The organism is Psychromonas sp. MME1 (assembly GCF_041080865.1).
Classification (GTDB): Bacteria; Pseudomonadota; Gammaproteobacteria; order Enterobacterales; family Psychromonadaceae; genus Psychromonas.
Map to the genome: position 1 here is coordinate 1,326,443 of NZ_CP160906.1, position 922,746 is coordinate 2,249,188.

Here is a 922,746-nt window from a genome sequence, read left to right on the forward strand (position 1 = left end):
ACACTAATAAAAAGTAATAATAGGGGGGATTTTTTCATTATATCTTCCATTTGCAGCAAAAAAATAAGTATAAATACAATCAGAGCAACAATGTTTGATTTGATACAGGTAATAACCATTAGTTGCTCTAGGCTTAGGCTATAGATGAAAATTTAAGCCATGGAGAGGATGATTCAATGCTTTTTTTATCAAAAAATGTGCTAGGGTCTGTTTATCTTTCGAGTTTATTTTGTTTTTAGATGAATTTTCTATTAACTCTTTTTAAAACAGACCTTATATTGGTTAGCAATTGGAATTACGATGAAATTTCGCTCTCTTTTTTTGCCCTTGGTACTGCTATCTCCGCTCGCCTTAAGTGCTCCCAATCACTTACTTAAACATGTTAAGGGATTAAGTCGTGATTACTACTATATTGATTTTAGTCGTGACGCTTTGAGTTATAAACACAAGGATATGGTCGGGGGCGAACATGAAAAACACTATCTATTATTGGGCTTTGAGGGTGATCGTTTTAAGGTAGTCATTCAATCTGAAAGTAGCGATGTCGGCTATGTAATGCCTGATGATAGTTATATTGTTGAGTCCAATATATGGAATGAAAAAGAGCAGCGTATGACCATAACGGTAGTGGTTATTTCGCAGCAAACCTGGGTTGACATCTCTTTTTCTGCTTACCCTTTTGCTGAGTATCAGCTTGACGTATCAAAGCTAACTACATCCAAATTTTAATATTCAAATAATTTTTATTCAGTGGAAACTTGTTAATGAAAGATCCTTTTTTAGTGAATCAACACTTTAGTCACGATGAGTTAATACAGCAGTTGCTTAATTATCAATTTTCAGCTCCTATATACCACTCTGATGTTTTTGGTCATTTACAGGAAGAGATGCCGCTTAATAATAGCTATAGCTTTTCTGAACTGATTAAACAATTAGAAATATTGCAACTCTGGCCTGATTTTAAGCGGCTATTAACGGGGCAATCTGAATCCTGGTTAATTGATTTCTCTTCTATGTTGCAAAGGGAAAGTACAACGGGAACGCTGCAATGCTTAGTTGAGTTGACTGATCTTTTTACAACTACGACACTGAGACTCAGCCATTTATTAACTGCGCATGAATGGCATTGGCAACAAGATTCATTACCGCTTATTGATACCATCATCAAACAATTAACGGCAATAAAAAAAGATATACAGCCTAAGACGACTGTAAGTGATGAAGTCGACTTTGAGATGATTCAACAGACACTCACCTATTTGAGTCGCATACGTGAGAGTGGTAGGCCGTAGAGCAGGAATATCCAAACCATTTATTAACATAGAGTTGGATATCCCTTATCTTGCTTGTATTACTCAATCGATTGGTCGTATATATCACCTTTAATATCTTTTAGGTGTGGGACCACATCACCACTCCAGCCTTGTTGGGCATAATTATCTATGCGCTTAATAACACGCACCGGTTGTCCCTTGGCAAAGTTATATCCTGCGAAATCAAAAAATACGTCAGAAGGGGCAATCAAAGACTTAAATCGGTAGTGTAAGTTGGTTAAGTCAGAGATCGTTTGGAAATAAGTAGCCGCCCCACCGTAAGTCTCTTGAGGATCTTTAAGTGTCGCCACTAATTGCTTAACCACTTCCCTATCTTCAGCTGGAGCAGGCAAACCAGCAGGCATTATTGAGGTACTGAGTGCTGAATACATAAAGCCATAGCCTGTTGCGGCATCATTATCCCTAGGTTTAGGTAGGTGACGCAGGAAAAAGTCTGAACGTACAAAGCGATCGTTAGCAGACCAGCTTACTGGCAACTGCTCCTGAGTCGCATCCTTATACTTAGCAGCGTTTTCCAGCTCCTTTTGGTAGGATGGCGGGTTAGTCAAAATACGATATTCCTTACCATGAAACACCGTAACAACACCATTTTGAATCTCAATAATTGCCGAGTCTCCTGTTGCATCTGCGATAGCAAGGTGCTTTGGTGTCGCATAACTAAAACCAGATCCCTTTTTTCCGACTACCGATACAATATGAACCTTATTTTTGATGGCATCAACAGCTTCAACAACCGTAGCAAAGTTATCCAGTGTGAAACTGACCCAATGATCCTCATCTAACTCTTTCTTCAATGTATTTGGCGCAATAGATTCATTGGCATCAACATAAAAGAGTGTGCGAGCAGTCAGTCCCACTTCATTCATCCCATCATTTGGAAAGCGGTTATTTGCATATGAGGCAACATTTCCATATTTAACCGTCCAATTGATTGATTTGCTTTTTTTAGTGGGATCAGCCGTCCCCCACCGTTTTATGCCGCGCGGTGTAGCCACGAATGTCGGATGTGAAGCGGTGACATAATCTTCATTACGGCCTACTATCATTAAATCTGGATTGGTATTCCAGAATATGCGCGTGCAAGCTCCGACTTCAGTTAAGAAAAAAATAGAAAGAAATGAAAATGTGCCAAGTAACTTAAACGGTTTTCACATTGATATCTCCTAAATCGTGTGATGATTGTAAATAAAATCAGCCTAAGCCACCAAGTATTAGCTGTACTAGCTGAATTTAACCAATTCGTTATCCATTACGTAATAGTAACTATAAATTTATATTTAGCTGTTTTTTGTATAAATCGTTTTATAATCAATGTGTTTTGACTGATCTACAGTAAATAATTAAAAATATCTAGATAATGCAAAGGAGCATGAATTTATGGTTAACTGGCATTTTTATTACAACTTTGTCACAACGGTGCCAATCCAAAAAAGGTGGAAAATCAACGATGAAGCAACGTTATGATTGTATATTAAACTTCAACGTTACAAAATAGATAAGCAATTGTTAAATAAGCAGTAATAATCTTTACAACGCGTTATTAACTAAAAAAATCAAAGCAAAGGTGAATTTTATTTTTATAAACACTTGAAAAACTATAAATTAGCCATATTATGTCTACACGAACATTTTCTTTTTTGAGGTATCTATGAAACGCATTGGCTTATTTTTACTAACTAACTTAGCAGTTATGTTGGTATTGGGTATTGTACTAAGTTTGGTCTTTAAATTTACGGGTTTAAACTCCAATAGCATGGGTGGATTGTTAGTCCTTGCTGCTGTGTTTGGTTTTGGTGGCTCATTTATCTCATTAGCAATGTCTAAATGGTTAGCAAAACGTAGTACGGGTGCAACCGTTATTACACAACCAAGCAATGCAACGGAAGATTGGTTACTGAAAACTGTAGCGGCTCAAGCCAAAAAGGTTGGGATACAGTGCCCCGAGGTTGCCATTTATGATGCACCCGATATGAATGCATTTGCCACGGGCATGAACAAAAACAATGCCTTAGTAGCTGTGAGTACGGGGCTGCTACACTCCATGACGCAGGATGAAGCGGAAGCGGTGCTCGCCCATGAAATTAGCCACGTAGCGAGTGGAGATATGGTCACCATGTCTTTAATTCAGGGCGTTGTGAATACCTTTGTTATCTTCATTGCACGCGTGCTTGGCGGTATCATTGATAATGCCATCAATAGTAATAGTGACTCTGAATCTGAAGGACGCGGGTTCGCCTATTACATTATCGTATTCGCTTTAGAGATGGTCTTTGGGGTCTTAGCAAGCACAATCGTAATGTACTATTCACGCCAACGTGAATTTAGTGCGGACTCCGGCGCTGCTAAATTAGTGGGTAAAGAGAAAATGATTGCAGCATTACAACGTTTACAAAAAGGGTCTGAGCCGCATCTAGACGGTACACTTATGGCCTTTGGTATTTCCGGTAAACGCAGCAGTGGTCTGTTTATGTCTCACCCACCACTAGAAGCACGAATTAGCGCACTGCAAAGCGCTATTTCATAGCATTTACTTTGAATTAATATAAAACCGTTATTTAATAAATAGCGGTTTTTTCATTTATCATCCCCCTATTTCGTTACTGCATGCAATAAAATCACTCTTTTCCCACTATCTCAATTTGGGATACTTTTGTGATAACTCTAGGCTCTCCTTGGGATATTTATTACTTAGACTGATCTCACTTACTAAAAAGGAGATAGTCATGAAATTCAAACAAACACTTACATCACTAACCGTTGCCTCTACCCTACTCGCTACGACTCAAGTTTACGCTGCTTTGATTGATATTGAATTGGTCAATCTCACGAACTCAATGGCATTCACCCCCGTATTAATTGCAGCACATGATGATCAAAGCGCACTTTTCCATGTCGGAGAAGCTGCCAGTGACGCTTTACAAAAAATGGCCGAAGGGGGTGATACATCGCAGTTAAGTGCAGAGATAACCAACATGGGTGGCGTCACATTAGATTTAACCTCTGCGCCAACGTTAGCGGGTGTTACCTCAAGTGGTAATTTAGATACAGGCAGCAACATGTACCTCTCTTTAGGTGCGATGCTGTTACCGACAAATGATGGCTTTGTTGGTTTAGATAGCTGGAAGATCCCAACCCAAGCTGGCACTTATACCATTATGCTAAACGCATACGATGCGGGCACCGAAATTAACGATGAAATTATCAATGGTGGCGGCATGCTGGGTGTACAAGGTATTCCTGCAGATCCAAGTGGTCATGCAGGAACAGGAGGCAGTGGCGCAAGCAGCAGTGAAGGTAACCAAAGCGTGCATATTCATCCGGGTAATATTGGTGACAATGATCCGATGGGCGGGTTTTCCGACCTAAATAGTAGCGTCCATAGATGGCTAAACCCCGTTGCTAAATTAGTCATTACGGTTAAGTAAGGGGAGTGTCATGAAAAACATTAAAACGCACAAGCTTAACTATATTGCCTTAGTCGTTATGATCACTGCGCTATCAGCCTGTGGTGATAACAATGATAGCGACTATAACAATGACACCGCTATGCAGCCGTCCATTTATGATGTGACATTGACCAATATCACGCAGGGGCAAATATTTTCGCCACCAGCTTTAGCAACACATGCAGTCGGCATCTCCTTATGGCAAACAGGTTCACCTGCGAGCGTTGCCCTTGAGGCCTTAGCTGAAGGTGGCGATGCAAGCCAACTTATCGCCCTACCAGGGATCACACAAAGCCAAGTTAGCGATGCCCCCGTATTGCCGGGTGAGACGATGAACTGGACTGTTGAACTCAATGCCAACGAAGCACATGGTTTAACCCTTGCCACCATGTTAATCAATACCAATGATGGTTTTACTGGGTTAACTAACATGGATTTAAACTCACTGACACTAGGAGAAAGCTACCAAAAAATGTTAATGGTGTACGATGCGGGTAGCGAAATAAATGATGAGGTAGCAGTCCCAGGATCAGGAGGCGAAGGCTTTAATGCTAGCCGCGATGGCGATGTAAACAGAGTTTATGTCCATGCAGGGGTATTAACTGCACATGAACTTGCGGGTTCACTTTTACTACCAGAGCACAAATTTGATAATCCAGCGGCGAAAATAATTATCAAACGAGTGCAATAAAAAACCGCTTTAACCACTCTTATCTATATCAATGGATAAGAGTGGTTAAATAGTGATGAGAAAAAAAATATTATTGGTCGAGGATAATCGCGATATTGCAAATATTGTTTCCATTAACTTATCAATGCTCGATCTTAAAGTAATGGTTTTTCATGACGGCAGTGAAGCTTATAAACAGCTTAATCATGACTACGACCTTGCCATTTTTGACATTATGTTACCCGGTACAGATGGCCTTAAATTATGTAAAAGATTACGCCAGTTACAACCTGATATCCCCATTATTATGCTCACAGCAAAGTCCTCAGAGCTGGATATAGTGACGGGGTTAGAAAACGGTGCCGATGATTACTTAAGCAAACCCTTTTCCGTTTTAGAGCTACAAGCAAGGGTGAAAGCACATTTACGCCGTAGCGACAATAAAGCGGCAAAAGAGGAAGCGAGTAAAGCTGTATTAGATTTTCACACTCTGCATATTAACCCTAATCTATATCAAGTCACGCTTACCGATCAGGTTATCGACTGCAGCGTCAAAGAGTTTGAGCTGCTTTACTTTTTAGCACAACAGCCACATCGGGTATTCAGTCGCGAACAGTTACTTAGTGAAATATGGGGGTGTCGTCATGAAGGGTCTGCACACACAGTGAATTCGACGGTGAATCGGTTACGTTCAAAATTAGAAAAAGATCCCGCCAACCCATTCTGGCTGAAAACCGTTTGGGGAGTGGGTTATAAATTTTCCCACGAATAGCGTTGCTGATTGTAAATTTATCATATTTTAAGACTGTTTATAAACGAGGTTATTTATGTTCCGTTCCATAGCCAGCCAACTGGCACTGATTATCGGCCTGTTATTTGTGCTGTTTGCCTTCGTGCTTTTACAGCTCTATTTATACAGTAGCCAGCAACTCTCTGATGAAGTTGGGCAAGCGTTACATCGTGATTTAGCGCATCATATTGTTCAGGATGATACTAATTTACAAGCGGGAATTATTGACACAAATACCCTAATGAACGCCTTCCACACGCAGATGTTATTAGGGCCAGAATGGGAGTTTTATGCCCTAGATAACACGGGAAAAATCCTTGCCTATTCAGCACCAAAGGGAGTCGTAAAACTTAAACAGGTGAATTTACATCCCATAAAAGCATATTTACAGGGGGCAATTTTTCCTCTTTATGGTGATGATCCCCGTACCCCCAATACAGAGAAAATATTTTCAGTGAGCTCTATTAATAGCCCATCTGGGCAGATAATAGGTTATTTATACGTAATTATTGGAGGTCAAAAACATGATACGACGATGGCTCAAATCTCCGAAAGCAAAGTTTTAAAAGAGAGTGCATTCATTCTAGGTGCAGCTATTTTATTTGGCTTAACGGCGATGTTTATCGCCATTACTATCATTACTAAGCCACTGAAAAAACTGAGTCAATATAGCCTTGAATATGTCAATAATGATTTCACTGAAATGCAGCAACGCAAGGAGTCTCTATTTTCAAATAAAGAAATTGAAGATTTACAACACAGTTTTATCTCATCGGCACAGCATATAAAACAGCAGTTAAGCCAGATTAAAAACACCGAACAACTGCGCCGTGAATTGTTGTCTCATATATCACATGATTTTAGAACACCGTTAACTGCATTAAATGGCTATTTAGAAACCTGGTTAATCACGCCAGCGCCACAACGCAGTAATGAGTTAATTCACTATGCATTAAAAAATGGTCAGCAAATAAATCAATTAGTTGATCAACTATTCGAATTAGCACGCCTTGAAAGTGGCGATGTACAATTTATTCCTGAGCACGTTAATGTAGTTGAACTCGCCTATGACGTCATGCAACGATTACGCTATCAAGCAGATAAACAACAAGTCGCATTAACCGTTCAAGCAGACCATGAAAATGGCATTATCGCCTATGCCGATATTAGTAAATTGGAACGTGTTTTGGTCAATTTAATTGATAATGCGATTCGTCATACACAAGCCAGTGGAGAAGTTAGCGTACAAATTAGAGACCTCAACGATAAAGTAGAAATGCAAATCGTTGATAACGGAAAAGGAATTGCTAACGATGAGTTACAAGCGATTTTCAATCCTAAATATCAAGCCAGCAATAGCCAAGGTAACGCAACTAATTTAGGTCTTGGACTCTCCATCGTGAAACATTTATTAGCCATGCATAGAAGTGCCATATCGGTCAGCAGCCAACCGGGCATTGGCAGCCAATTTACCTTTGTGTTAGCCAAAAATGGTCATGATTGAGTAATAGCAGAGCTACTTATTAGAAATATATAAAAATCTTTGCATTTCTCATTCAGATTACAGATGAATGGGAGATACATAACTGACGTCTCAATATCCATTACAGCTAGTATTTATGTTTTTTTATTTTGAACGCCTAGTATATCACTTATGACCTCAGATACTTTTCTGCTGCTAGCAATATATTCTTCCATTTTATCCATCCTAAGCGTAAAGTTAGCGCTAAATTATATTGCAGAGCGTTTCCCATCGACCTGAGTCATCCAGTGTTGTAATGCATATTTTTTGCATAGCTCCACAGATTTTAGGGACGCATTTTTATTGCGATATATTAATTGGGACATCCTAGTGTTCCTCTTATTTATGCACAAATGCAAATTTATTACCAATTGTGCCCATTGTAATTACCTATATTCACGCTATTTAACAAAGCGTTATATTTAAGGATACCTATGTATACTGTTTTATATCGATGGAATATCCATCATCATAAGCATGATGATTTTATTGCTGGTTGGAAAGCTGTCACTGATCATTACCTCACTAATCATGGGTCTCTAGGCGCCAGATTACATAAGGTGTCAGATGATAGTTTTGCCGCTTATACTCAGTGGGAATCTAAGGAAGCAAGAGATACAGCCCTTAATCTAAATGACGCTCCGCAGGACGCGGTAGACAAAATGCATGAGAGCATCATTGTCAGTAAGGCACCAATTGAAATGACGATTATTTCAGATCAATTAAAATAATAACAATTGCTATAATCTCAACGATAGATATTGTTATTATCCATCGTTGAGATTAAACAGGGATTTGTACAACAGCAGCATTCGCTAAATAAAGGATTATCGTGATTTCAAAGTTACCCCGCTGGGTAGAATATGGCTCATTTATACTTGCATTTGTTGCTGGGCTTGTTAATTCCATTGGATTATTAAGTTTCAAACATCAATCGATTTCACATTTATCAGGTACAGCAACACAGCTTGGAGCAGATGTTATAAACGCCTCTTTTGCTGACTTTTTTCATTTGCTCATTATTATTTTCAGCTTCCTAATTGGCGCGGCAATTTCCGGATTTTTTTTACGTAGTGGGGCATTGAAGCTAGGCCGCAACTACAGTGGTCTTCTCTGTTTAGAATCAATATTTCTTTTTGCCTCAGTCTATTTCTTAACACATGACTCTCTATATGGGCATTATTTAGCTTCTGCCGCTTGTGGGTTACAAAATGCTCTGGCGACAACTTATAGTGGCGCTGTCGTTCGAACCACACATGTAACTGGCATATTTACCGATTTGGGAATCATGCTTGGCGGAAAATTGCGCGGCGAAACCTTTGACAAAAGAAAGGCCCTACTCTTTCTACTGATCATTATCGGCTTTATTTTTGGTGGCACGATTGGTGCATTTTTCTTTACGCTATTTAAACTAAAAACGCTATTTATACCGGCAACGATTTGCTTACTATTGGCGCTATCTTATTCTATTTATAATGCCAAATTCAGCAATGAAAATTGCATGCAATGAGCTAGACCAGAAAAACGAAAAACGAGGACATCCATATCTTTTAATTTATAAAAATATAATAGCCATTCTTTTTAAAAATAATCTTATTCAGCGCTTTGCTGTAATTAAATAGTTAAATTTCCACATTTGATACTCAATTCAATCTGGTTTAAGACAAGTAGCGGAATATAGAAAATAGCGGGACAGCCAATTCTTTAATTTATTTAATATTAACCAATAGATAGATGTCCTCGATATTTCCTATATCACTACGGCTATCGTTGCCAGATTTTTAACCATTTTTAAGACGAACCTATAATTAAAGTACAACCGACTTAACATTTACTAACCGATATTAGGCTAAATCAAACGCTGCCATCACGTTTAATGCATTTGTATTTTACATGCTATTGATTAAAAAAATTAAACCATTAAATTGCATACCTGCTCATTTATTGAGCAACTGGAGCAAACCTAACATGCTCTAATCAACTACAGGGATCTGTAACATTACAATGGGATGGTTAAGGAGTTCAATCATTCACAAGGTAGCTTGTTTATGCACAAAAATAACCTTTGTAGCATGAGCATTGCAATAAGTGAGCAACACTTATAACCCGATGAAACTTGACATTGACATATACAACATTTGCTAAAAATTTGCTTAGTAAAAGCCCTCTATAGTGATTGGTCTTTGTAGATAAAACAATAACTTACTAATGGAAAAGGTATACTATTAATGAAATTTAAAATAAATCCGAAAACAATTAACACTTGCTTGATTAGCACATCGTTAGCTGTTTTCTCGCACATGGCAAGCGCCGATGCAATCCTACATGCTTTCGACTGGAAATATGCAGATGTGGAGGCAAAGGCGGCTGAAATTGCAGCTATTGGCTACAAAAAAGTATTGGTCTCCCCTCCTATAAAATCGGATAGTAATAACAGCCAGTGGTGGGCACGTTACCAGCCACAAGATCTACGTGTTATTGATAATTTTTTAGGCAATAAACAAAGCTTTCAAGCAATGGTCAATGCGTTAAAGGCTCAAGGTGTTGAAACTTATGCAGATATTGTAATTAATCACACAGCCAATGAACGCGGCAACTCAACTTATTTCCCAGGTGATGCAACCACCAACGATTATATTAACAACAGCGGCTACTGGGAAGCGCAAAAACTATTTGGCGATCTAAGCAATGGCTTATATTCACCAAGTGATTTTCATGCTGAATTCTGTATCAGTAATTGGACCGATGTATGGGAGTCAACGAACGGCCGTATTTGTGGTGGTGGAGGCGATCGCGGCTTACCCGATTTAGATCCAAATAATTACATTCGCGAGATGCAGCGAAATTACCTTCAAGCACTCAAAGATATGGGCGTAACAGGATTTAGAATTGATGCAGCGAAGCATATGACTGCATGGCACATGAATGAAGTATTTACAGACTCAATTAAACAGGGCATGTACCTCTTTGGTGAAATTATCACTGGTGGCGGTTCTGGCAATGCCGATTATGATACGTTCTTAGAACCCTATCTACGTGACACATCGCACAGTGCTTATGACTTCCCGTTGTTAAAAACATTACGCGATGTATTTGATGGATATAGTGGCATAGACGCATTAGCGGATCCTAAATCATGGGGTGGTGCAATTGATGGTATGCGTGCCCTAACCTTTACCATCACGCATGATATCCCTACTAATGATGGCTTCCGCTACCAGATCATGCCAGAGACAGCCGAGCATCTTGCATACGCTTATATTATGGGCCGTCAAGAAGGCGTACCTATGGTATTGAGTGATACAACAGGTGTTGATAACGGACGCTGGGTCAATGATTATAAACAAGCCAATATAAAAGCAATGGTAAAATTCCACAACGGCGTTCAAGGTAAGGGGCAAGAGGTTTTATATGCAGATCAATGTGCATTAATTTTCCGTCGTGATCAAGCGGGCTTAGTAGGCATCAATAAATGTGGCTATGATAAAACTATAACGATTAACAGTAGTCAGCTTGATACAACAAAAAAATATGTTGATGTCTTTACAGGCTCAAATTTCCAAGTAAACAGTAGCAGCTATACGCTCAACATTCCTGGAAGTACAGCGAGAATGTGGTTACGAGATGGAGTTAAAGATCCTGATCCTGTCACTTCTGTTGATGTTACTTTTACCTGTAACAATGGCTATACCAATATGGGCGATAGCGTTTATGCTGTAGGTAACATTGCTGCATTAGGTAACTGGCAAGCAGCTAGCGCTGTTAAACTTGATCCAACGAGTTACCCAACATGGACAGGTACAATTGCACTGCCAGCAACGACCAATATTGAATGGAAATGTATTATACGCAACGAAACTAATCCGAGTAATGTTATTCAATGGCAATCTGGTGGCAATAATACGGTGAACACCGGAACGGGAGCGGCAACAACAGGCAATTTTTAAACGTAACAATCACCCTTTAACGTTTTTGTAACGATTAAAAATTTAAACCAGCCAGTTAGGCTGGTTTTTTATCCGTAGCTAACTCGCTCAAGTCTACGCTCAAATTTCAGGCAGAAGAAAAAATAGATAGAGGCAGAACGAAGCGAGAATCTCCATGTTTTATCTCGAGATATACAGACCAATCATGTTATTAGGCAAATTTGCTGCGGAATGCAAAGTACACCGCCCCAACCAAACAAAAACCGGCCCATAAATAATCTAATTTTAGAGGCTCTCTAAGATAAAAAACTGAAAATGGAACGAATACCATTAACGTAATGACTTCTTGAAGAATTTTTAGTTGGCCAACATTAAGAGCGGTATAACCTACCCTATTCGCAGGAACTTGTAGCATATACTCAAAAAGAGCTATTCCCCAACTAACTAGAGCAGCTATTACCCACGGTTTATTATTAAGTTCTTTTAAATGGGCATACCATGCAAAAGTCATAAAAACATTACTACAAACAAGCAGTGAAATACTGATTACTATTGGATTCATTAAATATCAAACTCATACAATAGCCCACCATTTTTAAAACTGATGAGCGTGCCGAAAATCGGCACATTCTACTGCTGGAGTTGTAAAGCGTAAATATCTATTTTGCCCCCAAAAAAAGATTATCGAAGGGTGTAATCGGGGATATTAATGACTTTTAGTCTATAATGCGGACATCAAAGAAATCGGGGACACCCAAACTTTTTTATTGATTCACATCAATAAAAAAGTTTGGGTGTCCCCGATTGGCTATCTTCTACGAAGAATTCATAACAGAAAGCGAATAAAAAGAGGTGTATTGGCATTCAACCAAAAAAGATAACAGATTGATATAATTGAACTATCAATTGTATATTAGCGAAACTCGCCTAAAGAAAAGTGACAAATTAAATTTAGCCTTCAGCAAAATCCACTATTTACTATAAAGAGAAGCAATTCCCAATCGGGCTTGTTCAACACCCGAATAAGGTGTCGGCTGCGCGACACCTATTCTTGTTTGTTATGCGCCAACGTTTTTAGTTGAGTGTTTCGCATACAAATCTAATTTTTTTATTTCTAAAAACTTTAATATTTGCAACTTTATATCCGACTTTAATTCCGCTGGTAATTTTTTCTGTATATTTAAATTTTCTACTTCCATAAGCAATTCACTCTCATCATCAAACTCAGGGAAATATATTCTGACTAAACAGCTACCTTGATGCTCATCATCATTAAGCTCATATCTAGAAGTCACACTACACAATTTGATATGCTTTTTTAATCTGGCTTTTTCAGGAAAATACTCGAATCTAAGCTTTTACCTTTAAACATAAGGTCATTAATTTTTTTCTCAAAAAGTGCTATTTCTGTGGGTATGTTCCCTGGTACATTTTCATCAGGAGACATGTGTACTTTTTTCATATCTTGATAATATAGGTACATTGCATTTGACTTTGCCATAGCGACAAGAAAATCTATACGACTTTCATTAGTAAAACTACCAAACAAAATCTTTTCTATTGGCTCATCATTTACATAATTATTGTCTTTTAGGTGCTTATGAATGCGCCTAGAAATTTTATTTACTACGCTTAATGCTTCTTTAGAAGTGTGTTTTGTCAAAACACTTAGATCCATATTATTATCATCATCAAGTTTCAGCTCTACTGAACATTTGTGATAGCTAACATCATCACCAAGGTTTTTTGTTTTATCACATCTTTTTATCGTTATTTCAGCGATCAAATGATTAGTATTTTTACCATCCCCTGCAACGGTAAACACAGGTGCATTATCTATAGAGATAGTTCCAAATGGATCATCTATTAAATTTGAGAAATCGAAGTCGTGAGGAATTGCATCCAGTAAACTACCATTACTTTGCCACTTCAATTTTCGACTTTGAATTTTAGGGTTTTCCTCTTTCGTTTGAATTGATTCTTTTAATGTTTCAAATTCAACAGGAGATATCCCAGTTTTCACTAAAATTGGACCCAATATTTTTTTATCATTAGAGGAAGAAAATATACCTCTTTGTTTTAAAATTTCTTTAATATCAGCAGGCTTTATCATTGTATTACCGATAAACTGCCTTAAATAATCACCAGTAGGAATAAAGAATAAATCACTCATTAGCTAAGCTCCTAAAGTTAGAATTGTAACTTGATACTTTAACATCTAACTCAATATCATGAGCATTAAGAACTTTTCTTACAACACCACCACTGTCATCGACAAAATAATCTGCCATTGCGATTTCTATATCACTAACATTATCATTTGTATTCGCTCTACAGTATGTAACCAGTTTTGCAAAATTATCTTCGGTAAAGCTATCAACAGTTGCTAATAAAAACTTACAAGTTTCATTCTCCCCTATTTTCTTTTTAAGAATGAAAGGTATAAAAGGGTTTGTTAGAAATTCAATTTGCATTTTTTTACTGTGTTGATGAATGTTAGTATCACTAATGTTCATCCCTGTGACTGGGTGATAAAAATACCATTCATAATCTGCATATTTTTGTTCTATATAATCCAGTACATTCAATATAAATGTCACTTTTTTATTATCAACAATATAGAGTTCTTTAACATCGTATTCGTTCATAAACCTGGATGTTTGCAAACAACTTATAAAGTCATGATTTTCATCATCTTCACTAGATATGAAGAATAGAACAGGAATGTCATTAATTATTTTACACCCACTATGACCAGCGGCAATTTCACGGCGTTGTGGTGTTCTTTTAAAGCATTCCATTGAGTGTACTAGATCACTAATATACCCTTTAAATTTTACAGTTGCAGATTGGGGATATTTACTGTCTTTAATATGCTTCACTGAAACTAGCAAATTATTTAAAGTTTCAGCCTCTAAGGTTGATTTATAGGATATCTGAAAATCTATGCCATGCTGATTTTTTTCTCCACTTTTAGATTCTTTAAGAGCGTGAAATGTTGGTTTATAACAAGGGTAGTAAACTCCTTTTTGAGGTAGCCCCCAACCAATTTTATTGAAGAAATTTTCTGCAATACTTTCTCCAATCTCACCAATATTTTTTGAACGTTCACCAGCCATTTGTTAACTCCTAAAAAGTAATTTAATTAACAATTGCTAATTAAATTACTCTGTAAATACCGCTTTGGCGCATAACGCCGCAAACAACAGCGCGTAGGTTGGCGCTGTTTTTGCTGGCTTTTGTTTTTAGCAAAAACGGCGACAACCGTTATGCGTCTGATTGATTTGCTTTGTTAAGTTTTTCATTTACCGAGAACCAGTCTGGTTTAATTCTATATAATTTAACTAAAAATATAACTTGAAAGATTGGTTCTAATCTTATTTTTAATAGATCATTACTTATGCTTAAAAACATTACAATCAAACAGATAGCTATTCCGACAAATCCATTTGCAATACATGCATTAAGCCCCCATGTTTTACCTCGAAGTAACCCCAAAGCGGTCACACCTAAAAACAGATTTATAAGCACGATTAAAATTAATTCGATACTTATCCCATTGCCTTGATAAACAATGCCAAATGTTTCAATATTTACTTCTGATCCAGGCAGTAGAGTGAATAGTGCCAAAGGTATAGATAGCGCTCCCATAACAACAAAGAGCCAGCCAACACACTTTACCCACCAAGGTAAAAGGGATTTCCTTTGAGCAATCAGATTGCTATTTTCATCTAAACTTTCCATGTTACCTCTATATTTACTATTGAAACTTAACGAGGCTGTAGAATTTCTCATTTTCAGCCTGATTATTTTAAATAAAAAACACAATAATTCATAATTTATTGATATTCAATTAAATATTCTGTTTTTAATAACTGACTGATTAAATTGAGTGATATATCGCTGAATTGGCTTAATTAGGCGGGGGTATTCGATGTTAAGGCATCGCCCTTGGGTTAATGCAGGCTGTTTTTTAACTTCTCAATATTATGCACTAAACAGTACATCTGCCATTGCGCATTCACTTTCTCTTGCCCGCGCAGCGTGAATTTATTCATCCCTTTATTGACCGTAATATTGCCAAATACCGGCTCTATTGCACCTAACCGTTTACTGTATTGTCGCCGTCCGGGGCTACTGTCTATTTTCACCCGCATTTTATCGCTATAAGATATAGGTTTGGTGCTTTTATTGATTTCAAACTGGACTTGTCTGCCTTGTTTAGTCGGCGCGTTGCGCATGCATTGCTTTTGTAGTACGCAGGCCCGGCAATCCTTTAAATAACCTGAGAAACGAACGTATTGCCGACCTGCCGTTTCAACATTTTTAACACTTAACCACATTTCATTACCTGCTGGGCAGCGGCAACTTGAGACCGTTTCATCAAAGTAAAAATCGTGACTAGTAAATAGTCGCGCTCTGCCTTTACTGCGTTTTAATCGCCGTTTTTCTTGTTCTGTTTGATAGGTTTGACTGGTTTGGAATAAAGGATTGCGGCTTCTAAATGCGGTATCTGCTATATAAGTATCTAACCCTGTCGTGGCCATGAACTCAAGGTTCACTTCTCTGTGGAAACCACTGTCAGCACTGAACTTGGCATCTTTAAAGGTATCGGGTGTACCTAGCTTCGTAAGTTGTTCTTGCAACTGCTTAACCGCGGGCTTCAATGTCTGCTGCTCACCTACCGAGCCCCATGCCTGCGCTTGCACTATGATTTGGTGTTTATCATCATTGATAGCAATACCGTTATAACCTTGAATCGTCCCTTTACTGGTGGTCATCTTGGCGCTATCTGGGTCGGTGATATTGCTTTTTACTGGTTTATTTCGACTACCTATTTTCTCTTTATTACTCGCAAGGAACGCACTAATTTTATTGGCACTTTCATCTAATTTTTGTTTCTGTTTTAGGTCATGTTGGCGTTCATCTTCATTAAGACCGTCTTGTGCCTGATGTCTTGCAATAATGCGTTGGCTAGCACGTTGCAACTTGCGTTGTTTGCGTTCAAGCTCTGCAAATGTACCACTCCACTCTTTACTCGTATTGCTGCTTATCTTGCAACCATCAATCGCAAACATGTGACGACCTATCAACCCTTCTTTATCGCATATCATTAAGACTTGGGTAAAAAGCGGCTCAATTTTATCTTTCATTTTGGAGATAAAGTTGGCGATTGACGTGTAATGTGGCTGTACATCACCCGATAAACTCATGAAGGTGATATTACGCTCACACGCGTCTGCGATACGGCGACTACTAACAAGGCCACGAGAGTAACCGAACAAGATGATTTTTAGCATAACAGAAGGTGGATAAGCAGCTGCACCGCCATTGTCATTATTGTACCAATCATCAAAGGTGCTTAAATCAAGGTGCTTATCAACGATATGGGAAAGTGCGTACTCAAATGTACCGGGGAGAATTTGCTGTGCAAAGTCAATCGGGATGAATTTACTTTGACAAGATAGGTCTGGTTTGTAATTAGCCATGACGTTTCACTCTGAGCGAATAATAACTATTAGATCACAGCAGATCAGCGCATGCAAGTACATTTTTTATACAATTTTCATTAAATGAAAAACAACGTAAAAACGGTCTTTTTGGAGAAATTCTACAGCCTCAACGCCGCATTAAGCGGACTAAAATAGTGGGTTAAAATGTGTAGCGAAGCGGAACCTAACCCACTGTTTTAGTTCCGTTTAAATGCCTTGTTGAACGAAGCCGCTGTGCGGCAGAAAAACAAAATATGAACCAACACGCATACTTATATTTGCATCACTTTTCGGTGATGTCTAATAGGAGTATAAGCGATGAACACCTCAGAACAAAAACACTTTAACCTTTTATATCAACAACACTTGACCAACTTAGCATTACAGGGCATGAGACCTGCCACTATTGATGCTTATTCTCGTGCTGTGCGTAGGATAACTACTTTTTTTGACCGCACACCTGACACTCTCACTAAAGCTGATTTGAAATGCTACTTTGCGCAACTCATTCAAACTCACTCTTGGAGTACCATCAAATTAGACCGTAATGGGTTGCAGTTTTTCTACAAGCATACCCTTGAACGCCAGTGGGAATGGTTAAATATTGTCAAACCACCACAAGTAAAACGCATTCCTGATGTCATCACCAACAAGCAGGTTGGCATGTTAATTAGCGCGACGCGTACTTTACGCTATCAGGTGTTTTTTCTTGTCCTGTACAGCATGGGATTACGGTTAGGTGAAGCCCTTCATTTAACCGTCAACGACATTGATAGCCAAACTATGCAAGTTCATATCCGTGAGGGAAAAGGCGGGAAAGATCGCTTAATCCCCCTTCCCAAACGAACCTTACAGGCTTTGCGCTGTTACTGGAATACACACCGTCACCCGGTCTTATTATTTCCTCGTTTTGGTCAAAACAAACATGTACCCATGGATAAAGGAAGCGTCCAAAAAGCCTTGAAGAAAGTAATGGCTGAGTTAGGGATTAAGAAAAATATAAGTCCACATTCACTGCGACATTGCTTTGCAACACACTTGTTAGAGCAAGGCATTGACCTACGCTCTCTGCAAATATTATTAGGCTGAATAACTAATCGGGGACATCCATATCTTTTACTTTATAAAATAACTATTTGCAAATACTTTGACTTGATATAGGTATGACGCTGCCACCTATCTCATTTAGGACAATACATGCACGTATGTTTTTATACAATTCGACAGGAGTGACACACAACAAAACAGGCGCTTTTCGATAATTGAGCAACCTCAAGGATTAATGCTTTAAGTTGCATGGGTAAACGCCCCAGCTTTATGCCGCGCCATTGCTTAACAAATGCGTTATTAGCTGCATCGCACCGTCTTCACAAATCTCGGTCTTGGGGTAATCTAACCCATTTAATTGCGTAATAATGTGCGTTAAGGCTTGCCCCTTTAAGGCGCTTTCATGGATCTCTAAGAATGGTACTCTGCTAGCTAAAAAGCTATTTAAGTAAGGTGTTTCAGGCCAATCTTGACGCGCTAAACTTAACACCCTAATTTTTTTATTTTGCGCAATCGCAGCGATTTCACAATAGGTACCATAACCGGGTTTGGTGATGATTAAATCGCAGCTACCTACAAGCTGTAAAAAAGAGAATTTAAGTTCATTAATCTGACTCATATCATCACGTAATACTTTTCCAGGCTGGTTTAACAACCAATGTAAGCCGGGAATAGTTGGCCAATGCTTAATATCCAAATCGAAGGGTAAACCACCTAATGCCACTAAGGCGACCCTATTTGTTCCCTTTGGCAAATAACGGATGAGATCCTCTATATGATCCGTAGGCTGGTTATTGATACTGGCTATATCTATCTCTTTAACACCAGTAAACGGGACTGAAGGCTGTGGTTTATAGGTGTATTCTACTTTTCGATAGACAGCCAACATTTTCCTATAAAGCGTCTCAGTATGTGCATATTTTTTATCTAAACAGTAACGTTCATAAATTTGCGCCCAGTTAAATGGTGCAACCGATGCCGTTCTGATATTTAATTGCTGCGCGGCATCGAGCGTGATCGGTGAGATATTGCTAATCACCCAATCCGGTTTAAACGCCTGTAACACGTTCATCTCTTCGCTCACATATTGCGCCCAGTTTTCTAAGAGTTGTTGATAAGCGTCACGACTATTGGGCACATCGACTACGTTAGCTGAGTGCATTATCATGCCAAAATCATGACCTAATTTGACATGTGTAAAAGCCCCAGATAGACGTGACGCTAGGTAACTTTTTGGCAGTAGTGTCACTATTGTGATCTTAATTTCAGGATGAAATTGCATTAGCCGGGCAATGATCGATGTCGAAATGGCACCGTGACCAAAACCATGTGCGGTAATAGAAAAACAGAGATGCATTGCTTAAAATCTCGGATAAAGGTGAAAGCGTTACAATTAAAAATCTTAGCCCATAGCGCTATTTTAACGACTTAATGAACTTCTCTGCCAATTGCGCAAGTGCATCACTGCTGATCACTTCAACATTATCAGCATCAACAATAATACCTGCTTTAATCAAGGCAGTACGTGGGTAACCTCTTCCACCTAAGCACATTGTTACGGCTTCATGTGTGGCACTCAGGTATTCATTTTTAATATCTTGCACATTAAGCTGGTAAACGGGAATCTTGTTTTCGCAGCAGTAAGCCGCAAAATCGGCGATATTTTTACTTTGATCAACACAGTCAGAACACCAACTGGCGACAATATTGATAATAAATGTATCCTTTGAATCTAACAGTGCAGTGGCTTGTTGTGCTGTAATATTTTTAAGCATAATAAGTCTCATATATTAATTGATGAAATGACAAATATTACCGACTAAAGATAGCGATTGATAGTAGATTTCGCACCCTACTGCCCAGCGCGTAAAATTGTTTTATTAAAATTCAACTCACGATGCCAATGAGCTGCTATACTCTCGCCCTTAATTTTATAATAGTGTATTTGATGGTGGTTTAAATGAGTGTTGATGCGATCGGTTTATCTTCAGAATTATTAAAAGCAGTAAAAGCATGTGGTTATAAAAACCTTACGCCTATTCAACAACAAGCAATCCCTTTAATTCGTAATGGCCATGATTTACTCGCTAGTGCGCAGACTGGCACCGGCAAAACGGCTGCGTTTACTTTGCCGCTTTTAGATCTCTTAGCTAAAAGCAAAAGCGATAAAGTAGCCAATAACACCACCATTCGAGCACTCGTTTTAACACCAACCCGTGAACTTGCTGCGCAAGTGGCCGAAAATGTACAAGAATATAGTCAGTTTTTACCACTGAGTTCAGGGGCAATCACCGGGGGTACAAATATCGCACCACAGGTCAAAATGTTGAAATCTGGTGTGGATCTACTCGTCGCCACACCGGGGCGATTACTTGAACATGTAAACGAAAGAAATGTCGATCTTTCGCATGTGAAATACCTTGTTTTAGATGAAGCGGATCGCATGCTGGATATGGGATTTTTGCAGGATATTGAAAAGCTGATGTTGGTGATTAAACAGAAACACCAAACATTAATGTTCTCTGCGACTTTTTCAAACAAAGTCAAAACACTCGCGAAAAAACTGTTAACAACGCCAAAAACATTAGAGGTTTCACCACAAAATTCAACTTCAGGTAAAGTTAAACAACAAGTTTACTGGGTTTCAGAATCTCGTAAACGGGAGCTACTATCAGAATTAATTGGCGTGAAAAACTGGCGTCAGGTATTGGTTTTTGCAGGCACCAAAGAGAGCGCCAATCTTTTAGCTAAAGAGTTACAACTCGATGGCATTAAAACCGCACTCTGTCATGGCGATAAAACACAGGGCGCACGTAATAAAGCGATCGAAAAATTTACTGAAGGGAGCGTTCGGGTGCTTGTTGCTACCGATGTTGCCGCCCGTGGATTGGACATTCCCGACCTACCCTATGTAGTTAATTTCCATCTTCCCTTTTTAGCTGAAGATTATGTGCACCGTATTGGTCGTACCGGTTAGCCGGTAAAAATGGTATGGCGGTGTCTCTGGTGAGCCCTAAAGATGAGCAGTTCTTAGATAATATTGAAACACTTATCGGGCGTCGTTTTGAACGTATTATTTATCCCGGTTATGAAATGAGTCTCTCTGCCGGCGATACTGATAATGCAACGGGTGACGTGCTCAAAAAAAGCCGCTACAAAGCAACACAAGAACGTAACCAAATGCTAGCCAGAAAAAAAGCAGAAAACACCCCGGCGGCAATCCGTCGAGCAAAAGCTAAAAAACGTAAACCACGTTAAGCGTAATAGCCACTCCTTCAAATAGAGGGGCTATTGAGGCGAAGCAAGCCATGCCCCATAGGAATTGCGATAACTATTGATTCCAAGGATTACTTGGGTCATAGGGTGGCTCGGATGAGTCATTACTCTTTTGACGTTTTGCAACGGGCTTTCTCGTTGTGTTGCCACGTTTTTCATTCTGTTTTTCTTTAAACGCCGAAGCGGCTTTCGCCTGAGAAAGTTCAATGGACTCAACCGTTAATTGCATCGGTTTACGTGGTACAATACCGTTTTTAAAACCGCGTTCTCGTGGTGCTAAATCATACTGATCAGGTGTCGGTCGAGGCATGCGCGTATAGCGATATAGATAAAAATCTTCTAACTTTTCTCTCGCCCATTGGGTATTACGAAGAAACTTTAAACTCCCTTTGATATTTGGATTTACTTTAAAGCAGTTAAAGCGCAGTGCCGTTGCTAAAATCTCCCAACCATAAAATTCGACCAATTGGGTTAATAACGTCTCTAATTTTAAACCATGCAATGGGTTGTTCTGTTGTTCTTCTATTTCGCTCATTTTATTCCTAAAGGATTATGTAAATATTTTTGCTATGTTAACTCGCATCATGCTTGCCAATTGCGTTTCATTTTGGCCACCGTGGATTGTGGCACTTGATGTATATTATCAAATTGCATTGTACAAACCAGTATAGTTAGCTCTGCTTTGTACTCAAGTGCTAATTTTCTATAATGATCCATTTCCCACTGTTTGACGAAGGTGTTGGCGACAACCACATCCTTATTATGCTGTAAATAATAACGACATTGCGCAAGGCACCAGTTATGTGCCTCTGGTAATTTACGCGCGTCAAATTGATATTGCCCCTGTGCATTTATAAAATACATGTCTGTTTCAAGGTGCACTGCGGGCAATGTTTTTGCCAGTGTGGATTTGCCACTCCCTGGTAATCCACGAATTAGGGTTAATTTAAGCGACACAATAGGCGCATCATGCCCAACTACTTGGACAAAGTGTCGCACTTAACAGTGCTAGAGCGCCATACAAATCAGTCACATTTAATGCAACGTCTGCTTTTTCTTGAACAATAGGTTTGGCATGAATCGCAATACCGACGGCGGCGGATTCCATCATCAGCAAATCATTAGCACCATCACCAATAGCAACGGTTTGTGACATTGGTATATCATATTGTTTTGCCAATTCGGCCAATGTTCTTGCTTTTACCTGTGCATTGACTATTTCACCTAACACATTCCCCGTTAACTGTTCGCCGCTAACTTCTAATGTATTCGCAACAGTATGATCAAAGCCAAGGTCTTGTTTTAATCGATCCGCAAAATAGTTAAAACCACCCGATGCGATGGCAATTTTCCAGCCCGCTTTTTTTACGCCAGCTATTAACACTTCTAATCCGGGCATTAACGGCATGCTATCTGCTACCTCTTTTAAAATCGTAATCGGCGCATCTTTTAATTTGCTGACACGCGTGCGCAGACTCTCATTGAAATCGAGTTTGCCCTGCATTGCTTGTGCGGTCACCGCGGCCACTTCATCGCCAACCCCATACAAACGCGCTATCTCATCAATACACTCAATTTGAATTGTTGTTGAGTCCATATCCATCAATATAAGACCCGGTTTTTGCCAATCAGGAAATGAATCCATCAATGCAAAATCTAAGTGATGGGGCTTTACAAATACATCAAGCGCTGCTTTTAATGTTTGTGGGATATTATTTAGCGTGAGGCGCAATAAAGTTACTTTTTCAATAAGTGCAGGCGCATGTATGGCGATACCATCCACCCCTTGCGCGGCAAGCAGCATTAATAACGCGTCTAATTGTTGGCAAGTAAACGCCTCCCCCATTACAATCAGGGAAGCCTTTGCTGCCATAGGAGAATTTAATTGTTGGCTATATTGTCCATTTTCATAATAAAGGCAATCTAAGCCAGTCACTTTTTGCTTTAGTTCGCCCTTCAATTTAAGCAAAGATTGACAATTTGATTGAACTACGAGTTTTTTTATTGGATTCACTGTAACATACCTGTTTTAAAGCGATTTAATACACAGTAGCGTACTACTAGCGATTAAAAAATTGATTATAATAATATGTCTGACACGATAACTATTGCGATTCATCATTGCAAGTATAACAACTTGTTGTAAGGAACTTTAAATGCATAAAAAATGGTTTTATTTATGGCGCTTTATACAAATAACAACTTTATTAGCAGTTTGTATGATTATCGGCTATCAGTACTATATATTACAAATGACCTCTAATGATATTAAATCTCAGCAAAGCGAAAAATTTTCATATTCATTAACGAACTTAGCAGCAGCACAAGCAACACGTTATCTTGCCAATAATAAAACAGAGGAATTGCAGTTACTTATTGAAGAGCTAAGTAATGATCCAACGGTTAGAGATATCACTATTTATGATCATTTAGGTCAAATAGTCAGCCAATCTAAACAAGCATTACCGCTATCAACTTTATTAGATTTTGATAGAAAAGGTGTCAAAGAAGCAGAGGAAAAATCTCCCTATATTGCAGAGTTATACAAAAAAAATGAAAAAATAGGTTATATACGTATCACATTAGAGCAACAAAAAATTCTCAGTGTCATTAATCATTATCAAGAAACGGGTCGTTCCATTTTAATTCAATTATTAATCTGCTCATTTATTGTCGGTGGGATTTTAATGGCGCTATTTTTTAAAAAACTTGAAGCAGGCCATAACCTATTTATTAAAGAATTTAATGAAACAAAAAACAAAATGAAATTTTCTAAATAGAGAAAGCATCTTAAATTAACGAGCGAATATAATAAAAAACCTTAACATAATGTTAAGGTTTTTTTTATTACAACACTAATGTTACTAATTATTAAGGTAAATTTTAAGCGTAATTTTGATTTACAAAATCCCAATTTACCAATGCCCAGAAACCATTTAAATAGTTAGGACGTACATTACGGTAATCAATATAGTAAGCATGCTCCCATAGATCGACCGTCAATAATGGTGTAACACCTTCGTCAGTTAATGGTGTTGCCGCATTAGAAGTATTAACAATCTCCAATGTACCATCCGCTTTTTTAACCAACCATGTCCAAGATGAAGCAAAGTTGTTTACTGCTTTATCATTCCATGCTGCTTGAAATTCAGCAAATGAGCCAAAGCTTTGTTCAATAGCCTGTGCAATTGGGCCTGTCGGCTCACCACCAGCATTCGCTGCTAGGCAGTTCCAGTAAAAAGTATGATTCCAGACTTGTGCTGCATTATTAAAAAGCGGGCCAGTACTTGTTTGAATAATTTCTTCTAAAGATTTATTTGCTAAGTCAGTACCTTCGATTAGGCCATTTAACTTTTGTACGTAAGTTGCGTGATGCTTACCGTGGTGAAAATCAAGCGTTTCTGCAGAAATGTGTGGTTCTAGTGCATCTTTCGCGTAAGGTAAAGCTGGTAATTCAAAAGCCATATTATTCGTCTCCATATTAAAATATTTGCAAAATAAGTCGTTTTATAAATGCAGACACAGGGATCGTGTTAGCGAACTTCATTTATTATTAGATTCTCTGCAAGAAAATGATCTATGTCAATGTTATTTGTGATAATATTTTATCATATTGTTAACCCTCATTTTTAATGACGTTTTATTAACACTTGAATTTGAGTAGAATAAATAAAATTTTTTTGGAGTATAAAATGGAAACGTTAGATAAAATTAAAAATCAAATTAGTGAAAATGCAATCCTATTATATATGAAAGGTTCTCCTAAATTACCTAGCTGTGGTTTTTCTTCACAGGCATCACAAGCTCTTATGCAATGTGGTCACCCTTTCGCCTATGTTGATATACTACAAAACCCAGATATTCGCGCAGAGCTACCTAAATATGCTAATTGGCCTACCTTCCCACAATTATGGGTTGACGGTGAACTCATTGGCGGTTGTGATATTATTTTAGAAATGTTCCAACAGGGTGAATTACAACCCATTATTGAACAGGCAGCTAAAAAGAATAGAGAAGCCTAGCATCATTTTTTATACCAATTTGCATAATATTATAGTCATAGCTTGTTGATGAACAATGGTAGAACAAGGCAAGGCATTCATGGCTAGATAATTATTGGATTTGGTATCAATCAGTTGTTAACTTTACATCTTGAAGTTGCATGAATATATCCCCATGTTACCTCAAGATGGTTTTTAAATCGAAAACCAGTCCTGCATTGTAATATTCGAAAGTTAATAACAATTACCTCATGTTACGTATTGTTTAGCAATCCAAGCTAACGCCTGACAAAAATTTTGAGGTAACATAGGATATTATTGAATACATAGCAATAGCGGTTCTATTATTAATAGCTTCAATATAAAACAAAAAGGTATAATTATGGGTAATGTGCTTGAACTAGTAAAAATCACACGTCGTAAAAATAAATTAAAACGTGAAATTATAGATAATGAAACAAAAGTCAGGGACAATCGTAAACGCGTCGATCTTCTAAGCAACTTATTAGAATACATCACGCCTGATATGAACCCAGAAGACGTTCTTGCTATCATTAACAACATGAAGTTTGACTATGAAAATCGTGTTGATGATCACATCATTATTGGTGCGGAACTTTCAAAAGAGCGTCGTGAGCTAAATAATAAAATTATGTCATTCAAACTTACTGGCCATGTTGCTAAATAACTTTCTTATTTAAGAAAAACATTCAACATTGAGGGATAGTCTAATACCAAAGGGTATTCCTATCCCTTTTTTATAGCGCAACGGAGCTCTGGTGGATATTAATCACCCTTCATTATTAACACTGCCTAATCACTCTATTCACCTGTGGCATATTAACCCACAACAGATCAAAGACGCTAACCAAATCAATTATCTGCAGACTCTATTAAGCAGCGATGAACAAGCTAGAGTAGCGCGTTATCGAACCCCAGAGGCGCAGCATAGTGCATTAATAACGCGTGCATTTTTACGTTTAATCCTATCACAGTATGTCGCCATACAACCACAGGATTGGCAATTTACGGTATCTGCCCATGGCAAGCCAGAAATAGCCAACTCGACGTTGCCATTACGTTTCAATTTAAGTCATAACAGTGAGTTGATTATTTGTTCAATCTGTTTAAACCACGATATTGGTTGTGATATTGAAAATGTACATCGTAAGATTAATTACACGGGGATCTCAAAGCGCTATTTCACCGAACCTGAACAACGGGATATAGCTTCACAGCCAAGTTTATTACAGGGGCGCCGATTTTTTGAATATTGGACGCTTAAAGAGGCATTTCTCAAAGCGACAGGATATGGAATAAGCCTTGGTCTAGATATCGTTAGCTTTACTATTAAGTCAAATCTAAAAACATTAATTAATGACGATATAAATATCGTTATTACTGACAATCATAAGATCAATTGCAATGATCACTGGTATCACTGCCTCACCTACCCAGACCAAAAACATTGTATTGCTATCTCCGTTAATACTGGCAAAGATAAGCGTGTTCTTGAAATACAACATTTTTCAGCTGAAAAGTTATGCCAATTGGTAAATTAGAGACATTGCTATTAGTTAAATGATAAGGTTGATTTAATCGATGGCAGGGGGAGCCGTCGCGATGAACTCTTTATCCGTATTAGCCAATGCCAGTAAATGTTGCAAAACCGGTAACTCAGACAAGTCTATCCGCCTGCGGTATAGCCCCCAATTTAGAAAACACGCCAACCTCAGCTCGCCATCACTCAAAGGTAATTCATGGGAAAAGGTGCGCTTATTTAAAGCCATTAAACCAGAAAGAACACGCGCATGTTGCCTTTGCAAGTAATGACTTTGCGCTAATTTTATACCATCAAGTTCTAGAAAAAAAATATTCACACAGGCATCAAGCACGGTATTGCTCATATTAAAAAGCTCAAAATCAGCTACATCAGCAAAAAACGGCTGCCCCGACTTTTCCCGCAAATATTTAATAATGGAACTTGAGTCAGTAAGCGTTACACCATTATCAATCAATAGGGGCACTTTTTTAGTTGGCGATAAATTTGCACTGGTTGCGGCATCTGTCTCAATAAATTGATGTTGTAAACCGGTTTGTAATAGGACAATGCGACAATGACGAACAAATGGAGAGGTATAACTACCATATACTTTCATAGTAATCCTTATTGATGGAAGCGTATAAAAAGAAAAGGGGGGTGGATCAATAATCCCCCTGTAATAGAGGGATTATCGACTTAACTAACTCGCTTCTTTCTCTTCGCCTTCGTTTGGCTGATCTGCTAACCATAATTCATGATTAGGATCTATTTTTTCCGATAGAGTCAATTCAATGCCCATTTCTAATAACTCTTTAAGTGTTAAGTTATCAGCTAGATTCATTGCTTGACCAGCTTTATTATGAAAAATCATGCTACTCTCCTTTTACGACCACCACCTTTATAACCTTAGCTTAAAATTGCTCAAAAAGTAGCCGATATACAGAAGAGTTTTAATTAAAATTGGTAAATTCGATCGCTGCGATGAAACGCCCTGCTTCCTCTTTAACCCTTAACACATTAGCTTCTACATCTAAGGGGACAAAACGTGAATTTTGTGTATCTAAAATGACTTTAATATTATCACCAGCACGTAAAACAGGCTCCATCACTTGCAAAGACATCCCCGTACTACTTAAATCATTGCAAAGACCAGAAATTTCCATTTCTCCCTTAATTATTTTAACATTCGCTTTAACTTCCATACGCTGAAATACACGTCTTTCATCATGAGTTATTAACACATTGCCTCCAAAGATTAATCGATTTAAATTTAGTAAGTTAATGTTATTTCTATATCAAGCAAGTGATGTTGTTAATTTCTGTTAAGTTTGACTATTTAAAGCTTAATTATTATCGAATAACGCATTTAATATTTGTTCGGGTATCACCTGCAACTGCTTTTGTTTATCTAAACAGACCATTTCAATATCGGCAATAACGGCAGCTTTATTCGCGCCGGGTCGCCATAGTTCCTGTCGCCAAACTGTTTTATATTTTCCATCTAATGAGAATTGGGTTCGGATATCACAAACTTCAGCAAATTCCACTCCCTCTTGGAAGATTAAATTTGCTTTATAGACTGCGAAGCCAACACCTTGTTCTCGCCATAAAAGGTCAAGTTTACGGCAGCCAATTACATGCTCACGCGCCCTTTCAAAATATTTCAAAAAATTAGGGTGATAGACGACGCCTGAATGATCTGTATCTTCGTAATAGATCTGCACCGCATGATGGTAAATTTTAGCCATTGTCGTTTCTCGTTGTTGCTCTATTTCAATCATTCTTTGCTTTATGCACAAGTTTAGCAATGATATGGTCGCTTGCGTTCTCAATTAAATCTAACACTTCTTCAAAACCTTGATCGCCACCATAATAGGGATCTGGAATTTCAGCACATTCACTGTCACCATAACTGAGAAATAGCGATAGTTTGTGCTGTAGATGATTGGGACAAAGTGCTTTTAAATCCGCTAAGTTATGGTTATCCGCTGCAAATATAAAATCAAAATACTCAAAATCTTTAGCAGATATCGGCCGCGACACAATGCCATCAAATCGGTATCCCCTTAATGCAGCAGCGCGCCGAGCTCGCTGATCGGGAAGGTCTCCTTGATGATGATTAATTGTCCCCGCAGAATCAATAATACAATCTAGGCCACGCTGCTGTACTTTTGTTCGTAACACAGCTTCCGCTGTCGGTGAACGGCAAATATTACCAAGGCAAACAATCAATATTTTTACTTTCATTATCCAGTAACGCCTATATAATTCGACAAAATTTACCACAAATTATACACTTTACTTATCATTATACTCATTAAAATAAGAAGATAGCATGTCACTTATCAGTAAAATTCGCTGTGCCTTTACGCTTGGTCAAGGTGTTTTAATCGAAAATAAAGCCCTACAATCAACACAAGATCCAATCGCCTTTTTTAAGGAATGGCTAAAAGAAGCAGAACAGACTGGCGTGGTATTGCCTGAATCAATGTCTCTCTCTACCTGCACACCTGAAGGTCGTCCCTCTTCTCGTATTGTGCTACTTAAAGAGGTTGATCAACAGGGTTTTGTCTTTTTTACCAACTACGGCAGCCATAAAGCGAGTGAATTAGAAGCAAACCCATTTGCTGCTTTACTCTTTCATTGGAATATTTTACAGCGCCAAGTGCGTATTGAAGGACGTATTGAACGAATTAGCAGTGAAGAGTCAAATAGTTACTTCCAAACTCGTGGACGAGGTAGCCGCATTGGCGCTTGGGCATCGCATCAAAGTCAACCTTTAGCGGATAGAGAAACGTTAATAGAACGGGTTAAATATTTTGAGGATAAATTTCAAGGTCAGGAAGTGCCATTACCTGAATTTTGGGGCGGCTATCGTGTTATTCCTGAACGCATCGAGTTTTGGCAAGGTAAGGCAGACAGGTTACATGACCGTTTTGTTTATCAAGTGAATGGCAATAATTGGGATAGAACACGGTTAAACCCTTAACAACAGCTTTACATTGATTGCAGTAACTAATTGTTCTAATTGCAAAATAAATACAAGAAGTGAAACGTAGTTTCACTTCAAGCTCACATTAATGGGTAGATAAATATAACATTCGTTATCACATCCAGCCATGTTTAGAAAACATGTCAGCGAGTTTATCTAATTCATTATCCATATGTTTTTTCCAATCAATGCCATTCTCTCGGCCATTAACTTTACGCATAAACCAATCATAAAATACTTTATTTTCAAAAACACCATGTAGATAGGTAGTATAGATATTATCCATTTGCCAACCCAAACCTTCCTGTAAAAAAGGCACTACATATTCATCTGCAACTGTTTTGCCATGGTGGATCTGGTAGCCCTCGATATTACCACCTAGAAAACTGATTGAGGTCTGTAGGGTTGATTTAGAGGCCTCCAGCTGCGTGACCAAATTAATTAGTGACAGCCCTTTCTTGTCACCATCTTCGATATTCAGAGGATCTAATATTTGTTTACCCAATATTTGCAAGCCACCACAAATACCTAACATCAGCTTCCCTGTACCTTTAAATTGTGCGATACGTTTATCCAATCCCGATACTTTTAAAAATTCTAAACTGACACCACTGTTCTTACTACCCGGTAGAATCAACGCATCATAATGGCATAAATCTTCATTTTGATGAACGGGCACCAAATTAATGTCGTCTTGAAACATAAGTGGATCAAATTCATCTAAGTTCGATGCATAGGGGTAATAGATAAGCGCAATATTAATTGCTCCTCGCTGCCATTTTCTACCAAAACGAAAGCTATCCTCTTCGGGTAATTGATGTCGATAATAGGGAATGTTAGCCACCGTCGGAATACCAGTTTTATCCTCTAACCATTGCATGGCATTTCCGAGTAATAAGGGATCACCGCGAAATTTATTTAATACAAAGCCTTTAATTAATCGCTGCTCCTCTGGTGCAAGCGCCGCCCAAGTTCCCAATAGATGGGCAAATGAACCTCCCTTATCAATATCAGAGAGCAGGTACACATCGGCATTACACTCAAGGGCGACGGCCATATTGACAATATCACCTGCTCGTAAATTTATCTCCGCAGGACTTCCCGCCCCTTCAATCACCACTTGTTCATACTCTTCCTGTAGTGAGTGCAAGGCACTTTGTACTTTGGGCCATAAAAAGGCTTTACGTTGCATCCATGGACAGTGGCTTATTTCATTATTAACGATGCCATTGACTATCACTTGACTGGACGTTTCTGAACTAGGTTTTAATAAAATAGGATTCATTAATACTGACGGGGTAATTTTAGCCGCTAACGCCTGTAAGTATTGTGCGCGCCCCATTTCTAATCCATTATCGGTAATGGCTGCATTATTGCTCATATTTTGCGCTTTAAATGGAGCAACTTTTACACCTCTATTTGCAAGTAAACGACAAATTGCAGTGACGATTAACGATTTCCCTGCATCACTAGTACAACCTAAAATCATAATCGGTCTATTTTTCTTACCCATAACCTTTTCCGAAATTCAGACACAAAAAAGCACTGCCTAAACAGTGCTATGTTCATGTTAACCATTGCTTTAATGATTAAATTAAGCGCGACGTTTTGCCACTGCTGTAGAGAGTTGTTCTAACAGCGCTTCGGTATCATCCCAACCGATACAAGCATCGGTAATACTTTGACCATAATTTGCAGCAACGCCATCAATTAAGTCTTGGCGGCCTTCAACAATATGACTTTCGACCATAACGCCAGAAATAGCTTGCTCGCCTGCAGCAAGTTGTGCACACACATCAGCACAAACTTTCATTTGGTTTTCAAATTTTTTCTCAGAGTTTGCATGACTAAAATCGATCATCAAGGTTTCTGTCATCCCTGATTTCTGTAGTTCAGATTTAATTTCAGCAACATCTTTTGCACTATAGTTTGGTGCTTTACCACCACGTAAAATAATATGACAATCTGGATTACCAGCCGTTTCAACAATGGCACTATGTCCAAATTTATTTACTGATAAGAAATGATGCGACGCATTTGCAGCGCCAATAGCATCAACGGCAATTTTAATTGTGCCATCGGTACCATTTTTAAATCCAACCGGACATGAAAGACCTGACGCCAATTCACGATGCACTTGCGATTCCGTTGTACGCGCTCCGATTGCTCCCCAAGTCATTAGGTCGGCAACATATTGCGGTGTGATCATATCCAAAAATTCAGTGGCTGCGGGTAATCCCATTGCATTGATATCTAAAAGTAGTTTGCGCCCAGTGCGTAAACCTTTATTAATATTGAAAGTACCATTTAATTCAGGATCATTAATTAACCCTTTCCAACCAACCGTTGTACGTGGCTTTTCAAAATAAACACGCATAACCACTTCTAATGTATCTTTATATTTCTCACGCAAAGGTGCCAGTCTAGCTGCATAATCCAACGCAGCGTCCGTATCATGGATAGAACAAGGTCCAATGATAACCAATAGACGGTCATCTTCTTGGCTTAAAATTTTATGAATGGCATTACGAGAATTAGCAACAGTTTCACAGATTTCATCGGTTGCAGGAAATTTTTCTAATAATGCGATAGGTGGTAAAAGTTCTTTGATAGCGGTGATATGTATATCATCAGTTATAGTCATTGTTGTTCCTAAAGCACTTACTTGTGCACATTAAGTTAATATATAGATGTTAGTTTTAATACCAATTGGTATAAAATGGAATTAATCAGTAATATGTTTAATCCATTAGGGTGTTATAGGGCTCAATAACCACCATTTCACCGATTTCGACATCACCTCGATGTTGCTCGAGTACGATAAAACAGTTAGATTGACTCATTGAGCTAAAAACACCCGATCCTTGGCTCCCAGTTGAACTAACAACAAGTCGTCCGTGATCATCCACAGCATATATCGCCCGTTGAAAATCGGTGCGCCCTGCTGCTTTTTTTAGTCTGTTTTGTGCTATTGCATTAAAACGAATTGCCGGCTTTGCCTGCATTCCACCAAGAGTGAGCAGTGCAGGCACGACAAGTTGATATAAAGTGACCATAGCGGAAACAGGATTACCTGGCAAGCCAAAAAAAGTACTTCTTGGTAGTTTGCCAAACGCAAAGGGTTTACCGGGTTTAATCGCCAATTTCCAAAAACCAATTTCCCCCATTTCTGCCAAAATGTCTTTAATAAAATCAGCTTCCCCGACGGAAACACCACCACTTGTAATGACTACATCGGCTTGCGCATCTGCCTGTGAAAATGCGTTGTTCAATAAATTTCTGTCGTCTTTAATGATGCCAAAATCAATGACATCAACATTCATTCGCGACAATAAAGCGATAATGCTATAACGATTACTATCGTATATTTGACCACTTAAAAGGGGTTCACCAAGACTCTTAAGTTCATCACCGGAGGAAATAACCGCCACTTTTAATCTGCGAAAAACATTCACATTGGCAATTCCCAGAGAAGCGATCAAAGGGATGTCTCGTGGTGTTAATTTATGCCCTTTATGCAAAACCAATTGATTTAATTTAAGGTCTTCCCCTGCCAAACGTACATTGTCTGATAATTTGGGTAACTGCATAAAAGTGATCAAGTCATCATTTGCCTGCACTCTTTCCTGCATGACAACACAATCGGCACCATCAGGCATAACAGCCCCAGTCATAATGCGAATACAGCATCCTGTATTTAATTGCCCGACATAGGGAGCACCAGCGAAAGATTTACCAACCTGTTTTAAGGTGACGGGACTATCAACCGAACAAGCCAATAAATCATCACGCTTTATTGCATAACCATCCATTGCTGAATTATTAAAAGGAGGCACATTCAAAGGCGAGTGAATATCCTCAGCCAACGCGTAACCTAATGCCTCTGATAATGGTAATTCAACCACGTCACAGACATTCGCTATTGACGATTGCATTTGTGCTAATGCTTGCTCAAGGGGCATTAACCCATCAACGTCACAACATCCCATATTTCTTCACCTTAAATAATTAAGTAATAATTGTGACTTTTTATTCGCTACTGTGCAATTACTGATGGTAAAAAAAGGCCAAAAACAGTTCATTAACAGCATATTTAATCACAAATGTACAAATAACAGACAAAACATCTTTAACGAAATATCTAATCGATTAAAATTAATTATTGAGAAACCGACTTAATCCCTTTTAAATGTTCAAAACAGCTAGCTATAGCCGTTTCAATAAAATCTTCAATATAGGCTAAGTGCTTTTGTTCTTCGCGCACGGCGGCATAGAGTGTATTCCATAATCCCTCTTTACCTAAGCGTTTAGCAACGACATAATCTTTTTGTAAATACTCAAAAAGCGCCCAGTTTGGTAACCCGGCCACGCCATGCCCACTCGCAACTAACTGCAACATCATCAATGTCATTTCGGCATGGCGAATTTTATCTGGTGAAACGCCCTCTGGAATTAAAAATTGGTTAAAAATATCTAACCTTTCTTTTTCAACGGGATAGGTGATCAATGTTTCGCACTCTAAATCCTTCGCCTCAATATAACTTTTATTTGCCAACTTATGATGTCGACTAACCGCTAGCATCGGCTGATAACTAAATAGTGGGATATAAGTTATACCTTCGAGTGGTTGAGGATCAGAAGTAACGACTAAATCAAGGGTGCCTCGCTTTAATGCTGGCAAAGGCAAAAAACTAAAGGCACTGGAAAAATCTAATTCTACTTCAGGCCAGCTATCTCTGAACTTATCAATGGCAGGCATTAACCATTGAAAACATGAGTGACACTCTATTGCCATATGCAGTCTCCCTGCGTCGCCAGAGACAAAACGCGAAAGGTCTCGTTCAGCACTGCGAATCAGGGGCAATACTTGTTCACCAAGTTCAAGTAAACGCATGCCTGCAATAGTAAAACGAATCGGCCTAGATTTACGAATAAACAGCGCACAATTAAGTCGCCCCTCTAACTCTTTTAATTGATGAGATAATGCCGATTGGGTTAAATGCAACTGCAGCGCAGCTTCCACTAAACTACCCGTTGCTTTTAATGTTAACAAGGTTTTTAAGTGTTTGATTTCTATCATGGCGAAACATAATTCTATGTAATATTCAATAATTTCAACGATACGTGAAATAAATTTATAATTAAAGACTATTTATGCACATATTTTTTTAATTTACTTCACTCTATGCCTAATATCAGGTAGTTTTAGCTTTCTTAATGAGTTGCCGTATTTACGTGCTATTGCCCCCTACTGTTTTTAAGAGGTTTTTATGTATTCCATCGAAAAGTCCCATAAATTAGACAATGTTTGCTATGACATTCGTGGGCCTGTGCTTAAACAAGCCCATAAGCTGGAGGACGAAGGGCAACGTATCATGAAGCTCAATATTGGTAATCCAGCGCCATTTGGCTTTGAAGCACCGGAAGAAGTGCTCATGGATGTGATCAAAAACCTCCCGTTGAGTCAAGGTTACTGTGATAGCAAAGGGCTATTTTCTGCTCGTAAATCCGTTATGCAACACTATCAAGCAAAGGGACTACTATCCCTTGATATTGAAGATATTTACATAGGCAACGGAGTCAGTGAGTTAATTGTGATGGCAATGCAGGGCTTGCTAAATAATGGCGATGAATTGCTTATCCCAGCTCCCGACTACCCACTTTGGACCGCAGCAGCCAATCTTTCTGGAGGCAAACCTGTCCATTACCTTTGTGATGAACAATCGGATTGGTTTCCAGATATTAACGATATTAAATCTAAAATCACGTCGAAGACTAAAGGGATTGTTATTATCAATCCTAATAATCCAACGGGTGCCGTATACAGTAAAGAGTTATTAGAGCAGATTATTGAATTAGCGCGCCAACATAAGTTGATCATATTTTCCGATGAAATCTACTCTAAAATTACTTATGACGATGCGGTGCATGTTCCCATGGCAACGCTCGCCGATGATGTCTTAATCGTCACCTTCGATGGTTTGTCAAAGGCGTACCGAGTTTGTGGTTTCCGTGTCGGCTGGATGATGTTAAGCGGGGCAAAAAAGCAAGCTCGTGACTATATTAGTGGGTTAGAAATCCTTGCCAGCATGAGACTTTGTGCCAATGTACCGATGCAACACGCTATTCAAACCTCACTCGGTGGCTACCAAAGTATCAATGAACTGACCGTTCCCGGCGGGCGTTTATACGATCAAACGCAAACCGCTTGGAAACTGATTAATGATATTCCCGGTGTGACCTGCAACAAACCTAAAGGGGGACTCTATATTTTCCCTAAATTAGATAAGCAAAAGTTCAATATCAAAGATGATCAACGCTTTGCGATGGACTTGTTAATGGAAGAAAAAATACTCATTGTACAGGGAACTGGTTTTAACTGGCATAAACCCGATCACTTCCGCATTGTTTGCCTACCGCGCGTTGATGAACTCACTAAGGCAATCGGTAAAATAAGTAAATTTTTACAACATTATCGTCAATAATAATAAAATGGCCGTTGCGATGTATGCAGCGGCTTACTCTGTAGGAAATAATGACACCTAAAAATCATACAAATAATGGTATCAAAGTAGCCAAAGATATCGAAGGGGTTCGTCGTAGCGCCCTTTGGCACTTGAGTCGACGCGACCATAGCGAAATGGAGCTACGACAAAAACTGGCACGAAAAAGTGATAATCAACAATGGGTTGATGACGTCATTAGTGAATGTTTTCACTATGGTTATTTAGATGATAATCGTTTTGTTAATAACTTTATTCGCGCCTGCCAACAGAAAGGTTTTGCAAAAAATCGCATCATACAAGCGCTGCAACGAAAAGGGATAGAGAGTGACTTAATAGCTTCTACTCTCCTTGACAACCAGTTCGAATACATCACCAGTGCAATCCATTCACTTAACATCAAGTTCCCTCACCATATTGCTAGCCCACATCTCAAACAAAAAGCGATGGCATTTTTACAAACTAAGGGACATAGTTTTGATGATATTCAACGGGCGATTGAACAACATAATGGCGCCTATCCGATGGATGAAGTACTGACCATCAGTGATGCCCTATTGTTACTCAACAATAAGTTTAAAAACAGCGCGATTGTTGAAGCGAAAAGTAAAAATAAAGCGCTACGTTTCCTCGTTTCACGTGGCTTCTCATTTACGGATGCACTAGCTGCAATAAAACAATATAGTCATGAACGCGATCAATAATGACCAACCCTAGGATAGAAGATGACCAAAGCGAAAACCAAAATAGCCTATCTGTGCAGTGAATGTGGCGCTGATTTTAAAAAATGGCAAGGTCAATGTAGTGAATGTAAATCTTGGAATACCATCACCGAATTTAGACAACCCACGGCAACAACGGGCGCTTTAAATTCAGCTATCAATCGTAACAAAACGGCGGGTTATGCTGGTGTATTAAGCAGTGGCGTACAACGTATCTCGACTGTACAAATAGAAAATGCGGCACGCGTTAGCACCGGATTATCAGAATTAGATCGTGTCTTGGGCGGCGGAATAACGCTTGGCTCCGTGGTCTTAATTAGTGGCGATCCCGGCTCAGGTAAAACAACATTACTTACCAAAGTTGCCGCGGTTATGTCACAGAGCATGCCAACATTATACGTCACAGCAGAAGAGAGCCTCAGTCAGTGGGCAAAACGCGGGGTTGAACGATTAAAATTGGACTTCAATAGTGACAATTTTTTATTGTCCGATACTGATTGCGTAGAAGATATTGTCGACCAATGTATTGAAAATAATATTAAATTTTTAATCGCTGATTCCATACAAGCCTTTGAATCTAATCAAGCAGAAGGTTCGGCAGGTGGCGTTACACAGGTAAAAAATTGCGCGAAAATTCTTAACCGGCTATGTAAACAACACGGTATCACCCTGATTTTAGTTGGTCAGGTAAATAAAAATTCACAAATGGCGGGGCCACAAACCCTAAAACATATTATTGATACGGCAATCCATATTGAAGTGAATGATGCCTCGGTGCGCATATTACGCGCCGATAAAAATCGCTTTGGAGATACAGAACAAGTGGGTATTTTTCAAATGACTGAAAAAGGGATGTACTCCGTTGATAACCCCAGCCGACTTTTTCTATCGGGTAGCGATGAACACTTTGAAGGGTCGGCAATTTCAGTGATTAAAGATGGCGCACGTAATTTATTAATTGAGATTCAAGCCTTAGCAACGGAAGTTGAAGGCGAAAAATCGATTCGTAACTGTATCGGCATCTCCTACAGTCGTCTCTCATTAATCACAGCTGTACTCAGAAAACATGGCGGCATACCGACCTACTACGATATTAATATCAGTCTGGTCGGAGGCTTAAAAATGTCAGATACAGAAACCTCTACGGATATGGCGGTTACCGCAGCCCTATTAAGTTCAATTAATTCTAGACCATTACCGGAGGATTCCGTTTTTATTGGCGAATTAGCATTAACGGGAGAATTAAGACAAATACCACAAATTGTCCCTCGGGTTCGTGAAGCTCTCACTCATGGTAAAAAGCAGATTTATATTCCTGCCGTAGCTTATCACAAATCCATGGAGCAATTTGTTAAAGCAGGTCAATCTATACACCCGCTTAAAAATGTCAGAGCGTTAATAGAGGCGTTGTCTTAAGCAAGCAGCCAATATTGTCTTAATCGTTCAGCCATTAAGACTCTATTTGTTTGCGGAAGAGGCGTAGCATTTCATGGCGCGTTTTTTGATGGTCGAGATAATAGATATCTTTGGGGAATAAAAGCTCAATAACCCCCGTATCAAAAATACGTTTAACCTCATACTCATCGTGCGCAACGTCCTGCTGATACATATAATTTAACCAGGTTTGATTGGTGTGAATAATAAATTCCACTCGCATCCCCCCTAAACGGGCAAAGAATTTCATCATTGAGGTTTTTTCACTGGAGCCTTCTGCCCTGCCTCGATATTGGGTATGTTCGACTAATGTGTCGGAAATATCTTCGAGCACCATTAATGAATTCGCCTTCGAAGCACTGTGCGTTAAGTGTTGCTGAAATGCTTTGACATCGGCAACTGAATCTAAAACGGCCATCAAGCCTAATTCATCATCAACGGCAACGGCAGGATTTTTCTCGTTTTTACGGAGTAATTTTAATACCTTTGCCTCTGGTGGTTTTTTCCTAATAGAGACATAAATTGGTATGTTTTTTTTACCCACCGTAAAACTACGACGCTTTATTAAGGTCAGTTTTTTGCCTTTTTCTTTCTCTTTCAAATTAGCTTGTGAAGGTTGTAATACTTCTACACCAGTACAATAATAATCGTCATCCCGATGCGTCGAATGCAGGTATACGGAGTCAAGTTGGCCAATTTTTAAATCAGAGTTCCATACATATCCATTTAAAAAAGTTAAAAAGCTAGAAAACTTCGTCTCAATTTTGGTTTCACGCTCACGTTGGTCGATACTCCCGGCTAAGGTCATTAATATCAGTTTTCGACGCGCTTCAAAACGTGCTTTTTTGTGGTAATGGTCGTTAAACATAATTAATAGCAGCTCAACGGGATTATTAGCGACTTCAATTTCATTGGTCATTTCAATATGTGATGCATAGGTAGAGAGTACCTTACCCGTTATAGCACGAATTACTGCATCGGCCGTTCGCGCATATTCATCAACACGGCTTTTAATCTCATTTAAGGTGCCATCAATACCAAACATATTACCAAGTAATTTAAGTGCTCGATCACTGCGCGCTTGGTGAAGAGCTGTATTGGCTAATAATATTTGAATTTGTGTTAAAGATGAGACCTCCAAAAACTCAAATATTTGACTGCGTAAAGCGCGATATTTAGTGACATTATTAGGATCTTGTTGCAATCGTTTTACCCATAAACGGGTTTCAGGAGAAAAACAGCCTACATTGAAGGCGCTTTTAGAAACGGCAAGTGGTCCATCTTGTAGCAGAGAAGTAAAAACACTATTTTGCGAAAGCACTGTCATAGCGGATCCTAATTATCATTGAAGCTATAAAATCAAATATACACGAATTTAACACTGCGCTGCATGATTAAGTTAAGTAAATGAAAAATTAACAAAATTTGCCAAATCTTTGCTATCTACATTATCAATGTATGGTATTTCAGCTATTTTTGGCGCTTTAATATTTTCACTTAAAAAAGCGACATTTTCTGTATAAAACGGCATGTCACTTTGTAATTGATTAGCTATCCAACCAACCACCTCTAGTCCATCATTAATAATTGCTTGATAGGTCAACAACGCGTGATTTAAACAACCCAACTTCATACCGACCACTAAAATCACAGGTAAACGCTGACTAATCACCCAATCAGAAAGCATCTGCGTATTATTGATAGGTAAACGCCACCCCCCGGCTCCTTCTACCAAAATAATCTCAGCAGCTTGTGCCTGCAGCTTGTGCAAACCACTGGTTATTAGATTAACATCAATGGGTTGCGCTAGAATATCAGCAGCGATATGTGGTGCTATCGGTGGCTCAAAAGCAATGGGGTTAATAGCTTCATAGGCTAGTTTAATACTGCTATGTGTCTGTAAAGTGATGGCATCTTGATTACGCAATCCCTGTTGCGTTAATTGACAACCTGCCGCAATCGGCTTATAAGCAAGCGTTGTAAGTTGCTGCCTATTCGCCGATTGCAACAACGCTTTACAGCAAATCGTTTTACCGACATCGGTGTCGGTACCCGTGACAAAAAAAGTGTGTTGTTTCACTATACTATTTCTCAACCTCTACATAACAAACTTCATAGGTTAATGGGTATTTTTCAAGGTGGTTAATAAAGGGCACATAGCCTTGTTCGAGCATCTCAATAAGCCGTCTACCCTTGATGGTCGTACCTTGATGCCCATGTACATGGTTTGCTCCAATTCCTTTTAATGCACGCATTACTTCCATCACATTATCGTACTCAAGCACTCGTGTTTCTGTTTTTATAGTGACATGCGTAAAGCCAATGGCGCCTACCACTTTACGAATTTCTGCAAGCGTTATGAATCGATTTGTATGTGGTAAATCATCAACCTGTTTCCAGGCTTGAGTTAATTCATGCAACGATCCATCTAACAGGGTAGAAAAATATAATTTACCGTTAACCGCTAGAATTTTTTTCAGCTGCGTCAAACAATTGCTAAGATCTTCACTCCATTGCAGAACAAGATTAGAAAAAATCAAATCATACTGAGCAACAGCAAAGGGTAAATCATCGATATCGCCCTGTTGTAGTTTAACACTGGGCAATCCCTTAGCCGCTACTTCATCTAGCATCGCTGGGGATAAATCGAAACAGGTAATTAATGCATTGGCATTATTATGATAGAGTTTTTCGCTGAAATAGCCTGTACCGCAACCTAAATCTAGGATATGCGTGAATGCCCTACTATCTATTTTCGACAATAACGAAATGCCAATATCGCGTTGTAACATGGCGAATTGATCGTAATATTTAGCCGCCTTAGAAAAAGATTCTGCAACCGCATTTTTATCTATTTTTGTGTAATGATTAATATTCATTTAATACTCGGCGAATGGCCGTAACCAACTGTTTAACATCTTCTAACTCATGGCTTGCCGTTAACGTTATACGTAAACGAGCGCTATTTACCGGCACAGTCGGAGGGCGAATAGCGGTCACCCATAAACCCATCTGTTTTAGTTTATTAGCAACCGCGACACAACGTTTACTATCACCCATGATAATAGGTTGAATAGCCGTGTGGGAATCCCCTAGTTGGATCTCATTTTCACAAGCTAAGCGTCGAAAGGTGGCAATTAATTCACTTAATTTATCGCGTCGCCACTGCTCTTTTTCTGCAATAGTGCAGGCTTGACTAATACAGTAGGCCATTGCCGGAGGCATGCCGGTACTATATATGTAAGGTTTGGAATAATTAGTTAAGTAATCAATCAGTTTTTTAGAGCCTGCAACAAATGCCCCACCAACACCTAACGCCTTACCAAAGGTCGCCATATAAATTGGTATATCACGGTTTACTAACCCTGCGGCTTGCACACTACCTTGACCATTTTTACCAACCACACCGAGTCCGTGGGCATCATCGATCATTAACCATGCATCACTGCTTTGGGCTTGTGCGTGCAGCGCGCTAATGGGGGCACAATCCCCATCCATGCTAAACACACCTTCACTGATAATGAGCTTATTAGTTTGTTCCGCCTTACTCAGTAAATGGCCTAAATGAGCAATATCATTGTGCTTAAATCGTTGCATTTTACAGGGAGCTAAGAAGCCAGCTTCCATTAGCGAAGCATGATTTAGTTTATCCTGTAGTAAGATATCTTGCTTATTGAGTAGCAATTTTATGATGGCTTGATTGGCTGAGTAACCTGAATTAAACAAGGCAACGGCTTCAACGCCTAACCATGATTGCAACTGTGCAGATAACTCAGCGTGCGCCTGATTGTAACCAGTGACAAGAAAAGAGCCACCGCTGCCAACACCATATAAATCCGCCCCTTTTTGCCATGCTTTTATTAGTGAAGGGTCAGAAGCTAGGCCAAGATAGTCATTACTAGAGAAATTAAGGTAGCTTTTTTGCTCAAACGTTAACAACCGTTCTTGTTTACCCGTTACCGTACTACAAGCGCGATAAAGGCCTTGATCGGCACGCTCCTGCAACTGTGCATCAATGAAATCAAAGGCCATCAGTTAACTCCAGTTAATCGCTATTTAAAGCACACTTGTTGCGTCATAAAAAAGTTCATCTTTTTCATTATGACGAACAATGGCCGCAGCAACGGGTTGCTCTTTTTCATAGGGAGAAAAATTAACCGCCTCTTTATTAATACCTAATTTATTAAATAACTGCTGATCTGAATTTTCATCGGGGTTGGCCGTGGTTAATAATTTACAGCCATAAAAGATAGAGTTTGCACCTGCCATAAAACATAAGGCTTGTGTCTGCTCAGACATTTTTTCACGTCCAGCCGATAAACGTACATGCGATTTAGGCATTAAGATACGGGCAATTGCAATAGTTTTAATAAAAGTAAACTCATCCAAGTCATCCACACTATCAAGCGGCGTACCCTGTACTTTCACTAATTTATTAATCGGAACACTCTCAGGTTGCTGTGGCATGTTAGCCAGTTGCACCAATAAACCGGCTCAATCTGTACCAGCTTCACCTAAACCGACAATACCGCCGCTACAGACTTTCATTCCCGCTTTGCGTACGTTATCTAAAGTATCGAGTCTATCTTGATAGCTGCGTGTCGTGATGATTTTGTCGTAATATTCTGGAGAAGTATCTAAATTATGGTTGTAGTAATCTAATCCAGCTTCAGAGAGCTGTGCTGCTTGTTGGCTATCAAGCATCCCAAGAGTCATACATGACTCAAGTCCTAGTGATTTCACCTCTTTTATCATCTCAACCAAATAGGGCATATCACGCGCTTTCGGATTTTTCCATGCTGCCCCCATGCAAAAACGAGTCGAGCCCGTCTGTTTTGCTTCTTTAGCAGCTTTGATAACCTTTTCAACTTCCATCAACTGCTGTTTTTCAAGTCCTGTATCATAACGTGCACTTTGCGGACAATATTTACAATCTTCAGGGCAAGCACCTGTTTTAATAGACAATAATGTACTTACTTGGACTTGATTAGGTAAGAAATTAGCACGATGTACAGTTTGCGCCTGAAAAAGCAGATCCATAAAAGGCATTGCATACATAGCTTCGACTTCTGCAACGGACCAGTCGTGACGAATTTGCGTTTGGTTAGCAGAGTTGCTGCTCATAATCGATCTCACTTCGCTTAAAATAGTTTGGCTAGTTTAATCTTGCAGGCTACACTGTCAACTTTTTAGCGCAAAACACTTTACATCCGATTAAAAAGCGAGCAATTATGACCATTGACCTACAATTTGATAGTAAACATATCTGGCATCCCTACACTTCAATGGTTGACCCGCTTCCCTGCTATGGCGTAGTTTCCGCAGACAAATGCCTAATTAAACTCGATACGGGGGAGCTGCTAATCGATGGAATGTCATCTTGGTGGGCATGTTTATTTGGCTATAATGTAGCGGAGCTAAACGAAGCGGCTAAGAATCAACTCGATAAAATGTCACATATCATGTTTGGAGGGTTAACTCATCAACCAGCCATTGAATTAGCAAAAAAATTAGTCGAAATAACACCTGATGGGCTTGATAAAGTTTTCTTAGCCGACTCAGGTAGTGTTAGCGTTGAAGTTGCGCTTAAAATGGCACTGCAATATTGGCACTCACGAGGCACACCTAGAAGTCAATTTTTAACGATACGTAATGGTTATCACGGTGATACCTTTGGGGCGATGTCAGTGACTGACCCAATAGGATCAATGCATGAGTTATATCATAATTTTTTACCTACTCATTTATTTGCTCCTCAACCTGCTATTGCCTTTAATGAATCGTGGCAAGCGGAGGATCTCAATGCTATCACTGAACTGGTTTTACAACATAAAGATAACATAGCTGCGATTATTGTCGAGCCGATCGTGCAAGGCGCTGGGGGAATGTACTTTTATCACCCTGAATATTTAAAAGGTCTACGCAAATTATGTGACCAACATGATTTACTGCTCATTACCGATGAGATAGCAACAGGGTTTGGCCGTACAGGAAAAATGTTTGCCTGTGAACACGCTGCCATTAGCCCGGATATTTTATGTATTGGCAAGGCGATTACTGGCGGTTATATGAGTCTAGCGGCAACCTTAACCAGTGACAAAGTGGCAACCACTATTAGTCAAGGGAAAGCGGGAGTCTTTATGCACGGGCCAACCTTTATGGGTAATCCGCTTGCCTGTGCCGTTGCCTGTGCTGCGATTGATAAACTGATTGCCTGCAATTGGTCAGAAAAAGTTTCCACCATTGAAAAATTTTTGCAAGAGAATTTAGCACCTTGTCAAACGCTAGCCAAAGTCAAAGCGGTACGCGTATTAGGGGCAATTGGTGTGGTGGAAATGCAAGAAAATGTCAATATCGCAGAAATACAAAAGCAATTTGTCGAGTTAGGGGTTTGGATCCGTCCCTTTGGTAAATTGATTTATATCATGCCACCCTATGTAATTTCTGAACAGCAACTTAAAACACTCTGTTCTGCTATATATACGGTAGCAAAATAGTATAAAAATCACGATGTAGAATATCTATACTTCAATTTTTTGCCTCGCATCTCGGCACTATATTCCTTGCTGACTTTGCATCTTGAAGTGTCATGCGTATAAGTTCACCCCACCGCATTAATAATTGCGGTGGGAGTACAATCAAGACCCACTTAACCACCAAACAGACGAGCCAATAGAGATAACTGCCCATTTAAATAATTTAAATCCGTTTTGGCATAATAAAAGGCAAAGACGACCGTTGCCGACATGATCACAATTAAGAATTTGTCTGGCGTATTATCCCCTTCACGCCGCTTTTTATTCCATGTATTAATAATGGCAAGAACAGAAACAATGCAGCACGACCAAAGTAAATACATAAATATTTTGATTTCCACAAATTGATAATATTGCTCCGATTCAACACCAACATGGTTCATAATCAAGGGCTCAAAAAATTCTCGCGCATAGTGAAAAAGTAGCATATAACCTAAAAATGCAGCCCATAAAAAAACAGTAAGCCAAAGCATCAATAAACGTCGCCACTCATGTGCATTATGCAGACGTTCTCTTATATACCTCTGTTCCATTATAAATCCTAATAAAAATCGATGATTATCAATCATAGACTTGTATCTGGCACTAGCCAAGGTAAGATATGCAGCAATTAATTTTTTTTACTAAGTAACAGTGAAAACTGTGATTATGGAGCAATAATTCAGATGTCAAAAACAGCGATTGTTGAAATTTTCAACAGCAAATTCCCAATCGGAACTACGGTGACAGTTCAAGGATGGATCCGTACACGTCGAGATTCAAAAGCAGGTATTTCTTTTTTAACGGTTTACGATGGTTCTTGCTTTGATCCAATTCAAGCAGTGGTTCCTGCTGAATTAGAAAATTACAGCTCTGAAATCCTCAATTTAACTGCAGGTTGCTCAGTTCAAGTAACGGGTGAATTAGTTGAAAGTCCTGGAAAAGGACAAAATTTCGAGATCCAAGCGACTCAAGTCAATGTACTTGGTTTTGTGGAAGATCCTGAAACTTATCCAATGTCCGCGAAGCGCCATAGTATTGAATATTTACGTGAGCATGCTCATTTGCGTCCACGCACAAACATCATCGGTGCAGTAACACGTGTTCGTAACTGTCTTTCTCATGCTATTCATAACTTTTTTTATGAAAAAGGGTTCAACTGGATCAGCACCCCAATTATCACGGGCAGTGACTGTGAAGGCGCGGGTGAAATGTTTAGAGTCAGTACTCTTGATTTAGAAAATCTTCCACGCACAGAGCAAGGCGCGATTGATTATAAAAAAGACTTTTTTGCTAAAGAGACCTTTTTAACGGTTTCTGGACAATTAAATGCTGAAACTTACGCCTGTGCATTAAGTAATGTTTATACATTCGGTCCTACATTCCGTGCAGAGAATTCAAATACAACCCGTCACCTTGCAGAATTTTGGATGGTTGAACCTGAAATCGCCTTTGCTGACCTCGCTGATGCAGCTCAACTTGCTGAAGACATGCTTAAATATGTCTTCAAAGCGGTGTTAACTGAACGTGCCGATGATATGGCATTTTTTGCAGATCGTGTTGATAAAGAAGCAATTACTCGCTTAGAAAAAATGATCAGCTCGCCATTCGTGCGCATGGACTACACCGATGCGATTGAAATTTTACAAAACTGTGGCAAAGAATTCCAATACCCCGTTGCATGGGGCGTTGATCTGCAATCTGAACATGAACGCTATTTAGCGGAAGAACATATTGGTGCGCCAATTATTCTGCAAAACTATCCTAAAGATATTAAAGCGTTTTATATGAAACTCAATGCTGATGGTAAAACCGTTGCCGCAATGGATGTATTAGCACCGGGTATTGGTGAGATTATCGGCGGCAGCCAACGTGAAGAAAACTTACAGGCACTTGATAAACGTCTCGAAGAGATGGGGTTAAATCAAGAGGACTACAGCTGGTATCGTGATTTGCGTAAATATGGCACCGTACCACATGCAGGCTTTGGGCTTGGATTTGAGCGTTTGGTTTCTTACGTTACTGGTGTACAAAATATCCGTGATGTTATTGCCTTCCCACGTGCACCAGGTTCAGCAGACTTTTAAAAAAATTAGATAATTACACTCGATATAAATCCGATGTACTACACATCGGATTTTTTATACCTGAAAGGAAAATCGCTATTTTTTCTTATACCAACTCCGGTAAGTATGTGATCTAAATTTTGCGTAGGAAAAACAGCTTAATTCAAGGCGTAATTTGACGTAAATGGTTATTCCCTTTGCAAAAATTACAACGCAGCAGTAAGTTGTTTTAACCAGTAAAATAAATCAGCTATTTATCGGAATTGGTATTAATTGATAGTCACTCTATTTCGCCCAGATTCTTTCGAGTTATACAGCGCCACATCTGCTTTAGCGATGATTGAATGTGCAGAGTCTCCTTCTTGATATAGGGATACGCCAAAGCTTGCAGTTAAACATCCAACATCGGAAAAATTATATACACTTATGTTTTTTCTTAAATTTTCAGCTAGGTTATAAACACCTTCTTTAGATGTTTCCGGACAAATCACTAAGAATTCCTCCCCTCCCCAACGACCGACAGTATCAACATGTCTAATATTAGTTGTTAATATATTAGCAAATTCGACCAACACACTATCTCCTGCTTGATGGCCATAGCGATCGTTAACACCTTTAAAATAATCTATATCGATTAAAATCACTGCGAAAATATTGCCATAACGTAGAGAGCGTTCCTGCTCTTGTTGTAATACTCGATCAAGTTTTGCTCTATTATAAAGCCCAGTGAGCTTATCGGTAATAGATAATTTTTTAAGTGTCTCATTATTTTTCTTAAGTAAATTTTGTGTACGTCTCAACCTAGTGAGGGCAATTTCAGTTTTCTTTTTTTCCCTCCTGAGCGTTCTATTCCACCAAAGTACGACCAAAATAATCACTAAGGTAATCGACAAAACAAGCCATAAAAGTGTGTAATTTGTGGTTTCAACCATTTGAAAGGAAAACCATTTCTGTTGTGTATCCGTGTGAAAATTAGCAGGCAATGCTAAATAAGCTTTGCTTAAAATAGAAGCAAGCTCTGGCCATTCTTTAGGCGCTATAAAGCTATAGTCAATACTGCCGTATCCCGATGGTGCACTAATCTTAAGATTATTAAGTTGCCCATGAACGGCCATGTAATTGGCCACGGCAACATTACCAATATAAGCATCCGCTTTTTCATTATTGACCATTTCTAATGCTTTGATACTAGAAGGAACATTAATTATTTGTATTTCGGGATAGTCGTTAGCTAACCACTTATTCGTTAAATAGCCTTTTTCAATCGCAACCAATTTTCCATTAAGATCGCTCATTTTACCGATGAATGGTGAATTTTTATGGGTGATAATCATCATCGGGTAGGAAAGGTAACTTTCACCGAAAGCGAATCTTAAAGCACGCTCTCTGTTTTTTACTGAAAAAGCAAGTGTATCAAAATCATGCCGTGTCCCTTCGACCATATCCATAGCACCAGCAAGTGACAAATTATTAACAACAAATTCAGCTTTAAAACCAGCATGACTCGCGATGGCAGAAAGATAATCGACTGCTATTCCTGCTGGTTTACCATCACGCAGTAGCTCAAATGGAGGTCGGTCCGATCTTATTCCAAAGCGTATTATTGGGTGTTCCGCTATAAAATTTTGCTCTGCCCTATTGAGAGAAAAATCAGATGAAGCAAATATCCATTTTTGTTTAAGTTTTTGAATTTTCTCTTCCGGAATAGCGCTATTTGCCTTTTCAAGCAGCGATTTAAGAATAACATTTCCCTTTACAACCCCCATCGGTAACTCAGTTTTAGTTGTAACGCCCGCATCTTTAACGTTTATAATCTTAAGATTACTACGCCAATCTAGTTGTATGTAATAGGTTAATCCCGGGAGACTACCTATAACCGCATAAGCTTCATCATTAGAAACAGCGGCAATGCCTTTGGTATCTCTATCAACTAAGAGTAAATTAATATCCGGAAAGTGTTTTGCTAGGTAACTATGTAAAAATGATTTTTCAAGTACTGCTACTATTTTACCATTTAGGTCCAACATAGAACGAATGGTTTCTCCCTTGCGAACTGCAAACCCAGTGCTATAAATCAAATGATTAAAATTTGTATATTCAACTCGCTCTCTGCGCTCCGGTGTCACCGCAATATGTGGAATAACATCAATACTCCCCGTGCTAAGTAAGTGCATTTGCTCATTCCACGGTTTGGTGGCAAAACGTACTTCTTTACCTAACTGCTGTGCAATTAATCGCATAAATTCAACAGTGTAGCCAGATGGCTTACCATCTTTAATAAAGTCAAAGGGAGCAAAATCATTCATACTCCCTACGGTAATATAAGCTTTTGTATCAAGATATTTTTTTTCTGCTTCCGTGAATACTATCGATTTATATTCGCTCTCGTTACTTATCTCCGTTTTAATAAAAAACCATCTATTTTCAATTTCCATTTTAGAAGTACGAGAAATCGCAGCGAGCCCTTTATTGATAATTGAAATCGCTTCGGGATAATCAGCCCTAAAAGAAAAAAGAAGATCTAAAGTGCTATCAGGAATCAAAGCCACTGTTTTCATAAAAGGGGATTTGGCTTTATCCACATGATAAATAATATTGGCTTCAATTGTCGCGTCAATATCGCCAACGATAAGCGCATCAACGACCTCTGAAAGCGAGTTCATCGGCACAGCAATAACGCCTTCGTATCTATCTAATAATGATTTATTAAACTGATTATCAGCTTGGTAGCCAACCCGTTTTCCAGCTAAATCTTGCACTGATTGTATATTTTTAGGATTTGTATCTGCGACAATCAACGCTTTTTGCACTGTAAAATAGGGTTTACTATATAGATAATCATGCGCATCAGCAAAATGCCTTGAAGATGTACTGACACCATCAATATCACCCGCTTTTAGTTTTGCTACCATTTCCCCCCAAGTGCCAGAGGTTAATTGAAAATTTGCGCCGGTATTCTTATTTATCAGATTTAAAATATCATTATCGAGACCGATAATCGTGCCATCGGCCTGTTTGATAATGTACGGTTCCAACTGGAGTCTGAGCCAAGTGTTATGGTGGGATGTGCTTTTATCCACGCTTTTTCGCTCTCGGTAAGAGTCACATGGGCAGCATTTACATTGCTAACAATTAATAAACATAGCGTAACGAGCAATGAAGCGATGGTCGTGCTCCATTTTCTATTAAAGTTTAATTTGCAACGTCGTTTTTTGGGCATAAAGCAGCTCTCGTTCCATCATCTATATTTTTTCAGTTCCATAATCCAAATATTTTTAGTCAGCTGGTATTAACCTATTAATTATAGGGCAATTTTAAGCCATAAATCTTGAATTGTAATTCAATTGTTAAAATAATGCGTACTAACACAGTAAATCGGTTATTTTTCAAGGCAGATTAATGGTCTTAATAAAAAGCCAACATAAATGTTGGCTTTGTATAAGGTAAGAAAAGCAGATAGAAAAGTTAGGCTTCGTTATGTAATTCCAAACTAGCAATTTCTTCTTTTTGTTCTTGGATTTTTTTTGCATCCTCACTTCTAAGGCTTGCTAAATAATCAAAATAGTTTTGATCAATATCGCCAGTCACGTAAATGCCATCGAATACGGAACATTCAAATTCCTTAATATCTGGATTTTGTTTACCAACAGCATCTTTGAGATCCTGTAAATCCTGGAAAATCAAGCCATCCGTTCCAATGCAAGCATTTATTTGTTCGACACTGCGATTGTAGGCAATTAACTCCGATGCCGTTGGCATATCAATACCATAAACATTAGGATGACATACCTGTGGTGCGGCTGAGGCTAGGTAAACTTTTGTTGCACCAGCATCCCTGACCATCTCAACAATCTGCTCTGACGTAGTACCACGTACAATGGAGTCATCGACGAGTAAAACTGATTTACCCTTGAATTCCGTAGTAATAGGATTAAGTTTACGACGCACTGAATTACGACGCTGAGTTTGCCCTGGCATAATAAAAGTACGACCGATATAGCGATTTTTTACAAATCCCTGGCGATAAGGCAGCCCCAACTCTAATGACATTTGTAATGCAATATCATTAGACGTTTCTGGAATAGGGATAATTGCATCAATATCAATATCAGCCCATTCACGTTTGATCTTAGCACCTAATTTACGCCCCATCTCCAAACGCGCTTCGTAAACTGAGATACCGCTTAACGTAGAATCGGGTCTAGCTAAATATACATATTCAAAGATACATGGGTTAAGGCTAGTTTGTTGCGCACACTGTTTGGTGAATAATTGACGGTCTTCGGTAATATAAATCGCTTCTCCGGGCTCAACATCACGTATTACTTTAAAACCAATGGTATCGAGTCCGACACTCTCAGAAGCAACGATATACTCTAAGTCCCCTTCATCGGTTTTCCGAGAACCAAGTACTAAAGGACGGATTCCGTTAGGGTCTCGAAATGCCACTAAGCCATGGCCAATGACTAATGAAACAACACCATAGGCACCTTTAATTTGCTTATGGACAGCACTAACAGCATTAAAAATATCATCGGCTGATAACTTGTCTGATTCAGCTTTATCTAATTCTGCAGCAAAAATATTAAGTAATACTTCTGAATCTGAAGTGGTATTAATATGACGGCGAGATTTAATTAAAGATTCACGTAACCACGGTGCATTAGTCAAATTACCGTTATGTGCTAGCGCAAGCCCCCAAGGTGAATTAACATAAAATGGTTGCGCCTCAGCGGCACTTGAACTACCAGCCGTTGGGTAACGAACATGGCCAATACCAATCGTTCCTTTTAGACGTTGCATGTGTTTAGATTCAAACACATCCTTGACTAATCCATTCGCTTTACGCTGTTTAAAGTTATCATCTGCGATAGTTATAATACCTGCCGCATCCTGTCCTCGATGCTGCAAAACGGTCAATGCATCATAAATACTTTGATTAACCGGTGTTGAGCCAACGATGCCAACAATTCCACACATAAATTCACGCCTTTGTTTTTATAGATAGTTTAAGATTAATTTTAAATATATGTTTCAATCCAACATTTCCCTATTGAATTGGTTGATATTACTTATATATTAGGGTTTTTAGCAATCTACTTAAATCCCATAATTTCCACTAATTATTATATTGGTGAATTTATTTCCTAGCTAAAAGCGCATACCCATTATGCGGTCAGCTTATTTAAAAAACTGGATGAGTTTTCAATATGTTCAAAAAACCATTCAATGATAATACCAAATTGGGGTATTAAAGTAGAATTTGTCCACCATTCTGCTTGATTTAACGCAGTAAATGAGTCGATGAAAAATAATATAGCGCTAACAATTAATACACCTCGAATAGCACCAAAAACGAGACCGACAACACGGTCAGTACCAGATAATCCAGTAACCGTTACCAGTCTGTTCACTATATAATTGACCAGCGCGCCGAGTAGTAAAACTGAAATGAATAGAATGGCGATGGAAACCGAATCTCGTACTAGTTTATCGGCTATTTGAGTTAAATATTGCGACAGTTCTGGGTAGAAATTACTGGCTATAAAAAATGCACAAAACCAAGTGACGAGTGAAATAGCTTCTTTTGTAAAGCCGCGGAGTAGACTAATAAACGCTGAAAATATAATAATACCGAGAATCGTGAAATCAAACCAATTCATTGTTATCCCTAATAATCTTTTAACCAGTTATAAACGACCGCATTCTAGCAGAAGTAAAAATGAAATGCTGTAAATTATCTATGGGTTTACCGCATTAAAGGGGATTAATTGACCTTTCAAATTTGTTAAACGTTTTAACTGAGGCAACTGTTTTTCAAGTTTTTCTTTAGAGACATCGGGCCCCACAAAAACACGCGTTAATTGACCATCAACGACTTCAGAAGGAACGGTATGTGCCTGAAAGCCGGCCTTATGCAGTTTTTTTAACAACTGATTAATATTTTCGGCATTTTGAAAAGCGCCCAACTGTATCGTCCAGGCTTTGTCAGGGAGCGTTTTTTTTATCGATTTTGCTGTTTCAATAGCATTTAACTCTGATTTGTTAGCTTCTTCACCTGTCTCATCATTTTTAATGGTGACGGTGGGCGCTACTTCCTGAATTTCCCAATCAGTATTATCGATCACATCAATTGGTTCATTCTTTTTATGCTCTACGGAATCAATAAGGTCATGATCACTATCTGGCGAACTATCAGCAACGGCAACTTGCGTATGTTCTTTAATAAGCGGTTTAATTGGCGTGGCCACAAATTCATCTTGATAGGTCGCTTTTTTACCATCAATGATAGAAGGTAAAAAAATAACCACCGAAGCAACCACAATCGTTACACCAACTAATCTATTTTTGAACTGAGAAGCCACGTTTTATCCTTGCGAAAAAGTTAAAAAATCCGAAACCGTAAAGAAGGATCCAAAAATAACAATAATATCAGATGAAGTCACCCGATTGGCGACGGATTTATAAGCTAACTCTATATTTTCAAAACAAGTTACCTGTTGGTGACTATCCTTACTTTGCTGGTAACTACTCAGCAAAGATTGACAGCTAGCCCCTCTAGCACAGGCTAAAGAGATTAAATTGCAATCATCAATTTGGCCATTAATCACATCAAAAGTGCCGATAACATCTTTATCTCGCAGCATACCAATAATAGCAAAAACGCGGCAGTTATCTTTTGCTTGACGTAACTGTTCTATTTGTGAAGCGAGATATTGGGCGGATTGTGGGTTATGAGCGACATCAATATAGAGATCACAAACAGCGCCAGTTACACATTTTTGCAACCGCCCCGCCAACTTCGCCTGTTGTATTGCACGACACAACACGCTTTTATCGATATCAAGCGCTAATGCTTCGATAACTGCCAGTGCCGTTGACGCATTTTGCCTCGGCATTAACGTCTGCGGGATATCTTTAATGGTGCTTTTTCCGCACCAATCCCAACTGGATACTTTATCAGTAAAGTGAAAATCTTTATTGGCATAGTAAATATCAGCACCAATATCTTTGGCATGATTAACTAGGGATTGTGGTGGCTCATATTCGCCACAAATAACCGGCTTATTTCGGCGAAATATCCCCGCCTTCTCATAACCAATTTTTTCACGGTTATCACCTAACCAATCTACATGGTCAATGGCAATGGTCGTTATAACGCTAATATCAGACTCCACCATATTAGTGGCATCCAGACGACCACCCAGACCAACCTCTAAGAGAATAAAATCACAGTTCTCTTTTTTAAGTAGCGCTAGACAACCCAAAGTAACAAACTCAAAATAACTTAACGAGATTTCTTTTCTTGTTTTCTCAATGAGTTCGAATGCTTGGCAATGATCTTCAGCACTTAACTCCTGTTTATTAATGCGTAAACGTTCGCTATAACGCAAAATATGAGGGGAACTATAAACACCGACTTTATAACCAGCCTGCATCAAAATTTCTTCTAAAAAAGCACAGGTAGTGCCTTTACCATTAGTGCCACCGACGGTGATCACCATTGCATCAAAATGAATTAAATCGAGCGCTTTGCCGACTTTAGATATACGCGTTAATCCAAGCTCTATCTCACTAGGGTGAAGCTTTTCAATATAGCTTAACCACGCTTCTAAGCTGTTGTGCAACATTATCTCGTTTTCCATATTTTCCACTATATATCTAAAAACAACGGGCCACAATTTACCTTAGGTAAGGCAAATTCAGTAGGATAGTCAACCTCAACCAGATACAACCCCCCTGGTTTTGCAGTTGCAGCCGCCAAGGAACGGTCTTTATATGCAAGTAAAGTTTGTAACCAGTCAATGGGCTGATTACCACGTCCAATTTCAATTAAACTGCCGGCTATATTGCGTACCATGTGGTGCAAAAAAGCATTGGCTTTAATATCTATGATAATAAAATCCTTGCGACGGACAATATTAAGATACTCAATGGTGCGAACCGGGCTGCTAGCTTGACAATGCAATGCACGAAAGGAGGTGAAATCTTGCTCACCGAGGAGATATTGACCTGCCTGATGCATTAACTCGGCATCAAGAGGTACATGATAATGACTTAACCCCGTACGTAGGATCCCCGGACGAAATTGACCATTATAAATAATATAACGGTAGCGGCGGGCTGTTGCACTAAAACGGGCATGAAAAGAGTCGTCAACCTGGGTCATCCAACGTACAGCAATATCATCGGGTAAATTTGCATTCACACCCAATGTCCAAGCGACATCTTTACGTGCCGCAGTGGTGTCAAAATGAATCACCTGCCCTGTACCATGAACTCCCGTATCGGTCCGTCCAGCACAACTTACCGTTACTGGATGGTTGGCAACAATTGATAATGCTTTTTCTAACTCTTCTTGAACCGATATCACTTCTTTTTGGCGTTGCCATCCATAATATGCGCTTCCATCATATTCAATACCCAGTGCGATACGCATTGATAGTTCACCCTAAATTTAAAAGGTGCAGTATAAATTTTAAAAGCGCTGCTTGCAATTATAGCTGGGGGTTATATATAAAATGTATAGAAATAAATAGACGAGGACGTTTTATTCAAGTAACGCTTTGCCATAGCGCGCTTGGCTGAGGGGGGCTACTTTTAAAACATCAACATTAGCTTCATCAACAATTTGTAGCGCGGAATGAATGGCACTATTATTATTCGCAATAATATTTATATCGTACTTATGTTCATGATAATTAAAATAAACTTTTAATATACCATGCTCTAATTTCCAATGACCGTGATAATCCTCCTTATCAAAAACACTGGTAATATAAAGACAATTATTTTCTTCAAACTTCAACAAGATGGACTGATTCTTTTGTGAGGTTACTAACCAAGAATGAGCAACCACCTCCGTTTCCGTCAATTTACGTTTTTCTAATTCCCAAAGAATATAATCCCCTTCAGTGATAATAAAAGAGCGAAAGTCATCATCTAGCAAATCCAGCGATAAGCTTTTTTTATTAATAAACCTTTTTTCATAGGTAAATAAAATTACCTTACGATCTAAATCTGATAGTAGTGGAAATAGCAGCATCTCAATCTCAACGTTACCTCATACTCATATAAGGTAAAATTAGTTGAGATTAGAGAAACTAGAGTAAGTGAAAGTGATTAAATTTGAGGGGGGTCATATAAAAAGGTAAAGAGATCAGTTTTAGTTGATTTGTATCACAACCGATTCGGGGAATATAGGCCATTTTCACGGCCTATATTGTATTCTTCCTGATAACCTGATTTATCTATTCTTTCTTTTTAGACACTGCGCGTTTCTTCGTTTGCTCTTCTACCCATTTATCATTAATAAATTTAGCAGTCCAGCCCGTCGCTTTCTTATCTACCTCAGTCATCACATACTGCTCTTTATTTTTACGACTATAACGAACAATAGCGAGATTGCCTTCAGGATCCTGTTGCGGCGCATCGGCTAAATAGTAAAATTTAGGCGAAATACGTTCCCTAAAACGCGCTAACTCAGCGACCTTAGGTGCTCTCGTTTCACGCGAGCGAGGGAACGTACTTGCCGCTAAAAATAGCCCTGAAGCACCATCCCTTAGAATAAAATGCGCGTCACTCTGTTCGCATTCTAATTCAGGTAGGTCAACGGGATCTTCTTTTGGCGGTGCGACTTCACCATTACGTAATATTTTACGCGTATTCTTACACTCTTCGTTAGTACATCCCATATACTTACCGAAACGACCATCTTTTAACTGCATATCATGACCACATTTATCGCACTCTACAATCGGGCCATCGTATCCTTTAATTTTAAACTCGCCCATCTCAACAATATGCCCATCACACAGCGGATTATTGCCGCAGACATGCAATTTACGTTTTTCATCGATCAGGTAACTATCCATTGCCATATCACATTTAGGGCAACGTTTTTTAGCCATTAAGGCTGCAGTTTCGGCGTCTTCAGTCGTTAAAAGATCAATCACCTCTTCCCCATCAACTAGATTGATCGTGGTTTTACAACGCTCTTTAGGGGGAAGCGCATAGCCCGAACATCCTAAAAAGACACCTGTTGAAGCCGTTCGGATACCCATTGCTCGCTCACAACTTGGGCAACGAACATCATCAATAATGACTGGTTCATTGAGACGCATGCCGCCCTCTTCAACGGGAAGCTCTGCTTTTTCCAATAGCGATGTTAAATCATTATAAAAGCGATCTAACTCTGCAGTCCAACTTGCTTTTCCTTCTGCAATAGCATCAAGATTAGCCTCCATTTGTGCAGTAAAATCGTAACTCATCAACTCAACAAAGTTTTCGCTTAATCGGTCGGTAACTATTTCGCCCATTTTAACGGCATAGAAACGACGTTTATCTACTTTTACATAGCCGCGATCTTGAATTGTTGAAATGATACTTGCATAGGTCGAAGGACGGCCTATTCCCTGCTTTTCAAGCTCTTTTACCAAGGCAGCTTCAGTAAAACGGGCAGGCGGCTTGGTGAAATGTTGTTGAGGATCAAGTTCAATTAAGTTCAGTGATTCACCAACCGCTAAATCTGGCAACTGCACATCATCTACTTTATTTTTTGCAACGGGTTGCGCTTTGGTCCAACCTGCAAAACGCATCGTGCGCCCCTTCGCACGTAATTGATAATTACCAGCTTCAACAATTAACGTACTTGCATCATAAAGCGCGGGTAACATTTGACATGCTAAAAACTGACGCCAAATCAGCTCATAAAGACGTTGCGCATCACGGTCTACTCCGTTTAAAAAAGAAGCAAGCTGTTTCACGTCAGAAGGACGTATCGCTTCATGCGCTTCTTGAGCGCCAGATTTACTGCTATAAGCAATCGCTTCTTTGGGTAGATAATTAGATCCAAACTCTTCGTTAATATAATCACGAGCAGAAGCAACGGCGTCCTTACTTAAATTAGTCGAATCTGTTCGCATATAAGTGATGTAACCAGCTTCATACAGACGTTGTGCCAGCATCATGGTTTTTTTCACACCAAACCCTAATCTTGTACTGGCAGCCTGTTGTAGTGTTGAGGTGATAAATGGCGCACTTGGCTTACTCGTTGTCGGTTTGTCTTCCCGAGAAAGTAATTTATACTGTTCAGGTTTTAATAAATCAACGGCATGCATCGCCTGCGCTTTATTAGTCGGTTTAAAAGCTTGTCCATTTACTTTAAAAACTTCTAAACGTAAGTCGATTTTTTTATTGGTCTGTACGTTGGCATGCAGATCCCAAAATTCATCGGGATTAAATGCTTTGATTAAACGCTCACGTTCAACAATCAAACGTACGGCCACGGATTGTACACGTCCAGCAGAGAGTCCTCGTGCAACCTTTTTCCATAATAATGGGGAGACCATGAAACCAACAACACGATCTAAAAATCGACGCGTTTGTTGAGCATTAACGCCATCAATATTTAAATGAGTTGGATGCTGAAATGCTTCTTGGATTGCACTTTCTGTTATTTCGTTAAACACCACTCGTTGATATTTATCGTGGTCACCACCGAGTGTTTCACGCAAATGCCAAGCTATCGCTTCCCCTTCTCTATCCAAATCGGTTGCGAGATAGATAGTCGGGGCATCTTTGGCCAATTTTTGTAGCTCACTGACCACTTTTTCTTTACCGGGCAATATTTCATAACGAGCTTGCCAGTGATTATTAGGATCGACGCCCATGCGAGCAACTAATGCTTCCTGTGCCCGTTTAGCTTTCTCTTTCTCTTTTTGTGCCGGCGTCATTCCAGTCAAAGATTTTTGTTTCTTAGCTTCGATTGTTTGCTTTGCACTGCCACTAGTCGGAAGATCTCTAATATGACCGACACTTGATTTAACAATAAAATCGTTTCCTAGATATTTATTGATGGTTTTTGCTTTTGCAGGAGATTCCACAATAACAAGTGATTTACTCATAATTCATCTTTACCTAATGTAGTATTAATCGAGGTAGGGAAACCTAATATTATGTTCATCCAATGAACGCTCTTTTTTTATATAATCCAAAGTTGCAAAGAATAGCAACCTATTTTTGCAATTAAGTTGATAAATAGGGGTAAAAAAGCCAACAATAACATGTTGGCTTTGTACATTGGCTGAAAATTAAACGAAAATCAGAATAAACGGTGACTATTAAGTTGTAATAACTTGAAAACACTTTTTTCCAGGGCAACAGATGCAGCTTGCGCAAATTTATCCGTTATTTTTTTACGTTTTGTATATTTTATCTGTACGATATGGCGTTCTGGTAATTGTGCTACTAGATAGTCATCACTGGTAGAAATTTGATCCACTAATTGACGTTCGATAGCCTGTAATCCATACCAATGCTCTCCCGTGGCGACTTTATCTATTTCAACTTGGCTGCGATGTTCACTTACAAATTGTTTAAACAGTTCATGCGTTTCCTGTAATTCTTGCTTAAATTTATCACGACCTTGCTGATCATTTTCACCGAACATGGTTAAAGTTCGTTTATATTCACCCGCTGTCAATTGTTCAAATTCAATATCATGTTTTTTTAATAAACGATTAAAATTGGGGATTTGGGCAATTACACCAATCGACCCTAAAATAGCAAAGGGAGCGGCAATAATTTTATCGGCTATACAAGCCATCATATAACCACCACTTGCGGCAACTTTATCAACAGCAATGGTAAGTGGGATATTACGATCCTTAATGCGTTGTAATTGAGATGCAGCTAAACCATAGCCATGTACCATTCCTCCGCCACTCTCTAAACGGACAAAGACTTCATCTTTTTCACTAGCAACACTTAAAATGGCAGTGATCTCTTCTCGCAAAGAGGCAACTTCTTTCGCATCTATACTCCCTTTAAAATCGACAACATATAATTGCGGCAAACCATCACTCTGCTTGCCATCTTTGAGAGCTTGCTTGGCTAATTTGTCTTTTTCTTTTTGTGCTTTTTTAGCTTCTTTATGGCGTAACTTTAATTGCTGCGCTGTTAATAATTGCTCTTCGATTGTATTTTTTGTTTCTTCTAACTGTTCAGATAAATCAATTAATTCTAACTCACCTTTCTTACTTTTTTGTTTAGCTGTTAGAGCAATAACGGCAAGCAAAGTTATTATTACCGTTAATACAAAAGTGACTGATTTTGCTAAAAACAGACCATAATCAGATAAAAATTCCAATGTTGTATTCCTTTTAAAAAATATATTGCCATATCATGACAAAAAGCGCGTCTCTGTACAAAAGAGTTTGAGTATTTTATGTAAAAAAAGTTAATATTCCTAGATATTGTTAACCAAGAGAAGCGTTATGATCGAATTTCAACCACAGCCAGACTGTTTGGCAGAAAAAACAATTTTAATCACGGGTGCTGGTGATGGAATAGGTAAAACATTAGCGCTGCAATGCGCTGCATTTGGTGCTACGGTTATTTTGCTCGGACGAACCGTAAAAAAACTGGAAGCTGTTTATGATCAAATTGAGCAACTAGGTAAAAAGCAAGCGGCAATAGTCCCTCTGGATTTACAGGGAGCCACAGAGCAGCACTATATTGACTTAGCAAATACAATACAAAATGACTATGGCAAGCTAGATGGTTTAGTGCACAATGCCAGCGAGCTTGGTGTATTAGGGCCCTTCGCCCATATTGAACAAGATACATGGAATGATGTGATGAAAATCAATGTGACGTCAGCATACCTGTTAACAAAATCATTTTTACCCGTTTTAACACTCTCTGAAAATGCCTCGACCATTTTCACAACCTCTTCAGTTGGCACTAAAGGCCGAGCCTATTGGGGTGTTTACAGCGTATCAAAGTTTGCAACAGAAGGTATGATGCAAGTACTTGCAGATGAGTATGAAAACAGCAACTTACGCTTTAATGCGATTAATCCCGGTGCTACCCGTACAGCGATGCGCGCAAAAGCATTCCCAGCGGAAGATAATTCCACATTGAAATTACCCGAAGATATTATGCAAAGCTATTTGTATCTTCTTAGTAATGATAGCATCAATGTCACAGGGCAAGTTTTAAACGCTCAATAATATCATCGTAACAGATAGATGAGTCCTGTTATTTTCTTGCCCTACGGGGCACTTACTTGACGTAAATTGCACCTAAGTAGATCATATAATTAGAGGAGTAGGTCTTACCCAAAAAGCATTGTGTTTATTAAATGAAGCACTCTATAGAGAAGAAACAGAACAGATAAAGGAAAGGTATTCGAGGAAATTGTGGGTGGCAGACTCCCCAGCAAACCCTCGGCACTTGAATCACCTACTATGGCTGCTGCCTTCCGGCCCTGACCAGGTTAATAAGTTATCAATGCGAGGAACCAAGAAGCCTACCATTGTCACTGTTATCAAAACATGACTAACTGCTTTGATGTCGAGGATTATACGTATGAAATTAATAAATTCAATGACAACTTGCTATATATCGTCTAAGTGCCTAATTAACAAACAAACGGCCATCAAAGAAACAGCTTAGCTGCAATAATAAGCAGTAACATAGAAAATAATTTTTTTAAGATGTTAGCCGGTAAATTGTAGGCAAGCTTAGCCCCTAATTTTGCAAAAATGGTACTGCTTAATATTATACCTAGCATGGCAGGCCAATACACATAACCAAAGCTTTCAGCAGGAAGCGCTTGGTTATGCCATCCCATCCAGATGTATCCTATGCTACCTGATAAAGAGATAGCCACACCTGTTACAGAAGAGGTGGCTATCGCTTGCGTCATTTTTACACGATACAATGTTAATATAGGAACGACTAAGGTACCACCAGCAATACCAAACACCCCCGAAACAATACCTATCGCACCACCTAACAGACTACAGCCAAGTTTTTTAGGTAACACTAATGAAGCCTTTGGTAACCAACTAAACCACATCTGTAGCGCGACTAAGATAGCATAGATTGCAAATACCCGCTGCAACATGGCACTTGATAAATATTCCGCAACATAAGCACCAATAAATCCACCAAATAACATGCCAATACTAAGTTTTATTGATAATGACCAATCAATATTAAATTTTTTATAGTGCACATAAATCGCACTCAGTGAAGTAAATAAAATGGTAGAGAGTGACGTGCCAACAGCCAAATGTGCTATGACTTCAGGTGAAAAGTGTAAATATGTGAATGCAAAAATGAGCGTGGGAACAATAATAATACCGCCCCCTATACCAAATACGCCTGCAGTAAACCCCGCAACCGCACCTAACAATATGTAGCCCAAAATAAGCACTATATTATTCCTTTTACCAGTTTATCGACCTTAGTTCGACGCATACGCAGTAATAATTTTTTGACATGAGCAGGATAAGCTTCAACATCATCTATTTGCGCAGGGGAAGTTATTTGTGTGGTATTTTGCAAAATAGTATTTAACTCTTTATCAAGTAACTCCTGCAACACTTGATTGGGATCATCAATCAGCAGACCATTTTCAAGGTCCAGACGCCACGCACGCGGGTTCAAATTATGTCCAGTCAACATAACAAATCGGTTATCCGCATACATGCCTTTAAGGTGAAAACTATTATCACCATGCTTCCAAAGATGCAATTTCAACTGACCACTTGCAAGGGATGGAATATGTTTTTGCACAAACTTTTTCAAATTACTTTCATATAGATAGGGTAAACCACCGATTGTTCTAAATGGTTTATCCTCTGGAATATAAAAATCATTGGCCGTTTTATCTCCGACGACGATAGTTAAAGAAACGTTACGTTTTAATAATGCATCAATATCGCGGTCTAATACGGCGGGTAAATTAAAGTATGGGGTAAATATCACGAGCTCTTTTTGTGTAGCGTGAATGACATTGCGGATACAGTCATTAAGCTTGTTTTTTTTAGAGCCAAGCCCGGCTATAGGAAAGATAGACAAGTTGTTGGTCGTGCGTTGACCTTCGAATTTATAGGTCGCTTTCTTTAAATGTTTACTTAATTTCTTCTGTACTATTTTAAGTTCTGTAATTTTAGGAATGGTTGCTACGTTCAATGCAACCACTGCATCACTACTTAAAATATCATTTTTCAAGTATTCAACCATTGAATCAGCAAGTTCTTTGTTATTAATTAACCAATATCTATCAAAGCGATAACGTCCATTATTATGTAGATAAATATCGTTAAAACTTGCACCGCTATAGAGAATTTGATCATCAAAAATAAAACCTTTTAGATGTTGAACACCAAATAGCTCTTTACGCTTAACCGGGATACCCACAATTTGAATCCCCGTGCCATAGGTTTGTTGCATTTCTTGATACCAAGTAGCATTAGTATCCTTTGATTTTTTATTCCCAATTAAACCTCTTTGAGCGCGATGAAAATCAATACATACAACAATATCTAAACTGGGAATGTTTTTTTTAGCGGCATAAAGTGCCTGCAAAACCTCTTTACCTGCATCGTCAGCTTCCAAATATAATGCAGCTAAATAGATACGTTTTTTTGCAGCCGCAATTTGTTTTAATAACTCAGCTTTAAATGATGCCGAAGAAAATAGGCAATCCACAGCGTTAGTCGAAAGTGGTATTTTCTTAAGATTGTCTAGATATGATAAACTTCGTTTGATTCGAATACTCATAGAACTCTTTCATGGAATTGAATGTGTTATAGGTACAAATGAATTGCTACCTATAACGACAAAAACAAAACAAGGTTGCCTAGACAACCTTGTTCAATTATCGGTCAATTAACGATTAAAAAACCTCTGCTAATGCATCACAAAGAGGTTGCATATTATTTTTTGTCATTCCAGCAACAGAAATACGACCTGAACCAACAATATATACAGCAAACTCTGCTTTTAGTCGATTAACTTGTTCAACAGATAATCCAGAGAATGAGAACATGCCGTTTTGACGATTAATGAAGCTAAAATCACCAGCAACGCCCTTCTCTTTCAAGGTTTCAACGAATAGCTCGCGCATCTCTTGAATACGTTCACGCATGGCAGCCACTTCCAGAACCCACTCACTGTATAGTTTTTCATCATTTAAGATAGTCGCAACAACAGCAGCACCATGCGCAGGAGGATTTGAATAATTTGAACGAATTCCCGCCTTAATTTGACTAAATGCTGACTCTGCTATTTCACTATTTTCAGCCACTAGCGTGATACCACCGACGCGTTAATTATATAAACCAAAGTTTTTAGAGAATGAATTAGCAATTAATAACTCTTTATTATACTGAGCAAATATACGTAATCCTTGGGCATCTTCTTCAACCCCTTTGGCGAAACCTTGGTAGGCAAAATCGAAGAATGGAATTGCGCCTAATTCAGCAACCAACTTCGCAAGTATTTCCCACTGTTCGGTTGTTGGGTCAATACCCGTTGGGTTATGGCAACAACCATGAAACAAGATAAGGTCGCCAGCTTCAACCTGCTGTAATGATGCAATCATCGCATCAAAATCGAGGTCTTTGCTCGCTGCATCATAATAGGCATAATTAGCAACTTCCAGCCCTGCTGTATTAAATACGTTAGCATGATTAGCCCAAGTAGGGTTACTTACCCATATTTTTTTGATACCTAATTTTTTTACCGCAAAATCAGCGCCAGTACGTAATGCACCCGTACCGCCAGGCACTTGCGCAGTGCATGCTCGATTGGCTGTAATTATCTCGGAATCTTTACCAAATAACAGTCTTTGAACAGCTTGATCATATTCAGCAAGGCCCTCGATACTTAAGTAGCTTTTAGTGGTTTCACTATTAAGTAGGCGCTTCTCCGCTTCTTTAACGGTTGCTAAAATTGGGGTTAAACCGCTCTCATCTTTATAAATACCAACACCAAGATTGATTTTATCAACACGCGGATCCTTTTTAAACGCATCTGTTAAACCTAAAATAGGATCAGCAGGTGCCATACTCACTTGTTCAAACATGTTTATTCCTTCACAAAGATAATTGATAGATTATTTTCTATTTGCAGTTATACCATTACTGCTTTAGTGATCAATAAAAAATTTACTATTGCGTTGATTTCGCTTCAAGTTCTGCAATTTTTACTTTCCAAACTGCCGGCCCTTGATCATGTACGTTATTTCCTTGACTATCTACCGCAACGGTAACAGGCATATCTTCAACTTCAAATTCATAAATGGCTTCCATACCTAAGTCAGCAAAAGCGACGACTCGTGATTTTTTTATTGCCTTAGAAACAAGATAAGCAGCCCCCCCAACAGCCATTAAATATACCGCTTTATGGTTGGCGATGGAATCAACCGTTTGTTGCCCACGCTCAGATTTACCTATCATGCCAAATAGTCCGGTCTGCTCAAGCATAAAATCGGTAAATTTATCCATTCTAGTCGCTGTCGTTGGCCCTGCTGGCCCGACAACTTCATCTCTAACCGCATCTACGGGGCCTACATAATAGATAAACTTACCTTTAAAATCGACACCTTCGGGTAACGCTTTCCCCGATGAAAGCAATTCATGAATACGTTTATGGGCGGCATCACGTCCCGTTAGTATTTTCCCTGAAAGTAGTAATGTATCGCCACTTTTCCACTTACTAATATCACTTTTACTAATACCATCGACATTAACTCGATGTACGTTACTTCCCTCTTGCCGAGTTATAGCAGGCCAATCTGTAAGCTTCGCGGGTATAAACTGCGCTTCACCAGAGCCATCAAGGGAAAAATGAACATGCCTTGTTGCAGCACAATTTGGGATCATCACAACGGGTTTACATGCAGCATGGGTCGGGGCACTTTTAATTTTCACATCAAGTACTGTTGTTAATCCACCTAACCCTTGAGCACCGATTCCTAATGCATTAACACGGCGCATAATTTCTAAACGTAACTTTTCATCACTACTCAATAAATGCGCTGTATTTTTTTCTTTAGATTGGAGATCATGAATATCAATGGGCTCCATCAATGACTGTTTCGCCATTAATGCCGCTTTTTCAACTGTACCTCCAATACCGATACCTAGCATACCGGGCGGACACCACCCAGCCCCCATGGTCGGCAAGGTTTTTTCAACCCAATCTTCAATCGAGTCGGAGGGGTTAAGCATCACCATTTTTGATTTATTTTCTGAGCCGCCTCCTTTTGCTGCGACCATGACATCAACTTTATTACCACTTACTAGCTCAACATGAACAACACTCGGTGTATTATCCTGTGTGTTTTTTCTAGCACCAGCAGGATCACTGACAATGGAGGCGCGCAATGGGTTACTTGGGTCACAGTAAGCCTGACGAACACCTAAATCGATAATTTCTTGTAACGATAAATCACTATCAAACTGGACTTTCATGCCCACCTTAACAAAAACGTTTACGATGCCAGTATCTTGACAAATAGGTCTCTGCCCCTCAGCAGACATACGTGAGTTAATTAAGATTTGTGCAATCGCATCCTTTGCCGCAGGATTTAGCTCTTTCTGATATGCCTTATCCATTGCTTGGATAAAATCAAGCGGATGGTAATAGGATATAAACTGCAAGGCATTGGCAATACTATTTACAAGGTCTTGTTGCTTAATAACTGTCATATAAAACTCCGTACGTTTTCATAATCGCATTTATTATAAGTGGCTTGAGTATAAAGAGAATGTTAATCTTCATCTTTACATTAACCAACCTATTTGTAATAAATTTGTTGCCTGAACTCAAAAATTATGACTAATTGCTCTACAAACGATATTTTAATAAAACCGATTACGCTGACACAAAGTGAGTTTCTCGCCTTTAAAAAGGCAGCCTCTAAACTTAATTGGGCTATATTTTTAGAATCTGCACAAACAGACCACGCTGACAGTCGTTGGTCAATTTATAGTGCACAGCCGATTGCAACGATAGAAACCGTTTCGGCAATCAGCACGGTAACACAGCACGCTTTAATATCAACAACCACTGATGATCCCTTCTCTGTTGTTGAAACATTACGTAAAGCGCTATTTCAACCTGTATGCAATAGCCATGAACTGCCTTTTACTGGTGGTGCACTGGGATATTTTTCCTATGAACTGGGTTATCAATTAGAAAAAATTAACCATGCTACTGATCCAAGCGGCTTAGATTTACCGGAAATGGCCATCGGTTTTTATGATTGGGCATTACTTAAGGATAACCACAACGATCGTTTTTATCTTGTTATCCATAAAAGCAAACAGAGCAACGAGAATACGCAGACGCTCTGGGCAAAAAGATCCGCTTGGATAAAACAACATGAACAAGCACTCCTTGTAAACAAAGCGAATCAACAAAACAATTTTAAATTAACATCGAGCTGGTCGGCAAATATGGACAAACAAGCCTACCAAACTAAATTTACGAGTGTGCAGAATTACATTCTTAGTGGAGATTGCTACCAAGTTAATCTAGCACAACGCTTTAATGCAACCTATCAAGGTGATGAATATCAAGCTTATCAAGCTGTGTTTATTGATAACCGCCCCCCTTTTGCTGCATTTTTCCGTTTACCCAAACAAGTGATTTTATCCTTATCGCCTGAGCGCTTTATAAAGTTACACAATGGCATCGTGGAGAGTAAACCCATTAAAGGGACTAGACCGCGATTTGATGATCACCAGGCCGATCAATTAAGCAGCCAAGCCTTGCTTAACTCAGAAAAAGATAGAGCGGAAAATTTAATGATTGTAGACCTATTACGCAACGATATTGGTCGAGTCTGTCAATCGGGCAGCGTTTCAGTTCCGAAATTATTCACCATTGAAAGTTTCCCTGCTGTGCATCATTTAGTCAGCACGGTGTTGGGTAAATTAGCCAATAAATATAGCAGCGAAGATTTACTCCGAGCTTGTTTCCCTGGTGGTTCTATTACCGGCGCCCCCAAAATTCGAGCAATGGAAATTATAGCAGAATTAGAGCCACATAAACGGCAACTTTATTGCGGTAGCATTGCTTATATTAATAGCGATGGTTCAATGGATAGTAACATTTGTATTAGAACATTATTATGCCATCAAAACAGCATCTATTGCTGGGCTGGTGGTGGCTTAGTCGCTGACTCAGACGTGCACCAGGAGTATCAAGAATGTTTCGATAAGGTAAGTAAAATATTACCTTGCCTAGCAGAAATCAATCAACAATTAGAGTGAAACTACGTTTCACTCTAGGCTAGTCTTTATGTAACAAGCATCAATGTGTAGATATGATAGGAATTGCTATAATTAGCGCGTAGGCAATTCAATATCTTCAAATAATTTATTCACTTCTGCACTATATTTTAATTGAATAGCCTTCTCGACCAAGGGGCGCGTTAAATGCGGGGCGAATCGATACATGAAGTCATACATATAATCACGTAAAAAAGTCCCTTTACGAAAGCCAATGCTGGTGGTGCTTGGCGCAAAAAGATGGCTAGCATCTATCACACAAAAATCATCATCGGATTTATTCATCGCCATACTGGCAACCACACCAACGCCCAACCCCAAGCGCACATAGGTTTTAATAACATCGGCATCGGTTGCAGTAAATACCACATTAGGAGAAAACCCAGCTGCATTGAAAGCTTCATCTAACTCAGAGCGGCCAGTAAACCCAAATACATATGTTACGATGGGATACTGGGCAATGTCTGCAATGGTAATATTTTGGACATTAGCTAAAGGGTGCCCCTTAGGGACTATCACAGAACGATTCCAGTGATAACAAGGTAGCATAATCAAATCGCTATAAAGATGTAATGCTTCAGTAGCAATAGCAAAATCCGTTTTCCCTTTCACCACTGATTCACTTATTTGTGCAGGCGTCCCCTGATGCATATGCAAAGAAACATGCGGATAACGTTTAATAAACCCCTGTATAACCTCCGGTAAGGCATAACGTGCTTGGGTATGAGTTGTAGCAATATTTAAAGAGCCTTGATCAGGTTTAGTATATTGTGACGCGATTGCTTTGATACTTTCAACTTTACCCAATATTTCCGAAGCAAAGCGGATCACTTCACTGCCTGCGGGTGTCACCTGCGTTAAATGTTTACCACTACGCTCAAAAATTTGGATGCCGAGTTCGTCTTCAAGCATACAGACCTGTTTACTAATACCTGGTTGTGAAGTAAATAAGTTTTCAGCTGTCGCAGAAACATTTAAATTATTATTTAACACTTCTACAATGTAGCGTAATTGCTGTAATTTCATAAAAAGACCAAGGTTTATAATTAGTTAATGGTTAATTATTCTATCAGAGTTATAATAAACAGAAAGATCTACTTTTCAAATAAGATGATTTAGTGAATGGCTATTTACCAATAATCAATATCTTATAATAAAATGATCTTACTTTTGCAAATATAATACGCATTTCCACACTTTATTATTTTTTATATTGATTATTAAACCGACAGAGGTGCTTATGCAGGATGAAAATAGTCTCGATTTTAATACCATTTTAGCCACCAGCGCGCATGACATGAAAAACTCTTTATTTATGCTTTTACAGTCTATTGAAGAGTTAGACCTTGCCGATAACTTCACGCCAAAACAGCACCAATCTTTTGCAGATCTGCATTATCAGACATCGCGCATTAACGGCAGTTTAATGCAATTATTAGCATTATACCGTGACCAAACAGGCCAACTGCCCATCAACATAGAAGAAAATTCTGTTAGCGATATGTTGCAAGAGGTATTAGATAGAAATCGACTATATATAAATAGCAGCCATATAAAAGTCATACTTGATGTAGATACCGATTTAACCGCTTACTTTGATCAAGATTTAATCACCTATATTATTACAGATGTTTTTGTCAATGCACTGCGCCACACCGACAAAAAAATTATTCTACGCGCATTTACCGATGAACAGTACGTGACCATTCAGGTTGAAGATGACGGCAATGGCTACCCTGACCATATGTTAGCAGTGAATCAAGATCAAGAACTACCATTCAACGCCGCGCGTGGACGAAGCGGCCTTGGTCTTCTATTTGCAAAAAAAATTGCCGCTGCACATAAAACAAAGCTGCTACAAGGTCACATTTTACTAGAAAATAAAGAAGAATCTGGTGGAAGTGTATTTACCTTAAGGTTACCTTAATGCAAACTAGAAACTTTAAATGTCTTAATATTTCTTTTCATCTTTTACTTTGTACCTGAGAATATATGCTATTTCCGATAATTGTTTCATTAATCGCCTTACTCCTGTTTATATTAATTGGCTATAATATGATTCAGCAATATAAGTTAAAAATCGAAACTGAAAAAAGAATTGCCATGAGTAAACAACGGGCAGTGATCAGTGAGGTTGATGAAATATTGCTCAACGCAACGCGCATGCCATTTAGTAAAAATTTATTATTAATTCTCCAACAGCGCATTCGCAACGCATTGATGTTAATGCTAAATAATGCACCAACCAATGAAACTATACGCGACCATTTAAAAAATACAGAAGTACAAATCCAACAAACACGTGAAAACTATAGCCCTCCCGATGAAAGTAGCTTCCGTGCACCAGAAAATGATAAAGAGGCATTACTTCTTTTACAGGTAACTAAAAAAATCAGAGCGGTACTTAGATCAGAGCATGCTAAAGGAAAAATCAATACTGAAATATTTGTTGCAGAAGATCATCGTCTCGAGTTAATGCAATTAAAAATAAACCTTGAAAATAGTATTAAAAGAATTACCAATGCCCATCTAAACAAGCAATTTGGCAGTGCTAATCAGATGATTAATAAACTACTTGAGATTTTACAAAGTATTCCTGACAAAGATAGCTACTTAGAAAGGCAGTATGAAAAATTACTAGCGATCAAAGATGAGATAAAATCGTACTTAGTTAAACATAGCGATAAAGAGCTAGAAGCAATTAAAGCACGTGAAGAGGAGAAGAAAAATGATCTCGATGTACTTTTCCAAGATAAGAAGAAATGGTAAGTAGCTATAACACAATAAATTTAACTGATCCAAATCAACAGAGCGATGCTTTAAGCAATTCCAATTAGTATTGTTTGATTCAAATCATGCGTCATTTAAATTGTAAACTTTAATATGAATTAACTTTTGCAACGAGAATAAACCATGCAACACATCTGTGATAAAAAAATCAATAAATTCAGAAAGATGCTACTAGATTCACTGGAAGTAATACGGAAAAATATTGCACTTAGCTTAGCTAAATCAACAGACAGTAATGATAAAATGCTTGCCTCTCAGCTTTCCATACTATCCATTGATGAGCTACTGGACCTAGCAATAAATAGCAATATAGCGACCATATCAAGCCTCAGCAGTGATATCCAACGTATTGATGCCGCATTAAATAATATACAAATTAATATGTTTGGGTTATGTGCCGACTGTGAAGAAGAAATTGACGAACAAATATTAACTAATGCCCCAACAACACAGCGTTGCAGCCATTGTCAAAGTAAGTATGAAAAACAAAAATGTAAGGGCTTTAAGCTTTAATATTATTAATTTTAAAGTAACTCTGTGACTTATATGCATTGCATCAACTACAGGCACTGCATATAATCTCTTATTTAAGAGTTGTCACCTTGTCGAAAAATAATTCAGCTAACCTACAGCCTTCTGCCTCAAGCGACCATAAAATGAGTGCCTTATCCATAAAGCAGTGCTCCCCTGATTTTACTGCTCAGCTCGCTAGTGGTGATCATCATGTTGAAAATTGGTTATCGATATACCCCATCGTTTCACAAATAATCACTCATTTTACCAAGCTACCACAACCGTTGCTGATTATAAATTCACGCTCTTGGGAAGCCGCTATCGCAGTAACCAATGAAACTTTACCTGATAATTTTCAGTCGTTAGCTCTGCAAAATTACAACCAACAAACTTTATTTGGCCGACTTAACATTGAAAATGATATTTTAGTCAATTTTGCGGCTGGTGAAATAGCCAATCATCAAAATGGCTGTCTCATTCTTCATATTAGTCCGTTACTTGTTTCTCCACATTTATGGTTTTTACTGAAAGCCTTTTTACTTAATCGGACGGTGCCCGCCAGTTCAGCAGTCAATAGTGATAAATTAAAAGGTCCTTTTCCTGATCCCTTAGATAATGAGATCAATACAAAGGTAATCATTATTGCCAATCGTTTTCAACTAGATGAGCTTGCGCAAATAGATCCAGAATATAGCCAAGTTGATCGCTTATTTACTGAATTATCAAGCGATATAGACACGACCGATAGTAATATTCAGTCTCTAAAATTTTATTGCCAGCGATTAATCAAACAGTCCCAAATACATGCACTGACTGATGATGCGATGGCATTACTGTTTCACCATTTATCGAGTTTATGTGAACATCAACGAAAAATACTGTTTTCACCTCGTATTATTGAGAACTTATTACGTTATGCACAATTACTTAATCCAGAGAAACCGACTATTTCTGCATTAGAAATCCAAAATGTACTTGATTTACAGGATCAATCTCATTCATTAGCGCAAAGTTTCAGCGACCAAGCTATCATTGAAAAACAACTACGTTTACAACTTAAAGGTGCTGAAATTGGGCAAATAAATGGTATGTCGGTTGTTGAATTGATGGGCTACCCCAATGAATTTGGAGAAATATTTCGTATTTCAGCAAGCGACATGCTTGGCGATGGAGAGATTATAGATGTTGAACGAAAAGTTGATTTCAGCCGGTAATATTCATGCGAAAAGTATGCTTATTGTACAAGGATACCTAAACCATTTTTTCACTCATATTAATAATTTTCCGCTTTCATGTAATGTCGTATTTGAACAATCCTATCAAGAAAGTGATGGCGACAGTGCTTCTCTGGCGATTTTATTAGCGGTGATATCCTGTTATGCAAAACGTCCTTTGGCACAAAATTTATTTGTCACAGGTTCATTAGATCAACAAGGTAATGTATTAGCGATTGGTGGCATTAACCAAAAAATTCATGCTATAACTCGTCTATTTAACTTACAATTATTAACGGAAGCTGTTAGCGTTATCATTCCGAAAGCCAATCAAATTAATTTAACCTTAGATTCACAGACGCTACTATTGGTTGAAAATAAAATGATAAATATATATGCCATTGACCACTGCCAAGAAGCATTTCCGCTATCGATGAACTGCTCCTTTAGTGATGTAATAGAGCAGATTAACGATCGCATAGAAACGATAAATAAAGATGAAGATAATGACATCAATGACAGTTGGCTTACAAAATTACTCGCTCTATTTAAATAACTAAACTTGATTAAAGTTGATTGTTAGCAATCAGTCAGATAGAGTATGCCCATTTTATTTTAATGGTGTTCATTGCAAACCATGAACTACCACCACATTTTTACCTATGCAAAAGATAGAGATTATGACTAAAACCATATCCCAAAAAGAGTTGGGGAAAAACTCTTATACAAAAGAAGAATTAGTGCAATGTGGCCAAGGCAATTTATTTGGTGAAGGTAATTGCCAACTTCCAGTTGATAATATGCTTATGTTAGACCGAATTATTAGCATTACATCTGACGGTGGTGAACACGGAAAAGGCGAACTCATCGCAGAATTAGATATTGACCAAGCACTATGGTTTTTTCAATGCCACTTCCCAGGTGACCCTGTTATGCCTGGATGTTTAGGACTTGATGCAATGTGGCAACTAGTGGGTTTCTTCTTGGGATGGAGCGGTGGCCCTGGTAAAGGACGTGCGCTAGGTGTGGGTAACGTAAAGTTCACAGGGCAAGTATTACCGACCTCTAAGAAAGTGACTTATAGAATTACCATGAAGCGTCTTATAATGAGAAAGTTAGTCATGGGTATTGCTGACGGTGTTGTAGAAGTTGATGGCAAAGTTATCTATACAGCAGAAGACCTTAAAGTTGGCTTATTTATCGACACAACTAGCTTCTAATTTAAGTTTGATTTGACGCATTTTTTAAAGCACTGTTTATATTAATACACAGTGCTTTATTTTTATCTGCTATCAAAGGTGTAAAAATGAAAACCTTATATACTTGGCTCAAAGCAATTGCGAAATTTATTAATTTTAGCCGATTATTTATTTTAAACAGTCTATTTTTAGTAATTCTAATAGTGATTATCGCCGCTATTAATATAGAAGAGCCGCAACTGCTCATCTCCGATAACTCGACTTTACACCTCAACTTTTCCGGATCAATCGTTGAACAAAAAAAACCCATCGATTTTTCTGCTGAATTATCTAAACAACTCGTCACATCAACAGAACAAATAAATAACGAATATCAGATAGATGAGATACTGCAGGTCATTCGCTACGCTAAATATGATCCACAAATAGATAATATTTTGCTAGAACTTGATGGGTTAACACATGCAAGTATAAACCACTTAACCGATATTGGTGACGCACTTAATAACTTCAAAAGTGCGGGGAAAAAGGTAACTGCTACTGCAGATAACTATTCGCAAAGTCAGTATTTTCTTGCCAGTTTTGCAGATCAAATCAATTTGAATCCTCAAGGTATGGTATTTTTACAAGGTTATTCTGTATATCGACTTTATTTTAAAGAGGCGTTAGATAACCTTCTCATTACGCCACATATTTTCAAAGTTGGCACCTACAAATCTTTTGTTGAACCTTTTACACAAAACACAATGTCAGAAGACAGCAAGATAGCCAACAAGCACTGGTTAGATCAACTGTGGAAAAATTATTCTAATACTGTCATTGCACAACGAAAAAATAGCAACATCAACGCAGATTCATTATCACCATCCTTAGTACAATTGAAAAGCGATTTACAAAAGGCAAATGGTGATCCAGCTCGCTATGCACTGCAAGTTGGTTTGGTAGATGAACTCAATAACCGTTTTAACGTGATTAAAACACTAAAAGAACAAGCCCAATCACAGGGGCATGAATTAAAATTGCTTAGTTATGATGACTATCAATCTACATTACCAGCGCTTTATGAGGATCAATATTCATCAAGTAAAATTGCTTTAATACATGGCAGTGGTGAAATACTAGATGGTCAACAAAATGGTGATACCATTGGTGGTGATAGCTTTGCAAAGTTACTTGAAAAAGCGCTTAACGATACACAAATTAAAGCCGTCGTTATTCGTCTTGATACACCCGGAGGTAGTGCCTTTGCTTCGGAAAAAATACGCCAACAAATATTAGCGTTAAAACAAGCTGATAAAAAGGTGGTTGTATCCATGGCTAGTGTTGCAGCCTCTGGAGGTTACTGGATAGCCTCTGCAGCAGATATGATTGTTGCTCATCCTACGACCTTAACGGGATCTATCGGTATTTTTGGCATGTTTGCAAGCATCGATAAAGCACTAAATAAATTCGGTATCTATAATGACGGTATTGGAACTAATGAGTTATCAACACTCAATCCCACACGCGCACTCAATCCAGAACTTGCTGAGATTATGCAGCTTGGCATCGAACATGGCTATCAACAATTCCTAACTGTTGTGGCGGAAGGTCGTAACATGTCGATAGCAGACGTTGACAAAATAGCACAAGGGCGAGTTTGGACTGGTCAAGATGCACTGCAGTATCATCTGGTTGATAAGCTCGGAAATTTACAAGATGCGATTAATGAAGCGGTGACACTCGCAGAATTAAATGAATACCAAATTGAGATTATTGGCCCAACGCTTTCCACAAAGCAACAATTTATTAATGAGATATTTAGCACTTCGATAAAATGGCTTCCACAGAGTATGCAGATTTCCCCCTCTTTATATGAGGCCTTACAATCTATACAAGCACAAACCTCTGTTTTATCAAAATTTAATGATCCACAGGGGCATTATCTTTACTGCCCTATGTGCAGCGTAAAATAAGTTAAAGGTGCTAGAGGTTAAATACTCTAGCGCCTAACTAGATAATCCATGAAACAAATATTTCCACTGCAATACTATACTGAATCGGGCAATTTAAAACCGCCCATCTATTTTTATATAACACTATTCTTTATAGCTAGAACTTGGGCATTACTCATTATCTCGTTAACCTCTCGAGAAACGGGTACTACATTATTGGCTATTTTTTATCCTGAAAAAACACACTTTTATTTAGGCTTATTGACGGGATTTATTGCACTGATGCTTTTCTTGTTAGCAGGACGAGATCATGACAAACATAAATATTTATCACTGTTGTGGCAAAATAGTTACCCATTACTAATGGTCAGTTTACTCTGCGATTTGGCTTTACAGATCTATTACTTATCTCTACACCATTATCAGTATTCCTTAACAGCCTCTATCCAGCTTGTAGCGATACTTTGGTTATTTTTATATTGCTTAACAAGCAAACATTTAAGAGCAAGCTTTATTCGTTATAAAACCAATTAACCTTTGCGAGTAATCGCTAGCAATGACTATTCCATGTAACGCTGTTATCTATTATTTTAACCAACAAGATAGACCAGATACTTATGTGGATTGGTATAATCTCCTTTTAAGTAATAACAGCACTTTATTGCAACTTTTTCCCATGCAAATAAAAAATGCCATTCAAATTAGGTGAATGGCATTTATAATAGATAAGTTATATTAACGAGTTAATTTGCTTATCTTAAATTGCTTCAATTAGAATTAAACCTTCACTTCCGGCATTAAAACTAACCGTGCCATTACTGACCGTTGCGATTGAACCATCATAAGCATTACGTACATTACTGCCATCAACAAAGTAATCAGCAACATTAACGGTAACAGTGCCTGTGCCATCAATTACGACAACCACGTTATTGACATTGCCAGAGATCGGATTTGTCCAACTACGCGCAAACGCTTTACCGCTTGATTGTCCAGAAAGCAGGATTTGCTGTCCAGCACCTACGGCTGGATTATCACGACGGAATTGTCCCACTTTTTGCCAATGCTGATGAATGCCATTATTTGCACGGCTCCAGTCAACACTTGAACGGCTGCCCTGATCTTTATCACTACCGCCATCTCCATTGAAACGGCCTAACTCATCACCGTAAAAAATTTGTACGCCGCCAGGTGATAACATTAATGCTGTACCTGCACGTTTTTGACGCACATCATCACCATTGTAATAAACAGATCCTGTATCATGGCTAGAGATATAACTCAGTACATTCCAATCTGTAGAGCTATTAACTTGGTTTGCATAACTGGCAAATTGATTGATCATGCTGTCAGTGCTTGCCACCATCCCGTCAATAATACCTTTAAAGCTAAAGTTAATGACTGAATCAAAGTTAGCTGTGGTATGAATATCAGACTGGCCAACACCATGCCCCCACACTTCCGCTGTAGACCAGAAATCGTCATTCCAATCAGCACCTGGCGCGCCAGTGTTATTTTGACGCCATTCATGTAGCGCAATATTGGCTTGATAATTTAGGTTTGCCCAGTTGTCATAGGTAACGTGTTTAGCCGTATCAACACGGAAACCATCAATACCATAATCTTTAACATATTGAACTAACCATTCAGTGATCCAATCTCGCACACGTTTAGTACCTTGCGCCTGATAGTTACTTAAATAACCTTGACCGAAGGTTGCTTTATTAGCTAAGAATGGCGGAATTCCAACTGCTTTAGTAGATTCTGTTTTAAAATCAGGTAGATAAGCTAAACATTTAGACAGATCATCACCGCCACAGTTATCATACCCCGGTAATCCCACGCGTATCCAATCTTTGCCCCACCAATTAAGCCATTTATATTCATCACCATCATAGTTAATAGTGCTGTGATAGCCAAACCAGTTTTCTCCGAACCCGGTGTCCAGTATGCCCCCGCCGTTGTTGAACCGTAGTTAAACTCATGCATATCTTTGAGTGTATTGTAGCCAGCATGATTCATTACCACATCCATAACTACGCGAATGCCTTGACTATGAGCGGTATCTACGAACTGTTTAAATTCAGCAGGCGTTCCCATATTAGCATCAAGATTCGAGTAATCCTGTACGTAGTAACCGTGATATGCGTAATGAGCAAAATCGCCATTACTGCCACCACCAACAAAACCATGAGCTTGTTCGTACGGTGCTGTGATCCAGATAGCGTTAACCCCTAAATCAGTAAAGTAACCGGCGTTAAGTTTTTCCGTTAACCGGCAATATCACCGCCGTGGAAGGTGCCGATATTTTTGCCCGTTGCATCAACACTTGGACGACCATAAGAGTTGTTATTAGATGAATTACCATCTTTAAAACGGTCGGTAATAACAAAGTAGACACTGGCGTTATCCCAGGTAAAGTCTGACGCGCTAGGCGGAGCGATTTTAGTTAGCGTGAAACACTCATTGGCACTGCTGTCGCTATTTTCAGCCCATAAACAAACTTGCATTGACTCATCAATGGCTAAGTCTGCCCCCACTACAATTACCGTACCATGGTTGAATGCAATGCCGTTCACAGGATCGCTTCCATCAACGGTGTAACGACCACCTATCACGTTATCACCAGTAGCATGCAGTGTGACGCTTACATCATCCGTAGAAAAAGTAGGACTGACAACATCAATACTAACATCCGCATCTTGAGTTGGGATATCACAACCATCTGTCCAACTCCCTGTAGACACATGATATGTACCATCACTAGCGCGTGTTAAATCAGGCGTTTTATTATTACCACTTTCACTGAAAAGCATATTGCTTGATTCGGTGTCTATAAAACTATAACTGAATAAGCCATCAGCAACTTCAATCATCGCATCGCCTGGCCAAATAGAATCAGGCGGTGTATCAACAGGTAGTGCATTCCAATGATGAATCGTTGGCTGTGATAATCCTTCAACACAAACAATGAACCCGGCTTGTGCCGCTTCCACTTTAGTGTAAGTGTAAGTCTGTGACACAGCTCCCTGCGCATTGGCGACATAAACTTGCAAATCAAGTGATTGGCCAATTTGTAATTCTGCACCGACAGAAATAATATCGCCATTACTAAAAACGGTTCCCTGAGTTGCATCACCGGTACCGATCAGATAGCGGCTATCTGTAATATTAACGCCACTGTAACTTAAGGTCACATTGAGACTATCTGTATCAAATTCACCATTTGCAGGGGTAATTGCTAATTCAGGTTTGACTGGTTGGACAACTTCCGCGGCTTTAATTTCATGCGAGGATGCATTAAAACTAATTGCATAATTTTTGTTATCAGCAACAACAAAATCTTGCGTTGGATAATTTTCACCCCATGAACCATCTGCGCTGCAAGCGGCAATTTTAAAGCGAGCAGGTGTCTCTTGCCCAGTGAACGCCTGCGTCAACTCATATAAACCAGGGGTAGCGCTTAATGCTAAAGGTGTTTGTTGCCAACCATTTGCCGTACCACGGAAACACCAAACGGGATCAGGTGTGCTTGAACAGCTAGCAACAGATTTCAGGGCAATATATTTACTGTCGCTATTGAAAGTAATTTCATAACTACCAGGCGATACAGTGTAATCTGCACTTGGATATGCTTCATTCCAATTACCATAGCGGTCTATTTTAAAACGAGGATTATCACTACCAAAGGTTTGGCAGGTTGTATATTCACTTCCGGAAACGTATTCTAAGGGCGTATTAGCCCAGCCATTTGGTGTACCGCGAAAATCCCATTCTGCTTGCGCAGAGAGAAACCGCAAACAAACCAAACAATAATGCTTTATTCATTTTAATTCCTTTTAACAACTAAATTAAAGCAACAACCACAATGGCTATTGCTTGATTTACAGGCAATAAAAAATCTAATTACTTATTCATATTTATTGCTAGATTGAATAGACAGCAAGCGCTGTTATAGTGCGAAGTTAATTGACTTCACGAAAAGATAACTATTTTGATATGCGGAATAATCCGTTATAACAATTCTGACTGATTGTTTAAGCGGCGATTCTAGTGCAAAAAACAAACAACAAGCAAAGAAAACAATTAAAATGAGAATTAAATCAATAAGAAAGCACTTACAAATCAAATTGAGCGGGTTTTCATCACAAAATTTATCAACGCGAACTCGATACATTATCGGTCAAATAAAAACATGATTTAGATAAATCATTTTGTTCTATCTGTTTAATATAAACTAAAACTTATAAGAACCTACTTTTTGGGTGTATTGATTCAAATCAATTTTGCTTTATTTAGTGTTTTACAATAAATAAAAAATAAGTATCCTTCCATCTTTACCGTAATGGGAATGTTTTTCCCATTCTATTGAGTTAGTGTATGGAAGACTAATCAGCGCTTAAAGGACTTTAACTATTAAAGAGTGAAGTTCTTCGATGGCAAATTGGATTAATCACCTAGCAAATATTAGTTGGTATACCTACCTCCCGCTCTTAATTATCCTCGGTCTATTTATCAGTATCAGAATGATACAAATCCGGGACTATATCTCCCCTGTTGATGATTCAAAGTGGAATTTGGTAACGATTAAAGAGGCGCTTTCTATCTCTCTAGCGTCAAAAATGGGAACTGGTGCAATAATAGGCGTTCTTGCTGCGATGTGGCTTAGTTCTGATACCGGTGTTGGTGGTGAAGGCGTCGTCCTATGGATATTCATTGGCATGTTTGTCATGCTACCGATCACCTATTCTGAAGTGTTATTTACTCAAGTAAGCAAATTAACCCCAAGATATTTTATTAAAAAACAGCTAAATAATCGATTTGCACAAATATACGCAATTGGCCTTGTGACGCTCTATGCCTTTGGATTTGTTGGTTTCCAATTTACAGGTGTGCAAACGGTTGTGCGCTTGTTTTCTGAGCAACATTTAGCCTATACCTTCACAGAAACTAGCGCATTAATTGGCATTGTTCTACCTATATTGTTAGGTGTAACTATTGTCATATTAACCAAAAGCCATGCTATCTTTATTAACACATTATCATCTATGATTTTTAGTCTCGTCATAGCCTATCTTTTATTTTTTATTATTTTCCTAATTAACACACCCGATTATTGGCTCGAATATGGGCAACGAATTGTCACCGATTTTTTACAATTTCGTAGTGCGGGTGTTGGTTTACCGCTTGGATTAATTATCGGTTTTCAGCGCATTATTCAGGTTGGAGAAACCTCACTAGGTACCTCTTCACTATCAAGTTCAGCGCGATTAAATTCTCCTCGTAGAGAGGCTGAAGTACAAACTTTCGCTACTATCATTTGTATCTTTGTTGCAGTGATAGTGTCGAGCTATGTCTTTTCTTATGGGCATTATCATATTGCTGATGTGGCGCTTTCTGAAAGTGGGTTTGACCGAATTAAAGGCTTTATTCTAACCGTCTATTCTGTTACCGGATACTTTGGTTTATCGATAGTGCTGGCCTTTTTCATCATTTCTGGATTTACAACAATATTGGGATCTTTTCATTACATCAATACCACATTAAAACTAACGCTTAATAAGCGCATTGCTATCTATCTTTTATTAATTTCAGTCTCTGGCTGCCTCAGTGTCGCTAATTTCGATGTCATCTTTGATGCCACTAACCTACTGATGTTTATAGTAGGCGGTATTAATCTAATCGCAATGGCACGCTTTGTCAGCCAAAAAATTCAACACGTTACCCTATAAGGTTATTATCATGAGTAAAAAAATTCTAATCATTGGTGGTGTCGCAGGCGGAGCCTCTGCAGCGGCACGCCTTCGTCGTCATAGCGAAGAAGATCAAATTATTATGTTTGAAAAAGGACCACACGTATCATTTTCAAATTGTTGCCTGCCTTACCACCTAAGCGGTGTCGTAGAAAAAGCTGACGACTTAGTACTAATGAGTCCTGAAAAATTTGCCTCTCAATATCGCATTGATGCTCGTACAAACCAAGAAGTCGTCACGATTAATCGTCAACAAAAAACCGTCACAATAAAGAAACTGTTAAGTGACGAAGTTTATAGCGAAAGCTACGACAAATTAATTCTTTCTCCAGGTGCAAAGCCAATCATCCCGGCTATTCCGGGTATTGATAAAGTTAACGCCTTTTCGATACGCAATGTCGTTGATATCGACCGATTAAATAGCTACATAAAAGGCAGTGATGCAAAAAACATTACTGTTATTGGTGGGGGCTTTATTGGCGTTGAGGTAGTCGAAAATCTCAAGGAAGCGGGTTACAACGTTACCCTCGTCGAAGCGATGCCACAAATAATGAGACCATTCGATTATGAAATGGTACAAATTCTACATAAAGAGTTACTTGACCAAGATGTTAATCTGATCGTTGCTGATAAAGTCGTTAAGTTTGAAGATAACATAACTATTTTAGCTTCCGGTAAAGCGATTCCATCGGATGTAGTCGTCATGGCAATTGGCGTTTCTCCAGAAACAAACCTTGCGCTTGATGCGAACTTGAAATTGGTGATAAAGGTGGCATTAAAGTTGACCAAAACTACTGTACTAATGACCCAGATATTTACGCAGTCGGTGATGCGATAGAAGTTTATGGTGCATTATTAAACAGCACCTTTTTGTTGTCACTAGCGGGACCTGCACAAAAGCAAGCACGAAGCGTTGCAGATCATATCAATGGTATGGCCGTTGACAATCGTGGTTTCATCGGCTCCTCTGTTGTTAAAGTATTTAATTACCATGCAGCTGCAACTGGACTTAACGAAGCACAAATACAAGCAAGTGGCATGGGCATTAACTATCAAACGGTAAAAATTATTCCCAACGATAAAGTCGGTTTAATGCCCGAATCATTTGGTGTTCACTTTAAATTAATTTTTGAAGTACCAACGGGCAGAATTTTAGGCGCACAAGCGATTGGTTTAGGTAATATAGACAAACGCATTGATGTTATCGCAACCGTCATCAAATTTGGTGGCACTATTTACGACCTAAAAGATCTCGAATTATGCTACGCCCCACCATTTGGTACAGCAAAAGATGTCGTTAACTTTGCAGGTTATGTTGCAACAAACTTAATGCGTAATGACTTCAAACAAGTCCATGGGCGTGATGTACGTGGATTAGTTGAAAATGGGGCATATATTGTTGATGTACGTGAAATTGATGAATACCAACTAAGTCACATCAAAGGCGCTGTTAATCTGCCACTGAGCGAAATACGTGAGCGCGTTAACGAATTGCCTAGCGATCAAACTATCTATGTACACTGCCGTAGTGGACAACGCAGCTACAATGCCGTTTTAGCATTGCAAAAAATGGGCTTTAAAGACGTTTATAACATATCAGGTGGTTTCATGGGCTTATGTTTTAATGAATATTTCAACGATAAAACCATGCATCGAGACCCTATTGTGACCAATTACAACTTTGACTAATCCAAGTGTCGGCTACGATTTGGCCGACGCTTCATTATTATTTTTGGATATACATTTATGATTAATAAAAAACAAGCATTTGCAGGTATCGGCATTTTACTCGCCGCCCTGTTTTTTGGTAAATGGGAATTAAGCAGTCAAATGCTATTTTTCCGATTACTGGTCGGCATGGGATTAGGCTATGCTTTAACTCGTGGATTCATGGGATTTGCGGGAAGTGTTAACCGTGCCTATCGAGGGGGTTCAACTAAACTGATGCAGATTTTAATGCTTCTGTTTATTGTCACAGCCATCGTTAATGCAGGCTTCCTATTCAATAGCGATATTAAGTCATACAATCTATGGATTAATCCGATTAATGCCGGTTTGATTCTAGGCGGCTTATCCTTTGGCTTCGGTATGACCTTCTCTTCTTGCTGTGCATCTGGCGTAATGACGGATTTAGTAACGGATTTACCACGTGCAGGTGTCACACTCATATTCTTTTCTTTAGGTGTATTTATCGGTTTTCCAATACAAAGTTCACAACCTTGGATAACAGAAAGTCTATTTACCAGTGCTTCATACGCTAACAATCCTGATTATAATGGTGTTTTTCTGCCTGATTTATTCACTTTTGATGGCCTAAATGGCTACCTAGGCGCAATCATTTTAACCACTATTTTTGCTGCGATTGTCATTTATCTATGTAAAAAATATGAAGATAAACGTCGTGAAAAAGGCACTTACCATGGTATTGATACTGAAATAGAGCAACAACAAACAGTTGCCGATAAAAATAAAAAGCCGGCCACTCCTTTTAAATTATTAAGCGCACAAACCTATCAACAAATTTTTGTTGAACCTTGGTCAATGAAAGCAGGTGCGATGATGATTGTCATTATGTTCACATTAATGTTAGCGGTTACGCAAACGGGATGGGGAGCATCGACCCCCTTTGGTATTTGGGTTGGTCAAATATTAACCTTCGTCGGCATGCCAATTGAACAGGTCGCACACTTTGCTGATCGACCTGTTGGTATGTTTGCAACCCCCTTCTTTGAGCACCCTATTTCAGTGCAAAATGTTGGTATAGTTATTGGTACATTATTCTGTGTATTAATGATGGGGCAGTTAAAACTATCATTCAATTATTCTGCTAAACAACTCGCCTTATTTGCAATGGGTGGTCTATTAATGGGGTTAGGTACTCGTTTTGCAAATGGCTGTAATGTAGGGGCGCTATATACTCCTATTGCCAACTTATCCTTATCTGGCTGGATCTTCTTCGTGGCACTAGTATCAGGTGGAATATTTGGTAATCGAGTTGCTAAACGAATTAGTTAAGTAATGAATAGGAAGATATAAGATTAGGCTACCCGTTTTTAAAACGGGTAGCCTCTGTTTTAGTGTAATTTTAAGCGAGGACGTAAAATACGGTTAATTTTTTCAACCAAGGTCATTAAGCCCGTACGTAAATAGCCATGTAAAGCTACTTGATGCATTCTATACAGAGAGACATAAACTAAACGCGCTAAGCGTCCTTCAATTTTCATAGACCCTTTCATCAAGTTACCCATTAAACTACCCACTGTGCTGTAATTACTTAATGAGACAAGCGAACCATAATCACGATACTGGTAGTCAGATAACGGCTTATTTTTGATCGTTGCTAAAATATTATTAGCCACTAAAGAGGCCATCTGATGAGCAGACTGTGCACGCGGAGGCACAAAACCACCACCTGGTAATGGGCAACTAGCACAATCACCTAATGCATAAATTGTCTCATCTAATGTTGTTTGTAAATTTGCTTTCACCACCAACTGATTAATACGGTTGGTTTCCAATCCCGCAATATCCTTCAAAAAGTCAGGCCCTTTAATACCAGCAGCCCAGACGATTAAATCGGCTTTAATCAGTTCGCCAGATTTAGTCATTAAGCCCGCTTCAGTCGCCTCAGTAACCATTGTCTGGGTACGTACATCCACACCCAACTTAAGTAGCTCTTGATGTGCTGATGCCGATATTCTTTCAGGTAATGCAGGTAAAATTTTATCACCAGCTTCTATTAAACTCACTTTAAGATCCGTTGATTTGATCTCTTCAAATCCGTAACTAGAAACTTGTTGTAGTGAATTGTACAGTTCTGCTGATAATTCAACACCCGTTGCACCCGCGCCCACAATAGCGACACTCACTTGTTCAGCTTCTTTCACACCAAGCTGTAAATACTTGTTCAACATGAGATGATGAAATTTCTTGGCTTGCTGTGGACTGTCTAAGAAAATACAGTGGTCAGCCACCCCTTTCGTGTTAAAGTCATTGCTAACACTCCCTAGCGCCATCACTAAAATATCGTAGCTTAATTCACTTTCAGATAATATTTGCGTGCCATCTCTGTCATTAAGGCTCGCTAGATGAATTTTTTTATTTTCTCTATCAATATTATCAAGCGCTCCCAGTCTAAATTTAAAACCATGGTTTGTTGCATGGGCGCGATAACTTAATGCATCAATACCATCATCTAAAGAGCCTGCTGCGACTTCGTGTAGTAATGGTTTCCATAAATGCGTTCTATTTTTATCAACGAGTGTGATTTGAGCTTTTCTTTTTTTCCCTAATTTTTTTCCTAATGATGTCGCTAACTCCAATCCACCAGCCCCACCACCAACAATTACAATATTAAGCATACTTACCTCGAGTTTATAACAATTTATTTATAGCATTAATTTCATCAACAAAAATAATGTTATAAATAAATTTTCTAGGGACATATTTATAGCTAGATCACAGAAGAGTGTAATTATTTTACACAAAAAAACAAGGGTATGTTAACACTAATCATTAAATGTGGATATGTGGTTATTTTATTACAGGAATGTTAAAAGAGAAATAATCGGTTACCTATGAAGATCTCTCTTTTTATAGCGATTTGATCAAGACTGCTTAAATTGTTTAATTGTTTGCAGGTGGTGAGAAATATCTTGAAATTTGTGCCCCTGATTTTCATCAAATATGATCGGATAATATTTAGAAAGAAGATAATCACTCTCTGCTGAATTAAGCATTTCATCAGTTCGAGAGAGGATACATAAACAATTTTCTCTATTTTTACGACGAAAATCATTGATACATTTAGTCGCTATATCAAGGTACTCTTCCGGCCATTCTATCTTACCGACCATATTATCTTCAGGATTAAGGTTCGGATTAAATAACACCTGTTTAATACCACAGAGATAGCCAATGCGCTCACTCCAATAACCTCCAAGTCCAACACCACATATTAGAGGATTATCATCATCACTACTCTGAACATGCTTATGTACTTCTTTGAGAATATGACTCATATCATGCTTTGGATGTATGGTGCTGTAATGAACGAAACGAACATCATCATCGATAAACTTTAATTGCATCACTTTTTCATGATTGCCTGGGCTTGTTGCATCGAAGCCGTGGAGATAAATGATCATTTAAATATTTCCGCCTTATTCTTCTATTGTAAATTACACGACTGGTTTACAAATCTTTTAAAACTTATAGTTCATCATCATATACAAACAAATCTGTATATCCATAAGTTTATGGGAATTAAAATAGAGTGCAAGGGGTGAACTTAAGTAATTAGACATCTTCTACAAACCGTCGTAATTTTTGACTATTTTCTATCCAACTAGGATCCCGATTCAGTGGCAATATGCACTTATTTTTTATATGGGCTAATTTATGTACACTATCATCTTTCAGCCCGCTTGTAACATCTAAGTTATCTAATATTGAAATAGCAGCATCGCTGTCATTGCATGCTAAAACCAAATCACAACCAGCAGCAATTGCTTGCTCTGCTCTATTAACATGGTTACCTGCAAAACTAGCGCCTTTCATTGAAATATCATCGCTAATGATGACACCTTTGAAGTTTAGTTGTTTACGCAATATAGTTTGTAACCAATATGATGAAAAGCCTGCCGGTTGTGGATCACATTGCGCATACACAACATGAGATGGCATTACAGCAGCAAGTGAAGCGCACTTTATTAATTGTTGAAAGGGTAAAATGTCGCTCGTGAATATAGCTTCTTCACTACGCTTATCTACCGGGAAATCGACGTGAGAATCAGCTTTAACACTACCATGACCAGGAAAATGTTTTCCCGTTGCACGCATGCCAACACTTTGCATACCTTGTATATAGGCTTGTGCCAATTTAATTGTTGTATTCACGTCCGATGAAAATGCCCGTTCTTTTATGACATCAGAAATGCCATTTAAGTCTAGTACAGGTGCAAAACTTAAATCGATGTCACAGGCTATCAGCTCACTAGCCATCACAGAGCCACTGCAAAAGGCAAGTTGTTGAGCTTTTTCCAAATCATGGCACTGCAGCAAACTTCCCGCGGCAGGTAACGTTGTAAAGCCATGACGGAAACGTTGCACTCGACCTCCTTCATGGTCAACACTGATTAATAAATCATTTTTAGCATGATAACGGATTTGTTGGACAAGCTCCTTGAGTTGCTTAATATCAACAAAATTCCGAGTAAATAAGATAACCCCCGCGACTAAAGGATGAGCTAATATCTCCTTCTCTTGCGCATCTAACTCTACACCTTTCAAATCAATTATTATCGGTCTCATCACTTTTTCTCATATAGGATCGTTCGGGAATTATACCAATTCGCATAATATTATAGTCATAACTTGTTGAGGGAAAATGATGGAGAGCAAGGCGTATGATTGAGTAATAGCTCGCTATTACGATTGAATGCAACGCTGTTATCTATTATTTTACCCAACAAGATAGAGCAGATACTTATGCGGATTGTATAAATTGGTTAGGATTATTACATTCCTTGCACAGTGAATATATAAAAAAACCAGCAAAGCTGGCTTTTTTATTGTTATAAATATCACGCCACTATTCAATGCGTTGTATAAGCTTTTCGATTTCAACTCGCTGAACTGGATTACTCTTATTTAAAATAGATAATAGAATCTCCTTAGCCCCTTTTTTATCATCTATTTCTAGGTACGCTCTTGCTAAGTCTAGTTGCGCACTTACTCCATTTTCATCATCATCAATGTCGATATCAGACTCAGCATTAATAACATCCGGAAACTCATCTAAACCGAAATCTAAATCAAATTCGTCATAAAGATCTTCTTTATTATTAGACTGTTCACTATCTTCCATCAATGTCTCGATATCGATAAAATCATTCTTTTTAACAATCTCATCTTGATCAGTTTGCGCTTGAGCAAGCAAATCGTCAATATCGGCTTCATCGCTTTGCGCTTGAGACAGTAAATCATCGATATCAGCTTCATCGCTTTGCGCTTGTGCGAGTAAATCATCGATATCAGCTTCATCGCTTTGCGCTTGCGCGAGCAAATCGTCAATATCGGCATCATCGGTTTGCGCTTGCGCGAGCAAATCGTCAATATCGGCATCATCGGTTTGCGCTTGCGCGAGCAAATCGTCAATATCAGATTCATCGCTTTGCGCTTGAGCAAGCAAATCATCGGCATCAGCTTCATCGCTTTGCGCTTGAGCCAGTAAATCGTCAATATCGGCTTCATCGCTTGGCGCTTGAGCCAGTAAATCATCAATATCGGCTTCATCGCTTGGCGCTTGAGCCAGTAAATCATCAATATCGGCTTCATCGCTTGGCACTTGAGCAAGCAAATCGTCAATATCGGCTTCATCGGTTTGTGCTTGTGCGAGCAAATCGTCAATATCGGTTTCGTCGGGTTGCGCTTGAGCAAGCAAATCATCAATATCGGCTTGTTCCTGTTCTTCCTGAGCTAATAAATCATCTAATTCAGTACTAACAGATTTAGCATTGCTTGACTGCGTTGACTCTAACAAATCAGAAATCATATCTGGATCGGTGATATTCTCACTAATAACTTCTGGTTGAGTTACCTCATCTGTTTTTGGTGATGTTACGGCCGAGTCTATACTCCATTCATCTTGCTCCGTAACATCATTTTGCTTTACATTGCTATCCTCTTCAGCTAATTGCGCTTCCCATTCCGCCGCCAAATCTAAATCATCATTACTAATTAGATCTTCTGCATTAACAAGTGCTGCAATACCAAAGGGATCATCCTCATCATGAGCGGGTTCATCATCATCTAAATTAATCGTCGATAATGATTCATTTTCAACTAACTCATTAATGCCGAATGGATCTACATCACTATTATCTAAATCAACATCCATTGTTTCAGGAGCAGTGTCACCACCAGGGATAATCTCCTCCAAATCAATATGTTGCAACTCTGATGAAAAGTCATTTTCTTCGTCATCATCAATATTGATGGTTTCCGGCTCAGCGGATTCTTGTGCAGAAAAATCTATTTCTTGCTCACTCTCACCTTCGGCAAAAATATCTTCAGTTAGTAGCGAATCAAATTTGCCATGCTCTTCCATCAACATACTTGTAGATTGTGCAAGTTCTTCATTTTGCTCGGCTAATGACTTTTTAACACTCATGCGTGAGATAATGACAAAAATAGCGAGTAATAATAATATAGGGAAGAAGATCACTAATAGTAAGTTGGTCAAAGAAGACGTTATCCAACGTAATACTTCATTAAACAGCCCTTCACCGCTAAATGGGCGAGCTGCAACGGCGTCTAATTGGGCTCGATAATCTGCAAGGGTGATCTGTAAAGCTTTATTATTCGCTAATTCGGCTTCCAGTGCAGCCTGTGTTGAACTGAGCTCTTCACGAAGTGGATCAATTATTTGTATTAATTTTTGATTTTTCTCAGTCTCAACTAATAGATCTTCTTGGAGACTATTAAAGCTATTTTGTTGCTTTACCGATTCAACTTGAAGCGCGATCAATTCATTTTTTACAACCAATAACTCTTCTTTTAATGCCTCATCTACGGCTTTCTGTGCAATAATCGACTTCTCATTTTTTTGTGGAGCCTGTGCGACTGATTGCGCTTCCGGTTTAGTATTTTTTTTAGCAGGTGTTACGCTGGATTTGGCTTTATTTACCGTTACGTTAGGCTTAGGCGTATACTTGTTAATTAACGCCATCGCCTCTCTATCTGTTTGTTGTAAAACGAAGTCTAACGTTGGAATGGTAATATTCGAAGATGCAATCGGTCTATTAATATTACCGTTAAAAAATGCATTAGGATTTAATTTATAGATACCAAGAAGGGTTTGTTGAATACTAACCCTATCGCTCGGTCTAAGTTTAGAGGCAATTGACCATAATGTTTCACTCGTCGTAATTGGCCCATATTGCCCATTAGAAGTTGCAGTTTCTCCATTAGGTCCCGTTAAATCAAGGGCGAAACTTTGTGGTGCAGAAAATATTAAAGAAGAGCAGCATACAAGAGTAAGCAGGAGACGCTTCATATCCATTCCTTGTTAAAAGCAAAAATAAGTCGTTAATAAACAGTTCTATTAACTTGAATAATAAACTAGCTCATTCAACTGCCGTGTAATTATCTAAAAAGTTAGGCTAGAATTGAGATTTAGCCCACTATAATATTCTATTCAAAATTATAAATAGGTATGTATTAGCTTTTCAGCAACCATAATCGCATTTGTCGCAATACCAAAGTGAATGTTATCTGCACAAACCCATAGATTGATACCACATGGATCACAAACATCTTTTCGTAATCGCCCGACTTGTACGCTCTCATTACCAATAACATCATTAATCATGTCTGGATAATCACAAACTGATTTTGCTAACACAATTCCATCGCTGTGATGTAATGACTGTGCAACCTCATCAAGCTCGACAGGGTAATGCGTTTGTAAGTGTACGGCTTGCGCACATCCATAAAACATTGGTACAACAGCCTGTGTTGATGAAACAATAATAGCGGGGTCATTTAATAGTGAACGTATTTCATTTACTAAACGTAATTCACTTAAACTAATACCTTCATCATCAAGCGCGCCAACTTGTGGAAACACATTGAACGCACACTGTTGAGGAAAGTTAGAACTCTCTATTGCCATGCCATTTAACAAGCGAGCGGTTTCACCTGCGAGCGTTGTTACGCCAACCTTACCCGTTACCGACACAGAGTGATAACTTGCAACATTGACACGTACTAAGCCCACTTCTTGATTAATCTGCTTAATTGCTAAACTTAACTGCGCACTTTCACTGCTTGGAATCGCTATTTTATTGGTTTCTAAATAACGGCCAAGGTGGTCGTCATTAACACCGATTTGGACCAATGGAACGTTAATATCTTCGCTAAAAGTGCCGCTATTATCTATAACAATACAATACTCACTCGCGACATCTGCCCATTTTTGAGTGGTTTCGATATCCGTTAAGAAAAATGCGATATCCACTTTTTGCCAATCAAATTCCTCGATATTGCTAACAGTTAGCGATTTTCCTGAAAACATAACGGTTTCAATATCTGTTTCACCATTAGCAAGCGGGTAAACCTTAGCAACTGGAAAGTCTCGTTTGACAAGCACTTCTAGTGTCGTTTCAATACACCCATGGATGTCACCTATCAGCGCGATATTATATTCAGATTTCATTGTATTCCTTGCTGTTACTCGTTAGTTGAAAAACCTAACCTAGTTAATAATGCATTTTGTGATTTATGTGCGTTAACCGTCAATGTAGATAATTCACGGCGTTCTTGGTAAGTTTTTCGCATAGTATCAAAACCATCAACTTGTTCAATCATTTGACGGAATAAATAGTCATCTCTGCGCACATCAAAAATCAGATGGACGAGTGATTTTAATAGTGTTTGGTCCACTGTCTGTGAAATATTGATAGCATTAATCGCAGCAGTCGGTAGGAAATCCTTTAACGTATACGTTGTTGGTAACGACAATAAATCGGTTAATGCTTGATATAGCATTTCCGTCCCACGTACTTTGCCATCTAAGCTATAACCGGCAATATGCGGTGTTGCAATTTCCACCAAAGGTAACAACCGTTTTTCTATATTGGGTTCATTTTCCCACACGTCAAATACGAGAGAGGGTAACTTCTGCCCGTTGGCAATTTCTAACAAGGCTTGATTATCAATCACATCACCACGTGATGCATTCAATAAAATCTGCCCACTCGTTAATGTCGATAACACTTCATGGTTAAACATATGGACCGTTGGAAACGGACCTACAGTGATTTTAGGGACATGTAGGGTAATGATATCCGCTTTGAGAACATCGCTGAATTGACAAAAATCGCGCTTATCACCTGCTAGCTGCAAGGGGGGATCATATAACTTACAGTTGACACCCAAAGCCGTTAAACGTTGAAATACCGCACTACCCGTATTACCAGCGCCAACAATCGCCACTGTTTTATCGGTGAGTTGAAACTGTTTTTTTTCAGCGAGTACCAACAAACTACTTAAAATATATTCCGCAACAGAGACCTTATTACACCCTGGCGCACTGCTGAAAGCCACGCCTCTGTTTTGTAGATACTTTTGATCGATATGGTCGGTGCCGATGGTTGCTGTGCCAACAAATTTAAGAGACTGATTAAGGTGTAATAACGTCTCATTAACTTGCGTAATAGAGCGAACTAATAACACATCGGCATGACGTAATTGTTCCGCTGTGACACTACGACCAGCAAAATAATGTAGCGAGCCTAATTCAGCGAAGAACTCCTGTGCATAAGGAATATTTTCATCTATATAAATATTCATTTAATTTCCTACAAAAAAAGGAGCGTAAGCTCCTTTTTATTTATTATCAATAACGAATTAAATGGTTAGTAACGCTTAAATACCAAGGTTGCGTTGGTACCACCAAAACCGAAACTGTTAGACATAACAAGGTTCAATTTAGCATCCTCAGCTTGGTTAGCAACAATCGGTAAACTAACTGCTTTTTCATCGATTTCTTCAATATTAATTGAAGGAGAGATAAAGTTATTTTCCATCATGATCAGGCTATAAATGGCCTCATGGACACCAGCGGCACCTAAAGCATGACCTGTTTGCGATTTTGTCGCACTAATCTTTGGTGCTTTATCGCCAAACACTTCATTAATCGCCTCGAGCTCTTTAGTGTCGCCAACGGGGGTAGAAGTACCATGTGTATTAAGGTAATCAATATCGCCCTCTACCGTCGATAAAGCCTGACGCATACAGCGAACAGCACCTTCTCCAGAAGGAGCAACCATATCGTAACCGTCTGATGTTGCACCGTAACCAACAATTTCAGCGTATATTTTAGCACCACGAGCAAGCGCATGCTCTAACTCTTCAACGACAACCATACCGCCACCACCGGAGATAACAAAACCGTCACGGTTTGCATCATAAGTACGAGACGCTTTTTCTGGTGTTTCGTTGTATTTACTTGATAAAGCACCCATGGCATCGAACTCACAAGCCATGGTCCAATGTAACTCTTCACCACCACCAGCAAAAACAATATCTTGTTTACCAAGCTGAATTTGCTCAAGTGCATGACCAATACAATGAGAGCTTGTTGCGCACGCAGAACTCATTGAATAGTTAATACCTTTAATTTTAAAAGGTGTTGCAACACATGCAGATGTGGTACTTGCCATGGTACGAGGCACCATGTAAGGGCCAACACGACGAACGCCCTTATCAAGCATAATTTGGCAAGCTTCTACTTGATTTTTAGATGAGCCACCACCCGACCCTGCAACGATGCCGGTTCGCTCATTAGAGACCATTTCAGGTGGTAAGTTTGCGTCGGCAATAGCCTGTTCCATTGATAAATAAGTATATGCAGCGGCATCACCCATGAAACGCATCACTTTACGGTCAATATGTTGCGATGGATCTATTTTTAAATCCCCCCAAACGTGGCTACGCATTTTCAATTCTGCAAATTGCTCGGAGAAGGTTATGCCTGATTTACCACTTTTAAGTGAAGCTAAAACTTCTTCTTTATTGTTACCAATACTAGAAACAATACCAATACCTGTAATTACTGCTCTTTTCATTATTAAGCCTTTATTGCTTGAGGGACTAATTATATGATGATAGAAATGTAGTTTTACTTGTTAGCTACACATCGAGCATCCAAATATAATCGCACAGAGTGGGAAATATAACTTGTATCAAGGTAAAAGCAAATTAATTCAACACGCAAAAATAGACTGGTCTGATCAGTCAGAACCTTATTCCCCTGAATTTCAAGACATCTACTTCAATACAGAAGAAGGTTTAAAGGAATCGCTTTATGTGTTTTTAGCGGGTAATGCGTTGCCTGAGCGATGGCTTAAATCAACGCAGCCCTTTTTTAGCATTGCCGAAACAGGCTTCGGTACAGGTTTAAATTTTTTAATCACCTGCTTGGAATTTCAAAAATTTAAAAGAGAAAACCCCGAGGCTCCGTTAAAGCGTTTATATTTTACTAGCTTTGAGCTATACCCGTTATCACTTGCAGATTTACAACAGGCTTTACAGAGATGGCCATTACTCGAGAATTTTATTGCACCGCTACTCGCTCAATACCCACTGCCTCTCCCCGGATGCCACCGCATAACCTTAGATGAATTCGATATTACCTTAGACCTTTGGTTTGGTGATGTAACGACCACCTTGCCAACGCTCTATTGTTATCCCTCAGGGCTGTTTGATTGTTGGTATCTCGATGGTTTCGCGCCGAGTAAAAACCCAGAAATGTGGAGCAACGCGCTTTTTACCCAGATAGCTCAGACTTGTAAGGCTAACGCAACCATCGCCACCTTCACTGCCGCAGGATTTGTCCGACGAGGATTAACTTTAGCTGGTTTTAACATGAACAAACGTAAAGGTTATGGCAAAAAACGGGAAATGTTAGTCGGGCAACTCGTATCATCCCCAATAAAATCAATATTACAGGGACAACATTACCGACCTACTGCAACCACACGTAGCCGTGATATAGCCATTATCGGGGGGGGAATAAGCAGTGCATGTCTATCCTTGGCGTTAATAAAACGCGGTTATAAAGTCACCCTATATTGTCAAAATAGTGACATCGCATCGGGCGCATCAGGTAATCAACAGGGGGCACTCTATCCATTATTAAACCAGCAGCATAATTCGCTCAGTCAATTCTTTGCCAATGCCTTTCTGTTTTCACGTAACTATGTCCAAAAGCTGCAACAAAGCAGTCCCTTTGCCCATGATTTATCGGGACTATTGCAGCTCTACTATGATCAGAGCGCAACAAACAAATTAGAGAAAATTTTACAGGCGCAGCTACCCGACCAACTTGTTAAGTACGTTTGTACAACAGAGTGTAATGATATCGCTAATTTACAAATTGATACCGCTGCGCTTTTTTATCCACTTGCAGGCTGGTTAAGCCCGGTGCAAATGGTCCGGGCTATTTTCGCCAGCGCTAAACAGTTAGGTGAATTAACCATCCATTTAAATCAGCAACTACACTCTTTTAGTCACTCGCCAACGGGTTGTAAATTGCATTTTATGGAGCAACAACGAGAACATGACCTATTAATATTGGCCTGTGGATTCGAAACACTAAATTTTACCCAATGTCGCGCCATTCCGTTATCGGCAGCTCGTGGTCAAGTGACTCATATTGCAACCAATAACTGGCTTTCAAATTTACAAGTCCCCCTATGCCATGAAGGTTATTTAACACCACAATATGGAGGGAAACATTGTATGGGTGCGACGTTTAAGCGCCATATTATGGATCCATCTTTTGCACTTGATGAGCAACGTGAAAATAAACTTAAGCTGCAAAAATGTCTCCCCAACAGCGCATGGACGGAGACCATTGATTGTGACCATCAAGAGGCACATATCGGTATTCGCAGCACCACACGTGACCACTTCCCTTATGTTGGCGCATTAGCTGACTATGAAGCAACCAAAACGCTTTATGAAGATGCAGAAAAATCATTACCGGCGGAAAATGCGCCCTTTTATGAGAATATATTCATCTTAACCGGATTAGGCTCTCGTGGATTATGTTCAGCCCCCCTTGCCGCTGAAATACTTGCTAGCCAAATCGAGGGTTCGCCACTCCCCTTATCAAAAAACATATTAAATGCCATGCAAACAAATAGGCAGTGGGTGAATTACCTGCAAAAAGGTAAAAAAATGAAGATATAAGTAACGATAACGACCATAAGCTTTATATTCTTTCCCTTTACTCTTTGTTAAAAGGTAGAATTGCGTTAATCTACGCCCTCGACTTTAGGGAATGCTCCATGCGCGGCATAAACCTGACTAAAATATAGAATTAATGAGACATTATACAGTTTAATGAAATATTCCCGCGTTTTTATCAACAGCCTAGCTTACGAATTGGCACCAGAAGCCATTTCCAGTAACGAATTAGAAGCGCGTCTTGCGCCTTTATATCAAAAATTACGGATTCCTATGGGACAACTTGCTGCCTTAACGGGTATACAAGAACGTCGTTGGTGGCCAAGTAATCATCGTTTATCCGACGGTGCCATTGCTGCCGCTAAAAAAACCATTGCAGAAACCGATATTGATATCAATGATATTGGTGCCGTTGTTTATACTGGCGTCTGCCGAGATCAACATGAGCCAGCCACGGCCTGCCGAATAGCTGCTGAGCTTGGCGTTAACAACCATACTGCCATTTATGATATCAGTAATGCCTGCTTAGGCGTGTTAACAGGCATCTTAGATGTGGCTAATCGTATAGAGCTTGGACAGATCAAAGCGGGATTAGTCGTTTCCTGTGAATCTGCTCGCCATATCGTCGATATCACTATCGACAATATGCTAGAAAATCCAACCATTCAAAATTTTTCTCAATCCCTAGCAACACTGACGGGAGGCTCTGGCGCAGTGGCGGTTTTATTAACCGATGATAGTTTACCGCTCACCAATAGCCGTAAACATAAATTGCTCGGTGCCAGTCACCTTTCCGCGCCCGAGCACCATGACCTGTGTAAATGGGGCTTACAAGAAGTGGGTTTAAAACTGCATCGCGAGTTTATGCGCACTAATGCCGTGCCATTACTCAAAGAAGGGGTAGCACTTGCCTATAATACTTGGCAGCATTTTTTAACACAGCAAAATTGGATAAGCGAAAATGTTGACAAAGTTATTTGTCACCAAGTGGGCTCAGCCAATCAAAAGCAAGTCTTAGCTGCACTAAATATTCCTGCACACAAAGAGTTTCCGACCTATCAGAAACTTGGCAATATGGGTACAGTCTCTCTCCCTGTCACCGCAGCCATTGCCCATGAGCAAGGCTTTTTAAGCAAAGGTGACAAAGTAAGTTTTCTCGGTATAGGCAGTGGTCTTAACTGCATGATGTTAGGGTTGGAATGGTAAGATGAATTTAGATACTTTATTTCCCTTTAAACGTAATTACTTAAATCGTAATGGTCAAAAATATCACTATCTTAATGAAGGTAGTGGCGATCCGGTTGTTATGGTCCATGGTAATCCAAGTTGGTCTTTTTATTACCGCAATTTAGTTTCTGCATTAAGTGCCAATTATCAATGTATTGTCCCAGACCATATTGGCTGTGGTTTATCTGACAAACCGAGTGACAGCGATTATAAATATACCCTAAAAACACGTATCGATGACTTAGAAGCGTTGCTCGATTCTCTCAATGTTAAAGAGAATATTACCCTAGTTGTACATGACTGGGGAGGAATGATTGGACTGGGCTACGCAGCGCGCCACCCTGAACGTATCAAGCAGTTGGTGATATTAAACACCGCCGCTTTTCATATCCCAAAGAGTAAACGATTTCCGATGCCATTATGGATCTGTCGTAATACCCTATTGGGCACGGTGTTAGTGCGTGGTTTTAATGCCTTTTCTTCGATCGCATCCTATGTGGGTGTGAAGCGAAAACCGATGGCAAAGGCTATCCGTCAAGCCTATGTTATGCCCTTCAACTCTTGGAACAATCGCATTTCTACACTGCGTTTTGTACAGGATATTCCACTTTTCAGACGCGATGTGAATTATCAATTAGTTTCAGAAATAGAAGCTAGTCTCGCGCATTATCAAAACATCCCCACCCTCATCTGTTGGGGGCTGAAGGATTTCGTTTTCGACAAACATTTCTTAGCGGTATGGAAAGAGAAGTTACCACAGGCAGCGTGCCATGAATTCGCCGATTGTGGCCATTATATTCTTGAAGATGCCAGTGATGAGGTGATCCCGCTTATTGAACAATTTATGGCAGCCAATCATTGATGAGTAATACAAACCTTTGCCAACATCTGGTCAATGCAGCAAGTGAATTACCCGATGCGCTTGCCGTCGCAGTACAAACAAAAAAATTGACCAAATTAAGCTATCAAGAGATCAATTTTAAGCAACTAAATGAACGCTCCGATGCGATCGCCTTTGCGCTTAATCAATATGGTCTGAAGCGTGGCACAAAGGCGGTATTAATGGTTACACCCAGTATTGATTTTTTTGCACTCACTTTTGCACTTTTCAAAGCGGGCATCGTCCCTATTTTAGTGGATCCCGGCATGGGGATTAAAAATCTCAAACAATGTTTTATTGAAGCAAAACCAGAGGTTTTTATTGGTATCCCTAAGGCACATCTAGCGAGAAAACTATTTTCTTGGGGCAAAGAGAGTATTAAACAGACCATTAATGTGGGGGGAGTAAATCTTTTTGCTGATATTAGCCTCAACACCTTATTACGCCGCCATCAAAGCAATCGCTCTTATCAAATGGTACAACTTGCTGACCATGAAATGGCGGCTATCTTATTTACCAGTGGCAGCACTGGCAGCCCGAAAGGCGTTGTATATTCACATGCGATGTTTGAAGCACAAATAAATGTGCTTAAAAATGATTATGAAATTAAACAAGGTGAACGCGACTTAGCAACTTTTCCGCTATTTTCGCTTTTTGGCCCCGCACTGGGAATGGCTTCCATTGTACCTGATATGGATGCAAGCAAACCGATAACAGCCAATCCTAACCATATTTTTGCCGCAATTGAAAAGTATCAATGCACAAATTTATTTGCTAACCCCGCATTAATCGAACTATTAGGACAAGCAGGCAACAAACAGCAAATCAAATTATCTAGCATAAAACGAGTTATCAGTGCAGGAGCGCCTGCGACCTTGCCATCCATTGAACGCTTTACCAAATTGCTGTCAGGTAATAGCGAAGTGATTAACTCCTACGGTGCAACCGAGGCGTTACCAATCAGTAAAATTGCCAGTTCACAGCTATTACGTACCCATAGCATCACCGATACCGGTGGCGGTATTTGTGTCGGTTTACCCGTTGCAGGGGTGGACGTTAAAATCATCGCTATTAGCGATAAAATTATCGACAAATGGGACGATAGCCTTAGCTTACCCAGCTATGAAATTGGTGAGATTGTAGTAAAAGGACCGCAAGTAAGCGAGCGCTATTATCATCGCGATCAGGCAACACTGGCGAGTAAAATTATAGATGGTCAACAGGTACGTCACCGTATGGGTGATAGCGGCTATTTCGATGAACAGGGACGCTTATGGATGTGTGGACGCGCATCACACAGCGTACAAGCAACCATTAATGAGCAAGAAAAGCGCTTTTTTTCCATCTCCTGTGAGCGTATTTTCAACACCCACCAAGCGATTAAACGTAGTGCCTTAGTGAGTATTGAAGAAAATGGGAATATAGTGCCACTGTTGTGCATCGAGCTTAATCGTGACACGCATAAAAGCGCAAAAATGATTTTTACTGAATTGCGGCTAATTGCCGATAGACACACTCAAACGGTCGGTATTGAAAAATTTTTAGTGCACCCAAATTTCCCGATGGATATTCGCCATAACGCGAAAATATTTAGGGAAAAATTAGCTATTTGGGCGCAGCAACAAATCAATAAATAAGCGAAATTAACCATGTCATTTAACACGACTCCTGTATTCAATGAATTACATCCACAACAACAACTTGTACTAAAACAACTTTCAGGAAAGGTGAAACGTGTTTTTGTCACTGGTGCGGGTGGTTTTTTAGGTAAAGCTCTGTGCCGATTCTTACGCAGTGCTGATATACAAGTTGTGGGTTTTGCTCGTGGTGATTATCCAGAACTTCGGGCAATGGGGATCGAGCTAATACAAGGTGATATCTGTGATGAAATGGCTCTGTTAGATGCCATGCAAGATTGTGACCTGGTTTTTCATGTTGCCTCTAAAGCAGGGGTATGGGGGAGTAAAGATTCCTATTTCTTACCCAATGTACAGGGAACTGAAAACATAATCGCGGCATGTTTAGCACATAATATAAAACAGTTAGTCTATACCAGTACGCCAAGCGTTACCTTTTCTGGTGTTGATGAAGAAGGTATTGATGAATCGGCTCCCTATGCCGCACAGTTTTTAAATTTTTATGGCCTTTCGAAGGCAATTGCAGAGCAGAAAATTTTACAGGCCAATCATGAAAATCTTAAAACAACCGCCCTACGACCACACTTAATATGGGGGCCAGGTGATCCGCATTTAACGCCTAGGGTATTACAACGGGCAGAAGCCGGTAAACTAAAATTAGTCGGAAAAACGGACAAACTCGTTGATACGATTTACATCGATAATGCCGTTTACGGCCACCTACTCGCCGCTGTCGAATTATGCGCTAATGCCTCTCGCTGTACAGGTAAGGCTTACTTTCTAAGCAATGATGAGCCTATTTTGATGGCCGACATGCTAAATAAGATACTCGCTTGCAAAGAACTACCAGCGGTCAGCAAACGGGTCTCAACACAACTTGCATACTCTGTTGGAACATTGTTGGAGTGGATTTATATTGCCCTACGCAAACAACAGGAGCCAATTATGACGCGCTTTGTTGCAAGACAGTTATCAACGAGCCACTATTTTGATATCAGTGCGGCAAAGAGTGATCTTGGCTATGAAGCATTAATCTCGATTGATGAAGGGATGGAAAAACTCAAACCATCAATAAATGCCTAAACCACCATTTAATTCATTTTCGATCAAAAAAAGGCGGGTATCTAATTCGAGTTGATGATAATTAGGCAACATATAACAGCATAAATTATAAAATGCCTTGTTGTGCTCTTTCTCTTTTAAATGCGCCAGCTCATGAACCACTATCATATCGAGCATCGCCTGCGGTGCATTTTTAAATAGCGTTGCAATACGGATTTCCTGCTTTGCTTTTAATTTCCCCCCTTGTACACGTGAAACATAGGTATGTGTCCCGAGGGCATGCTTAACAAGCTGTATTTTCGGATCAAAACAGACTTTACTCAACGGTGATGACTGTTTCACATAACGTTTTTTATAATCCTGCACATAATCAAAGAGCGCTTTTTCACTATTTATGCTGTTTTTTTCTGGATATTTATTAACTAAATAAGCCGCCAGTTTATTTTCCGATACTAGCCCTTCTACTTGCGCAATAATAGTTGCTGGGTAATGGGCAATATATTGTAATGCTTTCATGACTTAACCGGTAAATAAGAGGATGGAGAGAATATAAATTAAAATTTAAGCAAAAAAAATGGTAAATCCATACGGACCTACCATTCTCTATATTATTTAGCACTCATAAAGAGCTAAATATATCACAGCAAATTAAAGTGCTACGATGTTGTCAGCTTGTGGGCCTTTTTGACCTTGGCTAACAGTGAATTCTACTTTTTGGCCTTCAGCTAAAGTTTTGAAACCTTCGCTTGCAATTGCACTGAAGTGTGCGAATACATCTGGACCAGATGCTTGCTCGATGAAACCAAAACCTTTAGATTCGTTAAACCACTTAACTGTACCTTGAACTTTAGACATAATAATATCCTGTAATTTTATTTAATGTAAGAATGCCATATTGGCGGGATAGCGTAAAAACAGACTGGAACTTAAAAACTACAGTGCGTGGTATTATTAATAAAACAACGAATTGGAGAATGTAAACAAAAGGCTTTCTTTTTTGCTGACCGCCACTATATAGTGTTTTCATTAACGGTCAAGTACTCATTTGTAAATAATCATATATATAAAACACTTCCCATCAATATAATAAGTTAGTTCTATTTTAATGATTCTGTGAATAACTGTGGCAAGATATCTTGCGCTTTTCCAAGGTACTCTTCTTGAAACGCGCGGTTGATCGTTCCCATCGGTTGTAGATTAACCAACAGGGTTCGCGCCCCATTATAGGCTGCGATACTGACAAAATTAGAGGCCGGATAAACCGTACCAGAAGTGCCGATGGCAATAAACAGATCGCATTCCTGTAAAAAGGTTTCAATAACGCCATCACTTAATGCCGGAATATCTTCGCCAAACAGAACAATATCAGGGCGAATTGGACTCCCACATAGCGGGCATTCAGGCGTCCTATCCAGATGTCCTTGCTGATCACGATAACGTGCTAGTTTACAGTGTGAATTGCTACATTTGCTATACATAATATCGCCATGTAAATTGATGACATTTTTACTACCTGCACGTTGATGCAAACCGTCTACGTTTTGTGTCACTAGCAATAGCTTTTGATCTGCCGATAAATGCTTTTCTAATTGCACTAAAGCAAGGTGTGCGGCATTAGGCTCTGCTGCAAGCACAGGTTCTCGCAGGCTACCAAATAATCGCCAAGTGTCCGCCGGTGAACGGTTAAATGCAGTGATTGAGCCATAACGCTCAACTTCATGCTCTTCCCATATACCACCGCTACCACGGTAGGTTTGCAAGCCAGAATCTGCGGAGATACCCGCACCGGTTAGCACGAATATTTTTGAATATTGAGAGAGATTAATTGCCATCTGCATTCCTTGTTCGTCCACTTGCTTCTTAATCATTATTAGCAAATAGATATGCGCTTCTTTTACATAAATAAACCAGCATTAACATCAAGGGCACTTCAATCAACACCCCCACTACGGTCGCCAATGCAGCCCCTGAAGACAACCCAAAGAGGATAACAGCCGTCGCAATCGCAACTTCAAAGTGATTGGAGGCACCGATCAGCGACACTGGTGCAGCATCTTGATATGAGAGTTTGAACCACCTAGATAAAAGAAAATATCCTAGCGCAAAGATAAAGAGAGTTTGTAATAACAATGGAATAGCTATCCAGAGAATAGTTAATGGATTGGCAACAATAATTTCCCCTTTAAAGGAAAACAACAGAACCAAGGTGATCAATAACGCGGTAATACTAACGGGCGTTAACCAACCAAGAAATTTTTCGTTGAACCAATCTATTCCCTTATATTTAAGAATTAATTTTCTCGAAAAATAGCCAGCGAGCAAAGGTATTGCAACGTAAATTAACACGGAAAGCGTCATCGTTTCCCAAGGTACTGGCATTGAATTTACATTCAGCAAGAGAGTGCCTAATGGCCCATAAAGTAACAGCATCATCAGCGAATTAATCGCAACCATCACCAAGGTTAATCCATCATTTCCCTTTGCTAAATTACCCCACATTAATACCATCGCGGTACATGGCGCGATCCCAAGCAAAATAGTGCCCGCAATGTAACTGCGCCATAGATCCACTTCTTCGCCATTGGCCAAAATTTCCGTCCCGGGTAGAAAATCTCTGAATAAATAGCCTAAAAAAAGATAGGAGATCGCAAACATGGTAAATGGTTTAATTGCCCAATTAATAAATAACGTAAGCATAACTGGCTTTGGTGTTTTTGCAGATTTAACTACCTGCGCAAAATCTATTTTCACCATAATCGGATACATCATAAAAAAGAGACATACTGCAATAGGAATGGATACCTGATAAATTGACCATTCATTTAGGGTATTGGCAACACTCGGTGCGCTCTTTCCCAAAAAAATACCCGCGGCAATACAAAACACGACCCATATGGTCAAATAACGTTCAAAAATTGATAATTTTTTTTCTGCCATCTTAATGACCTCAATTATTTCAGTAACTACCCTATAGGATTTTACTCATCACTTAAGTATATGCGTCGATTTTATAAGTAACTATATAACCACAAAATTTTTCATAAAGATTACAATGATATCATTGACCCGTCTATAGCTATAGGGTTTAAGGTAGAAGCAGTTCAAAACAGGAGGTACTTATGTTTACTGTCACTCAACTTGCGAAACAATTTGCCATTTCTAGAACAACTATTTTGTACTACGAAAAAGAGAAACTCCTAGCGCCAGCTTATCGTTCTGAAAATGGCTATCGCTGGTATGGCGAGAAAGAAATTTTACGAATAAAAGCAATTATCTCTTATCGATCCTACGGTTTGTCTATTGCCAGTATTCGTACCTTGTTAGCACAAAATGATAAATCACAATCTCAGATATTAAAGGATCATTTCAATGAATTAGAACAAGAAATTCAAAACCTTAAAGCACAACAAAAGGCAATTGTGCTGTTATTACAAACGCCTAACTTAATAGAGGAAAAAATGGTGAATAAAGAACGCTGGGTAGAAATAATGGTTGCAGCAGGTTTTAGCGAAGATGACATGATTAGATGGCATCAAAAATTTGAACAACTAGAGCCACAGGAACACCAAAAATTCCTCGAGTCTCTAGCCATATCGCAGCAAGAAATTACTAAAATCAGAGCGCTGTAAGCTTAATATTGCCGCAAGGATGTGGCAATAATAGATTAACGTTAAGACAACCACTCTTGGTGCAATTGATCGCTATCACCTAAATAATCTAATAACCACTGCGCTGCGGGACTGATAGTTTCAGTGTTCCATGCTAAGCAGCAGGGGCTAAGGTGTGGAGGTTGTTGCAACTGTTTCTCAACTAATTCACCAGATTGTAAAAAGGGAATGGCGATATGTGATGGCAATAGACAAATCCCTAACGCATCACGCAAACATTGCAGTGCACTATACCAATTAGGCACCATAATTCGGCGCTGATTATCCATTAGCCAAGTAACGCGTTTTGGTAAAGTACGCGAGGTATCTTCTAAGCAGATCGCAGGAAACTCAATCAACTGCTGCACAGATAGCTTATCTTCTATTTGAGCTAAGGGATGATTTTTTGATACAACAAATTTCCACGTTAATGATCCCATATCTCGATGTGCAAAGGAGCCTCCCACGGGAATTGCCATCGTCGCACCAATGGCGATATCAGCACGCCCATCGGCAAGCGCATCCCATACACCATTAAAAACTTCCATGGATAGATGTAGTTCGACATCGGGAAATTGTCGATAAAAATCCCCCACCATTTTCGAGACGCGACTTTCTCGTACAACATTATCTAATGCAATTGAAACATTTGCTGTCCAACCATTGGCAACACGTTGTGTTTGTAAACGAATATCATCCATCTGCTTAAGCAACTCTCGCGCTTGTTCAACAAAGTAAATGCCCGCCTTAGTAAGTTGTACTTCTCGATGCAATCGAACAAATAAATTCACCGCTAAACGATCTTCTATCGCACGCACGGTATAACTAATTGCACTTGGTACTTTGTGCATTTCTTCCGCGGCACCAGAAAAGCTACCTCGGCGGGCAACCACATCAATTACCTTTAGATCATTATAAGAAAACATATCAAATCAAATATTTTGAAAGCAATGTTCAAATATTAGCGTTTCACAGATAATAAAACCACCATTAAACTGCACTCTTTTATTAATTGCATGAGAAAACCATGAATCAATCGCCGTCCAAAATCACCTTAACCTGGTTTGCTTGCTTAAGCATGTTAGGATTTTTAGCTACCGATATGTATTTACCGGCATTTAGCGTCATACAGCAAGATTTCGCCACCTCTGAAAAGTTAATTGGCTTATCTTTAACAATATTTCTATTGGGCATGGCATGTGGCCAATTAATTTATGGTCCACTCTCCGACAGATTAGGACGCATTAAAGTCTTAATTGCAGGGATGGTTTTATTCAGTGTAGCTTCTCTTTTCTGTGCCTACGTTAGCAACGTACAGTGGTTTTTAGTGGCACGTTTTTTTCAAGCTTTAGGTGCTTGTAGTGCCGCGGTTATCTGGCAAGCTATCGTTATCGATCGCTATCAGGGACAAACTTCAGAGCGTGTTTTTGCGACCATCATGCCCCTCGTTGCATTATCTCCAGCACTCGCGCCACTGGTCGGTGTTGTATTAGAAAACAGCTACGGCTGGCGCAGCATCTTTTTAACGCTCGTTGCACTTGGCGCTTTATTAGCGGTGATGGCTAGCAAAGAAAAAGAGAGCGTCCAAAGAGATAGTAGTAAATCCAGCAAACTACTAACTCAATTAAAAAATGATTACCAAGAGATATTCAGTTCGCGACAATTCATCGGCAATATGCTCATGTTTGGTGCATCATCAGCGATATTTTTTGCCTATTTAACGGGCTCACCATTCTTAATGAACGCAATGGGGTATTCAGCTAAAGAGATTGCACTTAGTTTTATTCCCCAAACTATCGGATTTATTATTGGTGGATATGGTTGCCGGGCTCTGCTTAACCGTTTTACTGGTAAACAGGTGTTACCCTACGCTTTATTGCTATTAATCAGTGCCGTATTAATCTTACTTACTTTTTCGTTAACGCTTAAAATAACCACGATTTGGCCAATTTTATTACCATTTTGCTTAGTGGCGGTTGCCAATGGTGCAATATACCCAATTATTATTAATCAAGCCTTGGCGGGTTTTAAATCCTGCAGTGCCACAGCAGCAGGCTTATTAAACTTTTTGCAAACGATGTTCTGCTTTATCAGCAGTGCGATTGTTGCCGCCTTCGCAGTACAGGGATTAATAGCAATAACGCTGGTGATGTCCGCGGCCGCAATTGTTTTTGTGATCGGTTATCAATTAAGCAAGCGCATAAAATTCAGTGAAGGTGAATTGGCCACTGCACTTTAATCAATAGGAGTCCTTACTATTAGATGAACAATGGTAAGGACTCACGACACATCAAAAATAGACGTGTGATTGACGCAAATAGCGATGCACGAAATTTAACATTTATTTAACTGATAAATATCATGGCGACGGTCCTGTAGATTTTTTACACTACCAAATTCATGAAGCTCTCGAAGCAGATAAATATCCACATCGGCAATTAGTATCATTTCTGTATTGGGCGTCGCTTCCGCTTTTATGCCATTAGCAGGAAAAGCAAAATCACAGGGTGTAAATACAGCGGATTGTGCATATTGAATATCCATATTATGTACTTTAGGCAAATTACCAACGCCCCCGGCAATGGCGACATAACATTCATTCTCAATGGCACGCGCATGTGCACATGTTCGAACACGAGAATAGCCATTTTGCGTGTCGGTTAAAAATGGTACAAAAAGGATATCCATCCCTTCATCGGCCAAAATTCGACTTAACTCTGGGAATTCGGAATCGTAACAGATAAGCACACCAATTTTACCACAGTCAGTATCAAAGGCTTTAAGCTGAGTGCCTCCATCCATTCCCCATACTTTCGCTTCATCGGGGGTAACATGAAGTTTTTCAAAACGCTCTTTTGTACCATCGCGTTTACAAAGGTAGCCGACATTATAAAGCCTATCGTCAACGATCTCAGGCATACTGCCAGTAATAATATTGATGTTGTAACTAATCGCTAGATCGGTAAATTTTTGTACTATGGTTTCCGTATATTTAGCTAATTCTCGAATGGCCTGAGGCTCACTAATATGGTTGTTTTCTGCCATTAATGGGGCATTGAAAAACTCAGGGAATAGTGCAAAGTCGGAACGATAGCCAGCCACCGCATCAATAAAATATTCTGCTTGCTGCATCAGTTCATCGAGATCTTTATAGGGACGCATTTGCCACTGTATTAAACCAAGACGCACCAGTTTTTTATCTGGAGCCGCTTTTTTACTTGGTTTTTCATAATAAATATTATTCCACTTTAATAGTACAGCGTAATCATTCGATCCCGTATCCCCTTCAAGGTAGCCCTTTAATATTTTAGCAGGATGAAAATCATTAGAAACTTGAAAGTTCAGTACGGGATCATGGATTTCTTTACGCTTTACCTTGTCGATATATTCCTTGGGTGAAATTTTATCGGCATATTTATGATAATTTGGAATGCGTCCACCAAAAGTTATCCCCTTTAAATTTAATCTTTCACAAAGCTCTTTGCGATAGTCGTAAAGGCGTCTCCCCAACCGTAAACCGCGAAACTCTGATTTTATAAAGACATCGATACCATACAAGGTATCACCATCGGGGGTATGTGTATTAAAAGTGTCGTTGCCAGTAATATCATTATAGGTGTGCGCATCATCAAAGTCGTCATAATCAATTTGAATGGATAATGCACAACCTGCGATTTGGTCATTAACTTTAATAACCACTTGCCCTTCTGGAAATTTACTAATTAACGACTCGATTTGATGCTCTTCCCAATAGGGATTCACCAGGCTGCTATAGGCCTCAATCATAGCGTCTTTTAATTCCTGATAATCATCAAGACTCAATAATTTTAATTCGACATTTTCTATATTTTGCATCCCAAAACCCTATTTTATAATGACAAAAGATCACTACTTTTCAATTTAACATCGCTGCATCAATAATTAAAGACAGATTATATAAGGAATTAGCGATTAATAACGACAAAAAACTGCATAAATATTTTATAACAACGGTGCTGGGATCTTTTTTCCTTGCCCTACGATATGCCAGCTCGACAGGTGGATCTATTTCACTTTACCTGTTGGTATAGCATTGCAATATGAGGGATATTATCTTCCAGATAGCAATCGGATACAGTCATAAAATGATGTGCAGTATAAAATTTTTCAAGATGTTGTTGCGCAGATATTTTAAGGGGTTGCCCTTTAAATTGTTGCAGGCATATTTTTAAACCTTCTTGTAGCAATTGATTCCCTACCCCTCGGCCTCTAAATTCAGGTGCAACCACAATTCGACCGAGTGAAATGCAGTCGGCGTAGGTTGTTCCCATGGCCAACACGCGAAGATAAGCCGCAATTTTACCATCAATATAATAAAACAGATGCTTTGTCTGGGCATCCCTATCTAAATCATCAATATCAGGATAATAACAGCGCTGTTCAACGACAAAAACATCAACTCTTAATTTTAAAATATCGTAAAGTTGATCTACCGTTAACTCATCAAAATGTTTCACATACCATGTTGCCATTATATTCTTCCAATTAAATTTTCCACCATAACTCATAATAACAATTGAGATAACTATACAGCGATAGCGGTTTTATAAAACGCAGAGGCTACTATCAATCACGCCCAGCGGAACGCTATGAGCTTATCACTTTTTATAAGTTGAACTACAATAAAATGAGTTCTGTATTTTATCGAAGCGATTAAATCGCTTAAAAAATACAAGGAAAAAGTACAATGAAAAAACTCATCTTAGCTGTTTCTATTACACTCACCACTTTATTTGGTTGTGGTGGCGGTTCATCAACAAGTGATGATTCAGGTGGTGATAATGGCGACATACCACCGATTAAAACAGATAACTACACTCTGTTAGCTTGGAACGATCTGGGTATGCACTGCGTCGACGGAAAAGATTATTCGGTATTCTCTATTCTCCCTCCTTACAATGATCTCAAAGCGCAGCTTATTCTCAAAGAGGGCAACATCGATAAACATGTTACCTCCGGTGTCACAATAACTTACCAATCAGCCCCAAGCCTTGCAGGCGACCTCAACACAGAAAGTGCCAGTAAAACCAATTTTTGGGATTACGCACTACAACTCTTTGCTGTGAAACTCAATGATAATATAGGTTTAGCTGGCAATATGACCCCAAGCACTGCACCACAACCGCTCGCCTACAATAATCAACATGCGTGGTGGGAAGCTGATGGCATTCCTATTATGAACTATGATGACAATGGCAAAAAAAACTACTATCCGATGGTGAAAGTGGTGGCTAGAGATGTTGTCGGCAACCTTTTAGCCACCGCACAGGTGGTGCTGCCTGTTAGTGATGAAATGGATTGCCAGCAGTGCCATGCGTCAAATACTCATATTAATGCAACGCCAAAAAATGGGTGGGTGAACAATGCCGATCCACTCAAAGATTTCAAACTTAACATTCTTAGACGCCATGATGATAAACATGATATCAGTCATTACTTGCAAGCACTGCAAGCAAATGGCTATCACTACAGCAGCTCTTTATATGAAACGGCGATTCAAGGCACCCCGATTCTTTGTGCCATCTGCCATCAATCTAATGCATTAGGCACCAATGGATTTAATGGTATTCCACCATTAACAACGGCTTTGCATGCTTTACACGCTAATGTCACCTTACCAAAAAGCAGTTTAACCTTGAATGATGACAATAATCGCGACAGCTGTTACGCCTGCCATCCGGGTGCAACCACCGAATGCCTACGCGGAGCAATGGGCAAAGCCAAAGCCCCCGATGGCAGCCCATTGATTGAATGTCAAAGTTGCCACGGCAATATGAGCGCTGTTGGCCAACATGGGCGCAATGGTTGGTTCGATGAACCCGACTGTCAATCTTGCCACCAAGCTGGTATGCGCCATACGACAGCCGTTATCGATGACGCAGGTACACTACGCCCAGCATTGGATAAACGCTTTGCCACCAACGACAACACGCCACTGGTTGGCAGCAATCTGTATCGCTTTAGCCGTGGCCATGGCGAGATGCAATGTTCTGCATGCCATGGTTCAACCCACGCGATTTACCCAAGCAGTCATGAAGAGGATAACCTGCAAAGTATTGCGCTTCAGGGGCACAGTGGAACCATTGCGGAGTGTACGGTATGCCACGCTACGCCACCATGGACAACTAACCAAGGTCCACATGGAATGCACAGTATTGGACAACGTTGGGTGGATGAACATAAGGAATATGCAGAGCATAATACTCAGAGCTGCGCAGAGTGCCATGGGGCAGATTTCAGAGGTTCATTCCTCTCTAAAACATTTTCTGCACGTAGTTTTATGACAGAGGAATGGGGAGATAAAAACTTTTCAGCGGGCCATCCAATCAGCTGTTATGATTGCCACAATGGCCCCTACGACGATTAAAAAATAAAGCGGATTAAATTCCGCTTTATTGGCTTATCCGTTACCATTTAATATCGATTAACCGTGCATGATTAAAATGACTTAAGCAGGTATTTAGATAGATAATGGGCCACGGCTTCATCATCGCAATCACCGATCACTTCATTATCAGGTAAAGCTGATTTAACTTTATGATGCGCACCGCCCATCACCAATCCTTTTCCTGCCATAGAGAGCATTTCAAAGTCATTCATCCCATCACCAAAAGCAATACAATCTCGTAATTGATAACCCTTCATTTTTGCAATGGCATCAAGTGCATGTCCCTTTGACACCCCCAAATCCATCACTTCTAAACAGTAAGGCGTAGAAAAGGCAATATTGGCTTGGTCAGCAAATTTAGCTTTAATTTTATCTTCCCACATTACTAACTTATCATGATCTCTATCTTCTCTCGTGATAAATATTTTAGCGATATCAGTTAATGGTGGATTTTCAATATCAAATAGTTTGTAGGGAAAATGGTCTCCCACGGCAGACTTTTTGGTTTCATCCTTGCTAATTAACCAATCATCACTGCGGTATAAATTAACGTGGATATCTTCATCGCCTTTAATCATTTCGATGACATCGGCAACAATATTCTCGGATAAATTTTGCTTAAAAACGATTTGATTATCGCAATCATGAACACAGGCACCATTTGAGGTGATCATAAATGCAGGAATACCTAATTGTTCTCTCATATGAGCAACATCGATATGATGACGACCTGTTGCAAAAATGAAGTCAACCCCCTGATTATGTAATTGCGTTAATATGTTTTTAGTAAATGGGGATATTTTATGATCGGAAGTGAGTAGCGTACCATCAAGATCTGATGCTGCAATTTTATACATATAAATTCTCGTTTTGCTTGTACTGGAGAGGAGGAAAAATTGAGCATAACATAATTTATTCAATCAATAGAACCACAATAAAGGCTCATTTTAATGATTAGTTTTTAGTGATTTTTAAAGTATTTAAAATAACGTTTTTCTACAATATGCCCAAGGCACTAGAAAATGTAAAGTCAGTAAAAAACACATTAAAGTAACATAGGATAAGCATTTATTTTGTGCAGATAATAATTATTTACCTATACTTTCATTGCTAACTCTCTTGTAACTATTTTCACTTTGCTGAAAGGAATAATCGTGGTAACGAATTTCAAAACAAGGTTTTTACATTACACCGAATTATCTGCAAAAGAGCTCATTAACGACCTTAAGGATGCAGTGCGGTGTGACGTTGCTACAGTTTGCTGTTTACCATGTAATCGTTGCCCTTATTTGCATAAACATATTGATACTAAAAAAATACAATTAAAAGGGTTGCGGGCATATAGCATCAAGATAATAACAACCAAAGAACAACATTTATTACTGTCAATAACGGCACCAGATATCGATACTTGGCTAGAGATTAACAACATACCAATATCTTCACTATAAAGATGCACAACGGGTAACTCTCAACTTTTCAAGTCGACATGTCAGATTTAGTCTGAATTGATAAGCAGATACTCGCTTGGGCCTGTTCAACAGCCGATTAAGGTGTCGGCTGTTATGTTTCTGGATTAAAACTCATCATATCGTAACTCAGGCAAACTCTATTAATGGCAGTTAACGCTTCAAACAACGGCTTGGGAAAGTTGGTGGCTTTTTTGAAACAAAAAAGGTGACAGCTTTTCCAAGTACGCGTGCTTTGATTTGTTACACGTCTATTACTCCATGCCTATGTATTTTGGCTCTGATTGAATAAGATCTATCCAACGCATAATTGCAGGATACTCATCTAAATCAAAGCCACCTTCATCAGCAACATGGGTATAGCCATAAAGTGAAATGTCGGCTGTGCTTAATTTATTTCCGGCAAGGTAAGGTGTTTTCTGCAATTGCTGTTCCATAACGCGTAAGGCTTTGTGCCCACCTTCTTGCTTAGACTCATAGTCCATTTTTCTATCATCGGGTAAGCCTAAATATTTGGCTATATATCTTGCTACAGCAATAAATGGTTCATGGCTGTATTGTTCAAAAAATTGCCATTGTTGAATTTTTGCATATTCAAATGGAACACAGGAAAGCAAATCTGTCCCAGAAGCCAAATAATTTAATATTGCATTTGATTCAGATAAGCATCTTCCATCATCTAACTCTAAAACAGGAATTTTGGCATTAGGGTTTTTCTTAAGAAATTCGACTGTATGTGTTTCATCCTTGAGAATATTTACTTCAATCCACTCATGCTCGATGCCAAGTAAAGAAGTAAGCAATTTTATTTTGTAACAATTTCCAGATTGGATATCCCCATAAATTTTCACTTATTTCTCCTTTAACATGCAACGAGGCTGTAGAATTTCTCATTTCAGCCTGATTATTTTAAATAAAAAACACAATAATTCATAATTTGTTGGTATTCAACTAAATATTCTGTTTTTATAAACTGACTGATTAATAGAACTAGAACGGGGACATATATTGACGCTCACTCGTTGTCAAGACGAATAAATCTAGAACATGTATTACCAAAATGCCTACAACGCGTCCGTAATTACGGCTTTTTAAAGGGCAATGCCAAACAACTTCGCCTTCAAATATTGCTGATACTAGGATGCGATTTAAACACAGAACGGGCGTAGAACGGTAGAAGGGTAGGGTAGAACGGGGGTGAACGGGGACATCCATACCTTTTCATTTATAAAAATATAATAGCTATTCTTTTTAAATGATATTCAATTTAGTCAAAAAGGTTTGGAAGTCTAGTAATGCTCGATCCCCATGCTACCAAACTATCTGATCTGGTCTTGATTTACCTGCATAGTGAACTTCAGGTTGAAAATATTTATCAACAATTAACTCATATTGCGATGAATCTCGAAGTTCTCTAATAGTGTCCCATATCGCTTCAGATAGTTCAGGATTATCTTGCACGAATTGATGAGAGAACATCAAGTAGTAATCGACTTGCATGAAAGGAGGGAATACTTTGATAATATATTTAAACTCCTCAGGATGTAATTTCATCTGAAAATCGGCCATCGTTTCTATATCTGCCCAAGCAGCAATCCTTCCCGCTTTAAGCATCTTTAGTCCATTAAATTGTGATCTAACTTCATGAACTTGAACTCCGAGTGCTTTTATCGTTCCAACAATGGCATATCCCCTTACCGCACCAATTTCGCCATTAAGGTTTGTTATTTCTTTACCGTCCCATTGTAAAGGAGAGTTTTTGTATTTATACAGGAAATACGACTGAGACATAATTTTCCTGCTACCATCAGGCAGACCATTTTTCATGGGGTACACACCTATTTGCAAACGTTCAGGTTTGAAGCTAGCGTGAAAAATCCCGTCAACTACGTTCGCTTGCACTTCCTTAAGCCCCCTAGCCCAAGGTCTACGTTTAAACTCAATTTTGATACTGAATTTTTTTTCTAACAACTTTAAAAGTTCTAACGTAATTCCAGGTTTTTTCCAATCAATATTACTCCCCTCTCCGAAATAAAATGGAGGATTCGCTTTTACTTCATATACAAGCGTGACTTTCTTTTTAACAATCTCAGACGCACATGTCGGTAGGCTCAAGAACAATAAAATGAAAATAAATCTCACCATTATTTGTATATCCAATTTTCAATAAGTTAAATACACACTAATAACGAAGCTATAGAATAGCTCATTTTCAGCCTGATTATTTTAAATCCAAAATAAACCATAATTCACAATTTGTTGATATTCAATTAAATATTCTGTTTTTAATAACTGACTGATTAAATTGAGTGATACATCGCTGAATTGGCTTAATAGACTCAAACGACAGACTCAAACGAGGACATCCATATCTTTTCATTTATGAAAATATAATAGCCATTCTTTTTAAAAATAATCTTAATCAGCGCTTTGCTGTAATTAAATAGTTAAATTCCCGCACTTGATACTCAATTCAATCTGTTTAAACAAGTTTTATTAAAATCAACGCACAGAGCCTCCTTAACGAAGCGCTAATAGTTAATAAAAAACAAATGATTGGGAGTTAATGCAGCATACAACTTAGTTTGTTTTGCCCGAAACAAACGAGGACATCCATATCTTTTAATTTATAAAAATATAATAGCCATTCTTTTTAAAAATAAGCTTAATCAGCGCTTTGCTGTAATTAAATAGTTAAATTCCAGCACTTGATACTGAATTCAATCTGTTTTATTAAAATCAACGCATAAAACACCCTTAACGAAGCGTTAATAGTTAATAGTTAATAGTTAATAGTTAATAGTTAATAGTTAATAGTTAATAGTTAATAGTTAATAGTTAATAGTTAATAAAAAATAAATGATGGGGGAGTTAATGCAACATACAACTTAGTTTGTTTTGCCCAGATACCCAACAGCGACCAGTGTGTTCGGCAAACAAGGCAAGCTCTTCAAGTGAGCCCACTGCACCATGGTAATCTTTACCAAAACTCACGGCTAAGGCTAACCACGTGTCACTCTCTAAACCAAGGGTACTTAATAAGCTTGGCAGTTGGCTCGAAATCACGCCGCGCTTATCCTCTCGAATCGCTCGCCCAGTCCAATCAACAAGCTCTAAATAATCGAGCAAGGCATAGGGAATACCTTCGTGGGGCGCATCACATTCTGCCGCTACAAAACCAAATAAGGGTTTACTGTTATCATGGCAATGCAACGCTTCATCGTGACTACATTTACTGTGGATACGCTCAAATATGGACGTAAATTCCGATGTTTCCACACTCTCTGACATTTTTGCCCGCACGGGGTTTAAATCAACATAAGCCATGCAAGTTAAAAGTGCTTTTTCATCAAGCAATGCTTGCGACTTAAAGCGCCCTTCCCAAAAACGCCCTTTACAGTTATCTTCGGCGTTCGCTTTGCGGGCAATAAATTCATTTAACGCGCGCATGAACCAAGAGATATCAAGCAGGCGATGACGCCATTTGCTGATTATCTCAAGCGCCACCTCTATTTGACCTGCGCAAGTCAGCTCCCCTTTGCGCCATCGCGAAACTATTTCTGAGCCGGAATAAAGTTGATACCAACGTCGGCAAACTTCTTCATCGCTACAGGCGCTAATCTCGGCTTCATTAGCATGTAAAACAAGGTGATAGTGATTAGACATAATCGAATAAGCGCAAACATCAATGGCAAAGATATCACTTAATTGCCGAATGCGATCGACCATCCATTGCCGGCGATGTGAATAGTTTTTACCGCTGTAATTATCTTCGCCACACAAAAATGCACGGCGAACACATCGAGAAATGCAATGATAATAAGGTGTGTCCACAAGAGAAATTAACGAAGCACGTGATTGTGTCATACCAAACCCCACAACTGTAAACAAAAACACTGTTTATATAGTAGGTACAATATTCAATTTAGTCAAAAAGGTATGGGTGTCCTGCACTAGTGTGAGTAAATCCTCTGTTGGGTTGTAAAAACCCTTAAAACAATCTCTCAACTTAACCTACCTGTATGGGAAAATTGGTGTTACCCAAGAAAAATATAACGCTGCAATAAACGGCGCATAGGTTGGCGCTATTTTTGCTGCTTTTTGTTTTAGCAAAAATCGCGACAGCCGTTATGCGTCCGATTTAATTGCCTTGTTAATTTTTAGCGACTTGTTTGCTCTTCGCCTACAAGACACTTGATGCTTGATTTTGTTGTAACTTGAAACAAAAAATGTTGATTTAAAACAGCTTTAAATCAACGAAGTAGCCCAACTGCAAACAACAAAACTTAAATCATAAAATTGAAAAACAAGGTGAATTAAGCAAGCCCGTTTAGCACAAACTCAACCTAAATATTGCCCCACTTCCAACTACGATTCAGAAAGCCAATTAGCAAACTCGCTCAGGATTGGATCGTGTAAAACACCAAACCAACCAATTTATAATTTCTACATTTCATAATGCGGAGCGAAATTTAACGCCTTGCTAAGCGGACTAAAATTGTGGGTTATAATGTGGAGCGAAGCGGAGCATAACCCACTGTTTTAGTTCCGTTTAAGCAACTTGTTGAACGAAGCCGCTGTGCGGCAGAAAAACAAAATATGAACCAACACGCATACTTATATTTGCATCACTTTTCGGTGATGTCTAATAGGAGTATAAGCGATGAACACCTCAGAACAAAAACACTTTAACCTTTTATATCAACAACACTTGACCAACTTAGCATTACAGGGCATGAGACCTGCCACTATTGATGCTTATTCTCGTGCTGTGCGTAGGATAACTACTTTTTTTGACCGCACACCTGACACCCTCACTAAAGCTGATTTGAAATGCTACTTTGCGCAACTCATTCAAACTCACTCTTGGAGTACCATCAAATTAGACCGTAATGGGTTGCAGTTTTTCTACAAGCATACCCTTGAACGCCAGTGGGAATGGTTAAATATTGTCAAACCACCACAAGTAAAACGCATTCCTGATGTCATCACCAACAAGCAGGTTGGCATGTTAATTAGCGCGACGCGTGCTTTACGCTATCAGGTGTTTTTTCTTGTCCTGTACAGCATGGGATTACGGTTAGGTGAAGCCCTTCATTTAACCGTCAACGACATTGATAGCCAAACTATGCAAGTTCATATCCGTGAGGGAAAAGGCGGGAAAGAATGCTTAATCCCCCTTCCCAAACGAACCTTACAGGCTTTGCGCTGTTACTGGAATACACACCGTCACCCGGTCTTATTATTTCCTCGTTTTGGTCAAAACAAACATGTACCCATGGATAAAGGAAGCGTCCAAAAAGCCTTGAAGAAAGTAATGGCTGAGTTAGGGATTAAGAAAAATATAAGTCCACATTCACTGCGACATTGCTTTGCAACACACTTGTTAGAGCAAGGTATTGACCTACGCTCTCTGCAAATATTATTAGGCCATCATAGCCTCAATACCACAGCAAAATACACACAACTCACCACGCTTAAACAAAAAGACAATGTGGCAGCCCTTAACCAACTAACCGATAAATTACCGATTCAATGGGAGGCTTTATGAGCCAATTTATTGCATTACTTGAACGCTACCATGAGCAACTAGAGCAACAATATGGTGGATTATTAAATCAAGATATTCGCCGCGCCATTACCGATATGTTGCACTGTAAAAATGATACAACCCGCACCACACAATGGCACTGCGGACACTGTCAGCATGACCAACAACATCCCGCATCCTGTGGAAACCGAAGTTGCCCACAATGTTTGCATCAAACCACATCGAATTGGCTAGCCAAACAAACTAATAAATTACTACCTGTGCACTATTTTATGGTCACGTTTACCTTACCCTATCAATTTAGAGCCCTTGCTCATAAAAAACCGAAGGCGCTATATAAATTGATGTTTCAAGTAACATCAAACATATTAAAAGACTTTGCCTCACGACAGAATAAAGGTGACTTAGGTTTTACCAGCGTATTACACACACATAATCGTAAAAGAGAATGTCATCCTCATCTACATATCATCGTGCCCAGTGGAAGCTATGATGCAACGAACAAGCAGTGGCATAAAAATGATAAGAAATATCTCTTTAATGAATTGGCACTCGCCAAGGTATGGCGAGCAAGAGTGATTGATGCAATCAATCACCACCCCGAGTTAGCTATGCCCAATGATATTGCTAAAAAATGGGTCGTTGATTGTCGCAAGGTCGGATTTGGTTTGTCATCATTCCAGTATTTATCTCGTTACCTGTACCGTGGCGTGTTACCCGATAAAGACATTATTAATGTCAGCGAAAAAACAGTGACCTTTAGATATAAAGAAGGAGGAACAGATATTATCAAAAAGCGAACATTACCCGTACTTAAATTCTTATGGTTAATCTTACAACATGTATTACCAAAAGGCCTGCAGCGCGTTCGTGATTACGGTTTCTTGAGAGGTAATGCTAAACAACTTCGCTTGCAAATCATGCTGATACTAGGGAGTCATTTAAGCACGGTGGCAATAACACCAAAACGAAAAAAAACCGTCTACATCTGCCCATGTTGTCAGCATGAAATGAGTTTTGTAGGTATAAAGCGACTGAGAAATTAGCGTGTTATCACGCGTGATCTTCTACGAAGAATTCATAACAGAAAGCGAATAAAAAGAGGTGTATTGGCATTCAACCAAAAAAGATAACAGATTGATATAATTGAACTATCAATTGTATATTAGCGAAACTCGCCTAAAGAAAAGTGACAAATTAAATTTAGCCTTCAGCAAAATCCACTATTTACTATAAAGAGAAGCAATTCCCGATCGGGCTTGTTCAACACCCGAATAAGGTGTCGGCTGCGCGACACCTATTCTTGTTTGTTATACCACTTTACTCTGAATTTTCCCATTCGGTATAAACATTCAAAATTGGCTTATACCTTGATGTTAGAGGATCAAAATATTCCTTTAACTCTTTATTTTCCAATAGGTTTCTTATTTCGTATTTATAGTTTTTCTTAAATCTATTTTTATCAACTTTATTATCGATGTATTTAGAGCAAGCGTCATCATATGTATTCATTAACGTTTGCACAGCAGCGTTGAAACTTTTGCTATAAGATTTTAGAGTAAATTCTCCCTCATCATCAATGTTACCAGCATCTTGTTTAGCTATTAATGGCGCCATAATAATATTTATTTCATTAACTTTAGATTTGGCATTTTCGATAGCCTGCCTCATTTCCAGTTCTACCATGCCAAATTGCAAATTTAAATTATCTTGAGCTATAGAATTAGCTTTAGAGCTTGATAATTTTGCAAAGATCACTGCTCCAATTGAAACAATTAGACTGATAGAAGCAATGATATCGCTTACATTTATATTCATTGACCAGTTCTCTTCTTCATAGCACTAATTACATCAAGAATTTCACTATTATCCGATGCACTAGTACTTTTCTGGACGTTAGTATAAATCCGAGATTCATCAATATCTTCAAAAGCTGGAGTACTTTTAACAAGCTTTTCCAATTCATCTAATATTTTATTCTTTGTATCTTTATCTAATGGCTTGTTTGTACTTGCGAACACCAACCCATTTAAATCATTTAAGATACGTTCTAACTCAGCTTTGCGATTTCCAGCCTTAAGCAATCGTTCAAAATAGTGCTGTGCTCTTTGTTGATGTGTCATTGATGCCATTTGGAACTCCATTATTTATAATTAGTGGTATAACGAGGCTGTAGAATTTCTCATTTTCAGCCTGATTATTTTAAATAAAAAACACAATAATTCATAATTTATTGATATTCAATTAAATATTCTGTTTTTAATAACTGACTGATTAAATTGAGTGATATATCGCTGAATTGGCTTAATTAGGCGGGGGTATTCGATGTTAAGGCATCGCCCTTGGGTTAATGCAGGCTGTTTTTTAACTTCTCAATATTATGCACTAAACAGTACATCTGCCATTGCGCATTCACTTTCTCTTGCCCGCGCAGCGTGAATTTATTCATCCCTTTATTGACCGTAATATTGCCAAATACCGGCTCTATTGCACCTAACCGTTTACTGTATTGTCGCCGTCCGGGGCTACTGTCTATTTTCACCCGCATTTTATCGCTATAAGATATAGGTTTGGTGCTTTTATTGATTTCAAACTGGACTTGTCTGCCTTGTTTAGTCGGCGCGTTGCGCATGCATTGCTTTTGTAGTACGCAGGCCCGGCAATCCTTTAAATAACCTGAGAAACGAACGTATTGCCGACCTGCCGTTTCAACATTTTTAACACTTAACCACATTTCATTACCTGCTGGGCAGCGGCAACTTGAGACCGTTTCATCAAAGTAAAAATCGTGACTAGTAAATAGTCGCGCTCTGCCTTTACTGCGTTTTAATCGCCGTTTTTCTTGTTCTGTTTGATAGGTTTGACTGGTTTGGAATAAAGGATTGCGGCTTCTAAATGCGGTATCTGCTATATAAGTATCTAACCCTGTCGTGGCCATGAACTCAAGGTTCACTTCACTGTGGAAACCACTGTCAGCACTGAACTTGGCATCTTTAAAGGTATCGGGTGTACCTAGCTTCGTAAGTTGTTCTTGCAACTGCTTAACCGCGGGCTTCAATGTCTGCTGCTCACCTACCGAGCCCCATGCCTGCGCTTGCACTATGATTTGGTGTTTATCATCATTGATAGCAATACCGTTATAACCTTGAATCGTCCCTTTACTGGTGGTCATCTTGGCGCTATCTGGGTCGGTGATATTGCTTTTTACTGGTTTATTTCGACTACCTATTTTCTCTTTATTACTCGCAAGGAACGCACTAATTTTATTGGCACTTTCATCTAATTTTTGTTTCTGTTTTAGGTCATGTTGGCGTTCATCTTCATTAAGACCGTCTTGTGCCTGATGTCTTGCAATAATGCGTTGGCTAGCACGTTGCAACTTGCGTTGTTTGCGTTCAAGCTCTGCAAATGTACCACTCCACTCTTTACTCGCATTGCTGCTTATCTTGCAACCATCAATCGCAAACATGTGACGACCTATCAACCCTTCTTTATCGCATATCATTAAGACTTGGGTAAAAAGCGGCTCGATTTTATCTTTCATTTTGGAGATAAAGTTGGCGATTGACGTGTAATGTGGCTGTACATCACCCGATAAACTCATGAAGGTGATATTACGCTCACACGCGTCTGCGATACGGCGACTACTAACAAGGCCACGAGAGTAACCGAACAAGATGATTTTTAGCATAACAGAAGGTGGATAAGCAGCTGCACCGCCATTGTCATTATTGTACCAATCATCAAAGGTGCTTAAATCAAGGTGCTTATCAACGATATGGGAAAGTGCGTACTCAAATGTACCGGGAGAATTTGCTGTGCAAAGTCAATCGGGATGAATTTACTTTGACAAGATAGGTCTGGTTTGTAATTAGCCATGACGTTTCACTCTGAGCGAATAATAACTATTAGATCACAGCCGATCAGCGCATGCAAGTACATTTTTTATACAATTTTCATTAAATGAAAAACAACGTAAAAACGGTCTTTTTGGAGAAATTCTACAGCCTCAACGCCTTAATAACTGGCGTGTAGGTTGGTGCTGTTTTTGCCGCTTTTTGTTTTAGCAAAAACCGCGACAACCGTAATGCGTCCAGTTGATTAACTTGTTAGCTGGCATTTATTCGCAACCAATTTAGCTGTTCATTATAAGCGAATTGATTGTAATTAATTGAATATAAATTCATAAAACCATGCAAGTAATCTACTTTTGTAGTATTTACATTTTTCTTTCTAGATAGCTCATTTTGTAGTTCTAGCACATCAAAATGAAACTCTTTTTTGGGAAAAATCAACTCAACTTCAAACAGTGGACTCACTTCTTTAAAATTTCGAATTTGAGAACCATAGTAGCAAATTGCACGATTTACATTTTTAACCGACAGCTTTTCAGATAACTTCCAAATTATAGAAGCCCCAATACTAAAACCAATTAAGGTGCTAGCAGAAGTTATTGATTCCGTCATTTTTAGTAATATTGACAAATAATCTTCAAACCCAATATTCTCCATGAAGTAAGAATATGCTTCTGTTTCATCTTTAAAAGCCATATCGACCCCACCATAAGGATCGACAATAACCTTTGCATTGAGCTCTTCACTTAGCTTTACTAAAGCAGGTGTTTTACCGAAGATATCTGTGACTAAAATTATATTCATAAACCTCTGCTTGACAGCTAACGTTTACAGCACGGGCGAGTGAAACGAGTCCAGCCCGCAGGGCGAGCGTGCCTGTTTTTGTTAGGCTGACTGAGTGACGACATGTATGTTTACTCCTTCTGAATCTAAAGGCTCTTCAAAATACTGGTTAACTGTTTCAAACATTTCAGGAGTATCGTATTTTGCTCTTTCCGGTTGCTCTATGCGTCTTTTAGAAATTTGCTCTAAACACTTTTCGTTTGACACTTTCAAATAAATTGCTCGATGTGGTGCATTTACCGCATTGGCAACGTCTAAGTACCATTTGCGAGAATCAATAGTGTTTGCTGGAAAGTCTAAAACCACAGAACTGCCTGCCTTCAATATCTGTTGAACGTGCGGAGCTAGGACATCAAGTAGTTTATGGTGCCTTACTACAAAATCATCGAAATCATTGATTTCATCGGGGTAAAGCTTAGTAAGCCACTCGTCTTCAGAAATTAATACCACATTACTTTCAGAAGCAAAGGTTGTTGAGTAAGTTGTTTTACCAGCACCCATTTTTCCAATAAGGAAATGTAATGTTCCGAGATTGCCCATGGTTTCTCCTAAAGCCTAACGTTTTTCTTCACCGGCGAAAAAACGCGCAGCGGTTTTGAGTCCTTGCCCGGCTGGGCGTAGCCCAGGACTTATAGGGCAGATGGTGCAAGAATTTGTTAGGTGTTTTTTGCCAAGACTTGCACTGCAAATTCTGCTGCCTTTCCAGTATAGCTGGAACAGTTTTTTCGAAGACCCAGAGATTTAAACTTTTCCATACCATGCTCAGTACCAAGATCACAACCTAGCAACTTATGACAATCTTTAGCGCCAAACTCCTTTTCAAATTTCTTAACAAGTTCTTGGGTGGCATCGTATGAACTCGAAACATTGTCATTTACCGAGTCTCTCCCTAGCGAAAGGCTTACTCCCATTACAGCACCTGTAAGGGCACCACAAGGTCCGCAAGTTCGAGACATCCCACTGCAAAATGCAGTCGCGGTTTTTGAGATTAATTTACTATCAACCCCCAGATTCTGCCAAAGCTGATACGACGCTTTCTGCACATAAGAGGCCGCCTTCAAAATTTGACTCCGCTAACATTCTAACTTTTTGAGAATCATCCATGAATGAACACCTCCTAAATACCTAACGCCGCACTAAGCGGACTAAAATAGTGGGTTAAAATGTGTAGCGAAGCGAAACGTAACCCACTGTTTTAGTTCCGTTTAAGTGCCTTGTTAAGTTTTGGTCAACTTGCTAATCTCAGAAGTGTAAAAACAACCGCAACAATTGCTAAAACCCAAGTAATTTTACTAAGTAAATACATGAGCACTCCAACAATTGTTGCAAAAGCCCAAGTAGCAACAGGTACTAGAAAAAAATAGGCAAGACAACAAAAAACAATAAAAGCAATTAGGTAAGGCATAATTAACCTTGCTCAATTTGATATAGTAGTTCCACCAAATCTACTGCTTTAACATCATCCCATCTAAGGTAACTAGCTAAAGAACTTGTTCCCGAATCTTTTCCGAGAACACTGAGACATATACCTTGATGATCTTGTGACGCAGAAACCCAAACTTTAGATGCTTGCTGACAAAAATATGTAGACCCTTTCAATCCACTTTTTTGTATTCTCTTTTTCCAAGTGTCTACTTTTTGAGTGGTGATTTGAATTGTCATAAGAACTCCGAAAAACTTAACAGCTTTATAAGTGGCATCATGATGTAATGCACCGCGCCACTTATCTTATTTAAAATGATCATCACAATATCTATTAATCATCATTTAATCAATCAGTTCGCTAACTATTTGTAAAAACTTTGATTTGAGATAGGTATGACACTGCCACCTATCACCTTTTGAAATAATGCCATAACCCACTAATTTATATAGCAAATTAGAATGTTAATAAATATAACCTGCACGGTGACGTAAAACTCAGTGCCACTTATCTCATTTTTTAAAACGCTAAAAAACAGAAAAATAACATTTAAATTCAATTGGTTAAGACTGATTTGTAGCATAACGCTTTCTGAGATAGGTATGACTACGCCACCTATCACCTTTTGAAAATAATCCCCTAACTGTCTAATTTATAAAGTAAATGAGAATGTTAACAAATATAACCTGCACGGTGACGTAAAACTCAGCGCCACCTATACACTTTTACTTGATTAAATATTTAGTCTGTTCATGATCTTTATAATGTGCACGTAGTTGCGCTGCAATCGCTAATTTTACTTGTTCTGTAATGACCACCGTTTCATGAGGTTCGAGTATATTTAGCAATTTGGTAAGCAGTTGTTTCTGCGGCTCTGCTGTTTTTGTTACCCAATCACTCAATAGTGTCCGATTGATTGCTGCGGGTAAGGAAGCTAATACCCCTAAATCATTCTGATCATGTACTAATAACCCCGTCGTCGTACCTTTGTCCAAGGTTAACACTTGGTAAAAATAGAGAGTATGGTAATTAAGTTGTGCCTGTAACTCTTCCGCAGAAGGTTGCCCAACTTGCTGGAGTTTATTTTTTAATAGATGGCAGTAACCATTGATCACCGCTTCACCAAATTGCTGGGGAAAAAGCGCTTGTTGGTCATCATTGGCGATAAATCCTTCTAAGTAAAAATGACTCACGCCTCGTGTGCATCCCAAGGCAGGAATCGTAAAATAACGTTGCGCTAATTCTCTACCTTGCTGATAAAGATCGCCGCTGACACGTTGTAATATTTTCTCAAAATAAGCCTTATCTGCTAAATCAACGATTGCGGGATTGAGATCAGCCATGATCCGCCAACTCCCTTTACCATCTCTAAATTCGCTCCAACTAATATGCATGTGCATGGACGGGGCTAATGGATGATGAGGATGAATGATCACGGAGAGCGCCGTTGCCGATGAGAATGATTTTTGTGACAGGTCATCATAATGAACTTGTGAAATATTAAGGGAGGCACGGTTAAATGCAGAGGATTCTATAAACTGCACGCGCATTCCACCACCATGCAAACCATTATCTCGCAGCCATTCTATTACTTGGCTATGTTGCTTTTTGTTACACTCAATCGTATGTAATTGTTTTACAAATAGCTGTTGCAAAGCCGTTAACATCTCCATTGCAGCGATTGCACGTGGTGATTTTATCGCTATCTTCATATTTTTATCCTATCTGTAAACTTGCGCTGTAGTGATACTGCACTACACTGAAATGTAAACATACTTTCCCAAGCCTAGGTGCCCCCTTATTCCTAGGCTTTTTTTTACCCTATTGATTTAAGAAAGTTAAACTAATGAACTTGTTATTCTCATCGAGAGTCAATTGAAAACGTCCCCGTACCCCAAGTTGTGAAAAGAAAGGCACAAAACGCATTGCTGGTAGCTGGATCATACGCCCCTCTTCATCACGTACTTTGACAACGGTATTTGGCGTTGTATAGAGTTGTTGGAATGCTTGATAGGGTATATTGAGCCTAAAATAAAATTCCTTCATTATTTTGTCTCTGTACAGTTAAATGTGTGTATCTACCTAAAGAGGCGTATGGCTCTTGATGGCAATACTGTTTTTCCATTGCCAATAATAAATCATACATCTCTTCTCGATTCTTATTTTCTTTCAAGTAGTCGTGTAAAACACGCACACCCGTTTTTTGTAGTACTTTCATATTTGCAGCATCTAGCCAACTGACAACATCTTTTTCAAAAAGTGGTGAAGTCGGCGTTAAACGTACTACTTTTTTACGTATCATGTCCTTGGCAACAAAATCAAAATTACCAGAGAGTAAATTGAAAAAACGTTGCGCTTCTTTGTTATAAAACATTAAGGATAACAGACCGTTTTCGTCTAAGAATTGTATTAACCCTAGTAATGTCTGTTGCGGATCCTTAAGCCACTCTAACACCGCATGATTTAATATCAGATCAAATTTGCCATCAATACGGTCGGGTAAATCCTGAATAGCACAATGCAAAATTTGTACATTATCTTGATACGCACTCCCTTGTAATTGTCGAGCCGCCTCTTTTAATAACTCCTCAGAGATGTCACATAACACTACCTGATGGCCAAGAGCCGCTAATTTCTGCGTAAAAAAACCGAAGCCACCACCCGCATCTAAAATGCGTAATGGCCGTTGTGGTAATAATGATAAACAATGCTGTAACTCATCCCAGACAATGGTGGTACGAATTTTACCTTTACTTGTACCATAAATATTATTTACAAATTTTTGTGCTATTTTATCAAAATTATGATCGCTCAACTTAACAACATCCAATGAAATGTTAAACTACTTAAAATTATCAATACTACGAGAGTAATCAATATGTTATTTATATTAAAAAAATGGATTGGCGGCCTGTTAATGCCCCTTCCCTTGCTGTTATTCGTTTTTTTAATTGGCCTTATTTTACTCTTATTTACACAAAAACAAAAACTAGCCAAGTTATTTTTGTCACTCACTTTTGTTCTGTTATGCGCATTCAGCAGTTTGCCAATTAGTGATGCCATTGTGCAACCTTTAGAGCGACAACATCCACCACTAAAAAATATAAAACAGGATTACGCCTATATTTTATTACTTGGTTCAGGTGGGACGGCAGATCCTGACCTACCAGTAACGGGACAACTCTCAGCGACCGCTTTAAGCCGTTTTATGGAGGCATTACGTATCTATCATGCTAATCCCAATGCGAAGCTGGTTGTCTCTGGATCTGGATTTGGGGATTTAAAATCACATGCTCAGCTACTTGAAGAATTAGCCCTTGCAATGAAAGTGCCTGCACAGCAAATTATCCGTTTAGATGACAGTAAAGATACTGACCATGAAGCGCGTCTAATGTCTGATATGATACGTGGCAAAAAAGCCGTTTTAGTGACCTCTGCAACGCACATTGATAGAGCATTACGACTCTTTTTTAAATATGGAACGGCACCGGATGTCGCACCGAGTAATTATTTATCACCCAAACGCGCCACTGAGAGACCAAGTTATTACTATATTCCCAATGCCTATTACCTCTATGCAACACAAGTGACATGGCACGAATATTTGGGGCAGTTACAAAATAAATTACAGTAATACCAATTCCGATAAATAGCTGATCTATTTTACTGGTTAAAACAACTTACTGCTGCGTTGTAATTTTCGCAAAGGGAATAACCATTTACGTCAAATTACGCCTTGAATTAAGCTGTTTTTCCTGCGCAAAATTTAGATCACATACTTACCGGAATTGGTATAAATAAAAAAGGTTTGCTATCGAGCAAACCTTTTACTAATAATGGCGTGTTACAGTTGGCTAAACTAATTGCGTTTCCACTTTAACCACGGCCTGTGCAACAACCATATGCTCACCATTAAAGGATAAAGCAGGTGAGCCATATAGTTCATAACCATCCGCGAGTAAAGCGGTAATACGAGCGCAAAATTCCGCATTATCTTTACCAGTGATCAGTTTGTACGTTTCTTTAGGTTGCGACATATGAGCTCCTTAGATTATCAAAAAATCGATATAAAGAGCATAAAACGATTAGTCGAAAAGCGATAAATAAATCCGTTAAAATTGTGAATAGACAACTCAATTGCATAAAAAAACAGCGCTTTGTGCGCTGTTAATCATCAATACTTAACGACCTTACCTTATCCTTAAGGGCGATACACTTTTACATTGTCAAAACCTGCTTCTTTTAAATAGAGCGCCTGTAGTTGACTCATGACACCTCGCGCACAATATAAAAGGTAGGTTTTATCCTGCGCTAGCGTTTCAAACTGAGTGGCTAACTTAAAGAAAGGTAAATGTACGGTTTCGACACCTTCAACAACAAGCGGAGATTCCTCTTCTTCTTCTGGCGAACGTATATCTAGAATGACATCATTAGCGCTAAAATCAGCAACGGATTCAACCTCGGCCACTTGTTCATGGGCAGCGGTATCAATATCTCGAATGTCTAAGACATTGGCATTTTCAACAACTTGTTCGATTAAAGAGAGGTCAAATTTAGCTTCCTCTTTATCAATTTTTTTCATGACCGCTTTAACGGTTGGACGCTGTGAAATTACACCACAATACTCTGGAATTGTTTCGGATAACTCCGCCGAACCAATTTCGCGGGCACAATTGATAATATCTTGTTTATCGGTGGCAATCAGTGGACGTAAAATTAACATATCGGTCACTTGATCGATGATCGATAAATTACGTAATGTTTGGCTCGATACTTGCCCTAACGCTTCACCAGTCACCAGCGCTTCAATATCAAAGCGTTGCGCAACAAGGGTTGCAGCACGCATCATCATACGTTTTAAAATAACACCCATTTGACCGTTTTCAACTTTTTCGAGTATTTCTGCGACAACAGGCTCAAAGGGGATAGAGATGAATTTAACGCGATGAGACGAACCAAAACGGTTCCAGAGTTGATAGGCGACCTGTTTCACACCAATTTCGTGGGCACTACCACCTAAATTGAAAAAACAGTAATGGACGCGTGAGCCACGTTTAATCAATTGATAACTCGAAACACCAGAATCAAAACCACCTGAAATTAATGATAAAACTGACTCTTGCGTTCCTAATGGGAATCCACCTAGCCCTTTATGACGAGTATCAATAAAGAGTAATTTATTATCGTTAATTTCAAGGTTAACGGTAACGTCGGCACCTTTTAATTTCACGCCAGCAGCATCGGTATGCTGATTTAAGCCACCACCGATATAACGTTCTGCTTCTATTGATGAAAATTCATGTTTACCAATGCGTTTTACGCGGACACAGAAGGTTTTACCGTCAAGGGTGTTACCTATATGGTCATGCGTTAATTGATAGGCATTGTGCAGATCGGTAAATTCACTCTCTTTGACTTCTAAAAAGTGCGCGATACCCGGCGTACTTTTTAGCATTTCAATTAATTTAGCTTTATTTTCTGGCGTGTCGTTGACACTGCGAACAATGATTTTATCCCACTCTAAAATAACTTTAACCTGTTCATCGTAACGGGTTAATACATTACGGATATTCCCCTGTAACATTTTGCTAAAACGTTTACGAACAGGACGACTTTTCATCATAATTTCAGGGAAAAGTTTAACGATAAATTTCATGGTATCTTCACTGTGCAGTTAAATAAGGGGGCGGATTATACCCTGTACGCAGCGTTAGGCAAAGGATCTTATTCCTGTAAGTTAAGGCAACTAATTTCACATTCACCTAACTCAGTGGCAATATAGGCTGAATCGCCGGTGATGGTGACTGAAAAATCCATGGTACGTTTGACTAATTTTGCTAATGCTTGAATCTGTACAAATTGCAGTTGATTCACTTCCACCTTAACCGTTGCAAAGTCGGCTTGGCTCTGTTTCCACCAAACATCGGATTTACTATTAAAACTATACACTTTCACCTGTTTGGCTTGGTGAGATGCTTTTTTAATCCGTTCAAAGGCAGGTTCGCCCACGTCAATCCAGAGTAAGAATTGATCATCTAACCCTTTTGCCCAAATATCGGGATCATCGGCAACCGACAGCCCCTTTGTAAAAGACAAAAATTCCTGTGCATTCAAACAATAAGCAACAACTCTGGCCATCATGCGCTCAAGCGTTTCAGAGGGATGCTGTGCAACGGTTAAATTCAGCGTTTCATAAACATCGCGATTGAGATCAGAAAGATTAATATTCATTTTAAAAATAGTCGGTTTAAGCGCCATGGTCATTCCAATAGTCAGAGACAAAAAAGCCACGCGAAAACGTGGCTTATACCAATCGGAATAAATAGCTGATCTATTTTACTGGTTAAAATAACTTACTTTTTTGTTGTAAGTTTCGCAAAGGGAACACCATTTGCGTCAACTTACGCCTCAAATTAAGCCATTTTTCCTGCGCAAAATTTAGATCACATACTTAATCCGATTGGTATTAAAAAAGTAATATTAATAGCTGCTTAGATTATGCTACAGGCATTTTTGCCAGTTCAACACAAACTAAATCACCAAACTCTTCCGTTGTCACAAGGTTTGCTTCACTTGCTTTGGAAAGATCAGATGTTGAATAACCTTTTTCAAAAACGCTTTGCATTGCTGCCCAAAGATTTTTAGCTTCTTTTTCCATACCGAAACTCATCTCTAGCATCAACGCAACAGAGCCAATCATTGAGTACGGGTTAGCAATACCTTTACCCGCGATATCTGGCGCACTGCCGTGTGAAGGTTCGTAGTAAGCTTTATCAGGTCCCATACATGCAGATGGCATTAATCCTAATGAGCCTAGAATACCGCCGCCTTGGTCACTTAAGATATCACCGAACATGTTTTCCATTACCATTACGTCAAACATGGTTGGTTTTAAACAGAGGTAAGTTGCTGCTGCATCAACAAGGATATTAATCACTTCAACTTCTGGGTAGTTTTTACTCTCTTCCGCGACGATTTCATTCCAAAGTACACTTGATTTTAATACATTAGATTTATGAATGTTATGTAATACTTTTTTGCGCGTCATCGAGACATCGAAAGCAACGCGGATGATTTGACGAATTTGGTCTTCATCATATTCCAATACTTCACGTACATAACGCTTACCTTCAGCATTAATACCCGTCTCTTTTTCACCGAAGTACAAACCACCCACTAATTCACGGATGATCATGATATCAATGCCTTCACCGATGACAGATTTTTTTAGTGGTGAAAAGTGTGCAAGACCTTTTGGTAAAAAAACGGGGCGGAAGTTTGCAAAGGTGTTGTAACGACGACGCAGTGGAAGTAATGCGCCACGCTCTGGTTGCTCGTCTACTGGGATTTTTTGCGACTCTTCATGATTTAAACCAATTGTCCCTTTTAGGATAGCATCAGCTTTATCACAGGCTGCTTTGGTTTCATCAGGGAATGATTTGCCGGTTGCAAAATATGCAGCCGCACCAAATAGTACATCGTTAAGTTCAAATTTAACGTCTTTATTACGTTGTTCAACTAAATTTAATACTTTAACTGCTTCTTTCATGACTTCTGGACCGATACCATCGCCAGCAAGTAAAGCAATATTATATGTTTTCATTTTTATTCCCTAAAAGAGTGATTGGATTATATAAGTATTGTGCGTGCATCATAAGTAAAAGTCGGCTTAGTTTCAAATATAGGAGATGACTTTCTGCTATTTAAGCACTTTTAGTGCATATTAAACCGGATTATCAACATCAACAAACTCCACATTAATGTCACATTCCTCTGCTATCCACTCGCCTAATGCTTTTATGCCATAACGTTCCGTCGCATGATGACCCGCAGCATAATATTCAATCCCCATCTCTTTAGCAACATGTACAGTGCGTTCGGAGATTTCACCGCTAATAAAGGCATCAATGCCCTGCTCTGCTGCAATGTTTATGTAATCTTGCCCACCGCCTGTACACCAAGCGATCGTTTTTATCTCTTTATGTCCCCCAGCTATATGCAGAGGTGTGCGGCCTAGCTGCAATGCAATACGTTTGCTTAAATCATCAACACTAATCGCTTGCTCAAATTTACCGACACGGCCAAGGCTGCGTTTATCCCAAGGCTCAAGTGGGCGACGGTCGATAATATCTAAGCGTTGCGCCAACTGCGCGTTATTGCCTAATTGAGGATGCGCATCTAAAGGGAGGTGGTAGGCATAGAGATTAATACCATTTTCAATTAATGCTTTAATACGTTTGTATTTCATGCCGACGATTTGTTGTGCTTCACCGTTCCAAAAAAAACCGTGGTGCACTAAAATCGCATCTGCTTTTTAGCGATGGCAATATCAATCAGGGCTTGGCTCGCCGTCACGCCGGTGATGATTTTTGTGATGCTTTCATTGCCCTCTATCTGTAAACCATTAGGACTATAATCTTTAAATTGATGAATTTCTAAAAGTTGATCTAACTTATTGGCAAGTTTTCTGTTTTTCATAAGGCATTCCAATGGCAGAAATAGGCTTGTAATCACAAGCCATGTAAAAAATGCTTATCATAAAACGGAAATAGATAAATTGAAAATTTAACGGCTTATTTATAATTAGGTTCGCACAGAGAAACGATATCCAGCACCACGCACCGTTTGTACTAAATAGTCGTGGTCGAGTAGCGCCTTACGCAAGCGACGAATATGTACATCCACGGTACGATCTTCTATATAGACATTGGTTCCCCAAACATTATTTAATAGCTGCTCGCGACTAAAAACTCGCTCGGCATGGGCCATAAAAAAGTGTAATAATCTAAATTCTGTCGGCCCAATTTCAATCGCGGTTTCAGCGATGGAAACACGGTGAGACAGTGGATCGAGCTTTAATTTGCCAACTTCTAGGGTGTCATCTAATGAGGTTGGGTTGACTCGACGTAATACTGACTTTAAACGTGCCATTAACTCTTTAGGAGAAAAAGGCTTAGTCACATAATCATCTGCGCCATTTTCCAGACAACGGACTTTGTCTTCCTCGGCACCACGTGCGGTTAACATGATCACAGGAATTTTACGTAATATTTCATCCTGCTTAAGGTACTGCAATAGCTTGATACCACTGCCACCCGGAAACATCCAATCCAATAGAATCAAGTCAGGATAGGGTTCGATCAACTGTTTGACTGCACTACTGTAGGAATCCGCTTCTGTGCATTGATAGCCATGCTGGTCAATCACGTAACATAACATTTCACGAATATCTATTTCATCTTCTACTACTAAAATACGTGTCGCCATTTAAGCTTACCTGCTTGTTTTAAGTATTTGTAATGATAGCATTATCACCATGAATTATGACAGTTTTGTGACAACCGTTACTTGCAACGGTAAAAATTGCCTTAAACTGGGGTTAGGTAAAAAAATATTGAACTAGTTTTTCCAGTATTAGTAAAAACCGTTTACACTCTCCCCCTATTTTATTTGTCGTTAATTAAGGTGCATTTTATGTTTTTCAAAAACCTACAAGTTTACCGTTTCACTCGCCCACTTGAACAAGACGCCGATGCGTTAGAAAAAAACCTTGAAGAATTTAAATTTAAGCCCTGTGGCAGCCAAGATATTTCCAAGTTAGGCTGGGTATTTCCAATGGGTAAATCTGGCGCTATGTTTACGCACCTCGCCGCAAAACAGATTCTTATCTGCCTTAAAAAAGAAGAGAAAATGTTACCCGCAGGCGTCATTAAAGATCAACTCAACGAACGGGTTGAGGCAATAGAGCAAGAGCAAGGCCGCGCCCTAAAGAAAAAAGAAAAAGACACATTAAAAGAAGATATTATTTTACAATTATTACCGCGTGCTTTTAGTCGCACAACACAAACCTTTGCTTGGATAGATCCCGAGACAAACTTGTTATATGTTGATGCTTCGAGTAGTCGTAAGGCCGAAGAGCTAATATCACTTCTACGCAAAACCTTGGGTAGTTTACCCGTTGTGCCGATTCAACTTAAAAATCCAACGGATGTGGTAATGACGGATTGGCTAGTAGAGGGGAATATTCCCGCTAATTTTAAATTAGAAGATGAAGCAGAGCTGCGTTCCGCTCTTGAGGGTGGCGGTATTATTCGCTGTAAACAGCAGGATTTATTATCCGATGAGATAAAAAATCACCTTTCAGTCGATAAATTTGTCACTAAGCTCGCCTTAAATTGGGCTGATAGTATCTCTTTTATCATTGGCGAAGAGTTTGCTTTAAAACGTATAAAATTTGCAGATGTATTACAAGAGCAAAATGAAGAGATAGACAAAGATGATTTCGCAGCGCGATTCGATGCTGATTTTGCGTTGATGACAGGCGAAATAAAACAGCTGATCCCTGCGGTTATTGAAGCATTAGGTGGCGAACAAAGCCTATAAAATTGCTCCCCCTGTGACGCAAAGTTACAGGGGGTTTCATTAATATTTTACTTATATCCCCTCTTTTTTCTGCTACTATTGTCCCCTATTTTACCCCTTTAATTTAACAACAAGATGGAACTTATGACTATTTCTATTTTTGGTAGTGCAAAATCTAAGAGTGCAACGAAAGCACTTCTTTTAGGCTCTGGTGAGTTAGGCAAAGAAGTGGCCATTGAATTGCAACGCTATGGCATTGAAGTGGTTGCTGCCGATAGTTATGAAAACGCGCCAGCGATGCAAGTGGCACATTCATCACATATTGTCAGTATGTTAGATGGTGATAAATTAGAGGCCATTATCCGCGCTGAAAAACCAGATTTGATCATTCCGGAAGTCGAAGCGATCGCGACTGATAAATTAGTGGCTTTGGAAAAAGAAGGCTTTAATGTTATTCCCAGTGCTAAAGCAACGAAGTTAACCATGGATAGAGAAGGTATTCGTCGCCTTGTTGCGGAAACCCTGCAAGTAAAAACATCGCCTTATCAATTCGTTGATACAAAAGCGCAATTCTTGCAAGCGGTACAAGCGATTGGCCTACCCTGCGTGATCAAACCCGTTATGAGCAGTTCAGGTAAAGGTCAGAGTGTCATAAAACATGAGAGCGATTTAGATAAAGCATGGGACTACTCTCAAGAAGGCGGTCGAACAGGTGCTGGGCGTATTATTATTGAAGGTTTTGTCCCCTTTGACTATGAAATTACACTCCTCACTATCAGCGCATCGGATGGTATTCATTTTTGTGCTCCTATCGGACATCGTCAAGAAAATGGTGATTACCGTGAATCTTGGCAGCCACAATTGATGTCCGAAATCGCGCTTGCAGAGGCACAAAAAATAGCTGAAAAAGTCGTTACTGCATTAGGTGGATTTGGGCTGTTCGGTATGGAATTTTTTGTCAAAGGTGACGAGGTCTATTTTAACGAAGTCTCACCGCGTCCGCATGATACAGGCCTAGTGACACTGCTATCTCAAGACCTCTCCGAATTTGCACTGCATGTACGTGCCATTTTAGGTTTACCCATTGGTAGTATTAGACAATATGGTCCAACGGCTTCCAGCGTCATTCTTGGTAATGGTAAGTCCGAAGATCTTCGTTTTGCAAATATTGCCCCGGCACTCGCTTGTGTCACAGGAGCACAATTACGCCTGTTTGCTAAACCCAATATCAATGGTTCACGTCGTTTAGGTGTCGCGATTGCTCGTGGGGAAGATATCAAATCGGCAATTGCAAATGCAACACGCGTTTCACAGCAAGTTAACATTATCTATTAATAGGATAACTTATGGCTCTTTTATAAATACAGTAGAGAGCCATATATACCATGGCACTTCAAAATGCCACATCAGCAATAAAAGGCAGGAAAAGAATAGACCGATTCATAGCAACAAATGTTAAAGATGTGTACTAACACTGTAATAATGTAAAAAAATATTACCCATATCAAAAATATTGCTAAATTATGTTGAATAAGGACTGAATTAACGCTTTTATAGCGATTTAATCGCCACGGGAAATATCGATTTAAACACATATAAAATTAAGGAATAGTTAAAATTATGCTGCAACGAAAATGGATAACGATGTTGCTTATTACTTGCAATTTACTTATCACCGCACAAGTAAAAAGTAGTGAGATAGTCATCAATAATGTAAGTGGTGAGAAGGAAACCCTTGTTGTAGATATTCTGAAGCTAATACTCAGCAAATCCGATCCGCAGGTAACTATACGTCAATACCCAGAAGCATTACCTACGTCTCGTCTCGAAGATGAAGTAAAATTAGGTAATATAGATGTAATGTGGGCAGGGATTAATAATCACTTAGATGAATCATTCATGACGGTAAGGATTCCTATTTTAAAAGGACTGCTTGGACACCGTATTTTCATTATTAGAAAAGACCAACAATCAAAATTTAATAATGTCAAAACGCTTGATGATTTGAAAAAGCTCAATGCGGGGCAAGGAACTCAATGGGGTGATACGGCTATTTTAAAAGCAGCTAGCGTACCTGTTATTACCACACTGAAATACCCTAACCTTTTCTACATGCTAGAAGGTGGACGTTTCGACTATTTTCCTCGTGCGATTCATGAGCCATGGAGTGAAGTCGCTTCCCGACCTGAGTTAAATTTAACAGTCGAAAAAAACATCATGTTAGTTTATCCCTTTGCGATGTACTTCTTTGTCGAGAAAAACAATCAAGCACTACATGAAAAACTAACCCAAGGTTTTGAAATGGCGATTGCTGATGGCAGTTTTGACGAGCTATTTTTTAGCAATCAGCAAATTAAAGATGCATTAAGCAAAACCCACTTTAAAAATAGAATCATAATTAAAATTCCTAATGGTGCGATGCATCCAGATACACCAATAGATCGCCCAGAATTATGGTTAGATCCGACAAGCCTTTAACATAGAAGAGAAAAAAATGAATTCAATTATTAAAAAATCAATGTTATTACTTAGCACTGTATCGCTGCTTATAATGATCACTGTTTTCTCAATTAGTTATTTTGCTACAAACAACTATTTAAGTAAGCAACTGGAAGCGGAAATTACTGACTCGCAAACTACCCTTGATATTGTACTTAAAGAGCCTATTTTTGGTTACGATAAAGAGTTGATCGGTGATATTTTAGGTGCCTTTGTGATGCAACCCTACATCCATAAAATTAGTGCCTATGACCATAGAGACCAACTACTCGCAGAAAAAGTAGAACAGGCACAAGCCCCCGAGTCGACTCAAGTTATTAAAAAAGATGTGCCTATACTTTGGAGTGGCGACAAAAAAATTGGTAAATTAGTTATCCTTTATCGTTCCGATAGCCAAGATAATCTTTTAGCCGTCATCAGAAATGTCTTTATCCTAATCGCTTTAATTTTAACATTGGTATTACAATTAACTAACTGGCTCACACTTAACAACCTCGTTGTAAAACCCTTACGCGTTGTCGGTGATGCTTTATCTGAAATTGCCGCTGGTGGTGGAGACTTAACTAGTCGCATCAAGGTTAAAAATAATGATGAAATTGGCCACTTAGCAAATAATTTCAATGACTTTATCACTAAATTGCACAGCATTGTCGCAGGTGTGATTGAAACGGCGAATAAAGTTAAAGATACCGCAACTAATATTATTGCCAGTGCAGAAAATAATGTTCATGCAACGCAACAACAATTACAAGAAATAGAACAAGCCTCTACTGCTTTAAATGAAATGTCATTAACCACTAATGAAATTGCTCAAAATGCGAATCAAACAGCGAAGAGCACTGAAGAGTGTAGTGAATTGGCACAAACAGGGAGTCTTGTTGTCCAAAATACAGCTGATCAAATCAATTTACTTGGTAATGATATGATGGTTACCGCTGAAAAGATTAGCCAACTACGCGATAAAAGTGAAACCATTGGTACTGTTTTAGATGTAATTAAAAGCATTGCTGAGCAAACTAACCTATTGGCACTTAACGCGGCGATTGAGGCTGCAAGAGCGGGCGAACAAGGGCGTGGATTTGCCGTGGTTGCCGATGAAGTTCGTAGCTTGGCAAAACGCACTCAGGATTCAACCTCGGAAATTGAAAAAATCATCGATGAATTACAAAAAGCTTCATCTGATGCCAATATGTCAATGGAAGAAAGTCAGATTGCCTTGCAAAAAACAGTACAAGAATCAGTTAATGCAAGTAATGCACTCGCCGATATTCAAACTACTATCGATCAAATTAGTGGTATGAATGCACAAATCGCGACCGCTTCCGATGAACAAAATGCGGTTGCTGAAGATGTTAGTAGAAACGTTACTGAAATTTTCAATATTACCAATGAAGTATCCGGCAACGCGCAAAGTGCTGGCGGTGCAAGTAAAGTATTGGGTGCATTGGGTAATGACCTTGTAGCCAACCTCTCTAAGTTTAAAATTTAAAATACACAACAAAGGCGCGTTTCTACGCGCCTTTCCCTAATTCTCCATTAATTCCAAATAACCTCATCAGCAACTACAATTTGGCCTCCATCCTGTTATATAACCGTGTTATCCCAAGATACAAAGTCAGCAACCATTGAGCCAATCAATATAGTATTATGGCAGATCAGAAAATTATACGAATTGGTATTACTGCAATCAATGACTCGCTATCCCCCTTTTTGCCTACACCTAAATAGATCAGCTATTTACTCCGATTGGTATAAATAACGGAATTGCTATCAATCACCACGCAAAATTAAAAAAATAATCACAAAACAAACAAATAAAGCTTGAAAAACAGACGATTTAACTATACTGTTGTTACATACAGTGTTTTTACATACAGGTTAATATATGCTTTCTAATCATGCGAAAATAGTGCTTAATACAAGAAATTCTCTGCAGCAATCGTTGCAAAGTCACACACATTTATCCTATTTACATCTATCTTATGATTTAAATAATTACCATTCATTATTAACGCATATTAGTGAAGTTGATGATCCTCGTTGGGTTTTATTCATCTCCCCACCAGGAAAACCAAACGTTAACTTTTTAACACAAGCAGGTATAAACAAAAATCGTATTATTATCTTGCCACAAAATAGAGTAGATAATGCGGATGAGCTGATGAAAATGGCATTAGCAAGTAACAATTATGCAACGGTCATTGGCTGGAACAAACAGTGTGAAAAAGCAACACAAGATGAATTAAGATTAATTGCGGAAAAAAATAAAACTCATTGTTTTATCTATTGTGCACAATAATATGCTGTATTTTATGAAATTCGTTATAATGATAATTTCAATTTTTCATAGTGAGTTATTAATGTATCCATATAGCGAGAAGACCAAACAATTAATCAGCCTCATTGCCAGTGGTGACGCGGCATATATACCTAAAGCAATTACCTGTGCGATTAAAGCGCTTGATGCCATTGCTGCCAATGAAGAGCTCAGTAAACAAGTACGAGAAGACGCAGCCTTTGCGGCAGCAAATTTAATACTCAGTGATTACAATGATAATGATTAATAGCAATTCGCATTATATTATGCGGATTGGTATACACATTAGCTGAATAAAAAAGGAGCCCAAAGGCTCCTTTTTGCATGCTAACGAGAAGAACGGTTAACCAATGTGAGTCAAACCACCCATGTAGTGCTGTAAAACTCGAGGTATCTCAATGCGTCCATCTTCCAGTTGATAATTCTCAAGAATTGCCACTAAAGTACGCCCTACCGCTAACCCTGAACCATTTAATGTATGTAACAACTCTGGTTTTTTAGCGCCTACGGCACGAAATCTTGCCTGTAGACGACGCGCTTGGAAATCGCCCATATTAGAGCATGATGAAATCTCACGGTAACTATTTTGAGCTGGCACCCATACTTCAAGATCGTATGTTTTAGTGGCACCAAATCCCATGTCTCCTGTACATAAAACAACTTTACGATATGGTAACTCAAGGTTTTTCAATACCTGTTCAGCATGGCCCGTTAGCGCTTCTAATGCTGCAAAACTCTGCTCTGGATGTACGATTTGTACGAGTTCAACTTTATCAAATTGGTGTTGGCGAATTAATCCGCGCGTGTCTCGCCCATAGGATCCCGCTTCACTACGAAAACAGGGGGTATGTGCTGTCATTTTGATTGGCAATTCCGATTCATCATAAATCATATCACGTGCCATGTTAGTTAGTGGCACTTCTGCAGTTGGAATTAACGACATACCAATGCCCTCTTCCGTTGCTGCCATGGTATTAAACAAGTCAGCACCAAATTTTGGTAATTGCCCTGTACCATACAAACTATCGGCATTGACTAAGTAAGGCACATATAACTCGGTATAACCATGCTCGTTAGTATGAAGATTCAACATATACTGTGCCAACGCGCGATGCAATTTAGCAATTTGACCTTGCATAACGATAAAACGAGAACCACTAATCTTAACTGCCGATTTAAAGTCTAATCCACCTAATGCTTCACCTAGATCTACGTGATCTTTTACCGTAAAAGCAAATTCTTTAGGCGTTCCCCAAGTTAGTACTTCTACATTTTCAGTTTCATCTTTACCAAGTGGCACTGATTCATGCGGTAGATTAGGAATACTTAATGAGATTTGCTTTATTTGCTCAGATAATGTGGCAAACTCTTCCTTAGCTGCATCAAGTTGAACAGCAAACTGCCCCATCTCTTCACGTAAAACAGAAATATCTTCACCACGTTTAGCAGCCAACCCAATTTCTTTAGATCGACTATTACGCTCCGCTTGTAATGTTTCTGTCTTAATTTGCAGCGTTTTTCTTTTTTCTTCGAGTTGATTAATTAAATCAACATCTAAATTAAAACCACGTGAAGCTAATCTTGTAGCGGTTTCATCTATTTCATTACGTAAAAATTTGGGATCTAACATGCTTTTTCCTAACTCTTTAAGACTAATAATGTACCAACATAAGTGGCTAATAAACAAACCACAACATTCAATAAGACATTTAAGCTGGCCTTGATCCACTCCCCTTGCTGTAAGAGCATCAAGTTATCCATCGAAAATGTTGAAAATGTGGTTAATGCACCTAAAAATCCAATACCGATCAACGGCCACCAAGGTGATGATGTAATTGTTTCTTGTTGAACAAGCTGAAAAATATACCCCATAATCAGCGAACCCAAAATATTAACCGTCAGTGTAGCAAATGGAAAACCTTTTCCAAAGAGGCTTACCATGCCAATTGAAATTAAATAACGTAATGTTGCGCCAAAGGCACCACCGCAAGCGACTAATGCTATATTTGCAACCATATTATTCATAACGTTTATCCATACTTTGTAAATTTAAGTGGCGTAGGTAATTTAATTTTTCAGATATCTGCTTCTCAAAGCCACGATCCGTTGGCTGATAAAAATGTATACCTTGCAATTCCACAGGGAGATAAACTTCCCCGGCAGCAAAAGCACCATCTTCATCGTGAGCATAACGATAGCTTGCACCATGATTGAGTTCAGCCATTAGCTTCGTAGGTGCGTTACGCAAATGCAGTGGCACATCATACTCTGGTAACTCTTTTACGGCTTGTTTAGCCTTAGCAAAAGCGGTATATACCGCATTACTTTTGGGGGCTGCGGCACAATAAACAATAGCCTGTGCGATAGCGCGCTCACCTTCATAGGGACCAACACGACTAAAGCAATCCCATGCATTAATTGCCATTTGCATTGCTCGTGGATCTGCATTACCAATATCTTCAGAGGCAATCGCTAAAAGACGCCGAGCAACATAAAGCGGATCACAGCCACCTGCTAACATTCGAGCGAACCAATACAGCGCGGCATCGGGATCTGAGCCGCGGACAGATTTATGAAAAGCTGAAATGAGATCATAAAAGAGATCCCCCTGCTTATCAAAACTAACCCCTTCTCGGCCTGCAATTTCCATCAGCAATTCGATGGTTATCACTAGCTCCCCGCTATTTTCATCAGCCATATCCGCCAACAATTCTAGATAGTTAAGCGCTTTACGTGCATCACCTTGTACTAATTGTGCTAATTTTTGTTGCACACCATCAATGAAACGAATATTTTTATTCCCTAAACCGTGTGGTGCGAGGCAAGCTTGCTCTATAACAGCAACAATCTCATCATCCGTTAGCTTTTTTAACAGATAAACTCGAGCCCGAGATAATAATGCATTATTAAGCTCAAAGGAGGGATTTTCAGTGGTAGCGCCAACAAACAAGATAGTGCCATTTTCAATATAGGGTAAAAATGCATCCTGCTGACTTTTATTAAAACGATGTACTTCATCGACAAACAGTAACGTTCTAATGCCTGCTGTTTGATTTTGTTGAGCAATTGCAATGGCCGCACGTATCTCTTTTATACCCGAGGTGACTGCCGATAGGCGTTGTACATCGGCACGACAATAATGTGCAATAAGCTCAGCTAGGGTTGTTTTACCGGTACCGGGAGGCCCCCATAAAATCATAGAGTGTGCAGCACCATTTTCGACTGCTTTACGCAATGGTTTATGTTCACTAATAATATGGGTCTGGCCAATATAGTCAGCAAAAACCTTTGGCCGCATGCGAGCTGCCAAAGGTTGAAAATCATTATCAATGGTAAAAAGATCTTTCATTAACGTTGGTCGTCTATCTCAACACCCGCTGGTATTTTAAATTCAAAAAAGTCTGGCGCAATTTTTGTTAATGGTTGTTTATAGGTCAAGGTAAATGTGCTGCGCTGCCCCTGTGCTTCAACAACGATAAATTTACTTATGCTATCATTTGCTGAGAATTCAAAAATAAAAGTATGACCTTGCGCTTTAGTATCCAGACTAGTAACGGTAAATATATCCCCTTCTTTAACAACTTTATAGTCTGCCCATTGCTGTTCATTGGCACCAGATAGTAAAATAAAGGGCGTACCTTCCATTGCATCTCGTAAATTTATTAATGTGACTTGTTCAATAAAGGGGCTATAAATCCACATCGTTTGCCCATTCGCGACGATTAATTCTTCCTCTGGCGTAGCCACGTGCCAACGAAATTTACCCGGACGCAATATCACTAATTCACCAGCACTTTTGTTTAGTACCTTGCCTTCGTCGCTGCTAACAAGTTGGGTAAAATCAGCCTCTAACTGAGTGAATCTCTCTAACTTTTGCTTAAGTAACATCGCATCAGTTAATTCTGTAGCAAGTACAAAATTGGGTAATATTAATAAACCACATAAAATAGCCATGACTTTTTTCATTTATCTTAATCCTTAACGGGTGGTGGGGCGAGTACATCTCGATTACTATTCGCACCAGAGGGTGCACTAATAACCCCCTGAGCTTGTAACTGGTCAACTAAACGTGCAGAACGGTTGTAACCGATTCTAAACTTGCGCTGAATACTGGAAATGGATACTTTTCGAGTTTCTGTTATAAATTCAACAACTTCATCAAATAATGGATCAATATCATCTTCCCCTTCTATCTCTTCTCCAGGCAATAAGCTATCTAAGGTCATATCACCAGCCAATATGTCAGCAATATAGTTTGGCTCTCCTCTTTTTTTCCAATCGGCGACAACTCGATGCACTTCGTGGTCATCAACAAAAGCACCATGGACACGTGTCGGTACCCCGACCCCAGGGGGCATAAATAACATATCACCATGACCCAATAGTGTTTCAGCCCCCTGCTGACCTAGAATAGTACGTGAATCGATTTTACTGGAAACCTGAAATGCAATACGGGTAGGAATATTTGCTTTAATTAAGCCAGTAATAACATCCACTGAGGGGCGTTGAGTGGCTAAGATTAAGTGGATACCTGCCGCTCGTGCTTTCTGTGCAATACGAGTAATTAACTCTTCACATTTTTTACCGACAATCATCATCATATCAGCAAATTCATCGACAACGACCACAATACTCGGTAATTTATGTAACTCTGGAGCGCTGACATCCATACTATCACCGGGTTTCCAAAGAGGATCCGTTAACGGCGTGCCTGCTTCTAGTGCCTCTTTCACTTTGCTGTTGTAACCTGCTAATGTTCGCACGCCAATTTCAGAGAGCAATTTATAGCGGCGCTCCATTTCGCCGACACACCAACGCAGTGCATTTGCGGCATCTTTCATATCAGTAACCACTTCAGTCAAAAGGTGTGGTATACCTTCGTAGACACTTAACTCCAACATTTTTGGATCTATCAGAATCATGCGAACATCTTCTGGCGCAGATTTATAGAGTAAGCTAACCAACATGCAGTTCACACCCACAGACTTACCCGAACCGGCCGTACCTGCGACCAACAAGTGCGGCATTTTACCTAAATCTACGACAACGGGATCACCTGAAATGTCAGCACCAAGCACCATGCTCAAGGGGGATTTTGCCTGTTGAAACGCTTCACTGCCTAATACTTCAGATGCATAAACGATGGCTCGATGTTTATTCGGTAATTCCAATGCGATAACCGCTTTTCCCGGTATTTGATCAACAACACGAACACTCATCGCGGAAAGTGCACGGGCTAAATCTTTTTCTAAACTTGAAATAGCGCTCACTTTCATCCCTGGGGCTAAGGCCAACTCGAAACGAGTAATAACAGGGCCGGGTAATACATCAACCACATCAGCTTTAATTTTAAACTCTAATAATTTACTTTCTACTAAGCGAGCCGCCGTATCGAGTTCTTCCTGTGATATCGGATTGACTTCTTTATTTGGTCTGTCTAAAAGATCAATACTTGGAAAAGGGGCTAATCCATGTTCGATTTTGCGCTGTATCACTGGTTTTGCATGATCGGGTAGATGGCTAAAATCAATTTTTACAGGTTTTATCTCCTCTTTTTCTTCATACGGAAGCGTAAGCTCATTATCGAAAATATCATCATAATCCGTATCAATTTGTAATGGAACTTCCTCTTGTTGAGCGGCAATCTCTGTCGGAGAAAAAGAAAATTCTTCATTGTAAGTCGATTTATAGTGAATACTTTGATCGTTGATTTCGACAATAGGATCTGCCTGTGCCTTTTTTTGAGGTGATAATTTTTTTGTAATAGGAAGCTCTGCTGCTTGCTCTATTTTCCTTTGTTGTCTTGCTGTTTGCCAAGCTTGTAGCTTGGCAGGAAAATTGAATAACCCCACGAAAAAGCTAATGGTCAGCGCGCCGATAGAATCAATTAATCGTAGCCAGGAAAACCCGAGTAATAATGTACTTCCAGAAATAAAAAGCGTTAATAAAATTAAATTTACAGCGAGTAAGCTAAAAAAAACTAACATACTTTGTGCGATCACATCACCAATCAACCCACCTGAGGGGTAGTAATGAAAATCGTTAAAATTCAATGATGCTAATGCAGATAAACTAAATATAGTAAAAATAAAGCCAATTATACGCAGACCTAAATTTAAAAAATCGATATCTAAACTAAATTGTGGTTTCCACAACATTGCCCAGGCCAGAAAAGTGATGATTATCGGCACAAGATAAGCTAATAAGCCAAAGGTATAAAATAAAATATCAGCACTCCACGCACCGACTCGTCCACCTGCGTTTTCTATTTCTGCAACCCACTGCTGTTGAGACCAACTTGGATCGACAGGTGAAAATGTAAAAAGTGAAATTGCAATGAAAATAGCGACAAATACGGTAATAATGATGCCAACTTCAAATAATTTTTGCACACCTGAGAGGTGATTGATCATATTTTTTTTAAGCAAAAGTTGATCCCTATAGAATAAAAAAATCTAGCCGATATCATACAGATAACTAGGTAATAGTGTACAGGTTTACAGCTATTTTAATCTAAAAAATCATCAGGAAGTTGATGCCGTAAGCGTAACCAAATTTTACCACTTGCAAATGCCGAGTCACGGACGATTTGCATAATTCGTTCAGACTCTCCTTTTTCTAAAACTTTTTTTATGTCAGCATAAAAAGCCAACGCTATAGATCTTGCTTCCGAATTAGAAAAGTAGAAAGTACCAACTTTCCGATATAAGTCTTGCAGGCCATTTAGAATTAAAACATAAATCATGTTGTTCGATGAAACAGCAACGTGATGATAAAAATCATAATCAAACTTAGTAAAGGTTTCACTGCTGGCATCAATTGATGGTGTGTTAGCTAAGAAAGCTAAGACACTTTGGTGATTATGCTTTGCGGCCATGCGTAAAATAATTGTGCTAATATTGGTTCTTACCGACATTAGTTGGTCAATAAAGTCACTACGCCTGTCAATATCAAGTCTGGTTAATGTGCTTAAAATGTTTAAACCAGATGTTTGCCAAAAATCGTTAACTCGCGTCGCCTTACCATGCTGTATGGTGATCCAACCATCTTTAGCTAAACGCTGCAACACTTCGCGCAATGTTGTTCGGGTAACACCTATTTTATCAGCAAGCAAACGCTCTGCAGGAAGTTTTGAGTGTATTGCAATTGTACCATTCCAAATAGATTCTATTAAATATTGCTCAGCAACATCCGCAGGTCCCTTGGCTTTCACTATCATGTTTATTTTCACCTATTTTCATTTTTATAAAAAAATACAGAGATTCTTTGATAAAGCGAGTAATACTATACCCATGCTACTTCAAGATGCAAAGATATCAAGAAAAGCGTACTGCTACTAATCCGCATAAGTCTCTGATCTATAATTGGTAGATAATGATGGGGTTTGCTATTATATTTACACTGTTTTTTGTAGATTCTAATTGACTGTATGTTACTGTTGCTGTTGAATATACCCATGATACTTCAAGATGCAAAGTCAGCAAGAAAAAGAGATGCGAGACATAAAATAGAAGTATAGTGATTCTACATAGATATTTTATAACAAAGCAGATTGGTGCTCTTTTACACTAGGAATAAACTGTGCAAACAACACTAACAAACCTATCTAAACAACGCTGGCCATGGTTACTTCTTGCCGCAAGTGCATTAACTTTAGAATTATGCGCACTTTTTTTTCAACACGTGATGAAATTAGAACCCTGTGTTATGTGTGTTTATGAACGTGTTGCTATGTTAGGTATTCTATTTTCAGGTTTATTAGGGGCAACTGCACCACAAAATACCATCGTTCGTAGCAGTGGTTTTTTAATATGGATTATTAGTGCCGTTAAAGGGCTATTATTAGCGCTCCAGCATACCGATTTTCAAATGAATCCATCGCCATTTGCCACCTGCGACTTCTTTCCTGATTTCCCAACTTGGGCTCCATTACATGAATGGTTTCCATGGTTATTTAACCCAACAGGTGACTGCTCTGAGATTGTTTGGCAATTTTTTGGTTATTCTATGCCGCAATGGTTAATCGTCTGTTTTACTATTTACTGCATCATATTTATCGTCGTTATATTAGGTACATTCTTTACAAAAAAATAGTATCAAGATTTCTCATTTTCTGCGCTAATAATAACCGAGGGGGCTACCGCCCCTTCTATCCCTGCATCTTACAGTACATTAAGAGTTTATTTTACACGTATTAAACTATGATATTGTTCGTCGATGTTTAGTTTAACCACTTGTGAAAGCTTCATCTTATCTATTTTCTCTATAATAACGTCACTGTAACCACGCTTATGCATCCAAGACATTGGCGATGAAAAAGCATCTTCATTAAGAATAAAGGTATCATTTAATAAAGCGCTATGATCAGCGGATTTTTTTTGGATACTAACGATCCAAATGCGCTCTTGAAAAATTTGTACTTTCTTACAAGTTTGCACAATTTTTTGCCAAGTATCCGATAAAAAGGCCATTCTCCCCCCTTTATATTTAATTATTGACGCTGCAAACTATTAGAATCAGTATGCTCTACAACTTTTCCATAAATATCAACAACCATAGTCTGTTGATAGCAAAGTTTATCTGGATAGAGTCTCATTTGTTGCACATAACTTATTAGTTTTGCTTTTTCATGCATAAAGGGAGATTGGATCAATTGTTGCTCTTTTTCAGTATCATCTGCTTTTACATCAAAAACAGTCGTGCCGCTTATATCTACTTTTCCAGCAGCTAATACACAAATGCCGCGCGGTATAACTAAGGAGTGCATAACGTCATTTGTTTGTTGGTTCCACATCCAATAGCCGCTTTCATGATGTATAACTTTATCATCACCATGACGTTGCACCTTTTGTATATAATGCACCGCACTTAATACTTCTTGCTCCGCATTAGTGACTTCGGAGGCTTCACTAAATGTCATGGTTTCATAATAATTGTTATTTTCTATACCATCAGGTTCGGGCGCAACATCTTTGCCCGCGTTACCAAACCATGTACCAATCAAGCCAGTTAAAGGGCCGTAATTAACGCATTTCTCATTCATATTAACGATCACTTTCTGATTTTATTTTACATTAACATATCAATTTATTGTTAAGCTACCCCATCCTTCAACTAAAGATTAGTAATGGCAACGGGCGGATCAATAAAGCCTTGATAAGCTTCTGTGTGCAATGAACGCATTGATTGTAAATGCTGTTCATTTTGAATGCCTGTCATGACCACTTTAATATTTAGGCCATGGGCAATGCTAATTAAAGCCTGACAAAGTGATAAATTATATTGTCTATCAACTTCTTCGTTGCTGCCATAGGATGACAAAGAGAGATCCAATTTAATATAATAGGGTTGAATTTCTCTTAGATAGTCTAATGAATCTAGCTGTCTACCACAATTATCGACACCAAAACGAGCACCTGCATTATTGATAATATTACAGAGTTCAAGACAAATCTCTAAATCATTAGTGACCCCCGATTCAGGGAGGTCAAAGTGAAGCATCTGAGTATTCTCAACTGACTGCAAGTATTCTGTTAACCATGCATGAAACTCTAAATCCACTAAACTTTCTCTACACAAATTGACCGCTATTGGTTCGCTCACCATAGTAAGTAACTGTTTATCGGCAATATTCTGTAATAAGCAACGATCTAAACTTGTCCCCAACGAAGAACGTTCGACATAGGGCATAAACTGCCCTGCTGGTACTATTTTGTTGTCTATTTGTAAGCGCGAATAGACTTCACGATGCATAACATTACCGCTATCAATGAGGTTAATAGGCTGCCACTGAAGAATAAATTGATTATTACTAATTGCATCACTTAAACGGGTACGCCAATCTTCTCGACTTAATCCCTGTTGCGTGTTGACTGAATACCAACTACTTACTTGCTCTGCTTGTAGTGCTTGCTGTAGTGCGTTGTCCGCTTGCGATAACAACTCCATGCGTGTTACTTCATCGACTCTTTCAGCAATCCCGATAGCAAAGTTACTATTACTTTGACATCCAGCTTTCGTCATCTCTTGATTAATCAAACGAATAAGTGATTGTAAATAGGTGGTTAACTGTTCTTTGTCTGCTTTCATCACTACAAATGCAAATTCAGTATTGGATATACGTGCAATAATTGCATTGTTAGATAAAACGGACTTGAATTGATTAGCTAATACCTTAATGGTCTCATCTCTTACTTTAAAACCATATTTACTATGTATATCTTCTAACCAATCAAGTTTGGCTAACATTAAACCACCAAATCCAGGTTCATCTAGCCAGCTATTAAGTTGCCCCGTTAAATATAAACGGTTCGGCAGTGTCGATACAGGATCGATTAATTTATCATGTTTTAGAGTCTTAACCTGATCGTCAAGGGAGCTAAAAACAAGTTGAAGTTGCCCTGACATAGAGTTAATTGCTGCCACGACGTCACTCAATTCACGTGTTTTAGGCAACGGCATATCCTGACTAAAATTACGTTTAGCAATATCAGCCGCATGTGTCGCCACTTCATGTAACGGTCGTAATATAGATTTAAGACGTAGGCGCATTAAGAAAATGGAGAGTAAAAAAAGTGCTGAAAGTACCATTGCCGTATCATTCATAATTCGCCATAACTCTCGATAGCCAATGGCAGGATTAGATTCTATTTTTAGCTTAGCTAATTGTAACCAACCGGAGGTAATAACAACTTCAGATACTTGCGGTTCAAAAAGTTGTAAATCAATAAACCACTGTGGCACCTCACGACTGACAATGGGATTTTCCCATACTTGCTCTTTTTGATCGCTTAACCAAATTAAATTTACCTTCTGATAAAAGCCCCCTTCAAAAATCACATTGATTAACGTATCAACAGTTGCGGTATCACCAACTTCTAAGTGAGGTTTTAACATTAAACTTAAGGATGTCGTTGTATTATTTAAATCCGACTCCATTTGGTTAGTCATAAAAGCTCTGGTTTCTGTAAATTGAAAATATACTAAACTGCACATTACCAATAAAAACAGTCCAAATAACAAGGAATTTATCTGGTTAAAAAGGGTCATTGATCAATTACTCCAAGTTTAGTTTTGGTTTTCTCATCGTTGAGATTCGCATACGTTGATTCAGATTTGACCAACGCTTTAAACGTTCCGATTTTCCAGCAAGCACGCCTTGCCCTTTTTCTTTATTCATCCAAAGTTGCTTACCATTAAAACTATAAACAGGTATTAAGTCCTGTCTTTGGTTTGCAGGTTTAATTTGTCCAATAAGGTTATCTAAAATCAATGGTATGGCATTAGGTGTTTCATAATACGCAACCACCATATGATACTGGTTAAGTTTAACCGCTTTTACCATAGTAATACGCATTTTTTCATCGGGGATACCTAACTCGAGCAAGGTAAAATACTTTGCAATGGCAAAATCTTCACAATCGCCCCCATTAACACCTAAAAATTCAACGGGAGTGGCCCAATAGTTTTTTAGTCCCCACAGCTTAATATCATCAACAAAATGGAGTAGATTAAAAAAATTATTAATCTTTTCTAGCTTATCCAATGAGGATAAAGGTAACGCTGTTTCCATTACATTAAACCAAGCTTGGCCACGTAAATAAGCGCGTTCACCATAATTTTGATGCAGTGCATTTAAGATTTTTTGTTGCTCTAAATGGTTTAATAAACCAGCACAGGCAATGCTTGAAACTATTAGTAAAAAACTAATTAGATACAAACTAATTTGGCTGTGAATATAGCGCATAAGATAACTAACTATTCGCTAGGTTCATCAACGCTATAAATCGTCCACTTCAAATCATTAACGGAATATTCCCCACTAATTTCAGCAACGATACGTCGATTTTTAGCATGAATATATTCATCGTCTCCCTCTAGCATCAGTCGTTCAAAACCATAACCTATCGCTGTAATTCTTGTTACATCGATAGCAAATTCATTAACCAGTATGTTTTTAATCGCTTCAGCTCGACGTTGTGACAACAGTTGATTATGTGAACGTGTTCCCCTAATGCTGGTATGCCCTTCGATAACAAGCGTTGTAGCTGGATAACGCCCCATGAATGTCGCTAAAGATTCTATTTCGCTAAAATACTCTGGTTTAACCTGATAGGAGTCAATATCAAAGTTAACTAATAATTCAAAACGCGCTGTTTCGATATGCAGGGCACTACAACCGTCATTATCTACTAATGCGCCAGCAGGTGAGTCAGGGCATTTATCTCGTGCAATAATAACGCCGTCCGCTTCACTATCCGATAAATCAAACACTTGAGGGGTTGGCTCTGGGGTCATATCGATAACTTGTACAGAACAAGCTGCCGTAAACGTTAGCAAAAATAATGGTATTAAAAATCTCATTGTTCCACTCCTCCAGCAAATTGCGTTTCACCCTGCCATGATGCGGGACGCGTAACGCGAAATGATTTAACAAGTTTCCCCATAGCATGTAAAATTCTATATTGTGCTGTAATTTCACTCATTTCCGCATCAAGGTAATCTCGGCGAGATTGGTATAGTTCATTCTCTGTATCTAATAAATCCAGCAAACTTCTCTGCCCAACTTTAAACTGCTCTTTGTAATCAGACTGCGTATCCTTTGAGGCAATGACATGCATTTTTATATATTTTTTCTGTAAATTTAGTTGTTCAAACGCATTCCAAGAAAGAATAAAACCTTCCGTGACTTGTCGATGAACATTACGATTGAGCTCTTCTGCTTCATTGGTTTTATAGGCGGTTTCTTTTGCGTAGGCTTTGTCTTTGCCTCCTGCAAAAATATTATAGGAAAAACGTACCATCGCTTGAACGTTATTATTCTCACTACCAACATTGTCATTGAGTCCCCAACCATCTTCACCATTAACATTGTCACTATGCGTTGCGCTAAGCTCTAAGGTTATACGTGGAAAATAGTTAGCTTTCGATGATTCATGTTGTGCCCTAGCTGAGCTAATATCATTAGCAGCAGCCTTAATAACTGGGTTATTGCTTAAAGCACTTTGCAATCCAACTTCTTGGTCTGCAGGTAGTAGTGAGGCATCAGGATAAGGAATAACTAAATTCTCAGGGCGTTGATTAATAACACGGTAAAAAGTAACTTTGCTATCAATGTAATTATTTTTTGCCGCAATCAGGTTGGAGTGAGCCTTAGCTAAACGGCCATTAATTTGTGATAAATCTGCGCTACTACTAAAACCAGAATCAGTGCGTTGTTTAATTTGCTCATATATTTCTTCATGTGATTGTAAATTTTTTTCTGATAAAACGACTAGTTTCTCTGCCTTAATTAAATCAACATAAACTTTGCTAATTTGTAATGCGAGATCCTCAGCAAGTGCGTATAGGCGCCATTGTTCTGCACTGGTTGCATAGCTTGTACGTTTCACTTCGTTCTCAGTGAGAAAACCATTAAAAATATTTTGAGAAAGGCTAATACCAATTTCGCTGCGCATTAAATCTTCATGATCATCGCCATCATCACTCCGGCGTGTGCTTGGGCTATCTGTATACTCATAACCATAGCCACCATTTAAATCAATACTTGGTAAATACCCCGACTGGGATTGTTCAACTTGTTTCTCCTTCGCTTTAAAACGCGTATAAGCTGCTCGGATCTCCGGATTGCTATCAAATGCATAGGCAACGGCTTGCTCTAAGGATTGAGCGTTAGCGATAGTCGGTAGCAACAGCGAAGCAACCAATAAGCCGGATATGTTTTTTTTAAAATAGACAAAATGATTACGTTTCATGTTAACTCCATTTAATGTACTAGCTATTACGACTAGTATTCCCTAAGAGCCATCTCTTGTGCTCTTAATATTGGGTTTAATATATATTCTAAAACTGTTCTTTTACTAATAATGACATCAACACTGGTCATCATCCCAGGTATAATCGGCATCTCGTTATTATCTTTACCATATACACTCGATTCCGTCGTTCTTACCCTGATGATGTAATAGCTATTGCCCTCTTCATCTTGTGTCGTATCCGCACTAATATGCTCAACAATACCGTCTAATCCACCATAACGAGTAAAATCATAGGCCGTTATTTTTACACGGGCAGGTAACCCAACATGAATAAATCCAATATCTTTAGGTGATATTTTAGCCTCGACTAATAACTTGTCCTGCGTCGGTACAATCTCTAATAACTTTTGACCCGGTTGTACCACACCACCTAATGTAGTGATATAAATTGTTTTTATTGTGCCCACAACGGGGGATATTATCAGAGCCTTGTTTACTTTATCTTGAACTCCCACCTGTGCTTCGGTAATTCTTGAAAATTTAGTTTGTAATTCGTTAAGCTGTTTGCGCACATCAGTGCGATATGCGAGTACGGCTTCACGGCGTTTTAACACGGCTTCTTCGAGAGCCGATTCAAGCTTTGGTTTTAATAGACGTAGAGCCGATAATTCACCAGCAATATCATTTACATTTCGTTCAAGTTTAAGCAATTCTATTTCTGGCACGATATTTTTTTCTGCCAGAGGACGCGTTAATTTCAACTCTCGGTTAGCGATATTTAAACTTGTTTTTAATGTCGATATTTTAGAGTCTAACTCTTTAATTTCCTGCTGACGTTGAGTAATTTGTTGTGCCTGTATCGCCACTTGGTTACTCAGGTTACTGAGGCGGGTAGTATACTCATGTTGTTGACGGGAAACCAATTTACTTGAAGTTGCTATCAGATCGTCAGGAAAGACTAAGTTATCCGTGGTAATTTTAATTTGTAGCTTCCACTCTTTTACATCAGCAACTAATATGCTGCTCAATTCTGAGCGTAAACGAATAATATCCGCTCTTAATGCATCAACCTCTTTATTTTGTTGCGCCATATCCGAGCGAAAACGAGTATCGTCGATACGCGCTAAACTCTGCCCCTTACTAACTGACATCCCTTCTTTAACGTATAGCTCTTGTAAGATACCACCATCAAGACTTTGTATAACCTGAATTTGAGATGATGGGATAATTTTCCCCTGCCCTCTTGTTATACGATCCAATTTTGCAAAATATGCCCAAACAAAAAAACAACAAAAAAGTGCTGCCAACGACCAAATGGTTAAGCGATGAATACTGGGTGCTTGAATTAATATTGCGCCGTATACATCATCGGCCATCTCTAAGTCTTGTTTAGATATTTTCATTGTCTGCTCCTGTACCTAGCAAACCTTTTTTTAATTCTTGTATAATTATATCTTTAGCTCTATCGGCGATAATTTTTCCATTATGTAAAACAATAATTCTATCAACTAACTGCAATAGGTGCATTTTATGGGTAATGAGAAGTAACGTCCTATTTTCAGCGGTTTGTTGCATTGATTTGATAAAAAGCTTTTCTGCACGCGCATCCAAACTGGCGGTAGGTTCATCAAGTAATAAAATTTGTGGATCATGTAAAATAGCACGTGCAAGTGCGACAGCTTGCCGTTGTCCACGTGATAAAGATTTACCGCCTTCTCCGACTTGTAGATCTAATCCCTCTGATTCCAAATCAGTAAATAAATTCACCCCAGATAATTGCACGGCACGAATCAATTGATACTCAGTAATTTGCCGAGTACCAAATAAAATATTATCTTTAATTGAGCCATGGAAAAGTACAATATCTTGCGGAAGATAACCAAAATTTCGACGCAAATCACTCGCATGAATCTGACCTTGGTGTAAGCCATCATAGCGAATACTACCCTGCGTTGGTTGATATAAACCGAGTAGCACTTTCGCTAAACTCGATTTACCTGAGCCATTACGACCTATGATCGCTATTTTTTCATGTGGTTTAATGGTTATTGATAGCGGGTACAGTGCGGGTTTTGTCACGTCAGGATAATTAAAGCTAACATGATCAAGGGTAATATGCCCCTCTAATTTACTACGGCTGATGAGGTGCCCTTTATTTTCAAATTCGCCCTCTTGTTTCATAATGCCATCAAGTTGTCGTAATGAACTCATTGTCTGGTTATAACGCATCATCAAAGAAGCAATCTTAGCCATTGGGCCAATCGCTCTGCTAGAAAGCATTACCGCTGCAATAATTCCGCCCATGGAAATTAAACCATCGGAAACACGATAAACCCCTAAAACTATCACGCCCACGGTTGCAAACTGGACAATAAAACTTGACACATTAGCAACAGAATTAGTTAACATTTTACTTTTTAATTGCCAATTTGATGTGTGTCCCAACATTTGTTGCCAGGCATTTTGGACAATTCCTTCAGCACCATTGGCTTTAATCGACTCAAGTGTCGAGAGAGTTTCAATTAAATGACCATGTCGCAATCCTGAAAACTTATTGGTTTCTTCAATCGCTACACGTAATTTAGGTTGCACCATGAAGCTATAGGCGAGAATTAACAGCGTAGCGATAACTGCAAAAATAACTAAGTCTCCAGCAACGATGTATATGATAAACATAAATAATAGAGAAAAAGGTAAATCAACCAGAGCGGTAATTGTTGCTGAAGATAAAAATTCACGAACACTGTCAAACTCACCAAGCTGCTTCGCCATTCCCCCGACACTCGGTGCTCGCTTTTCTAATGGAATGCCAACCGCTTTAGCGAACAGTTGCGATGAGATTTTCACGTCCATTTTTTTGCCAGCAATATCAATTAAATAACTACGTAATTGCTTTAATATTAAATCAAATATATAGGCTACACCACCTCCTATAGCTAGTACCCAGAGGGTCTCAAAGGCTAAATTTGGTACAACTTTGTCGTAAATATTCATGACAAATAATGGGGAGATTAAAGCAAATATATTAACTAAAATGGAAGCAATAATAACATCACGGTAAATAGGTAATGATTGTCGTATATTTTGCCACAGCCAATGCTGCTCAGTATCATTGATATGTACGTCAAAATCGCGATCACCGTGGTACTTTTGTTTAACTAAAAATAAATATCCAACATAAACTGACTCAAGCTCTTCGATGCTTAATTGCGCCTCTCCTCCACTTTCAGATAAAGTGACAATTGCTTTGTTATTTTTTATATCAAGCGATTGCAAAATGCAGGCTTTTTGATCTTTAAGTAACAATATGCAAGGTAGAAACATCGCCGCAATGTCATTTAATCCTTTACGGCTTAATTTGCTGCTTAATCCCGCACGTGCAGCTGCCTGTGGAAAAAGTTCCGCTGATAATTTACTACTATTAAGAGGTAAACCAGCAGATAAAGCTTCTGCAGAACAAGGGTTACCAAAAAATTCGCTAAGAATAACTAGAGAATCAAGCAGTGGATCCGCGCCACCGCCTTGATTTCTATCGATATTCCATTGTGCCTTTGAAGTTGTCGATTCCATTCAATAACATACTCATAAATTAAAAATAAACATATAGCCATGCTACTCAAGATGCAAAGTTAGCAAGAAAAAGCATATTGCAGTAACATCGGTCTAGATACAAAAAGTTTGTTATAGAGCAAAAGCAAGCCGAACAGATACTTTTGCACATTTATACCAATCGGAATAAATAGCTGATCTATTTTACTGGTTAAAATAACTTACTTTTTTGTTGTAAGTTTCGCAAAGGGAACAACCATTTGCGTCAACTTACGCCTCAAATTAAGCCATTTTTCCTGCGCAAAATTTAGATCACTAATTAACGAGCATCATCGGCTATTTCAATCAGAACCACACTCTCATCAGTACTACTTGTATCGCTAATGATTAAGGGGCCAGAAGTTTCATCATTAAACAAGTTATTAATCACTAATCTGTCAGGTTCACCTTGCAATTCAACAGTATTGGGAGTTTCGCTATCAACTTCAGCCATGACAAGAGAATCATCGGCCTGTGAAAAATCTAATAGTTCATCTAAACGCCCCCCCTGTTCAACATGCAGAATATCACTAATTTCAAGCTGCAGTGCATCATCCATATCGAATTCAGTTTTATTTGCAAACACTTCATTACCTGAATCATTTATCACTGATGTGGGCGTTTCACTGATATATGTAGATACTAGGTTAAAATCATCCTCAATACGTGCATCAAAATCAGTTTCATCATAATCGGCGTAAATCTCAAGCATATCTTGAACATGCACCATGGCAGCATCTTCGGAAATAGCTGAGTGTCCAGTTTCTTCAATAATTGCAATAAGATCCTGCTCTGAGATAGTTGATAAATCAAAATCATTATCTGAAAAGGCATCACGCATCGCCTGTGTAATAACAATGCCATTATAGGCATCACCATCAGAGTCTAAGGACTGCAATAGTACCGCCATGTTTTCGACATATTCATCATTAACATCCGTTCTCGCTACATTAGCTAAATCTTGCAAGAAAATTTGCTCATCATTGATACTATCTGTATCCACAGAGCCAAGCACAACTTCACCTAGCTTGAAGGTGACCGTATCACCTGAAACATAATTGAAAGAGCCATTATCCCCTGTTAACCCTGTTATACCTGAAGATGTAGAGTAGTTAAGTCCGGAGACTATACCATCGATGAATACGCCTTCTTTAACATCGGCACTACTCACATTATAGGTTTTGTTATCCCCACCAAAATAGATGTTTTCAACATTTTTTACACTCAATGAAACATCGGAATTAGTGTTTTGAATTTGCAAAGTACTGCCGACTTTTGTGTATGTGAAATCGTTAGAGTACCCCAGTGCAAAAACAATCGTATCTTTGCCTGCGCCCATGTCAACAGTCCCAGCATTGAGCGTTGATAACTCCTGCATTGATTGGTTAAAGGTCAATAAGTCATCCCCTTTCCCCATTCTGATAACCGCTGAATTTGTAATATCATCACCAACAAAAAGTTTATCATCACCATTGGCGGTATTAATATCGTGCCGAATCTGGCCTTGCACAGAGATAATATCATCATCATCTTCAGTCACAAGATCACTCACGGTATCAGCAGCAATAGCAGTAATAACAGATAGTGCTGAAGAACTATTATTGACAGTAATATTGATAGGTGAAGATATTGAATTGGTATCTCCATTAGAACTTTCTGTCGCAGTCGATACTACATTTAATGTATAGCTTGTCGGAGCTTCGACATTAATAGTCTTCAATTCAATATTATCTAAAGACCAGTTTGATATATCTATGCTTGTAGTAAAAGAGTCCGCCGTAAAGAGATGAATGCCATCCGTCAATGTAAAGCCCACTGGAATGTCGTTTATTACAACAGAGAGGGTTTCAGAACCATCAACATCGTTTAAGGCTGTAGCTATTTGTAGACTGACTGAAGTACCTTCATCAACGATAATGTCATCGGTAACGTTAACCGCTTTTTCGAAGGTTATCGAATTAATTAAATAATCATCATCTTTAAAAGGAGCAGTGAAAATGATCTCATCAAAAGACGAACCATTATTGGGTTTAAAAGTTAAAGCGGGATCAATACGATCAGTTCCACCTTTGTGCACCCCCGATCCAACAACTGCCCCATCTTTCCTAAACTCATAGGCTGCAGATTCGTTGGAGTTTTTCCAAGAAAAAGCAACATCAACTGAAGAGACATCTTGCTCAAATTTAACTACAAGGGATTCCGATTGACCTTTCTCGTTATTATTATTACTTTTATAACCTAACTCTGCATCCGCACCACTAGCCGCTCCACTCACACCGAAACCATCGTGATTTGTATTTTTCTCAACACTAATAGTTGTTGCCTTACCTGCTGCATTAAATGCGCTGACGATAAAGCCACTATTTGTATCGCTAACATTGGCAACTGAAATTTCTTGGCTTACTTTTATTTCATTTGTAATATTAAGTGATGGAGCATTGGCAAAAGGATCATTATCTATTATTGTCGTATTAACACTAGCGGTGCCTATGACTACATTTTCAAATCCACCTCCCGTCACATTTTCGATGCGAATATTAAAGGACTCTGCGCCTTCTGCTGCAACATCATCAATAGTATTAACGATAAGTTGTGCTGTTAATTGGTTCGGTAAAAAGGTAACCGTTTGAGTCACAGGGTTCATATCACCTGAAGCCGTGGTAACATGGTCAATCACGACATCAACGGTCATCTCTTCACGAGGAGCATGGCTCAATGTTAGTGTATAAGTAGCTTGACCACCTTCATCGACAGAGGTATCACCATCTATAGAAAGCGTGGTATCTGTTATTGTGTCAGTAATCAACGTTTTTACAACGGTACTATCGGCATTAAAAATGAGGCGTTCAAAGTTTCCGCCACTGGCCGAGGTAACAGCATTAATTAAATCACTGCTATCGAGGTAGACATCTTCATTCGCAGCAACAACATATTTTAACGTACCACTAACATCACCATCTGCAATGATAATGTTGCCCAAATTAGTTTTTACAATTGTTTCACCTTGACTAGCATTAGTCAGTGTAGCGGTATAAGTAATAGTATCACCAGCTTCACTAATGTGGGTTTTATCAACACTTAAACTGACTGAAGTATTATCAATAGTGTCAACAATTTTGGTCTGCACTATCATAGGATCAATTCTCAATCCTTCAAAGTTTCCTCCAGTTACATTTTCAATAACATTTTTTACAAAACTTGAATTTTCAAGATAAACATCTTCAGTATCAACAACATCGTAGACTAAAACCCCTGAACTCTCCCCATCGGCGATGGTAATGGTGCCTAAGGTCGTTTCAATGGTGGTTATGCCTTGGCTGGCATGGCTTAAGGTCGCCGTGTAGGTGAGCGTATCACCCGCTTCACTTATTTGAGTTTTATCAACTCTCATACTGACACGAGTGTAATCTATATTGTCTTGGATCGCTGTCTCAACGGGGCTATTATCTGACTCTAATTGCTCAAAGTTGCCGCCAGTGGCGGAAGTGATCGCATTGCTGATAGCATCATTATCTAGATAAACATCATCAATACCCGTCACAAGATACTCTAAGGTGCCACTGCTTTGCCCATCGCCAATGGTAATGGTGCCCAAGGTTGTTTCAATGGTGGTTATGCCTTGGCTGGCATCGCTTAAGGTCGCCGTGTAGGTGAGCGTCGCACCCGTTTCGCTAATTTGCTCTTTATCGACGCTGAGGATGACCGTGGTGCTATCAATAGTATCGACAATCGCCGTCTCAACGGGGCTATAATCTGGCTCTAATTGCTCAAAGTTGCCACCGGAGACGGAAGTGATCGCATTGCTCATGCTGCTATTATCTAAGTAAACATCGTCACTGGCGCCAACCACATACTCTAAGGTGCCACTGCTTTGTCCATCGCCAATGGTAATGGTGCCCAAGGTTGTTTCAATGGTGGTTATGCCTTGGCTGGCATCGCTTAAGGTCGCCGTGTAGGTGAGCGTATCACCCGCTTCGCTAATTTGTTTTTTATCAACAGTTAAGTTAACTGACGTGGAGTCTAGTATACTTATTACATTGATCGTCGAGGTGGTGGTCGCCGTCGCACCATCATCATCGGTGGTTACCAAGGTAATGGTTGCCTCACCAAAGAAATTCTCTGCGGGCGTAAAGGTGATCGTGCCATCGGTTTCATTCACCGTCACACTGCCCTGTGCTGCGGGGACAGTGGCAACGGTTGAGACGATAGTGCCATCAATATCCGCCGCTTGATAAGGAACGGTAATGCTACCCGAGTCTTCATCTATGCTGCCGTTGTCTGCACTCAACGTTGGCGCATCATTAATATCATTGACGGTGATCGTCGAGGTGGTGGTCGCCGTCGCGCCATCATCATCGGTGGTTACCAAGGTAATGGTTGCCTCACCAAAGAAGTTCGGCGCTGGGGTAAAGGTGATCGTGCCATCGGTTTCATTCACCGTCACACTGCCCTGTGCTGCGGGGACAGTGGCAACGGTTGAGACGATAGTGCCATCAATATCCGCCGCTTGATAAGGAACGGTAATGCTGCCCGAATCTTCATCCATGCTGCCATTGTCCACACTTATCGTGGGGGCATCATTAATATCATTGACGGTAATGGTCGAGGTGGTGGTTGCCGTCGCGCCATCATCATCGGTGGTTACCAAGGTAATGGTTGCCTCACCAAAGAAGTTCGGCGCTGGGGTAAAGGTGATCGTGCCATCGGTTTCATTCACCGTCACACTGCCCTGTGCTGCGGGGACAGTGGCAACGGTTGAGACGATAGTGCCATCAATATCCGCCGCTTGATAAGGAACGGTAATGCTGCCCGAATCTTCATCCATGCTGCCATTGTCCACACTTATCGTGGGGGCATCATTAATATCATTGACGGTGATCGTCGAGGTGGTGGTCGCCGTCGCACCATCATTATCAGTGGTTACCAAGGTAATGGTTGCCTCACCAAAGAAATTCTCAGCAGGCGTAAAGGTGATCGTGCCATCGGTTTCATTCACCGTCACACTGCCCTGCTCAGCAGGTACTGTAGCTACCGTTGAGACGATAGTGCCATCAATATCCGCCGCTTGATAGGGAACAGTAATACTGCCCGAGTCTTCATCCATGCTGCCGTTGTCTGCACTCAACGTTGGCGCATCATTAATATCATTCACGGAGATCGTCGAGGTGGTGGTCGCCGTCGCGCCATCATCATCGGTGGTTACCAAGGTAATGGTTGCCTCACCAAAGAAATTCTCAGCAGGCGTAAAGGTGATCGTGCCATCGGTTTCATTCACCGTCACACTGCCCTGTGCTGCGGGGACAGTGGCAACGGTTGAGACGATAGTGCCATCAACATCAGCGGCCTGATAAGGAACGGTAATGCTGCCCGAGTCTTCATCCATGCTGCCGTTGTCTGCACTCAACGTTGGCGCATCATTAATATCATTCACGGAGATCGTCGAGGTGGTGGTCGCCGTCGCGCCATCATTATCAGTGGTTACCAAGGTAATGGTTGCCTCACCAAAGAAGTTCGGCGCTGGGGTAAAGGTGATCGTGCCATCGGTTTCATTCACCGTCACACTGCCCTGCGCTGCGGGGACAGTGGCAACGGTTGAGACGATAGTGCCATCAATATCCGCCGCTTGATAGGGAACAGTAATACTGCCCGAGTCTTCATCCATGCTGCCGTTGTCTGCACTCAACGTTGGCGCATCATTAATATCATTCACGGAGATCGTCGAGGTGGTGGTCGCCGTCGCGCCATCATTATCAGTGGTTACCAAGGTAATGGTTGCCTCACCAAAGAAGTTCGGCGCTGGGGTAAAGGTGATCGTGCCATCGGTTTCATTCACCGTCACACTGCCCTGTGCTGCGGGGACAGTGGCAACGGTTGAGACGATAGTGCCATCAATATCCGCGGCCTGATAGGGAACGGTAATGCTACCCGAGTCTTCATCCATGCTGCCGTTGTCTGCACTCAACGTTGGCGCATCATTAATATCATTGACGGTGATCGTCGAGGTGGTGGTCGCCGTCGCACCATCATCATCGGTGGTTACCAAGGTAATGGTTGCCTCACCAAAGAAGTTCGGCGCTGGGGTAAAGGTGATCGTGCCATCGGTTTCATTCACCGTCACACTGCCCTGTGCTGCGGGGACAGTGGCAACGGTTGAGACGATAGTGCCATCAACATCAGCGGCCTGATAAGGAACGGTAATGCTGCCCGAATCTTCATCCATGCTGCCATTGTCCACACTTATCGTGGGGGCATCATTAATATCATTGACGGTAATGGTCGAGGTGGTGGTTGCCGTCGCGCCATCATCATCGGTGGTTACCAAGGTAATGGTTGCCTCACCAAAGAAGTTCGGCGCTGGGGTAAAGGTGATCGTGCCATCGGTTTCATTCACCGTCACACTGCCCTGCGCTGCGGGGACAGTGGCAACGGTTGAGACGATAGTGCCATCAATATCCGCCGCTTGATAGGGAACAGTAATACTGCCCGAGTCTTCATCCATGCTGCCGTTGTCTGCACTCAACGTTGGCGCATCATTAATATCATTCACGGAGATCGTCGAGGTGGTGGTCGCCGTCGCGCCATCATTATCAGTGGTTACCAAGGTAATGGTTGCCTCACCAAAGAAGTTCGGCGCTGGGGTAAAGGTGATCGTGCCATCGGTTTCATTCACCGTCACACTGCCCTGTGCTGCGGGGACAGTGGCAACGGTTGAGACGATAGTGCCATCAATATCCGCGGCCTGATAGGGAACGGTAATGCTACCCGAGTCTTCATCCATGCTGCCGTTGTCTGCACTCAACGTTGGCGCATCATTAATATCATTGACGGTGATCGTCGAGGTGGTGGTCGCCGTCGCACCATCATCATCGGTGGTTACCAAGGTAATGGTTGCCTCACCAAAGAAATTCTCAGCAGGCGTAAAGGTGATCGTGCCATCGGTTTCATTCACCGTCACACTGCCCTGCTCAGCAGGTACTGTAGCTACCGTTGAGACGATAGTGCCATCAATATCCGCCGCTTGATAGGGAACAGTAATACTGCCCGAATCTTCATCCATGCTGCCGTTGTCTGCACTTATCGTGGGGGCATCATTAATATCATTGACGGTGATCGTCGAGGTGGTGGTCGCCGTCGCGCCATCATTATCAGTGGTTACCAAGGTAATGGTTGCCTCACCAAAGAAGTTCGGCGCTGGGGTAAAGGTGATCGTGCCATCGGTTTCATTCACCGTCACACTGCCCTGTGCTGCGGGGACAGTGGCAACGGTTGAGACGATAGTGCCATCAATATCCGCGGCCTGATAGGGAACGGTAATGCTGCCCGAGTCTTCATCCATGCTGCCGTTGTCTGCACTCAACGTTGGCGCATCATTAATATCATTGACGGTGATCGTCGAGGTGGTGGTCGCCGTCGCACCATCATCATCGGTGGTTACCAAGGTAATGGTTGCCTCACCAAAGAAGTTCGGCGCTGGGGTAAAGGTGATCGTGCCATCGGTTTCATTCACCGTCACACTGCCCTGTGCTGCGGGGACAGTGGCAACGGTTGAGACGATAGTGCCATCAATATCCGCGGCCTGATAGGGAACAGTAATGCTGCCCGAATCTTCATCCATGCTGCCGTTGTCAACACTTATCGTGGGGGCATCATTAATATCATTAACGGTGATCGTCGAGGTGGTGGTCGCCGTCGCGCCATCATTATCAGTGGTTACCAAGGTAATGGTTGCCTCACCAAAGAAGTTCGGCGCTGGGGTAAAGGTGATCGTGCCATCGGTTTCATTCACAGTCACACTGCCCTGTGCTGCGGGGACAGTGGCAACGGTTGAGACGATAGTGCCATCAATATCCGCGGCCTGATAGGGAACGGTAATGCTACCCGAGTCTTCATCCATGCTGCCGTTGTCTGCACTCAACGTTGGCGCATCATTAATATCATTGACGGTGATCGTCGAGGTGGTGGTCGCCGTCGCACCATCATCATCGGTGGTTACCAAGGTAATGGTTGCCTCACCAAAGAAGTTCGGCGCTGGGGTAAAGGTGATCGTGCCATCGGTTTCATTCACCGTCACACTGCCCTGTGCTGCGGGGACAGTGGCAACGGTTGAGACGATAGTGCCATCAACATCAGCGGCCTGATAAGGAACGGTAATGCTGCCCGAATCTTCATCCATGCTGCCATTGTCCACACTTATCGTGGGGGCATCATTAATATCATTGACGGTAATGGTCGAGGTGGTGGTTGCCGTCGCGCCATCATCATCGGTGGTTACCAAGGTAATGGTTGCCTCACCAAAGAAGTTCGGCGCTGGGGTAAAGGTGATCGTGCCATCGGTTTCATTCACCGTCACACTGCCCTGCGCTGCGGGGACAGTGGCAACGGTTGAGACGATAGTGCCATCAATATCCGCCGCTTGATAGGGAACAGTAATACTGCCCGAGTCTTCATCCATGCTGCCGTTGTCTGCACTCAACGTTGGCGCATCATTAATATCATTCACGGAGATCGTCGAGGTGGTGGTCGCCGTCGCGCCATCATTATCAGTGGTTACCAAGGTAATGGTTGCCTCACCAAAGAAGTTCGGCGCTGGGGTAAAGGTGATCGTGCCATCGGTTTCATTCACCGTCACACTGCCCTGTGCTGCGGGGACAGTGGCAACGGTTGAGACGATAGTGCCATCAATATCCGCGGCCTGATAGGGAACGGTAATGCTACCCGAGTCTTCATCCATGCTGCCGTTGTCTGCACTCAACGTTGGCGCATCATTAATATCATTGACGGTGATCGTCGAGGTGGTGGTCGCCGTCGCACCATCATCATCGGTGGTTACCAAGGTAATGGTTGCCTCACCAAAGAAATTCTCAGCAGGCGTAAAGGTGATCGTGCCATCGGTTTCATTCACCGTCACACTGCCCTGCTCAGCAGGTACTGTAGCTACCGTTGAGACGATAGTGCCATCAATATCCGCCGCTTGATAGGGAACAGTAATACTGCCCGAATCTTCATCCATGCTGCCGTTGTCTGCACTTATCGTGGGGGCATCATTAATATCATTGACGGTGATCGTCGAGGTGGTGGTCGCCGTCGCGCCATCATTATCAGTGGTTACCAAGGTAATGGTTGCCTCACCAAAGAAGTTCGGCGCTGGGGTAAAGGTGATCGTGCCATCGGTTTCATTCACCGTCACACTGCCCTGTGCTGCGGGGACAGTGGCAACGGTTGAGACGATAGTGCCATCAATATCCGCGGCCTGATAGGGAACGGTAATGCTGCCCGAGTCTTCATCCATGCTGCCGTTGTCTGCACTCAACGTTGGCGCATCATTAATATCATTGACGGTGATCGTCGAGGTGGTGGTCGCCGTCGCACCATCATCATCGGTGGTTACCAAGGTAATGGTTGCCTCACCAAAGAAGTTCGGCGCTGGGGTAAAGGTGATCGTGCCATCGGTTTCATTCACCGTCACACTGCCCTGTGCTGCGGGGACAGTGGCAACGGTTGAGACGATAGTGCCATCAATATCCGCGGCCTGATAGGGAACAGTAATACTGCCCGAGTCTTCATCCATGCTGCCGTTGTCTGCACTCAACGTTGGCGCATCATTAATATCATTGACGGTAATGGTCGAGGTGGTGGTTGCCGTCGCGCCATCATCATCGGTGGTTACCAAGGTAATGGTTGCCTCACCAAAGAAATTCTCTGCAGGCGTAAAGGTGATCGTGCCATCGGTTTCATTCACCGTCACACTGCCATGCTCAGCAGGTACTGTAGCTACCGTTGAGACGATAGTGCCATCAATATCCGCGGCCTGATAGGGAACGGTAATGCTGCCCGAGTCTTCATCCATGCTGCCGTTGTCTGCACTCAACGTTGGCGCATCATTAATATCATTGACGGTGATCGTCGAGGTGGTGGTCGCCGTCGCACCATCATCATCGGTGGTTACCAAGGTAATGGTTGCCTCACCAAAGAAATTCTCTGCGGGCGTAAAGGTGATCGTGCCATCGGTTTCATTCACCGTCACACTGCCCTGCTCAGCAGGTACTGTAGCTACCGTTGAGACGATAGTGCCATCAATATCCGCCGCTTGATAAGGAACGGTAATGCTGCCGCCATCTTCATCAATAACACCATTATCAATAGTAAGCGTCGGTGCTTGATTTATTAAGCCACCAAGAAATAATTCACTTTCTTCAGGTAAGACGAGTGTTGTCGATGAGGTATTAAATCCTTGAGTCTCAAAATTAGTGGTGGCAATGGTTTCAGCTCCCTCTCGAGAAAAATCAACCGGTCCAGAGCTTCCTCCATCGGATGTAGGAGCGCCCGCTGCGGTTTCAATATCCTCAATGGGGCCATCGGTGCCTTCAATTGCAGCTTGAATAGCATTTATTTCAGCTAAATCGTCTTCATTAAGTTGTACTACCGATTCTTCTGTCAACGCATCTTCGTTAACCAGTTCACTCACTTGTTGTAAGTCATCAGTCGTTTTTTCAATGATTATTTCGCTTCTATTTTCATTATCCACAATGGGCGCATCAACCGCTGCAGGGTTATTTTTGCTACTATTCATAATCTATTCTCCATAATTATTACGATTTCTATTGTGGTTTAAATGGTTTGAAGCAAATTAACAAAAAATCCAAGTTCTTTTTATTAACAAATAACTTACAAAATTACTTATAAAAACTGATACTTACATATTACTAAAAGTCAGTGTTCAAAATATATTATATAATTAAATTAATACTATCTATGTGTGAAATATCGCAAAATAAATTTTTACAGGAAACACACATTTAACATTATAACAACAAAAACATATTTTCATTACACCAATCCTACAATGTTAACAAATTTAATTATCTTACTTTTTTACTAAAAAATTTATGCAGGCGTTCATTTAATAGTATAGCCTTTTGTGTATAACATTTTACTCATATAGCCAGTTACCTCAAGTTGCTTTATCAGGAGCCAGACGAATAACAGAGCAAGGAAAGTCGCTCCAATCTGCTTACTTATAAAATTTCTATGTAGAATACAATTTTATGCCTCGCATCTTGGCATGCTAATCCTTGCTTAGTTTGCATTTTGATGTAGCGTGGGTATAAAAGCTCTCTTATGCTATCCTTCCCCCCGTTGGCAAAACTAACTAACATTTTTAAGGATTTTCAGATGGCAATATCGACAGCAACGTTCGCGGGCGGTTGTTTTTGGTGTATAGAAGCAGCTTTCAACTCTTTAAATGGCGTGACTAAGGCCATTTCCGGTTATACAGGAGGAATAACAGCGCATCCCAATTACAAAGAAGTCTGTAGCGGTAAAACTAAACATGCGGAAGCGGTACAAATCAGTTTCGATGACAAAATAATTAGCTACCAAGAATTATTAACTATTTTTTTCGCTTTGCATGATCCTACACAACTTAATAGACAAGGCGATGACATTGGCACACAATATCGTTCTACTGTTTTTTATGAAAGTGAAGAGCAAAAAAAATTAGCCCTTGAAGTTATCAATGATTTAATTCAATCACAGGTATTTACGGATACGATTAAAACTGAGGTTGAAGAGTTAGGCGTATTTTACCCTGCAGAAGTGTATCATCAAGGCTATTTTATGAATAATCCAGAGCAAGCTTATTGTGCCGTAGTTGTTTCACCAAAACTCAATAAATTTAAAGAAAAATATAAAGCTAAATTAAAAAAATAATACCAATCGGATTAAGTATGTGATCTAAATTTTGCGCAGGAAAAATGGCTTAATTTGAGGCGTAAGTTGACGCAAATGGTTGTTCCCTTTGCGAAACTTACAACAAAAAAGTAAGTTATTTTAACCAGTAAAATAGATCAGCTATTTATTCCGATTGGTATAAAACAGTACAAGCCTCTGTCAACTTTTATTGCAGAGGCTCAAAGCGCTTTAAGCGACAATCAATGCACTCGCCAATCCGATTAAACCACCAAATACGCCACCCCATACAACTAACCATCCAAGGTGTTTTTTAATCATTTCTTGAATGATCTGTTTAACTAAGTGTGGTGTTAGTTCATTTAATCGTTGTTCGATAATTTGCTCAATTTTAGCTAAAATATCATTCATCATATCGGGTTGTTCAATCTCTTTTTTTAACAACGCAATAAATTTTTCATCTTCGGTTAATTCAATAATTGATTTCTTCATGTTTTTAATGAAGGGCTCTCTTAAGGGAGTTAATGCCTCTACTCCACCAAACATTCCTAACATTGCACCAAAGGATGAGTTCATAATCACAGTCACTAAACCATCATAGGTTGGGTTAAGGTCAACCTTATCAATTACCGGTGTTAGGTTAAAATGTGTCGGAGAAAGTGCACCTGCATTTAAAAATCAATCCACATTTTCACGAGTAAAAAACTGTTCCATCATCAATCCATGAATGCCTTTTTTAAACTCTTCAAAGTGTGCAGGTACGACACCAGAACCATACAAAAAAGGCACTTTTTCAAATAACATAAAGACAGCTAACCAATTGGTTAAAGCACCAGAAAGTGCAAACAAGCCAACCATTGTTAATATTGTGGCTAACTCACTTTGTCCTAAAAGTAATCCCAAAACTAAAATGACTGCTGCAATAAAATTAGTTATAAAACTTTTATTCATATTTATTCCTCAAAAAAAATCCAGTCACTAATTAATAGTCACTGGATTCTATTTTACTCATGGCACATCTTAATTATTCGGCGGCAATATCTGCACGTAGATTTAAGCTTCGTAACGCTTTATCTAAAACACCATTAACAAATTTATAGGATTCATCCGTTGCGAAATCTTTTGCTAATTCGATAGCTTCATTGAGTACAACTTTATGCGGAACATCCGTACGGTAGGTTAACTCAAACATAGCGATACGTAAAACAGCCAAGTCAACCATATCAACATCACTAATTTTACGTGATAAATAAGGTGATAATTTTTCATCTAAATTATCTACTCGATTAATAACACCCGTTAGCAACTCTTTAAAATAAGAGACATCTGTTTTAGATAAATCTTGATCAACCATAAATTGCTCAATAATTTGTCCTGCATTCAGCTTAGTTATTTGCCATTGATAAACCGCTTGCACTGCAAATTGTCGAGCGCGACGGCGCTCAGCCGGTTTCATTTTCATTATCCAAGTTCCGCCATAACGTTAACCATCTCAAGTGCACTTAGTGCAGCTTCACTACCTTTATTGCCCATTTTTGTTCCAGCGCGTTCAATTGCTTGATCGATTGAGTCTGTCGTTAACACGCCAAACGCAACGGGTACATCAAATTCAAGTGACACCTGAGCCAAACCTTTATTGCACTCATTAGCAACAAATTCAAAGTGTGGTGTGCCACCGCGTATCACCGTTCCTAAAGCAATAATAGCATCATATTTTTTAGATGCGGCAACACGTTTTGTTGCCAATGGTAATTCAACCGCACCAGGTACACGTACAACAGAAATATTATCATCTTCAACTTGACCAGTACGTTTAAGGGTATCAAGCGCCCCAGCTAATAACTGCTCATTAATAAAGCTGTTGAAACGAGAGATTACGATTGCTATTTTCGCGTGTGGTGCCGCTAATCCACCTTCAATTATTTTCATTTTCTACCCTTATTAGTACAATTTTGTGCATTCTAGCACATTTTATGATTAATGCTTATTACTCAGTGATGTAATCAACCACCTCGAGCCCAAAACCTGCCAGTGCGTGATATTTTTTCTCAGAGCTTAATAATGCCATTTTTTGCACGCCCAAATCGCGCAATATTTGCGAACCGACACCAACGCGTCGACTCGCCCCCTGAGGTTTATTGGCAACCCGTTCGCCCGCATCCTGTTGTGCAATATGTTTAACTTGCTCGATCAATGATTCAGCTGTCTCTTGGTGCCCAAGCATAACTAATACCCCACCATCTTGTGCAAGACGTTGTAATGCATTATGCAATGGCCAAGTGCGCGTAGCGAAGCGGTCGGAGAAAAAATTATCGCTAAATGTATTTTGTAGATGTACCCGCACGTTAGTGATATGTCCTGATTTAATTGCACCATTCACCAACGCAAAATGTACTTGTTTATCGATAGTATCTTGATAAGCCACTAAATCAAACTCACCAAATTCCGTCGGTAACTTACATTCACTTACGCGCTCAATGGTTGTTTCATTATTATTACGGTACTCAATTAGATCCGCGACTGTGCCTAATTTCAAACCATGTTGTTGCGCAAACTTTTCTAAATCTGGGCGGCGCGCCATGGTGCCATCTTCATTAAGTATTTCTACAATAACACCAGCAGGCTCTCGCCCGGCTAAACGCGCCAAATCACAGCCGGCTTCAGTGTGCCCAGCACGAGTAAGCACGCCTCCGGGTTGTGCTTTCAATGGGAAAATATGACCGGGCATAACAATATCAGTCGGTTTAGCATCTTTAGCAACGGCAGCCTGAACAGTAATAGCACGATCTGCTGCAGAAATCCCCGTCGTCACACCTTGAGCAGCTTCAATTGAAACCGTAAAGTTGGTTTGATATGCCGCTGTATTATCCGCCACCATTAAAGGTAAATTAAGTTGCTTACAGCGAGCCTCTGTTAACGTTAAGCAAACTAATCCTCGACCATATGTAGCCATGAAATTAATGGCTTCGGGTGTCACTAGGTCTGCAGCCATGATAAGATCGCCTTCATTCTCACGATCTTCATCATCCATCAAAATAACCATTTTACCCAAACGAATATCTTCTATAATTTCAGCAGTTGTATTTAATTTCATTTTCTATCCTTGTGGTGCTTTTTATAGCAGCCCCATATTCTTTAAAAAGATAGGAAGCCCTAATTTATGTTGGCTTTACCCTAAGAAACCACTTTTAGCGAGTAGTTCCATCGTTGATTTTTTTTCTACTTGCTCTGCGGCAGCTTCATCACCCAATATCAATCGTTCTAAATATCGTGCAATCACATCAACTTCTAAATTCACTTTGGTTCCAACGGCGTAATTTATCATATTCGTTTGCGCAATAGTATGTGGGATAATCGTTAATTTAAAGGCAGCACCATTAACCTCATTAGTCGTTAAACTAATGCCATCAACACTAATAGACCCTTTTTGCGCGATATACTTGGCTAAATTATCGGGGGCTTGTATCCAATAATCTATCGCATTGCCCGTCGCAGAGATGGAAATGACTTCGCCTACTCCATCGACATGCCCACTAACAATATGCCCACCAAAACGCGCATTCATTTGCATCGCTTTTTCTAGATTTACCATAAAGCCTGTTTGAATTTGTGAAAATCCACTGCGCTTAATGGTTTCGTAGGAGACATCGGCATCAAAACCACTTCCTGATAACTTAGTTACCGTCAAACAGACGCCATTATTAGCAATACTATCGCCAAGTTTGACATCACTCATATCTAAACACCCCGCATCAACACTAATCGTCATATCTTGTGCATTGTGTTTAATTGCCGTAATTTTTCCTACCGCTTCTATAATACCTGTGAACATATTAATCTCGATAACTTATGGTGCGAATATCATTGCCAATAATCACCGATTCTTTAAGTGATAATTGTACAACCGCGTCCATTTCTAAATAATTGGGTAAGTTTACTAAGTTTCTACCTTTATCGCCCAACAATTTTGTCGCTTGATAGAGTATAAATTCATCAACTAACTGATTATTGAAAAAAGCCCCCGCTAACGTTGCGCCAGCCTCAACCCATAAATCATTAATTTCATAGTCATTAAGTTGCTTCAACAGCACTGCCAAATCGATTCGCCCGTGACTATCATCCACGCCAATAAGCTGCTCAACATCGGCATTAAGCACTTTATCATTAAGATCAGATCGCGCGGTGAGCGAAACCAATAAGACCTTGCCTGGAATAGTAAATAGTTTTTCTGACAATGTTAATTTATTATGAGAATCTAATATAATTCGTATCGGTTGATGCAAAGAAGATGCAGGAATGTCACTATCAAATCGAGGACTTTGCTGCAATTCTTGATAACGAACATTCAAACTTGGATCATCAGCAAGTACCGTTCCGCTGCCAGTTAAAATAGCACTTTGCATGGCACGATAATACTGCACATCAATACGTGCTTGAGCGCCCGTTATCCATTTACTGACGCCATTTTGTAACGCGGTTTTACCATCTAAACTAGCTGCAAGTTTTACGGTAACGCGTGGCCGCTGAAATTTCATGCGCTTAATAAAACCTTGGTTTAAATTCTCAGCTTCGGCTTCCAACAACCCCACTTCAACGGTGATGCCCGCATCCCTGAGGATAGCAATACCACGCCCCGCAACCTTCGGATTAGGATCAACCATCGCGATCACAACACGCTTCACACCAGCCTCAAGCAGAGCTAATGCACAGGGAGGCGTCCGCCCATAATGTGAACAGGGTTCAAGCGTCACATAGCAGGTTGCATCCGTGGCGCTATTTGTTGCCATCCGTAAGGCATTCACCTCAGCATGGGAAGCTCCTGCTTGTAAATGAAAACCTTCACCAACAATGGCATTATTTTTAACAATAACGCACCCAACATTTGGATTAGGGGAAGTTGTAAAGCGCCCTTTCCTTGCTAACTCAATAGCGCGCGCCATATATTGCGTATCTAATTCAGAAAATTGAGCGTTGTTCATTATTATTCCATCTATTTATACCCATGCGACTAAAATGCAAAGTCAGCAGGAAAAAGAGTGCCAATATATTAGCCATAAAATTGAAGTATCGTTGTTCTACATAGCGGCTTTATAACAAAGCAGATTGGAACATTTTTCCTTACCTAACGGCACTAGCTAGAAAATCAAACAGTCACAATTAGCTCATGTTACGCCTTGCTCTGATATCCGAGTGAGCAGCTAACAAAGAGCCTTGAGATAACATAGAGATATTACTTTTCTAATTTAGCGATCTCTTCACCAAACTCTTTAATATCTTCAAAGGATCTATACACGGAAGCAAAACGAATATAAGCAATTTTATCTAAACCTTTTAATAACTCCATGACCAATTCTCCAACCATTTTTGAAGAAACTTCACGCTCTCCCGTGGCACGCAATTTAGACTTCAATTTATTAACCGTTGCTTCAATGGCCTCAATACTGACTGGCCTTTTTTCTAAAGCTCGGTGAATACCCACGAGTAACTTTTCATCATTAAAGGGTTCTCTACGTCCATCAGATTTAATTAATCGCGGCATGATGAGTTCAGCCATTTCAAAAGTAGTAAAACGCTCACTACACTCATTACAAGAACGACGGCGACGAACTTGAAACCCTTCTGCTACAAGACGAGAATCAATAACTTTTGTATCTTGTGCACTACAAAATGGACAGTACATAATGGTTTACTCTCAGTGGGAAATTCTAGGTTGAAAATTATAATACCAATTGGAATAAATAGCTGATCTATTTTACTGGTTAAAATAACTTACTTTTTTGTTGTAAGTTTCGCATAGGGAACACCATTTGCGTCAACTTACGCCTCAAATAAAGCCATTTTTCCGGCGCAAAATTTATACCAATTCCGATAAATAGCTGATCTATTTTACTGGTTAAAACAACTTACTGCTGCGTTGTAATTTTCGCAAAGGGAATAACCATTTACGTCAAATTACGCCTTGAATTAAGCTGTTTTTCCTGCGCAAAATCTAGGTCACATACTTACCGGAATTGGTATTAGATCACATACTTAATCCGATTGGTATAACATTTATTGACAATGATACTTGCTACTTTAACAAAAACAGTTTTTTAAATAAAAAAAAACCGCAAATGCGGTTTTTTTATTTTTGCTCATATAACTAAAGTTTATCTTCGCTATCGGGCAACTTTTCTTCAACTAGTTCCTTTAATTTTTGCCCCGCTCGAAAGGTAACAACCCGGCGTGCGGCAATTGGAATATCTTCACCAGTTTTAGGGTTACGACCCGGACGTTCACTTTTATCCTTTAGCTCAAAGCCACCAAAACCAGAAATTTTGACAGCTTCTCCACTTTCCAGTGTTGCTTTAATCTCCTCAAAAAAAGATTCGACAAACTCTTTTGCCTCTTTTTTACTTAGGCCTATTTTTTCAGATAAATGGGTTGATATATCAGCTTTAGTCAGTGCCATAAAATTATTCTCTCAACGATGCATTAAACTCCATAGAAACCGCTTCTATAATGCTATTTACACTATTTGCAATCTCTTGCTCTTCTAAGGTTCTCGTCGTATTTTGTAGGATCAAACCTATCGCTAAGCTCTTCTTACCTTCTGCTACGCCTGCACCTTGGTATACATCGAATAAGTTTATGCCAACTAGTTCAGTAATGCCAATTTTTTCTATAAATTTTAGTACGTTACCTGCATTTACTTGCTCATCGACAACAAAAGCAAGGTCTCGGTGGTTAGCTGGGAACTTAGAGATATCCGCTGATTGTGGTAATTTACGTGTAATGATCTGCTCAAGTTGAATCTCAAATACTATCGCAGTACCATTTAATGCAAATGGTTTGGTTAAACTTGGGTGCAATGTACCGATATAACCAATGTTTTTACCATTACGGTAAATACCCGCTGACTGACCAGGATGTAATGCACTGTGGGTTTCTGCTTTAAACTCAAAACTGTGAGCATCAACACAAAGGTCTAGTATTGCCTCTAGATCCGCTTTAAGGTCAAAAAAATCCGCATTACGTGTGGCAATATCCCAATGTTGATCATTCACATTACCGATAATGACACCCGCTAACATTGGCTGTTGAGAAATACCATTTTCAACACTTTCATCTTTGATAAAACGCAGACCCGTTTCAAATAAGCGAACACGTGCTTGTTGGCGTTTTTGGTTATTAGAAACACTTTCTAATAACCCCGTCCATAGGCTCACGCGCATTGCTGACATATCCTTAGAAATCGGGTGCGGCAAAATCAGTGCGTCAGCTTGTGGATGTAATTTAAGTTGTTTATCAGGATCAACAAAACTATAGGTAATCGCTTCTTGATACTCACGATTGACTAATACATCACGTATTTTGGTTAATTTAAGAGTCGCTTCATTATGCGCAGGCATGCTTAACGCTGCCTCAGGGGCAATATTTGGAATATTGTTATAGCCATATACACGAGCGACTTCTTCAATAAGATCTTCTTCAATCGCCATATCAAAACGGTATGTTGGTGCAATCGCAGTCCAACCTTCCGCGCTAACAGTAACATCACAGCCCAAGCGAGTTAAAATCTCAGTCACTCGCTCACCATCAATAGCAATACCAATTAAGCTATCTAATTTACTACGACGTAAGTAAATTTCAGACTGTTTTGGTAAATTCTCAACACTAACCGCTTCGCTTATTGGGCCAACAACACCGCCACAGATTTCAACTAATAGCTGCGTTGCTCGCTCCATCGCTTTAGCTTGTAAAACAGGATCAACACCACGTTCGTAACGATGCGATGCATCGGTATGTAAACCGTATGAACGAGCACGGCCTGCAATCGCTAAAGGAGCAAAAAAAGCACTTTCTAAAAATATATTGCTAGTACCTTCACTAACACCAGAGTCAGTGCCACCAAAAATACCAGCCATCGCTAATGCTTTTTGTTGATCCGCAATCACTAAGGTATCTGCATTTAACTTAACTTCTTTACCATCAAGTAATGTCAACGGTTCATCTTGTTTAGCAAGACGAACTTCAATACCACCCTCTAACTTATCAAGGTCAAAGGCATGCATTGGATGACCAAATTCAAGTAACACATACTGCGTAATATCCACAACGGCATCAACACTGCGCACACCACAACGACGTAATTTTTCTACCATCCATAAAGGCGTTGCTGCATTTTGCTTAATACCACGAATAACACGCCCTAAATAACGAGGACAAGCAGTTGGATCTTGCAAATTAATAGCAACTTGGTCATCAATCGTAACAGCAACATTTTGCCACGTTGGCTCAGTAACAGTGCTATTGTTTAATACACCAACTTCACGAGCAAGCCCAGAAATACCTAAGCAATCGGCTCTATTTGCAGTTAAATCAACATCGATAATAACGTCATCTAACTGTAAGTATTCACGAACGCAACTGCCAATCGGCGCATCAACAGGCAGTTCAATAATTCCATCGGCTGTTTCAGCCATGCCTAGCTCTGATTCACTGCACAACATACCAAGCGAGGTTTGTCCGCGTAATTTCGCTTTTTTAATTTTAAAATCACCCGGCAATACAGCGCCAACCACGGCAACGGCAACTTTTAAGCCTAAACGGCAGTTTTTTGCGCCACAGACGATGTCGAGTAACTCATCTTCGCCAATATTTATTTTTGTAACTTGTAATTTATCTGCATCGGGATGTTGGCCACACTCAACTACCTCACCCACAACAACTTTACTAAAATCACCGGCAACGGCTTCTACATCATCCACTTCAAGACCAGCCATGGTGACTTGGTGTAACAACTCTTCACGACTAATTTCAGGGTTTACCCATTCTCTTAACCAAGCTTCACTAAATTTCATTATTCTAACCCTTACTTAAATTGCTTGAGGAAACGGAGATCATTTTCAAAGAATGAACGTAAATCATTTACGCCGTAACGAAGCATGGTTAAACGCTCTACCCCCATACCGAATGCAAAACCAGAATACTTATCTGGATCAACCCCCATTGAACGTAAAACAGTAGGGTGAACCATGCCGCAACCTAGTACTTCTAACCAACCATTCTCACCTAACACATCCACTTCAGCCGAGGGTTCGGTGAAAGGAAAATAGGATGGACGGAAACGCACTTGAAGATCTTGTTCAAAGAAGTTATGCAAAAAGTCATGCAAAATCCCTTTCAATTGGCTAAAACTTACATTTTCAGCAATCATTAACCCTTCAACTTGATGGAACATTGGTGTGTGGGTTTGATCGTAGTCGTTACGATATACACGCCCCGGCGAGATAATTCGAACAGGCGGCTTACTATTTTCCATGGTACGGATTTGCACACCAGAGGTTTGTGTACGAAGCACCAAATCAGGGGAGAAATAAAATGTGTCGTGATCAGCACGAGCAGGATGATGCGGAGGAATATTTAACGCATCAAAATTATGATAAGCATCTTCTACTTCAGGTCCATTTTTTACTTCAAAACCTAATTCAGCAAAGAATTCAGTAATACGATCAATCGTGCGGGTAACAGGATGAACGCCACCTAATGGCGCGCCACGCCCAGGTAGAGTAACATCGATCGTTTCTTGAGCCAATTTTGCATTCAATACGGCTTCATCTAATGCTTGTTTGCGTGCGACTAAGACACCTTGAATTGCTTGCTTCGCTTTATTAATTAGCTGACCCGCGGCTGGTTTTTCTTCTGGAGGAAGTTTACCCAAGCCTTTCATTTGCTCAGTCATTAAACCTTTTTTGCCTAAGTACTGTAAACGAATCTGTTCCAACTCATTGCCATCAACGGCATTTTCTATCTGTTGTTGCGCATTGGCAACTATTTCATCGAGGTGCTGCATTGGTTATATCTCTACCTAAAGCAAGTGATTAAAAATAATGGGCGTAATTTTACGCATATCAGGAAGATATGGCTAGTGTTGCAGCGAAATGAGTCGCTAAAATGCAAGAAAAACAATAATTAACTTACGAACAGATAAAAACCACGCAAAATTAACTGTAATTATTGTCGATACGGCTAATTAACTGTCCACTTTTTCTCAATTAATAATTTATCATCATAGAACACTTTACCAATAAAATGGTCATTGCGAGCAATTTCACCTACGCCCTTTGGCGTCCCGGTCATCAATACATCACCATCACTAAAACTCATGAACGAAGCAACCTCATTGACAATTTGCTGCGGTTTATAAATCATCAAATCAAAATTTGCCTGCTGTACTAACTTCTCATTAATAAATAACTGTAAAGATAGCTTTTCAAGATCACCATCAAAATGGACAAACTCGCTAAATACAGCCGATTTATCAAAGGATTTTGCGCGTTCCAGGGCAATCCCTTGGCTTTTAACTTTGTTTGCAGCGCGCGTTTAGTGAGGTCTAAACCAATCCCTACCGCGCTAATTTTATTATTGCTAATCATAAAAGATAATTCAGCTTCATAGTGTATCGTCTCCACTTTATCGGTAAAAATTTCATCACATATCGCTGAGTTAGGTTTAACAAAAATAACCGCCTGCTCAGGTATCTCGTTATTTAGTTCTTTAATATGGTCAACATAGTTTCGACCGATACAGACCACTTTAGAAGGAGTAAGCAACGCTCCATCGGCGATAATATTTTTCATACGTACCATCCTATCTATTGCATCATAGGCAAAACGCGGTTTCGCCCTAATCGTTTAGCTTCATATAAGTATTCATCTGCTCGCGCAATCAATGAGCTCACGGAATCTCTTTCTTGGCACTCAACCACGCCAAATGACAAGGTAATGTTATTTATCCATTTGCCAGTGCGCTTATCTTTTAAAGCCACTTTTTCCATTAATTTACGCAGCGTTTCTGCAAAGTGGCGCGCCACTCTTAAATTACTTTTAGGTAATAATATAATAAATTCTTCACCACCAAAACGATACACTTTAGCCCCTTCGCGCATGCTGCTACTTAATTTCTTTGCGACGGCTTTCAATACCTGATCACCAAGTAAATGCCCCCATTGATCATTTAGCAATTTAAAATTATCAATATCAGCAATAATCAAACATAAACCATTCGCTTCATTGTTGATAAAGTTAGTCACTTCCACATCAAATGAATGACGATTTAATAATCCAGTCAAAGCGTCATATAAGGCTTGCTGTTGGCTTTTTTGCAACTCTTCTTTTAATGTAGATATTTCCGCTTTTGCGGCTTGTAAACTCTCGCTAAAAAATTGCGTTGAACGACTCATCTCTTCTGAATCACCTTCAATTTTTTTAAGCAGACTAATTACTTCATCAACGGACCATTTTTTATCTTCCGTCATACTAACTTGTGAAAATGTTTTATCGAATGAATCTCTAAATTTGACCGTATCACTGTGGGTGTCTGTTATCGATTGATCCAACTGCAATAACATTTTTTCTACATTTTGCCTTAATTGCCAAGTACTTGACTCAGATTCATCGGCAACAAATTGACGATATAAAACTTCCGTTTGTATTTCCGAGCAATGCGCTTGCTGGGTCAATATCGCATCTAATTCGACATTTAACTGCGGTATATCCTTAGCAACATAGTTATACCACAATGCATAGTTTATTGGCGTTGTCGGCACCTTATACTTCATCATTAATGGCACAGCTTTCTTTAAATTTTTTACTGATTCGACAATCAAATCATCACTCATATAGTCATCCTTAAGTAAATTGAGGATAAATATAGCAAATAGAATAAATTGATGCTCATATTTTAAGTACCAACAGGGCCATCACAGATTATAAATGTCTTTATGCCGCCCTTTTTACAGAAATTAAGACTAAAATAGTAACTATCAAGGACTCACAAGATGAGGATATCAATTATGGTCATAAAGTTAGCAGCTGCGGTTATCTCTGCACTATTATTTTATTGGCTTCTTCTATTGGTCCTTGATGTGCAACAGGCTAAAGCGTTAGCCTTGATCAGCTTGTTGGTCATTTTATGGAGTAATAGTGCATTACCATTGGGCGTCGTCTCTCTGCTGCCTGTGATACTTTTTCCAATGTTTAATTTGATGTCAACTAATGCGGTTAGCAGCAATTACAGTAAATCGATTATCTTTCTGTTTTTAGGCGGCTTTTTATTGGCCATTGCGGTAGAAAAAACAGAATTACATAAAGTTATTGCGAATAAAATTTTACAATTTTTTCCACACACTGTGCGCGGGATGATTTATGCGCTGGCGTTAACCGCAGGCTCTTTAAGCGCCTTTTTATCCAATACTACCAGCAGTCTTTTATTGATTCCTTTGGTGCTCTTTCTATCGGATGATAACGCCTTAAAAAAACGGTTTGCCTTAGCTATTTGTTATGGTGCGAGCATCGGTGGCATCATCACCCCGATTGGTACGCCACCCAATTTAATTTTATATGGACTATTAAATAACTTAAAATTAGCAACCATTCCCTTTGCACAGTGGGTGATGTTGGCACTGCCTCTCGCCGTTGTTATGTTTTTCTTACTGGGATGGATACTGTCATGGGGAACAAAAAATAAAAAACTTGATAAACAACCGACCCAGCTTGCTGTCTCTTTAACGGTTGAACAAAAAAAAGTGACATTTATCTTAACCGCTTTAGTCATTTTATTACTCTTCAACTCACCAATCGAACCTTACTATGAAGGGTTAGGGCTAAATGAAACGGGAATATTATTAGGCTTTGGGTTACTACTTTTTTTTCCACCATTTACTATTATCACGTGGAAAAATATGAAAAAAATCCCCTTTGATATTATCCTCTTATTTGGTGCGGGGTTCTCCATAGCCGCACTATTTACGAGCTCAGGGTTAGCCGATAAACTGGCTATTTTTCTACAAAATTTCAGCCAATTACCAACGATATTACTGATTATTATCATTGCTAGCATGGTGACATTTGCAACAGAAATAACCAGTAACACGGCGCTTATTTCCATGATATTGCCAGTCATTAATGCATTAGCAGTGCAAAATGGCTTAGATACGCGATTGCTGATGATGGTTGCCACTATTTGTGCCAGTTACGCCTTTATGCTACCCATTGCGACACCGCCCAATGCCATTGCAATGAGCTGCGAATCGGTCAATATCAGCAGCATGGCTAAATACGGCCTATTACTCAATTTACTTGGTATTATTTTAACCACTCTCTTTGCCTCTTTTTATTGGGCCTATTTTATTAACTGAGAGTAATAAGATAATTAACAAAATTAGTCGCTTTATGTAGGGGCTTATGTGAACAAGCAAAAATACATTATTGCCATTGACCAAGGTACGACAAGTTCCCGAGTTTTAATTTTGGATCATGATGCTAATATCATCGAAATTGGTCAGCGCGAAGTAACACAAATCTACCCTCATGCTGGCTGGGTTGAGCATGATCCCTTAGAGATATATACATCCGTTTCCGCACTATTGGTGGAAACACTCGACAAGGCGGCCATCACCAGTGAGCAAATTGCAGCGATAGGCATTACGAATCAACGTGAAACAACCGTTGTCTGGAATAAAGAAACGGGTAAGCCCGTTTATAACGCAATTGTTTGGCAGTGTCGCCGTTCAGCAGCCATCTGCGAAACATTAAAAGCGCAAACGGAACTCAATGAATACATCCATGAAAATACAGGCTTAGTAGTTGATCCCTACTTTTCAGCGAGCAAAATTAAATGGATTTTAGATAACATCGCTAATGCACGAGATGATGCAAAGGCAGGGAAATTACTTTTTGGTACCATAGATACTTGGCTAGTATGGAAATTAACAACAGACCATGTCCACGTTACCGACTACAGCAATGCTTCTCGCACCATGTTGTTTAATATCAACACCCTACAATGGGATGATAAATTATTAGACGCATTTTCCATTCCTCGTAGCATGCTTGCCAAGGTGAAGCGGTCATCTGAAATTTATGGACATGTCAAAATATCCGAGCAAAGCAGGGCAACGGTTCCCATCGCCGCGATCGCAGGCGATCAACAGGCTGCACTTTTTGGACAAATGTGCGTACACCCAGGGCAAGCCAAAAACACCTATGGCACGGGCTGCTTTCTTTTAATGAACACAGGCAAGCAAAAGGTAACCTCAAAAAACGGTCTGTTAACTACTCTCGCCTGCAATGCACAGGGTGATCTCTGTTATGCCTTAGAAGGCGCTGTTTTTATGGCGGGAGCAACGGTGCAATGGTTACGAGATGAACTCCATTTACTGGACGACGCCAAGGATTGTGAATATTTTGCCACCAAAGTAAGCTCCACTAAAGGGGTGTATCTTGTACCTGCGTTTACAGGGCTTGGCGCGCCTTACTGGGATCCCTATGCTCGTGGCACCATCGTTGGACTCACTCGAGGGGTAAACGCTGCACATATCATTCGTGCGACACTCGAAAGCATCGCCTACCAAACACGAGATGTCTTAGATGCGATGCAAGCCGATGCCGCTATTCAATTAGCGGAATTACGGGTCGATGGCGGTGCTATCGCCAATAATTTTTTAATGCAATTTCAATCGGATTTATTAGATACCAACGTACATCGCCCGACAGTAACAGAAGTCACCGCATTAGGCGCCGCTTACCTTGCTGGTTTAGCCGTTGGCTATTGGCAGGGGCTTGATGAGTTAGCAAATAAAGCGACTATTGAGCGAACCTTCGAGCCCGATCATGATCTGCAAAAACGTCAAAATCGCTATCGCGGTTGGCAGCGCGCCATTAAATGTGCGCAAACATGGGCAACATTACACAGTGAAGAGCAAGATGACTAATCGCCAATAACAACGCAACCAGACCAATCAAAAAGCGGCAACAGGCTATACAATCGTTAAGTGAGTGTAATATGGAAAAGCAACGCCAGCTAGGTGCAGATGAGATACTAGACTTAATTGTCGTGGGCGGCGGAATCAATGGCGCAGGCATAGCCGCCGATGCTGCTGGGCGCGGCTTAAGTGTCGGTTTATATGAGGCCGCTGATTTTGCCTCAGCAACCTCTTCAGCGAGTTCAAAATTGGTTCACGGAGGACTACGCTATTTAGAACTTTACGAATTTCGTTTAGTGGCAAAAGCATTAGCAGAACGTGAAATCATCATGAAAAAAGCAGCGCATATTACCATCCCAATGCGTTTTATTTTACCCCATCAACCATTTCTACGTCCCACATGGATGATTCGACTCGGACTTTGCTTATATGATAACTTAAGTAAACGCAGCACATTAACGGCAAGCAAACAGGTTGATTTAACAGCATCAGGCTTATTGAAAAAAAACATAAAAACCGGGTTTGAGTACTCAGACTGCTGGGTAGATGATGCTAGATTAGTCATTCTTAATGTCATTAGTGCGCAACAGAATGGTGCCGAGGTTTGTAATTACTGCCGCGTTGAAAAAGCACAGCGTCTAGGAGGCGTATGGCAAGTAACGTTATATAACACCATCACCAATATCTATTTTCAACGCTACTCGCGCGCATTAGTTAACGCGACGGGGCCATGGGTAAAACAATTTTTTGATAATGCCTTAACAGATAAATCGCCACGCAATATACGATTGATAAAAGGATCGCATATCGTTACCAAACGACTACATGATCAACCACAAGCTTACATTTTACAAAACCAAGATAAACGGGTTGTATTTATTATTCCCTACCTCGATGACTTTTCTATTATTGGCACCACCGATATTGAATTTTCTGGAGATCCCCGGCATGTGACAATTTCAGAAGATGAAATAACCTATTTGCTGGGCGTGGTTAACCAATATTTTATCAGGCAAATCACTAAAAACGATATCATCTACTCCTATAGCGGTGTTCGCCCACTCTGTGATGACCAATCTAATGCAGCACAAAGCGTCACTCGTGATTACACCCTAGAAATATCTGCAGGCGATAATCAACCACCGCTACTTGCTGTTTTTGGTGGAAAATTAACCACGTATCGAAAATTAGCAGAGGCCGCGATGCATAAACTCGCCCCCTACTTTACAACGAACAGAACACCTTGGACGGCACAAGCCCCCTTACCCGGGGGAGATTTCAATTGCACACGCAACCAATACGCAACACATTTAAGTCGCCAATATCCATTTTTAGAAAAGCAACTGCTGCAACGCTACGTCAATCAATTTGGTACATTAACATTAAATTTATTAGCCGATGTGCATACAAAATCAGATCTCGGCACATATTTTGGGAGTGGTCTATATCGCCTTGAAGTTGATTATTTACTACAAAACGAGTTTGCCAAAACCAGTGAGGATATACTCTGGCGCAGAACTAAGTTAGGTTTATATCTGGACACCCCACAACAGGATCAGCTACGAGCCTACATCGTCGAGCAACGGAACAACAGCATAACACTCACCAAAGGAAAGGGATAAACGCCTTAGAGGTGCTTTGATACTCTTGATAATGAGGGAATTTAACCAGCAGCGCCTGCTCTTCAAAACGCGCTTTTAAGGTGAGTGTCAACACCAATAAAAACCAAGCCAATAATTTCCACAAACTAAACTGGCAAAAAAGTATGCCTAATCCTGCGAAAAATAGAGAGCAATACATAGGGTGGCGAATGTAGTAATAAATACCAAAAGTAATTAACTCCCCACCCGCCTTCGGGGTTGGACGAACGTTAAAATTACCAGGGCGATTGGCCAATAGCGCAGAGAGTGCCACAATACCAGCAAGCAAAATAAGTGCTGCACCGAGCGCAGAGAAAGAGAGGTTTGCCATCGGCCATGCTAAAAAGAGTAATAATACAAACTGGGCAACCACATAAATCATAATTTAACTAACCTTCTGATAGTAAATCGGCACATGATAACAGATTACCTCAACCCCACTCTGCCTTGCCTGTTCAAATAATAGCGCATATTTTGCATCAATATGGTTAGCTGCGCTAACGGCGCGAATACCAGTATGCAATATCGCAAAAAGTAAAACGGCACGGCAACCAGCCGCTTTCATCTGCATCAATTCGCGCAAATGCTTTTGCCCCCTGATTGAAACAGCATCGGGGAAAAAACCTTGCCCTGAGCCAAATGACTCATCAAGCAGCGTACAACTTTTCACTTCAACATAACAATCGCGCCGCCCTGCTGCTGTCAGCAAAAAATCGATGCGACTGTTCTCACTACCATATTTCACCTCGGCCTTGATATTTTCGTAATCAAGTAGTTCGGGAATTTTTTGTGCCGCAAGTGCATCGGCAACAAACTGGTTTGCCCGTTGCGAATGAATACAGATCCAATGTCCTGCTTTGCTGTGGGTTAGCTCCCACGTATATTTATATTTACGCTTAGGATTATCCGATGCGCTAAAATAAACTGTATCCCCAGCGTCTGCGCAATGGGTCATCGCCCCGGTATTGGGGCAATAAATCGTGATCGTTTCACCGCTCTCAAGCAACACATCCGCCAAAAAACGTTTATAGCGTTTTAATAACGTCGCTTTCTGTAAATGAGTAAACATGGGGTTATCCATTAAATGTACTACAAAATTTGGCAACCAATCATCAAGAGATCAAGTGCAATAAATTTAGCTGTAGTTTCTAGTTTATCTAATGCCAAAGGTGACCAAACTACTTTCAAGATTTAATACTCTTTAAAACTCGCGCGTGAGCATCTGATTTACTATAAGGAGCAGCAATGACCGATTGGGCTTGTCCAACACCCGAATAAGGTGTCGGCTGCGCGACACCTACACTTGTTTGTTATAGCTCTGCTATGTGCGTGATAGTTTCTGGATGACGTTGCACTAATTTCAAAAGAGTAATGGCTTGCCCATTTGGAGAACTGCGCCCTTGCTCCCAGTTTTCTAAAGTCCGAGAAGATGTATGAAGCAAACGAGCAAACACACCACGTGACATATTAAATTTCTCTCGAATATGTACTATTTCACTAGGTGAGATAGCAAGCTCACTTTAATCATTAACCTGATGTGTTTTAAGGGTAATCTTCCCCTCAGAATGCTCTTTTGCCTCAACAAGAGCTGAGCTTAATTCTGTAAATAAATCACGATTATTCATTACGCCAGACCTCCATAAAAGCCTTTAACTGTTTCTTTTGATCTGCGGTTAAATCTGACATTTCACTTTTCCCATAAATGGTGAGTAAATAAAAACGTCGCTTTTCATCAAGGAAGTAATAAATAACACGTGAACCACCACGCTTTCCTTTCCCCTTACTTGCAACTCGAATCTTCCGCAAACTAAAATCGGGGACATCCAAATGTTTTATTGATTTACATCAATCAAAAGATTTGGATGTCCTCAATTGGTGTTATGAGCCCTTTAGGTAATTTAGTTCATCTTTATATGATATTGTAGGTTCATATAATTGGTGGTATCCCTTACCTACAGCCCCTCTAAATTGAATTAAATTCGGTTTATTACTACCAATGGATAGGATGTGATCGATTGCAATTCCCGGGTATGGATTGATATACACAATATCTTTAATTCCTAATTGATATGCTTTTTTAGCACACAACTCACAAGGGCTAGCTGTAGTAAATAGTTTACCCCCTTCAATACCTGCAGTACCATATTTGGCTAACTGCAGAAAAGCATTTTCCTCAGCATGTAACGATCTGGTGTGCACTTGATTACCAGAGTCATCTAAAGAATTCTTAATGTCTTTAAAACAGTATGATAGATTTTTACCCTGAGTTCCCTCTTGACCTGATATTTTTATATATTCACCTTTAGCAGCATTTCTAAACTCTTTATTATGCCTTTCATAAACACTATAAGTAATTTCATCGAAGTCATTAGCTAATCCATTTAGCGACCTCAAATTACATGGTACTTGCCCTTTTGCTACATCATTCCAACCAACAGACTTTATAGAATAATTTTCATCAGTAACAACTGCACCAACTTGGCGAGAAACACAACCTGAGTTAACTTTTGCTGTATAAGCAATTTGCATAACGCGCTCAAGATTTGTTGGAGATATTAACCCAGGATGTTTTATTAATGCTAAATACCAAGCTAACTGCGCTTTTAATACATTGTTATTATCAAGTTCATTCCTAGGATTGAATATATGAACATCAGATATCTCGATACACCTTTTAACATTTTGACTTATAAAATCAGCATCCTCTATTTTAGTTTTCCCTGATTCTCTTAGTTCTAGTTCATCAAATTCATCTACTGTATATTTATGTTCATTTTGTAAATACGCCTTACGATCTTCATTTGGAGCATTTATTGATATTAAATAAAAAGCTGAATAACGATCTTTAAAGAACTTTGCTTCAAAAGGGTTTCGAATTGCGTCAATTACAATGAAAGCTCCATTAGACTTTATGTGCCTAATATTTTTTATGCATCTATTTATTGTTTCAGGCAAATGGAATACTGACTCTGGTTCGAACGGAGCATCTTTAAAAGCTGATTGAACACTTCCTGTTCTACGAATAGAATTTCCTGCTGCTTGGTAAACCTTTATATAAAGTTCATTATGGAGTTCTCTTAACTCTTTTTTGAAATCTTCGGTGAATTTTCTGATCAATTTCATATACGAGAAGAATTTTGTTTTTTCTCGCTCAGTCAACTCTAAGTTCTCAGTATGATTTAATATTTTATTCGATATTGACTTTAAAATACCCTTTTTAGTAAAACTCGAATGGAAGCAGCCTTTCCTTATTACGTCGTCTATTTTGTTTTTACTGACATCACAGGTTTGCTCTTTGATAAAATCAGATGCTTGAGTAGCAGAGAGAGTTAATATGTATGCAGAGATTAAATCACTAACTTTAATTGAAATGAAAGAACTGTAATTCTCAGTAATGTAATGAGATGCAATTTTGTATCTTTTTGAGTCTAAATTAGAAAAAAAGGGTTTATTCCCGTACTTCACATCTTCAACTTGTGGAAAGTTTGCTGTTTCATTTTCTAGGATGTTTGCTGCTGTAGTACAGCCTGAACCTGTTCTTCCGGTCAACCCTATTACAATAAATTTACTGCGCTCATGAAACAGGCTAGAAATCATTGCATTGTTTTTTGTTTTAGACAATTGTTAACTCCATAAATATGTAAATGCTTGGGCTCATAACGCTTAAATTTGGGGCGCCGCTTGCGGCGTCCCTAAGATTTACTTGTTAGAGCTTGCTTGAATTTTTGCGAGCCTCTTTTGCCCTCTTGGACTTAACCCAATTATATTCCCACCCGCTAGAGGCCGCCCATATGACACAAACCCTTTCTCTTGTAGTTCGGTAATGCCACTTTGAGTACGTATTATTGACACCCCTGCATCTTTAAGAAGATCTTTCTCAAAAACATTTATGGCATCTCTAGAGAGAAATACTTTTAAGACATAGTCGGCTTCCTCGCTAAGGTCGATATCATCACTGGGGAACATCCCACGCACCACGCTATTCTCGCTAGCTAGATCGTCCTTAACCTTCTTCAGCGCCGAAACCTCATCTTGTAGAAGCTGATTGCTTTCTTTCAGAGCATCGTTGTTTGTTTTTAGCTGCTTTATATTTTCTTCTTGAAGATCGTAAGCATGCTTTAGCAAATCGAAATGCGCTACGTCTAGAACCCTACCTTTCAAATCTACCAGTATTTTAGATATATCCATTTTTAATTCCGATTGAGCTCTAACGAGGCTGTAGAATTTCTCATTTTCAGCCTGATTATTCTAAATAAAAAACACAATAATTCATAATTTATTGATATTCAATTAAATATTCTGTTTTTAATAACTGACTGATTAAATTGAGTGATATATCGCTGAATTGGCTTAATTACGATAATGATCGAGGACATCCACATCTTTTTTAATAAAATGGCAAAAAGCGAGATCTGATAATCATATCTTCAGCCCCGACAAGTTGCGTTTAGCGTTACCTTAGCTCGCCATCAGGTGCGATACAGCACTTTCACGATATGCCAGCCAAATTTTGTTTTTACTAGCTGAGGGGTTAAAATTTCACCAGTGAAAGCGACTTTATCAAACTGCGGCACCATTTGCCCTTTTTTAAATTCACCTAAATCGCCGCCCTTTTTGCCCGATGGGCAGGTGGAATATTTTTTCGCTAAGGTTTGAAATTTTGCCCCTTTCTTTAACTGTGCAAGAATATCATCGGCTTGCTCTTTATGTTTGACCAATATGTGTAATGCAGCGGCTGTGCGAGCCATAATCACCTCAATAAAATTAAAAAATAGCATTGTAACACAGGATGCGAATCCATTAATAATCTCGTCAATTGCTAAACACTGATTTCTAACCAGGTAGAGTTCATGGGAAATTATATTATAAATTAGGGTGATAAAAGCATTACATATGCAGGTATTTCTTTTACAATCACCCTCTTTTTTTATGTGATGAAGTAAGCTTTATTTATGCCCTTTAAAATTGCTATCAATGGCTACGGCCGAATCGGACGTAGTGTGGTACGCGCACTATATGAAAGTCACCGCCAAGATGAGCTTAAAGTAGTCGTCATCAATGAACTTGCCGATGCGAAATCTATTGCACATCTAACTCAATATGATTCAACGCATGGGCGTTTTCCCTTTGCAGTGGAATTAACGGATAATTGCCTAAAAATCGAAGATGATTGTATCCATTTGGTCAGCCATGCAGAGATTGATGATTTACCGTGGCAACAGTTCGATGTGGATATAGTGATTGATTGTACGGGCATCTATGGTAGTAAAATAGATGCACAGAAACATCTCGATGCGGGTGCTAAAAAAGTCATTTTTTCACATCCCGCCGACCATGATGTTGAAGCAACGGTGGTTTACGGTATTAATCATCAAGAGTTAACTGGTGAAGAGACTTATATTTCAGGCGCATCATGCACAACTAACTGCATTGTTCCTGTTATTGCGACGCTGGATGCGGCTTTTTCAATAAAATGTGGCACGATCACGACGATTCATTCCGCGATGAATGATCAACCCGTGATTGATTCTTATCATTCTGATTTGCGCCGAACACGCGCAGCAAGCCAATCGATTATTCCCGTTGATACTAAACTTGCCGCTGGTATTGAGCGAATCTTACCTAAGTTTGCCAATAAATTTGAAGCGATTGCCGTTCGCGTTCCTACGATTAATGTGACGGCTATGGACCTTAGCATTAAGGTGAATCGCTACGTCACGGTGGAAGATATTAACCATTGTTTACAAGTGGCTGAAAAAAATCAATTAGCGGGTATTTTAGGTTATACGGAAGCACCATTAGTTTCAATAGACTTTAATCATGATCCTCGCTCATGCATTATTGATGGCACACAAACACGTGTTAGCGACGGCCATTTGGTGAAGCTTTTGGTGTGGTGCGATAACGAATGGGGCTTTGCTAACCGTTTATTAGATACGTGCACCCATTTACGAGATATAGGTAAATAACATTTCATCAAGCATCGAATATATCTCTTTTTTGACTTCGACAATGGAAACGCCTTAGCGATAGGTGCTAATTGTGTCTAATGACACAATTAGCATGTTACCTCCCTTTTATTTCTGTCTTTTCACTTTTTTGGTGCAAAAATGCGCCAAACAATAGCAATGTTGCATTGACAATACAGCAGACTGATATGCCCATGCGTCTGCAAGATGCAAAGTCAGTAAGGAAATGCACCATCCGTTAACATGGGCATCACCGTTGTTAACTATAAAAATAGATAACAATTGGAACTTATATTGCTTAAAATAGTTTTAATATCAATACGGAAAATGACTAGGTAGATACATGGACTCCATTTTAATCATTATTTTTATATCACTCGCCATTGCCAGTGTGCTAAATATTGTACTGAAAAAGTTTTCAGTCTCACATATTATTGGCTATATCATCACAGGTACAATCATCAGTAATATTTTTGATTTTAATGGCAGCGATGATCTCAACGCATTAGAGCTTATTGGTGAGTTTGGCATTGTATTTCTTATGTTCACCATCGGTTTAGAAATGTCATTTTCTAAATTACAAAAAATGAAGGAGGTTATTTTCTTTAATGGTTTTATACAGGTCACTTTAAGTGCTGTTGTTATCTATATTATCGCATCGTATATTTTTCTTCTCAATACAACCGCTTGCATTATCATCTCGCTGGCATTTAGCCTCTCATCGACGGCTATCGTTTTAACCTATTTAAAAAAATCAAAAGATGTCGTCACCCCCTATGGGGTAAAATCCGTGGCTATATTAATCTTTCAAGATTTAGCCGTTATCCCTATATTGTTACTCATCAGCTTTTTAGCCAATACCGAGTTGTCTTTAAGCGATGTACTAATAAAAACCTTTTTATCCGCTACCCTTGTTATTATATTCATGTTTACTCTCGGTAAAAAAATCATTTCATGGTTACTGCATTTCTCCAGTAATGCGCAACTAGAAGAGTTATTTTTAGCATCCGTATTGGCCATCGTTGTTGGCGCATCACTGTTAGCGCATGCGATGGGCTTTACATACTCATTAGGCGCATTTATTGCTGGGATGATCATTGCAGAGAGCACATTTCACGTAAAAGTAGAGTCCGATATAGCCTCCTATAAAGATCTTTTACTCGGGGCATTTTTCTTTTCCATTGGCACTAAAATCGATGTGCTCTATTTTATTAGCAATTTATATCTTGTCTTTGCTGTGCTGCTGTTTGCTATGTTTATTAAGGCTATTATTGTCTACTTCTTGATTAGAAGAAAATCGAGTAAAAGTGATGCCTTAAAATCAGCCCTTGCCCTCTGTCAAATTGGTGAGTTTTCCTTTGCTATTTTTTCATTAGCGAGTAGTTACCACCTTTTATCACCTGAACTCGCTAGTTTTTTGATACTCGTGACCGTGTTATCGATGCTAATAACCCCTTTTATCGTAAATAATATTTATAAATTAGCCGCCCTCTTTGTCACTGAATTCTTCGAATCCGATAAAATAACCCCCATTAGTATTGAAAATCATACGGTGATTTGTGGCTTTGCAACCCTTGGACAAATGACAGCGGATCAATTACAAAAAGAAGAAATTAATTTTTTAATTATATCCGATAACTTACAGCATGTTTTAAAAGCAAGGACTTGCGGTTATCGTGCCTATTTTGGTCACTTAGATAAGTTGCCTGTATTAGAATCCTTACGAATCGAACAATCTGCAAATATCATTCTCACGATGAATACAATACGTACTAAAAAAATAATTTGTCAGGCCGTATTGAATTATTACCCAGATGCAAATTTGATTGTAAAGGTAAATACTGATGAGGAAGTCAGTGAATTTTCAGAATTTAACATTAAATCTTTTGTCAATGCGCAGCATGAGACGGCACGACTCTTAGTAGGTGAGGCAAAACTCGCTAGAGGTCTGTAAAAGGGAGTGACTCAAGGTTTAACGCTTCCATTGTTATTATCTGTAAATGAGACAAACGTTCCGCTATTTTAACTATCGCTGCTTGGTTAAAGTTATCCAATAACAGATTATAATGCGCTGTTTTTTCTTGTGACTCTTCCTGCGCTTTTAATAAGGCGGCTGCAAACAGGTAATCCATGGCATGTAACGGCTGTTTATGGTCAGGGACGGTGGTAAATAGTTGAGCATAATTGACAGGTAATCCACAATGCTTAAACAACAAAGGTAACAACCTTGTGTTGAGCAGATCTGCACGCTTGCTCATTTCCTCTTCACGGTGAGAAAAGCCACATTGATACTGTAAACTAAAATCGCTAAGCACAGCTAAACGCCCCGTATGTTGTAAAATACCCAGTAATAAAATATCTGAAATATCTATTTTTTTGACGTTGGCACTGCCGCTTAAACGATGCTGGGTATAGAGTTGCGTCGCTTGTTGGGATAAATCCCAAGCAAGCCGCCAATTTTCTTGTAACAAAGCGGCGATATCAGGCGATACAAATTGCTGCTCATGAAGATTTTTAAGTACAAATGTGAGTGCATATTGACTAACGCTATGCATTCCGATGCGTTGTATAACCGAGAGCAGGTTTATACTCGCCGCTTTGCCCGTACTATACAGGGCTGAATTCCCTAATTTAAGTATATAGGTAGCAAATGCAGGCTCCTTAGCAACCGCTAATTCAACATCATAGATAGATGAATCAAGGCGATGGCATAAACGCCGCAGCGCCATTAAATTTTCAGGAATAGGTAGTAAGCTATTTTCGATATTATCTGATAAAAGTTGCTTATTAATCCTATCAATTTGCTGTGAATACATATCTACCTTAGTACACTTTATAAAATAAAAAGTATAGCGGTAGCTATTTAGAATCGAAATATAAAAATCAGCAAATAGAGAGATGCGTTGTGATAATAATACCAATTAGCGAAAATTGTGGATCTATTTTACAGTTAGATAAAACTATTTATTAACCATAAAAAAACCTGATAAACAGCAACGATTATCAGGTTATTTTTAGATAGATGAGAGCATTTTGTTAAACGGCGAAGACTGGCTCAATATATTGAACAGGTGATTCACTCACTGGCTCTTCAAATGTCACCATTTCCCAAGCTTCTTGATCTTCTAACATTGCGCATAATAATTGATTATTCAATGCATGCCCTGTTTTATAAGCCTTCAAGTGACCTAAGATGGTGTAACCAGAAAGATAGAGATCACCAATGGCATCTAACACTTTATGTTTCACAAACTCATCTTCGTAGCGTAAGCCTTCTGGATTTAAAACCCGGAACTCATCCAAGCCAATGGCATTATCTAAGCTTGCACCAAGCGCTAAGTTATTAGCTTGTAGCTGCTCAACACCCTTCATGAATCCAAAGGTTCTTGCGCGACTAATCTCTTTTACAAAGAGATCACCAGAAAAATCCATCTCTATATGTTGATTTTGACCTTCGAATACGGGGTGATCAAAATCAATTTTAAAGTCTAAACTAAAGCCTGATGCTGATGGCTGTAATTCGGCCCATTTACCCTCTTTTTCATCTTCAACACGAACTGTTTTTTTAATACGAATAAATTTCTTTGCCGCATTAAGTTCTTCAATACCCGCCGACTGTAATAAAAAGATAAATGGACTAGCACTACCATCCATAATCGGAATTTCAGGTGCATCGACATCAATAATAATATTATCAATACCTAATCCGGCTAACGCAGCAGAGAGATGCTCAACCGTAGAAATTTTTTCACCCTGCTCATTCACTAAACAAGTACACAAAAGCGTTTCTTGAACGGCTCTAGCATGCGCTTTAAATGTTACAACAGGATTTAAATCGATACGACGATAAACAATGCCTGTATTAGCAGGCGCAGGATGTAACTCTATCGTCACTTTATTTCCTGAGTGCAAACCAATACCTGTTGATTTAACACTTTTCTTTAATGTTCTTTGTTTAATCATCTTAGCCCCTATCTATCGCATATTTCGATTTTTGCGGAGTATATCAGTTTGAGATATATATCACAAATATCAAATCGACCTATTAATCGGCTTGTTTACGTAAAAACGCAGGAATATCTAAATAGTTACTCTCTGGTTTTTCCTTAGACAATGAATCTTCGACCTGTTCTGATGATTCATCTGCTGTGGCTTTTTCTTCTACCGCATTCACTGCAACAGGAGTCTCTGCCGATGCCACTGGGTTTTTCACCACACTAAGGTCTGATTTACGCTCCCCAAGACCCGTCACAATCACGGTTACATGCAGTTCAGCGGTATCAAGTTTTGGATCAACAGATACACCGATGATAATTTGTGAGTCTTCTGAGGCGAACTCACGTATTGCATCACCAACCGTTTCATATTCATCCCAAGTGAAGTCCATACCAGCCACAATATGAACAAGCACTCCACGTGCATTAGATAAGTCAACGTCTTCAAGAAGCGGACAAGAGATAGCAAGTTCAACAGCTTCTTCCGCGCGTGCTTCACCTTTTGCAACACCAATTCCCATTACCGCATTGGTACCAGCTTCTGTCATTACGGTTCTGACATCAGCAAAGTCAATGTTAATGGTACTTTCTTCGTTATTAATTATGGCAGAAAAACCAGATACTGCATCATACAACACACCATTTGCAGCTTCTAATGCACCAAGGAAGGTAACACCTTTAGGTAATGACTTTTGTAATTTATCATTTGGGATGATTAATAAAGAGTCAATATGCTCCGATAATCTGGCAATCCCCTGACTCGCATAATTAATGCGTTTTTTACCTTCAAAAAATGAAGGCTTAGAGACAACACCAATAGTTAAAGCACCAAGTTCACTAGCCACTTCCGCGACAACAGGTGAAGCACCGTTCCCGTTCCTCCCCCCATACCTGCCGCAATAAACACTACATCTGCGCCAGCTAAAATATTACGAATATTTTCTTTATCTTCTAATGCTGATTTATACCCAACTTCAGGGTTAGCGCCCGCACCTAACCCGTGCGTAATCGAGGCACCAAGCTGCAAACGTACCGTGGCTTTAGATGAACGTAATGCTTGAGCATCAGTATTCATTGCAATGAACTCAGCTCCCGTTAGCCCTTTATCAATCATATGATTAATCGCATTACCACCACCGCCACCGACGCCGACGACTTTAATGACTGCCTGTTGTGTATGCTCTTCGTCAACTATTTCAAACATTTGCTCTTTTTCCACTTTATTTAATTGTTCAGACATTATGTGTCTCCACCTTGGTGAGATATATCATACCAACTAATATTCTTTTTTTATCCAACTTTTTATTCTATTAAAAAATACTATCAATGGATTTTCTATGATTGTTTCATGATTCACTGAAAATCCCTCATTTTTATAACGTAACAGTCCCACCGCAGTAGAGTATGCAGCAGTATCAACAAATTCGGCTAAACCTTGAATATTCTGCGGTTTACCAATGCGAACCTGTATATTATCAAAAACTTTTTCAGCAACTTCAACTAAGCCCGGGATTTGTGCAGCACCTCCCGTTAACACTATTCCAGCGGCTAATTGCTGCTTCAACCCTTCACTGACAAATTTTCGATCTAACTTATAGATCTCTTTTTTCACCATCGTTAGTAATTCACTATAGCGCGGCTCGATCACGTTGATTAATGTCTTTCGGGGTAAACGACGCATATCTCGACCACCGACACTCGGCAACTCAATCATCTCATCATCATCTATTTGATCTAAATTCAAACTGCCATGTTTAACCTTGATCTCCTCCGCAGAACTGGGCGGAGCACTAAAAGCAATGGCAATATCATTCGTCACCGAATTTCCTGCGTAATCAAGTACTAAACTGTATTTTAGCGCCCCTGCAACATAAATGGAGATATCCATGGTACCGCTCCCCATATCAACAACGCAGACACCTAACTCTTTTTCATCTTCACTTAAAATTGAACAGCTTGAAGCGACACCTGAAAAGGTAAGCTGATTAATAACCAAGCCACATCGTTCTACGGCTTTTTCTAAATTTTTCACTAAATCGTTATGACAAGTTATTAAATGAACGTCTGCTTTTAATTTTACTCCCGATAGCCCCAATGGGTTTTTAATATGCCCCTGAGAGTCGATAGAAAACTCCTGTGGTATCACATCTAAAAGACGTTGGTCATCACGAATTTTCACAGAGCGAGCGTTGTGTAAAACACTCTCCACATCATATGTGCTGACTTCATGATCCTCAATTGCCCATGTTCCTGATTCATTTAATGATTCAATATGAGAGCCAGACACATTTAGGTTAACCGATGAAACTGAGCAGTCTGCCATTTTCTCTGCACGTTCCAGAGCCGTTTTAATCGCCTCTACGACAGAATTCAAATCAATAACTAAGCCTTTATCCACTCCTTTCGAAGTAGACTCGCCAATACCAACAATATTAATGGTGTTATCGGCAAGCTCTTCACCGATAAGCAGTACGATTTTGCTGCTACCAATATCTAATCCAACTGTGTAACTCGTTTCCATGCTCACGTTTTACCATCTGTTTTTTAGTGAAAAGCAGTTAAATTCTGCAATTTTGATTAATCTCATTTTAACTTATTTTTCCAACCGATTGCGAAACCAGTATCATAACGCAAATCAATATAATCGATTGTTGTTATATCATATTCTTTTTCAAGTAAAGGATACACACTTAAGAAACGTTGAATACGATCAAGTTGTTGCTCCTGACCTAAACGTAATGCGATTCCATTATCTAACGTAACGTCACTTGAATGACGTTTATCACTTGTTAAAGAGGCTATTTTAAATTTATTCACCTTCAGTAAGCGATTAATTTTCATATAATCAGTTAATATATCACCCGCAAACTGATCTTCGCCGTAAAGTGTCGCTAATTTATCATCCGTGGTATCGGGTGAAACCGTAATTATCTCACCAAAACGATTTAATAGCGTTTTATCATTCCATATTGCAACAATTGATTGCTCAACAATATGAATTTTTAATGTATCCGGCCAACGTTTACGAATCGAGGCAGAATAAACCCATGGCAGATTTTCTATTTCCTGCTGTATTTCTGCAATTTCTAATGTAAAAAAATTCAATCTGTTTTGCTGTGCAATAAGAATTTTACGTACATCATTTACGGCAATGTGCTTAATATTACCCGTTAAAATCAATGAGCTCAATGGCATCGATTGCTGATCAGTTAACCAAGCACTTACTCTAAAATAACCATACTGAAGGAAATAAATTAAAGTAATAAAAAACAGTAAACTAACTAATTTACCAAATTTCACCTGCTTTAATTTATCCCACATAATAATTATAATGTTTGCTTCAATATTTCTAAAACAAGTTCGTCGAACTCAAGACCAGCTTGCTTTGCTGCTTTGGGTACTAAACTTGTTTCAGTCATACCAGGTACGGTATTTACTTCAAGGAGATACCAATTTCCTTGCGTATCCAACATAAAATCTACCCGTCCCCAACCACTGCAACCAATCGCAGCAAATGCGCTAACGGCAAGGTCATTTAATTGCGCTAATTTTTGCGGGTCTAATCCACAGGGACAAAAATACTGGGTATCCGTAGATTGGTATTTAGCTTGATAATCATAGAATATGTTGGCTGTTTGCATGCGAATTGCAGGTAAAGCTTGACCATTTAATATAGTTACCGTGTATTCTTGCCCAGTAATCCACGTTTCTAATAGCACTTTATTATCAAATGTAAACGCTTGCGTTAGTGCCGCAAGTAATTCATTAACATTTGTAGCTTTTGCCATGCCAATACTGGAACCTTCATTAACAGGTTTAACCATGACAGTTCCCGATAACTTGGCAAGTATATCCTCTGCGTGTTCAGGGTTAAAGTGATCTTTGACAATTAGTTGATAATGAGCAGTGGGCAATTGCGAACTTTGCCAAATTTGTTTACTTTTAGATTTATCCATTGCAATCGCAGAACTAAGCACATCGCTTCCCGTAAAAGGAATTTGCAGCGTGGTTAAAAATCCTTGGATGCAGCCATCTTCACCGCCTCTACCATGCAAAGCGATAAAGACACGATCAATCCCCGTTTTTAATTGCGTAATATCATCATGTTTAGGATCCACGCCAATGGCATCAACCCCCTGACGTAATAAGGCATCGAGTACTGCACGACCAGAGCGCAACGAAACCTCACGCTCGGCACTATTTCCCCCTAATAAAACAGCAACTTTACCAAAATCAACACTCATTATTCATTTCCTACTTGTTGCATTTTTTGTATGTCTAATTGTAATTCTGCAAGTAATTTTACTACACCACCAATATTACCGGCACCTTGTGTTAAGACAATGTCACCATCACCAATTATTTGTGCCAACATCATCGGTAGCGCTTCAGGGGTCGGGACAAAAATGGGCTCTTTACCACTACTAAGGCGAATTGTTCGGCATAATGAACGGCTGTCAGCGCCCGGTATAGGCGCTTCTCCGGCAGCGTAAACATCTAGTAAAAAGAGCTGATCAACCTGTGCTAATACCTGCGAAAAATCTTCATAAAGATCCCGTGTACGGGTATAGCGATGAGGTTGATATGCCATTAATAGCCGTTTTTCTGGCCAAGCTTCTTTAATGGCGTTAATGGTGGCAAGTACCTCCGTTGGATGGTGCCCATAATCGTCAATAAGCATCGCTTTACCACGTCCGGTTTCAAATTCACCATACTGCTCAAAACGACGCCCAATACCTTGAAACTCATTAAGTGCATTGAGAATATCACTATCATCGATATTATCTTCCATGGCAACGGCAATCGCCGCCGCTGCATTTAAAGCATTATGTTTGCCGGGTAAATTAAGTTGAATGGTTAATGCTTCCCTATTCACTCGATGTACAACAAACTCACTGCGTGTCACTGTCTGTTTAAAATCAGAGATTCTTACATCGGCCTGCTCATGAAAACCATAGGTGATACATTGCCGCGCAAAGCGAGGTATTAATGACTCTATCACTTTATCATCTAGGCAAACAACGGCTGTGCCGTAAAAAGGTAAGTTTTGTATAAATTGCACAAAAGTATCTTTTAATACTTCAAAATTCCCCTGATACGTATCCATATGATCAGCTTCAATATTGGTGATCACTGATACCATTGGTTGTAAATGTAAGAATGATGCATCACTTTCATCGGCTTCAGCTATCAAATAGCGGCTTTGGCCTAACTTTGCGTTGGTGCCTGCGCTATTGAGTAATCCTCCAATAACAAAAGTAGGATCTAAATTCGCTTGTCCATAAATACTCGCAATTAAGCTTGTCGTGGTTGTTTTACCATGTGTCCCAGCGATGGCAACACCATGTCGATAGCGCATTAATTCAGCTAACATTTCAGCGCGACGCACAACGGGAATACGCGCCTGTTGAGCCGCCAACAACTCGGCATTGTCGGCAGCGATAGCCGTAGATACGACCACTACCGATGCGCCATAGATATTTTCCTGCTTATGGCCGATAAAAATATCAGCGCCGATAGCACGCAGACGCTTAACAACCGCATTCTCAGCAATATCCGATCCGGTAATATGGTAACCTTCATAGGCAAGTACTTCGGCGATCCCGCCCATACCGGCACCACCCACTCCGATAAAATGAATCTGTTTAACGCGACGCATTTCAGGAATAATGGTACGTATTTGTGCGAGTTCAATTTTTGTCATAATAAATCACTAATCTTTTTTTGTTAATGTAATAAGTTGATTACAGATAGTCGCAACGCGCTCGGTCGCATCTGTAATGGCTGCTTTTCTGCAATTATTAGACATCACTTTAAGCAACTCTCTATTCTCGCTGAATTTACGCAAATAATCACTCAATAAATCGTCATTGAGTTCTTTTTGAGGTATCAACACAGCTGCTTGTAAATCAACTAATTGTTGTGCATTTTTAGTTTGGTGGTCATCTACGGCATAGGGTAGTGGAACAAAAATAGCGGGTAAACCAACCACCGCAATTTCAGCAACCGTTAACGCCCCTGCACGGCAAATAATTAAATCGGCCCAACTGTATACTTCATCCATGTCCGTAATAAACGCACGTACGTCAGAGGCTGAGTTGTATTCTTGATAAGCTTGTTTCACGCTCTGATAGTGCATCTTGCCCGTTTGATGAATAATCGTTATTTGTGATTCACTAAAATGGCGAGCAACTTTCGGTAATAACTCATTTAATGCCTTGGCGCCTAAGCTACCACCAACAATCAGTACCTTTAACGGCATTGCTTTATCTGATATTTTTTTTGCTGGCAGATTAATCAATTTTTCACGGACAGGATTGCCTACTAATTGCGCATTCGCCGCTTTAATATCACTCGCAAAACCCAGCAACACTTTTTTAGCAAAATGAGATAATATTTTATTTGTTAGCCCCATGGCGGCATTTTGTTCATGTAAAACAACGGGAATTCCCATACTCCATGCGGCTATCCCCCCCGGACCACTAGCAAAGCCGCCCATACCTAAGACCAATTTTATATTACGTTGTTTTAAAACCTGACGCGCCTGTCTAATCGATTTAATGATTTTAAAGGGAGCGAGTAGCATACGCTTTAAACCATTCCCTCGGACACCTGCAATATCAATAAAATCAATGGGGTAACCATACTCAGGCACCAGTTGAGCTTCCATACGGTCAGCCGTGCCAAGCCAGTATACATGCCAACCTTGTTGTTGTAGTTTGTCTGCGACTGCCAACCCAGGAAACACATGACCGCCAGTCCCTCCTGCCATGACTAAAAGTGACTTATTATTCATCAATTTCTTCTTTTATTGTTGCTTTGTTGCGTTGTTTTTTATTACTCATGCGCACCTGTGAAGAGGCTTGCCGCGTCTCAAAGTCAATCCGTAACAGTAGTCCAACCCCAATCGCAATCGTGACCAAACTAGAGCCCCCGTAGCTAACCAAAGGTAATGTTAATCCCTTAGTTGGGGCGATGCCCGATGCAGCACCAACATTAACAGCGGTTTGAAATGCAAACCAGATAGCAATGCCAATGGCAACATAGCCAGAAAAGATATTCGAGATCAATAGGGCTTTTTTACCAATAGAAAAGGCTTTGTAAACTAAAACAAACTCCAACAGGATAACAATTGTAACACCAACGAACCCCAACTCTTCAGCGAGTATAGCCATAATAAAATCGGTATGTGCTTCCGGTAAATATTCCAGCTTTTGTACTGAATTACCCAATCCCTGACCAAACCAACCGCCACGCCCAAAAGCCATTAAAGATTGTGTTAATTGATAGCTGCGACCAAAGGGATCTGCCCAAGGATCTAAAAAACCAAATACGCGCGCCATTCGATAGGGAGAAGTGACAATCAGCATTACAATAACGGCTAATAAAGAGACGGCAATACCAATAAAGGAGATCAATTTAGCATCAGCAATGAATAGCATTCCCATCATAACGACTACGATCACCACGGTGAACCAAGGTCTGGTTGCAACAACAAAAGAAGCGCAAAAACACTTAACAACACTAAAGGCTTAACAAATCCCTTGATGGTATCAACAACCTCAGCTTGACGACGAACAAGGTAACTCGCTAGAAAAAGAATAATAGATAACTTAGCAAATTCAGAAGGCTGTATATTTAATGGGCCAACTCTCAACCAGCGATGTGCGCCATTTACTTCCGTACCGACAAAGATAACGGCCAGTAAACCTAACAACGCCCCCATTAAAAATAAATTTTGTTTTTCATACCATTTGTGCATCGGAATAGAAACAACAACGGCGAGTATCACGAAACAGACCATGATATATAAGAACTGACGCTTAAGAAAGCGAAAGGGATCATCATCAATGGCAATCCCCTCATGAATTGAAGCCGATGCCACAATAACCATACCAATTGACATTAAAATTAAGACAATAATAAGCAGTGGCTTATCATAAGCTTGTTGCTTAGGATCAATGGCAAATAGTTTATAAAACCAGGTCATCCTTGTGCTTCCATGGCGCTCACCAACGCCTTAAAATGATCCCCTCTAGCCATGAAATTACGATACATATCAAGACTGGCACAGGCTGGACTTAAAATAACTAAATCACCACGGTCACTGTTTGCTGCAATTAATTGCACGGCTTCATCTAAGTTGTTGACACGCTGAGCACGCCCACTGACAGCCATAATTTGCTCTGCATCTTTACCAAAACAGACTATTAACCCTTCCACTTCCTGTAGCACTGCAGTTAGCTCGCTAAAATCAGCCCCCTTTCCTTCGCCGCCTAAAATAACATGAACCTTACCTGCAATGGTCGCAGATAGCCCCATCAAGGCCGCCTGTGTAGCACCTACATTGGTCGCTTTCGAGTCATTTATCCAACGTACACCATTAATATCAGCAATAAATTCACAACGATGCCTTAATCCGGAATAGTTTTTTAGTGTCGTTAACATCGCCTTTTTACTGATGCCAACCGCTTCCCCTAATGCAAAGGCGGCGAGTGCGTTCAACCAGTTATGTTTACCACTTAACTTCAGCTGTTGTACGGCAAAAAATGGCGCGCCTTGGTGAGCTAAGCAGATATTGCCCTGTTCATCCTTTACTATGCCGTAGTCTCGCTCATCGAAACCAAAGCTATTTTGGGGTTGTGCTTCGTTTACTGGTAAAGTTAAAAGGTCATCTCGGTTATAGAGTGCCTTTTTGCTTTGCGTATAAATAAATTGTTTGGTTTGCGCGTAATGTTGAAAAGAGTCATATCTATCTAAATGATCTTCACTAATGTTTAAAATAGTCGCAACATCAGCAAGTAATGAATGGGTTGTTTCCAATTGAAAGCTAGATAACTCAAGAATATATAAGTCAATATTTGGCGCAAGCAGTTGTAATGCAGGAATGCCAATATTACCACCAACGGCAACATTAATATTGTCTTGCTTTGCCATTTCGCCAAGTAGCGTTGTTACGGTACTTTTTCCATTAGAGCCGGTGATTGTAACAAGCTTTGCATGTTGATATGGTTGCGTTTGTAGCTGCCTCGCAAATAATTCTATATCGCCGATGACTTCAACACCCTGTTCAATGGCAAACTGTATTGCAGGTAAGCTAAGTGGCAAGCCAGGGCTCACCACAAGCAGTGGGAATTTTGCTAATTCCGTTCCAGTTAAAGGGCCAAGGAGAAGAGTAACGTCACCATTTAGCTTATCGACCTCAGGTGGGCAATCACGGGTATCAAATACGGTGACCCGGTATCCTTGTGCATGCAAAAAATCGACACAAGATACCCCCGTTACCCCTAATCCAATCACTCCAACCTGTTGTTTATCCATATTAACGAACCTTTAATGTGACAAGACCAATCAATACCATGACAATGGTAATAATCCAAAAACGTACAATCACACGCGGCTCTGGCCATCCTTTCTTTTCATAATGATGGTGTATGGGGGCCATACGAAAGATTCGTTGTTTACGCATTTTATAGGAACCAACCTGGAGAATGACTGACAGCGTTTCAATCACAAAAATCCCTCCCATGATCACCAATAATATTTCTTGGCGTACTAATACGGCAATGATCCCAAGCAATGCCCCTAAAGCAAGAGAGCCCACATCACCCATAAACACTTGCGCAGGATAGGTGTTAAACCATAGGAAACCTAAACCCGCACCGACAATCGTTCCACAAACAATAACCAATTCACTCGCCTTGGGGATATAAGGTATATATAAATAGTGGGCATAATTAACATGGCTGGTCAAATAAGCAATAAGAGCAAAGGCCGCAGCTACCATTACAGTTGGCATAATAGCTAAACCATCCAAACCATCGGTTAGGTTTACCGCATTACTGCTACCAACGATAGTGAAATAAACCAGAGGAATAAATAGCAATCCCAGGTAAGGCATATATTGTTTAAAAAAGGGCACCACAAAGGTCATTTCAGCAGGGCTAGATGCACTATACATTAGCACTGCACCTAACAATAATGCCGTTATAGATTGCCAAAAGTATTTCCAACGTGCAATTAATCCATCGGGATGCTTACGTACGACTTTTAAATAATCATCCATAAAACCGATACCACCAAAGGCAAGCGTAGTAAAGAGCACAATCCACACATAATAATTATCTAAACGCGCCCAGAGTAATATTGATAAACAGATAGCTGCTAGGATCATAATCCCGCCCATCGTTGGGGTGCCAGCCTTACTAAAGTGGGATTCGGGACCATCATTACGCACTACTTGACCTATCTGCATTCGTTGCAAAAATCGGATAAGTTTAGGGCCGAACCATAACGAAAATGCCAATGCGGTCAGTACCGCCATCACGGTACGAACTGAAAGGTAGGTCAATACATTAAAGAATGTAAAATAACTTGAAAGTAATTCTGCTAACCAAACAATCATGTTTTTTCCTGTTAATAAATTTATTAAAATATGATTACAATATCGACTAAAAGTTAATGTGACGCCTGTTTAATAAATGCCACAGCGTCTTCCATTTTTGCGCCACGAGAGCCTTTAACCAAAATAGTAACTTTTGTTCGATTAGATAGAATATGTTCTCGTAAATAATCATTAAGTGCTTGTTTATTCGTAAAATGTATTGCGTTTTTATCGGTAGATTCATTATATGCAATTGATGTTTTTTCGCTCAATATACCAACGGTCAATAGCTGTTCGATATTTTTCAATGCCGCATACTCTCCAACAGCAATATGCTCCTGCTCGCTATATTGCCCTAACTCCGCCATATCACCTAAAATAAGTAAAGTTGCCCCTTCCTGCAAAGCCAATAGATCAATAGCAGCTTTAACGGATGCCGAATTTGCATTATAGGTATCATCTATCAACGAAATAAACTCATTAATCGCAGTACAGTTGACTCTGCCTGATACCGCATGCAAAGCGTTAAGCCCTAATTGGATAGCATCAATATCACATCCTAAAGCAATCGCCATACTCGCAGCAGCAAGTGCATTACTTACATTATGTTGACCGGCTATATTTAATTGGATGTCAACCATCTGATGTTCATTATCGTATTCTATATTTAAAGTAAAACGGCCATTGCCCATTGCATCATAGCGAATATTACTCGCAAATAAATTAGCGCAAGCATTACTTATGGAAAATGTAATTATTTTATTGCCTTGCTGTTCAATCTGCTGCTGATAATCATTAACAAAATCAGCATCAAGGTTAAGTACAGCAATACCTTGTGCAGATAAACTTTGCCAAATTTCTCCCTTGGCTTTTGCAACCCCGGCAAGCTATTCCAAACCCTTCTAAATGAGCTGGCATAACATTATTAATCAGCGCTACATCAGGTTTAGCAAGCTTTGCTGTATAGGCAATTTCACCAGGGTGATTTGCCCCTAGCTCTACAACAGCGAAATGGTTCGATTGGCTTAAACGTAATAGTGTTAAAGGTAAACCAATATCATTATTAAAATTGCCAGCTGTCGCCAACACGGCATCTTTCGCTGGATCATGCTGCCGTAATATTTGACTCAATAACTCTTTCGTTGTGGTTTTACCATTACTACCTGTGATCGCTGCGCACTTAAGCCCTTCAATTTTATCTCTGACATAGGCACCTAAAAGCCCCAGGGCAATACGCGTGTCTTTCACTAAAATATAAGGTAATCCTGTATTAACTTTTCTATGCACTAACAATAGAGCAGCACGACTTTCAACGTCATCAATAAACGCATGTGCATCAAATGACGCGCCCTGTAAAGCAATAAATAGAGAGTTCATGTTAACATTACGGCTATCAGTACAAACCGAGTCGATCACCAACTCGCTCGCCGGTTCATTAAAAATATCCCCTCCCGTTGCCAATGCAATTTCAGCAACACTTAAACTTAACATTCATCTATCCTATTATATTGTTTTTGTAATTCGGCTAATACTTTTCTATCGCTGTAGTCATAGCGTTTATCGGCAATAATTTGATAATCTTCATGGCCTTTCCCCGCAAGCAATATAATATCATTGGGCTGGCTTGTTGCTAATAAAGATAAAATAGCTTGTTCTCTGTCATGAATAACCTCTACTTCATCGGGTTTAGTAAAACCGCTTAGAATATCTTTCATAATCTCACTAGCGGGCTCACTACGGGGATTATCATCAACTAATACTACTTTTTGGGCAAACGTCTCTGCTATTTTAGCCATTTCAGCACGTTTACCCTTATCTCTATCGCCCCCACAGCCGAATACTGCAATCAAACGCCCCGACGATTTATGTTTTTGTAAGGCGACGAGTGCTTTTTCCAAGGCATCTGGGGTATGTGCATAATCGACAACAAAGGTCACTTTTTGCTTTGCAAAAAGGTACTGCTCCATACGACCGGGTACGGCACTTAACTTAGTAAAAAGTGCCTCAAGCACTGATACTGGAAAATTTTCAGCCAATAATTGTGTTAATACCGCGGCTAAATTAGCAACATTAAAATCACCATAAAACGGGGCGCTAATATTGCCTTTTCCCCAGGAAGAGGTAAATGAAAAAGTGATACCTTTTGCTAAATATTCAACATTTGTGATCTGTAAATATCTGTGCAGCTGGGCAAAGTCACTAGCATTAAATCCATAGACTATCGCATCGGGAAACTCGCTTAGCCATGTTCGGCCAACGAGATCATCACCATTTATAATGCGATGCGTTAACGGGTATTCCGTGAACAAGCGCTTTTTGGTAGCTGCATAATTTTCCATGGTTTCATGATAGTCGAGGTGATCACGCGACAAATTAGTAAAAATAGCACTATGGAAAGGCAGAGCAGAAACGCGATCCTGTGCTAAACCATGGGATGAAACCTCCATCACCGTATAATCGACACCACTACTTTGATAGCAATTTAATTGAGCAAAAACAGAAAGTGCATCCAGTGTCGTATTTTCACTACTTTTTAGCTTTCCAAACAGCCCATTACCAATGGTCCCCATTTGTGCACTTTGCAAGCCTAATAAGGTAAAGGCGTTAGCTAATAAACTGGCTATGGTAGTTTTGCCATTGGTGCCCGTAACAGCGATAACCTTATGCAAGGGTTTTTCTTGAAAATGAAAACGGTAGGCGAGTCCACTTAGGATGGCACTAAGTTGGTAGATACTGATAATAGGTACGGCCCCATTAAGGGTAATATGACCGTGTTCGTTAGGCTGTTTAGTCTCCGATAAAACAGCGCAAGCCCCTTGAGCTATCGCGTTGTCAATATAAGCACGCCCATCTAGTTTGGCCCCTTGTAATGCAACAAAAAGGTTATCGGCAACTATTTCACGACTATCAAGGGTTATCCCTGACACATATATAGAATCAAAATCACATACAAACCAAGGTGTTAATAATTTATCTAAAGGTATTTTATGGCATGTATGGCCCATCATTAATATTACTCCAATAGGGTATAACGTTCATTTTCATCATCAGGTCGAATGTGCGTCAATAACAGTGCACTCTTCATCACTGCGGAAAAAACAGGTGCCGCAACATCGCCAGCGTAATAGCGATCACCTTGCGGTTCATTAATCATCACTGCAATTGCAAAACGTGGGTTGCTAATAGGTGCTAATCCTGCAAATACCGCAACATAGTCATCACCATACCCACCAGCTTCAGCTTTACGTGATGTCCCTGTTTTACCGGGCAATACGATACCCCTCTACCTTAGCCTGCGGTGCGGTGCCGCCCTTTTGACTTACCCCTTCCATCATCGCAACAACTTCACGGGCAATTTGACGAGGAATAACCTGTTCACCAACTGCTGGCGAGGTGTTTTTCAATATTGAAATAGGATATTCAACACCACCACTGCCTAAGATAGCGTAGGCTTTTGCTAATTGTAGTGTTGTCGTGGTAATACCATAGCCAAAGGACATCGTCGCAAGTTCAAAATCAGACCAACGTTTACGCAACGGTAAACGTCCAACACTTTCACCAATTAAGGCGATACCCGTGTCATTACCAAAGCCGAAATTTGCAAAGGTTTGCTGCAATTGATCCGGTTGTAATCGTAACGCTAATTTACTCACTCCAATATTACTCGACTTTTTCAGAATCATTGCTAAATCAATTTTACCTAGGTTTTTACCATCACGTACACGTCTACCACCTATGTGCATCCACCCAGGAGAGGTATCAATCACTTCATCAATATCAGCCTTACCATTGACTAACGCACTTGCCACGACCAATGGCTTAACAGTCGACCCTGGTTCAAAGGTATCGGTAATGGCTCTATTTCTTAATTTATAGGGTTGGTATTGTTCACGATCATTGGGATTAAAAGAGGGGTAGTTTGCCATCGCATATATTTCTCCGGACTTCACATCAATCACGACAATCGATCCGGAAGTTGCTTCATTAATTTCAACGGCAAGCTTTAATTGGCTATAGGCCTCAGCTTGAATTCGTTGATCAATGCTCAGTTGTAAATTACCCGCTGCTTTTCTTTCTTTTAATATTTCAATATTATCAATAACATTACCAAGCCTATCCTTACGCACCCGTTTCGAACCATTTTGTCCTTGCAGATAGTCGTTATAACTTTTCTCAATGCCTTCAATACCTTGTGCATCAAGGTCAGTCAACCCCAAGATATTGGCATTAATCTCGCCGGTGGGATAATAACGATGTGATTCAACCTGTTTTGCAATGCCCGCTAAATTTAATTTATCAATGTATTGTACAACCGAATTATTAACTTGCCGTTTAAGGTAGGCAAATCGTGAATTAGGTTTTTCGATAATCGCCGCTAAGCTTTTCATGTCGATATCTAAGACTTCCGCTAATGCAGGCCATTTTTTTGATTCATAAAAATAGTTTTTAGTATGAATTTCTTTGCCTGTACGAGGGTTTATTTCAACACTTTGTAACCATTCTTCTTTTGTAAATGCATATTTATCCTTGACCGCCTTTGGATCGACCCAAATTGCATAGGCAGGCACACTAATCGCGAGCTCTTCACCATGACGGTCTGAAATATCACCTCGATGAGCAATAGAATTTGTCACTCGTAAGCTGCGTTTATCCGCTTCATTCGCTAAATATTCTGGCTCTACAACTTGTAAGTAGGCTAGACGACTAATAAGTAAAAGCGCAATCAAAGAAATAATGACAGACACAGTAATATAACGCCACGATGAAAAGTTGGCGTATACTTTGTTCTTCTTAATCTGTTGACTCTTTTTACTTTTTATTGAAATCCGTTTCTTATTATTCATGGGAGTTCCACTAATACGCTATTGTGCTTAGTCGGTTGTGACATCGATAATTTTTTGTTTGCTATACGCCGGATGCGACTATGTTCATCCAAAGTATGCTCTTCAAGTAAAAGATTACGTTTCTCAATCATTAAATTATCTTTGTACTGTGATAATTGCTCTTTTAAGGTCACTAATTCACGCGTTTGATGGGTGATATAGATGTTATAAAAAGCACTAAGTAAAATGCTCAAAGCGATAATGATTGCTAATCCATTTCTACGTAGGTCTGCTAAAATCAAAAGCAGCAAACTATCACGAGCTTCACTCAATTTAATTTCTCTCAGGCTCTGCTATTTTTTGGGCAACGCGTAAAACAGAACTACGTGCTCGCACATTCTCACTAATTTCTTGTGGCGAAGGTTTTAATGCCTTTCCGACTGCTTTTAAGGTTTTTCCATGTTGCATTTGTGCTTCTGTCAATGGTAAACCAGATGGGTATTCGCGACCTTTCTCTTGCTTACGAATAAAGCGTTTTACAATTCTGTCCTCAAGTGAATGAAAACTAATAACAGATAAGTGTCCGCCAATAGCAAGAATATCTAACGCCCCTTCTAATACTTTTTGAATTTCTTCTAATTCACTATTGATATAAATTCGTATCCCTTGAAAGGCACGTGTTGCAGGGTGTTTATTTTTCTCTCTTTTAGGGCAAAGACGTTCAATCAATTTTGCTAATTGCAAGGTACGTACAAAAGGAGTTTCTTTGCGATCCTCGACAATGGCTCGAGCAATGCGGTAGGCGAATTTTTCTTCGCCAAATGTTTTTAACACCCAGCCAATATCATCAACATCCGCTTTTGCTAACCAATCTGCCGCACTGATACCCGATGTTGGATCCATGCGCATATCTAAGGGGCCATCTCGCATGAAGCTAAATCCACGCTCGGCATCATCAAGCTGTGGCGAAGAGACTCCGAGATCTAAAAGCACGCCATCAATTTTACCTTCTAGACCTAATGCTTTGATATAGTCAGCTAGACCTGAGAATGGCCCATGAATAATGGTAAAACGCGGATCTTCTAACATCAGCGCCTCCCCCGCAGCGATTGCACGAGGATCCCTATCGATCGCAATTAATCGACCATTTTCACCGAGTTGTTTTAAAATATGACGAGAATGGCCACCTCTACCAAATGTGCCATCTACATAGATACCCGCTTTGTTAAGTGCTAAGCCATTAACTGCTTCGTCGAGCAATACCGTGATATGTTCAGCCATTACAGTGAAAATCCTTTTAGTCGTTCGCTCAATTCATCGTTTGAAGGTAAACCCTGTTGCAAATCTTGTTGTACTTGTTGATGCCACATCGCTTCATCCCAGAGTTCAAATTTATTTAATTGGCCCACTAACATCGTTTTTTTTTGTAGCTGTGCATGTTGCCTTAATGTGGGGGCTATTAAGGTACGTCCACCTGCATCTAATTCACACTCAGTTGCGTATCCCAAAATTAATCGTTGTAAACGTCTTTCCTGTGGATCGGTACTGGATAACAAGCGCAATTTGTTTTCTATTAATAACCACTCATTAATGGGATAGAGCAATAGACAAGGTGATTGCAAATCGATAGTGCAGACAAATTGCCCTTGGCAAGTATCGCCCAACCATTCGCGATACCGCGTTGGAATAGCAATTCTTCCTTTACTATCAAGATTAATAGCACTCGCACCACGCAACATTAATTAGCTTCCACGCTCTGAGTCGTTAAAATTCAAAAATTATGACACAAAAATCCACATTTAAACACTTTTTACCACATTTAGTGTTGCAAGTGTAATAAAGTCGCTAATTATTGCAAGTCAAGGGAAGTAAATTTATCTGCGCTATATCTCAAAAAAAAATTTACGTTTATTTGTTTTTTATAAAAAACAAAACAAAAAGCCACATGTGAAATTAACATCAAATTTGTTCATCTACTGTGTGAGCATGTTATACTGCCCAGCTTATAAAATTTTTTATCCATTTAATAAAGGAACATCCTTTGCAAGAGCAACAATTAAAAGCGTTTGTGTTACAACAAATTGAAGACATGAAAGCGAAAGATATTACTGTCGTTGACGTATCAGAAACATCAGATGTCACCAACACAATGATCATTTGTACTGGTAACTCTAAACGTCACGTCCGCTCAGTAGCAGAACAAACCGCCCTCGCTGCTAAAAAAGAAGGCGAAGCTCCATTAGGGATAGAAGGACTAGAAGGCAGTGAATGGGTACTCGTTGACCTAGGAAATGTCGTACTACATGTCATGCAAGACGAAACTCGTCAGTTCTACCAATTAGAAAAACTTTGGGAACAGTCAGCTTAATGAAAATTCAGTTAATCGCAGTCGGTACTAAAATGCCTGACTGGGTTGAAAAAGGATATCAAGAGTACGCGCGTCGATTTCCTAACGATATGCAACTGGAATTGTTAGAAATAAACGCGGGTAAACGCGGCAAAAATGCGGACATAAAGCGCATTTTAAAAAAAGAGGGGGAATTAACCCTCGCTGCCATCCCCAAGGGTAATAAGATAGTCACCCTAGAAGTGACCGGTAAAGCGTGGACAACCGAACAACTCGCCCAAGAGATGGTAAAGTGGCAACTCGATGCACGAAATATTAGTTTGTTAATCGGAGGTCCTGAAGGATTAGCACCGGAGTGTATCGAAAAATCCGAACAACGTTGGTCTCTTTCTGCACTAACTCTTCCCCATCCATTAGTGCGTATCATTGTTGCTGAAAGTTTATATAGGGCTTATACATTAACCATTAATCACCCCTATCACCGTGAGTAATTCGTGGTAAAGAAAAAAATTAACATAAGAAATCACTCCGCAGAGTCAGCACTATTTATGCGCCGAACGATCGTGGTGTTTATCTTTATTATTATCGCTATTGGTATTTTAATTAGTAACCTTTATTACTTACAGATCAATTCCTTTGAAAGTTATCAAACACGTTCAAATTCAAACCGTATTAGCGTACAAACTATTCCGCCTAATCGCGGCTTAATTTATGATAGAAATGGCATAATTTTAGCTGAGAACCGACCTGTTTACAGTCTTGATGTTATTGTTAATAAAACAAAAAATCTTAAAGCCAATTTGTTGGAATTGCAAAAGCTCCTATCATTAACCGATCAAGATATTGAACATTTTTATCGTAATAACCGCCATGCAAGATCTTACAAATCAATCACCATCAAAGAGCAATTAACAGAAAAAGAAGTCGCCTTATTCACTGTAAACCAACATAAGTTTGTCGGCTTTTCTATCCAAGCAAGCCTAAAACGTTTTTATCCCTTTGGTGATGCCTTTACCCATGTTCTTGGTTATATTGCCAAAATCAATAGTCGCGATTTAAAAAATATTGAACAGCGTGGTGAAAGCTCAGTTTATCGTGGTACTAAATATATCGGAAAACTCGGCATTGAAAGGTATTACGAAGATATCTTGCATGGTTCTCCAGGACAACGACAAGTGGAGGTTGATAGTTGGGGTAAAGTGATCCGTACCCTTGATTACACAGCCCCCATACCCGGTAAAGATTTAAAACTAAATATCGATATAAAATTACAACTAAAGGCACAGGAACTTTTAGGAAATCAACGTGGCAGCGTGATAGTAATGAATGCAAAAACGGGCGGCATTTTAACCCTTATTTCCACCCCGAGTTATGACCCTAACCTTTTTGTTCAAGGAATTAGCAACAAAAACTATCAAGCGCTGATCAATTCGACCGATCGCCCTCTCATCAATAGGGCAACACAGGGTCGTTATCCTCCGGCCTCAACAATCAAACCGCAAATGGCATTGGTGGCATTAAATACAGATGTTATTACCGAAAACACTGTGATTAACGATCCGGGATGGTGGATTGTACCAGGTACAAAACGTCGTTTTAGAGACTGGAAACGTTGGGGGCATGGAAAGGTCGATGTTAAACATGCAATAGAGCAAAGTTGCGACACTTTTTTCTACGACGCCTCCTATAAAATTGGCATTGATCGCATTAACCCATTTATGGAAAGTTTTGGCTTTGGTCAGTACAGTGGTTTGGATATTTCCGAAGAAACCAAAGCAATAATGCCTTCCCGAGAATGGAAACAAGCTCGTTTTCGCCAACCGTGGTATGACGGTGACACTATATCTATCGGTATTGGCCAAGGTTACTGGACAGTAACGCCTATTCAATTAACTAAAGCCACAACAATTTTAGCTCGCCGAGGGGAGATCGTCGAACCACGTATTTTAAAATCGATAATCTCTGCAAAGGGCTCTTTTTCACCAATCAGTGAAACGAAACAACCTATTCAAGTAAATAATCCCCACTATTGGGATATCGCACTAAATGCAATGCGAGGAGTAACCAGTGAACAAACAGGTACTGCGCATAGAGCCTTTGCTGATACAGCCTATACGGTTGCGGGGAAATCGGGTACAGCGCAAGTCGTCAACATGAAAGAAGATGAAAAATATGATGCTAGCACCATGAAAGAACACCACCGAGATAACGCCATGTTTGTTGCCTTTGCCCCCTTTGACTCTCCAGAAGTCGTTGTCACTGTCATCTTAGAAAATGCGGGAGGCGGAAGCTCACACGCGGCACCCATTGCAAGAACAATGCTTGATGAGTATTTCAATAATAAAGCAGTAAATTCTCAATCATTGAGGTTTTAATTATGGTTAGTACACAAGCTCAAAAGAGTATTTTCTATCGTTTGCATATTGACCCATTCCTGTTGTTGGGTATTTTTACTTTAATGGCAATGAGTTTAGCTATTCTCTATTCCGTGGGAGGGATGGAGATGTTAAATAGACAGGTTGTTCGTTTAACTATCGCTTTTACGGTAATGCTAGTATTAGCCCAAATATCACCAGAAATTTATGAACGCTGGACACCGGCTATCTTTATCATTTGCGTCTTATTATTGATTGCCGTTTTAGTTGTTGGACATACAGGTAAAGGTGCACAGCGCTGGTTAGATCTCGGCTTTACAAAATTCCAACCATCAGAAGTCATGAAGCTTATTATGCCCTTCATGGTGGCCTATTATATCAGCCAATACACACTTCCACCGCGCATTAAACAAATCTTTATTGCTATTACTATTATTATTATTCCAACCTTATTGATTGCGAAACAACCCGATTTAGGCACATCAATTTTAATTGCTTCATCGGGTATTTTTGTGCTCTTTTTATCCGGTGTATCATGGTTATATATTGGAGTGGCGACGGCAGCAATTTTAGCGTTTATCCCTATTCTATGGTTTTATTTAATGCATGACTATCAACGAGGCCGCGTCTTAACATTACTTAATCCTGAAGCAGATCCTCTTGGTACAGGCTACCACATTATTCAATCGAAAATAGCCATTGGCTCTGGTGGTTTATGGGGTAAAGGTTGGTTACAAGGCACCCAATCCCAATTGGAGTTTTTGCCTGAACGACATACCGATTTTATATTTTCTGTTTTTTCCGAAGAATTTGGCTTCGTCGGTATACTGGTATTATTAACAATCTATATTTTAATTATTGCACGCGGACTATGGATAGCTAATCAAGCACAAAATGCTTTCACTCGTGCCGTTGCAGGCTCAATTATATTAACATTTTTTGTCTATATTTTTGTTAATATTGGGATGGTTAGTGGCATTTTACCCGTCGTTGGTGTGCCTCTGCCATTAATCAGTTTTGGTGGAACCTCTATAGTGACATTACTCGCAGGTTTTGGTGTGCTAATGTCGATTAACACTCACAAACGCTTCAACAGAAAATAAGGGAAATAAAGGAATAATGAGACGATTTAATTTTACCATTTTACTGATAGCCCTTAGCTCACTACTAATCAGCTGCTCTAGTTCAAACAATCGTTATAAAATAAAGGATGACCATAAACCAGCTGAAATCCCACCACTCGCCCATGTTGAAGATGCAACACCTCGTTATGAACCCTATTCTCGTGGGGGGAATAGCGATTACACGGTACGCGGAATTAAATATAAAGTGCTCAAGAATATTAGCGAATTTAACGAGTCAGGTAAGGCTTCATGGTATGGTAAAAAATTCCACGGCCACCTTACCTCCAATGGCGAACGTTATAATATGTTCGCCATGAGTGCTGCGCACAAAAATCTCCCTTTACCTAGCTATGTAAAAGTGACCAACTTAAAAAACAATAAACAAGTGATAGTGCGGGTAAATGACCGCGGTCCTTTCCACGAAGGACGAATTATTGACCTCTCCTATGCGGCTGCAGATAAGTTGGATATGTTAAATGCAGGGACTGCCGATGTGGCTATTACATTACTGCACTTTCCTCAGGAAGAAAATTTAGAGGATCATATTGGCGAAGAGTTTTATGTCCAATATTTGGTGACTTCACAACAGGATAAGGCACAGCAGCAAGGCCAAAAAAATGCGCAGCTTTACCAAGCAAAGCATCAAATAATAGAGGGCGATAACAAATATAAACTGCGTTTAGGTCCATTCAATAGTGCATTAAAAGCACAAGAAATACTTAAAAAAATACGCGTTGTACACCCTAGTGCATTTATTATTAAGCAAAAACAACCTTAAAATAATACCCATCGGATTAAGTATGTGATCCCAATTTTGCGTAGGAAAAACAGCTTAATTCAAGGCGTAATTTGACGTAAATGGTTATTCCCTTTGCGAAAATTACAACGCAGCAGTAAGTTGTTTTAACCAGTAAAATAGATCAGCTATTTATCGGAATTGGTATTATTACGCAAATATCCAGGCACATTCGTGGTTATCGATTTAGCTCCCCAGCGAATAAAACGTTGCGCGGTTTGCAAATCATCAATGGTCCAAACATGATATTCATAGCCATTATTAATGATCCCAGTAACAAAGGCTTCATTAATATATTCACAATTACTGCTAAAACCATCGGCTTGGCATCGCTGCAACTGTTGTAGCGTGTCGGCCAGTGAGGGTGATAATTCGCCTTGCGCGTTAAGTATGACATCACAAAGCCAAAAAACATGAAAATGACTTGCCTGAGACTTTAAGGCCTGCACCACTTCAATAGAAAAACAGAGAAATACCACCTGCTGCGCAGTGAGATGCGACTTTTTAACCTCCTCAAGTAATGTTGGAATAATTTCAAGACCTGATTTGATCTCAATATATATCTTTTTTGACACAGGAATAGTACGCAACACTTCGGCAAGTGTTGGCATCAAACAGTTTTGGTAACAACGGCTATGATGCGAGCCAACATCAAGTTTACGCAATGCTGCTAATGTTGACTGAGCAATATCGCTGTTTATATTAGTAATACGTTCTGTGTTTGTGTCGTGAAAACAGACTATAAATCCATCTTTAGTTAATTGGAAATCGCCTTCAATGGCATCCGCTTGCTGTTGCCAAGCGAGCTCAAAAGCTGCCAGCGTATTTTCAGGTGCATCCTTTGATGCGCCTCGATGTGCAACAATCATGACATTCTCCCAAATACACCGGCCGCCTTTAAAGGTATTCCGATTTAATTAAATTAACGTAATCACTGCCCCGCTATTTTCATTTTTTTGATTAAAATAGAGCCCGTTTTCAAACTACTACGTGGGTCGATATCATCGGCAATCGCTTCAATATCCATAAACATCTCTTTTAAATTACCAGCAATAGTTATCTCATGAACAGGGTAAGCAATTATGCCATTTTCAATCCAAAAGCCAGCCGCACCACGGGAATAGTCTCCCGTCACCATGTTAACGCCCTGCCCCATTAACTCAGTAATAAAAAGACCTGAGCCCATCTGCTTGAACAGCGCCGCGCGATCTAAACCACTGCCATTAACAAACCAATTGTGGATACCGCCTGCATGCCCGGTACTGTCCATGTTCATTTTACGTGCTGCATACCCCGTCAATAAATAAGTTTGCAAAACGCCCTGCTCTACAATATTACGGGTAATCGTTTTACCACCTTCTTGATCAAAGGGAGCACTGGCAATGCCCTTAGACAAATGTGGTTTCTCTGCAATTTCAAGCCACTCAGGAAATATTTGCGTCTCTAAGCTATCAAGTAAAAAGCTCGATTTTTTGTAAAGATTGGTGCCGCTAATGGCCCCCACTAAGTGACCAAATAAACTACTTGCAACTTCCGGTGCAAAAATAACCGGAGCTTGCTGGGTTTTTATTTTCTGCGCGCCTAAACGATTCACGGCTCGTTTGATGGCATCCTCTGCGACCCATTTTGCAGAAAATAGATCCTGAATATCTCGCCCACTGGTGTAGCTATAATCGCGTTGCATCTCTTGTTCTTGCTGCGCAATCAGCATGCAGCTTAGACTATGGCGACTGCTTGCATAGCTATTTAAAAAACCATGGGTATTGCCATAAACTTTAATACTGGAATGGCTATTTACCTGTGCACCATCGGAATTGACAATGCGTTTGTCGCCGCCTAAGGCTAAATCTTCGCACTCCTTGGCAATAGCCAATAAGTAATCCGTATTATGGGTATTGGGGTGGTAGAGATCTAAATCCTGTGGATTTCTCTCCAAATATTGCTCATCAAGTAATCCCGCGTATTTATCAACACTGGTATATTTAGCAATATTAACCGCTGCTTTGACTGATGCGTGAATCGCCTCTGAACTAAGGTCGGCTGTCGAAGCACTGCCCTTACAATGATTAACATAAACACTGATGCCCATGGCGCCATCATTATTGAACTCAATATTTTCAACTTCACCCAAGCGCGTATTTACAGAAATGCCTGCTGTTTTACCTAATGCAACTTCAGCTTGATCAACCCCTAATTGTTTGGCAATAGTTAACGCTTCCTGTACAGCCTCTTCGAGCTGTTGTTTCTGTTCAATCATAAGTAATACACCACTAAAATTAAAATATATAAGCAAAGAATAACATGCTTTAGTACAAGCTTCCTGTGAAGATGCTATGATATGCATAATTATGAGTCGATGCCATGCACTTCGCTGTGAATGCGCTAAAATCATTGCACTATTTTTCCTCAATCGTTATAGAAAAGAACCCTATGAACCACAAAGTAGAAGAAATCCAAGAAGAAGATGAGATCAGTAAATCACAAATAAAACGTGAAGCTGAAGCCTTAAAGTTAGTCGGCCATCAATTAGTCGCTTTGAATAAAAAACAGTTAGCGCAAATACCTGCTAGTGAACTATTATTACATGCAATTTCCGTCGCCCATAAAATAGTAGGCAAACATGAAGCGCTGCGTCGTCAAATGCAATATATTGGTAAGGTATTACGCAGTGAAGATATCGAAGCAATCACCGCAACCATTGATAAATTAAACAATAAACATCAACAGTTAACTCATGCCTCACAGAAGTTAGAGCAATTATGCGATGATTTAGTTGCACAGGGGGATCCTAAAATTAACCAATTATTAGCCGATTTCCCACAACTCGAGCGACAAAAATTGCGTCAGCTGGTACGTCAGGCAAATAAAGAGATAAAACAAGAAAAGCCATTAAAAACGGTTAAAGAGCTATTTGCCTACTTAAAACCAACTTGTTTATAACAATGACCTTATGTTACGTCTTGCTCTGCTACCCTAGGGAACGTCTGACAAAGCATCTGAGGTAACATGGGTATATTTACTGTTAATGCAGTATACTGCCAGCATACATATAACTAACTGAGACAAATAATGAGCGACATCAATCCAATACTGAGTGAATTTTTAACTGAAATAAAACCAACTCAACAATTATGGGCATTGCAAGATAAAGAGAGTGAAGATTGGGTCGTCCTTGATTCTCTCCATTATCAAGAAACCGAAGTAATGCCTCTCTGGTCTAGCGCAGAACTTGCACAGCAACACTGTACTGAAGAATGGTCAGCGTATCTCCCGGCTGCAATTTCACTAGCTGAATGGTTAGAGTTTTGGGTGGCAGACCTTGTTGAAGATGATATTGTCATTGGCATTAATTGGCTAGGTGAAGAAAGTGATCTGGAAATTGATTTAGATGAATTAACACATGCATTAGCAGAAATAGAAACGTTATAACTATAGCCGAAATAGAAATGTTATAACCATAAAATGTACTTTTTTATAAAGTGCATTTTATTTCCCCCCCATCTCTATACCCCATTGAATTTATTCCCCCTACACATAGCAATTACTATCAGATATAAAAGCAGCCTTAATTGCTACAACATATCGCGGTAAAAGAAACAAAAAAAGGTGACTCTTGCGACCCACCTTTTAGCAATGCAATGTTAATTACAATGTTTAGTTAATTGTTGTTACTCGGCTAAAGCGTGTTCCATCGAAACTACTGGTGCGTAGGTAAATTTTACCAGAAACCTTAGGTTTATTAGCTTGATCATAACTTAACCAGTTTTTACCATCTGTGCTGTATTGAATCGGTAACCCAGGTAAATCAACATTCGCTTCAAGCACACCATCGGCAATAATTGCACCAGGTACAGATAGACGGTATTCAACATTGTGAGCTTCTAATTTCTCTAATTGGCGTTGACCAATTAGATTCGCAAAATTATTCCACTCTTGTTGTAATAGATCTTTATTAACAAAATCAGTATCACCTGAGAACTCACGCCCTTGCACATAATCTAATTCGAAACCACCTTTATGCCAAGCACGCTCTGCAACAGAGAAAATACGTGGGTAAACCATATATTCATATTGGGCATCGGTACGTACTGTTTCACTCCACTGTTGACCAGAGATACCATGAAATTTGGCAACGGGTTGCTCTGCTTTTGCCGTGAAGCTATTGCCATCACGATCAACCGATGTTTCCGCATTTTGCTGAATATTTTCTGGTGCAAATGCAAATACTTTGCGTGTATCGTTAAAGCGAGTTGCCCAGTAATATCCACGCTCTGCTGGATGCACTTCATTAGGGAAATCGAAGTACAAGTAATCAGGATTTGATAATACTACTTTATATCCTTTATTCGCCCATTTGTAAGCTTCGTTATGGCCACCCCAGAAGAGCGTTTCCCAGAAGTTCACGGTTGTATCTTTGGTTGCAAAATCCTCTGGACCAGCAGCATATTTCAAGCCATCTTCCCACGCCTGTAACGTTGAAATACCTTTATCATTGACAAGCTTGCTGACTTCTTTAGCAAAATAGGAAGGCATATCTTGCAGATTAGCAATTTTTCCATCGGCAATTAATTTAGCGCACATCGGTGATTTACCAAACGGTACATCTTGCTTGCTAGAATCTACATTACCACGCCATCCCACTAAATCTTCTGCTTTTGTGACGTTCGGATTCTTGATAACCACCACCTTGCATGATGTTTTTAAATTCATCACCACCGTAGTGCCATGCACTTAGAGGCTGTCCAGCCGCTTTATGCATCGCCGCCATCTCACTCATTACTTTTTTAACAAATGCCGTTGAACCAGGTTGGCAAGGGTTAATAAAGGATAGCTTATCGTAGAATTGGATCGTTGTAACATTTGATCTGTCCTTAGGATCCGTCAGACGATATTCATTGGCGGCCTTCTCGTTACCTTTTTCCATCAAACGTTTATATCGTGCTTCCATTGAAACAACCGCTGCACGGGCATGCGCTGGCATATTGATTTCAGGAATCACCGTTACACCGCGAGCTTGCGCATATTTGACTAGCGAAATATAGTCGTTTTTACTATAGAATCCAGAGCCTTGGTTATTCGTATCAGGGCCAGATCCCAATTGCGGCATTAAACATGTCGTTTCACTTTCATCATGACAACGCTGACTACCGACATCCGTCAGTTCTGGTAAACCAGGTATTTCTATGCGCCACCCTTCGTCATTAGTTAATCCTAAGTGAAGTTTGTTAAGTTTCATCGCCGCCATTTGATCCACTAATTTGTAAAGCGTATCAAGGCTACGGAAGTGACGTGCGACGTCAGTTTGCATACCACGATAAGGGAATCGAGGCGCATCTTCAACAACCATTGGGCTAACCATATGATCGTTTACACCAAGTAAAGAGATAAGTGATTGCGCGCCCCAGAAAGCCCCATCTACATCATGGCCTTTAATCACTGCACCTTTTTGAGTAATACTTAAATCATAACCTTCACTCTGTTCAATTTTGCTACCGAGTCTGATAATGACCGGATAACCTTGATCAGATAACGATACACCCAGTGCTGTTAATGAATCTTTGATGGCAGCAATACGATCATCTGGCAAACCTTTAACAGATAGTTTTACAGAAGATAGATCAACTTGAGGACCCGCAAGAATTTTTTGCTGTAACGGTGTAGGTAAAATCAGATCATCAATCGCATTAGCTGCAAGATGGCTGCTGCTAAGGTTAGCTTGGTAGCGTGTTTCACTATTCATTAATATATTGTTATCACCAGCATTACGCTTCCAGCCATCTTTTGGCATCGGTTTTTCGTAGCTGCTTGCATCGTCAATATCCGTCATACTTGCAATAACTTTAGGCGTAGCACCTTCAGCTGCAACATACCAGTTTGGCATAATGTCAGATTCGAATAATACCCAATACTCAACGACTAACGGAATTTCTACTGTATTATCTTTATTAAATCCAGCGAATTTTTCAGTCGGAGTCAAACGGTAAAGATCACCTGTAACGTGCTGAATATCAAATTGTTCATTATCAACACGTTGAATGCGACGAATAGAAGAAATATAGATACTCCATTCTTTTGAGGTTACATCAATGCCAGTATTAGTAAGGTGTAACTTCGCTATACCACAAGCAGCCCACTCACTTGCTAATGCCTGACAATCGATGCCAGCGGCAGCGCCATCATTGCTAACAACTTCATATTTTACAATCAAATTATCAGCCAATGAATCAACAACAGACTGCTGACTAGAAGCTGCTTGTACAAAAGAAACCTGCGCTGCAGACATGGCGATAGCTAATAGAGAATATTTCAACTTCATAACGGTGCTCTCATCTTGTTGGTTATTAACGGCCCCAATCCTGGACCAACTAGTAATATCAGAGGAAGGCTATCTATGTTTGTTCACATAAACGGTTGCTGTTCAATATCGGCAATAAATTTAGCGAATATGTATGAAAGCAGCTCTATGCTCCACTCACCAAGACAAATCTTATGCAGCTTCCCTGCATACGTTACAAAATAATAATGGCAGCCAATAAGCCATTAACACTCAGTAAATAATGATATAAAAATCAATCATTGCTTAGCACAGTGAAACGTATTTGTTTAAGTTAGATTAAACAGATAAGCCTCAAACCTTGAATTCAGAATAAAAGAATTATTTCGCGATGCAAATTAAACAAATCAGAAGCGTGATTTTTATCACTTAAAGATATAAAAATGTTATTTCAAAGCGACAAACAATAACACTTAATGATCGATGAAAATTAATTAGATCAAAAATTCAACAGCACGCACTGGCAATGCAAAACATTATTGACCACAAAGAAACCACACCAGCCAAAAAATAACTAAAAACAACTTACAGAGTAACAGTTAAAGCACAGACAACAAACAGCAACAGCAACACAACAAGCCACTGTTTTAAAACAACTTTAAAATTCACAGAATAAAACTAAAAATACGAAACATCACGAACAACATCTAACAACCCACAAAAACATGCTCAAGATCTAAAAAACATACAAACAAGCACGGCTGGCATTTATAGTTTGAAGTAGCTCATATTTTCAACCACAAAACAAAAATAGAAGTTGTTATTTCGCGGCGCAAAAGTACTATTTAGTTGTTAAAAAGTTATTTTGCGTAACAAATAAACATAGTGTTTGACACTAATTTATTACCAAGCAACCAAACAGAGATACTTAATTGCTGGTAGTCAAGTCGATAAATAGGAGCAGTACAAATGAAAACTCGGATTTTTAAACGCGCATCAGTCAGTGCAGCAGTGATTACAGCAATCGCAACATGTGCGATGACAGGACAAGCCGTTGCAGCAGATGACGTCAGCCCAGAATATAAAGCTGGCTATGAGAAATTTGTTGAAGATCACAAATTAAGCGGCGGTTTGTTCTATTTCCAACGTGGTCGTGACCGTATGCAAGGTAAACCCGATCAAGATGGTAAATATCATTCAAATCTAAGCCACACAACCACACAGCTAGCACTGAACTATAACTCAGGATATGCATGGGATATGGTCGGTCTAGATTTAGCTGGTTTTACTGCCTATGACTTGGCCGTTGATGAAAGTAACCCTGTCAATCAAGAAAATGAATTCTCCTTTGCTGCCTCTAAATTTGGTGACAATTATAAATCAGGTAATGATGGTACACCTGCAAATGGCTACAGCATTACAACTGCTGCGCTTAAGTTAAAAATGTTTGATGGTGCGATGACAGCGAAAGCCGGTCATACGCAACTCTATGTACCGGGGATCATTGGCGTGAACTGGTCTTATCAACCAGGTACTTACCAAGGTGGACAAGTGGAAGGTAATTTTGGTCCACTTTATGTAACCTATGCATACGCTAATGAATATAAAGCACCATGGTTTAAACAAACTGGCAAGTTCTACAAAGCACAAGCATGGGGTTCGTTAACGAGCGAAAATGAAATTGACTACATTCACGGTCTAGCAGCTCGTTATACTATTGACGGTGGTCCAACGTTAACTGCATCATATGGTCAATCTGAAGGCTGGATGGATAGCTATTTTGCTAAAGTAGCACACACCTTCGATATTATGGGTGGTTTAAATACAAGCTACCAATTCTATGGTTCAGAAACTAATGATAATTTCTACGATGGTTTAGCACAATTACATGCAATTACCTTAGGCACCACCCAAGGTGCATATAGCTACCGTTTAGAGGGAACATATGTTAAGGCGGAAGGTGACTCAGGTAACTATCTACCTCGTATGACTAAGGGTTACGGAAACTCGCAGGGTGCATTGGAAATTTGGTGGGATTCTCGATCTGACTGGAATCACAATAATGAAAAGGCTGTTTTTACTGGTGTAACGCGTACACTGGATGATTTAGTTGACGCAAAAGGTTGGGCAGTTGGTCTTTCTGGTGCCTACGGTTGGGATGCTGAAAATGGTGATGGCTCTCTAACTAACGGTAAAGAGTACGCCTATAACGTTGATGTAATGTATACAGTGCAAGATGGCTACCTAAAAGGGACATTATTTAAACTGCACTATACTGATTACACCAACAAGCAAGATGACCTAGGTGATTGGGCTTATCCAAACATGTTCTCGTCAGAGAAAGACGTAAAATTCCATGTTGTGATCCCATTCTCCATCATATAGTTGCTAATAGATTGTAATTATTTCCAGTGTAACTTAGCCGTTTAGCAAACCTAAACGGCTTTTTAGCTGATTACTCATCGCTAACATCATTATCTTGTTCAATCAGCTTATATTTTAATAACTCATGAATTGTGACCACGCCGAGACATCCTGTTGATTGTTCATTTTGTACTACGACGATGGCTTCAGGATCCTGTAAAAATATCTCATCAAGATCAGCAACGTGGCTAGTTAATGTCAGCCGAGAAAAGGCCCGATTCATCACCTGGTGAACTCGTTTTTCGAGGGTTAAAAGATCTCTTTTTTGCTCCCCTTCCGTATCAAGATAAGGGCTTAATGCAGCAAACATATCTTTGGATCTTAAAATACCAATACATTGACCTTCATTCATAACCAAAATGTAATTATCGATTTGTCCGGAAAATAATCTCTTTGCATCAAATAAGCGTTGATCGGGTGAAATTCGACCATATTGACTATTCATTATGCGGCTAACGGTAATCAATGGTCGTTGATAAACTAAGCTGAATAGTTCTTGGCGAACGGGATTAGAAGAAGAAGATAGTATTTTTTCTAGGCTTTGTGCTTTGTTAATCAAATACCCCTGTATCAAATCTACTTTAATACGCGATAACAATTTAAATTCATCAATATTTTCAACACCTTCCGCGACGACCTTGACCCCCATTTGGTGGGCTAATTTAGTTAGCATGACTATCATAGTATATTCATTACTATCTGTCGTTAGCCCTGTAATAAAGGATTTATCGATTTTGAGAATGTTAACAGATAAATTTTTAAGATACGAAAAAGCAGAATACCCCGTGCCAAAGTCGTCAAGTGCAACCTGAACCCCCTGTTTTTGTAACTTTTCTACCCATATTTTTTGTCTTTCAATATTATCAAAGAAAGCTGATTCTGTGAGTTCAATGGTCACTTTACTTAAGTCAGCACCTGAATGCTGTAAAATTTCAATGGTTTCCTCAAGACAACATTTAGAGACGCGATCATTCGCTAAGGATCGATTAATTGCCATGCCAATCTCTTCGCATTGAAAGTGTTTTTGTAATAAAGGGAGTGCCTTTAATGCTTTTCTGGTCACTTTACGATCGATTTCATCTACCCAATCATGCTCTTCAGCTATATTGATTAATTCTTGCGTCGTGTAGCTCAATGCTGTATCTAATTTGATTCGAAGTAGAGCCTCAAATTTATTAATACGCATGCTGTTCATATCGATAATAGGTTGGTAATTAACTTCTATTTGGTCATTTATTAAAGCGGCTTTTAATAACTTAGCTAGCACCTGTTTCTTGTCGAAACGTTTTGTAAAGAGGCGATCGAAATAATAAATAGCGCCCTCATTATTGCGCGGGTTCGCTATTAATGTTTGCATACTATGGGTCATCAATTGTCCATGACTATTGGCATCAGCAAAGAGAATCGATGCCCCCATATTAATATGTAAATTGATATTGATACTAGATAGCGATTGGTCGTCGCCCATCGCTTCTAAGGTATTTTTCACTTTTTGTAATAAAAGGTTAATTTTATCGGCATCTTTATTCATCACCCAATATGCGCCAAAAATTGAATGGCTAATCAAACCTAGATGACCGTGTTGGCCTGCAATGTTAAAACGTTGCATTATTAACCACTGTATTAATGAGCTGTTTATCTTTTGTAATGATTGAGCAGTGAATGCAACAAAAACAATAGTTTTATTTGGACTAAGGCAGCTATATGCATTCTCAAGCTCTTTTGTAAATGTAATTTTATCTGGAATATATAATTTACTGTCGTTTAAATCACTACCCGTGAAGATGTCCGTAGATACATCCAGTTTGGTACTCTCTACAAAATAAAAATGTTCACCAGAGTTCAAATCTAACCGGCGCAAGATAATATCGTGGGTATAAATTTCAGCCTGTTTATTCTTAGCTAATATTTCACCGCGCCACACTTTGCACTCATCGACCTTAGACCATATTTTTCGATAAAAATCAGCCCCATAATGTCCCGGTTTTAATAGACGAGCATGTTTCCCAAGCAATTCATGCTCTAAATAACCTGTTTCGCTACAGTAAGCGTCATTGACCTTTATAATATAGTGATCAGCATCGGCAAGCATTAACGCCTTTTGAGAATGGGTAAATGTTAATATCAAGGCTTCATTTATTTGTGCTGCATAGGCGTATTTTTTTAATAGTTTTATATGCCCTACTAGCGCCAAATTAGCCTGCTTTTTATCTTCAAAATTAACATAAAACTCAATAAGGTACTCGTCATTCAATAGCGTAGATAAAAAGGTATTTGTACTACTTTGCTGGCTAACTAAAGTGTTTTTAATCTGCTGCTGTAGTTCAATCGTCTGTTTTTCACCGAAGCTTTTACAAATACTATCTAGAGTAAGCTGAACCTTTTTGTCATAGCCTAAAAAATCTAATAACTGCGCATCACAAGTTAACTTTCCCGTTGATAAGTCACACCTCCATTGAAAAAAGGGTATTTTGTCGGCCATTATATTCTTTTTATTAGATTTGTTTATTTGCATACTCAATCTCTCTATCAAAACAGCTAAAAATGGCTATTTAGCAACAATCATAGTGTGAATGTTACAGGTTATTAAAATAAATCAATTTAAAATCACTACTATAATCATCTATTAAATAACTAAGGGAGTAAATCTTATTAACTGAAAATTCAACACACAGCACACAATAGCGATGAAATGAAGTATGGGTTATGAATTTTACACAGAAAGAAACAATCAATGAGAAGCGTAAATTATCGATATCCTTTGCGAAACTGACAAAGAGTAAGTGCGTGATTTTGCCTATTAAATAGGCCCGTTATTTATGTCTATTGCTAATAATTACCTATTTTAAAAATATTCTGCTAAGTAAGTCATACATCCTAAAAAATTAACATGCAATTATTAAAAATAGGTCTTCGCTCACTATTTCTTAAAAATTAATCAATGTTATTTTGTGTCTAAGTGAAATTTAAATTACCCTAGCATTGTTTGCATAAAAACAAGGTGTTGTAGTCATTAAGCAAGCAAATATATAGCTATAGCACTAACAATAATAACTATAGATTTGTTAAGGGTTTCTCTTTTAACAAAATAAAACATAAATATTATAAGGAAATATTATGACTTTTAAACATTTACTCGCAGGCTTCGCCGCAATCGCAGTGGTAGGCTGTTCTTCTACTCCAGCAAATAATGATCAAGCTGCAGCTGAAACAGCAGTTGTTGCCGATGCTGGCGAAACTAATATCCCTGGTTTATATACACCAGCTCCAGATCAAGCTGTGATCTACTACAAACGTGCTGACAACGATTATACGGACTGGGGTCTACACCTTTGGTCTGGTGATGTAGTTGAAGAAACTAGCTGGTACGATGCATTCCCTCTAACAGGTGTTTCAGATAAATACGGCGCATACTACGTTGTACCACTTAAAAGTGCTGATTGGAAAGAGTTCAAATTTATTGTACACATGGGTAATTCAAAAGATTTAGGTGGTCTTGACCACTCTTACTCACGTGAAAAATTCGGTGTAGATGTATTTACTACCGAAGGCAGTGCTGTACTAAAAGCAGATCCTGAAATGTAAGCGACTAGCTTACTTTAGATCTATAGTAAATAAAGGTGCCTAACGGCACCTTTTCTATATAAGTGAATTAATTTGTTCCACCGACTGTCAATTGATCTATTTTCAAGGATGGCTGCCCGACCCCAACTGGGACACTTTGCCCCTCTTTGCCACAAACACCAACACCGGGATCAAGGGACAGATTATTAGCGACCATTGAGATTTTTTTCATTGCATCAAAGCCATTACCGATAAGGGTGGCACCTTTAATCGGAGCGGTAATTTTACCATCTTCAATTAAATAGGCTTCAGAAGCAGAAAATACAAATTTACCCGAAGTAATATCAACCTGCCCACCACCAAAATTGGGGGCATAAATTCCTTTTTTAACACTCTCAATTAGTTCATCATGTTCACTCTCACCATTGAGCATGTAGGTATTGGTCATTCGTGGTAAAGGCAAATGAGCATAGGATTCGCGGCGACCATTTCCGGTCGGATTAGATCCCATTAATCGGGCATTAAGCTTATCCTGCATATATCCTTTTAAAACACCATTTTCAATTAACACATTACGTTGCCCAACAGTGCCTTCATCATCAATATTAATTGAGCCACGTTGATCTTTGATTGTACCATCGTCAATCACAGTACAGTATTTAGAGGCAACTTGCTGTCCGATACAACCCGAATACGCAGAGGAGCCCTTGCGATTAAAATCACCTTCTAGCCCATGGCCAACAGCTTCATGTAAAAGCACACCAGGCCATCCTGCTCCTAAAATAACAGGCATGAACCTCCAGGCGCTGCAACGGCATCAATATTGACCATTGCTTGACGGACAGCTTCTCGCGCATAGGAAAAAGCCATTGCTTCTCCCTCTTGGCTGTCGGTAAAGTAATCAAGGTCAAATCGTCCCCCACCACCAGCACTGCCACGCTCTCTTTTACCATTTTTTTCAATCAGCACGGAGCAGCCAAAGCGGACTAATGGACGAATATCTGAGGCTAATGTGCCATCACTTGCAACAACTAGAATTTCTTCATAAACGGCATTTAAAGAAACATTAACTTCACAGACCATTGGCTCAAGTGCACGAGTGAAAATATCGACTTGTTTTAAAAGCGTTATTTTTTTATCTTCTGATAAGCTAGCAAGAGGATCGGATGGCATATATACCAGTTTAGGCGGCGGTGATAAAGATAATTTAACTTCTCTTTCTTGACCACTTTTAGTGATACTGCGAGCAGCATTAACAGCTTCCACAATAGCTCTTTTTGATATTTGATCAGAGTAGGCAAATCCCGTTTTTTCCCCAGCAACAGCGCGTATACCAACGCCTTTCTCGATGTTATAACTGGCATCCTTAACAATACCATCTTCTAACAACCACGATTCATGACGACTGGCTTGGAAATAGAAATCAGCATAATCAATTTGCGGCATGCAAATACGCCCTAGCTGTTGTTCTAGATCGTTAAGCTGTAATTGTGCGGGTGCTAAAAAGCGCTCACAAACTTGATCGAAAGACATAGTTGTTCCTTTAAATTATAAAAAGCCGCCTATTTATGGTTTACGACTCGCTGATTAAGGTTGTAATAAAACGGTTATGTTGTGAGACGGGCATCGCCATACGGATCTCATCAATTAATTTTTTTTCAAACTCACTAACAATGAAAGCATCCCCTGAATAGCACTCTGTTAACACTTTCCCCCAAGGCGATATGATCATAGAGTGACCATAGGTCTGTCGACCACAGGGGTGCGTTCCACCTTGGTTAGCGGCAACGACATAACACTGATTTTCTATCGCTCTTGCCTGTAATAAGGGTAGCCAATGCGCGTAACCTGTCGGCTGTGTAAATGCGGCAGGTACTAATATGACTTCGGCTCCATTATCTCGTAATGCCTGAAACAGAGAGGGAAAACGGAGATCATAACAGATAGCTAAACCCACTTTGACTGATTTATTACCATTTTTCCAATCAAACAATTGTAAATCTTGCCCGGCTAAAAAAGTATCGGATTCTTTATATAAACCTTTCGCATCACTCACTAGCGCATCAAACAGGTGGATTTTGTGGTAATGGCTGATTAATCTCCCCTGCGGTGAAAAAACCAAACTGGTTGTATAAATTCCACTCTGTTGCGGTTGACTTTGTTCAGGCCGAATTGGAAAGCTGCCACAGACTAAATAGCATTGGTAACGTGCAGCAAGGCAAGCTAATTGTGATTGTAAAACCCCCTCTCCAATCTGCTCTGCTAATGTTAAATAAGCCGCTTTATTAGCAAAACTTAGTGCATTTTCTGGTAACAAAACAAGTTGATTAGGTATCGGTTCAAGGTCAGATAATAAACGTTCAATGGTTGCGATATTTTGTTCAGGCTCAGCTACACTAACCATTTGTAATGCAGATAAATTAAAGCGTTTAGGGTTGGCCGCTTTTATCATTTAAATGCTCCTCATTGATTTTTTCCAACACTTCACTGTTTTGTAATTCAACTTGACCCCGTTCACGACTAACCATTTTTACTTGCGGATCATTAAATGAACCTTTGACCGAAAAATCAACCCTCACAACGGTGTCGACAACGGGTTCAAATAATTTACTCATCAATAACACCGCGGCCCCGGTAATAGGATTAATAGCAAATGCGGTTAAAACAGGCAGACTTGATGTTACTGCAGGGCTATAACTAAATTTATAATTCGTCTCTTGATTAGGTAAGTCAATGATCCCCTTACCAACTATTTTACCGGCTGCACCATCTAAATAAAAATCATCATTGTTAGCGATACCATTATTTACGTTGGCCGATAATGTCATTTTATTAAAGTTAAACCCTTTCGCGAATACGTTATTAAATTCAAGGTTTAAAGAACGTCTTATCGCATCTAAACTAAAAAGGCTTAACAGTCTCGCACCTTTATCACTGACATCCGTAATAGAACCATTATCAATCTGCATAGAGAGTACACCATTTAAAGATGCATAATTAAATTCCCATGGTGCCCCTAACCAATTCACCGCTCCGGTTAACTCAGCTTTCTGAAAAACAATCGGCCCCACATAGCCCATCCGATTCAAGATACTCTGTTTATCATTAGCTAAGGAATCGATGATCATATTACTGCGCCGTTGATCCCAAACACCTGATAATTTTGTAAACTCGGTTTCATCGCCCAACTTAATATAATCAATATTCAGGCGCGATTTAGTTGGAAAAATATGCAATGCTAAGGGAGAGAAATCATACTCTGCGATAAGGCAGCGTTCACAGGAGGCAAATACTTCAGGGTAATCTGCAAGTAAATTTGTGCTAATAGAGGAGGTATCTTTACTCTGTACATTTTCTAATGAGTGATAAGCGGCGATATTGATATCCTTAAATTCCATTTTATTAATATCAAGGTCAATGCAATCAGGCATTCCTAAACGGTATTCAATATTCCCTTGCAAATTATCTGCAACGTACTTAATGGACCATTTGTTATCGATATTAATACTATTAATTTGTAACTCATTGATTGCTTGCTCAAAGAGTTGAGCCTCTTTAACATGGATATCAAGCGTATCTAATTTGATAAGTTGCGAACTATTCCCCTGGGAAAATTGCGCTTGGTGACTTTGCAGTTTGCGCCACTGTGAATACCAAGGGGCAATATCGAGCTTATCTAAGTCAATATTAACCACTTGCTTATCGCTATCTATCTGATCTATTTTGTGCATACCAATATTTAATGTGGCATAGGGGACTTTTAGGTCTGCACCTTGATAATCGAGCTTGCCTTGCAAATCTAATTTATCTGCAATATTAAGACTAAATAAACTCGCATCTTTATCACCCGAAACAGAAAATTTCATTGGCCATGATTGCAAGGAATTTTTATTAAACGGTGCTGGCAAGGCGACTTGCAAGCCTTGCGTCATAGAGTCGAGTGCCCCCTTGTAGTGAAACTCTTCATTTTCATAAAAATAGTCAAAATCAATTTTCCCCTGCCACGCTAATGAACCGGATAAATTCAATGCTGCAATATCGCTATGAATAGCAGCTAATTTCTCTGCATCCCATTGTCCAGATAAATCTACATCTACTTCATATTTATCTGTTTTCTCTAAAGCGTTAAAGGAAAATTGTAGAGGATGTTTGAAAAGTTGTGCAGTTAAATTATTACCCGTTAAATTACCATTTACAAAAGAGAATTCTCCCTGCACATGGTTCAAGGGAATAATAACGTCATCATTGATGTGAATATTGATATCATTATCAGCAAGTACCACTTGCCCAGTAATTTCAGTTTCATCGGCAAAGGGAACAGAAATCTCCAATTTACCCGACAATTGCTTTTGAACATCAATAATATGCAACGTACTACCAACACTCTCCTTAAGCGGGGAGGTTTTTAAATAAGTAGCAATACTCTGCGCTTTATCTGCAATGTTTGCAGCAATAGTCAATACACCATCCGGGCTAAGGGTGTCAATGTTAGCACTAAGTTTTGCAACCTGAACATCACCTAAAGAGGCACGCAAAGCCTCCATTTTTAGCCAATCATTTTCAAAATGTAGATTTAAATCTAAGTTGCTCAATCCCTGCCATTGACCGTAGAAGTCATATTCGGCATCCCTTAACGGCACCCAAGCTTGAAAAATGCCATTATTTTCTCTATATGGATAGTCACTCAATGCACCATACCAGAGGATCTTCGCTCCATCCACGTGACCTTTTTTGAAGGTTGGCTGAAGATAATCAAAAACCTCTTGCCCCAATTCTTTAATCGGGAAGTAATGCTGTGCTTTGCTAGCATCATTTAATGAAGCATAGCTGTACAGACTCAAAAATGGTGATTGACTATTGGATTTTTCATTGGGGATAAGCAGTGAAAATTCCGTTATTGTATCGACATCAGTTGTTGTTATTACACTCTGTTCACTGGATAATTTAATACCATTTTTAAGCGTCTGCCATTGTAGGTTTAATTGTGCAGCCTCAATGGGCATAGGCCGATTAAATTGCTCATCAAAATAGAGGTCCTGCTTGTCTAACTCAATTAGCATATCCCCCTGATCCACAGCACCACTAATATAAATATTTGCATGGCTCAAACCAGGTATGGCACCAACGGGTTTATTTTTCAACTGTTTAATAGCAACATCAAAAATAATCCTGTTCTCTAAATCTTGATTAATCATCAAACTGCTTAACTTGGCATCGACGTCAAGTTTTTCAATTTGTAAAATGTCAGGGGTGGATAAATCGGAATTTAGCAAATACAAGGGCAATAATGCATTGACATTAACTCCCTTAAATAAAACGGAAGCGTGTCGCATCGTGCCAGTCGCTGCGATAGCAAGATCTTTGAGTGGGTGTTTATCATAGTAGGCATCAATATTATAGGTATCAAGTAGCCAGTTGTGCTCACCATTCGTTAACTGCAATACACCACTGTTAACCTGCCAATCATGATTTTTTCCCGCTTGAGACCATGCGAAATCACTATTATTAAATTTAATCTGGATTTGTTGTAGTTTATCAAGCGTGAAATCGGCCCAAACTTGCAAACCTATCATCGCTTTTGATATTTGCGCATTAGGATTGACATGCGCCGCCAAATAACCACTTAGGTCAAGGTTATCGGCTTCTGCATAAAGCTGCCCGATATAGGAACTGCTATCATTCTGAGGTGGCGACAAATCGATAACAAACTGCAGTGGTTTTCCCTTCAAAGCGGTACCGAAGGAGGCACTACCCACGCCTTGGTGTCTGTTTTTAGCATTTAGCCAGTGTAATTTTTCAATGACAATGGTTTTCTCTTGACCCAATGGGTTTTTGAAATGAACACGTCCATCTGTGACTGAAAATTGTTTAAACTGTTGTAAAAAAACCTGCTGCAATCTTTCGAAGGTCAACGTTTCTTGTTCGCTATAGTGATTACCTTGAGCGCTTTCGTTGAAGCGTAAATCAACACCTTTTAGTGTTATTTTATTAAAGCTTAAATGCTTTTGTGTTACTGAATTCCAAAAATCTAAGTGTAGAAAAAGGTAATCTGAAGCGAAATAGACGGGTTGCTCTGCGGAGTCGATTAATTTTGTATTGTTGAGGATAAAAACTAAGCCAGAAAAATCAATGCCAGCTGAGATATTATCAACGGATACATTAATATTGTATTCACTAGCAAGCCAATTAGTAACATCTTCCTTATAGTATTCAATGCGGACAAATAATATCCGCACTAAAGTTAAACATGTTGCAATAATAAAAAGTTTTATTGCAAGCAATGCCCATAATCGCTTTGTCCATTTCCATAAAAACAGCTTCAATTTTCAGCCTAATTACATCATAACAACATCAAATTGCTCTTGCCCATATAATGGCTCTGCATGTATCTCTACCCGTTTTGACATGAATAAAATCAACTCCCCCAAACTATATGACTCATCGCCCTGCAACGCTTCGGCTACCGCAGGTGAAGTATAAACAATAAACCGTTCAACATCATAGGCACGATTCACGCGCAAAATTTCACGTAGCACCTCATAACAGACAGTTTCAACGGTTTTAACATAACCGCGACCATGGCACTCTGCACATTCACCACAAAAAATGTGTTCTAAACTTTCCTGTGTTCGCTTACGGGTCATCTCAATCAACCCCAATGGAGAGAAATCATTGATATGTGTTTTAACCCTATCCTTAGCTAAGGCTTGCTCTAAACTGCTAAAGACACGTCGTCTATGATCTTTAGACTTCATATCAATAAAATCGAGAATAATGATCCCCCCCAAATTACGTAAACGTAACTGCCTTGCAATTGCCTGTGTCGCCTCGATATTGGTATTGAAGATAGTCTCTTCGAGATTACGGTGGCCGACAAATGCGCCGGTATTAATATCAACAGTGGTCATCGCTTCCGTCTGGTCAATAATTAAATATCCGCCGGACTTGAGCTCTACTTTTCGATCTAGTGCGCGCTGTACCTCATTTTCAACATCAAAGAGGTCAAAAATAGGACTTTCGCCTGAATAGTACTCTATTTTGTCCTCAAGCTCAGGCACAAACTCTTGAGTGAACGCTTTAATTTCATTGTAGGTAAGTTTAGAATCGATGCGTACTCTATCAATTTCACTGCCTACGAAATCCCTAAGAATCCTAAATGCTAAACGTAAATCTTTATATAACAGACAATTTTTCGTTTTTGGGCGCTGTCGACGTACTAATACTTTGGCCCAAACACGCTGTAAGAATGCGGCATCCTGTTTCAATTCATTTTCAGGCGCCCCTTCGGCTGCCGTACGAATAATATAGCCGCCTAACTCACTCACATATTGTTGAGTGATGCTTTTTAAACGTTCCCGCTCTTCTGAACTTTCAATGCGTTGTGAAACCCCTACATGCTGACTGCCTGGCATAAAAACCAAATAACGCGAAGGCACTGTAATATCGGTGGTGAGGCGAGCACCTTTAGTGCCCAAGGGATCTTTAATCACCTGCACCATAATATCTTGGCCTTGACGTACTAACTCAGAGATATCTGCGACTTTAAATTGTGCTTTTTCAGTTTGTGCCACACATTCGGTATGGGGCACGATATCAGAGGCATGTAAAAAAGCCGCCTTTTCTAAACCGATATTGACAAATGCAGCTTGCATTCCCGGCAAAACGCGACTGACTTTACCTTTGTAAATATTGCCAACAATCCCCTTAGTGGCATCACGTTCTATATGTAACTCTTGTAAAACACCTGCTTCAATTAATGCAACACGTGTTTCACTAGGGGTAATATTCATTAATAATTCAACTGACATTTTTCAAATCCTATAAAATTCATTAATGAGTTGGTCTGTTTCATATAGAGGCAACCCAACCACTGCACTGTAACTACCATTTATATGAGATACAAACTTACCCGCATACCCCTGAATGCCATATCCGCCAGCTTTATCTATTGGCTCGCCAGTTAACCAATACGCTTCCATTTCCTGCTCTGTTAATAGTTTAAAAGTCACATCGGTTTTAACCAGTTGTGTTTTAAATGTCTCCCTAGAGACAATTGCTATGGCTGTAAAAACTTGATGTGTACGCCCAGATAATAACTGTAACATGCTCATAGCATGGGCTTGATTTTGTGGCTTTTCTAATATTTCATGATCAACCACCACGATGGTATCGGCACCCAGTACGGGCCTAGTTTGATCACTATTGTTAAAGCCTGCTTGCGCCTTTTGTAAAGCCAAGCGTAATACGTAATTCTCCGTTGTTTCAGAGTTAGCTCTTTGCTCTTCAATATCCCCCTTTACCCGCTTGAATGGCACATTAATTTGTTGCAACAATTCTGCACGCCTTGGTGAGTTAGAAGCTAAATAGATCATACTTATACAACCCTAAAATGAATGCGAATAAAACGCATAAAAAGAAAAAACCAAGGCCAGACAAGCATTGATGTAAACACAGACCAAAAATAATGTTTATGTAAAACAATATCTTGCAAGTTTGATGCAACAAAATATAACAGAATCTTAGAAATTAAAACAAAAAAACCAACGATTAATGTTGTTTGTACTAATGTGAAATGTCGAAAGCGTTGATAATTAATACTCACAATATAGGCCAAAATAGAAAAGACTAAAGCATGCATGCCTAATATTGAGCCTAATAACGAATCTAATAAAACCCCAAGTATAAAAGCATGGAAAATACTCACTCTATGGGGCAAGGCTAATACCCAATAAAAAATAACCAACATCATCCAATCAGGACGAAATGCATTAAGAAATAAAGGCAAGGGAAAAATTGCACCAATTAAACTAATAAAAAAAGTACAATAGATAATCCTATAACTATTGAATGTCGACATCGTTGTCCCCAACAGGAGCCAATAAGGTATCATTATCCTTTGCTGGCTTATCACCCCACAATAACAGTAAGTAGCGACTGCGATCTAAGAGAGCCGTTGGTGTGGCAGAAACGCGCGCATAATGCGCCCCCTCTTGATAATCAAATTGACTCACGGTTGCCACTGGATAGCCCGGAGGAAATCGCCCTCCTAATCCCGATGTAACCAGCAAATCACCGGGTTGCAAATCGGCATTACTGCGAATAAATGGAACATTTAATTTATTCCATGCACCACTGCCATGCACAATAGCAACCATATCATTACGCTCTACTCGAACTGGGATACCATGGCTTGCATCAACAATGAGTAATACACGGCTTGTTGTACTGCCAACTTGCGATATTTGCCCAACAACACCTTGTTCGTTGATAACTGGCTGTCCCAGATATACACCATCTAAAGCGCCCTTGTCGATTAGCAATTGATGAGTGAATGGATCTGACCGTAAGCTCATCACTTCTGCAATCATTCTTTTGTGTGTGTAGCTTTTTTGTGAGTTTAATAATTTTCTTAATTGTTCATTGTCTTTTTGCATTTGCGTTAATAGTAAACGATCTGCTTTTAATAAAAGATTATCTTTTTCTAATTGTAAATTACGCTCTTTCAATTCCTGGCGAGTCATTAAATTTTCTGATAATGAACTAAATAGCTTCTGTGGCGCATCAGCTACATATTGGACAGGGCTAACTAAGGAGTTAAGGTATATTCGAGATGATGCAAATAGGTTAAATTGACTATCTGCTAATAAAAGAAGAATGCAAAAGGCTATCACTAAGGATAGCCTTAATAAAAGCGATGGGCCACGCGTAAAAATTGTTTTCATTATTACCGTTCAAATAAATAAAATAATGCCCGACTTACGCAGAGCATTAAATGTTGAAACTAATCTGCGTTGAACAAATCACCACCATACATATCGATCATATCCAGTGCCATACCACCACCACGAGCAACACAAGTTAGCGGATCATCAGCCACAATAACAGGTATACCTGACTCTTCTGAAAGTAAGCGATCTAATTCACAGAGTAACGCCCCGCCCCCCGTTAACACCATACCGCGCTCAGCGATATCAGCAGCTAATTCCGGTGGGGTTTTTTCTAACGCCAACATCACGGCAGTAACAATGCCACTTAAAGGTTCTTGCAGTGCTTCTAAAATTTCATTGCTATTAAGTGTAAAACTACGAGGTACACCTTCTGCGACGTTTACGCCGCGTACTTCTATTTCACGAACATCATTAATAGGATGGGCAATCGCAATGCTGTGTTTAATACGCTCAGCTGTTATTTCACCAATAGTGCAGCCATAATTACGACGCACATAATTGATGATCGCCTCATCAAATTTGTCACCACCAATACGTACAGAAGCAGAATAAACGATACCATTTAGTGAGATAACAGCAACTTCCGTTGTACCACCGCCGATATCGACAACCATTGAACCTTTCGCTTCGGAAACTGGCATACCGGCACCAATTGCAGCGGCCATTGGTTCATCGATTAAAAATACATCGCGGGCACCAGCTCCCTGAGCAGATTCGCGAATAGCACGTCGCTCAACCTGTGTTGAACCACAGGGAACACAGACTAAAACACGTGGGCTAGGGCGTAAAAAGCTATTATTGTGCACTTGTTTAATAAAGTGCTGTAACATTTTTTCAGTAATATAAAAATCAGCAATTACGCCATCTTTCATGGGGCGAATAGCTTGAATATTACCCGGTGTTTTACCAAGCATTAATTTGGCTTCATGTCCGACTGCAGCAACACTCTTACCAGCACCATTTTTATCTAAACGAATAGCAACAACTGAAGGCTCATTTAAGACTATGCCTTGACCTTTTACATAAATAAGTGTGTTTGCGGTTCCCAAATCGATTGATAAATCGTTGGAGAACATACCTCGAAACATTTTAAACATAAAAGTTTTCCAAAATAACTAAAACAAAATAGGAAGCATACTTTAACAACACGCCTAAAATTCATCAAGAAAAGAAAGCGAATAGCAGCAATAATAGTGCTTACCGTGCGATTTTGCACACGATATGGGTAGAAAATGAACAATAAAAACAACTGGAATTTCACCTCCACTATTATACTGTTCACATTTATTTTTTACGCCGGCGTTACTTTATATAACGCCCATAATAATAAGCTAAAAATTGTGGGCTAAAATGAGCGAGCTGTGGACGATAACCCACCTTTTTTTACTCCTTGTAAATTTAACTTGTTAGGTCTTTAACTATTGTTTTTCAGCAAAAGTTTTTTCTTACGAACGCTTTTCCAAAGAGCTATGCTACTAATTAAACTTATCAGCGAACTGCCTAAAAGAGAAAACTCCCAAAACTTAATTTCTTTTGCTTGCTCTATTAGCATATATTGAGTTGCATCTTGATAAGGAAGCACGGCTCCAGATACAGCTAAGAAGCAGAACAATGAGCACAATAAACTCAAGAAAAAAATAGCATAGGTAGTTAGTCTAATTTTCATATTAAAATCTGACAAACGGATAAAAACAGAAGTAAATCCAGAGACCTTTGAGAAAACAGCGCTTATCCACCCCAATCGTTTTTTTGTAACAACAATAAAGTTAAGTAAATTTTACTTGGAATAAGTAGCAATAAACCTAAACCAATAATCAGACCAATCATCAAAACCCCATCCGTTCCCATGGATACGGTGAGGTCGGTAAAGGTTGCTAAACTGACTCCAACAATAACCAACATAATCCCTGTGACCATACACAAAGTCATTATGCGTTTAATAGTTTGTATGCTTAGCAACAAATACCTGCCTTTATCGACTTAATGACTTACCGACGCTAATTTTTCAAAGTAGTCAGGAAATGTCTTAGAGGTACATTTAGGGTCATTAATAGTGACCGCTGTATCACTTAACGCAACTAAAGAAAAACACATCGCCATACGATGATCATCATAGGTATCAATAGCGGCATGTTTGAGCTGTACAGGGGGAGTCACGCTAATAAAATCATGCCCCTCTACAACAGTTGCCCCTACTTTACGCAACTCTGTCGCCATTGCAAATAAACGGTCAGTCTCTTTCACTCGCCAATTATAGACATTACGGATGGTTGTCGTACCTTCTGCAAACAGCGCGGCGACGGCAATTGTCATGGCCGCATCGGGAATATGATTCATATCCATATCAATCGCCTTTAGCTTACCACGGCTTGCTTTGATAAAATCATCTCCCCATTCAATTTGTGCGCCCATTGCCTCTAATGCATCGGCAAATTGAATATCTCCCTGCACTGATTTTCGGCCAATACCGGTCACTTTAATACTTCCACCACCAATGGCAGCGGCAGCTAAAAAGTAAGATGCTGACGAAGCATCGCCTTCCACAAGATATTCCCCTGGAGCGCGGTAGGTTTGCCCCGCTTTAATAATAAAGCGTTGATATTGACCATCTACGTTATCAACGACAACACCAAAATCCTGCATTATTTGCAAGGTAATTTTGATATAAGGTTTTGAAACTAATTCACCGACGATTTCAATCACGGTATCTTCTTGAGCCAGCGGTGCTGACATCAAAAATGCTGTTAAAAACTGACTTGAAACACTTCCATCAATTTGAATCGTACCGCCTTTTAGACCGGTTCCTTTGATTTTAAGTGGGGGATAATTTTCGTTCTTCAGGTAACTAACCTCAGCCCCTGCCTGTTGTAGTGCATCCACTAAACTACCAATTGGACGTTCAAACATGCGTGGTTCACCCGTTAATATATATTCACCTTGCCCTAAACATAATGCAGCACAAAGTGGGCGCATAGCCGTTCCAGCATTACCTAGAAATAGTTCTAAGCAACCAAGCTCGCTGGTATTAAAGGCACGCCCAAGCCCTTCCACTACGCACTGTTTTTTATCGTCGGAAAGATGATATTTAACGCCTAATTTTGTTAGCGCGTTTAACATGTGGCGAATATCATCACTGTCCAATAGGTTGGTTAATGTGGTTGTGCCCTGCGCTAATGCGGCTAATAACAAAGCTCGATTAGAGAGACTTTTTGAACCGGGAAGATTGATATCTCCATCGACTTTTGCAATTGGATTTAATAATAGTTGTTCCATAATATTCTCTTACAATTCGAGTACTTTAATCAAAGCGTCTTTAAAACGCTGATTTTCTGTTTGTGTGCCTATACTAATACGCAAATGATTGGCTAAACCATAGCCCGTGATCGGACGAACAATGACACCTTCACGTAATAAATCTTGATATACTTCATCGCCACTCTTTCCCACATTTACGGTAATAAAATTGCCCATAGAAGGAATATAATCAAGCTTGTGACCTTCAAAGAATGCGGTTAAATCTGCCATACCCTGCGCGTTTAACGCAACGCCATTGGCTAGATATTGTTCATCTTGCAGAACGGTTTCGGCGGCTTTAAGGGCTAAGCTATTACAATTAAATGGCTGACGAACACGGTTTAATATATCAGCAACTTGTGGATTAGATATCGTGTAACCAACACGTAAACCAGCTAAACCATAAGCCTTTGAAAAGGTGCGAGAAACCACTAAATTCGGGAACTCATTAATCCAGGCAATCGCATTACCGCGGAGCGATGCAGGCGCATATTCAAAATAGGCTTCGTCTAAGACAACAATCACATGTTCAGGCACTTTTTTTAGGAAAGCAACGATTTCATCTTGCTGCAAAAAAGTACCCGTTGGATTGTTTGGATTGGCGATAAAAATCAGTGCGGTTTTGTCAGTTACCGCGGCAGCCATAGCCGTTAAGTCATGGCCATAATTTTTAGCGGCAACAACCACTGCCTGTGCGCCAATAGCCTGTGTCACAATAGGGTAAACCACAAAGGCATGCTCAGCAAATATCACTTCATTGCTATTATCAACAAAGGCACGCGCCACTAATTCAAGTAGATCATTCGATCCATTACCTAGTGTAATTTGCTTAATATCTACCGCGTATTTTTCTGCTAGCGCTGCTTTTAAGTAGTAACCATTAGCATCAGGATAACGCGTTAACTGTTCGAGCTCTTTCACTAGAGCGGCTTTCACCATGGGGCTTAAGCCTAATGGATTTTCATTAGAAGCGAGCTTAACAATATTGCTAATACCTAGCTCACGCTCTAACTCTTCTATCGGTTTACCAGCTTGATAAGGGTGCAGTTTTTGCACGCCTGTATTCGCTATATTTAAAAAATCACAACTCATCTATTATCCCTACTTAAGCATATTTTTTTTCAAATGCAGACATAAAATCAACTAACGCTTGTACGCCTTCCATTGGCATCGCATTATAAATACTCGCTCGCATACCACCGACTAATTTATGCCCCTTCAAAGTTAAAAGCCCAGCTGCCTTAGACTCTTTTAAGAAGGTTTCACTTAAGGCATCGTTAGCCAGTGTAAAAGGTATATTCATACGACTACGAACTTCATCCGCGATGTTATTCGCATAAAATGGTGAGTTATCAATATAATTATAAAGTAGCTCTGCTTTAGCAATATTTTGCTTTTCCATTTCAGCTAGACCACCTTGCTCTTTAAGCCACTTAAAGACCAGCCCAGCTAGATACCACGCATAGGTAGGCGGCGTGTTGTACATAGAATCTGCATTGGCTTGGATCTGATAATCAAAAATAGAGGGGATCGCGGTACGCGCTTTACCAATCAAATCTTCACGAACAATGACAATAGCTAACCCCGATGGACCGATATTTTTTTGAGCGCCAGCATAAATAATACCAAACTTAGAGACATCGATTGGACGCGATAAAATCATTGAGCTCATATCCGCTACTAAAGGAACGACGCCAGTTTCTGGCACATCAAAGATTTCAATACCTTCAATGGTTTCATTCGGACAGTAATGGGCATAGGCCGCACCTGCATTAATGAGCCAATCGCTACACGCCTGCACCGTTTTTTTACCAGCAACCGTTTGCTCCATGATATTGGTTTCATTAACACGCGCATGTTTCTTCGCCTCTGCGGCAGCATACTTAGACCACTCCCCCGTCAGCAGATAATCGACATCTAATTTATCAGCTAATAAATTTAATGGTACTGCGGCAAATTGCCCTCGACCACCACCATGACAAAATAAGACTTTGTAATTATCCGGAATTTCCATTAAATCACGTAGATCTTGTTCTGCCTCCGCGGCCATCGCAACATATTCAGGGCTGCGGTGGCTTATCTCCATGACAGAAACACCCATTCCCTGCCAATTACAAAATTCCTGTTGTGCTTTTTGCATAACTGCTTCTGGTAACATCGCAGGCCCTGCACAAAAGTTAAATATTTTAGTCATAATATTGTTCATCTCTTAAAACAAAATAAGCGGCAAAAGCCGCTTATTTTAATATAATAATAATTTAATCCTGTGGCTCAGAGGAGTCATCTGATTGCACATCAACAACACTATCAGGCACCACCTGTTGGTTGCTACTTTCTACTCCTTCATCCTCTTCGTCATAAACAGGCTGATCTTTTATCTCTTCGATACGTTGTAATGCCACGATTTTTTCATCGTCACGGGTCTTGATTAACGTAACACCTTGAGTATTACGGCCAACAATAGAAACGCCACTAACAGGTGTACGTACCAGAGTCCCTTTGTTAGAAATCAACATAATTTCATCATTTTCATCAACTTGCACCGCGCCAACGACTTTACCATTACGGGCACTGACTTTAATTGAAATCACACCTTGTGTTGCACGACTCTTCGGCGAATAATCTTCAAGTGGAGTACGTTTACCGTAGCCATTTTCGGTAGTCGTTAATATGTGCCCTGTTTCATTAGGAACGATTAACGACACAACTCGCTCACCATCTTTGAGTTTTATACCACGAACCCCCGTTGCCGTTCGTCCCATTGGACGAACCCCTTTGAACTTGATCTCTTGCTCGCCGTTTTCATCAAGAATTGGCTTGCCGTCTTCATCAACTGCCGGTATTTCTTCCGCTTCTTTAAAGCGTACGACTTTGCCCGCATCGGAGAAGATCATTATTTCGTTCTCTCCATTGGTGATTTGCGCGCCAATTAACTCGTTATCATCTGTTAAGTTAATCGCAATCAAACCACTTGCACGAGGACGACTATAAGCACTTAGTGCTGTTTTCTTAACCGTACCATTAGCTGTTGCCATAAATACAAATTTATCATCTTCATATTCACGAACCGGTAGAATCGCGGTGATACGTTCACCCTCTTCAAGCGGCAAAATATTCACAATTGGACGTCCACGCGCTTGACGTGAAGCAAGTGGCAGTTGGAACACTTTTAACCAATAGAGTCGACCACGGGTTGAGAAACAGAGGATCGTATCATGGGTACTGGCAACGAGTAACTTCTCAATGAAATCTTCATCTTTCATCTTCGTAGCAGATTTACCTTTACCACCACGTCGTTGTGCTTCGTAATCAGTCAAAGGTTGATATTTAACATAGCCTTCGTGGGAAAGCGTAACAACCACATCTTCTTCGGTGATCAAATCTTCCATACAAAGATCACTTTCATTGGCAGTGATTTCTGTGCGGCGAGCATCGCCAAAGTTTGCACGAATTTCTTCCAACTCTTCGCGAATAACTTCCATTAATCGAGCAGGACTCGCTAGAATATGCAGTAACCCGGCAATTATTTCTAATAGCTCTTTATATTCGCTTAATATTTTCTCATGCTCTAAACCCGTTAACTTATGTAAACGTAAATCTAGAATCGCCTGAGCTTGAACTTCAGTCATGTAATAGTGATTATCACGTACACCAAATTCAATCGGCAAACCATCTGGACGCGCAGCATTTACCCCTGCAGCTTCAAGCATAACAACGACGTTACCGAGTTCCCAGCCCTGTGACTGTAAACCGATTTTCGCTTCGGCAGGTGTCGCTGAATTTCGAATCAACTCAATAATTGGTTCGATATTAACTAAAGAAATTGCTAAGCCTTCAAGGATATGCGCTCTATCACGTGCTTTGCGCAGTTCAAATACGGTACGGCGTGTTACCACTTCTCGACGATGCAGAATAAAGGCTTCGAGCATCATTTTTAAGTTAAACAGTTTTGGTTGCCCATGGTCCAATGCAACGGCATTAATACCAAATGAAACTTGCATTTGCGTTTGTGCGTAAAGGTTATTTAGAATGACCTCTCCAACATCACCACGCTTAACTTCAACGACCATACGCATACCGTCTTTATCAGACTCGTCACGCAGAGCACTAATGCCTTCTATTTTTTTCTCTTTAACTAACTCTGCTATTTTTTCAATTAGGCGAGCTTTGTTAACTTGATATGGCAGTTCATGAACAACAATGGTTTCACGGCCGGTTTTTTCGTTAACTTCGATATCCGCTTTAGCGCGAATTTTAACTTTACCGCGACCAGTATGGTAAGCATCAATGATCCCTTTACGGCCATTAATGATACCTGCCGTTGGAAAATCAGGGCCAGGGATCAGTTCAATCAGTTCGTTAATGGTAATATCAGCATTATCAATTAATGCTAAACAGCCATCGACCACTTCACCCAGATTGTGTGGTGGTATATTGGTCGCCATCCCAACGGCAATACCCGATGAACCATTGATTAACAGATTGGGTACTTTAGTCGGCAAAACTTCAGGAATAAACTCTGTGCCGTCATAGTTGGGAACATAATCAACCGTCTCTTTATCTAGGTCAGCAAGTAATTCATGGGCAATTTTGTCCATACGGATTTCCGTATAACGCATTGCAGCAGCACTATCACCATCCACAGAACCAAAGTTACCTTGGCCGTCAACAAGCATATAACGTAATGAGAAAGGCTGAGCCATACGGACAATAGTATCGTATACGGCTGTATCGCCATGTGGATGATATTTACCGATAACATCACCAACAACACGTGCTGATTTTTTATAGGGTTTATTCCAGTCATTGCGCAACACGTTCATTGCAAATAAAACACGGCGATGAACCGGCTTAAGACCATCACGTACATCGGGCAATGCACGCCCAACAATTACGCTCATGGCATAATCAAGATAAGAGTTCTTTAATTCATCTTCAATGTTGATTGGAGAAACGTCAGAGGCAAATTCGCTCATAGAGACCTAAATCCTTAATTTAATAGAATATCGATTGAATTTTAGTGAGTTGCGCATACTAACACAAAATAGCGATGAAGAAACGCATTCACAGCAAATTTACTACGAATATGATAACAGCAAATTTACTACGCATATGATATAAGCAAAATTACTTCAGTAAAAAATAATTAAAACATTAAACTGCGAGGTTAAACTCGTTATAATGCATTATTTCAATTAATTCGGTGTTAAGGGATGCAGGTAAATAGAGCTTTAGTGGTAAACAATGTTGATAACGATGAGATAGAAAAATTTTCAGCAATGGCCGAGCAGTGGTGGGATCTTGAAGGGGACTTTAAACCCTTGCATATGCTCAACCCAACACGGTTAGCCTATATAGAAGAAGGCGTTGATGGTATATTTGCTAAAAAGATTGTTGACGTTGGCTGTGGCGGAGGCATCTTAGCAGAAAGTATGGCTAAACAAGGAGCGACTGTTACAGGCATTGATATGGCACACGCATCGCTACAAATTGCCCGCCTGCATGCATTAGAAACGCAACAACAAATTGACTATCAAAAAACAACGGCAGAACAATTCGCACTCACCCACTTTGAACAATTTGATGTGGTTACCTGCATGGAAATGTTAGAACATGTCCCCGATCCCGCTTCCGTTATCAAGGCTTGCTGTGACATGGTAAAACCCGGGGGAAGCGTCTATTTTTCAACAATCAATAAAACATTTAAAGCTTACGTCATGATGATACTCGGTGCTGAACACGTTTTAAAATGGGTACCTAAGGGCACTCATAGCTACGAAAAATTTATTCGCCCATCACAATTATTATCAGCGGTAGATAAGACGAGTCTACATTGTGAAGCGTTATGTGGTGTTGAATATAATCTCTTTTCAGGCGAATTTAGGATCACGAATAATGTTGATGTCAATTACATGCTTCATTGTGTGAAACGTTAACTCCTGCACTTTCCCCCCCACTAAAAATCTAACAATTAAATATAAAAAACATGAGGAGAATCGGGTTTTAGATAATCTTTTTCTCTTTATTTATTCTTACTACTGCAGATAAAAAAAAGTATAAAAAATCATTGCAATTCACAACTCACGCTAAAAACTTAAAGGTTGATGTTAGTGAACACAAACTTGTTTTTGGAACTGCTATTTATCCACAATCTTATCCACTTAATGAATAAAAATATTCACTTGATAAAAACAAAAAAAGCTTTATCTTGTGCCAACTAAACTTGCAAAGCACAATATGTAGTGTTTTTAAAAATTATGCATCCGATAACTGACAGCCTCTTGCTAACAAGCATTGTCGCCAGAAATAAGGTAATCCCACATGAATAAAAACCTGTTTGTCACCAAACGTAATGGCAAAAGAGAAAACATCGACCTCGAGAAAATCCACCGTGTTATTACTTGGGCGGCGGAAGGTCTTGACAATGTTTCAGTCTCGCAGGTTGAACTAAATTCACATATTCAGTTTTATGATGGCATTCGTACCGAAGATATTCACGAAACCATTATCAAAGCAGCAGCGGATCTTATTTCTGAAGAATCACCAGATTATCAATATTTAGCAGCCCATCTTGCCGTATTCCATCTACGCAAAAAAGCCTATCAGCGATTCACGCCACCAAGCGTATTTGAACATGTTAGTAAAATGTGTTCAAAGGGCAAATATGATGCACACCTTCTTGAAGATTATACAAAACAAGAATTTGAAGAGATGGATACCTTTATTGACCATAACCGCGATTTAAATTTTTCCTATGCGGCGGTAAAACAACTTGAAGGTAAATATTTAATTCAAAATCGTGTAACTGGTGATATATACGAAAGTGCACAATTTCTTTATTTATTAGTAGCAGCATGCCTTTTTTCAGATTACGACAAGTCCATTCGTATGGATTATGTACGCCGCTTCTATGATGCCACTTCGCAATTTAAAATTTCCCTACCAACACCAATTATGTCTGGGGTGCGTACGCCTACTCGCCAATTTAGTTCCTGCGTATTAATCGAAGCCGGTGATAGCCTCGACTCCATCAATGCCACTGCGAGCTCTATTGTAAAATATGTTTCACAACGTGCAGGCATTGGTATTAATGCAGGGCGAATTCGCGCCTTAGGTAGCACAATCCGCGGTGGTGAAGCATTCCATACAGGTTGTATTCCCTTCTATAAATACTTTCAAACTGCCGTAAAATCCTGTTCGCAGGGCGGTGTCCGTGGCGGTGCTGCAACGGTTTTCTACCCACTGTGGCACTTGGAAGTAGAAAGTTTATTGGTGCTTAAAAATAACCGAGGGATTGAATCAAACCGTGTTCGTCACATGGATTATGGTGTGCAATTAAGCCGTTTATTTTATCAACGCTTAATCGAACGAAAAAATATCACACTCTTCAGTCCGTCCGATGTCCCTGGTTTATACGATGCTTTTTTTGAAGACCAAGATGAATTTGAGCGTCTTTATGATGTTTATGAAGGCGATCCTGACATCCGTCAGAAAAGCATTCCTTCCGTCGAACTGTTTTCAATATTAATGCAAGAACGTGCAAGTACTGGTCGTATTTATATTCAAAACGTTGATCACTGTAATACGCATAGTCCCTTTGATAGCAAAGTTGCCCCCATTCGTCAAAGTAACTTATGTCTTGAAATAGCGCTACCCACTAAACCACTGCAACATATTATGGATGAAGAGGGTGAAATTGCACTCTGTACCTTGTCAGCCTTAAACTTAGGTGCGATTGAATCTCTCGATGAGTTAGAAGAAATTGCTGAATTAACGGTTCGTGCATTAGATAATCTACTCGATTATCAAGATTACCCAATTAAAGCAGCAGAAAACAGCAGCATGGCGCGTCGTACTCTTGGGATTGGTGTGATCAACTATGCTTATTACCTCGCTAAAAATGGCGTTAAATACTCCGATGGCAGTGCCAACAATCTAACCCATAAAAGTTTTGAAGCGATCCAATACTATCTATTGAAAGCTTCAAATGTGCTGGCAAAAGAGCGTGGGGCTTGTCCTAAATTTAATGAAACTCGCTATTCCCAAGGCATTTTACCCATTGACACATATAAAAATTCATTGGACGCAATCTGTGATGAACCCTACCATTTAGATTGGGAAACACTGCGTGCGGATATTGTTCGAGACGGTTTACGTAACTCAACCTTGTCAGCATTAATGCCATCAGAAACCTCAAGCCAGATTTCTAATGCGACCAATGGCATTGAACCACCACGTGGATTTATTAGCATAAAAGCGAGTAAAGATGGTATTTTAAAACAGGTTGTTCCTGAATTTGATAAATACAAAGAAAATTATGAGTTACTATGGAACATTCCAAATAACCAAGGTTACTTAGAACTCGTTGGCATTATGCAAAAATTTGTTGATCAGGCTATCTCAGCGAATACTAATTATGATCCAAAACGTTTCGACGATAATAAAGTACCAATGACTAACCTCTTGAAAGATCTATTGGTCGCCTATAAAATGGGAGTCAAAACGCTTTATTATCATAATACGCGAGATGGCGCAGATGATGAAAAGGTAATCGAAGAAGACTGTGCCGGTGGTGCGTGCAAAATTTAACCCGCATTTTGTTATGCCCATTCAATCGAATGGGTTTTTAGTTTTTAATATTTTCTATTCCTCACTCCGGTGAGATGCTAATGCACTATGGAGAAGCATATGGCTTATACTACTTTCTCAACCATTCCTAATAATGCGCTTAAAGAGCCGATGTTTTTTGGTAATCCGGTCAATGTCGCTCGTTATGATCAACAACGTTTTGATGTATTTGAGAAGTTAATTGAGAAGCAGCTGAGTTTTTTCTGGCGACCAGAAGAGATAGATGTAAATCGCGATCGTATTGACTTTATTAATTTACCCGATCATGAGCAACATATCTTCATATCAAATTTAAAATATCAAACTTTGCTCGATTCAATCCAAGGCCGTAGCCCTAATATCGCTCTACTACCGATTGTCTCATTACCTGAATTAGAAACATGGATAGAGACATGGAGTTTTTCTGAAACAATCCATAGTCGGAGTTACACACACATTATCCGCAATTTATTTACTGAACCTAGCACAGTGTTTGAAGATATTGTCACTAATGAAGAAATTTTGAAACGTGCTATTGATATTTCAGGCTATTATGATGAATTGATTCATGCGACACAGTTTTTCCAATTACATGGATTAGCACAAAGTGAGGTTGCTTATATTAACCTACATGGAGAGAAGGAAACCTTAACTCTCCGTTCGCTGAAGAAAAAATTATACCTCTGTATCTGCTCTATCAATGCATTAGAAGCCATTCGATTCTATGTCTCCTTTGCTTGCTCATTTGCCTTTGCTGAGCGCGATTTATTAGAAGGAAATGCTAAAATAATCAAATTGATAGCGCGCGATGAAGCACTACACCTAAACTCCACACAGCAAATATTAAATCTTTGGGCCGATGGTAAAGATGATCCGGAAATGGCTGAAATTGCCGTTGAGTGTTTTGCACAGGGGCGCGATATATTTTTAAATGCTGCAGAGCAAGAAAAAGAGTGGGCTAAATACCTCTTTAAAGATGGCTCAATGATTGGTTTGAATGAACAAATTTTATGCCAATATGTTGAATATATTACTAACCAGCGAATGCAAGCAATTGGCTATGAAGCGCCCTTCAAGGTAAGCAACAATCCTATTCCATGGATTAATCATTGGTTAGTCAGTGACAACGTTCAAGTTGCCCCTCAAGAAGCGGAAATAAGTTCATACCTAGTCGGGCAAATTAATAGTAAAGTTGACAGCGAGGAGCTTAGCTCTTTTAAATTATAATTCAGCGAATTTTGCTAAATGACAAAAATATTAACCGTTAACGGTATTGAGTACCCCCTCAATACCAACAAAACATTGTTGGAAAATTTAGAAGCACAAAATATCGCGACAGAATTTCACTGTCGCGATGGACATTGTGGTGCTTGTCGATGCCAACTCATCCGTGGAGAAGTTAATTATAATAACTTTCCACTGGCCTACTGCCGCGATAATGAAATATTAACCTGCTGTAGCAGCACTCAACAAAGCGTTGAGATATTAATACAATCCACATGAATATCTAATTGCTTAAAATAATAGATAGCTAGGTTGCATTCATTAAATATAACTAGATCAATCACATTAAAATTGTACAATAAACATTACAATGCTAATGCGATTTATTATAGATATTTACGGAAAATATCAATTACCATACTCAGGAAGAGGATCATATAACATAATGGGCTATACATTACGATTACTCTCTCTCAACCTCATTTTTACAATAATTGGCTTACATAATACGACTGCTTATGCAAACCCCAATTTTGATAAAGCTTATAAAGCAATTGAGGCAGGAAATTATAGACTAGCCCATGATTTATGGTTACACCTTGCAGTTAATGGCGATCCGGCTGCTCAGTATGCCATTGGTTGGTTGTATGAAAGTGGACAGGGTGTCGAGAAAAATCTCCAGCAAGCGATACAATGGTACACAAAAGCGGCGGAACAAAATCATGTAGCCGCACAATATATACTCGCAACCATGTACGATAATGGACAAGGTGTCGATGTCAATCCAAGTGAAGCGGTAAAATGGTATCTGAAGGCTGCACAACAAGGTGATGCAATTGCACAGTATCAAATGGGGGACCATTTTAAAAAAGGCAATGGTGTTAAACAAAATGATGACGAAAGCTTTCTGTGGTTTAGTAAAGCCGCTGCGCAAGGACATCTCAATGCACAAATTAGCTTAGGCACAATTTATCAAAATGGCCGAGTTGTGCAACAGGACTACCAGCTGGCGATAGAATGGTATGATAAAGCAGCAACACAAGGTAATGCATTAGCGCAATACCTATTGGCACAAATGCATGAGTATGGCCGAGGTGTCCCGCAAAATTATCAACAAGCTAAAACACTCTACCTAAAATCATCTGAAAATAATTATGCCCCGTCAGCCTATAAAATTGCCGAATTTTATGAACAAGGTAAAGGTGAAGCCGTAGATTTGAAAAATGCGATAACCTGGTACACACGAGCAGCCGCTAAAGGGAGTGCTGCAGCACAATTTAAACTTGGGCAAATATATCAAAACGCAACCATCAATAAGCAAAATATGAACACGGCACTGACTTGGTATAATAGCGCAGCTGCTCAAAATCATGCTCAATCGCTCTATCAACTAGGGGTGATTTATGAACATGGCATCCATGATCAAAGTGGCAAATTCATTTTACCTAAAAATAAAAATAAAGCCGCAGAATACTATCTACATGCGTCGCAACTTAATTATCATTTAGCCAACGCACGCTTAGCCTACTTCTATGAAAAAGGTATTGTTTTTCCCTCGGATTTACATAAAGCCATCACGCTATATCAAAAAACCACTGAACCATGGGCAATACAGCGCCTTAAAGATTTACAAAAAAGCCAACAATGCTTTAAAAATGCAACAACTTTTCTTTTTGATATAGCCATTGCTTGTAGCCAGCGCGACACTATCAGAGAAAAAATCAAAGCCACAGGTATCCGCCCTATTAACGAGAATGATCAGGATTTCGTTGACCTTTACTTTACTGGCGCGACAATATCAGGGACAAGTCAGCTGGCGGTAACATATACTCAGCATGCGCAATTCGCACAGGCCAAATACACCTATATAGGTCGCGATAAACCACAACTTATTGCACAACTTAAAAATGAATTTACTGAGAAGTACGGTATTCCTGATTCATTCAGCACAGAGCAAGATAGTGATGATATCAATGGTATCGATTATAGCCACGGAAAAATTAGTTTTGTTTGGCTGTTACATGACAACATTGAACTGCTCATCAATCGCGAGTGGCCAGATACAACCACCTATGTAACATATAGCTATGTTGAACCAACATCCCCCACAGAATAAATGAAATTAGTCGCCGATGACTATTATCATCGCGCTATTTCAATGTATAGACAAAGACAAAAAAATTGTTCTCTCTACTTTTATACCATAAAATCATTTACATAGAGTTCTGTTTTATACCTCACATCTCGGTACTTTTTGCTTGCTGATTTTATATCTTAAAGTACCATAGGTATATTGGATCAATCTCTCCTTACCATTAGCTAACAGAGAAGCGTTTACATGGATACAACACTACTATTTTTTATTGGTACAGCTTTTACTTTTGGTATGATTATTAACTTTATCGGCTTACCGCCAATGATTGGTTTTCTATTAGCTGGTTTTGCGCTTAATTTATGGGGGTTTGAATCTAGTGAAGGATTAATTGCCATTGCCAACTTAGGGGTAACCTTACTACTTTTCACGATCGGTCTGAAACTCGACCTCCGGACCCTATTTAAAGCAGAGGTTTGGGGGGGAGCAAGCATACATATAGCTGCGTGTATTATTTTTTATACCCTACTCTTATTTGCATTAAAACAAATCCAGTTTTCCTTTTTTTCTGAATTAAATATCTATGGGCTATTACTTATCTCATTTGCGTTAAGTTTTTCCAGTACCGTTTTTGCAGTGAAAATATTAGAAGAAAAAAGCGAAACTAACTCGTTGTATGGACGCATCGCCATTGGCATCTTGATTATGCAAGATATTTTTGCGGTGTTATTTTTATCTATATCTGTCGCCAAGATCCCTTCCATTTGGGCCTTAGCATTATGTGCATTGCCACTTATCCGGCCCCTTTTATTCAAATTATTAGATCGTGCGGGTCACGGGGAGTTATTAGTACTATATGGTTTTTTCCTGGCATTAGTTGTGGGCGCAGGTTTATTTGAATCTGTCGGAATGAAAGCCGATTTAGGGGCTTTAATTGCCGGGATGCTATTAGCGGCCCACCCAAGTGCGAAGAACATGGCCAATGCATTATTTAATCTTAAGGAGCTCTTTTTAATTTGCTTCTTTTTAACGATAGGTCTAGGCGGTTTGCCTCATCTTGATCATGTAATGATTGCAGGCATCTTATCTTTATTGCTTTTAGTGAAAATAGCCCTTTATTTTCTCACCCTGACCAAATTTAAACTTCGTTCGCGCACCGCCCTATTTGCTTCATTTTCCTTAGCTAATTATAGTGAATTTGGATTAATCGTAGCGTCTCTAGCTACCTATAAAGGTTGGCTCAGTCAGGATTGGCTCATTATTACCGCGATTGCAGTTTCATTAAGTTTTATTATCGCATCCATACTCAATAAGTATGGTGATCAAATTTATAGCCGATATACACTTTCCTTGAAACGTTTTCAATCTACTCGCTTACATAAAGACGATCGTCCAGTTCGTGTTGGCGATGCGCAAATTTTAGTGATGGGAATGGGGCGGATTGGAACCGGTGCTTACGATGCGTTAAAATTAACCTTTGGTGAACGGGTAATGGGCATCGATTATAACCACCAAACTACGCTACAACATAGAAACTTAGGGCGTCGAGTCATTACGGGTGATGCCATTGACTCCGATTTTTGGAACAAACTCCAGCTTACTGACAATATAAAATTAATTTTATTAACTATGCCTAATCATAATGGTAACCATTTTGCCGCAGAACAACTGAAAAAAATCAACAGCGATAGTTTTAAAGTTGCTGCAATAGCTCATTTTAAAGAGGATCAGCAGGATCTCTATGACCTTGGTGTAAGCCCTGTTTACAATATGTATGAAGAAGCTGGATCAGGTTTTGCTCGGCATGTTTGTTCTGAACTGAAACTGATTTTGAATAAAAGTCACTATAAACATGAATTATGAAATGAAATAAAAGCGTTTAGCGATGATTTATAGTGAAAATACTCTGATTTAGTGTGACTTTTATTGATTATTCTGCAAAAATGTTCTACTCATATTTATCAATTTAAATCGTTCTCTTTTTGCTCAACTTGTGCAAATGGAAAAATATTGTTAATACAAAACGAATCATTTTGAATATTCGTTTTCAATAAAAGGTAACGTTATGTGTTCTATTTTTGGTGTGCTCGACATTAAAAGCGATCCCTTCGCCTTGCGCCAACAAGCAATTGAAATGTCTAAACTGCTTCGTCACCGTGGCCCAGATTGGTCTGGAGTCTATTCTTCTGAGAAAGCAATTCTTGTTCATGAGCGTCTTTCTATCGTAGATGTTAATACAGGTGCACAGCCTTTATACAATCAAAATAATACACATATCCTAGCGGTAAATGGCGAAATATATAACCATAAAGATTTAGAAAAAGAGTTAACTTGTGGTTATCAATTTAAAACAAAATCTGATTGTGAAATTATTCTTGGTTTATACGAAGAAAAAGGTAATGCATTTTTAGACGACCTAAATGGTATTTTCGCCTTCTGCTTATATGATGCAGAAAAAGATAGATACTTAATCGGTCGTGACCACATGGGTATCATTCCTCTATATATGGGCTGGGATGAGCATGGTAACTTCTATGTTGCTTCAGAAATGAAAGCATTAACGCCTATTTGTACCAAAGTACAAGAATTCCCTCCAGGTCATTTTCTAGATAGCGAAATTGGTGAATTAACAAAATATTATACTCGTGATTGGATGACTTACGAAGGGGTTAAAGATAATGGCGGCAGCCCAGAAGAGATCGGTGCAGCGTTAGAAGCGTCAGTAAAACGCCAGTTAATGTGTGATGTACCTTATGGTGTATTGCTATCAGGTGGTTTAGACTCTTCAGTTATCTCCGCGGTTACGCAAAAATTTGCTAAGCAACGTGTTGAAGATGATGATCAAACTGGTGCATGGTGGCCTCAACTTCACTCATTTTCAGTGGGTCTAGAGGGTTCACCAGACCTTGCAGCGGCACAAAAAGTAGCTGATTCTCTCGGGACTGTACATCACCCCATTATTTTTACCGTACAAAATGGTATAGATGCATTACGCGAAGTTATTTACCACATTGAAACCTATGATGTAACCACTATCCGCGCTTCAACACCGATGTATTTAATGGCACGTAAAATTAAAGCAATGGGCATCAAAATGGTTCTTTCAGGTGAAGGTGCTGATGAAATATTTGCAGGCTACCTATACTTCCATAAAGCACCAAATGCAAAAGAGCTTCACGAAGAGTTAAACCGTAAACTAAACAAACTACACATGTTTGACTGTCTACGCGCAAACAAATCAATGGCAGCTTGGGGAATTGAAGCACGCGTACCTTTCCTAGATAAAGAGTTCATGGATGTGGCAATGCGTACTAATCCTGAACTAAAAATGATCAAAGATGGGCGTATTGAGAAAAATATCCTTCGTCAAGCATTTGATGGTAAATTACTCGATGAAGTATTATGGCGTCAAAAAGAACAATTCTCTGATGGCGTTGGTTACAACTGGATTGATTCGTTAAAAGAACATATCGAAACACAGGTATCGGATCAACAATTAGCGAATGCTAAATTTAAGTTCCCAATCAATACACCAGATACCAAAGAAGCGTACTTCTACCGTAGCATTTTTGCAGAACACTTCCCACTTGATAGTGCTGCTGAATGTGTACCTCATGGTAAATCTGTCGCCTGTTCAACGGTTGAAGCTTTGGCTTGGGATGAAAGTTTCCTAAAAAATGCGGATCCATCAGGTCGTGCTGCGGGTATCCATAATGATGCTTACCAACAAAAATAGTAATACTATTTATTAAAGAATAAAATAAGCGTTCACGTTGAACGCTTTTTTTTGAGAAGAAAATGAATGATTTACACGGACAGCCTTGCCCATGTAAAAGTGGTAAAAGCTATCAAACCTGTTGTTTGCCTTTGCATAATAATCAACAACAAGCCAACTCTTGTGAAGCACTTATGCGCTCGCGTTATAGTGCCTTTGTGTTGCAATTAGGCCAGTACCTTTTTACTACCTACCACGCTGATTATCGAGGGAGTCTGACACCTAAGCAACTGGCAGAAAAAACGGTAGAATGGAAAAATTTACAAATTATAGCAACCGAAACATTAACTAACCGAGGTTTTGTCGAGTTTAAAGCTTGGTTTATCGATAATGGGCTATTATCTTGCCACCATGAACGCTCTAATTTTGTTAAAGATCATGAACAATGGCTTTATTGTGATGGAGAGATTTATCCTGAGCAAAAATCAGGTAAGATAGCACGCAATGAGCCCTGCCCATGTGCTAGTGGCAAAAAATTTAAAAAATGTTGCGCTAATTAATAGAGATAAAAATGGAAAAGAAAGTTTTATTAACCGATTGCCCCGATAGCAAAGGTCTGATTGCGCAGATTACCAATATCTGTCAAAAACATCAGCTGAATATTATTAAAAATAATGAGTTTGTAGACCATCAACATGGCCGCTTCTTTATGCGTACTGAGCTTGAAGGATACTTTAACGATCAGACATTACTTGCTGACCTTGACTTTAATTTACCTGCTGGCTCTTACCGCTCATTGGTATCACAAAAACGTAAGCGTATTGTTATTTTAGTAACAAAAGAAGCACACTGCGTGGGTGATATTTTAATGAAAAGCACTTACGGCGGCATTGATGTTGAAGTTGCTGCGGTGATCGGGAATTATGACAAACTGGAAGAATTAGTAAGCAAATTTGATATTCCTTACCACACCATAAGCCATGAAGGTTTATCACGTGAAGAGCATGAACAAAAAGTATTAGATGCGATAGCGCCTTATACTCCTGATTATGTGATTTTAGCTAAATATATGCGCATTTTAACGCCTAAATTTGTTGAACAATATAGTAATAAATTGATTAATATACACCACTCATTTTTACCTGCATTTATCGGTGCGAAACCCTATCAACAAGCATTCGACCGTGGCGTAAAAATTATTGGTGCAACGGCCCATTTTGTTAATAATGACTTAGATGAAGGGCCAATCATCACCCAAGATGTCGCCCATATTGATCATGCTTACAGCGCAGAAGACCTCGCTAAAACAGGGCGAGATGTTGAACGCTCAGTATTAAGTAAAGCCCTACAACAAGTATTAAATGATAAAGTGTTCGTCTACGCAAACCGTACGGTTGTTTTTGAATAGTATGGCAATAAAAGCATTAATAGGTTTTACAATTAACGTCTATTAATGCTTACCCCGAATCTTAGCAATACCCTTCTCGACCATTAACGTTATTAGTCCAACCATAAGCCCTACCAATAATTCAGCTAACATCGTCGGCATAAATAATAAATAATCAGCAATAGCATGCACATTGTGCACAAATATGCCTCCGGCAACGAGTAACATAGCTAACGTACCGACAATAGTTAATAGGCGAATAACTTTCGGTAATGCCGCAACAAGTAACTCACCGATAAATTTTAAAAGGTTATTTTTCTGCTCTGCTAACGCTATTAATTTAAAGCCGACATCATCCATGCGAACCAAAAGTGCCACAAAGCCATAAACACCCACTGTCGCCAACAGAGCCACAAATGAAACAACAATAATTTGTAATATTAAAGGCTCTTGCATGACTGTACCGAGGGCTAAAACGATAATTTCAATGGAGAGAATAAAGTCAGTCAGTATCGCTGATTTTATTTTTTTTGCTTCATAATTCAAAAAATCTTGGTCATCTTCGAGTATGGTGTTGATCGGCCGACTCTCTTTTTTTTGAAGATACTCAAATATTTTCTCTGCACCTTCAAAGGCAAGATATATCCCTCCTACCATTAAAATAGGGATAATCAGCCAATTAGCAAAGGCACTCAATAGAAAAGCAACGGGTAAAATGATCAATTTATTACGTAAAGAGCCCTTCGCTATTGCCCATAACACAGGCAACTCTCTGCTTGAAGAAAATCCAGATGCTTTTTCAGCCCCCACAGCCAAGTCATCACCCAATACACCCGCGGTTTTTTTAGTCGCGACTTTACTCATCATTGCCGCATCATCTAACAAAGCAGCAATATCATCAAACACAGCAAAAAAACCCGTTGCCATTATTCTTCCTCAAAAATATGAAATAGCGCGTAGACCATTCCATTAACCATTACATATAGTTCACTTTAATTGGTTTATTATCTAAATCCAATTCTTGATAGCGATTCATGAGCTCATTTGTGACACCGGTTGAGGTGAATTGAATAGACGAATTGCCTAATGAGGCAGAAAGGCGCTGCTGTGCAACTAAGGATATATTATCAACAATGTCATCACTAAATTCACCTTGCTCAGGGCGAGCTAGCAGTGCTTCATTATGCAATAATTGCTTTAAACGAATTGTACGAAAATGGTTATTATGTAAATCAGCATTCATATTACATGCTTGCTCAAGGGTAACACCTCCGTTAACAAGGGGTTGAGCAGGAGGAAGTTGAAACTGTTGGCGTAACGATGCGGTTGTCTCTAAAGCCACTTCTTTTTTTGCCGCTAAATCAAATTGTGCAAAATCTCTTGCGTCATCGGATAAAAAACTGAGTAACAAATTAAATTTGTCACGCGTGCCATTGTGTACAGCAGCATTTAATTGCTGCCCTAATTGCCACTCATTTATCAATAAATTGTTATCTAGCTGTTTACTATTCATACATTTTCATTGTTTTATCTCCGATATAAAGTGTTATCGGCAACAAACTGATTTTATTTAATGTTTTTTTATTTTTTTAACTTCACATGCCTCTATTATCTGCTATTATTGCCCGCGAAATAACGGAGGGGTTCCCGAGTGGCCAAAGGGAGCAGATTGTAAATCTGCCGCGTAAGCTTCGGTGGTTCGAATCCACCTCCCTCCACCATTTCACTCCCCTGAAAGTCTTTCCCTTCATAGAATATTTGTTTTACTATACAAAGTACGTAAAATAATCGTTTTGCACTACATCCTAGCTTATTATTATCTACAATTAAGTACATTACGCTCATTCTCAAATAAAAGTGAAGATCAATAAACAATGTTTAATTATAAAGACAAAAATATTTTAATTGTTGATGATCAAAAAGCATTCCATATCATGCTGCGTAATATGCTCACTAATCAGGGGGCTAGTGCACAAAAGATTTCCTTTGCTGAAAATGCTGAAGGCGCTGTGAAATTAGCAGAGAAAAAAACTTTTGACCTATTTCTTGTGGATTACAATTTAGGGTCGGGCAAAAATGGCGTACAACTTATTGATTTTCTACGTCAAAAAGAGTTAATCACCAATCATGCAATATGTTTTATTATCACCGGTGATAATAATAAAGGGATGGTACTTACCGCGCTTGAAAAGTCACCCGATGATTATTTAATGAAGCCCTTTTCTCAAACACAACTACTTAATCGACTGCGTAAAGCCGCACAAAAAAAAGAGGTAGTCGTTGATATTTTTGATGCCTTACAAAAACAAGAATATTCACAGGCCATTGCATTATGCAAAGAAAAAATTAATCAAAGCGCTGATTACAGAAAATTATGTAAAGCCCTCTTAGCTGATATCTACATAGAAATAGAGAAATACGAAGATGCAGAACGAATTCTTAAACCGCTCGTAGAAAACAGACCACTAATAAGAGCGAGCATCAGTTTAGGTAAAGCTTATTATTTACAGGATAAGCTATCAGAGGCGATTAATTTATTAAACATAGTAATACAAAATTCCCCCTTACAGATAGAAGCCTATCAGTGGCTATCACGCACCTATAAAAAAAATGGTGAACTAGAGAAAGCGCTAGCAACACTTAGCTATGCTGCTAGTATAACCAATCATAGTATTGAACGGCATCAAGAAGTGGCTATCTTAGCCAATGAAATGAACGAGCATAAACTCGTGATCAGTAGTTATTCGGCGATTTTACAACTGAGTCGTAACTCTTTTTACCCAAATCCTTGTCACCTCGCTAACTATATCCGTTGTATTCTTGAGTATGCTCTTTCCGAAGATGATTTAATTGATCGAAAAATCATTTTAAAACAAGTCAGCTCAGCACTCTACCAAAGCCGTTTTGAAGAGGGGAGAAATAAAGATTTTGACTTCAACTGCTTTGATGAAATTTGCCAATCTAAAGTATTCTTTGCTCTAAATGAACCATTAAAAGCGAAACGGAAATTGCTAAGTACGCTAGAACAAAATGATAAAAAACCTGAAGAATTTGAAACAACTCTATTATGCGAAGCACTTTTTTCACTATTAGATATCGGTGAGTTTGATTATGCAGCCCCCTTTTTAAAGGAAATTAAACAACGCGATATCATCGATTCAACCATGCAAACAGCAATTAATAAACAAACCGGTAGTGCACTGAAAGCCCGCATGAGTACATTTAAAAAATATAATACATTAGGCATCCAAGCTTTTTCTCAACATCTTTATGAAAGTGCTCTGACTCATTTCAATCAGGCACTGCAACTTGAACCATTGAATTCCGGTGCATTACTTAACTGTATACAGGTGCACCTTGAATTAATCAAAATTGCGAAGGATAACCAGCAGGTCGATTTACTACATCATTGCCAAAAAAATTTCAATTTGCTAAATAATACCCGGCTACCCAGCGAACACGCCAAACGCCAAAAACAGTTACAACAAGAGTTTATGGAAATAAAAGTGATCCGTTAATTAAGATCACAGACTTAATGCAATAACTGTCAATATCGCCGATTAACCTTTCAACTCCGCTAGTTTTATTTTTACCCGCTTCTCTGAAACAGGAAAAGCTGTCCCTAACTGTTGAGCAAAAAGAGAGACTCGCAATTCTTCCATCATCCAGTAAATTTCAGCTAAGTCATGGTTCTCTTTTTCATTACTCATCATTGTTTTACACAATGCCATATAGCGAGCTTCTAATTCATGTAAGGCAATGGTATGTAAACGATCTTGATTAGGGTTAAGCGGTAATTTTTCTAATCGTTTATCTAATGCCTGTAAATATCGTTTTAAATCAGGTAATTTCTTTTCACCTATTTGGCAGGCAAAACCGGGAAAAATAAGTCGCTGTAACTGCGATTTAATATCCCCCTGCGCCACTAACATGGTGAGATCTACCTTACCTTTTAAACGTTTATTAATACCATGTGCCAACGTTAGAATCTGCTCGACTAATTGCGTAATAAGTAAGGTCCGTTCAGCTAATTCAGCGCGTACCAGCTCTTTTTGAATTTCAAACTGCGCTGCCGTTCGAACATTATCTTGTCCCGTTAAAATCGCATCAACAGCACAAGCAATACAGTCATCGATGAGATCTTTAACTTGACCGAATGGGGTAAAGTACAAACCCAACTTCGCTTTATTTGGCAGACTCTGCTGTAAATATTTAATCGGCGAAGGAACATTTAACAAAACTAGGCGTCGTATACCCGCTTGATTAACACGCAACGCTTTTTGTTCATTGTCAAATAACTCAATGGCAACGCTTTTATTTTTATCAACCAAAGCTGGAAACGCTTTTACTTCATAACCTCCATGATCTTTACTAAAAGATCGCGGTAACTTACCAAAGTCCCACTCTACTAAATTACTTTTTTCAATGCCCTGTTTCGAAACTTTCGATAGCGTCTGTTTAACCTCGCCCTTTAATTGATGTTGTAATAACGCCAAATCAGTGCCTAAGGCGACACTTTTACGCTTATCGTCAATAACATTAAACTTCATTTTTAAATGAGTAGCGAGAGCTGAAATGTCCCATGCATCGGCAGGAATTTGTACACCAGTCATGCGCAACAATTGCTTAGCAAAGCTACTGAGCAAATCTCCCTGTAATGGTTGCATCGCGGCTAAGGCTGCCTCCGCATAATTAGGAGCGGGTACAAAATTACGACGTAAGGTTTTAGGTAAAGTTTTAATCAGTGCAATTAACAATTCATTACGCAGTGCGGGAATTTGCCAATCAAAGCCGCTGTTTTGTACTTGATTGAGTAATGCTAAGGGAATATCAACCGTGACCCCATCCTGTGCACTACCAGGTTCAAAGGCATAGCTTAATCGAAATTTAAAATCGCCCTGCTGCCAAAAATCAGGATAAGCATTTATTGTAATATTATCGGCATCGTGCGCCATTAAATCTGCACGTTGATAATCTAATAAATCAGGGTTATTTTTCTTTTCTCGATTCCACCAGCTATCAAACTGTTTGCTACTCGCTACATTATTTGGAATATGTTTATCGTAAAAATAGAACAGCGTTTCATCATCAACTAATATATCGCGACGCCGAGATTTATGCTCTAACTCTTCAATATCATTAAGTAATGCTTGATTTTGGGTAAAAAATTGATGACCCGTGATAAATTCCCCTTCAACCAGTGCATGACGAATAAATAGCTCTCTACAGAGTATCGGGTCAATGTTGGTATAGGTGACTTTTCTTCTCACTACAATGGGTAAGCCATACAAGGTTTGATTCTCAAAGGCCATTACCACGCCTGATTTTTTCTGCCAATGGGGCTCTGAATAACTCCGCTTAATTAAATGCTGTCCCTGCGCTTCGACCCATTCAGGTTTAATACGGGCAATAATACGAGCAAATAACTTTGAGGTTTCAACTAATTCGGCTGACATGATCCATTTGGGTTGTTTTTTAAACAAACTAGACCCAGGAAAAATCAAAAATTTACTGTTGCGCGCGCCTAAATACTCCGCATCCTTATCTTTAAAACCAATATGCGATAATAGCCCTGCTAATAAAGCTTGGTGTATATCATCAAAATTAGCTGGTTGTGAATTTATCTTGATCCCTAATTCATCACTAACCTGCTTAATTTGTGTATAAATATCTTGCCACTCTCTGACACGCATATAAGCTAAAAACTCTTTCTGGCACATATTTCTAAATTGATTACTAGAAAGTTCGCTACGTTGTTCATTAAGGTAATTCCAAAGATTAACAAAGGCGATGTAATCGGAGTCTTTATCATAGAAACGTCGATGCTTTTCGTCGGAAGCCTGCTGTTTATCTAAAGGTCTTTCACGAGGATCTTGGATACTTAATGCAGCACTGATGACCATCACTTCATGAACGCAGCCAAATTCGCTTGCAGCAAGTATCATACGTGCCAAACGCGGATCAACGGGTAATTTGGCTAAATTACGCCCAAGAGGGGTCAATTTTTTACGTGGATCTTTAACCGCGAGATTAACCGCACCTAACTCTTCTAATAGGGTAAAGCCATCTTTAATATTACGATCTTGCGGAGGCTCTACAAAGGGAAACTGATTAATCTCACCAAGGCCAAGCGCCAGCATCTGTAAGATCACTGATGATAGGTTGGTACGTAAAATTTCCGGATCGGTAAATTCAGGGCGAGAAAGGAAATCATCTTCACCATAAAGACGAATACAAACACCATCACTCACACGTCCACAACGACCTTTACGCTGATTGGCACTGGCCTGTGAAATTGGCTCTATGGGTAAGCGCTGCACCTTAGTACGATAACTATAGCGACTGATACGCACCGTTCCCGTATCAATGACATATTTAATACCAGGAATGGTTAATGAGGTTTCCGCAACATTGGTGGCTAATACAATACGTTGACCTCGATGCGACTGAAAAATACGATTTTGTTCGGCAACACTTAAACGTGCAAACAGGGGTAAAACTTCAGTATCGCGCAAATTACGACGATTTAATGCTTCCGCTGTATCACGTATTTCACGTTCACCATTCATAAAAATAAGAATGTCGCCACGTCCCATGCGCTGCAGTTCATCGACGGCGTTGAAAATACCCTCAATTTGATCGCCACCAGCATACTCCTCCAAGGGGCGATATAATGTTTCAACGGGAAAAGTTCGACCAGATACTTCGATAATAGGTGCATGCTGCCCACTTTTATCGACAAAATGATGTGCGAAACGCTCGGGATCGATGGTGGCAGAAGTGATAATAACTTTGAGATCAGGACGACGTGGTAAGAGACGTTTTAAATACCCTAATAAAAAATCGATATTTAAACTACGCTCATGTGCTTCATCGATAATAATAGTGTCATATTGACTGAGAAAGCGGTCATTTTGAATTTCCGCTAACAAAATACCATCGGTCATTAATTTAATATAAGTGTTTTCACTCACTTTATCGGTAAAACGTACTCGATAACCAACGGCTTCGCCTAAGGGAGAATCGAGTTCTTCGGCAATACGGGATGCAACGGTACGCGCTGCTAAACGTCTTGGCTGAGTATGGGCAATTAAACCGCTAACACCACGCCCTAATTCAATGCATATTTTTGGAATTTGGGTGGTTTTACCAGAACCAGTTTCCCCAGCAATGATAACAACTTGATGGTCACGTATCGCCTCTGCTATTTCAGTTTTCTTTTCACAAACGGGCAGATCAGGGTAACTAACTTTTGGCAAATGTTGTAAACGGTAGCTACGTTTATCAATCGAATTTTGTATATCACAGGCAATTTTTGTTAAGGCATTCTCAACTTTGTCTGGGTCACTATTTTTTAGCGCACCATCAATACGGCGAGAGAAACGAAATTGGTCTTTATATAAAGCACTTTTAAGGTGTTTTTTTAAAGTAGAAACGGACATGGTCAAAACAATTACCTAACAACAATCAAAAAAGCGATCCTAACAAGTCACACTGCAAAATGATAGAACTGCTTTTCTATATCACCATGCTAGAAATAGGCTCAATAACGCTCTTAATTAACTTCTGTACAACAGGAGTCTAAAGCGAATAGACTATTATCTTCCTTCGACTTCATCTGTAAAAATACGGAAACTATTTCAGGATTAAAACATGTACCGCTGCGAAGTTTCAACTCAACAAGCGCCTCTTCATCGGAAAGCGCTAATCGATAAGAGCGATCTGAGGTCAAGGCATCCCAAAAATCTGCCACGGATAAAATTTGTGCGATTAGCGGAATCTCTTCGCTTTCCAATCCCATTGGATAACCTTGAGAATCCCAACGCTCATGGTGATATAACACATATTTTGCAAATTTGTTTAACTGTTTAGAATTCCTTAATACTTGGTAACCCCAATAGGAATGATTCTGTATTAACGCATACTCTTTCTCGCAGAGTTTGCCTTTTTTATTTAGGATCTCTTTAGGCACAACGGTTTTGCCTATATCGTGTAAAATACCAGCCCAATAAGTATGTTGGATATCTTCCTCTGATAGCCCTAACTCAATAGCGATACTTCTGCCAAGATTAGCAACATTTTCTGAATGCCCTTTGGTATAAGGGTCATGAATTTCTAACATATTGAGCATAACATCAGCAATTTCATGCTGAAACTCTTCAAGCTCTAAATTGAGATAATCTATTTCAATACTATGTTTTTGTAATTGTGAATACTGCTTTTCAAATTCTATTTCTCTTTCTTTAGTATCAGTGATATCAATAGCGATACCCAACATGGCGAGTTCATCGGAAGAAGCACTTTTGAACGGTATTTTGGTCGTTTGCATGATCTTTACACTACCGTCAAACTCATGATTCTCCTCTTCAGGAATAAACTTCATCCTATTATTATTAATAACCTCTAAATCATCACTTAAGAATGCTTGCACTTCTTCTACAGGATAAGTTCCACTTTTATCGTGTAATTGCAAATGGTTTTTGCCTTCCATTTGCTCTGCTGTTAACCCATAACCAGCAGCCGTTGCTTTATTAACCAATATAAATCTCCCATGTCTATCTTTGGCAAATATTTTATGGGAACAAGGTCGATGATTTGTCGTAATTCACTGTTTTTAGCTTCTATCTGTTTACGGTACGCCTCTTCATTCTTATAAGCATCACAGAGATTATCCAATATTTTGTTAAGCTCAAAATATTGTAAGTTCTCTTGATTTACCTTATTCAAGGGTATTTCATTACTCACATCGAACAAATATTGTAATTTTCGATATACTTTTCTTTTTATATTTATCTGATAAAGCATATAAATAGAAAAGAACAGCGCAAAAAGCAATAGAGCAAATATAGAACTATTTTGGGTTAATTCATTGTGCAATAAAATGAAAAACAACAACCCCAGAATAACGGATGTATAAACCCATTCAACTTGAATATTTTTATTCAATATCTTGGTTAATGAATATTTCATACGACTGTACCCTTTAGCCTTTTAGTCATTACTGCAGTCCCTGCTAAACAGCCAACAAAATGATCTTTTAATTACTTATTGTTTATGATCGCATTAAATAAAGAAATTTGCGAGTCATTGTCATTTAAGCATTTTATATAGTGATATTGATCACCTCCATTAGCTAAAAATAATGCGCGATTTTCAACGGCTAACTCTTCAATGGTCTCTAAACAATCACAGGCAAATGCTGGACTAATAATATCAACTGATTTAACACCAGAACGAGCAAACTCTGCTAATGAGAGGTCAAGATATGGAGTTAACCACTCTTCTCGTCCTACTCTGGATTGATAGCAAAGTTGATATTGCTTATCACGCAATCCTAATGCGGCAACAACTCGCGCAACAGTCCCCTCTACCTGCTGTTGATAAACGTCACCTAGGCTCACATAGCGTTTAGGAATACCGTGAAAGGAGAAAACAAGCAATTCAGCTTGTCCGTGGGTTTGCCAATGATTTTTAATGGAGTCAACTAGCGCTTCAATATATAAAGGATGGTCATGGTAATCATGAATAAATGTGAGTGCGGGAAAGTTAAACTTATTTTTAAAAGCGGCCGCAATTTGATCAAATATCGGCGCGGTAGTTGATACAGAATATTGTGGATATAGAGGTAATACGGTTAGCTCAGTGACCCCTTGTTGAACAAATTTTTCTATTTGAGAAGCAATAGAAGGATTGCCGTAGGTCATTGCATAATCAACCATAATGTTCTGCTGATTTAATTGAAGAGCAAGTTTTTCAGTTTGTCGTTGTGTGTAAAAACGCAATGGCGAACCATCTTTAGTCCAAATACTTTGATATAACTTAGTCACTTTTGCGGTGCGAATTGGAAGAATAATAAAATTAAGCAGAGGTAACCAAAACCAGCGAGGTTGATCAACAACGCGTTTATCCGATAAAAACGCTTTTAAAAACTGCTTAACACCTTTTTTAGTCGGCATTGCAGGCGTACCTAAATTAACCAACAATACAGCACGTCTCTTATCCATATAGACTCCCTTAAGCTATAAAAAAAGGGGCTAAATGCCCCTTCATACGATCTATATATGTAAAGTCAGCAAGGACAATAGTGCCCAGATGCTAGAGATAACATAGAAGTATAGTAATAGAACCGATTAACCAAGGATAGCCGTTAATTCAGCACTGATTGTATCAACGGCTTTAGTGCCATCAAATTTGCAATGCGCACCATTACCCTGTGCGGCTTCATTTTGATAGTAAGCGACAAGAGGCTCAGTTTGCGCATGATAAATATCTAAACGTTTACGTACAGTAGCTTCTTCATCATCAGGTCTAATCACTAAATCATCACCGGTAACATCATCCTTACCTTCAACGGCAGGTGGATTGTAAACGATATGATAGGTACGACCAGAGCCAGAATGAACTCGACGGCCAGCCATACGTTTAACAATTTCTTCATCTGGCACATCAAATTCAAGAACGAAATCAACAATTACACCAGCTGCTTTCATGGCATCTGCCTGAGGAATTGTACGAGGGAAGCCATCTAATAGAAAACCTTTTGCGCAATCAGCTTGTGCAATACGCTCTTTAACTAATCCAATAATTAACTCATCAGAAACAAGTTGCCCTGCATCCATTAGCTCTTTCGCTTTCAGACCAAGTTCAGTACCTGCTTTTGCTGCAGCTCTCAACATATCCCCTGTGGAAATTTGTGGGATCCCGTATTTATCCATTATAAATTGAGCTTGTGTACCTTTACCAGCACCTGGAGCACCTAATAAGATAATGCGCATATTGCATCCTTCATGATTAAAAAATTGAAAAAGAAATTTACACGTTTACGCCTAATTTCTCAAGTTTATAAATAAAAAAAGGCCGACATAAGCCGACCTTTATAGTACATATTAATATGATTAAGCGAGTAATAGCTTATTGATACGACTTACAAATGCAGATGGATCATCAAGGCTACCCTTTTCTGATAGTGTCGCTTGTTCAAGGAGCAATTCAGCCCATTGTGCAAACAACTCTTCATCGGCCATATCAGCTAATTTAACAATCAACTCATGCTCTGGATTAATCTCAAAAATAGGCTTGCTATCGGGAACAGGTTGCCCCATTTGCGCCATTAACTTGGCCATTTGAGTGCTCATATCATCATTATCAGCAACAATACAAGAGGGTGTTGTGGTTAAACGGTGCGTTAAGCGTACTTCTTTAACTTTATCACCTAACACCGTTTTAACTCGCTCAATAAAGCTAGCAAATTCAGTTTCTTGCTTTTCTTGCTCTTTTTTATCTTCTTCGCTATCAAGTTTACCTAAATCTAAATCGCCCTGTGTAACAGAAGTAAATTTCTTACCATCGTACTCGGTCAAATGACTTAAGAACCACTCATCAATACGGTCAGACATTAATAGTACTTCGATACCTTTTTTACGTAGCACTTCGAGATGAGGGCTATTCTTAGCGGCATTAAAGCTATCAGCTGTGATGTAGTAAATTTTATATTGGCCTTCAACCATACGACTAATGTAAGCATCCAGTGAAACTGTCTGCTCAGCAGCATCTGTCTGTGTTGAAGAGAAACGCAATAATTTAGCAATTTTTTCTTTGTTGCTAAAGTCTTCTGCAGGCCCTTCTTTTAATACTTGACCAAACTCTTTCCAAAACTTGTTGTACTCTTCTTCGTTATTCGATGCAAATTTCGCCAGCATAGAAAGAACACGTTTAGTACAAGCACTACGCAATTTAGCAGTAATACGGGTATCTTGTAGAATTTCACGAGACACGTTAAGTGGTAGATCATTTGAATCTAAGACACCTTTTACAAAACGCAAGTAGGTCGGCATAAACTGTTCAGCGTCATCCATAATGAATACACGTTGTACATAAAGTTTTAAGCCATGCGCCTTTTCACGATTCCATAGGTCAAATGGTGCACGTTTAGGGATATATAATAGGCTTGTGTACTCTTGCTCACCTTCAACTTTATTATGACTCCAAGTTAATGGGTCTTCAAAATCATTGGCAATATGCTTATAGAACTCTTTATACTCTTCGTCTTTAAGGTCAGATTTAGCACAACTCCATAGCGCAGTCGCTTTATTAACAGATTCCCAAACAGCTTCGCTACCTGGGATTTTTTCACCGTCAGGACCTTCTGTTTCAGGAGTTGCTTCTTTAAACATTTGCACTGGAATACTGATATGATCTGAATATTTAGCAACAATACCACGTAATTTATAATCATTTAAAAATTCAGTTTCATCATCACGAAGATGAAGAATAATTTCCGTACCACGGTCTGCTTTTACAATATCAGCGACAGTGTAATCGGATTCACCGTTAGATTCCCAGCATGTACCCTGTGATGCATCTTCGCCCGCTTTGCGTGTATTTACTGTCACTTTATCGGCAACGATAAACGCCGAGTAAAAACCAACACCGAATTGACCAATGAGTTGTGAGTCCTTAACTTGATCGCCCGATAATTGTGCAAAGAAATCACTTGTACCAGATTTAGCAATAGTACCTAGATGTTCGATCACTTCATCACGCGTCATACCGATACCATTATCACTAATGGTGATGGTTTTTAAATCGGCATCAAAACTCAAACGAACACGTAAGTCACCATCATTTTCAAAAAGAGAGCCATCTGATAACGCTTTAAAACGCAATTTATCCGCTGCATCGGCAGCATTAGAAACAAGCTCACGTAAGAAAATTTCTTTATTAGAATACAGTGAGTGGATCATTAATTTAAGAAGTTTGCCAGTATCAGCACTAAAAGTATGATTTTGTTGATGTTCCATAATATCTATTTCTCTTTTAATTAGCCTAAACAAGACTGGGGTTTAAACGATAATAGATAGATGGGGATAGTGATTTCTTTTTCAAGGCACTTATGATGATTTATTCAAAAATGGCCTTAAAAATCTCAACGCTGTTATATAACAACGTCGAGAATAACGACAAGAGGGCTAATATAATAAGCTAATCTTTCTTTTTACGACGCATTGGCGTAAAACCAATCTCCTGTGCTTCATGGAATATTTTATTAACAGCTTTTTTAACTTTTACTTTTTTCTTGGCAACTTTATGCTTACCTTCAACCATAGCCCCTTTGTTGTCGGCGACTTTAGCCTGTACTTCTTTAATTCCCTTAAACTTAGGCTGAATACCTTCGACACAATCAAAGGTTATTATTTGCTGAACAAAAGCTTCCACTTTTTTAAAGTTTAGCCAATCTTTAGGGCCAACAATAGAAATAGCATCACCCTTTTCCCCAGCTCGACCAGTGCGCCCGATACGGTGAATGTACTCTTCACTATGTTTGGGAATATCAAAATTAATAACATGACTGACATTAAGTAGATCTAATCCACGCGAGGCAATATCGGTGGTGACAAGAATCGCTTTTTTACCACGCGCAAAATCATCCATTATTTGATTACGGTTGCTCTGTGTTAAATCACCGTGTAATGCACTTGCACTGTACCCTTTAGCAATCAGCGTTTCACTTAAACGTTCTGTATCACTTCGTGTTGCAGTAAAAATGATGGCCTGCTTAATTGCGGCATCATTAATAAAATGAAACAGTAATTTCTCTTTCTGATTTAAGTTATCGGCCAAATAAAATCGTTGTGTAATTTCGCTATGCTGCTGATTTTCTTCACCAACAGAGATACGCACCGGCGCTTTTAGCATATTGGCAGCAAACTCATTGACCTCGGCATGGCCAAGTGTTGCAGAAAAGAGCAGGGTTTGACGCAGACGATGGTTCGCTTCATCATTAATTGCTTTAAGCTGTTCAGCAAACCCCAAGTCGAGCATACGATCCGCTTCATCTAAGATGAGTAACTCTAATCCATGTAGATGCAAAAGCCCCTTTTTTAAATGATCAACAATACGTCCAGGTGTACCAACAACAAATTGTGGATCTTTATCTAGTTGCTTAACCTGCTCATTAAAATTCTCACCGCCTAATACCAAGGTAGATTTTAAGCTCGTATTGGCGACCAATAAGCGCAGCTGTGAATATACTTGCTTAGCCAATTCTCGGGTAGGCGTTAAAATCAAAACGCGGGGATCGCGTTTCGTTAAGGCACGTGTTTTCAAAACACGTTGCATTGCAGGCAATAGATAAGCCAATGTTTTACCTGATCCTGTTTTCGATGATGCAAGTAAGTCCTTTCCTGCAACCGCAACAGGGACTGCCTGTGCTTGAATTTTCGTAGCTTCGCTAAATCCAAGGTGAGATAACGAAATAATTAAGCGGCGATCAACCGGTAAATCTTCAATCAGCAAAGCATGCTCCAAAGCGATAAAATAAAATCATAGGTAAGTAGTATAACGATTAAGCAAGAAAAGAAGAAATGAAGAATGAGATAAAAATAAAATTGTGACCATTTATCCACTATCTAAATTAGATTCATGCTAGATAGTGGATAGTATTACAGACTATATTGCACTCATCCCCATTTCGAAAATCAATTTTTCAGCTGTACATTCAAAATGAAGAGTTACTTCTAGGTCAACGCTATCGGCATTTACCGTTTCTTTAGTTGTCACTTCAACACTTGCAAATCGTGCTTTAGCTGCATCGATATATTTTTGCGCAAGTTGTGCAACGGCTGCTTTATCTGCACCTGAAAAAGGTAATATCAATAGTGTATCATCTTCATGAATGACACTACCTAACTCAACGATGGTACCACAAGCTTCACATACATCATTATTAATTTTATCTTGAGACATCACAACCTCCTCGGTCGTATTAAAGAAAACTTGTCACTGATTATACTGCGCTTTAAATAAAAAAAAGGCGATAATTAATTATCGCCTTTTCAGTATCATTTGTTACTTAACAGATCATGCTAATGGGTACTTGTCTAAGTTCCAAATAGTAGCAGAGTAATCTTCAATTGAACGGTCAGAGTTAAATTTACCCATCGCGCCAGAGTTAAGAATCACTTTCTCAGCCCATGTTGCTTGGTCACGGTACATTACGTCAACACGTTGATGTGCAGCACAGTAAGATGCGTAATCAGCTAGACATAGATACTCATCACCACCTTCTAGTAGCGTACGCTTGATATCTGATAGCGCACCAGGTTGACCAGGTGTGAAGAAATCAGAATCTAACCAATCAAGCACTGATTTTAGCTCTGGGTTGCTGTAGTAGTAATCAAAAGGATTATATCCTTTATCTTTCAATGCTTTCACTTCATCAACACTTAGACCGAAGATAAACATGTGCTCTGCACCAATCTCTTCTGCCATTTCGATGTTTGCGCCATCCATTGTACCAACAGTTAATGCACCATTGATTGCAAATTTCATGTTACCAGTACCTGATGCTTCTAGGCCTGCTGTAGAGATTTGCTCAGAGATATCCGCAGCTGGGAATAATTTCTCTGCTAGTGATACACGGTAGTTTGGTAAGAATACAACTTTTAATTTACCTTTAACACGCGCGTCGTTATTCACTTTATCTGCAATTTTGTTTAGTGCAAATATGATTTGTTTAGCCATGTAGTAACCTGGTGCTGCTTTAGCGCCAAAGATAAATACACGAGGAACCATATCGTAATCTGGGTTATCTAATAAACGTTTGTATAGAGTCAAGATATGAATCAGATTCAATTGTTGACGTTTGTACTCGTGTAGACGTTTAATTTGAATATCAAAGATTGCATCAGCAGAAACTTCAACACCCGTTAGATTTTTAATGATTCGAGCAAGTTCTAGTTTGTTATCTTTTTTGATATCCATGAAGCGTTTTTGCAAAGCTACATCTTTTGCTTTTGGTAGTACGCCACGTAGTTTATCAAGATTAACAACCCAATCTGTACCCACTTCATCATCATATAATCCAGCTAGTTTTGGATTACATGCTTTTAACCAACGACGTGGTGTAACACCATTTGTTACGTTAACTAATTTAGTTGGGAATAGCTCATGGTACTCTGGGAATAGATCTGTTTTTACAAGTTCAGAGTGAACCGCAGCAACACCATTTACTTTGTATGATGTAACAACACATAGGTTAGCCATACAAACTTTACGATCATGACCTTCTTCAATGATAGATAGTTTTGCTTTCTTATCATTGTCGCCAGGCCATTTTTCTTCAACTAATTCAAGGAATTGACGGTTGATTTCAAAAATAATTTCAAGGTGACGAGGTAATACTTTTTCAAATAGGCTAACAGACCATTTTTCTAATGCTTCAGGCAATAGAGTGTGGTTTGTGTAAGCAAACACTTTTTGACAGATTGACCAAGCGAAGCTCCACTCTAAACGCTCTTCATCCACTAAAATACGCATTAATTCAGGAATTGCGATAGTTGGATGTGTATCATTTAATTGAATCGCAACTTTTTCAGGCAATTTGTTCCAATCGCTGTTGTGACGCTTGAAGCGACGTAAAATATCTTTTACTGAACATGCACAGAAGAAGTATTGTTGAACTAAACGTAACTCTTTACCTTCTTGTGTTGTGTCGTTTGGATAAAGTACTTTTGACACTGTTTCTGCTTTTGATTTTTCAGTTTGTGCATCAACATAACCACCGGCATTAAATACGTCCCAGTCAAATGCTTCATGAGCACGACTTTCCCATAAACGTAGAACGTTAACTGTTTTAGCACCGTAACCAACAATTGGCACATCCCATGGCACACCCTTAAGTTTTTGACCTGCATGCCAAACTTTATGTGAACTTCCATCTTCGTCAAATACAGTTTCAACATAACCAAATAGAGGTACTTCTTGAATTGACTCTGGACGACAAATTTCCCATGGGTTACCGTATTCGCGCCATGTATCTGGACGTTCAATTTGACGACCATCTTGGAATGATTGTGCAAACAAACCATTTTCATAATGGATACCGTAACCAATTGCTGGGTACCCTAGCGTTGCTAGTGAATCGATAAAACAAGCAGCTAGACGACCTAAACCACCATTACCAAGAGCCATATCTGGCTCTTCATCACATACTTCGTAAATATCTTTACCAAGTGCTTTAAGTGCATCTTCTGCCACTCTAAATAATTCTAAGTTATGTAGATTATTAGAAAGTAAACGTCCCATTAAAAATTCAAGAGAAAGGTAATTTACAGAACGAACGTCTTTAGATGAATGATTTTGTTGAGTCTGTGTCAGTTTATCAAACACCATTTCATTAACGGCATGACAAGTCGCATTCCACCAAGCTTTATTATTCGCTTTTTGAGGATCTGTACCTAGACCTTTTTGTAAACGGTCAAGTATTGATTGTTGCATCTGTGCACTTGTGCATTCAGCTACGTCATTTTTACTTTTTACTGCTTGGGTCTTTTTACTAGACATAATGTACCTACGTTTGTATTAATTAATTAGTAGCAAGAGAATCATGAACTGATTACTCATTACTGTAAAATTTCGAATGATAACGTTAGTATTAAATGATACTTACCGAACTACCTTTACCATTATTCGCTTTTCAAGTAATTATTATCCTTTAAAAACAGGTATAACAATAATGAAACAGCCCCCCTTAGTCCTCCTCCTTTTTTCTACGCCCCCCCTACTAGTTAACTATTTTTTTAAGCGATTTTCGACTCAAGTGTAGGTAATTACTATGTTTACTCGTACTCATGTCACAATTAAAACAACATTAATAGAAAGGTATTTATTAGCAAGTAGTGATGGAGATCACATTCAGTGATTGGAAAATATAATAAAAAAATAAGGGGAATAAGGCTTCTAATACCTAAATGCGCTAACTAAGCCTCCCCTTTTAAGAGGGGAAGCTCAATTTTACGGCAAATTACAAACCTGCTTTTGCAAATGCTTGCGCAACAATTTCTTGCGCTTCTTTTTGAATTAACGCGATATGTTCTTCACCTAAAAAGGATTCAGAGTATATTTTGTAGATGTTTTCTGTACCAGAAGGACGAGCTGCAAACCAACCATTTTCAGTGGTCACTTTAAGACCACCAATAGCCGCTCCGTTTCCTGGCGCATGGGTTAATTTAGCGGTGATTTTTTCACCCGCTAAGGTTTCCGCTTCAACTAGATCGGGAGTTAGATTTGCCAATACCGCTTTTTGCTCTGGTGAAGCAGGTGCATCAAAACGGGTATAAACTGGCGCACCAAATTTTTCCGCAAATTCCGCATAATGTTCACCAGGATCGCGACCGGTTACGGCGATTATTTCAGCGGCTAATAACGCCAAAATAATACCATCTTTATCGGTACTCCATACACCACCATCTTTACGCAAAAATGATGCTCCAGCACTCTCTTCACCACCAAAACCAAAGGAGCCGTCAAATAAACCATCAACAAACCATTTAAAGCCAACGGGTACTTCAGACATCTCACGGCCTAACTGACCAACAACGCGATCAATCATTGAGCTAGATACCAATGTTTTACCTACTTTGGCATTCGCAGACCACTCAGGGCGATGAGTAAATAGATAATTAATTGCTACCGCTAAGTAATGGTTTGGATTTAGTAATCCATGACTCTTCGTTACAATACCATGACGGTCATAATCAGGATCATTGGCAATAGCAACATCAAATCTATCTTTTAATTTGATCAGCCCAGCCATCGCATAGGGAGATGAACAATCCATACGGATCTTGCCATCTTTGTCTAGCGTCATAAATGAGAAAGTAGGATCAATTCGATCGTTAACGACTTCAATGTTTAAGCCGTAAGTTTTTGCGATAACAGGCCAGTATGCAGCACCAGATCCACCTAATGTATCCACGCCAATTTTCAATCCTGCTTTAGCTATCGCATCAAGATTTAATACATTTTTTAAATCATCGACATAGGGTTGAATATAATCATATTCTTCAACAAAATCAGAGGCCATTGCTTCGGCAAAGTCTTCTTGTAAAATATCATCATAATTGTCATTAAGAATTTCATTGGCGCGATCTTGAATGATTTTTGTCACATCGCTGTCAGCTGGCCCGCCATTAGGTGGGTTATATTTAAAACCACCATCTTCTGGTGGATTATGTGATGGTGTAATAACAATACCATCTGCTAAGTTATCTGGATGCGCTTTATTATGTTGCAAAATAGCATGAGAAATAACGGGAGTTGGTGTATACCCACCACCGGCTTGCACAACAACTTTAATGCCGTTGGCAACTAAAACTTGTACTGCTGAGGCAAATGCAGGTTCAGATAATGCGTGTGTATCCTTACCAATGAACATTGGTCCTGTATAGCCTTTCTCTTTACGATATTCGGCCAATGCTTGGCTAATTGCTAAAATATGCAATTCAGTAAAAGCATTTTTAAATGAACTACCGCGATGCCCTGAAGTACCAAAAGCAACTTGCTCACTTGCCACGGTAACATCAGGAAGATTGATATAATAAGCTGAAACTAGCTTTGGAATATCGACTAAATCGCTTGCTTGTGCGTGCAGGCCTGCACGTGGATGAATTGCCATAATATCACTACCTCAAAGTATAAATAAAAATTAAATTTCGTCTTGGATACGCGCAATTAAATCTGGATCATAGTCCATCGCGCTCATCATCTGCGTTAAAATAATACGTTTTCTGCCAGTATTAGCATTAGTAACCACCCAAAAAGGGGTAAAAGGAATATCCCTCGGTTTGCTTGCTACCAACAATGCAACCTCCTCTTCATTGTCAGAAGCTAATAATGCTTCTAAATTTTGCCCTAAGTAGTCTCGAGAACGTCCCTTTACCACTTTTGCCGCTTCAACAAAAGCACTCGTTTTTTCATAGTACATCGCCGTCAGCAGCATCTTAAATTTATTCGTGACAATAGCTTCATTTTGAAAAGAAGCGTGTCCCATTAGCGCCTCAACACCATGTGCGAGTGCGTCAGGTAATGAGGGTTCAGCGGCAGGACAAATAATTTCGTCGCTAGGCTCACTGATTGTTGTATCAGGATTATCAATTGCAACTTCATGATGCTCTACCATATCAGTCTTAGCTGCAGGTGCAGGTATTGAAAGTAAACGACGCAAAATTTGTGAGGGTGTTTCACCAAACGCTTCTATATTAGTTAGAATATATCTGTAAAGGTCATCTTCAATTTCAATTACTTTCATTTATTCCCCGCTCAATATTGTAAAAAAACGCCAGCTAATGTGACATATATGTTAAACTTAGCGCTATTATCTAGATATATCTTAAATATTTTTATATTTTATATTTTCACTTAAAATAGATTCTTATGCTACTTAATTACCTACTAAAACCGCAAGCTTTAAATGAAACAGATCAAAAACATGGTAATATTTTTATATTACATGGTTTATTTGGCAGCTTATCCAACTTATCCCCCTTGGCAAAATCATTAGCTAGCAGACAACAAACTATCTGTGTTGATTTACGTAATCATGGCAATAGCCAACACAGTAAAATAATGACCTATGACGCAATGGCCAATGATATATTTACGCTCGCAGATCATCTTGATATAGAGCATTTTTCCATCATAGGGCATTCCATGGGAGGGAAAGTTGCCATGAGTTGTGCACTGCAACAACCACAACGAGTCAATAAATTAGTTATCGCTGATATTGCCCCTGTTAGCTATGACAATAAGCACAGCAGCGTTTTTGCAGGATTAAATGCCATCCGTAATTGCAAAATAGAAAATAAGCAAGAGGCAGATATAATATTAAGTCAATACGTGAAAGAAGCCGGAGTTCGCCAATTTTTGCTAAAATCATTACGCCTAAAAAACAACCAGTACGATTTTCAATTCAACCTTGATGCACTCTCGCGAAATTATGACCATATCTGCAGCTGGCCAGAATACAGCAGCGCTTTTGTTAATCAGACACTATTTATTAAAGGAGCTAATTCCGATTATATTAATACTCAATCACAACCTGTTATTCAGCGTTTATTCCCTAATGCATCTGGAAAAATAATCGAAAATACAGGACATTGGCTACATGCAGAAAAACCAGACATTTTTAATCGTTTGGTTGGGAAATTTTTTAGTGTATAAGCTCCCCCGTTCTCAAAACGCACAAGTAGCTGTATTAGATTTTTTAAGGTAAATGCGAGTGGCTTGCATTTAACCTTTATGCTATATTTCTCTTTTTTTAATGACCCCTAATCTATGTTACAAGAATATACAGAACAAATAGAGGTGGTTGGACTTTATGGTTTTTACCTCGCACTCTTTTTATTGATAGGTTTTTCAATTCAAGATGTATTAAAACGTGGTAATGTACCTAAATATGGTCGCAATGTTGTCTGGGCCGTACTATTTTTTGGCTGTACGGGCTTTATCGCCAAAGCAATTATTGAAATAATATGGAACACCGCTGGTATTAAATAGAAAAAATCACAATAAACCCTTTTAGGTGAAAAAATGGCAAAAGAATCATTTGATCGTATTACCCACGATCTTTTTGCTGATGAGGTACGTATTGGAAGACCTAAAAGCAATCCGCACTCTCGGCAAATACAGCTTAGAATTAATAAGCAAAAACAAGTACAACGAGATAAGCTAAAAGGCTTAAAGCGTATTGAACTAAAAGTTGATAAGCAGTTATTTGAACAATTAAATGCGCTATCGAAAAAACAGAACATTAGCCGTGCTGAACTCATTAATCAGTTACTGCATGCACAAGTAAATAAATAAATACAAGGTATATATATGTCAAGCGTAGGTATTTTTTTTGGTAGTGATACAGGCAATACAGAAGCAGTTGCGAATATGCTACAAAAAGAGTTAGGGAAGCACTTAGTCGAAGTTAAAGATATCGCGAAAAGTAGCAAAGAAGATATTGCAGAATTTAGCTTATTACTATTTGGAATCCCAACCTGGTATTACGGTGAAGCACAATGTGACTGGGATGACTTTTTTCCAGACCTAGAAGATATTGATTTTACAGATAAATTAGTCGCCATTTTTGGTTGTGGCGATCAAGAAGACTATGCTGAATATTTCCTTGATGCGATGGGACAACTTGGCTCTATTGTTGAAAGCAAAGGTGCCATTATAGTCGGTCATTGGCCAACAGATGGATACGATTTTGAAGCATCAAAAGCATTGGTTGATGATAATCACTTTATCGGTTTAGGTATTGATGAAGATCGCCAACCAGAATTAACGGCTTCACGTGTACAAACATGGGCAAAACAAATTTATAACGAAATGTGTTTAGCAGAGTTAGCTGATTAAATATAAATAGACAAACGTTGAGAAATAATTATGCCTTTCAATAATGATGCAAAAGAAGCAATCAAAAAAGAAGCATTAAAAAAAATAATTAAAAATGCCGGATTAAAGGCAACAGCCCAACGTGTAAAAATATTAGGTTTACTGCAACTAGAAGATAACCAACATATCAGTGCAGAGGATCTCTATAAAAAGTTACTTGAAGGTCAGGATGATAACGTTTCAGGTAGTGTTGGCGTTGCAACAGTTTACCGGGTATTAAATCAATTTGATGAAGCAGGTCTTCTCACTCGACACCATTTTGAAGGTGGAAAATCACTGTTTGAATTAGCCAACCAACACCATCATGATCATCTTATTTGCTTGAAATGTGGTGAAGTAATTGAATTTACAGATGATTCTATAGAAAAGCTACAACATAAAATTGCCCAACAACATGGCATAAAGCTTTCAAGCCATAGCCTCTATTTATACGGTGAACCTATTGATGGCGTTTGTAACCACAAATAACCGATCATAAATTTATCGGTTAGTAAGCGCAATATCTTCAAGCATTTACTAACCGTTCATAAAGCCTCAACGAATTTTTCTAATCAACACCTTAGAGTTACGTTTAAGGTTATACATCTCTTTTTTTGCAGCCGGTAAATCACTTATATCTGCAGACTGGAAGCCCCTCTCTCTAAACCAATGAATACTCTGAGTGGTCAAGACAAAAATATATTCTAATCCTAACTCCCTTGCTTTTTTCTCAACATAATTCATTAAATTATCAGCTCGCGCACTACGACGATATTGTGGATGACTCACCAAACAAGCTAACTCGCCCATTTTTTCTGACACAAAAGGATAAAGCGCAGCACAGCCGATAACCATGCCATCTCGCTCGACAATCTGAAAATGAGATATTTCATTTTCCAGCAATTCACGGGAGCGTTTAACTAATACCCCTTGTTTTTCTAACGGCTCAATTAGTTCTAATAAACCTCCGATATCATCGATATTTGCAGTACGGATGCGTTCATAACTCTCTTTAACAATTTGAGAACCGACACCATCTCGTGTAAAAAGTTCTTTTAGTAACGCTCCATCTTGATAGTAACTAATCAAATGGCTACGTGTTACCCCCGCTTTACAAGCAGCAACAGCGGCACGTAAAAACCTTAATGTCCCAGATGCATTATCAGAGTCATTTTCCATAATATCAATGTGCTGGTTGGCTATTTCCGGCAACAATTCGGAGATAACCTGGCCCTGCTCATCTAAAACTCCGGTATTAGAACAAAAACCGATCAATTTATCCGCTTGTAATCCAATCGCCACCTGCGTCGCGACCTCTTCGGCAAGTAAATTAAAAACCTCACCAGTTACTGAAAATCCTAAAGGCGAAATGATAGGAATCGCACCTGACGCGAGGTGTGTTCGGATACCATCTACATCAATTCGTCGTACTTTACCAGCATGGCAATAATCAATACCATCTTTAACACCAATAGGCTGTGCCATTACGACATTACTAACAACGGTGCGAATACTCGCCCCTTGCATGGGAGAATTAGCTAATCCCATCGATAAACGAGCTTGTAGTTCAATTTGTACCGCGCCAACGGCCTGTTTAATGAGAGCCAAACTTTTATCATCAGTAATACGAATATCATTAATAAATTCACTCTCGTGACCATGTATCGCTAGTTGCTTTTGAATTTGCGGTCGAACACCGTGTACTAAGACAAGCTTCACACCGAGGCTACTTAATAGTGCGATATCATTAATAATATGCTGAAAATTATCCGTTTCTAATGCCTCACCACCAACCATTAATACAAATGTTTTATGGCGGTGAGCATTAATATAGGGCGCTGAGCTACGAAACCAATTAACTAAATCTTGTGAATTTTGTGCAACTTCCATTTGTATCCCTGTTTATTCAACACATAAATATAAAGGAGGAATATTAGCAATTAGTAACGTTTTAACCAAATAAAATAACAATAGAATGCGCAGCCGCGCGGTACTCATCTTTAACCCATGTTTTTGTATCACCTTCAACATAGATATCATTATTATCTGTCAATGAGGTATCAACAACACGCAACCATTTTCGATTCGACGTTTTAGGTATTTCAAAATTTAATGGCTCACTGAATGCGTTGACTATGGTATAAGTAATACGTTGCGAATGTGTATTTGTACTCTCGAATGCAATCGCATGTGAACTATCACTCCAATCAGGTTGATTCAATTTAACACCGTGCCAACGAATACCTGCTTTCTTGATAATATTAAGTAATGAATCTCGACGAACACCATTCACCCCATCCGTTGCTCGATTTATCTGTTGGGCAATCAGTGCTTTGGTAAAACGAAACAGTGAAGGGTTCTTTTCAAGTAGAGTCCAATCCAACCAAAAATCGGCATTATCTTGACAGTAGCCATTATTATTGCCTCTTTGTGTCCGGGCAACTTCATCGCCCATCAATATCATGGGGGTACCTAATGACATAATATTAATCGTCAGAAAGTTTTTCATTTGCTGATAACGAAACTGCAAAATTTGCGGGTCATCGGTGTCACCTTCTACACCATGATTCCAACTAAAATTGGCATCCGTACCGTCACGGTTATTTTCACCATTCGCTAAATTATGTTTTTCGTTATAACTGACTAAATCATAAAGGGTAAAACCATCATGACAGGTGATAAAATTAACCGATTTTTCAGGTTCGACATCATGGTCGCCATAAATATCAGGGCTACCTATCAAACGCGAGACAAATTTACTGAGCATACCTTGATCGCCCTTAATAAAGCGGCGAACATCATCGCGAAATTGCCCATTCCATTCACGCCAACGCTTGCCCGCAAGGCTGCCAACTTGATACAAACCACCGGCATCCCATGCTTCAGCAATTAGTTTCACCGATGACAACGTAGGGTCGGTATCAATGCTCCATAATGTTGGCGGGCTGATCATTGGTTTCCCTAGTTCATCTCGCGATAAGATTGAGGCAAGATCAAATCTAAACCCATCAACGTGCATTTTTTCAACCCAAAAATGTAAGCTGTCGATGATCATGCGCCTTACAACAGAATGCGTTCCGTTTAATGTGTTACCGCAACCACTGTAGTTCATATAATATTTTTTATCCTCACTGAGGATGTAATAAACACTATGATCATAACCACGAAATGAATAGATTGGGCCAGTTTCATCGCCTTCACTTGTGTGGTTATATACCACATCTAAAATTACCTCAATGTCAGCGGCATGTAGCGCCTTCACCATATCTCTAAATTCATTGATCGGACCAAGTAGTGACTGATCTGAACTATATTCTCTATGCACTGAAAAAAATGAAATCGGGCTATAGCCCCAATAGTTGGCGAGTTCATTGCTATGTTCGTCGGGATCAAATTGATAAACGGGCATCAATTCAACGGCTGTAATTCCCAACTCTTTAAGATAGGGTATTTTTTCTATCAGACCAGCATAGGTACCTCTTTTATTTGCTGTAACCCCAGAGCTTTCATGTTGAGTAAATCCCTTTACATGCATCTCATATATAATTGATTTTTCAAAGCGGTGACAAGGACGTTTATCATCTTCCCAATCATAATCATCAATATCCACAACAACGCTTTTAAGACAACTATCAGTATTAGCAACATCGCCTATTGCCGCTTCTCGAGAAAAATTATCTCCACGGGCGATCAAAAATGAGTAGGGATCTAATAACACTTTTTGTGGATAGAAACAGATACCTTGCTTGGGGCGATAAGGGCCATTGACACGAAAAGCGTAGAGTTGTGCCGCTTTAACATTGCTAATAAAAATATGCCAATAATAGGCAGTTCGATTTTTCGTTTCAGAAAGTATAAACGTATGGCTAGGCTCAGCGGCATCTTTATCACTAAAAAAAAGCAATTCAACAGATTTTGCAGATGGTGCGAAGACACAAAAATTTGCCCCTTTACCGCTAAGCGTTACGCCTAGTTTGTCTGGTTTTCCATTTGTCGTTGTAAACATTTTATCTCCGTCAATCTGTGACCATAATATCAATTTATAAGTATAGAGTTAGCTGGCTGAATGTAAAAAAACCATTTATCGTAATACATTACACATCTCTATTATCAGTAAAAACAGGCAATGAAAGGTGCCAATAAATGGCAGATAGACGCAAAGATAGGGTGCCAAGCATTGCAATTAACATAGAAAAAATAGCCTCAAAACCGAAGTAATGGCATATTACATAGAGTATTGCGCCAAGAATAGAGGCCGTGGCATATATCTCTTTTTGTAAAACGAAAGGGATCTGCCCACTTAATAAATCACGGATCATCCCACCAACAACACCGGTCATGCACCCCATTACAATAGCAACGGGGCCACTAAAGCCAAATGCTAAGGCCTTTTGCGCACCAACGATGGTAAAAATAGCCAGTCCAAAGGCATCAAGAATTGGCAATAAATAACTAGGTAAACGATGAATATGGTGCAGCCATAAAACTGAAATAAATGCGGTTAATAAAATAGCGTAAATGTAAGTATTATCAACAATCCAAAAGACCGGAGTAGCGCCCATTATCATATCGCGTAAGGTGCCACCACCAATCCCCGTAACCCCCGCTAGGACAATAATACCAAAGGGGTCCATACGCAAACGAGTAGCGACTAACACTCCCGATATAGCACAGACAATCACACCTAATAGATCTGAAAAATAGATAAAGCTCTGTAACATGATTGCGACCCAGTTAATAAAAATGGCGATTATACATGACTCTTATTCGCTGTCTTTACAATAAATACTAGCGGAGAATATCTTTCCTATTTATAACCGAGTAGATTAATTAGCTAGGGAATTTCCTTTAGTACACGAGCAGGATTACCACCGATAACCACATTATTAGCAAAACTTTTTGTCACAACGGCACCAGATGCCACCACAACATTATCCCCTAACTTAACGCCCGGATTGATCGTTGCGTGACCACCGATCCAACAATTATTGCCGATCAATATCGGTTTAGCATACTCTAAACCGCTAATTCTCTCGTTCGGATCAATCGGATGCGTGGCCGTATATATCCCGACTTGAGGTGCTATAAAACAGTTATCACCAATGCGCACTTCTGCGACATCTAAAATGACACAGCCAAAATTGCTATAAAAATTTTCGCCAACGTGAATGTTCTCACCATAATCACAATTAAAAGAGGACTCAATATGGATATTTTCCCCCGTTGAACCAAATAGTGACTTTATAATTTTTGTTCTTTCTTCTTGGTAAGCAACGCTAGTTTGATTCAATTTTTCCGTTAATAAACGCGCTTTAAGCCTTAAATCTACTAGCTCTGGCTCACTAGGATCGTAAAACTCCCCGGCTAACATTTTTTGTTTTTCAGTCATTTAAGACTCCCCAACAGATACAATACCAGTAATGAAGCGGCTAACATTTTCACCGATCATGAGTAAGCAAGGTGTTAATATCAAGGTTAATAAGGTCGCAAAGGTTAACCCACCCGCAATTGCCGTGGCCAATTGCGCCCACCACTGCGTTGACGGCGCATTATATTCAACCGTTTGTGCAAAGAAATCGATATTGAGTTTTAATACCATCGGCAGCAATCCTAAAATCGTTGTCACCGTGGTCAGTAAAACGGGTCGAATACGCTGCGCGCCTGTGCGTAAAATAGCTTCTCGCGTGTTTACCCCCTGTTGCTTCAAAATATTATAGGTGTCAATAAGCACAATATTGTTGTTAACAACAATACCAGCTAAGGCGATGACACCAATCCCAGACATAACAATACCAAAGGCACTTTGCGTTATGTAAAGGCCAATAAATACACCAGCCGTCGAGAATACTACTGCACTTAAAATTAATAACGCCTGATAAAATGAGTTAAATTGCAGCAGTAATATTAATGCCATCACCGCCAACGCCACCATAAATGCATTTTTTAGAAATTCCTCAGCTTCCTGTTGATCTTCATTTTCACCACGCAATTTTAAGCTCACACGAGGATCCAGATTTAAACTTTTAAATTCCTCTTTAAGTTCTGGCAAAATTAAACTTAAATTTGTGCCGACGGCCATATCGGCACTGACCGTCATCACAATGCGCCCATCTACTTTTTTGATAGATGATTGTTTTGCCGTTGCGATCAATTCAACAAAGTGACTCACTGGTACTTGCCCTGCTGCTGTTTGTAAACGCAACTCAGATAACTTACTCAAACTACGTTCAGACTCTGGATAACGAACGCGAATATCTAACTCATCATCAACATCATCGGGCCGATAGGTACCTAACATCAACCCATTAGTTAACAACTGCACGCCACTACCGAGCAAAGTCGCATCAGCACCATAGCGAGCAGCATCGGCTCGATTGATCTGAAATTGCCATTCCACACCCGGTTTAGCACTATCATCTTCAATATTGATAAAGTACTTTTTACTTTGTAATTTATGGCGTAACGTATCCGCGGCGGCTTGCAATAAGTGGGGGAAACGCGAACTGATTTCAATTTGCAAATCTTTACCCGTCGGAGGCCCCGCTTGATCTTTCTTCAACTCAATTTCTACCCCTGGTAAATTTTCAGTACGTTGTTGAATATCGGCAATGATCTCATTAGCACTACGCCTTTCTTGCCACTCCTGCAAATTGATACGCATTGTGCCGATTAATTCATCACTTGCATCCCCAGTCTTCACGTAAAGGGTATCGATTTCATCGGCTAAGGGTAATACCTTCGATTCAATATCCGTCATGATTTGATCCTGTTCATAGACAGAAAAATCACCATAGGAACGCACTTTGACATTGATGCCATTGGGTTCAACATCGGGGAAAAATTCCACCCCTAAATTTGACTTGGCAAACATAAACACACCAGAAAACGCAATAATTATCGTCAACAATAAAACCAACCAAGGACTTTTTACTGCGCGATTCAACGTATTAACATACAAACCAGTAAAACCAGATAGAGCAAGTAGATCACCACTTTCAGCAAGCATCACATTGTTTTTTTGTTTTTCTGAAAGTACACGCGGTTTACCAAAGACACTCCCCAATACAGGAATAAAAATCAATGCCATCAACAATGAAGCCGTTAACGTCGCAATCAGTGTTAAGGGTAGATACTTCATAAATTCGCCGGTAATACCGGGCCAAAATAGCAGAGGCGCAAAAGCGGCTAAGGTCGTTGCTGTCGATGCGATGATCGGCCATGCCATCCGTTTTGCAGCATGAAGATAAGCTTTATGGCGTTTAATACCAGCACTCATTTCACGATCCGCAAACTCAGTTACCACAATCGCGCCATCTACTAACATGCCAACAGCCATAATTAATGCAAATAAAACCACCACATTAACCGTAATACCCGATGTCCAGAGGACTAAAATCCCCGATAAAAAGGAGCCTGGAATAGCAATGCCCACCAAAAAGGCACTGCGTACCCCAAGTATCGCAATAATGACAATGATCACTAACAATACGGCACTAAAAACGTTGTTTTGTAAATCATTAAGCATGATTTTAACGTTCTTGGAGTTATCTCCAGCATAAGTCACTTGAATGTTTTTTGGCCAAAAAGCCCTATTTTCCTCGATTAAATTTTTAACCTTATCAACGGTATCTATAATATTTTTACCCGGACGTTTGATCACTTCCAAGGAGATAGTCGGCAAACCATTGACACGCACAAAACTACTCGGATCTTTGAAAGTACGACGGATCTGCGCAACATCGGCAAAGGTAATCACCTTATCGCCAGATACTTTAATCGGCATGGTTAATACATCTTTAATGGTCGAAAATACCGCAGGCACTTTTATCGGAAAACGTCCTTTACCGTTGTCCATCACCCCAGCAGCGACTAATCGATTATTGCGTGAAATTAAACTATAAATATCATTCATATTGAGTTGGTAACTTTCCATCATCAATGGATCAACTAATATCTCCACCATATCTTCTCGGTCACCACCTATGTTTACCTCTAAAATATCGGCAATACTTTCTAACTTATCTTGCATTTCACGTGCTAAGGTCACCAGCGCTCGTTCTGGGACATTGCCAGATAATAAGATAGTAAGCGCAGGATTTTCCGTGGCCAAGGTTACCTGTTTAACGATCGGATCATCGGTCTCTTGTGGCAATTTACCCTTTGCCTGATCGACTTTTTCGTGAACATCATTGAGCGCATCTTTGATATCGATATCAATATAAAACTCAATTACAATCGAGGCATGACCCGAGCTCGCTGTCGATTTCATCTCTTTAATGCCTTCAATTCCTCTCAACTCTTGTTCTAATGGACGTAACAATAAACGCTCGGCATCTTCAGGAGAGATCCCCTCATGGCTAGTAGAAACATAGATAAATGGAATTGGAATATCAGGATCTGACTCTTTAGGAATCTGCATATAAGCCACAAATCCAGCAATCAATAAAAAGGCCAACAACATTAATACTGCACGTTTACGTGATAGCGCGCCATCAATGATCGTTTTCATGACTATTTCTCCGCAGGGACAGCATGCACAGGATCACCCGGTTTAACGAAACCTTGCCCTAAAGTAATAATATCAATGGGTTCAGCCACCCCCGATACCCATGCACCTTCGTTATCAGCTTCGAGCAATTTAATCGCTTTGAATTGCACTACACCATCACGTACCGCCTTCACCCCTAAATTCCCTTCTTCATCAATGGCTAATGCTGAAGGAGAAATATAAATGGCGTCAATAGGGTAAAGAGGAATAGCTAGCTTTGCACTAATACCCGAAAATAGTTGCAAATTAGGGTTAGGAAATTCAGCTTCGATACGGAAAGTACTACTTTGTGGATTGGCTAGCGAGGCAATGTAAGTTATCTTACCAGTAATTTTTTCGCCTGAAAGCAAGGTGGCAGTGATGGCCTCCCCTAACTTCAATTGATTAATATGATGCTCGGTCGCATCGCCGCGAATAACAATAGGATCGATATTTTCTAAACTAAAAATTGCATCACCAACTTTAACATAATCCCCTTTTTCAGCATATTGTTCCTGTAAAATGCCCGCAAAGGGGGCTTTAACTTCCGTTCGTAGTAACTGCAATTGTAGATATTTAACGTTCGTTTGTGCCGCGAGTAATAAACTCTTCATTTCAGCTAAACGCACTCGCCCCTGCAATCCTTTATCATTAAGTGATTTTACCGCGTTGTAGTTTAATAAACGTTCATTAAGCAAAGCCTTTGCCTCTTCAAGACGTTCAGGCAGTTCATTTTTATCTAACTCCGCCAACTTTGTCCCATACGTCACTGAGCGCCCTTTTTGCGTTGCTATAACGGTCACTTTCCCAGCTACTTCAGCACGAATAACAGCTCGAGTGTTGGCTTCACTGCGACCATAAAGAGTTAATATTTTGGTCATTTTTTGCGGAATAAAGTGCGTTGTTTGTACGGTTGCAATTTTTTGCTGTTCGGAAGCGCTTACAACATTATTGATGGTCGACTGATCTACTTCTTTTTTAGAAAACATCCAAAACACTAAGCCAATAACAATTAATAGCGCAATCCAATATGGGCGTGAGGTGAAATAGGAGAATAATTTGGCTAACATAAAAACCTCAATAAATAATAGCTGAAAAAGCTATGGTATATAAACACAGTTAATATGCGACCAAATTAATCGATTTTTGCTACTAAGGTATAGTTATAGAGAGGAAAAGCACGTCCCCTCGCCCGCCTTTTTAAGGTCTCATGGCGACAGAACCTTCGATATGCACTTTAAGACAATACAATGGGCTACCCCTAGTCGCTAAGCATCACTCTGAAAACAATTCCAAGCACGTTTGATTATTAATTGGATCGACGCCTTTGGCAATGTCATAACAAGGGGTTGCAAACTGAATGACATGCTTAACGATTTCTTTATCTAATTTTCCGCTCTCTGCCTGCTCACTAATAATAGTAAGCACCTTTTCCATTTTCATTCCCTTTCTATAGGGGCGTTGTTGGACAAGCGCTTGAAATACATCAGCTACAGCAAGAATTCTCGCTTCCACACTTATTTCACTCTGTTTAGGATGAAATGGATATCCTGCACCATTAATGCCTTCATGATGAAACGCTGCCCATTGAGCAATATCGGCTAATCCTTCAATATGACGTAAAATTTCATAGGTTTCATAACTGTGTTGATTCATGATTGCACGTTCAATCACATCCAAGGCCCCATGTTTCTCAAGAATATTATCGGGTATATGTAATTTACCTAAATCATGCAGCAAACCAGCAATTTCAATCTTTTGACATTGTTGCAACGATAAACCATAGGAAGATGCAATAAATTTCGCTAAGTCAGCAACCCTAACAGAATGTTGAGCCGTAAAAGGACTCTTTTGATCCACAATATATGACATGATTAACGCAAGATACTTAATTTCTTCCAGTGTCAGTGATTGAGTACAAGGTAGCCTGCCCATATCCCATGTATAACGGGTAATATGCCTATCTTCTAAGGCAATCCAAAATGCCTCTGAACGCTCTATTTTTTGAAAAGCGTTTACCAGTTCGGGATCAAAATAACGACCTGAATAGCTGACAATTGATTGTACAATTTCGGCTTTCGCAAGCAGTATATCAGTCCCGTAGTGAGCAGCGGCTAACACATCTATTCGATCCGCAATGAAAATTAAATTTGCCATACGCGCATCATCAATGCTGATATCAAAGTTAGATAAATCAGCCCAGAGGGTATGATGATGAAGAATTGGCACAGCGAATTTAGCTAAGGGCTTAAAAGAGTGGAGTAACTGATAACCAATATTGCAATGTATATGAGCATCTTGCCAATCAAAATGGTTTACTAAGCTAGAATGCATTTGCGCAGTCGACACACCACAATCATGTAGTAACCCTAACTCAAATACGTATTGTAGATCTCGGTCACTAAAACCGAGTTCATTGCCGAATTGAACTGCAATATAAGCGACTCGTTTGCCGTGATTTGTATCATTCATACCGACTAATGAAACGGCTGTTTCTATGGCCATGATCATTTGTCGTAAATCAATATTCTGTTCCATAACAATCCCTTTCAGGTACAGCTATTTAATTAAAAAATCGCACAACAATAACGATTGTTCACTCGGCATGCAATCACTGCATCCCACATCCTTTATTAGAAGAATACTAGTTCATTATTCGTAGTTGCTAGAACAAAAAGCATAGCATTGTGATGACATTTTATTGATCTTAATAAAAAAAATCGGGAGCAAAAACGCATTTGTTTGCTATTTATAGAAAGATATTTACAATAACGCCCCAATTTCATCCACTAAAACTTCTTCGAGTGTTGGTCTAGATCTGAGTAACAGCAATCACAGAACTATCTAGCTTTCACATATTTATGCCCATTCAGCGCATCTAATAAGGATCAAGAAGTCAACGTAGCCGCCTTAAATGAATGATCAAGTTATGCTCATAACAATTGAAGATTGCATGATAATAGCCAGTCTATTGCAATCTACGGTAACTCAATTTTGACGAGCGGATTAGTTCAAACAATTAATAAGGTTGCTAAAAACCAAGGAAACAACAACCATGACCCAGCAACATCGCAAAATTGAAACACCACGTCGTTCTGATCTAATCTACCGTTTAGAAGACCGACCGCCACTGCCTGAAACGCTTTTTGCAGCGACCCAACACCTATTGGCAATGTTTGTTGCGGTGATCACCCCGTCACTGATTATTTGTCAAGCACTAGGCCTACCAGCTAGCGATACCAATACTATTGTCAGCATGTCACTATTTGCTTCAGGACTTGCCTCATTCATCCAAATTCGTACCTTTGGTCCAGTAGGCTCTGGCTTATTATCGATTCAAGGTACTAGCTTTAACTTCCTAGGTCCTATCATTGGGGCTGGCTTAGCATTAAAAGCAGGCGGAGCTGATGTGCCAACCATGATGGCAGCAATTTTCGGTACAATACTACTGGCCTCTTTGACTGAAGTATTTATTTCACGAATACTACAACATACTCACCGTATTATTACCCCATTAGTCTCAGGTATTGTAGTAACTCTAATAGGCCTAACCTTGATTCAAATTGGTTTAACCTCCATGGGGGGCGGTTATGCAGCCATTGGAGATGGTAGCTTCGGCAGTTTAGACAACTTAATGCTAGCGGGTACCGTATTAGGTTTAATCGTTTTTCTAAACCGGCTAAAAAATCCCTACCTGCGCGTTTCATCGATTGTTATTGCTATGGCAGTCGGTACATTGTTAGCTTGGTTTACTGGCATGCTGGACACATCAAAAGCAACAGAAAGTGCATTAATTGCGATTCCTATGCCGATGCAATATGGATTAGGATTTGACTGGGGATTACTGATCCCACTGATCATCGTTTTCGCCATCACTTCACTAGAAGCTATCGGTGACATAACCGCAACATCAGAAACCTCTGAGCAACCCGTAACAGGCCCAATTTATGTAAAACGTATCAAGGGGGGAGTACTCGCTGACGGTCTAAACTCAGCATTAGCATCAGTACTCAATAGCTTTCCTAATTCAACCTTCAGTCAAAATAACGGTATTATTCAACTCACAGGCGTAGCTAGTCGCTATATCGGTTACTTCGTTGCGGGTATGCTAGTACTACTTGGCCTATTTCCAGGTGTTGCGAACTTAGTGCAGCTGATTCCTGAGCCAGTATTAGGCGGTGCAACTATTGTCATGTTCGGTACAATTGCGGCTTCAGGAATCCGTATTATCTCCCGTTGCGAATTAAACCGCCGTGCTATTTTGATAATGGCACTGTCATTTTCAATGGGACTGGGTATTGGACAGCACCCTGAAATTCTACAGTTTATGCCTGATTGGGTAAAAAGCATCCTATCCTCAGGAATGGCAGCTGGCGGGATCACGGCGATTATATTGAATTTGGTACTACCAGAAGATTTACAAGATTAACGACAAAAGGAAGTAAGAGGGCCACTTCATTTCGGCATCATGAAGTGGCCCAATACTTTTGAGTTTGCTTTAACACTTATCGCTAATAAAGATAGATATAATATGAAACAATTAATTGTTAGTGAATAATTGCGCATCAATAGAATGATAAGCAAAAGATTTATATTGCTTTATTTCTTTGAGCGATAATCCTTGAAGTTCATAGGGAAAAACAACCCAGTCATCGGTTTCATGAACAAAATAGTCAGGGGTTTTGTTATTCGCTATGCTGGCTTTTTTCCAAACAGTCGCAATCCTAACATCGGATGGCATATTGCGTTTAAGCCTTTTTTGCAGCTCATCAATGACAGCTTGTGAATTTTTTCCAGTCCGGTACATATCATCAACGATAAGCAATTTATCGCCGACATTTAAGTTCTTAATTAAATAAGTAAGTCCATGAACGCGAATCGGCTGTTCATTCTCTGTTTTTTGTTGGTAACTGTCAAAACCGCCGTATGAAGTGCGAATAGAGATGTGATCCGTTTTAACCCCTAACGTCTGCAGACATTCTTGCACATAAATCCCAACCGAACTGCCTCCGCGCCATAGACCAACAATAAAAGTAGGTTTAAAATCGCTTGCCAATATTTGGGTTGCTAATTGAAATGACTCTTCGATTAATGAGTCTTCATCTAAAAATATTTTTTTCAATCTTTTACCAATAAATCACCAACTTAATGTGGTATATTTGTAGTTATTTGAGTCGCGAATTAGAACATAAACGAGATATTTGTTCAAGGTTTAGCGGCTTTCTATCCATATTCAACTGGAATCAAGATGGCAGAGAAACAGTACTTAACAGCCCAATCTTTATTAGAAGATTCATATACATTAGCACGCAAAGTTCTTGATAGTAACTTTAAACCGACCTTTATCGTAGCCATCTGGCGTGGTGGTGCACCTATCGGCATCGCCGTACAAGAATTCTTAAGCGTACATGGCATTAAATCAGATCATATTGCTATCAGAACCTCTTCCTACGCAGCAGAAATCGATCAACAAGCAAAACAAGTCAGAGTTCACGGGCTTAACTATTTGGTTAAGAATATCCAACGTCACGACAAACTCTTACTGGTGGATGATGTATTCGATACAGGTCGCTCAATTGAAGCAATTATTAATGAGTTACAGAAGAAGACTCGGCTTAATATGCCTGAAGAGGTGAGAGTTGCGGTCCCCTATTACAAGCCAGCTCGTAATAAAACAGAGCTTACACCAGACTATTACATTCATGAGACCGAGGCATGGTTAAAATACCCACACTCTCTTGAAGGACTTTCTAGTGAAGAGATAGCTCAATACCGTCCACGCTTATATGAAATCATAAAATCTCATTTGCCAGAGAACAATCCATAAACACAATTAGTACGGCGAGAAGCTATTTCGCCGTACAGAGCAGCCTTTGTATTAATAAAAAGCACAAGTTACGGAGCCTCTAGACTCATATTAACATTTAAAGATAATACTTATTACCTTGATAAGGCATCAAGCTAGCGCCAGACAAAGCATCTGAGGTAACATAGAAATATACACATAGCATTACAACTGATGGCAGTGAAGGAGTGAAAGTGAATCCACATAAATCTCGTAAAAACATACACACATTGACATTCACAACCTATGATAAAAAAGAAGAATTTGCCACTTTTTCTGCTGAAAACGAGGCTGCTCAATATCGCCACTACGCCCAATCGACGACTCAAGGTTTACGTGATTCCAGTGATGATTATCTGCTCTATCAAGAGAAAGCGGGACACCCCACCATTCGTACCGGCAACCTTGCCTTTGATGCTCTATTCTCTTTAGCCATTAATGAAAGCGAACAAAATAGTGTTTCTGAAATTAAAGATGGTAGTTATAACAACGGTCAAGCGATTGCTTGCGACTGTTTTGAAACAGGTGCGAAATGGCACTATGTTTGGACGCGTGATCTGGCTTACGCAGCAAATTTAGGACTCGCTCTGCTTGATCCTGAACGTGTTAAAACCTCACTAGAGTTCAAGCTTTCAGGTTATCGTGATGGTGTCAGTAAACCAATTCAAGCTGCGGGTGATGATAGTGGCCTGCAAATTGTACAAGATACCGGTTCAGGCGGTAGCTGGCCGATCAGTACCGACCGTGTCACTTGGGCATTTGGAGCCGAAAAAGCACTACAAAACCTAACTGGTGAAACGCGAAGTGCATTTGCAGTAAAAGCCTATAACGCATTAATTAATACCGTTGAAAACGATCGTAAAGCGGCTTACGACAAAGTTGATGGCTTATATAATGGTGAGCAATCATTCCTTGATTGGCGTGAACAAAGTTACCCCATTTGGATAACAAAAGATATCGCCAGTATGGGCAGTGCCAAAGCGCTTTCTACTAACGTCGCACATTACCAAGCACTATCATTAACCGCCAAACTAGCCATAGAACAAGGTGAGCCAGATATTGCCTCGAAATATCAAAACTGGGCAAATCAGCTTAAAATGGCTATCAATCACCGCTTCTGGCTAGAGGATATGGGGATGTATAGTAGCCTGACTGCAGGACATCAAGATTTAGCGGCGCTCCATAAATTTGATTGGTTAGGTCAATCACTCGCAATTATTACCGGTATTGCCGATACAACACGTGCGCATAAAATAGTAGCGAATTATCCACATAGCGACATGGGCGCACCCGTAATATTCCCACAACAACCCGATGTGCCTATCTACCATAACCGTGCTATCTGGCCATTTGTTACCGCTTACGGTTTAAAAGCAGCGGCACAAATCGGTAATACAGCCGTCGCTAACGCCGCTTACCAAACCTTATTGCGCAGTGCTGCACTTAACCTTTCCAATATGGAAAATCTGGAATGGCTCTCACTTAAACCTAACCTGTTAGATTTTACTCACCCAGAATTGTCTGGCCCTGTGATTAACTCACAACGTCAACTTTGGTCGGTTGCTGCCTATGTTGGCATGGTAATCGAAAATGTATTTGGGGTGACGACTAGCGATCAAGGCATTAACTTAAAACCATTTATTACGACTAAGCTACGTCAACAACAATTTGCAGATGCTAGCAATATAAAATTACAAGGGTTAAGGCTGCAAAATAAAGTCGTGAATCTGCAAATAGAGTTACCACAAACATCCGAAGAAACGGGCTATTACACAGTACAAGGTGTTACTGTCAACGGTCATATAACCGATCAGTTTATTGCTTGGGCCGATCTTGTTGAAACGAATAATCTGGTCATCACCTTAGCTGATATCGTTGCTGGCAGCAGTGCAATAACCAAGGTAACCGCAGATCCACTCAGTACCGACGACCCTGCCGTATTTGCACCGAAAGAACCGCTAATAACAGGCGTATTTAGTCAAGATAATGGTCAACTTGCCGTAGAGTTTAGTGATACACAGAAGGGAGATATTACCTATAACCTATATTGTAACGGCGTTCTTATAAAAACTGATGTCGAACAAGGAATTGTAACGGACACAAACACTTCTGAAAATAATCAAGGTAATTGTTACGCTATAGAGGCCGTTTATAACGCAAGCAATAATTACTCTCACCACAGTGCCCCCGTCTGTTTTGCCTCGGCCCAAAATATTTCAGTTAGCGATAAGCGCGTGATATCAAACATCAATATTACAGCTGCCGATGAGTTTATCAGCCAACCATATCTCAACAATTGGGGGGCATTGAACGACACCCTAGAGGTTAATAATATCGCCATAACAATGGATGGTAATTATGCCATTCAGCTGCACTACCATAATAACTTTAATGCGATTAACCTTGGAATTACTAATGGGGTGAAATGGCTACAAGTTAAAAATAGTCTTGGTGATGTGGTTGCAGAGGGCGTTATTCAGATGCCTCATGCGCTCATTGAAGAGGCTAAAAAACCTCTCGTTTACTCAACCCCGCTGGCCGCTCATCTTAGCATTGGCATCTATTCATTAGCCGTAACGGACTTCTACAATATGAGCTACCTAGCAAGTAATACAAGCTATATAGAGAGTGGCGGTCAAAATGGTCACGTAAATAAATTCGATGTCGCAACAATTCGCATTCAAGCCGTGAAACCGTTAGCAAAATAATACCAATTCCGGTAAGTATGTGATCTAGATTTTGCGCAGGAAAAACAGCTTAATTCAAGGCGTAATTTGACGTAAATGGTTATTCCCTTTGCGAAAATTACAACGCAGCAGTAAGTTGTTTTAACCAGTAAAATAGATCAGCTATTTATCGGAATTGGTATAATCACTATATAGCGATGATAAAACAGATCAAAAAAGCCCAGCGAATTCACTGGGCCTTTTAAATTGTCATCGTATTTAGGTCGCTTTAAAAGAAACGAAAAAAACTACCAACCTTTAACAACACCACCTTTGAATGTTGCGAGTGCCGCTTGATAAACTTCTTCTGACTGGTACGCCTTAACAAAGTTTTGTACATTTTCAGCAGTTAGATTGTCTTCACGTGCCACAATTAAGTTAACATAAGGAGACTCTTTATCTTCAACGAAAAGACCATCGTCAGTAGGATTTAGATCAATACTACTTGCATAGGTTGTGTTGATAATTGCGATACTAACATCATCAAGAGCACGCGGTAGTTGTGCCGCTTCTAGCTCAATAATTTTCAAATTTTTAGGGCTACTTACGATATCAAGTACGGTTGCAGTTAAATCCGCATCCTCTTTCAATTTAAGCAATCCTTGTTGCTCAAGCAACATCAAAGAACGCGCTAAATTACTTGGATCACTTGGCACTGCAATTTTGTCACCTTCAATTAATTCATCGAGTGATTTGATTTTGTTTGTATAACCCGCAATAGGGTAAACGAAGGTATTACCCGCCACCGCAAATTTGTAACCACGATCTTTAATTTGCTGATCAAGATAAGGTTTATGTTGAAATGCATTAACATCAATTGAACCTTCATCTAATGCTGCATTGGGCGTAATATAATCAGAAAAAATAATTAGTTTAACGTCTAAACCATATTTCTCCTTGGCCACTTTTGCTGCCACTTCTGCAACTTGTGCCTCTGAGCCAGCAATAACCCCCACCGTAATTTTAGAATGATCGACCACGGGCTCTGCCGACTCTTTCTCGCCACATCCCGTAAGTGCTAATGTCGATGCTAAACCTAGCACGGTAAAAATGCTTTTAAGATTAAAATTCATAGTGTTGCTCCTTTTAGGGTATACCCTATTTTTGTAGTTTTAGTTGTAATAAAAGCGCTTAGCGATGATCAACATGCTTAACTAAATAATCACCGACAGATTGAATGAGTTGTACCAAAATCACCAAAATAACAACGGTTATCAGCATCACTGAGCCATCAAAGCGTTGGTAACCGTAACGAATACCAACGTCACCAAGGCCACCGCCACCAACCGTTCCCGCCATCGCCGAATAACCTACTAACGTAACGAGGGTGATCGTCGCTGCATTAATGATACCGGGAAGCGCCTCTGGTAATAGTACTTTAGTGATAATCTGCGCAGGTTTAGCGCCCATCGCCTGAGCTGCTTCAATCAACCCCGACGGCACCTCAAGTAACGCCCCTTCAACAAGACGCGCAATGAATGGAATCGCAGCAATAGTGAGAGGGACAATCGCCGCTGCCGTGCCAATTGAGCTACCAACCAGAAAACGAGTAAACGGAATAATAGCGACCAACAAAATAATAAAGGGGATAGAACGCCCCATATTAACCACGGTTGACAATATTTTATTAAGCGCATGATTTTCTAATAGGCCTGATTTTTTACTTAAATGTAATAAAATACCGAGCGGAATACCAAATAAAAAACCCACGAATCCAGAAGTAAACACCATGGCTAATGTTTGCCCTAGCGCGTCCACTAATAGTGCGATAAGGCGATCATTGTTAGCCCACCAGCTAAAAATTGAATCAAGCGACATATCCTAATACCTCTATTTCTATGTTGTGCTCTTTAAGAAAAGCGATTGCTTTATCTGCATCTTCTTCTGTGCCGAAAAATTCCGCTAACATAAGACCAAATTTAACCCCACCAACGTAATCCATATTTGAACTAAGAATACTAATATCAATATTAAATAGTCGCGCAACTTGGCTGATCAATGGCGCATCAACGGAAGCGCCTGTAAATTCTAAACGGACTAATGGGTAACTATTTTCAGTACGAGCTGCTAATAGGCGTTCGCTGTAATCGATAGGTATCGAAAGATCTAATGTCGAACGAATAAAATCACGTGCTAAAGCACTTTTTGGGTGGGCGAAAATATCGCCAACCGCGCCCTGTTCAACTAATTTGCCACCGCCAATAATGGCAACTTCACTACAAATTCCTTTGACCACGGCCATCTCATGCGTGATGAGTAAAATAGTCAGGTTTAATTCTTTATTGATCTTTTTAAGAAGCTCTAATATGGACTGTGTCGTCGCGGGATCAAGCGCACTGGTTGCCTCATCGCAAAGTAATACTTTAGGATCAGAGGCTAAAGCGCGGGCAATCGCAACACGTTGTTTTTGCCCTCCACTTAAATTAGCAGGATAGGTATCACGCTTATCACTCAGCCCCACCAGCGCCAACAGGCTCTCGACCTTAGCCTTTATCGTTTTTTTATTTACCCCCGCCAATTTTAAAGGGAGGCTAATATTATCAAAAACAGTACATGATGAAAGCAGGTTAAAATGTTGAAATATCATGCCTATTTTACGACGCGTTAATGTCAATTGCTGATTAGAAAGTGCAGTTAAATCAATCCCATCGACGATAACCTGACCACTACTTGGCCGCTCTAATAAATTCACACAACGAATTAAAGTACTTTTACCTGCACCAGAGGAGCCAATAACGCCATATATACAACCTTCAGCGATATTAAGATTAATATCGCTAAGCGCATGGATAGCTTTATCTCCCTGATAAAAAACTTTATTTACACTTTTTATTTCTATCATCAAATGTCCTGAATTTAATTAAGAGTCGATTACTGTTATGTTTGTCATCATCGCAAAGCGGGACATGAGTACATAAATAAAAACCGATAGTAAGACGTCTAGACGTCCAAGTCAATCAATGCTTAGCAACTAAGTAAAATTTTATAATTTCATGGACGCAACGCCCTTTTACTTGATGATCTTTTTATGGGCAGTAACATCGAGCATTACAATCAGTGATGTTTGCTTCACATTTATTAAACAGTCGCGGGTTAATAGTAGTCATGCCTTTAACGATATGACCAATTTAAGTGAGGGAAATAAATGGATGATTGCCACTGACAAGGCATACCGAGGTAAGATGGGAATCTCTGTTCGGACACTATTTTACTTCTATAAATCCCCCCTTTGAGATAACATAAAGGCAGAGAAATACCTTTTATATTTCACTCAATTTTCTACTTAGCATCCCCCCATTACATTAACCGGGCTATCGCTAAGCATCATTTATAAACAGCAAGAGCAAAGCATGAAAAAATACCTTTTATTAACAGTGATAATCGCATTGTTTTTAATAGGATGGACCCTTATCAATAACCAAGATGGTGAAAATAAAAACAAGCAAACCAACACCGCTTCGCCAACACATTCCGTGGAAGTCGTACGCGTTGATAAACAGGTATTACATGAAAAAGTCCCCCTATTAGGGACGGTATTTGCGATTAATTCCATCGAGGTTAAACCTGAATCCGAAGGGAAAATAAAATCGATTCATGTTAAATCTGGTCAAATGATAGAAAAAGGCAGTGTGATGGTGGAACTCGATGATCGCCACCAACTTGCTGTTGTCAATCGTGAGCAGGCGCGCTTAGTTGACTACCAACGCCAATATAACAACTATCGGGCCCTTTTTAAAACCGGGGCGGTAACACAAGCAACACTAGAAAGTGCTGAAACACAATGGCTTATTCAACAAGCCGAATTGTCATTAGCAAAAGCAGCTTTACAAGATAAAACCATCGTAGCACCCTTTTCTGGGAAACTAGGCTTAGTTGATTTAAGTCGCGGTCAATTGGTTACACCGAATACGGTATTAACCACCCTTGATGATGCGTCACAATTACGTCTTAACGTACCTATCGCAGCTCGCCACATTAATTTACTAAAAGAAAAACAACAAGTTAAAATCAGCAGCACAGAACTAACTGCTGAAGATAAAATAGCCATACTAAGCAGTATCGATAGTCGCGTAAAAAATCATAACCTCAATGTTTACCTTCAATTTAACATTGATAATAGTGACATGGCACTGACACCGGGTAGTTTGGTGACGGCTGACATCCTGCTCAATAAACCTGCAGAGTTATTGATACCACTGCAATCAATCGTTTATCAAGGACACCAACGCTTTGTCTACCGTATCGCCAACAATATCGCAGAAAAAGTAGAAGTGACACTGGGTGAGCGAAATGGCAAAAAAGTACAAGCATTAACGGGTTTATCACCTAACGATAGCATTGTTTATAAAGGCACAGTCAAACTGCAGGATGGCGCAAAAGTTGTTATAAAATCATGAGAATCTCTGATTTTGCAATGTATAGGCCTATTTCGGCAATTGTATTAAGCATTTTATTAGTGCTATTTGGAATGGTAGGTTTTGACTTATTACCAGTTCGTGAAATGCCAGATATCGAAAGTCCAATCGTTTCAATTGGCACCCCCTATAGAGGAAGTGCTTCGTCTATCGTTGAAACACAAATAACAAAACCGATTGAAAATGAGCTCAGTGGAATAGACGGGATTGACTATATCTGGTCATCGTCGTGGGATGGCTGGTCTGGTATTAACATCGCATTTAAGCAAGGTCATGACATGATTGAAGCCGTCAGTGATGTTCGTGATGCAGTCAATCGAGCACGAAATCGTTTACCAGATGATGTAGATGAACCCGTAGTACGTAAAAACGACAGTGATGGTGCGCCGATGATGTGGCTGAATCTAACCAGCAGCAAAATAGATCGTGTTGCATTAAGTGATTATGCCGAGCGCGTTTTAGTCGAACGATTAAGTTTATTACCGGGTGTGAGTACGATAAATATGTCCGGTGGTGTAGAACGCGTTTTATATATCGAGCTTAACCCCATTGAATTAGCTGCACGGGGGTTAACAACGAATGATATTACCCATGCATTACAGGAAGAAAACATACAACTACCTGCGGGCTATGTGCGTAATGATAGCCTTAACCTTGTTGTACGTATGGAACGTTTATATCAACACGCTGAGGATTTTTATAACCTTAAAGTGACTGAGATTGGCGGTAGCGCTGTTTTCTTATCCGACGTGGCCAATATTTATGTCGGTGCAAAGCAGGAAACCACTACATTTAAAGCGAATAATATCGACAGTCTCGGTTTGGGCATAATCGCGATGTCACAAGCCAACCCGCTGGATGTCTCTAAAGCAGTGAAGCAAGAGTTAACCCATTTGCAAAACTTCTTACCAGAAGGAACAACGTTACAGGTTGATTATGATAGTACCGTATTCATTGACGCCGCAATAAAAGAAGTTTATCAAACATTACTGATCACCGCGTTGTTAGTGATTGCAGTGCTATACCTATTTTTAGGCCGACTTGCCACCACCATTATTCCGGCGCTAACGGTTCCCATTTCCTTAGTTGCGGCCTTTTCTGTTGCTTACCTATTTGGATACAGCATTAACCTAGTAACCTTAATGGCGTTAATTTTAGCGATTGGGCTGGTAGTCGATGATGCGATTGTCGTTGTTGAAAACATTATCCGTCATCGGCAGCTCGGTGAATCACCAATGATAGCAGCCTTTAAAGGTGCCAAAGAACTAAACTTCGCTGTGATTGCAACCACGGTGGTATTAGTAATGGTATTTTTGCCACTCATTTTCATGGATGGAAAAATTGGAGAACTCTTCACTGAATTTGCGGTACTACTTTCTGCAGCAATTATTATTTCATCTATATTGGCATTAACAATTGTGCCTGTACTCGCTGAAAAAATATTAGCAAGCCCCCTCTATTCCGCCCAGCCAAGTAAATTATGCGCCATTATCGATAAGGCGATGTTAGTGTTAGGCCGTTTATATCGTCTGACATTACATTTTTTACTTAAACGACATTACCTCTCGTTCATGGTAATGCTACTCTGTTTTGTCGCACTTTTTTACAGTTATCAAGCACAGCAATTAGCATTAGCCCCCACCGAAGACAGAGGTGTGATTAATATTTATGTCGGCGGCACAGAAGCGACTAGCTACGATAGAATGATAAAAAGTATGGAACAAATCAATTCAAAATTATTGCCACTTGCCACTGATGATGGCCCTATTGATTCTCTTAATTATTCTGCACCTGCATTTGGTTCATGGGCAGACCACCAAGGCTACTTTATTATCCGTTTGAAAGATTGGGCAGATCGCACCATGAGCGCCGCTTCTGTCGTTGATAAAATTAGATCATTAACCCATGATATAACGGATGTACAAGTTCACCCTTACGTACCTGGTATGGGCGGTAACTCTAGTGAGCCTGTTGCCTTCGTGGTGCAGGGCGAGGATTATGATGCACTCTATACTTATGCGCTCGCGTTACAACGTGATGCTGAACAAAGTGGACTGATGGATGGCGTTAAGTTGGATTACAACCCCACAACCCCCGAAATAATCGTACATGTTAATCGCTTAGTTGCAAGAGAGTTAGGTATCAGTGTGAGCGAAATTGCAACCGCGTTAGAGGTGTTTTTAGGAGGGCAAAGCCAAACTCGCTTTGAAGAGCGTGGTGAAGAGTATGACGTATACCTTAAAGCCAATGAAAGATATTTCAATGCAGCAAATGATTTAAGCAAAATATATTTACGGTCAAAAGAAGGGACATTAGTTTCACTTGATACCTTGATAACGACGGAAGAAAGAGCTTCTGCTCGTGGCTTATTTCACTTTCAGAAGAAAAAAGCGATAACACTCAAAGCCAGTTTAATTAATGATGCGAGTTTGGGAGAAGCATTAGAATATTTAAATGGGCAGGCAAATAAATTGTTACCGACTGGCTATACCTATGATTACTCTGGTGAATCAAAATCTTATTATGACAATCAAAGGGAAGTTTGGCTTTTGTTTGTAATGGCTTTATTCGTTTGTTACCTCGTTTTAGCTGCTCAGTTTGAAAGCTTTGTGAGCCCTGCTGTGGTGATGTTAACCGTACCAATCGGACTATTAGGGGGACTATTAGCCGTTTTACTCGCAGGTGAAACCTTTAACTTATACAGCCAATTAGCCATGTTAATGTTAATTGGTATGGCAACTAAAAACGGGATCTTAATTGTTGAGTTTGCCAATCAATTACGAGGGCAAGGACAGCGAGTAAAAGAAGCGGTTATTAATGCAGCAGAACAACGCCTGAGACCAATATTAATGACGACAATCACCACACTTTTAGGGGCTGTTCCCATGCTTATTGCATCGGGATCCGGTGCTGAAACTCGATTTGCTGTTGGTGTTGTACTCTTCGGAGGCATGTTATTAGCGACGCTAGTGACATTATTTATTGTACCGAGTTTATATTCATTAGTTGGCCATCTCAGCCACTCACCACAGGTACGCGTTGATGCCTTAGATAAAGCCTTAACGGAGGGACAATCGAAGGATTAGTAGTGCCAAAAAATAGCTTTCTAAGATCATCGCGAGACAAATAAGCAAGGACCAAAAAGATAACAGAAAGGTTACGGCCTGTACTACACGACGCTAACGTGGTTGAAAATCCTATTTGTCTTTTAACCACCAACTTGAATCAGGATCTTCTGTTCCCTCAGAAAGGGTAGGATTTTTTAATATAAATATTTTTCTGTTATGCAATGCAGCCTGCTCAATAATAGCCGCATGATGCTTTAAAAAAAGCGCTTTAAAAGTTCCATCTTGAAGCGCAAGATTCAAGCCTCGCTCAATTCTGTCGGCAAGCTTCAGATTAGATTTATTAACAAAAAAATAGACGGGATAAGGATAGTAAAGAGCAATGTAGGGATCAACGGTAAGTGCTGGGAATCTCTTCTCTCTCTGAGATATTTCATGCCACGCTTCATTGACTCCTCTTGGGAAATAATCAAACCTTTTAGCATCCAACATGCTAAATAAATTTTCATATTCAGTGGTTCCGACTGTAGGTATGTTGTTAATTCTGAGAATATCCATATCAGCCCATTGATTACCAAAGCCCGCTTTATATTCTGCTATTAACTGATCAATTGATTCAATTTTAGCAAAATCAGGTAAACTCTGTTTTCTAATTATAGATATTCGATAACCGAGCAACCCCCTGAGAATCGGAATTTTAACAGCTAAAAATGTTGATTCTCTTTCTCGGTTTGTCGGCAAAAAAACTACATTTACTTTTTCCCCTTTAGCCAGAAAACGAAGGCCTCTGCTCTGTGGCATTTTTATGTCGAGAGGCGCAAGCGAATAAGGTCCGTCACTTTCTATTGTTTTATCCATGGCAAGTTTAAGCAGATTAATACGGTAGTCGTAACGCTCATCGGTTTGAAAATATTTTAAAGATAGCGGTTCAGAAAATACTATGGCGCTGAATAATGAGATTGTTATTAACAACAGAAATGTTTTTTTCACATTTACGCTTCCAGAGTTAATTTTTTACCCGCGATAACAGTAAAAAACATGTGCACCAATCTTATTTGACGACCTTATCAACAAACCTTTCACTTCACTATTAGATATCTTGATTACCTAAGACTCTCGATTAAAAAATGCATAAACTCTAGTATAAAAATACTCGTACAGATAACACGCAGAACCACTCCTTTCATTTTTATTAATAATCACACTATCTATTAATCATCTGCTAATCAAATGATTCTATAGTATTTTTGAAAAACTTTGATTTGTCGCAGATATAAATACGCTATCTATACCATCACTATCCTCTTATACCAGATTCATATAGACAAAATAAAAATGTTAAAGCGATTCGTTTCTGATTTGACAACATAGGCAATGATTCGCTCACGCCTATATTCACTATTTATGGATTGAGAACAGCAACAGTTATGGAGTAAATTAGCGTGGTAACTGGCACAGCAATAATCGCATTACTCTCTGCACCGTAATAACAAATCCTATAATTATCTATACATTAATATTCCAGCCTCTAATTGCAAGTGTCAGTTTTTTTTACACAGACGATTACCCACAACAACAAAAATAAAGTAAATCATTGATAAACAACGGCTTTATTATTTTGGCGTACTTTTTGCTTTTAAATGATTTTATATCAAAATTTTTATTTTAAGGAAGTAAACGTGAAAGGTATCACTAAAATAGTTATGCTCGCATCAGCATTTGCAATCAATACCGTACAAGCAAAACCAGTTACCATCAACTATACCGTAGACAATACCATGCTACATTTAGGTCTTTGTGCCAATACGGGATGTACTGACCTAACAAACCCTACTAATTTTTCTACCTTATTTTCCACAGGAGCAAACGTAAGTAACTGGCAAAATGCAGATTCATTTACGCTTGATTTAGCACCAGGAACCTATGAGTTTGGTTTTGTTGTTAATAATTTTGGTATCGGTAGTACAGGTAATCCAGCAGGTTTACTCGCGGAAATTTTATGGGATGGCAATATCAACGTCTCTTCAAGTGCTTGGGATGTTACAACGAATGGTGTTGATTTCGTTTCTGCTACTGAGTGGGCACGCAATGGAACCGGTATTTGGGGTAATAAACTTTTAGGTGAAATAAGCTCCGATGCAAAATGGTTATGGACTGAAAATAACTTCAGTGATAAAACAGAGAACATTGCAGCATTTAGAACATCAATTACCGTTCCTGCGCCAGCTACGTTAGGTATTCTTGGTCTAGGTCTGTTCGGTTTAGGTTTGTTACGTAAACGTAGCGCATAAAATCGCAGTAATGGCAGATAAAAATCCCGATATAGTCGGGATTTTTTATTTAACTTCACTAATAAAAATAAGCCATTAATTGAGCTAATACTTTTTGAAAATGTAACATTGTCTAAACTAACGAACGAGGACATCCATATCTTTGAGTAACGAACGAGGACATCCATATCTTTTCATTTATAAAAATATAATAGCCATTCTTTTTAAAAATAATCTTAATCAGCGCTTTGCTGTATTTAAATACTTAAATTCCCACACTTGATACTCAATTCAATCTGTTTAATCAAATTTTATTAAAATCAACGCACACCCCCCCCTTAACGCAGTGTTAATAGTTAATAAAAAATAAATGATGGGGAGTTAATGCAGCATACAACTTAGTTTGTTTTGCCCAGATACCCAACATCGGCCTGTATGCTCGGCAAATAATGTCAGCTCTTCAAGTGAGCCCACTGCACCATGGTAATCTTTACCAAAACTCACGGCTAAGGCTAACCACGTGTCACTCTCTAAACCAAGGGTACTTAATAAGCTTGGCAGTTGGCTCGAAATCACGCCGCGCTTATCCTCTCGAATCGCTCGCCCAGTCCAATCAACAAGCTCTAAATAATCGAGCAAGGCATAGGGAATACCTTCGTGGGGCGCATCACATTCTGCCGCTACAAAACCAAATAAGGGTTTACTGTTATCATGGCAATGCAACGCTTCATCGTGACTACATTTACTGTGGATACGCTCAAATATGGACGTAAATTCCGATGTTTCCACACTCTCTGACATTTTTGCCCGCACGGGGTTTAAATCAACATAAGCCATACAAGTTAATAGTGCTTTTTCATCAAGCAATGCTTGCGACTTAAAGCGCCCTTCCCAAAAGCGTCCTTTACAGTTATCTTCGGCGTTCGCTTTGCGGGCAATAAATTCATTTAACGCACGCATGAACCAAGAGATATCAAGCAGGCGATGACGCCATTTGCTGATTATCTCAAGCGCCACCTCTATTTGACCTGCGCAAGTCAGCTCCCCTTTGCGCCATCGCGAAACTATTTCTGAGCCGGAATAAAGTTGATACCAACGTCGGCAAACTTCTTCATCGCTACAGGCGCTAATCTCGGCTTCATTAGCATGTAAAACAAGGTGATAGTGATTAGACATAATCGAATAAGCGCAAACATCAATGGCAAAGATATCACTTAATTGCCGAATACGATCGACCATCCATTGCCGGCGATGTGAATAGTTTTTACCGCTGTAATTATCTTCGCCACACAAAAATGCACGGCGAACACATCGAGAAATGCAATGATAATAAGGCGTGTCCACAAGAGAAATTAACGAAGCACGTGATTGTGTCATACCAAACTCCACAACTGTAAACAAAAACACTGTTTATATAGTAGGTACAATATTCAATTTAGTCAAAAAGATGTGGCTGTCCTGCATTATTTTTCTCTTTCCACTTCCTTTATGGCCTATGATAGTGACAAGCTCACTGTTTAGCGGTATTGCTAAATCCTCAAACCAAATTGAATCATTATCATTTTTACCTGTTCTCTTTATATTAAGCGTTTTAATATATTTAGTTTTATTTTCTCTTACTCTCTTAAGAACACTTGGCTCTTCACCGATGTAAAACCTGCTTTCTGGCTCGTTTAGGGCGTATTTTAGACCTGCGAATGAAGGTTCACCCTTAATCCATAATTTTTGTTTAATCGTGTATTTCTTTATGTTGTGATTATCAGAGCAGATAATCATAGGGATAGTTTTCCCAATATTTGGAAAAACAAATTTCCTATACCCTTCCTGATCCGCTTCCTTTCCAAGCTCATAAATATCAACTGCTTTAGCTATCTCTGTCTTCTGGGCAGTTCCGTGAGGAAGTGAATGTGTAATATTTTCAACAGAACCGCTCTTTTCACCAGCGTGAATTGTTACTATCCCACCCAAACTCTTTACTAATTTTATAGTATCAATTAAATCACAATAAACCTGATTCTCCCTGAGTCCTTCCGAATCAACTTTGTTAATATCTGTCTTGTGTTTAATCTGACCCCATACATGCTCTAAATTAGTGTTCTCAGAAAATATACCAATAAAATGAACAGGATCTTTTCCTCTAGCATCAGAGAGAAATTCAATGCCAGGCAAAACTGTAATACTCTCTTTTTCACCAAGTTCTTTCAATTCACGATATCTATCAATATCAATAACATGGTGGTCTGTAATCGCAAATACTGAAATTGAATTTCGCTTCATTTCCTGAATTATTTCAGCGTTGGAAATTGCCTTGTCTTTATAGTCATATGATGAAGGAGTATGAAAATGTAAATCCCATCTATTCCATTCTGAACCTTTGCTTTCCATCTTGCTTCCTTCAAATAATATAGATATTCAAACTACTACCGTAGTGACTTATCATATAACGCCCACTTAAGCGGACAAAAATTGTTGGCTATAATGTGTAGCGGAGCGAAACGTAGCCAACTGTTTTTGTTCCGTTTAAAGTGCTTGTTGAACGAAGCCGCTGTGCGGCAGAAAAACAAAATATGAACCAACACGCATACTTATATTTGCATCACTTTTCGGTGATGTCTAATAGGAGTATAAGCGATGAACACCTCAGAACAAAAACACTTTAACCTTTTATATCAACAACACTTGACCAACTTAGCATTACAGGGCATGAGACCTGCCACTATTGATGCTTATTCTCGTGCTGTGCGTAGGATAACTACTTTTTTTGACCGCACACCTGACACCCTCACTAAAGCTGATTTGAAATGCTACTTTGCGCAACTCATTCAAACTCACTCTTGGAGTACCATCAAATTAGACCGTAATGGGTTGCAGTTTTTCTACAAGCATACCCTTGAACGCCAGTGGGAATGGTTAAATATTGTCAAACCACCACAAGTAAAACGCATTCCTGATGTCATCACCAACAAGCAGGTTGGCATGTTAATTAGCGCGACGCGTGCTTTACGCTATCAGGTGTTTTTTCTTGTCCTGTACAGCATGGGATTACGGTTAGGTGAAGCCCTTCATTTAACCGTCAACGACATTGATAGCCAAACTATGCAAGTTCATATCCGTGAGGGAAAAGGCGGGAAAGATTGCTTAATCCCCCTTCCCAAACGAACCTTACAGGCTTTGCGCTGTTACTGGAATACACACCGTCACCCGGTCTTATTATTTCCTCGTTTTGGTCAAAACAAACATGTACCCATGGATAAAGGAAGCGTCCAAAAAGCCTTGAAGAAAGTAATGGCTGAGTTAGGGATTAAGAAAAATATAAGTCCACATTCACTGCGACATTGCTTTGCAACACACTTGTTAGAGCAAGGTATTGACCTACGCTCTCTGCAAATATTATTAGGCCATCATAGCCTCAATACCACAGCAAAATACACACAACTCACCACGCTTAAACAAAAAGACAATGTGGCAGCCCTTAACCAACTAACCGATAAATTACCGATTCAATGGGAGGCTTTATGAGCCAATTTATTGCATTACTTGAACGCTACCATGAGCAACTAGAGCAACAATATGGTGGATTATTAAATCAAGATATTCGCCGCGCCATTACCGATATGTTGCACTGTAAAAATGATACAACCCGCACCACACAATGGCACTGCGGACACTGTCAGCATGACCAACAACATCCCGCATCCTGTGGAAACCGAAGTTGCCCACAATGTTTGCATCAAACCACATCGAATTGGCTAGCCAAACAAACTAATAAATTACTACCTGTGCACTATTTTATGGTCACGTTTACCTTACCCTATCAATTTAGAGCCCTTGCTCATAAAAAACCGAAGGCGCTATATAAATTGATGTTTCAAGTAACATCAAACATATTAAAAGACTTTGCCTCACGACAGAATAAAGGTGACTTAGGTTTTACCAGCGTATTACACACACATAATCGTAAAAGAGAATGTCATCCTCATCTACATATCATCGTGCCCAGTGGAAGCTATGATGCAACGAACAAGCAGTGGCATAAAAATGATAAGAAATATCTCTTTAATGAATTGGCACTCGCCAAGGTATGGCGAGCAAGAGTGATTGATGCAATCAATCACCACCCCGAGTTAGCTATGCCCAATGATATTGCTAAAAAATGGGTCGTTGATTGTCGCAAGGTCGGATTTGGTTTGTCATCATTCCAGTATTTATCTCGTTACCTGTACCGTGGCGTGTTACCCGATAAAGACATTATTAATGTCAGCGAAAAAACAGTGACCTTTAGATATAAAGAAGGAGGAACAGATATTATCAAAAAGCGAACATTACCCGTACTTAAATTCTTATGGTTAATCTTACAACATGTATTACCAAAAGGCCTGCAGCGCGTTCGTGATTACGGTTTCTTGAGAGGTAATGCTAAACAACTTCGCTTGCAAATCATGCTGATACTAGGGAGTCATTTAAGCACGGTGGCAATAACACCAAAACGAAAAAAAACCGTCTACATCTGCCCATGTTGTCAGCATGAAATGAGTTTTGTAGGTATAAAGCGACTGAGAAATTAGCGTGTTATCACGCGTGATCTTCTACGAAGAATTCATAACAGAAAGCGAATAAAAAGAGGTGTATTGGCATTCAACCAAAAAAGATAACAGATTGATATAATTGAACTATCAATTGTATATTAGCGAAACTCGCCTAAAGAAAAGTGACAAATTAAATTTAGCCTTCAGCAAAATCCACTATTTACTATAAAGAGAAGCAATTCCCGATCGGGCTTGTTCAACACCCGAATAAGGTGTCGGCTGCGCGACACCTATTCTTGTTTGTTAGCATGCTTTAAATATTGCTGCTTATACACAATATTTACTTCTCTCGTTTTTAGAAAAACCAGCTATTAAAGCAAGCTTGTTTCTACGTTTTCTAATTCATTATCTTTGGTGCAATCAACTACCTCTGTAATTAATAGATATGCCTGATTGAAAATAAATACAAATTCATCATTATTTTCACCAGCAATAATAAAGCATTCGTTAAAGATATTTTCAACATTACGATTGCAGGCTAAATCGCCAAAGACATTGGCACCATGAATTTCTCTATATTTCGTCAACATAACTTTAATTAAATGCGGACTTCCCCACTTAACAAATACAATTTTATGTGTGATATTTAATAAACTTCCATGTTTTTTAAAATATTCCCCTTTTGTAAGGAATACACCATATTCATATATATCTTCACCGTTAAATGGGAGTTTTAATTGGATGCCTTCGGTTGTTTTTTTAACACTTTTTATCATTTTTAAAACGGCATTATTTCCTTTCCCCGCCATTTTAGCCAGTTTACTAACAGCTATGTCTCCATTCTCATTTGGAGAGTTTATTCTTGAAATTAGTCCAAAAAGTTCATCTATTCTGCTTTTTTTAGTATTGCATTTACGGCACACATGGAAATCACCTTGAGCATTTGTTCTTGTCTTACTAACAGCTATTTGTGGAATCATATGCTCAACAGATCGACCATCATCGGCATTCTGTGATTTTTTTATTTTGATTCCACAATAAACACAGTTTTGACTTTTTATCATATATTACAACTAAATAATGGATGAGGGGACATTGCATGCTAACGCTGCAATAAACGGCGCGTAGGTTGGCGCTGTTTTTGCTGTTTTTTGTTTTTAGCAAAAATCGCGACAGCCGTTATGCGTCCGATTTAATTGCCTTGTTAATTTTTAGCGACTTGTTTGCTGTTCGCCTACAATACACTTAATGCTTGATTTTGTTGTAACTTGAAACAAAAAACGTTTATTTAAAACAGTTTTAATTCAACGAAGTAGCCCAACTGCCAACAACAAAACTTAAATCATAAAATTGGAAAATAAGGAGAATTAAGCAAACCCGTTTAGCACAAACTCAACCGAAATATTGCCCCACTTCCAACTACGATTCAGAAACCCAATTAGCAAACTCGCTCAGGATTGGATTGTGTAAAACACCAAACCAACCCATTTACAATTTCTACATTTCATAATGCGGAGCGAAATTTAACGCTGCAATAAACGGCGCGTAGGTTGGCGCTATTTTTGCTGCTTTTGTTTTTAGCAAAAATCGCGACAGCCGTTATGCGTCCGATTTAATTGCCTTGTTAATTTTTAGCGACTTGTTTGCTCTTAGCCTACAAGACAATTAATGCTTGATTTTGTTGTAACTTGAAACAAAAAACGTTGATTTAAAAAAGATTTAAATCAACGAAGTAGCCCAACTGCCAACAACAAAACGTAAATCATAAAATTGGAAAACAAGGTGAATTAAGCAAGCCCGTTTAGCACAAACTCAACTTCAATATTGCCCCTTTTCCAACTACGATTCAGAAACCCAATTAGCAAACTCGCTCAGGATTGGATTGTGTAAAACACCAAACCAACCCATTTACAATTTCTACATTTCATAATGCGGAGCGAAATTTAACGCCCCTAAACAGTGGCGAGTTTACGAGTCCAATGCCCGCAGCGGAACGCTGTTTTTAGCGGGCATGAACTGCTTTGGTTTGTTAGAGGCTAAACATAGCCGAAAATTCTATAAGGGGCATATAGAAGTCAAACTTCAACTTATCCCAACACTCATATCGCGAAGATAGAGATTATTATTTTTTACTAAGGCAGCGTTATTACCACAAATAGGTAATTGAAAACCGGACTCCCAAGCCGTTAGCGCCACTATATATTCACTGCTCATTTTCATGTTTGAAGGCGATATAACTGTTAATTGCATTGGGACTGACTTGGCAGTGATAACCTTAGGTAGATCGCTACCTTTATAAACAGTCAAAACTTCAAAGTCCACTTCAAATGGACTACCCGTTCTAATTACTTTTACATGTATCAAAGTGTTATTTGAAGAAATAACTTCTTCAAAATTTGAGATCCCTAAACACGAACCTGAAAATACTTTAGAAGAAACAAGTAATAAAAATAGGATAGACAGATATTTCAAGTTTGATTGCCTCTAACGCCTCGTTAAGCGGATAAAAATGGTTGGTTAAAATCGCGTAGCGATAACCAACTGTTTTTATTCCGTTTAAACGACTTGTTATGTTTTGGTTGGCTCTACACACTTGAACTCAAGCGTAGCACTAGCTGATTTTGCAAAGCCTGAATCGCGTAATTCAAGGTTAATAGTTTCAACTTCTTTGTCTTGTTTTTGACAGAAAATATTAGCCTCTTTGTAAGCCTCAACTTTTTCTTCTGCGGCATTCACAAAACCTACCTTTGCACTTTTAACAGATACCATATATTTATTCTTTTCCATTTTGATAACGCCAGTATTGCTACAAGCACTCAAAAAAAGAACAAAAGGTATCAGTATAATTAATCTCACAAATACTCCTTAAAAACATAACAGCTTTATAAATGGCATGATGTAATGCACCGCGCCACTTATCTTATTTAAAATAATCATCACATTATCTATTAATCATCATGTAATCAATCAGTTCGCTAACTATTTGTAAAAACTTTGATTTGAGATAGGTATGACACTGCCACCTATCACCTTTTTGAAATCATGCCCTAACCAACTAATTTATAAAGCAAATTAGAATGTTAACAAATATAACCTGCACGGTGACGTAAAACTCAACGCCACCTATCTCATTTTTGAAAACCATAAAAAACAGGAAAATCACCATTAAATTCAATTGGTTAAGCCTGATTTATAACATAACACCTTCTGAGATAGGTATGACACTGCCACCTATCACCTTTTTGAAATCATGCCCTAAACCACTAATTTATAATGCAAATTAGAATGTTAACAAATATAACCTGCACGGTGACGTAAAACTCAACGCCACCTATCTCATTTTTGAAAACCATAAAAAACAGGAAAATAACCATTAAATTCAATTGGTTAAGCCTGATTTATAATCATAACACCTTCTGAGATAGGTATGACACTGGCACCTATCACCTTTTTGAAATCATGCCCTAACCCACTAATTTATATAGCAAATTAGAATGTTAACAAATATAACCTGCACGGTGAGGTAAAACTCTGCGCCACCTATCTCATTTTTGAAAACGCTAAAAAATAGCAAAATGACCATTAAATTCAATTGGTTAAGCCTGATTTGTAACATAACACCTTCTGAGATAGGTATGACACTGCCACCTATCACCTTTTTGAAATCATGTCCTAACCAACTAATTTATAAAGCAAATTAGAATGTTAACAAATATAACCTGCACGGTGACGCAAAACTCTGCGCCACCTATCTCATTTTTGTGCAACAAACGCGGACATCCATCCCGTTAATTTGTATGGATCCTGAGGAGCTCTAACCGTTGCCCTTGAAATAATTGTCGTACAAGTAAAATTAATCCCACCCTTTTACTCAAAAAATCCGTATTCATTGGCTGTTTTTTTTACAAATTGCAGATACAAAAAAAGCTTGCCTCTGCCTACCCCGAAGGTTAAACAAACAACAAGCTATTGAGTTTATTTTAAATAAAACCTAGAACGGCATTTTAAAGCCAGGTGGTAATTCCATCCCCCCCGTTAAGCCACTCATTTTACTTTTACTCATTTCCTCAACACGACGCACTGCATCATTCATTGCTGCTGCGATAAGATCTTCTAACATCTCTTTATCGTCTTCCATTAAACTTGCATCGATATCGACTTTACGCACATTGTGATTACCAAGTAATGTGATTTTTACAAGCCCGGCTCCCGACTCACCCGTTACTTCGGTGTTCGCTATATCTGCCTGTGCTTTTTGCATATTTGCTTGCATCTCTTGCGCTTTTTTCATTAAATCGCCCATGCCTGCTTTATTAAACATATTATCTCTCTTTTAGTCTTGCTGTAAAAAAATTTAATTATAACGGTATAATACTATTTTCATAGATTTTTGCCGCATACTCTTTTTGCAATATTTTAACTAATTTATCTTCCTTAATCGCCTGTTTGGCTGCATCAAGATACTGTTGAAACAATGCAAATTCATACTCAATGGGTGTCATCGCCCCAGCAACATCCCCCACTTCGATATACATGGTCCGATCATTCCCATAGTGGGCTTTTAAACTCTCTTGTAGTTGCTCACATAATGTATGGTCATTCAGTAAATGTTGCTGTTCTGCTTTCAAGGTGAGTATCATTTTTTTATCCACTTGCTGCATGACACTATTTTTAGCTAAGAGTTTAACTAACCCCAGTAATTGCATTTGCTGAATGGCAAGAGACCATGAATCACTTATCTTATCCTCAACATATTTTGCAATATCAATCGTAGGCGTTTCGATTAACTGTTCACAGAGGAGCACTTCTTCATGCTCTGTATTGCTCTGGATTGCCGCAAGCGGTTGCTCTCCATGATGGTTATTTGTAAACGCGTCGTGACTGTTCAAATCTGAACCGTTATCATTTTCCAGTGGCGATGGTAAATCAGCCTCATTAGAAGTCCCAACACGCATCTCATCGGATAAGTAACTATCAATAGGTGGAAGTTCCTCTTCGGGCATCTCAGATGAGCTAAGCGCATTTTCAGCAAGCGTTTGTTGAACGACTGGGGCCAGGCGCTTTTTCCTGATTTTTTTCTGTTTCCGGCAGGTTAACCTGAGGGAAACTATCCTGCGGTTGAGCGACAACGTCTGCGATAATCGGACTATTCGTTGCCGCCTGTGACTTTTTTGCTTCTTCTCGCTTTTGTCGATGACTACGTAACATATTACGCGAATGCGTTACTTGCTGAACAGATTGTTGCTCATACGGCTCTTCTACTACATTATTTTCAGGCAGATTGTGATGCGTTGCATCTGGCAAAGCATCCTCAGCAAGCGACGCATCGGCAGCGCGTGCTGTTTCATTGGATGGTGATTCGGCTAATGCCGTGTCCGCTGGCAATGAAGCTTCGCTCTGTTCAGATTGATGAATAGCTATTTCATCGGATACCGGGGCGAACGTGGTTGTTTTGGGTTCAGGGGTCTTCGCTAATACTGCGCTGTCTAATTGAGTTTCATCGACGGCAATATAATTTGCAGGTTTAAAAGCTAATAAACGCATCACTGTCATTTCTAATGCAATTTTACCATTAGGGGCATAGGGATAATCTTTATAACCCTGCAGTGCAATTTGATAATAAAGTTGCACCTCCTCTGGACTTAAACGCTCCGCTAATAATTGCATCGCCGTTTTGTTACTATCATGTTTTTTCCCTTGCATCTGTAATAGTGCAAGCTGATGGCATAATCCAGCGAGTTCCTGATGCAATTTCGCAAAATCTGCCCCTAAATGGACAAACTCTTCAATTTTCTGAAACACTTTTTGCGTATTGCCTGAAACAATGAAATGCAATAAATAAACTAAGTGGGCATTATCAATGGTACCGAGCATCTTTAACACCGATTGATACTCTATATTACCTGCACCAAAAGCCAGTGCTTGATCCGTTAAACTTAAGGCATCACGCATACTGCCATCGGCAGCTTTAGCAATAACGGTAATAGCAGCATGCTCATAGACAGCTTGCTCCTGTTGCAAAATAAAATTGAGCTGTTTTTCAATCTCATCGGGCAGGAGCGCTTTTAAATGAAATTGTAAACAGCGAGACAACACCGTTATGGGTAATTTTTGTGGGTCGGTCGTCGCTAACAAAAACTTAACGTACTCAGGGGGCTCTTCTAATGTCTTCAATAACGCATTGAAACTATGTTTAGACAACATATGTACTTCATCAATTAAATAGACTTTATAGCGCCCTTGAGCTGGTTTATATTGAACGTTATCGAGTAATTCGCGTGTATCATCAACTTTAGTACGCGAGGCCGCATCAATCTCAAGCAGATCAACAAAACGCCCCTGATCAATCGCTTGGCAATTGACGCACTGTCCACAGGGCGTCGCTGTCACGCCCTGCTCACAGTTCAAACTTTTCGACAATATGCGGGCAATGGTTGTTTTACCGACGCCTCGCGTGCCGCTAAACAGGTATGCATGATGCACCCTATTTCTTGCTAAGCCATTCGACAGCGCGGTTAACACATGAGATTGCCCAATCACCTCTTGGAAATTTCGTGGCCGCCATTTTCGTGCTAATACTTGATAACTCACTAAATTACTCGCCTTCAAATTCAATTAAAGAAAAATGTGCAACACCTAATTCAGCGAGTTTTTTCCCGCCCTGTAGAGCTGGTAATTCAATAACAAAAGCGGATTCCACCACCTCTCCACCTGAGCGTTGAATTAATTTAACAGACGCTGCGGCTGTCCCACCCGTCGCTAATAAATCATCCACTAATAAAACTTTTTCACCGGGTTTTATGGCATCGTGATGAACATGCAAGGTATCTGTTCCATACTCAAGTTGGTAACTTTCTTCAATTGTTTCACGGGGTAATTTACCCGGTTTACGCACAGGCACAAAACCAACACCTATCGCAGCAGCCAATGGTGCACCAAAGATAAAACCACGCGCCTCAGTACCTACTATTTTATCTATATGCATATTTTTATAGCGCTCTACGAATAGTTTAATGGTTGCTGAAAATGCCTCTCCATTTTCGATTAAACTGGTCACATCACGAAACATAACACCAGGAATGGGGTAATCAGGAATGGTTTTAATACTCTTTTTTATAAGCTGTTGGGTACTGGAAGTCATTGATAATTACTCTTTAATAAATATTATGGCTAAGATTAATTAGTTGTCAGCCGTTGTGCAAGCGCTTGGCTCAACTATTGAAAATAACATTATAATTAACGCTAATACTACACCAAATTCTCCCGTTATACTCATGATACTTCAAGATCCAAAGTCAGCAACAAGAAGCGTGCCGAGTTGCGAGGCATAAAATAGGAGTCTAACTATTTTATAACAAAACAGCTGGGGGCTATTTGGCCTCCTCTGTTGGGGCTAGTTCCTGACTAAACCGCTAAGTTTAGGTGTGTATAGAACAATTAATAAAAAAATGGCCATTATTCCGATACCAACTTTCTCTAATTTCTATATTATGTGCAAAAAATGGTGGGGTGATTATGAGAATTATATTAGCACCGATGGAAGGTGTCGCAGATGCATCAATGCGCAGACTATTAACAAATCAAGGCGGTTTTGATTTATGTATTAGTGAATTTATACGTATTGTCGATATGAAACTACCAAAACGCGTTTTTTATCGCATCTGCCCAGAGCTCGATAATGATTGCCAGACAGAATCAGGTACACCAGTACGAATTCAGTTACTTGGTCAAGAGCCTAACTGGATGGCGGAAAACGCTGATAGAGCCATTCGTTTAGGCTCTCACGGCATAGACATCAATTTTGGTTGCCCATCTCGCACCGTCAACAAAAACAAAGGTGGCGCATCTTTACTACGTGAACCTGAAACTATTTACCAAATAGTTAAAAAAGTAAGGGAAACGGTGCCTGCTTACCAAACTGTTTCAGCAAAAATGCGCTTAGGTTGGGATTGTAAATCGCAATGTGTGGAGATAGCTCAGGCCATTGAAGCGGCTGGCGCAAATGAATTAACTGTCCACGCCAGAACAAAGGAGGAAGGCTATAAGCCCCCTGCTCATTGGCAATATATTAAGTTAATCAAAGACTCAACTAACTTAAACATTATTGCTAATGGAGAGGTCTGGAATAAGGATGATTATCTACGTTGCCAAGCAATCAGTGGTTGTGATGATATTATGATTGGTCGTGGTGCAGTTACCATTCCTAATCTTGCTCAGCATATTAAAGGTGCGGCGATAATGCCTTGGGCTGATGTTAAACAATTGATGATTGATTACGGTGGTTTCGAGACAATCGGCGATAGAGAGAAGTATTTTCCACAGCGCTTAAAGCAATGGTTTAAATATATTACTAAACAATATCCTGAATCTCATGCGTTATTCAATCAAATTCGTAGCATAAAAGATACAGAGCTAATCATGGAAGCGCTAACACAATAGAGTTAAGTGCAGTTAGATTTATCTATTCACAGCAACGCATTGATTTTTAGCCCCTTTGATATCGCTAAAATGGCAAAACAACCTAATTGGCAAGTAAAAAGAGATTAGCAACGATATCCCACAAAAAATATCCGTGTAACCTCTCTTTATAGGAAATAATTGATATATTGAATATCCTGAATCATTTATGATTATCTTAGTTTTTTATGGTTGTATTTTTTTAGGAGCAGTATGTCTCTACCTGTTTTAATTTGTGACGATTCGGCAATGGCACGCAAAGCAATTGCACGTTCACTACCCAAAGATTGGGATATCGATATAAGCTTTGCTGAAAATGGTGCGTTAGGTCTTGATGCCATTAGACAGGGAAAAGGCGATCTTGTTTTCCTTGATTTAAATATGCCTGTCATGGATGGCTACCAAGTTTTACAAACGATCCATAGCGAAGATTTACCTGCATTAGTGATCGTCATTTCTGGTGATATTCAGCCGCAAGCGCATAAAAAAGTCCGTGAATTAGGTGCCCTTGATTTTATAAAAAAACCCATTGAAGAAAAGGTTTTAATCAATTTATTGGATACCTACGGAATCTATAAAGCGAATGCGAGTCATGCCGTAAAAGATGAAGTTAAGGCTGAAATAAAAGGTGACCTACAAAACATAAAGCAAGACAATCTGGCATTACGCGATGCATTGCAAGAGGTCTCTAATATTGCCATGGGTCGTGCGGGGGATTTACTTGCCCGTCTACTCGATGTGTTTGTTTTATTACCGATCCCCTATGTCAATATGATTGAAACCAGTGAATTACAAATGGCATTCACCTCGATTGCCCATGACGATAATGTTTCTGCCGTTTCACAAGGATTTATCAGTTCAGGAATCAGTGGTGAAGCAATCATTATTTTTCATGATTCAAGCTTTACTGATATGGCAAAATTACTACGCCACCAAGATATTTTGGCGGAAAATATTAATATTGAGGTAATGAATGACATATCAAATATACTGATAGGTGCGTTTTTAAATGGGTTAGCTGAACAGCTCGACATTAATTTTAACCAAGGTCAACCAAACGTTCTCGGCCAGCATTGTCGCGTTGATGATTTGATTAAAGATAGAAAAAACCATTGGCAAAAAACACTGACCATTGAAGTTAACTATGGCATTGAAAACTACAATATTAAATGCGATTTGTTGCTTTTATTTACGGAAGACTCTATTGAAACATTAACTAACAAAATAGGATACCTGTTAAAAGAATGAGTAATATTAACCTAAAGGATATCCATTGGCTGTTCGATATGATTCAAAATATTGATGTCGGCCTCGTTGTGATCGACCTTGATATGAAAGTAAAAGTGTGGAATGGTTTTATGGAAAATCATTCTGGCTTGCTAACCGCGCATATTGTAGACAAAAAACTGAATGAATTATTTACTGATATTCCCAAAGAGTGGCTACAGCAAAAAATAAATAGCGTCTGCTTATTAAAAAACAAGGCTTTCACCACTTGGGAACAACGACCTTTTCTTTTTAAATTTAAAAGTTATCGGCCAATTACCAGCAGTGCCGAATTTATGTATCAAAACATTACATTTTTGCCTTTAACTGACATTAGCCAAAATGTGACGCAAATATGTATGATTATTTATGATGTAACGGATATCGCACTTAATAAAATGGCATTTCAAGATGCCAATCAAAAGTTAGAGCATTTAAGTCATACCGATTCATTAACACAGTTACATAATCAAGGTTTTTGGCGCGAACGGTGCCACCAAGAATTTAAACGCCATACACGTACTCAGCAACCTTCTAGTCTGATCATGTTTGACATTGACCATTTCAAGAAAGTAAATGATACCTATGGACACCCCTTTGGTGACGAAGTGATTAGAGAGGTGGCGAATAGTTTACGAAAAAATATGCGGGATACTGACATCGCAGGCCGTTATGGTGGTGAGGAATTTACCCTAATTCTTGTTGATACCGATCTAAATGGTGCGACGTTGGTTGCAGAACGTATCAGGCAATCTATCGAGGCCATTGAGTTCGTTTATGAAGGCACACCAGTAAAAGTTACTGCGAGTTTTGGCGTTGCCCACATCACAGGTAACACCCCTAATTATCATAGCTGGATAAAAACGGCCGATTTAGGTCTATACATTGCTAAAAATTCTGGCCGTAATCAAATCGGCATCACAGACCATTAACAATAAACTCTTATCAACAATAAAAAAGGCTTGTTTATTACAAGCCTTTTTTATCTTTTTAAGCCATCTGAAATATCAGAAAATGGCTACCACATTATAATATGGTTTTAGAATAACGACGAATCAACAATAAGGGTAATGCGAAAATCCACATCCAAAAACTTGCCGCGCCAGAACGTTTATTCGGTGTTTCAAGATCCTGTAACAATTCAGAATCCCAACAATTCGGGCTATCATTAGGCGTCATCTCTGCAGTAGCGATTAATTTAAAGGCAACTTGGGTAGCATTGACTTTATTTCGATAATCATCTGCACTCTGATATTTATAACCTTCCGCTAAAATGATGCCATCATTATTAATAACGCGAGCACTACGAATTCGTACAAATGGAGAAGTTACCACCCCATCGCTTTCAGTACAGAGCAAATCATTAATAAACCAGCTTTCGCCGCTATTGTTATCATATAAAAATGCACTTTGAGTACGAGGAATGCCATTTCTAACAGGCGCCACTTGATCATAATCATCGGCTTCGCCAACAATAAGTCCATGCTCATTAATATCATAAGCCAAGCTATTTGCACCACGTTTTTCACCGCTGTTGCCAGCTAAGCGCTGCTTCGTACTTAATACTTTTTTATCTAAAAGCGGCACTTTAATGGAAGCGCTATTGATGTCATAAACAAAAAATTCCGTTGGTAAATTTACCGATTTCGAAGAGTCGTATTCACGATTACCAATCACGATATTATTATCAGTAATAGCTTGCGCCCAGCTGTTATACAACATATTTTGAGCATGTTCATTACCATCATCGAGGTCATCATAAACTCGTTTCATCTCAACCGGTTTGCCATAAATGCCCTCACCATCAGGTGTCATTATAATCGCCCGGCCGCGTCCACCTTCACTATTATTGTTTCTTCTAAAAGTAGACATACCAACAGCAATACCTGAACTATTGATATCTAATGCGCTGGCACTGTATGTGTTACGTTTATTTTCATTGCTGTTATTGTCATCTAACCAGTGAGTCGCTAGTGCATAACCGGACAGTTCAGTCTCACTATCAAGCGCGTTAGTTACATCCCATGCCCATGCCTGAGTATCGAAACCAGGGCAATAAACTAAATCATTTAAAGAGTATCTATTATCATTTTGATCACTGAAATAACAATCGTTAAAATAATCGTCATTATTACGGGGGTAAGAGACACTAGCGGCACCAACAACAAGTGTTTTACTCTCTCCGTTTGCGTAGGTTACATCCTGCACTTTATAGGCACTACTAAAACCGCCATTGGTCATAAAATTTGGCAGTAATTGAATAGCCTGTGAAAAATTTTCTTTGATAAAAGCACGGCGAACAAATTCACGTTCATTGTCAATATAGGGTGCAGAAGCATAGCCAACCACATAATCAATACCATCTTGCACCGTTAATGAATTACTGACATCCGTCACACTAACATCACTACTACTATCGCTAAGCGCGTAGGGTATTTGTATTTGATCGCTACCATTTAATAGAGTGTTAGCCATAAAATAACTACTATAGCCATCTAAAGCAGCATTCGCCATCGCATTTCGCCATGCTTGATAAGCATTTTGATAACTTGCCTGCCCTGCAGTTTCTGAGCCATAGAACTGTAACTTACAAACGATCGTGTCCCATTGACACTCACGATTAAAGGTGAAAGGTAAACCGATATCGATATTACTCACTAAATTCGCTTTCAATGAGTTAAAGGCGATAAGCTGCCCATCCTCGGTCATTGCCGACGGGAATGGCCCATATTTAGCCCCATCCGCACTAACATTAAGTTCTTCAAATGTATAATAAGGCTGTTGATTCGCCCAACTATTACCTGCTAATAAGAAAACAGCAGTCGCCAAGGTAACTTTATATTTCATCTATCAATTTTCCCCATTTTGTAATTCTTCTAGCTCTTCCCAACGCATAAATGCGATTTCTAGTTGTTCTTCTGTTTTAGCAAGTTCGGCTAGGAATTGGTCTGCTTCATTTCTATTTTTAGTAAAAAATTCAGGTGCATTAATACTTTCTTGTAGCGTTGCAACTTTCGCTTCGAGCTCCTCTAACTGACGAGGTAAAGCATCTAATTCAAGTTGCAGTTTATAAGATAGCTTCTTCTTTTTAAGTTGTTTATCTACTTGCTTTGCGGTATTAGCTGGCACTTTCTCTTTTTTTGCTATACCAACAGGCTTCTGATTACTTGTACTCTGATCTCTGTGGCGTACAGCATCACCATAACCACCTACATACTGTTCAATATGTCCGTTTCCGTCAAAGAACCAAGTATTAGTTACGGTATTATCGACAAAACTACGGTCATGACTAACTAATAGTAGAGTGCCTTGATAATTTGCCAATAGTTCTTCGAGTAATTCCAAGGTTTCGACATCAAGATCATTGGTTGGTTCATCTAGAATCAACAAGTTATTAGGTTTTAGGAAAATTTTAGCCAATAATAAACGATTTTTTTCACCGCCAGAGAGCGCTTTTACGGGCGTACGAGCACGCACAGGATGGAATAAAAAGTCTTGTAAATAGCCTAATGCATGGCGTTTAACACCATTCACTTCAACCTCTTGCTTACCTTCCGCAAGATTATCCATCACCGATTTTTCGGGATCCAAGGTATCACGGTATTGATCAAAATAAGCCACTTCCAGTTTTGTACCACATTTTAGGGTGCCTGAATCTGGTTGTAATTGCTGTAAAAGTAATTTCAATAAGGTACTTTTACCGCAACCGTTGCGACCAACTAAAGCGATTTTATCACCACGCATGATAGTACATGAAAAGTCGCGTACGATGGATAAATCATCGTAGCTGTAAGCCACATTTTCAGCTTCGAAAATAATTTTTCCTGAGCGGCTTGCAACATCAATATTGATTTTAGCTTTACCGACCACATTCTGTCGTTCAGAACGTTCGTTGCGTAATGCTTTTAAAGCACGTACCCGCCCTTCATTACGGGTACGACGGGCTTTAATGCCTTGACGAATCCACTTTTCTTCAATAGCAAGTTTGCGATCAAATTCAGAGTTTTGCTCCTCTTCAACGCGTAACGCTTCTTCCTTAGCCACTAAGTATTCATCATAACCACCAGGCCATGAACTTAACTGACCTCGATCGATATCAACAATACGTGTTGCTAAGCGACGAATAAATTCACGGTCATGACTTATGAAAACAATTGAACCTTGAAAGCTCATTAAAAATTGCTCTAACCATTCAATAGTCCCCACATCCAAGTGATTGGTTGGTTCATCAAGTAATAATAAATCAGGATCATTGACCAGCGCTTTTGCTAAGGCCACTTTACGTAACCAACCACCTGACAATTGATCTAATGATGTATCGGGATCGATCGCCAAACGATCTAAAATTTGATTGATTTTACTGTCTAACTGCCACGCATCGAGCTGATCTATTTGCTCTTGTAATTTTTGTAATTTATTTAACTCTTTCTCACTACAATCTTCAGAAATAACATGTAATTGATGGTGATATGCCTTTAATATTTCCCCGGCATTTTCCATGCCTGAAGCAACAAAGTCATAGGCACTCATGGTATTCGCCGTCGGAGGATCCTGCTCTAAACGCGCAACTTTAACATCGTTATTAATCAGTAAGCTGCCATCATCTAATTGAATACGGCCATCCAATACTTTTAATAATGTTGATTTACCTGCACCGTTACGACCTACCAAACAAACGCGTTCGTTAGCTTCAATAACTAGATTAGATTTATTTAATAATGGGTTATCACCAAAGGCGAGTTCTGCATTGTGTAAAGTTAATAATGCCACTTAAGGTCTCTTTTTATTAGGTTTCAATTTTTATTAGATTCAATGTGTAGAAAATCGTTTAATAGCTTTAAATCAAATGGCCAGTACAAACTATTTCCACGCTCATCTTCCAGCACTGGAATGAAATAACCGTATCGATCCACTAACGCTTGAGAGTGGATGATATCGATTTTTGTATAAGGGGTATTTGCTTGTTGCAATATTCTGACGGCATCATCACACAAATGACAACCATCCGTAAAATATAACAGCAATGGCGCGCCATTAGTCATGCTTTGTTAAAATCCAACATTGATGAATTTTACTATTACGTTTAAAGTCTTCGGGAATCGAAGCCTGAGAAACGTCCTTAATCGCAAATCCTAATGCTTTAATTGCTTCTGCATCTAATTTAAATCCACGTTTATTATTAGAAAATATAATTTCCCCACGCGGGTTTAAACGGTCACTAGCAGAAGTAAGTAATGCAACATGGTCTTCTTGCACGTCAAACACATCACTCATTCGTTTAGAATTGGAGAACGTGGGAGGATCAATAAAGATAAGGTCGAACATCTCATGGGCGTGTTGTAACCATTTGATACAATCTTGCTGAATGAATTGATGTTTTCCTTTAATACCATTTTCGGCAAAGTTATCTTCCCCCCAAGCTAAATAGGTTTTTGACATATCGACACTCGTAGTCGATTTGGCACCACCTAGCGCGGCATGGACAGAAGCCGTTGCGGTGTAACAAAATAGATTAAGGAAATCTTTCCCCTTCGCCATTTGTGCTATACGCAAACGCGTTGGGCGGTGATCTAAAAAGAGCCCCGTATCGAGATAATCTTGTAAGTTAACAATTAACTTTGCAGCACCTTCTTGTACCACTAAAGATTGTTTTTTACTCGCCAATTTTTCATATTGCTGACGTCCTTTTTGACGTTCACGCACTTTGATAACGAGTTTATCATCGGAAAGATCCAACATATAACGTACAGTAGAGACGATATCTAAGAAGCGACGACGTACTTTCCCTGCATCAATCTCCTTAGGTGCGCGGTATTCTTGGATAATAATATAATCATCATAACGGTCAATAGCGACATTATATTCAGGCAAATCAGCATCATACAGACGATAACATTGAACATTTTCCCGTCGAGCCCATTTTTCTAATTTTTTCATGTTTTTAGTCAAACGATTGGCGAAGGCTTCTGAATATATTGCGGGTTTAATCTGTTTCGCTTCTTTAAAAACTATCGCTGATTCACTTTCATCTTGAGCGACAAGTGGATCACCGCCACGCCCCATTGTCCAAGGGTTTATCGGTTGTGATTCAGTGCTAACATCAGGTATCTGCGGTGCGATATCACGTTTGGGAGAAATACGATAATTTTTAAGGACACATTCTATTGGGCCATTAAAAAATTTAAAACTTTTACCTGCACGCATCCCTAAACAGCTAAGCAGCTCGGTATCCACGGCAAACATGGATAAATTCCAACCGGCAAAGGCATCTTTGAAATGGTGACCTAACTCCGTATAAAGCGTAATCGTATCGCTAAATCCACCTAAGCGCTCTCCATAAGGGGGGTTAGTCACAATAATACCGGTTTCTAACTCCTCGGGAGGTAATACTTTTTTAGCATCCTTAACGGAGAACTCAATAACCTCAAGAACCCCTGCTCTTTGCGCATTTTTTCGCGCAATTTCAATCATATCTCGACTTAAATCAGAGGCGTAAAAACGTGTTTCACATTTATTAACAGCGCGTTTTGCATACACTTGTGCTGACGTTTTTAGTGTTTGCCAAGAGTCGTTGTCATGTTTTTTCCAGTTTTCAAAACCAAAGCGGGTACGTAGTGTACCTGGTGCAATGTTAAGAGCCATCATTGCTGCTTCGATGACAATGGTGCCGGAACCACACATAGGATCAAGCAACGCTTCCCCCTGCCAGCCACTGCGTTTTAAAATCCCTGCAGCAAGCGTTTCACGCATTGGCGCTTCTCCTGCGATAGTGCGATAGCCTCGCAAATGCAAGGGTGAGCCAGATAGATCTAAATAAATTGTTGCTTTATCCTTCCACAAGCGGCCATTGAAACGAATATCCGCATCGCGCTTTTCAACATTTGGGCGATCATCGAATTTTTTACGAAAACGGTCAACGATTGCATCTTTAATTTTTAATGCACCAAATTGAGTATTACGGATGTCATCGTTGCTTCCAGAGAAATCAATAGAGAATGTGTTGCTAACATCAAAATGGTCTTCCCAGGGGATGTTGCTACAACCTAAATATAGGTCAAGGGAATTTAATACTTTGAATTCACTCAATTTTAATAGTACTCGCGAAGCAAAACGAGACCATAAACAAACTTGATACCCTTGCTCTAAGGTGCCATCGAAGGCCACACCACCATTCATCTGTTTGCAATTTTCAATACCCATCTCTTTCAGCTCAACTTCAAGCAGTGGGGCTAAACCTTTAGCGGTGGGGATAAAGTAACTTAACATAATGACTCTCGCGCAATAAATGGGGGGAATGAAACAGCCCGTATTATACCCAAACGCCACGAGAATGCGAGCATCGGCAATGAGTAAAAATAGAACCCAATAACCGGCTATTTTACCCCCATTGAAATTATCTCAATATAATCAAATTACGAAATGTAAAATATCTACAATTGACTTTTATTCTATTGCAAAAAAAAAATTAATCCCTATACTATTTTCAACCGGGGCGCTTGAAAAAAGTGCCCCGGTTTTTTTTTGCCTGCCGTTTATGCCTGTAAATCAAAACCCATTTGTTAACCATTTTGCTATCCATTTAGTAGGAAACAGTTATGCGTATTGAACAAGATCTAAAATTAGGTTTTAAAGATGTCCTTTTCCGTCCAAAACGTTCGACTTTAAAGAGTCGCTCACAGGTAGATTTATCCCGTGAATATACGTTCAAGCATAGCGGTCGTAAGTGGAAAGGAGTTCCAATAATTGCCGCAAATATGGATTCAGTAGGTAGCTTTAACATGGCTAAATCCCTTTCTGAGTTCTCAGTATTAACAGCCATTCACAAACATTACACCGTGGACGATTGGGCTGGATTTGTTAAAGAAAATACCGCTTCAGTATTAAATAACGTCATGGTATCAACGGGAACATCTGAAAAAGATTTCCAAAAAACCAAAGATATTATGGCCCTATCTGATGACTTGATTTTCATCTGCATTGACATTGCTAACGGCTACTCTGAACACCTTGTTGAATATGTTGAACAAGTGCGTGCGGCATTTCCTGATAAAGTGATCACAGCGGGGAACGTTGTTACAGGCGATATGTGTGAAGAACTTATTTTGGCTGGAGCTGATATTGTAAAAGTCGGTATCGGCCCTGGCTCTGTTTGTACAACGCGTGTTAAAACAGGTGTTGGCTACCCTCAACTTTCTGCCATTATAGAATGTGCCGATGCAGCACACGGTCTTGGCGGCTGTATTATTGGCGATGGCGGTTGTAGCTGTGCTGGTGATGTTGCAAAAGGCTTTGGCGGCGGCGCTGACTTTATCATGCTTGGCGGTATGCTTGCAGGGCATAGCGAAAGTGGTGGTGAAGTGATAGAAAAAGAGGGCGAGAAGTTCATGAAATTTTATGGAATGTCCTCTAAAAGCGCCATGGAAAAACACTCAGGTGGTGTCGCTAATTACCGTGCTGCGGAAGGTAAAACCGTTTTGTTACCTTATCGTGGTGGTGTATCAGAAACAATTCAAGATATTATGGGAGGTGTTCGCTCAACCTGTACCTATGTCGGCGCATCAACTTTAAAACAACTTTCAAAACGTACCACATTTATTCGTGTTCTTGAGCAAGAAAACAATGTATTTGGTAAAGAATAAAATAGTGTCAGCATAGATCCCCATGTCACCTCAAGATGCTTTGTCAGGCGATCTTTTTAGCGCTGACTTTGCAGCTTGAAGTAACATGGCTATATTCGCTCATTTTTAACAAACATAAATGAGCGAATAAACGGCACGCCATAGCAAGCTATGCCCCCTTATTATCCCCACCGACACTTATTTGATCTGCACTTCAAATAGCCAGATACAAAGTAATACCAATCGGATTAAGTATGTGATCTAAATTTTGCGCAGGAAAAATGGCTTAATTTGAGGCGTAAGTTGACGTAAATGGTTGCTCCCTTTACGAAACTTACAACAAAAAAGTAAGTTATTTTAATCCGCAAAATAGATCAGCTATTTACTCCGATTGGTATAATACTATATATCATTGCAACGCTGCTTTTCTAGGGCAATAAAATATCGAAGAGTTTCGATCAACAACTTAGTTTGTAAAAAAGCGAGGCTGGATTTAAATTTTTAATGATCTTAATAGAAGCTGCGTGTACTATTTAAGAGGTATTTTTGAATAAAAATGAGCGCTATCTATACTATAGAATAATTATTTAAATTTTTGATGTTTATAGGTTATTTGCATTACGTGAATAAAATTACTGACCATCTAAGTGAATAATTAATAGCGATAGGATTAAGTATCAGATCTCAATTTTACACAGAAAGAGACGCTTGAGTTAGAGGTGTGAGTATATGTGAATAGGTATTCCCTTCACGAAACTTACAACTAATATGGAAGTGATTTCAACCTGTAAAATAGATCTGCTATTTTATATGCTCTTTCTTCTCGGCGTTTTACGTCAACATTTAACATTAAGGCTGTGGTTAATGCAACGAGCAACTGTGAAAAAAATTCTGTTAATGCTAGCTGTTTTGATACTCGTTCTAGTATATAGCACCTATCAAAGGCAAGAAGCGCCTTTAACCGCTATTCAAGGTATGAGCAACGAAAACGATCCCTCAGCAACTGCTGTCGTTGTCGCCCCAGTTCGCCAAGATAATTTTAATATTGCTCAGTTCGCATTGGGCACCGTTACCCCGATAAATGTTGTTGATGTAAAAAGTCGCGTAGCAGGCCAGTTGATTAATATCGCCTTTGTAGAGGGCAAAATGATTAAGGCTGGCGAACTATTAGCTCAACTGGATCCAAAACCATTTGCCGCTCAGCTAAAACTTGCCGAAGGACAATTACAATTAAGTAAAGCGCTACTGGAAAATGCCAAGGCAGACGTAGAGCGCTATACATTATTACTTAGCCAAAAGTCGACATCAAAACAGACGCTCGAAGCTAAAGAGTCGCTTTTACAGCAATATAAAGCTACCGTAGCAGCAGATGAAGCGGCCGTTACCCGTGCTCAATTACAATTACAATACACTGATATTGTTGCGCCTATCAGTGGTCGACTAGGTTTTCGACAAGTGGATATAGGCAATGCAGTTAGCCCCACTTCAGCTAAAGGTATCGTGACAATCACACAGATAGATCCGATCGCCATTGTTTTCTCAATTCCTGAAGATACCTTACCTAAGGTACTCAAACAGATGCAGCTTAATGACAATATATCCGTTGATATTTATGATCGGGCCATGCACAAAAAAATGGCTACGGGACAATTATTAGCCGTTGATAACCAAATAGATCCCCACACTGGCACCGTAAAACTTAAAGCGCAACTTAATAATAGTAATGGTCAGTTTTACGCCAATCAATTTGTTAATGTATCAATGATAGTTGAGACATACCCACAGACAACATTAATCCCCACCTCTGCAATACAACGCGGTACACAGGGAACCTTTGTTTATCTGGTCGATGCCGATAATCTTGCCCGTGTCACCAAGATAGCGATCAGCGCAACTCAGGGTGAAGTTAGCGCGATTAGCACTGCAATCCCAAGTGGCGCTTTAGTTGTCACGCAGGGGGGAGATAGGCTAAAAGCGAATGCAAAAGTTAAAATAATAAGCAATGATGAAAATATGAGTGATAACGATGCTCAGTAATGCGATGCCATCTACAAAAATTAAAACTGACATCACCAAAAAAAATCCACTGACATCCCCCCTGATGTTTGTCCATTTTAATTCACAACAGGGTTGTCTATGAATATTTCACGTCCCTTTATCCTAAGACCCGTTGCAACATCACTGTTAATGGTGGCAATTATGCTAGTGGGCATTTTTGCTTACCGTTTGTTGCCACTATCGGCTTTGCCTAAGTTTGATTATCCAATCATCCAAGTAGTCACATTATACCCAGGGGCTAGTCCAAAAGTTATCACCTCAACAATTACCGCCCCCTTAGAGCGGCAGTTTGGGCGTATTCCCGGTTTAAATCAGATGTCATCGACCAGTTCAGGCGGTGCCTCCATTATCACCTTACAGTTTAATCTTGATCTGCCATTAGATATTGCTGAACAAGATGTACAATCGGCAATCAATGGCGCAGTCAGTGCACTACCAAGGGATCTGCCTCAGTTTCCTATTTACAATAAAATTAATCCGGCTGATCCGGCAATTATCACCTTGGCACTCACCTCCGATACATTACCTTTATCCTTATTACAACAATTAGCTGAAACACGGTTAACAGCTAAAATTGCTCAAGTATCCGGCGTTGGACTGGTCAGTATCAGTGGCGGACAGCGACCTGCTGTTAGAATCCAAGCCAATCCAAATGCATTAGCGGCTTACAAACTTTCCCTTGATGATTTACGTATAGCCATTGGCAACGCGAACTCGAACTTACCCAATGGGGGATTTGACGGCCCAACTCAAGCTTCAATAATTAATGCTAATGATCAGCTTAAATCGATTGATGAATTCAAGTCGATGATTATTGCTTATCGTGATGGCTCCCCTATTCGCATGTCAGATGTTGCCGATGTAAGTGATGGCATTGAAGATACCCACCTTGCCGCTTGGGCAAATAAATCGGCTGCATTAATTATAAATATTCAACGCCAACCCGATGCCAATGTTATCCGGGTAGTCGACAACATCAAAACATTACTCCCTGAATTACAAGCCTCTCTACCACAGGGCGTCAATGTTGCTACTTTATCGGATAGAACCGAAATGATCCGCTCCTCGGTACGTGATGTACAGTTTGAGCTATTTATTTCGATTGCCTTAGTCGTGATGGTGATATTTCTGTTTTTACGTAATATCCCTGCGACAATTATTCCAAGTGTCGCTGTACCACTCTCACTTGTTGGCACCTTTGCCGTTATGTATCTTGCCGGTTTTTCTATTAATAACCTTACTCTGATGGCAATGATTATTGCGACGGGATTTGTGGTCGATGATGCGATCGTTATGATTGAAAATATCATGCGTCATATAGAAGCCGGTGAGCCGCCACTCGTCGCTGCATTAAAAGGATCGAAACAAATTGGTTTCACCATTATTTCCTTAACCGTTTCATTAATCGCCGTCATGATCCCTTTACTCTTTATGGGGGATGTTATAGGGCGATTATTTAGCGAATTTGCAATTACTCTTTCCGTGGCCATCTTAATTTCAGCGTTAGTCTCTTTGACCTTAACACCGATGATGTGCGCTCGTTTACTAAAACACGATCCGACTAAAAATCAAGCACAACAATTTCACGATAGTAATAGTTGGTTTGAGCGCCTGACGCGACGCTATGGAAAGCTGTTAGAGTGGGTACTTGCTCGACAAATGTTAACATTAATGGTCGCATTGGCAACCTTACTACTGACCTTTGTATTATACGTTTTGATTCCAAAGGGGTTTTTCCCAGTACAAGATACAGGCGCAATTCAAGGTATTTCTCAAGCACCAGAGAGCATCTCATTTACAGCAATGGCTGAACGACAACAGGCATTAGGAGCGATCATACTCGAAGATCCTGCGGTGCAAAGCATCTCCTCTTTTATTGGTGTCGATAGTAGTAATCCGACACTTAATAGTGGCCGTTTCACTATCAATTTAAAACCATTAGCAGATAGAGATGCCGGTGTTCAAGCGGTTATTCGACGCCTGCAAACAGCGGCACAAAAAATACCGGGAATCGAATTATTTATGCAACCTGTACAAGATCTCACCATTGAATATCAAGTGAGCCGTACACAGTATCAACTTTCCATCGAAGATGCTGATGGTGATTTATTACGTCAATGGGTACCCCGTATTGTTTCACGATTACAGCAATCATCAACGTTAGCAGATGTAACCAGCAATCAACTTGATGCCGGGTTAGAAGCCCACATAGAGATAAATCGCGATTTAGCAGGCCGATTAGGTGTCACTGCGCAGGCGGTCAATAACACGCTTTATAATGCCTTTGGCCAGCGACAAGTTGCCACTCTATTTACAACAACTAGTCAGCAACATGTGGTTCTCGAAGTTAAACCTGAATTTAGCAAGGGTATTGAAGCATTGAATAATGTCTATATCAGTGTTGCCAATGGCAGTAAGCCTGATAAGCAAATACTGCTAACTTCCATAGCAGAAATCACTGAACGCAGTGCACCTTTAGCGATTAATCGTATCGGCCAGTTCCCGGCAATCACGATTTCCTTCAACCTTGCAGAAGGAGCGTCCTTGGATGCAGCGCTGGAGGCAATAGAGATTGCACAACATGATTTGCAATTACCCGCCAGCATGCAGCTAAAACTGCAAGGCTCTGCCCAAGCCTTCAAAAGCTCATTAACAAGTCAGCTGTTATTAATTCTCGCTGCAATCATCACCGTTTATATTGTATTAGGTGTTCTTTACGAGAGCTATATCCACCCAATTACTATTCTATCAAGCTTACCCTCTGCAGGTATTGGAGCGTTACTTGCTTTGATGATGACGGGTAATGAGCTCAATGTTATCTCTATTATCGGGATTATTTTATTAATTGGCATCGTCATGAAAAATGCCATTATGATGATCGACTTCGCACTAGAGGCACAGCGAGATGAAGGTATCAGCGCAAGAGATGCAATATTTAAAGCGTCACTACTGCGTTTTCGTCCAATCATCATGACATCGATGGCGACACTACTGGCTGCTCTACCATTAATGCTTGGTTGGGGAAATGGCTCCGAGTTACGCCATCCGCTTGGTGTAACCTTAGTCGGGGGCTTGATTGTCAGCCAAATGCTAACGCTGTTCACCACGCCTGTTATATATCTTCTATTTGAGCGACTCGGACATCGTAATAAAATGACCGATGATAATGAATAAGTGAATATCTATGAATTTCTCTAAACCATTCATCGATCGTCCCGTCGCAACCACATTACTCACTATTGGTATGATGTTGGTCGGTGCGGTTGCCCTGTACTTGCTTCCCGTTGCTCCTTTACCAAAGGTTGATATTCCGACCATCAAAGTAAAGGCTTCATTACCCGGAGCAAGCCCAGAAACAATGGCAGCAGCCGTCACAACGCCGCTGGAACGATCCTTGGGACGCATATCTGGTATTACAGAGATGACATCAACCAGTACCCTTGGTACGGCAAATATTGTTTTACAATTTGATTTTTCACGCGATGTAAACGGTGCCGCACGGGATGTGCAAGCCGCGCTAAATGCGGCACAAGGATCGCTGCCTGCCGGCCTTGCAAGTAATCCGAGTTATCGTAAAGTCGATCCGGCTGACGCCCCTGTCATGATACTTGGGCTGACATCGGATACCATGACTTCAGGGCAAATCTATGATGTAGCCTCGACCATCATTGCGCAGAAATTATCGCAATTAAAAGGCGTTGGCGATGTTGAAATCGGTGGAGGCTCCCCCCCTGCTGTACGAATTGAGTTAAATCCCCATGTCCTTAATCAATATGCAATTGAATTTAAAGATGTGCGTAACGCCATCGCGGCTACCAACTCATACCAACCACAGGGTGCATTAGAGGAAGGTGATAAACGCTGGCAATTATCGGTCAATAGCGAAGCGAGTAATGCGCAAGCGTATATGCCAATCATCATTGGTTACAATCAATCAGGAGCCAGTTTACAACTTAAAGATGCCGCCAATGTGGTTGATTCCGTTAAAGATTTACGCCATGCCGGATTAGCAAATGAAAAGCCAGCGGTGCTCGTATTAATCAGGCGCGCCCCTAATGCAAACATCATTGAGACCGTTGAAAGCGTCAACCAACTACTGCCCACTCTGCAAGCCTCATTACCTAATGCGCTCGACGTTGATGTTATGATGGAACGGACATCAACTGTTCGCGCTTCGATGCACGATGCGGGTGAAACGCTTATCATAGCCGTTATATTAGTCACCTTAGTTGTACTTTTATTCTTACGTAATTGGCGAGCGGCACTGGTTCCGATTGTAGCGGTTCCGGTATCTTTAATCGCAACTTTTTCCATGATGTATCTGCTCGATTACAACTTAGATAATTTATCGTTAATGGCATTAACCATTGTCGTTGGCTTCGTCGTTGATGACACCATTGTGGTACTTGAAAATGTAATGCGCCACATCGAAAATGGTTTATCTCCTCGTGCGGCCGCCTTAGTGGGTGCCAAGGAAGTGAGTTCAACTATACTGACCATGACCCTAGTTTTGATTGCCGTATTTTTACCCATGCTATTAATGGGAGGCTATGTCGGATTATTTGTACGTGAATTTGCCGTTACATTAGCCGTTGCTATCATCATTTCCTTAATTGTTGCATTAACAACTGCGCCTATGATGTGTGCACAATTACTAAAATCCGCTGATGCAATACCTAAACACAACAAACTCTACCAATGGAGCGAACGCGGTTTTACAGCGCTGTTACGTGGTTATGATGTCAGTTTACAGTGGGTACTTAAGCGCCCTAAATTTACCATGCTGATGCTACTGGCAACGATATTTTTCAATGTCTACCTTTATGTGATAGTGCCTAAGGGCTATTTCCCTGAACAAGATACAGGACAAATAACCGGCAGGATTGAGGGTGACCAAAGCGCCTCATTCAAGGTAATGGAAAGTAAACTAAAGCAATATATCGAACTAATTAGTGCCGATCCAGGCGTAGATAGTGTGGTCGGATTTACCGGAGGGGGTCAAAGTAATAGAGGTGAGCTATTTATTATGCTCAAACCTTTGGCGGACCGCGGCGTTACCGCATTTGAAATTGTAGAACGGCTACGCCCACAAATTGATAACATTCCCGGTGCGCTATTGACCCTAAAACCTGTACAAGATATTCGTATGGGTGGCCGTCGTAGCCGCTCTTCCTACGAATACACCCTGCAATCCGATGACCTTGATATTCTCAGGGAATGGGAGCCTAGGATCCGTAACGCTCTCGCAAAAGTCCCTGAATTAATTGACGTTGATACCGATGAGCAAAATAAAGGGATACAGACGGAGTTAGTCATTGATAGAGATGCAGCCGCTCGCTATGGTATTACCATTAAACAGATAAATACACTGCTTAACCATGCCTTTGCACAACGATCTGTAGCAACTATTTATGAACCATTGAATCAATATCAGGTGGTCATGGGATTAGCGGCTGAATATGCACAATCACCACAATCACTGGATCATATCTACCTTAAATCGGCTGATGGCGGACAGGTCCCGCTTTCCATGATTGCGACCTATCAGCAAAGCGTTTCTGGATTAAGAGTTGAGCACCATGGCTTGCTCCCTGCTATCAATATCTCCTTTAATCGCGCTCCCGGCGTCTCTTTATCTCAGGCGACTAATGCCATTAAGGCTGCAATGGAGGATATTGGCGTACCCAGTGCGATTCGCGGTAGTTTTCAAGGCTCAGCAAAAGCATTTAAAAAAATGCTTGATGAACAGCCTATTTTACTACTCGCCGCTTTCTTAACACTTTATATTGTTTTAGGTATGCTCTATGAAAGCTTAATTCATCCATTAACAATATTATCAACACTCCCATCTGCGGGAGTTGGCGCACTCTTAGCCCTACTCTTTTTTGAGACCGATTTTAATGTCATTGCCATGATTGGTATTTTTATGCTGATCGGAATTGTAATGAAAAATGCGATCATGATGATTGATTTCGCTCTCGCGGCACAACGTCAATCATCAATTACACCGGAAAAGGCGATCTATGAAGCTTGTATATTGCGATTTAGACCAATATTAATGACCTCGCTTGCTGCATTACTTGCAGCTATTCCATTAGCTATCGGTCAAGGAGATGGCGCTGAAATGCGCCAACCACTTGGCATAGCCATTGGTGGAGGATTAATTATGAGCCAATTATTAACACTCTATACCACCCCCGTTGTTTATCTTTACCTAGATAAGTTCAGCCATTGGTTAAAGCAATTACGCCGCCCTGTTCATCGCACCACGGATATCACAAACGTGGTGGAGGATTTAAAATAATGATAGCCCCTCTACAAAAAAATATATTAAGCAAACTTATTTGCATCTCATTGGCCACCTTTAGTATTGGTTGTACCGTTGTTGGCCCTGATTATGAGCGCCCAAGCATGGATATACCCGATGCCTATAAAGAAAGCGCTGATAATAATCAGTTATCCAATTTCAAAGTAACAAATAACGCTGCTTGGTGGTTGGTTTATAACGATTCGGATCTTGATCAACTACTTTCTCAAGTGGAACTAAATAATTATTCATTACAAAGCATGGCAGCCAAATTATCACAGGCGACCGCATTAGCGAATATCGCTCAAGCGGGGAAATCACCAACCGTTGTTGCCGGTGGTAGCAATGATTTGGGGATTTTAATGAATTGGGAGCTCGATTTATGGGGCAAACTGCAACGTAACATTGAAGCCAATGAAGCCTTTGTTGCAGCAAGTCAAGCGGACCTTGCGGCTGCCAAATTATCATTACAGGCACAACTTGCAAAAAACTATTTTCTGTTAAGAGTGCAAGATGAAGAGCTATCGCTATTACAAAATACCGTCTTTTCCTATGAAAGTTCTTTACAGATCACCCGTAATCAATATGATGCTGGCGTCGCTAATAGCGATAATATTGCGCAAGCACAGGGTCAATTAAGCAGCGCAAAAGTTCAATTATTTAATGCGCAAATAACACGCGCGCAACTTGAACACAGTCTTGCAATACTAACGGGCAAAGCACCTAGTGATTTTTCACTTCCAGCAAAATCTTTTGCTATACAAGTACCGATCATTCCTGAAACCTTACCCGCAGACCTACTGAACGCCGCCCCGATATTGTTGCTGCAGAAAGACGCATGGCGGAAGCTAGTGCAAAAATTGGGGTTGCCATGGCACAAGCATACCCAGAGGTTAGCCTATTTGCAGGAGCCACTATCTCGCGTGGTTTAATAGGAGGTGCAAAAGGAGAGGTACCACTCTATTCTGCAGGTGCAATTGACGCATTAAGCAGCTCTGCAAAGGCTGAATATGAATCCGTTGTCGCCAATTATCGTCAAACCATACTTAATAGTTTTAAAGAGGTGGAAGACAGCATGGTCGAATTGCAACTACTAGAGGAAGTATCTCACTCTCAAAACAATGCATTAACTGCATTACGTGAAGTCGTGAAGGTGACCAATAATCAATATAACGCTGGTGTTACAAACTACCAATCGATCATTATTGCGCAGGCCTCGGCCCTCTCCAATGAGCGCGAAGCATTAAAAATTCTAGGGCGTCGCCTACTAGCAAGTGTGACATTAATTAAATCACTTGGTGGAGGGTGGCAGGCTACACCTCCCACTAGCGAAGAAACTGAGCAGTAGTTGCAGCTCAGCTCCACATACTACCAATACATTGTCAAGTTAAGCCCAACACCTTGGGTATCGACCCAAGGTGTTAACTGTACTTGATCATCATAAGCATCAGTAAAAAACCAACCACTTGCAATGCCGATAGCGGCGCCCGCTAACACATCATGCCAATAGTGTTTATCTGCAGCGACACGAGCCCCACCAGTAAGCGACGCTACGGCATAGGCAGGGAATCCAATTTCCCAACCGTAACGACGATGTAGCGTTGTCGCTGAAGCAAAGGCCCTTGTTGTATGGCCAGAAGGAAAACTATCATTATCACTCTTATCAGGGCGTTCCTCATTGATTAGCGCTTTACCAACAAAAGTAACTCCACTAGCTAAAAGAATACTATAGCCTGCTTGACGGGTACCTTCCCAGTCATCACGTACTGCCGGCAACGCTAAGGCAGTACCAAGTAAAGAATAAACACCGATGTCACTGATGTTCTCCCATTTCTTATCACTTAAGGCATGCGCAACGGGAATGGTTGAAACCATTAATATTAAAAAAGAACCGATATAACGAGAAAACATAACAAACTCCTTTTTGTTGAAGAGATTTAGCCCATTTCATCTAAAATAGGCATCATAATTAACAGGTATGTTTATCATATCCACGTTCAGTTAATGATTGTGATATAACCTCTCTTACCTCCGCTAATACATCCTCTAACGGTTGTACTGTGTCTATTTCTGCAATAGGTGCGCCATTAAAGGTAAGTTGCGGGACAACTTTAATTTTTTTCTCTAATGAATCTCTTTTGTGGTCTGGCTTACGTGCACAGGCAGTATCCAAATCAACATTCAGTCTAATCACTAAATCAGGGGTATAACTGGTCATCCATTGAAAAGCTTTATGCTCTTGCTTGGCTAACCAACGTACAATAGAGCTCCCCTTGGCCGTAATCGATAATCCTGGACCATCAATCGCTTTAGTATATTCATTTTGCGGATAGCGATCGGTAATAATAATTAACCCTTTACTGCGTAATTTCATCATACGATGATACCGGCGCAGGCGTCTTAGAGTCAGTAAATAGATAACTAATGACGGTAAAAATTCCGGTGTTTTGTCGGCGTCATAAGCTTTATGCACCTTTACCGCTTTACTTTCTTGAACTCGTTCAATCCATTTGCCAATCAATGGTAAATTATTTAAGGCTCGCCCAAGGTTGCCCCCTTGCTTACCTAAATGTGCACTTGCTGCAGGACCATAACTTTGTGCCCATACCAAAGCTTGTTCGACAACGGTTGATTTCCCTGAACCATCACAACCGACTATCGCTATCATCGGTGCTAGTTTTTTTTCATTGGCTGACATTTATAACCCTTTAACATTTTAAAATATTGATAATTTATAACTATTTAGCCGCATGATGCGCAACTGAATAAAATAGTTACGCATAATATCACATCATCAATTCGATGGGATATTTGTTACCGTTAATACCCTTTTTTGTGATTTACACTTTAAAGGTTGTCACACATTGACCTTAACAACGGATAAAACATACAATGCCTAACAGTTATAGCGCTTAGCAATCATTATTTATAAATTCAGGATCATCTATGAAATCGGAAGCTGACAAAAGTTTTGCCACCAATACCACTATAGATCAGCCGTTACCATTTACTAGGGAACAGTGTGAAAAACTTTTTGCAGCTGTGCTTGTACATGACGATATCTATCCAAATGCAACGCTTCCCGATGAAATCCACCTAAACTATAGTCAAGCACAACTTAATCAATGCTATCAACTATGCCTACAACTTTGGGAACTCGGTGTACAACGGCAAACCTTAAAAGCACTGATTTTCAAAATATACCGACAACACCAACTTGACCCTGCTGAACAGGAGGTCTATAAAGATATCCGAGCTAAATTCAAACACCTTCGCTTTGCCTATGTGACCTGTGGAGAGAATCATACATACCCTAACCTTTTTAGTAATTTAACTAGAAAGATGGGGAAATTTCAGGATGCGTTTAAAAATAAAAAATATAGCAACATGAAATGGGCCGTTAATCGATTACGCATATTACTTACCCCCTTTGTTTATAGATTTATAACAAGGGAAGTGGAGCACTTTAAAGCAAGTAGCACGGAAACGTTTCAACACTATATACATAGTGAAATTGATTTTATACGTTTACACCTTAAGCAATCTGAAGTGACCGGAAAAGAGTTTCATGAAACGAGAAAAGTCATTAGCCGTCAAGTTGCTCTTTACGACAATCTCAAAGTTCTTTATCCATCACAGTACCACAACAAGATCTCTGAATATCTTAGTACAATAAATGGTATGATGGGCAGCTTTCATGATGATCTGATTATCACTAAGTTCGCAGATCCTGAAAAATATTTTGAGGATACTTTTCCAATACCAGCTGAGATAAAAGTACGCTTAGAAAGCTACACGCAAAAATTCCAGTTAATGAAAAGTACAGAGCATTAATATCCCGACATATATACGAGTTTAATTTGAAATCTTCATATCCACAAAAAGAGCAGGTTCTTAGCAATGTCATTGCCGTAATTGGCTGTGACGGCTCAGGAAAATCGACACTAACCGCTGATTTACTGACACAATTACAATCACATGCCCCTGTTGAGCTACTCTATTTAGGGCAATCATCCGGCAATATTGGCGATTGGATAAAAAGCCGTCCATTCATTGGCCCGTCATTGAGTCGCTACTTAAAAAACAAGGCTAAAGGTGCTCATAGCAAAGAGAGCAAATCACCCGATACAGCGACCACAATCGTAATATATCTGCTCTCCCTATGGCGAGCACATAAGTTTCGGCGCATGTTATCACTTACCCGTAAAGGCACATTAGTGATCACGGATCGTTATCCTCAGGCTGAGACGGCAGGGTTTTACTTCGATGGCACAGGGCTCGGTGGATTAAATCACAATAGTTGGTTAGTGCGTAAATTAGCAGCTCGAGAGCAAAAACTGTATGAATGGATGGCCAGCCATATTCCGACACTATTAATACGACTTAATATTGATGCACAAACGGCACACGATCGTAAACCCGACCATAAATTAAAAATGTTAGAAGCCAAAGTGTCGGTTATTCCAACCCTCACTTTCAATGGTGCGGATATTCTCGAATTAGATGGTACCTCTCCTTACCAGCAGGTGCTAGATACCGCCTTAACAAAAATCAACCAAAAATTAACCCGTAATAGATTTTAATCCCCTAGATAACCGGCGTATGCTTAATTTTTAGCTATCCTTGTTATTAATATTATTAACTGAGTTTTACATGTTTGAATTTAAACGCAATAAAAAAAGAATCGATACACCTCTGATCGGGGTCGTCGCCGTTGTCGGTTGCGATGGTACAGGAAAATCTACCCTAACGGCAGATTTACTCACTCATCTACGGGCTAATGGTCGCGTTGAAAGACGTTATTTAGGCACTATTTCGGGTGAAATGGGTGACAAAATAAAATATATCCCATTTTTTGGTGTTAGATTAGAACGCTATCTCAATGCTAAAGCGCAACGTGCGCAAGATATCAAGAAAAATTTACCCGGTACAACCACCTCGATCATTATGTACATCCTCTCTTGGTGGCGTGCACTGCAACTACTCAAAGTTCGTCGATTGTCACGTAAAGGAATACAAGTTATTGCAGATCGTTATCCTCAAGCTGAAATAGCCGGTTTTCATTATGATGGTCCAGGTTTAACCGTAAATAGAACCAATAACTTACTAATTCGTAAACTTGCAGAGCGTGAACAACGACTCTATGAATGGATGGCTTGTCACAAACCGGATCTCATCATTCGCCTTAACATAGATGCGGATACCGCCTATTCTCGCAAACCAGACCATAACATCGTAGAGTTACGTGATAAAATTTCAGTGATGCCACGCTTAACATTTAATGGCGTACAGATTTGCGATATCGATTCCCGAGCGCCCTATCAAGAAGTCTTAGAGGCGGCCTTACAAGCTATCGCTCAATATCACAATAAGCGCCAATAAAAGATAGCCATGACATTGAAATATAAACTCCCACTATGTTTTTCGCTATGCGTTGCGGCAAATGCCTTTGGCCTGCCGTTATCAACAGAGGGTAAAGGCGAGGTTTATGGTCTTTGGCTCGAACGTGATAAACAAAAAGTGGCGGTATTGGTTGAGGATTGTCAGGGACAGTTATGCGGAAAAATAGTCTGGTTGAAAAAGCCTTATAAGAAAGATGGTAAACCTAAACTTGATAGCAAAAATCCAGACAAAGCACGACGAAATACTCCTCGTTGTGGCTTGACCATACTCTCTGGATTTACTGCCGTTGATAAAAACCATTGGCGCGATGGAACGATTTATAACCCGAGCGATGGTGATACCTACCGCAGTACTATCGAGCTTACTGACCAAGGGGAGCTCGAAGTAAGAGGCTATGTCGGTATTCCCTTTTTTGGGATAACAACACATTGGATCCGTCCAAACAGTAAACTACAGTGGTGTAATAGCAATTGGTATGAATAGCAAACTACTTGCTCTTTTTCTTCACCACAGGAATAGTTAATATACTTTTATGGATTAAATTTAACATAACCATGGGAGGAATTGCCGCACCAACACAAGCTGCTATTCCTGCACCAATCAAACTAAAAAATGAAGTCAACGCAAAAAACATCACTAAATAAAGCAGTGCAGATAGCGTATAAACACGCAAAACTAAACCAGCATGACCAATCGCATAAGATGCCGAACGTAATGACGAGGCCGTCAAATCTAAGGTAGATGCAAACAATAATAGTGCCAGTACTGGTGCTGCTGCAATATACTCTTGACCGACAGTAAGTTGTAGCAATGCCTCTCCAAAGAAAAGAGCGACAACGACAAAGACAAGGCCAAATAATGCACCTAGCATGGCCGTTCGATAGGCCACGACTTTAAAGTCACTACTGCCCTGATTCCAACTACGCGTTAAATCAAGAAAGACCACTTGACGAATCAGTGCCGCAGGCTGTGAAAGTAAACTAGAAAACTGCCGTGCTAGACGTAATAAACCCGCTTCTGATGCTCCCAATAAGTAACCAGCCAACATCACTGTGATACGTTTAGGAACCATATCGACATTAGCTTGCCAATAGGTCACCCAAATAAAATGGCGTAGCCCTGTGAATTCGTCAACTCGCATATTATGTGTATCTTGTGAATTTTCAGCAGGCCCGATTTTTTTACGGTATTCACGCCACCCATAAAAATTTAGGTAGAGATCTTCACTTATTGAACCAATTGCTAAGATAGAAATAAACACAGCAAATGAAGCATCAAACCACCATGCAATACAAACACCTACAAAACGAACGAGTGGTCCAACTGACATTTGTTTGCCGATAATATCAAATTTATCAAATAATCGCAGAAGACCTCGAGAGGTGCCATTGCCTATCGAAGCGAAAATAACAAAACTATATAGGGTGAGAAAAAAAACGTGGTTACTATCCATTCCCATGTGAGGGCCAACGACGGGTGCTAACAATATCGCAATGATCGCCCCACTCGCAGTTGTGATAAGGTCAAGACGCCAACAAATCTGAATTAAACGACGTAATGTACGGGTATCTTTAGCATCATAGGCAGGCACACCAAATCGAACAATGGCATCAAAAAGTTTAAAATTAAGCAGGCCTCGAGTCAGTAATGCATAGGTTTCGATCAACACTATCATACCAAACTCAACAGGCCCAAGTACTCTGGCAAGTAGAGCCGTAACACCAAATAACATCAAGGCGGCAACCACTCGTCCGCGAGCAAGCAGCAAAAAATTACTTAACACTCTACGCATTGGACTTTGCACGGGAGATATCGCTTTAGCACTACTCACGTGCACTTCCTTTTATCATAATAAGCATCACTTATTGAATACTATTTTTCTCATTGATGTTTATGACGCACGTAGTTGCAGTTGTAATTTTTTACCTAACGTAGCAAATATGTCACAAATAGTGTCAATCTGTTGATCCGTATGTGCAGCACTAACGCTACAACGAATTAAGAAAGCACCATTAGGTGTCGCAGGCGGTATCATCAAGTTAGTGTAGCCCCCCATTTCAAGAAGATTATCCCAGAAGGTAAGCACTTCCATTTTATCTTTGAAAACCACCGCAACCACAGGACTTGCAGGCGCGCCCAAGGTATAACCTAACGCACTAAGCCCTGCATGTAAGCGCCTTGCATTGTAATGCAATCGCGCACGCAAATCTTTCCCCTCAGCGACCTTAACTAATGCCGCCCTCGTTGTGGCAATCGTTGATGGTGAAGGCGATGCCGTAAAAATATAGGGACGACTTGAATAGCGAATAAGATCTAATTCAGGGTGGTTACTCACACAGTAACCACCAGCAGCGCCAAGACTCTTACTAAAAGTACCAACGATAAAATCAATATCATCCAATACACCAAGTTCCTCAGCTAAACCACTGCCTCGTTCACCGAGTACGCCTAGGGAGTGTGCTTCATCTACAAATAAGTAACCACCATATTCACGTTTTACGGCAATGAACTCATTTAATAATGCGTGGTCACCAAGCATGCTGTAGATACCTTCAACGACAATCAAAGCCTCAGAGGCTTTGTCACCAAGGCGTTGCAAACGTTTTGCTAAATGTTCAGGATCATTATGACGGAAACGTAACGTTTTTGTTCCACCTAAACGGCAGCCATCGTAGATGCTGGCATGGCAATCAGCATCTAATATGACGGTATCATCGGGGCCGGCAAGTGTTGATAACATGCCTAAATTAGCTAAATACCCCGTAGAAAATACAATACAATCCCTTTTTTGATAAAATGCAGCCAATTCCAACTCTAAATTTCGGTGGCCAGAATAACTCCCATTAGCCATACGCGAACCAGTTGTCCCAGTCCCTTCGAATTCTAATGCATTGTATGCAGCGTCAAGGCAGTCTTTATCAAATGTCAGACCTAAGTAATTATTTGTGCCCGCTAAAATCGTTTTTCGCCCGCGAATAATCCCCTCCGTTGGGCTATTCATTTTTTCAACCTGGATGCCAAAGGGATCGATTCCTAACATTTCAAGTTGTTGGCGTTTCTCTAAAATAGCGTTGAATTTTGTAAAAATGCTCATATCTCACCAGCTGTAATTTTTTCTATTTGTATCACAAGATCCTTGACGGTCTTTACGTTTTTTAAAACACTAACTGGAATTGATATCTCATAATAATCTTCTACGTCCAGTATCAATTCCATGATATGCAAAGAATCCAATTGTAATTGTTTAACTAAATCAGTGTTTTCATCTATTTCTAAATATTTTTCTGTTCGTAATGCGAGGGCGTTACACACATAAGCAAGCAAACTTTGCTGTTCCATTTAGCCCCCTTTAGATTTATCATCTTTATTGAAGATAGTTGCCAAACCACGTTGCAAATTATATTGCGGTTGCCAGTCAATCACCTGACGGAATGCTTTATTATCTGCTAACCAATCAGGGTGGATAATTTCTCTTACCTTACCAGGCGTTAACATTGGCGCATAGGAAAACAATGTTGCAGCGAACAAATTAATCTTCGCGACTATATTAAAAATAAATATAGGGATCTGTATCCGCCGGACTTTACCACCATCACGTAACACGCGGCTACCAATTTCAAGGATGTTAGCCCAGTTATAGCCACCTTGAAAACCATCGTCTAGCTCAAATGTCTGACCATAGCCGCTGTCCGCTTCTAACCAAGCGATTATAGCCAGCGCTAAATCATCAACATAAATCATCGATATACTGCTATTTTTCACTGCTGGCGTAGGGGCAAAGCCATTCGCGATACTGCGAAATAGTGGCAATAACTCTTTATCCCCCGGTCCATATACCGCAGGCGGTCGTAATATTGTCCAGCGTAAATTTTTTGCTACCTTTTTTAGCGCGCACTCTCCACGCCATTTGCTGCCTGCGTAATAAGATAATTGTGACTCACGTGCTGCTAATGATGAAATAAGTAGAAAACGAGGCGCAATGCTTTGCTCCGCTGCAGCTTCGGCTACATTTAAAGCCCCCTGTTCATTTACCTTATCAAAATCTTCCTGAGTAGCCCCCCTTACCACACCCGCACAATGAATAACGGTATGCGTACCTTTGACAAAATCACGCAATAATTGCGGATTGCTCAAATCGCCTGCAACCCAGGTTACTCCGGGCAATTTTGGCTGAGTCCGTCCTTTTTTAGGGCGATACAGGGCACGCACATGCCAGCCCCTATGTACAAGCAAGGAGATAAGCCGGCTTCCGATAAATCCGGTCGCGCCAGTAAGCGCTATTTCTAATTTAGTAGTAGACAATTTTTGATCTTAATTTATGGCAAGGGTTTTGAACATGGTTAGCGTTATATGAATTCATCCATGACCTCACGATAGCAGTATTAAACCGCTGCATTATACATACCAGCTATGTTGATGCAAACTCAATACCTCAACTCATTGCATACTTATAATGAATTGTGTGACCGACTAATAATAACAGGATGCTACATGCCTAAGAATCAGTAATTATTTAAAAAACAGTGACTTTTTATGACTATTAAATGACTCTGCAACTCTTTCTGTTTGATTTTTATATATTCAAAAACAAAACCAATAACAGATACAAGCGATTAAATAACGTTGCCATCACTTTCGTTACGACCAATGCTTTATCTTTATCAGGAAACTACGTATATTCTTTATTTTAAAGCAAGGTTAAGGTCGGCTCGTAAATAATGATTGTAACCCTTTAAATTTTAAGAGCTTATATTTAACACTAGATAAAGGTTTACTTTTATTATGAGTATTGAAACAAATGGACTTTCTTCATTAAAAATCATTCCTGTCGTGAGTAAGGAAGATTTAGACCTATTTATTCGCGTTCCAACGACTATTTTTAGAAATGATCCTACATGGGTAGCGCCATTAATGGTTGAAAGGAGAATGCATCTATCTCCCAAACATAACCCCTATTTCCAACACGCTCAATGGCAAGCATGGGTTGCCCTACGCGATGGAAACCCCGTCGGTCGAATTAGTGCACAGATAGATACTCTTCATATTGAACGTTACAATGATGCAACAGGTTTCTTTGGACTACTTGATGCTGAAGATAATTTAGAAACATTCCAAACATTAATCAAGACGGCTGAACAATGGCTAGCAGATAAAGGTATTATTCGTGTCAGAGGCCCCTTTAATTTATCTATTAATGAAGAGATGGGATTACTCATTAAAGGTTTTGAGACCTCCCCTGTCTTTATGATGAGTCATGCGCTTCCCTATTATGCTAAGCAAATCGAAGCAAGTGGTTATGGCAAAGTAAAAGATACCATCGCCTATATGATAGCGCCAAATTTCGATGCCCCTCCGGTCATGAAAAAAATAATGGAAAAAACGGCTCTACGGGTTAAGGTAAGACCAATTAACAAGAAGAAATATGATCAAGAAATAAAGCTCTTACGCGATATTTTTAACGATTCATGGGCCGATAACTGGGGATTTGTTCCCTTTACTGAAGCTGAATTTGAAGAGCTTGGGAAAAATTTACGTTTTCTAATTGCAGCAGAATTTATACAAATTGCAGAAATTGATGGCAAGGCTATCGCATTTATTGTGGCCATGCCAAATATCAACGAAGCGATTAAAGGCCTTAATGGTAAATTATTGCCTTTTGGTTGGCTTAAATTATTGTGGCGCTTAAAAGTCAGTAAATTAACCAGCGCACGAGTCCCTTTGATGGGAGTGAGAAGTGAATATCAAAATACCCGCCTAGGTGCAGGCATTGCGTTCTTAATTATTGATGCGGTACGACAACAGCTACACAACAATGGCGCAAAGGATATCGAATTATCATGGATTTTAGAGGATAATTCGGGAATGCGTAACATTATTGAATCCATTGGTGGAAAAGACTATAAACACTACCGCATCTATGAACGCATCTTAAATTAAATCATTTTTATCACAGATTATCGCCAACCAAAGGGCTATATATTAGCCCTTTTTAATTCCCTGCTAACATACAGATAATACCGCACAATTACACAAATCATCGCTTTCAAACTGAGTTAATTGACCCGCTTGCAAGTCGGAACAGGAAATAAACGCACGGTTAGCGGTTTATTTAAACGAAATGCCAACGTCCCCGTATCCCGCATTAAAGCGCTGATTTTATCAATGCTCGTGTCACCTGGGATAGGCACAGTGTCTAAGCCAATACCACAGACAGCACTATTGGTTAACAGTGTTCGAATATCGTAATCCGCATCAATCGAGCCCTGCGCTAACCCCTCATCTTCGGTCACTGCCAGCATTAATCCTGAAAACCCCACTAATGGCATCCCTTTAATGGATTTAAACACGCGGGTTAATAGTGAAGATGCCTCGACCGTCCCTGCTGCACCAAAATAATCGACACCTAACTGCTTGTAGATCTCCACCATGCTAGTGCAGTTTTTACTGGGTGCTGCTGAACTATCTAAGCCAGCAAAAACAAAATCAGAGGAATGAGTAGCCATAAAATCATCATTTATTTTCTTAATAAGATCAACGTGATATTGAAGAGCTTCACGCATTAATCGATAATAATTTTTAAAACGGTGTTGATGATCGAGAAATATATTTACTTCATTAAATTCATGTAAAACATGCATTAATAGATCTGGAGTTTCAAGCCCTAATACATAGAGATTACCAAGCTTCTTTTGATGAAAACTAGCAGGAAAATAAGGGATAAGAGGCTTACAGTTAAAATTAACCGTAAAATTGAAATTCCCCTCGCCTCGCAAAGTCATTCGACTAATATTAATAACCGTTTTCGCAGCCTGTTCTATCAACACATTATCCAGCACATCTTGATCATCCATTGAAATATTAACGCAAGCATTACATAAATCGCCATAGCATTGGATTAATTCAGGTAATAATGCAATTTCATGGGGCGTTGTTGCTTCACCAATTGCAAATCGTATACGTAATGGCGATGCATTGGCGCTATTTAATATTTCCGAAATATAAGCAAGATCGACTTTGGCGCTATCAATATTATTGGTATTTAAATACTCACCGAATGGGTTCGTCACAATACGCATTGACTGTACTTGATAACCATTATTGACGAATTGAGCACTTAGAGAAAGACAAAAATCAACGGCTCGCTTAATTACTAAGGGCCACGCCGAGCGATCGCTATCTAGTACTAAAAAGCTAGTGATGGTTCTTATTTTACATAACGATTTTGATTTATAGTCCATATATGTACTCTGCCTTTAATAATAAAAAGTAACAGCCAATTACTCTGTAAGTTTCATGACCTACATAAACTAAGGCTTACATTACAATTAGATAAGTCAAATGAATTCAAGATTTCACAGCTACGTCCTTAAGCATAATATATCTAATGGATTACTCAACGTTTAATTATTCAACGCAAATTCAGCTCCCATATACTTTATTTACTTCTTCTTTTTATAAAATGATAAAAATCTATGTAAACGTTTACATTTTGCTGAGTTGATCACAAATATTTAACAGTTCTTGATGTATTCTTCTTAGCAATGGCAAGGTTATATAACAACATATCTGACCATTTATGCATGATACATATTAACTATTGACTGAAAGGGAAATATCGATGAAAAAATTGACTATGTTAGCAACATTATGTGCTGGTATCGCGTTTGGTAATTCAGCTATAGCAGAAACAAAATTAGGTTTTACTGTATACAAATATGATGACAATTTCATGGCGGTAGTTCGCCAAGCAATTGAAACAGAAGCCGCTCAATATCCCGAAATTAACTTACTGATGAATGATTCACAAAATAGCCAATCAATGCAAAATGATCAAATTGATGTTTTACTCGCTCGTGGTGTTAAGGCCCTCGCTATCAACTTAGTTGACCCAGCGGCCGCACCAGTTGTTATTAAAAAAGCACAAGAAGAAGATATTCCCGTTGTATTTTACAATAAAGAGCCCTCCGCTAAAGATTAGCATCATACGACAAAGCTTACTTTGTCGGCACTGTTTCCAAAGATGCAGGTATTATTCAAGCAGAATTAATTGCTAAACAGTGGGCCGCAAATCCACAATGGGACCTAAATGGTGATGGTGTGATTCAATATGTATTATTAAAAGGCGAACCTGGTCACCCAGATGCAGAAGCGCGCTCAAGCTATGTTGTTAGCACCTTAAATGATAGGGGCTACAAAACAGAGGAATTGCATTTAGACACCGCAATGTGGGATACCGCTATGGCAAAAGACAAAATGGATGCTTGGGTATCTGGTCCTAACGGTGAAAAAATTGAAGTAGTTATCGCCAACAATGATGGCATGGCGATGGGTGCAGTAGAATCACTGAAAGCTAATGGTAAAACAAAATTACCTGTATTTGGTGTTGATGCATTAACCGAAGCCCTAGCAATGGTTAAATCAGGACAAATGGCTGGCACAGTGTTAAATGATGCAGAAAACCAAGCTAAAGCAACTTTTGACTTAACGCGCAATTTAGCAGAGGGTCGCCCTGCTGCTGAAGGTACGCAATGGAAGTTAGTTGATCGCGTGGTACGTGTTCCTTATGTCGGTGTAGATAAAAGCAACCTTAAATAAGGTTGCTTAAATGGAATGGGGAAGTGAAATAAGCTTCCCCAATTTTAACTGCAACGGAAATATAATTATGACTACACGATTAGAAAATGAATTTCTATTAGAAATGACAGGGATCAGTAAAGAGTTTCCTGGTGTAAAAGCACTGGACAATGTCAATTTAAAAGTTCGTCCACATTCAATTCATGCTTTGATGGGTGAAAATGGCGCAGGTAAATCTACATTATTAAAGTGCCTTTTTGGCATTTACCAACAAGACGAAGGTAAGATTGTTTTCCTCGGAAAAGAGGTTAATTTTGAATCGTCAAAAGAAGCGCTAGAGTCTGGCGTATCTATGGTGCATCAAGAGCTTAATCAGGTATTACAACGCACTGTAATGGATAATATTTGGCTTGGCAGATACCCGGTAAAAGGCTTTTTTGTCGACCATGACAAAATGTATACCGATACCAAAGCCATTTTTGAAGAGTTAGACATTGATATAGATCCAAAAGTAAAAGTTGCCACTTTATCAGTATCACAAATGCAAATGCTAGAAATTGCCAAGGCATTCTCTTACAACGCAAAAATAGTCATTATGGATGAACCGACCTCTTCGCTAAGTGAAAAAGAAGTTAGTCATCTTTTCAAAATAATTAATAAGTTAAAAGATAAAGGCTGCGGTATCGTCTATATCTCTCATAAAATGGAAGAGATCTTTACCATTTGCGATGAAATTACCATTCTCCGCGATGGGGTATGGATAGAAACCCGTCCTTTAAAAGGACTTGACATGGATAAGATCATCAACATGATGGTTGGCCGTGATCTAACACACCGTTTTCCAGAAAAAAACAATGTGGTTAAAGAAGTTATTCTCGAAGTTAAAAATTTAACAGCAGCAAATCAACCTTCAATTAAAGATATTAGCTTCGATCTACACAAAGGTGAAATATTAGGTATTGCCGGATTGGTTGGCGCAAAGCGAACCGATATTGTTGAGACCTTGTTTGGCATCCGAGAGCGCAGAACGGGTGAAATTATTCTTCATGGTAAGCATCTTGCCATACATGATGCACATGATGCTATTAATAGTGGTCTTGCATTGGTCACAGAGGAACGCCGCGCAACGGGTATCTACAGTAATTTAGACATCACTTTTAACTCTCTCGTTGCCAATGTGAGTCAATATAAAAGTAAATCTGGCCTGCTTAGTAATAAGAAAATGAAAAGTGATACCCAGTGGGTTATTGACTCTATGAGTGTAAAAACCCCTTCCCATCAAACCAATATAGGCTCACTTTCCGGAGGCAATCAACAAAAAGTTATTATAGGTCGATGGCTGTTAACGAATCCAGAAATTTTAATGCTAGATGAACCAACGCGAGGTATCGATGTTGGGGCTAAATTTGAAATTTATCAACTAATGCTCAATTTAGCGAATAAAGATAAAGGTATCATCATGATTTCATCGGAGATGCCAGAATTGCTTGGTACAACGGATCGTATATTAGTTATGAGTAATGGTCGCGTGGCAGGCATTGTTAATACAAAAGAGACTACTCAGAATGAAATTTTAGAGCTAGCTGCTCTGTACTTATAATAAATTAAGGAATTAAGGAATTAACATGGACACTCTGAAAAAACTTATGCTAACTCGCTACCTTAAAGAAGGTGGTATTTATGTTGTACTATTCATACTATTAGCTATTATCGTGATTCAAGAACCCTCTTTTCTAAGCTTGCGAAATTTAAGTAATATCCTTACACAATCATCGGTCCGTATTATTATTGCACTAGGTGTTGCCGGATTAATTGTCACACAAGGTACGGACCTTTCTGCTGGTCGTCAGGTTGGTTTAGCCGCAGTATTGTCAGCTACTCTATTGCAGGCACTGGACAACGTTAACAGGGTATTCCCAGACCTTGGGGAGATACCTCTAGTCGTGGTTATTCTTGTGGTTTGTGCTGTAGGGGCAATCATTGGTTTAATAAACGGTATTATTGTTGCCTATTTAAAAGTAACCCCTTTTATTGCGACCTTAGGTACCATGATTATTGTTTATGGTATCAACTCTCTTTATTTCGATACAGTTGGCGCATCTCCAATAGCAGGCTTTGATACAGGCTTCTCAGAGTTTGCACAGGGCTATATCAAGCTAGGGGGATTTAAACTATCCTATTTAACCTTCTATGCTGCAATCTCGATTGGGATTGTCTGGGTTATCTGGAACAAAACAGTATTTGGTAAAAATATTTTTGCAATCGGTGGTAATCCAGAAGCAGCAAAAGTATCTGGTGTAAACGTGCCCATTACTCTACTTAAAATTTACACTCTATCCGGTATATTTTATGCCTTTGGCGGAATGTTAGAAGCAGGTCGTATTGGCAGTGCAACCAATAACCTTGGCTTTATGTATGAGCTTGATGCGATTGCTGCCTGTGTTGTAGGAGGCGTATCATTCGCGGGTGGAGTAGGAAGTGTACTCGGTGTTGTGACCGGTGTATTAATTTTCACAGTCATAAATTATGGGATGACCTATATTGGTGTAAGTCCATACTGGCAGTACATCATTAAAGGTAGTATTATTATTTTTGCGGTAGCGCTAGATTCGATGAAATACGCAAACAAAAAATAACGATACAACAGATGTAATTTCATATGAAAGACAAAACGGGAAACCGCTTTGTCTTTTTTAACTTTACAAGGATGTTTATAATGAATATATCTTTCAAAGGCAAAATATTTACACTTTTCGGATTTATCGTCGTTTTAGCAATCGTCACCTCGTACCTCAGTGCAAACCATTATATTAGCCATTACATTTACGATACCAGTGTTAAAAATACAACGAGTCAACTTGCCTTAGTTAATGACAAATTAAGCAATGATATTGCCAATAAAATATTACTAGCTAAAAATATTGATACTGGCTCAGCTAGCCTTGAAGTATTACAAAAAGAGTCTGGATTCTTTCGTATCAATAAAATTATTCAGGGCATCATTTTTACGGATCACGGCACTGAAAACGATCCAAGCATTAAAGAAAAAACATTGAAAATACTCACTGATGCAGGAGAAAATATTACCGTTAGTGATATTATTAGTGAAAATGATAAACCAATTATGACCGTGACTATTCCCGGAAAAAATGGCCGTGGGAATATCTTTTTTGTCGATCTAACCGATATTAAAACGTTATTAGAAAATTCAGTGACCCAAGGTAGCTATATTGAATTAACAGATGCGGCTAACAATATCCTATTTAGTAATAAAATTGATGGCGACTTGATCAAGGTACAGCATGAAATTCTTGTCGGTAACAATTCATGGAATCTAACAGGTTATATTGACAAGTCATACATAGAACATCAGACCAACGCGCTAAATGGCTCGATTACATTAGCATTATTCATAGCAGGCATTGTCTTGATTGCCTTAAGTGTTATTCTCGTGCGCATTGCCTATTTACCAATTGTACATTTACGTGAAGTAGTCATTGATCTTGCCAGTGGCGAAGCTGATTTAACCAAACGTTTACAAGTAGATAGCAATGATGACCTCGGCCTTATCGCCTCGGGTATTAATAAATTCACTGAAAATTTGCAAGGGCTGATGCTCGATGTAGCAAAAACAACAGAGAATTTAGGTGATCGAGTGACACAAATATCAGATAAAGCAGCCCTCAATCATGACTTAATGGATGCTCATGCTAAGGAAACCGAACAAGCCGTCAGTGCCATTACGGAGATGAGTGCGACGGCTGATTCAGTGGCAGAAAGTGCACTAACCGCATCGCAATTAACTGAAGATTCATCTCAACAAGCTGAACTATGCAAGGGGCTAGTACGAAACTCAGTGACCAGCATCGAAGCATTAATCAACGATGTTGAAGATATGTCTACATCTATTTTTACGCTTAATAACGATATTACCAATATAGGTAAAGTGTTAAGTGTGATTGGTGGTATTGCTGAACAAACTAACTTACTGGCATTAAATGCCGCGATAGAAGCAGCACGAGCCGGAGAGCAAGGCAGAGGTTTTGCTGTTGTCGCCGATGAAGTTCGCTCGCTTGCTAGTCGTACACAGGACTCTACCAAAGAGATTAATGCTATGCTCTTAAAACTCCAATCAGGTACCTCTTCTGTTGTTAGCGCAATGGAAAATACTAAACAAGGTTGCCAAGCCTCAGCAAAGGCAACAGAAAAGAGCACACATTCATTGAATACAATGACAGACTCTATTGCAGAAATAAGTTCTCTTAACACACAAATAGCTGCCGCAGCTGAGCAACAAAGTGTCACCACTAATGAAATATCCCGCAATATGACGATGATTCAAACGATGATAGGTGAGCTAGAAGCAAATGGAACCGAGACATTAAATAGTGTGACAGAAATTGAGAAAAGCAAATCACAACTCATTGAAGTGGTGAAACATTTTAAATTATGTTAACAATTTAAAAGTAATTTAAACAATCAAAAAAGACAAAGCTTTTGCTTTGTCTTTTTATTTTTATCGGCGCAAAACAGATAATACCAAGTAATTCCAATGCTACTAATTTGTAATCCTATCTGTTTCACTAAGGATGGGCAATATGGCTTAAAACTTATCAGTGTTAAAAGTCAGTGCTATTTGGTAATGGTAATGTTCTCTATCCAACAAAAATTCCTTATGAACACTTGGACTCCATGAGTCATCTCCACCTACTCCCATATGAAATGCATCTAAATTAACATAAAGTCTCCCTTCATCAATCGAGTTCATTGGAGTGTTTCGCCTGTGCAAGGTTTTTTTGACTATAACGACTCACACCAAAATGAAACTGCCCAACTACTTCTAAGGTGCCAATCTGTAACTCTTTAACATCACAACGTAAACCGTTTTCCGATGGAAAAATATACGGGGTATGCATTTCATCAACAGATCGGCAATAACGCCCAATATGTGCAGAAGAAAGCCGATCTGGATAATTTTCATGGGGGCCGCGACCGAACCAATGCACATTATCATCATTATTTTGCAGCACTAAAGTCATTCCAATTCGAGCTAATGCAGGTAAAGATTTCGCTACATTGACATCGACATTAATAAGCACCAGACCATTAATATCGATGCTATATTGCCATCTAGTAGTAATTAGCAACTTATCATTAGAGTAATACTCAAATTCAATATTAACCAATATATGATGTGCCATTTTTACTGTTTCAAAATAACGACATTTACGCTGTAAACCAGATAAACCGGCCCCCTCCCAACGCGTCACCCAAGCATTGGGATCAACACAATCCGCTTGACTAGTACCGATATCATTATCTAATGGAGCACGATAAAAATTATCTAATGGCCCCAATAGCATCTGTTCTTTAGCTTGCACCAACCAATGACTAATAACACCTCTGTTTTTATCGATAGTAATAGCAAAATTAGCACCACTTATTTTAATGCTATCCTCTGTTTCTAATACATCGGGAGCCCTATTCGCCGATATCGCAGGGGGGGCTAATTGCATTATAGAATCTAGTTTAATTTGATCAGTGGCCACAACAAACCCCTGCGATGCCCATGGTTTATCTTTATTTAATACAATTTCTAAATTGAGAAAATAATCACACCCAACCTTCTGTGTAGGGTAGATTTCCAGTAACGTTAATATTTGCTTACTTTTAGCTGCTATCTCTAAAGCAAAATTGCCCGATGCTACTTCATTACCATCTTCTGTTATGGTCCAATGTAACGCCTCATTGACCGTTTCAATAAATAGATTTTCATTATGAATCTCAATTTGTAATGATTGGCCTGGCACTTTCTTAAACTGGTAAAATTGCTGTGCTTTTTTTGCTTCAACTAGGGTTGGATGAAAACTACAATCAGGAAAAAGCAAACCATTAATACAAAATTGTCGGTCATTAATGTGATCACCAAAATCACCACCATAGCCCCAAAAATGTTGTCCATTGAAATCAGTCATTGTCAAACCTTGGTCAACCCAGTCCCATATAAATCCACCTTGTAAACGAGGATATTCACGAAAGGCTCGCCAATATTTATCAAAGCATCCAAGACTATTTCCCATCGCATGGGCATATTCACATAAAATCAATGGGCGCTGTTCATTAGGCATAGATAACCATTTTTTTATCGATAATTTTGGCACAACGTCTGCATCATTAGCTAGGGTTATATCTTCGTCCACTCTAGCATACATAGGGGTAATAATATCAGTAGCGGCAGTGTTCGCCCCCCCGCCTTCATACTGAACAACTCGTGTTGGATCTTTACGTTTAGTCCATTGATACATGGCATGGTGATTATAGCCAATACCAGATTCATTACCTAAAGACCATATAATAATGGACGGATGATTCTTATCACGTTCAACCATTCGCGTCATGCGGCGCATGTACGCGGTTAACCAACTACTATCATTAGATAGGCGTGACATGGGAGCTTGTCCATGGGTTTCAATATTCGCCTCATCAACAACATACAATCCATATTGATCACATAAATCATACCAACGTGGATGATTGGGATAATGAGCAGTACGTACCGCATTAAAATTATTTTGTTTGAGTAATTTTATATCTATAAGCATGTCTTCAATAGAAATTGCATGGCCTTTTTCTGGATGATGTTCATGACGGTTAACACCGCGAATAAGAATAGCTTCACCATTTACCTTAAGTAATCCATCACTAATTTCCACAGCACGAAAACCAACTTGGTAAGCTTCACTTTCAATAATTTTATTATCTACATCAAGTAAAGACACCACGACTCGATACAAATATGGAGATTCTGCGCTCCATTTCTGTACCGATGGTACGGTAATGTTATGTTCTGCGCTATCTAACGCTACGCCATTTTCATCAATAACTCTTTCACCGAAAGGCGCCAAAATGGCCTCTGTAACAGCACCTAATTGAGCATCAAACAATTGAACTTGTACTCGATGCGCAGTACTACGCTCACTTAAGCAGGTCTTAACATATAATGAACCGTGATTATAACAAGCATCCAAACTAGTGCGGACAGTCACATCATTAATACAAATAGGTGCTTTACTTAGCAAGGATACATCCCGAAAAATACCGCTTAACCACCACATATCTTGATCTTCAAGGTATGAGCCATCTGACCAACGCATGACCATCACGGTAATTTGATTTTTGCCTAACACTAGTTGTTTACTGAGATCAAACTCCGCAGGTAAACGACTATCTTGAGAATAACCAATCCAAATCCCATTACACCAAAGATGAAATGCTGAGTTAACACCATCAAAGATAATACGCTGCTGACGCCCCTGCCAATTCACTGGCAAATCAAAATAACAACGATAAATTCCCGTTGGATTATCCTTTGGAACAAAAGGAGGATTATCGACAAAGGGATATTTTACATTTGTGTAAATAGGTTTATCGTAACCTTGTAACTGCCAATTACTCGGCACAGTAATCTCAGGCCAATCACTGTCATCAAAATCCACTTCAACGGAATTAGCCGGCACAACCTCTGGTTGTGAAAATAAATTAAAACGCCATTGACCATTTAATGAAGACATAAATTCAGAAGATTCATTATGAATCGCTGATTTTAATGAATGATATGAATACAAAGGAGCATGCGCTTCTATTACATTAAAATAAGTGATGTGTTGATTTTCCCAATCTCTGGCTTGAATAATTTCTGAAAATTTTCTCATTTTAGTCCTTGCGTTTGATAGCACTAAATAGTAATGTAAACGTTTACATGATAGTGTATTCTTATTTGCGTTTTAGAAACTAGAGATAGCTAGCATTTTATAACTTCAGTAACGTATAATTCATTTTATTATAAAAAATATAAGCAATAATTATAGTATCACTTAACGTCATTATTTATAGATTGAACACTGGCATAAAGTATAACCCATTGTTTAATATATAAATTAAAGTTGTAAACAAACTATACGTTCGTAATCTGATTGCTATGTTTACAGATGATCCAACACAAACATGTGTTACAATTCGTTACAATCTCAGGTTTAGCATCATATTTACTACAAGCAAGATAATGTAATTCGAATATTTAAAGAGAATAAAAATGGCAACGATCAAAGATGTAGCTAGGGAAGCTGGCGTATCTATTGCAACTGTATCAAGAGTGATCAATCAATCACCTCAAGCAGGTAAAGCATCAATCGCTTCTGTACAAGCCGCAATGAAAAAATTGCACTATCGTCCCAATGCAAATGCGCGCGCATTAGTCAGTAAAAACACCAATACTATTGGCGTCTTGGTAAGCGATGTTTCTGATCCGTTTTTTGGTTCATTACTAAAAGGTGTTGATCAAGTTGCCCGTCAAAATAATATGCACTTATTAATAGGGAATGGCTACCATAATCCTCAAACGGAAAGAGAGGCCATTGATATTTTGATTAACAGTAGAAGTAAATCATTAATTATTCACTCAAAAGGGCTAAGTGATCAAGAATTGATCGATTTTGCAACCGAAGTACCTGGCATGGTATTGATCAACCGTTTTATTCCAGAACTCGCTGACCGTTGTATTGCCTTTGATAATTATAATGCCGCTTATATGGCAACCGAGTATCTAATCAAACATGGTCATAAAGAAATTGCTTATATTAATTCAGATCACAAGATAAGTGATGCCAATGATCGCAAAGCAGGTTACCTTAAAGCGCTACAAGATAACCACCTATCTTGTTCTGATGACTATACCCTAGATGCACATCTTAGTGACACCGGTGGATATACAGCAATGACAGAACTATTAGCGAAAAACCTACCTATTACAGCTGTACTCGCATATAACGACTATATGGCAGCAGGTGCATTAATGGCATTAAATGAACATAATATTGCCGTTCCTGAAAAAATATCACTAATCGGTTTTGATAATGGGCTAATCGCCCGTTATATACATCCACAATTAACCACCATCAACTACCCTATTAAACTAATGGGTATCCAGGCAACGGAACTATCACTTAAATTAGCAAAAAATCAGAAATTCGAATCGGCAAGCAATATGTTTGCACCAACACTAGTACAACGATTATCTGTAGCTAATAAAAATTAGAGAATACCACCCCCTCTCCATAATATTGTGTTGAGGAAAAATGATGGAAAGCAAGGCGCGTGATTGTGTATTATACCAATCGGATTGGCTATGTGATCTAAATTTTGCGCAGGAAAAATGGCTTAATTCAAGGCGTAATTTGACGTAAATGGTTATTCCCTTTGCGAAAATTACAACGCAGCAGTAAGTTGTTTTAACCAGTAAAATAAATCAGCTATTTATCGGAATTGCTATTACTCCGATTAGTATTAGAGGACTATTCTATTGCAATTGAAGCAGCACTACTGTCTATTATTTTAACCAACAAGATAGAGCAGATATTTATGCGGATTGGCATTATTAAATCATTAGTTTGATCTAAGCCAATTAGATTCTCAAGACATTGTATCTTAAAAATTAGCAGTTCAGTAATTAGAGGGGTTATCTGAAATGTATTGTAGAAATATGCTAGGGTCAATTAAAGATGGTGGGCGATACTGGGCTTGAACCAGTGACCCCCGCCTTGTAAGGGCGGTGCTCTCCCAACTGAGCTAATCGCCCATCTTTAATTACTAGTTAATTGTTCATTTTACTTCTGAATCAAGAAGCTTAAAGATGGTGGGCGATACTGGGCTTGAACCAGTGACCCCCGCCTTGTAAGGGCGGTGCTCTCCCAACTGAGCTAATCGCCCATCTTTAATTACTAATTAATTATTCATTTTACTTCTGAATTAGGAAGTTTAAAGATGGTGGGCGATACTGGGCTTGAACCAGTGACCCCCGCCTTGTAAGGGCGGTGCTCTCCCAACTGAGCTAATCGCCCATCTTTAATTACTAATTAATTATTCATTTTACTTCTGAATTAGGAAGTCTAAAGATGGTGGGCGATACTGGGCTTGAACCAGTGACCCCCGCCTTGTAAGGGCGGTGCTCTCCCAACTGAGCTAATCGCCCATCTTTAATTACTAATTAATTATTCATTTTACTTCTGAATCAAGAAGTTTAAAGATGGTGGGCGATACTGGGCTTGAACCAGTGACCCCCGCCTTGTAAGGGCGGTGCTCTCCCAACTGAGCTAATCGCCCATCTTTAAATATTAACAAGGTTACTTTTAAATTAAAAACAACACATTGTTTGTGGGGCGTATTATAGGGATCGCCTTTTTTCAGTCAAGCCTTTTTATCATAAAAACTTCCTTTTATGTCCAACTGCTCAAAGGTCGAACAAAGTCAGCTCAAATAATGTATTAAGTGCGTCTGCCTCCATCATATTTCAATATGCAAACTCAATCAGCAAAACGTACTGAGCTAACATCTGACAAAGCATCTTGCGATATATGAATGAATTAATATAAATAGTTAATGTAATTACATTGGTATTGGTTAAAATACGCTTTTTACTGTTAATACTTATTTCTTAAGGAACACTTTATGACCGTTAAAACACGCTTTGCCCCAAGTCCTACTGGATTTTTACATGTTGGAGGTGCTCGTACAGCACTTTATTCTTGGTTACACGCAAAAAGCCAAGGTGGAAAGTTTGTTTTACGTATTGAAGATACGGACATTGAACGCTCTTCACAGGAAGCCGTTGATGCCATTTTAGAAGGTATGAGCTGGCTTGGGTTAAATTGGGATGAAGGCCCCTACTACCAAACAAAACGGTTTGAACGCTATACAGAGATAATCAATAAAATGTTAGCCGAAGGTACAGCATATAAATGTTATTGCACAAAAGAACGTGTTAATGCTTTACGTGAAGCCCAAGAAAAGGCGGGCGAAGCTGCTCGTTACGATGGAAAATGTCGTGACATAGAAGTTACCGACACCGATCAGCCTTATGTCGTTCGTTTTAAAAATCCTAAGGAAGGTAGTGTAAAATTTGCTGATCATGTACGTGGCAATATTGAATTTTCCAATAAGGAATTAGACGATTTAATTATCCAAAGAACAGATGGCACACCGACTTATAACTTCTGTGTGGTAGTCGATGATTGGGATATGGGCATTACCGATGTTGTACGTGGTGAAGACCATATTAATAATACACCTCGTCAAATCAACATATTAAATGCTTTAAAAGCACCATTACCAGAGTATGCGCATGTCTCTATGATATTAGGTGACGATGGAGCAAAACTTTCAAAACGTCATGGTGCAGTCTCTGTCATGCAATATCGCGATGAAGGGTATCTTCCGGAAGCGTTAAAAAATTATTTAGTACGATTAGGTTGGTCACATGGCGACCAAGAAATTTTCTCAGAACAAGAGATGCTGGACCTATTTTCCTTAGATGCGATCAATAAAGCCCCTTCGGCTTTTAATACCGACAAACTTATCTGGTTAAATCAACACTATATTAAAACATTAGCGCCTGAATATATTGCAGAACATTTACAATGGCACATGAATCAGCAAAATATAGACATAACTAACGGCCCGGCACTGACGGAAATCGTCACCGCTTTATCCGAGCGAGCGAAAACATTAGTGGACTTGGCTGCTTCAAGTCGTTATTTCTTTGAAGAGTACGAAGAGTTTGAAGCAAAAGCTGCTAAAAACCATCTTCGCCCAGTTGCTAAAGAGGCGTTGACTTTAGTACAACAAAAACTAGAAGAAAATGATGATTGGACTGACAATACACTACATCAACTTATTCAAGAAACTGCGGATCAGTTAGAAGTTGGCATGGGTAAGGTGGGTATGCCTCTTCGGGTTGCCATTACAGGTGGAGGTCAATCGCCTTCTTTAGATGTTACTTTGCGTTTAATCGGTAAACAACGATCGATTGCTCGTATCACTCGCGCGCTTGAATTTATAGCGGCACGTGAAGCTACCCAATAAAAATTCACACTAAATTAGAAATTTTTATTGACACTTTTAAACGAGATGCATATTATGCATCTCGTTTGTTATACCTAGACATTTCAAACAGTTACTCAAGTAAAAGTGGGGCTATAGCTCAGCTGGGAGAGCGCAACGCTGGCAGCGTTGAGGTCTGCGGTTGAATCCCGCATAGCTCCACCACTTTTACTATACCCAACTAGCGCACCTCATTTCACACGACTATTCTTATAAGTACAAAATACCTTACAAATTATTCCGATTGCTATCCCTGTAATAAGCAGCTTGGCAGAGCAGCCATATTAGGCTGCTATCGATTAATTGATACCCGCTAATTAATGAATAGGATAAAAAGGAATAACCGTTTTTTCTTGAAAATATGCCTCAACCGAGGTTAAATCATCACTATTTTCTTCATCTCTCGATATCATAATATTTTTATCTTGCATAACAATAGTTAGCGATTTCTCCTTTCCTGTGACTTCATCATCGCACAACTCCGCAAAGGATAAATATAATTTCACAGTAAGCTGATCATCAGCTATTTTCATTAGCTTTATATCAACCAGACGGCATTTAGCAAAGGGCAAGCCAATCGTTGTCTGTAATGCTTCCTTTTCACTAGCACTTAATGGTTCTTCTTCTTCATCTAAATAATCTGTACGAATTAAACCATCTTTGTTGACCCAAGAAGTTAATGAACTTTTTAAATTACAATTATATAACTCAACATAGGAAGAATTACTAATTTCAAATGTACCTTGATAAAAACATAAATGGTCAACTCTTGGTTCTCTGGGCGTGCTAATTTTTGCACATAAGTGTAGAACTTAAACATAGCCTGATAATTACGTGCATTGTATTTTACAACCTTATTAGGGCGACAATCATTAAACATATCCAATAATGCTTTTTCAACTTGCAAACGTAAAACATCGGTATCGTGAAGAAATGCAACATCAATATTGCAGGTAACATCATCAGAGGAATATAAATCATTATTTGTTACACGATAGTATCCCTGCAAACCTTGATACTGCATTTCTATTAAATTAACACCTTCAATTGGCGAGCCAATTAATTTCACTGAAATATCCCGAGCGGTCAAATAGTCAGAAAAATGATTCTCCTGCTTAATATTTTCAAGGAGTATCAATATATCAGCTCCGGTTTTCTCGACATTAAAAACAATAGAGGGATCAAGACCATCTTCATCTATCAAAAAAGGGGTATCCATCATCGGTTTAGAAGTGCTGAGCATATCCGATTCAAAAATATTAGGTTGATCTATTTTTGAATTTACTTTGTAAAAATCAAATGAAGACGGTTGTTCATCTTGTAAATATTGATGTAGTAGATAAGTGACAATCACGATAGCAACACAAATTAACAGTGTTACTAAAAGTACATTATTTTCTACAAACCTAGGCACAATAAATAACGTTAACAAACAGGCAATAGCCGCAGCGCCAAAAAAATCTTCGGGTTATTAAAATAAGAACATTGATTCGATGGCATTGAGTTTTCAGTATTAGTTGGTTTGGTCATAGTTATTTCTGTATGTTTGTTTAAATTATGTAAGTAAGCGAGTCGTTAATACTTTACTCATTGATACCGATGGTATAGTTATATAATCCAATACATTTAAGAAAAACGGCACTAATTTATCGCGCTCATTTATCGCGGTGCATCATGGGTCAAATAAAGTGACTAATTGTATCATTAGTCACGCAAAAATTACTGAGCAATAGCTCATATTTGCAATCTAAATAAAGATTTTTAGATGATAATTTAACGACTTAAGGATGCAATAACTATTTAGTAACTATTTAATAACGCTGAAAAATAGCACTTTATAATGACCTGTTGTCATTTTACCTTTTATTTGCTAATTAGTTAACGCAATTGAGTAATTGAAATTTGTTCTAGCGCAAGCTTTAAATTGCGATATAAGTCAATTGCAACCGTTTCAGCGAGTTGCAAATAAGGCGTTGATAGCGGACTTTTCGCATCTTTAGCAACCGTAGGGTACCCTTTATCCGTGTCTTCTCGATAAGCAATATGTAAAGGTAGCGCACCTAGAAATGGTAAATTATATTGTTGAGCTAACTTTTTTCCTCCTCCTGTGCCAAAAATAGCCTCCTGATGCCCACAATGACTACAATGATAAACACTCATGTTTTCTATAATACCTGCAACATTAACACCGACCTTATTGAACATGGTTACCCCTTTTTTAGCATCAATTAATGCTACATCTTGTGGCGTGGTTATAACTAATGCACTACTCACAGGGACATTTTGTGACATTGAGAGTTGAATATCGCCAGTTCCAGGAGGCATATCGACAATGAGGTAATCTAACGCAGGCCAATCTGTTTCATTCAGTACTTGCAGCAATGCTTTACTTGCCATCGGGCCACGCCAAATCATGGCCTCTTCTTCCTTAACTAAAAAGCCAATACTGTTACAAACGCAATCATGCGCTTTAATTGGTAACATCAACTTTCCGTCTGCACTTAATGGTTGCGCATCTTTAACACCAAGCATTGAAGGGATAGATGGCCCGTAAATATCGGCATCTAAAATACCAACACTAGCGCCATTTTTGGCTAATGCTAATGCAAAATTAACAGTTACGGTCGATTTCCCTACACCGCCCTTCCCTGAGGCAATAACAATAATGTTTTTAATGTTTTTTAAGCTGCATTTACTGGCATCATTTTGCATCGCCTTAACCTGATGATCAATTTGCCATGAGAATGGCGAAGAAAATAAACTTCCTAATTGTTGCTGGCAATGTTCCTGTAAATTAGCTAACCAATGCGGCGCATAAAAGGGTAAGGTTATTTTGATGAGTGATTTATCTTCATCAACTGAAACGGCATTATTGTCAATAAGTTTAGCCATCACGGCCATATCATCATGCGCCAGCAAACAAGCGTAAACTTTTTCTAATAGACTTTTATTGTTAAAAAACATAGATGCCCCGTTTAATTAAGGAGATTAATAAGTATTAATAGATAATAGATGCAGTTTAGCAAAGCCGTATTTAAATTCATCCACAAAAAAACATCGGCTTTAATCCTTCATATGGCATGGCTTGAACGTATTTAACAGTGGGATTTCCACCATTAATTGGGTAGAATTAACCGCTTAACCCTATTATTTTAGACATAATAAAATTCATTCTCGTTAATTTAGGAAGAATAAATAAAATGGCAAATCAAGATCGTAAAATCCTTGTCACCTGCGCGCTCCCCTATGCCAATGGTCCAATCCATTTAGGACACATGCTTGAACATGTTCAGGCTGATATTTGGGTTCGTTTCCAGCGTTTACGTGGTAATAAAATCCATTTTATTTGTGCCGATGATGCACATGGCACCCCCATTATGCTTAAAGCACAGGAGATGGGAATCGAACCAACCGAGATGATTGCAGATATCAAAGCATCCCATGAACAAGATTTTGCTGGATTTGGTATCAGTTTTGATAATTATCACAGTACCCATAGCGACGAAAATGAATTCCTCTCATCACAAATTTATATTGCTTTACGCGACAATGGTTTTATCGCATCAAAAACAATATCACAGCTTTTTGATCCTGAAAAAGCGATGTTCTTACCCGACCGATTTGTAAAAGGAACGTGTCCGAAGTGTAAGGCAGAAGATCAATATGGCGATAATTGCGATGTTTGTGGGGCTACCTATAATCCAACCGAAATGATTAATCCAAAATCGGCCGTTTCTGGGGCTACGCCAGTTATGAAAGAGACAGAACATTTCTTTTTCGATCTTCCTCAATTTGAAGAGATGCTAAAAGAGTGGACTAAATCAGGTGCTTTACAGACTGAAATGGCTAACAAAGTAGGAGAATGGTTTGAACATGGTTTAAAACAGTGGGACATCACCCGCGATGCACCATACTTTGGCTTTGAAATACCCGATGCACCTGGTAAGTACTTTTACGTTTGGTTGGATGCACCAATCGGTTATATGGGGAGTTTCAAAAATCTTTGTGATAGAACTGATGGGCTTGATTTTGATGAATACTGGAAAAAAGAGAGCAGCACTGAACTCTACCACTTTATCGGTAAAGATATTGTCAATTTCCATAGTTTATTCTGGCCAGCAGTTTTAGAAGGTTCAGGTTTCCGTAAACCAACTGCCGTCAATGTACATGGCTACGTTACTGTTAATGGCGCGAAGATGTCAAAGTCTAAGGGAACTTTCATCAAGGCAAGTACTTACTTAGATAATTTAGATCCCGAATGCTTGCGTTATTATTATGCAGCAAAGCTAACCAATCGCATTGATGACCTCGATCTAAATTTAGACGATTTTACACAGCGAGTTAACTCTGATGTTGTTAATAAATTGGTTAATCTTGCCTCTCGTACTGCCAGGTTTCATTGCCAAAAAATACGAAGGTAAACTATCTAGCAAGGTTGCAGCCCCCGAACTATACCAAGCCTTTATTGATGCTGGTGAAAAAATTGCTGAATTATTTGAAAAACGAGATTTTGCCCGTGCGATTCGCGACATTATGTCGCTTGCCGATGATGCTAATAAATATATCGATGACAAAGCGCCATGGGCATTGGCTAAAAAACCAGAAAATGAAGCAGAAGTTCAGGATATTTGCTCAATGGGTATCAATTTATTCCGTGTTTTGATGACCTATTTAAAACCTATCATGCCCAAATTAGCGGCTCGTAGTGAAGATTTTTTAGTTGAAGTTTTAGATTGGAACAGCATTCAAAAACCGCTTGTGGACCATAAATCAATAACTTTAAAGCGCTATTCCAGCGCATTGAAGCTAAGAATGTCGATGCAATGGTTGAAGCTTCAAAGGAGGCAATCGTCAGTGCTCAATCAAAAGCAGCTGCAGAGGTTAATGACTCTCAATCTGAACTAGATAAAGAACCAATCGCAGCGGAAATTGATTTTGATACTTTTGCAAAAACGGATTTACGCGTCGCATTAATTGCTAAGGCTGAACATGTTCCAAAGGCGAATAAATTATTAAAGCTAACCTTGGATTTAGGCGGGGAAACACGCACCGTCTTTGCGGGCATAAAATCGGCTTACACCCCTGAAGATTTAGAAGGGAAATTAACCGTTATGGTGGCAAACCTTGCGCCTCGTCAAATGAAATTTGGCTTATCTGAAGGGATGGTGCTGGCCGCTGGCCCCGGTGGCAAAGAAATTTACATTTTAAACCCGGACGATGGTGCACAACCAGGCCAACGTATAATGTAATCGTCGCCATTAATATAAAGCCTCATCGCTCAAATCGCTTGAGGCTTTTATTTTTTTAATATTATCTCCACGACCATCAAATAAAATATTTACACTATTATCTATATAGCTATGTGACTTCAAGATGTAAAGTCAACAAGATAAAAATGTCGAGATGCGAGGCATAAAATTAACGTATAGTTTTTCTACATAGCGGTTTTATAAGAAAGCAGATTGCTGCTATTTTCCTTTCCCTAGGGCGCGCTATCACCTGACAGTGCATCTTTAGGTAACCTGGGTTTATACCCCTCATTATTGGAGATATTATGCTATTGCGTGTTTATACAATTTTGACTCTTCTATTTTTCCACCTTCCGCTTTTAGCGACAGAACAAGATGAGCAATATGAAGAGACATTAAATCCCATTTCATACAATAACGCTGAGCAAAATAGTACAGCTATAGATGAGGTTACCACACTACAGGATATTAAAGCCGCCACAGTGGAGAGCCCTGAAAAACAAGTCGATGCAACTAAAATCTGGGAACCATTTGTACTTTTAAACACGATGATTCCAATAAACAGTAGCACGACAGTAAAATGGTATTCAGGACATTTACCCGGCGGTTTTGAAATGGCAACGCCTGTCATTATCATACATGGCAAAGAGCCCGGCCCGACAGTCTGTTTAACGGCAGCTGTTCATGGTGATGAAGTCAACGGAGTCGAAATAGCTCGGCGTATCATGCGCAATCTAACTGCAAGCGAATTAAACGGTACAGTAATTTCGGTTCCTGTGGTCAATATCGATGGATTGTGGCGTAAAGATAGATATATGTCAGATCGGCGAGATCTTAATCGTGCATTTCCCGGTAATCCATCGGGCTCAACCGCATCTAGAGTTGCCTATAGCCTATTTAACAATATTATTCGCCACTGTGATAGCGTTATCGATTTACATTCAGGTTCCATGTATCGTGAAAATATTACTCAATTACGTGCGGACTTAACCATTCCAACTGTAGCGGAAGTAGCGAAACAATTTGGTGCTATTTCAGTTCTGCAGAGTATTGCACCTTCTGGAAGTTTACGCGGTGCAGCAACCTCCATTGGTATACCCGCGGTAGTAATGGAAGTTGGGGGGCCTTTCACCCTTGATATCAAGCTAGTAGAAACAGGTGTAAAGGCGCTTCGTAGCTACCTAAGCTCCATTGATATGTTACCTAGTTCATTTTTTTGGTCTGCGCCACAGCCGATATTTTATGCCTCTAGCTGGATTAGATCTGAACATGGAGGTATTCTGATTAGCCAAGTTAAATTGGGAGAAAAAGTTAATAAAGGTGAATTATTAGGCTCAATTAGTAATCCTATTAACGAGCATGTTGAAACACTTTATGCACCTTTTGATGGTGTGGTATTAGGCCGAGCTCAGGATCAATTCGTGAGTGCTGGCTATGCAGTGTTTAATCTCGGTGAACGACGTGATTTTGAAGAGTTAGAGCAACAGGGTGAACAAATAAAGAAAGACAGCGCAGAAAAAACAGCTAAACAGATGGGTATAGTTAATCTCCCCAATAAGAGTGACAATACCGATAATGATAACAAGAATAATGAAAAAGAATAATGAAAAAGAATAAGAGACATCGCTTGGTTTACCACACTTAGCGATGTCTCAATATTTTTTATTGATTTCCAAACACTTTTTTTAATAGATCTGTCGTTTGCTGAACAGGGTTTTCACGAATGGCAGCCTCTTGTTTTCCCATGTAATAAAAGATGCCATCCATACCTTTAGTAACCACATAATCAGTTAAATTAGCCTTTACATCAGGAAGATAGGGAATATCCACCAACTGCTCAGTAATATTGTCATAGGCTTGTATAGCACCAACTTCAGCCAAGCTATCGGTCACGATAGGTGCCATTTCCTCACGTAACGAGACAGACATTTTATTTTTAAAATAGCGGGTCGCTGAATCATTAGGACCATTATAAATTTTTTGTACATCGCTGAATGTCATTGATTGTATCGATTCAACAAATAGAGCCTGTGCCTTTGGTGTAGCCGTCTCAGCTGCACGATTTAATTTAAGTTCAAGATCATCAACAGCATCGCTTAGCCCAATTTGCCCTAACACTGGTCGGATTGATTCAAACTCTTGAGGTAAAGGAATATGGATTGCTTTATCTGCATTAAAACCATCAACGATGCCGAGTTGGGAAACGACTTTATCTGCTGCTATTTGTAATGACTCTTTAAAAGCCATTGATATTTCATTATTACTCGCATTCGTCATTATTGACGGTGATTGTGCTTGTGGGCTCTCCTGCGAACTCATATCGGATGCCAGATCTTGTACTGTATCTAACCAACCAGCCTGAAGGGGGGCATGTAAGGTAAACAACGCCAAAATAGTCATTATTTTACAAGAAGGTTTTAAATAAAACATATTACATACTCCCCACTAAAATTATTCATGTTAATCACGGTCAATTACTTATTCACTTTAAACTGCCCAACTAATAACTGCTGCTGCATTGCTAACGAGGCGATACCTTCACCTACCTTTTCAGATATTTCCGATTGTGCAAGAATGCTTTGACTCAGTTCACGAATATTAGCGACATTGATATTTACTTCACTTGAAACCGATCTTTGCTCTTCCGCTGCGTTAACAATTTGACTATTCATTCGCTGAATGTCTTCCACAAACTCAGAAATATCCGTCAAACTCAGCACCGCTTTTTGGACTTGTTCTGCTGCGCTAATTGCCAAGTCATTACCTTGAGATATTACCCGAGTAACACTTTGTGTTCCCGATTGCAGCTCTTCAATCACCCCTCTTATTTGTCCGGCAGAATCATGAGCCCGGCCAGCAAGTAGCCTAACTTCATCGGCAACAACAGCAAAACCGCGCCCTTGCTCTCCTGCTCTAGCAGCCTCAATAGCCGCATTCAGCGCTAACAGGTTTGTTTGTTCAGAGATACTTTCAATAACTGAGAGTATAGCATCAATATTACTGCTATTATTTTGCAACTCTAAAGCAATAGGCACCGCCTCTGCCATTGTCGTCACTAACTGTTGCATTGAATCCTCAGATTGTTGAACAACTTCACGCCCAGTTTGGGCTGCCTGCTCGGCTTGATAGGCAACTTTTACCGCATGATTGGCATTATCGACCACCACACTCGATGTTTGCGTCATCTCTTCAGATGCAGTCGCAACCATATCAGTTTCTTTAAATTGCGCTTCACTACCTTGACGAAATTGTACCGCTAACTCACTCGCCTCTTGTGACGTTTTGCTCATAGAGTCTGATGTCTGTATCACTTCTTTAATCATGCCCTGAAGTTTGTCTAAAAAACGATTAAACCAATTTGCCAATTCACCAATTTCATCATTATTTCTGACATTGAGTCGTTGTGTTAAATCCCCCTCTCCCGTTGCAATATCTTGTAGCCGTGCAACAACTTCTTTAATGGGTGCAACTAATTTAAATGCAGCAATCCATATGACAAACAAGCCAATAAGCGTCAATGCTATTCCCGTAAGAATTTGTGTTTTAAATGTTGCTGCTGTTTGCTCTTCAATTAATAAATCCAAGGAGATAGCATCACCTAACACTTTTTCTCTAGGCATAGTGATCACAATACCCCAATTGGTATTAGCAAGTTTAATAGGCATAAATACCGTCAAAATTTGTTGGTCATCACTCCACCGCGACTGTGGATGCCCCTCAGATAGCCAATTTTGTAACTGCGCAGACATGCCCCTTTGCGGTGACATTAATTGCCCGATTTCAGATGGCTCGCTGTCACCAGCAACTAATAGACCGTTATTACTTATAATAGATAAGTTACCAGCCCCATCGAATAAAGCCGTGTCGGCATCATTGGCATAGCTTTGCAAGACATCAATCTTCAAATCAATCCCCATGACTCCGATAATGGTATCTTCTTTACGTAATGGCACAGTAATTGTGCTCACCAAACGCATCTCACCATTCTCATCATAGGAATAAGGATCAATAACACAAATACCTTGATTATTAATACTACAGGTATACCAAAAATTATTAGGCTGGCCACTAGTAGTAAGAGAAGCATCACTTATCTGTTGTTCGCTTTTAATTTTTAAGGTCACTTCATTGTTCGTATTCTTAAACCAGTAAGGGGAAAAACGTCCTTGCTCATTTGAACTCACGTATCCCGCATTGACATAATTTGCATCTTCACTATCTAACATATTTGGAATAAAGGTGGTAAAGGCGGCATACATATTGTCAAAATTTAATACAGATCGTTTTAATAATTCTGAGACGGATTTTCTTAAATCTTCACTCCCAGTAAAATTCTCTTCGGCATTAAATTGTAAAAAACTAATACTATCCGCTAACATTTCTGCACGGTATACAGCTTCATCGAGATATTTTTGTACGATTGATGATTGCGCTCTTGCTTCTTTCATAAGCAGTAATTCGGATTTATTGCCAACTGAAAGAGTACTCTGCTGCTGAATTGTTTTTTGATTTTCGGTAGAAGAATAGAGAGCAAAAGTGATTAGCGATATAGCGACTAATAGCAGACAACAGCCCGATAATAGGGTGATTTTCCATTGCACTGATAATGATTTCATAATGACATCCTTGAAAGTAATAAATCAATCCACTCGCTTGAATTGATTGCCACCTATTTAAAAGCTAATAACTAGGTAGAGCATGGTAACTAAATGAATAGTATAAACTATTTTACTAAAGTAGCATATTTACGGCTATTCAATATACCATGTTATAGGAATTCCTTTAATTATATGATTTATTTATGCGTAGGAATAAATAGATGGTAGCGAGGCATTGATTGCAGTAACTAGTTGTATTGGTGACTTTGCATCTTGGAGTAAGATAGGTATATACAGCGGAGGCGTAACGCTACCTATTTTATTATTTGTATAATAAAAACAAACAAATCACATAAAAATTGGGCAGATACAGTCAATACTAGTTGCAATAAGGATCTGCCCATCATTCATAAAAGATGATTACACATTATTTTACATAATTAATCATCAAAATCATCGCCAAGTAACTCTTTAAGTTGTTTTTTGTCTTTATAATATTCAATATCGCGTCGCACATGGCCTTTCGCACGACCTCTATGATCTTGATGTTCTTTACGAGCATGGATTGAATCCTCTTCCCAGTCATCATCTTCAAATTCCCATGCCGCTTCATCATCATCGCCATCAAACTCCTGAGAACTATTACTACCATTTCTCATTTCAAACTCCAAAAAAACTAATTAATAATCACGGTGCAATAGATATTGGTCTTACAATAAAAAGACCAATTTCTATTCTTTTAAATCGGGCTAATTATTACCTTTTTTAGTGAAAAAAAAGAAACGATTCTTTAGTATATTTTTTTATAAAAAACTTTTTTTTAATTACCAACACCACAACTCATTTATTTACCATTTTTTAAAAAAAAATATGACCGCTATCACCACATGAAAAATGATATGTCGTATAGGTATAATTCATGACTTTTTCAACTTGCAATATTTTTTCTAATAATTAGTATTAATTTTTCACATAACATTGATACCAAGCATACAACTATATTAACTAGCAAAAGACCATAAACAGTCGCTTCGTATGCAATAAATTATTTACAGTTAAGGTAATTTTAGGCATGTCACAAATGCATGAACAATTTCATAATAGCTTATTGCTACAATGGCAATCGGTTATGCAAGATAATACTGTATTTAACTTTTACGCTACATCAACTCCAGCTAATTTTGGCTATTTTAGTTGTTCATTCTCTAAGCATACAGAATCTCAAATTAAACTTATTCGTTTGTTGCCTAGTTCAACTTATACTCCCTACAGCTTTATATTTGCATTTTTAAATAATGCATTATCAGATTCCCCCTATTCTTTGCAAGAGGCGGTTGAAAAAACGACCCAATATAAACCGCTACAAAAAACTTTAATGGCAATTTTACAAAAACGGCCATACAAACGACCTGAGATTTTCATAACGGATTATCTGTTTTTTGAAAACAAAGCTTTTACCGATGCCATTATTAAATTAGTTGAGATACTAATTACCACACCAACAATATTTTCCATCATTGGTTGGCAGTATGCCTGCCCTTCCGACCTTAAACTTTTAAAAATATTAGCTAAACATAATATAAGCGCACCGCTGTTAGTGCTCATCTCTATTGATACACAGCATGCATTAACGCACCGACAAGATGATGAAGAATGGGAAAGTTTTATAGACTGGCTTGACGATGCTTATTTATTACATAAAGTACCAAATTTCAAAGCAATACCAATGACAGGCACTCAACTAGAGTCACTACAAACTTTAAATTTTGAATTAGTAGAAAAAAATATTCTTTTAATGGCATGGCCTGAAGCAATCTCGTTAGCACGGTTTCTCCTAGAGAAAACAATGCTGCCTGAACAGTTAAAACAAACGCTACGTTTAAGATTATCCGAAGCGTTACTATTTGATGGACAGCTAGATAGTGCACTCAATGAACTTGAGATGTTACAAATATTTAGTGAGCAATTTAGTTGCCATGACGAAAAGATACATCTACTTAATTTACTGAGCTTAACGCTAACACGAAGGCAAAACTTTGATGATGCTATTGTGCATGCTGAATTAGCCTATCAAGCAGCTCAACAAGCTAATAATGAGCAGCTGATCATACAGTCTTTATTTATAAATTTTTTCGCACATCACAAATCATCATCCCCTATGCCTTTGCAGGAATTTGATCGATTAAATCTTAGTTTACAACAACATAATATGGATTGTTCTCGCTTATATCTATTACGTAATTATTATACTTATTTACGATTCTACGATGAGTTAGATCCTATTATTGCAGTTGATGTGACACATTTAGCAATGCAAATTGCACGCGATATGGGACACACACAGGGAATTGCGGCGAGTTACCACAGTAAAGGCATCATCTATTCCTACTGTAATCGCTATCATGCTGCGGATCGCTGCTTTGCTGTCAGCTCACGTATTCATTCTCAAATAGGTGACCAAAACGAGTGTTTAAAAATTCATAATGGTAAAGGCTACTTTAACAACTTACGAGAGCAATATCGGGATGCACAAAAAGAATATTTGTCCGCATTCAATATCGCTAGCCAAATAGATAACGATTCGGAGCTGGTCGTCACATTATTTAATTTTGCATGGCTCTATTTCTGTACCAATAATTACCAACATGCAATCACCATACTCGACCAAATTGTGCGAATTTGTCGGATCAGGCAAATAACCCATTTTCCATTTCGCAACATATACGATGTCATAAGCCTAAAGGGTTACTGCCATGCAAAGCTAGAACAACTCGCCAATGCAGAGCAATGTCTTGAACGAATGCAAGGACTCCCCTTTAAACCTTCGAACAGCTGAATTTTTACGGGCTTTATTACAAGGCTCGCTGTACAAAGTAAATAATAAACTTCAACAGGCCCGCGAAGTCTTTGAAAATGCACCTAGCATACTCAAAAATATTATCGATTTAGATACCTGCCTGTTACCTAAATGCCATTTAGAATTGCTCGAAATTTATAGCGCACAAGGTGAATGGGAAAAAACTCATTCACTCATAGATAACAGTTTATTATTATGCGAAGCTCTTTCTATACCACGCTACAGGGATATTTTTAACAACCTCAAACAACATGTATGGCACAAACAACCAATCTCTGCATATAATTTTACCTTTTTTCCACTGCCAGAGACTCCTCTACCGCTTAATAAAATTGTACGTAGTGCAAAACAGTTAACCCAACTCCGTCAAGCACAACAACACGTGCGTGAAATACAATTAATTAATCGTTTGCATAGCTTGCATGAAAATTTTAACTGTAGCCAAGAGTTAACCGATGAAGCGCTTAAATTAATATGTGGAAAATTTAATATACACATTGGTTTTATCCATCATCTCAATGGCAATAAGTGGTGTTTGTGGAATCAATTCGGAGAAACTGACAAACAAACAGAGGTCGATTACTGTTTAAAACAAGTATTCAATAGCAAAAAGCCATTCATAGAGAATGGTTTCTATACTCAAGGTGAATATGGTAAACGAAGCACCTACAATTTTATTACTAGCTTTCCAATCTTCGTAGATGGGCATCTTTATGCAGCCATGACTCTAAAATGTGTGAATGTTAATCGTTATTTAAATCAACAAAATAAAAATATACTCAGTATAATTTGCCACCAACTCGGCAACCAAATTCAACACCTTCATCATCACGAAAACTTAATAAAAATGTCGCAAACAGATCCCTTGACAGGATTATTTAATCGTCAAGCACTACTTTCACGACTACAACAAGAGCTGCTATTACATGCTCAAAATGATACTAGCCAACAATGCGCACTCGCCTATGTTGACCTTGATAATTTTAAGTTAATTAATGATCGCCTTGGCCACGACATCGGTGATAAAGTCATTTATGAATTTTCTGAACTGTTATTAGACTCGGTCAGAAGTGTTGATATTGTTGCTCGATGGGGGGGGGGATGAATTCGTCATCATTTTCCCAAATGCAAATAAAATGCAAGCAAAAATAGTGGCACAACGTATATTATCAAGTTTACAAAAGCGATCTTTTTTGAAGCCGCTATTATGCGAATGGTCCAATAAAAACGCCATTGTCGAAACACTCCCCAATCTAACTTGCTCAATCGGCATCGCTGACTGCAATGGCATGTCCTATGAAAACCTCAATGAAGAGTGGTTGCTAAAGCAGGCCGATAGTGCATTATATGTAGCTAAGTCCGAAGGAAAAGGCAGGGTAAAAATAACCTGTTAAGTACAGAGCAGCGTCAATCGTATATACTATTTATACCCATGATACATGACGAGGAATTAATATGAGTTACCTTATACTACCACTAAGCATTTTTTTAGTTTTTGTCGCTCCGTTGTGGTTGTTTCTACATTATCGCGATAAAAAAAATAGCAATAAAGCCCTCTCTTCACAGGATCAGGAAAAACTGCAAATGTTACTTGAACGTTGTGACGAAATGCAAAAACGCATCATTTCATTGCAAGCTATTCTTGATAAAGAAGCACCACAATGGAGGAACAATAAAAATGAATAATCAGAATAAACAATTATATAGAGATCCCATCAATGGCAAACTTGGTGGTGTATGCGCGGGTCTAGCAGAATACTTTTCCGTTGAAGTATGGCTTATTCGTTTAATTGTTATTTCTGCATTTTTATTTACCGCTGGCTTTTTAGTCTTCATCGCTTACACCGCAGCTTATTTTATATTGGATGAAATGCCTGAGCAGCGAAAATGGCAACAAAGTATCTACCAAAAACATAATGTGAAAAAGAAAGCATGGGAATATGGCGCTTCAGCAGCAGAGATATTAGAAAATAGTGAAATTGACTTAAATACTATAGAGTCAGAAATAGAAAAAATGGAAAATTATGTCACTTCATTTGCCTTTAAAATGAATAATGAATTCACCAATCAAAAATAGGTAACAATTTTCCCTATACATGATTTTGCACCTATTCGCGATATTGATAGCAATACAACAATCACCTTGAACAATAATAATATTTGAGTAATAACGCAGACTACACCATACTTAATTGAATCTAATAACCTCTGAGCACCAAAGGTCAATAATGAAAACCTTTATTTCACAATACTGCTTATATTATTTAACAATTTTATACTTTGTTACTCATTTTTTTCATCCGGTGCAAGCGAATGAGAGTCTATCTCGACCTCAGTTACGTTACCCTGAAATCATTGACTCTATATATCAGGACAAAGGCAATGGCATAGCGCTATTATGGCAAAATGAAGAATTAATCAGTGAATTAAAAAAACAAATTTTTGTGTTTATAGTCGCTGGAATTGATAATCAACTCATTAATTCTTACCAAGCCTTGCAAAAAGCAGAACAACAACATGATCCGATCCTTTTTGATCAATTAGCATCTGATTTGTTACTTTTTTATCTTGCCTACACGGAGCATAAAAAAACAGAAGGTAAAAAGTGGCTATTCTCCAGAACATGGATGTTTCATTCATTCCTCCTTCACAACAATCTATCGATGCCTTTTTTAACAGTGACTCATCTGCCCAAAAAACACACTATTTGCAATCTATCTCCTCTAAGCCAGCGCAATATAAACGCCTTTACCTATATTTATTAGACTATTATGCATCAATTGATATAAATGAGGCAGTTGCACCATTTACAGAAACGATTAAAAAGGGTGAAAATATTGAACAAAAAGATCTTTTATTAACACGCCTATTGTTAGCCAGAGAGATCAACGAACAACAAAAAAAAGCTTTTGAAACAACGAATAAAAATTTTTACACGCTTGAGTTAGAAGAAACAATTAAAAATTTTCAGCGCAGACATGGCTTAACGGCCGATGGCGTAATAGGTAGAAAAACACAATATTGGCTTAACCTACATCCGCAAGAGCGCCTTAGATTAATGGCAATAAATACATTGCGATCTGAATTATGGGCCATAAACAACGGAAATCAGGTCTTGGTTAATATTCCAGATTACACCATGGAATACTGGGAAATGGGAGAGAAAATTTTCCAAAGCAGAGTGATCGTGGGGCGCTATAAAAGAAAAACGCCTATTCTAACCGCTAAACTCGATTCAATTATTTTCAATCCTATATGGCGAGTGCCAACCAAAATTATGCGTAAAGATATTCTGCCCAATGCATTGCAGAACTTAGACTATTTTAAAAAACATCAATACGAAATATTTGCAGATTGGACTAGCCAAAAGCCGCTTAGTATTGATGATATTGATTGGCAAACATACAACGCCAATAACTTCCCATACAAATTGCGCCAAAAAGCAGGCCCAATGAATGCTCTTGGGCAATATAAATTTAACACCCCAAATAACCAATCCATTTATTTGCACGACACTCCTGCAAAAAGCTTATTTAACAAAGAAGCGAGACCTTTTAGCTCTGGTTGTATTCGCGTTGAACAAGCGGGTGAATTTGCCCATTTATTACTGTCAAAATCGGGTTTTTCTGATGAAACATATCGCCAACATAGCGAACAAGATGAGACGACAGTGCTAGGATTAACCGAAGTGATCATCTTTTCTACGATTTATCAAACTGTCTGGGTTGACGATAATGGCATCACACAATTTAGATCCGATATCTATCAATATGATCGCGCCTATCTATCACAAAATGCCCAAATCCCCTTACTAGACAATGACTACATTTAAAAGTGAGTGCTCAGTAAAGATAAGCTAAATCATAGACGCCTCACAAATATGGGATCCTTCCCTATCTATAAATAAAATTAAAACCCCTTACAATTCAATTAGAATACAAGAAAACGCCATTTTAAAGGTAAATATTTGATTTTTTTCTCATTTGACTAGCGTACAAAAAATCAGTACTTTCTCAACTTATGTTATTTTTTAACCTTTTTTAGTTTGTTTTATATGCGTTGAGTGTTATGTCAAAACCTGATTTTAATCGTCGAAAATTTGTTCTATCTAGCCTAGTTACTTTAGGTGCAACCTGCCTCCCCTCTTTAACTTTTGCATCGCAGGCTAATGGCTCCCCAAGAATGTTAAGCATGAATAATCTTCACACCGGTGAAATTATTGATACTGAATATTTTGATGGTAAACATTATCAATTTAGTGAATTACAAAAGCTAAATCATCTATGCCGCGACTTTCGTCGTAATGAGATTATTGCTATGGATACTCGCTTATTTGATCAGTTATCGGCTATCCAGAAAGTACTTGGCTGTAACAAACAAGTACAAATCATCTCTGGTTATCGTTCGCCTGAGACTAATAAAATGCTCAGTGCAAAATCAAATGGTGTTGCTAAAAAAAGTATGCATATGCAAGGCAAAGCGATGGATTTTCGTATCGAAGGTATTTCACTAAATAAAGTTAGAAAGGCTGCATTGTCACTAAAAGCGGGTGGTGTCGGTTATTATCCTAATAGTAACTTTGTACATATTGACACTGGCCGTGTTCGTAGTTGGTAATTTGTTAAAAACGGCGAGTGAGTGACTCGCCCTTTTAAACTTTCATAACATACAGTGTCACCGCTATGTTCTATCGATTTATTATCTCGAGTTGGCCTTATTTAGGGTCAAAAGAAAACTTTTGTCCACCAATGGCAGCTTCATACATTAAACCACCAATGGCGTAGGTATATATTGCCATGCCATTAGTGTAATCCCCTTTTTGTGACTCTTTTCCAGCCCCAGCAGAATTCCCCGTCGTACTTGTTTGCGCCTGTGCGCCAGCGGTAATGGCAACAGCAGAGGCTTGCGCACTAAATTCAAAATTTCCATTTGTAAATTTGTCATAACTGTTTTTATCTTTAAAAAAGAATCACTTCACTAAATGCCTGTCCACCAAGCTGAAAACCTATGGTCAGCTGGGTCATTGATGTTTCACCTGTTTTAACGCCTTTTTTAAAAACACTACCTGAACCATAAGCACCACCAATACCAATCCCCCCTTTACCTATAGTCGGAAATATCGCATAACCATAGGCACTAGAGAATAAGGCACTCACTTTGGGGGATTGTTTGAAATTGGCAATCGTATCGGCAATTTCATCTGCCATGCTGATGCTTGTAAAAAGCAGCAACACAAGTAAGTATGCTAATTTTTTCATGATAGACCCTTTTAATTAAATAAGTATCTATCTAGCTTAGCTTAGATAGATTGATTTGGGCAAAGAACAGCAATTAATTATTAATATTAGATTTTAACCCCAAACACGATTAATCAATCGCACATGTAGTGTAATCTCTTCCCGATCATGGTAAAGATGTTTTGCCTGCAATTCATACTCTAAGCCCGCATCATTTATCATATCGGTTAATATCTTAATATCTGCTGCAGCTTCTTGATAACGTTTTTTCATGGGAAGTTTAAGGTTAAAAATAGCCTCTTTGCACCAACCTTCAATCAGCCATTTAGCCATTAGTTTTGCGACACGTTTTGGTTTTTCAATCATGTCACAAACTAGCCAGTCTATATTTTTGCGCTCTGGCTCATATTTAAAGCCATCTACCATATAGTGCGTCACTTGCCCTGTATCCATCAAACTTTGTGCCATCGCGCCATTGTCGATGGCAGTAACAAACATTCCCCGACGTACTAGCTGGTATGTCCACCTACAGGATATCTGCCTTGTTTTTTTTAGGGTGCTAGGCAAGGTCTTGTAAAATACAAGACCTGCCATTCGCCGCTATTTTATTTCTGAATACGGAGCTTACTTTAGAAATAAAGCCCCACATAAACTTAAATAGCCAGACCGCTTAATTGAAATGCTGACCAGTAATATGGGTTCGGATACGTCGCTTTAAGTTGCCTCTGGGCTTCGGCTAACGCTTCACGCTTATTCATCGTTGTGAGATTTTTATAGAAACGAATCATCAACTGATACGTTGCTTCATCATCCACTTGCCACAGGCTTGAAACAATACTGCTCGCTCCGGCAAATAAAAACCCTCGGGTAAAGCCAATTACATCGTCACCATTACCGATATGCCCTAGCGCCGTCTCACAGGCTGATAAAGTAACTAAGTCTACATTTAACTGCATATCGTAAAGTTCTCTGACCGTAAGCACTCCATCATTCTGTTCGTCTTTAGCTAATAACAGCGCGGAGTCCAGAGGAATTGCACTATTAAAGGTACCGTGAGAAGCAAAATGCAACATGTTATATTTACCAGCACTATTTTTGACCTTAGTCTCTGTTGCCCGTTCTTTTACGAATATATCTGAATCTTTGATAATGTTTGAAATCTCATTCACTTCAACTTCGGCAAAGGGGAGTGATAATTCAGCATATCCCAAATCAGGGTTGCCTAAAGCTAATAGCTGTTCAGAATCGGTTTTATTATTGATAATATACTGCAATACCGATGCACTCGGCAATATACGCATATCAAATTTATCTACCATATATTTGTTACCATCATACAGTGCATTAAACGGTAGATAATGGAGTAAACCGTGAGGAATAATGGTTAAATTCTTGTTCGTTAAGTATAGATCCAATGGTTCGATAAGCTCTTTATAGAGACGGTTAGCTACAACCTTTAATTTTTCGACATCACCTTCTTCGATAAGCACTCTAAAAAAAGAGACATCTTTAACGATCTCGGAGTTGAGCCTGAAGGCCTTAATCCCTTGCTGTGAAATCAAAAAATTATACCATTTGTCACCATAACCATAGAACTCTATGTAGCTTTCTCCTGTTTTTAATGTTTCACTAATTTTCTTAAAGCTGATCTGCTCGCCAAACGTCACCAATTTTTTCTCTTGAGCCGTAGTATTGTTTGTTTTAATTAGCTTTAAGCCCCTGCTATTTCCATCTTTAGCAAAACTAAAGGAGCTCTTGGAATGATAGGATTTTTTATTATCAGCAACTGTAGACACATCAATTCTCTGGGTCAACATATCAACCAACGCTCGAGACTTACTACGCTCCACGTATTCAAAGGCAGCCGTAAAATCACCTTGAGTAACTAGCGTATCTATTAAGTTAGCATAAACAGCCTGCTTATCCCCCAGAAATCCGATACGTCCATTTTCAGAGCTAATAGAGTTTCGCTGCGCCTCTACAATTTCAACAGCTTTCTTAAGTATGGTGATCGCCTGTTCTATTTCTCCACGATAAAGTAAAATTGTCGCATGATCATTAAGTAAACTATAAGAGATAGAGTTTATTGATGCCTGATTTATTTCGCTGATAAGCTTCTTCTGAATAGCAAATGCCTTATCTAACTCACCTAATCCCATATATGATTTTTGCAGATAATAGAGAGCTTGCTCTTGGTGGGAAGATTGATTAAATGATTCACCAGCAACATCAAACATATTGACACCAGAAACCAACGATATAGAAGACAGCATTGCTAGCCCGACTGGATTAAACAAAATTAATTTACTAGATTGTTCAAATCCGGTTTGATCACTAATATCTTCGTATATATCAATGTTATCTTTATATTTGGATGCCAATAGGTTATAGCGCATAATCCATAATGTAATCAAATTCTTATCTTTTCTCTGAACCTCATCCAGCTCACTGTTATATATATTTTTTAATATTATTTGATGCTCATTTTTATTTCGGCAGTTAGATAGCAATTGACATGTATAGGCTGCCAGCCCTAGGCTTCTTAATTGAATTTTGCTGTGCAGAGCTATAAACCTTGTTCCCAACAACCTCTCACTCATTTTAAAGCTCTGTGAAGAGAATTTATAAGCTCTATCAACATCCCCCAAAGCAAAAGCACGCTCGGCTCGCATTAAGTTTAAAAGAGCGATATACAGATCGTTGTTTCTTTCATCATCTACCTTTTGTCCACTGTTATTAGCATATCCCCCTCCGAAATCAATTTGATTGATTGGATCGAGGGAGTCAATTAATGAGTTACGTAACTCTTCAGCATTAATGCCACTATTAACGACAGAGTCAATACAGTTATCAAATTCATTAAACTGACGCAGTTGTAAATATGAATCACAAATCATGGCATGCATAATGGCCGAAATATTTGATGTATCGGTATTACTATTTTCAGCATCCTCTATAACAGCAATATAATCTGCCTGAAGATAATCCTGTGCCAGCTTGGTTGTGTTAGAGGCGCATCCAAGTTGCAAGCCGCATGAAAAAACAATAAAAATACAATTTATAATCCATGAATAGTTCATATTAAACCCTTATAAGTTCAAATAGAGGAAGGTTCATCTTTTATAATGCTCAAGAAGTCACGCTCATGCTCAACACCAATCGATTCCAATGTAGTGGTTAGATTACCAACTTCGTTTAAAATTTCTTTATAATACCCTCCACCTTTTAAAGCGGTTTTGGAGTAAAAAGTGCATTTATTTTCATTGAAAATAGATGCACTATTATTTTTCAGGTATATTTTAAATGTCGTATAAGCGTTATTTGAGAAGGAATAAGCACTGTAACTGATACTTAAGGGCGATTCTATCCACTCCCAATCTCGATATGCTTGCGGAATTAAGATTGCTGTAAATTTTAAACCCAAAGGGATTACAGGGTTCTTTTTAAATTTGTTTTCAGTGTATTCACATATCGCAGGCACTAGAGTAGGAGTGTGCACTGCTTTATTACTGGATTCTATTCTATTTGACTGTAGTAATGAAATATCAACAACACCAGCTTTTTTATTTGACTTCATAGCCATTACTACTGGATCTGGTTTACCAGCACAAGCCGACAAAAAAAGCGATAGAGTAGTTATAAATATAAATTTTTTCATAAGTGATTCCTTTTACTTTAATTGATTTTCGAAATCATCAATGGATAACCGAAAATAAAAAATACATATGCCCAAATGCAGTCAACAGGGCATAATATATTGTTCAACATAATTTTAGAGAAAATATCATGCTCAGCTATTACCTAGCTGTTTGCCCCAAACATTCCCCTGTAAACTAATATGAACAGTGATTTCTTCCCGATCATGGTAAAGATGTTTTGCCTGCAATTCATACTCTAAGCCCGCATCATTTATCATATCGGTTAATATCTTAATATCTGCTGCAGCTTCTTGATAACGTTTTTTCATGGGAAGTTTAAGGTTAAAAATAGCCTCTTTGCACCAACCTTCAATCAGCCATTTAGCCATTAGTTTTGCGACACGTTTTGGTTTTTCAATCATGTCACAAACTAACCAGTCTATATTTTTGCGCTCTGGCTCATATTTAAAGCCATCTACCATATAGTGCGTCACTTGCCCTGTATCCATTAAACTTTGTGCCATCGCACCATTGTCAATGGCAGTAACAAACATTCCCCGACGTACTAGCTGGTATGTCCACCCACCCGGACAAGCGCCAAGATCAACTGCTCGCATCCCTGAATGCAAACGTTCCACTTGTTCTTCAGGGGTTAAGAAAATTTGAATCGCTTCATCAAGCTTCAGAGTTGAGCGACTTGGCGCTTCACTTGGTGAACGTAAACGGGCAATACCCATATAAAATTCGCTGCGATTATTTGGCAGAGAGAAGCCAATAAAAGCCGATTGATTATCTAAAAAACAGAGGTGATAACAAATTTTTTTACGATTTTCTTTGGCCGTTAAACTATTTTGCTTTTTAAGGGCTTGTCGCAGTGGCACGGTAAATTTACGGCAAAAAGTAAGCAATGGTTTAGTCTCATCGCCCTCAGGGGTTTCAACATAAAGGTCGCCACCTAAGGGCATATTACGTGTTACCTGTAAAATAGGTGATATGCGGTCATCTAATGGTAAATTATCAACAAACTCTTGCACTGCAATTAATTGACGCGCAAAAATCAACTGTTTGTAATTAAGACCCTTTAATAGCTTTTCAACTTCTTCACCGTTGTAGCATTGATAAAAGACATAACCACTATTACGTTTCGTTTTTATAAAACCAAATATTTCCAATGCAGCAGCTTTATCTTGTATTTCGTTAGCGCAATCATTTTCAAAGCCAGGGCGGCAGTATAGTAAAATTCCTAACATATTTTCCTCTGTTTAATCTTTATTAAACATTTGTTAACGTTGGCATGGTTTAAAAAAGAGAGAAAGCCCAAGTAACAACCAAGCCGAGATCAATAACAGCCCACCAACGGGTGTTATTGCCCCTAATACCTTAACGCCCGTGAACACATAACAATACAAGCTCCCACTAAATAGGATAATGCCAAAGGTGAAACAAAACTGGCTCACCAACAACATGGTAGATTGGTAAAAAAGGGAGAATAAACAGACAAAGAGCAAAGTAAGCGTATGAAATAACTGATAACTCACGGCTGTTTTGAAAATATCAACTTGTTCGGGACTCGCCCAATTAGATAAACCATGACTCGCATAGGCGCCACTGGCGACACCCAGAGCACCAAGCAGAGAAGCGAAAATCATAAACCAGCGAGTCATCACTGGTATAGTGCTAATTGTATGTAAGTTGCTCATCACCTATTCAGTAACGATAACATCTAAACTTTTCGCCAATTCATCCATCTGTTTCATTTGCGAAAGGAATGGCATTAATTTATCCAAAGGCAATGCACAGGGGCCATCACATTTTGCATTACTAGGATCTGGATGAGACTCTAAAAATAGTCCTGCAATGCCCTGTGACATCCCAGCTAAACCAAGTTGTACAACTTGACTACGTCGACCATCAGCACTATCCGTTCGAGCACCCGGTTTCTGTAATGAGTGTGTGACATCAAAAATAACCGGGTAACCAGTTTCTTTCATAGTACTAAAACCAAGCATATCAACAACTAGGTTATTGTAGCCAAAACAACTACCACGTTCACACAAAATGATCTTATCATTACCGGCTTCATTAAATTTGGTAATAATATGCTGCATTTCATGTGGCGCCAAAAATTGTGCTTTTTTGACATTAATAACCGCATTTGTTTCAGCCATTGCTTGTACCAGGTCGGTTTGACGACTTAAAAATGCAGGTAATTGAATAACATCAACCACTTCAGCAACGGGTTTTGCTTGGTATGGTTCATGTACATCAGTAATAATAGGCACATTAAACGTTTTTTTAATCTCTTCAAAGATACGTATCCCCTCTTCTAAACCAGGGCCTCGAAAACTATGAATAGAAGAACGATTGGCTTTATCAAAGGAAGCTTTAAAAACATAAGGTATATTTAACTTAGATGTCACTTCAACATAGGTTTCAACCATTTTCATCGCCAAGTCGCGGGACTCTAAAACATTCATGCCACCAAATAAGACAAATGGAGTGTCATTGGAGACGTCAATATTGGCAACTTTTACTATTTTTTGTTTCATTGTTTGCTCACTTATCGGTTTAGTGGATCACTTGCATCTGTTGATCGAATTGCATTTTTTTTATCTGCTGTTTTAAAAGCGCAGCAAGCGGATCTTCTGGAAATTGCTCTATAAAATATTGAAAATCAGTACTCGCCAAATTGTAACAATCTAACTGTTGAAACAGAAAGCCTCGATCGCGAACCTCGTAGGCATCATTGGGTTCCATACGTAGTAAAATATCGCTACATAAAAGCGCTAAATTCAACATATCAGCTTGAATATAGGCTGCTTTTGTCACATTAATTAAGCGCATTAAAATACTTTTGTTACTATCTGGCTTTAATAAATCTAAGGTTAATCGCGCATGATTGCCCAATTGCCCACGCAGTTTTAGCTCTAACATTTCCCAGGATTGTAACTCTCCGGTAAAGGGGTCAAGATAGAGGAGTTCATCGTCAAGACAAATACGAATTAAAAAACCACTCGGGAAACAAATCCCCTGCACCTCGAAGTCACAATGCGCTAATAAATCTAATAGTATGATCCCTAAACTAATAGGAATACCTTTGCGACGCGATAAAACCTTTGAAATGAGTGCATTTTTCACATCAAAAAATGATTGCCAATCACCAGTAAATGCTTGCTGCTTATAAATTATTTCCAAGAATGCTTGTAACTTATCTTTATCGACAGCCTGATAAGTAGAAAGTTTAGACTTAATTACTATATGTTGCAGCGTTAATTCATCTTGGCATTTTTTTATGGGAACACCCGTCAGTTCAGACTCAACCATCATCGCTGCATCAATTAAAGAACAACTATCAAAATCAAACTGTTCATTAATAACAGCATAGTTATTTTTATTATTAAGCTCAATATTCACTTTCTATCCAACCAATATAATTGCTTGTTTACCAAATGCCAAGCCAGCTATACAGAACAGCCAACCAAATGCCCCTATAAAAGCAAGATATTGCATACCTGCTCGCTTTTTATCATTTAATGCCACAGAAACTAATAATAGGTAAGCCGCAAATGCTACTATTTTTTCAAGTAACCAATAACTAGATTCTGCCAATGGATTAATATGTAAATAACCCATTAAACATAAACCTAACACTAAAATCGCGAGATGTGTATGCAATAGCATTTTCTTGAATATCGGTTTTTGTGAATTTTTATGGCCCGATTTCAACCAGTAAAAATTAAGAATAAATAGCACCACTGCTAGTAATATAAAAGTAAAATGGGTATGTTTTAAAATGTTATACATAACTCTCTCATTATTGTTTTTTGCTAAAAACAGCCACCGTAATACGGTCATTATCACCGTAATCTTTCACGGTACGTATTTGTGAATAAGCTAATTTTGTTAACATAGCGGTAACTGCATTAGCTTGATCATATCCATGCTCTATAAATAAATAGCCGCCATCATTTAGATAATCGGGCGCTTGTTCAGCTATCCTTTGAATATCGGCTAAGCCATGATTATCAGCCACCAATGCGGATAATGGCTCAAAACGCACATCCCCCTTTTGTAGATGTCTATCTTGTGCATCTATATAGGGGGGGTTACTAACAATAACGTCAAATTTTCCAGTGACATTTTTAAACCAATCACTCTTCTGAAATTGCACATTATTGATAGCTAACTGCTGCGCATTTTGTTTCGCCAAATTAACCGCGTCAGCACTAAAGTCAACACCAAAACAACTCGCTTTAGGCAATTCACTCGCCAAGGCTAAAATGATAGCTCCCGTCCCGGTGCCCAAATCTAATATGCGGATTTTTGCCTCTATCGCATATTCCGCTAATACTGATTCAACGAGCACCTCTGTATCAGGGCGAGGGATCAAAGTACTATTATTCACCATCAGTGGCAAAGACCAAAATTCACGAATGCCCGTTAAATGAGCAACGGGTACACCATTAACACGTTGGCTAATTAATGTTTCAAATTGCTCTTTTTGCTCACGCGTTAAATCACGCTCAGGCCATGTTAGTAAATAAACGGTCTCCTTACCAAGAACAAAAGCTAACAGCACCTGTGCATCTAACAAAGGCGTGTCGCTATTCACTAATGTATATTGCGCCCATATCAATGCATCATCGATACGCAATTAAAATGCCCCCTGTGACAATGCAGCCAGTTTATCTGCCTGATCTTCTTGCAAAATTGGTTGCAATAAGGCATCTAAATCACCCTCTAATATTTCGTTTAAGCGATATAAAGTCAAATTGATACGGTGATCACTAACACGTCCTTGCGGATAATTATAAGTGCGAATACGTTCACTACGGTCACCGCTTGCAACAAGACTGCGACGAATAGTTTGCTCTTCAGCACTGTTTTTTTCATCTTCAGCTTGTTGTAAACGAGCTTGCAACACAGACATTGCCTGCGCTCTATTTTTATGTTGCGACCGTTGATCCTGACACTCTACTACCGTTCCCGTTGGCAAATGGGTAATACGAATAGCAGAATCCGTTTTATTAACGTGCTGACCACCCGCACCCGATGCGCGGAAAGTATCTATTTTTAAATCGGCAGGGTTTATTGAGATAGCTTCAGCTTCTGGAATTTCAGGCATCACCACCACAGTACAGGCAGACGTATGGATACGTCCTTGCGATTCGGTTTCAGGAACACGCTGTACACGATGACCACCAGATTCAAACTTCATGATTCCGTAAGCGCCTTCGCCATCAATTTTAGCAATCAGCTCTTTAAAACCACCTTGCTCACTGACATTGCTATTCATCACCTCAATACGCCAACCTTTCATATCAATGTATTTGCTGTACATACGAAATAGATTACCCGCAAAAATTGCCGCCTCATCCCCCCCCGCGCCGGCTCTAATTTCAATATAACAATTACGATCATCATTGGGATCTTTTGGCAGCAGTAATATTTGCAATTCAGCAGCTAATCGCTCCAGCGCAGATTTAGCTTCTTTAACTTCCTCTTTTGCCATCTCGCGCATATCGGCATCATCATCATTAATCATTAACTCAGCGGCTTCAAGGTCTTCAACGGCCCCTTGATATGCTTTAAAAGAGTTAACAACCACTTCTAACTGGGAATACTCTTTCGTTAATTCACGATATTTGTTTTGATCGTTGATCGTATCGGCGTCACCCAATAAGGCTTGTACCTCCTCATAACGTTCAACCAACCCTTCTAATTTGGTGATTATTGATGCTTTCATATTTTTCTCTTATATTATGTAATTTTATTTGCCAGTCTCTGTAACAGCTAGCTTAGTAACGATAATGCCACTATTCCGGTGCAATTAAACCAAGTGCTACACGTAGTAATTGTAATTCGTCATCATCACCCGACTGGCTAACTTTTGTTAATGCCTGACTCGGATGATGTATCAATTTATTGGTTAGCTTATAGGCCAATTCATTTAATAATTGTGCGGGATCTCCACCATTAAGCAAGGCAAGCTGAGCACGAGCTAATAGTTGATCTCGCAATTGTTCACTGTTACGACGATAGCAGCGAATACTCTCTACAGCCTTTAATGATTCTAGCCAGTGACTAAATTCAACAATACTCGCATCGATTATTTTTTCAGCTTCAATAGCTGCCTCTTGGCGTGCCTGTTTATTTTCCTCAATAATACCGTGTAAATCATCGACACTGTAAAGATAAACGTCGCGTAATTCAGCCACTTCAAACTCGATATCGCGAGGAACGGCTATATCAATAAACAACATAGGTTGATAACGGCGCTTTTTTAACGCACTTTCCACCATACCTTTACCAATAATAGGAAGAGGACTAGCGGTTGAAGAGATAACAATATCCGCTTCAGCTAAGTGGTTCGGTATTTCTCCCAAGGTAATCGCTTTTGCAGCAAACTGTTCAACTAAATTTGTTGCTCGCGATAGTGTACGATTAGCAATGGTAATATTAGGCACATTGTGATCGATTAAATATTTCCCAACTAACTCAATCGTTTCACCAGCCCCGATTAATAAAACCCGACTTTTGGATAAATCACTAAAAATTTGTTGTGCCAATCGTACGGCAGCAAAAGCGACCGAAATAGCATTGGCACCAATTTGCGTTTCTGTTCTGACTCGCTTGGCGACAGTAAAGGTATAATGAAACCACTTATTAATGATTTTTTTCACGGCTCCCATGTGGCTCGCCGTTGCAAAGGCTTGCTTTATTTGCCCAAGAATTTGCGGTTCCCCAAGCACTAATGAGTCGAGTCCACAGGCGACACGAAAAAGATGCTGTACAGCGCGATCATCTTGATAACAATACAAACTTGCAACTAGTTGAGCATGCTCAACTTGATGATAAGAACAGAGCCACTCGGTTACCTGCAGAGCGAGATCGCCATTAAGATAACAATAAATTTCCGTTCTATTACAGGTTGAAATAATAACCGCTTCTTTAATTGAATCTAACGCTAGCAATTGTTGATAAGCATCCACCAACCGTTCAGGTGAAAAAGCAATTTTTTCACGCAATGAGACAGGGGCAGTTTGATGATTAATTCCTAACGCAAATAGAGACATTCAGTAGATTCACAGAGCAAGTAAAAACGACGAATTATAAAACAGGGAATTCTACGGAAATTTATGGCATATTTAAAGAAAACGATGCAACCAAGAGAAATTAAAACAATCTTTACAGATTTATTTCCTTTAACTGTGAACAAACGGAACAGAATTAACAAATATCTCGCTTTATATTTTTACAACGATGCAGACCTTGGGTATTATCGGCTTTCTATTTTATCCACCATTTGAATTAAGTTGTTACTAAATCATGCCTATCAAAAATATTATTACTTGCTTCTTTTTACTCTTTTCACTCACCGGGTGCACCTATGTTTACAATACCTTTGTTTATCAAATCGATGTAACCCAAGGAAATTATATTGATGATGAAAAACTGGCTCAAGTCGAATTGGGAATGACCCAGGAGCAAATTATTTTTTTACTCGGCTCTCCGATGTTAGTCGACCAATTTGATTCATCAAAATGGTATTACATTCGTTATATCAAACCGGGTGGCGAAGATATTCAGCAAGAACAAGTTGTGTTTACCTTTAACAATCGCATTCTTGAACATATAGACAGCAGCGGAAAAATAGCGGATAACCCACTAATTAACAATCCAAAACACAAAAAAGCACCGAATGCTGCGGCAGAAAGCGCCAATGATGATCAAAACTCTATCTCAGATAGTGGTGTGCCAGCTATTTTAGAATAGAAGTAAAAGAACAAAAACAGATACGAATTATCATTTATAATTTGTATCTGTTCCTAACTGCGACAAAGGGTTATTTTTTCCCCATCTTAGCCGCTCGTAATTTACGCATTTCCTTTGGATCAGCAATCAAAGGACGATAAATTTCAATACGATCCCCCTGCTTAACTTGCGTTGACAAACTTTCCAGACGGCTAAAAATGCCAACTTTAGCTTCTCTAAGAGTAATTTCAGGAAAATGCTTATTAATCGCGGATAACTTTATGCACTCTTCGATAGTACTGCCAACGGGCACAGGCAAAGATAATAAAACTTGCTTATTGGGCAAACCATAAACGACTTCAATATCAATCATGTCATTTCGCATGTTATTACCTAACTCCATACACCACCTTCGCTCTAGCAGAAAAAGATTTAACCATAGAAGCCACTAAATCATTAAATACACGACCAAATGCAAATTCAACGACCTTACTACTAAACTCAAATTGCAAATCTAAATTGACCTTACAGGCTTGCTCATCTAAAGGAGTAAAAGTCCACCCCCCCGTCAAACACTTAAATGGGCCATCGACAAGATTCATCTCTATCGATTTATTCTCAACCAAGCGATTTTCTGTCGTAAATGACTGACTAATCCCCGCTTTAGAAACTTTCACAGAGGCACGCATCGCCTGCGTATTCGATGATAATATATTCGCAGCGACACAACCCGGTAAAAATTCAGGGTAAGCAACAACATCATTCACTAATTGATACATTTCATCTGCGCTGTACATAACTAACGCGCTACGCGATACTTCTGCCATCCATATTTCCCCGTATTAAAAACAACATATTACACTATCCTACTGGCAAGAAAAATATATCCATAAATGTTTATTATTTTTTCTATTATTAGATAATTGAAATAGCATTTTTGAAAACTAACTTTATAATGTGAGTCTATGAAAAATAAAAAATCAAAAAACACAGACAATACGATTGCACGCAATAAACGTGCAAGTCATGAGTACCATCTTGAGAACGCTTTGAAGCGGGCATTGAATTACAAGGTTGGGAAGTAAAATCGTTACGAGCAGGTAAAGCGAATATTGCCGATAGCTATATTTTCCTTAAAAATGGGGAAGCATGGCTATTAAATTCAACTATTCCCCCTTTAAATGCAGCCTCTTCACACGTAGTTTGTGAACCTATGCGTTACCGAAAATTATTACTAAAAAGAAGAGAACTAGATAATTTAGTCGGTAAAGTAGAGCGGCAAGGTTACTCCATTATACCTATCTCTTTATACTGGAAAAAAGCATGGGTTAAAATATCCTTTGCCTTAGCCAAAGGTAAACAAGACCATGATAAACGTGCTGACGTTAAAAGCAGAGAATGGCAGCTAGAAAAAGCACGTACAATGAAACACAGTGTTCGATAAACAACCGATTAGCTAATTAAATAAAGATAATACTATCTTGATTGTGTTTGCTTTGTTAAACTAATTTCATTAGACGTTGTCTAATAAAGTACTGGGGATGATTTAGGACTCGACGAGATTCTTGAAACCCTAGGTGCATGCCGAGGTGGCGGCTGGCCTCGTAAAAAGCCGTCAAAGTTATAGTTGCAAACGACGATAACTACGCTCTAGCAGCTTAGGCTAGCTAGCCTTCCACCCACGTTTCTCCTATGGGCAGGGATTCGGAAGGTCATTCACATTTGGATAGCGAGGGAACCTTGTTCGAGGGTGAACCGCGAAATAGTATCGGACTCGCTCTTTGCAATCCTGTCTGTCGGAGTGTCGAGAGTTAACTAAAAGATGGACTAAGCATGTAGTACCGAGGACGTAGGCTTTTCGGACGGGGGTTCGACTCCCCCCATCTCCACCACCTACAGGTCTTTTAAAGACCATTAAAGACCCGCAAAGCCTATTAAAACAAGGTTTTGCGGGTTTTTTTATGCCTGTAAGGTCCATTAGGGTCCCGTGACATCTACGCAAAATAGTAATACTATTAATAATACCAGCACCTAATTCAACTAATTGGTATTACTTATGGCTAGAGTATCCCCACTTACAAACACTGAAGTTAAGCAGGCTAAACCCAAAGATAAAGTCTATCTATTGGCTGATGGTGGCGGTCTTCAATTTAGAGTAAAGCCTAACGGTTCTAAACTTTGGCAATTGCGATACACCAATCCCTATACCAAAAAACCTGCATTAATGGGCTTTGGTGCGTACCCAGCCGTTTCATTAGCTGATGCAAGAAAATTACGAGAATCAGCTAAAGAGTTACTTGCCAAAGGCTTGAATCCTAAAGATGAGCGAGATGAACAAAAACGCCAGGCTGATCTTGCTAATAACAATACGCTTAAACATATTGCTGAGAAATGGTTTGAAGTGAAGAAAACCAAAGTCTCTGCTGACTATGCTATCGATGTATGGCGTTCAATTGACCTTCACCTATTTCCAACACTAGGTAATGTACCGTTACATAAACTAACAGCTCCAAAAGTGATTGATGTGATCCGCCCTATTGCAGCTAAAGGAAGCTTGGAAACTGTTAGACGATTATGTCAGCGTATTAACGAAATCATGGTGTTTGCACTTAATACTGGCCTAGTAAGTGATAATCCATTAATTGGCATCAACAAGGCTTTTGAAGTACCAAAGAAAAAGCATATGCCAACGCTTAAGCCAAATGAACTCCCAGAGCTTATGCAGGCACTTAATCTAGCTAGCATCAAACAAATCACTCGTTGCTTAATTGAATGGCAACTGCACACAATGTGCCGACCAAATGAATCAGCAGGTGCAAGGTGGGAAGAGATTGACATAGATAAAAGACTTTGGACTATTCCTGCGAAGCGTATGAAGATGAACAGAGAACATGTTATCCCATTAACTGATCAAGCAATTTCAATATTGGAGTATATCAAGCCAATAAGCGGTCATAGAGAGTTCTTATTCCCTGCAGACCGTAATCCTCGTAAACACGCAAATGAGTCAACAGCAAACGTAGCTTTAGGTCGAATGGGCTTTAAAGGCAGATTGGTCGCTCATGGCATGCGTTCACTCGCGAGTACTGCACTTAATGAGCAAGGTTTTGATGGTGATGTTATTGAGTCTTGTTTATCACATATTCACAAAAATGAAGTAAGAAATGCTTACAACAGAACGGATTACCTGAAAAGACGACAAGAAGTTATGTCATGGTGGAGTGACTTTATTAGTGGAGCATCTAAAGGCTCTGGATTTATTGGAGATCTCAAGGCTACGTAACAGTAATGATAATCGCTCAATACTCTATGTTTTACTGAGTGATTATTAACTAACCTATAATCAGGAAAACTGTATCTTACTTCCAGTCATTAGATACTAAACGACTGATCATTTAGAATTTTATGTTTGAACTCACTAAACAATATAACAAAACGACTATATGGATTTTCCGATATATGTTTAAAAGTAGTTAACGTGCTTAACTGACGTTTATTTTCAGAAAACCTTTCGGCTAACTTACTATCACTCACACCAGAAATTAGCTTTTTAAAAGGATTTGCTGCTATTTTAACGCTATTAAAAATAACATGTGACGAAGTACCTGCAGCTAAATCATTTAAAGGATGATATAAAAGCGTTTTCCCAAACTCATTGAAATTAGATAATTTACTTGAAAAAGCGATATTTTCAGAATGCTCATAATGTTCGGCATACTTATCGCCATTAGGTGATATAAGATAGAAAAAACAACTACTTTCTTTTTTTCCTCAATAATACAAAAGCTATCTTCGCCGGAATCTAATATTCCCTCTGGAAATCTTCCTGTTGTATAAATAAAGCTAATTAATTCAATTAGGTTCGACTTTCCAGCCCCATTCTCACCGATGAATGCTGTAAATATATCAAGATCAGCAAGAGGGTTACTTCCTTTCTCACTCAACTCACCAAAATGTGACTTATCTAATGAAATTACCTTGTCTTTTTTATTTTTTTTAAACTGATAATCTAATGTAAAGTTAATTTCAACATCTTTAATATTTTTATATTTTTCTACCCATAAATACACTAACCGATATTTTGTGCTCATCGCTATTCCTTAACAGCTAAATCCCACCTTAAAACGTACAGAAAAGGCTTTCACGTTGTGAATTAACCTGGGTATGGCCCTCTTACACTAACGTGGCAATACAGCTGGTACTTTTTACAAGTCGGAGAAAATTGGATAGTTATATATTTTATTCTTTTAAATCATAACATTGAAGGCCAATCATACTCGAAATAATAAATAAAATAATATTATGTAGCACAAAAAAATGATAAATATATTCAATAAAAACAAAAGTAAGTGGTGGTATGAAAGGTTTACGTTGTTTTGCAGGCTTATGAGTACATTTTATAAATTCAATGTACTCAGTAGATTCTTTTTGTATTAATCACGTAAAGTAAAAGTAGTTGAATTAATAATGTTCCGCTTTTTCAAGCTTTGAACCACCATCGCCATCAATATTTAATACATCACAAACAACAGCAAAGTATTTTTCTCTAATACCAGGGGTTGTATAACCATTTGAATGAGTATTCATTGACCTCATTATTGGAAACTCATCCCAGCAATCTTTATCAGTTATGAGGTCATTTACGTTCCAGTGGGCATTTAGCTTATTCACTTTGAAGATAAGGCAATATTTCAAGAGCTCTCGAACCTCTTGTAGATTAAAATCATCACGTCGAAAACCATAGCTTCTGTTTTTAGTTGTGATAACAGACGGTTTAATATTCGGTATGAAAGGTTCTTTCTGAGCCTTTAAGTCGTCATATTTGACCTGCAATGATTCAAGTTGTTGCTTAAGTTGTTTAATATTTACTTCGAGAAAATCGCAGAGACTAGCCGCCTTATTTAACTTTTCTGTCGTATTATTAATAACGTTCTGCTCTTTATCCTTAAATTCTTCGCTAAGAATGTCATACAGTATCTCGCCTGATTGCAAACAATCCATAACTTTAACTAAAGCAGATCGGCAATACTCATAGTGGATAAACAAGTCACCATAAAAGAGTTGGTAAAATGTGCCCTTTTCATCACTTGCAGTGCGTTTAATTTTGTACATCTACTACATCCCATCATAAAACGTGCTAACAAACGCTTTTAACTTTTCGGTCAATCTTGGTATTACTTTTTTGCGTTGTAATACACTTGGGGCTTTTTCCATTGTGGCGACTATATCTTCACGAAGTGGTTCTTCGTTGGTGTATATCATCTTGTCTACTAAAGCTTTAAAGCTATCTGAAACCAGTGATTCTTCTTGGCATATCTCATCCACCGCTTTGACTTTGGCTTTTTCCCAGAAGCTATCAAACACGTTCATTACTTCATCTGAGGAGCCAACGTTGTTGAGATTCTCTGCAATAAACTGCTCAATCAGTTCTTTCTTCGAGCGTAGCTCTGGGCTACCACCCAATAACTGCATAATGGTTTTGTATTGGTACTCGTATTCTTTGTCGTTATCTGCGCCTTTTAACTGTGCTAATAACTGTAAAATGTAACGCACGTTTATCTCATCGCGCTGAATTAGCTCAAGCTCAAAATCAACCTCTTCAAGGATGGAAACCTTTTCTTTGCTGTTATCGGTTTTCACCTTGTCATATAGGTCGAGGTATTTACTTTTGTAATCTTCAAAGCCTTGCTCGTCTAACGCCACATCATCAAAATCGAAATCCGCAAAGGTGCTTAATACGTTTTTAAGGCGCATCAATTCACGAAACGCTTTTACAAACTCAAGTTCTTGCTCTTCATCACGCAGGTCATCCACACTCTCAATATCGGGTGCGATGTTTTTCATTTTATCGAGCGCTTCATTAAATAAACCAACAAAGTCTTCATAAGGCGGCATGATCACCGTCTCTTTCGCATCTTTATTTGAAAATAGCGTCAGCGCATCGTCTGTGGCCTTTTTAAGGTTGCGGAAGCTAATGATATTACCCTGCGACTTTTGCTCGTTTAGAATGCGATTGGTACGCGAGAATGCTTGAATGAGTCCATGGTGCTTTAAGTTTTTATCAACATATAGCGTGTTGAGCGGTTTACTGTCAAAACCAGTTAAGAACATATTCACCACCAGCAGAATATCTATTTTACGCTCGCGTACTTTTTTGGAGATATCGTTGTAATAGTTATAAAACGATTCACTGTCTTTGGTGGTGTAACTGGTTTCGAACATGGCGTTATAGTCGCCAATAAACTGCTCTAACTTGTCTCGACTATGGCTGTGTACTGCTGAGTTATAGGCTACTTTCGGCTCCGCTACTTTATCAAGTTCAATCTCTTCACCTTCATCTAAAAAGCCATTCGCGTCTGGATCTTCCTCATTAGCAGCATAAGAGAATATGGTCGCAATACGCAGGTTATGCTCACCCGCTTGTTTTTTCTTTTCAAACAGGTCGTAATATTTAATCAGCGTTCTGTAATGGTCAATAAAAACCGGACACTTTCTTAGCGACTTTATTTTCATATTGAATCGGTGATAAATACCCATTAACCGAGTGTGGGCGTTTACCGTTGTAATAAGCAAGATAATCTAAAATGCTTAGCTCTGCTGCTTTCTTTGTTTTGAATGTTTCATAGTTTAATTGCTCATGCTTTAAACTGCGGAAAAATCGCTCTGTAGGGGCATTGTCCCAGCATTCCCCTTTACCGCTCATGCTCACATCCATTTTCATGCTGCTAAGTAATTTCCTATAATCATCGCTGGTATATTGGCTTCCCCTGTCGGAATGATGCATTAACCCCGATGCTGGTTTTCTCTGCCAATAAGCCATGTTAAGGGCTGAATGCATAGTTCAGTACGCATATTGTCTGCAATAGACCAACCCACTATACGGCGAGAATATAAGTCCATGACAATCGCCAAATAGATAAACCCTTGATGCGTAGCGATATAAGTAATGTCTGTCGTCCAATAACGATTAGCCTCATCAACAGTGAATTTCCTATTTAATTTATTCGGTTCAATTCGATTATTGTGATTACTATCAGTTGTCGTTTTATATTTCTTGGGATAGCGAGCCACAAGCCCTAATTTACGCATCATTGAGCGGGCTTTGTAACGGCCAATCGTAATGTCTTGCTTTGCCAACTCTGTCACCATGCGCCGACTACCCAAGGTCATTTTGTGACTGTTAAAGGTATTTTGCACCGCACTGTCTATATTAAAACCCAAAGCATCAAAAGGTTTAGTAGGCGCATTTTGCCAAGCATAAAACGCACTTGAACTTACTTGCATGACGCGACACATTACTTTAATTGGCCAGTCTTCTTTATGATGCTGAATAAACTGAAATCTTATTCTTTTTCGTTCGCAAAGAAGACTGCGGCCTTTTTTAAAATATCACGCTCCATTTTTAACCGGTTGTTTTCTTTGCGTAATATCTCCAGCTCAGCTCGCTCAGATATGTTTAATGTTGATTGCTTTGAGCCTGCTTTTGAGTCAACTTGCGTTTCGGCTCTTACCCAGCGAGTAATTGCGCTCAGCGATACACCAAGATTATTAGCGGCTTCTTGGCGTGTATACCCCTGCTCAGTAATTAACTTTACTGCACTTTGTTTAAACTCAACTGTAAAAATTGGACGTACTTTTTTCTTATTCATAATCTACCTCTACTAGACATATTAACTGAAGTCTTTAGTAGTGTCCGGTAGTATTGAACCACATCATTTCTACACTGCTCACGCAGAACATACCCGTAAAGGTTTTGCTGTGCGTTTTGCGGTTATGGTTGGCAATAATGTAATCGGTGATTTTATTTAATCGGACTTCAGACTCTAATAGCTCTTTGGTATCGATGCCTTCAACATCAATATCCATCTCATTTGCACTGTCTACTTGCTTGTAGCGCCCCACATACTCAATACCAAACTTGAGCACGTTTTCATCTTTAATCGCATCAACGATGGTGTATTTATGTAAACACTCATCAAACAGGTCTTTAGTGGTGGTTTTGCGTGACGCTTTACTGGTCGCATTATCGGCAAAAATAGGCGTACCCGTAAAGCCAAATAGCTGATGATTATTAAAGAAGCTAACAATACGTTTGTGGGTATCACCAAACTGGCTACGATGGCATTCATCGAAAATAAACACGATGGACTTATCTTTCAGCTTCTCCATACGCGAGGTATAACGCTTATGACTAATCGCGTTATTGAGCTTCTGAATGGTCGTCACAATCAGCTTGGTATTGCGGTGTTCGTTGATTTTATTTACAGCAATAGGTGCATCAGTGAATTGATTGACCAACAAGTTAGTATTATCAGTACTATCCACACAACCTTTAGCAAAGCTATTAAACTCTTTGCTGGTTTGATAATCCAAGTCTTTTCTATCGACCACAAACACTACTTTGTGAACCTCAGAAAGCCCTGTGAGTATTTGCGCGGTTTTAAAAGAGGTCAGCGTTTTACCAGAACCTGTAGTATGCCAGATATAACCATTGAAGTTTTCAACGCGTTGTCCTGTATTTGCAATCTCATTACGCTCAATAACACGCCCAACAATATTTTCGGTGGCATAAATTTGGTATGGGCGCATCACCATTAAAATGCGATCTGTTTCATTAAGCACAATGTACTTTTGAATCAAGGTAGCCAACTGTTTACGTTGTAAGAAGGTATCAGCGAATTTCGATAACTCGGTATAACGATGGTTTTCTTCATCTGCCCAATAGAAGGTTTGCTTAAAGCTTTGGTTTTTGTTGTTGGCGTAATATTTGGTATTCACGCCATTGCTGATCACAAAAGTTTGCACATATTGGAACAGACCATAACTTGCCCAGTAAGAGTGACGCTGATAACGGTTAATTTGATTAAAGGCTTCTTTAAGCTCTAAGCCTCTGCGTTTCAGCTCAATCTGCACAAATGGTAAACCATTGACTAAAATAGTCACGTCATAACGGTTTTGATAACGCCCCTCTACGGTCACTTGTTGGGTGACTTGAAACTGGTTATCGTCCCATTTGTCCGCTAAAAACTGGATATACAGTGCAGTGTTTTTTCCATCACCTGCACTGTCTTTATTGATTTGCAGGCGATCACGCAGAGTTTTCGCTTTTTCAAACACAGAGCCTTTAGATAATGCATTCAGCACTTGCTTGAATTCATTGTCAGTTAGTGGCGCTTTTAAACGATTTACCTTTTCAAGCTGCGCTTTTAAATTTGCCAGCAGTGATTGCTCATCAGTTATCTGTGCAACTTGATAACCCAACGTTTTAAGCTGAGAAACTAAGTTATCTTCAAGTACTTGCTCTGCCTGTATTGCCAAAATCAATTCCTACCTGTTATTAAACTTTTTTACACAAACATCTGTTGTAACAAACCTTTTTGTAACTGCTGTGAATTCTTAACTACAGAGTCTGTAAGCTTCGTTTTTTTATCAAGTAAATTTAAAAAGGTAACTATTTTTTCTTGTTCTTCAAAACAAGGAATTGGTATCTCGACTTCACAAAGGCTTGTTTTTGATAATCCTAAAACAGAAACTCCTGTAGCTAACCTCATCATCTGCTTTCTGACGTAATAATTTTGCAAGCAATAGCCTAAATATCCGATGGCACACTTTTCTTTTGGCCTAAGCAAGAATGTATGAAGCCCGGCCAATACAACTGAATCTTCAATATTGACTAATTCAATTGCTTTACCAATATCTTTATAGTCTTCTGAGGCATCAGCGATTATTAAATCCCCATCTTTACAATAGTTAACACCAACTATCTTTTTAATGTCTACATCAGGGTTAATGAAAGGTAATGAAACCTGTTTTAAATCAATATGGCTGGGTAATTTTGTATGAATATCGCCATAATGAATGTTCCGAACTGAGCCATTGGTATGGTTCAATAAAGCTCTAGAAAATGAGTTTGTCGTTATAAAATCAAACATATCTACAATCTTAACATTCCTCCACTCAGGAAAGCGCTCACCATTTTTGCCTTTAAAGTATACAGCCCCTTTAAATAGCTCTTTGAGGGTTCCTGCATCAGATAAGTTATCAATTCCCAATTCCCTACAAACAACATTCAGCTCTATATTCAATTTTTCAAGTTTACTTTCTAGCTCTGATTGTTGTTTACCGAGTAGATTCAAGTCTTCTTTAGCCTCGTCTCCAAATATGTCTATATATCTTGGAATATTCAAATTACATTTATTCTTGTTAACGACAAAATCAATACTTGATACTTCTGATACTCCTTTAATGGAAACGCGTGAGTCAACAAGGCTCACAATTCAATCAATATGTTTATCTAAAAGAAGATTTTGATTAATCCCTTTTTCAAACATATCACTACCATTAACGAATAAAATATCATCTTTAGAGTCTCTATTCTTTTTAATCAATAAAATACATGTTGGAATGCTAGTCCCATAAAAGATTTTTTCTGGTAAGGTTATTACAGCATCTATTATGTTTTTATTTTCTATTAAAAAATTACGAATCTGCCCTTCAGCTGCCCCACGATATAGAGCCCCATGGGGCAATACCACTGCCATAGCCCCATCCTCAGCTAATTGAAATACCATATGTTGAACAAATGCTAAATCGGCTTTCTTCTTCGGTGCAAGTTTTCCGTAGTCTGCAAAACGCTCATCTGATTTAAATACTTCATTAGCACTCCATTCAACAGAAAATGGAGGGTTAGCCACTACGGCTTCGAAGCGTTTTTCAATATGGTGAGGCGTTTCTAAGGTATCGTCCTGTTGAATATCAAAACTACGGTAATGCACGCCATGTAAAATCATGTTCATACGCGCTAGGTTATAGGTACTTGGGTTTTTCTCTTGCCCGAAGTATTGGCTGACTTCGCCACCTTGTCGGCTGATCTCTCGTGAGACTTGTAATAACAATGAACCCGAGCCACAGGTAGGGTCGTAGACTGATTTCAGCTGTGTTTTGCCTTTGGTGACTAACTTGGCTAGTAACTTAGAGACCATCGGAGGCGTATAGAACTCACCCGCTTTTTTACCCGCGCCACTGGCAAACTGACCAATCAGGTATTCGTACGCATCACCTAATACATCAATCTCGGTATCATCAAGGCAGAAGTCAATCTCATCTAAATGCCCTAATACCGTCGTTATCAGCTCATTTTTAGCCTTTTCACTTTTACCCAGTTTATTAGAGGTTAAATCGATATCGTCAAACAGCCCGTTAAAGTCATCTTCACTGGCGGTGCCCATGGTGCTTTGCTCAATATGGTTAAGCACTTCACCTAATGACTCAATAATAAACTCGCCGTTATTACCTTTTTCAGCAATCACATGAAACAGCTCACTCGGTTTTAAAAAGTAACCTAAGTGGTCAATCGACTCCTCTTTAATCGCTTCTAAATACTCTTGACCTTCCTCTGTTGCTTCATCAATGCCATCAAACTTGATGCCATCTTCCGCTAAAATACCATCGGCATATTGGTGCATACGCTCAGACAAATATTTGTAGAAGATAAACCCTAAAATATAATCACGAAACTCATCTGCACTCATGTTGCCACGCAACGCATTAGCAATGTTCCAAAGCTGTTTTTCTAATGCTTTTTTATGTTGTTCTGCTGTTTCTTTAATTTCTGGCTGTGCCATGTTGGTTTATCCTGTTTTTGTTCTTTTAATTGATGTTTATTAACTTGTTATTTCTTGTTCATCTTCGGCAATGATATTAAGTACCTGTTCAAGGTATTGCCCATGATCTTTGCTTGTTGCTGATCTTAAGTATGATGGAATAACTTCTAAAAATTCATTCTTTGATATCGGTGTAAACTCACACAGTGCATCTATCATCGCAGGGCGTAACAATCTGTTTGCCATAGGGATGTTATCATTGGCTTTAGTAATTACAAGCTGTTCATATTGTTGCAGTTTTTCAGCTAGTGATTGTTCAGAATTAACATATTCTTCAACTGCTTCTAACTTATGCTCTTCTTGAGTCATTACTTCTTCAATTTCTTGAATTTCCGGTTCTTGCTCTTGAACGTCTGCAATATCTGTTTTTAATTGATGTAACAGTTCAATAATGGGTTTGAGTTGCGCCTGTGGGTTTTTAAACCAATCCGTTGACCAAATACGTTTGATATTCCAACCTAAACCCTCTAGTACTGACTGACGTAATCTATCTCGGTCTCGTGCTGACTTAGCTGAGTGGTAAGTCGCTCCATCACATTCAATCCCCATTAGGTATCGTCCTGGTTGACCAGGATCTTGCACGGCTAAATCGATGTAATATCCCGCGACACCCACTTGTGGGACACAATTAAAACCTTGTAACTTTAATGCATCCATTACTGCAATTTCAAAATCACTATCAGGTTGCTTACCAGTATGCTTAAGCTGCTGTAATTTACCCGTTTGCGCATAGGCTAAGAAACTTTTTAAAGCATGTACGCCAGGGCTAGAGGTTTCAGTTGCTAAAATATGCCCTTCTGTCATTGAACTGAATACATGCATACGTTTTTTAGAACGCGTAAATAATACATTTAAGCGTCTTCCACCCGCTGCGGAGTTAATAGGGCCAAAGCGCTGTGGCATTTGTGCGGCCCCCGCTTCTTGAGGACCATAGGTGCATGAGATGTAAATAACATCACGCTCATCACCCTGTACGTTCTCTAAGTTCTTAAGAAACAGCGGCTCTTCTAGTATTGCATTTTCAGCTAATGCATCACGGAATTGCGGGTTATCTTTTGAAAGCTCTTCAACACAGCGCTCGATTTGCTCTCGCTGTTTTGCACTCATTGCGACCACGCCAATTGACTCTTCAGGTCGATGTAACAGGTGTTTACACACCGCTTGTGCAATAACCTTCGCTTCTTCAATATTATGTTGGTTAACAAATCGGCCACTTTTTACATGGGTGAATTTGATACCAAACTCATCACTTTTACTTGATGGTGATGGGAATACCACTAAGTTATTGTCATAAAACTCTTGGTTAGAGAATGCAATTAAGCTTTCATGGCGAGAACGATAGTGCCAGCGTAATCTTCTTGCATTAAACATTGGTAACGATACATCCAGTATGCTTTCTGACTGTTCAATTGCCGTTGTATCTTCATCTTCAGATTGCACTGCCTTGTCAAAGAAACTGGTTGGTGGTAGCTGTTTTGGATCACCTACTACAACCAATTGTTTGCCTCGGGCAATTGTACCCAATGCATCTTCAGGTTTGATTTGCGATGCTTCATCCATTACAACAAGATCAAATTCAATTTGACCTGGTTGTAAATATTGAGCAACAGAATGTGGCCCCATCATGAAACAGGGTTTTAATGATACTAAAGAGTGCCCAGCTCTTTTTAGTAGCTGGCGGATCGGAACATGCCGTGTTTTTTTATGGACTTCATTGTTAATTAGCCCCATTTCGGTATAAGAGGATACACGCCCATTTGATATACCCGATTTAATCTCAGCATAACCAGATTGCGCTACTTGATGCGCTATTTTCTCCTGCTGGAGTGACTTGAGCTTATTGTCATACTGTTTAAACTGTTTGCGTATTGCACTCTGCTCTGCACCAGAGAAGTAAGCGAGTTCTTGATTTTCTGCAATAATCTCTCTTGCTAAAATATCAAATACAGAATAGATATATATTTGTTCAATACACTCTAAATCTAACTTTCCTGTTTCAGTGTAACGTAGTAAATTCTCCAGACCTTTCTCTGACAGTGATGTTCTGATCCTAATGAAATCAACCCAGGTACTTAACCAGCGAGGTTGAGTAATGGCTTTTTGGTTTCGATCATAATAGGATGCTAGCGTTTGCGCTTGGTCGTTAAACCATGCTTCATGGTCAAGCTCAACTTTATCCGAGAACATTTTTGATACCTGCAAATGGTTTTCATATGCTAACTTCACAGCATGTAGCTGTTCACTTAACTGTTGCAGGTTTAAAGCATCAATATTTTCAAAAAGGTATTCTCTTAATAAATCAGATTCCAAGTTGTTAAGCGCGCTTCTTAATGTCAGAGTTGCGCTTATCTTTTGGTATGATTGCTCTGTATTGTTTCTGATTGTCAGCTTGTGTTTGAACCAAACAGCGGTTCAATTATTGTATCCTGTTCTAATTTTTGCTCTAATTTAAATAATTGCTTAGCTTTCTTAATAATCTGTTTTGTTTCATTTAATGTACAGTCGTTTATATGGTTCGACTGAACAGACTCAATACTACGGCGTAAACATTCAGCAAACAGGTCTAGCCCTTTATCACCAATCAACTCATGATTTTTATTGCTGAACATTGAATTATTAAATACTTTTTCAAGTGGCTTAACCATCTCAAAAAACTGAGTTAATTCCTCGTTAGTTTTACTTTCCGCAAGGTGCCTAACTCCTTTAAATACATCATTACTTATTGCGTGGAGTGACGTAGCAAACGCCACTCTTTTGCCAAAGCCGATACCATAAGAAACTCGAGTATTTTTGTACCAAGTCCTTAACGCTGTTATTTCATTAACTGGGGTCTCGATACCTTTATATTCATGTTGTAGTAATGAACAGTAGTCACCTGACTCTAATGTATCTTGTAATTGTTTATATTGAATTAGCTCAGGAAGCTGCTGCACTAAACTTTTAAACTTAGGTTTAAGTCCTAAACCAATGGTCAACAGTTTTGCTTTAGCAGCACGCCAATCACCATTGAACCAAGCAAAGAAACCTGCTTGACCAAAAATTACAGCCATTTCTTTTAACTCTGCTAATGGCGGCAGCTTATCAATATCAAACTGCTCTTTAAGCTTGTTATGAATAGGTGTGATCTCTTCGATGATCTCTACAAGAACAGGTAGCTGTTTATCTAATAACTCATTATCAAACAGCTGATGTCTTCTGTTAACTAATAGCGAATCTAACTCAGTGATATGTCCTAAATACTCTTTTAATTCAATTAGGCCTTTTTGTGAAATTGGTAATAATTCATCGAGTTCACTTAACTGCTCTTTGAGTATCGCTACATCATCAACAAGTGTGGTTATTAGTGTTTGTAATGAAACAAGTATTTCATACTGTTTATATGCTTCAGATAATCGAATTGAGCTATTTGTAAACTTTGCGTATAAATCGTTGTTTGATTCAACTAATTTATTAAACTCTTCCCCTTTAACAAGCGCATGTGGCTCTAAGTCGTTCGCTAAAGCAGTTAGCTTTTCTTTAGCGTATTCATAGTTTTGTAAATATTTATTTAGCTCAGGCAGGTTGTTTGCTGTAATTTTATTTACAGAAGGCAAAATCTCATTACCACTTAATATAGGTAATTTATCGAGGTCTTTTAATAGGGTTTGCACACTTTCAAGACTATTTATATCTTCAGTCTGTAGCTGTTTATTAACTAAGGTTAACTCGGACAAAAGTTCGCTAATTGCATCATTACTTTGCTGTAATAATTTGCAAATATTGTCACTATCAAACAACTGAATAGATTTATTATATACACCAAACCATGGATGATCAGATAACTGCTTACCTTGACCTAGCTGAGCTTTTACTTCTTGGTATACTTCGGCATATCTTTTTAAATCATCCGTAACTTTTCGACATGACATTTCATCAAAAATATTACCGTTAATATGCTCTGGGTTTATCTGCTCTAAAGATATATCTGCAAACTCTTCACGGTAACGTGTTGCTGTTGAAAAGATCTGATGTATTGTTCTACCCGTATTTTTCCAATTGCTATTTATTAAATCAGCATACCAAGTTAGCTTATCCTTTTTATCTTCATACATTTTTAAATCAATATTAATTGATTCAGGAAAACGGTATTCATCCTGCTTGTTAATACGTTTACCAATATTCTCGTATACTTGTTTCTTTTGCGTTTTATGGCTGTGTAACTCTAAACAAAAATCACCTAAGCCAGCTCGTTCTAACCGAACTTCACCACTTGTAATGCAGCCATTTTTTCTGCTACAAAAAGGACTTTTTTTCCTTGAGCAATTGCAGCTGCGATAAGGTTGGTAATAGTTTGCGATTTACCAGATCCTGGAGGCCCTTCGATAACCAGGTTTTTACCCTTGATGGCATCTACTAATGCACTGTGTTGAGAGCTATCTGCATCATCAATTAGCGGATATAAATCATGCACGCCCTCTAGAGAGTCAATGGCATATTCATTTCCAAAACTACTATTAACAGAGCCTTCGTCACTTCCTTCTCGAGCAAAGAACTTTTGTAATATTTCATGGTTTTGAATATTGTTTGAACCTTGAGGCCAGCGCTCTGGATCAAGATTTAGGTACATTAATAATTTACCAAAATCAAACATTGCTAAAGTCGCAAAACGCTTAAGTTTCCACTTTGGTTTATGTCCTAGAAGCTGCTGTTGAATAGATTTAAAATATTCTTCAGGCGTTAATTCGTCAGTTAACTCTGGCAATTCTAAATGAAAATCATGTTTCAATTTTTCTCTTAGAGAAAGGTTCGAGATTATGTCTTCACTCGTATACTCAATTGTGTAGGTATACGTCCCTAAGTCTTTATTTAATGAAGCACGATCAATTTTAACTGGGATCAAGTACAAAGGTGCTTGGCGAGCTACATCTGAATTTTCATCTTCATACCACTCTAAAAAACCAAACGCTAGATATAGAATGTTTGCACCTGTCTCCTCGATTGCAGTATTTGCTTTAGAGCGAATGTTTCTTAGTTGTGCTTCTAACTCTCGAGGAAACAGTAACGACTGGATATTATCATCATTGTGTTTTGCTTCATGTGAGGCACTTGATTGCGAAAGCTCATAACTTGTATTAAAGCCTTTAATTTTTGCCCACTCTTTTGCTGTGGGATCGGTTTTCGCTTTAACATCAACGCCTTTTTCATTGATAACGATATATCCATGCTCAATCAGATCATCTCTTGTTGGCTCTTCAACTGGGACAAAGGTAACTTCATCACCTTCTAATATTGTTTCGGCTAGTTGATTTGGTAACTCATCAATAACTCGAATAAAGCCTGTTCTACCATGCTTAAAATTTAATAAACGATTTCTACCAGTCAAATCTAATAAACGATTACGTATTGCTTGTAATGAATCAAAAGCAAAGTTGTTATTTTCAATATTGTCATTGTTTTCAGGCATTACTTTTTCTCTTGAGTGGTTACTTGCATTTTTTGGCTCTGTATCTGAGCTTTTATTGTTTACTGACCATGTGTAGTCGCTATTTTGAGTGACTTTATCTTTTAACAATATATGTAAGTGATGGTTGATAACCTTTTTAGGAATATCTAGCGATCTAGCAATACACCTAGCTGGTTGAGCAGGTTTATCTTTTAGCGTATTGACTATTGAAGAGGATATATCATTCATAATTGTTATTACTCCTCTAAAAAATAATCACTGTCTAACGCTTTTATTTCAAACACCTGTTTTGTGCTGACACCTAAATTATGCTCAAGCATTAATTCCGTTAATTGCTCGCCATTGATTAACACAATACGCTTTTCAATTACTGAAGTGAATTCCAACGCATCTTTACTAAAAGTACTGGTGGTGATGAACACGCCTTTTTTAGCTCGGTGCATATCAAGCGCACCAGCAAAGGCTTGAATCTCTGGTCGACCAACTGTTTTATCTGTATAACGCTTAGCTTGTAGATAAATCATCTCTAGCCCAAGTTTATCTTCTTTGATAATGCCATCAATACCACCATCCTGCGTGTATTGTGTTGCTTGCCCTGCATCTTTGCGTGAACCGCCATACCCCATTGCTAACATCAAATCGACCACTAGGTTTTCAAAGAACTTTGGTGAACTATTTAAGATAGATTGTAATAACTCATTGGTTAGTGAGTTATTGATGAGGTTAATGTTGTTACCAATCATCTCTAAGGGAGTTTGTTGCTCATTGGACTCTATAGTCGAATTGCTTTGTGGTTGGTCAGCACATTTGTTACTGCGCTGTTGAAACTCTGTAAACTGCTCAAAACGTTTTAAGTAATTGTTATTTATTTCTTCATTACTTTGTAAGGCATCCAAGCCTTTTTGTGTAATAACACAATACGCACGCCTAGGTTGCTCAATTAATCCTGCTTGCACTAAGTAGGTTTTAGCCCAGCCAATTCTCCCATGTGCGTAGGTCGATTTACCACTTGGAATTTTCAAATTACGTTGTTCGTCAGTAAAATTGAATTCCTTACAAACAAACTCTGTAATTTCACGTACATGATGCTCTTGACCATCGTCGATAGCTTGAAGCACAGAGCGCATATAAGTCTGGTATTGTGGAATTGGCATTAGTGGTCACTTTGATAAAATTTATTGTATTTAAATTAGCACATCAAACTGAAATCAAAAAGAAAATTGCCTTGTTGTATATGGTTATATTGATCTAGAAACTGCTTATTGTCTAAAGTCTGTTCATATACTTAATTAGGCATCACTTTCACCTTATTTTTAGATGTTAATATTTCTTTTTGTTGGAGTTTTTTTGTAAACTCTTCACCAATTCGATTCCAAATATTTTCAGACATATATCACCTCCATGAATACACTCACAGAGGATTTAAATTATGTCAGAAGTACAAGCAGTTAAAGAGTTAGAAACGGTTAAATTGATTAGCCATTTATTAGAGCGTCGCTATAGCAAACAGATGGCAGATATTTGGAATATTGGCTTAAACCTCGCGCTACGAATATCAGACCTGTTATCAATCAAGTTTGATGATATTCATGGGGATCGTTTAATCATTAAAGAAGCTAAAACAAGTAAACTTGCCAACATACAACTTAACCATAAAGTCTTAATACTTATCAAGGAGATACAATCACAACACCCTACTCATGTTTACCTTTTTCAATCTTACCGTAATCAACAATCTCTTTATAAGGCCCCGAAACCACTCACAAGACGAGGTGTATCTGAAGCCTTTGCAAGAGTCGGCAAAGAAGTCGGTATTGCTCTAGGCACTCACTCCATGCGTAAAACGCGCGGTTATCATCTGTACCAAAACACCAAAGATATTGCCCGAGTAATGAAGATGCTTCGACACTCATCTGAAGGTGTTACGTTAAGATATATCGGGATTACGCAGGATGATGTTGATAGAGACTTTGTTGAACTAGAGCTTTGACTTTAAACCCACCAGCAGCATAAAACCCAAATGCACATTTCGTGCATTTTGGTAGTTGGATGAGCCAGTAGAGCTAGTGATTTATATATGAATCAAACTCACCAAGTGAAACTTTAAACCAAACTTTTAATTTTATTTTAAAATCCTCATTTAACCGCTTTAGATATTTTTCGTCATCAGCATCTAAAGGAAGATCTAGAAGGATTCCCATCTTTTTGTACCTTGATAAATCACTATCAACTGCGTAATAGTTATACTCAATTATTTGCCCTAACGCTTTTCTTATAAGTTCTCGTGAACAAAAAGAGCCATCACCGCCAGAATGTTTAGCTTCAATGATATATTCATTATTGAACACGATATCAGCACGAACAGGTTGTTTGGAGGGTAAACTTATCTTTTTCTCTTTCACTAAATTAATGGCACTTTTAGTCTCACCTTCTATCCAAACATGAAACTCTTCTACGAGAGCTCTCTCTTTTTCTTCCCTTTCATATTCAGAACGAATTACACTTGTTAGTTTCTTGGACAATATTGGACAGGAGTACTCTTTATCAGCTTCTTTTGCTATATTTCGAAGAGAAACCATAAGTCTATTGTTAATGATATTTTGAGTTACTGTATTTTTAAAGAAAATGGAATGTTTAAGCTTATCTAAAACATCACACAAATCTCCAATAGTATTTACACCTTTCGGAATTAAAGTGGTGTGATTTTCGCTATCATCACTCCCCCCCAATCTCTTAGAGAATACATTTGGTTTCATTTCCTTGTTGAGCTTCATCAATTTATGGGATTCCATTATTTTATGAAACTTATTTCTTTTTGTTTTAGCGACACGATAACCAAATAATATTTTATCTTTTGCAAAATAAATCGATATTCGTCCAGGATTTGCTTTGATTTTACTCTCAGGGTTAGCTTTTTTTACTGGAACTCCAATGTGAAAAGAAATCCTCTCAGTTGAATCACTAAGCCGTAGTTTGATATTTTTATTTCCTTTAATAGCACTTAAAAATGCAATTAATACTTCAGTCACTATTAAAGGTGAAATGTTTGTTAACTTACCTTCAATAGCTTTGAGCCAATTTTCTAGGCCATTATCAGAGCCTTCAATTAATGATTCACTGTAATTTTTTATCCGCTTCATACTATTCTTATACATTTCACACCTCAAATAAAATATTTATTTATAAGAATAGTATTTATTTCAAAATTTTCAATAAGTTGAGATTAAAGTGTAGAGTCTTGTGGCGTAGTATTTTGTATAAATATAGTAAATCGTGTAACTCACTTTAGCATAAATCATGATACTTTTTGGTTAGCTTTTCCCCAATATGATATTGGTTCCTCAACTCCCTAAACTTGACGATTGGACAGTTTAACTATGATAAATAAACAGTTACACAGAGTTCTTTATTGAGGTTCTAACGCTAAATTGGCCAAATTTTGGATTCTTGTATTGCACGAAGTAAGGCTCCGACACTAAACCCTTTTGGGTATAATGTTGTTTCGGTGGCATTGTGTTCTTTGCTTTGCGTTTTAGATTCAATAAAATCCACCAGCATGTTAGCTTCATCTCTTAATGCGACATGCAACTCTTCGACTGAGATCTTCAAATACCCATTAAAGTACTCATGGTCATATTCTAAACTTGTATCTGCTATCCACCCTACTACGTTAGATAACTCTGTTTTGTTAATACCTAGTTGTTTCCGAAAGGTTTCATTAGCTACTAAAAGGTATTTCACCGCTTCGGTTTTACGTTGGATTTGCTTGCCCGCTTTTCTTAATGTTGCATGTTTATAACGTATCGCTTCTCTTTTACTGGTCCTTCGATATGTAGATTTAACTTCAACCACTATCACTGTGTTATCTAGAGCACAAATCAGATCAATCTCACCAGGGTTAAAATCATCGCTTTTATCAGGCTCATAGCCTACGATAACGGTAAAACCACGTTTTTTAAATTGAATACCTAGGTTAGTCTCGATCCTTTGAGTTTCACTTCTAATTTCTGGACGCTTATTTGCAAAACGACGTAAGGTATTTATCACATTTACGCTGGTTAATTGCCCTGCCATCATCCAAGGTAATTGAACACAGTAATTACCAAGCTTAAAGATTGGCCTTTCAGTCAGTTGCGGTATGTTGTCATTATTATTGGCTTTTAGTTGAGCAGACCATTTTTTACAATCAAGAGACCAAAAATCGAGTATTGCTTCTGCCGCGTTAATATTGCCTTTAGGAAAATCTTTACTGACAGTCCATCCAACAATATTTTTCGCTTTTTGTTTCCAATTACAGAACGTAATAGGGAATCTACCTTGCGGGTTGTTAGGGTCTATTAATCCACTGAGAGCTAACAACCCTAAAGAAGTTTTCCAGTCCCCTGTTTCATGTAAGTTTTTAGCAAACACTAAAATAAAGTCTTTGTTATAAAATGCAATCATTAGCTCTAGTGATAGCAACACCTGGTGTACATCTACCTTTAAGCCATTATCCGTTTGAATAACGTTATCAATACCGTATACATCTGATAGCTGAAGGTATGCACCAAGTGATTTTATATAAGCAATTTGGTTATCTTCATGGTTTTCTACTGAGCCGATTAACTGTTTATCCAACCCCCTATCTTTGAATTCTAAACCTCCTCGCATAACCCAATAACCATCAATTAAGTTTTGTTTTTTACCATTAAGCTCCCACGCTCGTTGTTCTACAAACGTGTATTTACGCATTTCTAAGCGTTCACCGTCTAAATAATATTCACACTCATCTTCAAAGCAAAATGGAGTAACACAACGTGATAAAAATCCATCTAATTCAACTTGAACTTGCATCAATTTTTCAAAGTGACGTAAGTATGAATCAGGGATTGAGGAGTCTTCTTGAGAGGGAAATACTAAAGGTGATTGGTGAGTTTTTAACGACTTGGCTATCTTAACTTCGGTTAAGTTAAAGTAATCAGACTCAGCATCGCGAAGCTTCCATTCAACGATTTCTTTTAACGCACAGAAACGCTCACTTGTTGAAATAACAGTACCATCAAGAGCATCGGGTTCATTAAATAGATATTTAAACGCATACACGCTCGAATAACTTAGTAGCTCAAATAAAGTTAAACCACTTAATGGTTTTTGATATTTAACAACTAAATCTATACGTTCTTGATGAGAGCGCTGAAAGGCGCAACAAACAGCCACTAATTCAGACAGCTCACCAGGAATCCTTGATGCTAATTGCTTTATTTCTGTCCATTTATTACTCGATGGTCTTAATATTATCTCGGAAGCTCTTATCGCCTTCCTCATCGATTCAGGGGATCTATAGGTTAGTTGCTCGAGTAAACTAAAGTTAGATATTTTCTCAACCGAAAAGTAACGTGCTAAGGCAAGAATAAAGGCTTCTGAACTTATCACCTCAACACTTAAATCCCACAAAAACACTGACGACCAAAATAGTTGGTCATTGGTAACTACTTTTGGTTTTTTGGACTTTGCAGGTTTAGGTTTACCATCTAAATATGCTTCGATAACATCTAATATGGCGTCGTCATTACTAATCCCCTGTTTGGATAGGGTAGAAAGTTTTTGTTCGAAGTAGTTTTGTTTTACAGCGCAGTCCATAGCATTCTCAATAACTTAGATAGTCATTGAATACTAGCAAATACACTTAACTATTAAATGGTTATATTTGTAATTAGTGATGCAGTGACAAGGATAAACGCTGGTGGAAAGACTAGAATTACAGCCATTTTAATAAACATTAAAAGGGCTGTAATTCATTATCACTTATCTGAAGGTCTTTTATATATTCAGATAATAAAATGGAGACTGGTTATTAGTGATAGCCGAAACATCTTTATACAGATATTTACTACGTATCTCCTCATTGGCTATTTGACCAATAAACTCCCAACGATCTTCTTTTGTCGTTGTTCTTGAAGAAAACGTTGTCCCTGCTTTATGCCAAGAAATCACTTTATAAACTTCTTGCACTGTTCCATCAAATACCGCGAAAGCATATTCTACTTTTTCTCGGTCTGCCCCTATACGCCGAACTGTCTTGTTGCGTCGTATAATTCATTCGCTGTATGGGAGTAACTAAAAGTATTTTTTATTTTGATTAACAATGCAGGCTCTAGAATATTCGCTTTTTCAGGGTTATAAATCGAGATCAATTTATCAATAGACATTCTGCCAATTTTTGATGAAGCATGCCCTTTTACTTGATTGGTTAATTTTTTCACATTAAGTAAGTCAATAACAGAAGCTTCCACTTTTAACGCGATATCTTCTGTCACCCCATGAATTAACAATTCAATGGTCGGCTCTTTATGATCTAATTTTATTTCATTAATCCTCTTTACCTTTTCTGACTCTTTGTTATCAGATAAGTGAGCAAAACATCGATTCCCCTTACCTTTACCAACATAAAATACTTCTTCATTTCTAGGATCTATGTAGATATAAACATAATACTGAAGGCTATCTATCATATTTTGCGGGAATTTATTTATCATATTGTTCTCATTAATGATGGCATAGTAGGAACTATATTCTTAGCGTCCAAGTCGGAGGTTTGTAATATTATCGGTTTTTTAAGTTTTGAGTAATTAACCAGTTTTCTACATTCTCATATCGCTTTTTAGAGCAAATTATTTACGTTAATAAATAAGAATAGAGATATGAAATAAACAGTTAAAAGCACGCTTTACAGAGAACTTTTATTACGTTAGATACTGGGGAACTTTGACTTCATCAGAATCCTATCTAACCGTTCGAGATTCATTGTCGAATCCCCACATATTTTGTAACCATCTCAATCGTTGTTCAATCATTGGAATCAACTTCTCTATCCAAAATGAACAGGCTATACCACCATCCATCCCGCCTCTAGCAAAGCGACTCACATAGAACTTTCCATTATTTTCTAGTGACTCTCCTGTTAAAGCATGAAACGTAGATTTTATTATACTGGCTAAATCTGAAGGATTTTCTGGAACAGATACATGACACAATGCTTGTCGCATTTCCATCCAAAGAAACAAATCTCCACGCAACCCCCAATGACCTGGAGCAGGATCAAACAAATCTGAAACAACTAACCACTCTTTTTCAAGAGCTATCGTAGCTGACTGATCAGCAAATTCACGGAGTATGGGCAAAAATCGTGATTTCCAAAACGGTGTATCTACCTGCAAGTCGAAACCTTCAGCTAGGCTAAAAATAATTTTCCTAGAAGATGTTATGTTCACCCCTGTTAATGCTCTAAATGAAGCTTCAAATCTTTTAATCAGTTTATCAGGATTCTCTGGACAACTATCTACGCCAAAAGATCCGATAAAACGGTCAGCTAACACTTGGTTACCATCGTATGCATCAAACAGATCAGGTTGAGTCGCAATAACCTTTCTAATCAATTGAGCAATGGTCATCCGCCTCTCAGAAAGAGCGTAAACTAAATCCGCCCGTTCAGGATGGTTTATAACTGCAATATTTAATGCTGTTAGTCCTTTATCCGTGGTCTTAATACGACAATCTGCCCCTAAACTTAACAACACTCCAATAACCTCTAATGTTGCTCCATGCCATGCAGCTTGATGTAAAGGAGTATAACCGTTCGATTGGCTCTGCACATTTACATACCTTGGATGTTCCCTCAACATACGAATTAACATTTCCCACTTGCCTTGATATGCCAGTAAGCTTATCTCTTTTTCATTTCTCATTTATTCACCTTTAATTACTTGATAAAAGTAAGTATCAAAACCAGATTTATTAATTGGCTATTTCAGTATTTAAATTTTTAAATAATTAGTAATTAATGAATGAGTTTCTGGCCATATAATCCGCTTTTCGTCATCAATCCTGTTAGATAAGTCTACAGGCACAATCCAAAGATTGAGTTTATCTTCACCATTCGTATCAGGGTTAATGCTAGTTCCATAACAGAAGCTAGAACTGATGGATTTTGTAAAATTTTCTGTTTGTGGGTATAGCAAAAACATATTTCCCTTGCCAGTAAGATACTTTTGACCGTAAGCAAACATCTGATAAAAATCAGCTTGTGAAAGACCGTATTTAGTAGTGCCATTATCTTTGGATTAATATAAGACCTTCCATTTTGTGTCTAACACGACTTCAATTTTTCTGTCTTTTACAATGAGTAAGTCAGGTTTTAATCTAAACCAGTTCTGCTCCTTATGACGCACTAATGTTTGTGATTGTATCTGCTCCTTCACCTTGTAATCAGAAGTAACCTGCTGATGAAGCAGTTTCGCAACATAGGATTCAAACACAGTTTCCATCGGAAACAATAATGATGGAGCATGACTTTTTCCCTGCATACTTTGTGGTGAAAAACCTTCTAAGATTAAACGTGCCCATTCCAACGGGCGTTGGTAATAATCCATTCCTCGATCAACTTTAAGACGTGTAAAATCGAGCTTATAATCTCGACTTTTCGGAATATCTGCAAATACAAATAACAGTTCTTGCAGTAGCTTTTGGTTTTTAGCTGATCGGGTATAACTGTTTATAGCCACGAGTGCACTATGCAATAATCGGTTGGCAGGCCTATCTTGTAAAAACTCATCATATTCAACATAGAACTTATGTTTATTAATGAAGTTATAGCGAATCTGCTTGCCAACGTTTAATTTACCTTTCAAGAAGGTAAGATTATCCTCTTTAGCGATATAATCACTACGTAAACCGCGTTTTATCAAGATATTAACAGATAACAAAAACTGGCTAATAAACACTTCTAACAAAGGCATTTTTTGACTAGCGATATTGGCTTGTTTAGTCTCTATATGACGAAAGCCTTTCAAGGTTTTGAGCATCATCAACAATGATTCACGCGCTAAATCTACATCGTCACCTTGTCTACCAACTTTAGGTAATACCTCTATTTGGGTTTTATCCGGCGTAAAGATAACACCTGCATAGTTTTGTACTTGTAAGACTTCAAGTCGCTTAACACTACGTAGCTTTAATAAACGGTTCTCCTTACCATCTGACAAGCATAATTGCTTTAAGTACTGAAATGCAGGATCACTTACCAGCTTTACATTTTTATCAAGTGTTTGAGTTTCATTAATGGACTTTTCACTCGCCAGAAAGTCAAATTCAAATAGACAGACAGTTTTATTAGTCACTCGCACTCTCAACTTATTCTGTTGCATTAGTCAGCGAGCCATAAATTGATTGATATGCTTCAGGACTACTCCAAATAGCATCATCAAAGGGAGCCAATTCATAACCACTTTCCGGCTGACCAAATTCGTCAACTTGGTAATCGTTACCAAATAAATCCGCATATTCAACTGGCGATTCGCGTATAAATTGCTGTTCTTTAATCGATTTTTGGTTATCGCCAAGTACCAAACGTATTTTACTCCAATCCTCGTAAAAGTATTCTTCTAGCAGGGGAATGATCTTATTTTGGAAAGCAGACTGTAACTCACCGATAGCTATCTTTTCATTACCAGCTTTCTTCGCGTTATACGCGGGGAATAAAAAGGCATGCCCTAATGTATGTTCACGGTCATATAGTACCTCAATACGTTTATTCATCGTATCAAGTAGCTTTGTGAGATTTACACCATTAACAGAGCAGTCTGAAAACAACTCCGGTTTTGGCATCATTTCTTTAAAATCAAAACGACGACGTAAGGCTGTATCCATCATTGCAAGTGAACGGTCTGCTGTGTTCATGGTACCGATAATGTATAAATTATTAGGTACAGAAAACTTATCCCCCGAATAAGGCAGAATGACTTCAAGTTCCTCTTCTGCCTCCTGACGTTTGCTTGGTTCTATCAGCGTGATCAGTTCCCCAAAAATTTTAGAAATATTACCTCGATTAATTTCATCGATGATTAACACATGATTTTTGGCTTCTTCTAGCTCTTCTTTAGTTTCATTAAGCATCGCAGAGAGTTTTTCTCGTGAAATAACCGAATCTTTCAAGTTATATAAGGTCATTTGCGATAAAGAAGACGAAAATAGCTCTTCGATTAGCCGAGACTCTTCAAATATCATTAACCACTTAACATCTCTTTTTTGAAAATAGCTATCTCTATCATCGTTAAGACATAAATAATCGGAGGTAATTTCTGCGATGGCTTTAAATTTGTGATTGCCGTCAGAGACAATCACAATATCACCCTCCGACATTTTGTTTACCAATGTATTAACAGCCGTCACATTGTAATCTTGTGGCTTTATTTCGTAACCATTTTCAGTAAATTTTTGTTTAATTTTTGCGCTACTGTTACAACCTGAAAAGTCTATACTTTCACCATAACCTAGTAATATACAATCATTTTCAACACACTCTTTAAATACCATTTCTCCTTCGTTTGTTAAGGTATTGCCAAGCGACATTTTCCATATTTTTCTATTATCTAAGTTGTAGTGACCTGCAAGGATTGTTTTATTAATTCGTTTAGCTCTTGCACTTTCAACCGATTTTTTAAAGACACCTGATTCCACTGAGTATGTAATTTTTTTATCTTCGTCAGTTAACGCTTTCAGCCCCTCAACAAACTCTTCGTAACCGTAGCTTTGATGAAAAGTGACAAAGCGAATACGACCTTCATTACACAGATATTTATACAGCTTAGTTAATTCAGCTCGTTGAGCTGAATTAGTACCTAATTTTTCATCGATAGCTAATTCATCATATTTAACTGGATCAGCCGCTTTTACCGCTGCTTCAATAGTATGATAAGTTTTACCTGTTCCTGGTGGACCGTACAAAATTTGATTAAGTGGTGCGTCAGTCATTTTACTACCTTCATCATTATTGTTTGAATTAACAGACAAGATTTCTTCATTACTTACATTATTAGAAAAGAATGTTTCGATTTCGACTAAACCTTCTTGACAGAATTTTTCAAATTTATCTTTAATTAAATTACATAGTTTATCTCTATCTCTTTCTTGCTCTTTGGCATAATTTAAAAGTTCAGTTCTATAAATTCCACTCCATTTTTCTGTTTGCGTCTTCCTCATCGGACTAAATAAAACGCTTTTTCCTGCCAAATCAAACAGATATTCTCTAATTAATTTATCACCAGGTCCAATCGACAAGTTTAAATTTAAATGTTTTTCTCGGTTATCAAATTCAAATAGCAGTAACTTTTTAGATGGAACCTTATCAATGCTAATCTTCTTAATGCTCTCCTCAAGAGTTTGAGATATAAAACTCGGATTTCTGACACTCTTACTATGAAGTACAATTTTTTCCTTATGTTGCTCTATTAATTCAATAAGGTATTTATGTATTTCATCAATCAATTTTTTATCTATCTCACCTTTATTTGCCGATTGTGTATCTATATTGCCTTCACTTAACATCTATTTACTCTCTCGTATTATTAATTTTTTAACAAAAAAATTGAATCGCCTTAATAACAAACCTACAACATTCAAAGTAGGTAGATTATGGAAAGTCCATCTCACTTATTATATTTTTCTTAATTTTGCTCAATCAACTTCAACTCATTTCCCCAAATTTCCACTCTTTTTTTTGCGCGCGTAATGGCGGTGTAAACGAGTTGTTTGTTGATAATGGGTAGTGACTTCTCGGGTAACAAAAACAGTACCTCTTTAAATTCGCTACCTTGAGATTTATGTACCGTCATTGTAAATGCCGTTTCATGGCTTGGGATTCGGCTGGTATTAATCGCTCTAAACCCTTCAGCAGTGGGGAAATAAACACGCAGGTCACCGTCTCCATGTAAATCCAGGCACAAGCCGACATCGCCATTGTATAGTTTGGTTTGATAATCATTTTTACTTATCATGATAGGACGTCCGTGATACCAATATTGTTCACTTGGAAAGCCTAATGCTTTTTGTGCTATCTCATTTATTTTTTCTAAGCCGCTACCGCCTTGGCGAATGCAGGTTAAAACACAGAAATGTAAGAATGCTTCATTTATCGCCTCAAAGGATTCTCGTGCTTTTAATGCCTGTAAATAATCACCAAAACCCTGTTTTATTTTAATAATAATGGGATCAACTTTAGGGCAATCCCATTTTCTATATTCACTAGCAATATATTCAACCCATGCAATATCAGAAAAGGTTTCATCGGCTAATAATGTTTGTGCCGAGTCAATATCGCCATCATTAATTGCTCTGGCTAAATTGCCAATACCGCTATGGGCATCAAAACGGAAGCTATGTTGTAAAAAGACTAAATTATCAGACAATGGTTGATGACTTGCCTTCACTTTTGTCAAGTCTTCACCGCTTAAGTTAGCTAACTGCTTTGCAAAGGGTTCACTAAAACCATACTGCGCACAAATATCAGCAAATGGGCTACCTGGGCCAACGGGGGGCAATTGATCTTTATCGCCTAATAAAATGATACGCGCATGAGCTGGTATGGCATCAAGCAATTGACTCATCATAGTGGAGTCAATCATCGATGATTCATCCACCACCAAAATATCTAAGGCAAGCGGATTATGCGCATGATGACGAAACTCCACGCTTTGGTGTTTGTAACCTAATAATCGATGCAGTGTTGATGCATTGAGCGCTTGTAACTTTTGCTTGATCTCATCACCGCAGGGCAAGGGGGTAATATTGGCGCGAATAGATTCCTGCATTCGTGCGGCAGCTTTACCCGTTGGTGCAGCTAACATCACTTGAAGTTCACGTCCCCCCGTTTCTTGTGCTTCGTACAACGCTGCTAACAGTTTCAATACCGTAGTGGTTTTACCTGTACCGGGGCCACCAGAAATAACACTAAAACGTTGAAATAAAGCTAATGATGCAGCGACTTTTTGCCAGTTACCACTGCCACTTGCTTGCAACGCTGGATCAAGTGGAAATAAGCGTTGTAAAACAGGTTGCATTTTATCGCAATCAAAAGTGCTCCCCTGTTGTCTTGAAAGCTTAGCAAGTAGTGTTTCAAGCTTGTTCTTATAGTGGTAATAACGGGCTAGGTAAAGTTGGTCGCCGTCAATAATCATCGCTTTGAATTCGTTTGTTTGCCCTGCAATGCCTTGCGTTAATAATTTCTTTGAAAATGCATCGGAGATTGCAACGGATGTTTGCCCCTGTTGCAATGCACTGATTAATTGCTGTAATGCAAGTTGCACAGTGCCAATTTCAGCTTTAGAGCTGGTGAACAATGGCACCACTAAGGTGTTTAACCAATGACTGTGACGCATCATCTAGTTCCATCACGCTAATATTTGAGCTCATAGGTTGTTCTCCATCGTTAACGGCGAATGTACAGGTGATAACGCATTATCAATGGCACAAATTAATGCGACAGGTGGCGTAAAATGATAAATACCCTGCTGTTTTTCACCATTTATCCCCCTTATAAACAGATACCAAGCGTCACCTAACTGTGTATTGGCATCATAATTTTGTAATGTGTTTTTTAGATGGCGATGCAGTGCTACTAAATAGAGAATGGCTTGTAAATAATAATGACTGTGCGCCATTGCCCCTGTCATCGCTTGTTTGTGATAATCACTATGATGCATGCCTAGATGATTTGATTTCCAATCTAGCACATGAAAACGGCCATTTTTATCTTCAAAAACCAGATCAATAAACCCGGTTAAATAGCCTTCTATCTGTTTGTTATCAAGCTGTTTACAGGCAAAGACAAACTCACTTGGCAGGTTATATTCAGGCTTTGCAATAAGCGTGGTGATTTCACTTAGCTGTGTACAACCCGATAATAGAAATTCCATTTCCGGCAGACGCTGAAAAGCAGGCATTTGGCTTAAAATAATGTGGTCGTTATCTAAAGGCGTTTCGATGGTACTTTTTACCATCGCCATTACCGCAGGGATCCAATGATGTCGATCCTCTGATTTGCCCACATTAAATAGCGTTAACTGTTGCAGAATCATCTCCGATAGCGCGTCATCATCCTGTTTTTGGTAATCCCAAAATTCAAAAATGCCATGCAAGGCTTCTCCTGTCATCGCACCACGTGGCAACTCAAAAATAGAATAGGGATCCTGTGTATCTGAATCTTCACTCTCTTCACTAAATGCATCAGCCACTTTTAGCTCATCGTTATGTAACACCACTTCTTCATTGTGTTCTTCGCTATGAGCTTGTTGCCCTTTGGTTAAACCACTAAAACTAGATTGCCACCAGCTTGCTGCTATTTTTTGTTTTGGTAATTTGGCAGATAGCAACTGCTGAGCATCACTGGAAACACGTTTTAAAGGAGATTGCATCTCAACATCGCTAATAATATGCACACTAATATCGGCGGGTATTTTACCTTGCTGTGTATCACCTTTATTAGCACGGGACTGCAGATCCAACACTGCTTGTGAGAATTTCTCAAAACTCATTGTTTTTACCGCACTCGCTAATAAGATAACAGCGTCATCCACCATGCTTTGGTCTGCATAAATCAGCCAAGCCAAGGCTGCAAATTTTGTTTTATCTTGAATATTTGGCCAGTTCAGATATAAACGAAATACCGGACGAGTCAGGGCAACATACAAAAGGCGGATTTGCTCCATTAATGATTCTGTCTGTTGGCGCTGTTTTATCTGCTCATAATCATCGCTAGAAAAATCGATGTAGGTTTTGCCATTATGGTGTGCCGATACGATTTCATCGGACTTCGGATCTTTACCGATGGCAATAAAAGGACAAAATACAATGTTATATTCAAGCCCTTTACTGGCATGAATAGTCACGATTTTTACACGCTTATTATCACTTTCTAAGCGAAGCTGGTATTCATCGTCATCACTGTCTTCACTGATTGCACGCTCTAACCAAGCAACTAATCCTTGCATACTGCCCAATTCACCCGAGAGGCTTTGGATAATCTCTGATAGATGCATTAAATCGGTTAGATAACGTTCACCATTAGCAAGTTTCATTAAACGCTGTGCAACCGAATCCCCGGTACTGTCAACCTGCTCTAACCAACAGCGAAACATACTGCTGAAACCACTCTCTAACCACATTTCTCGTAATGCCCAAAATTTCGCAAGCAACTGTTCCCATTGCTGATCATTGTGTTTCAGTTCAAAAATAGTGTGTGCCTGTAATCCCATTAGCGCATCACCTAATAACTCAACAACATGAGCTTCATTACTTGGCGTTGCGACTGCTTGCATAAGTCTTAACAAGGTTGTGGCTGCAACACTGCTCAACACTTTATCTTTACTGTTTCTAACACTGGCAATATTAAGTGCATCAAGCTCTTTTTTGACAAGATCGCCATCACGATGAGAAGGTACTAAAATAGCAAAATCTCCCGCTTCAACGGGACGAGTACAAGAGCCTTTGACAATATTCGCTTGGCCTTTTTGTGCTTTGCTTAAAATTTCTGCAATTTTAGCGGCTGTATAACGACACGATAATGGATCAGCTTCAGTACGACTAAACGGTTTTCCATCATCTTTTTCGGCTAATACAAAGGTAACTGCGCTGTCTTGGTCGTCTTTGATATCAAGGGTGGCTTTATTAATCGATTTGACCCAATCAAAGTGAATATCTTGACTGATAAAGGCATCATGATCCGTTGCAAAAATAGCATTAACACTATTGACCAAAGCAGGTGTAGAACGGTAATTAGTCCGTAATGTGTATTGATTAATTGTCTTTTTAGCAGCTTCAAAATAGGCATAAATATCCGCACCACGAAAACTGTAAATAGCCTGTTTAGGGTCACCAACATAAAACAAAATAGCATTTTCTTTCACGAATAGTGTATCAAACACCTTCAACTGTAACGGGTCTGTATCTTGGAATTCATCAATAATAGCGGCTTTAAATTGCCCACTCACCGCACTCGCTAGAATTTGTCCATTCGGACCGACTAATGCGTCGTAAACCTGTTGCATCATGTCGTTAAAACCAAGCAGGCCGAGTTCAGATTTAAGCTTAGGTAACTCGCTTTCTAAATACACTAACAATTCAGCACGTAAACGATTTAATTTCACAGCCAAGATTTCTTGCTGTTGATTATCAAGCGCTATCGCTTCATCAAGTAGAGTAAAAAAAGGATGCTTAACTAAAAAGCTGTCTTTACCTTTTTTGACCTTGCCCTTCATCGTCTCTGCGCTGCATTTTTTAGAAAAAGCACACCAATTAAAACGCTGATTATCTAATAATCCATACAGCGCATCTATGTACTGATCCTTTTGCCCTTTTCGATAAGTTGAACCATTTAAGGCGTCATCGAATGCTTGGTTAAATTGCAGCATAATGTCAGCTTGATCTGCTTGCCAAACACTTAATACTTGCTGATACAACTGCTTTTCATCACCTTGTAAAACTGGCAAATCAGGCACATTGAGGGTTACAAAGGAATGCTTACCTATATGGTCTTTAACACTCTCTAATAAACGACTTGGGCTCTGCTTTTTCTCGATTAAATAGGATAACCAAGTTTGGTCGCCTTCATTATCTGCGTCTAATTGCACTATCTTTTTGCGCCAAAAATCTTCACTAACTTGCTGACGATAAGGTGTTTCATCGGTTATCGGTTTTAGATCAAATCGTGTTGACGCTTCAAAACTATAATCATTTAATAAGCGCTGACAAAAACTATGAATGGTATAAATAGCAGCCTTATCAAACTCACTTATTGCTAGTTGAAGCTGTTTTTGAATGACACTAAAATCTTGTCCCTGCTGTGACCATTTATTCTGTAAATCGGCATAAAGATCAGCATCTTCAACCTGTTTATCACCACGCAGAAATAGCAACATATCTTGTAATCGAGAGCGTATTCGCCCGGCAAGTTCAGCAGTAGCAGCACGCGTAAAGGTCACCACTAAAATATGCTCGGGTAGTAACTGTTTTTCAACAATCATACGTAGATACAACCCCGTACTACTCCAGGTTTTACCAGTGCCTGCACTAGCCTCAACTAAATTTGCACCAGAAAGCGCAACATTGACCACATCAAAATCGATACGCGTAGCTTGCTTCGACTGTAGTTTTGTATCAGTCATATTATTTACTCTCCGTTTTCGCATCAAATGTAGTCTCAATTGGTGCTTCAAAAGCCGTTAGTAATGGCATTAACAATGTATTTGACCAATACTCAAAATGTTCACTTTCGATAGGGTTGGTATCGCGGTATAGATATTGATTCGCGGGTTTACTGCCTTCACCCGCATAATTAAACCCATCAGCCCATGCCGTTAATGCTTGCTTCAATGCGTCCTCTGGTACTTTAGGTTTCTTTTTAATCGCGTGTGCGTATTTAAAGCTACAACGATGAAAATACTCAATCGGAAAATGTTGACCAAATAGCATGGCAGCTAGCCAGTGACTTAAATACAGCTCTGCATCTTCAATAGGGCCTAACTCAGCAACCCCATCTTGGCTAATCACTTGTGTTTTTAGTGCGATTCCCGCAGGTTTCACACAACATAAAATCAGATGCTTTAACCACACCTCAATCTGTAAATAATTATGGAACCGGTCGGCAAGTACGAGATGAAATCCCTGCTCGGTGACATCTTCAATGAGCCCATGTAATGACAGTAGCGTTGTTGTTAGCCCCCCTGAGCAAAGCGATGTCACCTCATCTAATTGACTGATCAGTGGAACTTGCATCTGTAACTGAAAAGGGATGGCATCACATTCGGTTAGCGATTTATTTTCCTCAATCGCCTCAATCTGAGCGTTAAGCGTGTCAGCTTGTAATTGATGCAATAGCTGTCCGTGCATCCCATGAGGCATAGCGCCTCCTGCTTGCGCTACTTTCAGAGCACTGGCTATCAATTCTGAAGATTGGCTATTAGGGCCATTTTTAACACACTGCAATACACCTTGACGCACCGCGCTATCTGCAAAGTTTGCTAAATCAAAAGGTTCACTGTTTTCCCACTGAACACTTTCATCAAACAATGACAAACCGAGCGTTTCTCGTAGATAGCCGTTTTGTGGGTTTTTAGCAAATTGTAATAATGCTTGTAAGGATATTTCTCCTTTTATTTCTCCCGCTAAATAGCCAGATGCCAGTTCCATCAACGATTTAGTACCTAGCCCTAATTGCAGGCTGACTTGCAACCACTGCTGTGAATGACTTTGCAAAAGACCAGGCTGAAAGTTGTTTTGACTATAGGCATGCATTGGGTGTTCAATAACATCAAATGGAATACCTAACTGGCGCGCTAATTCACTTAACTCACTGACCAATACAGAGGCGGGTTTCTCTTCGGCTGTATTGATATTGTGCCCGATATAACTCACATATAGCGCCTGCTGTGTTGCGAGTAGAAATTGTAGGGTTTGATAACGAGCTAACTCCCCTGTTTTTCGATCTCCAAGCTGACTAAACTTTTCAATAAGATCAAATCCGGGCTCTCGATTTGATGTTGGCCACGCATCGTAATTCATGCCTAATAAACAGGTGATTTTTGTTGGGATACCTGCCAATGAGTTCATGCCAGCAAAATTGATTGCACCACTCAATCGGCCACTTCGACTCGCTTCAGGCAGATAAGGTTGCAGCGCGGCAGCGAAGGTTGCAATATCAACGCATTCATCAAGTTGACTGTTTTGGGCGGCGCTACAAAGCTTATTAATCGCTTCTAAAATCTGCTTATGCATTGCTTGTTCGCTATCATCGACCGCGAACAGATCATCCATTAGGGTTAATAACAGTTGTTGCCATTGCACAAAGGTTTTTGTCGTTTGAGTGTATTGATGCCATGTAAACAGTAATTCGCAGTAATTAATCAACTCAACTAATACGTTGTAATTACTGCTATCAACTTGATCTGCAGGTAACAGATCATGTTCGCCAAATAGCGGTAAATCCGTTGAGAAAGCAACGGGTAATGCGTAACCTACTAACAGGCGATCTAGCCCTTCACGCCAACTATTTTGCAAGTCAGCAGGTAGGTCTAAATCTGTTTTATGGGCAGCATCCACTCCCCAACGTACCGATGCTTGGTCTAACCAAGTGGTAATCTGTGAAAGCTCATCTTCGTTTAATGAGAATTTATTTTGCACAAGGCGATTACGTAATAATGTTTCCACTTGCTCGCGGGTAAATCGCCACTGATAAACTTCAAGTAGTGTTTGCACACCATTTAACAATGCAGATTGATTCGCCCCTTGATTATCGGCAAATTGGTAGGGTAATAATGCATCATCTCTATCAAATACCGCACGGATAAAGGGACTGTATTTTTCTAAATCCGGTAGCGCAACCAATACATCTGCAGGCTTGAGGATTTTGTCATGTTTGAAACGATTCAGTAGATAATCATGTAACGCTTCTACTTCACGCATCGGGCTATAACAATTACTTAGTACTAGGCTGTGATCATCAGCATGGTTATTAGAATTACTTTCCTGACGCTGATCATCACGTTGTCCTTTGATAGCGACTTGTAATCGTTGTAACTTATTTTTTTGTAGTGGCATCGCTTGATCAACATTTATCGCAGTCACCGCTAAGTTATCTCGTAATACGCCCCATATCTGTTGCCAATTTGCTAGTTGAGGCGCTTCAATCGATGCCTCTGTTTGTGGGGAAAATGCAAATAGATTAACGTCCACTACCTGAGCCAGTGCGTTAAATAATTCGATTGAAACTTTTGGTAAATAACTAATTCCGAACACATTAATCGTAGCAGGCAAGGTTAATTTTTCTGGGCTCTGCGCTAAGGTTTCAATCAACTGTTCAATCAATTGATAACGCGCAGGTTGAACGGAACTTTTCACTAACTCTGCCCATAAGCCTTGTTGCCAAAGTTCATCTTCGCCTAAATTTAGCGATTGACCATCACTCCACGCATCAAGCCAATCTTGCCGAAATAGCTGGTAGTTATCAAATATCCGCGCCGTTTTAATCGCCAGTTTCATGGTGTCGACATCATCACCATTTTCAATATATTGATTTAATCGAGGGTATTGCGCACAAAAGGCTTCATCACTAAATAGCTTAAATATTCGCAGTTGTAACTGCTCAACACCAAAATCACTGTAAGCTTCTAAATTAGGTGTAATTTGCTTAACTAAATTCCAAGCAAACTGAGCGGGCAAAATGCGTTGTACATTGGCTTCAATGCCTTTGGCTTGCGCAAGCTGTAAACTTAACCATTTCGCTATTTTTATATTAGGGACAACCAATGGTTGTGACTGTAACGGGTGGTGAATAACCCCCGCATTTACTTGCAGATATTGAGTAAACAGTTGACCATAATCACTCGCAGTAAAAACATTAAGCATGCATGAACCTTTTCAGTCGGTTAAATAATAGGATAAAAAAATATGACATTATACGTGGAGATTGCCAACGCGCCTCTTTATCACTGGCGCTATAAGAAACTGATATATTTGATAAATAATCTAATTCGCGTTAATACCTAGATCGCTTGAATAGCGATTAATCTTACGCGCGATTATTCCACACCTCTCTTTGTTATTATCCAATAAACTATCAAAATAAGATATATGTAATATATATAAATAACCACTTAACTCTAATGGCGCATATTTAGAAAATAGATAAATGCCACTTTCATAGTTATAATATTCATCTCGACATTCTTCTATGTCATTAACACCAACCGGATCCCATTCAGTCCATATCAATTCACTTATATAATCCTGTAATTGTTTTTCTTTTTCACTCAGCACATCACCTTGTTGTTCACTAAACTGCTTTTCTAAACGAGATAACAATTCAATCATGCTTATATTGCAATCATATTCAAAATTAGGTTTATCAAGGTAATCAAATCTATCTTGCGCCGCGAACAGTTGCTCATTATCTGCATCTAGTTGGGTATCAACACGGTAAGCGACCAAAACATTATCGTCTTTAGCAGCATTGTAATCCACGCAAACCACTTTATGGGTAAGAGGCTCAGGGAGTTCATTTAATGTGTAATGGCCTATCACAACAGGTTTGTCACCTTGATATTCTTGCCACCATTTCACACGTTCTTGAGTTCGTTTGGTGCCAGTTTTATCGATGAAGAACTCACCATCAGGTAACGTTCTCTCAGGCCCTTTCAATAAAATCTCACACAATTCGAATAGTTCATGTTGCTCATTAAAAGCATCAACCCAATGTACCTCTTTTAACGAGTTGTCGGCATTCAGATAAGGTTTAAGACGCTCGATTGCTTGTTCATCCCAGCAAGCATGAATCGCGTTTACCGTTTCAAAACTTAAAAACAGTGGCAAAGATTTAAACCAATCAATCCATCTATTATGCTCAGCAGAACCCTCACCAACGGCATTTAAGAAAGCTCGATGTTGTTTAGTATTTTTTTCATTATGTGGACGGCAAAACTCACCATTTTCATTTTTTGAAGCCCAGCCAATCGCATTAAACTCATGATTTCCTAATAAACAAAGAGCATGACCATTTTTCTGTAGTGACTGGACTCTTTGTAACGTAATAATATGCTGATCATTGTTAGTTTGTTTGTTATCAATTAAATCGCCAATAAAGACTAACTTCGCTGTTTTACATTCAGAGTCTGGATCTGTATCGTCAAAGTCGATTTCTGTTAATAACGCCTCTAGCTTTGTGTGTTGTGCATGAACATCACCAATAAAATATATGCTTGAAATATGATCGTCTAACTGCATTCTTAATCCTTTTAAATCAATTTAGCGAAGGGCTTTACTCGAGGGAGAGCTTTCTTTCTACATCACAATTTTTATGTTTTCTGTAATTGTCGAGAACAGTACTCATGGCTTGAAATCAGCCCTTCTGTATTATCGACTCCAACAGTGCCACCATAGGGTTCAACTCCCAATGCAAATCGACGTAGATTAACCTTAAGCTGGTACTGCTCATTCATTGGATTTTCACCACGTTTTCGCGCTTTGGCTTCAACATTGCTGTCATAATAAAAATCATATTCTTCGGGAAAAGTTTTGCTATGTAATTCATTTAGAGGGCGATTTTTCTCTGCTTCTAGCGCACATATTTCTTTATTTCTTTGCTTTTTATTGCTCATATCTTTCCCCTTTATTATTTATCATGTATTAGCACTTACCCTTTAATCAGCTTTAGCCTAATGCCTCCTCGCCAGTGAGCAAAAATGATAAGCGTTTTAACCACAATTGCAGTGAACCATCTCTCTTAAAGTTATCCCATACGCCGTCAGAAAAACGATCTTGACGAATAATTGCAGTAATACACTTAAGTGCATCGATATAACTCATATTATTAAGAAACGTGATTTTTTCTTGTCTATCCTCTAAATCGTCATGTTCCAGTGAAATACCAAGCAGATGCCTAGATTCAAAATACGGCCAGTCAAACTCAGTCAACATGAGCTTATGTTCATAGAGCGATATATATATTTTGTCGCAAAACTCTTTTCCCTCTAGCCCTTCTAAACTATCGAGGAAAATATGGCTTTGAGATACAGTCGGAACAGTCGCTAGAAGAGCAGCTGTCTCGGTTAACTTCTCCTGCCAAGCAAGTTTATCTAACCAGTGCTTAGGCAGTGCCTCTACGCCATAAAATGCCCCAGCAAGTTGCCCATATATTGCCGCAGTAGTATCTGCATCATCACCTAGATTAGCCGCTAATAGCGCGCCCTCTTCAAAACTATTCGAGTTTGCAAAAGCCCATAATGCTGCTTCTAGTGATTCAACGACAAATCCTGTTCCAAATATCGAATCTCGTGACTTGCGTAAAAACGAGCCTTCTACAATTGCCATAATATCAGGGTGTAAATCATCAAACGCAGTTGATAACCCATCGAATAAGTTTTGTTTATCAACATTCTGCTGACTAAATAACTGATACAGCAACCATGTCATTACTTGGCAAGATTGATAGGCGCGGATTTCACCATGAGTGGTTAATGAACTTTGTTTTGCAGCCTCTAACGCATCCGTTAAGTTAACCCCTTTGCTAGGCGCAAAAAAGATAGCAATGGGTGCTAAGCGCATTAAACTGCCATTACCTGCACTATAATCAGCGGTCGAGCCTGCATATGCATTACCTGTGGCGGCATAACTGCGCAACGCACTCGATACTGTATTGCCAATATCAAAACAACGCCCTGTTACTGAGTTTTCTCCCTCTTTCCACCAGCGAACATAACGTTGTATTTGATCTTCAAGGGAACATTTACCCGTTGCTAACAGGCTATCAGCAAGGCACAGAGCCATGGACGTATCATCTGTCCACTGCCCTGCTTGTAAGGAGAATGGCCCACCACCATTCATATCAGTGATCGGAGCATAACTATCTTTGCTTTTAAACTCTAAGGTCGTGCCTAAAGCATCGCCAAGTGCTAAGCCAAGCAAAGCGCCTTTTGCGCGAGAAATGAATTGTTCAGATTGGATTGGTTGCAATATATAAACGCCTTATGTGATGAGAAGGAGGACTTAGGTTACTGTTAACTGAAATCTCTCAGCAAGATAATTGTAGTATTTTTATCTGACCGCTGATAGAACTGAATACTTTAACATGTCGCAAAATCAAGCAGGTTAATCTTTACATTAGCACTTGTATTTAAAGTAAAAAAATATGCTACAAGTTAATTTAATAATTTTATTGCCTTTAAGCAAACGCTTAATTTCTTGATTGAAAATCAGTTATTATCTGCCTTAAACAAGCGTAACTTTCTGGTGATGGTTTTTTATTGTTGGCAAGTTTAAACTGAGTGACAGATATTTTTTCACCTCGAATTTTAACTTCTACGGTCGCGCGCTCAGGACTCAATAATTTATATATATAGCTACGTTCTTCAAGTAATATACGAGAGTAACTTCCTACACAATGATTCATAAAAATGCCTTCTTCAGAAAGCTCCGTGCAATTTTTTATTTGTATAAATGTTGGCAGATTGCCAATCGGACAAATTGGGAAGTCTACTTCTAATAGTTCATCATTTATTAACAAATTTTCAGTATTATCTATTGCATTTCTACGTAAAAAAGGAGGAATGTCGCGCATTGCTTCCAATGCAGCTAATCGTCCACGTTCTGAATTATTAAAACGGGTTACCCATTTATCATGGAGTTGTGTCAGTTTCTGAGAATCTTTAATTGCTAGCCACACTTTCGGCTCAAATGTTTTATCTAAAGCACGATGCAACCGATGAAGATCATCATAAGTTTCACTAAAGTTTGCGAAGCGGATTAAATTATGCTGAATACTTTTGTCTGCAATTATTTCATTAAGCAGTAACTTACTATTGATAAAATAAGGACGTTTATGAATGATCCTTAAGGCAATCATTGAAACGCTTTTCCAATGATTAAAAGCATTAATTACACGGGTATCTTTAAGCATTTTTAACAGCAATAAATACTCACCTTCACTGCCATTAATTAACTTAATTTTATTAACGAGCTTAACAAGTCGTTTTGACTTAATTCCAAATAATATTTCAACAATGTTTGCTCTTTTCAATTGTAATATTTTTGCTACTTTTGAGGCAGACCAGTTTGCATACCCAGCAAAACAAATGACTAGCCAGCATAGATTTGGAGAGCGTAATAAAATGGCTTCTAATTTAGGATATTGCGCAACTAATCTTAATAAAGAAAACTGTTTGTAGCTAAAACAAGAAACTGCCTGACGTATTGGTAGCGGAATTTCATTAACAAATAATTCAACTGCATCACGCTGTTCACTACCATAATTGTCCTCGTCAGATGCTAAAAAAATGCCTGCATCTTCCTCTTCAAGTAACCATCGGTCTTCTTCAACAGTAAAAAATTGTAAGCCATCAGACCAATTAGTAATTTTAAATTGAGTGTCATAGCCACTTCGTAGCGTAACGACCAACTCACCGGAATCACCTAATTCAACACGGTTTTGATCAAGCATCGATTATTCCTTTAATACCATCAAGATTGGATCACAATTCAATATCTTAATTAAATAATTAATTGCATTTAACTTACCTACTTAGTATATGTACACAAAAGCGACATGCAATGGCTGGATACATTGTCATGTCGCTTTTTCAGGCAGCAACTATGGAGAAATTGATGAATAAAGAAATAAGCAAGTCAATTAGATGGGAACAATTACTTCGTTACCAACTTATTGAAATTATGGCGCTATGGGAAGGCAGAATTATCACAAATCATCTACGTGGTGCTTTTGGCATTGGTCGGCAGCAAGCTTCGAAAGATATAAACTCTTACATTACACAATATCCGAACAACCTTGAGTATGATAAAAAAGCAAAAGGTTATATACCTTCAAAGACGTTTCAGCCTCAATTTACCATAGGTACTGCAAATGAATATTTGCAACTTCTGAACAGTAATAAAGCATTAAAAAGTGTTTTTGAAAAATCAGAAATGCCAGCTTCTTATACCGAGGTGTTAACCGCTCCAAGTCGATCTATATCTTCAGAGATCCTGCGCCCGCTCATCAAATCTTGCCGTGAGAAATTACGTCTAGAAATCACTTATTGTTCGATGACCACTCCGGAAGGAGAAGAAAGAATCATCTCACCACATAGCTTAGTTTTTAGTGGGTTACGCTGGCATGTTCGTGCTTATTGTGAAAAACATCGCGACTACCGAGATTTTGTCATTAATCGTATTTCATCAGTCGATGAAGAGATGGGAGAAGCCATTGAAGATGATCAAAACGATTTGCTATGGCATCAAAAAATAGAGATTGAGGTTTGCCCTAATCCAAATTTAACCACGGCTCAGCAGGCACTTATTGCTCGAGATTATAATATGGATAATGGCGTGTTAACTTTGCTTGAACGTGTTTCAATAGTTCAATATGCACTTGACCAATTACACGTTTATTGCGGTGAAGTTGATGCCGACAATTTTGAACATTTAGTTTTAAAAAACCGACAGCAACTCTTCGAATACATAAAATGAAATCACAGTTAGACAGAGTTATATACTTGAATCTATGACAGGATAATAAGCATCTCCCCATAATGTGTCAGGATTATCCATCATAATTTCGATGATTATAGGGACAAGTTTGCCTAATAAATGACAACCGTCTCTCATCTGTTCACGATTCACTTTACTTTCATATGTTGCACCACCATGAATTAACTGATTACGCATTGTATAGATACGATCAAATAATATGGCTAACACATTTGCCGTATTTTCTTGCCCTAACGCTTTATTAGCATAGCTCTTCGCTTGGTTAAAACGTGATTTCCATTGTTCTTCGGTGATAAGCCCATTTTGAAAATCCCAAAAAGGCTGAAATACATATTCATTATCTAATAATATCCGTATCGCACCTGCAAACTCTTGCCAAACAATTGTGGATAATCGACTCTTTTTATCTAACTTGCATAATTTATTGATGAATTTATCGAAAGTTTGGTGTTCTGCAATGCGATAAGCTTTATCTACATCGTTTGCATAGGCCGAATTGAATGCTATCCATAAAAATATGAATTGTGCATCATCATCTCCTTGGCAAGCTTCAGCCTTTTTAAGCCAGCTTAGTGCTCGATGTACTCTCAAACCAAGATTGTCAGGATAAGCATGCCTTTCATCACGCTGACGAGCTTTAAGTTCAGCAAAACAATTCATTTAAAACACCAATCAGTAAGTTAGTTAATAGTGAATGGCTGATATTACTAAATTACACATCAATTTTATCAAGCCTAAGTCAAAAATATGAGTGTCATTTATATTTTTTAGATAGACATTCATCTTTGTTCGTATATGGATGAACTCAGGACTATTTCAGTCTATGCTAATAAACTCAACGGACCTTGTCTGATAACTGATTAACCACCTTGCATCAGGTAGACGCTACTGATGATAAACCATTGCTTTAAGAGAACAACCTCCTTCCAGCTTACCAAAAAAAAACAATCACTTAGATAGTCATCAAAATTCAATAAATATTGCTAATTATCAGTAGGTTATGTTTTATATTAGTAATACAATGAGATTGATAAATGCTGGTGGTAAGTTTAATGATTATCTATTTAATACACTAAGGAGTATTAAAATATTTAAGATCAAAGGACATATTCGATATTTTTTATCGCTTGAATTTGTTCCATTAATAATCGTATTCTAGTTTTTTAGAAACCTATATTACCAATGTGCATATACCCATATTCGGGTTATTAAAGGAGTCTATTATGCACAATAAAGCACAACACAATTATCCTCACCAGCAACCTATGACCGAGCATCAAATTTTAGAAAATTCAGCAGAGATCATTGATAATAAATTTACTGAGAAAAATGCATTAACAATATTTGACGTTCGCGTATTGGACAATATCGTAATTGACCGTGATCCTATTTCATTTGCTGAGCGAGGGTTAATCTAATGGATATTAAATTTAATCAAAGTGTCATTAAGATATCGAACCGATTGTTCGCGGTATTAAAACAAGCAATAGAGCGTCAAGTTGTTAAAAGGGAGGTTTCACAGATTACCTTTAATTACCGTGATAGTAGTTATTCCTGTGACGCTGGTGGTTATCACCCTGTTGAGATAGCACTACAAAAAGACCAGGAAAGTAACAGTTGGAGTTTGTTATACATTACGGACTTTTGTTATTACGGTCACCCGTACGCAGAGCTATGCAAAGATCTCGACTTTGATTTTGAAACCGAGTTTTTCATGGGTGTTTATACCCCTCCCCGCCCAATGAGCCAACCAAGTGTTAAAGAGATATATAACCTTTGGCAGGATAACTTTTTAAGTTACCTGGAATATGGTGCGTTTGATGAAATAGAGGTGAATGCATGTTGATGAAAACTCAAGTTCCTAATTTAGCCTTTTATGAATCAGCAAATAAGGAAGCAGACTATGCCTGAAGTCCAAGCAGTGAAAAGTCTTGATACGGTTAAGCTCATTAGCCATCTATTAGAGAGAACCTATAGTAAGCAAATGTCTGATGTGTGGAATGTAGGATTAAACCTTGCTCTACGGATATCTGATTTACTTTCCATTAGGTTTGATGATATTAATGGTGATCGGCTGGTGGTCAAAGAATCCAAAACAGGAAAATTAGCGAATATTAAACTAAATCAGAAGGCTATTAATACCATTGAGCAAATACAAACTGAACATCCTGACCACATTTATCTATTTCAATCTTATCGTAATCAACAAGCCTTGAATAAAGATCCTAAACCAATCACTAGAAGAGCCGTATCTCAAGCCTTTGCTATGATAGGTAAGGAAGTCAATGTATCGTTAGGAACGCACTCAATGCGTAAGACAAGAGGCTACCATCTATATCAAAAGACTAAAGATATAGCACGAGTAATGAAAATGCTTCGCCACTCTTCTGAAGGCGTAACACTACGTTATATTGGCATTACACAGGATGATGTTGATAAAGACTTTGTTGATTTGGAGATTTAACAATCACTATATTCCACAACTGACTACACCATAACAGTAATAACTAAATGATAAGGACCGTATATGTGTACGGTCCTTATCATTGCAACCTAGCTTTGTGCTTCTAAATCATCACGCTTAGCAACACGCTCTAACATCCAATCGTGAATTTCACTTTCAATCCAGGCCACTGCTCGGTCCCCTAATGATACGGATTTAGGGAAGTGTTCGTTCGCAATATATTTATAAACGGTAGCACGACCCAAACCAGTGATATTCATTACTTCTTTTAATCTGATGAATCTCATGAGAATTATCCTTATGTTATTTCCTCATGCAATTGCTCGGTTCTGTTTTTTTTCACGTATTGAATAAAGTTCAAGATTATTCGAAGCCTATATCACTTCTATGCATGGTCCCGCTATTGGGTAATCAAAGGAGAGAGTGATGCACACAAAATCAAACCACTGTTACGAATTGAATAAACCAATGAACGAACACCAAATACTGGAAAAAGCGGCTGAAATCATTGCTACTAAGTTTGCTGGTGGCGATATGTTTACTGATGCAAAAGCAACCAAGGATTATTTAACCTTTAAATTAGCTAATTATGAAAAAGAGGTGTTTGCTGTAATGTTGTTAAATACCCAGCATCAGCTGATTGAATACCGGGAGCTATTCTTTGGCTCGATAGATAGCGCCAGTGTTTATCCGAGAGAAGTCGTTAAGACAGTGTTAGAAGTAAATGCCAGTGCAGTGATCTTCGCCCACAACCACCCATCCGGCATTGCGGAGCCCTCAGAGTCTGATAAGCGTATTACCAGGCGGTTAGTCGATGCTTTAGCACTCATTGATACTCGAGTGTTAGATCATGTCGTGGTTGGCCGAGAGTCTGTCTCATTTGCTGAGCGGGGCTTGATCTAATGGATATAAAATTAAAGCAGGGTGTTTTTTATCGATGCAGTAAGTTGTTTATTGATTTAGGTCGGTTTCTCAAAGAATGTGTTATCAAGATCTGTCACAAGCTGTTTGCTGTTTTAAGGAAAGCTATCAAACAAACCGTTAAAGATGATATTTTGCAATTCATATTTAACTATCTTGATAGCCCTTACCTTCGAGAGTCAGACAGTTATGATTCTGTTGTGTTATCTAAGGCAAAAGGTACATTCAATGGAATTGAGTTCAACCGTGACGGCGATTCATATGCAGGGATGGTTGGAGAGTTCGACTTTGACTTTAGCTCCGAAACGCCTTTTGTTCCTTACTCACAACTAAGTTTAATAATCGCTCATATCAAAGCTATTTTTAAATTGTGGGTGAACGACTTTTATAACTTTCTAAAATATGGTGTTTTCTATCCGATAAAGCTGAATGCCTGGTGAGGCTCATTTCAACTTCCCAATTTAGCATTATGGGAACTTGCAAACCCTTATGTAGCAAGGGTTTGCTCTCGTCCGCCCCTCTCAAGTACTCAATTCTTCGTTTCATGATAAAAAAGGAAGTTGATTATGTCTGAGGATCAAGCAGTGAAGGTTTAACACTTGGTCATATCAGTATTACTCACAAATAATCTTGATAAAGACGTTGCTTAAATAACAATTTAACCACCTATTTAAATTCCATTCTAGCCTGTGCATAAAGCACGGGCTTTTTTATATACAAAATTCAAAAGGAACAAACCATGCCATATTTGACCCGTGTTAATACAACACAAGAAGTTGATTTAGAAATAGATCTGATTGAGCTGGCATATAACCATGTCGATTCGATTCAGGACTTAGAAACGCTATTGGAAGGGATATCATCACACACTGTTGAACAGTATAAAGACAGTCTTAAAGAAAAATCGAAAGAAGAGATTTACGATAATATAACTTGTACCCAAAAATTAGCTGAATTTATTGATAATATCGCCGATTCAATTACAGATGACTATCGACAAAATATCATTGATGAAGAGATTAACAAGCGACCTGTGGATATAGTTGATGCAACTTGCTCTGCTACAGATGATGAACTGCAAGATCTACTTATTTGCATATTGAATCAGCATCCTAAAGCACTACATCAATTTCTAACAAGTCAGCACAAGGTAGTAAAGCTTGCGATGATTGAGAGTGCACAGGCATTGCTGAAGGAGTTAGAAGATTACTTCTAGAGTGCACCTTGAGGGGGGATTCGCCTCCCCCTATTCTATATTATACTGAGGTTGTTAGCTGAACCTCCAATCTTATCAAGTCAGAAATGGTTATCAATGGTGATCCAGCTAGTAATCACAATTACGTTCTAGGACTGGCTACAGCTAAATGTTCTTGATCCCCCTCTGTAGTCTTTGGTCTCTACTTTGGCCATATAACTAGCTCGGCGTAAGAGCTCCCCTTCCGAACCTATTTTATTAAGCGAATAAGTTGCATTTTGTGGAATGTATACCAAGTTCGGATAGTTCTCTACCCAGACACCCAATGCGCTGGCCCAAGCTTGCCTAATGCGGTTAACCATTGAGTCAGCCTCGTAATCATTTAAATTTCCTAAATAGGGAGGAAATACGTCACCATTGAGCAAAATTAATACGTGGTAGTGATGCTTTCCATCCTGCCCTAGTTCCCTACACCAGAAGTATCTCACCGTACAAGGGCGTAATGATATTCGTGCTTTTCGTCTTTTCTCTAGATTGTGTTTAATACGGGCTTTGAATGCATCGATAAACCTTGAAATCACAGCAGGATCGATACGAATTAAGCTAGTTGGAGAATCTCGATCAAGTAGATCTAAAGATGACCTACCAGGAAACCTAAGGTCAAAACGGAAAGCAAGCGTTTTGGGTGCTCATAGATAGAATTAGTAATTGTTGTATGTAATGCTTGTAATGCCTTAATATCAAAAGGCGCATATTCCTCCAATATAGGCAGATCGTTGAATTTGCTTTCGTTGTACTGTCTGGATTGTGGTAGTTTGTATGTGTTCATTATTGCTCCTATGCTTTAGTGTTCACATAGGAGTTGTCGCCACTGTAATAAATTATTTTTTAGGATGTACTCTTACTACCCCTTCCACTCATATTGCTCTATGATTTATTATAATAAACTAACAGCACATTAAAGATGATACATCTACCTTCCTTAACTAAGCTATATGGGGTGTCTCTAATCAATTCCGGGAAATTATTACTCTGGAGTTATTTTTTAGGTCATATGTGGAAACAAGTAATTTACCCCCCGTAAATGTAAAAATAAATCTTACTGTTTTAAAAGACAAGTTCCCATAATATTGTTTGAAACCTGCGATTTGGAAATTGCAATATTTATTCCTAGTCAGAAGCTTAAACATAACTCGATAGATAAAACCAAAACTAATCAATTCGTTTTAAATAATCACACAAAACCATTTTGCTCTTTCTGTTGTTCGGCACTTTTCGATAATTCTTCTAGCTCATCTTGAATTACCTTAAGCAAAGCTTCCATCGTTTCGTCACTAAGAGGAAGCTCCATACAAATACTATCAACACCTTCAGATATAAACCTCTTCTTAGTTACCGAGTTAAAATTAAACGGTATCTGATTTTGTATACAGATATATGAAATTCTCGCTAAAGTTCTTCCTGCAGATTTTACACTCCCAAATTTCACAAGTTGAGGGTTAGCTCCTCTCTGATATTCAACTTCATAATGCTGATCTACTTTTGGGTCCATTAATGTTGGGTATAAAATAAATTCACCTTTAACAAAAAGTCGCAAAGCACCTTTAGAACTAACATACATTTCCACATCAACCATTATAACACCTTGTTTTATAAAAAATAAAAATAATACCAATTACGTTTAAATTACGAAATATACACTTTAATATTACTATTTAAACATACTTAAATTTTTAAATCATGATATTATTAATTTTATTATAATTATATAAATTGGTATTTTAGTATGGATTTATCATTAATTAACGATTTAGTAAATTACGAATCTTCTGATTGTGAACTGTCATGGATTTATCAAGAGATTTATACGAACCCGTATAAAAGAGAATCGAGTACCGTACCAGTGACACGAGAAGAGTACTTTCAAGAAATTCACCAACATCTCGAAAGCAGGCATTTCAAAGATTTATCGACCAGAGTTTCCTACGTACAAAGCATTAAATTCAAGTGCAAAGTTGCCCTTTTAAGTGACTCAGAGTTTTCCTGGATAAACATAAAAGACTCCCGTCAAATTCTTTGGCTATGGCTACAACTTTATTTCAATAGAAAAGTTGCCTTAACTACTCTCTCGCGTAGTGAAACGGGTAGGCACAAAGAAGCAATACGCGCCATCGACACAATGAAACTTAGTACAGAACAAAAGCTTGCATATTTACTTGATTTAAAATCAAAATGGATGGTTCAAATAGCTATTGATGCGCGAGAACTGTCTTGGCTACGACACAAAGACAAAGGGGTATGCTTATGGGCTGAACGCTACGTGGGCAAACAAAACAAACCACCTATAGATACAATTTTAAGCAATTTATGCTTGGATCCCTATCTGCTAGTAATGGGATATATTGATACCAGGACAAATGAATATAAATTTGAATTCATCAGAAAACTTAAATCAGCCTGGATTCAAAAAAATCATAGAAAGAAAGTTGTTGATAAATCCAAGAATGCTTCAACAATCAAACTTTCACAAAAACATGCTATGTTGCTAACAGAGATTGTGGCTACTATAAACACGAGAGCACTGTAAAAACGCTCGAGTATTTATTAGAAAGTGAGAAATCTAAGATTAGCAAAAACTGGTTATAACAACTTTACTACTTTTTCTTTACTTTAATATTTAAAGTAAATTGACACTAAAGACCTTTGGTATTCCAAACTAAAGTAGAATATAAAATAATTGTTATTCAATATGTTATGTTTGAAGATGGTGGCTAAATAAAAATGACCTTAACTGAAGTTAGAGAGACGTTATATAAACCAAAGATTGAATCTAATAAATTGCCATTGGTTATATCGACTAGCATCATCTTAGAAGTTTAAATAGAGCATATGCCTATTTCAAATCATCACGTTTGGTTACTTCTGATAATGACATTAAACGACAATAGACAGAATGAAAGGAATCTAAAGTAATACCGAAAGTAATACCAATTTATTTTAAAATTACTTTACAGTTAATTATCAATAGATTAAACATTAAATAATAACTCCCCCATCTCCACCACCTACTACAAAAGGCTGATTTCCTCAGGGATTTCAGCCTTTTTTGTTTTATATGGCTAATTTGTACCACATTTTGTATCACAGGCTGTATTGCTGATAACCTTATTACTCAATGATATTCAATCTATTGTACAAATTTAAAATAACTATTATTCTGGTCTAATTTCCCCTTTTACCACTAGCCCAAAATAACCAAAGAGATCTCTATTAAAGAAATAACAGTTAGCGCCAATTATTTATTACTTTTGTCTCACAAATTTTTTAAATGCGATTAAAGTAGTAACTCCAAATAATAAAATGAACAAAATGTTCGGTCCAGGCACAGGGAAAATAGCATTATCTAATCTTAAAGAAGTTTCATTTTTCCAACCATCAGATCCAGATTGATTCTTCATATTTAAAGAAAAAAGATAACTACTACCTTCAGATAGAAACAAATTAAAAACTTTCGCGTCAAACATAGACAAACTACCAATACTATATTCTATTGTATTGCCTTGAGTGATATCCGTTAAACTAAACATGCTCACCCCTGTTCAGTGCGAAATACCATATTCATTAGTGCATCATCATCAATCACATCAAACTGCCAACTAAAACTAAAATCCTCAAAAGCAAAACTATCGCCAGGGCTAAGCAGATCTGAATCTTGCCAAACACCAAAATCAAGAGTAGTCGTTGAAGCGTTTATATCTATGCCAGAGTAATGACTATAATTTTCATTACTGTGGTATGGGCCGCCATAATGTTTTATATATTTTTTGGTGAATTCTTGGAAATGGTTAAATTTATTATTCGCATCCAACGCATAAAAGAGGTCTCCTTGCGAAGTAAGAGAACGTCTATCACCATCATGAAACTCAGTTCCAATGATTGATTCATAATAAGCTGAATTTGTTTTTAAAATAGCCCCTGCAACACTTTGCCAAGAGACTATACAGAGTATCAAGAATATAATGCTATGTTTATTAACTGTTTTCATAGTAACGCCCTATATTTATAATGTTTGGAGCTGCAAAGCACCATAAGTTGCCGATAATGAACTCAAAGCGAACTAAAATGCACAAATCAAGCCAAAAATAACAACACTTAAAAATCAAATAATTAACAAACAAAAGAAAACAAAAAACACTTAACATGCAAATAAATGGCAACTTTTTCGACACTACAAATGTTATATATTGAAGCCTCTGGAGGGTGAATTTAAACTGTTTTTTTAGAAATGCTATCATTTAAGAACGAAACATACAGATAAGCTAAAAACAGGCAAATGAACCGATGATTCGCCCCTAGATTTGAATTGTACATATTCTACTACGTCATCATTACGTATTATTCTTCAATAAGGTCATTATCCAATTTATTCTGATTGTCATTAGCGCACAAAAAAGATCTATTTCATTAAAAACAGAAGCAGTTTAGATTTGTCGAGTGATTTACAACAATTTATCAAGTACTTTTTTGTGCTAAATTCCCACCTTACTATTACAAAATGCGCCCCCCAACGCTTTTAAGAGTGTGCTTTTGGTAATAAAAATGGATGATTATTTTCAAATAACGCAAAGTGCACGGAGCCCTTAAAAATGAAATTATTAATGAAAAATCCATTCATTATTCTATTTTCGATGCTAATCGTCAGCCAGCTCAACGCCTCCGTTCTGAGTGGTGAAGGCTACGGTAAAACACAAAAAGAAGCGCAAGATGATGCGCTGTCGTCACTCGCTGCGACTATATTTGTGCGAATAGAAAGTAATTTCGAGAGTCATTTTGAACAAAAAGCAAACAGTGAAGAAGCCTATTCCATATCCTCTTACAAACGTGCCAGTACGGACCTACCAATCATAGGTGCAGAGTTCGTTTGCCATGAGAAAGAAGGATATTATTGTCAAGCCACACTTAATAGCAAACGAGCATTGCCACTTTATCATCAAAAACTCGATCCACTAATGAGAGAAATCTCTGTTGTTGAAGCCGCTCTGAGAGATAATAATGAGCATAAATATCAGCGCTTAAAATCCTTATTACAGCTTATAGAACAGTCAGATAAATACCGAACACTGATCACATTCTTATCCGGCACCCCTCCTGCCGAGCAACAGTTATCATTCACTTTACAACAACTCAACGAACAACTGCTCGCTCTAGAGAGCGAAGCGCCAACTCTTGAACTAGCTGCGGAAGTACTAGCACGCGGTATTCCAAATTTACCGGTTTATATACGTCCCGCAACGCTCAGCAACTCAAGGGAAGTCACGCCTTTCGCTGACGCACTGCAAATGCAGCTAAAAAAGACATTGCCCAATATTACCGATAACTATGAACAAGCAACATTCAGCTACTCAGGCAGCTATCTAATCAATAAAAAAGGTATTCAAGTAGCTTATTCTCTCGTTGATCGTGATGGTAATACAGTAAGCACCTCAGTGGTGGCACTATTACCGAAATCCTACCAAAACTATAGAATTGAGCCACTAGCACTAGACTTTGATCGCCTTTTACATCAGGGGTATGCACTCGACAACGACTTTAAGGTTCAAATAGCAACTAACAAAGGCAGTCGGCAATTACTGTTCCATCAAGGAGAAACGGTTAAATTGGTGGTCAAATTGAATCGTCCTGGTTATTTCTATATTGTTGGTCATTCCAAAAATAATCAGCAGGAATTATCTTATCTGGTGGAAGCTGGTTACGGCGAAGGGTCACGTAAGTTTGTCTATTTTGTCAACGGTGATGAGGTCAATAAATGGCTATCTCTAGGTGAATTTGAAATCATTCCACCATTTGGCATTGAAAGCTTACAAGTTATTGCAGCAGAAAAAGATCTTATCAACGAACTTCCCAACTATCGCTATGATGACGAAACGGGGTATTTTATGCTCACCAACAATATCATTCAGGGATTAAGCAAGACCCGCGGATTAAAAAAAATTAAAAAGAACAAATCAGTGCAAGCGAAGAACAGTGAAGCCGTATTACTGTTTACCACTCAGCAAAACATGGAGTAGCGTTAATGAAAAAACTTTTAGTGCTACTCACTATGACACTTATTCTGTCAGGATGCGCCTATAAGCCGCAGGAACAAATCATCTATTTTGCGACAAATGATCAGCATAGAACTGCGATTAACATTTTCGAAAAAGATATCGGTGAATTTGAATATTGGTCTGCATATCAACCATCGCTAGGATTTGGCCCTCTTGGGCAAACGGGTATGGCTTCTCTATGTGAGTCCTATCTAGTCATTCGTGATTTTATGAAAGCTCAGCAATGCCTAGAATACTGGAAAAATGATAAAGCTTTGTATGAAGGAAAAATAGTTAATGAAGATAGAAAATTAGCCCATTACAACAGTATTAATAGCGCTATTTTTCTGGAATTGGGGAACGCACCAGAAGCTTACCGCAGTTACAAGCTTGCCAGAAAGCATAATAAGCTGTTCACTAAAGAGAGTTGTAAAACACAAGTTGGCATATTGCAAATGGCCCGTACATACGCTAACGGTGCAATAGCTGCGCTTAATCTGGGCTACCGGGATGAAGCGGCTGAAATTGTCGATGAGATAGACTGTATAGAATGGTTCGACTCGGCTTTTCATGAAATGCCTGAAGATGTAAAAATAAAAAATGTCAGCAAGGCACGCGTCTATCTCGCCCTTGGGAATTACAGCAAAGCACAGGAAGCTATGGTGTTTTCACAGACACTTGGAGATACCTTCTTTCGAACTATGGATGCGCTAACTACTTTGGGGATATCTGAATTATTAGGGGAAGGAAAAGAGCTTGCCAATCCGTACAGTTTTGATGAAACCTATATGCTAGGTAAAATTGCACAAGGTTCAGGTCAACTTAATGAAGCAGAAAAAATTTACACCAGCCTATTATTCGATGGACTTGACCAAAGTACACACGCTAGTGAAGTCATTAATCGTCCGGGAATTTACTATCAAATTCTTTATGATATGGGAAGGATCGCCGCACAGCAGGGGCGAGCGAACGATGCCCTAAATTTTTACCAACAGGCTATCGAAGTAATCGAAGAGCAGCGTACCACTATCAATACCGAAGCCTCTAAAATCGGCTTTATTGGTAATAAAGAAGCCGTTTATCAAGATCTAGTTACTCTGCTAATAGAACAGGGAAAACTCGAACAAGCTTTTGTCTATGCGGAGCGCAGCAAAGCACGCGCATTAATTGACACGTTAGCAAGTAAACAAGAATTTGCCCCTAAAACCTTTGATGATCAACCATCTCTATTACTGGCTCAGCTAAATAGTATTGATTCAAATCTAATGACTGCTGATTATAGTGAAACAAGCAGACGTAGTCGCAGCACAGATCGCGGCCTGCTGCGTAAAACTCAACGACAGCTGCAAACGATAAAACCAGAACTAGCCTCACTGGTAACCGTTGCTTCCCCCGAGCTGAAAAAAATACAGCAACGTCTCGCCACCGATGAAACCTTGCTTGAATTTTACGGCAGTGACAAACAGCTGTTTGCCTTTATACTGTCACACAATGGCATTCAAATAGCCTCTCTCAATAGCGAAGGCTTAGCGGATACTATCACCGCTTTTCGCCACGACCTGCAAAAAAGTGACAGTAATGGCTACCAACATAATGCATCTCTACTCTATCAACGTTTATTTAAACCTCTAAAAAATGAGCTGCACACTAAAAAATTGATTATCGTTCCTCACGGCCCCTTACACTATCTCCCCTTTAATGCCCTGTATACCGACCGTGACTTTCTGATAGATCATTACGATATCAGTATTTTGCCGAGCGCTTCGGTAATGGCTTTCCTAAATAAGCGAGTGACAGCCCCTCTACCACTGCTGGTTCTCGGTAATCCTGAACTGGGTGATGTGAAACTGGCACTGCCAGGCGCAGAGCAAGAAGCTAAGTCGATAGCCTCACAACAAACGGATACAACTCTATTGCTTCGTTCCGCAGCCACTGAAACGCAAATAAAACAAAATGGTGCAAAGTTTAAAACCATCCATTTTGCTTCACACGGTATATTCGATCCTGATGCTCCACTATCCTCTGGACTGCTGCTTGCGGCAGATAACAGCAACGATGGCATACTTACGGTTCGTGAACTTTACGACCTAAATCTTAATGCCGAGCTAGTAACACTTTCAGCCTGTGAAACAGGGTTAGGAAAAATAGCGAATGGTGATGATGTAGTCGGCTTTACTCGTGGTTTTCTCTATGCGGGTACCAACAGTATTATCTCCAGCCTATGGAAAGTTGATGATCACGCCACCAGTCAACTAATGCAAAATTTCTATAGTAATTTAACAGAAACGCCCGATAAACGTTTGGCACTTAAACAAGCACAGCTGGCAATTAAAGCTGATTATAACCGTCATCCCTATTACTGGGCAGCATTTCAACTTACAGGGCGTTAAAGAATAAAATCGATTGCCGTCGATTTAATATTGCGAGGGCAATCAATTTTACAAAAAGTTTCCAAGACCGCTCAAAGTAAGCGCTTGCTTAAATAATACAAGGCGCTTATCCTGTAAAGGTATTAATATTAGCTTTAACCAAGGAATTAAAATGAAAATAATATTAGCTATCGGTTTAATAATATTTGCCACAGGGTGCAGCAGTAATAACAGTATGCTTATCGATTACGGCGACAAGGATACACATAAATTACAAAAGATAGATCCCGCGCTTGGTTATCAAGCACTCGAGCAAGCTTCCGTATGCTGTACCACATTAAGCGAACTGAATTACTTGCCAATTTCTCAACCTGATGCATTTGACTTCGTTATTACAGAAAAAAGTGATGTATTTAATTTCACTACAGGTAAATCTTTCGTTCAAGGTGTCACTCTTCCGCTAGCGGATGGGTCAATAAAAGTAGCGGTATCGGCCCCCATAGTATCAAGTGTTTTTGTTCCAACAATCTTATTATTAGATGACCAATATGAACCTCTAAGACTATATGGAGAAGAAACTATTACCTACCAAAGTGGTTCTTTACTAAACATTGATAGATTCTTCGCCAATATTGAAGTTCCAGCTGTATTTGATAATGATCGACATGCAAAATATTTAATTATACTAACGACACAAAAAGCAATGCAGGGCACAACGACGCTCACTCTACCGGAACCATCATCGGCAGAAATAGGCCGAGAAGCCCTGATCATCAAAGAATATAACAACAAACCTCTTCCCCATACCGCAACCGGTGTTGTTAGACTTGCCTTTGATTACAAGCCCAACGGCGAAAATTCAGCGAAAAATATAATGGTAAAAGAGAGCAACACTGACAGTCAAAAAGCACAGGCTATAGTTGCTACAAAAGAGATGAGTAACATCAAACCCAAAGCCACAATTCAGCCAACAAAACAATCAGCGACTAGCGAAGCTGCTACCGCTACAACGCCGCCCATTAATAAATCTATTCAACCAGAAAGTGAAGAAATGTATCTTCTTTTAATTGAAAAATCAGTAAAAAATGAAGACTACAAAAAAGCACTGCATTTTGTTGAAGAGGCAGAGCGAGCAGGCTCAACGAAAGCGCGTGATGCAATGTTTGATGCGATGAAAAAGTACCAAAAATAAACAAAATCATTTAACTGCCCCAACGAAGCAAAGATGTAAATAGGCGTTGGGGTGTTCTTCTTTTTTCGTGATAAAGCTACAATTTACAGAGCAAAAACATTGCCCTTTACATTACCTAATTTAATATACAAGAAAGCGCTTACAAAATATTAAAGGGGTTAACATGCAACTAATTTCCACAACAAGGCAGTATTCATTGTCTCAGCTACACACTTATCGCACTCTATTCGCAGGAGCATCTTTGTTATGTCTGAGCGCGCCAACCATGGCGGGATGGGAGGTACAATGGATAGATACGTTTGATGGAAGCGGTGTAAACTGGGATAACTGGACTGCACAAACAGAAGCAAATTATAATAATGAAGCGCAATGTTATACCGATGATGATAGCTCACCTGAGAAAAATTATGATGTTTCTAATGGCACATTAAAAATTATTGCCCGTAAAAAAAATATAAACTGTCCAGGCTTAAATGGCACATTTAAGACATGGACTTCAGGCCGTTTAAATAGTAAAGGTAAAAATGAATTTCTCTATGGAAGAGTTGAATCACGGATCCGTTACCACAATTTAGAAGGCGGAACTTGGCCTGCTTTTTGGATGTTAGAAAATAGAATTAACCAACAACCAATTCAAAATGACAATGATTTTAGCTATTGGCCACAGCCGGGTGCGGGTGAAATTGATGTATGGGAATGGTTTTCCAATCGCCCAGACAGTTATATCACTAACTTCTTTAATACAGGTGCAGATTGCGGTAGAGAAGAGTTATACTTCTACCCAAATGGTGCACTAGATGTACTAGATTGGCATAACTATGCCATGGAGTGGTCAAAGGATGAAATCTCTTTTTACGTAGATGATACGCTAGTAGCATCACAGGATCTGCGTAACTGCAGTCAATATGAAGAACCGATGTTTGTACTGCTCAATGTTGCAATGGGGGGCATGTTAGGCGGTACTATTGACCCTGATTTACAAAAAGCCACACTAGAAGTGGACTATGTAGCACACTGCACCGCTACAACTAAAAATGAGGTCATTTACTGTAATGAAGATGCTGTAATAACCGACCCTGAAATAACCGACCCTGAGATAACCGACCCTGAGATAACCGACCCTGAGATAACAGAGCCAGGAATAAATGAACCGGTTAATAGCAGTGGTGGTGGCAGCATTGGCGTATTCGCCCTACTCTCTTTAACCATACTTGGTCTATTTAGACGCAGAGAAAAATCTATTCATTAAACCTATCCCCATGTTACTTTGTCAGGCGCGAGAGCGCATACCAGAGTATGAGGTAGCATGAGGTGAATGTTATTCACTTTTTGCATCTTAAAATGCTGGGCTAGTTTTCAAACTAGCCCAGCGTAGGACAAGAAAAAGAGTAGCAATATTGAAGGAAGGTTAACAGTAAGCTCCTATTAACAGCTCATCACAATGACATACAACAGTTACTTTTCATTAATTAAAAGTACCTCTCTATTATCGCCGATGATATAAAGGTTACCATCACCTACAATAGTAAAAAATTTCTTTTCCTCACCGCTACTAATCGGCATTGCTAACGAGTAGCTATTAATACTTAATTCACTTTGTTGTGCAGCGAAAGTTAATTCACCGTAACGACTGCTTCGTCTGTTATCGCTAGTTAATGCATTTACCTCATATAGTACCGTTAATGGCGCTGTAACCTCGCCGCTACGCGTGATAACAATCTTTCCTGCTTGTTTATGAACATTAACCTCAATCAATTCAGGAAGCATACCTTTAGCGACTTTGACGCGAACCGGGTTAATGCCAAGCATGTGAACATTGTCACCATCATTCATAGAAAAAGCAGCGATATAAAAGCTACCATTATTATCCCACGAATCATAACCGGTAATAAAATCTTTTGCAGCGGCCTGCCTATCAAGTTCTTTAATATTGGCTAATTCAAAAGAATCGCCAGTGGCAATATCATACTCATAAATCGCATTACGGCTAGCACCCGTATCGCTGCGACCAAGATAAATTTTACGTTCGTCAGGCGATAACTGAAGTATCCATGTTTTTGCTGTACGGCTATAATCGGGGCGACCTAAAAACTCCCAGCTCGCACTAGCATCGGTGAATCGGTAAATATTACCTTGGTCATCGCTGACATAAAGCCGCTCATGTTTGCGGTCCCATTGCCCTATTTCAATGGCATTTGCTGCTTTAAGTGAAAATTCGGGTAACTCACCAAAACCAACGGCAGGATCATAATACCAAATATGGTCGAAGGTGGTTGACAACTCTTTTTGATGCCATTGGTGTCGTGTGGATCCCCCTGAAATATAGACCCGGCCACGGGAATCAACCCACATATAGCGATTAGAATAGAAATAACCTTGCCATTGTGAAGGCCGCCCTAAAACAGTGGTGACACCATTTTTTATATCATATTTCACCAGGTTGTTTTGCGGAACAGAGATGCCGTAAATAAGGTTATTTTCAGGGTCCTTTTGAATGGTCACAATCTGCAGATGTTTTGCCGCAACACCATTGGGCTCTGTTGCACTTAAATCAATTAACTCATTGGTCAACTTATCATAGCCATACCAATGAAATCCTCGCGTTGCCAAGTAGCTGTCATTCATGCCCGATTTATCAAGCGTTGCTACGTAAATGCGGCCATCGTGTGCGATAGGTCGCGTATGAAATTTTTCTGCAGATTCGCCGACATGCCAGTTATTAGCCTTTTCCGATGCACTTCGTGCATCACCAACCCAGCGCAAGGTAGCGTCACTTTGCTGCAACCGATATAACATGGAATTATTGATATGATCGTGACCCGAAATGTAAATATCCCCCTCAGAGTCTGAGCCAATCGCTAACCAAGATTGATCAGGACGTTCACCCGTTGGCGCATTGACAAGAGACCAAACAGTGACACCGTCAATTTTACCTAATCTAGCCCTGCTATAGGGCACAGTTATAACCTCTGCAAGTGCCGGTTGGTGTACAGGTTTAGTTTCCGATGTGCTAACACAAGCCATTAATAGGCATGACAAGCAAAGTAGAAGGGAAAATCTTATCCCTATATAATGTAAATATTCCTTCATAAAACTCTCATATTGATAATGTTTAGCAGCATTTAAAGATGAAAAAGTATAATGGATAGCAATTAACATCACCTGTGGGGTATTTATCATCATTTGTAATAGTATCAGACCTGAATCAGCCTAGGTTTATACTCATATTCACTATACACCGTATTCAGTGGCGGCATCACATAAGCTTATTTTCTACTTATCAAGCAAGACAACGGAACAGGGAATTAACACAACACCGTATCAACAAATACGACTATGAAAACGACAGCAAAGGTTATTAATAGCCCTAAACAATAGATAGGATGAATCTAGCATATTAGATTTAATTGCTATCGATACATATCTGTTGAAGAAAATAAATAGTGACAGTTATACCTAATTTCCGACATTCCACCATAAAAATGAATCACTGAAATAAAAGTATTTTCGTAAAGTAAAAACGACTCTGAATATCTATGATAATTCAAAGTCGTTTAATTAATCGCTAAAATATCGATTATTTAAATAACATCTAACAACATTTATTGTAGATATTATGATTGAATCACTCCAACCAAGAGATATTTCTTACTTCAATCGAACTTTTAGTAACGGGACTACCTTGCTGATCAAAAACGATGAATGTTTGCTTAACTTTACTAAGTTGAGAAGCATTATAACTCGTTAAATCTGCTAAGTTAACCGTGTATTTAACAAACTCTTCGGTTAGCATCTTGCCAGCAGTATTCATTCGAACATTAACATTTGTACCCCACTCACCAAAATCTGTTTGGTAACCAACAGAAAATTGATATGTTGGGAATACGCTCTCTGCACTTGCTACACCTCTAATTTCAAAAGTGAGCTTAGTGTAATTACTCATATCTTCAGTCTTGCCAGCAACATCGATAGCAGCTCCCCAACCCCAATCTTTAGCGGTAGCTGGATCCGTAGCAATGGTTAATACCGCGGTATCGTCATTAACACCAGCCCAGGCAGTTTGTTCCCATCCATTAGCTGCAGCACCACTATATAGAGCGTCACCTAACACCACGAACTCGCCTTCAGTAGGTTCACCAGTGACAGGTTTGAGAGGTATTTGTAGGATTGAATCTAAAATAGCTTGTTCATTACCGCCCTCAGTTTTAGTAAAGCCTTCAACACCACAATCTCGTGTTAATCCATCAAATGCACCTGCATCAACGAGATCCCAAAGCACATACTTCACTTCACAGTCAATGTTGATTAAACCAAAGTGTTTTTCTGAATCACCCGGGTTAGTTGCATCCCCTTTCCATGGCTCATCAATGGCTTGAAAGAAGAATAAAGAAGCACCAAACTCATTGGACCATGCACGCATTGCATCGTAATACGCCTTTTCTTTGTATTCATCAGCAGCACCTGAACCAGCTTCCCCGTAGAGATAATTAGCTGTAGATGCCCAACCCGTTTCGCCAAGATGAATAGGCTTATTAATATCTAAGCTTAACATGTAGTCTTGACCCGCTTTAAACTGTTCTAAAGCGAGATCTTTTGCACGAATCATCGCCGCATCAGCTTGTTCTTGTACCGTTAAGTTAGCCTCATCATTAGGCACTTTCCAAAAGTCTGGCGCATAGTGCGTATCGTGAAAAGGATAAGTATGTAATGATATGTAGTCTACCGCAGCCACCAAAGCCGCTAAATCATCACTTTCATAATCACCTACACCAGACCACGAAGCATGGTTATCTGAGCTAGTGATCCAAATTGATGAATCAATATCGCCCGATGCTTTTAACGCTTGTAACGCATTGACATGACCAAGAATGATTGCAGGTGCAACATGATAAGGAGCCCAGTGCACCATAGCCTCATTACCAACCGCAATCACTTTAATGATTTCAGGATATGTTTTAGCAAGTTCCACAGCCTTAGCCATTTCTAATGCATTCGCAGGATTCTCTTCAGTATGTATTACTTCTAGGTCTGTCCATGAATTTAGTGCATCAATCCACACCCCTAACATCACATACATTTCAAAATTGGGATCTTCTGCCATTAATTCATCAATAGCGATCAAGAGGTTTTCTGTATTACTCTTACCATCATCACCAATATAGCCTTGCGTATTGTAAGTACGTAATACTTTAATACCCATTGCAGCTAGGATTTTCATATCCTCTTTTTGTTGCGCAACGGTCGGAACAATTGCGCCAGATTCACGAGTATCAGTTCTCCAAGCACCATATGAGATAGCAGGATAGTTTGGATTACCAAGAATTTGCTCACCTGAATTAGATAAAGGTGCTGCATCATCAGATACTTTCGCTTGTGGCTGAAGGCCTGTCTCAGGGACTGGTGCTGGATCCGTTTCCGATACAGGGTCATCTGCACAGGCAATTATAAATAACGACATAAGCGCTATTAGACCCATTTTAAAACTTATATTCTTCATTGTATTTTCCTTTGTTTCATAGTGATTTCCATCGTTGTTATAACCACAGCTAATGTGTAATAACGAGTTACTTAAATTGCATGTCCAACTTGCTACCTATCCTTTTTAAATAAACAAAATAAGAAAGCGCTTTCAATTTACAAGTAAGCGCTTCCGTGGATATTTATTATTAGATAATATTTCTACAAAGGGACTTTGACAACCAAAATCCCACCTCTTATCACAATAGTGATGCTTAGCTCTCATTTTTGTTTACAGCATGCTCTACAAATAAAATTTACAGGAATAAAAAACGGCCTTACTCCAGAATAATAGGGAGCAAGGCCGTTTAGTAAATCACGATACATGAATAAATTTACAACACTAATAAATCATTCACCATCTCAGGCAGACTCATTTATCTAATAGAAGTAAATGTTGTCTAAGTAGACCGTATCTTTTGTTGAACCATGAATAGCTAAACCTAATTGTGATAAGGTAGACGCATCAAATGTTCCTGCAAAATCTGCAAATACTAAGTCAATAGTTACCCACTGCCCCGTTGTAACTGAATTCAGAGTAGTAACACCACTACCGCCTCCTGATACAACCTGAAATTCAGTTTTTGTGACACCAGCAGTGGCATAAAAATCAAAACGCATCCCCGTTTTATCGGAAGCATCGACTACTCCACCAACAATCCCGTACTGGATCCCAGTAACACCACCCGCAACACCATCAGGAAGTACTTGGAAACTCGCAGTATTATTCCCTGAGATTTTAACTTCAGAGAAGCGAGGCGCATTCCACCAGTTATCAGACCAGTATGAGATTCCTTTATCTACCGATAAACTATCGCTATATAATGTTAATGCCGCTGCATTGTCTATGGTAGGGTTCGGAGCTGCAACAGCGGGAGCAGGATAGCGAGGCTCCATCGAGATATCCAACACACCACCACCAACATTAGATTTTACAGTTTTAGCTATTGCCATACCTTCCACATCCACAAATATCTTATGATCACCTTCTGGAATATTTAATGTTGCTATGCCATTTGCATTCGTAGTCGCTTTCGTACTTGCCTCAGCTAAGCTACCAACAGATACAACTGCATTTGGAATGACTGCGCTATTACTATCTTTCACTGTTACCGCCAAATCTGAAAATACAGATTGACCTGAGAAATAGATATTATCAACGTAGATTGCTTTACCTGCCTCACCCCATAATTGCAAGCCAATAAATTTAAGCGTACTAGCATCTAAATCACCAGCAGCTCCCGTCATCTCAGAAAATAGCGTTTCATGAGAGATCCACTGCCCAGTGATAGGATTATCCAGTTCATAAAATGTATTGCCCGCATCTGAAGATAATTGAACCGAGATTTTACTAACGCCCGGTTCAACATACATATCAAAATTAAATGTATTGTGCGCAGAGGCATCAACTACACCATATTCAATACCAAACTCTAACCCGACTACACCACCGGTAGTACCTAAGTCCGTTATCTCATATTTTGCGTATTTATCACCATCAACATTCCCTTCTGAATAAATAGGTGCATTCCACCAATTTGAATTCCATACTGACACAAATTTGTCTTGTTTTAACGAATCACTATACAAGACCAATGCCTCTGAATCACTTAGTTGCGGTGGAATAGGTGCGGCAGTATCTGGACCAACAACTACAATCTCCTGCGTGACAAATTCTACATCAGCAAGTAAAACAGAACCTGGCTCAGCACCATTGAATGTCAAACCAAACCAAGTCATGTCGGTATAACCTGGCAATGCAGCTTCCATTTCAACCCAACCATCGGCTAATGGTTTACCTTTACTGATTAGATAACCTATTTTCGATTCTACATCAGCGCTATTCTGAACGATGACTTCAATGGCATCCAAAGTTGTTGCTTTAACTTTGAATTTAACATGGGTATAGGCTGAAATATCAACTGCATTAGCAGCCTCATTACCCCAAAGGATAATCGCCATATTGCCCCAATTTGTGCCACTATTTAGCTTCAGAACTTTACTGTAAGTTGGATCTTGAACTGCATCGCTGATCGTGGTACCTGAATTTGATGTATCACCCCAGTATTGCATATAAACAGAATCAGCATGGTCTGAATGGAAGATATACAGTGGACCATCAATAATTACAGGTGGCGGCGCATCTTTTGTAACAAAGGTAATATCCGTCAGCAAAGCCGATCCTGGCTGAATACCATTAATATTTAAGGCGAACCAATTCATATCAACATAACCAGGTAAAGTTGCTTCCATTTCAACCCAGCCACCAGCTAGTGACTTGCCACTACTAATAGCATAACTTTTCTTAGACTCTTCACCTCGTGAATTTTGTACTACAACTTCAACAGACGTCAAATTAGTCGCTTTAACCTTAAACTTAACATGTGTGTAAGCGGATGTATCAATCACGTTTTGTGCTTCATTACCCCACGCAATGACAGCGTTATTGCCGCCCCAGCCATTACCACTAGTAATGTTTAAAACTTTCTCATAACTATTGTCTTGCACTTGATCATTAATGATGGAATTAGAATCCCAAGTATCCCCCCAATATTGCATATAAACATTTTGTTCATTAGTGGAATGAAATAAATAGAGATCACCTTCAGGTATTTGAATACCAGGGCCACTACCATCTAAGTCACCAACAAAAGCGACATTAGCAACCTGATAAACAGCACCATTACCACTTCCCCATGCAGGAAATACCATGACTTTACTGATAGCAGAAAGATCAATATCATTCGCTAAATCTGACAGCAAAATACTGACTTCACGCCATTCTCCCACCGTTGGAGACCCACCAGGCAGATCAAGTTCGATAGCTGTGCCATCATCACTTTCAATTTTCACTTTCCAGGCAACAGCACTAACAGATCTAGTAAGCGCTTTCACACCAGGTAAAGCATCATTAACTAGCTTAAAATCAAAAGTTAATGATCCCGTATCCGCAACAGCACTAACATCAACAGGTGTCGCACTTTGAAAACCAGCTACAGAGGGTTCTGAACCGATGGTAAACTGGGTTACTTGCCCTTTAACAGGATCCGTTGGTGTGGTTGTATCAACACCGCCAAATGTTTCAAAAGTACCATCAATATCAACCACCACAACAGGGCCTTCAACTGGAGGGGGCGTCACAGGTGGCGGGGTCACTGGCGGTGGCGTTACAACAGGAATATCTGAAGAATCAGAAGCAGGATCATCCGCACAGCCTGGCAAGTGCTAATATTAAAGCACTTGCTAAAGCAGCATTAGCTAATTTAAAACCATTTATTTTTTTCATATTTACTTACCTAAGGTTGTATCTTATTAAAAATATTTACCGTTGAAACGTATTTACGTGTTCATGAAATGAGCAATAATGTACATTATCTGAGCCAACGGCTACAGCGCATGTAATTATACAATTATACAATTATACGTAATTTGATAACGGGATCAGTATCACCAAAGAAAGCGCTTCCACGAGAGATTATTCACACTTTTTTTTTGTTTTTATCAACAGAGTTGATTGGACAATCGCGAGATTGTAAATGATCGTCGAGAAGTGATACTCATAGTTATCACCCAGTACATCAAAACAAATAAGTAAAACTGACTTAAATTGCTCTTTTGTATTTTATTTTAGAGATAAAAAAACCCCTTAACGCTAACGTCAAGGGGTTTTTAACTATAAACTTACACTATTTAGCGACAATAGCGACGTTATCTATATAGACATCCATTGCACAACCAGCTACAGCACCACATACAGGCCCCATTAACAGATTGAATCCCCAATCAGCCTTAGCGCCAGCGGTGAAGTCCATTGTGTATGTCTGCCACGTAGGAGTTGGAGTAATATTATCCATCACCGCTGTAGCAGAAACACCCGTGGGGTCAAAGGTTTGCACATTACCATTGAAGACAGCACCATCAGCTGATGAACCTTTAAGCGCGAAGCTAAGGGTATATTGTTGCCCAGGAATGACCTCTCCAATCGCAAATTTTTGCTTAACTAATCTTGACTCACCGCCTTCTATTGAAATAAAGGCTGCACCATCAACGATGGTTGCATTACTCTCCCACCCTGTAAGCCCACTTGCAAAATCACCATTTGGTACTAAATTACCTGCAACAGGTTCACCTGGGGTACCTGGATCAACAGGTGCAATTGGCTCACCACCAGCAGCGGCAATTAAGATGTTGTCAAGTTCAACATTCATGGCACAACCAGCAACCGCACCACATACAGGGCCCAATAAAATATTTAGTCCCCAGTCAGCTTTTGGCCCAACAGTAAATGGCATTGTAATCGTTTGCCAAGTATCCGTAGGTACAACGTTATCGAGCACGGCGGTTGCAGTAACTCCTGTTGGGTCAAATGTTTGTACGTTACCATTAAAGACAGCGCCATTTTCAGCTGTTCCTTTTATATCAAAACTCAGTACTAAATCTTGCCCTGGTGTAACGGCTCCAATAGCTATTTTTTGTTGTGATATTCTTGATTCACCACCATTAATTGCAATAGAGGCAACACCATTAGTGACGGTATAATTACCCTCCCATGAGGCTTTACCTAATGAAAAATCACCATTAGGAATTAAATTAGTTACACCACCACCTTCAACAACATTAACTGTTCTGGTCATTTGAGCGGCTGCATTACCATCACTATCTGTCACATCGTAAGTCACAATGTAAGTACCTGCAGTCGTTTCATCAACTGGATTATTGATAATGACATTGGCAGTCACATCGCCATCAAGGTTATCTTGCGCTGTAACTCCCGCGTCAACATAAGAGTCACCCACAGAGATAACAACATTCGCATCACCTAAAAGAGTAATGACCGGTGCAATATCCGCATCAGTGATCTCAGTAATTGCAATATTGTCAAAGGTAACAGTTGTTGATACTCCAGCACCTAAAGCAAAGATCAGATCGCCAGAATTAGCAGCATTAGCACTCGCAGTAAATACAATTTCATGAGTACCCATTGTGGTTGTTAAAGGGACAATGGTATCGTCAGTGAATGTATTAAACCAAGGAGCGCCTGAAAGTAACTCGCCGAGTTGCACAGTGATACTTCTCGCTTCTGCAACGCGAGCATCAAACGATAATTTATATTGTGTACCTGGTACTAAGACTAAATCTCCCTGAACTAAACGTGGTTGATATGCTGCACCTGGTGCAATGCCTTCAACGACTAATTCGCCATCAACAATCGTAATTGTACCAGCACCTTCCTGTAAAACCCACTCAGTAGGCACTATTGCGTTATCAAAACCACCATTTTTAACAATAACATTGCTAGGATCGATCACATTGACTTGACGCTGGATTTCTGTGGCATTATTACCCGCCGCATCTACCACGTTATATGTCACAGTGTAAACACCGACAATCGATGTATCAACATTAGAGTCATCAACAATAATATTCGCAGTAATATCCCCATCGACGTTATCTGATGCCGTTGCGCCTGGTTCAACATAGCTATCATTTAAATTAACAGTAACTGAAGATGCACCCACTAAAGTAATGATCGGAGCAACTAAATCGTCCGAACTAACAATTACCGTTCTGGTAACTTCTGTTGCAGCATTACCAGCCGCATCCGTCACATTATAAGTAACGACGTAAGTCCCATCAACAGCGGAATTCACACTATCCCCACCGACTACAACAACTAAACCAGTATCCACATTATCAGTGATAGTGACGCCTGGATCGACATAAACAGCACCATTATCGATGTTAACAGTTGATTCACCAAGCAATGTGATTACTGGTGCTTCTGTATCCTCAGCATCGTATTCAGTGATAGAAATATTATCAAGTGTCACATCGGTTGCTAAACCAGCACCAAGTGAGAATATAAGGTCAGCATTCAAAGAAAGCGGATTATCAATTGTCACAACTAGCTCAAATGTTTGCATTGCTGTCGTTAAGTCAACTGGAATATCTTCAACAAAATTATCGAAATATGGGTCAGCGTCTAGTAACTTACCTAACTGAATTAACATGCCTCGAGCTTGTTCAGCTTTAGCATCAAATTTGATTTTATAAGTTGCTCCATCAGCAGAACCGAATCGGTTTGTTGCACTAAACGACCTTCCCATGGGTTACCACCAGGAGAAAGATCAACAATAACCAATTCACCATTAATGATGGTTGGGATCCCGCCTCCTAATTCAAAGTACCATTCATCACCGAGTGCAGTAGCAAAATCACCATTGGTAATAATTGCGCTATTTGCTTCTACTACATTAACTTGACGAGTCACGTCTGCTGCTACATTACCCGCCGCATCCATTACATTATATGTGACGGTATAAGCACCAATAGTAGAAGAATCTACCGCAGTAGCATCAACAACGATGTCGCTGGTAATATTTCCGTCCACATTATCAGATGCAGTAGCGCCTAAATCAATGTAGGTATCATTCAAATTTATAGTTACCGAAGCTGCGCCCACTAAGGTGATCACTGGAGCTTCAGTATCGACACCAGTAGCATCTTTTACAACAACGGTTCTTGTGACAGCCTGAGCAACATTACCAGCCGTATCTGTAGCATTGAATGTCAATGTATATGTACCAGTCACGGCCGTATCTACGGTACCAGTTTGGCTAGCAGTTAAGTTTTTATCGACATTATCGGTGACCGTAACCCCTGCATCTACATAGTTAGAATTTTTTATTACATCAACAGAAGCTGCACCAAGTAATTGTATTACAGGAGCTTCAGTGTCTACACTAGGACTAGGTGTTGATGTGTTTTTGTTGCTTTCATCACCACAACCAGCCATGGCTAATGATAGAGCCGCAATTAATGCACCATTCGCCAAATTAAAACCCGCAATTGTTTTCATCTATTTATCCTTAACGTTAATAACATAATTTTCCATCAATATATGCTGTGGTATTTTTACCCACCACAGAAATAAAGCGCTTTCTTTTTAAGAAAAATGTTTACCGATAAAATCATGCCCCTACACTTAAAGTAAATTAATGGGCATGTGTTTATGGAGATCAGTAAACCACAAGGTTGCAAATATTTCGAACAACAACAAAACAAAAAGCGATCTCAGTCACTAAAGAAAACGCTTACATGAGGTATCCATCACGTTTTTCAATCACTTTTATTCAACATATATTTAACGTTTATATAAAATTAACTACTTAGTAGCAACTACGTACCTAACGACAGAATTCATGTTTTATTAATAAATAACAAAACACAATAAACATAACCACTTGAATAATAACTACTTTTTTATGTTTACACATGAACTTATGATCCCCCTCATCTGCTAATACATAAAGAGTTTTATACTCCTATTGAATATATTAACGATATTTTTATTACGCTCTTTTTTACATCATAGGTCCTATAGTAATCACCTATCAAAATCGTGCGAAATCTGCTATCAATTATCAGCAACCCCGTTTAACGGATTTTTAGCCCAATCGAAACACAAATGTGAAGTTCCTCCCATATCAAGATATCAAATTATCCATATATCTAGATTAGATTTAAAGATACAAGCTTCAGTGCTATAACTAACAGTGAAAGCGCTTACTTTAAAATCTATATAAGGACAGGATTAAAGATGAAACAACCCGCCTACTCAAAATTGTCAGCTGTCGCATTAGCGGTTACTTTAGCTGGCTGTGCATCCTCTGATAATAAGGCTAACACTGAAGATAATGTGTTAGAAAAGACATCAACGCCAAAGGCTCTCGTACTCACAGCGGCTCCGCTAAAACCAAGCGAAAAGTGGGATTTACTCTGGAGCGATGAATTTGATGGTGATGAAATTGATAAAAAGAAATGGGAATTCGTCGCTGATTGTTGGGGTGGTGGTAACAATGAACAACAATGCTATACGACACGTAAAAGTAATGCCTTCATTGAAGATGGCAAATTAAATATTGTCGCCAAAAAAGGCAGTTTTACAGGCCCTGATAATGCTGATGGTAACCCAGGCACCCGAACACTCCCTTATACCTCTGCAAAATTACGCTCAGTAGGTAAAGGCAACTGGAAATATGGTCGTTTTGAAGTACGTGCAAAATTACCATACGGTCAAGGTACTTGGCCTGCATTTTGGATGTTGCCAACCGATTGGGTCTACGGCGGCTGGGCAGCATCAGGTGAAATAGATATTATGGAAGCAGTAAACCTAAAAACGGCTTCTACTGAAACAGGCGCTGCCGATGGCGAGTTAGAATCACGTGTATTTGGTAGCCTCCACTACGGCAAGCCTTGGCCTGATAATGTTTTTACAGGTCAAGCAACACATCTACCTGGCAATGTAAACCCAGCCGATGATTTCCATACTTATGCCATCGAATGGGAAGAAGGTGAAATTCGCTGGTATTTGGATAATGTTCACTTTGCAACGCAAAGAGCTGATGGTTGGTATAGCCAGCATATGGAAGATGGTGTTTATGTGAGTGGCGGCAAAAATGCGCCCTTCGATCAAAAATTCCATATGTTGTTAAATCTTGCTGTTGGTGGCAATTGGGCAGCTAACGCTAATGACGGTGGAATTGATTCATCAGTATTCCCACAAACATTAGCCATTGACTATGTGCGCGTCTATCGCTGTTCAGCGGATCGCTGGAAAGGTAAAGGTTGTGCAGCGGTATCAGAAGAGGCCAAATTAGTTGAAGGAACACCTGAACCTGAAATTCTAATCGGTGACGGCAATTTTGGTAAAGGACCTGTTTTTAATGTTTACAATGATGCTTTAGCGGTTGGTGCTGCATTTGACGGTTATGATCCGAAAAAGGTGGTCACACAGGAAGAAGTTGATGAAGAAGGTCGCGGTAAAGTTTGGAAAATAACCAAAACTGGCGATGTCGGTAATGTTTATCTTCGAGCACCACAAACTGATATGAGCCACTGGATGGACGGCGGTGAACTTGTCTTTGACCTTAATATCGTCAGTAAAGAGGGCAACCCGGATCTATTAATAAAAATGGATAGCGGCTGGCCTAATGCAAGTGATATTGCCATCGAACAGCCTGCAGTCGGAACATGGAGTGAAGTCCGTATTAATGTAGCAGATTTGATTTCACGTGGTAACCGCTTTGCGGGTGGTAAAGCTGATATATCAAGAATCCGTAACATTTTAGTAATTGAACCATTAGGTCCAATGACCATGAAAGTTGATAACATTCGTTTTGAATATGCATCTAAATAAAAGCTTATCTTAGAAAATTTAGAATAATCACAATGTGGTTGAATAGCTGACTATCAACCACATTAATTTTATTTCCGCTTTCGTCAATCTACCATTAGTAATAACAATAGTTAAACATCCCACTTATCTCATCGATTAAGACTTTCCACTTACCACTGAATCGTGCTTATAATCTCATTTAGTTGGCTATGGCAAGAGAGTACATCACCACTATTAATACCAATCCGATTGGTATAACTCATGATATTTGGAAATGCAAAGTCAGCAAATAATGCGTGGACTAAGCAGGTATATGACTATCGCAGTGTGCAATGGTCATATAAATCAAGCTGCTATTATTGAGGGGGGGCTGTAATTGCTACACGCTTAAAAATATAGCAGAGAATGGCACTTAAAAATTTACAGGTAGTGTTCAAAAAAAATGCCCTTACTGTTTTATTCTATGCAACTGAAATGACACACATTTTTAAACACTTCCCTTTAAACATAGGCAAATAACACTTACTTCATTAATTTGATATTATCGCCTTCATTTTTATACTTTAAAACGATGCACCAATTCATTTTGTTGATGAGCTAACTCATCTAATTGACCAGTCACCTGTGTGACTTTTTCCATTGAAGAATTGTTATCATCCGCTATCTGGCTAATGTTTTCTAGGCTCCGAGCGATCGAATTCGTTGTTGAGCTTTGCTCATCAGCAGCACTAGCAATATGATAGCTCATTTTACTTATTTCAATAATATTTGCCTGAATTTCTTCCATTGCACTATTAGCATTGGATGTTTGCATTAAGGTTTTATTCATTTCGCTGACACAACCTTGCATTACTGTAGAGGCTTGCCCCGATTTTGACTGGAGGTTATTAATCATATCTTCAATTTCAGCCGTTGATTTTGTCGTCCTTTCAGCTAAAACTCGCACTTCATCGGCCACAACAGCAAAACCTCTTCCTAGCTCACCAGCGCGAGCCGCTTCAATGGCGGCATTAAGCGCAAGTAAATTGGTCTGTGCGGCTATATGACGAATAACATCCAAAATAGAGCCTATGTTACTACTCATATCTTGCACCGTTAAAACAACTGTAACCGATTCATTCAATTTATCCGATAATTGATGAATGGTAGAAATGTTATCACTCATGATATCGCGCCCAGTTTGCGCAGAGACTTCAACATCACGAACCTTATCCATAGAGCTCTGTGCGCTAGATGCAACATCTTTAACGGAATGCTCCATCTCTGTCATTGCTGTTGCCACCGAGGCTGTTTGATTACGCTGTTCATTCAAACGCGCCCTAGAGACCTCCATGACTGATTTATTTTGAGCAGATACTTCGGCTAAATCGCCGGCTGTTGCACTTAATTTACGCAATATATTTTGCAGATTAGATGCAAGTGTATTTATATGGTCACTAAGTTGGTTAAATTCAATAAATGTATTGCTATTCACTCTAACGGTCATATCCCCTGCCGTTAATGCTTCAAGTGCGTTAAGAATAGAAATGAGTGGTTTACGCACATTCTGAGAAAGTAACCACGCAAGAAAAAGTAAGAATACCGTAACGCCACCTCCAATTAAAAGCGCCTGAGCATAACCATCCAAATAGATTTCATTCGCAGTTTCAATCGAATTGGTAAGTAATCGCTCACCCTCACCTCGAAACTGAGCAAGAATAGTCATTGCTTGATCAATTTCAGCAGCTAGGACAGATATGTTCGCATATAAAAGAACCCGGGCATTAACGAACATGAAATGCTGATCAAGCACCCCTCCTTTACTACCTACATCTTCGATGAACTGCATCGTCGATGCCTCAAACTCCTCCTTGAAACCAGGTAATTGAGTGGCAATACTCTGATAAGCAAACTTCAATCGTGTCACACTTCGCTTGTTGGTTTTTATTGCTTGGCTAATTTTATTGATATCATCACTGGAAAGTGCATCGGAAGTGATTGTTTCAATTGACTTTAATTTATCAAAATATCCTTTTGCTAAGATTTTAACAATATCAGTGCCTTTTTCATTAATATATTCAATCATCCCTAAACGTAAATCAGTTTGTAGCTTTTGAAAGCGACGTGCTGTTATCTGCCGTTCTTGTTGCGCAGATAATTGCATTTTGTAATTATTCATCGCGATATTTGATTCAGTAAAGTAACGCTCCTCTAGAGCCTGTAATTCACTTAATTGTCCATTTAATTTGGGATTTTCGGCGCTCAATGAGGCCAATTTGGTCAGCGTATTACTAAAGTCCTGATGTGCTAAGCTAAATTTTTCTTCGTAACTTTGCATTCGTAGCGCATCTTGGCTGGTTAAAAAATCTTTAAATGTTTTATCAGCAATCAGTAACTTGACGCTACTTTGATTGGCTAACGTCACAAGCGGCAAAACATCCATACTCACGGATTCAAGCTCATTATAAATACGACTTGTACCGTTCAACATTAACATCACAGTCGCAATAAATAGTGCTACCATCACGGAAAATCCGGCGTACATCCTTTTAATTACGGAAGTTTGTCTATTTATTTTTAGCATATTTTTAAATTCCATTCTGAAAACAACCTCTCTCACAAGTAAACGCTTACTCTTTTTATTTATTAACTAGCAGTACATTTAGGGAATAATTGGTAGGATATATTACGGGGCACTATTATTTTATTTTTCAAAATCAGCCATTTCACAGCACCTAGAAAATTAAAAAATCGAGCTGTTTTCATCGATAGCAGCAATAACTACTGCCCAGATAAATGTAAGTTTACAGTCGCATCCTTGATATTATTTTTGTAGGCTAGTCAATTTATCTAATGATTTCAAAGCAACTGGGCAATCTATTGCCGAAAGCGTAGCGCTACAAATGCTGCAATATTAATAAAATAAAAAGGGCCATTACAATCGCGTATGGCCCTTTAAAGTGACAAAACTACTTATCGTTTACCACCACATGTCAGCTTGTAAACCAAGTATAAAGTCACTATCACCATTATTAGTTCCTGCATGGTCTAAATATGTACCTAGCAGTCTAATTTCAGGTGCAGGGCCTTGACCTGTTCCTATAATCCACGTTGGGGCAAGGGTTGCTTTCGCGTTATTGCCCTTATAAGTTTCATTACCGTTTGAGTCTTCTGCATAGGCATGAGACACACCAAATTCAGTTGCGATAAAGAAGTTATCAAAAACAGGGAAAGTTGGACGGATCATTGCCGAAGTCCAGTAATTATAGCTGCTATCATCATTATCATTGTACTGAGCTTGTAATGCAGGGAACAAGTTAATGCCGTTCTCTAGGAAGTAACCACCCCAAAGTAAAAAGCGCGCTGACTGATCCTTTTCGTCAATATAAGTCATTCTATCTGGACCTGGACCACCAGCAACCCAACCGTTATAAACATTAAGCGTACCACCAAGTAATTGATGAGAGCCTAAACCACGACCGGCTTGCAAAATAACTTTAGAGAAGCCATTACCAGGTAAACCCACGAAACTATCTAGATGAACAATACCTGTTACATCAAAGCCCTTTTCTGCGTATTCATTCCCAGCCTCATCCCAGTTATCTGGCATGCCCTTTAACTGGCCATGTAACTCGAAACTGCCAAAATTTGCACCGACGTGAATAGAGTGCATTAAATTATTGGTATTATTACCCCAACGACCATCTGGATTATTACGATCACTGGTCATGTATGCAAAATCATATTTAACATCACCAATTTCATAATCAGCCAGACCAATACCTAAGCCTGACATTTGTGTGTAGAAGAAATCCGTCATAAAGATATAATTGTCTTTACCGTAATCGCGTTTACCCGCCCAAAATGTTCCCGTTTCAGTCAAACCACCAAATTCAACATAGGTTTGTCCAAAACCCATACTATTAGACGTTGAATCAGCATCTACCGAAGAACCCAGTGCTTTATCATCCCCTGTACCAGCAACCGCAACATGAATACGGATAGATTTACCATCATCAAAGGCCCATTTTTTTACTAATTCAAAGTTCATATCATTATCAGACTCAATACCTAAACGCCCTAACTGCTCTTTCGATGCGGGGAATTTAGCGCGTTTATAATCATCCTTTGAACTAACTAAAACACCTGAACGAAAGTAACCGTGAAATTCTATACCATCTGTTGTAGCAGCATTAGATGTAGTCGTAACGGACAATGTTGATGTAGCAAGAAGACATGCGAGTGTTAATTTTGATAGTTTCATTGTAACTCCATAATGTATTTGTATTTCCGTGTATTGATCAAGATAACAACAAAGCGCACTGAAAGCGCTTTCTTTGATTGTTAAAAAAAAAGCCAAATATGATAAGGTAACAGTCAATAGAGCAGTTAAAATCCATTAGCTAACTTCAGATGCAAGTATAAAGAAAAAAAAGCAGATAAAAAGTGAGCCACATCACCAATGTAAGCGCTTTCATGTGATTATGATCTCACTCTATTAATTACGCAGTGAACTAATATTTACAACAACAATAAAGGTAGCGCATTTCTTAAAGCTTAAACTTACCTGTTAAACGATCACCTTAATAAAAAAATATATGTGCAGTCAACACCATAAATGTGTTTTCTTTACCATAATTCAACGAAAGCGCTTGCGCTGTATCCAAGCTAAGTTCAAAATCATCCACTTAGGTGTCACACAACATAGATAAGGAGAGTAAGTTGATCACCATCAAAGAAGTCTCAGAGCTTGCCCAGGTTTCGCAAGCAACGGTTTCAAGAGTATTAAATGGCCATCCAACGGTCAAGGACTTCAACAAAAAGAAGGTCTTTGAAGCAATAGAACAATTAGGTTACAAGCCCAATGCCTTCGCACAGGCACTCGCATCTAGCCGCTCAAACAGCATTGGAATGTTAGTAGGCTCTCTTGAAGGTCCCTTTTATGGGCCTTTGATGCATAATGCAGAAGATACACTTCGAAAAAAAAATATGCATTTAATTGTAACGAGTGGGCAAGAATCCAAGGAAAAAGAGAAAGATTCGATTCGATTTCTTCAGTCTAAGCAAGTAGATGGTTTGATTATTCATTCAGATATGTTGTCTGATGATGAATTGATAAAAATAGCAAATGACACGCCTGCCACCGTCATTTTAAACCGTTATATACCTGAATTAGCCAGCCAATGTATCTGTATCGATAATGAACTTGGCGGTTATCTGGCGACTAAGCACCTACTTGAATCAGGACACAAAATCATTGCATGTATTACCGGTCAGCTTAGTAAAATTGATAGCCGTGATAGGTTACAGGGCTATCGTAATGCTCTGACTGAGTATGGCGTTCAATACGACGCGAGCTTAATTGTCGAAGGACGTTTTGACCATGATGGGAATCATGAAAAGGTCAGACGTTTATTAGATAGACGTAATGATATTACAGCTATTTTCTGTCAAAACGATAATATAGCACTGGCAGCCTATGATATATGTAGTGAAAGAGAGCTAAAGGTGGGTAAAGATATCTCGATTGTTGGTTACGATAATGATACTTACAGCCAACATATACGGCCGAGACTCACCACGGTTCACTTTCCTGTTATAGAAATGGGTAGAGAGGCAGCCACTAGTGTACTTTCGCTGATCAGTAAATCAAACAATGCGTTACAGAACAAGTTGGAACCCGAACTTATATGTAGAAATTCAGTAAAAATTATAAAATAATTAAACTAACTTTTTAATCATAATCTCTTTTGCATTCTAAGTAATTATCAATAAAGAGGTAATGATATAACTCCTGTTTATATAGCCAGCCAGACTGGCTTCCCTCCTGTTTAACTTTTCAGACCAACCCGCATCAGCTCTATCTTATTGGTTAAAGCTAATCCAATAGTTTAGCAAACTGTGCCAACAATATTAAGCACCATTCTATATCTACTTTGGGAAAATTGTGTGCAAAAAAGGCAGTAAAACTGCCTTATATACATGCTGCTTCAAGATGCAAAGTCAGTAAGAGCAAGCGTGGTGATATGTGAAGCATAAAATTGCTAATGATATACTTTGCTCTCCCTCATTTTTCCTCAACAAGCTATGACCAAAGTTCAGTCGTTATTGCTAGCAACTGATGACGGACAGTATCGTCAATCATTATCTTTGGAGAATTAGCATCATCGGTATCCTGATTCTCGACAATTAAGACTTTAGCATCAGCACTTAGTGTATGAGTATGGTAAATACCACGCTTAATGTTATAGACCTTGTTAATTTCCATATTCCAACTCGCGATCCCAGCAATGTTATTTTTTTCATCTAGCTCTGCACAAAATAAAATACACTTACCAGATAACAATACAAACACTTCATCAGTTTCATTATGGCACTGAAAATTATCAATTTTATCTGCCTCTAATTCATTGATATAATTGAGCATTGCAACTCGCCATGTCTGAAAATCAACGACGGGAGCATATCCCGTCGCATTAAATTCAGACACCTCTAATAGGTGACTGTTCACGCTGACTCCTAATGAGATGGCAATAGCATACTTGCAGGAATATAAACATGTACCAGCTCAATGCCACCTTGACGAGAAAATATTTGACGACTTATCAATGTACTCAGTGCTAATGTATTTAGTTGCAGATCAGCACCACTTTCATTCGTCACGACCACTCTAGCAGCCCCTTCCTCTACAATTTCATAGACAAAAGGTACTTGGCAGTATGTGAATGCTAATTGTTTTTCCGTCAGCCCCAATATTTGTACTTTATTTTTGATATTAATGAACTCAAATTCATCGTTAGCAGAAAGGAATTCGGTTTGCTTAAGCAACGTAGGTTGGAAATAAATTTTACCATCCTCAACAAGCAAGCCTAATTCGCCGAAGCGTGTTAATATTTCCTCTTTAACTTGCCCTGTCATGCCAGGTTGCTGTGCCCCTGCTTGCTTAGGTGTATGTGAGTAAGGATCAGTTGGAAAAGCACCATAGACAGCGGGTGTTTTATTAAAGCCAATACCAGCACGTACTTTATAGTAATATTCAGCCAGTTTTTGCGTTGCTTCAGATTTAGCATCTATTTTCCAAGCAGCGAAATAATTTTCCTGAACGGCAAGTAGTAACTTAGAAACCATGTGCCAATAGATTGAACCTAAACCTTCATAGCCAAACATCGTCCCAGAACGGCCTGTAAACGATTGATGATTAAATACTTTTTCGTAAATAGTCAAAACATTCGCGATAACAGCGCTATCTGCATCTTGATAATCAGATGCAACTACTTTCAATGCTGCGGAAAGAACCCCTGCATTTTCAAAATTTGCATTGAAATGGTAAGCCCCTTTAGTATCTTTATCAATAATACGGCGGTCTCCCTTAGCTAGCATCTCTTTAAGAAGAGGATTAGCGTTGACCAGTGCTGCATTGATACAATTTTTTTCGGTGAAATGAGCTAAATCACGGTCAGGATAGAGCATGAAGGTGTTCTGATCTTCACGGAACATGTCACTCGCATACAAATTATCTAGCAAAGCAACCACTTGCTGTGGCGATAAGACACCCGCTGACAATACAGCTACTTGACCTTCAAGCATCGGATATAATAGATCTACATTTACGTTATTTTGCGTATAATCAATAATGTTATAGGCATTATATAGTCCATCTTTACGCAGATTAGCGGTAATACTTTCATCTAGCACCTGTAGAGACACTTCAAGCATAGCGAGTAAAGATTCACTTGTAACGTTGACCTTTCCTGAGAAACCTTTTGCATAAACATTTGCACGATAATCGGCCGCAGCCCCCGACAGTTGACGCAACACTTTACTACGTGCTTCACTGCTTACCGTACCTTGATTGATAATCGCATTCGCTTCTTGCAAAATTTGTGCTGTTGCACGAACCCATTCAGCCAACTCTGAAGAAAGTTCAACACTGCCTGAATTATCTTCTAGTAACGATTGCAAAAATGCAACATAACGGCGCATGTAGTACAGCGTCACCATTGAAAGACCCGTACCAACAATCGCATTGTTTGCATCATTCCACTCAGGTCTTTGTGTATTTAACCAAATACCACCTTCAACCACCAAATTACCCAATTTAGCCAGTAACGGTACAAGTAGTTTTTCAGTTAAATTAACCATATAAACACTATTATCAGCGTTTAATAAGAGCCTGCCATCACTTCCAAATTGGCTAACACGTTTTTCAATAACAACTTGTTTATCATGGTTAAAGATAACGGTATTTTTAGGATCGGCAAATAGTTTATCAACGCCTTCAATTTCATAGGGAACATTTGCATAACTAAATATTGCAACATTTAATAGATTTTTTAACTCTTCAGGTTGATATTTGTTAGATAATTCTAAAAATTTCAATAGATAAATAATCTGATGATCACCCCAATAACCGATATTACTCCATGGATCATCCGATTCTAACAGCTCCCAATCGATGCCTGCTTTAGTAATACGGTAAGGGTTATAGCCGTCTATCGTTGAAGCATTAACAAACTTAGAAATAAATGATTTGATAAAATTCGGATAACTTAGACCTAATGCTTCCCAGTTTTGGAAAATATCACGCCAGTTGCCCTGATAAGAGAGTAGGCGATCACCATTTTCATCTTTTAGCTTAATTTCAAAATGATTCCAAGGACGGCTAGGATCACCATGACGGCGGCCAAATGTCAACGGCAGATATTCATAGCAAAGGCGAACTAGTTGCGTATCATTTTGTTCCGTCACTAATGCAATTAATTTCTGATAATCAATGCGCTCCGGAAGTGTCTCGAAAAATGCGCGATGTTTTTCAGCAACAACTTGGTTTGAACGGAATAATGTCTTTTTAAAATCTTCTTTTTCTACCCAATATTGGTCAACAACAACACCGCCACGCATATTGTTAAATAACACATTGGCATAGTGATGTACGGTAGTCGATTCCTCTGCCGTTTTTTGGTAAGCATCGCTACCTGCCATTAGCATTAAAAGTTCACGATGATTAGCATCAATCGATTTATCAATATTCGACGTAACAGCATCCCCTGCCTGTAAAGCACTCTGTAAAGCGGCAATATCACTGTGTGTTTTGTCGATATCAGCGATGATCTGCCAGCTATTTTCCTGCCCAGCAGCAAGCTGACAACATTTATGGATAAAGTAAGCACCTCTTAAACCACGGCGCAGTGTTTCATTAACGATTTTTTCACCACGACGAAATGCACCAAGCTGCTCACTTGATAATAGAATTGACTGGCACTCATCAACAACACTAAATACCGTTGTCGCACGTAACGATTCTGCTGGCTCTGCACGGTCACTTAATTTGGCATATAAGCTGTATGTTGCTAACGTTGACTCAGGTAATAACTCATTCCATTTATAAGCATCTAATAACGCACTACTGCTCTGCATAAGTGAAAGCGGAGCATTAGGTGGTAAAATATTTTGAATACCATCGACAATTTCAAATTCAACAGCTTGCTGTGAATGGTTAATCACAGTTGAGGTGCGTACAAAACCATATTGTTCACTGGTCGCCCATTGATATTTGAACGTTAGCCCTAGCTCCTCGTTTATTTCTTCAAAAATAATCTTATCACCAGCCACATTTTTATAGAGGTTTCGTTGAACCTGATACAAACTATTATGTTGAAGATTAAACGGTTCCCATTGCTTACAACCATTTTCGGTTTGAACTCTTACAATGCTTTTACTACCCGTGTTTTCTGCACTTTCGTGAATATAATCGACCGATTTATATGGAAATAAAGCATTTTCTGGGCGAATTCTACCTGCAGATAAGCAACCTGTGGATGAAATAAATAACCAGTGGTCACTAGCTGATACAACGCTGATAAAAAAAGGTTTCATCTGATCTGCATTGGTAATTCGATAGTATTTATCGTCATCAATTGAAACAAACTGTCCTGTTATCTCTACTGATGAATTATTTAAATTATTGTTTGTCATGGCAATCCCAACCAAAAGTAAGCGCTTCCTAAAAAGCGCTAATTAAAAAAGAATATTAAAAAATATTAAATGTTATGACAGCGGATAAAATGATCGTCTGCTATTTGCGTTACTGCAGGGAAACTATCATTACAACGGTCTAATGCTCGTGGGCAGCGTGCTGAAAATGGGCAGCCTTTAGTATCGGGCTTCCACATTGGTATTTCACCTTTTTTAGCGCCCAACTCACGGCGTCCGCTTTTCCCCGCCTCGGGCACTGCGGAAAGCAGTAATTGCGTGTAGGGGTGCTGTGGTGTTTGTGTCACCTTATCACTGCTGCCCCATTCAACCATATGCCCAACATACATAACCGCTGTTTTTTCAGCAAAATATCTCGCTGTAGCAATATCATGGGTAATGTACATAAAAGAGATACCATGCTTATCTTTTAGGTCCGCCATCAAATTCAAAATGCCCAGACGTACAGAAACATCAAGCATCGAGATAGGTTCATCGGCTAAAATTACTTCTGGATCAACGGCCAATGCTCTGGCAATAGCAACACGTTGTCTTTGGCCACCACTTAATTCATGTGGATATTTTTCAGCGGTTTCAACGGCCGGATATAAGCCAACTAATTCCAACAGTTCATAAACCAATTTCTCAACTGTTTTTTTATCGCCGCGCTTGTGGATAAGCAACGGGCGTGCAATATGATGAAAAATAGAATGCACCGGATTAAGTGAACCAAATGGGTCTTGGAAAATCATCTGCACTTGACGGGCATACTCCAAAGTACCATGTTGATCTACATACTCCTTTAAAGGTTGCCCTTTAAAGAAAATATCACCCGCTGTTTTCTCATAAATACGCGATAACACACGAGCACCGGTACTTTTGCCTGAGCCTGATTCACCCACTATCGCTAAGGCTTCGCCTTTACGTAAATCAAATGAGACATCATTCACTGCGCGCATATAATTTTTTTTACTGCTAGATTGACCAATTGGAAAATCTTTAATCAAATTTTTAACCGAAAGTACAACTTCAGCTTTATTTGTTGTATCCATCATTGATTCCTTATAATTTATGACATGCGGCTTTGTAGTTGTCATGTAGCTCAGTCAGTATTGGATCATCTTTTTTACAGATTTCCATACATTCTGTGCAACGATCCTGGAAATTACAGCCTGTTGGTAAACGTAACAAATTAACGGGATCACCAGGAATACCATAAAGACGCTCTTTAGGTCCATGAATCGTCGGGAAAGATGCAATCAACCCTTTTGTGTAAGGATGCGATGGCTTGCTAAATACGGTTTTGGCATCACCGATCTCAATTAAGTTCCCCGCATACATCACACCAATGCGATCAGCAATTTCCCCCATTAAACTCAAATCATGACTGATGAACAAAATTGAGAATCCGAATCTTTCTTTTAAATCATATAACTCATTTAAGATTTCACGTTCCACTACCACATCAAGTGCCGTTGTCGGCTCATCCATGATAATGAGCTTAGGTTCAAGCGCTAACGCGACGGCAATAACGACACGTTGTCTCATACCACCACTCAGTTGATGAGGAAAACTCTTCATACGGTCGCCATGAATACCAACAATGCCTAGTAACTCTTTTGACTTTGCTACCGCTTCTTTGTAGGTGACCGGTTTATGCGCTAAAATTACATCCGTTAACTGCTCACCAATCGTAATTACCGGATTTAAAGAGTTCATCGCACTTTGAAATACAATTGAAACATCATTCCAACGAAAATCGCGTAATTCCTTATCAGACATTTTTAGAATATCACGACCATCGTAAATAATTTCACCTTCAGAAATTAGTGCAGGTGACTTATGCAGACGTGTTATCGCAAATGCCATCGTACTTTTACCGCAACCAGACTCCCCTGCTATGCCAACGGTTTCACCGGGAGCAATTGTTAAACTAACATTGTTAACCGCTCTTGCCACACCATTTGGAGAAACATAATCGACACATAGGTTTTTTATTTCTAAGAGTGGTTTTTTCATACTAGACCTCGACGTTTCTCTGTTTCATTTTTCATTTTTTTCCACAACTTAAGATGTGGGCCAGTTTTAAGTTTAGGGTTACTAACCTGATCAATCGACATATTGATTAGTGCTAATGCACCACCTGTTAATGCTAATGCCATTGCGGGTACAAGCATTTCCCACCATGCTCCAGTATATAAAGAAGATGATACCTGAGCCCAATATAACATTGACCCCCAACTAACCTCTGTTGCATCACCTAGCCCAAGAATACCTAGTCCAGCTTCTGCACCCATTGCATAAATAACTGTTCCAAGGAAACCACCGAACACAATAGAAATAAGATTAGGTAAAATTTCTACCAAAATAATGCGTATTTTAGACTCCCCCATTACCTCAGCTGAGATAATAAATTCTTTATTTCTAATTGCCATTGTCTGCGAGCGAATGACTCGCGCACCCCATGGCCAGGAAGTAACACCAAGCAACACAGTGATCACGGTCGATCCAACTTGCCCTAAGAAGGCTGCTAATACTATCAAGAGAGGAAGCTGCGGAAAAACCAGAAATACATTGGTAATAAAGTTCATCCACTCATCAATTTTTCCTCCCATATAACCAGATGTAACTCCAACGCCAATGGCAATAGTCATCGCAATAATTCCGGCAAAAAATGCCACCGTTAGCGATTTTCTTGCACCATGCAGCACCTGACTAAAGACATCTCGCCCATTTCGTGTTGAACCTAGTACATGCTCGGCATTTGGTGCTTCATGGGATCGAGCTACACGTTTCTCTGGATTATGGGTAGATAATACCGGTGCAAATAATGCCCCGAGTAAAATCACCGTAATTAATGACACACCAATAATTGCGGGAGGATTGCCATGAAAAAAATCTTTAGCTTTCTTCCATGCTACACGACACTTCTGTTTAAACACGCTTTGATGATTTGGGATGGATACATTCGCATCAGATGTATTTGAATTGTTCATCTCTTCTATACCTTATTTAGAAATTCGTGGATCAAGCCATACATAAAGCAGATCCGCTATGAAATTGGCTGTTAGAACAGCAGAAACAAGAATCAACAGGATGGCCTGAATAAGCGGGTAATCTCGAGCCATGATGCCTTTTAACAAAATATTTCCAAGGCCTTGGTAGTTGAACACTACCTCAGTCATAATTGAGCCTGCGAAGGAAAATCCAATCGCCATCGCGATAGCTGTTGCAACGGGTAATATTGCATTACGACCTGCATAGCGATACATCACACGAAAACTGCTTAATCCTTTTGCCTCGGCCATGGTGACATAATCTTCGCCAAGTACATTGATCATCGCGTTACGCATATTAAATACCCAGGTGGCAATCCCCACGACGATCATGGATCCCATTGGTAATACGGCATGTTTGGCAACACTGCTAATAAATTCCCAAGTAAAGCCAGGATCGATAGCTGGATCGTAGGTATAGGCGAGGGGCAACAGCTCAAGTTGTAATCCAAAAAAGTAAAACAGTAATAACGCCGTTACGATATATGGGAAGTTACTAATGAAAGCTAAAAATGGTGGCACAAATTGTCCGAAAAATCCTTCACGACGATATGACGCATAAGTGCCTATTGTGACACCAAGAATTAAAGCGACAATTAATGAGCCTAATGCTAAAAACATGGTCCAAGGCAGCGACATGCCGACAACTTTGGTTACATCAACAGGAAACATCAATACTGAAGGCCCAAGGTCCAGAGTGAACACACTTTGCATGTATGAGATGTACTGATCAAAAAGAGAACCATCCATAAAACCATACATTTCTCTAACGGCTTCCATTTGAGCTGGATCCATTTTACCTTGCGCAGCTGCAAACATTGCGTCAATAGGATCACCAGGCATCATTCTTGGTAGCATAAAGTTAAAAGAAATTGCTAACAGGAAGGCTGTGAAATAAAAACTAAGTCGGCGTAATATAAAACTCATAATTTGTTCCAATAATTAAAGAGCCACAAAGTGGCTCTTTTGTTACATCTAAGTTACTTGAGGTGAAGATTGTTAATAATCAAGTTACGGTTACCACCGCTGTAAAAAACAGGTTGAACGTAAGGGTCTTTCTCACTTGGCCAACCGACAAATTTAGCCGTGCTGTATTGGAACCAGGTAGCATTTGAAAACAGCGGGATAAAAGGTAGATTTTCAGCAGTAAACTCCTGTAATTCATCCAATATAACTTGCTGTTTTTTCGGATCATTAGTAAGACCAAAACTATTAATCAACTCATCAATTTTAGGAGAATGCACACCATGACCTGCATGCCAGCTTTTTCCTATTTGAGATGTTAAGAAATAAGTTTGATAAGCTTCAATCGGATTCGTACCTACCATCGACCAGTTGATAGACATTTTATATTTGCTATCTTTTAAGCCTGAATCATAAACAGCCCAATCGACCGTTTTCACGTTCGCTTTAATACCGATTTCTTCATAGTATTCAGTAACCATCTGTACTACTTGAATCCAATCAGTCCAGCCATTTACCACATTGATATCAAACTCGATGCGTTTGCCATCAGCCATATCTCTGAATCCGTCACCATCAAGATCTTTATAGCCGGCTTGGTCAAGCAACTGCTTCGCTTTTTCAGGGTTATAGGTAGTCAGATACTTATATTTTTCTGAGATAGATTTATTAATGAATGGTGCATATAACTCACCAATACCACCAGCATTAAAGTTAGCTGTTGGATAACCATAAGCGGCAATATCAACAATTTCATCACGGTTAAGTGCCATTGATAACGCTTTACGTACATCAAGGTTATCAAATGGTTTCTCTTTGGTATTAACATAAAGATGAATAGCATCATTGGCAGGGTACCAATAATGGTTATTTTTAGGATCTGCGGCGATAAAAGTATTATCAATATCAGCAATAAAGTTTGATCCCCAATCAATTTCACCTTTCATTAAAGCAGGCTGAATTTGAGAGTTATCATTGTATGAACGGAAAGTAATACAATCAATATAAGGACGGTTTTCTAAGTAATAATTGGCATTACGGCAAATTTCAAGTTGTTGTGCTTTAACATACTTGATATCAGTCATTGGACCACTACCAACAGGATTTGGATTAGTAAAGGTTGCTAAATCTTTAGCTGCGACTTTACTCCAAATATGCTCAGGTAGTATATGGTACTTAGGCAAGCCCCAAATAAATGTTGAATCGGCTGTATTTAATTTAAATACAATCGTAGTTCCATCCGTAGCAGTAACGCTCTCTAAGTTACCCGTTGACCAGATAGCTTTTTGATCAAATGCAGGTGCACTTTTAGTAATATTATAACTAAATGCCACATCTTTCGCGGTTAATGGCTTGCCATCTGACCATTTCAAACCATCACGCAATTTGACAGTGATAGTTTTAAGATCCGTTGAATATTCAGCTGATTTTGCTAAACGATATTCAACTTTGCCGGTCATGTTGTTAAACATCATTAATGGTTCAAATAACACACCGTCATATAACCCACCGGTTGTGTAAGGGTTGAAATTGTCAACAAAGCCAGTATTAATAATAGGAACAACTAATGTTCCCCCCTGTTTAATATCTTCAGCCATAACGGCATTTGAAGAGACCAATAGACCACAAATGATCGATGCTAAAATTTTTTTACTACTACGCATTAATTAATCCTTTTTAGTTTATGAAAACTGTAAGAAAGCGACCACTATTTGATGTATAAGCAAATACTATTCTCTCTATATAAAAACACACCCTCGAGAAAGCGCTTTCTTTTAATGATAATATGCTAGCAAATGCAGCGGATCAACCTGATAAATGATAAAGCGCTACTTCGATCACACTTCCCTTAATAGCTGTTAATCTCAGTAACGGGTGGGATACTTATAAGTAACTAAAATTCCATGGAATTATTAAAAATTTAACAAAGTTATTATTTAGGTCATAAGTAGCAACAGCGACTAACTTATTCATTTCGACGCAGTAAAAACAACGCCTACCACTGTCCCTCAAAATTTTTTTAGACGCTAGCTTGGATATCAAAGCATGGGCAACACAAGAAAGTTGGTTATATTTAACCGTTCGGTAATTTTTCATAATATCTCCCTTTTTTATATGATTCTTAGCTGAAAATAAATAAGAGAAATACAAAAAAGAAAGTGCTTACTTAATGTTTGGTAAATATCGAGATGGATAAATTGTGGTGCCATCTTTTATACTGAAACTCTACGTTTCCCGATAACAGCAACCACAATTAACTATTGTGCGAAATTATTTGATATTTTTATTAAAATTCTCAGGCTCGACCCAATTTTGTAGTGGCGAAGCGTTACCTAATTTTTCACCCTTTGATTCAATCACGCTCTTGTACCAATATCCAGAGTCTTTGATGGTGCGTTTCTGTGATGCGTAATCGACATGAACCAGGCCAAAGCGTTGCTCATATCCCTCAGCCCATTCAAAGTTATCAAGAATAGACCATTGGAAATAACCAATAATATCAGTGCCATTTTCAATCGCTTGTTTTGCACCTAAAAGATAACGGTGTAAAAAATCAACCCGCTTTGGATCATGTACTTTACCATCTAAACTGACCCAGTCATTGAGGCTTAGCCCATTTTCAGTCACTATAATCGGTTTATTATAACGTTCATACAAAAATTGCGTTCCCCAACGCAGTGATTCAGGACTAACTGGCCACTTGAAATAAGTCATTGGATGGTCATTAGGATACGCTACGACTTCCGGATTACCATCCTCGCCCGCTTTTACCAAAGTAGAAGAATAGACGTTAAAACCGACAAAATCTAATGGCTGGCAAATAATATCCATATCCCCCTCTTTGATAACGGGAGAATCATCTGCGAATAATGTTAAACCATCCATTGGATATTCACCTTTAAATGCAGGGTCCATCCACCAGGTCGCATTAAACATTGAATCATCCAACATACTAAAAGTATGCTGACGCGCCGCTTCAATATCCTCTGGCGAGTGGCTAAATGGCACTGCCGTTCTAAAGCATGGTGCAGCTCCTATTTTAGCTGGCAATTTAGCTGTTTCCCTTATTATTTTTACTGCTTTGCCATGTGCAAGCAGGGCATTATGCCATGCCTTGTTAACCTCTTTAGTCGCGAGTTGTAGCCCCGGTGCATGGATGCCTGTTTGATGCCCATGACCAATAAAACACGCTTGTTCATTTAAGGTAAACCAATGGCTAACCCGATCGGATAATTTTTCAACAATGATGCGTGTGTAGTCTGCAAACCAATCGCTTGAGTCATCATTTAGCCACCCTCCCTTGTGAAATAGAGCAAGGGGATAATCCCAATGGAAAAGCGTCACCCAAGGGTCGATTCCTTTACTTAACAATTCATCAATTAAACGGTCATAATAATCTAAGCCTTGTGCATTGACCTTTCCCACACCTTGCGGTATGACTCTTGGCCACATGATGCTCAATCGATAAGCCTGCAGTGACATTTCACTCATAATCGCTACATCATCTTTAAAACGATTGTAATGATCGCATGCAATAAATCCTGTATTACCACCTTTTACAAAGCCTTCTTTACGGCAGCACATATCCCAAACAGATTCCGCACAACCATCAATAAATTGCGTGCTGCCTTCGATCTGGTAACTTGCAGCAGCTGCTCCCCATATAAAATCATCTTTAAATGCCATGTAACACCTCAGTATTCGCAATTATATTAATTAACTCAGTTTTTGTGATGGTACTTTTTATGCCGCCGCATTCTCGCTAAGCTGCATCAATTTTAGGTGCGATTCCCACAAAAGGGATTAATTCATGATTATATTGATCATCATTAGTAATAATTTAATCACCAAAACAAAAACCATTACGTCCTACCTCTAACGTCTAAAAAAGAGAACGAAAAACACTATTTACATTGATTTGTAACAGTGATTAGCGTAATTTTTATTAGTCATCAGCATCCTTTTATATAACACAAACTATAAAATGGTAGTGAACAAATGAACATGTGCAAAAATAGAGAAAAGCTGTGTAAATCCGTCATAAGTAAAATGACACCGAAATCGATATGGGTTGATTATGTCTTTTTATCTGAGGCATGCAAGGAGCGATTTTTAACCCATTCAGACATTCCTGAATTAGCGCAAGATGATATTTTCATGGCAGGTATGGCTGATTTAAAAGATGGTTATCAAGTGGAGAGAGATGGTGTTAATGTACATACCATCTTATTTACACTCAAAGGAGGCGGCATATTAACCACCAACAATAGCATCTCACTTATTGAACCCTATACAATGGTAATACTGCCTGCCCATACCCCTTTCCGCTTTGAAATAAATCCAGTAGATAATGAATGGAAAATGGTATGGTTTCTACCTAACCCAACCGCAAAATGGCAGTTTGTCGAAACGATAGGCCAGAAAATTTTACCATTTAATCATTGTGAACAAATTTGGTCTTTAATGAATTTAATTCATTATGAAATTGGCGGACGCCCCAGTTTTAGGCGATTATTAGTAAGTGAAGTGTGCCGTTTGTTAACCGGTTTTGAAACAAAATCATCTCGTTCAGTTGCGCGCGTGCAGGCATTATTTAATGATGTAGAAAGTCAACTTCATTTAACTTGGACGGTAAAAGCGATGGCACAGAATTGCTACATTAGTGAAGAACAGTTTAATCGTATCTGTAAGTCTCTCTTTGGCCTTTCTCCTCGTGCAAAACTTATTCAATTGCGTATGGATAAAGCCGCCAACTTACTTAATTATAATGATTGGACCGTCACTATGATTGCACATCGTTTAGGCTATAAAGATCCTTATAATTTCACCCATCGTTTTGCAAAATATTTCGGTTGCTCCCCGAGTCGCTTTAGAAAAAAAATCAAAGCGCAACATGAGCAGCAAATGCAACAGAATGCGTTAGAAAATCAATAAAAATTGAAGAAGCAAAGTTAAAACCATTTTTTATTATGTTGAAAAAATGCCTTCACATACGGCGAGTATTTGTTCTACAAAATAAAAACGCTCCTTTTACAAACATTTTGAAATAAAGACAACTAAATATAGAGTAAATAATGGAAATCGAACTACTAGAAATTCAAGATTTTATTGGTCGACACGCCCCCTTTGACCAACTTCCAGAAGAGGCGTTACGCGAAATATCGCAAAGTGTCGAAATATCCTATTATCGTGCAGATAGCACCATTCTTACTTTTACTGATAAAATTCAGGAACTGTATATGATTCGCAGTGGTGTTGTGGAAATTTATCGCCGTAATGGGGATCTTTATAATCGTCTTGACCAAGGTAAACTGTTCGGACAAATGGGCTTACTGACTAATAATAAAGTTCGCTTTCCGGCAAAAGCGGTCAAAGATACGCTTTTATATTGCATTCCAGGCACTATCTTTAATGAATTATGCGAACGCTATGAAGATTTTGCAGATTTTGTTGAAATAGAGGACAGCACCCGTTTAAAACAAGCTGTTGAAAGTAAAAGTGATGATGCCAATGCACTAACCACTTCAAAAGTTAAAACCTTGGTCACCCAAGCACCGCTTATTTTGCCCTGCAGCAGCGCTATTCAGGCTGTTGCCCAAATCATGGCTGAAGAGAATGTTTCCGCCCTCTTAATTAACGATCCGGATATCAAAGATGATCAAAGCAGCAGTTTTGTCGGCATTATTACCGAGCATGACCTTTGTGCAAAAGTCATCGCTGTGGGGCTAGATGTAAATAATCCTATCTCACAGGTAATGTCTACTGAGCTAATTTCTTTAGACCATAATGCTTATATCTTCGAAGCGATGCTGTTAATGTTGCGTTACAACGTTCACCACCTACCTATTCTTAAAAATAAAAAACCGATTGGTCTCATTGAAGTTGCGGATATTATCCGTTACGAATCACAAAATAGTTTGTTATTTGTTAGCAGCATATTTCAACAAAAAAATAGTGAAGATTTAGCCTTACTATCAGGGCAATTGAAGGGCTGTTTTGTACGCATGGTTAATGAAGATGCAAATTCACATATGATAGGCCGGGCGATGTCAGAAATTGGGCGTAGTTTTAAACAACGTTTACTAGAGTTGGCAGAAGAAAAATTCGGCCCACCACCTATCCCCTACTGCTTCTTAGCCTTAGGTTCAATGGCTAGGGATGAGCAGTTAATTGTCACGGATCAAGATAATGCGATTATCCTAGATAATGCTTATCAAGCAGAATTGCATAATGATTACTTTGAAAAGTTAGCCAATTTCGTCTGTGATGGGCTCGCCTCCTGTGGCTACAGCTACTGCACTGGTAATATTATGGCAAGTAATCCAGAATTTCGTAAAACTCACTCAGAATGGGAAAATTGTTTTGCCGACTGGATAGATAATCCGAACCCGCAAGCGTTGCTTAATTGCTCCATTTTTTTTGATCTTGCAGGCGTCTATGGCCGCGTCAAATGGGCCGAGCAATTAAATGCCTTTATTCTGCGCCGTGCTAAAAAAAATAACCGCTTTTTAGCTTGCCTAGCACACAATGCACGAAATCGGACTCCTCCTCTGGGTTTCTTTAAAGATTTTGTGATGGAAAAAGATGGCCGCCATAATAACTCAATTAACTTGAAACGTCGTGGTACCGCTCCACTTGCTGACCTTGTACGTGTTCATGCATTGTCAATTGGTTCCTCATCACAAAACTCATTTGACCGCTTAGAGGATATTATCGAAGCCGGTATTCTTCCTAAATCAAAGGCTGAAGATCTCAAGCATGCAATGGAACTTCTTTCGTTGGTTGTTTGCGCCATCAAGCACTCGATGTCGAATCCAATATCGAACCAGACAATAATATCGAACCAGAAAATATGTCTGACTTTGAAAGACGCAACCTTAAAGATGCTTTTTTAGTGTTAAGTAATGCGCAAAATTTCTTGAAATACCGTTTTAGTGGCAATAAATTTTAAGGCTGAAGAGATGAAAAATTTTCATAACCATGAAATTTTAAACTGGTCTGCTTATCTACAACTACAGGCACGAAACAGTATCGATCCTCGTTTACAACATTTCTATAATGTCGCTACCTACCACGATGAAACACCATTAAGTGATATTGAATTTGTGGCATTAGATTTTGAAACAACTGGCTTGGATGCCCAACAAAATAGCATCATTAGCATTGGGCTTGTCCCTTTTGATTTACAACGTATTTATTGCCGTAAAGCCCAAAAATGGTATATCAATCCAGAGGATAAGTTACAAGAAAACTCCGTGATTATCCATGGTATCACCCACTCTGATTTACAGGGTGCACCTGATTTACTACGCATTTTAGAACAACTTTTAAATGAGTTAGCGGGTAAAGTGGTGGTGGTACATTATCGCCATATTGAACGTAATTTTCTCGATCAAGCTTTGCGCAGTTTGATTAATGAAGGGATCAGCTTTCCTGTGATTGATACCATGCAAATTGAAGATAACATACAGCGTGCAGCGTCAAGGGGGATTATTAATTGGATTAAGAGAAAGCAACCAGGTTCAATTCGGCTTGCCAATAGTCGTATCCGCTACAACTTACCATCCTACTCTCCTCACAATGCACTAACCGATGCAATTGCTACTGCAGAGCTATTTCAGGCGCAAATAAAGTATCATTACAGCACCGATACTGCGATCAAAAAACTGTGGTTATAAATAAAAAAACCGATGAACTACGCATCGGTTTTTTAATAACATCAAAGTGATGATTAGCTACGATTATGCTTTTCCGTACGCATTCCCATTAGCAAACTAACACACATCGCTAATAGAACAATAGTAAAGGGTAGCGCCGTCGAAATAGCCCCCGCTTGCAAAGCCTGAATTGCTTCTGTACCACCAACCCAAAGTAAAACGGCCGCAATAGCGCCTTCGGTTGTAGCCCAAAAAACACGTTGTGGCACAGGTGCATCGAGTTTTCCACCAGCTGTAATACTGTCGATAACCAATGATCCCGAATCAGAAGAGGTAATAAAGAAAACCAATACTAATACAATCGCTAAGATTGATAAAATATTGCCCAATGGCAGTGCATCGAACATCTGGAACATCGCCAATGGAACTTCCGTTAAGCCTGCACTTCCTAATGTTCCAACTTGATTGATAACTTGATCAATCGCCACACCACCAAAAATGGACATCCATAAAACAGTGACAACAGTTGGAATAATTAATACCGCAGTAAGAAATTCACGAACAGTTCTTCCACGAGAGATACGAGCAATAAACATACCTACGAATGGTGACCATGAAATCCACCATGCCCAATAAAATACAGTCCAACCATGCATCCAAGCTTCATCTTCGCGACCGACGGGATTACTTAACGGAATAATATTCTCGATATACCCCATCACCGTTGTTGGAATGGTTCCCATAGAAATAGCAAAGGTCACTAAAGCCACAAAAACAAGCAAGACAAAAGCAAGCAACATATTGATATTACTGATTACTTTCACACCACCATCAATACCACGTACGACCGATATAATGGCAATGCAGGTAACGACTGCAATAATGGTTACTTGTAAGGAAAGATCTGCATCAATACCAAATACATGTTGAAAACCACCAGCGGCTTGTTGCGCCCCTAAACCTAAAGAGGTAGCAAGACCAAATAGTGTTGCCAATACCGCTAAAATATCAATGATGTGTCCAGCCCAGCCCCAAGTACGATCTCCCAATAAAGGATAAAATACTGACCGAATCGAAAGCGGTAATCCTTTATTATATGCAAAGAAAGATAATGATAGCGCGACCACACCATAAATAGCCCATGGATGTAACCCCCAGTGGAACATCGTTGCACCTAATGCTAATTTGGCTGCTTCTGGTGTATTTGCAGCGACATTAAGTGGCGTTTCATACCAGCCTGTAAAATAGGCTAAAGGTTCAGCTACCCCCCAAAACATCAACCCAATCCCCATTCCTGCAGCAAAAAGCATTGCTATCCAAGAAAGTCTTGAATGATCCGTTTTGGCATCGTCACCACCCAAACGAATTTTACCATAGGGGGAGAATATTAATGCCAGGCAGAAGAGTACAAAAATATTAGCAGACCACATAAACAAACTGTCAAATGCGCCTATAATCTGCCATTTTGTCCCATCTAAAAAGGCCTTGGATGTTTGAGGATCAATTACTAAAATTGCAATTAAAAAAATAATAATTAAACCCGCACTAATACCAAAAACGGTATTGTGGATATCAAATCCCCATTTTTGAATATTATCCTGACCGACAGTATAATCGGTATTATCTATACTATATTTATCCTTATTTAAACTCATTCATCCTCATTTAGAGCACTTTCGCCCTGTTGGTGCATTTAGTATAACGAGGGACCGCAGAACTTTAATATTCGTTTTATCAACTATTTGCACATACTCAATGCAAGTTAAAGCCTTTACTGTCACGATTGTACATAACCAGGCGATAACGCAGTAAAAAGTGCAAAAAGATGCATACCTTAATGGGTTCATCTAAAAGCATCCTAGTCTATGTTGCTCGGTATACTTTCAAATTGAACAAATTCGAATAAGAAAGGTTCTCAGCCCCTAATTACCCTAACATTTTTGTCGCTTAATTTGCGAAAAAAATTTATAAAAGTGGTGATAACGCCTTATAATTAATCAATTTATTGGCAGTCGTTCATTAATAATTGTTTAAACTCATCTGCAGGAACGGCTTTGCTAAATAGATAACCTTGTCCATAATCACATTGCATCTCCGTTAACAGATTCGCTTGATAATTATCTTCTACCCCTTCCGCTATCACCTGTAAATTGAGCGCTTTAGCCATTGCAATTATTGCTTTAACTAGGGATTTATCTGCGGGATTACTTTGTAAGTTATTAACAAAAGCCTTATCAATTTTTAATTTAGAAAATGGAAAGCGTTGTAAATAACTCAATGCAGAATAACCTGTACCAAAATCGTCAATTGAAAGTGCGATACCACGTTGATCAAGCTTACCGAGCAATTCACTTAGTTCCTTATTGTGATTCACTAACAAACTTTCAGTTAACTCAATGGTTAGCTTATTGGCGGGCAGCTGACTCTCTTTTAATGCCGCTTCAATTTTTGTTAACAATTCATGGCAATAGCGAAATTGTACACTGGAAAAGTTAACGGCAATATCTATTGCCCGAATAGATTGCCATGACCCCGCGTGATAACAAGCTTGAGTGAGTGCTAAGTCCCCCAACTGATGAATCAACCCATTTCTTTCAGCCAGCGCGATAAATTCATCGGGAGAGACAAATCCTAACTGAGGATCATTCCAACGCATTAATGCCTCGGCTGCAATAATTTTTCGACTCTTCAGATCAATAATAGGTTGATAGTACATCTCAATAACATTCTGGTTAATTGCTAACCGTAACCGGCTATCTAATAATAAGCTCCGCTGTAAGGAATTATTCAAACTTGCATCGTAAAAACTAAAACCATTTCGACCAGAATCTTTCACTCTGTAGACCGCCATATCGGCATTTTTAAGCAATGTTTGAGGATCTTTTCCGTCCCTAGGATAAATGGCCATACCGATACTCGTTGTAGTAAAGAATTCATGGTCATTGACTTTAAAGGGTTCAGTAAAAATATTAAGAATTTGTGTGGCGAGGAGTGTCGCACCATCACTATGAAGCAGAGAAGGAATAATAAGTAAAAACTCGTCTCCCCCTAATCGAGCAACAACATCTGTTTTACGTACTGCATTAAGCAAGCGAGCGCTAGTAATTTTAAGTATCTCGTCCCCAGTTATATGCCCTAATGTGTCATTAATTTGTTTAAAGTTATCTAAGTCGATAAACATCACTAAGATTTCAGTCTGATGTCGCTGTGATTGTTGGATTGCTTGTGTTAAAAAAGTAATACTAAAATTTCTATTTACCAACCCAGTTAAGCCATCGTGAGTTGCTTGATAAGCCAGCTCTTGCTCTGAACTTTTGCGTTTTTTAATTTCGCTTTCTAATAAAAAATTCTGTTTGCGTAATTTATATCTCTCTTTAGATGAGACATCGATTTGAGTTTTTAATATGGTGTTACTTTTATCTATTTTTATTAAATAAAAGAGACCAAAAAGAACCGGAATGGCAAGTAGTGATATAGCGACAACAAATTGCGATGAAGTAAATAGTTCTCGGTCATAGACGGGTTCAAACCACGTCTTTAAAACCAGTTTTATTCCTGTAATTGGTCGTTCAATATAAATGCTTTGTGCTAACTCCTCAGCAACTTCTGCATCACCTTTATTGTCAGATAGAATGGAATCCCAGATTAATAGGGACATGCCACTTGATGAGGAGAGTTGTAAACGGCTATGGCTCTCTGCATGCTCTTGGATACTAAGTTGCTCTACGATTATTTTCATGTTGAGGTCTGCAATAAGTAACCCAACCGCTTTTTTTTGCTGAAATATCGTCCTTAAAAATTGAATTTTTAAACCTGAAGGTGCCTCTACAAGTAAAATTTTCGCTTCTTGATGCTGCATTTGGGCAAATGGAATCGGATTACTATCAAAATTTTCATCAGGATCGCTATCAACAATAACCTGTTTAGAAAAATCAGCTAAAACAACACGTTGAAATATTTTATAATCGTCAATTTGGCTATTTAAAACGAACAAGGTGAGCAATCTTTGCACATTTATTAAGCTCGATCCCAGTCCATATTCCATCGACATTCCAGAACTTCGATTGGCAAAAAAGGTACTAACCGTTTTATCATCCCCTAAATCATCAATATTATTTTTACTAATTGCAAAAATAAAATCGAGCGTTTTTACATAGTGGCTCACTTTGAGGTGTAACTCATTAATCTTTGACTGCTTAAGTTTACTTTGACCTAAATTAGTTACCGTTAAAATTAATGCAAGGTAAGCGGTCAGCAAACAAGCTCCAAAGAGAATTACGAATTTATTATTAAACCATTTGGCTTTTTTCATCATTTACTTATCTTTTTCTGTTGTTACAAAAAAATCATTATAGAAATAAAAGACATTCGGATAATATTTTTCTACTAATTGATTATAGCTACCATCGAATTGAATCATTTTAAAATAGCGATTAAACGCTTTTCTCAATTCTGGAGATCCCTTACGAAAGGCCACCGCCATGCTCTGCTGTTCTGATATCGGGCCAATGACTTTTATTTCCCCCGGCCATTTTTGCAATGCGATAAGCGAATCAGGCAGATCAAGTAGCGTACTCTCTGCATCATTATTCAAAATAGCAGGTACCATTTCATTTAATTTTCGTTCTTTTACAGGCAATACAATATTCGCCCCAGTTTCCTCTAAATTATAAAGATCCGGATCAAGACAAGATTGTTTCAATGCTAATACTTGCCGCCCAGTAAGCAGTAATTTTACTTTTTCGATATCAACACTTATTGAACCCGACGGTTTAATGGGTTTTAAATCAGAGTCTGCTCGGGCAACTAGCCAAACTTCAGAGGGAAAATAGACATCAGAAAAATCAACGAGTTGAGTTCGCCATGGCAGGATCGTGACCCCACTAGAAATTACATCACCTTGTATAGCCACCCGCTTACCGAGTACTATTTTTTTATCTATATAGCTGGCATTTTGGCCGTTTAATTTGCCGAAAACATCATTCCATGATGCACTAACAAATTGATATTTAACGCCTAAACATTCTGCAAACCCCTGCATGAGTTCGACATCCAACCCCTCATGGACAGTGATCTCTCCCTGCGTATATTGAATCACAAAATTCGCATAGGGTATGCCAATATGCCTAAGTACCCCCGCCTCTTTTACCTCCTTAAGATCATAGGCAAGGGTAGGTTGGCTAATAAGCAACAGACAACAGTAACCCATTATTTTCAATACAGTTAGATACACCCTTTTATTTAACATTATCTTTCCTTTTACTCAGCTCATAGAAGTACAGTAAAGACAAACAACGTGACATAAAAATGGCAAAAAATAGAGTAAAATACATTTGTTTTTAATAACTTACCAAAAAAAGTTACACTTTTTTGTAAATTCAAATGATCGCTTGATAAACATTTTGCATTGCATCAACCAGCCCAGCGATCTCCTTTTCATTGTTGAATAGATGTGTTGAAATACGAAGTGCATGCGTATCTAAGGGATCATCTATTCTAACTTTAAAACTTGTCGTGCGGATCACATACCCATACTCATCTCGTAAACGATCTCTAAATAATATTAACAATTGTTCATCATGCTGATCCGCAAAGGGATTAATAGTGCTCATGGCACTGGATAAGTCTTCCGAGGTCGGTGCATATAAATGGGCTAATGGGAAGGCTCGGTGTAACTGCACTTTACACAAATGACTTAAAGATAATACCCGTTTCTCTATTTTATCTCGGCCTATTTGATCCCACATTAAACATGCATCGGTTAATGCTTGTTTAGCTGGATAATTATCGTTACCAATATATTGCAATTGTAATTGTGTACCAAGGTAAGAAGCATGAGATAAAGAAGAGTTGATAAACCAGAGTGGGTTTTGTCGATCAGACCAATATTCATCTAAACGGCTGGCATTATCCCGTACATATAAAATACCCGTAGCCCCTGCTCCACATTGCCACTTATGACCTGAGCCACTATAAAAATCACAATCAATATCATGAAAATCAAGATTCAACATGCCAATAGTATGCGCACCATCAATCAACGTTGGAATATTATTGGGGATAGCAACTTCTTTACAAATACGTTTAGCGGGTAAGGTGGTACCTGTTTTATAGGTAACATGTGAAAATGAAATTAAACGTACACGCTGTCCATATTCCTCTACCGCTTTTTGGAACACATCGACAAACTGTTGTGCACTGATCGGTTTATCACCGGTATACACCGGAATTTCAAGATAAACGACTTCGACAGCAAAACGTTTACTTATCACATCAAAGGGAGAAACGGCTGCAACATGCTCATGGTGCGTTGTTAAAATGACATCCCCCGCTTCAAAATGCAAACCATTAAGTATGGTGCACATGCCATCGGTGGTATTTCGAGAAAGTACTATTTCATTTGCATCCGCACCAAATCCAGGGGCTATAGCAGTAACCATATTGGTTACATAGGGCCAAGTTGAAAATTTATTTTGCATATCCCATGGATTACTAGCGACGATATTGTTATTACGATGATACTCTCTAAGGACATTTTTCGGCATTGATCCTGTTGTCCCCGTATTTAGGTAGACCGTATTTTTATCGAGGATAAACTCTTGACTAACTTTATGCCAAAATTTCTTATCGTCATGTTTATCATGAGCGTAGCCGCTGTAATCATCTATAGGTGCAGCCTGCAATTTATCATTGATTAGCGCGGCACTCACGCCTGCTAGCGCCAACCCTGATGTTTTTTTAAGAAAATCTCGGCGGTTAATTGACATAATACTCGATGACCTATTGCTCATGACAAATTCCTTTTTATTGAGTTCACACTAAAGCGTAGTATGAAAAAATTAAAATTTGACTACAAATTTACTTTTTATGTAAAAATGTTAGCAATAGCAAATTGTAACCTAGTAAATGTTTTTAATTTAGCAAAATACGATGTGCTAAGCAGCTTTTTAATTAAAGGTTTGTAAACGGTAAATAATGCGCTCATTACCTCGGTATAGGCCAAACTGTACCTGTCCCGCCACACAATTTTGTTCGCCAGTTGCAGGACAGAAAACAGCATTGCTGCTATCCAATAGCCATGGAGCAATGTCTTTTAAATCAATAAAATAATCTAATTTCCCTGGCGAATTAGGCGCTGAAAAATCAAAATAGCTAAGCCCATTAATTAAGCTTGTATTGATGACATTTAGTTGCGTTTTGCCACTACCGACTATTATTTCATTATTTGTGTCTTTTATCGGAACACTACTAATATCATCGTTGCCTATTGTCGTACATTGATCCCGGTACATAGGCGCAAAATCTACGCCATTAAAATAGGTCGTTCGTACATTAGTGCGAATCGCTTGAAATTCACTGCCGTAACCATTTCCCGCTTGTAAACGCCCGTACATTAAATCATTTAACTTGCCGATTTCACATCTGTCATCAGCGCAAAATTGAGATAAGCCAGTTTGTAATTTTTCACCATCAGTGCCTGTAAGCTCAATACGATAGCCTACTTCGTTGCCATTGCTAAATGGGCCATCAGGTACGATCTTATTAGTGCTATCGACTGTTCTTTTTAAACCGAGACTAAACTTTTGCATACTGCTAGATAGCGGATTATATACCCCCTGATTCCAAAGATTCGGATCATAGGAGTTATTCGAAAATATTCGGTTAAAATAAGGGTTGTCTTTAAAGCCAATCAGCTCAGTTCCGTTAGAATCGTAGGCAAAATGTTGAAAAGATGTCGCCACTGGATACGTATAATTAGCATCGTAATTACGCGTTATTTTAGCTTCGTTACCGCTATGTGTTTGTGCAAATGCCGCCAATTGATAACTAACAACTAAGGCGTCAGGTTGCCCCATATAGGCAAAATCGTTCGCACTACAAACAGGCTCACTATGATAACTATCCGCTGTAAAAGCCAAATAATCGGGATAAAAGCGCCCGATCTCTTTTACATCAACAGTGGAAATGGAGTTTCCGTTAGCAATATAATTATCACTATTAGCCATTAATCCTAATGTCCCCACTTCATCAAACGCTAAATCATGATAGGTTACACTGCCTTTATCTGATAGTTGCATTGGCTTCGTTAATCCATTTTCAGAGTACAGCGTCCCTTGCGCTGCAGAAGCTGAAGTCGGGAAAACAAGAGAAGGATCTAAAGTTATATCATTAGCAAAACTCGGTGTTTTATTCTGATAATTGGCTTCACCTTTGCAGTTCTTATTTGTTGTCTCATCATCACAGTACTTAAGCGCGTTCACCGTGACATTAAAGGTATCTACCGTTAAATCTGCATAATTAGGCACGCTTGCTCGAATAAATCCTTCATCAGAGACATCTCGAGTCGAGTCGACATTACGTGGCTGTTCGGTGACCGTATCAATCATTAGTTGATAGGGATTAACAATAGTAACGGCTGCACTTTGCATAGCGGCATCATCAACATCACTAACATGCACAGCTATTTCACCAGCATCGGGGTAGTTAGTAGAGACAGTTGCAACACCACCACTAAAAGGAATAGTAATTGCAGTCGGCGTGAGTGGGTCCTTAGAAATGGCATTTTCCGCAACCTCAACCGAGAGACCAACAGGCGCAGTTGGATTACGATATTCCGACCAAAAAGAGATGGCAGAAGGGTTATAATTGATACATTTGGAGTCTGCCGGATTCACTTTCAGTGCCGTTAACGTTAAATAAAAGGGGCGATTAGCAGTAGGAATACAATTATCTGCGATTGGCGGCTTATGACAATGAAATTCGCTTTTAATGATCGCACTGCCAAAATTAATATCGAAGCTGGCAGTCGCATCACTATTTGCAACGCTGATAGTGACATCCCCCGTTTGCTTGTGATCCAAAAAAAGCGTTATTTCACCATTATCAGCAGTCGAAAATAGGTAGCTGGCCACGCCATCGCCGGGAATACCATTGTCTAAACTGCCATTCGCGTCAGCAATGCGCCAATCACCAAAATCTGTACGGGTTTTTAACGTAACCTGCTTCGCGTAACTGGTGTCAATGCTATTCCCGAGCAAGACTTGGATTTTAACGGGGTGAGGTTCACAGCTTATTGCTGTGCTTTGTGTACCAGCAAAAGTGAAGGCATATAAATCAGTGGGAGGTGGGCTATCACAAACTTCTGTATTAATAATCTCGGCGTTACCTGTCATCGTTAAATTTTTTGCAGAGACTCTACCGGTAATTTTTACGCTATTATCAAGTTGTAAGTCACCATTAACGTAGATCGAAGCGGGTATTTGAGCATTACTATTAAATTGGACGGTTTTATTTAAAATAATATGCAGCTTATCGGGAAGCGAATTAACCTTAAATTGCATATTACTGGGGTTTTGAATAAAAAGATAAACTTCACCATCTCCTGCAATATTTATTGTCCCCCCTCCTTGCGCATTGAAATTATTAATAGCATAAACACCAGAATTAAAAGTCACAGAGGCTTTAGAATCCTCTAAGGTAAGAGTATTGATCATATATGGGCGATCAATAGCGTCATTTTGCTTTAAAAAAGTGATACTTGCTCCATTTTCAACGTTGTTCGCATTCACTTTTAAATCACCAAAAATAATTCCCTTATAAATACCATTAGTTATACCATCAACAGATGCGCCTAGCGTCAAATGAGAAGGTGTCTTCCATTGCACCGCTTCAATGTGCTGCCCTTGAATTGTCGGGATATAGAAAGGTGACAAAGGCGTAGATTTTCCACCATTTACAGAACATTTACTTCCTTGACAATTGGAGTCTCCTCCTTGAAGGGTTGTAAACTTAAAACTAGTGCTATCATCAACAATGTTAGAATCATTCCACATGGTTAATCTACTATTTTCGGTAAAACTCTGCGCTGCATCTGAAAAGATTTCGTTACATTGCCCAATTAATTCATCAACGGGAAGATCAATGGGCATGTTTTCACAAATATCTCCAATAATGACTGTATTACCATTATTTTCTTTATCAACACTCCCGTGTACATAGGCAGAGCCAGTAATTTCTGATTTTTTATTTAGCTTAAGATCCCCCAAAACATAAACGTTTCCATCTATCCTAGTAATACGATTGCCACTCGTTTCCGCAAGCGTCAAATTTCCGGTCACATAATAATTATTTACTAAAGTTGTACCGCTTGGCACGGTTAAATTGCCATCAATACGAATATAGGTGCTAATATCTGGCGGCGCATCACAAAATGATGTGGGTGTAGGTGTAGGTTTTGCAGTAGGCCTCCAACTCCAAGCATCAACAGAGAGCGCGGGATAAAAACAAAGCACCAATAAAAGTAGATAACTAAAACGCATCATAGCCCCGTTGCCTCCACCGTAATTTGTCGGCGTGTATTAATTTCGTTTGTTTGACACACAGCAGTGCTCACTATCTGATAACGCGTAGCCACACCTGCTGAAATAGGCAAAGTACAGGCAATATCTACACTACAGCCATGAAAACCAACATTGCCACTGGGTAAAACTGGTTTTTCGCTAACATTATTACAAGTTGCGACAGAGTCACTCATCCCTAATGGAAATAGCTCAAGCAGAGCCAATTCGGAGGCTGAGTATGCCGCCATATAAGCACGCGTTGCATAAATTTCATAACTCGTTCCCTTGGCATTATCACGCTGTAATGAGACTAAACTAGCCCCAAGTAAAGAGATGATAATGACAATAAATATTGCCAGAATAATTGCGCTACCCATTTGTTTTTTCACAAAAACCTCATTAAATCTATATGTATATTAAGCTCACTAGGGAACATTATTGATGGCTAGTGTTTGTAGGACAGATGCTGCTTTACCATCAAAATCCATGGTAAAGGTTGCTAATACTAAACCGTTTCGCTGTAACGTCGCCTCGCTTACTTGAAAAAAACCAGTGACATTCTCAGCCATTAATTGATCTGCACCACTATTAACACGACGATTAATGTTATTCCCACTAAAACAGTAGCTCACACTATCATTAATAAAATAGACCCGTTTAGCCGGAGAAGAAAAAGGAAAACTGATCGCACTGGGAAAAGTCACCTGAGACTCTCCGGCCGTATATTGCCCGATAGTTTGCACCTTACTGCTACTTAATTCACTCGCAGATAATAGATAAACAACCGCTTTCACATTAACCATATCGCTATTTATTGGCGCAATCGTACCTCTATTTGCAATTACGGGAAAAATAGGAAAGTTATCATTGTAAATAGTGCTTGTGATAATCGGTGTAAAAGTTAAACATTGGCCACTGGCATCAGTTAATGCGCTATTTGGCAATGCATTAGCAACTTCTCTACGTAAACGCTCCATCACGAACCGTACACTATTTAAAGATTCATCTCGTTCGGCATTGTCCGTGTAAATATCCACACCGGTGCTGATGTAAGTGCTGGTCATTATCCCCAATAGGGATAACAACACAATAACAACAACTAACTCGACTAACGTAAAGCCCCGGTGGATAATAGCCCCCCCTTTCATTTTACCTCGCATTAGTAATTTCCCTTCAACGCCGAAAATAAAATCTCTTCTCCGCTTGGTGTGCGAATAGTCACTTCAATTAACTTCATTGCCGTTGAATTTATATAAGGCGTAACGGCAATTTTCACCAAGTAGTTTGTGTACTCTGTCGCATAGGGTTGATCCAAGGCATCACCATAGTTTACGACGCTGACAAAATTCACCTCAATAAAATCATCGACATCATTATAGTGGCTATGATTATCGGGATCTTCACCACTATCTGGCCCATAATCAGCGGGATTAGTACAGGGCACAGCTTGTTGCGGTGAAATATCAACCCACGTTTTACTATTAGCGTCATACCACAAATCACCATTGCGCCATATTTCACCACAACGAAAATAACCGCCATTAGGATCGGAATTTTGATCAAAGGAGCGTGCTAATATATCTTGCAAAATGCTTTGCCCAAGTTGTGCAGCACGCAAACGATAGAGTGGCTCGAGTGCATCTTTACTTTGCGAGGTTAACATCGTATTCATGCTAAGCATAGCAATCGCCAAAACCACCATGCCAATGACCAACTCTACCAAGGTAAAGCCTCGAACTCTTTGCTCACAGAAGGGACGCTTATTCATGTATATAGCCCTCTGACTCAATTGATATACTACGATGATTATCACCATTTAGAGGAATAAATGACGGCCCCGCAATCGGTTTCCCATGTTGACCAAAGGTGTAATTATCAGCACTTAACATACCGTTCGAATAAGTAACAATATGGCGATCATCGTAACTATCACTATTACAAGTATTACTATTTGCGGAGGGAGGTGTTTTACAGAGGCCATTTTCTCTGGCTGTGTGTGTATTATAAAAACAATCCGCAGTTACCACCACCCAATAACAAGCATTACGCGTGGCGTTAGGGCTAGGATCTGCATTCATGTTTTGTAACTGTACTAAACGTAATCGTGCGATTAACTGATCTTGTACGGTGTAATCTTCAAAACTCGATTTACCAATAAATCGCGGTACTGCGGTTGCAGCCAATAACCCTAACACAATAATTACGATCACCAATTCAATGAGGGTAAATCCCTTTGCAGATGTAATTGATTTATTAGCTAATATCATTGTTAAAGGCTACCTAAAAAACAGGGTGAGATGGAGAAAGTATAAATGGCTTTGCAACGATTGTATCGCTAAGCGTCACTTTTTAACAAAGTAACAAATAAAAAAATGCCGCTCTCGGTGAACGGCATTGTATCGATAGTAAAATATGTTCTTTTATACTTTAACGATTAACAACCAGGAACAACGGTAATCGTTGGTCGAGCACCACTGCCAGCGGATTGGGTGTATCTCACCAAACAAGTTGAAGGTGAACCTGATACATCTGCTGAGAAAATAAGAGCCGCGCTTCCGCTAACAGAAATAGTCCAATCAGCAGAATCTAAATTAGCAGCGGTACCCAGTGCGTCTTCAGTAGCGGCAGGATAACCATTAACGATTGCGATCCCATCAACAGTGCCTGAGGATGCATTTTCAATCCCATCAATTGCCGCCTTTGAGTAAACGATGGTTGCCGCCCCTTCCAATGCACCTTTTACCCCACCTAATGCAGCCTCTCGCGCATCGCTTTGTAGGTTAATAAATTTTGGCACTGCCGTTGCCGCTAAAATGCCAAGAATAATAATGACAATGACTAATTCAATTAATGTAAAACCCGTTTGCTTTTTCATGGTAAACCTTTTTATTAGAAATAAACCAATGCAGTCTCAAGAGGAGTGCATCATGTAATGAGTAATATATATTATTAAATAATTAACAACCCGTCGCATCAACAGTGATAGTTGGTCGTGCATCACTTGTGTTGGCAAGTGTATAAGTAACCTGACAAGTTGCGGTTGAACCAGATACCGTGCCTTTTGAATAGATAGTTGCTGAGCTACCTAGGGCGCCAGCTGAGCCATTAATAATCCAATCCGTTGAGTCTAAATTAGCTGCAGTGCTCAGCGCTACCGACGTGGTGCTAGGGTAACCGTAGACAATTGCAATATCACCGTTTGGTGAATTAAGCGTCGTACTATCTATTTTATCAAGGCCGTCTATCGCCGCCTTAGAATAAACGATACTTGCAGCCCCTTCTAAAGCGCCCTTCACGCCGTCAAGCGCAGATGCACGAGCATCACTTTGTAAGTTAATAAATTTAGGCACTGCCGTAGCGGCTAAAATACCTAAAATAATAATTACAATAACCAATTCGATTAATGTAAAACCAGCCTGTTTTTTCATCATAATGCCTTAATGTTTAATAATAATGCTTGCTATTTTAATGATTAATGAACCATTTACTAGCTTACTTAATGTTGCAGATAAATAATTTGTGATACATATTTTATATCGCATCACAATCTAGCTATTCAATAACAAAGGTATCTCATTTGCATGCTTTGTCGAAATAGAGGCGGAATAGCTTGCTATAAAACAACTAGACCAATGAATTTTATTGCATTAATCATGCCAACATAACAAACCCGATAAAAAATATGCCTTTATTGACGTATTAAATAATCACCAATACCAATCCACTTATAGGTCGTCAGCTCTTTTAACCCCATTGGTCCACGCGCATGTAATTTTTGCGTCGAAACAGCCACTTCAGCACCTAGACCAAATTGACTACCATCGGTAAAACGTGTGCTCGCATTAACATATACCGCAGAAGAATTAACGGCATTAACAAACTGATTGGCAAGTGTGAAATCATTCGTCAAAATACCGTCAGAATGTTGTGAACTATGTTCGCGAATATGTACTAATGCTTGACTCAAATCAGCAACAACTTTAACGCCCAGATGTAACGACAACCATTCACGAGAGAAATCGCCTTCTTGGGCTGCTTGTGCATTGTCACCTAAAATAATTTTTGCCTGTTGGTCGGCAACTAACGTCACACCTAATGGTTGTAAATGTGCAGCTAATTTAGGTAAAAATAGATCCGCGATGGACGCTTCGACTAAGAGTGTATCTAAAGCATTACACACACTTGGACGCTGTACCTTGGCATTTTCAACAAGCAGTAATGCTTTATCTAAATCGGCACTTTGTTCAACAAATAGATGACAAATGCCAATCCCACCAATAATCACCGGTATGGTACTGTTCTCTTTACAAAATTGTTGTAACCCCGAATTACCGCGAGGAATGATCATATCCACGTAGTTGTCCATTTTAAGTAATTCAGAAACCAAAGCGCGGTCAGTATTTTCAATGTATTGTACCGCTGTTTTAGGTAAGCCACTTGCTTGCAGAGCCATTTGAATCACTTCAACTAACACCATATTAGAGCGGATTGTCTCTTTACCACCACGTAAAATCGCAGCATTGCCTGTTTTTAAACAGAGCGCGGCAATATCAATGGTTACATTAGGACGCGCTTCATAAATAACACCAATCACACCCACAGGTACACGACGCTTGCTCAGTTTTAATCCGTTTTCTAGTAATTTACTATCAAACTCTTCTCCCACAGGATCATCGAGCTGAATCACACTGCGCAAATCGGCAATGATCCCAGCTAAACGCGTTTCATCAAGTAGTAAACGATCCAATAGCGCAGCGCTTAAACCGGCCTCAACACCAGCTTGAATATCTTCTTGATTCGCGGCAACTATTTTTGCTTGATTTGCTTGCAGCGCCTGGGCAATAGCCTCTAACGCCGCATTCTTTTTCTTACTGTCGGTAATAGCAAGTTCATAACTTGCTTGTTGTGCTGCTTTACCCATCTTTTGTAAATTCATTTGCATTCCTTTATTAATTTATAACAGGACTAAATCATCACGATGAATGACCACTCGACCATGTTCAAACCCTAAACAGGCTTCAATTTGATCCGAATGTAAGCCTTTTATTTTATCGACATCAATACATTTATAACGAACGATCCCACGGGCTATTTCAGTGCCCGATTGAGCGCGAATAGAAACGACCTCCCCTCGTTGGAAACTACCTGATACCTTAGTAATACCTTTGGCTAATAAACTACTGCCAGACTCTATAATCGCCTTTTGGGCACCGTCATCAACAAGAATACTGCCCGCGGCCCGAGAACCGGCATGAATCCAATTTTTACGCGCTTCTAAGCGGCAATTCTGTGTTACAAAACGGGTACCTACGGGTACATTATTAACGGCATCAATAATCACATCTTTTTTATGTCCAGATGCAATAATAACTTCAATACCACCACGATGCGCCACCGTCGCCGACTCAATCTTAGTGGTCATGCCGCCTGTCCCTAAACCACTGACGCTGCCTCCCGCTAAAGCATGTATTTCATCGGTAATAATGGCGATTTCTGGCAATAACTTTGCATCGGGATTACTACGCGGATCAGCATCAAATAATCCAGCTTGATCAGTCAATAACAGTAGTTGATCCGCATCAGCTAGTAATGCAACTAATGCAGAAAGGTTATCATTGTCACCGACTTTAATCTCACTAGTTGCAACCGCATCATTCTCATTCACTAAGGGAATAATGCGGTGTTTGAGTAGTGTTTTAATCGTATCTCGTGCATTTAAATATCGAGAGTGGTCATCTAAGTCAGCACGCGTCAGTAGCATCTGCCCAACATGCAGACCATAAATTTTAAATAGATTTTCCCATTCTCGTACTAATTGCCCTTGCCCAACCGCCGCAAGCATTTGCTTATTGGCGATCGTCGGTGCGATACCGGGCATATTTAAATGCTCTTTGCCAGCTGCAATAGCACCAGAAGTAACAACTATCATTTGATGCCCTTGCTGCTGCAGATGTGCACACTGACGGACTATCTCAACCATATGAGCACGGTCCAATTTTGCAGTGCCACTGGTCAGCACACTGGTCCCCAACTTTACCACTATCGTCTTTGTATTGATTTTCATGTTTATTTCATTTTAAATTAGACGTAAAAAATCCCCCTGCCAAAAAAGACTCTTCGTAAGGGGTTATCCAGCAATAAAAAAACAGCAACGACATGTCGTTGCTGTTTTCAAGTATATCATTATTCATTATCGCTTCGCACGTATAGCCGTCAGCTTGATCGAAAATTAATTATGCCTCGGTTAAACTAACCTCTTCTAAGGCGATTAATTTGCTACTTGCTTCCACTTCAAGCATGTTAGATAAACGAGTTAAAAACAACTCAAATGCCTTATCTATCTGTATTTTTTGAGATTCATCGAGTGGATATGCAACCCAATTACCCGCTAAATTATAAATACCATCAAAGCGTTGATAACGGAATCCTGTTTCATCTAAAGTTACTAACATCGACCAACCTAAAAACTCTCGCTCTTCAGGCTCTTTATTATCATCAACACAAATTTCTAAACAATCAAAAAAGAAAGTCGAATCCGTTGAGCTTTGGCGACGAAAATAGGGTCCTAAATCGGTAAATAATTTATATAATCTACCTCGTGAAGGTCCACTGCTACTGTTTACTGTCATGAAAAACTATCCTTATTCGAGATTCATCGATGCTTAATTTAACATTCACTCAGCAAGATGTCTTGCTAGCCACTCACTAGAATACCGTAAAGAGTTCAAATATGATTCAAAAATGGGAGGTTTATCAATAATATGAGACTCCCCTTCGTGGCTTGTTCTCGCAATCATACGCAAATCATTTTCATTACAGACGATATCGTTTTTATGACCAATACTCAGTAACGGTGTATTGATACGTTTACGTCCTAATAAACCTTGCGTGACTAGCGAGAAAGGAACGCAATGTTGATAAAGCAATTCAGCATCGGAATTATTTAATTGCATACGTGAAGCAAGACAATCTAACAACATCGGTGGCAATTTTTTAAAGTTATCCAATTTATCAAATAAGCTTGCTACTGCGGCCCCAACTGCCACCACAGATTTGACCGATTTAGGCTCTAAAAAGGCCAATCTTGTGGCGATATTACCACCAAAACGCATGCCCATTAACGAGATTCGATTATGATCAACCCAAGGAACGTTTTTCAGTTGATGAATTATCTCCTGGTGTAGGGAGGATGAATCTTGACTCAGTTTAACATGCGTAGACAACCCTATACCCGGTAGGTCAACGGTCAACATTGCTATTTTTGCTGGTGCCAAATCCTTTTCAAATAGTGGTAACAAATCGCATTGTAGAGAATCGAGTCCACCACTAACAATGACCACGGGATGAATGGTCTCAGTATCGGGCAAATGCAAATAGCAAATGACATCTTTACCTTGAAAGGGAAACTTAACCTCTTTAATAATATATTGGTCGGTGAATTTAAAAGACTCACGATAATTTGAAAATGCTAACGCTTGAGACTGTCCTGCTAATTCATCGTTTCTTAAATGCGGATAACTGGCCACACTATAAAATTGCGAGGCGGTATAATAGGCTTTTCGTGCAGATTCCCGTTGTCCCAATTTAGCGAACTCATTAGCTTGCTTTTGATACTGCATGGCCTTTTGTGTCCACTCATAGTTCCAATTCCCCGATCGAAAACCAGTGACACTATCAAGAATATGCGGATCGCTACGTTTATTTGTAGCGGAGGTAATATGTGCAAGTACCTCGTAACAATCTATGATATCCAGCCCTTGCCAAGCCCAAAGCATAAACTTTAATAAACGATACCAGTTATCTTGCAACTCCCCTTCCATAATAACATTATTCGTTGCATGGTTTTTTTTACTGCTGGAATTAGCGATAATGGTTGACGTTTCTTGAACAGTAATTTTATCGCTAAAAAGTACTTCTGATAAGTTTTCTGACATAAGTTGCCCTCTAATCCACATTGACCAATATTAGGAATTAATTATGCTACAGATTACCGACAATCACACAGAACAGCAATTATTGCCTCTGTTTCGGCTAGCTTTTCGTCCATTTTTTTTAGTTGGCACATTATTCGCCATATTTAGTGCAATCACATGGGGGCTATTGCTCTTTGCTACCATCACGCTACCATCGCAATTGCCCCCGACACTGTGGCATGCCCATGAAATGCTCTTTGGTTTTGCTGGCGCAATTATTTTAGGTTTTCTATTAACGGCAGTACAGAACTGGACGGGGCATCCAGGGCTAAAAGGCTATAAATTAGGCGCTTTAGTCACGCTTTGGTTATTAGGACGTATTGCAATATTTACTTTTCCACCTAACCTATATTGGCTAACCATGATTTTAGAACTAAGTTGGATGCCGCTAGCAGCTATTGTATTAGCACGCTCTGTATTATATGCAAAGCAGTGGCGTAACCTATTTTTTGTGCCATTACTATTTGCCATGACGCTATTAAATGGCATTAGCCTCTACGCCTTTCAAAAATACGATTATCTACTCGCCCAAGATGCTATTTGGAGCATGCTTTTTTTAGTGTTATTTATTATCGCGGTAATGGGTGGACGCGTTATCCCCTTTTTTACGAGCAAAGGAACCGACTCAGAAAAAGTACAACCCATAAAAGTACTAGAGTATTGCGCGCTACTCCCTTTACTATTACTCGCATTCACTGTTTTTTTTACGCCACTAAATATCTTTAGTGGCTATTTGGCTTTACTCGCGGGAATCAGCAACAGCATTCGCCTAATACGCTGGCGACCACAAATAACTTTGCCTGTACCTTTACTTTGGTCATTACATTTAAGTTACTTACTGCTTGCCATCGGACTTATTCTCTATTCTATGGCACTATTTATTCCCGCCATTAACGCAATCACCATGATACACCTTTCAGCTATTGGTGGTATTGGCGGCGTTATTTTAGCAATGATAAGTCGCGTTTCTTTAGGCCATACAGGGCGACCATTAATTTCTGAAAAATGGATGAATATTGCCTTTGCGAGCACAGCAATATCGGGTTTAATACGCCTCATTTATCCATACATACAACCTAATTCTCCGATAATGGGGTATTGGTTGTCGATTATTTTCTGGTGCACAGCCTTTGTTCTGTTTGTTATCTGCTATGCCAAAATGTTACTGTCGGCACGAATTGATCAACGCCCGGGGTAGGTTATAACAATTCACATAATATTATGGTCATAGCATGTTGAGGAAAAATGATACAGAGCAAGGCGCATTTAATCGTAATCGCTAGCTTTTACGATTAAATGCAACGCGGTTATCTATTATTTTTAACCAACAAGATAATGCGGATTGCTATTAAATTGGCGATTCGTGGATTTGTCGTTGTAATATTCTTTCAGCTTCTAATAGGGTCGCTTTTTCTCCCTGTAATATGACCGTGTCACCCGTTACAAAGCGGGTATCATGGGAAAGAATAACTTCTTCACCATCTGCTCTGTGTAATGATTTAATGATCACACCTGACAAGCTAAAGTCAGCGATGTAACTGCCTATCATTTGTGACTGTGGTGATAAAACCACGGCATGAATTTGCTCAATTAACCAGGCATTCTTCTCTAATTGACTATCTTGTCCGTAGTAAAAGCCATGTAAATTTTGATATTTACTTTTCCTTTCCAGATCCAAGCGCTCAATGATTTTACGATGGGGAATACCTGATAAAAATAGCACGTGGGCAACCAACATCAACCCCCCCTCTAACACCTCAGGAACAACTTGCGTAGCTCCAGCTTCCTGCAATTGATCTATTCCTTGGTCATTTTTAGTTCGCACCAATACCTTTACCTTTGGGTTTATTTGTCTAATTTGTCCTAACAAGGCCATCGAGCGCTTAAGATCATCAAAGGTAATAATTAACAACTTTGCCTTTTCAATACCCGCAATAAGTAATATTTCACGGCGGCTTGCATCACCAAACTCAACCATCTCTCCGCCTTCTCGCGCTTCCTTAACACGCAGAGGATCTCTATCTAAAACAATGAATGGCAGAGATTCTGCCCTTAAAAAACGCGACAGTATTTGCCCAACACGACCATAACCACAAATAATCGTGTGATTAGCAAATTGGCCAGGCAAAGGCTGGCGAAAATTAAATACTTTGGCTGAATGGTGTAGCACTTCTACGGCTATTTTTTGGCTATAATTAACCAATAAAGGCGTTAAAGACATACTTAACACGCCAGTTGCTATCAATAATGAAGATAGTTGTTCATCAAGCAAATGATACTTATTGGCTAAAGCAACTAAAATAAAACCAAACTCGCCCATTTGTGCGAGTGCGATACCAACTCCCAAGGCTGTTTTAAGCTTTTCACGCATAATTAATGCCGCGCTAGTAATGGTCACAACTTTTGCCAACATCACACAAAAAACGATTAAAATTAACGTGCTCAAATCATTGCGCAGTACATCAAAATTCAGCAGGGTGCCAATAGAGATAAAAAACATCGCCATTAATATATCTTTAAATGGCCTTATATCCGCAGAGATTTGGTGACGATAATGACTCTCGGCAAGCATCATCCCAGCTAAAAAAGCTCCTAACGCCATCGATAAACCCAGTTTTTGGGTAAACCAAGCAGCAAACAGGCTAATAAATAGTGTTGAAAGAATAAAGGTTTCATCGAAACGTAGCCGCCCCATTTCATAAAAAAATCGCGGCAATAACCAATGTCCAATGGAGAGTAATAATGCAACAGCAAAACCGCCTTTCATCGCAGCAATGGATAATGGTACGACTAATCCACCTTCAACATTAGGCACAGCGATGATTGGAATAATAATTAAAAATGGGACAACGGCCAGATCCTGAAACAGCAAAATGGCAATAGACAACTTACCAACCTGTGAATGTAATTGCTGTTTGTCTGACAAAAGTTTGACGATAATAGCAGTTGAAGACATGGTCAACACAGAGGCAACGGCAAAGGATTCCTGCCAGCTCATGGCAAACAATTGACTTAATGCGAAAAATAGAAAAAACGAAACAACAACTTGTAATATACCTACGCCAAATACCGAACGGCGCATATCAATCAGTTTTTTTAGAGAAAACTCCAACCCCAGCGAAAACATCAAAAACACAATACCAAATTCAGCCACCAACTCTATCTCATGGTAAGAGGCTAGGTAATTCAGTAGAGACGGGCCAAGTACAAAGCCAGTAAAAAGATAAGCAACAATATTAGATAAACGTAATTGCCTGAAAATAATCACACTAATGATGGCAAAAAATAGTAGTAATAAAAGATCGTTAAGCACTTAGCTCCCCCTTTTTTTTTGCCAAAAAACAGATAACCAATATCCCTTTAAGCATAGCCAACATCTTAAAAATAAAAACACAACGAATTGTCAATATTACTTGGCATAGTTCATGCTTAGATAGGAGCAGGATAAAGGAAATCATTGGTTTGCCAAATAACGGGGTATTCTATGGAAGCAACCACACAAGATAAAATTCAGACACTACCGCTTAGCGACAAGATATTCACCGTATTTAGCAATGATACTTTGCTAAAGCCTGAGGATAAATTGTTGTCTATCGAGTTATTGCAGGAATCTTTTCAATTAAAGGAATTAATGAACAATTTTGCCACCTTAGTGGCAAGATTTGTCCGCCCTTTTAATATTCGTTTTCAATCGGCACATGGTTTCTTTAGTATCAAACTAGAAAAGAAATTTAATTATAGCCATACCTTCAATTTATCGCGCACGGAAAATGGTGAGCGAATAGGTGCGATTACCTACCAAAGCAGTAAACCTTTGGGTACGAAAGAGAGTAAAATATTAACCGAATTACATATATTATTAGTGCCTAACCTGCGCTATGTATTAAAGATATCAGAACTTAACGCGATGATATTTAAGGATCACCTGACCAATGTCGGCAATAGAGCCTATTATGATGAAGCGATTTTGCGGGCCATCGATCAAAGCAACCGATGTGAACAGGATTTATCTATCATCGTACTAGATATTAATGATTTCAAGATAATCAACGATACCCTTGGACACCTTAAGGGAGATCAGGTTCTACAACATTTTGCAGTGGTATTAACCAAGAGCGTACGTACGACAGACATGGTGTTTCGCTTAGGGGGCGATGAGTTTGTTATTATTTTGCAGCCAGGTGAGCAGCAATCGGTCAATATCGTTACTCGGCGTTTATTTAAAGAGATCAATCAAAACCATTTATTACGGGAAATTAATTTTTCCTGTGCCGTTGGCTTTAGTCATTGGCAAATGGGACAAACAGCAGATCAGCTATTTGCCATCGCCGATCAAAATTTATATGTCAATAAACTATCCCGCAAAAAAGCGCTCAATTAATAACCAAGCAAGGAGTTGTCAATAATTTGGCAACTCCTTTAGCGTTCACTACTGTCATGTTCGTAATAACTTTCTAATTACACGGCTTAAACTAATAAAGACAATCATAACGGCAATAGCGGGTACTGCAAACCATAAACTGAGATGCAAACTCGGTGTTAATTGAAATCCCCATTTCATTAAACTATAAATGACTATTTCAGCACCTAATGCAGCAATCACGCCAGCTGAAAGCGCCATCAAGCCGTATTCACTTAGCAAAGTTTGACGAATATATTTTCGACTCGCCCCCAAGGTGCGATATAGTAGAACTTCTTGACTACGTTGCTGCAGACTTAGCCGTAACAAAGTAAAAATAAGTAATATACCACTGATCACTCCTAGGGCTGCTAACACCGTTAATGACCAACTAATTTGCGCTAATAATGATTGTATTTTTTCCCCTATAACACGGAAATTTAGCAGGCTAACCGTGGGATAATCACGTCCAAGCTGATTTAATAAGGTATTTTGCTGCTCGCCAATATGAAAACTAAGTAACCAGGTGGCAGGTAGATCATGTAAAATATCCGGTGTAAATATAAAATAAAAATTTGGTTTCATACTTTGCCATTGCACCGTTCGAATAGCATTAACACTTGCCATAATAGTTTGACTATTCACCGTAAAGGTTAATTTATCACCGAGATTAATATCTAAATTCTGCGCAACACTTTGCTCAATCGAAACACCATTTTTAACGCTCCACTGCCCAGCAACCACTTCATTATAGGAAGGCAGCTGCTCCGCCCAAGTAAAATTAATTTCTCGTTTTAATACATTGAAATTTTGCTGCTCTTGCCTCACGGCCTGTTTAATATCAACACCATTAATTTGTGTTAACCGTCCACGGACAATCGGGTAGGCAGCAGATCGCGCAACATTATTATCATCTAACAGTTGTAAATAGTCGCGATATTCAGTTGGTGCAATATTAATAGCAAAGACGTTAGGCGCATCAACAGGCATCGTTTGTTGCCAATCTCCAAGCAGATCATGGCGTAACAACCAAATAATCGCTACTAACATCAATGAACCAGATAGTGCAGCTAACTGCATCATGCTCTGTTTGGGCGATCTTCTAATTCGACTTAAGGCCAATGTCATCGCTGCATTCCATTGACGTTGATGAAGCAGATATAAAAGACCATAACTACACAATGCCAGTAGCAAAAACAGAGTAATTAATGCCCCAAAAATCATCCATACAAGCGTATTATTTCCATAATAGAGTATAAAAGCAGCAATCGGAAAGATAACAAGCCAACGCCCTTTACTCGATGATAGACTTTTTTTCCCCTGCAATACCGCAATCGCCGGAGTATCTAGTAACCGCAAAAGGGGAATACCCAGTGACGGTAGTGCGATTAACAAAGCAACGCTAGCAGCTAGCAAAAAAGGTAAATAACCATAACTTGGTAACTCCGCCGGCAATACATCCGTTAACGGAAGACGTAATAAGATCTCCAATATAAAGCCGAACAAACTCCCTAACAGTAAACTACTTATAAATATCACACCAATTTGCGTTAATAACCAAGCGGATAACCACGTTTTACTCGCCCCCATGCTTTTTAACATGGCGACCATTTCAGTTCGGCTATCGGCATAATGCAAACACGTTAAAACAAGTGTTACCGCGGCCATTAAAATAACCATCACGATCGTTAACGATAAATACTGCTTCGCTTTAACAATCAAATCGGCACTCCGCCCTTGCGCATTTTCACTGCGCCAACGTTGTGATGGTTGCAAGGTGTAATTTTCTTGTAAGCGCGCTAAGTCACTCTCCTCTCCACTAAAGAAAGTACGATATTGAACACGACTACCTACTTGCAGCGCACCGGTTCTCGTTAGATCATCTTGATGGATGAAAACATTAGGTAACGCACGAAAAGGATTAAAGGAAAGTTCCGGTTGTTCAACAACCTTACCAGAGATGACGAACTGCGCATCACCAATGTCAAGTTGGTCTCCTACAGCGACAGATAATAGTGAAAAAAGCCGCTCTGAAAGCCATAATTCACCTGGCTGAACCTGTTCGTGTACTGCCTGATTCTCATCCGCTAGTATTAACTCGCCACGCAATGGATAATTCAATTGTACCGCTTGTACACTCACCAACTGCATCTCTTCATCACTAAAGGCCATGGTTTGAAAACGGGTTTGTATTGAACTGTTTAAATTGAGCTGATGCGCACTTTCTAGTAATAATGGCGGTGCTGGAGTATCCGAATGAAATACAAGATCTGCAGCAAGCATTGCGCGACTATGGTTTGTCATAACGCCTTCAACACGTAACGCTAATGCGGATAATGCAACGACACAGGCGACAATTAAAGTGAGGGCGGCAAAGACAGGCCAAAGCTGTCCATGATAGATTTCCCGCAAACTCCAACGTAGCACCATTTTTTTACCCGATATGACGTTACCCATTCTTTGACTCCTGCAACAATTGACCTGCGTGGATTGTCAAAATACGATCGCAGCGCTGCGCCAAAGCGGGATCATGGGTAATTAACACGAGCGTTGTGCCATGATTGCGATTCATGGCGAATAATAGCTCGATGATCTGCTCTGCCGTTTTTTGGTCTAAATTACCCGTAGGTTCGTCAGCAAAAAGAATTTTTGGTTGCGTCATAAATGCGCGCGCCAAGGCAACCCTTTGCTGTTCACCACCGGATAACTGTGCGGGTAAATGGGTTGCTCGACCGGTTAAACCGACGGAATCAAGAAGCTGCTGTGCTCTTTGGCGATCTTCACCTTGCCCGCGTAAGATGGCTGGAAGCGTGACATTTTCAAGAGCCGTTAGGGATGGGATCAATAAAAAATTTTGAAACACAAAACCGAGTGATTCACTGCGGATTTTAGCACGCTGCTCATCATCTAATTGTGATAGGTTCTCGCCAAGCAATTCAACATCACCACAGGTTGGTGTATCTAATCCAGATAGCAATGTCATCAATGTTGATTTACCCGCACCAGATGTACCAATAATAGCGACACTCTCATTAGCGAAGACTTCAAAGGAGATATCGTTTAATATAGATAATTCACTGGCATTAGAAATGACCGATTTACTTAATGAACTCACTTTGATAATGGATGATGACATGGCAAAAGTTTCCCTTGGTATTATTGTTTTTCTCTTTTCAGCGATGGTAAATAGTACGACCTTACTCATCGTTGGAGACAGTTTAAGTGCAGGTTATAGAATGTCCAGTGAAGAAAGTTGGCCTGTATTGTTAGATAAACAACTACAACCCCTTGGTAAATCAGCAAAGATAATCAATGCAAGTATATCTGGCGACACCACCGGTAATGGTTTAGCCCGTTTACCTTCTCTATTGGCTCAACATACCCCTGACTCAGTACTCATTGAGCTTGGCGCTAATGATGGATTACGTGGTTTTCCCGTCGCACGCGTCAAGGAAAATTTGCAAAAAATGATACAACTCATTAAAGCACAAAATGCGCAACCACTGCTAATGCAAATTCATATCCCGCCTAACTATGGTAAACGATACACAACGGCTTTTAGTTCACTTTATATTTCGCTCAGTGAAAAAAATCAAATTCCATTGCTGCCCTTTTTCCTTGAACAGGTGATACAAAAACCACAATGGATGATGGAAGATGGGCTACATCCAACGCCACAGGCACAACCTTGGATTGCTGAATTTATGGCCAAGGAGTTAGCCCCCTATCTCTAATCATTTAACAGCTTGATATGTAACTGGCCAATTTCAGAACTTTCGTTAGTAATCTGACACTGCCATAAACCAACCGCAGCAGCTAACTCGCCATTTACTAAAATAAATGGTACTAAATCGCGTAACCAAGGCGCAACATGGTATTCATGCAGCAGTTTTTTAATACTACGGGATCCCTGTCGGCCTGTGGGTTGACAACGTAGATTGGTTGGTAAATGTGAGCGAAAACAGATCTCTATTTGCGCATCTTTAGGGCAATTAATCACCATGTCTGCAGCTTCGCATTGTTCGGAAAATGCCAACTGTAGCTGAATGCGATCATTCGCAAGACTAAGTAATGATTGCCCTTGCCAGTAAATTTTTTCACTGCGATTAATCGCGATATCTTGATCTTTTAGCAGATAAATATGGTCACGATAACGGCGCAGCGAGTAGTTTTTAAATTGCATAATTGGCGTGGCATCGTTTTTTGCCAACACGACATTCTGCCAAATAGCTTGCATCTGCGTTGCTGAAGGATAATCTATCTGCTGCAATTTAAACCATAAACGCAACACGTTATTACGCCGACCAACGCTCAACAATTTTAAGCCACTAACCGTTAATGCCTGCTGATTTAAACAGGAATACAGCACGGCGGCGTGATCCTGCGCGGCGAGTTCATCAAGGATCTGTTGTTGCTCTTGGCAAATAAAGGCGCTGCGTGCCACCGATTTACCAATACTAGGCCAACGCCCTTTTAATAGTGGCGTAATGCTATGACGAATGAAATTGCGATCAAAGTCTTGATTACTATTGCTCTCATCTTCAATCCATTGCAGTTGAAATAAGCTTGCATACTCCTCTAGTTGAGCGCGAGAAAAAACCAACAGTGGACGGATTAGAAAACCAGATGATAACGTTTGTCTTCCTTGAATACCTTGCAAGCCAGTAATACCAGAGCCGCGTTTAAGGGCTAATAAGACCGTTTCCAATTGATCATCTTGATGGTGAGCGGTCACTAAACAACTCTGTTCCGATAAGTTTTTTTGCAAAGCGTGATAACGCTTTTCGCGTGCAAGCGCTTCTAAACTAATACGATTTTTTTTATTTAATTGTACCTTCGTAAGAGTAAAACCCACTTGTAAATGACGACAATAATCGGCACAAAAATCACTCCAGCATTGTGCGTTCTCACTCAGTCCGTGATTAATATGATGGGCAAAAACAGCGATCTTTTTATCACGTTCACGTAGACGTGAAAAAAGGTGCAATAACACAATAGAATCTAAACCGCCGCTTAAGGCGATGTGAAAATCGCCTCCATTTTGTAGAGTCAAAGAAGTTAATTGCTGCCTGAATGTTGTGAATAAATCATGCTTGTTCATTTTATAAATTTCATTAATCCATTAAGCAATATGGTCGAAATGTAAGGTGACATTTTCTTCCCCCAGCAGACGAGCTAAGGCGAATAACAAATCATCCGACGGCGTCACTGACCACGCTAATCCAAGAGAGAGTTCAACCTGCGCTTGTTGGTTAGTATACTCGATATAAACAGGGCATAATCCCCCCATAGCAGGCTCTAAAGCGGCATTTAATTGCGTTTGAAAGTCAGCGCCAACTTGTTGATAATGTATTTTTAAACGTAATTTACAGGCAAAACGTTCGCGCGCTTGGTCAATACTCATCACTTCACGCGCATTCATCTTTAAACCGCCATTAAAGTAATCTTCGCTCACTTGCCCTTGGATCACGATAACGTTATCGCTTACTAACAACGCTTCATATTGATCTAAAAGATCCGCAAATACCGTTATCTCCATACGCGCACTTTTATCGTCTAAGGTTAAAATGCCCATCCGTTTACCAGTTTTGGTCACCATCACGCGCATACTTAAAATCAAACCAGCAACACGGCTATTTTGACCGCGACGATTGGCGACTAGATTGGCCAACTTAGTACAATGGAATGCACTAAAATGCGCTTCGTACTGGTTGATTGGATGCCCTGTTAAATATAAACCTAGGGTCTCTTTTTCACCCGCTAGCCACTGCTTTTCAGGCCATTTAGCAACCGATGCAAATTTATGGGCAACTTCATTACTGTCGGTGGTTAGGACACCAAACAGATCGCTTTGGCCAAAAGATTCTGCTTTTTTATGCTGCATGGCCGATTGCAATGCATCGGGTAGTGTTTCCATTAATGCAGCACGATGCGGTCCTAATTTATCTAACGCGCCCGCCAAAATCAGTTTTTCAAGAATACGTCGATTACAACGTTTCAGGTCAATACGGTTACAAAAATCAAAAAGATCGGTAAACTTTCCGCCTGACTCACGCGCTTCTATGATTGCTTCGACAGGCGCTTCACCAACCCCTTTTACGGCACCAATCCCATAGACAATACGCAGGTCTTGATCAACATTAAATTTAAAGACCCCTTCATTAACATCGGGCGGACCGATCGTTAATCCCATACTTTGGCATTCAGCAACCAAGACAACGATTTTCTCGGTATTATCCATATCAGCAGACATGACTGCCGCCATAAAATAGGAAGGATAAAAGGTCTTCATCCATAATGTTTGATAGGAGACCAATGCATAGGCAGCAGAGTGCGATTTATTAAAACCATACCCTGCAAATTTTTCCACTAAATCGAAGATCTTCATGGCAAGCTCACCATCAATACCATTTTCAATAGCGCCCTGCTCAAAGGTTGCTCGCTGTTTAGCCATCTCCTCCGGTTTTTTCTTACCCATTGCACGGCGCAACATATCCGCACCACCGAGCGTATAACCAGAGAGCACCTGAGCAATTTGCATAACTTGTTCTTGGTATAAGATAATGCCGTAGGTCGGTGATAAAATACCTTTTAGTGACTCATGTTGCCATTTTTCATCGGGATAAGAGACAACTTCTCGACCATGTTTACGTTCGATGAAATTATCTACCATCCCAGATTGTAAGGGGCCCGGACGAAATAGGGCAACTAAGGCGATCATATCCTCAAAACAGTCAGGTTGAAGGCGACGTATTAAATCCTTCATACCACGCGATTCTAGTTGAAAAACAGCCGTTGTTTCATAACGTTTTAATAAATCAAAGCAAGCCGGTTCGGTTAGGCTAATTCGCTCAATATAAATAGGCTCTTCACCACGTGCTTTTTTATGGGCGTTAGCCATATCCAGCGCCCACTGAATAATAGTGAGCGTCCGCAGTCCCAAGAAATCAAACTTAACCAGACCGGCATATTCAACATCATTTTTATCGAACTGGGTAACGGGGTTATTACCCTCTTCATCACAATATAACGGAGCAAAATCGGTGATCGTCGTGGGCGAAATAACTACCCCACCAGCATGCTTACCGGCATTACGGATTGTGCCTTCAAGAATTCGGCACATATCAATTAACTCTTTAACATCATCACTACCGTCATAGCGTTCCTGTAAACGCGGCTCCTCTACAAAGGCTTTTGCCAACGTCATACCCGGTGTGGGGGGAATAAGTTTAGAAATGCCATCGACAAAGCCATAGGCATGACCCAATACACGCCCAACGTCGCGAATAACGGCTTTAGATGCCATTGTACCGAAGGTAATAATTTGTGAGACCGCATCACGGCCATACAATTGAGCAACGTGATCGATAACTTCATCACGTCTATCCATGCAGAAGTCGATATCGAAGTCGGGCATTGAAACACGTTCAGGATTCAAAAATCGTTCAAATAATAGCTCTAACTCGAGCGGATCGAGATCGGTTATTTTCAGTGCATAGGCGACCAATGATCCCGCACCAGATCCTCGACCAGGCCCAACTGGGATATTGTTATCTTTACTCCATTGAATAAACTCCATCACAATCAAGAAGTAGCCAGGAAAGCCCATATTATTAATAACATCTAATTCTATTTGTAAACGTTCATCATAGGGCTTACGAATTTCAGCAAAATCAGGACTATTTTTATCAAATAGAAACGCTAAACGCTCTTCTAGCCCTTCACGTGAGACCTTGCAAAAAAATTCATTAATTGGCATTCCATCAGTTGGAAAATCGGGTAAAAAATATTCGCCTAAACGTAAAGTAACATTACAACGTTTTGCTATTTCAACACTATTAATAAGCGCTTCTGGTATATCTTCAAATAACGCACACATTTCCGCTTCACTACGCAGGTATTGCTCAGGACTATATGCTTTAGGTCGGCGATCATCACCGAGTGTATACCCTTGATTAATACAAACTCGAATTTCATGGGCATCAAATAGCGATTGCTCCGCAAATACAACTTGATTGGTTGCAACAACGGGTAATTGGTATTTTTCTGCCCAAGCAATGGCATGATGAAGGTAATTTTCTTCATGAAGACGATTGGTACGAATTAGCTCGATATAGTAACGCTGCGGAAAATGGCGCAGGTAAAAGTGAGTGATCTCTTCGGCATGTTGCCTATTCCCTTTTAACAGCGCTTTTCCTAAATCCCCCTCTTTTGCACCAGAGAGTAAAATGACACCTTTGTTATGTTCAATTAGCCACTCTTGATCTATGATAGCGCGACCAGCGACATGGCCACGTAAATAAGCTTTAGAAATTAATTCGGTAATATTTTTATAGCCTTCATTATCCATGGCTAATGCCGTAAGACTAAACTGCTCACCTTCCATTAACTCACTTTGCACCCAAAAGTCAGTACCAACTATCGGTTTAATACCTGCTGCATGTGCTGCACCATAGAATTTAACTAGACCACAAAAATTCATTTGATCGGTTAATGCTAATGCCGGCATATTCATCGCTGCCGTTTTGCTTACCAAAGGTTTAACTTTACTTAAACCATCGACCATCGAATAATCACTGTGCACGCGCAAATGAATAAATTTAGGCTCTATACTGGTCGTGTTATTTAGGCTATCTGACATAAAATCTCTAGATTATTTGGTCGCAAGAATATTTTGTACGGGTTTAAAACTTTTTCTATATTCGGCAATCACGCCATACGTTTGTAATGCTTGAAAATGCGCCTTAGTGGGATAACCTTTATGTTTAGCAAAACCATATTGCGGATAACGGCGATCTAACTCAACCATCTCTCTATCACGGGTGACTTTAGCGATAATTGACGCCGCACTTATTTCCGCAACGCGCAAATCACCTTTAACTACCGCTTCACAGGGCATAGTAAGTTGTGGACACCGATTACCATCAATAAAAACAAATTCAGGCTCTATTGTTAAATTATCAACCGCTCGTTGCATCGCTAACATAGTCGCATGGAGAATGTTCAATTGATCGATTTCGGAGGGTGTGGCACGTCCTATCGAAATAGATAACGCTTTTTCTTGGATCTGATCAAACAGTAGAGCAAGTTTTTTTTCACTCAGCTTTTTAGAATCAGTTAAACCTGTAATCGGGTTATTTACATCTAAAATGACAGCGGCAGTCACAACGTCACCAACTAATGGTCCTCGCCCCACTTCATCAACACCGGCAATCAGCTGATAATTTGGATAAATAATATCGGGGTAAAACGTTTCAGATTTTGCCATGCTCATCTCTACTCATCACTATGGGGTCTTCAATAAATCGACAACGGCTTGAGCCGCCTGTTTATCAGCATCACACTTTATTAATTGGTGTAACTCACTAAATGTATTGATTAATTCTTGGTTATCTTCGCTTAGTAAACGCTGCAATTCTGCAACAATGTTCTCGACTGTACAATCTTCTTGGTTTAACTCCTTCACAACGGCTTTATCGGCAATTAAATTAGGCAAAGAAGTAAATTTAACTTTAACCAGTAATCTCGCGATCACCGCCGTAAACCAATTAACTCGATAGGCAACAACCATCGGCGCTTTCGCTAACATCGCTTCCAGAGCGGCAGTACCCGATGCGAGTAATACTGTATCGGCCGATTGCAATACGGCACTGGCTTGACCATCAAAGACGCGTATATCCAATCCAGCTGCATAGTCTGCTTTCAATGATAAAAATTGCGCTTTTCGTCTCGCATTGACCATTGGCACAATAAACTTAAGCGCTGGGAATTGCTCTCCAATAATCGCTGCAGCTTGCAAAAATATTGGCGAAAGCATTTGCACCTCAGCTTTACGGCTGCCAGGTAATATCGCTAATATTTTATCCTGTTCATTAAGCCCGAGTTTTTGCCGTGCAATATTTTTTTCAGGCTGGATAGGAAGCTGGTCTGCAAGGGTATGACCAACAAACTTACAGGGCACATTAAACCTATCATAAAAGGCTTTTTCAAAGGGCAAAAAAGCCAATACCAAGTCGGTGGCTTTGGCTATCTTATGGATACGCCACTGTTTCCACGCCCACACTGATGGGCTGACATAATGAATTGTTTTGATATTGCGTTGCTTTAATTTAAGCTCAACCGTTAAATTAAAATCAGGTGCATCAATACCAATAAAAATATCAGGAGGGTTATCAATAAAGTAGTTAATAATGCCTTTACGAATAGCTAAAATACTACGTAACTTGCCCAGTACTTCAGCAATCCCCATCACCGATAAAGCTTCCAGTGGATATAATGCATTACATCCTTGCGCAATCATTTTTGGGCCCGCGATACCTTCAAAAATAGCATCAGGATAATGGCATTTTAGCGCTTTAATTAGCCCTTCGCCCAATATATCACCAGATGCTTCACCTGCGATTATTCCAATTCTTAATGGTTTAGTCATACAACTCTTCTTCATTTAATAGTTAAAAAAAAAGGCTCCAACGAGCCTTTTAAGATAACTTTAACTATCAAGTTTACCGTACAATTCCGCGACTCTCTGCGCAAATAAAATCGTATAATACTTTTAGCTCAGGACAGCTATCTAATTTTGCGGCAATCTCGATTTTTGCTTGCTCAAGCGTAAGTCCTTGGCGACAGAGCAGTTTATATGCCCGTTTAATTTCCATAATCGCCGCACTGCTAAAACCACGACGTTTTAGACCAACAGAATTAATTCCCTGTGCTTGGACATAATTTCCACTCGCCATAAAATAGGGTGGAATATCTTTGTTAACCGCTGAACAACCACCAATCATTGCATATTCACCAACACGAGTGAATTGGTGTAAGGCAGATAACCCGCCAATAATAACATTATTCGCAAGTTTGGTATGCCCTGCTAGCGTTGCATTATTCGATAAAATAATATTATCACCAAGAATACAATCGTGGGCTACATGCACATAGGCCATTAATAAATTATTGTTACCAATGCGCGTCGTTCCTTGATCCTGTGCAGTACCACGGTGAATGGTACAACTTTCTCGAAAAACGTTATTATCGCCAATTTCTAAAAAAGTCTCTTCGCCATTGTATTTTAAATCTTGGCAATCTTCCCCCACAGAAGCAAATTGAAATATCTTGTTACCTTTACCCATTTTAGTTGGGCCTTTTACGACAACGTGTGGGGCGATCCAGCAATCATCACCAATTTCAACACGATCGCCAATAATAGAGTAGGGACCAATTTGAACATTTTTACCGATTATTGCATTTTCGTGAATAATCGCCGTTGGGTGGATTAATGCCGTTGAATCTGTCATTAGATTTCTCTTCTTGCACACATGATCATTGCTTCGCAAACGATTTCACCATCAACTTTTGCGACACATTCAAATTTTCCCATACCACGGCGATCTTTTAAATAGATGACATGTAAATGTAAAATATCGCCAGGAACAACGGGTTTACGAAAACGTACTTTATCTACAGATGCTAAGAAATATAGTTCATTATCAGCAGGCTTACCAAAAGTTGCGAAAGCAAGTATGCCTGTAGCCTGTGCTAATGCTTCAACAATCATCACACCAGGAAAAGCCGGTGTTCCCGGAAAATGACCTTGGAATTGAGGCTCATTAAAAGAGATATTTTTAACACCATGCAAGGTTTCACGCGGTACATAATCTAATACTCGGTCAACCAGTAAAAAGGGGTAGCGGTGTGGTAAAAGATCCATTATCTCTTTAATATCTAGCGAATTTAACTCATTGCTCACGTTGTTATCCTTTATTTTTTTCTTTGAATATTTTCTCAAGCTCTTTTACCCGCTTGAATAAACTGTCTATTTTTAACGTATACGCAGTCGTTTTACGCCAATCTTTATTTTTTTGTGCTGGTACGCCAGAGGAGTAGATACCAGGTTCATCGATACTACGCACAACCATGGTGTTACCAGTAATAATAACATTATCAGCAATATTAATATGTCCATTCATTCCGACGCCACCACCAATAATGCAATTTTTCCCTATCTTGGCACTACCTGCGATGCCAGTACTGCCTGCTACTGCGCTATTTTCTCCAATACAGACATTATGTCCGATCTGACATTGGTTATCAATTTTGACGCCATTAGCAATAATAGTATCGGATAACGCACCACGATCTACAGTGGTCGAAGCGCCAATTTCAACATCGTCACCAATAATCACTCTGCCAATTTGTGGTATTTTCACCCATTTCCCTTGGTGGGGTGCATTGCCAAAGCCATCTGCCCCGATAACACTATTGGCATGAATGCAAGTCCGGTCACCTATTTGACTATCATGATAGATAGTAACATTAGGGTAAATTTTGCATTGCTGCCCGATATTTGAGTTTAAAGCAATCACTACATTTGCTGATATTTGACAATTGTCACCAATTTTGACACCAGCTTCGATGACAACATTATCCGCAATGGCAACATTTTCACCAATTTCAGCCGTCGGATGAATGCTCGCAGATGCTGCAATCGTAATGGGTAAACTAGGTGTTGTATCGAATAGTTTAGCCAATAATGCATAGCCTACGTAGGGATTATCCATAAAGATAGCGTTGCCTTGGTAATACGCTTTTGCTTCGTGAGGCAGGACAATGGCACTAGCCTGACATTGCTCTAGCTTAGCAAGTAATTTTTTATCGGAGACAAATGTAATATCGCCTAGGCCAGCGTTATCAAAGGTGGCAAGGCGACCGATCATTAATGCGGGCTCCCCATTTAGCTGACCATTTAATAGCTCAGCTAACTGCTGCAAACTGTATTTCATTGCAATAACCTATCTATTTTTTGCTAATTTCTTTAATGATTTTATCGGAAATATCTAGTGAAGGTTTAGAAAATACAATTTGTTCACCATTTAAAATAAGATCATATCCCTCTTTTTCTGCCACAGCATTGATAACATCTCGAACCATATTAAGCGCCTTTTGCTGTTCTTCACCTTGACGACGACGATTATCTTCTTCAAATGCTTTACGTTTTAATTTATATTCAGAAACCTTCACTTCAATGTTGCGTTGCATACTCGTTAAATCGCTTTCAGCCATCATTTCAGCGTCACGATTCAGGGTCGTTTCAAGTGTTGATATTTCTTTACCTAACTTTTGCAACTCTTCATAGCGCCCTTTAAACTCTTTCTCTAACTGTTTAATGATTCTTTCGCGTTGAGGAGTTTGTTGCATAATTTTGCTCGGGAAAACCACCGCTATTTTGTCTGCTTTTTCAGCAGCACTGAATGTTGATACCGATGTTAATGCAACTGCTAATGTCACTGCCTTAAAAAACATATTCATTTTGTAATTCCTTAAAATAAGTAAAGAGTCAGAAATGATAACCGAGAATATGAAGGTTACCATTTGCAAATTATATTGATAAAAATAAAGTTAGAAAGTTTCACCTATATTGAATGAGAAAATTGTACTAACGTCGCCTTTATATTCTTTAATTGGTTTTGCTAAGGTAAAAATAAGTGGTCCCATTGGTGAAATCCAAGTTAACTGCGTTCCAGCTGACACTCGAATTCGCCCTGGTTTTGAATAATCACCTAAATAGTCACAGTTATAAGAACAACTTAATTGACTGTAGTAACTATGGTCATATTCAGTATCCCATACTTCACCAGCATCAACAAAAATACTACTACGTACTTGGCGTGTATATGCTTCATCTAAGAATGGGAGCGGATAAATTATTTCTCCACTAATCGTATATTTCGCATTACCACCGACAGCGCTATTACTTGCAACAATTGAACTATTACCACCATCACTACCTTTATAAATAGCACGAGGTCCTACTGTATTACTTTCAAAACCACGTATGGTTCTATAACCACCGACAAAATAGTTTTCAAAGAAAGGCAGTACTTGGTCTTGGCCTTTATGTGTTCCATAGCCATTACCATAAGCCGCAGAGAAACGAACTAGTGTTGTCCAATCGCCATCTTCAGTAATACGCTGGTAATTACTAAAATCATAATTAACTTTAAAATATTGTAAATCAGAGCCTGGAATAGTGACTTTACCCCCTAAGGTATGTTTCATACCTTGCGTAGCTAACTGACCTTTATCAAGCGTGTTTCTCGTCCATCTTGCAGTAAAATCAAAGTTTTGGAAATTAACCGTTCCATCTGAATCTAATTCAGAACTGTAGATGCTCCAAAATTTACTAATTTGCTCATAGGATTTTAACTGTGAAATACCATTATTCTCCCAACCAATACTGAAGCCCAAACGGTTGGTTTCATTAACTGGGAAACCTGAACTCAATCTTAGACCATAAGTGGTATTGGTATAATCAACAATATTAGCATCGCCAGCTGTAAATTTATCGTAATAAATACGACCGCCGCCACTCACACCGTCTTTGGTTAGATAGGGAGTCGTATAGCTAAGATTAACACCAATGCTATATTCATTCTTTTTCGCTTCAATAGCGACTTTATCACCCGATCCAAGAAAGTTATTTTGTTGCACACCAGCAGTCAAACTTAAACCAGACTCTGTCCCGAAACCAACCCCCGCATTAAATGAACCTGAAGGTTGCTCCTCTACCTTAATCGCAACATCAACCAAATCATCGGAAAGTCGTTCAGTTTCAATATCCACTTTGGAGAAAAAACCAAGGCGATTTAATCGCGTTTTAGATAACTCTATTTTTTCACTAGATAACCAACCACCTTCCATTTGTCGTAGTTCGCGACGTAACACGACATCTTTGGTCACTGTATTTCCAGAAATATTGATGTGGCGAACATAACCACGTTGTCCTGGCTCAACTGAAAAGTTAACCGCAACGGTCTTCGTTTCATCATCTATTTCGGGGTAGGTCGTTATTTCAGGGTATGCATAACCTAAACGACCAAAATATTTGCTGATACTCTGTTCGGCAAATGAGATTTCAGATGCGGAATAGACATCACCTTTTTTAAAGGGAATAAGCGAGGCAATATCATCATCTTTCCCTAATAAGTTACCAATGAATTTAACATCAGCAACTTTGTAAATGTCACCTTCTTTAATATTGACAGTGACATAGACACCTTTTCTATTTGGTGTTAATGCAACTTGTGCTTCATCAATAGCAAAGCGAATATAACCACGGTCTAGGTAATAACTTTTAATGACCTCTAAATCACCCGCCAATTTTTGCTTTTGATAATTATCATCTGCAAAAAAGTCCCACCAACCACCAGAATCACTTAACGTTAAACGTTTGAGGAGATGCTCATCAGAATAAATAGTGTTACCAACAATGTTAATTTGTTCGATTTTCGCTGTTAATCCTTCATGAAAAACGAACTGTAAAGAGACTCGATTACGTGGTAGATTCGTCACCTTTGTATCAACTTGTGCACTGTATTTACCAACGCTATGGTAAAAATCTTCGAGACTTTTAGCGATACCTGCAAGCGTTGTTCTATCTAATGTTTCACCCACTTGAATTGAAGATGCTTTTAAAGAATCAAGAATCTGTTCTTCAGTTAACTTATTATTATCAACCAAATCAATATTACTGATAGTAGGACGTTCTTCCACTTTAAATATCAGAACATCGCCTTCTTTGTATAACTCAATTGCGTCAAAGTGCCCACTGGCATAAAGCTTTTTTACCGCCTTAGATAAATCATAATCATCAACCGTATCACCTTCTCGAATAGGTAAACTTAACAAAGCAGCACCCAATGTTACCCTTTGTAAACCTTTAAACTGTAAATCGCTTATGGTGAATTTCTCAGCAGCGACAGAGAGAGAAAAACAACTGCTGATAATGAATGCAATTATAAATAGATGTCTATTGATCATTTTATTCGTTAGTCCTTTGCAACACTTATATTGGTGTTTTTTTATACAACGCGCTAGAGGCCGTTTTCTTATATAATCACAAGTTTCAACACAGGGAAAAAACCATTCGCGATCACGATATAATTATTATTTAAGTAATAATCGCAGTTAATAAAGTAATGTAGTGCAATTCATACAACCGTTCACTTTACAGTAAGTTAAAATCATTCAAAATGGCGACGCTCATTAACATCATTAAAAGTGCAGCCCCCACCTTAAAACCAATTTCCTGAACTTTCTCGGGAATAGGTTTTCCAGTTACTAGCTCAACAAAATAATAAAACAGATGCCCTCCATCCAATACAGGCAGGGGTATTAAATTCATTAACCCCAAATTAACACTAATTAAACCTAAAAAACCTAAAAAATATTCAATACCGTAGTTGGCACTCATTCCAGCGCCTTTGGCAATGGAAACAGGGCCACTCAAATTGGTAATCGCAACATCACCCGTTATCAATTTAACGAGCGTATCAAAGGTTAATTTTGTTAACTGTGCAGTTTTTTCTACCCCTTTAATAACAGCATCAATCGGTGAAAACTGTAATTTAACACGGTATGACTCAGGAAATGAATCAATTAATGGTGCAGCCCCAATATAACCTTGCAACAAATCCGACTCTACCCGCCTTGCATCTGGTGTCAAGTTTAATAGCGAGGTCATTGTGCCTCTTTCAATTTCAACTTTCAGCGTTTGATTAGCATTTTTCTGAATTAGTTCAACAAATTCATTCCAATCGCTTAATTTAACGCCGTTAATAGCTTGTAACTTATCCCCTACTTGTAGGCCCGCTCTCTGTGCAGCCCCTCCTTCAACGACATCTGCTATCTCAAGATGAATATTAGGAAAATAAGGAATAAATCCTAAACTTGAGATTATCGACTTTTTTTTTGGCATCGAATGCCCAATTTTGTAATGAGACCACAAATGTTTGTGAAGGTTCACTAGCAGTTAAGCTATTATCACTATTTACAGGTTGAACGGTGATATTAAAAGCATTTTCGCCAATTTGCGCGACGAGTGCTAAGTTAAGTTCTTCCCAGTCATTTATTTTCTGGTCATTGATAGCAATAACTTGAAAAGGTGTTGCACTTTTAACAATACTAACGGGGCTATCAACGATAGTGTCATTAATAATAGGTTTGCTGCTATTGACTCCAATCATATACATCATCGCAAAGACAATGATGGCAAGTAAAAAATTTGCCAATGGACCTGCAGCAACTATCGAAATACGTTGCCATACACTCTTTTTATCAAACGCATATTGTTGTTCATCATCGGCAACGGATTCAACACGGCCATCTAACATTTTCACATAGCCGCCAAGTGGAATCGCTGCAATGACGAATTCAGTACCAAAACGGTCAATACGTTTATAAAGTACTTTGCCAAAACCGATAGAAAAACGATGCACCCGAACACCACAACGCCTAGCTACCCAGAAATGTCCAAACTCATGAATAGCAACTAGAATACTTAAGGCGATAACAAATGCCGCCAAATTCCATAAACCACCTAACATAAAATATCTCTTTTAATTATCTCTTTAGCCTGGCGCTTGGCATCGCCATCGACAAACAACAAATCTTCAATAGCTGTTATCTCTTGATGCGCAGTCAAATTTAGGACGCGCTCAACAAGCTGTGAAATTTGTGTAAATTTAATCTGCTTATTTAAAAATGCAGATACGGCGATTTCATTAACTGCATTTAGTATCGTGGTAGCATGCTGCCCTTGATAACAGGCATCTATCGCCAATTTCAAACAAGGGTAACGCGCATAATCAGGCTTTTCGAAGGTAAAATTAACACCGGAGGAAAAGTCAAAAGCCCCCGCCCCGCTGTTAATTCGCCTATTACCGCCCATTACATAGGCAATAGGAATGCGCATATCGGGATTCCCCATTTGTGCAATCACACTGCCATCTTTGTACTGTACCATTGAATGAATGACGGACTGAGGATGAATAACAACCTGCAACTGTTCCTGTGATGCATTAAATAACCAACGCGCTTCGATATACTCAAGCCCTTTATTCATCATCGTTGCGGAATCGACAGATATTTTTTGTCCCATCGACCAATTAGGGTGCTTAACTGCTAATGCGGGGGTAATTTCTGAGAATGAAGCAAGAGTCTTGTTAAGAAACGGCCCGCCAGAGCCGGTCAACAATATTTTATCAACACCGGCAGCATTTAAATCACAGGCGCCGATGCTAGTTTGTAGTTCAGGGGATAGCGCTTGATAAATGGCATTATGTTCGCTGTCCACTGGCCATAACTTGGCGCCCGATTTTAATACAGCCTCAATAAACAAAGCCCCTGACATGACCAATGATTCTTTATTGGCTAAGAATATTTCCTTACCTGCGTTTACAGCGGCCATCGTCGTTTTCAAACCAGCACCACCGACGATTGCGGCCATCACACTATCAATTTCATTGCTAGCAAGTAATTGTAACAGTTCAGATTCACTATCGAGTATATGACAGGGTAATTTAGCTTGTTTACACAACTCAGCCAAACATAATCGACTGACTGAATCACTCATTGAAACATAGCTAGGGCGAAATTCTTGACACAGAGAAAACATTTTATCAACGCTAGTCGACGCCCCCAATAACGTTATTTTGTATAACTCGGGATTAGCGCGACAAACTGCGAGTGTACTTGCTCCAATAGATCCTGTCGCACCTAAAATGGCCAGTTTTTTCATAAATCAATTAAGCCATGTTAAATAAATAAAAGCAAAAACAGGCACTGCGGCGGTTAAGCTATCAATGCGATCTAGAATACCGCCATGACCAGGTAATAAATTACCGCTATCCTTTAAGCCAGCTTCACGCTTTAAAATACTTTCATTAAGATCACCGAGTGCAGAAACGATGTTAGTAATCAAAGCAGCTACAAAAAAGATGACCATTTTATCATTAGGAATCGCAAAATAGAGACTGGCCAAAAAAGCCACCAACATCGAACTACATAAACCGCCAAAAAATCCCTCACGAGTTTTACCTGGGCTTACATTAGGAGCTAATTTATGTTTACCGAACTTTTTACCAACAAAATAAGCACCAGTATCGGCGGCCCAGACGATTAAAAATACCAACATTAAAAGTTGAGCGCCAAAATAAAAGTCATGGTGCATATTAATTGAGCGTATCGTGACCATTCCCCAGAAAAACGGAATCAAAGTGCATAAACCAAACAAGCTCTTTATGGTTTTACTATTTTTCCAAATAGCAGCGCTACGCGGGTAGGAACTCACTATTATTAATGAAATACCCCACCAAATAACCGCAGCCATTAAGCCATAATTAATATAAGGGTTAATGACGCCATTTACCCATATTAGCGGAACAGGCATAAACAATAACGTTGCACCTAAAATGAGTGCGAATGAATAAAATACAAAATTGCACCCACCTTGATTAACAAAGCCTCCCCACTCTTTACTTGCAAGCAAAAATATAGCAGCGCTAAGCAGCATAAATAATTTAAGTGGTAGAAAGAAAATGCCAGCAATTGCCAGCGGTGCCAAAATTAAAGCCGTTATAATTCGTTGTTTCACAGAAATACCCTGTTAAATTCAGTTGTTTTTTGCAACTAGGCTGAACTGTTGCCGTTTACCTGTTCACTTGTCATTCCGAAGCGGCGCTCTTTACCTGAGAATATATCTAATGCATGTTGAAAAGCCACATTATCAAAGTCTGGCCATAAAACATCTGTGAAATAAAGCTCGGCATAGGCAAGTTGCCATAGTAAAAAGTTACTTATACGATGGTCGCCACCCGTTCGAATCATGAGATCGACCTCAGGTAGTTGATGTAAAGTCATTAACTTACTTAGCAAAGCCTCATCAATATCTTGCTCAGCCAATTCCCCCTGAGCAACTAATTTAGCTATTTTTTTAGCCGCTTGGGTCATATCCCATCGACCACCATAATTTGCAGCTACATTAACGACTAAGCCTGTATTATTTTCAGTAAGTTGCTCAGCTTCAAGTACTTTTTTCTGTAAACGCTGACTAAACCCCGTTAATTCACCAATTATCTTTAATTTAATATTATGCTTATTTAATTTTTTGACTTCACTACCGAGGACAGTAAAAAAAAGTTCCATTAACATATTGACCTCGCGTTCGGGTCGTTTCCAATTTTCACTGCTAAATGCAAAAATTGTCAATGCTTGGATCTTTTTTTCTGTAGCAAATGCGATTGCCTTACGTAACGACTTTACACCATGTTTATGACCAAAAACACGATGTTTACCATTACGTTCAGCCCAACGTCCATTGCCATCCATAATAATAGCAACGTGTTGAGGCATTTTTTTTTGCAGATTTGATGCTACCACATAGAACCTTAATGATATAAAAATCTATTATTGTGGCCCAACGTAGCTAGAAAAAGCCACATTGGGCAAATTGAATTAAACTTCCAATAACTCTTTTTCTTTTACCGAGAGGATCTCTTCAATTTGTTTAATATACTCATCCGTTGTTTTTTGTACTAAATCTTCACCAACACGTAGTTCATCTTCACTAATATCTTTATCTTTTTCCAACGTTTTAAGGTCATTATTTGCATCTCGACGAATATTACGAATAGCAATACGCGCATTTTCAGCTTCACCACGAACGACTTTAATTAAATCTCGACGTCTTTCTTCCGTCAACGGAGGTAATGGAATACGGATAACCGTTCCAGCAGACATAGGATTTAATCCCAAATTAGATCCCATGATTGCTTTTTCAACTGGCTTAATTAGCGATGCATCAAAAACAGTTACCGTCAAAGTACGTGCATCTTCAGTTGATACATTACCGACTTGACGCAATGGTGCATTACTGCCGTAATAAGGAACAGTAATACCATCTAATAGGCTAGGATGAGCACGACCAGTACGAATTTTTGCAAGCTGTCCTTTAAACGACTCAACAGTTTTGCCCATGCGAACTTGCGCATCATTTTTCACTTCATTTATCATAATATTCCCCGTAATAACTTAATCTTCGTTGTTATATTATTGCTATTCATTCGGTTGGTTGCAATGCGTAATCGTTGTACCTTCTTGCTCACCTAAAACAACGCGACTCAATGCGCCTGGTTTGTTCATGTTAAAAACACGTATTGGTAAGCTATGATCTCTCGCTAATGTAAATGCAGCTAAGTCCATGACTTGCAGCTCTTTTTCAAGTACAACTGAATAGTCTATCTCAGTATATAGTTTTGCGTCAGGATTTTTAACCGGATCTGCGTCATACACCCCATCTACTTTCGTTCCCTTTAACACAGCATCAGCTTCAATTTCGATACCACGTAAACAAGCTGCAGAATCAGTGGTAAAAAAAGGATTGCCAGTACCCGCTGAAAAAATAACCACGGTACCTAATTTTAGATGCTTAATGGCAGCTGCCCAGTTGTAGTCATCACAGACTCCGTTCAGTGGAATAGCAGACATTAAACGAGAATTAACATGAGCGCGATGTAGGGCATCGCGCATCGCCAAACCGTTCATTACCGTTGCTAGCATTCCCATGTGATCGCCTACAACACGGTTCATACCTGCATTAGCTAAACCAGCGCCACGGAATATATTACCACCACCAATAACCAAACCAACTTGAACACCAGCTTCAACTAAAGATTTAATCTCTAACGCCATGCGATCCAATACTTTAGGATCGATACCAAAACCCTCTTCTCCGACTAATGCTTCACCACTTAGCTTTAATAGAATTCGACGATATGCAGATTTAGGATTTGTGCTCATAATGTGTGTTCCTCGATGTAAACATATTAGTAATCATGTTAATTAACTAACTTTCAACTCTTTTATATGAAATTAATGAATTAACAAAACAACTACTTATACCAATCGGATTAAGTATGTGATCTAAATTTTGCGCAGGAAAAATGGCTTAATTTGAGGCGTAAGTTGACGCAAATGGTTGTTCCCTTTGCGAAACTTACAACAAAAAAGTAAGTTATTTTAACCAGTAAAATAGAGCCGCTATTTATTCCGATTGGTATTATAATATAAAAGAACCGCAGGCTGGCCGCGGTTCTTTTCAAAAGCCTATTTTAAAATAGATTATTTAGAGCTAGCAGCCATAGTAGCAGCAACTTCAGCAGCAAAATCTTCTACTGGCTTCTCAATACCTTCACCTACTTCTAAACGGATGAAAGTAACAACATCTGCACCAGCACCTTTAAGTAACTTAGCAACAGTCATTGATGGATCTTTAACGAACGCTTGACCAGTAAGACTAACTTCACCAGTAAATTTAGCCATACGACCAGAAACCATTTTTTCAGCGATTTCAGCAGGTTTACCGCTATCAACTGCGATTTGTAGTTGAATTTCTTTCTCTTTAGCAACTACTTCTGCAGGTACATCTTCAGGTTTAACAAACTGAGGTGAAGCCGCAGCAACATGCATCGCAAGATCTTTAGCAAGATCTTCATCACCGCCTTTAAGTACAGTAATAACGCCTATTTTGCCACCATGCACGTATGCACCAAGGTTTTCACCTTCAACAATTTGCAAACGACGAATAGAGATGTTTTCACCGATCTTAGCGACTAAATTTTCACGAGCTTCTTCAACTGTGCCGCCATCGTATGCTGCAGCGCTTAACGCTTCTACAGAATCAATTTTGTTTGCAAGCGCAATATCAGCCGCTGCATTAGCAAACGCAACAAAACTTTTGTCCATTGCAACGAAGTCTGTTTCACAGTTAACTTCAGCAATAAGTGCCACATTACCAGCAACTTTAGCTAGTACCACACCTTCAGCCGCAATACGTCCAGCTTTTTTAGCCGCTTTAATTGCACCTGATTTACGCATATTTTCAATTGCTAGCTCGATGTCGCCATCCGCTTCAACTAATGCTTTTTTACAATCCATCATACCCGCTGCAGTGCGGTCACGAAGTTCTTTAACTTGCTTAGCCGTAATAGCCATTGTCGAATTCCTATTATTAGTTCTATAAAAAAGGGGCCACTAAGGCCCCTGATAACCAACCAGAGATTGGCTAATAAGAGCTTCTATATTATAGAAGTGCTTATTTCTCAGCTGTTTCTTCAACAAAACCGTCTGCTTCAGCCGCTACTACTAGATCTTGTGCACGACCTTCTTTAACAGTCAATGCAGCTGCATCTAAGTACAGTTTGATAGCACGGATAGCATCATCGTTACCAGGAACGATGAAATCGATGTTATCTGGGCATGAGTTAGTATCTACAACAGCAATAACAGGAATACCTAGGTTATTCGCTTCTTTGATTGCAATGTGTTCATGATCAGCATCGATTACGAAAATTACATCTGGGATACCACCCATGTTTTTGATACCACCAAGAGTTTGCTCAAGCTTCTCTAATTCACGAGAACGCATTAGCGCTTCTTTCTTAGTTAGCTTGTCAAAAGTACCATCTTGGCTTTGAACTTCAAGGTCTTTCAAACGTTTGATCGATTGACGAACTGTTTTCCAGTTAGTCAACATACCACCTAACCAACGGTGATTTACATAGAATTGATCACAAGCAATTGCTGTTTCTTTGATCGCTTCAGATGCAGCACGTTTAGTACCAACAAATAGAACTTTACCTTTTTTAGCTGCTTTAGCTTCTAAAAAGTTAAGTGCTTGGTTAAACATTGGAACTGTTTTTTCAAGGTTGATGATATGAACTTTATTACGAGCACCAAAAATGAAAGGTTTCATTTTTGGGTTCCAGTAACGAGTTTGGTGACCAAAATGTACGCCAGCTTGTAGCATATCGCGCATTGATACGTTTGCCATTAGAATTTCCTTTATAGGGGGTTAGGCCTCCACACATCCCATACGCTCGACCCCATATTCATTAGAATAAAAGGCACCCCGAGTTACGTGACGATGCGTGTGTGTTATGTAAAATAGTCCATCCGTTTTCATAGTGAAAAGTACGGTTAAACTAAAAATTAAGTTATCGAGATAAATGACAACAAACTGAAGTCATAAACTCGGTGCGCTTTATACCACATTTAGCTATGAAACTTCAAGATACAATATTCAAATGAGAAGGAAACGTTTCTAGTTAGTGTTTTAAAATTCCACATAAATCGCAGCACCTAAGTGGCATAATTAAACGTAAAACAAGGAATGGATTTAACTTCGTCATTGATAATAAATAGTGATAGCGATAACAGAGGTTATCGCTATCACTAACTAAAGCTGAGCGACAACCAATTTTATTAATAGGAAAAATTTTTTTGCACTGATTGCCCGCAACATAGCAGGTTGTTATTGCTTACTGTTCCTCCACATCTTGCTCAATGAACTCCTCTTGCTCTGCGGCCTCTTCGCTATATTCCTCTTGCTCTACAGGCTGCTCATCGGCGTATTCATCCCTCTCAGCCACCTCATCAATATATTCCTCTTGCTCTGCTGGTTGCTGATCAATAATTTCCTCTTGCTCAACGCCCTCATCTAAATATTCTTGTTGCTCTAATGTTGCAATATTTTCTTCACTTTCGTTATTATATTCATCGCTATAAGCAATGCTTGCTAGCATATTCATTGAAATAAAAACAACTAGGAATTTTTTCATTATAATCTCCATTTTAATTTTGTAATGACAAACTTAGTTCGTTCATCCAAGATATAATTTACTACATCAATTAAAGCAATTATTTACAAAAATAAATACGACGATTCAACTAACAAACATAAATTTCACAGCGCTTCTTTAGTAACTTAAGCTTCCAATATACGGATTGAAATTGCTGCGGCAGAGGTACGGTTATCAACCCCTAATTTTTTATAAATTTGCTCCAAATGTTTATTCACCGTGCGCGGACTCATCGCTAATATTTGCGCAATTTCCCAGCTAGTTTTACCATACGAGAGCCAATATAGAACCTCTGATTCTCTATTGGTGATCGGTAATTTTTCCTTTAGATCCTGTGGACTTTTCTGCAGTTGCTTTTGCACTATGCGCAAAAGATGCATGTTATCCTGCTGTCTTTCATACAGCACTTCAATCGCTTCTGCGAAACAAGTAACGGTTAAATTAGCGCGTTTCTCCTGACTTAGCCAACGCTCAATTAAACTGGCTAACGTTGCCCATGGGCTAATATCATCGGCTGATATTTTTTCTATTAGCTCATGCACATGAGGAGTGGCCCAAGATAAGCGCCCTGCGTTACTCACACAAAAAACATTTTTACCAGCATGGTCAAGCGCACTTTGTGCACTTAGCGCTAAACGTGCTGTTTCAATATGTCTTTTAATACGCACGATAACTTCATCGGGTAAAATAGGCTTGGTCACGTAATCGACGCCACCTGACTCAAAACCTTTGACGATATCCTCAACTTCACTTAATCCCGTCATAAAAATGATCGGAGTATGAGGTAGAATCGCTTTCAAACGCCGACAGGTTTCAAAGCCATCCATTTCAGGCATCATGGCATCCAAGAGCACCACATCGGGCGGCACTTTTTCAGCTATCGATAGTGCTTGTGCTCCATTGAGTGCAACAAGTGCCGTATAGCCTTGGCTATTAAGTGCGACATTTAGCATACCTAATGATTCCGGTGAATCGTCAACCACTAGTACTACATCACTGCTTTCATGCTTCATTGCTAAGCTCTCTTAAATATTCAATAATTTTAGGGAAATTACACACATCAACATACTCTATAATTTGTGCTGCGCTATCTTCCGGAAAATTATAGTTGCTTTCTATCTCAGCAAATTTATCTTTAAAACCAGAAAGATAACCGATTTCAGCAAGCGATATTAAAGCTTGATATTGTTCGCTTGGCACCGACGGCATACTGTTTTTAATCAAGCTTTCTTTCTGTAACAACGGATCAACTTCACTTTCTTGATAGCGCCATTGCAGATCCAATAATTGTGCTATTTTGCCTAGTAATGCATTTAAATTAACGGGTTTAGCAATATAACCGTTATGGTAACCTTCAGCCTGTAAATTATATTCTGCATCACGGGCATTCGCCGACACCATTAAGACAGGCAGAGTATAATGGTCGTCACGTATCATTTTGACCATCTGCCACCCATTGATATCGGGCATACGCACATCTAATAAAATCAAATCAACATTTCTTGTCTGCAAATGCACAAAACCTTGCTCAGCATTTTCAGCGAGCAACAGATCAAAACCGAGTGGGATGAGTAAATCAGACATTAAAGCCCGTTGATTCGGATCATCATCAACCACTAATAGCACTTGTTTTCTGCCCGTGTAGCCAACCACATCCGATTGGTTATATTCTGGTTCTTTGGGATCTTTGTGCAATTTGAATAACATTAAACGAAAATTGAAGGTAGAGCCTTGACCCACACCACTTGTTAAACTAATTTCCCCCCCCATTAACTCCGCTAATGAACGTGAAATCGTTAAGCCAAGCCCGTTCCTGCAATTGCTTGGGTACGCGCATTGCGGATCTGTTCAAAGGGTTGAAAAATACGTGCTTGATTGCTTTTGGCAATACCGACACCAGTATCAATAATACTAAAATTAGCAACCTCACTGCGATAAGTAACCTTGAACGTGACGGAGCCTTGTTCCGTATATTTAATAGCATTAGAGATGAGGTTAATTAGAATCTGTCTAAATCTTTGTTTATCGGTTGCCACATAATCAGGCAAATTAGGGCTCGCGATATAATAAAATTTCAACCCTTTTTTACTTGCCTGCATCTGAAACATGGCGACCAGTTGCTGTAAAATCGCTTTTAAATTAAATTCATCGCGCTGTAAATTAACCCGCCCCGCTTCAATTTTTGATATTTCTAATAAACCTTCAATTAAATCGGCCAAATGCTCGCCATTACGCTTAACAATGGCAATGGTTTCGCGCTGTTTAGCTGGTAATGCTTGGTCACGACTTAATAGTTGGGCATATCCTAGCAAGACATTTAATGGGGTACGTAATTCATGGCTTAACCCCGCTAAATAACGACTTTTCGCTTCATTGGCAGCCTCGGCAACTTCCTTGGCACGCTGTAGCTCTTCCGAAGTCTTTTCATGGGCACTAATTTCATCGGCAAGGGCATCGGTTTGTGAACGCAACTCTTGCAACGCATATTGATTGCCACTTCGCGCAAGAATAAATAACCAACTCACCACACCAATAATAATCACCAACAGAAAAAAGATTTTTACTAAGGTAATAGCAAACACTTGCTTAACGTCGGGTTCATTGACCGGAACTTGTAGATAGATCAGAAATAAAATACCCGCTCCGATACAGCTTATACCAAGGGTAACCGCGATAAATTGCATTAACGGAGTGGTCATTTTTTGTAACAATTGCGTTGTAAAAAAACGGCTAAAAAAGTGCTGTGCTTGCTGTGAAATGGTTGCCTTAGCACGACATTTATCACCACAACGAACATCTAAACTACAACATAAGGAGCAGATAGCTTTACCATAAGCTGGGCAAAAGGTCATATCTTCACCATCGAATTCATTTTCACAAATATGACAGCGGGTAATTGATGTAATACGTTTGTTATCCATACCAACCAAATAATACTTCCCCTTGGTAAGCCAGCCAATTAAAGGGACCGTGATAAAAGGTATGAAACAGGCTACAAATGAGGCAAGAGCCTCAACCGTTTCTCCATAAAACCCCAAATGTGCAGTAAATCCAGCAAATGAAGCCAAGCACATTGAGCCAACACCAACGGGGTTAATATCGTAGAGATGTGAACGCTTAAATTCGATATGCTTAGGGCTGATCCCCAAGGGCTTATTAATGATTAAATCTGCAACCACAGAACTCAACCACGCCAACACAATAACCGAATACACCGATAACATACTGGCAATCGTTTGATAGATCCCCAACTCCATTAACAGCAGTGCGATGGCAATATTAAAAAGCATCCACACCACCCGCCCAGGATGGTTATGGGTCACCCGCGAGAAAAAATTAGACCAAGCTAAGGATCCCGCATAGGCATTCGCAACATTAATTTTAAGTTGAGAAATAACCACGAAAGTACAGGCAACAATCATACTGACATTGGGGTTATCAAAGACATAACCGTATGCCAATTGATACATGTGTGCAGGATCGCCCGCTAGATCAATCGCCACCCCTTGCTGCAAGGCAAAATATGCTAAAAAGGAGCCTAACAATAACTTCAAAGCACCAAAAATCATCCAACCTGGGCCGCCAGCAATCAGCGCAACCCACCAACGCCAAGCCTCTTGCTGCGGTTTCTCTGGCAAGAAACGCAGAAAATCAACTTGCTCACCAATCTGTGCCACTAGGGATAACAACACCGCAGAAGCGGCACCAAAGAGGAGTAGATTAAAAGAGCTAGCAGCCTGCCCAGCTTGCCCCGTAAAGGCAAGCCAATCATCAATCTGCGTATCTGCATGTGTAAAAACAAAAAATAAGGGCAGTAATTGTAATGCAATCCAGATAGGTTGCGTCCACACCTGAAAACGGCTGATATAGGTGATACCATGTGTCACTAAGGGGATGACTAATAGGGCGCTAAGCACATAGCAGATCGATAGTGGTATTGCGAAAAGAATATGTAACGCCATCGACATGATTGCCGCTTCTAGCGCAAAAAAGATAAAGGTAAAGGAAGCATATATCAGCGACGCAATTGTCGAACCAATATAACCAAATCCAGCGCCTCGGCTGAGCAAGTCAATATCAACGCCATATTTGGCGGCGTAATAACTAATCGGTAATCCCGTAAAAAAGATGATCAGTGTGACCGCTAAAATCGCCCAAGCGGAATTCTCAAAACCGTAATTTAGGGTAATAGCCCCACCAATCGCTTCGAGTACTAAAAATGAAATAGTCCCCAATGCCGTAATGGCAATGTGATTTAAGGACCATTTACGCGCCCGTTTTGCGGTAAAACGTAATGCAAAATCTTCCATCATCTCGTTAGCAACGAGCTTATTATAGGTACGACGTGCCGTTATTATTTTTTGGTTAGAGAGCATAGATTACTGCTTAGTTGAATTATCCATTTTTCATTTTTACGCGCTGATCTTCTCATATTCTACATCAATAAGAGCTAATCAATATGCGTAATTTTACGTAGTCCCTTGCGCGTTTTTACGCATTTATTGCTTGTCATAATTCATAGATACTAATTCCACTTGAAGAAAGGTTGTGATTAAGGTTTTCACATCTACACAGTTAACACGTCATCATAAAGAAAGGGAACTAACTATGAAACTTAAAAAATTAATTGTTGCAAGTTCGATTGTTGCGAGCGGATTAATGACCAACGTTGCACATGCTGCAGATAACATTAAAGTCGGTGTTTTACACTCGTTGTCAGGCACGATGGCCATCAGTGAAACGACCCTTAAAGATACGGTATTAATGATGGTCGCAGACCAGAATGCCAAAGGCGGATTGCTGGGTAAAAAATTGGAAGCCGTGGTGGTAGATCCCGCCTCTAACTGGCCGCTATTTGCAGAAAAAGGACGTGAGCTGCTAGCAAAAGATAAGGTCGATGTCATTTTCGGTAGTTGGACTTCCGTTTCACGTAAATCGGTATTGCCCGTTTTAGAAGAGCTGAACGGCTTAATGTTCTACCCTGTACAATACGAAGGTGAAGAGTCATCTAAAAACGTATTCTACACGGGTGCAGCGCCAAACCAACAGGCGATTCCAGCCGTTGATTATCTAATGAATGATATCGGCGCACAACGCTGGGTGCTACTAGGAACAGATTACGTATATCCTCGTACAACCAATAAAATCCTGGAAGCTTACCTTATTTCCAAGGGTGTGAAGAAAGAAGATATTATGATCAACTACACCCCATTTGGTCACTCAGATTGGCAAAACATCGTTGCTGACGTGAAAAAATTCGGTTCAGAAGGTAAAAAAACAGCCGTGGTTTCTACCATTAATGGTGATGCAAATATTCCATTTTACAAAGAGTTAGGTAATCAAGGTATCACAGCTGAAGATATTCCTGTGATCGCATTCTCTGTTGGTGAAGAAGAGTTATCAGGCTTTGATACTAAACCTCTTGTCGGTCATCTTGCTGCATGGAACTACTTCCAAAGCGTTGAAACGCCAGAGAACACAGCCTTCATTGCTAGCTGGAAGAAGTACATTGGCGATAGCAAACGCGTTACTAACGATCCGATGGAAGCGACCTATATCGGTTTCAAAATGTGGGTGAAAGCGGTAGAAAAAGCAGGAACAACTGATGTTGATGCCGTTGAACAAGCGATGATTGGTATTGCTGTACCGAACTTAACGGGTGGTATCGCGGTCATGAATGCTAACCATCACCTATCAAAACCAGTATTAATTGGTGAAATCCAAGAAGATGGTCAATTTGAAGTGGTTTGGTCTACTCCTGATACGGTTATTGGCGATGCATGGTCTGACTTTTTACCAAGCTCTAAAAACCTCATTTCAGATTGGACTGCGCCAGTTAAATGCGGCAACTTTGATGTCACTACTGCCAAATGTTCTGGTCAAAAATTCTAAGCAAAGTTAAATAACCTTGACGGGAGGTGAGTTCACCTCCCTTTTTATGTAGTAAAAAATATAAAGGAAGAGATCATGTTGCGACTTTTTTCTGTGTTATTTTTCTGTTTAATGTCGTCATATACCTCTGCTACTAGTGACACACAAGAAACATCAACACTGGCACCACTCATCAAACAGTTACCAACGACTTCATTAAGAGAGATGGATGCATTAATCGAACAGATAGCAGATATACCATCACCGCAAGCAAAGCTGCTTCTCGAGAAATTACTCGATGGTGACCTCTATTATCTAAAAGCGAACAAACAAATCGTAGCGGTACAAATCAATGCAGAAAACAAATATCAACTCACGGATATTTTAACTAACGAAACACTCAACGCTGTCAGTAAATCCGCTATCAAAAAAGTAAAAACCAATAACTCACTGCGCGGACAAATTCGCACCCTCTTAGCGAACCTAAACTTAAGCAACAGCGATAGAACAATACGACTCGATGCCCTTAATCAATTACTTAATAATCCCAATGAATTAGGCTTAAAAACAGTAAAAAAACGAGTTAAAACCGAACAAGATAGAGAGATCCGTGAATTAATGGCTGATTTGTTATTAATCCATCAACTCGAAGTGGGCAGTGATGCTGAAAAAATGGTCGCGGCAGCACAATTAAAAGATAGCCTACAACCCGCAGTGAAAAATGCACTGGTACAACAGTTAGATAAATTAGCAACACAAGGTGAAAAAACAGAATTAAAAAGTGCATTAACCAATGCGATTGACAAAATAGAGCAACAAGCGACCATCTATCAGTTCGCAGAGCATCTCTTTTTTGGTTTGAGTTTAGGCTCGGTATTATTACTCGCGGCGATCGGTCTTGCGATTACCTTTGGGGTAATGGGCGTTATTAATATGGCGCATGGCGAAATGATGATGCTCGGTGCCTATACCACCTATGTTATTCAACAAACTTTTCCAACACTGATTGAGTATTCGCTATTAATGGCCATTCCTGCAGCTTTTGTCGTTTCAGGGTTAGTCGGCATATTGATTGAGCGTGGCGTGATCCGTTTCCTAAAGGGACGCCCCCTCGAAACACTATTGGCAACCTTTGGTATTAGTTTAATTTTACAACAATTAGTTAGAACCATATTCTCCCCCCTCAATCGTCAAGTAGAAGCCCCCCAATGGATGACGGGTTCACTGCAAATTAACCCTATTTTCTCATTAACTTATAACCGTTTATATATCATTCTCTTTTCGCTAATGGTGTTTTTCTCACTATTAATGATATTAAAGAAATCATCGCTGGGTTTACATGTGCGCGCTGTTTCACAAAATCGCGATATGGCCAGAGCACTGAGTATCAAAAGCTCATGGGTAGATGCCATTACCTTTGGTTTAGGATCTGGTATTGCTGGGATTGCCGGCGTTGTACTTAGCCAATTAACCAATGTTGGCCCCAACTTAGGACAAGCTTACATCATCGATTCCTTCCTCGTCGTGGTATTTGGCGGTGTTGGTAACCTATGGGGAACCTTGGTTGCGGCACTGACATTAGGTACATTTAATAAATTTTTAGAACCATGGATGGGGCCTGTACTGGCGAACATCATTGTTTTAGTCGGTTTAGTGCTGTTTATTCAAAAACGACCTAAAGGACTATTTCCACAGAAAGGGAGAGCAGCAGAATAATGAAAACTTTACTCAACTCAGCGACGTTTAAAGAACTTAAAAGTTTACATGTTGTTATCGCGATCTTATTTATCTCGACCCTTTATGTAAGCAGCTGTAATTTACTCTTTAGCGAGGGGACATTACTGCATGTCAGCGATTATACGGTTAGTTTATTAGGTAAATATCTCTGTTATGCCCTGCTTGCCCTCGCCGTTGACCTCGTTTGGGGCTATTGCGGTATTTTAAGCTTGGGTCACGGCGCATTTTTTGCACTCGGTGGTTATGCCATGGGGATGTATCTGATGCGTCAAATAGGGGATCGTGGTGTTTATGGCAATCCTGAACTACCCGATTTTATGGTCTTCTTAAACTGGACGGAACTGCCATGGTATTGGCTTGGTTCAAATAGCGTATTATTCACTATTGTGATGATCTTTGCGGGCCCCGGTTTATTAGCTTATATTTTTGGCAGCCTTGCTTTTCGCTCTCGGGTGAGTGGGGTTTATCTCTCGATCATGACACAGGCGATGACCTACGCACTGTTACTCTCATTCTTTCGCAATGAGATGGGCTTTGGTGGTAACAATGGATTAACCGACTTTAAAGAGATATTTGGTTTTTCATTGCAATCACCCAACACTAAATTAGCACTCTTTATCGCCACCGCTATTGCACTCGCGATTGGCTATGCGATCAGTGATTTCATTGTTAACTCGAAGATGGGACGCGTCGTGACCGCGATCCGAGATGCAGAAGATCGTGTACGCTTCGTCGGGTATAAGCCTGAGCACTATAAAGTATGGATATTTGTTGTCTCTGGGATGCTTGCTGGCTTAGCTGGCGCACTTTACGTGCCGCAGGTTGGTATTATTAATCCCGGTGAGTTTTCACCACTTAACTCAATTGAAATGGTTATTTGGGTCGCGATTGGTGGACGAGGAACCTTATATGGCGCATTGATTGGGGCGATAGTTGTAAGTTATGCTAAAACCCGTTTTACCGCCATCATGCCAGAAGCCTGGTTATTCGCTTTGGGAGGGTTGTTTGTATTAGTGACCTTACTATTACCAAAAGGTTTAGCGGGCCTACTTGGTAATCTACTTAATAAAATAGATCCCCCTCCCACATCCGACCAATTGGAAAAATCCCCCGCCACATCGACTCTTGCTGCGGAGAATAAATAATGATTATTGATAAAACAGGATCGCCCATCTCCTCAAAAGAGAATATCAGACCAGATACCACGCATGGCGTTATTCTTTATGTGGAAGGTGTTAGCGTTAGCTTTGACGGCTTTAAAGCCTTAAACGATCTCAATCTGTATATCAAAGATGGTGAATTGCGCTGTTTAATTGGTGCCAATGGCGCGGGTAAAACCACACTAATGGATGTCATAACGGGTAAAACTCGCCCTGATAGTGGCAAGGTAAACTTTGGTCAGCAGGTCGATCTGCTAAAATTAAATGAGTCGGAAATTGCACGTGCGGGTATTGGCCGTAAATTTCAAAAACCGACGGTCTTTGAGGCACTCTCTGTGGTTGAAAATATCGAACTCAGTCTTAAGGGCGATAAAGGTATTTGGACAGCACTGTTCCATAAATTAAGTGGCGAACAGCAAGATAAACTTGATGATGTACTTACAACCATCGGCCTCACCGCTGAACGCAACTATCCCGCAGGACGTCTATCACATGGACAAAAACAGTGGTTAGAGATAGGCATGTTACTCGCTGCTGAGCCTCGTTTACTCTTAGTTGATGAACCCGTGGCAGGTATGACGGCACAGGAGACAGAGCGCACGGCGGAACTATTAACCTCCTTAGCAGGAAAACATTCCGTTGTTGTGGTTGAACATGATATGGCTTTTGTTCGCTCCATTGCCCGTAAAGTGACCGTACTACACCAAGGTTCGGTGTTAGCAGAAGGAAGCATGGATGAAATACAAGCCAACAAAAATGTCAGAGAAGTTTATTTAGGTGAGGAGCAAGCTTAACCATGATTGAATTAAAATCAGTGAATCAAAAATATGGCGGCACACAAATTTTGTGGGATCTTGACCTAAAAATAGAGAAAGGCTCACGCACCTGTATCATGGGACGTAATGGGGTAGGTAAAACCACCCTACTCAAAACCATCATGGGACTATTACCCATTAGCTCAGGCAGCATCACCATTAACGATATCGACATGAGTAAAAGTAGCGTCGAGAAACGTCCAGAGATTGGGGTTGGCTACGTACCACAGGGGCGACACATATTCCCACAACTGACGGTAGAAGAGAATTTAAAAATAAGTTTGAACTGTTCACGCCAAGAGAGCCGTATCATCCCTACTCACATCTATCGACTTTTTCCCGTGCTAAAAGAGATGCTTAATCGTCGAGGGGGGGATTTATCCGGCGGGCAGCAACAGCAGTTGGCTATTGCCAGAGCCTTAGTGCTCAACCCAGATATTTTAATATTAGATGAGCCCAATGAGGGCATTCAACCCAACATCGTTCAACTCATTCGAGATGTGTTGTTGAAATTAAATAAAGAGATGGGGATGACCATTATTTTGGTGGAGCAAAAACTCCCCTTTGCACGCGCTGTGGGTGAAAATTTCCACCTCATGGAAAAAGGTCAGGTCATTGCCTCGGGTGAAATGAGTGAATTAACTGATGAATTAGTTGGCAAACACTTAGCAGTGTAATAAATTAACCCATAATGAAAAATGATAACCATGGATGTCTCATTTAATCATGTTAACAAGTACAGTAGAAAAACCGATAAAAAATCAATGGCTTGCTAGTTTAAGGTTAGAGTTTAGTGATACCGCTGTTGGTACACAACTAACCCGGACGCAACGCCAAGGGCCATTATCGGTCCAAAAAGCCTTTTATCCTGAAGGCCGAGATTGTGCACATATTTATCTGTTACATCCACCTGCAGGGATAGTCTCAGGCGATGAGCTACGTATCTCCGTTGCGATTAATACCAATGCCCATTTACTTTTCACCACCCCTGGTGCAGGGCGTTTCTATCGCGCGCGTGAAGATTTATCCATTGGTGATACTAAACAGAGTCAAATCACCACACTGCAAATCGCGAAACAAGGTAAATGTGAAAATTTTCCACAGGAAACCATTGTCTATGAAGGCGCAGATGGCTTTAACTGCGTTGATATTGAACTCAGCTCAGAGAGCACTTATCTGGGTTGGGACATTACCTGCCTTGGTTTACCCGATTCAGGGCAATATTTTAAAAAGGGTAAATATTGTCAATTAAATCGCCTTTTCTGCGATGGTAAGCTGATTTACCATGACCGTATCGCCCTATCAAGTGATAATAATATTCTCCACCATCCAGCAGGCTTAGCTGGTCATAGCGTATTTGCTACTTTTTTAGTTTACGCTCGTCAACAATTAGGCAGCGCCTTGCAACGTAAAGAGTTAGTCGAACAACTACGTGAACTAATGATTAAATCACAATCTGAACAAAAAATTAGTATCACCGATATTAATGGCTTATTAGTGATCCGCTATTTAGGCCAGCATGCACAGGAGTGCAAAGGGTTATTTATCTCTCTATGGCAGATATTGAGGCCGCTTCTGTTAGATAAAATAGCTATTCAACCGCGTATTTGGCATACATAAAAAGAGACCATTATGGATTTATTACCGAGAGAAAAAGACAAGCTATTAATTTTTACCGCAGCGTTATTGGCTGAGCGCCGTTTAAATCGCGGTTTAAAACTCAATTATCCAGAAGCGATGGCTTATATTTCGATGGAGATCATCGAAGGGGCGCGTGATGGAAAAAGCGTGGCTGAGATGATGGATTATGGCCGTACCCTACTGACTCGAGAACAGGTGATGGAAGGCGTTGCAGAATTAATCCCCGAAGTACAAGTTGAAGCAACCTTTCCCGATGGCACCAAGTTAGTCACAGTGCACAACCCGATTATTTAGTGGAGTAAATTATGATTCCAGGTGAAATAAAAACAGACGCCGGCGAACACCAACTCAATGTCGGATGTGAAAAAATAGAGGTGAACGTTGCTAACTCAGGTGATAGACCTATCCAAATCGGGTCGCATTATCATTTTTATGAAGTGAATCCAGCCTTAAAATTTGATCGTGAAAAATGTAAAGGCTTCCGTCTTGATATCACATCAGGCACCGCGGTGCGTTTCGAACCCGGGCAACAACGACAAGTTACATTAATTGCCTATCGTGGTAAACGTCGCGTGTTTGGCTTTCGCGCAACAGTTCAAGGAGATCTCTAAGATGGCTACAATTGATAAGCATTCCTATGCCCATATGTTTGGACCAACGGTCGGAGACAGAGTGCGCCTTGGTGATACCGACCTTTGGCTAGAAGTAGAAAAAGATTACACGGAGTATGGCGAAGAAGTTAAATTTGGTGGCGGTAAGGTGATCCGTGATGGCATGGGACAAAGCCAAGCATCCTGTTTTGATACCGTCGACCTCGTCATCACCAATGCACTAATCCTCGACCACTGGGGAATAGTTAAGGCCGATATTGGCATTAAAGATGGCCGAATCACGATTATTGGTAAAGCGGGTAACCCAGATATCCAAGATAACATTGATATTGAAGTGGGCCCAGGAACCGAGGTCATTGCAGGTGAAGGGCAGATTGTTACAGCTGGTGGCATCGATGCCCATATTCACTTTATCTGCCCACAACAAATTGAGGAAGCCTTAATGTCGGGTGTTACCACCATGATTGGAGGCGGTACGGGCCCTGCTACTGGCACAAAGGCGACAACCTGTACACCGGGGCCGTGGAACATTCATAAAATGTTACAGGCGACCAATGATTTTGCCATGAATTTTGGCTTTCTCGGTAAAGGCAATGCCAGTTTACCACAGGCATTAGAAGAGCAAATTGAAGCAGGTGTATGTGGCTTAAAACTACATGAAGATTGGGGAACAACACCCGCAGCCATCGATAACTGTTTATCCGTCGCAGAGCGCTATGATGTCCAAGTGGCCATTCATACGGACACCTTAAATGAGTCTGGATTTGTCGAAGATACCATGGCGGCATTTAAAGGAAGAACCATCCACACTTACCATACCGAAGGGGCTGGTGGTGGCCATTCTCCCGATATTATTCGCGCCTGTGGTGAGCCCAATGTACTGCCATCATCGACCAACCCGACGCGCCCGTACACAATTAATACCATTGATGAACATTTAGATATGTTGATGGTATGCCATCACCTTGATCCCTCTATTCCTGAAGATGTCGCCTTTGCCGACTCACGTATTCGTAAGGAAAGCATCGCCGCTGAGGATATTATGCATGATTTGGGAGCGATCAGTATGATCTCCTCTGATTCTCAAGCGATGGGACGAGTTGGCGAGATGATCACTCGTACATGGCAAACAGCTCACAAGATGAAACAACAACGCGGCCCCCTTGCCCCCGATACTGAGCGCAATGATAACTTCCGTTTAAAACGTTATATTGCAAAATACACCATCAACCCGGCAATCAGCCATGGCATTAGTCATGAAGTTGGTTCCGTCGAAGTGGGAAAATTGGCTGATTTAGTGCTATGGAAACCCGCCTTTTTTGGTATAAAACCAGCTCTGATCTTAAAATCAGGCTTCATTGCAGCCGCCCCAATGGGCGATGCCAATGCATCGATTCCAACACCACAGCCCGTCTATTACAGACCAATGTTTGGCTCCTTTGGATTAGCGGCAGCAAAAACGTCGATGACCTTTTTATCTCAAGCGGCAATTGATAAAGGCGTTCCCGAAAAAATAGGTATGACACGTATGGTTGGCGTCTGTAAAAATACCCGTAATATTGGTAAAGACGATATGGTTCATAACAGTTGGCAACCTAAAATAGAAGTCGATGCGCAAACCTATGAAGTGCGAGCCAATGGTGAGCTACTCACCTGCGAACCTGCCACGGAATTACCCCTTGCACAGCTGTATAGCTTATTTTAAAAATGGATATAAAAATGTTACAAGTTTATGAAAGACTCGACCATACCCACGATAGCATCAATGATTCGATCACTTTAGACCATGACACGCGTAAAAAGGCGCGCATCAAAGGGCAAACCGATAACGGCATAATGGTGGGGATTTTTGTCGAACGTGGCCACCCTCTTTTAGTCGGTGAAATATTAAAAACAGAATGCGGTTTACTGATTGAAGTAAAAGGCAAAGAAGAAGCGGTATCCACTGCCATTGCTAATGATTGGATGAGCTTTAGTAAAATCTGTTATCACCTCGGAAACCGTCATACATCACTACAAATAGGTGAGTTATGGGTACGTTTTAAGCCCGACCATGTATTAGAAGAGCTCGCTGAAAACTACGGCTTAACGATTGACCGCACCCCCGCTGTTTTTGAACCCGAAAATGGCGCCTATGGAGCACGTAGTGGACATAGCCATGGGCTCGGTCATGGGCATAGCCATGCACATTAATCGCGCGGATCCACTCAAACTTAATCGCCTATTACAGCTTTGTAGTGCAAATTTACCCGTAGGTGGATTTTCATTCTCACAGGGGCTCGAATATGCCATTGAAATGGATTGGATCCGTTGTCCGATAAGTACACAAAGTTGGATCGAATTAAATTTAAGTCAATCCATTGCACGAACTGACTTAGCGATATTAAAACGTCTCTATCAGGCACTACATGAGCAAGACGTTGAACGCTTTAAATTTTATAACCAACACTTAATTGCCTGTCGGGAAAGTAATGAATTACGCATGGCTGACCTTGCCATGGGGAAAGCCTTAGTACGCTTATTAAAACAGCTAGATAAAGTTGATATAGATGATTATTTACCGCTTTTAAATGAACCTGAAATCAGCTTTGTTAGTGCATTTGCAATCACAGCCTATCTCTTTGAGCTAGATTTAATCACAGCACAAAGTGGCTTTTGCTGGACCTATATTGACAATCAAGTGGCTGCTGCAACTAAGTTAGTTCCCCTGGGGCAAACTCAATCGCAAAATTTACTCTTTTCCCTAACAGAGGGGCTAGAGAACATTATCGCTATTGCAAATCAACTTGACGATCACGAAATTGGGGGAAGTTTACCGCACTTAGCGATGGCAAGCGCATGGCATGAAACACAATACACAAGATTATTTCGTTCTTAAAAACGTCAATCTATAGACACATAATTTAATGAGAAAGCAAAAATGAGAAAAAAACAGTTATTACGCATTGGTGTTGGCGGCCCAGTAGGATCGGGTAAAACCGCCCTACTCAGCCAATTATGTTTAGCGCTACGCGACAAATACGATATGGCGGTCGTGACTAATGATATCTATACCCACGAAGATGCACAGTTTTTAACACGTAACGATGCACTATCTGAAGATCGCATCATCGGCGTAGAAACGGGTGGTTGCCCTCATACTGCCATTCGCGAAGATGCATCGATGAATTTAGCTGCCATTGATGAATTACATGAACGTCATCCCAACCTAGATTTCGTCTTAGTCGAAAGTGGTGGAGATAACCTGAGTGCCACCTTTAGCCCAGAACTATCAGACTTAACACTTTATGTTATTGACGTTTCTGCAGGCGATAAAATTCCGCGTAAAGGTGGCCCAGGGATCACCAAATCAGACCTATTAATTATTAATAAAATTGATGTTGCCGAATTAGTAGGTGCTTCATTAGAGGTCATGGATAGGGATGCGAAAAAAATGCGCGGGGATAAACCATTTATCTTTAGTAACATGAAAACGCAACAGGGTTTAGCTGAAATTATTGAATTTATTGAAACGGAAGGCATGCTCAAGTAAGCCTATCACTATGACGACTAAAAAAGGAAACACCATGAAATATTTTACACTTATGTTTGCACTACTACTGAGTTCACAAGCTTTCGCTCACGATGACCATGCGCTAGGTGATGGTACTTTACATCTTATATATCATGCGATTTTTTGGGGGCTATTTGCTCTTATCATCGTAAAAGCGGTCACTTATTTTAAAGCAAAGAAAAAGCATCACACAGATAACTAATACCATTTCACATGGTATGTGGTCATAGCTTATTGAAAAAATGAGGGTTAGTTAGATACATGATTGAGTAATAGCAGGCTATTGCGATTAAGTGCCACGTAACTATCCCTTATTTTAACCAATAAAATAGATCCAATACTTTTGCGGATTGATATTAATAGCAGCTAATTAGCTATGCAGAAAAATATTTATTTTGAAAAAACAAAAGCATTGTCTTTTATTTGTACAACAAGACAAATCAAACATGACTCAAATCAATTCTTTGTGAATTACTGTGCCTTGTTCATAGAATATGAAATTTTTGTATCATAGTATGTACTCTATTATTTGCCAATAATTGGTGTGCTTTTGGACGTAGGGAGATATTGCATTGATGCAAGATGAAGAAGTTAGGGAAGCATCTCATCATAACGAGATAGAAATTGAGCCCCCCACTCCCCTGTCTAAAATTAAGAATATTGCTATTACTATCATGGCATTAATGATTTCGATGGGACAATGGAATGATACAAAAGATGTCGCAATTAGTGCCTATGAAGAGATTATTTCAAGATTCACGAATCAAGTTGAATATGATCGTATCAGTCAACTTCGCATCGGTTTTACCCGCGAATATGTGCATCAATTATTAGGCCAACCTCAAGTAATAAGAACATCAAAGCAACACCAAGAAGTGAAATATTATTATTATAATTCAGATAAATACCTTCTTACTACGTTTATACAATCAGACCGATTGGTGGGTTTTTCAGTCCTAGCAAAAAAAAATGACTTTGAAGCGCCTATTCCATATTTGGGCTTATTTTTAAATAATAATGTTATTGCTAACTACTTACCCTCTCAGGAAATAATAAGAACTGAGGCCAATAACATTGAATATTATGCAGAAACATACGAATTAAGTAAAAACCTTATGTTCTATAACCTGGTGCTAGGTAGAGTCAATTATCAACCTTCTGAACTTAATCATAGCGAACAAATCAGAGCAATTAATCAGCGCTTAAATACAGGAGAGGAGTTCGATTTATCCGCTGACACGCTTTCATCGTCGATTACCACCAACTTCTACTCGATAACAGAATTAGATTCTGATAGTAGCTTTGAAGCACTACTCAGTGAATATGAAATGAATGCCGCATTTGGGCAAATAACAACAATTAATGGCAAGTAATAGGCATTAATTTCATTTAACATTTAATTAAAGGATTAAACATGTTTAAAAAAAATATCGCGTTATTATCACTCGTGGGCTTATTAAGCGCATGTCAAAGCACTTCAAATGTTGAAGATTTGCAATCAATGGCCTGTTTTTATCCTGACGCTCCCAAAGAAGAAGCGCCTAAATGGGTGTGTGGCATAACCCCACAAGGTCTAGAAATAAGCGCAACAGGTTTTGCTAAAAAGAATGTCGCAGGGACCAGTATCATGAGCGATATTTCAGTCAATGATGCTCGTGTAAATTTAGCTCGACAATTTGAAGTGAATGTACAAAGCATCATAAAAACAGCGACCACCTCAAACACTGATTCATCCAATGAAGCTATTAATGAAAATGTAAATGAATACTTTGAAAAAGTAACAAAAAGTATATCTAGCACAGTCTTGAATAACTCTCGCATAATTACTAAACGCACTAGCCCAGCAGGTGGTTTATATACATTAGTCGGTATGGACAAAACGACTTTTGATATGAATTTTGAAAAAGTCATTAAAAAAGCGGAAGCAAAAGATGCTGAGCTATGGAACAAATTTAATGATAAAAAAACCAGCGAAGCACTAGAAAAAATCGTAGCTAAATTAAGCAAGTAAAATTATGAGGCACAATATTTAATTGTGCCTTAATCATTCAGAGGGAACTATGAAATTTATAAAAATAAGTATTCTTTGCCTTGCATCTATCATAACTCACCCATCACTTTGTAATGACTTATTTGATGAATTTGATCAAGAGATTGAGTCGTTTGAACATCCCGATACAGATCAAATGATTAAGGAGTACATTAGTTTTGTACAAGATTACTTAACTGAATATGATCAATGGAGAAAATCATATCTGAATGATTACGATAAAAAACAAGAAAAAATCATTAATCGTTGGGGCGCATCTACAGCTGATAACCAGGGTAATGTAGAATATTCGGACGATTTATCTAGCCGAACCCTAGTTGATTATGAAAATAATGAAGTGGTAGTCGAAGTATTGGTCCCAATCGATACTAGCACAACAGAAGCTAACGAATTATTAGCTAAAGAAGTTGAAAAAAATATAATAAAAGAACAACAAAACGCATTGTCTAATGAACTTCCAGCAAAAATAAACAGTGAAAAAATAGTTGTTACCCCTGTACAATTTAATAAAAAAGATGAAGAAATAGCAAAACAAAATATCCAAAAACAAACGACCGCGTATAAAATTGAAGCGGATCTCAAGTCCGATCAACTCGCCATAAAGACTGTCGAAATACCCTATCAAATTATTGAAGAAGCAACAGTTGCACAGCAAATATCGCTCGAAAAAGAGCAAGCGGAAAGAATTAAAAAAGTAGAAAAGCAATATCAAGTTTTGCGCCAGACAGAGCCAAAACCACAACGAAAAATATTAAAATACACAGTACAATTACCAACCAATAGCCTAGGTAAACGAGCTAAAAAATATAGCCCCTTTGCCGAAAAAGAGAGCAAACGTTTTGATATTCCAGTTGCATTGATCATGGCCATTATGCATTCAGAGTCAGCATTCAATCCTAAAGCAAAATCTGCAGTACCAGCCTATGGATTGATGCAAATCGTACCTCGCACGGCAGGGCATGACGTTAACAAACTGGTTCGCTTAATTGATAAACCAATGAAACCTGTTGAGCTCTATGTGCCAGAAGTGAATGTAGAAACGGGTAGCGCATACCTCAACATATTAGATCAACGCTACCTCAAGTCGATCAAGGATCCTGAAAGTCGCCTATATTGCACTATTGCAGCCTATAACACGGGTGCGGGCAATGTAGCTAAAGTATTCAACAAAAAAGGGGATGGTAATACTCGTAATATTAATCGTGCGGCAAAAATCATCAACCAACTCTCTCCTAGTGAGGTTTATCAAGCCTTAATGGAGCGATTACCCTATGACGAAACCAAACATTACTTAAAAAAAGTATCAAAGCGAATTTCATTATACGAAGTAAAGAGTACAACATAAATTAAATAGGATAAATGTAATGCAACAACTTAATGCTACAAGGTTAAATTATTATTTATCTTTAATTTTAATCTTTTTTCTACAGGGATGTGCTTCAACTAATAGCGACCAGCAGAAAACTCCAGAATGGGTACTAACACCCACACAGGACACCGCTCAATATATCTATGGCATAGGTCAAGGAACTACTTTAGATGAAGCAAAACAACACGCTTTAAAAACGCTTGCCAGTAAATTTTCAGTTAGTGTGAACAGCGATACTTTACATAAACAATCGTTGCATAATGGGCGCACTGACGAACTTTTTTCACAAGAGATTAACACCCACGTAAAAGCAATTGAATTTACTCACTTTGAACAAATAAAAGCAGAGCAAGTAAAACAACAATACTACATGTTAGTGGCAATCAATCGACAAGGATTTATTAACAATAACAAATCTAAGTTAGCGGCTATTAGAAGTGATATTAGTACCATGTTAGCTGATGTTAATAATAAAAGTAAAATAGAGAAACTGTATGTCTATAATAAGCTACAAAAGGAAGTTACCAAGGCAGAACCCTGCTCTATTTAATTGCCGTTGCAGACAACTCGTTTGACATGACTCCCTACAGCAAAGAGTTTTATTCATACTCGCAAAAAGAAAATGAGTTATTACTATCGACTAAGTTCTCAATAAAATCAGACCAAAAAACTCGCCCCATCAGTAATTTATTCACAGATATAATGCAAACCTATGGGTTTCAAGTGACAGAATCTAATCAATCAGACGCCATTATTGAACTGAATGGAAAAGTCAAAAATAGCAAACATTTTTCCACTTATAACAGCCGTATCGATTTTAATTTTAGGGTAAAATCCAACCAAGGAAATATTTATAGTAAAAAAGACTACAGCCTCAATGGAGCCTCTATAACAAGCAACCAGGCAGCCTACGAAAATGCAGTTAATAAATTTTTAACTCTCGCTAAAACTCGTGAAGATATCTACCTAATATTAGGTTTTGAAGAATAATGTTAAAAATAATAAAAAAGAAGCGTTAGCGCATAATAAATTCATACAAATATGGATATAACCCCACAATTCAGTACTGAATTTAAATTAAGGAATATAAATGAATAAAAAGTTATTATCAGCGATTATCATTGCTACTCTAGGGCTTAGCGGGTGTGGTCCGACAAAAGTCAATCCAGAAACCTATACAGAGGTATCGTTACAAAAAGCAGACCTCATGCCAACGAAAGAGAGTCTTTCTGGTAAAAAGCAAAAAATCGTTATATTTGCCCCAGACACCTCAGATTTAGAGCTTGCTAAAATAAGCCATGCTGATGTTACTATGGTTAATACATTGGAGAAATATTTAGCTGATGTAGGTGTCGAGATTGTTGATAGAAAAATTGCAAATAAGCTTAAAAGTGAACTTGCCTTAGCTGAATCAAAGGGTAAATCAGAATATGATGGCCCAGAAATCGCGAATTATGCAATCAGCGGAAAAATATCAGATATTCTTTTAACCTCTTCTTTCACGGAACGAAAAACTCGAAAAACTAAAAAAGGTAAAACTCGAGTCACTCCTGCCCATTGTGATTTTGATGCAACCGTATCAGCTAATTTGAAGCTCTATAAATTACCAGGACTTGCTTTCGCAAAAACAATTCCTGTTACTTATACCAAAAGCATGCAGACAGAAACAACTAATAGTAAATGCCCGATAAGCAACGAAACAGCAATCGCCTTAATAGGCAAAGCCGCTAAAAAAGCAATCAAGAGTGAACGCACCGAATTTCAAAATTTCTTTTCACCCAAAGCCTATGTTTTAGCTAGAAAAACGAATGGTGATAACAACCTATTTAAAATATCAGCGGGCAAAAATTTCGGCTTTATTCCGGAATCAACGATTACATTCTATACATTAAGCTTAGATAAAAATCCCATTACTGGTGATGTCATGACAGAAGAATCTGCAATTGTTGAAGGAACGGTGACGGCTAACCTTATCGGTGACAAATATGCTTGGATACTTGTAGAGGGGGAAGAAGCCGAGAAAATCAAATTAGGTGATTACGTTAAAGTAAAATATGAACAGACAACATTAGGTAGCCTGCTGGGCATAAATTAACTCATATTTAATCCCTTTTATGTTACTCATTTGGCCAAAATTTTGGCCAAATGTTATTTACTATTATTTAACAGCCTTAGCACTCTGCCTCTTAAACCACTCTTTCGAATCTTCAATTTTCGTAAAAATTTCAGCATTAGTTTTTACCGATTTTTTAAGAAGTAACGCTTGCATATTATTTGAAACCACGACGGCAGATAATATACAGCCATTTTTTTCATACCAGTCATGTATTACTCTGCATTTATCTACTACATTGGGGGAAGCCATTACCTCATCATCCCATATTTCAAGGCGTTTCCAGTGATTAATTGAGCGATTTAACACAGACTTTCTTATTAAAGAAATATAGTAATCAAACCCTTCCTCATTGAAAGGCCCTTTGACGATTAAGGTTAGCAACTCCCCTTCCCAAGAGAAACATATATCTCCATGCTTATTCAAACACACCTCCAGATCAACGTTATATACGGTTGGGTTAATGCTAATCCGCATAAGTATCGACTCTCTCTTATTTTTCCTCAATAAGCTACGCCATAATATAATGCGGAATGGTATAAGTATAAGTATAAAAACTTAGAGAAGTCACTTAAACAAAAATAAATTTTAGCAATACTGCTTGGAAAAAATCAGTACAACATACGATATATTATCAATATGTCCCCCTCTATCGAGGACCAGTAAATAGAAAAATAGATAATCAACAAAATATCTAGTTAAAATTATGATATACTGCCCACCGCAACACAATAAATGGTCTCATTTTTTGTGTCCGCACGCTTTAAGTCAACTTAGATTACTCATCATAAAATGGTTAATTATACAATCTAAATGCACCTGCCCGCCGTAGAAACGCAAGTTTCACATACTATAAATTTAAAACAGTAACATACTGCAATTAATCGTTTATTACTCTTGCGATTAAAATTGCACATGCAAAAAAGAGTAAAGTAGTACGCTTAAACAGAGGAAATATGAAAAATTATCAATGGAAACGGATTGTATTGAAAGTAGGTAGCGCATTAATCGCACCAGATAGAAAAGGATGTAGTTCTCGCTATTTACTTCATATCGCTAAATTTATATTACAATGCAGAGATATGGACATACAGGTTATTCTTGTTTCTTCCGGTTCAGTCGCCGCTGGCGCTCATTTTTTTGGCAATATAGAAACCCCTTCACTCGCAATAAAGAAAGCGATGGCCGCTGCAGGTCAGAATGAAATGATGGCAGCATGGGATCGTTTTTTTGACTTTCCATCAGCGCAAATATTGCTAACACACGGAGATCTCCGCGATAAAGAGAGATATGACAGTATTAGAGAGACTGTTTTCGCATTACTTGATAATAACATCTTACCCATTATCAATGAAAACGATACTGTGACAACCGATGAATTGAAAGTCGGAGATAATGATAATCTATCGGCAATGGTAGCTGCAGCAGCCGATGCTGATTCGCTAATAATCTGTTCTGATGTCGATGGTTTATATGATAAAAACCCTCATACCAATACAAATGCTAAGCTCATTAAAGAAGTCTGTAATATCGATCAAGATATTTATAGCATGGCTGGTGGCGCGCACAGCAGTGTCGGAACTGGCGGAATGAAAACTAAAATAGAAGCCGCAGAGAAAGCAACTTCACATGGTATAAAAACATTTATTGTTAATGGCTTTAAAGAAAGTTCATTTGAGCAATTAATACAAGGCAATAATCCAGGTACCGTGTTTACTCCCTATGAAATGCCGATGCAGGAAAACTTACATTGGTTAACTCATACAGCGCGAGCGCAGGGTGAATTAGTGATAGAAAATAATCTCGACTCACCATTTACGGAGCAGACAGAACAACTAACAAGCAATGACATCATCAAAGTACATGGTGATTTTTCTGTAGGGGATACCATTCTAATTCGCAGTAATGACGGAAAACACTTAGCCAAAGCGGAAGCAAATTATAGCAGTTGCCTACTTAATTTTATTGCTAACCAAGACAATGGCGAAGATGAAAATGAATTTCAACAACATACAGGTCCAATCATAGACAATAAAAATATTGCCGTTCTAGAACAAGAAAATAGTGAATTATGGCGTCAGAACGAAGCAGAATAGGACGCACAATAAATTAATACTATTTTGATACTCCATCCTTAATATTGATTAGCCTAAAATATATTAATAGCATAATCAATATTAAGGATTGTCATGACTGGCCTACTTTACTGTTTAAAATCAATTTATTATTCGTTATAACTTTCTACAAAATGAACAATAAGTTACATCAACTAATGCCTCTCATTAAGTTTTTACCACATAAAATTTCGACTAAATACTTAACCTAATGAGTATAATCACTCGTATTATGAACGTTATTTCATAAAGCTAAATATAGATTTTGACGCAGGCAAGATATCTAGCTATTCTAGGTGATTTTGGCACAACATAATTTAATTATTTTAATTGGTAGATTAATGGGTAAAATAAAATTATCAACTGATAGACTTGCTATTGGCTTATATATTCAGCTTCCTAGTCAGTGGGGGGAGCACCCTTTTCTTTTTAATAGCTTTAAAATTAAAGATCAGCAACAAATTAAAATATTGCAATCACTAAGTAGCAAATATGTTTTCTATGTTCCAGAAAAAAGTGATGCGCTTCCCGCAGCCCAAAACGTGCTTCCCCAAGAAAAAGATAAAGAGGACCCTTTTCTGGAGGCTTTATGGAAATTAAAGCACCAACGTGTAGAGGCAAATAAGAAATATCTACGTGACTTACGTAAATGCCAAAATGAGTTTGATCAGTCATTGGTCGCCGTTCGGGCTATTAATTTAAAACTCAACAATCAAAGTACACAAGCCATCGGTGAAGCTCATGAGTTGATTAGCAAGATTTGTAGTAAATTAATTGATGGTAACAATAACGTTCTACATTTAATGGAAAATGGAAAAAATGGAAATAAAGGTGGTCAGCAACATAGCCATGCATTCCATGTATCAATATTAGCCATGATATTAGGGAATGCACTTGACCTTTCTGAGCAAGAACTCATTTATCTTGGTTTAGGTGGGTTATTTCATGATATAGGTAAAAGCAAAGTCCCCGATCAAATTCTTAATAACAAACCGAAAATCACAACGGCTGAAAATAATTTTTATAAAATGCATGTACTTTATGGTGTCGAAAAAAGTAAAACAATTGCGGAACTATCTGAACCTATACGTGAAATAATTGGCCAACATCATGAATACTTAGACGGTAGTGGTTACCCAGAGAAATTACGCGATAACGAAATTACGCTACTGTCACAAATTGTGACCGTTGCTAACGAATATGACAACATGTGTAATCCAACGGATAAGTCACCTCGCCGCACCCCCTACCATGCACTCTCTTACCTCTATAAGAACAAGAGCAAGCAACTAAATAAAGAAGTACTGGGTATTCTAATAAAAAAACTTGGAGTATATCCTCCCGGCTGTTTTGTGCAGCTTTCCAACCAACAAATAGGCTTGGTTATCAGCGTAACTGAAAATAATATTTTACAGCCTAATATCCTAATTTATGACCCTTCTATTCCGAAAAATGAAGCTCCGATCATCGCATTAAGTGAGAAAGAGTTAAAAATCGAGAAAGTTATCTCCATGGCGCAACTGCCAGAACAAATAAAAGAGTATTTAAATCCATGCGAAACCGTCAGCTACTACTTTGACAAAGAATAAATACAATCACTAACCTCTATCCCATGTTACTTCGAAGAGATAAAAAGGTAATCACTGTTTCTCATACCTGACACTATAAATTAACAAACATTATTTATTAATGCTCATTAGATATGGCAAGCTTGACGCTCCTTTTTTCAGTTACTTTGATTTGATATCACTTTGTTTCTTTATATATTCACAAAAACAAAAAAGTGTAATAAAAGAACACAAAAGCATGGCACCCATCACACAAAAAAAGATATTACGCGATATGAATAACTTTTTATTTATTTTTTCAAAATAATTGTAAATAAATTTCATTTCACTATTTACATTAAAATGTGATCTGTGTAACATTTACTCATCCATTAAGGATAACAAAATAAAACCACATAAATGACAAAAGGAAATAATTATGGATATGCAATCTCTTTATACAGGTATGAACTTTTTAGCTTACAGCAAGAGCGATAAAAATAGTAAGCGTGCAGAAACTAAAGGTAAACTTACTTTCAAATTCTTAAAAAGATAATGCCGATGGTATTGGTTAGAAAAAACCACACCTCAAAAATTGATCTAAAAGTGGAAGGAGCCTTTTGAATATAAGTAAAAAGGAAATCCTCCACTTTTTCGTATTTAACACCAGCCAATAAATAATATACACGAACCTTCATTGAATCCCCTTTAACTCTTTTTATCTGCAATACAATGCTTTTCCTTGCAACAAAAAGTCGATAATGTAATATTGATGTATATCAAAGCAAGTTAACTATAAATTACCGCTAAATACCCATTATCAATCTAGTAAATATCATATAACTCATTGATCCGCTCTATCTATTGCTAACAGTCACAGATAAGGAAATGTCAGATGATGATTCTACATATAGCAAATAAAAACTACTCATCTTGGTCTCTTAGACCTTGGGTATTAATGAAGGAATTAGACATTCCATTCACAGAGGAGTTTCATCCCTTCGGTAAACAAGCTAATTGGGATGATTACAAAAAAGTGAATCCCGCTGGATTAGTCCCCTGCTTAATCGATAATGAGCTACTCATATGGGACTCTTTAGCCATTATTGAGTTTCTTGCCGAGCAGTACCCACAGGTATGGCCAAACGATCAAAAAGCGCGAGCTTGGGCGAGATCAGCAAGCGCAGAAATGCACTCCGGATTTTCAGCACTGCGCACCGCTTGCTCAATGAGCTGTGGTTTACGAGCAACACTGCATGATATGACACCTGCTCTGCTGAAGGATATCAAACGGATTGACGATATTTGGCAAGAGGGCTTACAAAAATTCTCAGGGCCATTTTTAGCAGGCAGTCAATTTACCGCGGTTGATGCTTTCTATGCGCCGGTTGCATTTCGCATACAAACCTATAGCCTTGATTTAAGCCCCATATCATCAGCCTATTTACAAAGATTACTGGCCGTTCCCGCTATGCAGCTTTGGTATGAACAAGCATTACAGGAAAAAGACAGAGAAGAAAACCATGAGGCCGAAATAGAGAGCTTTGCAACAACAACGGCTGATTTTCGCAACATATAACCATGATACTTCAAGATACACAGTCAACAAGAAAAAGCGTACCGAGATGCGGGGCATAAATAAAAGTATTGTGATTCTACATCGAGATTTTATAACAAAGCAGATTGGTGCTATTTTTTGCCCTACGGGGCGCTTCTAGGAATACCGATAATAATGTCAGCGATAAAAATATTTTACTTAGAGATGAGATCAGCTAAGGATTTTCGAGCAAAAGAACAACCCGAAAATTTACAAGTTATTGAATCTGAAATAAAGGAGTATCGCTTTAACCGTTATCTTTATCAACTGATAGGGGAAACATGGAGTTGGACAGATAAACTCTCTCTCTCATCTGAGCAATGGCAGGATTATGCAGAAAACGACAATTTACGTACCTATGTCGCATACCACAAAGGTTCAATCGCTGGTTACTATGAGCTGCAACAACAAAGCGATGGTGATGTGGAAATCGTCTACTTTGGGCTAGCCCCTAAATTTTTAGGGATGGGATTTGGCGGCTATTTACTCAGCCACGCCATAAAATCAGCATGGTCATGGGAAGAAACTAAACGGGTATGGGTACATACCTGCTCATTAGACCATGAATCAGCGCTCCCCAATTATCAAGCCAGAGGCATGCTGCTCTATAAAACCGAAATAGCCCCATCAATATAAAATATGAAGTAGCAAAATAATGCACTATTAACCCCTTCTGTTAAGATAGTGCTTTATTTCCCCCTATTATAAGAGTGAAAAAATGGATATTCAGCGTATAAACCCAAGTGAAAAGTGGTCTGATGTCACTGTATTTAATAAAATCGCCCATTTTGTTGAAGTCGCGGCAGATGCCAGTGCCGACCTCCCCCACCAAATAGAGCAAGTATTCTCTCAAGCAGAGAATATGCTAGCGAGTGTCAATAGCGATAAATCGAGAATTTTATCGGTAACCATTTACCTAACTAACTTTGCACATTTAGCATTATTTAATGCGGCATGGGAAAAGTGGCTACCACAGGGTTGCGCGCCAAGTAGAGCCTGTTTAAAGGTTGAATTGGCCGATCCCGATTATTTAGTCGAAATAGCCTTTGTCGCTGCAGTAAAATAACAATACTCCCCACAACATCTTATCCAAGTATCGTAGTGGGGATGGCTTTGCCACCCTATTCTTACTCATTTACTCCCCTATCCAAATTAACCACACAATTTCGCTGCCTTGAATTGTCTGACTTGTTACAAAACCTATCTTTTTTGTGTTGTTAATATCTCCAAAAAAACTCTTTGCGACTAAAAAACATCAAATGAAAAATAATTAACAGTTAAAAATCAATAAGTTATGTTTTATTTATTTTTTTGGTACAGCACATGCAATTACCTATTCGGAAACAACAAATTATTCATTTATATCGACAACAGGAGTATGTGATTATGGCTATTCGTCAATGTGCAATTTATGGTAAAGGTGGTATTGGTAAATCTACTACAACGCAAAATTTGGTAGCAGCACTTGCTGAAGCAAATCAAAAAGTAATGATCATCGGATGTGATCCTAAGGCCGATTCTACTCGTCTTATCCTTCATTCTAAAATGCAAAACACCATTATGGAAATGGCAGCAGAAGCGGGATCTGTTGAAGATCTTGAATTAGAAGATGTATTACTAACAGGTTACGGCGATGTTAAATGTGTTGAATCAGGCGGTCCAGAGCCAGGTGTTGGTTGTGCGGGTCGTGGTGTTATCACAGCGATTAACTTCTTAGAAGAAGAAGGTGCTTATACGGAGGATTTAGATTTCGTATTCTACGACGTACTTGGGGACGTTGTATGTGGTGGTTTTGCGATGCCAATTCGTGAAAATAAAGCACAAGAAATCTATATCGTTTGTTCCGGTGAGATGATGGCGATGTACGCTGCGAACAATATCTCTAAAGGTATCTGCAAATACGCTAAATCAGGCAGTGTACGTTTAGCGGGTCTTATCTGTAACTCTCGTAACACGGCGCGTGAAGATGAGCTAATTATGGAACTAGCTCGCCAGTTAGGTACACAAATGATCCACTTTGTACCACGTGACAATATCGTACAACGTGCTGAAATCCGTCGTATGACAGTAATCGAATATGACCCAACTTGTAATCAAGCTGATGAGTATCGTGCACTTGCAAACAAAATCATCAATAACAAAATGTTTGTTATTCCAACACCAGTAACAATGGACGAACTTGAAGAACTACTCATGGGCTTTGGTTTGATGGAAGAAGAAGACGAATCAATTATTGGTAAAACAGCACAAGAACTCGCTGATGAAGCTGCCGCGGCAGTTGCGTAATCACTAAGGGGGCTTTTATGACAAGCATTAAAGAGCAAAATGAAAAAATGATCCAGGAGGTCCTCGAGGTTTATCCCGAGAGTGCCAAGAAAGATCGTGCTAAACACTTAGGGACGAGCGATGCAAGTTGTGCAAGTAACTGTATTACCGCAAACCGCAAATCCCAACCCGGTGTAATGACTGCCCGAGGTTGTGCTTACGCGGGTTCGAAAGGGGTTGTCTTTGGTCCAATCAAAGACATGATCCATGTTAGCCATGGCCCCGTTGGTTGTGGTCAGTATTCACGAGCAGGACGTCGTAACTACTACACGGGTAAAACAGGCGTTAACAGCTTTGGTACGATGAACTTTACCTCTGATTTCCAAGAAAAAGATATCGTCTTTGGTGGTGATAAAAAACTAGCAATATTAATGGATGAGTTGGAAATGCTCTTCCCACTATCAAAAGGTATCTCCATCCAATCGGAGTGTCCAGTTGGTTTGATTGGTGATGATATAGAAGCCGTTGCGAAAGAGACACAAGCTAAAACAGGTAAGGTAGTGGTTCCTGTTCGCTGTGAAGGTTTCCGCGGTGTTTCTCAATCACTGGGTCACCACATCGCTAACGATGCGGTGCGTGACAAAATGATTGATAACCGTGAAAACGACGATAGCTTTGTCGGCACCCCTTACGATGTGGGTTTAATCGGTGATTACAATATCGGTGGAGATGCATGGTCAACCCGTTTATTACTCGAAGAGATTGGCTTACGCGTTGTATCACAATGGTCTGGAGACGGTACGTTGTCAGATGTAGAGTTGAACTGTAAAGCCAAACTTAATTTAGTGCACTGTTACCGTAGTGTTAACTACATCGCACGTCACATGGAAGAAAAATACAACATTCCATGGTTAGAGTTCAATTTCTTTGGCCCAACTAAAATAGCAACATCTTTGACTGAAATAGCTTCTAAATTTGATGAAACTATTCAAGAGAAAGCTAAACAAGTGATTGCGAAGTATGAAGCTCAGTGGCAAGCCGTTGTTGCTAAATACAAACCTCGCTTAGAAGGTAAAAAGGTCATGCTATATGTGGGTGGCTTACGTCCACGTCATGTGATCGGTGCCTATGAAGATCTGGGTATGGAAGTGGTGGGTACAGGCTACGAGTTCGGTCACAACGATGATTATGATCGTACGCAACCCGATGTTAAAGATGCCACTTTAATTTACGACGATGTGACGGGTTATGAGTTTGAAGAGTTTGTTAAGAAGATCCAACCTGATCTCATTGGCTCTGGTGTGAAAGAGAAATATATATTCCAAAAAATGGGAATTCCTTTCCGTCAAATGCACAGCTGGGATTATTCAGGCCCTTATCACGGTTACGATGGTTTCGATATCTTCGCCCGCGATATGGATATGACACTGAACAACCCATGTTGGAGCAAACTGACCGCCCCTTGGCTTGTCGATAAAGACGAGTTAAAGAAAAGCGCATAACTTCAGCTAACGTTAATGCGGTAGCAATCTAGGTTGCTACCGCGATAAATAAGCAAGATACCTGACTGTTCTTAGAACGGATGCAGGAGGAGAACAAAATATGAGTCAAACTATCGAAAATATTAAACCTGGGTATCCGTTATTTCAACAGCCGGAATACCAAGATCTGATGGCGAGAAAAAAAGCCCTGTCAGAAGAAGCCTATAGCGAAGAGAAAGTACAAGAAATCTTTGACTGGACAACAACCCTTGAATACCAAGAGTTAAACTTCTCTCGTACCGCGTTAACCGTTAACCCAGCGAAAGCATGTCAACCTCTAGGATCGGTACTTTGTGCTTTGGGTTTTGATAAAACATTACCTTATGTACATGGCTCTCAAGGTTGTGTTGCCTACTTCCGCAGCTACTTTAACCGCCACTTTAAAGAACCGATTGCCTGTGTATCGGATTCCATGACCGAAGATGCCGCTGTGTTTGGCGGTAACAAAAATATGGATGCGGGTTTAGCTAATGCCTACGCATTATATAAGCCAGGAATGGTTGCTATTTCAACCACCTGTATGGCCGAAGTTATTGGTGATGACCTTAACGCATTCATTGCCAATGCAAAAAAAGATGGCCATATTCCAACGGATATCCCAACACCCTTTGCCCATACACCAAGCTTTGTGGGTAGCCATATAACTGGCTGGGACGGTATGTTTGAAGGCTTCTGTAATAACTTTACCAAAGACAGCATGGATGACAAAGTTGTTGGCAGCAATAAAAAAATCAATTTAGTGACCGGTTTTGAAACCTATTTAGGTAACTACCGTATCTTACATACGATGATGAAAGAGATGGGTATTCCTTACAGCCTATTATCAGATCCAACGGAAGTACTTAGTACCCCTGCCGATGGTGAATACCGTATGTATGCGGGTGGTACAACAGCAGAGGAGATGAGCGATGCGCCGAATGCCATTGATACCCTATTACTGCAACCTTGGGGTTTAACTAAAACTAAAAAGATTGTTAAAGGGCTTTGGAAACAACCCGCCAGTGATATAAATGTGCCAATGGGTCTAGATTGGACTGATGAATTCCTGATGAAACTGAGTGAATTAACCGGTACACCGATTGCCGATTCCTTAACCAAAGAGCGTGGACGTCTGGTCGATATGATGACCGATAGCCATACTTGGTTACACGGCAAAAAATTTGGTATCTACGGCGATCCTGATTATCTACTTGGTATGGTTAAGTTCCTACTAGAGCTAGGTTGTGAACCAACGACTATTTTATGTCATAACGGTAGTAAAAAATGGGCTAAAAAAATGCAAGCTGTATTAGATGCAAGTCCCTATGGTGCTGATAGCAAGGTCTTTATCAATAAAGATTTATGGCACTTCCGTTCATTAATGTTCACCAACAAACCGGATTTCATGATTGGTAACTCTTACGCCAAATTCATTGAACGCGATACGTTGGCTAAAGGCCCTGAATTTAAAGTGCCACTGATCCGTCTTGGCTTCCCAATCTTTGATCGCCACCATCTACATAACCAAACCACTTGGGGCTATGAAGGTGCGATGCAAATTTTAACCACATTGGTCAATGAAATCTTAGCTAAATTAGATGAGAAAACCAGTGTCTACGGTGAAACTGATTTCGGTTTTGACTTAGTTCGCTAAAACGAATAAAGGTTGTGGTTCCCTCCCTCAACCTTTGCTTTTAGCAAAGCAGCTTACATCTTCAGTAAGCTTTTTTGCTAAAAATAAAATATTCCCCATTAATCCAAGGAGTCACTATGCCAAATATTATGTTAAGAAAACAAGATGGGATCCTAACTGGCTACATCGCGAAAAAGGATCTCGAAGCACAGGTTACTTCACTCGAATTTGAAGAGGATGATAACTGGGGTGGAAAACTGACATTAAGTACGGGCGACAGCTTTTACTTTGCTCCCCTACCAGCAATACCAAACTTACCCATCACCATTAGAATGCGTCGCGGATAACCGTAGCCGTTATCAGCAATAATATTCAGTAGAGAGGATGCCAATATGACAACAGATACACCTAAACTCCAAATCGCGGTTGCCTCAACGGATGGACAAACCATTGATGGCCATTTTGGTTCCTGTGAGAAGTTTTATATTTACTCACTGGATGCACAACAAATCCAGCATATTGATATACGTAATGCAGAAGGTGGGCGTGGTAGTGAAAAAAATGCCTTTCGCGCACAAATTATTAAAGATTGTCAGCTTATGTTTTGTGCTTCCATTGGCGGCCCTGCTGCAGCAAAAGTGATCAATGCAGGTATTCATCCATTGAAAAGTAAAAATACCCCAGCCATTTTAGTGCAATTAACCGAACTACAACAGCGTGTGATTACGGGTGCTTTACCCCCTTGGTTAGCAAAATTGATGGGGCAACCAGATTTTTTAAATGAACGCTTTACGGCATTAGAATAACTAACAAGCTAAACATGTTGTGTAAGCTGTCAACCATTGTACTAAAAGCAACACAACACAAAGCTTAATTATCAATAGGTTACAAACGGAATGAATGTTGCAAAAGGATACTATGACAAAGATAACGGAAGTTATATCTAGGAGATCCTATGCGACAATCAGAGATTACTGAACTACAAAATGAACCAGCCTGTGAACACAATAAAAAAACAAAATCAGGCTGTGCTCCCGCCACGCCAGGGGCAACTGCAGGAGGCTGCTGCTTTGATGGTGCACAGATAACACTGCTTCCCCTTACCGATGTTGCCCACATAGTCCACGGCCCCGTTGGCTGTGCAGGCAGCTCTTGGGATAAACGCGGCACCCAAAGCTCTGGCCCTGAACTATTTCGATTAGGTTTTACAACGGACTTAAATGAACAGGATGTGATCATGGGGCGTGGCGAAAAACGCCTCTACCATTCCATTATACAAGTTGCCGAAAAACATCAACCCGCTGCCGTGTTCGTCTATAACACCTGCGTACCCGCCATGGAAGGCGATGATATTGCAGCGGTATGTAAAATGGCACAACTTAAAATTAACCTCCCCGTTATTGCCATTGATGCCGCTGGTTTCTATGGCAATAAAAACTTAGGTAATCGCATTGCAGGCGAGCTGATGGTGGATAAGGTCATTGGCACTGCCCACCCTGCACCAAAACCTGAGTTTAGCGATGGTATCGTGCACGATATCGCCCTCGTTGGTGAATATAATATTGCTGGTGAACTATGGCACATTCTCCCCTTACTAGATCAACTCGGCTTACGAGTTTTGGCGAATTTATCGGGAGACTGTCGCTTTAAAGAGTTACAAACCATGCATCATGCCGAAGCGCTGATGTTAGTTTGCTCCAGAGCACAGATTAACGTCGCACGAAAATTACAAGCAAAATACCAAATTCCTTGGTTTGAAGGCAGTTTCTACGGTATCCGCGACATGTGTGATGCATTACGCCAATTTGCCAAACTCATTAATGATCCATCGCTTACGCAGCGCACGGAACAATTAATAGAGCAAGAGCTTAACCAGCTTCAGCAAGCCCTCGCCCCCTATCGCGAAAAACTAACGGGCAAAAAAGCACTGCTTTACACTGGCGGCGTAAAATCATGGTCCATTGTTTCTGCCTTACAGGATCTTGGTATGCAGGTGGTTGCCAGCGGTACACGTAAAAGCACCGAAGAAGATAAGGCACGGATACGTGAATTAATGGGGCCAGATGCTATTTTACTGGATGAAACGAGTCCTCGAAACTTACTAGATGTCGCCTATCAATATAAAGCAGATGTGATGATTGCAGGTGGTCGCAATATGTACACAGCCTACAAAGCAAGAATGCCCTTTGTTGAAGTCAATCAAGAACGTGAGCATGCCTTTGCCGGGTTTACGGGCATGATAACACTGGCACAGCAACTCTGTTTAACCCTTGAAAGTCCTATTTGGGAACAGGCTCGAAGCCATGCCCCATGGATTCAATGAAATGGACTGTAGCAAAATTAGAGGAATAGAATATGGCACAAATAATCCCCAATAAAAAAGCACTCGCAGAACAACCTTTAAAGGTAGGACAACCACTCGGCGCAGCACTGGCATTTTTAGGCACAGATCAAGCGATGCCCCTGATGCATGCTGCACAGGGATGTAGTGCCTTCGCAAAAGTGTTTCTAATACAACATTTTCATGAGCCCATCCCGATGCAATCAACAGCAATGGATCCCATCTCAACGGTCATGGGATCTGATGAAAACCTAGTGCAAGCCTTTACCAATATCTGTAAAACACACCGGCCGAAACTGATTGGACTATTAACCTCAGGATTAACCGAAGCACAAGGCTGCGATATTGAACACGCGGTAAAAGTGTTTCAAGAGAGCCACCCCAACTATAAACATACCGCAATCATTCCGGTCAACACGCCCGATTTTTATGGATCATTAGAAACGGGTTATGCCAGTGCAGTTGAAGCGATGATCAAGCATCTTGTCCCAACTAAAGCGCCAAGCAGTGCTCGCCGTAAACGCATTAATATTTTAGCTAGCCACATGTTAACGCCAGCTGATGTGGATCTATTAAAGCAGTACGTTGAAGCGTTTGGCTTAACCCCGGTTGTCATTCCCGACCTCAGTTTATCTCTGGATGGTTTTTTAGCAACGCAGGACTTCAGCAGTCTTTCCCAAGGTGGTTGCACGGTAACGCAAATCAAGACCCTAGGACAAGGCTTAGCAACCATTGTTGTTGGGCGATCCCTAGAGCGAGCAGCAAATATGTTGTTAGAGCGTAGCCAAATACCTACGGAAATATTTCCCCATATTCATACGCTGGAACAAACCGATAGATTAATCATGCTATTAAGTAAAATTAGCGGTCGTAAAGTGCCCGATAGTATTACCCGTAGCCGCGGGCAACTCTGCGATGCTTTGATTGATAGCCATACACAATTAGGTGGAAAAACAGCGGCCTTAGCGATGGAAGCGGATCATTTAACCGCCTTTAGCGCGCTCTTTGCCAGCGTCAATATTACACCAAGCGTAGTGATAGCTCCCTGTAATCAACCACAACTCGCATCGCTTGCGGTGGATGAAGTGAAAATTGGAGATCTCTATGATCTACAACAACAGGCACAACAACATGATGTTGATCTACTGGTTTCCAACTCCCATGCCAATAGCATCGCCAAACAACTCAATATTCCACTACTGCGCGTTGGCATCCCCATCCACGACCATTTTGGCAGCTTTGCTAAAAGTTTTATTGGCTATGCAGGTATTCGAGCCACCCTCTTTGAATTAAGTAATCTATTACGTCACGAGGTACATAGTATTCCGGTATATCATTCGCGATTTAAACAAGATCTATCACAAATACAAGTGCAGGTATGATATGAAAGAGATGAGCCAAGATACCTTAAAAATAGCCTTTGCCAGTAGCAATCAAAGCCACTTAGACGAACACTTTGGTAGCTGTCAAAGTCTTTCTATTTATAGCGTTACTACAACTAGCTACGAACATGTTAATACACATTACTTAACCCAATACGAAGGCCATAACCTGCAAAAAATTGAAGATAGAGTGATAGCGTTAGAGGGTTGCTTTGCAGTCTATTGCCTCGCCTGTGGTAATCCAGTAAGGCAGAGATTATTAACAGAAGGGATTCGAGTGGTAGTGCGTCCACAAGTCGATTTAATTAGTGCGGTTATTGTCAGCATTCAAGCTAACTGGCCTGGAAAAATAGCAGAGCGGCAAGCTCGACAAATACAGAGAAAAAAACAGCCTGATTATTTTGAGAAACTCGCCGATAGTGAATGGCAATAGTATATACAGAGATTAATAATTCAAAAAAAGGAGAAAAAAATGGCATATATAACAGGGGTAACTCAATCGGGCGAAAGTTGGACACCTGAGTTTATTGTTAGTCTAGATCAAGCAAAATGTATCGGCTGCGGACGTTGCTATAACGTTTGCACTCGCGATGTCTTTGCACCCGAAGAGATTGAAATTGATGATGCTGATGAGGGAGATTACGATGATGATGTACGCATGGTGATGTCTGCAGCCAATAAAGCAAACTGTATTGGTTGTGGTGCATGTCTGAAAGCCTGTGCGCGAGGTTGTTTTGACCATGCCCCACAAACTATTTAACAAACATCATTCATAGACAGTCTTTATTAAGTGATGGTCGGTTAGTGTTGCGTTTCATGACCGTCACTTTCTTATACACTGTAATGGCAGGTAACAATTAATAAAAAAGCAACAAATCCCAACCTAAAAGCGCTACAAATTAATAAAAAATTCCATGACAACGCTATCTAACGGCACCACTAATCGACACTCTCACGCTATGCATTGACAAATAAACGTCGAAATATTTTACATAAAAAATCAAAAGGCTATTTACAATAAAATTTACTGCTTATAAATCAACATATTAATTTTTTGGTTCGGTTATTGCAACAAATCATTTACATGACTTTTAATTTTATTGCAAGCTTTTTATAGCTTATTACGGAGGAAAAAGTGATGAAAAAATGTAAACTCAACTTTTTGGCTCTATTAATTATATTAGTCAGCGCCATCAATATAAACGTTGCGACGGCTATTACTATTGATCCTGCGGCAAACAACGGAGGCTGCTGTTTCGGCGGTATGAGAGGATATTGGTTTGAAACCCCAATAGACTTAACCCTTAACAATGCTTGGCTGAACACAGCCAATGGCTTGTCAACTTCTTATAATTTAGAGGTTTTAGCATTGAATGTTACGCCACCTCTATTTACTAATTCAACGTCAAATTACTCAACCCTCGCTTCATTTAATAACTTAAATGGTGTAGCTGCACTTAATATTAGCTTCTCAGCAAATGATATTGTTGGATTATTAGCTTGGGATAATAATCTAGCTTTAACCCCCTATTCGGATCAGTCTTTACAAAATATTGGGGGTAATGCAATCACATTTAATCGTTTATTACGTCAAAATCTAACCCCAGGAGATCCGATATCAGATGAATTAAACTATCCTATTGGTGCGATTGGATTTACATATAATACCAACTCATTGTCAGTTTCAGAGCCTGAAATAATGTTATTACTAGGCTTAGCGATAGCTGCCGTTGGTTTTGCGAAAAGAAAAAGAGGTAACCATTAATTTACTTAATAAATTGCCCAGATAGACAAACACAAGGATAGATATCGCTTAGTCGATATCTATCCTTTCTTTTTACAGCCTATATACGACGCACATGGATATTCATGGTCTGAATTCGGTAGGCAATTTGCCTTGGTGTCATACCTAATAAACGAGCCGCTTTGGCTTGTACCCATCCAGACTGCTCAAGCGCGGAAATAACACGTTGTCGATCATCCTGATCACTATTTTCACTATTTAACTGCCCCATAGATGAATGCGATTTTGATGGAACGAAATGATTATCGGCTTGCACCGCACCAAAGGCTCGCATGGAGCTTTGATTGATCATAATGACATCTCTATCAATCAATCCCGATTCACTCATTACCGAGGCTCGCTCTAGGCAGTTTTCTAATTCACGAATATTCCCCGGCCAATTATGACTTGCTAGTAGGCGTATAGCCCCATCGCTGACTTTTAATATACGGTTTTGCATCTTCGCTAACTTAGCGACTAAAAAGCGAGATAATTCGGGTAAGTCATCGAGTCGATCACGTAGTGCTGGCAAATGGATTGGCATCACATTTAAGCGATAATATAAATCTTCGCGGAAAGTTCCATTAGCGACACCTTGCTCTAAAGGCTTATTGGTCGCAGCAATGATACGCACATCGACCTTGATCGTTTCTTGCCCACCAACACGTTCAAACTCGCCCTCCTGTAATACACGTAATAATTTAGCCTGAAAACTAGCGCTAATCTCCCCTATTTCATCTAAAAAAAGCGTCCCGCCATCGGCTAACTCAAAGCGACCTTTACGTGTTTTAACCGCGCCAGTAAAGGCTCCTTTTTCATGGCCAAACAGCTCACTTTCAAGCAAATTATCTGGTAATGCGGCACAGTTTAACTTAATAAATGGCGCGCTAGCACGTAATGAATTATAAGCAATCGCACCTGCAATCAACTCTTTCCCCGTACCACTTTCACCACGGATTAATACGGTCGTATTCCACTTAGCAACTTGAGAAATAGTCTCAAATATTTGTCTCATTATCGGGGTGCTACCGACAATAGATGCAAGCGCATCTGATTTTTTCGCATTACACTGTAAGCTATCGTTGCGATCTTGCAGAATCTGCTTCTCTTTTTGCACACGGTTTGAAAGCTTTAATGTCTGTAATATTAAATTCGCTACCATTTCTAAAAATCGTGTTTTAGCGGCCAACTCACTTAAATCGCTGCTCATGGGTTGTGCAACTAAGACCCCAGCACGATATTCTTTACTACCTAATGGAACACAAATTAAAGGCAAATCATAATCGTAGAGACTAAGCCTATCTAAAAATCGCGGGTCATTCGATACTTTAGCAATAACCTGTGTTTCGCCCCGCGCCTGTACCGTACCTAAAATACCTTCATTGGTACGGTATTTAATTCTTGCCGCATCTCGAATCACTTCTGGATTCGCACCATGCAAGGCTTGCACTAACATCCCTTGGCGATCATCGTCATAGAGCGTCACCATCCCAAATTGCATACCAGCAAGTTCATCCAAACATCCCAGCATCTGTTGTAAGGTTTGCTCCATATTCAGTGATAAACTCAAAATGACACTAATTTTATGCATTGCAACTAACTGCTGTTCAGCATCAAAGCGTTTTAGCACTTTACTATCTATCATATTTGTCATTGTGCTTCTCCTTCAGCAATAACATTTAAACGCTTAGGTCATTAGAGTAATAATCTGTAATAAAGACAACAATTTGTTCTAACTCCCACCAGCTAGTTAAGAAACAGCAATGGTCATACCAAAAAAAATTAGATATCTTAAAACCGCCTAAAATCAGATGAAGAATTGATCCACAACAAAAACAGATCAATTAATTCTAAAACCCTACGGCTAAAACAGGCCATTTTATTCCACCTCCAGCTCTAACTTGCCCATCTATCGTGCAAATCACAAATAAAAAACGCCACTTTAGTGCGTTTTTTAAATCGCTATTTGTTGGCATATTTATCGCAATATCGATAGTTAGTTATTAACACACCAATCAATTGATAGCGAAAATACCCGCTATTGAAGGAGAAAAAGATGAGTGATTATCTGCTGCTGCTATTGACCACTAGCTTAGTAAATAACGTCGTGCTCGCACAGTTTTTAGGATTATGTCCATTTATGGGGGTCTCAAACAAAGTTTCATCCGCATTTGGGATGGGGCTAGCCACGACCTTCGTCTTAACACTCTCCTGTAGCGTAGGATGGGTGTTAGAGCATTACTTGTTATTGCCCTTAGATTTAGGTTTTTTAAGGCTATTAAGCTTTATTTTAGTGATTGCCGTTTTAGTACAACTAACCGAGATGATGGTCGCCTACCAAAACCCAGAACTGCATAAAGTATTAGGTATATTTTTACCACTCATTACCACTAATTGCGCCGTACTTGGTGTCGCCCTATTAACCATTAAAGAGCAACTCGGTTTTATCGATGCCATTCTCTATGGCTTTGGATCATCATTAGGCTTTACCTTGGTCATCGTACTCTTTGCGGGGTTAAGAGAGCGTATGAGTTTGTGCCGTGTTTCACCCGCCATGGAAGGAGCACCAATTAGCTTTATTACTGCGGGTATTTTAGCTATGGCATTTTCGGGTTTTGCCGGACTGGCATAAAAGGGAGTTATCATCATGATCATAAGTATACTAACAATTCCACTATTAGCGCTCATTATGGGTTTATCACTGACATTAGCAGGGCGATATTTTGCTAAAGAACAGGATCCCTTAATTGACGCCATTAGTGAACTTTTACCTAACGGGCAATGTGGACAATGTGGTTATCCGGGATGCGCACAGGCAGCCATTGCCATGAGTGAGGGAAAATTAGGCCCAGACTGTTGCCCTCCAGGTGGGCAAGCACTAGCACAAAATCTATCAAAATTACTCGGTGTTCCTTTACAAAAAAGTAATCAAGCTAAAAGTCTGCCGCAGGTTGTCGAGATAGATCCAAGCGTCTGTGATGGCTGTACTCGCTGTTTTAAAAAATGTCCCTTTGATGCGATTGTCGGTGCTAACAAACAGTTGCATGGTGTCATAACCGATATCTGTACTGGCTGTGGCATGTGTGTATCGGCTTGCCCACAGGATGCTATCCAATATAAGACAGATCCTATTTTTAGTACTGGTTGGGCTTGGCCTAAACCGCAACATAGTTAACGAGGTGATACTATGATTTTTAGTAAATCATTAATACGCGGCGGAGTTCACCCGAATGGGAATAAACAGCTAAGTAATAATAGTGAAATTATTGCTATCGCGCCGCCTAAATATTTATACATCAACCTCAAGCAGCACACGGGTGCACCAGCAAAGGCAATCGTAAAAGTGGGTGATAAAGTCGTCAGTGGTCAACTTATTGCTAAGGGACAAGGAAGTAGTGCCAATATCCATGCACCACAGTCAGGCACGGTCATACAAATCGCGATGCATCGTGCCGCCATTGCCGGTGGTGGGGAAGAGCAGATGATACATCTGCAATGTGATCCTGAAAATCAAACTGATTCAATCAAACTCGAACATGACGGTAAAACGGCTGAAGAATTAATTCAAATTATCGATGATGCGGGGATTGTTGGTATGGGGGGAGCGGTCTTTCCAACGGCAACAAAATTACGTTCATCCATCAACAAAAAAATAGATACTTTGCTGATCAATGGTTGTGAGTGTGAACCTTACCTAACCTGCGATGATAAAGTAATGTGCGAGCAAAGCACACAGATTATTGGAGGGATACGTCATCTGCTTACCATCACGGGTGCACCATTGGCTATTATTGGTATCGAAGATAATAAACCAGAGGCAATGCAAACCTTAATCGATGCTGCCAGTGAAGATGATAATATTCAGGTCAAAGCACTACCCACCCATTACCCAATGGGATCGGCTAAACAATTCATTCAAGCCCTATGTAAAGTCGAAGTACCCAAAGGTAAACGTTCCACCGATGTCGGAGTGGTGGTACAGAATGTAGCAACCTGCGCAGCTATCTACAATGCGGTGCGCTACGGCCGTCCACAAACTCATCGTGTTGTCACTATTAGTGGTGGAGCCCTTGAGCATCCAATGAATATTGAAGCGCCGATAGGTACCTTAATTTCAGAGTTGGTCGCCTACTGTGGTGGTTTAAAAGAGAGTGCCAGTCGTATCGTCATTGGCGGACCAATGATGGGGCACACTATCACCAATATGCATACCCCTATTATTAAAGGGACAAGTGGCGTGTTATTTCTCCAAGAGAGTGAACTCCCACAGTACAACACCAGTCCCTGTGTCAGTTGTGGGCGATGCGTTTCTGCCTGTCCGATGGGACTATTACCGAATGCGATGGCCGAATTAATTGAACATGATGATTTAGAAGCGGCAGTAAAACAGGGATTAAATAGCTGTTTATTATGTGGTTCATGCGCTTTTATCTGCCCGGCATCACTGCCACTTACGCAATACTTTTCCTATGCCAATGCTCAACTCTTACGACAAAAAAAGATGCAACAAAAAGCTCAACTCGCACGCCGCCTTAATCAACAACGTACGCTGCGCTTAGAAAAAGAAGCGTTACAAAAAGCAGCAGAAAAAGAAGCGAAAAAAGCAGCGAGAGGAGCGGCTAGACGCACTCGCCAACCTACAATCAGCATCAAGGAGGAGTCCTAACATGTCGACATTATTATTAAGTGCCCCGCATATTCATTCAGGGATGACAGTAAGCCGATTGATGCGCCAAGTTATTTGGGCAATGATGCCTGCTTTACTGTTTGGCATCTACCTATTCGGAGAACAAGCACTACTACTGGTTCTCGCCTCTATTATTTCAGCTTTACTCTGTGAATGGCTTTGCCAGAGAATCCAGCAGAAACCCATTGGTAATTTGCTGGATGGAAGTGCTTTAGTGACAACATTATTATTAGTGATGAGTTTACCTCCACATTTTCCATGGTATTTAGGGGCGATTGGTGCAGCGATTGCGGTGCTCTTAGGTAAACAGGTTTACGGTGGCCTAGGGCAAAATCTATTTAACCCTGCAATGCTTGCCCGTGTTGTCCTGTTGATATCTTTCCCCGTAGAGATGACAAGCTGGCCCGCGCCAGCCCCTGTTTTACCATTACTCCCAATATTCAGCGATATTGTTGATGGGTTTAGCGGAGCCACCCTATTAGGCTCGGTACTGGAAACGGGAAGCAGCCAAACGCATATTGGTTCGTTAGCCATGCTTTTTGGCGCCAGTAAAGGAAGTTTAGGTGAATCCCCCATTCTTTTACTTCTTGGTGGAGGATGGATGATCTATAAAAATGTCATTGATTGGCGTATCGCAATAAGCTTATTGATTGGCTGCCTTATTCCCTCAACCATTGCTTGGCTTATATCACCTGAAACAGTCTTACTACCCATCACACAACTCGCCAGTGGTGGATTAATGTTAGCCGCATTTTTTATCGCCACCGATCCTGTCACCAGTCCCACGTCTCCTAGAGGGCGTTACTATTATGGTTTAGGATGTGGCTTGTTAATCTTTTTAATACGTATTTTTGGTGCCTATCCCGAAGGTGTCGCTTTTGCCATTCTATTAATGAATGCCGTTAGCCCATTAATTGAAGGGGCTACAAGCCATAGAATATATGGAGAACAAAAATGAAACTAATCAGTGAAGAGTTAAAGCAAAGGATTGCCTACCCCGCCATATTGATGGGGTTAGTCTCGTTAATCGTCACATGCCTTCTAATGTTGACCAATGATTTAACGGCAGAGCCTATTGCACAACGACAACGTGAAGATCTAACCCTGCTGCTTAACCAAGTATTACCCGCTGATATTTATGATAATCAGCCACTCGATAAAAAATATGATGTCATGCTAAAAGGACAGAAGTACATTTTTTATCGCGCAAAATTACACAATAAGGTCAGTGCGATTATGTTATTTACAAAATCATCAGGTTACTCCGGTGATATATCGCTCATTGTTGCCATAAAAGCAGACGGAGAACTCAGTGGCGTTCGCGTATTAAGCCACACAGAAACCCCGGGGCTTGGCGACAAAATTGAACTGGCAAAATCAGATTGGATATTAAATTTCCGTGGTTTGTCGCTCCAAAACCCCAATAAAACAGGTTGGGCAGTGGCTAAAGATGGCGGTCAATTTGATGCATTCACAGGCGCTACCATTACACCGAGAGCAGTAGTTAAAGGTGTCTATGAAACACTCATGCTATTTAAAGATAATCAAGACTATTTTCTACAGAGTGATCAAATTTAGCCCAATAACCCGTCATCATGGCAATGACGAAATAGGAGATAATATGCAACAATATAACTATAAAGAGATATTAAAAAGCGGGCTCTGGGAAAATAATGTCGTTTTCGCGCAAATGTTAGCACTCTGCCCGCTGTTAGCTGTTACAAGTGGTGCAACTAATGGCCTTGGTTTAGGGCTGATCAGCACTGCGGTCATGGTACTATCCAGCTTTTTAATTTCACTCATTCGCTCACTTTTAACCCCACAGGTGCGTATTCCAATTTTTATTCTACTCATTGCCACCTTGGTGACCATTGCAGACTTAGCTATGAACGCTTGGCTACACGAATTGCATAAGGTATTGGGATTATTTATTCCACTTATTGTCACCAACTGCGCTATTTTAGGCCGAGCTGAATCCTATGCATCGAAAAATCCCTGCTTACCTTCTTTAGTTGATGGCCTAGCTACGGGATTAGGATTTACACTTGCATTGGTTGTGCTCGGTGGATGCCGAGAACTTATCGGTAGTGGTACTCTTTTTGCTAATGCCAGTTTACTGTTAGGTGATGCCTTTGCTGTTATTGAACTACACCCGCTGCCACAATACAAGGGGATGTTGTTGATGATTTTACCCTCTGGAGGCTTTATCATGCTCGGTTTCATCCTCTCACTCAAACGTATCGTAGAGCAGTGGTATAGCAACACAAGAATGGTCGCTGTTAAAGACCAACTTTCATGTAATGTTGAATAGGATCTTCTATTATGAAACTAAGTATCGCTTATGCCGCTGGTAGTGACAGTTTTTGGCAAGAACTTGAGTTAGCCGAGCCGATAACGCTCGCGCAAGCTATTGCGCAATCTAAATTTAATGCCGAATTTCCCAATATTGATGTTACCAAATTAAAAGTAGGTATTTTTGGTAAGGCCTGCCCAGCAAAACAGTTACTCAAAGAAGGCGATCGCGTTGAGATCTATCATCCAGTTATCGCCCAGTCGCACGATGATGATGACGATGACTAATGCAACATCCATTGCGTGATATTTTTATCACGCAATCAAGGGATTGCTGCGATAGTAGAGACGCGATTAGCCATCGAAGATAACACGGTTTTTACCCTCACATTTAGCCCGATAGAGTGCTGCATCCGCCTTTTCCAGTAAAGTATCGCCACTTTCCTCTTCTTTTTTATAGGCGACACCGACACTCACTGTACTGATCAACCCTTTCTCACGCCATTCAAATAAGGCAACACCTTGGCGAAACTCTTCTAACAAAAGATGAATTTTATTTCTGTCATTGATATTAAAAATCATCACAAACTCTTCGCCACCGTAACGACAAAACCAACCATACTCATAAAATAGAGATTGAGCCAATTTACACACTTTGAATAGCACGACATCTCCGACTTGGTGTCCATAGGTATCGTTCACTGTTTTAAAGTTATCTAAATCAAACATAACCAAGTAAAGTGGTTGCTGCTTACCTAGTTGAGCATGCAGCAGTTCATCAAAAAAACGTCGGTTATAAACACCCGTTAGCGGATCCAATAGTGTTTGCTGACGAATATGATTAAATTCACTAGTTGTCGCTGATAACTCACCATAAACAGGCATTAATTCTGGGATTAACTCCGAGGGTGACGAAGCCAAACCATCTCGACTCGCGCGAATGTGGTGAACTATTTCATTTACCATTCGCCGAAAATAGCGATAGCCAATCAAAGCCACAATCAAATAACAGATCGACGTTACGCCAACCACCAACATAATATTACTTGATACACGAGCAAATATTTTATGGATATTAATAGTCGGCAAAATAGTTAGTAGTATACCGTATTTTGGATCATGTTGATGATAGGCGATAAGTTGCTGCGTTCTATGATCCTCAAAAATACCACTATCACCTTGTATTTTGGACAGCCAATCTATTTCCTGCATATCCTTAAAAATAAGACTTTTATCTGGGTGTGCAAGTATCACTCCCTGTGCAGAGAGTAACATTTGATAGCCATGCTCAACACGCATATGAGAGCTGTTAAGTACTTTATCCAAGGGTTGTAACTTGGTATCAATGGCAAGAACGCCTACTTGTTTATTACCTGGCGCTAAAACTGCGCGAGCAAGCGTAACGATTAGCTCGTTACTTCCATAATTCATATAGGGTTCAGTCCAAACAACATGGTCTGGATTTTCACTAGCAAGTGTATACCAAGACCTAACCGTGGGATTGTAATTAATTAATGTTGATTCTGGTGGGGCAGGGTAAATGAGATAGTGACTCTGTTCATTGGCAAAATAGATGTTATTTAGCCCCATCAGATTTAAATATACTTGCCAATCCCGCTGGTATTGCTGTTTATGTAAAATATTAGCGCCAGCTAAATCTCGATAATCAACTCTTTTATATATTCGCTCAAAATTCTCCTCCAATGTATTAATATAGGGAGCGAGTACTGAGTGGTAGAGCTGATCATTCTGGCTAATAAGGTTTTCTTTATGTTCAAATAAAATTTCATGCTTCATATGCAGATAATAAATACTAGCAAGTATCAACATAGGAATAAAAAGCAAAACTAGTCCTAACCAAGTACGGGTAAGTAATGACCACTTTTTCCTACGTCTGTTTTTGAGCATATCACCTCTTTTTAATCAAAATAGAAAACAGCTGACTATAATGCAATTGGTATAATATTAGAATATATATAAATTTTATTGATAACGTAAAGGATATTTCCCCCCATATTAACAACAAATCTAAAATATTCCTGTATTTATTAATGATGCTCCCATTTTTAAAAAAATGAAATTCTACTTTTAAAACATCCTCTTTATTATAAGACTTATCAAAGACCGTCAAAAAGGCTTACTGAATGAGTAATAATGAAAAAAAATTTTCTGAAGGCGCTAGCCTTATTTCCATCACCAATTTACAAGGCATAATACAATACTGTAATAAAGATTTTATCGATATCAGTGGTTACTCTGAAAAAGAGCTGATTGGCTTTAATCATAATATGATTCGCCACCCTGATATGCCTAAGGCTGCATTTGCCGATTTATGGGCCACCATTAAAAATAATGAAGCGTGGCAAGGCATTGTCAAAAATCGCTGTAAAAATGGCGATTATTACTGGGTAAATGCCTATGTCACGCCCGTTTTTCAAGACGGCAAAAAAGTGGCTTATCAATCGGTCAGAAGCTGCCCTAGTCGAGATGAAATAACAAAAGCAGAAGCGTTATATGCAACCTTAAACACATCTCCTAATGCAACCATCCCCAAACCAAGCTTCATCAAAAGACTCTCACTAAAAAAACAGATAAACAGCCTACTAGCATTAACACTTATGGTGACGCTTTTTAATACATGGAATAGCGATGCACTATTAGACTTTAACCTCCCTTTTATAACCATGTTATTGTTTATCTTCGCTTCATTTTCGACCCTCTACTGGACTATTAACCATAAAGTGCTTACCCCTCTTGAGGAGATAATTGAAAAAATAAAACGTATTTCAGGTGGCGACTTAACGGAGAACATTACAAGTCACCGGCAAGATGAAATAGGTAACACCTTGATGTCGATTAAGCTTTTACAATGCAGACTAAAAGCGGTCATTGGCAGGTTCAATGAATCAACTCAAGAACTGACGCTTGCGATTGATGTTCTCTCTGATACTGGCTATCAAACCAAAACCAATATGAGCCGTCAACATGCTGAAATTGACTTGGTTGCAACGGCAATGCATGAGATGAGTGCAACCGTTGCTGAAATAGCTCAAAATACAACATTAACCTCTGAATTAGCGGCTACAGCAGACACAACCGCGCAGCAAGGGAAAGTACTGGTCGAATCTTCTCGTAATACCACTAAAGATTTAGCACAAAATATTTCACATGTATCCGTGACGGTTAACACCTTAGCCCAAGAGTGTGAGCGCATTAAACATATCACAGAAACGATCAGTGCAATTGCTAACCAAACCAATTTATTAGCATTAAATGCAGCGATAGAAGCCGCACGAGCAGGCGAGTTAGGACGAGGTTTCGCAGTTGTTGCCGACGAAGTAAGGGTACTCGCATCGAGAACGCAACAGGCAACCGTTGAAATTAAAGATATGATTGAAACGCTATATACCGGTAGCCGAACTGCGGTGACAACCATGAACAAGGTTTAATCAGTGTTAATGAATCCGTCGATAAAATCCAACAAACCGAAGATTCGTTTAATCAAATCGCCAGTGCTGTCATTAATGTAAATGACATGAACACACAAATTGCAACGGCAGCTGAAGAGCAATCTTGTGTTGCCGAAGAGATGAATGCCAATGTTCAGTCTATTAGTAATCAGTCCTATAAAACAACCAATGATATAGAACAACTAGAACATAAAATAATGACATTAACAGATATGGCCACCGCTCTGAAACTCCAGTTACAACAATATAATACGGGTGAATCGGCCGTTACTTTTGACTTTGAAGGAGCCAAAAATGCCCATCTTGCATGGAAAGATAAGGTTAGAAAATTTTTACAAGGAGATAGTAGCATCATAACCAAAGCGCAAGCATGCTCCCATAAAGAGTGCCAGTTGGGTAAGTGGTATTACAGTGATGGCATGGAAAAATACAAAAATTCAATAGAATTTAAAAAAATAGAAGCGCCACACACAAGGTTGCATCAAATAATAAAAGAAATAATTGAGTTACATGAAGTCGGTAAATTACATGAAGCTGATTCGTTGTATTCAGAGCTAAGTAGCGCGTCCGATGAAATCGTTCTCCTATTAGATAAAACTCAACACTCTCTATAAAAATAGCGCGGCTATAACAAGCAACAAAATAGGATCTTGTAAACATCCTATTTTGTTGCAGCTATCTCATAGCAATCCCTAGCCTTTTCCACTCTCGTTCAGCAAGGTTTCCAAACAATGTTCTTTGATATTGTAGTAGGCTTTAATGTCTGCTATTTGCGCAACTATTTCACTATTTACCTTGCTGTTTTTTTGCGATTTTTTAACAGCCAAGATCATTTTATTTTTATTGGTATGTTCAAGGCTAATGAATTCAAATACCTTAGTTGTATAACCGTGTGCTTCTAAAAATAAGGCACGCAGTGAATCTGTCACCATCTCCGCTTGTTGCCCCATGTGCACACCATATTGTAACATCGGCTTAAATAGTTCAGGACTTTGCATCTGTGGACGAATTTGCTTATGACAGCAAGGCGAGCACATGATAATAGCGGCATTAGCACGAATCCCGTAATGAATCGCATAATCTGTGGCAATATCACAGGCATGTAAAGCTATCATTACATCGGTATGTTTAGGGGCGTGTGTTTTTACATCCCCACAGACGAAAGATAAGCCTTGATGATCTAAGGTTAACGCTGTTTTATTACATAAATCGGCGAGGCCTTGGCGAAGTTCCACCCCAGTCACTTGTGCATCATTGTGTAACGTATGGCGTAAGTAATCGTGAATAGCAAAGGTTAAATAGCCTTTACCCGAACCAAAATCGACAACATTAATCCCTTCGTTTTTGGCAAGCGGTGACGTTTCTAAAGCTTGACTAAAAACTTCGATAAATTTATTAATTTGTTTCCATTTACGCGACATTGCAGGTATCAACTTACACTGCTTATCGGTTACACCGAGTTGCTGTAGAAATGGGCGGTTAATATCCACAAAACGATGCTTTTCACGGTCATGCAACTGCCCGTTTTTATCATTTATTTTGCTTTTGTGCTTAGTAATATGCGCTTTGCCTTTTTTACTTATATCGAGCTGAATGTCCATGGAAGATGTCGATAAATAGGCACTTTTAAAATCACTCTCTAATAAAGAGTTAATTAACCCAATAGCTTCATCGCTACTGTGATTCTTTGTAATATGATTGGTTTGATGCTGATAAAGAAATGAAAATACGGGTTTATTTTGTAATAAAATCGGTTTAATGGTAATACGCTGCAGGCTTTTATCGGCACCTCTGTATTTACTTAATACCATTTTCTTTAGACTATGACTTGCACAACTTTCAACGAGTAAAAGATTAAATTCATGGAGAGAGTTAGCGGCACTGTGAGTCATAGCTATTTCCGTAAAAGGTCAAAGAACAAAAATAGCGAGATTATAGCAGCTCTATCACTGTAATGTTGAATAATAGTGTACGAATTGTTGTTTTTTATTACTTAACAAATAGGCTTCAAAATCATTAATTGTAAGGGGTTTACTATACAAATATCCCTGATAGGATAAACACCCATTAGCGTATAGATAATTTCTTTGTTCGATAGTTTCAACCCCCTCTGCAATCACATCAAGTCCTAAGGCGCTAGCCATCAGAATTATCGTTTTAACAATCGATTGATCATTTATATTAGATTGTAACTCAGTAATAAATGAACGATCTATTTTTAAACGATTCAAAGGTAAACGTTTCAGATACTGAAGCGATGAGTATCCTGTCCCGAAATCATCTAAAGCAAATTTAATCCCCAACGCTTTTAGTTCCTGCATATTGTCAATAATTAGCTCCATATCATCAATAAGTATGCTTTCTGTCAGCTCAATTTTAAGTTGCCCTTGACCGATACCATAGGTATCAACGAGCTGTTTTACCTGCCCAACAAAGTTGGCCTGACGGAATTGTTTATAACTAACGTTAACAGCGAGTGTGAGATGACGGGTGTGGTCATTTTGTTGCCATCGTTGTAGCTGTTGACAAGCGGTTTCTAGCACCCATTCTCCAATCGGAATGATTAGCCCCTTTTTTTCGGCCATGGGAATAAAATTATCAGGGCTAATTAATCCCTCAATAGGATCATGCCAACGAATAAGAGCTTCAGCTCCGATTACTTGATCAAGGTCATCCATCTGCGGTTGATAATAAAGCTCAAATTGCTGCTCTTTAATTGCATTGCGAAGTTTTCTCTCAAGGTTAAAACGATTCGTTATTAACTGTTGCAATTGCGGTTCGTAAAAATACGCTGAATTTTTTCCTAATCGTTTGGCTTGATACATAGCAATATCAGCAAATTGCATTAGTTGTGAAACAGAAGTGGAACTATCATTAAAGAGCGTCACACCGATACTGGCACTACTATTAAATTGCTGTTTATGAATTTTGTATGGAATGGAGAGCGCACCGACAATTTTTTGCACGACAAGGCCAGCCTTTTCTATCGCTCGCGCTTCTATTTCATCTAATCCAGATAAAACAAAAACGAATTCATCGCCACCAATACGGGCAAGGGTATCCCCTTTACGAGTCAGCTGCTTGATACGTGTTGCCGCCTGTTGCAAGAGAATATCACCATAATCATGGCCGTAACTATCGTTCACTGTTTTGAAATCATCAAGATCGATAAAGAAAAGCGCATTATAATTTTTATTGCGCTCACTCTGCGCAATTAACTGATGTAGTCTATCCATCAGTAAACGGCGATTAGGTAAACTAGTAAGTGAATCATAGTAAGCAAGACGGGTGATTTTTTCTTCACTTGCTTTACGCTCAGTAATATCTTGTATAAAACCAGAAATTCGATCTACTGTCCCATCCGTTTGATATTTCAATTTACCGTTCGATGATATCCAACGCACGGCACCATCGCTAGGACGAATAATTTGATATTCGACACGGTGCTCCTTAGCTGTTTCAAAACACCTCTCAATAGAACTTAAAAAGGGTTGTTGAAACTCTTCCTTCATAATACTAAAAAGCGCTTCTTGGCTAGGGACTATCTCAGCTGTAAAGCCAAATAAATGTAAAATTTCAGAAGACCAATCATATTCAATGGTATTATCTTTATAACGTAGAAACCAACGACCAATCTGAGCGTAGTCCATTGCATTATGGAGACGACGTTCGCTCTTTGAGAGTTTATTAAGCGCCACATTTTTTGCTTTAATTTCGCGCATCATCCTCATCGTATTCACCGAGAGATTCTTATAGGAAGATAAAATCACATTAAGCGTATCTTTTGCCGTTAGATGTATTTGCTCTTCCGCCCACCTATTGGCTTCTTGCAAAGACTGACCAGATTTTACGGCGGTCACGAGAAATGCCATATGCTTATCATTCTCTAAAATATGCAATACAAGCCAACTGGTTAAAAAAGAGAACAACTCCTCAAGCCATTCATCTTCAGATAATGTGCCAAGTTCCGCTTTCAATGCATTGATACGCGAAATAAATTGGTTATGACTATCTCGGTGTTGCTGGATGTGGATAGAGTCAAGTAAGTGCTCACTCCAATATTTATCCTCAGTCTTAAAGTGATAGACAGCATAATCCAATAATTCATTGATGAATGTTTCTGGGGAAACCTGCAAGCGCTGCAACGTAATAATATTGGCAACCTTATTGAGCAACTCGACCAGTTTTTTGTGCTGATGGTCGATCTTGTCGATTCCAATATTGAAGTTATCACTCCAAGGAAAGATATCCACGTGCTGATCGATCATTTTATAACATCCTTTGTATTTATACGGTGATTAATATGAGTGCAGTCGAGTAAGGATATGATGCATTTCCCTAACACCAAGCCTCACAAAAAACTAACTTTAACACACATAACACATCAAGTAATTGCATTTTAAGTGGCTAATTTTCACTCGCGTCATGTTAATATGAATTTAATCAATAAAATTAAACAATTACCTTAATGAGTAAGAAAGGCGATAAAATAAACTTGTTATTTGTAGTAGGAAGAATCAATGAGTAAACCATTAAAAGCGCTATTACTATCAGCATTAATATATCCAGGCGCGGGACATTTTTTTATCAGAAGCTATAAAACATGCCTTGCTTTGGTCACACTTTTTTCAATATCGCTTTTTTTTGTCATTACAGATATTGTTAATCAAGCTAATATCATTATTGAAAGAATTATCAAAGGAGAGATACCATTAAATCAGGAAACCATCAATGAATCGATATTAGCATTGAGTTCTACAGAACAACAGAATGCAAATATACACCTTTATTTAATGTTAATAATCTGGATTGCCGCCATTGTCGATGTGTATCGAATAGCCAGAAAAAATAATTAGGAAATCAAATGCATAAATTTATTAGTTTATCTTTTCTCATTATCTTTATTAGCGCTTGCTCACCTAAAGTAGGTAGTGAAGCATGGTGCACCTATATGAAAGAGAAACCTAAGGGGGATTGGACACTTAATGAAACGAGTGATTTCACTAAAAACTGTATATTATAAACGATACTTAAATTCTGTAATGCTTATTCTCATTACAGAATAATTTTCATTATTGAAACGCGTCACGCCCCTATTCCACAACACTCAAAATCGCCTCTCATTTTTGTTATAACCCATACAATTGTACCTCTTGTCTTAAATCCAACAATATAAAACCACTTTTAAAAAAAATTAAACAATAAAAATCAATAACTTAATTAAACAAAAAATCTCACTGAGTAAGGCATGTATTGTGCACCTAATGCAAATATGAATCAGTTTTAATTTATTAGGAGAAGTGAAATGGCTAAAACAGGAATTATATTTGGAACCGATACGGGGAAAACACGCAAAGTTGCAAAACTTATCTACAGCAAACTTGATGATGCAAGTGTAGGTAAACCTATCAATATTAATCGCTGCACCGTCGATGAGCTACTTGCATACGATAACCTCATCATTGGCACGCCGACTCTCGGTGAAGGCGCCCTACCGGGATTATCTGTTGATTGTGAAAGTGAAAGCTGGGAAGAGATTGCAGCAGAACTTGAAGAAGCGGATTTTACTGGGAAAACCATTGCATTATTTGGTCTTGGAGATCAAGAAGGTTACCCCGATGAATTTGTTGATGCTCTGGGTGAGCTATACGATATCTTTTCAGGTTCAGGCGCGACCATCATCGGTCGTTGGCCTAGTGATGGTTATCAATTTAATAACTCAACGGCGCTTGATGGCGATGAATTTGTGGGTTTAGTACTTGATTTAGATAATCAGGCAGAGTTAACCGATAACCGTATTAGCGAATGGTTAGCGATAATCAAACCTGAGCTTGGTTTATAAGCGTACACCTGCATATGGCGCTTATTCAAAAAGCGCCCTTCATTTAGGTTTAAACATATGAAAATATTTAATAAAAAAACAATTTGTGCCTTGATATTTTCTCTCTTTAGCCACTATACCCTCGCACAACAAGTGATGATTGCGGTCGCTGGAAATTTCTATAAACCATTACAAGAAATAGCCGCTAAATTTGAACAACAAAGTGGCCATAAAGCATTATTGTCGGTAGGCTCAACGGGGAAACTCTATGCTCAAATTGTTAACGGCGCCCCCTTTGATATTTTTATCGCAGCAGATCAATTAAGACCCGCCAAATTAGCAGAGCAACATTTAGCACTCAAAGAAACGCAATTTACCTATGCGCAAGGACAACTGGTACTTTGGTCAAAAGATCCAAAACAGATTGATATTCAGGGTAAAATATTAAGCACCAATGAACTGAACCATTTGGCTATTGCTAATCCGAAAACGGCCCCCTATGGTGCAGCAGCGATAACCGTATTAAAAAATATGGGGCTTTATGAACAATTAACCCCTAAATTAGTACTAGGGCAAAATGTAGGGCAAAGTTTTCAACAAATCAGTTCCGGTGCAGTAAAACAAGGCATCATCGCCCTATCGCAGATACTAGATAACGGAAAAATAATAGGGGGTTCAAGTTGGATAATACCAACTTCTCTTTATTCGCTTATTAAACAAGATGCGATTGTGCTTAACAAAGGTAAGCAAAATAGTGCTGCCATTGCGTTTTTAGATTTCCTAAAAAGCCCTGTATGCCTAGAGATTATTCGCTCCTACGGCTATAAGGTTGGTGCTTAATGGCTGATTTATCAGTGATTTGGCTAACCTTTAAACTAGCAACTATCGTTACCTTTATTCTATTATTGTTAGCTACACCATTGGCTTGGTGGTTATCACAAACAAGCTCAAAATTAAAACCCGTTATTGGCGCACTCTTTGCGCTGCCATTAGTGTTGCCGCCAACGGTTTTAGGGTTTTATCTGCTCCTGTTACTGGGTGCTAATGGTCCTATTGGTCAACTCGCCGCATTCTTAAATCTAGGCCCGTTACCCTTTAGTTTTGCAGGCATTGCGATTGCCTGTGCAGTTCACTCCCTGCCCTTTGTCGTACAACCACTACAAAATGCCTTTGAAGCCTTTGGTAAACGCCCTTTAGAAGTGGCTGCAACGCTGCGTTCAAGTCCCATGACAACCTTTTTTAGCGTCGCTGTGCCACTCGCTAAACCAGGCTTTTTCACTGCCGCGATAATGGGCTTTTGTCATACCATCGGTGAGTTTGGTGTGGTGTTAATGATTGGCGGTAATATTCCCGGTAAAACGCGCGTTTTATCCATCGAAATTTATAACCACGTTGAGGCAATGGAATATACCCAAGCACACTGGCTCGCAGGTGGCATGATGCTGGTTTCATTTATCGCATTACTGCTGATTTATTGGCTTAATTATCAATCACAATCAAGGCGCTAACATGAATAAAATTAATGCCCATTTTATGGTTGATCGTGACAACTTTAAACTGGATGTCAAACTACAGTTATCAGGACAGGGGGTATGTGCCCTTTTTGGTGCATCGGGCTCAGGAAAGACCACCTGCCTTCGCGCCATGGCGGGGCTTGAAAAATTACCTAATAGTTATTTTTCATTGGGTAATACTGTTTGGCAGGATTCTAGCCGCAATCTATTCGTACCTGCCCATAAGCGTAATATCGGTTACGTTTTTCAAGAAGCGAGCCTCTTTGCGCATCTCAATGTACGCGACAATATCAATTTTGCACTTAAGCATATTGCGCCAAATAAACGTAAAGTCGATTTTACTCAGATCTGTGAACTCCTTGCTATTAGTAATTTATTAGATCGCCCAACCAGTGCATTATCGGGCGGAGAACGGCAGCGTGTCGCTATCGCTAGAGCATTACTCAGCTCACCTGAACTATTGTTAATGGATGAACCATTATCCGCTTTGGATAATGGCTTAAAACAGGAAGTTCTGCCCTATCTACAGCAATTACAACAATCGCTATCCATTCCCATTATCTATGTCAGCCACTCGCCCGATGAAGTCGCACAGTTGGCCGATGACATTGTTATTATCGAACAAGGGCATGTGGTTAAACAGGGCCATTTACAAGACGTCATGCTCGACCTCAGCAATGGCGCAATATTTAACGATGGTGGCAGTAGTTTACTCAATGCACAAATCATTGCGCAACATGATGATTACCTAACCCAATTAGCCGTTGGCTCGGTGAATTTATTCGTTGCACAAATAGATAAACCGGTACTCAGTCAACTTCGTATTCGCATCTATGCGCGTGATGTTAGCATCTGTTTGAGCCAACCTTGCGATAGCTCGATTATTAATTTGCTCAAGGCAAAAGTGATCCACATCGTTGAGAAAAAGCCGCCAGGAGAGTGCACCATTACCTTGCAGCTATCAGAACAACACTCTATTTTGGCTGCGATCACCTATGCATCAAAGCAACGTTTGAATTTAAAAGTTGGCGATGCCGTCTGGGCACAAATAAAAGCTGTGGTTATTTTATGACGCGACTTGCAGCACTGTTTTACCTAATAGAACAAAAATTAATAGAGGTGATATATGCAAAAAAATGCCAATTACGATGAATATAGACATATCGGGGAGAGACCTATTATTTTCCCCTTTAGCTGTAGTGTCGACCTGTCTGCACTTAACCAAATATTTTTCAAACAAATCATCTCTGCACAGCTCACAGGGAAAGCTGCATTGCCGCATGGCCTTGGACTTGATAGTGCCAGTTATAATGAAATAGTAAAAAAACTTAACTGCACTGAGATTAATGCCTTAGAGATACAGTGGCAAAAGTCAGAACGGAGCATCATCCATCAACGCGCAGAAATACAGGAAGAGTTATTGGGACTAAGGGGAGAAGAACGTAATGAGTTGGTAAATTTATTAGCAAATGACGCAAACCAAGAGATTAGTGATGCTATGCAAATAGCCATTATCGTTGCCACGGCGTGCTTAACTTCATTCCACTTATGGAGCAGCTTAGGTTTACAGGATCGCGCACAGCTTGGCTCTCTACTGAAATATAACTTCCCAGCACTACATGCCAAAAATAAAAATAATATGCGTTGGAAACGCTTTTTCTATCGCTGTTTATGTGAGCAAGGAGGCGATTACATCTGCAAGGCGCCGACCTGTGAAGCATGCCGCTCTTATGCTGAATGTTTTGCATAATAATCAGTTACGCTACGACAAGGAGTTAAAATGAACAATCATGAAACAGAAGCAGATCGTTATCACTCATTCTGTGGCATTCAATGTGATAGCAATGCCAATCAGCTGATTGCTATGTTAGAAAAAAATATCAGGGAGGGTAAGGGAGATAAGCAGTGGCAGCACTACTTTACCATCAAAAGAGCAGTACAAATAAAATTAAAACACGATAATTTACACTTTATCGGTAATCAAACGAATACATTATATGAGTACTTTGAACAGTGCCAAGATGAGACTGCCATGCAGTTACTCTACCAAATAGAACAAGAATGCTGTTAATTTTCCTAGCTCACACCACTAAATTAAATGTACCTGTAATAACACGACAAAATTGTTAACAATAAAGCACTTTGTCGTCTTTATCATAATAGAATGTATCGAGTAACAAGCGATGGCGGTTATTGCAATAAATTGTCGACTAATGGATGTAAAAAAAAACAGCAGACAAAAAACATAACAACATGATATTAAAAAGAAAAACCACACCAGCAAAAAAGAAAACCCGCTCAAAAAAACACTTATGCAGATCAATAATTTTACTTCCTTATGGCTTATGAATTGCAAATCTCCTCTCTATCAATTGACTTAACTCATTTCACTGAGAAAGATGACATTGATACTGCGCAATTATTCATAATAAAAAGGAAACATAATATGGCTACAGTCTACTTTTCATCCCCCATCATGCGTAAAAATAAAAAAGTGACCCCCATTGTCGGTAAACGCGATGCTCTACTTGGGCTTGCTGAAGAAAATGGCGTTAACATTCCCCATGAATGTAAAGACGGTCGGTGCGGCTCTTGCTTGGTGGAGGTCACTCACCTTGATGGAGATCATATCAAAGGCGCAATGTTAACCGACAAAGAACGCGAGGGCCTTAAAAATATTGGTAAACTATCTGAAAAGGATGCACAACGCGCATCGGTCGCCGATATGCCACCAAAATTTCGCTTAGCCTGTCAGGCTATTGTCACCGATGAAGATATTTTGGTGAAATTTACTGGTGAACCTGGCGGTGCATAATGGCAACTAATCTTCTATAAAATAGTTAATAAAGCAGGATAGATAACTGTCCTGCTTTTCTCTATAAAATAAACCGAATAATGACATACAAAATAACAATGCAAATGCGCGCATAAAAACAGATTAATTTTTCATTATTAGCTCGACTTATTAACACAACTCTGGCATTTTGCGATCTTTCAATCATGGCGATATTTGGAGATCCGCTGTGTCTAACTGGATTATATTAATTGGTGGTCGTAGCGCCGCTTTAGAAGCGGCATTAGCACTTAACCTAAAGGTCTTATTAATTGCCGAACCGACTACTCCCAAGCGAGTATTGGCCAAGGCAGATCAACATCTTGCTATTTCCTTAAGAGCACCTTTTCAAGAAATTTTATCAAACACACTACCGCTTTTAGCAGATAACCATCCGCTCGCAATCATTGCAGCCACGGAGCAAGGGGTTTTACCCGCGGCACAATTACGTGAATATTTTTCTATTGACGGGCAAGATGTTAACAGTGCCAGAGACGCATTAATTAAATCGAAAATGAAGAAACGCTTTAAACATGCTGGTCTCCCCTGTTGGCCAACGGTCGAGGTAAAAAGTGTTGAACAAGCATTACATATTGCACAACAATATACCTATCCACTAGTAGTAAAAGCGTTAGCCTCTTCAGGTAGCCGTGGGTTTCGCATTATAAAAGATAGAGCGACTCTTCGCCGGGTCGTAACAACAATGCTAGAAAGAGCCGACTACGGCGGTGTTGGCATTGAACCCTTTTGTGATTTAAAAGAGTGCAGTGTCGAATTAATTCTACACAATGGTAATATCATTTTTAGTAATGTAACAAATTACTTGATCGCATCAAAACTGAATTTTTTACCCGCTAAATTCCCCCAAGCGTTGAGCGATAAGTTATTAACACTTTGTCATGATGTTGCCACGACCTTTAATTTTAAACAGGGTATGTTACACATTGAATTTTATTATAGTGACAGTGAATTATGGTTAGGAGAAGTCAATGCAAGGCCACCGGGAGGTGGGCTAATGGAGTTGATTGAACTCGCCTATGATTTTAATCCCTGGGATCTCTTTATTCGCAGCTACCTAAAAGAGCCTTTACAGCGGATTACTCAAACTAAAAAATATTACGCCGCGAACTGGGTCATTCACCCCGGAAAAGGGATCGTTAAAAACATATCGGGTATTGATGATATTGTTAATCATCCCCTTACAAAACATTTTTCACTTAAGTTAAAAGAGGGACAGACAGTATATCGTCGTGAAGGGACAGGCTCATCCGTTGGCAATTTAACTATGTGCTCAAAGGATCATAACAAACTGACTAGAGCGATTTTAACCAGTACGCAAATACTGCAAATTGAGATGGAAAAAGAGCAAAAAATATAAAAGGAGATGCGGACTTATCTCCGCACTCTCTAACACAGATAAAGCATTAATTAATACCAATTCCGGTAAGTATGTGATCTAAATTTTGCGTAGGAAAAACAGCTTAATTCAAGGCGTAATTTGACGTAAATGGTTATTCCCTTTGCGAAAATTACAACGCAGCAGTAAGTTGTTTTAACCAGTAAAATAGATTAGCTATTTATCGGAATTGGTATAACTAGGCGGTAACAAGCAAACTACTCAGCCATTTTCTCTCACACTTTTTACGTCTGTGTGCATTAATTTGCGCCTGAATAATGGGAACGGCATCATCTTGTGATTGACGGCTGGCTGGAATAATTTCATGACAGAGTAAAAGATGGAGGCCGATTTCCGTCTCAACGATGCTACTGATAGTCTCCTCTTGCATCAAAAAAAGCACCTTATCCAATTCAGGATAGAGTTGCCCACGACTCACTGTTCCAATTAAACCATTATTTAATGCCGTCGGACACTCTGACTCACTTAAGGCAATGGTTGCGAATTCTCCGAGATTATTCATTAATTGAGCGCGTATATCCGTTATTTTTAACATCACTGCGGCTCTTCTATTTTCAGGAAATTGATCATTAATAGTGATCAAGATATGACTCGCCTTACGTCGCTCTGGATAGCTAAATTTGTCACTATTATTTTGATAATAATTTATCGCCTCCTGCTCGGTCGCAGCTGGGTAATCTCGACTCTGTGCATCGAGTACCTTTTCGCAAAGTAAATCTTGAGAAATAGCTTGGCGTAATTGTTGTTCACTTAATCCTTGTAGCTGCAGTGACAACTGATAACTTTCTCTGTTGTCAAATTGCTCCTGTAGCGTCTCAACCACAAAGTCCACCTCTTTATCTCGCACTTTGTAATCCTTTGCAACATCGCTTTTCAACACCAAGGTTATTAATTTTTCTGCGGCTTCGGCTTGCTTCTGGATTGTCGCAGAGCTGCTTTCATCAAGCGATTCAGGGCCGACTTGAAATTGATGATAGGCCAATTTAATGCGTTGATAAGGTAAACAAACACGACTATTATTTTTCACATTGGCGCACATGATTTGCTCTCCATCATTAATGTCTGCGTCACCACAGAATCGTTTTCACTAAGCTGTAAAACTGTCTCCGGTATCAACCAAGTGTTTGTCTCTAGTCCATTAGCTCGGCGAAAAGAGACGCGGTACTGCAAAGGCTTTTGCTCACTATCTAATCCTATAACAGTGCCACTATCCCCAGCCATCACCACCACTTCGCCTTTACTTGTTAATGATTTTAACGAAATAATGCTATCACCCCGTTCAAATAGCCGTTCACTCCAAGGCGCTTTGACATCGGCAAGCTCCGATTCTCGACAACCGACGCTCACTCCTTGCTCCATAAAGTGGACTTGATAAATAACCTGATCCTGCAAAAATTTCCCCACTCCTTTTATATACCCCACACTGCCTCGGCGGATCAATAATGTACCGCGATCACTTCCCATAAAAGTGCCGTCATTTCTTATGTTTCTGATAACACGGACTTTGTCACCATAATCAAATTTTGCTTGCATAATCGCTTCCCTTCCTACTCAGTCGTTAATATCGTATCTCTGATGGTCAGTAATTCTTGATCCGATGGGTTTCGCTTACAACGAATAGCAAATTCCTTTACCGCCCCAAGCAAGCGCCCTGCTTGCACTTTATTCAATGTCACGCCAACACCTTCAAATACCGCTAGTACCGCACCTAGCCCAGAATGTTTACCCAAAACTAGCTTATGATTTCGCCCTAGTAGTTGAGGATCAACACCTTGATAATTGCGGATATCCTTAAGCAGGCCATCAACGTGTATTCCCGATTCGTGGGTAAATACTTGCTCACCCACTAAACTTTTTTGCAGCCCAATGGTACGCCCTGCCGCTGCAGAAACTGCTTGGCAAAGCGCAGGCAGACAATCTAAGCGAATTCCAGTCGACTTCCGGTAACATTGCTCTAAAGCGGTCACCACTTCTTCTAATGCTGCATTACCTGCTCGCTCACCCAAACCAACAACCGTGGTATTAGCAAAAGCAGCGCCCGCTTTTATCGCAGCTAAAGTATTGGCCGTTGCTAGACCAAGGTCATCATGACAATGAATTTCAATCTCTAAAGGTTGGGCTTGCGTTAATAAGTTAATTTGTTCATAGGTTGTGAAGGGTTCTAATATCCCCAATGTGTCGGCATAACGTAAACGTCTCGCGCCAGCACGATGTCCGACAATTCCTATTTCAATTAAAAAATGGATATCCGCCCGTGATGCATCTTCGCAGCCAATACACACTTGTAATCCAAGTGAAATAGCATAGTGAATACTTGCCTGCAGACGCTCTAATAGCAGCCTCTTATTACTATGCAGTTTATGCTTAATCATCTGATCAGAGCTGGGAATGGAAATATCTATCCAATCAAGTTGCAGCTCGGCAGCACGTTTAATCTCGGCTTTGTTCAATCGACACCACGCCATCAATGTAGCATCGGGTAATGCTTGGCGAATTGCGGCTATGGTCAAACACTCCTCTTCTCCCATCGCAGGAATGCCCACTTCTAAATGAGTCACACCTGATGCCACCAGCATTTTAGCTAGGTTAACTTTCTCTTGCAGCGTAAAGGAGACACCTGCAGTTTGTTCGCCATCGCGTAGGGTTGTATCGTTTATCGTGACCATAAGTATCACCTTTTAGGCAAATGCGGGTTCAAATGCTTCTATTACCACTGGCTTTCCATCTTGCCAGTAAGGAGACAATAGGCGCAGCTTATCGATAATAGATGGCACCACCTCAATCACTCGGTCGATATCTCGCTCCGTGGTATATCGAGAAAGAGAGAAACGGATAGTGCCATGGGCCGCTGTAAATGGAATGGACATCGCCTGCATCACATGTGAGGGCTCCAATGATCCAGAGGTACAAGCACTGCCACTCGATGCAGCAATACCATATTGATTGAGCAGCATTAAAATAGCTTCACCTTCAACATATTCAAAGGCGATATTCGCCGTATTAGCGGTACGATTATCGGGGTCGCCAGTCACGAAAGCGTGGTCAACGCTGGCTAATATGCCCGTTTCCAACTTATCGCGCAGTGTTCTCACTCGACTATTAATCGTCTCTAGATGCAATTCAGCCTGTTCCGCCGCCACTCCGAATGCCACAATAGCCGCCGTATTCTCAGTGCCAGCGCGGCGTCCACGTTCCTGATGCCCCCCACGTAGCAGTGGGCGATAGCGTACGCCACGACGTACATAAAGTGCCCCTATACCCTTTGGTGCATGGAGTTTATGGCCTGAAAAGGAGAGCATATCAATGCCCGAATCCTGCACTTCAACGGGTACTTTACCAACAGCTTGTACCGCATCGGTATGAAATAAAATCCCTTTCTCTTTTGCCATTGCCGCCATTTCCAAAATAGGAAAGAGTGTCCCCGTTTCATTATTCGCCCACATGACAGTCACTAACGCGGTGTTATCGCCAAGCAATTTTTGATACTGGTCTAAATCTAAGCGCCCTTTTTTATCTACCTTCAACCAATGAATGGTGTATCCCTCAAGGGCAAGTTGTTCACACACTTCCAAGGTGGCTGGATGTTCAACTACGCTGGTGATGATCTCTTTTTTATTGGGATTTGCTTTTAAAGCTGAATAGATTGCCGTTGTCGTTGATTCCGTTGCACAGGAGGTGAAAATCACCTCTGTTTCATGTAAAGCACCAATTAAATCGGCAACTCGGCGACGCGCTATTTTAAGCTGAGCGCCCACTTTATCGCCAAAACTATGGATAGAAGAGGGATTACCAAACTGCTCGGTGAATAGCGGTAACATTGCTTCGAGTGCCATCGCATCCACTTTAGTCGTTGCATTATTATCTAAATAAATTTGTTTCATATTGGCATCCTCTTCTAACTTACATGTGCTAAGTGCGCAAGATCTTGCAACTCTTGCGGTTCATGCGTGAGCGGCTCTTGGTTAACAACGGGAACGGCAAAACCTAATTTTTCACTGATTTGATCCTGTAACCAACCGAGGGTGATATCCGTCATCATGCAGCCCGTACAAGCACCAGATAGACTCACTGTTATTAAATTCTCACTGGCATCCACCAAACTCATATCCCCCCCATCGACCTGTAAATAGGGGCGTAAGTTAGTGATAATTTCCTGGACTTTTTGCGTCAGTGAGTCCATTTTTTGCGGCACTATATCTACCATTGGCGCTGCAACATGACCCGTTGCCGATGGGCATGTGCCCTGTTTTTTTGCCATCACAGCATCAATTACCCGTTCTATTTTTTCATGGCACCCCGTACAAGCTCCGCCCGCTTTGGTATAGTTGATGACATCATCAATAGTAGTCAGCGCATGTTTTTCAACGGCTCTGGTTATTTTTCCTTCATCGACGGCAAAACAGCGACAAATCAATTTGCCCTCTTCATGATCATCAGCCTTTAATTCGATACCACGGTAGTTAGCAATCGCCGCTTCTAGCGCTTCTTGTCCCATCACCGAACAGTGCATTTTTTCCGCTGGTAAGCCACCGAGGTAATCAACAATCTCTTGGTTGGTCACTTGCTCTGCTTGCGCAACGGTTTTACCAATAATCAGTTCTGTTAATGCCGATGAAGATGCAATCGCACTACCACAACCAAAGGTTTGGAAACCGGCATCTTCAATAATATCTGTCTCTTCATTTACTTTTATTGTTAAGCGTAATGCATCACCACAACTAATAGAGCCAACATCACCAATACCATTGGCATCACTTAATGCTTTGGCATTTCTTGGATTAAAAAAATGATCTTTTACTGTTTCTGAATAGTTCCACATATACACCTCTCAAATAATCAATTCCATATTGCATTAACTAATTGCAAAACTCAGACCAAACAAAACAACCTTAAAATTCAAGAACTTAAGAAAATCAAAACAGAAAAGAATGATGACATACAACAGGCTTATGTGAGCTTTGTCGGTTATGGTACACAACGTAAATAATACAAAATGAGGGATTAAAATGGATTATGTAAATTTTCCTACAATTGTCTTCTATAACACCACCTAACTACTCATAAATTTATTACAAAAACCTTTCAAGAAAAATAAACCACTATTTATCAACAACTTGAATCAACAGCGTGTAATGGTACAAAGATTGCAATTTAGCTAGTAATCATTCTTTCTAGGTAGGCAATATTATGGATAAAATAAATAAAGAGATGAAAACGGACACAAAACACAATAGCCGTCCAAGCTGTAAAACGAAATGTGAGAGTGATCTACTTAGCTCTGATATTAAACTAGCACAATCGGCGGATAGTAGTTCGTCAATGGCTTTGCATCAGTTGCAGAAAGTATCGCAACACCCCTGCTATTCAAATAATGCCCACCATAAATATGCACGAATGCATTTGGCCGTCGCCCCCGCCTGTAATATTCAGTGTAATTACTGTAATCGCAAATATGACTGCGCCAATGAATCTCGCCCCGGCGTCGTCTCTGAATTACTGACGCCTGAACAGGCATTATTAAAAGCACAAGCCGTTGCCAAGGCAATCCCACAGCTCTCGGTTATTGGTATCGCCGGGCCGGGCGATCCCCTTGCAAATCCAGTGCGTACCTTAAGTACATTAGCCTTGATCCGCGAGGCGATGCCCGACATCAAGCTTTGCATATCGACAAATGGCTTGGCCTTAAGTGAGCATGTTGATGAATTATTAAGACTTGGTGTGGATCACGTTACTGTCACTATTAATGCATTAGATGAGGTCATTGCCGCACAAATCTACAAATGGATTTATCTCGATGGCAAACGTTATGAGGGAGTTGAGGCGGGAAGAATGCTCATACAACGGCAGATGGAGGGCCTGCAAGCACTCTCTAAAGCCGGCATCTTAACCAAAGTAAACTCAGTATTAATACCGGGGATCAATAATGCCCATCTACCCGAACTCAGTAGAGAGTTAAGACGTAACAATGTTTTTCTACATAACATTATGCCTCTAATTAGCAAACCCGAACATGGCACCCATTTTGGCCTCACGGGGCAAAGAGAGCCACTAGAAGCTGAGCTAGAAGCGGTGCGTGAAGCATCGGGCGGTAACGTACAACAGATGAAACATTGTCAACAATGTCGTGCCGACGCAGTTGGCATGTTAGGTGAAGATCGAAGCAGTGAGTTTCAGGTTAAAGATCTACAGGATACCCCTGCCGATTACAGTGAAACCATGCTTGCTCGTAGCCGTTTTCAATCGGCGATCGCCAGTAAAGGCGCCTCCGAAAAACAAGCTTCATTTATTGTTGCCATCGCCAGTGAAAATAGCGAACAAATCAATTTACATTTCGGCCATACCGATTGCTTTAAGTTATACCTGATCACGGAAAATGAACAACACTATCTTGGCGAACGGCGCATTAAACGCTACTGTTCGGGCAGTGATGAGTGTGATGATAATAGTATCTCAGGCCATAACGACAGCTTAAGCAACGCCATCAAAGCATTGCATGGTGTCACTCTGTTATTATGTTGCCGTATTGGCACTGATCCACAACAGGCTTTAACAGAGGCTAACATCCTAGTGGACGTCGATTACGCCTATCATGCTGTGCCAGAGGTACTACCGACTCTATTCTCTAAATATAAACAACTAGCACAAAAGAAATGGCAACAACAACTCTGTAAGGAAGCGTAATATGGCCCTACAAATTGGTAAAAAATGTTTTTCTTGTTACGCCTGTGAAACGGTCTGCCCTGAAGAGGCAATCAGTCAGACCAATAATATCTTTAGCATTAATGCAACTTTATGCAGTGAGTGCCAAGACTTAGCAACACCGCGCTGTATCGCTATCTGCCCTGAAGCTGGCGCGATAACAAAGGTAGAATCATAATCAAGAATAGATTGAGATGTTAGCAAGGAAGCAAGCCTTACTAACATCTCTTCGCCTGCCACAGGAAAATCACACCGCTATTTCCCTAACAATAAAATGGTCTAACTTCACTGGCTTCATGGTGATAAATTCTTTATAGTTATCCTTTCAAGATTCATACAACAAAATAGAGTAGAGATAGATGGCTGGAATCATTAAAACGGCGGAAGAGATCGAAAAAATGCGCATTGCAGGGCAACTTGCTGCAGATGTACTAACAATGATCGCACCTTTTATTCAAAAAGGGGTGACGACCAATGAATTAGACAAACGTTGTCATGATTTTATTGTCAATGAACAACAAGCGATTCCTGCACCACTTAACTACCATGGTTTTCCAAAATCGATCTGTACCTCTCTCAACTATGTGGTTTGTCATGGAATCCCTAATGATAAACCGCTCAAAGAAGGTGATATTGTCAATGTCGATATCACCGTCATCAAAGATGGCTATCACGGCGATACATCACAAATGTTTGTTGTGGGGAAAGCGACTATTTTAGCGGAGCGTTTAATTCGCGTTGCTCAAGAATGTTTATATATTGGCATTAATCTAGTTAAACCTGGCGCAAGACTAGGAGATATTGGTTCTGCTATCCAAAAACATGCCGAAAAACACAACTACTCCGTGGTTCGAGAATATTGTGGCCATGGTATTGGCGCAGGTTTTCACGAAGAGCCACAGGTTTTACATTACGGCAAAGCGGGTACTGGTGATGTCATCAAAGCAGGTCAATGTTTTACCATTGAACCTATGATTAATGCAGGTAATAAAGCCTGTAAAGTACTAAGAGATGAGTGGACCGTTGTCACCAAAGATAAAAAACTCTCTGCACAGTGGGAACATACGCTATTAGTAACAGAAACGGGTTGTGAAATTCTCACACTTCGCCCAGAAGAAACTATCCAACGTATTATTAATCACGACTAAATATAACAGTATGACTATACCGCTATTGCTCAATAGCGGTGACTTGCCTATGTGGTATCGAGGAAAATATGGATTTTGAGACACTCTCCCCTGCTAATATCAGTGACGATAAACTTACCCTTAGCTATTTAAAAAACAACCTCAAACAATTTCAACAATGGCAGATTGACTGTTTCAAAGCGCAACAGGATATTACTGAAATCGTCGCTTGCCGTGCTAATTATATTGATCAACTACTGATTCGATTATGGGACCATTTTGCACTCAATGAACTCTATGATTTAACCCTGATCGCCGTCGGAGGTTATGGGCGTGGTGAGTTGCATCCAAAATCTGATATCGACATATTAATTCTCTTTAAAGAGAAGCTTGATAAAGAGACAGAAAATAAAATAAGCGACTTCATCACACTACTATGGGATCTTAAACTTGATATCGGACACAGTGTACGCAGCTTAAAAGACTGCGTTGAACAGGGGCAAGCAGATATCACCGTTGCCACGAGTATGATCGAAGCGCGCTATATCAAAGGAAATCAAAACGTCTTTGATAAACTCACCGAACTTGTTGAAAATAAAAACTTTTGGCCATCAGATCGATTTTTCACCGTGAAACGTGAAGAGCAAAAAACGCGTCATTGCAACTGTCGTGGTGATGGCTATAGCTTAGAGCCCGACATTAAAAATGGTTGCGGTGGCATGCGCGATATTCAAACTATTGCTTGGATAGCCAAACGCCACTTTAATGCACAAAGTTTATTAGAGTTAACCAGTTACGATTATATAACCCAAGGTGAATATCGCGAGTTAGTTGATTGCCAAAGACAGCTTTGGTCGATTCGTTTTGCCATACACACCGTCACCAATCGGCCTGATAATCGCCTTCTGTTTGATTTTCAAAATGATGTAGCCACTTTCTTGGGCTATACCGGAAAATTTAATCAAGCGATTGAGCAGATGATGAAGGCGTTTTATCAAACCATTCGCCGCGTTAAAGAGCTTAATGAAATGTTACTACAATATTTTGATGAAGCTATTTTAGGCAGCAATATTGAAAAACAGAGTGAACAAATTGATAACCACTTTCAACTGCGTGGTGACATGATTGAGTTAACCACCCCATCATTGTTCAATGACCAACCTGAATCTATTTTACAGTTGTTTTTGCATGTTGCAGAAGATCCTCGTATCAAGGGGATCTATTCACCGACCATGCGTAAATTACGTGAAGCAAGACGCTGTTTGACACAATGGTTACAAAATATCCCTGAATGCCGCACCATTTTTATGCGCATCATCAAACACCCCAAAGGAATGGGCCGCGCTTTTACGCTAATGTATGAACATGGCGTACTCGCTGCTTATATTCCACAGTGGAGTCGTATTGTTGGGCAAATGCAGTTTGACCTATTTCACGCTTACACCGTCGATGAGCATACCCATAAACTGATTGAAAATATCTATAACTACCCTGAAAGCAAAGAGATACATCCGCTTGCCAATGAAATTTATCACTATTTAGAAAAACCCGAGCTGCTCTTTTTAGCCGCCATTTTTCACGATATCGCCAAAGGGCAAAAGGGCGATCACTCCACACTTGGTGCAATGGATGCACTGGCATTCTGTGAATTACATGGGCTCAATCGCCATGAAAGTAAATTTGTCGCTTGGTTAGTGGCTCATCATCTTATTATGTCTGTCACAGCTCAACGCCGAGATATCAGTGATCCACGTGTGATTGTTGAATTTGCAACCGTCGTTCGCGATGAAAAACAGCTAAACTATCTCTTTTGTTTAACCGTTGCTGACATCTGTGCCACCAATGAAGAGACATGGAATAGCTGGAAAGGCACCCTATTACGTGATTTATACTACAGCACCTTAAAAATGTTACGAAGAGGATTGGAAAACCCACCGGATATTCGCGACCGTATTCGTGATCGAAAACAAAAAACCTTAGGCTTACTAGCTACATACGGCATAACAGAGGAGGAGGTAAAACCACTCTGGAAACGCTTTAACCTGTACTATTTTTTCCGCTACAAATCAGCGCAAATCACTTGGCATACGGTCAATTTATTAAAACATCAAGACCATAGCCAACCAATGGTGCTAATTAGTGATCAAAATGAACGTGGTGCAACGGAAGTCTTTGTTTATCATAAGGATATGCCATCACTCTTTTCCTCAGTGGTGACTGAAATTGATAACAAAAAGCTCAGTGTCCATGATGCAAAAATACTCTCCAGCCGTGACGACTTTTCATTAAGTACATTTACCGTGCTAGAACAAGATGGCGAACACATCGATCCCGATAAAATACAGCGTCTTAAAGAGGCGATAGAAATGGCACTCATTGCCCCTGAAAAGGTCAATATGCAACAAACTCGCTTAGCACGGGTTAAAAGGAAGTTTAAATTTGAACCCGAAATCACCTTCCTACCAACGCGTCGCAAACGCACACAAATTGAATTAGTTGCCTTTGATGCACCGGGTATATTAGCCAATATTGGAGAGGTGTTTCGTTGTAGTGGTTTAGTACTTGATACCGCCAAAATCACCACCATTGGTGAACGAGCAGAGGATCTATTTATTGTTTCAACGTTGGATGGCAACGCATTAACCGAAGAGCAAGAGATTCGCTTAAAAGCGCAGCTAATAGCTGAACTAAGCCCTGAAATATAAGGCTCTCCCAAACGACCTTGCTTGCTCTGTGGATTCATTTCACGGGCAAGTTTACCCTTCTGCAACAACGTAAAAGGCAATACTAATACCAATCCGCATAAGCATCTGATCTATCTTGTTGGTTAAAATAATAGATAACAACGTTGCATTCCATCGTAATAGCGCTATTACTCAATCATGCGAATTGCTATAACGCTTCTCAATTAATGAACTAATTCACTTCATTAGTCATCGATTGTTGTTGTTCCACACTTTTCACATATAAGGTGTCTAGAAAAATCATCCATTGCAGCAATAAAAGGGCCGACCATCAACCCTTTAATTAAGCCTGCAATGAATTCCTTTCTCTTACGGTTTTTCACGTTTTTAAAAGGATTGGGCTTCCTCACTAACACCAAAATATGGTGTGTACTTGCTGCGCATGATTTACAAAAACACATTTCCGTTTGCTTTAACACAAAAGCTCCTTTTTTAAGACAGTGAGGTTGTAGAATTTCTTATTACCTCCCTAGTTATATAGAAAAATAGAATAACTCACATTTAATTGATAGTAAATTGATAATTTAACTTTTCAACTGCAGTGATCTTTTTCCTATTCAAAACGTAAATATAAACGACTTTTGCAATGCATTGAGATAACAATGTTTGATTATTATTTACAGCAATTGGAACAATCCGCTGCTAAAGTAAATGTATAATACCAATCGGATTAAGTATGTGATGTAAATTTTGCGCAGGAAAAATGGCTTAATTTGAGACGTAAGTTGACGCAAATGGTTGTTCCCTTTGCGAAACTTACAACAAAAAAGTAAGTTATTTTAACCAGTAAAATAGATAGGTTTTTAATTTATAATTTGAGTGAAATTATTATCAAGAGATATGGATGAATGTCTTGTTTCAACCGTTTCGCCAAGGTTTGAACCAGACTTTTGACCAAAATATAATTTTTCACTATCAATATAAATTAAAGTGTAATTCGGAGAGAAATCTCGATTACCTGAATTATAAATAAAAATTTCATTTAGACCATTAGCTTCTATACTTTCTTCACTTATTACTTTACCTGTAATTTCAAATTTCGAGATATCTAAAGTATCAAACATCATTGAGTCACATTCAGTATCTGTTGGATGAAAATACTCTGTTCGATAAGTGGATCTCAACGAAGAATCTATGCTTAGCTTAATCTTGACATTCCAAGCTTCTTTTAACTCGTCGCGCGATAATTTATTATAAGGAGAGCATTCTTTTTCCCAATATGTATTAGATAACTTTGCTATAGGGTCACTTTTTGACGTTTCAGTAGCACTATCTCCGTCAGAGCCACCACAGGAAAACAAGAATATTGACGAAAGAGCAATGGTAATCGTTAAATTTTTCATTTGTATTCCATAATTTGATAAAACCTAACAAGACAGTGTAGTATATCTTTTCAGCCTGATAATATTAAATAAAAAGCACGAAAACTCATAATTTATGAAATTCAATTAATTATTTTTTTCATCACGGACTGATAAAGTGATACTGAAGATTTATATCGACATGCTGAAAATTCAACAATAGCATGTATTGAACTGAAGTGCCTTAGTGCTATGTTAAACGAATATGCACAATAGTTCCGTATCAATTAATTAAAGCGATGAATAAAATAAAGGGGGCGATAAAAATTATCCCCCTTATTTATTTGTAGTAGCTCAGACTTTTTCTCTATTGCAGTACCATGGGCATCGCAATTCACATCAGCATCTGCTCTATCTTATTGGTTAAAAAAATAGAAAACAGCGTTACATCATTTTTCCTCAACAAGCTATGCCCATCATATTATGCGAATTGGTATCACGTTAACATTTTACCGGTTTTTCTATTCCATACCCCTGCACATAATCAACCCCAATCTCCTCAAGCAGGTCACATATTTCTTGATTTTCTACAAATTCTGCGATTGTTTTTATATTCATCATATGTGCGATGTCATTAATTGAACGAACAATTGCAAGATCCGTTTTTTCAGTCACTATATTTTTAACAAGGCTCCCATCAATTTTTAAATAATCTACGGGCAAATTTTTAAGGTACCCAAAGGAAGATACACCGCTACCAAAATCATCTAAAGCAAACTTGATACCCAATCCCTTCATTTCATGAATAAACTCTAAAGCTTGTGATAATTGCGATATAATCGCGGTTTCTGTGATTTCAAAGCAGATTTTTTGTGGTTCAATCGAAGAGTTCCTTACCAACTGCAGTACGTTGTTAAAAAACTCTTGATTACTTAAACTAATGCCAGACAAATTAATCGAAACAGTGGTATTTTGATCAGGAAAAAACTGTTGATAGCGTTCAAAAATAGTTGTTAATACCCAATTATCTATAAGACCAATGACACCATGTTTTTCTGCTGCGGGAATAAATACCCCTGGTGGCACCATATCACCATTTCTATCACAATAACGTATTAATATCTCATAATGAGGGGCATCCCCCGTGCTATTATCCAATGGTTTAATCAACTGTTTAGCAAGATAAAACCTTTTCTGCTCAATCACTTGACTCACATTAGCAATATACCCCATCTGTAATTCATCTGCATATAAGTTAGCCCCAGAAGAATCAGCAATATAAACCCTACCGCGGCCTAAATCCTTCGCTTTATAACAAGAAAGGTCCGCTTTACTTAGGAGTTCGGTAGCCGTTAAGCCTTTACAAATGGGTACAGCGCCAATGCTCACTCCCACATCAAAATAACAATCATTCCAATGGTATTTATAATTCGATACATTTCGAATAATCATTTCACAGATGGATTGCACTTCAACAGGTTGTTGCGCTTTAATAATCAAACCGAATTCATCACCACCAAGTCGCCCTAAAGTATCTGTATCCCCTATTGCATTCGCAATTACCTGCGCCACTTCGGCAAGCATAGCATCACCAATTAGGTGTCCGGCAGTATCATTAACCAGTTTAAAATGGTCTAAATCAAGAAAACAGACAAAGGCAGTCACTTTATCCCCTGACTGCTCTTTCACCACTTCTTTTAATTTTCGATTAAAATTACTGCGATTAATTAAATTTGTTAATGAATCATAATCAGCTTGATAGGCAAGTTGTTGAGATAGTTTTAGCTCATGTGTAACTTCTTTGTAAATACCTCGATAGCCTAAATATTGAAATTTATCATTAAACAAAGGTTTACCTTTAACCATAAATACCTTAACGTCATGGTCAGCAGATTTGACTTTAAAAATAAGATTATCCAAAGCTACCTTGCGGGCCAACGCTAGGTTGTAATCAGCCCAAGGAAAGTCAAATACTTTCTTATTTTCAAATAGCAAATCAATTCTATTTCCAATCATCTGCTGGCTATCAATACCAAAAGCAAGTTTTGCATCACCAGATAGATAACTAATACAATTGTCTACATTTGTTTCCCAAAAAATATTCGCACCAGCATGGGCTAAATCTTTATACCGCGTTTCATTTTCCAATAGAATACGGCGATTATGTATCCCGCGACGAATAATTTCCGTTAATAGAATAATCACGATAATAAAGACAATAAATGCAATGCCGACCAACCACACAATCAATTTATACTGCTGATAAAAAGTTCGCTCCTGATTAATAAGTTCACTGTTTAACGGCAAGGGCATTGTTGATAAATGGTGATAATTTTTAAGATTTTCCCAATTAAAAATCCAACGGCTCTTGGCTTTCGTTATCGCTGGAATATCGGAGATACTTACACCAGCTAAAAGCTGCTTAATCATTAAAGCAGCTCTTGCTGCATGTTGCCGCCCATCTAGCTCGTGCGCACCAACCACTCCATAATCTAATGTTGTAATAGCAATGGTATATACGGGGTTAGTTATACGATCAGTCACCGCCTTTACACCATCATTCCAGCTTAATAAAGCATCATTAAGCGCTGGGCTGACTAACTGCCCGATTAATAACACGGGAATTTTTTCACCAATCCCCTGAAAAGATGCTGTAATAGTCGTGTCTTTCAAATCATCAATAATGGTGACTTTTGCCGGTGATTCAGGGTGGTTTTTGACTTGTTCAATTTTCCAAACATTTGCTTTTCCAGCCTCGGATTGATCTGTTATCACCACCACGTGGTTTTGCCCAGTGTGATTTTTTATATCTATCAACGTTTGACCAATATCTCTATTTTCAAAAACCCCTGTCATGTTAGGCTCATTGACTAACTCCTCTGATACGCGGTTTATGCCTAAGAAAACAATCGGCACTTCAGGAAAAAAACGAGAACGATTGGCTCGAATTAAACTAAGAGCTGCATCATCAGAGATAACTAAAACATCAATGACGGTATTTTTGTATTTATCGCGGAGATAGTTGATAAACAACGAACGAAATTCCTCTTTTGGATTGGGGAATCGCTTGGCATCCATATACTCATGAAATAGACGGGTATCATTATCGTCTTTAAAAGCATCATTAAACCCCTGCTTTAAAAAACTGGTCCAACCATGTTCACCATGATAAGAGTGAATGAATAGCACATTATTAATGGCACTTGCGGGGCTTGATAGACTAAACAACAATAGTATTGAAATATAATAAAAGAAACAATGTCGCATATTTATACCTATAGATTTACCATATTATTTTTATTGTAGGTATTTGTTGAATGATTTAATAACAACAATAACCACTACAGCACAGCAACTAACAAAATTAAAGCACGCTGAAACAGGTAATTATAACGCAAATGTTTGATATCAATGAAATAAAAAGCAATTATCACAAACATATGCGACCAGAGTCACACTCGGCCATTTATGGCTAGAATAGATAATTATTGGGTTAACTATAAGCAATGAAATGGCTCAGCGGCAAGCTTCTGATACTTTTTTTAACAGCAATTTCAACAATCCGCTGCTAAAGTAAATGTATAACTGATGAGGTGATTAGGTATGAAAGCAATAGGTTTAGGATTAGCATTATTAATGAGTTTCCCCGTTGCAGCGCAACAGGTTATTTATCAATTAGATGGCAAAGATTACCAAGGATATTTTGCTAAAGCGCAGGGAACAGCAAAAGGCAGTGTACTGCTCATTCATGACTGGGATGGCTTAACTGAGTACGAAATAAAACGTGCAGATATGCTCGCAAAACTCGGTTATAACACCTTTGCCGCTGATCTCTATGGAAAGGGAAACCGTCCCGTAGAAACGCAAGCCAAAAAAGAGGAAACCGGCAAGTTATATAATGATCGCGATAAAATGCGCCGTTTAATTTTAGCCGGCATCAATGAATCGAAAAAATTGAGCCAAGATGAGATGGTGGTGATGGGTTACTGCTTTGGTGGAGCTGCGGTGTTAGAGCTTGCTCGATCTGGAGAAGCGCCAGCGGTGAAAGGTTATGCTACTTTTCATGGAGGATTAACAACACCCGATGGGCAAAACTACAATAAGCTAACAGCGCCAATTTTTGTCGCCCATGGCGGTGCAGATAGTGGAATCCCATTAACTGAGGTAGCAGAGTTGGGTGTACAACTTGAAGCGGTAAAGGCTAATTATGAAATTCAAATTTATTCTGGTGCTCCACACGCCTTTACGGTGTTCGGCTCTGAAAGGTATCAAGAAGTGGCAGATAAAAAATCTTGGCATACTTTGATCGATTTTCTTGAACAAAATCTACACCCCTGATGGATAATAATTAACTTTATCATGCGACCAATCCGCTTAATTAAATGGTGATCATTATGCGGATTGGTATTATACCAATTCCGATAAATAGCTAATCTATTTTACTGGTTAAAACAACTTGCTGCTGCGTTGTAATTTTCGCAAAGGAAATAACCATTTACGTCAAATTACGCCTTGAATTAAGCTGTTTTTCCTGCGCAAAATTTAGATCACATACTTACCGGAATTGGTATTACTTGAACGAGATAACAGAGGGGCTCATTTTCATTGCAACAACAAAAAGTTGTAATCAATTTAAAATAACAAAGTCATGGCTTAACACGCTCAGTGACACCTTGTCACCGACCGAAAATTGTAGACAATCCCCCAAATAATTGGCCTGTTTAATGCAGTAATCATGACCACGATAGACAACTCTTATTTGCTGGTATGCACCTAAAAATTCAACTTGTTTAACCTGACCTTGCCCTTCAATATCCCGTGCAATGGCAATCTGCTCTGGACGTAACAGTAAACTAAACATGGCGCCAATGGGAGCATCTATTAAACTGTTACTAGTGAGCAAACCAAGGTCAGATTGATAGCTATATTTATCTTCGACTACTACCTGAAGATAATTACTCTCGCCCATGAAGTCGGCAACATACTTCGATTTTGGGTGGCTATATAAATCTTTTGCTGTGCCAATCTGCACGATTTTGCCTGCCTGCATTAAGGCGATTTTATCGGCAAAGGCAAAGCCTTCTTCCTTTGAATGGGTGACAAATAAGGCGCTCATTGCCTGCGCCTTAAGAATATCTCTAATCTCATGGATCAATTGAAAACGAACATTGTGATCCAAATTAGAAAAGGGTTCATCGAGTAACATTAGTTGCGGTTGATAGGCTAAGGCGCGAGCGATGGCAACACGCTGCTGCTGCCCCCCTGATAATTGATGCGGAAAACGCTGTGCATAATTACTCAATTGCACTAAGGCGAGCACCTCATCGACCCGCTTTTGTTGCTCTTCTTTAGGCAGCTTGCTTAACGAAAATGCTACATTATCAGCAACATTAAGGTGTGGAAAAAGTGCATAGTCTTGAAAAATAAAACCAATTTTGCGCTGTTCTGGCGGTAAAGTAATGCCGTCATCATTAACGACTTTACCATTAATTTCAATTCTCCCCTGCAGCTCTGTTTGCAAACCAGCAACGGCTTTTAGCAAGGTTGTTTTGCCACATCCACTCTCACCTAATAAACAGATAATTTCGTTATTATTAAGGGCTAAATCAAGCGATTGTAAAACTTGGTTAGATTGATAAAAACAGCTTAATTGCTGAACAACTAATGAAGGCATTAAGAGCTTTTCTCCAATAAACGATTGACAATAATAAAAGGTAATAATCCCATTAACACGATCAGCAATGCAGGCAGTGCCGCATACTCAATCATCTCATCGGAGACAAACTGATAAACATAAGTGGCCAGTGTTTCAAAGTTAAATGGTCGCAATAATAGTGCCGTAGGTAGCTCTTTCATTGCTTCAATCAACACTAAAATAAATGCCGTTAACATCCCTTTTCTAATCAAGGGCAAGTTAATACGGCGAATAGTTTGCGCTGCACTTTGTCCAAGTGAGCGTGATGCTTGGTCTAGTGATGGCGATACTTGCGCCAAACTACTGTCAATACTGCCCACGGCAATTGCACTAAAACGCACCAGATAACCGACCACCAAAATGAATAGCGATCCAGAAAAAAACAGCCCAATTTGAGAAAAACCATAGTTAACAAGCAACTCATTCAGCCATAAATCAACTTTTGTAAAAGGTATTAACACCGCAATAGCGACGACCGTTCCCGGTACAGCATACCCCAATGACGATAAACGGATACAACTCTTAGCCGCAAAACCGGGCGATAAACGTTGATAAAAATTAACCACCAATGCAATGATTAAGGCAATGGTTGCAACAATCATCGCTAAGTAAAAACTATTCTGCGTATAACGCCATAACTCATCCGTTAAGGATTCAGCAAAATAGTGCCAAGCATAGTAACAAAGTATTGCCAACGGCAGAATAAAGGCACAAAAAAGCAACAACCATGCGTAGCCCATGACGCTCCATTTTTTCCAACCCGTTAATTTAAAACGGAGCTCAGTATAAGTTGCACCACTGCGTTGGTAAATTTTCTGCTTACGGCGGCTATAATTCTCCAAACTAATTAAAATCACTAAAATTAGCAGCATTAAAGAGGATATTTTAGCAGCGGTCGTCAAGCTACCTAGCTGTAACCAAGTATCATAAACGGCAGTGGTCAAGGTGCTCACCGCAAAATAATTGACCGTGGCAAAATCGCCTAATGTTTCCATCGCGATTAAAGAGATGCCTACCGCCAGAGCCGATCGGGAAAGCGGTAAAGAGACTCGAAAAAACGCCTGTACAGGGGATAGCCCTAAACTTCGTGCAGCCTGAAACAATCCTCCAGATTGGCCTAAAAATGCACCACGCAACAAAAGATAAAGATAAGGATAGAGTGCCAAACTCAAAATAACTGCGGCACCGAAAAGAGTACGAATATCGGGAAAATAGTAATCGGACATTTGCTGCCAGCCCATCATTGAACGTAACAGCTGTTGCACAGGCCCCGAATAATCTAATAAATCCGTATAAACGATGGCGACGATGTAGGGAGGAAGTGCCAAGGGTAACATTAAAGCCCATTGCAAAATAGTTCGACCAGGAAAATCACAGCAAGCAATAAACCAAGCCACGGGCATCGCAAAGATAAAACTGAAACAAATCACAGCAACAATAAGCAACAAGGTATTGATACTATAATCCATTAAGACGGTATCAATAAGATGTGTAAAACTACCACTATCATCAATAGAAAAAGCGCTTATAACAAGCGCTAAAATAGGAACAAATAAAAGAGTAGTTACTGCCAAAGGCAGTAACTTATAAATATTAGAGGTCAAATTTAACTTCATCCAGTAACTTAATTGCCGTTGCATGGTACTTGGCAAGATCAGAAAGCGGTAGTTTATCCGCTGTAAAGGTGCCCCATGATGCAACCAATTTAGAAGGTTGTACACCCTCTTTTACGGGATATTCATAATTACCTTCAGCATACATTTGTTGAGCAGCATCCGTTGACAAAAATTCCATCAATTTTATAGCATTATTTTTATTTGGCGCATATTTTACCAATACAACGCCCGTTGCATTAACATGTGAGCCGGTTGTTTTTTGGTTAGGGAAATTGATACTAACCGCTTCAGCCCAGCTCACTTGCTTCGGATCTTCTAACATTTTACCTAAGTAATAGTTATTACCTAGCGCATAGTCACAGACACCATCTTTAACCGCTTTCACTTGGGCGCGATCATTTCCCTGTGGCTTACGCGCAAGGTTGGCTTTTAGCCCTTCTAACCAAGTTTTAGTATTTGCTTCGCCGTCATGGGCAATCATTGACGCAATTAATGAGACATTATAGGGATGTTTACCTGAGCGCATACAGACTTTTCCTTTAAAAGCGGGTGTTGCTAAATCTTGATAAGTGATATTTGGTACAGGCCCAACACGTTCAGAAGAGGAGTAGATATTACGCACACGCGTACTAAGCGCAAACCACTGATTGTTAGTGTCACGGTAATAGCTAGGGATATTTTCATTGAGCACTTTACTATCCACTGCTTGGGTTAGCTGTGCCTCATTTAATGCCATTAAGCGGTTAAAATCGGCGGTTAATACGATATCAGCAGGCGATAAAACGCCTTCTCGCTTGATACGTTCGACCAGCCCATCCTTAGCAAATAACAGATTCACCTTAATACCCGTTTGTTCGGTAAATTTAGCCAAAATAGGGTCAATCAAAAAAGGCTGACGGAATGAGTAAATATTAACTTCATCGGCAATGACAGAAGTGGTTAAAGCGGTAAATAGCGAAGTACTAAGTAGTAGTTTTTTCATTTTAGATCCAGTTAAATAATAATAGTTATCAGCTACCTTTAATCTTAATGATAATTGTTATTATTTGCAATCTTATTATATCACTTTTTTTTGCCATCTATCGGCTGTTGGTGGCTATCTCTTTTTACGTTAATATATACCCATGTTATCTCCAGATGCTTTGTCAGGCGCTAGCTCGGATACCAGAGCAAGACGTAACATGAGGTATAATGGGTATAGGAGGACAATTTAAGAGAAGAAAACCATGAAAATAGACTTAAGCCAACTTGGTACAGAAAAACGCAATCAAAACAGTGCCGACATAGATACACTTTCCACATTAGAAATCCTCACTGTCATTAATAATGAAGATCAAACGGTTCCCTTGGCGGTAGCACAAACCTTACCGGAAATAACCCAAGCCGTTGATGCTATCGTTAACGCCTTTCAAGCAGGGGGACGGTTAATCTATTGTGGCGCAGGGACATCGGGTCGATTAGGTATTTTAGATGCAAGCGAATGCCCACCAACCTTTGGTAGCGATTCCTCATTAGTCATGGGATTAATAGCCGGTGGTCATGCCGCCATTTTAAAGGCGGTCGAAAATGCAGAAGACAACATTGAATTAGGAAAAAAAGATTTACAATCAATCCACTTCCAAGCACAAGATATTCTTGTTGGTATTGCCGCGAGTGGTCGCACCCCCTATGTTATCGGTGCAATGCAGCATGCGCTTTCACTTTCTGCAACGGTGATTTCATTAAGCTGTAATGTTAATAGCCCAATGACAAAATTAGCAAATATTAATATTACCCCACAGGTCGGCCCCGAGGTTGTCACAGGTTCATCGCGAATGAAGGCGGGTACGGCACAAAAACTGGTCCTTAATATGTTGACAACGGCGGCGATGATCCGCTCTGGCAAGGTATTTTCTAATTTAATGGTTGATGTACAGGCAAGCAATGAGAAGTTAGTACAACGGCAAATTAATATCGTTATCGAAGCAACGGGTTGTACAGAACAGCACGCCATCGAAGCACTTAAACAAACGAATAGTCACTGTAAAACGGCTATCTTAATGATCTTGTCGGGGCTTAATGCCGAAACTGCAACGGCAAAACTAAAGCAACATCAAGGCTTTGTGCGTAATGCATTGGCAGATTGTCAAATGGATTAAGAAAAGTATTTACCTATCAACCATTTAGCCTCATCTTTATCATATCATGAGGCTAAATAGAATCGGGTTATGCAGGTAAAACCACCCCCTGATCTTTCATACGCGCTATTTTATAGCGAAGCGTTCGTGGACTAATACCGAGTAATTCGGCAACATCTTTACGTTTTCCTCTACAACTATGCAGCGCTTCTAAAATAATTTTCTGCTCTTGATCTTTCAGCCCCTTACCCAGTTCACTAAATTCAGCGTTATCATCCTCGCCATTTTCATCATGGCCGATATCAGAAAGAGAAGTTTGCTCACTCTGCTCCATCATATCTTGGAAATGCATGTCTTCTAATATCAATGCCGACTCAGTAATGATTTCACCATCAGATAAAATTAAAGCGCGTTGCATGACATTATCCAGTTCACGAACATTACCCGGCCAAGCGTAAGCTAATAGCTGCGCTTTTGCGGCGTCTGATAAGGTTGGAATAGGCTGAGATTGATCTAGTGCATGACGCATTAACAGATGTTCCGCAATCGGTAAAATATCACCTTTACGTTTTGCTAATGGCAACCACTGTAATGGAAAAACATTCAAACGGTAATATAAATCCTCACGGAAAGTGCCATTTACTACCGCTTTTTTAAGATCTCGGTTACTGGTCGCTATCACGCGAATATTTAATTTAATGGTTTTTCGAGAGCCAAGACGCTCCACTTCACGTTCTTGTAAAACACGCAGTAATTTAACCTGTAAATCGAGCGGCATTTCTGTAATTTCATCGAGCAAAATAGTGCCATTTTGTGCTTGTTCAAATTTGCCGGGACAAGCTTGTATCGCGCCAGTAAAGGCTCCTTTTTCATACCCAAAAAGCGTCGATTCAAGCATAGTTTCAGGAATGGCCGCACAGTTTATGGCAACAAAGGATTCATCGCAACGCGCTGATTTATCATGTAAATAACGAGATAACACCTCTTTGCCTGAACCGCTGGGGCCAGTGATCATCACCGATGCATCACTGGCTGCAACACGTTCAGCCATGACAAATAATTTTTCAGTACTAGGATCACCGTAAATCGGGGTGCGAGATTCAACCTTATGCACGGGCGCATAACGGCTAACTTGATTTAATAACACTTCCGGAGAAAATGGCTTGGCTAAATAATCTATCGCGCCATCACGCATGGCATTTACGGCATCGTCGATATTGGCATAGGCGGTCATTAATAACACAGGCAGACTAGGGTATTTCTCTTTAATATTTTGTAATAGGGTTAAACCCGACATGCCGCCCATTTGAATATCACTGATCACTAAATCATATTGCGATTTACCTAAGGCAAGCAACGCAGCTTCCGCGCTATTCACTTCATCACAGTTATATCCTGCTAATAATAAGGTATCAATTAATGCTTCTCTTAAGCCTGCGTCATCTTCGACAACTAATAATTTCCCTTGCAACATTCTAGCCTCCAATCGCATGATTCATTTGCACACTACCCGCAGCAGATCGATATTCACCTACGCGATATAAAGGTAACACCAAAGTAAAACAGCTACCCTTACCGAATTCAGATTTTACTTCCACACTGCCTTTATGCGCCTGTGCGACAGATTGTACAACCGCTAAGCCTAACCCAGTCCCTTGAGATTTGGTGGTATAAAAGGCTTCCATTACTTTAGCAATTTTTTCTTTTTCAATGCCAGGACCGTTATCCATCACCGCTATTTCAACTTGATCGCTACCTCTGCGTGCCGTAGAAATATAGAGCTTAACCCCTTCGCCAGTCGCTTCCACTGCATTAGAAATTAAATTAGTAATGGCACTAGAAAGCGCAGTTTTGTTAGCCATAATTAATAGATCGGGATCTGGTAATCGACATTGTAGATGCCCATCAACCTGCGATAAAAGCGTTTCACTTGCATTTTCAACCTCTTCTAACAGAGCACCGAGGGAGACTTCTTCAACCACTTTTTGCTCACCACTGCGGGCGAATAACAACATGTCATTGACCTGTGTTTCAAGGTCTTGTAAACGATTCATCAGTTTACCCTGAAAACGGGCGCGTGAATTTTCCGTTAAAGTTTTATTGGCTAGATTCGCACCATATAACATGGCAGCAGACAGAGGTGTACGAATTTGATGTGCTAACGATGCCACCATTTTACCCAAGGAAGAAAGGCGTTGTAATTTTGCAACGTGCTCCTGTAATAAACGGGTATCGGTAAGATCGGTTAACAGGATCAGCTGGCCGGGGCGACCTTCCAATGAAGAGATAGATAATTGAATACGGCGACCATTTTTAAGCGATATTTCGTGACCATCATCATTTTTAGGCGCAAAGGAACGATCAATAATATGACGCCAAAGCTGCCCCTGTAAAGGCTCACCTAATAATGAAACAGCAACTCGATTAGCTTGCTCAACAACACCGTTTCCATCAATAACAATCAATCCAGAGGGAAGCTCATTATATAGTTGCCCCATATAATTTGCCTGTGCGCGTAGTTGTTTGAGTTCGCCAGAAAATTGCTCCTGCTCTAACACGCCTGAATCTGTTTGCTTAATCTCTGTTGTCATAATGTCGCCCTATTTGCCATTCACCACAACAAATAAGCACTATTTATGCCAAAACATAAATCACAATTAAAAACAACAACTTAACAATAAGCGCGTCGTAAAAATGACGCTTGTTAGAAGATAAAAAAAGCCCGAGATAATATATTATAACGGGCTTGTGATCTGCTAATTCGCTTGCTTAGCCTTCCTTACTTAGTCCATATTTTTTCATTTTTTCAACTAGCGTAGTGCGACGCATCGACAGCAGTTCGGCGGCATGCGATACAACACCATCTTGACTATCTAAAGCTTGACGGATCATCTCAATTTCAAATTCCGTCAATTTATCTTTTAAGTTCATACCATCGGGTGGCAACTGCCCGAGGAATCCTAACGACTCATCAAAACTTTCAGTTTCCTCTGCCGTCACGGGTGAATTGCCAAACATATCAATTAACGCATCACGTTCAGCAATCGCTTCTTGCTCAGGACTATATTGAATAGTTTCAACAAATTCACCTTGCGCATCAACATGACGGTATTTTATTGGTAAATCGCATAAATCAATAATACGATTAGGATGTAAAATAAGTAATCTTTCTAATAAATTAGATAACTCTCGTACATTGCCTGGCCAATTATGTTGCATCAGAGAATCAAGAGCTCGTTGTGTAAAACGTAGGCTCGCCTTATGGTCGCTCTCTAAACGTGATAAAAGTTCCTGTAATAATAATGGGACATCTTCTTGACGATCGCGCAATGCCGGTTTTTCGATGGGGAAGACATTTAAGCGATAATAGAGATCTTCACGAAATTCGCCTTTTTCAATAAGCTCTTCAAGATTACGATGCGTGGCAGCGACAACGCGAACATCAGCCTGTAGTGATTTAGTGCCACCAACACGCTCGAAGGTTCGCTCTTGCAGTACACGTAATAGCTTAACTTGCATTGGCATTGGCATGTCACCAATTTCATCCAAAAATAGTGTTCCACCTTCAGCCAGCTCAAAGCGACCTTTACGTGCAGAGAAAGCCCCCGTAAAAGCGCCCTTTTCGTGACCAAATAATTCACTTTCTAATAACTCAGCAGGAATAGCCCCACAATTGACCGGGACAAAAGGCCCGTTTTTACGGCTAGATATTTCATGAATAGCACGAGCGACCACTTCCTTACCCGTTCCAGATTCGCCAAGAATTAATACATTTGCTTTACTATCAGCAACTTGCTCAACTAAATAACGCACTTCTTGAATGCGCCCTCCTCGTCCAACCAAGGATGTCAGTAAGTATTTATTGGCTTTTTGTAGTTTTTTATCTGAGCCATTAAAGGACTGGCAAAGATGCAGTAATTGCATTAATTTGGCGTACTCAACGGGTAACTCTAATACGCCAATGTGATTGCTGGACTGATTGTCTTCACCCGATAACGTCAAAAAGGCGTTATTAGGAAAGGCATCAAGCAGTTCAATAGAAGCTGCATTGACATCTCCAAGAATAATACATAGCGGAGCGCGCTCATTAATCTGATTTAATAAGTCCGCTTGCATAACAGATAAACAATTTTCACCGACAAAATTTAATACGGTAGATAAAGTATCATATTGTGCCTGACTAGTACCCACTATATAGATAGGAGATCGCTGTTCCATAAGATTCACTTCTAAAATTAAACGATATGACTCGTTAAGCCTATAGTAGGCTGAGCATGTAGCGAACCATTTTAACGCAAATTAGATAAATAAAAAAACGATTATTGTCAATTATATGACGATGCCCAGATTCTGACGGTACAATCAAAACGAAAAAAACAACCATTACAATCGAGTTTTCCATTAGATTTTTTAAGGTTGGTATACATTTTGCTAAACTATTTGTCAGATTAAAGCGGCGTAATATTGACAAATTAACGTTAAAAAAGCGTCAAACAACACAACATAATCTTGAATAAGATGCATTTTCATTAGTAACGAGTATATTTAGCAGTATACGTAGCATTAAATTTAAAGTAGTCGCAAGGAAACAGAAAATATGACGCGTCTTTCTATTAAGAAATATCAAAGTTCGAATTTATCCCAAATTGAACAGGCTGATCCACATACTTTGATATCATTAGTCATGCAACATATTCTAGGCAATTTAGCTGCTGCGAAAGGAGCTATAGAGCGCAAGGATATAGAAAATAAAAACAAATTATTGAACCGAGTAATAGGATTAATCGGTGAATTACAGGATAGTTTAGATATGGAAAAAGGGGGGGAGCTTTCTAACAACCTTTTTAACTTATATTCCTATATGATTTCACAGGTTACCCAGGCTAATATACAAAATAAAGCAGAGCTATTGACGGAAGTCGGCACTTTAATTTCAGAAATAAAATCTGGATGGGACGCGATCCCTCAAGAAATTCGTCAGCAGTATAGATAATGGATAATGCAATCGAATCTAAATTAGATGAGTTGTTTGTGTTAACACAACAACTCAACGCTTGTTTAAATGAAAATAATATCGATGAGTTTCAATTATTAGAAAAGCATTTTTCTTCAAAAATGTATTCTTTGCTAGATACTCAGACACAACAAGCTTTGCAGGATTTCCTTCCTCAGTTAGCAAAGTTAGAAGCGCTTTTACAGCAATTACAGATAGTTGCATCGCAAAAACAGACAATGCTCAAAGAACAAGCCTTGTCTCTAAAACGCAATAAAGGCAAACTTAATGCCTATAAGAAAAACGTATATAAATAAGTAACTAACAGCTACCTAAAGGTCGATTATGTTCAATAATAAAACAATACTCATTACTGGCGGAACCGGTTCTTTTGGTAAAAAGTATGTGCAAACATTACTCGAACGTTACCAGCCGAAAAAAATTATTATCTTTTCTCGTGACGAGCTAAAACAATTCGAGATGCAGCAAATTTTCAACCAGCCTTGTATGCGTTATTTTATTGGTGATGTCCGGGATGCAGAACGAGTACAACGTGCTATGTCTGATGTCGATTACGTGATCCATGCAGCAGCCATGAAACATGTCCCCGCCTCGGAATATAATCCGATGGAGTGCATTAAGACTAACATTTTAGGCGCTGAAAACGTGATAAAAGCGGCCATTGATAATGGCGTAAAAAAAGTTATCGCCCTATCCACCGATAAAGCCGCTAATCCCGTTAACCTTTACGGTGCAACCAAACTTTGCTCAGATAAGCTCTTTGTCGCTGCAAATAATATTGTCGGGTCAAATGAGACCCTATTTTCAGTGGTCCGTTATGGTAATGTGGCGGGTTCGCGAGGCAGTGTAGTACCCTACTTTAAAAAAATAATTGCCGATGGTTGCGACCATATCCCTATTACCCATAAAGAGATGACTCGCTTTTGGATCACGCTACAAGATGGTGTCGACTTCGTACTTAAAAATTTCCAACGTATGCATGGTGGCGAGATCTTTGTACCAAAAATACCTTCTATTAATATTATCGACCTTGCAACGGCTTACGCGCCGCATTTACCGATAAAAATAATAGGCATTCGCCCAGGGGAAAAAATTCATGAAATCATGTGCCCTGCGGATGAGTCGCACCTCACCTTAGAATTTACCGACCATTATCTGCTCAAACCCAGTATTCAATTTTTTGGCTGTGAAAATGACTATGCCATTAACCTGCTTGGCGAGCATGGTCAAGAGGTTAAGCAAGGTTACGAATTTCACTCTGGTAATAATCCTCACTTTTTAAGTGTTGAAGATATTATCAAATTTGACAAATCAATATAGCAGTCAACCATGATCCCCTACGGTAAACAAGATATTAACCAACAAGATATCAATGCGGTCATTGCAGTTTTGCAATCAGACTTTCTAACCCAAGGACCGCAAGTACCTCTATTCGAAGATGCAATAAAAACGGTAACATCTTCCCAATATGCCGTGGCAGTTAACTCGGCAACCTCTGCACTGCATATCGCATGCTTAGCACTCGGCGTCGGGACAGGTGATCATGTCTGGACTAGCCCCATTACCTTCGTTGCCTCAGCAAACTGCGCCTTATATTGCGGTGCAAGCATTGATTTCGTTGACATAGATCCTGTCACTTATAACCTTTGCCCTCTGCAGCTTGAAGAAAAACTGATAGCGGCAAAAAAGAATAGCTGTTTACCTAAAGTGGTTATTCCTGTTCATTTGACCGGGCAATCCTGTGATATGCAGAAAATCCACCAGCTAAGCTTAGAATATGGCTTTGCTATTATTGAAGATGCCTCCCATGGCATTGGTGGATTTTATCAAAATCAGCCCATCGGTAATTGTCAATACAGCGATATCAGCGTATTTAGTTTTCACCCAGTGAAAATTATCACGACTGCAGAAGGGGGGATCGCCACCACCAATAACCAAAGATTAGCGGAAAAAATGCAGCGTTTACGCAGTCATGGTATCACACGAGATACACAGCTAATGAGTGAACCACCACATGGTGATTGGTACTATCAACAGCTTGAATTAGGCTTTAACTATCGCATGAGTGATTTACAAGCGGCACTCGGCGTTAGTCAAATTAAACGCTTAAATGAGTTTGTATCTGCCCGTAAACAGTTAGCGGAAAATTACAATGAACAGCTCTCTGATTTGCCGATTATGCTACCTCAACAGATGCAGCAAGCAGATTCATCTTGGCATCTTTATATCATCCAATTAGAGCTAAATAAAATAAATAAAAGCCATCGTCAAATATTTGATGAATTAAAAAATGCGGGAGTCGGCGTCAATCTGCACTATATTCCAGTGCATCTACAGCCCTATTATCAACAGTTGGGATTTACGGCGGGTGATTTTCCGCAGGCAGAAAAATATTACGCCAGAGCACTCACTCTTCCCTTACATACGCAACTTAATAAAACAGAACAAAATACCGTGATTAGCAGCTTAACAAGAGTATTATCATGAATATCGCGATCATACCTGCTCGAGGTGGCAGTAAACGTATCCCACATAAAAACATTAAAAATTTCTGTGGCAAGCCATTGATTGCCTACTCAATCGAAGCTGCTATCGCCTCGCAACTTTTTGATCGCATTATTGTTTCCACAGATGATAAAGAAATAGCTGATATAGCCCAACGTTATGGGGCAGAAATTCCGTTTATTCGCCCGAATGAGCTAGCAGATGATTATACTGGAACCAGCGCAGTTATTAACCATGCATTAAAAATATTACAACAGCAGGGTGAATCCTATGATTACGCTTGTACTATCTATGCCACCGCTCCGCTACTACAAGTAAAATTTTTGCAGGAAGGTTATCAAAAACTTAAAAACAGTTCGGCACAACTAGCCTTCAGCGCCACTAGCATGCCATTCCCTATTCAAAGAACATTTAAAATAACAAAAACAGGAAGATGTGAAATGTTTACACCTGAACATTTCATGACCCGTAGCCAAGATTAGAAACTGCATATCAAGATGCAGGACAATTTTATTGGCAAAATTTAAAACTGGACGCACCTGATATCGCATTTAGCCACAGTAGCATCCCGATCATTCTGCCACGCTATTTAGTCCAAGATATCGATACCCCTGAAGATTGGGAGCAAGCGGAGCTAATGTTTCAACTACTCAAACAGAGAGGGAAAATTTAATGGCTAGTAATACACCGATGTTTATCGCAGAGGTTTCCAGTAACCATGGCCAGAATATTGATCGCGCCAAAGAATTTATTAAAGTATCAAAAGCGATTGGCTGCGATGCCGTAAAATTTCAGCTTTTCAAAGTAGAGCAGCTATTTGCCCCCGAAATTTTACAAAAAAGTGCAATGCACCGTGACCGCAAAGCGTGGGAACTTCCCGTTACTTTTATTCCTGAGCTTTCCAAATATACACACGAACTGGGCATGCAGTTCACCTGTACTCCTTTTTATTTAGAGGCAGTCACAGAACTTGAACCTTATGTCGATTTTTATAAAATCGCCTCCTATGAACTACTGTGGGATGAACTAATTATTGCCTGCGCGCAAACGGGAAAAGATCTTATTCTATCCACGGGTATGGCAACCTTAAATGAAATAAAACATGCCGTAGAGATATTTAGAAAAAATAGCAGTGCGAAACTCACGCTGTTACATGCTATTTCTGGTTATCCGACCCCTATTATAGAAGCCAATGTTAAAGCTATTCACACCTTAAAAGAGGCATTTGATTGCCCAGTTGGACTCTCTGATCACAGCGTATCCCCAGCAGTACTATTAAGAGCTATCCATAAATGGGGTGCCAGTGCGATTGAATTTCATCTCGATTTAGACGGCCAAGGGGAAGAGTTTTCAGCAGGCCACTGCTGGTTACCTGATAATATCAAGCAAACAATTACCCTAGTAAAAGATGGTATAAAAGCCGATGGTGATGGCGTGAAAAAAGCGGCGCCAAGTGAAGAGGCAGATAGGCTTTGGCGAGCAGATCCAAGCGATGGTTTACGCCCTTTTAAAGAAATTAGAGATGGCTTTGAATCCGCTTAATATATTAATAAGGTGCGATGCATCTGTTGAGATAGGCCTTGGTCATGTCACACGCTGTTTAGTACTGGCGCAAAGCTTTAAAGACAAAGGGCATCAAGTGTTTTTTGCCATGAAAAACCATGCGCTGGGAATAAATAAAGTAACCGAGCAAGGCTTTAAAGTACACATTGCCCCTACGCCATTTAACTATGACCACTGGCTGCTAACATTAAGTTCACAACTAAAGGTTAATGTATTCATTGGGGATGTGCGTGATGGTTTACCGATAAACACTATCATGCAATTAAAAGCACAAAAGATACTTACGGTCGCTATTGATGAACCCAGTGATTACCGCAAAGCATGCGACCTCTGTTTTTACCCTCCCCATGCACAACTCGATAATTTAGATTGGTGTGGGTTTACAGGAAAAATTAAACAAGGGTTAGAGTATGTGTTATTACGCCCTGAGTTTTATCAAAAGCATAAAAAAGTTAAAAATGAAAAACCAAATATCTTAGTGATGATGGGTGGCACTGATCCGAACAATTTAACCTTAACGATAGTAAGACAACTGCTAACGTTAGTAAATGAAATAGATATAACTGTAGTCATCCCTCCTAATCACCCAGACTACTGCGTTATTAAAAATTCAGCTGAAAATGTATCGATAAAATCCAATATTACTAATATGGCAGATTTTTTAACACACATTGATTTCGGCATTATCGCTTTTGGGGTAACAGCCTATGAGTTATTAACCATGCAAATCCCAGCATTACATATCTGTTTAAATAATAACCATTGGCAATCAAGTGAGTTTTTCAAAAAAAATAAATTTGCACAACGAATCATGAAAAGTGATATCAATAACATGAATGCATTTCTACACATAAAACCGATAACAAATAATATTGTTAGTAAAAATATGATAATAGACATTATTCAAAAAAAGGTTGGATATGGATCTTAAAGCCCAATACGCATCAAACCATGCGCAGGAAAACAAACAGTCAGAGCATCTCAATAAGCGTCTTTTTAGTACCTATAACAGAGTGGCAACTCGAGCTCTCAACAAACCGCTTCAAGGTGTTAATGTTGATTTAGGAAGCGGAGATCAAGGATTTAGCCGATATTGCCACAGTATCAATATCAATTCATTTCCATATGATTACCCTAATTTCGATATTGAGAAAGATTCACTTTCACACGACAATGATAGTGTCGATTTTGTTACCCTAAATGCCGTTATTGAGCATATCCAAAAACCTGAAAATATATTTAAAGAAATAAAAAGAATTTTGAAAGTAGATGGACTAGTTTTTATAAGAACGCCGAATTGGAAAATGGATTACAAAAACTTTTACAATGACCCAACTCACGTTAAACCCTATTCACCTGAAACGCTAAAGAATTCATTATTATTATTTGGGCTTGAATGCGTGTTTATAGAGCCAGGATTAATAGAGAAAAGTTGGTTTTGGTGGAAGTTACCAAATAAGATAAAGTGGAAGCTGGCTTCGTTAATCAAAGGCGGTACTAAATCAATTTTATGCGTTGCAACAAAAATAAAGGAATAAAATAATGATTAATTTTGTAGTTCAAGCAAGCTCAAGATCATGGGCTGGTGACATCGAACATTGTATGAATGAAATTAATGGCTACCCTGCTGTGTATTGGACCATAAAAAGAATCTACAATAATTTTAAGGAGGCCAATGTCATTCTTGTGGCTCCGGAATATGATGCACAAGGGGAGTTAAATAAACTCAAATCCCACTTTGAAGATTTAATAATTGTATATGCACATGATAGTAGCCCGCTCTTACGTATCATCAAAGCAACAAAATCACTCAATAATGAGCATTTTATACGGCTTAACGCATTAAATTTTCAGTTTGACATATCGCTTTTCCAACAAATTTATCAATTAGCAAAAGTAAATAACTATGATTGTGTAAAATTCCCAGATGATTATCCCGTCCACTTTACCTGCGAAGTATATAAGCCAAGTGCATTAATTTTATTAAACAATATATTAAACTCGGGTGAGATTGAAAATCCTAATATACATGAGATCCACCCTAAATTTTTATTAATGAGACGCCCCGAATTTAACTGCAAATATTTCACTCCACAAGATGAACTTGATATCGAAGATATTGAAGAATATCGAGAAAATATGAAGCAAGTTATGTTCAGCGAAAGGCAAGAAGTATCTGGTGACAAACAGATACTATCGGGAGACCAATTAACTTATCACTATGATTTGTCCGAGGAGTTCATGAATAGCAAAGGAATAACCTCAGGGAAAATTCTCGATATAGCCTGTGGAACAGGCTATGGTTCAAAAAAATTAAGTGGAAAAAATTACCAAATAGTAGCAGCGGACTATGATAAACAACAAATAGAAAAAAATATAGTTGCACTAGCGCATTGCCAAGATATTGCCTTTAAACAGGAAGACATAACTAACATATCATTTCCCGATAATACTTTTGATGTAGCATTAAGTATGGAAACAATTGAGCATGTTGAGCCTCACAAAACGTTACGCGAATTAAAAAGAGTAATCAAAGATGGGGGATATTTAATTATTAGCACCCCTCAAAACTCATGCCCAAGTAAATGCGTTAACCCACAACATATCTATGAATACTCCTTAAAAGAACTGACTGATTTGGTTTCTCAATACTTTGCTATTGAACGTATAACAGGGTTAAAAGCAGGAAAAATTCATTTTAATGATGATCCTATTGGTGCAAACACTATTATTTTTGCTCGCAATCAATAATATACAGATAAAACGAGAATATTTTGAAAAATAACAATAAAGTAGTTTTAGTAACTGGCTCTAGTCGAGGTATCGGGAGAAGCATTGCTATTGGTTTCGCTAAGCAAGGCTATAAGGTTATCATCAATTACAATCACTCTCCTAAACAAGCAGAAAATACCGTTGATGAAATAAATCAATTTGGTGGAATTGCAGTTTCTTTTAAAGCAGATGTTTCTATACGAAAAGAAGTTATTAAAATGAAAGAATTCATTTTAGAAACATTCGGAAAATTAGATATTCTAATTAATAATGCAGGTATTAATAGACAAAAAACATTCTGGGAAATCGATGATGATGAATGGGATCTATTAATGAACGTCAATTTAAAATCGGTATTTATATGTAGCCAAGAATTTATGCCTCTTATGATTGAAAACAAATGGGGGCGCATTGTTAACATATCTTCTGTTTCAGGTGATTATGGAGGACCGAAAACCTTGCATTACGCAACCTCTAAAGGTGCAATACAAACATTAACAAAAGGATTAGCAAGGTATGGCTCGCCTGATGTTTTAGTTAACGCAATTTCTCCTGGTATTATCAAAACTGAAATGACTGAAAAAGAACTAGAAGGTAAAGCAGGGCAAGAGTATTTAGATAAAGTTTTATTAAAAAGAGCTGGTGATATGGACGATATTGTTGAAGCGTGCCTATTTCTAACTTCAACAAAACAAAACTACACAACTGGCCACACCATTAAAATAAATGGTGGTCTATACCTATAGCTATATTATTTTTTTATCGCTACGAACCATAACATAGAAATAAAGGAATACCATTTGAAAAACATGCCAACAAGTCAATCAATAAGCAATTTAAACTTAAATGAACTTAATGAGCTAGCAGAAAAAATTCGCACATTCATAATTTCCAACGTATCAAAAACTGGTGGGCATATCGGTGCAAATTTGGGTGTTATTGAATTAACCATTGCCCTTCATTATGTTTTTGATTTACAAAAAGATAAATTACTTTTTGATGTGGGTCATCAAGGCTATACACATAAATTATTAACGGGTAGAGCCGAACTTTTTCCAAGTTTAAATTCCATCGGAGGAATGTCTCGTTTTATTTGCCCAAAGGAAAGTAAATACGATATTTTAGATGCATCTCATGGCGGCACCGCAGTTTCTATCGGTACAGGAATTGCCTATGCGAATAAAATAAGTAACAGTGACTGTATCACTGTTGCCATCGTCGGGGATGGTGCGTTTGTTGAAGGAATGACCTTTGAAGGTCTTAATTACGCAACACAAAGCCCACTTCCCCTACTTATTATCATTAACGATAATGGTATGTCTATCCCTAAAAATGTAGGCAGCGTGAACCATATTTTGGCTAATGAACAAAGTGCATCTGATTATTTTAAGGCGATGAATTTCGATTATTTCCACATCGGAGATGGCCATGATTTAGCCTCTAGCATCAAAGTATTACAACAAGCTAAACACGCATTACAAAATAAAACAACTATCGTGCATGTTAAAACAGTCAAAGGTAAAGGCTTAGATATTGCTAAAAACCACCCGTACAAACTGCATTTCTCAATGCCCTTTGACCCTCTTGATGGCGCCAGTACCTCTCCAACGCCAGCAGGCAAATCCTATACAGAAGTAATTGGCAATACACTAAGTCGATTAATAAGCAATGATCAAAGTATATTTGCATTAACGCCATCAACCCCCTATGCGTCTGGATTGGATAAGTTACTTATTGATTTTCCAGAAAATAGTATTGATGTTGGCATGGCCGAGCAGCAAGCGGCAGGTATGGCTGCAGGTTTAGCAATGAGCCATAAAAAAGTGTTTTTATGCTATCAATCTACCTTTATGCAACGGGCCATGGATCAAATATTCCACGATATATGCTTTATGAATTTACCTGTTACTATTATCTCGTCTCGTTCTGGCTTTGCTGGGTTTGATAGCCCAACACACCATGCCATCTACGATTTATCTTATCTACGTGGATTGCCAAATCTGGAAATATTCTATGCAGGAAGTAGTCGAGACCTGCAAGAAATGATTGAATTACGAGCTCATACCGCAACTAAGCCGATGATAATATTACACCCCTATGAAGCTATTAGAAGCGATGAACAGAAATATTTGCAGAAACAGCCCATTGAGCAGAATGAAATTATTTTTGAAGGCAATGATGGATACATTTTATCCGTAGGCAATCGTTTAACCACTGCGATAGAGTTGAGGGAAAAACTTACACAACTGGGTAAATCTGTAGGTATTGTTAACGTTCGATGGATTAAACCATTCCATAAAGAATCCATTAAGCAATTAATCAAAAACACTCCCTTTGTCGTAACATTAGAAGAAAATGTAAAAGAGGCTGGGTTTGGTTCAATTGTTAGTGAGTTAATTACAGATAACGCTCTTTCTACGCCACTTATACGCATAGCAATTGAAAATGACTACACTTCAACGGGCGATAAAGAATATCTGTCTAAATTAGAACAAATCGATTGTGCTTCAATTATCAAACAACTTAACAGCAGAAAGCTCTTATCATGAAACAAAAAGCAATACTAATATTAGGCGGTAGCAATGATCAGCTGTTTATGATCAACACGGCCCATTCAATGGGCTTATTAACCGTAGTAGTTGACGGAAATCCAGAAGCTCCCGGACTAAAAATAGCCGATTATGCACAAGCAATTAATTTCAGTAACACTCAAGATGTCATCGCTTATTGTCAAGAACTCATCGCCAACAAGGTAAATCTAGCTGGCATATTAACGATGGGAAGCGATGTCCCTCATCTTCTTGCCAGCATAGCGAAACCATTTTCATGGGTAGCACCGAGCTTTGAAACAGCAGAAATTACTACTAATAAATTTTTAATGAAAGAGAAATTTGCCCAACATAATATTGCCATTCCACAATATGCACTCATCACAAATAGTGAGGAGATAGATACATTTTGGCAAGCTTGGCAATGCCAAAGTATTATCATTAAACCCATTGATGCAGCGGGATCTAAAGGAGTGAGTATTTGTAGTGATAAAAACAGCATAAAAGACCTTTATATGCATGCACAGCAAAACTCAAAGAGTGGTAAGGTACTTATCGAAGAATACATTGAAGGTAATCAAATAAGCACAGAAACTATTATTTATAATGGAAAATGTTATCACCCTGGTTTTGCAGATAGAGTTTATAATGATACTCGACATTTTTATCCTTATATTATGGAAAATGGGGGGTGGCAACCAAGTGCTATCAAAGATGAAAAATACGACGAGATATGTGCGCTTATCGAAAAAGTTGTGGATACATTAAAGATCAACAATGGTGTATTGAAAGGTGATGTAGTTTATTCAACTAAATATAATAAAGCGATGATTATTGAAGTAGCCTCTCGTTTAAGTGGCGGAGATTTTTCAGCAAGCCTAGTACCATTAGCCCACGATATTAATTATATTAAAAGTGCAATTCAAATTGCTTTAAGCGAACCTGTCGATTTATCTGAACTTACCCCTAAAACAAATAATGTAGTTGCTAATAGATACTTCTTTTTACCCCCAGGAAAATTAACTTCTATATACGGAATTGAGCAAGCCAAACAAATTCCACAACTAAAAAAGCTTGAATTTAATTACCAAATAGGCGCAGAAATCCCCATTATACGTAACCATGGGCAACGAATCGGCGTATTTATTATTCAAGCGGATAGCTACCAGCATTTACAGCAACTTGTTGACCAAGTATATGACACTATCACTTTTGCTGTTGACGACATAGCATGCAATGGTCATCCTAAACATTACAAAGTATTACAATGACTAGCTTATATAAAATCTATCACGGCAATTTGGCATTTTCAGCCGTTGAAGAAGAAAGCATTCCTGAAGTGATTGATAAATGCTATTTTCCTCTTTTAACATTTATCGAAAAGAGTAAGACCCCAACGGGATTAGAGCTAAGCGCTTATAGCTTAGAAAAAATTGCCCTGTATCGCCCCCTGTGGATTGAAAAATTCAAAGCGCTTCACGCGCAAAATCTTATTGAGCTTATCGGCAGTGGTTATATGCAAATAATCGGCCCTCTGGTTCCCTATGAAGTCAATATTGCCAACCAGAAAATTGGCAGAGAGGTGTATCAACAGATTTTAGGTATAACACCTAGCCTTGCCTATGTTAACGAGCAAGTTTTTTCCAAATCAATGGTCGATATTTATTATGAAGCTGGCTATGTCGGTATTGTGATGGAATGGAATAATGCCTTTACCAAACATAAAGAGTGGCAAAAAAGTTATGCATTTACCCCGGTTATAGCATCCGGCCTGAAACAAAAACTGCCTCTGCTATGGACAGATAGTATTATTTTTCAAAAATTTCAACGAGTAATACATAGTGAAAATATTGCAGAGGATTATTTAGCACAAATAACTTATTACATAACAAAAGGCTACCAAGCACTACCTATTTATACTTCTGATTTAGAGGTGTTTAATTATCGACCGGGGCGATTTGAAACGGAAGCGTTAATTGCTCACAATGAATGGCAAATCATCTTAGAAACGATTGAAAAGCTTAAACTTATCGGTGACTTTGTTTTACCATCTCAAGTGCTTATAGACCATTTACGTGCTGACATCAATCTGACACTAACTTCAAATTGCACACCTGTTATCGTCAAGAAACAGCAAAAGTATTCACTGAGCCGCTGGGCTGCCTGTGGACGTGGCGCGACCTACATTAATCACTTATGTTATAACTATTTTCGCACTATAAAATCATCGACCAATACAAATGATTGGAAAAAACTTCTACAATATTGGGGCAGCGATTATCGCACGCATATAACCCTAAAAAAATGGGCTGATGCCTTAGATTTTTTACGGCCATTAAAAACAAATGAAGAGCTAAAAAAATCACTGTTGCACGTTGTTAATGATATTTCAGTAACGAATGAAAAACAGCAATTAACCATCAGTAAAGATGGGCTAAGTTTTACTTTTCTAACACTCAAAGGACTCTGTTTAAAATCAATTATCCATCATGGTGAACGGCAAGCTATCGGCACCGTCATGCATGGTGATTTAGACTTTATTCATCATGGTGCTGACTATTACACTGGAACGACGGTTATCGATTATGCAGAAGGTGGCCGTATAACCGATTTATGTAACGTGAGCGATTATAAGCTGCAAGAGACAGAAAACGGCATAACTCTAAGTGCAGTAATTCCTTTAAAGACATTAGGGAAAATAGAAAAAGCGTGGCATATTGACTTCACTACACAGCAGCTATGCTACGATGCAAATATCACCCTGAGTGCAAGTATTAAAGGCTCTATTCGTTTGGGTACTATTACCTTAATACCGCAAAAACATAAAGAGTTGTGGTATGAATGCAAAAATGGAGGCTGTGCATATGAACGTTACCAACTTGATGCAAATACTCACATTAACCATGCGCAGGCATCCTCATTACTACAAAGTAGTCAAAGTGGAATAGGGGCAACGGATGGCGTTATTGCCTTTGGAAAAAATAACAGTAGAATTTTAACGATTAACATAGACCAAACAGCCAGTTACCCTTTTGTCATGTTACAAAACAGCATTGATGATAATCTGTTTTTAACTCGACTATTTTTCAGCTTGCAAGAGCTTGACGATACACTGAAAGAAATTGACAACAACTCATTTAGATTAAAATACAGTATTAACTTACAACAGTAAAAGCAAGTGGTCACAATAGCATGACCACTTACTTCAAGAGTTTAATCGCATCACAAAATTGCTGAACCACTCCCCCCCAATCTTTATCATTATTTTGATAAAAAAGGCGGCAATTTTTAGTCCAATGAGAATCGAGGTAGCTATCAGGATGATTTAACTGATTTATGGTTGGCAAAAACATCCACGATTTAATGCCTAACCTTGACGCTAGCATTAACGCGGCGTTACTAGCTGAAATGACCAGATCTAAATTAGCAATTAACGCACCGTAACGCTCAAAGTCCCCAGCTGCTGAACAGTCTTCAAAATGGGTAATCGTGATACCATGTTTCGCTTTGATATTTTCTATCTCTTGGTGGTATTCACCAAATTGTAAATTAACCCATTCGATATCTTCGTGCTTAAGTAATGGCAATAACTCTTCAAGGTACATTGAAAATTTGTTACCGTCATTCATGCGGCCGTGAAACCATGATATACCAATACGTAATCTTTTTTTGGAAAGGCGAATCGAAATTGACTCCCTTAAACTATTATCGATGCTTAAATGACGCTGTTTAGAAAATGATTGTTCCGATAATCGATAAAGGTAAGATAATGATCCCGCTAAAATTTGTAAATCTAATTCCCCATTAACCGCCTGCTCTCGATTGACATCGGCGTAGGAGAGAATATTTGCCGTTGGAAAATTGTGTTGATATAAGGCTTTTAAACGGTTATCACAAACTATATAGGTTTTATTAGCATCAGCAATCGCCTCTGCAAAACAGCCCGTATAGGCGAGATTATCACCAATTCCCTGCTCTGGATAAATCAGTATGTTTTTACCTACGAGCGACTCACCATTCCATGCAGGCGCAAACCAATGCACTTGTTCTTTAATTTCGGCACGTTGTAAGCGACTATGGAAGCAGACCCAAGCATCTTGATACTCTTTTAAATGTAAAAGAATCGGATATAAATTAAATTTTGCTTGGTCGTTATTGGGCTCTAATTCGATTAACTTTAAATAGACTGCCCGTGCATTTTCATACTGGCCCAGATTTGAATAAGCCAAGGCAATATCTAGCAATACTTTGCTATCGCCAGTTTGATTGAAAAGAGCCTCTAGAATAGTTAATGCTTTTTCGTGCTGCTCTTGGTGAATATAATTACAACCAAGTAAATGCAGCAAGGGCTGTTTTTCCGCTTCTACAGTAATTAATTTGAGCACTTTTTTAAGGGTTAACTCTACCTCATCAAGGCGATTTAATTTAATAAAATTGGTTGCCAGTAACTTATAGGCGGCAATGTTTTTCGGTTCTTTTTTAATAATATTTTTGCATAAAGAGATGGACTTTATATAGTTGTTTTTTTTAGCTTCCGCACTGGCCTGTTTTAATTTAAGCAACAATTTTTGACTCTGCATGACTCTGTTCCTTGATAAACGCAACTAGGCTCTTGCTGGTTGATTGTAGTGTGCTTTAAGATCAGCTAATAGCCAAATAAAATGGTCGCTCATCTCTTTAACACAAAATTGAATAAACCGATTACGTGCTTTTTCATCGTGATAATTATTAAGGTTGCTCATAATGCTGGTTTGCAAATAGTTTAAAGAGCCGCAAAAAAAACGGTGAAATAATTTTCTCTGCTTGCCCGCATCAACACTGTTCATGAATAGATACTGTGCCGAAAAAGCCTGCGTTAAATCCTCTTTATTGTTAACCCCATTGAACATGTCTAGTAATGTCTCGATATACCCATCAAAGTAAGCCATAACATCACTAAATTCTGCAAATAAATCATGCTTTATCGTGTAATCATTATCAAAACAACTAGCAAGATGCTGACTAATGAGTTGCACTTTATTCTCTATTACGGGAAATGCAGGTAAAGCATCAACGCGACAGGGTGTCGTCAACAATATTCGAGCGCCATCACTGCAATTAACACATTCAACATCTCTGTTCTGTTCAAGTAACATCTCTAACACGCCACGAGAGTTATCAAAGGTTCTGATGGTTAATACCTCGTCAACAAAATTCCCAGGAACTTTAAAATCATAGTGCATCTTAAAATGGTCAATATCTTTATAATAAATACTGTCCTTAGCGTGATGTTCATCTTGCGATTTAAATCCATAATCGAGACCAAACAGAAATAATTTTTTAAAGCCCATTGCAATCGCCCCTGCACTAGAGGCATTGGTGACGGTTGGGTTACAATAAAAGAGTTCTTCATATCTATCGGAAATATGATCATGAATAAAACTGGTGCCGGCATCTCCGGTTTTTAACATCACATAGGGCTGCTTAAAGAGCGAGAGAATACCGGGATAAACCGTATTTAAACAAATCAGCGGTATCTCCTTTAGCACCTCTTCATGCCCCACTTTTTTTACCCATTGGTAAATCGACATCGGTCTCTCTTGTTCAACGTGCATATCAGGCTTTATGCCGTAGTTAAGCAACGGCTTTAACGACGTCCCCGAGGAAATAATAATCGCGTTGTTTTGGTTCTCTTTAATAAAGGGTAAGCACTCATCGAGCGAGGGGCCGTTACCAATAATAAACACGGGCTGCTCTTTGACTTGAAATTTGGCATGTTGTAATAACGTCGCCGCTTTATTAGCAGAAATATTGGTTAATGTATGGGAGATACCAATGATTTCATCTTCACAAAACCCCCAACCTGATTGATAACGATAGGCAACTTCTTTAATTTTTTTAAAGGCATCGGTGGTTTTATCACTCAAATAATGACGGTACTGATACATTTGCGCTATATTGAAAAACCCTTGTCGCTTAAAACTTTTATAAATTTCATTAACAAATTCATTCTCATTGCCGCCAATTTTAAAACTAATTTCCCCCCCACGGCGCTGACAATCAGTTAATAATTTTTCAATATCAATCGTATGCAACATAGCATAAAAGCAATCTGGCTCAGGTTCGTACACATAAGCGGAACGAATCGCAAACTTTTCAAACAACCCTTCAATATGATAACCAAGCCCACTACCGATAATCGCGATAAAATTAACACTGTCGCCTGCTTTTAATTGAAATTGAGAATAAACGCCTAATTCATCGCGACGTTTTTGAAATAGTCTGTGAATAACACGTTCATGCTCATATTTACTCTGATGATCTTTGTTTTGGTAAACTTCATAATCAAACTGTACTGGATTACGAATAAAGAGGTCAATCTGTGCTTGGCTAGCTAGCTTAGGATCTTCTTGATAAACATACTCACCATTGCTGATTAAATTTACATGACCATGACTATCTAATCCTAACTGCACCTTGGTCGGCGTATAATTCTGATAATATTGATAAATAGTCGGCATCTGAGTCTTTAATACCGCCATATTTTTTAAAAATGTAGCACGCAATAGTTGTGTTTGAATTTTTACCATTAATGGATCTAACTGAGATGACATTGCCGTACCTAATTAAAATAACTGAATAAAAAGATTATATAGACTAGAAGAGTGAAAAATAAGAAAAACCCAATAAAATGTGCGTTGTATCGGTATATTTATTGCTGCACAAGCAAAAAAGAGTAATCGATGAATCTCGAGGAGCAATAAAAAGCGGATGTAAAAATCGTGATTTTTGACATCCGCTTAAAGAGTCTAACATAAAAATATGCGTCTATTTTTCGCGGGTGTATCCTGGTAAGGCATCGAGCGTTGCTTTTAAATAGCTCATGGTATTATTAAGGCTAGAAACTGCCATATCCATAGCATTAAAATCCTTATAGAGGCGCGCTTCTAACTTATCCATGCGGTAATTAACGGCGGTTTGTTGCTCGTCAATCGTATTTATTTTCTTATATAAAGAGTCAATCTTACCATCAATGATAGTATTACTTTTTTCTATATCTCCCGTCGATGAGCTAATATTCGCATCGATAATACCGGCTAGCACATCATTCATCAGCTTGGTGACCCCCTCTGCGTAGGTAACCGTGCCACGACTGCCTAATGCACCACCTTCAATGAGTAATTTAATACCATTTGATTTACCATCCTGTGACAATAGATATTGACCATCACCAAATGCAGCAACACCATCAATTAATCCTTCGGCATCTACACCATTAATACCACCTTGCACATCTAACCCGACGGAAGTCAAAAAATTAGTATCCACCTGAGTAAAGGCAACCGTGGAGGATGATCCATATTTATTTGATGTAATAGCTAATTTTCCAGCATCATTGGCAATATTGACACTAATGCCATTACTTACAAAGTTGCTATCGGAATTAATTTGCGACTGCATTTCAATCGCCAGCTCTTCTATCGTTGCATAACTTTTCTGGCTGAGGTTTATATTGCCAGACAAGTAACCATCGACACGCATGGTAAAACTATCGTTATCCGCATCGATAGTTAGCGGAAAATTGAGGCCAATATCCGTACCGGTAAGTATCCCCTGTGTCGCCAACTGCGTCACTTCGACCGAATAAGTACCCGGTTTAGTTAAACTGCTATTGCTTTCGAATGAGACCATGGGATCAGATGCCGAGCCCGACGCAGTAAAAAACTCAGCAACACTATCCATATCATTTTTTAATATATTAGAAAACTTTAATGAATCGAGGGAAAGCGTGCCATCTCTATTGGTCAATATGCCCAAATCTGCAAAGCTTTTTACACTACCTTGAATGTGGTCAACGGAGGTATTAAGCACTGAGCGCATTTGGCTTTGAATATTACGAATCGTTGAATCACCATTCAAAATACCATCGGAATCCCCTACCCCACCTGCCTTGGTTAACTCATTCATTTTTAGAATAGTACTGTTATAGTTATCAACGAAGGCTTGAATTTGTTCTTCCACTTTACTGGTGTCTTTATTAATTTTTAAAGTCACCGTTTTACCAATCTCGGTTTCACCATTTAAGTTTAATGTGACACCTTCAATGACATTACTGATTTCGTTACTAGCACGTGAAATGGTAATACCATTCATGATGATTTTGGCATCTTGCGCGGCGGCGGTTTGTTCCGCATTCTTGGTGGTTTCTGAATAGGTAAAGCGCGATAGACCTGTGCCATCTTGATTATTACCATCATCATCTTGCACGGTTAACTCGATACCGTTAGCTTCGCCTGTCTCCTTATTTGTTAATACAAGGCGGTAATTTGTACCATCATTAACTATCGAAGCACTTACACTATAATCACCTTCATTAATGGCATCTCGCATCGACGTTAAAGAGTTATTACTGCTATCGATGGTTAAGGTCTCAATCGGTTTGTTCGGATCGACGGAAAAACTACCATCAACGTCACTATAGGTACCAAAACGAAAGGAGATTACCCCCGTGCCGACGGGATCGTTCACAGAGTCAAAGGCATCTGCAGCCGAGGAAATTAAGGTGTGCGCCTGTGCGCGCTGTTTTACTTCAAACTCCCATTGCCCGGTTTCCGCACCTAAGCCCAAGGTTGCATCAAGTATCCCCTTATCACTACTCGTTGCCGCAGCAGCTGAAAAGGTAGAGCCATAACCAAGTTGTTTATAGGATGATTTAAAACCAGATAACTCGCTATTAAGCATGCCATAGGCGGATATTTTTGCCGTTGCTTCGGCGGATGATTTCATCATTTTAGCAATAAGAGGATCTTTTTCAGCCCCCACAATTGCCGTCACAATGCTGTTAATATCCAGTCCTGAGCCAAGCCCAGTGGAAGTGATGGAAGACATAATTATTCCCTACTCGCTTATAAAAATCGGTTACCAAAGGAATTAAAAGCAAAAATCAGACCAATTAAAACCACATCAGTCCGCTATCTAATAACCAGCCATTATGGCATAGATAACAACTAACTACACTTTAGTATCAAATAGAATCCCTGCAACATCGTCCATTTTTTTACGTAGTACCACTAGCTCTTCAGATGGAATTTGACGAATTAATTCATCGGTTTCCATATCTTTAACCGAAATAATCGACTCGCCAAGATCTTCGTCGACCTGAAAAGAGAGATTTCGCTGCATACTTTGTACAAAGGCATTAATCTCTGCAATCGCGCTTTCTGCTTCTTTACTTGACAAATTTTCGGTTACTTTTTCACTTTCTTGCAGTGGACTAACGAGGCCCTCTTGCTCTTCATTAATGCCAACTTCAATCGCATTATTACGTGCTTTTGCCGTTATATTGTCTCCCTCTAAGGGAACCAATCTACTTGCTGATGCGGTCACTGTTAACTCAGACATATATCCTCCTCAATTCTCAACTAGCTAATGGTAAAAAAGCCCCCTACAAAATAGGGAGCTATTTATAACCAACTTATTAATCTAAGCTACCCAAGGTGATTACCCAAGCATTGATAGTACACTTTGAGCCGATGCATTTGCCTGTGAAAGCATTGATGTACCCGCTTGTTGTAATATCTGTGCTTTACTCATTTTAGAGGTTTCTGCAGCAAAGTCAGCATCTTGAATACGCGAGTTAGAAGCCGCTAAGTTTTGCGATACATTTTCTAAGTTAGAAACTGTAGAGCCTAGACGGTTTTGAATCGCACCCAAACTTGCACGAGAATCACTGATTTTACCTAGCGCTTCATCGATCTTGTCGATAGTGCTCACAGCGCCCGCCATGGTTGATACATTGGTACCTAAACTATCGATAACCTTACCGCCCATTTCACCAGTCATCCCCAATTTAGCAAGAGCAGCTGCTTGATTAGTCTGACCATCCGCTTTTGAGGTGATTTCAACCGCACTGCCATCTGCAGAGGCAAAATTTAACTTACCACCAGTAAAGTTTGCAGTCACACCTGTTTGCTCAGTGAGTTTATTAATCTCGGTAGCGATTGCAGCACCAGTAGCTGCTGTTGATGCAACTAAATCTACACCATTAATTTGAATACCATCTGTTGCCGTAATGAGACCATTGTAAGTACCTGCAGAGCTAGTTGAGATTGCACCAGCACCATTTGATACGTTAAATCCAGCTAATATAGTTTTAGCACCTTTAGTCGGAGCATTGTGGTCACTCACACTAATTGCAGAACCATCTTCACTAGTTAAAGCAATATAACCTTGATTTGTTGTTGCAGTTAAGCCCGTGTTAGTTGCTGTACCAGCAATAGTAATATCGGCACCAGTATCATTGGTTAGTAGTAATCCGCCCTTATCATCCAATGATGCAGTAACACCAGCTACATCACGGTTAATTGTATCAACTAAGTTAGACATTGATGACGTTGCACCGAGTGTAACTGTTTTGGCATCACCCACTGTGATTTGTAGTGTACCATCGGTAATACCCGTTAATGCTTTACCACCTTCAGTTGAAGCACCTTGCACGACGTTATAGGCATTTGCTCTGACACCTGTTTCTGCTGTTTTATCGTTAATTGCATTCGCATTTGCTAATGCAGTATTGCTAGTGATAGGCGTTGCCGCTCCAATTGACACACCATTGATATCAATAGCAGATGCAGTTAGATCACCTGTTACACGACCACCGTTTAGATCACCTTTATTAAGGTCACCGTTTAGACCTAAGTCATTAGTGGTTACTGATGCGATAGAGAAGCTTAATGTTTGTCCTGAGTTTGCACCAATTTGCAGTGTTGTCTCACCTGCTGTGCCGTTAAGTAGTTTCGTACCGTTGAATTCTGTTGTTTCAGCAATACGGTCTAATTCAGAGTGTAGTTGATCAACTTCTTCTTGAATCGCTTTTCTGTTTGATGCTGAGTTAGTATCATTGGCAGATTGCACAGAAAGTTCACGCATACGTTGTAGGATGTTAGTCATCTCATCCATTGAACCCTCAGCGGTTTGTGCCATTGACACACCATCGTTAGCGTTACGTACCGCTTGGTTGATACCTTTAATTTGTGATTGCATACCAGTCGAAATCGCAAGACCCGCTGCATCATCTTTGGCGCTGTTAATACGTAAGCCAGAAGATAAACGTTCCATGGCTTGGTTACTGGTTGCCTGTGATTTGTTTAACTGACGTTGTGCGTTCAGTGACATTACATTTGTGTTTACTACTGCGACCATGATGTGCTCCTTGGTTTATATATTTCTGACTTAAGATTTAGAGGGCTTAAATATCAGTTCAATTGGTTATGTTTAATTTATCGACCGCTTAAAAAATAACTTTAATGTTTTTTGCAAATTTTTCGTTATTTATTTTGTAACGGTTCATTTTCAAAACAGTCGATGTTCAGACTTAATTACTTTATCGACAGGGAGAAAAATAACTTTAGAAGAAAAGAGATGTTTTTTTGTGCATGTTGATTAAACACGACAGAGGATAGAGTTTGGGCTGTAGTTATCAGGCGCTAAGTCAGATGCCAGAGCAAGGAAATCACCCCACCAGCATGTTAGCAACTATCTATGTAGGGTTAGCCAAGCATTGATAGTACACTTTGAGCCGATGCATTCGCTTGGGAAAGCATTGATGTCCCCGCTTGTTGTAATATTTGTGCTTTACTCATTTTCGAGGTTTCTGCCGCAAAGTCAGCATCTTGAATTCGCGAGTTCGCAGCGGCTAAATTTTGAGATACATTTTCTAAGTTAGCAACTGTAGAGCCTAAGCGATTTTGAATCGCCCCCAAACTTGCCCGAGAATCACTAATTTTACCTAAAGCTTTATCGATCAAGTCAATGCTTTTACTGGCGTGAGCAGCTGTTTTTATGTTAACACCTAAAGCATCAATTGATTTTCCCCCCATCTCTGTGGGCATTCCCAACTTTCTTAGCGCTAATCCGCGATCTGTTTGAGTCGTCGCATTCGAGGTGATCTCAACTCCAATACCATACTCAGCCGCATAGACCATCTTCGGAAATCCAACTGCAGATAAGGTTACGCCAGTTAGCTCACTGTAAGAGTTAATATATGCTTCCAATTGAGTTGGAGATGCGATAGCTGCAGGCGCAATATCTACACCGTTAATTTGTAATTTATCGTTCGCCATAATATCGAATGATGCCGTCGTCATCCATTTTCCGACAATGGAGTCAATACCATTGGATTCTAAAAAACCCGCATTCAGAGTTTGCGCCCCACTCACGGCAATACTGTTATCGTCTAGACTGTGTAGGGCTAGATAACCTGAATATGTTCTATCAATCAATCCCGTTGCCACACTTTGACCGCCACCAATAGTAATATCAGCCCCCGTATCGTTGGTTAGCAAGAGCTCGCCCTTATCACCTAATGCAGCACTTATCCCAGCCACATCACGATTGATAGTTTCTACTAAGTTCTCCATAGAGGAAGTAGCCCCTAATGTCACAACCGCAGCAGTACCAACACGAATTTGAAGAGCGGTAGTAATCCCCGTTACAGGTAGATTTGCATCATCCCCTTGTATAACATTATAGGCACTAGCTAGCACCGCTGTGTCTGCGACTTTGCTGTTAATTGCCTTAGCGATGTCAATGGCTGAAGCTGAATCAGATTTAGGAATATTAGTACCATTAATTTTCAAGTCGCCGTCAACGCCAGTAGTCGCAAGCTGAACTCGACCACCATTTAAATCACCCTTATTTAAATTACCATTTAAACCTAAACTATTTGTACTGACCGAGGCGATAGAGAAGCTTAATGTTTGCCCTATATTTGCACCAATTTGCAGTGTAGTTTCACCCGCGCTACCGTTCAGTAGTTTCGTACCATTGAATTCCGTTGTTTCAGCAATACGATCTAATTCAGAGTGCAGTTGGTCAACCTCTTCTTGAATCGCTTTTCTGTTTGAGGCTGAGTTAGTATCATTGGCAGATTGTACAGAAAGTTCACGCATACGTTGTAGGATGTTGGTCATTTCATCCATTGCCCCTTCAGCAGTTTGTGCCATCGACACTCCATCGTTAGCGTTACGCACCGCTTGGTTAATACCTTTAACTTGTGATTGTATACCAGTCGAAATAGCAAGACCTGCAGCATCATCTTTGGCACTGTTAATACGTAAACCAGAAGATAAACGTTCCATGGCTTGGTTACTGGTTGCTTGTGATTTGCTTAGCTGGCGTTGTGCATTCAGTGACATTACATTTGTATTTACTGTAGCCACTACCATTTATCCCTAATTTATATTATTGATTTAACATTCACAAAATTTAAACATAAATTCAATGACTTATATTTTATTTATCGACCATTAAGAAAATAACTTTAGAGTAAATGGAGATTTTTTAGTACTTTATAGGGGGGATGAAAAAGAGATACAGCGTGCGGGCAATGACCCGCATTTAATGAATACTAAAAATAAACCCGCACCACAGAAACCGCAACACAGCCTGGGCGGCGAGTATTTTTGATTTCTACGGAGATCTCTTTTTCAATTTCTAAGCCGCTTTTAATCGGGGTGACTTTAATTAATCGACTATGGGCTCGAACAACACTTCCTGCTTTAACTGGGTAAGGAAAACGCACTTGATTAAGGCCATAATTAACCGTCATTTTGGCATTAGCATAGAGCGGTTTGTCTGGGTTAACACTATCGGTTAAACGTGGCAATAACGATAATGTCAAAAATCCATGAGCAATAGTCGTTTTAAAAGGAGACTCATTTTGCGCACGTTCAATGTCATTATGCAGCCACTGGTGATCTTCAGTGACATCAGAGAATTGATCAATGCGCTGCTGTGAAATTGTTAGCCAATCTCCCACATGTACCTCTTCTCCAAGCTTGCTTTTTAGTAATAAAAAAAGCTCCCTTGCTTCGGGAGAAAGTTGCACCGGCTTTTGTTCGACACTAACGGAACGGCCATCTTTTAAAATTGAGTACTCTTTCACCCAAGAAAGTAGCTGGGTACGATTATTGTGCGCTTTTTTGATAAATAATGAATAATAGTCACGAATGGCTGGAGACATCCACTCTTTGAAATCAAAGGCAAATTTCTCCATAAATTCCATTTTATATCTATTCATATCAAACTTTTTCATTACTTATCCTGATGCAAGGTTGCATTTATCTCAGCTAATACTTGCACTGGATCAGTCGATTGTGTAATTGGACGGCCGATAACCAAGTAATCAGATCCTGCATTTATCGCCTCTTTAGGCGTCATAATACGACGCTGATCGCCTGCATCAGTTCCCTCTGGACGAATGCCCGGTGTGATCAATTTAAACTCCGCACCTAATAACTCTTTTAGCTCATGCGCTTCGTGAGAAGAACAAACCACCCCATCAAGGCCAGATTGTTTGGTTAACATAGCAAGACGCTTCACTTGCTCGGCTGGTGTTAAGGTAATACCTAATTCAGTTAAGTCTGATTGATCCATACTCGTTAAAACAGTCACTGCGATTAATAATGGCGCTTTGTCACCGTAAGGTTCAAGGATCGCTTTTGCCGCTTCCATCATACGTCGTCCACCACTGGCATGAACGTTAACCATCCAAACTCCAAGATCTGCCGAGGCTTTCACTGCTTTAGCAACGGTATTAGGAATATCATGAAATTTTAGATCCAGAAAAACGTCGAAGTTTTTTTGTACAATTTCTTTCACAAAATCAGGGCCAAAATGGGTAAACATCTCCTTACCTATTTTAAGACGACAACTTTTTGGATCAAGTTGGTTAATGAAATTTAATGCGGCTTGCCTATCATCATAATCTAATGCGATAACAACTTTTGGATCGGTAATGTGACTCATTATTGTTCCTATTCTTAATGCCCTAAAGGCCAACCTATCTTATCTATTACGATAATCTTTGCAGTAAAATCTTAAAACGAAAGCGCGCAGTTTAGCCCCTTAAATTCGCACTTTCAACTCGGAATTTTCGCTAAAAGCCCCCTACTCACCATCTAACCCTCGAATAGGCTTGATACGCCCCCAACTTCTACAAGAGGGGCAAAGCCAAAATAATTTTTTGCTTGAATAGCCACATTTCTGGCAGCGATATTTTGGGCGTAATTTAATTTGTTCAGAAACTAATTGTTGTAATGAATTCAAGCTCTCTTTTTCACTAGACGATTGAGCCTGTTGTAAGTGATAGGTGATGAAGTGGTTAAAGCCTTTCATCGTAGGATTACGCCGTAATTCCTGCAACATAAACGCCTGTGCTTTGACGATACCTTGATGTTTTTCTATTAGTTTAGCTAAGATAATAACGGCGCTAGCGCCACCACCAAGGCTCACAATACGATATAAATAAGCAATTAATCTTTGTTCACTACCAAGTTGCTCATGCAATGCTAATAATTTATCTAAAATGACTTCCGTAAAATCGATATCAAGTTCAGGTATCAACTCCAAAATAGCAAGTGCCTTTTCTGGCATTCCCTTTTGCGTATAATAATCACTTAAAGCAATATTGGCACGTACACAACTAGGCCATACAGCTAATGCTTTTTGGTAAATTTTGATCTTCTGCTTTTCATCAACAGGTTGATTAAGTTGTTCCGCTAGGCTGCAATAGAGATAAGATAACGTTCTACGTTTAGTTTTCCCTTTGGACTGCTTGTGCAGGCTCTCAGTAACAGCAACGGCTTCCTTCCAATCTTTTAGCTGCTGGTAAATCTGTAGTAAGTTTTCTAGGGCTATTTGGTGATAATCAGGGGATTCTTTAAGTTTACTAAATATATCTTCACTACGGTCTAATAGCCCTGATTGGTAAAAATCTTTACCCAATTGTAGTAATGCTAAATCTCTTTGTTCACGCGTTAAACTGGGGCGTGCTATTAAATTTTGATGAATACGAATAGCGCGATCAACCTCACCGCGTTGCCGAAATAAGTTACCTAAGGCAAGATGTGTTTCAATAGTTTCACTGTCAACTTCAAGCAGTGCAATAAAATGGTCAACCGCTTTATCGGGTTGCTCATTCAAAAGAAAGTTGAGACCTTGGACATAATCTCGGCTAAGTTTATTACCTTTCTTCTGATTTTTTTGGTGCACACTGCGCACCCCCATATACCAGCCATAAAAGGCAGCAACAGGAAGTAAAAGAAAGAAAATTTCTTGCACTGAAATTTAATCCTTATTGGTGACTGGCTGAGAAAGTAATTTATCTAACTCTTTACGTTGCTTATTATTAGCGCGACGTAAAAGCCTATTTTTCACTTTCAGTTGCAAATAAAGCCAGCCCATGGAAATGGCTGCAATAGCAAAACCAACTGTAAAGGTAATGGCTAATAGCGTGGATAAATGCATGTCACTTTGTGCCACAATGTAATTCACATTAACCATATCTTGGTTTTTTAAGCCAAGCACAACCGCGATAATAAAAAACAGTACTGCGACAAGCAAAGTCAAAAATCGTTTCATAATTATACCTATAAAAATGAGATTGCTATCAGTGTATTATAAATGCCATTGGGAATATACCCGTTACCATTGAAAATACAAAAATCAATCGGGTGTGTCATGATTATAAGTGATGGGGGGGCGGTAATAAAATCCTATAATTATCGACTCATTAATGGTTGTTAAAATGAGAGGTAACTCCATTAATAATTTCAAGGCAAAAAAAATGGTGCTATAAAGCACCATTGTCGTTACTTGCAAAAGCATCAAACATTAACGCGCTCTCGAAGCGCTTTGCCTGGCTTGAAGTGAGGAACGAACTTACCACCTAATTCAACTTTATCACCCGTTTTCGGATTTCGGCCAATACGTGGAGCTCTAAAGTGTAATGAAAAGCTACCAAAACCTCTGACTTCAATTCGCTCAGCACTCGCCAATGAATTGGTCATTAATGATAATATCTCTTTTACACTCTCTTCAACTTCTTTAACAGACAACTGAAAATGTTTGCTGGTTAGTCTTTCTATTAAATCTGACTTAGTCATAACTCACCTCAATTTCATAAATGAAAACAGTAAAGCGACACCAGTTAATACAAATAATGACGCCAGAAAACTGACGTCAAATTAATACTAAATCCAATAACTATTCATTAAAGGAATGAGTAAAATTATTTGCCTTTAGCAGCATTAAACGCGTCAAGCATTGCATTACCCATGCTTGCTTCGTCTTGTTGCTTCAATGTATCAATTGCTTCTTTCTCATCAGCTTCATCTTTCGCTTTGATAGAAAGGCTAATTACGCGGTTTTTACGATCAACACCAACGAATTTAGCTTCAACTGATTCACCAGCTTTTAGCTCTGTAGATGCATCTTCGATACGATCACGTGAAATATCAGCAACACGGATATAACCTTCAACACCATCAGCAAGAGCAACAGTAGCTCCTTTAGCATCAACTTCAGAAATAGTACCTGTAACAATAGACCCTTTCTTGAATTCTGCTAAATAATTATTGAACGGGTCAATAGCTATTTGTTTGATTCCTAAAGAGATACGCTCACGCTCAGGATCAACTTGTAGAACTACAGCTTCGATTTCGTCGCCTTTTTTGTAGTCTAATACAGCTTTTTCGCCTTCAACTTCCCAGCTGATGTCTGAAAGGTGTACTAAACCATCGATGTTGCCATCTAGACCAATGAAGATACCGAAATCTGTAATAGATTTGATTTTACCTGATACTTTTTGGCCTTTATCATGAGTTGAAGAGAACTCTTCCCATGGATTTGGTTTACACTGTTTAAGACCTAAAGAGATACGACGACGATCTTCATCAATATCCAATACCATAACTTCAGCTGTATCACCAAGATTTACAACTTTAGATGGGTGGATATTTTTGTTAGTCCAATCCATTTCAGATACGTGAACAAGACCTTCAACGCCTTCTTCGATCTCAACGAAACAACCGTAATCAGTTAAGTTAGTCACTTTACCAGTTAAACGAGTTGATTCAGGGTAACGCTTAGCAATTGCTACCCATGGATCTTCACCAAGTTGTTTAAGACCAAGTGATACACGAGTACGATCACGATCATATTTAAGTACTTTAACGTTGATTTCATCACCAACATTAACAATTTCACTTGGGTGTTTAACACGTTTCCAAGCCATATCTGTGATATGAAGTAGACCGTCAACACCACCTAAATCTACGAACGCGCCGTAGTCAGTTAGGTTTTTAACGATACCTTTAACATCTTGACCTTCTTGAAGGTTCTCAAGTAACTCATCACGTTCAGCACTGTTTTCTGTTTCAATAACAGCACGACGAGATACAACAACGTTGTTACGTTTTTGGTCAAGTTTAATCACTTTGAATTCAATATCTTTGTTTTCAAGGTGAGCAGTGTCACGTACTGGACGTACGTCAACTAATGAACCAGGTAGGAAAGCACGGATACCGTTTAATTCAACAGTAAAACCACCTTTAACTTTACCGTTGATAACACCGATAACAGTTTCTTGGTCTTCGTAAGCTTTCTCTAGTTGGATCCAAGCTTCATGACGTTTCGCTTTTTCACGAGAAAGTTTAGTTTCACCGAAACCATCTTCAACCGCGTCTAACGCTACATCTACAACATCGCCAATAGCAACTTCTAGTTCGCCAGCAGCATTCTTGAACTCTTCAGCTGGAATTGCAGCTTCAGATTTAAGACCCGCATCAACGAATACTAGGTTATTACGAATACCAACAATTGTACCTTTAACAATCGTACCAGGGCGAGTTTCTACTTGTTGAAGAGATTCTTCAAACAGTTCAGCAAAAGATTCCATCATCTATTTATTCACACTTATTTATTATACAACCACTTACAATCCATTAGTAAGGGAGGCTGAGGAAGATAACCACTTTATCCATAAGGTGGTGTTTTAAAAGCAGAAAATTATTTTCTACAAATTTAATTTATGCGCGACAAGATTAAGAATTTGCTCGACCACTTCATCGATAGTCAAACAAGTTGAATCGATAACAAATGCATCTTCTGCGGGCCGTAAAGGCGCTACAGTGCGATTTCGATCACGAAAATCTCGCTCTTTTATCTCGCTTAAAATTTGCGCAATGCTAACACTAAAGCCTTTCTCTTGCAACTGATTAAAACGACGTTGTGCTCGCTCTTCTGCACTTGCATCTAAGAATACTTTCACTGTGGCATCAGGAAAAACGACCGTCCCCATATCGCGTCCATCGGCTATTAAGCCGGGCTTTTGATAAAATGCTTTTTGGCGAGCCAATAATGCATCTCTAACGACTTCAATTGATGCAATTTGCGATGCAGCATCGGCAACAATTTCAGTACGTAATTGATCACCGATATTGTTACCAGATAGCAGTGTATCCACACCAACACCATTCGATTGGAAAGAAACTTGTAAATCTAGCGCTAATTTAACCAGCGTCTGGTGATCCTTAAATCTATTTTTTGCTGCAATGCCGCAAAAGCTAAAACCCGATATAATGCGCCACTATCAAGTAGGTTCCACTGTAGTTTTTTAGCAAGAATATGACAAACCGTGCCTTTTCCTGAACCGCTTGGCCCATCAATGGTAATGATATTTGTTGTTGCCACCAGTTAATTCCTCATAATTATGTTTAATCAATTTCATCCATATAGCTATCTAAATTGGGATCAGGTTGTCCTGTTCTCTCTGGCGAGTCTGTTTTCATAATAAATTCGATTTTGGCATTAGCATCACCAGAATAAAACTTAAATGCTTCATATTGAATATAAGCTTCTTTAACAAAAAGGTAAGGATCTAACGATTGCTCTAATAGCGTCTCTTGCCCTAACAATTGCTCACGCTTATCTAGACCATCGAGGGCTAACAAAGCGACCCGATCCCAAAAACTGATATAACTCATCGGAAAATACAACCCATCGACAAAGTTACCCACTAATTTCCTCGGGCTGCTAGGTCCCAATACGGGCAACATTAAATAGGGTCCATTGGGAACAGACCAACGTCCCAATACATTGGAAAAACTTTCACGACGTCGAGGCACGCCAAACTCATCGGCGACATCAAAAAAACCCAAGACACCCAGTGTCGTATTAACAACAAAACGGAATAATGCTTTACCACCGTGCTCAAACTCTAACTGCAATAAATTATTAATGACTGTCGAAGGTTCTGAAAAGTTGGCAACAAAGTTGTTGATTGATTTTCTGCCCGTTGTAGGGACCCAATCAACGTAGGTTTCGGTGGTTGGTTTGTAGATATAAGGATCGAGTATTTTATAGTTAAAATCCCAAAAAACACGGTTAATCGGTTCAATGGGATCGCTCATTTTATACTCAGGATCCGTTGCTGGGTTTATCGTTTGCGCTGCAACTGGTTGGATAAAACAGACACACAAGATAAAAAATAGTCTCATAAATTCATTCAGTTATTATAAAGATAGATAAACCGATTATAGATATAAAACGGTCATACACCAAATAATTATAATAAATCAGCCATATTATAAAGCTTCATCAATAACAATTTTAACCTCGTTTTGACTATCCCGTTCCACCACTTCACTTTGTCCCTGCCACTTGCCAGAAGTCGCATTTTCATCCGTGGTTATACGCGCCTTAATAATAAACTCCGGGTAATCACTTAATTTCATGCCAGCAGTCATTGCATTCGCATCGGATAATTCAACCTTAATTGGAAACAGGTTAAGTGGCAATTTTACTGCTGCAATAGGCATTTTTGGACCAGCAGGTAATTGCGCAAAAACAAATAAAGAGCCACCTTCAGGAAGATTAACCGATTCACTAATATTAATAGTTACCTGATACGCTTGACCAATCGCAACCACCTTGTTAGTGGTTAACGCATGTTCCGATGGTGCTATGATTTGCATTTGCTCACTGCGTGCCTGTTGAACCTGCAACTGAGTATTGGCATAGGCAATGCTGTCATGTAATATTTTTTCCTGTTCAGAACCAGCATCCACCAAGGTCAACATTTTTTCCCAACGCACTTTAGCTTCATTGAAGTCCTGTTTTTCAAGGGCAATAAAAGCATACATTGACCAAGCTTCAATCAGGTCGGGATAAGTCGCTAATATATTTTTTAACATCAACTCAGCTTGCTGCTGTGAATATTCATCACCTTGCATTTTAAGCTCTATAAAAGTTAGTTTTGCATCTAACGATTGGGGATTTAACAGATACGCTTTTTGCGCTGCATCCAAAGCAGAGTCTGCATCTTTAAAAAACATCGCTAAGCGTGTATATAATAACCAACCATCGGCATCATTGGCTTGTACGCTAAGGTGTGTACGTAAACCGAGCATGATATCTTTTAAATCTTGTTCACTCGGGCGGCTGTTTTTATCATTAAAAAGTTTATTCTTTAATGCGGGATAACGCTGTAGTACATTATCCCAATGGCTTAACTGCTGGTATCCACCAACCGAAGAATAGAGACTAATACTACCTGCTAATAATATGAATAGACCAGGTAACCAGATAAATTTACTTTTTTTAGCACTCTTTTTCTGATCTGCATCGATAACATCATCGAGTAAATTGTATTGCAATTCTTCAATTATTTTATCTTTATCAACTATAATTCCCTGTGATTCATCGTTTTCTAACTCCGCTAACCTTGTCTCATATAGGTCACGATTAAGTTGGTTACGCGCGGCTGTATTACTATTTTTAGATTGATTCGCGCTTTTCCTAATGAAAGGAAGCATAAACAGCGTACAGGCGATAATTAGCAATAAGATAATGCCTAGAAAAAATTGTATGATCATCATTGATTTCCCTGTTTTACGTTTTTTTCTGACTGTTTATTTTTACCAAGTAGGGTTTGTAACCGTTTAGCATCGTTATTATTTAAAGGGTCGTCAGTTTTATTCTGGCTGTTAATTTGTCGATATAGAATATAAAAGCCCAGCACAATAAAAATAAGCGGCCCTAACCATAAAAAGATAGTTGCCGGGGTCATTGGCGGATCATAACGAACAAAGTTACCAAAACGAGCCACCATATAATCAATAACCTGTTCTTCACTCTTACCCTGTTTCACTAGCTCATAGGTTTTATTACGTAAATCCTTCGCAAGCTCCGCGTTAGAGTCTGAAATATTCTGATTCTGACATTTTGGGCAACGTAATTGTTTACTTAAATCCAAAAAAAGCTGTTCTTGTTGTGGATTATCAAACTCAAAACTATCGATTGCATTTGCACTACTAACGGCCGTTATACAGCACAGTAACATGAGTAGTTGGCGCACAGGGGAGAAAAGTAATTGATTCATAGATTATTCCATTTTGGCAAAAATAGCGGAGAGTTCATTTTCCCAGATTTGAGCATTCAAATCACCAACATGACGGTATTGAATAATGCCTTTGCTATCAATAAAAAAGGTCTCTGGCGCACCATAAACACCAAGATCTAAACCAAGCATGCCATTTTCATCAAACAGACTAACTTTATAAGGGTCATGTAAATCTGTGAGCCACTTAATCGCTTTGGGGCGTTGATCTTTATAATTCATACCAACAATATAAACCCCCTGCCCAGCCAATTGGTTTAAAAATTGATGTTCGGCATAACAAGTAGGACACCAAGTTGCCCATACATTAAGTAACAATTTTTGCTCTGTAAAAATTGATCGATCGTACTGTTTTTCCGGGCTATAAATATCCTGCAGGGTAAACTCAGGGACGGGTTGCCCAATTAATGCTGAATCTAATTTACGCGGGTCAGAATATAAGCCCTTAAAAAGAAAATAACAGACAATAACAAAAATAATTAAAGGGATCGACAAAGCCAATAGGGTACGATTTTTAGCCATATTATGCAGCTTCCTGTAGAGCATTTATTGTTTTTTTAACGCGGTAACGACGGTCAATGATCATCAATACACCCGCCAATGCCATTAGTAGTGGCCCAAACCAAATCCAACGAATAAACGGTTTGTAATAAATACGCACCGCCCATGCACCATCGGGTAAGGCTTCACCCATTGCAATATACAAATCACGAGTAATACCGGCATCAATCGCAGCTTCCGTCATTGGCATTCTTTGTACAGTATAAAAGCGTTTTTCAGCGCGCAGTGTGGCAATCACATTGGCCTCTTTATATACGGTAAACACACCAACTGTGCCCTTATAATTACTACCTTGTAACGCTTCGAGCGCATCAAAATGAAAATGATAGTGTTCAAAAGCAATATTCTCACCAACGGCTAATTTAACATCTCGTTCAATGGAGTAATTTTGCGTCATCGTGATACCGATAATTAACACCGCAAAACCTGCATGGCCTAAGCTCATCGCCCAATGGCTATTACCTAATTTCATAAACCCTTTTACAAGAGAAAAACGATGCGTTGAGCGCAAATAAAGCTCACTGAACGTGGTCGATAATATCCAAAAACCAAGAAAAACACCTAACACGGCCAACCAAGTAAAATGCGAGGCGAATTGGAATAAAAATATTAAGGTGAAAACGACACTAGCAACTAATGAGATAGCTAATGGTGCGAATAGTTCAGCCATATTTTGACGTTTCCAACGCATCAACGGGCCAACTCCCAAAAACAAGGAAAATGGCACCACAAGTACGGTAAAGATACGATTAAAAAAGGGTTCGCCAATGGAGATGCTACCCAAACCTATCTCCTTATGAACAAGAGGTAATAGCGTTCCCAAAAGTACGACTATCAAGGCGGCAATTAAAAAAATATTATTAATAAGTAACCAACTCTCACGCGAGCAGAGTGAGAATTTACCTCGACTTTTTACCTTAGATGCTTGAATGATATAGAGTAATAGTGAGCCACCAATAACGAGAATAAGGAATGCCAAAATAAACAACCCTCTCGCGGGATCACTGGCAAAAGCGTGTACTGAAACTAAAACACCAGAGCGCACTAAAAAGGTACCCAACAAACTTAATGAGAAAGCACTGATAGCGAGTAAAACAGTCCAGGACTTAAAGACACCACGTTTTTCACTGACGGCTAAGGAATGAATTAATGCAGTGCCTGCAATCCAAGGCATAAATGAAGCATTTTCAACGGGATCCCAAAACCACCATCCTCCCCAACCAAGCTCTGCATAGGCCCACCAACTTCCAAGCGCAATGCCTACGGTAAGAAATACCCACGCAGTCATTGTCCAGGGGCGCGACCACTTTGCCCAAGCACTATCAAGACGCCCCTCTAATAGAGCCGCAATGGCAAAGGCAAAGGCCACGGAAAAGCCAACGTAGCCCATATACAGCATAGGGGGATGAATAATCAAACCAACATCTTGTAAGAGAGGATTAAGGTCTCGACCATCTACTGGAAAATAAGGCAAGGTACGTAAAAACGGGTTGGAAGTTAAGATAACGAAAAGATAGAATCCTAATGAAATCAATCCTAATATAGCTAAGACGCGCGCAATTGACTCGACGGGAAGTGCTTTGCTCAATACCGCAACGGCCATACTCCACAGTGCAAGTAAAAAGACCCAAAGCAATAGTGACCCTTCATGGGCTCCCCAAACTGCTGACAAGCGAAAATACCAAGGCAGTGATGAGTTGGAATTATTCGCGATATAGGCAACACTAAAGTCATTATCAAGGAATAAATAACTTAAAATGATGAAGGCCAAAAAAACAAATATAAACTGTAAAATCGTCAATATTTTAGCAGATGCAATAGCACTTGGCTGGTTAGCATACAACCCATAAAGGGGATAAACAGTTTGCAATAACGCTAACATACAGGCTATAGCTAATGAAAATTGACCAATTTCAGCAAGCATTGAACAGTCCTTTAATTATTATTTACTTTTAAATGTTCCATGCCCTTAAGCGCATCGGCAACATCAGGCGGCATATATTCTTCATCATGTTTTGCAAGCACTTCAAAGGCATAAATTTCTGTCGCAGCGGTTAACTCACCTTGCGCCACAATCCCCTGCCCCTCGCGAAAAAGATCCGGTAAAATACCATCAAAGAAAATGGTGACCGTCCCGCCCCCATTATCAAGTAGATCAAAACTCACTTTTAAACTATCAGGATCTCGCCTTACACTGCCCGGTACAACCATTCCCCCAACACGTAATGTCTGCCCAACAACAGGTTTAACACCGGTTTCCTTTTTACCTTGTATCACCTCTGTCGGTGTATAAAAAAGATCGATATTTTGCTGCAAAGCAAATAACACTAATCCTAATGCTATCGATAATCCCAATATTAATGAGGTAGTAATTAAGAGTCGTTTTTTGCGCCTAGGATTCATAATGAGCCTTCTACATTTTGTGCATCTTTAATACGTTGTTGCCGTAACAAACGCTGTTTAACGGTTACTAATATTTTCTTTTTTTTCGCTCTGGTATTAATGATCAAAACAAGCAACGCCAAAAAGGAGATGCCATAGGCCAACCATACATAAAAAGCGTATCCGCCCATCGCAAAAAAATCACTGATTGAAGAAAATGCCATTGTTAACACCCCTCTTTTGAAACATTCACAGACGGTTTGGTTAATAATGCAATCACCCAAGGCCGGTGACTCTCTCGCGATAATATCTCATTACGAAAACGCATTAAACTCAGTGAACCTAGAAAGGCAGCAAAAGCAATAATCATGATAAGCAAAGGCCAAAGCATTTCAGGGGCCATTGATGGCTTCTCAAATTTACTAATTGTTGCCCCTTGATGCAACGTATTCCACCACACAACTGAGTAATGGATGATGGGCAAGTTAATCACGCCGACAAGCGTTAAAATGGCAGCCGCACGCCCCGCTAAGGCTTTATCTGAGAATGCATTGTAAAGCGCGATAATACCAAGATAGACAAATAACAAAATTAGCTCAGAGGTTAACCTTGCATCCCATACCCACCAAGTTCCCCACATCGGTTTCCCCCATGCAGCTCCGGTGAATAAAGCAATGAAAGTAAAAACAGCACCAACGGGAGCAGTTGCAGCAACACTCATTTCCGCTAAACGAATTTGCCAAACAAGTGCGACAAATGCAGCAATAGCCATTGTTGAGTATGCCGCCATCGCCATCATAGCAGCAGGGACATGAATATAGATAATACGAAAACTATCCCCTTGTTGATAATCTGGCGGTGCGAATAATAACCCCCATACCATACCAATAATAAATGTAACAACAGTTACGACAACAAACCAAGGTAATAACGTACCTGCTAATTGATAGCTTTTTTCAGGTTTTGCGTAGGGGTGTAACCATTTCCACATAATCTATCTCTACTATAAAAAATTAACTAAGACTAACGCGCAATGAGGCCGCAATAGCAAAAGGAGCCAATGTAATTGAAGCCACTAACATAGCAGCTAAAAGTGCTAAGAATCCTAAATAAGATTGTCCATAAGCTGCCGCATCAACCGCCATCGTTGAAAAAATTAAAATTGGGATACTTAAGGGTAACATGATGAGACTTAATAATACCCCCCCTTTACGTAACCCTACCGTTAATGCAACACCAATCGCGCCGAGTAAACTCAAGATAGGGGTCGCAATTAAAAGGGTTAAAAATAACGCGTAATAAGTGCGCATATCCAGCGCTAAAAAAATCGCTAACAAGGGTGAAACCAACAGAATTGGGACACCTGTTAACAACCAGTGCGCAAATACCTTGGCACTAACCAACCAAGGTAAAGGGTAACCAGTCAGCATTAACTGCTCTAGACTCCCATCAATGAAGTCATCTTTAAAAAGCCGCTCAAAGGAGAGTAATGCTGACAATAACGCAGCAACCCAAATAATGCCGGGAGCAATACGTTTAAGTAAAGTGGGCTCACTACCAATCGCTAATGGAAAGAGGGTCACCACAATAACAAAAAACCAAATCGGATTTAAAATATCACTTTGACGACGAAATGCGCCCTTCAATTCTTTACTAACAATTTGCACAAAAGCACTAAACATAAATGTCACTCAGTGATTTTTCTAAGGTCACTTTTCTCAGTAATTTTTTATCAATCGATAAATCTTGATGGGTAGTCAATAACAACATTCCCCCTTTTTTGGCATGCTCAATAAAAAGTTCCTCCAATACAGCAATGCCAGATTTATCAATTGCAGTAAAAGGTTCATCAAGAATCCATAACGGACAATCATTAATCCATAAACGCGCTAAAGCAACTCGACGCTGTTGCCCGGCTGAAAGCTGTGATGTTGGTATATCTTCATAGCCCGCTAGGCCAACCTTAGCTAATACGCTGCAAAGATTAAAACTTCCCTTAGCCGGATGCATGTTTTGAAAAAACTGTAAATTTTCCAATGCTGTCAGTTCGGGTTTTACGCCCGATTTATGGCCAAGGAACAATAATTGTCGATGAAAAACATCACGATCTGAGGCGATACTCTCATTTTGCCAAGAAATATCACCACAATAGGGCTGAGCCAATCCAACTAACAAACGAAATAGAGAGGTCTTTCCAACCCCATTAGGGCCTTCTATTTGGACAATATCACCCGGTTTGACTATCAAATTAAAATTTTGAAACAAAACTCTATTTTCACGCACGCAGGTTAAATTGTTACAATGAAGCATACCAGCTACCTAATATTAAAAATGTGCAATATGAAAACGTAATGATGCAGGTTGCAAAAATAAGAATGTTAACACAGCGATTTTATCTGAGGAATAGAGTGGAATATACAAGCGCATACTTTTCTCAATTCACATTGCCTGTGGCATGCGCTCGTTAATAATAAAATAAATCCCTACTTCTTATGCAAGTTAAGTAACAATTCAGCTTCAGCTCTGGGTAATTCACATTCAACCATCAATTCATCAATTGATGCACCAAGCTCAACCATTTTCATGGCTCGAGTATAAAGCCTATTTTCAGGCGCTTGTGCAACTAAATTGGAATGATTTTCTTGAATTTGTTTTACCATTTTTTCAAATTTTTGTATTTTCTTCCCCATCCCTAAACTGACCGCATGCGCTTCCGTAAACTGTCTTTTAAAAGACGCGTTATTGCTCGTAAGAGATTCAACAAGTGACTGTAATTCATTAATTTTAAGTTGTTGTTTTTTTATGAATAGATAATTTACAACAAATAAAATAATAGATAGCAACAAAGCAATCCAAGGGATATAGGATAAGAGCATTATTTACTCAACTTATAATAAATTTAATTCATCCCACTCATCTTCAGAGAGCAGCTTATTCAAATCGACCAGAATAAGTAAACCATCTCCTCGATTACTTACCCCCTGAATAAATTGTGCACTCTCAGCGGTGCCGACATGCGGCGCATCTTCTATCTCAGATTTCTTAAGGTAAACAACTTCGGCAACGCTATCGACCAAAATACCAATTACCTGTTTTTCAGCTTCGATAATAACAATACGGGTATTATCTGTAATTTCAGCAGGCATTAAACCAAAGCGGAACGAGTATCAATTACCGTGACAACATTACCACGTAAATTAATAATACCGAGTACATAACTAGGCGCACCGGGCACCGCAGCAATTTCACTATAACGCAAAATTTCTTGTACCTGCATTACATTGACGCCATAGGTTTCATTTTCAAGTTGAAAAGTTACTCTTTGAAAGACTTCATCATCTACAGATTTCACGATTTTTTTATCATTGTTTTGCATAAGGTTCCCTACTTATATATTAATTAAAGTAATCTTAGTGTTTTTTTAAGTCCATTGAACACTATTTATTACTGTGAATATTCATACCACTATTTAATAGTTTAACGAGCTCTTCGGCATGTAACAACGCACACATTTTATCCTTCACCATCCCTGCTAGCCAAGGTCTTCTGCCTGCAGAACTACGCCACTTAATTTGCTCTTTCGTTAACGTTTCCGTTCCTAACAATTTTTCACAGGAGAGTCCCCACTCCGTTGAACCTAATAAAACATAATGGCTATAATTGAGTGTTTCCGAAGAAAGTGTTGGATTCACCCATTTAGCTGTATCGACAATATTAAACAATGATTCGTTGTGTGTCATCACACCAGCAAACCAATCGGGCTTCCCAAGTAAAGAATTCAGAGATCGGTCTAATTTATGGATACCACCGAGGTCAGTTAACGGGATTGCAAAGGTCAATCCGGCTAATTCAAAAAATAACACTTGAAATTCATTGGCAATAGAAAGTTGCTGCCACTCATCAGCAAATTCAGCTCCACTAATATCAATCGTTTCAGTTAATTCAGGCGTAGCAACAATATCGATACTTTCTAATAACTTCGATGATTCCGAAACTTCCGATGAGTCTGGCAATGGGGAAAAAACCAATGTCTCGGGCAATGAATGAACAGGCTCTTGAAAAGGTTCTAGATCAATCACATCAACGGATTTTTCTGTTGCCGTTGGCTTAGTGTTTTTTTCAGATAACATTGACGAAAAATAGTTCGCCATCGCTTGATCATTATGATTTTTCATTTATTTCTCTGTTGTCATTAAATCATTGAGTAGAGCTTCATAGGCGATGGTACCGCGACAATCACGTGAATAGATAGAGATGGGGAGGTGATCTAAACTTGCATCTCTAAATTTTGTATCAACGGGAATAACACCACTCCATACCTTATCGGCATAACTTGCTAATAATACCTCAAGTGCATTGATAGATGCACGCGTACGTTTATCGTACAGGGTTGGAATAATACAAAAATCAAAATTTTCAGCGTGGGATTTTTGTATAATATCTAACGTTTTGATCATCTGCTCTAACCCCTTCAATGCAAGAAAATCAGTCTGCACTGGCACTAATAGTTTTTCACAGGCTGCAAGTGCATTAACCATCATTATCCCTAATACAGGAGGGCAGTCAATTAAAACAAAATCATACTCATCTTCGACTAAGGTTAGCTGTTTTTTAATAAATAGCCCCATACCATCTTGACCTCCAACCATACGGTCAAGGGTTGATAACGCCATCGATGCAGGAATTAAGGAGATGTTTTGTAAATCCGTTGGTAGAATAACCTGTGCCAGCTCTTCCTTCGTTTCAGCAGGCTCAACAAAGAGGTCAAATAAACTAACAGGCAGTTGTTCAGGGTCAAATTGCAAATAACAAGTTAAAGATGCCTGTGGATCGGTATCTATTAATAAAACTCGATAACCTCGTTGAGCAAGTAATCCCGCTAATGATATGGCAGTGGTCGTTTTACCGACTCCACCTTTTTGATTTGCTACAGTCCAAATAAACAACGTTATTCCTGCCTTGTTGTGAAAATTAATCTGCCATCAGGTAAATGCAATTCTTGCATCGTCTCTAAGTCTGGCTTTTGCGTTGCCACCGACTCAGAGACCGTTTTAACGATAGGCTTGGCCAACTCTATGCTGGGTTGTTTAACCATTGAGTAACGTGAAATTGCCAGAACAACTCTTCGGCTCGCTAAATTATTAACGCTACCATCAGAATGATAAATTGGACTGTATGAACCATAAGCTTCGACGGCCATTCTTTGTGGATCGATGCCTAAATTAGCTAATTCATGTAATACACTAAATGCCCGAAAAGCAGAGAGTTCCCAATTTGAAAAGTAGATCTCATTGGAGACCTTTGTTTGATCGGCATAACCACGGACTCGGATTAAATTATCAATCGGTTGTATACTTTTCGCCAATGCTTTTAGCAATTCATTTGCTGATATAAGTAGTGTATGACTTCCGCCTGCAAATAACATTTGCCCGGCAAACTCTAAAGTTAACCAATCACCATCATCCTTAATAACTAGCAATTCATTATCTAATTCCGCTGAAAATAAATTCTCCAGCTCAGTCTTTAACTGTTTCAGCTCTACCCCTTCTTTAAGATCATCTACCGCTGACAATTCATTTTCAGCTTGTTGATATCGATGCTCTGAAAGCAGAGCAGGTCCACTATCTTCTAATATATTATTACTCTGCTTATCGAGAATCCCTGCATCATTACTGCTTAAAATTGCATTATTGAGTAATTTACTCGCCTCCTGAATACTTTGCATCACCTCTTTGTATTTATCTTCTTCAGTTGAAGATACTGAATACAAAACGACAAAAACAGCAAACATTAATGTCATGAAATCAGCAAAGGAGACGGTCCAACGATTTAGGTCATTGCCGCCATGTGCATGCAATCTTCTGCGAGGCCGAAATCCCATTAATAGGCGGCTCTATTGAGATAACTGTCTAAGCGACGTTCAAGTAATAGGCTATTTTCACCATGGGAAATCGCAATTAATCCCACTAAAGTCATCTCTTTGTAAAGTGCAATATGTCGATAATGTAAACGGATTTTATTGGCAATAGGTAAGTAGATAAAATTAGCAAACCCAACACCATAAATAGTTGCAACAAATGCAATGGCAATGCCATTCCCTAATTTTTCAGGTTCATCTAAAAAACTCATCGCTTGAATCAAACCGAGTACCGCACCGATGATCCCGATAGTCGGGCTATATCCTCCCATTGACTCAAAGATTTGTGCACTACGTTCCTGATGTTCGCACTCAAGATCAATGTCATGCTGTAAAACATCTTGCAATGCAATCGGATCGCTACCATCGACTATCATTGCTATGCCCTTATCGGTAAAGGGATCTAAGCTATTATCATTGGCTTGCTCTAAACTTAATAAACCATGCAATCTCGATTTATGTGACCACTCTTTGATCTTTAGTGATTGTTCAATAAGAGAGGAGGAAGGCGCTAAAAATATTTTTGGCAATAATTTCAATGCATCTAAAAACTGCTTAGAGGAAGTTTGTATTAAAATAGCTCCTAAGGTGCCACCAAAGACAATGAGAAAAGCAGGTAAGTCCAGAATTCCTTGTATCGATGCACCGTGATAGCTTTGTGCAATCAGTAAGCTAGAAATAATAATAAAAAAACCAAATAGAGCGAGCTTATTCATGTCGTAATTCAATATTAATCGATTTAGCTATCTGATCTAGCGGTAATGAATACGATGTATATCCGGCTTTAAAAACCGCTTGAGGCATGCCATACACCACGCAACTGGCTTCATCTTGTGCCCAAATAACGGCTCCTTTTTCCTTAAGCATACGCGCCCCCTCACGGCCATCTGCTCCCATTCCAGTAAGCACAACCGCAAGCACCTTTCCACCATAACTTTTTGATAATGATGCGAATGTAATATCGACACTAGGTTTATAGTTTAGTTTATCGCTGCCTTCATGAATACGGATGGAAGCATTACCAGGACGCCCATCTATTAACATCTGCTTTCCACCAGGTGCTAAATATGCACAACCAGGAAGCAGCTTATCCCCATCACTTGCCTCTTTTACATTAATTTTACAAACACCATTTAAACGATCAGCAAAGGCTTTAGTGAAGGTACCAGGCATATGCTGAATTAAAACAATGGGTAATTTAAAATCCGCGGGTAACTCCGTTAAAATAGTTTGTAACGCCACAGGACCACCAGTTGAAGTACCAATAGCCAATATATCGTAGGATTTACCCGACGCTTTAAAAACCGCATGTCGGGAAGGGGCACTGGTCACATTCCTGTTCGTTAGTGTTGAGAGAGGTTTAGCGGCTGAAGTCGCTGTACTTTCTGCTCGTCTATTGTTCAATTTTTGTAGCGCAGTCAAGGTCGCACTAGGCGCTCGACTGGTCGTTTTCGTTATTGTAGGTTGTGTGGTTGGTGTTATAACTCGATGAACTCGTTTACTCGCGATTGCTTTAATACGCTGTTGAAGCAGTGTTATTGCTTCCTCTTTATCACGCGCGATATCTTCAAATTTTTTCGGTAAAAAATCTGCTGCACCGGCTTCTAGTGCATCCAACGTAGCACTAGCACCTTGATGGGTCAGCGATGAAAACATTAAAATTGGCACCGGATTTGATGCCATTATTTTTTTTACGGCGGTAATACCATCCATCACCGGCATTTCTATATCCATGGTGACAACATCAGGTTTTAATTTCGCGACCATCTCTACCGCTTCTAAACCATTATTTGCAGTTCCAATCACCTCTAATGCAGGTGAATTGTTAATGATCTCACTTACTCTTCGACGAAAAAAACTTGAATCATCAACAACTAATACTTTGATCACCATATTGGATCCTATTTTTATACGTAATGTTTCAGTAGGCTTGGTATATCAAGAATAAGTGCAATACCACCATCGCTAGTAATCGTCGCTCCAGCCATACCCGGTGTCCCCGTTAACAAACGATCCAGTGCTTTAATAACGACTTCTTCCTGCCCGAGTAACGCATCAACAACAAATGCAACTTGCTGAACACCTAACTGAACAATCACCACATGCCCCTCTTTCTTTGTTTCTAATGCAGATGCTGATTTTGGAGCTAACCATTTACTCAGATAAAACAGAGGTATAGCGCGGTCACGAATGACAATTGTAGGTTGACCATTAACAATATTTTGTTTACTTAAATCTAAATGGAAGATTTCATTAACATTCGTTAATGGTAGTGCAAAGGTTTGTCCGCCAACGACTATCATCAATGTCGGTAATATAGCGAGAGTTAAAGGTACTTTGATCTCTAAACGCGTACCTTTACCAATGGCTGAATCAATGGAAATAGTGCCGTTTAACTTGGTAATACTGGTTTTCACTACATCCATGCCGACACCACGGCCTGAAATATCCGAAATTTCAACTTTAGTCGAAAAGCCGGGAGCAAAAATAAGTGTATATGCCTCTTTATCAGGCATACGCTCAGCGGTATCTTGATCTAAAATGCCTTTATTTATCGCAATTTGCTTTAATTTTTCAGCATCCATTCCTGCACCATCATCTTCGATAACAAGCAGGATATGATCCCCCTCTTGCGAAGCGGAAAGTAAAATACGTCCTTCTTTTTCTTTGCCTGATTGCATGCGTATATTGGGCATTTCAATACCGTGATCCACCGAGTTTCGTACTAAATGCACGAGCGGATCTGCCAGAGCTTCAACCAAATTTTTATCTAAATCAGTATCTTCACCAACCAATTCAAGTTTAATATTTTTGCCTAAGGTGCGAGCTAAATCTCGCACTACACGCGGAAACTTACCAAATACTTTCTTGATTGGCTGCATACGCGTCTTCATTACCGACCCCTGAAGATCGCCCGTCACAATGGCAAGATTAGCAATTGCACGTGAAATCTCTTCATCTTCGGTCGTTGTTTCAAGACTGACCAAACGATTTCTCACCAATACTAATTCACCGACCATATTCATAATTTCATCAAGAATGGCGGTATCTACACGGACGGTCGGTTCGACGATCGTCGCTTTAGCAGCGTTAGCCGGCATGGCTTTAGCTGCTGGGGCAGCAGGAGCCGGAGTGGCAGCTGGCGCTTTAACCTCTTTGCTGGAGTTTGTGGCACTTTGAGCAGGAGCTTTAGCAGGCTCAATTGCTGCAGGCTTGGATTCAGCTTCTGGCTCTGTTTTAGACGTTGTCTGAGCCGCCTTGCCTACCCCATGTAACTCATCGAGTAAAGATTCAAATTCATCGTCACTTATTTCATCGCCATTTACTTCAGCCGCAGCGGGTTTTTCTTGTGAGACTTTGGGCGTTCCACCATGAGTCCCTTTACCATGAAGCTCATCGAGTAAAGATTCAAATTCATCATCGGCTATCGCATCGGAGCTATGCGGCTCTTTATTATTTTGTACAGCAGGCGCCGTCAATGAGTGCTTACCGACACCATGTAATTCATCTAATAACGACTCAAATTCATCTTCACTAATCTCAGCATTTTCAGGAGAAGCAGGGGGAGCAACGACTGAGGAGCCTGAAACTGCATGCAGTTCATCTAGCAGGGCATCAAATTCATCTTCGCTAATATCGTCTATATTGTGATTGTCATCAGCGACTTCAACGGGGGCGACAACTGGCTCAGACTCAGAAACGGGGACTTCATATTTAGTTGCCACTTCATCTAGTGACTCGGGTTTACTTAATTGGTGTAACTTTGCCAAAATATCCTCAGGAGCCGCATTGATCGGATCTCCGGATTTGACAGCGTCAAATTGCTCATTAATAACATCAAGCGCAGCTAATATGGTATCCATCAATACGGCAGTTACTGAGCGATTATTTTGTCGCAAACAATCGAAAACATTTTCAGCACCATGGCATGTTTCAACAAGCTCAGTTAAGGATAAAAAACCAGCACCACCTTTTACCGTATGAAAGCCGCGAAATATTGCATTCAATAATTCCGTGTCACTTGGATTATTCTCCAGTTCAACTAACTGTTCCGATAATAATTCTAAAATTTCACCAGCTTCAACCAAAAAGTCTTGCAGGATTTCTTCATCTACTTCAAAGGTCATTATCTTTATCCTTAAAATCCTAAACTAGAAAGCAAATCATCTACGTCATCTTGTCCATTTACAACGTCGTCGCGTTCTTCGGCCCGCATAATCGGCCCTTCAGCGGTAATATCTTTCTCAGTGTTTTTTTCTATTACTCGTTTGTTACTAAGCGCGATCTCTGTACTAGATATTTTTAAAATATCTACCAGTTTAGCTTCAATCTCTTGCACTAAAGTAATCACCCGACGAATCATCTGTCCGGTTAGGTCTTGAAAGTCTTGTGCCATTAATATGTCAGTTAGTGAAGATCGCAAATCTAAAGCACTAATTGTTGACTCTTTAAGCATGGCATCAACATCATGACAAAGTGTTTTAAAATCGCCTAACGCTAAATTTCGCGTCATTAAACCTTGCCAATTTGGACTGATTTTTTCAAGTGAAGCAATCATTTTATCGGCAATGGGTAGACAAGAATCAACTGCATCCATCGTTTTATTGGCTGCGTTATCGGTCATTTCAATAACGTAATTTAAACAATCTTTAGCATCAGGAAGCTCATGGTCAGCTAAATCAATTAACCTAGTGTCCTCTTGAAAACTAACTAATGTATCATGCAGTTCTCTTGTTAATTCACCTACTTTATCAAACACAAAATCTTTGTTTATGGTACTAAGAGTTACATTTTCAACAATTTTATTTGCAGCATCTATATCGTCAGCTTCTAGATGAGCAACAACAGCTCTAGCTTGTTCAATAGAGAGTAGCGGCATCAATGGGTTCGCCATAGCGATTTCCTTTTTAACCTAATCGCTCAAATACTTTATCTAACTTCTCTTTTAGCGTACCCGCAGTAAAAGGTTTCACGATATAACCATTTACGCCCGCTTGAGCCGCTTCAATAATTTGTTCACGTTTCGCTTCAGCCGTCACCATTAAAACAGGTAAGTGTTTCAAGTTGGGGTCTTTGCGAATCTCTTTTAACAAGTCGATTCCTTGCATAATTGGCATATTCCAATCAGTTACAACGAATTCAAAGCCGCCTTCTTTAAGCATAGGTAAAGCCGTGCTTCCATCATCAGCTTCAAATGTGTTTGTAAAACCAAGGTCTCGTAGTAAATTCTTGATAATTCTTCTCATTGTTGAAAAATCGTCAACAATTAGCACTTTCATATTTCTGTCCAAAACATTCCCCTAAGTAAAAAATATTTTTATTTATCTACTACAAATAAATAAAAGCAAATATAAAAAAAAATGAGCGTAATAGCCTGTCATTTCTTTATTTGTTAATGCAACTGTGATGTATCTCTTAGTAATCGAAGAGCATGTCTAGCAACTCACTAAGCAATTAGCGCTTTTGCTTTCAAGCGGTGTAGTGCTTGGCTATGAATTTGGCTTACTCTAGACTCACTCACATCGAGTACTAAACCAATTTCTTTTAAGTTTAACTCTTCATCATAATATAAGGATAATACTAATGCTTCTCGTTCAGGAAGCTGTTTTATCAACTCCACGAGCTTGCTTGAAAATTGATTTTCACTGACAGCATCAAAAACAGTATCACTACTTTCTTCCCCATGCACTTCATCACAATCAGAAATATCTTCATAGGCAACTAATCTAGCACAATTTACATCCTGCAACATTTGTTGATAATCAATAAGTGATATACCTAACTCTTTTGCAACTTCACTGTCCTTTGCATCTTGACCAGTACGTTTTTCAACCGCGTTGATTGCAGCCGCTATTTCACGACTGTTTTTATGCACTGAACGCGGTACCCAATCGCCTTTACGTATTTCATCTAACATTGCACCACGTATCCGGATACCTGCAAAAGTTTCAAAACTTGCGCCCTTAGAGGCATCAAAATTTCTCGCAGCTTCCAATAAACCAATCATACCAGATTGCAGCAAATCATCGATCAGCACGGTAGCAGGCAACCTAGCATTAAGATGATAAGCTATTTTTTTTACTAGTTCAGAATGGCGGTCAATGAGATCTGAAGTATTATTGTAATAGCCCTGTGCTTTTATCACTTATGGCAACTCGCTTATTTTAGCATTATCATTGAGTAACAATTTTTCAATAAAGAACTCCAAGTGTCCGCCGGGTTGATTCGGGATAGGCCAATCACAAACTCGATTTGCTAATGCCTTTAATGCTAATGATGCAGGTGTTTTAGGGTATGCTTCAACAACCACTTTTTGCTTACGCACCGCTTGGCGAACATTGCCATCAAATGGGATACAAGCAACAAGCTCTAAGGAAGCATCGAGGAAACGATCCGTTACGCGCGTCAATTTAGTGAATAGGTCTTGCCCTTCTCGTAAGCTACGAACCATATTGGCAACAATTTTAAAACGATAAACGCCATTTTGTTTACTTAAAATTTTAATCAGTGCATAGGCATCTGTAATTGATGTAGGTTCATCACAAACCACCATGATCACATCCTGCGCCGCTTGAGCAAAACTGACAACCATATTGGAAATACCGGCGGCGGTGTCGATCAGAAGAATATCGATCGGAGTTTGTAAAGAGCTGAAGGCTTGAATCAGCCCAGCATGCTCAACATCAGACAATTCAACCATTGACTGTGTTCCAGATGTCGCAGGAACAATCATGACCCCATCCGGACCTTCCACAATCACTTCATCAAGGGTGCATTCACCAGATAAGACATGCGATAAATTTTTGGTGACGCGAATACCAAGTAGCACATCGACATTTGCCAGACCTAAATCGGCATCTAGAATTAAAACTCGTTTGCCTCGTTGCGCAAGTGATACAGCAAGATTCAAAGTAACATTCGTTTTACCCACGCCGCCTTTACCACCGGTAACGGCAATTACTTTTACTTGATTATTTGTCATTCTTCTTAAGCCACTTGCTTGATCTGAAATCATCATATTACTCATTATTTATTAACTTATTTTATACGATAAAGGTTTGCTATTACCTTTATTGCTAATTATAACAAAAAATTTAATCGCTAAAGTTATCAAACCACTGCTGTTGCTGCTGTGTGAATAACTCGTTCATCATCTCTAATGTTTGCGTGATTAAACTTTCCGTTTTTGCTATTTCAATATCTTCAGGCACTCGCTGCCCCGTTGTCACATAACTAATAGGTAGCGCATGCTCCATGGTAACACTCAGCACTTCACCTAAACCGACACTTTCATCGACTTTTGTTAAGATACAACCAGAAAGTTTAATTCGTTTAAAATGTAATAAAGCTTCTTCAATAACACGCCGTTGAGATGTAGATGATATAACTAAATAGCTATGGATATTGACCCGACTATTACGCATTAACGTATCAAGTTGTTCCGATAATCGTACATCTCGTTGCCCCATCCCAGCTGTGTCAATAAGTACTAAACGCTTTTCTCTGAATTGATACAATATCTCTGAAAGCTCATCGGCATCTTTTGCAACCCGTATCGCACAGCCCATTATTTTAGCATAGGTTGCTAATTGCTCATGAGCCCCTATACGATAAGTATCAGTAGTAATTAATGCAACCTGTTCAGCACCATATTTCATGGCAAATTGCGCTGCAAGTTTGGCAATGGTGGTTGTTTTTCCAACCCCAGTTGGCCCCAAAAGCGCAATGGCTCCTCCCTGCGCTAAAATTTCATTATTACCTACTTTTAATTTTTCTTGCAATAATGCTTGTATATAATCCTGAACTTGTGACGAAGACGCATCCTCTGGAATATATTCGGCTAATTTATCTGCAACATCATGAGAAAATCCGGCGCCAGTTAGCCATTTGATAACCATCGCACGAACAGGCTCTTTACGTTCTAATTCTTGCCATAGTAATCCAGATACTTGATGTTCTAATAATTTGCGTAATGAAGCAACATCTTCGCTAATTTTTGCTATCTCTTTATTCTCTCCACTACGACTAACAGGGGCGCTTCGTCGAATAGAGGGCGAAGCCGGTTTCGCTTCTTTAGGATGACTCCAATTCTGTTGCTCTGCTAATGTTTTAGGCTGCGCCACATCAGCTGAATATTTATTTTTAGCTAATGAATATTCCCCGTTATGGTTAGCCGTTGGAGCGACCTTATTTGCACTGTTTTTTGCCTGCTGTGCATTCACTTTACCGAAGAATGAATTTAATGATTTAGCAAAATCATCACCACTCTCTTTATCCTCTTTACGGGGGGATGCTTTTAACCTAATCGGCGCTTTACTAGCCTGAGAAGAAAGTTGCACATTATCCTCAGCTAACAAGCCGTAGGGGTCATCATTTTTTTTATTTTTTTGTAATTCCGTTTTTTCCGATTGATAATCGACGGCAGCAACAATCTCAATGCCGCCAACTACTTTTTTATTAGACATGATCACAGCATCAGGTCCAAGAACTTCTTTAACCTCAGTCATTGCTGTACGCATATCTTTTGCAAAAAAACGTTTAATTTTCATCTATAACAACCAATTATTGCCCTATCGAACTAATTATTTTTATCTGCTTGTCATCGGGTATCTCTTGATATGACAGAACATGTAAACTCGGAATTGTATATTTTACAAATTTAGCTAACGTACCGCGTAATATACCGGAGGTTAACAATACCGCAGGCTGCCCCATCAATTCTTGCTGTTGTGCCGCCTCTAGTAATGAAGATTGTACTCTTTCAGCCAATCCCGGCTCAATACCTGCACCATCAGCACCACCAGCTTGCATAGATTTATGCAAAATTTGCTCCAAATCTGAAGATAGTGTTATAACAGGTAATTCGAGTTCATTGCCAATGATTTCTTGCACGATCATGCGTTTTAGTGAAATTCGACACGCGGCAGTCAATACCTCCGTGTCTTGGCTTTTAGGTCCATAGTCAACTAAGGTTTGAACAATTGTACGGATATCCCTCAGTGCTACATTTTCATTGAGCAAATTTTGTAATACTTTCACAACACTACTCAAGGATAATGTCTCTGGTACTAATCCCTCGACTAATTTAGGGTGTTTTTTAGCCAACAAATCTAACAGATTTTGCGCCTCTTCATGGCCTAACAATTGCGCGGCATTGTTACTTAAAATCTGGCTTAAATGAGTAGCAACCACGGTGGCGGTATCCACCACGGTATAACCTAACGCTTGGGCTTGTTCTCGTTGAACTTCATCTATCCAAACTGCTTCCAAGCCAAAGGCAGGATCAATCCCAGCGACACCATCGATAGGGCCAAAAACTTGTCCTGGATTAATAGCCATCTCTTTATCGTGATAAATATCAGCAAAACCACAGCTAACACCCATCAAGGAGATATTATAATTATTAGGTGGTAAATCTAAATTATCACGTATATGAACTGGTGGGATTAAAAACCCCATTTCTTGCGACAATTTTTTACGCACGCCCTTAATACGATCAAGTAACTGACCTCCTTGACTTCGATCAACAAGGGGGATCAAACGGTAGCCGACCTCAAGCCCGATGGTGTCAACACTTCGCACATCATCCCAGCCTAACTCTTTATTAACGGCTGTTTGTTTGGCGTTCTCATTTACGCTACTCTCTTGCACTTGTAGTGCGGCTTCTTCTTTAGCTTTACTACGACTAAATTGCCAATACGCGCCACCAGCAGCCATACCACCTAATAATAAAAAGGCAAAATGAGGCATCCCCGGTACAATGCCCATTACTAATAAAATAGCCGCCGTGATCATTAATGCTTTGGGGTTGTCAAACATTTGACCCAGCATCCGCCCACCCATGTCGGCATCAGTATTTTCACGGGTAACGGTAATGGCAGCAGCAATGGATAAAAGTAGAGAGGGTATTTGTGCGACTAAGCCATCACCAATGGTCAATATAGTATAAATTTCAGCGGCTTGTGAAAATGGCAGGTCATATTCCAACATACCAATGATGAAACCACCGATAATATTAATAAATAGGATCATAATACCGGCAATGGCATCACCCTTCACGAATTTACTCGCACCGTCCATGGAACCGTAAAAGTCAGCTTCCATAGTTACTTCTTCGCGTCGTTTTCGTGCCTGATCTTGATCAATTAATCCCGCATTGAGATCGGCATCTATTGCCATCTGTTTTCCGGGCATGGCATCCAAAGTAAAGCGGGCGCTTACTTCTGAAATACGACCAGCACCTTTAGTCACAACAACAAAGTTAATGATCATTAAAATAAGGAAAACAATTAAACCAACAGCTAAATTGCCACCAATAACAACCGACCCAAATGCTTCAATAACATGTCCTGCAGCAGCGCCACCTTGATGACCTTCAAGTAACACAACGCGTGTTGAGGCGACATTTAACGCAAGCCGTAATAATGTAGCAATCAACAATACACTTGGGAATGCAGCAAAATCCAACGGACGTCGGGTATAAATGGAAACGAATAAAACCACTAAAGAAAGTGCGATATTAAAGGTAAAGAGCATATCAAGTAGAAACGCGGGCATTGGTAACATAACCATACCTAGCGCAGCCAACACCATGATAGGTGTACCTAAACCGCCACCTAATTTTGCTCTATTTGCCCATAGGGAAGTAAATAGTGTATTAATGTTGTTAACCTATAATCAAGTGATGATGTCTGTGATAGGAATCATGCCATAAATTGTATGATCATGCTGAATTCAAACGGCTACTATAATAAATCATTTACAATAATTTGAACAACTTCTAATTAAATAGATGATAAAAGTAGGTCGCAAAAAATTAACTATCATATTTAAAGTCATCTGGTATCACCAAATCACTAGGAAGTGCTTTAGGACGGCCAGACTTGCCTTGACGAAATCGGTCCAATTGATAAATGTAAGCAAGCACTTGTGCCACTGCGGCAAATAGAGCTTCAGGCACCTCGTCATTGATCTCTGTACTATGATATAAGGCACGACAGAGCGCTGGTGATTGTAAAATTGGCACCTCATTTTCCCGTCCAACTTCCCTTATTTTCATCGCCATAAAGTCAACCCCCTTAGCGACAACATAGGGAGCTCTGTCACCACTTTGCTCATACTTAATAGCGACCGAATAGTGTGTTGGATTGGTCACTATCACATCCGCATCGGGCACATCTCCCATCATTTTGCGTTGTGATGCCTCATATTGGAGCTGTCTGATCCGCTGTTTTACCTCGGGCTTCCCCTCTGAATTACGGTACTCATCTTTCACCTCTTGTTTAGTCATTTTTAATTCTTCACTGTGTTTATGTATTTGATAAGGTACATCAACAGCCACTATGATTAACAATGACAAACATAACACCATAAACATCCAAGCAATCATATCTAATGCTTTAAAAACACTACCAGGCAAAGGCGATACGGATAACTGTAATATTTCGTTAAAGGTAACGCCTAAAATCCACCACGCTATTCCCATCACGACAAGCACCTTTAGAATTGATTTTATTAACTCAACCCATGCCTGTTTTCCAACCATACGCTTCAAACCCGCAGCAGGGCTTAGACGACTCCATTTAGGCATCATCGCTTGCGTACTAAATATCATCCCACCCAATAGTGAGCTACCTAAGATGGAAACAATGAAAAGCATAAATAAAATAATAAACATCGGTAAACCCAAGCCAGAAAAGCCTGCCGATATATGTAACCACATCTGCTCAGGGGCAAAAATATCATCACGAACAAGGGTGAAACTTCGTTTCATCATTAGAAATAGCTGATAAGCGAGACGCTCGCCAAAAATAATAATGGCAATAGAGGCTGAAATTAATACGGAAGCTGTCGCTAACTCTTTAGAGCGAGCAACTTGCCCCTTTTCTTTGGATTTTCGCAGCTTATCGGGGGTGGCATCTTCGGAACGTTCCGTGCCGTTTTCATTTTCAGCCATCGCTACAACTCTCCTAGATGATCAAAGTGAAGCCCCATATAAGGCAGATAATAGTTACGGCCTTTCACAGCTATTATTAATTAATTCACACATTAAATTAATCGCACGCAACCATTGATTATCAAAGTGTATAGGGACATTGATCATGGTTACCCACAAAATAAATAGACCAAACACCATGCTAATTGAAAAGCCTAAACTGAATATATTTAATTGTGGTGCCGCTTTGGTCATTATGCCAAAGGAGAGGTTGACTAAAAGCATGGCTACCATGGATGCGATTGAAAAGGCTAATGCGGCACTAAACATCAAAGAAAACCAACTGGCCAGTTTTTCATAATCGGTTGCTAATAAGCCTTGCATAGATATTGGAAGCGTATCAAAACTGCGCACAATCATTTCGATCATCAACAGATGTCCATCTACCGCTAAAAAGAGAAGTGTCACTAATAGCACATAAAATTGCCCAACAACGGGGGAGGATTGCCCATTAGTCGGATCGGCCATCGAAGCAAAACCTAAACTGGTTTGCATTGCAATAATTTGTCCCGCAACGACAAAGGTCTGCACCACGAAAATTGAGATTGTACCGATTGCAATACCAATCAATAGTTGTTGCAAAATAACAATGACACTGGCAAATGAAAAGAGCTCGATAGTGACATGCAAAGGAGGTAGGACGGGTAACACAGCAAATGTAATTGCCAGTGCATAAAAAAGGCGAATACGTGTTGGTGTGGTACGAGAGCCAACCACAACCATCACCATCAACATGGCCGCAATACGACAAAATGCCCATAAATAAGAGGCAAGCCAATCGAGCAAAAATTCAGCAGAAAATACCATCAACCTACAACTTGCGGTATCTGTTCAATCATTGAGATAAAAAACACCATCAGCTTTTCCATTCCCCAATGCGCACCAAATGCAAGCGCGATTAAGGTCATCATTAAACGCGGTAAAAAACTTAATGTTTGCTCATTGATAGAAGTCGCCGCTTGGAAAATGGCAACCACTAAACCAATTAACAAGCTCGGTACAATAACGGCCGAAACTAACATCAGTACAAGCCATAATGCTTGTCTAAAAATAGAGACAAATACTTCAGGTTCCATCTGCTCTCCTACAGGCCAAAGCTATTAGCTAAACTACCCATAATCAAATTCCAACCATCCACTAAAACAAATAACATCAACTTAAATGGTAATGAAATAATCATCGGTGACAACATCATCATCCCCATTGCCATTAAAATACTTGCCACGACCAAATCTATAATTAAAAAAGGAATGAAGATCATAAAACCAATTTGAAATGCGGTTTTTAATTCACTGGTAACAAAAGCAGGAATAAGCACTGTGATAGGCACATCTTCTGGTGTCTCGGCCTGAACATTCGCGATTTCCATGAAGGTTTCCAAATCTTTCAGACGCGTCTGCGCTAACATAAAATCCATCATCGGCTTTTTGCCTTTTTCAAGCGCCTGAACAATGGTCAATTCTTCACTTAAGTAAGGCTGCAGCGCAGCCTCATTAATACGGTCGAAGACCGGAGCCATAATAAAAAAAGTTAAAAATAATGCGATCCCGTTAATCACTTGATTTGAAGGGGTTTGTTGCAAACCAAGTGCCTGTCGTAAAATTGACATCACGACAACAATACGCGTAAAGGAGGTCATTAAAATAAGCATCGCAGGCAAGAAACTTAACGCAGTCATGAACGCTAATACTTGTAGCGTAACGCTATACTCTTGATTTCCTGCGCTATTAGTGGTAACGGTTACAGCGGATAACGCCCCTGTTTGTGCCAATAGCTGAGGTGAGAAGAGTAATAAGATAAGGGCAAGTAGCGGATATATTTTACGCATCTGATTTACGACTTATTTTAGCTAATAATGTAGCAAAAGAGGTATTTACTTCTTTTGTAGTAGGCTCGTCAGTAGTTAACGGTTTACTATATTTATCAAGTAGTGAGATATTTTGCTCCGTCACTCCTAATAGATAGTGTTGACCATTAAGTTCAACTATCTGCACGCGACCTTTATTAGTTAGTGGCAATGTCGCAACCACTTTCATTGCAGTTTTTCCCTGTCCATTTTTTAAAAGATTGGTTTTTTTCATTAAAAAAGCAAATAAAAAAATACAGGCAATGACTAATAGCAAGGAGGCAAGTACGCTACCCAAAGCAAAATCAGGGTTGTTCATACTCTCCTCCATAGCAGATACATTGCTAGAAAAAACGGCTGCAATAGTAAGGAAAAAAATCCTCATTTTAGCTTTTTAATTCGTTCAGTTTGGCTGATGACATCCGTTAATCGGATACCAAACTTATCATTAACCACAACCACTTCACCATGCGCTATCAAGGTCCCATTTACCAAAACATCCAAAGGCTCTCCAGCAACGCGATCCAGTTCAACCACCGAACCTTGGTTTAACTGTAATAAATTACGAATATTAATTTTGCTACGGCCAACTTCCATGGAAATAGTCACGGGAATATCAAGTATACTCTCTAAGCGTGATGATTCTTCACTATCTAATCCCGTTGACGTGTCCTTAAGTTCATCAAGTTCAACACTATTAATCTGATTGGCTTTGCCAGCGTCACCAGATTCTTCGAGTGCCGCAGCCCACTCATCAGCCATATCTTGTTCATTACTCATATTTTTCCCTATTTACCATTTTTATGACTATCGTTAGTTATCCTAAGAACTAATTATGCTAGTGTTCTTCAGAGCCTAATTTTAAATTTGAAATCTGTAATTTACTATTATGTATCTTCGGACGTCTCAAGCGCTCTGTTATTTTCATGGCTAACTGCTCATTAGACTGCCCTAACGTTGCCTTGAATGTCGGCAATCCCTCTACAGATACCAACATTGACTCTGGCATATCCACAGGAATAATATCACCCACTTTAAAATTCATCATTTCGCGCAAGGTTAACTCTTTTTCCAATAATTTAGCGGTAATATCGACCGATACATCCATAATTTCATCTTCAAGCGCCTGGCTCCAGCGCTGATCGGTATCTTCTTTATCACTCTGCACACCCGCATCAAGTAATTCTCTTATTGGCTCTAACATAGCGTAAGGCATTGCAATATGAAAATCACCGCCACCGCCATCAAGTTCAATATGAAAAGAATTAACGACGATAACTTCGGTCGGGCTAACAATATTCGCCATGGCAGGGTTAACTTCTGAATCAAGGTACTCAAATTCAGCGTCCATCACGGGGGCCCATGCATCGTGGTAATCTTCAAATATTATTTTTAACAGCATTTGAATAATACGGCGCTCCGTTGGCGTAAATTCGCGTCCTTCTATCTTTGCATGATAGCGACCATCACCGCCAAAGAAATTCTCCACAAGAATAAATACCAAACGTGCTTCCATGGTGACGAGAGCGGTTCCTTTCAATGGGCGAAAACGTACCATATTCAAACTGGTTGGTACAAAAAGGGTGTGTAAATATTCACCAAATTTAAGCATTTGCACGCCATTAATGGAGACTTCTGCCGTGTGACGTAACATATTAAATAAACTAATTCTTAAATGACGCGCAAATCGTTCATTAACCAACTCCAAGGTTGGCATACGTCCTGAACGATACGATCTTGTGAGGAAAAATCAAAATGAACAAGAGATTCTTCAGAGCCACCATCAATTTCAGCAATATCCTCTTCAACATCATCTACGCCATGAAGTAGCGCATCAATCTCATCTTGGGATAACAGATCTGCCATGAAAAATCCTACTGATATAAAGAATTAAAAAAGTAATGATTCAGGCAAACATCATGTTTGCCGTTCGACCATTAATAAAATTAAACCGCTTAAACTTTGCTCTTCGTAATAACGACTCTATTATGATGAAAGTAAAATGGGCTAAATAGTCACTAAAATTTACTGTAAAACAAAGCCTGTAAATAGTACCGCATTAATTAATGCTTTTTGCTCAACTTTTGATGTAGCTTCATTTAGTGCTTTTAAAAGAATCGCTCTTAAGAGCTTCTTTACCTTCTGGACTACGCAATTGTGCAACCGTTGCAGAACTTAATACCTTAACAATTGTGCCTTCTAATAGTGGCCTATGCTTGCGAGTAAGTAACGCATATTCGTTGTTTCGAACCATTAATTGCACTTTAATTTGTACCAAACGCGTACGTTTACCATCTTCAACATTAAAAACAAAAGGCAGAGGCATAGGCACATAAACATTTTCAACAAACCCATTATCCACTTCTTCTTCAACCACTTGCTCTACGACGGGTTGTTCTTTTTCAGCGCTGTCATTGAAAAATAAAAAGTAAGCGCCGGCTGCAATTATTAATAATAATATACTGGCGGCTGCAATAATGATGATTAACTTTTTTTTACCGCCTTCTTTGACAGCTTCACCTTCAGCTGTTTCTTTATTGTTATCCGTGTCAGCCATTAACCTATATCCTTAAACTGTTAAAATAATTGTGCGGATTTTAATGCATTTCGATGACAAATTCAGTAATAATCAAAAACGTTATGCATAATAGTCTATTCCTTGAGCAGCCAAGGTGATATTTCCTTTAACCCATCCATCTAACTCCGACGTTGCAGACAATGTATTTTCACTTCGTGAACTATCACTATGTGCTAAATTCGTTTGCTGTTGGTTCTGCTGCTTTTGTTGTTGGCTTTGCTGCTCGATATTAGCTTCACCCAAATTAACCCCCTGTTGAGCAAGTTGTTCACGGAGTTTGGGTAAATGTTGCTCAATAAAATCGCGCGTTTGGCTCATTTGCGTGTGAATGGTTAGCTGCACTTGGTCCTGCTGTACTTGTACTTTTATATTCATTGAGCCAAGTTCAGCGGGATCAAGGCGAATTTGTATTTCCTGCTTATCCTGTGAAATCATCATCATCACTCGCTCTCCCAATAAAGCCGCATTCTGTTTAGCATGCAGAGATAATGGATCATGTAATGACGTTGCGTGCATGGTTAACATTGGTTGCGGCTGCCCATTCAATTTATCGCTTTGAGTCCCCGTGATGTGATTCGAACGAAGTAGCGAATTGCTATCCATCGATGCCGTTAATGCTGTTTTATCAGTTTGATTTGACGTTAAAATGTGTTCTTGTTTATCAGGGATAACCACGGCTGCTTGATTTTTTAAAAATGCTTCAGTTGATGCTTTATCGTTACTCATAGCGTTATCTTTTAACGCGATTTTTTCAGGCTCAAATAAACTTTTAGAAATCAGTTTACCCTTTTTTTCATCCTGAACTTCTACACTCTCATTTTCTGATTCTGTTTTATCCGATCCGCTCACAGCTTGACTGTTTAATCCACTAATACGTATATTGGTTTTTTGTGCTTCTTCTATCTGCGCTAAAATATTGGCAGGTTGCAACTCTGCTTGTGAGGGCTTAATCTCACCACTAGAATTGATAGAAGTACGCTTATCATCTTGCTGCGATAGCTTTGCGTCACCAGCAATATTAGCCGGGTTCCTTGTTTCGTTATTAGATGAAAAATAATGCGCTTCAAGCTGATTTTGAGCAACATTTTGTAAGCGACCTTCTGTATCGGATAAGACTCCTTGGGCTTGGATCCCTTCTTGGTCATTAATACGTGACGATAGCGATTGATGTTCCTTTTGCTTTTCGGCAAATGAAACACTATTTTGCTCCCCTTTTTTGACTTTATCATTTTCTATTTCGTTATCAATACCAGAAACATTGACCTTATTTGATTTATCGATGTTGCCTGTCGATAAAACAGCGTTATTCTTATCTGATTCGTTAATTTCTTGATCAACAGAGAGTTCCCTGTTTTTCTCTGAGTGCAACTTTTCATTTTCACTCCTATTGAGCAGGCGCTCGCCCTCAGCAACTACCGCGTGAGTATCAACCTCAACGGTCTGATTATCCCACTCAAAGCTGACCTCTGTCTGGCTATAATCTTGAACGCTCAGCTCCTCTTCAACTGCATCAACTAATTCGCTCTCATTGATTGAACTAGGCTCAGCACTATCTTTATTTATTTCTTCTTCAGATAAAGTTGATTGAAGTTGCTCTGATAATGTTTTTGCACTGGCATCGATTGCTTGTTTTGGTGTTATCGCAGCATCAAGCAGAGTAGAAAAAATGCTATTTTTCTTTTTCACTTGCGTCTCTGCGGATGATCCATCAATCTCATCGCCCTTGGATTCATTTGAGCTAACCGACTCTTTTGACTGCAAGGAGGACGGTGAGGTCGGTAATAAAATAGATTGCATCATGTAATAACTCTCTTAAACAACATTTATTGCCGCTTTTTCTAATTCAACACCAAAAGCAAACAATAAATAACATTAAAAATCAGATAATTAACCAAAAAACAGAGCAATTAACCAACATGTAAAGTAGACATTTAAAAATAAAGCAATATATAGGCCATAAATTATCTTCGTGGGGCGCTTTTTTGAAAAAACTGAAAGGTGGAAAACTCATCAAGTAATTGTTGCTCTTTACGGTCGGCTATTTTCGCATTTTGTTGCGCTTTCTTCTCTAATAACATTAGCAATGCTTTGCAGCTCACCTGACTATCTAACCAATGCTTCTTACTGGCCTGCACATCGTATTCAAATTTAACCATCGATTGCTGCTGATTGGTGATCCCTTCATCAATCTGCATGATGAAACGCTGGTATTTAGCCAATTCAGAGATGGATAGCCCCTCCCCCCCCTTTGCAGTTAATTGGGAAATATATTGTTGTCGGTATTGGCTTAGATTTTGTAATTGTTTGCGCTGCTCAAACAACATCTTTTGTGATTTTTGATAGGCGTATAATGCTTGCTCTACCTGTTTTTCACGCTGTTCATAAACAAGTTGTAGTGCATCTCTGGCCATCTAAATCCCTTTTTCATAAAGTTAACTATTAACAAACTGTTGCGTTAAGGACGCTAGTTGTGTCAAACAATCGTTATAACTAATGCTATCTTTCATACCCTGCTGCAAAAAATGGTCCAACTTTGGCTTAATTACGATCGCTTTATCAATTCTTGGATCACTGCCCCTCGCATAGGCGCCAATAGTTATCAACTCTTTGTTCTCTTGATATAAAGAATAAGCTTGTTTTAAAGCGCGAGCTAAAATTTGATGTTCATCTGAAGTGACCATGGGCATCACACGACTAATCGATTTACCCACATCAATCGCGGGGAAGTGGCCAGAATCGGCCAATTCTCGAGATAATACGATATGACCATCAAGAATAGCTCTTGATGCATCGGCAATGGGATCCTGCAAATCATCACCTTCCGTTAATACTGTGAAGAAGGCGCTAATAGACCCTTGATTTTCATTACCATTTCCAGCTCGTTCAACTAAAGCGGGTAATTTAGCAAACACGGAGGGAGGATACCCCTTGGTTGCAGGAGGCTCTCCGATGGCTAAGGCGATTTCACGTTGAGCTTGTGCAAAACGCGTTAAAGAGTCCATTAAAAGTAAGACATTTAAGCCTTGATCACGAAAATATTCTGCAATAGTTAAAGAGGTTTCACATCCTTTTAAGCGCATTAATGGCGAAGCATCCGCCGGAGCTGCAATTACAACGGCACGCTTACGTCCCTCTACACCTAATATTTCCTCAATAAACTCTTTAACCTCTCGGCCACGTTCCCCAATAAGACCAACCACCACGACATCAGCCGTTGTACCACGAGTCATCATACCTAAAAGCACACTTTTACCGACACCAGACCCCGCAAATAACCCCATACGTTGACCTTTGCCAACAGTTAATAATGAATTAATCGCTTTAATACCAACATCCAGAGGCTCTTTAATTGCTTTACGACTTAGTGGATTAATACGCGGGTTATTATATTGGCTAGATTGTGCCGTAATGATATCTCCCTTGCCATCAATCGGTTTACCAATGCCGTCTAAGACCCTTCCCAATAATTCCATGCCAACGGGAATTCCCTGTGCAACGGTTTGTGGGATAACTTTCGCACCTGGGACAACTCCTGTTAGCCTTTCACTGGGCATTAAAAAAAGACGTTCATCAGAAAAACCAACGACTTCGGCATCAATAAAGCCATCCTTGGTTTCCACTTTGCATAAACTTCCCACCGCAGCGGTACAACCGATAGCCTCCAAGGTTAGCCCAACGACACGAATAAGTTTCCCTGATACCGTTGGGTGAGTCACTAACTGATCTGTTTGGTATTGCGTAAGTCGCTGTGCAAGGCTATTCATTTTTAGCATCAACATCCGAATTAGGATTAAGCTCATCGCTATCACTGACATCATCGGGCGGCGCTATTTCTGGCTGGTCAATATTATCGATAGGCGCATTATTTGATAAGTCAGAATCATCATTTTTATCTGGCATGAAATCATGGTTTTCTTTAAAGAACTGCTTTAACACCTGATCTATTCGATGTGAAAATAGATAATCCACACTGGAAATTTTTGTCTGTATTTGACAGTCGCCACGCGCTAATGCCGGCTCAGCTTGCAAATCCCAACCTCGTTTTTCACAGAGCGAAGGAGGATAGGCGGCTTGTACAAAGAGTAGATCATCTGGATGTAATAAAATATGTATTGTTTGCTCTGAGACAGGGAGTGCTTCAACGGCTTGTTTTAAAGCATGCAAAATTATCTGCGGATTAGTTTGTACTTCACAACGGGTAATTTGTTCAGCAAGCGCTGTTGCTAAACGCACCAATTGATACTCAACACTATCATCAAGCTTTTCGAGTGGATTATGCAGCCGCTCAATCAAACGTTGCCAATGATTGACTTGCTCATCAATTTGCGTTTGCCCTTCACTACGACCTTCACTCAAGCCTAATTCCGTACCTTCTTGTTTGCCCTCAATAAAACCTGCCGCCTTCCCTTCTTCATGTCCAGCACTGTAACCGGCTTCTTTTCCTTCTTTAAAGCCATCCTCATAGGCCGATAAACGAATTGCCTCAATGTCCTCTAACGTTAATGGGGTTGGTTCATCTTCAAGGGCTTCTTCTTCTTCGCTTATTTTTTCATGACTATACCAAGCAGCAGGTTTACCAAATAAACTCACCTCATCAGCATCGTCCTCTGTTTCTCCCATTTCGGGCAAATGCCAATTAACAAATTCTGGTTTGTCATCTTTCATGAGAGTACTCTCCGGCTACCTGAATTATAAGTATTCATCACCACCACCACCACCAAGCATGATTTCACCAGCATCAGACAGGCGACGAGCAATGGTAAGTATCTCTTTTTGAGCCGCTTCCACTTCACTAATACGCACAGGTCCCATCGCTTCTAGATCGTCACGTAGCATTTCAGCTGCACGAGAAGACATATTTTTGAATATTTTTTCTTTAAGCTGTTCATCGGCACCTTTAATCGCTAATTTCAGCTGCTCACCAGGTACTTCACGTAATAATGTTTGTGTACCACGGTCATCAAGGTCAATAAGGTTATCAAAGACAAACATAAGATCTTGAATTTGTTGACTCATATCTTCATCAGACTCGCGCAGAGCATCCATTAACGGACCTTCTATAGCCGTATCTAAATAGTTCATTATATTAGCAGCAGCTTTGATTCCCCATTTTCGCTGCTTGAGCACCCGCCTGTCCGGCAAACTGTTTCTCCATGATTTCATTCAGCTCTTGTAATGCGGCAGGTTGTACCTCTTCTAATCCGGCAATACGCATCATCAGATCCAGTCGAATTTTTTCGGGGAATTGAGTTAATATTTCAGCAGATTGTTCCGGCTCCAAGTAAGACAACACAATGGTTTGGATTTGAGGATGCTCATTTTGAATAATCGCAGCCACTTGCCGCGCATCCATCCATTTCAATGAATCAAGTCCTTTCGAGCCACTGCCTAATATAATTTGATCAACCAAATTACCGGCTTTATCTTCACCTAATGCTTCAATAAGCGATGCTCTAACAAAGTTTTCACTATCTAAACCGATGTTGCTATATTTTTGGATATCTTCTATAAATAAACGGTGCACACTACTCACACTCGCCTGTGAAGAATCCTTTAAAGCAGCCATCTGCATCCCTAACTTTTGCACTTGTTTCGGCTCTAAGTTACGAAATATTTGTGCAGCATCGGCAGGCGTTAAACTGAGCATAAGTAAGGCTGATTTTTCTACACCTGTAAGCGTAGTGACATCAAAATCGGTACCCGCGACCTTATTATTTTTACTATCTACTTCTGCTTTTTTATCCGTCATCTTTAATTAACCACTCTTTAATTACCTGTGCAGACAAACCGGGCTCATTGGCAACTAATGCCCGCACCGCTTTAAGTAAGTCTTCATCTTTGTGTAAATCTGGCAATACAACTTGACCATTCGTGATACCAAATTCAATACCATTATCATCGTCATTCAATAACTGCAAATCATTACCAGACATAGAGCCAATTGCACCACCTAACTCATACTCATCCACTTTTTCAAGCATTTCAGGATAAAGTAGTTTTTTCATAATAGGGCGTACAATTAACAGTAAAGTTAATAAAATAATCAACATACTGCCACCGAAGCGGACATAGCTTTGGAATATCTCAGTTTTCCAGAACTCTTCTTCTGCATCACTTGCTAACTCGGGGCGGTTAAAACTCACCGATGCTATTTCTAACACATCACCACGAGCAACATTAATACCTAATCCACCCAATAGTAAACGACGTATATTGGCGATTTCTTCAGCAGGACGAGGCGTATAAACGACATCACCAGCTTCATTGGTGGTCGTGACATAATCTAGTGCAACGGAAACAGCTAAGCGATCCACTTTACCAATTTTATGCTTAATATAGGTAACCGTACTATCCACTTCGAAATTTCGCGTTGTTTCATTATGTGAATTACCATCAACGGTTTTAGCCGATTCGTTTCCAGCAACTTCTTCTGGTATAGAGGACGTTGCTGGAGGCTGATTACTTAATGCTCCGGGTACTGAGCCAGCCAAGGCACTGGTTGATTTTGTTTCAACAAGCATTTCACTTCTAACTGCTTGCTGAGTTGGGTTAAAGGTTTTCTTGGTCTCTTCAACAACGGTAAAATCCATCATCAAATCGACTTCAGAAGTGTAGTTAGCCAATCCTAGCACCGGAATTAATATGGCATCAATTTTCGCTTTATATTCGTCTTCGCGTTCACGTTGGAGAGCAAATTCTTTACTCGATTGAGCAGACATGCCACTACTGCTACCAGAATGAAGTAAACGTCCCCGCTGATCGCTCACGGTGACATTATTCGGAGATAACCCTTGCACAGCGGATGCCACAATATCGACAATGGAGTCAACTTCTTGACTCGAAAGCGTATAAGAGCGAGCAGTCGTGACCACTACGGTAGCACTTGCTTCACGTTCTTTTCGTGCAAACACACTCTCCTTTGGTATCGCCAGTAATACCTTCGCGTTAGTCACACTTTTCATCTCTTGAATGGCCAAGGCTAATTGGCGCTCACGACTTAGCTTCAAACGCTCTTTTTCTACACGTTGGCTAACCCCAAAGCCCATATCTTGGAGAAGAATATCATCACCATCTTCACTATTATCATTAACTAACCCAGCACGTGTCATCTGTAGTTTTATTTTCTGATATTGTTCAGAGATAACAAGTATCGAATTTCCTTCGAGTTTGTATTGAATTTGCTGTTTATCAAGGAAATCAAGTGTCGTAATTAACTCCTCTGTTTGGTAGGTACCAAGAGGACGGTAGTCAGCTTCTTTACCCCATGACCAAATAATAACAACGATGGCCAAAACAATCAGCAAACCGATAATCATGCTAATTTGTCTGAGTACGTCAACATTTGAAAAGAAAGCCGCGATAGCCCCCTTTTGAGGCGCAACCGTTTCATCATTGTTGTAGTTACTATCTTCTAATAACATGTTAGGGGTATTATCTGAACTAGCCACAGTTTATCCTTTTTCTGAGTCAATACACCTAAACAGGCATGCTCATCACTTCTTTATATGCTTCTACCATTTTATTACGTATTTGCACGGTTGCATCAAATGCCAAGCTTGATTTATTGGCAGCAATCATCACTTCGCCTAAACTAATCTCTTTATCACCCATTTCAAAGCGATTACGTAATTCTGTTGTATTTTGTTGTAGCCCATTCACATTATCTATCGCTTGTTTGAGCATTTTAGAAAAATCAGCGGATGAGGAGTTGGTTGGTTGGCTGGCAAATTCGCCTTCGATTCGCTTATTCTGAATGTTTGCGCTGCCTAACTCATTAAATAATGCAGAAGTATTAAGATTCATAATATTAACCCATTTATTGACACATACATCCAGAAAAGCAATATTCATGCCATTAAATGGGCTGATTAACTCTGCGTTTTAGCCAGCAACACTATTGTTGCTGTAATTTTTCTAATTCAGCATCAAGCTGTTGTTCAGCTCTTTGCGCTTTAAACTCCGTATACAACAGATCTTTTTGTTGTGCAGACATAGGGCGTTTTGCTGCATTTACTAAATTATCAAATATCTCTTTAGTAGATTCTTGACCAATAGCAACCAAGACACAGAGATTATCTTTACCAGCAATTTCAACAATATCTGTTTTAACAAGGCTAGTACCCACTAACGTTTGTTGTGTTACCTGCTTAGAAACACTAGAAAATGTAGTCCCAGATTCTACGCCACTGCTCACTTCTATTTTATCCCGATATATTTTGTCTAGCGCACTGACTCGCGATTCAATACGTTGAGCAAGAGAAGCACGCCCATTAGCTAATGCTTGTTGCCTATCAATGGACATATTTCCAGAAAATAAAACACACTCAGAAACAGCAATACCATCTTCAATTTGCGGATCTAAAATCCATTTAGGAATACTGCCAATGGATGTCTCTTTCTCCGTTGATGAAGAGCAACCAACAACTAAAACAAGCAAAGATAAACTCAAAACCTTCATTATAGATAACATCGCTTTATTCCTTATCGTTATTATAATCAAAAAAACACCTTTCTATGACTATAACTGCTCCCAATTAAAATGCAAAAATAGCCGTTGGTTATAGTATCAACTAAGAGACACTTAAACTTCGCTTTCTGTTCCACGAAAACGTTTAGTTATACCATTTAAAAAATTTCTAAGTAATTGATCTCCACAGACTTTATAATTACGGTGATCTTTTTTCCTAAATAAAGCTGAAAGCTCCGCTTTAGAAACAGGGAATTCCACCGAGTCTAACGCAGCAAGCATATCTTCTTCTTTAAAGTTAAGTGCGATGCGTAATTTACGTAAAATATCATTATTAGAAATCACCGCTTTAGCAGGCAAAAGAATTGGACTACTACCTTCTTTTTTACCACGTTTAGCATCGATAAGCCCATCAAGAAATAAAGAAAGTAAGCTATCACGACAAAACACAAAATTATCTTCGCCCTCTTTTGCGATGATGCTATGCAGATAATTTTCATCGATAGGATTATCTACCGATGCAAATATTTCTAACATCTTTTTATCATTAAGTTGTAGCGCATAACGTACACGTCGTAGAACATCATTTGTGATCATAATTTCTCAGTAAGTAATAAGTAAGTAATAGGGTTAATTAAGTCAATGCAATGGGTATAATCAAATTGATATTATGCATTACCTTGCACTTTCAACTGTTGCTCCGCAGCAAAGTCAAGCATACGATTTAATGAAACTAATGCACCTTGAGCAACTTTTTCATCTACATAAATCTCATGGCCCGTTGCATCCGTTAATGCATTATAGATCGCTTTCAACCCATTCATTGCCATCCAAGGACAATGCGCACAACTTCGACAGGTTGCACCGTTGCCAGCGGTTGGTGCAGCTAGAATCTCTTTATCCGGGCAAGCCTGTTGCATCTTATAAAAAATGCCCTTATCCGTTGCTACAATGAGCTTTTTATTAGGTAACGCCTTCGCTGCTTTAATTAATTGACTTGTTGAACCAACTGCATCGGCTAATTTAACGACGCTTTCGGGTGACTCAGGATGGACTAAAATTGCAGCATCTGGGTACACAGCTTTCATATCTCGTAACGCACTGGCTTTAAATTCATCGTGAACGATACAGTCGCCTTGCCACATTAGCATATCTGCATCTGTTTTAGCTTGTATATAACCACCAAGGTGTCGGTCAGGCCCCCAAATTATTTTTTTATTTTCACTGTCTAAATGTTCAACGATCTCCAATGCAATACTTGATGTTACAACCCAGTCTGCTCTTGCCTTTACTGCTGCCGATGTATTGGCATAAACAACCACGGTACGATCTGGATGTTGATCGCAGAACTCGCTAAATGCATCAACTGGGCAACCTACATCTAACGAACAGGTTGCTTCAAGTTCTGGCATTAAGACATGCTTATGGGGCGTTAAAATTTTAGCGGTCTCCCCCATAAAACGAACACCAGCAATAATCAAGGTTTTAGCAGCGTGATCTCGGCCGAAACGAGCCATTTCTAAAGAATCGGCAACATAGCCTCCAGTCTCTTCAGCTAACGCTTGGATTTCAGGATCGGTATAATAGTGAGCAACTAAAACAGCATCTTTTTCAATTAATAACTGTTTAATCTTTGCTTTGTAATCGCACTTTTCAGACTCGGTAAGTACCGACGGCTTTGCTGGGAACGGGTAATCAGAACCAGCAAGAGGAGATATTTTGCTCATATTTGTCTCGATGTTTAGTAAATATAGATAAATTATACCGTGGTTAAAAATAAAAACGACAATTAAAACATGAGGGAGTGATTAATAAATTTCATTTAAAATGAGTGGTGGGCCGTGAAGGATTTGAACCTTCGACAAATGGATTAAAAGTCCACTGCTCTACCAACTGAGCTAACGGCCCATATAATGGGTATGAATAAATTTACTTTTATAAAATAAAAGTGGTGGGCCGTGAAGGATTTGAACCTTCGACAAATGGATTAAAAGTCCACTGCTCTACCAACTGAGCTAACGGCCCGATATACGGTGAAACTGACGAATAAAAGGTTGAACCTTCGACTCTTATCAACACAATAGGATTAAAAATCGACTTCTAAACCAACTGAGCTAACGGCCCATAAATGGGTCTTACTAACTGTACTTTTACAAAATAAAAGTGGTGGGCCGTGAAGGATTTGAACCTTCGACAAATGGATTAAAAGTCCACTGCTCTACCAACTGAGCTAACGGCCCACAAATGGGTCTTACTATTTTTACTTTTACAATGCATAAAAGTGGTGGGCCGTGAAGGATTTGAACCTTCGACAAATGGATTAAAAGTCCACTGCTCTACCAACTGAGCTAACGGCCCATAAATGGGGTATTACTATTATACTTTTACAATAAAAGTGGTGGGCCGTGAAGGATTTGAACCTTCGACAAATGGATTAAAAGTCCACTGCTCTACCAACTGAGCTAACGGCCCATAAATGGGTCTTACTAATTTAGATTAGTTTGTACTTATCGATCATTTTAACCAATAAGTTAACACAAAAGAACCTTAAATTGAAAACAACCACCGTGATATAACTCACAGGTCACGCTTCAACTGCGGCGTATAATATAGAATTTTTTTAATAGCGCAACAAAAAAAAAAGCTTTTCGTTCTGCTTGCTGAGAAAACAAACAAAATCACCTAGTTCAGCAAAGTGCTCACCAATGTGATCATAAAACTTTCAACCTCTCCTTCGACAATTCAGCGGCTGACGAGTTGGGATATTCAGCCACGGCTTTTTGATAAAAAACTTTCGCCGATGTTAGGTTCCCCAAATATTCATCGATAAGGCCAATTTTAAAAAGAGAATCAGCTCGCTTATTAGATTTAGGGTAATCATCTATAACAATTAAAAAGGCTGATCGCGCTTCATCACGCTTTTTCTGTTTATATAGCAATTGCCCTAACCAGTACTGTGCATTTGCAACATATTCTGATTTCGGGTAGTCAACTACAAAGGCCTCGAAGGCGGCAATCGCTTGTTGGTATTCTTTATTTACCAAGACAAGATCAACGGCACTTTGATAGGCAACTTGCTCATTTTTGCTTTCAGGTTTTACACTGTCAACATTTGCAACGGGTTGCAGCTTGGCTTTTTTCTGTTCTTCAATTAATTGATATAAATTACGTTGGCGATTTTCAATTTCTTCAATTTTATGATTAAAGACCTCGATATTACCTTGTAACATACTCATTTCTTGTGATAAAAGATCAAGCTGACTCTGCATCTTGACTTGCATTTTATTACGCGTCTCCAATAAGCGAGACAACTCATTTAGCTGCTTTTCTAACTCGCCATTAGTCGTATTTCCCGTACTTGACCTAAGGTCAGCCACAGGAGCCGCTGCAGATACAGGTAACGAGGATAAAGAGGCCAATAAGATGGCCATTGTATAGATTTTATATCTCATAGGTAAAAACTTAATAGGTTAATTCAGCACGACGATTTTCAGCCCAACCAGACTCATTATGTTCAAAATTAACAGGCTTTTCTTCACCATAACTTACAACTGAAATTTGCTTACTCATTACCCCCATATTTTCTAAATAGGTAGCAACCGATGCTGCACGACGCTCTCCTAAAGCGATGTTATATTCAGGTGTCCCTTTGGCATCGGTATGCCCTTCGATAACCACTACTTTTGCAGGGTGATCGATCAAAAATTTGGCATGAGCATCTAAAATTGTAGCAAATTGAGGTTTGATTGTTGCTGCATCAAAATCAAATAAAATAGTTGATTCTAAAATCGCTGAGGTATATTCCTTCACCATTATCTCTTCATCAGTTAATTCAATAACGTCACCAACTTCAATAGACTCAGTTTGCACTCCATTGTTATTTTCACTAGTGTTTGTAGCAGCTTGTTGCGATGCAGATTTTGTTGCTTCTGACTCAGTGGTAGAGCTACATGCCCCTAATGCCAACATAGGTAATGCAATTAATAAGCTTTTTGAAATCATAGTTAGGTTCATACTACTTCCTTATCGTTTGGTTGAATTAATTTAAAAATGGAGACCAAGCTGGCGATTTAACTTCACCATTGAGCGCTGGTATATTAGCTTTAAAACGTCCATCCATAGATACCAGTGCTAATCCCTGCTTACCTTTATAAACCGTACTATAGATTATCATACTACCATTAGGAGCAATACTTGGTGATTCATCTAGTTGGGTTTTAGTTAATGTTCTTAACTCACTTGAATTTAGGTCTTGTACTGATATTTTATAATCACCTTGATGGCGAGTTACCACAACTAGACTATCACCATTGGGGGTAATTGTGCCACCTAAATTAACATCCCCCTGCCAAGTAACTCGTTTTATTTTCCCCGTTGCGAGTGTCACTTGATAGACCTGCGCTTTTCCGCCTCGTTCGGAGGTAAATACAAGACTTTGCCCATCGGGAGCCCAACTTGGTTCGGTATCAATGACTCGACTTTTAGTGATACGGCGTAGCGCTTTAGTGGTCAGATTAATGGTATAAATATCTGGTTGCCCATCCTTTGAAAGAACGATTGCTAACTCTTTACCATCGGGAGAAAAACTCGGTGCACCATTAATTTTAGGGTATTGAGTAATTAATTCGCGTTGCTGAGTAAACAGATCTTGCACCCAAATTTCTGAGCGACGTTTCTCAAAACTGACATAGGCCAATTTACGCCCATCTGGCGACCAAGAAGGAGACATTATAGGTTGTTTAGAACGTAAAATGGTTTTTTCATTATAGCCATCGTAATCGGAAATACGCAGTTGAAATGGATGCTCATCGTTTCTATCAACGGCGACATAGGCAATCTTAGTCGAAAAAGCGCCCTTAACACCGGTCAATTTCTCATAAACAATATCACTGATTTTATGGGCTAACGGACGCAGTTGTTCTGTTTTTACAATACTTCGTCCTTGATCTAATAGAGGGTTATAACCTTCGATATCAACATTACCTTTTACAACATCAAACAATTGATAACTTACAATATATTGTCCCGCATCTTGCGCAGCTTGGATCGTGCCAATAACAATCACTTCAACCCCCGCTTTATGCCATAACGCATAATTAATATCTTCACTTTTAGAAGGTGTCTGCGGCATTTTAGCAATAGCGATAGCGTTAAATTGTCCACTGCGTTGCAAATCTGCGGCAATAATATCAGAGAGATTATCCGGTTTATCTCCTGCACCTACCCATTGAAAGGGGACCACGGCAACGGGTCTTGCACTATTAACCCCCTCCGTAATTAAAATTTCTAGACGCGCACTGACATTCGCTGAAAAAACAATAAAAAGAAAAGACAATATAAAACGATAAAACATGGACAACTCTCCTATAAATCGGGATCTAAGGTTATATCAAAATCGCGAAACTGTAATGATATTTCAGGATCCTTTGGAATCGGTAATGTGCGCGCTTTTAGGGCTGCACGTTTGGCAGATGCACATAACTTATCATCGCCTTTACTTTTATTTGCAGATAAGACTAAACCATCTGGAGCAAGACGAATAGCAAGCGTACATGTTTTACCTTTCATATCGGCATCAACTTGCCAATTTCGGCTGATTTTGTCTCGAATTAATGCTTCATAACGCTTAATTTCAGATAACTGCTTAGCACTTTGCGCACTAGAAAAAGCTTCTGCAAATTCATCTTCCATTAGCCTTTCCAATTCTGCTTTACGAAGACGCTCTTTTTCAGCAGCCTCTTTTTGTGCTTTCTCTTTCGCAGCCTTCTCCTGCGCCTCTTTTACTGCTTTCTCTTTGGCCGCTTTTTCCTGTGCTTCTTTAATCGCTTTCTCTTTGGCGGCCTTCTCCTGCGCCTCTTTTATTGCTTTCTCTTTCGCCGCTTTTTCCTGTGCTTCTTTAATTGCCTTCTCTTTCGCCGCTTTTTCCTGTGCTTCTTTTACTGCTTTCTCTTTCGCAGCCTTCTCCTGCGCCTCTTTAATCGCCTTCTCCTTTGCCGCCTTTTCCGTCGCTATCTTTTCAGCCTGTATACGCTCTGCTTCCTCTCTTTTACGTTCAGCTTGCGCTTTTTCTTCTTTTATTCTCTGTACTTCCCTTTGCTTGCGCAATGCTTCTTCCTTTTGCAAGCGCTCTTTTTCTTGACGAATTGCTTGTTGTTTTTTCTGTTCAGCTAATATTTTATCTTTTTTTCGCTGCGCCAAATCATCAAACAATTTTTGTTCAACCAATGATGCATTAATAATATTTTCTTTCGGTTTATCCTTTGGCAAAGTAAATTCAATATTCATTAATAAAATACCGCCAACAATAAGATGTAACGCGACAGCTGTAATAAAAGCAATTATCGTTGTGCTATTTTTCATTCGTCCTCAGGCTCTGTCATTAATCCTAGCGAAGGGACTCCCGCTTCTTGCAATAGCACCATTAAATCAATGACTGATTTATAGGGCACATCACCATCCCCTTTGACGACAAATTGTGCATTTTTATCAAGCGCCAATTGAGCACTCACTAACGCCTTCATTTCCGAGGCCTGAAGAGGCGTTTTAACACTCTCACCAACATTAAGATAATAACGCCCTTGTTTATCAATAGAGGCAATCAGTGGCGGTTTACTATCTTCAGATAAAGGCTCTGCGGCAGCTTGTGGCAAATCGACTTTAACGCCTTGCGTGATTAACGGGGCTGTAACCATAAAAATAATTAACAAAACCAACATTACATCGATATAAGGAACAACATTAATTTCAGCAATAACGCGGCGTCTTTTCGGGTTTCGATAAGAATATTGCATGCTCATCACTCATTCTCATTCATGGATTGGCGGTGCAGAATCGAGGTAAAATCTTCCATTAAATTAATATAAGCAGTTTCTAATGAAGCAACTTGTGTGGAAAAACGGTTGTAGGCCATAACGGCAGGGATCGCAGCAAAGAGGCCCATAGCTGTAGCAATAAGCGCTTCGGCAATTCCTGGTGCAACCATTGCTAATGTTGCTTGTTGAACTTGTCCAAGTGCAATAAAGGAGTTCATTATCCCCCATACTGTGCCAAACAATCCTATGTAGGGGCTGATTGAACCGATAGTAGCAAGCACTGGCAAACCTTTCTCCAACTCATCGATTTCACGTGATAAGGTGACTCGCATAGCACGATGTGCCCCTTCGGTAACACTGTCAACATTGCGTCCAGGAATACGATGTAAACGAGAAAACTCTTTAAAACCACTATAAAATATTTTTTCACTCCCTACGATTCGTTCGCTACGAGCAGCCGTTTCTTTATACAGGCGACTCAAATCATGCCCTGACCAAAACCGTTCTTCAAAATGCTGCAACGATATTTTCGCGGCATTAATGACCCTTGTACGCGAAAAAATGAGTGTCCACGAATAGATAGACATAGCTAATAATAACAACATAACAAACTTCACAAGCCAACTGGCTTGCAAAAATAGACCTATAAAAGACATATCAGCGTGCACTGGACATTACCTCTAGTATTTCAGCCGGAATAGCTGTGGGTTTCATTTTCTGTAAATTAACACAGGCGATTAAAGTTGTCGCTTGACAAAGCAGTTCGCCATTTTCATTGACAATAGTTTGCTTAAAAATGATGCTTGCTTTTCGATAAGAAAGCACCTCGGTATTAACATGGATCAGCTGATTGAATCGTGCTGATTTTACGCAATCCATGTCAACTTTTTTTACCACAAAAGCAATATCTTGTGCCAATAAAGTATCTTGTTCTATCGAGGCTTCACGCAAACACTCTGTTCGGCCTCGCTCAAAAAATTTTAAATAATTAGCATAATAAACGACACCACCGGCATCAGTATCTTCGTAATAAATTCGTACGGGTAATGTTGAGCTTAACACGTCTTTCCCTCTTTGCTAAAAATAGCTTTCAAAGCTACTACAAAAGACTTTTTTTGTCGAATTATCTCTTTGTCGTCACCTTATTTTGTCACAAAAAAAAGAGCCTGTCCGGCTCTTTTTTATTTTTAAATCAGCAATGATGAATTAACTGTTATCGCTATCATTTTGCTTTTCAGCAAGCTCATTAGTTTCCACTTGCTCTAGCCATAAGCCATTGATAATACCAAATGAACAGGCTAATAGTACACCTAAAATCCACGCAAAATACCACATATATTTCCCCTAAATTTCTTAATAAGCTGAATGTTTATATTTAGCCATATATTGCTTACCTAAACGCCCAAACATTTTTATATAACCCCATGAGGTATAAAGAGAACGATAGGCAAAAAGATAACAGCAGCAATAGTCATAATATTCAGCGTCATCTCACTTGATACCGCATCCCACACAGTAAAGCTCATACTCGGATTAATGCTTGATGGCATCACAAATGGGAAAATACTCAATGCAAAGGTCATCAATACTGCCGCTTGTGTCAAGCTAGTAAATAAAAATGCAAAGCCTGCTCGGTTAAATTTAGTCGCAATAACGGCTAACAGCGGCAGTAATAATCCCAACGCAGGCGCTAACATCATTATTGGGTATTTCTCATAGTTCAAGAACCATGCTCCCGCCTGTAGTTCAGCTGTTTTTAATAATGGATTAGAGGGGCCATTAAGATCGCCAATCGCGGTGATCACATAACCATCAATACCGTAATATAACCAAACACCTGCAATAGCAAATAACAGAACAGCTAATGGCGCGACAACAAAAATAACACGTCGAGCACGTGCATGTAACTCATCTTCGGTTTTCATCTGTAACCAAGCAGCACCTTGCATCACAAATAACATTAAGCTGAATACCCCCACCAATAACGCAAAGGGATTAAGCAGGGCAAAAAAGCTTCCTAAATACTGTGCACGTAAAAAATCATCAAGTACAAAAGGGATCCCCTGCAATAAATTAGCAAAAGCGACACCAAAAACAATTGGTGGCACCGTACTACCTGCAAAGATCCCCAGTCCCAGCTTTTACGCCAGCGAGAGCTTTCTAGTTTACTACGGTAATCAAAACCAACGGGCCTGAAGAATAATGAGAATAAAGTCAGCATCATAGCAATATAGAAACCAGAAAAAGCAGTCGCATAAACAGCAGGCCAAGCTGCAAAAACAGCCCCCGCAGCTAACACTAGCCAGACCTGATTACCTTCCCAATGTGGCGCAATACTATTTATCATAATACGTCGTTCATCATCGGTTTTTCCGATAACAGGCAGCAATGTACCGACTCCCATATCGAAACCATCAGTGATAACAAAACCAATCAACAATACGCCAATCAGTAACCACCAAAGTAATTTTAACGTTTCATAATCAAACATAATAATTCCTATCCCTTTTGTTCTGTTCTATTTTCTGGTTGTTCAAAATGGTAACGACCGGTTTTCAAACTACTTGGACCTAGACGTGCAAAACGGAACATTAAAAACATCTCAGCGACCAACAGTATGGTGTAGAAAGCGGCAATAGAGATAATACTAAACCAGATCTGCTCAATCGAAACGCCTGAAACACCTATAGATGTTGGTAATATTTCAGCAATAGCCCATGGTTGACGCCCATACTCAGCAACAAACCAACCAGCTTCGGCTGCAATCCAAGGTAGTGGTAAACTGTACAAACATATTTTTAAAAATAGCTTATTTTCACCAATACGATGACGGGCAGATTGATAGAAAGCGAATAAGAAAATGAACAGCATAACAATACCGCAGCCAACCATAATACGGAATGACCAAAACATTGGAGCTACTTCAGGAATACTGTCATTAACAGCCATTTGAATTTGCTCTTCCGTGGCATCAACGACATTTGGCGCATATATTTTCAACAGCAAACCGTAACCTAAATCACTTTTTGCAGCTTCGAAAGCAGCTCTTGTTTCATCTGAAGTATCACCCGCACGCAAAGCTTCAAGATATTGATAAGCAATCATACCATTACGAATACGCACTTCATGCTCAGCCATTAAATCTTTTAAGCCTGTCACTTCTTCATCCAAAGAGCGCGTTGCAATAATCCCTAATGCATAAGGAATTTTAATCGCGTAATCGGTGCGCTGCTCTTCTTGATTAGGTAAACCTATCATCGTAAAAGCAGCTGGTGCAGGATGAGTCTCCCATTCAGACTCTATCGCTGCTAACTTCACTTTTTGCACATCACCTACTTCATAGCCACTTTCATCACCAAGCACAATGGTCGATAAAATCCCAGCCAAACCAAATGCTGCTGCTATTGCAAAAGATCGCTTAGCAAAACCAATATCACGCCCTTTCAGTAAATAATAAGCACTAATCGCTAAGACGAACACGGCGCCCGTTGTATAACCAGAAGCCACCGTATGAACAAATTTAACCTGTGCGACTGGATTAAATACTAATTCAGCAAAGCTGGTCATTTCCATACGCATGGTTTCATAGTTAAATTCAGCACCAACCGGATTTTGCATCCAGCCATTAGCCACCAGAATCCACAGTGCGGACATACTCGAGCCTAATGCAACTAACCAAGTTGCAGTTAAATGCTGTACTTTGCTTAATCTATCCCAACCAAAGAAAAACAGGCCAACAAAGGTTGATTCTAAGAAAAATGCCATCATACCTTCAATGGCAAGAGGCGCACCAAATACATCCCCAACGTAATGGGAATAATAAGCCCAGTTAGTCCCGAACTGGAACTCCATAGTAAGACCCGTTGCCACACCAAGCGCAAAATTAATACCGAACAATTTGCCCCAAAACTTGGTCATGTCCTTATATATTTCTTTATTTGTCATCACATAAAGTGATTCCATTATCGCTAAGATCCAAGCCAGACCTAATGTTAATGGTACAAATAAGAAATGATACATAGCGGTCATCGCAAACTGAAATCGCGATAGATCTACAATGTCATCCATCTATTTTTCTCCTAAAGTTAATTTTTAATAAATTATGAAATATTTAAATTATTTATCTATATAGGGCATCCCTAATAAGATATTCGACATAAAAGAAACAAGCTCAAAAACGACTGATATTAAATTTTAATATAATAATTATTTGATAATTTTAATACCATTGTAGTTTTTTAAGTAAAAGAAAAATTCCTTTTCGTCACAATCACACTATCGTTCAAGTCTTCGCTAGATTAAATAAAAAGCTATATTGTTAACGATATGTTAAAATATGATGTAAATAACCACTTTCATTAACAATCAATAAACATCAAAGGGTTGCACTGATAATAATTACATTTATACAAGTGAATTTGATTTAGATCAAGTTAGATATTGAGTAAGAAATTATCACCGCGCAACTGTAATCGCGAATCTATTCATTGAAGTATCAGAGGTATGATTCAAAACGAAATATACTCAAATTAATGACATGTTGATACCGTAACATTAGCTAATAGGGGTCAAATAGCAACACGTCTCCCCTTCCTAATTAACGAGATGTTTCTGGCTTATCAAATCCAAAATGCAAATAGGTTCGGTTAGTGGCAATGCGACCACGAGGTGTGCGTTGTAAAAAACCTTGCTGAATTAAATAGGGCTCAAGCACATCTTCAATCGTCTCTTTCTCTTCCCCTATTGCCGCAGCTAAATTATCCAAACCAACGGGGCCTCCTTGAAAGGTATCTAAAATAGCGAGCAGGAGTTTTCTATCCATATAATCAAACCCCTGATTATCAACCTCAAGCATATCCAACGCTTGTTTAGCAATCTCATCGTTAATCACCGTCACATTTTTGACTTGCGCAAAATCTCGCACTCGACGTAGCAGACGATTGGCAATACGTGGTGTACCACGAGACCGTTTTGCAACTTCAATTGCCCCCGATTCATCCATCTTCAGTAGCAGATGATTCGCGCTTCGTAAGACGATCCGAGTTAATGATTTTAAATCGTAATATTCAAGGCGTTGTACAATACCAAAACGATCCCGTAATGGTGAAGTCAAGGAACCAGCACGGGTCGTGGCACCAATTAATGTAAAGGGGGGAAGATCAAGTTTAATAGAGCGCGCAGCGGGCCCTTCACCGATCATAATATCGAGTTGATAGTCCTCCATTGCAGGATATAAAATCTCTTCGACCATGGGGCTTAAACGATGTATTTCATCAATAAACAAGACATCGTTCTCTTCAAGGTTCGTTAATAGTGCCGCTAAATCACCCGCTTTTTCTAAAATAGGCCCCGAAGTGGTTTTAATATTCACTTGTAGTTCGTTCGCGACAATGTGCGATAGTGTTGTTTTACCCAGACCAGGAGGACCAAATATCAATAGGTGATCTAGCGCCTCGCTGCGCTGACGTGCCGCTTCAATAAAAATTTCCATCTGACAATTTACTTGTGGTTGACCTTCATAGTCTGCTAATAATTTCGGTCGAATGGCACGATCCACAAAAGTATCATCAATTTTTTCTTGGCCGGAAATCAGGCGATCTTGTTCAATCATTATTTACTCTTAATTATATTCGCAGTGATAGCACTTATAGCATATTTTTAAGGGCAGAACGGATCAGAGCTTCACAGTCCATGCCAGCTTGATATATCTGATTAATGGTTTTCTCTGCCAACATCGGTTTATAGCCCAATGCTACTAATGCACTGATCGCCTCTTCTTTACTATTATTTATCTGCTGCGGGTGCTCACTGTCACTTTCTAATGCCATTCTATCTGCTTCAGGAGTTAATAAATCGGCCCCCGTCCAATTTTTTAGGCGATCTTTCATTTCCACCAACAAACGTTCAGCGGTTTTTTTACCCACCCCAGGTAATTTTACTAAACTATTAACGGCATCATTATGGATACATTGCACGAATTGATTGGCAGTCATTCCCGACAGAATAGCAAGTGCCAACTTAGGCCCAACGCCATTCACTTTAATCAATTCACGAAACATTGCACGTTCATGTTTATCGGTAAATCCATATAGCAATTGAGCATCTTCACGAACCACGAAATGGATGTAGATAATAGCCTCTTGGCCAATGTCGGGTAGAAGATAGAATGAACTCATCGGTAATTGTATTTCATAGCCCACCCCGGATACATCTAACAATACCTCTGGTGGTTGTTTTTCTAATAATATGCCACGTAAACGACCAATCATTTGCTCTTTTCTCTTTAATGTTGATTATACTACTAGCATAAAAAACAACTGATTAAATATCCAGCTTTATTTAAGCCATGTTTGTATTTTATTTTCACAAGCAAAAAGGCAGACTCCTAGCCAAATAAATACAAAAGTAACCATTTTAACCAAACTTAATGGCTCTGCGTAAATAAATACGGCAAATAAAAACATTAATGTCGGCGCCAAATATTGAAAGAAGCCTAATGTGGATAATTTTAATCGTAATGCTGCTTGCCCGAAAAAAATTAACGGCATCGCCGTTACAACGCCCGCAAACATCAGCCAAATATTCAAAGACCAACTGTTCTCGAACATATTAGCACTCGGGCCATTGGCAATATAGACAAGATAGTATAGTGCTATGGGCGTAACTAATAGGGTTTCAACAAATAATCCCGTCAATGCTGCAATTTTTATTTTTTTACGAACCAATCCATAAATAGCGAAGCTGTTAGCCAAAAATAAGGCAATCCAGGGTATTTCACCTAATTGTACAACCTGAATAGAAACACCAATGACAGCAAGCATGACTGCGAGCCATTTTATGCGGCTTAAGGACTCCTGTAAGAAAAATAAACCAAATAAAACATTAATAATAGGATTGATAAAATAACCTAAACTAGCATCGAGCATATAGCCATTATTAATCGCCCAGATAAACATCATCCAATTACCACTAATGAGTAGTGAGGTTAACGCCAATAACGCTATCTTTTTAGGGGATTGCAATAATTGCAATACATTACCCCACCCATTGCTATAGCTGATAATAAGAGCTGTCACCAATAGTGACCAAACAACTCGATGCGCTAATATTTCATAAACAGGAATAAACTGTAAGTATTTAAAATAGACAGGGGCAAAGCCCCACATTAAATAAGCACCAAGCGCATAAAAAACACCTAGATGTGTATCGGATAAATTTTTCATTCATGTCTCAAGGAAGGGCAAAATAAATTACTGATTATAATATTCTAGTAACGTAAACGTCCGCGCACAGTTTTCTTTACCTGTCCAGACATTGCGACTAACGATTGTGCGGTATGGGCATGGCAGATGGCCACCGCTAATCCATCGGCAGCATCTGCTTGAGGCGTTCCCGATAAAGAAAGAATTTTCATCACCATCTGCTGTACTTGTTCTTTGCTCGCCCCACCACTTCCTGTGACCGCTTGTTTTATTTGTCGTGCAGAATATTCACAAACATAGAGATCCGCTTGCGTTGCGGCAACAATTGCCGCACCTCGAGCTTGCCCCAATTTTAATGCCGAATCGGGATTCTTAGCCATAAAAACCTGCTCAATAGCAAATTCGGAGGGTTGATATTGGCTAATAATTTCACAGATCCCTTTAAAGATCATATCTAATTTAGGAGCTAACTGATCACCTTTAGTGCGAATACATCCACTAGCAATATAGATACATTTACTGCCTTTTTGTTGGATCACACCGTAACCCGTAATACGCGACCCAGGATCAATACCAAGAATAATACTCACACCAACATACCTTTAAAAAATCCCACGGGGTCAAAATAGTAGCCTACTGTACGCTTTGCGCATTGCTAGCGCAAAATAAATTTACAGCCCATCGATAAATTGCTCAACTAACTTAAATACCTCTAAACAAGCGTTCCCCGTACAATAACATGGCGATTAAATGCAATTTCCTCTAACTTTTTCTGTGATGAGCAAACCGTATTAACTATCTCCCTTGCGCCACTAGGATCAACGAGAGGATCATTACTACCCTGTATAATTAATAAAGGAGCACGAACCTTAGCCAACTTATCCCCACAGAGGGCTTGTAATTCGGTAAATTGACGCAATCCACTGATATATATTTTATCGTAATTGCTGTCGCTATTTTCACTCTCATTTTCTAACCAAGGTAAAGTGCCCCGCTTAAGCGATAAATTATGTAGCGCTTTATTCCATCTATCTAACATTGGAGATAATTGGCTCGATTTTTGTCGTAAAGTCAAAGCGGGATTAATTGCGACAATACCCGCTAATTGTTTGCCTTCACTACTGCCCTTGAGTAAGGCGAGTAACGCTCCGGCAGAAAATCCAACAACGATGACTTTACGGTAATAATGGCTCAGCAGCGCATATCCTCGTTGCACAGAATCTCTCCACTTCTCGACAGTGGCATTTTCCAATTCAGAAGGATGTGTCCCATGCCCCTCTAAACGCACCAAATAAACGCCATATCCCAGTTTATTCAAATACTCACCCAGCGCTAACATTTCCAATGGGGAAGCCAAAAAACCATGGATAAGCACGATACCGGGCTTGCTTTTATCGCCCACTAAATGGCGCGGCTTACCCACGTCTCGTGATTTACTTTCGTCTTTGATATAGGAACGCATTCGCTCTTCCTCATAGATAGAGCAGTCTCGGTTCATAATGGCATCGGCTACCTGATAGGTTAATTTAGCCGCAGAGTTAGCCAGTAATTTTTTTATCGCCGCAACGCTCTCCTCCATCACCTCAAACTCATTGGCTAATACGGCCGTCGTATTATCAAGGCGCACGCGATGGAAGGCATGTTGCAGTTTTATTTTATTATGATCGACATATAGGAGACCATCTTCTCGCCGTAACACTTTTTCCGATTCAGCGAGGGCAATAATACTCTCATAGGGTTTATAGGGGTCTTCAGCAATGAGATTAATCACCCTATCATCAATACTTTGATGCACGCGTCGCTGCCCATGATTTTTTATCATGACAATAGCAAGGTAGATAACTTGTTTAAAGGTTTGCTCAGCAATTCCCTGAACGGGGACATAACGCAATGCCGTTGCGACCAAATGGTCCATATTGATAGATAAACGTTTATAGATTCGGTGCATAAATAGCCGCGTTAAGCGGTGACGCATCAGCAGCATCAACCAATTAATTTTCCTCTGAGTCGATAAAAAAGGTAAAAATAGATTAAATAAACGACGGTAGGGCTTACAGAAACTACGCACATCCAGTGGATGTCCAAAGGAGATAGACATATCACTCTCTTGTAGTAATAGCTTTCCCTCAACTAATAACTCTTCTTCTACTTTCGGGGGAAGATCTTTTAATAAAAGCTGTACGCCCGTTGCCAATAAATTCCTACCTGGGCGTAATGGGTAGTAGGTAATATTGACAGGCACAATACATAGGTCTAACGGGTCGAGATTGCCCGGACCACGCAAATGATAAGTATCTTGGTAAAAATTAATCAACTTTTCATTATTATCAGCAATCGCCTGTTTATAATCTTCTTTCAATAAAAAACTTTTCAATGCTAAGGTCGCTGCCCCCGTATAAGGTGAGCGCTTTATATGGGGTAAGTGTAATTGTAAGCGTCCATTTTCAACCACTTTCTTATTTTTCATCATTGACCCTTCAGGAAAAATCACCCAGTTATAACTACCACGCATCAATTCAGATATGATTTTTTCATCCCGGCCCTTAAGATTAACGGGAAAAGCCCCCACTGAGGTTAAAAATTGCCCAAACTTTCCAACGAACAATGCGCTGTCAGCTAAAGAATGGACCATTTGCCCATTGAATTGGTACAATACTTTGGGCAACAGGCAGGTCTCAATACGGGTAAAATGGTTGACAACAAATAAGGTCGGGTTAGCACGCGTATTTTCTAACCCCTCAACAGAAATAGAAGTACGCGTAAATTTTTCCAACGCACTGATCAACAGCCCTGATATTCGAAAGGATCGACTCGCTTTTTCTAGCCTGCTCTCATATAACATAGTGATTACTCCTTATCATTAACCGGATAGATCCCCCTCTCTAACCAAATTAAATGATCCTTGAGCAGACTGTCACTTATATTTTTTGCCGTTTTACGCTGTTTAAATGAGAGCGCATTATATTCAGCCTTAATACGTTGACGTGCTAATCGACAATAGTGCTGCGCTAAGTCGATTGCATTACGGTTTCCTTGTTGGTACTGATTTTGTGCGTATGAACAGGTAGCAGCAATGGCGAAAATTTCACTACCAATCGCCATTAAATGACCTAATATCTCCTGACGTAATTCCAGTTTTTCACGATGAATTAACAATTGTAAAAACAGCGTTCGCGCCAACTTATGGGCTGCACGTTCACAATAACTCAGCTGTTTTGCCAAATTGCCACCTGCGATGCTTGTGACAGTTGTAATCAAACTCATGTTAATGAACTGTTTTGGATACCAACTAAGATAAGCTTTACTCAATTTAATCATGGCCGCTTTTTTGCCCTTTGCATCAAGACCCGGTTGCAGTAAATCCTGCGCCAGTTTTAGGTGACTATCAAGCGCCTCTCGACTTAAAAAAAGCTCCATGATATCCGTTGTCCCCTCAATAATACGATTGATTCGACAATCTCGTAGCATACGTTCGATGGGAAAGGGTAATTCCCCCCGCGCTTTTAATGAGCTGGCTTTCTCATATCCACGCCCACCAAAAAACTGCACCGTTTCATCGACCACCTGCCACGCCATTTCACTACAAAACATTTTCGCCATCGCCGCTTCCATGCGAATATCAACATCGCCTCTGTCCGCTAAATGGCTAGTTAACCAAGTGACGGATTCCATTGCCAAGGTGGTCGAAGCAATAAAAGCAAGACGATTCGACCCTTTTTCATGCTCTCCAATTGGCAACCCCCATTGAACTCGTTGATTGCCCCAACGTCGTGTCATATTAACGCACTGTTTTGCCATACCCGTGGAGGCAGCCGGGATAGTAAGTCGCCCAGTATTAAGGGTTGCCAAGGCAATTTTAAGGCCACGCCCCTCTTCTAAAATACGATTTTCAACGGGCACCGCAACATCAGTAAAATGCAAAAGACCATTTTGAATACCACGTATCCCCATAAAATCACAGCGGTGCCGTATCTCAATACCCGGCGATTTCCCTTCCACAATAAATGCCGATATTTGCTTATTCTCTTTACCATTAATTATTTTAGGGGCGGTGCATGCCATCACCACCAAGTAGTCTGCAATCAAGCCATTGGTACACCAGAGCTTTTCGCCATTAATGAGGTAATGGGTGCCCGCTTCATTTAAGGTGGCGGTGGTTTTCATGTGTGCAGGATCGGAGCCAACACTTGGCTCCGTTAATGCGAAAGCAGAGATTGCCCCTTCTTTAAACCGCGGTAAAAAACGTTGTTTCTGCTCCTCTGTTCCAAATAATTTCAAGGGTTGAGGTACACCAATACTTTGATGTGCCGATATTAAAACCGCGGTCGAGCCACAATGGCTGGATATAGCTGCCATGACACGATTATAATTGACCAAAGAAAGCCCTAATCCACCATATTTTTTATCCACTTTCATGCTGAAAATACCGATTTTTTGTAATGCTTGAATCGCCTCCTCTGGAATAACTCGCGTTTCATCAACTAAATCAGCATCCAATTTTTCACGTAGGATAACCTCCACATCAGCAACCAGTTGATCGCCTATTTTCTTATCTTCCTCACTTTGTTTTGGAAAGGGGAAAATCATCGCTTTATTAAATTCGCCCATGAACAGGGATTTGCCAAAACTAGGATGATGCCATATCGACTCGCGAGCATTTTCGGTCAGATGTAATGATGACGCCTTCGCATCGCTCATTTTCGATGTATCTATGACCATTTTATTGTCATCTTCTGAGTTCATAATACCTCCTTAGCCTGCGCGTAAAATCCTTTCTGAGCAGCGACCAACTCCGTTAAATAGGGGCTAACTTGATAGCGTTCAGGGATAATTTCATTAAGAGCGTTACATTTATTGACGATAGTCTCCAAACCAACACTGTCAGCCCAGCGGCACAATCCACCTCGCCAAGGCGGGAAGCCCGTGCCCATCACCATCGCCAAGTCCAACTGTCCTGCATTAGCAACGATATTTTCCTGCAAACAATGTGCGGCTTCGTTAACCATAATAATCATTAAGCGGTCAATAATATCCTCTTCACTGTGCGCTTTTTTCGCCGTTGTCCCCGTAAAATTGGCCACCAATGGATTGACTGTGACTTCCTTACCTTGATATTTATAAAATCCAGCACCCCCTTTCTTTCCTAACAGTTTTAAATCCTCATATACGGTTGTGAGCAGCGGACTCACCGCCATGCGCGAACCAAAACCTTCCTGTAGCGTTTTAGCAACCTTATAACCAACATCAATGCCCACCTCATCGGCTAACTGAAAAGGTCCCATCGGCATACCAAACTCAGTGATCACGCGATCAATCATCTCAATATCAGCCCCCTCTTGTAGTAAATAGGCAGCTTCATTCATGTAGGGTAATAAAATTCGATTAACTAAAAATCCCGGGCAGTTAGCCACAACAATTGCCGTTTTCCCCCAACTTTTAACCATAGCAACCGCACGCGCAATGGTCTCATCACTGCTTTTTTCGCCGCGAATAATCTCCACCAAAGGCATACGATTAACGGGATTAAAAAAGTGCATCCCACAGAAATTTTCTGGGCGATTTAGCACACTCGCCATCTCGGTAATAGACAATGCAGAAGTATTACTACAGAGCAATGTCGAATCACTGATGTGCGTTTCTGTCTCCGCTAATAGCTGTTTTTTGATAGTGATATTTTCCACAATCGCTTCGATCACCACTTCTACATGGGCAAAACCTTCATAATTTACCGATCCACCAATGCGATTCATGGCCCGATCAATGTCACCTTGTTGAAGGCGACGACGTTTTTTTAACTGGGCAAAATAATTACTCGCCTGTGCATAACCTAATGCGACGGCATCCCAACTAATATCCTTCATTCTGACGGAAAGTTTGTGCTGAGATAATAGCCACGCGATACCGCCCCCCATTACCCCGGCACCAAGCACTGCTGCGTGCTGAGGCGGCGTAATTTCGCCCTTATAATCTGCTCCCGTAGACTTTTTAACCGCTTCGGTTAAGAAAAACAGTTCGATCAAATTTTTCGATATATCGCTAACCGCTAATTTGGAAAAGGCCTCAAGTTCACGGCTGATGCCCTCATTAAAACTGCATTTAGTCGCGACAACATCGAGCACGGCAAGTGGAGCGGGATAAAAACCTTTACTGCTTTTCAGAACACTTTTGCGCGCTTGTTTAATCACCCATGCACGGCCCCAGGATGTCTCTAAGAGTTGATTCATGATGCGTTGTGTTTTAGCTCGAGGCTCCCTATTCGCCTTTAACTCATCTCTAAAGTTCGGATCGCGCAACTGTTGTAAAAAGCCTTCACATTGATCATTTAATAACGCAGAGGCGATCAACTTATCTATCAATTTTATTTTTTTCGCTTTACTGCCATTAACGGTTTTTCCTGCCAAAATAATATCCAATGCATTGGGTAAACCGATTAATCTTGGTAAGCGTTGTGTTCCCCCCACCCGGGAATAATTCCTAAGCGAACTTCAGGTAACCCAATAGTTGTTTTAGGATTATCCGTGGCGATACGGTAATCGCAGGCTAGCGCCAACTCGCAGCCCCCACCAACACAGGCACCATCAATAATCGCGACGGTGGTTTGTGGTAATGCGGCGATACGGGTAAACAACATTTGCCCAACTTGCCCCTTTTCACGTGCAGTTGCTAAGTCATTAATATCGCGTAATTCCTCAATATCGGCCCCCGCAATAAAAATATCTTTTTTAGCACTTTCAAAACTGACCACTTCATACTGCGTCTCTTTACTAAGCTCTGTGACCACTTGAGCTAGCTCAGACATAACAGCTGTGGATAACTTATTTACTCTTTCATCGGGAAGGTCAAAAATAACACGTAATAACCAATCGTTTTTTTCCATGCGAATTGTTTTCATTACTCTACCTCCAGTGCCAGAGATGCACCTTGACCACCACCAATACAAAGTGTCGCTAATCCTCTTTGCCCCCCTCTTCTGCGCAATTCATGCAACAAGGTTAATATTAATCGCCCGCCCGTTGCGCCAACGGGATGACCGAGTGCAATCGCCCCACCATTGACATTTAACTTGGCGCGATCGATGACCCCTATGGCTTTATCTCTGTGTAGATATTGCTTTGCAAATTGGTCACTCGCAAAGGCACGCTCATTGGCGATCACCTGCACGGCAAAAGCTTCATTTAGTTCAATTAAATCGAAATCATCGAGTGTCAGCCCCGTTTTATCTAATAAACAGGCTGTAGAGTAAACGGGCCCAAGTCCCATTCGCGCACCATCAAGTCCGGCATAGCTGTAATCACGTAAATATCCAAGGGGTTTTAAACCGCGCTGTTTTGCCGTTGACTCCGCCATCACAGTGAAAGCTACCGCACCATCGGTTATCGGACAGGCATTACCAACGGTCACACTACCTGCATCGCGGTCAAAATAGGGACGTAATTTAGATAATGCCACACTGCTTTGATCACCGCGCGGGCCATTATCAAGGTGTTGAATATGTTTATAATCAGGTGCACAGGGAACAGGCACAATTTCATCGCTCAAACGTCCATCGGACTGTGCCTGTGCTGCACGTTGATGACTAAGCAATGCAAACTCATCTTGCTCTTGGCGGGTAATGGCAAATTCACGGCATAACACTTCCGCCGTTTGCCCCATATTTAACCCACAAACGGGGTCAGTTAATCCGAGCTCAATACCAATCACTGGTTTTAAAAAATGGGCGCGGAATGTCAATAGCGCCTTTAATTTATCCGGCAAGCTTTTAGCCATCATTAGCCGAGTAAAAAAATCACTCATTTGCGCACTCAATAATAGTGGAATATTAGACATCGATTCAGCCCCACCTACGACCGCGATCTCGATTTCACCAGCAAATATTTTATTCGCGGCGGTGGTCATCGCTTCCATACCCGACGCACAATTGCGATTAACCGTATAAGCGATGGTGGTTGAAGGAAAACCACCCTGTAAGGCGATCACACGAGCAATATTAGCGGCATGACCGGGCTGAGCCACATTGCCCATTATCACCTCGTCAATGTCATTATAATTGAGTACCGATCGTGCCATTAACTCACGAACAACAATGGCACCAAGTTGATCCGCCTGCATCCCCTTAAAAGCCGTACCCGCTTTACAAAAAGGGCTACGAATCCCTTCAATTATCGCTAATCGCTCTTTCATATCCTCTCCTATCAATGCTTAAAATGGATCACAGTTGATGGTCTTTAGTAATTATTTTATTCGCTATGATGGCTATACATAGACGTTATCAGCTCTGCATGTCGCTCACTCACTTTTCCTCGGCAAAGTTTCATGGTCGGCGTTAATAAACCTGACTCAATCGTCGGCTCCTCGGTAATTAACCTGAAGCTACGTATTTTTTCCCAGTCATTAATCGTTGCATTGATTTGATCGACGTGTTTTTGCAAGGACTGCATAATGCAATGATCCGCATCCTGAGACTCAGCACATTCAGGCGAGTTTTGATAGGTGGTAAATGCTCTTTGGAAAGCTTCGCCTTCCGCAAAAAGCAGTGCGCTAACAAATGAGCGACCATCTGCAATCACCATTGCAGCATCAACTAAAGGATGTTTAAGTAGAGCTTGCTCAAGCGGTACGGGCGAAACAAATTTACCCGTTGAGGTTTTACAAATATCACTCAAGCGTCCAGTAATAATCAAATTTCCATGTTTGTCGAATACTCCCGTATCGCCAGTACAAAACCAGCCGTCATCATCAAAACGACTAGCCGTATACTCGGGCATTTTATGATACCCCAGCATGATGTTTGGTCCCTTACAGCGAATCTCCCCCTCTTCTCCCCGAATTTCCACCAGCACATCGGGAAAAGCGGGGCCAACTGTTCCTGGATGATTATGACCAGGATAATTAGCAGTTAACACTGGCGATGTTTCCGTTAAACCATAACCTTGATAAATGGGAATACCTGCATTAATAAAAAAACGACATAAATGTTCATCGAGAGCGGCACCACCAGCAATGACTGTTTTTAATCGACCTCCTAAACCCGATCTGATTTTTTTAAATAGCAATTTATCTGCGGCAAATTTACTGAGCGCATTAGCATTATCTTGATGCCCGACTTGCACACTCCAATTGCCCAGTGCTTTTATTAAAGAAGAGGAGCTGTCTATTTTTTCATGTAATTTCGAATAGAGTTTTTCTAAAATACGCGGCACCATGGTCATTATCGTAGGCTCGACTATCGGTAAATACTCTTTAAGCTTTTGCACGTCATCAGCAAAATAGATGGGCACCCCCTGACAGAAATAGGTATAAACCACCGTACGTTCAAAACAATGCGCAAGAGGTAATGCACTGAGCGCCCTATCTTTACTATGATCCAGAGGATAACGCTGTATAGCAGCAACGATTTGGCTACATAGATTATTATGGCTAAGGACAACACCTTTAGGATCACCAGTGCTACCTGATGTATAAATAATGGTGGCAATATCATCGGGCTTTAGCTGTGCACAAAGTTGTCGATATAGCTCCGGTTTAGCCAGTGATAATTGGTCGCCTTTTTTTAGCAAATCGTTAAAATTGACATAGTTACTTTTTTGCTGATGGGCAACATCTCTTAAGATTACTTTTTTTAATGACTTGCATTCACTTTGTGCAAAAGTCCATAACTCAGGATCATCTACATAGGCAAAACGGCAAGCTGAATCTTTGAGTTGATAGGCAAGATTTTGTTTGCTGATTTTAGGGAATACTGCGGTACTGTAACCACCCGCTAACATTATGGCCAAATCCACCATTAACCACCAAGGGCTAGAATTAGCAATAATAGCTACCACATCGCCACGCTTTAAGCCTAACGCAGCAAATCCCAAAGCCATACGACGAATAGTTTCTAAAAAATGTTCAGATGAAAGGGGAGAAAAACCATCTCCTCGACGATAAAAAAACGCTCCACTACTACGGAAAGTGGTAAAAGATTGTTGCACAAGTTCTGGTAATGTCATTCCTTCTTTCGTCATAACATGAATCCCTCTGTTTCACCTGCGGGTATTGCATATTAAGTATAGGGCGGCTTTGCCATTGGGCAAACGTAACCGATCTGTTTGTTTTGTTTATCTGTGAGTTAGCTTGAAATAATAGGTAAATATAATGGGGTGTGGAGTTCAGTCCGCATGGCTATGCGAAGCATGGTGAATAATAGTTCTAAGCAAAAAAAATATAAAAATGCAGACTCAAACCTGCGCACCATTTACTCTCAGATAAAGCAACCAATAGAGTAATAACAAGCAAGGATATGGGATTTTCTATATTACAGAAATGAAAAAGGCTTCTCAATTGAGAAGCCTTTAAAATGTGGCGGAGGAGGAGAGATTTGAACTCTCGGAGAGCTATTAACCCTCGCTGGTTTTCAAGACCAGTGCATTAAGCCGCTCTGCCACCCCTCCGGAACAGGACGAATCATACAGATTGTCGCTTCAATTTGTAAAGTAGAATTACATAAAAAAAATTTGTTTGCCGAATTTATCAACAAAATGGGTAAATTAACGTCAAAAAATTACTAATAATGATAGCTACAGTGGATCCGTATTATCATCAACACGCATCGCATAGCTTAAGTTGCAATCTCCTCAATAGCCACTTAGATCATATTCAACTTTTTGACTACTATCGCTGCGTTGCCTCACTCTGCTGTTGAGGGGGAAATTCATCTTTACTGAGCAATAAATACAATTACCCAATAGCAAGGCAACTCACTTCGCAAAGAAAGTACAAAAAACAGCCCCTTTTTAGCTCGTTTTTACGCTACAGCCATCAATATGTTAACAATCCGAGTAAAAATCACGCTTATTTCTCATAAATATTGTTGCTCAGTCCTCGCTCCTGTATCCTATCACCCTATTTATTTTTTCATTTATTATTGCTAGGCAGATACGATATGCAAGAGTTATATAATCCCAAAGAGATTGAAAAGAAATTCCAAACAAAATGGGAAGAAGAACAATCATTTAAAGCGACAGAAGATCCATCAAAAGAAAAATATTACTGCCTATCTATGTTCCCTTACCCAAGTGGGAAATTACACATGGGTCACGTCCGCAATTATACCATTGGCGATGTAGTATCACGTTATCAACGCATGCAAGGCAAAAACGTCATGCAGCCTATGGGCTGGGATGCTTTCGGATTACCAGCAGAAAATGCGGCGATTAAAAATAATACCGCACCAGCTGGTTGGACCTATGACAATATTGAATATATGAAAACGCAGCTAAAACAGCTCGGTTTTGGTTACGATTGGTCTCGAGAGTTGGCCACTTGCCGTCCTGAATATTACCGCTGGGAACAGTGGTTCTTTACTAAGCTCTATGAAAAAGGGTTAGTTTATAAAAAAATGTCTACGGTAAACTGGGATCCTGTCGATCAAACTGTACTCGCCAATGAACAGGTTATTGATGGTCGTGGTTGGCGCTCTGGTGCCCTCGTTGAGCAAAAAGAGATCCCACAGTGGTTTATTAAAATTTCCGCCTATGCGCAAGAACTTTTAGATGATTTAGATACGTTAGAAGAGTGGCCTGAGCAAGTACGTACCATGCAACGTAATTGGATTGGTCGTTCTGAAGGGATTGAGATGGACTTTAACGTTGCAGGAAGCGATGAACGCTTTTCTGTTTACACAACCCGTCCTGATACCGTGATGGGTGTCACCTATGTTGCCGTGGCAGCTCAACATCCATTGGCACTAGCGGCTGCCCAAAACAATCCTGAACTTGCTGCGTTTTGTGAAAAATGCAAAAACGTAAAATTGGCAGAAGCTGATATGGCAACCATGGAAAAAGAAGGCGTTGATACGGGCCTAAAAGCGATTCACCCTATTACTGGTTTAGAAGTGCCAATTTGGACTGCTAACTTTGTCTTAATGGGATATGGATCTGGCGCCGTAATGTCTGTACCGGCACATGATCAACGTGATTATGAGTTTGCTAAAGCCTACGGACTCGATATTAAAGCGGTAATCAAACCTGCCGATAGTGATGTCGATGTCTCCCTTGAAGCATACACAGAAAAAGGCATCTGCTTTAATTCCGCTGAATTTGATGGTTTAGACTTCGAGGCAGCATTTAATGCCGTTGAAGCAAAATTAGTGGCAGAGAACAAAGGTAAACGTCAAGTTAACTTCCGTCTACGTGACTGGGGTGTCTCGCGTCAGCGCTACTGGGGTGCACCTATCCCGATGTTAAACTTGGAAGATGGCTCAGTGGTTCCAGTCCCAGAAGATCAACTCCCGGTTGTTTTACCTGAAGATGTTCAGATGAATGGTATCATCTCTCCGATTAAGGCTGATCCAGAGTGGGCAAAAACAACCTTTAACGGCGAAATAGCAACGCATGAAACAGATACCTTTGATACCTTTATGGAATCAAGCTGGTATTATGCGCGTTACTGTTCACCACAAAGTGACGATATGATGCTCGATCCAGAAAAAGCCAACTACTGGCTACCTGTAGATCAATATATCGGTGGTATCGAACATGCCATTTTACATCTTTTATATTCGCGCTTTTTCCATAAATTATTACGTGACTTTGGTTTGGTTAACTGCGATGAGCCATATAAAAAACTCCTCACTCAAGGCATGGTATTAGCAGATGCTTATTACTATGAAGATGAGAAAGGCGGTAAAGTTTGGGTTGCACCAACGGATGTTGAAACAGAACTTGATGGCAAAGGTAAAGTGATCGCCGCTAAAACAAAAGACGGCAGAGCTGTTATTTATGATGGCATGAGTAAAATGTCTAAATCTAAAAATAACGGCATAGATCCACAGTTGATGATCGATAAATACGGTGCCGATAGTGTGCGCTTATTTATGATGTTTGCTGCACCTTCCGATCAAACGCTAGAATGGTCTGACTCCGCCCTAGAAGGTTCGCTACGCTTTTTAAAACGTCTGTGGAAACTATCTTATGACCACGTGGCATTAGGTGAAACTGCGCCGTTAAACCTTGACGCACATAATGATGAACAAAAAGCGCTACGCCGTGATGTACATAAAACCATCGCCAAAGTGACCGATGATATTGGCCGTCGTCAAACTTTTAACACAGCTATTGCAGCCGTCATGGAGTTAATGAATAAGTTAACTAAAGCGGCAATGGATGACGAACAAAGCCGTGCTATTTTGCATGAAGCGTTAGTTGCCATCGTGAAACTCTTATCACCGATCACGCCACATATCGCCGCAGAGATATATGCAATGCTCGGTGCACAAGATGATATCATCAACGCAGAATGGCCAACGGTTGATGAAACTGCATTAGTGGAAGATTCAAAACTGATTGTGGTACAAGTTAATGGCAAGCTACGCGCAAAATTATCTGTACCAGCTACAGCGGAGCAAGAGAGTGTCGAGGCACTTGCATTTGCAACTGACAATGTCAGTAAATTTACCGATGGAAAAACGGTGCGAAAAATCATTTACGTTCCAGGTAAATTACTTAATATCGTCGCAAATTAGTGGTAACAAACTAGGTTTTCATTGCGCAGCAATAGATGAGAGTAAAAAATAGTCTACTCTCATCTTATTGATATTAACTAACCGAAAAGGCTTCTTAATGATCTCTTATTTTTGTAACCTCTTATATGCCAAGCAGCGATACTGCAAAAGCTCTTTTATTTTATGCACAACACTCTTACTCAGTGGCTGTGGATTTCACCTCAAGCATGTCGATGGATTAGCCGATAAATATCCGCAACTTTACCTGCAAACGCATGAACCGAATGGTGATTTAGCACGTTTTGTTAAGGTTCGCCTCCGTGGTGCAGGTATCGAGCTTGTCCCTAATCCTGATGCCAATATCGCGACCTTAAAAATAGACTCAGAGCGTCGTTCATCACGCACTATCTCACTTTATGTGAACGCACAAAATGCTGAACAAGAAATCAGTTACAACCTAAATTATTCAATTCAAACACCAGGCTATCAAGCGCAGGAGTTCAGTGTTAATTTATACCGTGATTTTTTGGATAATTCAGCAAAAGCATTGGCAAAGTCGCGCGAATCAGAGCGCTTACTCAAAACTACGTAGTATTGCCGCGGATAACATAATAACAACGATGCTTAGCCTAAATATTAACAATGCAGATAAATTACCCGAAGCAACGGTAACCGAGTGATTATTTGTGCGAATTTATCCTGAGCAGTTACTGCAACACTTAAAACAAAAAATACCTCATTGCTGCCTGATTTTTGGCGATGAGGCACTGCTCTGTTTGGAAGCCCGAGATCAAATTCAACGGGTTGCCAAAACAGCGGGGTTTATGGAGACCTTCTCCTTCAGCTTGGACGGGAAGTTCTCAGGTGACCTTATTTACAATGAGTTTAATTGCCACTCTCTTTTTTCAGAAAAAAAAATTATTGAGCTTAGCTTTACTAAAACAAGTAAAGAAAACACCGCGTTTATCCGTGAAATAACCACGCTCATTAACGACGATATATTATTAGTTTTGCAAGGCCCAAAACTTAATAGCCAACAACTCAATAGTGTTTGGTTTAAAACCCTTGAGCAACAAGGTATCTATATTTCCACCAACACTCCCGCTGCACATAGGCTACCCCAGTGGATGTTCCAACGCTTAAAGGCGTTAAACTTACACGCAGACAAAGAGGTCATTGACTATCTTTGTACCCACTTTGAAGGCAATTTATTAGCGGCAAAACAAGAATTTGAAAAACTCTCTTTACTTTACCCAAAGCAACACTTAACGTTAAAGCAAGTTGAGCAGTCGATTACGACACATAATCATTACAGCCTTTTTCAATGGATAGATTGCTTACTAGCTGGTGATCAAATTCGCGCGACGCGTATATTCAAACAACTTAAAGCAGAAGGCAGTGAGATTCTGCTGTTAAGTGCCACCCTTAATAATGAGGTTGTTAAATTACTTAAGTTAAGTTATCAGCGCCAACATACGCCATTAACACAACTATTTAAACAGCAAAAACCGATGCTCTGGGCAACTAAGCAACAGCTTATTACGGATGCATTAACACGCCTGAGTAGTGCTCAACTTGAAAAGACACTCAATTGCTGTGCCGAATTAGAAATTGCCATTAAAGTGGATAATAGCGATGATAACTGGCTACAACTTGAGGCCATCAGCAGATCATTTTTTAGTAAAGAGTAGCAATAGATGAATCAATATAATCAACAAACCGCGATTGGATTTTTAGGCGGTACCTTTGATCCCATCCATTTTGGCCACCTTCGCCCTGCACTCGAAATCAGTACTGCTCTGGCGTTACAAAAACTCTATGTCATGCCAAATCATATCGCGCCACATAAAAAGAGCAGTCAAGCCAATGCACAACAGCGCAGTGAGATGGTGCGTTTAGCAATACAAGATCAAGCCAATATAGAGATAGATACCAGAGAGCTAAATCGACACGCTAAAAGTTATACTATTGATACGCTCAAAGAGTAAAAAAAGAGCACCCTAATAATCCAATCTGTTTTATTATGGGCATGGATTCACTACAAAGTTTTGACTCGTGGTATCAATGGCAGGAGATACTTAACTACTGCCATTTAGTGATTAGTGAGCGACCAGGAACAACGCAACTATTCAATAAAACCATACAAGCGTTAGTGGAACGCTGCCGCTGTGATGATATCGCGACCTTACATAATTTACCCTGCGGTAAAATATACTTTCAAACAACTAGCCAATTTGATATTTCATCAACGCAAATTCGTCAATTACTAAAAAACAAGATGCCTATTGACTACTTACTGCCAGAGGCCGTTCATCAATATATTAAGCAGCAGGGTCTTTACCAAAGAGATTAATCTATCCCCAAGTACTTATGAACCTGCACCGACAATCGCCAATTTCGTTCAATGCAGACGCGACTGCAAAGCGCTGTCGCTCTACTCTTTTGTGAGATAGGTTGTAAACAGATCACCTTATTCTGTATCGATATTAATGATGCTAATAGCTCATCGAGTTGCGCAATATCATGCTCAGTGCCCACGGGATGCTTAATTTCATTGGCTCGCTCAAGTGCACTCGACAGAATGGCCTTACCGCCACGCATATTGACTTTAGGCGATAACGTCACCCAACTTCTATCATCCACTAAAATAGGATGTGTACCACTGGTTTCAATTTGTGTTTGAAAAGCATATTGATGTAATAGTGTTGTCAATTCACGAAGATCATACATACAGGGCTCTCCACCTGTGATCACCACCAAATTCGCGCTATAACCTAAGCGTTTAATCTCATCAATAATATCCTGTGCAGTGACGCCCGCCCAACAATCGGAATCATTACTTTGATCCGTCAGATTAGTTAACTGTGTCTCTTTATCGGGATCGATATGCCAAGTATTTTTTGTATCACACCATGCACAGCCAACATCACACCCCTGTAAACGGACAAAAATAGCAGGCAAGCCAGTGAAATGACCTTCCCCTTGGATAGTTTGAAATAATTCATTTACTTTATAGTTGCTATGCATTCGCGTATTATACTCCGCTAATAAAAATTTGTTCGGACTTATAAGTTAATAGAACAGGAAACACAAGTATTATGAATAAAAAAGTTGTCGTAATTTACTCCGGTGGCATGGACTCTTACACCGTATTGCACAAAGCGATTCAGCAAGGATTTACGCCATATGCATTAACCTTTGATTATGGACAACGCCATATCAAAGAGATTGAAGCGGCAAAAAAAGTGTGTGCCGATCTTGGCATCAACCATAAAGTGATCGATATATCTGCTATTAACGAACTTATTGGTGGTTCATCACTCACCGATAGCAATATAGATATCCCACTTGGTGATTACCAAAAAGATAACATGGTCTCAACGGTCGTACCCAATCGTAATATGATTTTGCTTTCCCTCGCGATTGGTTATGCCGTCTCATTAAAGATAGAAAAAGTCTACTACGGCGCACATTCTGGCGACCATGACATTTATCCCGACTGTCGCCCCGTATTCATCGAAAAAATGAACGATGTGGCCGCAGTCGCCAATTATGAAAAAACGGAAATTTTTTCTCCCTATTTACATAGCGACAAGGTTGGTATTCTAAAAGATGGCTTAGCGATGGGACTAGATTATATCAATACGTGGACTTGCTACAATGGCCGAGAAAAAGCATGCGGTCACTGTGGTAGTTGTCTGGAGCGACTCCATGCATTCGCTGCTAATGGTGTAACCGATCCCGTTGCGTACGAAGCATAATCAGTTGTAAAATTCGCCCCCTTTAGCTTGAATTAATTTTTCATTAATAAAGGAGGCGCTATAATTATCGGTAGTCATTTACTATAAAGCAACACATCAAACGAAAGGACTCTAGCAATGCTATTACGGCAGCTCTTGATAGTACTAAGCACTCTTTTTATCTTCTCTTGTTCAGATACCACAAAAGAGATGAATGAAGATTATGGCACACCGCAAGTCCGCGATCGCATACGCCCTAACGATGACCCCCTCGCTATTGATTACCTAACACAAGTAAAGCCTATAATTGATCAACGCTGCGTTGTTTGCCATGGCTGTTACGATGCCCCCTGCCAGTTAAAACTCACCTCACCAGAGGGGATAGATAGAGGCACCTCAATCGAGAGTGTTTATGCCACTCGTCTATTTGAAACTGAACCTACTCGATTATTTATCGATCATAAAACAACGCAAGCGTGGCGCGATAATCATTTCAATTCCATATTAAATGAACGAGATCAGACACCGACCGCAAACTTGCAAGGCAGTGTGCTATATCAACTACTAGTACAGAAAATGAAACATCCGCTTCCAAATGTCGCGGTACTGCCCGATGATTTTGATTTTTCTTTAGATAGAGAGCAGCAATGCCCAAGTATCGAAGAGTTTGCTAGCTACGCGGAAGACAAACCACTTGCGGGCATGCCCTATGGCCTACCACAGCTAAGTAACAGCGAATTTAAAAAAATAGAGAAGTGGATTAGTCAAGGCGCACCAATGGCACAACCAATAGCACTCAATGACAATATGCTCGCTGAAATTGAAAAATGGGAGATGTTATTAAATGGCAAGGATAATAAATCGCAACTAATCAGCCGCTATATTTATGAACATCTGTTTTTAGCGCATATCTATTTTTCAGAACAGACTACAGACAATAACAAGCAACCGATATTTTTCCGATTGGTGCGTTCAACAACGCCACCAGGAACAGACGTGGATGAAATTGCAACGCGACGCCCCTACACAAAACCACCCGTTGATCAATTTTACTATCGCTTACTTCGCGATACAGAAACCATATTAACAAAAACACATATGCCCTATGCACTGAACAAGGATAAATTAGCACGTTGGAATGCATTGTTCTATAAAGCTCATTTTAGCGTCGAAAATCTACCAAGCTACGAAAAGGGGTACGATCCGTTCAGCACATTTGCAGCTATCCCTGCACATTCCCGTTATCAATTTATGCTCGATGAAGCTCACTTTACGATTATGGGATTTATTAAGGGTCCCGTTTGCCGAGGACGAATCGCCTTAAATGTTATACGAGACAAGTTTTGGGTCTTTTTTGTCGCCCCAGAACTAACAAATTCAAAGGCGTATGACGAATTTATCCTGGGGCAAGCAGAAAATTTGCAATTACCATCGGACTATAGTGAAAATCATCTCGCTCTTACCACTTGGCATAAATTCTCTAAATTAGAACAAAAATACATTGCCGCACAGGACACTGCCTTAAAAAGTACCAAAAAAATAGATCAATACCTCGGTCTAAATGGTATCTGGAACGGTAATGAAAATGCTGGATTAACTATTTTTAGGCATGCAGATAATGCTCAAGTAGTAAAAGGGTTACAGGGTCCCCACCCTAAAACAGCATGGTTAATTAACTACCCCATTTTAGAACGAATTCATTACCTATTAGTTGCAGGCTATGATGTTTACGGGCGAGTAGGTCATGAATTAACCACACGGTTGTATATGGACTTTTTAAGAATTGAAAGTGAAATGGACTTCATCACCCTACTTCCGATTGGCAACCGCACCGATGAAATTAATAGTTGGTACCTTGACGCTAATAAAGATTTAAAAACTTACTTTGATGAAAATAGTTTTTTCTTACATAAACAAAATAATTTAACCTATGTAACAAGTAACCCGAAAAAAGAGTTATTTAACAAATTAAAACAACACTACCAAGAGCCGTTAAGCACGACACAACGCGATAAACAACGATTGGATCTCGTTAATGAGCCCTTAGCGAGATTGAATCATTTACCAAACCACGCCGTTCAGCAATTATCACAGGCGAGCTTTATATTAGTTGAAGATGCCAATGAAGGAGAGCAACTATTTAGTTTAATACGTCACAACGCTCATAAAAATGTCTCTAGCTTGTTTCGTGCAGAAAAAATGCATCTTCCCGATCAAGATACCGCTGAAATATATACGGGTTTATTAAGTAACTACCCTGAAACTATTTTTGCGTTCAAGGCTTCACAGCAAGCAGCATTTAGTCAACAACTTGCCGCAGTCGCTGATGCCGAAAGTTATGCGAAGTTACTGGATAAATATGGAGTTCGCCGCAGTAGTAAAAACTTCTGGGAGGTGAGCGATACAATTCATCGCTTATATCAACAAGGTGATGCGATTAACTCCGGTTTGTTTGATTATAATCGCTTAGATAATCGCTAAGCGTCGAAATTTTTCTTACGCATCGCTTTAATTTGTCCGCGCGCTGTTTTTTTATCCATACGCCGATGCTGAGAACCTCGCGTTGGCTTGGTATCTCGTCGAGCCTTCTGCACAACCACCGCGGCCAAAATTAACGTTTTTAAGCGTTCCAATGCATCACTACGATTTTTTTCTTGAGTACGATGCTGTTGCGCTTTAATGATAATCACACCATCAGCGGTGATACGCGAATCGGAGTATTTGAGTAAACGTTCTTTATAAAATGGCGGTAATGTAGAAGCGTTTATATCAAAACGAAGGTGAATGGCACTAGAGACCTTATTAACATTCTGCCCACCTGCTCCCTGCGATCTAATTGCGCTCAACTCAATTTGCCAGTCCGCTATCTCCACACCCGCTGTAATTTTTAACATTATGAGGCTGTCTCTCTGCTATTTTTATCAAGATAATGTTTTTTATAAGTCCCCTCTGGCATTCTGGATATTTGATAATCAATCATGGCATTAAAACTTTCCAACAAAGGCAAATATTTTTCACTTTCGTTTTCCAATTGAGAAAGTAAATAGTAACCCGCTTCGACCGTCGATAAACCATCTTCACGCGGTGATTTACGGATACGGTAATGGCTACTCTCTGTCCCTGTTATCGCCACTTTCGGTAATTTTTGCAAAAAAGGGTTGCTCATTAATAGTTTATAGGCTTTTTTCCAACTACCATCGAGAATAATAAAATGACTGTCAAAATTAATATTGGCCTGATTTATTAAGCTATCGGCAGGAATTGCCGCCTCATCAGGGAACAATAAATAACTGTTATCAATATCAAATAAACCTTCGTCAAACAAGTTAGCAGTAGTAATTTCACAGCGCTGTAACGATAACGCTAGTATTTTGGCGGTGCCGATTGCTTTTTTTTCTTCACTCGGATCTTGCAATATGTGCAAAAAGTGTTGATTATCAATCATTTTAATCGTTGCACAAATACATGCAGATTGTGCTTTTAAACAACGTTGGCACACGACTCGTTTGGTCATAAATTCTCACAGCAATAAAGGAAACGGATGCGAAATCTTGCTATTGAAACTACGCTCATCATATCAATATCGATATTAGTTTATATATTTGAGCCACAAGCTAGTCAGCTTCTGGCATATTATCACAATGCTATTACCCATTTCGAGTATTGGCGATTCATCAGCGCAACTTTCTGCCATACTAATTTCAATCACCTTGGCCTCAATTTAATCGGTTTACTTATTACGCTCGGACTTTTTATCGACACCTTTAAAGAAGTTAAGGTATTGCCCCTTCTCCTATTTAATAGCCTATTTATTGGTCTTTGTCTGTTTTTCTTAGAGCCAACAGTTACAGGGTATGTCGGTTTATCTGGGGTGTTACACGGATTATTTAGTTATGGAGTGATAAGTGATATCAAAAATAAAGATCGCTGGGGGTATTTATTAGGAACAGGTTTTGTGATTAAAATTTTTTATGAGCAAATTTTTGGTGCGCAACAAAGTACCATTGATTTAATTGCCGCCCCCGTGCTGGTTAACGCCCATCTATACGGCGCTATCGCGGGGCTCATTTATTATTTTTTATTGGCAGCCATAAATAGAAAAAGGCAGCCAAAGCTGCCTTTAAATGGGTGAACCATCGGAGAAAATGAGAGTAAAAACCAAAGAAATTTTCACCCATTTTACCTGTGGTAATTAGCGATTAACGACTAACTACCTGTAATATCACTATTAGCCCTGTAGCAATGATAATACGTTTTGTGAACTTGCGTTTGCTTGCGATAGCATAGAGGTACCTGCTTGTTGCAAGATTTGCGCTTTACTCATTTTCGATGTTTCAGCAGCAAAATCGGCATCTTGAATACGCGAATTTGATGCAGATAAGTTTTGTGAAACATTCTCAAGGTTAGAGATAGTAGAGCTCAAACGATTTTGAATCGCACCTAAGTTAGCCCGTGAATCGGATATTTTATCTAAAGCAACATCTATTTTATCAAGGCTACTGACCGCATTTTTTGAAGTGGTCACACTTAATCCTAATTCAGTCACAGAGGTACCACCGACATCGATCATGCCTAATTTATCTAGTGCCGTTGCTTTAGCCGCTTCCGTTGGTGCGTGACTAGCCACAACAATATCACCATCATCGGCAGCGGTAAGTAAAATTTCAGTTCCACTTATTGTGGCGATCACGCCCGTTTCTTCAGTTAATTTATTGATGGCATTGACTTGATCTGCTAATGCTGCGCCCGAAGAAATTAATGGCACACCATTAATCGTAATCGCATCCGCTTCATTAATCGCACCACCCGTAGGAGTTTCACCCAGTACAGCAGAGCCATTGGTCACCATAAAACCTAAATTTTTCGTCTCTGTAGCGACCCCATTTGTACCTAAATCAACGCCAATAGGTTCTGCATTTTGACTGGTTAAACCTAAGTAACCTTTAAAGGTCCCGTTTTCTAAGCCAGAAGTAGCACCAGCGCCAGCGATGGTGATAGTTTCACCGCTATCATTATTTAAAATGAGTTGACCATCTTCTCCCACTGTTGCTTTTAATCCTTCAACGTCACGATTAATGGTTTCCGCTAAGTTTTCCATGGAAGATGTCGCTGCAAGCGTCACCGCGGTGCCGTTACCAATGGTAATCTGCAAACCACTGGTGATCCCTGTTACATTGGTGCCCGATTGTCCTTCAACCACATTATAGGCATCAGCGGTTACCCCTGTAGAAGCGGTCTCAAGATTAATGACTCGCGCCATTTCAGCAGCGCCACCACCGGCAGCTATTGCACCAATATCAACGCCATTAATAGCAACAGCACCATCCGCCGTTGCGACACTATCAAGAATTCGACCACCATTGAGATCGCCCTTATTAACTCCGCCATTTAAGCCAAGTTCGGCAGTGGTCACGCTAGCAATACTAAAGGTGATATTTTCACCAGAATTCGCGCCTATTTGCAAAGTGGTTGAGGCATTAGAGCCATCTAATAAATTTGTCCCATTAAATTGGGTGGTTGTGGCGATACGATCTAATTCGGTATAAAGTTGATCCACCTCTTTTTGAATAGAGGCTTTATTTGATGCAGAGTTAGTGTCATTCGCAGCTTGCACGGAAAGCTCACGCATACGTTGCAAAATGTTGGTCATCTCATCCATCGACCCCTCGGCGGTTTGCGCCATCGAGATACCATCGTTTGAGTTACGTACCGCTTGGTTAATACCACGAATTTGTGACTGCATCCCCGTTGAGATAGCTAAACCTGCGGCATCGTCCTTGGCACTGTTGATACGTAAACCAGAAGATAGACGTTCCATCGCTTGGTTTTGGGTAATTTGACTTTTGTTTAATTGGCGCTGTGCATTGAGCGACATTATGTTGGTATTGATTATTTGAGCCATGGGCTCCTCCTTAATTTCTTTGCAATCCCTTTGCGGGGGAAATAGGCAATTATTGTTTTAATTGCCGTCAACTTTTACTCTCCCTCGTAATAAAGCGATTTTCATGCCAAGTTTTCAAAACAAAAGTAATCTAAATAAAAACAATAACTTACATTAACCCTAATTGATAAATTGAGAAAATGAGAGACTGTTTTTTGACTGATTAAATAAGAAGCAAAAAAAAAGAGGCAATCAATTGCCTCTTTTTTTGTCAATTTATTGTTCTTTACAATAATTTAAAAAGACTTAATCCCTGCATTTTCACAAAGGTTTGCTGAGTGATTTCTAATAGGCTCATCTGTTGTTGAAATTCACTAATAGCAGCAGCCATATCTAAATCTTCTAAATTTGATAATGTTTTTTGACTGCTTAAATTAAAATCAAGTGTCGACTCGCGCTGATTTTCTATAGTACGTATGCGAGCCCCTACCGCGGTACGAACGTTTGACACTGAACTCATGGTATTGTCAATTTGGTGACGGGCCATATTTAGCCCCATTTCCCGTTGAGATCTCGCCACACTATCTTCTCCCGGTATTCTTAAGGTATCGATAGCATCTTTGATAGTGGCAAAAATATCCTTTGTGTCACTTTGACGTAATGTGAAACTATCAAGATTTTCCACCTCCCCCTTTAGCTCGGTTTTAATACCATTAAACTCAATGGATTGGCCTTCTTGATAAGGCGTTGGCTCAACATATTTATTGATTTTATAGGTATCGGTCAAATCAGGGATACCATCAATCTCAAATGAAAATCCATTCACAGAAACAGTCTGCGCTTCAGTATTTGCAGGATCAAAGGAAGGAGAAGCAATAACACCACCGATAGAGACATCAATAAGTCCAGCATTTGCAATAAAGCTTATGTCAAGCCCGTTAGATGCTGCAGCAGGATCAAATTTTGCGGGATCAAAACCAGCAAAACCTGCATTGTTAACATCTACTGACTGCAATGTTATTTTCGCATCACCAGTAACCGTTCCCGCTTTTAAGCCATACACAGAATAATCGGGATCGGCACCAGGCGTAGCCTCACTAATAGCAATGGTATAATCTTCTTGCAAAAACCCCTTAGAGGCTTTGCTATCAATAACAGAAGCGGCATCAATAACACCAGATCCGCCATTAAGCGGATTACCACTGGAGACAAACGTACCATTTCCTTCAGGGATATCGGTAAATATTGTTGAACCAGGCGTATTACCTCCAACAAAAACACCAGTGCCCACTTTATAATCACGACTACCGCTATCACCATGGTAATCGATACTAGCAAATTCATTTTCTTGAAAAGGCTGTGTATCAACCTGAAAACCAGAAAAAATATACTGACTATTACCATCTTTAGAGTTAGCAACACCAATTAATTCATCTCGTAAGTTATCTAATTCCTGCGCAATTGCCTCACGGTTTTCTTGATTGTAAGTGTCATTACCAGCACTTACCATCAATTCACGAACACGTTGTAGAATATTCGTCACCTGAGAAAGCGCCGTATCTTCTAATGAATTAGACGTTTCAGCCATCTCACCATTTTTAATATATTGTTCACCAAGAGAAATATCTTGCTTCAAACGTTGAATAGTCGCTATCGCAACGGGATCATCAGCCCCCGTAATAACGCGCTTTTGAGTAGATAAATGGAGATTTTGTTGACTCAACTTAGTCTGCTGCGACATCACGCTTTCTGTATTACGTTGATAAAACACTTGGGTGGAAATTCGCATATTAGCCTCTTTATTCTATTATGAGCCATTAACTCAACCTAACCAGAATAAATGCAAGAAATAAGCCAATATAAAAAACTAAGGCAAGAGAGGTGAACTAGCAATTGCAAAGCTATTGCTAGCCGAATCAGAAATGTTTAACGGGCAGCTTGTAAAATGGTATCAAAAAGCTCCCCCGCAACGGATATAACACGCGCAGCGGCACTATAATGCTGTTGATATTGTAATAAATTAGCAGCCTCTTCATCCATATTAACACCGCTGATACTCTGCAAACGCTCATAGGATTGGTTTTTTAGTATCGCCGTTGATTGCATCGATATATCGGCATTGGATGTTTTTGCCCCCAATTCCGCTAACATGCCACTATATACATCTTGAAATGTTGCCTTATTACCATTCATTATTTTTTTGTTCTGTAATTCCCCCATCGCGAGAATATTACGATTATCACCATCGCCCGTTTCATTGTAGGTCAAGTCAAAGGTATCACCGCTTGCAGGCTGCCCCCTTTCCAATTCAACTTCAATACCAGCAAAATTAAATATCGCCTTTCCTGTGAGTAAGTCTGGCGTCACCGTCAATCCAGTCAGTACGTCGCCAGGAACTTTAGGGGGCACAAAATTGCCAGTAGAGCCTGTAGGCAAAGTAACGGGAGTGCCATTTTTATCGACAATTTCATAGGTTATCACCCCCGCAATATTACTGGTAATACTAATCTGTAATGGGTTATCGGCATCCATATAAAGCGGATCTGCGCTGTTATTCAATGCAGAAACACGCATTGTGGCATCTCCGCTGTTCGTCTCACCCGCATTGGCTTTTATCTGTGCATCGGCAGCTGCAACTTTAGCAGGGTTCGTTTCGACTAAACTCGCCTCCATTGCTGCTAAACGGGTTGGTCTAAGGGTAAATGTTTTGCCTGGTTGGGGGGGATCAGTGGCAATAATAGCATCAATCCCTAAGCTTAAGCCGCTATTGGGAATATCAATACGCTCTGTGAACTTAGGTCAACGGTTAATATTTGTGACTCGCCCGTTGATGCATTGGTGACTGTAAATTCAATCGTACCAGGAGGCGTTGTCGTATCATAGCTATTGACCACTAACCCATATTCATCGGCACTCAATTGGCTAAGATCATCAACACGTAAACTTAATTGCGCACTGCCCAACCCATCATTATGGGATAAGACACGTTTTTGCATCGTTTCGATGGAATTAATATCATTAAACAGATTATCACCAATCGCACCGTCGAGAGTCTGCCCTTGCTTTTGCTGCTCATTAATTGAGTGGGTTAAACCAATAATATTTTGTCCTAACTGATTAAAAGCACGTTCAACCACATCGCGACGCGTGGTAAACATTGCCGCTACCTTGCCGCCTAACCTTTCGCCATCCATTCTCACAAGGCTACCATTGATATTAATAGCAAGCTCTTTACGAGAGGGATCTGGATTACCATTGATAGAAACGATATTAAGTGACTCAGCCCCCATCACCAATCCCTGCCCGCTGCCCATGTACACATTAATCATACCGTTATCAGCAGGCACCACTGAAACATTTACGTATTCACTTAATGCGGTAATGGCTTGATCGCGTTGATCCATTAAGTCATTAGCATTATTACTGCCGCCACTCCCTAAGACAGCTGAGATTTGTTTATTAATATTCGCCAAATTATCCGCAATGGTGGTAATTGCTTTAGCTGTATTACTAATATCAGTATTAATACTATTATATTGGATATCAATATTTTCATAGAGACGGTTATATTGGTTTATCATATTAGTCGCTGATTCAAGAAATACTTGTCGAGACTCAAGCATGTTAGGGTGATCAGCAACATTATTAATCGACTCAAATGTCGCTAATACCGGTTTTGTAACCGATGTGCCTTCAGTGGAAAGTAACATATCCATCTGACTTGACTGGGCATAAACCTCTTTCGCATAGCCAAATTGTGATGTATTGATAACATTTTCGTTAAAGGCAAATTTATCATAGGCACGTTCAATACCGTTAACAATCGAACCGCGACCAAGGAAATACTCCCCATAACGATCCGCACCAGCCGTCGCGACTTCCACTGATTGCCGAGAATATCCAGGCGTGTTCACATTAGCAATATTATGACCAGTCGTCGCAAGACTCGCTTGTGATGAATAGATGCCCGATAAACCAATTTGAAATAGATCAGCCATTAAAATCGTCTCCTGCAATAATCTGTTGGAACTCTTCATTGCGCATGATTTGTTTTATTTTTTCAGCATATTGAGGATCAGTTGCGTACCCTGCTTGCTGCAACGATTCAATATAATGTTCACTATTAGCGCCTTCTTTTAGCGCCCCTTTATAACGTTTATTGTTGACGATAAAATCTTGGTAATCAGCAAAGCTAGCGGCAATATTTTCGTAGGCACGAAAGTCCGAACGACGCTTAATACCAATACCATCTTCAACTTCTAAGCTATCTTTACTGACTTTATCGCCCTGCCAGCTTTTATTTGCTTTAATATTAAAAAGGTTAAAACTACTTTGATTGGCATCTTTATTAATTATTTTTTTCCCCCAGCCCGTTTCCAATGCAGATTGTGCAATTAAAACAGCAGGAGAAACACCTAATGCCTGTGCCACTTTTTTGGCGTATGGCATTAGGGTATTAATAAAGGATGTTTTGCCGCTAAACTCAGGAGCGTTATTAGCCGAATCTGTTGAAATATTAGCTGATGTCGCTGGCGACTTAACAAATTGCGTAGCAAAACGAGATTGATCTGGTTTATTAAATTCCTTAATCAACGCCTCTTTTTCTAATGAATGCATTTTATCAAGTTGACTATTAGGCATGTTTAACTGCTCTATTGGCAGTGATTTTGGCGTAACAATGGAATTCGGATCAAGCTGTCTCACCAAGGCATCTGCAAGGCCGAGTGAACCGTGACGACTGATATCAAGGGCGAGTTGTTTATCTTGCATGTCTGTATAGAATTTAGTTTGTTTATTATTAAAAGGACTATCTGTTTCAAAGGCTTCATTAGCTTCACGCATTGATTTTATAAGCATAGTGGCAAACATCGATTCAAATTGATTAGCAACTTCACGAATCGACTCTTTACTATTACCTTGTGCTTTTTGACGCAACTGATCTAACCCTTGTAAATCAAAGTAATTACTCGCTTGCGTCACTGCTTGATTAGCCATTGTCAGCCCCGTTAATTTTCATTTAACTAAACAAAGCAAAAAAAGTGCCAAAAATACAAACCTGTCGTTATTAAAATATCTCTGTTTATTCACTTTTAGCACATGTAATAGTCGCGTAAACTTCACTTTTTTAAAATAACCTTGGACTCACTATGATTAACCCTGTTTTATTGTCTGTCTCAGTCATGCTTGCCCTCTCTTTAATGAGGGTAAATGTGGTCATCGCCCTCTCATTAAGTGCCATGATAGGGGGGTTAAGTGCGGGTATGTCATTGACAGACACCGTTGCTGTTTTTGAAGGTGGACTTGGCAGTGGCGCAACCATTGCCCTCAGCTATGCCATGCTCGGTGCATTTGCCGTGGCAATATCGAAATCAGGCATCACTGATTTACTTTCGCAAACGATTATTAAGCGTATTCACGGCAGACACCCTGATCATCTAACCTATGTCATTAAGTACATACTACTCAGTGTCATTTTATTGATCTCTATCTCTTCGCAAAATATCATTCCTGTACATATTGCCTTTATCCCAATTTTGATTCCGCCACTACTAGAAGTGTTTAATAAATTGCGTTTAGATCGTCGCTTAATTGCCTGTATACTGACTTTTGGGTTAGTGACTCCCTATATGGTTCTACCAGTCGGTTTTGGTGGCATTTTTTTGCATAATATTCTATTAAAAAACTTATATGATAATGGTCTACAGGTAACCGCAGACCAAGTTCCCTATGCGATGATACTTCCCGCATTAGGCATGCTGACTGGATTATTGATTGCGGTATTTTTCAGTTACCGTAAACCTCGTGACTACACGCCAACGAATACCCCCATAAAAGCGGAAAAAAAACAGTTACAAAAAAGTCATCTGATCGTTGCCGCTGTCGCTATTATCACAACATTAGCGATTCAATTAATGTCTGGCTCAATGATCATCGGCTCTTTAGCTGGCTTTATGGTGTTTACCTTAGGTGGCGTTATTGCGTGGAAAGAGACGCAAGATGTATTTACTAAAGGAGTTCATATGATGGCAATGATAGGCTTTATTATGATCACTGCAGCAGGTTTTGCAGCGGTGATGAAAGCCTCTGGAGGAGTCGAAACATTAGTGCAAATGCTATCAACAAGCATCGGCGACAACAAACCATTAGCCGCGTTACTAATGCTTATTATTGGCTTATTAGTCACCATGGGAATTGGCTCGTCTTTTTCCACGATTCCAATTATTGCAACTATTTATGTTCCCTTAGCCATCGCCTTTGGTTTTTCGCCAATGGCCATTATTGCCCTTGTCGGCACAGCAGCTGCACTCGGAGATGCCGGTTCACCCGCCTCTGACTCAACGCTTGGGCCAACTTCAGGGTTAAATGCTGATAATAATCACGACCATATATGGGACAGTGTTGTACCAACTTTTATTCACTATAATTTACCACTCATTATATTTGGTTGGATTGCGGCAATGAGCTTATAAAAAGCAAAAAGGGAAAGCGACTAACTGCTTCCCCTTTTTAGCAAGTTAACAATGGTTCTTGCTAACTGATTAAATAATAATTAACTCGCCCTGTAATGCACCAGCTTGTTTTAATGCCTCTAAAATCGCCATTAAATCACCCGGTGCTAAACCAACTTCATTTACAGCTCGCACTAAATCATTAAGACTGACGCCTGAATCAAATTTAAACATACGGCTGTTTTCTTGCGTGATATTAATTGTACTATTATCTGTCGTTTCCGTTCTCCCTCCCGCAAAGGGATTTGGCTGCGACACCTCTTTATTTTCACTCACGGTAACACTCACTCCACCGTGCGTGATAGCCGCAGGTAATAATTTAACATCTTGGCCAATAACAATGGTGCCAGTCCGTGAATTAACAATGATCTTTGCCTTAGCACGAGCAGGCTCAACTTCTAAATTTTCTAATGTAGAAAGATAAGAAACTCGCTGAGATTGATCTCTCGGTGCAAGTACTCTAACTGAAGTCGCATCCAATAAGGTTGCCGTGTTCTGACCAACCAGATTATTAATAACATCGGCCATTCGTTTTGCCGTGGTAAAATCCGATTGATGTAAATTTAAGGTAATACTATCACCCTGTGAAAAAGAGGATTTTATCTCACGTTCAACAATAGCCCCATTAGAGATCCGCCCTACTGTTGGCGTGTTAATCACCACTTTTGAACCATCGGCACCTTCAGCACCAAGACCACCAACCACAAGACTCCCCTGGGCAAGCGCATACACATTACCATCAACCCCTTTTAAAAAGGTTTGTAACAATTCCCCACCACGTAAACTTTTTGCTTCCCCAATCGCTGAGACAGTAACGTCAATTTTCTGACCCGCTTTAGTAAAAGGCTTTAATTCCGCCGTGATTGCCACTGGGGCAACATTTTTGATTTTTAAGCTTTCACCCTCAGGAATATTAATACCAAAATTACGCAGCATTGTCGCAAAGGATTGCTCAGTAAATTTACTGCTTTTTTCACCAGTCCCCGGTAAACCAACCACTAAACCATAACCAACCAACTGATTACTACGAACGCCTTGCACACTGGTTAAATCTTTAATACGCGCTGCATAACTATTGCCGACTGATGCAATCAACAGGCTAGTAAATAATAATTTTGTTAATAGTTTCATATCTTACCCTTACTTGCTAAGTACATTAAATTGGCCAGTATGGGCCATTGAAAAATGCAGTTAACCAGCCCTGTTGTTGAGTATTAGCAAAATCGCCCGTACCACCATACTGAATACGTGCATTAGCAACTCGCATCGATGACACTGAATTATCTGAACGAACATCCTCAGAGCGAATAACCCCTTTGATACGAACAAACTCTTCTCCATTATTGAGCATCAACCATTTTTCGCCGCGGATCTCAAGGTTACCATTACTCAAAACTCGCGTCACATTGACGGTAATACTCCCCTTTAAGCTATTGCTTTGGTCGGCATCTGCATCACCTTCGAATTTACTTTTTCCTGAGAGACCAATACTTGCTCCAGAAACTTTTCCAAAATGAGGCAGGTCAGATTCTGCGACCGTTAAATCATACCCATTTTTCTTCTCTAGGCTGCTCCCTGCTTTTTTCTTTGCCGTGGTTGCCTCTTCTAAATAGACGGTGATAATGTCACCTATTCGATGTGCTTTAATATCTGAATAGAGATTATTAGCATAGCTATCTTGAAACAGAGATCCCGTTGCAGCGACGTTATAATCAGCTTCAATCGGCTCAACAGGAACAAACTCAGGATCATCTTTCGAGGCTTGATTCGGTAACGAAGTACAGCCAGCCAGTACCATTAAGTTTAAACATATTATCAATTTACGCATCATATCCTCCATTATAGCTGTTGACTGACGTAGGATAGCATTTCATCAACTGCTGAAATTACCTTAGAATTCATCTCATAAACACGTTGACTCTCAATCAAATTAACTAACTCTTCGGTCACATTAACATTAGAGGTTTCTAACATCCCTTGACGTAAAAAACCCATACCATCATTACCGGGCACTCCTTGAAGTGGCGCGCCACTGGCTCCGGTTTCCGTATATAAATTTTCACCAATCGGCTCAAGGCCAGAAGGGTTAATAAAATCATTAACATTCAACTGCCCCACCACTTGATTCTCTGCTTGCCCAGGAATACGTACCGAGACCTCACCCTGAGCACCAACACTAATAGAGAGTGCATTAGCCGGAATTTGTACCTGAGGTAAAAGTGGGTAGCCCGCACCAGGGGTAACAATAATGCCATCTTCGTTAAGCTGAAATTGACCATTACGTGTATAACTAGAGCTACCATCTGGCATCTCTATTTCGAAAAAACCGCTACCGTCTATCATAATGTCTAAAGAGTTATTGGTTGTGAGCACATTACCCTGTGAAAAATTCTTTTGTACTGCAACGACTTTAGAACCCGCCCCAATCATTAATCCAGAAGGTAGCTTACTGTTCCAGAAGCGCTGGCGCCTGGCTGATTAATATTTTGATAGAGTAAGTCTTCAAATATGGCGCGACTCTTTTTAAAACCGACAGTGCTGGCATTCGCCAAATTATTAGAAATAGTAGCCACATTCGTCTGTTGGGAATCTAATCCAGTTTTACTTATCCATAAAGCGGGATGCATAATTTTTCTCCTTAAATACTTTAATAGTGATTGTTTACACTGCGCCGTAGGCTAAGTTAAACAACACGTAGTAGAGATTCAGACGCTTTGTCCATCTCTTCCGCTTTTTTCATCATTTTAATTTGCATCTCAAACTGCCGTTGCAAGTTAATTAAACTGGTTAATTCACTCGCGAGATTCACATTAGATGCTTCAAGTGAACCACTTATCAGCTGCACTTGATTACTTTCAATTGGTTCAGCACCGTCTATCCGTCTAAATAGACCATCTTTGCCACGTACAATATCTGCATTATTTGGATTCGCTAATTTAATCTGCGCGATTTCTTCCATCGCTTCAGCGGGTGCGCCAGATGGAAGAATTTCAACCATACCATCACTGCGGATACTAAATTTTTCTACAGGGAGCGGAATGAAAATGGGTCCGCCCTGTATATCAACAACTTGATTACCCTTAGAATCAATTAAATAACCCGTTGGATCAAGATTTAGACCTCCATCACGCGTCATCGCTTGCCCACCTTGCTGCGATTCAACCACAAGCCAGCCATCCCCTTGAATGGCAACATCAAGCTCACGTCCGGTCATTTGCAACGTCCCCTTGTCAAAATTTTGCCCTGGCTCTTCGGTAATTGAAAACACCCGCGTAGGCAAGCCTTGACCATAAGCTTGCATACTGCGAGCCTGTTCAAAACTCGCTTTAAAAGCGGTTTTATTGGCATTTGCTAAATTATTACCATGGATTGCCAAAGCATTCATACTCTCTTTGGCACCTGACATTGAGATATAAAGAAAGTTATCCATTTTAATTCCTTAAACAAGCACGGGCAGTGCGATTTTTTAATAGAGATTTACAACTAATTAAAGCAACATATATGCCAATATATAAGAAGCAGGTAAGCAAACAAAAAAAACGCACCTAAAAAGGTGCGCTTCTGGGGGTAAGTTGCAGTAAATAAATTATCTGATCTGCAGGATTGTCTGTTGTAAGGTATTATTTATTTCTAATGCACGCGAATTGGCTTGGAAATTACGCTGTGCAGTGATCAAATCAACCAGCTCTGTCGTTAAATTGACGTTTGATTGCTCTAAAGCTGCCGAATTAATCGCACCAAAGGAGCCAGAAGCGGCCTCTCCAGCAATTGGATCACCTGAATTTTGTGAAGCGATCCAATTCGATCCCGTTTGTGTCAAACCTTGTTCATTACGAAAACGGACAATAGCGACACGTGAGAGAGGTTGAGAAGTACCGTTACTGTAGGTCGCTTTTACTAAACCATCACTACCGATTTCAACACCCGTTAAACGTCCCACGGTTAAACCATCCTGCTCTAACGCCGTTACCTCAAATGACGACGCAAACTGTGTTGGTTCTCTAAAATTTAAATTAAGCGCTTGACTACCATCGGCACCAGGAGGCAATACCCCAGCTCCATTCACGCCAAGTGGCTCAAAATCTAAATCTGCAGGATCTGATCCGCTATAGGCACCAGTGTCATCAAAGGTCAATACAATACCAGTATGGGTAACCCCTGCCGCATCGGTATAAGTAGCCGTTTGCGGCGTACCATCAGGCAAGCCATCACCATCGGCATCGATATCATAGACGCCTGATGTTTCAGCAGGAGGAACTGCGGATTTATCCCAGGCATCGACCGGAATACCATCAACAGTCATAAAAGTAATCCACTGATTCGTTCCAGTATAGGAAGCATTTTCAGGTTTAATATAATAGGTACTGGCAATATGTGATTGCCCTAATGAATCATAAATGGTTATCGAAGTGGCATTATTATAAGTAGCAGGATCTTGTGGATCAAAATTAGCAGGATCAAGAGTCGGATCGCCAGCAGGTAAATTTAAGGTAATACCAAGCTGACTTGTTGATACTGGTGTTCCTGCTGTTTCAGGAATTTGAATAGGCTCAGTTGTACTTAAACTTACCGATGAAGAACTACCATCCGAGTTAACAGGAAATGCCTGTAGATAGTTACCACTATTATCGACAATGAAATTCTCACTATTAAGTTTGAAAGTACCTGCTCGCGTATAACTTAAATCTCTATCTCCTATGTTTCCTGAGGTAGCAAAAAAACCACTACCAGTAATCGCTAAATCCAATGGATTCTGTGTGAATTTCAAGCTTCCTTGATGAAACTGTTGTGCAACGGCTGCAATAGAAGCACCATCACCTGTTTTAGTTTTGCTATTAGAAAATAGTGAATTTGCATAAACACTGTCAAATTCTGCACGAGATTCTTTAAAACCAACGGTACCGACATTGGCAATATTATTTGCCGTTGTATCGAGATCCGTTTGAGCCGCAGCAATACCACTTAATGCAACATTAAAAGACATAATTATTCCCTCTTATTTATTTTCTGCAACTTCAATTGCATCTGTAAGTTTAATACCACCTAGGCCTTTAAGATTTAAATTAACCCCAGCAGTGCCGCCACCTAAACTAACACTTTGTACGTGTGCGTATGACGCTGTTGTTAACTCTTCACCTTGCCCATTAACAACACCGTTAGCTTTTAAAGTATATTGTCCTTCTGGTGCTCTATTCCCTTGAGAATCTAAGCCATCCCATGAAAAACCTTTATTACCCGCACCAATATCACCTAAACTAATAGAGCGAATAATATTCCCTGATGAGTCTTCAACGGTAACCATGACGTTATAAGCACCTGTCGCAGTATTAATTGATCCGGATGCTCCACCTTCGGTATCCAAGTAAGCTTGATTACTTGGAATGAGTACTTTTTTACCAACTAATGAAGAAGCTTCTAATGCTTGACTAGAACTTAATACCGCTTTCATTCCCGCAAATTCATTACCCATGGTGGTAATGCCTTCAGCAGTAGTAAATGAAGCCATTTGTGCAATCATTTCTGAGTTATCAACCGGTTTGAAAGGATCTTGATAAGCCAACTGTTGCGAAAGCAAAGCAAAAAAATCTTCTTGATTAAGTTGCTGTTGTGCATCGACCGCTTTATTCGCAGCAACTTGTTCAGGCGTTAACGGAACGTTTAAATTTAATGAGCTGTAATTATTAATTGATGCCATAGATTACCCCTTAACTTTTGCCCATTTGTAATGTGCGACTTAACATCTGTTTGGCTGCATCGGCAATTTGAACATTAGTTTGATAGGAACGAGAAGCACTAATCATATTCGCCATCTCCTCCATGACATTAACGTTGGAATGATAGATAAACCCATCTTGATCAGCTTTAGGATGATTCGGAGCGTATTCCGTTTGCAAAGGCGCATCACTCTCAATAATGCCTTGTACTTTAACGCCAACACTACTACTTAAACCACTATTAGCGCGGTTTAATTCTGCGGCAAAAATTGGCTGACGTGAGCGATATGTTTCATCTCTATTGCTGCTAACGCTATTAGCATTAGCTAAATTACTTGCGGTTGTATTCAAACGTACAGATTGCGCACTCATACCTGTTGCGGATACATCTAATACTCTTAATAAACTCATAGTGATACTCCTAACAAGCTGTTATTGCCCTTTAATTGCTTTGCGCAAACCTGAAATTTTGCTGTTTAAAAAATCTAAACTGGCTTGATACTCTAAACTATTTTTCATAAATAAATTCCGCTCCACTTCTGCATCAACGGTATTGCCGTCACCCGTATCGGGTTGATTGCCGATTCGATACATTTCACCAGCCTGAGCCATGGAGTAACTTTGAGCAAATTTATGACTATCATTGGTACGAGTTAATGAAACACCAGTACGTGATGTCGCATTAGCCAATGCATCTTTAAAGTTAATATCACGCGCTTTATATCCAGGGGTATCTGCATTCGCTAGGTTACTCGCCAATATTTCAGAACGTTGGGCACGCACACCTAACGTGTGTTGATGAATACCGAGTGCTTTGTCAAAGTTAATCGCCATAAATTTCTCCTCTCTACGAACAAATGCAAATAGTAGGCCAAAAATTATTAAATGGGATTTTTTTCAATTATTTTATGAGTTGGTATGGCAACATCGCCATACAAGATGAATAAACAAAACTTACAGTAGGGGGAAGTAAAGTGAGTCGGTTAATAAACGATTCATTTGCGGCTGTCGTCGCGAGCAAAGTGGCAAAAATTGCCTCTTCATAATGAAAGAGGCAATTTTAATTATTTAAGTTTATAAATGATGCCGGGATTACAACGTATCATATCGAAACGAGGCGTTAAGCCCGTTATTGATTCAGAAGCCCCCAGAATTAAATATCCACCTGGATTTAAAGCATTAGCAAACTGATTTAATATCTTAGATTTAACATCTGCTGAAAAATAGATAAGGACATTACGGCAAAAAATGACATCAAACTTACCTAGCAGTGCATAGCTATCAAGCAAATTAAAATTTCTAAAGCTGGTCAATTTTTTGACATCTGCTTTAACTTGCATTTTAGCCGAGCCATCTTTAAGCGGTTCAAAAAACTGTTTTTTACGCTCTGGAGATAAACCACGTGAAAGTGCTAATGTGTCATAAACACCGCTGTTACACTGTTGCAGCATTGTATTAGAGATATCCGTGCCAATTATTTGCACATTCATGCCTAATATAGACTTCGCTTTTTGATACTCAATGGCGGTCATTGCTATCGAATAAGCTTCTTGCCCCGATGAACTCGCTGCAGACCAAATTTTAATACTCTTTTTATTGGCTAGTATTTCTGGGAATATTTTTTGTGGCAACAACTCAAAAGGATACTTATCACGAAACCACAATGTTTCATTAGTCGTCATTGCATCAATAACGGCGGTTCTCAATGATCTATTCTTATAACTCATTGATTGATTGATTAATTCAGTCAGTGATTGAATTGAAAATTGAGCCATCAAAGGGATTAATCGACTTTTTACAAGGTATTGCTTATTTTCCCCGAGAACGATACCACATTGTTGCTCAAGAAAATTAGAAAACTGCTTATAAATATCGTCAGAAAGGGATCTCACAAATAGTATCTCACTTATTAATATTATTTATCTAAGTTAGTAGAACGTTGCACTGCTAAAGCTAATTCATCGGGATTAAATTTAGCAATAAAATCATCGGCCCCAACTTTCTCAACCATTGATTGATTGAAAACACCACTTAATGAAGTATGCAGAATAATATGTAATCCACATAAATCAGGATCTTTTTTAACCGCAGCGGTTAATGTGTAGCCATCCATTTCTGGCATTTCTACATCAGAAATCATTAAAGCGTAACGGTCCGTAACAGGTTGTGTTTTGGATACTTCCTTGAGCAAATCCAGCGCCTCTTTACCATCTTTAACTAAATCACATTCAAAACCAAGTGTTGATATCGCTTTTTGAATCTGTTTACGCGCAACGGTCGAGTCGTCAGCGACTAAAATGCGTTTATTCATCGCTTTTTCAGATATACCCTGTGCAATAATATCCGCATTAACTTCAGCATTAACGGGCGCAATTTCATCTAACACTTTTTCAACATCTAAAATCTCAATTAATGTTCCTTCTATATCCGTAACTGCGGTTAAATAATTTGAACGGCCAACACCATTAGGAGGCGGCAACACATTTTCCCAGTTAATATTTATAATGCGCTCGACCGAGCCCACTAAAAACCCCTGAATTGAACGATTATACTCTGTGATGATAATAAAGCGCTCTTCAACGTTATCGATAGCGCGTCCACCTGTCGCCAAATTCAGATCAATAACAGAAATAGTTTGTCCTCGTATATGAGCGACACCACGAATGGAAGGATGTAATTTAGGAAGCATTGTCAAAGGTGGGCACTGTAAAACTTCTTTTACCTTGAATACGTTAATCCCATAACGTTGAATTCCACCCAATTTAAATAAAAGCAACTCAAGACGATTTTGCCCCACCAATTGTGTTCTCTGATTCACAGAGTCTAAAATGCCGGCCATGTTTAAATCCTTTTTGTTATAGTGCTTAGCAAAAACAAGTAGTTTTATAATGAAGGGAAATCCATTAAACTAAGTTTCTTAATTAAGCAATAAATAAATAATCAACGAATAAGGTGAATATTTTGATACGTTTTTTCCTCATCTTGCTTATTATAAACTGTTCGTATAGTTTCGCTGAGAGCAATTACAGAAAAAAGATAGAAAATTTTGCAGAATCCATTATTTCATCCAAATATGATACTTCATACGATACAAACACCAAACAGAAATTGCAAATTAACATTTCCCCAATTGATAATCGTCACAACTTTATCCCCTGTGCAAGTGAATTGATTGGGGAGGTTATCGGTGACACCTTGAAAAAAAATACAGCGGTAAAAATCACCTGTACAGATCCAAAGCCATGGACAACCTATGTCAGAGCACAGGTTAAGATATTAATACCGAGAGTAATGACAAGCACGTCACTGATCAAGGGCAATAGATTAACAGCCGATAATATAAAATTAAGCTATGTGACTAAATATCAAGCCAAAAATGGTAGTTTCGATGAATTAAGCGTACTTATCGGCACGCGATTAAAACGTAATCTATCTAACGAAAAAATAATCACCGAAAGAGACGTCTGTTTTGTTTGCAAAGATGACAAGGTAGTGATCAAAGCAAATAACAAAGGGCTACTAATAAAAACTTCAGGTATTGCTTTAAATGATGCTAATATTGGAGGCACTGTAAGAGTTAAAAATTCACGCACACAACGAATAGTTGTTGGGACAGTATCAGGGCTAAAGGAAGTTCAAGTGTCTTTCTAATTTTTTGTAATTTAGTACTCAAGAAATTATAAATACGGCCGATAAGTTAAATATGTAGTACTTTAAGGATAGGATCATGAGTATAAATATAAATCGATCAGGCGTACAAAAAAACATCATTGTTGAGCAAAATAAGGCACAAAAACAACAATCTTTAGGTGAACAATCCCAAACAACAAGTGCGAGTAGCAAAGATTCCGTGCAGTTAACTTCACAAGCGTTGAATTTAAATAAACTAGAAAAACAATCATCTTCGGAGCCTCAAGTGAATAAACAACGAATTGAATCTCTTAAAGCTGCAATTTTGAATGGTGATTACAAAATCAATACCGAACGCTTGGCTGAAAAATTAAGTAAATTTGAAGGTGACTTTAGTAAAGCATTTAGCTAATAATCGATAGTGGAAGATATTTAAATGCTAGCAGAGCAATTACAGCAACAACTGACCCTAATTAATACCTTACAATCAATCCTCGAGGCGGAAACTACCTGTCTCAAAGAAAAAAATTTTTCTTCATTAAAAGAAATTTTGTCTGACAAACAAAATGCCTTGCAACAGATCGCCTCAATCGATGACAGCTTGATAAAAAACGGCTTACAAAAAGCCCTAGCGGAAAATGAAAAGTTACAACAGTTAAAACAAGAAATCGATAAACAGCTTCGCTCATGCAAAAAAAGTAACGACATTAATGGCCAACTAGTCACATTGAGCATGAAAAGCAATAAACATTTAATGCAGATTTTAAAACAAGAAACGGGCAAAAACAGCGTCACTTATAATAACAAGGGCTCCCTGACAAGTGCATCTCTGTTAGGTCAAGATATTAAGGCATAAACAACGAGCAATATTTATTTACCTCTATACCACACGACCTAGCCAACAACACGCAAACTAATAAAACACTTGCTGTTCAACATTAACGGCAGGCTCTTGCTTACTATAGCTAATACCTGACTCCTTTAATAATGAGACGCTACGCATATCCAATGCAAGTTCTGTAATATAGAGATCCCCTTCATGATAACTTTTTAGCACCTTCGCCCCTCTGACCAAACCGTTCACTTGCGCTTGAATCAAATCGTTAAGCAAACGTGAGCCATTGACTGCATTTTCCGAACTCAATAACACACCATAGATTTGTTCCGCCAACTCTTTATAAGCCTCTAATTTAGAAGCCTTAATTGCATTCAACATTTGCAGATCAAAGGATTCACCTTGCTGCGCGGCAATTGGAGCATAACCGATAGAAGTCATAATGTATGGCTGATCATTACTACTAAACAGCATATTCTGTTGCTGACCATTGGTTTTCGCACAGGCACTTAACAACAAGATAGCGACAACCATTAAGAGCGAAGAGATGAAACGATTAATCCCATGTGACATAATAATATTCCTTACTTTGTGTTTCTTGCAGAGTTAATCATACAAAGCAAAAATCGAGCCACTTAAAAGCATAATCCTAGTTTCATTTTACAATCTGTACTAATTTCAAACTTTTATCACTTAATGTACTATTACGTGAGATATATTTTTTTTCTTGATAATCATAATTCCCACCAACAAACATATTATTAGGGAGAAAAGCACTACTAGTCGATTCAACCAAATTATTGTTAGCGTTAACAATGCGAATGTTTAGCATCACCCCTTCTTCATTACGAGACATTGTACCTGTCAAAATTCTGTTAACATCTATGTCTTTATTCAACCTTTTCCAATCGCGTGTTAACGCAAATTCACCCTCAGGGGTTAACTGAATATTGCCAGTTATTTTAAAGTCAACAATGGGAATATGACGAATATGCAATTCATGGATAAACTGCTCTGAGATAGTTTGCCCTAGCCAGTTGGTGGTTTGATGGTTATGTAGATCAACAATAGATGTCAAGGCGATTGCCTGATGACGAGATGTCGAAGGGAGATTAATAATAAGTTGCTCTGCCATATCGCTGACGACTTCAGAAAGAACAAAAGATCGCTCACCAACAAAGGAAGTTATATCCGAGTTGCTATTATTATTCACTATACTCGCATTAACCTCCCCTAAAGCAGCATCACTATTCGCTGAAGAACGAGCAATATAATAATAGAGATGATCATCTTTGCTAACGCTGCGAGTATTTACAACGGCAGTCGTTTCTATATTACGTGCCGCGCTTGTTTGCTCGGGAGCTGTTGACGCACATCCCTGTAATAACAAGGCAGCCCCTGCCAGTACCAATAAATTATTCATTCTTACCTACCTTGGACAGATTTAACTTTCATAGAAGGTATCGGCAACAGGGCAAAAAGCTTTAGTAAACTTTATCATCCAAATTTATTTAAAATATTGGTTCGAAAATTGCTTAATATAATGACAGGTTTATTTTTTAAGTTAAAGGTTCTCTATGTTAAAATATATACTTTTCACTTTGGCTTTATGCTGCTGCAGTGTCAATGCAAAGCTATTTACGTCATCCGGAGAAGCTTTTATTATTAAGCAGGATATCGATAGCGCCCGAGATGTGGCGATCAAAGAGGCGCTAAAAAATGCATTAATTTATTCTGGGGGGCCAATATCCATTCTGCAGCAAGTCAACAATGGGGTGTTAGTTGAAAATAAATTGGTATTTAACAGTAAAGGCGAAATTAATTCACTAACCATCATCGATGAAAATGTAAAAGAAGATAAATTAATGGTCACTATCAGTGTCGATATTGAACTCTCACATAATAGTTGCCAAGGAGCCCAGTATCCAAAATCGATCGCCATTACACGTTTTAAATTAAACAATCCCAATCATGCCGTTGACGGCCAGATACACACCATTAATAAGCAAATAACGCAAACGTTATTTAACCGCTTAAAATTATCACCTCAACAGTTAGATGTTAGAGAATTAATCGATATTCCGGTCCGATTAGGGCAACATTATAGCCTGCAAAATATCTCTAATACTCTATCAACGATGGCAACACAAACCGATAGCCAATATATTTTTTACGCCGAGATCAATGATCTATCCGTTGATTTTGACAGCAAAAATTCGATTAACTATTGGCTTGTTGACCCACTACGAAATTTTTATATGACCGTTTATCTCTATGATGCTCTACAGGGGACCCTTGTCATGAGCAAGCAATATCGCACCGAAGCTAAATGGGAATATGGTATGCATGAAAGTGCTGATTTACAGAGTAAACTGTTTTGGCAAAGGGAGTATGGGCAAGCAATTATTAACCTGCTCGCTAATGTTAATGAAGATATCAATAAACAATTGCAATGCATGCTCCCGATCGCCAGAGTGATTTCAGTAAAAAATAACAGCGTGCAAATTAACCTAGGTAAACGCAATGGTCTCAAAGAAGGCGAGACACTCACTCTTTTCTATAGCAGTAATTATAAAGATCAATTTGGCATCGAGCGCAATGCAGAAACTCAATACCAAGATCCGATGCAAGTTATTGAAGTTCATGATAGTAGTGCGATCCTTCGCACCATTGATAATTACCCGTTAGGTAATATACAAATTAATGATTTAGCAAAAATTAAATAATAGATATCCCATTGTAATAGCAATTGGGTTAAGTATGTGATCTAAATTTTGCGCAGGAAAAATGGCTTAATTTGAGGCGTAAGTTGACGAAAATGGTTGCTCCCTTTGCGAAACTTACAACAAAAAAGTAAGTTATTTTAACCCGTAAAATAGATCAGCTATTTATTCCGATTGGTATAATGCTATAAATTAAAATAAATAGCCCCTAAAACAACAATTGTTCAGGGGCTTTTTTACATGAAAAAGGGTCTGGCTACGGATAAAAATAGTGCACAGAAGTAAATGACGCTGCCGTCGGCTCCTCATCGGGGATATCAATCATATCCGATAGCATTTCATCATAATGAATACCTGTACCAGCAGAAACATTAACCTCTTTGCCTCGCACGGCCCCCATAATATCACCACCGCCGCCTAAATCTAAATTACCATTCGGAGCATAAATTCTGGCGTACATATCAGCATTACTTCCCACTGTCACAGCCATATCCGAATCATTACTGCTTTCATATGATGAATATATGGTGAGTGGAGCCTCCCCCTCAGAGTTAACCGTTTCATCAGCAAAAAGATCCGTCAATGAATCAAGATTTACCGAACCATCGGTCAATATCGTCAATGAGCTCGTGTCGTCAGCAAAGACAAAGTTACTGTTTTTAGTCAATATATCCCCGGTTATCAATAGGGTTATATCCCCCGTGATAGTGATATCCTGCCCTATCGGTGTAAACTCATCAAAGATGTACACCTCGGTGGGTTCACCAAACACATCAAGGGTGACAGGCGCGACACCCGCAATAGGCGTACCATCGGAAGAGACCTCTGCGCCATTGAATTGCAAATTACTGCCAATCATTGTTGCGCTGTAACTATTGGTTGAACCCGATGGAACTTGCCCCTTCATGGCTGTCATTTCCGTGACAATATCAAGCGGATCACATTCTCCAAAATCAATTTCAGGTGGCAAAATCTGGTCACTATGTATTGCCGTTTTTAAATTACTATGGTTTTCTCCACCATATATTACGGAGCTGCTAATATCCTTACCATTATCACCGTATAAATCGCCACCAACGGTGATCTCTTGCCCCGTGGCAATTAACCCCTTAAAATCTAAGTTGCCACCAGCATGAATATTAGAGGTAGAAGTAATCCCTTTAAATTGTATATTATTAGCCGCGGTGGCAGCCCCTGAGATAGAGCTACCACTTGACGTCCCTGTGGAAATACTCCCGTTTGATGTTAAATTACCATAAATGCTACCACTACCGGATAGTTCGATATCCGCGCCACTATTAATAGTGGAGACATTACCTTTATCATTATGTGCATTGGGATCGTATGGACCAAGGCTAGAATTATAGCTATCTACCGTGCCTCCACCTTGTCCCACATAAACCCCATCACAACCAGCTACCGCATCAGTAAAAAGGCTTTTCCCTGTTATTTCAATCGCCTCTATTTCTGTTTTCAAATACGCAGTGGCACCTTGATAGCTTCCCATACTCACCAAGGTAAATGTTGAACCATTTAAATTAATGTACTGTGCAGGCAAAGAGTAATTAGCACCGACCGGTACGAATGAGTTGGCTTTTAAATTACTTTCTATGGTTGCATTAGGTACAGACAACGCATTTTGCTCTTTAATATATTCATAGGCTTTAATAATGCCTTGTTCTGAGGCAAGCCGCGCATTGATCTCTTTCTGTTGATTACCCGCAATACGTTCCTGTAAACGATTTTCACTAATTTGTGAAAATGCCAATATTGTAATAATAGTCGTAATAATTAGCACGGATAGGAGAACAAACCCCTGTTGCTTTTGCATAAAGCCTCCTAAATTTACTCGAGTAAATTTGTTAATATTTTTTGTCGCAATGCTAATTTAAATGTAACCCCATCATTTCCCAAAGAATCAGGCATGCCTGTTACTTTTAACTTAACGATTAGTCCCTCTTCATTGGTACCAGTTATATTATCAAAACGTAACCTTTCTACATCTAAGGTAATTAACTGAGCCCCACTACCATCATCACAGTAGAGCCCCGCACCATCTGAATAATAGGTATCGCTGCTACCAGAAACCATGCTATTACCTAAACAGCCATAGAGTATCCCGCCACTTTGCGGCTCCCCGTAGGTAACCACTAACTCTTGGTTAGCTGTATTAACTCCATTAATATTGATCCCCTGGGCTTGGTGCACTGAGCGAGACAACAAATAAAAAGCACCTCGTAATGACTCCTGTGCATTACTCAAGTTTTGTGCAATATTGATGCTGTTTTTTAATGACCCATACAATGTGGTACAGGCAAAAACGAGGCTTAAACTAATCGTCATCGCAACCATTAATTCTATCAATGTAAAACCTACTTGCTTAGTTTTTAACTTACTCTTAGGAAACCGTTTAATATACATATTGCTCACCCACAACCGCTATCAGGGAATGTCGTTTCTAAGGTTAATGTATTATTCTCATCCTCATCAATAAAACGCGGATCACTCCATTTGACAGTGACAGAGATATCTTGCGTGATGCTAGCTGGCGGACTATTTTCATCTGTCGTCATACCTGCTGCACTTAAATCATTTACCCAGTTACTACGAATTTGTGTATAAGTACTCGCCGATGTAACATCTTGTGCATTACATAAATCCATCCAAACAGCATCAACAAAACTATTGGCTCTGATTGAGGCAACGGTATAATTAAAACTCGACTGAGAGGATTTAAGTATATACACCTCTAACTGGGCTAACCCTAATAAAGCGACTCCCGTTATAAACATCGCTACTAACACTTCAAATAAGGTAAATCCATATTCTCTATCTTTCATGGGCAGTTCCCATCTTGTAATATACTTTGACCACTGGAAAGTACGCAAAGGTAACGGGCTTTACTGCTGCTACTAATTGAAAAAGCCGCATTACCGCCAGATAAAGCACCTCTTCCAAAAACGGTAATTGAAGCACCGGAAACGGTAATTCCTGCTCGCGGTTTTTTACTAACAAACAGTACATTAGCGCTACTATCTTTGACTGACCATCCATTAGCCCACCCGCCTGGATTGGCTTCTAATGTCATTGGCGTTGATGTTTTTATCGCCTCATTGCGCGCAAAGCGATAGGCTTTATAGAGTTCATTGGTTGCCACGGCAAAACGTTCATTTTCAACAAACTGCTGATAACTAGGCACACCAATGAAAGCCAGAATAACCATAATCGCTAGCGTCACTAGCAACTCCATCAATGTCATTCCCTCTATTTTTTTTACGCTATGAAGCTTCATATTAATCCCAACAACCACTCGATTTACTTGAAGCGGTTTCTCCTGTTTGCGTAATACTCAAAGTGCCACATTCGTCACTCATTTTGGGTGTCGCGGTGATAGTAAAGGTGTCATCAGTGACAGATGGAAGTGCGTATGTATAAGAATCTGTCGCATCAATAGTTGGTAACGTCGTTGGGTAAGCACCTTGCCGAGCGTTAACGCGCTCAAACTCCTGCGCTAATTTTGTTAAGGCAAGTTGTGCAGCAATACGATTACTTTTTTGGATATGACTTTGGTATGAAGGGAAGGCAATGCCAAATAATATAGCAACAATAGCAATGGCGATTAAAACTTCAATAAGCGTGAATCCTGTAAACTTTTTCATAAAACCTCATTTAAATAGTATGAATACCACCTTATATCCATATACCATCCCACTGCTAACCACTCAACATACTTACATTATAGTCAAACGCCTAACATAGTGTGTCCAAAAAAAATTATCGCAGGTCAAATTAAAGCCAAATAAAAACCAAGAGACATTAATACTTACTGTAATAAGTATAAGATGAGAATTTTACGCAGAAAAAATTACTTTATTAGAGGCGTACTTTGATGTGAACATCTGTTCCATTTGCAAAACATACAATAAAGATAGATAAGATATTTATACAAATTGCTATTACGGTTTAAGGATGCGCATTCAAATGACGCCATCAATAACAATTCAGGAGTGAAACAGTGCTACACAACCACAATACAACATCACTGTTTAATCAATCCCTCTTTATCAATAACAGGAAATGCAGATATTGTCCTGACTATATTCAGAGATAATCACACAATGAGTACCATTAATAGGATTTGATGACTTATAGCAAATCTTATTAATGGTACTCATTGTTATAAATAGATGACATAAAAAAACCGCAAAAATGCGGTTTTTTATCGTTCACGAGGTTAAAGTAACATTATAAAGTGTTGGCAGTATCTACGACATTTTTAACCGTAAAGCCAAACATCTCAAATAGTTGTTCAGCAGGCGCTGACTCACCAAATGTTGTCATTCCAATCACTTTACCGTTTAAGCCTACATATTTGTACCAGTAATCAGCAATACCCGCTTCAATAGCAACGCGTTTTGTCACATTTGCCGGTAATACAGATTCTTTATATTCAGCACTCTGTTTTTCAAACAGGTCTGTACAAGGTAGTGATACAACACGTACTGCTTTGCCCTGTGCAGTCAACTCAGCAGCCGCTTGCATCGCCAACTCAACTTCAGAGCCTGTAGCGATAAGAATGATTTCAGCAGGCGTTGCAGAGTCTAGTAAGACATAACCACCTTTGGCAACATCGGCTAATTGCTGCGCATCACGCGCTTGTGGTTTTAGGTTTTGACGACTAAAGATAAGCGAGGTCGGGCCATCAACGCGCTCAATCGCTGTTTTCCATGCCACAGCAGACTCAACACTGTCACATGGGCGCCATGTGCTCATGTTTGGTGTCAAACGTAAGCTTGCAATTTGCTCAACAGGTTGATGTGTCGGGCCATCTTCGCCTAAACCAATTGAATCATGGGTAAAGACTTGAATCGCACGTTGCTTCATTAATGCAGACATACGTAAGCCATTACGCGCGTATTCCATGAACATCAAGAATGTTGCACCGAATGGAATGAAACCTTTATGCAGCGCCATACCATTTACAATGGCAGACATCGCAAACTCACGCACGCCATAATGTAAGTAGTTACCCGATGCATCATCGGCAGTGATCGCTTTTGTGCCAGACCACATGGTCAAGTTTGATGGCGCTAAATCCGCCGATCCACCTAACATTTCAGGCAACATCGCAGAGAATGCTTCGATACAGTTTTGTGATGCTTTACGTGTCGCGATATTATCAGAATGCGCTTGTAAATCAGCAATGTATTGCGTTGATTTAACGTCCCAATCACTCGGCAATTCATTGTTAATACGACGTTTATATTCAGCAGCAAGCTCCGGATAAGCGGCCGCATAGGCTGCGAATTTTTCATTCCAAGAAGCTTCTTCAGCCAAGCCTTGCTCTTTATTATTCCAAGCCGCGTAAATATCAGCAGGAATTTCAAAGTCTCCGTAGTTCCAACCTAATGCTTCACGAGTAGCAATAACTTCAGCCGCACCAAGCGGTGCACCATGACAGTCATGTGTACCTTGTTTGTTTGGAGAACCAAAACCAATAATCGTTTTACAACAAATCATCGTCGGTTTGCTTGTTTCAGCTTGAGCCGCTTCAATAGCTGCTTGAATTTCAGCACTGTTATGGCCATCAACAGAAATTACTTGCCAACCATAAGCTTCGAAACGAGCAGGCGTATCATCGCTAAACCAACCTTCAACCTCACCATCGATGGAGATACCGTTATCATCCCAGAATGCAATCAGCTTACCTAAACCCAATGTGCCAGCTAAAGAGCAGGCTTCATGAGAAATACCTTCCATTAAACAGCCATCACCTAAGAAAGTGTAGGTGTAATGGTCAACAATATCATGACCTTCACGGTTAAATTGTGCCGCTAACGCTTTTTCAGCAATCGCCATACCAACAGCATTAGTAATACCTTGTCCTAATGGACCTGGTTGTTGTTTCAACACCGGCTGTATAGCCATATTCAGGGTGACCTGGTGTTTTTGAATGTAATTGGCGGAATGATTTAATATCTTCAATAGAGAGATCGTAACCCGTTAAATGTAATAACGAATAAATCAGCATTGAACCATGACCATTAGAGAGAATAAAACGATCGCGATCAGCCCATTGTGGGTTGCTTGGATTATGTTTTAAAAAGTGACGCCATAAAACTTCAGCGATATCAGCCATCCCCATCGGTGCACCGGGGTGACCAGAGTTTGATTTTTGAATGGCGTCCATACTAAGGGCTCGAATTGCGTTAGCTAACTCTTGACGAGAAGGCATTTGTTTCTCCTGATTTGGGTGTAGTGAAATTCAATTACGGCTATTATTTGTAATATAAATAAGGATTATCCCAAATGAACTAGGTCACTGGCAATGAAAAAAGCAACAAATTCATCACATATTTTCATAAATCACTCGATGTGGGCAAGTTACCTTATCAAATCCCCCTCTATTGAATAAATTGCAAACTAATTTAGCTAAAATTGACAGCTTACAAAATAAAAGAAAAAGCGGCTTTCGCCGCCTTTATGATGAACAGTTGCTAACTTTGCTGCTCTGCATAGCCATGCTCTTTATTGGGTCCAAATACAAACACGATGTTTTTTTCCAATAGAATTTGCGATGTTTTATCAAAAAAAGTAATCGCTTCACTCGTTGGCATATGTTTTAAAATCAACTCAATCGCGATATCAAACCCTTTACTATCGGGAAATGATTTATATAGCTCACCGGATTCAATAAAAAATAGGTAAGTATTAATTTTCTCCTGCAGAGTAAAAAGATGAACATTGTCCTGATCCCACAATAAGGGATCGATAATAGTTAAAAAAACGCGTTTTACTTCTTTTTCTATGCCAATGGCATCAATACAGGCTGTATCCACTACACTCATGTTTATACCTTTACACCTTATTCATTTAGCGGCTCAATCACTCGCCAGTCAGCAAAACCACCATTAACACTATAAACATCCAGATAGCCCTGCTCGCTGAGATAATGCGCCACACCTTTACTACTATTACCATGATAACAAATAACAAAGACGGGTGTCTTAACATCAACCTCTGCAATAAACTGGGCAATGCTATTATTGGTGAGATGAAAAGCCCCTTCTACGTGGTCATTTGCAAAGGAGCGTTCATCACGGATATCCACCACTTGGATATTTTCCGTCGCTAAACGCTGATAAGCATCATAGGCACTTATTAATTTAAACTGTGACATGTTCCCTAAAACCTGTAAAAATCCTACATAATTTACATTATTGCAACAAATACCCTTCCATTACCAGTAAATTTTGCAACACATAATGCACGATTAACCCACGCATAAAACCAGATCACGTGTTAATATAAAGCGTTATGAATTGGCTAAAATGCGACGTAGAACCGAGGAGATGAGATGTTTATAGTAACAGGCGGTGCAGGCTTTATTGGTAGTAATATTATCAAATCATTAAATGACCGTGGAATTACTGAGATCCTTGTTGTTGATGATCTCACCGATGGCACCAAATTTGTCAATATCGTTGATTTACAAATTATGGACTACATGGACAAAGATGAATTTATCAATCAGATTGTATCTGGCCAAGATTTTGGTGATATAGAGGCGATTTTTCATGAAGGGGCATGTTCTGCAACTACTGAGTGGAATGGCAAGTTCATGATGGAAAATAATTATGAATACTCAAAAGATCTACTCCATTACTGCATAGAACGAGATATTCCTTTTCTATACGCATCATCTGCTGCAACCTATGGTGGTAATGACACTTTCAAAGAGGAACTCGCCTTTGAAAAACCGCTCAACGTGTATGGCTACTCAAAGTTCCAATTTGATCAATATGTTCGTAATCTCTGGGCAGATGCCAAAGCACACGGCGAAATATTGCCGCAAATTGTTGGTTTTCGCTATTTCAACGTCTACGGGCCTCGAGAACAACATAAAGGCAGTATGGCAAGTGTTGCATTCCACCTTAACAATCAGCTCAACGCAGGTGAAAATGCAAAATTGTTTGAAGGTGACCACAAACGTGATTTCATCTATGTTAGTGATGTTTGTAAAGTTAATTTATGGTTCTTTGATAACAACATCTCGGGAATCTATAATCTCAGCACCGGTAAAGCTGAATCGTTCTTAGAAGTGGGGAAAGCCGTTGTTAGCTATCATAATGAAAAATTAGGCAATACGGGCACTATTCAACGCATCCCATTCCCCGACCATCTCAAGGGGCGTTACCAGAGTTTTACCGAAGCGGATTTAACAAAGTTACGAGCTGCTGGCTATGAGGGTGAGTTTAAATCAGTCGCACAAGGTGTCATGGAATACATGACTATCTTAAATGAATAAGCTCCAAGTTTCATTCACAGAAATTTCCCAATTGAATACCCTCACTTGGGAAATGCTTTCACATAAATTTAAATATAAATTAAGATAATTGATGAAATCTCAACATAGCAGTCAACAAGCCATTACATTCGTGCAAAATTTTTTGCTTCACCTACCTCTGTTATGGATGTTTTCAGGGTTAATGATGCTTCAAGATGGCCGTTCAATCATGACTCGCATTCTTGTCGTTGCCGTTATAACGGCTATCTATATTGGTCGAAAGTCAATTTTTTCAGGCACTTATAAAGACAAAAAAAATCGCTATTTTATTTTTTTTATTGGTTTAAATATTATCTATTTGTTGCTAAGCAAAGTTATTCATCATGTCGATCATGGATTTATTCGCACCCTATTTGTTTCATCACTCTATTTTTATTTTTATCCCGTTAATCGATACCATATTAATTGGTTAAAAGCCTCAATTCTTATTGGTACTACCCTATTAGCCTGTTTTGCCTATTGGCAAGCGTTCCTATTAGGTATTACACGCATTGGTGAACCGATGAATGCAATCCCCTTTGCCACATGCTGTATGTTACTCTCTATTAGTGCCGCACTAATAGCCAATAATACGCAGTGTAGAAAAGAATTTATTATTTTTACACTCGCTAGCCTCGTCGCTTTATTTTGTACGTTTTTAACGGGGACGCGGGGGGTGCTAATAGCCATCATCCCTTGTTTATTAATAATAAACTTACATAAAAAGATAAATTTAAAAGTGGGCGGTACACTTATTCTGCTGTTGATAATGGTCGCAATCGCCAATCAACGCGTATTAACAACCATGTGGCAAAGAACGGCAAATGAGATACAGAATATCTCTAATGACAATTTAAATACCTCAGTAGGATTAAGGTTACAATTTTGGAAAAGCGCCATCTATACCATCAATGATCATCCATTTTTAGGCGTCGGAACTAAAGCATTTCGCAATGAGATAAGCAAACAATATGAACAAGGGCTCACCAGTGAAGAGGTCGTTAAATTTAATCCGATGCACTACCATAATCAATTTATTGATACGACAGTGAAAACGGGCTTTATTGGTTTACTGCTTATGTTATCTATTTTTCTTTACTGTTTATACCTTGCCTTGATCAGCAAGGTATGCGAAACACTCCCGATAACGATGATTATTGCATCCCTTGGTATTGCCGCGTTAACCGATGTTCCCTTTGCCCATTTACCGGTCGTTTATCTACTATTTATGCTTTTATTTCTCGGAATTAATAATTTATTTAATACAAAAACAGTGGTATAAAATATGAAAATTCTTATTCATAGCTCCTATCGGGATGCTTGGAACAGTGTTCGCCCAGAAGCAGAAATGTTTATCGAAATGGCAAAGATGGGCCATGAAATAACCATTGTCACGCAGGGTGATGCCGAATACGTGTCGCGCTTTCGTGAGCATAATATCAATATCATTGATTGTTACCCAACGCGTAAAATTTGCTGTCGTACTATTAAAACCATACGTAATGAAATGCGTAATGATGACTACGATATAGTGTACGCGATGAATTCGAAAACTATTCCGAATGCCGCATTCGCTTGCCTGGGTTTTAAAGCAAAACTGATCGCCTATCGAGGCACCGTTGGAGGCTTATATCGCCACGACCCAACGGCTTATTTAACGCAGCTAAATCCTCGCGTGAATGGTATATCCTGTGTTGCCAAAGCCGTGCAAGAAGATGTGCAGAAACAGGTGTGGAAAAACAAAAAAAACGTGGTCACTATTTATAAAGGCCACGATCCAAAATGGTTCAAAGATACCCCTTCAGATTTGAGTGAGTTTGCCATTAAGAAAGAGGATTTTGTCGCCATTTGCGTTGCCAATGCCCGACCAAGTAAAGGGGTCGCTGTACTTCTAGAAGCGGTTAATCAACTTGCTGATTATAGCAATTTTCACCTACTCGTGGTTGGTCGCGATTTAGATAAGTCTCCTTATAGCGAATTAATTGCCAATAATGCCATGAGAGCACGCATTCACGTGGCCGGATATCGTAATGACGTGCCGGGATTAATGGCGGCAGCAGATCTGCAAATACAACCTTCAATCAGCGGGGAAGGCTTACCGAAAACGGTGATTGAAGGGATGGCTTATGCATTACCCTCAATAGTAACCACAACGGGTGGCTCTCCAGAATTAGTTAAGGATGGCGAGAGTGGTTTTATTATCCCAAGCAAGGATGTCAATGCACTCGCTGCCAAAATAAAGTTCTTTGTAGAAAATCCCAATGCAACTAAAGAGATGGGAATAAAAGCACAGCAATTTATGCATCAAGAATTTTCCTTAGCAAAAACAGTTGAGAAGCACTTACATTTTTTTGCTTCCCTTATAAATAATTAATTATCTGATTTATTATGAAAAAGCAAAAAATCAACCTTATAAAAAACATTAAATACAAATTCTTATTTTGGTTTTTCAAACGTATTGCAACGCCAATACAGCCGATTGAAAATGAACAAAAACAACGATTGTTAATTATATCCTATGATGCAATTGGCGACACCGTGGCTACTGCCCCTCTGTTTCATGCTATAAAAAAAGCCAGGCCTGAATGGTCTGTTGATTTTATATGCAGAGATAGAAACATTGATATAATTAAAAATCATAGCGCTATAGATGTGATTTGGAATATTAACTTTCAGGCCAAACCGCTGTCATTAAATAAACAAGATAAATTGGCACTACAAACATTATACAAACAAAAGTACGATAAGGTTTTATACCTTGGTCAAGCAATGAAGTGGCCAGTTTTTTACCGTATCCTAAAGCTACACGCTAATGAACGTTTAGCATTGCCAGTAAAAGGGTTAAGCGAGAGGGGAATAGACCTGATTGGATCAAATGTGTTCCATCGCTATATCGGTAAAAACCGCGATGAGACACGACAATTTACCAAAAGAATGGTATCAATTCTCCCCGATATCGGCATAGAAGGAAGTGGTGAATTTAATTATGATTTGAATATTCCGAGAAAGGTAATAATAAAACAAGTTGCTGATAATTCAATATTGTTCAATCCATGCGGCACACAATCAGGTAATACATTATCTGCAGATAAATCAGATGAAATTATTAATGCACTCATTGAGCATGGCTATCAGGTGTATGTATTTGCAAGAGATGAAGTCAGAAAATGCTTAACAGAAAATGCCATAAGTAAACTTAACTTTATTTCAAGTACATCAATTATCGATGCGTGTAACGCCATTATGGATATCGGATTAACAGCGACAACGGATACATCCATCGGCCATATTTCATCGGCTTTAGGTATTAAAACCGTTATTATTAGAGCAGATGAAGCGTGGCGTGCGGATGGTGATCCCTTATCTGGAAATGCGCTAATTGCAGCAGCGGAAAATAACGGCACTATTGAAGATGTCAGCATAGACAAAATCATCAATTTAGTGCAATTACATCGCAGCAAAGAAAAATAGTAGCAGTATATTTATTCTACATAAATATTTTATTACAACGCAGATTGGTGATAGTCCCTTAACCTAAGGGGCTAGCTAGCCCCCCTGCGTTACCTGATGTATTGTTCTGCTATCTGCGCTAGCGCCTTAATTTTCATTGCTTTTTATCAAATTACGCTGCTTTAAATATGCAACAAAGTGATCATAAACAGCCTGATTAGCATATTTTTGATATCCCTGAGCGTAACAAATTTTGCGAGGATCTTTAAGTGCAGCATCAATGCACCTTGCGATATTAGACGGGCAGTTATCTATAACCAAATGATCCGGCAAAAAATCACCCAAAATTTCCGCAGGCCCACTCGGGCAGCTTGTCGCCACCACGGGTGTTTCCATGATTAAAGATTCAATCATCACCGTAGGCAACCCCTCATGGTCTGAACATAATACCGATAATTCCGCTTGCTTAAGTAAAGGGTAAGGATTAACCATAAAATTGAGAAAAACAATTCTCGAGTCAATTTTTAAGGTTTTTGCATAATCGACCAGCTCAGCCTTAAGCTCTCCTTCACCGATGATCATTAACTTAATCTCTTTATCGTCCAATAAAGCAAAAGCCTCCAATAGACGGTCAACCCTTTTTTGCGCTACTAAACGTCCAATAAAAATAAGATATCGACCATTGATTGGGTTAATTATTTGCGGGTCCTCACCTTGTCGTTGCAAGGCGCGAATATCAAAGGGGTTAACAAGATTCACCACACTACTTGCAACATTGGGTATGATGCGGTTAATAAAGTTTTGAATCCCCTTTGAGACCGTCAATACATGCCGTTTTGCTAAGGCATTTTTTAACTTCGCCCTAAAACGGTATTTTCTATACCAAGATTTATTATGGTAAGTATATTCATCGGAGTTATGGATATAAGCAATAAAACGAGGACCAGAACCCGCCGTTATTTTTATTGTTTCGCTGTGGCTAGCAATGATGGCATCAAAAGTAGAGTGTGATTCTTTTTCAGTTAACCACGCAATGAATTGATGATGAACATTTTTTAAATTCAAACCATGTACATTTTCTTGCTTGCTTAAAAATTCGACATTAATCGACGAGGCAACGGTTAATTCATGCTCATCGGTTACGGTTAATATAGTGACATGGTGTCCATGCTTAGCAATTTCTTCTGCTAAACGAATAGTCACAACCTGTACCCCTTCTATTTTTAAATCGCGGATAAAAAAACAGATATTCACAGCCCACTTCCTTGCAATAATTTTGCACGTGCTTGCATCAATTCATGCCAATCAAAGTGATTAACTGAAATGCGATCATGGCGATTTTTAGGCTGGGGGTTAAAAATAACTTGGCTACCTTTAGCCAGTGGCTTCCACTCTTCATAATTTCGTTGACTACCACCATAAATGGCCAATACAGGCGTATTCGTAGCACTAGCCATATGGACAACGGAAGTATCTGGAGTAAAACAGTAATCAGCAAAAGTTAATAACGCTAAGGTATTGTTAATACTACAGGGGGTATCAATGTAAATGAGACGTTCAGGATGACGACAACGCTGTTTTAAAGAGCGTAAAAAATCATTTTTCTCCGGCACTGGAATGAGTAGTAAATGGTCCTCGCCATTTTCCTCAGTCCAACGATTAACCAAACGCAATGCTTGCTCAAATGAGAAACAACGATTTTTCCCTGAACCAAAAAAGTTCATCGCCACTAAATAGCCTTTACTTTTTTTAGTTTGCTCAATAATCGTCTGAAATTGTTTTGTTTCCTTTGCATAGTTTGGCAAGGGAAATTTATATGCAAAATTAGGCGTATCGATAAAGAGCTTGGCAACGGCATGATAACGCTGAAAAAAATTAACATACTTCTGTTCAATATGAACATTAAAAATATTGTAGCGCTGTTTTTCATAGCCCACATAATAAGAAGCATTTAATGAGTGTAACGCTAATAGCTCTTTTTCACTAAAACCATTGCTAATATCGATAACCACATCAAACATACCCGCATATTGTCTATAACTTCTCGCGGTTTGCATACTACGTCGTGGTGACTGAATAATATTAATATGACTCACTTCGTTTAACCAAGCGGCACTCGCATTTCCCGTTATCACACTCAATTTTAAATCGGGACGATATTGACTTAAACAATCAATAAGGGCGCTACACATCACGGCATCCCCCAACTTATTATCCCAACGTAATAAACAAACTGAACGCACATCCTTAAATGCCAGTTTACTGTTTGGCTTTTTATCCCATAAAAGCGAGAATAAATTCAGTTTTATCTCTTTTTTACTATTGCGAATAAACCGCCATATTAACTTTACCGTTCTGATCATCTTGTTTCTATCCAATACGTGCAGTTAATCGGATTATTTCTATAAAGCAACTGCCAAAATAAAGATCTATTGTCTATTGTATATAATTTACAATAAACCCCTGCTATATTAGCACTTTTTAAATTTTTATTGGTAGAGAGTCTATGAAAATACTAATTATTGGCCCATCATGGATTGGTGATATGGTGATGTCTCAAGGACTATATACCACGCTCAAAGAGCAATATCCCAATTGTAGCATAGATGTAATAGCACCTAACTGGTGCAAACCCATTCTTAGTCGGATGGTGGAAATAGAAAATATTATAGAGATGCCACTAGGGCATGGTCAATTTTCTTTTTTTAAACGTCGTGAAATAGGCAAAGCTCTGATAAAAAACAATTATCAGCAAGCTTTTATATTAACCAATTCAGCCAAATCAGCCCTCATTCCATTTTTTGCTAATATCCCAAAACGTATCGGCTGGAAAGGAGAGTTTCGCTATGGGCTATTGACCGATTTGCGCACTAATCGTAAAGCATTTTCATTGATGATTGAACGCTATATTGCCCTCGCTTATCCAAAAGCCGAGATGACAGGCTCTGGGTCTATCAAAAAATTGCCCTCTCCCTCACTGTTTATTGATAAAGAGGCGCAATTAGCATGCTTTAACAAGTTCGCTTTAACCGCCAGTGAGAATATTATCGGCCTATGTCCAGGCGCTGAATTTGGTCCAGCTAAACGTTGGCCTGAAGGCCATTTTGCAACACTGGCTAAGATGTTAATTGAGCAAGGTGAGCAGGTATGGTTATTCGGTTCCGAGAAAGATAAACCGGTTACTGAACAAATAAAAGCGACGCTTTCCCCTGAACAACAAAAACAGTGTGTTGATTTAGCGGGACGTACCAACCTTATTGAAGCGGTTGATTTAATGGCGGCTTGTAATACAGTTGTTAGTAATGACTCGGGCCTCATGCATATTGCAGCAGCCGTTGGCTGTAAAGTTGTCGCCCTATATGGCTCAACATCGCCAGGCTACACCCCACCATTAACAGAAAAAGTTAAAATTTTACACACCGATATTGAATGTCGCCCATGTTTTAAAAGGGAATGTCCCCTTAAGCACCTTAAATGTTTAACGGAAATATCAGCGGATCAAGTGTTCGCAGCGATTAATGAGTTAAAGGGTTAAACTTTGATGGCTAAGAAACGCTAATTATGCTGATACGTCTATTATATACCTTGCTTATAACCTTGGCTGCGCCATTTTTTTTATATGGCTTGTATAAAAAAAAACCTAACAAACCCGCCTTCGCTGAACGCTGGGTTGAACATTTTGGTTTTACGCCGAAACTTAATGACCCAAATGGCAAGCCCATTTGGATTCATACTGTCTCGGTGGGCGAAGCCATTGCCGCAACCCCCTTTATCAAAACACTAAAAGCGAAGCACCCTAACACGCCTATTGTGGTCACCACCACCACCAGCACTGGCGCGGCAGAAATAGCAAAATTAGCGCCACTGATTGAACATCGGTATATGCCCTTAGATCTTCCCTTTGCCGTAAAGGGATTCCTAAAAGCAATTCGCCCAATGAAATTAATCATTATGGAAACCGAGCTTTGGCCCAATACTCTGCATTATGCGGCAAAATCGGGTATCCCTATTACCATCATCAATGCACGTCTATCGCAGCGTTCCTGTTCTCGCTATCAAAAATTTCAAGCTGTATTTGATTTATTGTCTAGCAATATCAAAACGATTCTTTGTCAAACGAAGGATGATGCTCAGCGCTTTGCACAATTAGGCGTTGCGCAGGAGAAAATCCATGTAACTGGATCGATAAAGTTTGATATAGAGATCACCGATGCGATAAAACAGCGCGGCATGGATTTAAGAAAAGAATTAGCCACTACACGCCCTGTCTGGATTGCCGCCAGCACGCATCATGGTGAAGATGAAAAAATAGTTGCCGCACATAAACAATTACTTGAACTGATTCCAAATGCCCTGTTAATCATTGTACCGCGCCATCCTGAGCGCTTTGATGCCGTTTATTTTATGTGCCAAGCGCAGCACCTAAAGGTCGCAAGACGAAGTCACAAAGAGCCCATTGATGTCGATACTCAGGTTTACTTGGGCGATACGATGGGGGAAATGTTAACCCTTATTGGGGCTGCCGATATCTGCTTTATGGCGGGAAGTTTATTGGGTAACGCCGTTGGCGGGCATAATGTGCTAGAGCCAGCCGCCCTTGCTAAACCGATTTTAATCGGGCCTAGTTATTTTAATTTCCAACAAATTAGTGAGCAACTAATCGCACTAGGGGCATGTACCGTCTGCCACGATAGCAGCGAGATAAGCACGCAACTCCTTACCCTATTTAACGCCCCTGACATTAGAAAAACGCAGGGAAATAATGCCCTTGCATTGGTCAATAAAAGTAAAGGGGCGGTGCAGAGGACTTTAAGTTATTTCTTATGACTGATACCCCTTTAGCAATAACAGCCAATCCTGTTCAGACCATTTAATGGCGCGTTTGTTGCGTTCTTTATTAAAAGATCGCAATAGGCGCTGTAAATTCCCCTCTTGCCAATTTTCTCCGCGCTGTTGATAGCACTTATCAAAATCGATTAACCAAACCTTGCCCAGCTCATCCAATAAAATATTATGGATATTTAAATCCGTATGGTTAACCTGTGCCGCATGCATTTTTTTTATTTGCTGACCAATATTAACGTATTCTATTTCCGTTAACGTTCGCTGTTGCAAAATGGCGACAAGATCCTGCGCATTAGCTATTTTTTCAGAAAGAAGATCCGCTTGATAACAAAAATTTCTTTTTTTCACTCGTGCTGCAATCGGGCGCGGAACATGTACGCCAGACTCAGCCAATTGATGTAAAAGATGAAATTCAGCGATACAGCGCGTTTTTTCAAGCCCCATGAAAATATAATGGTCAGAGACTATTTTGCCAAACAAACCGCCACGGCGATAATGTCGCAGTGCCCCCTGTATATTAGCTAATTGAATAAACCAGGTCGTGCCTCGCCCAGTAGCAGAACCCACAACGCATGCTTTGGTTTGCCAATAGTCAATTGAAAAACAATCACTTAAATTATCATTAATCAATTCATCATCATAAATAATATAGTTTTTGCCCTGCTGGTAACGTTGGATCATATGCTCATCTCTCAATTTTTTCTAAGTTTAGCAATCTAAATCAAAAAAATCTTTTGCTTATTGTATACTTAGCAAATGTAAACTAATCAATGAATAATGAATGGCACTATTTACTCAAGCACCTAATTCACTCTGTATTCTACGCCTCTCCGCTATTGGCGATGTTTGCCATGCTGTTGCGATGGTACAGGCGATTCAAAAACAGTGGCCAAAAACTGAGATAACTTGGATCGTTGGCAAAATCGAAGCGCAACTTGTGGCTGATCTCCCCGATATTAATATCGTTGTTTACGATAAAAAAGCTGGCCTCGCAGGCATGCGTAAAATTTGGCAACAGTTAGGCAAGCAAAAGTTTGACGCTTTGCTACATATGCAACTTGCGCTAAGAGCAAGTTTATTAACACTGGGGATCAAGGCGAAGTATAAAGTCGGTTTTAACTTTAAACGCGCTAAAGAGTTACAATGGTTGTTCACCAATAAACGCATTACAGATACCGCATCAGCACACGTTCTCGACAGCTTTTATGAATTCGCCTATTACTTAGGCATCCAGCAAACTACGCCAACGTGGAATATTCCTTTGCCGACTGCTGACATTGAGTTTGCACAGCAAATTAGCACAGACAATAAACCGCTATTTGTTATCTCTCCTGCCGCCAGTAAAGATGAACGCAACTGGCTAAGTGAACGTTATGCGGCGATTGGCGATTATGTTACGGAACAGGGCTATCAAGTGGTACTGTGCGGCTCTCCTGCACCAAGGGAAATAACACTAGGCCAACAAATCGAGCAACAGATGCGCCATCAAGTAACTAATTTGATTGCGAAAACCTCGTTAAAACAGCTGACAGCCGTGCTTAAACAAGCCGAGATCGTGCTTGCGCCAGATTCAGGCCCGGCACATATAGCAACCACTCAAGGAACCGCAGTAATCGGGTTGTATGGACACAGTAATCCCAAACGCACAGGGCCCTATTTCAGTCAACAATGGATTGTCAGTGTCTATCAACAACACGTTGAACACCAGCAGGGTAAACCGCTTGAACAGCTTCCCTGGAGTACGCGAGTCAAAGGCAGTGATATTATGGCCGACATTAGCATTAGCGCTGTCACACATAAAATCGATCAATTAATTGCTCAGCAACATCATTTAAATTAAGGGTTTTTATGAGTACCAATAAAACAACCATCGGTGTCTTAATGATTGTAAAAAATGAACAAAAGCATCTCGCTGCCTGCCTTGATTCCGTTAAAGGTTGGGTGGATGAAATTGTCATTGTAGACTCAGGTAGTGATGATAATACCGAGCAAATTGCCCGCCAATATACCGACAAATTTATTGCCCAGCATGATTGGCAAGGTTTTGGTAAACAACGCCAATTCGCGCAGCAGCAGATGAGCAGCGATTGGATACTGCCCTTAGATGCCGACGAGCGTGTATCGGATGAACTGAAAAACAGCATACTTGCAGCCGTACAAAATAATCCAAGCAATACCTGTTATTCACTTAATCGCTTAACCTATGCGCTGGGTAAATTTATCAGGCACTCAGGCTGGTATCCAGATAAAATTATCCGACTCTACCCTCGACAAGCAACACAATATAATGATGCCTTAGTACATGAAAGTGTTATTGTTCCAAAAAACTTCGAGGTGCAACACCTACAGGGTGACCTACTCCACTATACTTTCGATTCGCTAACCCAATATCGCAACAAAACCGCACTGTATATGAAGTCATGGACGGATCAAAAAGGGAAGGAAAAAAAAGTGCTTCATTAGGTAGTGCGATTGCACATGGTTTGTTTCGTTTTATAAAAATGTATATTATCAAACGCGGTTTCTTAGATGGCCGCCACGGATTATTACTTGCTATATTAAGTGCCAATACCACATTCACTCGCTATGCTGACTTATGGCTGAGAGAATATATGAAAAAACAACAGAGCAAAAAGTAGACTACTTTATGAAAAATAAAATATGCTTTATTAATACCTGTTCAGTCTGGGGCGGAGGTGAAAAGTGGCATTACACAACGGCTAAGTTTTTCTCTCAGAAATATGATATTTGCATGGTGACAAATCAGAAAAGTGAATTATATCAACGGTCTCACTCTGATATCCCTTGTTTTCCTGTAGCGATTAGCAACCTCAGCTTTTTAAATCCATATAAAATTTATCGTCTCTACCACTATTTTAAAAAAGAGCAGGTGAATAGCATTGTTTTAAACCTCCCCTCCGATGTCAAAACATCGGGTATAGCGGCGAAACTTGCTAAGGTAAAAAACATTGTTTATCGACGCGGCATGCCTAACCCCATTAAAAATAGCCTGTTAAATCGTTTTTTATTCAAACATGTGGTCACCGATATCATAGCCAACTCTCAAGAGATAAAACGCTCTCTATTGGCTAAGAACCAGGATTCTATTTCCCAAGGAAAAAATTAAGGTGATCTACAACAGCGTTAATATTGAACATTTTCCGGAAAAAATAAAACACACTAGAGAGCAAATTACTCTAGGCTGTGCAGGACGATTAGTGACGCAAAAAAACCAAATCGTACTAATAGAGATGGTCAAACAACTCGTTGCTGCGGGACTCAATATAAAACTTCTAATAGCAGGAAAAGGTGAGCTAGAAGAAAAACTCAAGCAATTAATCCTCGCATCAGGTATGCAAGAACATATCCATCTACTTGGATTTAGTCAGGATATTAATGAATTTCTAGAGCAGATTGACATTTTTGCTTTTCCTTCTCTATATGAAGGAAGTGCCAATATATTAGTAGAAGTGATGGCTAAAGGGCTCCCCTGCGTCACCTATAATCGCAGTAGCATGCCGGAAATGATAATTCATAATGAGACGGGGTTATTAGCGAACAACGACCAAGAATTTTGCGATGCGCTGAAAGCATTAATTTCATCAGCTGATTTAAGGGATAAATTGGGCTCTCAAGCACGTCAGTTTGCACGAAAAAACTTCAACAGTGATGACATTTATAAACAAATTGAAAATGTTATTGGACAATAATTTTACTTGGTATTCGCCAATTCCTTACAAAGTGAGAAAGTTATGAGCAACAAAGAGATAATCATAAATGATTTACAAGAGGCAGCCGTTGTATTGGATGCTTTTTTGCAAGATGATAAAAATATTGCCAATATCGAAAACGCCGCGAAATTAATTGCCAACGCCTTCAAAGCAGGTGGAAAAGTATTGTCATGCGGCAATGGAGGATCACACTGTGATGCCATGCATTTTGCCGAAGAGCTAACGGGTCGTTATCGAGATAATCGCCCTGGTTATCCAGGCATAGCTATTTCAGATCCAAGCCATATATCCTGTGTGAGTAATGACTTTGGCTATGATTATGTATTTTCACGTTATCTTGAAGCCGTTGGTCGTACTGGCGATGTTCTCTTTTGCCTATCCACATCAGGAAATTCCAAAAATATACTGATTGCCATTGAAGCGGCCAAGAAAAAAGGGATCGCCGTTGTCGCATTAACGGGTAAGGACGGTGGGCAGATGGCAGGCTGTGCCGATGTCGAAATTCGCGTCCCCCACTTTGGTTATGCGGATCGTATTCAAGAGATACATATTAAAGTGATTCATATTATTATTCGCCTAATCGAAATTGAAATGGCTAAATAAATTTAAATTGAATCCCAAATTACCTCACTGAGCCGTAACTTGGTTATTGGTAATCACTTGGTTATTGGTAATCACTTCGTTATTGATATAGAGATCCCGAAGCCGATTCACATCGTTATAGGTGAATGGAAGTTCGGGATCGGCTTGCGCATCACTGCTAAATAAATGGCTCGCCCGCTGCCACTGTAATCGCCGCTTGGCATCACTATTGGCGACAAAACCATCAGTAAATGCAAGACCTTCCTGAGAATAGCCCCAAAATATTTTATCATCATCCTGCGAGAGTAAGTTATTTCCGCCAAGGGTGGTATAGGTTGCGTTCGACAAGCTCAAATGATACAAAGTAGGAAAAATATCCTTGTGCGAACCCACCCTCATCGGTGAATACTGATAATCAATATGACCCAATATTTGCTGCGGCACATACAGATAAAAAGGAACTTGTGACTTACTCGCAACATCTTGTCTATTGTGCGTTTTCATAGAACGCAAACGGTGATCACCCGTCGCAACCACAATAGTATTGTCGGCTAATTCCCCCCCCTTAATATGGCTGATAAATTTCCCTAAAGCGTCGGCACCATACTGATAGGTTTGTAACATTTGCATTTGCTGTTCGGGCGACAGCTCTGTTTTTTCCTGTAAATTCAAGCTTGGTTTAACCACTTTTGGCTGATAATTATCTGGCGTTTGATATGGAGAGTGATTACCGACCGTTAATAGGCAGATAAAAACAGGTTTATCACTTTCGGCTAGGATTTTTTGTACAAACTTAAATACAAATTCATCGGGCACTCCCCAAGAGCTGGCATAGTCTGCAGCCTCTGGAAAATACTTAGCAATACTGTTTTCATCGTAAACCTTGTCAAATCCTTGCAGGGGAAGATAATTAAATAAATTGCGCCACATGCCATTACCTGCATTAACAAAGATGATTTCATATCCTGCATTTTTATAAGGAATAACCGCGCTGTCGGCCATTTTTACCTTTGCTGCCGTGGAATGACTGATATTAGGGACACTGCTGTGCACAAAGAGATTAACAATCGTGGCATTGGTATCTGATGTTTCAGCGTAAAAACGTTTAAATAAAAAATCGTTCTGAAAATGATGACGTAGGCTTGCCAATACATCATTATTTACAATGTCATCTTCATCAAGAATACTGGTTGCCATCGACTCCATCAGAGCAAAGACAACATTGGGACGGTTACTCACCAAATAAGGATTAACGGGAGTTTGTTGTTGCAACGAATCACTTTTGACAACTTGTTCAATACTCGCAAGTAACTCTTTTGCATTAACGGCTCTGAATGTGAACTGCTGCTCATAATCAGACTTAGCCCAATCTAACGCCATAAATGGATTTGGAGTAACAATATTGAGTTTTACATTGTCAGAGATATTAGCATGGTATCGTTTAAGGGGATGGCTCCCCAAGGTTCCGCGTGCAAACAGAAAAAACAGAGCAATACAGAGAAAAACCGCGCAACCTGTCAAATAAGGTCGATTTTTTTGACGACGTATTTGCTTAAGTTGCAGCTCCGTGACCAAGCTTTTTTTAGTTAAATAAGTAAACAAAAAGCTGATCAGCACACTAAAACTAAGCCCCAACATAACCGGGTAATCTGTCCAGATACTATCAATAACAGCGGAAGTATCATCATCAAAAAGCCCAAAAATAAAGAGATCAATATAATTGCCGTAGGTTTGATAATAATAAAAGTTAACGATCGAAAAGAGACAAATAAGAAAATAGATCAGAGCACTAAAGGCAAGCGAAAAGCGTAGATACAGATTAAAAAATCGTTCTGATTTAGCCGTCACTAAGCCAATTAAAAGAGGAAGAGAAAAAGCGATACAAATGACTTTTAAATCAAATCGTAGCCCCCTTAGCGCCATTAGGGGTAAATCATTGATATAGGCAAGTAAAGTAGCGCTATCAGCAATTTTATACAGAAAAAACAAGCGAAACGCCGATAGAAACAAGATAGATAATAAAACTTGAATAAAAATCAGTCGTATTAGCCTGTAAAAATTGCACTGAAACATCACTACTCCATCGGGAAAATAAATAGCCTAAGGTTACTTATAAAATGATCGATACCATTGCACAAAAGCTTCCACGCCTTCAGCAACGCCCACCTTAGGCTGATAGCCAGTCACATTAAAGAGATCGCGTGTATCGGCATAGGTTTGATAAACATCCCCGGCCTGCATTGGCATAAAGTTTTTCTTCGCCTGCATTGTCAGTGAAGTTTCTAATGCGCTGACAAAATCCATTAATTTAACGGGATTGCCATTACCTATGTTATAAACGGCATAGGGAGCCGAGCTCGTTGCAGGCGAGCCAGTTTCCACTGTCCAATCACTATTTTTGGTCGGTATAACATCTTGAATGCGCATAATACCCTCAACAATATCATCGATATAGGTAAAATCACGGCGCATATCCCCCTGATTATAAATATCAATCACATCACCATTGACTATTTTTTGGGTGAATTTAAATAGCGCCATATCAGGTCGTCCCCACGGGCCATAAACAGTGAAGAACCGTAATCCTGTAGTAGGCACATCATATAAATGTGAGTAAGTGTGCGCCATTAATTCATTGGATTTTTTAGTCGCAGCATAGAGTGAAATAGGATGATCCACTGAATCACTGGTCGCAAATGGCACCTTACCATTTAACCCATAAACTGAACTCGATGAGGCATAAATTAAATGCTTCACTTTATGATGGCGGCAACCTTCCAATACATTTAAATGTCCCACTAAGTTACTATCGGCATAGGCTAAGGGATTATCGATGGAGTAACGAACGCCAGCCTGCGCGGCGAGGTGAATAACGCGATCAAATTGATGCGTAGCAAAAAGAGCAGGCATGCCTTCTCTATCAGCTAAATCTAATTTAATAAAAGTAAATAGGGGATGTTCAATCCGCTGTAAACGCGCGGTTTTTAAGCTAACATCATAATAATCGTTTAGATTATCAATGCCGATAACCTCATGCCCTGCAGCAGTCAACCGTTCAACAACCGCACTTCCAATAAAACCTGCCGCACCTGTTACTAAATATTTCATAATAAGCCTATCTCGTTAACATCTAAATCTAGGGCACAACAGTCTTTATTTGCCACCCAGTCGAATTACTTATATCCATGTTAGCGCAGTATAAGCCCTATCGTAAAAATCTAAAAGGTATAAGCATTTTATTAGCAATGACCATCATATTATGCGAATGGAGATAACTAAATTGGCAAAAAATAAATGGATAGATATAAAAAAACCGCTTAAAAAAGCGGTTTTTTATGGTCACTAGAATCGCTTATTTCCAAGCTTTCCAAGTATTAATTAGACCATTTGTTGAGCTATCGTGGCTTGCAACGTCATCTGCTGTATTCAATTCAGGCAGAATTTGTCCCGCAAGTTGTTTACCCAGTTCCACACCCCATTGGTCAAATGAGAAGATATTCCAAATAATACCTTGCGCGAATATTTTTTGCTCATACATCGCAATTAATTGGCCTAATGTTGTTGGCGTAATTTGCTTCACTAAAATAGAGTTAGTTGGTTTGTTACCAACAAACACTTTAGAAGGTACTAAATGCGCCACATCCGCCGCAGCTTTACCTGCCGCTGCAAATTCAGCTTCCACTTGTGCTTGGCTTTTACCAAAGGCTAACGCTTCTGTTTGTGCAAAGAAATTAGATAGCAGTTTAGTATGGTGATCGCCAGTCGGGTTATGGCTTATCGCTGGTGCAATAAAGTCACAAGGAATTAATTTAGTGCCTTGATGAATTAATTGATAGAAAGCGTGTTGGCCATTTGTACCCGGCTCACCCCAGATGATTGGACCCGTTTGATAATCAACCACATCGCCATTGCGATCCACTGATTTACCATTTGACTCCATATTACCCTGTTGGAAATAAGCAGGGAAACGGTGCATATATTGGTCATAAGGCAGAATAGTTTCAGATTCTGCGCCGTAGAAGTTGTTATACCAAATACCAATAACTGCTAAAATAACCGGAATGTTGTTGGCAAAATCAGTCTCAGCAAAGTGTTTATCCATGTCATGAGCACCAGCAAGTAGATCTGCATAATTATCATAACCAATGGTCAATGCGATTGATAAACCAATTGCAGACCAAATTGAATAACGACCACCTACCCAATCCCAGAATTCAAACATGTTATCAACATCGATACCAAATTCCGTAACCGATTTTGCATTAGTTGATAGTGCAGCAAAATGTTTAGCAACAAAGGCTTCATCCTGCGCAAAATTTAAGAACCAATCACGTGCGCTGTGTGCATTGGTCATTGTCTCTTGCGTGGTAAATGTTTTTGAAGCAATTAAGAATAGTGTGGTTTCAGGATCCAGTTTCGCTAACGTCTCAACGATGTGCGTACCATCTACATTCGATACAAAATGTGCTTCGATGCCATCTACTTTATAGGCACGAAGTGCTTCAGTTACCATGAATGGGCCTAAGTCAGAACCACCGATGCCGATATTAACGATATCTGTAATACGTTTACCCGTGTAACCTTTCCATTCACCTGAATGTACTTTCGCACAGAATGCTTTCATTTTTTCCTGAACAGCGTTCACTTTTGGCATAACATCTTCGCCATCAACCATAACGGGAGTGTTACTACGGTTACGAAGCGCCGTATGTAAAACAGCACGGTCTTCAGTCACATTGATTTTGTCACCCGCGAACTGTGCTTTAATCGCACCTTTAAGATCCACTTCTTCAGCAAGTTGCAACAGTTTTGCAAAAATCTCTTTAGTGATTAAGTTCTTAGAAAAATCGACTAAAATCTCATCGTTAAACTGACAAGAAAATGCCTTAAAACGGTCTGCATCATTAGCAAAAAGTGTCGCCATTTGCATATCAGAATTAGCATCAAATAGAGCTTGTAATTCAGACCATGCCGCTGTTTTCGTTGGATTGATATTTTTTAGCATTGTTGTATCCCAAAAGTTATGTTTAGAAACTTGATTCACAATAACGAATAGCTTTTTAACTCATTAATTAGAGCTATTACTAAATTCATTGAATGGCATGATTATAACGTAAAAATTTTGACTTGCATCGCACAAAAATTTAATTTAAATCAACAATAGCGCTATCAGCGGGTAGCAATTGCCAAATAATGGCCAATATAACAATAAATATCCCCTTTTTTATAAAATAAGGTATCATCTTCGATCTCATTTAAGCGCCTTAAATTAGTATAAAATAAGAGAGAAATATGAGTAACACACAAGAAAACACCACTCATTTTGGCTTTAAGACGGTTCAGGAAAACCAAAAAGCTGAGCTAGTTGCCGATGTATTCCACTCTGTTGCGGCTAAGTACGACCTGATGAATGATGTTTTATCGATGGGTATCCACCGCATATGGAAGCGATTTACAATTGATTGTTCTGGTATTCGTCAAGGCCAAAAGGTATTAGATTTAGCCGGTGGAACAGGCGACTTAACGGCAAAGTTTTCCCGTATTGTCGGTAAAAATGGTCACGTTGTTTTAGCGGATATCAATGAATCAATGCTTAAAGTTGGCCGTAGCAAATTACGTGACCTTGGTATTGTCGGCAATGTTAATTATGTACAGGCCAACGCAGAAGAACTTCCTTTTCCCGATAACCATTTTGATTTGGTCACCATTGCCTTTGGTTTACGTAATGTCACCGATAAGGATAAAGCATTAGCTTCTATCTATCGCGTCTTAAAACCCGGTGGCCGTTTATTAGTGCTCGAGTTTTCCAAGCCACTATATAAGCCTGTTAGTAAATTTTACGATTTCTATTCTTTTAATATCCTCCCAAAATTGGGCAAATTATTTGCTAATGATAGTGATAGTTATCAATATCTTGCAGAAAGTATTCGCATGCATCCAAATCAGGATACACTAAAAGAGATGATGGAAAATGTCGGCTTTGAAGGAAGTGAATACTTTAATTTAAGCGCGGGCATCGTGGCGCTTCACCGTGGATATAAATACTAGATAACGCCCTACTTACAAAACAGAGATAACTATGCCATTAGATAACTTATTTTGCGGATTACTTGAAACAGCGGTCAATAAAATACATCAACTTGATGCCTGTGCTGAACAACGCCGTAAGCAACTTGATGGGACCATTTTCTCTGTCTTGATTAAAGAGCTAAATAAACCTCTATATTTTGTGATTAGTGCACAACAAATCGATATATTAAGCCAATTTGAAGGAACTATAGACTGTTCTATCAACGTAAATATATCCGCTTTACCCGAGCTTCAGAATAACCTTCAACTTACCCACTTAATTAAAACAGAACAGTTAGAAGTACAAGGAGATATAAAACTTGTCCAGCAGTTCGCTCAGCTATTAACTGAAATGAATATTGATTGGGAAGAGTTTCTGTCAACGAAAGTCGGTGATGTACTCGCACATAAAATTTGTTATCACTTAAAATCAGCCAAGCAAGATATTAATCAACAACTCATTAAATTACAGTCTCACGGCGCGCAAATTGTTACTGAAGAGTTAAAAATAGCCCCTGGTCCATTACAGGTAGCCTATTTTTGCGATCAAGTCAGTGACGTTGAAAAACAGTGTGCACAACTTGAAGCCCGTTTAAAACGTTGTACTGAAAAATTTAACGGAACGGTTAATGATTAAACTAAAAGAGATTTCACGACTATATCAAATCAATAAAACCATCATTGAATATGGATTAATTGAATTAATAACCAAAGAGCATATTCCCCTTAGTTACCGCTTATTCCGAGTGGCGCTATTTTGGCTACGCAACAAGCACAAAGAGAAAGAAATAGCTCAACGATTACGCTTAGCACTTCAATCTCTTGGACCTATTTATATAAAACTGGGTCAGATGCTCTCAACTCGACGAGATTATTGCCACCAGCCTATGCCGATCAACTTGCTTATTTGCAAGATAATGTTCCCCCCTTTGCAGGGGAATTGGCGATTAAAGAGATTGAATCTTCATTAGGAAAAAGCATTGAAGAGCTCTTCATTGATTTTGATATTGAAGCACTGGCCTCTGCATCAATCGCACAGGTACATACCGCTATTCTTCGTGAAGATAACCGTGAAGTGGTTATAAAAGTGATCCGCCCCGACATTGAAAAAACCATCAAAGCGGATCTACAGTTAATGAAATGGCTTGCCCAACTCATGCAACGCTTCATAAAAGAAGCGGAACGACTTCGTCCCGTTGAAGTAGTGCAAGAATATGAAAAAACCATATTAGATGAACTTGATTTAATGCGCGAAGGCGCTAATGCGATTCAACTTAGGCGCAATTTTTTAGACTCAAAGTTACTCTATGTACCTGAGATTTATCCCGACTACTGCACCAAAAAAGTGCTAGTGATGGAACGTATCTATGGTATCCCGGTTTCCGACATAAAATCATTACAAGCACAGGGCACTAATCTTAAACTGCTTGCTGAACGGGGGGTAGAAGCCTTTTTCACACAGGTGTTTAGAGACAGCTTTTTCCATGCGGACATGCATCCCGGTAATGTCTTTGTCTCCTATGAACATCCAGAAGATCCGCTCTGGATTGGTATTGATTGTGGCATTGTGGGTACACTTAATAATGAAGATAAACGCTACCTTGCTGAAAATTTCTTAGCCTTTTTCAATCGCGACTACCGCCAAGTGGCACAATTACACGTCGATTCGGGTTGGGTACCAGCAGATACCCCCGTAGAAGAGTTTGAATTTGCTATTCGTGCTGTTTGTGAGCCTATTTTTGAAAAGCCACTCGCAGAAATCTCATTTGCACAGGTGTTAATTAATCTATTCAACACTGCGCGACGCTATAATATGAAAGTGCAACCACAATTAGTCTTGTTGCAAAAAACATTACTCTACATTGAAGGCTTAGGCAGACAGTTATATCCACAATTAGATTTATGGGACACCGCAAAACCCTTCCTCGAGAATTGGATGAAAGAGCAGATAAGCCCTGCAAAATTACTCAAATCAATTCAGCTAAAAGCCCCTTTTTGGCTAGAAAAATTGCCAGAAATTCCTGAGCTGATTCATCAACATTTATCACAAACAAAATCGCAACAAAAACAGCTGCAGTTGTTAACGGAATCGCTCAATAAACAACTGCATAAAAAGCAAAAGAACAATTTTTATATTGCAGTCAGCATCGCCTTAACCATAGTAACTACCTTGGCGTATTTACTGTCAGATCAAAATCTTGCATTAGTAACAGCAGTTCCAACTGTTTTTGCTTGGTTAATCACTTGGCACCATTCCAATAAGTTGTAAACTTTGTTATAACGCATTACAACTTGTTAACTATTTAATTCAAATATAATCATCGAGGATAAATATTATGGGCGGCATCGGCATTTGGCAATTAATCATTATCGCAGTTATTGTAGTTTTACTTTTTGGCACCAAAAAATTACGTGGCATAGGAAGTGATTTAGGAGGTGCAATTAAGGGCTTTAAAAAAGCGATGAGTGAAGAAGAAAGCGCCGCTAAGGAAGTTGAAAATAAAAGTACTGAGCAACAATTAAAAACAGAGCATAAAACAGATACAAAAGAAAAACAGAAAGAGCAGGAATAATTTTCTCATAAAAGGTTCAAATTAAATGTTTGATATTGGTTTTTGGGAACTGGTTGTTATTTCCGTTATTGGTTTGATTGTTCTTGGCCCAGAACGTCTACCAACGGCTATTCGTAGTGTGGTCAAATGGATAAACACTGCCAAAAGTATGGCTAATTCGGTCAAAAGTGATATTTCACATGAACTGAAATTGCATGAGATGAATGAAAATATGATAAAAGCCAGTAAAAATGGGCTGCATAATCTCGATCCCGAACTGCAACAATCCATTGATGAAATGAAACAAGCTGCTAAAGATTTGAGTCGCCCTTATCAAAGTGACGGTGAAACACTTAGCGAAACAACTAAGAGTGATCCAAGCCAAATCAAAACCGAGGGTAAAAGTGAATGAGCACTCAACAAAATGACCATGCAAATTCACAGCATAGTTTACCGCTAATCTCTCACTTATTAGAGTTACGTGATCGATTATTACGCATTGTCGCTGTCGTGATGGTGATATTTCTAAGCTTGGTCTATTTTTCTAACGATATCTACCACTACCTTGCTATTCCACTAACGAGCCAACTACCTGAAGGCTCCAGCATGATCGCAACGGGAGTTGCTACCCCTTTCTTCACACCAATAAAACTGACTATTGTCATCTCAATTTTTATTGCGATACCTGTGATCCTCTATCAAATATGGGCTTTTGTTGCACCGGGCTTGTATAAACATGAACGTAAATTGGTAGCCCCTTTGGTGGTAACCAGTGCCCTACTTTTCTATTTAGGTATGGTCTTTTCTTACTATGTTGTTTTTCCCTTGGTATTCTCATTCTTTACTAGCACCGCACCGGAAGGTGTCACCATCGCAACTGATATCAGCAGTTATCTCGACTTTGTATTAAAACTATTTTTTGCCTTTGGTTTAGCCTTTGAAATCCCCATTGCCACGCTATTATTATGCTGGACTGGTGCGACAACCCCTAAAAAATTAAAAGAAAAAAGACCTTACATTGTCGTCACTGCTTTTGTCATTGGTATGCTGTTAACGCCTCCAGATGTTATTTCCCAAACGTTACTCGCGGTGCCGATGTTAATATTATTTGAACTTGGTCTACTGTTTGCTCGTTTTTATGTTCCAAAAGAAGAGCAGATAGAAGAACAACAAACGCCAGAGTAGAACAAAAATCATGATAGATATCGGTGTCAATCTGACCAATAAACGTTTCCAAAACGATCTCCATGAGGTGATTGATAATGCAAAACAGGCGGGATTATCTGCACTGATCATCACGGGAACGGATATTGAAAGTAGCGAAAAAGCGATTGCATTAGCACAAACTGAACAGGATTTTCTCTTTTGCACCGTCGGCATTCACCCCCATGATGCCAGTAACTTTGATAGCCACAGCCTTGCTAAGCTTGCCCAATTAGCTGAAAATCCACAGGTTAAAGCGATTGGTGAATGCGGTTTAGATTTTAATCGTAATTATTCAACCCCAGCAGAGCAGGAGTATGCCTTTGTGCAACAACTGGAATTGGCGGTGCAATTACAACTGCCCGTTTTTATGCACGAACGCGATGCTAATGCCCGTTTTATCGAATTATTAACACCCTATCGGCAGCAACTTCCCCATGCAGTACTACACTGTTTTACAGGCAATGAAACTGAATTAGAGCGCTGCTTAGCATTAGATTTACACATCGGTATTACCGGTTGGATTTGCGATGAACGTCGTGGCAGTGAGCTATTCGACTTAGTAAAGTTAATTCCAGATAATCGTTTGCTGATCGAAACGGATGCCCCCTATCTGTTACCAAGAAGTATGCGGCCTAAACCAAAATCAAGTCGCAATGAACCTAAATATCTCCCTTATATTGCACAAACGATTGCTTTGGCGCGTCAACAATCTGTACAAACGGTTATCCGAAACACACAAAAAAATAGCCAAGCATTTTTTAATTTACCCCTTTGATAGGAGTCGCAATGACACTTTCTCAACAATTCCCCGCTCGTCGTTTACGTCGTTTACGTAAACATGACTTTTCACGACGTTTGGTGGCAGAAAATCAACTTAGCGTTAATGATCTTATCTATCCGATGTTTGTTATTGAAGGCGAAAATCGCCGTGAAGCAATTGCCTCCATGCCCGGTATTGAACGTTTATCATTAGATCAATTAGTCACAGAAGCAAAACAACTCGTTGAATTAGGTATTCCTGCCATCGCCCTATTCCCTGTTGTGCCAGAAGATCTTAAAAGTGAAATGGCAGAAGAGGCCTATAATAGCGCGGGCCTAGCACAACGAGCAGTTATCTCTATTAAAGAAGCCTGTCCCGAACTCGGTGTCATAACCGATGTCGCCCTTGATCCCTTTACCACTCACGGACAAGATGGCATCATTAATGGCGATGGTTATGTGCTCAATGATATCACCACCGAAATACTGGTCAAACAAGCCCTTTCCCATGCACAAGCGGGTGCCGATATTGTCGCACCTTCAGATATGATGGATGGACGGATTGGTGCAATCCGTGAGGCACTTGAAAACGCAGGTTACATCAATACACAAATCATGGCCTATAGTGCCAAGTATGCATCCAATTATTACGGCCCATTTCGCGACGCAGTCGGTAGCGCAGGCAATTTAAAGGGCGCTAATAAATCTACCTATCAAATGGATCCAGCTAACAGTGATGAAGCTATTCATGAGGTTGCTCTTGATATTCAAGAAGGTGCCGATATGGTGATGGTTAAACCCGGCATGCCCTATCTCGATATTGTCCGCCGTGTCAAAACAGAGCTAAAAGTACCGACCTTTGCCTATCAAGTCAGTGGTGAATATGCAATGCATAAAGCCGCTATTGCTAATGGTTGGCTAAAGGAAAAAGAGACGGTTTTGGAATCACTACTCTGCTTTAAACGAGCGGGCGCAGATGGCATTTTGACCTATTTTGCCAAGCAGGTTGCTATCTGGCTAAAGGAAGATAATAAGTAAGAATAGATAAGTCAGCGGCAAATTTATGGTATCGCCGCTGACTTATTATTATACCAATTCCGGTAAGTATGTGATCTAGATTTTGCGCAGGAAAAACAGCTTAATTCAAGGCGTAATTTGACGTAAATGGTTATTCCCTTTGCGAAAAATACAACGCAGCAGTAAGTTGTTTTAACCAGTAAAATAGATCAGCTATTTATCGGAATTGGTATTAGGTACTTGATTTAAGTACATCGACATAGACTTTCAAACTTTGTCCTGGATGAATATATTTTTTATTGGCCAACTGATTCCAGCGCACTAAATCCGAAGTGCTGACATTAAACTTCATGGCAATGGCGTGTAATGAGTCCCCCGAGCGCACCTTATAGGTAATAGAGCGGGTAGTTTTATTGGTTTTTTTACTTTTAGTTGCAGCGACTGCGGTTTGCCAAATAGTCAGCTGTTTACCCAAACGTAACGTTTTCGTGCTACTTATCTTATTCCATTGGGCAATCTCTTTCGTTGTTACATTATAGCGGCGGCTGATATCCCAAAGGGTATCCCCCTCTACGACAGTATGCTCAACCTTGCGTTTACCCTGCCGACTTTTATTTTTTTCCCGGGCAAAACGTTGCGCCTGTGTATAAATATAATCTCCTTCCTGGGCACTGGAAACAGGGATGAGTAGTGCTTGGCCAATTTTAATAAAAGAACTATCGAGATTATTTATCTGTTTTAATACCCGTTGGGTGGTCGCATGGTTCTTAGCAATAACACTTAAACTATCGCCTTTGCGCACTTTATAGCGCTGCCATTGAATACGCTTGCTTTTATCAATGGCACTTAACTGTTCATTAAACTGCTCTTCGATAACGGTAGGTATCAATAATTTATGAGGTCCGTCAGGAGAGGTCGCCCAGTGGTTAAAAGCGGGGTTTAGCAGTTGAATTTCTGCAACCGATAACTCAGCGAGCTCTGCTGCATAGGCTAAATCAAGCTGCGACCCAGTATCGACATAACTCAGTACCTGTTGATTAGCAATAAAAGGCAATTCCACACCATATTTTTCGTGATTACGCAAAATATCGACGAGGGCTAATAATTTCGGGACATAATTTTCGGTTTCGCGTGGTAAAGAGAGTTGCCAATAATCTGTCGCTTTATTTTTTCTTTGATTGCTGCGCACGGCGTTACGAACACGACCTTCACCAGAATTATAAGCAGCAAGCGCATGTAGCCAATCATTATCTAAAAAGTTATACAGGAACTCCATATAACTTAGAGCAGCATCGGTAGAGGCATAAACATCACGACGCCCGTCGTACCACCAATCTTGTTGTAGTCCAAATCGTTCACCGGTAATGGGCATAAATTGCCATAAACCTGATGCACGACTGGGTGAATAGGCGAAGGGGTCAAAGGTGCTTTCAACCACGGGTAATAATGCTAAATCAAGGGGGAGGTTATTCGCTTCGATTTGTTCGACAATCAGATACAAAAATGGCTCTGCCCGTTTTGATACCTGCTTTAAGTAGTTAGGGTGTTTTAAATAATAATCTCGCTGTTCTGCAATACGGCTATTATCAGGCACTTCAAACTGAAAACCATTAGCCAGTTTACGCCAAATATTTTTATAATTTGCGGCGTTATTTTCTTCCTCATTTAACACTTGTACATTTTCTGTTAAATGGCTTAGCCCTTCTTCAAACTCAATATCTTGCATCTGTTTTTCTGCAAGCTCTTCATTTCTATCGGAAAGAGTGGACGTATTACTTTCACTAGCAATATTGCTATTTTGGGTTGTTTGGCAAGCGCTTAAAAATAACACCGCAAAAAAAAGACAATAAAATTTCATAAAAGGACCGTTTGCAAAAATGAAGGGGCGTAGCTTACCGTAAAAGAGAGAACAATTCATTATCACAGGCGATCCTTTCCGTTAAATTTTTAGCCATTTTTCTTTAATAGCGATCCTTGTATTGACGCAATGCCCTAAAAGTCGCAAGGGGATCATTTAGTTCCATATGCAAGCAGTTTTGCAAGCCATTGATAAGTGAAGGTTCTTGACAACGCAAAAAAGGATTAATGGCTTTTTCACGGGCGATAGTGGTAGGTATTGTTGGCACGCCTTGTTGGCGTAATTTACTCACCTGTTGGATATAATTAAGTAATTCTTTATTTTTTGGCTCTACTTGTAATGCAAAAATAAGGTTACTCTGTGTATATTCGTGGGCGCAATAAACTTTCGTCTCATCATTTAGCTCAAGCAAACGCATTAGGGAATCTAACATCTGCTCATGTGTCCCTTCAAAAACCCGTCCACATCCCCCCGAAAAGAGTGTATCGCCACAAAATAATAGGGACTCATTATAATAGGCAACATGATCAAGCGTATGACCAGGCACCTCCATCACCGAAAGTGTTAAACGCCCCTCAAAGAAGGTTAATGAACTGCCCTGTGAAACTAATATCGATTGGTCGAATAACGCCGCTTTACTATAGAGTAAAACCTCACTATCACTCGTTGCGACTATTTGTTTAACGCCACCAATATGATCATGATGATGATGTGTGATTAAAATAGCATCCACGATTAACTGCTGCGCGGCTAAAATCTCTAAAACAGGCTGTGCATCACCAGGGTCTACAACAATACAATGCGGACTTTGACTATCTTTAATAAGCCAAATATAGTTATCATTAAACGCCTGAATGGTGAGAATATTGATCATGACAGATTCCTAAACTATGTAATTTTCGGTGAACAAGCTATGAAGAGAGCGAAAACAACACGCATATTAACCTCGATTGATGATTGGCAACAGTTACCTAACGGCAATAAACTACTTTATCAAACTCAGCTGCATATTGATAACCATCTGCCTAAATGCTTCGGCTCTCACCTTTTAAAATTAGGACAATTAAGTTGCCAACTTAATACTAGCCGCTCACCAATTCCCCATCAAATTAGCTGTGCGGCAAACGGTAACGCGGTTACCCTAATAGCAGATTTACATCAACTACCTTTTCAAGACTGTAGTATCGACCTCTGTGTGCTTGCCCATGAACTTGATTTCTCCAGCGATCCCCACCAATTACTGCGTGAAATCGATCGCGTGTTAGCCTTAGATGGCACACTCATAATAAGTGGTTATAACCCAATTAGCCTATTTGGATTACGCACCTTAGTGACCGAAAAAAAATCCCAAAGAGCACGACTCTTTTTCCCAAACAGGGTCATTGACTGGCTACATTTGTTAGGCTTTGAAATCAAACAAAAACAACACTTTGATTTTATTGCTAATGGTGAAGATGGCCAACTCTCCGCATATATTGAAAAAATAGGCCAGCAATTTTTACCCTATTTATGTAGTGTCTATTTTATCATTGCCAAAAAACAGAGCATCCCAATGACCCCAATTAAATCACATTTTGAATTTAAAAAAACAATCATCGCCGAACAAGCCGCCGTCACACGACAGCGTTAGCCATCATATCCGACATCTTCTTGGCTTGGGTTATCCTCTGCAGCCTGCCTTGCTAACTCATCACAGCGTTCGTTTTCTGGGTGTCCTGAATGCCCCTTGACCCAATGCCAAGTAATTTGATGTTTTTCCTGTGCAGCATCAAGCGCCTTCCATAAATCAACATTTTTAACCGGTGCTTTAGCAGCGGTTTTCCAGCCTCTTTTTTTCCAATTGTGGATCCATTGCGTGATACCTTGGCGCACATATTGGCTATCTGTTGTAATATCAACAACACATTGCTCTGTTAAGGATTCTAACCCTTTTATACAAGCTAGCATCTCCATACGATTATTGGTTGTGCGTAAAAAACCCTCGGCGAGTTCACGACGGTGTTGCTTGTAAATTAAAATAGCACCATAACCACCCGGTCCTGGATTTCCTAAACATGAACCATCTGTATAAAGTTGGATTTTTTTCATTATGACCATCGCAAAATTTGTTAAACTCAATTCTTTAGCAACTATAAATAGAGATCAACATGAACACAAGTAAACTCATTCGCCAAGTCGTGTTAGATACAGAAACCACTGGGATGAATAAGGATGGAATGATTTACCGAGGTCACCGAATTATCGAGATCGGTTGCGTTGAACTTATTAATAGACGATTAACTGGGCGTCATTTTCATGTTTACATCAATCCAGGACAAGCCGTCGATCCCGAAGCGATCACCGTACATGGTATCACAGATGAATTCTTACAAGACAAACCCACCTTTACTGAGATTGCAGATGATTTTATCGATTTTATTAAAGGTGCTGATTTAGTTATTCATAACGCCCCCTTTGATGTCAGTTTTATGGATCAAGAGTTCCGTTTTTTAAATAAAAAGACACAAACCACTGAAGAAATGTCAACCGTGACCGATACTTTAGTGATGGCAAAAAAATTATTTCCAGGGAAACGAAATAATCTTGATGCATTATGTGACCGTTACGGCATAGACAATAAACATCGTGTATTACATGGTGCATTATTAGATGCGGAAATATTAGCAGATGTCTACCTACTAATGACGGGTGGGCAAACCAAGCTAAATCTTTCAACTTCCAGTGTTAATGATAGTGATACAACACGTCGACCACGGCAAGTTCAATCACCATTAACCATTATTTGTGCCACGGATGAAGAAAATGAAGCGCATCAAAAACGTTTAGATATCATTGATAAATCAGGGAGTTGCTTGTGGCGAAAATAATGACAAAGGGCATTTTTAGTTTACTACTATTATTCACATCATGCTTTTCATTGGCGCACAGCGTTTATGCCCCCAATGATATTCCCCTATTAGATAACCGCTTTAGAATTGACCCCAATGCCGAACAAGTCACTTTTATACTTAACCATTCACACGGCCCGCAACGCGTTGTCTTAGTTCGTCCCGATGGCAGCAAGCTCTATCAACGCCGTAGCCCTGAATCTGTTGCTTGGGTAAGCACTAAAACAACCGATATTATTACCATTGATAATCCCATGCCCGGCCCTTGGCAAGCAATTGCTAAATTAGATGGCGATAATCGCATTAAAATACTCAGTAAAGTTGAATTAAAAACGTCAAAATTACCGTTAAAATTATATAGCCGAGAATATATAACCACCTACGCCTCTCTCTACCATGAGGGGAAAGTGATGAGAGATGAGCATTATCTCGATGGCGCAAAACTATCTATTTCACTGGTCGGTAATGCGATTAAGCAACTGACATTATACCAAGATGACGGTAAAGGGTACGATGCCCTCCCTTTCGATGGCGAATTAACCGCGCGCGTATTTATTGACTTAGTGCCGGATCGTTATCTATTAAATATTAAAACGAAAAATGATGTATTTATTCGTAACAATAACTATGATGCAGTAGTTTTTCCACAGCCTATCATACAAAAAGTTAATCTCCCCTATGCCGGCGACAAAACCATCTCCCTCGAATATGAGATTGATACAACGGAGATAGATGCGCAATCGGTCATTATCAACGGCATCATTACAAATATGAAAAACGAAGTTGTTGCACAGGTTATTGCAGATAAAAATGATATGAGTGAGAATAAATTACACTATACAAGCCAAGAGATGGAATACGACCGTTTACTCCTCAAAACAGAAGTATTTGCAACGACAGTGGCAGGTAGAGAAATTGAATTACAATTAGCCGATGCAGCCTTTGAGCTCTTCCCGATGATCGTCGAGCCCTCCCTCTCGCCAACTGTTGTTATAGAAGAAACCGAGTTAATCATTCCTGAAGAAACCTCCATATGGAGTAACGTTTGGGTTATTACTGGAATAATCGTCAGCATATTACTCATTGTCATGTTGTTAATATTCTTTGTGATACGCCGGATAATCAAAAAAAAGCAAGCATCAATACAGTTGAATATTGATAATGATTTATTTGCCCCCGTTAATTTAAATGATAAATAGCAATGCACTGCTTAAAAAAACGACGCAAAAATTAGCACAATAGATAAAACGAACTAAATTTGAATACAAAATAAGCGGTTGATTCACTTAAGCTGTAAATAATAGTTTTTTTTTGTTTTTCCTTATTGACTCAGCAAAGGCAACTCCGTATTATCTGCGCCTCAACAGAGGTGGTCTTAAACACTGCCGATGCTAACTGGAGTGGTAGTTCAGTTGGTTAGAATACCGGCCTGTCACGCCGGGGGTCGCGGGTTCAAGTCCCGTCCACTCCGCCAATCATCTTAAGATGATGGTGAAAGTTAGCAAAATGTTGAACTGATGATTATCACGTGGAGTGGTAGTTCAGTTGGTTAGAATACCGGCCTGTCACGCCGGGGGTCGCGGGTTCAAGTCCCGTCCACTCCGCCAACATCGATAATTATCAAAGCTTGACTGTAATACACTCGTGGAGTGGTAGTTCAGTTGGTTAGAATACCGGCCTGTCACGCCGGGGGTCGCGGGTTCAAGTCCCGTCCACTCCGCCAACAGTATTATGTATCAAGTAGATGTACTATTTATCTGTAGCCAACAGATAAATGAAGAAAGCTGTAACACACTCGTGGAGTGGTAGTTCAGTTGGTTAGAATACCGGCCTGTCACGCCGGGGGTCGCGGGTTCAAGTCCCGTCCACTCCGCCAACTTCATCCTTGGATGAAAAGAACGATGTGTATAACAGTCAGACTATAATGTGAGTTATAGAATAAAAAGATTTTCGCGGAGTGGTAGTTCAGTTGGTTAGAATACCGGCCTGTCACGCCGGGGGTCGCGGGTTCAAGTCCCGTCCACTCCGCCAATATTCTTTTATTATTCAACATCTAGCTTTAAATATTCAAGTAAAAATCCCTCTATCGACAATGTTAGTTATTAATTCGCAGACTAAATACTGTATTGCGCCATTATTATTATATCTTGATACCTGTTTTCAAAGAATCGAGCTCTTTTTTTCACTCCCTCTATTTCAAAACTACACTTTTCATATAATTTAATAGCAATTTCATTATCAGAAAACACTTCCAGTTCTAGACGTTTTAACTCTTGACTCCACGCGTGGGCAATCGTTTTTTTCAGCAGATCAGTTCCGATCCCTAAGCCGCGAAAATCGGATACAATCCCCATCCCAAGGTGCCCAACATGGGTCATTGTATTTCGCTCTAATGGAATAATATCAGCCCACCCAATTACTTTTTCGTTGTGTATGGCAATATACTGAGCATGATTATTTTCGATATTATTGAGAACAAAGTTCTCCATTTTTTCATAGGGAGGAGGTGTTGTGGTAAGGAGATAAACCCCTTCGCTAGCCACATTACATAGAGCATCATAAAAACCTCGGATATCTTTGTGTTCTATTTGCCTAATTTCAATACTCATCTCAATTCCTTGGGGTTAACAGGTCATTATGTTAATTGTCGCCTAATAATATCAATCCGTATAAGTATCGGATCTATCTTGTTGGTATAATAGGTAGCAGCGTTGCATTCAATCGTAATAGTCTGCTATCACGATTGAATGGAATTGGTAGCAGTCGTAGCTACAAAAATTTAGTACAATTTCTGCCCTGACACTTCGCTCCGTATAAAGCTTTATCTGCCCGGGAGATGATACTTTCAGGTTCATCTCCCACTTGATAAAGACTGATACCACAACTACTTGTCATGTGGCCAATAACGGGAAACTGATGGCAATCGATCTGCTCGCGGATATTTTCAGCAAGCTTTAGTATCCCATTTTGATCTATTTCCGGACAAATAATAAGAAACTCCTCGCCACCCCAGCGTCCAAGAGTATCGGTTTTTCTTATCAATGTTTTCAGAAGATTAGCCAATTCGACCAGCACTTGATCCCCAACTTGATGTCCATAAGGATCATTAACCTGCTTAAAGTAATCGATATCTAAAAGCAGCACACCATAGGCATGATTAAACCTAATCGCGCGATCATTCTCAGCGGTCAGTGTTTTATCAAGTTTGCGGCGATTACCCAAATTAGTTAAGCTATCCGTTAATGCCAATCGCGCTAGGAGCTCAGCTTCTTTCGCTCTAACCTCTTCACTGAGTTGCAAAGCAACCAAGGCATCCGTTCTTGTCTCAAGCTGATCAACCATCTCATTGAAGTTATTACTTAGGTGATCTATCTCGACAATCCCTACTTCCGCTATTTCTTGTGAACCGATATTTTTACCCAATCCACGGGTCATTGTTGAAAGTTGCTCAATAGGCGTCGCTATTCTGGATGTCAGCTGACGAGATTTACGCAATAAAAATAGAAAAAAGATGGCATAAAAAAGTAACATAGCGGCAATAATTAAATACCCCACTTCTTTACTTAGCTGCTTAATATTAACTATCGGCTGCAGAACCAATGCTTCTTCCACCAACGAGATCAACCGCCAGCCCGTTTCCTGAATCACCTCTTGGCTAACAATATAGGTTATTCCATCGATATTTATTTTGCTGATACTCAGCTGGGAGTCAAAAATAAACTGCATCTGCTGTTGGAATGCCCCATTTTCACTACTTAAAATATTATACTGATCTGGTTTTTCCAACGTAGTGAGGATCTTTTCCCCCTCAATATAAGTATTTAACCCCTTAAGCTTAAGCAGCTCCTTGATTTTTGCCTGCATCGCTAAAATCATACCGTTCTTATCGACCATAAAAGTGGTCGCATTCCACGGAATATCCAAATTTAGGATATTATCTAAAAACGATTCAATAGTCAGATCAAGCCCACTCACCCCCTCTAAAAAATCATCACGATAAATAGGTACAATATTGGAGACCATCCATCCCTGCCCTGCTGGATCAAGATAAGCTCCCGTCCAGACAGGTTTTCGCTCTGGGTTATGCAGACTATCGGCTTGATAGTAGAAGTTAAACTCCTGCATATGCAGGACAGGCCCATATTGAGCAGGTAAATCTTCAATAAAGGGATAGATGCGGTTCATACCATCCCAAGTATTAAGATAAGCCTGTGTGACGATAGGACTGGTCTCAACAATGGAGACCAAAATGGGATCTAACATCTCACTGCAGTGTGCTTTACGACTTTGCGCTTCCCCCAAGGTACTGCTACTCGAATAATAGACGCTGCTACCACCATTATCCTTAAGTTTATAGTAGGCTCCATTTGCATGTGTGGAAAATGCAGGAGCATTATAAGGAAAAAAACATGCCTCGGAATCAGCAAAAAAGGACTCCTGATCACGCTGTATCAATAGGGCATAATTAGAGATAGCTTGTAGTTGATTCCTAATATTATTAGCTTCTCGTGAGCTTACCTCTTGCAGGTTATGGGAGACCTCTTTAAGCAACACCTGCTGCGTTTTTTCTGACATGTAAAAGTTAATGGCAAAGTAAAGGGCAATAATAACGACTTCAATCAGCAATAACGGCACAAGTGAATTTTTCAGATAATTTCGATAAATCAATGATTGGATAGTGACTGATTTCTGCATGATTATTAGTCCATTATATGCGGGAATAAAAGTGATCCGAGAAAATTTTAACCTGAGTTAGAGCGAAAAGCATAGCCAAACTTGCAATAATCACTATTTACGATAAAGAGCAGCAACGACCCATTATGCTGTTCCACACCTAAATAAGGTATCGGATGCGCGACACCAACTGTTGTTTGTTATGCACCTTTTAATTCGCAAAATTGCTCTTTAAGTAGCAATTCTTTATTAATTACAGCTTTACTGTCAATGAGCTTCACAGATCTTCCGCCTGCGCCCAAACCAGCCTCAGTAAATGCTTTAACTTCAACATTTGTATATCCGCCTTCATTTTTAGCCAATAAATGAATATAGATAATGGGCGGAGTGCAGAAAAACTTTTTGGGGCATAACTTACTAACGACTTCTTTGAAACATTTCTCGACACTAAAAAAATCCCCCATTAATGTTCTCTGATGACTTAAACCACTGCAAGCAGATTCAACTGAGAGACCCGTGTATAATTCAGTCGCTTTTACCTTACCTTACCTTCATAAACTTCCAAATATATCGTCAATTTAGTAAAAAACATGAAATCACCTTAGCTGCATAGCGACACTGTATAATTTTTCATTTTCAACCTAATTATTTAAAATAAAACACAGCATTTCACAATTTGTTGATATTCTATATGATAATGTATTTTCACTAAGCTGCTGATTAAATTGAGCGAAAATGAGATCGAGGACATTTATACTTTTGTCACGCGGTCTTCTGCCCGCGTGGTGATATGCGTAATATTTTATTTACCTAATTTCAATCTACACACCTTATGTATTAAGGGGAATAAATCATACAATTAGAGGGATTGTTATCACTGTTTGTGATTTATGTTTTATCTTTACGTTAAACGATTGAAAAGTAAACTTGTTAACTATATTTTGACGCTTTATTTACATTAGATACAAGGAAGTATTATGTTGATTTTGAAATCAATATTCTGCATGTTAATGCTTACTCTGGTAGGTTGTGCAGGCAAGCCCCCTATGCCAACTACATTGGCAAATGCAGATATCAGCGGCTCAACTGGCTTAATAACTGGTACCATAACAAGAAATCCATTGCAGCCTGCTTATACCGCTTACGGACTTTATATAAGAAATATTGAGACGGAGGAAAACCACAAAATTTATACCGACCTGACTGGTGACTTTGTGGATTTTCACAATCTTCCGACCAACAACGATAGCAGAGTTACAGGCTCCAGTTTTGCCCTATTGCTTCCCGAAGGAAAGTATGAAATATATAATTTTAACCTATATGAACTTGAGCCTTCTGGTGCCTCAACGACATATTTTGCAGAGAGTGACTTCTCAGTCCCCTTTCAAGTTAGCGGTGGAGAGAAATTTTATTTAGGTGAATTTAGGCTAATCGCCAATACCTTTATGTTCGAATGGTTTGGAGTAGAAAAAGAAGTACTCAGCGGTGGCACTTGGTATATTTATGATTTCTTTGAAAGAGATATCGACATGATGAAAAAAAAGTTTCCTGATGTCGATTGGCAAAAAACAAAGAAAGAAATACCAATGCCAACGGCAAATCTAGAATTACTGATTCGATCCGGTGGGTAATTTACAATGTTAATATTGATAGTTTTTTTGTAATCACTTTAAAGCCTAATACTTACACTGTAAATTAGCAAAGCGAACTAACGTCAGCGCCCCTTCTGTATTAAACGGAGTAAGGAAAAATCAAACAATCCGTTAATTGGCTGTTCAAGGGGCACAGATTAAGCCTGAGCAACTATATCAAGTTAATGCTTAAAAACTTCAATAACGATGGCCTGCTCTTTGGCAATCGATATAAGACGATTACTTATTTCTTTGACGTCAGATGTAGCTGTTAATGTCGCCTCCGCTGCGGACAAAATAGCTTCCATATCTTGCGTTAAATTATTACACACATTGGATTGCTGTGTTGTTGAAACACTCATCCCATTATTTAATTGTGCGAGTACCGAAACGCTTTCATTGACCCGAGTGATCTGATTTTGAATTGTATTAAAACTTTGCACATTTTCGCTCATATTGTCATTACAAAGCTGCACTTGTTTTCCAGCTAATGCGATATCTCTCTGTAATTCTTCGATCACACTCTTAACTGCAACCGTAGAGTCTTTAGTACTATGAGCAAGCTTTCTCACTTCATCAGCTACAACTGCAAACCCTCGTCCACTCTCTCCTGCTCTCGCTGCTTCGATTGCTGCATTGAGGGCAAGTAAATTAGTTTGCTCCGTGATCTTCGTGATTACATCGAGAATAGAATAAATAGAGTGGCTACCTTGCAATACTTTTTGCATAACCAGTTTGGCTTGCTGTAGTTCATCAGATAGGTTTATATTAAGCTTATAAGCTGATTCAGACACATCAACACATTCTTTAATGTTAATATCAATGTTTGTCACTGATTCTGAAGCATCCTCTGCTCTATTAGCAATATCTTTAACACTTGCATCCATTTCAATTAAGGCTTCAGCTATCGAAGAAGCACTTCTTTTTGCGTTTTGGAACGCGCATACAATTTGTTTCCCAAATTTAAGTTGTCTTCAGAGATGTTATCTATTTTTTCACTTTTCGCCGAGATATCCTTAATCACTTTCTGCTGATTATTTATCGCTAAATTAAGGTTTTCAGCAATCAGCCCAAACTCATTATCCTTATCATAAGTGCAGCGTACCGTTAAATCACCTTGAGATAAGCGATGCAATGTTGAGACGATTTGTTGTAAAGGTTTTTTTATTACCCTTTGTAACCAGAAGCTAATACCCAAACAAAGCAAAAATACGACTAACAAAATAAATTTACTACTCGTGAGGACAAGATTAATACCTTTAACGGTATCAGCCAATTGAGAAGCGGTGACAGTTTGGCTCTCTTCTGAGGCCAACATAATGCCTTTTTTTATGGTATCTAGCGACAATTCGAATTGTGACAACTGAGTAATATTTGTTTTTTTAATTTTTTGTAACTGTAAGTAAAACGCCAATACCCCCGATGTCTCACTTGCTTCATTGAGAATCCATGAAAGATTTGATGCCAGTTCAGAGCTTCCTTGAATGCCATCCGATACTTTTAATTCCAAATATTCCGCAAAATCACTGGCGATAAACTCAGCACTTTCTTTATTATTTTTAAGTGTTTTTTCAATTTCATTAAGGTCAACTTGATTAAGTGTATGTGTTGATTCGACTTGCATTGCCATTACCTCTTCAAGGATAGCGTCTAGCAAAAGTTGTTCATTGGTTGATGGTTCGGATTGAGCCTTTGGATAAACTTAAACTCTTGAGCAATTAAAACACCAAAACGTTGGCACATTAGTTGGAATGCAGAATTTTTACTCGCAAAGGTGACAGAATCTAGGGACTCTTTTTTATGATTTTTGAGTAGGACTAACGCTTGTTGAGTCAACAGTTCAAGATCGCTATCAGAAATCTTACTGGTTTTTTCATCTACTTTATCTAACTTCAAGTTTTCGATTAATTTAATACTATTTTCAATATGATTATCATCATTAGATAAAAGCGCTCGATTAACAATCCCTTCCAACAGGCCGATAGAATGGTCGATACGACTGACATTCTGTAACAATGGGAAGGTTGTATCTGTAACTTCCATAATGGCGACTTTAGTCTTATTAAATTGAGCCGTAAACATATAGCCCAATGCCAAAATAGTAATAATAAAAACAACAAAGATAATCGACAACAAACGACTAATAGTTATACCTGAATGTTTCATTAGTTTTCCTTAACTTAAAAGAAGTAGAGTAAGAGCTGGTGATCCAATTAACGGTAACTCTCGGTGAGTAGGTAAGACTTGCTTTTAATTGAATACAATAAAGCCAGTAATAAAAAGGGAGGGGACGTCCCCCCCTTTTTAACTTCTAATCGAAATTACTCAACAATAAGCTTTGTTAATTCTTCTCCTAGATAAGCAATATTACTACCCGCTACAGGATAGAGTTGATATTTACGCTTTTCACCATCATCGTTATCTGAAAGTGCAATGTTCCACATAAAACTGTCTCCAGATTTTATAGCGGATTCTAACTCGATAGCAAAGAACAGCTGCGTGCCAGATTCATTCCATTGTGCATGATAATGTTTAGCGTAATGATTCGATTCAAAGTCTTGACCAATAACGGTACGGAATTGCGTCATCGGAGCATCACCGCTTTGTAGAAAAATTTCGACATTATCATTTTCGTATGTCTGCTTCATTGATGTAACCGTTATATCATCGACACGATTAACCACGCCATACAACCAGTTTTCATGGTAACCAACAGTCCAATTACCACTCAAATCATCGCCAGGGGCAATTGTCATATCTTGCTGATTAAGTTGGTTAAAAGCTAAAGAATAAGTGTACCCATGAAAGACAGGATCATTACCATCTTGCGGTTTAGTCGCTAACTTTATAGCTTTAAATGCAGGAGGAGTAGAAACAGGGATCGCTTTTATAACTGCATTTTGCCCATTCATGAACAACTCACCAAACTCTTCACCCTGCCAACCGATATTATTACCCGTAAGCGGATAAAGCTGCGCATTACGACCACCACTTTCAGTATCGCCATCGTTGTCAGATAACGCGATATTAAAACCAATAGTCTCTCCAACTAAATCTTTAAAATCAGTGAATTCAATACTGTAATCAAATACCTTTCCGTCATCACTCCACTTGCCCATAATTTTTCCAGGGAAGTTTGATGGGGCAAATCCTTGTCCAACAATCGATCTTAGTTGCCAGAATTGCTCTCCAATGCGGATAAAGATTTCTACATTATCATTCTCGTGCGCCATTTTTTGATCAGTAACCGTTTTATTATCATGACGAATAACTTGCCCGATTAAGCTGTTCATATAAAAACCCACGCCCCATTTACCATCAATCGAACTACGTGGAGGCAATGTTTGGTTCTTCACATCAAGCTGGTTATATGCAAAAGGATAAAAAACGACTTGTTTAGGATCAAATGTATTTGAGGCAAGTTGCTTTGCGTTAAATGGTTGTATAAAACGTTGTATTTTACTTAAATCCGTCATTGGTTCGTAACTAAATTGGTTAGCAGCGACATCAACTAACACGTCTTTCAAAGCCCAATAAGCAGGTTTTTCCTGATAGTTTTCGTCAAATATCAAGGCACGCCCATACCCCTTAAACCAACTCGGCACCCAAGAATATTTATCCGTAAGCCCCCACATCGTAAACATATCGACGTCAGGGTAATATGCAGCAAGTTTAGCCAGTGTTTCATAACGCTTCGCTTGCTCATCTAATGCGTATTCATCACCATCTCGCACTCGCACATCGACTTCAGTAAAGTGAAAGCTTAATTGCATTTCTGTTAACCGTTCGATATTACGTGCAATTGATGCGTCGCTAATTGGACTATCAACTGTTAAATGTAACTGAGTGCCAACACCATGAATAGGAACACCTTTATCAACCAATTTTTTTACTAATCGGTAAACCGCATTCGACTTAGCGTTCATCCCTTCAGTGGAATAGTCGTTATAAAATAAAAGTGCGTCAGGATCTGCTTCATGAGCCCAGCGAAAAGCCATTTCAATATAATCTTCACCAAATGTACGATACCAAATGGTATCTCTAAAACCACCATTATCATCTAGCGCTTCATTTACTACATCCCAATAAGCAACTTTGCCTTTATAATGACCAACCACATTTCTGATATGATTTTCCAAAATATCGCTTAGCTCATCTTTCGACCAATTCCCTTTTTCTAGCCAGTCTGGGTTTTGTATATGCCAAACGAGCGTATGCCCTCTGACCACCATCCCATGCTCGATTGCAAAATCAACAAGTTGATCAGATTTTGAGAAATCAAACTCACCTTTTTTTGGCTCTATATATGACCATTTCATCTCATTTTCAGGTGTTATTTGCGAAAACTCACGGATTAATGTCTCTCTAAAGAGCGGATCGTTTAAGTGACGCGTTTCGAACGCTGCGCCAATGGCAAGATTAGCTCTATCTCCCAACTCTCTTAATGGTGTTTCGACTCGTAATGGTGTGTCTGCGTTTATTGGAGAAGTGGTAATTTGATTACCGGTTTGCTCTTGTTGACTACTCACACAGCCAACTAACAGCATGGTAACCAAAGCGGGTAACATTACTTTTTTCATTATTATTCCTTATGTAAAATATCAGATCATCAAATTAATTTCTAATTGCCTTGCAACTTCGCACCTTCTACTCAGGCTCGCAGTAAGCTGACAATTAAAATTTATTGATATTAAAAACCAACAAATAAAGCATCTAATAAAAAAAAATGCTTCGATATACCTATTGATTACCTCCATGTACGAAACCTAATCAAAAAATTTACCACATTGCAGATAGGCTTCGATTTTCGATAACAAAAATTACTCACATCTCTAATTGGCAAAATCACTCTATAAAACTAATGTTTAGATACTCAAGCGGAAACCACATGAGATGAAAATAACAACAATATTGCATAGCTTCATTAATTTCCCGGTATTCATTAAGTTGCCTATCAATTAATATCAACGGAAATAAAAATATCAGGCGCTATTGTTAAAATAATGCAGCTATTTAGTAATTACTATGTACAACTATGAACGAGCAGTTTTTTATCGTCTTTACCGTATTTAGCAAATCAATTTATGATTTTCCCCGCAACATGAGTAATTGCGATTAAGTTCAAATAATTTAAGTGTTGGTTACCATAAAAAATATCGATCACATCGCAGTAAATACGATTTAATGACACCCAGCAATATCAAACAAATATCACCCACAAATCACTGGTAAACGAGCTTGAATATTGTCATTATCCAAATCATCTACATAGCTCACAATTCTAACTACGCTGCAAAATATATAACCCTCTTTACCAAAAAGGTGAATGATTTAAGCTATTAAAAAGAAGAATATTTATAGCGGTTAGGCAAGGATGTTCCTGCAAATGTAATATTATTATTGAGGGTAAGTTATGAAAAAGAGTAGAGTAGTACCGCTATTAAGTGTTTGCCTGTTGTTAAATGGCTGTATTTTAAATGAGAACAAGGACACGACATCTCCAGTTGTAGATCTGCCTCCTGTTGTAGAGCTACCTCCTGTTGAAGGTCCCGCATTATTCGAAGACACGTTTACCGATGCCATGAATTGGACAACTGAATGGGGCACTGCTGCTGGGACTCAAGCTTTTGATGATGGAACCATGAAAGTGGATATCAACTGGCTAGATACAGGTTCATCAAACCATGTAATACTGGTTAATACAGATAGTTCTATTGATGCAACTGCTGGCGTAGATTTTACCTTTGATATAAAAGTAACTGCTGCACAAGTTGGCAAATTATCAGTAAAAACCGCTTTTGCTACTGGTGGAGCTGATTCTATGGGCTTATTTAATGAATCTCATCCCACCAAAACAGATGGTACATGGGAAACATTTACTATTACAAACATTACGCCAGAATCGATTCAAGCTTATTATGCTCAAGCTAATTTCGATGGTACAAATATAAATCAGGTGAAACTTGAGTTCACAGCAACTGATGGTGCTGGACTTGAGGATGCGATTATTTATATCGACAACGTAAAAATCACCGCACACAAAGAAGATACAGGTGCAACACCACCTCCACCACCAGCAGCTCCAAGTGCATTATTCGAAGATACATTTACCGATGCCGTGAATTGGACAACTGAATGGGGCACTGCTGCTGGGACTCAAGCTTTTGATGATGGAACCATGAAAGTGGATATCAACTGGCTAGATACAGGTTCATCAAACCATGTGATACTTGTCGACACTGATAGTTCTATCGATGCAACAGCTGGTGTTGATTTATCCTTTGATATAAAAGTATCTGCAGCACAAGTTGGGCAGTTATCAGTAAAAACTGCTTTTGCTACTGGTGGAGCTGATTCTATGGGTTTATTTAATGAATCTCAGCCCACTAAAACTGATGGTACATGGGAAACATTTACTATTCAGAACATTACACCAGAATCGATTCAAGCTTATTATGCTCAAGCTAATTTCGATGGTACAGATATAAATCAGGTGAAGCTTGAATTCACAGCAGCTGATGGCGCTGGACTTGAGGATGCAATTATTTATATCGACAACGTAAAAGTAACCGCATCTGTAACAGAATAAACCGTAAATTATTTTAAATATTAACCAGCCTTCGGCTCTGCCGAAGGCTTTTTTTTACCCTCAATTAAATAAAAATTTATTTTTATGAATACCATAATATGATGGTTATAGCTGGTTGAGGAAAAATGAGAAAAAACAAGGCGCATGATTAAGTAATAGCAGGCTATTACGATTGAATGCAACGCCGCTATCTATTATCTTAATCAAGAAAATAAATCAAACACTTATGCCGGTTGGCATCTAAAAAACGATACTACAAATCCGCTCCTATCAAACGTTATTGCAATTATTGACATCGCTGACTCTGCTTTTGCACATAAACACTATTTGCTGATACCCCAACGCAAAGTCTGTATTATCCAGATATAGTAACTTTCTTTTGTCACGGCCTCGATGATCAAACAGAAATAGCGCATCAGGGAACAGAAGTTATTCAAGCGCCGTTTTTACCAAGCCGCTTACCCACTAATCGCTTTACGATAAATAATGGTGTCAACACATAAATAGAGAGTAGCTACATCTACAAACATCATCAGAGCAATATAATTGCAACGATATCGGTCTAACGGATTGGTATAACAGACCTTTGCAAGCATCAAACAGCACCGTATTTTAATGAGTTTATGCGCTGACTTATGGGCGCTCTTTTATCTGAATAAAAGATACAGAGAGGGTACCGATTGTGTTGGTAATGATTGTTGTAACGCGTCAAGATCCATCGCTGCATAATCAAAGAGGAAAAGCATACAATAACGGTTATGTGGCAGGATATTACAGCCAAGCTTGGCAGCATCAGCATAACGGTAGAAGAATAATTATAGGTGACAGAGAAGCAAATAAATAGGGCTTATCTAACAAGAAAACAGTGACGCTGTTTGCGTTTGCTATCTTTGTTAATAAGCCCCTATTTCTTTTAAAACAGTCACATAAAATGGCTGTTATTTGAAATTGATATTAACCTTTAACCGCACCAGAGGTTAAGCCATCAATCAAACGTCTTGATGTCATAACAAACAGAACAAGAAGTGGTAGAACTGCAATTACCGCACCAATAGCTACCGCTCCCCATGGCACTTGTCCAGTACCTTGTAAAGAACGCAAAGCTAATGGAATCGTAAACATTTTCATATCATTCATAACAACCAAAGGCCCCATGAAATTGTTCCAGGTTCCGATGAAAGTTATCAGACCAAGTGTTCCGAATGCAGGAGTTATTAAAGGAACGATCACTCTCCAGTAAATTTTGAATTCGCGGCATCCATCCATGCGAGCAGCTTCAACCAACTCTTTAGGAATGGAGCTTGAGATATACTGGCGCATCATGAATATACCCATTGCTCCACATGCAGCAGGAATAATAAGAGCCTTAGGATCATTCATCCATCCAATTTGCGACATAATCATCGCTGTTGGGATCATCCCTAAGAATGGAGGCAATAACATAGTCGCCATAATACAAACAAACAAAAAGTTCTTAAATTTAAATTCAAACATGGCAAAAGCATAACCTGCCAGTGAACAGAATAATAAATTAAGTGCTGTTACAGCGATTGCAACAAATAAACTTAATGCTAAGTTATGCCAAAAATAAGGTAGAAAACTAATTAATTTATTAAAGTTTTCGACTATATAATCGCCAAATAATATAGGCGGTGGAACAGATAATATTCCTGAGTTTGAATGTGAAGCGAACACAAACATAAAATAAAATGGAGCGAGCATTATAACTGCACCCAACCCAACCACAATATAGGCTATAAATTGATCTTTTTTTACCTTAATCATTAATGATTACTCCCACCTAATAGTTTATGATTCAGCCATGTCAATCCTGCAATCATCATAAATAAAATCCATGAAATTGCTGATGCGGTACCAAAATCACTTTCCACGAATGCAGTTATATACATATGCATCGCTGCTGTTTTACCCGCCTGATCAATACCTCCCGTACCACCTGTAATAATAAATGGTTCTTCAAATAACTGCAGACTACCAATAATACTCAAAGTCACGGCGAAGAAAGCCATTGGTTTAAGCTGCGGCAAGGTAACATACCAAAATTGTTGATAACGATTTGCACCATCAATAATTGCAGCTTCATACAAATCTTTAGGGATTGTTTGTAAAGCTGATAAATAAAGTACAGTGTTCCATCCAACGTAACGCCAAAATACAACAAATGAAATCATATTCTTAGTATATTCAGGTCTAGCCCAATCAACATTATCAACCGGGAATAACCAGCTAAACACTTTAATGTCAGCAATGGTGAAATTACCAAAATATGTCAGTACTTGATTTACCATACCAAAGTCACGCGAAAACAGAGTACTAAATACCAATGATATTGCCACTGTAGAGGTAATATAAGGGACAAAATAGACGCCTATAACCGTATTACGCCACCTTGAAAAACTAGTGTGAATAAAAAAGGCTAACGGAATAGCTATTGCATGTTGAGGTATACCTGATTTTAACGCAATAATAAAGGTGTTATAAATCGACTTATGAAACCACTCATCTCCTAATGCAAATGTATAGTTTTCTATTCCAATCCACTCCATAGCAGAGAGTCCCGCCGCGGGCTCCCAATTATGAAACGAAAGATATAACGAGAATAGAAGTGGAAAAAAACCAAATATAAGAAATAAAACAAAAAATGGGCTAATAAAAATATAGGGCGCTATTTTATTACCATTACGTAACCAAAAGGTACTTTTTGGGGGAGTAGTTTTGGTTGAATTAATAGATGTCATAGATGTCATAACCTGTACCTAATAAGAGAGGGCAAACGATAGCTCACCCTCTATTTTTAAAAATTAACGACGACGAGCTCTTCGCTTAATTTGCTTCTCAGCATCAGCTAGAACCTTATCAATATCAGCATCGTGCTCTAATACTTGCTCTAATGCATCATCAACGATTTGACGAGCCACTTCGTCATAGCGATCCATTGCAACAAATGGAATTTTTAAAGCAGCTTTTTTCCATTGAAGACGCGCTTTTTGACCACCAAGGTAGGCAATTTCTTCGTCAAACATTGGGCAGGTTTGAGCTTCAATTAGTGAAGGGAAAGCATTGATCTCTTTAAATGCTAATAATTGAACTTCTTTATTAGTCGACATAAATTTAATGAATTCCCAAGCTTCTGCTTTATGCTCTGCTTTTGCAGGAATGGCGAAAAATGATCCACCCCAACTAGCAAATGATCCATTAGGTAGATCTGCTGAACGCCATTTACCAGCATCATCAGGTGCAATCCAATCTTGTAAATGACCACCTAACCATGCGCCCATCATTTGAACAGAAATCGTTCCACGCTTTAACCCTTCCGTCCATTCGTTTGTCCAAGGTGAAATTTTTCCATCAATACCTGCATCTCGCGCTACTTTTGATAACCTGAATGCTTCTTTAAATCTCGGAGTGTTTACTAAAATATTATGCTCTTTATCAAAGTAAATACCCTCTCCTTCTTTTAACTCTGAGCGAATATAAATATTCTTAATATCAGTAGCATTGGCAATTAAATAATTACCAGTTTTCGCTTTAACTTTAACCCCAGCTTGGATAAAAGAATCCCAATCCTTTATAAGCTCTTCTTCAGTAACGCCAGCAATTTCTAACACATCTTTTCGATAAAAGAGTGCACCGGGACCGATATCAGCAGGCATAGCACGTAATGCACCATCGGAGTCTGTCGCTTGACCTAATGTAAACGGTACAATCTTTTGCGTAAATTCACCTGCATTATAAGGAGCCGCATTAAGTTGTTCTAAACCTCCAGACTCAGCAAAACGACCAATAAAGTTGGCTTCAACGCCCATAACATCAGGCAAGTTAGCTCCTGTAGCCATAGCTGTTGTCATTGCATTATGGTGATCAGAGTAAGCCATATTAACAAACTTCAGCTTAATATTTGGATACTGTTTTTCGAATAAAGGCGCAGCAGCTTCTGCGGCTTTATTAAAATTAGGGAAGCTAGCAATAGTCAATTCGACCTGTTCCGCAGTCGCCATGCTAGTCACTAAACTAGCGCATAGAGCAGTAAAAATAGCTTTCTTTTTAAAGATAATCATATTTATTTTCCTTAATTTGAAGTGATGTTGTTGTTTTCATCAAAAAGATGAACCTTGCTTTGATTAAAGAACAGGCGAGCCTTTCCTTTAACAAAAGTATTTAAATTTGCTGTGTCAACGATAAGCTTGTTGCCTTGATATTCGCATTCTATATGTGAAGTCGAACCGAGTAATTCACTCGCTTTGACATGCACATCAATAAATAGCACGTCATGACCAGAAACCTCTTCTTTATTAAAGTGCAGGTGTTGTGGTCTTATACCTATTGAATTACAAGTATCTAAAGAAGAATTAAAGTTAAAATCACTCAGCATCTTCGCGTTTAATAGGGGAAAAATATTCATTTCTGGTGCACCAATGAATCTTGCAACAAATTCATTTTTCGGTGAGTCAAAAATCTCTTTAGGCGTACCTACCTGTTCAATTTTCCCCTGGTTAAGAATCACGATTCTATCGGCTAATGTCATAGCTTCAACTTGATCATGAGTCACATAAATCACAGTCGTTTTAACTTTGTGATGTAATGCCTTAATTTCTTTGCGCATTTGTCCGCGCAATTTAGCATCAAGGTTTGATAATGGTTCGTCAAATAGGAACACCTCTGGCGTTCTAACCATTGCTCTTCCCATTGCAACACGTTGCCGCTGCCCACCAGAAAGATCTTTAGGTTTTCTATCTAGCAACTCAGTAAGCTCTAGAATCTCAGCTACTTTTTTTACCATTGCTTCTCTTTCTGAAGCGTCAATTTTCATATTTTCAAGGCTGAAACTAATATTTTGTGCCACTGTCATATGGGGGTAAAGTGCATAACTTTGAAATACCATGGCAATATTTCGTTCTATCGGATGAAGATCATTAACCACCTGATCTCCTATAAGTATTTCACCTCCAGATATATCTTCTAAGCCTGCAAGCATTCTTAATGTGGTCGATTTCCCACAACCAGATGGCCCAAGTAAAACAATGAACTCGCCATGCTTAATATCTAAATCAATATTTTTCACTACCGGCGTAGTGCCATAGCTTTTTTCCAAATTTTTGAATTGTACCGATGCCATACCAATCACCTTTATAATCTTTGTTGTTAAGCAATAAACCTATTGTCTGCTTAAAAATGAAGTTTAGCTTTACCATAATTGGCATGTTGATTGTAGTATTTACCCACGGATAATAATTTGTGATTTAGATCCTTTAATGAGAAGTAACAACTGTGATTAGCGATCTATTTCTGTTTTGTTAAGTGCTCATTCAAGATGATATTAGAGCATGTTTTGGAGAGCCGGCTACCTAATAATGGCGTATATACATCTAACAGAGATGCGTTATGGGCTGCCAACAGGAAACATAATGACCTGATATCCCAACTACTGAGCTTGTTAATATGAATGCTAACTTGAAATGAAACGGCGTTTCACTTCAAGTTAGTTATTTTGCAATTAGTACAATTAGTAATTAGAACTATTTATCTCTGAAAGCCAACTGTCAATAAATATGCGAGGAATCCAAAGACCTTCAATAGGTCAATGGATTAGCCCTATTTCATGGTAATAACATGCTTGATTGAAGCGCAATGCGTATTTGTTTGATATCACCCCGACGAGAAAATATCAAACGACTCATTTCTGTATCTAGCTCTAAACTCGCTAACGAAAGCGCTTCACCATTTGTCATTTGCACCACTATCTGAGCAGCATTAGCAATCTCATAAATAAAAGGTATTTGGCAGTAAGTAAATGCTAATGATTTGGGTGCCAATGATATTGTTTCATACTCACCATTAATATTAATAAATTCAAATTTACTCTCGTCCACTAAAAACTCAGATTGTTTAAGTAATGATGGTTGGAAATAAATTTGACCATTTTTAACCAATAGGCCTAACTCTCCAAAACGGGTTAATATTTCCTCTTTTACCTGCCCCGTCATACCGGGTTGTTGAGCCCCCGCCTGCTTAGGGGTATGAGAATATGGGTCAGTCGGGAACGCACCCATAAACATCTGGCGTTTTATTAAATCCAATACCAGCACGCACTCTATAGTAGTATTCTGCGAGTTTTTTGGTTTCCTGAACGTTGGATCTTGTTCATAAGAGGAGAAATAATTTTCCTGCACAGCAAGTAATAATTTTGAGACCATATGCCAGTAAATAGAGCCAAGGCCTTCATAACCAAACATTGCCCCTGAACGGCCTGTAAACGCCTGATGATTAAATACGTCTTCATAAATTGTTAATACATCTGCGATGGCATTACTATCTTTAGATCCACTCTTTTTAAGAGCAGCCGCTAAAAAACGGCCATTTTCAAAGGTGGCATTAAAGTGGTAATCCCCCTGTGCATCTACCTCAATAATAGTGCGATCACCTATTTCGATCATATTTTTAAGCAAAGCATTGCCATTTACACGCTGTGCAGGTATCCGATTTTTATTTTCAAAACGAGTCAAATCACGATCAGGATAAAGCATAAATGTATTCTGATCCTCTCGGAACATGTTGCTAGCATAAAGATTATCCAACAAAGAAATTGCTTGTTTAGGCGATAATACTCCTGCAGATAATACCGCGACTTGACCTTCAAGCATCGGATAAAGAAAATCAATATCCACACAATCTTCAGTGTAATCAATAATATTATAAGCATTGTACAAACCATCTTTGCGCAAGTTAGTTTCAATACTTTCATCTATAACTTTTAAGCTTGTTTCAAGCAGTTCTATCATTGATGAGTTATCTACTGTTGCTTTGCCTGAAAAACCTTTTTTATAAACAATTGCGCGATAACCTGCAGCCGTACTAACCAGTTTACGAAGTACGGTGTTGCGTGCTTCACAGCTGATAACCCCTTGATTCAGAATTTCATGCGCTTCTTGCATAATTTGCGTTGTTACAGTCAGCCACTGCGCTACCTCTACGGAAAGAACCACCGTATCATTACAGTCTTTTAATAACGCCTGTAAAAAAATGACATAACGACGCATGTAATACAAGGTAACCATAGACAGGCCTGTGCCGACAATTGCATTGTTCGCATCATTCCACTCAGGACGTTGTGTATTCAACCAGATACCACCATCAATGACCAAATTGCTCAATTTAGCTAATAAGGGTACCAATAGTTTTTCTGTTAGGTTAACTAGATAAACGTTATTATTAGCATCTAGCAACAATCGCCCATCACTGCCTAGCTGTGCAATCCGATCTTCAATTAGCGCTTGTTTTTCATCGTTGAAAGTTACAGTATTTTTAGCATCAATAAATAGTTGCTCAGCCTCCCCAATTTCATAAGGCACATTTGCATAGCTGAATATTTCAGTATTTAACAATGCAGTTAACTCTTGTGGCTGGTATTTCTTAGATAACTCTAAAAACTTCAATAAGTAAATAATTTGATGATTGCCCCAATAACCTATATTACTCCACGGATCATCTGATTCTAAGAGTTCCCAATCGATACCCGCTTTGGTTATACGATAAGGATTATAGCCATCAATAGTCGATGCGTTCACAAACTTAGAAATAAAAGATTTCACAAAGTTTGGATAACTCAAACCAAGAGCTTCCCAATTCTGAAAAATATCACGCCAATTACCTTGATAAGATAGTAGACGGTCGCCCTTTTCATCTTTTAGTTTTATCTCAAAATGATTCCATGGTCGACTAGGATCACCATGTCGGCGACCAAAGGTTAGGGGCAAATACTCATGACAAAGACGCACTAATTGAGCATCGTTTTCTTTTGCAGCTAAAGCAATCAACTCCTGATAATCTATGCGATCTGATAAATTCGCAAGAAAGGTGGCATGTTGTTTTGCGACTACTCTATTCGCATTCGTCAACGTTTTTACAAAGTCATTTTTATCCACCCAATATTGATCAACAACAACACCACCACGCATATTGTTAAACAGCACATTGGCATAATGGTGTACCGTCGTTTCTTCTTGTGCTGTTTTTTGGAAAGCATCACTGCCAGCCATCAACATCAGCAATTCTTGATGATTAATTTCGACCGATTTTTGTATTTTCTCTTTGCATAAATTCTGTTGTAACTCAACAATCTCTCTATGGGTTTTATCGATATCAGCAACAATCAGCCAACTCTCTTTTTGATTAGCAGCAAGCTTACAATTTTTATTAATAAAATAGGCACCACGTAAACCTCGACGCAAGGTTTCATTGTACATTTTGTTACCTTGACGGAAGGCACTTAACTGCTCACTTGAGAGCAAAATAGACTGGCAATCATCAACAATACTGAAGACCGTTGTTGCCAGTAACGATTCGGCAGGTTCAGCACGATCACTTAATTTTGCGTATAAGCTATAGCTTGCCAGTGAGCTGTTAGGTAATAGCTCATTCCATTTGTAAGCGTCCAGTAGCGCACTTGCATTCTGCATAACAGCAAGCGGTGCATTAGGCGGTAAAATATTTTGAATACCATCAACGATTTCAAATTCAACAGCCTGTTGAGCATTATTTTCTACAGTAGAGGTACGGACAAAACCGAATTGCTCACTCGTTGCCCATTGATATTTAAAAGTCAATCCCAAATCTAGGTTGATTTCTTCAAAAATAATTTTATCGCCAGTCACATTTTTATAAATATTGCGCTGCACTTGATAAAGGCTATTATGCTGAAGATTAAAGGGTTCCCATCGTTTATCACCATTTTCGGTATGCACTTGCACAATGGTTTTGCTACCTGTATTTTCCGCACTTTCGTGAATGCAATCTACAGATTTATATGGGAACAATGCATTTTCAGGGCGAATTCTTCCCGCAGATAAGCTCCCCGTCGATGAAATAAATAACCAGTGATCACTTGCCGATACCACACTAATAAAAAAGGGTTTCATCTGGTCAGCGTTGCTAATTTGATAGTATTTATCACCATCGACAGTAACAAATTTTCCGGATATCTCTGCCAATAAGTTGGCTCTATTGTTATTTTTCATGGTAAAACTCGAATTTAAGTAGGTGATTCCAAATAACAGTTTGTTATTTGGAATTTTATGAAGGAAATTATTGCGAGTGTTATTGGACAACCGTGTTACATAGCATATTCCAATATTTGGGTAATAGTTTTAGCTCACCCGTTACATTGACGGTTTCTGTAAATACAATATCGGTTGCCGAACGACCAATCATAATTTCAAATTCACCCGGCTCGACAACACGTTGATGCTGATTGTCCGTAAAGTTAAGCATATCAACGGGTAATTCAAAGGTGACTTGCTTTGTTTCGCCAACGTTAATATCTACTCTTGTAAAACCTTTTAATTCACGAATAGGTCTGACTAAAGAACATAACTTATCTTTTACGTATAGCTGCACAACTTCACAACCATCCATAGCCCCCGTATTTTCAATTTCAACCGATACTTTTATAACGCCATTAATATCGACAATTGAGTTTTCAATCGACATATTTTTATAATCGAAATTCGTATAGGTTAAACCATATCCAAAATTATATTTTGAACCAAAGTGGTAGGCTATCGGTGTACCGCTGCTCTTCAATTTATGATTGTAGTAATAAGGTACCGCCCCAACATTTTTAGGTATAGTTAACGTCAAACGGCCTGATGGCAACTGTTTACCCGTTATTATATCGACAATTGCATCGGCACCTTCTTGGCCAGGAGCCCAACCAAAAATAACAGCAGCTGCTTTTTCTTCTGCACCATTGAGGTTATATGGACGGCCGCCTGTAACAAGAATAACAACAGGTTTACCTGTTTCAAGCGCGGCGTCAATTAGCGCTTGTTGTACGCCAGGTAAATCGAGACTATCAGTATCAGAGCCTTCCCCGATGGTACCCGTTTGGAATAAACCAGCTAAGTCTCCTACGCAAACTAATGCGATATCAGCATCTGCAATCACTGCCGCGGCTGCAGATATTTGACTAATATCTTGCGATACAGGGGATTCCATTTTTTGCCCCATAGCCAGATCGACATCACCAGGAAAAACCGGTGCATTCGCATGACGTTCCGTCAATATTTCACAGCCTTTAATATATTCAACGTTTTCAAATTGATCTTTAACGGCTTCTAATATCGTTTTTGATACTTTTTCGTCATCGCCAAGACTACTCAGTATAAGATGAACAGGAAAACTATAGCCACCGAGTAAAGCCAGCTGATCATCTGCGGTTGGCCCAACAACGGCTATTTTTTTCTGCGAGTTAAGTGGCAGAGTGCCATCATTTTCTAATAAGACTATCGACTGAGACGCGACTTTATAGGCAACATCGATGGCTTGCTGTGACTGAATTTCAATATGATCTTCCGAACAATAAGGATTTTCAAATAAACCAAGTTCAAATTTAACTTTTAAAACACGTGCAACTATCTCATCAATTTTGGCTTCAGAGATAAGCCCTCTTTCCATCGCGTCTTGAATATGAGTAGCACAAGCATCATCCGGTAGTTCGATATCTAAACCTGCATTAAAAGCTAGTGCAGCGGCTTCAGCTCTATCTGCTGCAATTCCATGATGAGAAACCAATAATTCAATACCACCGTAATCGGCTACAATCAAACCATCAAATCCCCATTGATCACGCAAAACAGTTGTTAATAAGTATTTAGAAGAGTGACAAGGTTCATTATCGATATCGTGATAAGCAGGCATAACAGAACCAGCATTACCTAATTTAACGGCCATTTCAAAGGGGAGTAAGAATGTGTCATTGAGTTCTTTAAAACCCAGATGTACCGGAGCGTGGTTGCGCGCACCTTCACTAAATGAATGCCCTACATAGTGTTTTAATGTCGCTAATACGTCACGTTTATCACCTTGAAGACCTTTAACATAACTTGTAGCAATCACACCGACATGGTAGGGATCTTCCCCTAGTGTCTCTTCTGTTCTTCCCCAGCGAACATCACGTGATACATCAAGAACTGGAGCTAAACCATGATGTGCCCCTACTTGGCGAACTTCCTTACCAATTGCTTGGCCCATCTCTTCAATCAGATCAGGATTCCAAGTATGACCATAATTAAGTGACGAAGGAAATAACGTAGCGCCTTTTGCCATAAGCCCCACTAAACACTCTTCATGAGACATCGCAGGAATGCCTAAACGTGTCTCTTCCACGAGAAATTTCTGAAGCAAATTCAGTGCTTTTACACCATCATCTGCACTAATCGTATATGTACCAAGAGGGCGAGTAATTTGACCTAAGCCATGCTTTAAGCGCTCTTTAATTGGCTTACGGGAATCTCCCGTAGACATTTCTAATTCACAATCTTTATGCTCTCCCGTTGGACTTAAAAGTAGCCACTGAGCACTTAGCTGGGCAATTTTTTCATCCATAGTCATCAGGCTCATTAAATCATCCAATCTTTCTTGAATTGAATAATGCGGGTTTTTATAAATACTCATACAGGCTGCACCTTTTTTTATTAAAACTTAAAGTGGCAATAATATGAGCGATTTCAAAAAATTTAATCAGGATCTAGCGCACAGTTGCCAAATCAGTGAATCAATCAACCAGATATCACAATGTGACGCAGCTACGAATTTTTTATATGGTTCTCTTTCACAGAAGAAGATTAAGCCATTGTTCCCTTTCGATACTCTAACGGCGTATAATTAAATTGCTTTCGATATACTTTATAAAAATAACTTAGATTTGGATAGCCACATTGTAAGGCGATGCTCTCGATTGAGTCATGACTGCTTCTGAGTAATTTTTTAGACTTAGAAAGTCTTAAATCTGATAAATATTGATGTACGCTTACCCCTTTACAAGCAATGAAACGATTCTCTAAAGTCCTGCGAGATACCCGGCAAAAATCAACAACTTGTTGAACTTTTATATTCATATGAAAATTATTGTGCAAATAATACAGGGCTTTACTGACAATATCATTTTGACTTTCCATGGTTATCGTTGACTTTCCATGTATTAAACTCACAGGCTGATACTTTTCGTGCACTATTCGTTTAAGACGTTTGGCTTTAACTAAAACCTCTACACAGCGTTGCCCAATTTCATAGGGATCATGATTAACAGAGCTTAATGGAATGGCTGAAATAGCATTCTCTGAATCATCACAATCCGTACCGATAATCGAGACTTGCTTTGGCACTTCTACATTTCTTTCAATACAAAAATTAACTAACTTTCTTGCCGAGCGATCTGTCGCACAATAAACGCCTAGAGGAAATTTCCTCAACGCGATAGCCTCATGTATATCATTAAAGTACTTAAACTCTAATTCATTGGCGTGTTTCTCAAAGCACTCTAATCTTTCAGTCGCCCATCCCGTATTACACTCCCGAGGCTCCATATAAAATGCAACATTCTCAATGTCATTTTGCATAAATTGCCCTAATGCTAGGCAAGCAAAGTGGTCATTATCATTCACTAACGTTGACACAGATTCAGGGGGATTTTGTATTCTATAACCAGAGAAGATCAGAATATTCGTATTTAAGCGGGGAATAACTCTATAGCGATCTCCCTTATCAAAATCTGCAATCACATAATCCCAATGCTGGGAAAGTATATCTTCAGCATGCTCAATCGAGTCAATAGTGATAGTAAACTTCAATTGATACTCATCGACTTTTGATTTTATACCTTTCAACACTTCCCTATCAAAATGAAACATTGTATCGATCAACAGTAATAATTTAGTCATAGGTATACCATACAGTGTCAGTAAAATGGAGGCCTACATAGAGGCAATAATAATTTTTAATGAATAAATTAACGTGAATAATAATGGTTATGAGATGTGCTGTCAGGCTAAAATCGACAAACTAGAAGGCTATTGATCTCCTTATCTTCTAACCATTTTTGTTACCATAACACCAGTAAACAGCTTTAGAAATCTGTTAAATAACAAGACATTCCAGCTGATTTGTTGATATTCATTCCTTGAGCTTTTTATCAATATTGGTCGATTCATCAAGGCTGTTTGTAACCGTACAGTTAGCCACCCAAGAATAAGGGGGTTTAAGGATATATTCAAATTTCTAATTGGTATTATCCATTACTTTGATGCATCCATCACAGCAATATAATTTTTCACGTAAATCATTTGGTGGGAATAGCTTGAGTTTTTTATTAACCGATATTAAGGAGTGAATTGATAACCTGATGCGTTTAATTCGAACTAAAGGATTATTAATAGCAATTATTAGCGATGGCCATAACTGCTTACCTTGCCAAATCGTTCGATTAACATATCTGTTGGTATAAATAAGCAGTTACACTGTTTTTAATTTATTGCAGTGCCCAAACTTTGAATCATGTAAAATCTGATCCCGACTTTAATAAAACCTTCAACTAACTGAATGCCCAGGCCGTTAATTTACATTGCATTAAGTCCTTGACGATACTCACAAGGAGTGTAATCAAATTGTTTTCTATAGATTTGATACAGATAACTTTGATTAGGGTAACCACATTGTAAGGCGATACTCTCTATCGAGTCTTTACTATTCCTGAGTAGTTTTTTAGACTTAAGAATACGCAAAGTCGCTAAATATTGGTGTACGCTTACCCCTTTACATTTAATAAAGCGATTATCTAACGTCTTACGAGATACTCTACAATAATCAAGAACTTGTTGAACTTTTATATTGAAATGAAAATTATTATGTAAATAATAAAGTGCTTTGTTTACAATGTGATCCTGATTTATCTCTTCTTGTGTTGATTTTTTATTCATTAAACTAGCAGGCTGAAACTTCTCATGCAATACTCTTTTGAATCGTTTTGCTTTAAGTAGCACATCCATGCAGCGCTGTCCTAACATATAAGGGTCATGGTTAACGGAACTTAACGGCAAAGGAGAGATAGAACGTTCAGCATCGTCACAGTCTGTCCCTATAATAGAAACCTGCGTTGGCACTGCAATATTTCTTTCAGTGCAAAAGTTGACCAACTTTCTTGCCGAACGATCGGAAGCACAGTAAACCCCTAAAGGAAATTGCCTTGAAGCAATCGCTTCTTTGACATTTTCAAAATATTTAAATTCGAGCCGATTCGCGTGATTATCGAACGTTTGTTTTCGTTCATTCGCCCAACCTGCATTGCATTCTCTGGGTTCCATGTAAAATGCAACATTATGAATATCATTTTGCAGGAATTGTCCTAATGCTAAGCAAGCAAACTGTTCATTATCGTTAACCAAGGTCGATACAGACTCTGGAGGGTGTTCAATGGCATAACTAGAATATATAAGGACATTAGAATTTAAACGCGGAATAATTCGGTGGCGATCTCCTTTATCAAAATCAGCAATAACGTAATCCCATTGCTCGGACAAAATCTCATCGGCATGTTCGATAGATTCAATAGCAATCGTCAATTTTAATTGATATTCGTCAATTTTGGCTTTAATACCTTTTAATATTTCTCGATCATAATAGAACCTAGTATCAATCAACAATAATAATTTATTCATATTAATATCCATTTAATATATCTATTTATTAACTTAATCACGATCAAAATAAAGCAGAGCATGCCAATTACCGAAAGCAAGAAAACACGCTCTTTATACCCAAACGACTTCATAACTAGAGAAATTTGGATATTAAACATTCAAAATTATCTCGCGATCACCTCTTCAGTTTGTGAATCAAAAAGATGCATTTTTGTCTTATCAATATACAGATCAATTATCTGCCCCTCTTCGATTAAATCACTGGATAGCGTTTCAACGGTCAATATACACTTACCAAACTGTGTTTCTAAATGTATGTTAGCACCCAATAATTCGAATGTTTCCACTTTCACTTTAATAGCGACCGAATCTTCAAGTAACTCTGCAGATAAATGTATGTCACTTGGGCGTATGCCAATTAATACATTTTGATTTTTCTGAACTTGCATACTGTTTGTTGGCAAAGGAAGCGTTTCACCCGCAACTTCAATATATAAACTTTCCGCTTGTTGTATTTTACCTTCGAGTAAATTCATTGATGGACTACCAATGAAACCAGCCACAAATTTATTCGCGGGTCTATTATAAATCTCTTCAGGCGTACCAACTTGTGCGATATGCCCACCATGTAAAACCACAATTCGATCAGCTAATGTCATAGCCTCGACCTGGTCATGTGTAACATAAATTGTTGTTTTCTTTATTTTTCTATGGAGCTCTTTAATTTCACTGCGCATCGCATTGCGCAGCTTTGCATCTAAATTAGAAAGAGGCTCATCGAATAAAAACACCTCTGGTGTACGTACCATGGCTCTGCCCATCGCAACACGTTGTCTCTGCCCTCCAGACAATGCTTTGGGTTTACGGTTTAATAATGGAGTTAATTGCAGCATATCCGTGATAGGTCTAACCTTTTTTTCTATTTCAGCTTTCTTTAAACCAGAAAGCTTCAAAGAAAATGCGATATTATCGTAAACAGTCATATGAGGGTATAAAGCATAGCTCTGGAATACCATTGCAATATTTCTGTCTTTAGGCTCCATATCATTAATAACATCATCACCAATAATAATATCGCCACCAGAAATATCTTCCAATCCAGCTAACATCCGTAATGTTGTTGATTTTCCACAGCCCGAAGGACCAAGGAACACAATAAACTCCCCTTCTTTTATTTTTAAATTGAAATTTTTAACAACGTGTACATTGCCAGGATAAATTTTATCTATATTTTTGAATTCTATTGAAGCCATTCTCATTTCTACCTTAATTTAGTCTATCGAATTAACATTATTTAGTTTAAATTTTATGAATTTTCATTGGATATCAATTGGAATATAACCTTGTGCTTATAAGGTCTTTGAGGTGTATAAATGCATTGCTTTTTATACGTATCCATATTGATTTGATCTGGATAATGCTGAGTTTCTAAACACAAACCAGCATATTGCTGGTATGTTTGGCCATTTCGACCAGTAACATTCTTTAAAAAGTTTCCTGAATAAAACTGAAGACCACTTTGATCCGCATAAACTCTCAAAAATAGCCCACTTTTCGCACTATACGCAGTGGCAGCAAATTGAATGCCTTCTCCCTCAAGACACCAACAATGGTCAAAGCCCTTTGATTATCGCTAATTCACGAGGTTGAGCAAGAACATCTTTACGTAATTTTTTAGGTTTACGGAAATCCATCACGGTATTTTCTACGGCACACTTATCAACCGGGATAGAAAAATCATCCGTTACGAAGTATTTTTCAGCATTAATAGTAAGCGAATGATCAAGTACATCACCTCCACCATTAAGATTAAAATAGGTATGTTGTGTTAAATTAACAGGGGTATCACGATCAACATTTGCTAAGTAATCAACCATTAATTCATTATCATTGTTCAACGTATATGAGACGTAAATCTCCATGTTCGCAGGAAAACCACCTTCAAGATAAGCAATGTTTGTTCTTAGGGTAACAGAAGTTGCTGATACCGCTTCCAGTACCCATTTCTTTTTATGGATTGCACATGAGCCTCCATGCAAATGATTGCGGCCCTCGTTTTGATCAACAACAATTTGCTCACCATTGAGTTCAAATTTTCCCTGTGCAATACGATTAGCCCAAGGACCAACAACAGAGCCAAGAAAAACATCACCATCTAAATATTCTTGAGGAGAGTCATATCCCAGTACAATATTTTTTATGTCTCCTACTTTATCTTTAACATATAAATTAACGATAGTTGCCCCTAAATTTGATATGTCAACTTGGATACCATTATCATTAGACAGTGTATATAATTGGTATTCACCCCAAGGCTTACTTTTAATTTGCCGCCTCTCTTTGAGTAACATAACGTTTCCTAACTCCCTATTTCAAAGGGCAACAACAATGATATTTTGTTGGACCTTTTTAATAAATTTAAACTTAAGTGGTAGTAATATGAGTGATTCTCGAAAAAATTAATCTATATCCGGCGCACAATTACAAAATTAGTGAATCAATGAACCAAATATCACAATAAAATAATTACAAAATCTCCCTCTTTTTGCCCTCTTTCAACAAAATAATATACGACGGAGCTCTCTTTCAATACTCGAACGACGCATAATTGAATTGCTTTCGATAGCGTTGATAAAGATAATTTTGCTTTGTATAACCACATTGTGAGGCTATGTTATGGGTTGAATAATGACCGTTTTTAGGCCATTTTGGGGAATTGTAAAATCGCAAATCGGATTAATATCCACTTCTCGAACATGGGTTCTTGCCCTTGTAGCAAGTAAGAGCGTCTGAAATGCTCAGTTAAGAGACATTCTTAGCTTTGGACGTTTCATCGTTTAACTACATATATTTTAAGCTTCATAAAAACACGCTATTGTTATACTTTTCCACTCAGACAGACTAATAGACTAGATTCATCGCTCGCATATTTCTGGTCGAAGATGCAGATCACAATTACCAAATAGACGAGTTCCGTTATCAAATATCACAATTGAAGAAAATAACTAAAAGGATAAATATATCCTCACTATTTGAAGTTAATAAAACAACTAACCATTTAGCTTTTTATTTCGGATAAAATTTATCGCATCATATAACGGAGTTTTTCATGACTATTTATCGAAAAAGTATAGTAGGTCAAGGGATAGCAACTATTCTAACAGCGGGTTTAGTGGTTGGCTGTGTTACGACTGGAAACAGTTCTACAGCAAAAAAAAGAATTATCAAATAATTCCCAATCAAAACAAAGTGAGAGTGGGGAGTTATTACAAAACCCTCAATTTAAAAAGGGAGAAGAAAGTTGGTGGGTTTCAGGTGGTCAACTAGCAGTAAAAAATGGCGAAGCTTGTGTTAATATTACACAGCCAGGTTCTAATAATTGGGATGTGATTTTAGGTCAAGGTGGTCTCGGTCTAGAAAATGGACAATCATATCAAGTCAACTTCACCGCACGTTCTTCTGTTGAAACTAAATTTAAAGCATTAATTCAACATGATGGCGCTCCCTACACTGGTTACTTTAATGAAGATATTTCTGTTGGTCCAACGGCAAAAACATATTCCTTTAATTTCACCCAAAAAGAGCCAAGTGATGCTAAAACCGGATTCCAATTTCAGCTAGGTGCACAAAAAAAGCTGATATTTGTTTTAGTGACGTCTCGTTAAAAGGAAAAAGCTTCAAAAAAGAAGTCATTATACCAACAGTTCATGTAAACCAAATTGGCTATTTTCCTAAAGCTGAAAAAATAGCAACAATTAAAAGTGATTCAAAAGAACCTCTTGCATGGCAAATAAAAGATGCTAACGGAAAAATTATTTTAACGGGTATGACAACGGTATTCGGTTTAAATAAAAGCTCTGGCGAGTCTGTTCATAAAGCTGATTTCAGCAAATTAACAACACCAAGCAAAGAGATAGTACTTGTCGTCAATGGGGAAGCTAGCCACCCTTTCCGCATTGCTGATGATATCTACACTGAATTAAAATATGATGCACTTGCTTATTTTTATCAAAACCGAAGCGGTATTGAAATTAAGCCTGAATATGTTCAACGCGCTGATTTAGCTCGCCCTGCTGGCCATCCTAATGAGACAGTTACCTGTTTCAATAAAACAGATGCAAAAGGTAATAAATGGCCTGGTTGTGACTTCGAATTGAACGTTTCTGGTGGTTGGTATGATGCCGGCGATCACGGTCGATATGTTGTAAACAGTGGTATTAGTGTATGGACTTTACTAAACCTCTACGAGCGCTCTTTATGGATAAAAGATGCAAAAGTTCCTTTTGCGGACGGTACCCAGACTATTCCAGAAACAAATAACAACGTTAATGACCTATTAGATGAGGTGCGTTGGAATGTTGAATTCATGATGGCAATGCAAGTTCCAAATGGTAAAAAAGTAACAGTACCAGAGGGAGATCAATCAGCGAATCTTAATCAATTAAAATTAACTGAAATTGACGCATCAGGCTTGGCTTTTCATAAAGTAGCCGACGAAAAATGGACAGGCATGCCACTACCACCACATAAAGATACAATGGATCGTGCTATTTTTTATCCAACGACATCTGCAACATTAAATCTAGCTGCTACAGCGGCACAATGTGCGCGTATCTGGAAAGATATTGATCCCGCATTTTCTGGTCAATGTTTAACGGCTGCACAACGAGCTTGGGATGCTGCAAATGCCCACCCAGAAGTATTAGCTTATGATAACTTCACAGGATCTGGCCCATATGGGGATACTGACTTATCAGATGAGTTCTACTGGGCAGGTGCTGAATTATTTATCACAACGGGTGAAGCCAAATACTTAAAAGCAATTAAAGCATCGCCACTATATTTAGTTTCTCCAAGTGATGATAAAGAGTCATCAAATGGTTTATACTGGGGTAATCTTGCTTCTGCTGGTACGCTTAGTTTAGCACTAGTACCAAATGAATTACCAAAAAATGATATTCTACAAGCACGTAAAAACATTCAGAAAACAGCAGATATTTACCTAAAATCAGTTGATGAAGAAGGTTATAATATTCCTTACACTAGCGAAGAGTACCCATGGGGATCGAATTCTGAAATCCTCAATAACGGTATTTTCTTAAGTTATGCAACAGATTTTACTGGTGATATAAAATACCTACAGGCAGCAGCAGATGGTATGAATTATATCCTTGGTAATAACCCGCTAGATAAGTCGTATATCTCAGGGTACGGTGAAAATGCTCTTCAAAACCCTCATCATCGCTTCTGGTCTTTCCAAGCGGATAATAACTCACCAAAACCAGCGCCAGGCGCAATGTCTGGCGGTCCAAACTCAATAAACTTTTCTGACCCAATAGCTGCGACTATCAAAGGTAAATGTATTGGACAAACGTGTTTTGTTGATGATATTGGAGCGTGGACACTAAATGAAATAACCATCAACTGGAACTCTCCGCTTGTTTGGATAACAACAGTTTTAGATGAAAAGCGTTTAAATCAATAAACGTCGCTTTAACTCACCGCCGACCACCTATCGTGGTCGGCAACGATTCAACAAAAATGGCTAATATGCCCGCCAACACGAAACAACTAGTTTGTAGTGATATCAATTCAAGAACATTTACAGGTTATATTTTAGGCGAAATTGGCGTTGCTATTAATCTCATATTCGAAAACAAATGAGACAAAAAAAGATGGTCAAGCCAATTATCCCAGTCAAGAAATCCATTATATTTAGCTTTGCTAGCGCTTTACTTGGCGTTTTGCTGAGTACATCCGCATTGGCCTCAACATCAACACCTTCTTTCCCTCATTTTGTGCACACCGATGGAAAAAAGATTCTGGATGAAAATAATCACCCACTCTACCTTTACGGAATTAACTTAGGAAATTGGTTATTATGGGAAGGATATTTGATGATGGGAGACTATAAATATCGCACCCATACACAGTTTCTTAACTCATTAACGACCGTATTTGGCAGTGCAGATAAATCGGCTGAATTTGAACATCAATGGCGCCTAAATTATGTCAATGAACAAACGTTAAAGGAGTTAAAACAACTTGGCTTTAATTCTGTTGTGTGCCATTTCACTACAATATGTTTTGGAAAAATAACCAGTTAAGCGATGATGGTTTTCAATATTTTGACCTATTAATTAATGCAGCTCGTAAACATGATATTTATGTGTTGCTCGACATGCACGCAGCCCCAGGTTACCAAAATCCAGGGGACCATTGTGATAACTTAGACTCAAATGCTACACAACCCAGAAGTAGTGTTTATTTTTGGGATAAAGATGAGTATATTCAAATCACCAGCAAAGTTTGGCAGCATATTGCCCTGCGCTATAAAGAAGAACCCGTTATTTGGGGCTACGACTTACTTAATGAACCGGTGCCACAAGACGGTCGAGAATATGAACTACTAGGGTCACTAATTAAGATACGTAATGCGATCCGTGAAGTTGACAATAATCACATTATTGTCGCTGAAACATCCTGGTGGAGCTCAGACTTAAGCAAAATTGATTGGACGAATCCCTTGGTTCAAGAAAAGACCGGAATCAATTCACAATGGGATGATAACCTCGTCTATGAAATTCATCACTATGGTCCAGCTAGTGATACCTTTGGTCGTGAAAAGATCACCAATAATCTAAACATTCCATTAATTCTGGGAGAGTTTGGCGAAAGTGATAACAATAACTTACTTGCCATATCTAGCTGGGCAAAAAAAGAGCTCGTGGGTTACTTTCCTTGGTCATTTAAGAAAATATCTCATGACAAAACCCTTTGGACCATCCCTTCAACTACTGCTTATAATAAATTGAAGTCATACATTAATAATAACCAACGAGCCCCGACTGATTTATACGATGAAATAATCTCTTTCACGCAAAAAAATATCCGCAATGGATCGCCTCAACTAGAGTGGCATGAAGATTTTTTTCAAGCAATTAATCCTTCCTCCCCCTCAACAGATTAAGTTATTAATATCGCCTTAACAGCGCTTTTTAGCTATTCATTGCCAATATATAGGGAGTACACATAATATTATGGTCATAGCTTGTGGAGGAAAAATGAATGAGAGAGTTTGCACGTTGAAATATAGGGGTATCGCTTAATCTTTGCACCATAACATACACTGCGCTTGAATAAACGACCTAACTTAAGGCTGTTTATTCAAGCGGGAAATCTATTATATTCAGTATATAGTTATTACTGAATACATTTATTCACAAACTATTGTATCGGAATAAGGGCATTAATTAGTTGCTCTCGCCATTGCCCCGTACTCGCATCATAGGCACCAAAACCGGATGCGTATTCCCAATATGCCCAACTAATATTTCTTTTTTCTGCTTCACGGGCAATAAATGCCGTCCATGCCTTTTGATGTAATGGATTTGAGAATTGAGAATAAACACCAAATTCCCCCATAAATATTTCAAAGCCACGATTAGCTTGATTATTCCATGTGGTTACTCTATCAAACAACGCGATCAAAGGCGTTTGTTCACTTGCGGTTCCTAGCCAAGGAGTGCCAACCCATTTATCTGCACCAGCAACCCATTCAGCGCCTTGATGAGTAAAATGGAAAGGTTCGTAATAATGAACAGTAATAATTGTATTAGTTGCGTTCACCGTATCTGGCAATGATAATTTAGTTAAGCCATCTGGATGCCCCCAATTGGCGGTGCCAATCATCACAGTTCGCTGCTCTGTACCGTTATTTTGTTGCGTGGCCATATCACTCCAGATAACATTTAACAATTTTGCAATTATATTGTTCCAATCACTGTAATCTATGGTGCCATTAGGCTCATTTAATAACTCAAAAATAAGATTGTCACGGGGATATTCATAGAGAGGAAATTGTTCGCTAATTTGTTGCCATATACTCTGCAAACGTAAGACATGTTTTGATTGCATATTTTCAGGATCATTCATCATTTCTTCATAGTGATGAACATTTAAGATAACTTTAAGGCCCTCGTTATTTGCCCAGCCAACAACTTCTTTTACACGTTCCATAAATACAGAATCAATGGCATAAGGAGATTCCAGCTCGGTATGAGCAGTCCAGCGAACAGGGATTCGTACAGTTTTAAATCCGGCATCAGAAATTCGTTGTAAGTCTTCTTCAACGAGTAAACGCCCACCAGTCCATTCACCTTCAGCTGGCGCTTCTAAATAATTTCCTAGGTTAAGTCCTCGGCCTAATTGCGTTTGTTGCAGCCCCCCTTGACCATTCCATGAATAAAGATCTTTATAATAACTCTCGGATAAGACGACTGAATTATCTACAGAAGTAGAAGTAGAATCTCCCCCGTTACAACCGACTAAATTATAAATGCAACCCACAAATATTAAAACCATCAAATAGTGTGTTCGAAAAATATTCATGATAAATCCTTATAAAGTAATTAATTACAGCAGCGAAAACACTTCCATCCTATTTAAACAACAATATCAATTAATTGAGCTCGTGTGAATGATAGAAATTAGTATTATCGTTGTAACCTTTAGCATAAAAATGTTAATAATGACGGGAACGAATAGCCTAATTTAAAGCAGGTATTTCAAGGAAATGTAGAATTTCGAGCTAGCGTCCCCAAGGGCAAAGAAAATAGCACCTTGCGATAAAACCGCTATGTACAAGAAGATACTTCTATTTTACTGAAATGACATATATTTTGAATCTCAACCATAGTTTTATCTTCTTCAATACGGGGTGTTTTTTTCTGATTCACCGACGTTCATCGCTGTTACTGATTTACGTACCGAGTAGCCCTGCTCAACAACTCATTGTGCTGACTCTAATCGAAACTTTAGAGTGAAATTTCACTTGCCCATAGTGCAGATTTCAACCACCAACAAAATTATTGAAATGAAAAATATCACCTCTACTTAGGTGACCAAATCAATGTGCTACGGAAAAAAGAGGGCGTTCAATTATCTGCTTTTAATTCAATTCTAGACACTCGTCATTATGAACATTTTTATACTAAATATCACAACGACAATACTAATTTACAGCATTCACACGCTTTTAATTAATTGATATTGTTGGAATAGAATGAAAACGTTTTCGATGCTGTAATTAATGACTTTATAAGGATTTATAATGAATATTTTTCAAACGCGCTATTGGGTGTTTTTAATATTTACTAGCTTCATTATACAACTTAATCGGGCGTAAGAGAGAAGACTCTACTTCTGCAGATAACTCTATCCTCTTATCCGAAAGTTATTATAAAGATCTTTATTCATGGAATGGTCCAGAGGTCTACAACAAACACAATTGGGCTGATAACTTAACCTAGGGAATGACTTGGAAGCTACAGCTAAAGAGGAATGAACTGGGGCTGATTAGAGTTGCGCATTTTTGTCAGCTGTTATATCCCGCACCAGTCGTATATTGAATTAAATTAGGAGCCTTACTATGAATAAATAAAATATATTTGTTTTGTACCGTAAGTATGCCCACTTCTTTATTGGTTAACATAAATGCGTGAGCTAGCAGCATTCTGTTCCTGTTGATATTTATGCTTTCCGGAATATCAAATGAATGAAAGAGCAGCTACAACCACTACAGAGGTGAACGCTATCTATTTATTTCAGTAACCAGCTGTTTTAATTGCAAAACAAATAAAAGCCAGCATTCATTTTAACAACAATTAATGACTAGATAATGATGGGATTGATGTTATATCAGTTTTTATTTTGTGAGGTAAATGTGACTTTTAATGATATTGACCTACATGATTTGAATGCGACCAATTCTGAAAAACAGAAGGAAGAGATCGCATAGCAGGCGATAACGCATTATCCCCGAATTTCTAATCACTCAAAAAATTAACTTGATATTTCTTAACATTTCAAGGCATTGCTTAAAATTTTTACATACATAAATGAAATAGCTTTCATAGCATTGCGAAAGCTAATTAATCATACTGGACATAACATGAATAAAATCAAACATTTAAATTTAACCCTTGCTATTCTTTCTGCACTAACCTCTACCTCATTGTTAGCTGATCAAAATACTGACCAAGCTAACGAGCAAGAGAATATAGATACTCTTGTAAAACGACTTGATGAACTCGAGAAAAAATTACAAATAATTAATTATAAAGATGATCAACAACCCGCAATATTAACGCCAGAGACACCAGTTCAACATGGTATCGTATTTTCAGGCTATGCTCGTTATGGGGCTAACTTTCAAAATAGTGATGCAAAAACAGTTCGAAGCCACGGTTCATCGCTTGGTAATGCAACAGGCCGTTTAGGTAATGAGCAAAATGGGGGGGAGTACCAATTTGCTAAAGTATTTGAAGGTGCAAATAACACAAAATGGGATTTAGTCTTCATGGTTGATCATTGGGCTGATAGAGAATGGGCTGATGATGGTGGTGTTCAAGTTAAAAAAATGTATGCGGGTGCTACAAATATATTTGAATCACAACCCGATCTATATGTTTGGGCTGGACGTGATTTTCATCAACGCCCTCAGTTTGATATTAATGATTATTTTTGGATGATGCATGATGGACAGGGCTTTGGTTTCTATAATTTAAATATTGATGAGCTGAAATTCGACTTATCCGCTGTGGCACAAGTTGATGATGATATGGTTGGAGATAATGGCAGATATGCGATCACCAGTAAATTAAGCAATATTACAATTGGTGATTCCTTAGATCTTGCTTTTTATGCCAACTACGGTTTTTCATCTGATCAAATAAAAAAAGATGAAGAAGGATCTGAAAATACTTCTAGCAATGCCTACCAAATAGCTGCTGAAGGAAAGATACATAATCAACACCTGGTTGTTCGTTATTCAAGTAATGCAGTAAATAGCACGTTTGATTTAGCAGACGGTGTCGATGCGCTATTATTTAGTCTTGAAGGCAACTTCAAATTTACTGACAAAATTGGCCTACAGTATCTTACATCTTATCAAGATGTAAATGGTGCTAAAGGTACCTATAAGGTAAGTGATGGCTCAATCAAGGAACGATCATTACCAAAATAGAAGATAGTGAAAGCTACAATATGATAGTTCGCCCTACATACCAATGGAATGATATACATTCTACATGGCTAGAAGCTGGCTACAGTGTTGTTGATTATGGGGATTTAGATGCGACTAATAAATCTTGGAAATTCACGATATCACAAAATATTGCAATCGGGCCTGAAACATGGTCTAGACCAATGATACGTTTCTTTGCAACTATTGGGAATGCAGATAATGAGTATATCGGAATGAGGGATGATAATAGCTATGATTCTTCTAATTTAGATACTGCGACTTTTGGTGGTATGTTTGAAGCTTGGTGGTAATCCCCTCATACTGTAAATATATGTATGATTCATAGAGATCGTTTCAATCTGGCGATCTCTAAATCTAGTTAGAGTTGGCATCTCGGATTCTCTCAGTTGACGAATCATACTCTGCTAGAACAGGCGGACTTGAGCAAACAGTGGTAATACCAACTCCGGTAAGTATGTGATCTAAATTTCGCGTAGGAAAAACAGCTTAATTCAAGGCGTAATTTGACGTAAATGGTTATTCCCTTTGCGAAAATTACAACGCAGCAGTAAGTGGTTTTAACCAGTAAAATAGATCAGCTATTTATCGGAATTGGTATAAGCTCCCCATTAATCTAAAAAAGGCAGATTAGTCTAAACTATTCTGCCTTTTTAAGTTAGGTTACTAAATCATGCGAATCAATTCATCTTTGCTCAATCTAAAGCTTCCTTTTTGGTAAACATCAATCGCTCTAACGCTAACCCCGGTTTCACGAAATCGAGGGTGAGTTCGTAGTATCCCTTACCCAGCCTTACCTCCAGTCCCTCTACAACAATACTTTCGCCGCTAGTCCCATTCATGGGAAGAGACATAGCAAAAACGCCATTAAGACTGATGCTACAAGATGACTGTGCCTGAGAGTTGCGATCATAATGGCCAACACCGCTAAATTGATACACACCAGCTTCAAGCACTTCTATCATCATTGATTTATTGACTTTAGTATTGATAACGAGTTCATCTTGCATAGCTTTTGCTGCAACATTAGAAGTATTACTTTGTGCGATAAACGTCTTAATCGGATCATAGGCTTCTAGTGGTCTATCCATAGCAGGAGTTGCCATGATAAATCGACAAATATTTATCGCTGAACGCTGTAATTCACCTAACATCAACGTGCCCTGCTGCAAAGCCTCTAACGTATTGTCTTTCATACTATTAGATTCGGCACCATCATTTTCAACAACCATGTAAATGTCGTTCTGTGCGCGAATCATAAAAGAAGTGAATCTCTTATCTTCTTTACCGGCCTCAATGGGATCATTCATCTTCGCCCACCAATCCGTCATAACCAGACCGCTAAAGCCCCACTCGCCACGCAAAATAGAAGTATTGAGATCATAATTAGAAGCGCCCCAATGACCATTTATTGGGTTATAACAGGTCATGATAGAAGATGCTTCTCCTTCTTTGACTGCCATCTCAAAACCTTTAAGATGAATTTCACGCAAGGCGCGCTCCGATGCAATACTGTCTACATCAACTCGCGCAGTCTCCTGATCGTTAGCGGCAAAATGCTTAATAGTTCCAGATACTCCTGCTTTTTTTAAGCCGCGAGTTTGAGCCGCGCCCATGACTCCCGTCATCAAAGGATCTTCAGAAAAATATTCAAAATTACGGCCATTCAACGGGTGTCTGTGAATATTAATGCCAGGGCCTAAAAGACTATCGATTTTATTAGCACAAAGCTCTTGACCAATCAGGAAGAAAAGCTCCTCATTTAGTGCTTTGTTCCAAGTACATCCAAGCAAAGTACCTATCGGAACTTGAGTTGCCTTGTGACCACTATCCATACGTATACCTGAAGGCCCATCAGCTACCGCAACAGCAGGAATGCCAAGATGAAAAAGGTTATCACTAAGACCGCCTAAAGCGGCCGCGGTTCCAGGCGTAACTTTAGGGCTACACATCCCTTCACCTCGAACTAAAGAGGCTAACTCCTCACAACTCATCTGCGCAACAAACTCTTCTATACTATTTTGCCCTTCTTTAACATCTTTAAGTTGAATCCCCTGATAGCCCGTTAACTTCAAAGCAGCAGGCATTGCAGACTCAACTCTTTCCTTGAGAGAGATGGCTCTTTGAGGTACAGCTTCATAGGTTTCTTCATAAGTACCATCTTCCTTAAGAGCGCCTGGTTTCAAGCGTTTGAATGGGTAGATAGGTGCTAAAGCTTCAGTTAGATTTTCAACAACTAAAAGTTCATCTAGCTCTATTGTTGTGGGAATTGGAACTGCTTTACGTACACTGCCCCCCACGTAAAACTGGTAACTCCCCTCTTCCAGAACATAACAGGATCGATGCCCAGTGACACCACTATCGTCATAGGAGGCGAGGGACTTAAGTGCAATAGAAACCCGAAGAATTTGTACATCACCAGGCTTAAGAGCCTCAGATTTAGCAAAGCCAGCTAGTACTGAACAGGCTTACCAAGATGCCCTTGTGGCGCTTCGCAATATACTTGCAGCACTTCTTTACTGGTGTACTCTTCACCTATATTTTGCAGTGAAAAATCCAAATGAAGTATACGCTCTATACCCGTACCTTCAATTGAATAGGACTGTAATTCCCGACTAAATTCGGTGTAGGAAAGCCCAGCGCCAAACTCATATTGTACTGCTTGCGGCTTAAAGGTCTCGAAATAACGATATCCGACATAAATATCTTCAACATAACAATTATAATCTTTACGACCGAAATAAGCTGATGAAGGATAATCTGATAACTGATAGGCAACGGTGTCGCACATTCTTCCACTTGGAGATACGTTTCCGGAGATAACGTCAGCGAGAGCATGCCCACCTTCCATCCCTGCAGCCCAACTGTAAATAACCGCCTGAATCGATTCTTTATTATCTATGGTATTCAGCCAAGACATATCCATAATATTAGTAATGTTAAGGATCACAATCACTTTATCAAACTGAGCTGTGACGCCAGTTATCATCGCTTCTTCTTGCTCTGTCAAACGGTAACTACCTGGAGCATCAGCGTTATCTTGATCTTCACCAGCAGTACGACCAATGAAAATAAGCGCTTTATCTGAATTTTTCGCAGCTTGTTCGACAAGTTCGGTATTCAGAGGCATCTCTTGCTGAAACCAAGGTTCAGCAGCCCAACCACCACCTCCATCATCAAAAGGATTTACTTTGATCCATTCTTCATAGACAGCAGCCAGTTCTTCATTAATGTCAATGGTAGGATTACTGCGCAGCCCCTCTAACGCATTCACAGCATAATGAACGTTAACAGCCCCGCCAGATCCCGTACCACTTCGATAGGTATTGACCTGACAACGTCCAAATAAGGATATTTTTTCTCCCTTTTTGATAGGAAGTACGGCATTGCGATTCTCAAGAAGGACTATTCCTTCACAAGCCGATTGCCGGCTTATGGGAATAAGCTTTTCCTGTGCCAAGCTTATCATTTTAGTTTGCATATACTATTCTCTACTATTATTAAAAATTTGTAATAAATCAATAAATCGAAGGTCGTTATGAGCCTATAACAATGCATTCAAACTCAATATGAACTATTAAAGAAACGCCAACTCCTGGCGAAGATAAATACTTGCCCCCAATAACCCTGGGTTAGCATTAGTTATCAAAAAGGTAGGAATGGTTGAAAGATGGTCTTTAAATCGCCCTTTTTCTTCAAAATAATATCTAAACTCGCTCGATTGAAAAAAGTCTATAAAGCGAGGCACAATACCTCCGGCAATATAAACGCCCCCCGTACAGTTCAAATTCAAAGCTATATTGCCCGCGAAGCCACCCATAACCTGACAAAAAACATCCAAACTTCTTCGCGCAATAACGCAACTACCATCCAATGCAGCTTGCGTAACCTCTTTAGGTTGGTCAAATTTTGCTGGTTGATGAGACAAGAGGCAAAGACTTTGGTATAAATTTACTAACCCTTGCCCAGATAAAATACGCTCAGCTGAAACATGTCCAAACTGTTCCTGTAATAAAAATAAAACCTCAGATTGCTCTCGTGTATTAACTGTAAAGCTGACATGGCCACCTTCTCCGTCCAAGCTCACCCATTTACCTTCTAGTTTGACAATGTGTGATACGCCCAACCCCGTTCCAGGACCAAACACCGCAGTGAGACCATCTGTTTGAGCGTTTCCCCCACCAATCTGAATTTTTTCTTCTGCGGAGAGAAACGGTACTGCTAATGAAATGGCTGTGTAGTCATTAAGCAAATATAAAGACGTTAATTGTAATTTTTCTTTAAGTTCCTTTTGTGAAAAAGCCCATTTTAAATTAGTCATTGCGATATAATCGTCCTCAACAGGACAAGCAATGCCAATACAAAGATGTTTAACTTGACCTTGTAATTCAGAAAAATAGTAAACAAGAGCCGCTTCAAGTGTTGCAAAATCCTGGCAGGCAAATTCTTTTAACTGCCCCAACTCTCCTGAGTCAAGATTACAGACGGCAAGCCTAATATTTGTACCACCAACATCAGCAACGACTGATAACATGTTTTTCCCCTAAATAGTAAACTTTAATTATTTTTACAAGCACTGATTATTGCGCCAGTGACCTTTTGTTGACAACTGTAATAGTCAAATACGTCATCTAAATTTTATCAACAATGATGCCAGTGAACGATGAGCATTTAAATAGTGAAAACTTGTATCTTCTATATGAGATTTGGTATCTCTCTTTTCTAGGCAGCACAGATTAATAGTTGCGCTATATAAAAGAGGGGCTGTTCAATATGTTGTATTTTCAGTTACAGACAATACGAAGGAGGAAAGGGTAAGGTGAAAATTATAGTGTTCGGGTGATACCAATTGGAATAAATAGATAGATGGTCTCTTTAACCACTTAAATTAAACTTTGTTATCATGAGTCACTCCAATCTTAGTAAAAATTACCGAAACGGGAGTGACTATTTATATGTTTTAGCTATCTTTTTTTTCAGTCATTACTTCTGTTTCACAGATCATCTTCCAGTATTTAGGTAATACATTAAGTTCACCCGTTACTGTTACGGTTTCATTAAACACGATATCTGTAGCTGAACGACCAATCATAATTTCAAAGTCACCGGGCTCAACTACACGACGATGCATGTTGTCAGTAAAGTTAAGCATATCAACAGGCAATGAGAAATTTACAATACCTGTTTCACCTGCTTTGATATCTACTCTAACAAAACCTTTTAACTCTCGAATAGGTCTTACTAAAGAACACAGTTTATCTTTAACATATAATTGAACAACCTCACAGCCGTCAACAGCGCTGGTATTTTCAATTTCGACTGACACATTAATCGTTCCATTAATATCAACAGAGTGATTATCAATGGATATGTTTTTATAGTCGAAACTTGAATACGTTAGCCCGTAACCAAAGTTATATTTAGAACCAAAATGATAAGCGATCGGTGTTCCACCACTCTTTAATTTATGATTGTAGTAATAAGGTACTGCACCTGCATTCTTAGGGATAGATAACGTTAAACGACCAGATGGCGCTACTTTACCAGTTATGATATCAATGATTGCATCGGCACCTTCTTGTCCAGGGGCCCAACCAAAAATCACACCAGCAGCTTTTTCTTCAGCGCCATTTAGGTTATAGGGACGACCACCTGTTACTAAGATTATAACTGGCTTGCCAGTAGCAATCGCAGCATCAATCAACGCTTGTTGTACACCAGGCAAATCTAGGCTATCGGTATCAGAGCCTTCTCCAATCGTACCTGTTTGAAATAAGCCTGCTAAGTCACCAACACAAACTAATGCAATATCGGCTTCTGCAACCAGCTTTGCAGCTGCTGCAATTTGACTCGTATCTTTTGATACAGGAGACTCTAACTTCTGCCCCATTGCCATATCAACATCACCAGGGAAAACAGGGGCGTTTGCGTGGCGTTCTGTTAATATTTCGCACCCTTTAAGATATGAAACATCAGTAAATTGATCTTTAACTGCTTCTAAAATGGTTTTTGATACTTTTTCCCCATCATCCATGCTACTAAGGATAAGGTGAATCGGGAAACTATATCCCCCCAGTAGAGCAAGCTGATCGTCGGCAGTTGGTCCCACTACGGCTATTTTTTGATCTGTTTTAATCGGTAACGTACCATCATTTTCCATTAAAACCGCTGATTGAGAAGCCACTTGATAAGCAACTTTTTTTGCTTCTTCAGTTTGAAGTTCAATGTTCTCTTCTTTACAGTATGGATTTTCGAATAAACCTAATTCAAACTTAACTTTTAATATACGAGCAACAATTTCATCAATTTTCTCTAATGAGATCAACCCTCTATCCATTGCATTTTGAATATAACTTGAACAGGCATCATCTGGTAATTCAATATCGAGGCCCGCATTAAAAGAGAGAGCAGCCGCTTCTGTGCGATCCGCTGCAATGCCGTGATGAGAAGCGAGTAATTCAATACCGCCATAATCAGCAACAATTAAGCCATCAAAGTCCCATTGATCACGCAATACCGTTGTCAGTAAATATTCTGAGCTATGGCATGGCTCATTATCAATATCATGGTAAGCAGGCATAACTGAGCCTGCATTTGCTAACTTAACCGCCATTTCGAATGGCAGCATAAAAGTATCATTTAGTTCTTTAAATCCAAGGTGCACAGGAGCATGGTTACGCGCACCTTCACTGAATGAATGTCCAACGTAATGTTTTAATGTTGCTAATAAATCACGTTTTTCAGTTTGCAGCCCCTTCACATAACTGGTTGCAAGTACACCAACATGGTATGGATCCTCACCTAACGTTTCTTCTGTTCTACCCCAGCGCACGTCGCGGGAAACATCAAGAACAGGAGCCAAGCCATGATGCGCACCTACTTGACGTACCTCTTCCCCGATAATTCTCCCCATCTCTTCGATAAGCTCAGGATTCCAGGTGTGACCATAATTAAGTGATGACGGGAACAGCGTTGCGCCCTTTGCCATAAGGCCAACTAAACACTCCTCATGAGACATTGCTGGTATACCAAGGCGGGTCTCTTCCACTAAATATTTTTGCAGTAAGTTAAGCGCTTTAACACCCTCTTCTGCTGCAATAGTATGTGTTCCAAGAGGACGTGTAATTTGCCCTAAACCATGTTTTAAACGTTCATCAATCGGTTTACGAGCATCCCCGGAAGCCATCTCTAATTCACGATCTTGATGGTCACCATCAGGACTTAAAATTAACCATTGAGCACCTAACTGCGCTATTTTTTCAGTCAAAGTCATTTGACTCATTAAGTCTTCAAGTCTCTCTTGAACGCTATGATTGGGGTTTTTATAAATGCTCATATTATGGTTCTCATTAGTCGATTGATTATTTAGTGAGGGGTAATATGAATGATTTAAAAAAGTGAATATTAAATCTAGATCATGTTTGCCAAATAACTAAATTCAACAACCAAATAGCACAATAAAAGAACATTATGATCGAACAAAAATCAAACATTTATAACGGTATATTGCTTTAGGTGAAATTAAATTAAATCGATATCTTGACGATATTCATAGGGAGTATAATCGAACTTTTTTTTATATACTTGATATAAATAACTCAGGTTTGGGTAACCACATTGTAGTGCAATAGATTCAATGGAATCGCTACTCATCCTTAATAATTTTTTTGATTTAGCAATTCTTAGGTCAGACAAATACTGATGTACTGTGATATTTTTACAGGCAATAAAACGGTTATCTAGCGTTTTCCGTGATGTCTTACAAAATTCTACAACCTGCTGCACCTTAATATTCAAATGAAAATTATTATGCAGATAATATAGCGCATTATTAACAATTTGATCTTGATTCTCTTCAACGATGGTCGAGTATTCATTTATTAAATCAGTAGGTTGGTACTTCTCTGCTAATATTTTGTTAAATCGCTTAGCCTTAACAAGCACTTCAATGCAACGTCGCCCTAGGTTATAAGGATTGACATTGATAGAGCTTAACGGCATCGCCGACATTTTACGCTCCGCATCATCATAATCGGTGCCGATAATTGAGATCTCACTGGGAACAGCAATATTGTGTGTCACACAGAAGTTAACCAATTTTCGCGCTGCGCGATCTGAAGCACAATAGACACCGAGAGGATATTGTTGTAACGCAACAGCCTGCCGTACATCTTTAAAGTAATTAAGCGCCATTAACTGTGCATGTTGTTCAAAATAATGTTTTCTTTCAAGTGCCCAGCCACTATTAGCCTCACTAGGATATGTATAAAAAGCGACATTTTTAATATTATTTTGTACGAACTGTCCAAGTGCTAAAGAAGAGATATGTTCGTTATCATTCACTAATGTTGACACTAATGGCGGTACATTATCTATCTGATAACTCGAGTAAAGAAGTATATTACCAGTTAAACGAGGAATCACTTCATGATGATCTGCTTTATCAAAATCTGCAATAACGTAATCCCATTGCTGAGATAAAATATCATCGACATTTTCTATTGACTCAATATGAATGGAAATTTTCAGTTGATATTCATTAACTTTTGAGGTGATACCTTTTAGTATCTCACGATCGTAATAAAACATTGTGTCAATTAATAGAAGCAACTTATGCATAGTGATGGATCCGAGCTTAAAAGATACAATAAAGAATATAAGGCTAGCGTTAATGAAGCTAAAACCACGTGAAAAAATGCATGTTAAATGCAATTTATACTAATTTTGTCATAGTATATAACGACAAACCAATTATTCTCCTCGGTTAGTATTCATAATACAATGCCATTGTAATATTTTGCAGAAGCACTTATAAATTTAGCTATGAAATATGATAAAAGAAACATCTAATTAACACTTCACAAAAGAAAATAACAAATAAAATACCAAGCGCATATATTCAAACGTTCACACACTGCACATTACGTGCGCTACATCCCAAAAATAACGAATAAAAAATCATTCAGCTTTTAACTCCAAAAAATATAAACCATTAATTTTAAAAAGCTTTTGTTTTTTTTTGCACTATCTCGTTATGATAAAAACCACACATACCAAATATCATAAAGAGATTACCAATTTACACTAATTGATAAATAAGGGGGTGACGAGAATAATAATCCCATCCTAAAGTTAATCGGAGTTACATGAAAATGAACACTATCAAGTTATCAATCAAAGAAAAAATCGGCTATGGATTGGGCGATACAGGCTGTAATTTAGTCTGGCAGACAGTGATGTTATTTCTTGCTTACTTCTACACAGACATTTACGGTTTATCCCCTGCTCACATGGGCACCATGTTTCTTCTAGTTAGATTTATTGATGCTGTTACAGATCCACTAATGGGCTCTTTAGTTGATCGTACCAAGACTAAATATGGTCGCTACCGCCCCTACATTCTGTGGATGGCAGTTCCATTTGGTGTGGCATGTATGTGTGCTTTCTTTACTCCTGATTTAGGCCCAACTGGTAAAATTATTTACGCTTACGCTTCTTATATCTTCTTAACATTGATGTACACCGCTATCAATGTACCTTACTGTGCGATGGCAAATGCAATGACCAACAGCTCAGAAGAGCGAACATCACTGCAATCGTACCGTTTTGCATTAAGCACTGCAGGAGGATTAGTGGTTGCGATGGTTGCACTACCATTAGTCGATATTATTGGTCAAGGTGATGTACAAAAAGGGTATCTTGGTGCGATGAGTGTGATGGGCCTTGCCGCTATTGCTTTCTTCTTTATCTGTTTTTCTACAACCAAAGAAAATGTGACGCCTGAAGAGACAGAGATTAAGCAGTCTGTATGGAAAGACCTTGCTCTACTAATGAAAAATAATCAATGGCGTGTGCTGTTCATTCTAAACGTTATACTATTAACGGGGGCTGTACTCAAAGGCGCAACTACAATGTATTATGTAAATAATGTAATGGGTCGCCCAGATTTAGCCACTATATTCATGGTTGTTAGTATGGTAGCCAGCATTATTGGCGCGCTGGCATCCGGTCCCCTGTTAGGCAAATACAATAAACCTACTGTTTACCGTATTTTAATCTCCCTTTCTGGTTTCTTATGTGCAGTCCTTTACTTTGTTGATCCAACTAATTTAACGCTATTATTTACATTAGTCATTGCTTTAAGTGTGGTGCAAACAAGTACAACGCCAATCCTATGGAGCATGATGTCTGATGTTGTTGACCATGAAAAAACGCGTAGCAATCGTTCACTAAGTGGCATGATCTTCTCAACGAATCTCTTCGCAATTAAACTCGGTATTGCAATTGGCGGTGCATCAGTAGGCTGGATTCTTGCTTACTCTGGATACGTTGGTGGCGCAGAGATGCAAACACCTGAGGTTGTTAATGTAATCAACCTATTATTTACTGTTATCCCTGGTGTTATGTTCGCAGTACTAGCTGCGATAATGATGTTCTATACACTTGATAATGACAAACTAGCGAAAATCAAAGCCCTACTGGTATTGGATGCAAAAGAAAAAGAAGGGATGAAACCACTAGTGCATACTGTAGAGCTTAGCTAAATAGAGCCTATATCAACGGGCTGGTTACTCACCAGCCTAATTGTTAATCCGCACTATATTCAAGGTGCTTACAGACAAAAATAACGAGGCAGTTTATGAATAACAACAACACAACCAACGATCAGCAAGAAGAACAGAATACCGTTACTCAAGGAATTGAAGCAACCCATTCTACAAATGCTCTTTCAGCACCGCTAGTAACGCATATGTACACAGCAGATCCTTCTGCACACGTATTTAATAATAAGATTTATATCTACCCTTCTCACGACGTTGAAAATGATTTACCACTGGGCAATGATGGGGATCACTTTGATATGCGTGATTACCATGTATTTTCGCTAGATAGACCACATGGTAAAGTAACTGACCATGGCAATGTACTTGATGTTAAAAATGTGAAATGGGCCGAACGTCAAATGTGGGCGCCAGATGCTGCCGAAAAAGATGGTAAATACTATCTCTATTTCCCAGCTAAAAACTACCAAGGAATTTTCCACATCGGAGTTGCAGTTGCAGACCAACCAGAAGGTCCTTTTGTACCTGAAGATACCCATATTGCAGGTTCATTTAGTATTGACCCCGCAGTTTACCAAGATGATGATAACCAATATTATTTATTGTTTGGTGGTATCTCAGGGGGGCAATTACAAAATTGGCGCAATGGTGAATTTGGTGAAGAGATTTATCCAGCTGATGATGAAGCCGCATTAAAACCGATTATTGCTAAGCTTGCAGAGAACATGACTGACCTTGCAGAAGCTCCGTGTGAAATCGATATTGTAGATGAAAATGGTGACTTATTACGCGCAGGAGACATCGATCGTCGTTATTTCGAAGGTCCTTGGATGCACAAACATAATGGTATCTATTACTTCTCATATTCAACTGGCGACAGTCACAAAATAGTGTATGCAACAAGTGATTCTCCTTACGGGCCATTTACCTACCAAGGGGTTATTCTTGAACCGGTTATTGGTTGGACAACGCACCACTCAATCGCTAAATTTGAAGGTAAATGGTACCTTTTCTACCACGACAGCTCTCTTTCTGGTGGCCAAACACACTTAAGAAATATCAAGATGACTGAGCTTACTCATAATCCTGATAACAGCATACAAACCATTAAGCCTTACGGTTAAATTACTGATTTTCCATATCAACATAGAAAGGTGAGCTCTGACTCACCTTTTTCGTATGCTTCGCTCATGTCGCACATAGCACTCCTTTGCTTTATTGTTACCAATGTTTAAATCTTTGCTATTTAAAAACAGGTCATGAGTAATCACGAGAGTTATCACACATTTAACAGATTGATGAACTAAGTGACTAAATTTCATAATTGAATTGAATGAGTAAACAGCGTTATATAAGTGTAATAAAATCTATTAATTCCTCTCTACTATTTACTCATTAGCTGATAGTAAAAGTGAGGATTCACTTACTCGAGAAAATGATGACTAACAAAATATTTAACCCTATATTAAAAGGCTTCAATCCAGATCCTTCTATCATCCGCGTTGGTGATGATTATTATATCGCTACATCTACCTTTGAGTGGTTTCCTGGTATTCAGATTCATCACTCCAAAGATTTAATCAATTGGCACTTAATAGGGCACGCATTGACGCGTACATCACAACTTGATATGAAAGGCATGGATAATTCTGAAGGTGTTTATGCTCCTGCACTGACTTACTCAGATGGAAAATTTTGGCTCTGTTTTTCTAATGTCCATGCATGCCGAGGTGGAAATTGGATGGCGACCCCCTCTTTTGTTGTGACTGCAGATGCACCTACAGGCCCTTGGAGCGATCCTGTTTCTATTGGTAATTATGGATTTGATCCTTCTCTATTTCATGATGATGACGGCAAAAAATATATGCTTAATATGGTCTGGGATGGCCGAGCGGATAAAAATTTTTTTGGCGGTATTATGCTGCAGCAGTTTGATCCCGACTCAGGCAAACTACTCAACAAAGCAAAAAATATATTTAAGGGCACTCGATTGGGTTGTACTGAAGGTCCTCAAATGCTCAAAAAAGGTGATTATTATTACTTAATCACCGCGGAAGGCGGTACTGGTATTGATCATGCAGTCACCGTATGTCGCTCTAAAAATATAGATGGGCCTTATGAAGTACACCCCAATAACCCTATTTTAACAAGTCGTTTTCAAGAGGATGCGCCTTTACAGCGTGCAGGGCATGGTTTTTTTGTGGAAACTCAAGATGGAGAATGGTACCTAAGCCACCTTTGTAGTCGTGGTATCGTCAATCCAGAGGGCTATCAGTTTATGCCCGTATACAATAATCTTTACTCGCCACTTGGGCGAGAAACTGCTTTACAAAAAGCCCACTGGGAAGATGGTTGGCCATACGTGAGCAGCGGCAAAACACCCGTTGTGGAAGTGCCTGCGCCAGATTTACCGTTTTGTCCATGGCCAGTACAAAATGCCCTTGATGACTTCGATAATACAAAGCTACGTTTAGATTATCAAACCTTGCGCGAACCTGCTGATGAAAAATGGATTTCGTTAACAGAGCGTCCAGGGTATTTACGTTTAAAGGGACGCCATTATTTATCCTCTCGCTATCAACAAAGTTTAATAGCGAGACGTTTTCAATCTCACTCCGCCCGTGCAGAAACTAAAATGCAATTTAAACCAGAAACACCATATCAGATGGCAGGTTTATGCGCCTATTATGCACGAAATGGTCACTATTTTCTTAAAATGAGCGCAACAGATGAAGGCGAGAGAGTGCTACAAATTGTCGGTAATATCAATGACAATTATAGAGAATTTTCTGAAGAGGTTAGCATTGGTAATATAAGTCAAGTATACATGCGCTTAACCTTAGAGGAGCAGTGGTATAAATATAGTTATTCTCTTGATGCAAAAACTTGGTACAGGATCGGTCCGGCATTGAATAGTACTCCATTATCTGATGAAGGTGGGCCCGATGTATTTCGTTTCACAGGTAGTTTTGTTGCATTATTTGCAGCAGATATTAGTGGTCAAAATACAGCGGCTGATTTTGATTATTTAGAGTATTTAGAATTTTAGCCAGCCTCATTATTAAATTTCCCTGAAAAAATAAAACCGATCTTAAGATCGGTTTTATTTTTAGCATTCTAAGGAATCAACCTACTAAGCAAGCAATTGAGTTGCTTGTTCAACGACATTCTCAACAGTAAAACCAAACATTTTAAACAGCTCATCAGCCGGTGCTGATTCACCAAATGTTGTCATACCAACAATACGCCCGTTTAGCCCAACGTATTTATACCAGAAATCAGCAATACCAGCTTCAATCGCAATACGAGCCGTCACATTAGCAGGTAAGACTGATTCACGGTAGGCCGCATCCTGCTTATCAAATACATCCGTCGCAGGCATCGAAACAACACGCACTTGCTTACCATTCGCGGTTAACTCTAGCGCAGCAGAAACTGCTAGCTCAACTTCAGAACCCGTTGCAATTAATATTAAATCGGGTGTGCCGACACAATCTTTAAGGATATAACCACCTTTAGTGATGTTCGCTAACTGCACGGCATCACGCGGTTGTTGCGCAAGGTTTTGACGAGAGAAAATTAACGCCGTAGGGCCATCTTTACGTTCAATCGCTAATTTCCAAGCAACAGCCGATTCTACTTGGTCACACGGTCGCCATGTGCTCATATTGGGTGTCAAGCGCAATGAAGCAATCTGCTCGACAGGTTGATGGGTAGGCCCATCTTCACCTAAACCAATTGAATCATGGGTGTACACTTGAATATTTTGCACCTTCATCAAAGCAGCCATGCGCATTGCATTACGAGCATACTCCATAAACATTAAGAAGGTAGCACCGTATGCGACAAAGCCACCGTGCAGCGCAATACCATTCATGATTGCTGTCATACCAAATTCGCGTACACCATAATGGATATAGTTACCTGAAAAATCATTCGCTGTTAATGATTTAGAGCCCGACCATATGGTTAGATTTGAAGGTGCAAGATCAGCAGATCCCCCCATAAATTCAGGCAACATAGGTCCAAAGGCTTCTAATGCATTTTGCGATGCTTTACGTGATGCAATATTCGCAGGCGTTGCCTGTAAATCAGCAATAATTGTATTGGTTTTTGCTTCCCAATCATTAGGAAGTTCACCACTTACACGACGTTTAAATTCTAACGCCAACTCAGGATATTTTGCCTGGTAAGCTGAAAATTTCTTATCCCACGCAGCTTCCTTATCTGCGCCTGCTTTTTTCGCATCCCATTCAGCGTAGATTTCCGACGGTATTTCAAAAGATTCATACTCCCAATTTAATTTTTTACGTGCGGCTAATATCTCATCATTACCAAGTGGTGCTCCGTGACAATCGTGAGATCCTTCTTTATTTGGAGAACCAAAACCAATAATGGTTTTAGTGCAAATAAGTGTCGGTTTACCCGTTTCAGCTTTAGCCGCTTCAATTGCTTTATTGACCGCCTCTGCATCATGGCCATCAACAGAAGGAATAACATGCCAACCATAAGATTCAAAACGTTGAACAGTATCATCAGTAAACCAACCTTCCACTTCACCATCAATTGAAATGCCGTTGTCGTCCCAGAATGCGATTAACTTACCTAAACCTAATGTGCCTGCGAGAGAGCAAACTTCATGCGATATGCCCTCCATCAAACAACCATCACCCATGAACACATAGGTATTATGATCAACGATCTCATGATCTTCTCTATTAAACTGTGCAGCCAATGCTCGCTCAGCCATTGCCATACCCACCGCATTGGCAATCCCCTGCCCTAGTGGACCGGTCGTTGTTTCAATACCGGGAGCATAGCCATACTCAGGATGCCCAGGTGTTTTAGAATGCAGTTGACGGAAATTTTTCAGATCATTGATCGAAAGTTCGTAACCCGTTAAGTGCAGTAAAGAGTAAATCAACATCGAGCCATGACCATTAGATAAAATAAAGCGGTCGCGATCTGCCCAATTGGGGTTTTGTGGATTATGGTCTAAATGTCCTCGCCATAATACCTCTGCAATATCAGCCATGCCCATTGGCGCGCCGGGGTGACCTGAATTGGCTTGTTGTACGCCATCCATACTTAATGCACGAATTGCATTAGCCAGTTTTTTTCGGTTCATAATATGCCTATTTTTAACACTAAGTTATTGTGAGTTTATATGTTTGTCTACTTATGCAAATTTCTTTGCGGTAACATCTTGCTGCAAATAATCTTCAATCATCGCTTCTAACTTAACTTGATCAACAGCAAAGCCACGTATACCTTCGGCTAGTTTTTCAAATGCCATAGGATCTTGTTGGTGCTGCCATAAAAACTCTGATTGCGTAATCTTTTCAGGCTGTACTTTAGTCGCACCGTTATCAACAAGTTTTATAACAAGTGGCTCTGTGGATTCACTTAAATCTTGTAATAAAGCAGGGCTAATGGTTAAACGGTCACAACCAGCAAGCTCTGTTATTTCACCAAGGTTGCGGAAACTTGCCCCCATAACTACCGTCTTGTAACCATGCTCTTTGTAGTAGTTAAAAATATTAGTAACAGAAATCACACCAGGATCTTCAACGGCCTCAAATGTACGCCCCTCTTTAGCTTTATACCAATCCATGATACGGCCAACAAATGGAGAGATAAGGTAAACTCCCGCTTCAGCACAAGCTCGCGCCTGAGCAAAAGAGAATAAAAGTGTTAGGTTACAGTTGATCCCCTCTTTTTCTAGAATTTCAGCAGCACGAATGCCTTCCCAAGTAGAGGCGATTTTAATTAAAATACGATCGTTAGCGATGCCAGCATCGTTATACATTTTGATAAGTTTACGTGCTTTAAGTACTGTTTTTTCAGTATCGTATGAGAGACGAACATCAACTTCGGTGGAGATACGACCAGGGATCTGTTTTAATATTTCTTTGCCTATGTTAACTGCTAACATATCGCAAGTATCGACAACTTGTTGCGCTTTATCTGTGCTCTGCTCTTTTGCATAAGCCATTGCCGCATCAATCAGATCAGAATAACTTTCTAATTGTGCCGCTTTTAATATTAAAGATGGGTTCGTCGTTGCATCTTCAGGCTTATATTTTAAAATGGCATCCACCTCACCGGTATCAGCCACGACTGTTGTCATTTGTTGTAATTGCTGTAATTGATTCATTAATTTACTCTTTTTAAGTTCTTGCTTAGCAGGCTGATATTCATCATTAAGCGATTAAACTTAGTGCATTTCAACGATATCAGCACTGTCAAAAAATATTAGTTAGAAAAGATCTTTCAACTGTACGTAAAGTTGTTGGAATTTTTGTCGTTTCAGTGCATAACTTGCATGGTTTTGACTATCCGGAATATGTGTTTGGATTAACTCCGGCACAGGGCAAACATCTTCTATTTTCGCATTTGCAATTGTACCTAAGTGAGCAAGGCGTGCGGCGCCCAATGCAGGGCCAACATCCCCACCAGCACGATAGACAAGCTTTTTATTGAATACGTCAGCTAACATCTGACGCCAGTAAGGGCTTCGTGCACCACCACCAATAAGCGAAATTTCTTCAGGTTCATTGCCAGTGATATGGAGTGCATCTAAGCCATCAGCAAAAGCAAAGGCAACCCCTTCTAAGACCGCTTTAGTTAACTCTGGTCGTGAAGTTTCATGCGTCATTCCAAAGAACACACCTTTAGCTTCTGGGTTATTATGCGGGGTACGCTCACCCGATAAATAAGGGAGGAAAATAACATCAGAGTCAGCACTTGCTTCTGCTTCGATCTCAGCAAGCATCTTAGGCACACTCTCCGACCCTGTTAATTTAGCAACCCAATCAAGGCAAGATGCAGCACTTAAAATAACTGACATTGAGTGCCAAGAAGCAGGTAAAGCATGGCAGAAAGTGTGTAATGCTGATTCTGGATTTGCAGCAAAACCGTCGGTAACCGCGAAATAAACACCTGATGTGCCTAGCGATAACATCGCTTGCCCCGGTTGTGTAAGACCAACACCAATCGCGCCAGCGGCATTATCACCAGCGCCAGCAATAACAGGTACACAGGGCATATTCCAGCGCTTTGCAACGTCTTCTGATAAATGTCCTGTTATCTCGCTACCTTCATATAATTTAGGCATTTGAGCACGTGTTAGCCCCGTTGCCGTTAACAGTTCATCATTCCAGTCACGTTTAGCAACGTCTAACCACATTGTGCCGGCTGAATCAGACATATCCGATGCAAAATCTCCAGTCATACAGTAACGTAGATAGTCTTTTGGTAATAAAACTTTATCTATTTGTGCAAAACATTCTGGCTCGTGGTTTTGTACCCACTTTAATTTTGGCGCAGTAAATCCAGGCATCATGATATTGCCCGTTATTTCGCGACTCGTTGGCACTAATTTTTCAATCTCTAAGCACTCTTCCGAACAACGGCCATCGTTCCACAAAATGGCAGGACGTAGCACTTCACCTGTTTTATTTAATAGTGTTGCACCATGCATTTGTCCCGCTATACCAATCGCAGTAACGGCAGAGAGATCAATCTCTTTTGATAACGCGATAATGGCTTGGTCTGTTGCACTCCACCATTCTTGAGGATCTTGCTCAGACCATAGTGGCGCAGGTCGTGAAATAGAGATTGAAACGGTTTTGGTTCCTAAAATAAGACCACGCTGGTCAAGTAAAATAGCCTTAACTCCAGATGTTCCAAGATCAATACCAATAAACATACAACGTTCCTTTTTTATTCATGCAGTAAATATGCTTTAATTCAGCAAAATTAATATGCGTTTGAGGGTTTTTTGTAATTCAAAGAATACGCTCTCGCTGTAGGTCTTAACAATTACGTTTTTTAGTACACTGTTTCATTGATTTAGTGAACGTGTCTTAGATCACAAACAGAGACTAGAATAGTTACTGATAAAAACTCTTAACCCGAGTCCTCATTTAAGCTTATTGATGAGTGTAGCCTCCTATTTAGGCGTAGCTGTAAATGAATATTAGCGAGGTGTAGAGTGCAGAATTTTCTATTTAAATTTCGCTCAATGTTAGAAACTAAAATATTGTTCCAATTACTCGTATTTGTGGACCTTTTTCAGTTAATTTTCATCTGTTTATGTAGAGTAAGCACAGGAAGAAAAGCTTTACTTTATAGAAATAGCTAATTAATTTTAAAAAGTCGTTAAAGATCCGCTATCCTTAACATTTAAGATGGATTGCACTTGCAATCCCAAATAATTAAAGCATTATTTATGAAAAAAAATTACCGTATTACATTGTTATTTAACGCTAATAAAGCATATGATCGGCAAATAATCCAAGGTATTGGAGAGTATCTCCAAGCGACGCAATGTCATTGGGATATCTTTTTTGAAGAAGATTTTTGTACCAATCTAGATAATATTCAAGACTGGGTTGGTGACGGCATTATTGCGGATTTAGATAATCCTGAAATAGAATTATTACTCTCAAAGTTAAAAACCCCTGTGGTCGGGATTGGCAGTTCCTATGCTAATGAGAATGATTATCCTTTTATGCCCTATATCGCAACGGATAACGTCAGTTTAGTTAGCAATGCATTTAATCACCTTAAAGACAAAGGGTTAGAAAATTTCGCTTTCTACGGATTACCAGAGAGTCACTCTTCACGCTGGGCAATTGAAAGAGAAAGAGCATTTAGCCAGTTGATTGCCGATGAAGAATATAATGCCTCCATTTATCGCGGCTATCATACTACACCACAAACATGGCAAGATGATATGGAGCACCTCGCCGAATGGCTACAAAGCTTACCTACACCCGTTGGGATTATTGCAGTAACCGATGCTCGTGCTCGTCATTTATTACAACAATGTGATCACCTTGATTTGATGGTGCCTGATGATATTGCAATAATAGGCATAGATAACGAAGAGCTAACCAGTTATTTAACCCATGTCTCATTAAGTACAGTGGGCCAAGGGTGTAAACAAATGGGTTACGCTGCCGCTAAAATGCTTCACAAACAATTACTAAAAGTGAAGGATAATGAACAACAAATCCATGAAGATGACATAGATACAGATATCGTTTACCCCCGTATTATTGTACCTGCTGCAGAGGTGTTTGCTCGACAAAGCAGCGATTATCAGGCGGTTAACGACCCCTATGTAATTAAGGCGATGCACTACATTCGTAACAATGCCTTTAACGGCATCAAAGTAGACCAAGTATTAGATGCACTAATGATATCTCGTTCTAACCTTGAAGCTCGCTTTAAAGAAGAGCGCGGCCATTCGGTACACCAAGAGATCCATAATGCCAAACTAAAACGTGCTTGTGAGTTACTCGCATCAACGAATATATCGATTGCTGAAATACCGGGGTTGTGCGGTTATCCATCGTTACAATACATGTATACTGTGTTTAAAAAAGATATCAATATGACGCCAAAAGACTATCGAGTTAATCATGCTCGCTCATTAATCTAAGCACATAATGAAGCCGTTAAACTTAAAATAGTGTAACGGCTTTTCACCTGTTAACGATATTCATTCGAATGAATTTTTAATTCACAGCTATTTTAAACATCGTTTTATGACTATAAGGACGTTCAGGCGTATAGATGCACTGCTCTGCAATGTCTGGCATATTTACTTGGTTTGGGTAATGTTGCGTCTCAAGGCATAGCCCATAATAAGCATCATAAGCCTGACCTTCTCGACCAATCTCCCCCGGTAATGCATTACCCGTATATAACTGAATTGCATTTTGGTCGGTGAAAACCTGCATTTGTAAACCTGTAGAGTCACAATTGACTTGAGCTGCTAGTGCAAAATCATCTTGGTTTAAACACCAACAGTGATCGTAACCATTAACCAATTTAATTTGCTGTTCATCAGCAAGCAAGCCTTCTTGAATCAATTTTGATGTACGAAGATCCATTGCGGTTTCTCCCACTGACTCTTTGCTCATTGGAATTGATTTATCATCTATTTTCAGGTAGTGATCTGCATCGATAGAGATACGGTGATCAACAATTTTTTCATGGCAACCCGATAAATTAAAGTAGGTATGTTGAGTAACATTGATCGGTACCGCTTTATCCGTCGTCGCGCTGTACTCAATGGATAATTCATTATCATCGTTTAATACATACTCAACGGTAAAATTGATATTTGCAGGGTAGCCAGAATCGCCTTCTTTTGTTCGTAATGCAAGGCAAATCGATTGCTCAGAAAACGACTCAACAGACCAATCTTGCTTATCCATATGAATAGATGCACCGTGTAAGTGATTAGTGCCTTCGTTTAATTCTAATGAAATAATTTCTCCGTTCAATGGAAACTTACCGCCAGCAATACGGTTTGCCCACGGTCCGACCACACTACCAATATACGCTTTAGTATCTAAATAATCTTGCGCTTGATTGAAACCTAATACGATATTCTGGCGCTTATTATTTTTATCATTAACAAAAAAGTTAACAATAGTCGCACCCAGTGATGAAATATCAACCTGGGTACCCTGTGCATTCTTTAATGAATAAAGGTGAGTATCACCCCATGTCTGTTTAATGATTCCTGAAGTCGTTACTGCTGGCATAGCTTTCTCCTATGCATATAAATGGTATAAAAAAAGTGCATGTGCCAAGCAGCATGCACTATCTGTATTGAAACGATTTAAGCGTCTTGCAGTTTTAGTTTAAGAAAGTGCAAGGGATCTCATTTGGATAACGCTCTGATGCCGGTTGGTTATAATCAATATCGGTAACCCCTAACAAATTAAGCACTTGATACATTGTTTTGCCCACTTTCGCAAACGCAATACCAGCATGATGAGGGTAACGTTTTTGAATTAACACGTGGCGGTAAAAACGTTGCATTTCTGGAATAGCAAAAACAGCAATTGAACCAAAAGATTGTGGATCGATGTCTAGAATATCCCCCTGTGCAACATAAGCACGAAGCTTAGTATCAGCCGTTGATTGTAAGCGGAATAATGTTACTTCACCCGGTTTAATTTGACCTTCAAGCGTACCACGCGTGATATTTGGCTCTTGACCAGGTTCCATTAAGCTGTGCATGATTTTTTGGAAACGCAATTGTGAATTTTTCATACAACTCGAAGCGGTGTTACCACAATGGAAGCCCATAAAGAGATCTTTTGCAGTGTAATCGCCCATGATTTCAGCATTTGCTTCAACCATATCGGTTGGTACAGAGTTATTGATATCGAGTAAGGTTGCAGCTTGATTAGTTGCACAAGTGATCATGTACTCAGAAAGAGCACCGTAGATATCTACCTCACATGCAACGGGAATACCACGGTCTGCTAAGCGAGCATTGACATAACAAGGCACAAACCCAAAGAATTTTTCAAATGAAGGCCAACATTTATTAGCAAATACACCAAAGCTTGATGCACCAAGATTTGCTTTATGGAAATCTAATAATGCGGCTTCGTATTGTGCTAGTTTAGGCAATAGATCTGGGTATGGGTTATTATCGCCTAGCTCAGCTTCCATATCTGCAATAATCGCAGGAATATCAGCATGCCCTTCAGCTTGTAGATATAGGTCATACAGATCAAGTTCACTGTTTTCCATGATCTCAACACCAAGGTCGAATAACGCTTTAATTGGTGCATTACAGGCAACAAAGTCTTGTGGACGAGGACCAAAGCTGAATATTTTAAGCCCTTTAAGGCCAAGAATAGTACGTACAACTGGTACGAAATCGGCAATCATTGTTGCCACTTCTGATGGTGTTCCCACTGGGTATTCTGGAATATGAGGACGGATATTACGTAAACCTGCGCTGTATGATGCGTTTAACATACCACAGTATGCATCACCACGATCATCTGCAAGGCATGCAGTTGATTCTTCAGCAGCAGAAACAAACATCACTGGGCCATCAAAACGTTGTGCCATTTGTGTTAACGGACCTTCAGGGCCAAAGTTACCTAAGTAAATAACTAGCGAGTTTACCCCAAGCTCTTTTGCTTCAGCTAACGCTTTAAGCATATCATTTTCGTTTTCAATAATAGTGCTTAGTTCTATAATGCTAATCTCTTTTTCGGCACAAGAAGCAACAACAGCTTGGCGACGTTGTTCTGAAAGGCGGATAGGAAAACAGTCACGGCTAACGGCTACGATACCTAGCTTTACCTGTGGAATATTGATCATAATAGCTCCAAATATGTGTTAATGAATTAAGTTGGAGACACTATGAAGAGTTGTAGAGAAAAAAAATATTGTGAAAAATAACAAACCATTTCTGTTTTTTAGTTTTACTAAAAGATAGGCCGAAAATAATTACATTGATCACAAAAATAGTGCTGTGAGTTGCATTATGACCCAAATAACGTTTGCTATCCCCTTCCACTCCTTTATGAATAAATATCAAAAATAATTAAGAGTGTGATTGATAAGAATTGTTTATGTTTCAATCTAACCATCTCTCTAAATGAAAAAACCGATATATAAGGCTTAACATGCCACACTCTATTTTTACACTAATTTTTTAAATGGATGATATAAACTTTACGAATAATAAAACGCTTGATTTAAATGTGAAATTTGACAATAACAGAATCACGCTTACAAAAAAACTTAAGCTATTGATTTTAAATCAAAACAAACTTTTTCACTATTGACCTAAAATACAATACGCGAGCATATTCCCGTTCCGGTTTATAAATACGACAACCTTTTTGACTCTGTAATACCTCTTAAATAAAACACCTACCAATCACACGCATGCGCAGGATCACAATAAATCAAATAAACAAAAAATAACAAAAGAGAAATAAAATTCATGAAAAGACTTTATAAACAGATCGGCATATTGTTTAAATATTCACCGCGCATGTGAATGTAAACCACAAATAGACAACATTTATACAACATTACAAAAGGACAGGATAATGAGTAAAATAATCACCCTCTTATGTGTAGTTTTAATGAGTATTAGTACGCCTATCTTTGCTAAAACAGTGAAAATAGGCATGGTAATTGACGATCTTCGTTTAAACGTTGGCAGAAAGATAGAGATATTTTTGTGGCGAAAGCAGAACAATTAGGCGCTAAAGTATACGTCCAGTCTGCAAACGGAAATGAACAAACACAAATATCGCAAATTGAAAATATGATCTCTCGTGGTGTTGATGTGTTGGTTATCATACCTACAAACGGAGAGGTGCTTTCTAATGTAATCAAAGAAGCAAAAATTGATGGTATTGAAATACTTTCTTACGATCGCCTGATCAACAATGCAGACATTGATTTTTACCTCTCCTTTGACAATGAGAAAGTCGGTGAAATGCAAGCAAAATCAATGCTCGCTTCAAAACCATCTGGTCGTTATTTCCTAATGGGTGGCTCGCCAACTGATAATAATGCAAAACTTTTCCGTCAAGGACAAATGAACATTCTACAGCCTAAAATTGATTCAGGCGATATCAAAGTTGTTGGTGATCAATGGGTTAATGCCTGGTTAGCAGAAAATGCATTAAAAATAATGGAAAATGCGCTAACAGCTAATAATAACGATATTGACGTTGTAGTCGCTTCTAATGACTCTACTGCAGGTGGTGCTATTCAAGCTTTAGAAGCACAAGGTCTAGCAGGTAAAGTATTTATTTCAGGACAAGATGCTGACTTAGCAGCAGTACGCAGAATCATTGCTGGTACCCAAACCATGACGGTATACAAACCTATCGTTGCACTAGCACAGCGTGCAGCTGAAATTGCGGTAACCTTAGGTAATGGCGATACTCCAAAACAAAACGCGAAATTAAATAACGGCATGAAGGACGTTCCTGCTTGGTTATTAGAGCCGATAGCCGTTGATGTGACTAACATAAAAGAAACTATCGTGGCAGATGGCTTCCACTCTAAAGAAGAACTTTATAGCAAATAAAACAGATAAAACGCTAAGTGAAAACTTAGCGTTTTTTATAAGGAGTAATTTATGTATCCACTGCTAGAAATGCGTAATATCGTAAAATGCTTTGGTTCGGTAAAAGCCTTGGATGGCGTTAGCATTAGATTAGATAAAGGTGAAATTTTATCGTTATGTGGGGAAAATGGATCCGGAAAATCAACCTTGATGAAAGTACTTTGCGGTATTTACGCTCACGGTGAATATGAAGGTGAAATAATTTACAAAGGTAAAAAAATAGAACCAAAGAAAATATCAGATACGGAAGATTTAGGTATCGCCATTATTCACCAAGAACTCACATTAGTAAAAGAGTTAAGTATTCTCGAAAATCTTTTTCTTGGATCAGAGATCTGTAATTTCGGCATGATGGATTTCGAATTAATGCATTACGAAGCTAAAGCATTATTAAGCAAAGTAAAACTATCAGTATCCCCCGAAACTAAAGTTGGTGATTTAGGCGTAGGTCAACAACAATTAGTTGAAATTGCCAAGGCAATGTCTAAAAATGCCAAGCTCTTAGTACTCGATGAACCGACAGCCCCCCTCACCGAATCAGAAACCGAGATTTTACTCACCTTAGTAAAAGAGCTTAGAGACTCAGGCGTTAGTTGTATATATATTTCCCATAAGCTTAGTGAAGTGAAGGAGATTTCCGATCACATTTGCGTTATTCGAGATGGCGTACCTATTGGAACTCGTGAAGCCAAAAATATGACAACCGATGATATTGTCACCATGATGGTCGGACGAGAAATGAAGCAACTTTTCCCACGCGAAGAACATGACATTGGAGAGGTCGTACTTGAGGTTAAAAATGTCAATGCCTGGGATAAATCAAACTCATCCATTCCGAAAGTAAGAAATGCCAGTTTTGAACTTCGCAAAGGAGAAATTCTCGGTATTTCAGGGCTCGTTGGTGCAGGTCGAACCGAGTTAATGGAATGCTTATATGGGTGTTATCAAGGTAAATATGAAGGTCAATTTTATTTAAATGGCGAACAACTCCTTATTCAAAATAGCCGCGATGCCCTAGAAGCAGGTATAGCAATGGTTCCTGAAGACCGAAAACATAATGGAATTGTCCCAGTTATGTCGGTTGGACAAAACATGTCTTTAGCGGCACTTGATCAATTTACCTCAGCAGGAGTATTAAACGACACCTTAGAAGCCAACACCATTGCAGAAGGCGTTAAAAGATTAACGGTAAAAACCCCCAACACGGAAATTGCTATCAGCAGTTTATCCGGTGGTAATCAACAGAAAGCTATTTTATCAAGATTCTTAATGGTCAATCCTAGTATCTTAATTCTTGATGAACCGACGCGAGGTATCGATGTCGGTGCTAAATACGAGATTTATAAATTGATGTTTCAACTCGTCAAAACAGGACTCAGTATCATTATGGTCTCCTCAGAGTTACCTGAAGTGCTTGGTATCAGCGACCGAGTATTGGTGATGCACGAAGGAATCATTAAAGGCGATTTAATCAACAACAACTTATCACAAAAAATAATTATGGATTGTGCATTATCAGAAAAAGGAGAGGCAGCGTGATGGAAAATTCAAGTGAATTAAACAAACAGGAAAGTCCAATGAGTGGAATAAACAACATCAAAACAGCAAATAATTTAAAGCTGATGGAACGAATAAAAAATATTAATATCCAAATGTTCGTTATGGTTGCCGCTATTATTTTCATCATGCTCTTCTTTAGCATTATGACAGAATGGAGTTATTTAACACCCAGAAATATTTCTAACCTTTTTAGACAAACTGCAATCACGGGTATTTTGGCAATAGGGATGGTTTTTGTCATCATTAGTGGCGAAATTGACCTTTCTGTTGGTTCACTAATGGGGTTATTAGGTGGGATAGCAGCTATTTTAGATGTCTGGTTTGGTTTTCCTCTTCCTTTAACAATCATCATAACATTAACCACGGGTGTACTTTTAGGTGCTTGGAATGGTTGGTGGATTGCTTATCGCAAAGTCCCCTCTTTTATTGTTACCTTAGCTGGTTACTTGGCATTTCGAGGTATTTTAATTGGTATAACAGATGGTACAACAGTCGCACCCATTTCAAATGCAATGGGTGTTATCGGGCAAAGTTATCTGCCTAGCATGGTTAGCTTAGTGATTGGTGTTGGTTGCCTTGCAGCTTATTTTGGCTGGCAACAGAAGCGTAATGGTATGCGTAAAAAATATGAGTTATCAGTGCCAAGTATGCAGCGCTCTTTAATGAAAAACGCTATCATGGGTATCGCCGTTTTAACGGTTATATTCTTACTTAATGATTACCGTGGTGTACCGACTCCTGTTTTATTACTTATATTCTTCGCACTTGTTGGTACTTTTATGGCAACAAAATCGCGTTTTGGACGCCGTATCTACGCCATTGGTGGTAATATTGAAGCAAGTCGTTTATCCGGCATCAATGTCGAGCGCACTAAGTTAGCCGTTTATGCAATGAATGGATTCCTAGTCGCTGTTTCTGCCTTAATATTAAGTTCTCGTTTAGGGGCAGGTTCACCTTCGGCGGGTAATATTGCCGAACTTGATGCGATTGCGGCCTGTGTTATCGGGGGCACCAGTATGTCTGGTGGTGTTGGTACGGTTATGGGTGCTGTTATTGGCGCTTTTATAATGGCCTCACTTGATAACGGAATGAGCATGATGGATGTCCCAACCTTCTGGCAATATATAGTCAAAGGTGGCGTTTTATTACTAGCAGTATGGATGGACAGTGCAAGTAAACAAAAACGTTAATCAAAAATATTGTTAATTCATTTGCTAGTTTCCTAGATGAGTTACCACCTAGGCATTCTTTTGCGATGATGAGTTTTAACTCACGACTATATTTGGACATAAAAAAGCCCCTCAGTAATTGGTTGTCCAACTATTGGGGGTCAGTTCACGATTGGGCTTTTTTATATTCTTGAATTCAAGGTTTGGGGAGACTCAACATGGGGTTAAAACAAATCAACAACTTAACGTTTTAAATCCATGAATATCCCAATTTTTTATTTTATTCTACACAAACCTTGCCTCGTTGTGATTTTTGCGATTCTTCTGCCGTTTTTTTACCTTTTACAAATACATTACAATCCCAGTAGCCCTCTTCAACATTCGGTTTATTTACCTTATTTTGACAGGTTGAAGCCCACGGATACCTTTTGCAGGTCTCACCCACGAAATATGTTTTCTTTTGCTCTGGTTTTTCTTTCACCCCGACTGAATCGACATACAAGTGAAAGTCAAAATCTACTAACTTGTTACTATTTTGAGTAGCGGACGAATTAACATCGATATTAGAAAAACTATCCGTCCCTAACTGTTCAGAAACAGAACGAAACTCACTCAGATTATAACTTGCAGGCTCTTCATTAAACGCTTTATCAAACTGCTTCCTAAGCTTTCTTCTGTACGCTTCATTTTCTCGCGCAATCTTAGCGTTTTTAGCTCTGAGCTCGGCATCAGAAAGTGTTGCTTTAATTGTGCTGTCTGCGCTACGAAATACATATTGCCTATAATCGTCTGTAAATTTATTGGTACTCAAGTAATATGCAGTAAGGAGGTTAACAACTTCATTTTTTGATAGGCAAGTTGCATAAGCAAGGGCTGAATCGCTAGAGTAATGGTCACATCGGTATGTATTATGATAAATGTATATCTGATCAGGATCATTCATTGCTTCGAGTAACAAAAACAGCATTTCTGCTTGAGAAGGGGTCGCCTTGTCATATACTCGAATAATAGATGATAGTAGTGATCCCTTAGTCGCTTTCCATATTGCGTCGTTTGTGAGTTCTCTACGTAACTCTTTTGAAAAATCCAACCGGAATAGGTCATCTATATAGAGGCTTGTATCAGCACAATGAGTAAGTTGTTGTTTTTTTTGCCCATTTAATAAAATATCTGATTCAGCCAATAAAACTTTGAACGATTCAATATAACCTTTTCTAAACGCAAAGGTAATGGGGCGGACACTGCCATAGTCACAAACATTGGGATTAAACCCATGTGAAATAAACAGTTTAAAGTACCTGCTGGCTTCTGCATCCGATAGATTGTACCTTAGAGGTGCGTAGATGATGTGGCTTTTAAATTTCCACTCACTGGCAATATAATATTGTCGGAGCTTAATGTTATTTACTATCCATTCAGCAAGTGCATAATCATTTAAATATACCGCGCATTCAAGCAGAGAGGTACATGTCTCATTGTCAATATCAAACACATCTGAATTAGTTTCAACAGCGATGCGCTCAACTCTTTGAACTGTGGATAATGTCGGGTTTTCAACAAGTTCATCATGTAGCGTTGCACAACCAACCAGAGAACCAAATACCAAAAAAAGAGGTACGAACAATATACATTTCATTAAACTCTCCCATATACATTCTCGTCAACAAATAGGTCAACATATCATCCATGAATTAAATTAACATAGTATAATCAATGAACCCAATACACTTATCCAACTAAATCAATGTTTATAGATCACGCCAAAAACAATTTACATCCAGCCATAGCATTCAATAAAACACCAAGTTACTGAAGTCATTTTGTTACCCTTTGCTGGCTATTTTATTACAGCTATAAATTCGACCATCCGAGTCAGATTGTACCTTAAGGTGCGCTTTAGTTAGGGTTATTACTGTTGATGATTCGCTGATGTTGCTTGGAATAATTTTCTTTAAGTTAAAAAACTTATCTAATTCGGGATGGCTAACATTAACAGCGCTAATATCCGTCGAGGATAATGTTAATTTGCTGCCATTAATCTGCCACGCTGAGTTATCCGTAAGACGATATTCTAATTGAGGAAAATTAGGCACACTCAATAAAAGCGAACCACCTCCACTTGTCTTCCCTGTGCGCATAAAATTGATCTTATAGTCAATTTTCGCTTTCATTTTTGTTTTAGTATCAACGCCTTCATATTGGCAATGCCAATCTCCATAGAGATAACTTTTGCTGATAGATTGTTGCTCAGCGGCAAAGGATGACATAGATAATACGAGCGGAAATAGCATTAATTTTTTAATTAGCGGCATACAGCACCCATAGATAGTGGCTTAAACACAGTATTTATTTGCTGACAAATCTAGCAACAACGCGATTGTATAACTACAACTATCTTGTATTGTTGAACTCACTTTCGTAAAAAATCACCAATAACAACGCAATAAAAAAGCGGCCTTAAGCCGCTTTGTTGATAGCACTGATTACGCCTAGCAAACTACTAAACGTTATTGCTTACGCTTTTTTTTCTGTTTTAACGACTGCAATATTTAACTCTGCAAGTGCCGCTGGGTTAGCAACACCCGGTGCATTGGTTAGTGGACAAGCTGCTGACGCGGTTTTCGGGAAGGCAATCACTTCACGAATTGAGCTTGTGCCCGTCATTAGCATCACTAAACGGTCTAAACCAAATGCAAGTCCTGCATGTGGTGGCGCACCAAATTGTAATGCTTCTAATAGGAAACCAAATTTATCCTGTGCTTCTTCATCGGATATATTTAAGATACGGAAAATTGCGGCTTGCATATCTTGTTTGTGAATACGCACACTACCACCACCAAGCTCACAACCGTTTAATACCATGTCGTAGGCATTAGAGATAGCTCCAACAGGGCTAGCCTCTAACTCTTCTGCCGTTAAATTGATTGGTGCGGTAAATGGATGATGTAAAGGTGTTAGAGAGCCATCTTCTAATGGTTCAAACATAGGAAAATCAATGATCCAAAGCGGTTTCCACTCATCTTTCACTAAACCTAAATCTTCCGCTATTTTAAGACGTAATGCACCAATGGCTTCAGCCACAACATTCGCTTTATCGGCACCAAATAGGATGATATCGCCATCTTGGGCATTGCTACGTTTGAGGATCTCAGCAACGATCTCTTCCGATAGGAATTTAGCAATCGGCGATTGCACCCCTTCCAACCCTTTTGCGACTTCGTTCACTTTCATCCATGCCAGTCCTTTCGCGCCATAGATGGTGACGTATTTGCCGTATTCATCAATATTTTTACGTGACAGTGCAGCACCACCAGGCACACAGATCACCGCAACACGACTCTGAGGATCGTTAGCAGGGCCAGAGAATACATTGAATTCAACTTCAGTTAACAGGTCTGCTACATCGACTAATTCAAAGTCGATACGTAAATCTGGCTTATCGCTACCAAAACGACGCATCCCTTCGGCATAGGTCATTTTCGGGAAAGTGCCTAAATCAACATCAAGCATCTCTTTGAACAGCTTAACGATCATCTCTTCTGTTTTATCCATCACTTGATCTGCCGTCATGAATGACGTTTCAATATCGATTTGGGTAAATTCAGGTTGACGGTCGGCACGTAAATCTTCATCGCGGAAACATTTAACGATTTGGTAATATTTATCTAAACCAGACATCATCAACAGTTGTTTAAAGAGCTGTGGAGATTGCGGTAATGCAAAAAACTGACCTTTGTGAGTACGACTTGGCACTAAATAATCACGCGCACCTTCTGGAGTGGCTTTGGTTAAGATTGGCGTTTCAACATCTAAAAAGCCATTGTCATCGAGGAAGCGACGCACAAAGCTACTCACTTTGGCACGGAACTGCATACGTGCAGCCATTTCTGGGCGACGTAAATCTAAATAGCGGTAACGTAAACGTTGCTCTTCACTATTTTGTTGGTTGCTATCAAGGGGTAATGGCTCACTGCGATTTAAGATCTCTAATTCAAGACCACGGATTTCGATACCACCTGTGGTCATCTCTTTGTTCACTTGCCCTTCAGGACGAGCACGAACTTGACCTTTCATTTTGATACAAAATTCATTACGTACTGTTGCAGCAATAGCGGTTGCTTCTGGCGTATCACCATCAAAAAAGACCTGCACAATACCCGCACGATCACGCATATCGAGGAAGGTTACTCCACCTAAATCACGTTGCTTATTTATCCAACCCACTAACTCAATTTCTTGACCAATATTTGCTTCGGTCACTTCACCACAATACATAGTGCGCATTATCGATTCCTGTTTTAAATACATTACAAAATAATTGCTGCATTATAAAAGAAAATGACCTTTAGGCATACGGCTAAATAAAAAAATGACCGTCTGCGCTATTTTGAGTAAAATGCGCCTTTAAAAATACCCAGTTTTAAACGAATAGGCCACCCCCATGAGTAAAACAGACAATATTTATAGTCAGCCACTTGAACAAATAGGTGGATTTACCTTTAATGAACAGGTTGTGCAAGTTTTCCCTGACATGATCAAGCGTTCTGTCCCGGGCTATGAGAAGATCATCCAAACGATCGGTATGATCACTCAGCGCTGCGCGATAGAAAACAGCAACCTGTATGATTTAGGCTGTTCATTGGGCGCGGCGACACTCTCGATGCGACGAGGTTTGACTAATAAAAGTGGTTGTAAAATTATTGCCGTCGATAACTCGCAGGCGATGGTTGAACGTTGTCAGCAACACATTAACGCCTATAAGTCAGAAACACCTGTTACTGTTCTGTGTGATGATATTTGTAATATCGACATTAATAATGCTTCCGTGGTGGTGCTCAATTTCACCCTACAGTTTTTATCACTTGAGAAACGGCTAACATTATTACGTAATATCTATAAGGGGTTATTACCGGGTGGGGTATTGGTCTTATCGGAAAAATTTATCTTTGAGGATGCCACCAGCCATCAACTATTAATCGACCTGCACTTAGATTTTAAACGTAGTCATGGCTATAGTGAACTAGAGATCAGCCAAAAACGGTCCTCATTGGATAATGTATTAATCGCAGAGACCGTTGAACAGCACTATCAACGCCTTCAACAGGCTGGTTTTAAACACAACAATCTATGGTACCAATGTTTTAACTTTGGCTCTATTATCAGTATTAAAGAGTAATTATGATCGACTTTAGTCATTTCTACAGCATTATTGCAAAAAATCGTTTGAGCCACTGGCTACGTGTACTGCCAACACAGCTGCATGAGTGGGAAAACAGCCACGTACACGGAAAACTCGCTGGTTGGATACGCGTATTAAATAAACTTCCCGCTATTAAAACAGCATCCATCGAACTCAAAGAGAGAGTTGAAATAGGTAGTGAAGGCGAGCTTGCACTGGGCGAAAGTAAAAAAATAGAGAGTCTACTGCAAAAATTTCACCCTTGGCGCAAAGGCCCATTTACTATTCACGGCATTCACATTGATACCGAATGGCGAAGTGATTGGAAATGGGATCGCGTCTTACCCCATATTAGCCCACTTAAATACCGCTATGTATTAGATGTAGGTTGTGGCAGTGGTTACCACATGTGGCGCATGCTAGGTGAAGGTGCGGAGTTTGTTGTTGGCATCGACCCTAGTGACCTCTTTTTATGTCAATTTGAAGCGATACGTCACTTTGCCAATAAAGAGCAAAATGTCCACCTACTGCCTCTGGGCATCCAAGAGCTACCTAAGCTGGCGGCCTTCGATACGGTCTTTTCAATGGGCGTACTATATCATCGTAAATCACCGATGGATCATATTACTCAATTGCAGGATCAACTCGTTGAAGGCGGCGAATTAGTGTTAGAAACCTTAGTGATTGCTGGCGATGAAAATTCGGTGTTAGTGCCGCAGGATAGATATGCCAAAATGCGTAATATTTGGTTTTTACCCAGCGCAGAAGCACTTAAATTATGGGTAGAAAAATGTGGCTTTGAAGATGTACGTATTGTTGATATTAACGATACCCTAACGGGAGAACAACGCAGCACTGCATGGATGACCAACGAATCACTACAGGATTATTTAGATCCTAACGATCCCAGTAAAACCATCGAAGGGCACCCTGCGCCGAAGCGCGCGCTGTTAATCGCTAAAAAAGCCTTTAAGCCGTTATCATAAATGGATAAACAACCCTTTTTAAATCGTTTTATATTATTCAAGCAACAGCTTGATACAGATTTACACAGCAGTAAAAAGAGTATTTATAAACAACAAAAAGGCTTTAAACAGGCCGCAGTATTAATCCCCTTTGTTAATAGCGCAACGGGGATTAATATCCTCTTTACCGAACGCGCCTTGCACCTGCGCCACCACCCTGGACAAATTAGCTTTCCCGGTGGCAAGCATGAAGCGTCAGATAATAGCCTGTTAGATACCGCATTGCGGGAAACTGAAGAAGAGATTGGGATTTTACAAGGGCAAGTCGATATTTTCGGACGCTTACCCTCTCTCTCCACCATTAGTGGTTTTACTATCAACCCTTACTTGGGGTTTATTGATAGTGACTACCAACTCAGCATTGATAAACAAGAAGTGCGTAGTGTTTTTGAAGTACCACTTAGTTATTTACTCGACAGTAAAAACTTCCATAAACAGCATCTTGTCGCCAATAAACAACGCCACTATACCTTCTGTATTCGCTATCAAAATAGATTAATCTGGGGGGCAACCGCACAAATTTTACACAATTTACAACAACAAATATGGCAATAATCTTTATACTCCAGACGAATATAAACCAATACACCATTTATATGTCGCGCTTTGATACATTTACGCTTAAATTGCTAACATTATTTTAACATTAACATTAAACTTAACAATAATTGCGACTTGTTTAGGATTTTAACATGCTTATAAAACACAAATTGGTACTAAATGCCTCCATATCAATTATCGCCATGCTAGGAATGCTATTACTCATAACCCTATCATCGACGACAATGCAAAAAGATCTCGCTTTAGTCACCAGTGTAGGGGAAGTGGAAAATGATATATTGCAATTACGCCGTTATGAGAAAGATTTTCTTGCCCGCAACGACCTACAATACCAGCAGCAGTTTGAACAATTAAGCAACTTAAACAGAGATAAACTGAGCGTTTTAGCTAGCCAATTACTCGATATTGGCGTTGCGTCAACTGAAGTACAACAACTTCAGACTATATTAGCAACCTATGAAGAAAAGTTTAGTGCTGTTGTGAATGTGAAAAAAACTATCGGGTTAACATCAACTACGGGTTTATATGGCGAACTAAGAAACGCCGTACATGATGCTGAAGAGAAAATCGCTAACATTGACTTTGAAGTATTAAGTATTATGTTGCAATTACGCCGCAATGAAAAAGATTACATGTTACGTATTGATGACAAATACGTACAAAAATTTGAAGAAAACAGTAACAATTTAGCCAATATCATTGAATATACAGCCTCCTTAGAAGACCAAAAGGAGGCATTACATAAAAGCTTAGATTGTACAAAATGGCTTTTTTAGATTTAGTTAAAGAGCAAAAAAAGCTCGGTTACAACGCCAATCAAGGTTTACTAAACGAGATGCGCACGAGCGTTCACCTACTTGATGAACAATTAGCAAAAGTGAAGCAGCACGTTTATGATACTTCGGTCGATTATATGGCTGCAAGTAAACAAATGACCTATGCCATTGGGATAATATCGATATTATTAATTGCATTTATCACGTGGTTCATCGTACATAATATAATCACTGCACTTAATGGAATACAACGTTCCATGCTAACCATTGCCGACACTAATAATTTAAGTACCCCTATCCAATCTAAAAATACAAATGATGAATTAGCCGCCATAGCGAATGCCTTTAATCACGTATTAAATAACTTTAAAGGGTTAATTAGTTCGGTTAATCAATCGGTCAGCAGTGTTACCCACGTAAGCCACTCTCTCACCGATAATATTCGCCAGACCAATAAAGGCGTGCAATCACAGCTGCAAGAGACAGATATGGTTGCTACGGCGGTAACAGAAATGTTATCAACCATTGAAGAGATCGCTTCAAATACACAGGATGCAGCAGACAAAGCGCAGCAGACCAATCAGAATACTATTCAAGGTAAAGATGAAGTAGATGCAACCATCCAGCAAATTCAGTGCTTATCTGACAAGTTGATACAATCAGAATCCGTGGTACAGGAACTCGAACGCGACGGTAAAAATATTGCCAGTGTCCTCGATGTAATACGCTCCATTGCCGAACAGACGAACTTATTGGCATTAAACGCCGCTATTGAAGCGGCACGAGCGGGTGAGCAAGGGCGAGGATTTGCCGTGGTTGCCGATGAGGTACGTACCTTAGCTAGCCGCACACAGACCTCAACCAAAGAGATAGAAGTGATTATTGCTGAATTACAAAATAGAACCCATGATATTGTCACATTAATGGGTGAATGTAACCATGAAGGTGAAGAAAGTCGCATGAAAGCAGCCAAGGCGGGTGCCATGCTCGATGCGATTAACGCCGATGTTGTGGTTATTTCAGATATGAATACTGCGATTGCTACGGCAATTGAACAGCAGAGTGCCGTTGCTGCAGAGGTCAATCAACATGTTGTATCTATTCGCGATGTTGCACAAGATGCCAGCAAGTCGGCATTACAAAATGAAAAAATTAGCCATGAGTTAGTCGAGCAAGCAAATGTATTAGCTAAACAAACGCAACACTTTACGCTCTAACTTTAAAAGGGCCTCCAGGGAAAATATCGCCATGATACTTAGGAGGCTTTTTTATCATCGCAATCGAAATCATTTACAATAGAGAGTGAAAATGTGCTTGTAACTTTGCATTGACGGTCTTAAATCTAGCTGGCAGTAGGCGGTTTCTCTTTTTCACTAAATATAGATCTTCCATAACCGGCTTTTGTGATGCAAATATTTTTAAATGTTGAGGATCTTGAAAACTATCGATGGCACTTTTTGGTAAGACGGTAAACCCCAGCCCTCTCGCGACGGGTTGCAATATCTGACTTATTTGATTGATATAACCAGATACCGGCAGGGCGCTAATATTCAATGTGTTAAAATGGGAATCCTGACTTTTTGCAACGTAAAGCGACAAATAATGTTCAGCATCTGGGTGATTAATCAGCCCAAGCGATGTTAATAAATTCACGTCAATGCAATCAGACTCAACACTAGCGGGAAACACTAAGCATAACTGCTCGCAACCAAGTTCTTGCACATCAAACAGGCTATGATTAGGGATATGGGTAACAATACCAATATCAATGAGCCCTTTTTGTATTTCATTTAATATTTGCTGGTTCGGTGCTGCTTTTAACTGAATCACAAGTTGGGGATGCAAGGTTTGTAAATCCAATAACAGCGGATAAAGAATCAATGCCAGCGCACCAGAACAGGCGATGGTGACACGTCCACTAAAGGGATCATCAAAGGCTAACTTTTCCAATAATTGATGTTCGTTATTTGCTAACTGCCTTGCGTATTCATAAACTAGGCGGCCTTGCTCAGTGAGTTCAAAACTTTTTTTATCACGGCGAATAAGCGGATGCCCACAGGCATCTTCAAGCTTATTAATATGTTGGCTAACACCAGGCTGAGTCATAAATAGTTTTTCAGCACTCTTAGTAAAGTGACCGGTATCAATCAGCGTTACAAAGGTATTGAGCCAGTTAGGATTTAAAATAGCCACCTCCACCATAACAAAAAATTATAGTAATGATTATAATTCATAATTTTAAATAATAAAACAGATCTCATATACTTATCCCATCAAAACAAGTTACAAATTAAATAACAGAGATTGGAGCAAATTATGAAAATGAATCATGTCGGTATAATGGTAGGTGATATGGATAAAGCGGTTGAGTTTTACACTAAAGCGCTTGGCCTTAAAGTTGTTATGGGAAATACCAAAGTCACTGAAGAGCGTGAAACTGCAATAGGCAGAATGTGTATTGCCGTTTTTGGTGAAGGCTTCAAGGGCTTTAATATCGCACACTTAGTAACTAGCGATGGTATTGGTGTTGAGATGTTTGAAATGAAAGAGCGTGCAGAACGCCATGTGGTGGATTTTTCTCGATTAGGTATTTTCCACTTTTGTTTACAAACTGATGACTTTCATGGCGCGATCGAAAGAACTGAAAAGTTTGGCGGCAAAGTGAGAATGGATATCATGCGTTATCACCCAGAAGATGATAACAACCAAGCTAAAATGGTTTACTTAGAAGACCCATTTGGTAACTTATTTGAGCTTTACTCACACACCTATGAAGAGACTTACGCTGCAGAATATGAGTAATCTTTGACATAAACAACAAGACAAATAAACAGATTGAGGCAACTACGCCTCAATCTGACTTTCTCGATACCCGCCCCCTCTTCTTGTTAAGTTAAGAACATTCATCGATTTTACTCACACAATGCCCCTTCTTATATTTTCACTTGATAAAGTGCAATACGAGAGTTAACGCGACGTAAATACTGCCTTGTTTCATCATAGGGTAATTTAGTGATTAACTGTTTATAAACTTCATCGGCAGATAATCTATTAATCTCCGTCGCCGCTTGATTAATATTGCGCGAGCCATTTTTATTAAACACTCGTGCGACATTACCGGCGCCCGTATTATAGGCAGCAATAGTGCAATATAGGCGGCTACGGTCATCCTTGATCGCTTTTAAATAACGTTTGTCTAAAATATCTAAATAGGCCGTCCCCGTTTCTACATTAACAGCAGGAATATAAAGGTCATTTTTTTGCATCGGTTTATCAATATTACGCAGCAAACGATTAACATCATGCCCTGCTGTTCGAGGCACGATTTGCATTAATCCATAGGCAGGAACCGGCGAAGTTGCGCGAGGATCGAAGGCCGACTCAGAATGCATAATCGCCATCACTAATGCGGGGGAAATATCACGCGCCTTGCCCTCTTTTTCTGCCATATCTACATATTTTTTAGCTCTATCTTGTAAGCTATTTTTAGGTAACTGCACTTTATAAACGGCAATATTCTTGTCATTTTTACTCTTTCTTTGAGCCTCCTGATAAGTGCTATCGGCCTTGTTCATGCGTTGCTTTGTTAACTCGATAAGCTCCGCTTTCTCCTGAATCGCAATTTGTTGAGATTTATCTTCGCTAACTTGATCATTAGCAAGTTGAACTCTATCGGCTTGTTTATCAATTTGTTGGATCTGCGCTTGGGTTTGTTTGATGATACGTTCTTTAACTTGTTGTTTTTTATTTTCAGAAAATGCCACTTGATCAACCGTAACATGGCCTTTTTTAATAAATTCTCGATCACCAAAAAGACGTGCAATATTCGATTTTTTATCCTGTAACAGGGTCTCAATTTTATCCTGTACCACCTTTTCAACTTCCTGTTGAGAGAGGTTTTTATCGACTAAGACAGCAACACTCAGCTCTTCATTTTCATAGTCAACCACGGATTTCACATTTTGGTCATCACTAAATTCAACGTTTCGATCTGACTGAGAAACATCCCCTTCCCCCCATTTACTAACTAATGTTTGCTGAAACTGGTCGAATTCCTTTAAATAGGCCACTAACCAAGCTTGATACTGCTTCTCTTGCTCAATAAGAAATGCTTGAAACTCTTTTTCTAATGCCACTGAATCACCAGAGCGATCATCATAAACGGCCATCTCTTGATCCAACTCAGCAAAGGGATCATTTGCATATGTGGGACAACTAATAACTACGCTACTAAAAAAAAGAAAATTAGACCATTTCATATCATCTCCTTATTTAGGGTAAAAGATGTTTCACCACAGGTATTTTTGCTAACAACATTGTACATAGCAAAGAGATAAAAAGTATCACAATGGTTAGCAGAGGAATCGCCAACCAATTGCTGTGAAAAAATTGATAAAAACCATTATCTAAATGACGTACAGGAATTAATAGTATTGGATGTAGCAGATAAATTCCCAAACTATATTTAGCAATGAGCGATATCAAGGCACGTAACTTGCCCTCTATTTTATCCCCATAATGCTGCGCATAGACAAAGATCATCGCGCCAATAACCGCTGTATTGAGCGTTTTATAACCCATATAAAAACTACTATATTCACCTGTATCTATAGTTAATTGCCAACTGCCAAAGAAGTTTAATAACAACATTGCCACGCCTGCAATTAACCAGTATTTACGTGTTTGACTGTTATCATGGCTAAATAGATAGTGCCCGAGCAACAAGTACCCCGTATATAAAATAAGATTTTCTTGCAGAAAACTTTCTACTTTCAGCCATTTCATTAAAAACAGTAACAGAAAAATAACCACAATGAATTTGTACAACTCCTCGGGCAATTTTTTTAATATCGGCTGTAACAAGGGAATTAAAAAATAGAGCGGAATAAAATCATAAAAGAACCAGAGATGATACCACGTTGGATCATTGGGTGACGCTGCAATCATCGACCACGTTATCTCGCTAGACCAGATCCCAGTAAACAGATCATCTACCATAAATCCAGCAATAAAAGCATAAATTAAGGTCCAAGCAACAAATGGAATAACAACTTTCGAAATACGTTTGCTCAGATATACTTCGCAGTTAAAGGGGCGCTGACTAGATAACAACAGCGCACCACTTATCATCACAAACACAGGTACAGCCCAACGCGTGACACTATTAATGCCCATCGCAGCTAACCAATCTGATTCGGGAATATCACCATATAGATAACGAAATGGCCCTAAAACATGAATAGAAACAACGGCAAAGGCGGCCATTGTGCGCAATAAGTCGATATAAAAAATAGAAGAGCTCGTTGACTTCATGTGATCCCTTGTAAAATAAATTAAGATAAATATTGATAACTATTAATAGGCTAGCAACTTCTCAAGCATTTGATGCTTATTTTTAAGAGAAGTAAAGCTACCATTAATACTGTTTACCACTAAATGTTTAGCCTGTTTTTCGGTCATGCTTAAAGAATTGGCTAAGGCCATAAAGTTTTCTGTTAGATACCCTCCAAAATAGGCAGGATCATCTGAATTAACCGTCACACAAATACATTGGGATAACATCTGTAATATGGTGTGGTCAGCCATATCTGCAAATACTTTCAATTTAGTATTCGATAATGGGCAAACCGTTAATGGGATCTGCTTTTCTCGTAAGTGTGTCATCAGTACGGGGTCACTGATGGCATTAACACGCGCAACATGCAAATCATTTAATGCACTCCAGATGTACTCTGCGGGCCCCTCTTCACCCGCATGGGCAACGGCTAATAATCCAAGCCCCCTTGCTTTAGCAAAAACGTGAGTAAATTTTTCGGGAGGATGCCCATTTTCCGAACTATCTAAACCAACGGCGATAATTTTATCTAGATAAGGCATGGCTTGCTGTAGCGTAACCAAGGCATCTTCTTCGCTAAGATGACGTAAAAAGCACATAATGAGCTCACTACTTATGCCGAGTTTGCTTTTTCCATCTTGCAAAGCACGGTCAATACCACCGATAACCGTAGCAAAATCAACGCCACGTGCAGTATGTGTTTGAGGATCAAAAAACGGCTCCACATGAATCACATTTTGTTCTTTACATTTTAGTAAATATGCCCAAGTTAAATCATAGAAATCTTGTTCATCAATTAAGACATTCGCACCTTGGTAATAAATATCTAAGAAATCTTGTAGGTTATTAAATTGATAAGCACACTTCACCTCATCAATAGAAGCGTAGGGAATGGCGACATTATTGCGTTTAGCTAATGCAAACATCAACTCGGGTTCTAAACTACCTTCAAGGTGTATATGCAGCTCTACTTTCGGTAATTTATTTATCCACTCAAAATTATTCTGTTGCATAATCATCCTTTCAATTTTCACAACCCCTGCTCGGTTAATTTAGCTTGTTGCTGACGCTGCATTTTTTGTAGATCATTTTGTAAATTTTTAGCTTTCTGCAACGCATCTAACTGTACATCAGGAATAATCACTTGTTTTGGCTCTTCTGCCCCACAGCCAATAATCAATAGCGATAAAAAAATAGTTACAGTGCGTTTTATTTTAGTCATTCTTATTCCTTAATTATAATACTATGCTTTCTAATACCATTAATTCGCATAATTATGGTCATAGCCTGTAGAGGATAAATGATACAGCGCAAGACGCATGGTTGAGTAAGAGCAACCTATTACGATTGAATGCAATGCTGTTATCTATTATTTTAACCAACAAGATAGATCAGATACTTATGTATAATAGTATCCAAAAAGCAACAAGGTTAACTGGCACAAGATCACGCTATCCAATGAGCGTGTCAAAAATATAAGGAATAGGTATGTTTAAGTTTTTTGAAAGATTAGTGCCAGCACTCAATGATGAGGCTCCATCACAGCCCCCCAATACTTTAATTGCTTTTTGTTTGCATTACACCAAAGGCTATAAAATAGCACTGCTCATTATGAGCATTTTGTCGGCTTTATTAGCTATTCTTGAAGTTTCCTTATTTGCTTTTATGGGGCAATTAGTGGACTGGTTAGTCAGTAAAAACCCTGAAACATTACTACAGGATGAAGGCTCCACATTGCTATTAATGACGATATTAATACTCGTCGTCATTCCCCTATTAACCCTATTACATGCACTGGTCGTGCATCAGGTATTATTAGGGAATTACCCGATGTCAATTCGATGGTTTGCACATCGCTATCTGCTTAAGCAAAGTGTCTCTTTTTACCAAGATGATTTTGCCGGAAGAATAGCCACTAAAGTGATGCAAACCTCACTCGCGGTGCGTGAAACCGTGATGAAATTATTAGATGTCCTCGTTTATGTTTTTGTCTACTTCATTGCCATGGTCGTTATGATAGCCAAAGCTGACCTACGGTTAGCCATTCCCATGTTAGTTTGGTTTATCGTATACGCTGCACTGCAATATTATTTTATCCCGCGTTTAAAACGGGTTTCCACGGAGCAAGCCGATGCCCGTTCAACGATGACAGGACGTATAGTAGATAGCTATACTAATATCTCAACGGTAAAATTATTCGCTCATACGGATTCAGAATCACAGTACGCCAAACAGGGTATGCAAGAATTCTTGCAAACAGTATATCGACAGATGCGCTTAGCAACGGGCATTAGCGTCTCCGTACAAATATCCAATTATCTGTTGGCATTTTCCATTACAGCAATTGCAATCGCCCTATGGATGCAAAGTGCGATTACCGTTGGTGCAATCGCTATCGCTATCAGCTTAGCCCTGCGCCTTAATGGTATGTCACAATGGATAATGTGGGAATTAAGCGCGTTATTTGAAAACATCGGCACCGTAGCAGATGGTATGTCTACCTTGGCTAAACCCAATATCATTGAGGACGAAGCCAATGCCCCACCATTAACCGTTACTGATGGACGTATAAACTTTAATAATGTCAGTTTTCATTATGGTGAGGCAAAAGGTGTCATCGATCACTTTAACTTATCCATTAAAGCAGGAGAGAAAATAGGCTTAGTCGGACGCTCAGGTGCCGGAAAATCAACACTGGTCAATTTACTATTACGTTTTTATGACCTTGAACAAGGGCAGATAATCATCGACAATCAAGACATCAAACAGGTTCAACAGGAGAGTCTGCGTCTTCAAATCGGCATGGTCACCCAGGATACCTCACTATTACATCGCTCCATCCGAGAGAATATTCTCTACGGACGCCCAGATGCCAGCGAAGAAGATATGATCAAAGCCACCAAACAGGCTCAAGCACATGATTTCATTCTCGAATTAACCGATAGTGAAGGCAATAAAGGCTATGATGCACAGGTTGGTGAGCGAGGCGTTAAACTCTCTGGAGGTCAACGCCAACGTATTGCAATTTCTCGCGTGCTACTTAAAGATGCCCCTATTTTAGTATTAGATGAAGCAACCTCAGCACTCGATTCAGAGGTTGAAGCCGCTATTCAAGAAAGTTTGTATGAACTGATGCAGGGGAAAACAGTTATTGCTATTGCACATCGCTTGTCAACTATTGCCGCGATGGATCGCTTAATTGTCCTTGATAATGGTAAGATTATTGAACAAGGCCGCCATGAAGAACTAATCCACAAAAATAGCGTATATGCCCAATTATGGGCTCATCAAACTGGCGGTTTTTTAGGTATTGACTAAATTTAAAGTTATTAAATGTAGATTTACATAAAAATACAAATAAATTTTACATATTTGCAACATTATAGCGCTATAGTATAAATAATTAATTTTATTAGAGAATTAGATGCAATGAAAATCCCGGCCATTTTTATATCTTTATTGCTACCCATAACAGACGTGTTCGCGTGTCATGTGAATATTTTTGCCAATGAAAATATGAAACCGAAAGTCTACTTAGAAAATGGCCAAGCTAAGGGGATTTTGATTGATATGATGGATTACATCGGTGCAGATATAAACTGCAAATTCAGCTATCATTTATCCTCATGGGCACGCGCCTATAAAAATATGCTTGATAGAAAAGGAGGGGTAATTGGTCTTTCATTTACTCATGCTCGAGAGCAGCTTATTGATTATTCAGACGTGATGTATAATGAAGATATTTTGTTAGTAAGCCACATCAACTCACCGCTTAATTACAAAAATATCAATGATTTAAGTGAAAAAAAATTGGCTGCATCACGCAGTGCAATGTATAGCGATGAATTTGAACAGGCGATAAAAGATAATGTATTCACTTTTATCGCTGATAATGGCAATCCCGCTCACCGCTTAAAATTGGTCGCTAAAGAGCGCATCGATCTCGCTATTATTAGCCCTGGCTTGCATGCCTTTAATAGTGTCTTTGATGATAATCCAGAGATGCTTAGCCTGAAAAGGCTGCTTTATATCTCACCCCAAAAATTTTTTGTCAATCCTAACTACTTGGGCTTCTCTAAACAAAGTAATCACAAAGCATTCCTTAAAAAATTTAATCAATCAATGAAAAAAGCACGTGAAAATGGGGTGTTTAAAGCGATTGAGAAAAAATATTTATATTAATCCACCCAATTTGACTATGCTAGCCTATCCATATCACCTGTAATGTAGCAGCCCTTAAACATGATAAAGAATCAAAAAAAAGCGATACTCTTTGCATTGACGGCAGTGTTAATGTGGTCCACTGTTGCTAGCGCTTTTAAGCTTACCCTCGCTTACTTTTCTCCCATACAGATGCTACTTGTCTCCTCAAGCACCACCATTTTGGCATTGACTTGTATCTGTTATCTACAAAATAAACTCCATCTGGTTAAACATTACTTCTTAAAGAGGCCCTTTTACTATTTAACCCTGGGTTTAATTAATCCATTTCTTTACTACTTGATCCTATTTGCTGCTTACGATTTATTGCCTGCACAACAAGCGCAAACGCTAAATTACACATGGGCAATAACCTTGAGCATTTTAGCAGTTCCTTTTCTCGGGCAAAAATTACATAAAAAAGATATTGCAGCAATTCTACTTGGCTACTTTGGCGCGATGATTATCGCCACCAGAGGTGAGTTATTAAGTTTAAATTTCAGCAGCCCACTAGGGGTCTTTCTTGCACTGTTTAGTACGCTATTATGGGCCATGTATTGGATTTTAAATAGTAAAAATAGCGCAGATCCTATTGTATCGTTACTACTCTCTTTTGTACTTGCTCTACCAGTAATTATCATTGCTACCCCGTTAATGAGTGATTTTATCATGCCAGATTGGCAAGGATGGATAGGTGCTATTTATATTGGTTTATTTGAAATGGGTTTTGCTTTCGTGGCATGGTTAACGGCGTTGCGTTATGCACAAAATACAGCGCAAATAAGTAACTTAATTTTCATATCTCCCTTTATTTCTTTGTTATTACTAAATTGGATAATTAAAGAGCCCATCTATCCTGCAACCATTGTTGGCTTACTATTTATTATCAGCGGATTGCTGATTCAACAAATAAAAAGTAACAAATCAAGGTAACTTTCACCTCAATCAGATAACGCTATCAAACTCAATAATCTAGGCTAAATAAGTCTGGAGCCGTCTCTAATAGCAATCGGAATAAAGAGAGCAACAAATAAATTATAAATAACTCACAAAAAGTTAACATTTAAACACACCATGAGTATTACAATATAGCTATTGTTTAGCAGCGACTATATTATTTTTCAGCAACACCTATCCCCCACCCACTATATTAATATAAGTAAAGAAGGTAATTAAACGGATAATGCAAAATATCAGATATGTTAAAAAATCTTTGCTGATGACCGCCCTATCAAGCACTCTCTTTCAACCTCTTTATGCAGCTGGGTTTCAGCTAAATGCCCAGTCTGCAACGGGATTAGGACGCGCTTTTGCCGGTGATGCTGTAATTGCCGATAACGCTTCGGTTATGGCAAGAAACGCCGCGGCAATGATGTTATTTAAAAAAACATCACTCTCCTTGGGCTTAAATTTGATAAAGACGGATATTCAAGTAAAAGATGCAACGTATAACCAACAACATATCATTGCTCCCGGTGTTGGTTACCGAGATAGCGCTGACTATAACAATGCCGGTGATACTTCATACGCACCGAATATCCATTTAATCGTACCTATTGATGAAAGGTTTGCAGTCGGCGTTAATCTTTACTCAAACTTTGGCACAAAGACTGAGTTTAATAATACTTTTGTCGCTTCTGAATACGGAGGACACACTGAACTTAAAACGATCAATTTAGGACTAAGTGGCGCTTACCGTTTAAATAGTCAATGGAGCTTTGGCGCAGGATTAGATGTCATATATGGCGAAGGCAAACTGAAACGTAATCTCAACGTATACTCACCCATCGATGGTTCTATCTTGCAATCCAAAAAAGTACTAGATGCGGATATTGAGGGTGTCGGTTTGGGGTTTAATATTGGCACTGTATTTGAACTCGATGAAAATAACCGTTTCGGTTTATCCTATCGTTACAGCCCCAGAGTTCATGGCAAGGGGGATGTTAGCTATAATGGAGCTGAACAGCACAATGATACCGTCTATGTACCCTTACCGGATATGGCTGAATTTTCTGGTTATCACCATATTCCACAAACACAATTTGCCGTCCACTATAGCGTGCAATGGATAGGTTGGTCTGCCTTCGATACGCTAGATTCAAAAGAGTTTGCGACAATTAATAATTATGAGTGGCAAGATGCCATGCATTTTTCCTTAGGCGCAACCTATTACTTAAACAGTAAATGGACACTACGTAGCGGCTATATGTACGATCAGAGCGCACAAAATAAAGTCACATCAGTCTCTGTACCGGACTCAGATTGCCAATGGTTCTCAGCAGGTGTTAGCTACCATATTGATGAGAACGCAAATGTTGATTTTGGTGCAACTTACTTACTGGGTAAAGACGTCAAGGTAAATGAATCAACGGAAAGTGACGGTGTAGAAATATCTGACTTACATGCAACGACGCATGCCAATGCAATACTACTCGCGCTACAATATAGCCAGCAATTTTAACTAAAATCAAAAATAGAGTGAGGTTGATTTATCGTTATCAACCTCGCATCCCCTCGTGTCACAACACGCTCTAACACCTGAGCGAGCACCTGACAAATATTATGGTCATTACAATCTTATTGCTGACAATTTTGACGTTTGACAGGGGTTATAGAAAGTTTGGCAATCTCTTTTTGTAAATCTTCAATTCGAGTGGAATGAGATGGATGTGTTGAGAGTAACTCAGGGGGTTGGTCCCCCCCGAAGCCGCTGCCATATTTTTCCATAACTCCACACTCTGCTGCGGATCAAACCCGGCTGCAGCCATTAAACGTAAACCAAGAATATCAGACTCAGACTCCTGTGCTCGACCATAGGGCATAAGAATCCCATATTGAGCCCCTAGCCCAAGTCCGGCCATCGCCATGCCTTGATATTCACTTCCGCTCATTGCGGCGCTAGAAAGTTGTAACCCCATATCGACTACCTGACTTTGAGATAGCCTTTCGTTACCGTGATTAGCAAGGACATGAGCAATTTCATGGCCAATGACCGTGGCCAACTGATCTTGATTTTTAGCTACATTAAGAAGACCCGTATATACACCTATTTTCCCCCCTGGTAATGCAAAAGCATTAACTTGTTCACTATCGAATACCACCACCTCCCACTCGTTAAAATCTTTGGGTGCAGGCAACGTGCGGGTAATTGCGTAGCTAACACATTGTACATACTTATTTATTTTAGGATCGCTCTCAATCTTCTCCTGTTTTTTTAACTCAGAGAATGATTGTGCTCCAAGTTGTGACATATCGTTACCAGAAAACAGTAAAACTTGCTGCCGCCCCGTCGGAGAACTAGAGCATGCCGCCACTCCTAATATTACCGCAAGTAACGAAAATTTAAATAGAGGACGCAATGGGCGCATAGGGGGACTCCTTCCATAAGTATTGTAAAATAAGTATTGATCCTATTCGCTATTATAACTATTTAATAAATAAAAAACACAAATCGCCTAATTCAATTATAATCCACTCCATTTCGTGACGCAGCCATAGTAAAAAATTTGAACTAATATGATTTGTAAACAAATAACGTTCACTGGGAATATTATATGGCTCATGTTATCCAGCTCACCATAAAATAATTTTTATAAACGAGGAACTCATACTATGAAAAAACGCCTATTCGCTTGCATTGCTTTAGTTATCGCAGGAGGCTTGTTTATCACAGCTTGCTCTGAAAACAGTGATAAACAAGTCATCAATGTGCCTATTTCTTCATTAGATGATTTATATACCTTATTTGATAAATACCAATACACCGATCAGCAATGGACTGAGGGAAATCATGAAATCCCTAGAATGACATTTGCAGGCGTTGGAGAAAAATGGGCTGAAAGCTCAAAAAACCTACCAGTACAAACGAAAAAAATGGTCTTTTTTCGCCTTATGGCACCACTTGCATTGATGGCCAACGAACAAATTTTAGCTGAACGAAAAATAGTCAAAACGAGTCCATTAAACTCAGAAAAACTAAGAGATCTCGCATTAAAATATAAAGTGATTGACGATCAAACAAAACAGATCGATGAAAATGCGCGTAAAACATTATTAAAACGCGTTGATATCCTACCGCCCTCCCTCGTGCTGGCACAAGCCGCTGAAGAGAGTGGTTGGGCAACATCTCGTTTTACCCTAGAGGGCAATGCCTTTTTTGGTCAATGGGATTTTACCGGTAAAGGGATGAAGCCCCTGGCACAAAGAAGCGAGCTGGGGAATTATGGTGTGGCACGTTTTGATAGCCCACTCGCTTCCGTTGAGGCTTATATGCTAAATGTTAACAGCAATAATGCTTATCAAAGCTTACGCACTTTACGCAGTAAATTACGCGCTGAAAAAAAATCGATCACAGGTTACCTCTTAGCGGGTACGCTGCATAACTACTGGAACGTGGGCAAGCATATATTGACGGGATACGAGCTATGATAAGCCATAACAAACTGCAACAAATTGATAAAGCCCATCTAGCTAAAGAGCCACTTATCCATTTAATTAACGAATAGGTCATCTATTATAATAAACGCGCCCCATGGCGACAAATAGAAGCGTACTAAAGTACGCTTCTTTACCTCTTTATTTACCGTTATTTAATGCACCATTAAAACGCACAAAAGCGGCCTCTAAATCGGCAATTAAATCATCAACATTTTCAAGGCCAATATGCAAACGAATAAGAGGTTTACTGCTATCCCATTGTGTTGCACTACGCAATTTATCAATGCCAAACACACCTAAAATAAGACTTTCATAACCTCCCCATGAAAACCCCATTTTAAAGTGTTTCATATTCTCAACAAAAGCGGTCACAGCCCGTTGATTTCCCTCTTTTAAAATAAAAGAAAATAACCCATTCGAAGCACTAAAATCACGTTTAAAGAATTCATGTCCTGGGCAACTAGGAAAAGCGGGGTGACGAAGACTATCGACCTCTGGTCGTTCAGCTAACCAGTTAGCGACCTGCAGTGCATTTTTTTCATGTTGCGCCATACGCACAGCCAGTGTGCGTAAACCGCGACTAGCTAGATACACATCATCAGGAGAAGTACATTGCCCTTGCAAATAGCTATTCTCACGAAGTTGATCCCAACATTTTTCATTGGCAGTGGCTGTACCTATCATCACATCAGAATGCCCAACAATGTACTTAGTTGCAGCTTGAATTGATATATCAACCCCCATATCAAAGGGGCGAGAATTGATAGGTGATGCCCAGGTATTATCTAACATCACAACCATATCGTGATCATGTGCAATCGCACTTAATGTCGGTACATCTTGCACTTCCATGGTAATTGAGCCCGGAGATTCCAAAAATAACACCTTGGTGTTCTCTTTTATTAAATCAACGATACCCGCACCAATCAATGGATCATAATAGGTTGTTTCAATACCAAATCCGGCTAATAAATTGTCACATAACGCACGAGTCGGTTCATAAACACTATCAACCATTAATAGATGATCACCAGACTTTAAAAAACTCAATAATGACGCACTGATTGCTGCACTGCCCGATGGGTAGAGTGCAGTTCCCACCCCGCCTTCGAGTTCAGAAATTGCAGCCTGGAAGGCAAAGTGAGTTGGCCCACCGCGACGTCCGTAAAAAGGTTCACCATTGGCACGATTTTTAGCCGCGTAATTCATCTCTTCCATGCTTGCAAATAAAATAGTTGAAGCTCTAAATACAGGCGGATTCACAGCCCCATTGGTCCATTTTTTATCGCGGCCTAGACTCACTATTTTTGTCTCTTTTTCCATTTTATTCTTCCACCTTTAAATATTGCTAACATCGCGTTATTTAGTAAAAACATGTTACCATTTAAATAATCGATGAACAGTATAAGGCCTAACTATGCGTTTTCAATCAGAGTTTTCACTCAACCGCGAACATCTGCAAGAGTGCTATGATGAATCTTTACCATTTAGCAAAAATAAGACGCCACGATATAAATTTATGGCACTACTCATTGCTGCGGCTATTGCCATTTTTATTTTCACTGATGATGAAGATATATTAGGCTACTTTCTCTTAGCATTGGTCATAGTAGAGTGGTTTAGCTTTCGCTATCGACGAGCGTGGTGGCTTACTAGACAGGTATGGAGCAGAAATTCAGGCAATACTATCCATTTAATTATTGATGATAAAGGCATTGAAATAAAAAGTGTATACAATAACAGTCAACTGCTTTGGGGAGATATTGCTAACGTTGAAGAGACAAGCAAAGGATTACTGTTAATAGCTAACAATGGGGGAAGCCATTATATTTCCAAAAGCACAATCAGTGAACAGGCAAAAGCGTTCATTATTGAACATACTCAGCCTGAACATTAATCATCAAAATCCGCTAAGGTCATCATAGCGTGGACGCTATAAGCTGGTGTTTGATAGGGATGCTCAGCAATCAACGCCTGTAAAACGTTTTTTATTGATGCCTTAGCACAAACCATTTCGACTTTATACTCCGCGACACACTCTAACTGATCAATGTTCCCCAAAAACGGGGAGCTAGCGGAGAGCGGTCTAAATTGACCAGTACCTAAAGTTTGCCAAGCACAACAATCATAATGGCCTATTTTTCCAGCCCCAGCCTTAAAAAGCGCGCTTTTAACTTGCTCAAGATGAGTGCTAGGCACATAAAAAATAAGTTGATACAAACAATTCCCCTACATAAACAATTTCATTTAATATGAGAGAGAGTAAACCAACACCATACTACAGGTTAATAAAATGAACAAAACCTGAGATACCTTCTAAAAGCATCTGTATACCAATAACAGCAAGAATCAATCCCATTAAACGAGTGGCAATACTTAACCCACCTTTACCAAGAACAGCGACAATTCTGGCACTAAACATAAAACAGACAAAGGTTATCAAACAAAGCACGGCAAACATGGCAATCGTCAGCCCAACTTCAGTCATCCCCTTTGAAGCTGCAAAATTCATCGCTGTCGCTATTGTTCCTGGCCCCGCTAAAAGAGGTACAGCCAGCGGTGAAATAGCAATATCATCATCTTCATCGGCTGACTCTGAATCATGCATTTTAGAATTACTACCTTGTAACATATGATAACCAATCAAGAAGACCAAAATACCTCCGGCAATTCGTAAGGCTGGCATAGTGATCCCAAAAAGATGGAAGATAGCCTTACCAAGGGCAGCAAATGCAACAATCACTAAAAAGGCAACAAACAACGACTTGATCGCTATTTTAATCTGTTCGGGGCGATTTCGTTCCGCCACCAAACCTGCAAAAATCGCAGTGTTGGCAATTGGATTCATAATTGCAAAAAAACCCAAAAAAACCGTCACCGCATGGTTTATAAAATCACTCATCATTTTTCCTCTAATAAAAAGTTCACAGTTAAAAACTATAATAGTAACAAAAAAAAAAGCCAAATAATCAATACCCTAAAAAAACTTACCGACTTCCCACATGCTAACCATTCTGGTGCAATTCGATTAAAAATCATTAACCGTGGTGCATCTATCTATACTAAAAAACCACAAAACAAAGCAACACACTGATATTAAAGAAAATAAATAAGTGGCATCAGATTTGCTATTAACCCAACAAGAGAGTGTTAAATAATTGTTACGCATTTATTAATTAAATTGATGGGCAATGAAATGAATAAGACAGATAGAGAAAATCATCAACATCAAAGTAATTCTATTTTGCTGGTGGAGGAGCAGTTCACGCATCACTCTATTTTGAAACAGACGCTAGAAAATTCTGGATATGTTATTTGTAAGCACCTTCATGGGGAAACGACTCTTTATGAGGAGATCAGTAAATATGAACCCGATTTACTACTCCTCAACATTGTTCAGCCTAGCCAAAAAACATTACATGAACTGGCAAAAATACATCAATTAGCGCCATTAAACGTAATTATTTTTGCTGAAAAAGATTGCCCCCTATCAATGCAAGCATCAATAAAAGCAGGCGTCAGTAGTTATATCGTCGATAAGGTGCCAGCTGATCGCCTCAATAGCATCATCTCAGTGGCACAACAACGATTTGTAGAACATCAAGCACTGCGTGAAGCATTAGAGCAGGCCAAGACAGAGCTGATAACACGAAAATTATTAGAACAAGCAAAAGGATTACTTATGCAACAAAAAAACATATCAGAGCAGCAAGCAGATGAAAACTTACGCCAAATGGCAATAGATAATGGGCAATCCTTAGCGGTTATTGCGCATAACGTTATTGAAGTCAGCGGTCTGTTACAGATAAAAATAAAGCACTAGGAGGTGACAATATAAAAATAAGAACATTCGCCACAATACTATTAATCATACAACATTAAATAAGAATAAAAGGACTTTACTATGAGTGGGACAAAACCGATTAAATCTGTATTTAAGAAATTAATCATAAGCTTTGCAATTTCAGCTTCGCTGATTGCTACTGCGCAAAGTCAAAAGCTAGGCATGCCAGAAAAAGATGAACTAAAATTCGGCTTCATCAAGCTCACCGATATGGCGCCTATCGCCATCGCCTATGAAAAGGGGTACTTTGAAGATGAGGGGCTATACGTCACTATCGAAGCGCAAGCTAACTGGAAGGTTTTACTCAACGGCTTAATTGATGGCACTCTAGATGGCGCACATATGCTAGCAGGACAACCCCTTGCTGCAACGATGGGATATGGCACTCAAGCAGACATTATTACGCCCTTCTCCATCAATATAAACGGTAATGCGATTACCGTATCGAATGACATTTGGGCTCAAATGAAACCTCATATCCCCAAGCAAGCTGATGGGAAGCCCGTTCATCCGATAAAAGCCGATGCATTAAAGCCTGTCGTCGATGCTTACAAAGCACAGGGTAAACCCTTTAATATGGGTATGGTTTTTCCCGTTTCTACGCATAACTACGAACTACGTTATTGGTTAGCAGCTGGTGGCATTAATCCCGGATACTATGCTCCCCACAAAGGCGATACAAGTGGCCACATTAGTGCCGATGCAATCCTTTCTGTGACGCCACCACCACAGATGCCTTCCACTTTAGAAGCGGGCACAATATACGGCTACTGCGTCGGTGAACCTTGGAATCAACAAGCGGTATTCAAAGGTATTGGCGTACCCGTTGTTACCGATTATGAGATATGGAAAAACAATCCCGAAAAGGTGTTTGGCGTAACGGCTGAATTTGCTAAAAAATATCCGAATACCACCATTCGCTTAACCCGAGCACTGATCAGAGCGGCGATTTGGTTAGATGATAACAATAATGCTAATCGCCCTGAAGCGGTCAAAATATTATCGCAGTCAAATTACGTGGGGGCTGATTATGATGTTATCGCTAACAGCATGACAGGGACGTTTGAATATGAAAAAGGAGATAAACGCTCAGTACCAGATTTCAATGTATTCTTCCGCTATAACGCAACCTACCCCTACTATTCCGATGCAATTTGGTATCTAACACAAATGCGTCGCTGGGGACAAATTTCAGAGGCAAAAAGCGACCAATGGTATAAGGATTTAGCGAAAAAAGTTTATCGTCCTGATATATACCAATTAGCAGCACAATCATTAATTGAGGAGAAGTTAGCCGATGCAAAAGACTTTCCTGACTTTAAAACAGAAACCGGTTTTAGAGCACCACAAACACACTTTATTGACAATTTAGTTTATGACGGCAATACACCAAATGCTTACATAGATTCTTTTAAAATTGGTCTTAAAAAAGATAACAAACTGTAATTTCAGCAAAATAACAGCAAATCAGTTAGACCAACCGCTTAACAAATGTTGGTCTAACCAAAAGGATGATTTATTATGACAATTAGCTCACTGACCAATAAATTAGTCACAGCGACATCTTCTAGCGCTAATCTACAACGCCTATTTAAGTCTGTTTGTCAGTTACTACTTCTGCCATTTTTAGGTATTACGATATTTTTACTACTATGGACAATTACAGCCAAAAACATTCACACATCATTGGGCGATTTTCCTGGCCCAACGGCTGTTTTACAACAATTTCAGACATTATACGATGAGCATCAAACGGAAAGAGAAAAAGCACAAAAGTTCTACCAACGCCAAGAGGTACGCAATAATGCCAGAATAGCCAAAGATCCAAGCTATCAAGCAAAGGATCGAAAATACACGGGTAAAGAGACTTTTTTCGATCAAATCGTCACCAGTTTAATTACCGTGAGTAGTGGCTTTTTACTCGCAGCAATTATTGCAATTCCATTAGGTATTGCAATGGGATTAAGTAAAAACTTAAACTCAGCGGTCAACCCTATTATACAAATATTTAAGCCTGTATCACCGCTTGCATGGTTACCGTTGGTGACGATGGTGGTCAGTGCGCTGTATATTTCCGATGATCCCATGTTATCAAAATCATTTCTCAACTCAATGATGACGGTAACATTATGTAGTTTGTGGCCAATGGTCATTAACACTTCGATTGGTGTATCTACACTAGATCAAGATTTAAAAAATGTCAGCCGTGTATTGCGTCTACCGATGCACAAACATATTCAAAAAATTGTCCTACCCGCTTCAATACCAATGATCTTTACCGGCATGCGTTTATCCTTTGGCGTTGCTTGGATGGTACTTATTGCCGCCGAAATGTTGGCACAAAATCCAGGGCTAGGAAAGTTTGTCTGGGACGAATTCCAAAATGGCAGTTCAAATTCATTAGCCCGTATTATGGCGGCGGTCATTGTCATTGGATTCATTGGTTTTATTCTCGATAGAGGCATGTTGCAATTACAACGTATGGCATCTTGGGATAAATCGACGGTCACCGTTTAACGCATTCACATTAAGGATAATAATAATGAAAGCATTTCTTGATATTAGCCATATTGATATGGTTTTCCCAACACCGACTGGCGATTTCACAGCCCTTAAGGATGTTGATTTACAAATAAAAAAAGGAGAGTTTGTCTCATTAATTGGCCATTCTGGCTGTGGAAAATCCACGGTACTAAATGTCGTCGCAGGTCTTTATCAAGCATCTAAAGGTGGCATCATACTCAATGGTCGAGAAGTGAGGGAACCGGGACCGGAACGCGCAGTGGTTTTTCAAAATCACTCGCTGTTGCCTTGGTTAACAGCATATCAAAATGTTGAATTAGCGGTTAATGAGGTTTTTGCCGGAAAAATGAACAAGTCTGAAAAACGCGAGTGGATAGAGCATAACCTCAAACTAGTACATATGGATCATGCTATGGATAAGCGCCCGAGTGAAATATCCGGAGGCATGAAGCAACGAGTAGGTATTGCTCGCGCGCTAGCAATGCAACCCGAAGTGTTACTTATGGATGAACCCTTCGGCGCATTAGACGCACTAACAAGGGCGCACATGCAAGATTCTCTAATGGAAATTCAAAATGAACTCAATAATACGGTAATAATGATAACCCATGATGTTGATGAAGCAGTGCTGCTCTCAGACCGGATCATCATGATGAGCAATGGGCCTGCGGCAACGGTTGGTGAAATATTGCAAGTTGAATTGGAACGCCCAAGAGACAGACTGAGCCTTTCTAAGGACGCCGAATACAACCGACTGCGCTCTGAGGTATTAACCTTCCTATACGAGAAACAACGTAAAGTCGAAATGATCAAACCAGCAACGGTAAAAAAAGCGGCAATAAATAGCGCAACGGCTTAAACAATTAAGTGATAAACAAGGTTAGCATTCTAGTTAGAGTTGCCGTTAAATGTCACTCGCTTACTTGCGCAGCAAAATGCAGCACAAAACAAACCTTCTCTTACCATTAGGGGATGATACCAATCTGGATAATATTGTAGTCATAGCTTGTTAAGGAAAAGAGAGAGAGCAAGGCGCATGATTGAGTAATAGCAGACTATTACGATTGAATGCAACCCAGCTACTTATTATTCTAACCAATAAGCTCGAACAGTTACGCAGATTGGTATTCATATTGACGATGTCACAGACCAACGCAGCTTATTTATAGTCGATGATGGAGATTGCCATGTCATTCATTAATATAGCCATATTGTTATTGCTAATTTTTAGCGTCACTTTCCTGCCCCTTTTTCTTCACCAAAGAAAAATAAAGGAAAATCAAAAACAACGTTATTTACAGGGGCTGCTCTGGTTAAAAACCTTTAAAGCGTTATTGACTAATATCCAACAGCACAGAGGCTTAACCATGGGCTATTTACATGGAGACAGCTCATTATTACCGCGCATAAATATCATTAAGGAAGCGATAAATAAACAGATAAAAGAGATAAATATTAAAAAGGGATGGGTCAGCGACAATCAAATTTGGAACGGCATAAATGATCACTGGTTACGTCTTTCCATTAATTATACAAAATATGAAAGCTCTCATAACTTTAGACAACATGGCAACTTAATTATTAATATACTTAATCTTATAGAAGAGTGCGCAGATAATCATCATTTACAGGAACTGCTGACCAGTGATAAAGATAACGCCAACTTTCTCTGGTCACAATTACTGACCACGGCAGAACATATCGGACAAGTTCGAGCAATCGGAACCAGCATCGCAGCGGCTAAAATTTACTCCCCCTCTCAAAAAATAAAGCTTAATTATCTACAAAACTGCATCGATAAATTTTTAACACAGCAAAACCATGCGCTCAATACACAATTGTTAAAAGAACTTTTACAGACAATCAATAGGAAAATATTAAGTGAAAGAGTGGACATATCCGCTGAAGCCTTTTTTAATTTGGCGACCTCAGCATTAGATATAGTATTGGATAAATTTGATATTTATATCGATGAACTACAAACAGGCATTAGCACAAAAAAACAGAGCCCTAAATCACCTCAAGATGCTTCATCAGCCATTAGTTCGGAGACAAGAGCAAGAGGTCACTATAGATAAGCGTTAATCACTTACAACATAGGGCTATTGCTCTTGCTGACTATGCACCTTGACGTAGCAAAGGTAAAATGGCCATCAATAACAAATTAACCACGTTTAGCCGCGATTGCCCGTAATGCCTGTTTCTCAGAAACAGATAAAAAAGCCAATTCCAACCCATTGACCTGCGCTTGACGAATCGCGCCCTCAGATAACCCTACTTTACTAGATGCTATGTGGTACTCATGCGCTAACTCAATACCTTCGACAGCGGGATCATCGGTATTTAAACAAGCTCGCACCCCCTGCTGTAAAAAATGATGGATGGGGTGATCGGCAAAACTTTTTACCGTACTTGTTTGTATGTTCGAAGTGATACAGGATTCAATACCTATTTGCTGCGTCGCTAAGTACTCCATCAAACGGAGATCTTCGATCGCCTTAACACCATGGCCTATTCGCGTCGCCCCCAATTCAGTAATCGCTTGCCAAATACTGGCAGCACCAGCGGCTTCACCGGCATGCACGGTAACCTGTAAGCCAGCATCGCGAACACGACGAAAATGTTGAGTGAACAAATCCCCCGGCTGTCCAAGTTCATCCCCCGCCAAATCGATGGCTACTAACTTATCTTTTTGTGTTAACAACGCATCGAGTTCTTGCTGGCAAGCATGTTGACCGAAGGTACGACTTAAAATCCCAATTAAATTGGCCTTTACAGAAAAATCTCGACACCGGCCTGCACACCATCGACAACGGCTTCAACAACACCGGCAAGGGGCAAGTTATGTTTAAGCGCCATATAATAAGGCGAAAAACGCAATTCAGCATAATCAATTTGCGCATTTTTTATATCTTCAACATTTTCATAGGCAACACGACGACACGCATCTAAGTCACCTAATACCGCTACCCCCCAATCCAATTTTGCAAGAAATCCAAGTAAATCGGGCTGAGTTTCAACAATTTGAACATGAGGACGAAGCGCCTCAATAGTATTTGCAGGCAACGCTAATGCAAAGTGCTGTCCCAACTCCAAAATGGTATTAATACGAATATTGCCATCTAAATGGCGATGTAAATCGGTTAACGGCAGTGTTTTAGTAATCATTATTCTATCTCCCTGAAAGCGAAATGCTACTTACAGTATAGGGAGTACCGACTGCGCATGTCTCTAGTAAAAATAACTAATCGGTTACTTTTAACAGGAGTGAAGCATATTCATTACAAAATCTGTTGTTATTCAATAACAGGGGTTAATTGTGCTAAAAAATCAGCCAAATTTTCCGCCAAAACAGCTTCCTGCCCTTTACCAAGTGTCTCTAACTGTACTTGCCCTGTTTCATTTAAAATAGAGATGATCTGCATCTCATCACTACAACTGGCAATAAACATCGACGCTGGTTTTTTTAACCGTTTTTGCATCATAAAATGAGCAATCATATTCTCCTGTAATAACCTAAAATCCTCTTCATTCCAAACTTGAATTAATTGAATGGGATGACCATCAAAGGTACAGGGTAACTCCCCCGCATAGACGCTACAAAAGAAAACGCTGATCGTAGGATGAAGCTCGATACCCAGTGCTTCTTCGATATTATGCAAATCCGTATTTGTGTCACGCTTAACCGCTGCCCAAGAGATATAACCGTTCTGCTCTTCGCCGACTTCACAGGGTGATCGCCATTGTTCATCAAAGGGCAATTGAGGAAGACACTTTTTTTCACTTTGCCAAAGCGCTTTTTGACGATCTAAAAGTGCCAATAATTGTTGCTCAGTTGGAGTATTCATTGCTCGAATATTTCTATAGTTTGTTTACAATGGCATTATTGTATACTCAAACTCAATTTAATTAGCTGAAAAATTTCAAAAAGCGATCCCATTATGACCGATAAGCACCTTTACAAAAATAGTAGCGCATTACAAAACCTCTCTCTAGGAAAGAACAGTGAATATAAAGATCACTATGATGCGTCTTTGTTACAGGATCCCCGTAGTTTGAATCGCGATGAATTAAAAATAAGCGCCGATAATTTACCCTTTGTTGGCTATGATTTATGGAATATTTATGAATTATCTTGGTTAAATAGCAAAGGTAAACCGGTTGTTGCAACGGCGGTTGTCACTATCCCCTTTGATAGTGACAACTTAATTGAATCAAAATCTTTTAAACTCTATCTAAATAGCTTTAATCAAACTCAATTTTCTTGCCTCACTGAAGTGCAAGAAAGATTAACAACAGATTTGTCAAAGGTCGCCAACAAAAGCGTGCGTGTTGAAATTAATGACAATTTAGATAAATTTACGGATAAGTTAGGCACCTTCAAGGGGCATTGCATCGATGATTTGGATATAGCGGTTAATAACTACCAATTCACAAGTGACTACTTGCAGGACATTGGTGGTAATCAAATAGTGACAGAAACATTATATTCACATCTTTTAAAATCAAACTGTTTAATCACTAACCAACCGGATTGGGGAAGTGTAGAAATAAGCTACACAGGACAAAAGCTTGATAGAGAAAAATTATTACGTTACTTAATATCATTTCGTCAGCATAATGAATTCCATGAGCAGTGTGTCGAACGAATTTACTGCGACCTCATGAAATTTGCACAAATAGATTCGCTTTCAGTCTATGCGCGTTATACTCGCCGAGGTGGTTTAGATATCAACCCATTACGATCGACGAACAGCATCGAAAGTGTTAATAATCTACGTTTATTACGACAATAAAATCGGATGTTATGAAATATATTGGCTTATATATGCGCACAATGTTTGCGCTATTTTTATTGCAAATCAGCCTCACTGTAGGTGCGTTTGAACTGGTAGAAACATCGGTTAGTATGCCATTGAGAGAGGCGAGTAATGATCGTTATAATGATCCATTAAATTGCGTAGAAAAAACCAAGCGTTATATTAGCCAACAAAAATATTTCGAATTAAATTCATGGCCACAGCACAATGACAATGTGCCTAAGAAAATAGCCAATCTAGGCGCGGTGCAATTACTGGCATTTTGCTATACACAATTAGAAAATTACGAAGATGCAATTAACTTATTGCATCCCATTTTACAAAATAATGGTTTTACTCGTGACAATATCAATATATTAAATTTAATTGCCTTAACCATACCACCACAAAATAGGTCGCAGCTAACCAACTCAACACTATTAAAAATGTTACATGATAGCCTAAATAACCTTGAAACTGGGGCTTTTTCTGATTCGCCTAATCTCACCATAGAGATACTCTTTGCCATCGTTAATTTATCATTACAGGAAAATTTATATCAAGATACATTAAATGCCCTAGAAGAGATAAAAAAACGCATAAAAGACAATAATGACTCCAAGTTAAAGGCTTGGTTGATCTATTACTACGGCCTCTATTACAATCAAATCAATCAACCACAACTCGCCAATTCAGCGTTTATGCAAGCGAATAAACTAGCAGAACAAAATACATTAGTAGAACTGAATGGTTTAGTAAAAAAAAGTTTAGTAGAAATTTATGCAAAACAATATCGCATATCAACGGCGTTGGTTTTTGCTAAACAACGTATCGAATTTTATTTAAAAACTAAAAACAATGTCAAACAAGCAGATAGCCTAATCGAATATGCCATTTTAGAAAGACAAAAAAATGGGACTAATGAATCTCTCATTTATCTTTTTAATGCCCTTGAATTAGTTCAAATAAATAAACATAACTCGCTACTGCCACATATTTATCTTGAGATAGGTCGCACCTATCTTGCCAATGGGCAAAAAGATAATGATGCTAAACAGTTTCAACTCGCACAAAAATACCTACAAAATGCACGCTACCACTTTAAACGTTTAAAGCTAACTCATTTTCAAATAGAGTGTTTATTACTTCTTGCACAGCTAAATATCATGAATAAGGATCCCGCTCTCGCGATTATTCAGCTCGAAAAAGCACTCCAACTAAGTGATAACAAATATCTACCATTACGTGCACAAGCCTTTGAAATGTTAGCGTTAAGCTATGAGCTAACTGGCAATTTACAGCTCGCCATTTTACATTTTAAAAACTTTCATGCGCTACAGAATCGCATCAAACAAGGGCTGTTAGAATTACAACAATTACAAATTAGCGAACAGCTGCAACTTTTTGAAAAAACTCAAAATCAAGAACAGTTAGAAGCACAGAATACACACCTACGGCAGCTTAGTTCAGAACAAAAGACATTAGCTAACTGTGCATTACTACTATTAATTTTAGTGAGTGTTCTATATTTTTATACCGTCACCAGAAATAAAAATCTCAATAGAAGTAATCGCCACAAGCAGCAACAATTAGCAATACATAAACGCACTAAATTACCTTTACAATATGCAAGAAATAATAATTTCAATACGTTATACGACGGTGAACCTCTTTACTACATGTTGGTCAATTTCCCATTTTTAAATAATTTAAATGAATTAAAAGGCAGTAATGAAGCTTCTAAAATAGAGCATCGATTTGGTGCGGCCATAAAAAAACAATTTCTCAATAACATGGCATTTTTTCAATTACGAGATAACCAAATACTGTTTGTGGGTAAGCAAAAGGAATATGGTTCAGCACAAGCACTATTTGACCAAATAGAAACTTTTTTTACTGTTTTTAGTGAAGATAATCAGATAGATAATAGTATCGCCTGTGGTCTTGTTACCTTTCCTTTTTTAAAAAATTCAAGTAGAGCACTGTCTGCAAATCGTACCTTAAAACTAAGCATTCTAGCGATGTCTGCAGCGAATCAAATTGGTCACACTTTACATAAAAATAGCTGGGTAGAACTTTATGCAATTGATAACCTACAACCTGCATTTTTAGATGGCGATTTATGGAATGCAACGCAAATAGCAATTAACAAAGGGTTGATTAAAATCAATAGTAGCCACCCAGACTATACGTTTACCTGGCCAGCTCTAAAGGATTAATTGTTTTAATTGCTCTTAGATTCACACAAATTATTTAATTATTGTGCTTTTAATAGTAAATATGATTTACTGTTCCTTGCCCCCATAAGCAAAGTTACTGATAATCATATTTGCAATTTAATTTTAGAAATGGAATACCCTTTATGTTAACAGTGGATGTTATCAATTTACTCAAAAAATTATTAGAAAGAGCCTCTCTACAAAGCAAATCTTTTGATAGCTACAAAGTAAATTTATTAAATAAATTACAAAACAGTGCATCTAATGCAACCACCCAAGCCCTAGCAAAAGAGTGCTTAGAAGAGCTAGATGCAACAGAATATCCATTACAAGAAACCCTCTCAGAGGGACGTTTATTAGTTTCTCAATCGCAATTACAGATACAAAAAATTCCCGAATTACCCGATGCTATTCTAAATAAGCTAACACAAACAAAAAATACTCAATGCCCCTACACCATTATTGACCACCATAATGAGCTTTCTGAAATAATCAGACTATATCAACGCGTTATCAATCAATTGAATAACAAAAGCAGTTCCCTTGTGCCGCATATTGATAGTCAACAGATACTTTATGAGTTCAATGAAGAACTACTACGACTCATTCTCTCCTTAGATATCGACAGTGCCTATTTGAATAAAATTAAGCATATCCATCAAACAATGGAAAAAAGTACCTGCTTACAGCAATTACCTGAATCATGTATCCGTATCATTGAAATTATCATCGATAGCACGCGTGAAGAGCGGCGCTCATCCCGCCATTTTCTTTACACGCTTAACGACAGTCTAACAAAGTTTAATATTGATTTTACCGACAACCTTAAACAAGCAGATGGATTATTCGCAGATCAATCTCAGTGCATCAAAAAAATGCACAAACGAGTCGATAGATTAAGCCATGAAGTCCGACAACATACCGATTTTTCTTCTTTACAAGCAGGTATCATCTCTTATATTGAAACGATGAGTTACTTAACACAAGCTACGGATGACGAACAAAAACAGGCACAAGTACTGCAAAAATTTCATACCATGGCACGGGAAATAAAAGATCTACAGAATAAAACTAAACATTATCAACGCACACTAAAAGATCAACAGAAGCAATTACAAACAGACTTCTTAACAAAAATACCCAATAGAGCCGCATGAACGAACGTTTATCGATAGAATATAATCGTTATACCCGTTATAACAATGACCTGAGCATCGCTATTATAGATGTTGATAAGTTTAAGAAAATAAATGATACCTTTGGCCATGTTGCAGGAGATAAAGTAATTAGTGTCGTGGCATTAATGCTACAAAAATCATTGCGTAATACAGACTTTATTGCTCGCTACGGTGGTGATGAATTTGTACTTTTACTACCAGAGACCAATCAGCAACAAGCACAGAACTTATTAGATAAACTCTGTGAGAAAATACGGTCGATTCCCTTTAAATTCAAAAAAGAGAATATCAGTATTACGATTTCCATCGGTTGCACTAGCTTTACAAAAAGGGATAGTATTGAGACAGCTTTTGAGCGCGCGGACAAGGCACTTTTCCACGCTAAAGATAATGGCAGAGATCGTTATATTACTTTTAAAGAAGAAGCATAACTTATTTACCCCTAGATTCGGATAATAAGTGCAATTTCTTTTATCAAGATGTAGCACCTATAACTCATTGCTTTAAATATAAAAATGTAAATAAATTTTTTTAGCTTATGCTATAGGTATTAAATCTAATCACAGACAGAGGCCATATTATGATTTCCCATATCAGTCCAGTAGGCAGCATGGCACTACTTTCTCAGCTTGAAGTAAACCAATTAACACACAGTGCAAGCAGTGAAATTTATCAACTTTTTCGTAACTGTTCTCTTGCGGTATTAAATTCCGGTAGTCATACCGATAGCAGTAAAGAAATTTTAGAAAAATATAGCGATTTTGAAATCAAAGTATTACGCCAAGAGAGAGGGATGAAACTTGAATTAAAAAATCCACCTCAAGAGGCTTTTGTCGATGGGGAGCTTATTAAAGGGATACAAGAAAATTTATTCTCCGTATTACGTGATATTTTATATGTTAATTCAAAAATTTATCATTCTGAATATAACGAACATGACTCTGCACAGACCACCAGCTTGATCTTTTCTATTTTGCGTAATGCCAATACCTTACGAGCAGGTGTAGAACCTTCCGTAATCGCATGTTGGGGAGGTCATTCAATTAATGATATCGAATTTCATTACACTCAAGAAGTGGGTAGCCAATTAGGCTTAAGAGAACTTAATATCTGCACCGGTTGTGGGCCGGGTGCAATGGAAGGCCCAATGAAAGGCGCTGCTGTTGGGCATGCAAAACAGCGTGTCAATGATGGCCGCTATATTGGTCTAACGGAGCCGGGTATTATCGCGGCTGAACCACCAAACCCGATCGTCAATGAATTAGTTATTTTACCTGATATTGAAAAGCGCCTAGAAGCCTTTGTGCGTATCGCTCATAGCATTATTATTTTCCCAGGCGGGCCCGGCACAGCGGAGGAATTATTATATATTTTAGGGATAATGATGCACCCTGAAAATAAACGCCAGCCCTTCTCGATTATATTAACGGGCCCCAAGGAGAGTGAGTCCTATTTTAAAGCAATAGATCAATTTATTGGCGATACGCTCGGTGAAGAAGCACAACAACATTATGAAATAATCATAGCCGACCCAGCCTTGGTAGCACAGACTATTAAAAGATCCATGCAAAAAGTGACTGATTATCGTCGTGCCATTGGTGATGCTTACTCATTTAATTGGTCTTTAAAAATAGATCATGCTTTTCAGCACCCATTTATTCCTAACCATGAAAATATGGCCAATCTTCAATTAGATGCCAATCAGCCTATCGACCAACTTGCCGCTAATTTGCGCCGACTATTCTCAGGTATTGTAGGCGGTAATGTTAAAGATGAAGGGATCAAATCTGTCGAGCAATTTGGCCCCTTTAAAATAAAAGGAGATAAAGCACTAATGCAAAAAATTGATAAATTACTACAAAGTTTTATTAAACAAGGGCGTATGAAATTACCCGGTTCGGTTTACACCCCCTGTTATGAGATTATCAAGTAAAGATGCTATCAACGTTACTTGTAATAGATGCAATGAATCTTGTGCGGCGCATTTACGCCGTACAAGAAAAACAACATGGAGAAACACAAGCTGCCATTTTGGCAACAGAAGTAACCGCCTGTAACGCATTAAAAAAATTATTACAGTTACATCAACCTAGCCATGCTATTTGTGTTTTTGATAGCCATAGCCACAGTTGGCGTCATGAACTCTATCCGAACTATAAACAGGGGCGAAAACCGATCCCCTCCCTGCTAAAAAATAATTTACAGCAGATACAAGATCAATTCTTTGCAATAGGAGTCGACTCATTAGTCACTGAGCAGGATGAAGCGGATGACCTTATCGCGACCCTTGCACATAAAATGGCCTACAATCAACAAAAATGCATTATTGTATCAACCGACAAAGGCTTCTATCAGCTGTTAAATAGCCATATCATTATCTATGACTATTTTCAGCAAACCTATACTGATGCGCTACGCGTTAAAAATAAAATGACGTTATCCTGTCAACAGTTATGTGATTATTGGGCAATCACAGGTATCACAGGCAGCGCAATTAAAGGCGTTGAAGGGGTCGGTAGTAAAGGAGCATTAGCATTGTTACAAAGCTATTCTAGTTTACAAAATATTTTACAACAACCACTCGAGACAACTGACAAGCGCGTCCAAAAAGTTTTACAACAGCAACAACAGGCGTTGCTTGCTAAGCAGCTAGTAACGCTGCAAACCTCCATGACCCTAGGCTTTAACTTACACGATTTACGCTATCAAGAAAAAATGTGATGCACTGTCACAAACCAGCAACAACAAAAAGTCACAAATAGATATAAATCAAGACTATTTTTCATTATTTCAGTAATATATCCATGTTATCTCAGATGCATAGTCAACATATTGAGGTCACATGGCAATATCCAACACCAACCAATGCATAACTTAGAGAGAATTCAGTGAAAAAAATATTACTCATCGCTATTGTCGCGGCCGCCGGCGCTGGTGCTTATCTTTTTAATCAACAACAAACGCCATCTAAAGCCGATGTAAACAATATCTTAGAATATGTCCCTGCAGATACGCCTATTTTTACAGGCATGCTCGACCCATTTCCTTTAAAAGAGTATCTTGCTTCTCTGCCAGCTATGAACATACCCGATTCGCCACAAGCGATGGAAACACTCTACTCTGATGATGATCCGCGTGTTAACTTTTTCCTCAATCTCTTTAAAAGTTATCAAATGGGGCTGCAAAATCCCGAACAACTGCTAAAAACATTTGGTTTTCCTGATAAATTACGCGCCTATTTTTATACGTTAGGACTGCTACCTGTATTTAAAATAGAAGTGCAAGATGAACAAGCGCTATGGGCATTGCTCGATAAAAATGAACAAGAGACGGGCTTTACCTCTACGATGGGCACCTTGGAGAAGGTAAATTATCGTTCTTATCTCTTATCTGAGACAAATGATCCAGCAAAACTCGCGCTTATTGTTGCGATTAATAATGGCATGTTAACAGTAACAATGAATAGTGCTTATCAAGAAGCGACATTGCTATCAACAGCACTTGGGCTAACAAAAGTAGATAACTCCCTAGCCCAATCAGGCAAAATTGAACAGATCATTAAAACACATGATTTTTCTCGTGCGAGTGTTGGCTTTATTAACCATGTCGAAATAATTAAAGGGATGACAACCAAGAACGCAAATCAACTTGCGGGTCAAATCACTTCTTTAGAAAAACAGTTTGCGGAAGAAAACGCCCTCGCTGAATTACATACACCTGAATGTGCCTCTGAATTAATGAGTATTGCAAATAATTGGCCAAATACAGTATTTGGTTATACACAACTAGCCATTAATGAAAAAGTCTCTGATGTGACTATCGCAACGGTTATTGAAAGTAAGAATCAAGTCATTCTTGATGCATTAAACAGTCTGCGAGGATATATTCCAAACTTTGCAAATGATATCAATAATAATGTGTTTGCCATGGGTTTAGGAATCGATGTTAGTCAATTGGGTAGTACGCTTAATACCATTTGGAGCGATCTACAAACACCAAGCTTTACCTGTCCATTACTTGCACAAGTGCAAAGCGAAATTAGTCTCGCAGGAGAATCTGTCACCATGGTCAGCATGGGAACTGCTATGGTAAATAGCATGAAAGGATTAAGTGTTGCCCTTATCGATTATCAATTAAATCAGGAAGAAGAATTACCTATATTGGAAAATCTTGATGCTTTAGTCACAATATCAACCGATCAACCTCAGCTGTTATTCAACTCACTTAAAATGTTTATCCCCCAACTACAAACTATCCAACTTGAAAATAATGGCACTCCCGTAAACTTAAAAGAATTTGTAGCTATTCCGCAGGAGTATAATATTGATCCTAAACTGGCGATTAAAGGGAAACATATCGTTATTTATACTGGCAAAAAAGGCAATGAAATCGCTGATACACTGGCAACCGAACAACTTACTGCAAATGGGTTATATAGTGTTACCGTCGATTTTAAAAAGATGTTTAATCCACTTATATCTGCAGCAGAACTGGCAGGTGAAAGCATACCTGAAGAGGCTGAATTTTTAATGGATTATGACTCACGCATGAAAATGAATCTCGATATTAATGCGCAAGGTATTATTTTCGAATCCAGAGTAAATAGCAAAGCCGCTAATTAACCTAGCCCATTTCGTCACTGCATAGCCGAATCAATCAGCTATGCAGTGCGAGTTAATTGTTCATTAATTAATCTAATAACTCGTAAGAGAAATAAAAAAACTTTAATAACTGGATTATCCTCACACATCCCCCTATAATCCGACCATTTTTTAAACAAACCTTTTAAAACATAGCTTACATTTTACCCCTATAAATATGGATATATTATGCTCGATAAATTTTTTAAATTAAGCGAACACGGCACAACAATAAGAACGGAAGTTGTTGCGGGATTTACCACCTTTTTAACCATGGCTTATATCATTTTTGTTAATCCACAAATGTTATCTGCAACGGGCATGGATTCAGGAGCAGTCTTTGTGGCAACCTGTCTGGCTGCTGCGCTAGGCTGTTTTATTATGGGCTTTTATGCAAACTACCCTGTTGCACTAGCACCGGGTATGGGTTTAAATGCCTTCTTCACCTATGCCGTTGTACTTGATATGGGTTATACATGGCAAGTGGCTCTAGGCGCTGTATTCCTATCCGGTTGCTGTTTCCTCGTATTAAGCTTATTTAGAATTCGCGAGTGGATAATTAATTCAATTCCACTACCAATGCGTAAAGGTATTGCCGCAGGTATCGGTCTATTTTTAGCATTAATCGCCCTTAAAAATTCAGGTATTGTGGTAGATAATCCAGCGACATTAGTTTCACTTGGAGATATGAAGTCATTACCGGCAGCACTTGCTTCTTTAAGTTTCTTCCTCGTTATTGCATTAATGCATTTTCGAGTTAAAGGTGGCGTTATGCTCGCTATCTTAGCCGTTACAATCATCGGTATTATTGTTGGAGATGTGCACTACACCGGTATAATATCTATGCCACCAAGCATCGCACCAACCTTCATGCAAATGGATATCGCTGGTGCATTTAATGTTGCCATGATAAGTGTTGTCTTTGCCTTCCTATTTGTCGACCTATTTGATACATCAGGCACCCTCATTGCGGTTGCAGATAAAGCAAAATTACTCGATAAACAGGGTAACTTACCACGTTTAAACCGTGCACTATTAGCAGATAGTGGTGCTTCTATTACAGGCTCAATGTTAGGTACATCAACGACAACCAGTTACATTGAAAGTATTGCTGGTGTTGCAGAAGGTGGCCGTACAGGTCTCACGGCAGTTGTCGTTGGTTTACTCTTTTTAGCGTCACTGTTTTTTGCCCCTCTAGCTGGCATGATCCCAGGTTACGCAACGGCTGGCGCATTATTATATGTCGCAGTGTTGATGGTTGGCGGACTAAAATCAATCAATTGGGATGATATTACAGAAGCGGCACCCGTGGTCATTATCGCATTGATGATGCCATTAACCTTCTCTATCGCTAATGGTATTTCACTTGGTTTTATCGCCTTCGCTGCGATTAAAGTATTCAGCGGTAAAGCCAAAGAACTGAGCGCAAGTGTTTGGTTCTTAGCTGCATTGTTCCTCGCTAAATTACTGTTCTTTCCTGGTTAAATAACTATTTTCAGTATCAAAAAGCCATTTATAGCCATGCTATAAATGGCTTTTTTTATCTACATAAAGGTCGATTTAATATTATTAGCAACGGCCTTAATTAAGGTCTCCTTTGCCTCTCGACTTGCCCATGCAATATGCGGCGTGATCACTAAACGGGCCTTAGCTTGCACGGATAAATAAGGGTGTCCTTCTACCATTGGCTCTTCAGCTAACACATCGGTACCATGATATAGCCCAGCATTATCAATCGCCTTTGCCATCGCATACTCATCGATAATGCCACCACGGCCTAAATTAAGAATAATGGTTTTTTCTTTCACTTGCGCCAATGCTTGCGCATCGATTAAATTTAAGGTCTGTTCATTAAGTGGCGCATGGATAGAAATAATATCGCAACTCGAAAGCAACGTTGCTAAATCAACTTGCTGATAAGCCTGTTGACTGTTTTTCCCTGATGTTGAGAAATAACAGACCTCGCAACCAAAGGCTGTTGCAATATCTGCAACTCGACGTCCTATCGCGCCAAAACCAATAATTCCCCAGCGCTTGCCTTTGATTTCAAAAAAAGAGTCCTGCAGGTGGGTAAAAATGGGACTGCTACACCACCCACCAGAGCGCGTGTAATTATCATAGTAACGACTTTGATGTACTAATTGAAAAAGCATCGAAAAGGTCGATTGCGCGACACTTTCCGTTGAATAACCCGCCACATTTTTAACCACAACACCGGCTTTTTCGGCGGCAATTAAATCAACGTTATTAGTCCCCGTCGCAGTAATACAGATCAATTTAAGTTGTGGGTTTGCCTTAATGACCTGTTCATCAATCACCACTTTATTGGTGATAATAATCTCATTATCACCAATATGCGCTAAACGTTGCTCTGTTGATGTCAACGGATAAGCATTAAAGTCACCCAGTTGCGTAAATAAAGTTAAATCACACTCACCTAGGGTTTGTGCATCAAGTAAGACTATTTTCATTATTCCTCCTATTCCTATGAGTTGAATACTAGCTATAAAATAGCATATTGAAAGGTTCGAGTATCCATCACATTATGGCTAAAGTAGGAATATAAAAATGGACGAGTTCGGGAAGTTGATAATTGTTGCGCGGGTATCCATGCAAATAAAAAGGTAAGAGGTTGCCCTCTTACCAGAAAGGATCTAGGCGTGCTCCTTTAACATATCTAAGGCGACAGCTTGTGCTATTTTTATACCATCAATACCCGCTGATAATATCCCGCCGGCATAGCCTGCACCTTCACCACCAGGATATAACCCTTTGGTATTAATGCTTTGGAAGTCATTACCGCGTTTTATTTGCACCGGTGATGAGGTTCTGGTTTCGACCCCCGTTAACATCGCATCTTTACTATCAAAACCGCGTATTTTTTTAGCAAAAGCGGGTAGAGCTTCGCGAATTGCAGCAATCGCAAATTCGGGCAGCGCTTCACTCAAATCGGTCATTTTTACATTGGGTTTATAGGAAGGTTCAACATTTTCAAAGGGCTTACCTTTACCTGCCGCTAGAAAGTCCCCGACCATCTGCGCAGGCGCATCATAATTACTGCCGCCCATAATGTACGCATTACGCTCCCACTTACGCTGTAGTGCAATCCCCTGTAATGGGTCATTATTAAAATCACTCGGCGCAATACCTACCACAATCGCACTATTCGCATTTCGTTCACTACGTGAGTATTGACTCATTCCATTAGTCACTACCGCCTCTTTTTCCGAGGTTGCCGCAACAACAACACCACCGGGGCACATGCAGAAACTGTAAACAGAGCGACCATTCTTACAATGATGCACCAGTTTATAATCCGCCGCCCCTAAAATAGGATGTCCTGCATTGATACCAAAACGGTCTTTATCAATCATCTCCTGCTTATGCTCGATGCGGAATCCCATCGAGAAAGATTGTGCCTCAAGGTGTACCCCTTTGTCATGGAGCATCTGCACAGTATCGCGGGCGCTATGTCCGATTGCCATGACTACATAGGGAGAATCAATTACTTCACCATCACTCAGGGTTACCCCTGTCACCTGACGGTTTTCATCAATATTAAGCTCCTCAACTCGCGTTTGAAAACGAATTTCGCCACCTAAAGCAATGATCTTACTGCGCATTTTTTCCACCATGGTGACTAATTTATAAGTACCAATATGCGGCTTACTGACATAGATAATTTCCGCAGGCGCTCCCGCTGCAACAAACTCTTGTTTTACTTTTAAACCTAAGAAACCGGGATCTTTCACTTGGCTATATAACTTACCATCGGAAAAAGTACCAGCGCCACCTTCACCAAACTGCACATTTGATTCGGTATTGAGCTCGCTAGTACGCCAAAAACGAAAGGTATCTTTGGCACGCTCATGTACTGACTTACCACGCTCAATAAGAATTGGTTTAAAGCCCATCTGCGCTAAAATCAGTGCTGTAAATAACCCACAGGGGCCCATCCCGACAACAATCGGTCGCTCTCTCATATTTTCAGGGGCTTGAGCCACATATTGATAACGGGTATCGGGGAGGAACGCACATTTGGATCCTTTGCAAAACGCTGCAGAATATCCTCTTCATCAACATTTTTTAACGTAACATCAAGGGTATAAATTAATATCACTACATTACGTTGACGTGCATCGTAACCGCGTTTGAAAATATGAATATCAACCAATTGCTCTGCTGAAATAGCAAGCTTCTCGAGTACATATTGCTGCAAAGCCGTTTCACTATGATCCAGTGGCAGTTTAACTTGATTGAGACGTATCATGGGGTCACCTGAGTAAAAATAGAGCACAATAATAAAGCGCGTAGTTTACGTTATCTTAAGATGAAATGAAAACAGAGGGGCTGGAAATCAGTAAATAATATATGGCACAAGGAATGTCTGATAAACCATTAGATTAACGCTATCAACTATGATGTAATGATATTGTTTAGTTTTTCATTTATCGGAATATTACATGACACTGTTGATTTTATACTTATCTATTGCTATTGGCATTTCATTTATATGCTCCATTTTAGAGGCCGTGTTGCTTTCGATTACCCCAAGCTATATCGAACAAATTTCCGCAGATAATTCTCGTTCAGGTAAAATATTAGTTAAGGTAAAAACTAATTTAGACGAATCACTTTCAAGTATTCTCATTTTAAATACCTTTGCACATACTATCGGTGCAGCCGGTGTTGGCGGCCAAGCAATTCGTATTTTTGGAGAACAATGGGAAACACTGATTGCCGTGTTATTAACCTTAGCTATTTTATATTTATCAGAAATAATACCAAAAACCTTAGGGGCAACTTTTTGGCGTAATCTCGCGACACCAGCTGCCTACACCATATCTTGGTTAATCAAACTTGTTTACCCTCTAGTCTGGCTATCAACTAGGATCACTCAACTATTTAGTAAAGATAGAGAAAATGAGATCACCCGGGAAGAGATCATTGCATTGGCTTCTTTAGGGCATAAAGATGGTGCATTGTTTGCCCAAGAAAATGAGTATTTATCGAATTTGTTAAAATTACGCGAATTCAAGACTGAACATATTTTAACTCCTCGCACCGTTGTACACATGTTACATCAAGAGATGACTGTTACAGAGGCGCTCAATTTAGCTGAAACACGGCAATTTTCACGTATCCCAATTTACAGGGAAAATATCGATAACATTGTAGGCATGGTATTACGTAACCAGTTATTTGAAGCTGAACGGTCAGGGTGTGGCGACCACCCTCTCAGTGACTATATTGTGCCACTGATGCGAGTATCTGAAAAATTACCGGTGCAAAAATTACTGGATCGGTTTATAAAAAACCATATTCACTTATTCCTCGTTGAAGACGAATACGGACAAACAGCAGGAATTGTATCGCTAGAAGATGCGATTGAGACCTTACTAGGTCGTGAAATTATTGACGAAAGCGATACGGTAACCGACTTACAGGCGTTAGCCAGAGGGAATTATCGAGAACGCTTACGCACAGAAAAAAATGGGGATGTAGAGTAGTATTAACAGCCATCAAGTTAGCTTAATTACAGCTCAATAACGCCCTCGGCAGCTCAATACAATCGTGCAAAGGCGGACTGAAGTCCGCTGTTCAATAGGGGGGAAAGTAAAGGTTATCGCCCTTTCATTGCCCCCATCATATCCCACATTGGGGTAAAGATACCCAAGGCTAAAATCAGTACCATGCCTGCTACAATACAGATCAAAATAGGCTCGATTTTCGCGGTCATATTTTTTAATTCATAATCCACTTCGCGCTCATAGAAGTCAGCAGCTTCATTAAGTAATTCATCAACTTGCCCCGTCTCTTCACCAACCGCCATCATTTGCAATACCAACGGCGTGAACAGCCCCGCTGCATTAGCGGTATTTAATAGCGTTTCGCCTGACTCAATTCTGCCGCGCATGGTTAATATTTTAGCTTTGAGATATTCATTATCAACCGCAAAAGCAATCAAATATAAGGCATTATTTAACGGCACTCCAGCACTTAGCATCATTGCGAAGCTACGTGAAAAGCGAGCTAGCAAAGATCGTTCAATCACAGAGCCCACAACGGGAATACGTAGTTTCCATTTATCCCATAAATAGCCGCCTTTATCTGATCCTAGCCAGATTTTAAGAGCAATGAATATGGCAATTAAGCCGAACAGTAAGTAGTACCAATAATTAACAAAAAATGCCGAGGTCGCTAATAAAACTTGCGTGGTCCAAGGTAACTCGGCATTAAATTTTGCAAACATATTGGCAAAAACAGGGATAACATAAATATTCAAAATAACCATGGCAACCGACAAAGCAATCAGTACAAAACTAGGGTAACGCATGGCGCTTTTAACCCTTCTAATCGTCTCTGCTTCTTGTTCGATGTATTCCGATAGCTGTAAAAAAATGCGATCCAACTGACCGGTATTCTCGCCAACTTGCACCAGCGATATATACAGTTGCGAGAATACACGTGGGTGAGCGTTCATGCTTGCAGATAATGAGTAACCATTACGCATACGCTGCAAAATATCATGTAAAGCCGCACTTAACAGTTTTGAATGGCTCGAATCAGCAAGTCCATTGAGCGCACGTAAAATGGGAATGCCAGCTTTAGTTAATGAATATATTTGTCGAGTGAAAATGATTAGATCCGCTAATTTAACCTGTGATACAAAAATTTTCGAAAAATCTAGGCCATCGCCTTTAGCCGCAACCTCTTTTAATGCATTAGGCAAGATCCCCTTTTGCATTATCATATCAGCAGCGGATTCCTTAGAAGTAGATTCAATCTCCCCTTTAACGTTGTTGCCTTGGCTATCTCGCCCCGTGTATTTATAGATGGCCATTAATTTTTAAATCCATCATCTAGTGTTAAAGGTATGCTATTTGGCTGCGCTAAATTACTACTCGTACTAGCTTGCTCTGAAATTGCGTCAACGGCCTTTCCCCGCTCAAATCGATCGACCAATTTAAAGACCTCTTCTAAAGAGGTGATCCCCTGTTTTGCATAATCGAGTGCAGACAAAGCCAATGATTTAAAATTGGGCGAAACCTGCGCCGCTTTAGAGAATGCATCGGTATCATCTAAACGTAATGCAGAGATCATATCTTCGTCTAATTCCAATAACTCAAACACACCGATTCGCCCCTTATAACCAGTGAAGTTGCAACGTTGGCAGCCAATCGCAGAATGGAATTGTAATTGTTGGTGAGCATCACCCGTTAGTTGTTCAAGTAAAATCTGTTGTGATACTTCAGGGGCTGCTGAGACTTTACAGTTACCACATAATCGACGCACTAAACGTTGTGCAATCACAGCACGCAATGCACTGGCGACTAAATACCCCGGCGCGCCCATATCTAATAGACGTAGAGTGCTACTAATCGCATCATTGGTATGCAAGGTTGAAAGCACTAAATGGCCCGTTAAAGCACCACGTAGACCAATTTCCATGGTTTCCGCATCGCGCATCTCGCCCACTAATAAAACATCTGGATCTTGGCGCAGAGCGGTACGTAATACCGTTGAAAAATTTAACCCTATTTTGCTATTGACCTGTACTTGATTGACACGATCTAAACGATACTCAACGGGATCCTCAACGGTAATAATTTTTTTTCCGGGCGAATTTAATGTGCTAAGAGCGGTATAGAGCGTCGTCGTTTTACCACTACCCGTTGGCCCCGTTACTAATATCAAACCATTTGGACGCTGCAACTGTAACTCAAAACGTGCTTGTAAATGGTCAGGTATGCCAATCTCTTCAAAGGATAGCACCCCTGCCGATTGATCAAGCAAACGCATAACCATCGATTCTCCATCTTGAATCGGCATGGTTGAAACACGTACATCAATACTGCGCCCTTTAATATTGATATTAAATCGGCCATCTTGTGGTAAACGTTTTTCCGAAATATCTAATTGTGACATTAACTTTAAACGTAATATCAAGGCGCTGGCGATACTATTTTCTGGTAATAACGTCTCCTGTAAGACACCATCAATACGTTGCCTGATACGCAATACTTTCTTATCGGGTTCGATATGAATATCCGATGCGCCAACCTGCACGGCATCTTCAAACAGAGATTGGATCAGTTTTGCAACTGTGGCATCGGACCCTTCGGTCATATCTAAATTTGAAGTTGCATCAAATGCGGAACTTTCACCATGTTCTTCACTAAGTTTTACGGCGAATGAGGCGATTTCTTTAGTACGTCGATAAACACGGTCAAATGACTCTATGATTTGATCTTCGCGAGCGATCAATAGCTCAAAGGGACGCCCCTTTAATAGGCCAGATAAAACTTCTAAGTTATGTAAATCGGCAGGATCAGAAACAACTAAGGTGATCATATTACCGTTATCATGAATCGCTAAAGCACGCATACGACGCGCATGTACTTCAGGAATTAATTGCACGGCATTATGGTCAATTTTGACTTTGCTTAGATCAACGATTTTTATATCTAACTGACGAGATAAAAAGGTCAGCATTTGATCTTCACTGATATAACCTAAATGGATTAACGTTGCCCCTAATTTAAGCCCTAATTTGCCTTGTTCCTGCAACGCGTCATTTAGTTGTGATGGGCTAATTAGTTGCTCTTCAACAAGTAAATCACCGAGGCGTTTCTTTAATTTAGGTTTCATTGCATGCCCCTATGTTGATCTAAATAACGCAACCGTTGATTAATATAATCCTTCGCTTTACTTGATAAGTCATGTTGCAATAGCGCAAAATTATAGCTTGTAATCGCCAACTCTCTTTTCATTTGTTTATCCTGCGCTATCGCTAATGACATTCTCCAGCGACCATTATTAACCTGTTGCGATAGCAAATCCTGATATAATTGTTCCGCTTGTGCATATTTTTTTAGCTTAAGCGCTAACACAGCAAAACTAACATAATAATCCAAATGGCCTGCAACATTGGGTGGGTTATGCGCCAGATAGCGGTAGGCTTTTTCTTCATTTCCCTCTTTTAACGCCATCCGTGACAATATCAAGTTGAAATCGGAATAGTGTGGAGATGTTAGCGCCCCTTGTTGTAATAAACGTTGTGATTTAGAGACATCCCCAACACTATAGTAATAAAGCGCTAAGGATTTTCGCACTTCATTAAGCTCAGGCTGAACAGAAAGTGCCTGTTCACGCTTATTAGCGGCTAAATTCAAGTCCCCTTTAGCTTCGGCTTTATCGGCCTCTTTTAAATAAATTTGTGCTAATTCTGATGCACTTAGCTGCGCCGGTTTTATCTCTAAAAAGGTGCTTTCTTCACTACTCTCTGTTGTTAGCGGAGTGACTGCCACAGCGGTTACTTTTTTATCAGCCAAGGTTGGCGGATTCGCAGGTGGACTCATCAACGTGTTTGCTTTCTCTGAGACAACAGGTTGTACTTGAGGTTTAATTTTAGGTTTAGGTTTAGGTTTAGGTTCAACCAGTGCGACAGGTGCGACGTTATTAATGACCGCAGGCTGTTTTTTTTCTGGCGTGGCGACCTGATTCATGGAGGGGGGCGTTATTGCTGATGTTTGCTCAACACTTTCAAGAGGTGCGTTAGCATTGCTGGGTGGCGCCACTAATCGCTTATTATTACCTTCATCAATACTCGGAGGCGCGCTCACTAAAGAGGGATCGGCTAACCCGTTATTTTGCGTAAAGATAAGATAAGAGAGGCCCAATGATGAGCCGATTAATAGGATAATAAAAAATATGATTGCTAGTTTTTTTTTGTTATTTTTTTTCGGCATACCGCTTAATACGGGTTGTGCATGCTGTGATTTTTCAAAATCTTGATACATTTGATTAATAATGCTCATATTCCACCTTTCCACCACCAAAATAAAACACCATTAAATATGACAAAGAAGGCTAGCAACAACCACCAACGATTCAATTTATCTAATGCATAGGCATCTTCAGTATCATCAATAGCTTGGGCTACCAGTTTATTGTTAATTTTATAATGTTGCTGCCCATAGGTAAGCATTAATGTTTTATGGCATAAAATATTAATTAAACGCGGGATGCCACGGCTAGCGCGGCTTATTTTTCGGCATACTTGAGGAGTAAATAATGACGCACCACGATAACCAGCTTGTTGTAAACGTTGGGAAATATATCGTTCAATCTCATCATCGGACAGCGCCCGTAATTGGTAAGAAAACGAGATCCGTTGACGCAATTGCCGTAAATTACTTTGTGCTAATCGAACATCCAATTCCGGTTGTGCAAACAAAACTACTTGCAATAATTTTTGCGACCCCGTTTCTAAATTGGAGAACAATCTCAACGCTTCAAGCGTTGAATCAGGAATCGCCTGTGCCTCATCAACTAGCACCAACACCTTCTTTCCCTGCTCAAGTAAATACAATAACCGCGTTTTAATCTCTCCAGTTAACAGAAACTGTTCCTGCAAATGGCTCGGGTCGACACCTATTTTATTAGCCAAAGCAGAGCGTAACTCATGTGCACTCAGGTAAGGATTGTCGATATTCACGATAATGTATTGATCCGCGAGGTCACGTTGGATTTTATTACATAAAAGCGTCTTACCCGTGCCAACCTCTCCGGTTATTTTTAAAATCGCTTCGCCCAGTGAAAGCGCAGTAACAATCACTTCTGATGCTTCTTTGTGCGGCGTAAAATCAATATAAAAATTAGGATCGGCAGTTAAAGAAAATGGCACTTCAGCTAATCCAAAATGTTGTAAATATATCATTCTGACGGATACCACTTTTCAATCAATTCAGAGGATTTCACCAACTCTTGTTTCCAGGTATTCTGCTTAACAATTTGTGGCTTAACTAAAATGATTAATTCAACCTTTTCGTTCTTTTTGTCTCGATTAGTAAAGAATTCACCTAACCAAGGTATATCACCAAGTATCGGCGTTTTAGAGACGACATCCTGTTCAATCTGGCTCATTAAACCACCAATAATAATGACATCCCCAGATTTTGATTTAACCACCGTATCCGACTCCCGCACTTCACTTTTCGCTAAAGGAAGCGTTAGTGAGCCAAGTTCAGTCCCAAAGTCGATGGTTTTATTCTGTTCTTGAATATCAATAATTGAAGGGTGGATATGTAATAAAACCGAATCATCGTTATTAATCTTCGGCGTGACATCAACAGCTATCCCCGAGAAAAATGGCGTCAACTCTATATTCGGGGTTGAGGTTGTCGCATTACCAGTCACCGTTGTTGTGGAAACATCGGTGACAAAGTATTCATCACCACCAATCTTAATTAACGCTTTTTGATTATTCATTGCCGTGATGCGAGGTTTGGAGAGCACATTTACATCGCCCTGTGTTTTTAATAGTGAAAGAACCGCGCTAAATGATCCTTTACTCACCGTCAAAGCGCCCCCCCACCAATCGCAGTTTGAATCACGTTATCAGCTATCTTAGATACACTATCAAAGACTAAATCGGACCCGCCAATACTGGCGTTAGCGCTCTGCCAAGAAACCCCCTGTTGATAACGGTCGCTCAATGTGACCTCAATGAGCTGCATCTCAAGTATTACTTGACGGTTTAAGTGATCGGTTTCGTTCTCTAAAAACTCTTTAACATTACGAATTTCATCAGGATATGCTCGGATAGTGATCGTCCCTGACATCGGGCTAACAATAACATCTCGCCCTGTTTTTCCTCCTAATAAAGCTCTTATTTTATTATCTAAGTAAGCCCAATAGTTGGTGCTAGTCACTGTCACAATTTCAGTGCCATCATCTAGGCTACTGGAAGCAAAATCACCAGTAAATTCATCACCACCAGTTTCAGAGTCTCCAGTAAAGTTGTTATTAGCACTATTATTGTTGTTATTATTATTATCGTTATTATTATCGTTATCTTGATTATCAGCCGAACTACTTAAATGGCCTGCTAATACGGTAACTTTAGACCCCCCCATACGGTTCATAAATAAATAGTCCAATGTAAAACTCGCGATACGCATTCCGACAGGATAAATATGATAAACGTTACCTTTAAGCTTAATTTCGTAACCATACATATCTTCGATGACGGCAAGCGCCTCGGGTAACGTAACCTGTTTTAAAGAGAGGGTTATTTTTCCGCTAACATTCGGATGAATAGCAACACTATAGGATGAGTCTCGAATTAATGACGAAAAAAATACGCCAGCATCAACATCCCTTGCGGAAATATCGATACGTTTTTCCGCCACAAAGGTCGATTCCGACAATTCGGATAAATCGGCATAGAGCTCATCGGCAACATCACTCGGCAATTCAAGATTTTGAACTTGCTGATCGATGCCCTCTTGTAATATTTGTTTCTGCTCTGACGCGGTGTTTTTTTTCGTTGTTTGACAAGCTGTTAACAATAAAATACAACAACCTATCGAAATCATTTTTTTCATTTTCTATTTTCCATAATACATATTGCGATTACTTTATAAATTGCTCTTTGTTGCTATATAAATTTAATTTATATAGCTTTTCGGCGTAACGTAATAAAACCGCATCCGGATCAATTTTGACGATCTGATAACCATTAACCCAATGATTTTGGCTATATAGCTTATTATTTAAAATCACAGTCTGCTTGTTTTCACCAATAAAAATACTAGTTAACCTTGGTAACGCAGGCCGCCCAGCTTTTTTCACTACCTTTGCTTTATAATCAAGCGGGGTTGTTGGGTCAACCAACACCTCCTCGGCATTGAGATGGAAACTGCTCATACAAGCCAATAAAAAAATATATTTAACCACTGACTAAATCCTGTTGATCACTAAGTGTATAAATTTCGATCGTCACCTGCGCTAAGGGGTAGTGAGTGACTTGATAAGTAAGAGCCGACCAATAAAACTTCTCTGGTATATTTTCTAAATTAACCAGATATCGATAAATAGCGTTATAATCACCCGATAACGTTACCGCCAAGGTATGTTTATAAAATGGGTTTTGTAGAGTTTTAGTCATATCACTTCCGGCCTGCGAGTTCTCTGCGTTGAACGCTTTAACAGGCAATGAAACGAGTGACTCTATCTTAACGCCAGTGCTTTTACTAAGCACTTTCGTTAATGCAATAGGCATCTTTTGCGCTCGAATAAATTTAACTAATTTTTCATCAAGAGTTTTGTCCAAGCTAACTAATGTTCGCTCAGAAAATGCTATTTGCGTATTTATCTCCTGTAGAGGGTCTTTCTTTAATTCACCTTTTACTCTTGCAACCTCTTTGTTTAATTCATTCTCTTTTTTATAACTTAGCGCCAACGTTTTCTCTATTTTCACCTGTTTTAGCTGCGCAGGTTCAATGATCCAATAATAGTTAATAACCAAAATAGAAAAAAGCAATCCAGCAAAGATAATCACCCGTTCACGCAATGTTATGGCGTTGAATGCTTTTTCTAATTTATTAATGTGGGCTTTTATCATTTTTGCCCCCGTTTGTTATCTTCTTTTTTAACCATATTACTTAATATAAAATTAAAGCCGTTGTCACTCTCTGATATATTGATCTGCTCAAAGGCAATATCTAATAACTCATCCGTTGTTTGTACTTTACTTAACCACAGCGGCACAGAATCACTCTGTTTTGCATATCCGGAGATATTGAGTCGCCCATTAATAATAGAAAAGTTATCAATACTAACCGCATCGGTGCTTGCCAATGATAGCCCTTTCATCAGAACAGAAAAGCTCATTACGTCAATATCAATGATATCTAAGCTCGCCAACAATTGCTGCTTAGCATTAATCTCTTGCTGTAATGCAAGCTGTCTGCGCACTTTATGTTCAGGAGCCCTATTCTTTTGTAGCTCAACCACAAGTGCAGACAGTTCATTCTGTTTATCTGTTAATACCGATTCATGTACACGTAATTTCTTTTGCACATGTTCTATTCCCTGATTAACAATAAAGGGAGTAATAACAAGGCTCAGCACGCATAACGCAGCCACTAACGAAAACTGCTTAAAGGTCGCTTTTTCGCGTTTAGGATAACAACTAGGTTGGTATAGATTAATCTTCGTTTTCATTTACCTAACTCATCCATCAATAGTCCATAGGCAACAATATTACTAAAGTCATATTGTTGCGCTTCACCAAAGGGTTCAACCTTGCGAGCCAGATTTGCCCCTAATTGGCTGGTTAAGGCATTAATATCGGGGCAAGATAAAGCCACATATAAATGATTTATTGATGCAATACGTAATTGCGAATTAATATAGTCAAGCGCGCGCTGTAATTCTAAACTTAACCCATCGATAAGTACGTTCTCCTGCTCACCAAGTGGTAGCGCTAATAAATCATTAAAGCCTCGAATTCGGTGCGAAAAATAGAGCTGACCATTTTTAACGACGGTAAAGACTAAGGCATTCCTCTCTTCAGAGAGTAATGCATTGGTTTCGTTTTCTACATTTAAAAGTGCCGTTAATGATAACTCTTCGGTACTAATCTCCTTTAATTCCATTTCACACTTAAGTAGTAAATCACGGATATGAATAACCAATTTCATCGCCGTGCAGACCACGGTAATTTGCTCGCCTTTATGTTGTTGTAGCGGAATATCATAATAATCAACAACAAGATCAAAAATACTTTCTGATACCAAATCTTTTATGGCAAAGGGGATACTGGCTAATAACTCACTATCTTCAACCTTCGGTTTTTCTATATCAAAGGTTTGATAAAAATCGCGACTTAACACCACTCGCACTTGATGATGTTGTAATTTATGCTGCTGTACTAATGAGGATAAGGCTTCGCCCCATTCTTGATCAGTGGCAACGCGCGCCTGTGCAAGCAAATCAACACGTCCATCTGCCATGCCACAAATAGCGACTCTATTCGTCCCTAAATATACGCTAATTTGAGACGATGATTTTTTAGAAAAAAACTTTTTAAGCATCTTGCTTTTACTTTCCCAACAAAAAATAATTGATCTTTATTAAATAATCATTAGAACATAGATTTTCTAAAATATCGTTGATATGTGCCGAAAATATAATGTTTCCTTTCAATTAGGGAGTCACCTCCCATTATTATTTACCTAATATCCCCATGTTACCTCAAGATGCTTTGTCAGGCGCTGTTCGGATACCAGAGCAAGACGTAACATGATGCACTTTTCTATGGTTACAACGCAGGAGAGTTGCGAGCTAGTACCTGATTAGTGGATAAATACATTTTCTCTAATAACGAGTATAATAGGTCACTAATACCCATTTCACCGGAATAATTGCGAGAGTCTGGTGAATTCATCACATAGGAAAAATAATGTCACCTGCGAATAAAATTTACTCGAATACCAGCCAAGTATTACAGCGCAATGAAGCACTCTTTGAAAATAAAAATATACTGGTAGCCGGTAACATAGATGATGATTATCCAGTACAGCTGCAGACATTAGCAAATTCCAGCACTTTTTGTTTTAGTGACTATCGGTATTATACGGCCTTAAAAGGTAAATTAAACAGTTCAGAAGTACATTTCTGCGCTAACTTTCAAAGCAATCAAAAATTTGATTTATTACTGATTTTTTTACCTAAATCTAAACAAGAAAGCCAATATCTATTAGCTAATTTAACGCCCCATTTGCTACCGGGTGCAGCCATTATTCTCGTTGGTGAAAAAAAGTGTGGCATAAAAAGTGCCGGTTCCTTATTAACCCCCTATTCACCCACCGTTAATACCATTGATTCGGCTCGTCATTGCAGCATCATATTCGCTGAATTAACCCATCAAGTAAAACCCTTTGAACTACAACAGTGGATCAAAACATACACGCTAAATATTAATGAGGTCAGCATCGATATCTGCTCATTACCCGGTGTTTTTAGCTATGGTGAGTTAGATAAAGGCAGTGAATTACTATTACAGAATTTACCCAATGAAATGAGTGGCACTGTACTTGACTTTGGTTGTGGCGCAGGTGTTTTAGCTTGTTATATATTAAGCCTACATGCAAACCTAAAAATAGATCTTGTCGATATCAATATTTATGCAATAGAGAGCGCCAAACTCTCATTAGCTAAAAATAAACTCCAAGCGAATGTTTTTGCATCGAACGTTTTTTCGGATGTATCAGATAAATATGACCTACTCCTCTCTAATCCCCCTTTTCATTCAGGTCAAAAAACCGATTATAGTGCTGCAGAGACCTTTATTGCAGAGGCAAGTTTACACCTTAACAATGGAGGAAGAATGTCCATAGTAGCCAATAAATTTCTCCGTTATGAACCACTACTCAACAACGTGTTTTCAACGGTAACAACAATCGCTGAGAATAATAAATTCAAAGTAATAACTAGCTTCAATAAATAGATATATATTATCCGTAAAAGTATCTCTTTAGTGAATTTCTGCTAATTTTTATATGGTAAATAACATTTATTCACCATTTTACTTTGGAGATATTTATGGCTGGTATTCTGGCAATGATTTTAGCCGGTGGGGAAGGCGCTCGCCTTTTCCCTTTGACAGAGACAAGAACGAAACCAGCAGTCCAGTTTGCAGGAAATTATCGCATTGTTGACTTCGCATTAAATAATTTTGTGAATGCAGACTTATTAAAAATTTATGTGCTTACGCAATTCAAATCTCAATCTCTAAATTTACATTTACGTAAAGCGTGGCGGCTCTCTAACATAACTAAACGTTTTATCGAGCCAATCCCAGCACAGCAGCGCGTTAATAAAAATTGGTATATTGGTACAGCTGATGCTATCTACCAAAATACACGTTTTATTAAACAAAATTCACCTGAACACGTCTGTATTTTTGGGAGTGATCATATTTATAAAATGGATGTTCAACAAATGGTTGAGCACCATAAAAACAAGGGAGGATGCCTCACTATCTCCGCGATTCGCGTTGCCAAGGAACAAGCCTATCACTTTGGTATTATCGAAATTGATGAAGATGGACGGGTAATCGGTTTTGCTGAAAAACCCGCTGTACAGGATGCTAAAACAATTCCCGGAGATCCTGACCATGTCTTAGCTTCAATGGGTAACTATATTTTTGAAACGAAAACGTTACTGAAAGAGCTCTACGCAGATGCAAAAAATATCAATTCTAGTCATGACTTCGGTAAAGATATCATTCCTAAACTGTTCGCTAATAATGCTGTTTTTGTTTACAAATTAAGTGATAATTTTATTCAAGACGAACCAGCAATCGCCTATTGGCGAGATGTCGGCACGATAGATTCTTATTGGGAGGCTCATATGGATATGTTGCGCCCAAATCCACCTTTTTCACTTTATAATAAACATTGGCCACTGCATACCTATCATCCACCTCTGCCTCCCGCAACATTTAGCGAGTCAACTAATTATGTCACTCATATAACACAATCCTTCATTGGAGCAGGCTCTTATATCAACGGCGCTACGATTAGAAATTCCTGTTTAGGGTTCCGTAGCCATGTCTATCAAGATGCCACTATTGACGGCTGTATTTTTCTAAGTAACACGAAAATCGGGCAAGGTTGCCGTTTAACTAAAGTTATTCTTGATAAAAACGTTGAGATCGCACCGGGTACCATTATTGGTGAAAACCTAGAGGAAGATCGTAAAAAATATACCGTCACTGAAAATGGGATCATTGTGATAGGTAAAAACAGTAAAGTAGGCTTTTAATCCCGCTGATATCTGTTAACTCAGGTTTTATGGGTATATTAACTTTAAATATAGGTTGCAATTATGGCAAAAATTCTTTCAATGATTTTAGCGGGTGGAGAAGGTTCGAGACTTTATCCGCTTACACAATATCGCACCAAGCCTTCTGTACCTTTTGGTGGTAGCTATCGCCTAATCGATTGTGTACTCAATAATTTTGTAAATTCAGATTTAATTAGAATATATGTACTAACTCAATTCAAATCTCAATCTCTTAATAAACATTTACATCATGCTTGGGAGCTAAATAGTTTTACCGATACCTTTATCGATGCAATACCGGCACAAATGCGAATAGGCAAGCATTGGTATAGCGGTACTGCTGATGCTATTTATCAAAACCTACAATTTATTGAATCCGATGAAGCCGATATAGTTTGCGTATTTGGTAGCGACCATATTTATAAAATGGATATTCGTCAAAAGATCACCTATCACGAAAATAAAAAGGCTGTTTTGACTGTTTCAGCTATTAAACTTCCCAAAGAACAAGCCCACCATTTTGGTATTATTGAAGTGGATGAAGATGGCCGCATGATAGGCTTTGTTGAGAAACCGAGGGTGCAAGAAGCAAAAACAATTCCAGATGATCCCACACATGTGCTTGCCTCAATGGGTAATTATGTTTTTAACTCCAAAGCGCTTCAGGAAGAGCTAAAACGTGATGCCGCAATTGCTGATTCTAGCCATGACTTCGGTAAAGATATTATTCCCTATCTTTATCCACAGGGTAACGTCTTTGTCTATGACTTTACTAACAACACCATACAAGAAGAAGATGGTGAAACCTATTGGCGTGATGTCGGCACCATTGAATCTTACTGGCAAGCGAATATGGATTTAATCCAATATCCGCCCCCCATCTCCTTTTATAACCATAAATGGCCAATGCATACTTATTATCCTGCATTACCACCCGCTCATTTTCAAAATGCCGAAGATGCGAATTGTTCGATACGGAAATCGCTTATTTCTGATGGATGTTTTATCATCGGGGCGATGATTACAAAGTCTGTCTTAGGTTTTAACTGTGTTGTCGAAAAAGATACCGATATCTCAGAATCAATTTTACTTGGCGACATTAGAATTGGTAAAAATTGTAAGCTCCATAAAGTGATCATTGATAAAGATGTTCATGTTGCCGATAACATCAATATCGGCTTTAATCTTGAAGAGGATAAAAAGCGTTTTACCGTCTCCGATGAAGGCATTGTGGTTATTCCCAAAGGGGCCAGAATCACGGCATAACAAATTTAACAAAAACAATCTCTTCATAGTATCACTATTGAGGGCTTAAACTTATTGTACATGGCAATGCGATTGCCCAAGGAGTTTTTCATTGAATAATCATAGAAAATTAAAAATTATTTTCATCTCATCAGAAGTAGACGGTTTTTCTAAAACAGGTGGTTTAGCAGATGTCGCCAAAGCACTCCCCATTGAATTACGCGATTTAGGCCATGATGTTACTATCATCACCCCCTTTTACGGCACTATAGAACATCGTGAAGAAGCTCAACATAGGCACTCCTTAACATTAAATACCGATGCCTGTCGTCCCGATGTTAAATTTAATGTACAGTCTCTTCATTTAGATGGTATTGAAGTATTAGCCATTGATAACGCGCATTACTTTGATCGCCTCGGATTATACGGAGAAGAGAATAAGGCTTACCCTGATAATGGAGAGCGTTTTGCTTTTTTTGCCCTCGCTGCGTTGCAAACTTGCGAAGCGTGTGACTATACCCCCGATATCATCCATTGTAACGATTGGCATACAGGCTTAGTCCCTTATTTACTAAAAACGCGTTACCATGATAGCTCTCGTTTTACTTTCACGAAAACAGTGCTCACAACACATAACGCCTGTTATCAAGGTATTTTTGATAAGTCTCAACTTAACTTAATACCAGAAATAAGCGCTTGCATGGATGAACGAGTTTTAGAGAATTATAATTATATTAATTACTTGAAAGTCGGTGTTACCTACAGCGATAAAATTAATACAGTTAGTCCTAACTATGCCAGTGAACTATTAACCGTACTTGGTTCGCATGGAATGTCAGAACATTTTATTGCTCGTATGCATGATTTTGAAGGTATACTAAATGGTTGCGATTACCTAGATTGGAACCCTCAAAGCGACAATTTGATTACAGATAATTTCTCCGCAGATGATCTCACAGGCAAAGCATTATGCAAAAAATCGCTACAAAATAAAGTGGGTTTGCCTGTCAATGACAACCCGTTATTTGGGATGATATGTCGCTTAACAGATCAAAAAGGTTTTGGTTTAATAATACCAATGCTGGATCGCTTTTTAAAACATAACGTACAATTGGTGATTATAGGTTCAGGCGATCCAGGGATTACAGGCCACCTAAGCGCAATCGCCAAACATTACCCCGATAAATTCAAATTTATTGATGCCTACAGTGATAGGCTTTCACATATGATAGAAGCCGGTGCTGACTTTTTCCTCATGCCATCCATTTTTGAGCCCTGTGGTCTAAACCAACTCTACAGCTTAGCGTATGGGACTCTTCCTATCGTGCGAGGTGTAGGTGGATTAAAAGATACCGTCATCGACTATGACCAAGATCCTGACAACGCAAATGGTTTTATGTTTCATGATATAAACCCAAATCAACTGTTGAATTTATTACGTCGTGTATTGCTACTCTACATCGAGCACCCGGAAGAGCTACAACGTTTAAAACAACAGGCGATGCGCAGCCATTTTTATTGGTCTGATGCCGCTAGACATTATCAACACCTTTATTACAACGCCCTTTTTTCCCATAAGATATAATAGCAACTCCTATTTATTAAAAGAAAAAGCCCCTGACTCAAGGATAAGTCAGGGGCAAAAAGTTATAACCTGTTTATTATTATTTATTTAATTACTTTGTAAACTCAGGATAAGCTTCAACACCACAATCGTGTAAATCCATACCCGTTTCTTCTTCTTCTGCGCTAACGCGGATACCCATGGTTACTTTGATAATCGCCCAAACAATCCAAGAAGCAATAAAGACAAAACCAAAGATAACTGCAGCACCATATAACTGGCTAGCAAATGATGCACCTTCATTGTTCATCGGTACAACTAACAGACCAAATAGACCACACACACCATGTACTGATAATGCACCCACTGGATCGTCTAACTTTAATTTATCAAACATTGTAATGCTATATACAACTAGGATACCTGCAACTGCACCAATGCCTGCTGAAAATAGAGGTGTTGGAGAAAGAGGATCCGCCGTAATAGCAACTAACCCAGCTAATGCACCATTTAGAATCATAGTTAAATCTGCTTTACCCCATCTTACTTTACTGACCAACATTGCTGCAATTGCGCCCGTTGCTGCTGCTGCATTGGTATTAACAAAGATAAGACCCACTGCAGTTGCATTTTCAGCATTTGACAATGCGAGTTGCGAACCACCGTTGAAACCAAACCAACCCATCCATAGAATAAGTGTACCTAATGTTGCAAGTGGCATGTTTGAACCTGGAATTGGGTGAATTGAACCATCCTTACCAAATTTGCCTTTACGTGCACCAAGTAGGATCACGGCTGCTAATGCGGCAGCTGCACCCGCCATATGTACGATACCTGAACCAGCAAAATCACTAAAACCAGCTTCACTTAAAAAGCCACCGCCCCATGTCCAGTAACCTTCCATTGGATAAATAAAGCCAGTTAAGAAAATAGAGAAGATTAAAAATGCCCAAAGCTTCATACGCTCAGCCACGGCACCCGATACAATTGACATCGCCGTTGCCACGAAAACCACTTGGAAGAAGAAGTCGGACTCAAGAGAATGGTCTGCATCAGCAGCCTGCGTGCCAATCAATCCACCTAATGATGGCAACCACCCACCGGCAGCGTTATCAACATACATAATGTTATAACCAACTAATAAAAACATCGTACAAGCAATAGCATATAGCACGATATTTTTAGTTAAAATCTCAGTGGTATTTTTAGAGCGAACAAGTCCAGCTTCTAACATGGCAAATCCCGCAGCCATCCACATAACCAAGACACCCGATATTAAAAAATAAAAGGTATCAAGCGCAAATCTAAGTTCTGTTACTGTATTTTCCATAATAATTCCCTTCTTTAAATTCTTAAACTAAATTAAAGTGCTTCATCATCGAGCTCACCGGTACGAATACGCACTACTTGCTCAAGTGATTGGATGAATATTTTACCGTCGCCCACTTTCCCTGTATTAGCAGCACTTGTGATTGCTTCCACTAAGATGTCTACCTCTTCATCTTTTACCGCTATCTCCAATTTTACTTTTGGTAAAAAATCGACTTGGTATTCTGCGCCACGGTACAATTCTGTATGCCCCTTTTGACGACCAAACCCTTTCACTTCAGAAACAGTAACGCCGGCAATACCTGCATTCATGATTGCTTCGCGTACTTCATCTAATTTAAATGGTTTAATTATTGCGGTTAACATTTTCATGATAATTCCTTTTTTATTGAAAATTAAATCGAACATTAAATGTGTTAGTCAAACATCATGGTGAACAACCCAACTGACACATAACTAAAAATTGATAACTTACGACTACAAATACAAATAGCATGCCAAAGTTAAAAACCATTAAATAACAACAACTTAATCAAAAACAAAGGAATGCAACATCATATTTCGCACCATATTGAACCATCAAAAAAGAGTTATGCACCAAGTTAGTAACAATTCAGCAACAACATGCATTTGCATAATAAATAAACTTAATAAAGACAAAAAAATTTCAATGAAAACAGTTACTATATTGATACATTCGTTAATATTGTAATTGCACAATTGCAGTGCATAGGCAAATATAGATAGATAGCATAAAATACACCGCTAAGATTATTTTAATCATGAGGAGAGGCTAAAAGATAAATCATTTAGCCTCACACTAAAGCATCTGCTATCATCACCATTAATTTACACTTATGACATTCATATAACTATTCAAAGGTAAAACCGATGAAAAAAATAGGCCTACTGTTAATCACTTGCATATTAAGTTTTAATGCGTTCGCAGCTCCACAGGTGGTTCCAAATGCCCCCGCTATTTCTGCAAAAGCTTATTTGTTGATCGATTATGATTCAGGAAAAATACTCTCAGAAAGTAACGGTGAAGAAAGATTAGCCCCAGCAAGCTTGACTAAAATGATGACCAGTTTCATTATTGGTCAAGAGTTAAAATCAGGAAACTTAAATCCGACAGATAAAGTAATCATCTCAGAAAAAGCATGGTCTAAAAATTTCCCAGACTCTTCAAAGATGTTTATTGAAGTGGGTAAAGAAGTTAGTGTTGAAGATCTTAATCGCGGTATTATTATACAATCTGGCAATGATGCCTGTGTTGCAATGGCTGAACATATCGCAGGAAGTGAAAGTGCTTTTGCTGACCTAATGAACTCATGGGCAGCGCAATTAGGCATGACAAATACACATTTCGTTAATAGCCACGGTTTACATTCAGAGGACCATTATACCAGTGCTCATGATATGGCGATACTCGCCAAAGCATTGATCGCTGACGTGCCTGATGAGTACAAAATTTACAGCGAGAAATCATTTAAGTATAACGGTATCTTACAATACAACCGCAATGGGCTTCTATGGGATAAAAGCTTAAATGTTGACGGTATAAAAACAGGTCACACCAGCGATGCAGGATATAGCTTAGTTTCTTCAGCAACGAAAGATGGCATGCGTTTAATTAGCGTCGTCATGGGAACTAAATCTGAAGATGCACGTAAAGTTGAAAGTAAGAAATTACTTAACTGGGGATTCCGATTTTTTGAAACATTAACGCCATATAATGCAGGAGATCAACTTGCCACTGAACGTGTTTGGATGGGGAATAGAGAGATGATCGGCTTAGGGGTTAATGTTGATACAACAATCACATTACAAAGAGGCCAAGCTAAAAATCTTAAGGCCGATTTTGTTATAAACGATGAGTTACGTGCACCGATCCAAAAAGGGGATGTGGTTGGCCAAGTAAACTATTCCGTGGATGACGAGTCTATTGCCAGCTATAACTTAGTGGCCTTAGAGACAGTAGAAGAAGGTGGATTATTCAGTCGCCTCATTGATTACATTAAATTATTATTTATCGGTTGGTTTGGTTAATAGTAACTTTCACCATTCATACAGAAAATGGGGCGATACACCTCATTTTCTTTTTTATTTTTGGAGGTGCCAATGGCATTAAATACCAATTTCGACCAACTATTAGAATTTCCATGTAGTTTAGCGTTTAAAGTTATGGGAGTCGCAGATCCTAAATTAATCGATGATGTCGTGACTGTATTGCAAAAACACGCACCGGGCGACTATTCTCCACGTGTCACCCCAAGCTCAAAGGGTAATTATCACGCATTAAGTATCCCGGTTATCGTGACAAGCAAAGAACATATTGAAACGATTTATACTGAATTAAATAGCCTTGAACTGGTTCGTTACATTCTTTAATCTGCGTGCTATAAAATGACTGATATCAATCAACAACTTTGCGTTCGCTATCTAGGTTTACAGCCATATCAAAAAATATGGCAAGCAATGAGTGAGTTTACAGAGCAACGTGATAAAAACAGCATAGATGAGATATGGCTAGTAGAACACCCCCCCGTATTTACTCAAGGAAGAGCGGGTAAAGCGGAGCACCTATTAAAAGAAACTAACATTCCCATTGTAGAAAGCGACCGAGGGGGGCAAGTAACCTATCATGGCCCAGGGCAACTCATCGCCTACTTGCTCATTGATATTCGCCGCAAAGCATTTAATATTCGCACATTAGTATCGGGGATTGAACAAAGCATTATTGATTTATTAGCTGATTACCATGTGTTAGCAGAGGCAAAACCCGATGCGCCAGGTGTTTACGTTAAAGGAAAAAAAATTGCCTCGCTTGGATTAAAAATTCGTAAAGGCTGTTCTTTTCATGGTTTAGCATTAAACATCGATATGGATCTATCCCCTTTTCTTGCAATAAACCCCTGCGGATATGCCGGGCTAGAGATGACACAATGTTGCAATGAAGGAATAATGCTAGGTGTAGATAAGTTAGCCCCACTGCTTCTTGATAAATTAACCACACAATTAAACTATTCACAGATAGAGAGTTTTTGATGAGCAATAAACCAAGCCAGTTAACCCCAGGAAAAAAACTACGTGATGCCGATAAGCTTTCTCATATCCCAATCAAAGTGATTCCTACGGATAGTCGCACTGCATTGAAAAAGCCCTCATGGATGAAAATCAAACTCAAATCAGATAATAGCCGAGTTAATGAGATCAAAGCAGCGCTACGAAAAAACAAACTCCATTCTGTTTGTGAAGAAGCATCCTGCCCTAACCTAAATGAGTGTTTTAATCACGGTACAGCGACGTTTATGATCCTCGGTGATATTTGTACAAGACGCTGCCCATTCTGCGATGTTGGTCATGGCAAACCGCTTGCCGTTGATACCGAAGAACCCAAGAAACTGGCTGAAACCATTCGTGATATGAAGCTTAAATATGTGGTTATCACCTCCGTAGATAGGGATGATCTGCGTGATGGAGGGGCACAACATTTTGCCGACTGTATTCGCGAGATTCGCCTGCTTAATCCTGAAATAAAAATTGAAATTCTCGTTCCTGATTTTAAAGGGCGCATGGATAAAGCATTAGCTTGCTTTGAGAAAGATGTACCAGATGTGTTTAATCATAATCTAGAAACCGCACCACATTTATATCAACAAGTGCGTCCTGGTGCTGATTACAAATGGTCATTGACCTTACTGCAAAAATTTAAAGAGCAGCATCCAGAGATCCCAACTAAATCGGGGTTAATGATGGGGTTAGGCGAGAGCAATGCAGATATTGAACAAGTAATAACGGATCTGAGTAACCATGGCGTCACCATGTTGACTTTGGGACAATATTTACAACCAAGCCCTCATCACCTCGCTGTTGAACGCTATGTACCGCCAGCGGAATTTGATGAATTGGGCGAAAAAGCCAAAGCGATCGGATTCACTCATGCTGCATGCGGCCCCTTTGTTAGATCCTCTTACCATGCAGACTTGCAAGCAGCAGGCAAAGAAGTTAAATAATCGCGACTTAAAAATAGTGGCTTTAAAATAAAAAATCCCCTTAGCTAAGGGGATTTTTTATGCATAGCAATAAACCTATTTTTTGGCAACAACCTTCATTACTAGAATAGTCACAGCAAACATAGCAAAGCATGCCATTAGTGAATAAAAAATTGACCCCGTAAAACCGATAATAGTAAAGCCAAGCGCAGAGATTAATGCCGTTACTAACGCATAGGGTAATTGCGTCGCCACGTGATCAATATGCTGACAACGCGCCCCTGTGGATGACAAAATTGTCGTATCGGAGATCGGTGAACAGTGATCACCAAAAACAGAGCCAGCTAATACCGCACTTAACATCGGTAGCATTAAGGTTAAATCCGTTGACCCCGCTAAGTCGCCAGCTATCGGCAGCATGATACCAAACGTCCCCCATGATGTGCCCGTTGAAAATGCCATTAAGCCCGACAAGACAAACAGAATAACAGGTAACCAATGTAGGCCAATATTCCCTTGTACAAGACTTGATAAGTACGCACCAGTTTTCATATCGCCAATCACTGCACCAATCGACCAAGCAAAGAACAGAATAATAATCGCACCAAACATCGATTTAGCGCCAATCCAAGCCGCAAAAGCAATCTCTTTTAGTGGCAACTTCTGCTTAAAAGTCGTTGTTAGGGTAATGAGTAAACCAACTAGACCACCATATATTAATGAAGAGCCGACATCGGTATTCTCAAAGGCGCCCAACACAGAAAATGGTAAAGGTATTTCTTTTTCGGCGAGAGATTGGCCACCAGAATAGAGCATAAAAAACAGGGTGCCGGCAATCAACGCTAAAATAGGATAGATGAGATCGCTTACTTTACCTTTTTCACTTTCCGCAATACCGAGCTCATCATGAAGATTAGCTGCATTTTTATCCCCAGCATGCTTAGCGCCACTTTTTTCAGCTTCAATTTCATGCTCTTTCATCAGGCCAATATCAAGCTTAAAATAGATAACTGCAAACACCATTAATAGTGTAAAAACAGCATAAAAATTCATTGGAATGAGGGCGATATAAGCACCCAATGGTGAATATTCTGTCATCCCATGAGCCACTAAAATACCACTGATAATAGTCATGATATATGCCCCCCAACTTGAAACAGGCATCAAAATACACATCGGTGCGGCAGTCGAATCAAGTATATAAGCAAGTTTTGCTCGTGATACATTAAATCTATCGGTCACCGGACGAGAAATCGAGCCAACGGCGAGACTGTTAAAATAATCATCGATAAAGATAAATACCCCTAAAAATGCAGCCAAGAATGAAGCACCACGCTTATCTTTAATATGATCTAACGCCCAATCAGCAAAAGCGCGAGTACCACCTGAGAGCGTTAATAACGCGGTCATCATGCCAAGTAGGAGTAAAAAGCCAACAATACTCATATTCCAGCTGTTGATTCCTCCCTCTTCAATGACCACACCTTTGACGGTATTGAATAAATAAGTGCCGGCATTAGCTAATGAAAAATCTGCCAATAGCAAAGCACCTAAAACGATACCTACACCTAATGATACTAATACCCTACGTGTAATAACGGCTAAGCCTAATGCAATAAGAGCTGGCAAAATAGCTAGCGGTGATGTAGTAAAGTCTATCAATGTCATTTATTTTTTTACCTTTAAAAAAGAAAAGCCCCGATTCTTTTTATAAATCGAGGCTTAGCACAAAATAAACTGTAAAAACAAATAATTACAGCTTAAAACTGATTCACTAATCAATAAGCATTAAAGAATCATTAATTGCTTCTAAATTTGTATTACCCATTAAGTAAGCATCAATGGCACGAGAAGCTTCACGACCTTCGTTAATACAACGCACAATTAATGACTGGCCTGTGCGCATATCACCAGCAGCAAAGATACCTTCTTGAGTCGTCTGATAATCGTTAGTTTTAACATTACCGCGCTCATCAAGTCCAATCGCTAACTGAGCTAACACACCCGTTGGTTCTGGGTGTAAAAAGCCCATTGCCAAGAATGCTTTAGTACAAGGTATTGAACGAACGCTCCCTTCAATCTCTTTAAAGTTAGGACGTTGACCTGGTTGTGCCTCTTCCCACTCAATATCAGCAATCACAAGCTCTTTAACCTGGCCATTTTCATCACCGATGAACTCTTTTGTTAGGATTGACCAATGACGATCCACCCCTTCCTCATGAGACGTTGATGTTTTCAAAATCATTGGATATGAAGGCCATGGCATATTCACTGTGCGCTTCTCAGGTGGTACTGGCATAATTTCCACCTGCGTAACAGATGCTGCACCATGACGATTAGAGGTACCAACACAGTCAGAGCCCGTATCACCACCACCGATCACAACTACATGATCATCAGCAGCATGAATCTCTTCAGTTTTAAGATCCATTGCATTTGCACGACGGTTATTTTGCCCTAAAAACTCCATGGCAAAATGGACGCCTTTTAAATCACGCCCCGGGATAGGCAGATCACGCGGCACCGTTGAACCACCGGTAAGTAGTACAACATCAAACTGTTTACGCAGCTCTCTGGCATCGAAATCAACACCAATATGCGCATTAACGACCATTTTGATACCAGCAGCTTCCATTACCGCAATTTTACGGTCAATCACGTCCATACCCAATTTAAAATCAGGGATACCAAAACGTAATAGGCCACCTACTTTTTCATCACGCTCATAAACGGTTACCGTATGGCCTGCACTGTTTAGTTGCTCTGCAGCAGCAAGGCCTGCTGGGCCACTACCGATGATAGCGACAGTTTTACCTGTACGAGCTGTCGGGATTTTAGGCTTAACATAGCCCTTCTCGTAGGCTTTTTCTACGATAGTCTTCTCTATGTTACAGATGGTAATCGGATCTTGATTAATGCCGAGCACACAGGATGATTCACAAGGTGCAGGGCAAACACGCCCAGTAAACTCTGGAAAATTATTTGTGGAGCTTAGGATATCCCATGCTTCTAGCCAACTTTCACGATACACTGCATCATTAAACTCAGGAATAATGTTACCAATAGGGCAGCCACTATGGCAGAACGGTACACCACAATCCATACAGCGAGATGCTTGGTCATTAATTTTTGTACCAAACTCGTCGTTTAATACGAACTCTTTATTATTTTTTAGACGCTCTTGTACTGGCAATTTGCCCGGTAATTCACGACCTAATTCTAAAAAACCTGTAGGTTTACCCATTATGCTTCTCCTTCCGCTCGAGCCGCTAATACCGCTTTATAATCACGCGGCATAACTTTAACAATTTTCGCCAAGCTTGCTTCAACATCATCTAGGAATGCTGCTGCAACATTCGACTCGGTTAGCGTTAAATGCTTCGTTACTTTTGCAATTATTAACTCTTTATCTGCTTGCTCTAGTGGATCTAAATCAACCAGTTCCATATTACATTTACTAGCAAATGTTCCATCTTGATCCCAAACGTAAGCAACACCGCCACTCATACCTGCTGCAAAGTTACGTCCAGTTACACCAAGGATAATCGCAATACCACCAGTCATATATTCACAACCGTGATCGCCCACACCTTCCACAACTACTTCAGCACCAGAGTTACGCACACAGAAACGTTCACCCGCTACACCGTTGATGTAGGATTCACCAGAAGTTGCACCGTAGAAGCAAACGTTACCGACAATGATATTGTCTTTCGCAACAAGCGTTGAATTACGGTAAGGGTACACCACAATTTGACCACCAGATAAACCTTTACCCCAGTAGTCATTGGCATCACCTTCAACGGTAAACTCAACCCCTTTAGCAAGGAAACAGCCGAAGGATTGTCCCGCAGAACCGGTGAATTTAACTTGCATTGGTTTTGGTAAACCTTGGTCGTTATAGACTTTCGAAATCTCATTAGAGAGCATAGTGCCACAGGAGCGATCGGTATTGACGATAGCAAACTCACCCGACACGGCTTCACCATTTTCCAGAGCAGGTTTCGCTAAGGCAATTAATTGACGGTCTAAAACGGCTTCCAAATTATGATTTTGCGCAATTTGGTTATACATACCATCTTCAGTTTTCGCCGTTTCTTTAAACAAGATAGTGCTAAGATTTAAGTTTTTGTATTTCCAGTTGCTAATATTATCACGCACTTTTAGATTTTGCGTTTGACCAATCATTTCATTGATTGTTGCATAACCTAGCATTGCCATATTTTCACGCATACCTTCAACGAGGTAAGAGAAGAAAGTGACAACGTCTTCTACACGGCCATCAAAACGCTCACGTAATGTTTTATTTTGTGTCGCAATACCAACTGGGCAGGTATTTAAATGACACTTACGCATCATAATACAACCTTCTACGACAAGAGCTGCAGTTGCAACGCCCCACTCTTCAGCACCAAGCAGTGCTGCAATAGTTAAGTCGCGTGGTGTTTTCATCTGTCCATCTGCTTGTAAAACAACGCGATTACGCAGGCCATTTTTAAGCAATGTTTGATGTGCTTCAGATAAACCTAATTCCCATGGTAAACCGGCATGACGAATAGATGATAATGGTGAAGCACCCGTACCACCGTCAAATCCAGCAATTAAGATAACATCCGCTTTTGCCTTAGCAACACCCGATGCAATCGTACCAACACCCGCTTCTGATACCAATTTAACGTTAATACGACCTTTACGGTTGGCATTTTTCAAATCGAAAATTAGCTGAGCCAAATCTTCAATTGAGTAAATATCATGATGTGGTGGCGGTGAAATCAGACCAACACCCGGAGTTGAGTGGCGCGTGCGACCAATCCAATCATCAACTTTATGACCTGGAAGTTGTCCACCTTCACCCGGTTTAGCCCCCTGTGCCATTTTAATTTGTATTTCAGCTGCATTGGTTAAATAGTACGAGGTCACACCAAAACGGCCAGAAGCCACCTGTTTAATCGCAGAGCGCTCCCAATCACCATTCTCTTTTGGCAAGAAACGAATTGGATCTTCACCACCTTCACCGGAGTTAGATTTTGCGCCAATACGGTTCATCGCGATAGCAAGCGTTGAGTGTGCTTCGTGTGAAATAGAACCAAAGCTCATTGCCCCCGTCGCAAAACGTTTGAGAATGTTTTCTGCTGATTCAACTTGGTCAAGCGGAATTGGACCACTTGCATTAGCAACAAAATCAAACTGACTACGTAATGTCGCCGCATTCTCACCTTGGTTATCAACTGCCGCCGCATACTCTTTAAACTGCTGGTAGTTTTTACTACGTGTTGACTGCTGTAATAATGAGATAGTTGTTGGGTTAAATAGATGTTTTTCACCACGCTGCTTCCATTGGTAAACACCACCAACGTCTAGGCGAGATACAGGCACTTCACGTAATGGGTAAGCAAAACGATGACGCACTAAAATTTCAGTGGCGATATCATCAATGGATAAACCACCAATACGGGTCACGGTGCCTTTAAAGTAGTTATCGACAACCGCTTTGCTAACACCTAGCGCTTCAAATATTTGCGCACCTTGATAGGATTGAATCGTTGAAATACCCATTTTCGAGAAGATCTTCAACAGACCCGCATCGATTGCGTATTTATAAGATTTAAAGATTTCAGCAACACTTTTATCTTTTGGTAGACGATTCTTCGCTTGTAAATCAACGATCATCTCTTCAATTAGATACGCATTTACCGCAGATGCACCGTAACCTATGACCGTCGCAAAATGGTGCGTTTCACGCACATCACCCGTTTCGACAACAATGTCACACAGCGCACGTAGACCGCGCTTAATAAGATAGTGATGAACAGCGCCCGTAACTAGCATCGCAGGAATAGCAGCATGGTCTGAGCTTGCCTTACGATCCGATAGAATAATAATCGAGTAGCCATCATGGATAGCATCTTCAGCATAGCGACAGATACGATCTAATGATTTCGCTAGTCGCCCTGGCTCACCCGTTGCAGGGAATAAGGTTTCTAATGTTTTTGCCTGTAAATGTTTATCATCTAAGGCATTGATTTTTTGTAATTCTGCATTGCTTAATACTGGCGATTCTAATTCAACTTTATGGCAGTGCGCCGGTGTTTCAGATAATAGATTTTGATCTTTACCTATGTAGGTATTAAGCGACATAACCATACGTTCACGAATCGGATCGATAGGTGGATTGGTTACTTGTGCGAAAAGCTGTTTAAAGTAATGCGACAGATGCTGTGATTGATGTGAAAGCACCGCAAGAGGCCAATCTACGCCCATCGCACCAAGCGGTTCTTTGCCATCAACTAGCATCGGCAGTACGATTTCATTTATCTCTTCAGAGCTAACACCAAACGCTTGTAAACGACGTAATAAATGACCATCTTTAGGTTGTAAATTACGCTCTAATGCCGCTGGTTGTTTCTCTAATTTAACTAAGTTATCAGCAAGCCATGTTTCATAGGGTTGTCTTGCTGCAATCGTGCCTTTAACTTCATCATCTGAAATAATGCGGCCTTGCTCAAGGTCAGCAACAAAAATACGCCCTGGTTGTAAACGACCGCGTGATTTAATGTTTTCTGGCTCAATATTAACAACACCACTTTCCGATGCCATGATCAGAAAGTCATCTTTAGTCACACAGTAACGTGAAGGACGTAAACCATTACGGTCAAGTGTCGCCCCAACCTGCACACCATCGGTGAAACAAACTGAAGCGGGGCCATCCCAAGGCTCCATTAAATTGGCATGATACTGATAGAATGCACGACGAGTTGGATCCATATTCTTGTTTTCTTGCCAAGCTTCAGGGATCATCATCATTAATGCATGAGGTAAACTACGACCAGAAAGAACAAGTAGCTCTAATGCCATATCAAAACTAGCAGAGTCCGACATACCTTCAGTACAAATAGGCATTAACATGTTTAATTCGGAACGGGTGAAGAATTCAGCTTCAAGTAACGCTTCTCGTGCTTTCATCCAGTTGATATTACCGCGAACTGTATTGATTTCACCATTGTGTGCAATATAACGGAAAGGTTGCGCTAAGCGCCAACGCGGGAAAGTATTGGTAGAGAAACGAGAATGCACCAAGGCTAACGCCGTGACCATACTTGGGTTCTGCAAATCAAGGAAATATTGCGGAACTTGTTCAGTGGTTAACTGACCTTTATAAACAATGGTTTTGTATGAAAAGGTGTTAATATAAAAATTGTCTTCGATACCTGTCACCGCTTGTAAACAGATTCGAGTTGCATAGTTACGTAAAATAAATAATTTACGCTCAAGTGTTGCAGGAGGCATATCAATACCACCCGTCACAAACATATGCTCAAATTGAGGCTCACTACTTAGTGGATCAGCACCGATCATTGAATTATCAGTAGGAAGAACACGATAACCTAACACTTCTAGCCCTAAACTATCTGCAGTTCGGGCTAATATTTCACGACATTCATGACGTTGGTTAGCATTTTTTGGAAATAGAATCGTACCGACACCGTATTGATCAAACTGAGGTAACGTAATCCCAACATTAAGGGCTTCAGTTACTAAAAACTCATGTGGTTTTTGTAAAAGAATACCAGCACCATCACCACTACAAGGATCGCAACCTTGACCACCACGATGTTCCATACGTGCTAGCATATCTAATGCTTGCGTCACGATCTTATGTGATTTTCTATTTTTTAAATGAGCGACGAAGCCGATACCACACGCATCATGCTCCATCTCTGGCACATAAAGGCCTTGAGCGTTTTGCTCTTTATTAGTCATAAACATGTCCTTCAAGATAAAACAGTAAAGTGACCTTTACCCTTTTAGTTTTAATATTCAAAGTGCTGTACATAACCTATTTAAATAAACAAAAAATAGGCAATTCAATTTTACTTTTTTGGTAAAGGAAACTAACTTTATCGTACTGATTCGCACTTTTAAATAATTTCCCTAGTAAGAAATAACACGCAAAACATCCCTATAAGCGCAGTGCTCATACATTATTTCTTATTAATAGCAGCCAAGCAGACGTAACTGTGCAGGCATTCTACCGTTTCAAACGCATAAAATCCAATTTTCTTATTTTTAACACACAATTCTTAATGTTAGTTTTTTGTAAAATTAAAATAAACTTTTACAAAACCGCCAATAAAAAACAAAAACAGATAAATAACAATGAGTTAAGCAAAAACAACAGGATCTTATCGGTACAGTTATGCGCTCAGCTATATCCACAACCAGACTCAAGATTAACAATTAAACAACAAAGCCACTAAAAGAACAATAATATTTATACAGAAAAAGTGAATATAAATTCATTTTAGAGCGGTTTTTATCTTTTAAATGATTAAAAATTAATGACTTAATTCGCCTGCAACGCAGCTAATAAATGCACTAATCAGAGGTTTTTCAATTTGCGTTTTATAACAGCATAAACCTAAATCAAAAGATTGCAGACGATGCCTTGTTGTTAAACTTTGTACGCGATCCCGTACAGGGCTGTTTTCAATCACGACATCGGGGGCAATGCCGACACCGCAACCAAGCGCAACCATACTGATCAACGCTTCATGCCCTGCCACTTTGCCGTAAATGAAAGGTTTTCCCACTTTCAATAAGCGATACCAATTATCAAATCGTCGTCGTACAGAACCATGCTCAGGTAAAATAAAAGGTATTTTTTTCCAATCGATTTCACTGTTTTTTATTTGTTGAGTAACGGTACAGGGAATAGTTGGACCTATGATAGAGAGTGGAATTTCCGCCAATTTAATAAAGTGTAAACGGGCAGGAAAGGGCTCAGGATAGGCAGTAATAGCAAAATCAACTTGCTCCTTAAGAACATGATCAACGGCGACCGCACTATCTCCCGTTGTTAATTTTATTTCGACTTTCGGATGCAGTACGCGAAAACGCTCTAAAATGGGGGGTAAATGGCTATAAGCGGCAGTGACCGAGCAATAGATATTGATTTGTCCTTCTAGCTCACTATTGCTCTGTTTAATCGTCCGTTTAATCAATTGCCACTGTTCGACTTGTTGTAATGCATATTGCTTAAATAACAATCCCGCTTCCGTCAAGGTGACGGAACGGTTATCACGCAGTAACAGCTGCTCACCAACTTCTTCCTCTATACGCTGAATTGAACGCGTTAAGGTTGATGGACTAACATGTTTTTCTTGCGCCGTTTTAGTGAAGTGCAAACTGTTCGCCAGATGCAGGTACAACTCTAAGGTACGTATATCCACAACTTAGCTTACCACCGGTAAATCATCTCGACTTCCCCATTCACTCCATGAGCCATCGTAAACAGATAAATCTTGATAGCCGGCTAAAGTGGCAGCAAGGGCAAGAATACAGGCTGTCACCCCAGAACCGCAACTAAAAATAACACGCTTATTTTTAGGCGCTATTGCTTCAAATATTAAGGCTAACTGATAGGCATCCTGCATCTTTTGATCTTTAATTATATCCGCCACAGGTAAATTCTTACTATTGGGAATATGTCCAGAACGCACTCCCGCTCGAGGCTCTGCTTCCTTTGCATAAAAACGATTTGCAGAACGGGCATCAAGGATCGCTTGTTTTTCATCTTCTGTAGCCTGCAAAACTTCATCAGCATTACAGATAAGATGGCTTTGATAATTAGCCACAAAATCACCTTCAGTAATAGGATCTTTTTGCGGCCCGTTTTCAATGGCTAAATCTCGCTTTTGCCATGCAGGCAAACCGCCATCTAATACCGCAACGTTATTGAATCCCATCACTTTAAACATCCACCAAACGCGCGGGCTAGAAAAAATACCCAACGTATCGTAAATAACAATAATGCTATTTTGATTAACGCCCAAATGACGTACCGATGTTTGAAAATCAGCTGCATTTGGCATCATGTGGGGTAAATCACTATGATGAGCGCAAATTTCACGATCAAAATCAAAATAGATAGCACCGGGAATACGTGCCTCAAACCACTCTAATTTTCCATCGCGATTGGTATTGGGCATAAACCAACTCGCATCTAAAATAATTAATTCTGGATAGTGAAAATTCACTTGTAACCACTCAGCGGTCACCAATGGACTCGGTAATGTTAATACTGACATATCTATTCCTTACAAAGCCAATGACATTGGCTTATAAACTTTTATCTAAACTGTGCTTATTATATTGCAAAATTCGCAACATAACATTGCCAATATATCATTTTGCGCAACAACACTTATGCGCTATAGTTAGCGTCGAAAATTAAAGTCTACCTTAAAAAAGGATTTTAGACTCGTATTGTCCCTTATTTGTCAATTTTTGGAGTGTCACCACATGGCTAACTATTTTAATACTCTTCCTCTACGTGAAAAACTAAACCAACTAGGTCAATGTCGTTTTATGGATCGCAGCGAATTTGCTGACGGCTGTGAAGCATTAAAAGGTAAAAAAGTAGTGATCATCGGTTGTGGTGCTCAAGGTCTAAACCAAGGTTTAAACATGCGTGACTCAGGCCTTGATGTTTCTTACACATTACGTGCAGAAG

Annotated in this window: 777 protein-coding genes, 18 tRNA genes, 2 other RNA genes and 32 pseudogenes (2 of these 829 only partly in view); 314 read left to right on the top strand and 515 right to left on the bottom strand. The window is 39.3% G+C overall.

The window, feature by feature from the left end:
- Positions 1–119, bottom strand: the 5' end (the start) of a protein-coding gene (locus AB2N10_RS06125) for a hypothetical protein (protein WP_369434491.1). 358 nt of this gene lie to the left of the window's left edge; the window shows 119 of its 477 coding nt (coding positions 1–119); the start codon lies at positions 117–119; the stop codon falls past the left edge of the window.
- A gap of 181 nt (positions 120–300) precedes the next feature.
- Here AB2N10_RS06125 and AB2N10_RS06130 point away from each other — a divergent pair, with 181 nt between their 5' ends.
- Positions 301–729, top strand: coding sequence for a hypothetical protein (locus tag AB2N10_RS06130; protein WP_354625345.1), 429 nt, complete (start codon positions 301–303; stop codon positions 727–729).
- Positions 730–764: 35 nt separating this feature from the next.
- On the top strand, positions 765–1,292 hold the full coding sequence (locus tag AB2N10_RS06135) for a hypothetical protein (protein WP_354625346.1): 528 nt from the start codon (positions 765–767) through the stop codon (positions 1,290–1,292).
- Positions 1,293–1,351: 59 nt separating this feature from the next.
- Here AB2N10_RS06135 and AB2N10_RS06140 read toward each other — a convergent pair whose 3' ends face one another.
- Positions 1,352–2,443, bottom strand: coding sequence for a linear amide C-N hydrolase (locus AB2N10_RS06140; protein WP_354625375.1), 1,092 nt, complete (start codon positions 2,441–2,443; stop codon positions 1,352–1,354).
- A 539-nt stretch (positions 2,444–2,982) separates the two neighbouring features.
- Here AB2N10_RS06140 and htpX point away from each other — a divergent pair.
- From htpX to AB2N10_RS06180, 8 genes are all read left to right on the top strand, one after another.
- Positions 2,983–3,858 carry a protease HtpX gene (gene htpX, locus AB2N10_RS06145; RefSeq protein ID WP_354625347.1) on the top strand — a complete coding sequence of 292 codons (876 nt, stop codon included), beginning with the start codon at positions 2,983–2,985 and terminating at the stop codon, positions 3,856–3,858.
- A gap of 199 nt (positions 3,859–4,057) precedes the next feature.
- Positions 4,058–4,759 (top strand): spondin domain-containing protein, encoded by a 702-nt coding sequence (locus AB2N10_RS06150; RefSeq protein ID WP_369434492.1) that lies wholly within the window; start codon positions 4,058–4,060, stop codon positions 4,757–4,759.
- A gap of 10 nt (positions 4,760–4,769) precedes the next feature.
- The gene (locus AB2N10_RS06155; RefSeq protein ID WP_354625350.1) at positions 4,770–5,471 is read left to right on the top strand and encodes a spondin domain-containing protein; all 702 of its coding nucleotides are present in this window, start codon (positions 4,770–4,772) and stop codon (positions 5,469–5,471) included.
- Positions 5,472–5,526: 55 nt separating this feature from the next.
- Positions 5,527–6,222, top strand: coding sequence for a response regulator transcription factor (locus AB2N10_RS06160; RefSeq protein WP_354625351.1), 696 nt, complete (start codon positions 5,527–5,529; stop codon positions 6,220–6,222).
- A 55-nt stretch (positions 6,223–6,277) separates the two neighbouring features.
- Entirely contained in the window at positions 6,278–7,744 is a 1,467-nt protein-coding gene (locus tag AB2N10_RS06165) for a HAMP domain-containing sensor histidine kinase (RefSeq protein ID WP_354625352.1), read from the top strand.
- 452 nt (positions 7,745–8,196) lie between these two features.
- Complete coding sequence (locus AB2N10_RS06170) at positions 8,197–8,493, top strand: hypothetical protein (protein ID WP_354625353.1); 297 nt, start codon at positions 8,197–8,199, stop codon at positions 8,491–8,493.
- A gap of 101 nt (positions 8,494–8,594) precedes the next feature.
- Positions 8,595–9,272, top strand: coding sequence for a YoaK family protein (locus AB2N10_RS06175; protein ID WP_354625354.1), 678 nt, complete (start codon positions 8,595–8,597; stop codon positions 9,270–9,272).
- Between the two features lie 718 nt (positions 9,273–9,990).
- Complete coding sequence (locus AB2N10_RS06180; RefSeq protein WP_354625355.1) at positions 9,991–11,709, top strand: carbohydrate-binding module family 20 domain-containing protein; 1,719 nt, start codon at positions 9,991–9,993, stop codon at positions 11,707–11,709.
- Between the two features lie 190 nt (positions 11,710–11,899).
- On the opposite strand, the gene AB2N10_RS06185 is transcribed toward AB2N10_RS06180, so the two are convergent.
- From AB2N10_RS06185 to AB2N10_RS06210, 6 genes are all read right to left on the bottom strand, one after another.
- Positions 11,900–12,250: a DMT family protein gene (locus AB2N10_RS06185; RefSeq protein ID WP_369434493.1), complete on the bottom strand. Its 351-nt coding sequence runs from the start codon at positions 12,248–12,250 to the stop codon at positions 11,900–11,902.
- 496 nt (positions 12,251–12,746) lie between these two features.
- Positions 12,747–12,983, bottom strand: a complete 237-nt coding sequence (locus AB2N10_RS06190; protein WP_369434494.1) for a hypothetical protein — start codon at positions 12,981–12,983, stop codon at positions 12,747–12,749.
- Positions 12,984–13,006: 23 nt separating this feature from the next.
- A complete protein-coding gene (locus tag AB2N10_RS06195) occupies positions 13,007–13,861 on the bottom strand; it encodes a hypothetical protein (protein ID WP_369434495.1) in 855 nt (284 codons plus the stop codon).
- A complete protein-coding gene (locus AB2N10_RS06200) occupies positions 13,854–14,807 on the bottom strand; it encodes a hypothetical protein (RefSeq protein WP_354625358.1) in 954 nt (317 codons plus the stop codon). The genes AB2N10_RS06195 and AB2N10_RS06200 overlap by 8 nt, the downstream gene beginning before the upstream one ends.
- A 148-nt stretch (positions 14,808–14,955) precedes the next feature.
- Complete coding sequence (locus AB2N10_RS06205) at positions 14,956–15,432, bottom strand: hypothetical protein (protein ID WP_369434496.1); 477 nt, start codon at positions 15,430–15,432, stop codon at positions 14,956–14,958.
- 212 nt (positions 15,433–15,644) lie between these two features.
- On the bottom strand, positions 15,645–17,177 hold the full coding sequence (locus AB2N10_RS06210; RefSeq protein WP_354625360.1) for a transposase: 1,533 nt from the start codon (positions 17,175–17,177) through the stop codon (positions 15,645–15,647).
- Positions 17,178–17,498: 321 nt separating this feature from the next.
- Between AB2N10_RS06210 and AB2N10_RS06215 the strand changes: the two genes are divergently transcribed.
- Positions 17,499–18,269 (top strand): site-specific integrase, encoded by a 771-nt coding sequence (locus tag AB2N10_RS06215; protein ID WP_369434497.1) that lies wholly within the window; start codon positions 17,499–17,501, stop codon positions 18,267–18,269.
- 226 nt (positions 18,270–18,495) lie between these two features.
- Here AB2N10_RS06215 and AB2N10_RS06220 read toward each other — a convergent pair whose 3' ends face one another.
- The gene (locus AB2N10_RS06220; RefSeq protein WP_354625362.1) at positions 18,496–19,584 is read right to left on the bottom strand and encodes a hypothetical protein; all 1,089 of its coding nucleotides are present in this window, start codon (positions 19,582–19,584) and stop codon (positions 18,496–18,498) included.
- Positions 19,585–19,642: 58 nt separating this feature from the next.
- Entirely contained in the window at positions 19,643–20,002 is a 360-nt protein-coding gene (locus AB2N10_RS06225) for a periplasmic thioredoxin of cytochrome c-type biogenesis (protein ID WP_354625363.1), read from the bottom strand.
- Positions 20,003–20,187: 185 nt separating this feature from the next.
- Here AB2N10_RS06225 and AB2N10_RS06230 point away from each other — a divergent pair, with 185 nt between their 5' ends.
- Positions 20,188–21,204, top strand: a complete 1,017-nt coding sequence (locus tag AB2N10_RS06230) for a DEAD/DEAH box helicase (RefSeq protein ID WP_369434498.1) — start codon at positions 20,188–20,190, stop codon at positions 21,202–21,204.
- Between the two features lie 29 nt (positions 21,205–21,233).
- Complete coding sequence (locus AB2N10_RS06235; RefSeq protein ID WP_369434499.1) at positions 21,234–21,485, top strand: hypothetical protein; 252 nt, start codon at positions 21,234–21,236, stop codon at positions 21,483–21,485.
- A 73-nt stretch (positions 21,486–21,558) separates the two neighbouring features.
- On the opposite strand, the gene AB2N10_RS06240 is transcribed toward AB2N10_RS06235, so the two are convergent.
- Genes AB2N10_RS06240 through serB form a run of 3 tightly spaced genes read right to left on the bottom strand, consistent with a single transcriptional unit; the run spans position 21,559 to position 23,517 of the window.
- Positions 21,559–22,038: a VF530 family DNA-binding protein gene (locus AB2N10_RS06240; protein ID WP_354625367.1), complete on the bottom strand. Its 480-nt coding sequence runs from the start codon at positions 22,036–22,038 to the stop codon at positions 21,559–21,561.
- Positions 22,039–22,085: 47 nt separating this feature from the next.
- On the bottom strand, positions 22,086–22,460 hold the full coding sequence (locus AB2N10_RS06245) for an ATP-binding protein (protein ID WP_354625368.1): 375 nt from the start codon (positions 22,458–22,460) through the stop codon (positions 22,086–22,088).
- A gap of 10 nt (positions 22,461–22,470) precedes the next feature.
- A complete protein-coding gene (gene serB, locus AB2N10_RS06250; RefSeq protein ID WP_354625369.1) occupies positions 22,471–23,517 on the bottom strand; it encodes a phosphoserine phosphatase SerB in 1,047 nt (348 codons plus the stop codon).
- 142 nt (positions 23,518–23,659) lie between these two features.
- Between serB and AB2N10_RS06255 the strand changes: the two genes are divergently transcribed.
- Complete coding sequence (locus AB2N10_RS06255) at positions 23,660–24,283, top strand: AhpA/YtjB family protein (protein ID WP_354625370.1); 624 nt, start codon at positions 23,660–23,662, stop codon at positions 24,281–24,283.
- Positions 24,284–24,386: 103 nt separating this feature from the next.
- On the opposite strand, the gene AB2N10_RS06260 is transcribed toward AB2N10_RS06255, so the two are convergent.
- Entirely contained in the window at positions 24,387–24,968 is a 582-nt protein-coding gene (locus AB2N10_RS06260; RefSeq protein ID WP_354625371.1) for a Fe-Mn family superoxide dismutase, read from the bottom strand.
- Positions 24,969–25,195: 227 nt separating this feature from the next.
- Between AB2N10_RS06260 and grxD the strand changes: the two genes are divergently transcribed.
- The 3 genes from grxD (at position 25,196) to AB2N10_RS06275 (ending at position 27,066) form a co-directional block, all read left to right on the top strand.
- Positions 25,196–25,525 (top strand): Grx4 family monothiol glutaredoxin, encoded by a 330-nt coding sequence (gene grxD, locus AB2N10_RS06265; protein ID WP_354625372.1) that lies wholly within the window; start codon positions 25,196–25,198, stop codon positions 25,523–25,525.
- Between the two features lie 361 nt (positions 25,526–25,886).
- Positions 25,887–26,192 carry a DUF496 family protein gene (locus tag AB2N10_RS06270; protein WP_369434500.1) on the top strand — a complete coding sequence of 102 codons (306 nt, stop codon included), beginning with the start codon at positions 25,887–25,889 and terminating at the stop codon, positions 26,190–26,192.
- Positions 26,193–26,283: 91 nt separating this feature from the next.
- Entirely contained in the window at positions 26,284–27,066 is a 783-nt protein-coding gene (locus AB2N10_RS06275; protein ID WP_369434501.1) for a 4'-phosphopantetheinyl transferase superfamily protein, read from the top strand.
- 33 nt (positions 27,067–27,099) lie between these two features.
- Here the strand turns inward: AB2N10_RS06275 and AB2N10_RS06280 are convergent, their stop codons facing one another.
- The 5 genes from AB2N10_RS06280 to AB2N10_RS06300 form a co-directional block, all read right to left on the bottom strand.
- The gene (locus AB2N10_RS06280) at positions 27,100–27,663 is read right to left on the bottom strand and encodes a glutathione S-transferase (protein ID WP_354624436.1); all 564 of its coding nucleotides are present in this window, start codon (positions 27,661–27,663) and stop codon (positions 27,100–27,102) included.
- An 84-nt stretch (positions 27,664–27,747) separates the two neighbouring features.
- Positions 27,748–27,918 (bottom strand): hypothetical protein, encoded by a 171-nt coding sequence (locus AB2N10_RS06285; RefSeq protein ID WP_354624437.1) that lies wholly within the window; start codon positions 27,916–27,918, stop codon positions 27,748–27,750.
- Between the two features lie 79 nt (positions 27,919–27,997).
- Positions 27,998–28,288, bottom strand: a complete 291-nt coding sequence (locus AB2N10_RS06290) for a PilZ domain-containing protein (RefSeq protein ID WP_354624438.1) — start codon at positions 28,286–28,288, stop codon at positions 27,998–28,000.
- A gap of 102 nt (positions 28,289–28,390) precedes the next feature.
- Positions 28,391–28,795, bottom strand: a complete 405-nt coding sequence (locus AB2N10_RS06295) for a thioesterase family protein (RefSeq protein ID WP_354624563.1) — start codon at positions 28,793–28,795, stop codon at positions 28,391–28,393.
- Positions 28,796–28,820: 25 nt separating this feature from the next.
- A complete protein-coding gene (locus AB2N10_RS06300; RefSeq protein ID WP_354624439.1) occupies positions 28,821–29,294 on the bottom strand; it encodes a low molecular weight protein-tyrosine-phosphatase in 474 nt (157 codons plus the stop codon).
- An 88-nt stretch (positions 29,295–29,382) separates the two neighbouring features.
- On the opposite strand from AB2N10_RS06300, the gene pdxH reads away from it, so the two are divergent.
- The gene (pdxH, locus tag AB2N10_RS06305; RefSeq protein WP_354624440.1) at positions 29,383–30,036 is read left to right on the top strand and encodes a pyridoxamine 5'-phosphate oxidase; all 654 of its coding nucleotides are present in this window, start codon (positions 29,383–29,385) and stop codon (positions 30,034–30,036) included.
- Between the two features lie 118 nt (positions 30,037–30,154).
- On the opposite strand, the gene AB2N10_RS06310 is transcribed toward pdxH, so the two are convergent.
- The 4 genes from AB2N10_RS06310 to AB2N10_RS06325 form a co-directional block, all read right to left on the bottom strand.
- Positions 30,155–31,552, bottom strand: a complete 1,398-nt coding sequence (locus AB2N10_RS06310; protein WP_354624441.1) for a cobyric acid synthase — start codon at positions 31,550–31,552, stop codon at positions 30,155–30,157.
- An 81-nt stretch (positions 31,553–31,633) separates the two neighbouring features.
- Entirely contained in the window at positions 31,634–32,683 is a 1,050-nt protein-coding gene (gene aroG / locus AB2N10_RS06315; protein WP_369434502.1) for a 3-deoxy-7-phosphoheptulonate synthase AroG, read from the bottom strand.
- Between the two features lie 97 nt (positions 32,684–32,780).
- Positions 32,781–34,028 (bottom strand): molybdopterin molybdotransferase MoeA, encoded by a 1,248-nt coding sequence (moeA, locus tag AB2N10_RS06320; RefSeq protein ID WP_369434503.1) that lies wholly within the window; start codon positions 34,026–34,028, stop codon positions 32,781–32,783.
- A 170-nt stretch (positions 34,029–34,198) separates the two neighbouring features.
- Positions 34,199–35,119 (bottom strand): LysR family transcriptional regulator, encoded by a 921-nt coding sequence (locus AB2N10_RS06325; protein WP_369434504.1) that lies wholly within the window; start codon positions 35,117–35,119, stop codon positions 34,199–34,201.
- 190 nt (positions 35,120–35,309) lie between these two features.
- On the opposite strand from AB2N10_RS06325, the gene AB2N10_RS06330 reads away from it, so the two are divergent.
- From AB2N10_RS06330 to radA, 3 genes are read left to right on the top strand one after another with little or no spacing between them, the layout of a single operon-like run.
- Positions 35,310–36,524, top strand: coding sequence for a pyridoxal phosphate-dependent aminotransferase (locus AB2N10_RS06330; RefSeq protein WP_354624442.1), 1,215 nt, complete (start codon positions 35,310–35,312; stop codon positions 36,522–36,524).
- 50 nt (positions 36,525–36,574) lie between these two features.
- On the top strand, positions 36,575–37,246 hold the full coding sequence (locus tag AB2N10_RS06335; RefSeq protein WP_354624443.1) for a regulatory protein RecX: 672 nt from the start codon (positions 36,575–36,577) through the stop codon (positions 37,244–37,246).
- A 21-nt stretch (positions 37,247–37,267) separates the two neighbouring features.
- Positions 37,268–38,680, top strand: coding sequence for a DNA repair protein RadA (gene radA, locus AB2N10_RS06340; RefSeq protein WP_369434505.1), 1,413 nt, complete (start codon positions 37,268–37,270; stop codon positions 38,678–38,680).
- 34 nt (positions 38,681–38,714) lie between these two features.
- Here the strand turns inward: radA and AB2N10_RS06345 are convergent, their stop codons facing one another.
- The 5 genes and pseudogenes from AB2N10_RS06345 to bioB form a co-directional block, all read right to left on the bottom strand.
- Positions 38,715–40,025, bottom strand: a complete 1,311-nt coding sequence (locus AB2N10_RS06345; RefSeq protein ID WP_354624444.1) for a hypothetical protein — start codon at positions 40,023–40,025, stop codon at positions 38,715–38,717.
- A gap of 72 nt (positions 40,026–40,097) precedes the next feature.
- On the bottom strand, positions 40,098–40,778 hold the full coding sequence (gene bioD / locus AB2N10_RS06350) for a dethiobiotin synthase (protein WP_354624445.1): 681 nt from the start codon (positions 40,776–40,778) through the stop codon (positions 40,098–40,100).
- A gap of 4 nt (positions 40,779–40,782) precedes the next feature.
- Positions 40,783–41,577, bottom strand: coding sequence for a malonyl-ACP O-methyltransferase BioC (bioC, locus tag AB2N10_RS06355; RefSeq protein WP_369434506.1), 795 nt, complete (start codon positions 41,575–41,577; stop codon positions 40,783–40,785).
- A complete protein-coding gene (bioF, locus tag AB2N10_RS06360) occupies positions 41,567–42,730 on the bottom strand; it encodes an 8-amino-7-oxononanoate synthase (protein WP_369434507.1) in 1,164 nt (387 codons plus the stop codon). The genes bioC and bioF overlap by 11 nt, the downstream gene beginning before the upstream one ends.
- 24 nt (positions 42,731–42,754) lie before the next feature.
- Positions 42,755–43,822, bottom strand: a pseudogene (gene bioB, locus AB2N10_RS06365) (biotin synthase BioB).
- A 107-nt stretch (positions 43,823–43,929) separates the two neighbouring features.
- Between bioB and bioA the strand changes: the two are divergent.
- Positions 43,930–45,195, top strand: coding sequence for an adenosylmethionine--8-amino-7-oxononanoate transaminase (bioA, locus tag AB2N10_RS06370; protein WP_369434508.1), 1,266 nt, complete (start codon positions 43,930–43,932; stop codon positions 45,193–45,195).
- 152 nt (positions 45,196–45,347) lie between these two features.
- Here bioA and AB2N10_RS06375 read toward each other — a convergent pair whose 3' ends face one another.
- Positions 45,348–45,767 (bottom strand): hypothetical protein, encoded by a 420-nt coding sequence (locus AB2N10_RS06375; RefSeq protein WP_354624448.1) that lies wholly within the window; start codon positions 45,765–45,767, stop codon positions 45,348–45,350.
- 132 nt (positions 45,768–45,899) lie between these two features.
- Between AB2N10_RS06375 and asnS the strand changes: the two genes are divergently transcribed.
- A complete protein-coding gene (asnS, locus tag AB2N10_RS06380; protein WP_354624449.1) occupies positions 45,900–47,300 on the top strand; it encodes an asparagine--tRNA ligase in 1,401 nt (466 codons plus the stop codon).
- A gap of 248 nt (positions 47,301–47,548) precedes the next feature.
- Here the strand turns inward: asnS and AB2N10_RS06385 are convergent, their stop codons facing one another.
- The 9 genes from AB2N10_RS06385 to sohB form a co-directional block, all read right to left on the bottom strand.
- Positions 47,549–50,314 carry a transporter substrate-binding domain-containing protein gene (locus AB2N10_RS06385; RefSeq protein ID WP_369434509.1) on the bottom strand — a complete coding sequence of 922 codons (2,766 nt, stop codon included), beginning with the start codon at positions 50,312–50,314 and terminating at the stop codon, positions 47,549–47,551.
- Positions 50,315–50,744: 430 nt separating this feature from the next.
- A complete protein-coding gene (gene purF / locus AB2N10_RS06390) occupies positions 50,745–52,259 on the bottom strand; it encodes an amidophosphoribosyltransferase (RefSeq protein ID WP_354624453.1) in 1,515 nt (504 codons plus the stop codon).
- A 188-nt stretch (positions 52,260–52,447) separates the two neighbouring features.
- Complete coding sequence (locus AB2N10_RS06395; RefSeq protein WP_354624454.1) at positions 52,448–52,942, bottom strand: CvpA family protein; 495 nt, start codon at positions 52,940–52,942, stop codon at positions 52,448–52,450.
- A gap of 78 nt (positions 52,943–53,020) precedes the next feature.
- Entirely contained in the window at positions 53,021–53,644 is a 624-nt protein-coding gene (locus AB2N10_RS06400) for an SPOR domain-containing protein (RefSeq protein ID WP_354624455.1), read from the bottom strand.
- Positions 53,645–53,647: 3 nt separating this feature from the next.
- The gene (gene folC, locus AB2N10_RS06405; RefSeq protein ID WP_354624456.1) at positions 53,648–54,925 is read right to left on the bottom strand and encodes a bifunctional tetrahydrofolate synthase/dihydrofolate synthase; all 1,278 of its coding nucleotides are present in this window, start codon (positions 54,923–54,925) and stop codon (positions 53,648–53,650) included.
- 8 nt (positions 54,926–54,933) lie between these two features.
- Positions 54,934–55,719, bottom strand: a complete 786-nt coding sequence (gene truA, locus AB2N10_RS06410; RefSeq protein WP_369434510.1) for a tRNA pseudouridine(38-40) synthase TruA — start codon at positions 55,717–55,719, stop codon at positions 54,934–54,936.
- Between the two features lie 111 nt (positions 55,720–55,830).
- Positions 55,831–56,325 carry a hypothetical protein gene (locus AB2N10_RS06415; protein WP_369434511.1) on the bottom strand — a complete coding sequence of 165 codons (495 nt, stop codon included), beginning with the start codon at positions 56,323–56,325 and terminating at the stop codon, positions 55,831–55,833.
- A gap of 205 nt (positions 56,326–56,530) precedes the next feature.
- Complete coding sequence (topA, locus tag AB2N10_RS06420; RefSeq protein WP_369434512.1) at positions 56,531–59,185, bottom strand: type I DNA topoisomerase; 2,655 nt, start codon at positions 59,183–59,185, stop codon at positions 56,531–56,533.
- Positions 59,186–59,382: 197 nt separating this feature from the next.
- Complete coding sequence (gene sohB / locus AB2N10_RS06425; protein ID WP_354624459.1) at positions 59,383–60,429, bottom strand: protease SohB; 1,047 nt, start codon at positions 60,427–60,429, stop codon at positions 59,383–59,385.
- Positions 60,430–60,556: 127 nt separating this feature from the next.
- Here sohB and AB2N10_RS06430 point away from each other — a divergent pair, with 127 nt between their 5' ends.
- Positions 60,557–61,294 carry a YciK family oxidoreductase gene (locus tag AB2N10_RS06430; protein WP_354624460.1) on the top strand — a complete coding sequence of 246 codons (738 nt, stop codon included), beginning with the start codon at positions 60,557–60,559 and terminating at the stop codon, positions 61,292–61,294.
- Between the two features lie 199 nt (positions 61,295–61,493).
- On the opposite strand, the gene ffs is transcribed toward AB2N10_RS06430, so the two are convergent.
- From ffs to AB2N10_RS06455, 5 genes and pseudogenes are all read right to left on the bottom strand, one after another.
- Positions 61,494–61,591: signal recognition particle sRNA small type (gene ffs / locus AB2N10_RS06435), an RNA gene on the bottom strand.
- 131 nt (positions 61,592–61,722) lie between these two features.
- Positions 61,723–62,505 carry a sulfite exporter TauE/SafE family protein gene (locus AB2N10_RS06440; protein ID WP_354624461.1) on the bottom strand — a complete coding sequence of 261 codons (783 nt, stop codon included), beginning with the start codon at positions 62,503–62,505 and terminating at the stop codon, positions 61,723–61,725.
- Positions 62,505–63,857 carry a CDP-diacylglycerol--serine O-phosphatidyltransferase gene (pssA, locus tag AB2N10_RS06445; protein WP_354624462.1) on the bottom strand — a complete coding sequence of 451 codons (1,353 nt, stop codon included), beginning with the start codon at positions 63,855–63,857 and terminating at the stop codon, positions 62,505–62,507. The genes AB2N10_RS06440 and pssA overlap by 1 nt, the downstream gene beginning before the upstream one ends.
- Positions 63,858–63,972: 115 nt before the next feature.
- Positions 63,973–65,163 (bottom strand): annotated as a pseudogene (locus tag AB2N10_RS06450) (amino acid aminotransferase).
- An 85-nt stretch (positions 65,164–65,248) separates the two neighbouring features.
- A complete protein-coding gene (locus AB2N10_RS06455) occupies positions 65,249–66,790 on the bottom strand; it encodes a fumarate hydratase (protein WP_354624464.1) in 1,542 nt (513 codons plus the stop codon).
- A 126-nt stretch (positions 66,791–66,916) separates the two neighbouring features.
- On the opposite strand from AB2N10_RS06455, the gene pabB reads away from it, so the two are divergent.
- Positions 66,917–68,359, top strand: coding sequence for an aminodeoxychorismate synthase component I (gene pabB, locus AB2N10_RS06460; protein ID WP_369434513.1), 1,443 nt, complete (start codon positions 66,917–66,919; stop codon positions 68,357–68,359).
- Positions 68,360–68,431: 72 nt separating this feature from the next.
- Here pabB and cysB read toward each other — a convergent pair whose 3' ends face one another.
- Complete coding sequence (gene cysB, locus AB2N10_RS06465; RefSeq protein WP_354624466.1) at positions 68,432–69,403, bottom strand: HTH-type transcriptional regulator CysB; 972 nt, start codon at positions 69,401–69,403, stop codon at positions 68,432–68,434.
- A 214-nt stretch (positions 69,404–69,617) separates the two neighbouring features.
- Between cysB and AB2N10_RS06470 the strand changes: the two genes are divergently transcribed.
- The 8 genes from AB2N10_RS06470 (at position 69,618) to AB2N10_RS06505 (ending at position 76,561) form a co-directional block, all read left to right on the top strand.
- Positions 69,618–70,304, top strand: a complete 687-nt coding sequence (locus AB2N10_RS06470) for a HAMP domain-containing sensor histidine kinase (RefSeq protein ID WP_354624467.1) — start codon at positions 69,618–69,620, stop codon at positions 70,302–70,304.
- Positions 70,305–70,480: 176 nt separating this feature from the next.
- A complete protein-coding gene (locus AB2N10_RS06475) occupies positions 70,481–71,146 on the top strand; it encodes a DNA repair ATPase (RefSeq protein ID WP_369434514.1) in 666 nt (221 codons plus the stop codon).
- 144 nt (positions 71,147–71,290) lie between these two features.
- The gene (locus tag AB2N10_RS06480; RefSeq protein WP_354624469.1) at positions 71,291–71,680 is read left to right on the top strand and encodes a TraR/DksA C4-type zinc finger protein; all 390 of its coding nucleotides are present in this window, start codon (positions 71,291–71,293) and stop codon (positions 71,678–71,680) included.
- A gap of 89 nt (positions 71,681–71,769) precedes the next feature.
- Positions 71,770–72,894 carry an AAA family ATPase gene (locus AB2N10_RS06485; RefSeq protein ID WP_369434515.1) on the top strand — a complete coding sequence of 375 codons (1,125 nt, stop codon included), beginning with the start codon at positions 71,770–71,772 and terminating at the stop codon, positions 72,892–72,894.
- A complete protein-coding gene (locus AB2N10_RS06490) occupies positions 72,863–73,450 on the top strand; it encodes a S16 family serine protease (RefSeq protein WP_369434516.1) in 588 nt (195 codons plus the stop codon). The genes AB2N10_RS06485 and AB2N10_RS06490 overlap by 32 nt, the downstream gene beginning before the upstream one ends.
- 124 nt (positions 73,451–73,574) lie before the next feature.
- Complete coding sequence (gene fabA, locus AB2N10_RS06495) at positions 73,575–74,114, top strand: bifunctional 3-hydroxydecanoyl-ACP dehydratase/trans-2-decenoyl-ACP isomerase (RefSeq protein ID WP_354624472.1); 540 nt, start codon at positions 73,575–73,577, stop codon at positions 74,112–74,114.
- Positions 74,115–74,200: 86 nt separating this feature from the next.
- The gene (sppA, locus tag AB2N10_RS06500; protein ID WP_369434517.1) at positions 74,201–76,048 is read left to right on the top strand and encodes a signal peptide peptidase SppA; all 1,848 of its coding nucleotides are present in this window, start codon (positions 74,201–74,203) and stop codon (positions 76,046–76,048) included.
- Positions 76,049–76,096: 48 nt separating this feature from the next.
- Complete coding sequence (locus AB2N10_RS06505; protein ID WP_354624475.1) at positions 76,097–76,561, top strand: DUF2919 domain-containing protein; 465 nt, start codon at positions 76,097–76,099, stop codon at positions 76,559–76,561.
- Positions 76,562–76,784: 223 nt separating this feature from the next.
- Here the strand turns inward: AB2N10_RS06505 and AB2N10_RS06510 are convergent, their stop codons facing one another.
- From AB2N10_RS06510 to AB2N10_RS06520, 3 genes and pseudogenes are all read right to left on the bottom strand, one after another.
- A complete protein-coding gene (locus AB2N10_RS06510; protein WP_354624476.1) occupies positions 76,785–77,870 on the bottom strand; it encodes an alpha-amylase family glycosyl hydrolase in 1,086 nt (361 codons plus the stop codon).
- Positions 77,816–78,286, bottom strand: a pseudogene (locus AB2N10_RS06515) (alpha-amylase family glycosyl hydrolase); the annotation flags it as partial. The pseudogene AB2N10_RS06515 and the gene AB2N10_RS06510, both read right to left, overlap by 55 nt.
- Positions 78,287–78,297: 11 nt before the next feature.
- A complete protein-coding gene (locus AB2N10_RS06520) occupies positions 78,298–79,827 on the bottom strand; it encodes a starch-binding protein (RefSeq protein WP_369434518.1) in 1,530 nt (509 codons plus the stop codon).
- 726 nt (positions 79,828–80,553) lie between these two features.
- Between AB2N10_RS06520 and AB2N10_RS06525 the strand changes: the two genes are divergently transcribed.
- The 4 genes from AB2N10_RS06525 to AB2N10_RS06540 are packed head-to-tail and all read left to right on the top strand — an operon-like array spanning position 80,554 to position 84,795.
- Positions 80,554–81,759 carry a sodium:alanine symporter family protein gene (locus AB2N10_RS06525; protein WP_369434519.1) on the top strand — a complete coding sequence of 402 codons (1,206 nt, stop codon included), beginning with the start codon at positions 80,554–80,556 and terminating at the stop codon, positions 81,757–81,759.
- A 10-nt stretch (positions 81,760–81,769) separates the two neighbouring features.
- A complete protein-coding gene (locus tag AB2N10_RS06530) occupies positions 81,770–82,618 on the top strand; it encodes an FAD/NAD(P)-binding oxidoreductase (protein ID WP_369434520.1) in 849 nt (282 codons plus the stop codon).
- A gap of 35 nt (positions 82,619–82,653) precedes the next feature.
- Positions 82,654–83,469: a rhodanese-like domain-containing protein gene (locus AB2N10_RS06535; protein ID WP_369434521.1), complete on the top strand. Its 816-nt coding sequence runs from the start codon at positions 82,654–82,656 to the stop codon at positions 83,467–83,469.
- Between the two features lie 57 nt (positions 83,470–83,526).
- Complete coding sequence (locus AB2N10_RS06540; RefSeq protein ID WP_354624480.1) at positions 83,527–84,795, top strand: YeeE/YedE family protein; 1,269 nt, start codon at positions 83,527–83,529, stop codon at positions 84,793–84,795.
- Between the two features lie 59 nt (positions 84,796–84,854).
- On the opposite strand, the gene AB2N10_RS06545 is transcribed toward AB2N10_RS06540, so the two are convergent.
- The 7 genes from AB2N10_RS06545 to fabB form a co-directional block, all read right to left on the bottom strand.
- A complete protein-coding gene (locus tag AB2N10_RS06545; protein WP_354624481.1) occupies positions 84,855–86,141 on the bottom strand; it encodes an NAD(P)/FAD-dependent oxidoreductase in 1,287 nt (428 codons plus the stop codon).
- A gap of 246 nt (positions 86,142–86,387) precedes the next feature.
- Entirely contained in the window at positions 86,388–86,927 is a 540-nt protein-coding gene (gene ycfP / locus AB2N10_RS06550) for an alpha/beta hydrolase YcfP (RefSeq protein ID WP_354624482.1), read from the bottom strand.
- A gap of 151 nt (positions 86,928–87,078) precedes the next feature.
- Positions 87,079–88,092 carry a beta-N-acetylhexosaminidase gene (gene nagZ / locus AB2N10_RS06555; RefSeq protein WP_369434522.1) on the bottom strand — a complete coding sequence of 338 codons (1,014 nt, stop codon included), beginning with the start codon at positions 88,090–88,092 and terminating at the stop codon, positions 87,079–87,081.
- A gap of 280 nt (positions 88,093–88,372) precedes the next feature.
- The gene (locus AB2N10_RS06560; protein WP_354624483.1) at positions 88,373–90,838 is read right to left on the bottom strand and encodes a FimV/HubP family polar landmark protein; all 2,466 of its coding nucleotides are present in this window, start codon (positions 90,836–90,838) and stop codon (positions 88,373–88,375) included.
- Positions 90,839–90,985: 147 nt separating this feature from the next.
- Complete coding sequence (locus tag AB2N10_RS06565; protein WP_354624484.1) at positions 90,986–91,999, bottom strand: aspartate-semialdehyde dehydrogenase; 1,014 nt, start codon at positions 91,997–91,999, stop codon at positions 90,986–90,988.
- Between the two features lie 14 nt (positions 92,000–92,013).
- Positions 92,014–93,135, bottom strand: coding sequence for a 4-phosphoerythronate dehydrogenase (locus AB2N10_RS06570; RefSeq protein WP_354624485.1), 1,122 nt, complete (start codon positions 93,133–93,135; stop codon positions 92,014–92,016).
- A gap of 65 nt (positions 93,136–93,200) precedes the next feature.
- On the bottom strand, positions 93,201–94,412 hold the full coding sequence (gene fabB, locus AB2N10_RS06575; protein ID WP_369434523.1) for a beta-ketoacyl-ACP synthase I: 1,212 nt from the start codon (positions 94,410–94,412) through the stop codon (positions 93,201–93,203).
- A gap of 112 nt (positions 94,413–94,524) precedes the next feature.
- Between fabB and mnmC the strand changes: the two genes are divergently transcribed.
- The 5 genes from mnmC to oleD all read left to right on the top strand — a co-directional run bounded on the left by mnmC (position 94,525) and on the right by oleD (position 101,364).
- Positions 94,525–96,540: a bifunctional tRNA (5-methylaminomethyl-2-thiouridine)(34)-methyltransferase MnmD/FAD-dependent 5-carboxymethylaminomethyl-2-thiouridine(34) oxidoreductase MnmC gene (mnmC, locus tag AB2N10_RS06580; protein WP_369434524.1), complete on the top strand. Its 2,016-nt coding sequence runs from the start codon at positions 94,525–94,527 to the stop codon at positions 96,538–96,540.
- Positions 96,541–96,693: 153 nt separating this feature from the next.
- Positions 96,694–97,743, top strand: coding sequence for a 3-oxoacyl-ACP synthase III (locus AB2N10_RS06585; RefSeq protein ID WP_354624488.1), 1,050 nt, complete (start codon positions 96,694–96,696; stop codon positions 97,741–97,743).
- A 1-nt stretch (position 97,744) separates the two neighbouring features.
- Positions 97,745–98,626 carry an alpha/beta fold hydrolase gene (locus tag AB2N10_RS06590; protein WP_354624489.1) on the top strand — a complete coding sequence of 294 codons (882 nt, stop codon included), beginning with the start codon at positions 97,745–97,747 and terminating at the stop codon, positions 98,624–98,626.
- Entirely contained in the window at positions 98,626–100,281 is a 1,656-nt protein-coding gene (gene oleC, locus AB2N10_RS06595) for an olefin beta-lactone synthetase (RefSeq protein WP_354624490.1), read from the top strand. Before AB2N10_RS06590 ends, oleC begins: the two co-directional genes overlap by 1 nt.
- Positions 100,282–100,293: 12 nt before the next feature.
- Positions 100,294–101,364, top strand: coding sequence for a 2-alkyl-3-oxoalkanoate reductase (gene oleD / locus AB2N10_RS06600; RefSeq protein ID WP_354624491.1), 1,071 nt, complete (start codon positions 100,294–100,296; stop codon positions 101,362–101,364).
- Here the strand turns inward: oleD and AB2N10_RS06605 are convergent.
- From AB2N10_RS06605 to arsB, 4 genes are all read right to left on the bottom strand, one after another.
- Complete coding sequence (locus AB2N10_RS06605) at positions 101,350–101,859, bottom strand: YgjP-like metallopeptidase domain-containing protein (protein ID WP_354624492.1); 510 nt, start codon at positions 101,857–101,859, stop codon at positions 101,350–101,352. The two genes, oleD and AB2N10_RS06605, sit on opposite strands and share 15 nt — an antisense overlap.
- Before the next feature lie 132 nt (positions 101,860–101,991).
- Positions 101,992–102,198: a cold-shock protein gene (locus tag AB2N10_RS06610; RefSeq protein ID WP_354624493.1), complete on the bottom strand. Its 207-nt coding sequence runs from the start codon at positions 102,196–102,198 to the stop codon at positions 101,992–101,994.
- Positions 102,199–102,440: 242 nt separating this feature from the next.
- Positions 102,441–103,175 (bottom strand): NAD-dependent deacetylase, encoded by a 735-nt coding sequence (locus AB2N10_RS06615; RefSeq protein ID WP_369434525.1) that lies wholly within the window; start codon positions 103,173–103,175, stop codon positions 102,441–102,443.
- Between the two features lie 28 nt (positions 103,176–103,203).
- Entirely contained in the window at positions 103,204–104,280 is a 1,077-nt protein-coding gene (gene arsB / locus AB2N10_RS06620) for an ACR3 family arsenite efflux transporter (protein ID WP_354624495.1), read from the bottom strand.
- Between the two features lie 182 nt (positions 104,281–104,462).
- On the opposite strand from arsB, the gene AB2N10_RS06625 reads away from it, so the two are divergent.
- Positions 104,463–104,972, top strand: a complete 510-nt coding sequence (locus AB2N10_RS06625; protein WP_369434526.1) for a MerR family transcriptional regulator — start codon at positions 104,463–104,465, stop codon at positions 104,970–104,972.
- Positions 104,973–105,013: 41 nt separating this feature from the next.
- On the opposite strand, the gene punR is transcribed toward AB2N10_RS06625, so the two are convergent.
- Entirely contained in the window at positions 105,014–105,916 is a 903-nt protein-coding gene (punR, locus tag AB2N10_RS06630) for a DNA-binding transcriptional activator PunR (protein WP_354624497.1), read from the bottom strand.
- Between the two features lie 101 nt (positions 105,917–106,017).
- On the opposite strand from punR, the gene punC reads away from it, so the two are divergent.
- A complete protein-coding gene (punC, locus tag AB2N10_RS06635; protein ID WP_354624498.1) occupies positions 106,018–107,229 on the top strand; it encodes a purine nucleoside transporter PunC in 1,212 nt (403 codons plus the stop codon).
- A 95-nt stretch (positions 107,230–107,324) separates the two neighbouring features.
- Here the strand turns inward: punC and AB2N10_RS06640 are convergent, their stop codons facing one another.
- On the bottom strand, positions 107,325–108,845 hold the full coding sequence (locus tag AB2N10_RS06640; protein WP_369434527.1) for a GNAT family N-acetyltransferase: 1,521 nt from the start codon (positions 108,843–108,845) through the stop codon (positions 107,325–107,327).
- Positions 108,846–109,039: 194 nt separating this feature from the next.
- Positions 109,040–109,501, bottom strand: a complete 462-nt coding sequence (locus AB2N10_RS06645; protein WP_354624499.1) for a GNAT family N-acetyltransferase — start codon at positions 109,499–109,501, stop codon at positions 109,040–109,042.
- A gap of 215 nt (positions 109,502–109,716) precedes the next feature.
- Here AB2N10_RS06645 and AB2N10_RS06650 point away from each other — a divergent pair, with 215 nt between their 5' ends.
- Positions 109,717–111,396 carry a hypothetical protein gene (locus AB2N10_RS06650; RefSeq protein ID WP_369434528.1) on the top strand — a complete coding sequence of 560 codons (1,680 nt, stop codon included), beginning with the start codon at positions 109,717–109,719 and terminating at the stop codon, positions 111,394–111,396.
- Positions 111,397–111,467: 71 nt separating this feature from the next.
- On the opposite strand, the gene AB2N10_RS06655 is transcribed toward AB2N10_RS06650, so the two are convergent.
- Positions 111,468–112,274, bottom strand: coding sequence for a Cof-type HAD-IIB family hydrolase (locus tag AB2N10_RS06655; protein ID WP_354624501.1), 807 nt, complete (start codon positions 112,272–112,274; stop codon positions 111,468–111,470).
- A 297-nt stretch (positions 112,275–112,571) separates the two neighbouring features.
- Here AB2N10_RS06655 and AB2N10_RS06660 point away from each other — a divergent pair, with 297 nt between their 5' ends.
- Positions 112,572–112,868: a hypothetical protein gene (locus tag AB2N10_RS06660; protein WP_354624502.1), complete on the top strand. Its 297-nt coding sequence runs from the start codon at positions 112,572–112,574 to the stop codon at positions 112,866–112,868.
- A gap of 272 nt (positions 112,869–113,140) precedes the next feature.
- Here AB2N10_RS06660 and AB2N10_RS06665 read toward each other — a convergent pair whose 3' ends face one another.
- The 3 genes from AB2N10_RS06665 to AB2N10_RS06675 all read right to left on the bottom strand — a co-directional run bounded on the left by AB2N10_RS06665 (position 113,141) and on the right by AB2N10_RS06675 (position 116,753).
- On the bottom strand, positions 113,141–113,737 hold the full coding sequence (locus AB2N10_RS06665) for a glutathione S-transferase family protein (RefSeq protein WP_369434529.1): 597 nt from the start codon (positions 113,735–113,737) through the stop codon (positions 113,141–113,143).
- A 460-nt stretch (positions 113,738–114,197) separates the two neighbouring features.
- Entirely contained in the window at positions 114,198–115,031 is an 834-nt protein-coding gene (locus AB2N10_RS06670) for a transporter substrate-binding domain-containing protein (protein ID WP_354624504.1), read from the bottom strand.
- 726 nt (positions 115,032–115,757) lie between these two features.
- On the bottom strand, positions 115,758–116,753 hold the full coding sequence (locus AB2N10_RS06675; protein ID WP_354624505.1) for a hypothetical protein: 996 nt from the start codon (positions 116,751–116,753) through the stop codon (positions 115,758–115,760).
- 796 nt (positions 116,754–117,549) lie between these two features.
- Here AB2N10_RS06675 and AB2N10_RS06680 point away from each other — a divergent pair.
- Both AB2N10_RS06680 and AB2N10_RS06685 read left to right on the top strand, forming a co-directional pair.
- On the top strand, positions 117,550–118,437 hold the full coding sequence (locus AB2N10_RS06680; protein WP_369434530.1) for a tyrosine-type recombinase/integrase: 888 nt from the start codon (positions 117,550–117,552) through the stop codon (positions 118,435–118,437).
- Entirely contained in the window at positions 118,434–119,483 is a 1,050-nt protein-coding gene (locus AB2N10_RS06685) for a transposase (RefSeq protein ID WP_354624507.1), read from the top strand. Before AB2N10_RS06680 ends, AB2N10_RS06685 begins: the two co-directional genes overlap by 4 nt.
- A gap of 274 nt (positions 119,484–119,757) precedes the next feature.
- Here the strand turns inward: AB2N10_RS06685 and AB2N10_RS06690 are convergent, their stop codons facing one another.
- The 10 genes from AB2N10_RS06690 to AB2N10_RS06735 all read right to left on the bottom strand — a co-directional run bounded on the left by AB2N10_RS06690 (position 119,758) and on the right by AB2N10_RS06735 (position 127,372).
- A complete protein-coding gene (locus AB2N10_RS06690) occupies positions 119,758–120,255 on the bottom strand; it encodes a hypothetical protein (RefSeq protein ID WP_369434531.1) in 498 nt (165 codons plus the stop codon).
- Positions 120,252–120,569: a hypothetical protein gene (locus AB2N10_RS06695; protein WP_369434532.1), complete on the bottom strand. Its 318-nt coding sequence runs from the start codon at positions 120,567–120,569 to the stop codon at positions 120,252–120,254. The genes AB2N10_RS06690 and AB2N10_RS06695 overlap by 4 nt, the downstream gene beginning before the upstream one ends.
- 215 nt (positions 120,570–120,784) lie before the next feature.
- Complete coding sequence (locus tag AB2N10_RS06700) at positions 120,785–122,128, bottom strand: transposase (RefSeq protein ID WP_369434533.1); 1,344 nt, start codon at positions 122,126–122,128, stop codon at positions 120,785–120,787.
- Positions 122,129–122,546: 418 nt separating this feature from the next.
- A complete protein-coding gene (locus tag AB2N10_RS06705; protein WP_354624510.1) occupies positions 122,547–123,095 on the bottom strand; it encodes a hypothetical protein in 549 nt (182 codons plus the stop codon).
- An 81-nt stretch (positions 123,096–123,176) separates the two neighbouring features.
- The gene (locus tag AB2N10_RS06710; protein WP_354624511.1) at positions 123,177–123,674 is read right to left on the bottom strand and encodes an ATP-binding protein; all 498 of its coding nucleotides are present in this window, start codon (positions 123,672–123,674) and stop codon (positions 123,177–123,179) included.
- 116 nt (positions 123,675–123,790) lie between these two features.
- Positions 123,791–124,195 carry a C-GCAxxG-C-C family protein gene (locus AB2N10_RS06715; protein ID WP_369434534.1) on the bottom strand — a complete coding sequence of 135 codons (405 nt, stop codon included), beginning with the start codon at positions 124,193–124,195 and terminating at the stop codon, positions 123,791–123,793.
- Positions 124,196–124,541: 346 nt separating this feature from the next.
- On the bottom strand, positions 124,542–124,796 hold the full coding sequence (locus AB2N10_RS06720; protein ID WP_354624513.1) for a hypothetical protein: 255 nt from the start codon (positions 124,794–124,796) through the stop codon (positions 124,542–124,544).
- A 486-nt stretch (positions 124,797–125,282) separates the two neighbouring features.
- Positions 125,283–126,269, bottom strand: a complete 987-nt coding sequence (locus AB2N10_RS06725; protein ID WP_354624514.1) for a coproporphyrinogen III oxidase — start codon at positions 126,267–126,269, stop codon at positions 125,283–125,285.
- 109 nt (positions 126,270–126,378) lie between these two features.
- Positions 126,379–126,603, bottom strand: a complete 225-nt coding sequence (locus AB2N10_RS06730) for a DUF2835 domain-containing protein (protein ID WP_354624515.1) — start codon at positions 126,601–126,603, stop codon at positions 126,379–126,381.
- On the bottom strand, positions 126,584–127,372 hold the full coding sequence (locus AB2N10_RS06735; RefSeq protein WP_354624516.1) for a methyltransferase domain-containing protein: 789 nt from the start codon (positions 127,370–127,372) through the stop codon (positions 126,584–126,586). Before AB2N10_RS06735 ends, AB2N10_RS06730 begins: the two co-directional genes overlap by 20 nt.
- A 63-nt stretch (positions 127,373–127,435) precedes the next feature.
- On the opposite strand from AB2N10_RS06735, the gene AB2N10_RS06740 reads away from it, so the two are divergent.
- Positions 127,436–128,191, top strand: a complete 756-nt coding sequence (locus AB2N10_RS06740) for an ElyC/SanA/YdcF family protein (RefSeq protein ID WP_354624517.1) — start codon at positions 127,436–127,438, stop codon at positions 128,189–128,191.
- A 220-nt stretch (positions 128,192–128,411) separates the two neighbouring features.
- Here the strand turns inward: AB2N10_RS06740 and AB2N10_RS06745 are convergent, their stop codons facing one another.
- The 6 genes and pseudogenes from AB2N10_RS06745 to phoB all read right to left on the bottom strand — a co-directional run bounded on the left by AB2N10_RS06745 (position 128,412) and on the right by phoB (position 133,824).
- Positions 128,412–128,594 carry a DUF1737 domain-containing protein gene (locus AB2N10_RS06745; RefSeq protein WP_354624518.1) on the bottom strand — a complete coding sequence of 61 codons (183 nt, stop codon included), beginning with the start codon at positions 128,592–128,594 and terminating at the stop codon, positions 128,412–128,414.
- Positions 128,595–128,758: 164 nt separating this feature from the next.
- Positions 128,759–130,213 (bottom strand): tRNA uracil 4-sulfurtransferase ThiI, encoded by a 1,455-nt coding sequence (gene thiI, locus AB2N10_RS06750; RefSeq protein ID WP_354624519.1) that lies wholly within the window; start codon positions 130,211–130,213, stop codon positions 128,759–128,761.
- Positions 130,214–130,281: 68 nt separating this feature from the next.
- Complete coding sequence (locus AB2N10_RS06755) at positions 130,282–130,815, bottom strand: YaeQ family protein (RefSeq protein ID WP_354624520.1); 534 nt, start codon at positions 130,813–130,815, stop codon at positions 130,282–130,284.
- A 238-nt stretch (positions 130,816–131,053) separates the two neighbouring features.
- Entirely contained in the window at positions 131,054–132,160 is a 1,107-nt protein-coding gene (leuB, locus tag AB2N10_RS06760) for a 3-isopropylmalate dehydrogenase (protein WP_354624521.1), read from the bottom strand.
- A gap of 120 nt (positions 132,161–132,280) precedes the next feature.
- Positions 132,281–133,035, bottom strand: a pseudogene (locus AB2N10_RS06765) (Nif3-like dinuclear metal center hexameric protein).
- Between the two features lie 105 nt (positions 133,036–133,140).
- A complete protein-coding gene (phoB, locus tag AB2N10_RS06770; RefSeq protein ID WP_354624523.1) occupies positions 133,141–133,824 on the bottom strand; it encodes a phosphate regulon transcriptional regulator PhoB in 684 nt (227 codons plus the stop codon).
- Positions 133,825–134,031: 207 nt separating this feature from the next.
- Between phoB and rdgC the strand changes: the two genes are divergently transcribed.
- The 6 genes from rdgC to AB2N10_RS06800 all read left to right on the top strand — a co-directional run bounded on the left by rdgC (position 134,032) and on the right by AB2N10_RS06800 (position 139,982).
- Positions 134,032–134,940, top strand: a complete 909-nt coding sequence (rdgC, locus tag AB2N10_RS06775; protein WP_354624524.1) for a recombination-associated protein RdgC — start codon at positions 134,032–134,034, stop codon at positions 134,938–134,940.
- Positions 134,941–135,075: 135 nt separating this feature from the next.
- Positions 135,076–136,254 carry a formate-dependent phosphoribosylglycinamide formyltransferase gene (gene purT / locus AB2N10_RS06780; RefSeq protein WP_369434654.1) on the top strand — a complete coding sequence of 393 codons (1,179 nt, stop codon included), beginning with the start codon at positions 135,076–135,078 and terminating at the stop codon, positions 136,252–136,254.
- A 285-nt stretch (positions 136,255–136,539) separates the two neighbouring features.
- Positions 136,540–137,397, top strand: a complete 858-nt coding sequence (locus AB2N10_RS06785) for a substrate-binding periplasmic protein (protein ID WP_369434535.1) — start codon at positions 136,540–136,542, stop codon at positions 137,395–137,397.
- Between the two features lie 16 nt (positions 137,398–137,413).
- Entirely contained in the window at positions 137,414–138,907 is a 1,494-nt protein-coding gene (locus AB2N10_RS06790; RefSeq protein ID WP_369434536.1) for a methyl-accepting chemotaxis protein, read from the top strand.
- 396 nt (positions 138,908–139,303) lie between these two features.
- Entirely contained in the window at positions 139,304–139,717 is a 414-nt protein-coding gene (locus AB2N10_RS06795; RefSeq protein WP_354624527.1) for a SulA-like leucine-rich domain-containing protein, read from the top strand.
- A 61-nt stretch (positions 139,718–139,778) separates the two neighbouring features.
- The gene (locus AB2N10_RS06800; protein WP_354624528.1) at positions 139,779–139,982 is read left to right on the top strand and encodes a YaeP family protein; all 204 of its coding nucleotides are present in this window, start codon (positions 139,779–139,781) and stop codon (positions 139,980–139,982) included.
- Positions 139,983–140,078: 96 nt separating this feature from the next.
- On the opposite strand, the gene serS is transcribed toward AB2N10_RS06800, so the two are convergent.
- From serS to fadR, 6 genes are all read right to left on the bottom strand, one after another.
- Entirely contained in the window at positions 140,079–141,365 is a 1,287-nt protein-coding gene (gene serS, locus AB2N10_RS06805) for a serine--tRNA ligase (RefSeq protein ID WP_354624529.1), read from the bottom strand.
- Positions 141,366–141,373: 8 nt separating this feature from the next.
- The gene (crcB, locus tag AB2N10_RS06810; RefSeq protein WP_354624530.1) at positions 141,374–141,760 is read right to left on the bottom strand and encodes a fluoride efflux transporter CrcB; all 387 of its coding nucleotides are present in this window, start codon (positions 141,758–141,760) and stop codon (positions 141,374–141,376) included.
- Positions 141,753–143,084 carry a replication-associated recombination protein A gene (locus tag AB2N10_RS06815; protein WP_354624531.1) on the bottom strand — a complete coding sequence of 444 codons (1,332 nt, stop codon included), beginning with the start codon at positions 143,082–143,084 and terminating at the stop codon, positions 141,753–141,755. The genes crcB and AB2N10_RS06815 overlap by 8 nt, the downstream gene beginning before the upstream one ends.
- On the bottom strand, positions 143,084–143,701 hold the full coding sequence (gene lolA, locus AB2N10_RS06820; RefSeq protein ID WP_354624532.1) for an outer membrane lipoprotein chaperone LolA: 618 nt from the start codon (positions 143,699–143,701) through the stop codon (positions 143,084–143,086). The genes AB2N10_RS06815 and lolA overlap by 1 nt, the downstream gene beginning before the upstream one ends.
- Before the next feature lie 5 nt (positions 143,702–143,706).
- Positions 143,707–146,148 (bottom strand): DNA translocase FtsK, encoded by a 2,442-nt coding sequence (locus AB2N10_RS06825; RefSeq protein WP_369434655.1) that lies wholly within the window; start codon positions 146,146–146,148, stop codon positions 143,707–143,709.
- 95 nt (positions 146,149–146,243) lie between these two features.
- Positions 146,244–146,954 carry a fatty acid metabolism transcriptional regulator FadR gene (gene fadR / locus AB2N10_RS06830; RefSeq protein WP_369434537.1) on the bottom strand — a complete coding sequence of 237 codons (711 nt, stop codon included), beginning with the start codon at positions 146,952–146,954 and terminating at the stop codon, positions 146,244–146,246.
- A 362-nt stretch (positions 146,955–147,316) separates the two neighbouring features.
- On the opposite strand from fadR, the gene dsbB reads away from it, so the two are divergent.
- Positions 147,317–147,829 (top strand): disulfide bond formation protein DsbB, encoded by a 513-nt coding sequence (dsbB, locus tag AB2N10_RS06835; RefSeq protein WP_354624534.1) that lies wholly within the window; start codon positions 147,317–147,319, stop codon positions 147,827–147,829.
- Positions 147,830–147,915: 86 nt separating this feature from the next.
- Here the strand turns inward: dsbB and AB2N10_RS06840 are convergent, their stop codons facing one another.
- From AB2N10_RS06840 to AB2N10_RS06880, 9 genes are all read right to left on the bottom strand, one after another.
- Positions 147,916–148,206, bottom strand: a complete 291-nt coding sequence (locus tag AB2N10_RS06840; protein WP_354624535.1) for a hypothetical protein — start codon at positions 148,204–148,206, stop codon at positions 147,916–147,918.
- Between the two features lie 20 nt (positions 148,207–148,226).
- Positions 148,227–148,778, bottom strand: a complete 552-nt coding sequence (locus tag AB2N10_RS06845) for a heme-binding beta-barrel domain-containing protein (protein ID WP_354624536.1) — start codon at positions 148,776–148,778, stop codon at positions 148,227–148,229.
- A 71-nt stretch (positions 148,779–148,849) separates the two neighbouring features.
- Positions 148,850–150,784 (bottom strand): EAL domain-containing protein, encoded by a 1,935-nt coding sequence (locus AB2N10_RS06850; protein ID WP_369434538.1) that lies wholly within the window; start codon positions 150,782–150,784, stop codon positions 148,850–148,852.
- Between the two features lie 7 nt (positions 150,785–150,791).
- Positions 150,792–151,481, bottom strand: coding sequence for a transglutaminase-like cysteine peptidase (locus tag AB2N10_RS06855; protein WP_354624538.1), 690 nt, complete (start codon positions 151,479–151,481; stop codon positions 150,792–150,794).
- Positions 151,482–151,492: 11 nt separating this feature from the next.
- The gene (locus AB2N10_RS06860; RefSeq protein ID WP_354624539.1) at positions 151,493–152,098 is read right to left on the bottom strand and encodes an OmpA family protein; all 606 of its coding nucleotides are present in this window, start codon (positions 152,096–152,098) and stop codon (positions 151,493–151,495) included.
- Positions 152,095–153,489 carry a TolC family outer membrane protein gene (locus AB2N10_RS06865; protein ID WP_354624540.1) on the bottom strand — a complete coding sequence of 465 codons (1,395 nt, stop codon included), beginning with the start codon at positions 153,487–153,489 and terminating at the stop codon, positions 152,095–152,097. The genes AB2N10_RS06860 and AB2N10_RS06865 overlap by 4 nt, the downstream gene beginning before the upstream one ends.
- 32 nt (positions 153,490–153,521) lie before the next feature.
- On the bottom strand, positions 153,522–154,895 hold the full coding sequence (locus tag AB2N10_RS06870; protein WP_354624541.1) for an HlyD family type I secretion periplasmic adaptor subunit: 1,374 nt from the start codon (positions 154,893–154,895) through the stop codon (positions 153,522–153,524).
- A complete protein-coding gene (locus AB2N10_RS06875) occupies positions 154,882–157,062 on the bottom strand; it encodes a type I secretion system permease/ATPase (RefSeq protein WP_354624542.1) in 2,181 nt (726 codons plus the stop codon). The genes AB2N10_RS06870 and AB2N10_RS06875 overlap by 14 nt, the downstream gene beginning before the upstream one ends.
- Positions 157,063–157,360: 298 nt before the next feature.
- A complete protein-coding gene (locus tag AB2N10_RS06880; RefSeq protein ID WP_369434539.1) occupies positions 157,361–167,650 on the bottom strand; it encodes a tandem-95 repeat protein in 10,290 nt (3,429 codons plus the stop codon).
- Positions 167,651–168,252: 602 nt separating this feature from the next.
- Here AB2N10_RS06880 and msrA point away from each other — a divergent pair.
- A complete protein-coding gene (msrA, locus tag AB2N10_RS06885) occupies positions 168,253–168,789 on the top strand; it encodes a peptide-methionine (S)-S-oxide reductase MsrA (protein ID WP_354624544.1) in 537 nt (178 codons plus the stop codon).
- Between the two features lie 210 nt (positions 168,790–168,999).
- Here the strand turns inward: msrA and AB2N10_RS06890 are convergent.
- From AB2N10_RS06890 to AB2N10_RS06950, 13 genes and pseudogenes are all read right to left on the bottom strand, one after another.
- Positions 169,000–169,719 (bottom strand): annotated as a pseudogene (locus AB2N10_RS06890) (DUF445 domain-containing protein).
- A 73-nt stretch (positions 169,720–169,792) separates the two neighbouring features.
- Positions 169,793–170,224 carry a transcription antitermination factor NusB gene (gene nusB, locus AB2N10_RS06895; RefSeq protein WP_354624566.1) on the bottom strand — a complete coding sequence of 144 codons (432 nt, stop codon included), beginning with the start codon at positions 170,222–170,224 and terminating at the stop codon, positions 169,793–169,795.
- Positions 170,225–170,229: 5 nt separating this feature from the next.
- Positions 170,230–170,697, bottom strand: coding sequence for a 6,7-dimethyl-8-ribityllumazine synthase (gene ribE / locus AB2N10_RS06900; protein WP_369434540.1), 468 nt, complete (start codon positions 170,695–170,697; stop codon positions 170,230–170,232).
- 58 nt (positions 170,698–170,755) lie between these two features.
- Positions 170,756–171,862 (bottom strand): bifunctional 3,4-dihydroxy-2-butanone-4-phosphate synthase/GTP cyclohydrolase II, encoded by a 1,107-nt coding sequence (gene ribBA / locus AB2N10_RS06905; protein WP_354624547.1) that lies wholly within the window; start codon positions 171,860–171,862, stop codon positions 170,756–170,758.
- A gap of 75 nt (positions 171,863–171,937) precedes the next feature.
- Complete coding sequence (locus AB2N10_RS06910; RefSeq protein WP_354624548.1) at positions 171,938–172,600, bottom strand: riboflavin synthase; 663 nt, start codon at positions 172,598–172,600, stop codon at positions 171,938–171,940.
- Position 172,601: 1 nt separating this feature from the next.
- Positions 172,602–173,747 carry a bifunctional diaminohydroxyphosphoribosylaminopyrimidine deaminase/5-amino-6-(5-phosphoribosylamino)uracil reductase RibD gene (ribD, locus tag AB2N10_RS06915; RefSeq protein ID WP_354624549.1) on the bottom strand — a complete coding sequence of 382 codons (1,146 nt, stop codon included), beginning with the start codon at positions 173,745–173,747 and terminating at the stop codon, positions 172,602–172,604.
- Between the two features lie 251 nt (positions 173,748–173,998).
- Positions 173,999–174,448: a transcriptional regulator NrdR gene (gene nrdR / locus AB2N10_RS06920; protein ID WP_354624550.1), complete on the bottom strand. Its 450-nt coding sequence runs from the start codon at positions 174,446–174,448 to the stop codon at positions 173,999–174,001.
- A gap of 462 nt (positions 174,449–174,910) precedes the next feature.
- On the bottom strand, positions 174,911–175,219 hold the full coding sequence (locus AB2N10_RS06925; RefSeq protein WP_354624551.1) for an integration host factor subunit alpha: 309 nt from the start codon (positions 175,217–175,219) through the stop codon (positions 174,911–174,913).
- Between the two features lie 4 nt (positions 175,220–175,223).
- Complete coding sequence (gene pheT / locus AB2N10_RS06930) at positions 175,224–177,611, bottom strand: phenylalanine--tRNA ligase subunit beta (protein ID WP_354624552.1); 2,388 nt, start codon at positions 177,609–177,611, stop codon at positions 175,224–175,226.
- Between the two features lie 11 nt (positions 177,612–177,622).
- Positions 177,623–178,603, bottom strand: coding sequence for a phenylalanine--tRNA ligase subunit alpha (gene pheS, locus AB2N10_RS06935; RefSeq protein ID WP_354624553.1), 981 nt, complete (start codon positions 178,601–178,603; stop codon positions 177,623–177,625).
- 176 nt (positions 178,604–178,779) lie between these two features.
- Positions 178,780–179,100, bottom strand: coding sequence for a fumarylacetoacetate hydrolase family protein (locus tag AB2N10_RS06940; RefSeq protein WP_369434656.1), 321 nt, complete (start codon positions 179,098–179,100; stop codon positions 178,780–178,782).
- Positions 178,986–179,390, bottom strand: coding sequence for a fumarylacetoacetate hydrolase family protein (locus AB2N10_RS06945; RefSeq protein WP_369434541.1), 405 nt, complete (start codon positions 179,388–179,390; stop codon positions 178,986–178,988). Before AB2N10_RS06945 ends, AB2N10_RS06940 begins: the two co-directional genes overlap by 115 nt.
- A 14-nt stretch (positions 179,391–179,404) precedes the next feature.
- Entirely contained in the window at positions 179,405–180,430 is a 1,026-nt protein-coding gene (locus AB2N10_RS06950) for a GGDEF domain-containing protein (RefSeq protein ID WP_354624555.1), read from the bottom strand.
- 174 nt (positions 180,431–180,604) lie between these two features.
- Here AB2N10_RS06950 and AB2N10_RS06955 point away from each other — a divergent pair, with 174 nt between their 5' ends.
- The 3 genes from AB2N10_RS06955 (at position 180,605) to glpD (ending at position 185,136) form a co-directional block, all read left to right on the top strand.
- Positions 180,605–181,948 carry a DASS family sodium-coupled anion symporter gene (locus AB2N10_RS06955; protein ID WP_354624556.1) on the top strand — a complete coding sequence of 448 codons (1,344 nt, stop codon included), beginning with the start codon at positions 180,605–180,607 and terminating at the stop codon, positions 181,946–181,948.
- Between the two features lie 48 nt (positions 181,949–181,996).
- Positions 181,997–183,523 (top strand): glycerol kinase GlpK, encoded by a 1,527-nt coding sequence (glpK, locus tag AB2N10_RS06960; RefSeq protein WP_354624557.1) that lies wholly within the window; start codon positions 181,997–181,999, stop codon positions 183,521–183,523.
- 71 nt (positions 183,524–183,594) lie between these two features.
- Positions 183,595–185,136, top strand: a complete 1,542-nt coding sequence (gene glpD, locus AB2N10_RS06965) for a glycerol-3-phosphate dehydrogenase (protein ID WP_369434542.1) — start codon at positions 183,595–183,597, stop codon at positions 185,134–185,136.
- Here the strand turns inward: glpD and AB2N10_RS06970 are convergent.
- The 7 genes and pseudogenes from AB2N10_RS06970 to ppiC form a co-directional block, all read right to left on the bottom strand.
- On the bottom strand, positions 185,117–185,536 hold the full coding sequence (locus AB2N10_RS06970; protein ID WP_354624559.1) for a methyltransferase: 420 nt from the start codon (positions 185,534–185,536) through the stop codon (positions 185,117–185,119). The genes glpD and AB2N10_RS06970 overlap by 20 nt on opposite strands.
- 3 nt (positions 185,537–185,539) lie before the next feature.
- On the bottom strand, positions 185,540–186,223 hold the full coding sequence (sfsA, locus tag AB2N10_RS06975; protein ID WP_354624560.1) for a DNA/RNA nuclease SfsA: 684 nt from the start codon (positions 186,221–186,223) through the stop codon (positions 185,540–185,542).
- 241 nt (positions 186,224–186,464) lie between these two features.
- Positions 186,465–186,779 (bottom strand): annotated as a pseudogene (locus AB2N10_RS06980) (helix-turn-helix domain-containing protein).
- Positions 186,772–186,960, bottom strand: a complete 189-nt coding sequence (locus AB2N10_RS06985) for a type II toxin-antitoxin system RelE/ParE family toxin (protein WP_354624561.1) — start codon at positions 186,958–186,960, stop codon at positions 186,772–186,774. The pseudogene AB2N10_RS06980 and the gene AB2N10_RS06985 overlap by 8 nt, the downstream one beginning before the upstream one ends.
- Positions 186,961–187,032: 72 nt before the next feature.
- Positions 187,033–188,775: an anti-phage dCTP deaminase gene (locus tag AB2N10_RS06990; protein ID WP_369434543.1), complete on the bottom strand. Its 1,743-nt coding sequence runs from the start codon at positions 188,773–188,775 to the stop codon at positions 187,033–187,035.
- Between the two features lie 78 nt (positions 188,776–188,853).
- Complete coding sequence (locus AB2N10_RS06995; protein WP_369434544.1) at positions 188,854–189,342, bottom strand: hypothetical protein; 489 nt, start codon at positions 189,340–189,342, stop codon at positions 188,854–188,856.
- 281 nt (positions 189,343–189,623) lie between these two features.
- Complete coding sequence (ppiC, locus tag AB2N10_RS07000; RefSeq protein WP_369434545.1) at positions 189,624–189,902, bottom strand: peptidylprolyl isomerase PpiC; 279 nt, start codon at positions 189,900–189,902, stop codon at positions 189,624–189,626.
- A gap of 204 nt (positions 189,903–190,106) precedes the next feature.
- Here ppiC and epd point away from each other — a divergent pair, with 204 nt between their 5' ends.
- Positions 190,107–191,123 carry an erythrose-4-phosphate dehydrogenase gene (epd, locus tag AB2N10_RS07005; protein ID WP_369434546.1) on the top strand — a complete coding sequence of 339 codons (1,017 nt, stop codon included), beginning with the start codon at positions 190,107–190,109 and terminating at the stop codon, positions 191,121–191,123.
- 343 nt (positions 191,124–191,466) lie between these two features.
- Positions 191,467–193,077, top strand: a complete 1,611-nt coding sequence (locus AB2N10_RS07010) for a cation:proton antiporter (protein WP_369434547.1) — start codon at positions 191,467–191,469, stop codon at positions 193,075–193,077.
- Here AB2N10_RS07010 and AB2N10_RS07015 read toward each other — a convergent pair.
- The 19 genes and pseudogenes from AB2N10_RS07015 to mraZ form a co-directional block, all read right to left on the bottom strand.
- On the bottom strand, positions 193,064–193,939 hold the full coding sequence (locus AB2N10_RS07015; protein WP_369434548.1) for an HDOD domain-containing protein: 876 nt from the start codon (positions 193,937–193,939) through the stop codon (positions 193,064–193,066). The genes AB2N10_RS07010 and AB2N10_RS07015 overlap by 14 nt on opposite strands.
- A 220-nt stretch (positions 193,940–194,159) precedes the next feature.
- Positions 194,160–195,086, bottom strand: a complete 927-nt coding sequence (lpxC, locus tag AB2N10_RS07020; protein WP_354623707.1) for a UDP-3-O-acyl-N-acetylglucosamine deacetylase — start codon at positions 195,084–195,086, stop codon at positions 194,160–194,162.
- Positions 195,087–195,168: 82 nt separating this feature from the next.
- Positions 195,169–196,322 (bottom strand): annotated as a pseudogene (gene ftsZ / locus AB2N10_RS07025) (cell division protein FtsZ).
- Between the two features lie 72 nt (positions 196,323–196,394).
- Complete coding sequence (ftsA, locus tag AB2N10_RS07030) at positions 196,395–197,639, bottom strand: cell division protein FtsA (protein WP_369434549.1); 1,245 nt, start codon at positions 197,637–197,639, stop codon at positions 196,395–196,397.
- Between the two features lie 62 nt (positions 197,640–197,701).
- Entirely contained in the window at positions 197,702–198,418 is a 717-nt protein-coding gene (locus AB2N10_RS07035; protein WP_369434550.1) for a cell division protein FtsQ/DivIB, read from the bottom strand.
- A 26-nt stretch (positions 198,419–198,444) separates the two neighbouring features.
- A complete protein-coding gene (locus AB2N10_RS07040; RefSeq protein ID WP_369434551.1) occupies positions 198,445–199,362 on the bottom strand; it encodes a D-alanine--D-alanine ligase in 918 nt (305 codons plus the stop codon).
- A complete protein-coding gene (gene murC, locus AB2N10_RS07045) occupies positions 199,362–200,822 on the bottom strand; it encodes a UDP-N-acetylmuramate--L-alanine ligase (RefSeq protein WP_369434552.1) in 1,461 nt (486 codons plus the stop codon). The genes AB2N10_RS07040 and murC overlap by 1 nt, the downstream gene beginning before the upstream one ends.
- Positions 200,823–200,831: 9 nt before the next feature.
- On the bottom strand, positions 200,832–201,914 hold the full coding sequence (gene murG, locus AB2N10_RS07050) for an undecaprenyldiphospho-muramoylpentapeptide beta-N-acetylglucosaminyltransferase (protein WP_369434553.1): 1,083 nt from the start codon (positions 201,912–201,914) through the stop codon (positions 200,832–200,834).
- Positions 201,907–203,108, bottom strand: a pseudogene (gene ftsW / locus AB2N10_RS07055) (putative lipid II flippase FtsW). The gene murG and the pseudogene ftsW overlap by 8 nt, the downstream one beginning before the upstream one ends.
- On the bottom strand, positions 203,105–204,439 hold the full coding sequence (gene murD / locus AB2N10_RS07060; protein WP_369434554.1) for a UDP-N-acetylmuramoyl-L-alanine--D-glutamate ligase: 1,335 nt from the start codon (positions 204,437–204,439) through the stop codon (positions 203,105–203,107). The pseudogene ftsW and the gene murD overlap by 4 nt, the downstream one beginning before the upstream one ends.
- Position 204,440: 1 nt before the next feature.
- Positions 204,441–205,523 (bottom strand): phospho-N-acetylmuramoyl-pentapeptide-transferase, encoded by a 1,083-nt coding sequence (gene mraY / locus AB2N10_RS07065; protein WP_354624423.1) that lies wholly within the window; start codon positions 205,521–205,523, stop codon positions 204,441–204,443.
- A 53-nt stretch (positions 205,524–205,576) separates the two neighbouring features.
- Entirely contained in the window at positions 205,577–206,359 is a 783-nt protein-coding gene (locus AB2N10_RS07070; protein ID WP_369434657.1) for a Mur ligase family protein, read from the bottom strand.
- Positions 206,319–206,993 (bottom strand): Mur ligase family protein, encoded by a 675-nt coding sequence (gene murF, locus AB2N10_RS07075; protein WP_354624421.1) that lies wholly within the window; start codon positions 206,991–206,993, stop codon positions 206,319–206,321. The genes AB2N10_RS07070 and murF overlap by 41 nt, the downstream gene beginning before the upstream one ends.
- On the bottom strand, positions 206,987–208,510 hold the full coding sequence (murE, locus tag AB2N10_RS07080; protein WP_354624420.1) for a UDP-N-acetylmuramoyl-L-alanyl-D-glutamate--2,6-diaminopimelate ligase: 1,524 nt from the start codon (positions 208,508–208,510) through the stop codon (positions 206,987–206,989). The genes murF and murE overlap by 7 nt, the downstream gene beginning before the upstream one ends.
- Positions 208,511–208,515: 5 nt before the next feature.
- Positions 208,516–208,773 (bottom strand): penicillin-binding transpeptidase domain-containing protein, encoded by a 258-nt coding sequence (locus tag AB2N10_RS07085; RefSeq protein ID WP_369434555.1) that lies wholly within the window; start codon positions 208,771–208,773, stop codon positions 208,516–208,518.
- Positions 208,763–210,346: a peptidoglycan D,D-transpeptidase FtsI family protein gene (locus AB2N10_RS07090; protein ID WP_369434556.1), complete on the bottom strand. Its 1,584-nt coding sequence runs from the start codon at positions 210,344–210,346 to the stop codon at positions 208,763–208,765. The genes AB2N10_RS07085 and AB2N10_RS07090 overlap by 11 nt, the downstream gene beginning before the upstream one ends.
- Positions 210,343–210,657 (bottom strand): cell division protein FtsL, encoded by a 315-nt coding sequence (ftsL, locus tag AB2N10_RS07095; RefSeq protein ID WP_354624417.1) that lies wholly within the window; start codon positions 210,655–210,657, stop codon positions 210,343–210,345. Before ftsL ends, AB2N10_RS07090 begins: the two co-directional genes overlap by 4 nt.
- A gap of 1 nt (position 210,658) precedes the next feature.
- A complete protein-coding gene (gene rsmH, locus AB2N10_RS07100; protein ID WP_369434557.1) occupies positions 210,659–211,606 on the bottom strand; it encodes a 16S rRNA (cytosine(1402)-N(4))-methyltransferase RsmH in 948 nt (315 codons plus the stop codon).
- The gene (mraZ, locus tag AB2N10_RS07105) at positions 211,606–212,064 is read right to left on the bottom strand and encodes a division/cell wall cluster transcriptional repressor MraZ (protein ID WP_354624416.1); all 459 of its coding nucleotides are present in this window, start codon (positions 212,062–212,064) and stop codon (positions 211,606–211,608) included. The genes rsmH and mraZ overlap by 1 nt, the downstream gene beginning before the upstream one ends.
- 302 nt (positions 212,065–212,366) lie before the next feature.
- Between mraZ and rsfS the strand changes: the two genes are divergently transcribed.
- From rsfS to AB2N10_RS07130, 5 genes are read left to right on the top strand one after another with little or no spacing between them, the layout of a single operon-like run.
- Complete coding sequence (rsfS, locus tag AB2N10_RS07110; protein ID WP_354624415.1) at positions 212,367–212,693, top strand: ribosome silencing factor; 327 nt, start codon at positions 212,367–212,369, stop codon at positions 212,691–212,693.
- On the top strand, positions 212,693–213,163 hold the full coding sequence (gene rlmH / locus AB2N10_RS07115; protein ID WP_354624414.1) for a 23S rRNA (pseudouridine(1915)-N(3))-methyltransferase RlmH: 471 nt from the start codon (positions 212,693–212,695) through the stop codon (positions 213,161–213,163). The genes rsfS and rlmH overlap by 1 nt, the downstream gene beginning before the upstream one ends.
- A gap of 3 nt (positions 213,164–213,166) precedes the next feature.
- The gene (gene mrdA / locus AB2N10_RS07120; RefSeq protein WP_369434558.1) at positions 213,167–215,047 is read left to right on the top strand and encodes a penicillin-binding protein 2; all 1,881 of its coding nucleotides are present in this window, start codon (positions 213,167–213,169) and stop codon (positions 215,045–215,047) included.
- 2 nt (positions 215,048–215,049) lie between these two features.
- Complete coding sequence (gene rodA / locus AB2N10_RS07125; RefSeq protein ID WP_354624413.1) at positions 215,050–216,150, top strand: rod shape-determining protein RodA; 1,101 nt, start codon at positions 215,050–215,052, stop codon at positions 216,148–216,150.
- 16 nt (positions 216,151–216,166) lie between these two features.
- Positions 216,167–216,949 (top strand): septal ring lytic transglycosylase RlpA family protein, encoded by a 783-nt coding sequence (locus tag AB2N10_RS07130; protein ID WP_354624412.1) that lies wholly within the window; start codon positions 216,167–216,169, stop codon positions 216,947–216,949.
- A gap of 146 nt (positions 216,950–217,095) precedes the next feature.
- Here AB2N10_RS07130 and AB2N10_RS07135 read toward each other — a convergent pair whose 3' ends face one another.
- On the bottom strand, positions 217,096–217,836 hold the full coding sequence (locus AB2N10_RS07135; protein WP_354624411.1) for a glycerophosphodiester phosphodiesterase: 741 nt from the start codon (positions 217,834–217,836) through the stop codon (positions 217,096–217,098).
- Positions 217,837–217,898: 62 nt separating this feature from the next.
- Entirely contained in the window at positions 217,899–219,224 is a 1,326-nt protein-coding gene (gene pmbA, locus AB2N10_RS07140) for a metalloprotease PmbA (RefSeq protein ID WP_354624410.1), read from the bottom strand.
- Between the two features lie 173 nt (positions 219,225–219,397).
- Here pmbA and yjgA point away from each other — a divergent pair, with 173 nt between their 5' ends.
- Both yjgA and AB2N10_RS07150 read left to right on the top strand, forming a co-directional pair.
- Positions 219,398–219,907: a ribosome biogenesis factor YjgA gene (gene yjgA, locus AB2N10_RS07145; protein ID WP_354624408.1), complete on the top strand. Its 510-nt coding sequence runs from the start codon at positions 219,398–219,400 to the stop codon at positions 219,905–219,907.
- 129 nt (positions 219,908–220,036) lie between these two features.
- A complete protein-coding gene (locus AB2N10_RS07150; protein ID WP_354624407.1) occupies positions 220,037–220,396 on the top strand; it encodes a DUF2750 domain-containing protein in 360 nt (119 codons plus the stop codon).
- A 225-nt stretch (positions 220,397–220,621) separates the two neighbouring features.
- On the opposite strand, the gene AB2N10_RS07155 is transcribed toward AB2N10_RS07150, so the two are convergent.
- A complete protein-coding gene (locus AB2N10_RS07155; protein ID WP_369434559.1) occupies positions 220,622–221,677 on the bottom strand; it encodes a family 20 glycosylhydrolase in 1,056 nt (351 codons plus the stop codon).
- Positions 221,592–223,283 carry a carbohydate-binding domain-containing protein gene (locus AB2N10_RS07160; RefSeq protein ID WP_369434560.1) on the bottom strand — a complete coding sequence of 564 codons (1,692 nt, stop codon included), beginning with the start codon at positions 223,281–223,283 and terminating at the stop codon, positions 221,592–221,594. Before AB2N10_RS07160 ends, AB2N10_RS07155 begins: the two co-directional genes overlap by 86 nt.
- 927 nt (positions 223,284–224,210) lie before the next feature.
- Between AB2N10_RS07160 and AB2N10_RS07165 the strand changes: the two genes are divergently transcribed.
- Positions 224,211–225,626, top strand: coding sequence for an OprD family outer membrane porin (locus tag AB2N10_RS07165; RefSeq protein ID WP_354624405.1), 1,416 nt, complete (start codon positions 224,211–224,213; stop codon positions 225,624–225,626).
- Positions 225,627–225,696: 70 nt separating this feature from the next.
- On the opposite strand, the gene AB2N10_RS07170 is transcribed toward AB2N10_RS07165, so the two are convergent.
- A complete protein-coding gene (locus tag AB2N10_RS07170) occupies positions 225,697–228,147 on the bottom strand; it encodes an EAL domain-containing protein (protein WP_354624404.1) in 2,451 nt (816 codons plus the stop codon).
- Between the two features lie 635 nt (positions 228,148–228,782).
- Here AB2N10_RS07170 and AB2N10_RS07175 point away from each other — a divergent pair.
- Complete coding sequence (locus tag AB2N10_RS07175; RefSeq protein ID WP_369434561.1) at positions 228,783–229,250, top strand: pullulanase-associated domain-containing protein; 468 nt, start codon at positions 228,783–228,785, stop codon at positions 229,248–229,250.
- Positions 229,251–229,317: 67 nt separating this feature from the next.
- On the opposite strand, the pseudogene tldD reads toward AB2N10_RS07175, so the two are convergent.
- The 14 genes and pseudogenes from tldD to gyrA form a co-directional block, all read right to left on the bottom strand.
- Positions 229,318–230,762 (bottom strand): annotated as a pseudogene (tldD, locus tag AB2N10_RS07180) (metalloprotease TldD).
- 40 nt (positions 230,763–230,802) lie between these two features.
- A complete protein-coding gene (locus tag AB2N10_RS07185; RefSeq protein WP_354624401.1) occupies positions 230,803–231,681 on the bottom strand; it encodes a carbon-nitrogen hydrolase family protein in 879 nt (292 codons plus the stop codon).
- Entirely contained in the window at positions 231,659–235,552 is a 3,894-nt protein-coding gene (locus AB2N10_RS07190) for a YhdP family protein (protein WP_369434562.1), read from the bottom strand. Before AB2N10_RS07190 ends, AB2N10_RS07185 begins: the two co-directional genes overlap by 23 nt.
- Before the next feature lie 12 nt (positions 235,553–235,564).
- Positions 235,565–237,037 (bottom strand): ribonuclease G, encoded by a 1,473-nt coding sequence (gene rng / locus AB2N10_RS07195; RefSeq protein ID WP_369434563.1) that lies wholly within the window; start codon positions 237,035–237,037, stop codon positions 235,565–235,567.
- A 3-nt stretch (positions 237,038–237,040) separates the two neighbouring features.
- Positions 237,041–237,601 carry a Maf family protein gene (locus tag AB2N10_RS07200; RefSeq protein ID WP_354624399.1) on the bottom strand — a complete coding sequence of 187 codons (561 nt, stop codon included), beginning with the start codon at positions 237,599–237,601 and terminating at the stop codon, positions 237,041–237,043.
- A 2-nt stretch (positions 237,602–237,603) separates the two neighbouring features.
- Positions 237,604–238,086: a rod shape-determining protein MreD gene (mreD, locus tag AB2N10_RS07205; protein WP_369434564.1), complete on the bottom strand. Its 483-nt coding sequence runs from the start codon at positions 238,084–238,086 to the stop codon at positions 237,604–237,606.
- A complete protein-coding gene (gene mreC / locus AB2N10_RS07210) occupies positions 238,070–238,951 on the bottom strand; it encodes a rod shape-determining protein MreC (protein WP_354624396.1) in 882 nt (293 codons plus the stop codon). The genes mreD and mreC overlap by 17 nt, the downstream gene beginning before the upstream one ends.
- A gap of 59 nt (positions 238,952–239,010) precedes the next feature.
- Positions 239,011–240,054: a rod shape-determining protein gene (locus tag AB2N10_RS07215; protein ID WP_369434565.1), complete on the bottom strand. Its 1,044-nt coding sequence runs from the start codon at positions 240,052–240,054 to the stop codon at positions 239,011–239,013.
- Between the two features lie 317 nt (positions 240,055–240,371).
- Positions 240,372–240,623 (bottom strand): hypothetical protein, encoded by a 252-nt coding sequence (locus AB2N10_RS07220; RefSeq protein ID WP_354624395.1) that lies wholly within the window; start codon positions 240,621–240,623, stop codon positions 240,372–240,374.
- Positions 240,624–240,685: 62 nt separating this feature from the next.
- Entirely contained in the window at positions 240,686–240,874 is a 189-nt protein-coding gene (locus tag AB2N10_RS07225; protein WP_354624394.1) for a hypothetical protein, read from the bottom strand.
- Positions 240,875–240,937: 63 nt separating this feature from the next.
- Positions 240,938–242,230 (bottom strand): 3-phosphoshikimate 1-carboxyvinyltransferase, encoded by a 1,293-nt coding sequence (gene aroA / locus AB2N10_RS07230; RefSeq protein ID WP_369434566.1) that lies wholly within the window; start codon positions 242,228–242,230, stop codon positions 240,938–240,940.
- A 9-nt stretch (positions 242,231–242,239) separates the two neighbouring features.
- Positions 242,240–243,343 (bottom strand): histidinol-phosphate transaminase, encoded by a 1,104-nt coding sequence (hisC, locus tag AB2N10_RS07235; protein WP_354624392.1) that lies wholly within the window; start codon positions 243,341–243,343, stop codon positions 242,240–242,242.
- A gap of 13 nt (positions 243,344–243,356) precedes the next feature.
- A complete protein-coding gene (gene serC / locus AB2N10_RS07240) occupies positions 243,357–244,445 on the bottom strand; it encodes a 3-phosphoserine/phosphohydroxythreonine transaminase (RefSeq protein ID WP_354624391.1) in 1,089 nt (362 codons plus the stop codon).
- A gap of 64 nt (positions 244,446–244,509) precedes the next feature.
- Positions 244,510–247,227, bottom strand: a complete 2,718-nt coding sequence (gene gyrA, locus AB2N10_RS07245) for a DNA topoisomerase (ATP-hydrolyzing) subunit A (protein WP_369434567.1) — start codon at positions 247,225–247,227, stop codon at positions 244,510–244,512.
- Positions 247,228–247,464: 237 nt separating this feature from the next.
- Here gyrA and ubiG point away from each other — a divergent pair, with 237 nt between their 5' ends.
- From ubiG to purU, 9 genes are all read left to right on the top strand, one after another.
- Complete coding sequence (ubiG, locus tag AB2N10_RS07250; protein WP_354624390.1) at positions 247,465–248,187, top strand: bifunctional 2-polyprenyl-6-hydroxyphenol methylase/3-demethylubiquinol 3-O-methyltransferase UbiG; 723 nt, start codon at positions 247,465–247,467, stop codon at positions 248,185–248,187.
- Between the two features lie 385 nt (positions 248,188–248,572).
- A complete protein-coding gene (gene nrdA / locus AB2N10_RS07255; protein WP_354624389.1) occupies positions 248,573–250,840 on the top strand; it encodes a class 1a ribonucleoside-diphosphate reductase subunit alpha in 2,268 nt (755 codons plus the stop codon).
- A gap of 99 nt (positions 250,841–250,939) precedes the next feature.
- Positions 250,940–252,085: a class Ia ribonucleoside-diphosphate reductase subunit beta gene (gene nrdB, locus AB2N10_RS07260; RefSeq protein WP_354624388.1), complete on the top strand. Its 1,146-nt coding sequence runs from the start codon at positions 250,940–250,942 to the stop codon at positions 252,083–252,085.
- Between the two features lie 18 nt (positions 252,086–252,103).
- The gene (gene yfaE, locus AB2N10_RS07265) at positions 252,104–252,361 is read left to right on the top strand and encodes a class I ribonucleotide reductase maintenance protein YfaE (RefSeq protein ID WP_354624387.1); all 258 of its coding nucleotides are present in this window, start codon (positions 252,104–252,106) and stop codon (positions 252,359–252,361) included.
- Positions 252,362–252,527: 166 nt separating this feature from the next.
- Positions 252,528–254,198 (top strand): tetratricopeptide repeat protein, encoded by a 1,671-nt coding sequence (locus tag AB2N10_RS07270; protein WP_354624386.1) that lies wholly within the window; start codon positions 252,528–252,530, stop codon positions 254,196–254,198.
- Positions 254,199–254,420: 222 nt separating this feature from the next.
- Positions 254,421–256,037 (top strand): cation:proton antiporter, encoded by a 1,617-nt coding sequence (locus tag AB2N10_RS07275; RefSeq protein WP_369434568.1) that lies wholly within the window; start codon positions 254,421–254,423, stop codon positions 256,035–256,037.
- A gap of 202 nt (positions 256,038–256,239) precedes the next feature.
- A complete protein-coding gene (gene asnB / locus AB2N10_RS07280) occupies positions 256,240–257,910 on the top strand; it encodes an asparagine synthase B (protein ID WP_369434569.1) in 1,671 nt (556 codons plus the stop codon).
- A 62-nt stretch (positions 257,911–257,972) separates the two neighbouring features.
- Positions 257,973–258,449 (top strand): YchJ family protein, encoded by a 477-nt coding sequence (locus AB2N10_RS07285; RefSeq protein ID WP_354624382.1) that lies wholly within the window; start codon positions 257,973–257,975, stop codon positions 258,447–258,449.
- A gap of 11 nt (positions 258,450–258,460) precedes the next feature.
- Positions 258,461–259,297 (top strand): formyltetrahydrofolate deformylase, encoded by an 837-nt coding sequence (gene purU / locus AB2N10_RS07290; RefSeq protein WP_354624381.1) that lies wholly within the window; start codon positions 258,461–258,463, stop codon positions 259,295–259,297.
- A gap of 42 nt (positions 259,298–259,339) precedes the next feature.
- Here purU and AB2N10_RS07295 read toward each other — a convergent pair whose 3' ends face one another.
- Positions 259,340–260,203: a DUF808 domain-containing protein gene (locus tag AB2N10_RS07295; protein WP_369434570.1), complete on the bottom strand. Its 864-nt coding sequence runs from the start codon at positions 260,201–260,203 to the stop codon at positions 259,340–259,342.
- A gap of 49 nt (positions 260,204–260,252) precedes the next feature.
- A complete protein-coding gene (locus AB2N10_RS07300; RefSeq protein ID WP_354624378.1) occupies positions 260,253–260,789 on the bottom strand; it encodes a VC2046/SO_2500 family protein in 537 nt (178 codons plus the stop codon).
- Between the two features lie 124 nt (positions 260,790–260,913).
- On the opposite strand from AB2N10_RS07300, the gene AB2N10_RS07305 reads away from it, so the two are divergent.
- Positions 260,914–260,997 (top strand) — tRNA-Tyr (locus AB2N10_RS07305).
- Between the two features lie 153 nt (positions 260,998–261,150).
- Entirely contained in the window at positions 261,151–262,794 is a 1,644-nt protein-coding gene (locus AB2N10_RS07310) for a response regulator (protein ID WP_369434571.1), read from the top strand.
- Positions 262,795–262,836: 42 nt separating this feature from the next.
- On the opposite strand, the gene hrpA is transcribed toward AB2N10_RS07310, so the two are convergent.
- The 11 genes from hrpA to AB2N10_RS07365 all read right to left on the bottom strand — a co-directional run bounded on the left by hrpA (position 262,837) and on the right by AB2N10_RS07365 (position 279,365).
- A complete protein-coding gene (gene hrpA / locus AB2N10_RS07315) occupies positions 262,837–266,718 on the bottom strand; it encodes an ATP-dependent RNA helicase HrpA (protein WP_354624375.1) in 3,882 nt (1,293 codons plus the stop codon).
- Between the two features lie 113 nt (positions 266,719–266,831).
- Positions 266,832–267,815, bottom strand: coding sequence for an HD domain-containing phosphohydrolase (locus AB2N10_RS07320; protein ID WP_354624374.1), 984 nt, complete (start codon positions 267,813–267,815; stop codon positions 266,832–266,834).
- Positions 267,779–268,246, bottom strand: coding sequence for a hypothetical protein (locus AB2N10_RS07325; protein ID WP_354624373.1), 468 nt, complete (start codon positions 268,244–268,246; stop codon positions 267,779–267,781). Before AB2N10_RS07325 ends, AB2N10_RS07320 begins: the two co-directional genes overlap by 37 nt.
- Before the next feature lie 71 nt (positions 268,247–268,317).
- Positions 268,318–269,280, bottom strand: a complete 963-nt coding sequence (gene hemH / locus AB2N10_RS07330; RefSeq protein ID WP_354624371.1) for a ferrochelatase — start codon at positions 269,278–269,280, stop codon at positions 268,318–268,320.
- A 126-nt stretch (positions 269,281–269,406) separates the two neighbouring features.
- Positions 269,407–270,051 carry an adenylate kinase gene (gene adk, locus AB2N10_RS07335; protein ID WP_354624369.1) on the bottom strand — a complete coding sequence of 215 codons (645 nt, stop codon included), beginning with the start codon at positions 270,049–270,051 and terminating at the stop codon, positions 269,407–269,409.
- A 120-nt stretch (positions 270,052–270,171) separates the two neighbouring features.
- Positions 270,172–272,076, bottom strand: a complete 1,905-nt coding sequence (htpG, locus tag AB2N10_RS07340) for a molecular chaperone HtpG (RefSeq protein ID WP_369434572.1) — start codon at positions 272,074–272,076, stop codon at positions 270,172–270,174.
- Between the two features lie 181 nt (positions 272,077–272,257).
- The gene (locus tag AB2N10_RS07345) at positions 272,258–273,571 is read right to left on the bottom strand and encodes a DEAD/DEAH box helicase (RefSeq protein WP_369434573.1); all 1,314 of its coding nucleotides are present in this window, start codon (positions 273,569–273,571) and stop codon (positions 272,258–272,260) included.
- Positions 273,572–273,724: 153 nt separating this feature from the next.
- A complete protein-coding gene (locus tag AB2N10_RS07350; protein WP_354624367.1) occupies positions 273,725–274,021 on the bottom strand; it encodes a DUF406 family protein in 297 nt (98 codons plus the stop codon).
- Between the two features lie 114 nt (positions 274,022–274,135).
- On the bottom strand, positions 274,136–276,619 hold the full coding sequence (locus AB2N10_RS07355) for a glycogen/starch/alpha-glucan phosphorylase (protein WP_354624366.1): 2,484 nt from the start codon (positions 276,617–276,619) through the stop codon (positions 274,136–274,138).
- A gap of 460 nt (positions 276,620–277,079) precedes the next feature.
- Complete coding sequence (gene pgm / locus AB2N10_RS07360; RefSeq protein WP_354624365.1) at positions 277,080–278,732, bottom strand: phosphoglucomutase (alpha-D-glucose-1,6-bisphosphate-dependent); 1,653 nt, start codon at positions 278,730–278,732, stop codon at positions 277,080–277,082.
- 30 nt (positions 278,733–278,762) lie between these two features.
- A complete protein-coding gene (locus tag AB2N10_RS07365; protein ID WP_354624364.1) occupies positions 278,763–279,365 on the bottom strand; it encodes a replication initiation regulator SeqA in 603 nt (200 codons plus the stop codon).
- 125 nt (positions 279,366–279,490) lie between these two features.
- Between AB2N10_RS07365 and AB2N10_RS07370 the strand changes: the two genes are divergently transcribed.
- The 5 genes from AB2N10_RS07370 (at position 279,491) to fur (ending at position 281,968) form a co-directional block, all read left to right on the top strand.
- Entirely contained in the window at positions 279,491–280,276 is a 786-nt protein-coding gene (locus AB2N10_RS07370) for an alpha/beta fold hydrolase (protein ID WP_354624363.1), read from the top strand.
- A gap of 114 nt (positions 280,277–280,390) precedes the next feature.
- A complete protein-coding gene (locus AB2N10_RS07375) occupies positions 280,391–280,612 on the top strand; it encodes a DUF2788 domain-containing protein (protein WP_354624362.1) in 222 nt (73 codons plus the stop codon).
- A 33-nt stretch (positions 280,613–280,645) separates the two neighbouring features.
- Positions 280,646–280,918: a LexA regulated protein gene (gene ybfE / locus AB2N10_RS07380; protein WP_354624361.1), complete on the top strand. Its 273-nt coding sequence runs from the start codon at positions 280,646–280,648 to the stop codon at positions 280,916–280,918.
- A gap of 15 nt (positions 280,919–280,933) precedes the next feature.
- On the top strand, positions 280,934–281,461 hold the full coding sequence (gene fldA / locus AB2N10_RS07385) for a flavodoxin FldA (protein WP_369434574.1): 528 nt from the start codon (positions 280,934–280,936) through the stop codon (positions 281,459–281,461).
- Positions 281,462–281,491: 30 nt separating this feature from the next.
- The gene (gene fur / locus AB2N10_RS07390; protein WP_354624358.1) at positions 281,492–281,968 is read left to right on the top strand and encodes a ferric iron uptake transcriptional regulator; all 477 of its coding nucleotides are present in this window, start codon (positions 281,492–281,494) and stop codon (positions 281,966–281,968) included.
- 66 nt (positions 281,969–282,034) lie between these two features.
- Here fur and argA read toward each other — a convergent pair whose 3' ends face one another.
- The 7 genes from argA to AB2N10_RS07425 all read right to left on the bottom strand — a co-directional run bounded on the left by argA (position 282,035) and on the right by AB2N10_RS07425 (position 292,544).
- Complete coding sequence (gene argA, locus AB2N10_RS07395; RefSeq protein ID WP_354624357.1) at positions 282,035–283,369, bottom strand: amino-acid N-acetyltransferase; 1,335 nt, start codon at positions 283,367–283,369, stop codon at positions 282,035–282,037.
- 61 nt (positions 283,370–283,430) lie between these two features.
- Entirely contained in the window at positions 283,431–285,485 is a 2,055-nt protein-coding gene (gene glgX / locus AB2N10_RS07400) for a glycogen debranching protein GlgX (protein WP_354624356.1), read from the bottom strand.
- A gap of 88 nt (positions 285,486–285,573) precedes the next feature.
- Complete coding sequence (locus AB2N10_RS07405) at positions 285,574–286,200, bottom strand: trimeric intracellular cation channel family protein (RefSeq protein ID WP_354624355.1); 627 nt, start codon at positions 286,198–286,200, stop codon at positions 285,574–285,576.
- A 113-nt stretch (positions 286,201–286,313) separates the two neighbouring features.
- The gene (locus AB2N10_RS07410; RefSeq protein WP_354624354.1) at positions 286,314–286,868 is read right to left on the bottom strand and encodes a sugar O-acetyltransferase; all 555 of its coding nucleotides are present in this window, start codon (positions 286,866–286,868) and stop codon (positions 286,314–286,316) included.
- Entirely contained in the window at positions 286,869–289,988 is a 3,120-nt protein-coding gene (locus AB2N10_RS07415) for an efflux RND transporter permease subunit (RefSeq protein ID WP_369434575.1), read from the bottom strand.
- Between the two features lie 2 nt (positions 289,989–289,990).
- Positions 289,991–291,076, bottom strand: coding sequence for an efflux RND transporter periplasmic adaptor subunit (locus tag AB2N10_RS07420; RefSeq protein ID WP_354624353.1), 1,086 nt, complete (start codon positions 291,074–291,076; stop codon positions 289,991–289,993).
- Between the two features lie 205 nt (positions 291,077–291,281).
- Positions 291,282–292,544: an HD domain-containing phosphohydrolase gene (locus AB2N10_RS07425; protein WP_354624352.1), complete on the bottom strand. Its 1,263-nt coding sequence runs from the start codon at positions 292,542–292,544 to the stop codon at positions 291,282–291,284.
- Between the two features lie 517 nt (positions 292,545–293,061).
- Here AB2N10_RS07425 and AB2N10_RS07430 point away from each other — a divergent pair.
- Positions 293,062–294,435: a uracil-xanthine permease family protein gene (locus AB2N10_RS07430; protein WP_369434576.1), complete on the top strand. Its 1,374-nt coding sequence runs from the start codon at positions 293,062–293,064 to the stop codon at positions 294,433–294,435.
- Positions 294,436–294,546: 111 nt separating this feature from the next.
- On the opposite strand, the gene AB2N10_RS07435 is transcribed toward AB2N10_RS07430, so the two are convergent.
- Positions 294,547–295,128 carry a phosphoribosyltransferase family protein gene (locus AB2N10_RS07435; protein ID WP_354624349.1) on the bottom strand — a complete coding sequence of 194 codons (582 nt, stop codon included), beginning with the start codon at positions 295,126–295,128 and terminating at the stop codon, positions 294,547–294,549.
- A 126-nt stretch (positions 295,129–295,254) separates the two neighbouring features.
- On the opposite strand from AB2N10_RS07435, the gene AB2N10_RS07440 reads away from it, so the two are divergent.
- On the top strand, positions 295,255–295,833 hold the full coding sequence (locus AB2N10_RS07440; protein WP_354624348.1) for a phosphoribosyltransferase family protein: 579 nt from the start codon (positions 295,255–295,257) through the stop codon (positions 295,831–295,833).
- Positions 295,834–296,045: 212 nt separating this feature from the next.
- Positions 296,046–298,559, top strand: a complete 2,514-nt coding sequence (locus AB2N10_RS07445) for an esterase (RefSeq protein WP_354624347.1) — start codon at positions 296,046–296,048, stop codon at positions 298,557–298,559.
- A 266-nt stretch (positions 298,560–298,825) separates the two neighbouring features.
- Here the strand turns inward: AB2N10_RS07445 and AB2N10_RS07450 are convergent, their stop codons facing one another.
- Genes AB2N10_RS07450 through metN form a run of 3 tightly spaced genes read right to left on the bottom strand, consistent with a single transcriptional unit; the run spans position 298,826 to position 301,419 of the window.
- Positions 298,826–299,650, bottom strand: coding sequence for a MetQ/NlpA family lipoprotein (locus tag AB2N10_RS07450; protein ID WP_354624345.1), 825 nt, complete (start codon positions 299,648–299,650; stop codon positions 298,826–298,828).
- A 58-nt stretch (positions 299,651–299,708) separates the two neighbouring features.
- The gene (locus tag AB2N10_RS07455) at positions 299,709–300,395 is read right to left on the bottom strand and encodes a methionine ABC transporter permease (protein WP_354624344.1); all 687 of its coding nucleotides are present in this window, start codon (positions 300,393–300,395) and stop codon (positions 299,709–299,711) included.
- Positions 300,385–301,419, bottom strand: coding sequence for a methionine ABC transporter ATP-binding protein MetN (gene metN / locus AB2N10_RS07460; protein ID WP_369434577.1), 1,035 nt, complete (start codon positions 301,417–301,419; stop codon positions 300,385–300,387). Before metN ends, AB2N10_RS07455 begins: the two co-directional genes overlap by 11 nt.
- A gap of 508 nt (positions 301,420–301,927) precedes the next feature.
- Between metN and AB2N10_RS07465 the strand changes: the two genes are divergently transcribed.
- Both AB2N10_RS07465 and AB2N10_RS07470 read left to right on the top strand, forming a co-directional pair.
- Positions 301,928–302,974 carry an efflux RND transporter periplasmic adaptor subunit gene (locus AB2N10_RS07465; protein WP_354624341.1) on the top strand — a complete coding sequence of 349 codons (1,047 nt, stop codon included), beginning with the start codon at positions 301,928–301,930 and terminating at the stop codon, positions 302,972–302,974.
- A complete protein-coding gene (locus tag AB2N10_RS07470) occupies positions 302,971–306,078 on the top strand; it encodes an efflux RND transporter permease subunit (protein ID WP_354624340.1) in 3,108 nt (1,035 codons plus the stop codon). Before AB2N10_RS07465 ends, AB2N10_RS07470 begins: the two co-directional genes overlap by 4 nt.
- Positions 306,079–306,189: 111 nt before the next feature.
- Here AB2N10_RS07470 and AB2N10_RS07475 read toward each other — a convergent pair whose 3' ends face one another.
- The gene (locus AB2N10_RS07475) at positions 306,190–307,047 is read right to left on the bottom strand and encodes a hypothetical protein (RefSeq protein ID WP_354624339.1); all 858 of its coding nucleotides are present in this window, start codon (positions 307,045–307,047) and stop codon (positions 306,190–306,192) included.
- A 689-nt stretch (positions 307,048–307,736) separates the two neighbouring features.
- Here AB2N10_RS07475 and AB2N10_RS07480 point away from each other — a divergent pair.
- Complete coding sequence (locus AB2N10_RS07480; protein WP_354624338.1) at positions 307,737–308,348, top strand: PEP-CTERM sorting domain-containing protein; 612 nt, start codon at positions 307,737–307,739, stop codon at positions 308,346–308,348.
- Between the two features lie 360 nt (positions 308,349–308,708).
- Here AB2N10_RS07480 and AB2N10_RS07485 read toward each other — a convergent pair whose 3' ends face one another.
- Together AB2N10_RS07485 and AB2N10_RS07490 are read right to left on the bottom strand one after the other, a co-directional pair.
- Positions 308,709–309,704 (bottom strand): hypothetical protein, encoded by a 996-nt coding sequence (locus AB2N10_RS07485; protein ID WP_354624337.1) that lies wholly within the window; start codon positions 309,702–309,704, stop codon positions 308,709–308,711.
- Positions 309,705–309,800: 96 nt separating this feature from the next.
- Positions 309,801–310,712 (bottom strand): annotated as a pseudogene (locus AB2N10_RS07490) (PHP domain-containing protein); the annotation flags it as partial.
- Positions 310,713–310,958: 246 nt separating this feature from the next.
- Here AB2N10_RS07490 and AB2N10_RS07495 point away from each other — a divergent pair.
- Together AB2N10_RS07495 and AB2N10_RS07500 are read left to right on the top strand one after the other, a co-directional pair.
- A complete protein-coding gene (locus AB2N10_RS07495) occupies positions 310,959–311,846 on the top strand; it encodes a site-specific integrase (RefSeq protein WP_354624506.1) in 888 nt (295 codons plus the stop codon).
- The gene (locus AB2N10_RS07500; protein WP_354624507.1) at positions 311,843–312,892 is read left to right on the top strand and encodes a transposase; all 1,050 of its coding nucleotides are present in this window, start codon (positions 311,843–311,845) and stop codon (positions 312,890–312,892) included. The genes AB2N10_RS07495 and AB2N10_RS07500 overlap by 4 nt, the downstream gene beginning before the upstream one ends.
- Before the next feature lie 332 nt (positions 312,893–313,224).
- Here AB2N10_RS07500 and AB2N10_RS07505 read toward each other — a convergent pair whose 3' ends face one another.
- The 7 genes from AB2N10_RS07505 to apt all read right to left on the bottom strand — a co-directional run bounded on the left by AB2N10_RS07505 (position 313,225) and on the right by apt (position 319,994).
- Positions 313,225–313,917 (bottom strand): hypothetical protein, encoded by a 693-nt coding sequence (locus AB2N10_RS07505; RefSeq protein ID WP_369434578.1) that lies wholly within the window; start codon positions 313,915–313,917, stop codon positions 313,225–313,227.
- 1,018 nt (positions 313,918–314,935) lie between these two features.
- Positions 314,936–315,325, bottom strand: coding sequence for a hypothetical protein (locus AB2N10_RS07510; RefSeq protein WP_369434579.1), 390 nt, complete (start codon positions 315,323–315,325; stop codon positions 314,936–314,938).
- 96 nt (positions 315,326–315,421) lie between these two features.
- Positions 315,422–315,709, bottom strand: a complete 288-nt coding sequence (locus AB2N10_RS07515; RefSeq protein WP_354624328.1) for a hypothetical protein — start codon at positions 315,707–315,709, stop codon at positions 315,422–315,424.
- Between the two features lie 1,135 nt (positions 315,710–316,844).
- Positions 316,845–317,174 carry a YbaB/EbfC family nucleoid-associated protein gene (locus tag AB2N10_RS07520; RefSeq protein WP_354624327.1) on the bottom strand — a complete coding sequence of 110 codons (330 nt, stop codon included), beginning with the start codon at positions 317,172–317,174 and terminating at the stop codon, positions 316,845–316,847.
- Positions 317,175–317,211: 37 nt separating this feature from the next.
- Positions 317,212–317,856: a DNA polymerase III subunit gamma/tau C-terminal domain-containing protein gene (locus AB2N10_RS07525; protein WP_369434580.1), complete on the bottom strand. Its 645-nt coding sequence runs from the start codon at positions 317,854–317,856 to the stop codon at positions 317,212–317,214.
- 22 nt (positions 317,857–317,878) lie between these two features.
- A complete protein-coding gene (dnaX, locus tag AB2N10_RS07530; RefSeq protein WP_369434581.1) occupies positions 317,879–319,444 on the bottom strand; it encodes a DNA polymerase III subunit gamma/tau in 1,566 nt (521 codons plus the stop codon).
- 4 nt (positions 319,445–319,448) lie between these two features.
- The gene (apt, locus tag AB2N10_RS07535) at positions 319,449–319,994 is read right to left on the bottom strand and encodes an adenine phosphoribosyltransferase (RefSeq protein WP_354624324.1); all 546 of its coding nucleotides are present in this window, start codon (positions 319,992–319,994) and stop codon (positions 319,449–319,451) included.
- A gap of 374 nt (positions 319,995–320,368) precedes the next feature.
- Here apt and AB2N10_RS07540 point away from each other — a divergent pair, with 374 nt between their 5' ends.
- The 3 genes from AB2N10_RS07540 to AB2N10_RS07550 all read left to right on the top strand — a co-directional run bounded on the left by AB2N10_RS07540 (position 320,369) and on the right by AB2N10_RS07550 (position 323,508).
- Complete coding sequence (locus AB2N10_RS07540) at positions 320,369–321,292, top strand: tRNA-dihydrouridine synthase (RefSeq protein ID WP_354624323.1); 924 nt, start codon at positions 320,369–320,371, stop codon at positions 321,290–321,292.
- 231 nt (positions 321,293–321,523) lie between these two features.
- Positions 321,524–322,558 (top strand): response regulator, encoded by a 1,035-nt coding sequence (locus AB2N10_RS07545; protein WP_354624322.1) that lies wholly within the window; start codon positions 321,524–321,526, stop codon positions 322,556–322,558.
- The gene (locus tag AB2N10_RS07550) at positions 322,555–323,508 is read left to right on the top strand and encodes a diguanylate cyclase (protein WP_354624321.1); all 954 of its coding nucleotides are present in this window, start codon (positions 322,555–322,557) and stop codon (positions 323,506–323,508) included. Before AB2N10_RS07545 ends, AB2N10_RS07550 begins: the two co-directional genes overlap by 4 nt.
- A gap of 94 nt (positions 323,509–323,602) precedes the next feature.
- Here the strand turns inward: AB2N10_RS07550 and AB2N10_RS07555 are convergent, their stop codons facing one another.
- The 4 genes from AB2N10_RS07555 to rlmKL are packed head-to-tail and all read right to left on the bottom strand — an operon-like array spanning position 323,603 to position 329,842.
- A complete protein-coding gene (locus AB2N10_RS07555) occupies positions 323,603–325,423 on the bottom strand; it encodes a DUF3466 family protein (protein WP_369434582.1) in 1,821 nt (606 codons plus the stop codon).
- A 3-nt stretch (positions 325,424–325,426) separates the two neighbouring features.
- Positions 325,427–327,346, bottom strand: a complete 1,920-nt coding sequence (locus tag AB2N10_RS07560) for an ABC transporter ATP-binding protein (RefSeq protein ID WP_369434583.1) — start codon at positions 327,344–327,346, stop codon at positions 325,427–325,429.
- Between the two features lie 23 nt (positions 327,347–327,369).
- Positions 327,370–327,618, bottom strand: coding sequence for a glutaredoxin family protein (locus AB2N10_RS07565; RefSeq protein WP_354624318.1), 249 nt, complete (start codon positions 327,616–327,618; stop codon positions 327,370–327,372).
- Positions 327,611–329,842, bottom strand: a complete 2,232-nt coding sequence (gene rlmKL / locus AB2N10_RS07570; protein WP_369434584.1) for a bifunctional 23S rRNA (guanine(2069)-N(7))-methyltransferase RlmK/23S rRNA (guanine(2445)-N(2))-methyltransferase RlmL — start codon at positions 329,840–329,842, stop codon at positions 327,611–327,613. The genes AB2N10_RS07565 and rlmKL overlap by 8 nt, the downstream gene beginning before the upstream one ends.
- 329 nt (positions 329,843–330,171) lie before the next feature.
- Between rlmKL and AB2N10_RS07575 the strand changes: the two genes are divergently transcribed.
- The 6 genes from AB2N10_RS07575 to AB2N10_RS07600 all read left to right on the top strand — a co-directional run bounded on the left by AB2N10_RS07575 (position 330,172) and on the right by AB2N10_RS07600 (position 340,907).
- Positions 330,172–331,215, top strand: coding sequence for a GMP reductase (locus AB2N10_RS07575; protein ID WP_354624317.1), 1,044 nt, complete (start codon positions 330,172–330,174; stop codon positions 331,213–331,215).
- 858 nt (positions 331,216–332,073) lie between these two features.
- Complete coding sequence (locus AB2N10_RS07580) at positions 332,074–333,231, top strand: efflux RND transporter periplasmic adaptor subunit (protein ID WP_369434585.1); 1,158 nt, start codon at positions 332,074–332,076, stop codon at positions 333,229–333,231.
- A gap of 99 nt (positions 333,232–333,330) precedes the next feature.
- Positions 333,331–336,426 carry a multidrug efflux RND transporter permease subunit gene (locus tag AB2N10_RS07585; protein WP_369434586.1) on the top strand — a complete coding sequence of 1,032 codons (3,096 nt, stop codon included), beginning with the start codon at positions 333,331–333,333 and terminating at the stop codon, positions 336,424–336,426.
- Positions 336,427–336,436: 10 nt separating this feature from the next.
- The gene (locus AB2N10_RS07590) at positions 336,437–339,556 is read left to right on the top strand and encodes an efflux RND transporter permease subunit (RefSeq protein ID WP_369434587.1); all 3,120 of its coding nucleotides are present in this window, start codon (positions 336,437–336,439) and stop codon (positions 339,554–339,556) included.
- Complete coding sequence (locus tag AB2N10_RS07595; protein ID WP_369434588.1) at positions 339,556–340,491, top strand: TolC family protein; 936 nt, start codon at positions 339,556–339,558, stop codon at positions 340,489–340,491. Before AB2N10_RS07590 ends, AB2N10_RS07595 begins: the two co-directional genes overlap by 1 nt.
- Entirely contained in the window at positions 340,398–340,907 is a 510-nt protein-coding gene (locus AB2N10_RS07600) for a TolC family protein (RefSeq protein WP_354624310.1), read from the top strand. Before AB2N10_RS07595 ends, AB2N10_RS07600 begins: the two co-directional genes overlap by 94 nt.
- A gap of 20 nt (positions 340,908–340,927) precedes the next feature.
- Here the strand turns inward: AB2N10_RS07600 and AB2N10_RS07605 are convergent, their stop codons facing one another.
- Complete coding sequence (locus AB2N10_RS07605; RefSeq protein ID WP_354624309.1) at positions 340,928–341,470, bottom strand: phosphatase PAP2 family protein; 543 nt, start codon at positions 341,468–341,470, stop codon at positions 340,928–340,930.
- A gap of 58 nt (positions 341,471–341,528) precedes the next feature.
- Positions 341,529–342,257, bottom strand: a complete 729-nt coding sequence (locus AB2N10_RS07610; RefSeq protein WP_354624308.1) for a hypothetical protein — start codon at positions 342,255–342,257, stop codon at positions 341,529–341,531.
- A 248-nt stretch (positions 342,258–342,505) separates the two neighbouring features.
- Here AB2N10_RS07610 and AB2N10_RS07615 point away from each other — a divergent pair, with 248 nt between their 5' ends.
- The 4 genes from AB2N10_RS07615 to AB2N10_RS07630 all read left to right on the top strand — a co-directional run bounded on the left by AB2N10_RS07615 (position 342,506) and on the right by AB2N10_RS07630 (position 345,445).
- The gene (locus AB2N10_RS07615; protein WP_354624307.1) at positions 342,506–343,393 is read left to right on the top strand and encodes a hypothetical protein; all 888 of its coding nucleotides are present in this window, start codon (positions 342,506–342,508) and stop codon (positions 343,391–343,393) included.
- A 26-nt stretch (positions 343,394–343,419) separates the two neighbouring features.
- The gene (locus AB2N10_RS07620; RefSeq protein WP_354624306.1) at positions 343,420–344,142 is read left to right on the top strand and encodes a hypothetical protein; all 723 of its coding nucleotides are present in this window, start codon (positions 343,420–343,422) and stop codon (positions 344,140–344,142) included.
- A gap of 70 nt (positions 344,143–344,212) precedes the next feature.
- Positions 344,213–344,941 carry a hypothetical protein gene (locus tag AB2N10_RS07625; protein WP_369434589.1) on the top strand — a complete coding sequence of 243 codons (729 nt, stop codon included), beginning with the start codon at positions 344,213–344,215 and terminating at the stop codon, positions 344,939–344,941.
- 9 nt (positions 344,942–344,950) lie between these two features.
- Entirely contained in the window at positions 344,951–345,445 is a 495-nt protein-coding gene (locus tag AB2N10_RS07630; protein ID WP_354624304.1) for a DUF2147 domain-containing protein, read from the top strand.
- Positions 345,446–345,449: 4 nt separating this feature from the next.
- Here the strand turns inward: AB2N10_RS07630 and AB2N10_RS07635 are convergent, their stop codons facing one another.
- The 4 genes from AB2N10_RS07635 to AB2N10_RS07650 are packed head-to-tail and all read right to left on the bottom strand — an operon-like array spanning position 345,450 to position 349,264.
- A complete protein-coding gene (locus AB2N10_RS07635) occupies positions 345,450–346,793 on the bottom strand; it encodes an oligosaccharide flippase family protein (protein WP_354624303.1) in 1,344 nt (447 codons plus the stop codon).
- Positions 346,794–346,853: 60 nt separating this feature from the next.
- Positions 346,854–348,056, bottom strand: a complete 1,203-nt coding sequence (locus AB2N10_RS07640; protein WP_369434590.1) for an aminotransferase class I/II-fold pyridoxal phosphate-dependent enzyme — start codon at positions 348,054–348,056, stop codon at positions 346,854–346,856.
- Entirely contained in the window at positions 348,053–348,301 is a 249-nt protein-coding gene (locus AB2N10_RS07645) for a phosphopantetheine-binding protein (protein WP_354624301.1), read from the bottom strand. The genes AB2N10_RS07640 and AB2N10_RS07645 overlap by 4 nt, the downstream gene beginning before the upstream one ends.
- Complete coding sequence (locus AB2N10_RS07650; protein WP_354624300.1) at positions 348,302–349,264, bottom strand: NAD-dependent epimerase/dehydratase family protein; 963 nt, start codon at positions 349,262–349,264, stop codon at positions 348,302–348,304. It abuts the gene before it with no gap.
- Between the two features lie 480 nt (positions 349,265–349,744).
- Here AB2N10_RS07650 and AB2N10_RS07655 point away from each other — a divergent pair, with 480 nt between their 5' ends.
- Positions 349,745–350,899: a hypothetical protein gene (locus AB2N10_RS07655; RefSeq protein ID WP_354624299.1), complete on the top strand. Its 1,155-nt coding sequence runs from the start codon at positions 349,745–349,747 to the stop codon at positions 350,897–350,899.
- A gap of 116 nt (positions 350,900–351,015) precedes the next feature.
- On the opposite strand, the gene AB2N10_RS07660 is transcribed toward AB2N10_RS07655, so the two are convergent.
- The gene (locus AB2N10_RS07660) at positions 351,016–352,200 is read right to left on the bottom strand and encodes a DUF711 family protein (protein ID WP_354624298.1); all 1,185 of its coding nucleotides are present in this window, start codon (positions 352,198–352,200) and stop codon (positions 351,016–351,018) included.
- A gap of 380 nt (positions 352,201–352,580) precedes the next feature.
- On the opposite strand from AB2N10_RS07660, the gene AB2N10_RS07665 reads away from it, so the two are divergent.
- The 5 genes from AB2N10_RS07665 (at position 352,581) to AB2N10_RS07685 (ending at position 357,992) form a co-directional block, all read left to right on the top strand.
- Complete coding sequence (locus AB2N10_RS07665; protein WP_369434591.1) at positions 352,581–352,940, top strand: substrate-binding domain-containing protein; 360 nt, start codon at positions 352,581–352,583, stop codon at positions 352,938–352,940.
- A gap of 53 nt (positions 352,941–352,993) precedes the next feature.
- Positions 352,994–353,557 carry a substrate-binding domain-containing protein gene (locus tag AB2N10_RS07670; RefSeq protein WP_369434658.1) on the top strand — a complete coding sequence of 188 codons (564 nt, stop codon included), beginning with the start codon at positions 352,994–352,996 and terminating at the stop codon, positions 353,555–353,557.
- 67 nt (positions 353,558–353,624) lie between these two features.
- Positions 353,625–355,136 (top strand): galactose/methyl galactoside ABC transporter ATP-binding protein MglA, encoded by a 1,512-nt coding sequence (gene mglA / locus AB2N10_RS07675; RefSeq protein ID WP_369434592.1) that lies wholly within the window; start codon positions 353,625–353,627, stop codon positions 355,134–355,136.
- Between the two features lie 25 nt (positions 355,137–355,161).
- On the top strand, positions 355,162–356,172 hold the full coding sequence (gene mglC / locus AB2N10_RS07680; protein WP_354624295.1) for a galactose/methyl galactoside ABC transporter permease MglC: 1,011 nt from the start codon (positions 355,162–355,164) through the stop codon (positions 356,170–356,172).
- 80 nt (positions 356,173–356,252) lie between these two features.
- A complete protein-coding gene (locus tag AB2N10_RS07685) occupies positions 356,253–357,992 on the top strand; it encodes a methyl-accepting chemotaxis protein (RefSeq protein WP_354624294.1) in 1,740 nt (579 codons plus the stop codon).
- 147 nt (positions 357,993–358,139) lie between these two features.
- Here the strand turns inward: AB2N10_RS07685 and AB2N10_RS07690 are convergent, their stop codons facing one another.
- Complete coding sequence (locus AB2N10_RS07690; protein WP_369434593.1) at positions 358,140–358,304, bottom strand: hypothetical protein; 165 nt, start codon at positions 358,302–358,304, stop codon at positions 358,140–358,142.
- On the bottom strand, positions 358,291–361,248 hold the full coding sequence (locus AB2N10_RS07695; RefSeq protein WP_369434594.1) for a beta-galactosidase: 2,958 nt from the start codon (positions 361,246–361,248) through the stop codon (positions 358,291–358,293). The genes AB2N10_RS07690 and AB2N10_RS07695 overlap by 14 nt, the downstream gene beginning before the upstream one ends.
- 380 nt (positions 361,249–361,628) lie before the next feature.
- Here AB2N10_RS07695 and AB2N10_RS07700 point away from each other — a divergent pair, with 380 nt between their 5' ends.
- The gene (locus AB2N10_RS07700; protein WP_369434595.1) at positions 361,629–362,630 is read left to right on the top strand and encodes a substrate-binding domain-containing protein; all 1,002 of its coding nucleotides are present in this window, start codon (positions 361,629–361,631) and stop codon (positions 362,628–362,630) included.
- 464 nt (positions 362,631–363,094) lie between these two features.
- Here the strand turns inward: AB2N10_RS07700 and AB2N10_RS07705 are convergent.
- The 5 genes from AB2N10_RS07705 to AB2N10_RS07725 all read right to left on the bottom strand — a co-directional run bounded on the left by AB2N10_RS07705 (position 363,095) and on the right by AB2N10_RS07725 (position 363,694).
- A tRNA-Val gene (locus tag AB2N10_RS07705) sits at positions 363,095–363,170 on the bottom strand.
- A 55-nt stretch (positions 363,171–363,225) separates the two neighbouring features.
- A tRNA-Val gene (locus AB2N10_RS07710) sits at positions 363,226–363,301 on the bottom strand.
- A 55-nt stretch (positions 363,302–363,356) separates the two neighbouring features.
- A tRNA-Val gene (locus AB2N10_RS07715) sits at positions 363,357–363,432 on the bottom strand.
- A 55-nt stretch (positions 363,433–363,487) separates the two neighbouring features.
- A tRNA-Val gene (locus AB2N10_RS07720) sits at positions 363,488–363,563 on the bottom strand.
- 55 nt (positions 363,564–363,618) lie between these two features.
- A tRNA-Val gene (locus AB2N10_RS07725) sits at positions 363,619–363,694 on the bottom strand.
- A gap of 345 nt (positions 363,695–364,039) precedes the next feature.
- Here AB2N10_RS07725 and gltX point away from each other — a divergent pair.
- A complete protein-coding gene (gene gltX, locus AB2N10_RS07730) occupies positions 364,040–365,452 on the top strand; it encodes a glutamate--tRNA ligase (RefSeq protein ID WP_369434596.1) in 1,413 nt (470 codons plus the stop codon).
- A gap of 107 nt (positions 365,453–365,559) precedes the next feature.
- Positions 365,560–365,635 (top strand) — tRNA-Ala (locus AB2N10_RS07735).
- A gap of 152 nt (positions 365,636–365,787) precedes the next feature.
- Here AB2N10_RS07735 and AB2N10_RS07740 read toward each other — a convergent pair.
- The 3 genes from AB2N10_RS07740 to apbC form a co-directional block, all read right to left on the bottom strand.
- Positions 365,788–365,976 (bottom strand): hypothetical protein, encoded by a 189-nt coding sequence (locus tag AB2N10_RS07740; RefSeq protein WP_369434597.1) that lies wholly within the window; start codon positions 365,974–365,976, stop codon positions 365,788–365,790.
- A gap of 182 nt (positions 365,977–366,158) precedes the next feature.
- Complete coding sequence (locus tag AB2N10_RS07745; protein ID WP_369434598.1) at positions 366,159–366,884, bottom strand: hypothetical protein; 726 nt, start codon at positions 366,882–366,884, stop codon at positions 366,159–366,161.
- A 464-nt stretch (positions 366,885–367,348) separates the two neighbouring features.
- Positions 367,349–368,434, bottom strand: a complete 1,086-nt coding sequence (gene apbC, locus AB2N10_RS07750; RefSeq protein WP_354624287.1) for an iron-sulfur cluster carrier protein ApbC — start codon at positions 368,432–368,434, stop codon at positions 367,349–367,351.
- Positions 368,435–368,670: 236 nt separating this feature from the next.
- Between apbC and metG the strand changes: the two are divergent.
- Together metG and AB2N10_RS07760 are read left to right on the top strand one after the other, a co-directional pair.
- Positions 368,671–370,719 (top strand): annotated as a pseudogene (metG, locus tag AB2N10_RS07755) (methionine--tRNA ligase).
- Between the two features lie 305 nt (positions 370,720–371,024).
- Positions 371,025–372,323 carry a succinylglutamate desuccinylase/aspartoacylase family protein gene (locus AB2N10_RS07760; RefSeq protein ID WP_354624285.1) on the top strand — a complete coding sequence of 433 codons (1,299 nt, stop codon included), beginning with the start codon at positions 371,025–371,027 and terminating at the stop codon, positions 372,321–372,323.
- A 58-nt stretch (positions 372,324–372,381) separates the two neighbouring features.
- On the opposite strand, the gene AB2N10_RS07765 is transcribed toward AB2N10_RS07760, so the two are convergent.
- From AB2N10_RS07765 to AB2N10_RS07775, 3 genes are all read right to left on the bottom strand, one after another.
- The gene (locus tag AB2N10_RS07765; RefSeq protein WP_354624284.1) at positions 372,382–373,149 is read right to left on the bottom strand and encodes a DUF4197 domain-containing protein; all 768 of its coding nucleotides are present in this window, start codon (positions 373,147–373,149) and stop codon (positions 372,382–372,384) included.
- Positions 373,150–373,193: 44 nt separating this feature from the next.
- Entirely contained in the window at positions 373,194–375,335 is a 2,142-nt protein-coding gene (locus tag AB2N10_RS07770) for a methyl-accepting chemotaxis protein (RefSeq protein WP_354624283.1), read from the bottom strand.
- 422 nt (positions 375,336–375,757) lie between these two features.
- Positions 375,758–375,976 carry a hypothetical protein gene (locus tag AB2N10_RS07775; protein WP_354624282.1) on the bottom strand — a complete coding sequence of 73 codons (219 nt, stop codon included), beginning with the start codon at positions 375,974–375,976 and terminating at the stop codon, positions 375,758–375,760.
- 413 nt (positions 375,977–376,389) lie between these two features.
- On the opposite strand from AB2N10_RS07775, the gene AB2N10_RS07780 reads away from it, so the two are divergent.
- The 7 genes from AB2N10_RS07780 to AB2N10_RS07810 all read left to right on the top strand — a co-directional run bounded on the left by AB2N10_RS07780 (position 376,390) and on the right by AB2N10_RS07810 (position 382,791).
- Positions 376,390–378,153 carry a tetratricopeptide repeat protein gene (locus AB2N10_RS07780; RefSeq protein WP_369434599.1) on the top strand — a complete coding sequence of 588 codons (1,764 nt, stop codon included), beginning with the start codon at positions 376,390–376,392 and terminating at the stop codon, positions 378,151–378,153.
- Complete coding sequence (locus tag AB2N10_RS07785; RefSeq protein ID WP_369434600.1) at positions 378,110–379,279, top strand: GGDEF domain-containing protein; 1,170 nt, start codon at positions 378,110–378,112, stop codon at positions 379,277–379,279. The genes AB2N10_RS07780 and AB2N10_RS07785 overlap by 44 nt, the downstream gene beginning before the upstream one ends.
- 31 nt (positions 379,280–379,310) lie before the next feature.
- Positions 379,311–379,568, top strand: a complete 258-nt coding sequence (locus AB2N10_RS07790) for a hypothetical protein (RefSeq protein WP_369434601.1) — start codon at positions 379,311–379,313, stop codon at positions 379,566–379,568.
- Positions 379,569–379,629: 61 nt separating this feature from the next.
- Positions 379,630–379,860 (top strand): envelope stress response membrane protein PspB, encoded by a 231-nt coding sequence (gene pspB / locus AB2N10_RS07795; protein WP_354624279.1) that lies wholly within the window; start codon positions 379,630–379,632, stop codon positions 379,858–379,860.
- Positions 379,853–380,251, top strand: a complete 399-nt coding sequence (gene pspC / locus AB2N10_RS07800) for an envelope stress response membrane protein PspC (protein ID WP_354624278.1) — start codon at positions 379,853–379,855, stop codon at positions 380,249–380,251. Before pspB ends, pspC begins: the two co-directional genes overlap by 8 nt.
- A 528-nt stretch (positions 380,252–380,779) precedes the next feature.
- Positions 380,780–382,006: a L,D-transpeptidase family protein gene (locus AB2N10_RS07805; protein WP_369434602.1), complete on the top strand. Its 1,227-nt coding sequence runs from the start codon at positions 380,780–380,782 to the stop codon at positions 382,004–382,006.
- Positions 382,007–382,242: 236 nt separating this feature from the next.
- Complete coding sequence (locus tag AB2N10_RS07810) at positions 382,243–382,791, top strand: YcbK family protein (RefSeq protein WP_354624275.1); 549 nt, start codon at positions 382,243–382,245, stop codon at positions 382,789–382,791.
- Between the two features lie 97 nt (positions 382,792–382,888).
- Here the strand turns inward: AB2N10_RS07810 and AB2N10_RS07815 are convergent.
- The 12 genes and pseudogenes from AB2N10_RS07815 to hemA form a co-directional block, all read right to left on the bottom strand.
- A pseudogene (locus AB2N10_RS07815) lies at positions 382,889–383,432 on the bottom strand (YSC84-related protein).
- A gap of 93 nt (positions 383,433–383,525) precedes the next feature.
- Positions 383,526–383,936, bottom strand: a pseudogene (gene rlmM / locus AB2N10_RS07820) (23S rRNA (cytidine(2498)-2'-O)-methyltransferase RlmM); the annotation flags it as partial.
- A gap of 128 nt (positions 383,937–384,064) precedes the next feature.
- Positions 384,065–386,491: a CHAT domain-containing protein gene (locus tag AB2N10_RS07825; protein ID WP_369434603.1), complete on the bottom strand. Its 2,427-nt coding sequence runs from the start codon at positions 386,489–386,491 to the stop codon at positions 384,065–384,067.
- A gap of 17 nt (positions 386,492–386,508) precedes the next feature.
- A complete protein-coding gene (locus AB2N10_RS07830) occupies positions 386,509–387,069 on the bottom strand; it encodes a hypothetical protein (RefSeq protein WP_354624270.1) in 561 nt (186 codons plus the stop codon).
- Positions 387,070–387,201: 132 nt separating this feature from the next.
- Positions 387,202–388,299, bottom strand: coding sequence for a 23S rRNA (cytidine(2498)-2'-O)-methyltransferase RlmM (gene rlmM, locus AB2N10_RS07835; protein WP_369434604.1), 1,098 nt, complete (start codon positions 388,297–388,299; stop codon positions 387,202–387,204).
- A 33-nt stretch (positions 388,300–388,332) separates the two neighbouring features.
- Positions 388,333–388,749, bottom strand: coding sequence for a DUF423 domain-containing protein (locus tag AB2N10_RS07840; protein ID WP_369434605.1), 417 nt, complete (start codon positions 388,747–388,749; stop codon positions 388,333–388,335).
- Between the two features lie 3 nt (positions 388,750–388,752).
- Entirely contained in the window at positions 388,753–389,598 is an 846-nt protein-coding gene (gene kdsA, locus AB2N10_RS07845; protein WP_354624268.1) for a 3-deoxy-8-phosphooctulonate synthase, read from the bottom strand.
- A gap of 19 nt (positions 389,599–389,617) precedes the next feature.
- Entirely contained in the window at positions 389,618–390,463 is an 846-nt protein-coding gene (locus AB2N10_RS07850; RefSeq protein ID WP_369434606.1) for a SirB1 family protein, read from the bottom strand.
- 3 nt (positions 390,464–390,466) lie between these two features.
- A complete protein-coding gene (locus AB2N10_RS07855; protein WP_354624266.1) occupies positions 390,467–390,853 on the bottom strand; it encodes a SirB2 family protein in 387 nt (128 codons plus the stop codon).
- A gap of 10 nt (positions 390,854–390,863) precedes the next feature.
- Positions 390,864–391,703, bottom strand: a complete 840-nt coding sequence (gene prmC, locus AB2N10_RS07860) for a peptide chain release factor N(5)-glutamine methyltransferase (protein ID WP_354624265.1) — start codon at positions 391,701–391,703, stop codon at positions 390,864–390,866.
- Positions 391,704–392,795, bottom strand: a complete 1,092-nt coding sequence (gene prfA, locus AB2N10_RS07865; RefSeq protein WP_369434607.1) for a peptide chain release factor 1 — start codon at positions 392,793–392,795, stop codon at positions 391,704–391,706.
- 70 nt (positions 392,796–392,865) lie between these two features.
- Positions 392,866–394,125 carry a glutamyl-tRNA reductase gene (gene hemA / locus AB2N10_RS07870; RefSeq protein WP_354624264.1) on the bottom strand — a complete coding sequence of 420 codons (1,260 nt, stop codon included), beginning with the start codon at positions 394,123–394,125 and terminating at the stop codon, positions 392,866–392,868.
- Between the two features lie 253 nt (positions 394,126–394,378).
- Here hemA and AB2N10_RS07875 point away from each other — a divergent pair, with 253 nt between their 5' ends.
- On the top strand, positions 394,379–394,825 hold the full coding sequence (locus AB2N10_RS07875; protein WP_354624263.1) for an outer membrane protein assembly factor BamE: 447 nt from the start codon (positions 394,379–394,381) through the stop codon (positions 394,823–394,825).
- A 70-nt stretch (positions 394,826–394,895) separates the two neighbouring features.
- Here the strand turns inward: AB2N10_RS07875 and AB2N10_RS07880 are convergent, their stop codons facing one another.
- Together AB2N10_RS07880 and AB2N10_RS07885 are read right to left on the bottom strand one after the other, a co-directional pair.
- Positions 394,896–395,207 carry an RnfH family protein gene (locus AB2N10_RS07880; RefSeq protein WP_369434608.1) on the bottom strand — a complete coding sequence of 104 codons (312 nt, stop codon included), beginning with the start codon at positions 395,205–395,207 and terminating at the stop codon, positions 394,896–394,898.
- On the bottom strand, positions 395,194–395,631 hold the full coding sequence (locus tag AB2N10_RS07885) for an SRPBCC family protein (protein ID WP_369434609.1): 438 nt from the start codon (positions 395,629–395,631) through the stop codon (positions 395,194–395,196). The genes AB2N10_RS07880 and AB2N10_RS07885 overlap by 14 nt, the downstream gene beginning before the upstream one ends.
- Positions 395,632–395,769: 138 nt before the next feature.
- Here AB2N10_RS07885 and smpB point away from each other — a divergent pair.
- The 3 genes and pseudogenes from smpB to AB2N10_RS07900 all read left to right on the top strand — a co-directional run bounded on the left by smpB (position 395,770) and on the right by AB2N10_RS07900 (position 398,087).
- Positions 395,770–396,248, top strand: a pseudogene (gene smpB / locus AB2N10_RS07890) (SsrA-binding protein SmpB).
- A gap of 93 nt (positions 396,249–396,341) precedes the next feature.
- Positions 396,342–396,696, top strand: a transfer-messenger RNA (tmRNA) gene (ssrA, locus tag AB2N10_RS07895).
- 164 nt (positions 396,697–396,860) lie between these two features.
- Positions 396,861–398,087, top strand: coding sequence for an integrase domain-containing protein (locus tag AB2N10_RS07900; RefSeq protein ID WP_369434610.1), 1,227 nt, complete (start codon positions 396,861–396,863; stop codon positions 398,085–398,087).
- A 337-nt stretch (positions 398,088–398,424) separates the two neighbouring features.
- Here AB2N10_RS07900 and AB2N10_RS07905 read toward each other — a convergent pair whose 3' ends face one another.
- From AB2N10_RS07905 to AB2N10_RS07965, 13 genes and pseudogenes are all read right to left on the bottom strand, one after another.
- Positions 398,425–398,895, bottom strand: coding sequence for an AAA family ATPase (locus AB2N10_RS07905; RefSeq protein WP_369434611.1), 471 nt, complete (start codon positions 398,893–398,895; stop codon positions 398,425–398,427).
- Between the two features lie 370 nt (positions 398,896–399,265).
- Entirely contained in the window at positions 399,266–399,916 is a 651-nt protein-coding gene (locus AB2N10_RS07910) for a hypothetical protein (protein ID WP_354624258.1), read from the bottom strand.
- Between the two features lie 3 nt (positions 399,917–399,919).
- On the bottom strand, positions 399,920–401,317 hold the full coding sequence (locus AB2N10_RS07915; protein ID WP_354624257.1) for a hypothetical protein: 1,398 nt from the start codon (positions 401,315–401,317) through the stop codon (positions 399,920–399,922).
- Positions 401,277–401,507 (bottom strand): IS3 family transposase, encoded by a 231-nt coding sequence (locus tag AB2N10_RS07920; protein WP_369434640.1) that lies wholly within the window; start codon positions 401,505–401,507, stop codon positions 401,277–401,279. The genes AB2N10_RS07915 and AB2N10_RS07920 overlap by 41 nt, the downstream gene beginning before the upstream one ends.
- 39 nt (positions 401,508–401,546) lie before the next feature.
- Positions 401,547–402,151, bottom strand: a pseudogene (locus AB2N10_RS07925) (IS3 family transposase); the annotation flags it as partial.
- Positions 402,148–402,453: a transposase gene (locus AB2N10_RS07930; protein WP_354622597.1), complete on the bottom strand. Its 306-nt coding sequence runs from the start codon at positions 402,451–402,453 to the stop codon at positions 402,148–402,150. The gene AB2N10_RS07930 and the pseudogene AB2N10_RS07925, both read right to left, overlap by 4 nt.
- A 34-nt stretch (positions 402,454–402,487) precedes the next feature.
- Positions 402,488–404,122, bottom strand: a complete 1,635-nt coding sequence (locus AB2N10_RS07935; protein WP_354624256.1) for an HsdR family type I site-specific deoxyribonuclease — start codon at positions 404,120–404,122, stop codon at positions 402,488–402,490.
- Positions 404,123–404,151: 29 nt separating this feature from the next.
- Entirely contained in the window at positions 404,152–405,078 is a 927-nt protein-coding gene (locus tag AB2N10_RS07940; RefSeq protein WP_354624255.1) for a restriction endonuclease subunit S, read from the bottom strand.
- Positions 405,079–405,081: 3 nt separating this feature from the next.
- Positions 405,082–406,428 carry a type I restriction-modification system subunit M gene (locus tag AB2N10_RS07945; RefSeq protein ID WP_354624254.1) on the bottom strand — a complete coding sequence of 449 codons (1,347 nt, stop codon included), beginning with the start codon at positions 406,426–406,428 and terminating at the stop codon, positions 405,082–405,084.
- Between the two features lie 39 nt (positions 406,429–406,467).
- Positions 406,468–408,777 (bottom strand): AAA domain-containing protein, encoded by a 2,310-nt coding sequence (locus tag AB2N10_RS07950; protein ID WP_369434612.1) that lies wholly within the window; start codon positions 408,775–408,777, stop codon positions 406,468–406,470.
- Positions 408,778–408,851: 74 nt separating this feature from the next.
- Positions 408,852–410,558 (bottom strand): hypothetical protein, encoded by a 1,707-nt coding sequence (locus tag AB2N10_RS07955; RefSeq protein ID WP_369434613.1) that lies wholly within the window; start codon positions 410,556–410,558, stop codon positions 408,852–408,854.
- Between the two features lie 140 nt (positions 410,559–410,698).
- Positions 410,699–412,138 carry a DUF4011 domain-containing protein gene (locus tag AB2N10_RS07960; RefSeq protein ID WP_369434614.1) on the bottom strand — a complete coding sequence of 480 codons (1,440 nt, stop codon included), beginning with the start codon at positions 412,136–412,138 and terminating at the stop codon, positions 410,699–410,701.
- An 8-nt stretch (positions 412,139–412,146) separates the two neighbouring features.
- Positions 412,147–413,064: a restriction endonuclease gene (locus AB2N10_RS07965; RefSeq protein WP_354624251.1), complete on the bottom strand. Its 918-nt coding sequence runs from the start codon at positions 413,062–413,064 to the stop codon at positions 412,147–412,149.
- A 275-nt stretch (positions 413,065–413,339) separates the two neighbouring features.
- Here AB2N10_RS07965 and AB2N10_RS07970 point away from each other — a divergent pair, with 275 nt between their 5' ends.
- The gene (locus AB2N10_RS07970; RefSeq protein ID WP_354624250.1) at positions 413,340–413,900 is read left to right on the top strand and encodes a tyrosine-type recombinase/integrase; all 561 of its coding nucleotides are present in this window, start codon (positions 413,340–413,342) and stop codon (positions 413,898–413,900) included.
- 73 nt (positions 413,901–413,973) lie between these two features.
- On the opposite strand, the gene AB2N10_RS07975 is transcribed toward AB2N10_RS07970, so the two are convergent.
- The 14 genes and pseudogenes from AB2N10_RS07975 to AB2N10_RS08040 all read right to left on the bottom strand — a co-directional run bounded on the left by AB2N10_RS07975 (position 413,974) and on the right by AB2N10_RS08040 (position 436,706).
- Positions 413,974–415,065 carry a hypothetical protein gene (locus AB2N10_RS07975; RefSeq protein WP_369434615.1) on the bottom strand — a complete coding sequence of 364 codons (1,092 nt, stop codon included), beginning with the start codon at positions 415,063–415,065 and terminating at the stop codon, positions 413,974–413,976.
- Positions 415,066–415,333: 268 nt separating this feature from the next.
- Positions 415,334–417,529: a hypothetical protein gene (locus tag AB2N10_RS07980; protein ID WP_369434616.1), complete on the bottom strand. Its 2,196-nt coding sequence runs from the start codon at positions 417,527–417,529 to the stop codon at positions 415,334–415,336.
- 180 nt (positions 417,530–417,709) lie between these two features.
- On the bottom strand, positions 417,710–417,901 hold the full coding sequence (locus AB2N10_RS07985; RefSeq protein WP_369434617.1) for a hypothetical protein: 192 nt from the start codon (positions 417,899–417,901) through the stop codon (positions 417,710–417,712).
- Positions 417,902–417,951: 50 nt separating this feature from the next.
- Positions 417,952–418,425 carry a hypothetical protein gene (locus tag AB2N10_RS07990; RefSeq protein WP_369434618.1) on the bottom strand — a complete coding sequence of 158 codons (474 nt, stop codon included), beginning with the start codon at positions 418,423–418,425 and terminating at the stop codon, positions 417,952–417,954.
- Positions 418,426–418,671: 246 nt separating this feature from the next.
- Positions 418,672–419,634, bottom strand: a complete 963-nt coding sequence (locus AB2N10_RS07995) for an ankyrin repeat domain-containing protein (protein ID WP_354624240.1) — start codon at positions 419,632–419,634, stop codon at positions 418,672–418,674.
- Between the two features lie 69 nt (positions 419,635–419,703).
- Positions 419,704–421,092, bottom strand: a pseudogene (locus tag AB2N10_RS08000) (McrC family protein).
- Positions 421,079–423,271 carry an AAA family ATPase gene (locus AB2N10_RS08005; RefSeq protein ID WP_354624238.1) on the bottom strand — a complete coding sequence of 731 codons (2,193 nt, stop codon included), beginning with the start codon at positions 423,269–423,271 and terminating at the stop codon, positions 421,079–421,081. Before AB2N10_RS08005 ends, AB2N10_RS08000 begins: the two are co-directional and overlap by 14 nt.
- Before the next feature lie 119 nt (positions 423,272–423,390).
- On the bottom strand, positions 423,391–425,103 hold the full coding sequence (gene recD, locus AB2N10_RS08010; RefSeq protein ID WP_369434619.1) for an exodeoxyribonuclease V subunit alpha: 1,713 nt from the start codon (positions 425,101–425,103) through the stop codon (positions 423,391–423,393).
- A gap of 27 nt (positions 425,104–425,130) precedes the next feature.
- The gene (recB, locus tag AB2N10_RS08015; protein WP_369434620.1) at positions 425,131–428,883 is read right to left on the bottom strand and encodes an exodeoxyribonuclease V subunit beta; all 3,753 of its coding nucleotides are present in this window, start codon (positions 428,881–428,883) and stop codon (positions 425,131–425,133) included.
- Position 428,884: 1 nt separating this feature from the next.
- On the bottom strand, positions 428,885–432,121 hold the full coding sequence (locus AB2N10_RS08020) for an exodeoxyribonuclease V subunit gamma (protein WP_369434621.1): 3,237 nt from the start codon (positions 432,119–432,121) through the stop codon (positions 428,885–428,887).
- A 120-nt stretch (positions 432,122–432,241) separates the two neighbouring features.
- Positions 432,242–433,495, bottom strand: coding sequence for a metallophosphoesterase (locus AB2N10_RS08025; protein WP_369434622.1), 1,254 nt, complete (start codon positions 433,493–433,495; stop codon positions 432,242–432,244).
- A 71-nt stretch (positions 433,496–433,566) separates the two neighbouring features.
- Complete coding sequence (locus AB2N10_RS08030; RefSeq protein WP_354624228.1) at positions 433,567–433,869, bottom strand: hypothetical protein; 303 nt, start codon at positions 433,867–433,869, stop codon at positions 433,567–433,569.
- A gap of 52 nt (positions 433,870–433,921) precedes the next feature.
- Complete coding sequence (locus AB2N10_RS08035) at positions 433,922–435,223, bottom strand: ADP-ribosylglycohydrolase family protein (protein WP_354624227.1); 1,302 nt, start codon at positions 435,221–435,223, stop codon at positions 433,922–433,924.
- A gap of 220 nt (positions 435,224–435,443) precedes the next feature.
- Positions 435,444–436,706 carry a PcfJ domain-containing protein gene (locus AB2N10_RS08040; protein ID WP_369434623.1) on the bottom strand — a complete coding sequence of 421 codons (1,263 nt, stop codon included), beginning with the start codon at positions 436,704–436,706 and terminating at the stop codon, positions 435,444–435,446.
- A gap of 164 nt (positions 436,707–436,870) precedes the next feature.
- Here AB2N10_RS08040 and AB2N10_RS08045 point away from each other — a divergent pair, with 164 nt between their 5' ends.
- The gene (locus tag AB2N10_RS08045) at positions 436,871–437,731 is read left to right on the top strand and encodes a helix-turn-helix transcriptional regulator (protein ID WP_369434624.1); all 861 of its coding nucleotides are present in this window, start codon (positions 436,871–436,873) and stop codon (positions 437,729–437,731) included.
- An 18-nt stretch (positions 437,732–437,749) separates the two neighbouring features.
- On the opposite strand, the gene AB2N10_RS08050 is transcribed toward AB2N10_RS08045, so the two are convergent.
- Entirely contained in the window at positions 437,750–438,412 is a 663-nt protein-coding gene (locus AB2N10_RS08050; RefSeq protein ID WP_354624223.1) for a hypothetical protein, read from the bottom strand.
- A 563-nt stretch (positions 438,413–438,975) separates the two neighbouring features.
- Here AB2N10_RS08050 and AB2N10_RS08055 point away from each other — a divergent pair.
- The 3 genes from AB2N10_RS08055 to AB2N10_RS08065 are packed head-to-tail and all read left to right on the top strand — an operon-like array spanning position 438,976 to position 440,216.
- The gene (locus tag AB2N10_RS08055) at positions 438,976–439,170 is read left to right on the top strand and encodes a hypothetical protein (protein WP_354624246.1); all 195 of its coding nucleotides are present in this window, start codon (positions 438,976–438,978) and stop codon (positions 439,168–439,170) included.
- Positions 439,170–439,598 (top strand): DUF2787 family protein, encoded by a 429-nt coding sequence (locus tag AB2N10_RS08060; protein ID WP_354624222.1) that lies wholly within the window; start codon positions 439,170–439,172, stop codon positions 439,596–439,598. Before AB2N10_RS08055 ends, AB2N10_RS08060 begins: the two co-directional genes overlap by 1 nt.
- 57 nt (positions 439,599–439,655) lie before the next feature.
- On the top strand, positions 439,656–440,216 hold the full coding sequence (locus AB2N10_RS08065; RefSeq protein ID WP_354624221.1) for a tyrosine-type recombinase/integrase: 561 nt from the start codon (positions 439,656–439,658) through the stop codon (positions 440,214–440,216).
- 89 nt (positions 440,217–440,305) lie between these two features.
- Here the strand turns inward: AB2N10_RS08065 and AB2N10_RS08070 are convergent, their stop codons facing one another.
- Complete coding sequence (locus AB2N10_RS08070; RefSeq protein ID WP_354624220.1) at positions 440,306–440,503, bottom strand: AlpA family transcriptional regulator; 198 nt, start codon at positions 440,501–440,503, stop codon at positions 440,306–440,308.
- A gap of 139 nt (positions 440,504–440,642) precedes the next feature.
- On the opposite strand from AB2N10_RS08070, the gene radC reads away from it, so the two are divergent.
- The 3 genes from radC (at position 440,643) to AB2N10_RS08085 (ending at position 442,353) form a co-directional block, all read left to right on the top strand.
- On the top strand, positions 440,643–441,119 hold the full coding sequence (gene radC, locus AB2N10_RS08075) for a DNA repair protein RadC (protein WP_354624219.1): 477 nt from the start codon (positions 440,643–440,645) through the stop codon (positions 441,117–441,119).
- Entirely contained in the window at positions 441,119–441,577 is a 459-nt protein-coding gene (locus AB2N10_RS08080; RefSeq protein ID WP_354624218.1) for a DUF2787 family protein, read from the top strand. The genes radC and AB2N10_RS08080 overlap by 1 nt, the downstream gene beginning before the upstream one ends.
- 299 nt (positions 441,578–441,876) lie before the next feature.
- Positions 441,877–442,353 (top strand): hypothetical protein, encoded by a 477-nt coding sequence (locus AB2N10_RS08085; RefSeq protein ID WP_354624217.1) that lies wholly within the window; start codon positions 441,877–441,879, stop codon positions 442,351–442,353.
- A gap of 128 nt (positions 442,354–442,481) precedes the next feature.
- On the opposite strand, the pseudogene AB2N10_RS08090 reads toward AB2N10_RS08085, so the two are convergent.
- The 3 genes and pseudogenes from AB2N10_RS08090 to AB2N10_RS08100 all read right to left on the bottom strand — a co-directional run.
- Positions 442,482–442,958: pseudogene (locus AB2N10_RS08090) on the bottom strand (inovirus Gp2 family protein); the annotation flags it as partial.
- Between the two features lie 5 nt (positions 442,959–442,963).
- Positions 442,964–443,161 carry a hypothetical protein gene (locus tag AB2N10_RS08095; RefSeq protein ID WP_369434625.1) on the bottom strand — a complete coding sequence of 66 codons (198 nt, stop codon included), beginning with the start codon at positions 443,159–443,161 and terminating at the stop codon, positions 442,964–442,966.
- Positions 443,162–443,566: 405 nt separating this feature from the next.
- On the bottom strand, positions 443,567–443,968 hold the full coding sequence (locus tag AB2N10_RS08100) for a hypothetical protein (protein ID WP_354624215.1): 402 nt from the start codon (positions 443,966–443,968) through the stop codon (positions 443,567–443,569).
- Positions 443,969–444,118: 150 nt separating this feature from the next.
- On the opposite strand from AB2N10_RS08100, the gene AB2N10_RS08105 reads away from it, so the two are divergent.
- Positions 444,119–444,919, top strand: a complete 801-nt coding sequence (locus AB2N10_RS08105; protein WP_369434626.1) for a hypothetical protein — start codon at positions 444,119–444,121, stop codon at positions 444,917–444,919.
- A gap of 715 nt (positions 444,920–445,634) precedes the next feature.
- Here the strand turns inward: AB2N10_RS08105 and AB2N10_RS08110 are convergent.
- Both AB2N10_RS08110 and AB2N10_RS08115 read right to left on the bottom strand, forming a co-directional pair.
- On the bottom strand, positions 445,635–445,919 hold the full coding sequence (locus AB2N10_RS08110) for a hypothetical protein (protein ID WP_369434627.1): 285 nt from the start codon (positions 445,917–445,919) through the stop codon (positions 445,635–445,637).
- Between the two features lie 2 nt (positions 445,920–445,921).
- Positions 445,922–446,377: a hypothetical protein gene (locus AB2N10_RS08115; protein WP_369434628.1), complete on the bottom strand. Its 456-nt coding sequence runs from the start codon at positions 446,375–446,377 to the stop codon at positions 445,922–445,924.
- A gap of 601 nt (positions 446,378–446,978) precedes the next feature.
- Between AB2N10_RS08115 and AB2N10_RS08120 the strand changes: the two genes are divergently transcribed.
- The 4 genes from AB2N10_RS08120 (at position 446,979) to AB2N10_RS08135 (ending at position 453,228) form a co-directional block, all read left to right on the top strand.
- A complete protein-coding gene (locus AB2N10_RS08120; RefSeq protein ID WP_354624212.1) occupies positions 446,979–448,400 on the top strand; it encodes a hypothetical protein in 1,422 nt (473 codons plus the stop codon).
- 5 nt (positions 448,401–448,405) lie between these two features.
- Entirely contained in the window at positions 448,406–450,808 is a 2,403-nt protein-coding gene (locus AB2N10_RS08125) for a CHAT domain-containing protein (protein WP_369434629.1), read from the top strand.
- Positions 450,809–450,959: 151 nt separating this feature from the next.
- The gene (locus AB2N10_RS08130; RefSeq protein ID WP_369434630.1) at positions 450,960–451,979 is read left to right on the top strand and encodes a MalM family protein; all 1,020 of its coding nucleotides are present in this window, start codon (positions 450,960–450,962) and stop codon (positions 451,977–451,979) included.
- A 163-nt stretch (positions 451,980–452,142) separates the two neighbouring features.
- The gene (locus AB2N10_RS08135) at positions 452,143–453,228 is read left to right on the top strand and encodes a family 16 glycosylhydrolase (RefSeq protein WP_354624209.1); all 1,086 of its coding nucleotides are present in this window, start codon (positions 452,143–452,145) and stop codon (positions 453,226–453,228) included.
- Positions 453,229–453,434: 206 nt separating this feature from the next.
- On the opposite strand, the gene AB2N10_RS08140 is transcribed toward AB2N10_RS08135, so the two are convergent.
- The 5 genes from AB2N10_RS08140 to AB2N10_RS08160 all read right to left on the bottom strand — a co-directional run bounded on the left by AB2N10_RS08140 (position 453,435) and on the right by AB2N10_RS08160 (position 464,355).
- The gene (locus AB2N10_RS08140; protein WP_369434631.1) at positions 453,435–455,003 is read right to left on the bottom strand and encodes a hypothetical protein; all 1,569 of its coding nucleotides are present in this window, start codon (positions 455,001–455,003) and stop codon (positions 453,435–453,437) included.
- Positions 455,004–455,604: 601 nt separating this feature from the next.
- Entirely contained in the window at positions 455,605–457,476 is a 1,872-nt protein-coding gene (locus AB2N10_RS08145; protein WP_369434632.1) for a hypothetical protein, read from the bottom strand.
- 401 nt (positions 457,477–457,877) lie between these two features.
- Positions 457,878–460,718, bottom strand: coding sequence for a carboxypeptidase-like regulatory domain-containing protein (locus AB2N10_RS08150; protein ID WP_369434633.1), 2,841 nt, complete (start codon positions 460,716–460,718; stop codon positions 457,878–457,880).
- Between the two features lie 464 nt (positions 460,719–461,182).
- A complete protein-coding gene (locus tag AB2N10_RS08155) occupies positions 461,183–463,603 on the bottom strand; it encodes an immunoglobulin-like domain-containing protein (RefSeq protein WP_369434634.1) in 2,421 nt (806 codons plus the stop codon).
- Positions 463,501–464,355: an immunoglobulin-like domain-containing protein gene (locus AB2N10_RS08160; protein ID WP_369434635.1), complete on the bottom strand. Its 855-nt coding sequence runs from the start codon at positions 464,353–464,355 to the stop codon at positions 463,501–463,503. Before AB2N10_RS08160 ends, AB2N10_RS08155 begins: the two co-directional genes overlap by 103 nt.
- Positions 464,356–465,096: 741 nt before the next feature.
- Here AB2N10_RS08160 and AB2N10_RS08165 point away from each other — a divergent pair.
- Positions 465,097–466,695, top strand: coding sequence for a glycoside hydrolase family 16 protein (locus tag AB2N10_RS08165; RefSeq protein ID WP_369434636.1), 1,599 nt, complete (start codon positions 465,097–465,099; stop codon positions 466,693–466,695).
- A gap of 535 nt (positions 466,696–467,230) precedes the next feature.
- Here AB2N10_RS08165 and AB2N10_RS08170 read toward each other — a convergent pair.
- A complete protein-coding gene (locus tag AB2N10_RS08170; protein ID WP_369434637.1) occupies positions 467,231–469,252 on the bottom strand; it encodes a methyl-accepting chemotaxis protein in 2,022 nt (673 codons plus the stop codon).
- A gap of 381 nt (positions 469,253–469,633) precedes the next feature.
- Positions 469,634–470,917, bottom strand: coding sequence for a carbohydrate porin (locus AB2N10_RS08175; protein WP_369433681.1), 1,284 nt, complete (start codon positions 470,915–470,917; stop codon positions 469,634–469,636).
- Positions 470,918–471,375: 458 nt separating this feature from the next.
- Between AB2N10_RS08175 and AB2N10_RS08180 the strand changes: the two genes are divergently transcribed.
- Complete coding sequence (locus AB2N10_RS08180; RefSeq protein ID WP_354624182.1) at positions 471,376–472,374, top strand: LacI family DNA-binding transcriptional regulator; 999 nt, start codon at positions 471,376–471,378, stop codon at positions 472,372–472,374.
- Between the two features lie 364 nt (positions 472,375–472,738).
- Here the strand turns inward: AB2N10_RS08180 and AB2N10_RS08185 are convergent, their stop codons facing one another.
- The 8 genes from AB2N10_RS08185 to AB2N10_RS08220 all read right to left on the bottom strand — a co-directional run bounded on the left by AB2N10_RS08185 (position 472,739) and on the right by AB2N10_RS08220 (position 484,331).
- Entirely contained in the window at positions 472,739–473,164 is a 426-nt protein-coding gene (locus tag AB2N10_RS08185) for a hypothetical protein (protein WP_354624181.1), read from the bottom strand.
- 8 nt (positions 473,165–473,172) lie between these two features.
- The gene (locus AB2N10_RS08190) at positions 473,173–476,628 is read right to left on the bottom strand and encodes a hypothetical protein (RefSeq protein WP_354624180.1); all 3,456 of its coding nucleotides are present in this window, start codon (positions 476,626–476,628) and stop codon (positions 473,173–473,175) included.
- A 65-nt stretch (positions 476,629–476,693) separates the two neighbouring features.
- Positions 476,694–477,680 (bottom strand): ABC transporter ATP-binding protein, encoded by a 987-nt coding sequence (locus AB2N10_RS08195; protein ID WP_369433682.1) that lies wholly within the window; start codon positions 477,678–477,680, stop codon positions 476,694–476,696.
- 7 nt (positions 477,681–477,687) lie between these two features.
- Complete coding sequence (locus AB2N10_RS08200) at positions 477,688–478,644, bottom strand: ABC transporter ATP-binding protein (protein ID WP_354624177.1); 957 nt, start codon at positions 478,642–478,644, stop codon at positions 477,688–477,690.
- On the bottom strand, positions 478,641–479,621 hold the full coding sequence (locus AB2N10_RS08205) for an ABC transporter permease (protein ID WP_354624176.1): 981 nt from the start codon (positions 479,619–479,621) through the stop codon (positions 478,641–478,643). Before AB2N10_RS08205 ends, AB2N10_RS08200 begins: the two co-directional genes overlap by 4 nt.
- 12 nt (positions 479,622–479,633) lie before the next feature.
- Positions 479,634–480,608 carry an ABC transporter permease gene (locus AB2N10_RS08210; RefSeq protein ID WP_354624175.1) on the bottom strand — a complete coding sequence of 325 codons (975 nt, stop codon included), beginning with the start codon at positions 480,606–480,608 and terminating at the stop codon, positions 479,634–479,636.
- A 53-nt stretch (positions 480,609–480,661) separates the two neighbouring features.
- Positions 480,662–482,308 (bottom strand): ABC transporter substrate-binding protein, encoded by a 1,647-nt coding sequence (locus AB2N10_RS08215; RefSeq protein ID WP_354624174.1) that lies wholly within the window; start codon positions 482,306–482,308, stop codon positions 480,662–480,664.
- Between the two features lie 607 nt (positions 482,309–482,915).
- Complete coding sequence (locus AB2N10_RS08220; protein ID WP_354624172.1) at positions 482,916–484,331, bottom strand: GH1 family beta-glucosidase; 1,416 nt, start codon at positions 484,329–484,331, stop codon at positions 482,916–482,918.
- Between the two features lie 312 nt (positions 484,332–484,643).
- On the opposite strand from AB2N10_RS08220, the gene AB2N10_RS08225 reads away from it, so the two are divergent.
- From AB2N10_RS08225 to AB2N10_RS08235, 3 genes and pseudogenes are all read left to right on the top strand, one after another.
- The gene (locus AB2N10_RS08225) at positions 484,644–485,579 is read left to right on the top strand and encodes an AraC family transcriptional regulator (RefSeq protein WP_354624170.1); all 936 of its coding nucleotides are present in this window, start codon (positions 484,644–484,646) and stop codon (positions 485,577–485,579) included.
- Positions 485,580–485,719: 140 nt separating this feature from the next.
- Positions 485,720–487,596 (top strand): annotated as a pseudogene (locus tag AB2N10_RS08230) (DUF294 nucleotidyltransferase-like domain-containing protein).
- A 10-nt stretch (positions 487,597–487,606) separates the two neighbouring features.
- A complete protein-coding gene (locus AB2N10_RS08235) occupies positions 487,607–488,323 on the top strand; it encodes a 3'-5' exonuclease (protein ID WP_354624169.1) in 717 nt (238 codons plus the stop codon).
- Between the two features lie 53 nt (positions 488,324–488,376).
- Here AB2N10_RS08235 and AB2N10_RS08240 read toward each other — a convergent pair whose 3' ends face one another.
- From AB2N10_RS08240 to frsA, 15 genes are all read right to left on the bottom strand, one after another.
- A complete protein-coding gene (locus AB2N10_RS08240; protein WP_354624168.1) occupies positions 488,377–489,957 on the bottom strand; it encodes a BCCT family transporter in 1,581 nt (526 codons plus the stop codon).
- Between the two features lie 347 nt (positions 489,958–490,304).
- Positions 490,305–492,617 (bottom strand): EAL domain-containing protein, encoded by a 2,313-nt coding sequence (locus AB2N10_RS08245; RefSeq protein ID WP_354624167.1) that lies wholly within the window; start codon positions 492,615–492,617, stop codon positions 490,305–490,307.
- On the bottom strand, positions 492,618–493,550 hold the full coding sequence (locus tag AB2N10_RS08250) for a transporter substrate-binding domain-containing protein (protein WP_369433683.1): 933 nt from the start codon (positions 493,548–493,550) through the stop codon (positions 492,618–492,620).
- A gap of 130 nt (positions 493,551–493,680) precedes the next feature.
- On the bottom strand, positions 493,681–495,093 hold the full coding sequence (locus AB2N10_RS08255; RefSeq protein WP_369433684.1) for an aminotransferase class V-fold PLP-dependent enzyme: 1,413 nt from the start codon (positions 495,091–495,093) through the stop codon (positions 493,681–493,683).
- 156 nt (positions 495,094–495,249) lie between these two features.
- Positions 495,250–498,624, bottom strand: coding sequence for a DUF6701 domain-containing protein (locus tag AB2N10_RS08260; RefSeq protein ID WP_369433685.1), 3,375 nt, complete (start codon positions 498,622–498,624; stop codon positions 495,250–495,252).
- Positions 498,621–499,031: a hypothetical protein gene (locus tag AB2N10_RS08265; protein ID WP_354624161.1), complete on the bottom strand. Its 411-nt coding sequence runs from the start codon at positions 499,029–499,031 to the stop codon at positions 498,621–498,623. Before AB2N10_RS08265 ends, AB2N10_RS08260 begins: the two co-directional genes overlap by 4 nt.
- Positions 499,032–499,067: 36 nt before the next feature.
- Entirely contained in the window at positions 499,068–499,802 is a 735-nt protein-coding gene (locus AB2N10_RS08270) for a prepilin-type N-terminal cleavage/methylation domain-containing protein (RefSeq protein ID WP_354624160.1), read from the bottom strand.
- Positions 499,802–500,410: a prepilin-type N-terminal cleavage/methylation domain-containing protein gene (locus tag AB2N10_RS08275; RefSeq protein WP_354624159.1), complete on the bottom strand. Its 609-nt coding sequence runs from the start codon at positions 500,408–500,410 to the stop codon at positions 499,802–499,804. Before AB2N10_RS08275 ends, AB2N10_RS08270 begins: the two co-directional genes overlap by 1 nt.
- Positions 500,403–500,909 (bottom strand): type II secretion system protein, encoded by a 507-nt coding sequence (locus AB2N10_RS08280; protein WP_354624158.1) that lies wholly within the window; start codon positions 500,907–500,909, stop codon positions 500,403–500,405. Before AB2N10_RS08280 ends, AB2N10_RS08275 begins: the two co-directional genes overlap by 8 nt.
- 167 nt (positions 500,910–501,076) lie before the next feature.
- Positions 501,077–501,517 carry a prepilin-type N-terminal cleavage/methylation domain-containing protein gene (locus AB2N10_RS08285; protein ID WP_354624157.1) on the bottom strand — a complete coding sequence of 147 codons (441 nt, stop codon included), beginning with the start codon at positions 501,515–501,517 and terminating at the stop codon, positions 501,077–501,079.
- 82 nt (positions 501,518–501,599) lie between these two features.
- Complete coding sequence (locus tag AB2N10_RS08290) at positions 501,600–502,073, bottom strand: prepilin-type N-terminal cleavage/methylation domain-containing protein (protein ID WP_354624156.1); 474 nt, start codon at positions 502,071–502,073, stop codon at positions 501,600–501,602.
- 257 nt (positions 502,074–502,330) lie between these two features.
- The gene (locus AB2N10_RS08295) at positions 502,331–503,578 is read right to left on the bottom strand and encodes a glutamate-5-semialdehyde dehydrogenase (protein ID WP_354624155.1); all 1,248 of its coding nucleotides are present in this window, start codon (positions 503,576–503,578) and stop codon (positions 502,331–502,333) included.
- Between the two features lie 18 nt (positions 503,579–503,596).
- Positions 503,597–504,712 carry a glutamate 5-kinase gene (gene proB / locus AB2N10_RS08300; protein WP_354624194.1) on the bottom strand — a complete coding sequence of 372 codons (1,116 nt, stop codon included), beginning with the start codon at positions 504,710–504,712 and terminating at the stop codon, positions 503,597–503,599.
- Positions 504,713–504,875: 163 nt separating this feature from the next.
- Positions 504,876–505,271: a sigma factor-binding protein Crl gene (crl, locus tag AB2N10_RS08305; protein WP_354624154.1), complete on the bottom strand. Its 396-nt coding sequence runs from the start codon at positions 505,269–505,271 to the stop codon at positions 504,876–504,878.
- 45 nt (positions 505,272–505,316) lie between these two features.
- Complete coding sequence (frsA, locus tag AB2N10_RS08310; protein WP_354624153.1) at positions 505,317–506,576, bottom strand: esterase FrsA; 1,260 nt, start codon at positions 506,574–506,576, stop codon at positions 505,317–505,319.
- Between the two features lie 43 nt (positions 506,577–506,619).
- Here frsA and AB2N10_RS08315 point away from each other — a divergent pair, with 43 nt between their 5' ends.
- A complete protein-coding gene (locus AB2N10_RS08315; protein ID WP_354624152.1) occupies positions 506,620–507,813 on the top strand; it encodes an NnrS family protein in 1,194 nt (397 codons plus the stop codon).
- A gap of 150 nt (positions 507,814–507,963) precedes the next feature.
- Here the strand turns inward: AB2N10_RS08315 and AB2N10_RS08320 are convergent, their stop codons facing one another.
- Positions 507,964–509,928, bottom strand: coding sequence for a cation:proton antiporter (locus tag AB2N10_RS08320; RefSeq protein WP_369433686.1), 1,965 nt, complete (start codon positions 509,926–509,928; stop codon positions 507,964–507,966).
- Between the two features lie 171 nt (positions 509,929–510,099).
- Here AB2N10_RS08320 and AB2N10_RS08325 point away from each other — a divergent pair, with 171 nt between their 5' ends.
- Positions 510,100–510,996: a GGDEF domain-containing protein gene (locus tag AB2N10_RS08325; protein ID WP_354624148.1), complete on the top strand. Its 897-nt coding sequence runs from the start codon at positions 510,100–510,102 to the stop codon at positions 510,994–510,996.
- Between the two features lie 54 nt (positions 510,997–511,050).
- On the opposite strand, the gene AB2N10_RS08330 is transcribed toward AB2N10_RS08325, so the two are convergent.
- The gene (locus tag AB2N10_RS08330) at positions 511,051–513,471 is read right to left on the bottom strand and encodes an ABC transporter permease (protein WP_369433687.1); all 2,421 of its coding nucleotides are present in this window, start codon (positions 513,469–513,471) and stop codon (positions 511,051–511,053) included.
- Positions 513,464–514,150, bottom strand: coding sequence for an ABC transporter ATP-binding protein (locus AB2N10_RS08335; protein WP_354624144.1), 687 nt, complete (start codon positions 514,148–514,150; stop codon positions 513,464–513,466). The genes AB2N10_RS08330 and AB2N10_RS08335 overlap by 8 nt, the downstream gene beginning before the upstream one ends.
- On the opposite strand from AB2N10_RS08335, the gene tesA reads away from it, so the two are divergent.
- Positions 514,149–514,748, top strand: coding sequence for a multifunctional acyl-CoA thioesterase I/protease I/lysophospholipase L1 (gene tesA, locus AB2N10_RS08340; protein WP_354624143.1), 600 nt, complete (start codon positions 514,149–514,151; stop codon positions 514,746–514,748). The two genes, AB2N10_RS08335 and tesA, sit on opposite strands and share 2 nt — an antisense overlap.
- Here the strand turns inward: tesA and tilS are convergent.
- The 22 genes and pseudogenes from tilS to AB2N10_RS08450 form a co-directional block, all read right to left on the bottom strand.
- Positions 514,745–516,115: a tRNA lysidine(34) synthetase TilS gene (gene tilS / locus AB2N10_RS08345; protein ID WP_369433688.1), complete on the bottom strand. Its 1,371-nt coding sequence runs from the start codon at positions 516,113–516,115 to the stop codon at positions 514,745–514,747. The genes tesA and tilS overlap by 4 nt on opposite strands.
- A gap of 21 nt (positions 516,116–516,136) precedes the next feature.
- The gene (gene dnaE, locus AB2N10_RS08350) at positions 516,137–519,655 is read right to left on the bottom strand and encodes a DNA polymerase III subunit alpha (RefSeq protein WP_354624141.1); all 3,519 of its coding nucleotides are present in this window, start codon (positions 519,653–519,655) and stop codon (positions 516,137–516,139) included.
- Positions 519,656–519,667: 12 nt separating this feature from the next.
- A complete protein-coding gene (gene rnhB / locus AB2N10_RS08355; RefSeq protein WP_354624140.1) occupies positions 519,668–520,282 on the bottom strand; it encodes a ribonuclease HII in 615 nt (204 codons plus the stop codon).
- 18 nt (positions 520,283–520,300) lie between these two features.
- Positions 520,301–521,443, bottom strand: a complete 1,143-nt coding sequence (lpxB, locus tag AB2N10_RS08360) for a lipid-A-disaccharide synthase (protein ID WP_354624139.1) — start codon at positions 521,441–521,443, stop codon at positions 520,301–520,303.
- A gap of 73 nt (positions 521,444–521,516) precedes the next feature.
- Positions 521,517–522,305, bottom strand: a complete 789-nt coding sequence (lpxA, locus tag AB2N10_RS08365; protein ID WP_354624138.1) for an acyl-ACP--UDP-N-acetylglucosamine O-acyltransferase — start codon at positions 522,303–522,305, stop codon at positions 521,517–521,519.
- Positions 522,305–522,757, bottom strand: a complete 453-nt coding sequence (fabZ, locus tag AB2N10_RS08370; RefSeq protein ID WP_369433689.1) for a 3-hydroxyacyl-ACP dehydratase FabZ — start codon at positions 522,755–522,757, stop codon at positions 522,305–522,307. The genes lpxA and fabZ overlap by 1 nt, the downstream gene beginning before the upstream one ends.
- A 4-nt stretch (positions 522,758–522,761) precedes the next feature.
- On the bottom strand, positions 522,762–523,790 hold the full coding sequence (gene lpxD / locus AB2N10_RS08375; RefSeq protein WP_354624136.1) for a UDP-3-O-(3-hydroxymyristoyl)glucosamine N-acyltransferase: 1,029 nt from the start codon (positions 523,788–523,790) through the stop codon (positions 522,762–522,764).
- Between the two features lie 13 nt (positions 523,791–523,803).
- Positions 523,804–524,316, bottom strand: coding sequence for an OmpH family outer membrane protein (locus AB2N10_RS08380; protein ID WP_369433690.1), 513 nt, complete (start codon positions 524,314–524,316; stop codon positions 523,804–523,806).
- A 90-nt stretch (positions 524,317–524,406) separates the two neighbouring features.
- Positions 524,407–526,827: an outer membrane protein assembly factor BamA gene (gene bamA / locus AB2N10_RS08385; protein ID WP_369433691.1), complete on the bottom strand. Its 2,421-nt coding sequence runs from the start codon at positions 526,825–526,827 to the stop codon at positions 524,407–524,409.
- 187 nt (positions 526,828–527,014) lie between these two features.
- Positions 527,015–527,764, bottom strand: a complete 750-nt coding sequence (gene rseP / locus AB2N10_RS08390; RefSeq protein WP_369433692.1) for an RIP metalloprotease RseP — start codon at positions 527,762–527,764, stop codon at positions 527,015–527,017.
- Positions 527,709–528,392 (bottom strand): RIP metalloprotease RseP, encoded by a 684-nt coding sequence (gene rseP, locus AB2N10_RS08395; RefSeq protein ID WP_369433693.1) that lies wholly within the window; start codon positions 528,390–528,392, stop codon positions 527,709–527,711. Before rseP (AB2N10_RS08395) ends, rseP (AB2N10_RS08390) begins: the two co-directional genes overlap by 56 nt.
- Positions 528,386–529,585: a 1-deoxy-D-xylulose-5-phosphate reductoisomerase gene (gene ispC / locus AB2N10_RS08400; RefSeq protein WP_354624133.1), complete on the bottom strand. Its 1,200-nt coding sequence runs from the start codon at positions 529,583–529,585 to the stop codon at positions 528,386–528,388. Before ispC ends, rseP (AB2N10_RS08395) begins: the two co-directional genes overlap by 7 nt.
- A 3-nt stretch (positions 529,586–529,588) precedes the next feature.
- Positions 529,589–530,440: a phosphatidate cytidylyltransferase gene (locus tag AB2N10_RS08405; protein WP_354624132.1), complete on the bottom strand. Its 852-nt coding sequence runs from the start codon at positions 530,438–530,440 to the stop codon at positions 529,589–529,591.
- A gap of 35 nt (positions 530,441–530,475) precedes the next feature.
- Entirely contained in the window at positions 530,476–531,198 is a 723-nt protein-coding gene (gene uppS, locus AB2N10_RS08410) for a polyprenyl diphosphate synthase (protein WP_354624193.1), read from the bottom strand.
- A 102-nt stretch (positions 531,199–531,300) separates the two neighbouring features.
- Positions 531,301–531,858 (bottom strand): ribosome recycling factor, encoded by a 558-nt coding sequence (gene frr / locus AB2N10_RS08415; RefSeq protein WP_354624131.1) that lies wholly within the window; start codon positions 531,856–531,858, stop codon positions 531,301–531,303.
- Positions 531,859–531,900: 42 nt separating this feature from the next.
- Positions 531,901–532,644 (bottom strand): UMP kinase, encoded by a 744-nt coding sequence (pyrH, locus tag AB2N10_RS08420; RefSeq protein WP_354624130.1) that lies wholly within the window; start codon positions 532,642–532,644, stop codon positions 531,901–531,903.
- 321 nt (positions 532,645–532,965) lie between these two features.
- Positions 532,966–533,838, bottom strand: coding sequence for a translation elongation factor Ts (gene tsf / locus AB2N10_RS08425; RefSeq protein ID WP_369433694.1), 873 nt, complete (start codon positions 533,836–533,838; stop codon positions 532,966–532,968).
- Between the two features lie 100 nt (positions 533,839–533,938).
- On the bottom strand, positions 533,939–534,676 hold the full coding sequence (gene rpsB, locus AB2N10_RS08430; protein ID WP_369433695.1) for a 30S ribosomal protein S2: 738 nt from the start codon (positions 534,674–534,676) through the stop codon (positions 533,939–533,941).
- 487 nt (positions 534,677–535,163) lie between these two features.
- Positions 535,164–535,463, bottom strand: a complete 300-nt coding sequence (locus tag AB2N10_RS08435) for a hypothetical protein (protein ID WP_354624128.1) — start codon at positions 535,461–535,463, stop codon at positions 535,164–535,166.
- Positions 535,464–535,609: 146 nt separating this feature from the next.
- Positions 535,610–536,497 (bottom strand): response regulator transcription factor, encoded by an 888-nt coding sequence (locus AB2N10_RS08440; protein ID WP_354624127.1) that lies wholly within the window; start codon positions 536,495–536,497, stop codon positions 535,610–535,612.
- Positions 536,487–537,254 (bottom strand): response regulator, encoded by a 768-nt coding sequence (locus tag AB2N10_RS08445; protein WP_369434659.1) that lies wholly within the window; start codon positions 537,252–537,254, stop codon positions 536,487–536,489. Before AB2N10_RS08445 ends, AB2N10_RS08440 begins: the two co-directional genes overlap by 11 nt.
- Positions 537,249–539,860, bottom strand: a pseudogene (locus tag AB2N10_RS08450) (histidine kinase dimerization/phospho-acceptor domain-containing protein); the annotation flags it as partial. The gene AB2N10_RS08445 and the pseudogene AB2N10_RS08450, both read right to left, overlap by 6 nt.
- Before the next feature lie 232 nt (positions 539,861–540,092).
- On the opposite strand from AB2N10_RS08450, the gene urtA reads away from it, so the two are divergent.
- From urtA to AB2N10_RS08545, 19 genes are all read left to right on the top strand, one after another.
- Positions 540,093–541,376: an urea ABC transporter substrate-binding protein gene (urtA, locus tag AB2N10_RS08455; RefSeq protein WP_354624125.1), complete on the top strand. Its 1,284-nt coding sequence runs from the start codon at positions 540,093–540,095 to the stop codon at positions 541,374–541,376.
- 75 nt (positions 541,377–541,451) lie between these two features.
- A complete protein-coding gene (urtB, locus tag AB2N10_RS08460; protein ID WP_369433696.1) occupies positions 541,452–543,071 on the top strand; it encodes an urea ABC transporter permease subunit UrtB in 1,620 nt (539 codons plus the stop codon).
- Positions 543,071–544,237: an urea ABC transporter permease subunit UrtC gene (gene urtC / locus AB2N10_RS08465; protein ID WP_354624122.1), complete on the top strand. Its 1,167-nt coding sequence runs from the start codon at positions 543,071–543,073 to the stop codon at positions 544,235–544,237. Before urtB ends, urtC begins: the two co-directional genes overlap by 1 nt.
- Positions 544,237–545,046 carry an urea ABC transporter ATP-binding protein UrtD gene (gene urtD / locus AB2N10_RS08470; protein ID WP_354624121.1) on the top strand — a complete coding sequence of 270 codons (810 nt, stop codon included), beginning with the start codon at positions 544,237–544,239 and terminating at the stop codon, positions 545,044–545,046. The genes urtC and urtD overlap by 1 nt, the downstream gene beginning before the upstream one ends.
- A gap of 2 nt (positions 545,047–545,048) precedes the next feature.
- Positions 545,049–545,744, top strand: a complete 696-nt coding sequence (gene urtE, locus AB2N10_RS08475; RefSeq protein WP_354624119.1) for an urea ABC transporter ATP-binding subunit UrtE — start codon at positions 545,049–545,051, stop codon at positions 545,742–545,744.
- Between the two features lie 34 nt (positions 545,745–545,778).
- Positions 545,779–546,687 carry an urease accessory protein UreD gene (locus tag AB2N10_RS08480; RefSeq protein WP_354624117.1) on the top strand — a complete coding sequence of 303 codons (909 nt, stop codon included), beginning with the start codon at positions 545,779–545,781 and terminating at the stop codon, positions 546,685–546,687.
- Between the two features lie 12 nt (positions 546,688–546,699).
- Entirely contained in the window at positions 546,700–547,002 is a 303-nt protein-coding gene (locus AB2N10_RS08485; RefSeq protein WP_354624116.1) for an urease subunit gamma, read from the top strand.
- A gap of 11 nt (positions 547,003–547,013) precedes the next feature.
- Positions 547,014–547,319: an urease subunit beta gene (locus tag AB2N10_RS08490; protein WP_369433697.1), complete on the top strand. Its 306-nt coding sequence runs from the start codon at positions 547,014–547,016 to the stop codon at positions 547,317–547,319.
- A 1-nt stretch (position 547,320) separates the two neighbouring features.
- Entirely contained in the window at positions 547,321–549,024 is a 1,704-nt protein-coding gene (ureC, locus tag AB2N10_RS08495; protein ID WP_369433698.1) for an urease subunit alpha, read from the top strand.
- Between the two features lie 14 nt (positions 549,025–549,038).
- The gene (locus tag AB2N10_RS08500) at positions 549,039–549,512 is read left to right on the top strand and encodes an urease accessory protein UreE (protein ID WP_354624114.1); all 474 of its coding nucleotides are present in this window, start codon (positions 549,039–549,041) and stop codon (positions 549,510–549,512) included.
- Positions 549,466–550,197 (top strand): urease accessory UreF family protein, encoded by a 732-nt coding sequence (locus AB2N10_RS08505; protein WP_354624113.1) that lies wholly within the window; start codon positions 549,466–549,468, stop codon positions 550,195–550,197. Before AB2N10_RS08500 ends, AB2N10_RS08505 begins: the two co-directional genes overlap by 47 nt.
- Before the next feature lie 42 nt (positions 550,198–550,239).
- A complete protein-coding gene (gene ureG / locus AB2N10_RS08510; RefSeq protein WP_354624112.1) occupies positions 550,240–550,851 on the top strand; it encodes an urease accessory protein UreG in 612 nt (203 codons plus the stop codon).
- A 34-nt stretch (positions 550,852–550,885) separates the two neighbouring features.
- Positions 550,886–551,074, top strand: a complete 189-nt coding sequence (locus AB2N10_RS08515; RefSeq protein ID WP_354624111.1) for a hypothetical protein — start codon at positions 550,886–550,888, stop codon at positions 551,072–551,074.
- 373 nt (positions 551,075–551,447) lie between these two features.
- Positions 551,448–552,245, top strand: a complete 798-nt coding sequence (locus tag AB2N10_RS08520) for an ETEC_3214 domain-containing protein (protein ID WP_354624109.1) — start codon at positions 551,448–551,450, stop codon at positions 552,243–552,245.
- A gap of 41 nt (positions 552,246–552,286) precedes the next feature.
- Positions 552,287–552,883 carry an LPP20 family lipoprotein gene (locus AB2N10_RS08525; protein ID WP_354624107.1) on the top strand — a complete coding sequence of 199 codons (597 nt, stop codon included), beginning with the start codon at positions 552,287–552,289 and terminating at the stop codon, positions 552,881–552,883.
- Between the two features lie 49 nt (positions 552,884–552,932).
- Positions 552,933–554,267 (top strand): transglycosylase SLT domain-containing protein, encoded by a 1,335-nt coding sequence (locus tag AB2N10_RS08530; protein WP_369433699.1) that lies wholly within the window; start codon positions 552,933–552,935, stop codon positions 554,265–554,267.
- 19 nt (positions 554,268–554,286) lie between these two features.
- Complete coding sequence (locus AB2N10_RS08535; RefSeq protein ID WP_369433700.1) at positions 554,287–554,841, top strand: LPP20 family lipoprotein; 555 nt, start codon at positions 554,287–554,289, stop codon at positions 554,839–554,841.
- A 173-nt stretch (positions 554,842–555,014) separates the two neighbouring features.
- The gene (locus AB2N10_RS08540; protein ID WP_369433701.1) at positions 555,015–555,281 is read left to right on the top strand and encodes a hypothetical protein; all 267 of its coding nucleotides are present in this window, start codon (positions 555,015–555,017) and stop codon (positions 555,279–555,281) included.
- A gap of 100 nt (positions 555,282–555,381) precedes the next feature.
- On the top strand, positions 555,382–556,386 hold the full coding sequence (locus AB2N10_RS08545; protein ID WP_354624102.1) for a hypothetical protein: 1,005 nt from the start codon (positions 555,382–555,384) through the stop codon (positions 556,384–556,386).
- Positions 556,387–556,449: 63 nt separating this feature from the next.
- Here AB2N10_RS08545 and AB2N10_RS08550 read toward each other — a convergent pair whose 3' ends face one another.
- Positions 556,450–556,830 carry a hypothetical protein gene (locus tag AB2N10_RS08550; protein WP_354624101.1) on the bottom strand — a complete coding sequence of 127 codons (381 nt, stop codon included), beginning with the start codon at positions 556,828–556,830 and terminating at the stop codon, positions 556,450–556,452.
- 530 nt (positions 556,831–557,360) lie between these two features.
- On the opposite strand from AB2N10_RS08550, the gene proB (AB2N10_RS08555) reads away from it, so the two are divergent.
- The 15 genes from proB (AB2N10_RS08555) (at position 557,361) to AB2N10_RS08625 (ending at position 572,568) form a co-directional block, all read left to right on the top strand.
- Positions 557,361–558,500, top strand: a complete 1,140-nt coding sequence (gene proB / locus AB2N10_RS08555; protein WP_354624100.1) for a glutamate 5-kinase — start codon at positions 557,361–557,363, stop codon at positions 558,498–558,500.
- 359 nt (positions 558,501–558,859) lie between these two features.
- On the top strand, positions 558,860–560,107 hold the full coding sequence (locus AB2N10_RS08560; protein ID WP_354624099.1) for an HD domain-containing phosphohydrolase: 1,248 nt from the start codon (positions 558,860–558,862) through the stop codon (positions 560,105–560,107).
- An 853-nt stretch (positions 560,108–560,960) separates the two neighbouring features.
- Positions 560,961–561,644 (top strand): glutathione S-transferase family protein, encoded by a 684-nt coding sequence (locus AB2N10_RS08565; RefSeq protein WP_354624098.1) that lies wholly within the window; start codon positions 560,961–560,963, stop codon positions 561,642–561,644.
- A 153-nt stretch (positions 561,645–561,797) separates the two neighbouring features.
- Positions 561,798–562,298: a GNAT family N-acetyltransferase gene (locus tag AB2N10_RS08570; protein WP_369433702.1), complete on the top strand. Its 501-nt coding sequence runs from the start codon at positions 561,798–561,800 to the stop codon at positions 562,296–562,298.
- Positions 562,299–562,380: 82 nt separating this feature from the next.
- The gene (locus AB2N10_RS08575) at positions 562,381–562,728 is read left to right on the top strand and encodes a RidA family protein (protein ID WP_354624096.1); all 348 of its coding nucleotides are present in this window, start codon (positions 562,381–562,383) and stop codon (positions 562,726–562,728) included.
- Positions 562,729–563,048: 320 nt separating this feature from the next.
- Positions 563,049–563,948 carry a nitrogenase iron protein gene (gene nifH, locus AB2N10_RS08580; RefSeq protein WP_354624192.1) on the top strand — a complete coding sequence of 300 codons (900 nt, stop codon included), beginning with the start codon at positions 563,049–563,051 and terminating at the stop codon, positions 563,946–563,948.
- Positions 563,949–563,965: 17 nt separating this feature from the next.
- On the top strand, positions 563,966–565,429 hold the full coding sequence (gene nifD, locus AB2N10_RS08585; protein ID WP_354624095.1) for a nitrogenase molybdenum-iron protein alpha chain: 1,464 nt from the start codon (positions 563,966–563,968) through the stop codon (positions 565,427–565,429).
- 100 nt (positions 565,430–565,529) lie between these two features.
- Positions 565,530–567,101 (top strand): nitrogenase molybdenum-iron protein subunit beta, encoded by a 1,572-nt coding sequence (nifK, locus tag AB2N10_RS08590; RefSeq protein WP_354624094.1) that lies wholly within the window; start codon positions 565,530–565,532, stop codon positions 567,099–567,101.
- A 116-nt stretch (positions 567,102–567,217) separates the two neighbouring features.
- On the top strand, positions 567,218–567,427 hold the full coding sequence (gene nifT, locus AB2N10_RS08595; RefSeq protein ID WP_354624093.1) for a putative nitrogen fixation protein NifT: 210 nt from the start codon (positions 567,218–567,220) through the stop codon (positions 567,425–567,427).
- Between the two features lie 45 nt (positions 567,428–567,472).
- Complete coding sequence (locus AB2N10_RS08600) at positions 567,473–567,886, top strand: NifB/NifX family molybdenum-iron cluster-binding protein (RefSeq protein ID WP_354624092.1); 414 nt, start codon at positions 567,473–567,475, stop codon at positions 567,884–567,886.
- Between the two features lie 149 nt (positions 567,887–568,035).
- Entirely contained in the window at positions 568,036–569,403 is a 1,368-nt protein-coding gene (gene nifE, locus AB2N10_RS08605) for a nitrogenase iron-molybdenum cofactor biosynthesis protein NifE (RefSeq protein WP_354624091.1), read from the top strand.
- Between the two features lie 32 nt (positions 569,404–569,435).
- The gene (gene nifN, locus AB2N10_RS08610; protein ID WP_354624090.1) at positions 569,436–570,803 is read left to right on the top strand and encodes a nitrogenase iron-molybdenum cofactor biosynthesis protein NifN; all 1,368 of its coding nucleotides are present in this window, start codon (positions 569,436–569,438) and stop codon (positions 570,801–570,803) included.
- Between the two features lies 1 nt (position 570,804).
- Positions 570,805–571,236, top strand: coding sequence for a NifB/NifX family molybdenum-iron cluster-binding protein (locus AB2N10_RS08615; protein ID WP_369433703.1), 432 nt, complete (start codon positions 570,805–570,807; stop codon positions 571,234–571,236).
- A gap of 39 nt (positions 571,237–571,275) precedes the next feature.
- Positions 571,276–571,563: a ferredoxin III, nif-specific gene (gene fdxB / locus AB2N10_RS08620; protein WP_354624088.1), complete on the top strand. Its 288-nt coding sequence runs from the start codon at positions 571,276–571,278 to the stop codon at positions 571,561–571,563.
- A 378-nt stretch (positions 571,564–571,941) separates the two neighbouring features.
- A complete protein-coding gene (locus AB2N10_RS08625) occupies positions 571,942–572,568 on the top strand; it encodes a hypothetical protein (RefSeq protein ID WP_354624087.1) in 627 nt (208 codons plus the stop codon).
- 79 nt (positions 572,569–572,647) lie between these two features.
- On the opposite strand, the gene nifA is transcribed toward AB2N10_RS08625, so the two are convergent.
- Positions 572,648–574,240, bottom strand: coding sequence for a nif-specific transcriptional activator NifA (nifA, locus tag AB2N10_RS08630; protein ID WP_354624086.1), 1,593 nt, complete (start codon positions 574,238–574,240; stop codon positions 572,648–572,650).
- Positions 574,241–574,642: 402 nt separating this feature from the next.
- On the opposite strand from nifA, the gene rsxA reads away from it, so the two are divergent.
- Genes rsxA through AB2N10_RS08665 form a run of 7 tightly spaced genes read left to right on the top strand, consistent with a single transcriptional unit; the run spans position 574,643 to position 579,853 of the window.
- The gene (rsxA, locus tag AB2N10_RS08635; protein WP_369433704.1) at positions 574,643–575,218 is read left to right on the top strand and encodes an electron transport complex subunit RsxA; all 576 of its coding nucleotides are present in this window, start codon (positions 574,643–574,645) and stop codon (positions 575,216–575,218) included.
- A gap of 15 nt (positions 575,219–575,233) precedes the next feature.
- The gene (locus AB2N10_RS08640; protein WP_354624084.1) at positions 575,234–575,761 is read left to right on the top strand and encodes an RnfABCDGE type electron transport complex subunit B; all 528 of its coding nucleotides are present in this window, start codon (positions 575,234–575,236) and stop codon (positions 575,759–575,761) included.
- Between the two features lie 12 nt (positions 575,762–575,773).
- Positions 575,774–577,252: an electron transport complex subunit RsxC gene (gene rsxC, locus AB2N10_RS08645; RefSeq protein WP_369433705.1), complete on the top strand. Its 1,479-nt coding sequence runs from the start codon at positions 575,774–575,776 to the stop codon at positions 577,250–577,252.
- A 1-nt stretch (position 577,253) separates the two neighbouring features.
- Positions 577,254–578,231 carry an RnfABCDGE type electron transport complex subunit D gene (locus AB2N10_RS08650; protein ID WP_354624080.1) on the top strand — a complete coding sequence of 326 codons (978 nt, stop codon included), beginning with the start codon at positions 577,254–577,256 and terminating at the stop codon, positions 578,229–578,231.
- Positions 578,228–578,851, top strand: a complete 624-nt coding sequence (gene rsxG / locus AB2N10_RS08655) for an electron transport complex subunit RsxG (protein ID WP_354624079.1) — start codon at positions 578,228–578,230, stop codon at positions 578,849–578,851. Before AB2N10_RS08650 ends, rsxG begins: the two co-directional genes overlap by 4 nt.
- 43 nt (positions 578,852–578,894) lie before the next feature.
- Complete coding sequence (locus AB2N10_RS08660) at positions 578,895–579,584, top strand: electron transport complex subunit E (protein WP_354624077.1); 690 nt, start codon at positions 578,895–578,897, stop codon at positions 579,582–579,584.
- A gap of 11 nt (positions 579,585–579,595) precedes the next feature.
- Positions 579,596–579,853, top strand: a complete 258-nt coding sequence (locus AB2N10_RS08665; RefSeq protein ID WP_354624076.1) for an RnfH family protein — start codon at positions 579,596–579,598, stop codon at positions 579,851–579,853.
- A 66-nt stretch (positions 579,854–579,919) separates the two neighbouring features.
- On the opposite strand, the gene AB2N10_RS08670 is transcribed toward AB2N10_RS08665, so the two are convergent.
- Positions 579,920–581,473: a diguanylate cyclase gene (locus AB2N10_RS08670; protein WP_354624075.1), complete on the bottom strand. Its 1,554-nt coding sequence runs from the start codon at positions 581,471–581,473 to the stop codon at positions 579,920–579,922.
- 236 nt (positions 581,474–581,709) lie between these two features.
- Between AB2N10_RS08670 and AB2N10_RS08675 the strand changes: the two genes are divergently transcribed.
- Positions 581,710–583,014: a methyl-accepting chemotaxis protein gene (locus tag AB2N10_RS08675; RefSeq protein ID WP_369433706.1), complete on the top strand. Its 1,305-nt coding sequence runs from the start codon at positions 581,710–581,712 to the stop codon at positions 583,012–583,014.
- An 86-nt stretch (positions 583,015–583,100) separates the two neighbouring features.
- Positions 583,101–583,649, top strand: a complete 549-nt coding sequence (locus AB2N10_RS08680) for a CZB domain-containing protein (RefSeq protein ID WP_369433707.1) — start codon at positions 583,101–583,103, stop codon at positions 583,647–583,649.
- Between the two features lie 78 nt (positions 583,650–583,727).
- On the opposite strand, the gene AB2N10_RS08685 is transcribed toward AB2N10_RS08680, so the two are convergent.
- Both AB2N10_RS08685 and AB2N10_RS08690 read right to left on the bottom strand, forming a co-directional pair.
- Positions 583,728–584,927, bottom strand: a complete 1,200-nt coding sequence (locus tag AB2N10_RS08685; protein ID WP_369433708.1) for an SAM-dependent methyltransferase — start codon at positions 584,925–584,927, stop codon at positions 583,728–583,730.
- Between the two features lie 54 nt (positions 584,928–584,981).
- A complete protein-coding gene (locus AB2N10_RS08690; RefSeq protein WP_354624070.1) occupies positions 584,982–587,303 on the bottom strand; it encodes a bacteriohemerythrin in 2,322 nt (773 codons plus the stop codon).
- Positions 587,304–587,555: 252 nt separating this feature from the next.
- Here AB2N10_RS08690 and AB2N10_RS08695 point away from each other — a divergent pair, with 252 nt between their 5' ends.
- From AB2N10_RS08695 to AB2N10_RS08740, 10 genes are all read left to right on the top strand, one after another.
- Positions 587,556–587,891: a hypothetical protein gene (locus AB2N10_RS08695; protein ID WP_354624069.1), complete on the top strand. Its 336-nt coding sequence runs from the start codon at positions 587,556–587,558 to the stop codon at positions 587,889–587,891.
- Between the two features lie 8 nt (positions 587,892–587,899).
- Positions 587,900–588,058, top strand: a complete 159-nt coding sequence (locus AB2N10_RS08700) for a DUF3012 domain-containing protein (RefSeq protein WP_354624068.1) — start codon at positions 587,900–587,902, stop codon at positions 588,056–588,058.
- 282 nt (positions 588,059–588,340) lie between these two features.
- Entirely contained in the window at positions 588,341–588,877 is a 537-nt protein-coding gene (locus tag AB2N10_RS08705) for a flavodoxin (protein ID WP_354624067.1), read from the top strand.
- Positions 588,878–588,934: 57 nt separating this feature from the next.
- Positions 588,935–589,696 (top strand): molybdate ABC transporter substrate-binding protein, encoded by a 762-nt coding sequence (modA, locus tag AB2N10_RS08710; RefSeq protein ID WP_354624065.1) that lies wholly within the window; start codon positions 588,935–588,937, stop codon positions 589,694–589,696.
- Entirely contained in the window at positions 589,696–590,364 is a 669-nt protein-coding gene (gene modB, locus AB2N10_RS08715) for a molybdate ABC transporter permease subunit (protein ID WP_354624064.1), read from the top strand. Before modA ends, modB begins: the two co-directional genes overlap by 1 nt.
- A gap of 1 nt (position 590,365) precedes the next feature.
- Positions 590,366–591,442, top strand: a complete 1,077-nt coding sequence (modC, locus tag AB2N10_RS08720; RefSeq protein WP_369433709.1) for a molybdenum ABC transporter ATP-binding protein — start codon at positions 590,366–590,368, stop codon at positions 591,440–591,442.
- A gap of 54 nt (positions 591,443–591,496) precedes the next feature.
- The gene (locus tag AB2N10_RS08725) at positions 591,497–592,120 is read left to right on the top strand and encodes a nitrogen fixation protein NifQ (protein WP_354624062.1); all 624 of its coding nucleotides are present in this window, start codon (positions 591,497–591,499) and stop codon (positions 592,118–592,120) included.
- 30 nt (positions 592,121–592,150) lie between these two features.
- On the top strand, positions 592,151–592,441 hold the full coding sequence (gene cowN / locus AB2N10_RS08730; protein ID WP_354624061.1) for a N(2)-fixation sustaining protein CowN: 291 nt from the start codon (positions 592,151–592,153) through the stop codon (positions 592,439–592,441).
- Positions 592,442–592,816: 375 nt separating this feature from the next.
- Positions 592,817–593,185 (top strand): 2Fe-2S iron-sulfur cluster binding domain-containing protein, encoded by a 369-nt coding sequence (locus tag AB2N10_RS08735; RefSeq protein ID WP_354624059.1) that lies wholly within the window; start codon positions 592,817–592,819, stop codon positions 593,183–593,185.
- A 208-nt stretch (positions 593,186–593,393) separates the two neighbouring features.
- Positions 593,394–594,581, top strand: a complete 1,188-nt coding sequence (locus AB2N10_RS08740) for an ATP-grasp domain-containing protein (RefSeq protein ID WP_354624058.1) — start codon at positions 593,394–593,396, stop codon at positions 594,579–594,581.
- Between the two features lie 217 nt (positions 594,582–594,798).
- On the opposite strand, the gene nifM is transcribed toward AB2N10_RS08740, so the two are convergent.
- Genes nifM through nifU form a run of 5 tightly spaced genes read right to left on the bottom strand, consistent with a single transcriptional unit; the run spans position 594,799 to position 599,439 of the window.
- On the bottom strand, positions 594,799–595,659 hold the full coding sequence (gene nifM, locus AB2N10_RS08745) for a nitrogen fixation protein NifM (RefSeq protein ID WP_354624057.1): 861 nt from the start codon (positions 595,657–595,659) through the stop codon (positions 594,799–594,801).
- Entirely contained in the window at positions 595,644–596,153 is a 510-nt protein-coding gene (locus tag AB2N10_RS08750; RefSeq protein ID WP_354624056.1) for a nitrogen fixation protein NifZ, read from the bottom strand. Before AB2N10_RS08750 ends, nifM begins: the two co-directional genes overlap by 16 nt.
- 14 nt (positions 596,154–596,167) lie before the next feature.
- Positions 596,168–597,286, bottom strand: coding sequence for a homocitrate synthase (gene nifV / locus AB2N10_RS08755; RefSeq protein ID WP_354624055.1), 1,119 nt, complete (start codon positions 597,284–597,286; stop codon positions 596,168–596,170).
- A gap of 12 nt (positions 597,287–597,298) precedes the next feature.
- Positions 597,299–598,501: a cysteine desulfurase NifS gene (nifS, locus tag AB2N10_RS08760; protein ID WP_354624054.1), complete on the bottom strand. Its 1,203-nt coding sequence runs from the start codon at positions 598,499–598,501 to the stop codon at positions 597,299–597,301.
- A gap of 14 nt (positions 598,502–598,515) precedes the next feature.
- Positions 598,516–599,439: a Fe-S cluster assembly protein NifU gene (nifU, locus tag AB2N10_RS08765; RefSeq protein ID WP_369433710.1), complete on the bottom strand. Its 924-nt coding sequence runs from the start codon at positions 599,437–599,439 to the stop codon at positions 598,516–598,518.
- 368 nt (positions 599,440–599,807) lie between these two features.
- Here nifU and nifB point away from each other — a divergent pair, with 368 nt between their 5' ends.
- From nifB to glnD, 4 genes are all read left to right on the top strand, one after another.
- The gene (nifB, locus tag AB2N10_RS08770) at positions 599,808–601,301 is read left to right on the top strand and encodes a nitrogenase cofactor biosynthesis protein NifB (protein ID WP_354624052.1); all 1,494 of its coding nucleotides are present in this window, start codon (positions 599,808–599,810) and stop codon (positions 601,299–601,301) included.
- A 1-nt stretch (position 601,302) separates the two neighbouring features.
- Positions 601,303–601,497 (top strand): 4Fe-4S dicluster domain-containing protein, encoded by a 195-nt coding sequence (locus AB2N10_RS08775; RefSeq protein WP_354624051.1) that lies wholly within the window; start codon positions 601,303–601,305, stop codon positions 601,495–601,497.
- Between the two features lie 181 nt (positions 601,498–601,678).
- Positions 601,679–602,467, top strand: coding sequence for a type I methionyl aminopeptidase (map, locus tag AB2N10_RS08780; protein ID WP_354624050.1), 789 nt, complete (start codon positions 601,679–601,681; stop codon positions 602,465–602,467).
- 68 nt (positions 602,468–602,535) lie between these two features.
- The gene (gene glnD, locus AB2N10_RS08785; protein WP_354624049.1) at positions 602,536–605,151 is read left to right on the top strand and encodes a [protein-PII] uridylyltransferase; all 2,616 of its coding nucleotides are present in this window, start codon (positions 602,536–602,538) and stop codon (positions 605,149–605,151) included.
- 224 nt (positions 605,152–605,375) lie between these two features.
- Here glnD and AB2N10_RS08790 read toward each other — a convergent pair whose 3' ends face one another.
- From AB2N10_RS08790 to AB2N10_RS08800, 3 genes are all read right to left on the bottom strand, one after another.
- Entirely contained in the window at positions 605,376–605,609 is a 234-nt protein-coding gene (locus tag AB2N10_RS08790) for a hypothetical protein (RefSeq protein ID WP_369433711.1), read from the bottom strand.
- 384 nt (positions 605,610–605,993) lie between these two features.
- Positions 605,994–606,533, bottom strand: a complete 540-nt coding sequence (locus AB2N10_RS08795; protein WP_369433712.1) for a hypothetical protein — start codon at positions 606,531–606,533, stop codon at positions 605,994–605,996.
- A gap of 459 nt (positions 606,534–606,992) precedes the next feature.
- Entirely contained in the window at positions 606,993–609,758 is a 2,766-nt protein-coding gene (locus tag AB2N10_RS08800; RefSeq protein ID WP_369433713.1) for an EAL domain-containing protein, read from the bottom strand.
- A 336-nt stretch (positions 609,759–610,094) separates the two neighbouring features.
- Here AB2N10_RS08800 and AB2N10_RS08805 point away from each other — a divergent pair, with 336 nt between their 5' ends.
- Positions 610,095–610,829: a dienelactone hydrolase family protein gene (locus tag AB2N10_RS08805; RefSeq protein ID WP_369433714.1), complete on the top strand. Its 735-nt coding sequence runs from the start codon at positions 610,095–610,097 to the stop codon at positions 610,827–610,829.
- A gap of 289 nt (positions 610,830–611,118) precedes the next feature.
- On the opposite strand, the gene AB2N10_RS08810 is transcribed toward AB2N10_RS08805, so the two are convergent.
- From AB2N10_RS08810 to AB2N10_RS08820, 3 genes are read right to left on the bottom strand one after another with little or no spacing between them, the layout of a single operon-like run.
- On the bottom strand, positions 611,119–612,165 hold the full coding sequence (locus AB2N10_RS08810; protein WP_354624043.1) for an ABC transporter ATP-binding protein: 1,047 nt from the start codon (positions 612,163–612,165) through the stop codon (positions 611,119–611,121).
- Positions 612,165–613,802, bottom strand: a complete 1,638-nt coding sequence (locus AB2N10_RS08815; protein WP_369433715.1) for an ABC transporter permease — start codon at positions 613,800–613,802, stop codon at positions 612,165–612,167. Before AB2N10_RS08815 ends, AB2N10_RS08810 begins: the two co-directional genes overlap by 1 nt.
- Positions 613,780–614,784: a Fe(3+) ABC transporter substrate-binding protein gene (locus AB2N10_RS08820; RefSeq protein ID WP_369433716.1), complete on the bottom strand. Its 1,005-nt coding sequence runs from the start codon at positions 614,782–614,784 to the stop codon at positions 613,780–613,782. The genes AB2N10_RS08815 and AB2N10_RS08820 overlap by 23 nt, the downstream gene beginning before the upstream one ends.
- Positions 614,785–615,028: 244 nt before the next feature.
- Here AB2N10_RS08820 and murQ point away from each other — a divergent pair, with 244 nt between their 5' ends.
- Entirely contained in the window at positions 615,029–615,940 is a 912-nt protein-coding gene (murQ, locus tag AB2N10_RS08825) for an N-acetylmuramic acid 6-phosphate etherase (protein WP_354624039.1), read from the top strand.
- Positions 615,941–616,007: 67 nt separating this feature from the next.
- On the opposite strand, the gene AB2N10_RS08830 is transcribed toward murQ, so the two are convergent.
- From AB2N10_RS08830 to AB2N10_RS08840, 3 genes are all read right to left on the bottom strand, one after another.
- On the bottom strand, positions 616,008–617,393 hold the full coding sequence (locus AB2N10_RS08830; protein WP_354624038.1) for a sigma-54 dependent transcriptional regulator: 1,386 nt from the start codon (positions 617,391–617,393) through the stop codon (positions 616,008–616,010).
- Between the two features lies 1 nt (position 617,394).
- On the bottom strand, positions 617,395–618,510 hold the full coding sequence (locus tag AB2N10_RS08835; RefSeq protein ID WP_369433717.1) for a PAS domain-containing sensor histidine kinase: 1,116 nt from the start codon (positions 618,508–618,510) through the stop codon (positions 617,395–617,397).
- A 178-nt stretch (positions 618,511–618,688) separates the two neighbouring features.
- A complete protein-coding gene (locus AB2N10_RS08840; protein ID WP_354624035.1) occupies positions 618,689–620,137 on the bottom strand; it encodes a sigma-54 dependent transcriptional regulator in 1,449 nt (482 codons plus the stop codon).
- Between the two features lie 379 nt (positions 620,138–620,516).
- On the opposite strand from AB2N10_RS08840, the gene fliS reads away from it, so the two are divergent.
- The 13 genes and pseudogenes from fliS (at position 620,517) to AB2N10_RS08905 (ending at position 633,494) form a co-directional block, all read left to right on the top strand.
- Positions 620,517–620,912: a flagellar export chaperone FliS gene (gene fliS / locus AB2N10_RS08845; protein WP_354624033.1), complete on the top strand. Its 396-nt coding sequence runs from the start codon at positions 620,517–620,519 to the stop codon at positions 620,910–620,912.
- Positions 620,912–621,229 (top strand): hypothetical protein, encoded by a 318-nt coding sequence (locus AB2N10_RS08850; RefSeq protein WP_354624032.1) that lies wholly within the window; start codon positions 620,912–620,914, stop codon positions 621,227–621,229. The genes fliS and AB2N10_RS08850 overlap by 1 nt, the downstream gene beginning before the upstream one ends.
- Positions 621,230–621,257: 28 nt before the next feature.
- Positions 621,258–622,253 (top strand): UDP-N-acetylglucosamine 4,6-dehydratase (inverting), encoded by a 996-nt coding sequence (pseB, locus tag AB2N10_RS08855; protein WP_354624031.1) that lies wholly within the window; start codon positions 621,258–621,260, stop codon positions 622,251–622,253.
- Positions 622,254–622,262: 9 nt separating this feature from the next.
- Complete coding sequence (gene pseC, locus AB2N10_RS08860; RefSeq protein WP_354624030.1) at positions 622,263–623,420, top strand: UDP-4-amino-4,6-dideoxy-N-acetyl-beta-L-altrosamine transaminase; 1,158 nt, start codon at positions 622,263–622,265, stop codon at positions 623,418–623,420.
- Positions 623,417–624,111: pseudogene (gene pseF / locus AB2N10_RS08865) on the top strand (pseudaminic acid cytidylyltransferase). The gene pseC and the pseudogene pseF overlap by 4 nt, the downstream one beginning before the upstream one ends.
- The gene (locus AB2N10_RS08870; RefSeq protein ID WP_354624028.1) at positions 624,111–624,980 is read left to right on the top strand and encodes an N-acetylneuraminate synthase family protein; all 870 of its coding nucleotides are present in this window, start codon (positions 624,111–624,113) and stop codon (positions 624,978–624,980) included. The pseudogene pseF and the gene AB2N10_RS08870 overlap by 1 nt, the downstream one beginning before the upstream one ends.
- The gene (gene pseG, locus AB2N10_RS08875; RefSeq protein ID WP_369433718.1) at positions 624,961–625,932 is read left to right on the top strand and encodes a UDP-2,4-diacetamido-2,4,6-trideoxy-beta-L-altropyranose hydrolase; all 972 of its coding nucleotides are present in this window, start codon (positions 624,961–624,963) and stop codon (positions 625,930–625,932) included. The genes AB2N10_RS08870 and pseG overlap by 20 nt, the downstream gene beginning before the upstream one ends.
- Positions 625,922–626,539 (top strand): methyltransferase domain-containing protein, encoded by a 618-nt coding sequence (locus AB2N10_RS08880; protein WP_354624026.1) that lies wholly within the window; start codon positions 625,922–625,924, stop codon positions 626,537–626,539. The genes pseG and AB2N10_RS08880 overlap by 11 nt, the downstream gene beginning before the upstream one ends.
- 4 nt (positions 626,540–626,543) lie before the next feature.
- A complete protein-coding gene (locus tag AB2N10_RS08885) occupies positions 626,544–627,752 on the top strand; it encodes a class I SAM-dependent methyltransferase (RefSeq protein ID WP_369433719.1) in 1,209 nt (402 codons plus the stop codon).
- A gap of 23 nt (positions 627,753–627,775) precedes the next feature.
- On the top strand, positions 627,776–628,519 hold the full coding sequence (locus AB2N10_RS08890; RefSeq protein ID WP_354624024.1) for a 3-oxoacyl-ACP reductase family protein: 744 nt from the start codon (positions 627,776–627,778) through the stop codon (positions 628,517–628,519).
- A gap of 63 nt (positions 628,520–628,582) precedes the next feature.
- Positions 628,583–630,322 carry a 1-deoxy-D-xylulose-5-phosphate synthase gene (locus tag AB2N10_RS08895; RefSeq protein ID WP_369434660.1) on the top strand — a complete coding sequence of 580 codons (1,740 nt, stop codon included), beginning with the start codon at positions 628,583–628,585 and terminating at the stop codon, positions 630,320–630,322.
- Positions 630,319–631,593: an ATP-grasp domain-containing protein gene (locus AB2N10_RS08900; RefSeq protein ID WP_354624023.1), complete on the top strand. Its 1,275-nt coding sequence runs from the start codon at positions 630,319–630,321 to the stop codon at positions 631,591–631,593. Before AB2N10_RS08895 ends, AB2N10_RS08900 begins: the two co-directional genes overlap by 4 nt.
- Positions 631,590–633,494: a hypothetical protein gene (locus AB2N10_RS08905; RefSeq protein ID WP_354624022.1), complete on the top strand. Its 1,905-nt coding sequence runs from the start codon at positions 631,590–631,592 to the stop codon at positions 633,492–633,494. Before AB2N10_RS08900 ends, AB2N10_RS08905 begins: the two co-directional genes overlap by 4 nt.
- Before the next feature lie 28 nt (positions 633,495–633,522).
- Here AB2N10_RS08905 and AB2N10_RS08910 read toward each other — a convergent pair whose 3' ends face one another.
- From AB2N10_RS08910 to AB2N10_RS09310, 81 genes and pseudogenes are all read right to left on the bottom strand, one after another.
- Positions 633,523–634,902 carry a tetratricopeptide repeat protein gene (locus AB2N10_RS08910; RefSeq protein WP_369433720.1) on the bottom strand — a complete coding sequence of 460 codons (1,380 nt, stop codon included), beginning with the start codon at positions 634,900–634,902 and terminating at the stop codon, positions 633,523–633,525.
- 24 nt (positions 634,903–634,926) lie between these two features.
- On the bottom strand, positions 634,927–636,915 hold the full coding sequence (locus AB2N10_RS08915) for a 6-hydroxymethylpterin diphosphokinase MptE-like protein (RefSeq protein ID WP_369433721.1): 1,989 nt from the start codon (positions 636,913–636,915) through the stop codon (positions 634,927–634,929).
- A gap of 214 nt (positions 636,916–637,129) precedes the next feature.
- Positions 637,130–639,190: a flagellar filament capping protein FliD gene (gene fliD / locus AB2N10_RS08920; protein ID WP_369433722.1), complete on the bottom strand. Its 2,061-nt coding sequence runs from the start codon at positions 639,188–639,190 to the stop codon at positions 637,130–637,132.
- Between the two features lie 123 nt (positions 639,191–639,313).
- Positions 639,314–639,703 carry a flagellar protein FlaG gene (locus AB2N10_RS08925; RefSeq protein WP_354624014.1) on the bottom strand — a complete coding sequence of 130 codons (390 nt, stop codon included), beginning with the start codon at positions 639,701–639,703 and terminating at the stop codon, positions 639,314–639,316.
- Between the two features lie 99 nt (positions 639,704–639,802).
- The gene (locus AB2N10_RS08930; RefSeq protein ID WP_354624012.1) at positions 639,803–641,503 is read right to left on the bottom strand and encodes a flagellin; all 1,701 of its coding nucleotides are present in this window, start codon (positions 641,501–641,503) and stop codon (positions 639,803–639,805) included.
- A 347-nt stretch (positions 641,504–641,850) separates the two neighbouring features.
- Positions 641,851–643,527: a flagellin gene (locus tag AB2N10_RS08935; RefSeq protein ID WP_354624011.1), complete on the bottom strand. Its 1,677-nt coding sequence runs from the start codon at positions 643,525–643,527 to the stop codon at positions 641,851–641,853.
- A gap of 182 nt (positions 643,528–643,709) precedes the next feature.
- Positions 643,710–644,396 carry a MaoC family dehydratase gene (locus AB2N10_RS08940; protein WP_369433723.1) on the bottom strand — a complete coding sequence of 229 codons (687 nt, stop codon included), beginning with the start codon at positions 644,394–644,396 and terminating at the stop codon, positions 643,710–643,712.
- The gene (gene pyrF / locus AB2N10_RS08945; protein WP_354624008.1) at positions 644,396–645,109 is read right to left on the bottom strand and encodes an orotidine-5'-phosphate decarboxylase; all 714 of its coding nucleotides are present in this window, start codon (positions 645,107–645,109) and stop codon (positions 644,396–644,398) included. The genes AB2N10_RS08940 and pyrF overlap by 1 nt, the downstream gene beginning before the upstream one ends.
- Positions 645,110–645,250: 141 nt before the next feature.
- Positions 645,251–646,423, bottom strand: coding sequence for a lipopolysaccharide assembly protein LapB (gene lapB, locus AB2N10_RS08950; RefSeq protein ID WP_354624007.1), 1,173 nt, complete (start codon positions 646,421–646,423; stop codon positions 645,251–645,253).
- A 6-nt stretch (positions 646,424–646,429) separates the two neighbouring features.
- The gene (locus AB2N10_RS08955) at positions 646,430–646,723 is read right to left on the bottom strand and encodes a lipopolysaccharide assembly protein LapA domain-containing protein (protein WP_354624006.1); all 294 of its coding nucleotides are present in this window, start codon (positions 646,721–646,723) and stop codon (positions 646,430–646,432) included.
- A 245-nt stretch (positions 646,724–646,968) separates the two neighbouring features.
- Positions 646,969–647,247 (bottom strand): integration host factor subunit beta, encoded by a 279-nt coding sequence (locus tag AB2N10_RS08960; RefSeq protein ID WP_369433724.1) that lies wholly within the window; start codon positions 647,245–647,247, stop codon positions 646,969–646,971.
- A 125-nt stretch (positions 647,248–647,372) separates the two neighbouring features.
- Positions 647,373–649,043 (bottom strand): 30S ribosomal protein S1, encoded by a 1,671-nt coding sequence (rpsA, locus tag AB2N10_RS08965; RefSeq protein ID WP_369433725.1) that lies wholly within the window; start codon positions 649,041–649,043, stop codon positions 647,373–647,375.
- A 114-nt stretch (positions 649,044–649,157) separates the two neighbouring features.
- Positions 649,158–649,834: pseudogene (gene cmk / locus AB2N10_RS08970) on the bottom strand ((d)CMP kinase).
- 23 nt (positions 649,835–649,857) lie between these two features.
- Complete coding sequence (locus AB2N10_RS08975) at positions 649,858–650,640, bottom strand: VacJ family lipoprotein (RefSeq protein WP_354624002.1); 783 nt, start codon at positions 650,638–650,640, stop codon at positions 649,858–649,860.
- Between the two features lie 87 nt (positions 650,641–650,727).
- A complete protein-coding gene (ccmI, locus tag AB2N10_RS08980) occupies positions 650,728–652,020 on the bottom strand; it encodes a c-type cytochrome biogenesis protein CcmI (protein ID WP_354624001.1) in 1,293 nt (430 codons plus the stop codon).
- On the bottom strand, positions 652,017–652,523 hold the full coding sequence (locus AB2N10_RS08985; protein WP_354624000.1) for a cytochrome c-type biogenesis protein: 507 nt from the start codon (positions 652,521–652,523) through the stop codon (positions 652,017–652,019). Before AB2N10_RS08985 ends, ccmI begins: the two co-directional genes overlap by 4 nt.
- A gap of 3 nt (positions 652,524–652,526) precedes the next feature.
- On the bottom strand, positions 652,527–653,063 hold the full coding sequence (locus AB2N10_RS08990) for a DsbE family thiol:disulfide interchange protein (protein WP_369433726.1): 537 nt from the start codon (positions 653,061–653,063) through the stop codon (positions 652,527–652,529).
- 1 nt (position 653,064) lies between these two features.
- Positions 653,065–655,026 carry a heme lyase CcmF/NrfE family subunit gene (locus AB2N10_RS08995; protein ID WP_354623999.1) on the bottom strand — a complete coding sequence of 654 codons (1,962 nt, stop codon included), beginning with the start codon at positions 655,024–655,026 and terminating at the stop codon, positions 653,065–653,067.
- Between the two features lie 11 nt (positions 655,027–655,037).
- A complete protein-coding gene (gene ccmE, locus AB2N10_RS09000) occupies positions 655,038–655,505 on the bottom strand; it encodes a cytochrome c maturation protein CcmE (protein WP_354623998.1) in 468 nt (155 codons plus the stop codon).
- The gene (gene ccmD, locus AB2N10_RS09005) at positions 655,502–655,708 is read right to left on the bottom strand and encodes a heme exporter protein CcmD (protein WP_354623997.1); all 207 of its coding nucleotides are present in this window, start codon (positions 655,706–655,708) and stop codon (positions 655,502–655,504) included. The genes ccmE and ccmD overlap by 4 nt, the downstream gene beginning before the upstream one ends.
- Before the next feature lie 2 nt (positions 655,709–655,710).
- Positions 655,711–656,475: a heme ABC transporter permease gene (locus AB2N10_RS09010; RefSeq protein ID WP_354623996.1), complete on the bottom strand. Its 765-nt coding sequence runs from the start codon at positions 656,473–656,475 to the stop codon at positions 655,711–655,713.
- A gap of 22 nt (positions 656,476–656,497) precedes the next feature.
- Positions 656,498–657,166, bottom strand: a complete 669-nt coding sequence (gene ccmB, locus AB2N10_RS09015; protein ID WP_354623994.1) for a heme exporter protein CcmB — start codon at positions 657,164–657,166, stop codon at positions 656,498–656,500.
- Positions 657,159–657,794, bottom strand: a complete 636-nt coding sequence (ccmA, locus tag AB2N10_RS09020) for a cytochrome c biogenesis heme-transporting ATPase CcmA (protein WP_354623993.1) — start codon at positions 657,792–657,794, stop codon at positions 657,159–657,161. The genes ccmB and ccmA overlap by 8 nt, the downstream gene beginning before the upstream one ends.
- Positions 657,795–657,967: 173 nt before the next feature.
- Positions 657,968–658,360, bottom strand: coding sequence for a DUF2802 domain-containing protein (locus AB2N10_RS09025; RefSeq protein ID WP_354623991.1), 393 nt, complete (start codon positions 658,358–658,360; stop codon positions 657,968–657,970).
- A 12-nt stretch (positions 658,361–658,372) separates the two neighbouring features.
- Positions 658,373–658,860, bottom strand: a pseudogene (locus AB2N10_RS09030) (chemotaxis protein CheW).
- Between the two features lie 61 nt (positions 658,861–658,921).
- Positions 658,922–659,659, bottom strand: coding sequence for a chemotaxis protein CheW (locus tag AB2N10_RS09035; RefSeq protein WP_369433727.1), 738 nt, complete (start codon positions 659,657–659,659; stop codon positions 658,922–658,924).
- The gene (locus AB2N10_RS09040; RefSeq protein ID WP_354623988.1) at positions 659,660–660,430 is read right to left on the bottom strand and encodes a ParA family protein; all 771 of its coding nucleotides are present in this window, start codon (positions 660,428–660,430) and stop codon (positions 659,660–659,662) included.
- Between the two features lie 2 nt (positions 660,431–660,432).
- Positions 660,433–661,365, bottom strand: coding sequence for a flagellar motor protein MotB (locus AB2N10_RS09045; RefSeq protein WP_354623987.1), 933 nt, complete (start codon positions 661,363–661,365; stop codon positions 660,433–660,435).
- Positions 661,365–662,117, bottom strand: coding sequence for a flagellar motor protein (locus AB2N10_RS09050; RefSeq protein ID WP_354623986.1), 753 nt, complete (start codon positions 662,115–662,117; stop codon positions 661,365–661,367). Before AB2N10_RS09050 ends, AB2N10_RS09045 begins: the two co-directional genes overlap by 1 nt.
- Complete coding sequence (locus tag AB2N10_RS09055; RefSeq protein ID WP_354623985.1) at positions 662,110–663,294, bottom strand: chemotaxis response regulator protein-glutamate methylesterase; 1,185 nt, start codon at positions 663,292–663,294, stop codon at positions 662,110–662,112. Before AB2N10_RS09055 ends, AB2N10_RS09050 begins: the two co-directional genes overlap by 8 nt.
- A 14-nt stretch (positions 663,295–663,308) precedes the next feature.
- A complete protein-coding gene (locus AB2N10_RS09060; RefSeq protein ID WP_354623984.1) occupies positions 663,309–665,528 on the bottom strand; it encodes a chemotaxis protein CheA in 2,220 nt (739 codons plus the stop codon).
- An 11-nt stretch (positions 665,529–665,539) separates the two neighbouring features.
- Entirely contained in the window at positions 665,540–666,295 is a 756-nt protein-coding gene (locus AB2N10_RS09065) for a protein phosphatase CheZ (RefSeq protein WP_369433728.1), read from the bottom strand.
- 13 nt (positions 666,296–666,308) lie between these two features.
- Complete coding sequence (gene cheY, locus AB2N10_RS09070; protein ID WP_354623982.1) at positions 666,309–666,692, bottom strand: chemotaxis response regulator CheY; 384 nt, start codon at positions 666,690–666,692, stop codon at positions 666,309–666,311.
- Between the two features lie 155 nt (positions 666,693–666,847).
- Positions 666,848–667,546 (bottom strand): RNA polymerase sigma factor FliA, encoded by a 699-nt coding sequence (locus tag AB2N10_RS09075; protein ID WP_354623981.1) that lies wholly within the window; start codon positions 667,544–667,546, stop codon positions 666,848–666,850.
- Positions 667,547–668,416 (bottom strand): MinD/ParA family protein, encoded by an 870-nt coding sequence (locus AB2N10_RS09080; RefSeq protein WP_354624187.1) that lies wholly within the window; start codon positions 668,414–668,416, stop codon positions 667,547–667,549.
- A gap of 79 nt (positions 668,417–668,495) precedes the next feature.
- The gene (gene flhF, locus AB2N10_RS09085) at positions 668,496–669,950 is read right to left on the bottom strand and encodes a flagellar biosynthesis protein FlhF (RefSeq protein ID WP_354623980.1); all 1,455 of its coding nucleotides are present in this window, start codon (positions 669,948–669,950) and stop codon (positions 668,496–668,498) included.
- A 13-nt stretch (positions 669,951–669,963) separates the two neighbouring features.
- Positions 669,964–672,063 (bottom strand): flagellar biosynthesis protein FlhA, encoded by a 2,100-nt coding sequence (flhA, locus tag AB2N10_RS09090; protein WP_369434661.1) that lies wholly within the window; start codon positions 672,061–672,063, stop codon positions 669,964–669,966.
- Positions 672,064–672,217: 154 nt separating this feature from the next.
- Positions 672,218–673,357, bottom strand: coding sequence for a flagellar biosynthesis protein FlhB (gene flhB, locus AB2N10_RS09095; RefSeq protein WP_354623979.1), 1,140 nt, complete (start codon positions 673,355–673,357; stop codon positions 672,218–672,220).
- Between the two features lie 54 nt (positions 673,358–673,411).
- Positions 673,412–674,203, bottom strand: coding sequence for a flagellar biosynthetic protein FliR (fliR, locus tag AB2N10_RS09100; protein WP_354624186.1), 792 nt, complete (start codon positions 674,201–674,203; stop codon positions 673,412–673,414).
- A complete protein-coding gene (fliQ, locus tag AB2N10_RS09105) occupies positions 674,203–674,472 on the bottom strand; it encodes a flagellar biosynthesis protein FliQ (protein ID WP_354623978.1) in 270 nt (89 codons plus the stop codon). The genes fliR and fliQ overlap by 1 nt, the downstream gene beginning before the upstream one ends.
- An 8-nt stretch (positions 674,473–674,480) precedes the next feature.
- A complete protein-coding gene (fliP, locus tag AB2N10_RS09110) occupies positions 674,481–675,224 on the bottom strand; it encodes a flagellar type III secretion system pore protein FliP (protein WP_354623977.1) in 744 nt (247 codons plus the stop codon).
- Complete coding sequence (gene fliO, locus AB2N10_RS09115; protein WP_354623976.1) at positions 675,217–675,561, bottom strand: flagellar biosynthetic protein FliO; 345 nt, start codon at positions 675,559–675,561, stop codon at positions 675,217–675,219. The genes fliP and fliO overlap by 8 nt, the downstream gene beginning before the upstream one ends.
- A gap of 62 nt (positions 675,562–675,623) precedes the next feature.
- On the bottom strand, positions 675,624–676,022 hold the full coding sequence (gene fliN / locus AB2N10_RS09120) for a flagellar motor switch protein FliN (protein WP_354623975.1): 399 nt from the start codon (positions 676,020–676,022) through the stop codon (positions 675,624–675,626).
- Between the two features lie 58 nt (positions 676,023–676,080).
- Positions 676,081–677,108: pseudogene (fliM, locus tag AB2N10_RS09125) on the bottom strand (flagellar motor switch protein FliM).
- 229 nt (positions 677,109–677,337) lie between these two features.
- A complete protein-coding gene (locus AB2N10_RS09130) occupies positions 677,338–677,799 on the bottom strand; it encodes a flagellar basal body-associated FliL family protein (protein WP_369433729.1) in 462 nt (153 codons plus the stop codon).
- An 81-nt stretch (positions 677,800–677,880) separates the two neighbouring features.
- Positions 677,881–679,620, bottom strand: a complete 1,740-nt coding sequence (locus tag AB2N10_RS09135; protein WP_354623971.1) for a flagellar hook-length control protein FliK — start codon at positions 679,618–679,620, stop codon at positions 677,881–677,883.
- 161 nt (positions 679,621–679,781) lie between these two features.
- Positions 679,782–680,231, bottom strand: coding sequence for a flagellar export protein FliJ (fliJ, locus tag AB2N10_RS09140; RefSeq protein ID WP_369433730.1), 450 nt, complete (start codon positions 680,229–680,231; stop codon positions 679,782–679,784).
- Positions 680,232–680,252: 21 nt separating this feature from the next.
- Positions 680,253–681,584, bottom strand: coding sequence for a flagellar protein export ATPase FliI (gene fliI / locus AB2N10_RS09145; RefSeq protein WP_354624185.1), 1,332 nt, complete (start codon positions 681,582–681,584; stop codon positions 680,253–680,255).
- The gene (gene fliH / locus AB2N10_RS09150; protein WP_369433731.1) at positions 681,577–682,485 is read right to left on the bottom strand and encodes a flagellar assembly protein FliH; all 909 of its coding nucleotides are present in this window, start codon (positions 682,483–682,485) and stop codon (positions 681,577–681,579) included. Before fliH ends, fliI begins: the two co-directional genes overlap by 8 nt.
- Positions 682,486–682,509: 24 nt before the next feature.
- Positions 682,510–683,569, bottom strand: a pseudogene (gene fliG / locus AB2N10_RS09155) (flagellar motor switch protein FliG).
- The gene (gene fliF / locus AB2N10_RS09160; protein WP_354623967.1) at positions 683,559–685,268 is read right to left on the bottom strand and encodes a flagellar basal-body MS-ring/collar protein FliF; all 1,710 of its coding nucleotides are present in this window, start codon (positions 685,266–685,268) and stop codon (positions 683,559–683,561) included. Before fliF ends, fliG begins: the two are co-directional and overlap by 11 nt.
- Before the next feature lie 28 nt (positions 685,269–685,296).
- Positions 685,297–685,623: a flagellar hook-basal body complex protein FliE gene (fliE, locus tag AB2N10_RS09165; RefSeq protein ID WP_354623966.1), complete on the bottom strand. Its 327-nt coding sequence runs from the start codon at positions 685,621–685,623 to the stop codon at positions 685,297–685,299.
- 91 nt (positions 685,624–685,714) lie between these two features.
- Positions 685,715–686,290, bottom strand: a complete 576-nt coding sequence (locus AB2N10_RS09170) for a hypothetical protein (protein WP_354623965.1) — start codon at positions 686,288–686,290, stop codon at positions 685,715–685,717.
- Positions 686,291–686,401: 111 nt separating this feature from the next.
- A complete protein-coding gene (locus AB2N10_RS09175; protein ID WP_369433732.1) occupies positions 686,402–686,884 on the bottom strand; it encodes a DUF1456 family protein in 483 nt (160 codons plus the stop codon).
- A 71-nt stretch (positions 686,885–686,955) separates the two neighbouring features.
- Positions 686,956–688,014 (bottom strand): quinolinate synthase NadA, encoded by a 1,059-nt coding sequence (gene nadA / locus AB2N10_RS09180; protein ID WP_354623963.1) that lies wholly within the window; start codon positions 688,012–688,014, stop codon positions 686,956–686,958.
- Positions 688,015–688,119: 105 nt separating this feature from the next.
- A tRNA-Lys gene (locus AB2N10_RS09185) sits at positions 688,120–688,195 on the bottom strand.
- A 41-nt stretch (positions 688,196–688,236) separates the two neighbouring features.
- A tRNA-Lys gene (locus AB2N10_RS09190) sits at positions 688,237–688,312 on the bottom strand.
- A 139-nt stretch (positions 688,313–688,451) separates the two neighbouring features.
- Positions 688,452–688,527, bottom strand: a tRNA-Lys gene (locus tag AB2N10_RS09195).
- A gap of 42 nt (positions 688,528–688,569) precedes the next feature.
- Positions 688,570–688,645: transfer RNA gene (locus AB2N10_RS09200), tRNA-Lys, on the bottom strand.
- Positions 688,646–688,683: 38 nt separating this feature from the next.
- Positions 688,684–688,759: transfer RNA gene (locus tag AB2N10_RS09205), tRNA-Lys, on the bottom strand.
- A 239-nt stretch (positions 688,760–688,998) separates the two neighbouring features.
- Complete coding sequence (ybgF, locus tag AB2N10_RS09210; RefSeq protein ID WP_354623962.1) at positions 688,999–689,739, bottom strand: tol-pal system protein YbgF; 741 nt, start codon at positions 689,737–689,739, stop codon at positions 688,999–689,001.
- Positions 689,740–689,749: 10 nt separating this feature from the next.
- Positions 689,750–690,301 (bottom strand): peptidoglycan-associated lipoprotein Pal, encoded by a 552-nt coding sequence (gene pal / locus AB2N10_RS09215; protein ID WP_354623961.1) that lies wholly within the window; start codon positions 690,299–690,301, stop codon positions 689,750–689,752.
- 25 nt (positions 690,302–690,326) lie between these two features.
- Positions 690,327–691,640: a Tol-Pal system beta propeller repeat protein TolB gene (tolB, locus tag AB2N10_RS09220; protein ID WP_354623960.1), complete on the bottom strand. Its 1,314-nt coding sequence runs from the start codon at positions 691,638–691,640 to the stop codon at positions 690,327–690,329.
- A gap of 11 nt (positions 691,641–691,651) precedes the next feature.
- Positions 691,652–692,647, bottom strand: a complete 996-nt coding sequence (tolA, locus tag AB2N10_RS09225) for a cell envelope integrity protein TolA (RefSeq protein WP_354623959.1) — start codon at positions 692,645–692,647, stop codon at positions 691,652–691,654.
- Positions 692,644–693,078, bottom strand: a complete 435-nt coding sequence (gene tolR, locus AB2N10_RS09230; protein ID WP_354623958.1) for a protein TolR — start codon at positions 693,076–693,078, stop codon at positions 692,644–692,646. Before tolR ends, tolA begins: the two co-directional genes overlap by 4 nt.
- Positions 693,079–693,083: 5 nt before the next feature.
- Entirely contained in the window at positions 693,084–693,767 is a 684-nt protein-coding gene (gene tolQ, locus AB2N10_RS09235) for a protein TolQ (protein ID WP_354623957.1), read from the bottom strand.
- Entirely contained in the window at positions 693,757–694,161 is a 405-nt protein-coding gene (gene ybgC, locus AB2N10_RS09240; protein WP_354623956.1) for a tol-pal system-associated acyl-CoA thioesterase, read from the bottom strand. Before ybgC ends, tolQ begins: the two co-directional genes overlap by 11 nt.
- A 144-nt stretch (positions 694,162–694,305) precedes the next feature.
- Positions 694,306–694,434, bottom strand: a complete 129-nt coding sequence (gene cydX / locus AB2N10_RS09245) for a cytochrome bd-I oxidase subunit CydX (RefSeq protein ID WP_354623955.1) — start codon at positions 694,432–694,434, stop codon at positions 694,306–694,308.
- Between the two features lie 18 nt (positions 694,435–694,452).
- Positions 694,453–695,590, bottom strand: a pseudogene (gene cydB, locus AB2N10_RS09250) (cytochrome d ubiquinol oxidase subunit II).
- 8 nt (positions 695,591–695,598) lie between these two features.
- On the bottom strand, positions 695,599–697,167 hold the full coding sequence (locus AB2N10_RS09255) for a cytochrome ubiquinol oxidase subunit I (RefSeq protein ID WP_354623952.1): 1,569 nt from the start codon (positions 697,165–697,167) through the stop codon (positions 695,599–695,601).
- Between the two features lie 529 nt (positions 697,168–697,696).
- Positions 697,697–698,710 (bottom strand): Holliday junction branch migration DNA helicase RuvB, encoded by a 1,014-nt coding sequence (gene ruvB, locus AB2N10_RS09260; RefSeq protein WP_354623950.1) that lies wholly within the window; start codon positions 698,708–698,710, stop codon positions 697,697–697,699.
- Between the two features lie 34 nt (positions 698,711–698,744).
- Positions 698,745–699,368 (bottom strand): Holliday junction branch migration protein RuvA, encoded by a 624-nt coding sequence (ruvA, locus tag AB2N10_RS09265; protein WP_354623949.1) that lies wholly within the window; start codon positions 699,366–699,368, stop codon positions 698,745–698,747.
- Positions 699,369–699,434: 66 nt separating this feature from the next.
- On the bottom strand, positions 699,435–700,322 hold the full coding sequence (gene rarD / locus AB2N10_RS09270) for an EamA family transporter RarD (protein ID WP_354623948.1): 888 nt from the start codon (positions 700,320–700,322) through the stop codon (positions 699,435–699,437).
- Positions 700,323–700,366: 44 nt separating this feature from the next.
- Positions 700,367–700,891, bottom strand: a complete 525-nt coding sequence (ruvC, locus tag AB2N10_RS09275) for a crossover junction endodeoxyribonuclease RuvC (protein ID WP_354623947.1) — start codon at positions 700,889–700,891, stop codon at positions 700,367–700,369.
- Between the two features lie 122 nt (positions 700,892–701,013).
- The gene (locus AB2N10_RS09280) at positions 701,014–703,143 is read right to left on the bottom strand and encodes an alpha/beta fold hydrolase (protein WP_369433733.1); all 2,130 of its coding nucleotides are present in this window, start codon (positions 703,141–703,143) and stop codon (positions 701,014–701,016) included.
- Between the two features lie 5 nt (positions 703,144–703,148).
- Positions 703,149–705,044 carry an acyl-CoA dehydrogenase family protein gene (locus AB2N10_RS09285; protein ID WP_354623945.1) on the bottom strand — a complete coding sequence of 632 codons (1,896 nt, stop codon included), beginning with the start codon at positions 705,042–705,044 and terminating at the stop codon, positions 703,149–703,151.
- Complete coding sequence (locus tag AB2N10_RS09290) at positions 705,041–706,762, bottom strand: 3-hydroxyacyl-CoA dehydrogenase NAD-binding domain-containing protein (RefSeq protein ID WP_369433734.1); 1,722 nt, start codon at positions 706,760–706,762, stop codon at positions 705,041–705,043. The genes AB2N10_RS09285 and AB2N10_RS09290 overlap by 4 nt, the downstream gene beginning before the upstream one ends.
- Positions 706,732–707,193 (bottom strand): enoyl-CoA hydratase-related protein, encoded by a 462-nt coding sequence (locus AB2N10_RS09295; protein WP_369433735.1) that lies wholly within the window; start codon positions 707,191–707,193, stop codon positions 706,732–706,734. The genes AB2N10_RS09290 and AB2N10_RS09295 overlap by 31 nt, the downstream gene beginning before the upstream one ends.
- A complete protein-coding gene (locus AB2N10_RS09300; protein ID WP_369433736.1) occupies positions 707,193–708,482 on the bottom strand; it encodes an acetyl-CoA C-acyltransferase in 1,290 nt (429 codons plus the stop codon). The genes AB2N10_RS09295 and AB2N10_RS09300 overlap by 1 nt, the downstream gene beginning before the upstream one ends.
- Positions 708,483–708,538: 56 nt before the next feature.
- A complete protein-coding gene (locus AB2N10_RS09305; protein ID WP_354623942.1) occupies positions 708,539–710,308 on the bottom strand; it encodes a long-chain fatty acid--CoA ligase in 1,770 nt (589 codons plus the stop codon).
- A 335-nt stretch (positions 710,309–710,643) separates the two neighbouring features.
- Positions 710,644–710,734 (bottom strand) — tRNA-Ser (locus AB2N10_RS09310).
- Positions 710,735–711,225: 491 nt separating this feature from the next.
- On the opposite strand from AB2N10_RS09310, the gene leuS reads away from it, so the two are divergent.
- From leuS to AB2N10_RS09335, 5 genes are all read left to right on the top strand, one after another.
- Complete coding sequence (gene leuS, locus AB2N10_RS09315; protein ID WP_369433737.1) at positions 711,226–713,805, top strand: leucine--tRNA ligase; 2,580 nt, start codon at positions 711,226–711,228, stop codon at positions 713,803–713,805.
- Between the two features lie 97 nt (positions 713,806–713,902).
- Positions 713,903–714,376: an LPS assembly lipoprotein LptE gene (gene lptE, locus AB2N10_RS09320; protein WP_369433738.1), complete on the top strand. Its 474-nt coding sequence runs from the start codon at positions 713,903–713,905 to the stop codon at positions 714,374–714,376.
- A gap of 94 nt (positions 714,377–714,470) precedes the next feature.
- On the top strand, positions 714,471–715,475 hold the full coding sequence (holA, locus tag AB2N10_RS09325) for a DNA polymerase III subunit delta (RefSeq protein WP_369433739.1): 1,005 nt from the start codon (positions 714,471–714,473) through the stop codon (positions 715,473–715,475).
- 6 nt (positions 715,476–715,481) lie between these two features.
- Entirely contained in the window at positions 715,482–715,772 is a 291-nt protein-coding gene (locus tag AB2N10_RS09330) for a nicotinate-nicotinamide nucleotide adenylyltransferase (RefSeq protein ID WP_369433740.1), read from the top strand.
- 35 nt (positions 715,773–715,807) lie between these two features.
- On the top strand, positions 715,808–716,137 hold the full coding sequence (locus AB2N10_RS09335; RefSeq protein ID WP_369433741.1) for a nicotinate-nicotinamide nucleotide adenylyltransferase: 330 nt from the start codon (positions 715,808–715,810) through the stop codon (positions 716,135–716,137).
- Here AB2N10_RS09335 and queE read toward each other — a convergent pair.
- Positions 716,134–716,811: a 7-carboxy-7-deazaguanine synthase QueE gene (queE, locus tag AB2N10_RS09340; RefSeq protein WP_354623938.1), complete on the bottom strand. Its 678-nt coding sequence runs from the start codon at positions 716,809–716,811 to the stop codon at positions 716,134–716,136. The genes AB2N10_RS09335 and queE overlap by 4 nt on opposite strands.
- Before the next feature lie 71 nt (positions 716,812–716,882).
- On the opposite strand from queE, the gene queC reads away from it, so the two are divergent.
- A complete protein-coding gene (gene queC, locus AB2N10_RS09345) occupies positions 716,883–717,545 on the top strand; it encodes a 7-cyano-7-deazaguanine synthase QueC (RefSeq protein ID WP_354623937.1) in 663 nt (220 codons plus the stop codon).
- Between the two features lie 117 nt (positions 717,546–717,662).
- Positions 717,663–720,005, top strand: a complete 2,343-nt coding sequence (locus AB2N10_RS09350; protein ID WP_369433742.1) for a fatty acid cis/trans isomerase — start codon at positions 717,663–717,665, stop codon at positions 720,003–720,005.
- On the opposite strand, the gene arfB is transcribed toward AB2N10_RS09350, so the two are convergent.
- Together arfB and AB2N10_RS09360 are read right to left on the bottom strand one after the other, a co-directional pair.
- Positions 720,002–720,418 (bottom strand): alternative ribosome rescue aminoacyl-tRNA hydrolase ArfB, encoded by a 417-nt coding sequence (gene arfB, locus AB2N10_RS09355; protein WP_354623934.1) that lies wholly within the window; start codon positions 720,416–720,418, stop codon positions 720,002–720,004. The two genes, AB2N10_RS09350 and arfB, sit on opposite strands and share 4 nt — an antisense overlap.
- Complete coding sequence (locus AB2N10_RS09360) at positions 720,418–721,038, bottom strand: tRNA-uridine aminocarboxypropyltransferase (RefSeq protein WP_354623933.1); 621 nt, start codon at positions 721,036–721,038, stop codon at positions 720,418–720,420. Before AB2N10_RS09360 ends, arfB begins: the two co-directional genes overlap by 1 nt.
- Before the next feature lie 27 nt (positions 721,039–721,065).
- Between AB2N10_RS09360 and rrtA the strand changes: the two genes are divergently transcribed.
- Complete coding sequence (rrtA, locus tag AB2N10_RS09365) at positions 721,066–721,656, top strand: rhombosortase (RefSeq protein ID WP_369433743.1); 591 nt, start codon at positions 721,066–721,068, stop codon at positions 721,654–721,656.
- 96 nt (positions 721,657–721,752) lie between these two features.
- Here the strand turns inward: rrtA and AB2N10_RS09370 are convergent, their stop codons facing one another.
- The 5 genes from AB2N10_RS09370 to flgJ all read right to left on the bottom strand — a co-directional run bounded on the left by AB2N10_RS09370 (position 721,753) and on the right by flgJ (position 728,400).
- Positions 721,753–723,426 carry a flagellin gene (locus tag AB2N10_RS09370; RefSeq protein WP_369433744.1) on the bottom strand — a complete coding sequence of 558 codons (1,674 nt, stop codon included), beginning with the start codon at positions 723,424–723,426 and terminating at the stop codon, positions 721,753–721,755.
- 265 nt (positions 723,427–723,691) lie between these two features.
- Positions 723,692–725,194, bottom strand: a complete 1,503-nt coding sequence (gene flgL, locus AB2N10_RS09375; RefSeq protein ID WP_369433745.1) for a flagellar hook-associated protein FlgL — start codon at positions 725,192–725,194, stop codon at positions 723,692–723,694.
- A gap of 137 nt (positions 725,195–725,331) precedes the next feature.
- Complete coding sequence (locus AB2N10_RS09380; RefSeq protein ID WP_369433746.1) at positions 725,332–726,078, bottom strand: flagellar basal body rod C-terminal domain-containing protein; 747 nt, start codon at positions 726,076–726,078, stop codon at positions 725,332–725,334.
- Between the two features lie 83 nt (positions 726,079–726,161).
- Positions 726,162–727,403, bottom strand: coding sequence for a flagellar hook-associated protein FlgK (flgK, locus tag AB2N10_RS09385; RefSeq protein WP_369433747.1), 1,242 nt, complete (start codon positions 727,401–727,403; stop codon positions 726,162–726,164).
- The gene (gene flgJ, locus AB2N10_RS09390; RefSeq protein ID WP_354623922.1) at positions 727,396–728,400 is read right to left on the bottom strand and encodes a flagellar assembly peptidoglycan hydrolase FlgJ; all 1,005 of its coding nucleotides are present in this window, start codon (positions 728,398–728,400) and stop codon (positions 727,396–727,398) included. Before flgJ ends, flgK begins: the two co-directional genes overlap by 8 nt.
- Positions 728,401–728,555: 155 nt before the next feature.
- Here flgJ and AB2N10_RS09395 point away from each other — a divergent pair, with 155 nt between their 5' ends.
- Positions 728,556–729,875 carry a Na+/H+ antiporter family protein gene (locus AB2N10_RS09395; protein ID WP_369434662.1) on the top strand — a complete coding sequence of 440 codons (1,320 nt, stop codon included), beginning with the start codon at positions 728,556–728,558 and terminating at the stop codon, positions 729,873–729,875.
- Positions 729,876–729,944: 69 nt separating this feature from the next.
- Here the strand turns inward: AB2N10_RS09395 and AB2N10_RS09400 are convergent, their stop codons facing one another.
- The 10 genes and pseudogenes from AB2N10_RS09400 to AB2N10_RS09445 all read right to left on the bottom strand — a co-directional run bounded on the left by AB2N10_RS09400 (position 729,945) and on the right by AB2N10_RS09445 (position 738,467).
- On the bottom strand, positions 729,945–731,045 hold the full coding sequence (locus AB2N10_RS09400; RefSeq protein ID WP_354623921.1) for a flagellar basal body P-ring protein FlgI: 1,101 nt from the start codon (positions 731,043–731,045) through the stop codon (positions 729,945–729,947).
- 25 nt (positions 731,046–731,070) lie between these two features.
- Entirely contained in the window at positions 731,071–731,742 is a 672-nt protein-coding gene (flgH, locus tag AB2N10_RS09405; RefSeq protein WP_354623920.1) for a flagellar basal body L-ring protein FlgH, read from the bottom strand.
- 11 nt (positions 731,743–731,753) lie between these two features.
- Positions 731,754–732,541: pseudogene (gene flgG / locus AB2N10_RS09410) on the bottom strand (flagellar basal-body rod protein FlgG).
- 56 nt (positions 732,542–732,597) lie between these two features.
- Positions 732,598–733,344 carry a flagellar basal body rod protein FlgF gene (locus tag AB2N10_RS09415; RefSeq protein WP_354623917.1) on the bottom strand — a complete coding sequence of 249 codons (747 nt, stop codon included), beginning with the start codon at positions 733,342–733,344 and terminating at the stop codon, positions 732,598–732,600.
- Between the two features lie 156 nt (positions 733,345–733,500).
- Positions 733,501–734,898: a flagellar hook protein FlgE gene (gene flgE / locus AB2N10_RS09420; RefSeq protein ID WP_354623915.1), complete on the bottom strand. Its 1,398-nt coding sequence runs from the start codon at positions 734,896–734,898 to the stop codon at positions 733,501–733,503.
- Positions 734,899–734,910: 12 nt separating this feature from the next.
- Positions 734,911–735,609 carry a flagellar hook assembly protein FlgD gene (locus AB2N10_RS09425; protein ID WP_354623914.1) on the bottom strand — a complete coding sequence of 233 codons (699 nt, stop codon included), beginning with the start codon at positions 735,607–735,609 and terminating at the stop codon, positions 734,911–734,913.
- Between the two features lie 10 nt (positions 735,610–735,619).
- A complete protein-coding gene (flgC, locus tag AB2N10_RS09430) occupies positions 735,620–736,039 on the bottom strand; it encodes a flagellar basal body rod protein FlgC (protein WP_354623913.1) in 420 nt (139 codons plus the stop codon).
- Between the two features lie 21 nt (positions 736,040–736,060).
- Positions 736,061–736,462 (bottom strand): flagellar basal body rod protein FlgB, encoded by a 402-nt coding sequence (flgB, locus tag AB2N10_RS09435; protein WP_354623912.1) that lies wholly within the window; start codon positions 736,460–736,462, stop codon positions 736,061–736,063.
- 230 nt (positions 736,463–736,692) lie between these two features.
- Positions 736,693–737,520 (bottom strand): protein-glutamate O-methyltransferase, encoded by an 828-nt coding sequence (locus tag AB2N10_RS09440; protein ID WP_354623911.1) that lies wholly within the window; start codon positions 737,518–737,520, stop codon positions 736,693–736,695.
- A 23-nt stretch (positions 737,521–737,543) separates the two neighbouring features.
- Complete coding sequence (locus AB2N10_RS09445) at positions 737,544–738,467, bottom strand: chemotaxis protein (RefSeq protein ID WP_369433748.1); 924 nt, start codon at positions 738,465–738,467, stop codon at positions 737,544–737,546.
- Positions 738,468–738,736: 269 nt separating this feature from the next.
- Here AB2N10_RS09445 and flgA point away from each other — a divergent pair, with 269 nt between their 5' ends.
- The 3 genes from flgA (at position 738,737) to AB2N10_RS09460 (ending at position 740,114) form a co-directional block, all read left to right on the top strand.
- On the top strand, positions 738,737–739,279 hold the full coding sequence (gene flgA, locus AB2N10_RS09450) for a flagellar basal body P-ring formation chaperone FlgA (protein WP_369433749.1): 543 nt from the start codon (positions 738,737–738,739) through the stop codon (positions 739,277–739,279).
- A 76-nt stretch (positions 739,280–739,355) separates the two neighbouring features.
- The gene (gene flgM, locus AB2N10_RS09455; protein ID WP_354623908.1) at positions 739,356–739,670 is read left to right on the top strand and encodes a flagellar biosynthesis anti-sigma factor FlgM; all 315 of its coding nucleotides are present in this window, start codon (positions 739,356–739,358) and stop codon (positions 739,668–739,670) included.
- Positions 739,671–739,694: 24 nt separating this feature from the next.
- Positions 739,695–740,114, top strand: a complete 420-nt coding sequence (locus tag AB2N10_RS09460) for a flagellar protein FlgN (RefSeq protein WP_354623907.1) — start codon at positions 739,695–739,697, stop codon at positions 740,112–740,114.
- Between the two features lie 57 nt (positions 740,115–740,171).
- On the opposite strand, the gene AB2N10_RS09465 is transcribed toward AB2N10_RS09460, so the two are convergent.
- Positions 740,172–740,666, bottom strand: a complete 495-nt coding sequence (locus AB2N10_RS09465; protein WP_354623906.1) for a hypothetical protein — start codon at positions 740,664–740,666, stop codon at positions 740,172–740,174.
- 82 nt (positions 740,667–740,748) lie between these two features.
- Positions 740,749–741,516: a FlgO family outer membrane protein gene (locus AB2N10_RS09470; protein ID WP_369433750.1), complete on the bottom strand. Its 768-nt coding sequence runs from the start codon at positions 741,514–741,516 to the stop codon at positions 740,749–740,751.
- Between the two features lie 154 nt (positions 741,517–741,670).
- Between AB2N10_RS09470 and AB2N10_RS09475 the strand changes: the two genes are divergently transcribed.
- Positions 741,671–742,819: a flagellar assembly protein T N-terminal domain-containing protein gene (locus AB2N10_RS09475; RefSeq protein ID WP_354623904.1), complete on the top strand. Its 1,149-nt coding sequence runs from the start codon at positions 741,671–741,673 to the stop codon at positions 742,817–742,819.
- A 253-nt stretch (positions 742,820–743,072) separates the two neighbouring features.
- Here AB2N10_RS09475 and AB2N10_RS09480 read toward each other — a convergent pair whose 3' ends face one another.
- From AB2N10_RS09480 to glpE, 8 genes and pseudogenes are all read right to left on the bottom strand, one after another.
- Positions 743,073–744,647 carry a hypothetical protein gene (locus AB2N10_RS09480; RefSeq protein ID WP_354623903.1) on the bottom strand — a complete coding sequence of 525 codons (1,575 nt, stop codon included), beginning with the start codon at positions 744,645–744,647 and terminating at the stop codon, positions 743,073–743,075.
- A gap of 14 nt (positions 744,648–744,661) precedes the next feature.
- Complete coding sequence (locus AB2N10_RS09485) at positions 744,662–745,237, bottom strand: prepilin-type N-terminal cleavage/methylation domain-containing protein (protein WP_354623902.1); 576 nt, start codon at positions 745,235–745,237, stop codon at positions 744,662–744,664.
- Positions 745,238–745,242: 5 nt separating this feature from the next.
- On the bottom strand, positions 745,243–745,656 hold the full coding sequence (locus AB2N10_RS09490) for a prepilin-type N-terminal cleavage/methylation domain-containing protein (protein WP_354623901.1): 414 nt from the start codon (positions 745,654–745,656) through the stop codon (positions 745,243–745,245).
- Positions 745,653–746,108 (bottom strand): GspH/FimT family pseudopilin, encoded by a 456-nt coding sequence (locus AB2N10_RS09495; RefSeq protein ID WP_354623900.1) that lies wholly within the window; start codon positions 746,106–746,108, stop codon positions 745,653–745,655. Before AB2N10_RS09495 ends, AB2N10_RS09490 begins: the two co-directional genes overlap by 4 nt.
- Before the next feature lies 1 nt (position 746,109).
- Positions 746,110–746,475, bottom strand: coding sequence for a type IV pilin protein (locus AB2N10_RS09500; protein ID WP_354623899.1), 366 nt, complete (start codon positions 746,473–746,475; stop codon positions 746,110–746,112).
- Positions 746,476–747,061: 586 nt separating this feature from the next.
- Positions 747,062–749,051 (bottom strand): annotated as a pseudogene (gene tkt / locus AB2N10_RS09505) (transketolase).
- 262 nt (positions 749,052–749,313) lie between these two features.
- Positions 749,314–749,664, bottom strand: coding sequence for a DUF6572 domain-containing protein (locus tag AB2N10_RS09510; RefSeq protein WP_354623897.1), 351 nt, complete (start codon positions 749,662–749,664; stop codon positions 749,314–749,316).
- Positions 749,665–749,681: 17 nt separating this feature from the next.
- Positions 749,682–749,996: a thiosulfate sulfurtransferase GlpE gene (gene glpE, locus AB2N10_RS09515; RefSeq protein ID WP_354623896.1), complete on the bottom strand. Its 315-nt coding sequence runs from the start codon at positions 749,994–749,996 to the stop codon at positions 749,682–749,684.
- Positions 749,997–750,173: 177 nt separating this feature from the next.
- On the opposite strand from glpE, the gene rfaD reads away from it, so the two are divergent.
- The 4 genes from rfaD (at position 750,174) to AB2N10_RS09535 (ending at position 754,613) form a co-directional block, all read left to right on the top strand.
- On the top strand, positions 750,174–751,124 hold the full coding sequence (rfaD, locus tag AB2N10_RS09520; RefSeq protein WP_369433751.1) for an ADP-glyceromanno-heptose 6-epimerase: 951 nt from the start codon (positions 750,174–750,176) through the stop codon (positions 751,122–751,124).
- A 91-nt stretch (positions 751,125–751,215) separates the two neighbouring features.
- On the top strand, positions 751,216–752,424 hold the full coding sequence (locus AB2N10_RS09525; RefSeq protein ID WP_354623895.1) for an O-antigen ligase family protein: 1,209 nt from the start codon (positions 751,216–751,218) through the stop codon (positions 752,422–752,424).
- 3 nt (positions 752,425–752,427) lie between these two features.
- A complete protein-coding gene (locus tag AB2N10_RS09530; protein WP_369433752.1) occupies positions 752,428–753,516 on the top strand; it encodes a glycosyltransferase family 4 protein in 1,089 nt (362 codons plus the stop codon).
- A 14-nt stretch (positions 753,517–753,530) separates the two neighbouring features.
- Positions 753,531–754,613, top strand: a complete 1,083-nt coding sequence (locus tag AB2N10_RS09535) for a glycosyltransferase family 9 protein (protein WP_354623892.1) — start codon at positions 753,531–753,533, stop codon at positions 754,611–754,613.
- Positions 754,614–754,739: 126 nt separating this feature from the next.
- On the opposite strand, the gene AB2N10_RS09540 is transcribed toward AB2N10_RS09535, so the two are convergent.
- Together AB2N10_RS09540 and AB2N10_RS09545 are read right to left on the bottom strand one after the other, a co-directional pair.
- Entirely contained in the window at positions 754,740–755,846 is a 1,107-nt protein-coding gene (locus tag AB2N10_RS09540) for a glycosyltransferase (RefSeq protein ID WP_369433753.1), read from the bottom strand.
- On the bottom strand, positions 755,843–756,955 hold the full coding sequence (locus AB2N10_RS09545) for a glycosyltransferase family 9 protein (RefSeq protein WP_354623889.1): 1,113 nt from the start codon (positions 756,953–756,955) through the stop codon (positions 755,843–755,845). The genes AB2N10_RS09540 and AB2N10_RS09545 overlap by 4 nt, the downstream gene beginning before the upstream one ends.
- A gap of 143 nt (positions 756,956–757,098) precedes the next feature.
- On the opposite strand from AB2N10_RS09545, the gene waaF reads away from it, so the two are divergent.
- Entirely contained in the window at positions 757,099–758,127 is a 1,029-nt protein-coding gene (waaF, locus tag AB2N10_RS09550; RefSeq protein ID WP_369433754.1) for a lipopolysaccharide heptosyltransferase II, read from the top strand.
- Between the two features lie 26 nt (positions 758,128–758,153).
- Positions 758,154–759,419 carry a lipid IV(A) 3-deoxy-D-manno-octulosonic acid transferase gene (gene waaA, locus AB2N10_RS09555; RefSeq protein WP_354623888.1) on the top strand — a complete coding sequence of 422 codons (1,266 nt, stop codon included), beginning with the start codon at positions 758,154–758,156 and terminating at the stop codon, positions 759,417–759,419.
- Here waaA and AB2N10_RS09560 read toward each other — a convergent pair.
- Positions 759,414–760,118: a 3-deoxy-D-manno-octulosonic acid kinase gene (locus AB2N10_RS09560; RefSeq protein ID WP_354623887.1), complete on the bottom strand. Its 705-nt coding sequence runs from the start codon at positions 760,116–760,118 to the stop codon at positions 759,414–759,416. The two genes, waaA and AB2N10_RS09560, sit on opposite strands and share 6 nt — an antisense overlap.
- 100 nt (positions 760,119–760,218) lie before the next feature.
- Here AB2N10_RS09560 and AB2N10_RS09565 point away from each other — a divergent pair, with 100 nt between their 5' ends.
- The 6 genes from AB2N10_RS09565 to lpcA are packed head-to-tail and all read left to right on the top strand — an operon-like array spanning position 760,219 to position 763,771.
- A complete protein-coding gene (locus tag AB2N10_RS09565; protein WP_354623886.1) occupies positions 760,219–761,277 on the top strand; it encodes a glycosyltransferase family 9 protein in 1,059 nt (352 codons plus the stop codon).
- A gap of 8 nt (positions 761,278–761,285) precedes the next feature.
- Complete coding sequence (locus tag AB2N10_RS09570; protein WP_369433755.1) at positions 761,286–761,900, top strand: glycosyltransferase family 2 protein; 615 nt, start codon at positions 761,286–761,288, stop codon at positions 761,898–761,900.
- Positions 761,858–762,076: a hypothetical protein gene (locus tag AB2N10_RS09575; protein WP_369433756.1), complete on the top strand. Its 219-nt coding sequence runs from the start codon at positions 761,858–761,860 to the stop codon at positions 762,074–762,076. The genes AB2N10_RS09570 and AB2N10_RS09575 overlap by 43 nt, the downstream gene beginning before the upstream one ends.
- An 8-nt stretch (positions 762,077–762,084) precedes the next feature.
- On the top strand, positions 762,085–762,564 hold the full coding sequence (locus AB2N10_RS09580) for a hypothetical protein (RefSeq protein WP_369433757.1): 480 nt from the start codon (positions 762,085–762,087) through the stop codon (positions 762,562–762,564).
- 1 nt (position 762,565) lies between these two features.
- Positions 762,566–763,147 carry a glycosyltransferase gene (locus AB2N10_RS09585; RefSeq protein WP_354623882.1) on the top strand — a complete coding sequence of 194 codons (582 nt, stop codon included), beginning with the start codon at positions 762,566–762,568 and terminating at the stop codon, positions 763,145–763,147.
- Positions 763,148–763,189: 42 nt separating this feature from the next.
- Entirely contained in the window at positions 763,190–763,771 is a 582-nt protein-coding gene (lpcA, locus tag AB2N10_RS09590; RefSeq protein ID WP_354623881.1) for a D-sedoheptulose 7-phosphate isomerase, read from the top strand.
- A 24-nt stretch (positions 763,772–763,795) separates the two neighbouring features.
- On the opposite strand, the gene AB2N10_RS09595 is transcribed toward lpcA, so the two are convergent.
- The 3 genes from AB2N10_RS09595 to pgi form a co-directional block, all read right to left on the bottom strand.
- A complete protein-coding gene (locus tag AB2N10_RS09595; RefSeq protein WP_369433758.1) occupies positions 763,796–765,739 on the bottom strand; it encodes an LTA synthase family protein in 1,944 nt (647 codons plus the stop codon).
- Between the two features lie 117 nt (positions 765,740–765,856).
- Positions 765,857–766,858, bottom strand: coding sequence for an NAD-dependent epimerase (locus AB2N10_RS09600; RefSeq protein WP_354623877.1), 1,002 nt, complete (start codon positions 766,856–766,858; stop codon positions 765,857–765,859).
- 244 nt (positions 766,859–767,102) lie between these two features.
- Positions 767,103–768,755, bottom strand: coding sequence for a glucose-6-phosphate isomerase (pgi, locus tag AB2N10_RS09605; RefSeq protein ID WP_354623876.1), 1,653 nt, complete (start codon positions 768,753–768,755; stop codon positions 767,103–767,105).
- Positions 768,756–769,042: 287 nt separating this feature from the next.
- On the opposite strand from pgi, the gene ubiE reads away from it, so the two are divergent.
- The 8 genes and pseudogenes from ubiE (at position 769,043) to hemB (ending at position 775,374) form a co-directional block, all read left to right on the top strand.
- The gene (ubiE, locus tag AB2N10_RS09610; protein WP_354623875.1) at positions 769,043–769,798 is read left to right on the top strand and encodes a bifunctional demethylmenaquinone methyltransferase/2-methoxy-6-polyprenyl-1,4-benzoquinol methylase UbiE; all 756 of its coding nucleotides are present in this window, start codon (positions 769,043–769,045) and stop codon (positions 769,796–769,798) included.
- Between the two features lie 31 nt (positions 769,799–769,829).
- The gene (locus tag AB2N10_RS09615) at positions 769,830–770,456 is read left to right on the top strand and encodes an SCP2 sterol-binding domain-containing protein (RefSeq protein WP_354623874.1); all 627 of its coding nucleotides are present in this window, start codon (positions 769,830–769,832) and stop codon (positions 770,454–770,456) included.
- A pseudogene (ubiB, locus tag AB2N10_RS09620) lies at positions 770,449–772,088 on the top strand (ubiquinone biosynthesis regulatory protein kinase UbiB). The gene AB2N10_RS09615 and the pseudogene ubiB overlap by 8 nt, the downstream one beginning before the upstream one ends.
- A gap of 67 nt (positions 772,089–772,155) precedes the next feature.
- Entirely contained in the window at positions 772,156–772,392 is a 237-nt protein-coding gene (gene tatA, locus AB2N10_RS09625; RefSeq protein ID WP_354623872.1) for a Sec-independent protein translocase subunit TatA, read from the top strand.
- A gap of 25 nt (positions 772,393–772,417) precedes the next feature.
- Positions 772,418–772,783 (top strand): Sec-independent protein translocase protein TatB, encoded by a 366-nt coding sequence (tatB, locus tag AB2N10_RS09630; protein ID WP_354623871.1) that lies wholly within the window; start codon positions 772,418–772,420, stop codon positions 772,781–772,783.
- Entirely contained in the window at positions 772,780–773,556 is a 777-nt protein-coding gene (gene tatC / locus AB2N10_RS09635; protein ID WP_354623870.1) for a twin-arginine translocase subunit TatC, read from the top strand. Before tatB ends, tatC begins: the two co-directional genes overlap by 4 nt.
- Before the next feature lie 10 nt (positions 773,557–773,566).
- Positions 773,567–774,352 carry a TatD family hydrolase gene (locus AB2N10_RS09640; protein WP_354623869.1) on the top strand — a complete coding sequence of 262 codons (786 nt, stop codon included), beginning with the start codon at positions 773,567–773,569 and terminating at the stop codon, positions 774,350–774,352.
- A gap of 11 nt (positions 774,353–774,363) precedes the next feature.
- The gene (hemB, locus tag AB2N10_RS09645; RefSeq protein ID WP_354623868.1) at positions 774,364–775,374 is read left to right on the top strand and encodes a porphobilinogen synthase; all 1,011 of its coding nucleotides are present in this window, start codon (positions 774,364–774,366) and stop codon (positions 775,372–775,374) included.
- A 211-nt stretch (positions 775,375–775,585) separates the two neighbouring features.
- Here the strand turns inward: hemB and AB2N10_RS09650 are convergent, their stop codons facing one another.
- On the bottom strand, positions 775,586–777,271 hold the full coding sequence (locus AB2N10_RS09650) for a LysM peptidoglycan-binding domain-containing protein (protein ID WP_369433759.1): 1,686 nt from the start codon (positions 777,269–777,271) through the stop codon (positions 775,586–775,588).
- A gap of 43 nt (positions 777,272–777,314) precedes the next feature.
- Positions 777,315–778,085 (bottom strand): hydroxyacylglutathione hydrolase, encoded by a 771-nt coding sequence (gloB, locus tag AB2N10_RS09655; protein ID WP_354623866.1) that lies wholly within the window; start codon positions 778,083–778,085, stop codon positions 777,315–777,317.
- Between the two features lie 39 nt (positions 778,086–778,124).
- On the opposite strand from gloB, the gene AB2N10_RS09660 reads away from it, so the two are divergent.
- Positions 778,125–778,841, top strand: a complete 717-nt coding sequence (locus AB2N10_RS09660) for a class I SAM-dependent methyltransferase (protein ID WP_354623865.1) — start codon at positions 778,125–778,127, stop codon at positions 778,839–778,841.
- On the opposite strand, the gene rnhA is transcribed toward AB2N10_RS09660, so the two are convergent.
- A complete protein-coding gene (rnhA, locus tag AB2N10_RS09665; protein WP_354623864.1) occupies positions 778,838–779,299 on the bottom strand; it encodes a ribonuclease HI in 462 nt (153 codons plus the stop codon). The genes AB2N10_RS09660 and rnhA overlap by 4 nt on opposite strands.
- A 59-nt stretch (positions 779,300–779,358) precedes the next feature.
- On the opposite strand from rnhA, the gene dnaQ reads away from it, so the two are divergent.
- From dnaQ to AB2N10_RS09700, 7 genes are all read left to right on the top strand, one after another.
- Complete coding sequence (gene dnaQ / locus AB2N10_RS09670; RefSeq protein WP_354623863.1) at positions 779,359–780,078, top strand: DNA polymerase III subunit epsilon; 720 nt, start codon at positions 779,359–779,361, stop codon at positions 780,076–780,078.
- Positions 780,066–781,298: a hypothetical protein gene (locus AB2N10_RS09675; RefSeq protein ID WP_354623862.1), complete on the top strand. Its 1,233-nt coding sequence runs from the start codon at positions 780,066–780,068 to the stop codon at positions 781,296–781,298. Before dnaQ ends, AB2N10_RS09675 begins: the two co-directional genes overlap by 13 nt.
- A 198-nt stretch (positions 781,299–781,496) precedes the next feature.
- Positions 781,497–781,573, top strand: a tRNA-Asp gene (locus AB2N10_RS09680).
- A gap of 56 nt (positions 781,574–781,629) precedes the next feature.
- Positions 781,630–781,706, top strand: a tRNA-Asp gene (locus tag AB2N10_RS09685).
- Between the two features lie 39 nt (positions 781,707–781,745).
- A tRNA-Asp gene (locus AB2N10_RS09690) sits at positions 781,746–781,822 on the top strand.
- Between the two features lie 76 nt (positions 781,823–781,898).
- Positions 781,899–781,975, top strand: a tRNA-Asp gene (locus tag AB2N10_RS09695).
- A 78-nt stretch (positions 781,976–782,053) separates the two neighbouring features.
- Positions 782,054–782,130: transfer RNA gene (locus tag AB2N10_RS09700), tRNA-Asp, on the top strand.
- An 83-nt stretch (positions 782,131–782,213) separates the two neighbouring features.
- Here the strand turns inward: AB2N10_RS09700 and AB2N10_RS09705 are convergent.
- From AB2N10_RS09705 to AB2N10_RS09715, 3 genes are all read right to left on the bottom strand, one after another.
- A complete protein-coding gene (locus AB2N10_RS09705; protein ID WP_369433760.1) occupies positions 782,214–782,708 on the bottom strand; it encodes an N-acetyltransferase family protein in 495 nt (164 codons plus the stop codon).
- 160 nt (positions 782,709–782,868) lie between these two features.
- On the bottom strand, positions 782,869–784,794 hold the full coding sequence (locus AB2N10_RS09710) for a diguanylate cyclase (protein WP_369433761.1): 1,926 nt from the start codon (positions 784,792–784,794) through the stop codon (positions 782,869–782,871).
- A gap of 179 nt (positions 784,795–784,973) precedes the next feature.
- The gene (locus tag AB2N10_RS09715) at positions 784,974–785,237 is read right to left on the bottom strand and encodes a hypothetical protein (RefSeq protein ID WP_369433762.1); all 264 of its coding nucleotides are present in this window, start codon (positions 785,235–785,237) and stop codon (positions 784,974–784,976) included.
- A gap of 513 nt (positions 785,238–785,750) precedes the next feature.
- Here AB2N10_RS09715 and AB2N10_RS09720 point away from each other — a divergent pair.
- Positions 785,751–786,404, top strand: a complete 654-nt coding sequence (locus tag AB2N10_RS09720) for a hypothetical protein (protein ID WP_354623855.1) — start codon at positions 785,751–785,753, stop codon at positions 786,402–786,404.
- A 182-nt stretch (positions 786,405–786,586) separates the two neighbouring features.
- Here the strand turns inward: AB2N10_RS09720 and AB2N10_RS09725 are convergent, their stop codons facing one another.
- From AB2N10_RS09725 to AB2N10_RS09740, 4 genes are all read right to left on the bottom strand, one after another.
- Positions 786,587–787,291: a methyl-accepting chemotaxis protein gene (locus AB2N10_RS09725; RefSeq protein WP_354623854.1), complete on the bottom strand. Its 705-nt coding sequence runs from the start codon at positions 787,289–787,291 to the stop codon at positions 786,587–786,589.
- Positions 787,292–787,308: 17 nt separating this feature from the next.
- Positions 787,309–788,061 (bottom strand): HAMP domain-containing protein, encoded by a 753-nt coding sequence (locus AB2N10_RS09730; protein ID WP_369433763.1) that lies wholly within the window; start codon positions 788,059–788,061, stop codon positions 787,309–787,311.
- A complete protein-coding gene (locus tag AB2N10_RS09735; protein ID WP_369433764.1) occupies positions 788,055–788,570 on the bottom strand; it encodes a hypothetical protein in 516 nt (171 codons plus the stop codon). The genes AB2N10_RS09730 and AB2N10_RS09735 overlap by 7 nt, the downstream gene beginning before the upstream one ends.
- A 155-nt stretch (positions 788,571–788,725) precedes the next feature.
- Complete coding sequence (locus AB2N10_RS09740) at positions 788,726–790,984, bottom strand: endo-1,4-beta-xylanase (protein ID WP_354623851.1); 2,259 nt, start codon at positions 790,982–790,984, stop codon at positions 788,726–788,728.
- 833 nt (positions 790,985–791,817) lie between these two features.
- Here AB2N10_RS09740 and AB2N10_RS09745 point away from each other — a divergent pair.
- Positions 791,818–792,993: a hypothetical protein gene (locus AB2N10_RS09745; protein ID WP_354623850.1), complete on the top strand. Its 1,176-nt coding sequence runs from the start codon at positions 791,818–791,820 to the stop codon at positions 792,991–792,993.
- 954 nt (positions 792,994–793,947) lie between these two features.
- Here AB2N10_RS09745 and AB2N10_RS09750 read toward each other — a convergent pair.
- The 11 genes from AB2N10_RS09750 to AB2N10_RS09800 form a co-directional block, all read right to left on the bottom strand.
- Positions 793,948–794,778: a carbohydrate ABC transporter permease gene (locus tag AB2N10_RS09750; RefSeq protein ID WP_354623848.1), complete on the bottom strand. Its 831-nt coding sequence runs from the start codon at positions 794,776–794,778 to the stop codon at positions 793,948–793,950.
- Positions 794,778–795,560, bottom strand: a complete 783-nt coding sequence (locus AB2N10_RS09755) for a carbohydrate ABC transporter permease (RefSeq protein ID WP_369433765.1) — start codon at positions 795,558–795,560, stop codon at positions 794,778–794,780. Before AB2N10_RS09755 ends, AB2N10_RS09750 begins: the two co-directional genes overlap by 1 nt.
- A gap of 255 nt (positions 795,561–795,815) precedes the next feature.
- Positions 795,816–797,072: an ABC transporter substrate-binding protein gene (locus AB2N10_RS09760; RefSeq protein WP_369433766.1), complete on the bottom strand. Its 1,257-nt coding sequence runs from the start codon at positions 797,070–797,072 to the stop codon at positions 795,816–795,818.
- Positions 797,073–797,083: 11 nt separating this feature from the next.
- Positions 797,084–798,130 (bottom strand): sn-glycerol-3-phosphate ABC transporter ATP-binding protein UgpC, encoded by a 1,047-nt coding sequence (locus tag AB2N10_RS09765; protein WP_354623845.1) that lies wholly within the window; start codon positions 798,128–798,130, stop codon positions 797,084–797,086.
- A 481-nt stretch (positions 798,131–798,611) separates the two neighbouring features.
- Positions 798,612–802,028: a hypothetical protein gene (locus AB2N10_RS09770; RefSeq protein WP_369433767.1), complete on the bottom strand. Its 3,417-nt coding sequence runs from the start codon at positions 802,026–802,028 to the stop codon at positions 798,612–798,614.
- A 79-nt stretch (positions 802,029–802,107) separates the two neighbouring features.
- Positions 802,108–804,465: a glycoside hydrolase family 3 N-terminal domain-containing protein gene (locus AB2N10_RS09775; protein ID WP_369433768.1), complete on the bottom strand. Its 2,358-nt coding sequence runs from the start codon at positions 804,463–804,465 to the stop codon at positions 802,108–802,110.
- A gap of 170 nt (positions 804,466–804,635) precedes the next feature.
- The gene (locus AB2N10_RS09780; protein ID WP_369433769.1) at positions 804,636–805,730 is read right to left on the bottom strand and encodes a helix-turn-helix domain-containing protein; all 1,095 of its coding nucleotides are present in this window, start codon (positions 805,728–805,730) and stop codon (positions 804,636–804,638) included.
- A gap of 675 nt (positions 805,731–806,405) precedes the next feature.
- Positions 806,406–807,503: a helix-turn-helix domain-containing protein gene (locus AB2N10_RS09785; RefSeq protein ID WP_369433770.1), complete on the bottom strand. Its 1,098-nt coding sequence runs from the start codon at positions 807,501–807,503 to the stop codon at positions 806,406–806,408.
- Between the two features lie 146 nt (positions 807,504–807,649).
- Positions 807,650–808,738, bottom strand: coding sequence for a sn-glycerol-3-phosphate ABC transporter ATP-binding protein UgpC (locus tag AB2N10_RS09790; RefSeq protein ID WP_354623838.1), 1,089 nt, complete (start codon positions 808,736–808,738; stop codon positions 807,650–807,652).
- 53 nt (positions 808,739–808,791) lie between these two features.
- Positions 808,792–809,070, bottom strand: a complete 279-nt coding sequence (locus AB2N10_RS09795) for a hypothetical protein (protein ID WP_369434663.1) — start codon at positions 809,068–809,070, stop codon at positions 808,792–808,794.
- A gap of 28 nt (positions 809,071–809,098) precedes the next feature.
- Complete coding sequence (locus tag AB2N10_RS09800; RefSeq protein ID WP_369433771.1) at positions 809,099–809,836, bottom strand: aldose epimerase family protein; 738 nt, start codon at positions 809,834–809,836, stop codon at positions 809,099–809,101.
- A gap of 831 nt (positions 809,837–810,667) precedes the next feature.
- Between AB2N10_RS09800 and AB2N10_RS09805 the strand changes: the two genes are divergently transcribed.
- From AB2N10_RS09805 to AB2N10_RS09820, 4 genes are all read left to right on the top strand, one after another.
- Entirely contained in the window at positions 810,668–811,150 is a 483-nt protein-coding gene (locus AB2N10_RS09805) for a carbohydrate binding domain-containing protein (protein WP_369434664.1), read from the top strand.
- 89 nt (positions 811,151–811,239) lie between these two features.
- Entirely contained in the window at positions 811,240–812,970 is a 1,731-nt protein-coding gene (locus tag AB2N10_RS09810; RefSeq protein ID WP_369434665.1) for a glycoside hydrolase family 9 protein, read from the top strand.
- A 175-nt stretch (positions 812,971–813,145) separates the two neighbouring features.
- Positions 813,146–813,592: a hypothetical protein gene (locus AB2N10_RS09815; protein ID WP_369433772.1), complete on the top strand. Its 447-nt coding sequence runs from the start codon at positions 813,146–813,148 to the stop codon at positions 813,590–813,592.
- On the top strand, positions 813,568–814,455 hold the full coding sequence (locus AB2N10_RS09820) for a glycoside hydrolase family 5 protein (protein WP_369433773.1): 888 nt from the start codon (positions 813,568–813,570) through the stop codon (positions 814,453–814,455). The genes AB2N10_RS09815 and AB2N10_RS09820 overlap by 25 nt, the downstream gene beginning before the upstream one ends.
- 257 nt (positions 814,456–814,712) lie before the next feature.
- Here AB2N10_RS09820 and AB2N10_RS09825 read toward each other — a convergent pair whose 3' ends face one another.
- Positions 814,713–815,876: a glycoside hydrolase family 5 protein gene (locus AB2N10_RS09825; RefSeq protein ID WP_354623830.1), complete on the bottom strand. Its 1,164-nt coding sequence runs from the start codon at positions 815,874–815,876 to the stop codon at positions 814,713–814,715.
- A gap of 1,561 nt (positions 815,877–817,437) precedes the next feature.
- Here AB2N10_RS09825 and AB2N10_RS09830 point away from each other — a divergent pair.
- Complete coding sequence (locus AB2N10_RS09830) at positions 817,438–818,511, top strand: carbohydrate porin (RefSeq protein ID WP_369433774.1); 1,074 nt, start codon at positions 817,438–817,440, stop codon at positions 818,509–818,511.
- A complete protein-coding gene (locus AB2N10_RS09835; protein WP_369434666.1) occupies positions 818,508–818,822 on the top strand; it encodes a carbohydrate porin in 315 nt (104 codons plus the stop codon). Before AB2N10_RS09830 ends, AB2N10_RS09835 begins: the two co-directional genes overlap by 4 nt.
- Positions 818,823–819,224: 402 nt before the next feature.
- Here AB2N10_RS09835 and AB2N10_RS09840 read toward each other — a convergent pair whose 3' ends face one another.
- From AB2N10_RS09840 to AB2N10_RS09865, 6 genes and pseudogenes are all read right to left on the bottom strand, one after another.
- Positions 819,225–820,829: a glycoside hydrolase family 3 N-terminal domain-containing protein gene (locus tag AB2N10_RS09840; RefSeq protein WP_354623829.1), complete on the bottom strand. Its 1,605-nt coding sequence runs from the start codon at positions 820,827–820,829 to the stop codon at positions 819,225–819,227.
- 48 nt (positions 820,830–820,877) lie between these two features.
- Positions 820,878–820,937: pseudogene (locus AB2N10_RS09845) on the bottom strand (hypothetical protein); the annotation flags it as partial.
- Between the two features lie 44 nt (positions 820,938–820,981).
- On the bottom strand, positions 820,982–822,010 hold the full coding sequence (locus AB2N10_RS09850; protein ID WP_369433775.1) for a glycoside hydrolase family 3 C-terminal domain-containing protein: 1,029 nt from the start codon (positions 822,008–822,010) through the stop codon (positions 820,982–820,984).
- 96 nt (positions 822,011–822,106) lie between these two features.
- On the bottom strand, positions 822,107–823,063 hold the full coding sequence (locus AB2N10_RS09855; protein WP_354623827.1) for a glucokinase: 957 nt from the start codon (positions 823,061–823,063) through the stop codon (positions 822,107–822,109).
- Between the two features lie 426 nt (positions 823,064–823,489).
- On the bottom strand, positions 823,490–825,865 hold the full coding sequence (locus AB2N10_RS09860) for a glycoside hydrolase family 3 N-terminal domain-containing protein (protein ID WP_354623826.1): 2,376 nt from the start codon (positions 825,863–825,865) through the stop codon (positions 823,490–823,492).
- A 185-nt stretch (positions 825,866–826,050) separates the two neighbouring features.
- A complete protein-coding gene (locus AB2N10_RS09865) occupies positions 826,051–827,148 on the bottom strand; it encodes a helix-turn-helix domain-containing protein (protein ID WP_354623825.1) in 1,098 nt (365 codons plus the stop codon).
- 527 nt (positions 827,149–827,675) lie between these two features.
- On the opposite strand from AB2N10_RS09865, the gene AB2N10_RS09870 reads away from it, so the two are divergent.
- The 3 genes from AB2N10_RS09870 (at position 827,676) to AB2N10_RS09880 (ending at position 832,140) form a co-directional block, all read left to right on the top strand.
- Complete coding sequence (locus AB2N10_RS09870) at positions 827,676–829,073, top strand: glycoside-pentoside-hexuronide (GPH):cation symporter (RefSeq protein WP_354623824.1); 1,398 nt, start codon at positions 827,676–827,678, stop codon at positions 829,071–829,073.
- A gap of 95 nt (positions 829,074–829,168) precedes the next feature.
- On the top strand, positions 829,169–830,215 hold the full coding sequence (locus AB2N10_RS09875) for a glycoside hydrolase family 43 protein (RefSeq protein ID WP_369433776.1): 1,047 nt from the start codon (positions 829,169–829,171) through the stop codon (positions 830,213–830,215).
- Between the two features lie 311 nt (positions 830,216–830,526).
- A complete protein-coding gene (locus tag AB2N10_RS09880) occupies positions 830,527–832,140 on the top strand; it encodes a glycoside hydrolase family 43 protein (RefSeq protein ID WP_369433777.1) in 1,614 nt (537 codons plus the stop codon).
- Between the two features lie 84 nt (positions 832,141–832,224).
- Here AB2N10_RS09880 and tkt (AB2N10_RS09885) read toward each other — a convergent pair whose 3' ends face one another.
- From tkt (AB2N10_RS09885) to xylB, 3 genes are all read right to left on the bottom strand, one after another.
- Positions 832,225–834,222: a transketolase gene (gene tkt, locus AB2N10_RS09885; protein WP_369434667.1), complete on the bottom strand. Its 1,998-nt coding sequence runs from the start codon at positions 834,220–834,222 to the stop codon at positions 832,225–832,227.
- A 48-nt stretch (positions 834,223–834,270) separates the two neighbouring features.
- A complete protein-coding gene (tal, locus tag AB2N10_RS09890) occupies positions 834,271–835,248 on the bottom strand; it encodes a transaldolase (protein WP_369433778.1) in 978 nt (325 codons plus the stop codon).
- A gap of 102 nt (positions 835,249–835,350) precedes the next feature.
- A complete protein-coding gene (xylB, locus tag AB2N10_RS09895) occupies positions 835,351–836,802 on the bottom strand; it encodes a xylulokinase (protein ID WP_354623821.1) in 1,452 nt (483 codons plus the stop codon).
- A gap of 522 nt (positions 836,803–837,324) precedes the next feature.
- Here xylB and AB2N10_RS09900 point away from each other — a divergent pair.
- Positions 837,325–838,542 (top strand): DNA-binding transcriptional regulator, encoded by a 1,218-nt coding sequence (locus tag AB2N10_RS09900; protein ID WP_354623820.1) that lies wholly within the window; start codon positions 837,325–837,327, stop codon positions 838,540–838,542.
- Positions 838,543–838,618: 76 nt separating this feature from the next.
- Here the strand turns inward: AB2N10_RS09900 and AB2N10_RS09905 are convergent, their stop codons facing one another.
- The gene (locus AB2N10_RS09905) at positions 838,619–839,656 is read right to left on the bottom strand and encodes an aldose epimerase family protein (protein WP_354623819.1); all 1,038 of its coding nucleotides are present in this window, start codon (positions 839,654–839,656) and stop codon (positions 838,619–838,621) included.
- Between the two features lie 94 nt (positions 839,657–839,750).
- On the bottom strand, positions 839,751–841,241 hold the full coding sequence (locus AB2N10_RS09910) for a fucose isomerase (RefSeq protein ID WP_354623818.1): 1,491 nt from the start codon (positions 841,239–841,241) through the stop codon (positions 839,751–839,753).
- An 874-nt stretch (positions 841,242–842,115) separates the two neighbouring features.
- Between AB2N10_RS09910 and xylF the strand changes: the two genes are divergently transcribed.
- From xylF to AB2N10_RS09925, 3 genes are read left to right on the top strand one after another with little or no spacing between them, the layout of a single operon-like run.
- Entirely contained in the window at positions 842,116–842,976 is an 861-nt protein-coding gene (xylF, locus tag AB2N10_RS09915) for a D-xylose ABC transporter substrate-binding protein (RefSeq protein ID WP_369433779.1), read from the top strand.
- 51 nt (positions 842,977–843,027) lie between these two features.
- Complete coding sequence (locus tag AB2N10_RS09920) at positions 843,028–844,554, top strand: xylose ABC transporter ATP-binding protein (protein ID WP_369433780.1); 1,527 nt, start codon at positions 843,028–843,030, stop codon at positions 844,552–844,554.
- The gene (locus AB2N10_RS09925; protein WP_354623925.1) at positions 844,554–845,765 is read left to right on the top strand and encodes a sugar ABC transporter permease; all 1,212 of its coding nucleotides are present in this window, start codon (positions 844,554–844,556) and stop codon (positions 845,763–845,765) included. The genes AB2N10_RS09920 and AB2N10_RS09925 overlap by 1 nt, the downstream gene beginning before the upstream one ends.
- A gap of 259 nt (positions 845,766–846,024) precedes the next feature.
- Here the strand turns inward: AB2N10_RS09925 and AB2N10_RS09930 are convergent, their stop codons facing one another.
- The 3 genes from AB2N10_RS09930 to aspS all read right to left on the bottom strand — a co-directional run bounded on the left by AB2N10_RS09930 (position 846,025) and on the right by aspS (position 850,028).
- Positions 846,025–847,380, bottom strand: coding sequence for a hypothetical protein (locus tag AB2N10_RS09930; protein ID WP_369433781.1), 1,356 nt, complete (start codon positions 847,378–847,380; stop codon positions 846,025–846,027).
- Between the two features lie 187 nt (positions 847,381–847,567).
- Entirely contained in the window at positions 847,568–848,056 is a 489-nt protein-coding gene (locus AB2N10_RS09935) for a hypothetical protein (RefSeq protein ID WP_354623813.1), read from the bottom strand.
- A gap of 202 nt (positions 848,057–848,258) precedes the next feature.
- The gene (aspS, locus tag AB2N10_RS09940) at positions 848,259–850,028 is read right to left on the bottom strand and encodes an aspartate--tRNA ligase (protein ID WP_354623812.1); all 1,770 of its coding nucleotides are present in this window, start codon (positions 850,026–850,028) and stop codon (positions 848,259–848,261) included.
- Positions 850,029–850,185: 157 nt separating this feature from the next.
- Between aspS and cmoA the strand changes: the two genes are divergently transcribed.
- The 5 genes from cmoA to AB2N10_RS09965 all read left to right on the top strand — a co-directional run bounded on the left by cmoA (position 850,186) and on the right by AB2N10_RS09965 (position 854,502).
- On the top strand, positions 850,186–850,920 hold the full coding sequence (gene cmoA / locus AB2N10_RS09945) for a carboxy-S-adenosyl-L-methionine synthase CmoA (RefSeq protein WP_369433782.1): 735 nt from the start codon (positions 850,186–850,188) through the stop codon (positions 850,918–850,920).
- 2 nt (positions 850,921–850,922) lie between these two features.
- On the top strand, positions 850,923–851,909 hold the full coding sequence (gene cmoB, locus AB2N10_RS09950) for a tRNA 5-methoxyuridine(34)/uridine 5-oxyacetic acid(34) synthase CmoB (RefSeq protein ID WP_369433783.1): 987 nt from the start codon (positions 850,923–850,925) through the stop codon (positions 851,907–851,909).
- Entirely contained in the window at positions 851,910–852,503 is a 594-nt protein-coding gene (locus AB2N10_RS09955; protein ID WP_369433784.1) for a CoA pyrophosphatase, read from the top strand.
- A gap of 137 nt (positions 852,504–852,640) precedes the next feature.
- Positions 852,641–853,285 carry a hypothetical protein gene (locus tag AB2N10_RS09960; protein WP_369433785.1) on the top strand — a complete coding sequence of 215 codons (645 nt, stop codon included), beginning with the start codon at positions 852,641–852,643 and terminating at the stop codon, positions 853,283–853,285.
- On the top strand, positions 853,273–854,502 hold the full coding sequence (locus tag AB2N10_RS09965; protein WP_369433786.1) for a methyl-accepting chemotaxis protein: 1,230 nt from the start codon (positions 853,273–853,275) through the stop codon (positions 854,500–854,502). Before AB2N10_RS09960 ends, AB2N10_RS09965 begins: the two co-directional genes overlap by 13 nt.
- Positions 854,503–854,575: 73 nt before the next feature.
- On the opposite strand, the gene AB2N10_RS09970 is transcribed toward AB2N10_RS09965, so the two are convergent.
- Positions 854,576–855,478: a LysR family transcriptional regulator gene (locus AB2N10_RS09970; RefSeq protein WP_354623807.1), complete on the bottom strand. Its 903-nt coding sequence runs from the start codon at positions 855,476–855,478 to the stop codon at positions 854,576–854,578.
- Positions 855,479–855,601: 123 nt separating this feature from the next.
- Between AB2N10_RS09970 and AB2N10_RS09975 the strand changes: the two genes are divergently transcribed.
- Positions 855,602–856,087, top strand: coding sequence for a VOC family protein (locus tag AB2N10_RS09975; protein ID WP_354623806.1), 486 nt, complete (start codon positions 855,602–855,604; stop codon positions 856,085–856,087).
- Between the two features lie 131 nt (positions 856,088–856,218).
- Here AB2N10_RS09975 and AB2N10_RS09980 read toward each other — a convergent pair whose 3' ends face one another.
- From AB2N10_RS09980 to AB2N10_RS09995, 4 genes are read right to left on the bottom strand one after another with little or no spacing between them, the layout of a single operon-like run.
- A complete protein-coding gene (locus AB2N10_RS09980) occupies positions 856,219–857,544 on the bottom strand; it encodes a transglycosylase SLT domain-containing protein (RefSeq protein ID WP_369433787.1) in 1,326 nt (441 codons plus the stop codon).
- 13 nt (positions 857,545–857,557) lie between these two features.
- A complete protein-coding gene (locus tag AB2N10_RS09985; protein WP_354623801.1) occupies positions 857,558–858,598 on the bottom strand; it encodes an acyltransferase family protein in 1,041 nt (346 codons plus the stop codon).
- Positions 858,599–858,640: 42 nt separating this feature from the next.
- The gene (locus tag AB2N10_RS09990) at positions 858,641–859,633 is read right to left on the bottom strand and encodes an adenosine deaminase (RefSeq protein ID WP_354623799.1); all 993 of its coding nucleotides are present in this window, start codon (positions 859,631–859,633) and stop codon (positions 858,641–858,643) included.
- A gap of 17 nt (positions 859,634–859,650) precedes the next feature.
- Positions 859,651–859,842, bottom strand: a complete 192-nt coding sequence (locus AB2N10_RS09995; RefSeq protein WP_354623797.1) for a hypothetical protein — start codon at positions 859,840–859,842, stop codon at positions 859,651–859,653.
- Positions 859,843–860,108: 266 nt separating this feature from the next.
- Between AB2N10_RS09995 and AB2N10_RS10000 the strand changes: the two genes are divergently transcribed.
- The 4 genes from AB2N10_RS10000 to AB2N10_RS10015 all read left to right on the top strand — a co-directional run bounded on the left by AB2N10_RS10000 (position 860,109) and on the right by AB2N10_RS10015 (position 865,281).
- Positions 860,109–861,938: an ABC transporter ATP-binding protein gene (locus tag AB2N10_RS10000; RefSeq protein ID WP_354623795.1), complete on the top strand. Its 1,830-nt coding sequence runs from the start codon at positions 860,109–860,111 to the stop codon at positions 861,936–861,938.
- A gap of 111 nt (positions 861,939–862,049) precedes the next feature.
- Complete coding sequence (locus tag AB2N10_RS10005) at positions 862,050–862,802, top strand: substrate-binding periplasmic protein (RefSeq protein WP_369433788.1); 753 nt, start codon at positions 862,050–862,052, stop codon at positions 862,800–862,802.
- A gap of 60 nt (positions 862,803–862,862) precedes the next feature.
- The gene (locus AB2N10_RS10010) at positions 862,863–863,753 is read left to right on the top strand and encodes a DMT family transporter (RefSeq protein WP_354623791.1); all 891 of its coding nucleotides are present in this window, start codon (positions 862,863–862,865) and stop codon (positions 863,751–863,753) included.
- Positions 863,754–864,003: 250 nt separating this feature from the next.
- Positions 864,004–865,281: an outer membrane protein transport protein gene (locus tag AB2N10_RS10015; RefSeq protein ID WP_369433789.1), complete on the top strand. Its 1,278-nt coding sequence runs from the start codon at positions 864,004–864,006 to the stop codon at positions 865,279–865,281.
- A 116-nt stretch (positions 865,282–865,397) separates the two neighbouring features.
- Here the strand turns inward: AB2N10_RS10015 and AB2N10_RS10020 are convergent.
- Positions 865,398–866,188 (bottom strand): annotated as a pseudogene (locus AB2N10_RS10020) (M48 family metallopeptidase).
- 244 nt (positions 866,189–866,432) lie between these two features.
- On the opposite strand from AB2N10_RS10020, the gene AB2N10_RS10025 reads away from it, so the two are divergent.
- Entirely contained in the window at positions 866,433–867,248 is an 816-nt protein-coding gene (locus AB2N10_RS10025; RefSeq protein WP_369433790.1) for a glucosaminidase domain-containing protein, read from the top strand.
- 147 nt (positions 867,249–867,395) lie between these two features.
- Here AB2N10_RS10025 and AB2N10_RS10030 read toward each other — a convergent pair whose 3' ends face one another.
- A complete protein-coding gene (locus tag AB2N10_RS10030; RefSeq protein ID WP_369433791.1) occupies positions 867,396–868,580 on the bottom strand; it encodes a cystathionine beta-lyase in 1,185 nt (394 codons plus the stop codon).
- Between the two features lie 94 nt (positions 868,581–868,674).
- Between AB2N10_RS10030 and AB2N10_RS10035 the strand changes: the two genes are divergently transcribed.
- Positions 868,675–869,154 carry a YcxB family protein gene (locus AB2N10_RS10035; RefSeq protein WP_354623786.1) on the top strand — a complete coding sequence of 160 codons (480 nt, stop codon included), beginning with the start codon at positions 868,675–868,677 and terminating at the stop codon, positions 869,152–869,154.
- On the opposite strand, the gene AB2N10_RS10040 is transcribed toward AB2N10_RS10035, so the two are convergent.
- Complete coding sequence (locus AB2N10_RS10040; RefSeq protein WP_354623784.1) at positions 869,151–869,477, bottom strand: NGG1p interacting factor NIF3; 327 nt, start codon at positions 869,475–869,477, stop codon at positions 869,151–869,153. The two genes, AB2N10_RS10035 and AB2N10_RS10040, sit on opposite strands and share 4 nt — an antisense overlap.
- A gap of 58 nt (positions 869,478–869,535) precedes the next feature.
- Positions 869,536–870,159, bottom strand: a complete 624-nt coding sequence (locus AB2N10_RS10045) for a MarC family protein (RefSeq protein ID WP_369434668.1) — start codon at positions 870,157–870,159, stop codon at positions 869,536–869,538.
- Between the two features lie 294 nt (positions 870,160–870,453).
- Here AB2N10_RS10045 and AB2N10_RS10050 point away from each other — a divergent pair, with 294 nt between their 5' ends.
- The 5 genes from AB2N10_RS10050 (at position 870,454) to AB2N10_RS10070 (ending at position 875,702) form a co-directional block, all read left to right on the top strand.
- Positions 870,454–871,080, top strand: coding sequence for an ANTAR domain-containing protein (locus AB2N10_RS10050; RefSeq protein ID WP_354623781.1), 627 nt, complete (start codon positions 870,454–870,456; stop codon positions 871,078–871,080).
- A gap of 81 nt (positions 871,081–871,161) precedes the next feature.
- Complete coding sequence (locus AB2N10_RS10055; protein WP_369433792.1) at positions 871,162–872,547, top strand: CmpA/NrtA family ABC transporter substrate-binding protein; 1,386 nt, start codon at positions 871,162–871,164, stop codon at positions 872,545–872,547.
- 75 nt (positions 872,548–872,622) lie between these two features.
- Entirely contained in the window at positions 872,623–873,618 is a 996-nt protein-coding gene (locus tag AB2N10_RS10060; RefSeq protein ID WP_354623777.1) for an ABC transporter permease, read from the top strand.
- Between the two features lie 25 nt (positions 873,619–873,643).
- A complete protein-coding gene (locus AB2N10_RS10065) occupies positions 873,644–874,483 on the top strand; it encodes an ABC transporter ATP-binding protein (RefSeq protein ID WP_354623775.1) in 840 nt (279 codons plus the stop codon).
- A gap of 328 nt (positions 874,484–874,811) precedes the next feature.
- A complete protein-coding gene (locus tag AB2N10_RS10070) occupies positions 874,812–875,702 on the top strand; it encodes a hypothetical protein (protein ID WP_354623773.1) in 891 nt (296 codons plus the stop codon).
- 86 nt (positions 875,703–875,788) lie between these two features.
- Here the strand turns inward: AB2N10_RS10070 and add are convergent.
- Positions 875,789–876,792 (bottom strand): annotated as a pseudogene (gene add, locus AB2N10_RS10075) (adenosine deaminase).
- Between the two features lie 128 nt (positions 876,793–876,920).
- Entirely contained in the window at positions 876,921–877,472 is a 552-nt protein-coding gene (gene syd, locus AB2N10_RS10080; RefSeq protein WP_354623769.1) for a SecY-interacting protein, read from the bottom strand.
- Between the two features lie 93 nt (positions 877,473–877,565).
- Between syd and queF the strand changes: the two genes are divergently transcribed.
- From queF to AB2N10_RS10120, 8 genes are all read left to right on the top strand, one after another.
- Entirely contained in the window at positions 877,566–878,420 is an 855-nt protein-coding gene (gene queF / locus AB2N10_RS10085) for an NADPH-dependent 7-cyano-7-deazaguanine reductase QueF (RefSeq protein ID WP_369433793.1), read from the top strand.
- 32 nt (positions 878,421–878,452) lie between these two features.
- Positions 878,453–880,642, top strand: a complete 2,190-nt coding sequence (locus AB2N10_RS10090; RefSeq protein WP_354623766.1) for a GGDEF domain-containing protein — start codon at positions 878,453–878,455, stop codon at positions 880,640–880,642.
- A gap of 143 nt (positions 880,643–880,785) precedes the next feature.
- Positions 880,786–881,799 carry a hypothetical protein gene (locus AB2N10_RS10095; RefSeq protein WP_369433794.1) on the top strand — a complete coding sequence of 338 codons (1,014 nt, stop codon included), beginning with the start codon at positions 880,786–880,788 and terminating at the stop codon, positions 881,797–881,799.
- Positions 881,796–882,251, top strand: coding sequence for a GGDEF domain-containing protein (locus AB2N10_RS10100; protein WP_369433795.1), 456 nt, complete (start codon positions 881,796–881,798; stop codon positions 882,249–882,251). The genes AB2N10_RS10095 and AB2N10_RS10100 overlap by 4 nt, the downstream gene beginning before the upstream one ends.
- Before the next feature lie 149 nt (positions 882,252–882,400).
- A complete protein-coding gene (ppnN, locus tag AB2N10_RS10105; protein WP_369433796.1) occupies positions 882,401–883,753 on the top strand; it encodes a nucleotide 5'-monophosphate nucleosidase PpnN in 1,353 nt (450 codons plus the stop codon).
- A 2-nt stretch (positions 883,754–883,755) separates the two neighbouring features.
- Positions 883,756–884,541, top strand: a complete 786-nt coding sequence (gene xni, locus AB2N10_RS10110) for a flap endonuclease Xni (protein WP_354623762.1) — start codon at positions 883,756–883,758, stop codon at positions 884,539–884,541.
- A 167-nt stretch (positions 884,542–884,708) separates the two neighbouring features.
- Entirely contained in the window at positions 884,709–886,442 is a 1,734-nt protein-coding gene (locus AB2N10_RS10115; protein ID WP_369433797.1) for a hypothetical protein, read from the top strand.
- 207 nt (positions 886,443–886,649) lie between these two features.
- Positions 886,650–887,945: an NCS2 family permease gene (locus AB2N10_RS10120; protein WP_354623758.1), complete on the top strand. Its 1,296-nt coding sequence runs from the start codon at positions 886,650–886,652 to the stop codon at positions 887,943–887,945.
- Between the two features lie 59 nt (positions 887,946–888,004).
- On the opposite strand, the gene AB2N10_RS10125 is transcribed toward AB2N10_RS10120, so the two are convergent.
- A complete protein-coding gene (locus AB2N10_RS10125) occupies positions 888,005–888,931 on the bottom strand; it encodes a D-2-hydroxyacid dehydrogenase (protein WP_354623756.1) in 927 nt (308 codons plus the stop codon).
- A 183-nt stretch (positions 888,932–889,114) separates the two neighbouring features.
- Positions 889,115–890,730, bottom strand: a pseudogene (locus AB2N10_RS10130) (NAD(P)/FAD-dependent oxidoreductase).
- 193 nt (positions 890,731–890,923) lie between these two features.
- On the opposite strand from AB2N10_RS10130, the gene AB2N10_RS10135 reads away from it, so the two are divergent.
- A complete protein-coding gene (locus tag AB2N10_RS10135) occupies positions 890,924–891,970 on the top strand; it encodes a hemolysin family protein (RefSeq protein WP_354623755.1) in 1,047 nt (348 codons plus the stop codon).
- A 113-nt stretch (positions 891,971–892,083) separates the two neighbouring features.
- Here AB2N10_RS10135 and AB2N10_RS10140 read toward each other — a convergent pair whose 3' ends face one another.
- The 10 genes from AB2N10_RS10140 to AB2N10_RS10185 are packed head-to-tail and all read right to left on the bottom strand — an operon-like array spanning position 892,084 to position 901,345.
- The gene (locus tag AB2N10_RS10140) at positions 892,084–893,304 is read right to left on the bottom strand and encodes a type II secretion system F family protein (RefSeq protein ID WP_354623753.1); all 1,221 of its coding nucleotides are present in this window, start codon (positions 893,302–893,304) and stop codon (positions 892,084–892,086) included.
- Positions 893,304–895,112, bottom strand: coding sequence for a GspE/PulE family protein (locus tag AB2N10_RS10145; RefSeq protein ID WP_369433798.1), 1,809 nt, complete (start codon positions 895,110–895,112; stop codon positions 893,304–893,306). Before AB2N10_RS10145 ends, AB2N10_RS10140 begins: the two co-directional genes overlap by 1 nt.
- Positions 895,109–896,281, bottom strand: coding sequence for a tetratricopeptide repeat protein (locus AB2N10_RS10150; RefSeq protein WP_369433799.1), 1,173 nt, complete (start codon positions 896,279–896,281; stop codon positions 895,109–895,111). Before AB2N10_RS10150 ends, AB2N10_RS10145 begins: the two co-directional genes overlap by 4 nt.
- Positions 896,278–897,183 (bottom strand): AAA family ATPase, encoded by a 906-nt coding sequence (locus AB2N10_RS10155; RefSeq protein ID WP_354623748.1) that lies wholly within the window; start codon positions 897,181–897,183, stop codon positions 896,278–896,280. Before AB2N10_RS10155 ends, AB2N10_RS10150 begins: the two co-directional genes overlap by 4 nt.
- Positions 897,180–897,821 (bottom strand): type II secretion system protein GspD, encoded by a 642-nt coding sequence (locus AB2N10_RS10160; protein WP_369434669.1) that lies wholly within the window; start codon positions 897,819–897,821, stop codon positions 897,180–897,182. Before AB2N10_RS10160 ends, AB2N10_RS10155 begins: the two co-directional genes overlap by 4 nt.
- Positions 897,822–897,823: 2 nt before the next feature.
- A complete protein-coding gene (locus AB2N10_RS10165) occupies positions 897,824–898,852 on the bottom strand; it encodes a secretin N-terminal domain-containing protein (protein ID WP_369433800.1) in 1,029 nt (342 codons plus the stop codon).
- A 28-nt stretch (positions 898,853–898,880) separates the two neighbouring features.
- Complete coding sequence (locus AB2N10_RS10170) at positions 898,881–899,204, bottom strand: hypothetical protein (RefSeq protein WP_354623744.1); 324 nt, start codon at positions 899,202–899,204, stop codon at positions 898,881–898,883.
- Positions 899,197–899,871 carry a hypothetical protein gene (locus AB2N10_RS10175; RefSeq protein WP_354623743.1) on the bottom strand — a complete coding sequence of 225 codons (675 nt, stop codon included), beginning with the start codon at positions 899,869–899,871 and terminating at the stop codon, positions 899,197–899,199. The genes AB2N10_RS10170 and AB2N10_RS10175 overlap by 8 nt, the downstream gene beginning before the upstream one ends.
- The gene (locus AB2N10_RS10180; protein WP_354623742.1) at positions 899,868–900,473 is read right to left on the bottom strand and encodes a hypothetical protein; all 606 of its coding nucleotides are present in this window, start codon (positions 900,471–900,473) and stop codon (positions 899,868–899,870) included. The genes AB2N10_RS10175 and AB2N10_RS10180 overlap by 4 nt, the downstream gene beginning before the upstream one ends.
- Positions 900,470–901,345: a hypothetical protein gene (locus AB2N10_RS10185; RefSeq protein WP_354623741.1), complete on the bottom strand. Its 876-nt coding sequence runs from the start codon at positions 901,343–901,345 to the stop codon at positions 900,470–900,472. The genes AB2N10_RS10180 and AB2N10_RS10185 overlap by 4 nt, the downstream gene beginning before the upstream one ends.
- Positions 901,346–901,713: 368 nt before the next feature.
- Between AB2N10_RS10185 and rsmC the strand changes: the two genes are divergently transcribed.
- From rsmC to glgA, 4 genes are all read left to right on the top strand, one after another.
- Entirely contained in the window at positions 901,714–902,760 is a 1,047-nt protein-coding gene (gene rsmC / locus AB2N10_RS10190; RefSeq protein ID WP_369433801.1) for a 16S rRNA (guanine(1207)-N(2))-methyltransferase RsmC, read from the top strand.
- Positions 902,761–902,855: 95 nt separating this feature from the next.
- Positions 902,856–904,079 carry a glucose-1-phosphate adenylyltransferase gene (gene glgC / locus AB2N10_RS10195; RefSeq protein WP_369433802.1) on the top strand — a complete coding sequence of 408 codons (1,224 nt, stop codon included), beginning with the start codon at positions 902,856–902,858 and terminating at the stop codon, positions 904,077–904,079.
- 63 nt (positions 904,080–904,142) lie between these two features.
- Positions 904,143–905,366: a glucose-1-phosphate adenylyltransferase gene (gene glgC / locus AB2N10_RS10200; protein WP_354623738.1), complete on the top strand. Its 1,224-nt coding sequence runs from the start codon at positions 904,143–904,145 to the stop codon at positions 905,364–905,366.
- A 91-nt stretch (positions 905,367–905,457) separates the two neighbouring features.
- Complete coding sequence (gene glgA / locus AB2N10_RS10205; RefSeq protein ID WP_354623737.1) at positions 905,458–906,930, top strand: glycogen synthase GlgA; 1,473 nt, start codon at positions 905,458–905,460, stop codon at positions 906,928–906,930.
- A gap of 91 nt (positions 906,931–907,021) precedes the next feature.
- Here glgA and AB2N10_RS10210 read toward each other — a convergent pair whose 3' ends face one another.
- On the bottom strand, positions 907,022–908,239 hold the full coding sequence (locus AB2N10_RS10210) for an ammonium transporter (protein WP_354623736.1): 1,218 nt from the start codon (positions 908,237–908,239) through the stop codon (positions 907,022–907,024).
- Between the two features lie 32 nt (positions 908,240–908,271).
- Entirely contained in the window at positions 908,272–908,610 is a 339-nt protein-coding gene (locus tag AB2N10_RS10215; protein ID WP_354623735.1) for a P-II family nitrogen regulator, read from the bottom strand.
- 519 nt (positions 908,611–909,129) lie between these two features.
- On the opposite strand from AB2N10_RS10215, the gene AB2N10_RS10220 reads away from it, so the two are divergent.
- The 4 genes from AB2N10_RS10220 (at position 909,130) to lipA (ending at position 912,254) form a co-directional block, all read left to right on the top strand.
- Positions 909,130–910,287, top strand: a complete 1,158-nt coding sequence (locus tag AB2N10_RS10220; protein WP_354623734.1) for a serine hydrolase — start codon at positions 909,130–909,132, stop codon at positions 910,285–910,287.
- Positions 910,288–910,359: 72 nt separating this feature from the next.
- Positions 910,360–910,629 (top strand): DUF493 family protein YbeD, encoded by a 270-nt coding sequence (ybeD, locus tag AB2N10_RS10225; protein WP_354623733.1) that lies wholly within the window; start codon positions 910,360–910,362, stop codon positions 910,627–910,629.
- 15 nt (positions 910,630–910,644) lie between these two features.
- Positions 910,645–911,286 (top strand): lipoyl(octanoyl) transferase LipB, encoded by a 642-nt coding sequence (gene lipB / locus AB2N10_RS10230; RefSeq protein WP_354623732.1) that lies wholly within the window; start codon positions 910,645–910,647, stop codon positions 911,284–911,286.
- The gene (gene lipA, locus AB2N10_RS10235; RefSeq protein ID WP_354623731.1) at positions 911,286–912,254 is read left to right on the top strand and encodes a lipoyl synthase; all 969 of its coding nucleotides are present in this window, start codon (positions 911,286–911,288) and stop codon (positions 912,252–912,254) included. The genes lipB and lipA overlap by 1 nt, the downstream gene beginning before the upstream one ends.
- A gap of 75 nt (positions 912,255–912,329) precedes the next feature.
- On the opposite strand, the gene AB2N10_RS10240 is transcribed toward lipA, so the two are convergent.
- The 5 genes from AB2N10_RS10240 to sseA all read right to left on the bottom strand — a co-directional run bounded on the left by AB2N10_RS10240 (position 912,330) and on the right by sseA (position 922,321).
- Positions 912,330–913,901: a Na+/H+ antiporter NhaC family protein gene (locus AB2N10_RS10240; protein ID WP_354623730.1), complete on the bottom strand. Its 1,572-nt coding sequence runs from the start codon at positions 913,899–913,901 to the stop codon at positions 912,330–912,332.
- Between the two features lie 106 nt (positions 913,902–914,007).
- On the bottom strand, positions 914,008–915,477 hold the full coding sequence (locus tag AB2N10_RS10245) for a glutamate synthase subunit beta (RefSeq protein ID WP_354623728.1): 1,470 nt from the start codon (positions 915,475–915,477) through the stop codon (positions 914,008–914,010).
- On the bottom strand, positions 915,477–919,994 hold the full coding sequence (gltB, locus tag AB2N10_RS10250) for a glutamate synthase large subunit (RefSeq protein ID WP_369433803.1): 4,518 nt from the start codon (positions 919,992–919,994) through the stop codon (positions 915,477–915,479). Before gltB ends, AB2N10_RS10245 begins: the two co-directional genes overlap by 1 nt.
- A 575-nt stretch (positions 919,995–920,569) precedes the next feature.
- Positions 920,570–921,463 carry an HTH-type transcriptional activator IlvY gene (gene ilvY, locus AB2N10_RS10255; RefSeq protein WP_354623725.1) on the bottom strand — a complete coding sequence of 298 codons (894 nt, stop codon included), beginning with the start codon at positions 921,461–921,463 and terminating at the stop codon, positions 920,570–920,572.
- 3 nt (positions 921,464–921,466) lie between these two features.
- The gene (gene sseA / locus AB2N10_RS10260; RefSeq protein ID WP_354623723.1) at positions 921,467–922,321 is read right to left on the bottom strand and encodes a 3-mercaptopyruvate sulfurtransferase; all 855 of its coding nucleotides are present in this window, start codon (positions 922,319–922,321) and stop codon (positions 921,467–921,469) included.
- A gap of 214 nt (positions 922,322–922,535) precedes the next feature.
- Here sseA and ilvC point away from each other — a divergent pair, with 214 nt between their 5' ends.
- Positions 922,536–922,746, top strand: partial view of a ketol-acid reductoisomerase gene (ilvC, locus tag AB2N10_RS10265; RefSeq protein ID WP_354623721.1) — the 5' portion only. The gene runs 1,271 nt beyond the window's last position; only the first 211 of its 1,482 coding nucleotides appear in the window; it begins with the start codon at positions 922,536–922,538; its stop codon lies off the right edge, out of view.

Excerpts from the sequence above, each read along its gene's own strand:
- AB2N10_RS06130 (WP_354625345.1), top strand. The coding sequence starts at position 301 with ATGAAATTTCGCTCTCTTTTTTTGCCCTTGGTACTGCTATCTCCGCTC.
- AB2N10_RS06135 (WP_354625346.1), top strand. The coding sequence starts at position 765 with ATGAAAGATCCTTTTTTAGTGAATCAACACTTTAGTCACGATGAGTTA.
- htpX (WP_354625347.1), top strand. The coding sequence starts at position 2,983 with ATGAAACGCATTGGCTTATTTTTACTAACTAACTTAGCAGTTATGTTG.
- AB2N10_RS06150 (WP_369434492.1), top strand. The coding sequence starts at position 4,058 with ATGAAATTCAAACAAACACTTACATCACTAACCGTTGCCTCTACCCTA.
- AB2N10_RS06155 (WP_354625350.1), top strand. The coding sequence starts at position 4,770 with ATGAAAAACATTAAAACGCACAAGCTTAACTATATTGCCTTAGTCGTT.
- AB2N10_RS06160 (WP_354625351.1), top strand. The coding sequence starts at position 5,527 with ATGAGAAAAAAAATATTATTGGTCGAGGATAATCGCGATATTGCAAAT.
- AB2N10_RS06165 (WP_354625352.1), top strand. The coding sequence starts at position 6,278 with ATGTTCCGTTCCATAGCCAGCCAACTGGCACTGATTATCGGCCTGTTA.
- AB2N10_RS06170 (WP_354625353.1), top strand. The coding sequence starts at position 8,197 with ATGTATACTGTTTTATATCGATGGAATATCCATCATCATAAGCATGAT.
- AB2N10_RS06180 (WP_354625355.1), top strand. The coding sequence starts at position 9,991 with ATGAAATTTAAAATAAATCCGAAAACAATTAACACTTGCTTGATTAGC.
- AB2N10_RS06185 (WP_369434493.1), bottom strand. The coding sequence starts at position 12,250 with ATGAATCCAATAGTAATCAGTATTTCACTGCTTGTTTGTAGTAATGTT.
- AB2N10_RS06195 (WP_369434495.1), bottom strand. The coding sequence starts at position 13,861 with ATGAGTGATTTATTCTTTATTCCTACTGGTGATTATTTAAGGCAGTTT.
- AB2N10_RS06200 (WP_354625358.1), bottom strand. The coding sequence starts at position 14,807 with ATGGCTGGTGAACGTTCAAAAAATATTGGTGAGATTGGAGAAAGTATT.
- AB2N10_RS06205 (WP_369434496.1), bottom strand. The coding sequence starts at position 15,432 with ATGGAAAGTTTAGATGAAAATAGCAATCTGATTGCTCAAAGGAAATCC.
- AB2N10_RS06210 (WP_354625360.1), bottom strand. The coding sequence starts at position 17,177 with ATGGCTAATTACAAACCAGACCTATCTTGTCAAAGTAAATTCATCCCG.
- AB2N10_RS06215 (WP_369434497.1), top strand. The coding sequence starts at position 17,499 with ATGAACACCTCAGAACAAAAACACTTTAACCTTTTATATCAACAACAC.
- AB2N10_RS06220 (WP_354625362.1), bottom strand. The coding sequence starts at position 19,584 with ATGCATCTCTGTTTTTCTATTACCGCACATGGTTTTGGTCACGGTGCC.
- AB2N10_RS06225 (WP_354625363.1), bottom strand. The coding sequence starts at position 20,002 with ATGCTTAAAAATATTACAGCACAACAAGCCACTGCACTGTTAGATTCA.
- AB2N10_RS06230 (WP_369434498.1), top strand. The coding sequence starts at position 20,188 with ATGAGTGTTGATGCGATCGGTTTATCTTCAGAATTATTAAAAGCAGTA.
- AB2N10_RS06240 (WP_354625367.1), bottom strand. The coding sequence starts at position 22,038 with ATGAGCGAAATAGAAGAACAACAGAACAACCCATTGCATGGTTTAAAA.
- AB2N10_RS06255 (WP_354625370.1), top strand. The coding sequence starts at position 23,660 with ATGCATAAAAAATGGTTTTATTTATGGCGCTTTATACAAATAACAACT.
- AB2N10_RS06260 (WP_354625371.1), bottom strand. The coding sequence starts at position 24,968 with ATGGCTTTTGAATTACCAGCTTTACCTTACGCGAAAGATGCACTAGAA.
- grxD (WP_354625372.1), top strand. The coding sequence starts at position 25,196 with ATGGAAACGTTAGATAAAATTAAAAATCAAATTAGTGAAAATGCAATC.
- AB2N10_RS06270 (WP_369434500.1), top strand. The coding sequence starts at position 25,887 with ATGGGTAATGTGCTTGAACTAGTAAAAATCACACGTCGTAAAAATAAA.
- AB2N10_RS06280 (WP_354624436.1), bottom strand. The coding sequence starts at position 27,663 with ATGAAAGTATATGGTAGTTATACCTCTCCATTTGTTCGTCATTGTCGC.
- AB2N10_RS06285 (WP_354624437.1), bottom strand. The coding sequence starts at position 27,918 with ATGATTTTTCATAATAAAGCTGGTCAAGCAATGAATCTAGCTGATAAC.
- AB2N10_RS06295 (WP_354624563.1), bottom strand. The coding sequence starts at position 28,795 with ATGGCTAAAATTTACCATCATGCGGTGCAGATCTATTACGAAGATACA.
- AB2N10_RS06300 (WP_354624439.1), bottom strand. The coding sequence starts at position 29,294 with ATGAAAGTAAAAATATTGATTGTTTGCCTTGGTAATATTTGCCGTTCA.
- pdxH (WP_354624440.1), top strand. The coding sequence starts at position 29,383 with ATGTCACTTATCAGTAAAATTCGCTGTGCCTTTACGCTTGGTCAAGGT.
- AB2N10_RS06310 (WP_354624441.1), bottom strand. The coding sequence starts at position 31,552 with ATGGGTAAGAAAAATAGACCGATTATGATTTTAGGTTGTACTAGTGAT.
- aroG (WP_369434502.1), bottom strand. The coding sequence starts at position 32,683 with ATGACTATAACTGATGATATACATATCACCGCTATCAAAGAACTTTTA.
- moeA (WP_369434503.1), bottom strand. The coding sequence starts at position 34,028 with ATGGGATGTTGTGACGTTGATGGGTTAATGCCCCTTGAGCAAGCATTA.
- AB2N10_RS06325 (WP_369434504.1), bottom strand. The coding sequence starts at position 35,119 with ATGATAGAAATCAAACACTTAAAAACCTTGTTAACATTAAAAGCAACG.
- AB2N10_RS06330 (WP_354624442.1), top strand. The coding sequence starts at position 35,310 with ATGTATTCCATCGAAAAGTCCCATAAATTAGACAATGTTTGCTATGAC.
- AB2N10_RS06335 (WP_354624443.1), top strand. The coding sequence starts at position 36,575 with ATGACACCTAAAAATCATACAAATAATGGTATCAAAGTAGCCAAAGAT.
- radA (WP_369434505.1), top strand. The coding sequence starts at position 37,268 with ATGACCAAAGCGAAAACCAAAATAGCCTATCTGTGCAGTGAATGTGGC.
- AB2N10_RS06345 (WP_354624444.1), bottom strand. The coding sequence starts at position 40,025 with ATGACAGTGCTTTCGCAAAATAGTGTTTTTACTTCTCTGCTACAAGAT.
- bioC (WP_369434506.1), bottom strand. The coding sequence starts at position 41,577 with ATGAATATTAATCATTACACAAAAATAGATAAAAATGCGGTTGCAGAA.
- bioF (WP_369434507.1), bottom strand. The coding sequence starts at position 42,730 with ATGGCCTTTGATTTCATTGATGCACAGTTGCAGGAGCGTGCCGATCAA.
- bioA (WP_369434508.1), top strand. The coding sequence starts at position 43,930 with ATGACCATTGACCTACAATTTGATAGTAAACATATCTGGCATCCCTAC.
- AB2N10_RS06375 (WP_354624448.1), bottom strand. The coding sequence starts at position 45,767 with ATGGAACAGAGGTATATAAGAGAACGTCTGCATAATGCACATGAGTGG.
- asnS (WP_354624449.1), top strand. The coding sequence starts at position 45,900 with ATGTCAAAAACAGCGATTGTTGAAATTTTCAACAGCAAATTCCCAATC.
- purF (WP_354624453.1), bottom strand. The coding sequence starts at position 52,259 with ATGTGTGGAATTGTTGGCATCGTTGGCTCAACACCGGTTAATCAAAGT.
- AB2N10_RS06395 (WP_354624454.1), bottom strand. The coding sequence starts at position 52,942 with ATGAATTGGTTTGATTTCACGATTCTCGGTATTATTATATTTTCAGCG.
- folC (WP_354624456.1), bottom strand. The coding sequence starts at position 54,925 with ATGGAAAACGAGATAATGTTGCACAACAGCTTAGAAGCGTGGTTAAGC.
- truA (WP_369434510.1), bottom strand. The coding sequence starts at position 55,719 with ATGCGTATCGCACTGGGTATTGAATATGATGGAAGCGCATATTATGGA.
- AB2N10_RS06415 (WP_369434511.1), bottom strand. The coding sequence starts at position 56,325 with ATGCTGCTATTTCCACTACTATCAGATTTAGATCGTAAGGTAATTTTA.
- topA (WP_369434512.1), bottom strand. The coding sequence starts at position 59,185 with ATGAGTAAATCACTTGTTATTGTGGAATCTCCTGCAAAAGCAAAAACC.
- AB2N10_RS06430 (WP_354624460.1), top strand. The coding sequence starts at position 60,557 with ATGATCGAATTTCAACCACAGCCAGACTGTTTGGCAGAAAAAACAATT.
- pssA (WP_354624462.1), bottom strand. The coding sequence starts at position 63,857 with ATGAGTATTCGAATCAAACGAAGTTTATCATATCTAGACAATCTTAAG.
- AB2N10_RS06455 (WP_354624464.1), bottom strand. The coding sequence starts at position 66,790 with ATGACAGTTATTAAGCAACAAGACCTTGTAAATAGTATTGCCAATGCC.
- pabB (WP_369434513.1), top strand. The coding sequence starts at position 66,917 with ATGACTAATTGCTCTACAAACGATATTTTAATAAAACCGATTACGCTG.
- cysB (WP_354624466.1), bottom strand. The coding sequence starts at position 69,403 with ATGAAATTACAGCAATTACGCTACATTGTAGAAGTGTTAAATAATAAT.
- AB2N10_RS06470 (WP_354624467.1), top strand. The coding sequence starts at position 69,618 with ATGCAGGATGAAAATAGTCTCGATTTTAATACCATTTTAGCCACCAGC.
- AB2N10_RS06475 (WP_369434514.1), top strand. The coding sequence starts at position 70,481 with ATGAGTAAACAACGGGCAGTGATCAGTGAGGTTGATGAAATATTGCTC.
- AB2N10_RS06480 (WP_354624469.1), top strand. The coding sequence starts at position 71,291 with ATGCAACACATCTGTGATAAAAAAATCAATAAATTCAGAAAGATGCTA.
- AB2N10_RS06490 (WP_369434516.1), top strand. The coding sequence starts at position 72,863 with ATGTTGAACGAAAAGTTGATTTCAGCCGGTAATATTCATGCGAAAAGT.
- fabA (WP_354624472.1), top strand. The coding sequence starts at position 73,575 with ATGACTAAAACCATATCCCAAAAAGAGTTGGGGAAAAACTCTTATACA.
- sppA (WP_369434517.1), top strand. The coding sequence starts at position 74,201 with ATGAAAACCTTATATACTTGGCTCAAAGCAATTGCGAAATTTATTAAT.
- AB2N10_RS06505 (WP_354624475.1), top strand. The coding sequence starts at position 76,097 with ATGAAACAAATATTTCCACTGCAATACTATACTGAATCGGGCAATTTA.
- AB2N10_RS06525 (WP_369434519.1), top strand. The coding sequence starts at position 80,554 with ATGATACAAATCCGGGACTATATCTCCCCTGTTGATGATTCAAAGTGG.
- AB2N10_RS06530 (WP_369434520.1), top strand. The coding sequence starts at position 81,770 with ATGAGTAAAAAAATTCTAATCATTGGTGGTGTCGCAGGCGGAGCCTCT.
- AB2N10_RS06540 (WP_354624480.1), top strand. The coding sequence starts at position 83,527 with ATGATTAATAAAAAACAAGCATTTGCAGGTATCGGCATTTTACTCGCC.
- AB2N10_RS06545 (WP_354624481.1), bottom strand. The coding sequence starts at position 86,141 with ATGCTTAATATTGTAATTGTTGGTGGTGGGGCTGGTGGATTGGAGTTA.
- ycfP (WP_354624482.1), bottom strand. The coding sequence starts at position 86,927 with ATGATCATTTATCTCCACGGCTTCGATGCAACAAGCCCAGGCAATCAT.
- nagZ (WP_369434522.1), bottom strand. The coding sequence starts at position 88,092 with ATGAGACCGATAATAATTGATTTGAAAGGTGTAGAGTTAGATGCGCAA.
- AB2N10_RS06560 (WP_354624483.1), bottom strand. The coding sequence starts at position 90,838 with ATGAAGCGTCTCCTGCTTACTCTTGTATGCTGCTCTTCTTTAATATTT.
- AB2N10_RS06565 (WP_354624484.1), bottom strand. The coding sequence starts at position 91,999 with ATGAAATCTGAATATAATATCGCGCTGATAGGTGACATCCATGGGTGT.
- AB2N10_RS06570 (WP_354624485.1), bottom strand. The coding sequence starts at position 93,135 with ATGAATATTTATATAGATGAAAATATTCCTTATGCACAGGAGTTCTTC.
- fabB (WP_369434523.1), bottom strand. The coding sequence starts at position 94,412 with ATGAAAAGAGCAGTAATTACAGGTATTGGTATTGTTTCTAGTATTGGT.
- AB2N10_RS06585 (WP_354624488.1), top strand. The coding sequence starts at position 96,694 with ATGAAATATTCCCGCGTTTTTATCAACAGCCTAGCTTACGAATTGGCA.
- AB2N10_RS06590 (WP_354624489.1), top strand. The coding sequence starts at position 97,745 with ATGAATTTAGATACTTTATTTCCCTTTAAACGTAATTACTTAAATCGT.
- oleC (WP_354624490.1), top strand. The coding sequence starts at position 98,626 with ATGAGTAATACAAACCTTTGCCAACATCTGGTCAATGCAGCAAGTGAA.
- oleD (WP_354624491.1), top strand. The coding sequence starts at position 100,294 with ATGTCATTTAACACGACTCCTGTATTCAATGAATTACATCCACAACAA.
- AB2N10_RS06605 (WP_354624492.1), bottom strand. The coding sequence starts at position 101,859 with ATGAAAGCATTACAATATATTGCCCATTACCCAGCAACTATTATTGCG.
- AB2N10_RS06610 (WP_354624493.1), bottom strand. The coding sequence starts at position 102,198 with ATGTCTAAAGTTCAAGGTACAGTTAAGTGGTTTAACGAATCTAAAGGT.
- AB2N10_RS06615 (WP_369434525.1), bottom strand. The coding sequence starts at position 103,175 with ATGGCAATTAATCTCTCTCAATATTCAAAAATATTCGTGCTAACCGGT.
- arsB (WP_354624495.1), bottom strand. The coding sequence starts at position 104,280 with ATGGCAGAAAAAAAATTATCAATTTTTGAACGTTATTTGACCATATGG.
- AB2N10_RS06625 (WP_369434526.1), top strand. The coding sequence starts at position 104,463 with ATGTTTACTGTCACTCAACTTGCGAAACAATTTGCCATTTCTAGAACA.
- punR (WP_354624497.1), bottom strand. The coding sequence starts at position 105,916 with ATGTTTTCTTATAATGATCTAAAGGTAATTGATGTGGTTGCCCGCCGA.
- punC (WP_354624498.1), top strand. The coding sequence starts at position 106,018 with ATGAATCAATCGCCGTCCAAAATCACCTTAACCTGGTTTGCTTGCTTA.
- AB2N10_RS06640 (WP_369434527.1), bottom strand. The coding sequence starts at position 108,845 with ATGCAAAATATAGAAAATGTCGAATTAAAATTATTGAGTCTTGATGAT.
- AB2N10_RS06645 (WP_354624499.1), bottom strand. The coding sequence starts at position 109,501 with ATGGCAACATGGTATGTGAAACATTTTGATGAGTTAACGGTAGATCAA.
- AB2N10_RS06650 (WP_369434528.1), top strand. The coding sequence starts at position 109,717 with ATGAAAAAACTCATCTTAGCTGTTTCTATTACACTCACCACTTTATTT.
- AB2N10_RS06655 (WP_354624501.1), bottom strand. The coding sequence starts at position 112,274 with ATGTATAAAATTGCAGCATCAGATCTTGATGGTACGCTACTCACTTCC.
- AB2N10_RS06670 (WP_354624504.1), bottom strand. The coding sequence starts at position 115,031 with ATGGTGAGATTTATTTTCATTTTATTGTTCTTGAGCCTACCGACATGT.
- AB2N10_RS06675 (WP_354624505.1), bottom strand. The coding sequence starts at position 116,753 with ATGACACAATCACGTGCTTCGTTAATTTCTCTTGTGGACACACCTTAT.
- AB2N10_RS06680 (WP_369434530.1), top strand. The coding sequence starts at position 117,550 with ATGAACACCTCAGAACAAAAACACTTTAACCTTTTATATCAACAACAC.
- AB2N10_RS06685 (WP_354624507.1), top strand. The coding sequence starts at position 118,434 with ATGAGCCAATTTATTGCATTACTTGAACGCTACCATGAGCAACTAGAG.
- AB2N10_RS06690 (WP_369434531.1), bottom strand. The coding sequence starts at position 120,255 with ATGAATATAAATGTAAGCGATATCATTGCTTCTATCAGTCTAATTGTT.
- AB2N10_RS06695 (WP_369434532.1), bottom strand. The coding sequence starts at position 120,569 with ATGGCATCAATGACACATCAACAAAGAGCACAGCACTATTTTGAACGA.
- AB2N10_RS06700 (WP_369434533.1), bottom strand. The coding sequence starts at position 122,128 with ATGCTAAAAATCATCTTGTTCGGTTACTCTCGTGGCCTTGTTAGTAGT.
- AB2N10_RS06705 (WP_354624510.1), bottom strand. The coding sequence starts at position 123,095 with ATGAATATAATTTTAGTCACAGATATCTTCGGTAAAACACCTGCTTTA.
- AB2N10_RS06710 (WP_354624511.1), bottom strand. The coding sequence starts at position 123,674 with ATGGGCAATCTCGGAACATTACATTTCCTTATTGGAAAAATGGGTGCT.
- AB2N10_RS06720 (WP_354624513.1), bottom strand. The coding sequence starts at position 124,796 with ATGACAATTCAAATCACCACTCAAAAAGTAGACACTTGGAAAAAGAGA.
- AB2N10_RS06725 (WP_354624514.1), bottom strand. The coding sequence starts at position 126,269 with ATGAAGATAGCGATAAAATCACCACGTGCAATCGCTGCAATGGAGATG.
- AB2N10_RS06730 (WP_354624515.1), bottom strand. The coding sequence starts at position 126,603 with ATGAAGGAATTTTATTTTAGGCTCAATATACCCTATCAAGCATTCCAA.
- AB2N10_RS06740 (WP_354624517.1), top strand. The coding sequence starts at position 127,436 with ATGTTATTTATATTAAAAAAATGGATTGGCGGCCTGTTAATGCCCCTT.
- AB2N10_RS06745 (WP_354624518.1), bottom strand. The coding sequence starts at position 128,594 with ATGTCGCAACCTAAAGAAACGTACAAACTGATCACTGGTAAAGATAAT.
- thiI (WP_354624519.1), bottom strand. The coding sequence starts at position 130,213 with ATGAAATTTATCGTTAAACTTTTCCCTGAAATTATGATGAAAAGTCGT.
- AB2N10_RS06755 (WP_354624520.1), bottom strand. The coding sequence starts at position 130,815 with ATGGCGCTTAAACCGACTATTTTTAAAATGAATATTAATCTTTCTGAT.
- leuB (WP_354624521.1), bottom strand. The coding sequence starts at position 132,160 with ATGAAAACATATAATATTGCTTTACTTGCTGGCGATGGTATCGGTCCA.
- phoB (WP_354624523.1), bottom strand. The coding sequence starts at position 133,824 with ATGGCGACACGTATTTTAGTAGTAGAAGATGAAATAGATATTCGTGAA.
- rdgC (WP_354624524.1), top strand. The coding sequence starts at position 134,032 with ATGTTTTTCAAAAACCTACAAGTTTACCGTTTCACTCGCCCACTTGAA.
- AB2N10_RS06785 (WP_369434535.1), top strand. The coding sequence starts at position 136,540 with ATGCTGCAACGAAAATGGATAACGATGTTGCTTATTACTTGCAATTTA.
- AB2N10_RS06790 (WP_369434536.1), top strand. The coding sequence starts at position 137,414 with ATGAATTCAATTATTAAAAAATCAATGTTATTACTTAGCACTGTATCG.
- AB2N10_RS06795 (WP_354624527.1), top strand. The coding sequence starts at position 139,304 with ATGCTTTCTAATCATGCGAAAATAGTGCTTAATACAAGAAATTCTCTG.
- AB2N10_RS06800 (WP_354624528.1), top strand. The coding sequence starts at position 139,779 with ATGTATCCATATAGCGAGAAGACCAAACAATTAATCAGCCTCATTGCC.
- serS (WP_354624529.1), bottom strand. The coding sequence starts at position 141,365 with ATGTTAGATCCCAAATTTTTACGTAATGAAATAGATGAAACCGCTACA.
- crcB (WP_354624530.1), bottom strand. The coding sequence starts at position 141,760 with ATGAATAATATGGTTGCAAATATAGCATTAGTCGCTTGCGGTGGTGCC.
- AB2N10_RS06815 (WP_354624531.1), bottom strand. The coding sequence starts at position 143,084 with ATGAAAGATCTTTTTACCATTGATAATGATTTTCAACCTTTGGCAGCT.
- lolA (WP_354624532.1), bottom strand. The coding sequence starts at position 143,701 with ATGAAAAAAGTCATGGCTATTTTATGTGGTTTATTAATATTACCCAAT.
- AB2N10_RS06825 (WP_369434655.1), bottom strand. The coding sequence starts at position 146,148 with ATGATCAATCACCTCTCAGGTGTGCAAAAATTATTTGAAGTTGGCATC.
- fadR (WP_369434537.1), bottom strand. The coding sequence starts at position 146,954 with ATGATAGTGAAAGCCAAGGGACCTGCGGATGTTGCTGAGCAATATTTA.
- AB2N10_RS06840 (WP_354624535.1), bottom strand. The coding sequence starts at position 148,206 with ATGGCCTTTTTATCGGATACTTGGCAAAAAATTGTGCAAACTTGTAAG.
- AB2N10_RS06845 (WP_354624536.1), bottom strand. The coding sequence starts at position 148,778 with ATGAATGAGAAATGCGTTAATTACGGCCCTTTAACTGGCTTGATTGGT.
- AB2N10_RS06850 (WP_369434538.1), bottom strand. The coding sequence starts at position 150,784 with ATGACCCTTTTTAACCAGATAAATTCCTTGTTATTTGGACTGTTTTTA.
- AB2N10_RS06855 (WP_354624538.1), bottom strand. The coding sequence starts at position 151,481 with ATGCGCTATATTCACAGCCAAATTAGTTTGTATCTAATTAGTTTTTTA.
- AB2N10_RS06860 (WP_354624539.1), bottom strand. The coding sequence starts at position 152,098 with ATGAGATTTTTAATACCATTATTTTTGCTAACGTTTACGGCAGCTTGT.
- AB2N10_RS06865 (WP_354624540.1), bottom strand. The coding sequence starts at position 153,489 with ATGAAACGTAATCATTTTGTCTATTTTAAAAAAAACATATCCGGCTTA.
- AB2N10_RS06870 (WP_354624541.1), bottom strand. The coding sequence starts at position 154,895 with ATGAAAATATCTAAACAAGACTTAGAGATGGCCGATGATGTATACGGC.
- AB2N10_RS06875 (WP_354624542.1), bottom strand. The coding sequence starts at position 157,062 with ATGGAATCGACAACTTCAAAGGCACAATGGAATATCGATAGAAATCAA.
- AB2N10_RS06880 (WP_369434539.1), bottom strand. The coding sequence starts at position 167,650 with ATGAATAGTAGCAAAAATAACCCTGCAGCGGTTGATGCGCCCATTGTG.
- msrA (WP_354624544.1), top strand. The coding sequence starts at position 168,253 with ATGGCAATATCGACAGCAACGTTCGCGGGCGGTTGTTTTTGGTGTATA.
- nusB (WP_354624566.1), bottom strand. The coding sequence starts at position 170,224 with ATGAAACCGGCTGAGCGCCGTCGCGCTCGACAATTTGCAGTGCAAGCG.
- ribE (WP_369434540.1), bottom strand. The coding sequence starts at position 170,697 with ATGAAAATAATTGAAGGTGGATTAGCGGCACCACACGCGAAAATAGCA.
- ribBA (WP_354624547.1), bottom strand. The coding sequence starts at position 171,862 with ATGAAATTAAATACAACTGCTGAAATTATAGAAGATATTCGTTTGGGT.
- AB2N10_RS06910 (WP_354624548.1), bottom strand. The coding sequence starts at position 172,600 with ATGTTCACAGGTATTATAGAAGCGGTAGGAAAAATTACGGCAATTAAA.
- ribD (WP_354624549.1), bottom strand. The coding sequence starts at position 173,747 with ATGAACAACGCTCAATTTTCTGAATTAGATACGCAATATATGGCGCGC.
- nrdR (WP_354624550.1), bottom strand. The coding sequence starts at position 174,448 with ATGTACTGTCCATTTTGTAGTGCACAAGATACAAAAGTTATTGATTCT.
- AB2N10_RS06925 (WP_354624551.1), bottom strand. The coding sequence starts at position 175,219 with ATGGCACTGACTAAAGCTGATATATCAACCCATTTATCTGAAAAAATA.
- pheT (WP_354624552.1), bottom strand. The coding sequence starts at position 177,611 with ATGAAATTTAGTGAAGCTTGGTTAAGAGAATGGGTAAACCCTGAAATT.
- pheS (WP_354624553.1), bottom strand. The coding sequence starts at position 178,603 with ATGCAGCACCTCGATGAAATAGTTGCCAATGCGCAACAACAGATAGAA.
- AB2N10_RS06945 (WP_369434541.1), bottom strand. The coding sequence starts at position 179,390 with ATGAAAAATATTATCGCCGATGGAGCGTTGCTTACTCCTTCTAAAGTG.
- AB2N10_RS06950 (WP_354624555.1), bottom strand. The coding sequence starts at position 180,430 with ATGAGTGATGATTTGATTGTCGAATCAGTAAAAAATTTAAAGAAAGCT.
- AB2N10_RS06955 (WP_354624556.1), top strand. The coding sequence starts at position 180,605 with ATGGTCATAAAGTTAGCAGCTGCGGTTATCTCTGCACTATTATTTTAT.
- glpD (WP_369434542.1), top strand. The coding sequence starts at position 183,595 with ATGGAAAAGCAACGCCAGCTAGGTGCAGATGAGATACTAGACTTAATT.
- AB2N10_RS06970 (WP_354624559.1), bottom strand. The coding sequence starts at position 185,536 with ATGATTTATGTGGTTGCCCAGTTTGTATTATTACTCTTTTTAGCATGG.
- sfsA (WP_354624560.1), bottom strand. The coding sequence starts at position 186,223 with ATGTTTACTCATTTACAGAAAGCGACGTTATTAAAACGCTATAAACGT.
- AB2N10_RS06995 (WP_369434544.1), bottom strand. The coding sequence starts at position 189,342 with ATGGATATATCTAAAATACTGGTAGATTTGAAAGGTAGGGTTCTAGAC.
- ppiC (WP_369434545.1), bottom strand. The coding sequence starts at position 189,902 with ATGGCTCGCACAGCCGCTGCATTACACATATTGGTCAAACATAAAGAG.
- epd (WP_369434546.1), top strand. The coding sequence starts at position 190,107 with ATGCCCTTTAAAATTGCTATCAATGGCTACGGCCGAATCGGACGTAGT.
- AB2N10_RS07010 (WP_369434547.1), top strand. The coding sequence starts at position 191,467 with ATGGACTCCATTTTAATCATTATTTTTATATCACTCGCCATTGCCAGT.
- AB2N10_RS07015 (WP_369434548.1), bottom strand. The coding sequence starts at position 193,939 with ATGTATTCACAGCAAATTGATAGGATTAATAAGCAACTTTTATCAGAT.
- lpxC (WP_354623707.1), bottom strand. The coding sequence starts at position 195,086 with ATGATTAAACAAAGAACATTAAAGAAAAGTGTTAAATCAACAGGTATT.
- ftsA (WP_369434549.1), bottom strand. The coding sequence starts at position 197,639 with ATGGAAACGAGTTACACAGTTGGATTAGATATTGGTAGCAGCAAAATC.
- AB2N10_RS07040 (WP_369434551.1), bottom strand. The coding sequence starts at position 199,362 with ATGAGTGTTGATTTTGGTAAAGTTGCTGTTTTATTAGGGGGAAATAGT.
- murC (WP_369434552.1), bottom strand. The coding sequence starts at position 200,822 with ATGACAAAAATTGAACTCGCACAAATACGTACCATTATTCCTGAAATG.
- murG (WP_369434553.1), bottom strand. The coding sequence starts at position 201,914 with ATGAATAATAAGTCACTTTTAGTCATGGCAGGAGGGACTGGCGGTCAT.
- murD (WP_369434554.1), bottom strand. The coding sequence starts at position 204,439 with ATGGATAAACAACAGGTTGGAGTGATTGGATTAGGGGTAACGGGGGTA.
- mraY (WP_354624423.1), bottom strand. The coding sequence starts at position 205,523 with ATGATTGTTTGGTTAGCAGAATTACTTTCAAGTTATTTTACATTCTTT.
- murF (WP_354624421.1), bottom strand. The coding sequence starts at position 206,993 with ATGTTAAGTTTAAGTGTTGCTGAAATTGCATTGGCAACGGGAGGGGAT.
- murE (WP_354624420.1), bottom strand. The coding sequence starts at position 208,510 with ATGATGGGCCATACATGCCATAAAATACCTTTAGATAAATTATTAACA.
- AB2N10_RS07090 (WP_369434556.1), bottom strand. The coding sequence starts at position 210,346 with ATGAATAATAAGAAACGGATTTCAATAAAAAGTAAAAAGAGTCAACAG.
- rsmH (WP_369434557.1), bottom strand. The coding sequence starts at position 211,606 with ATGGCTGAACATATCACGGTATTGCTCGACGAAGCAGTTAATGGCTTA.
- mraZ (WP_354624416.1), bottom strand. The coding sequence starts at position 212,064 with ATGTTGCGTGGTGCGAGTGCTATTAATCTTGATAGTAAAGGAAGAATT.
- rlmH (WP_354624414.1), top strand. The coding sequence starts at position 212,693 with ATGAAAATTCAGTTAATCGCAGTCGGTACTAAAATGCCTGACTGGGTT.
- rodA (WP_354624413.1), top strand. The coding sequence starts at position 215,050 with ATGGTTAGTACACAAGCTCAAAAGAGTATTTTCTATCGTTTGCATATT.
- AB2N10_RS07130 (WP_354624412.1), top strand. The coding sequence starts at position 216,167 with ATGAGACGATTTAATTTTACCATTTTACTGATAGCCCTTAGCTCACTA.
- AB2N10_RS07135 (WP_354624411.1), bottom strand. The coding sequence starts at position 217,836 with ATGATTGTTGCACATCGAGGCGCATCAAAGGATGCACCTGAAAATACG.
- pmbA (WP_354624410.1), bottom strand. The coding sequence starts at position 219,224 with ATGATTGAACAGAAACAACAGCTCGAAGAGGCTGTACAGGAAGCGTTA.
- yjgA (WP_354624408.1), top strand. The coding sequence starts at position 219,398 with ATGAACCACAAAGTAGAAGAAATCCAAGAAGAAGATGAGATCAGTAAA.
- AB2N10_RS07150 (WP_354624407.1), top strand. The coding sequence starts at position 220,037 with ATGAGCGACATCAATCCAATACTGAGTGAATTTTTAACTGAAATAAAA.
- AB2N10_RS07155 (WP_369434559.1), bottom strand. The coding sequence starts at position 221,677 with ATGAATTTAAAAACATCATGCAAGGTGGTGGTTATCAAGAATCCGAAC.
- AB2N10_RS07160 (WP_369434560.1), bottom strand. The coding sequence starts at position 223,283 with ATGAAGTTGAAATATTCTCTATTAGCTATCGCCATGTCTGCAGCGCAG.
- AB2N10_RS07165 (WP_354624405.1), top strand. The coding sequence starts at position 224,211 with ATGAAAACTCGGATTTTTAAACGCGCATCAGTCAGTGCAGCAGTGATT.
- AB2N10_RS07170 (WP_354624404.1), bottom strand. The coding sequence starts at position 228,147 with ATGGCCGACAAAATACCCTTTTTTCAATGGAGGTGTGACTTATCAACG.
- AB2N10_RS07175 (WP_369434561.1), top strand. The coding sequence starts at position 228,783 with ATGACTTTTAAACATTTACTCGCAGGCTTCGCCGCAATCGCAGTGGTA.
- AB2N10_RS07185 (WP_354624401.1), bottom strand. The coding sequence starts at position 231,681 with ATGATAAAAGCGGCCAACCCTAAACGCTTTAATTTATCTGCATTACAA.
- rng (WP_369434563.1), bottom strand. The coding sequence starts at position 237,037 with ATGTCAGTTGAATTATTAATGAATATTACCCCTAGTGAAACACGTGTT.
- AB2N10_RS07200 (WP_354624399.1), bottom strand. The coding sequence starts at position 237,601 with ATGATCTATTTAGCTTCTAACTCACCAAGGCGTGCAGAATTGTTGCAA.
- mreD (WP_369434564.1), bottom strand. The coding sequence starts at position 238,086 with ATGTCGACATTCAATAGTTATAGGATTATCTATTGTACTTTTTTTATT.
- mreC (WP_354624396.1), bottom strand. The coding sequence starts at position 238,951 with ATGAAAACAATTTTTACGCGTGGCCCATCGCTTTTATTAAGGCTATCC.
- AB2N10_RS07215 (WP_369434565.1), bottom strand. The coding sequence starts at position 240,054 with ATGTTTAAAATGTTTCGAGGTATGTTCTCCAACGATTTATCAATCGAT.
- AB2N10_RS07220 (WP_354624395.1), bottom strand. The coding sequence starts at position 240,623 with ATGAAAATTAGACTAACTACCTATGCTATTTTTTTCTTGAGTTTATTG.
- AB2N10_RS07225 (WP_354624394.1), bottom strand. The coding sequence starts at position 240,874 with ATGGTCACAGGGATTATGTTGGTTATTGTTGGAGTCAGTTTAGCAACC.
- aroA (WP_369434566.1), bottom strand. The coding sequence starts at position 242,230 with ATGGAACAACTATTATTAAATCCAATTGCAAAAGTCGATGGAGATATC.
- hisC (WP_354624392.1), bottom strand. The coding sequence starts at position 243,343 with ATGAGTTGTGATTTTTTAAATATAGCGAATACAGGCGTGCAAAAACTG.
- serC (WP_354624391.1), bottom strand. The coding sequence starts at position 244,445 with ATGACTAAAATATTTAACTTTTGTGCAGGGCCTGCGATGTTACCAGAA.
- gyrA (WP_369434567.1), bottom strand. The coding sequence starts at position 247,227 with ATGAGCGAATTTGCCTCTGACGTTTCTCCAATCAACATTGAAGATGAA.
- ubiG (WP_354624390.1), top strand. The coding sequence starts at position 247,465 with ATGCAGGTAAATAGAGCTTTAGTGGTAAACAATGTTGATAACGATGAG.
- nrdA (WP_354624389.1), top strand. The coding sequence starts at position 248,573 with ATGAATAAAAACCTGTTTGTCACCAAACGTAATGGCAAAAGAGAAAAC.
- nrdB (WP_354624388.1), top strand. The coding sequence starts at position 250,940 with ATGGCTTATACTACTTTCTCAACCATTCCTAATAATGCGCTTAAAGAG.
- yfaE (WP_354624387.1), top strand. The coding sequence starts at position 252,104 with ATGACAAAAATATTAACCGTTAACGGTATTGAGTACCCCCTCAATACC.
- AB2N10_RS07270 (WP_354624386.1), top strand. The coding sequence starts at position 252,528 with ATGGGCTATACATTACGATTACTCTCTCTCAACCTCATTTTTACAATA.
- AB2N10_RS07275 (WP_369434568.1), top strand. The coding sequence starts at position 254,421 with ATGGATACAACACTACTATTTTTTATTGGTACAGCTTTTACTTTTGGT.
- asnB (WP_369434569.1), top strand. The coding sequence starts at position 256,240 with ATGTGTTCTATTTTTGGTGTGCTCGACATTAAAAGCGATCCCTTCGCC.
- AB2N10_RS07285 (WP_354624382.1), top strand. The coding sequence starts at position 257,973 with ATGAATGATTTACACGGACAGCCTTGCCCATGTAAAAGTGGTAAAAGC.
- purU (WP_354624381.1), top strand. The coding sequence starts at position 258,461 with ATGGAAAAGAAAGTTTTATTAACCGATTGCCCCGATAGCAAAGGTCTG.
- AB2N10_RS07295 (WP_369434570.1), bottom strand. The coding sequence starts at position 260,203 with ATGGCAACGGGTTTTTTTGCTGTGTTTGATGATATTGCTGCTTTGTTA.
- AB2N10_RS07300 (WP_354624378.1), bottom strand. The coding sequence starts at position 260,789 with ATGAATAGTAAACAGCTAGATAACAATTTATTGATAAATGAGTGGCAA.
- AB2N10_RS07310 (WP_369434571.1), top strand. The coding sequence starts at position 261,151 with ATGTTTAATTATAAAGACAAAAATATTTTAATTGTTGATGATCAAAAA.
- hrpA (WP_354624375.1), bottom strand. The coding sequence starts at position 266,718 with ATGTCCGTTTCTACTTTAAAAAAACACCTTAAAAGTGCTTTATATAAA.
- AB2N10_RS07325 (WP_354624373.1), bottom strand. The coding sequence starts at position 268,246 with ATGAAATATTCATTAACCAAGATATTGAATAAAAATATTCAAGTTGAA.
- hemH (WP_354624371.1), bottom strand. The coding sequence starts at position 269,280 with ATGGATAAGAGACGTGCTGTATTGTTGGTTAATTTAGGTACGCCTGCA.
- adk (WP_354624369.1), bottom strand. The coding sequence starts at position 270,051 with ATGCGCATTATCTTATTAGGTGCTCCAGGTGCTGGTAAAGGTACACAA.
- htpG (WP_369434572.1), bottom strand. The coding sequence starts at position 272,076 with ATGGAACATCAACAAAATCATACTTTTAGTGCTGATACTGGCAAACTT.
- AB2N10_RS07350 (WP_354624367.1), bottom strand. The coding sequence starts at position 274,021 with ATGTCTCAAGATAAAATTAATAATGATGTATGTGAAGCTTGTGGTACC.
- AB2N10_RS07355 (WP_354624366.1), bottom strand. The coding sequence starts at position 276,619 with ATGTCTAGTAAAAAGACCCAAGCAGTAAAAAGTAAAAATGACGTAGCT.
- pgm (WP_354624365.1), bottom strand. The coding sequence starts at position 278,732 with ATGGCAATTCATCCACGTGCAGGCCTGCACGCACAAGCAAGCGATTTA.
- AB2N10_RS07365 (WP_354624364.1), bottom strand. The coding sequence starts at position 279,365 with ATGAAAGTAATTGAAATTGAAGATGACCTTTACAGATATATTCTAACT.
- AB2N10_RS07370 (WP_354624363.1), top strand. The coding sequence starts at position 279,491 with ATGCTACTTAATTACCTACTAAAACCGCAAGCTTTAAATGAAACAGAT.
- AB2N10_RS07375 (WP_354624362.1), top strand. The coding sequence starts at position 280,391 with ATGTTACAAGAATATACAGAACAAATAGAGGTGGTTGGACTTTATGGT.
- ybfE (WP_354624361.1), top strand. The coding sequence starts at position 280,646 with ATGGCAAAAGAATCATTTGATCGTATTACCCACGATCTTTTTGCTGAT.
- fldA (WP_369434574.1), top strand. The coding sequence starts at position 280,934 with ATGTCAAGCGTAGGTATTTTTTTTGGTAGTGATACAGGCAATACAGAA.
- fur (WP_354624358.1), top strand. The coding sequence starts at position 281,492 with ATGCCTTTCAATAATGATGCAAAAGAAGCAATCAAAAAAGAAGCATTA.
- argA (WP_354624357.1), bottom strand. The coding sequence starts at position 283,369 with ATGGAAGTTGCACAAAATTCACAAGATTTAGTTAATTGGTTTCGTAGC.
- glgX (WP_354624356.1), bottom strand. The coding sequence starts at position 285,485 with ATGTTTACAACGACAAATGGAAAACCAGACAAACTAGGCGTAACGCTT.
- AB2N10_RS07405 (WP_354624355.1), bottom strand. The coding sequence starts at position 286,200 with ATGTTACAGAGCTTTATCTATTTTTCAGATCTATTAGGTGTGATTGTC.
- AB2N10_RS07410 (WP_354624354.1), bottom strand. The coding sequence starts at position 286,868 with ATGACTGAAAAACAAAAAATGTTAGCCGGGGAGTTTTACGATCCTAGT.
- AB2N10_RS07415 (WP_369434575.1), bottom strand. The coding sequence starts at position 289,988 with ATGAAAACGATCATTGATGGCGCGCTATCACGTAAACGTGCAGTATTA.
- AB2N10_RS07420 (WP_354624353.1), bottom strand. The coding sequence starts at position 291,076 with ATGTTAGCCAAATTATTCTCCTATTTCACCTCACGCCCATATTGGATT.
- AB2N10_RS07425 (WP_354624352.1), bottom strand. The coding sequence starts at position 292,544 with ATGGAACAGAATATTGATTTACGACAAATGATCATGGCCATAGAAACA.
- AB2N10_RS07430 (WP_369434576.1), top strand. The coding sequence starts at position 293,062 with ATGACCCAGCAACATCGCAAAATTGAAACACCACGTCGTTCTGATCTA.
- AB2N10_RS07440 (WP_354624348.1), top strand. The coding sequence starts at position 295,255 with ATGGCAGAGAAACAGTACTTAACAGCCCAATCTTTATTAGAAGATTCA.
- AB2N10_RS07450 (WP_354624345.1), bottom strand. The coding sequence starts at position 299,650 with ATGAATTTTAATCTTAAAAGCATTTTTACCGTGCTAGGTTTAGCATCG.
- AB2N10_RS07455 (WP_354624344.1), bottom strand. The coding sequence starts at position 300,395 with ATGTCGCTTGATTCAATTTTTAGCTGGTGGGCTAACAATGATCGCCTT.
- metN (WP_369434577.1), bottom strand. The coding sequence starts at position 301,419 with ATGATAGAAATAAAAAGTGTAAATAAAGTTTTTTATCAGGGAGATAAA.
- AB2N10_RS07465 (WP_354624341.1), top strand. The coding sequence starts at position 301,928 with ATGAAAAAATACCTTTTATTAACAGTGATAATCGCATTGTTTTTAATA.
- AB2N10_RS07470 (WP_354624340.1), top strand. The coding sequence starts at position 302,971 with ATGAGAATCTCTGATTTTGCAATGTATAGGCCTATTTCGGCAATTGTA.
- AB2N10_RS07485 (WP_354624337.1), bottom strand. The coding sequence starts at position 309,704 with ATGACACAATCACGTGCTTCGTTAATTTCTCTTGTGGACACGCCTTAT.
- AB2N10_RS07495 (WP_354624506.1), top strand. The coding sequence starts at position 310,959 with ATGAACACCTCAGAACAAAAACACTTTAACCTTTTATATCAACAACAC.
- AB2N10_RS07500 (WP_354624507.1), top strand. The coding sequence starts at position 311,843 with ATGAGCCAATTTATTGCATTACTTGAACGCTACCATGAGCAACTAGAG.
- AB2N10_RS07505 (WP_369434578.1), bottom strand. The coding sequence starts at position 313,917 with ATGATAAAAAGTCAAAACTGTGTTTATTGTGGAATCAAAATAAAAAAA.
- AB2N10_RS07520 (WP_354624327.1), bottom strand. The coding sequence starts at position 317,174 with ATGTTTAATAAAGCAGGCATGGGCGATTTAATGAAAAAAGCGCAAGAG.
- AB2N10_RS07525 (WP_369434580.1), bottom strand. The coding sequence starts at position 317,856 with ATGCCCGAAGAGGAACTTCCACCTATTGATAGTTACTTATCCGATGAG.
- apt (WP_354624324.1), bottom strand. The coding sequence starts at position 319,994 with ATGACTTCCAGTACCCAACAGCTTATAAAAAAGAGTATTAAAACCATT.
- AB2N10_RS07540 (WP_354624323.1), top strand. The coding sequence starts at position 320,369 with ATGAGAATTATATTAGCACCGATGGAAGGTGTCGCAGATGCATCAATG.
- AB2N10_RS07545 (WP_354624322.1), top strand. The coding sequence starts at position 321,524 with ATGTCTCTACCTGTTTTAATTTGTGACGATTCGGCAATGGCACGCAAA.
- AB2N10_RS07550 (WP_354624321.1), top strand. The coding sequence starts at position 322,555 with ATGAGTAATATTAACCTAAAGGATATCCATTGGCTGTTCGATATGATT.
- AB2N10_RS07555 (WP_369434582.1), bottom strand. The coding sequence starts at position 325,423 with ATGAAATATAAAGTTACCTTGGCGACTGCTGTTTTCTTATTAGCAGGT.
- AB2N10_RS07565 (WP_354624318.1), bottom strand. The coding sequence starts at position 327,618 with ATGACTAATGGCGCGCCATTGCTGTTATATTTTACGGATGGTTGTCAT.
- rlmKL (WP_369434584.1), bottom strand. The coding sequence starts at position 329,842 with ATGTTAAGTTACTTTATCCCCACCGCTAAAGGTTTAGCCCCACTGCTT.
- AB2N10_RS07575 (WP_354624317.1), top strand. The coding sequence starts at position 330,172 with ATGCGTATTGAACAAGATCTAAAATTAGGTTTTAAAGATGTCCTTTTC.
- AB2N10_RS07585 (WP_369434586.1), top strand. The coding sequence starts at position 333,331 with ATGAATATTTCACGTCCCTTTATCCTAAGACCCGTTGCAACATCACTG.
- AB2N10_RS07590 (WP_369434587.1), top strand. The coding sequence starts at position 336,437 with ATGAATTTCTCTAAACCATTCATCGATCGTCCCGTCGCAACCACATTA.
- AB2N10_RS07595 (WP_369434588.1), top strand. The coding sequence starts at position 339,556 with ATGATAGCCCCTCTACAAAAAAATATATTAAGCAAACTTATTTGCATC.
- AB2N10_RS07600 (WP_354624310.1), top strand. The coding sequence starts at position 340,398 with ATGGCGGAAGCTAGTGCAAAAATTGGGGTTGCCATGGCACAAGCATAC.
- AB2N10_RS07605 (WP_354624309.1), bottom strand. The coding sequence starts at position 341,470 with ATGTTTTCTCGTTATATCGGTTCTTTTTTAATATTAATGGTTTCAACC.
- AB2N10_RS07610 (WP_354624308.1), bottom strand. The coding sequence starts at position 342,257 with ATGTCAGCCAATGAAAAAAAACTAGCACCGATGATAGCGATAGTCGGT.
- AB2N10_RS07615 (WP_354624307.1), top strand. The coding sequence starts at position 342,506 with ATGAAATCGGAAGCTGACAAAAGTTTTGCCACCAATACCACTATAGAT.
- AB2N10_RS07625 (WP_369434589.1), top strand. The coding sequence starts at position 344,213 with ATGTTTGAATTTAAACGCAATAAAAAAAGAATCGATACACCTCTGATC.
- AB2N10_RS07630 (WP_354624304.1), top strand. The coding sequence starts at position 344,951 with ATGACATTGAAATATAAACTCCCACTATGTTTTTCGCTATGCGTTGCG.
- AB2N10_RS07640 (WP_369434590.1), bottom strand. The coding sequence starts at position 348,056 with ATGAGCATTTTTACAAAATTCAACGCTATTTTAGAGAAACGCCAACAA.
- AB2N10_RS07645 (WP_354624301.1), bottom strand. The coding sequence starts at position 348,301 with ATGGAACAGCAAAGTTTGCTTGCTTATGTGTGTAACGCCCTCGCATTA.
- AB2N10_RS07655 (WP_354624299.1), top strand. The coding sequence starts at position 349,745 with ATGAGTATTGAAACAAATGGACTTTCTTCATTAAAAATCATTCCTGTC.
- AB2N10_RS07660 (WP_354624298.1), bottom strand. The coding sequence starts at position 352,200 with ATGGACTATAAATCAAAATCGTTATGTAAAATAAGAACCATCACTAGC.
- AB2N10_RS07665 (WP_369434591.1), top strand. The coding sequence starts at position 352,581 with ATGAAAAAATTGACTATGTTAGCAACATTATGTGCTGGTATCGCGTTT.
- mglA (WP_369434592.1), top strand. The coding sequence starts at position 353,625 with ATGACTACACGATTAGAAAATGAATTTCTATTAGAAATGACAGGGATC.
- mglC (WP_354624295.1), top strand. The coding sequence starts at position 355,162 with ATGGACACTCTGAAAAAACTTATGCTAACTCGCTACCTTAAAGAAGGT.
- AB2N10_RS07685 (WP_354624294.1), top strand. The coding sequence starts at position 356,253 with ATGAATATATCTTTCAAAGGCAAAATATTTACACTTTTCGGATTTATC.
- AB2N10_RS07690 (WP_369434593.1), bottom strand. The coding sequence starts at position 358,304 with ATGAACTCGATTGATGAAGGGAGACTTTATGTTAATTTAGATGCATTT.
- AB2N10_RS07695 (WP_369434594.1), bottom strand. The coding sequence starts at position 361,248 with ATGAGAAAATTTTCAGAAATTATTCAAGCCAGAGATTGGGAAAATCAA.
- AB2N10_RS07700 (WP_369434595.1), top strand. The coding sequence starts at position 361,629 with ATGGCAACGATCAAAGATGTAGCTAGGGAAGCTGGCGTATCTATTGCA.
- gltX (WP_369434596.1), top strand. The coding sequence starts at position 364,040 with ATGACCGTTAAAACACGCTTTGCCCCAAGTCCTACTGGATTTTTACAT.
- apbC (WP_354624287.1), bottom strand. The coding sequence starts at position 368,434 with ATGTTTTTTAACAATAAAAGTCTATTAGAAAAAGTTTACGCTTGTTTG.
- AB2N10_RS07760 (WP_354624285.1), top strand. The coding sequence starts at position 371,025 with ATGCTATTGCGTGTTTATACAATTTTGACTCTTCTATTTTTCCACCTT.
- AB2N10_RS07765 (WP_354624284.1), bottom strand. The coding sequence starts at position 373,149 with ATGTTTTATTTAAAACCTTCTTGTAAAATAATGACTATTTTGGCGTTG.
- AB2N10_RS07770 (WP_354624283.1), bottom strand. The coding sequence starts at position 375,335 with ATGAAATCATTATCAGTGCAATGGAAAATCACCCTATTATCGGGCTGT.
- AB2N10_RS07775 (WP_354624282.1), bottom strand. The coding sequence starts at position 375,976 with ATGAGAAATGGTAGTAATAGTTCTCAGGAGTTTGATGGCGATGATGAT.
- AB2N10_RS07780 (WP_369434599.1), top strand. The coding sequence starts at position 376,390 with ATGTCACAAATGCATGAACAATTTCATAATAGCTTATTGCTACAATGG.
- AB2N10_RS07790 (WP_369434601.1), top strand. The coding sequence starts at position 379,311 with ATGCAAGCAAAAATAGTGGCACAACGTATATTATCAAGTTTACAAAAG.
- pspB (WP_354624279.1), top strand. The coding sequence starts at position 379,630 with ATGAGTTACCTTATACTACCACTAAGCATTTTTTTAGTTTTTGTCGCT.
- pspC (WP_354624278.1), top strand. The coding sequence starts at position 379,853 with ATGAATAATCAGAATAAACAATTATATAGAGATCCCATCAATGGCAAA.
- AB2N10_RS07810 (WP_354624275.1), top strand. The coding sequence starts at position 382,243 with ATGTCAAAACCTGATTTTAATCGTCGAAAATTTGTTCTATCTAGCCTA.
- AB2N10_RS07825 (WP_369434603.1), bottom strand. The coding sequence starts at position 386,491 with ATGAACTATTCATGGATTATAAATTGTATTTTTATTGTTTTTTCATGC.
- AB2N10_RS07830 (WP_354624270.1), bottom strand. The coding sequence starts at position 387,069 with ATGAAAAAATTTATATTTATAACTACTCTATCGCTTTTTTTGTCGGCT.
- rlmM (WP_369434604.1), bottom strand. The coding sequence starts at position 388,299 with ATGTTAGGAATTTTACTATACTGCCGCCCTGGCTTTGAAAATGATTGC.
- AB2N10_RS07840 (WP_369434605.1), bottom strand. The coding sequence starts at position 388,749 with ATGAGCAACTTACATACAATTAGCACTATACCAGTGATGACTCGCTGG.
- kdsA (WP_354624268.1), bottom strand. The coding sequence starts at position 389,598 with ATGAAACAAAAAATAGTAAAAGTTGCCAATATTGACGTCTCCAATGAC.
- AB2N10_RS07855 (WP_354624266.1), bottom strand. The coding sequence starts at position 390,853 with ATGTATAACATTTTAAAACATACCCATTTTACTTTTATATTACTAGCA.
- prfA (WP_369434607.1), bottom strand. The coding sequence starts at position 392,795 with ATGAAAGCATCAATAATCACCAAATTAGAAGGGTTGGTTGAACGTTAT.
- hemA (WP_354624264.1), bottom strand. The coding sequence starts at position 394,125 with ATGTCTCTATTTGCGTTAGGAATTAATCATCAAACTGCCCCTGTCTCA.
- AB2N10_RS07875 (WP_354624263.1), top strand. The coding sequence starts at position 394,379 with ATGCCTATCAAAAATATTATTACTTGCTTCTTTTTACTCTTTTCACTC.
- AB2N10_RS07880 (WP_369434608.1), bottom strand. The coding sequence starts at position 395,207 with ATGGAGTTAGGTAATAACATGCGAAATGACATGATTGATATTGAAGTC.
- AB2N10_RS07885 (WP_369434609.1), bottom strand. The coding sequence starts at position 395,631 with ATGGCAGAAGTATCGCGTAGCGCGTTAGTTATGTACAGCGCAGATGAA.
- AB2N10_RS07900 (WP_369434610.1), top strand. The coding sequence starts at position 396,861 with ATGGCTAGAGTATCCCCACTTACAAACACTGAAGTTAAGCAGGCTAAA.
- AB2N10_RS07905 (WP_369434611.1), bottom strand. The coding sequence starts at position 398,895 with ATGAGCACAAAATATCGGTTAGTGTATTTATGGGTAGAAAAATATAAA.
- AB2N10_RS07910 (WP_354624258.1), bottom strand. The coding sequence starts at position 399,916 with ATGTACAAAATTAAACGCACTGCAAGTGATGAAAAGGGCACATTTTAC.
- AB2N10_RS07915 (WP_354624257.1), bottom strand. The coding sequence starts at position 401,317 with ATGAAAATAAAGTCGCTAAGAAAGTGTCCGGTTTTTATTGACCATTAC.
- AB2N10_RS07920 (WP_369434640.1), bottom strand. The coding sequence starts at position 401,507 with ATGAGCGGTAAAGGGGAATGCTGGGACAATGCCCCTACAGAGCGATTT.
- AB2N10_RS07930 (WP_354622597.1), bottom strand. The coding sequence starts at position 402,453 with ATGAATAAGAAAAAAGTACGTCCAATTTTTACAGTTGAGTTTAAACAA.
- AB2N10_RS07945 (WP_354624254.1), bottom strand. The coding sequence starts at position 406,428 with ATGGCACAGCCAGAAATTAAAGAAACAGCAGAACAACATAAAAAAGCA.
- AB2N10_RS07955 (WP_369434613.1), bottom strand. The coding sequence starts at position 410,558 with ATGTATGAAGATAAAAAGGATAAGCTAACTTGGTATGCTGATTTAATA.
- AB2N10_RS07960 (WP_369434614.1), bottom strand. The coding sequence starts at position 412,138 with ATGAATGATATATCCTCTTCAATAGTCAATACGCTAAAAGATAAACCT.
- AB2N10_RS07965 (WP_354624251.1), bottom strand. The coding sequence starts at position 413,064 with ATGCCAATTCCACAATACCAGACTTATATGCGCTCTGTGCTTCAAGCT.
- AB2N10_RS07970 (WP_354624250.1), top strand. The coding sequence starts at position 413,340 with ATGTCAGAAGTACAAGCAGTTAAAGAGTTAGAAACGGTTAAATTGATT.
- AB2N10_RS07975 (WP_369434615.1), bottom strand. The coding sequence starts at position 415,065 with ATGTATAAGAATAGTATGAAGCGGATAAAAAATTACAGTGAATCATTA.
- AB2N10_RS07980 (WP_369434616.1), bottom strand. The coding sequence starts at position 417,529 with ATGGACTGCGCTGTAAAACAAAACTACTTCGAACAAAAACTTTCTACC.
- AB2N10_RS07990 (WP_369434618.1), bottom strand. The coding sequence starts at position 418,425 with ATGATAAATAAATTCCCGCAAAATATGATAGATAGCCTTCAGTATTAT.
- AB2N10_RS07995 (WP_354624240.1), bottom strand. The coding sequence starts at position 419,634 with ATGAGAAATGAAAAAGAGATAAGCTTACTGGCATATCAAGGCAAGTGG.
- AB2N10_RS08005 (WP_354624238.1), bottom strand. The coding sequence starts at position 423,271 with ATGTTAAGTGAAGGCAATATAGATACACAATCGGCAAATAAAGGTGAG.
- recD (WP_369434619.1), bottom strand. The coding sequence starts at position 425,103 with ATGATGCGTCACAGTCATTGGTTAAACACCTTAGTGGTGCCATTGTTC.
- recB (WP_369434620.1), bottom strand. The coding sequence starts at position 428,883 with ATGACTGATACAAAACTACAGTCGAAGCAAGCTACGCGTATCGATTTT.
- AB2N10_RS08020 (WP_369434621.1), bottom strand. The coding sequence starts at position 432,121 with ATGCTTAATGTTTTTACTGCGAGTGATTATGGTCAACTGTTTACTCAA.
- AB2N10_RS08025 (WP_369434622.1), bottom strand. The coding sequence starts at position 433,495 with ATGCAGTTAGACGATCATATTTCAAGCATATATTTTATTGGTGATGTT.
- AB2N10_RS08030 (WP_354624228.1), bottom strand. The coding sequence starts at position 433,869 with ATGAGCAATAAAAAGCAAAGAAATAAAGAAATATGTGCGCTAGAAGCA.
- AB2N10_RS08040 (WP_369434623.1), bottom strand. The coding sequence starts at position 436,706 with ATGCTTGATCAAAACCGTGTTGAATTAGGTGATTCCGGTGAGTTGGTC.
- AB2N10_RS08045 (WP_369434624.1), top strand. The coding sequence starts at position 436,871 with ATGAATAAAGAAATAAGCAAGTCAATTAGATGGGAACAATTACTTCGT.
- AB2N10_RS08050 (WP_354624223.1), bottom strand. The coding sequence starts at position 438,412 with ATGAATTGTTTTGCTGAACTTAAAGCTCGTCAGCGTGATGAAAGGCAT.
- AB2N10_RS08055 (WP_354624246.1), top strand. The coding sequence starts at position 438,976 with ATGCACAATAAAGCACAACACAATTATCCTCACCAGCAACCTATGACC.
- AB2N10_RS08060 (WP_354624222.1), top strand. The coding sequence starts at position 439,170 with ATGGATATTAAATTTAATCAAAGTGTCATTAAGATATCGAACCGATTG.
- AB2N10_RS08065 (WP_354624221.1), top strand. The coding sequence starts at position 439,656 with ATGCCTGAAGTCCAAGCAGTGAAAAGTCTTGATACGGTTAAGCTCATT.
- AB2N10_RS08070 (WP_354624220.1), bottom strand. The coding sequence starts at position 440,503 with ATGAGATTCATCAGATTAAAAGAAGTAATGAATATCACTGGTTTGGGT.
- radC (WP_354624219.1), top strand. The coding sequence starts at position 440,643 with ATGCACACAAAATCAAACCACTGTTACGAATTGAATAAACCAATGAAC.
- AB2N10_RS08080 (WP_354624218.1), top strand. The coding sequence starts at position 441,119 with ATGGATATAAAATTAAAGCAGGGTGTTTTTTATCGATGCAGTAAGTTG.
- AB2N10_RS08085 (WP_354624217.1), top strand. The coding sequence starts at position 441,877 with ATGCCATATTTGACCCGTGTTAATACAACACAAGAAGTTGATTTAGAA.
- AB2N10_RS08095 (WP_369434625.1), bottom strand. The coding sequence starts at position 443,161 with ATGAACACATACAAACTACCACAATCCAGACAGTACAACGAAAGCAAA.
- AB2N10_RS08100 (WP_354624215.1), bottom strand. The coding sequence starts at position 443,968 with ATGGTTGATGTGGAAATGTATGTTAGTTCTAAAGGTGCTTTGCGACTT.
- AB2N10_RS08105 (WP_369434626.1), top strand. The coding sequence starts at position 444,119 with ATGGATTTATCATTAATTAACGATTTAGTAAATTACGAATCTTCTGAT.
- AB2N10_RS08110 (WP_369434627.1), bottom strand. The coding sequence starts at position 445,919 with ATGTTTAGTTTAACGGATATCACTCAAGGCAATACAATAGAATATAGT.
- AB2N10_RS08115 (WP_369434628.1), bottom strand. The coding sequence starts at position 446,377 with ATGAAAACAGTTAATAAACATAGCATTATATTCTTGATACTCTGTATA.
- AB2N10_RS08120 (WP_354624212.1), top strand. The coding sequence starts at position 446,979 with ATGAAATTATTAATGAAAAATCCATTCATTATTCTATTTTCGATGCTA.
- AB2N10_RS08125 (WP_369434629.1), top strand. The coding sequence starts at position 448,406 with ATGAAAAAACTTTTAGTGCTACTCACTATGACACTTATTCTGTCAGGA.
- AB2N10_RS08130 (WP_369434630.1), top strand. The coding sequence starts at position 450,960 with ATGAAAATAATATTAGCTATCGGTTTAATAATATTTGCCACAGGGTGC.
- AB2N10_RS08135 (WP_354624209.1), top strand. The coding sequence starts at position 452,143 with ATGCAACTAATTTCCACAACAAGGCAGTATTCATTGTCTCAGCTACAC.
- AB2N10_RS08140 (WP_369434631.1), bottom strand. The coding sequence starts at position 455,003 with ATGGCTTGTGTTAGCACATCGGAAACTAAACCTGTACACCAACCGGCA.
- AB2N10_RS08145 (WP_369434632.1), bottom strand. The coding sequence starts at position 457,476 with ATGAAGAATATAAGTTTTAAAATGGGTCTAATAGCGCTTATGTCGTTA.
- AB2N10_RS08155 (WP_369434634.1), bottom strand. The coding sequence starts at position 463,603 with ATGGGAAGGTCGTTTAGTGCAACAAACCGATTCGGTTCTGCTGATGGA.
- AB2N10_RS08160 (WP_369434635.1), bottom strand. The coding sequence starts at position 464,355 with ATGAAAACAATTGCGGGTTTTAATTTGGCGAATGGTGCATTAATTGCG.
- AB2N10_RS08165 (WP_369434636.1), top strand. The coding sequence starts at position 465,097 with ATGAAACAACCCGCCTACTCAAAATTGTCAGCTGTCGCATTAGCGGTT.
- AB2N10_RS08170 (WP_369434637.1), bottom strand. The coding sequence starts at position 469,252 with ATGGAATTTAAAAATATGCTAAAAATAAATAGACAAACTTCCGTAATT.
- AB2N10_RS08175 (WP_369433681.1), bottom strand. The coding sequence starts at position 470,917 with ATGAAACTATCAAAATTAACACTCGCATGTCTTCTTGCTACATCAACA.
- AB2N10_RS08190 (WP_354624180.1), bottom strand. The coding sequence starts at position 476,628 with ATGACAAACAATAATTTAAATAATTCATCAGTAGAGATAACAGGACAG.
- AB2N10_RS08195 (WP_369433682.1), bottom strand. The coding sequence starts at position 477,680 with ATGATGGATACAACAAATAAAGCTGAAGTTGTACTTTCGGTTAAAAAT.
- AB2N10_RS08200 (WP_354624177.1), bottom strand. The coding sequence starts at position 478,644 with ATGAAAAAACCACTCTTAGAAATAAAAAACCTATGTGTCGATTATGTT.
- AB2N10_RS08205 (WP_354624176.1), bottom strand. The coding sequence starts at position 479,621 with ATGAACAATTCAAATACATCTGATGCGAATGTATCCATCCCAAATCAT.
- AB2N10_RS08210 (WP_354624175.1), bottom strand. The coding sequence starts at position 480,608 with ATGAGTTTTATATTACGCCGACTTAGTTTTTATTTCACAGCCTTCCTG.
- AB2N10_RS08215 (WP_354624174.1), bottom strand. The coding sequence starts at position 482,308 with ATGCGTAGTAGTAAAAAAATTTTAGCATCGATCATTTGTGGTCTATTG.
- AB2N10_RS08220 (WP_354624172.1), bottom strand. The coding sequence starts at position 484,331 with ATGGCATTTAAAGATGATTTTATATGGGGAGCAGCTGCTGCAAGTTAC.
- AB2N10_RS08225 (WP_354624170.1), top strand. The coding sequence starts at position 484,644 with ATGAACATGTGCAAAAATAGAGAAAAGCTGTGTAAATCCGTCATAAGT.
- AB2N10_RS08235 (WP_354624169.1), top strand. The coding sequence starts at position 487,607 with ATGAAAAATTTTCATAACCATGAAATTTTAAACTGGTCTGCTTATCTA.
- AB2N10_RS08240 (WP_354624168.1), bottom strand. The coding sequence starts at position 489,957 with ATGAGTTTAAATAAGGATAAATATAGTATAGATAATACCGATTATACT.
- AB2N10_RS08245 (WP_354624167.1), bottom strand. The coding sequence starts at position 492,617 with ATGATGAAAAAAGCCAAATGGTTTAATAATAAATTCGTAATTCTCTTT.
- AB2N10_RS08250 (WP_369433683.1), bottom strand. The coding sequence starts at position 493,550 with ATGTTAAATAAAAGGGTGTATCTAACTGTATTGAAAATAATGGGTTAC.
- AB2N10_RS08255 (WP_369433684.1), bottom strand. The coding sequence starts at position 495,093 with ATGAGCAATAGGTCATCGAGTATTATGTCAATTAACCGCCGAGATTTT.
- AB2N10_RS08260 (WP_369433685.1), bottom strand. The coding sequence starts at position 498,624 with ATGATGCGTTTTAGTTATCTACTTTTATTGGTGCTTTGTTTTTATCCC.
- AB2N10_RS08270 (WP_354624160.1), bottom strand. The coding sequence starts at position 499,802 with ATGCGAGGTAAAATGAAAGGGGGGGCTATTATCCACCGGGGCTTTACG.
- AB2N10_RS08275 (WP_354624159.1), bottom strand. The coding sequence starts at position 500,410 with ATGAATAAGCGTCCCTTCTGTGAGCAAAGAGTTCGAGGCTTTACCTTG.
- AB2N10_RS08280 (WP_354624158.1), bottom strand. The coding sequence starts at position 500,909 with ATGATATTAGCTAATAAATCAATTACATCTGCAAAGGGATTTACCCTC.
- AB2N10_RS08285 (WP_354624157.1), bottom strand. The coding sequence starts at position 501,517 with ATGAAAAAGCAAACGGGTTTTACATTAATTGAATTAGTCATTGTCATT.
- AB2N10_RS08290 (WP_354624156.1), bottom strand. The coding sequence starts at position 502,073 with ATGATGAAAAAACAGGCTGGTTTTACATTAATCGAATTGGTTATTGTA.
- AB2N10_RS08295 (WP_354624155.1), bottom strand. The coding sequence starts at position 503,578 with ATGAATTTACAAAAGATGGGTAAAGCAGCACAACAAGCAAGTTATGAA.
- crl (WP_354624154.1), bottom strand. The coding sequence starts at position 505,271 with ATGACAGTAAACAGTAGCAGTGGACCTTCACGAGGTAGATTATATAAA.
- frsA (WP_354624153.1), bottom strand. The coding sequence starts at position 506,576 with ATGTCAGAAAACTTATCAGAAGTACTTTTTAGCGATAAAATTACTGTT.
- AB2N10_RS08315 (WP_354624152.1), top strand. The coding sequence starts at position 506,620 with ATGCTACAGATTACCGACAATCACACAGAACAGCAATTATTGCCTCTG.
- AB2N10_RS08325 (WP_354624148.1), top strand. The coding sequence starts at position 510,100 with ATGGAAGCAACCACACAAGATAAAATTCAGACACTACCGCTTAGCGAC.
- AB2N10_RS08330 (WP_369433687.1), bottom strand. The coding sequence starts at position 513,471 with ATGGGTAACGTCATATCGGGTAAAAAAATGGTGCTACGTTGGAGTTTG.
- tesA (WP_354624143.1), top strand. The coding sequence starts at position 514,149 with ATGGCAAAAGTTTCCCTTGGTATTATTGTTTTTCTCTTTTCAGCGATG.
- AB2N10_RS08335 (WP_354624144.1), bottom strand. The coding sequence starts at position 514,150 with ATGTCATCATCCATTATCAAAGTGAGTTCATTAAGTAAATCGGTCATT.
- tilS (WP_369433688.1), bottom strand. The coding sequence starts at position 516,115 with ATGAACAAGCATGATTTATTCACAACATTCAGGCAGCAATTAACTTCT.
- dnaE (WP_354624141.1), bottom strand. The coding sequence starts at position 519,655 with ATGTCAGATAGCCTAAATAACACGACCAGTATAGAGCCTAAATTTATT.
- rnhB (WP_354624140.1), bottom strand. The coding sequence starts at position 520,282 with ATGGCAAAATCTGAAACGTTTTACCCCGATATTATTTATCCAAATTAT.
- lpxB (WP_354624139.1), bottom strand. The coding sequence starts at position 521,443 with ATGACTAAACCATTAAGAATTGGAATAATCGCAGGTGAAGCATCTGGT.
- lpxA (WP_354624138.1), bottom strand. The coding sequence starts at position 522,305 with ATGACAGATTCAACGGCATTAATCCACCCAACGGCGATTATTCACGAA.
- lpxD (WP_354624136.1), bottom strand. The coding sequence starts at position 523,790 with ATGAAATACAGTTTGCAGCAGTTAGCTGAGCTATTAAATGGTCAGCTA.
- AB2N10_RS08380 (WP_369433690.1), bottom strand. The coding sequence starts at position 524,316 with ATGAATATGTTTTTTAAGGCAGTGACATTAGCAGTTGCATTAACATCG.
- bamA (WP_369433691.1), bottom strand. The coding sequence starts at position 526,827 with ATGATCAATAGACATCTATTTATAATTGCATTCATTATCAGCAGTTGT.
- rseP (WP_369433692.1), bottom strand. The coding sequence starts at position 527,764 with ATGCCAAAAAAAAAGTCGATAATCTCAAGTTTAGGATTTATTCCTTAT.
- rseP (WP_369433693.1), bottom strand. The coding sequence starts at position 528,392 with ATGTTAGGTGGTTTATGGAATTTGGCGGCATTTGTTATCGCCTTAAGT.
- ispC (WP_354624133.1), bottom strand. The coding sequence starts at position 529,585 with ATGAAAAAACTGGCCATTTTAGGTGCGACAGGATCTATTGGAGCAAGT.
- uppS (WP_354624193.1), bottom strand. The coding sequence starts at position 531,198 with ATGCCTCAACACGTTGCTATTATTATGGATGGCAATGGACGTTGGGCT.
- frr (WP_354624131.1), bottom strand. The coding sequence starts at position 531,858 with ATGATAAATGAAGTGAAAAATGATGCGCAAGTTCGCATGGGCAAAACT.
- pyrH (WP_354624130.1), bottom strand. The coding sequence starts at position 532,644 with ATGAGCACAAATCCTAAATCTGCATATCGTCGAATTCTATTAAAGCTA.
- tsf (WP_369433694.1), bottom strand. The coding sequence starts at position 533,838 with ATGGCTATTACGGCTAAGCAAGTTAAAGAACTTCGTGACCGCACTGCA.
- rpsB (WP_369433695.1), bottom strand. The coding sequence starts at position 534,676 with ATGGCAAACGTATCAATGCGCGATATGCTACAAGCTGGCGTACATTTT.
- AB2N10_RS08435 (WP_354624128.1), bottom strand. The coding sequence starts at position 535,463 with ATGAAAAAATTCCTAGTTGTTTTTATTTCAATGAATATGCTAGCAAGC.
- AB2N10_RS08440 (WP_354624127.1), bottom strand. The coding sequence starts at position 536,497 with ATGAAGCATGAAAGCAGTGATGTAGTACTAGTGGTTGACGATTCACCG.
- AB2N10_RS08445 (WP_369434659.1), bottom strand. The coding sequence starts at position 537,254 with ATGGGGGGGGAAATTAGTTTAACAAGTGGTGTGGGTCAAGGCTCTACC.
- urtA (WP_354624125.1), top strand. The coding sequence starts at position 540,093 with ATGAAACTTAAAAAATTAATTGTTGCAAGTTCGATTGTTGCGAGCGGA.
- urtB (WP_369433696.1), top strand. The coding sequence starts at position 541,452 with ATGTTGCGACTTTTTTCTGTGTTATTTTTCTGTTTAATGTCGTCATAT.
- urtC (WP_354624122.1), top strand. The coding sequence starts at position 543,071 with ATGAAAACTTTACTCAACTCAGCGACGTTTAAAGAACTTAAAAGTTTA.
- urtD (WP_354624121.1), top strand. The coding sequence starts at position 544,237 with ATGATTATTGATAAAACAGGATCGCCCATCTCCTCAAAAGAGAATATC.
- urtE (WP_354624119.1), top strand. The coding sequence starts at position 545,049 with ATGATTGAATTAAAATCAGTGAATCAAAAATATGGCGGCACACAAATT.
- AB2N10_RS08480 (WP_354624117.1), top strand. The coding sequence starts at position 545,779 with ATGTCTCATTTAATCATGTTAACAAGTACAGTAGAAAAACCGATAAAA.
- AB2N10_RS08485 (WP_354624116.1), top strand. The coding sequence starts at position 546,700 with ATGGATTTATTACCGAGAGAAAAAGACAAGCTATTAATTTTTACCGCA.
- AB2N10_RS08490 (WP_369433697.1), top strand. The coding sequence starts at position 547,014 with ATGATTCCAGGTGAAATAAAAACAGACGCCGGCGAACACCAACTCAAT.
- ureC (WP_369433698.1), top strand. The coding sequence starts at position 547,321 with ATGGCTACAATTGATAAGCATTCCTATGCCCATATGTTTGGACCAACG.
- AB2N10_RS08500 (WP_354624114.1), top strand. The coding sequence starts at position 549,039 with ATGTTACAAGTTTATGAAAGACTCGACCATACCCACGATAGCATCAAT.
- ureG (WP_354624112.1), top strand. The coding sequence starts at position 550,240 with ATGAGAAAAAAACAGTTATTACGCATTGGTGTTGGCGGCCCAGTAGGA.
- AB2N10_RS08515 (WP_354624111.1), top strand. The coding sequence starts at position 550,886 with ATGAAATATTTTACACTTATGTTTGCACTACTACTGAGTTCACAAGCT.
- AB2N10_RS08520 (WP_354624109.1), top strand. The coding sequence starts at position 551,448 with ATGCAAGATGAAGAAGTTAGGGAAGCATCTCATCATAACGAGATAGAA.
- AB2N10_RS08525 (WP_354624107.1), top strand. The coding sequence starts at position 552,287 with ATGTTTAAAAAAAATATCGCGTTATTATCACTCGTGGGCTTATTAAGC.
- AB2N10_RS08530 (WP_369433699.1), top strand. The coding sequence starts at position 552,933 with ATGAAATTTATAAAAATAAGTATTCTTTGCCTTGCATCTATCATAACT.
- AB2N10_RS08535 (WP_369433700.1), top strand. The coding sequence starts at position 554,287 with ATGCAACAACTTAATGCTACAAGGTTAAATTATTATTTATCTTTAATT.
- AB2N10_RS08545 (WP_354624102.1), top strand. The coding sequence starts at position 555,382 with ATGAATAAAAAGTTATTATCAGCGATTATCATTGCTACTCTAGGGCTT.
- proB (WP_354624100.1), top strand. The coding sequence starts at position 557,361 with ATGAAAAATTATCAATGGAAACGGATTGTATTGAAAGTAGGTAGCGCA.
- AB2N10_RS08560 (WP_354624099.1), top strand. The coding sequence starts at position 558,860 with ATGGGTAAAATAAAATTATCAACTGATAGACTTGCTATTGGCTTATAT.
- AB2N10_RS08565 (WP_354624098.1), top strand. The coding sequence starts at position 560,961 with ATGATGATTCTACATATAGCAAATAAAAACTACTCATCTTGGTCTCTT.
- AB2N10_RS08570 (WP_369433702.1), top strand. The coding sequence starts at position 561,798 with ATGTCAGCGATAAAAATATTTTACTTAGAGATGAGATCAGCTAAGGAT.
- AB2N10_RS08575 (WP_354624096.1), top strand. The coding sequence starts at position 562,381 with ATGGATATTCAGCGTATAAACCCAAGTGAAAAGTGGTCTGATGTCACT.
- nifH (WP_354624192.1), top strand. The coding sequence starts at position 563,049 with ATGGCTATTCGTCAATGTGCAATTTATGGTAAAGGTGGTATTGGTAAA.
- nifD (WP_354624095.1), top strand. The coding sequence starts at position 563,966 with ATGACAAGCATTAAAGAGCAAAATGAAAAAATGATCCAGGAGGTCCTC.
- nifK (WP_354624094.1), top strand. The coding sequence starts at position 565,530 with ATGAGTCAAACTATCGAAAATATTAAACCTGGGTATCCGTTATTTCAA.
- nifT (WP_354624093.1), top strand. The coding sequence starts at position 567,218 with ATGCCAAATATTATGTTAAGAAAACAAGATGGGATCCTAACTGGCTAC.
- AB2N10_RS08600 (WP_354624092.1), top strand. The coding sequence starts at position 567,473 with ATGACAACAGATACACCTAAACTCCAAATCGCGGTTGCCTCAACGGAT.
- nifE (WP_354624091.1), top strand. The coding sequence starts at position 568,036 with ATGCGACAATCAGAGATTACTGAACTACAAAATGAACCAGCCTGTGAA.
- nifN (WP_354624090.1), top strand. The coding sequence starts at position 569,436 with ATGGCACAAATAATCCCCAATAAAAAAGCACTCGCAGAACAACCTTTA.
- AB2N10_RS08615 (WP_369433703.1), top strand. The coding sequence starts at position 570,805 with ATGAAAGAGATGAGCCAAGATACCTTAAAAATAGCCTTTGCCAGTAGC.
- fdxB (WP_354624088.1), top strand. The coding sequence starts at position 571,276 with ATGGCATATATAACAGGGGTAACTCAATCGGGCGAAAGTTGGACACCT.
- AB2N10_RS08625 (WP_354624087.1), top strand. The coding sequence starts at position 571,942 with ATGAAAAAATGTAAACTCAACTTTTTGGCTCTATTAATTATATTAGTC.
- nifA (WP_354624086.1), bottom strand. The coding sequence starts at position 574,240 with ATGACAAATATGATAGATAGTAAAGTGCTAAAACGCTTTGATGCTGAA.
- rsxA (WP_369433704.1), top strand. The coding sequence starts at position 574,643 with ATGAGTGATTATCTGCTGCTGCTATTGACCACTAGCTTAGTAAATAAC.
- AB2N10_RS08640 (WP_354624084.1), top strand. The coding sequence starts at position 575,234 with ATGATCATAAGTATACTAACAATTCCACTATTAGCGCTCATTATGGGT.
- rsxC (WP_369433705.1), top strand. The coding sequence starts at position 575,774 with ATGATTTTTAGTAAATCATTAATACGCGGCGGAGTTCACCCGAATGGG.
- AB2N10_RS08650 (WP_354624080.1), top strand. The coding sequence starts at position 577,254 with ATGTCGACATTATTATTAAGTGCCCCGCATATTCATTCAGGGATGACA.
- rsxG (WP_354624079.1), top strand. The coding sequence starts at position 578,228 with ATGAAACTAATCAGTGAAGAGTTAAAGCAAAGGATTGCCTACCCCGCC.
- AB2N10_RS08660 (WP_354624077.1), top strand. The coding sequence starts at position 578,895 with ATGCAACAATATAACTATAAAGAGATATTAAAAAGCGGGCTCTGGGAA.
- AB2N10_RS08665 (WP_354624076.1), top strand. The coding sequence starts at position 579,596 with ATGAAACTAAGTATCGCTTATGCCGCTGGTAGTGACAGTTTTTGGCAA.
- AB2N10_RS08670 (WP_354624075.1), bottom strand. The coding sequence starts at position 581,473 with ATGCTCAAAAACAGACGTAGGAAAAAGTGGTCATTACTTACCCGTACT.
- AB2N10_RS08675 (WP_369433706.1), top strand. The coding sequence starts at position 581,710 with ATGAGTAATAATGAAAAAAAATTTTCTGAAGGCGCTAGCCTTATTTCC.
- AB2N10_RS08680 (WP_369433707.1), top strand. The coding sequence starts at position 583,101 with ATGAACACACAAATTGCAACGGCAGCTGAAGAGCAATCTTGTGTTGCC.
- AB2N10_RS08685 (WP_369433708.1), bottom strand. The coding sequence starts at position 584,927 with ATGACTCACAGTGCCGCTAACTCTCTCCATGAATTTAATCTTTTACTC.
- AB2N10_RS08690 (WP_354624070.1), bottom strand. The coding sequence starts at position 587,303 with ATGATCGATCAGCACGTGGATATCTTTCCTTGGAGTGATAACTTCAAT.
- AB2N10_RS08695 (WP_354624069.1), top strand. The coding sequence starts at position 587,556 with ATGAGTAAACCATTAAAAGCGCTATTACTATCAGCATTAATATATCCA.
- AB2N10_RS08700 (WP_354624068.1), top strand. The coding sequence starts at position 587,900 with ATGCATAAATTTATTAGTTTATCTTTTCTCATTATCTTTATTAGCGCT.
- AB2N10_RS08705 (WP_354624067.1), top strand. The coding sequence starts at position 588,341 with ATGGCTAAAACAGGAATTATATTTGGAACCGATACGGGGAAAACACGC.
- modA (WP_354624065.1), top strand. The coding sequence starts at position 588,935 with ATGAAAATATTTAATAAAAAAACAATTTGTGCCTTGATATTTTCTCTC.
- modB (WP_354624064.1), top strand. The coding sequence starts at position 589,696 with ATGGCTGATTTATCAGTGATTTGGCTAACCTTTAAACTAGCAACTATC.
- modC (WP_369433709.1), top strand. The coding sequence starts at position 590,366 with ATGAATAAAATTAATGCCCATTTTATGGTTGATCGTGACAACTTTAAA.
- AB2N10_RS08725 (WP_354624062.1), top strand. The coding sequence starts at position 591,497 with ATGCAAAAAAATGCCAATTACGATGAATATAGACATATCGGGGAGAGA.
- cowN (WP_354624061.1), top strand. The coding sequence starts at position 592,151 with ATGAACAATCATGAAACAGAAGCAGATCGTTATCACTCATTCTGTGGC.
- AB2N10_RS08735 (WP_354624059.1), top strand. The coding sequence starts at position 592,817 with ATGGCTACAGTCTACTTTTCATCCCCCATCATGCGTAAAAATAAAAAA.
- nifM (WP_354624057.1), bottom strand. The coding sequence starts at position 595,659 with ATGTGCGCCAATGTGAAAAATAATAGTCGTGTTTGTTTACCTTATCAA.
- AB2N10_RS08750 (WP_354624056.1), bottom strand. The coding sequence starts at position 596,153 with ATGCAAGCAAAATTTGATTATGGTGACAAAGTCCGTGTTATCAGAAAC.
- nifV (WP_354624055.1), bottom strand. The coding sequence starts at position 597,286 with ATGGTCACGATAAACGATACAACCCTACGCGATGGCGAACAAACTGCA.
- nifS (WP_354624054.1), bottom strand. The coding sequence starts at position 598,501 with ATGAAACAAATTTATTTAGATAATAATGCAACGACTAAAGTGGATGCG.
- nifU (WP_369433710.1), bottom strand. The coding sequence starts at position 599,439 with ATGTGGAACTATTCAGAAACAGTAAAAGATCATTTTTTTAATCCAAGA.
- nifB (WP_354624052.1), top strand. The coding sequence starts at position 599,808 with ATGGATAAAATAAATAAAGAGATGAAAACGGACACAAAACACAATAGC.
- AB2N10_RS08775 (WP_354624051.1), top strand. The coding sequence starts at position 601,303 with ATGGCCCTACAAATTGGTAAAAAATGTTTTTCTTGTTACGCCTGTGAA.
- map (WP_354624050.1), top strand. The coding sequence starts at position 601,679 with ATGGCTGGAATCATTAAAACGGCGGAAGAGATCGAAAAAATGCGCATT.
- glnD (WP_354624049.1), top strand. The coding sequence starts at position 602,536 with ATGGATTTTGAGACACTCTCCCCTGCTAATATCAGTGACGATAAACTT.
- AB2N10_RS08795 (WP_369433712.1), bottom strand. The coding sequence starts at position 606,533 with ATGAAAAATTTAACGATTACCATTGCTCTTTCGTCAATATTCTTGTTT.
- AB2N10_RS08800 (WP_369433713.1), bottom strand. The coding sequence starts at position 609,758 with ATGCGACATTGTTTCTTTTATTATATTTCAATACTATTGTTGTTTAGT.
- AB2N10_RS08805 (WP_369433714.1), top strand. The coding sequence starts at position 610,095 with ATGAAAGCAATAGGTTTAGGATTAGCATTATTAATGAGTTTCCCCGTT.
- AB2N10_RS08810 (WP_354624043.1), bottom strand. The coding sequence starts at position 612,165 with ATGCCTTCATTAGTTGTTCAGCAATTAAGCTGTTTTTATCAATCTAAC.
- AB2N10_RS08815 (WP_369433715.1), bottom strand. The coding sequence starts at position 613,802 with ATGAAGTTAAATTTGACCTCTAATATTTATAAGTTACTGCCTTTGGCA.
- AB2N10_RS08820 (WP_369433716.1), bottom strand. The coding sequence starts at position 614,784 with ATGAAAAAACTACTACTTAGTACTTCGCTATTTACCGCTTTAACCACT.
- murQ (WP_354624039.1), top strand. The coding sequence starts at position 615,029 with ATGAAAATAGACTTAAGCCAACTTGGTACAGAAAAACGCAATCAAAAC.
- AB2N10_RS08830 (WP_354624038.1), bottom strand. The coding sequence starts at position 617,393 with ATGTTGCAAGGGAAATTATTAGTTGTCGAAGATGACGCAGGCTTAAGA.
- AB2N10_RS08835 (WP_369433717.1), bottom strand. The coding sequence starts at position 618,510 with ATGACAACAGAGATTAAGCAAACAGATTCAGGCGTGTTAGAGCAGGAG.
- AB2N10_RS08840 (WP_354624035.1), bottom strand. The coding sequence starts at position 620,137 with ATGGAACAGCGATCTCCTATCTATATAGTGGGTACTAGTCAGGCACAA.
- fliS (WP_354624033.1), top strand. The coding sequence starts at position 620,517 with ATGACGCGTCTTTCTATTAAGAAATATCAAAGTTCGAATTTATCCCAA.
- AB2N10_RS08850 (WP_354624032.1), top strand. The coding sequence starts at position 620,912 with ATGGATAATGCAATCGAATCTAAATTAGATGAGTTGTTTGTGTTAACA.
- pseB (WP_354624031.1), top strand. The coding sequence starts at position 621,258 with ATGTTCAATAATAAAACAATACTCATTACTGGCGGAACCGGTTCTTTT.
- pseC (WP_354624030.1), top strand. The coding sequence starts at position 622,263 with ATGATCCCCTACGGTAAACAAGATATTAACCAACAAGATATCAATGCG.
- AB2N10_RS08870 (WP_354624028.1), top strand. The coding sequence starts at position 624,111 with ATGGCTAGTAATACACCGATGTTTATCGCAGAGGTTTCCAGTAACCAT.
- pseG (WP_369433718.1), top strand. The coding sequence starts at position 624,961 with ATGGCTTTGAATCCGCTTAATATATTAATAAGGTGCGATGCATCTGTT.
- AB2N10_RS08880 (WP_354624026.1), top strand. The coding sequence starts at position 625,922 with ATGGATCTTAAAGCCCAATACGCATCAAACCATGCGCAGGAAAACAAA.
- AB2N10_RS08885 (WP_369433719.1), top strand. The coding sequence starts at position 626,544 with ATGATTAATTTTGTAGTTCAAGCAAGCTCAAGATCATGGGCTGGTGAC.
- AB2N10_RS08895 (WP_369434660.1), top strand. The coding sequence starts at position 628,583 with ATGCCAACAAGTCAATCAATAAGCAATTTAAACTTAAATGAACTTAAT.
- AB2N10_RS08900 (WP_354624023.1), top strand. The coding sequence starts at position 630,319 with ATGAAACAAAAAGCAATACTAATATTAGGCGGTAGCAATGATCAGCTG.
- AB2N10_RS08905 (WP_354624022.1), top strand. The coding sequence starts at position 631,590 with ATGACTAGCTTATATAAAATCTATCACGGCAATTTGGCATTTTCAGCC.
- AB2N10_RS08910 (WP_369433720.1), bottom strand. The coding sequence starts at position 634,902 with ATGCAGAGTCAAAAATTGTTGCTTAAATTAAAACAGGCCAGTGCGGAA.
- AB2N10_RS08915 (WP_369433721.1), bottom strand. The coding sequence starts at position 636,915 with ATGTCATCTCAGTTAGATCCATTAATGGTAAAAATTCAAACACAACTA.
- fliD (WP_369433722.1), bottom strand. The coding sequence starts at position 639,190 with ATGTCTTCCATCACTTCCACTGGGCTTGGCTCAGGACTGGATATTAAC.
- AB2N10_RS08925 (WP_354624014.1), bottom strand. The coding sequence starts at position 639,703 with ATGTCTGAGTTAACAGTGACCGCATCAGCAAGTAGATTGGTTCCCTTA.
- AB2N10_RS08930 (WP_354624012.1), bottom strand. The coding sequence starts at position 641,503 with ATGGTCGCAGTAGTAAACACAAATGTAATGTCACTGAACGCACAACGT.
- AB2N10_RS08935 (WP_354624011.1), bottom strand. The coding sequence starts at position 643,527 with ATGGTAGTGGCTACAGTAAATACAAATGTAATGTCACTGAATGCACAA.
- AB2N10_RS08940 (WP_369433723.1), bottom strand. The coding sequence starts at position 644,396 with ATGAAAAAGTTTGATATGAATAGATATAAAATGGAATTTATGGAGAAA.
- pyrF (WP_354624008.1), bottom strand. The coding sequence starts at position 645,109 with ATGAGTCACATTACCGATCCAAAAGTTGTTATCGCATTAGATTATGAT.
- AB2N10_RS08955 (WP_354624006.1), bottom strand. The coding sequence starts at position 646,723 with ATGAAACGATTTTTGACTTTGCTTGTCGCAGTACTGTTTTTTATTATC.
- AB2N10_RS08960 (WP_369433724.1), bottom strand. The coding sequence starts at position 647,247 with ATGACTAAGTCAGATTTAATAGAAAGACTAACCAGCAAACATTTTCAG.
- rpsA (WP_369433725.1), bottom strand. The coding sequence starts at position 649,043 with ATGATGGAATCTTTTGCTGAACTGTTTGAAGAATCTCTTCAACAAGTA.
- AB2N10_RS08975 (WP_354624002.1), bottom strand. The coding sequence starts at position 650,640 with ATGAGACTATTTTTTATCTTGTGTGTCTGTTTTATCCAACCAGTTGCA.
- ccmI (WP_354624001.1), bottom strand. The coding sequence starts at position 652,020 with ATGATGATCATACAATTTTTTCTAGGCATTATCTTATTGCTAATTATC.
- AB2N10_RS08985 (WP_354624000.1), bottom strand. The coding sequence starts at position 652,523 with ATGAATCAATTACTTTTCTCCCCTGTGCGCCAACTACTCATGTTACTG.
- AB2N10_RS08990 (WP_369433726.1), bottom strand. The coding sequence starts at position 653,063 with ATGGCTAAAAATCGTACCCTATTGGCTTTGTCGATCCCTTTAATTATT.
- AB2N10_RS08995 (WP_354623999.1), bottom strand. The coding sequence starts at position 655,026 with ATGCTTGCTGAAATTGGTCAATTTTCATTAGCTATAGCCTGTATGTTA.
- ccmE (WP_354623998.1), bottom strand. The coding sequence starts at position 655,505 with ATGAATCCTAGGCGCAAAAAACGACTCTTAATTACTACCTCATTAATA.
- ccmD (WP_354623997.1), bottom strand. The coding sequence starts at position 655,708 with ATGGCATTTTCTTCAATCAGTGATTTTTTTGCGATGGGCGGATACGCT.
- AB2N10_RS09010 (WP_354623996.1), bottom strand. The coding sequence starts at position 656,475 with ATGTGGAAATGGTTACACCCCTACGCAAAACCTGAAAAAAGCTATCAA.
- ccmB (WP_354623994.1), bottom strand. The coding sequence starts at position 657,166 with ATGTTTAGTGCTTTTGTGCAAATTGTTAGTAAAGAATTGAAGGGCGCA.
- ccmA (WP_354623993.1), bottom strand. The coding sequence starts at position 657,794 with ATGCTTCATTGTAACAATTTAACCTGCGTGCGTGAAAATAGAGTTTTG.
- AB2N10_RS09025 (WP_354623991.1), bottom strand. The coding sequence starts at position 658,360 with ATGCTCTTATCCTATATCCCTTGGATTGCTTTGTTGCTATCTATTATT.
- AB2N10_RS09035 (WP_369433727.1), bottom strand. The coding sequence starts at position 659,659 with ATGAAAAATCATAATGATCAAGCGATGGCGAACTATTTTTCGTCAATG.
- AB2N10_RS09045 (WP_354623987.1), bottom strand. The coding sequence starts at position 661,365 with ATGGGATTTCGGCCTCGCAGAAGATTGCATGCACATGGCGGCAATGAC.
- AB2N10_RS09050 (WP_354623986.1), bottom strand. The coding sequence starts at position 662,117 with ATGAATAAGCTCGCTCTATTTGGTTTTTTTATTATTATTTCTAGCTTA.
- AB2N10_RS09055 (WP_354623985.1), bottom strand. The coding sequence starts at position 663,294 with ATGGTGATCAAAGTATTAGTTGTTGATGATTCAAGTTTTTTTCGTCGA.
- AB2N10_RS09060 (WP_354623984.1), bottom strand. The coding sequence starts at position 665,528 with ATGACCTTTGAAGTAGATGAAGAAATCCTGCAAGACTTTTTGGTTGAA.
- AB2N10_RS09065 (WP_369433728.1), bottom strand. The coding sequence starts at position 666,295 with ATGGCGAACCCATTGATGCCGCTACTCTCTATTGAACAAGCTAGAGCT.
- AB2N10_RS09080 (WP_354624187.1), bottom strand. The coding sequence starts at position 668,416 with ATGATTTCAGATCAAGCAAGTGGCTTAAGAAGAATGACAAATAATCAA.
- flhF (WP_354623980.1), bottom strand. The coding sequence starts at position 669,950 with ATGAAAATTAAACGTTTTTTTGCAAAAGATATGCGTACAGCAATGACT.
- flhB (WP_354623979.1), bottom strand. The coding sequence starts at position 673,357 with ATGGCTGAAAATGAAAACGGCACGGAACGTTCCGAAGATGCCACCCCC.
- fliR (WP_354624186.1), bottom strand. The coding sequence starts at position 674,203 with ATGGTATTTTCTGCTGAATTTTTGCTCGATTGGCTTGCCTCTTATTTA.
- fliQ (WP_354623978.1), bottom strand. The coding sequence starts at position 674,472 with ATGGAACCTGAAGTATTTGTCTCTATTTTTAGACAAGCATTATGGCTT.
- fliP (WP_354623977.1), bottom strand. The coding sequence starts at position 675,224 with ATGCGTAAAATATATCCGCTACTTGCCCTTATCTTATTACTCTTCTCA.
- fliO (WP_354623976.1), bottom strand. The coding sequence starts at position 675,561 with ATGAACAACCCTGATTTTGCTTTGGGTAGCGTACTTGCCTCCTTGCTA.
- fliN (WP_354623975.1), bottom strand. The coding sequence starts at position 676,022 with ATGAGTAATGAACAAGATATGGCTGATGAGTGGGCTGCGGCACTCGAA.
- AB2N10_RS09130 (WP_369433729.1), bottom strand. The coding sequence starts at position 677,799 with ATGGCTGACACGGATAACAATAAAGAAACAGCTGAAGGTGAAGCTGTC.
- AB2N10_RS09135 (WP_354623971.1), bottom strand. The coding sequence starts at position 679,620 with ATGATGCAATCTATTTTATTACCGACCTCACCGTCCTCCTTGCAGTCA.
- fliJ (WP_369433730.1), bottom strand. The coding sequence starts at position 680,231 with ATGGCCAGAGATGCACTACAACTTGTTTATGAACAGCGTGAAAAACAG.
- fliI (WP_354624185.1), bottom strand. The coding sequence starts at position 681,584 with ATGAATAGCCTTGCACAGCGACTTACGCAATACCAAACAGATCAGTTA.
- fliH (WP_369433731.1), bottom strand. The coding sequence starts at position 682,485 with ATGAAAGATGACAAACCAGAATTTGTTAATTGGCATTTGCCCGAAATG.
- fliE (WP_354623966.1), bottom strand. The coding sequence starts at position 685,623 with ATGAATCTTAATACTTCTGCATTATTTAATGAGTTAGGCAGCGCAAAC.
- AB2N10_RS09170 (WP_354623965.1), bottom strand. The coding sequence starts at position 686,290 with ATGTTATCTATAATGAAGGTTTTGAGTTTATCTTTGCTTGTTTTAGTT.
- AB2N10_RS09175 (WP_369433732.1), bottom strand. The coding sequence starts at position 686,884 with ATGATCACAAATGATGTTCTACGACGTGTACGTTATGCGCTACAACTT.
- nadA (WP_354623963.1), bottom strand. The coding sequence starts at position 688,014 with ATGAGCAAAATATCTCCTCTTGCTGGTTCTGATTACCCGTTCCCAGCA.
- ybgF (WP_354623962.1), bottom strand. The coding sequence starts at position 689,739 with ATGAGATATAAAATCTATACAATGGCCATCTTATTGGCCTCTTTATCC.
- pal (WP_354623961.1), bottom strand. The coding sequence starts at position 690,301 with ATGAACCTAACTATGATTTCAAAAAGCTTATTAATTGCATTACCTATG.
- tolB (WP_354623960.1), bottom strand. The coding sequence starts at position 691,640 with ATGTTTTATCGTTTTATATTGTCTTTTCTTTTTATTGTTTTTTCAGCG.
- tolA (WP_354623959.1), bottom strand. The coding sequence starts at position 692,647 with ATGAAAAATAGCACAACGATAATTGCTTTTATTACAGCTGTCGCGTTA.
- tolR (WP_354623958.1), bottom strand. The coding sequence starts at position 693,078 with ATGCAATATTCTTATCGAAACCCGAAAAGACGCCGCGTTATTGCTGAA.
- cydX (WP_354623955.1), bottom strand. The coding sequence starts at position 694,434 with ATGTGGTATTTTGCGTGGATTTTAGGTGTACTATTAGCCTGTTCATTT.
- AB2N10_RS09255 (WP_354623952.1), bottom strand. The coding sequence starts at position 697,167 with ATGGATGACATTGTAGATCTATCGCGATTTCAGTTTGCGATGACCGCT.
- ruvB (WP_354623950.1), bottom strand. The coding sequence starts at position 698,710 with ATGATTGAACAAGATCGCCTGATTTCCGGCCAAGAAAAAATTGATGAT.
- ruvA (WP_354623949.1), bottom strand. The coding sequence starts at position 699,368 with ATGATTGGTCGTTTACGTGGCATATTATTAGAAAAACAACCACCAGAG.
- rarD (WP_354623948.1), bottom strand. The coding sequence starts at position 700,322 with ATGAAAAATTTATCCGATACACATCTAGGTGTTTTTTATGCGCTTGGT.
- AB2N10_RS09280 (WP_369433733.1), bottom strand. The coding sequence starts at position 703,143 with ATGTTATATGAGAGCAGGCTAGAAAAAGCGAGTCGATCCTTTCGAATA.
- AB2N10_RS09285 (WP_354623945.1), bottom strand. The coding sequence starts at position 705,044 with ATGAACTCAGAAGATGACAATAAAATGGTCATAGATACATCGAAAATG.
- AB2N10_RS09295 (WP_369433735.1), bottom strand. The coding sequence starts at position 707,193 with ATGAAAACAATTCGCATGGAAAAAAACGATTGGTTATTACGTGTTATT.
- AB2N10_RS09300 (WP_369433736.1), bottom strand. The coding sequence starts at position 708,482 with ATGAAAGAGCGATTAGCGATAATTGAAGGGATTCGTAGCCCTTTTTGT.
- AB2N10_RS09305 (WP_354623942.1), bottom strand. The coding sequence starts at position 710,308 with ATGACGAAAGAAGGAATGACATTACCAGAACTTGTGCAACAATCTTTT.
- leuS (WP_369433737.1), top strand. The coding sequence starts at position 711,226 with ATGCAAGAGTTATATAATCCCAAAGAGATTGAAAAGAAATTCCAAACA.
- lptE (WP_369433738.1), top strand. The coding sequence starts at position 713,903 with ATGATCTCTTATTTTTGTAACCTCTTATATGCCAAGCAGCGATACTGC.
- AB2N10_RS09330 (WP_369433740.1), top strand. The coding sequence starts at position 715,482 with ATGAATCAATATAATCAACAAACCGCGATTGGATTTTTAGGCGGTACC.
- AB2N10_RS09335 (WP_369433741.1), top strand. The coding sequence starts at position 715,808 with ATGGGCATGGATTCACTACAAAGTTTTGACTCGTGGTATCAATGGCAG.
- queE (WP_354623938.1), bottom strand. The coding sequence starts at position 716,811 with ATGCATAGCAACTATAAAGTAAATGAATTATTTCAAACTATCCAAGGG.
- queC (WP_354623937.1), top strand. The coding sequence starts at position 716,883 with ATGAATAAAAAAGTTGTCGTAATTTACTCCGGTGGCATGGACTCTTAC.
- AB2N10_RS09350 (WP_369433742.1), top strand. The coding sequence starts at position 717,663 with ATGCTATTACGGCAGCTCTTGATAGTACTAAGCACTCTTTTTATCTTC.
- arfB (WP_354623934.1), bottom strand. The coding sequence starts at position 720,418 with ATGTTAAAAATTACAGCGGGTGTGGAGATAGCGGACTGGCAAATTGAG.
- AB2N10_RS09360 (WP_354623933.1), bottom strand. The coding sequence starts at position 721,038 with ATGACCAAACGAGTCGTGTGCCAACGTTGTTTAAAAGCACAATCTGCA.
- rrtA (WP_369433743.1), top strand. The coding sequence starts at position 721,066 with ATGCGAAATCTTGCTATTGAAACTACGCTCATCATATCAATATCGATA.
- AB2N10_RS09370 (WP_369433744.1), bottom strand. The coding sequence starts at position 723,426 with ATGGCTCAAATAATCAATACCAACATAATGTCGCTCAATGCACAGCGC.
- flgL (WP_369433745.1), bottom strand. The coding sequence starts at position 725,194 with ATGCGAATTTCCACCCAAGTGTTTTATCAACGTAATACAGAAAGCGTG.
- AB2N10_RS09380 (WP_369433746.1), bottom strand. The coding sequence starts at position 726,078 with ATGGAGGCGAGTTTAGTCGAAACGAACCCTGCTAAAGTTGCAGCTGCC.
- flgK (WP_369433747.1), bottom strand. The coding sequence starts at position 727,403 with ATGGCTGATCTATTTCAAATTGGTTTATCGGGCATCTATTCATCACAA.
- flgJ (WP_354623922.1), bottom strand. The coding sequence starts at position 728,400 with ATGGCTAATCAAGCAGTGACGCAAGCGAGTAATTACTTTGATTTACAA.
- AB2N10_RS09400 (WP_354623921.1), bottom strand. The coding sequence starts at position 731,045 with ATGAAACTATTAACAAAATTATTATTTACTAGCCTGTTGATTGCATCA.
- flgH (WP_354623920.1), bottom strand. The coding sequence starts at position 731,742 with ATGCGTAAATTGATAATATGTTTAAACTTAATGGTACTGGCTGGCTGT.
- AB2N10_RS09415 (WP_354623917.1), bottom strand. The coding sequence starts at position 733,344 with ATGGATAACTTTCTTTATATCTCAATGTCAGGTGCCAAAGAGAGTATG.
- flgE (WP_354623915.1), bottom strand. The coding sequence starts at position 734,898 with ATGTCTTTTAATGTTGCATTAAGTGGTATTGCTGCGGCTCAAACGGAT.
- AB2N10_RS09425 (WP_354623914.1), bottom strand. The coding sequence starts at position 735,609 with ATGGCATCAATTAATAATTACAGCTCATTAAATTTAAACGTTCCGTTA.
- flgC (WP_354623913.1), bottom strand. The coding sequence starts at position 736,039 with ATGAGTTTATTAAGAGTATTAGATGTATCCGCAACAGGTATGAGTGCG.
- flgB (WP_354623912.1), bottom strand. The coding sequence starts at position 736,462 with ATGGCGATTAACTTTGACAAAGCACTCGGTATTCATCAACACACGTTA.
- AB2N10_RS09445 (WP_369433748.1), bottom strand. The coding sequence starts at position 738,467 with ATGGCCGGCATTTTAGACTCTGTGAATCAGAGAACACAATTGGTGGGG.
- flgM (WP_354623908.1), top strand. The coding sequence starts at position 739,356 with ATGAGTATAAATATAAATCGATCAGGCGTACAAAAAAACATCATTGTT.
- AB2N10_RS09460 (WP_354623907.1), top strand. The coding sequence starts at position 739,695 with ATGCTAGCAGAGCAATTACAGCAACAACTGACCCTAATTAATACCTTA.
- AB2N10_RS09465 (WP_354623906.1), bottom strand. The coding sequence starts at position 740,666 with ATGTCACATGGGATTAATCGTTTCATCTCTTCGCTCTTAATGGTTGTC.
- AB2N10_RS09470 (WP_369433750.1), bottom strand. The coding sequence starts at position 741,516 with ATGAATAATTTATTGGTACTGGCAGGGGCTGCCTTGTTATTACAGGGA.
- AB2N10_RS09475 (WP_354623904.1), top strand. The coding sequence starts at position 741,671 with ATGTTAAAATATATACTTTTCACTTTGGCTTTATGCTGCTGCAGTGTC.
- AB2N10_RS09480 (WP_354623903.1), bottom strand. The coding sequence starts at position 744,647 with ATGCAAAAGCAACAGGGGTTTGTTCTCCTATCCGTGCTAATTATTACG.
- AB2N10_RS09485 (WP_354623902.1), bottom strand. The coding sequence starts at position 745,237 with ATGTATATTAAACGGTTTCCTAAGAGTAAGTTAAAAACTAAGCAAGTA.
- AB2N10_RS09490 (WP_354623901.1), bottom strand. The coding sequence starts at position 745,656 with ATGAAAGATAGAGAATATGGATTTACCTTATTTGAAGTGTTAGTAGCG.
- AB2N10_RS09495 (WP_354623900.1), bottom strand. The coding sequence starts at position 746,108 with ATGAAGCTTCATAGCGTAAAAAAAATAGAGGGAATGACATTGATGGAG.
- AB2N10_RS09500 (WP_354623899.1), bottom strand. The coding sequence starts at position 746,475 with ATGAAAAAGTTTACAGGATTCACGCTTATTGAAGTTTTAATCGCCATT.
- AB2N10_RS09510 (WP_354623897.1), bottom strand. The coding sequence starts at position 749,664 with ATGAGTGTAGTGGATACAGCCTGTATTGATGCCATTGGCATAGAAAAA.
- glpE (WP_354623896.1), bottom strand. The coding sequence starts at position 749,996 with ATGTCACAGTTTAAATTAATAAGTGCCTATGATGCTTATCAGCGTTTA.
- rfaD (WP_369433751.1), top strand. The coding sequence starts at position 750,174 with ATGTTTATAGTAACAGGCGGTGCAGGCTTTATTGGTAGTAATATTATC.
- AB2N10_RS09525 (WP_354623895.1), top strand. The coding sequence starts at position 751,216 with ATGAAATCTCAACATAGCAGTCAACAAGCCATTACATTCGTGCAAAAT.
- AB2N10_RS09530 (WP_369433752.1), top strand. The coding sequence starts at position 752,428 with ATGAAAATTCTTATTCATAGCTCCTATCGGGATGCTTGGAACAGTGTT.
- AB2N10_RS09535 (WP_354623892.1), top strand. The coding sequence starts at position 753,531 with ATGAAAAAGCAAAAAATCAACCTTATAAAAAACATTAAATACAAATTC.
- AB2N10_RS09545 (WP_354623889.1), bottom strand. The coding sequence starts at position 756,955 with ATGATCAGAACGGTAAAGTTAATATGGCGGTTTATTCGCAATAGTAAA.
- waaF (WP_369433754.1), top strand. The coding sequence starts at position 757,099 with ATGAAAATACTAATTATTGGCCCATCATGGATTGGTGATATGGTGATG.
- waaA (WP_354623888.1), top strand. The coding sequence starts at position 758,154 with ATGCTGATACGTCTATTATATACCTTGCTTATAACCTTGGCTGCGCCA.
- AB2N10_RS09560 (WP_354623887.1), bottom strand. The coding sequence starts at position 760,118 with ATGATCCAACGTTACCAGCAGGGCAAAAACTATATTATTTATGATGAT.
- AB2N10_RS09565 (WP_354623886.1), top strand. The coding sequence starts at position 760,219 with ATGGCACTATTTACTCAAGCACCTAATTCACTCTGTATTCTACGCCTC.
- AB2N10_RS09570 (WP_369433755.1), top strand. The coding sequence starts at position 761,286 with ATGAGTACCAATAAAACAACCATCGGTGTCTTAATGATTGTAAAAAAT.
- AB2N10_RS09575 (WP_369433756.1), top strand. The coding sequence starts at position 761,858 with ATGGACGGATCAAAAAGGGAAGGAAAAAAAAGTGCTTCATTAGGTAGT.
- AB2N10_RS09580 (WP_369433757.1), top strand. The coding sequence starts at position 762,085 with ATGAAAAATAAAATATGCTTTATTAATACCTGTTCAGTCTGGGGCGGA.
- lpcA (WP_354623881.1), top strand. The coding sequence starts at position 763,190 with ATGAGCAACAAAGAGATAATCATAAATGATTTACAAGAGGCAGCCGTT.
- AB2N10_RS09600 (WP_354623877.1), bottom strand. The coding sequence starts at position 766,858 with ATGAAATATTTAGTAACAGGTGCGGCAGGTTTTATTGGAAGTGCGGTT.
- pgi (WP_354623876.1), bottom strand. The coding sequence starts at position 768,755 with ATGCTAAAAAATATCAATCCAACGAAAACAGCGGCATGGTCTGAATTA.
- ubiE (WP_354623875.1), top strand. The coding sequence starts at position 769,043 with ATGAGTAACACACAAGAAAACACCACTCATTTTGGCTTTAAGACGGTT.
- AB2N10_RS09615 (WP_354623874.1), top strand. The coding sequence starts at position 769,830 with ATGCCATTAGATAACTTATTTTGCGGATTACTTGAAACAGCGGTCAAT.
- tatA (WP_354623872.1), top strand. The coding sequence starts at position 772,156 with ATGGGCGGCATCGGCATTTGGCAATTAATCATTATCGCAGTTATTGTA.
- tatB (WP_354623871.1), top strand. The coding sequence starts at position 772,418 with ATGTTTGATATTGGTTTTTGGGAACTGGTTGTTATTTCCGTTATTGGT.
- tatC (WP_354623870.1), top strand. The coding sequence starts at position 772,780 with ATGAGCACTCAACAAAATGACCATGCAAATTCACAGCATAGTTTACCG.
- AB2N10_RS09640 (WP_354623869.1), top strand. The coding sequence starts at position 773,567 with ATGATAGATATCGGTGTCAATCTGACCAATAAACGTTTCCAAAACGAT.
- hemB (WP_354623868.1), top strand. The coding sequence starts at position 774,364 with ATGACACTTTCTCAACAATTCCCCGCTCGTCGTTTACGTCGTTTACGT.
- AB2N10_RS09650 (WP_369433759.1), bottom strand. The coding sequence starts at position 777,271 with ATGAATTGTTCTCTCTTTTACGGTAAGCTACGCCCCTTCATTTTTGCA.
- gloB (WP_354623866.1), bottom strand. The coding sequence starts at position 778,085 with ATGATCAATATTCTCACCATTCAGGCGTTTAATGATAACTATATTTGG.
- AB2N10_RS09660 (WP_354623865.1), top strand. The coding sequence starts at position 778,125 with ATGAAGAGAGCGAAAACAACACGCATATTAACCTCGATTGATGATTGG.
- rnhA (WP_354623864.1), bottom strand. The coding sequence starts at position 779,299 with ATGAAAAAAATCCAACTTTATACAGATGGTTCATGTTTAGGAAATCCA.
- dnaQ (WP_354623863.1), top strand. The coding sequence starts at position 779,359 with ATGAACACAAGTAAACTCATTCGCCAAGTCGTGTTAGATACAGAAACC.
- AB2N10_RS09705 (WP_369433760.1), bottom strand. The coding sequence starts at position 782,708 with ATGAGTATTGAAATTAGGCAAATAGAACACAAAGATATCCGAGGTTTT.
- AB2N10_RS09710 (WP_369433761.1), bottom strand. The coding sequence starts at position 784,794 with ATGCAGAAATCAGTCACTATCCAATCATTGATTTATCGAAATTATCTG.
- AB2N10_RS09715 (WP_369433762.1), bottom strand. The coding sequence starts at position 785,237 with ATGGGGGATTTTTTTAGTGTCGAGAAATGTTTCAAAGAAGTCGTTAGT.
- AB2N10_RS09720 (WP_354623855.1), top strand. The coding sequence starts at position 785,751 with ATGTTGATTTTGAAATCAATATTCTGCATGTTAATGCTTACTCTGGTA.
- AB2N10_RS09725 (WP_354623854.1), bottom strand. The coding sequence starts at position 787,291 with ATGGATGCAAGTGTTAAAGATATTGCTAATAGAGCAGAGGATGCTTCA.
- AB2N10_RS09735 (WP_369433764.1), bottom strand. The coding sequence starts at position 788,570 with ATGAAACATTCAGGTATAACTATTAGTCGTTTGTTGTCGATTATCTTT.
- AB2N10_RS09740 (WP_354623851.1), bottom strand. The coding sequence starts at position 790,984 with ATGAAAAAAGTAATGTTACCCGCTTTGGTTACCATGCTGTTAGTTGGC.
- AB2N10_RS09745 (WP_354623850.1), top strand. The coding sequence starts at position 791,818 with ATGAAAAAGAGTAGAGTAGTACCGCTATTAAGTGTTTGCCTGTTGTTA.
- AB2N10_RS09750 (WP_354623848.1), bottom strand. The coding sequence starts at position 794,778 with ATGATTAAGGTAAAAAAAGATCAATTTATAGCCTATATTGTGGTTGGG.
- AB2N10_RS09755 (WP_369433765.1), bottom strand. The coding sequence starts at position 795,560 with ATGGAGTGGATTGGAATAGAAAACTATACATTTGCATTAGGAGATGAG.
- AB2N10_RS09760 (WP_369433766.1), bottom strand. The coding sequence starts at position 797,072 with ATGATTATCTTTAAAAAGAAAGCTATTTTTACTGCTCTATGCGCTAGT.
- AB2N10_RS09765 (WP_354623845.1), bottom strand. The coding sequence starts at position 798,130 with ATGGCATCGGTACAATTCAAAAATTTGGAAAAAAGCTATGGCACTACG.
- AB2N10_RS09770 (WP_369433767.1), bottom strand. The coding sequence starts at position 802,028 with ATGAAAAATAACAATAGAGCCAACTTATTGGCAGAGATATCCGGAAAA.
- AB2N10_RS09775 (WP_369433768.1), bottom strand. The coding sequence starts at position 804,465 with ATGAGTATTTATAAAAACCCGCATTATTCAATTCAAGAAAGATTGGAT.
- AB2N10_RS09780 (WP_369433769.1), bottom strand. The coding sequence starts at position 805,730 with ATGACTAAATTATTACTGTTGATCGATACAATGTTTCATTTTGATAGG.
- AB2N10_RS09785 (WP_369433770.1), bottom strand. The coding sequence starts at position 807,503 with ATGAATAAATTATTATTGTTGATTGATACTAGGTTCTATTATGATCGA.
- AB2N10_RS09790 (WP_354623838.1), bottom strand. The coding sequence starts at position 808,738 with ATGGCTTCAATAGAATTCAAAAATATAGATAAAATTTATCCTGGCAAT.
- AB2N10_RS09800 (WP_369433771.1), bottom strand. The coding sequence starts at position 809,836 with ATGTTACTCAAAGAGAGGCGGCAAATTAAAAGTAAGCCTTGGGGTGAA.
- AB2N10_RS09815 (WP_369433772.1), top strand. The coding sequence starts at position 813,146 with ATGAGACAAAAAAAGATGGTCAAGCCAATTATCCCAGTCAAGAAATCC.
- AB2N10_RS09820 (WP_369433773.1), top strand. The coding sequence starts at position 813,568 with ATGTTTTGGAAAAATAACCAGTTAAGCGATGATGGTTTTCAATATTTT.
- AB2N10_RS09825 (WP_354623830.1), bottom strand. The coding sequence starts at position 815,876 with ATGAATATTTTTCGAACACACTATTTGATGGTTTTAATATTTGTGGGT.
- AB2N10_RS09830 (WP_369433774.1), top strand. The coding sequence starts at position 817,438 with ATGAATAAAATCAAACATTTAAATTTAACCCTTGCTATTCTTTCTGCA.
- AB2N10_RS09850 (WP_369433775.1), bottom strand. The coding sequence starts at position 822,010 with ATGCAAACTAAAATGATAAGCTTGGCACAGGAAAAGCTTATTCCCATA.
- AB2N10_RS09855 (WP_354623827.1), bottom strand. The coding sequence starts at position 823,063 with ATGTTATCAGTCGTTGCTGATGTTGGTGGTACAAATATTAGGCTTGCC.
- AB2N10_RS09860 (WP_354623826.1), bottom strand. The coding sequence starts at position 825,865 with ATGAGCATTTATAAAAACCCCAATCATAGCGTTCAAGAGAGACTTGAA.
- AB2N10_RS09865 (WP_354623825.1), bottom strand. The coding sequence starts at position 827,148 with ATGCATAAGTTGCTTCTATTAATTGACACAATGTTTTATTACGATCGT.
- AB2N10_RS09870 (WP_354623824.1), top strand. The coding sequence starts at position 827,676 with ATGAAAATGAACACTATCAAGTTATCAATCAAAGAAAAAATCGGCTAT.
- AB2N10_RS09875 (WP_369433776.1), top strand. The coding sequence starts at position 829,169 with ATGAATAACAACAACACAACCAACGATCAGCAAGAAGAACAGAATACC.
- AB2N10_RS09880 (WP_369433777.1), top strand. The coding sequence starts at position 830,527 with ATGATGACTAACAAAATATTTAACCCTATATTAAAAGGCTTCAATCCA.
- tal (WP_369433778.1), bottom strand. The coding sequence starts at position 835,248 with ATGAATCAATTACAGCAATTACAACAAATGACAACAGTCGTGGCTGAT.
- xylB (WP_354623821.1), bottom strand. The coding sequence starts at position 836,802 with ATGTTTATTGGTATTGATCTTGGAACATCTGGAGTTAAGGCTATTTTA.
- AB2N10_RS09900 (WP_354623820.1), top strand. The coding sequence starts at position 837,325 with ATGAAAAAAAATTACCGTATTACATTGTTATTTAACGCTAATAAAGCA.
- AB2N10_RS09905 (WP_354623819.1), bottom strand. The coding sequence starts at position 839,656 with ATGCCAGCAGTAACGACTTCAGGAATCATTAAACAGACATGGGGTGAT.
- AB2N10_RS09910 (WP_354623818.1), bottom strand. The coding sequence starts at position 841,241 with ATGATCAATATTCCACAGGTAAAGCTAGGTATCGTAGCCGTTAGCCGT.
- AB2N10_RS09920 (WP_369433780.1), top strand. The coding sequence starts at position 843,028 with ATGTATCCACTGCTAGAAATGCGTAATATCGTAAAATGCTTTGGTTCG.
- AB2N10_RS09925 (WP_354623925.1), top strand. The coding sequence starts at position 844,554 with ATGGAAAATTCAAGTGAATTAAACAAACAGGAAAGTCCAATGAGTGGA.
- AB2N10_RS09930 (WP_369433781.1), bottom strand. The coding sequence starts at position 847,380 with ATGAAATGTATATTGTTCGTACCTCTTTTTTTGGTATTTGGTTCTCTG.
- AB2N10_RS09935 (WP_354623813.1), bottom strand. The coding sequence starts at position 848,056 with ATGCCGCTAATTAAAAAATTAATGCTATTTCCGCTCGTATTATCTATG.
- aspS (WP_354623812.1), bottom strand. The coding sequence starts at position 850,028 with ATGCGCACTATGTATTGTGGTGAAGTGACCGAAGCAAATATTGGTCAA.
- cmoA (WP_369433782.1), top strand. The coding sequence starts at position 850,186 with ATGAGTAAAACAGACAATATTTATAGTCAGCCACTTGAACAAATAGGT.
- cmoB (WP_369433783.1), top strand. The coding sequence starts at position 850,923 with ATGATCGACTTTAGTCATTTCTACAGCATTATTGCAAAAAATCGTTTG.
- AB2N10_RS09955 (WP_369433784.1), top strand. The coding sequence starts at position 851,910 with ATGGATAAACAACCCTTTTTAAATCGTTTTATATTATTCAAGCAACAG.
- AB2N10_RS09960 (WP_369433785.1), top strand. The coding sequence starts at position 852,641 with ATGCTTATAAAACACAAATTGGTACTAAATGCCTCCATATCAATTATC.
- AB2N10_RS09965 (WP_369433786.1), top strand. The coding sequence starts at position 853,273 with ATGGCTTTTTTAGATTTAGTTAAAGAGCAAAAAAAGCTCGGTTACAAC.
- AB2N10_RS09975 (WP_354623806.1), top strand. The coding sequence starts at position 855,602 with ATGAAAATGAATCATGTCGGTATAATGGTAGGTGATATGGATAAAGCG.
- AB2N10_RS09980 (WP_369433787.1), bottom strand. The coding sequence starts at position 857,544 with ATGAAATGGTCTAATTTTCTTTTTTTTAGTAGCGTAGTTATTAGTTGT.
- AB2N10_RS09985 (WP_354623801.1), bottom strand. The coding sequence starts at position 858,598 with ATGAAGTCAACGAGCTCTTCTATTTTTTATATCGACTTATTGCGCACA.
- AB2N10_RS09990 (WP_354623799.1), bottom strand. The coding sequence starts at position 859,633 with ATGCAACAGAATAATTTTGAGTGGATAAATAAATTACCGAAAGTAGAG.
- AB2N10_RS09995 (WP_354623797.1), bottom strand. The coding sequence starts at position 859,842 with ATGACTAAAATAAAACGCACTGTAACTATTTTTTTATCGCTATTGATT.
- AB2N10_RS10000 (WP_354623795.1), top strand. The coding sequence starts at position 860,109 with ATGTTTAAGTTTTTTGAAAGATTAGTGCCAGCACTCAATGATGAGGCT.
- AB2N10_RS10005 (WP_369433788.1), top strand. The coding sequence starts at position 862,050 with ATGAAAATCCCGGCCATTTTTATATCTTTATTGCTACCCATAACAGAC.
- AB2N10_RS10010 (WP_354623791.1), top strand. The coding sequence starts at position 862,863 with ATGATAAAGAATCAAAAAAAAGCGATACTCTTTGCATTGACGGCAGTG.
- AB2N10_RS10015 (WP_369433789.1), top strand. The coding sequence starts at position 864,004 with ATGCAAAATATCAGATATGTTAAAAAATCTTTGCTGATGACCGCCCTA.
- AB2N10_RS10025 (WP_369433790.1), top strand. The coding sequence starts at position 866,433 with ATGAAAAAACGCCTATTCGCTTGCATTGCTTTAGTTATCGCAGGAGGC.
- AB2N10_RS10030 (WP_369433791.1), bottom strand. The coding sequence starts at position 868,580 with ATGGAAAAAGAGACAAAAATAGTGAGTCTAGGCCGCGATAAAAAATGG.
- AB2N10_RS10035 (WP_354623786.1), top strand. The coding sequence starts at position 868,675 with ATGCGTTTTCAATCAGAGTTTTCACTCAACCGCGAACATCTGCAAGAG.
- AB2N10_RS10045 (WP_369434668.1), bottom strand. The coding sequence starts at position 870,159 with ATGAGTGATTTTATAAACCATGCGGTGACGGTTTTTTTGGGTTTTTTT.
- AB2N10_RS10050 (WP_354623781.1), top strand. The coding sequence starts at position 870,454 with ATGAATAAGACAGATAGAGAAAATCATCAACATCAAAGTAATTCTATT.
- AB2N10_RS10055 (WP_369433792.1), top strand. The coding sequence starts at position 871,162 with ATGAGTGGGACAAAACCGATTAAATCTGTATTTAAGAAATTAATCATA.
- AB2N10_RS10060 (WP_354623777.1), top strand. The coding sequence starts at position 872,623 with ATGACAATTAGCTCACTGACCAATAAATTAGTCACAGCGACATCTTCT.
- AB2N10_RS10065 (WP_354623775.1), top strand. The coding sequence starts at position 873,644 with ATGAAAGCATTTCTTGATATTAGCCATATTGATATGGTTTTCCCAACA.
- AB2N10_RS10070 (WP_354623773.1), top strand. The coding sequence starts at position 874,812 with ATGTCATTCATTAATATAGCCATATTGTTATTGCTAATTTTTAGCGTC.
- syd (WP_354623769.1), bottom strand. The coding sequence starts at position 877,472 with ATGAATACTCCAACTGAGCAACAATTATTGGCACTTTTAGATCGTCAA.
- queF (WP_369433793.1), top strand. The coding sequence starts at position 877,566 with ATGACCGATAAGCACCTTTACAAAAATAGTAGCGCATTACAAAACCTC.
- AB2N10_RS10090 (WP_354623766.1), top strand. The coding sequence starts at position 878,453 with ATGCGCACAATGTTTGCGCTATTTTTATTGCAAATCAGCCTCACTGTA.
- AB2N10_RS10095 (WP_369433794.1), top strand. The coding sequence starts at position 880,786 with ATGTTAACAGTGGATGTTATCAATTTACTCAAAAAATTATTAGAAAGA.
- AB2N10_RS10100 (WP_369433795.1), top strand. The coding sequence starts at position 881,796 with ATGAACGAACGTTTATCGATAGAATATAATCGTTATACCCGTTATAAC.
- ppnN (WP_369433796.1), top strand. The coding sequence starts at position 882,401 with ATGATTTCCCATATCAGTCCAGTAGGCAGCATGGCACTACTTTCTCAG.
- xni (WP_354623762.1), top strand. The coding sequence starts at position 883,756 with ATGCTATCAACGTTACTTGTAATAGATGCAATGAATCTTGTGCGGCGC.
- AB2N10_RS10120 (WP_354623758.1), top strand. The coding sequence starts at position 886,650 with ATGCTCGATAAATTTTTTAAATTAAGCGAACACGGCACAACAATAAGA.
- AB2N10_RS10125 (WP_354623756.1), bottom strand. The coding sequence starts at position 888,931 with ATGAAAATAGTCTTACTTGATGCACAAACCCTAGGTGAGTGTGATTTA.
- AB2N10_RS10135 (WP_354623755.1), top strand. The coding sequence starts at position 890,924 with ATGACACTGTTGATTTTATACTTATCTATTGCTATTGGCATTTCATTT.
- AB2N10_RS10140 (WP_354623753.1), bottom strand. The coding sequence starts at position 893,304 with ATGGCCATCTATAAATACACGGGGCGAGATAGCCAAGGCAACAACGTT.
- AB2N10_RS10145 (WP_369433798.1), bottom strand. The coding sequence starts at position 895,112 with ATGAAACCTAAATTAAAGAAACGCCTCGGTGATTTACTTGTTGAAGAG.
- AB2N10_RS10150 (WP_369433799.1), bottom strand. The coding sequence starts at position 896,281 with ATGAGCATTATTAATCAAATGTATCAAGATTTTGAAAAATCACAGCAT.
- AB2N10_RS10155 (WP_354623748.1), bottom strand. The coding sequence starts at position 897,183 with ATGATATATTTACAACATTTTGGATTAGCTGAAGTGCCATTTTCTTTA.
- AB2N10_RS10165 (WP_369433800.1), bottom strand. The coding sequence starts at position 898,852 with ATGAAAAAAATGATTTCGATAGGTTGTTGTATTTTATTGTTAACAGCT.
- AB2N10_RS10175 (WP_354623743.1), bottom strand. The coding sequence starts at position 899,871 with ATGATAAAAGCCCACATTAATAAATTAGAAAAAGCATTCAACGCCATA.
- AB2N10_RS10180 (WP_354623742.1), bottom strand. The coding sequence starts at position 900,473 with ATGAAAACGAAGATTAATCTATACCAACCTAGTTGTTATCCTAAACGC.
- AB2N10_RS10185 (WP_354623741.1), bottom strand. The coding sequence starts at position 901,345 with ATGCTTAAAAAGTTTTTTTCTAAAAAATCATCGTCTCAAATTAGCGTA.
- rsmC (WP_369433801.1), top strand. The coding sequence starts at position 901,714 with ATGTCACCTGCGAATAAAATTTACTCGAATACCAGCCAAGTATTACAG.
- glgC (WP_369433802.1), top strand. The coding sequence starts at position 902,856 with ATGGCTGGTATTCTGGCAATGATTTTAGCCGGTGGGGAAGGCGCTCGC.
- glgC (WP_354623738.1), top strand. The coding sequence starts at position 904,143 with ATGGCAAAAATTCTTTCAATGATTTTAGCGGGTGGAGAAGGTTCGAGA.
- AB2N10_RS10210 (WP_354623736.1), bottom strand. The coding sequence starts at position 908,239 with ATGGAAAATACAGTAACAGAACTTAGATTTGCGCTTGATACCTTTTAT.
- AB2N10_RS10215 (WP_354623735.1), bottom strand. The coding sequence starts at position 908,610 with ATGAAAATGTTAACCGCAATAATTAAACCATTTAAATTAGATGAAGTA.
- AB2N10_RS10220 (WP_354623734.1), top strand. The coding sequence starts at position 909,130 with ATGAAAAAAATAGGCCTACTGTTAATCACTTGCATATTAAGTTTTAAT.
- ybeD (WP_354623733.1), top strand. The coding sequence starts at position 910,360 with ATGGCATTAAATACCAATTTCGACCAACTATTAGAATTTCCATGTAGT.
- lipB (WP_354623732.1), top strand. The coding sequence starts at position 910,645 with ATGACTGATATCAATCAACAACTTTGCGTTCGCTATCTAGGTTTACAG.
- lipA (WP_354623731.1), top strand. The coding sequence starts at position 911,286 with ATGAGCAATAAACCAAGCCAGTTAACCCCAGGAAAAAAACTACGTGAT.
- AB2N10_RS10240 (WP_354623730.1), bottom strand. The coding sequence starts at position 913,901 with ATGACATTGATAGACTTTACTACATCACCGCTAGCTATTTTGCCAGCT.
- AB2N10_RS10245 (WP_354623728.1), bottom strand. The coding sequence starts at position 915,477 with ATGGGTAAACCTACAGGTTTTTTAGAATTAGGTCGTGAATTACCGGGC.
- gltB (WP_369433803.1), bottom strand. The coding sequence starts at position 919,994 with ATGACTAATAAAGAGCAAAACGCTCAAGGCCTTTATGTGCCAGAGATG.
- sseA (WP_354623723.1), bottom strand. The coding sequence starts at position 922,321 with ATGTCAGTATTAACATTACCGAGTCCATTGGTGACCGCTGAGTGGTTA.